Source organism: Pectinatus frisingensis (assembly GCF_014076555.1).
GTDB classification, from domain to species: domain Bacteria; phylum Bacillota; class Negativicutes; order Selenomonadales; family Selenomonadaceae; genus Pectinatus; species Pectinatus frisingensis.
Genome location: NZ_CP045424.1, coordinates 1,953,357 through 2,876,102 on the forward strand (window position 1 = coordinate 1,953,357; position 922,746 = coordinate 2,876,102).

Sequence of the window (922,746 nt, forward strand, 5' to 3'; positions counted from 1 at the left end):
CAAACACGGTAAAAAAGGTTCTACTGTTTATACCTGCGACGGTCATGTATATAAAGGAAATATCTATCCTGCAAAAGTGCTAAAAACATTCGGTGCAGGTGATGCTTATGCTGGTTCTTTCATCTACGGGCTCCTTAATAAAAAATCAATACAAGATACCTTAAACTATGCAGCAGCGGCTTCAGCTATCACCATTTCTGGTCATAGCTGCTCTGATTCAATTCCAACACTCGAAGAAGTAGAAAAATATATAGCTTCACATAAAATGATTTTACCCCAGCAATAATTTTCTCATTACAATGAAAGGAAGGTGTTATTATGCAAACTTCAATAACAAAAACTGTCAAAAATCACAAAACATATTTCCGCTGGATTGTCTTGGGAATTATCTTTGTTACCTATAGCGTAAATTTTGCCGATCGCAGTAATGTAGGCGTCGTTATCCCATTCCTAAAGCAAGAATTTCCTATAAACAATTTTGAAGCGGGTGCTATCATGAGTTTCTTTTTCTTAGGATATGCCATATCGCAAATACCTGCCGGATTGTTTTTTAGCAAATTTGGTGTACGTGGACTTACAACGTTATCAATAATGGGATTCTCCATAATTACATTTTTATTAGGAACTATCCAATCAATAACTTCCATGAAATGGCTTCGTTTTGCTCTAGGTATAACAGAAGGTCCCACACCAGTGGGCATGACAACTACTATCAATAGATATTTTCCTGCGCAAGAAAAAGCCACTGCCACAGGTATGGGATACATTGGTGCCACAATGTTTGCCCCCATCGTCGTACCACCTATAGCTGTGTGGATAGCGGTTAATTTTGGATGGCGATATGTATTCTATATTTTTGCCATACCAGGTATTTTAATGGCTTTTATTTGGCATAGATATGTGAAAAACAAACCTGAACAAAGTCCTTACTGCAACAAAGAAGAACTTGCTTACATTCAAGAAACAGCAGAAAATGGTACTAATAAAAGTAACTATAAAAGCTTAGGCTGGATTGACAAATTCATTCGTGCTAAACCAGTAAAGTTAATAAAAACAAATAAGAATGTTTTTTTGTCATGGAACATAGTTGGTAATACCATAGCATATTTTTTTATGGTGTGTGTACTGCAAGGATTATTAACTTGGATCCCATCATATTTGGTAACGGCAAAAGGATATTCATTTTTAAAAATGGGCTTTGTCGCTTCTGCTCCGTGGGTAGGAGGATTTATCGGCTCAGTTATTGGTGGATGGCTCTCTGATAAAGTTTTTAACAGTCGTAGAAAACCTACTATGCTGATAACAGCTCTTGCCACCTGCTTCATGATGGTTATATTAATCAATGTACCAGAAAATGTTACCCTTGTTGCTATCACTTTATTCATGGTTGGTTTTATGCTCAATATAGGTTGGCCTGCCTTCTCTGCCTATCCTATGGGATTAACTACCAAAAGTACTTATCCCACTGCCATTTCTCTGGTAAATAGTGGTGGAAATTTAGGAGGATTTTTCTCTCCAATGATTGCCGGAGCATTATTAGATATATTTAAAAATTATAATATAGTATTCTCTTATTTTGCCGTATCAGCAATTATTGGATTCATAATTATTTTAACTCTTGCTGAACCTGTAAATGAAACAAAATAAATTCTACACTAATAAAATTTATAAAATAATATTAGATAAATACCCAACATTATTGTTTTCTCACTCTCTTACAACATAAAATTGAAATTTTTTCAATATTAATAGAGCTGCCACATAATCTCATAAATGCAACCCATTACACTGCGCACGGTTCCACCCTTCCGAGTGCGAACAAAAGAAACCACGTATTTGCATTTATAAATGAAAATATTTATGTGTGACAGCTCCATTTTTTTCCCAAACTAAATAAAGAACTTTTCTTTGAGAAAATATCACAAAAGCAGTTAACACTTTATTCACTTTTCTTATACAACTGCAACATCTCAACATTTTTATACAATCTTTTCCAAATTGTTTTATCAATGACATGTACTATATTAAAATGGAGCAGTATAGCGTCTTTTAAATGATGCCGTAAGGTTTCCAACTGCCAAAGCACCGGTATAATCATTCCATTATTAAGTTCCACTGATGCTATATTCTCTATTTCCTTAACTCGTTTTATATGGGTAAGATTAACATAACCCAATGTGCCATCACCTTTTACCCTGACATCTCTGACTTTTATAGGAGTAAGCACAAGTTCCCAACTAAATCCTAATGGCAGCCACAATCTTCTGCCAACTTTGACTTTTGCCCAATCACGCAATAAACAGATATCTTTGCAGTGCCTGCCTGCTAATTGCCTGATAATAGGTTTATATCCGACCGGATAAAACACTTCTTGTCCTCTTGCATCTATAATCACTGTCCCATCACCATTGTCAGTATATCGTGGTAAAATAGCGGCTATTTTATCATCAGAAGCAATATTCATATTTTATCCAACTTTCATAAAATTTAGTATTTATTATATTTCTATAAAAAACAAATGATATACTATATAAAATATTATAGCATGACAAAGTGTAACTGTAAATATATCTATTAAATAATTTAGCAAATTTTATAAGTAATCTTTATTTTTGATAATTAATCGCTTATTATATGGATAAATCACTAATAACCTGTTAATATAATATAAGAATAAAAGAATTCTATAATAAAAATATATGATTAGTAAAGACTTAATTTTTTTATCGGAAATTAAGTGTATTACCAGTATTAAAGTATTTTAAATTTCTGGTTCAATCATTTATATAATAATTTTGATAAAGGGAAATGATCTTTATTGTCAATTCAGGAGTATCCTCCTATTGAAAATATATGGTTTTATTTATTAGTCGTTGGTACTTTAATTTCTATGTCAACATATATATGGCAATTTCGCAAAACACCTGGTGCAAAATCGCAGGTCTATGCACAAATTTGCAAATGTACATGGCTGCTGTCATCAGTACTTATGACCATTAGTCCTGGATTACCACACAAATTATTTTGGAATAATTTCTTACGAATATCCTGTATTTTATCTCCTTATTTTTGGTTCTTATTTGTCGTTGAAATCAGTGGGCAAAAAGCAAAAATTCCTATTACCTTCCGATATTGCATACGAACAATCATTATCTGCTTAATATTAGGCATATTAACTAATTTCTCACACAAATTGTTTTGGCGTTATGCCTGGCTGGAAGGACAAATACTAAACATCACCCTGGGACCTGGTGTCTGGATTGCACGCCTTACCAGTTATTTATTGTGCCTTTTGGCAACAGTTTTTAGTATCCGCTGGATATTTATTACTGTCGGTCTAAGACGTCACCAAGCCTTGTGGTTTACATTTGCTGCCATGTTCTCTGTAATAGGCTCAATATTGAACTTTGTTCCGTCAGCTCAAAAAATAGCCCCTCTACCACTCAATTTTCTAGTTAATGGCGCACTACTCACTTGGGGATTTTATCACTGGCATATCTACAATATTTTGCCGTTAAGTCAGGAAATTGTTATACACGATATGATTGACGGACTCATAGTAATAGATGAATACGATTATATCGTTGATTTAAATCCATCTGCCCTTAGTATATTCTCCAAGACAACATCTTGTAAAATTGGTGACAGTTTTACACGTCTTACCACAGTTTATCCAGAATTGGCCGCAATTACCAACGACAATATAATAACTATACGAGGTACTCTTAATGAACATCGTTATTATCGTTTAAACATGACTCTTATGAAAACGCACAATCAATGCTTAGGAAAAATTATTGTGCTAAAAGATATTACCAAACAGAAAAACCAGCAAGCCAAACTTATAGAACAACAAAAAGCTCTATCCATCCTTACTGAACGTCAACGATTAGGACGGGAAATACATGATGATCGAGCCCAAACATGTCATTTTATCAGTCTTGAACTGCAGACTATTCATTTTCTGTTAAATACCGGGCAAATAAAAAAAGCGATAACACAACTAAATCAATTAAAAAAAATCATCAAAAATATAAATACTGATATTCGGGAATCCATTATGGGATTAAAAAAGCAGGATATTGCAAACTGCTCCCTTGAAAACAATCTGCATGAATACCTGACATGGTATGAAAAAAACAGAAAAATCAAGACTCGGCTTATTTTACCTAAACAGTCGATTGATAAATTACTAAGCAATACCGCTAAACTGCAATTACTGCGCATTATCCAAGAAGCACTTACCAATATTCGCAAACATGCACATGCCCAACAAATAACAGTACAACTAAAACATACAAACAGACAAATAACGACAATAATTGAAGATGATGGCTGCGGTTTTGATCCATCTGTTGTTTCTGAAAAAGACAAAAGCTTTGGTTTGGGCATAATGGCAGAACGAGCCAAAGAAGCCGGAGGCCAGCTTCAAATCGACACTCAACCAGGCAAAGGGACAAAAGTAATAGTTCATCTAAATACTATCGAAAGCGAGGTACAAGACATTGAAAATACTATTGGTTGATGATCATGCCCTAGTTTTAGAAGGATTAAAACATTTTCTTGCTTCGCAAGGCATCGAAGTAGTAGGAACTGCCCGAAACAGTATTGAAGCATTGATGCAATATGAGATGCTTCAGCCAGATGTGGTGTTAATGGATATCCAAATGGTTGGCTGTGACGGCATACAAGCCACCAGGATGATAAAAAAAGATTATCCTGATGCAAAAATCATTATGCTTACCGCTTTTGAGGATGAGGAAAATCTCTTAGCCGCTTTTCAAGCCGGAGCTGAAGGATACTTACTAAAAACCATGGAACCTGAAAGTTTTCTCCGGCAGCTCACTGGAATGAATGCCGGAGAATCTCCAATTGCACCACATTTAGTTAAACAGCTGCTGCACAAGTTTATTCAATATAAGGAAAACACAAAACTCCACACCCTGTCAGAAAAAAATTTGACTGACAGACAACAAGAAGTATTGCAGTTACTAACGCAGGGTTTAACCTATCGAGAAATTGCCATACAATTAAAATTAAAGGAAGCTACCGTCAAATACCACATTAAAGAACTCCTTACTAAATTTGGTTTATCTAACCGGACACAGCTCATTACCTATACACTGCGCAATGATTTAGTAAAGAGAAAATAGTCCGCTGTAAAATATATAACTTTCATAGTGACGGTTCATTTCATTAATTATTTTGTCTTTAAGCAATGCATCACCGGATATAATCGACTGTTCCTGTCCTGCGCTTCGATGCAGTCTGGTGGGATACTACAACATTTTTATAACCAAGTGTAACTGCAAAATATGGCTGATAATCATCGGGAATATTAAGTTTTTTTACCTCCGGCAATTCAAAGAATAGATTGACCAATCCAAGCCAACAACTGCCTATTCCAAAACTTTCTGCCGCCAACAACATATTTTCTATAGCAGCTGCACAATCAACAAGCGGCGTATAATAATAATCCGTGCCAGCCAGCGGCAATGGAGAACTCGCTTTTTTATCACCGGAAACCACTATTACTGTTGGAGCTTTATGGAACACATGATATTGTGCTGACTCACCCATTTTATTAGCCCATTTGTACGAAGGCAAAAGCATTTGCTTTTTTATTTTTTCATTCATGATTTCAATCATTTTTTTATTCTGAATAACAGTAAAATACCATGGCTGGCAATTATGCCCGCTGGGTGCAAAAGTCGCCGCTTCAATAATAGCCTTAAGCTCTTCTTCCCTGATCTGCTTATCTGAATAATTTCTTATACTTCTTCTGTTTTTTATTGTTTCCAAAACTTGATTCATAATTATTTCCTCCAATTTATAAAAAATTTTTCTATGAATCCATAATACATCATCTTTATAATTTATATCAATACGTAAAATGAGAGTAGACATTTTAATACAATAACAGTCAACTTTTACCGCTTTTCAAGCAGCCATCATCTCCTTTTTTTAGTTTTGGGACAAATAAATACATGATTTTCTGATATGATTATAATAAAATTTTCTTCAAGGGCAGGCTGGAATGGGAGTAAGCCATCGGTTTTCAACTTCTTTTGGGTTTGTTTGATTACTTACCTTTTTCGAAGTTACCGATGGTTTTTTCTATACCATTTCATTCATAAATATGCAATATTCTGCTTCCTTTGTCCGCCTTTAGAATAATGAGGAACCGCACAGCGGTGGTAGTTTTCATTCTTATGAAATCAATATGGTTTGTGCGACAATCCTATTGCTATAACTGCCAATATCAATTACTTATTGTAAATTAAACAAGTAATATACCAAACATTATTTATCAAATAATAATACCGCTGGTATTGATAAAACTCTATACAATACCAGCGGTATTTTGCTGCACAATATCAGTTGTCTTTACATCTTAAAGTAAAGTTGCTATTAATTCACTCCCTTTAATAAACAACCAGCCTACCCAAGTTGTAACAGGGCCAACCAAATTAGTAATGAATGTGAATTCTTTTACCGAAGTGATTTGAGAATCTACTGCGGCTTTTGTAAATTCTGGTGCCAACGATGTGCCCGCATAAAAGATCACTATAATGATCAAAATACCTGAAATCAGCATACGAAAAATATTTCGTTTGCAAAAAGGAGCAATTATTGCAAATAAAAACATTAATGAAGCCAAATCAGCAAATGGCAAAACTTTATTTCCCGGCAAAACAAAAGCTAATGCTATTGCGAACGGCAACAGCAGTAATCCTGTTGATAAGACTGCCGGATCATCAATCAGCAGAGCTGTATCCATTCCGATATAAAACTGCCTGTTCGGAAACCAAATCTTTAGTTTTTTATTGACATGTTCTTTTACCAACACCAATCCCGATACTAAAACATTAACCACTACCGGCAGCAAATACATTGCAGCAGCAATATTTACTGCCAATGTCAAAACTTTAGGCATATCATATCCGGCAAGTATTCCCATGATTGCCCCAATAATCGCACCAAAACTGATAGGTTCACCTAAAATACCTAGCCGCTTATTGATAGTTTCAGGATCGAACTGTATCTTATTCAATCCAGGAATATGTTCGCAAATCCAGTTTCCTGCTATTCCAAATGGCACCCATGCCAAACAAGTTAAATGAGGGAAAGAAATTCCATCTAAGTTTTTATTAGGAAATTGCCTCTGAATAATCGGCTGTGTAATATCTGCCACAATAAGTGTCAAAGCATAAATAATCCAAACGGCTATTACAGAAATCCAAAAATTATCCGTGCCTGCATAAATTGCCGTACCTACAAGCAAGAATATCCAAAAATTAAATATATCCAAATCCACTGTTTTAGTGATGTTAGGAATCAATAATATTGCATTTATAACTAAAAAACCAATAACTGTAACCAGCATGATTGGCGAACCCCAGCTAATCGTAGATGCTGTTCCCCATCCTACATCAGTGACCGTAAGCTGCAATCCAAGTCTTTCCACCATGGCCTTAGATGCCGGACCAAGTGCATTCAGCATCATCGTAATAACCATCGAGACTCCTGTAAATCCAACTCCCACCAGCATGCCGGCCTTAAATGCTTTAGCCGGGTGCATTCTGAAAATCATACCCACTACAAAGAAAATTATTGGCATCATGACTGCTGACCCTAAATTAACAATCATGTTAATTATTGGCATATTATTCACGCTCCTCCTATAATACGGGACTGCTGCACATAAAACACTTTCATTCATAAAAATACACTATCCGACTTTTTTATCCGTCCTTAGAAAAATGAACAATCACTAGCAATGATATATTGCATTTCTATGATGGGAATATATTCGTACCACAGTCCCTTTTTTATAACTTATTAATTATTTTTATCCTTCAAAAATCTCTCTGCAAATAATTTAGGGGTATTTTTAAATGCATCTGCTGTAGTACCTGCTAAATGAGAAGTTAAAGTTACATTTGGCAATGTTAAAAATGGAGAATTTGCTGGTAATGGTTCATCATCGAACGTATCAATTGCCGCACCGGCTAATCGCCCTTCCGATAGGACGCGTACCAGTGCCTTCTCATCCACTAAGGCTGAACGCGCTGTATTTATAAAATAAGTTTTTTCATCCATCAACTCAAAAATGTGCTGATTGATAATATGATGTGTTTCCTCAGTAGCCCGCATATGAATTGTGACTATGTCAGCTTCCTGCACAAGCTCCTCAATATTGTTATATTTTTCGGCTCCCTTGGCGTTACCAACATACGGATCATAATAAATTATCTTGGCACCAAATCCATCCAAAAATTTGGCTACGAGTTGTCCTATATGTCCAAAACCAATAATTCCAATGGTTTTTCCGCCCAGTTCAGGAATATTATCCTTATTAGGAAAATTCTTAAACCAAATATCCTTATGCATTTCTGCATTAGTCCGGGCAATATTTCTGGTTTCCGACAAAATCATGCCAACAGTGAACTCCGCCACAGCTCTAGCATTTCGTCCTGCGGTATTTAAAACTTTTATTCCTTTACTATTGGCATATTCTTCATCCACATTTTCTATACCGCCTCTTAAGACTCCTATATATCTTAGCTTTGCAGCTTTATCAATTATATTTTTGCCAATCGGCGTAAACTGTGTGATGATTAAATCAAATGTATCGATATTTTTCAATAATTCAGGATCATTCACTTCGACAGCATTAGCCCCATGCTGCTCAACTTTGATATTGTCGTTTTGCAGCGCTTCAACTGATTTATGGCTCCAATCGCGAATTTCAACTGTATCACCATTATCTTCAAAAGCTTTTAATCCATTTTTTAACATTTCCGGTGTGATCAAATTATCACCAAATGCCAGTATTTTCATAATCAATCTCATCCCTTATATTTAAATTTGTATTGTTTCAGTGCATCAGCATACCACCGGTGACATCCACAGTTGCCCCCGTCATATAACTATATACATCGGAAACAAATAAAGTACCCATTTTCGCTATTTCTTCGGGTTCCACTACCCGCCCCATTGGAATTCTATTTACATAATAATTGGGATCCTTATCAAGATTTGCCTGAATCATTCTGGTATGCATGATTCCAATAGCGATGTTATTACTGTTGATTCCTTTCTTTGCCTGTTCTCTGGCAAATGAAGCATTAAAGGCAATCAGCCCCGCTTTTGAAGCAGCATAATGCGAATGTCCTGTTGTTGAACCATAATAAGCTGCCTGACTGGTTATGTTCAAAACATGTCCGCCATGACCCTCCTTATTTGCATATTGGGCAAATTTCTGACATAAAAGAAACGGTGCCCTTAAATTTGTTTCCATCTGCAAATCCCAGGCTTCAGGTTTTATTTCGGTGACCAGTCCGGTCAGCCATACCCCGGCATTATTAATCAAAATATCAACCTTCCCAAGTTTTTTATGAACTTCATCGAATAACAGTTTTGCCTGTTCAACTTTCGATAAATCCGTTTTAAAACCGTAGGCCTTTACCCCAATCTGAGTGGCTGTTATCTTTTCTACTTCACCTGGATTTTCTTTTTCACTGTAATAGCTAAATCCAACAGTCACACCCTCTTTTGCCAATTCTAATACGAACTGCTTTCCCAATCCCGTCGCGCCACCGGTAACAAGTGCTTTTTTACCTTTTAACCCCAATTCCATGATACTCAATCCTTTCAATTTTCAATTACATACCAATTCTTTAGCTTTTGGTTTTAATAAAACAGTATTTTCAATATTTGCCCAGACATCAGCTTGACTGATTACAGATTTTTTATATAATTCATATTTTTGTTTATATACTCCGGCCATAGTCGGATCAGGTTTTATTACCTTAGAAATATTTACCATATTTTCAGCAGCTGCATGAAAATCAGGAAAAACTCCCGCCATAACACCGGCTGCCATTGATGTTCCTAAAGCGCCATTTTCCTTAACATTTACTAATTCCAATGTCCTTTGGAATACATTGGCAAACATTTGCAGCCATGTTTCTGAATTAGTTATTCCTCCGGCGATTCTAATTGGTGCATCCAAAATATGTTCATTAATATTCATAAGTTTTTCAACATGCGATTTATGGGCAAAACATACTCCTTCGTAAATTGCAGCAACAAATTCAGCCAACGATGTTTCTTTAGTTGCTCCTATAAAACCTGCTGAAGAATTGGCAACTCCCGCATTTGAACCAAAAATGAACGGATAAAAAATAAGCTTGCTTTCCCATGGCTTAACAGACTCTACCAACCTTGAACAATAATCGTAAACACTGCTTTCATCATCAACAATTTTCAATAATTTTGAATGAGCCTTTAAAAATGTATCAATAAACCATGTAAGATTTGAACCACTTGTTGGTGATGCCTCTGTTAATAAATGTTCTCCCGCAAGAGGATAATCCGAGGTCATAAATAAATCTTTTACTACTGTTATTTTATTATCAATATATTGATTTATACTCCATGTGCCGGTTACAATCGATAATTGATTATGTTTCACCAATCCCGTGGAAAGAGCGCTCGCTGTTATATCAATCAGTCCACCCGCTACCGGAGTTCCTCTGACCAACCCCGTCTTTTTACTCGCTTCTTCAGTAATTTCTCCGGCTTTTTCAGATGAACCAACTAACGGCGGCATTTTTTTCAGCCATTTTTCTATGCCAAAATATTTGAACACAGCTTCATCATAGTTTTCCGTATCCTGATTAAATAAAGACGTCCCACTGGCATTCGAAACCTCAAATCCCGCCTTACCCGTAAGCCAATACCTGACCAAATCTGTTATCATGAACACATATTCAACCTTGTCATAAACCTCAGGTTCATTCATATCCAGCCATTTTAATAGTGCCGGTGGCTGCGAACTCCAAATTGTTGCATACGTGCGCGGTCGTACAATGTTCTCATAATTTTCATCTGACAGCCATTTTTCAACAATTCTATGGGCTCTATTATCCGTTGATATAATCCCATTTCTGACATAACTTCCATCCCTGCCTATAAGATATAGTCCATTCCCATGTCCAGTTACAGATACCCCGATAACATCCTTAGGATTAATTCTGGACTTCTCCACAGCTCCCCTTATTGCTTCAAAATTGACACGTTTCAATTCGTCCATATCTCTTTCTGTCCAATATTCATAAGGAGTCAGCATATTTGTATAAGTAGTACACTGTGCAACTTCCCGTCCTTTTAAATCATAAATAGCAGCCTTGCTTGAAGTTCCTCCATTATCAATGCCCATCAAATATTTCGACATCTTTAAATCTCCCTTCTAATCCCATAACTCCGTTTTGCTTGTGGTAATACCAGATATGCCTGCTGCAAAAATCTTTGCAACCATCTTTGAATCCCTGACAAATCCTCCAGCAATAAAAGGAGTCCCGTTTCCTAACCGCTGTAAATCGGCAAATTCCTGTATGGCGCAATATGCCGGCAGTGTTTCTATAGCATCAAATTTATTTTTCCTTAATATTTCAGAAGTCCTTTTAAGCGATCTGCTGTCAATCAAAAAAAACCGATATACTACTATCAACCCTAAACTTTTAGCCATATTTCCTGCCTGGATATTCGTCGTAAAAACACCATCTAAATGATACATATTCTTAAGTAATTTCATGCCTGCAATATCAGGTGCAAACCCACCAATCAATTCCAGATGAGCAAATGCCTGTTTACCATGTTTATGCACATAGTTTACTTGTGACATCAGATTTCCTATATCGGTATTGCTCAATAATATAATTGGTGATTTAGCCTTACATGATAAAGACAGGTATTTCATCTCTCTGACCGAAGGTATTACAATATTTTTAAATTGCATAATAATTTCTCCACATAATTTAGTATTTTTCCAATCAAAGTAAAAAATTATTGTATTGACCATGTTAAGAGATTATCCAGTTAAGTATTTAATCTAAAAAATTAAATTATTCTGTTAAATATTCAATATATCTTTTTATTAATACTCTGATTTTACATTTTCATAAATTTGAAGAGCTTCTTCAACATTTTTACCATCATGAATTAAAGCTGACAAGGCAGCTACCTTTCCTACCGGGTTAGGATCTTGTGTAATATTTCGTCCACAGGCAATTCCCTTTACTCCGGCCTGCATTAGATTGTGAACATATTCGAAATAAGTTTTATTATCGGTTTTCGGCCCACCAAGAGCAACTGTTGGTTTTACAGCATTTTCAACAATTTTTTTATCGATTGCGATATTACCGGTAAATCTTGTCTTTATGATATCTGCTCCATATTCTGAGCCCAGCCTGGCCGCAGTCTTTATATATTCCGGATTCCCTGAATTGGGATATTCATCAATGACCGGATAAGAACAAGGCAATGTTTCTGCCAACACGGGAACGTTCCATTCTGTTCCCTGCTTTGCCAATGATGAAAGCATTTTATGCGAAAATTCTTCTCTGCCTTTATCTCCACCCGGAAATGTCATACACACAACACCATCTGCGCCCAATTTCAAAGCATCAGTTACATCAAAAAATTGCGCTGTTTCCGGCACATTATTATTAAATACATCTACCGATCCATCTACCCGCAAAACAGTAGGTACATCCAGTAAATCCTCTGCAAACATTTGTGCCTGTCCATAAGTGACTAAAGCACAATTCAATCCATACTTTAAAAGATTTTTTACATTTTTGACCGAAAAATCAACACCCTCTGTGCGGGCACTAAAACCAAAACCATCAAGCGCCACAATAATAGTTTTTCCATCTTTCCCAAAAATTCGATTCATTCGTTTTGTCTTATCCATACAAACTTCCTCCTTAAAATATTACAAAAAAAATAGAGCGCCCAAGTAAATTAATAAAAGCTGTCAGCTCTTACTAATCTAAATGAACGCTCTGTATTTCTTGTTCACAAAATCAATCTTTAATTTTTACACTTTTATTCTAACTCTTAGTAAAATTATTGTCAATACAGAATTTTACTTTTATTGGCAAATTTCCAGCACATATAATAAAAACCCAAAATTCTTAATTTGCAAAAAATATTTATTAGGAATATTATAGATAAAAATAGCTGCTGCACATTATTACTTTCATAAAACCTATACTAGTCGTGCAACAGCCCCATATCAAATATTCACATAATATACAGTTTACCAAAGGAGATATACTATGCCTAAAGAAATTGAACTGGGTGATTTAATGCTGGACTGTGATAATGAAGAACGTTTAAGTGACTTTTACCACAAACTGCTCGGCTGGAAAAAACATAAAATGTTTGGGCATCCCGCAGTAAGCAGCGAAAATGGCCTGACGCTTTTATTCGTCGAAGACAATAACTACATACCACCAATATGGCCGGAAGAAAAAGGCAGACAACAAAAACAAATGCACCTCAACTTTGAGGTAAATGATTTGGCAGCTGCCGTACACAATGCAGAACTATATGGTGCAGTCAAAGCAAAAAATCAATTTGGCGGCAGTCAATTCATTACATTCTTTGATCCTTCCGGACATCCTTTTTGCCTTTGCGCTAAACATAAATCCTAAACTTCTATACAAAACATTATTTATTAATACCTGCCGTCTAATCATTGGTATTTAATCGCACTGCAAAAGCAATTTTTCCATCTGTATATGATACATTAATTTTCCCTTTAAGGAGCTGTGTCAATTCTTCTGCTATAGACAACCCTATGCCATAACCGCTTTTTTTACTGTCATGCGAAATATCACCACGATAAAACCGCTCAAAGAAACGGGAATAATCAGTGTCAGCGCCATCAGCATATGTATTGGAAATAACAATATCCGCTATTTTCTTCTTACTTTTTACAAGAGATATATCAATGCTGCCGCCATCGTCACAGTATTTAATAGCATTATCCACAAGAATATTTATAAGTTCATACACACACTTTGTATCAGATTTGATATATACCTGCGGGGCAATATGGCAAAGAAGATTTTTCCCTTGATCCTCTGCCATTTGCCGAAATGTCCCCGCTATGCCGGCTACCGTCTCCGACAAATCGATTTTCTCAACAACGAGATCAGCATGGGATCCCTCACCCCTTTTAGCCAGTATGATAAGATCATTTATCAAATTGGACAATCTTTGAACCTGCTTCAAAATACTTTCTGTCCACTGATTTTTCCCATTAATCATTTCTATAGCTTCAGTATTAGTTGAAATAATAGCGATAGGCGTTTTGAGTTCATGCCCGGCATTAGTAATAAACCGTTTCTGATTTTCCATATTACGGATAAAAGGCTTAATAGCCATATTGCACAAAGCCGCTAAAATAATAACATATAATATAATACAGACAAAACCAACCTTTACTGAATACCTCATAAATGACTCAACAGCATCCACATCATGAGTACAATCCATAATAACAATAAGGAAATCGCCATTAAAATCTTTTGTCAGCATATAAGCATAACTGGCTCTGTCTTTTTTGAAGATTCCCTCAGTTTTCCCTGCCTGTACAATAGCCTGTGCATATTGGATTGCCTCACCCTTCGTAAATGCGACCGTATTTTGGGTATTAATCATCTTGACATATTCATCAGGACCCATAACAACGCTGAAAAAACGGATCTGATACGAAAAGTCCGGTGTATCATCAGACCAATTTCTATCGCCGAACCAGCCACCACCCGGTACCATCTTATTAGGCGGCACATCACCGCCATTTTGTGAAATATATGAAAGGACTGACTCAACCTGCCCATTCATCCGCATATACGCAATCGTATTGATTAACCCCAGCACTCCAACAACAACAATAATAACTGCTATCGTTGCCATTAATATAAATTTTCGCCGCAATCTTTTTATAATGTTCATGATTTTATACCACCTGCCTTATACATAAAACATAGCAATTGCAGCTATATTTTTCAAAAGCGCCTCTCAACCCAGTTTTTATTTTTCCGCCAGCAAAAAGTCTTCTCCCTTATCCCCTTCGATTTTAATATCAGCATTAACAGCTTCCAGTTTTTCCCGTAAATATAATACATAAATCCAGACAATGGATTCATCTACATCTGACTCATCCTTCCAAACATGGGAAAAAATGATACTTGTTGACAATGATTTCCCAACATTAAGCATAAAAAATTTCATAAGTTTTGTTTCTTTATTGGACAAACTAATAGAATTTTTACAGGATAACTGTTGTTCTTCAATATCCAAATCAACTGCACCAACAGAAAGTTTTGTCGGTGTGTAAGAAACAGTGCGTCTTGTCATAGACCGGATACGCGCCAATAGTTCTCTCATAGCAAACGGTTTTGTCAGATAATCATCCGCACCGGCATCAAGTCCGGTGATTCGGTCATCTATTTCAGCCTTGGCAGTAAGCATTATTACTGGTGTCACATCACCGCTGTCGCGCAACTGCTTCAGTGCCTCGACGCCATCCAGTTTTGGCATCATTACATCAAAAATCATGCAGTCATATGTACTTTCCTGCGCTTTTTCCACCGCTGCCAATCCATTATATACGGCATCTACCTCATAACCTGAATGTTCCAGTATAGCTGTCACTGCAGCTGACATATCGCGCTCATCCTCTGCCAGCAATATCTTCATTTTATTTATCCCTCGCAATCATTGTTCACTACAAATCAAATTTCGTATTGTCTGCATTGATACATCACATGCAGCTAACTCATCGGCACAGCGTTTTAATTCTCTTTCTATAATATCAGTATTTTTAACATCATGCTTATATTTCATCTGATGTTCCAAACTAGCCCATGAATCCATAGCAATAGTCCTTATCTGTATTTCCGCGAAAAAATGTCCTGGGTTTTCCCCAGCTGCATCTTCATAAGGTTCTGTAAATTCAAGGATCATATGATAGCTGCGATATCCGTTCGGTTTAACATGCTTGATATAATCCTTTTCCTGTACTATACGACATCCCGCCATTGCCTTAATATACCTGACATTCAGATAAATATCATCAACGAACCGGCAGACAATGCGAATACCAATTGCATCCTTTATATCTAAAAGAGCTGAACGAGATGTCTCGGGCAATCCCTTGCGACAGCATTTCTCTGCCATACTGTCAGACGATTTGATACGATATATTAAATGCTCATACGCCATTTCACCATTTTTAGCTTTTTCCTGTTCATTATACGCTTCAATACGGGCAGCAATATCTGCCAAAACTGCTTTCAAAACTGGTTTATACTTTCCGTATATATTATCTGTCATTCACACTTCACCTCAACCACAATGCAATCCATTCAGATTTGCAACCAAATTACATAGTGCTGATTATGTCATTACTTTTTTTAATTGTCAACATTATCACCTATAAAAAATATTCGTCATGTCTATAACTAAACCCTCTGCCTCACAAAAACATTGCCATTAGATTTATAAAAACAAAACTTTGACAATACACAAAAAACCCCGATGAAAGATGCAATTCACATCAATCATCAGGGTTTTCTGTAATAACGCTTCTTTTAGAATAAAATGAATTATAAAATCCATGTTTATATAAAAAGGAAGTGTTATAGCCAACATCAATAGTATAGCAACATTCTATGTAATTCATGATAGCATGTTTTTATAAAAATGTCAATACTATTTATATTATTCACAAAAATATAATATTTCACTTTTATATTTTTAGATATACTTCATAGCAAAACCCTTTTAACTATTTACTTACACTTCATACTAAAATTCTCCAAATATCCAATTGCCCTAGTATAATCCATAACAGAACCTGCTGATTTTGCAAACCGCATATCTTTAAAGCCCTCCTTAACAGGGAGGGTGGCATGGCGTAAGCCATGACGGGAGGGTTTACTCCTTAAACTTCCGCAAAATGCAGTAATCAACAAAAATATTATCTTGTTTTAAGATAACCCCTCAGCCGGCTGCGCCGACAGCTCCCCTGGAAGGGAGCCTTTTGGTTAGCAATTCTCATAACATATTGGAAAAACATTCACCACATGCCAATATCCCGAAGATAGTCTTTAAGATTAATAATTTCTTGTAATATAAACCACATATCCTTAAAGCCCTCCTTAACAGGGAGGGTGGCATGGCGTAAGCCATGACGGGAGGGTTTACTCTTTAAACTTCCGCAAAATGCAGTAGTCAACAAAAATATTATCTTGTTTTAAGGTAACCCCTCAGCCGGCTGCGCCGACAGCTCCCCTGGAAGGGAGCCTTTTGGTTAGCAGTTCTCATAACATATTGGAAAAACATTCACCACATACCAATATCCCGAAGATAATCTTTAAGATTAGTAATTTCTTGTAATATAAACCACATATCCTTAAAGCCCTCCTTAACAGGGAGGGTGGCATGGCGTAAGCCATGACGGGAGGGTTTACTCCTTAAGCTTCCGCAAAATGCAGTAGTCAACAAAATATTATCTTGTTTTAAGGTAACCCCTCAGCCGGCTGCGCCGACAGCTCCCCTGGAAGGGAGCCTTTTGGTTAGCAATTCTCATAACATATTGGAAAAACATTCACCACATGCCAATATCCCGAAGATAGTCTTTAAGATTAATAATTTCTTGTAATATAAACCACATATCCTTAAAGCCCTCCTTAACAGGGAGGGTGGCATGGCGTAAGCCATGACGGGAGGGTTTACTCCTTAAGCTTCCGCAAAATGCGGTAGTCAACAAAAATATTATCTTGTTTTAAGGTAACCCCTCAGCCGGCTGCGCCGACAGCTCCCCTGGAAGGGAGCCTTTTGGTTAGCAGTTCTCATAACATATTGGAAAAACATTCACCACATACCAATATCCCGAAGATAGTCTTTAAGATTAATAATTTCTTGTAATATAAACCACATATCCTTAAAGCCCTCCTTAACAGGGAGGGTGGCATGGCGTAAGCCATGACGGGAGGGTTTACTCCTTAAACTTCCGCAAAATGCAGTAGTCAACAAAAATATTATCTTGTTTTAAGATAACCCCTCAGCCGGCTGCGCCGACAGCTCCCCTGGAAGGGAGCCTTTTGGTTAGCAGTTCTCATAACATATTGGAAAAACATTCACCACATACCAATATCCCGAAGATAGTCTTTAAGATTAATAATTTCTTGTAATATAAACCACATATCCTTAAAGCCCTCCTTAACAGGGAGGGTGGCATGGCGTAAGCCATGACGGGAGGGTTTACTCTTTAAACTTCCGCAAAATGCAGTAATCAACAAAAATATTATCTTGTTTTAAGATAACCCCTCAGCCGGCTACGCCGACAGCTCCCCTGGAAGGGAGCCTTTTGGTTAGCAGTTCTCATAACATATTAGAAAAACATTCACCACATACCAATATCCCGAAGATAATCTTTAAGATTAGTAATTTCTTGTAATATAAACCACATATCCTTAAAGCCCTCCTTAACAGGGAGGGTGGCATGGCGTAAGCCATGACGGGAGGGTTTACTCCTTAAACTTCCGCAAAATGCGGTAGTCAATAAAAATATTATCTTGTTTTAAGATAACTCCTCAGCCGGCTACGCCGACAGCTCCCCTGGAAGGGAGCCTTTTGGTTAGCAGTTCTCATAACATATTAGAAAAACATTCACCACATACCAATATCCCGAAGATAGTCTTTAAGATTAATAATTTCTTGTAATATAAACCACATATCCTTAAAGCCCTCCTTAACAGGGAGGGTGGCATGGCGTATAAGCCATGACGGGAGGGTTTACTCTTTAAACTTCCGCAAAATGCAGTAATCAAAAAAATATTATCTTATTTTAAAGATAACCCCTCAGCCGGCTGCGCCGACAGCTCCCCTGGAAGGGAGCCTTTTGGTTAGCAGTTCTCATAACATATTGGAAAAACATTCACCACATACCAATATCCCGAAGATAATCTTTAAGATTAGTAATTTCTTGTAATATAAACCACATATCCTTAAAGCCCTCCTTAACAGGGAGGGTGGCATGGCGTAAGCCATGACGGGAGGGTTTACTCCTTAAACTTCCGCAAAATGCAGTAATCAACAAAAATATTATCTTGTTTTAAGATAACCCCTCAGCCGGCTGCGCCGACAGCTCCCCTGGAAGGGAGCCTTTTGGTTAGCAATTCTCATAACATATTGGAAAAACATTCACCACATGCCAATATCCCGAAGATAGTCTTTAAGATTAATAATTTCTTGTAATATAAACCACATATCCTTAAAGCCCTCCTTAACAGGGAGGGTGGCATGGCGTAAGCCATGACGGGAGGGTTTACTCCTTAAACTTCCGCAAAATGCAGTAATCAAAAAAATATTATCTTATTTTAAAGATAACCCCTCAGCCGGCTGCGCCGACAGCTCCCCTGGAAGGGAGCCTTTTGGTTAGCAATTCTCATAACATATTGGAAAAACATTCACCACATACCAATATCCCGAAGATAGTCTTTAAGATTAGTAATTTCTTGTAATATAAACCACATATCCTTAAAGCCCTCCTTAACAGGGAGGGTGGCATGGCGTAAGCCATGACGGGAGGGTTTACTCTTTAAGCTTCCGCAAAATGCAGTAATCAACAAAAATATTATCTTGTTTTAAGATAACCCCTCAGCCGGCTGCGCCGACAGCTCCCCTGGAAGGGAGCCTTTTGGTTAGCAGTTCTCATAACATATTGGAAAAACATTCACCACATGCCAATATCCCGAAGATAATCTTTAAGATTAGTAATTTCTTGTAATATAAACCACATATCCTTAAAGCCCTCCTTAACAGGGAGGGTGGCATGGCGTAAGCCATGACGGGAGGGTTTACTCCTTAAACTTCCGCAAAATGCAGTAATCAAAAAATATTATCTTGTTTTAAGATAACCCCTCAGCCGGCTGCGCCGACAGCTCCCCTGGAAGGGAGCCTTTTGGTCAGTCATTCTCATAACATATTGGAAAAACATTCACCACATACCAATATCCCGAAGATAGTCTTTTGATCAGCATCATTTAAACATCGAAACATATATCTTATCTTTTGTCCGTCAGAAAGACAGGAATCGCTTCAGCAGTGACGAGTTACATGTCTTTATCTATCGCCATAAAACATTTCATAAAACATTTCATAAAACATTAATATAACCATAACGTTGCATATTCCCAACTGGCATATAATAAATAAAAGCTGTCAAATTTATTTTTTCAGTTATTATTTTACATGTTTAGGAGGAAATTATTGTGCCAAATGTAAACCCATCAGGATTATCACGCCGCAGTTTCTTAGAAATGTCCGCCGGAACCATAGCCGGAATGGCTGTCCTAAGTATGCCGCATATATCGTTTGCCACCAGCAGTGAGATAACTTCCACTTCACTCGCCAAATGTCCCGAAAATCCGGATGCTGCCATAAAGCTTTCCAAAATGATCAATGATGGCTGGAGCAGGCTGCTGAACGCTGCCGACAGCATTACCGACACAGCTCTCAGCCAGAATGTAAAAAAAGTCTTAAACGATCCATCCATGACTTTTATGCAGCAATATGATTCATCCAGCGCTGTCCAAAGTATTTACGCCAAGCTCCTGGATAATGGCCTTATAGATAAAAATAAAATAACTGCCAAAACGCTTTTCCCCCCGCTGAAAAATCCAATGAAACCGCCACAGCCATTCATTACAGCTCCCGGTAGCGGCTATGACAGCCACCATGCCTACCCAGGCGGTCTGGTAATGCACACCTTGAATAATACAACAATAGCACAAGGCATATGTAAATCATATTCAAATAATTTTCTTTATAACGTCAATTATAATACGGCCATCGCCGGAGAAATACTGCATGACATTGCTAAACCATGGGTATTCCAATGGCAGCCAAACGGAGCATCACTGGTAGAGCTGCCCATCGCCATGACAGGCTCGCATCACATATTCAGCTTGGCTGAATCCATTTATCGAGGTTTTCCTCCCGACGTGATCGTGGCACAAGCCTGTGCCCATGATCATCCCGGAACATCTCAGGATGAAGCATTAGTAGTCGGATGGCTCAAATCAGCCGCCTATATTGCACAAAAAGATCCCATAAAACTAGGTCTTTTAGCAAGTAATGGAGAAACCCTGCCCCTGCCGCATAAACAGGAAGGTTTTATCGTCCATCTTGGTGACCATGACTGGGTACTAAGCGTCCCTGCTTCACAAGAAAGTGCCGCTATGCTCCAGCAAATAGCAAAAAAAGAATATGGTATGGATAATAACGCCATGAACAAAATCGACTTTAACAAATTCCGCAACTACATCGGTTCGCAAGTCAGCTTCATGTGCATACACCATGCCCTTTCCCAGGGAACTGATCCTTATCAGGAAGTTTTAAAAATCGTAAAACAAATCATAACAGCATAATATTAATTTGCCTTAACCACAGCTTCTTTAACAATTTGTAACGTCAGTCGGGCAGCATTATATAAATCCTCTTCCTTGATAAATTCATCCACGGTATGTCCGTTGGCCATTCCCACTCCTAACACTGCACAAGGAATCCCATAACTGTTAAAAAAGTTTGCGTCACTGCCTCCACCGGATTCTTCTATAGAAACTGTTAAATCCATTTTTCGCGCAGCCTGAGCAGCAAGCTGTACTACAGCTGAATCTTCGGCAATTTCATATGGATCATACGATTTTTTAACTTTTACCTCTACCTGCGTCCCTGTTTCTATGCCGCCTTGTTCGAAAACATGGCAGATTTTATCTGTCAATATCTCCATTTTAGCTTTATTGCGGCTGCGTGCTTCACAATCTATTTCAACCATTTCCGCTACAATGTTAGTAGCTCTTCCACCACGGATCACTCCTACGTTACATGTACTTTCTTCGTCAACACGACCTTGTGGAATCTTTGTCAGCATCTTAGCTGCCGCAATTATCGCATTGTTGCCTTTTTCCGGTGCAATTCCCGCATGAGCTGCCTTCCCCTTCACCTTGACAAAAATCTTATTCTGTCCGGGTGCCTTTACTACTATTTTTCCCGGTGCACCATGTGTATCCAAAGTATATCCCAGCTCAGCCTTTAAAAGCGATTTATCCATATTCTTCGAACCATTGACACCGCCCTCTTCAGCTACGGTAAATACTATCTGCAGATCACCATGAGGAACATTATCCTCTTTTAAAACACGCAGCACTTCCAAAATACCAGCAACACCGGCTTTATCATCTGCACCCAAAATAGTACTGCCATCAGACCTGATTATCCCGTCTGTCACCTGAGGCCGGACATTTTCACAAGGTTCAACACAATCAAGATGCGCAGTCAGCATGAGCACAGGAGCCTTAACATTTCCCTTAAGATAAGCGACAAGATTGCCCGTATCGCCATTTATTTTTTTGGCTGTGTCGTCTTCCTGCACCGTACAACCTAATTCAATAAGTCTTCTAGTAACAATATCAGCTATTTTACGTTCCTGACGTGTCGAGCAGCGGATCTTCACAAATTCCAAAAATTCATCCAAAAGCCGTTTTTCATTTATCATATAAATTTCTCCTTAATTGTACATCAATATCAGTCATTATAATTTTTTAAAAAATCACCATAAAAGTAATCACACCCAATAACATTGGAATAGCATTACGTTTTGTCAATTCCATCGGCGATACATCAGCAAGCTCTGCACAAATAAGTGTAGCACCAGCTACCGGTGACATAGAACGCCCGATGGCACCAGACATCTGCGCCAGTGAACCCAAATTCATTATCGACATACCAAAATGTTCGGCAAATGGCGTAATCGCACCATTAAAGGCGAGTGCCGCCGCATCACCAGATCCAGACAATACCGCAATAATAAACGGCCCGAATGCTCCTGCTATTTTAGCAATGGATTGAGAACCCTTCATTACTTCAATAAGACTATCAGTAAGCCCCACCGCCGCCATACCTTGTGTAAAAACCGCTGCTGCAATGATGAGACCAATGACGTTACCGTACGCATTTCCCATACCATCAAAAAACTTTTTACAGACATCCTGAGGATTGGCCCATGTAACAAGAAGCGCAAGCAGAGTCCCGATAATCATAGCAAAAGGTACATTGACAAAAGGCAGCACCGCCACCTGTTTACTTCCCAGAATAAGCAAAATCAATGGTACCAAAGGGATTACTGCATGAATCGGATTTATCTTGAAAGCATTTTCAGTTTCGTTCTGAACCGCAGTGTGGTTTTGTCCACGTTTTTCATCAGCCGTTTCCTTATAGACAACAGCAATTGCCGTAAGTGCCGCCATAACCACCAATGATGCAATAATGGCCGCCGGTGCTTCGTTCATGATTACCGTCATTACATCAGTATTGGCTAATTGAGCCACAAAAGGATTATGTGACGTACCAGGACTAATGGCACTACCCCAGGTACCAGCCAAAACCGCACACCCAGCCATTGCCGGGTGAACCCCCGCAGTAATAAGTGTCGGTATGAGAATACTGCCGACAGCAGCAGCGCAGCCCGCAGCACTTGGAATAGCAATATTGATCCACCATGTAATCAATATCGTCACCGGTATAAGAACTGCTTTGCTGTTTTTAATAACCGATGAAATCGACATAGCCAAATGCTTATCACATTCAGTATACCTCATCACAAAAGAAAAACCCATGACCGTACAAATTGTCGGTACCAAAGTTCCATGCACCATAGTTTTGGTGAATGCATCAACTGCCGAGCTCACCGTTCCTCCTATGATACACATAACAACACCCGACGCAAATAATACCATACGAGCCTCATACTTTTTCACGATTGCCGCAAAAGTCAATAAAACAATAACAATACCCAAAAATAACATAAAAGCGCCTCCTTTTATTTTTTACATCAATTTTCATTATTGTATTTATATACTGATTTATTTGAAAATTATTTTAATATATGCAAGTATCAAAATACAAACACTAACATTACAATACTTTATATAATTATATTATAATATTATATGCGAAAACTTTCAATAGTTACCGTAATAACTGTTATATTACCCCAACGTCCATAAATTATCTCCAATCAAACTGACAAACTACACGGTTGATTTAATAGTATAATAGTCAAGTTTAATAGTATTATTATACTACATACTCTCAACACCGGATAATTTAGTTGGTAAAATATGTGACGCAAAAGATATCTTTGATATTATTTTGACATTTATACTTTTTATCCCTGCAAAAATAGGTATTACATAAATTTAATTACCGGAATTGCAGCCGGTGTATACTCTACCCAGTCCGGCGATTCGCTCACTCATTAGAACCTGAATCGTCTCAAAAATATCCAGGACATTCGATCCTGACGATGCCTTTGCTGATAAAACCGTAGTCCCATTAACAAATCAGCCCATGCCAATAAAATAACACCGGCAAATAAAAGTACAGCTTGAGGATAATGTTTTTTTACAATCATATAAATTATCCACACAATAACAAGAATTGATAATACCGAACTCCTATAATCCCCTCTTTTTATATTTATTGACTTAAATAATAAATTATTATATTAAATATAATAATTTATTATCACATACGTATATAAATATCCCTCAAACCACAATAAGGCAATAAAAAAAGACACTGATATTAACTAATCAGCGCCCTTGCTGTACTTTTGTATACACCTATATTACGCAATAATAATTTATTTGTCAAGATTAAATAGTGATTATCTTAGACAAAATTACAGCTTATTATCCATGCGTCGTTTGGCACGATTCAGGTACCTATAAAGTGTTGGCTCAGATACATCAAGTTTTTCTGCCAGTGCACTGACACTGCCGCGCAATAAAAAAAATCCGTCATTATATAAATTGCTGACCAAATTCAAGCGATCATCAAATGACATCCTGACACTCATATGCGCATACTCTTCAAACCTTGAAGCTATCATATTCTTAATTAAGTCATCGACAGACCCCTCCAAATTTTCCATTATGTCATCTTTTAAACTTTTTTTATTGTCATAATTTACAAAAAATACTTCATCATCAATAACCTTTTTAAAATCTATCAATGGTGTTATATCAACATTTATACAAAGCACTCCGATTATATTTTTTAACTCATCATAAATAAAATAACTCGATGAGCGACATACCTTATTACCTGTTCTCCCCTTATAATTCGCTATAAAAACTGTATGTTCTTTTTTACCTTTTTTCAAAATTTTAAGTAATAAATCAGTGATTGGTTCCCCTACTCTGCGCCTGCTTATATTTCCATTGGCTATTGCTATAATAGATTTTTCTGGAACTGTCAAATCATGAAGCACCACTTCATATCTATTACCCAATGCCTTACCAAGGAAATCAACCAACGTGATATATTGCTTTAAATCCTTCACGCACATAACCTCTTTCCCCATTAATCCAGACTGCACAAAACATCTCTTATAAAAATGTGTGTCAAATACCCCCATATACAGTAGTTTATTTGACACGCATTCTCATATTCCTGCTTAGATGCACAAACTTATAGTTTTTAATTCACAATATCTTTTTATTACCAATAACATCTATAAATACATTTCTATATTAAATTACCACGTATGTACTTCTCATCTTTCAGCCCGCATATCATTATGCAGAAAATCGTTGTACGTCAGTCGTATGCCATCTTCCAACTCTGTTTTATAATGCCAGCCCAGTCTGTTCAGTTTTGACACATCCAAAAGCTTGCGCGGTGTCCCATCCGGTTTTGATGCATCATATTCTATCCGTCCATTATAGCCTATGACTTTTTTTACCAAATTAGCCAGTTCAGCTATAGTAAGTTCTTTTCCTGTACCAAGATTGACAGTCTCATCACCGGAATATGTATTCATAAGATAGACACAGGCATCTGCCAAATCATCAACATAAAGGAATTCCCGCAGCGGTTTTCCTGTCCCCCATATGATCACTTCCGGTTTGTTACTTATCTTTGCTTCATGAAAGCGTCTGATAAGTGCCGGCAAGACATGCGAATGTTCCGGATGATAGTTGTCATTCGGTCCGTAAAGATTGGTCGGCATTACCGAGATATAGTCCGTATCATGCTGCCGATTAAGATATTCACAGTATTTAAGCCCGGATATTTTGGCTAATGCATAGGCTTCATTGGTCTGCTCCAACGAGCTGGTCAAAAGACAGCTTTCCTTCATTGGCTGCGGTGCCATCCGTGGATAAATACAGGAACTGCCTAAGAACATCAGCTTTTTAACCTTATTTTTGTATGCTTCATGGATAACATTCATTTCCAAGATCATATTATCATACATAAAATCAGCCGGCTGCTCACTATTTGCCATGATGCCGCCGACCTTAGCTGCCGCCAAAAACACATGTGTCGGTCTTTCCGCAGCAAAAAATTCCTCTACTTCATCCTGCCGCCGCAGATCAAGCTCTTTTGATGTTCTTTTCACTATGTTGGCATAGCCATTTTTTTCCAGTGACCGCACTATTGCCGAGCCCACCATGCCGCGATGCCCCGCAACATAAATCTTTGCGTCTTTTTCCATATGTATCATCCTTATTTATTGCCATATAATTTCATATCTGATTCAACCATCATCGAAACAAGATTTTTGAAATCCACTTTTCTTTTCCAGTTCAGTTCTTTTTCTGCCTTGGAAGCATCTCCCCACAGCAGCTCAACTTCAGAAGGCCGAAAATACCGCGGATTTATATCAACAAGCAGCTTTCCAGTTTTTTTATCGTAGCCTTTTTCATCTACACCTTCACCCTGCCACTCAACAGTAATGCCCACCCGATCAAAAGCACATTCGACGAATTCGCGCACCGTATGGGTTTCATTTGTCGCCAATACATAATCTCCCGGTGTCTTGCACTGCATAATGCGCCACATACCTTCCACATAGTCTCCGGCATAACCCCAGTCACGCTTTGCGTTAAGATTTCCCAGCGAAAGTTTTTCCTGCCTGCCCGCCAAAATCTTTGCGACGGCAATAGTAACCTTTCGTGTGACAAAAGTTTCACCGCGCCGTGGTGACTCATGATTGAACAATATCCCGTTGCAGGCAAACATATTATATGATTCACGATAGTTTACAGTAATCCAGTACGAATAAAGCTTGGCGGCACCATAAGGGCTTTTGGGGTAAAAGGGTGTGTCTTCATTCTGTGGTGCCGTTCCCGGCAGCCCGCCAAAAAGCTCTGATGTGGAAGCCTGATAAAACTTGCAATCAACACCACTTTGATAGATGGCATCAAGCAGTCTGATAGTCCCTACACCGGTAGTTTCCGCCGTATACTCCGGTACTTCAAATGAAACAGCAACATGGGACTGTGCTGCCAGGTTATATATCTCATCCGGCCTGATCTTTTGAATAAGTGCCGTAAGATTGCATGAATCAGTCAAATCCCCATAATGAAGGAAAAATCTTCCCTGCAGTGATTCATCATCATACAAATGATCTATGCGCTCCGTGCAGATTGTACTATGCCGCCGTATGATTCCATGAACCTCATATCCCTTTTCTAAGAGTAGTTCCGCCAAATAAGAACCATCTTGCCCTGTAATACCTGTTATCAATGCTTTTTTCATTTATGTCTCCCATTTTTTATAACATTTTAAATTTTTTAATTAACACTTTCTATAACATTTTTATAAACAGCTAAAACTTTTTCTATCATAATTTTTGTTGTAAATAATTCTTCAAAACGTTTGCGCCCAGCCAAGCCAATTTTGTCCAATTTTTCTAAGTTATCCACGCAATACTTTATTTTGTCTGCTAAACAGTTTGCATCACCTTTTGGAACTAACCAACCCGTTTTCCCATTCACTACAGCTTCTTTGACCCCGCCAACATCCGAAGCAATGACCGGTAATCCGACACGCATAGCTTCCAATATACTGATAGGAAATCCTTCCCAATTACTAGCTAATAAGAATACATCATAATTGAATAAAAGACTATTGACGTTTTCTCTCTGTCCCAAAAAAGATATATTACTCTCAAGATGTAACTTTTTTACTAATTCTTTTACATTTTGCATATTAGGTCCTTCACCAATAAATGACAGATGAACTTTTTTATTATCAGCTATCACTTTTTGCATTGCATACACCACCTGCATATGGTCTTTAGGTTCAGCAAAACGCGCCACCATTACTAATCGTAAATTTGATAAACAATTTTGCCCATGTTTTTTTACTCCAATATACCTTATCCCATTATGAATTACAGTCAATTTTTTTTTATGTTGCGGCAGATAATCAATAGCTAATTGATAATCATACTGTGAAACGCAAATAATTTTCTTGGTGAAATAACCTGCTAATAGCTCAATATATCTATATATAACCCTTTTCTTTTCGCTAACCCCCTCAGTAAATGCCCAACCATGTGCTGTAAAAACTGCAGATATTCCACCTAAATATGCTGCAACTCTCCCCAAAATACCAGCCTTACTAGAATGGCAATGTACTATATCTGGATTTATTTTCTCAATCAGCCGATATATTCTATAAGCAGCCTTTATATCCTTACTAATGCTTATGCTTCTTACTAAATCATCTACAATAAAAACCCTTATTCCCATCTCTTCCAATTGCCCAGACAGCCATCCTTTATTACCAATAATCACATATGCTGTCATACTGGCCGGTAAGTTGGTTATAAGTTCATGCAAATGAACTTGTGCCCCTCCCATATCTGAAAGGGTAATAATGTATAATATTTTCACACATATACCTTCTATAAATTGGAATATAGATTATCCCATTTATTAACAAACTCATCACAATTATTAATTTTTCTCGCATAATCAATAATGCTCTCACATTCATAGTGATCTTTTGAAAGTATTATTTTTTTCATATTTCCTATAAAGTCCATATCTTTTTCACATAACCAATTTGTATTAAAACCACCTACTAGATTTCTTAATCCGCCCACAGATGAACAAAATACTGGCTTACCCAACAACATTGCCTCCAATGCTACTAAACCAAAACCTTCCCACCTAGACGGTAAAATCAGTGCATCTGATCTCCTTATATATTTATAAGGATTATCTACAAACCCCAATAGTTTTATATTATTATCCAGCTCTTCCCTATGTATATATACCTCAACCTGTTCTAATAAATCTCCCGAACCCAGCATAACTGCCCTCACTGTTGGAAATTCTTGTCGTAAAATATTTATTAATTTAACAAAACGCAACGGATTTTTTGGCTCTGCAAATCTTCCAATAAATAAAAAATTACATTTTTCTGCCAAAGCTTTTGATAAAACTATAATATTGTTTTCATTAATTACATTAGATATAATTTCCGCTTTATCCAACAATTTCTTTTTGAACCGAAACTCATCTATTACAGCGTCTGAAACCGTTACTATTTTTTTAAATCTTAACAAGGCCAATCTATATGCTATAGTTCGTAAATTTAGATATTTTGCCCATTTATTATTGTTATGAATATGGGAAACTATTTTTACATGATATGGCAGCATTGCAGCTATACAACTAGCTCTATAATCATGTGCATGGATAATATCAGGCTTATACAATTTATATAGTTTATAAACATTCATATATGACAGTTTTTGCAATCCATAAAATTTTACATTCTTATTTTTCAATACATTTTCTATTGAGCCATTTGGAGAAGCATACAAAAAATCATATTTTTGTGTCAAAGATTGAATAATATCTATAGCAACATGTTCTGCCCCCGAATATTCAGTACTTGCTAATAAATGTAATATTTTCATTTTCTCTCACTGTTGCACCATCTACATTTTTCCCAATTGCATTTATGAATACTCCATCCCGTTTTTAACAAAATCAGTTTTAAAGCACCAATATTTTTTAAAAACATTTTTATTATATTTTTAAAAACGAATATGCCAAAGTATTGATTAATCTGGTATTTATAAATTTTCCACTTAGAAAAATTATTTGCCCGCATTACTCGACAATCTTCCTTAACTTTTATACGAATATTACCACTTCTTCCCTTGGTATATGAATAATATGCAACTATTTCATCTACGTTCAACTTTGTAATTTTTTTATCAAAGAATAACTGTAGAAAAAATGCATAATCTGCAACAATCTGATATTGTACATCAAATTTGTATAATTTCATTAATGATGTTTTTACGAACATTCCTTGGTGAGGTATATGATAACCATTGTAAATATCATTTAGACAAAAAAAATTCTTAGCTTGTTTTTGTAGCTTATACTCCTCATACAAATTCCAAACTGTCCCCCAGATCACATCCGCCTTAAAGAAATACCTGCTAATATTTTGTATAGTATATTTATCTACCAGACTATCATCGGCACCAATAAAATAAATGTATTCCCCAGTTGCCATATCTATTCCTTTATTCATTGCGTCATATATACCATTATCAGGTTCACTTACCCAATTGGCAATCTTATCCTCATATTTTTTTATAATATCTACAGTACCATCTGTAGAACCACCATCTATAATTATATATTCTATGTTATCATAAGTCTGGTTCACTATACTTTGTATTGTTTGTTCTATTGTTCTCACAACATTATATGATACTGTTATAATACTAATTTTTATGCTTGTTTTCATATTCATTTCCATTTACATATCTTAAAATCATAATTTATTATCTCATTATTTAATCGTTTTGCATATTTCCAGCAAATTTTATCAATTACAGCCAACAAAACATCAAAACAATTCGTTGTTACTGTTGTCAAATCAGCTACTTCATTTCTATATTCATCTATATTTTCGGATAGTTGCCCTTTTGTTTTTCTAAAACCAGATAAAACAGCTGAAATTATATTCAATTTAGCCTCATTAGCAAAACTTATCCATAAATAGTAATCACCTGCATACTTCAATTTTGCAAGTATAGAATAATCTAATTGATTATTCAAATCGGTTCTCCAAAAAGTCGATTCTTGTTGTATAAATGGCAACATCTTACCATTATACAAACCCTTTAATATAAATTTATTTCTATACTTATAGGGTAACACGGCATCTGTAATCTGTGATTTGTCATTATAGATAGTGTTCATCCCAGTGAGCCATTTAACCTTTTTGGAGTTAAAAATATCAGCAACTAATTTGAAACTGTAAATTTGATAAAAATCATCCGCATTTATATATGCACAAATGTCCCCAGTAACTTGCTTTAACCCTTTCACTAATGCTTCATACATTCCGCCATCAGGCTCACTCACCCAATAGGCAATTTTATCCTCATACTTTTTTATAATATCTACAGTGCCATCTGTAGAACCACCATCTATGATTATATATTCTATATTATCATAAGCCTGATTTACTACACTTTGTATAGTTTGCTCTATTGTTTTTACAGCATTATACGATACTGTTATAATACTAATTTTTAGTTTGTTATTCATTTAGGCTCCAAAATAAATTAAATATTTTTAAATATTATTTTTCTATTGCTTTTTCTAAAATTTTTCTATACTGAATTGCAAATCTACGTTTATTAGCTTTATTTAATTTTTGTATATTTGCACTCGGCGGGCAATCATCACTACACCAAACATTCCACAAAATTTCTGCCAATTGTTCTGCATTGGCAGAATCAAAAAAGATACCATATTCAGGTGCCTGTTCTCTATGTACAGAAATATCGGACAATATTATTTTTTTATTCATTGCCTTAGCTTCTTCCACCGTAGTACTCCACCCTTCAAATAAAGATGGATTAATAAATGATTTACAATATTTTGCCAAAACCTGTACATCACTGTAAGGAACCTTTCCTAATATCATATAGTTATCTTCTAATTTATGTTTATTCATGTATTCTTCTATTTTTGCAAAATGTGCCTTATTTCTATAATCACACGTACTCCCTGTTGAAACCACTAAAATATCTTTTCCCATTTTTTTCAATATATTTAAAGCTTGTAAAACAATTATATGATTTTTATGTTTCCAATACTGATTTGGCATATAAAAAAATTTACCTATAATTCCATATTTTTTTTGAAGTACTTTCACATCGGCTATGTTATTATTCTCAATATCCACCACAAATTGCAAAACACCAGTCAATGTATTACTACTATAAAATTTAATAAAATCTCTTTGAGCACAATAGCTGCTTAATATAATTAATTTACATTTATTAGCTAACAGAGTAAAACATCTATCTCTTTGTTTTATCCCATTTTCTGAAAACATTTCCGGTAAATATTTATGCTGAAAATCTGGTATCCATGCTATTTGTGGTATAGAAACTTTATGGTCAATAACAACATGAGAAACAATATCTATTCTATATTTCTTTAATAAATAATTTTTTATTAATGAATGATTAAAAAACTTATTACAAAATTTATCTACAATCCATAGCCAGTTCCATCTGCTTAACATTCTTATTTTATGTATAACTTCACTGGGATATCCTTTAAATATTTTAATATCTGTATCACTGGAAATAAACACAATTGGTTCAATATTCAAATCCTTGTTTTCTATTATTGCCAATAATAAATTTTTATAATAATTTAGTCCACCAGACCAATCTTTAAAATCATTCAAAAAAAAAGCTACTTTAATTTTCCTCAGTTTTTCTAAACCAATGCACATACTCTGTTATTCCCTCATCCAACGATATCTCATTATAAAATCCCCATTCTCGTATCTTATGTACATCTGCCAAATAAGCAGACGGATTCCCCTCATTTATATCACCAGTGAAATTAGGTACTAAATGTGTATTATATTCTTTAAAAATCTTTTCTACAATATCTTTAATTAAAACTGCCTGCCCTGAGCCTATATTCACCACATTGTATTTTTTATCTGCCTTGTCTCTCAATATATATAAGGCTCTTGCAACATCTTTGACATGTACAAAATCTCTGGATTCCATCCCTGTTCCCCAAAAATTATTATCGTTATTTGCTATTTTTTTACATGCATCCCAAATTAGCTGTTTTTTTAACTCATTACCATAAACAGAAAACAATCTAGTAACTATAACCTGTACATTATAAATTTCAGAATACATTTTACATAATTCTTCAGCTACTTTTTTATGAAATCCATAAGGAGATATAGGATTTAATACTGATGTTTCTATTATTGGCATTTCTTTTTTATTGCCATATACAGCAGCACTAGATAAATAAATTAATTTGGTACTTGGTGAATACTTTCTTATATATTCTAAAACAAAATGCGTGGTCCACACCGTACGTTCGAAATCGTACATAGGTTTTTCAATGGAAAATCCAACAGATCCACTTCCTGCACAGTGGATAATGATATCTATATCAGTGCCATATCTTATCAATGACTCCATTATTATATCGCAGCCATGCCATTCATCAATTCCCCATTCTTTTTCTTCACCATTGTTCCAAACACCATGTCCTAATCCTATTACATAATACCCCATCTGATGGTAATACTTTGCTGTGTATCTTCCAATGAAACCATTAGCACCTGTTATTAATATTCTTACCTTATCATCTTCCATTTATATATCTTTTCCTGTTATAGATTTATAATCAACCAATAATAAAGATTTATTTTTAATGACTTTATTGATAACTATATGTAATTTTTTGGCTATTTTAGCCTTAAATTTATTAATTGGATTTTCGGAAAATATATGTATATTTCCTAAAGCAGTGTAATATTTTTGATGCTTTTCTGCTAAAAAATTTAATGTTGTTTTATCATAAAAAGCTATATGTTGTCCATGATCTAAGCAAAAGTACCACCATTCATTAGGCTTAATTTCATCATTAGGTAATATTTCCGTTGAAAAAATAATATTAGGTGCCATTTTTAACATTTTATCCAATTCCAATATTGGGTTCTCTAAATGCTCAAACACTTCAAATGCAGTTAACAAATCATATTTTTTATCAATATTAGCGTTAAATGTGTCCGCAAATAAATTATTACAATATTTATCATACCAAAAAAAATTGAACCCAGCATCACGCATCAGTCTGACAAAAATCCCATACCCTCCACCATAGTCAATGTATCTATCCATTTTAGGAAAACATATTTTTAATATTGCACTAACTACACTTGAAAAATAGACATTGCGTGACAAAAGACCTATATCACTTTTTGTGATTGCTTTAGAGTAAGCTTCATCTAACCAATAAGGCTTCTCTGTTTGAATAAAACCACAATATTTACACTTATAATAGTTAATATTATACTTGTTCAAAATTTCCGCTTTTGCAAAATCATTTGTAACTCTTCCGCAAATTTTACAGTTCATTCATCAGTCTCTCACTTTCTCAATCTTTTTACAACTACAGCTGGATTTCCTGCAACCACAACATAAGGAGGTACATCATGGGTAACTACAGCTTTTGCTGCTATTACTGCCCCTTCCCCAATCGTTACTCCTTTTAGCACAACTGCATCAAACCCGATCCAAACCTTATCACATATTTTTATAGGACTTGTTTTTACATCATCCCATGTTTTGTTAGCTATCGTATTTCTTGAATTAATATAATCTACATACACTTGCTCAATATCTTTTTCCCTTTTTTTCCAATCTAGTGAATGAGAATTATGATCATAAATATAACATCCCCATGCAACAACAACATCATCGCCAATTTCTATTCTAGATCGTGATATTAAGTTTGTGCCCCCTCCTATATAAGTACGTTTTCCAATAGAAATATATCCCCTACTAGATTCAAAAACAAAATTACAACCAATAATTGCTTTCTCATCTATTTGTCCATATTTCTTTTTAGAAAATCTTAAATCTAAATTTATACTATATAAGTTGAATTAAATATTTGGATTTATAATGTTAGGCACAATCTATTAATAACGACGTCCGGCTGTTTGGCAATATTATCAAGGAAAGCATGGACATTAGAGTGAATTTCATGTGTCTTATTATAAAAAACATTGTTTACAACTCTCTCTTTTAGCCACTTCCAAAGACCTTCAATTAAATTGAGATTTGGACTGTAAGGTGGGAGGTACATAAATTCAAGGCGGTCTTTATTCTGATTAAGAAACGGCTGAAGTAGTTTCGCGTGATGAATTCGGGCGTTGTCCAATACTAGAAGGATCTTGCCCTTAAATTTAGAAACAACGTTTTTCAAAAATCCAAGAAACACTTTCGCATCATAGGTTTCATGCTCTTCACAGAATACTGTGCCGTATTCATAATCTAAACACCCAACCAGTTTGATGCCGCGATGCTTGCCATACGTCTTAATAATTTTTTGTTTTCCTCGTTCAAACCAAGTTGCTGCAATGGCTTGATAGTCGCGTATCATGGACTCATCACAGAAGAGGACGTGTTGGATTTCACCGTCTTCCAACTTTTTTTCACTGTTTTAAAGTCTTCCTGAAACTGTTCTTGCTTTTGTGGGTCAGCCTTTGCAAGTGTATAAGTTGGACGAGTAAAGGATAGGTTCATTCGTTTAAAAATCAACGTAACACCCTTTATTGAGTAATGATAGCCGTAAGTTTTGTTGATATACTCTGCGGCAATCCCAGCTGTCCAGTTAAAATGGGTAGCAAACCCAACATCGGCGGGCGTTTTATTAAGAATGATATCTCGCAGTTCAGATACTTGCTCTTGTGTTAATCTGGATGGACGTCCACTTCGCTCTGCATCCGGTATACGACTTAAACCACCTACTTGATAGCGGCGATAAATATCTCTAATGGCACTTCTTTTTAATTGAGTTAATTGCATAATTTCTTCCACTGGCATGTTCGTCCCATATAAATGAATTACTTGAAGCCTTTTATATTCTCGAATGACTTTCGTTGACTTCAGAGTTTCTAATATTTCTTCTAGTTGTTCCTTGGATAATAAAAGGCGTTTGTTCATGTCCTTCTCCTTTATAAAGCTTTGATATACTTTACATCGGAATGTTTTAGCATAAACTTAATTCAACTTATATAGGTAAAAAAATAACACTTTTATCCACCTTAAAATTTTTTTCTATTTTTAATTTTTCTATATTAAATTTAAAAAGTTTATACTTATTTATAAAATAAGTAATCATTTTTATTATAATTCCCCTTTGCTAATATCTATTCATATGTAAACATATTACCAAATAACATCATTAATTAGACTAAGGTTTGACTACCTTCATATAATAGTTAATTATACAATGGTGCAGTTCCTCATCCCATTCATCTAGAAAATATTTATATATACTGTCACAACAAATATTAGTGCCATCAATTCGTTCTACACCTAATTTTTTATTCAATATAGCTAAATCATTGAAAAAAATATTCTTTCCTAATAAAAATTTAATTCTATAAATAGGATCATATTGAAAATGTGTATAAAAAAATTCATATATATCTTCTCTTACATTTTCAACATTAATTTTAGGTAATTTATCAAGATTTAAAATAATTTTATCATATTCTTCTATTGTTTTGGGATTGTAATTAAAATTATACGCAATATGTGGGTTATTACCTGCATTTATTACATTAACACCTAATAACGGATATTCGCAACCAACTGTACCATACACTGTTAATGCCACATCTAATCCTTCTGCTGCTAATTGTTTATGAGATATACTTGCATCTATTAATTTTATCTGAGAATATTTACTTAATATTTTTTTTATTGTTTCTTCTGTACCTGGCCAGTACATATAATCAGGATGCATTTTTAAATACCAATCATAGCACGTTTGCTCAGATAACTCTCCCAAATGTAAAAGCCATTCATAAAAATCAGGAAATAAATGCCATCCATAAACAAATGGATCATCAAAAAAGCAATGTGAACATATTAATACTTTAGTTTTTTCGGATTGTTTCAATATTCTATTATTCTTATCGATTTTTGAGAAAGCACTTTTTTTTTCATAGGAAATTCCAAGATCAATTTTCCCAGAAAATCTTTCTTTTAATTGTCTTTTTGCCCATCTTTTTCCTGCACTTTTTTCTTCATCTGGTAATTTTGAAAATATTTTCCTATACTTCTTAAAATTACTCCCGCTTGAATCATTTTCAATACATTTATATATACCTGTAAATGTTGATATATACGCTGGTATGCCATATTTCCTTCCTACACAAATAATTATGTTAAATAAATAGCAATCATGTGTTGGTAAAATACATTTAACATTATTTACCTGAATAAAATCGTCCCAGAAAATAACCTTTGTAACAGCCTTATTTATTATTTTTTTCAATTTATCAGAAAAAAGTTTCACTGTAGGTTCATTATATGTTCTAATATATGTTGAATATATATCTACCCCAATTTCTATATTTCTAACAGATATTTTAAAAATATCATTCTTAGTTTTTATTTCATTCCAAAGTTTACATAAAATTTCATTTTTTTCTGATATTTGTTTGCTATTCAGTTTTTCTATTATGTGTGTTGTAGCACCAAATGATGAAAATATTTTACTTAGTGCTCTATTACATATTCTGGGGTATTCACTATACGTGCACATACTGTATCTATATTTATATGAAAATATATTAGCAAAATAACTCCAAATTAGCAAATATGGTTGCAAATTCGTATATTCTAATAAAACTATCCCCCTGTCACTAGGACTACTTTTTTTCCATACTCTTTCATTATGTCTAATGAAAAATTTCTGCTCTTTATTACAAAAAAAATTGTTCCTAATATTATTTATTATACCTATTATACTCATTATACTCAAAAAAACCTCTCAATTTGAATTTTTCTCTTTCTTTTTTCATACAATCACAGATATTGGTAATAATACATTATTACCAAATACATTATTCCGTTTTTCCACAATTTCTATCTTCCCTTTTCGCTGTGCTTTATCCAATATATTAACTAAATTTCTATTATAATCGTTAAGTTCTATATATTTTCGACATAATATGCCATACATGGAATCTGAATCATATGCTTCATAACATGGTTCGAAATTAACACACATAACTGGATTTAACGATAAAATATACTCCACAAAATCACTTTGCAACTCTGGTATATACATTAAAGCATAAGAAGTATATATTATTGGTTTGCTTGCACTTTTAAATATATCATCTGCGGTCAACTTAAAAAAATCACATTTCCCAGTCTTTATATTTATACCTGCCCTTTTGCTAAGTAGTCCTAACGCCTTAAGACCATTTTCTGTATATTCACCAGCAAAATAATTTACATTTACATTTTCCTTTCGCATTTGCTGTGCCAATTTTAAAATTATAGCTCCATATCCAGCTCCTAGTTCAATTAATGAGTTAACATTTTTCAAATATGTTTTCAAAACTTGCATATATAACTTAATTTGTTCTCTATAAAATATTATATCTTTTTCCAGACAATATTGCCCCTCAGCACAACCTAATACCTCTTTTCCTGTGTATATTTTTTTCTCTATTTCAGCTATATTTATCCCTGGATTGTTTTCAATATAATCAACAACTAAACGCCATTTTTCGTCATTATATTCTCGTTTTATTTCTTTTGGTGTTTTATGTATAGTCCTGCCATTATATAAATCATTATTTAAAATGTTTCTCACTTTTGCAGAGTACCTTGGTAAATCATTTAATTCTAACTTTTGCATATATCACCTATTGCCTCTATCATAAAGTTCCCGTGCATTTAATATTGCATTTATTTTATCTATAACTCTTTTAACCGAATATCCATCCGACCAAATAAAGTTATCTATATTCCCCCTGTTATTTATATTGACATTTTTTAATATTTGTTTCAAATTTTTATTATTCAAAATACTTTTTGTCAATCCCAACTTACTAGTAATACAAGTATCCTTTACTTTTAACCCCGGCTGATAACTTATTACTTGCGCACCCATTAAAATAGCATGTAATAACCCCATGGTATTCATACCAATAACTATATCATAATTAGGTAAAATTTCTTCCAGATTCCCTGTCGCTTCAAATTTTCTGTATTGAATCTTAAAATCCATTGAATCTTTTGGATGAAATTTAATATTTAACTTCAAATCTAATTCCCGGCAGATATCAATAACATCAACAATAACCGTTTTTTCATTATAGCCAAGAGAAATCCCATACAATGATGACAATGGTTGCGACAAAAATAAAACTTTTTTCACTATAATCCGTGGCTGTAAAAATTTTTTTACATTGAAGAATCTATCAAGACCAGGATGTCCAGTAATATATAAATTTTTCTCATCAACACCGGCATCAATGGCTTCTTTCTTTGCCAAATCATCCATTACGAAATAATAATCTGGATAAACATATTCTCCACTATCTGTTTTAAACCTGGCTGCATAATTAGACCAATAATCCAATATAGATATAGTAGGTACGTTATACTCCTGACATAATTTCAAACAGTCCAACTCTATATGATTTCCCCAACTTGTTCCAGTTACTAATACTGTTACCTCATCATTTTTTAGAGCATCATGTAAATAGCCAAGTACTATATCGATTCTCGCGGCAAATTCCCTGTTTAAATTTGCTGATGGTCCAATACAAAAAAGCTGACACTCCGTCTGATTTTGCATATCCTCATAAACAGGATATACTGCATCATATCCTCCCGGATCATGTACGACAAATACAATTTTTTTCATATTCTTTTAGTGCCTTCCTATTATTCCATACTTTAGTAATGGCTAATAAAAATTCATCTATATTGTCCTTAGTATATGGAACTCTACATACATCTGCTACTAATAATGTATTATAATGCATGTTTTCTGTAACAGGGCAAACACCTTTTTCATATTTTTGTGTGCTTTTTTCAATAAGACTAAATGGATATTGTGTGTGATTATAAACATGTTTGTGTTTATACATATTCATTAAATAAATAGGCTTTACATACCCTATCCCTAAAGGAAACCCTTCTGATGCTATAGCTTTTGCAAAAATTTCCCTGCTTATTCCCCATATTTCACTATCAAATTGAATAGGGTAAACATAATACGAATGAGTATATCCTTTTGGTATAAAAACTCCCTTCAATCCTTTAACAAATTTCAGTCCCTGTGTTAATCTTTCCGCCAATTCTCTCCGTGTTTTTAAAAACCCATCCAATTTTTTCAATTGCTCAATCCCAATAGCCGCATGAATTTCACTCATTCTATAGTTATTGCCTAATGCAACAGTATCCATATCATCACTCTCATCGAGAATGACCTCACCATGATTACGCATAAGCTGACATCTATATGCCAAATCTTTATTGTTAGTCAGCAGTACTCCACCTTCACCGCTATGTATTACCTTATGATAATTCAGACTGAATACGCCTATGTCTGCTATTGTACCAGCTTCTTTACCATTTATTGTAGCACCTGGGGCCTGTGCATTATCCTCAATAACGTATAAATTATGTTTTCTAGCAATTTTCATAATAGCTGGTAAATCGCTTGGAAGACCAAATATATTAACTGTCAGGATAGCTTTTGTATTTGGTGTAATCCATTTTTCAATCTGCAATGGGTCCATCGTATATCTTTCCCTATCAATATCTACAAATATTGGTACAGCACCATTCATTAAGATAGCACTAGCAGAAGCCGTCATAGTGTAAGGAGATACTAAAACTTCATCGCCTGGACCTATTTCACAAGCAGCTATAGCCGTATGCAATGCCGTTGTTGCCGAATTAACAGTAATGGCATATTGAGTGCTGAATCTTTCACAAAAAGCCTTTTCCAATTTCTTTACACGAGAACCCCCTAAAAATTTATCTCCCCTTACTGCCACGAAATCTGACAATATCCCACTACGCATAACATCAACAACTGCATTTTCTTCTTCGGTTCCCATTGTATTAGTCCATGGAATTGCTGTTTTGCGGACTGGAACACCGTCGAATAATGCCAATTCATTCATAATAGTCAACCCTTTCTTCTTTACCTGTTTTATATGATTTCAACAATGTCTCTGCCACATAAATAGGATAGAAGGCATCCCTCATAGTGCACACAGGAAATGCCCTTTTCTCTAATACATCAATTATATTATCAACTGCTTTCTTCATGCTGCTATCTGATAATATCCCTGATATATGTTTATCTCGTTTGAAACCACGATATCCAGAAAATAAACTGTGCTTTCCAACAGAGTAGCAATATATATCATTTCCACTATTTCTCATTTCAATTTTTCCCTGTGAGAAAAATAAATCAATATCAAATAAATAATATTCTCTGTCGTCTATGGCCTCTGCATATCCATACACACCATTTTTCTGCTCAAAGAAAAACGAAAAGCTTTGCTCTCCTTCATCTTCTGAAGACGTACTCACTTTTTTTAAAACTCTAACTTTTTCAATATTATTGCCCGTCCACATCTTTAACAAATCAAACAAATGCGTTCCAGTATTAAAAATTCCACGTGTATAGCGAATACTGATTTTTTCCAAAGAACCATATTCTCCCTGAGCAATATATTGCGTTACCTTCTGCAGTTCTGTAAGCCAGCGCCTTGATATATCGGGAATTATTATACATTTTTTATTATCTATAATATTTTTTAATAAAGATATCTCATTTGTATTTTTTACCAGTGGTTTTTCACAAAAAATTATTTTAGGGTTACTATACTCCAACACCTCAATAATATTCTTTAAATGATATTGTTGCGGTGTACAAATGCTTACTATATCAATATTTTTATTTTTTAAAGCATTCTCTACTGATGTATAAAAACTTGTAGTTGGTGAAAGTTTTTTTAACATTTCTTTTTTCCCATTTTCAACATCCATGGCTGTGACTAAATTTACATTTTCATTATCATTATAAGCCAGTACATGTGATGAAGGATGAGTCCTTTTAATATCAAAATCATATGTCATACCTATTTTACCCAGACCAATAACTGCAGCATTCCATATTCTATTTTTTACATTATCATATTCCAATTTACAGCTGTACCCCGTTTTACATCGCATTTTACCCTTTTACCTAGCAATATATCATAATATTTAGGTGCCAGTCCCATTCCCGGTCTTATGCAACACATATTCTGCGCTGTAATAATATCACCAGTTTTCATGTCTTCCACTATATAAAGACTGCGCCTAAATTGCAAAGATTCCTTTTCCTGCTCCGATATTCCATAATGTACAGATCCCATAGCCAAATAAGCCGATTTCACTTCTCTTACAAGTTGTGCCATTTCTGCCGGTTCCATAGAAAAGGCTGAATCTACTCCGCCCTCACCACGTGATAACGTGAAGTGTTTTTCTATCATCGATACTCCCATAGCAACAGCGGCCACTGATACACCTATACCTAAAGTATGATCTGACAAACCTACTTTGCATTGAAATAAATCGCGCATATGCGGTATCGTCAAAAGGTTAGTCCCATCCGGTGTGCTGGGGTAACTACTAGTACACTTTAAAAGAGTTAAATCCCTACAACCATTTTTTCTGGCGTAGGCAGTCATTTCATCGAGTTCGGCAATGCTCGCCATCCCAGTGGAAACGATCATCGGCCGACCAGTTTGGGCGATTTTTTTAATAAGTGGTAAATCTATATTTTCAAAAGATGCTACCTTATAGTAAGGAGGATCAAACTGCTCTAAAAAATCCACAGAAGTATTATCAAATGGTGTACTAAAACACATTATTCCCAATTCTTTACATTTAGCAAATATCACTTTATGCCATTCCCATGGTGTATAAGCTTTTTTATAAAGGTTGTATAACGATTCACCCTGCCACAAGCTATCCTTATCCTTAATAAAAAATTCTCCATCGTTTTTATCAATAGTCATAGTATCCGCTGTATATGTCTGTAATTTTATACCATCCGCACCAGCTTTAGCTGCTTCTTCAACAATTTTGATTGCTCTCTCCAGTGATTGATTATGATTGCCCGACATTTCTGCTATTACAAGTGGTTCCTGATTACATTTTTTTTCATTTTTTTTCATTTTTTATATTCCTCAGTCTTCTTTTTAATATAAAAATTGGTTCGTCATAGTCTATTTCAGTATCACCAATGAACTTTTGATACTCTTTTATGTCATGATAACTTCCACTAGGTGTTTGATTCTTTATAACATAATCTCCATTTTTTATTTTTCCCCAATTTTTTTTAAAAAGTGCCTTAATTTCCAAATGTAATTTTTCATAAGATGTTCTCAAAGTTTCTTTTTTTTCATTAAAAAAAACTTTTTTTTGAAAAAGAATTACTCCTGTATCAAGCGTATCATCAATAAGATGTATGGATACTCCTTTAGGTGTATCATCTATAAAACTCCAAAAATTAGGATTACTGCCCTTGTTCCATGGCAAATACGATATATGTAAATTTACGATATTATTTTTCATATATACAATAATATTTTTATCTATGATATATTTATAATTATAACTAATAATAATATCAGGATTTATTTTTTTTAACACACTCATATTTATTTTATCATAAAATATTCGCACGTTATTATCTAATAATAACCATTTATACAAATCTAATGTATTAGTATTATTAGTTAAAAATAATATTGAATATTTCTTTTCTTTACTGTTGCTCATTAAATTAACCCTTAATCACTTATTTAAACATTATTCATAGCTATATTACCCATTTTTTCAGATAAACATCGTTTATTTATTTTACTCAAACTAGCCTTATTAAGGCATCCTAAATATTGGTAAATATCTACATAATTTACTTCAATATAGTATCCTAGGTAAATTATAAAACCTTCTTTTGCACAATCTTCACAAATTTTTACTTGATTTTCTGCAACCGCTATTACTATAGCAGGTAAACCTAAAAAGCACCTTTCCCATGTTGTCGTTCCTCCAGCACCAATGGCAATATCTGCCTCATTCATGAATTCTGCCATATTATCCACTTGACAATAATAATGTATATTGTCATATTGAGTACAATATTTTTCTATTTCATTATTATGTGAATTATTTTCCCCGGTGATTACATTAACTGTAATATCTTTGTTTCTTAATAGAGCAATTGCCTTAAGAGCCTTCATTGTTTCATTTGTTAAATCAGAACCGCCAAAAAATATCAAAATATTTTTTATGCTGCCATCTCGTATTCTCATTTTATTTTTTACTTGATGAAATTCATCTCTTAGCAATGCATAACGTGGCCCTAATAACATTTTACATTTCTGAGGAACCATACCAATATATCTTATATCATTATCCAAATAAAAATTTTGATCTAATAAAATATCACAATCATGTTTTCTATTTGCTAAGTCATCAATAACCATGATTTTATTCACATACGGGCGGATTTGTATCTCCCACTTCTTATCTATTGCATAGCTATCAACTACTATATAATCAACAGGAGATAAATCCTTTAATTGTTGCATAGTTTCATACGCATCGTAATCTTGTGACACAGTGAGCCATTTAGCATAACCATCTAATTTCGAAACAAAAATATCAACCGCGGGTAATAATATCAATTTATATCCATGAGTTTTTACTAAATTACTTAAATTACCCTCTAAATTACGACAAATAAAAATGATATTAGCATTACTTTTCTTTTGTAATTGTCCGGCTAATGTAAGACAACGCATCAAATGTCCGCTGCCTATTTGTATAGACGAATCCACCCGAAAAACTATTACCATCATTTATTTTTATCTATTGACAATTGATATTTTAATTCTGCAAGCTGCCAATCCGTCAAATTATCAACATCCTGAACTTCCATTTCATCTAATGGAAATGGAATTGTATTATCAGGAACCAATGTAATACATCTTTCGAAAACACTCATCTTAATAAAATAATATTGCCCGGCATCATGATAATATGGTGTTAAGTCTTGAGATCTTGTTTTCATATATTCAGGCCATTTATAAAGTAATTTTTTATTTTCTATAATAAAACATCTTTGTGGTGGAAATGAATATCTTACCACTGGTATTATTGCATCAGCGCCACTACTTTGCAACATTGCAAATGATTTTCCCAACTTTTCAGCCGTCACAAATGGCGCTGTCGGATAAATACAACACATGTATTTAAAAGTTTTATTACATTTTTTATATTCATTAACTACTTCTTCCAGTACATCTGCAGTCGTAGCATAGTCATCAGAATTTTTTAAGCTACGCATAAACGGAACTTTTGCCCCATATTTAACGGCTATTTCAGCTATTTCAGCATCATCGGTAGATACCATAACTTCATTAAATATCTTGCTTTCTAATGCTGCTTCAATGGAATAAGCTAATATAGGTTTTCCACAAAAGTTTTTTATATTCTTCCTGGGAATTCTTTTACTTCCGCCACGAGCCGTTATTATGCAAATATTATTCATGATAGAACTTCCTCCAATGCACTTACTATATTTGCCTGCTGTACATCTGTCAATCGATAATATAGTGGTAATGTAAAAGCTTCTGCATAATATCTCTCACTTACTGGAAAATCACCTTGTTTAAATCCCAGTGCTTTATAATATGGCTGCAAATGCACTGGTATATAATGTAAGTTAAGGGTAATCCCTCTTTTTTTCATTTCAGCAAATAATTCTTTTTTACTGATTTTTATTTTAGTAAAATCCAGCCTCATTACATAAAGATGCCATGAAGATTTGACATTCTTATCCTGATATGGCAGTTTTCCCGATATATTTTGCAATAATTTGTTATATCTATCTGCCAAATATCTACGACGGGCTACAAATTCATCCAGTCTGTCCATCTGGCTGCACCCCAGTGCTGCCTGCATATCCGTCATACGGTAATTATAACCAAGACCGGTTTGTTCATAATACCAAGGACCATCTGATTTTTTACTCAGCATTTTCTCATCGCGAGTGATGCTGTGGCAACGCAGAAGTAATAATTTTTTATATAATTCTTCATTATTTGTAACAATCATGCCACCTTCTCCTGTCGTAATAATCTTCACAGGATGAAAGCTAAACACTGTCATATCTGAATACCTGCAGGAGCCCACTTTTGTTTCTTTATACTCAGCCCCCAATGCGTGTGATGCATCTTCAATGATTTTAAAATTATATTTCACCGCAAGTTCTTTTATCTTTTCCATATCGCATGGCTGACCGGAAAAATGCACCGGTACCACAATCTTAGGTTTTACTGTCGAATTTATAAGTTTCTTTTCTAGTTCATCTGTACTCATATTATATGTATTATCATCAATATCAACAAAATCAACGTCAGCACCGCAATAACGTGCACAATTGGCTGAAGCCACAAAAGTATTAGGTGTGGTCCAAAGCATATCACCTTCTCCAAGCCCTGCCGCCTCACAGGCTATATGAAGCGCCGAAGTGGCGTTTGTAACTGCAACAGCATATTTCACACCACAATATCCGGCTATGCGTTGTTCAAATCTTTCAAGTACCGGACCTTGCGTTAAAAAATCCGATTGTAAAACTTTAACTACTTCATCTATATCAGCCTGATTTATATCCTGCCGTCCATAGTAAATCATACATCCATCTCCCTAAGTTCTTCTACTGTCAGAAAATGCGGATTTGTTCCCGAATTATATTCAAAACCATCCTGTACAGGTTTTCCCTTTTCACCGATTGCGTTCACTGTATAATCATCAGCAAAATGAGTGGATGGCATAATTACAAAGTGATCAGTAAACTCTAAGGTATCATAATACAGATCTACCGGACACATTACTTCGTGCAATTTCTCTCCGGGACGTATGCCAACTATTTTTATAGGCAGTGCAGGTGCAATAGCTTCTGCCAAATCCATGATTTTTATCGAGGGGATTTTAGGAATAAAAGTTTCTCCGCCCTGCATCCGCTGAAAATTCTTTATCACAAATTCTACAGCATCTTCCAATTTCAACCAGAATCTTGTCATACGTTCGTCAGTAACCGGTAATTCTCTGGCCCCGTCCGACACAAGTTTCTTAAAAAATGGCACCACGGAGCCCCGTGAGCCGATAACGTTACCATAGCGCACCACTGCAAACCTGGTATTCCGATCTCCTACCATATTATTAGCTGCTGCAAAAAGCTTATCTGAACAAAGTTTCGTCGCTCCATAAAGATTTATCGGGTTAGCAGCTTTATCTGTTGAGAGAGCAATAACTTTTTTTACGTCGCATTTAATAGCAGCATCAATGACATTTTGTGCTCCTTGTATATTAGTCTTTATACACTCCATGGGATTATACTCAGCAGCCGGTACTTGCTTGAGAGCCGCAGCATGGACTACATAATCAACTTTGTACATAGCCTTTTCCAATCTTTGTTCATCGCGAACATCCCCAATAAAATATCTCATACAAGGTTGCTTAAACACCTGCTGCATTTCAAATTGTTTCAATTCATCACGTGAGTAAATGATAACCTTTTTAGGATTATATTTTTTCAATAAAATCTCAATAAATTTCTTGCCGAATGAACCGGTGCCGCCTGTGATTAAAATATTTTTACCATTAAACAAAACATTCACTCCCATGTAAAATGTTATTACTTTCCTTACTTAATAACTGTCATTATTGTGTTTTATTTGCAAGTTCAATTTTACCATCTGCAAATTTTACTCTAAAATCACAATCTTCCAATGTGCTGATTCTATGGGCAATAGCAATAATTGTAATCTCTCCTTTTAACCTTAGAACAGTATCCGTGATATGGCGCTCAGTGTCATTGTCAAGTGCCGATGTCGCTTCATCAAGGATCAATACTGTTGGTGATGTAAAGAGTGCCCGGGCAATGCCAATACGCTGGCGTTGACCACCGGAAAGTTTTACCCCACGCTCACCTACCATAGTATCCATCCCATCTGGCAAAGCCTGCACAAACTCATACAGCTCAGCCATCTTCAATACTCTGTCGATATGCTTTGTATCTATATCTTGTGCTGAAATTCCCAAGGCAATATTTTCCTTTATTGTTCCATCAATAAGATATATGCTCTGCGGTACATAGGCCAGGTTCATCTGCCAGCCGCGAATATTGGAAAATATATCTGCACCATCGACCAGTATCCTGCCACCGGTTGGTTCCAACAGTCCCAGTAATATATCGACAAAGGTAGTCTTACCGGCACCGGTATGTCCAATAATGCCCACGAACTTTCCCTTAGGGATGACAAACGATACATCTTTCAGCACATTAGACTTACCCTCCGGATACTTAAATTGAAGATGTTCTACTCTTATTTCATTTTCAAAGTTCATCTTTTTAATGTCATTATCCATTAATATCTGTACATTATTTATTTTTCTCTTCTTTATTTTTATAAACTCATCATATAACTCATCAAATAATGGCATCTGGAATTTTATTCCGTTAGAAAGATTGACGATCCTATTGGCACTGGGCATAAGACGAAAAGCTGCCAATGCCAGTACCCCTAATAGAGGCACTATTTCCATAGGTTCATACCCTAATAGTGACTTTACTATAATAAGTACCAACAAAGCAATAACTACTATAGTTTCAATAATTAACCGTGGAACTTGATTTAAAAACATAAACTTGCGGTTGGCTTCTCCATATCTGGCATAGGACTTATCAAACTCGGTCAGGAAAAATGCTTCCTTATGCAGTATTTTAGTTTCTTTTATAGCGCCCAGTCCCTGATTCACCCATTTTATGTATTCGGCCGAATATTTATTCTGTATAATACCAGCATGCGATATTTTCTTACGAAAAAATTTCATAATGACATATACCATCCCTCCCATAATACCTGCCACTACAATAGCTGTAAATGAATCTACAATTACTAGCATTAACCAAATTGTCACTGCTGTTATAACTTCTGTAAACAGGGTAAGTGTTGGTACAAGAATGCTAGAAAATACAATTGCTCCAGATGAATTCATATTGCGCAGCAACGTTGCTGAATTATGGTTCAAATGATACATATAAGGCTTGGCAAAATACTCTGCCAATAACTGCTTAGAATAATATATCTGATTTTTCATGGAAAAATCTATCTGTAACTTGGTTTCCCATGCTATATAGGCATTTTTCAGTACATAGACAACTCCCAATGCAGCCGCACAAACAATAATAAAATTTATATGTGTAGTAATGCCTGCCAGTGAAGCATAATGGGCAATTAAAGGATGCATAGGAAGAAAATCCGGCTGTCCCATAATGGAAATAAGCGGCAGTATCGCACCTATGCCGACGGCTTCAAGCATGGCACCTATTACCATGCAAAAGACAATGAAGATACAGTATCTAAGCTGCTTTGGTGTAAATATAGTAAAAATTTTAAATAAGGATTTCATAATACTCTCTATTATAATTAATATTTTATGATGAGGCAAAGTTCAAAAAGTAACCCCTTCCGGCATGGCACCTACGCCATGCCACCCTCCCTGTTAAGGAAGGCTTTAAAGGTATGCAGTCTATAAAGTTCTCTCAAAAGTTGAAAACTTTCGCTCTGTAATATAAGATGCAATCCACCACTCTATGCACGATTGTCCGCCTTTCTAAAGGCGGACAGAAGAACTTAGGTATTAAAGCAAAAACTAGGCACAACTGTCTTTTTCGGCGTTGTTATTTACAACGCCTTCAGTACTGCTTTTTTGAAATAATACCCGTACCGTCTGTATCATTATAGTAAAATCGGTAAACACGTCACAATGCTGAATATACATAAGATCATAGATAAGTTTATCATATACCGTTGTGTTGTACTTGCCATACACCTGCGCCATACCGGTTATGCCCGGTTTTACATTATATCTGTAGATATATTCTGGAATTTCTTTCTTGAATTTTTCCACAAAAAAAGGTCGTTCCGGTCTGGGGCCGACTATACTCATACTACCTTTAAGTACATTGATAAACTGTGGTACCTCGTCTATTCTGGTACGGCGTAAGAATCTGCCCACATGTGTGATTCTCGGATCATCTTCTCCTGCCATCACCGGACCGCATGTCTTCTCGGCATCCGTTCGCATACTGCGGAACTTGTATACAAAAAAGTTTTTTCCATAGCGCCCGACTCGAAGCTGTTTATAAAAAACAGGTCCCCTGCTGTCAAGCTTTATCAACATGGCCGTGACAGCCATCAATGGTATCAACGCTATCAATGCCATACCGGCAAGTATTATATCCAATACGCGTTTTAACGAACGCTGCTCCAGACTGGGATTAATATACTGCGGTGAAAAAAAAGGGATGTCATCTATTTTATTTATTGCCAATGCCCAGCAGAACAGTTCATATATAGATGGCCACAAAAGAACTTGTTTTTGCATCTGCTGACATGATTCCATAATTCTTGATTTTTGCTGCAGTGACAGCCCTGCACAGATAATGACCAGATCTACATCGATTATGCTTTGCAGATATGTTTCATAGTTACCGGTATCATCTATTGTTTTGATGATTTTATATTTTAAGTTTGGTATGCTGTACATACGCCCTTTTACTCTGTCTATCTCATCATGCCTGCCGATCAAGAGCACTTTTCGTGGTGTAGTCAGCAGCATCTCCAGACGCCAGAAAAAATACTGCCATATATTCAAAATAACAAATTCCTGTATTCCCGTCATAGCCAGCACACTGCGTGAATAAGAAAATTCCCTGAAGTAAAAGCTAAACGCCATCATTATGATGAAAGAGTAAATAATAGAAAGACCTATACCAAGAAATATTTCGTTATAGGTCTTTTGTTTTAAGGAATATAATCTATACAGATTAAAAAATATGCCAATGGTTATAATGTTCATTGGCATAAATCGATAATATATATCCGTAGTGAACGGAACTTCCTTAAACAGCAATACAAAATGCACCGACAGATATACCGACAGTATTACTCCCAATATGTCGCCCGACAGTAATATTAACTTACGCAATACAGAAAATCGTGGCAAAATAATCCATCCTTCATTTAGATGATGCAGTCACATCTACTTTTGTCATATTCATGAACCTTATTTAAACTATGACCATTATAGCAAATATCATGCCTAAAGGAAATGTTGTTATTTATTTTTTATTGGCGGCAAAATACTGATATGTATTCATTATCCCTGTTTTCAAAGAAATCTGCGGATACCAGCCCAGTTTTTCACTGGCTTTGGCATTATCCAGGATAGAACGGTATATATCGCCCTGCTGCCTGTCCTTGTAATCCATCTTTAAATTTTGTGCTGTAATTTTTCTAAATACATCCACCAAGCCATTGAGGCTCGTTTCAGTTTTCGTACTCAAATTATATGTATCATTTACTTTATCTGTGTGCAATGCACACTCTATACCTGCTGCTATATCGCCGGCATAAATAAAATCCCGTGTCTGATTACCATCGCCAAATATGTTGATAGTTTTCCCTCCGGCGATCTGTCGGGCAAATACACTTATGACTCCGCCTTCTCCGCCGTCTCCCTGACGTTCACCATATACATTGGCAAAACGGAATATTACATAATCAAGACCAAAGTATGTATTATAAAGTCTGATATATTTCTCCGCCGTCACTTTACTCAGTCCATAAAAAGAAAGCGGTCTCACTATCTCCGTTTCCTGTAATGGCAGATTATCATTATCACCATAAACAGCTGCCGTAGACGAAAATATTATTCTTGCCACACCCGTTTTAACGGCACTTTCCAATAGATTTACTGTTCCATTAATGTTTATCTGCTCATCTTGAAGCGGGCTTTTTATTGAATCGGCAACTGTAGTCTGTCCTGCCAGATGAACTATCGCGTCAAATTTTTCCTGCTGCATAACAGCCAAAAGCTTCGGACTGCACACATCCATTTGTAAAAATTCTACATCAAGCGGGATATTATCCTTTTTTCCGCCATCCAGGTTATCCAGTACTACCACATCATAATTCTTATTTAAAAGATATGGCACAAGATGCGATCCGATGAATCCGGCACCGCCCGTCACTAATACTTTCCTCACTTACTAATTATCCTTCTTTTCTTTCTATTTGCCCGCTCATCGCTAAATAGGCAGCAGTGATAAACCAAAACATATAAGTAGGCAGCTTCAGGTAATGTCCGCAAAATAAACTATCAGTTAAAAAACTGATATTGTACGACAGCAGCGATAAAAAATACACCGAAGCTGCAACTGAGCCAGACTTTCGCCATATTTTTGTAACATTGTAATACAGATAAACAAATAGTGCAATAAACCCACTAAAACCAATGAAACCTGATTCAACTGCCATCGCCAGAAAGACATTATGCGGATGCCATGGAGTTTCCAACGCAACTGGATTTTTGTATTTAGTTTTGTATAATTCGTGAAAATTATCTATACCGACACCAGCCAATGGATAATCTCTTATCATTTTCAGTGAGCTTTCCCACATAAGTATTCTTTCTGTATTTGGAGAATTTGTGTAATCCCCTATTTTCATAGAGTGATCTGTTATTACTTCAAACCGTTTTTCCAGCTTATCTGATGACATAAAAATACCGGTGATAATCAGTCCGGCTGTTATTATTACAGCCACAGCTTTTTTCTTATCATTTGTATAAAGCAATAGTGTTATGACACTACTTAGTGTCAAACTGATCCATACTATACGCGTACCGGAAAAAATAATTGCAGGAATGTTAATTATAACTGTAAATAAATAAAGTTTTCTTAATATACCCGGCAACGTTTTTTCAAACACCAGCCGCAGTAAGATAGGCACTATAAATATGTTGCTGACCGCCAAAAGCATTGTATTAGTACAAAATCCCACAGGACGTAATGTCATAAAAATAAAATGCTGCCAAATAATAGCTGCTGAATTTAACGAAAAAACTACAGCCATACAAGAAAGCATTACAGCTATTCTTTTTTTTGTAAAATCAAATAAAAATACCAGCAAAAATGCCATTATCGGGCTCATAAATCTGCTCTTATAAGCTGCAAACATGCTGCTAAAAGAAGCTCCTCCTGTATTAAACAACACTGATACAAACACTAATACAAGAAACGCTGCAATAAAGTATATATATTTCCCTCGTATCTTTATCCGTGGTCTGATAAAAATAAGTTTTACTAAACCAAGTACAAAAACTATTGTTAATAAATTTATTGGCAGATCAAAGAAAAATGTCAGGGAAAATAAAATTAATCCCCAATACATCAATTCATCTATTTTTTCAGCAAATATTTCTTTTGATATTGTTGGCATACATTTCCCTCATTATTACAGTTCATTACAGTTCATATTTTCCCTTGATATACTGCCAGTACCAATATAGTGATTCTTTTATTTTCCCTTCATTTCTGAGTATCTCCGCATACCATCTTTTATGATGATAATTTTGGGGTAACTCCAAAGGCATTTCTCTCCATGGTGACAACTTTTCGTATTTATTATAAATATTTTCCATATATGGCCTTTTTTCATACTGCCATAATATACTCCATGGTTTAGGGTGATTTGCAAAGTGTATTAATTTAATCTCTTTCAATTTATTTTTTATTACTTCTTCTGATTCACACCATAAACCGATATTATTATAAATATCACTTAAATAGAAATGTGGTTTTTGGGAAAATAATATATTCAACACATCCTGATCTAAAAGAGTCTTATTTTGCTCAAGAATGTTTAGCAAATTCTGTGTTATATTATAATAATTCCACTTCTGAATATTAATTAACATAAACCCACTATTAAAATACATATAATTTTTCAGTTTTAATTTTTTAGTTGCCTTCTCTCGTACAGATTTAAAATCAACAACAACTCCAATTATCTCATTGGTTATACTCATTTTAAATAAATTAAAAATATCTGCTATACATATAATATCAGTATCTAAATAAAGAAATATATCCGTTTTTAAAATATATGGGAAAAAAATTCTGTACCATATTGGTAATGGAAATAAAGAAGTAGTTGCTAAATTACGCAACAAGGGAGACTTGATATCTAAAAAATACATATTTATATCAATTTTGTATTGTTGTGCTAAGCTCTCAAATCTGTGTATGTTTTCTTCCGATATATTGTTACATAACAAATGAAAAACAAATTTTTTATCTTTGTTATTTTCACAAATAGATGTTATTGATGTACCTGTCATACGTGCTGCATTATTATCCAGTCCGTAACCGATATGTCCCGCAATATTATCTTCATTTTCTATAAACGAAAATTTTTCCCGTTCAATTATAGATTGTAAAAACATATGCTTTATTACAAATTCATCCACACATTTTCCTCCTTTATTTTTGGATATACTTTTTCATAACCGACCTATATACCCAGTAAAGGCTTGTAAAAAAGGCTCCTTTTTTCATGAAATACTTGGCATAAAGCCTCATCTGGCGATACTTGGTTGGTCTTGTATCAAGCGGAGTATCTTTCCATGGAGACAGTTTCCAGTATTTACGAAAATACCTGGACAAGGGATGAAAACACCATTCGTGCCAAGGTTTATTAAAACCATGATAATGGAGAAAAATCGTATCTGCCGGTATCTTCTCTACTTTTGCATTTTTTTTCAGGCTTATATTACATAAAAAATTATACGAGGGAGCCAAATGCACAGCCTTGTCCTTTAATATTACGTTTAATGCATCCTGATCAAAGCATTGGAATGCATATCCATATACTGCTTTTCGCTCAGGATGCTCATTTACCTCACGAAGCAGGTCGATACATTTTTCTGAAATCTGCTGATGCAGCCACTGCTGTACATCAATATACATCACGCCGGCGTTAAAATACCCTGTATTGGCAGCAGTTAATATAGGCTGGTTATTCTTATCCAGTTCAAAATCTTCTACCACACATGCTGCAGTTCCAGCAAAAGCTATATTAGAAAAAGCGTCCAGCGAATTCAGACATATTATATCAGCATCTAAATAAAGGTATTTTGATGCAACATTTTTCAGCTGATATGGTATGACAAATCGATAATAAGTGGCAATTGTAAATTCCCTGTCATCAAGTCCGGTAAAAATGCTATTATCTATCCCATAAATAGTTATCGACGTATTATAAGAAAATAATAAGGTCATAAACTTTTTATTTTCTTCAAGTGCAATCGCACCATCGACAAATATATGAAAAGCGATTTTTAAATCATGATTGTTTTCCAATATGGAAGTAATAAGCACTCCTACTGGGTATGTAAAATCAGCACTTATCCCAAAAGCAATATGTATATCAGCCTGTTCCGGTGGAAATGCACTATTTGACAAAACGTTTTTTCCTTTTACTGTGTTTTCAAACATTTTACTACATTCCTTCCATATCTGCCATTACTTTATCACACGCTGCTATTACCTGATTCACTGACACATTTTGTAAGCAAGGATAATCTATACATTTTCTTCTTACCTTATCCTTGCAGGGATAACAGCTGATATCCGGGTAAACCACCGCTATATTACCGCCATAAGGGGCCCAGTGCCTGTGCGATGTTCCGGCGAAAATGACTACTTCTTTAGTATTCACTGCCGCTGCTATATGTGCCGTACCGGTATCCACCGATAATAAAAAATCTGTTTTTTGCAAAAGATAACCCAACTGCGGCAGATTGGTCCTGCCGCAGAGGTTTTTAATATCCATATCGGATTTTCTTATAAATTCCTGCGCATAAGTATAATCATTATTTGAACCTACTGTATAAAAAACAGCATTATTATGTTCTTGCGAGAGTCCCTGCACTGTCTTTATGAAACTGTCTTGCGGCCAGTCCTTATAAACTATGCCACTTCTTATACACAATGCTATTTTCAATTTATCAGCGGGAAATCCTGACAGCAGTTCATCTATTATCTTTTTATCTGCCTCAGGTACTTCCGGCATTATCATCCTGGCTGTATCATTTCTCTTAGTTATACGGTTTATAAATATTTCATGGTTTTTTACCTGCTGAGTAGCGGCAAAATCATAGTCAATATCATATATCTGTGTATAGAATAATCTCAAATATATATTGCGCAAGGTTATATTTTCAAAACCTATCCTATTGGGTATCCCAGCCAGATAAGCAAGTATTGCTGAGCGAGGTTTGCCATCTATCACCACCGCCAGATCAAACTGCCTGCTTTTCAGCAGCCCGGCCGTCTGTCGTATTTCAGATATTTTTGCCTTGTGGGAGTAGTTATAAAGTAATACTTCGTCAATAACCGGATTATTTTCGACGATTGTTCTGGTCAATGGTTTTACCAGCATTGTTACTTTAGCGTCCGGATACGCTTTTTTTAAAAGGTAAGCCGCTGCCGTAGCCATAATGGTATCGCCGATCTTACGCAGGTTCAATACTAATATGTTTTTGTAAACTACACTTCCAGACTTTCTCTCCATTATAAGCTATAACTTCTCTCTTTTATATAGCGCATATAAAATTTCTTACTGGAATCAACGCTTATATATTCAATATAAATTTAGTTAATTAATGACAGCTTTCTTCTTAATAAAATCAAGTTAGTATAAACCATATACCTAACATACACTTTTTAATTTTACTATAAAAAACCATTATCAACAACCTATAGTTGTATTCAGTTTACATCTGGACTGCATTTATTCTTTTGGTATGATAAAAGCTGCTTCAAAAAGACGATGCCATGGGAATTCAACCCGTACGTTTTTCAATGACTGTTGATTTGGGAACTGTGTTAAACCGTACTTCACGACAGCCTGACGCATCAATTCTGTTGCATACTGCTGTGCCTGTATAATACGTGTCTTTGTATCGCCATAGTCGCCTTCACCAGTAAAACTATCCATTTTATTGGCAACCTGCTGACGAATATTGGCCTGGTAAAGCCAGTCATCCAGGTAACGCGGTACTAACATCTCAATTGTTTCATCTTTATCAGCATAAGAAGCGAGCATCCCCATAGCTATAGCATAACCACTGCTGTTAGTCGGTGTATTCCAGCCGGCATAAGCTCCAAGTTTTGCCAAATATCCCTTTTGCCACAGTATGTTCATTAGTGCATTGTCTGCACCATTACCAAAGTCGATATCTGCTATACCGACATTTTTACCTTCTGCCAGGTACCTTCCGGTCATTTCAATAAAGGATACTGTATTGGCACGTGGTGTAAGAGTATTATCCGGATCATTGGCTGCATAAGTTACACCTTTTTCATCGGTGTCGAGCAACAACACCAAATCAGCCCTTTTGTCGTTATTTATCTGCAGCCCGCCGGCCACACTTATATGTGTTTTAACTGAGTCTTTTATCGGTTCATTGGAATAAGCCGGTACGGTATCCGCCCCTACTCCGGCGGCATAGTGTGCACTGACAAAAGGAATGTCCCCCTTGAGTTGGTTGACAGCACGTGCCAGCATTATCATCCCCAGTTCGTCCACGCCGGCCACTGATTTATAAGAATCAACGGCACCGGCGAACTTATCAAGCGCCCGGCGTTCTCTGTCTGTCTGTGAGTACCGGGCATTATCATCACAGCCTAAGACCAAATAAGAAATAGCTTTATCTCTTGTAAGACTTATCAAGTATTTGTTTACAGTAAAGTTTCCTGCCCGACGTGACAACCAATCATTAATAGATGCCTGTGGGATAGCCTTTTCCAGGTCGTCCATTTCCCTTGTCTCTTTTTTTGTCAGTCCATCTTTTTCCTGCTTATCTGAAAGCGCCGTATACCGGGCTATTTGTGTACCGTAAACACGGTAATAGTCTGGTTCCTCAGAAGATGCTTCACTAGTCTGGGGTGTGCGCATAATCGAGCCAAAAACATAAACCGGCAAATAAGGGTATTTTTGATGCAAAGCAGAAAAAACCTGAGCTCTATGCTGCAGCACATCTGCCGGTATATTATGCTTGCGTGAAGCCACAAGGCTGCCATATACTAAGGAATCCGCTGACAAAACCGCAAAATCAGCCTTACCGGCATTTGCCATCACCCATTCTTCCAGAGCTTCCGGATGACCTAAATCGTCACGGTTTCCCAGTAAGTTTTCCGGTGGTGTTATCACATTATAGCCAAGCGCCCGAATATTATCCGCTGTCTGCTGAAAAGAAATAGGACGGTTATCATGCGGTACAAACAAGATTGTATTATTAAACTGAGCTGATGCCGTACCGGCAGTCATACTGCCGCCAATGACGAAAAAAAGAAATATAAGAAATTTTATAAACTTCAATGTTAAAATCCTCCTGTAATGTTCTACTTATAAAATTGTGTTAGTCAGCATTATACCAATCGGTAAAAGCTGTCAAATCTATGCAACCCACCACCATGCGGTGCACAGTTTCCCGCCTTTCTGTGCGGACAAAAGGTAAGAGCGGTTCAAGTTTATTGTACTAGTCAACCAAAACCAAGTACGAAGTTCAATTCATATAATCATACGATTTTATTATACTACCTGTCCATTACCCTGTTCAAACAAAATATTTCAACTGTCCTCACTATAAAAACAATAAAATGCTCTGCCGAATCAATCATTTAGTTAACCTCAAATGATTCTCAACAGAGCATTATTCAATCTATGTTCTATTCTATTTTCTTATCTTACACTTACACTTTTAAAAGCTATTTTGTCACCGCGATGTCTGGATACGGAGTATTCAAACGGTCGTCCATCATCCAAAAAGGCAATCTGCTCTATCTCCAGCAACGGCAGTGTGCTTTCAATACCCAGATAGGTCTTCTCTTCCTTACTCGGCATAACAGCACATATTCTCCTGTGTGCTGATTGAATTTTCAGTTTCAATTCATTTTGAATATAAGCATAAATAGACTTTTTCAATATTTCCTTTTTTAAACCAGGGATAAGCTGTATCGGCATCTTCATATACTCTATTACTATTGGAACATCCAATGCACAGCGAACCCGTATAACATCATAGACAAAATCATCCGGCTTTAAAAGCAGTTTAGTGGCAATATCCTTCTCAGGATGTACTATAGAAAATTTTATTATTTGGGAAGTTACTTTTTTCCCTTGATAGCTTTCAGTAAATCCCTCAAACTGCCTCGACATGCTCAAAGCTTTCATATCACTATCTTCAACTGATTTCACAAAGGTTCCTGATCCGCGCCGCTTAACGATCAGCCCCTGCTTGACAAGCTCATCGACAGCCCGTTTTACTGTTATCCGGCTAGCTGAATACTTTTCACACAATTCCCTTTCCAAAGCGATCTGTGTACCGGGAGGATATTCTCCACTTGCTATTTTCTTACGAAGTTCATTAGCAATGTTTTGGTATTTTACCATTATTTATTGCCGACAAGTTTCAGTGCTTTTTCCAAAACCTTTTTACCATTGATCATACCGTAGTCTCTCATATCGATTACTTCTACCGGGCATTTACCATTTATTATCTTTTTTACATCATTGAGCATATGGCGGATCTGAGGTCCCAGCAAAACCACATCAGCAGTATCTACCTTTTCATCCAGAATCTCCACTGAAAAAGCTTCCACATGTATGTCTGATAAATTCTGCTTTTCTGCTTCATCCTGCATTTTTTTAACCAAAATTGATGTTGACATCCCGGCATTGCATACTAAATATATATTCATTTATTTTCCTCCTAAAATTGACTATTACATTTTTATATTATAAGATTTAATATATCTTTTGTCAATAAAATGACATATCTTTTACTGGAATATTTTTAAATAAATACATATAAGTAATAAAATAGTTAAACCTCAGATTATAGTAACTTTTATATAAAAAATATCTTTCATAAAATCCATATGGTTTCCAAATTGAGTCACAAAATCAAAACTTTTTTCATTAACGAATACTTACTGTTTTAAATGCTATTTTATCTCCGCGATGCCGTGATATTGAATATTCAAACGGGCTGCCATCATCGAGGAAAGCAACCTGTTCTATCTCCAGCAGAGGCAACTCTTTATCAATTTTTAAATATTTTTTTTCTAAAGAAGTTGGCATTACCGCACGAATAGTACGATGAGCTGATTGAATTTTAAGATGCAGCTTATCTTGTATATAGGAATAAATAGACGATTCGATATGTTCTTTTTTCAAACCGGCAATCAACTGAATAGGCATTTTGGTATATTCAATAACGATTGCTTGGTCATCAGCCGACCGAGCACGTATTATGTCATAGACAAAGTCTTCTGTCGTTAGCTGCAGTTTCGCTGCTACTTCCTTGGATGGGTGATCAATATCAAACTTTATCACCACTGTTCCTATTTCATGTCCCTTGTTTGTTTCTGCAAAGCCGGCAAATTGGCGCGCCATGCTAAGTTCTCTTATATCTTCCTCATCTTCTATTGATTTTACAAATGTACCGGAACCACGCCTCTTAACCACCAATCCCAAATTAACTAATTCATCAACAGCGCGCTTTATAGTAATTCTGCTTACACCATACTCATCACACATTTCTTTTTCTAATGACAGTTGTTCACCGGGCATATATTTCCCATTAGTTATCTTTTTTTTAATATCATCTGCAATCGTTTGATATTTAATCATTATCCCACCTCATTTTTATAATATATATTATAACTTAATACGCTTTGACATAACAATACTATTTGTTTGTTATGTCAATAATTTTGCTATAATTTTATAAATAAATTTCCATTTTAACATGTCTTATAATCATGTTGTCTATTCTTTGATAAATATCTTTTTGGATATTTCCAAAAAGATATTTATGTCCCATGTTTTATTTTAAAATCGATTCAAATCAATATTTTAACAAAATAACATATTCATTCTAAAATTATTATATAAATATATAATTACTATACTTATATAATAATTTAGTTATCGTAATTTTTCAATAATTCTTTGCTGTTATTGCAATATTTTGATGGTAAATAGGAATATATAAAAACATCTTTGTATTATTTTTATTTGTAATGCTTTATTTAATTTTTGTTATATTTTATTTATATAAAAGATATATTTTTTATTGACAAACTGACAGTATTGATGTTATATTAACTCTGTTAAGTTAATTAATATGAATATGAATTTTCTGTTATATTCATAAAGTAAGGGGAGAAAGGAAATTTATGAAAAACAAAAGAAAAGTTATTTTATCTACTTTATCCGCACTTATTATTACCACAAGTGCAGCATATGCTGCTTCTGCTGACCAGTTATATTCTGATGTACCGGCAGATAGCTGGGCAGTGGCTGCCGTCACTAAACTAACCAATGACGGTATCATTACCGGCTATGGCGATGGTACATTCCGTGGTGACAGAGCTGTTACTCGTTACGAAATGGCACAAATGATTGCTAGTGCCCGTACCCATTCTGAAAAAGCCAATGAGGAAGATAGAGCTCTAATACAGCGCCTATCTAATGAGTTCTCCGATGAATTGACTTCTCTTGGCATTCGTATGTCAAATGTCGAAAAGAAAACCGATAATGTAAAAATAAGTGGTGTTTTTGCTAACAAAGCTATGAAAGGTATTAGTGATAGTCATACTTGGTGGGAAAAAGAAATATTCTTAAACGTCGATGCTGATGTTGGTGACGGATGGGGATTCCACAGTGGTTTAGACTGGAAATGGGGAACCAATACCAAAGGCTGGAATGGAGAAGAATCCTTCTCTGATCTTTATGGAACCTCTAATAAAGATGTCAACGCCATGATTTATCGTATGTATGCCCAAGGTCCAATTGGTAAAGATATTAATGCTACAATTGGTCTTTTTACTCCTGATTTACAAGATGGTGTCGTTGGTAACGCCCGTACTAAAGGTGTTGCAGTTGATTACAACATGGGTAAAACTACACTTAAGGCTTATACTGGTAAAGTATATGAAAAAAATGCTGATCTGTCTTCCCCTTGGTCAGCCGGTTTTATACGCCATGGCAATCGCTATGATTTCTATAATGACGGAAGCACAAGAGATGACGCTACTCTTGGTGTATACGGTTTTTCTGCTGAACATACCTTCACACCCAAAACATCTGCCGGACTTGGTTATTATAGTCTCAAATCCCCGAATGCTTATGATGGCAGATTAGGTATTATCGCTCTTAATGCCCGTCAAAATCTAGCTAAAAATCTTGATCTTACCGGTTTCTATTCTCATGGTAATCAAGATTATCAAAACAAAGCTTACGATCTTAAACTCGTTTACAATGGTAGTCCTTGGGGTGACAAGCGTTGGGGATCATCTATCGGCTATCGGTATCTTGGTTCTGATGCTCTTATTATGTCTAGTATTGTTAACGGTAGTGAAAAGCCTGGCAGTAAGGGTATGGAAGCCAGTATTTGGTACCATTTCACAAAGAATATTCAATTGCAAAACTATTTCTTCTTCGGTAAAGCAATTAATTCTGAATATGCTGCAGAAAATCCTCACCATACAGCTTTCTTCTCTAACCTTATCTTTGCCTTCTAATTTCCAATAATTTCCCAATAGTACGCTATTAAAAATTCCTCTTTTTTTACACTGCTGATGCTGGAGAAATCAGCAGTGTATTATTTTACTAAAAAAAGGAATTTTTTTATTTTTCATTTTATGTAAATATACAAAAATAAAGGGCTGTCACACACAAACATTTTCATTCATAAATATACGATATTCCGTTCCCGCTATTTTCTTTTGTAAGGACACAGAACCAGATAACGGCAGTAGATCGCATATTCATGAGGTCAATGTCGTTTGTGCGACAACCCCTTTTCTTCAATTACACTAAATGATTTTTAAAATTTAAATAGCACATTTCTATTTTACGGCTTTAATATCATCAAAATACATCGTCGAATCGACTACGGTATCACCCACTGTATTACAGTATATAGCAAAGTGCTGGATGTTGGATTTATCGAATTTACCATTTTGCTTTCCTTTAAATTGACTGAAGGGAATTGTTACCAGCGTTGGAGTCGTTCCCACAGTGCATGAAGAAAGATCGGCTTCAAAATCTTCACCGTTGGTATTTATCTGAATAATTAATTTTTGTTTTTTACCGTCCGGTGTAAGCCAGAATTGTATAGCGTTATAGGCCGACCAGTCAGCACCATTCATATTTTTTATGATACCGGCATAGCCATTTTTATTTATTTTATAGGTAAATGCCAATCCGGTATCGCCGCCTGAGTGCTTAGTACTTAAAGTGGGACTTACAGAGCACCCTGCACCATTATTGATAGAGTAAACCGCCTGTAGCAGTCCGTTGTCGCCATAGTAACCTTCAAAGTCGTCCACTAATGATATATCTTTGGGTGGCTGTGGTATATTAAATATTACTTTCACACTGTCCGCAGTCTTCCCATCAATAACCAAATCTACAGTTCCCATGGATTTACCAATTTTAGTCAGATCTGACTTGGTTATTTCTACGCTGTATAAACCATTGGCAGTTTTTACCGCCTTGACAGAGGCAACTGCCGCTCCATCTTTTTTATACACAAACTGGACATTATCACTTTTACCCGATACATTGGCCTTTAATGTCTGTGAAGCCAGAATTCTATCATATGAGTTAGGAGATACAATATATCCATATGTTTTTGCAGCAGCCTGTTCAGTAACTTCTATTTTACGATAATCGGGCATTTGACCGGCAAATATTACTTGCGGTTTATTGTAAAAATCAATAAATTGGTTTACCATTTCATGGCCGCGGGATGGACTTACCATATATGGTTCATCGAAATTAGTTTCATCAAAATTGGACCAGGTCATAAAGTAAGCCATCCCATGCTGTGATATATTTCTTAGAATTTCATTAAACCAATCCAAGCGCTGATTACCTGATTTCAGCATAGCACTGTTGCCAACCAGAATTCCCACTTCAGAAGCTGCCGGAATCTTATCATGATTTTTGGCAAAGGCTTTCATGACATCCATTGTGGCATCGAGGGATGTCATCCAGTCATCTGTTTTTGCCGGATCTCTGTGATACATATCAAATGCCGCTATATCCACAAATGCATCACCTGGATAACGTGTCAGATAATCTGCTTCACTAGTTACAGGTCCGCCCGGTGAGTAAACATAAAGGATGTTATGTAAGCCTTTAGCATCACGCAGATATTCTTCCGTATACCGATATAAATTTTTATACTGGCTCGGTGAACAAAAAGCCGCTCCCCACCAGAACCAGCTGCCATTACATTCATGGAAAGGACGATACAATACCGGAATGTTCAGGTCCTGCAACCGTTTATCATATTGGGCTACCATATCAAGATAGCCGCGATATACTTCATTAAGATCCCCGCCCGGCATTATACGTGAAACGACGTCACCCGTTGTCACATTTGGTGAATAACCAGAGTAATCGTACTGTCCGTTAATTTTTCCTCTCTTAGCAACATCGGCAAAATTCGGCATATGATTTGACAAGGTGATAATCGCACCTTTCTGATTGGCCTTTATCGCCACTTGAACAGCTTTGTCAATAAATGTCATTCCTGCTGCTTTTTCTTCATCAGTCAGGCTCATTTCGCTGCCAGTCAACGCCAGCCCATCAATACCGACAACAGCCGGATAATCCCCGACCATATCATAAGTATCTGAATCACTTGGTCCAATACCTGCTTTTTTGTGCATATCATTTTGATGTCCATACAACACTTTGCCGGAACCTGCTATACTTTTTAAATATGCATATAATTGAGCCGTACTTTCAGTAGCCTTACCATCGGCAAGATTGACTTGCGTCGGCAGAATAAGCTTAGACAATTCAATCTTATCTTTTTTTACTGCCCGTGCTGTTTTTTGTACATATCTATCTTTTACATTTTCGTGTCCGAGGGTAACATTATTTACATATAAAGCTCCTTTATAGTTAGTATTGCAGCCAACTACACTAAGTTCCATATAGGTAATATCAGCATCCGCCGCAGTAAAGGGCAGGCGAACTGCGACTTTCTTCAAAGAAGTACCTGCTACAGGCTTTGCTGAAGCTATGTCTATATCAGTATAGGTATTAACTATTTCCTTACCGGTATTGGACTTCATATATAACTTAGTTTTAAAAGTCCCTTCCTGCATTGCCGTGGAATCGAAATAAAAATTGTACGTCAATACATTATATCCAGACAATGCAAGCGGCGTACTGTCATTTATCTCACTTGGCCTTATTTTTACCTCACTCCAGCTTTTATCAGCATCACCGGAAAAATCAACAGCAAGCTTGCCTGCACCACCAGCTGTTTTATCATATTCCAATGACGGAGTGCCGGTGTAGCCCCACTTACCGCTGTAGCTCCATGATCCAAGATCATGTGAAAAATTCCAGTTTTTTGCTGCTTCAACTACGTTTATATTCGCGAACTGCATCGATGTTATATTAACTGCCGGCAGCCCGCCCCAAAGAAACCCGGCCGATAATGTCAAAGGTAAAATTTTACTTAATAATTTTTTATTCATTAGATTATTTCCTTAGATTATTTCCTTTTATTTCTGTCCCAGCGTAATATTGTCGACATATATATCACCTTTATAATCGGTGAAGCTTCCCACAACACTGACTTCAAGATCAACGGCATCCGCTGTAACCGCATTGAAAGGAACCTTTACCTTTACCTTTTTCAGGCTTGTTCCCGGAACCGGTAATCCTGATGCCAGATCGATATCCGGGCAGACATTTACTACTTCCTTACCGTCGGAAGATTTTATATACAGTTTCGTCTTAAATGATCCAGCATGCATGCTGCTGGGATTATAATAAAAATCAAACGTCAGATAATTACACTTATCCAGTTTTAACGGGGTATTATGATTTATATCACCATCTGACAGTTTTACTTCGCTCCAGCTTTCCTTAGATACACTGGAATAATCTACTGCAATCTTTATTGCACCGTCACCTACCGACGAATCATATGTTACTGCCGGTATTCCGTTATAATCCCAAATACCGTTAAACTTCCACGCACCAAGTCCTTGTGAAAAATCCCAGGTTATCGGAGTGGTTGCTGCATCAGCAAATGCCGTTACAGCAGGAAATCCACCGGTAAATAAAACTGCTGATAAAGCTAGTGGCAATATTTTTTTTAAAATTCTCTCTCTATTCATGATTTAATTTCCTCTCGTTTATTAAAACGTGTCTAATATTTCTTCAAAACAAAGGGGTGGGGCTGTCATATGTAATGTATAATTCAAACAAATAGATAATTTCTATAACCACCCAACAAAGTAAACCTCACTCTTAATTAGAAACAGGCAGATTCTAAGAATATTACATATTTATTAATAATACTGCATATGACAGCCCCTGGTATAAAGGGTATAACATAAATTGGAAAGACTATTTATTAATAATGACCGGAGTCGGCATCTGGCTGTAATCAGTTACACCATCAGCAAATATCGAATCCTTTTCATTATAATAATCAATAAATTTATTTATCATTTCATGTCCGCGAGTTTTACTTACCATATACGGAGCAAAGAAATTATGCGGTTCACGTTCGAAATTTGACCATACCATGAAGTATGGCATATCTGTCTTGCCCACCATCTTTGATACTTCGCTGAACCAGTCTTTATCTTTATTGTTTGATACTGCCAGGCTGCCACCGTCACGTATTCCTACTTCTGTGAGAGCCGGTATTTTGTGGTGCAGTTTTGCCGCGTCATTGACTGACTGCAAGGTCAGGGCAAAATCCTTGAACCACGGATCCGATTTAGCCGGTCCGGGTGGATTGTCATCATAAGTATCAACGCCCATAATATCGACATATCTGTCACCTGGGTATCTGTCAAGATACTCTTCTTTCGTCTTAAAAGGACCATTAGGAGAAATAGCATAAAGGAAATTATGTACATTTCTCACGTCACGCAGATATTTTACTGTATAGTGATAAAGATTTACAAATTCCTGTGATGTACAATATTTTGCTCCCCAGTAAAACCAATAACCGTTTTGTTCATGGAGTGGCCGATAAATCACCGGAACTCCGGCCTTTTCCAGCTTCAATGCAAAGTCTGCTATCAAGTCAAGATATCCTGTATAGACATCATTCAAATCTCCGCCGGGTACAATGCGCTGCACCACGTTACCGGTGAATACATTTGGAGAATAGCCAATATAATCATACTTACCGTCTTTTTTACCGCGATCTTTTATTTCGGCAAAGTTGGGCATATGCATTGATAGAGTAATTATTGCACCTTCTTTTGACGCTTTAATTGCAATATCGGCCAGTTTATCAACATAAGTGACACCTGGCTACTTCACTATCGGTGAGATTCAGTTCCGAACCTGTAAGTGAAAGCGCATCCATACCGACAATACCAGCTAAAGAACCGGTGACATCTTTAGTATCGGAATTACTTCCGCTATTGGTTAAAAACATTTTGTGATGTGCATCGTTTTGATGTCCATAAAGAACATAATCAGTCTTCCCTAAGGCAGCCAGATATTGATACAGTCCGACTGTTTCTTTGGTGGCATTGGGATCGGTCAATATTATTGATTTGGGCGCCTTATCTGCCAGTTCACTGACCGTGGGAGCTTCAGCTCTTGCCTTGGCATTATCCGGCACAGCTTTCTTTTCAACATATATTTTACTATCTGGATTTTCCCATGCAGTATCATCCGTCTTTGCTGCAAAAGCAGTAATGGAAACCGCTCCGATAAACGCGCACACAACGGCTGTTTTCAATAATCTTTTTAGTCTCATTATTCAGTCCCCTCTCTTTTATTTAAAATACTATGATAATTTGCTTAATATATACAAGATACCTATATCTTAATACCCTTGCCTTTTCACCCGCCGATCATAGCTAGGCCATGACCGGTGGGCTCTAATCTCAGAAACCATTTTGTTGTGCTACTTTTTTGATCCAGTAACCCGATTTTTTAATAGTCTTTATCTGAGTCGCAAGGTCTACGGCTATATAACCATAGCGGTTTTTATAAGCATTGGACCAAGACCAGCAATCTATCGGTGTCCAGGCATGAAACCCAAAACAATTTGCTTTTTCACTAATTGCTTTATGCAGCCAGGAAAGATGTTCTTCATAAAAATCTATCCGATACTGATCATCAATACTGCCATCCTTTTGCACATATTTTTCTTCACCCTCGACACCCATGCCATTTTCTGAAAGATACCATGAAATATTACCATAATTATTCTTTATATTCATAGCAATATCATAGATGGCCTGAGGATATATCTCCCAACCGCGATATGGATTCATCCGGCATCCCGGCAGTTTATAGTCATCAAAATATTTATCCGGCATCCAGCCTTTAGATTCATCAAATGGAGCTTCCTTAGCCTTGGCTCGGCGTGGCTGGTAATAGTTGACTCCCAGAAAATCAACCGTATTATTACGTATTATTGTCAATTCTTCCGGTGTCGCTTCCCATAAAACACCGTCCCTTTTCAATACATTGACAAGTGTATGAGAAAATTCTCCTTTTATAGCCGGATCCAAGAATGAGCGATTAAAAAAATCTTCAACAAAATTTGCTGCTTTTACATCATTTTCCGCTTGAGAACGTGGATAAGAAGGTGTAAGATTGAGTACTACTCCTATCTTACCGCCGTTTTCAGCACATTTGGTTTTATGAAATGCACCAACAACTTTAGCCGATGCTAAGTTGAGATTATACAATACCTGGACAGCCTTTTTCCCATCAACAATCTTAGGATAGTGAAATTGGTAAAGATATTCTCCCTCGACAATCACCATTGGTTCATTAAATGTTATCCAGTGTTTTACCCTGTCACCAAATAATGCAAAACATTTTTTGGCAAATAGTACAAACAAATCTACAACCTTTTTTGATTCCCAGCCACCATATTTATCGTACAGTTCCACTGGTAAATCAAAATGGTGCAAATTTATCACCGGTATTATACCAGCTTTTAAGAATTCATTAATGACATTATTATAAAATTCAAGCCCGTCCTCATCAACTTGTGCCGTTTCAAAATCTTTTATCAACCGTGTCCATTGTATTGATGTACGAACAGAATTAAGTCCAATAGATTTCATCATCTGAATATCTTCTTTATAGCTATTAAAAAAATTAGAAGTCACATTTGGACCTACCTGATTAAAAAAAGCTTGTGGTTCTTTATCAAACCAATAATCAAAAACATTATCATGTCTTTTATAAAAACGGCCTTCCGTCTGCGGACCAGATGTTGCTGCACCCCACCAAAAATTCGCCGGAAAATTATATTTTATATTCACACCCATTCTTTTTCCTTCCTTTATTGATAAAATTTATGAAATGTTATTTTGCTGCTTGTTTACAGAATATTTACTATGTCTGATCACTCGCTATAATTTCCTCAAAGAAGGAAAAATTTATTTCAATAACACAAAATAGCCTATATGCCCTGCCTAGGGTATATTCCTTAAATATTTGTATAATATATGGTTTTAGGGCATCCCCTCAGTCAGCTGTTTTTTTACTCAGTGATTCGTACATCTTTACCATCAGCTGTCCCATGTCTCGAATTGCCAAAGCCGTCATGAAATGATCCTGAGCATGTATCAGTAATATTGATTTTTCAACTTCCCTACCATCACATTCGGCGGAAATTAAGGCTGTTTGGATATCATGTGCTGCTCCTATTTCTTTGCCGGCAGCTTCAATTTCTTTGCGGGCTGCTGCTACATCACCATTTTCTGCCAAATTATTTACCGCTTCTATTACCATTGACCTGCCCGTACCAGCGTGTAGTATCAGCTGCATGGATTGTTCTACAATTTTTTCATCCATTTTTTTAAATCTCCTATTCTTTATATTTTTATATTCATAAATACTATCAATCCGTCTTTTCCCCAAGGGAAAGCTTACGGCTTTTACTACCCCGATATCGATTTCTGTGACCCGGCGCCACGTTTCACACAATGCCGGGTTGCATCTTTATAAGATCAATACTGTTCATGTACCGGTTTTGAGAGGATTTATCTCTTTACCATCATGAGTCTGTTGTTTCTTCGTCAGCATCTTTTATCCGATTCGACGCAATAACGAACGGTGCATAAATAAATATGTCCATTATCAACCATACTATCTGCAATAATCCACCGGCTATTGATCCCGTTCCAATCGTTGCACCAAAGAACAGCGGCATTGTCCATGGCACTACATATTTAAAAATAGGAACCAATCCTGATGATATTGCCAGCCATCCTACCACTGTATTGGCCAGCGGTGCTATTATATAAGGTACTAGTAAAATTGGATTGAGAACTATCGGCAAACCAAAGGCCATCGGTTCTTGTATATTGAACAGCATTGCCGGAGCACCAAGCTTGGCTACTGCCCTCCAGCTGTCTTTTTTTGAAAATATGAATATGGCTATTACAAGTCCCATTATATGCATTAACCCAGCTTCGAAAAACCCGTTGCTGAAAATATATGATGCTGTTCCTGCCTGATTAGCAAGCTGTGCCGGCATATAGACTGTATTTTGAATAGCAGCCGTAACATTGTGCCCATGAATACCAAACCACCAAAAAAACCATACTATAAACTGGTACAATAAAGAAAATCCTAAGCCTTGTGAAAATCCCATCAATGGTGCCTGAATGATTTTATAGATAAGATCGTTTAATGGCGGGACATCATACCAAGACAAAAAGGCTGCAAAAATCGCAAAACCACCTAAAGTTATCAATACAGGTATAAGCACGGCAAAAGACTGTGCCACTGCCGGAGGTACTGTTTCCGGCATATTAATCCGTATTTTCTTATTGTTCGATAATTTCACAAATACCCATGATGCCACGGTTGACACTATTAAAGCCGAAAGTACACCCTTATTGCCAAAATAATCCAGACTGAATCCACCAACTTTGCCTATCGACTGCGGTGTTACTATCAAAAAGCAGGCAATACTGGTCAACGTTGTGGAAAACTTGTCGCCGCCCCATATTCCGCCTAAGCGGTAGGAAAATGCTGTTACCAGCAGCAAAGAAAAACAACCAAAACCTATTGTTACTACAAGATTGCACAATCCCTGCAGACTTTTTAGTTTTGCCACAAAAGCAGAAGCCAGATAAGCATCACCTGTCAAACCGGTTATCTTTCCACCCCAGTTCATGCCATCCGGTCCCATAATAGTACCGGTAGGGTCGATTACCACCCATTCAATAATGCCAAAAAATGACCCGACTATTATAAATGGTAAAACCATTGAAAAAGCATCCCGCATTGCCAATAAATACTTATTACTTGATATCTTGGCTGCTATCGGCATTAATGCCTTTTCAAATCCTGATATTACTGATCCACTCATTCTTGTTCCTCCTGTCATTTTTACAACTAATTTATTTGTCTTGTTTTTAATCTGCCTTTGTAATCTTTAGGCAAATATTATATCATCAATACAACAGCTGCCTTTATACTACAAAATTAAAGTGTCACTATCCTCCTTATCGTTGTTTTACAGATTTTACCTGCTTATTATTATAAAATTAAGCATGTCTTTTGTCAATAATGTTATATCTTTTATTTTATATGTATTTATTTTTAAGATAATATATCCGTGTCTTTACAGGTCCTCGTATTAGTTATATAATGGAATGGATAATTATTGTGCGGATATTTCCTATTTTTGAAAAAAGATCACAGATAATTAATTTTATATATATTTTTTGGAGGTGCTATTTTTTGGCAAAAGAACTGCAAAAATTGCAGATTATTCCCTTGGGTGGATTAGGCGAAATAGGCAAAAACATGACGGTGATTCGTTACGGTGATGACATTCTCCTCATTGATGCCGGTCTGATGTTCCCTGATGAAGATATGCCAGGAATTGATCTTGTAATCCCGGATATTTCCTATTTAGTTGAGAACAAAGATAAAATCAAGGCTATAGTATTAACCCATGGACACGAAGATCATATCGGGGCTTTGCCCTACATTTTACGTCAATTTGATGCTCCTGTTTACGGAGCGCGTTTGACTTTAGGAATACTGGAAGGACGGCTGCGTGAAAATAATGTCGATTCCAGTAATCTTCATCCCATATCGCACGGTGATATCATCACTGCCGGCTGTTTCAGTGTCGGATTCATCCGCGTCAATCACAGTATACCTGATGCCTGCGCTTTATCAATAAAAACACCATTGGGGATGATCGTCCACACCGGTGACTTTAAATTTGACTATACGCCTGTTGACGGCAAAATGACCGATTTCCGGGCTTTTTCTGATTTGGGGAACCGCGGTGTTTTGGTAATGATGGCCGACAGCACCAATGCAGAACGTGAGGGACATACACCAAGTGAAAAAACAGTTGGTGTTGCTTTCGATCGTACTTTCCGGGCTGCCCGTGACCGCATTATTGTTGCCACGTTTTCTTCAAACGTACTTCGTATCCAGCAGGTTATGGATTACGCATTGAAATATCATCGGCACGTCGCAATCTTGGGCCGCAGTATGATAAACGTAGTCAGCATTGCTTTAAAACTTGGTTACCTCAAAGCTCCGGAAGGTTTGATCATCGATATTGATGAAATAAAAAATCATCCGGCTAACCAAGTCGTAATAATAACGACAGGCAGTCAGGGTGAACCGATGTCGGCACTCACCCGTATGGCTATGTCGGATCATCGTAAGGTCGATATCGTACCCGGTGATACCATTATCATTTCCGCGACACCAATTCCCGGCAATGAAAAATTGGTCGGCCGGACTATTGATAATCTGCTGAAACTCGGTGCCAATGTCATTTATGGCCGGGATCAGGGTATTCATGTATCCGGTCATGCCAGTCGTGAAGAGCTAAAACTCATGCATAATCTGGTAAGGCCAAAGTTTTTTATACCGGTGCACGGTGAATATCGCCATCTCGTAAAGCATGCTCAATTGGCAAGAGAAGTCGGTATGGATAAGGATCATATATTTATCGCTGAAAATGGCAGCATCCTGGAATTCACTCGTGATAAGGGTGCCATTGTTGGCAAAGTCCAGTCAGGTAAAGTATTAATCGATGGCCTTGGCGTCGGTGATGTAGGCAACATTGTGCTGCGGGATCGTCGTCAGCTGTCACAAGACGGTATTATAATTGTCGTTATGACGATGGATAAACAAAACTTCCGTCTTGTATCTGGTCCGGATCTTGTTTCACGCGGTTTTGTGTATGTTCGTGAGTCAGAAGAACTTATGAATGCTGCCAAGGAACGAGTGACTGACACTGTTAATAAATGCATGGAAAACAAAGTGACCGAATGGTCGGCAATAAAGACCAGTGTAAGAGAATCGCTGGGACGTTTTCTTTATGAACAGACAAGACGTCGTCCGATGATACTTCCTATTATAATGGAACTTTAATTCTGCAATTTGACAAACAACAAATAAACCTCCCAATCAAATTTTTATTGATTGGGAGGTATTTAAATTGTGCCTATAAAGAATCTTAGTCCACAAAATTAAAAGCACCTGCAAAAATTCGCAAGTGCTTTTAATTTATGTGGAAAATAGAATGGGATATAGTAAATAGTGCGAAAATGCAACTATCTCACACTCAGTCTCAGGAAATTACATTCCCAAAATTCCTGTCCAATAACCTAATATACCTACTGCAAACAATCCAAAGATAATCCAGATAGGGTTAACTTTATTCTTCATGAGCTTGATGCATAAGAAGGTCAGCAGTAATGGCAGCAATCCGGGCATCAACTGGTCAAGTATCGTCTGGACAGTTGTTACAGCAACAGTACCATCTTGCTTAGTAATAGTTGATACAACCACCGGTACATTCATCGATGTCCATTTATTAACCAAGGCCCCCATTACGAACAGCCCTAAGATAGAAGCACCTTCTGTTATCTTTTGGAGCTTATTGCCGGCTACATCGGAAATAACATCTGTACCTTTTTCATAACCATATTTTATACCATACCAGCGAACCAGCAGACGAATCAAGTTAAATAAAACAAAGAATAAAATTGGGCCGAAAAGACTGCCGCCCAATGCAAACGATGCACCGAGTGATGCAGTTATAGGACGGGCAGTTCCCCAGAATATAGGATCCCCGACACCAGCCAAAGGTCCCATCATACCAACTTTCAAACCATTGATAACACCATCACTGATATCCTTACCATTGGCTCTTTGTTCTTCCATAGCTGCCACGACACCAATTATTGGAGCTGTAACAAATGGATGGGTATTGTAAAATTCCAAATGGCGTTTCAACGCCTGTTTGCGTTCATCACCAGTATATAATCTTTTGATAATAGGAATTACACCAAAGCAAAACCCCAGTGCCTGCATACGTTCCATGTTCCATGAACCTTGTGCAAAGTTAGAGCGAATAAACGTCCAAAAGAAATCACTTTTAGTTAACTTTTTTTCCATGATACTTTCCTCCCTTTCTCTCAGTCATCCAAATCGTCGTCTAAATCATCATCTTTACCACCGGCAGAACTCGCTGCTGGTGCCGCAACTGCAGTTTTGTTGTACTTAGGATTGAGCTGAATATAAACGATAGCCAGTACAAGACCGATTACACCAAAAGCTACAAGATTGAATTTAGTGAACGCTGCAATGACAAATCCAAGGAAGAAGAAAGGCATTAAATAATTTGCCTGCATCATGTTTATAACCATAGCATACCCAACTACTACGATGAATCCGCCGGCTATCGCAAACCACCGGTTATAACTGGCGGTATAGCATCGAGCAGTGTCTGAACTGCACCGGTTCCAATATACATTGCAACCAATAAAGTAGGAACAGCAACACGCAGTGCCTGGATAACCAAAGCACCTAAATGGCATAAATCAATACCGCGCAAATTGCCTTCTCTGGCAAAAGCATCGGCTCTATGCTGGAAAAACACTGTCAGGGTACGGCATAAAATAGTGAGCACCTGGCCTGCTGCTGCCAGCGGCATGGCGATTGCTATACCTGCACCAATGCTTTGATGTCCGGCAATAACCAAAATTGTTGAAATTGTTGATGCCAAAGCCGAATCCGGTGCCATTGCCGCACCTATGTTCATCCAGCCTAAGGCGATCATTTCCAATGTACCACCGATAATGATACCGGTAGTCATATCTCCTAGTATTAATCCGGTAAGTGTGCAGGCGATCAAAGGACGATGTGTTTGGAATTCATCAAGTACGCTCCCCATCCCTGCGATTGCTGAAACAATAAAAATTGCAATAAGTTGAGCACCACTGAGTACCATTGTAAATACCTCCTATATTATTATAAATAACTCCTTCAAATTTCGCAGATAAAGTTTTGCAAGAACTTATATCCTATAAACGACTTACTAGATTCTCTTGTAGCAGCTGTCAGTACAAACACTAAAAATCATACTATAATACCTGCCGCCTTATTAAGAAAAATCTTAAAACTTAATATAAAACTATTAGTGCCATTTATAAATGCGAAATTTGAATAAATATTGATACCTTTAGTAATAGGATCCACAATACATTTATTTTTTAAGAAGGCTCATCATATCAACTTTTTTGTCAGTGTCGACTTTCCTGCATTCCATTTCAATTCCCTTTTCGTGCAGTTTTTCAAATGCAGCTTCATCTTTTTCATCTACGGAAATTGCGCCGCTGACCTGACGTTTACCTTCTTTGAAGCTCATTCCACCAATGTTGATGCTTTTAATATCGACACCGGCTTCAACCATCCGCAGTACACTGGTCGGATTGGTAAATAGCAGCAGACACTTATCATCTGCATATTTAGGGTTATTATAAACACGAACCGCTTTGTCTACGCTTACTACGCTGGATTTTATACCTGGCGGGGCCACCTGCTTGAGTAAAGTTGCCCTAATATTATCAGCTGCTACATCATCATCACAGACAATAATTCTAGTGCATTTAGTAACTTTAGCCCATACGGTCGCAACCTGTCCGTGTATAAGACGGTCATCAATACGTGCTAATACAATATTCATTATAAATCGTCTCCTTCGTTTTCATCTTCTATCACTACCATACTTTTATGAAATTTCTGCACACCGTCACTGGCGGCCTGTATTGCCTTATTCATGGCGTCCATGATTGTGGCATCGGCGTCAGCATACAAACGGTAGTTGATAACTTCCACCAGCATCGGCAGATTTACTCCGGTAACTATGCCGCATTTTTCATTATCGGCTGCTACCCGGCAGGCTGCATTATAAGGACTGCCACCAAATAAATCATTCAATATAATAATTCCATTATCAATGCCGAGTTCAGAAATAGCTTTTTCGTATTTAGTGATCAGGTCATCAGGTCCCTCTCCTGGAACCAGTGTAACGGTTTTTAAATTATCTGGTTTCCCGCAAATCATTGCACAGGTATTAACTAATTCTTCAGCTAAGTGTCCATGAGTAGCTACAATAATTCCAAGCATCTTCTTCCCTCCCTCATCTTTTATTACTTTTAATATGCAAAATGCATGCCAACTTTTGTGTGTCAGTCTACTTGCCTCATTTATCAGCATTTTATAAAGGTTATTTTTATATCGACACACTATTAAATAACACACTGAAGCACATTCATAATATTTTAACACACTGTCATTGCCGTATTGACACACAAATATTTGGCAGGCAAAAAATATACAGCTTATTCTTTTGTCCACTTTTGGAATCATTAATAAATTACGCTCTTTAAAGCCCTCCTTAATAGGGAGGGTGGCATGGCGTAAGCGCCATGACGGGAGGGTTTACTTCCTAAACTTCCGCAAAATGCTGAAGTCAACAAAAATGTTATCTTGTTTTAAAGTAACCCCTCAGTCGGCTGCGCCGACAGCTCCCCTGGAAGGGAGCCTTTGAATTAGCCATTCTTAAAGCATCAGAAAGACATTCACCACATTCCGATAATCCAAGGAAAGTCTTTTGTCTGGTATCTTTATAAACATAGAAACATATATCTTACCTTTTGTCTGCCCTTAGAAGGGAGCCTTTTGGTCAGCAGCTCTCATAACATATTGACATATTGGAAAAACATTTATCACATACTCCACATTGAAACTTATTCTTTAATGTTTGACTGTTTTGATATTACTACCTATTTAGATATATAATAAATTATGCTCTTTAAAGCCCTCCTTAACAGGGAGGGTGGCATGGCGTAAGCGCCATGACGGGAGGGTTTACTTCCTAAACTTCCGCAAAATGCTGAAGTCAACAAAAATGTTATCTTGTTTTAAGGTAACCCCTCAGCCGGCTGCGCCGACAGCTCCCCTGGAAGGGAGCCTTTGAATTAGCCATTCTTAAAACATCAGAAAGACATTCACCACATTCCGATAATCCAAGGAAAGTCTTTCGTCTGGTATCTTTATAAACATAGAAACATATATCTTACCTTTTGTCTGCCCTTAGAAGGGAGCCTTTTGGTCAGCAGCTCTCATAACATATTGACATATTGGAAAAACATTTATCACATATTCCACATTGAAACTTATTCTTTAATGTTTGACTGTTTTGATATTACTACCTATTTAGATATATAATAAATTACGCTCTTTAAAGCCCTCCTTAACAGGGAGGGTGGCATGGCGTAAGCGCCATGACGGGAGGGTTTACTTCCTAAACTTCCGCAAAATGCTGAAGTCAACAAAAATGTTATCTTGTTTTAAGGTAACCCCTCAGCCGGCTGCGCCGACAGCTCCCCTGGAAGGGAGCCTTTGAATTAGCCATTCTTAAAACATCAGAAAGACATTCACCACATTCCGATAATCCAAGGAAAGTCTTTTGTCTGGTATCTTTATAAACATAGAAACATATATCTTACCTTTTGTCTGCCCTTAGAAGGGAGCCTTTTGGTCAGCAGCTCTCATAACATATTGACATATTGGAAAAACATTTATCACATACTCCACATTGAAACTTATTCTTTAATGTTTGACTGTTTTGATATTACTACCTATTTAGATATATAATAAATTACGCTCTTTAAAGCCCTCCTTAACAGGGAGGGTGGCATGGCGTAAGCGCCATGCCGGGAGGGTTTACTTCCTAAACTTCCGCAAAATGCAGTAGTCAACAAAATATTATCTTGTTTTAAGGTAACCCCTCAGCCGGCTGCGCCGACAGCTCCCCTGGAAGGGAGCCTTTTGGTCAGTCATTCTTATGGAGCAAGAAAAAACATTTATCACATATTCCACATTGAAACTTATTCTTTAATGTTTGACTGTTTTGATATTACTACCTATTTAGATATATAATAAATTACGCTCTTTAAAGCCCTCCTTAACAGGGAGGGTGGCATGGCGTAAGCGCCATGACGGGAGGGTTTACTTCCTAAACTTCCGCAAAATGCTGAAGTCAACAAAAATGTTATCTTGTTTTAAGGTAACCCCTCAGCCGGCTGCGCCGACAGCTCCCCTGGAAGGGAGCCTTTTGGTCAGTCATTCTTATGGAGCAAGAAAAAACATTTATCACATATTCCACATTGAAACTTATTCTTTAATGTTTGACTGTTTTGATATTACTACCTATTTAGATATATAATAAATTATGCTCTTTAAAGCCCTCCTTAATAGGGAGGGTGGCATGGCGTAAGCGCCATGACGGGAGGGTTTACTTCCTAAACTTCCGCAAAATGCTGAAGTCAACAAAAATGTTATCTTGTTTTAAGGTAACCCCTCAGCCGGCTGCGCCGACAGCTCCCCTGGAAGGGAGCCTTTTGGTCAGTCATTCTTATGGAGCAAGAAAAAACATTTATCACATATTCCACATTGAAACTTATTCTTTAATGTTTGACTGTTTTGATATTACTACCTATTTAGATATATAATAAATTACGCTCTTTAAAGCCCTCCTTAACAGGGAGGGTGGCATGGCGTAAGCGCCATGACGGGAGGGTTTACTTCCTAAACTTCCGCAAAATGCTGAAGTCAACAAAAATGTTATCTTGTTTTAAGGTAACCCCTCAGCCGGCTGCGCCGACAGCTCCCCTGGAAGGGAGCCTTTTGGTCAGTCATTCTTATGGAGCAAGAAAAAACATTTATCACATATTCCACATTGAAACTTATTCTTTAATGTTTGACTGTTTTGATATTACTACCTATTTAGATATATAATAAATTACGCTCTTTAAAGCCCTCCTTAACAGGGAGGGTGGCATGGCGTAAGCGCCATGACGGGAGGGTTTACTTCCTAAACTTCCTCAAAATGCTGAAGTCAACAAAAATGTTATCTTGTTTTAAGGTAACCCCTCAGCCGGCTGCGCCGACAGCTCCCCTGGAAGGGAGCCTTTGAATTAGCCATTCTTAAAACATCAGAAAGACATTCACCACATTCCGATAATCCAAGGAAAGTCTTTTGTCTGGTATCTTTATAAACATAGAAACATATATCTTACCTTTTGTCTGCCCTTCGAAGGGAGCCTTTTGGTCAGCAGCTCTCATAACATATTGACATATTGGAAAAACATTTATCACATACTCCACATTGAAACTTATTCTTTAATGTTTGACTGTTTTGATATTACTACCTATTTAGATATATAATAAATTACGCTCTTTAAAGCCCTCCTTAACAGGGAGGGTGGCATGGCGTAAGCGCCATGACGGGAGGGTTTACTTCCTAAACTTCCGCATTAAATATTGTCTTGTTTTAAGGTAACCCCTCAGCCGGCTGCGCCGACAGCTCCCCTGGAAGGGAGCCTTTGAATTAGCCATTCTTAAAGCATCAGAAAGACATTCACCACATTCCGATAATCCAAGGAAAGTCTTTTGTCTGGTATCTTTATAAACATAGAAACATATATCTTACCTTTTGTCTGCCCTTAGAAGGGAGCCTTTTGGTCAGCAGCTCTCATAACATATTGACATATTGGAAAAACATTTATCACATGCCAATATCTCGAAAATAATCTTTAAAATTAGTAATTTCCTGTAATATGCTAGAAAATATTTACCTCCGATATCTCGAAGAAAAGCTTTTGGTTAATATTCCATAAGCTTATAACAGCATCTTATCCTTCAGCCGTCCTTAGAAATGCGGGAGACTGCTTAGTGGCGGTAGTTTGCATATGCAAAACTTTTGATTCATCAGCTGTTTTTAATAGTAATTATCCTATACTTCAAGTAAATGTAATAAAAAAACAATTTATTTGATAATTTTCTTCAATATTATTGTATACTGTACTGATTTCTTGTTATACTTATGTCAATAAACAAAATATATCCATTACATAGTCCGCCTGGCAGAAAAATTCCAGCATAGAACAAAGCAGGATTTTTCTATTTGTTAACGAATTATGCCTAATTGATATTATTTTTAGGAGAATTTAAATTATATGCGTAAAAAATTATATCTATTTTCAGCACTAGCCGCATTCACCACTGTTTTCAGTATGTTACAGTCTCAGGCATCTGCTGACAGTACCGACGTGGATTTATTAAATTATCTTCAAGCTCAAAAGGATTATGATCGACTTCATATAAAAAACAAGGAGTTAACTGCTCTGCGTGCCGATATTAATAATGAAAAATTTATTCGTCCTATCGACCCTTCCAAACCTGCTCCAATAATTTTTGAGGGCAATAATATTTCATATAACAGCGTCAATGGAGATGTTTATGCTAAGGGCGATGTAAAGATAACCCATAATTATTCACGGCTCACTACCGACGAAATGTCCGGCAATGCCAACATCGGTGATGTTAATATACCCGATAAAGCTCATATGGCACAGTCGGGAGATCTGACCACCGGCGATCCTGATTTACTACTGAACGGTTATGATACTCATTATAACTACAATACAAAAAAGGGATCGATGGAAAATGCTGCCGGATCCATTAATGATAAACAAATCAAGGCCCAAAAGCTGGAATTTTATCCTGACGAAATGATTATCTATAACGGGTCAATTACTCGTTGTCCGGCAAAAGTCCCTGACTATCATATGTCTGCCGACAAGATAGAAATCTGGCCGGATGATCATATGGTTGCTTATAATGCCAAATTCTGGATAAAAAACCAAGTAGTTTACAAAAAAGATCGTTATATAACTAAAATTGGCAGGAACGCACCGGAAGACAACGCCGGTATTCCTATTCACGTATCTTATAACAGTGACGATGGTTTACATATCCGCTATGATTATGATAAAGATTTAACTGATAAAATCAATGCTTATATTAATTTCAATTACTACACCAAGTATGACCTGCGCAATGTATATGGTATAAAATGGACTCAGGACAAAGCTTCTTTCCGTACAGAATACGGTTATTACGAAGACGGTAACGATCATTGGATAAAAAAGGAACCAACCCTTATTTTTAACTATAATACCGGCATCGGGCATACACCATATTCCCTTGGTTTTTCCAGCGAATATGGTAAATGGGATGATGATATAAAATCCAGCTGGCACAGAAGTGAAACCGTCAGTCTGTCACGTGCTCCTATTTATCTTGGTTCACCTAAGGTGCGTTTATATCCTGATATTGGCTATACCTGGACTCACGAATCATATGATAACAGCAGTTCCAGAAACCTTTATTATGATGCTTCAGTTTTATATGACATAAATAGTAGAATATCTGCTTATACTGCTTATCATTACTCACGCTCCACTACACAAAACTCAGTTTTTGATTACGACTATGATGATTACTCCAAAAAAGTTACTGCCGGTATAAGTTACAAATTTGATGACAAAAACCGTGTCGTCATAGCCAACGAATTTGACGCCGGTGCCGGTATGAAAACAATGGATCGTGACTATTACTGGTATCACGACTTTCATTGCTTCGATATGGCATTGGAATATCGGGAAAAACGAAACTCATGGCATGTAAAATTCAATCTTGTTCACTGGTGATATATAATGGAAAATACTAAACAAAATTTACTGACTCTCATAAAAAAACTTCAGGGACAACCGGTTGCCGTAATCGGTGACATGGTTGCCGATATTTATCTCGAAGGCATCATCGAACGCATCTCACGGGAAGCACCGGTTCTGGTATTGCAACAGGACAACGAAAAAATGGTTGCCGGCGGTGCCGCCAATGTAGTGAACAATATTGCCACTATTGGCGGACAGGCTATCGCTGCTGGCATAATCGGAGATGACAAGGCTGCTTCGGGGCTGCGATCAATCTTAACTTCCAATAAAGCCGTCGTTGACGGATTACTAACTTCTGCGGAACGCACCACTATTACCAAAACCAGAATAATAGCTGGTGGCAGGGCTACTGTCAGTCAACAGGTAGTACGCATTGATCATGATAACCATATGCCGATGAATGACATCGACGAAAAAAAATTGTTGACTAAGCTGCAGTCTATTCTGCCACAAAGTAAAGCCGTTGTGCTCAGTGACTATGGTAGTGGCACGATAACTCCGGCCATACGTCGGCTGGTTATTGATTATTCTCAGCAGCACAATATTCCCTGTATGGTTGATTCTCGCTATCGTATCCATGATTTTAAGGGTGTTACTTATGTGAAGCAAAATGATGCCGAATTAGCTGCGGCAGTGAATATGACAATAAAAAATGACGACGATCTTTATGCTGCAGGAAAAATCCTATTAAATGAAATGCAGGCTAAGGGCATATTAGTCACTCGCGGTGAAAAGGGAATGACTTTATTTGAAGCTAATGGACAGATAAGCAATATCCCCGTATCAGATAAGAGTGAAGTATACGATGTATCCGGTGCCGGAGATACCTGCGTTGCCGCCTTTATATTATCCATGGCTGCTGGCAGTGACACTATAGCAGCCGCACAGCTTTCCAACTACGCAGCCGGTATAGCCGTACGAAAAATGGGAACTGCTACAGTGTCAATGCAAGAATTAATCCGAACACTGGGAAAGTGATATTATGATTATACAAAATACTGACATTGCTGCTTTATGTGATATATTGCGTCATTCCGGCAAAAAAATTGTTCTTACCAACGGTTGTTTTGACTTGCTGCACGCCGGGCATGTCACATATCTGAAAAAAGCTGCTTCTTTTGGTGACTGCCTGATCGTTGGGCTCAACAGTGATGCTTCCGTAAAACGCTGGAAAGATGAAAAACGCCCGATTGTCGATGAAAACAACCGTGCCATTGTGCTTGATGCATTAGACTGCGTTGACTATGTTGTATTGTTCGATGAAACCAGTGCTGAAGCATTGGTAGAAAAAATAAAACCGGCGGTCTATGTAAAAGGCGGCGACTACACAATTGACACACTGCCTGAAGCTAGTGCTCTGCGCCGATGTGGCGGTCATGCACAATTTGTGGACATGATTGCCGGTTGTTCCACCACCGGTATCATCAATAAAATAAAAGAAATATATATGATAAAATGAAAAATATACTAATTATCAAACTAAGTGCTATTGGTGATGTGATCCATGCATTACCCGTGGCCGCAGCTATAAAAAAGACTTGGCCTGATTGTCATCTGACATGGGTAGTCTCTCCGATAGCCGCTGATATTGTCAGAAATAGCCCGGCCATTGATAACATAATTATTTTTGACAGAAAAAAACTAAACTCATTAAGCAGTTTTATAAAATATATCCGCCCATTTTCTCATCAGCTCAATGTACGCCATTATGACGTCAGCATCGATTTGCAGGGATTGTTAAAATCAGCTTTAGTGGCTTTTTTAGCACATGCCGATAAAAAAATCGGTTATGCGGATATGCGCGAGGGCAGCTTTCTCATAAGCAGTCCAGTCAAGGGGTCCCATCAGCGTGGCCATATTATTGACCGATATCTTGACACAGCGGCGGCACTCGGCTGTGCTGTCGAAGATGTTGTTTTCCCTCTCGGTATAACACTATCTGAAAAGAATAAAGCGCTGTCACTATTGTCCGAAAATGGTTTGACTGTTGAAAGTCGTTATATCGTCTTTATAATAGGTGCCAACTGGCCCAACAAACGCTGGCCGACAGCATATTTTTCCCAGCTGGCCGAATGGTGCGAGAATCATCGTCTGACACCTATCTTAGCGGGTGCCGGTGAAACCGACAAAGTGTCAGCCGTGCAAATAAAAAGTTCTGCCTCCGATATCGATATCATCAATATGGTTGGCAAAACTTCATTAAAAGAATTGGCATATATACTGCAAAATGCCGTGGCCGCTGTCGGTGGTGATACCGGCAGTATGCATATGGCGGCAGCACTCAACTGTCCCGCTGTGATGGTGATGGGTCCAACAGACGCCAATCGCAATGGTCCTTACCGGCAGCCAGAAAATGCGATTGAAGTCGGTTATCCATGCCGACATTGCTGGAAACGTAAGTGTCGATTTCAGCGTGATTGTCTGGCTGCTATCAAACCGTCCCAGGTAATTACTAAATTAGAAAATATATTGGAAGGTGGCTGTCATAGCACTATATTATGTCCTGAAAGCACTAAGTAAATTTTTTTGTCTGCTGCCGGAAAAAGCAACTTATATTATCGGTGATGCCATCGGCAGTTTCACTTGGCTGTTAGTGCCGCAAAAAAGGAAAAAAATGGCTCTGAACAACGCCCGGCATGGTCTCAATATAACCGATGCCGAAGCTTTGACTATTGTAAAAAAAAGCTGGACAAGATTTGGCCCAATGATCATTGAAGTGATGCGTTTTCCTATCATGTGCAACAACATGAATAAATACATTCATATTGTCGGCAGGGAAAATCTCGATGCAGCAGTGAAATTAGGCCGCGGCGGAGTTATCGCGGCGGCCCACAGTGATAACTGGGAGCTGCTTGGCGGTGTATTGGCACAAAATGGCTATAAACTGGTTGGTGTTGCACAAGAACAATCAAATCGCGGCGCCGACCGTTTCATAAATGAATACCGCGCCATGATCGGTATGTATGTAATGTATAAATACGATGTCCGCAGTATGTTCAAAATGATTGCTGACGGTTGGTTAATCGGTCTTATCATGGATCAGGATGCCGCTGAAGACGGCATCGTCATGCCTTTTCTTGGCCGGGATGCTTCCTGTGCCCACGGTGCCGCCACTATTGCCCGGCGCAACAATGCACCGATAATTCCTATCTTCATAACCAAGGGACCGGGACGAACCCATAACATCATTATCGATAAAGCTGTTTTTGTAGGAAAAACCCGTGATAAACATGGTGACATCCGCAAGGCTACTGCTATATTGACAAAGAAAATCGAAGAACACATAAAAAAGTACCCCAGTGAATGGTTTTGGCTGCATGATCGCTGGAAGTCAGTTGAACGCCATCGGGCGACTAAAACATATACCTAGGAAGGCGCTAATATGCAAAATACCAACTTTCCCATAGATTTTACAGTATGCTGGGTTGACGGCAATGATCCGGCCTGGCAAAAACAAAAAGACCTTTATGACCCAGACAGTAACGGTGACAAACGCGTCAGTCGTTACCGTGATTGGGATAATCTGCAGTATTGGTTTCGTGGTGTGGAAAAATTTGCACCGTGGGTCAACAAAGTTCATTTTATTACCTGGGGGCATCTGCCCGCTTGGCTTAATACCGACAATCCTAAACTGAATATTGTCCGTCATGAAGATTATCTATTACCACAGTATATGCCAACATTCAATTCCAGTCCGCTGGAATTGAATTTACATCGCATCAAGGGACTTGCCGACCATTTTGTCTCTTTTAATGATGATATGTTCATCATAAAACCGGTAAGCCGTGATTTATTTTTTCAAAATACTCTGCCCACTGACTTTTGTATCGTCACTGCCATAAGCTCACCTGTAAAAAATGACATAATGCCTTTCATAAAGTTTAATAGCATGGCCATACTGAATGCCAATTTTGACAAAAAGGAACAGGTCCATAAGCATTTTGACAAATGGGTATCGTTGAAATATGGCTGGAATGCCTTACGCAATCTGATTTTTTCCGGTGAACATCATTTCCGCGGTTTCTCTAATAACCATTTACCATATTCTTTTCTAAAAAGTACTTATGATGACATCTGGGCAAAAGAAAATGACGTGCTTGACGAAAGCAGCTGCCACAAATTTCGCAATCGCGGTGATGTCGACCAATGGCTCATCCGCTATTGGCAGCTTGTTAAAGGTGATTTTGAACCAATTGGCCGCCATACCAAAGGACGCGTCTTCGAGATTTATGGCAACGTTGCTGATAATGCCGGGCTTTATGAAACTATCAAGGCTCAAAACATGCCAATGATCTGCATAAACGATAATGACAATATTGATTTTAGCAGTATAAAGCAATGTATAATTGATTCCTTTGAAAAAATATTACCAGAAAAATCAAGTTTTGAAAAATAATTTATATGATGAATAATTACAGTAAAATGAATATAAATATAATGCTTCTTGTCCCTCGCATGAATATCGGCGGCGCTGAAAGCCATGTAGCAATGCTGGCTCCACTTCTGCAAAAAAACGGTTATAATGTCATTGTTGTCTCTGGTGGCGGTCAGCTTGCCGATAAACTAGCGGCAAATGGCATTACTCAGATATTCTTGCCATTGCGCTTGAATACTGGTTTAGCTGCCTATTTTCTGCGCCGTATAATCAAAAAATATCATATTGATATAATTCACGCCCATTCTGCTGCTGCCGGAATTACTGCCATGAAATGTAAGTTGAATTATCATTTAAATTTACCGGTAATTTATACAGCACATGGGGCATTTGGCAATTTGCAGGAAAAAATTTTACTGGACTGTGATAAAATAATTGCCGTCAGCCAATGTGTCCGTCAGGTTGCCCTTGATAATGGTGCTGCCGCTAAAAAAGTACAGCTTATTTATAATGGTATTGATACTGAAAGATTTCGTCCTCATGATAATAGAAATGAGCTGAGAAAATATTATGCCATTCCTGATGATGCCTTTTGCATGGCTATCATCGCCCGTATAAAAAATCTGCGCAATAAGGGACATCAGCATATGCTTGATTTGCTGACAAACTATCAGACGGCAGCGAACTGGCACTTATTGATTATCGGCACCGGTAATGCAAAATGGCATTTGCGCTATCAAATATGGCGGCATGGCTTGAGCCGGCGTGTCCACTTTATCGGACATAAACCAGATGTGGAAAATTACTTGTCAGCAGCTGATGCTGTTGTTTTACCATCACGTTTTGAAACATTTGGGTTGGTACTGGCAGAAGGAATGTCCATGCAAAAACCAGCGGCAGCTTATGATGTTGGCGGTATCAATGAGGTAATAACCAACAATATCACAGGCTTTACCGTTCCTTATGGTGATGATAAACTATTATGTCAAAAACTCAGTCAATTATCAGCAGATAAATCTCTGTGCGCACAAATGGGACAGGCAGCACGACAAGACATTATTACTCGCTTTTCTCCGACAAAAATGCTTACAGAAATTTCGTCGTTATATAAACAATGTCTGTCACAATATAATATGTAAATAATATATCTATCCTCGAAATGGCGGGAACCGCTTTAGTAATGGCGAGTTACATTATATATAGCAAACGCTCTTAGTCTCTAAGAATTTTGCAAACTGCATATCCTAAGCCCTCCTTAACAGGGAGGGTGGCATGGCGTAAGCCATGACGGGAGGGTTTACTTCCTAAGCTTCCGCATCAAATATTGTCTTGTTTTAAGGTAACCCCTCAGTCGGCTGCGCCGACAGCTCCCCTAGAAGGGAGCCTTTTGGTTAGCAACTCTCATAACATATTGACATATTGGAAAAACATTCACCATATGCCAATATCTTGAAGGAAACCTTTCAATTAATAATTTTATAGATTCTGCCCATAAACATCTGATGATTAAATAAATCACGGAGAACATTCTTATGAGTTTACCATATAACCGTAAAAATAAATCAATATCAAAATTTTTGCGTAAAACAATGACTAAAGAAGAACGCCATCTTTGGTACGATTTTCTTCGTAATTATCCAATAAAATTTTATCGTCAACGCAGAATTGAAAACTATATTGTCGATTTTTATTGTAATTATGCCAAACTGGTAATTGAAGTTGATGGTGGACAACATTATAGTGAAACCGGACATATAAATGATAATAAACGGACATTATTATTACAAAAATACGGGTTACATGTCATGCGATTTTCTAACACAGATGTGATTAAACATTTCACTGAAGTATGTTATACAATAGATGCATATATTAAACATAGCCACAACAAAAATTCTTAGTCTCTAAGAATTTTGTGAACTGCATATCCTAAGCCCTCCTTAACAGGAAGGGTGGCATGGCGTAAGCCATGACGGGAGGGTTTACTTCCTAAACTTCCGCATCAAAATATTGCCTTGTTTTAAGGTAACCCCTCAGTCGGCTGCGCCGACAGCTCCCCTGGATGGGAGCCTTTTGGTTAGTGGATCTCCTGTAACATGTTAAAAACTATTCACATATGCCAATATATCGAAGACAGCCGTTAGTGATTTCTCATAATATGTTAGAAAATGGGTTGCATCTTATCAGCAAAATCTTTTAATCTCTAAGAATTTTGTGAACTGCATATCCTAAGCCCTCCTTAACAGGGAGGGTGGCATGGCGTAAGCCATGATGGGAGGGTTTACTTCCTAAACTTCCGCATCAAAATATTGCCTTGTTTTAAGGTAACCCCTCAGTCGGCTGCGCCGACAGCTCCCCTGGAAGGGAGCCTTTGAATTAATCATTCTTAAAACGTCGGAAAAATATTCACCACATTCCGATACCCAAGGAAAGTCTTTTGTCTGGTATCTTTATAATATGCCGACATGACACTCATCACACTTCAATATCTCAAAAGGAACCTTCGGGACAGTGATTTCTTATAAAACCCAGACACCAAGATTCAGGGAAAGATTGATTCAAATCAATCTTTCCTTATATAATTTACTATGTCTTCGGCAGTCTGCGGGAAATATACTCCAGACTTTTCCATTATTGTCTTATAAACCGGTAATATTGGACTATGTCCAAAATCTGCCAAGCTAATGGATTTGAATGGTCGCCCGGCAAATTTATCAGGATACATCAATGCTGTCGACTGATAACTTGCTACAGCCATTAATTTTTTCTCTCTGACAAACAATAATTCCGCCGGTTCAATATCATCATACAGACGCATCTGCGGAAAATGCTGCCGATAAAAATCAATTTTATAACTGCTGTCATTGGGATGCGGCTTATACAGTAAGACTGTTCCATCACTAAACGGTTCAATTAATTTTTTTAGACAAGTCATTTCTTGTTCAATTGTATACCATTTTTTTTCAACCAAAGGCTGACTTAAAAACAGGATACTGCGCTCAGTAAAAGTTTCCTGTAAAAGGTCATGCTGCGTCAAATCAGTTATTGCCAATTTGATCATATTGTTATCTATCTTTATTGTTCGTGGTGAATATCGCTGCAAAAGTTCCGGTGCATACATATAATCAGCTATACCGGCACGACTGTCACCGGCAGTAGAAGTATTTATATACATATCACTTTTTATCCCTGCTGACCGTTTCAACAACCACAATTTTAGTTTATGGAACAACTCATGTGTTTTTGGCCTGCGGCGATCTTCATTGTAATAAGAAAACAAACCATCTTCATAACGATAATACTCCGTCTTTCCCAATACAGCTGCCAACAACTGATTCTGCGGATCGATATCACTGCCCATGAATACATTATTGATGCCCAGTTTACCAATGTTGTTTTTCACAGACTGTGCCTGTTCATGATAGCTTTTAGTTTTATTTTTGTGCGACAACCAATTGATGAGCGGAAAAACAGCTTTATAGCCGCATTTTGTTGTTGCCATATATTCCATAAGATGGCTCTGCGTCCACTTTTCATAACTATGCGGATGTATAAGTGCTAAATAATTGTCATCACTCCGAAAAGTGCTTTTACTCAAAATAAAACATGTCAATAAATGAAACGGTGTGTTAATAATAAATAAATTTTTCATGCTTCACCTCTAATTTTATTTTATCGTAAAGTCTGGTAAAGTACAACTGCAGCCGATTGACTGTATATTACTTCTTATTACAGTGATCCTGCTCTTTGAATCGAATAAAATTACATCAGCATAAAATTTTTTTGAAAATAAAAATGCACAATATTGTATATTTCATCGGTTGAAAAACTCTCCGACAATGCTGTCTTAAAAATTATTTCTATATTGCATTGACTTTATACAAATAACTGGTATCATAATGCTGGCTGACTATAAAAGAAAAGGAAAATTATCATGAATTTTTTTACCGATATGATCAAGGCAAAAAAAAATATTGCCAATAAAATTGATTTGTCAGACAGTATGAATATCGCTTTTGGCATTGATGCCCATTTTGCTTTGGGTATGGGTGTGTTGATGTCCTCAATAATAAAAAATAATCCATCGGCAACGATAGCCTTTCATGTTTTTACTGATAAATTGATAAGTGATGATATTAGTCATCTGGCTGCACTTGGTCGAGCACATAAAAATATTGCTATATATATTTATTATATTAATAATAATAAATTTACTGCATTTCCCACTCTTTTTACATGGTCCAAGGCTATTTATTATCGTTTTATAATTTGCCGTGAACTTTCAACTGTGTCCAAAAGATGTCTATATCTCGATTCAGATATATTATGTTTAAATTCATTAGAAAACTTGTTTAAAGCAGATTTTAAAAATGCCATAGCATTAGTTGTTCCCGATCATGATGGAATGACGGAATATGCCAGAAGAAATTTTAATTTTAACGGTGAAAAATACTTTAATTCCGGTGTTATGCTGATTGACATCAGACGATGGAATGAAGCAAATATTTCCGAACAAGCCGTAACACTTTTACAAAATAAAAATAATTTTAAATTTTATGATCAGGATGTTCTTAATATTCTTTTATGTCAAAAAATACTATTTTTACCACATTGCTATAATACTATACGTTCTTTAAATGATACTATTGACAAACTTGACCCTACTATAATATTTCTTCATTATACAGGCAGTGCCAAACCATGGCAGCGCTGGGGACAGTTCCATCAATTGACATCATTGTGGCATAAATATCAAAAATCCTCTCCCTGGGCCAATGTCCCTGTTCAAGAAGCCAGAACGTATAAACAGGCCAAATTCATGGCCCGTGCAATGAAACGAACCGGGAATTACATTGGCTGGCTGCAATGGGGTACCTTATATATCATATGGAGAATCCGGGATAAAACAATAAAAGCTGTGCAGGAGTGACTATGTTTTCAAACGCGATAAATAATAAATACGAATATCTTTTTGCTGCTGATAAATCTGCCAATACCATTCATATTGGTTATGGTATTGATGATAACTATGCCCGTTGCATGGGTACTTCAATTTTATCCATCTGCCGGCATAATAATGCTGCTTTTACTTTTCATATCCTAGCGGTCAAATTAAACCATACCAATATTGATCGTATTAAAAATTTGGCCCGGCAATTGAATATCAATATTATTGTATATGAAATAAATCCTGCTATTCTCCGTGAACTGCCAACTTTTGTTCATCTGCCTCTGCCTACATATTTTCGATTTATTCTGCCATATATATTACATGAAGAAAAATATATTTATTATATTGACGCCGATATAATCTGTCTCAATTCTGCTAATAAGCTATTTTCACTTGATTTACAGAATAATATCATTGCTGCCGTACCCGATCTGGACTGGATGAACAAAAAACGTAACAAAGCCTTACAATTAAAGGATCATACATATTTTAACGCTGGTGTATTGGTCATAAATATTGCTGTCTGGAATAATTTTTCGGTTATGGACAAAGTACTGGCTGTGATAAAAAAAGACCCAGTCCTATTTCGCTATCTTGACCAGGATGCACTCAACGTAGTATTACACAATAAAGTTCTTTATCTTGATAAAATTTATAATTGCATTGATCCTGCTGCAGTAAATAGAAATGACATCGTATTTCTCCATTTTGCTGCCCATCCTAAGCCGTGGAACATAGCCTGGCCTATCAGCAGCATCTGCAATGATTTTAACAGACACTTATATTCTGCGTGTGAGCAGCATACTCCTTGGAAAAATGAAGTACTGCAGATGCCACGCAATTATAAAGAGATGAAAGTTTATGCAAAAGCTTTGCGCCATAATGGGAATATCGTAAAATCACTGGGCTGGTATATTAAATATCTGGTAAAAAAATACGCTGGTTAATGTAATATGAAGTGGTAAACTAAAACTGGACACTGAGGGGTGGCTTTAGGACATTTTCATGTATAATATAAATAGGCATATATATATGGAAATTCTAACATAACCTAATCGTGATTATATACAGGAGGTTTACCATGAGATACACAGAAAAACAACGCTTAGACATTGGGCATCAGATTTATGACGGTGAACTTATTAAGTTTGAAAGAGGATTTATTTCCTAAACTTCCGCATCAAATATTGTCTTGTTTTAAGGTAACCCCTCAGTCGGCTGCGCCGACAGCTCCCCTGGAAGGGAGCCTTTTGGTCAGTCATTCTTATGGAGCAAGAAAAAACATTTATCACATACTCCACATTGAAATTTATTCTTTAATGCCTGACTGTTTTGATATTACTACCTATTTAGATATATAATAAATTACGTTCTTTAAAGCCCTCCTTAACAAAGAGGATTTACTTCCTAACTTCCGCATCAAATATTGCCTTGTTTTAAGGTAACCCCTCAGTCGGCTGCGCCGACAGCTCCCCTGGAAGGGAGCCTTTTGGTCAGTCATTCTTATGGAGCAAGAAAAAACATTTATCACATACTCCACATTGAAATTTATTCTTTAATGCCTGACTGTTTTGATATTACTACCTATTTAGATATATAATAAATTACGTTCTTTAAAGCCCTCCTTAACAAAGAGGATTTACTTCCTAACTTCCGCATCAAATATTGTCTTGTTTTAAGATAACCCCTCAGTCGGCTGCGCCGACAGCTCCCCTAGAAGGGAGCCTTTTGGTTAGCAGCTCTCATAACATATTGACATATTGGAAAAACATTCATCACATGCCAATATCTTGAAGGAAACCTTTGGATTAATAATTTTATAGATTCTGCCCATAAACATCTGATGATTAAATAAATCACGGAGAACATTCTTATGAGTTTACCATATAACCGCAAAAATAAATCAATATCAAAATTTTTGCGTAAAACAATGACTAAAGAAGAACGCCATCTTTGGTACGATTTTCTTCGTAATTATCCAGTAAAATTTTATCGTCAACGCAGAATTGAAAACTACATTGTCGATTTTTATTGTAATTATGCCAAACTGGTAATTGAAGTTGATGGTGGACAACATTATAGTGAAACCGGACATATAAATGATAATAAACGGACATTATTATTACAAAAATACGGGTTATATGTCATGCGATTTTCTAACACAGATGTGATTAAACATTTCACTGAAGTATGTTATACAATAGATGCATATATTAAACATAGCCACAACAAAAATTCTTAGTCTCTAAGGATTTCTTGTGAACTGCATATCTTAAGCCCTCCTTAACAGGGAGGGTGGCATGGCGTAAGCCATGACGGGAGGGTTTACTTCCTAAACTTCCGCAAATGCAGTAGTCAACAAAATATTATCTTGTTTTAGGTAACCCCTCAGTCGGCTGCGCCGACAGCTCCCCTAGAAGGGAGCCTTTTGGTCAGTCATTCTTATGGAGCAAGAAAAAACATTTATCACATACTCCACATTGAAGCTTATTCTTTAATGCCTGACTGTTTTGATATTACTACCTATTTAGATATATAATAAATTACGTTCTTTAAAGCCCTCCTTAACAGGGAGGGTGGCATGGCGTAAGCCATGACGGGAGGATTTACTTCCTAAGCTTCCGCATCAAATATTGTCTTGTTTTAAGGTAACCCCTCAGTCGGCTGCGCCGACAGCTCCCCTAGAAGGGAGCCTTTTGGTCAGTCATTCTTATGGAGCAAGAAAAAACATTTATCACATACTCCACATTGAAATTTATTCTTTAATGCCTGACTGTTTTGATATTACTACTTATTTAGATATATAATAAATTACGTTCTTTAAAGCCCTCCTTAACAGGGAGGGTGGCATGGCGTAAGCGCCATGACGGAAGGGTTTACTTCTAAACTTCCGCATCAAATATTGCCTTGTTTTAAGATAACCCCTCAGTCGGCTGCGCCGACAGCTCCCCTAGATGGGAGCCTTTTGGTCAGTCATTCTTATGGAGCAAGAAAAAACATTTATCACATACTCCACATTGAAATTTATTCTTTAATGCCTGACTGTTTTGATATTACTACTTATTTAGATATATAATAAATTACGTTCTTTAAAGCCCTCCTTAACAGGGAGGGTGGCATGGCGTAAGCCATGACGGGAGGGTTCACTTCCTAAGCTTCCGCATCAAATATTGTCTTGTTTTAAGATAACCCCTCAGTCGGCTACGCCGACAGCTCCCCTGGAAGGGAGCCTTTTGGTCAGTCATTCTTATGGAGCAAAAAAAAACATTTATCACATACTCCACATTGAAATTTATTCTTTAATGCCTGACTGTTTTGATATTACTACCTATTTAGATATATAATAAATTACGTTCTTTAAAGCCCTCCTTAACAGGGAGGGTGGCATGGCGTAAGCGCCATGACGGGAGGGTTTACTTCCTAAGCTTCCGCATCAAAATATTGTCTTGTTTTAAGATAACCCCTCAGTCGGCTGCGCCGACAGCTCCCCTAGAAGGGAGCCTTTTGGTCAGTCATTCTTATGGAGCAAAAAAAAACATTTATCACATACTCCACATTGAAATTTATTCTTTAATGCCTGACTGTTTTGATATTACTACCTATTTAGATATATAATAAATTACGTTCTTTAAAGCCCTCCTTAACAGGGAGGGTGGCATGGCGTAAGCGCCATGACGGAAGGGTTTACTTCCTAAGCTTCCGCATCAAAATATTGTCTTGTTTTAAGATAACCCCTCAGTCGGCTGCGCCGACAGCTCCCCTAGAAGGGAGCCTTTTGGTCAGTCATTCTTATGGAGCAAGAAAAAACATTTATCACATACTCCACATTGAAATTTATTCTTTAATGCCTGACTGTTTTGATATTACTACTTATTTAGATATATAATAAATTACGTTCTTTAAAGCCCTCCTTAACAAAGAGGATTTACTTCCTAACTTCCGCATCAAATATTGTCTTGTTTTAAGGTAACCCCTCAGTCGGCTGCGCCGACAGCTCCCCTGGAAGGGAGCCTTTAAATTAGTCATTCTTAAAACGTCAGAAAGACATTCACCACATTCCGATAATCCAAGGAAAGTCTTTTGTCTGGTATTTTTATAAACATGGAAACATATATCTTACCTTTTGCACGTCTTTAGAAGGGAGCCTTTGAATTAGTCATTCTTAAAACGTCGGAAAAACATTCACCACATTCCGATAATCCAAGGAAAGTCTTTTGTCTGGTATTTTTATAAACATGAAGCATATATCTTACCTTTTGTCTGCCCTTAGAAGGGAGCCTTTGGGTTAGCAGCTCTCATAACATGTTGGAAAATTAGCTGCATCTTATATATTCCAAGATATGATATATTTAACTAAATTCCTTTCTTTATCTGATAAACTGTATATAATATAAATATATAGTTATTTATATTATATACAGTTTATTGTTTATATTTTTAATAAAGGATGACTTGAATATGAAAAACTTTTTAATAATCAATACATCTTTTTTTGGCGATATTTTACTGACCGGTCCATTATGCCGCAATATAAAAGCTGTATTTCCTGACAGCCATACCGTATTCATCGCCAATAAACCTTTTATTGATGCCGCCCATCATTTGGATGGTGTCGATGAAGTTATCGCTTATGACAAAAATGGTCAACATCACGGTATATTAGGTGCCTACAGATTTTATCAGCAATACCGCCATGTTTTTGCTGCCGGCTTTACGGCAGCATTTGTCATTTATGGTAACGAACGCGGTATAATCTTAGCGCGTCTTTTTGGTGCTAAAAAAGTATATGCCGAAAACAAAGGTCTGATACGTTTATTACTTAGTAATAAAAATATTGATTATCATGGTAAATACCGTGTACCAGAACGTAATGCTATCTTATTAGAACAATACATCCACGCACCGGTGAAGGATCTGCCTATGATTTATAAACCGCCGCGTATTGCTTATGATGATGCTGTCCAGCTGCTTGAAGCAGCCGGTATAGACAATACGGATAAGTTTATCTGTATCTGCGCTGTTTCTAAAAAAATCGAAAAAGATATTCCGGTTAAAATATGCGCCCAATTAATCGACAAATTTCAATCTACCGATTATAAAGTACTATTTCTGGGTGCCGGCAGCCGTGCAACAAAATACAGCGGGCAATTACGGGAATTAACTACTCATTATATTGATTTTACTAATAAAACTTCTATAGCCCAGCTCGCCGCCATTTTGCAATTGAGTGCTGCTTTAATAAGTGTTGATACCGGTACCATGCATTTGGGACTTGCCGTGGACATTCCGGTGACGGCTTTATTCTATATCAGTGATGATGCCCATATAGCAAAGTGGGCACCCGGCCCGAATTTATATAAGGCAAATTTGTTGAAGTCAAATGAATGTTCTCCTGATAGAGTTTTTGCAGCTACATTAAATATTATCGGAAAATAAATAAAACCTGCGGTAAAAATCTTTACTGCAGGTTTTATTATCTTACAAAACATATCTTTTCTTATTAATTCAGCACCTTGTGTGGTGCAATATATTGTCCATTTTCGCTGATTATGCCAATTCCGGCAAAATCAACATCGTTGTATACTAGTACAGCCGTACCATCTTTCTGGCTGCCATCATGTTCTATTTTTTTCCCTTGGCGAAAATTTGCAATTGCCAATTCATCTACTGCACATCCCGGTATATAATTCAAAAGGATGTTCACTCCTTGCAATGACTGTAAAGGATTATTAGCTATTTCTTCCAATGTATGGCTGTCTGCAAGAGAAAAACTACCTACTGCAGTACGAATCAAAAATCCCATTGTTGCTGGTATTTCTAAGCTTTTGCCGATATCTACACACAATGAGCGAATATATGTTCCTTTTGAGCAATGAACGTCAATACAAAATTTATCAGTAAAAATTTGTCGTAAGACCAATTCATAAATATGAATTGATCGGGGTGGTATTACAACATCAATATGGCTTCTGGCTAAATCGCAGGCCTTGCGGCCGTTTATCTTTATTGCCGAATAGACAGATGGTGTCTGCATTATATCACCGTAAAAGCCCAATAAAGCTGTCGTTATTTTTTCCTGCGGCGGCATGGTAAACAAGGTTCTTTCCAAAATATTACCCGTATCGTCATCGGTATCAGTACTCAGTCCAAGCAGTACTTCTGCCCGATAGCGCTTATCTGTATTTCCCATATATTCCAAAAGCCTGGTGGCATTTCCAACCGCAACAGGTAATACTCCGGCCGCTGCCGGATCAAGTGTTCCGGCATGACCAATTTTTTTTGTGCCATATATGCGCCGCAAACAACTAACCACATCATGTGATGTCATTCCCGGCGGTTTGAGTACATTGATAAATCCATTAATGGACATTTTATTTTTCCGCCATTTCATTGATTATGGCAGTAATGATTTTTTGTCTGGCCACAGCAAACGGCAACTTCAAAGTACAGCCGGCAGCCCGCACGTGTCCGCCACCGCCTAAGGCTTCAGCTATCGTTGCTACATCCGTATTTTTAGAGCGCATGCTTATGCGAGTCAGCTCATCACCAGCATATTTTACTAGTACGGCAACATCAACCCCTTCGACTATCCGGGCAATATCTACAAATCCTTCCGTAGAGGTGCAATTGTCAACAATGTTTTTATCAGCACCAATTACCGCAACAGTTCCGTCATTATAAAGTTCGAGTGAATTAATAACAGCGGCAAGTATTTTTATGTCATCATATTTTTTTTGATCCAATGCCTCTGAAATAAGATTGGGTCTGACGCCAATATCCAATAGTTCTCCAGCAATCCGCATCGTATAAGCTGTAGTATTGGAATATTTAAAAAATCCACAGTCAGTGGCAATGGCAGTATAGATACATACTGCCATATTTAAATCAAATTGTATATCAAGTGTCTTGAGCAGCTCATACATAATTTCACCGGTAGCTGCCCGCTGTGGTTCCAGATAAAGGAAATCGGCTGTGCGCGTATTCGAACGATGATGGTCAAAATTTAGTATTGGTGCGTCAGCAATGGTCGTTACACGTCCCACACGCTCCGGCTCCGCATCCAGTACAATAAGTAAATCGACATCTTTTATTTTTTCATCAGGTTTTTTAAATATTTCCCAACCTGGTAAAAAATGATATGCCTCAGGAATTTCATCATCGACAAATATTTTGACATCATGTCCGCTTTTAGTCAAAGCATGATACAGTCCCAGCGTCGAACCAAGTCCGTCACAATCCGGATTGACATGTGGCGCGATTATTATATGCCGGGCGCTCTTTATTTTTTCTGCCGCTTCCTTAATCGTTACTTCCATCGTCAGATTCCTCTTTCGCCGAGCGATGTATTTTGTTTATTAAATCCTGAATATGGGCACTATACTGCATTGTGGTATCAGGATAAAAAGCTATTTCAGGAACAAATTTTATCCGCATGCGCTTGGCCAGTTCCTGGCGTATATAACCACAGGAATGTCTCAATCCCTGCCAGGTATTTTCAAATTGTTCGCTACTGCCAAGAATACTCACATATATCTTAGCAGTTTTCAAGTCGCTGGATACATCGACTTTAGTCACAGTAACAAAACCGATGCGAGGATCTTTCAAACCGCGCAAGATAATATCACTGACTTCTTCTTTTATTTGTTCTTGTATTTTTTCGACACGGACACCCATTTATATCACTACCTTCTGTGTCAACTGATTACAAACTCTGTGGTGCAATTTCTTCCATGATGTAGGCTTCGATTATGTCGCCTTCTTTAAAGTCACGATAGTTTTCTATGGTAATACCGCATTCGTAGCCTGCCGAAACTTCTTTCACATCATCTTTGAAGCGGCGCAGTGATTCAAGTTGACCTTCATGTACAACAATATTATCACGGACTATCCGGATCTTTGATGTGTTAGTAATTTTGCCTTCCAACACATATGAACCGGCTACCAAAGCTTTTGAGAACTTCATGACCTGGCGTATTTCCACTTTGCCCTGAATTGTTTCTTTAAATTTAGGTGCCAGCATACCCTTCATGGCAGCTTCAATATCATTTATTGCTTCATAAATGACTCGGTATGTGCGTATATCTATATCTTCTGTATCAGCCAGCTTTCTGGCATTGCTGTCAGGCCGCACATTAAACGCCAGAATAAGCGCATTAGATGCTGAGGCCAGCATTACATCAGACTCATTTACCGCGCCGACACCGGAATGGACGATATTTACCCGTACTTCATCACTTTTATTCAGACCCAGCAACGAAGTCTTCAACGCTTCTAATGAACCCTGAACATCAGTTTTTAACAAGATGTTCAAATCTTTTATATTGCCTTCATTTATCTGTTGGAATAAGTCATCCAGAGAAACTTTTTTATTTTTAATCAATTCGGTGCGCTGTTTTTCAACGCGTTTTTCTGCAATGGTACGAGCTAAATGTTCGTCCAAAGCAGCCATTTCATCGCCTGCTTCCGGTACATCAGACAGGCCCAACACTTCAACAGGTACCGACGGACCGGCTTTTTTGATCTTTTCACCGCGGTCATTGATCATAGCACGGACCTTGCCAAAAGCTGTGCCAGCGATAATCGAATCACCAATATGAAGTGTTCCATTTTGTACAAGCACTGTGGCGACCGGACCGCGTCCTTTATCAAGCTGTGCTTCGATAATTACTCCGCGTGCATCATGGTTAGGATTAGCTTTTAATTCCTGCATTTCAGCTACAAGCAGAATCATTTCCAATAAATCATTTATGCCAAGCTTCTGTTTAGCCGAAACCGGCACCATAATAGTATCACCGCCCCAATCTTCGGCAATCAGTTCATGTTCAGCCAGCTGTTGTTTTACATGTTCGGGGTTCGCACCAGGTTTATCTATTTTATTAATTGCCACAACGATTGGTACCTTAGCTGATTTAGCATGGTTTATAGCTTCCAGTGTCTGCGGCATTACACCGTCATCGGCTGCTACAACCAGTACAGCTATATCTGTTACCTGAGCACCACGCGCCCGCATTGCCGTGAAAGCTTCATGACCTGGTGTGTCAAGAAATACAATTTTCTTATCTTTACACATAACTTGATAAGCACCAATATGTTGTGTTATCCCACCGGCTTCGTTTGATGTTACCGAAGTTTTTCTTATTACATCAAGTAGTGATGTCTTACCATGGTCAACATGTCCCATAACTGTAACTACAGGCGGACGAGGCCGTAAATCCCTGGCTGTATCTTCAATTTCCGGTATTTCCGTCAAATCGACTTCTGGCGGCAGTTCTTCGACATTTATATTAAACTCTGCCGCTACTAATACAGCTGTATCAAAATCAATTTCCTGATTAATTGTCGCCATTATTCCCAGCGTCATTAATTTCTTGATGACATCGGTCACTGTATAAGTCATTTTACTGGCTAGTTCCTTGACAGAAATACTTTCGCCGACCTTGATTATTTTAGGACGGATTATTTCTTGTTTCTGCTGAATTGGATGGTTTCTGTTATTTCTGTTACCGCGCCAATTTTTTCTGCCATTATTGCGATGTGAATTAAAGCTTTGTCCGCCGCTTTGATTATTGTGTCTATTTTGGTTTGGACGATTGGTGTTACCTCTGTTGCTGCTATTGCCCCTGTTAGTAGTAGTATTACCAGCGCTTCTATTACCAGTATTTCCGGTACTTCTATTACCAGTATTTCCGGTACTTCTATTACCAGTATTTCCGGTACTGCTGCTGGTTCGGATATTGTTTCCCGGCCTGCTATTGCCAGTATTGTCATTATGATGACTTCTGTGCATACTGCTGTCTCCGGCCGCTGTTCTGTCTTTTACCGGATTTCTATGTTGTTGGGCAGACTGCTGGGGCCGGCGTTGTTCTGTAGTTCTATTAGGCCGGTCATTATTAACTGTACGCGATTTTTCGCCACTTTGATGTTGATTGCCGCTTCTATTGATTTTTACGGTATCTGTTTGATGTTGAGCTGTAGTTTTTATCTTATCATTACCCCTATGCAATTGTTTTTTTTCGTGGTACTGGGTTTTATGCGTTGCAGCTGTGCTGCTGTTTGTCTTGGAATCATTCGGCAAACCAGCCTTCGGTTTACTGCCTTTTTCCCTTTTCTCATCACCTGCGACAGTTGTTTTATGTGCTGCATCGTCATATTGCTTAATTTGCTGCGTTCTTACTGGTGCTATTTGCTTCACTGACACTGTTTGTTTCGCTGCTGCTATCTTGTTTTCCACCAGTCTGCGTTCATCATCACCAACGGTGCTGGCATGGCTTTTTACGGTTATATTATTACCACGCAATATATTCAAAACCGTCTTACTGTCAGTATTAAATTCTTTAGCTAAATCATATACTCTATATTTGGACATCGATCCACCCCCGCTTAACTTGATGTCACCTTAATATTTTATTTATTGCCGCAGCGAAGCCGCTGTCACATATTGCTATTGCGGCACGCTCACTTTTACCGACACTATTTCCAAGTAGTTCCTTATCCACAGTTGTAAAAATCAACGGCACCGCATGTTTTCCGGCAATTTTATTATAAATTTCCCTGGTTTTTTCTGCAGAGCTTTCCGCCACGAGTATGAGTACTGCCTCATTTCGTTCCACTGCTTTACTGACAGCCATTTCTCCAGAAGCTATCTTACCAGCCCGTGCAGCCATACTCAGCAGATTAACCAATTTTTGTTGAATTTTATCCACCTGCTTCTCCAAAATCTGCCCTCAGTTTTTCATATATCTCTTTATCAAGTGAACATTTGAATGATTTTTCCAGTCTGCGGCCTTTTATTGCTGCCTCCAAACATTCCCGTTTTGGACAGATATATGCGCCCCTGCCTGATTTTTTCCCTGTTTTATCTATTGAAAATTCACCTTCAGGGCTTTTCACTACTCTTATCATTTCACGTTTATTACGAACCGTCTGGCAGCCGACGCACATTCGCTGCGGTATTTTCTTTCCTGCGGTCATGGTTACCCTCCCCTGTTAATCAACGGAAAACGATTTTTCGCTGGTTACCGGTACTACTTCCATTCCATCAGCAAGATCGTTTTGTTCTGCCTGTGTTTCACTTTTTATATCTATTTTCCAGCCAGTCAGTTTTGCAGCCAGTCGGGCATTTTGCCCTTCTTTGCCAATCGCCAGTGACAGCTGATAATCCGGCACTATGACCTTAGAAATCTTGGCATCTTCCTTCACCGCTACTGAAACCACTTTGGCCGGACTTAATGAATTGGCTATGTATTTGGCCGGATCCTGATTCCATTTTACTATATCAATTTTTTCACCATGCAGTTCGTCAACTACAGCCTGTACCCTGAGACCTCTTTGTCCAACACAGGAACCGACCGGATCTATATTTTCATCTTTGGAATAGACAGCTATCTTCGAGCGCATTCCCGGTTCTCGGGCTACTGATTTGATTTCTACCGAACCATCACTTATTTCAGGAACTTCTAACTCAAAAAGGCGCTTTAACAATCCGGGATGGGTACGCGATAAAAGTATCTGCGGGCCTTTAGTGGTCTTTTTTACTTCAACTATATATAATTTCAATCTTTCGTTTGGTGTATAGTTTTCGGTGGATATCTGCTCCGCCGGTGTCAATAGTGCTTCAGTGCGGCCAAGGTCAATTATTACATTTTTACCTTCCATTCGCTGCACAACACCAGTCAAGATGTCATTGGCCCGTTCAGAATATTCTTCAAAAATATTATTGCGTTCAGCTTCCCGGATTCGCTGTACTACGACCTGCTTGGCTGTTTGTGCCGCAATACGACCAAAATTAGCTGGTTTTATTACTTCTTCAATTACATCCCCGACTGCATAATCAGGATGAATTTTTTGTGCATCAGCCAAAGAAATTTCTGTGACATCATTTTTTACTTCATCAACAACATTTTTCACCACGTATATGTTAAATTCACCTGTGGTGCGATCAAGTGCTACCCTTACGTTTTGTGCCGAATTAAAATTTTTCTTGTACGCAGAAATAAGTGCCGCTTCAATTGCGTCAAACAACACTTCCAATGATATTCCTTTTTCCTTGCCGACTTCACGAAAGGCATCTAAAAAGCCTTTATTTTTGGTAGCCAAATTAATATCCTCCTAAAATCCAAATTTAAAAATCTATATGCAAACGGACTGATGCCAATTGTGTCCGTAAAATTGACAATGCATCATTCAACGTTATTGTCTTATCATCAAATGAGGTAAGTTTACCGGTAAATTCCTTCTTGCCGTTAAGCGGTGCATAAGTCACAACATCAACATCTTTGCCCATTTCCCGTGCAAAATCACGATCTTTTCTTAACAAACGATCCAATCCCGGCGAAGATACTTCTAAAATATAACTGTCTTTTATTAAACCGACTTTCTCGATAGCTTCATCAAGAAAACGACTTACTTTTTGACAATCATCCAAATCAATGCCACCCTGTTTATCAATAAAAACCCTCAGGTACCAATTTTTTTCCTTGATATAATCCAAATCAACAAATTCGTATTCCGTATCTGCCAGTAAATTCTGTACCAGTTTTTCTGCTTCAGTTTCTATTCGTCCGCTCATTTGCCCCTCCTAAAATGTGATACTGCTTATAATACTAAAGAGTGGGTTTGCACCCACTCTTTAAAATACACGCTTAAATTGGTATATATATTATACCATCAAATGTAAAAAATGTAAACTGATATAAACCATTAATATCACAAATTTTAAACTTTTTAATCACCTTACATTGTCGATCACTTTTTATTATAATGTTTTTTACGCAAAATATTAAGTTTTTTTAAAACAGCGGGCTCAATTCGGTCAGCTATTTCACTGCGCCGCGAATAACCTGCTGTATTTCCATCATTTACTACATAACTGTTACGAAGTTTTTTCTTAGTATTTTTAATTGTCCGTCCTAATTCCTTGACCGTTACACGATAGGCTCCGGCACCTAAAATAGCACTTTGCTCCGCACCGTCCGAAGTCACGACAAATACTTCCCGGCCTTCACGTACCGATCGATATGCCAAACGCTCAATATAACTGTCTGCCGTTTCTTTTTTCTTGGTATAAACTATTTCAAAATGCTCATTCAATTGCTCATAAGATTGCGCTGATTTTGTATATAAGGCATCGAATACAAGAGTTACATCATATTTTTCATAGGCACCATATTCTAATAAAATATGAATCAATTTGTCGCGGGCATGTTCCAAATCATTACTGGAACCTAACAGTTCCGGCCAGCAGTTTATGACATTATAACCATCGACAATCAATTGGGCCCGCATTTTGATGATCATACCAATCCGGCCTCCCTTACAGCATGCGCTGTTTCAGCGCTTCATACATGAGGATGGCTGCCGCATTAGATGCATTCAGTGAATTTATCTTTCCATACATTGGAATTTTTACCAGAAAATCGCAGGATTGACGCACTAACTGTCCAATACCCTTACCTTCACTGCCGATGACGATAGCCAATGCCCCTTTGAAATTGGCATCATAATAAAAAGTTTCGGCAGAAGCATCAGCTCCGGCGATCCAAAAACCAGCTTCTTTCAATTCTATCAGAGTCTGGGCAATATTATTGACGCGGATCACGGGTACATATTCTATTGCACCGGCCGATACTTTTGCCACTGTAGAAGAAAGAGGGCAGCTGCGACGCTTAGGGATTATCACTGCATGAACACCGGCTGCATCAGCAGTACGTAAGACTGCACCGAGATTATGCGGATCTTCTATTTCATCCAGGATCAGGAAAAACGGTGTTTCCTTCTTTTGTTTAATATCTTCCAATACATCTTCCAGCAAAGCATAGTCAACCGGCGGTGTATAAGCCAGTATCCCCTGATTATGGCTGGTACCACCAAGTTCATTAATTTTATTTTGGCTTACTGTATGTACAATAACCTTTTTTTGTCTGGCCAATCCTATTATTTCCTGAATTGATCCGCCATGGGCATTCTCCGCCACCAGCAGTTTATTTATCGGTCGATCATTTTTTAATGCTTCCCGTACAGCATTGCGGCCTGTTAAAATATCCGGTGATATTTCCTGTGCCTGTGCTGCAGGATCTTTTACCTGCTTTTGGGACTTAAATGAAGCCGTCTTGTTTTTATTTAATTTCCCCATGTCTTTTTTATATTTTTTTTTGCCGCCGGTGAATGTCTGGGACATTTTATTTTTCTTCTGTTCCGTTTTTGCGAATTTTTTCTTATTACCTGTCATTTTTTCTCCCAATCAGCCATTTATTCTTAATTATTTTCACGCAATTTTATCATCTCATCAAACATGCCGCATGTCATATCGCCCTCCGGACACACCCCTGTCGCTACACAAGAAGCACCTGCATTCTTAAACAACAGCGGTGCAACGCTTTTTACTTCTTTGAGCATCATATAAGCCATTGCCCTTATTTCCCACTGGGCTCGCTGACAACAACGCAATGAGAAAAAGTGCAGCAACGAGCGGGTATTGAAGGTGGCTAATATCTTGGTTTCAGTTGCATTACTCAAAACATAGCGGGCATCTTCCTTAGGAATCTTCAAGCCGGTCAATATATCATATGTCTTACGTACCTCTTGCATCATTTTTTCAAATTGCTGCCTGGCCTGTTCATTTCCAGCAATCGACGGCGGTGTTATATATTCAAAATCATGTTCAGCTACGTAACGTTGTGATTGCTGTGAATAAGAAGCAATCCGATGGCGCACCAGCTGATGTGTAAGTACACGTGAAACCCCTTCAATAGCAAAGGTAAAACTAGCATGTTCTAACGTAGAAGCATGACCCATCTTAACAATTTTCCCGACAAGCTTTTCCACCTGGTCATCCGTCATTTTTTCTTCTAATTTTTCTGCCCCCACCGATGAATAGCACAATCGAGCTGCCATTGCCACAGTACGTTCCGGCTCCGGTGTATAGTCTATAAGCTTTACTTTCATAAAAAACCTCCATTCATCAAAGGCAGCCATCGTTTACCGACAACGGCTGCCTTTATTATAGCATCAATTTATACTTTACAAATAAAATTTTACTAAACCTTTTTAACACAGATAAATATGCTGTTTTAAATCTGCATATCATTCATGAGAAAATTTGTCTTTCAAAATAACATCATGGGCACCGCCTTCAACAATACTTGTTGAGGATACCAGTGTCAATTTTGCTTTTGTTTGGAATTCCTTGATATTCAAAGCTCCACAGTTGCACATCGTCGAGCGTAATTTACTTAAAGTCAAATCAACATTATCTTTCAGAGAGCCGGCATATGGTACATATGAATCAACGCCTTCCTCAAATGACAGTTTCTTATCGCCACCCATATCATAACGCTGCCAGTTGCGGGCTCGATTGGAACCTTCGCCCCAATATTCTTTATAATACGTTCCATTTATCCGCACCTTGTTAGTCGGACTTTCATCAAATCGCGAGAAATATCTTCCCAGCATCATAAAATCCGCTCCCATTGCCAAGGCCATACCCATATGATAATCATGGACAATACCGCCGTCAGAACAAATTGGTATATAGACACCGGTTTCCTTATAGTATTCGTCACGGGCATGGGCAACGTCAATTACCGCTGTTGCCTGTCCGCGTCCAATCCCCTTTGTTTCACGTGTGATACAGATTGAACCGCCACCAATACCCACTTTAACAAAATCAGCACCGGCATCAGCTAAAAAACGAAATCCTTCTGCATCAACGACATTACCGGCCCCAACTTTAACATCTTCACCGAAATGTTCATGAATATATTGCAAAGTTATTTTTTGCCATTCACTAAATCCCTCGGAGGAATCAATACACAGCACATCCGCACCGGCCTTTAACAATGCCGGTACACGTTCCGCATAATCCCTAGTATTTATCCCCGCACCGACAAGATATCTCTTTTTATCATCAATGAGTTCATTTTTATTTTCCTTGTTGTCAGTATAGTCCTTACGAAAGACCATATAGCGCAAACGTTGATTTTTATCCACGAGCGGCAGCATATTCAATTTGTTGTCCCAGATCATATCATTGGCAGAAGACAGCGTCGTTGTTTCGGCATTGGCATAGACAAGTTTATCAAACGGTGTCATAAATTCCGCAGCTTTTGTATTCATAGGCATCCGGGTTATGCGATAATCACGACTGGTAACTATCCCTACCAGCTTTCCATTAGCCGTACCGTCTTCAGTAACAGCCATTGTTGAATGTCCCGTTTCATCTTTTAGTTCCAATATTTCTCCCAGTGACGTAGTGGGCTTAATATTAGAATCACTGCTTACGAAACCAGACTTATAATTTTTTACCCGGCTTACCATCCCGGCCTGTTTTACTATTGACTGCGAACCATAAATAAATGATACGCCGCCTTCCTTTGCCAGGGCAATAGCCATCGCATCGTCAGATACAGCCTGCATGATTGCCGAAGTCATTGGAATATTCAGGCTCAGCTTTGCCTTTTCTCCCTTTTTGAATTTCACCAATGGTGTCTTCAAAGAAACATTAGCCGGAATGCACTTATCAGATGAGTAACCGGGAACTAATAAATATTCGCCAAAAGTGTGCGCTGGTTCCTTAAAAAAATATGCCACGTTACATTCTCCTTTTACCTAAATTTGATTAGTATAAATAATAGTACCTTTATTTATATCTTGTCAACACATTATAGTAAAAAACTGCCGTGTGAACAACAGCAGTTTTGTAATCGGAGTCAATTTTTCTTACAGCTGTACGTTATAAGAATTTCTATCTCCTGCGTCATTATATTTTTGTATTATTTCTGCATATATAATCACTTTTTGATAAATTTATGTGCTGGCAGTAAAGTTTTCTGTTGCATAAGCAATACTTGCTGAGCAAAAACCTTTTCGATAAAGATATTGCATGTATTTACCGGTATCCTGCTTTTTAGTGAAATGTATTTTTAATGCCCGGCAGGCTGCTTTTTTTTCGTATTCAGCCAAGTCGCCATCCAGGCAATCGGCTATCACGTCAGACGAAAAACCCTTTGAACGCAGTTTATATTTAATTTCCAAAACACTGTAACGGCCTGCCACGATATAAACCCGGCTCATGCTCTTGCACAAAGCCGCATCATTCAAATAACCTTTCTGCAATAATTTTCCCAAGGCAGCATCAATTTCTGCTTTTTCATAACCACAGCGATGCAGCTTGTCACGCAGACGTTTTACAGAATAATCATGCACTGATAAATAGTCCACTGCTTTCACCAGCGCCGATTTATTACTTTTTACTGTCATCCGCTGTCGCCTTGGCCGTTGTTCCAGCTACCTTTTCCTTTCCCTGTCCGTTTTTCCCCGTTGCTTCTGTTTCTGCTGCCGGCGCTACTTTTGCTCTTATCTTATCTTCTATTTCCTGACACATTTGAGGATTTTCCTTCAGGAACAGCTTGGCATTTTCTTTGCCCTGTCCCAGCCTTGTTCCTTCATATGAATACCATGTACCGCTTTTATCAACAATCTCCATATTAGTCCCCAAGTCAATAACATTACCTTCACGTGAAATGCCTTCACCATACATAATATCAAATTCAGCCTGTTTGAACGGTGGTGCGACTTTATTCTTCACGACCTTGATACGGGTACGATTTCCGACTACGTCATTGCCTTGTTTTATTGTGTCGATCTTACGTACATCAAGGCGAATAGTTGCATAAAACTTTAAGGCGCGTCCGCCGGTAGTTGTTTCCGGGCTGCCAAACATTACCCCGACCTTTTCACGTATCTGGTTGATAAATATTGCTGTCGTACGTGATTTACTAATGTAACCGGTCAGCTTACGCATCGCCTGTGACATCAATCGCGCCTGCAAACCAACATGCGAATCACCCATTTCACCTTCAATTTCAGCCTTTGGTACTAATGCGGCTACCGAATCGATGACAACCACATCAATTGCCCCGCTGCGCACTAAGGCATCGGCAATATCCAAAGCTTGTTCACCATTATCAGGCTGTGATATAAGCAGCTCATCTATATCGACACCTAATCTTTTTGCGTAAACAGGATCCAGCGCATGTTCAGCATCAATAAATGCCGCTGTGCCGCCTGTTTTTTGTGCTTCGGCTATAATGTGCAGTGCTACAGTTGTCTTACCGGATGACTCTGGTCCATATATTTCAACAATCCTGCCACGCGGTACGCCTCCGACACCAAGTGCCAGATCAAGTGCCAGGTTACCTGTATGAATAACTTCAATATTCATGTTCACGGCGGCTTCCCCCAGCTTCATAATCGCACCCTTGCCAAAATCACGTTCGATTTGTTTCAGCGCATTTTCTAAAGCTTTTTCCTTGTCCAAGCCTTGATTTTTTTCCATAAATTACCCTACCAGCCTTTCTCTTCTATAGATTGATTATACCTGAGTTAAACTATAAAAGCAATATAAAATAAAGAAAAGTGAATTTAGTCATAAATAATTCTTAACACGAAGTCAGTCCACCATCTACACTCCAAACTGCACCTGTAACAAAGGAAGCCTTTTCTGATGCCAGAAAATAAATAACATCGGCCGCTTCCTGTGCCGTGCCGATCCGTCCCAATGGATACAGTTCAGCCGCAGCTTTGGCTGCGGCCTCATTTCCGGCAAACTGTGCCCGCGTCAGCGGTGTATCAATATCTCCTGGGCATACACAATTCACCCTGATTTTAAAGCCGGCCAATTCTAAAGCTAAAGCTTTACTGAATACAGTTACCGCTCCTTTTGCCGCACAGTACAATGTGCAAAAATAGTTGCCGTTGATGCCGGCATCAGATGATATATTGACAATAGCCGGGTTTTGTCTGCTTTTTTTTAATAGTGGCAGCACATATTTACACATAAAATATGTGCCTTTTATATTAATGCCCATCATTTCATTAAAATCAGCTTCCCCTACCTCATCAATCGGTTTTTCCTGATACATGCCTGCTGAATTGATCAGAATATCCACTTGTATAAAATTTTTTTCTATCTGTCTCACAGCTTCCCGGCATTGTCCGCATTCTTTTACATCAGCTGCTATAAAATGGTATTGGGCAGTAAATTTTTTTAATGCAGCGGCAGCCATTTCATATTTTTCCTGTGAACGTCCTATAGCTATTACTCTATCCCCATTTTCCAGATACAATCTTGCTGTCGCCAATCCTATGCCGGAGGTGCCGCCTGTTATAATTACAGTTTTCATATAATACTCCTAAAAAAATACGGAGCCTGAGATATCTCAGGCTCCGTAGATAATCGGTAAATTAATTTACAGCATCTTTCAATGCCTTACCTGCTTTAAATACAGGATTCTTCGATTCAGGGATTTCGATTGCAGCCCCGGTTTGAGGATTACGACCTTTACGGGCAGCGCGGGTTCTTACTTCAAAAGTACCAAAGCCAATCACCTGTACTTTATCACCTTTTACTAAAGTATCTTGTACACTGGTAAAAATAGCATTAACTGCCTTTTCTGCGTCTTTTTTTGTCAAACCAGCCTGTTCTGCAACACTGGCCACTAATTCGGATTTATTCACTGATATAACCTCCTTTTGATTTTATCACGATACTTTCAATTCGCTATAACTTGCCTGTTTCCTTTTTTTATCTGCAAAATTTATAAAAATTTTATATTTTCATCACAAAAAAACTGCTTTTTCCGCATTTTATCCACTAGATTTAAATCGCACACTTACAATTTTTTAGCTGTATTCCAAAAATCATCTAATTGATCCAGAGAAAAACTTTTCCAATCTCCGCCACTTTTTTTTACCTGTTTTTCCACATAGGAAAAACGTTGACGAAATTTTCTACTACTGGTCAATAGCGCCATTTCCGCATCCACCTGCAAAAAGCGTGATAAATTCACCACAGTAAACAAAACATCCCCCAATTCTTCTTCGACAGCCGACTTATCACTGCCGGCTGCTGCCTGCTGCAGCTCTTTTATTTCTTCGGCTAGCTTTTCCCATACCGGTTTAATATCCGGCCAATCAAACCCAACCTTAGATGCTTTATTTTGCAGTTTATATGCGCTCATAAGGGAAGGCAGATCTTTTGGTATCCCGTCCAGCACTGATTTTCTATATTGCTTCTCCTGTCGTTTGATAGCCTCCCAATTCATTAAAACCTCGCCGGCATCTTTCACTGTGACATCACCGAAGACATGCGGATGACGACGAACCAATTTGGCCGTGACTCCATCAACAACGTCCTGCATGCTAAACAAGCCTGTTTCTTCCGCCATCCGGGCATGAAACACCACCTGCATCAATAAATCACCCAATTCTTCACATAAAAGTGTCGGATCATTCATATCAATAGCCTCTATTACCTCATATACCTCTTCAACCAGATTACGGCGCAGCGATTTATGCGTCTGAACTATATCCCACGGGCAGCCGCCCGGTTCCCGCAATCTTTTTATAATGTCCATTAATGGTGTCAATGTAAAACTTTTCTGCCCAGTCGATTGTTTTGGCACATATAAACTTGTCAGGTAATCAATTTCTTTATGCCGGTCAATTTCATAAAGCGGCATGCGTTCTATTTTTTCATCTGCCAATCCCAGTCGATGCAGTAATATTACTTCATAATCATCCGGCAGGCTGTCCATCAAAGTCAGCTTTACCTCCGATGCCGTATGCGCATCATACAATTGCGTTACAACAGTTCCTACCGACGTGTCAAACGGCTGCTGTCCCAAAGCCAGTGCATCAGTCACCAGCATTCCATTTATCGGGTCAACTTCCAATCGTGCATATAATAACTCCAGAAAACTCATACCCGGATAAATCTTGATATTTATATTTTTTTTAGCGGCCATCGCACGAATGAGTGTAACGGTTTCTTCTGCGACTAATGGACTGCCAGGCACTGCGTAAACCACTTCTTCTCCTGCTGCTGCACAATTAACCACTGACTCGCTTATCTTTGCATATACAGCATCAAATGATTCCTGCTGTTCATACATGCAGTCATACGATATAAAATTGATTTTGGCTTCTTCGATAGCTCTGACTGCAGGATGATACTTTGTCCGTAAGCGCAACGGTTTAGCTGATGACAATAAATTCCACGCTTCTTTTGTTATCAAGCCGCCGTCTGATGGTCCCAGACCAATTATATTTATGCTTCCCATTTTTTCTCCTTCTTTATGCGGCTATTCCAGCCATTCTCTTGAGTGTACGAATAATAATAGCCAGTGGATTATCCAATGTTTTTTGAGTCAATTTAAGCTGCACACAATTGTGTTCGTTTTGAAACTTTATCAGCCCGCCCAAGTATTTACGCATGAGCAGCAAATTTTCAGCCTTTATTTTATGGTCAGGCAGCAAAGTAAATTCGACCCGATCATTTTTTTCTACTATCGATTTTATTCCCATATCACGAGCCAGATTTTTTATACCGGCAATCTGCAATAAATTAGCAACAGGCAGTGTCAGTTTCCCAAAGCGATCTTCCATGTCTTCTTTCAGATTAAGCAGCTGAGTATCATTGCGCAAAGCAGCAATTCTTTGATATATTTCCATCTTGTGCATAGCATCATCTATATATTCACCATCAATATAAGCATCAACTTTTATTTCAATCAGTGGTTCCTCTTGTATTTCTATATTTTTACCGCTGCCCAGCTGTGCAACGGCTTCTTCCAATAAGCGGCAGTACATTTCAAAACCGACGCTGGCAACATGTCCATGCTGCTGAGCTCCAAGTAAATTACCGGCGCCGCGTATTTCTAAATCCCGCATAGCTATCTTAAAACCTGACCCCAGTTCAGCAAAATCCTTTATGGCCTGCAGACGTTTTTCGGCAGTTTCAGTAAGTACCTTATCCCTTTGATAAACAAAATAAGCAAATGCCATATTTTTAGAGCGTCCTACCCGGCCGCGCATTTGATATAGCTGTGATAAACCAAACCTGTCAGCATCGTAAATAATTATAGTATTAGCATTAGCTATATCCAGTCCATTTTCAATAATACTGGTAGCCAACAATACATCATACTTTCCCTCGTAAAAATCCATCATCGCTTTTTCCAGCAGTATTTCAGACATCTGCCCGTGAGCTACTTTGATTCTGGCTTCAGGCAGCATATCTGTCAGTTTTAAATACATTTTGTCAATGCTTTCGACACGATTATAAATAAAATATACCTGGCCGCCGCGCCGCATTTCCCGTCGGATCGCATCACTGATAATTGTATCGTTATTTTCTATGACATAGGTTTGTATGGAAAATCTTTCTTTTGGCGGCGTCTCTATCACACTCATATCCCGTGCGCCGACCAAAGACATATGCAATGTGCGGGGTATAGGTGTGGCACTGAGCGTCAAAACGTCAATATTTTTACTCATTTTTTTGATTTTTTCTTTTTGTTTGACACCAAATCTTTGTTCTTCATCAACTATCAAAAGGCCTAAATTACTAAATTTAACTTTTTTACTATTCAAAATACTATGTGTTCCGATAAGTATATCAATTTGTCCGGCAGCTAATTTTTCCAAAGTATTTTTTTGTTCTTTAGGAGTTCTGAACCGGCAGATTACATCGACTGTTGGCAAAAAGCCTTCAAATCTGGCGCTGAAGGTTTGAAAATGCTGCTGTGCCAATACTGTTGTCGGTACCAATACTGCCACCTGCTTACCATCCATAGCTGCTTTAAAAGCTGCCCGCATGGCCACTTCGGTCTTACCAAAACCGACATCACCGCATAATAGCCGATCCATCACTTTTTCTTGCTCCATATCAGCTTTTATTTCTTTAACAGCAGCAAGCTGATCCGGTGTTTCTTCATAGGGAAAGGCTTCCTCAAATTCTTGCTGCCACGGTGTGTCCGGTGGAAAAGCATACCCTTTGCTGCTTTTTCTTGACGCATAAAGTTCAACAAGTTCCTTGGCAATTCTTTCAACTGAGGCTTTTGCCTTTGCTTTAGCTTTATTCCACGCTATACCATCCATTTTGCTGAGATGCGGTACATCACCTTCACTGCCAATATATTTCTGCAGCAAATGTACCTGATCAATTGGCACAAATAATTTATCGTCGCCGCCGTATTTTATATTAAGGTAATCCCGATGTATCCCATTAACGGTAATTGTTTTTACCCCAAGATATTTACCGATACCATGGTTAATATGCACAACATAATCACCAACATTGATATCGCGGAAATGAGTTATTTTTTCTCCCTTATTGGCCGGGCGGGCTATTGAACGTTTTTTCTGACGCCCCATTATATCTTTTTCCGTTATGATTACTGTATGTGCGTTAGGGAATTCAAATCCATTAGATAAACTGCCCGTCACAATACATACTAATCCCTTAGTTAATTTTCCTGAGCGTGAAAAATTAGCCGGAATTTTGTGCTGATTTAATATGTCATGCATATATTCGGCTTTTTGCTCGTCATCCATTACAATTATTATGTCATTTTTATCTTCCAGCCAATTATTTAATTCATCGCACAACAGCTTGATCTGCTTTTGAAACGGAGCAACTGCTTTTACAGTCATGCTTATCATTTCATCCGGTTCAGCCGCCGGTATTTTTTGCAGCATTAATGAATAATACAATATATTATTTTTACTGGCGGCAGCCACTATCTCGTCCCAGGAAAAAATTTCATCTTTTATTTCCGGTGTTTCCCGAACCATAGCACTGATATCCTCACGAATCCGCAATGGTTCATCAATCAATACGACAGAATTTTTTGGCAAGTATGACAAAAATACTGCCTTTTCATTTGATTCACCGGTCGGTGCTAACGGCATTATCGTCACTGTACTGATATTTTTTACGGAACGCTGTGACTCTAAACTAAAAACCCGGATCGATTCTATTGTATTATCAAAAAATTCTATACGAAAGGGTTCCGCAGCGTTAATCGGAAATACATCGACAATACCGCCGCGCTGACTAAATTGCCCCATATGCTCCACCTGTTCGATGGATTCATAGCCTAATTTGACTAAATTTTGCAGCAAATCTTCCCGTTCTATTTCGGCACCAATTTTTACCTGCAGACTATATTTGTCAAAATCAGCTTTCGATAAATTTTTTTGCACTGTCGAGGCCGCATTAGCAATAACTACCAGCGGATCTTCCTGATGAGTCAGGCGGCCCAATATCTCCATGCGTTTTCCTGTAAGCTCCATGCTCTTTGCCGTAGCCGAAACACTTACCACGTCAAGTGCCGGCAATTCAACAATTTTATCATTGGGCAAAAGTCCCGCCAAATCATCCAGCCAGCTTTCAACAGCTTCATTACTGCTGCAGATGATAACTGTCATTTTCGGTTTTTGCAAATAACAATCCGCAGCTATCACATGCTTTTGAGTGCCAGATATCCCATATATATAACTTTGCCCTTTATCCCGGCCATAAGAGCTCAATATTTTTTTCACTGTCGGGTCAGTTGAAATTTTATCAAAAATGATGTTCATAATCGTCTCCCCTTGCCCAAACCAAAAGGGGACTACCAAAATATATTCCTGATAGTCCCTGGGCGCATGGTTTTTATTATAATGTGCTAAATAAATATCGTCAAGTAAACTTTATGCGCTGTAGACAATTTTCTGTCTATATAAATTATTTTGCTAAATTCGGTAAAAAATATATTTCACCGGTAAAATGTGTTAAAATGTATTTTTATAGTTTGTTTTTTATATTTGTTTTTATCATCCAATTTTGGCTCAGCTAATTTTCCGTAATTATTACAAATTTGAGGCCGTACCATGAAAAAATTCATAGCATTTGCTTTCATCATTTTATATTTTACATTGGTTTGCATCTTTTTAACAGAAAAAACTGATGTACTCGCACTAAAAAATATTCCTTGGAATATCCAATTTAAAAACGCTGCTATTATCAGCTGGCAGCGATTCCCCTATCCTTGTTATTATGAAATTGATATATTTGCCAAAAATCCCGACAGCCTTACCGATGATTCACCTTACCATCTGCTAAAGAGAGATTTTTCCTTTGATAACGAATACAAACTTCCTCCTGCGGTCACACCCGTATACTATCAAATTAAGGCTCATGGTATGTTCGGCATGATTGGTACACCTTCACCACTGACCGGTAATCCTCGTTTCACTGCCAATCCTCTCAAGCCAATACTGCTCACTGACTACACACAAAAAAGTCCTGCCAGCCAGCGGCCCTTTTTAACCTGGCATACCGTTCCCAACGCAGTTTCATACGAATTGGAAATATTATCCGGACTGCCGGATAATCCCAATGGAACAAAACTTTCCACCAGTAATCATCTATACAGCACGCACGAAATTTTTACGCATGGCTGCCAAGTTGATCTTTCACCATATTCGGATTCACCCAAGCTTTATTGGCGAATACGGGCACTTGATGTCCACGGCAACCCTATTGGCATATTTTCTGATGCCCGTCAAATATATGTTGACAAGCATGCTTCTTCCCCACAAAAGCCCCTGATTGATTCATACGATACTCTTCCAGACGCACAGGTACCGCTCTATCCGGTATATCACTGGATTCCCTTGCTCAATGTCAAACGTTACGAAGTGGAAATACTTGATCATCCACCGACAGCACAAAATACCACCAGTCCTTCTAAAAATCGTCTGGAGGCACTTACCGTTTACAATCTTTTCAGCTGTTATGATCCCAAGCCTTATATTAAACCTGGTACATATTATTGGCGTGTCAGGGGCATTGATGATGCCGGCAACACCATCGGAACCTGGTCCGATACACAGGAAATGCATATATTACCACCAGCCGAACGCAGTGTCGATGTTGCTACTTTTGGCGACAGCATCACACACGGCGGCGGCAATATATCGTATTCACCGGCCAATATCGAATACAGCTATCAAACTTATCTGGACTTTCCTACAATAAATCTCGGCAGGAGCGGTGACACATCACACACATCACTGGAACGTTTTGACCATGATGTCCTTCCTTTTAAACCGCGTAATCTGCTAATACTGTGCGGTTCAAACAGCCTGCGCGATGAAAGCATCTCTGCGCAGATGATAATTGATGATCTTGCCGCTATTCGCATCAAATGTGAACAAAATAATATCCGTCCGGTTTTCATGACTCTGCCGCCGCTTAATCCGGCCAATATACAGTCTACATTCAATGTCACCACTGATCCTGCCTGGTGGAAAAAACAGCAGCAGGTCAATATGTACATCCGTACATTACCCTATTATATCGATCTGACGCCTTACCTTACTGATTCATCCGGACAATTATCTGAAAAATATTCCCCGGATGGCCTTCATCCTGATTTACTCGGTAAACAAATAATGGGAACAGTAGTAAATCAGCACAAAAACTTATTTATTTGGTCTGAATCGACTCCTTAGCAGTTTCTTGCCATAAAAGCCGCTGACTATGTGCCATCATTGGCAAAATTAGTCAGCGGCTTTATTTTTAACCCAGATCTTCCAGTTCCTGAGCCGCTCCCATAGCAGCAATTATTCCATGTTCAAAAGTAAGTGCTCCCTGCATGTAAACACTATATGGTTCACGCATCGGTCCATCAGCACTTAATTCAATAGAAGCTCCCTGTACAAATGTTCCTGCTGCCATTATCACCTGATCAGCATATCCCGGCATATCCCAGGGTTCAGGTGTAGCAAATGAATCCACCGGTGAATATTTTTGTATACCGCGACAAAAAGCAACTAATTTTTCTTTGGTTTTCAATTCTATTGCCTGAATTATATCACCACGCTTATCATTTGGCCGCGGTGCCGTAATGTAACCAAGGCGGGCAAAAAATGCTGCGGCAAAAACAGCACTTTTCACTGCTTGAGCCACTACATGCGGAGCCAGAAAAAAGCCTTGGAATAACAGTCGATTATTGGCAAGTGACGCCCCGAGTTCTCCACCCATACCAGGTGACGTCAATCGATATGAAGCCAAATCTACCAAATCTTCTCGTCCGACAATATATCCACCGGTAGGAGCAATGCCACCACCCGGGTTTTTTATCAAAGATCCTCCCATGATATCGGCACCGACTTCAGTTGGTTCTTTGGTTTCAATGAATTCTCCATAACAATTATCAACAAAACAAATACAATCCGGTTTTATACTTTTAACAAAATCACATATCGCTCCAATTTCATCCACCGTGAGTGTCGGCCGCATGCTATAACCACGTGAGCGCTGTATTAAAACCAATTTAGTTTTTGCATTGATGCAGCGCTTCACCGAATCATAATCGACATGTCCGTCTTTGGTAAGCTCGGCCTGGCGATATCCTATATTAAATTCTTTCAAAGACCCTGCCGCAGCTTTTTCATAACCAATAACGGTGCGCATAGTATCATAAGGTGCGCCCATGACTGCCGCCATTTCATCACCAGGCCGCAAAATACCAAACAACACAGTTGACAACGTATGAGTACCAGAGACAAAATGAGTCCGAACAAGCGCTTTTTCGGTTTTAAATACAGCCGCATACAGTTCTTCCAACTTACCGCGTCCGATATCATCATAAGCATACCCGGTCGATGTATTAAAATGTGCATCCGATACTTTCACCTGACGCATAGCATTTAATATTTTCAAGGTGTTGTGCTGCGCTGTATTATCCGGCCCCGCAAAGTACTTTTCACATTCCTGCAGCGCAGTATTTTTAGCCTGGATTATTTTTTCAGAAAACATATTTTCTCCTTTATCAACATTACTATAGCAATTTAACTTTACACCCCATAGAAAAAGCCCCTATCCTGCTGGATAAGGGCTCAAGCTAAACGTAAGAGCGCGTATATTAGTTAGCACGCTGAACTTTGCTGCTGGTGCGCAGGCAACGAGTGCAAACGTTGATGCGTTTTACTTCGCCATCCACTACTGCACGCACACGTTGAATATTAGGTTTCCATTTGCGTTTAGTTTTCAAATGAGAATGGCTGACATTCATACCTGCCATTTCACCTTTACCACAAATTTCACAAACACTTGCCATCTATAATACGCCTCCTTAATTATCACAAGTTAGTCAAAACACAGTAAAAATAATATATCATAAATTCGATAAAAAAGCAATATTTATTTATCGTTTTGCATACACACCAATGGTCAATTCATTTAAAATCGGCCAATATTTTTGTGAAAAATATCGGCAAACGGCCGCTGCGATAACAGACAAAACGACTGTGCCCAAATAGAATGCTATACTGTTATAAGCCGTCATTACCATATTCAGTTTAACCATAACAGCTGCCAACAAGGCAATAAAAACCGGATGGCACAAATAGGCAAAATATGAATGACGTCCCAATAGAGAAAAAGCCTTTTCTAATAGCCGCGGTAACTTACAATTATAAAACTCACTGAACAAAAATATACTGGCCCCGATCGTATAAAACACTCCTGCCGGTGACAATTGATGGGCCGTGTTAATAGCCTCCAAAACAGTATAATTTTCTATGAACAGACAGTAGTAATAATATGCCAGCAGACCTAATAATGACACAAAGAAAAATGCTGCGATCGACAGGCGATAATGTTTCATAAATATTTTAAAATCATCGTAATGGACTGCCAGATAACCGCCCAAAACAAATATGAATATATAATGCAGTACCCAATAATTCAGTCGGTAAACCAATAAATCCCGCAGTACCGGATTGGCAATTCCATATGGATTCATAACAAAACTTGAATAGTAGTCAAATGCTATCTGCAGCACCAGCAGCACTGTCAAATTTATACAGCTGCTATGTTTCACCATGTATTTCCACAGTGGCATAAGCAGATAAAACCAGATCAGTATCACCATAAAATACAATTGATAACAAGCCGTGCCAAAAAACAGCATACTGAGCAGCTGTAGTGGATTGAGAAGGGAAAAAGCATGGTAACGCCAAACATAAAATACCACATACAGCAATGACCATGCCACATAAGGAACGATGACCGTCCTGGCACGCTTTTTCATAAAATTTTTATAGTTAAGTGACTTGTTTATATCCAGGTTATAAAAAAGCCCAAATGCTGAAATGAAAAAAAATATCGGCACGGAAAATCTTGTAAAAATTTCAAAAACTGCCACCAAATGGATATTTGCAGCTGCATTTACAATATACTGTGATCCTACATGAATACCAATAACTCCCAGCATAGATATGCCGCGCATATACTCGATGGCATTTATCCGCGGTTTTTTTAAAGCTCCGGCTTTATCCATTACGGCTTATTTACCTTCTGCAGCGAGTCGTCCAATCAAAGTCTGCACCAATAATACCTGCGGTACGACTGTATCAAGCTGCAGCCTTTCCTGTGGTGTGTGAATATCAATATTAGTCGGGCCAATCGATATGATATCTATCACATTGTTTTTATCAGCAAAATAATTGCATTCAAGCCCGCCATGAATAAATTCGACTTTCATTGGACGGCCATTTTGTTCGGTAAATACCTGTCCGGCCAATTTTACCAGCTTACTGTCAGGATCGCCGTTCCAAGCCGGAGAAGTAGGTGAAAGCACCGCTTTAAAGCCGCTGCATTCCGCTGATAACCGCTGTGCCGTTTTAATAAAAGCAAGTGATGCGTTAGTAGCGCTTCTTGATAATACATGAACTGTTATCTTGTCATCTGCAATGTTCATACGCCCGATATTTGATGATAATTTGGGCAGCTGCGCTGTTTTTTCCGACATAGCGTACACGCCGCTGTGTACCATGCACAAAAGTGCGATAAGCGCCTCGGTAGATTTGCCATCAATTACCTTATCAGGCAGTTCCGTCTGTTCAAAAACAAATACGGCATTTTTTTCTGTTGCCCCATATATTTCCTGAAATCCTTGTTTCATCTGGGACAAAGTCTGCTCAATTGCCGGTCTGTCTGCCGCATCGCAGACTATTTTTACCGATGCCTGTGCAGCTATTGCATTATCGGCTGTACCACCGTTCATATCAGCCAAAGAAAATTGAATATTTTTTTCCATCAGGTTTTCCAAAATAAAGCCCAATATTTTTATTGCATTACAGCGATTCCGCCCGATTTCTGTACCGGAATGACCACCCAAAAGATGCTTTATGCCAATATGCAGTGCACAATTTCCCTGCGGTTTATTCCATACGACCTGCTTTTCCATCGCAATCCGCACATTACCGGCACTGCCCACCGTAACCATATCGTAATCTTCCGAATCACAATTGATCAGATATTTAACATTGTCTAAATATTTTTTATCCAAGCCGCGCGCCCCGGTCATCGATTGTTCCTCATCAACGGTGAAAATAACCCTCAGCGGTCCATGCACAAAATCCTGTGCCAAAACATATAGTATGATGGCAATTCCCATACCGTCATCAGCTCCAAGGCTTGTTCCTGCCGCTGATAAAAACTTCCCATCATTATGTATCTTTATTGAATCGTGCAGTGGATCATAATCAACGCCAGCCTCAGCTATACATACCATATCCATGTGCCCTTGCAGCAGTATGAGTGGTTTATGCTCAAAACCTGCAGCGGCCTTTTTATCTGCAATAATATTATTATACTCATCTTGAATCACTTTAAGCCCCATGCGGCGCAGCCGCGCAGCCAAATAGTCACTCACCTGTTTTTCATGACCTGATGGCCGGGGAATTTTCGCCAAACCTTCAAATTCAGTCAAAACTGATTTTAATATAACATTTTTATCCACTTAAAATGCCTCCTAATAAATGCTATAACTTATATCCTAACAAATTAAATATAAAAAAACAACGAATTTGCGATAAAAAAAGGATATTAAAAAATTTTATTGAATCTTATTCATTATAGTAATTTACTATTATTGCAAAATATTTATCAATAAAAATTATATTTTGTTGAAGGATTTTTGTAAAAAAGAGAGAATTAAACCTATCTGATTCATTAAATTTCAATATACGGGTGAACATGATGTTTGATAATACTGTTTATAACGACTTTGTGGAAAAAGTCGCTGCTTCATCCGACATCTTGAAAGTAATAGCCTCCTATGTTCCGCTAAAAAAACGCGGTCATAATTATTGGGGTTGTTGTCCCTTCCATAGAGAAAATACTCCGTCATTTTCCGTAGTGCCGGATGAAGGTTTTTTTTATTGCTTTGGTTGCCATAAGGGAGGTAATGTATTTAAGTTCTTATCATTGATTGAAAATATCTCTTATGGTGATGCCATAAAGCTTCAGGCTGAACGTCTCAATATCCCCATTCCGCACAAGAAACGGTCTGAGGCAGACTTGAAACGAGAAACAGAATTGAATAGTTTATATCAGCTTCACGATATGGCACAAACATTTTTCCATAATTGTCTGACAAAAACTAATTATGGCAAAGCAGGTCTGATTTATCTGAAAAACCGCGGTATTGATAATGCAGTTATTGAAAAATTCCATTTGGGATTTGCTCCTCCCGGATGGGATAAATTGTCTACAGCCTTCATTAAGCGTGGCATCAGCGAATCCCTGCTGCTTAAAATCGGACTTATCGGGAAAAAGAAATCTGGCGGCTACTATGACCGCTTCCGCGAACGCGTTATAATCCCGATTAAAGATGAAAAAAGCAGGACTGTTGGTTTTGGCGGACGTGTCATCGGTGCTGAAGAACCAAAATATCTCAACTCACCTGAAACACTATTATTCAACAAACGCCAGCTGCTGTTTGGACTTAATGAAGCCAAACGGGCCATTCGCGAACAGGATTATGCTATCATCGTAGAAGGTTACATGGATGCTATTTCGCTATCGAGCCATGGAATAAACAATGTCGTTGCTTCACTCGGCACAGCTTTTACTGCTGAGCAATGCAAAAAAATCACACGGTATTCACCGAATATTTATTTTTGCTATGATAGTGATTCTGCCGGTCAGACGGCAACTATCCGGGCATTATCAATAGCCCGGGCGCACAATGCCAATGCCAGGGTAATTCATATTCCAGATGGAAAAGATCCTGATGAATTTATCCGTAAACATGATCCTGCCGCTTTTAAAAAACTCATAGCTAATTCTTTGAATTTTATTGATTTTCATTTGCATTATATTATGCAGACGACAGATTGCACTACCTTGGAAGGTAAGGTCAAGGCAGTCTCTTTCATACTGCCGATTCTAGCTTCTGTCGATAACCTGGTTGAATCAAATGGCTACATAATAAAAATCTCCCAGGAATTAGGCATAAATGAAACAGATATGCGCAATGAACTGCAAAAATACCGGCACAGTAAGAATCGCTTTGAGCCGGCTGCAGCAGTGTCGGGTCGTCAATTTGCCAATAAAACTGATGATGCCGCCACTAAAGCCGAACGCTATGTGATCAACAAAATCTGGCATGAGCCGGGCCTGCTTGATTATGTTTTGGCTGCAGTGCCGGCAGAGGAATTTCATGATACCGCCCATCGCACCATATTGTTGTTCATGGACAACCAAATCAAACAGAATCACATAATGAATAATGTTACTGCCTCAGAAAATCTAAGTGACGAAGCCTATGCAGAATTATCACGCTGTATAGTAGAACAAAAAAACGATGCTGAATCTAATTTATTAGATGATTATTTAAAATCAATTCATCTGTCATTTTTAAAAAAAAGTTATCTTAAGCACAGTTTAAAAGCTGATGAACTGGAACGTAAGGGTGATGACAGATTTCAGCAGGAACTTATCGAAATTCAGCGAATTAGAAAAGAAATGGATGGAGCTAATTGAGTGCTATACGAATCATTCTATATCTTATAATATCGGAGAGGAGGCAGGTAAATGCAATCAGCAACTAAACATACATCTACCGCTATCTCGCAAAGTGCCGACTTCATAAAAGACTTGCTTTCCAAGGGAAAGAAAAAAGGCGGCGTACTAACATATGGCGAAGTAATGGAAGCCTTGCAGAATATTGATCTTTCACCTGAGGAAATAGATGAACTATATGAAAAATTTACTAAAAAAGGCATTGATATCGTCGATGAAGGTTCAAATGAAAAATTATCCGGCAAAACGGATAATATCGAAGTAAAAGATTCAGATGACAAAAGTGATGAAGATGTTGATCTAAGCATACCGGAAGGTGTCAATATTGACGACCCGGTTCGTATGTATCTAAAAGAAATCGGCAGAGTTCCTTTGCTTAATGCCAATGAAGAAATAGCCCTGGCCAAGCAGATGGAACAAGGTGATATGAATGCGCAAAAACGTCTGGCAGAAGCCAATCTCCGTCTCGTTGTCAGTATTGCCAAACGCTATGTCGGCCGCGGCATGTTGTTTTTGGATCTGATCCAGGAGGGCAATCTAGGTCTTATCAAGGCTGTTGAAAAATTTGACTACAACAAAGGTTATAAGTTCAGCACCTACGCTACATGGTGGATTCGGCAGGCCATTACCCGTGCCATAGCCGATCAGGCACGTACTATCCGCATCCCGGTTCATATGGTCGAAACCATCAACAAACTCATTCGTGTTTCCCGGCAGTTACTGCAGTCCCTGGGACGCGATCCGACTCCGGAAGAAATTGCCAAAGAAATGGATGTAACAGTAGAACGTGTACGTGAAATTATGAAAATCGCTCAGGAGCCTGTTTCTTTGGAAACCCCTATAGGTGAAGAAGAAGACTCGCATTTAGGTGATTTTATTGAAGATCATGATGCACCGGCACCAGCTGAAGCAGCATCTTTCGTTCTGCTCAAAGAACAGCTTGAAGATGTCCTCAAGACACTTACTCCGCGGGAAGAAAAAGTTCTGCGGCTGCGGTTCGGCCTTGATGACGGAAGAGCCAGGACACTTGAAGAAGTGGGTCAAAGTTTTGGTGTCACCCGGGAACGTATTCGGCAAATCGAAGCCAAGGCACTAAGAAAATTGCGTCATCCAAGCCGCAGTAAAAAATTAAAAGATTTCCTCGAATAAAGGAGTATTTGCGTGAAAATTTTAGCACGTCAGCTTGTAATTGACATGTACGACTGTAAACCTGAAAAATTGAATGATATCAGTCTACTATCAGCTGCTCTAAAAAATGCGCTTGATGATAACGATTTCCACCCTTTACAAACCGAAATTAAAAACCTTAAGGGAAATCATTCGATGATTTTTCTACCTTTATCAGAAGGTCACCTGATAGTCCATGTTTATCCACTTTTAAAATATTGCGCTGTCGATTTATTTATCTGCGAACAAAATATTCTTTCAGAAAAAGCTATTTTATCGCTGCGCAAAGTCATAAAACCAGATAAAATAAAAATAACGTATTTGTGTCGTGGTGATTTTGGTACTATTTCCGATATGCGTCCTCATACAAAGGTGAAAATTACAACTCTGCGACGTATTCATAATACAGGTGTACGAGTTATCCATCTTTTACCGGGTCGCAATTTCGTTAAAAAATTACGCCGCAAAAATAAGGGCAATAAAAAATAAAAGCAGCTGTGGAATATCATATAAATATTCCACAGCTGCTTTTATTTTAGACGATATAGATTCCGCCGTTCCGTCTTTATAACAATATTTTGTTCATCCGGCCGTCTTCTTTTCGTTTCCGCATTGGCATATCTGCCGATGTTGATCAAAACGCCAATACTAGCCATATTCAATATCAATGATGTACCACCATAGCTTATAAAAGGCAATGGCACACCAACGACCGGTAAAATACCAATCACCATATATAAATTAACTGCTGCCTGGCCGACAATCAACAGCATAATACCGCAGGCCAGCATTTTTCCAAACCCTTCGCCGGCTCGCCTGGCTATTTTACCGCAATACGCCGCCAATGCCACATACAAACCAAAAACAAACAATACAGCAAACAGACCATTTTCTTGAGAAAAAACAGCAAAAGCAAAATCAGTATGCGCTTCCGGTAAATAGGAATATTTACTCACGCCTCTTCCCAATCCCATGCCAAACACACCACCAGATCCAATAGCTGACAAAGATTGAACGGTCTGATAGCCAAAGCCCTGTGCCTGTGACCAGGGATCATACCAGCTCTTAATCCGGTCTAACCGATAAGACTGCAATGTCACTAATATACCGAATAACACTGCTGCCGCCAATACCGTATAAGCTATCCATTTGATTTTCATCCCGGCAATGAAGTGCATCAGCAGGGGAATTCCGGCCACTAACAAAGCTGTTCCCATATCCGGCTCCAACTCAACAGCAGTCGCCATGAGTACAGCAATGATAAATGTTCGATTGAGTAAGGGAATAGCTTTATGATTATCGATCTTTGACCCCAGAAATGATGCCGTCATTATTATACTGACTAACTTAGCTATTTCTGATGGCTGAAACTGCATAAAACCAATACCGATCCACCTTTTGGCTCCATTTACACTAGTTCCGGCCATCAGTACTAATATTAACGCACCTATGGTAAACACCATAAGAAATGGCACAAAAACCCGCAGTTTATGATAATCAAATTTCGCTGCACAGAGAAAAACTACTGCACCAACCACTATGCTTATTAAATGTCTGACAAGGAAAAAATAAGGATTGTTAAAATTCATCTCAGCAGTTATGAAACTGGCACTAAAGACATTTATTGTGCCGATAATTATGAGCAGTACCATAATAACCAACACTGCTTCCATATCATTCATCCAAAATTTTTTCTTTTGTACTGATTGCTCTCTGCCCGTTATATTCACGGAAATACAACCTCGCAACGATTTATTTTTTCACCGAATCCACTGAATTTACGCTCATATTCAGTCACAAAATCTTCACATGCACATCCTTGCGCATGTAAATCATAGCTGACGCTCCTGACGTCGCAGCCAGCCAATGCAAATTGCTCCAAAGAAAAATCGAACAATGACTTGTTGTCCGTTTTAAAGAATAATTCTCCGGATGATGCTAATAATTTATGATATTTTTCCAAAAATGTAATGTAAGTCAGCCGACGCTTGGCATGACGTTTTTTCGGCCACGGATCGCAAAAATTTATGTAAAAACGATTTACTTCTCCATCATTAAATAATTCATCAATACCATTTATATCAAAAACAGCCAATCGCACATTTTTTAGATCAGCCTCATTTATTTTACGTGCGGCATAATAAATTATATCCTGCTGCAGTTCAATTCCCAAAAAATTTATTTCCGGGTGTCTGGCAGCTGCCTGACAGATAAAATCCCCCTTGCCGGTACCAAGTTCAACATACAGTGGTGCATCATTGCCAAAAATTTTAGTCCACTCACCTTTTAAACCTGCCGGAGTGAAACTATCTTTGAGAAACACAAAATCCTTATATGCCGCGATAGCTCCCGCTATCCACGGCCGTCTACGTAACCGCAAAAAAAGCTCTCCTTTATTATACTCGCATTGTGATAATTAAATACCTGTCTTGAAACTTTATCTTGTTCCGTTTTCAAATATTAAGTCGGCCTTTGGATAAATGCAAGGAAACGCACAAATACTCCGGCACGAATTATATTTGTTTTAAATATCAGGTATCTGCCAATTTATCGGTTTTTGTCCCGTATCAGTCAAAAAATCATTTACCTTTGAAAATGGATGACTGCCGAAAAAGCCATTATAAGCCGATAATGGACTGGGATGAGCTGATTCAACAATAAAATGCCGCGGATTAGTGATCATTGCTTTCTTACGTCTGGCCGGCCCACCCCATAAAACGAAGGCAAGTGGTTTTTCCCTCTCATTCAGCAATGAAATCACCTTATCGGTAAAACGTTCCCACCCAATTCCCTTATGTGAATTGGCCTGATGTTCACGTACTGTCAATACGGCATTCAATAAGAGCACTCCCTGCCGGGCCCAGGAAAGCAGGCAGCCATTATTGGGGATCTTACATCCCAAATCATCATGCAGTTCCTTAAAAATATTCACAAGTGACGGTGGTGCTTTCACTCCCGGTTTGACCGAAAAACTCAGCCCGTGTGCCTGCCCGGGACCATGATAAGGATCCTGCCCTAAAATTACTACCTTGCATTCATGATAACTGGTATAATGCAATGCATTAAATATATCGTACATACTGGGAAATATTATTCGGGTCCTATATTCATCTTTCAAAAAATCCCGCAATTTTATATAATAATCTTCCTTTAATTCTGCATTGAGATAGTCCGCCCAATCATTCTTAAAAATTTGCATAATCTTGTTGATACTCCTCAAAGGCCATTTCTATTTAAATATTCATTATATATTATATATAAAATCGCTTAATGTAACAAGTAAAACAAGCATTTTTGCGCACTGGTGCAATTAATACTTTATTATTTGCAATAAAAATGGAGCTGTCACACAAATAACATTAATCTCATAAGGATGCACTCCATCACCGCTGCGCGGTTCCCCGCCCTTCTACAAGCGAACAAGGGAAGCAGAATATTGCATATTTATGAATGAAAAAAATTACGTGCAGCAGCCCCATTACTGATATTTATAAATTCATTATATTATAGCTTTTTTATTATATCGTAATGATCAATAAAATCTATTTTTTTCTATTTATATTTTATGGCGGCAACTAAAATATTTATGTGCAGAATAGATAATATTATTGCACATTTTTTTAAAAATGAAAATCTATCTGTGTACGGAAAAGATGTCTGGTTGCATTGTGATCGTCAGCTGTATCTATATTTCTTTTTTGATCGGCATAAAAGGTTTCCCATTCAACATTCTTATAAGGTACATATTTAACACCAACAATCCAGCCCTTCGTGTCTGACGGCAGAGAATTCCATTCGTCATCATGTGAATAATCACCATATTTAGCAAAGTTGATGTATCTGGCATATGCTCCAAAAGATCCTATATCATCCAGTTTTGTGCCTTTATAATCTATGCGGCATTCCTTACTAGTATTGTAATCGTCCGCATTTGTCCTTACATAGGTTCCTGTAAGCATCAAATTAGGAGCAACATTTGACCGCAGTTCAAATGCCCCCATCCTATCCATTTTTTGATTATTATCATAATTTTTATTACCAGCCAAAGTTATGCTTGTATCCAGCTTGGGAGTTAGTTTCCCGGTGAAATTAACCCCTTTTATTGTTGTATCCTGCCCATATGGCATTGTAACCAGATCTCCTTGGCGCGGTCTCAATAAAAATACTTTGGCATTCCAGTCCTTAGTTATGTCATAATCCAGCTGAATACCATCTGCTGCATGTCCAAAGGGAACATTTTGAAAACCGTAACCCCACCACTTTGTCCCTACAGTAACACCTAATTTCCCCGGATGGCCTTCCACCCATATACGCTGGAAAGTACCATCCTGATCGGAGCTGCCGGAACCGGAATCACCGCGCCAGGATTGATTGACTGTATAACCCTTGCGTGTTTCACTCTGAAAATGTGCTTCCCAATCTTTTGATACTTTCATCTTGCCTTCTAAATCCATATAAAAATGCTTGTTATTATTGCCGGCTCCGATACTGCCACTGTCATCATTATCATATTTAGCTCTTATAAAACCAAATAGTGTAATTTTATCAACTTTTTCTTTTAATGAATTATAGTCACTATCGTTGACGTTCATTTTTTGCAGTTCTTTCTCATATTCGGCACGCAGCTGCTGCATCTTTATCAGTTCGGCTTCATATTGCTCTTGGAGTTTCTGCATTTTTTCATGATCAGCTTTATCAATAGAATTTTCTTGTTCGCTTTGAGAAATACCGGTGCTGTCTGCCTCCATATTCCATGTGCTGTTTTGATCATTGCCTGATGCCGACACACCGCCGGGAAATACAGCAGCTGCTGCCAATAACATAAATATACTTAATTGTTTTTTCATATTATTTATTTCCTTTCTGAATTTTCATTTTTTTATAAACAATATACATTGATAAAACTGCCCTTCATTTGCCCAAGCAGTCTTATCAATGCTATGGCAGTTATTTCATATATACAAATATCTGCTGCCGATTTCATTCACCATTGGAAAGATTTTCACCATTACTTTCTATTACTTTTTTATACCAATAAAACGATTTTTTCTTTTCCCGCTCAAGTGTTCCCCGTCCTGTATTATCTTTATCAACGTAAATAAATCCATAGCGTTTTTCCATTTCTCCTGTACCTGCCGACACGATATCAATCGGTCCCCAGGTGCAATACCCCAAAAGGTTAACCCCATCTTCATCTACGGCTTTTTTCATTTGTTCTATATGGGCTTTGAAATAATCAATACGCTCATCATCGGCAAATTGCCCGGTTGCATTTCGTGTATCATTGATACCGATACCATTTTCAACAATCATTAATGGTAATTCATAGCGTTCTGACAAAAGATTGAGAACGTACCGCAAACCTACCGGATCTATCTGCCAACCCCATTCAGATTGTTTTAAATATGGGTTATCAACTGCCGTGGCAAATCCACCGCCTACTGATTTCATTAATTGAGGATTGGCCGATACCGCGTAACTCATATAATAACTAAAAGAAAAATAATCAACGATTCCTTTAGTCAAAATAGCAAGATCACCATCTTGCATCTTTATATCGTATCCCTCGTTTTCCCATTCCTTAACCGCATAAGCAGGGTAATGTCCACGACACTGCACGTCACCAAAAAAGAACCTTTTATGCATTTCTTCAATTTGTTTTATCTGATCTGCCGGATCGCAGCTGTAAGGATAAACCGGCTGCATTGATAACATGCAGCCTATCTTGAATTCAGAATTTATTTTATGCCCTTCAATTACGGCTAATGCCGATGCCAAAAATTCATGATGTGCCACTTGATACATAACAGCCTTCTTATTTTCACCAGGTTTATATATCACACCGGAATTAGTGAATGATAAAAATGGGATATCCAAATCACTTTGATTATTTATTTCATTAAAGGTCAGCCAGTATTTTACTTTATTCTTATATCGTTCAAATACAGCTGTCGCAAAGCGCACAAAAAATTCTATTATTTTGCGATTTCGCCAACCACCATATTTAGTTACAAGATTATATGGCATTTCAAAATGTGACAATGTTATTACAGGTTCAATATTGTATCTGTGTAATTCATCAAATAAATCATCATAAAATTTTAAACCTGCTTCATTGGGTTCCAGCTCATCTCCATTGGGAAATATCCGAGTCCAGGCTATACTGGTGCGAAAACATTTAAATCCCATTTGAGCCAGCAGGGCAACATCTTCCTTATACCGGTAATAAAATTCAATACCAGAATGGTTAGGATAATTTTTCCCAGCAACAACTCCATCAGTAATTTCCCGCGGTACACCGTATCTTCCTGCGGTCATTACATCTGCGACACTTACTCCTTTACCACCCTCCTGCCAGCCACCTTCCAGTTGATGAGCTGCTACAGCTCCACCCCACAAAAATCCTTTAGAAAATCCCATATAATAATAACCTCCACTTAACTATTTTTTGTTGAATTTTTTATAAACATCGATAAATTCTAATGCAATTATTTTGAAACCTTCGGCACTCATAAGCTGATCTTCCGCATGCAACAGCAGCAAATTAACAATTCCCCGACTGCCGTTTGCTTCTTCTTGCAGCAGTTCAGCATGTGATTTATGGCCTTCATTAAAAACGGTGTCACCCTCCCCGATAAGTGTTTCTGCTGATTTAAAATCACCTGCTTTAGCCTTTTGTATTGCTTCTATATAGCAGCTGCGTGCCGTTCCTACTGCCGATATAATATTAAAGGCAATTAACTCCAATCCTTCCATTTTATACCTCCCAATGATCAGTCACCCAGCTTCTGTTTGGCAAACTCAATAACTGCTTTACCATCCATTTTCCCATATAAACGCATGTCTATTGCCGCCACTTGCACACCGGGACATTGTGCTTTAATCTTTTCCATGGAAAACCGTACCTGCGGTCCCAATAAAATCAAATCTGCATCAGATGCTTTTGTTTTTGCTTCCGAAGTGGGATAAGCTGCAATTTCACAAATATATGCCATTTCCTGCGCCGCAGTCTGCATTTTTTTTACCAGCATACTGGTTGACATACCTGATGCGCACAATAATACTATTTTTTTCATAAATTCCTCCACCAATTCCAGCCGTCCATTTATTTTTTAATAATCAGCCAGCGGTTTTATTTACCGTTTCTTCTTTTAGATAAACCCTATCCTGCAATTTCACAAAGGGAAAATACAAGATCGTAGCCATAATAAGATTGACAATTTGCACAATCACTCCCTGCCAGCCGTTTAAAAGCGCTCCTGATATTATTGCCGGTGTCGTCCAAGGTACTTGTACAGCACTAAAAGGCGACATGAATCCCAATACAATAGAACTATATGTTATTATCATTGCAATTATCGGAACAATTACAAAGGGTACTAATAAATACGGATTAAATACAATCGGCAGGCCAAAAATGATTGGCTCATTTATATTAAATAAACCGGGTACAAATGACAGTTTAGAAATAGACTTTAGTTGTTGTGATCTGGCGCAAAGAAATGATGCTATGAGAAATCCCAAAGTAAGTCCGCAGCCACCGCTTTTTATAAACACATCATTAACCTGAATGGTAATTATCTTAGCCTGCGGATTACCCAGCAGCTGCATGCCGGCATCCAATAAATGCTGATTATCAATGGCATTGGCTGTCAGGACAGGACTTATAACTCCGCCGACAACATTTGGTCCATGAATTCCCGCCCAGAATAAAATACTCTGGAGTCCGGCAATAACACTACCGCCTAATAATGTATCCGAAATATTTTGCAGAGGAGTCTGCAATATTTTGAATATCAATTCGGGGAATGTGACACCGGCTAAAACTTTGCACAATGTATAAATCACAGCTGCACCGGTAAAAAATATCAAACCGGGAACTAATGCTGAAAATGCTTTAACAACACCAGTTGGAACACTTTCCGGCATTTTAATGCCAATTTTATTTTTTTCGCAATAACAAAAAATATAAGAAACAGCAAAGCTTACAATAATTGCCGTTATAATACCATTACTGCCAGCCCACATTTTCGGTATTACATCACCAATTTTCTCACCACTCTTACTGACAATATATGATGCCGTTAAAATAAGAAAAGTGGACATTGCCATAACGGCTCCCATCATGGCGTCACAGCCTTCGGCTTCACAATACTTATAACTGATCGTCAAAACACAAATCAACGCCAAAACACTAAAAGTTGCTCCGGCTACCTGGTTCAATGGATCTGTCCAATTCGATCCAAAAATAGAAGCCATAAATTGAGCGTAACCCGGTATTGGCAGATTGGCAATCAATAAAAACGCCGACCCGCAGATAGTGAACGGCGTGGTCATGATAAACCCATCACGCAAAGCCACAACAACTTTCAGTTCAGCAAATTTACCCATAAATTCAATAAATTTATCAAATATTCTTTGTCTGGTCACTTCATTTTCATATCCTTTCCATTCCATTTGTCATACTGTTTTTTTACAAAACTTTAATCAATGACAAGCATTTCCTTCATACAATGCGCAATGTACAAGAATTTCGAATTAATATTAATACAGAGCAATCACCCAATTCAAGCAATTCATAACATTTTGGAATAATGTTCCGGCAAAATAAAAAAAATACGAAATATACTGAAACATTATTTCGTATTTAATCATTACTATGTAATTTTTTAATTATTACCTACCACAAATGCCATGAATCTTTCAATCGGCCAAATATATCCTCAAATTCCGTATAAGTGCGGCGTATATTCCAATAATCCTGCGACAATAATATGCTGAACAAAACATCTTGATAATATCGTACACCCACATTGAAAATCATATTTCCCATATCAAGATATTCTTCAGTATTTGCAATGTATAAAAATTCATCAATTAATCCTGCCAATGTGGAATTTTTTACCGGTGACAGCAAAAAAGACTTTATTTTTCTTTTTTGCAAAATTTTAGCTATATCAATCAGTCGTTTATTTTCTCCCGTCCGGCTCAAAAAAACGGCCACATGTGTATTGTCACAAGTCAATGCCCGCATATACTGACTATTGGCTGCCATTGTCACCACTGCATTTTTTTTAATCTGCAAAAAATTATATGCTGTAATTTGAGCTATATAGTAATTCACGTCAAATGCATAAAAATCTACTGTTTTGGCATCAGCGATAAATCCGGCTACCCGTATCAGCTGTTGTATATCCATTTCATTCTTTGTTTCTTCAATAGATTCTATTTCCAGAGCCGCTATCTTTTTTACAATCGAATCCGGTGGATTTTTGTCAGTGATTGGCCGGCCTTTAATAGGATATTCCAATGCAGATGTGCGATTTATTTCACTTATAAATTTTATTTTAAATTCTGTATATCCTTTAAGATTCAGTTTCTGGCAAAGACGGAATATCGCTGCCGGACTCGCAAAAGCCCGTTCAGCCAGCTCACGTATCGACAAATCGGCAATTTCCTTAGAATGAATTAAAATATATTTTATTATTGACTGTTCTGTTGAATTGAAACGCTCAGTTTCTTTCATTGCTTTCAAAAGCCGCATAATAAATCCTTTCAATAAAATAATATAACCCAAACAGGGACTGCCGCACGAACGGCATTGACATCATAAAGATGCAATTAATCACCGCTGTACCGGATTCCCATTCTTTTTAAGGAGAGCAGGGAAAACGGTATATTGCATATTATGGATGAAAATGTTCACATGCTACAGTCCCTTTGTAATATTTATAAAATTACTTATTTATAAAGAACAATGATCGTGTTATATCAAACGGCATTATACCCCAGTTCCAGTGCTTTCATATTCTGCTCTACAGTATGCGGCGGCACGCGTTTTTGCACGGAAGTCCGTGCACTGTCAATTGATACTATTTTTGATATCTTGACCAATACTCCCAGTGCAACAATATTAGTAAACAGCATTTTTCCCACCTGTTCAGAAGCAATACGTGTCACTGGCACTTTTATTACCCGGGGAAAATCCGGAATATCAGGCACCAGATCCTCATCAACTATCAAAATACCCTTGTTGCGATCCAAATCGCCATAATAATTATCAGCTGCTTTTTGCGTCAGAGACAAGACAATATCCGGCACGATTATTTTGGGATGATAAATAGGTGCATCATCAATAATCACTTCCGCCTTAGAAGCCCCGCCGCGGGCTTCAGGACCATAGGACTGCGACTGAACGACTTGACGGCCTTCACGCATTGCTGCTTCGGCAAAAATAATTGCCGCAGTGATTACACCCTGCCCGCCGGAACCTGATAACCTCAATTGTTTCATCATTTTTTACCCCCTTGGGCACTTGCAATAACTTCAGCATAGGCCTTTGTATATTCTTCAAACTGCCTCTTTAAAAATACACCAATAGGAAATTTATCCGATCTTTTTTCTTCTGGCAGCTTATCCCATGCTTTCTGCAAAACAGCATGATCGCGCAGCCAAGCCATCATTTGTGCCGGTTCCGGCATTTTATTTTTTCGTCCATAGGCTGTAGGACATTGAACTACAGCCTCAATGAAAGAAAACCCTTCAACAGAAATTCCTTCGGCAATCATATCCGTTAAATGCTGGACATGAAAGGCAGTACTGCGCGCGACATAAGAAGCTCCCGCAGCCGAAGCCAGCTGGCAGGCATCAAAAGGCCGGTCAACACTGCCGTATGGTGCCGTAGTAGCCTTTTTATGTAAAGGTGTCATCGGTGAAGCCTGCCCGCCGGTCATCCCATAAATTGCATTATTGAAAAGCACTACTGTCAAATCAATATTGCGTCTGGCTCCGTGAATGAAATGATTACCGCCGATCGCCGTGCAGTCACCATCACCGGTAATCACAATCACATTCAATTCCGGATTGGCCAATTTTATCCCGGTAGCAAAAGGAATAGCCCGGCCGTGCGCCGTATGCAGCGTATCAAAATCCATATACCCGGATGCTCGCGATGAACAACCTATTCCCGATACAATAACCGTTTTATCACGGGGAAGTTTCCTCTTTTCTACAGCTTCAACTATTGCTTTCATTACAGTTCCGTTACCGCAGCCGGGACACCAGATATGCGGCAGACGATTTTGTCGAAAATATTTTTCGTAAGTACGTTCCTGCATTATATTCTGCCCCCTGTAAGGTTTTCTATTCCGTCCACAATTTCGTCCGGTGTAAATAATAGAGTATTGTATTTAGCCAGCAGGCTTACCGGACATCTGCCGGCTGCAGCGCGTTCCACTTCATACTTGAGCTGCCCGTAATTGAGTTCCGGCACCAATATTGCCCTTACTTTTTCAGCCGTTTGTTCTATTATTTTGTTGGCGAACGGCCAGATTGTCATCAATCTAATCATGCCGACTTTCAATCCTTTTGCCCGCGCCTTTCGTACTGCCTCATAAGCTGTACGAGCCACACCACCATATGATACTACGGCATATTCCGCATCTTCCATAAAAAATTCATCATAATGGGTTATCTCATCTTGTGCTATGGCAATTTTGCGATGCAATCTGTCTATAAATTTTTCGGTCACTACCGGGCTGCCGGATGGAAAACCGGTATAATCATGGATCAGACCTGTTACATGAATACGATAACCCGTGCCAAAATCAGCCGGATTAGGCACCATGTCCTGTTCTGGTTCATAGGGCTGATAGCCGGCAGCACGGCTTTTGGTCGGGCGGCGCCGTGGATAGACAGTAATATCACTGGCATTCGGCAGCTGAACATTTTCACGCAGGTGCCCAACTATTTCATCCATCAGCAAGATAACCGGCGTACGAAATCTTTCAGCATAATTAACAGCCATTACTGCCGCATCAAAAGTTTCCCGTACTGTCCATGGTGATAATGCAATCATCGGATGATCCCCGTGAGTTCCCCACCGGACCTGCATAACATCGCCCTGTGAAGGTGAAGTTGGCTGTCCGGTAGACGGTCCTACCCTTTGTACATCGACTATCACAACTGGTATTTCAGCACAGGCCGCATAACCAATCAATTCCTGTTTAAGAGAAAATCCCGGTCCTGAAGTGGCTGTCAACACTTTCCGTCCGGCCAGTGATGCGCCTAAAACAACACCCATGCCACTAATTTCATCTTCCATCTGAATAAAACAGCCGCCCAAAGCGGGTAGCTTTTTAGCCATCGTTTCTGCAATCTCCGTTGAAGGGGTTATCGGATAGCCGCCAAAAAATCTTACTCCGGCCGCGAGAGCACCTGCTGCACAAGCTTCATTTCCCTGCATCAATTTCATTTCTGTCATGCGTACACCTTCTTATCTACAAAAATAGCATAATCCGGACAACGCAATTCGCATTGACCACAAGCGATACAATCATCAGGTCTTACAACACTGCAGTGTCCTAATGTATCCAGCTGCAAAACTTTCTTCGGACAAAAAGCTACGCAGATACCACATCCCTTGCAACGTTCCGATTTCAAAAAAATTTCTGTGTCCATAATGTTTCCTCCCTGCATCGTCTTTTGATTACCGTCGGTAATAAATACATCTCGACGTACCTCAGCTAAAAATATATCGAAATTTTTACCGATAAGTTCTCTGTAATTATTTTAAAAGGATGCCGATTTAATGATATATTTGGTATTTCTTATCAGCATTCCATCAATAAATGCGTTTTGCGGCAATAAGCTATATTATAAAGAGTTTTGTTCTTTTTGACAATACTGTATAATTAAAATTTATATTACATTGTTACTTAAATCCTATTATTACTGACTTTCTGTCAGTAAATTAAATTTTACATCCGTATATATCTCAAATGTGCGCGGCCAAGGAAAAAATACTGCCGCCCGCAGGTTGCGTATATATATTTTTTTCTTTCCATCCGGCGTGTCAATCCTTATAGGAGCACGCGACGCTTTACTATAGGCAAACTTATCCAGCTGGCGCTGCAGTGATATGCTCAGCATCTGATTTGCCCACAGATAATTATTATCCATATTAAGGTCGCCCACATTATCAATACCGGCTTTACGCAAGGCAGTATTTACGGCATCAATTGTTCCTTTTAAATAGAAATAGTCTTCTGTAAAATGGTCATAAAGTATTGTCAGATTATTATAGGAAAGCCTCAGTGCGTCTGCTTCATTTGCTTCATTATGCTGAGCCAGACAGTATATAGACGCCTGTGCCACTGCCGTGCCAATAGAATTACTGACTGTATTCCAACCCGAATATGCGGTTAATTGATTCACCGGTATATCGTCTGCCAATAACACAGGAAATAATGTTTCATCAGCGGTAAAATGTCTGCTGAGATCAACCAAAGCAACCTTTTTCCCTTCATCCAGCCAATTTTTTAACTGCTGGGCAGCCAAACGACGTACCGATAGACTTTCAACATCACCAATGTGCATGTATAAAATAAAATCGGCCTCATCTGGTGATTTTACGGGTCTTCCGCCCGTCATTTCTATCTTTTCTTCAACAATCTGTTTAACCGGTGCCGCCATATATGGAAATATTTTATCAGCAGCTGCGTCATCTGTGTACGCGGCATATATTTTAGGTTGATACACCGTGGCATTAAACTGCTGCGCCATGTTAAACAGTAATGACATGGCGACCTCATCGGCTCCATGCGTTACAACAGCCTGTCCGGCATTAAGATTCTTCTGTACTATATAGCGCTGTAAAAAACGCCGCTCAATATTTGGCATACCGTATTCTTCACCATCATCCTGACCAATGACAATTTTATTTATAATACCAGCAGCGCACAGATCAATTAATTCTTTATTCAATTGTAAATTTTTTTCATACAATAATTCATATTGCTCTAAATGCTTCTGTGAAATTTTACCTCGCAGCTCAGCCAGTTTTTTCAAATCTTTTTCATCATAGAATTGACTAAATCTATCAACCAGCCGTGAATATTCCATCAAATTCTTTATATCCTTCGCTGCATCGATATTAGCTGGCGGTGTTATACGCGGCAATATATTAAACACATATATAGGCAGTGATTTATTGGTTTCACGTATTTGTTTCAATGCCGACCACACTGCATTTTCATCTGTATGTCTGCCAAAAGACTGACGTGAAGCCAAAAGCCCGCCGTAAAGCAATTGATCCGTCGACACAATGATCCCATCAGCCTTTGTAGCATTATTCATCAGCCAGTCACGCAGTTTTCCGGTGTCACCCGCCTCAGTATAATAGTCCATTATTTCCTGTGGCGGCACAATTACCCTTATATTTACCAACTTACCAGCATCTATTACAAATTTTGAACAGGGAGGTCGGCTGTCCAATGGAATGAGCAAGACACACTTCGTATATTTTTGCTCAATATTTACATTATTTTCCGGCCCTGTGAAGCTTATCTGCTGAAAAACAACAACAGTAAATATCGCCAGCGCTATAAAAAATATACTTCTTTTATACAAAACATTCATCCTTTTCAGTGTTTTGCTATTTATTTATATACATTATAGCATAAATATACAAACATTATTTTACTATAAATTTCCCGGATTTTCTAATAAAATCATTATAATTATAACAATAAATCCCCCGCTGGAAAAGACGGTCATTATTTATGCAGCACCGGGTAACAGTATCCTGCCCTGATAACGGAGATATCGCACCGATATTTGTATCATCAGCGCCACCCAATTTTTCTATCTGCCAAGTCAAATTTTTTCTATGTCCAACATAAGAATTTAATTTTATAGAGAAAATTTGCATCATTATATCTTCTTATCGCTCGCAAATTCTTGCATCTCAAGCTATATTTTGATAAAATCTATACATATAAATATATAAATTAATATTTTTCACATAATACTCGGGTGACACTTATGGAAAACAAACTGACAATAGAAATTTATGGAGAACAATATCCGATAAAGGGTGATGTCGATATCGAATATATGAGAGAACTGGCTGATATGGTCGACAACAAAATGCGTAAGCTGGTAAAAAAGAATCAATACCTGCCTATTCAGCGTATTGGCGTATTGACGGCACTCCATATTGCTGATGATTATTTTCAGCTGAAAAAGGATTATGATGAGCTGATCAAGCTATTGGAAGATAAATAATATTTCACTATTTTTACAAAAGATAATGCGGTATGGATTTCCATGCCGTTTATTTTATTACATTATATCAACATATCAACGATTCTACGTTGTGGAGGTACTTTTTTTGGTTGAATTACTTGCCCCAGCCGGTACCTGGGAAGCTTTTAAAGCCGCTGTTGAAAGCGGCGCTGATGCCATATATCTGGCAGGAGAGAATTTTGGTGCGCGGGCTTTCGCCGCCAACTTTGATACTACCGCGTTAAAAAAAGCCGTGGACTTCGCCCATCTGCGCAATACGGCTGTCCACGTTACTGTCAACACCTTGGTGGATGACAGTGAACTCAATAAATTGGCTGATTATTTACTTTATCTATATTCTATCAACGTTGATGCCATCATTGTACAAGATCTAGGAGTTGCTAAAATTGCCCGCTGCATTGTTCCCGATCTGCCACTGCATGCCAGTACTCAAATGAGTGTAAATAATCTTGACAGCGTTAAGATGATGGAAAAACTGCATTTCAGCAGAGTCGTATTAGCCAGAGAAGTCAGTCTGAACGATATTGAATTCATCTGCCGTAATACTTCAATCGAAATAGAAACTTTTATTCATGGTGCTATCTGTGTATGCTATTCCGGGCAATGCCTCATGAGCAGCATGATCGGCGGCAGGAGTGGTAACCGGGGCTGTTGTGCACAGCCGTGCCGCCTGCCTTATACTCTTGTTGACAAAAATGATAATGATCTTCTAAATGGCACTGATGCCGGTCAATACCTGCTCAGTCCGCGTGATATGAAAACAATTGACCTGTTGCCGCAATTAATTGAAGCCGGTGTCAAATCGTTTAAAATAGAAGGCCGGATGAAAAAACCAGAATACGTTGCCATTGCGGTTAATGCTTACAGAAATAAAATAGACGATTATTATAAAAAGTCTGCCAATTACAATATCCGGCAGACAGACAAAGAACTTTCGCAAATATTTAATCGTGATTTTACTACGGCCTATCTTCAGGGACATCAGGGCAAAAACATGATGAGTGACCGTAAACCTAATAATCGGGGTCTACTCATTGGACGGGTCCAAAAATATAATAAAAAGACTTTTATTGCCGATATCAAACTGTCAGATGAACTTAATCTCGGTGATAAAATTGATTTTTGGGTAAAAGTAGGCGGCCGGGTAAACATGAACGTAACTGCAATGAAGGTTGCCGGGGAATCGGTCGAAACCGCAAAATGCGGTGATATTGTGAGTATAAAACTGCCCGGTCATGTGCAAGAACATGATCGTTTATTTAAAATAGCCGATGCCAAATTGAACGAAAAAGCCAAAAATTTCTTTAATAATAGTGATCCTGTACGCCGCATCCCGCTGAAAATAAATTTATCGGCCCATATTGGTTCGCCAATAAAATTACAGCTGAGTGATGACTGCGGCCGGCTTGAATTTACAGCTGATTTTGTTGCAGAAAGAGCACTAAAACGACCGCTCACTTATGATACCGTCAATAAGCAAATGGGCCGTCTCGGCAATACCATCTACCAATTAGACGAGCTTACCTGTGATATTGGTGCCGATGTAATGGTACCAGTGAGCGTACTAAATGATGTTCGGCGTCAGGCTGTTGACAAACTGCTTGTCAAGCGTCGTGAACGCTTCAACCACCCTGCTCCTGATTTCACCGACTGGCACAAAACAATCTTTCATCATGCTGTGTTCCGCCCCCAAAAAACCTCTTTGATAACTGCTGTTGACAGTATCGACAAACTACAGGGTGCTTTAAAAGGCGGCTGTGATGCTATATTATTTGGCGGTGATTCATACAATCATCAGCATATATCCATAGAAACCTATCAACAGGCAGTAGACTTGTGTCACTGTGCTGAAGTAAAAATTTATCTGGCGATGCCGCGTATTTTATGTCAATCACAAATGAAATATATGGATTTACTTTTTTCTCAATTGGATTTGACAAAATTTGCCGGTATTTATGCCCATACTGCCGGTCAAATAAGAAAAATCAACATTTTTCGCCGGGATACGAATATAAATCTACCACTTTGGGCCGACTTTTCCATGAACACTTTTAATTCTGCCTGTCTTACTACTTTGGCTGATATGGATGTTCAAGCTGCTGTATTGTCTCCTGAGTTGAACCTGCAGCAAATAAAGAACCTCTCAGCCAATTCACATCTGCCACTGGAAGTAATAGTCAGCGGCAACATTGAATTAATGGTATCTGAATACTGTGCAATCGGCAGTTTTCTGGGAAATCTCCACAAGGGTAATTGCACGGCACCTTGCCACCAAAACAGATTTTATCTAAAAGACCGCAAGTCCGAACACTTTCCAGTTGTCACCGACCAATTTTGTCACATGCACATTTTAAACGGTCGCAAACTGGTGATGCTAGCCCATATACCCGATGTCCAGAATGCGGGTATCAGCCGCATTCGTATCGACGGTCGCTACGAAACTGCCAATAAGCTGGAATCAATAGTGAAAATTTATCATGAAGTTCTGCAAAGGGGTAAACATCACAAAATATTTAAGAGCAATAGCATTGAAAGTATAGAAGGAACCAACTTCACCCGCGGTCATTTTTTCCGTGGCATACTAAACAATGAATAATGGTGAATAAATGGAACAATCAACTATCAAACTGCTTCAATACAATAAAATAATTACTAAATTGGAACAAAAGGCCCATACGGTCCAAGGGCGGGAAATGCTCAAGGTCTTACTTCCTTCTATCGATTATGAAGAAATAAAGTCAGCGTTAACACAAACTCATGAGGCTCAGGCTGTATTGGCTGAAGCGGAACCGCCTTTCGGCGGGATATTTGATATTCGCTTATCTTTAAAAAAAGCCGCTATGCAAATAATACTGGAACCTGAATCTTTATTAAATATTTCCAGTACTATGTATGGTATGCGCAATATAAAAACTTTTTTTAAAGAATGTCCTGTAGATTGCCCCCAGCTCAAAACCTGGTCAGCCTCCATCGAAATTCTGGGACAGTTAGAACATCAAATCAACAATATTGTCGACGAACATGGCAGTATCCGTGACACAGCCAGTAATGAATTGTATCAATTGCGGCAAGAACTGAAAACTTTGCAACGTCGTGTAAAATCTTCCATGGACAATATATTAAAAAATCCCGATATGCAAAAATATTTTCAAGAAACTATTATAACTGTTCGCAATGAACGCTATGTTATTCCTATAAAACAGGAATATCGGCAATTTTTTCCCGGCATAGTACATGACCAATCGGCCAGCGGTTCCACTTTGTTTATCGAACCAATGACAATCGCTGCCATGAACAATGACATAAAGCGCTGCCAGTTGAATGAAAAAAAAGAAATAGAACGGATCTTAAAGAATATCTCCGGCCAGATTGCCAAAAATGCTTCTATTTTACGGTATAATTGTAATTTTATCGCCCTGCTTGACTTTACCTGTGCCAAAGCAAAATTAGCTGCCGATATGCACGCCGTTTTTCCCATTTTAAATGAAACCGGACGCACCGACCTGCTTTCGGCACGTCATCCTCTGCTGCCAGCAGAAAAAGTCGTACCCATTAATATAAAAATTGGCCAGAAGTACCGGGCACTGCTGATTACCGGACCGAATACCGGTGGTAAGACGGTCAGCCTTAAAACCTTTGGTCTTATTGTATTAATGGCTCAATCAGGACTTTTCATCCCGGCAAATGAAGGCTCGGAACTTTCTATCTATAAAAATGTGTTCGCCGACATTGGTGATGAACAAAGCATTGAACAAAATCTGAGTACATTTTCGGCACATATGACACATATAATCCATATTTTAGCAAACGTTGATTCTTCTGCCTTGGTTCTGCTTGATGAATTGGGTTCAGGCACCGATCCTGAAGAAGGAGCTGCGCTTGCCATGTCCATTCTTGAAAAATTACTTGAAATCAATGCTTCTATAGTAGCCACGACTCACTACAATGAGCTAAAAACTTTTGCTTACAGTCATAATAATATTGAAAACGCCAGTGTGGAATTTGACATTAAGACACTGCAGCCGACTTACCGGCTGCTTATAGGTATTCCTGGTGCAAGTAATGCCTTTGCTATAAGTAGTCGGCTGGGTCTGCCGGAATCAATAATTTTGCGGGGCAAACAGCTCATAAAAGCAGACCATGCCAATTTTGAAAATGTTTTAAATACATTGGAAACCGAAAAACTTATTTATGAACAAAAAAATGCAGTTATCACTGAAAAGGAACACCACATATTCAATTTAGAAAAACGACTCAAAGAACAGCAATATGAACTTTCTCAGAAAAAAAATCAATCAATCCGCAAAACACAAAAAGAATGTGCTGATTTACTACGGGAAACGCGTCGTCAGGCCGAAACCATCATCAAAGAACTAAAAGCACAATTTAATGACGCAGGTATAACAAAGCGCCAATCCGTCATAAATTCCGCCCGGGAAAAATTACATTTCAGTATGAATAAATACACCAATATCAATAACACGCCTGCACACGACGGTACAAAAATCAACATTGAGACCCTTCAGCCGGGTGATATAGTATACTTAAAAAAACTACACCAACAAGGTACTGTAGCGGAAATTCGCGGTGATGAACTGATAATTCTGCTGGGCGGCTTAAAAACCACAGTAAAAGCAACGCAGTGCTTGTTTATAAAACATCATACATTGCCCAATACTACTGAACCCAATCATCGCAAGAGCTTTTCACAGGCAGATAAAACCGCTCAGGTCAGTCGACAAATTGACATACGCGGCCTAATGGTGGATGAGGCAGAAGAAGTATTGGACAAATATATTGACGATGCCGTCATGGCCGGATTAAAACAAATCATTATCATTCACGGTAAAGGAACCGGTGCTTTGCGTAAGGGAATCCATGAATATTTAAAAAAACATCACAATGTCTTCGATTATTCCCTGGCCGATATAAATGAAGGCGGCAGCGGTGCCACAGTAGTTAGCCTGCAATAAACGACCACCATATACAGATAAGTGGTAACATTTGCGAATTTATGGTATCATAGCATTTGATAAATATTTTATCATATCAAATGCTATAATGATCATTACTGTTCAATTATTAATGGGAACAGTTAATACCATGGGGTTTTACCCCGCATCCAGCTAGGAGGATATACATGGATAACCGCACACAAATGCACAACCGCAGGCGTCGTACTTCCCAGAATAACGGTTGGCAAAAAACTTTGTCAATTTTTGCCATAGTACTCGTCGTAATGGTGGTTGGCGTCGGCTGTGGTTTTTTAACAGCATCAATAAATACAAAACCAGATATGCTTCACAATATAGACCCACCGGCTTCTTCTCAGCTCTACGACATAAACGGGAATTTGATAAAAAATGTGCACGCTGTGGAAAACCGTGTTCCTGTCCCACTTGAAAAAATACCGATAAACCTGCAAAATGCTTTCATTGCCAATGAAGATGCCCGTTTTTACGATCATTTTGGCATTGACCCACGCGGTATTTTACGCGCAGTCTGGGCCAATCTTACTAACCATGAAATTGCGGAAGGCGGCAGTACTATAACCCAGCAATTAGCTAAAAATGCCTATCTCAGCCAAGACCGTACCTGGAAAAGAAAGATTCAGGAAGTATTCCTGGCTTTGGAATTAGAACACCAATATACAAAAAAAGAAATCCTTGAAATGTATTTGAATCAAATATACTTTGGTCAGGGTGCTTATGGTGTGGAAGCCGCGGCCCAAACTTACTTTGGCAAAGATGTTTCTGAACTTGATTTATCAGAATGTGCCATGCTTGCCGGTATCCCCCGCAGTCCGAATTATTATTCCCCATTAAATAATCTGGCTGCTGCCAAGGAACGCAAAACTGTAGTTTTACAGCAAATGGAAAAGTATAACTACATAAATGACAATCAATTGCAGCAGGCTGACCGGGAAGAATTGAAACTCAATTCCGGTAAAAAATCTACAGATGATGATACGGCCTCATATTTCATTGATTATATAACACAGACACTAATTGATAAATACGGCGCTGATAAAGTTTACAAAGAAGGTTTGAAAATCTATACAACTATAGATATGTCAATGCAGCGCGATGCTGAAGCAGCTATGAAAAATCTGCCCAACTCCCGAAAAGATAAAAACAACCTCGAACAGCCGCAGGGGGCACTTGTTGCCATTGATCCCCACACAGGCTATATAAAGGCTATGGTTGGCGGACGCGGTACGGATAAATTCAATCGAGCCACTATGGCTGTACGACAACCCGGTTCATCATTTAAACCATTTGTATTTGCTACAGCCTTTGAAAATAACATGACACCTGATACCAGAGTCGATGACAGTGAAATAAAAATTGGTACATGGCAGCCGCAAAATGATGACCATCAATTCCATGGTGTAGTCAATATTCGCCAGATTGCCACTGAATCAATAAATATACCGACGATAAAATTGGCTTATTCATTAGGAATTGACAGTGTTTTGAGCACTGCACAAAAGCTGGGTATATCGACCTTAGTTCTAGATGGAGCCAAAAATGACCGTAATCTGGCATCAGCACTTGGCGGATTGACTAAAGGCGTGACTCCTTTGGAAATGGCCGCAGCTTACAGCGCTTTTGACAATCAGGGTGTATATATCAAACCAACGGCTATAATTAAAATTGTCGACCGCACCGGTAAAACCATTGAAGAACACCAACCGGAAAAACATCAGGCCATAACACAGCGCAGTGCATATCTGCTTACCAGTATACTGCAAAATGCACTTGCCAACGGGACCGGCTCCCGAGCCAATATTGGCCGTCCGGCAGCCGGCAAGACCGGTACTACTGATAATTATCAAGATGCCTGGTTTATTGGTTATACCCCAGATCTGGTCACATCAGTATGGGTTGGCTGTGATGATAACGCAGTAATGCCCGGTATGTATGGCGGAACCACACCAGCCTTAATTTGGAAGGCTTTCATGTCTAAGGCACTTTCCGGTACTAAAGCAGACAATTTTCCTGATGCCGATGGAACTATCAGCAGCGGTAATGCTGAGCTGCATACTGACCTTGACAATAATAAAGTTTTGCAAAAACCATCTGAACAAGATAAAAAAGCTGCAAACAAGGATAAAAACGACAATGCTAATAAAGCTGCTGCCTCCGCCGATAATAAGAAAACCAGCCCTGATAAACATATCCCGGCTATACCGCAGGAATCTCCGGCTCTGCAGCCTGAACCAGGTGAACAAGGCGGCAAGGGTCAAAATTAGCTTTAGGAGGACTTTGATTGAACGTATATGACACATTAAAAGAGCGTGGTTATATAGCTCAGGTTACCCATGAAGAAGAAATAAGAAATTTATTGGAAAAGGAAAAAATCACTTTTTATATTGGTTTTGATCCTACTGCAGACAGTTTGCATGTCGGCCATTTTCTTGGAATGATGGTAATGGCCCATATGCAGCGCGCCGGTCATCGTCCGATCTGTCTGGTCGGTGGTGGAACCGGAACTGTCGGTGATCCATCCGGCCGCACTGATATGCGTAAAATGCTTACTGATGAAATAATTGAACATAATTGTAATCGTTTTAAAGATCAAATGCGTCATTTCATTGATTTTACTGATGGCAAAGCCCTATTCGTAAACAATGGTGAATGGCTGCGCAAATTGAATTATATTGATTTATTGCGTGACGTAGGTCCACATTTCACTGTCAATCGAATGTTAACGGCAGAATGCTATAAGCAACGTATGGAAAAAGGGTTAACTTTTCTCGAATTCAATTATATGATCATGCAGGCCTATGATTTCATGGAATTAAACCGTCGTTATAACTGTAAAATGGAAATGGGCGGTGATGATCAGTGGTCTAACATTATTGCCGGCGTTGAGCTGCTGCGCCGTAAATATGAAGCTCCGGCTTATGGCCTGACTTTTACCTTACTTACTACCAGTGAGGGTAAAAAAATGGGAAAAACTGCCAAGGGCGCTTTATGGCTTGATCCTAAAAAAACATCACCATATGAATTTTATCAATATTGGCGCAGCATAAACGATTCCGATGTAAAAAAATGTCTGTCTTTATTGACTTTTATCCCAATGGATGAGGTCAATAGACTCAGCAGCTTAAAAGATGAAAAAATAAATGAAGCTAAAAAAATTCTGGCTTACGAAGTAACCAAAATGGTCCATGGGAAACAAGAGGCTGAAAAGGCTAAGGAAGCTGCCGAAGCTCTGTTTACAGGGCAGGGTACTCTTGAAAATGCTCCTACAATAAAAATAAGTACAGAGCAGCTTAACGGCAAACTGCTCAATATACTGGTGACTAATAACATTCTTGCTTCCAAAGGTGAGGGTAAACGTCTTATCCAGCAAGGTGGGATTTCTCTTAATGACAAAAAATTAAATGACGTTGAACGGCTGCTCACAGCAGCTGACTTCAACGATGGATTTTGCATGGTAAGAAAGGGTAAGAAAAAATACTACCGTTTAATTTTTAAATAACAACAACTATATTAATAATTACATGAGGTGTAATAAATGTCAGGACATTCAAAATGGGCAAACATCAAACGAAAAAAGGGTGCTAATGATGCTATCCGCGGCAAAATCACAACTAAAATTGGCCGTGAAATAACAGTTGCCGTACGCATGGGCGGCGGTGATCCTATCGGTAATATGCGTCTGAAACTGGCCTTATCTAAGGCAAAAGCTAACAATATTCCAAAGGATAATATTCAAAGAGCTATTCAAAAGGGATTAGGTGCTGCTGATGGCAGCACCTATGAAGAATTTGTTTATGAAGGTTACGGTCCCGGCGGAAGTGCTGTCATGCTTGACATAATGACTGACAATCGCAACCGTACAGCCGCTGATATCCGTCATTTATTCTCAAAATATGGTGGCAATCTGGGCGAAACCGGCTGTGTTGGCTGGATGTTCAAACAAAAAGCCATTTTTATTGTTGACAAAGAAACATACGATGACGAAGAAAAGTTAATGATGGTTGTACTGGAAGCCGGTGCCGATGATTTAAAAGCTGAAACCGACTCTTTTGAAATAACGGCTGCACCGGAAGACTTTAATGCTGTGGCACAGGCTCTCGAAGACAATAAAATCGAAACCGTACAATCAGAAATAACCATGCTGCCTGATACCACGGTAAAGTTAGAAGGCAAAGATGCAGACAAAATGCTGTCTTTGATAGATGCTCTTGAAGAACACGATGATGTGCAAAATGTCTATTCAAATTACGAAATAGATGAAGAAGAATAATCATGCTGGCGTTAGGTATAGATCCAGGAACGGCCATCTGCGGTTACGGATTTGTTGAATCTGCCGGCAGCAGATTAAAAGCTGTAGAATATGGTGCTATTACCACAAGCTCCAAGGCAAGACCGCAGGACAGACTATTGACAATCCATCAGGAATTAACCTCTTTAATCAATCAATATCACCCCGATGTGATTGGTGTAGAACAGCTGTTTTTCAACAGAAATGTCACTACGGCAATCCCTGTCGGTCAGGCACGTGGTATCATCTTGCTGACAGCAGCAGAAAATAATATAGAACTGGTGGAACGTACACCGCTGCAAATAAAACAATCTGTAGTCGGATATGGCAAAGCTACTAAAGAACAGGTAATTTACATGGTTCAAAAAATTCTGCATCTGTCATCGGCTCCTCATCCCGATGATGTTGCCGATGCTTTAGCTGCTGCTATCTGTACAACTCACTGCATGAATAGCATTGTCTGGCGGAATAGTTAAGCAAGGAGAACAATATGATTGGTTATCTACATGGAAAAATTACTGAATTATTCCCAGATATGTGTTTTATTGAAGTTGCAGGCGTCGGTTACCGCGTTCTTATCGCGGCTTCAACACGTTCTCAGTTAAAAATTGGTCAGGAATTGACGCTTTACACTTATTTAAATGTTCGGGAAGATGCCCTGCAGCTCTATGGTTTTTTTACTCAGGCAGAATACACTATTTTCAATCATCTTATTTCAGTATCAGGCATCGGTCCAAAAGCCGGACTAAATATCTTATCGGTAATGTCAGCGGATAAAATTGTCTGGGCTATCCAAAACAAACAGTCATCTTTATTGACCTCAGCACCGGGGATCGGCAAAAAAACAGCTGAACGTATTATTTTGGAACTAAAGGACAAACTGGGCAATACCATTGTAAATGATTCAGATGCTTTTACTGATGATGCTTCAGATATTACTGCATCGTCTGATATTTGGACTGATGCTAAACAGGCCTTGCTTTCCCTCGGCTATACACCACAGGAAAGTACCGCTGTATTAAAAAAGACCCGGCACTTATCTTCTGTTGAGGCAATTATTAAGTTTGCTCTTAAAGAATTAAGTTCATAAGCGCTTAGTAATTACCCGGATATTAAAGCGCTTATTGGCATGAACATTAGAGTAGATATATTATAATTTTACAAAGGATTTATTGCATGAATATCATTACCAGCCCTGAAAACATCCAGATAAAAAATGCTGCTGCTTTAAAACAGAAAAAATTTCGTGACAAAAACAACCTGTTTTTGATTGAAGGGATACGATTGGTTGAAACGGCACTGCAAAGTAATGCCAGTATAAGGGATTGTTTTTACCTTCCGACAATCTTGGAAAACAATCGGGCTGCTACCTTAATAGAACAATTATCTCAACGGGAAAATTGTTTTCTCCACGAAATAACAACTGCATCATTACAAAAATTAACTGACACCGATTCCCCTCAGGGTATTATTGCTGTCGTGCAAAAGAACACTGCCGCGCTTGATGAAAACTTATTGTCCAATAAACCGGCTCCTGCCATGATAATTCTAGATCACCTGCAAGACCCTGGCAATCTGGGCACTATCATAAGAACAGCAGATGCTGCTGGTATTGATGCCGTCATTTTGACGAAGGGAACTGTAGATGTATTTTCCCCTAAAGTCGTTCGAAGCACAATGGGTTCTCTTTTTCATCTGCCAATAGTCACCGGAGTACTGCCAAACGACCTTAAATCTTTTGCCGTTAAAAATAGTATTACTTTAATTTCTACAGTTTTATCTACAGATGCTGCTCCGTGTTTTTCAATAAATTACCAACAGTCGGTCGCCATTATTTTTGGCAATGAAGGCGCCGGTATTTCCACACAGATGTGCAGTCTGTCAGATAAATGTATTTTCATCCCCATGTTTGGTAGAAGTGAATCGCTTAATGCTTCCAGTGCGGCTGCAATGATAATGTATGAAATCATGCGTCAAAAGCATTATAATTGACAGTTATTTCAAAAAATGCTATAATATAGAGGTATTATTATGAGTATGAAAGATGATCGCGGATATTTTATATCTGAGGAAAGTCCGGGCTCCACAGGGCAATATGCCGGATAACGTCCGGCGAGGGTGACCTTAGGGAAAGTGCCATAGAGATTTAGACCGCCTGTTTTGGCAGGTAAGGGTGGAAAGGTGCGGCAAGAGCGCACCAGCGTTCAGGTAACTGTGCGGCTTGGTAAACCCCATATGGAGCAAGACCGAATAGGGAAGGGATGAAGCGGCCCGCTGAACCTTCCGGGTTGTGTCGCTAGAGTCAGCAGGCAACTGTTGATCCAGATAAATGATCGTCACCGCTTAGGCGGAACAGAACTCGGCTTATTGATTACTCACAATGATAATAAAACTGCCTTAAGGCAGTTTATTTTTTATTCATAATTAATTAAAATTTATTGTATTTTATAATATAATGTCCTATTATGTGAATAAGCAGCAATATCATGCCGGTTTACCAATCACATTTTACAAAGGAGCTATTTAACGTTGAATTATAATGAGATGCAAAAACAGTTAAAATGCAGACTCAACAATGACCATCGTTATGTCCATTCGCTAAGTGTCAGCAATACGGCAGTAAAACTGGCCAAGCGCTTTCATATCTCGGAAGAAAAAGCCAAAGTGGCAGGGCTTCTGCATGATTGTGCACGCGAAATCCCCACTGGTTCACTCATTGATGAAGCCAGAAAACATCATATAAAGATTTATACAATAGATGAATACCAGCCTATCTTGCTGCATGCACCATTAGGAGCTGCGATAGCCCATGAAAAATACGGTATTACCGATTCCGAAATTCTGAGTGCCATAGCTTTACATACCATTGGTAAGGCGGAAATGACTGATTTAGATAAAATCATTTACCTGTCCGATATGGTTGAACCCCATCGTGATTATGATGGTATCGACGAATTCCGCAGTTTTATGGCAGTAAATGATCTCAATACGATAATGATTACGGCTTTTGATAAATCAATATCATTCATTATTGCTAAAAAACAGATGATTCATCCGCAGACTATCCTTGCCCGCAATTTTTTGTTAGAGCAACAGAAAAAATATGGCAAATAAACGATTTCCCTCCTCAACAGGACGAACAAGGAAAACAGTCAAACGGAGAAGACGTCGTCCTAAATTAGGGCGGATAATTATATTTTTAATCATCATCGCACTTATTTTGGCGGCAATGTTCCAGGCACTTCGTTTTGCTTATGGTCAAAGCACTGAACTTTATACGTATGCAGCTGGACTTTACAAAAACTACCAAAGTACCAGAAAATCTGCCCAACAGGAAAAACCTGCCCCAGTACCTGAGTTTAATAATGCAGATAATATTCTGTTTATTGGTATCAATAAATCAACCTATACTGACATTAATACCTATGCCGACGCGTTGTTCATTTTTCATGTAAATCACAGCAATGGTTCGTTATCGATTTTGTCTATTCCTCGCAATACCGCAGTACCCCTGAACAATACTATCGTTCCAATAGGCTCTTTCCAACAAAACGGTATTGACCAAACACTGGGAGCGGTATCTAATCTGGTAAATTTTCGTATCCGTCAGTACATCATTATGGATGAAACTTCTTTAGTAGATTTTATCAACGCTTTTGGCGGTATTGACCTATATGTAGGCAGCGATATGGATTATGATGATCCTCAAGGTAATATTTCAATTCATCTTAAGAATGGCTATCAGCATCTTGATGGCAGACAGACACTGGGGTATCTCCAGTATCGCAGTGATGATCTGGGTGATATCGGACGCTCAGAAAGGCAGGAAATTTTTTTGAAATCATTTTATACTGAAACTCTTACAGTAAATTCCATTCCTAAAATTCCTGGTCTTGTGAATATATTGAATAACTCTTTATACACTAATATCGATTTATTCAGTTTGACAAATTTAAAAAATTATATCTGGCTGATTAAAAATAACACCGTCACCGTTAAAACATTACCGGGAAAATTTTCCTCTGATGGTAAATTATGGCAGCCAAATTCAGAACAAATAAATGATACTGTGACCCAAATGCTCTCAAATGGCAATTAATGTCATTTTAATTTTTATGAATAAAATTTAAATAAATAAATTCAAATCAGAAAGGTATGATTTTTATAATTAATATCAAATCCGACAGCAAACGGACTTCACTTGATAAAAGCAAGTTAATTGCCAATGCAGCCAGTGACAAAAAAGCAGAGAAAATCCTGTTAATGGATATGAAGGAACTAACTACGGCAACTGATTATTTTATTGTCTGTCACGGCGGATCAACCATACAGGCCCGCGCTATAGCCGATAATATTGAAGATCAGCTGAAACTAGCAGGTGAACAGCTTCTGCACCGTGAAGGATATAAATCCGGTGAATGGATTTTATTGGATTACGGCGATTGTGTGGCACATATTTTTACCGCAGAAAGTCGTGAATTTTACGGGTTGGAAAACCTTTGGGGAGATGCCCATGTCACACATTATGAATGATAATGATACCGCCTCTGCAAGGCAGCTGAAACCCAGTACAGTTGCTACATTAAAAGCTGTACGACAAAATGATATGGGAGTTTTTCTGGACGCCCGGACCGGCAACACATCTGACGATATTTTATTGCATAAGACCCAGCAGCTTTCTCCGGTAAAAATTGGTGATACAGTGACAGTCTTTCTTTATAAAGATCCTAAGGGCCGTCTTACTGCCAGCATGCGGGTTCCACAAATGAAGGAAGGACAAATTGCCCGTCTTAAGGTCATAAATATATCAAAAGACGGCGCTTTCCTTGATGCCGGCGCTGAACGAGGTATTTTCCTACCCTATGCCGGAACTCGCGGTAATCTGCAAATAGGCGAATTTGTCTGGGCTAAACTGTACACTGATAAATCAGGACGCCTGGCAGTCACCATGAAAGTTGAAGATGAAATGCGCCGCGCTTCCAAACCCGCTATTGATGTAAAAGTCGGCGATATTTTAGAAGGATCTGTATATAATTTAACAGAACAAGGTGCATTTGTTTTTACTGCTGAACGTTATATTGCTTTTGTTGCCGAAAAAGAAATGCCCCAGCACCCTCACGTAGGTGCCAATGTAACTATACGTGTGACATATCTACGTGATGACGGCCGTCTAAATGCATCTTTGCGCCCGATAAAAGAAGAAGCAATAATAACAGATTCTAACGTTATATTACAGGAACTTATCGCCCACAATGGTAAAATGCCCTACAGCGATAAAACTCCTCCCGAAATAATCAAGGAACGTTTCAATATCAGTAAGGCAGCTTTCAAAAGAGCCGTAGGACATCTGCTTAAAACCGGTACCGTCACAGAAAAAGATGGCTGGCTGTTTTTACTCAATATGAAAAAATAAAAATCTTTTAGAAGGATTTAAGGTGAAAATCACCGAATTATCAGGTAAAGTTATATTATATTTTAGCTCACTATTATCGCCCTAATGAATTTGTGACTTAAAATCGGAGGTATGAACATGCAGAAAATAGAGGCAGCCGCGTTGGACAGCAGTGACAACAATAAGGGGATTCTTTTAGAAAGCGGCACAAACGAATTTGAAATTGTGGAGTTCGACATTGGTGAAGTTCATTACGGCATCAATGTAGCCAAAGTACGTGAAGTCATCACTAAAGTTCCTGTAACGGCCATGCCGTCGGCACATCCTTATGTCGATGGATTATTTACCTTGCGCGGCAAGGCCATCCCATTGGTAAATCTATCCAGAGCAATAAAAGCAAAGGGCAGTGATGATCCTAAAAATATTATTGTAACAGAAATCAATAATTATACTATTGGTTTTTTAGTTGATAATGTTTCCCGCATACATCGCATTTCCTGGGAAAATATGGAACCGGCACCGGAAGTAGGCAATGAAGCCATGGTAGTCGGAGTAATAAAAATGCCTGATAAAATCGTATTATTACTTGACTTTGAACGTATTATCGCTGAAATAAATACGGAAATCAACCAAAAATTATCCACTGTCGACAAAGTTACCGCTCCTATCGAAGCCAGACGCCGCACTAAGCATATCGTTGTGGCTGAGGATTCAAGAATGCTGCGTGACTTACTGGTTGAAACGCTCCATAATTCTGGTTACGAATTTGTCCGTGATTTCAATAACGGCAAATCGGCCTATGATTACTTAATAAGTTTAAAGGACGCCAACGGTCCGATTGAAGAACAAGTTACCGCTATAATTTCCGATATTGAAATGCCTCAGATGGATGGTCATCGCCTGCTTAAACTGGTTCGGGAAGACAAAGTACTTGCCAATGTTCCTTTAATATTATTTTCTTCTTTAATAAATGAAGAAATGCGCCAAAAAGGTGATAGGTTAGGTGCAACTGCTCAAATCTCCAAACCGGAAATAGGCCAGTTAATAAACATTATGGATCGTATTATATTTAAAGATTGATTCCACTATCGATGGAAATGCTTCATCCGAAAGTTTATACTATTAGGATGGGGCATTTTTTTTATTCCTGTACGAATGAATATTTTAGCATAATTTACAAATTTAAATTTGTCTTTGAATTATTTTAAGCACAAATTAATAATATTATGTTGTCCAGGGGTAGAAAAAATCATAGAAACAAGTTATAATAGCACAGGGAGATTCCTCTCAGAGAATAAAAATATTCATCATATAAACATGGAGGACGTAAATGCGTAAAAGAAAACAAGTCATAAATAATAAAAATACCGGGTTTTTCCTAGTAAAAGAAGATATTCTGCCAACAGCAATAAAAAAGACCATAAAGGTAAATGAAATGTTGAAACGCGGTGAAGCTTCCACTATCAATGAAGCTATAGCTTCAACTGGTTTATCACGCAGCGCTTATTATAAATACAAGGATTCTGTCTTTCCTTTCTATGAAGCAAGTTTAAATAAAATAGTCTCCATTTCATTTATGCTTGATCATAAGAAGGGTGTGCTGTCGAATGTACTCAATATCATTTCCGCTGATTCCGCTAATATTTTGACAATAAACCAAGGATTACCTTTACAGGGAATGGCCAATGTGACATTGTCCGTTGAAACTGAAAATATGAGCATAGACCTCGAAGCACTGCTTGATAAACTGCGTGTCATCGATGGCGTACGTCGGCTTGAAATAGTTGGGCAAGCTTAAACTGCTTATTTTTTGAAAGGATATTCTGCCAATGAGTGAGATTATAAAAATAGGTCTTTTAGGCTGTGGTACAGTCGGTACAGGTGTAGTTAAGGTATTACAAGAAAATATGCATGAAATACTTCCCAAAGTGGGAGCGGAACTTAAGATTACTCATGTACTGGTACACAATCTCAGCAAAAATCGTCATCTGCCTGCTGATATCAGCCTGACTGATGATATTAATGACATTCTCAATGATTCCGATGTGGAAATAGTCGTTGAATTACTCGGTGGGATACATCCGGCGCGTGAGTATATGCTCAAGGCTATGCAAGCCGGTAAAAATGTCGTAACCGCCAATAAAGATGTGGTTGCCCAATTTGGCAAAGACATGTTTGCCGCAGCAGAAAAATATAATGTTGATTTTATGTTTGAAGCCAGTGTCGGCGGTGGCATACCGATTATTACACCACTTAAACAATGTCTTACCGCCAATAAGATCACCGAAGTAATCGGTATAGTAAACGGCACCACCAATTATATGCTTACCAAAATGAGTGAAGAAAATGCCTGCTATGATGATGTATTAAAAGCAGCTCAGGAAAAGGGTTATGCCGAAGCCGACCCCACAGCGGACGTTGAAGGACTTGATGCCGCCAGAAAAACAGCGATTCTTGCTTCAATAGCTTTTAACAGCCGCGTCGATCTTGACAAAGTATCAACTGAGGGTATCACTAAAATAACTCCACAGGATATAGCCTATGCCAAAGAACTTGGCTATACAATAAAACTGTTATCTGTATCAAGAGAAAATGAGCTGGGCATTGATGTACGGGTTCATCCGGCGCTGCTGCCGCAGACTCATCCTCTGGCTTTTGTGCGTAATGAATTCAATGCGATATTTGTAAGGGGTAATGCTGTCGGAGAAACAATGTTTTATGGCCGCGGCGCAGGACAGCTGCCTACAGCATCAGCAGTCATTGCCGACATAATTGATGTTGCCAGAGACATAATAAAAAACCGTTTCGGACGTATCGGCTGCACCTGTTATGAACATAAACCTTTTTGTCCGATAGAAAAAACTATTTCTTCTTACTATGTTCGTTTATTAGTCGATGATCAACCCGGTGTACTAGGTACTATAGCTATGGCTTTCGGTCAGACTGGTGTAAGTCTGAATGCCGTAATTCAAAAGAGAAAAGTCGATACATGCGCTGAAATTGTGGCCATAAGTCATGAAGTGCAGGAAGAAAAAATTCGTAAGGCTGAACAAACGCTGAATAATTTACCGGCAGTAAAGAAAATATGCAATATAATCCGCGTCGAACCTCCGACCAGTCAGGAGATATGATGGCAACCAAAAGCAAAACAGTAAAAGTACGCATACCAGCTACAACAGCTAACTGCGGCCCCGGCTTTGATTCTTTGGGTATCGCTTGTGATATATATAATATTCTGGAGCTTACACTTTACAGTGAAAATTATCTGCATATAGAAATTTCCGGGGAAGGCACTGAGTACATTCCTACCGATGATAAAAATCTGGTCTGGAAAGTCATTAAGGATCTGATTGATATAACCGATGCACCATATAAGGGTGCTTATATAAAAATGCACAATGCCATACCGCTTTCACGTGGCCTGGGCAGCAGTGCTGCCGCTATAGCAGGAGGATTGTCGGCCGCTAATTATGCGCTGAATGAACCCCTTGATAAAAATGGCCTGCTGAAACTGGCTACTTCGATTGAAGGACATCCTGATAATGTCGCACCTGCTATTTTCGGCGGTATAACGATAAGCTTCAAAGATGCCGATGATATCAGGACTTTTTCCTTTCTGCCCAAGCTTGCCCTAAAAATGATCGTGACAGTTCCGCAATTTTTTTTATCAACAAAAAAATCGCGCAAGGTTCTGCCGGAGAAAGTAACATTAAAGGACGCTGCCTTCAATATTAGTCATGTTGCAGCATTAACGGCAGCGCTTTGCACGGGCAACGCTGCCGTCTTATCATATGCTTTTGCTGATAAACTGCATCAACCATACCGAGCCTGTCTGATTCCCGGTATGTGTGAGGTATTCACGGCAGCCAGACAGGCAGGTGCGTTAGGTGCAGCAATAAGCGGTGCCGGGCCATCTCTCATTGCTTTTGCTACAGAAAATGAAGATCTCATAGGACAAGCCATGGTACAGGCATTTGCCGAGCATAATGTGGATTCCTATTATATGGCCCTAAACATCGACAATACTGGTGTCTGTCTTATTTAGCAACATCTTTGAACAACAAATGTAATACCAATCGTTATCTTTACATACAATGTTAATTTATCCCATTCAATGGGGCTGTCACATAAACAGCACTGACCTCATAAAAATGCAATCCGTTACGCTATGTAGTCTCCCGCTCTTTGAAGTGTGGAAAAAGAAACGGCATACTTATTTATGAATGCAGATGTTTACGTGTATACAGCCCCATTGCTGTATCAAAATAATCTTTTGGAGGAACCTGCCTTGACTGAAACCACTTTTATAAAAAAAATTAATGATAATAATGGCGAAGTATATATTGTCGGTGGCTGGGTAAGAGATATGATAGCCCATAATATTCCAAAAGACAAGGATTATGTAATATGCAAAATGACCGAAATTTTGTTTTGCCGGCTTTTCCCTCAGGCCCAAAAAGTCGGCAATGCATTTCCCGTCTATTTAATGAACATTGACAATAAACTTTGTGAAATTGCTTTTGCCCGCAAAGAAAAAAAACAAGGTCATGGCTATAAGGGATTTACTGTAAATTATGATGCTGATTTAACCATTGAAGATGATTTACTGCGCCGTGATACCCGTATAAACAGCATCGCTTTAAAATTGCCGGAAAGGACTCTTATTGATCCCTTCAACGGCGTTTATGACATAAAGAACAAAATCATCCGTGCCGTATCCAGCCACTTTCAAGAAGACCCCGTAAGAGCGTTGCGGGCAGCGCGTCAAGCTGCTGAATTCAATTATATAATCGACGAACTCACTTTACAGCAAATGCAAAACTGCGCTGCCGAACTACTTTATGAACCCAGTGAACGCATTATCAATGAACTATCCCGGGCACTGGCCGCCAATAAACCCTCCACATTCTTTCGTTACTTACAAAAAGCAAATTTACTGACAGTCACTTTTCCCGAGATTGCCGCCTTGATTGGTCAAACCCAGCCTGTTATCTATCATCCCGAAGGTGATAGTTTTGAACATACTATGTTGATTTTAGACAAAACAGCATTGCAAACGACTGATATTGCTGCCCGTTTTGCCGCCTTAGCCCACGATTTAGGCAAGGGACTTACACCACAATCAATGCTTCCACATCATTACGGACACGAAAAATCCGGCCTGCTTGTTTTGCAAAAATGGAACAAGCGGATAATTCTGCCAAAACGTTGGTATAACAGTGCTTCTTTTGTTATCAGTGAGCACATGCGTGCCGCACATCTTACTAAACCGGGTAAAATAGCCGACTTACTTTTATCGGCTGAAAAAAATCCACTTGGCATTGATAATTTTTCCATAATAATACATGCGGACAATAAAAGTCTGCCATGTTATCTTGAAGACAGCAAACTGATTTTAAAATTATTTCATGAAATTGATATAAAAAAATGCCCCGCAAATCTGCGGGGCAGACAAATTGGCCAATGGCTGCACCAACAACGTGTTAACATTTTAAACACTTATCTGCAGCAATATAATCAACACTGAATTACTTGTCATCAAACTTTAAATTTCTGAACAGCAGACTGTAGTTTTTCAGCCAGCTTCGCCAGATTACCGCTAGCTGAAGCTATCTCTCCTACAGTCGCTGATTGTTCTTCAGTAGCCGCTGAAATATTCTGTGTTTCAGCAGAGGCCTTTTTGCTTTCCTTATCAATGGAATCTACTGCATCGACAACATTTCGTGCGTGTGCCGTCACTTTTTCTATAGCCGAAGATATGCCCTTAATTTGTGCTGTCATATCATTTACCTTATGAAGAATCTGTTCAAATTTTTCACCGCTGTCTGACACAATTTCTGTCCCATTATCAACTTCTTTTTTACTGTCATCCATATAAACAACAGCACTATCAGTATTTGACTGTACTTCACCAATTAGTTCTGTAATGCGTTTAGCGGCTTCTTGAGACTGTTCGGCAAGTTTTCTTACTTCCTCAGCAACAACAGAAAATCCTTTTCCCGCTTCCCCTGCTCCCGCCGCTTCAATAGCGGCATTTAAAGCCAATAGATTAGTCTGTCTGGCAATATCTGATATAACATCAACGATCTGCCCTATTTGTTTTGATTTTTCTTCTAATGCACTGATAACTTTTGCTGTGTCATTGGTTTTCCCCTCAATAATACTCATTTGATTTACTGCATGTTTTACTGAAGCTTCCCCCTTGTCAGCCGCTGTTGCTGTTTGGTTGGCTGATTGTGATAAGGTTTCGGCATTATCGGCAACCTTCGCAATCGCTATGGAAATTTGCTTTACGATACTATTGGCCTTATCAGTCAAATCCAGCTGTTTTTCTGCCCCATCAGCTACCTGTGTAACTGATCCTGCAACTTGATCTGATGCCTGTGCGGATTGTTCGGCACTAGCCGATAATTCTTCCGCCGACGCAGCCAATTGATTTGCCGAGGTATGAATTTTACTGATAAGCTCGCGCAAACCAGTTTTCATCATCATTAAAGACCTGCCCAGCTGCCCTATTTCATCATTATGGTAATTCGAAATTTGATTTCTTTCCGTAAAATTACCCTTGGTTAATTCTTCTACTTCTTTTACTAATCCATTCAACGGAATTGCAATATAGCGTGATATTAAAAAACCCAGTCCTCCTGATAAAATTATGGCTAACAGAGTAACTATTATGCTTGCCCAATTATTGAATAATGTAATTTTTTTCCCCTGCGCATTTTCCTGTTGTGCCATTTCAGTATCATAAACGGCTAAATCATCTAATGTTTTATTTATTATTGTCAAATGCGGTGCAGCATTTTGCTTAAAGTACAACATAGCATTATCCTGGTTGCCGGCCATCGCCATTGTCAGGGATTTCTGCCATACTTCACGGTAAATCCGGGTTTCTGTTTCAATTTTATTTACAGCATCTTTTTCTGTAGCATCAAGATCTAATTTTTGATATTTAGCCAAGAAATCCATATAATTTTTTTTGTGTTCATTAAGGTCGGCAAGCGATTGCTGCTGTTCAGTTGAATCTTTACTCAAAAATATATAATACGTGAGTGCTTCATTATTGCGGCTTTCAGCCCGAGCCGAATCCAGCCACTGAATAGGCTGCAGCCGATCATTATACATATTATCCAGCTTATCAGAAAGACTGGTACTGGCATAATGCCCCATATATCCTACTATAATTATAAATATCACCGTTGAAAAAACTAAAAATCCCAATTTCGTTTTAATTTTCAAATCAGCTAATAAGTGCATCAGTAAAATTCCCCTTACATATAAAATTAAAATAATTTATATCTTTAAATTAAATAGTTTATTGTAGATAAATATTCTCATAATATAGGTATATCACAATATACCTGACATTGTCTATTAATTTTACATTGACCAGCCGTAATATCCATCAAAGCCGCCAAATTTTTTTCACTTTTAATTATATCGAACAAAGCCGTATATTTCACTTTATCTGCATATTCCTTATTAACAATAATAATTTTATTTTTATCTGAATAATTTTCTATATTTCCGACAAATTCATAACCGAAAGATATAACTATTTTTTCAAATGGAATCCTCTTTACAATAATCGCTTGAGACAGTACAAGCGACACCGCATGGCTATACGCCCTGATTAATCCGCCGGCGCCTAATTTTATACCGCCAAAATAACGCGTTACTACCACTGTAACATCAAAAATATTTTGTTTTTGCAATACTTCCAGCATCGGATGGCCCGCTGTTCCCGACGGTTCACCGTCATCATCAAATTTTTGTTGCCTGCCGTCTGCACCAATAATATAAGCACTGCAATTATGCCGTGCGTCCCGATATTTTCTTTTGATGCTCTCCGTATACTCTACAGCTGAAATTTCTGAATCTGTTCTGCTTATATTCGCTATAAAACGCGATTTATTGACATCGTGCTCACAAACAGCACTATGTGCTATTGTTTTATATGCTCGTAATTTATTTGTCCTTATCATATATATACCTTAATTTAATTATTCATTAATTAATAACAACTAATTTAGTATACCATACATTACACAATATTATATCCATTAAATTTACCATATTAATTTCACCGTCATCTATTTTAAACTCATCCATTTATAGCTAATATATGTCACCACAATATTTTCGTTTTTTTTTGTATTTTTTATAGTAATAATTAATTTTTTGTAGTATTATCTCAATTGTACTAAATAAAGTACGCTGATTATATTAATAACCTTAATGTAATCAGTAAAAAAAGGTTGTGTTAATATTAATGAATGAACCTACTATGCATCGCTCGCTGAAAAACAGACATTTGCAGTTAATTTCATTAGGCGGCATTATCGGCAGCGGCTATTTCCTTGGTACCGGTTATATATTGGAAAAAGCCGGACCCGCCTCTATTTTAGCCTATCTGCTCGGCGGACTTATCGTTTTTTGTGTAATGCTTTGTTTAGCCGAATTGGCTGTTGCTAAACCAATATCCGGTTCTTTTGTAAACTATGCCAATGATTATATTTCACCCACATGGGCCTGCGGTGTTGGCTGGGCTTACTGGCTCAATTGGATTGCCTATGTGCCTTCAGAAATGATTGCTGCCGGGATAATAATGCATAACTTTATTCCACAGATTGGTCAAGTAAGCTGGGCCATAATTTTCGGTCTGTTAATAACGTCAATAAATATTTTCAGCGTAGGAAAATTCGGTGAAAGTGAATTTTGGCTTGCCCTGATAAAAATTATTGCACTAGTGATATTCAGCTGCACAGCTTTAGCTATCTGCCTGGGCATCATCGGCGGACATTATATCGGCACATCGATTCTTTTAGATAATGGCGGATTCGCCCCTAACGGTTATTGGTCCATTCTCATCACAATGGTAATCATCCTGGTAAATTTTCAAGGTTCAGAAATAATCGGTTTAGCTGCCGGTGAATGTAAAGAACCAGAAAAAAGCATACCTATTGCTGTTCGCAATGTCAGCTGGCGTATAATCGCTTTATACATCATTCCGGTTTCACTTTTAATTTCAATTCTTCCTTGGAATCATGCAGGGCTTACAGAAAGTCCTTTCGCCGCTGCTCTACGGGAATATGGACTTAATCAATTGGCTTCTTTTTTCGCTTTCGTCGTACTGACAGCTGCAATTTCCTGTTCAAATTCCGGTCTTTACGGAAGCGGCCGAGCTCTTCAAGCATTAGCGAAACTCAATATGGCTCCCAAGTGGCTGGGACGACTCAATCACCATGGCATGCCGCAGAATTCTATTTTTGTTTCCATTATTGGCTGTTGGTTGATTATTTTGCTATATACCTATGATACTAGTTCATTAGCATACACTTATCTGTTGGCCGTTTCCGGTTTTACCGGTGCAATGGCCTGGATTTCCATTTGCTGGAGCCAGTATAACTTCCGCTGCCGTTTAAAAAAAGCCAACCTTGTCCATACTTTAAAATATAAAACTCCATTTTTCCCTTATCTTACTTTATTTGGCATCTGGATACAGGTATTATGCCTGATTGTTATGCTGTTTACCAGTGATCTTCGCTCCGCTTTATATACCGGACTGCCAATGATGATAATCCCTATGATATGGCATAAGCTCCGCCACAGCAAAAAAAATTCCTCCATAAATAATACTACTGCAAAACAGACATTTCATTAAAATTTTTAACTATAATAAAATACTCTGGTGACAAAAGCTTTGATATTCTACCTCCAGATAGGACAGTAAAAAAATACATTGTCCTGTCTGGAGGTGTTTTTATGCCACATAAAAGTAAAATTGACCTGAAATTGAAATAACGGTCTGTAGGAATATCATTGATGGAAAATCACTATCAATGTGCCGGACTAAAACGCTTCGAGAATGGATGTCTGGTTATCGCAATAAAGAAATGGCCGTCATAAAATTATCAGTTGCCATAAACTGATTGTATGCGATCCGCGGCTATATTCACTGCTGCAACTTTGAACGTTTACAGCGTCACTTAATACCCTGCGAGTACCCTAGTCAGCACAAAGCCGCAAAAAAACAGTTCATCCTTACGGATGAACTGCAAAGAATTCCCACTGTTTTTTGATTGTCCCCCTGATGGGGTACACACTACTTATCACCAAAGTTTTTTATTATCATGTCATTTAATCAAAAATGACATTGATTAAATGCCCCCATTCCCGGATAAACAGCATTTTCACCCAAAGCTGCCTCAATTCTGAGCAGCTGATTATATTTAGCTACACGTTCAGTACGACTCGGTGCGCCTGTTTTTATTTGACAAGTGTTAAGAGCAACGGCCAAATCCGCAATTGTCGTATCTTCAGTTTCACCGGACCGGTGCGATGTAACAGTTGTATAGCCTGCTTTATGGGCCATTCTGATAGCTTCCAGTGTTTCTGAAAGTGTACCTATTTGGTTCAATTTAATTAAAATAGAATTAGCGCAGCCGGCGTGAATTCCCTTCGCCAGGCGCTGCGTATTGGTAACAAATAAATCATCGCCTACCAGCTGAACCTTTTTACCCAGCTTTTCTGTAAGCTTATGCCAACCTTCCCAATCTTCTTCATCCAGTCCGTCTTCCAGCGATACGATCGGATATTTTTCACATAACCGCACCCAATAATCAATCAATTCATCATCGGTAAACTTTTTACCCGATTTCGGCAGCAAATATTCACCCTTCTTACTGCCCTTCCATTCACTGGCCGCCGGATCTATCGCTAGCATAAAATCTTTTTTAGGTTTATATCCTGCCGTATTAACAGCTTCCAAAATAGTATCAAGCACTTCTTCATCACTTGATAAATCAGGTGCAAAACCTCCTTCATCACCAACAGAAGTGGCAAGTCCCCGATTTTTCAATATTTTTTGCAATGTATGAAATACTTCTGTGCACCAGCGCAATCCTTCTTTAAATGAAGGTGCTCCCACCGGCATAATCATGAACTCCTGAATATCTACATTATTGGTCGCATGAGCTCCACCATTTAGTATATTCATCATCGGTACGGGCAATCTATTACCGTTAATGCCGCCCAAAAAACGAAACAGAGGGATTTGCAATGATGCCGCGGCCGCCTTGGCACTGGCAATGGAAACAGCCAGAATTGCATTGGCACCAAGTTTAGATTTATCTTTCGTACCATCAGCTTTCAGCATGGCCTGATCCACTGCATAAACATCCGATGAATCCAATCCATGTACAGCATCATTTATTATAGTGTTAACATTATTTACAGCTTTGATAACACCCTTACCAAGAAAACGTCTTTTATCATCATCACGCATTTCCAATGCTTCAAATTCACCGGTGGATGCCCCACTAGGAGATGCTGCCCGTCCAACACTGCCATCCTTCAAGTACACTTCTGCCTCAACTGTTGGATTACCGCGTGAATCTATAATTTCCCGACCGATTACTTTTTCAATCTTAAATTTTTCCAAAATCATTGACAATACAACTCCTCTGCAAAATATTTTAAAATATACCAAGAAACGTTTGCTTCAATATCGCAGTGTCTCTTGAATGATGTTTTAACAAAATTATCATTACTATTTATCTATAAATACTATAGCATAGCTGATAAGCATTATCAATAATTTTGAAAAATTTAATATAACTTTAGCAATATTTAATCTGAAAGGAAACTCACTATGCTTTTCCATAGTATTCTGTTTACAAAAAAACATCTGACAAAACAGCACAAACAGCTGTACCGCCTGAGTATTTTACCGATTTAAATCTCGATCAAATTATAGATACTATTACTCAGGGCAAAGAAAAATATAATTTAAAACCTTTTTTATACGCCACTGCATGACTGTGAAGAAATCAGTTGTCTACTGATATAAAAAACTGCCTATAAATGTCTCATCACCCACCTCATGGGCAATGAAAAGCTTTATCTGTCCTAGTTTTTACATAGTACAATCTAAATAATAAATGAATTTTTTTCAGAACAATTAACAATAACTATCATATTTTACTGAAATTAATTCTAATCTATGCCATAATAGTATCAAAGTAATTATCTGCAAGGGAGTTGATACCATAATGGACAATCCGATTAATGAAACATCATGTTCTGAAATATATCTTGCCGGTGGATGTTTTTGGGGATTGCAGGCTTATATAGATAAACTATATGGTATAACATACACTACTGTCGGTTATGCCAATGGAAATACCGCCAATCCAACATATGAACAAGTTTGTTCCAATACCACCGGTTATGCGGAAACGGTACAAGTTAAATACAATCCATCACTTATCAGCCTTAATAATTTATTAAGCCATTTTTTCAAAGTTATCGATCCTACTTCCTTTGAACGACAAGGCAATGATTCTGGCAACCAATACCGCAGCGGAATCTACTATACAGTTTCAATTGACCGACAGATAATTGACCGACAGATCACCATTGAACAGCAAAAATACCAAAAACCGCTGGTAACTGAAGTTTTGCCACTCAAGTGTTACTATCCCGCCGAAAAATACCATCAGAAATATCTGGAAAAACATCCCGGCGGCTATTGTCATATCGATTTAACAATACTGAACCAAGATCCAATGACAAAACAAAATCATAACGAACATGCTGCCAATCTTTCACTCGACAGCGCTTTAACAACTGAACAATATTGTGTTACGCGGCAATGCGGTACTGAACCGCCCTTTTTGAATAAATATTGGAACAATCATGCCAAGGGCATTTATGTTGATATCGTGACCGGTGAACCACTATTCAGTTCTAATGATAAATTTGATTCCGGTACCGGCTGGCCAAGTTTTACTAAACCAATAAGTAAAGCTGCCGTCGAAACACGGCATGATTCTTCACATTCTATGGAGCGTATTGAAGTGCACAGCCGGCACAGCGAAAATCATTTGGGTCATGTCTTTCCCGACGGACCGCGAGAATCCGGCGGACTACGCTACTGCATAAACAGTGCTGCCTTACGTTTTATTCCTTTGGAAAAAATGACCGAAGAAGGTTATGGTGCTTTAATATCAGCAATCATCTGATTTTATTGCTATATAATTTCATTGATCAGGAGGAAAATCTTGTTTAATAATCATTCTGCTGCCGGTAAATCCTGCCCTGCTAAAAATTCTACGGTCTCAATAGGTGCGTTATGCCATCAAACAGCAAACTTACAGCACCTGAACGATAAAGACGCTATTTTAGTGATAAGTTTTGGTACTACACAAAAACAGGCCCGGCAGAACGCTATCGAAAATATTACCAACAAAATACAAGCGGCTTATCCTTTGTTAAAAATAGTCAGTGCCTTTACTTCGCATATCGTCATCCGGCGCATTAAAGAAAATGAAAACCTTAAATACAACACACCGGAACAGGCACTGGATAAATTGGCTGCAGACGGTTATACACGCATTGCGATAGTGGCATTGGATATCATTCCCGGTATAGAGTATGCTTATAAACAAAAAGTGTTTGAACTATATAAAAATCACTTCAAAAAAATGACTATGTCCACTCCTTTGTTATATTGGCAAGGACAAAAAAACCACCGGGATGACATTAATGATGTTTTTGCCACATTTTTACATGAACTGCCAATTAAAAAAGACAATTTTGATGCATTGCTGGTTTTCGCACATGGTACTAAGCATCCCGCTAATGCCTACTACACTGCAATACAGGCCAGATTAAATTGTTCCCGGCAGCAACCGCCTGTTTTTGTTTATACCGCTGAGGGTTATCCTGATCTCAGCTCAATTATCCCTATGCTGAAAATTAATAATTATAAGCGCCTTTTATTACTTCCTTTTATGATTGTCGCAGGCGAACATGTTTATAATGATATGAATGGCGACAGCATGACTTCCCATAAGTCATTATTACAACGACAAAATTTCCGTATCAGCACTTATTTGCATGGACTAGGGGAAAATGAAACGATTTGCCGATTTTTCCTTGATCGCACCAAAGAAACATACCAACTGTTGGTAAATTAACCCTTATGAGGAGATATTAATGAAACAACATACAATGCATGCCATATTGCTTGAACCTGAAAAAAAACCTGAAATACTGTTATTGCCCACAGAAGGACTGACTCATGAAGAAGCTATTCGTGATGTTTTAGAGGGTAACTATGGAGCCTTAGAGTTTTTTAAAATACAAAATGATATTTCTTTGTTTATCCTCGTCAATGATTTTAGTGCCATACTCGGTATGAAACCCAATCGCTATTTTCCCGCACCTGATGAAAAACAAATTATTTTCGGCAAAGCCATTTTCATAGCTGCTTATAACGGTGAATCAACCGACAGAGAAGGTACCTTGGATATGCCGACAGATATCTGTAAAATTTTTATTGAACAAATCGATAAAAATTTCACTCCGTGCAAGGGAACAGAAAAACCGCATCACAAGGATATCATTTATTATGACAATAAAGGCCAGACTGATGAACGTGCTTACATCTGGCGGGAAATAAAAAAACCCGACCGTCTCAGTAAACCATTACCGGCCGGACGAGTCAATTTTTATGGACGTGAAACACGTGAAATCATGGAGATAAACAATCATTTCTTCAAAAAAGTTATTCTAAAGAGAAAATAATATGTCAATAATCTGGATACTGGTTAACACAGTCATACCATTATACCTTACAATGATTTAACAGCTATCCTGCAGCCATAACATCGGAATCTTTACTCACACATAATACAGTACCGAAAATGGAACTTTGTATATTTATTTAGATTACGCACTATATATGACAGTTTTTACGTTAAATCCGCTTTTTCATCTTCACAATTCCCAAAACTGCAACAACTGCAACAAATATCACTTCCAGCCAGCCGCCAATCAGCAGCAGATATATTCCCAATGCTTTATCCATCAACATCATCTTAGCTGCTGTAAATGCCAAAATTCCACTTCCCAAATAGATAATGGCAGGAAACCTTTTCATAATAAGCAGCAGCAACTGCGCTCCGCCGATTATTATAGGCATACTTATCAGCAGTCCGCACAAAATGAGACTCCATTTTTCATCAGGTACAGTATTAGCAACACCGGCCATTGATAATACATTATCGAGACTCATAACAAAATCAGCAACCATAATCGTCTTTACAGCACCCAAAAATGTTGTTGAAGCCTGCTTACCATGCTGTGCTTTATCATCAAACAATAATTTCAACGCTATATAAAATAATGCTATACCGCCGATAAACTGCAAATAAGGCACCGTCAATAATTCTGTGGCAAATACGGTAAATACTACACGTATGATTATTGCTCCGGCACAGCCGATCAACATTGCCTTAAACCGATCCTCAGCATTCAAATTTTTACAGGCCAATGCTATCAAAATAGCGTTATCTCCACTTAATATTAAATCCAATATCAGTATGCCACCTAAAGCAGCAAACCAATCTAATGAAAAAATTCCTGCCAAATCAATCGCCTCATTTCCTTCAAATTTTTATATAATATACAAAAAGACCCTGTCTTACAGAATATTTCCGTAAAACAAGGTCTTGCTTACATTATCTGCCGGCCGCACCGGAGGTTATAACTCGTATTGACGATTATCGGCCGTTCAGCTACTCCCCTTATCAAATAGCATTATTCAATTTCTTATAAATATAGCATGAAATAAATTATTTGACAAGCACTATAATATATTTATCTTAATTCCGTCAGATATTCTTCAAAACAAATGCCTTCTTTTCCTGGGATGCCGATTTTTTCAGTATAAATCAAACTTTTGCGCACGAACTCAGCAGCCTTATTCACAGCAATCGCAGCAGTTTCACCTTTTACCATAGAAGCTGCCACAATTGCCACAAAAGCATCACCTGTACCTGAATGAGCAGCCCCTGTTTTAGGCACTTGTAAAAGCCTGCCCTGTCCATTTTGATAAATATAATTACCAATATTCACACCGCGTTCAATTCCTGTTATGATAACGGTCATCTTAGAAGGTACTTTATTAAAATCTGCCAGCTTTTCACTGATTTGGCAAAGATCTGTATCACTTATCCATCCGTCAACCGGATAAGGCCTGTCAATGAGATTACAAGCTTCTGTCAAATTAGGAGTCAACACATCAGCAGCGGGCAGAAGCACCTTCATGCGCCTGCATAATTGCGGTGTATATGATGCATATAATTGTCCATCATCCCCCATGACAGGATCAACTATCAATAGTGTCTTATCAGCAGCAGTTGTTCCGTTCCGCTTAAAAGTCTTAATAAAGTCATTTACAATATGTATCTGCTGCTCAGAGCTGAGAAATCCTGTCAGTATGCCATCAAATTCCAACTGCAGCTTACTCCAATTATCTATATAAGACTGCATTCTATCAGAATAATCATCCATATAGTAACCATCAAAGCCGGTATGTGATGATAGAATCGCCGTTGGCAGCGGACAAACCTGGACTTTAAGGGCTGCCATCAATGGCAGTTCGATTGTCGTCGAACAGCGTCCAAATCCCGTTATATCATTAATAAGTGCTATTCTTTTTTGTTTCATGTCCGCTCCATCATCCAACCTATGTAATAATATTTATTATAAACTAAAAACTCCGCTGAAAAATAGCTGCGGAGTTTTTAGTTTATTAGTCATTTTACCGGATTAGCCACGACTTTTCTTTTTGCCCTGCGTCTTTCCCCATATTCACGAAAAGTCACCCAGAGCGGTGTAGCCGTAAAAATAGAAGAATACGAACCAAAGGCAAATCCGACTATCAATGCAAACGCAAAATCTTTCGTTGTATCTCCGCCAAACACATATAATGCAACGGCTGTTACCAATACCGTCGTCACCGTATAAATAGACCGTGTCAAAGTCTGATAAATACTGCGGTTGGCCAATTCTTCAATATCGCCACCGCGTTTAAAATGTAATTTCAGATTTTCGCGAATACGATCAAATATAACTATGGTATCTGTTACCGAATAGCCTACTATAGTTAAAATAGCCGCAATGAAAGAAGAATCTATTTCTTTTTGCGTCAGAGAAAATACACTGAGCACTACCAACGTATCATGCACTAATGCCAATACTGCCGCCAACCCAAATTTGAATTCAAACCGATAGGAAATATAAGCAATTATCAACAGCCATGATATCAACGTCGCCCAAACGGCATTCATTATAAGATCTTTCCCGATGGTTGCGCCAACTTTTTCTTCACGCAATACTTTATAATCGCCTAACTTGTTTTGTAAGTCAGTCATGACTTCCTGACGCTCTGTCTGCGACAAATCTTTTGTCCTTATCATTACGTTCTGTGCTTTTGTATCACTACTGGCATTACCCGACATCTGTATCTGACTGTTTCCCAGCCCATAGTCATTCATTGCTGACCGGATATCATTTATATCAACAGTATTTTCAAACTCCAGATTGATTAATGTACCACCGGTAAAATCAATTCCCAGATTAAACCCCTTGGTAAACATACAGATAAGCCCGGCTATTATTATCAACGATGAAAAAGTATACCATATCTTGCGATGACCAACTATATCAAATCTATTCATCATTTCACCGCCTTTTCTGAAAACAAAGATGCGCCAAAAAGGCGATGATTATGTACTATATCAGCACCGATAAGCCATTTCATCTGATATTGTGTCATTGTTGTCGCCGTAAACAAGCTCAATACTGCACCTAACCCTAAAGTAATGGCAAACCCCTTTATAGGTCCGGTTCCAAAGAAAAACAAAACAACAGATGCTATTATTGTCGTCAAATGTGAATCCAATATAGTCACAAAAGCACGTTTAAATCCAGCATTCATTGAAGCGCGAATCGTTTTTCCGAATCGCATTTCCTCTTTAAAATGCTCAAAGATAAGAACATTGGCATCAACAGCCATCCCTACCGATAATATAATACCTGCTATCCCCGGCAGAGTGAGCGTTGCATCCAGCATTTTCAAAAGGAACAACAAAATCAGCACATACGCCATCAAGCTTATGTCAGCAATAAATCCAGACACTCGATAAAATACCAACATAAACAAAATTACTGCACCCACACCAATGGCAAAGGCAAATTCACTTTTGTCCTTTGAATCTTGTCCCAGTGTCGGTCCTACCGTACGTGTTTCTACAACCTGTACTTTTACCGGCAGCGCCCCGGAGCGCAGCAGCAATGCCAGATTGTGTGCTTCTTCAATAGAACGGTTACCGGTTATGACCGCCTTGCCACCAGTAATTGGTTCTTTAACATTAGGCGCCGTTAAAACATTGCCATCAAGAACAATTGCAATAGTTCTGCCAACATTTTCAGCTGTCAGATCAGCAAACTTTTTAGCTCCTTCATCACTGAATTCCAATGAAACGAGATTTTGTCCCTGTTGGTCGGTTTCTTCGCGGGCATCCTTCAAATCGGTCCCGGTAAGTCCGACGTTACCGTCTTCATCTTTAAATTCAAGCATTGCCGTTTTGCCAAGTACATCAATAGCTTTATCCGGATCTTTTACACCGGGCAGTTCGACAATAATGCGGTTTTGTCCTTCACGCTGGATGACTGGCTCAGTCAGTCCCATAGCATTAACACGATTTTCCATTATCTTAACAACACGATTCATCGCATCATCATTAACTTTTGCTTGTGGAGTATCTACCCCTTCCAAAACTACATGTGTCCCACCCTGTAAGTCGAGACCTTGCCGTATCGAATATGCTAATGGCTTAATAAATGCAATAAATGCGACCACAACGCATATGACTACGACAGCGAGCTTTACAAAACTTTCCCGCTTCAACAATATCCCTCCAAAATAAATTCTTTATCCCCAAAATAAAAAATAATCATAATCATTTTGATACAATCTGTTTTTATTATAGCCATATCAAATACATAATGTCAATTTTTCCATATTTCAATCACATTGTCGTGATTCAATAAAATCAACTACAATTGATAGTACCTCAATTGGTGTCAGCTTATCCGTCAGCAGATACAAGTCGGCATGACTACGGGCATCAGATAATCTGTCATGTTGTATATCTATATGTTCTTGCGTCCACCGTTCACGGCGGCGTTTCTGTACTGTCATCAACGTGGCATCAAGCACTATGAGCAAATCCGGTTTTCTTTTCAGCCAAAGCCTTTTTACACAGGAATGTTCCTGGGCTATATTACAGGCGTCATAGCCTTTTTCCTGCAATTTCCCGACCAATGTGGATTTACCCGATGCACAAACGCCAACGACCATAATTTTCATGCTGTCTCTCCGTTAAAATGGAAATACTACATTTACCCGGCTGACCCGCACCGGTGGATTATCCTTTTCACATACGCTCATAGCCACAACTGTCATATCATCACCGGCTTTATTTTCATCAAGCTGCAATGCATATTCCATAATGCTGTTAACAATAAAATCAACGTCTTCAGCCGAATTTTCCTTTACAATGTCCATTATTTTATCAAAATCAGCCGTTTTACCAATTGTTTTTCTGCCGGCTGACTGTATTCCGTCTGTATAAGATACAATTACCATCCCCGGTGTTATCGGCAATTCATAGATAAGCGGCTTAGTATGGTGATGCACACCAATCGGATTTACATTGTCGTCATATACGCAAACATAATCATCAGTTTTAATAATAACGGGACAATTGGAATTACGGCTTATAACCATGGTCTGTGTATCGAGATCAGCACTGATAACAGTAAGCGTACAGGAAACCTTTTTATCCTTGACTGCGTATAAATAATCATGCACAGCACGTGCAACTGCACCGTCACGAGTTCCATCACCAATCAACGAAACTGCCCGGTTTACCACTAACCCGCTAGTATGATGTGCCGATAGTCCATGTCCCTGTCCATCGGCCAGTATAAGCGATAAACCGCCTTGCGGCCGTTCTGCCACATCACTGGTATCACCGCTGAATTCCATCGCATAACGAGTAGTTTTAGCCATAGCCACTTTTATTTCCATAACAGACAGACTTCCCCATCGTTCTTAATAAAATAATTTATTAAAAAATTTTTTTCTCCGTAATGACCATATCTAACAGTATGTCATGTGGTTCCACAGGTAATACCGCTGCTTCCTGTCCGGCAAAAAATACTCCGGCTTTAACAGCTCCGGCTGCTTTAGGCAAAAAGCGGTCATAAAAACCGCCCCCCATCCCCAATCTCTGTTTAGAAGAAGAAAAAGCAACTCCCGGCACAATTATCAGATCAATATCACTTGGATCAACAAAGTGCCTTTCATCTGCCGCAACAGTCAAAATATTTGACTTACCCGCTGTAAGCTTTGCCAAATCCTGCACTACAGCAGCCCGCATGATACCATTAGTCAAATCTTCTATATAAGGCAGGCATAAAATTTTCCCCCGCCGCAGAACATCTTGTAAAATATCCTGTGTTTGAACTTCATCCGGCATCGACGCGAATGCCATAACACACTCAGACTGCTGATAGACTGGTAATGACAACACCTGTCTGCATATGTCAGCACTATATTGGGACAGCTGCTGCGATGTGAGACTGCGCCTGAACAACAGCGATGCTTTGCGTAAGTTCTTTTTACTTTGCATTTTCCGCATCATTTTTTTGCTTGCTTATATTACTGCCAATGGCGGCACGTGATACTTCAATTTCCACATTATCTGCTATTTTTAAACGTGCCCGATCTTCATTGAGCGAAGTCACTTCGCCATACACACCGCCGACAGTAATTACCCTGCTCCCCACTTTAATTGATTCAATCATTGCCTGGCGTTTCTTTTGTTGTTTTTTCTGTGGGCGATACAAAAGAAAATAAAAAATCACAACTAGTAATACCGGAAAAGCAAAAGCTTGCAATTGCTCCATATCCATTAATAAAAACACTCCTTAAATAAAATCATGATTAATAAAAGCATAACTTATTATACATTTCGACATAATATAAAATTACTCCTCTACTTTATTTTATATTGTGCAGCAAATTTATTATGAAATTCAACAAAGCGATCTTCAATAATTGCCCGGCGCATTTTCCGCATAAAATCAATGAGAAAATATAGATTATGGGTTGTCAGCAACCGCAGACCGAAAATCTCGTTTACCCGTACTAAATGTCTGATATAAGCCCGCGAATAATTACGGCAGGCATAGCATCCGCAGTTTTCATCAATTGGAGAAAAATCATGTTCAAATTCAGCATTTTTTATGATCATCCGTCCCTGCCATGTCATTGCTGTTCCATTACGAGCCACACGTGTCGGAAAAACACAGTCAAACATATCAATACCGCGTTTTACACCTTCTGCCAAACAATCCGGAGTCCCAACCCCCATTAAATAACGCGGTTTATTTTGCGGCAGGTAACCGGTAGTATAATCAAGCACGTCATACATCATTTCTTTCGGCTCACCCACGCTTAATCCGCCGATAGCGTAGCCTGGCAAATCCATCGCGACCAATCTTTCAGCGCAGTCTTTGCGTAGTTCTTTATACATTCCCCCCTGCACAATACCAAACAATCCCTGACCAGAACTTGTAAGTGTATTTTTACAGCGCTGCGCCCAGCGTAATGTTCTTTCTGTTGATTTTTTCGCATAATCATAATCTGCCGGATAAGGAATACATTCATCAAACGCCATGACAATGTCAGATCCCAGTTCCATTTGAATTTTTGTGGCTATTTCCGGTGATAAGAACTTTTGTGAACCATCAATATGAGAGCGAAAAGCAACTCCTTCTTCCGATATTTTGCGCAAAGCTCCCAGACTAAACACCTGAAATCCACCGCTATCGGTCAAAATACCTCTATCCCAGTTCATGAATTTATGCAGACCGCCCGCCTCACGAATCAATCCGGAACCGGGCCGTAAAAATAAATGATATGTATTACTCAAAATTATCCCGGCGCCTATCTGCTTTAATTCCTCCGGTGACATAGCTTTTACTGATGCTTGTGTCCCCACAGGCATAAAAATCGGCGTTTCAAAACTGCCGTGCGGTGTATGAATGATCCCCGCTCGTGCTCCGGTTTCAGAACATTGTTTTATTAACTCATATGTAATAGCTGGCATTAATTTTCCTCACAATTATATTCAATAGATAAAATTATAACGCAAAATCCCATTCTTCAGGTCGATTATTCCTGCGCTTTTTTTGTCACATAAACGCACAAACTGAAACAAGTAATCACATAAAACAGTAAAACGGCTACTGATATCATATTTGGCACTCCTCCACTGCCAATTCCCCGCAGCAAAAGACTTGTATGTGTCAATGGCAGTATATGCACAAAATAATAAAATGCTGTGGGCAGTTTATCCGGAGAGAAAAACGTGCCGCATAAAAAAGACATCGGTAACAAAATATATGTATTAAATCTTCCCATGTCTTCATATGAAGCAATGGTCATCGCCGCATAAAAACCAATTTCAGCAAATATCGCACAGTTTAATATCAACACCAGCAAAAATAGCGGCGTTATTGTAAAATCAGCACCAAAAGCATATGCCAATATTATTATAATTGCTGAAGAAATCATTCCCCGTAATATAGCTGCCAATATTTTCCCAATAGCAAATGACAATGGATTTATCGGTGCCGTAAAATATTCTTCAATACTCTTATGATAAACTCGTTCACCATGCAGTGATGTTAAACTGTTAAAGGAAATATTCATCGAATTCAAGGCCAGTATCCCGGGCACCAGAAAGTTAATGTATGCCCCGCCACCAGTCGTGATACTGCGGCCAAGTCCCCAGCCAAATGCCACCAGATAAAGAATCGGTGCTACCATACGGCTCAAGATAAATTTTATCATACGACGTTTTAATACTATCCAATCACGCCAAAAAGCCGTAATAATGTCATACAGCATCACTTATTCACCCTTCTTCCTGTCAGCTCAACAAATACATCCTCTAAATTAGCATGACGGCGCAATATATTTTCTTGAAAAAGATTATCAGCAAAAGTTTTTGCTTCATCTTTGCTGTGAAATATCTTAAACTCACGTTCCGTCTTTTCGTTATCCCATTCAACCACATAACTGCCAATTTTTTGCTGTAAAGCCTGCGGAGTATCAAGTGCTATAAGTCTCCCCTTATTCATTATCGCAACTCTGTCACACAAAGCTTCGGCTTCTTCAATGTAATGAGTAGTCAAAACTATAGTTACACCACTACGCTGCATCTTCCTTATTAAATCCCAGATGCGCCGGCGTACCTGAGGATCAAGAGCGACAGTCGGTTCATCCAGAAACAATATGTCCGGCTCATGCATAAGTGCCCGCACAATCAGCAGACGCCGTTTCATACCACCTGATAATGCCCGTACATTATCATTAATCCGATCAGTCAGTTCAACGTAATTCAGCAGCTTATCTATTATAATTTTCCTTTTCTTAGCAGGTATATGGTGCAGCCGCCCATGCAGCTGCATATTTTCTCCCACTGTCAAGTCCTGATCAAAATTTATATGTTGTGGAACAACACCAATTAATTGCTTGATCTGTTTGGCAGCAATCGCCGTATCTAAATCATCATAATATATTTTTCCTGCCGTCGGCTTAGTCAGCAAAGTGAGCATCCGTATAATAGTCGTTTTGCCCGCACCATTTGGTCCCAGCAATCCAAAAATTTCCCCTTTATTGATTTGCAGATCCAATCCGGCAACAGCCACTTTAAGATCATCTTTTCCCGCAGCATTTTTATAGGGAAAAACTTTCCTAACACCTTCAAGACACAGCAATAAGCATCCCTCTCTTCATTATACCGACACTAAAACTCAATACCCTTTTGTGCCTTTATTCCTTTTGCATAAGGATGTTTTATTTCTTTCATCTCAGTCACCAAATCGGCTTCGGCAATTATACTATCCCGCGCATCACGTCCTGTCAATACTAAGTGCAATTTCGCCGGTTTTTTAGAAATAAGCTGCAATACATCTTCTTCTGTCAACAAATTAAACTTTACTGCATAATTTATTTCATCGAGAATCAGCATATCCCATTCACCGCTGGTTTCTTCCTCCAATGCTTTTTGCCAAGCCGTTCGGGCAGCTTTTATATGTTCTTTTTGCTCTACTCCGGTATCTTTATGAGTAAAACCTTCCCCCATCTGTATTATCTTTATCCGTTCTCCCGGCAGTGCCTGCAGAGTATTGAGTTCTCCGTATCGCCAGCCGCCTTTGATAAATTGAATTATAAGCACTCGCATATTTTCTCCCCAGGCTCTTATTGCCAGTCCTAAAGCCGCGGTCGTTTTCCCCTTGCCATTGCCCGTATTAACTATGACAAGCCCTTTCGTATCCATATTTTCCCTCCTAGTATCAAAGGCCATTATGCCACCATGCCGGCACAACAGGCAATAGTACTATTACCAGTGCAATAAACAATACAGTAGTCGTATACATTATTTGTATAGCAGAAATAATATGTCTTGAGCACAGACGCTCACAAATATCTCCCATATAAGCACGAAAATGCGGCTGTCCAAAATAAAAATTTTGCCCGCCCAGTCTTATATCAAGAGCCCCGGCCATAGCCGCTTCTGTGAAGCCGCCGTTGGGACTCGGATGTTTCTTGGCATCGCGCTTCATCATTTTCCAAGCATTTTTATAGTCAAAATGTAAAATGGCTGCGGCCACTATCATTAAAACACCGGTTAAACGAGCCGGAACAAGATTGAGCGCGTCATCAATACGCGCTGAAGCCTTACCAAAATAAAAATACTTATCATTCTTATAACCGACCATTGAATCCAATGTATTGGCCATTCGGTACAAAACCGCCCATGGCAGCCCGCCGATAAAAAAATAAAACAATGGCGCAATTATCCCATCAGTAGTATTTTCTGCAATTGTTTCAACTGTTGCTCTCACCAGTTCCGGTTCTTCCATTGCATCGACATCCCGTCCGACGATATAGTGTACTTTCCGTCGAGCCATTTCTATATCATCGTGCAATAAACTGTTAATTACACCCTCACCAGCCTGCATGAGCGCTTTTGGTGAAATCATAAAACTTAGCAGCAATGCCTCGACCATAAGCCTGAGCCACCAATTAAGAGCAAATTTCTCCATGCCCCATAATATTCCCCAAGTAATAGCGTAAGATGCAGCCAATAATACCAAAGAAAATATCATTCCCATTATTAAATTCAACCATTTATTATTCTTATCACGCCGCAATATATGTTCGAGTCCTGCTATACCTTTCCCCATCAATGCTACAGGATGGAATTTGCTATCCGGATCACCAATAATTGTATCTATTATAAAGGCGGATATTGCTATTATTGCCGGTACCATACCGTCATCTACCCCCGTTGCATCTTATTCTTGTCGACAAATATTTTCTAATTCATATGTTGTAATTTTTTTTGTATGGTTCTTGCTGTGGGCGTCTTGGCAAGTCCGCCTTCTGATGTTTCCCTTAAGGCTACCGGTATCATACGGCCAATTTCATACATAGCAGTAACAACTTCATCCGGCGGTATGACACTCTTCACTCCGGCCATAGCCATTTCTGCTGCAGTCAGTGCGTGCACCGCATAAAATCCATTACGTTTTACACAAGGTACTTCTACTAATTCTGCCACCGGATCACAAACAAGTCCCAAAGTATTTTTCAAAGCCAGTGTTGCTGCCTGCATCAATTGTTCACTGCTGCCTCCCAATATATCCACCACAGCCGCTGCCGCCATTGCTGCAGCCGTACCGCATTCAGCCTGACATCCACCAACAGCTCCTGCTATACAAGCGTTTTTGGCAATAACATTTCCTATCCCTGCCGCAGTAAAAAAAGCATTGCAATATCTTTCCTGGTTTGCCCCTTTAGCTTCACCGACGGCAAAAACGGCAGCCGGTACAATACCGCACGAACCCGCTGTCGGGCAGGCAACAATTTTATGCATTTTAGCATTTCCTTCACTCACTGCCAATGCGTATAGCAACGCCCGGTGTCCGATATTTCCCAATAAAAGCGGGTCCATATGCTCAATTTTTTCAGCATCTCTTCCCACCATGCCGCTCATTGACAACCGTTGATCATAAAGTCCCTCTTTAACTGAATCAGCACATACCTTAATTCTCATCTGCATTTTTTCTATTACTTCTGCTTTAGTAATCTCATATTCTTCAGCTTCACGCTGCAAAACTACCTGTGCAACAGACATATCATGCTGCTGCGCCAATGCCAGCAAGTCAGCCAATGTTCTATATTCGAACATCTATTATTCCACCTGCAATTCAATTATCTTATTATGCAACATTTTTTCAAAGCGGATCAATAGCTATCACGACACTCATTATCTCCAATGAATTTATTTTTTGCACCACATCATCCGGTACTTCACTATCGGTATCAATTATCATTACCGCTTCTTGATGTTTACCTTTACGAAAAACTCTCATCCGGGAAATGTTGATATCTTTTTCCGATAGTAACGATGAAACCACAGCCACTACACCTCTTTGATCATTATAAACCATCAAAAGTGTATATTCTTCACCGCGTACATCAGCAGCAAAACCATTAATTTCACATATTGATACTTTACCGCCGCCTAATGACACCCCGACAATTTCCATCTTTTTCCCATCAATTCCCGTAAGTTCCAGTTTTACCGTATTAGGATGCAGCATTTCTTTTTCAGATGTTTCGATATTCACGGGCAGTTTTTTTTCAGCAGCAAAAGAAAAAGCATTTCTTATCGCCGGATTGTCCGCACCATACCCTAATAGTCCGGCTACTATTGCTCTATCCGTACCATGTCCGCGGTAAGTTTTAGCAAACGAACCATAAAATATTATTTTTACCGCAGTCGGCTCAGATTTTAAAATATGACGTGCCAGCAGACCGATCCTGGCCGCACCAGCAGTATGAGAACTTGATGGTCCGATCATTACCGGACCAATTATATCAAATACTCCCATGTCATCCTCCCGATTAAGCACTACAATATATCAAATTGCTTTTATTATACCATATGCTTTCTTGTTTATCATACAACTACTTTATCTCACGCAAGGATTTCATTTATGCTTATCTTATAAGCACATTGCTACGATTTAATATTTATATCCATGCAAATATCCGATTATAGACACAAAGACAGCCTGCTATCTTGCATAATAACAGGCTGTCTTTAAATATTATAATATTGTAAAATTAGAAAACTGCCATAAAAAATGGTCATGGTCTGTATTCTAATCAGGTTAGCAAGCTAAACTACTATTTTTTTTATCTAATTTACGCATCTTTTCGCAAAAATTGTCAGTTAAATGTATTTCTATCGTCGATAAATCCTTCTCGATATTTTTAACTTTGATCAATGTCTGATCACCTAAAACTCTGACAATTTCAGCAGCATTCCCCGGTACATTCTGCTGCCGCAAATAATAGGCAAAAACCAAAAAATCCTGTTCAACCGCAGCTACTTCTTCCCCCGCGGCTGTGAATACCCGAAAGGACGGTTCAGTATGTGCATCAGTAAAAATCAGCATACGGTCGGCACCGATACCATATTTACGACTGCAAAGCAATTCCATGCTTGCCGATCCCGGCATATAATCAACCGCTTCGTATACCATATATTCAATATCTCCGTATAGAAAATTCATAACCACATGCATCATATATCGCCTCCGCCTTTCATTAGTATTAGTATATCAGGCATCATATACAGTTAAAATGCTAAATATGCTTTTTATATTGCAAAAAATGCTTTATAATATTTCAATAGATATTTGGTTAAGGAGAACACTTCCATGGAAAATTATGAAAAAAAAGGGTATCTAATTCCGGAATTTAAAGTCTTTCGCCTTAAAGACCGTTTAGCTCCCGTACCCTTTCACTATCACGACTTTCACAAGATTATCTTGTTTATCAGTGGCAAAGTCGATTATATAATAGAAGGCAAGTCATACCCATTAATACCGCATGATATAATTTTTGTCAGTGCCGGTGAAATTCACCGCCCAATAGCTGATTCCAACATTCCCTATGATCGGATAGTAATATATGTTGCTCCGGATTTTTTACAAAAATACACACGGCAGCAAGAAGATTTAGCTAACTGTTTTACCCTGGCCCGCAGCAGTTCCAGTGTTATGCATTTAACCCCCGGCAAAAGCCATGATCTGCTTTATCATATGGAAAAGCTTGAGCATACAGCCCGCCAAAATGATTTTGCTAATAATCTTTATACTGAAATATTATTTATTGAATTTATGATACTATTAAACAGATCCCTGCTCAGTCACGAGCTAAATGAGATACATGTAGCCGTTTATGATAAGAAAATTTTACCGCTTTTAAAATATATCAATGACAATTTATCAGAAGAATTAACAATTGACACTTTATCAACGAAATTCTTTATGAGCAAATATCACATGATGCGCCGTTTTAAAGATGCCACCGGTTATAGCATCCATCAATATATTTCCAATAAACGTTTATTACAGGCTCGTACTTTGCTATCATCTGACATTTCCCTCACCAAGATATGTTTTGATTGCGGTTTTCGTGATTATTCCACATTTTCCCGGGCCTTTAAAGAATTATTTCATCAAACACCCACACAGTACCGTAATAACAATTTTTTTAAGCATTGACGGTTTAGTATCTATATTTTAAAATTCTGCACTTTTTCCTGTAAATCGCATGCCAATTGTGACAAATTATGGCTGGCTGCCGCTATCTCCTTTACTGATGCCGACTGTTCTTCTATTGCTGCCGCCACACTTTGTGTTTCCTGGGCACTTTGCTCACTGATATTGTTAATGTCAACACTTGCCTTAAACATCACATCAGTTTTGTCCGGCATATTTTCAATATATCCAGCCACTTCTAATATTTCCTGTGCTAATGAATCAACCTCTACTGTATTAATTATTTTTTCTACTGGCAGCTTTTTGTAAAAATTTTTCCTTTTCCACAGCAAATCTTTCATGACTGCCCTTGCCTATTTCACCGACCTCATCAAAAGCAACCACTTCATAAGATACTTTACGTCTGTCAACAGCAATAACTTTAGCTTCGGCCTTAACCTTCATTCCCACTGGTGACGCACTGGTATGAACAACGGACATCGCTATTCCTACCGAAGTCCAGCCTTCCGGTAAAACTGTTTGCAACAGTTCCGCTGCGGCCTGCTCCATCAATGCAGTCATAGCCGGTGTCGCATAAACTTCAAGAGTCCCGCTTTTCATTGCCAAAGCAGTATTATTCTTATCCACAATACTGCTTACCTTTTTTACCATACCGACTTTGACCTTTTCAGTTACTTCCATATGATTACCCCTCTTTTTATCATTACCGCAGCTTTTTGTATAAATTTTCCCCTCCTGCATTATTGCGACAGGAATCTTTTTCTATTACTATACAATAAAAACTGCTATAATAGATATAGTTTTAATATATACTATTATATATCCAATTGGAGGAATATGCGTGGCAAAAATTATCTTAACGGGAGATCGTCCTACCGGAAGATTGCATATAGGCCATTATGTCGGTTCTTTGCGGGAACGTGTAAAATTACAAAATTCAGGTACATACGATAAAATATTCATTATGATTGCTGATGCCCAAGCTCTCACTGATAATGCTGATAATCCAGAAAAAATACGACAAAATATAATTGAAGTTGCACTTGATTATCTGGCTTGCGGTCTTGACCCGGAAAAATCGACAATTTTTATACAATCACAAATTCCTCAACTACCGGAATTATGTGCTTATTACATGAATTTGGTAACAGTTTCACGCTTGCAGCGTAATCCTACAGTGAAAGCAGAAATTCAGTCAAGAAATTTCGAAACCAGCATTCCTGTCGGATTTTTCACCTATCCCATCAGTCAGGCTGCAGATATAACAGCTTTCCAGGCCACAACCGTCCCGGTAGGCGAAGACCAAATGCCGATGCTTGAGCAAACCAGAGAAATAGTTCGCAAATTCAATAGCACTTATGGTAAAGCTTTAACTGAACCGGATATACTTTTACCCAGCAATGAGGTATGCCAACGTCTGCCTGGTATTGATGGAAAAGCAAAAATGAGCAAATCTATTGGCAACTGCATTTATTTATCAGAAACCGCCGATGAAATCAAAAAAAAGGTAATGAATATGTATACCGATCCTGACCATATACGTCTCAGTGATCCAGGGAAAATCGCCGGCAACACTGTTTTTACTTATCTTGACGCTTTCTGCACTGCAGAACATTTCAAACGCTATCTGCCAGATTATAACAATCTAGACGAATTAAAGGCCCACTACCAGCGCGGTGGTCTAGGTGATGTTAAGGTAAAAAAATTCCTTTATGCCATATTAATGGAATATCTTGAGCCGATAAAGAAACGCCGTACTGAACTTGAGAAAAATATTCCTGCCATATATAAAATGCTGCAAGATGGCAGCCAAAGAGCACGCGCAGTTGCTGCCCAGACTTTGAAAGCAGTAAAAAGCGCCATGAAAATAAATTATTTTGATGATGATGAACTTATAAAAGAACAAGTAAAACGCTTTCAAGGATAAATAATTAATCGTATTATTTATTAATATTATTAATACAAATTTTTGCTCATGTTGAGGGGTTGTCGCACGCAGCCATTTTCATTCATAATATGCATCTGTTCCTTTTGTCCGCCCTTAAAAGGGCGGGAAACCACGCAGCGGTGGTGGATTGCATCCTTATGAGGTCAATGTTGTTCATGCGACGGCCCCTTATTTTTTACAAAAACAAATTAAAGACCTGTACTCTTACAATATCAATATTCCGCATCCGGCAGCGATATTTTACTTTCATATTTATTTATCCCTGCCGTAATATGAATATATTGACTACCCAAAAAAGACTGCAAATAAAAACTTAAATTTCCAATACTTTTCCTATTGCCTCGGCTACACCATTATTATCACAATCTGCTGTTATAAAAGTTGCCCTTTTCTTAACACTGTTGTCAGCATTTCCCATGGCGACAGCGATACCTGCATATTCAAACATTTCCAAATCGTTACTGCCATCCCCCAGCACCATTACCTCTGCCGGTTTAACACCGAGATATCCGGCTAATGATTGCAATCCAGTAGCTTTGGTGGTGGCTAACGGCGTAATATCTATCGTATATTGAGTATTTTGCTGAAAAGACACATATTTACCAAATTTTTCATTTAATGAATCCAATATGCTTAGAGGTAGTTTTTCATTATCACGCAAAATAAACTGTGTTATTTTATGGGTGTATTTTTTATAGTCATTTCCTGTTTCAATAAAATTAAACGGAACTACAGTTGTATAATCGGGAAACATTGACCAAGAAAAATACGGGGCAATATTTTTCATTCCTATATACCAGCTGCAGTATACTTTATTTGCAAAAAGGAACGCTAAGATTTCTTCTCCGACACAGTCATCTACGTATTTTTCATAAATCAATTCATTTGTATCAACAGTACGCATCATACCGCCATTACAGGATATCACTGGCACCTTGCTGTCGATTTTTTTACCGAAAAAAGCCGCACAGGTATGCATTCTTCCCGTTGCTATCGAGGTATATATTCCCATTTGTGAAGCTTTTTGCAATATTTGCGCCGTTGCGTCACTTACAGTTTTCCTGCTGTTTAAAAGAGTCCCATCCAAATCACTTACAATTAATTTTACTGCCATATGCATTCTCCCTGACATTTCACAAATTATTCGTATATATTGCTCAATTCTTCCAAAAATTCCTGTTGCTGCTGCACATGCAGCAATTTATCGACCTTTTCTTTTTGTTTGAGAATCCTAAACAGCTTATTTACAGCATCTACATCCTCACTTTTTATTGCTGGTAAACATATCAATTGAGCTTCATTTCCATTTTTATCCCAGACTACTTTCTTTTTCAATCTTGCAAAAACGATAATTGATTTACTTACAAATGAAGGTAATCCATGCGGCAATGCGACTGCATTTCTAAAATAGGTGCTGCTCATCTTTTCCCGCCCTGACACGGAGTCTATATATTCAAATTTCACAAACCCCTTATTAAATAGAAGCTTCCCCAACATGTTAATTATTTCTTTTTTCGACGTACATTCTACTTCCAACAATATAAATTCTTTTTTTATCAGTGTATGCATCAAACCGCCATTATTTTCCTGTAATAAATAATCCAAAAACATTCGTTTATCTTTACCAAAGTCATTGTCATAAGGTATGAAATTCAATCCCTTTATCTTAGGATTAATTGTTCCGACAACAGCTATTATATTATACTGATGTTTTATATTATCAATTTTTTCTTTTACATTATCATCCATTATACTCATCGGAATGATTTTTACCTTAGCATAGTAGCGCGCTAAGGTATCTTTTATTGTCAATGCTACCCCATGGCCTGTAAGACACATACTGACAAACGCCGGTGGTTTATTGGAATTTTCTACTGTCACCAATGAATAGTCATGCTTTGAATTAATAATATCATAATATATATTATCAAGTGATTCTTCCGAGGCATCAGCTTTACGTACTGCTTCTATGACAGAAATAAGGTCTACCCTGTCAATAGTTCTTGTTTGTATCCCGGTTCTGCTGTGAACGATTTCCCCAATGGTAACCAATGATCCCATGTCAACGAAGAAAAGTATCCCTTCATCTGCATTTAGTGATTTTGCCACCTCTACCACCTGTTCAAATATTTTTATTGGATTAACATCCAGTGGCATATCTATTGCTATGGGGAAATCAACATTCAGCATTTTTTTTACAACATTTATCATTTCCGAGGCCACTTTACCATGAGAAATAGTAATTATAGCTATACGATTTTTTTTATCCGGCAGCTTTAACAATTCGTGTATATATATTGCTATAAAACCGGTTTCGCCTTCGGGCACCTCAATCGACTTACTTTGTGCCAATTTCTGCGCCAATTTACCAGCTAAATCAAATTCATCTGTAAAATTTTCCTTGATATAAATAAGATTGGGGTTCATTATTTCCTGATTGAATTTTATTCTTTTTACCGCTTCTTCTAAATGTATCGCCAGATAAATCAATACCTTTTCATTTATTTTCCTATCTGGATAAATATTTTTAACCAAATCTTTAAAATCTTTCAATAATTGTATTATTGAGGAATCAAAAAGATATTTTAAATCGTCTAGTGATGATAAATTTTTATCTTGTGAATCCAAACTTATTTTATTAAAGTACCCCAGCAAAAAATCCCATATTATTTTTTCTGTTTCTTCAACATTTACGTTGTTTTTCTTTAATTCATAATATTTATTCTCAATGGTTTCATATATGTCACGTGGCAATGAATACTGGTTTTTAACTGCGAGCATTGAATCCTCAATTTCATCATCATTAGGAATAAATAAGGCATCATTGAATCTTATCGTATTTTTCTGCGTATTTATATCATAAAAAAATTTTTGATATAACACTTCATTAAATCCTATATATATTTCTTCTCTTTTATTATTGATTTTATCCACGTAGGCGTTAGCACAAGTCACTTGAATTTCACTTTTCAACTGTCCAATATTTCCCGAGTATTTCTTAAAAACAAAAGCCTCCATTATTTTTGCCTTAACTAATATTTTATAATTTATCCTGTTAGCTTCTTGTTGAAAAAAACCATGAATCAACTTTATTTTCTCATGCAGCGATCTGTCTTCCAACGTAGGCAGTTCAATAATCATCGGTATTCTTCTAAAAGTCAGCAGCAGTGATGATTCTATATTCTCTGTAGTCGCTCCGATAAAATATATATGAGTGGTCCTTTCCACTTCCACTTCACCCATGCGTCTGAATTTTCCTCTGTCCAAAATTGAAAACAACATTTCCTGTCCTTTTGGTGGTAAACGATGAATTTCATCCAAAAAAAGCATACCATTATCGGCTTTTTCCACTATACCTTCCGTATCCTTATCAGCACCTGTAAATGCCCCTTTTTTATACCCATACAATATAGAAACCAATAACTGCGGATTATCACTATAATCAGCACAATTAAATAACATAAACGGTGCATTTTCCTTTAACACTTTTTGATCAACTGCATATTTATACATATATTCTGCAAATAATGTTTTTCCAGTCCCGCTTTCGCCTACAATAAGCGTAGGCAGTCCCAAAGGAGGATACAAAATAGCTGCCTGTCCCTGCTTTATGTTTTTTAACAAACTTCCATCATAACCGATTAATTTTGAAAATATATTATTTTTTTGTTTCTCTGACGATTTTTCTGTATTTTCTTTTTGCATATCTTTTAATTCATTTATTAATTCCGTTACATATGTTCTTGATATACATATCCCTGATTCTTCCAGTTTATTTACAAGTCCGCCAATACTTATATCTGGTTTTTCTGCCATTATTTTACTTACAACAGTCTTTACTATTTCTCTTTTTCTTGTACGTGAATTTGGTATTTTAAGTTCTTTTCTTACCCCGGTGACAGTTTCACGTAAAATAGATAATTGCACTGCTAATTGTTCATCTGTAAGAGGATTTTTTTTATCTTCAGCATTAATTAACGCTGTAATTTTATCCTTTAACGTTACAGTCACTCTATATGCTCTTTTTACTAATTATCATTCTATTTTCCAATTATGCTCCGGCAAGATATTATTGCTATTATTTTAAACTAAACTAAGTCAAAACTAAAGCATATTCTAAAATATTAATTTCTTATATTAGCAGAAAAAGCAAGGTATTAATAAATTAAACCTTGCCATTCCCACAATTAAATAATCATTCGCTGCCACTATCAATAAGTAAAAATAATTTTATTAACCAATTTTTTTATGATCTGATGTCAGCATCAATTAGTTGCGTACGTTCAACATTGATTTTCCTGTTAAATAACGTTTAAGATCCTCCACCCCGATTTCCACAGAATTTTTCATAGTATCACATGAAGTTCCCGCTAAATGAGATGTCAAGGTAATATTATTTAACTGCAAATACGGATGATTTTTAGGCAGGGGTTCTTCATCATAAACATCAATTGCAGCTCCCCCAATGTCCTTGTTACGCAGAGATGTCACTAACGCCGCCGTATCTACCAACCCGGAACGTGCTGTGTTGATAAGATATGCTGTTTTCTTCATCTTTTGTAATTCTTCTGCTCCAATAAAATGATGTGTTTTTTCTGACAGACGTAAATGCACACTGACAAAATCTGCTGTTTCCAGCAATTGATCCAATTCCATAAATTCTACACCGCTATTGGCAAACTTGCTTTTATCAATATACGGATCATAAACGACTACTTTTGTACCGAATCCCTTTAAGCGTTCAGCCACTCTCTGGCCGATATAACCGAAACCAATGATCCCGGCTGTCATTGCACGCATATCATGTATATATTCCTGATTTACATACTTTTTACACCATTTACCTTCAAAAATAAGTTTATGGCTGCGGGCAATGTTTTTATTTTCAGCTATCATCATCCCCACCGTAAAATCAGCCACTGCATTGGCGCTTCGCCACGGTGCGTTTATTAATTTAATATTTTTTTCTGTTAAAGCAGCCACATCAGCATTTTCATAACCACCCCGCAATACAGCTGCGACTTTCAGATTTTTACAGGCATTTATTATTTCTTTATTAATACTTGCCACATGAACTACTAAAATATCTTTATCCGCACAATTTTCAAGCAGTTCCCTGCAAGTTGGTGCGGCATCCACACCATTGTGTTCTATCAAAAGCATCCGGTCCGTTATCGGACCCATTGCATACATTTCTTTGTCCTCAATGATTGTCACATCTGCATTATATTGTTCCAGCTCATGCATTTGCTGCATCAGATCTCTAGTAATACCACCATCTGCAACACAAAGTATTTTTGTTTTAGTCATTTTTATCTCTCCCCATACATCTTTATCTTTAAAAGTCAAGCTTTACCTGCTGATCCTACTAAATCTATTTTAGCTGCCACTACTTTTTTCAATGCAGCAATCGGTTTCTCATTGGCATTATGCGGCCAGATAGCCAAATGTTTAGCTGTATTTAATTCTTCTTTTAATGTTCCATAAAAAGCTGTGAGCATCTCGGAAAATATGTTTAATTTACATATGCCATTCTGCACCGATTTCTTTATTAATTCATCAGGTGTTCCCGAACCGCCATGCATTACCATTGGAACTGTAGAAATTTCATTCAACATTTTTAATCTGTCAAAGTGTATTTTGGGTTTATACACATATATTCCATGCGCAGTACCTACAGCAACTGCTACACAGTCAACTCCTGTAGCATCAATAAAATGTTTAAGTTCATCAGGACGTGTTAGAGAATCCTCCGGATTGTCAAATGTATTTTTAGCTGGTGCTCCTATTTCACTATTTCCTACTATACCATCACCCACATGTCCTAATTCAGCCTCTACACTGACATTAAATTTATGCGCATAATCAACTACATATTTTGTTTTATCAATATTTTCCTGTAATGGCAGCATTGAACCGTCAATCATTACAGATGAAAAACCGGTATTCACACATTTTTTTATAAATTCCAAATCAATAGCATGGTCAAGATGAATACATACCGGAACAGATGCTTTCTGTGCTATTTTTCTAAGACTATATAACCAGTAATCCAGTCTGTCTCCTTGCAAATCAAGGCATAACCCCATTAAGATAACTGGTGACTTTTTTTCTTCCGCTACTTCCACCACAGCAATTGCCATCTCAATATTGCTTACATCAAACGCTCCCACAGCGTACTTATTTTTACGTGCATCATTAAGTACTTCCTTCAAACTTACTAATGACATCAATATCCCTCCACTATTCATTTATTATTTACGATACAATCAGATGCAATATTGCCTGATAGAAAAGGCAGCATCTCTTCAGCCAACAAATGCGGTGACTGGAAAAATGCATCTGTCGTGCTTCCGGCCAAATGCGGTGTTATCGTTACATTTGGTAAATCAATTAATGCACATCCTGCCGGCAGTGGCTCGACATTAAATACATCAAGCGCCGCTCCGGCGATTTTTCTATCTTTTAATGCCGCATACAGTGCATCTTCATCAATTAGTCCTGAACGGGCGGTATTTATCAAATATGCCGTGGATTTCATTAATCCTAACATTTCAGAATCTATCAAGTGGTGTGTCTGCGCCGACAAACGACTGTGTAAAAGTAAAAAATCTGATTCTTGTACTAAATTTTTCAAGTCAGTGATTTTGATATAGGCAGGAATATTATCAGCAAAAGGATCATAGCCTAATATTTTCATGTCAAAACCATGTAAACGTTTTGCAACTTTCCTGCCTATCTGTCCAAGCCCGATAATACCCGCTGTCTTACCCGGTAGATCCGGCACGTATTTTTTATTGGTATACTCCCGTATCCAGTCTCCGTTTTTCAGATTCAAATGACTTTTAGCTATATTCCGGCATTCGGCAATAAGCATTCCAACTGTAAAATCAGCTACTGCTGAAGAATTTCTTCCCGGGGTATTATAAACCAGAATATTATTTTTATTTGCCCATTCTAAATTTATATTTTCGTACCCCCCGCGCAAAACACCTATTGCTTTAAGATGTGTGCAGGCGGATATTACACGTTTATTTATCGGACAAAACTGCGTAATAATAATGTCGGCATCTTTAATTTGCTGAATTAAATCATCGGGCAGTGCATATGATTCACTACCATACTTTTCTATCTGTAAGTTAATATTTTGTAATTCTTCCTGATTTTTTAAATACCAGTCGATAGCTGCCAATTCCGCACCTGCCTGTTTGAAAACATTAAAACCTTCCATTATATATTGAGAAGGTATAAGTAAATCTCCTATTCCAATAATTTTCATCTGATTTACTCCTTCCAAATTAAAAAGTAGACGACAGTTGTCACTTCATTTATTTTTCCGATAAGACTAAACTATTTTTAATATATCTTTCACCAGCACTGTTTTTATTTGCGATTTGGATCTGCTGGCATGAAAACTGATAACATTCTTCTGTTGTTTAAAGTAATTAACAATATTTTTCAAATAATTAAGATGATTATTTTCACCTTTTAATGCCAATAAAAACACTATTCCAACATCTATGACAGACTTATTATTACCCATTTCCGCAAATTTTACTGTCTCAGGAATTACAGCTGCTATAATAGCCTCTTTTAATACATTTTCCGGATTGGAATGTGGTACTGCAATACCTGTCGGTTTAGTTGCAAGCCCGGTCGGATAATTAATTTCGCGTTCCAATGTAGCTTTGCGATAATTTTTATTAACATAGCCTTTATCAAATAAATAATCCGACAAAAAAGTTATGACATCTTCTTTTGTTTTTACTGAATTCAATATTGCTGCATCATAAAATACATCTTCCATTTCACTTGCACTACTCATATTCTCATCCCCTTAAACGATTAAAAACCAAATGCCCATGAAAATAACTTATACACTATGACCAAAGCCGGTGTGCCTGTGGCATCCCATGCTGACAAGGCTCCTTTTGAAACATCATATCCCAAACTTCCCGCCAGTTGTGTCATCGGTCCGGCCATTATGGTTGCACCCCAGCAGAATAATGATATTATTATTGACAAAATAATAATATTGTGTAGAATATTGCCCTCAGTAATCGCATTTACAGCTGCACTTTCCCACAAGACAATAATAAGACTAACTGATGCAATCATTTGATTTCCAGGCAGTAAAACAGAAATGAGCAAAGCCAGCGGATACATAATTAATGTTGTCGGCACTACGGCAGAATGTCCTATAACCGTGGAACAGTCAAGCGCGATCCTGACATCATCTCTATGCATTTTCCCTACTAAAATTTTACGTGCCGCTTTTATAATTGGAAACCAACCTTCTACAAGAATAGAAGCCATACGAGGTAAAAGTAAGAATGCAGCCGCCATTTTTACTCCTAATAACAACGACGGCATAACACCTATTTGACTAAAAGCTCCGATTATTATCCCCAGTACCGCTCCCATGACGGTTGTTTCACCAAGGACGCCAAACTTTTCCTGTATCGTTTCCGCATTGAAAGCTGCATCCTTGATTACCGGAATTCTCTTTAACACGTATTCAATGGGAATAGCAATACATGCCTGAAACGAAAAATGCGTACCGTGCGGCCAAGAACCACCAGGAGGAAAGTTATTGATTTTTTCGATATATGGTGCAGCAATATCTGCCGCCTTAACATCAATTATTAAAAAGATAATAACCGCTAATGTCGCTATCCAAAAACTGCCGCTGACAACTCCTACCAGACCAGCAAGCAGCATTGCCCGCCATGTATTAAAAACATACACATATAAAGTCTGGGTAAAACGAATTGAAACAAGTAAAACATTTAATATCAAAAAAACAAAAACCCCAAAGTATCCGTAAGTGTTGCCAAAAGCATATCCCAAACATCCCCAGCCGATATCTACGACGCTTTTATTAATTCCATATAAGGAAATAATATTTAGAATTGGCTGTACCATAGCTGTCTGAATCAGATTTACGACCAAAAATAATCCTGTCAATCCAATAGATACCTTTAAGGCTCCTAAAATGGCTTTTTTAAATTCCACACGCACCAACAATGAAACAATGAGTATAATACCTACTATTGTTACCGATGAATCAAATCCAAAAAACGTTGATAATGCTTTAGTAATGCTGTCTACAAATTCCATGTTTAATCACCTCTATCTGCCTTATTTTTTAATTTATTGTGCCATTATCTTACGCACATTATCCATTATTTCATCCAAGGCTTTCTTAGCCGCAGCTTCGTCCAGCATAATTCCCAGCGCCCTGATCATAGGAACCGGATAATCATTCTTCATTTCAACAGTTGTAACCAATAAATCAATATTTCCGCCGGTAATAGTTTCTTCCACATCTGTAACTCGGCATAAATTAACCACTACATCCTTACTAAGGTCTTCTTCTTTTAAGCGATCTTCTATTTCCTCCCTTAAATAATTAGATGTACAAATTCCTGCACCACAACAACAAAGAATTTTTACTTTTTTTCCCATTTTGAATCATCCCCTCTTTTATTTTGTGAATCTGATATTATAAAAAGCAAATCACGTGCCAACTACAAAAATTTTGCCTTGCACCCATATTAATTACTTAGTTGTAAATTTTAAGATTTTTTTGTAATTACATAAATTTCATTTTACTTTACAAAACTTTTATAATCTATACCGTACCGATCGGTAAAAATTACAAACATACCAGAATTCATTTCACTTAAATGATGATATATAAAAAAACAAGGGACCATTTACTAAACGGTCTCTTGTTTTTTTATAATAAGAATTTTATTAAATGTATAATCAACAACTTTTTTTATATATGCCTCAGTTATTTTATCACCTGTTATAAGCAGTCGATAAAACAACGGTCCAAAGATCAGATCTATGCACAATTCCAAATCCGTATCAATAGATAATTCACCTCGTTTAACACCACGTTCTAATATTTGCCTGGCTTTTATTCTGCGTGGTGTAAAATAACGCCGCCGATACTCTTCAGCTATCTGGTCATCAAACTGTCCCTCGGCAATAAGTTCATTGAGTACTTTCCCCTCATCGCTCAATAAAAAACGGCTTAAATTAAGTGCCTGAGTGGTAATATCCGTAATAACTGAACCTGTATTCGGCATAGGTAGTTTTATTATTGACCTGGACAAAAAACCATCCATTACAACAGCAGCTTTGTTGGGCCACCATTTATATATTGTAGCCTTACTCACACCTGCTTTTTCAGCTATTTTATCAACAGTTATATTAACAAAACCTTTTTCTAATAACAGCTTATATCCGGCATCTAAAATCGCCTGCTCTGTTTCCTTGTTTCTTGGCCGTCCCCGTTTCTTTAAAATTTCCAAAAATATTCCCCCTATATATAAAAATATATATCTATTATACTAAATATAATAAAAAAATACATTTTTTTCTATTTACAAAACTATACGTTTAGTTTATAATTTGTATAATGAAAACTAAACGTATAGTTTTTGTATAATAGAAAGAAGGAGTTTATATGATCAACAGCAAACCAGTATCTTCGTATATTACAAGCATTCTAGCTATCGCTTGCGGCGTAATAGTAGCAAATCTTTATTATGCCCAGCCTTTAATAGCTACAATAGGTTCTGCAGTAAATCTGCCATTGGCACTATCCGGGCTAACAGTTACCTTTACACAGATAGGTTATGTGTTCGGACTAATTTTTCTCGTTCCACTGCTTGATCTTGTCGAAAATCGCCGTTTAGTTCTTATTACTTTAATAATTGCTGTTTTAGCCCTTATTGCTTCGATTATCAGCAAAAATGCCGTTGTCTTTTTATCAGCCTCCATATTTATCGGGCTCGGCACCACTGCCACACAAATCTTAGTCCCATATTCTGCGTATTTATCAGATGAGCAGCATCGTGGTGCTACTGTCGGTAAAGTTATGAGCGGATTACTGCTTGGTATAATGTTGGCAAGACCTGTTTCTGGTATAATTGCAGGAACGTGGGGCTGGCAAGCAGTCTTCCTCTTTTCTGCTGTATTAACATCAATATTATGGCTGCTATTATTAAAAGTTTTGCCAAAACGTCAGCCTGTTTCTGGTGCAGCTTACGGTGAATTAATCTATTCTTTATGGCAGATAGTGTCTACTACAGCTATTTTACGCCGTCGGGCTTTTTACCAAGCATGTCTGTTCGGAGCATTCAGCCTGTTTTGGACAGCCGTACCTTTGTGGTTAGCGGATAATTTTGGTCTATCACAACATGGCGTTGCCATATTCTCTTTTGTTGGCGTAGCTGGGGCTGTTGCCGCCCCCATTGCCGGCCGGCTTGCTGATAGAAAAATGACAAAACCCTTGACCGGTGCCGCTATGATAACAGCAACCCTGTCATTTCTATTAACATTAATGTTTATGGATTTTTCCATTTTATCTTTATTCGTGTTGATAATTTGCGCTATAACACTTGATATGTCAGTTTCCGGTAATCTGGTATTAAGTCAAAAAATTATTTATTCACTCGGTGACAAGGTGCGCGGCCGGGTCAACGGAATTTTTATGGCAATTTTTTTTATCGGCGGTGCTGTCGGGTCTCTGCTCGGCAGCTGGTCTTACTCATATGGCAGCTGGTTCATGACAGCCAGTATCGGTGCTATGATAAGCTTTATTGCCTTTCTGTATTATTTAACCGAAAAGTCCTAAGGCAATAACTGCGGCATTTAGGAAAAACTCTCATTTTATTACCAATTTTCATAAGAAACAAATTCAGTCAAATTTTTGCGCGGTCTCATTGATGGGTTTTCTGCAGAATAACCTACGGTAAGAACTGCACAAATGTATAAATCAGCAGCAGCGCTGACAGCTTTTTGCATTTCTGCCTGGTCAAACCACCCCGTCCAACAAGTACCCAGACCCAAATGATCCGCTTCCAGCACAATATGTTCAATAGCAATTGCTGTATCGCGGATAATAAGTTTAAGTTCAGGCAGAGGACAATATTCATCTAATTTTGTCGTCTGTGATAAGCGAGCACTTATATCAGCTGCACAGACAATAAAAACAGGTGCGCTAAGCATCCATTTCTGATCATGATCAGCCATGGTAATCTGTTCCTTTTTGGTCTGATTGCGTACAATTAAAAAACGCCATGGTTGGGTATTACTACCTGATGGGGCATATTGTGCACTTTCCAGTAATTGTCTTATCAATTCGTCTGGGACATCTTTAGCCAAATATTTGCGGATACTCCTGCGTTCCTTAATTTCCTTCAACATAATAGCACCTTCTTTTCAAGAATTGTTTATAAAAATCCCGCAGTCATAAGACTGCGGGATTTTTTTAACTGCCCAAAGCAAAATATTAACGTTTTGAGAACTGTGAAGCTTTACGGGCTTTCTTCAAACCATATTTACGACGTTCCTTTTCACGCGGATCACGTGTTAAGAAACCGGCTTTCTTCAATGATTTGCGCAGTTCACCGTCAACCAATAAAAGTGCACGGGAAATACCGTGACGTATTGCACCGGCCTGACCTGATGCACCACCGCCTTCAACCTTAGCGATTACATCGTATTTTCCTTCTGTTTCAGTCAGCACAAGCGGTTGTTTAACAATGAGTTCTAATGTCTTAAGACCAAAATATTCACTCATATCATGGCCATTTATTTTAATGTTGCCTTCACCTGGAACCAAGCGAACTCTGGCAACCGAAGTTTTTCTGCGGCCTGTACCGTAGTAAGTAACTAATGCCATTTAAATATGTTCTCCCTTCCAGTTATTAACGAATATCAAATTTTAGTGTTTCAGGCTGCTGTGCAGTATGAGGATGCTGCGGACCTGTGTATACACTAAGTTTTTTATACATTTGAGCACCAAGACGGTTTTTAGGAAGCATACCGCGAATAGCGGATTCCAAAACCTTTACCGGCTGCTTTTCCAGCATTTGTCCAGCCGGAGTGAAAGTCGTACCGCCCGGATAACCGGAATGACGGAAATAAGTCTTTTTAATTAATTTTTTACCACTGAAAACTACCTTTTCAGCATTTATAATAATAACAAAATCACCCGTATCAACATGCGGTGTGAAGGTAGGTTTATGTTTACCGCGGAGCACTTTAGCAACTTCAGCAGCCAAACGGCCTACTGTCTGTCCTTCAGCATCCACGATGTACCATTTGCGTTCAACATTTTGGCCGTTAGCCATGAATGTGGTTTTCATCGATATCTCCTTCCCTATAATGCGATTAACTAAAATAATTTAAATAATTATATAAAGCCTCATCACGATTACCGGGGCTGGAAATCACAAGAGAAAACTTCATACTCAACTATTATAATAAAAGTAAAAACCAGAGTCAAGATTTTTTTATAATTATCACTGACGCTTACCTTACAATATCAATCTATCCATTCATGACCAAATTTGCTGAGCAGTTCATCCGCCTGTGCCGGACCGTTGCTGCCCGGTTCATATCTGAATACTGGCAAATTTTCCCATTTATATAATTCATGCAGCTTATCAATAAAATTCCAGCTTAATTCAATTTGATCCCATTGGGAGAACCATGACTTATTGTCATTTATACAAGCTTTTATAAGTCTTTCATATGCTTCCGGCGTATTTAATCGATTCACGTAATCACTTTGGCAAAAATCCATTTTAGCTTGAATTATTTCATCGGTATCGCCAGGTTTTTTTATATTAAACTGTAAATATACGCCTTCACTGGGCTGCACTTTTATGATCAATATATTCTGCGCTGCTTTTTCCAAAAACGACGGGCGAAAAATTATGGCTATTTTGATTTCCCGGCTGGATAATTTTTTACCGGTCCTGATGTAAAATGGCGTTCCCCACCAGCGTTCATTATCAATAAACAACCTAAGTGCAGCGTATGTCTCCGTTGTCGAATTAGGCTTCACCAATTTTTCCTGATGATACCCTTTGTACTGACCGAGTACAAGAGTTTCGCGAATATCTTTTACCGGGCGCAGCGCCCGCAGAACTCTGATCTGAGCATCATGCATTGCTTCACTGGAAAATTGTTCCGGCCATTCCATAGCAACTATTGATAATATCTGAAACAAATGATTTTGTACCATATCGCGCAAAGCGCCACTAGCATCATAATAACCGCCGCGTGTTTCAATACCCATATCTTCCGATGCAGAAATTTGAACCGTTTCAATATAACGTGAATTCCACAGATTAGAAAAAATCGGATTGCTGAAACGCAGTGTCTGAATGTTTCTAATCATTTCCTTACCAAGATAATGGTCAATGCGAAAAATATTATTGTCAGTGAAAAAACCTGCCAGTTTTATATTAAGTTCCTTTGCCGAATCCAAGTCTTCTCCAAACGGTTTTTCCAATATCACTTTTCCATGACAGGCATGCTCTACATTGGTAAGTCCATCGGCTATTACACTAAAAAACCGCGGTGCAACGGCAAAATAAAAAATATGTTCAGCCAAATGATTTTTTTTATAATAATTGTTTAAAGTCTTATATGATGAAATATCTGTAAAATCCATTTTATAGTAAGTTATTCTAGCAGAAAATTTTTTAAACGCAGCTTCATCATACGGCAACCGGGAAAATTTTTCTACCCAGCTGCGTGCAATATCAAGATATTTTTCTGTCGTATAATCACGCCGGCCAATAATTATTATTTTCCTTTCAATTGCATGATCACCGGCAACACTCATATTATAAAATGCCGGTAAAAGTTTGCGAAAGGTCAAGTCACCTGTCCCACCAAAAATCGTAAAGGCTGAATTATTCATAATCTTCTCCTATTCCAAGGCGATCCCCACTCCCTCATGAACTTCTGTCCTATCGGCAATGGCGCCTATCATCCCCGTTGTTTTATTTATTTTCATACTTATCAGCTCATTTGAAAGACGATTTACTACAAGCAAATATTCTCCATTACCGCTCAGTAAAAAATCGCGGGGATGGTCGCCACCGCAAGAAATCTGCTGAATCATTTTAGGAGTGGCTCCTTCTATGGAAAATACACTTAAAAGATTACTGCCGCGTGTGGAAATATAAATAAATCTTCCGTCACCGGACAACCGTAAGGCTGCCGAAGCACTGCCCGTTGCTGATTGTTCCGGTAAAAATGACATTTTACTGATAAGCTCCCACGAATTATTTTGCACTAAATGATAATAGAATAACTCATTACTGAGCTCACTAACTAAATATAAGCGTTCATCTGTAGTAAATACGCCATGTCGCGGACCTGTGCCCGGTGAAAAGACTATCTTATCTGTCAAAAGAAAATTTTTCCCCATATCATAAATATTTATGCAGTCGAGTTTAAGACACGGAACAAAAATATTGCTCCGCCAGCACATTACCTGATGACATCCGGTTTCAGACCCATTCACCAATTTTTTTACTAACTGCAATTTTTGATTGGCAATTTTATAAATCATGACTACGCCATCATGATAGTTAGCAGTATATACAAATTTATCACGACAGCCAATAAAACAGGCTGAAGCTCTCTCCATAAAAGCTTCTGATAGTACTGTTCCGTTTTTGTCTAATAACGCAATACCGGATTTCCCAGGAATCTCACGCGTTACAACCACAAATTCGTCCGTCAGGGCCACACACTTACCACCATTTGTTGTATAAAAAGATGTTGGCTTAGTGAGCTTCCCTGTAACATCGTCAAATTTAAAACGATAGACACCCTGACTACATTTTGAATCATACGTACCTACGTACCCAATATGTTTCATAATAAACTCATTCCCCTAAATAAATTTATAATTTGTCCCAAGATGATATCACATCATTATCTTATCAGCTTCACAAATAACACATAAAATTATACTTATCCCCATGTTTAAAGTATATTATATTTATCTCCCTTTTACAAATACAATATACTTCTATGCAGCAATATTTTCGTTGGCAAAAGACTCTATATTATGTACAATGTGTAAGATAAATTATGCCTTTGGAAATTTATCAGTCAATACCTTTCGATTGCATATTATTTTTAATAATTCAAACCATTATATCAAATTATTAAACTTATTTTATAATGACGTCAGCCCAAAATACTAACTTATTATAATCACTGCAGTTTAAAAACATCAGTAAAGTATATCTCCATCAAAAACATTTGTACCTATTTTAAATTTATCTGTATATTGCCACATATATCCCCGTACAGAATCGGTATTTCCCCATTCAGCATTCCACACGGTACATTGCAACACCTGCCAGTCAATATAGTTGCATAACCAAAAATGAGACGAATATATTCCGCTGTCCAAACCAATATCATTTATAAAGACCTGGCACATATTTGTAATTTTGTTTTTATTGAATGAAAAATTATGCTGTGCCTTCCAGCCGTCAGCATCTTCCATATCATAAAATACCGGCAATTCCAGCAATACTCCTGCATCATTTATTGCCCTTTTACAATTTTGTGCTTCCTGCGCCGACTGCTCTTTGTCCATGGCATAAGAATAATGGTATGCCCCCACCTGCAGCCCCGCAGCATGTGCCAATGCCACATTTTGTGCAAATAATGCATCTGATTCAAATTGCCCCATACTGCAGCGTATAATAGCGAATTCAATACCGGACAGCACTGCTGCCCGCCAATCGACCGTTCCATTATTCTCACTTACATCAATACCTTTTTTCATTAACAATTTCTTCCTTTATTCGATAAAACCGCCACTTCACCATCTATTTCTTCATTTTCTAATTCAATTGTCTCAATAACATGTTGCAAGCATCCGCTCATTAAACCGGGCTATACTTACGAAAAAAACCTTCATCCGCAAAATAGATGAAGGTCATAAAAACATATCTCATCACAGCAGCACAAAAATACTGCCGTTTCGAAATCCCCTCCCCATCGCTCGCAGGTCCATGAATGATTTCATTCATAATCGGTGATTGTCAAACAGGCAGTTCTTCTGGCTCGGAATCATCACTTATTGCACCTTCTCAGGACATATTCCCAATGGTATATTGCAATTTGCTCTTCCTCACAGCGGCGGGACCGCTCCGGCTTTATACCGGATTTTCTATTGAGTCCTTACGGACACCTGTCTCATCATATCAAATTGATCACAGTTGCATTTTTAACTGAATTTCTAAGGTATCGGTATCAGAGTACGGCTGATAAAAGCCAAATTTTCTCAATTGGACAACCAGTTACCAGCTATTAATCATCATGTGCTTAGTATATCATTACACCAAGTCGAGTGCAATACAATTCATTTATTTTTTCATAACTGTTTTATATGCTACTAATTTTCTTATTAATTAAATCAAAAATATTGCCGCACGAAGTCGATCACGTGCGGCAATCCCATCAATAAATAAAATTTTAATACTACAGAGTCCTGCCATATTCATCGACAGCTAATATTGCCGCTTTATATTTAGCCTGATCACTTTTGTAAGGAACACAATTCCACTCATTAATAAAAGGTGCCCTTTTCACAATACTATCAACTTCTGCTTCACTTGAAATTCCGATTTCCCGCAAAGTCACCGGTAATTCCAATTTTTTATTAAAAGCTGCGATCTTGTTGCGCCGCTCGATTTGCCCATCATATGTAAGCAACACTAAAACGCCATAGGAAACCACTGCGCCATGCCGGTACTGGTGAGCCTGCGGCAGAATTGTATAAGCATTGTAAAAGCAATGAGCCAGTGATGAGTTGTAATAATACTCAATCTTATTGTCAAAAGCCGAACTTGTCAAATTTGATGCTATCCCCGTACTGATAATAATATCCAGCACAACTTGTGTAAGTTCAAAGGAAGGCCGTTTTTCTTTTATTGCCTTTAAAGCATCTTCCCCAAAATCAAGCAGAGGTTCCGTACAAGCTGCCGCTGCTTTAAGCCCTATCAATGGAGTATGGAATAATTTTTTACCACGCGCAGCCAGCTCCACTTCACATTCCTTGGACAAAGCATCTCCGATACCAGCCCATAAAAGTTCTTCAGGTGAATCCGCTATAACCGCTGTATTTATGAATGTATGCAGTGGACATTTTTTTGTGAAATAGTAGCGTGATAACGCCCCGGCATCATCATATAAAACTGCTATAGCCGAAGTTGGTGCGCAGTTAGATGCTACCGTAGGAAATGAAAAATAAGCTTTGTCAAGTATATCTGCCGCCGTTTTAGCTGTATCTATTGCCCTGCCGCCGCCTATGCCAAATATTATGTCAGAACTTTTTACAGCTTCATTATCCAACATTTTTTTTACATTACTTTCACTTGAATCACCACCGTACCACACTGTCGCTAAATGATCCAAACCTGCCTTGCTCATAGCTTTAAGTATCGCCGGTTCAGCTTTTTCCAAAGCTGTTTTGCCACCTATCATAACAACTTTTTTACCAAAATATTTAGTCACGGGACCAATTTCATCATAACAATTTGTTCCTACACTGTACTGTGGCAAGTATATCGAATAATTTTCTCTCATATGCGGATAAACCACTGGAAGCGTTTATCTTTCATCTCCTTATTTCATTGCAAATAATTGTGCTAGTCAATAATTATAACATCTAAATGTAATATTGTAAACAGTAGAATAAGGGTTGCCGCATATCTGCCTGATTTTTATTAATCGATTTTTATCATACGGTATCCAATACCAATATGCGTCTGTATATACTGAGGAGCAGCTGCATCTTTTTCGATTTTCTTCCGCAATGTTGCCATGAATACCCGCAATGACGCAACATTGTTATCCCATGCATTTCCCCAAATCGAATTAGTTATATATGTATATGTCAATACTTTACCGACATTACCTGCCAGCAGACACAATAGTTTATATTCCATGGGTGTAAGATGCATTTCTATATTACTTACATAAACACAGCCTGCTGCATAATCTATTTTTAAATTACCATTTATAAATACTGGATTCTGGGCTTTCTCCGAGGCCATATAACTGGCCCGCCTGAGCGCAGCCCGTATTCTAGCCAGCAGTTCTTCTACTGAAAAAGGTTTAGTAATATAGTCATCTGCCCCATTATCCAATGCCTCAATTTTGTCTTTATCGTCACTACGGGCACTTACGACTATTATCGGCATTTTTGACCACGATCTTATTTTTTTTATTATTTCTATTCCATCTATATCTGGTAAACCCAGATCAAGCAGGACTATATCCGGTTTTTGTGATATCGCCTCAACTATCGATTGTCTGCCCGTCGAAGCTGTGTGAAACCGATAATTTTCCATTTTTAATGTGGTACCTATCAAATTACTTACAGCTGTATCATCTTCCACCACCAATAGTAATGGGCTATTCATTTATCGTTACCTCCTCCAATGGTAAAGTAAAAGTAAACACTGTCCCATGCGGATAATTATCTTTTACTTCAATACTGCCACCATGCACTTCAATTATATTCTTGCACAAAGCCAGTCCTATTCCCATCCCACGTCTGCTATCACCAAATTTATTATCGCCGCTATAAAACATATCAAACACTTTTTCCTGTACAGCTTTTGGCATACCTTCCCCATTATCTGCTATTGCTACGGCAATATGCCGCTGCTGTTCAAACACACTTATCTCTATGGTGGAATCACTTGGTGTATATTTTAATGCATTGTCAATAATATTAATCACAACCTGCATGATCAATCGAGCATCCATTTTAGAAAAATACAGCTTTTCCGGTTCAATATATTTTATAGTATGCTTTAATTTTTTTGCACTAATATGTGAAACAGCTTCAGTTATTACGTCATTGACTAATTCTATCTGACGATTCAGTTTCATATTGCCATTTTCGATACGTGTGATTGACAAAATATTTTCCACCAAATTTATCAGCCACTTCGCATCATCATAAATTGTGCTGTATATTTTTTGCCTTTTAGCTTCATCCAATTGTCTGCCATTATTAACTAAAAAATCAGCATTTCCGGAAATAGATGTCAGCGGTGTACGCAAATCGTGTGATATCGAACGAAGAAAACTATTGCGCAATTTTTCATTTTGCACTTGTACGGCAGCTTCACGGCGTTTCTTATTATACAATTCCTTTTCCATCGCCAGCGAACACTCACCCAGTATGGACAGTATTATGCTGCTTTCAAAGGATTCCAGCCGGCTATTTTCCAAAGCTATACCAATAACCCCATGCACACGATTTTCCGTGCGTATCGCCATGTACAGGCACTTGGCACTTCCCAATGTATCTGTCGTAGCTCCTGCATGCTTGTTATTTCTGAACACCCATTGGGCAACAGCAGCTTCATTGGGCGATTTATAAGCCTCACTTTCTGCCGCCGTTGCTGCAGTGATTATTGGCGGCAGCAGCTTATCTTCACTGCAACCATAGTAAATTACCGGACGTCCGCTGAGTTTTAATAACTGCTTAATAGTAATTGAAGCTATTTCATCGATATTGCGAGCCTTTTGCAGCAACTGATTAGTATCAAGCAGTATTTTTGTGCGATAAGCAGTCTGTACCGACTGTTCTGCCTGTTTTTTTATCTTGCTGGCTAAGCTGGCTGTTATAAAAGCCGCTATAAACATAATAAGAAAAGTCCCTGTATAACGATAATCAGAATAAGCGAACGTAAAACGCGGTGAAACGAACAAATAATCAAAGGTGATTACATTGAGCAACGATAAAACAATACTGTAAAACCGATCGGAAGTTATGACTCCGGTTACCAAAACACTTAATATATAAATAGTTGCAATATCGGCCTGTCCCAGATTTATTGCATCAAGTGCCAATGCTGCCACAGTGGTCAAAACCCATACCGATATTATTTTACCGATATCTGTTTTATTTATACCCCTCTTTAATGTTCTTTTAACTTTTTTCTTATAGATAGGTGTAGTCTTATCCGGAATGACATAAATATCCAGATTTGCCGCCAATTGGATCAATTGATCAAGAAACCCCTTGTGCATAAATCCCCATCTTGATCTGGTAGTACTCCTGCCAATAACTATTTTAGAAACTCCGGCGTATTTGGCAAATTCAGCTATCTGGTAAGCAATATCATCCCCTATGACGGTTTCTATGCTTGCTCCCAATTGCTCTGCCAAATGAGTATTTTCCTGCAGGCGTGCTTTATTTTCCGATGAATACTTTTCATAATCAGCCGTGCGTACAAAAAGTGCTGTAAATTTACCTCTGAAAGCATTTGCCAAACGTGCTGCAGTTCTTATTATGCGTGGATTTGAAGGTGAAGATGATAAACAGACCAGAACATGCTCATCCGTATAATAATCACCTTTTGATTCATTACGGACTTTTTGCGATATTTTATTTACCCGGTCAGCAGTGCGTCTTAAAGCTATTTCCCTCAGTGCAACCAGATTTTCAACTGTAAAAAAATTAATCAGTGCTGTTTTCACACGCTCCGGCTTGTAAATTTTGCCATCATTGAGCCGCTTAATTAGTTCTGCCGGTTCAATGTCTACTAATTCAACCTGATCAGCATTATCAAATACAAAGTCCGGTATTCTCTCACGCACGATAACGCCTGTTATCGAAGCAACAATATCATTAAGACTTTCGATATGCTGAACGTTAACTGTAGTATATACATCTATACCGGCTTTTAATAATTCTTCTACATCTTTATAACGTTTTTTATGACGACAGCCGGCAGCATTAGTATGAGCCAGTTCATCCACAAGAATAATCTGCGGATGGCGCCGTAAAGCAGCATCAATATCAAATTCCCGCAGTATAATATCACCATGTGTTACAATGACGGGTGTAAGCTGTTCCAATCCTTTTAATAAGACTGTTGTTTGTGGCCTGATATGCGGCTCTATATAACCTGCCACTACATCCAGCCCCTGTGCTTTTGCGCTATGTGCAGCTTTCAGCATGGCATAGGTCTTACCAACACCGGCCGCATAGCCGAAAAATATCTTTAAATGTCCATACTTAGCTCTTGCTTCTTCATTTTTTATCGTTTGTAATATCTCATCAGGAGACTTATGAAATGCCGGCATATTTATCTCCTTTAAAAATCAGCAGGCTGCTGACAGTATAATTTATTCCTACAATCATATAATACTACAGATAAAATAAAAATCGCATTAGAAAAATGCCTATGTTATTAATGTTGTATAAAGATATTGAGTAAATATAATATACAGAATCCTGTTATGTTACATTTTCAAACATCATCCTATATCCTATGCCCGGTTCAGTAATTATAAATTTGGGACGGGCCGGATTCTCTTCAATTTTTTGGCGCAGCTGCCCGATGTATACCCTGATATACTGGAGGTCATTGCTTTCTACTCCCCAGACTTTTTTAAGTATCTGGCGATGTGTAAGTATTTTACCGGCATTTTGCGCCAAAGTTTTCAGTAAATCATATTGAATCGGGGTTAAACGTATCTCCTGACCGCGCAAAAACACTTGGCAATGCAGTAAATTTATGCTCAAATCTCCTAACTGCAATACCTCTTCATCATCTGAACGCAAGTATGTTCTGTTACACACTCTTATCCGCGCCAGCAGTTCACCGACACCAAATGGTTTAGTTAAATAATCATTTGCCCCTGAATCAAGTGCAGCTATCTTTGCTTCCTCCTGATCGCGTGCCGATAAAACAATTATTGGGATATCGACCCGACTGCGTAACCGTATTATCACTTCACTGCCATCGATATCCGGCAACCCCAAATCAAGCAGAATAATATCCGGCCTGTCAAGCAATACACTTTCAATCCCCTCTTTTCCAGTAGCAGCAGACAATACTGTGTAGTTTTGTGTCGTCAAAGAAAGTTTTATTAACCTCCTTATCTCTATTTCATCATCGATTATCAATACCTTCAGACTGTTCATTTTTTATCTCCCTCGGCAGTGTAAACATAAATTTTTTCCCGCCCGCAGGCAAATTAGTCACCCAAATTTTACCATGATGAGCTTCAATTATTGCTTTACAAATAGATAATCCCAGCCCTGTCCCTGAAACAGTTTTTGCATGACTGCCACGATAAAATTTAGTAAAAATATTCTTCATGTCCGGCTCAGAAATATCATCACCGTAATCAGTAACCGAAACCAACACAGCGGTTTCACTCATATCAGTACTAACAGCAATAATTTTATCTGCAGGGGAATATTTATTGGCATTATCGATCAGGTTCACCAGTACCTGTTCTAAAAGTACACAATCACCGCGAATAAGTGGTAATTCCTTAGCCATATTCAAAACTATTTTACGATTTTGCAAAATTTCATTCAAACGCTGTAGTGCTGTTCCCACTATATCTTCTATATCACACCAGTCCGTTTTTATCTTCATCGTACCACTTTCCAAACGTGCCGTATCCAGTAGATTATTGATAATACGTTCCATTCTTTGGGCACCGTTTTTTATACTGTCATACAAATTTTTTACAATTTTTTCCGATACGACAATATTTTTCTCAGTCAATACCGATATTGCCCCCATAATTGCTGCCAATGGTGTTTTCAATTCATGTGATATAGAATTGAAAAGTGCTGTTCCCAGACGTTCTGAAGCCGCCAGCAGTACCAGTTTATTTGATTCTTCAGTTAAACGAACCCGTTCCACAGCAATTGCTGCCATTGTCGCCCAAGCTTTAATAAGCTGTTTTTGTTCCAGTGTGATATTTTCAACCACTTCAATTCCCAATACACCAACTACTTTATTATTTACTTTCAACGGTAAGAAAAAAAACTTTGAAGCAGGCAGAACTGCTGTTGATTTTCCTGCCGGTTGTCCATGTTCAAATGCCCATAATGCCGTGCCATATTCATTAAAAAATCCCTTAGTCGTACCAAGTCCTGCCTTTGCCGCAATTTTTATCTTATTTTCATCATCTGGTAGGAAAATGACCACACCATTACCCAATACCTGCGAGGCTGTGTCGGCAAACTTTTCTATTATTTTCTTTAAATCTACTAATGCTGCCATTTCTTTACTGAATTCATACAATGACCGTATTTCCATTGATTGCTTTTCGGCAAGCCAAATTTTATTCCGCAGTTTCTCTGTTTGTCCTCCAGCTATGAATCCCACAAACAAAAATATAATAAATGTCCATATATATTCTATTCCGGCTACACTAAAACTAAAAACAGGCGGAACAAATAAAAAATCATATACCAAAACCGTGCAAATTGTCGTAAAATATGACGGCCAGCGACCCCACCAAAACGCTGTCAATAAAACAGGCAGAAGATAAAGCATTGTTATATTGACTAAATTACCTGCTTCCACATGCCAGCATATTAACGTAATTAAAATTATTAATAAAAATCCTGTCAAATAAGGATATAAACCATTTTTCTTTTTTTCTTCCAATGGTTTTACAATATCATCATCACCTTCTTTTATCATCTACAATCTCTCCCCAGTTGCCTTTTTTATAATCGTCTGTATAATTTACCTGTTATTATTACATAGTTTTCACTCTTATTCAATGAATCATTAAACACTTATTTTATTTTCAATTTAATAAGGGCTGCCGCACGAATGGTATTGAACTCATAAAGGCGCAACATCGTTATGCTCTTGTCCACCCTGTTAAAGATGTACAAAGGAAACGGCATATTGCAAAACATCTATGAATTAAAACATTTACGTGTAACAGCCCTTTAAATTATTTATTCATATCATCCAATGACAAATTCAGCAGCAAAACATTTACCCGTTCTTCACCAGGTATTCCCAATATAGAACTATCTGCATATTCATCCACAATATTTCTTATTTTGTCAGTAGAAACTCCCCTGGCTTCGGCTACTCTTGCTATCTGCATATAAGCATTCGACAGGGAAATTTCCGGATCCAGTCCGCTGCCTGACGATGTCACAGCATCAGAAGGCAAAACTACTTCATCAGACAAATTATTTTCCTGACGGTAGTCATCAGCTGTTTTCTTCAGGGAGTCCATAAGTTTCTGGCTTGTAGGTCCCAAATTAGTCGCAGCCGAACCGGCAGCATCATAACCATCCTGTCCGGCCGCGGAAGGACGGGGATGAAAATATTCTGGTCTGGTAAAATTCTGGGCAAGCAGAGAAGAACCAACCACCTGTCCATCTCTCACTATGAGCGAACCATTCGCCTGTCTGGGAAATATAAGCTGAGCTATTCCGGTTATTACTAATGGGTAAAAAACACCGGTGATAACTGTAAGCATTATTAACAGCAACAGCGCATTTTTTAATGATTTATACATAAGCACAACTCCTCCGCAGCTTTTAATTGAGCCTCAAAAGAACAAGAATCATATCAATTATTTTAATGCCGATAAAAGGAATAATAATTCCTCCTAATCCGTAAATCAGCAAATTTTTCCGCAATATGATATTTGCTCCCAATGGTTTATATTTGACACCGCGCAACGCCAGTGGGATTAATGCAATAATGATCAATGCATTAAAAATAACTGCACTTAAAATAGCACTTTTAGGTGTAGACAGATTCATGATATTCAAAATAGCTAACGGTGGATAGGCGGTGACAAATATAGCCGGCAATATCGCGAAATATTTAGCTACATCATTGGCTATACTAAAAGTCGTCAATGAGCCGCGCGTCATCAAAAGCTGTTTACCGATTTCGACAACTTCAATCAATTTTGTCGGATTACTGTCAAGATCAACCATATTGCCAGCTTCCTTTGCTGCCTGTGTGCCACTATTCATCGCGACTCCCACATCAGCCTGAGCCAGGGCCGGAGCATCATTAGTTCCATCACCGGTCATTGCCACCAGCATGCCTTTGTCCTGATAATCACGAATCAAATTTAATTTTGTTTCAGGAGTAGCTTCAGCCAGAAAATCATCTACGCCGGCTTCGGCAGCGATTGTTGCCGCGGTAAGCGGATTGTCGCCGGTAATCATAACGGTTTTTATTCCCATTCTTCTAAGTTCATTAAAACGTTCTTTAATACCGCCTTTTACTACATCCTTCAAATATATTGTTCCTAATACCCTGTTCTTTTCAGCCACTACCAACGGTGTTCCACCATCCTGAGCTATTTGTTCGCAGTCTGTCTGTACCTGATCCGGTAATGTTGCACCTTGATTTTCTATATAACTGCATACGGCATCCATAGCACCCTTGCGTATTTCAGTATCTCCGATATCAACACCACTCATTCTTGTCTGAGCCGAAAAAGGAATAAACCTTGCCTGCAGCTCTTCCATGTTACGCTGCCGAATATTATATAACTGTTTGGCCAAGACCACGATACTGCGGCCTTCAGGTGTTTCATCCGACAATGATGATATCTGAGCCGCATCGGCAAGTTCTTCTGTAGAAACATCAGGGGCAGGAATAAATTTTACCGCCATGCGATTTCCTAAAGTGATAGTACCCGTCTTATCCAATAATAAAGCATCAATATCACCGGCGGCTTCTACTGCACGTCCGGACATTGCAAGTACATTATGACGCAGCAATCGATCCATGCCGGCAATACCAATGGCACTCAACAAACCACCGATTGTCGTTGGTATCAAACAGACCAATAAGGCAATCAACACTGCCACAGAAATTTCTGTTGACGAATAAATAGCAAACGGCTCTATTGTAGCAACTGCCACCAAAAATATTATTGTCAATCCGACCAATAGTATTGTCAGTGCAATTTCATTGGGAGTCTTCTGCCTTTTAGCACCTTCTACCAAGCTTATCATGTGGTCGAGAAAAGTTTCTCCTTGATTGGCCGTAATCCTTATCTTCAGCCAGTCAGACAATAATTTGGTTCCACCAGTCACTGATGTCTTATCACCGCCGGCCTCACGTATTACCGGAGCGGATTCTCCGGTAATTGCGCTTTCATCTACTGAGGCGGCTCCTTCTATAATTTCACCATCACTGGGAATTATATCTCCCGGTTCGACAAAAACTATATCACCTTTTCTCAACGAGGACGCCAATACTTTTTCACGATCATTGCCAATTATTTTTTTGGCGAAGGTATTTGTTCGTGTTTTTCTTAATGCCTGTGCCTGCGCTTTCCCCCGTCCTTCAGCAAGTGCTTCAGCAAAATTGGCGAATAAAACCGTAAACCACAACCATAATGCAATCTGCAGTTCAAACCAGCCCTCCTGCATCGCCCCGCTTACCAGTTCACGAATAAAAAACACTGTTGTTATAACAGCCCCGACCATAACAATAAACATGACCGGATTTTTTACCTGAACGCGCGGGTCCAGTTTTACAAAGGCCTGTTTAACGGCAGTAAATAACATTTCCTTATTTAAATTAAGACTGTCTGTCATAAAAATCTCTCCTTAATACAATTGCCCTTGCAGCATCAGCAAATGTTCAGCAATAGGTCCCAATGCCAGTGCCGGTAAAAATGTCAATGCACCGACAATCAAAACAACCGCACATAATAATACGATAAACAGCAGCCCATGTGTTTGAAATGTACCGGCACCAACAGGTGATATTTTTTTCTTGGCAAGACTGCCGGCAATTGCCAGTATTGGTAAAATGACACCAAACCTTCCAAGCAGCATTGCCGCTGCCAGCGTTATATTATAAAAAGTACTATTGGCATTGAGTCCACCAAAAGCACTACCATTATTCCCCGTGCAAGAGGCATACGCATAGAGCATTTCTGTCAAACCATGCGGCCCATTGTTATTCGTTGCACTCATACCGGCATCGGTAGATGCTGCCACCGCGCTTCCGAATAAAATGCAAATTGCCGGAATCAAAACAGCCAGCATGACCATTTTCATCTCGTGTGATTCAATTTTCTTGCCCAAATATTCCGGTGTACGCCCTACCATAAGTCCGACGATAAATACTGACAACAATACATAAACCAGCATACCATACAACCCGCTGCCCACGCCGCCAAATATTATTTCACCAAGCATTATTTGCAGCATTGGGATCATTCCGCCAATAGGAGTAAAACTGTCAAACATGGCATTTACGGCACCACAGGATGCTGCCGTGGTAACTGCACTGAACAGTGTCGTACCGCTTAAACCAAAGCGCAGTTCTTTCCCTTCCATGACATTTGAACCATTTATACCAAGGGCCGCGACATTGGGATTGCCATAATATTCGCTTACGTAAATGATTCCCAGAAAAAGCACAAATAATATCGTCATGGCAGCCAAAATTGCATGTCCCTGTTTTTTATCTTTTACCATTCGCCCCAAGGTAAATAATAGACTAGCCGGGATTAAAAAAATTGCCAATGCCTGCAAAAAATTGGTCAATGCCGTCGGATTTTCAAACGGATGCGCCGAATTGGCTCCAAAAAAACCACCGCCGTTTGTTCCTAATAATTTTATTGCTTCCTGAGAAGCGACCGGTCCCATCGCTATTGTCTGTGTCCCACCTTCGATCGTCGCTGCCGAAACATAGGATGCAAAGTTCTGTATTGAACCTTGTTCTACGAATATCAGTGACAATATTATAGACAACGGCAATAATACCCATAATGTTCCTCTCACCATATCTACCCAATAGTTACCTAATAACTTTGTAGTCTTTCTCGTAAGTCCGCGGATCAACACTATGGCTATTGAAATACCAGTTGCTGCCGAAAGAAAATTATGCACTGCCAGTTCAGTCATCTGTGTAAAATAGCTCATTGTCGATTCGCCACTATACGCCTGCCAGTTAGTATTAGTTATAAAACTCACCGCAGTGTTGAGTGCCAGGTCCCATGATACATTGCCTTCATTGGCCGGATTCAACGGCAGATTACCTTGGAACAATTCCGTTAAAAAGATTGCCAAAAAACTGAACACATGAAACCAAATTACCGCTGCGGCATATTGTCGCCAGGTCATTTCCTGATTTTCATCTATACCTACGAGTTTATAGATAATTTTTTCTATTGGCCGCATGATTTTATCAAAACAGGTTTTTTCGCCGGTAAAAACTTTACTTATATATTTACCCAACGGTCTTGCCAATAAAAATAAAACCAAAAAAAACAGCAAAAATAATATCATATCTTTCAACATTTAAAATTCCTCCGGTTTCAATAAAACATAGACAAGGTAACATAGCAGCACAATAGTCACTATACCGCCTAATAATAAATCTCCCATATAATATCTCCTCTTTCTTTATAAAGTTTTTTATTTTGCTGCAACTAAAGATTATCACTAAGTATATAAAAAATGTATAAAAATGCTTTTGTTAAATATAAAAAGCTTATAAATGACAGAACTTAAACATTATTCAAGCAAAAAAGGCATCTGTCCGCGGATAACCCACAGACAGATGCCTAAAATCCTAGCAAATGACTTTCTTCTATTATTATTGCTAAAAACACATGACGATAAATTTTTGTCAGCGCAAAAAGGTAAATGCGGCAAAGTCCGTCAGTATCGACAGATACTGCGGCCATATCCCAAATAAAATAGTAGCTACAGCACTTATCAAAACCACTGCACGTATTGAACCCGAAACAGTAATACTATTATCAGGACTGCCCTGATACATCACCCGGACAACTTTTAAATAATAATATACCGATATCATCGACATGATAAATCCAATAAAGGCCAACCAGACATAGCCACTTTCCACCACTGCGGTAAACAGGTATAGTTTACCGGTAAAACCTGCTGTTGGTGGTATTCCACCCATTGACAGCAATGATATTGCCATTACCATTGCCAGTACAGGAGCACTTTGCGACAATCCAGACAAATTTTTATATTCAGTTCCATTATTTTGACAGTCAACTACTGATAGAACCGCAAATGCACCAACGTTGGCCAGTACATACAAAAAAGCATAAAACATAACACTTTTAATTCCCTGCGGCGTAGCCGCACAAATACCAACTATCATATAACCAGCCTGTGCTATAGATGAATAAGCCAGCATACGTTTGATATTGTTCTGTCTTATTGCCGCAATATTACCGCCGATCATACATATTGCTGAAAAAACCGCCAGCACCGGCATAAAATAATCAGTAATATGCAAAAATGCCGTAAATAAAATACGAATAAAAACTGCGATAGCCGCTGCTTTAGACCCCATTGCTAAAAGACCGGTAACCGGTGTTGGTGCTCCTTCATAAACGTCAGGTGCCCACATATGAAATGGTATAACCGACATTTTAAAGAACATCCCAGCCACAATCATTGCCATCCCGGCCACCCCCAATGGTGAAAAAACATTGAAGGTCTTTTCAATAACTGAAAAATCCAAGCTGTGTGCCATACCATAAAGCAGACTTATTCCGTACAATGTCACTGCTGTTGATACCGACCCAATGATAAGATATTTTATTCCTGATTCAGCAGATTTCTTATCATCCAAACGAAAACCGGCAAGTGCATAAAAACTAATTGTCATAAGTTCCAAGCCGACAAACATTGTCAAAAAATCATTAGCTGATGCAAGAACCATCATACCAATCAAAGCAAACAATATCATGGCATAGTATTCACCGCTGTATCTAAGTTTCTCAGCATAATCCAATGAGAATAATATCGTCATAACTACAGCTGCCAAAAACAATTGCTTGAAAAATATTGCATAGTTATCAAAATAAAACAGATTATCATAAAAATATACCGAACCGTCAATATGATATTGATAAAACAAGCTGATAAACAATCCACCCAATATCATTATTGCTGCATATCCCAAACTACGGCGTGTTTCAGCGGCTGGCAGGATCAAATCAGCACAAATAAGCAGCAAAGCTAATACCAAAACTGTAATTTCCGGATATATAACATAAAAATTCATTACCATATTCCCCCTAACGTGACTAATAACGAGGGTACATTATTTAATTCCTGCAAAAATGGTCCAAGCGGTGCAACACCACTATTTATCACACCCATCAACAGCTGTGGGAATAAACCAAATAACACCAATACCGTGCCCAATAAAAACAACGGCACTAATTCTGCTCCCTTAGCATCCTTGTACTTATCCAAACCATAATCACGCGGACCGAACAATACTTTTTGCAATACCCGGAGAATGTAAATAGCCGTAAAAACGATGCCTGACACAGCGAGCATAGCCAAAAACGGATACACTTTGAACAAGCCAAGAAAAATGGTATATTCCGGTATAAATCCAATAAGGCCCGGCAGACCTACAGATGACATTCCTGCCAACATAAATCCAATAGAAATACGCGGCATTTGATGAGCGATACCACGCAATTGATCAACACTGCGCATATGAGTCTTTTCATATACATAACCTATTACCGCAAAAAATAATGCGCTCATTATCCCATGAGCCACCATATTAGCTACAGCACCTGTCAGGCTTATTGTGTTTAAAGCAGCAAATCCAAGTAATACGTAGCCCATATGCGATACAGAAGAATAACCGACCACATACTTTAGATCCTTTTGTACTATTGCTATATAAGCAGCATAAATAACATTGGCCAATCCCAGTATTATGATAAGTGGTGCCCAAAATTTTGCACCGGCCGGCAATATGAGAAGGCCAAGCCTGATAAGCCCATAACCGCCTATCTTTTTTAATACTCCGGCATGAATCATCGATACGGCAGTCGGAGCGCCCGCATATCCATCAGGAGACCATGTGTGAAAAGGAAACATTGACAGTAATGTACCAAAACCTAATAACAATAAAAAGAATACTATAATTTGAAAAGACTGACTTAAAGTTCCATATAGGTGAGCATTAGACAAAGCCGCTATATCAAAAGTCCGCAGTTCCGCCGGGAATGCCTGCAGATACAGTGCCACAACTCCCACTAACATAAAAGCCGAGCCCATCAGCAAATATATAGTAAGTTTCATCCCGGCATATTCTTTAGTCACATGCTTAGTCGACCCCCATATTATGACCATAATATATATGGGAATGACAACTAATTCATAGCAAAGCAGAAATATGAATAAATCACAGGCAACAAACGTCCCCATTACCCCGGTAATAAGAATCAGCAGCAAAATAAAAAATTCTTTAGGCCGCACATTTATATTCCATGAACTAAACACCGCCGCCAGACCGATCACATTAGTCAAAAACAACATCGGCAGTGATATACCATCTACACCAACGGAATAAGATACTCCCAAGTCACTTATCCATGGAATGCTTTGAGTAAACTGCATCCCGCCGATAGAGCTGTCATATGTCACATAAGCATATATTGTCAGTCCAAGACTGATACACATTGCCGTTGCTGCAACTACCTTTACAGATTTAAAAGAAGAAGGTGGTATAAACATCAACAGTCCGACTGCCAGCAACGGTATGACCAGAATTATCGTCAACAATGGAAAATCCATAATCAAAAAGCACCTCCCGCAGCTAACACACCATTTACTTTATCAAGGTACATTATCGTACAAAGCAGCAGGATAACCACACCACAGACAAATACAGCCGCATAACGCTGCACCTGCCCAGTCTGGAACTTCGACAAGAGTTTACTAAACAGTAAGACCAGTGCCGATACAGCATTAACTGTACCATCAATAATATATAAATCAATAAAATACATTATTTTGCCGATTCCATCAATAAAAATTCGACAAAGCAATGCATAAAATTCATCAATATAATATTTATTGAATGTAATTGTATAAATTATTCCCAGTTTCTTGGCAATGATGTCGGATGACCAGCGCTTGCTGCCATAAATATTCCAGGCTAAGACAAAGGCCAGCAATGACAATAACGTCGATGTCGACGCCAGCAGCCAGTCCATATGTTCGACAACAGGCGGACCAAATCTTACCCAGTCTCCAAAATTATACACATATCCACCTAAACCGCTGACGACTGCCAAAGCTGCCAAGACAATCAATGGTAACTGCATAAAGCGGGACACTTTATGTACTTCTTTTTGTCTGCTTTCTCCAAAAAATACCAGAAAAAGTAATCTTGCCATATAAAAAGCTGTCATAAACGCTGTCACAATACCGATCAAATAAAGCGGCATACTTACATGTGCAGCCGCTGCCAATATAGCATCCTTAGAGAAAAAACCGGAAAAAGGCGGTAACCCTGATATCGCCAGCACCCCAATTGTCATCGTCACGAATACTACCGGCATCTTCCTGCGCAATCCGCCCATTTTAAAGATATCGGCTTCTTCATTGACAGCATGCATTACCGCTCCGGCACAAAGAAATAGCAATGACTTAAAAAAAGCATGTGTCATCAAATGAAACATAGAAGCTGTCAACGAGCCAACACCCAATGCCAGCATCATATAACCCAATTGACTTATTGTCGAATAAGCCAGAATTCTTTTTATTGCATGCTGAGAAAAAGCAATACTGGCACCAAAGAATGCCGTAAAAGCCCCTATCCATGCAATTATATTCATCAATATGGGTAATGAGGCAAACAGGAAATACGCTCTTGCCACTAAATAAACACCGGCTACTACCATGGTTGCCGCATGAATCAATGCCGATACCGGTGCCGGTCCTTCCATGGCATCAGGCAACCATACATGCAGCGGGAACTGTCCTGATTTGCCGATAGGTCCCATAAATAAAAGTATGCCGATAATCGTCAATACACCGGCTCCATTTGCCATCAAGTATACGGGAATAACTTGTCGCAGCTGAATAAAATCAACTGTACCGAATAGCATCTGCAAAAGCAATATACCTATCAGTAAACCAAAATCACCGATACGCGTTGTTATAAAAGCTTTTTTTGCAGCTTCTCGTGCTGGAATGCGATAATAATAAAAACCAATTAATAAATATGAACACAACCCGACCAATTCCCAAAAAACATACATCTGTACAAAGTTTATCGATATATTGAGTCCCAGCATAGAAGCACTGAATAAAGACATATATGAAAAGAATCTGCCAAACCCCTTATCCCCTTTCATATATCCCACTGAATAAATCTGCACCAATAGTGAAACTAAAGTAACTACCAGCAACATCAGTACCGACAGTGGATCTATTATTACTCCCATATCAAACTGCAATCCGGCAATTTTTATCCACTCTATGCGCTGAACAAACGGTGCATCAACAGTTATCCCCAAATTAAATACAGCCCCGGCTATACCTAACGACATCACAAAGCCAAATGTAATAGCTAAAATTGCGATTGCTGCGGATAGTTTGTGGAAATTTTGCAAAAACAACCCGATTATTGCAAACGCCGCTGCCGGTACCAGAGGGATCAACCATGCATGTGTAAGTGCGAACTGTTCCATAAAATTTCCTTCCTTCAGCCCTTCATGTTATTTATCTTATCAATATTTACTGTTGCAAAATCATGATAAATCCTAAAAATAAGTGCCAGGCCAACTGCAACTTCAGCAGCAGCCACCGTAATTGAAAAAATCATCATTACTTGCCCTGAAAGATCCGGCATCGGTAAAAAATAATTAAAAGCAGCAAAATTTATATTTACGGCGTTCAACATCAACTCGATGCACATTAATATCGAAAATAAATTTCTTTTTACCAAAAGACCATATAATCCAATACAAAAGAGTAATGCACTCAAAATAAGAAAATGTGTCATGCCAACTGTCATTTTTCATCAGCCCCTTTCGCCAGCACTATAGCTCCAATCATTGCTGATAACAACAGTACGGCAGCAATTTCGAAAGCCAATACATAATGTGTAAGCAATAATTGTGCTAAAGCCCCTACAGTGTCTTGTATGTCATTAACCGCTGAATCGACAAATGAAACATTTAAAAATATCAGCAATAAACAGACCAGCAATAACAACGATACCACTGCTGCCCCCAGAATACTGCTCTTTTCCATTACATTCGATCGATCCATGGAAACACGCCGTGTCATCATTATTCCCAGCACTATTAAAATAACAACAGTTCCTGCATAAACCATTATCTGTACAGCCGCAAGGAAATCTGCATTTAGTAATGCATAAAGTCCCGCAACCGCAATAAAACAAAGCGCCAGGAATAATGCCGAATGAACCAGATTCTTACAATAAATAACTCCCCAGGCTGCTGTCACTGCAATTATTGCTGCCAAGTAGAACATGACTGTAAATATTCCATCATTCATGAATCTCATTCCTCCCGTCACTTTTCACTGCATCATAAGTCAGATCTGTTCTGGTATAACATGCTATAGCATAATTTTTATCCCATGTGACAGCCTTTGTCGGACAGGCTTCCACACAAAAACCACAGTACAGACAACGACCTGATTTATGAATATATTTTTTCATGTGGCGTTTTTTATTTTCATCTGTTTCTACTGTTAAATCCAGCGCTTCATTTGGGCAGGCCATCGAACACAATCTGCAGCCAATACATTTCTTTTGATCAAGCACCAGTTTACCACCACGAAAAGTTTCCGACATCGGCAGTTTTTCTTCCGGATACTGCACTGTCACCTTTTTACCGAAAAAGTGCCTGATCGTAACCGATAATCCGGTCAGCAATCCTTTCCCCTGCATAAAAATCACCTCAATACATCCAATTATAAATATAAACGCCTATACCGGTTGCAATTATATTGAAAAGTGCCAATGGTAAAAGAATTTTCCAGCTAAATCCCATCATCTGATCTATCCTGGTACGCGGAAAGGTCCATCTTATCCACATAAATACAAAAATCATAAGAAAAACTTTTACAATAAACCAGACAATTCCCGGCAGAACCGGTCCCTGCCAGCCGCCTAAAAACAATGTGGTTGTTAAAACGGCTGCTGTCAAAAGATTCGTATATTCAGCCAAGAAAAACAAAGCCCACCGCATACCGCTGTATTCAGTAAAAGGACCAGCAATAATTTCTGATTCACCTTCAACTAAGTCAAATGGTGTGCGATTCGTCTCCATTGTCATTGATATTATAAAAATAATAAACGCCAATGGCTGTATAAAAGCGAACCATGTGCCCGACTGCGCTGCAACAATAGTACTCATTTTCAAGGAACCTGTCACCATCACCACTGCCATTATCGAAAAAGCCATGGGAATTTCACTGCTGAGCATTTGCGCCACAGCACGCATGCCACCCATAAATGAATATTTATTTTCTGAAGCAAATCCGCCGATTAAAAACATCAACACTGATTGTGACATAACCGCTAAAACAAAAAATATGCCAATATTCAAATCAGTAAAGATTGCCCCGTCATCAAAAGGAAACACAGCATAAACCAATGCCGCCGGAATAAATAAAAGCATTGGTGTAATGCCCCATAAAACTCGTTCTGCTTTAGCAGGTATTATATCTTCCTTGGACATTAACTTTATCATGTCTGCCACTGTCTGCAAAATACCGAATGGGCCGACCCGGTTTGGTCCCAAACGATCCTGAATAAAACCGCATACCCGACGTTCCATATAAACCTGAATAATTACAGCTACAGAAATGACTGCAAATATAGCCACTATTTCCAGTATTACCATTATAAATTGAGTAATCAAAGTATTGCCAATCAATGAATCTATTCCATTAGACAACATATCCGCTGTCATTACTAATAGTCCACTATGCATTCTTTCCCTGCCTCCTCACTTAACAGTCCACTTCACCCAAAATTGGATCAATTGTAGACATAGCAACGACAACATCACCCACAAGATAGCCGCGGCACATCAAATCCAAGGCCTGCAAATTAATAAGTGAAGGTCTGCGAATATGCACACGATAAGGCTTAACCGTTCCATCGCTGATAATATGATATCCTACCTCACCACGCGGTCCCTCAGTTGTCACGTAAACTTCGCCCTTAGGCGGCCGGAGCACCTTAGGAACTTTAGCCATTACCGATCCTTCCGGTAATCCATCCAGTGCCTGCTTTACTATTTTGGCACTTTGCCGCATTTCCTTCATTCTGACGATATACCGATCCCAATTATCTCCGGAATTTCCAAGCGGTATATCAAAAATAAAATCTTCATAAGAACTGTAGGCATTATCCTTGCGCAGATCATAATTTACTCCGCTGGCACGCAGCATTGGTCCGGTCAGCCCCAGCTGCAGCGCCTGTTCAGCAGTTATTACTGATGTATTTTTCAAACGGTGCTGAAATATTTCGTTTCCTGTAAGCAAATCATTATATTCGTCGATCATAGCTGACAGATTTTTCAAAAATACATTTATCATATCAATTACTTTTACCGACAAATCACTTTTTACACCGCCTATACGTATATAAGAATACGTCATACGTGCACCGCAAAGTTCATTAAAAATATCTAAAATACATTCTCGATCACGAAACGGATAAATCATACCGGTCGTAGCTCCCACATCAACAGCCAGTGAACCTATAAAAATCATATGGCTCGCTATTCTGTTAAGTTCGGCCATAATCACCCTTATATATTGAGCACGTTCAGGAACTTCCAGCTGGGCCAGCTTTTCTACAGCCCGGCAATAGGCAAAATCATTATTCATCGCCGATACATAATCCAGTCTATCAGTGTATGGCATACATTGAAAATAATTACGAGATTCCATTAATTTTTCAATACCACGATGCAAATACCCCATACAGGGAACAGCTTTGACTACCCTCTCACCATCAAGAGTAAGCAATATCTGCAAGACACCGTGTGTACTGGGATGAACCGGTCCCATTGATAATTGATATTCTTCCGTCCTAATCACTTTGCTCACCGCTTCCGTCAAAATTTGCTTTAAAATCTTTACGTAATGGATGGCCTTCATAATTATCCGGCATAAGAATTCTCCTTAAATCAGGGTGGCCGATAAATTTTATCCCCATCAAATCATATTGTTCTCGTTCCTGAAAATCAACTTCCGGCCACAGCGGCATCAATGACGGTATTTCAGGAGTTTCCCGCTTCAAGAATACTTTTATCATCAATTCTTCATATTCACTGCGGTTAACTAAATCATAAACGACTTCAAAATGATCAACATAATCGACAGACGTTACATTTGAAAGCATATCGAAACCATATTCGTTTTTCAGTAATTTCATAAAGGATAAGAAACCACCTTTTTTTAAAGTTACTGGCGGTTTCGATAATTGCTCATCAAAATCTATATCATATAACGGATTATTTTCTATTTCCACCAATTTATCCCTGCTTAAATAACTCCTTTTCATTTTTGCACCTTCTGTACGTTCTCCGGATGACGTATTTTTTCTTTCAATTTAAGCATCCCATCAATTAGTGCCTCCGGACGGGGCGGGCATCCTGGGATATAAACATCAACCGGTATTATTTTATCAATACCAGGAACGACTGAATACGCGTCGGCAAAGGGACCTCCTGCGTTAGCGCAGCTTCCCATGGCAATAACATATTTGGGTTCAGGCATCTGCTCATACAATCTTTTCAATGGTGGTGCCATTTTCCATGTTAATGTACCTGCCACTAAAAACAGATCAGCCTGACGCGGTGAATTTCTAAATACTTCATAGCCGAATCTGGCTAAATCAAACCGAGCCGCCGCAGTGCACATCATTTCGATGGCACAGCAGGACAATCCTGACGTAAGCGGCCACAGTGAATTGCTGCGTGCCCATTTAAATAATCCATCGATACTTGTAATAAGCACATTATCCCGCAAAACCTGAGGAACTCTATCTGTTATTTCCATGTTAAAGCCCCCTTCTTCCACGCATATGCCAAACCAACGATCAATATACCGGCAAAAATAAACATTTCAGCAAGAGCAAATAAACCTATATCATTAAATTTCACAGCCCAAGGAAATAAAAAAACTGTCTCTACATCAAATACAACAAAAATAATTGCATACAAAAAATAACTTATTCGGTAACGTGGTACATTACGGCCCACAGTATCGACGCCACATTCATACTGAGAATTTTTTTCTCTATTAGGACGACGTGGTTCAATCAGTAATGGAACAATCATGGCTAGCACCGGAAAAATACCGGCAATAAGCAGTAAAACAAACATTTTCATAAATCCCGACATAATATTTCCTCCATTCGAAATTTTACGATTAATTATATAAACAGGAATTGATTTTAAAAGAAAACATTCCTGATATTTTTTGAAAGTATTTCCTTTATAATATAAATATTGTATATTGTCAAATATATTGGAATTATATTTCACTTACATTTTCATTTATCCTATTTATGATATTGTAACAAAACTGTATTTTTTTTCCAATAATCAATAGCATGAATATGGCAGATAAATAGTATTTTAGCGTACTGTAGCTAAGATTATCTGGCATTTTCGAACAAATTACCGACACAATATTTTTCTTGCTATCCCTGTGATATATCCTTGATATGTAAGACTTTTCGCACAAACATATTTTGAAAAAAATTTTATTGTGCAATTATTTTTATCAGTTTCTATTATTACCAATCATAAATACCATTAATAGTTAACACTATATTCCATGTTATTCCAGCTAAATGGCAACGAAACTTATTTTGATTTTTCTGATTTATAAATCTCCAGGTGAACGCAGCAAAAATATATAAATACACTTCAGTGCCTTGTACAACCACCGCTTCCCATCTGAGAACATATGTTATTTATGTTCCTTTTGCCTGATTTTAACCATCGCAGCATATGTATGGGATAACAATGTTGATACATCTGTTTCATATTGCATTCGATAATTAATTATGCTAGAATATTTTGTACCAACCGGTAGGTTTACAGGAGGCAAATATTTTGAATAAAAAGATTTTCATTATAAAAACGGCAGCCGAACTAATACATACAAACGGCTACAATATGACTTCAGTAAGTGACATTATGCAAGCGGCACAGATCGGTAAAGGCCAGTTTTATTATTATTTCGAATCCAAACAAGAACTTGGTCTTACTGTCATTGATTACTGTTTTAAAAAATGGCAAAACCGTGTCATCAAGGAAAATTTGGCCACAGCTGCACCGCCGGAAGAAAAGATTGATAAAATGCTGCTTTGCGCCATCGATATCCACCAAAAAAACGCCGGTAAATGCGGTTGTTTTTTTGGTAATCTGGCAATAGAATTAAGCGGACATAATGAACTTTTTCGTGAGAAAATTTACCAAATGTTTGCCGAATGGACTAAATATCTTACCATTGTAATTGATGAATTGCGACAAAACACAGCTTTACCGATCCCGATACAAAGTGATATTCTGGCTCAATCCATTGTAGCTATGCTCGAAGGTGGTATCATGCTGATGAAAAACAAACAGGATATTACTCCCTTGATCAATGCTGCCAATATGGTGCGAAAAATGCTGGGTATTAAAGAAAGGACTGCATAGCATGAAACGATATATTTTTTTTACGGTGTTAATAATTATTGCCGTGTGTTTGAGTATCTACTTTTACACAGCAGCCGAACCTGCCACGCAAGTCAGCAGTCAAACTGGTATTACCGTTGGAAAGACAGCTCCACAGTTCAGTTTAAAAGATACCGACGGCAACACGGTCCAAATTAATGCAGCTAAGACGAAACAAGTATTTGTCATTAACTTCTGGGCTACCTGGTGCCCACCCTGCCGTGAAGAGATGCCTGAATTGGAAAAATTTTATAAAACCTACGGCGATAAAGTCGAATTCTTCGGTATCGACGAACAGGAACCGGCAGATAAAGTGAATACTTTTATACATGATAACGCCTATACCTATCCAATTCTATTAGATACAAGCGGAGAAATTGGACAGCTATTCAAAGTACGAGCTATTCCAACCACTGTTATAATTGACAAAAACGGTACCATCGTTTACCGAAAGAGCGGCGGTGTAACAGCTGATGAACTTAAAAATGCTCTTGCTAAAGTGGGGGGTCATTAATGGACAATATAACTTTAGTCAGTATTTTCGCGGCAGGAATGTTGTCATTTTTTTCTCCTTGCGTACTGCCTATGCTGCCGACATTTTCGTTAATTCTGGCCGATTCTGTTGATGGACAGAAAAAAAATCCTTGGAATATCTACATCAACAGCATCTGCTTTTTGTGCGGTTTTACTTTTATATTTTTGCTGATGGGAGCTACAGCTTCATTGGTCGGGCAGTGGTTTTTAAATTATCAGGATACAGTCCGCAAAATTGGGGCTGTCATCATTTTTATCATGGGTCTGCTTTTAGCCGGAGTTTTCAACACTTCTATATTGGGACGAGATTTCCGTCCGTTTCTTCGTCATAAATTTCGCGGCCCACTGGGTTCTTTTTTACTTGGATTAGCTTTCACTACCGGATGGACACCATGCACCGGTCCTATTCTTGCCACAATTCTCATTTATGCCGGAGCAACCTCAACAGTTGGAATGGGTATACTATTTTTATTAGTTTATTCACTTGGATTTTCCATCCCATTTTTTGTAATCGGCATTATTTTTAGAAAATATCTGCCTCGCATGCATTGGCTCTATGAATGGTTGCCATTAATCCAAAAGGTTGTAGGCTATCTGCTCATCATTCTAAGTATTTTCATCTGGATGGACTGGCTGGAAAAAGGTCTGGGTTTATTATTTGCTTTATGAATTGAGGTGACTTTAAGATGAAACGCATTATTCTTTTTATATTAGCTTTTATTGTTATTCAGGCCAGCATAGCTGATTTAGGCAGCGCGTCTGCTTCAGCTGCCCAGTACGATGTACAGGACAATAACAGCTGCCATGATGGTATTTGTTCCCTTGATGAACACCATAACAACGACAGCACCGATACTACTCGGCAATAAAGGGGTGAAAATGATTGAAATACATACTCATAAAACTGATTGCTGCCCTAATAATCGCATTATCCCCAATAACAACAGTATTTGCATACTCCGGCCAGGAAGCAGAACAATTCGAACCTATAACTCTACCTTCTCTCAACAATATTCCAACCACCATTAAACCGCAAAACAACAAGCTTTTAATTATAAATTTTTTTGCTTCATGGTGCCCTTACTGTATTAAAGAACTGCCGGAATTCAACAGTCTATATAATAAATACGGTAATCAGGTACAAATGTACCTGATAGATACTTTTGAGACTCCTGATACAGCGAACGATTTTCTTTACCAAAATAATTACCAAATTCCTACTGTCTATGACAATACATATGCACATCTTCTTGGTAAACTCAAATTTGAAGGTATTCCGACAACTTTCATCATCAACAGTGACGGTGTAATAGTATTTCGCAGCAATGGCATGCTGGCGCCCGGACAACTTGAAGCTGAAATAAATAAATACACTGCGCAACGACAATTGAAACAACCTGATATTACAGGAAAATGGATTTTCCAAGACGGCTCGAATAAACCTTCAATATCACTTACTTTACTGCCTGGCGGAAAAATAAGGGGACATAGTCTGAATAAATTGAGTTGGAAACTGACTGGCGATACATTGACTTTTTTCGACTCGGCAGATCTGCCAATCTATCGTTTTTATTATATGCAGGAAGTAAGCCATAAAACATTTTTTATTGGTAAAAAGATCACCGACGAATATACTTCATCACAAATATCTTTAAGTAGATCAAATAAAAACAGCAATATTTCGTTTTAACCGACAATTCCTTATACTCTTATTCCAAATTAAGTTGATCTTCTTGACAAGTAAAATTCCTTGACATAATTTCTGTCATCAGATATAATATGATTCATAATTAATTCAGCTGCCGAGGTGAATAACGTGTTGGACAACTTTTTAAGGCTTAGCGCTTTATTTGATTGTTATGGCTCGTTGTTGACGGGCAAACAGCAAAAATGTTTAAAAATGCATCTGTATCAGGATTGGTCACTGTCTGAGATAGCCGCATGTCTGCATATTTCACGTCAGGCAGCCTATGATATGTTGCATCGTTGCGAGATTACTTTAGAAAAATACGATGCTAATCTTAATCTTCTTCAGAAAGATAAAACCCGCCAGAAGGCTTTACTTGATATTGCTGCCGATATCAATTCGCTCCGAAATGGGTTTCAGGTAAACCGTCTTAATTCTATCGAAAATAAAATAAAAGCCTTATTGAATACATAATTGTGTAAAAGGGGGAATATTATTGATTTTTGAATCTTTGAGTGAAAAATTACAAAATACTTTCAAAAAACTGCGCGGTCATGGACGATTATCAGAATCCGACGTTGATGCAGCAATGCGTGATATCCGAATGGCGCTCCTTGAAGCCGATGTAAATTTTAAGGTAGTTAAAAATTTTGTAGCTAAAATCCGGGAACGAGCCATCGGTTCAAACATATTAGAGAGCCTTACCCCAGCACAGGCTGTTATAAAAATAGTAAATGAAGAACTTACTGATCTGATGGGCGGCTCGGTAAGTCGAATAAATATTGCCCCTAATCCTCCCACAATAATAATGATGGTAGGACTGCAGGGTGCCGGTAAAACCACTTCTGTGGGTAAACTTGGCGTCATGTTCAAGAAACAAGGCAAGCATCCATTATTTGTCGCGGCCGATGTATACCGTCCGGCTGCCGTAAAACAGTTACAGGTGCTTGGTGATCAGCTTGCCATTCCGGTTTTTTCACTGCCTGAGGGCAGTAATCCGGTTGATATTGCCCGACAAGCCATACAACAGGCTGTCAGCCATACTAATGACATTGTCATCATAGACACTGCCGGGCGACTTCATATTGATGAAGCTCTCATGCAGGAACTAGTGACTATAAAGTCTTCTGTTCATCCCCATGAAATATTGCTCGTTGTAGATGCCATGACTGGTCAGGATGCTGTTAATGTGGCGGAAAGCTTTAATGCTGATCTTGGTCTGGATGGTGTTATATTAACAAAAATGGATGGCGACGCCCGTGGCGGAGCTGCTTTATCTGTAAAAGCCGTGACCGGTTGTCCTATAAAGTTTGTTGGTACCAGTGAAAAGATTGAAGCTTTGGAACCATTTTACCCGGATCGCATGGCTTCCCGTATTCTTGATATGGGTGATGTGTTATCACTCATCGAAAAAGCCCAGGAAACATTCGATGCCGGTGAAGCCAAAAAAATGGAAAAAGCACTCCGGAAGAATCAGTTCACGCTTGATGATTTTTTAAACCAGATGCAGCAGATAAAAAAACTTGGCTCACTCGATAAAATTATTGGCATGCTGCCCGGCATGGGCGGATTGAAAAAAAAGCTTGGCAATGTCGATATGGATTTAAAAAACAACAAAGAATTAGCCCACATTGAGGCTATTATCCGTTCAATGACTTTTGCCGAAAGAAATAATCCTGCAATAATAAACGGCAGCCGGCGTAAACGTATTGCTGCTGGCAGCGGCACACATGTGCAGGACGTCAATAAATTGTTAAAACAATTTACCGAAATGAAAAAAATGATGAAAAAAATGACTAATTTAAAAGGCAAAAAAGGGTTGAAAGGAATTCCAAAGGGATTAGGTAACATGAAATTCCCATTTTAAGGAGGTGAAATCAAATGGCAGTAAAAATCCGTCTTAACCGTATGGGGGCAAAGAAAAGTCCATTCTATCGTATCGTTGTAGCAGATGCACGTGCTCCCCGTGATGGTCGTTTTATTGAAATCATAGGCAATTATGATGCAACCAAAAACCCGGCTATCGTAAATATAGATGAAGAAAAAGTCATCGATTGGATGACTAAAGGTGCGCAGCCTACTGATACAGTAAAATCATTATTATCCAAACAAGGTACAATGGCTAAATTCGCCGCAGCAAAAAAAGCGAAGAATTAAGAAAGAGGCTATGATATGAAACAGCTTATTGAGCTTATAGCAAAATCTTTGGTAGACAATCCCGCCATGGTAATCGTGAACGAAAAAAACGATGGTGAAACACTCGTCTATGAACTTTCCGTTGCCGATGATGACATGGGAAAAGTTATCGGTAAGCAGGGTCGTATTGCTAAAGCATTACGCACTGTCGTTAAAGCCGCGGCAGCTCGTGAATATAAAAAAGTCATAGTTGATATTATTTGATACACAGCGGCAACGGACTTTGCATCCTTGCCGCTGTTGTCGTATAACATTGAGGAGGCCAAATAATTATGGAAACAATAACTTTGCAATGCCCGATAACCGTCAAAGCAAAAGTAACGGAAAAATTCAAAACCGACATGCTGCATAATCTCAGCCGGCAAATTGAAAAAATCAATGCCGAAGTATCACATATCGAAAAAGATATGAAAAAAGTCTTAGCTGAACAAAGTACCGGTGATGTACAGCGCGTTTCCATGCTGCTACAGCGTATGGAAGAAGAAAAACAAAAACGTTTATCCTATCGGGAAAATATCAAAAATCAAATAACCGATACCGAAGAATTAGAAGTCGGGGCTGAAGTAGTACAAGGAACTTTACAGCGTCTGGTTGAAGTAAAAATTGGTGATACCATGCCGGGAATAATGAATACGGAGCTTTTAGTCGAAGATGGAAAAATCATTGAAATGCGCGACTAACCAGGAATTCCTGACAATTGGCCGGATTGGTAAACCGCATGGCATAAAAGGTGACGTACGCGTCTATCCACTTACTGATTTTCCTGACAGATTCAATAATTTGCATAAAGCCTATATAGATGGTACTGTTATTACTATTGCAGCTGCCCATCCCAGTAATGATTTTATTATCATGCAGATAAATGGTTTTGACAGCAGGGAAAAAGCTGCCGTTCTAACCGGTAAATTCCTCAAGATTGCCAAATCTGATGCCGCTCCATTAGCCGAAGGTGAGTATTATTTCTTCGACATAATCGGATTGGATGTATTTGATGAAAATGGTGTTTTTCTTGGAGTAATCACTGACATTCTGAAAACCGGCAGTAATGATGTTTATGTCATTGAAAAAACAACAGGTCAATTACTTATACCTGCTTTAAAAAAAGTTGTTACCAATATTGATATAAATAATAAACGCATGGATATTATCATGCCAACTGAAAATTAATATGGATATAAATATAATCTCTTTATTTCCCGAAATGTTCAACAGTCCTTTCGGTCACAGTATAATAAAACGGGCGCTGGACAAACATATAATTAATATTAATTTTACCAATCCCCGCGATTTTACTTATGACCGCCACCATCAGGCAGATGACGTTCCCTTTGGCGGCGGTGCCGGAATGGTCTTAAAACCGGAGCCGTTTTTTCGTGCCGTGGCATCTGTAAAAAATACACTTCCAACTAATAAAAATACCCGTGTTATTTTGCTGTCACCCGAGGGAAAAACATTTTCGCAGCAAACAGCTAAAAATTTGTCTACCTATGATTCTTTAATATTCATCTGTGGTCATTACGAAGGTTTTGATAATCGCATTACCGAAAATCTGGCTGAGGACATAATATCTATCGGCGATTATGTCTTGACTGGCGGTGAACTGGCCTGCATGGTTATCGTGGACGCCGTATGCCGCATGCTGCCTGATGTTTTAGGATCAAAAGAATCAGCTTTAACTGATTCTTTTTATAACGGCTTATTGGAATATCCGCAGTATACCAAGCCACGCTATTATAAAAACATGACTGTCCCTGATGTCTTGCTATCAGGGAATCATCAAAAAATTGATGAATGGCGCCGAATCAAGGCCTTAGAAAAAACCCGTCTTAAACGTCCCGACTTGTTAGATAAAATTAATTTATCACCGGAAAAACTTAACGCTGTTAAAAAACTAAAAAATGATTGCACCAAAAATTAAACTATGCTAGAATAAAAAAGTATTGCAATCGGTCCTCTGGTGGAAGTATACCATGAACGATTGATATTAAGGAGGAAACACAATGAATATCATCCAGGTTTTAGAGCAGGAACAGTTGAGGAAAGATATTCCTCAATTCCAGTCAGGTGACACCGTGCGTGTCCATGTAAAAGTAGTTGAAGGAACTCACGAACGTATCCAAATGTTTGAGGGAGTTGTCATTGCCCGCCAAGGCAGCGGCGTACGTGAAATGTTCACTGTAAGACGTATTTCTTATGGTATCGGTGTTGAACGTACATTTCTTGTCCATTCACCACGCTTGGAAAAAATTGATGTCGTACGCAGAGGCGTTGTACGCAGGGCAAAACTTTACTACTTACGTAATTTGACAGGTAAGGCCGCTCGTATCAAAGAAAGACGCTGATAATTCATTATTGGGGACTGCGGCTTGAGGCAGTCCTCTTTATTTTTAACTAAAATTTACCTTTGGAGGCTGAATATGAATAAATCGTTGGGTGCCGAACTTAAAGATTGGATTATATCAATTGTCATTGCAGTAGTACTTGCTTTATTTATACGTCACTTTATAGTTGAACTTTATCTGGTCGACGGCCCATCTATGCAGCCAACCCTACTCAGCCATGAACGTTTAGTAGTAAATAAATTCATCTATCATTTTCGTACTCCGAAAAAAGGAGAAATATTGGTATTCCAATATCCCCGCGATCCCAGCCGTGACTTCATTAAAAGAGTCATCGCTGTTCCTGGTGATACCATCGAAATCAAAGATGGTCATGTTTTTGTAAATAATCAACTGCAAAATGAACCTTTCATCTTAAGCCAGACTAGAGGTGATTATCCACTCACCACCATACCAGACGGACATATATTCGTGATGGGAGATAATCGCAATAATTCTGAAGACAGCCGTTTCCCCGATGTTGGCTTCGTTCCGTTTGATTTGATAAAAGGTAAGGCCGTGCTGGTTTTTTGGCCTTTAAGTAATTTACATACCTTACCGTGAATTTACTGCAATATAGTCTCATCGTTTTAATAATTCTGATGAATAGAAATCAAACGTCGGTAAAAACACCGACGTTTTTTCAATAAATAAAAAAGGTGACTAAAATGGATGAACAAAAAAGACCTCTTACTACAGTTCAGTGGTTTCCCGGCCATATGGCCAAAGCCCGCCGTCTGATCGAAGAAAATCTAAAAGTAGTCGATATAATAGTTGAACTTCTCGATGCCCGCATTCCCCTATCCAGCTCTAATCCTATAATTATGGGATTGATAGGTAATAAACCACATATAATTGTCTTAAACAAAGCTGATTTAGCTGACAGCGGCATTACCCGTGAATGGATAAAATTTTACAAGCGCATGGGGAAGTCAGCTTTGTCCATAGACTCTGTAAAAGGAAAAAATATTAAAGAACTTACCCAGACAATTGCCCGGCTGACAGAAAAACAAACCTCTCGTTTTTCTGCCCAAGGTGCTAAAGCACGCAGTGCCCGTGCCATGATTGTTGGCATACCTAATGTCGGTAAATCATCCCTTATTAATCGTCTGGCCGGTACAATTGCCGCTAAAACCGAAAATCGCCCTGGTGTCACTCGCGCCAAACAGTGGATACGAATCGGTAAAAACATTGATCTACTCGACATGCCCGGTCTTTTATGGCCCAAATTCGATGATCCTTCAGTAGGATTAAATCTTGCTTTTACCGGTGCAATAAATGATGATGTATATGACAAAAGTAATGTAGTATTATCACTTCTGGATTTTTTAAGAATACATTATCCGCATGCGCTGCAAAATCGTTTCAAACTTACTGAGTTACCTACTACAAACGAAAAATTATTATCGATAATCGGAGAAAAACGAGGTTATCTGGTAAAGGGCGGCACTATAGATGAAGAAAAAACTATTACAGCTGTCTTCACAGACTTTCGCAGCGGCCGGCTCGGCAAAATTTCCCTGGAATCACCACAAGCTTAAGCAGTGTTTTCAACTTAATATTTATCCCAGTCTGACTTTACCAATCAAACTTATTTATTGTACAGATTTCTGCTGAGACGTACAAATTCCTGCATCGCAGATGTTTGATAAACATTTTTCCTGTACGCTATAAATATTTTTCTAGTAGTCGCCGGATCTTTTATTTTATAATATACCAATGCATCACTAAGCATTGATTTCCGCACTAGCGAATCGGTAAGAAAAGTTATCCCCAGCCCTTGTCTTGCCATGTGATAGGCTGTCATTAACTGATTTAAATAAAGTCGTACTTTAGGAGAAAATCCACTGTTGCGACATAATCCTAGTGAACGCCGATACATATCGTTTCCACGACCCAATAATAAAAAATCTTCTCCGGCAAAATCGGCCAATGCTACGGCCGGAATATTTTCATCATTAACTGTTCCCGCTATGATGTCTTTTTGTGTCAGTCTGGCCGCATGGTGATTTCTGTTTTGTCTATTATTAATCGGTACTGCCAATAAAATATGATCTTCCATCAATGGGATGCTCTCATAAAAATTTACATTATATAACCCACTGTCGACTATCAAGTCTATTTCATCAGTCAGCAATCTTGCATAAAGGTCAGCTGAATCTGATTCAGTGATACGCAATTGAATCTTTGGACAGTTTTTACTAAAAGCCTTTATCATAAATGGCAACATACATGATGCAAAAAAATTTGTTCCACCTAATGATAGATTACCACTTTGTAAATTTGCCAAATCTCCCATATAACCTTTTAAATTTTTTTGTATAGTCAAAATCTGTTGAACTGCTTTTATGTATGCTTTACCCGCCGTGGTCAATTGAATAGGAAGAGCAGAACGATCAAAAAGCGGCATTCCCAACTCTTTTTCGACTTTCTTTACAGCAGCACTCAATGCCGGTTGAGAAATAAAAAGTTTACGGGCCGCTGCTGAAAAACTTTTTTCACGATACACCGCATAAACATATTCCATATTTTGCACAATTTTCGCCTCTATATAAATTTTTCTTATAGGAATTATATCATTATATGTATTTGATTATATTATTGCGCAATGCTATGCTAAAAACAAGCAACAATATAATTTAAGAGGTGTAAAAAATGAAAACTATCGGGCTTATCGGCGGTATGGGACCCATGGCCACAGTTGATCTTCTAAAAAAAATCATCCTATCGACCGATGCACAAAAAGACCAGGATCACATTCATGTTATCGTTGATAATAACACATCTATTCCAGATCGTTCCGAAGCCATTTGGGAAAAAGGTCCATCCCCGGTTCCTCAGCTTTTAGAATCAGTCAATCGGCTTACCGATGCTGGTGCTGATTTCTTAATAATGTCCTGCAACACAGCACATTATTTTTTACCAAAGCTACAGCCACATTTACGTGTACCATTTTTGAATATGATTGAAGAAACAGCAAAATACTGCGTAAGCAAGCAAATTAATCATGTCGGTTTACTTGCATCCGGTGGCACATATACTTCCGGTATATACAATAAAATATTTGCTAATTTTAATATTAACGTATCTGTTCCTGATGATGCAGGAAAAGAAATCTGCCACAAAATAATTTTTGAAGGAGTCAAGGCCGGTAATGACAACTATAATACCCAGCCTTTTCAATCTGTATTACAAAAAATGCGTCAAGAAGGTGCTGCTTCATTTATACTTGGCTGCACAGAAATGCCTCTGGCAATTAAAACTTATAATATTGCCGGGCATTTTATCGATGCTACTCAGGTTTTGGCAGAATCTGCTGTACGTTTTGCCGGAGCTCCATGTAAAAGCTACCTGTGAACAGCGTTTATCGCTCAGCTGATCATACCAATTAAACCAATTAATTAACAAAATTTTATAAAATTACAAACTTAACAAGGAAAAAATACACCTTATAAAGAATTAATTATAAGGTGTATTTTATTTTTACATCATATAAAATATTATTTACCACAGGTGCTATTATGAATCTTACAAATTTATCCACTAAAGATATTGCTGTCTTACTGTCATCTCCACAAGTATCAGAAAATTTACTCACTGCCCTGCAAATAGATGAACGTAAAACAGTAAAAAGACTTTTATCACATTATAAAAATGAACAGGCCGAAAAAAAACGACTGCATAATTTATATAAATATGAATATCATTTCCATGCACAGGGATTAAAATATATTGCCGGAGTCGATGAAGCCGGCCGTGGTCCACTGGCCGGTCCGGTGATTGCTGCAGCAGTTATATTGCCGCTCGGTTGTTATATTCCTAAATTAAATGATTCGAAAAAATTATCTGCTGCCGCCCGAGAAAAAATCTACCAGCAGATTCTTGACCAGGCAATAGCAATAAGCCGTTCTTTTATCGATGAAAAAACAATTGACCGCATAAATATATATCAAGCTTCAATGAATGCCATGTATAACGCAATCTATGATCTGCCAACAGTACCACAAGAAGTACTCATAGATGCCACTCCTCTTGATGATCTTGAAATTCCCCATCTGTCAATAATCAAAGGAGACGCAAAAAGTGCTTCTATTGCAGCTGCCTCTATAGTCGCCAAAGTGGAACGAGATCGATTGATGATACAATATGATAGACAATACCCACAATATGGTTTTTCTCAGCACAAAGGCTATGGGACAAAACAACATGTTATCGCTCTTACAAAATACGGTCCTTGTCCTTTACATCGACGTTCCTTTGAACCGATAAAATCAATGCTCAGCGATTAAGGGGGAAATACTCATGCCGCTGCAAACAGGAATAAATCCGACCAATGCAACAAATTCACAACCAACAGTTCCTATCAAAAGCACTTCATCTGACCCAATAGTAAGTGACCCTTCTGATTCGCGTCCTCAAACCAATCTGTCTATAAAAAATGCTGTTTCTGATTTATCCGGTATCTTATCAGAAATAGCCAATATGCAAGATAGTTCCATCAGCAGTTTATCTCCTGAACTACAACAATTAGTACAAGATATATTACAAAACTCTTTTTCACTTGATAAAACCTTGGCACAAAGTCTGGGGGATACTTTGCAAATACGCCGCTATACTTTTGATCAACTTGCTACTTTGGGAAAATTTCTTACCCAATTAGGTGATCTAATGGAAAATGGTGATTTTACAGAATTACCAACTGACATAAAAACTATTTTAACATCTTTTCGTTCATTGACAGCGCAGACAGGAGACATGCCTACAACAGTTGACTTAGTAAAAACCGCATTCAAACTCCTTAATGGTCAAGATTTATCCGAGCTGCCAGACACCCTGAAACAACTTTTAAAATCCAATGATTCCTCCGTTGAAATTAACACTCCCATCAATCAACCCTTGCAATCATTGAAAAATGCTTTAACTGCCCTATTTAAAGATGATGCATTAATAACCTTTACCAAACCAACCGCAACCACAGAACAATCGGCTGACAATACTGAGACTGCTGCCCAGCAATCCATTGACAGTTCTTCTCCGTCCGATATAACACCGGCTATCAAGGACCCTCGCCCAATCGTTTCGACTCATTCTTCCGATAATATAGCAACAAATACAGCAACTGATAAAAGTACATCTACCACTTCTATTATTGAAAACACCACATCTATCAGCAAAGAAAATGTTTCTGCTCCACCATCTGTAATTGAAACAAATTCTTCTGTATTAAAAGAAAACAACGCTACTATCCCTACCGGTGAAATTTTAAAACAGGCTGCTGCTATCAAAGCAAATATCAACACTTCAATTATAGCGGATGCAACAACTAGTCAGGTACTTGACACACCAGCAGTGGTAAATTCTCAGATGCCTTTATTACCTGATTTATTTAATAATACGCCTCAATCTATCAATGCTCTACGTGAATTAGGCCAGCTTGCCTTACAGAACAACGAATTAACTTCTACTGATATCACTTTAATAAAAAACTTTATAAACGGAACACAAACTACTTTACCTGACAATCAGGCCGCACAGCTTCAAAAAGTTCTACAAGTCATCACCACTAATATGCCGGGACTCATCACGCAGGCAGCAGATAAACAAGGTTTACCCAATCTGGCAAAATTATGGGCTTTTATCCAGCTTAGTGACATCAGCACTATTAATGAAACCGATGCGGAATCATTAAAACAGTCAGGAAAAGATATCAACGATTTTTCTAAAATAATGAACAACTCTTTTTCAACCGGTTCCGCAACAGCACTTACCCAAAAATCATTAGATTTTATCATTCCTATATTTTTTGACGAGCAAAAAAGCTACCCAGCCTATATTAATATCTATGATGACAAGCACAAAGGTTCAAATTCTGATGAAGAACAACATGAAACCTGGTTTCGGGTATGCTGTTTAACAGAAAACGCCGGTGCGGTAGAAATTGTTCTGCGCCTGTATAATAAACAACAGTTGAATATTCGTTTGGCCTTTTCCAACGGTAATACAGCGATTGCATTTGAAGATTATCTACCAGAACTGCGTACTTATCTCCACAAAACAAAACTCGTCCTCACCGAATTAAAAATCGGTGCCATAGACTAAACCTTATTTTAGGAGTAAATTCATCATGGATGACCAAGAAAAAGAACCAACTGTTCCTGACAGGCAGGCTGTTGCCCTGCGCTATCGGGAAAAAGAGGGAAAAGCCCCCAGAGTAATTGCTAAAGGCCGCGGTTACACTGCCGAAAGCATTTTGCAAACGGCACAACGCAATGCTGTACCAATATATCAAGATAAAACTCTTCTCAGTATGCTCATGGCATTAGAACTGGATCGTGAGATCCCACCTGAAATGTACGCTGTAGTAGCTGAAATATTAGCTTATGTTTATCGCATCGACAAACGTGATAAATCAAAAACAGATTTATGAGTTTGCGATTATGAATAATAAACAAATCGGCAATTTAGGTGAAATATATGCTGCCGACTATTTTAAAAAATATGGATATATAATTCTAGCCAAAAACTATACAACAAAGTACGGTGAAATTGATCTCATTGTGCGTCAGCAAAAAATGATCATATTTGTAGAAGTCAAAACCCGTAAAAACGATTTTTTCGGCACGGCAGGACAGGCAGTAAACCATAAGAAGCAACAAAAAATCATTCATACTGCCCAGCTTTATATAGCGCAGCACCAAAATCCATCTATTTCTTATCGTTTTGATATTATTGAAATTTACTATAGTTTTTCTGACCAATATAGATTAAATCACATAAAAGGAGCATTCGAAATCTGATATATGAATAATGAAAGAAAGCGTATCATCGTTGGTATAACCGGTGCCAGTGGTTCTATATATGCATTAAAATTTTTAAAAATTTTACGTTCGGTCAATATTGAGTCACATCTTGTAATAACACATTCCGGTATGAAAGTATTACAATATGAATGCGATTTAACAATGCCGACCATTAAAAATCTTGCCGACTTCATATATAATGTTGATGATATTGGAGCGGCTATTGCCAGCGGTTCATTTCTCTGCGATGCAATGGTTATCATTCCCTGTTCAATGAAGACCATTGGTTCAATTGCAGCTGGTATATCTGATAATCTCCTGATTCGTGCTGCCGACGTTACGATAAAAGAAGGACGACCGCTTGTATTGGTACCGCGGGAAACTCCTTTAAGTCCTATCCATTTGGAAAATATGCTCAAATTATCCCGCATAGGTATAAAAATTGTTCCGGCATGTCCCGGTTTTTACCACAAACCAGATAAAATAGATGATCTGGTCAATATCATGGTTGGAAAAATCTGCGACCAATTGCATATCAAAAACACTTTATTTAATCGTTGGTCAGGCGAATATTAAAAGGCAGGTGATTTCTATGTTTGCCAAAACATTTGGTGCGACAACTGCCGGCATTGACGGTGTCCTTATAGAAGTGGAAGCTGATTCAGCCAATGGCCTGCCGGCTTTTGATATTGTCGGATTACCCGATGCCGCTGTCCGTGAAGCTAAAGAGCGAGTAAGAACAGCAATTAAAAATACCGGTATAAAATTGCCGGCAAAAAAAATTACCATTAATCTAGCTCCCGCCGATTTAAAAAAAGACAGCTGCGGTCTTGATTTACCCATAGCTGTGGCAATTTTAGCAGTATATGGCTTGTTACCGCAAAATGTCTGTCAAAACGCAATGTTTGCCGGTGAACTTTCCTTGGAGGGAAAGTTGCGATGCATCCAAGGTATACTGCCTATAGCCATACGCTGCCGCCAGCAAGATATACCGACGTTGTTTTTACCAGCCGGCAATGAACAGGAAGCGTTATTGGTTGACGGTCTTAAGATACATCCTATTCAAAAATTAACTGAACTAATAGATTTTCTGACTGGACGGGTTTCATTATCACCAGCTAAACAAAATTTCAATTTTTCTCACAATACTGCACAACATGAAATTATGGATGATTTTTCTGATGTACAGGGACAATTCATGGCTAAAAGAGCTTTGGAAATAGCCGCAGCTGGCGGTCACAATGTCCTCATGTGCGGAGCTCCAGGCACCGGCAAAACCATGCTGGCCAGACGAATGCCCACTATCCTGCCAAAAATGTGCTCACAGGAAGCGCTCGAAGTTACCAAAATTTATAGCATTGCCGGCCTTTTAAAAAGAGATAACGGACTCATAACACAACGCCCCTTTCGCAGCCCCCACCACACTATTTCCAACGCCGGAATGATTGGTGGCGGAACAATTCCCAAGCCTGGAGAAGTCACATTAAGCCATAATGGCGTATTGTTTTTAGACGAACTACCAGAATTCAATAAATCAACACTTGAAGTTCTACGTCAACCGCTGGAGGATCAAAAAATATCCATCTCACGTGTAAATGCTTCCTATACTTTTCCCTCGCATTTCACGCTTATTGCCAGCATGAATCCATGTCCGTGCGGATTTCTCGGGGACAAAGACCGACCCTGCACTTGCAGCCCGCATGAAATAAAACGTTACACCAAGAAAATATCAGGACCACTGCTTGACAGAATTGATATTCACATCCAAGTACCGCGTATCGACTATAATGAAATGATGAATGACAAAAAAACCGAAAATTCTGCTTCCATACGCAATAGAGTAGAAAAAGCCCGGCAAATTCAAATCCAGCGTCTGATAAAATATAACCTGCACTGCAATGCCCAAATGAATCACGCTCTCATAAAAAAACACTGCCATCTGACAGACAGTGCCCAGACTATGCTAAAAACGATATTTGATCAGATGAAATTAAGTGCCCGTTCTTACGATCGACTTATAAAAGTTGGTCAGACTATTGCCGATTTGACTGGTGAACCACATATAACGGAACAACATATCGCTGAATCCGTTCAATTCAGAAATAATTTATCTATCAATGATTTATAATTTTACCTCATAATAAGGTGGTATCTTTATGCTTTATACCGGAAACACTAAAAATCTTGGCGTCATTGGCAATCCCATACATCACTCTCTTTCTCCCGTCATCCAAAATACCGTTTTGCAAAGCATGCAGCTCGACTATGCTTACATTGCCATGGAAGTAAATGAAAAAGATCTGCCAATTGCCGTGGCGGGACTCAAAGCGCTGCATTTTTGCGGTTTTAATATAACTATTCCACATAAGATAAATATCATGCAATACTTAGATAATATCGATCCTGCTGCACAATTGATTGGTGCAGTTAATACCGTTGTCATCAAAAATAATAAACTATACGGTTATAATACTGATTATGAAGGATTCATTAATGCCTTATATGCTAAAAATTTCCCGCTGAAAAACAACTCAGCAGTGATTCTAGGTGCCGGTGGTGCCGCCAGAGCTGTCATCTACGGATTACATTCCGCCGGTATAAAAACAATACATATCGGTGCCCGTAATATTGACAGGGCCCGGCACACTGCTGCGGATTTCAGCCACCTGACAGATATTCATACATATAATTGGACAGAATACGAATTCAAAAAAATACTGCATGACACACCATTGCTCATAAATACAACACCTTTAGGAATGTATCCGCATATAGATGAAATGCCTCCTATAGATATATCTTTGCTGCCGGCTTCCACACTTGTCTATGATGTAATATATACCCCGGAAAAGACTAAACTGTTAAAAACTGCCGAAACCATGGGACACCCAATACTTAATGGTGAATATATGCTGGCCGGACAGGGTGCAGCCGCACTAAAAAAATGGCTTGGACGAAAAGATATTGACATTGACCTTATGCGTATAGCGCTGCACGATGCACTGCAGAAAAAATTATGAAAAATACGGCAATCTCTCCCAATGTATCACTTGCTGATTTGGCAAAAAAAGCTCTGCCAACAACCAACTATATTTCTGATAGCCACCGACTGGATCTTAATATAAGCGGTGCGCCTCTTGTCACTTTAGTTGATAAAATTATAACCGATGCCATCTTGCAAAAAGCCAGCGACATTCACATTGAACCACAAAATAAAACACTGACCATTCGATTTCGCATTGATGGCATCTTAATTAACTACGCACAACTTGCTTTGCCTCTGCATCCACTCATAATTGCCCGAGTCAAAATAATCAGCGGTATGGATACCGTTGAGCAGCGGAAACCGCAAGACGGCAGCCTATCTTACGAATTTTCCAATAAAATGATCAATTTACGCATATCGGTACTGCCAACTATTTTGGGAGAAAAAATGGTTTTACGCTTATTAAATACTTCCGGAAAACTGTTTAATATAGATGAATTGGAATTATCAAAATATAATAAATATTCATTTGAAAATATTTATAATCATACCAGTGGTCTTATTATCAGTACCGGTCCTGTTAATTCCGGTAAAACAACGACTCTATACGCTATTTTAAACAAACTGAATACACCGGAAAAAAATATTGTTACTATCGAAGATCCTATAGAATGTAATCTTTCCGGAATTACACAAATTCAGATTAACGAAAAAACCAGCCTTACGTTTGAAAATGGTCTGCGGGCCGTCCTGCGGCAGGATCCCGACATTATTCTCATCGGTGAGATACGTGATGAAATAACTGCACGAATAGCTATACGTGCGGCACTTACCGGGCACTTGGTATTAACCACCCTGCACACTAATGATGCGGTTACGGCTGTCTTGCGTCTGCTTGATATGGGTATCGAACCATATTTACTGTCAGCTACACTAATCGGCTGTATTTCTCAAAGATTACTTCGCCGTATCTGTCCTAATTGCTCAACTCGCAAAACTTTTACAGCAAACTCTCCACAAACAGTTTTTCTTAAAAAACATAACTATTCACAAACTAATTTATTATATGGAAGTGGCTGTGAAAAATGTCACGGCACTGGTTACTCCGGTAGAATTGCCATACAAGAAATACTCCCCATTGCAACTGAAATGCAAAAAGCAATAAATAATACTCCAGACAGTACCATCTTAAAAGATATTGCCATAAAAAATGGTATGAAGCCATTAATATATGATGCCTTAGCTAAAGCTATGCAAAATAAAACGACTGTAGATGAAATCATGAGGATAATCGACGATGACAGCAAATAGAAACTGCCTTGATAAATTCAATGAACTTATCCTTAACCTGCCGGCCGATTGCTCTGATGTGCACATTACTGCCGATAGAAATTGTTTTTTCCGCGTTGACGGACTTCTTATGCCCTTGATACCGATTGTAATTTTCACCACCAAGGAACTGCATCAATTTCTCCGGTATTTACTTAATGATCGGGAAAATATTGCCTGGCACAAAAATAATACTGTCGATATAGCACATACAGTTAGCAAAAAAAGATTAAGAATAAATATATACCAACAAAATCAGCATATTGCCTTAGCTGTACGCCTTATCAACAATCACGTACGTTCACTGGAAAGTGAAGAATACCCACCTATATTAAAAAATTTTATCCGTAACAACAACGGACTGATTTTAATAACCGGGCCATCCGGTTCCGGTAAATCTTCCACATTATCCGCCATGCTTGCCTACCGTGCCGAACAAACTCCATGTCATATAATTACATTAGAAGATCCCATAGAATATCTATTTACATCTGCCAAAAGTCTTATCCATCAACGTGAATATGGTACTGATTTCACCGAATTTGAACTTGCTCTAAAAAGTGCCATGCGGCAAGACCCCGATATAATTTTTATCGGTGAAATACGTGATCAGCAAACAATGCAGGCCGCTTTTTCTGCAGCACAAACAGGTCACTTGGTCTTATCTACCCTGCATACCTCCAATGTAGTCGAATCGCTTATCCGCATTGAAGGTCTATTTCCGACACAACTGCAAACTATTGTACGATTAGAATTATCACTAATACTGCGAGGAATAATAGCGCAGCAATTATTGCCTATGTCCAATGGTGGCAGAATTTGCGCTATGGAGATATTGACTGCCACTGATGCCGTACGACATCTGATAGCCGCCGGCCAATTTCAACAAATAAAATCCATTGTGCAGACAAGTAAAAAAGCCGGCATGCAGACAATGGAAATGTCCATAACTGAACTGCAACGCAAAAAACTCATCACATAATCACATTTTGGAGAAATAAACTATGAAAAAATACGTATATTCCGCCAAAAACGATTCCGGCAATTTGATAAATGGCTCACTTTGGGCCAATTCATGTCGGGAAGCAGCTGAATTATTACGGGTGCAGAATATTTTTGTTCTCAGTCTGTCAGAAGAAACTTCCCACATAAAACGATATTTTACTGCTCTTTCGCTTTTTAACAGCAGTTTAAATTTAATTGCTGTCACATCGTTATGCCGTCAATTGAGCATAATGCTAAAATCCGGCATTACTCTTCAAGACGCTCTAGAGAACATTGAACAACAAAATAAAAATAAAACAACCAAAAACATTTTATCTGCAGTCTGTCTGCAAATGCAAACCGGCAAGACCTTTTCAGACAGTTTGCTGCCATATGAAAAATTTTTCCCACCTACTTTTCTTACGCTAGTCACAATAGGCGAAACCAGTGGTCAATTGGCCGAAATGCTGCAAAAAGCAGCTGTCTATCTGGAACAGACTTATTCAGCCAGAGAAAAATTAAAAACAGCTGCCATATATCCACTTATCCTCATAAGTGTTTTCCTAACGACCGCGATTATAATGTTTATGGTGATTTTACCAATGTTTATCGAATTATTTAATAATCTCAATATCTCCCTGCCACTGGTTACAAAAATAGTTTTATACTTAGGCTTGACTATAAAAAACTATGGCCTTCTGATGACATTATTTACCATATTGACATTTCTCTGCTGCAAAATATTATATGAATCATCTCCCCGTCGGCAAAATATCTTTCACTTACTAATTTTTAAAATTCCGCTGTTGGGCAGATTATTGCTTAATATTACACTATTACAGTTATGCAGCGCACTGTCAATTATGATTGCTTCCGGTATCACAATTGACAAGGCACTATCGATAATCACCGATAATACCCCCAATATTTGCTTCAGGCAAATATTAAACAAAGCTCAACTCGGTATCCAAAAAGGTCATTCACTATCAGCTGCTCTATCAGGCAGCGATCTGATACCGCCTCTATTTATGCAAATGCTTACTATCGGAGAAAAAAGCGGTAACCTGGCACAATTAATGAATGACACAGCTGAATTTTATCAAAATGATACGGATTTACTTTACAAAAGAATTATTGCTCTTGCCGAACCCTGCATGATCATTATAATTTCAATATTTATCGGAATTTTTGTGGCAGCCGTAGCCCTACCCATGTTTGAAGCCGCATCACAAATTCCTATGTGAGGAGAATATTCATGACAAAATCTGTTTTTAAAGACTGCCGTGGTTTCACCCTGCTTGAAATGATGATAGTTATTGTATTACTAGGAATATTAGCCACTTTAGCAATTCCAAAATTCAATAATTCGATAGCTCTGGCCAATACAGCAAAAATTCAGTCAGATTTACAGACATTAAATACTGCTATTGCCATGCATATTATTCAATATGGCAAAAATCCCACCGATCTAAAAAAAGATTTGGGCAATTACATTGATAATATTGATGAATTATCACCACCACAGGGGACTTGTTTTCTGAAAACCGGTGAAAAATTAAAAATAACTGCTAAATCATACACTCTAGATTCTATCGGTGAAACTGCTTTATGTCAGGAACGTCCTTTAAAAGATTTTGGGACCGGTGAAAAATGAACACATTAATATCTAATTTTTCAAATATTTCATTCTATTTTCTATATTATTTCCCAACAAATATATTTGAGCAAACTGTCAGCACATTATCATTACTTTACTTGTTAACCAAAATTTCTTATATTGACTACAAAACATTAATCATTCCCAATAAATTATTACTGCCGTTATTAATTATCGGTGCATTGCATCAAACAATGCATCGCACCAATATTTCACTACTGGATATAGGTTTTTCATTACTATTCATAAGTTTCATTTTTCTTCCAATATATTTTCTAACGAATTCATTGGGTGGTGGTGACGTTAAGATGAGTTATTGTCTGGCTGTTTGGCTGCCGTATCCTCTCATAACAGCAGCAATTACAATAGCAGTGCTCAGTGCCGTCCTTACCGGCATATTCTTAATCAAATGCCATAAAGCTTCTATTACCACACCTATGCCTTTTGGCCCTTTTCTATCATTAGGCGGGAGTATCACTTTTTTGCTAAGTGAAGAATTAATGCGCATAACAAACTATTGGTGTATTTTATGAGAAACTCCAGTGCTGGTTTTGTATCTATTGAGTTATTAGCAACTTTACTTATAATAATGCTGTCATTTTCACTGCTTTTACCAAAAATTTTGTCTCCGGAAAAAACCAGGGTAGATTTTGCTGCCCAATATCTTGTCAGCAATCTGAGGCTCATTCAACAGAAAAGTTTTATGCAGCCTCATGAAACAAAAAATCCCTTTAACTCTCATATCATCATAAATTCCCAATCATATGAAATATATATGACTTCACCAAACCAACCAATTATAGTTAAACTCCCTGACGGTGTCACCATGCTGTCCAACAGGGGACATGTATTTTCCTTCAATCGCGGTGACAATTATACTGCCACAACAGCAACGATAACTATAACAAGTAAAAATCATACAGCCAAAGTCATAATTAATTCTTATGGCCGTATACGAATGGGTGACTAATATGAACCAAAAAGGATTTTTTTTATTATCGCAAATAATCATACTGAGCATCATACTTCTTACCAGCAGCATGATCTTCACCATTTTTCAACTTTATGCACGCTCTCAAAATACTGCGGCAGCGCATTTAACTGCTGTTTATTTTGCCCGCCGGGAAATTTCCATCTCCGAAGGACGCCTGCTTGCCGGAGAAAAAAATATTTCTGATGGTATATTGACTGATTATTTTCAGGAAAAAAACGATTTCACTTTCCATATAAAAACCACGTTAGCAACTTCCGGTGTATTCAAAATCATTACTACAACGATTTACTGGCAGTCGTCTGCAATTCCTACTGAATTAATACTGAGTAAAATATTATATGAAAATTAATAAATTCCTATATAAAAATAATACCGGCAGTATACTATTAGAGACGCTGCTATCGCTGAATCTATTGGTCATCATTTCACTAAGTCTTACTGTATTACTTCTATCGATACTGCATCTATATATTAAAAATCTCTATCAAATAGAACTGCGTACCCAAATGAATTTTGCCGCTGAATGCATGCTTCAAGATATAAAACATGCTGAATCAGTAATCATTTCCCAGGAAAATGGTCATGATACCATAATCATAAAGACACGTGCTGCTACCGGTGGCACCGACTCCACTCCAACCTATATAACATATCGTCAAGACAATCTCAAATATTATTCCCGTATACTCAAAAACAATAATCCTATAACCGGTGATAATACTTTTTGCAGTACTGCAATTCGCTTTACTTGCAAACCAATATCGGTCTTTGATAACAATCGCACCTATTCAATCGAACTTAAAGGAAGACACCAAATGACCCAAAAATACTTTTACCTGGAATCCGCTGCCACAGTACTTGGACAAAGAATAATGTATGAGGTGAAAAATGAATGAAAAAGGTTTTTTTACACTGCTTGGCATATCTTTCTTACTTCCAATGCTTTTTCTGATCTCAGGACTTTTCCTCATTTTTACCAATGAGCAAAAAATGTCGTCACTAACTTTGGAAGGTACCCATGCACAATACCTCGCTGAAAACGCCTTAGAAAAAACACTAGCTGACCTTTGCAGCGACTTATCCGTCTATGACCAAATATGTAAAGAAGCCCGTTATCAAAACATATCCTATAAAAAAACTCTTTATACTGAAACCGCAGATTTAAATGGCCGACCGACTAAAGTTACCGTATCACTGCGTTTCTTCAATTACAGTGCTTCTTATTTTACCCTTAGTTCAGTGGGAGAATACGGTAATACTGCCAAGCGTATAACAGTATATATCAAGGAAACCAATCATATCTTATCCATTATACGGTGGGATTATCATGAACAACCAAACATTTAAAACCCTGCTATACACTCAACATACAGATATTATTACATTGACAATTGAAAATGATAACGTCTACTTGGCACAACTATCACTTAGCGAAAACATTTGGACAATAAAAAATATTGAGCATTGTATCACCAACTCCCCACTTAACAGTGATGACTTTATTGATCAGTTAAAAAATAAAACAACAAAATTTCCCAATAACAAACTACCACTTTATATTACTTTGCCGTCATATGATATCACTGTTTATAACAGTATTTTTCCCATCATGCCTGTCAATGAATTGACTAAAGCTGTCTACTGGGACATACAAGGCAATCCATCCATTGATATCGACCAGCAATACGCAGTCTACCGTCAGACACCGGCAGAAAACAGTTGGTCTGTTGATATATATACGATCAATAAAGCAATCATCTCTACTTGGCAATCTATTGCGACCCGGCTCAACCTAAAACTCACCGGCATATTTCCCTGTCAGGAAAATCAATGCTTTTTCCCCGCTGCCGACGAATTTTCCCTGTCAATAAATAATCAAAGCGTAATCTTTAATCTGCCTTCCGGTCACAATAATGCTTTGCCGGAATATCTTACTTCATTAGCCCAGAATGCAATATTAAAAGACACCCAACTTAATTTTCTTCCAGACAATCTAAGGCCATCCACACTTAACTGGTCCATATTAGTTCCAGTTACAGCTTGTCTTGCTGTAATTCCCGCTTTATCATTACTGGTATTATTGCACTTAAATATTGCTGATGCACAACATCAGTTCAAACAACAAATCATTCAACTGCAAAATATGGCAAATTTATCAGAACAAAAAAAATCACTTGAACTTTATCAACAAAACATAGTACAAAGAAAATCAATTTTACTGACTTTAAAGCCACAGCATATGTCCTGCTATTCATTATTGAGCAATTTGGGCTCCGTAACACCTAATTTTGTATGGCTTGACAGCATAACTACCGACGAAACCGGAGATATCTTATTAAACGGCAGCAGTTATGATTATCCCTCACTGCAAAACTACATTATTGCATTACAGAAACATTATTTCCCGACAATAGATCTGGTGTCTGTCAGCAACCATGATACAGATGATACTGTTTTAACATTCACTTTGAAAATTTTCTTCAACAGGTAACCATATGGTAAAACAAGACAAGTACAATATATTAATTACAATCATTGCCATGATAATCTGGAACATAGCTTTTTATTATCTACTATACTCCCCTGGCAAACTAGAATTACAACAGCTTCATAACAACATTTCCGTCAATCAAAAACAAATTACCGATTTAAAAACCTTTGCTGCCGATCATGACAAAACAGATGCCTATGCTGCTGAAATATTTGAAAATAATATATTTTGGGAAAACAAATTACCAAACAATAAAGACGAAGCAAAATTTATCGCCGATTTACAATCTATTGCCAATAAAAATTCTATCAGGATAATTCATATTGCACCGGCAGCTCCAGCAAATAAATTGTCATCTTACCATGAAATCCCCATACAGGCCAAAGTACAAGGCAATTACTTTCAACTATTAAATTTTTTACATGATATTAATGAATCGCCTCGTTATAACATCATTGAAAAAATGTCTTTGACAAAACAAAACAATGAACTCGAAGTTCAGCTGTTAATAAAAATATTTTCATTGTCGCTTTCCAATGATAAATAGCGTTATTCGCTAGTAAAATTCTATAATGGGCCCCTTGTCAAGACCACTTCGTAAATTTTTAAGCGTGTCATCAAACAAAGTAAGTCTACGCAGCAAAACTGCCGAAGTAGAAATCATTTGGGACCTTATAACCTAAGGCTTGGTGGGGGCGTATGTTGTTATAGTCATCTACATACGTGTTAATCAGCTGACGCAACTCTCTTGGTGAATGGTATTCGTTGGGATAGAGCTGTTCTGTCTTGAGACTACGAAACCATCGCTCAATCATGATGTTGTCAGCCCAGCGGCTTCTACCATCCATGCTTTGTCGGATATTAAGACTGTGAAGCAATGCCTTATAGTCATCGCTGGTAAACTGACTTCCTTGATCTGAATTGATAATGGCGGGAATTCCACACTTTTTTACGGTTTCCTTTACTGTATAAATGACAGAAGTCGCATCTAATGTGTCAGAGAGATAGTGTCCAACCAGCCGTCGGCTATACCAGTCAATGATTGCTGTCAGGTACATATGACCATGCGGCATTGGAATATAGGTGATATCGATAGACCAGACCTGATTAGGATATGATGCCGTATAATCGCGTAGCAGATATGGCACGATAGCCTCCTTGAAATTTCTTTTGGATAGATTGGACTTAGGATAAACGGCATAGATCCCCATTTTCAGCATTAACCGGCGCACAGTCTTACGACATACGGGAAAGCCGTCTTCCAGCAGCTTGATGATAATTTTACGAGATCCAAGATAAGGACATCTGGTATGCCAATGGTCGATACGCGCCATTAAAGACTCTTCGAATTCAACAGCTGTTGCATCCGGCAGGATGGCATTGTAATACAGGCCGGAGCGATTCAGCCTCAACAGCTCGCACTGACGACGTATGGAGAGCTCATTATCCCTTTGAATCATATTCTGGGATTTGTGGGATGGCTTCTCCAGCTTGGCAAAAGCAGTCCTGAAGAAAGTCGCGTTCCAGCGTCAACTGACCGATGGTCTTAAGCATCTGGTCGTTCTTTTTCTTCAGGTCATCCTCCTTTCTCTGAACGGCCTTACGTTCAGAATCTATACCAAAGGCGAGATGGGCATTTTTTAGAAAATCCTGCTTCCATTTTCGGACCATGCTCGGATTCAAGTCGTTCTCAGAACAGATAACATTGAATTCCTTATCGCCTTGAAGAATCGACAAAACCATCTTTGTTTTGAACTCAGCAGTGTACTTTTTTCTTGGCATGATAACAACCTCCTATTTTGTTACCTATACTATATCATGTGCTCTTAAAATTTTCAGTACTGGTCTGAATCCTTGGGTCCATTATAATATACGTGGATAGTCGTAAGAGATTCTCCTCCAAAAATAAAGGCTTCCAAAAAGAAATGGAATAACAAGCCAGTTCACCCTAGACATCCTCCACTTGAGCTTAAATTAGCAACAGTTCATCGTTGCTTCGAGCTTGGTGAGAATGTACAATGAGTATCAAAAGAAATCGGTTACAGTAGAGCCTGTATCTACGCTTGGCGCAAAAAGTACATTCTGAAAGGAACTGCAGCATTTATGAATATCGGTGATATTCCTCGAGGAAAATTGCCTGAAGGCGAAGTTGTCTCCTCCGAAGAAATTGAAAACTTGAAATCCCAGATGAAGGATATGCAACTAGAAATAGATATTCTGAAAGAAACTTTAACAGCCCTAAAAAAGACCCCAGCGTCGACACGACAATACTCAAAAAACATGAAAAGGCAGTGATTGTCGATGCCTTAAAAAATAAATATTCACTGCCAGTTCTTTTGATAAAGCTAAAACTATCAAGGAGTAATTATTACTACCAACATAAACGTTTATCATTTCCAGATAAATACGAATCATTACGTGCTACAATCCAAACATTATTTGCTGAGAATGCTGAGCACTATGGCTATTGCCATATTCATGCTAGGTTGACGAGAGCAGGTATTCGAATTTCTAAGAAGATAGTTCGTAAAATCATGTCCGAGTGCAATCTTATCGCAAAGAGTAAGAGAAAAAACAAAAAATATAGTTCACACAAAGGTGAAATTACTCCGGCAGTACAAAATATAATCGCGCGCGATTTTCATGCCGATGCACCAAACAAAAAATAGCTGACCGATATAACAGAATTTTCTATTCCTGCCGGAAAAGTATATCTTTCACCTATCGTGGATTGCTTTGACGGAATGCTCCCCACATGGAAGATCAGCACTGTACCAGATGCCAATCTCGTCAATAGTATGTTAGATGATGCCATCCGTACCTTACGAGCAGCCATTAGTGCATACAGGCCACGGGTGTCACTACCGATGGCCTGGCTGGATATCTTAAATAGAAAAAGCTGGACTCCAGCGATCAAAGGGCTACTCTCCTAACAACTCTGCCTATGAAGGCTTTTTCGGACGATTGAAAAATTAGCTGTTCCATAATCATAACTGGTCAGGTGTAAATTATGATTGTATAATATTATTTGTCAGATTTTTTGTAAATATGTTTTTATTTATTTTTTTCTTTAAATATAATCTACAATATGCAATAAAGCCTTTAAATTAAGGAAAATCTTAGAAATTATTTTTTTATTAAAACACAATAAACGCATTATGCAATACAAATGTCATTTATTTATTATTAAAATGATATTTGTATTGCATAATGCGTTTTCTTATGATAGAATGATTTACAAGAAATATTTAACTGAAAATTTTGTATTTCTTATAAATCATAAAATATATTATTTTATGATTTAATAAATTTAGCATTTATGAAGGGATCGATGAAAAAATGCCACAAATGGATATCGGTATCATCGGTATGGCAGTGATGGGTAGCAATCTTGCTCTAAATATGGCCGATCATGGCTTTAAAGTTGCTGCATATAACCGTACAGCCATATTGACAAAAGAAGTTATTGAAAAAAACCCCAACAAAAATATGACTGGATTTTACACTTTAGCTGACTTTATCAATTCTTTACAACATCCTCGCAAAATAATGCTTATGATAAAAGCCGGCAAACCCGTTGATATGGTAATAGACGAATTATTGCCATATCTTGATAGGGGAGACATCATAATTGACGGTGGTAATTCTTATTTTGAGGACACGATCCGCCGTCATGCCTTCCTTCAGGAAAAAGATATAAATTATTTTGGTGTGGGCATATCCGGTGGTGAAAAAGGCGCCAGGTTCGGCCCCTCCATAATGCCTGGCGGTAATAAAAACGCTTATTCACAAATCCAGCCTATTTTAGAAGCAATTTCCGCCCATGTCGGCAGTGAACCATGTTGCACTTATATTGGTGAAAACGGTGCCGGCCATTACGTAAAGATGGTTCATAACGGCATTGAATATGCGGATATGCAGCTTATAGCAGAAGCGTATTTAATATTACATTATATCGGTGGATTTGATAATAAAAAACTCTCACAAATTTTTCATGAATGGAATGAAGGTGAACTTCACAGTTATTTAATTGGTATCACTGCTGACATTTTTGCTGAAGATGATCCACAAGGCGGCCAAGTCATCGATAAAATCATCGATAGTGCCGGACAAAAAGGTACCGGTCGCTGGACAAGCATCCAGTCACTAAAGCAGGGTGTTGACATATCAATGATAACTGCCGCCTGTAATACTCGCGTAGTTTCAAACCTGATAGACGATCGGCAAAGAGCCGCCAATGAAATCAACATTCCCACCTGTGCAAAAAATCTCCCTGACAATTTTATTGAAGAAGTAAGAAAGAGTCTCTATGTTGCTAAAATAATTGCTTATGCCCAAGGTTTTTCACTATATCGTTCAGCCTGTAAAAATTACAATTGGCAACTCAATTTTGCTAAAATTGCTGCCATTTTCCGAGCCGGCTGCATTATACAAGCTGAATTTCTAAATAAAATTACCCTCGCCTACGAAAAAAATGAAAATTTATCCAACTTGATGTTTGATGAATTTTTCCTTGATAATATAAATACTAATCAATCCAGTTTACGCCGCATTATCTGCCTGGCTGTGAATAATGGTATTCCTATCCCGGCATTTTCCAATGCTCTGCAGTATATAGATGCTCACCGCAGTCCCAAAATAGGTGCCAATCTCATCCAAGCCCAGCGTGATTATTTTGGTGCCCATACTTTTGAAAGAATTGATAAACCGGGAACCTTCCATCATGAATGGCAAGAGCACTACAGTAAATAATATAAAATATGAGTGATGACGATGACAAAAGAAGCTATAAATCAACTGCCTATATTGCGCAGTTCCTACAATAATCTCACCAAATCAGAACAACATATAGCAGATTATCTGCTTGCCAACACTAAAGATTTTATTGATCAGACAGTATCCGAGATTGCCAATAATACACACAGTTCAGAAATAACTGTATCTCGGTTCTGCAAAAAGCTTGGATTCAATGGTCTGCAGGCATTAAAGATTTCTCTTGCGAGAGAAATCTTCTCTCCAGACGAAACTATTTATAGGGATATAAACATTGATGATACCTATGACATAATAGCCGGAAAAATTTTCCAAAACATATCGGACGGGTTGCAGGATACATTAAAACTCTTGAATTTTAATGACGTAAAACATGCCGTTACTTTACTAAGCAGTGCCAAACGTATTGTTGCTTACGGGTTCGGCAATTCTGCCACCATCTGCCGCGATATTGAAACAAGGTTTATTCGTTTTGGTATACCGGTCCAAGCCTATTCAGACTCACATCAGCAATTCACTTCAGCATCACTTTTATCAAAAGATGATGTGGTCATCGCCGTATCCCATACCGGGGCGTCAATTGAACTTTTGGAATCAGTGAGGATTGCCAAGCAAAGTACTGCCCAAGTTATTGCCATCACCAGTTACAATCATTCTCCTTTATCTAAATTGGCTGACATTACGCTGACTGGTATGGGCCGCGAAGTTCGTTATCGTTCGGAGGCAATGGCATCAAGACTTGTGCATATTGCCATTGTTGATATTTTATACACGGGGATAGCTATGAAAAACCATGCTTCCTATGTAGACAATATTAAAAAGATGCGCCGTGTAATTGCTAAAAAACGTCTTTAACATTCCTTTCAACTAAGTAAATAATCAAAAATATCCTCCCGTACCGGTGTCATCAGTTCATAGACAATTTTGAATCCGTTAAAACGCGGCGCCGGCACTGGTCTCCCTATAGCATGTATATCACCAAGGAAATAAAATTCCTTGGTGTTTTTGTCTTCATACGGTTTCCTAATAAATAAAAACAAGCGATTATTCTCATTATCAGCATTATAAATATGTCTGGCATCCGGAGAATCAACCCTTCTGTTTAATTTAGAATAAGCTGTTATCCGTTGATCCGACAAAAATTTATTGGCATATGCCACACGTTTAGCATCCGCTTTTATATAGTTGATAAATACCGGTATTGTGCGAGTATTTTTTTCATAAAAGTATCCGGCCATGGCATTAGGATTTATTTTATGCGGCCAATTTAACAGCCAACAGACTTCTTCATATGTATATTTTTGATAAAGACACAGGTCTGTTTCTGCATAAGTATCATAGTAATTATTTTGATAATTATTTCTTGCATAAGCCAGTACATCAATTAATTCGTTTTTAAAAGCCTTATTTTTTAAACATGCACGAAAAACATCAGAAATCACGTATTTACTGTCTGTTTGCTGAATAAATACACAATGTCGGTATTTCTCTCTTTCATTACTGATAGTAAAAACATTTGTCATATTATTTATTACAGATTCTTTGACTGTGTCTGGCAGTCCTATATGATATTGCTGTGCTAAAGCAGCTGTCAGCACAGTAAATATGTCTTCTTTTCCTTCAAGTAGTATCTGCAATAATTCTATTTCATATATTCTTTTGCCACGAGCGAAGCGCTTGCAGATGAATTGTAATATTTCTTCTTGCACGCCTGTTAAGGCAACGTTATAATTTGGTTCATATTTTTGCAAAAATGCATGATATGAACCAAATTTATCCCAATAACGCATAATATCTATTGTGCCAAAATAAGAAAAATCATTTATTTGCGGAATTTTTCCCAGTTTATTTTTTAAGTCTTCATAGGCTTTCTTCAACAATGACACATCATTTAAATGGGCCTTATCAATCGCCTCATAAATGCGTTTTCTGGCAATTGTATCGAAGTTTACTGTTGAAGGTCCATATAAAATATTTTTGCCGTCACTGATACAGCGCCGCATATTATCTTTATTGTAAGAATTGTCTCCAAACAGCGCTATCGGAATCATAAAGTTATTACTATAATTACCAATAAAATCAAGAACTACTAAGTAATCCTTTTCTTTTTCTTTACGCAGCCCCCGTCCCAGTTGCTGTACAAACACAATTGGTGATTTTGTCGGACGCAGCATAATTATCTGATTTACCGCAGGAATATCGACACCTTCATTAAAAATATCAACAGAAAATATATAATCCAGCCCTCCCTGTCGTTCAGGCTGCTCCAGTCGACTGATGGCATCATTTCTACTGCCTTGCGTATCAATTCCGGATAAAGCAATCGTACAGAACCCTCGTTCGTTAAATTTGTGTGAAAGTTCCGCTGCCTCATCCACCGTTCGGCAGAATACCAATCCCCTTAATCGTTCCCCACTGTATCCATAAAATCCGGCTTGTTCTATTATATGCTGCACACGCTGTTCACTGACCAAATTACTAAAATGCGTATTATCATCAACAATCATTCCGGCAACTTCAATATCCGCTATACCAAAATAATGAAAAGGACATAGCAGATTTTCCTGCATCGCTTCTTGTAAGCGTATTTCATAGGCGATATTATTATCAAACAGCTTATATATATCAAAATCGTCGGTTCTTTCTGGTGTTGCCGTCATGCCAAGCATAAATCGCGGCCTAAAGTAACTGATGACTTTTTGATAACTTTTAGCTCCGGCACGATGTGTTTCATCAATTATTATATACTCGAAATGTGTGGGGGAAAACTGCCTCATAATATCATCTTTAGCCAGCATATTTATAGTTGCAAAAACATAATCCGCACTTATATTTTTTTCACTGCCCGATAAAAAACCAGTATCAATTTTTCCTAATATTTCCCTATAACTTTTTTCAGCCTGCAGCAAAATCTGTTCCCGATGCGCTATAAATAATATATGTCGTGAATTACTTTCCTTTATTGCAAAAGCACTCAAAAAAGTTTTCCCCGTTCCTGTTGCAGAAATCAACAGTGCCTTTTTCTTCCCGTCATAATAGAGTTTTTTTATTTTTGTCAATACTCGCATCTGCATTGCATTGGGTCTTATAATAGAATCAATATCAGTCGATATTGATTGTCGCATTTTATATATTTTTTTTAATGAAAGAAATTTTTGCTGATATAGTTTTAACCATTCAGCAGAAATTTCCTGTCCTGCATCCCATAGTGCAGCAAACTCACTATTCAACTTTCTGGCAAGGTCTCCCTGACTGGTACAAGTAAACTTTATGTTCCATTCCTGATTAGCTTTAAATGCCTCCTGTGTGATATTAGAACTGCCAATCAGATAAGTTATCTTATCTGATGCTAAAAATGCATACCCTTTAATATGAAAATTATTTTTGGTATATACTCGTACAGTGACATTAGGTAATTTATTTATCTGTGCCAATGTCCGCGGATCATTGAATGCGAGATAATCAGTAGTCAATATCTGGCCTTTTACTCCATTTATCTGTAATCTCTTCAAACTATCCTTAAGCATTATCAAACCACTTTGTGTAATAAAAGCAACAGCGAAGCGAAAATAATCACAACCATCCAACAATTTTTCAATACATCCAATAACAGACATTCCTTTTTTTATATCATTATTAACAAGCTTTACTTTAAGTCCTTCTTGTGAGACAATAGTTGCATCGACAAGCGAGGCGGCTGCTGCTTTTATTATTTCTTCCATAATTTTCTCCTGAATTATTAATTGATATAGACTATTATATACCAATTAATAGTCTGATAACATTTTTACTAATTGATAATTTTATTGTAAATTTCTTGACATTTTGATTAAATGGTTGTATATTTTTAATTAGAAATTAGCACTCACCAATCGAGAGTGCTAATAAATTATCTGCTAGGCACTTTGTTCAATAGAGGAGGTGCTGTCATGATTGACAAAAGGAAACAACGTATATTGCAGGCTATTATTGATGATTATATTTCAACGGCCGAACCTATTGGTTCAAGGACTATTGCCAGGAAGTATAATCTTGGTATAAGCCCTGCTACGATACGGAATGAAATGGCAGATTTGGAGCTTTTAGGATATATTGAACATCTTCATACTTCATCAGGTCGTATCCCCTCGTCGAAGGGATACCGTTTTTACGTGGATGATTTACTCACACCAACTGAGTTATCCAATAAAGAAACAAATCTGATTGAGCAGTGGTATAATACAAAAGTGCAGCGTTTGGAAGGTGTATTTCGCGAAACAGCCAAAATAATTTCTTATCTGACCAACAATATATCAATGGTTATAACACCTCAGCTCGCCGAAGCCACTTTCAGTTATATAAAATTTGTTGCATTGGATGACAATCATGTAGTTGCTGCTATAATGAGTGACAGCGGTTATATTGAAAATAAGATAATTGATATGCCCGCCGGTACATCATTTACCGATTTCGAACAAATTGCCGCTGGTTTGAATAACTATCTGTCCGGTAAAAAAATAGGTGAAATCAGCATGAATGAAATTCATAAGATGCGCTCGCAAATGATTGGCACTGCTGTTTTCAATAAAGTGATAAATATTATTGATCATGCTATGGCCGGTAAAAAGCGTAATCAGATTTACACCGAAGGAACACCACAGCTGCTGGATCAACCGGAATTTCATGATATAAATAAAGTCAAGAGCATACTGCTTATGCTGGAAGAAGAACCTATCCTACGTGACATTCTTAATACTCAAGATTCCAAGGCCAACCTTGTGATAACTATCGGTCAGGAAAATAAATACAGCAGCATCCAGGATTGCAGTGTAATAAGAGCTACTTATCATCTGGCCGGCGAACAGCTTGGAACTATTGCCGTACTCGGACCGACTCGTATGGAATACAGTAAAGTAATTGCTTTACTAAAATTCATGAATGATAATCTAGCTCATATTTTAAAAAGATTTTTATAGATATTTCATAGATACTATTAAAGAGATGAGGTTAAATATGCCATACATTAAAGACGACATGAAAAAAAAGGACAGCGAAAAGTTAGATGACATGAAAAAAGAAATCTATGAAGCTGTATCGGCAGAAGCTCAAAAATTGTCGGATGAAAACAAACATACTGAAGAAGATCAGCAAAAACCCGCAGTTGAAAAGTCAGCGGATGATGAAGCTGATAAAAAATCTGCCGACATCGATTCTTTGATGACCCAGCTTACCGCAGGTGAAAAGTCTTTGGCGGAAGCCGATGATCGTTTCAAACGACTGCAGGCTGATTTTACTAATTTCCGACGCCGCAGTACTCAGGAAAAATCTGAAATTGCCGATGTTGTCTTACAAGGTTTAATTAAGGACATGCTGCCTATTCTTGACAATTTTGAACGGGCATTGGCAGTTGAGGGTGATGATATTGATGCTTTAAAAAAGGGCATTAAAATGGTCTTTACCCAATTCAATGAAGTTCTCGTCAAAAATGGCCTTGAAACCATAAAAACCACAGGTGAAAAATTTGATCCCAATTTTCATCAGGCTGTGATGCGTGTGCAAGATGCTGAAAAAGAAGACAATACGATTGAACAGGAACTGCAAAAGGGATATATAGTACACGGCCGGGTGATACGCCCATCAATGGTAAAAGTTGTTTCCAATTAACATTATCCATTTCCCCATCAAGGGTAGAAAATCATTTTGGTGGTTTGACTTGTTTGGGGAATCATTCAATAAGCAATATTTAATACATAATATATAGGAGGAATTTTATAATGTCAAAAATAATTGGTATCGATTTAGGTACAACCAACTCAGTAGTTTCAGTTATGGAAGGTGGCGAACCTACAGTTATAACCAACCCGGAAGGCAGCCGCATTACACCGTCAGTAGTAGGTTTTACTAAAGATGGTGAACGTTTAGTCGGTCAACTGGCAAAACGCCAGGCTGTATCCAATCCTGACCGGACCATAGCTTCCATAAAACGCCATATGGGAGAAAATTACAAAGTAACTATCGACGGCAAGGACTATACACCACCAGAAATATCCGCCATGATTCTGCAAAAACTCAAGGCAGATGCTGAAGCTTATCTTGGCGAAACAGTGACCCAAGCGGTCATTACTGTTCCTGCTTACTTCAATGACAGCCAACGTCAGGCCACTAAGGATGCAGGCAAAATAGCCGGCCTTGAAGTTTTGCGTATTATCAACGAACCTACAGCAGCGTCTTTGGCTTATGGTCTTGATAAGGATAAAGATGAAACTATTCTTGTATTCGACTTAGGTGGCGGCACATTTGATGTGTCCATTCTGGAACTCGGCGACGGTGTATTCGAAGTCAAAGCCACAAATGGTAATACTCATTTAGGTGGTGATGATTTTGATAAACGTGTTATGGACTGGATGGTAGATGAATTTAAAAAATCTAATGGCATTGACTTGTCAAAAGACAAAATGAGTGCACAGCGTCTTATAGAAGCTGCTGAAAAAGCAAAAATCGAACTTTCTAATATGACTTCGACCAATATCAATCTGCCGTTTATCACAGCTGATGCCAGCGGTCCTAAACATCTTGATTTAACCTTGACCCGCGCTAAATTCAACGAAATAACCGCCGATCTTGTTGCCGCTACGATTGAACCGGCTAAAAAAGCTATGGCCGATGCTGATCTTACTGTTAACGACATCAACAAAATCATTCTTGTCGGTGGTTCGACCCGTATTCCAGCTGTTCAGGAAATAATAAAAAAAGAACTTGGTAAAGAAGCTAACCGCGGTGTAAACCCTGATGAATGTGTTTCTATCGGTGCTGCTATCCAAGGTGGTATCCTGGCCGGCGATGTAAAAGATGTACTCTTATTGGATGTTACTCCGCTGTCGCTTGGTATTGAAACTTTAGGCGGTGTATGCACCAAAATTATTGAAAGAAACACCACCATACCTACCTCTAAGAGCCAGGTATTCTCAACAGCTGCCGATAATCAGCCATCTGTTGACATACATGTGCTGCAAGGTGAACGGGAAATGGCAGCCGGCAACAAAACTTTAGGCCGTTTTGAACTTGCCGATATTCCACCGGCTCCAAGAGGAGTACCTCGTATCGAAGTTACATTCAGTATTGACGCTAATGGTATTGTTAATGTTTCAGCTAAAGACCTCGGTACCGGTAAAGAACAAAAAATCACTATTCAATCCGACAGCGGCATGAGTAAAGAAGATATTGACCGCATGGTCAAAGAAGCAGAAGCCCATGCATCAGAAGATAAAAAACATAAAGAAGAAATAGATGTTAGAAACAATGCTGACAGTATGGTATACCAAGCCGAAAAAGCGATTAAAGACCTGGGTGATAAAGCCGATAAATCTGCTGTAGAAAAGATTCAATCAGCTGCTGATAAAGTCAAGGAAGCTCTAAAAGGCACTGATACAGAAGCTATCAAGAAAGCTACTGAAGAATTGCAAAAACCACTTTACGAAATGAGCGCAGCAGCGTATCAGCAGGCTCAGCAAGCTCAAGGTCAGGCTGCCGGCGGACAGCAGGCTCAGCAGTCTGCACCAAACGATACCAAGAAAAATGATGATAATGTTGTCGATGCTGACTACAAGGTAGTTGATGACGACAAAAAATAATTTATCTGTAACTTTTCTTGCAGATGACAACAGGTAATATTACTGGCCTGATGACTTTGCGATACTCGAAGTCATCAGGTTAATCTTATTTATATATCAAGGTGGATAAAGTGAGCGAAAAACGAGATTATTACGAAGTCCTCGGCGTTCCTAAAAATGCAACCGAGGTCGACATAAAAAAAGCATTTAGAAAATTGGCCCGCAAATACCATCCTGACCTTAACAAGGACAACCCTAAAGAAGCCGAAGAAAAATTCAAGGAAGCTAATGAAGCCTATGAAGTTTTATCAGATTCCAAAAAACGTGCACAATATGACCAATTTGGTCACGCAGCTTTTGATGGCGGTGCGGGAGCCGGTGCCGGTGGATTTGGTAATTTTGGTGGTTTCGGTGGATTTGGCGGTTTCAGTGACTCATCCGGTGATTTTGGTGACATTTTTGATGCCTTTTTTGGCGGTGGCGGTGGCCGCTCCAGCAGGCGGCAAGGCCCACAAAGAGGCGATGACTTACGCTATAATTTGGAAATAAGTTTCGAAGAAGCAGCTTTCGGTAAAGATACAGAGCTTACTATTCCTCGCACTGAAGAATGTAAAACATGTCACGGAACCGGTGCCAAACCAGGAACACAACCTGAAGAATGTCCTAAATGTCACGGAACCGGCCAAATACAAGAAGTTCACAATACTCCTTTTGGGCGCATGGTAAATACCCGTACCTGCGATCGTTGTAATGGTACTGGTAAAATAGTAAAAACACCGTGTCCTGACTGTCATGGTGAAGGACATACACGAGTGCGCCGCAAAATAAAAGTAAAGATTCCTGCTGGTGTGGACAATGATTCCCGCATCCGGGTATCCGGTGGTGGAGAAGCCGGTACCAGAGGTGGCAGCCCCGGTGATTTATACGTTTACATTACAGTTAAACCACATAAAATATTCCACCGTGACGGCAATGATGTTATTTGCGAAGTCCCGATTTCATTTGTTCAAGCCTCATTAGGCGACAAAATTGAAGTCCCTACTCTTGATGGAAAAGTCGAAATTTCCATCCCAGCGGGTATTCAATCAGGTACTATTCTGCGTATGAAAAATAAAGGTGTTCCATATCTGCGTGGTATTGGACGCGGTGATCAGCACATAAAAGTCAAAGTACTTACACCACAAAAATTAACTACCAAACAAAAAGAATTATTAGAAGAATTTGCCTCAGAAAACAATGAAAATGTTAATCCGGAGCAAAAAACCTGGCAGGATAAAATTAAACGCTTTTTTAAATAAACGAAATGCCGATGAAGTAAAATAGCTTCATCGGCATTTTTTCATTCAAGTTTGGTTTAATTACAATCCGCCTTTTTCCACAAAAACAGTAAAAGTCCCATCGCCATTATCATTTACCTCAATAACTTTATGTCCTTCATCTTTAAAACTGCGCGGTACATTTAAAAGGGGTTCCCCTTCATTGAGTTTTACTCCAAGTATTTGTCCATTCTCAAGTTCTTCTATACTCATCTTAGCTTTTACAAAGGTAACCGGACAAACCACATCGGTAATATCTACAAAATCATCTGCCTTTATACTCATAATGCTTTGTTCAGCTCCTTTTCCAATAATTTCCAGCCTACTCGGTCTAACGTATTTGCAAATCTTTCACCATTCTTTGCATTTTTTTCAAAAAAAGCCAGTGCAATGTCAATTGTTTTATATAAAATTTCTGTAGAAAAAATCAATGGCAGCAATCTCCTGCCAATGGTTATCCTGTTTCCGTACAGTCCACCAAAAGATACAATAAAACCGCTTTCCCCAGACCATGCTGAAGTAGGACAAATTTTAACGCACTTACCGCAATAAATACACTTATCTGACTCAAAATGCAATTTTTTATCTATCTTACCAACTTCTATGGCTTTACCGGGACATATTGCCCCACACAACCCGCAAAAAGTACATTTTGAACTATTCCATAAGGGTTTTATACCGCCTTTTATACCAAGATCATTTTCCTCAGCCTTTAAACAGTTATTACAACAACCCGTAACACCAAATTTAAATTTATGGGGCAGTTCCCTGCCGCCATATCTTTCTTCCAGTCCTTCAGCCACTTCCACCGTATTGATAAGACCTGACGGGCAAACGCTGTTACCTTGACAGGCCGTTATCGTTCTCACTCTTGGACCGCAGGCACCGACCTTCACGCCGCCTTCAGCCAGTTGCGTCTTTATTTGACTGATATTATTTACATTGATAAAGGGAATTTCCACGCCCTGCCGTGAAGTTAAATGAATATAACCATGTCCATATTGTTCGGCTACTTTTTGAATCGTTTTAAGCTGCTGTACCGTTAATTGTCCGCCGACTGATTTTAGACGCATAGAAAAATGATCTTTTTGTATTTGACGCATAAATCCGCCTTTTTTTAGTTCTTTATAATCAACATTTTCCACTTAATTTCCCCCTGCTATAGTATCGTTATTAATTCTTCACTGGAAATTTTATTCTCTATTTTAAAACTTTTTAATATAGGCTTCTTATCCGCCAATGATAAAATAAGATAACTTAGTGCTGCATCAAATGCCAATCTTTTATCTTCATCCGATGGTCTTGCCGGTGAAGATGGATGGCTGTGAAAATTACCAAGCAATATGTATCCAAATTGTCTCATATCCCTAATTGCATCAAACTGCTCCTTTATATTCATAGAAAAATGCTCTGAACTATGATCCATATTAGTTAAAAAATATATTTTTTCTACAATGCTTTTTTGTCCATTTTTTATTCCACTGATAAGCCCGCAGACTTCATTGGGCAGATTATCTTTGGCAAATTTGACAATATCTTCCATTTGTTTTTTTTGTAAAACAATCATCAGCTCAACCTTCTTGTTTCACATTTTGGTTGTTCATAATCAATCAACCTTGTAATAGTTGGCTTTTCACCACAGACTGCACATTTTTTATTACGGGAAAGCTTAACTTTCCTAAAATCCATCGTCAATGCATCATAAGTCAGCAAACACCCCGTTAATAAATTTCCCAGTCCTAATATGTATTTTATTGCCTCGGTGGCTTGCAGTGTCCCTATTATTCCACCTAGCACTCCCAATACCCCAGCCTGTTTGCAGCTTGGTACTGCATCAGACGGCGGTGGTGTTTGAAAAACGCAGCGATAGCAAGGGCCTCTACCGGGTACATAAGTCATTGTCTGTCCCTTGAATCCTAAAATTCCAGCATGGGAAAATGGTTTTTGCAAAAGTACACAGGCATCATTAATCAAAAATTTTACAGGGAAATTATCCGTACAGTCAAGAATAAAATCATAATCCCTATCCTTAATAATATTTTTTAAATTACCGGAATCTACTATTTCTTGATATGTAACTACATCTACATCAGGATTTATCGCTGTGATACTTTCTTTTGCCGATAAAACTTTTGGTCTGCCAATATCATTCGTTGAATGTACTATTTGACGCTGCAAATTTGATAAATCAACATTATCAAAATCCACCAGTCCTATTGTACCTAGCCCCGCTGCAGCAAGGTACATTGCTGCCGGAGAACCCAAACCTCCGATGCCAATAATCAGAATTTTTGCCTGAAGCAGTTTTTTTTGTCCTTTGCCTCCTACACCCTGCAAAATAATCTGCCGGGAATACCGTTCCATCTGTTCATTAGTTATTTCCATCACTGACCACCTCCCATAAAATAAAGATATTCAACAGTATCACCCTCATTAATTGGCGTTATACCAAAATCAGCTTTGTCGATAAATTCATTGTTGATCTGAACCGTAATATATTCCGGGGTCTGTGCTTTTGTTACCTCCAAAAGTTCATCAACCATCATTTTTTTGTCCAAAAATACTATTTTACCATTCAATGTAATATTCATAAAAACCCTCCTGCCACTTTATCAAACCGATAATATATTTTCAATAGCAAAAAGGCTGGAAAAAGCAGTCAACCCTTCTATCTGCTTTTTCCAGCCTTTAGTTTTCTAATCGGCATAGAATAAATATAATATGATTAGAATACCAGCATATTCACAGCCTGTCAATAAATTTATATCTTAAATTTATTGACAGCGTCCTGTAGTTCTGAAGCCAATTGTGCCAAATGAGTACTGGCCGAAGCTATTTCTTCAATAGATGCTGATTGCTCTTCAGCGGCCGCCGATATTGTTTCTGTTTCTTCCGCCGCTTTTTTACTTTCACCCTCAACTGTTTTTGCTGACTTTATAACCTCATCGCTGCCTGCCGTCAATTCTTCAGCAGCAGCTGATATATCTTGAATATCACCAGATATCCCCTGCACCATAGTCAAAATTTCTTTGAAATTTCTTCCTGCAATATCTACAAGATCTCTGCCATTTTTAACCTCTTTTTTACTTTCATTCATAAAAACAATCGCCGATCTTGTTTTCGCCTGAACTTCATCAATGATAGTTGTTATATCCTTGGTCGCTGAAGCCGATTGCTCAGCGAGCTTGCGCACTTCGTCAGCTACCACCGCAAACCCCCGACCTGCTGATCCGGCCCGGGCAGCTTCAATGGCCGCATTGAGTGCAAGTAAATTTGTTTGCTCAGCAATCTGTGAGATCAAACCGACAATCGTATCAATTTGTTTTGATTTTTCCCCCAGGTTCTCAATAACATCTGCCGTATTGTCTGTTTTTTCTCCTATGGTTTTCATTTGGCTGACAGCTTCCTCAATTACTCTATGTCCTTCATTTGCAGCATCCGATGTTCTTTCTGAAGACGAAGCCACATCTACCGTATTTTTGGTAACCTGGTGGATACCCATTGTCATTTCCTCAACAACATGATTTGTTGCTATAGCTATTTCAAGCTGTCTATTGGCTCCTGCTGCAACTTCTGTAATAGATTCAGCTATTTGATTAGTTGCAAGCGCTGATTGTTCGGCACTTGCAGTAAGTTCTTCTGACGCAGCCGCCAACTGATCAGATGTATTTATCAATTGTTTGATAAGCGCCCGCACATTTCGATTCATTTGATCAATAGCTTTTGCCAAAAAACCAAATTCACTTTTATCCTCGAGATGCTTGGTTTCAACATTTCCCGAAAAATCTCCCGAAGCAATTTTATCGAGGAAATCAATAGAATTCCCCAACTGTCTGACAATTTGTCTGATAACCAGCCACCCCAACAAAACTCCTACTAATATACCTGCCAAAATAATAATAATAAATACTGTTTTCATACTATTCAAGTCTTCATCAGATTTTTGTTTCATAGCTTTTGCTTCATCTTTGGCAATTGACGTCATATCTGTTAATAATTGTGTTGTTTTTGAAGCCAGCCCTGCTACATTATTTTGATAATAATCATATGCTTCCTGATTTCTGTTTGCCTTTGCCAAATCTAAGGCTACATTATTCTCTTTTTTATATTCTATTAAAATTTTATTAAGAGCTTTAAGTTTTTCTTGCTGTATCGGACTTAAATTCATTGAATTCAACTGTTCCATATTTTTTCCATACATTGTCCGCATATCTTCGATTTCTTTTGCAATGCGAACATTTTCTGCCTGATCTTTTGTCAGCATGAGTTCAAATAAATCACTGCGTATCTGTCCGATATATGTACTGTTCTGATGCGCCAAATCTACCTGCATCATATTTTCATTATACATTTTGTCGGTATCCTCATTGCTTTTTTTCAAATCCAAATACCCTATACTTCCAATAACCAAGATAGTTACACTGAAAACAGCAATCAGCAATATAAGCTTTTCCCTAATCTTCAAATTCTCAAACCATTTCATCAACGTCACCCCTCATCAATGTAGAAATTTTCAAATTAATTTAGATATATATTCTACATTATATTTGTATAACCTGCATTATTCGCAAATTTTATAAATAATACAGGTTATATGTTCATTATCATTACAATATTAAATATATTAAGGGTTACAGTAATTAATAATTTTCTATTTTTCATATTGACAATTCTTATACAAACGATTATACTTGCTTATATTATCATACTTTATCCGTAATGTATGATTAATTTGATTGAGGGGGATAAAATGACAGATAATAAAACTTTGGCTAAACATCCTAAAATAGATTCTGCTGGCATGAAACTGATAGTTACTTTGTTAAAAGCGGTTTTTCATGGAGAAATAACCTTAATAGTACAGAATTCATGTTTAATCCAAGTTGAACGTAATGAAAAGATTCGTCTGTCAGATCTTAAAAAGTTTCAAACCTATACCCAAAAATCAGCTATTATCAATTATGATCCAGTCTGCCAAAAAATTCAGCAGGAATTTTACAATCTTGAATATGGTAATATAGTAATAATAATAAAAGCAGGCCGTGTAGTTCAGGTTGAACGCACTGAAAAATATCGTTTTCAGGGTTTTACCGGAATGGATGGCGAAGGTATCTGAGCATCAGGTCAAATGTTAATCTAAAATTATAAAAACCAATATTCCCCGATTTCCAGTAAAAATCAGGGAATATTGGTTTTTAATTTATCGTCTGATTTATGTCGATAAACTGTAACCTGTTTCTAACAAAATACTATATACATTGCCTTTCCATATTTACTTTAAGATCGTAAATCTTTTTATATTTATCGTATAGTTTTTTAAAAAATGAAGCTTTGTACTCATTAGGTAAATATTTTTTCATTCTTTCTGTCTTAGCATTGCACTTCTCAAAATAGCACACTGCCCCATATGATACTGTTTCCGGAATATCTATTGCAATAACAGGTTTATTTAAAATATCAGCTTTCAACTGTAACCAAAATTCATTTTTTACAGCCGGACCAATAACTTTAATAATATCAAACTTATTACCTGTATCATCAAAGCAATTATATAAATTTTTCAATTCCAGGCATAACCCTGCAGAAATATCAAATAATAGCTGTTTGGAAGATATTTTATTCGTAAAACCATAATATAATCCTTTTGCAAAAATATTTTTTTCTGGAGAACCATTACCTCGTAAGTGAGGAAAAAATAAATTAGTCTCGGTCGTAGTGGACAATTTTGCATATTCGGTTTTTATCGTAATGAAAAAATTAACCAGTTCTTCATAACTATACCCAAATAATTTTTGAAAACTTTCAAAACAAATTCCAGCGCAGGGTAATGATGCAAATAAGGTATATCTTTCATTATCAATATAAATGCCATTAGAAAGTTTTCTTTTAAATGAATTATCATTTATATTTACGTTATCACATATTGATAATAATCCTTCAGTTGTTCCTGTAGAGTTAAGTAATTCATTATTTTTTAAATTAACTGATACAGAACCTGCCATATGATCATGTCCCGCAACATAAACTTTGCAATCATCCTGAAATTTTAAATATTTCCCCATTACATCCGAAATAATTCCAACAGCAGAATTATTAGGAATTATCCTAGGCATAATTTCAAGGGGAAGATTAAATTTCCTTAATAAAAATTTTGACCACTGCTTATTTTTTATATCTAACAGCATTGTCCTACTTGCAAGAGTATACTCCATCGACCTTTCTCCGGTGAGAAGATAGGCAATATAGTTAGGGAGGCTGAGCCATTTAACAGCAATATTTGAATTCGCAATAAATTTATCATATAACCATTTAATTTTGAACACACTATAATTACTATGAACAGGAAGTCCCGTAATCATATATACCTCATTGATATCAGACTGTGATAATGAATTAAGATATTTTTCCCCTCTTTTGTCATACCATGCTATCATTGGACCAACTACACTGCCATTTTCGGTTATCAATACTCCCATTTCACCCACGCTTGCTATAATTATTTTTTTAATAATATATAGTCCGCTGGTATTAAATATAATAATCTGGTCTTCTATTATTTTCCATAGCTTTACATAATCGAAATCTTCATTATTGTTATTAGAAATTTTAGGAGTATCGAATATTTTTTGAACAATATTTTTTGTATTGTTAATTAAATACAATGATATTTTTGTATTAGTTGAACCTATATCAAGAACAAAATCAACTTTCACTTTTACCATAAACATATCCCTTTGTCCATTTATAAACAAAATATATAATAACAGCAATAATAGGAATCAACACTATTGATAAAATATCTCCTTGGAATATTTTCATAATCCAAAATCGATATGGATTACCCCCATCTAAAAAACTAGAAACTAAACCACTGGAATCCGGTGGGAAATTAAACTGAACATCTTCTGCCATACGCGTAACAAACGGTGCTATATTAGTTGCTATTAATAAATCTCCTATCATACATGGTATACCAATGATAATTGCCCTAAAAATATTTCCCTTAGTAGCTAAAACTATCATTGAAGCAAATACAGCTAAATTAGCTAAATCCCCCAACGGCAAAACCTGATTGTCTGGTATAAGAAAAGCAAATACAACCGCGAGAGGAGTCAACAACAATGCTGTAGAAATTATTGCCGGACTACCAATAGCCACAGCAATATCCAGTCCAATATATAAATCCTTACGATTAGGATACTTTTTATTAAGAAATTTCTTTATTGATTCCGATAATGGGAGAAGTCCTTCCATAAGAATTTTTACCATTCTGGGCAAAATAAACATAACAGCGCCGATATTTATTCCTAAAATCAGTGTATTTTTAAAATTATAACCTGCAAGAATTCCCACCATAATCCCCAAGATAATACCGACTAACATTGGTTCTCCGAATACGCCAAATTTTCTTTGTATACTTTGTGGATCTATATGAATTTTATTTATAATTGGAATTTTATCAATAATTTTATCTCCCAATAATCCTATTGGGAAAAATACGGCCGATGAGAGTGTAGGCAAAGATATTCCTTCCAGTCCAAAATATCTTTCTACCAAGGGAGCAGACCAATCCGCTAATTTAAATATTACCACAGCTGTTATTCCAGCAGCCAAAAGGCCTAATACAAAACTGCCCGTACTGTAATATACCAATGCACCGGCCAATGCAAAATGCCAATAATTCCACATATCAACATCTACGGTCCGAGTTAAATTAAAAGCCAATAAAACAATATTGATAAATATTGTCAATGGAATAACAAAAGCGGCTATAGGTGACCCCCATGTTATAGCAGCAAGAGGTGGCCATCCAAGATCAACTATAGGTAAATTTATGCCGCTATGTGTGACCATTGATTGGGCAGCAGGTCCAATATTATTGGTTAATATTCCAAAAATGGCGTATATCCCAACAAATCCCATCCCCACTGTCAATGAGGATCTAAGCGCAATAGAAACCGGAATTCTAAAAAACATTGCGAGTACAAATAAAACCAATGGCAGCATAACTGTTGGACCAAAACTTAAAATATATTTTACAGTGTCAAGTAAGAATGAACTAAAATCCATGATTAAAACACCTCTTTCCTATTTGATTAAAATGTCATAAATTTTCTTCAGTGTGTCGTCTTCCCCTATCCCTGTCAAAAGATTTAATCCCCTGATTACCGGTACATCTAATTTATATGGAATATTAGTTGTTGAAATAATCAAATCTATGCCATTACAATTTTTAGGTACACTGGCCACATTTGATTGATGATACTCAATTTCCAGTCCCTTTTCCTTGCAATACTGCGTGACTTTTTCCGCTACTACAGTAGATGTAGCAATTCCTGTTGCACATACAAACAGTACATGTTTTTTTGACATAATGTTCTCACTCCTTAAAATAAATTTTTATTAATAATTTCAAATACATCATCTTTTTTTGCTGTAGCAATTTTATTTAATATTTCTTTGGAACGAATCATATTCATAATTGCCTGAAGCATCCACAATTGTTTTCTATTTTCCCTCAATGCCAACAAAAATATTATTTTCGCATCGATATAGTCATTTTCACTCCCCATAATTTTGAATTTAATAGGTTCTTTCAGAACTCCCACACTAATAGAATTTTTAATCACATATTTGGGCAGAGTATGGGGCAGTGCAACGCCATATGGTTTAGTGGGCAATCCTGTCGGAAAATGTTTTTCCCGCTCAATAACACCTGTCAAATAATCACTGGTGGTGAAACCATTATCCGACAATGGTTTTGATAATATAGTAAAAAGTTCTTCTTGAGTCCGTGCTATAATATCTACATTCAATAAATCCTTTATAAAAATTAAATTACCCCTCATGTAACGTTCTCCTGTCAGTTTAGCGCCAATATTTTTCGTTTACATTCATCATATACAGCTGATTTAGCATCTAAGGCTACTTTTATAAGATTATGTTCCATATGATTTTTTTCATACGCCTGCCCATAAACCCGGACAACTTCTCGTCTTAAGTCACTGGCAATATTAATTTTACATACACCATATTTTTTAACTTTCTTCAAAATCTCAAACGGTATTCCCGATCCACCATGCAATACCAAAGGGACAGAACTATTACGGTATATTTTATCCAGCAATTCAAAATCAATATGCGGTTTACTTTCCAATCCATGTACGTTACCAACAGATACAGCAAGCATATTACATTTGGATTTTTTAATAAATTCTTTCACAAGTCCGGGATTTGTCTTATCATTTTTCCCATCTATGTTATCTTCCTTACCCGAAATGGCACCAAGTTCTGCCTCTACTGGAATGTTATAGCAGGAACAATAATCTACAGCCTGTGACACAACGTTTATATTTTCATCAAAAGATTTATCGGAACCGTCTATCATTATCGAAGTAAATCCAGCTTTTACTGCCGCTTCAACATCTTCCATTGTTTTGCCATGATCTAAATGCAGTGCGATTGGTGTTTTCATATCAAAAGCAATTTTTTTGATTATGTCTGCAATATATTCATATCCGGACAATTTAACATTAGTGGGCGCAATTTGAATATAATTAGGGATTGATGTGTCTTCTATAGCATCCGCTATTCCAAAAGATGTTTCAATATTCGTGGTATTAAATGCACAGGCAACATATTTCTTTTCAAAAATTTTTTTTAAAAGCGTAAAACCATTTACTAATGGCATAATAAATTTCTCCTTTACTTTTTCAAAATGTTCATCAATTCTATATAATTTGGATTTTTTAAGAACTTACTTGTATAGTTACCATGTATAAATTTTTGGTAAATATTCTTAAATACTGGTTCCCATACACTATATAAAGTTTTTGGTATGCATAATAAAAAAACTATTTGGACATATGTTTTATCCCACCTTATAGCTTTTTCTAATATGCTCACAGCAACTGCCGCTTCTTTCATATCGTTTTCCAATGCATGTGGGACAGCCACGAAGTTCCCTATTTCAGTTGAAGACATACTTTCCCGAGCAAAAATTGATTTCTGAATATTTTTATCTATATACCCTTTTTTAATCATAATAGTTGATATTTTGCGAATAACTTCACATGCTGATCCAGCTTCAAAATCAGAAAAGAATAATTCTCGTTTAAAAAACTTTTCATAATCAACATTTTTTGCATTTTGTATTCCGGAAAGTCTTGCTTCAACTTTTTCGAAATCATCTTCAGTCATTATCGGTTCAACCCTGATTATTTTATTCGTTTTTATATTAGGAACAGGTACCGTGGAAAAAATAAAATCAATACCATCAATCAATTCTTCTGTAAGCTCATAACAACTCATAACTTTTTTAATCTGTAATATTGCACCGTAACGACGTTGGAGTTTACTTTTAAGTAAAAGTGCTGTTGACAATCCGGTTCCGCATACAATGATAGCGGTTTTACCCTTTTCTTTATTAAGTTTGTTGCGCTCTAATGAAGCTCCAAAGTGAATCGCCAAAAACCCAATTTCATTTTCATTAGTTTTGACTTTTTTCTGCTCTTCAATAACTTCACTAGCGATAACTGCCATTTCAAAAGCCACCGGATAATTATTTTTTATTGGCGTAAGAATCTCATTACGAATGTTCATATTAAACTTTAAACGATTTATTGCCGCAATCAAGTGAATCATCAAACCTGATACTAATTCACTATCCTCAGAAAGATCAAATCCCGTGTTATCTTTAATACGTTGTAAAATATTATTGATAAGGTTCCTTGATTCATCACGGCTTTTAGATGACTCAATGAATTTTTGACTAGCGATAAAATGCTGTGTAAGATAATAAACTTCATTATCAATATCCACCCCCAACTGTCGCTTTACTACTTCAAGTATTTCTGTTGCAGGATTAAAATAAGTAGATTGCTGAAGCTTTTTTTGTTCTCGGTGGGTATATTCTACAGTATTTTTATTACTAGACCGGCGCATGGTTATAACAACATGGACAAGCAAATTTTTAAAAGCAACATCTGTCAGATGAATATTATATTTTAAGATTATTTTCATTAAGATATGTTTTACTGTTTCTATCTCTTCTTGTGGGAAAATATCATTAAAAAAATCGTTATTACTTAAATTCAGCAAATCATCACGATTAAAAATATATTCGGATATGCAATAACGTATCTGTGCCTCAGCTCCATCTATTCTTACTCCATTAAGTCTGTCAGTAACTAACCTCAAATTAAATCTTGATAGGCTTTTTTTTATATCAGACAAATATTTCTTTAAGGTTGACAAGCTTAAGAAAAGTTCATCAGCCAATTCCTCCTGATTGACAACTTTATTATGAAGAGAGTTAAGTAATATTCTGGCTATTATAAAAGAAATTCGATCATTATAATCAAAAGGGACTATATTTACACCTCGATAATTTCCTGATAAGTTTATACCGTATTTTTCCTTCATCTGCATTATTAAGCCTGTACCCACTGCCCGCTTCCGCTGTCACACCCGCATCAAACTGATGCAAAATTATATTCAGTTCCTTTATATCGCGTCTTATTGTACTGCGGCTGACACCAAGCGAACCGGCAATGTACTCACTTGTTACCGAATATTTATTCTGATCTAAAATTTCTAGTATTTTAATAATTCTTTTATTTTGTATCCGCATCATCTTGCCTCTCTTGTATAATAAAATGATATTTCCTCTACGCCATTATTATATTTAATAACAGTCACTATATCCAGACAGATAATGATCACATACTGTGTTCATTTTTGACTACTGTAATTCATTTACAGTATGTACTATAATAAAAATACTGTATTATGTTAGTTAGTAATGTGTTAAAAGTTATTTTAAGCTTTTTCAGGAGGATAAAATGTCATTTAAAATAATTCATGGTGATATAACTAAAATCAATGCAGATGTCATCGTCAATGCTGCCAATCCATCCCTGCTCGGTGGTGGTGGAGTTGATGGGGCAATACATAAAGCTGCCGGTCCTCAGCTGCTGGCAGAATGCCGCACTCTTGGTGGCTGCAAGACTGGTGAGGCCAAAATTACTAAAGGCTATAATCTACCGGCTCGCTGTGTCATCCATACGGTCGGACCGATATGGCATGGGGGGAATAATAACGAACAGGGTCTGCTTATTGACTGCTATATCAATTCATTAACATTAGCTCAAAAACACAAATTCAAAAGTATTGCCTTTCCTTTGATATCTGCGGGAGTTTACGGTTATCCTAAAGATAAAGCGTTAAAAGTTGCAGTTTCATCCATTAAAAAATTTTTAATAAAAAATGATTTAACCGTCTATTTAGTATTATTTGATAAAAATATATTCACTGATCAATAATAATATCGCTGTTTTAATAATAATACCTGTTATACTTTAAAAGGCCCTCCCAAAAAATCATGGGAAGGCCTTTTCATAAACAGCTCATATTAATAAACATTATTCATAAAATATTTGTTTGTCATCCTACACTTCATCATCATCCATTATACCAAGTTTCTTCCTCCAGTAGCGGGAATAAATTGCACCCAATGGATTATGTGCTAACAGTCGATCTTTCACCACTAAAGTAGTGACCGGTCCCGGGCAATTTTTATTGAATAAAGTATCGTGCCCTACACACAATCCACAGGAAATAAACAGTTCTACATCCTTTTCCGCCAAAAACTTTGCCTGAAACTTAGGATTACACATTGCCTCGTGCTCAATTTCCGGTTTCACCTGTTTTAAGTTAAATTCTTTTTTAGGAAAACTACAATTTTTACAGCAGACACTATAAAATTCAAAACCCTGTGCAAGAAAATATTTAGCAATATACCGTGCTTCTTCATTTAAACCAATGCAAAAAGCCATTCCCAATTTTTTATATTGCATAGCCTTGGCAAATTCAGCAGTTTCCTGAAGCCGTGTAATATTACTGTAAAAAGTTCCCTCAACGTATGCGGCTGCCCGCATAATTTTAATTTCTTCTTCCGAGTAATTACTTCGAACAGTCTCCCAGTCAATACCTGTACAATTCACGCCTTTGGTATAGCAAACATGTGTAGGACAGTCAGCACAACTGCATTTCATGACATCAACTCCCAAACAAAACAAGAATCATTTTCGCTTCATTTTAGTATTACATAACCAACAATGAAACCTTTCCCTCTAAAATATCATTACAGTTAAAAGCAGCTCATAATAAGTCTATGAAATTTTTACCAGCTGATAATAAAGCATTTCTATTTATCAATATATTGTTGCTATCAAGCTGCGGTAAATATTTTTGCTGTAAAGAGGCTATTACCTCTGCCGGTTTAATACTGCCGTTTGATGACACTTTTATATTAACTATTATAACATTATTGGCAGTATCATACTGTAAATCAGTAGCTACAAATTCTTTTATATTGATTATTTTTTTAATCACTTGTCCCTTTTTATTGCCTTTTCCTGTTTTTTCTCGCAGGAAAAGCACTTCCGAGGTTGCATTAAATGCATTTACAGCTGTCATTACCGCATCTGAATGAACATTTTCCGGCAGCTGAATAGCATAAATTGCCATATCAGCCAAAGCATTCATGGATTTGTGATGCTGCTGAGCCACAATTTTCTTAACCCGCAATAACCGCATTCCCTCCGGTAATACCGCACTCAGTTTATCAAAAAATTCCGGCTGGCAGATATCTTTTGTCAATTCCACATCTGCATATTCAGCCGAAGCAGTCACCCCCACTGCTAAAGCCGAAGCAAATGACACTTTCATATGAGGATTAAATCCTTCTGAATATGCAGCCGGTAATTTGGCACGACGTATTGCCCGCTGCAGCAGATTATAATAATCCAGATGAGAAATATATCGGAGTTGTTCTTCCTTAGTTAATTCAATGCGAAATACACTCATTTATTTCTCCTCCAGTCCACTACATCAGCGTCTAAAGCCTGACATATTCCACAACCGGTGCAACTGCCACGTCGACAGTCTGACGTCAATATCCCATCCAAAGCTTTATTGTATTCATTTATTAGAAATTTTTTACTCACACCCGGAGTTGTATGTTCCCATGGTAGTTTTTCCGTAAAATTACGACTGCGCAGATTATATTGTGCCGGATCAATGCCTGTTTTTTTAAAAGCTTCCTGCCAAGTAGAAAAATCAAACATTTCTGTCCAACCATCAAACTTTGCTCCGTTTTTAAAAGCTTCATATATTACTTTTGCCAAACGCCGGTCACCACGTGAAATGATTCCTTCAAGAATACTAGTAGAAGCATCATGATAATGAAACTGAACAGCCCTACTATTTATGTGTTTTTTTAATAAATGCTGTTTACGTCCAAATTCACTTTTTTCGCACTGTGCAAACCATTGAAATGGCGTAAAAGCTTTAGGGACAAAACACGATACACTGATTGTGACTTTTACATCACGGCGGCCGCGTATTTCTTTATATAAATCCACAACTTTCTCAGCCAATTGCGGTATGCCAATTATATCTTCATCTGTTTCCGTTGGTAATCCCATCATAAAATATAGTTTTACTGTCTTCCAGCCATACTTAAAAGCAGCACCGCAGGCTTTAAGCAGATCTTCTTCTGTTACACCCTTATTTATGACATCGCGTAACCGCTGCGTCCCGGCCTCAGGCGCAAAGGTAAGTCCGCTCTTTCGCATAGTCTGCAATTTATGCGCTATATCTATTGAAAAACTGTCAACTCGCAGCGATGGTAGGGAAAAGCTCATTTTTTCATCTGCATAACTTGTCATCAGGTCGTCAATCAAAACCGGCAGGCAAGAATAATCAGCCGAGCTCAGTGAAGTGAGTGACATTTCATCATAGCCTGTATTATCAATCATTATCCGTGTCAGTTCATTAAGTTTTTCACGACTGCGTTCGCGCACCGGACGATAAGCAATCCCTGCCTGGCAAAATCTGCAGCCACGGCTGCAGCCACGAAATAGTTCCAGCATCAGACGATCATGTACTATATTTATATATGGGATAACTGGTTTTTCAACAGTGGGTACATTATCCATATCTTTAATGACCCTTTTATGAATAATCGCCGGTATATCATCATAAAGTGATATAAGTTCTTTAAAAATACCATTGGCATTGTATTCAGGCCGATAAAACGAAGGTACATATATGCCTTTTATTTTAGATACATAGTGCAGGAATTCTATTCTGCTATGACTTTTTGACATACTATGCCACTTTATAAAAGCATCTGCCACCTCTTCAATTATTTCTTCCCCTTCACCGACGATAAAAAAATCAAAAAAATCTGCTATAGGTTCTACATTATAAACACAAGGCCCTCCGCCAATGATAAATGGATCTTCATCACGACGATCTTCAGCCCATACCGGTATATCTGACATATCCAGCATATTTAATATATTAGTATAAATCAATTCATACTGCAGAGAAAATCCAATGAAATCAAAATTTTTTAACGGTGTGAACGATTCTAATCCATAAAGGGGAATATGATTTTCCCGCATTTTCATTTCCATATCAGGCCATGGTGTATACACGCGTTCAGCAACAGTATCACTACGGCGGTTTAATATCTCATAAAGAATTTTCAGTCCCATATTAGACATGCCAACTTCATAAACATCGGGCATGGATAAAGCAAATTTACAGGAAATCATCCTGTGATCTTTATGTACAGCATTCACCTCACCGCCTGTATAACGAGCTGGTTTACTTACAGACTGCAAAACTGCCGGTGAAATTTTTATCATTATATTCTTCATCCTATCATTATCACAACAAATTTATTTTCAAAAAAAGTATACCATAGTCTTCAGTGTTAACACAATGCACTTTAACTATGGTATCCGGGCATGACCTATTCACCTATCAATGTATCAGCATCATTTTTTTATGTCACGTTTAACCGGTTCAGCTGTATGCGTTGTATCTTCATTCAAACCGGCCTTAGCCTGCTGGACTACATCCAAAATGCTTGTCAAATTGCCAATCATGTGGTCAAACACCTGGTTGGCATAATGCAATGAATCCTTTTTAAGTTCATCGGAGTGTTCCACCGTCTTATCCATTACTTTTTTAGCCTGCATCCTGGCTTGTTCCACTATTTCACTTTCAGCAGTTATTTTATTAGCATAATCTTTTGCCTGTTCTACAATCTTAGTGGCTTCACTTTTTGCATCATCAATGATCACCTGTTCATTACGGATAACATCTTCAGATTTCTTAATTGTCTGAGGCAACTCCTTACGCAGTCCGTCAATCAGCCGCATGAGATCATCTTCTTCAATGATACACTTATTGGTAAATACGAGGCGACGGGCATCGACTACCAAATTTTCAAGTTCGTCAAGTAGTTCGTTAATAGCCATTTATAAAATCCTACCTTCGTTTAATATTTTACAACTCAGCACTATCATAAAGCTCGGTTTAAAATCCAACATAATTATCAATCATTTTTCCGGGCATACTTTTCCTTTATAGCCTTTTCTACACAGATGGGGACAAGTCCTTCAATATTCCCCTGAAAATTTACAAGTTCACGTATAGCCGATGAACTCACATAGGAATAACGATGCTCACTCATCAAATAAACTGATTCTACATTCGGTGCCATCCGCCTGAGCATAAGCATTTGCGATGTTTCATAAAAAAAGTCATTCTGATCTCTCAACCCACGCACAACTATGCCTGCCTTTTTATCCTTGACATAATCAGCTAAAAGGCCATCAAAAGCATCAATAGTTATATTTTTAATATGGCCTGTTGATTCTCTCAAGAGTTCCAATCGTTCTTCAATACTAAAAAAAGGCTCTTTCCGTATATTGTTAAAAACAGCTACAATCAAATGATCAAAAATTTTTGCCGAACGTTCAAAAATATTTATATGCCCGTTCGTCACAGGATCAAAACTACCGGGACACAATGCAATGGTCAATTCACTCACCTCTTGACGTACCGTCTGCCATAAATTCGTAAATATTTATTTTTGTTGTTGCTCCATAAACCTTACTTCGCAATAAATTAAACTTGGTATCTTCCGTATTTAATTCTTCATCCGCACCGATTTCCGCAATTAATAAACCCTTATTTTTCAATAAAACATATTCATCAATTAATAGCAGTGCTTTTTGACACCATCCCATATGATAAGGCGGATCACAAAAAATAATATCAAAGGGATTCCATCTGCCATTATATTTTTTTATGCTAAACAAAGCGTCATTATGACATATATCTGCCTTATCCATAAAATGTGTATGCTGCAAGTTATCTTTAATCGTATTTATACTTTCTATTGATTTATCAACAAATACTGCCCTTGCGGCCCCACGACTCAGACTTTCTATACCGAGTGCACCACTGCCGGCAAATAAATCCAATATCCCTGCATCCAATATTTGTCCTTGTAATATATTAAATAACGATTCCTTAATCCGATCTGCCGTAGGACGGGTATTCATACCGTGTGGTGCTTTCAATTTTGCACCGCGTGCACTGCCGCTTATAACTCTCATCAATTCACCCTTAAAAAATCTTTATTAACTATATAGTATATCAGAAAATAATTGCTTATGCCAAAACAATTTAGCCAAAATACGGTTAAACAGTTTTAACTATATCATTTTTCAACAATTCATATTTAATCTCTTGGTAACGCTTAGTATAATACGGCCCGTTTTGCGCTTCACGCTGATCAAATCCATAGGCCCTGCGGCTAACCGCCAAAATTGGTGGTGCCTGTATCCTTTTGGCAACAGCCATTCCAGTAAATAAATTCCACCAACGCTCTAAATCAGCAATAAATTCTTCATCAGAGGAAAAATATTTCTTCACTAAACCGACAGCGCAGCCAATATTTTGTTCTAAAGTTCCGTTTCGGTACCAATCCAGAATATTTTCAGGTGTAGCTTTATCCCAGCGTTCAACAAAAGCCCGGAACAAAAAATCATGATAAGGATATTTTATCGGATCTCCCCTGCCTTCATCCACATTCTGGCTGGAAGAAAGTTCTGCACTTGGTACTATATCGATAACAGCCTGTGGTATTACAGTTTTTTTATAAATTTTTTCATTCAAATACCGTGCCAAATCATATATCTGATACTTCCATAAATCCGCCAATGCCGCTAAAAATCCCGATTGGTCACCATAAAGCGTGGAATAACCGACAGTCATCTCCGCCTTATTGGCATTGCAGGTAAAGCCGCCGCCGATTGCTGCCGCAATTCCCGCCAAAATTCTCGCAGATCGATCCCGTGCCTGAATGTTTTCCGCCACAAATGACGATACTTTTATAGTCTTTGTCATATTGCCGGAGACATTTATGAGTTTTGCGCTTTCAAACTGATTTATCGTATAATCAATTACTTTTTGAATAGGGATCACCGCATAAGCACAGTTTAAATTGGCCGCCAGTCTTTCCGACAGGTTTTTTGTCGTCGCAGAATTGTAAACGCTTGGCATATTGACTAAAAGAACATTTTCGTTACCCAAAATAGCAACATACAACGCTGCTGCAACAGCCGAATCAATTCCACCAGAGATTCCGATTACAACTTTTTGCATATGTATCTGTTGCAGAAATTTTTTTATTCCGTATGATAAGGCTTTATAAACGCATGCTGTATCATCCGTTTCACCATCATCAACTGAAGGATATCTTTTATCCTTCAATTGAGAAAGATCTATATAGCTATTTTCTTCACTATATGGCTCGATATAGGAAACTACAATTCCGGCAGCATCATAAACCGTACTGGCTCCATCAAAGGTATATATAGTCTTGCCATTATTTTGAATACCAATATTATTAACATAAACGATCGGCACATCATTTTTCTGTGCCTGACGAGAAAATACCCGATGACGCTTATTATTTTTCCCCAGAGTATATGGTGACGCTGAAATGTTGAATATAACATCCAGTTTATTTTTTGAGCATAAAATATCAATAGGTGATAAAGAATAATCATCACTCCAGCCGTCTTCACATAAAATACAGCCAATGCACAAATCTTCCTCCTTGATTTTTAATCGCAGCGGCTGTATAAGTTCACGTGGATTTTGTTGTATTTCAGTAGCCAGCATTAAATTACTAAAAAAATATCTGGTATCATCAAATTCCCGATAATTGGGATGGAGTGTTTTTATCGTAAATGGATACAAAGCCTTTTCTGCTTTTATTAATTTCTTATTTTGTGCAGCAAACAATGCGTTATATTTACGCACTCGTCCATCACGATTTTTTTTCCGCCAATCGATCGCTACATTACCAAAAATGACAACGATACCGTCTGCTGCCGCAATAATCTGCTTCCCGCACATTTCACAATCACGCAAAAAAGCTGAAGAATCCCAAGTATCACCGAGAAAATAGCCTGGAACAGCCATCTCTGGAAATACTATAATATCAGCTCCAGCAGTTTTTGCCGTATTAATAAACTGCAACATCTTTGCCAAATTTTTGCTGGGATGCCCAGCCTCCACTTCAAATTGACAGGAACAAATTTTTATCATAACATGCATCGTCTCCACTATCGTGAGGAATTTTTCAGTCATTGTGCAAATAAATATCAAATGTTATCAGATATAACTAAGATAATTATAAAAATATCATGAAATATGCCTATTTACAAGCATAATTTTACCATTAGTCTTTTAATAGTTTATAAAATTTATTGCTTTTTTCCCATTGCCGGTTTACTAATCGGCGTATTTTGTAGTAAACTTAATTAGTCATGAATTTACTTGCAGGTGATTGAATTGTTAACAAATAAAATGTTATATATTATAAAAAAAGATTTAAATGCTTTAGAGGATGGCCTATATCAAGAAGTCCGTTCGGATGTTCCGCTTATAACCGATATTGGTAAACACCTTGTTGAAGCGGGAGGAAAAAGGCTTCGCCCGGCTTTATATTTTCTGGCAGCGCACAGTAGTCAAAAATATGATTTGGAACGTGTCTTACCATTGGCTGTCACCATCGAATTAATTCATATGGCTTCCTTAGTCCATGACGATGTGCTCGACAATGCTGCTACCAGAAGAGGTGCACCCACTGCCAATGCCAAATGGGGCAATAATATTTCTATATTAAGTGGTGATTTTCTTTTTGCCCGGGCATTTGCCCTGATAGCAGACAAAAATTATGACCGGCGCATACTGCTTCGCCTGGCAAAAGTTATCTGCGGTCTCAGTGAAGGTGAAATCCATCAAAATGAAAAACATTATAAACTTCGTTCAGAAACTGAGTATTATGACGCTATTACTAAAAAGACAGCTGATTTTATTGCTGCCAGCTGTGAAATTGGTGGTATTGTCGCTGAAATGGACATCACTGCAGTTCAATGTCTTTATAAATATGGTTTGTACCTTGGTATGGCTTTCCAAATCACCGATGACATTCTGGATCTCACATCTAATGAAAAAAAGATTGGTAAACCCGCTGGAAATGATATTCTGCAAGGCATTATTACCCTTCCTGTGATAAGAGCTGCCTCAACAAGTCCTTATAAACAAGAATTAATAGAACTCATAACCAATAAAAATCTCACAGCTGTGATGGTAAAACGGGCTGTTGAGATAACCCGTGACAGTGATGGGATCGATTATGCCCATAAGAAAGTCTATAGCTATCTAAATGCAGCCAAACAGATTTTACCGACCGGCCTACCGACCAACATTGCTAAATCTTTTATAGAAATAACTGACTTTGTCAATAAACGTGATTTTTAAAGATACCTATGTTATAATACAGGTGAGTTTATGTATTTGGTAAATTATATAATTTGTGTTTATGATGCCATTACTGAAAAGGAGCGATAAAGATGGTTGGTGTTCCAGAACTTATCATTATTTTAATAATTGGATTGGTTTTATTTGGTCCTGGCAAACTCCCTGAAGTAGGCCGGGCAGTGGGAAAAAGCATTAACGAATTAAAAAAAGCTACAGCAGGTATAACTGAAAATCCACAACAAACCCCACCAACTGTTAACAAGTCGGAAACAGCATCTGCAGCCGTTCAAAAACAGCAGCCCGGCACAACTAACCCGGAAGGGACCAAAGAAGAAACTAAAATAGTGGATAAGTAACTAAAAAAGCGTCTTTACTATAAAGACGTTTTTTGCTGTATTTTAATTATTTTCCTTGAACAACAATAATAATTATAAATTTTATTTATTAAGTCAGGAGGTCAATCATGTTTGATGTAGGTGTACCAGAACTTTTACTTATACTGGTTATTGGTTTAGTTTTTTTCGGTCCGGGAAAACTTCCTGAAGTGGGCCGGGCAATTGGGAAAAGCATTCGTGAATTCAAGTCAGCTACCGAAGAAGAAGATAAAAATGATAAACCCAAGGTAATCGATGTAAAAGAAGAACAAAAAAAGTGACAGATATGGCAGAAAAAAATCCATTAGAATTATCACCTCCGAACAGCTCAATTTCAAGACAGAATGATATTCCTGAGGGCAACATGTCACTTATTGGACATTTAGAAGAACTGCGTAAACGGATCATCCGCAGCCTTATCGCTATTTGTATTGGCAGCGGCATTTGTTACTATTTTATAGAAGACATTATGCACTATTTGACTTTACCGGCCGGTAAACTCTATTATATGCAACCGATGGAGGCTTTTTTCACCTATCTTAAGGTTGCTATCTTTGCCGGTTTTTTACTGGCATTGCCTATCGTATTATACGAAATCTGGTGTTTCGTCCTGCCAGCACTGACTATTCGCGAACGCAAAGTTTTGTTATTGGTAGTACCATCTTCAGTTATTTTATTTTTCGGCGGTTTACTTTTTTCCTTTTTTTTAGTATTGCCCGCTGCTATTAAATTTTTCATTGGATTTGGTACTGACAATCTTATGCCGTTATTTTCCGTCGGCAGATATTTTGACTTTATAATTTCCTTTGTTTTACCGTTTGGTGTTGTTTTTGAATTACCTCTTATCGTTGTTATTTTAGCAAAAATAGGTTTTATAAACTCTAAGTTTTTACTAAAGAAATGGCGTATAGTAATTTTTCTCGCCTTTGTTATTGCAGCTGTAATTTCACCTACACCAGATGTCTTTACCCAATGTACCATCGCTTTACCGATGATCATTTTGTACTTTTCGAGTTATCTAATTGTCCGCTTTATATTGCGAAAATAATCTGGCATAGATTTTATCAGCCTTCTTTTTTTCTTATGAAATCATGATCTATGCTTGTTGAAAAGAGGTTATATAATGGCATTTTATGACTTACGTGAATTTATTACCGTACTGGAAGAACGTGGTCTACTAAAACGCGTCCAGACACCAGTTGACTGCAAACTGGAAATAACTGAAATAACTGACCGCGTCTGCAAAATGGAAGGGAAAAAAAATGTTGCTTTATTGTTCGAAAACGTAAAAGGTTATGATATGCCTGTCTTAATAAACGCTTTTGGGTCAATGGAACGCATGGCAATTGCACTTGGTGTCGATAAATTAGAAGATGTTCCCGATGAACTGCGGGAAATATTGAAACTACCTTACATCTCACTGCAAAAGAAAATGGACCTGCTCCACATTATTCCCTTGGCCCGCCGATCAATAAATTTCCCTAAATACGTAAAAAAAGCACCATGCAAGGAAGTCATTATAAAAGATAATCCTTCCCTTGACAAGTTCCCAATTTTAACCTGCTGGCCGCAGGACGGCGGTCCTTTTATAACACTACCGCTTGTCTTTACAAAAAATCCGACAACAGGAAAAAGGAACGTCGGTATGTATCGTCTGCAAAAATATGACAGCTGCACTACCGGTATGCATTGGCATATCCATAAAAATGGCGCTGAAAACTTCCGTGAATATAAACAGCTTGGTTATAACCGTCTTGAAGTTGCAGTTGCCATTGGTACTGATCCTGTCCTCACGTATGCTGCCACGGCACCGTTGCCGCGCGATGTTGATGAAATGGTTTTTGCCGGGTTTTTACGTAAAAAATCTGTTGAAATGATAAAATGTGAAACTGTCGATGTCGAAGTTCCGGCATCTAGTGAAATTGTTCTGGAAGGTTATGTAAATATCGATGAATTTCGCCGTGAAGGTCCGTTTGGTGATCATACCGGTTACTATTCTCTTGCCGATGATTATCCTGTCTTTCATATCACTTGCATCACCCATCGTAAAAGTCCCATATACTCTACTACTATCGTTGGCAAACCCCCTATGGAAGATTGTTTTTTAGCAAAAGCTACGGAAAGGATCTTTTTACCGTTGATGCAACAGTTAATGCCGGAAATAGTTGATATTAATTGTCCTTTAGAGGGTGTATTCCACAATTGCATGATGATTTCTATCAAAAAAACCTATCCGCAACAGGCAAAAAAAGTAATGCAGGCAATCTGGGGCATGGGACAGGCTATGTTTACCAAGATGATCATTATTGTCGATGCCCATGTCAATGTACAAGATACCAAAGAAGTATGGTGGCGTGTCTATAATAATATTGATGCCAAGCAAGATTTTGTAATGGTCGACGGTCCGCTTGATGTTCTTGATCATTCTTCGCCGATGCCAAAATGGGGCACCAAAATCGGCATTGATGCCACAAAGACATGGCCGGAAGAAGGTCATACCCGCGAATGGCCAGATGAAATAACAATGACTAAAACAATAAAAGAAGCAGTGGACCAAAAATGGAAGGATCTTGGTCTTGAATAAAATAACCGCGCATCTCAGTAATATTGCCCTTTATCATACTATCTTTGCTCTGCCATTTGCTTATATGGGTGCTTTTCTTGCTGCTGACGGTCTGCCGTCACTGCATGACTTTATTTTTATAACTTTATCTATGATCGGTGCCAGAAGTTCTGCTATGGTTCTGGACAATCTGATTGACCTCAAATATGATTCCTTGCAGCCGCGTTTATCCAAAAGGCCAATGGTTACGGGTGCAGTAAAGCCGCGTGAAGTCAAATTCATCTTACTGTTAAGTCTGCTGTTATTCTTTTTTTCTGCTTCTCAGCTTGCACCGGTATGTATTTATTTAGTTCCCTTGGCTGTATTCGTCCTAGTTATTTATCCTTATACTAAAAGATTTACCTTTTTATGCCACTTTGTTTTAGGAAGTGCCTTAGCAATGGCACCCATCGGCAGCTACATAGCAATAACCAACACATTAAACCTAACAATTGTTATTTTAGGACTTGGTGTATGTCTTTGGATTGGTGGGTTCGATGCTATTTACGGCAGTCAGGATGAAATTTTTGACAAAACCCACCATCTGCATTCACTGGCTACAGAATTTACAGCCAAAAAAGTATTTCCCATTATAGCAGGTGTACATTTTATCAGCATTTTATGTTTTATTTTTGTTGGTCTGTCATATCAATTACCGCTTATTTATTATGCAGGCGTAACAATTGCCATTATTACACTTATATATCAACACTCCATCGTTTCATCAACTGATTACAGCAGACTCACACAAACTTATTTCATGCGCAATGGCATTGTTTCCATTGTCATATTTATATTTACTGTCATCAGTATTCTGTTCAAATAATACATAGGGGGCTCAATATGTCTGCCGTCATTCTGTCAGGAAAAACATATGCTCAAGAACTCAAAAATCAAGCCAAAATCAATTTAACAGAACTGATCAGGCAAACCGGTGTAACGCCCGGTCTTGCTGTGATAATTGTCGGTGCTGATCCGGCTTCACAGGTTTATGTCCGCAACAAGCATCGGACCTGCAGGGAAATGGGCATAAACTCCCAAGTGATAAGCCTGCCGGAAAATACTGGCAAGAGTGCTCTTATCACTGCCATAAAAAAACTTAATGAGGATGTTTCCGTACACGGTATACTATTGCAACTGCCCTTACCTAAGACACTGCAACCATACGAAAGTGAAATTCTTTACAACATAAATCCGTCAAAAGACGTCGATGGTTTTCATCCCGTTAATGTGGGCAAATTATCTATAGGCGAAAAATGCATGGTTCCTTGTACACCGCTTGGCTGCATAAAAATGCTGGAATCAGCCGGTATTCCTATCGACGGGAAAAATGCCGTAATAATCGGTCGAAGTAATATTGTTGGTAAACCCATGGCTAATCTATTGCTTGCTAAAAACGCCACTGTCACTATATGCCATTCACATACCCAAAATTTAAAAGACATCACGCGTACCGCCGATATATTGATTGCTGCCGTCGGACGTCCTGCTTTCGTCACTGCCGACATGATAAAACCTGGTGCTGCCATTATCGATGTAGGAATAAATCGCATTGCTCCTAAAAAACTAGTAGGTGATGTTGATTTTACCGCGGTTAAAGAAAAAGCAGCCTTTATAACACCGGTCCCCGGTGGTGTGGGCTTACTGACAATTGCCACACTAATGCAAAATACAATTGAAGCTGCCAGACAGCAGCTACTTTAAACTTTCCTTACCATCCACAATAAATTATACAATTATTATTACTGGAGGTCATAAATAATGAAAAGTGATGTAGAAATCGCACAAGAAGCTACACTATCACACATAAGTGAAATTGCTACCCAGCTTGATCTCACTGAAGATGATCTGGAATTATACGGCAAATACAAGGCCAAAATTTCTATTGATGCTTGGAACAGGATAAAAAATAATGAAAATGGCAAACTAATTTTAGTCACAGCCATTAATCCAACACCAGCTGGTGAGGGCAAAACAACTACAAGTATAGGTTTGGCCGACGCACTTCACCAACTCGGCAAAAAAACGGCTCTTGCTCTGCGTGAACCGTCACTTGGACCATGTTTTGGCATAAAGGGTGGCGCTGCCGGTGGCGGATATGCCCAAGTAGTTCCCATGGAGGACATCAATCTCCATTTCACCGGTGATTTTCATGCGCTGACCTCAGCCCATAACTTACTTGCTGCCGTCATCGACAATCATCTCCAGCAGGGTAATGAACTTGATATCGATGTTCGTCGTATCACATGGCGCCGCGTTGTTGATTTAAATGATCGGGCACTACGTAATATCATCTGCGGTCTTGGTGGTAAAGCCCATGGCGTACCACGTGAAACTGGTTTTGACATTACTGTAGCTTCTGAATTAATGGCCATTTTATGTCTGTCTGACGATCTTCAGGATGCAAAAAAACGTATTGGACGTATAGTCGTTGCTTATAGCCGCAGCGGTAAGCCGATTCATCCCGATGATTTAAAAGTTACCGGTGCACTTACCTTATTACTAAAAGATGCCATCAAACCTAATCTGGTACAATCTCTGGAAAAGACACCAGCTTTTATCCACGGTGGTCCCTTTGCCAATATTGCGCACGGCTGCAACAGTGTTCTTGCCACTAAACACGCTTTGAAATTAGCTGACTATGTCGTAACTGAAGCCGGTTTCGGTGCCGATCTGGGTGCAGAAAAATTTCTTAATATTAAATGCCGCTTTGCTGGGTTAAAACCTGACGCCGTGGTGATAGTTGCAACTATACGTGCTTTAAAAATGCACGGCGGCCTGGCAAAAAAAGATCTAGCTGTCCCGGATCTTGAAACTCTGCATAAGGGAATAGGAAATCTTGCCAAACATATTGAAAATATCCGGGGTTTTGGTTTAACACCAATTATTGCCATAAATAAATTTCCAACTGATACTGAAGCTGAAATAGCTTTGCTGGAAAAAGAATGTCAAAAACTCGATGTCGAATTTTCGTTGTCGACCGTTTTTACTGATGGTGGTAAAGGTGCAACAGATTTAGCTGAAAAAGTTGTTATTGCAGCTGCCAAACCATCCCAATTAATATTTACTTATACAGATGAAATGTCAATAAAAGAAAAAATTGAAGCTATAGCCAAGAAAATCTATGGTGCCGATGGAGTTAACTATAGTCCTGCCGCTGAAAAATCCATTATTCAATTGGAAAAGTTGGGGTTTTCTAAAATGCCTGTATGCATGGCTAAAACGCAGTATTCACTCAGCGATGATATGACAAAATTGGGGCGTCCAACTAATTTTAAAATAACTGTACGGGAATTGCGTCTTGCCGCTGGAGCTGGTTTTATTGTAGCCTTGGCCGGTAATATTTTGACTATGCCCGGTCTGCCAAAAAAACCAGCCGCTGAAAATATGGACATAGATGCCAATGGAAAAATAACCGGACTTTTTTAATGCCTTAGTATAAAAAATAATCCGCATGATTAAAAAATCGTGCGGATTATTTTTTATACAGTAAATTACTTTATCCTAAGCAACTATACGCAATGCCTTAACCGTTATATCAACCTTTTGAACCAGCATGCCAGTCATATATTCAACAGCAGTCTTGACTTTTTGCTGCAATTCCCGCAATAAAGTCGGAATATGCCGTCCATACAACAAAACCACTTTAAAAGAGATACTGATTCCCTGATCTTCACCTTCACGATAAATGTGATCAATATGAACACCAAACAATTTATCGATAGCAGATTTTTCCGAAGCCATTTGTGAAATAATCGATAATATTGCCGCATCATCAATAACTAGATGCCCGTAATAACTGAACATCGGACGAACAATTGATTTTTCCCCCAGCCTGCGGCGTTTAGTGCGTGATTTCTTAAAAAAAGACTGTATAGGATCAATGAGATAACCAGAAAAATGCGGCTTAAGCTCAATCGTCGGGACGGGGATGATATGCTTGCCCTCTTTAAGACGACAGTCTTGCGCTTTTTGTATCTCCGCCCGCGTGGCTATATCTGCAATATTAATAATCTTTTCTATAGCAGGCAGACCTAATATTTTGCAAATTTTATAAGCCATATTTTCTGATGTAGCCAGTACCAGTATACGGTGTGGATGATTTTCAGCTATGGCGGCCTTCACTTCATCGGCATGTCCCGGCAAAATGAATATAGCCCTGCGGACAGCCATAATCTTGCTTGCTTCCCGCTTTGCTGAATGTCCGGCTATTATTTTGCCGTCTTTAATTAGAATACCATCATCAATTATGGCATCTGCTTTATTTTTACGTGCAACCATTAAGGCACGATGACTTTTCCCTGTGCCACTTGGTCCTATTAAAGCAATCACATCCATCTGTCCGTCGCCCCTTAACCAGCCAATATCAACCTATAGACTTACTGTCTTAATTTTATAAACTATTATATACTGATCACGATCATTTATCAAGAATGATTACTATAACGGCAAAATCAATTGCTTATCGCGGTTCTACAATAAGCTTTATAGCTGTTCTTTCCTCCCCATCAATATTTATATCTGTAAATGCCGGTATACATATGAGATCAACGCCATGCGGTGCAACAAATCCTCTTGCAATGGCAATTGACTTCACCGCCTGGTTTATTGCTCCAGCACCGATTGCCTGCATCTCTGCGCTTCTTGTTTCACGCAGAACCCCCGCTAACGCTCCGGCTACTGAATTAGGATTGGATTTTGCTGATACTTTTAATACTTCCATTATTAGCACGCCCCTTACTAAGATAACTAAACGATGTAATATAGTAGAATATTCGTGAAAAAATATATATTCCCTCTATTTATGTTAAATAGCATCCTGTAAAATCAGCATGCTATGTATTTTTTAAGATTATAACCATCATTACTCTAATAATGTGTATTATCCTCAATATGGCTCATTTATCAATACCCGTTCAATATGAACCGCCTTATTAGTCTTGTCATCTATCTGAACCTGCAGTGCACTAAACACTGCTGCCCCGTCCGCTGTCTCAAACCGTACCGGACGACAATACTTGAATCGCTCAATTACCTTTTCTTTCTCCATCCCCAGTACAGAAACTCTTGGCCCAACCATGCCCAGATCCGTAATATAAGCCGTTCCCTGCGGTAAAATCTGTTCATCGGCCGTCTGCACATGTGTATGTGTACCGACAAGACATGTAATACGTCCGTCAAGATACCACCCCATGGCAATTTTTTCTGATGTAGTTTCTGCATGAAAATCTAAGATTATTATATCACATTCGTGAGATATTCTTTTTAATATTTGATCAATTTTTTGAAAAGGACAATCCATCGGCGGCATAAACGAACGCCCCGATAAATTAATTACACCGATATTCTTAGCTTTCAACGGATATATACAGTATCCCTTTCCCGGAGCCGGATCAGGATAATTCGCCGGACGAATTAAAAATGCCTCCTGATCAATAAAATTAACAATCTCTTTCTTATCCCAGATATGATTTCCTGAAGTTATGACATCAGCACCAGCCCGATACATTTCATCAAGAGTACTGCGTGTTATCCCTCTGCCGCCGGCAGAATTTTCTCCATTGACTATCGCAATATCAATATTTCTTTCCCGTTTCAAGTTTGGCAGATATCTTAACAATGCCGTGCGCCCGGTACGTCCACAAATGTCACCCACTAATAATATATTCATAAATTCTCCATTTCCTGCATTTTTTTGTGCCCAGACAACCTGATAACAGACATTTAAAATCAAAGAACGGATATGCTTCGCTATCCTGCCATAAACATATCCGTTTCTGAGAAAATTAATTTACTTATTAAATACCAAGACCCGGCCTTCTTCCCAAAGCCCGATAATATGTTCACTTACATGATTTATTTTTACATTTCCCAACATATGATCGATTAATTCTTCCTGAATACCCTCATTATCCTGATCGGTATTCCCCACACCGCTTTCCTTAATTATAGCATCCCCGAAATGTTCATTCATCAGCGTACTTATAAGCTTGATTTCACTTTGTGATACCGTATCCATATCACGCACTATATGCAAAAACAAAGTATTCTCATATACATCTTCGCTTATTGTCACCTTGGCATTTTTTATTTCTTCAAGATAATGATACGCAGAAATACTATTTTCCAAAAGTTCCTTAAACTTATTAAATTCCTCGGACAACACAATTTTATCCAACGTATATGTGATCTTCAATAAATCTGTCTCCGGATCAAAACTGATCGTGCCAATTTCAGGATACCGCAAAAGTATCGATGCCAATAAGTTGACTCCATCCATATTAACAGCCTTATCCTGTTTAAATTCCTGCATATTATTCACCACCTTCAAGACTATAGGTCATTTATATTATAGCAAGGCCGCATGATACAAGCAATAAAAGAATCAAAAAACAGGCATGGCAAATAAAAAAATTTGCACAATGCCTGTAATTTACATCGTTATTATTTAGCGTAGTCAACTACGCGAGTTTCCCGAATGACCGTTACCTTTATCTGTCCAGGATATTCAAGTTCATTTTCAACCTTTTTAACGATATCATGCGCCAATCCAACAGACGCCACATCATCTATCTTGTCAGGTTTTACCATTATCCTTATTTCGCGGCCGGCCTGAATTGCAAAAGATCGTTCAACCCCTTCAAACGATTCTGCAATTTCTTCCAGACGAGTCAAACGTTTAAGATAAGATTCCAAGCTTTCCCTGCGTGCTCCCGGACGGGCTGCTGAAATTGCATCAGCTGCAGCCACTAGAACGGCTTCCACAGTTCTCGGTTCTTCATCGCCATGATGCGCAGCAATAGCATTTACAATATTGGCTGATTCGCGATATTTACGTGCCAAATCAGCACCTATCGTCACATGTGAGCCTTCTACTTCATGATCAACAGCCTTACCAATATCGTGCAGTAACGCCGCACGCTTAGCCAACTGTACATCAACGCCCAACTCAGCTGCCATAACACCTGCCAAATGAGCGACTTCCACAGAATGATTCAATACATTCTGTCCATAACTAGTACGATATCTCAATCTACCTAATAAACGAATAAGTTCAGGATGAAGTCCATGCACCCCGCTGTCAAAGGATGCTTGTTCGCCAGCTTCCTTAATACGCTGGTCAACTTCTTTTTTAGCTTTTTCAACCATTTCTTCAATACGCGCCGGATGAATGCGCCCATCAGTTATAAGTTTTTCCAGAGCAGTACGGGCAATTTCTCTTCTTACCGGATCAAATCCCGACAAGATAACTGCTTCCGGCGTATCATCAATAATAAGATCTATGCCGGTCAATGTTTCCAATGCCCTTATATTCCGTCCTTCACGACCGATGATGCGACCTTTCATTTCATCATTAGGCAGTGCCACTACCGAAACAGTAGTTTCTGCTACTTGATCGGCTGCACACCGCTGGATAGCCTGAGCGATTATGCTTTGTGCCTTCTTTGCGCCCTCATCCTTAGCCTGCTGTTCATATTCTTTTATCATTAGTGCTTTATCGTGCTTTATTGCCGTTTCGGCATCTGCCAAGAGTATCGTTTTGGCTTCTTCCATCGTCAGACTTGAAATACGTTCGAGTTCACTCAACTGCTTTGCGTGCATAACATTAACCGATTCACGCACTTTATCAATCTCACTTTCCTTACGGGAAAGTACAGTTTCTTTCTTTTCCAGTCCATCTACTTTACGATCAAGATTTTCTTCTTTTTGCATTAAACGCCGTTCCTGACGCTGTAGTTCATTGCGTCTTTCCCGCGTTTCCCGCTCAATTTCCTGTCTCAAACGATGTATTTCTTCTTTAGTTTCAAGAATACTTTCTTTTTTTCTTGTTTCAATTTCTTTTTGTGCTGAATCAACAATACGCTTTGCTTCCGTTTCCGCCGAACCAATAGCCTCTTCAGCCTTCTTCTTCCGCGTTGCATACCCGCCAGCAAATCCCAAGATAACAGCAACAAGAGCCGCTATAATTATCTCGATTATAGCCCTCATCCTCCTTTCTTTTTAGTTTGTATTCCCAAAGATTTTCTCCACATTCATCCGATTTATAAAGGCGGTCACTTATGCTTCCACCTTTACACCGCTGAATATTTTCTAATTAATCTTCAATTATTGTCACCCGGGAAATACAATATTCAATTAATTTTTACAAGTATCGCAAATATTACTTGACAGTGATCTGCAAACCGTTTCAGGAAAGCCTCTGCCCTATACCAATAGTTTTTACTACACACTTTTAATAGATAACCTGCATTTCTACTGACAATAGTATCACACAGAGCGCCAAACCCTGCTATATCGGTGAGCCATGCTAGCATCACATATTGTTTATTTTAAAGGTTTTTAAAGATAGTGTCAAGAAGTAACAAATACGGTAAATATTAACAAAAATGCCGACGCAAAGCGGCTTTCTATTGCTATAAAACTCACTAATATGATACAATCAATAAATAACAAACACTTATTTTCAAAAAGCTATTATAAATAACAATTTAAAATAGATTTGAGGGTAAAATCATGATTGATGACAACGCTACAAAAATAACAATAGATGATATAAAAGATGCCGTCAGAGAATATCAGCCTAATGCCGATATTGATCTGATCCAAAAGGCTTATGACCTCGCATACGCTGCGCACTTTGATCAAAAGCGCGCTTCAGGTGAGCATTATATCATTCATCCGCTTCATGTAGCGGCAATCCTGACCCAAATGCATATTGATGAAGTGACAATTGCAGCTGCCCTCTTGCATGATGTGGTAGAAGATACCACATTCACACTTGATGAAATGAAAAAAAAGTTTGGTGAAGAAGTCGCCCTACTAATTGATGGCGTAACCAAACTGAACAAAATCCATTTCAAATCCAAAGAAATGCAGCAATCAGAAAATTATCGCAAAATGTTCCTTGCCATGGCTAAGGATATACGCGTTATTATGATAAAACTTGCCGACAGGCTCCACAACATGCGTACCTTAAAATATATGCCCGAAGAAAAGCAAAAACGCATCGCCAAAGAAACATTGGAAATCTATGCGCCGCTTGCCAATCGACTGGGCATTTCTAATATAAAATGGGAGCTTGAAGACCTATGTTTCCGGTATCTGTATCCGGAAGAATATTATGATTTAGTAGAAAAAGTCAAACAAAAACGACAGGAACGACAAAAATTCATCGACGATTCCGTGCAGGAAATGGTCACTGAAATAAAAAAAACCGGTATAAAAGCAGAAATTCAAGGCCGGGCCAAACACTTCTACAGTATCTGGCGCAAAATGAAACGTGATAATAAAGATATAAGCGAAATATACGATCTGTCAGCTGTCCGCGTACTGGTAAATACCGTACAGGAATGTTATACGATCTTAGGAATAATTCATAATATCTGGAAACCTATTCCCGGCAGATTTAAAGATTACATCGCCATGCCAAAAAGCAACGGTTATCAGTCACTGCACACCACTGTCATTGCTGCCAACGGCTATCCGCTTGAGATCCAGATTCGTACTTTTCAGATGCACCAAGTGTCGGAATATGGGATTGCCGCACACTGGAAATATAAAGAATCAGGCAAAAGCATCAATGCCAATAATGCTTACGATCAAAAACTTTCCTGGTTGCGTCAGCTTATCTCTTTGCAGACAGAGCTCAGTGATCCCGATGAATATGTTGAAGCTCTTAAAGTCGATATTTTTTCAGATGAGGTTTTTGTTTTTACACCGCGCGGTGATGTAATTGGCCTGCCAAAAGGCTCCAATCCCATTGATTTTGCCTATCGTATTCATACTGATATCGGTAATCATTGTGTTGGCGCCAAGATCAACGGAAAAATTGTCCCGCTTGAATACAAACTAAAAAATGGTGATATCGTTTCCGTTATAACAAATAACCAAAACAACGGTCCCAGTCCCGATTGGCTCAATATTGTTGCTTCTTCAGAAACTCGCACCAAAATCCGTCAATGGTTTAAACGGCAAAAACGTGAAGAAAACATTGCTTCCGGCCTGGCACTTATTGAAAAGGGCATCAAACATCTTGGCTATGATCCCCGGGAACTGCTTAAAGACGATCGACTGGCTGTTGTTGCCCGTGACATGAATATTCAACAGAACGCTAATGATTTACTGGCTTCTCTCGGTTATGGCGGTATAACTGTAAATGGCGTCATCTCTCGTTTAATTGAACTATACAAAAAAGATTTAAAAGAAATAACACCTCCTGATGTATCGCAAATGCTCGAACAAATAAAACCGCATGGTGAAAAGAAAAAGGGCAGCCATGGCATATTAATTGAAGGTGAAAGCGGTTTTCTCGTTCACTTGGCACGTTGCTGCAATCCAATCCCCGGTGACCCGATAATCGGTTATATAACCAGAGGACGCGGCGTATCAGTACATCGTGCCGATTGCCCCAATATCATAAAAGATGAAAATGATTTGTCACGTGTAGTCGATGTCAGCTGGGATATCGGTCTTGACAAAACCTACACCGTCACTATTGATATAACCTGTAATGATTCACCGGGTGTATTGACATCATTAATGGCAATACCTTCTGAATCCAAAATTAATATTCATTCAATGACCGCCCGACCTAATAAGAAAAATAAAACTTCAACTATATCCATGAGTCTTGAAATACGCAGTATCGCCCAGGCCGAAACTATAATGAGCAAAATACGACGCAATAAAAATGTATTTCGCGTCGCCCGGGCATTAAATAAACCAAAAGGCACAGAAGGTGATTGATTACTATGGAAGTAAAAGTTCTTACCAACGGCGATTTCGACGAAAACTGTTACCTGGCAATTGACACCCCTACCAAAGAGGCTGTCGTCATCGATCCGGGCTCACATCCCCAACTTATCTTAAACTGGATAAAGGCTGCTGACTGCACCATAAAATACGTGCTTAATACACATGGTCACAGTGACCATATTGGTGCCAACACTGCCGTATGTGATAAATTCTCCATTAAGCTTGGAATCCATCCGCTCGACGCACCAATGCTGACCGATGCCAAGCTAAACCTTTCAACTTACTGGGGTTCACCTGTCATATCAAAAAAAGCTGATTTTTTTCTTAATGAAAATGATATAATACACATAGGTAAAAGCTACTTAAAAGTCATTCATACACCGGGACATACTCCAGGCGGCATCTGCCTGATAAACGACCAAATAATTTTCTCCGGTGATTCACTATTTGCTGAATCAATAGGTCGCTCTGACTTCCCCGGAGGTTCCATGAAAGCATTGGTCAGCAGCCTTGAGAGAAAAATATTACCTCTCAGCACCGACAATATTGTTTATCCCGGTCATGGTCCGACCACCACTATCGGTCATGAAAAAACGTACAACCCCTATTTTTCTTGAGATGATACCATGGAAATATTGACAATCAACGACTATCCCGCCGCCAAAGCAGCAATAGCAGCTGTTGACTGTACCGATGCCGGTATTGCAATAATGGCGGAAAAGGCAATTTTTCGTGTAATCAAACTGACCGACGTTGACACCAAAGCTGCCAATATTTTAAAACAAACTATGCTCAGTAAAGGTGGTGACGCTGCTATATCCCGACATTGTGCTGATCTTAGTCAGCCTGTTACCGATGTCATTTTAATGGCTACAGTAAAACAATATCGCGCCGTTATCCCGGTTTTACTGCAGCAACCCTGGGGATTACGCCAAACAGCCCATGAACTTAAACAAATACTAAAACTATGACTTGCTGATAGCGTTTCATACATGTTGGCCTTATTACTGACCATTAAAATACATTTTAATGAAAAGAGGCATACTTCCTTGAAAAAAAGATTTACCTATGAAACACCAATAGGCAATATATACATAACTGAGGAAAAATCTGCTATCACAGAAATCAGTTTTCGTAAGCCGCTTTCTGCTGCCACAAAAATGGAATCACTCCTATTACGGGAAGCATTTACACAAATTTCCGAATATCTCAGTGGCAAAAGAGATAAATTTATCTTGCCGTTAAACCCTTCCGGTACCGCATTCCAAAAAAAAGTTTGGAATGCATTATTGGATATTCCTTACGGACAAACCCGTTCTTATAAAGAAATAGCTGAAGCCATCGGTAATTCCAAAGCTACTCGGGCAGTCGGCATGGCTAATAATAAAAATCCCATAGTTATCTGCATTCCTTGCCATCGAGTCATCGCCTCTGATGGTAAACTTTGCGGCTATGCCGGAGGAGTAAAAACGAAAAAATTTCTTTTGCAACTAGAACATGACAATATACAGATAAATAAATAAATTTGCATTTACCTGTTAAATATCATACTGTATGCAATCTCAACTGAACAACACAAATATAATTTATTGAAGAAGGTAAATCAATGAAATATAAAGCAGTAATATTCGACTTGGACGGCACGCTAGTCAATTCCCTGAATGATTTAGGTGACAGTGTAAATACGGTCCTTAAAAAATACGGCTATCCGGAACACCCAATTGAAAGCTATCGCATGATGGTTGGCAACGGCATAAAGAAATTAATCGAACGGGCTTTGCCACTTAATACACCGACTAATATCGCTGATGAAGCTCTGGAAAAGTTCAAAAAAATTTATGCCATACATCAGCTTGATAAAACAGTGCCTTACAATGGAATCGGAGAAATGCTTGAAAAGCTCCGGCAAAAACATATCCCATTGGCTGTCTGCACCAATAAACATGATGATGCGGCAAAAAAAATCATTTATCATTTATTTGGACAAACTACTTTTACCTATATCATCGGTGATCTGCCTGGTTTTAAACGCAAGCCTGACCCTAAAAAAGTCCTGCTAATAGCTGAAAAAATGCATCTAAATCCGGGAGAAATAGTATATATGGGCGACTCTTCCGTAGACATGCAGACAGCAGTCAACGCTGATATGTTACCGGTAGGAGTTTTATGGGGTTTCCGTTCCAAAGAAGAACTGCTGGAAAACGGTGCCCGTTTGTTACTTAAATCACCGGCCGAATTGACTGATAAAATTACCTTTATCAATGACTAATAATACTACCACAATGGAGTTATTAAAATGAAAACAACCTTGCCAGTAAAAATCGGCAACACCTATACAATGACTATCACAGGCATCGGCAGTAACGGCGAAGGCGTTGGACGCATCAATAATTTTACGGTATTTGTTCCTTATGCCTTGCCTGGCGAACAACTGGATGTAACTATCCAAACCAGCAAAAAGAACTATGCTATCGGCAAAATAATCCGCATTATAACAACCAGCCCGCAGCGAATAGCGCCACGCTGCGGGCTTTATTATGAATGCGGCGGCTGCCAGCTGCAACACCTGTCCTATGATGCCCAGTTAAAAATAAAACAACAGCAAGTAAAAGATGCTGTAGAAAGAATTGGCAAACAAAAAAATTTACTAATTCACCCAACATTAGGTGCAAAACAGCCTTGGAATTATCGCAATAAAATGCAGTTTCCCATTGGTATGGACAAAAAGCGCGTTATTCTTGGCTGTTTTTCCCAAGGCAGCCACAACATCGTCGACACCCGTGACTGCTATATTCAAAAAGAAACCAATAACAATATTGCCAACGCTATACGCGATGCTGTACAAAAGCTTGGCATCAGCATCTATGATGAAGACAAACATATCGGTACTTTACGACACATCGTTGGCCGTGTAAGTGAAACTGGTGACTGTATGGTCATCCTGGTCACAGCAACTAAAGATTTGCATCACAGTAAGGAATTGGTGAAACTGTTGCGTCAACGTCTGCCCAAATTGGCCAGCGTACAGCAAAATATCCAGACATATCGCAATAACGTTATCATGGGGCGGGAAACACATCTATTATGGGGTAAACCTTCTATAAAAGATTCATTAGGAACACTGACTTTCCATATATCTCCTCGCTCATTTTTTCAAGTCAATACCAATCAAGCTGCTGTTTTATACCAAAAGACTTTGGAATATGCTAATCTGACCAGCCATGAGACAGTAATTGATGCTTATTGCGGCACGGGAACAATAACTTTATTTTTAGCACAAAAAGCCCGCAAAGTTTATGGTATAGAAATTGTCAAACCAGCTATCCTCGATGCGCAAAAAAATGCCCGTGACAATCATGTTAAAAATGCTGAATTTATCGTCGGTGATGCAACTATTGTTATGCCGCAGCTTTATAAACAGGGTGTATATCCTGATGTAGTGGTTGTCGATCCGCCACGTGCCGGCTGTACACCCACTGTACTGAAAACATTTGCTAATATGCATCCTAAACGCATCGTTTACGTTTCCTGCAATCCTGCATCGCTTGCCCGCGATATTGCCATATTGGCTGACCTCGGTTACAAAACTGAACAAATCCAGCCCGTAGATATGTTCCCGCAGACATGTCACGTCGAGAGTATTGCGTTGCTACGGCGAAAAATATCCGAAAATCCTTGATTTTCAGTACTTCCAGCCACATTTTCGCTTTAAGAAAAATAAGGATGGAGAGCTCAAAAAAGTGATTGAAGAGTTCATAAAAGTGGAAGTACGGTTACATCTGGTGTGAGTGGATACGTTAATTTTTATTAGAAGCAAGTGGATTTACCATTCTACAATAGCATAGATTTTAAGTCTTAGACGTTTGATATTTGATAATATTGAACGTCTATTTTTTTATCCATTTTTAATGAAGGAGGAACAGAAAATGTTAAGACAAGGTATGATTGAACGATTTAGAAAGGCTGCTCCAATGATTAGGGAGCTTGTTGATGATTTGGCATGGATTCAGAACGAATTCACGCCAGAAAAGGCAACAGAAGAAGAGAGAACCTACGTGAAGCATTTATTGGGGTTAGGTAGTAACGCATTCGATGAAAGTGACTGGCGCTTAAAGCGAATGTATGCAGCTGTAGGCAAAACAGGGCGCTTAGTCCGAAATTCAGCCGGTAGGTTCGAAATGGAAGGCACAGACATTGAATTTACGTGTGGTAGTAGTTGTGAAGTTTATGCACCGTATTTCTCAGATGAAGAAGAATGGATGAGCTGGCTTCCAACGTCCATTGAATATAGTGGCGATTACTATTTTACAGCACGCCCGGATATGAAGCTGGAGGGGGCTTTGGTAAGGATCAAAGGAAGATGAAAATTGGGTATGAAAAAAGCGCTATCAGTTAGCCGCTGATAACGCTTGACGTGAAAATTTGTTATAAACAAATCTCGCTCTCTAAGATTCATTATAGCAGATTTTCGCTTGATTTGTATAGAAAAGTTAAGCGAAAGGACTTGAAAATTTATGAAAACATTTTCGTTCATCAACAAAAAAGGCGGCGTTGGCAAAACAACGATTACCGTTAATATGGCGTATGCCATAGCAGAAAGCTGCGATTTAAGAGTACTGGTTATAGATAATGACGATCAGGGCAATGATTCGCAGTTCTTTGACGCAGATCCAGAAAGATCGTTAGCAGATATCCTGCTAGGTAAAGCGGATATTCAGGAGGTTATCCAGCCTACACGCTATTCGAACATTGACATTGTTGCCAGCGGTGCTGCTCTATTGGATGCCAATGTGGCTGTCATAAAAGATGAAGAGATTGTGCAGCAGAACATTTTAAAGGAATCCTTGGAAAGAATTGCTGCAAATTATGATGTATGTCTTATCGATAATCCTCCGACAATTAATGCCTCTGTTATCAATGCCTTGGTAGCCAGTGATGAAGTCATTATTGTGACAACACCGGATATTTATGGTATTCGCGGCGTTTCGCAGATGGCCGACTATATAGAAGCAATTAAAGAATATAATGCTGCACTGCGGTTTCGCGGCTGCCTTCTCAATAAATTTTCCTCTACTCCGCATGGGTTCAGGTGTATCGAGCTATTAAAGAGTCAGTTTCCCTTATTTAGAACAAGAATTCGTTATACAAAAGATAAACTGGAAGCGTCGGCAGAAGAAAGAAAATCCATTTTCGAGTATTCGCCCAATTGTGGCTTTACACGGGATCTTGTGCAGTTTTTAAAAGAACTTTTAGCGGGGGAATAAAACGATGAAAAAACAGTCAGCAAGCTTAATCGCAAAGCTTTTAAATAAAAATTCTCAACCGGTGCAAGGCAGCAGTAGTAACGAGTTTAAAACTACGGAAGAAATCATCATGCGAGACGTTCATGAACTGGTGCCGAATCCTAAGAATGAAAAATACAGTTTGGATAATATTGAAGAGCTGGCGATGATGATCCAGATTACCCATAATATAGAGCCAATTATTTTAAAGGCGATGGATAATGGCAAATTTATGATTACCAGCGGCCATCGCCGCCGCTTGGCACAGCTGTATCGCTTGGAACAGGGAATGACAGATAATCCGATGGTTCCGACCATTACACGGGAAATCATCAATGATTTTGAGGATGCCATAACGGATGATGAGATGGAAACGCTGAATATCGTATTCCCGAATAAAGGGCAGCGCAGGAATCTGACTCCCTCGCAGGAAGCCGATGAAATTGCACTGATTAAGCCAATTATCAAGAAACTTTATGATTACCAAAAGGCAGCGGGAAATATTGATGGTAAATTTCGGCCTTATTTTGCCAATATCCTTGGCATTTCTGAAACATCTCTACATCGTAAAGAGGCCATCCGAAAGGTATCGGATGAAGTTAAGGTTGAAGTTGATGCCGGAAATATTACAGCCACTGCTGCAGCAGAATTGGCAAGTATGGATACAGAAAAGCAAAATTCGGTAGTTGAAGCAATTAAGGACAGAGGTGAAGAAATTACCGTTCAGGCTGTAAAAGAGGAAAAGAAAAAAGTCGTTGGGCCTAAAAATGCTCCTATTTCTGTTGTAAGAAAGAGCCCGACAGAATGTGAATTAGAGGATGAGGGGCAGACAAAACTGTTCGACCAAACGCGAAAAAATAATACAGATAAAAATATAAGCAATGACGGTGTTAATTCTACTGATGAGGTTGTACCACCTGTGCAAAAGCAAGAAGCGACAGATAAAGATACTGCTGCGAAAATGTGGTTTCAGAAAGAAATCGTTGAAAAATTAAAAGACGCTGAGCAACGGCTTTCCGTAGAAGCTGCTGATAAAACAGAAGAAGAGTGTCAGGAGTGGCAGGCACGTGTCAAGGTTATAAAAGATGTCTTGGCTTATTTAGATGAATCTCATTGCCCGGAACGATGCAAAGAATGTTGTGATGATTGTGATCGGCCCTGTGAGCATTCGAAAAACTTTCAAGTCGCAAATACCATGAATAATTAATGATCTGCAGTTGGGAGAGAGAAGAAAATGAGTAAATTATTGATCAATGAGGTTCCTTTGATGTGCCTGCCCAGCCTTGCAGTAAAAATCGGCTTGAATGAAGCGCTTTTTATACAGCAACTGCATTATTGGGTGGACCGCAGTAAAAATATTATCGATGGTCGGCAATGGGTGTATAACACCATGGCGGACTGGTCAAAGCAATTTCCGTTTTGGTCGCAGAAGACCTTATCGCGGACGATTTCCAACTTAGAAAAGCAAAAACTGGTTATTTCCGGCAACTACAATCAAAAAGGCTATGATCGCACAAAGTGGTACACGATTGATTATCTTGCGTTGGAACGGCTAGAAAAGGAGGAGCCGGGAACGGAAAATCATGAAGAATCAGAGCCAGATGTATCAGGAGAAAATGATGCTGCCGTTAGTGACCAGTCCATAGGGACAAAATGTCCACATGAAGAAAATCAAGGGTTCGCAGGTACTATGGGCGATGCTGCTGTTGGTGACCAGTCCATAGGGACAAATTGTCCACATGAGGAAAATCAAGGGCTCACGGATACTGTGGGAGATGCTTCCGTTGGTGACCAATCCATAGGGACAAATTGTCCTTATGAGGAAATTCAAGGCTTGCCGGGTCCTTTGGCGGAGAATGCCCAAAATGACCGTTTCATAGGGACAAGTTGTCCAAATCCATCCGGTCATTTTGTCCCCATGGAACCGGACAATCTGTCCTCACCAATACCAGAGAATAACAACAGAGAATTATCAGAAAAAACAACAACAAACAGGAATGAGGAAACTGTTGTTGGAGATATGGTTAACATAAAAGATTCACTGGATCGCTTACTTTTTGTAATGCCAAGCTATGGTATTACGCTTGCTACTGCAAAGAAATTTATTGCTGAATACGGTCTTGAGGCAGTTGAACAGCAATGGGAACTTTTGAAAAAGGCATTGCAAAAAGGGAAGATAAATAATCCTGCAGGTTGGCTGCATATGGCGTTGCGGGAAGGATATGTTGATGCTCCAGCTGCGTTTAAACAGCTTCAGGAGGAAAAGAAAGCTGCTATGCGAGAAAAAATGGCGGAGATAGAACGGCAACAAATAGCTGCTCTGGAACGAGAAGCAGAAGAGGAAGCCAATCAATTTGAAATTCCTGAAAATAGTCCATTTCACGCTTTTCTTGCAAAATATAAAAAAGAGCAGGATGAAAAGAGTCCGGTGTGAATGTCTGGAATTTAAGGTGTCCATTATGGACACCTTGACTGACTGTAGGCAAATTTAATCTTGGGGTAGGTGGGGCCAGCATTGTCGTATAAAAACGACCGATTTTGCCCCTGCTTCTTAGGATACGTCGATTCGTTTGGGGGTCCATAATGGACACCCGATTCGGCTTGTAATAATTTTTTATGGGGAAAATCAATGTGCTGGTCAAGGATGTGGATTGAATGAGGGTGGAGTTTATTGAAAATGGGAGAAGAATTATATCGACCAATCGCGGTGTATTCAAGGATAATGAGCTCATTTGGTATGATAATGCCTATGTTTTGAGTTTGAAATTTGATGAGGAAAAGGTCGAAATTGTGATAAAAAAGATACCAAAAGCAGGAGGTGAAATAGGCTGAAAACTAAATCTTAGGTTATATAGCAGATAATCGCTGTATGCGTTAGAAGTTATATTATTTTATAAGGGGTTGATTTTTAAGTGAGATCTATCAAATTGTGTAACATATTAATTTTTCTAATGTCTGTATTGTAAGTATTTGTTTTACTTATTATTAGATTGAACATATACTAAAGACATAAAAAACAGTAAAGAAGTACTCATATGAATGTTGATGATTTTAGTTTTTATTTATTTAGATTACACACGCAAAGGAGAAAAATGATATGAAATGTTATGTTGTTGACGCATTTACAGATACCGTTTTTAAAGGGAATCCTGCGGCTGTCTGCGTTTTGGAAAACTGGCTTTCAGATGAACTAATGCAGGAGATTGCAAAGGAAAATAATCTTTCAGAAACTGCATTTACTGTACGCCATGGTGATTTATATGATTTGCGTTGGTTTACGCCAGGCGGTGAAATTGATCTATGTGGACATGCCACGCTTGCTACTGCCTATATTTTAATGCGATTTATAGTACCTGCTTGGGAAGAGGTATCTTTTCAAACGAAAAGTGGCATTCTAAAAGTTCAAAAGAAAAACGATTTATATGAGATGGATATGCCAGCTTATCAGCTTATTTCTATACCAGTTACATTAGAAATGGAAGAAGCGATTGGGTTTCGTCCTGTAGAAGCATGGATTGGCAGGGATTTAGTTTGTGTTTTAGAAAATCAGGAACAAGTTATACAAGCAAAACCTGATGAAGAAAAACTGAAAAAATTAGAGGGATTACTCTTGCAGCTTACTTCCAGAGGGGAAAAATACGATTGTGTAACACGTAGTTTTGCTCCTAAGTTAGGTGTAGCAGAAGATCCTGTTTGTGGCTCAGGCCATTGTCATGTGATTCCTTTGTGGTCCGATAAATTAGAAAAATCAACTTTGCACGCATTCCAGGCATCCAGCAGAAGTGGCATCCTATATTGTCATATGAAGGGGGATCGGGTGTTAATTGCAGGGAAGGCGGCTCTTTATTCCATTGCCGAAGTTTTTTTACCAGTAGAGTAATATACAATTTTTTGTTGGTTCATTATTTTTAAACCAATACTATGATGTATAAAAAAACGAAAGAAAAGCCATTTTCCTAGAGGTTAAGGGAAAATGGCTTTTATAATATCTATGATTATGGCAGCTTTTTGATATTGGAAACTAAATAGTCAATAAAATACTTGCTGGCAATAGGTAAACTATTTTTGTCTTTATAGCCAATCGCGAGTTTTCGGCTGATGGGAGGATCAATTGGCAATTTGACGATATTATAATTCGTACGCCGCAACACAAGTTCTGCTAAAATACTGATTCCTAGCCCTGCTTCTACCATGGTCATAATCGCATAATCATCATGGATACAAAATTTTATGTTTGGTTTTAAATTACAAGCGCGAAAGGCTTCCAGCGGCTCACTGAAGTGCCCCTCTTCTAAAAGAATAAATGGTTCTGTCGATAGTTCTTCTAAAGTAACAATGTTTTTTGAAGCCAATTTATGATTGGCTGGCAGTACAGCCAACATAGTTCCTTCTTTGATAGCAATTGTTTGTAAGCCGGTTACGGCAGGGGGCGTTATAAAACCAAAATCTACAGTATCTGTTTTAATCCATTCTTGTATAGAACTATAGTCTCCTTGATGGAAAATAAATTGGATGTTTGGATAAATGACCTGAAATTCTTTGATTAATTGTGGCAACCAATGACAGGTAATGCTAGATATGGTACCTACTCGAATAATGCCTGTATCTAATCCTTTTATTTCATTTGCTTTTTCTTGCATGGCGCGATACTGAAGAATCGTTTTTTCGATAAATGGGTATAAATCTGCACCTTCCAGCGTTAGTTTTACTCCAATACGGGAGCGATACAGAAGCTTAATGGACAATTCATCTTCGAGAGAAGAAATCATCTGGCTTATAGATGACTGTGTGTATCCAAGAACTTCAGCTGCTTTTGTGAAACTTCCAAGATCGATAATTTTTTGTAGCGCAATATAGCGGTTCATAGTTCACGTATCGCCTTTCTTGATGCATGGATTATACATATTAATTTTACTTATTAATAATGCTAATATATACTGATTTTATAAAAAATACAACTGAACGACAGCAACTGATGGAAAATAATACAATATTGCCTTAAGCGTTGTATAATAATTGGTTACATCTTGAAAATTTTTAATACACAATAAACTTATCACAAAAAATTATCAAAGAATTGGATTAGTAAATGAATCAATTTTTACGGAATTCTCCTAAAAGTTGCAGGAATAAATTCATTGCTGTATTGTTACATTTATTTTTATTGTATGCATAGATGGAGGTGATTGTATTATTTTCAATAGATGTTTCGAGTTCCACGAATAAACCTTGCGACAATTCTTCCTCTACGGTGAAACGGGGGAGGTAGGCGACTCCTAAATTGCTCCTTACCGTATTTTTGATGGATTCAATGCTCCAAAGTTCTAAGGCTGTTTCTAATATAATATTTTTTTTCTGCAAATATTGATTGAAAATCTTTAGATAGAGGGCATTTGGATCGTTTTGTATATGGCATATGGGCTTTCTTTGATTTGGAGAAAGAAAATCCCGCTGAGATTCAGGTAAGGCGGGAGAAGCTACAAGCACGAGAGGATAGGTATACATGGCTTTTGTCACGATATTCGAGGAATATTTTCGGACATCGTAGTGAATGGCAATATCGATCATGTTATCCATCATGTGTTCATAAATGGCATAGCAATTCATGACTTGTAGGGAAAGCTTAACAGCTGGAGCCTGTTCTTTGAATTTTTTCAGGACATCTTGAAGTTTGTAGGTTAACAGCGTTTCCGGAAGTGCAATTTTTAGTGTGCCGGTTAATTCGTCTTTGCGCTTGTTAAAGGCTTTTAACTCTTCAGCAGCCAAGAGGACCTTATCGATAAGGGGGAGGATTTTCTCACCCTCTGTAGTGAGTTGCATTTTAGTGCCTTGCTTTTCAAATAGATGGATTGATAATTCCTCTTCCAATTGTTTCATTTGGAAGGTAATTGTGGATTGTGCATAATTGAGCGCCTGGGCTGCTCGTTGGTAATTGCCAGTTTCCATGATCTTTTTCACGGTATATAGATTTTTAAGTTCCATTTTGCACTCCTGTAGTTCAGAAATATTGAATTGAAAAATCGAATGCTTCAATTAGATTAAATTAAATTATTAAGTTATACTATCATATAGAAATTCAAAAAACAAGGAGAAGGAAAAATGAACTTTGAAACTAAGATAAAAATTGTACTTCGAGAGGATCTTGAACCATGGCAGGAACTAAATGTAACCGCCTTTTTAATGAGCGGTATTGCAGGAACACAAAATATTATTGGAGATCCCTATAAAGATAAGAATGGCGTACAATATTTGCCGATGTCTCAGCAGCCAATCATGATACACACGGCCTCGAAAGAAGCGCTTAAAACACTTTTACAAAAAGCGAAAGAGAAAGAAATGGAGGTAGCAATTTATACGAAAGAACTTTTTGATACGTTCAATGACGCAGATAATCGTGCGATGGTCAAAAAATATGATACAGAAGATTTGAATCTTGTAGGAATTGGCATTCGTGGTAAAAAGAATTCTTTGGACCGCCTAACAAAAGGCATTCCTCTTCATAAATAAAGGCGGTGAAAACGTGTCGTTTTTTATAGCTAAGTTGCAGCAAAAATCTGTAGGTAGTTTAACGGCAGCCATTTGTCTGATTTACGCCATCAATGGCGGGGTTCGTGGAAACTTTGGCGTGATATTAGGTCCTATTTCGGATGCTAGCGGAATTTCTTATGCGGATGTAAGTTTTGTACTGGCAGTTAGTCAGTTGGTTTTTGGGTTATTGCAGCCTGTTTTTGGAATTATTGCAATGAAAACATCGGAACGAAGGGTTCTTTGCATAGGGGTACTCCTTATGGCGGCAGGATTTTTACTCACTCCTTTTTGTAAAACGGAAGGAGCCTTATTGATTGCTTTAGGAGTATTTCTTCCCGCCGGTACAGCCGCACTGTCTTTTGGACTGCTTTTAGGAATCGTTACGCCGCAATTGCCAACGGGGAAAAGTTCAACGGTATCAGGTTTTTTAAATGCGAGCAGCGGTGTGGGGACTACGGTACTTGCTCCGATGTTGACAGGGATTTCAGGCGCTTTTGGCTTGCTGGGAATGATGCTGCTTTTAGGGATTCCGTCATTGTTTTTGATACCGGTGGTTCTATGGCTTTGTCGTCTGCCCGCAGGTGCAGAACCTTCCATAAAGACAGCGAATCCATCGGAACTTCGTCCATTAGCAATGTTAAAAGACGCGGTAAAGGACCGGAATTATCAATTCTTGATGTTGGGATTCTTCACCTGTGGGTTTCATATGGCTATTCTTGAAACGCATTTTTTTAATCAATTAACTACCTTTGATATAGACAGGTCAACATCTGCCATTATATTTTCGGTGTATGGTGTTCTTACGATGATAGGATCGGCAGTAAGCGGCATACTTTGTAATCACATTCGTATGAAATATGTATTAGGAAGCATTTATGCGATTCGTGTATTCCTCGCAGTGCTTGTTATTTTCATGCCAAAAACGTTAGTGGTACTTGTACTTTTTAGCATTGTGTTAGGTCTGACTAGTGATTCGACCGTATCTCCGACCTCTGGGTTAGTACTCAAGAACTTTGGTCCAGTGAAATTGGCGACACTTTTTGGGATTTTATTTCTTACACATCAAATTGGTTGTTTCTTTAGTGCTTGGTTTGGTGGATTGGTGGTTGAAAATACGGGGAATTATGATTTTCTTTGGATGATCGATACAATTCTTTGTATATTAGCAGCCATAATGAGCTTTAGCGTGCGGGAAGATTAGGAACAAGTTATGGGTTTGTAGCTTTCTTGATATTTACCATAAAAATAGAAGAAGAAAAATATCATCGCTTATAGCGAATGCTGATTATTTTTTTTTTTGGATGAAGATAAAAGTCTTGTACATGAAAGCATATCTAAAATCTATCTGGCATACTATCTGACTCATAAAGTGAGGGGAATATTTATGGAAAAACAGGTGAAAAAATTATTTATACGTACCGTGCTGTTTTTTAATCTGACGATTGTGGTTTGGGTAGCGGCCTGCCTATTAGGAAATGAAAATGATCATTTTAACACGATTTTAGGTGTTATTTCCCTTATTCCTACTACATTCTATGTTGTTTATGCTTATAAATTAAATACGGCGCTAGGAATAGACAGACATTATACAAGATTATAGGTTAAAGAAAAAAGAATTTTATATGACTGATTGAACCATATTGGAAACACGAAGTAAGTATTCGTTGGCATTTCCAATATGGTTTTTTATTTAGAATTAAATTTATTTTGCTTTGCCAAAATGATGGATTCAAATTGTTTTAGTTATATAGAAGACTTCCATTTTGTTGCATAGAAATCAAGTGAGGGGGTCCATTATGGACCCCCTAATATATTTGCAATGAACTTTAAATGGAAAAATTAGTAATTGTTCAGGAGGTAAAAGTGACAAGTGTGGTGTTTGTAAAAAATGGGAAAAGGATTGTAACGACAAATCACGGCGTATGCAAGGATAACGAGCTTATTTGGTATGATAAGGCCAATATTTTGAGCCTCAAATTTGATGAGGAAAAGGTCGAAATTGTGATAAAAAAATACCAAAAACAGGAGGTGAAGTGCGATGAAGGCGGAAAAAGCTGTGGAAGATTATGGTATGGAATTAAATGAACAGGTACTGACCAAGGAAGAACAAGCAGAATTGGCTCAGAAATCCGATGAGGAAAACGCGAAACGTTAGGGGGTGAAGATATGCCGTTACCAGAGCATGTGCAGGAGCAGCGGAATGTTCTTGTAGAAAAAGTAATAAAAGACATGGAGGCAGGGAAGCCGTTCTTTTGGGATTCTGAACACTTTGGCAGACCAGCGCATAATATGGCGCTTGGGTCATCCTATCGTGGGCTTAACCGTATGCGACTAATGATTGCAGCGGAGGATAAAGGTTATACAGATAGTCGTTGGTGCACCTATAAGCAGGCGCAGGACAAAGGCTGGCAGGTCAAAAAAGGCGAAAAGGGAACGCACATTGAATTTTGGGCGAAATCCATCACGGTCAAAGAAGTAAATCAAGAAACGGGTGAAGAAGAGAAAAAATTGAAAGATTTAGATTGTCCTATAGTTAAATACTATACGGTGTTCAATGCACAGCAAATGGACGGGGTTCCGCCAGAGCATCCGTTGACCATTGATGAGAATGAGAAGAATAGATATATGGAAAATATGCTGAAAAACAGTGAGGCAAAAATCTTCTTTGATCAGAGCAATCGGAATTTTTATAGCCCTGTGACAGATGAAATTCATGTATTACCGCGAGAAAAATTTAAGACACTGGATGGCTTTTATGCGACTTGTGCACATGAAATTGCCCATAGTACCGGACATTCTACCCGGATGAACAGGGATATGCTCAACTTTGAAAAAAGTGAATATGCGAAAGAAGAACTGCGAGCAGAGCTTGCCTCTACGTTTTTGCAGCAGCAATATGGCATTCAATTTGATGAAAAGCATTATGAGAATCATGCCGCATATCTGCAGTCTTGGGCTAAAGTGTTAAAAGATGATCCTAATGAATTGTATCGGGCAGCTTCCAAGGCGCAAGAAATGGCAGACTACATTGAGTATAATATGCTGTTAAAAGGCCTTGAACAAACAACGCCTAAACCGCTGGAAAGTGCCAATGAAGTACCGATTCTTAGTAAAGAGGTCAAGGAACCGGCAAAAATATCGCCATTTCAGGAGATTGCGAATCGGGCAATGGAGAAGAAAAAGCAGCAACAGAGGAAACAAAAATTACAGGTTTCGTTAAAGGATAAACCAAAACAGGCAGAACTGGCACGATGATAGAAGGGGTCCATAATGGACACCTTTTGAAATTGGGAGGGGAAAATCGACATGGAAAAAGATTTATGGACGATGATAGATGAAGCTGATGCACAGAATTATGGCAATCCTGCTATTCAGCTAAAGAGGGACATGGAAAAAAGTGTGCAGGCTACGCTGGATAAGTCACCGGAAACCGTGCGCCGCGATATCGGTAGGACTTCCAATAATTTGTATGAGAAGATGGATCGGTTTGCACAGGTGGAACGGGATTATATACCATCGCCGGAAACCTGGCTGGAGTATGAACCGAAACATGAGGCTATCAAAGAAAATCTACAGAATTTACAGGCCGTACAGGAAAAAACAAGCTCTGAGCAGGAAGTTATGGCCGCTTCGGACAAAACAGTAGTTGCCTTTCAGCAGGCTGGTGTTTTTCTGCAAACGGAATATGAAAAGCTCATGGAACGTGAACGGCAGGTTCAGCGGGAAATGGAGCAAATCAAGAATATTATTAAGCAAATGCAGGAACAGACAATAGGCAGTTCACCAGAAAAATTGCAGGAATTAACGGCGAATGGCAAAAAGTTTGTTTCTGATATAAAAACTCTTCGGGAGGATATTCGTTGGGAAAAACCGGTTATTGCGGCTGCTCTATGGAAAGAGGCGCGTGACCAGGTAAAGCAGGTTTATACTGGTATTCGGGAAATACCGGATAAAATAAAAGTCGCGGTTCGAGACAAAACCTATAGCATTGTGGATCAGGCTATTCAAAAGACTTCATCCTTTTTTGATAAGGGAATCCAATATCTTCAGTCGAAGAAAGAAGAAGTTTTAAATCTTTCACCGTTAGAAAAGAGACGGCAGGCTGTAGAAAAGGAGCAGCAGGAAAAATTGCAGACAGCAGAACAACAGCAGTCGGCTGTTCAACGCATAAATGAGCCAGAGAAAGGCAGAATCGTGGCATCCGTCCGAGATAAGGTTTTTGATAATGAAATTAATATTAAAAAGCCAAGGAAAGTACTTCTCCGTATTGAATCAAAGGGGAATATGCGTAGCCAGGGGCATGAAAGGGATCGTTCCTTGTGATCTATATTCATTTTTAAAGCAGTATAGAAAAATGGTGCCAAAATGGCTAGTGGGGATATATCCAAAACATGATAATTTTTATATATTAATGGAGATATTTTGGAAAAACATTTATAATGAAAAAAACAAGTACGAGGTGTGCATATGAATTCTGAAATTATAATGTATCAGACTGAAGATGGTCTAACTAAAATAGAAACTACCTTTGATAATGATACTGTTTGGCTCTCGATTGATGGAATGGCAGAGCTATTTCAGCGAGATAAGTCTACCATTTCACGTCACATAAAAAATATATTTAAAGAAGGCGAATTAATAAGAGATTCAGTTGTTGCAAATTTTGCAACAACTGCTACGGATGGAAAAACATATCAAGTTGACTATTATAACTTAGACGTTATTATTTCTGTAGGCTATCGTGTAAAATCTTTACGAGGCACTCAGTTTAGGATTTGGGCAAACAATGTTTTGAAAGAGTATATGAAAAAAGGATTCGCCATGAATGATGATTTTTTAAAAAATAATGGCGGTGGAATTTATTTTGATGAATTACTGGAGCGTATCCGTGATATCCGTTCCTCAGAAAAAGTGTTTTGGAGAAAGGTTCTTGATATCTATGCAACCAGTGTTGATTATGATCCTAGAACGGAAGCCTCTACGTTGTTTTTCAAAACTATGCAGAATAAAATGCATTGGGCAGCACATGGACAGACTGCAGCAGAAAAAATTTATTACTCGGCAGATGCAGACAAGCCTTATATGGGTATACTCAGTTTCAAGGGAGAACAGCCTACGCAAGCTGACGCATTAGTAGCAAAAAACTATTGTACTGAAGACGAATTATCTGCATTAAACAGTGTAGTTTCTGCTTATCTTGAATTTGCAGAAATGCAGGCTCGTAGAAGGATACCTATGTATATGTCAGATTGGATTGACACATTAGATGGATTTTTGAAATTGTCCAAGCATGAAATTCTCACTCATTCCGGAAAAATTAGTACTAAGACGGCTGAAATAAAAGCTAAAGAAGAATACAAAAAATATAAGATATTGCATTTAGGTGATGTTTCAAAGGCCGAAAAAGATTATATAAAGGCATTGGAAGATATGGAAATAAAGTTATTGGGTGAAGAAAAAAATAATAAACCAATATCCTAATAATATATTTAAAATATCTTCCAATGGATGAACTAAAAGAACAGTTGCTGTCTGTAGATGATATCCAGAGTCGAACGAAATAATGTTTTGTTTGGCTGTAGCTGGAAGAAAAGAGAATTTAAAGGGAATAAAATTTGATTCCTTGTACAAGAGAGAAACGACTGAATCGCACCTGAAAGAATTATGTGTCGTTTGCAATGATTTTCTTAATGGACTTAATTCGCGGCAACAACCTCATATTATCTATAAAAATAATAATGGCAATTGGGCTGACAGCGATTTTTCAACGTTAGCTGAACAAAAGAAAAAGGCTAAGAAATCCTCTGCGGAAGATTTCTTAGCCTTCAATTTTTTTGATCAGCTATTTGTTAAAAAAACCATAGCAAAAAAGGCAGTATTTGTCAATGGTATAGCCGTTGCTGCGCATAATCAGGGGGGGATTTTACCGATTTTGCCTGGAGGATAAAGAGAATATTTGAGGAAGTACTTATTATTAATTTCTGGATAGAGGGGAAGATGTTAATGGAAAATTTTACTGGGAAGGTGTCTATTGTAACCGGGGCGGCCGCCGGCATGGGAAAAGCTATCACTTCCATTTTAGTGAATAATGGATACTCTGTATTTTTGTTTGATAAAAATAAAAAAGAGCTGCTTCGTGTTGTTCAGGATGAGTTTGCAGGTAAGAATGTAGATTATTTCTGCGGAGACGTAACAAAGAAAAAAGATGTGGAAGCAGCCTTTGACCAATGTATTAATAAGTTTGGTCGTATTGATGCATTGATCGCAAACGTTGGTCTAATTGAAAAAATTGAGTTTCTGGAAATGACGGAGGAACAATGGGATAAAACATTGGATGTAAATTTAAAAGGAACTTTTCTTTGGGGGCAGGCAGTAGCCAAATGGATGGTTCAAAATGGCTGCGGCGGCAGCATCGTAAATATTGCATGTATGAGGGCCAGCCTGGTTGGGAAAAGCATGGCTGCCTATGCCACTGCAAAAGCGGGAGTCCGTATGTTGACAAAGGCAATGGCAGTGGAATTAGCTCCTTATAAAATTAATGTCAATGCCATTGAACCAGGAAGAACGCTCACTGATGGCTTAAAACAACATGTAACCGATAGCGATGCGGAAGCGTGCAGATTAAAGCTAATTCCACTGGGAAGGTTTGCTATGGCCGAAGAAATTGCAACAACAGTACTTTTTTTAATTTCAGAACAGGCAAAATATATTACGGGCGCATCTATTCCCGTAGATGGCGGATACAGTATTTCAAAGGATTAACATTCGTAAGAAGGGCCCGCTCCGCGTTCCTGTGGGCGGCGCTGCAGCCGCTGGCGCTTAGAGCCATATCCTATATCCGGAGGTCATTAGTCAACTTAGCAAGGGGGAGCAGACCCGAAGGCTCCTTGTCAGCCGCCTACCAGCCTGCCGGGGACGGGCTCTTTTGAAAGTATTTCCAACATTATAGACAAAGGACTGACTTATTGTGTTGCGGTCAGTCTTTTTTTTGTGTGCCGCATTAGAAGCGAAAGGGAGTACTGAAAATTTATCTCATAAAAGAATTGCTAATAATAAATTAATATATTATAATATGATAAAAATCTAATATATTATAATTGCTCCTTCAGGGAGCGGTAATAGGGAAGACCATGGAGGTGTTGATTATGTTGCAAGCTTTTGCCGATCTCATCGTGTATCAGTGGATGGGTATCGCGCCGGGTACAAGGTTAGGTGATGCTCTTGATTTCTTCTTCTACGATACCATGAAAATCTTTTTACTGTTGGTTACTATCATCTTTATAGTGGCCATGATTCGCAGTTACTTTCCCCCGGAAAGGGCTAAGAAGCTGTTAAGCCACAAACGGGAGTACGTGGGTAACTTCCTGGCCGCGCTTCTCGGTATCGTGACTCCATTTTGCTCCTGTTCGGCGGTGCCGTTATTTATCGGTTTTCTGGAATCCGGCCTGCCGCTAGGAGTGACCTTTTCCTTTTTGATTTCTTCACCGACGGTGAACGAAGTAGCCCTGGTCATGTTGTGGGGGTTGTTCGGCTGGAAAATTGCCGTTTTGTATGTGGTGACCGGTGTGATCATTGCCTTCTTTAGCGGCATTGTTATCGGCAAGCTGCACTTGGAAAACCAGGTGGAGGAGTATGTGTATCAAATCCATATGGGTGAAAGTGACATTACTGCCCCCACTTGGCAGGAACGGGTGGGGTATGCGAAAGAATATACCGTTGATATTCTTAAAAGGGTATGGCCCTATGTGCTGGTCGGTATTGGTATCGGCGGCTGGATACACGGCTATGCTCCCGTCGACTTTGTGGTGAAATATGCCGGGCCGGATAATCCCTTTGCCGTCATCATAGCGGTACTGATTGCCATTCCTCTTTACTCTAATGCCGCCGGCACCATTCCCATCGTACAAGCGCTGGTGGAAAAGGGCATGCCCTTGGGGACTGCGCTAGCCTTCATGATGGCCATTGTGGCCATTTCCACACCGGAGATGATTATTCTGCGCAAGGTCATCAAACCGAAACTGATTGCTATTTTTATCGGCATTGTATCTGTATCCATCATTATCATCGGTTATTTATTTAACGCTATATTATAGGAGGTTATCTTTATGGCAGAAGATATTGTCGTAAAACTGACGGCCGATTTTTTTAAAACGTTAGCCCATCCGATACGGATTAAAATTCTTCACTTACTGGAACAAGGCGAACGTTGCGTATGTGAAATTATTGAGGAATTAGACATTGAACAATCCAATTTGTCGCAGCACTTAAGTGTGATGAAAAAGCAGGGGATTCTTGATTCCCGCAAAGACGGTCAGAAAATGTTTTACCGTATTGCCTACCCGTCGGTACTGGATGTGATCGGGGCGGCGGAAAAAACATTGAGTGAGCAGATCGGCCATAGCCAGAGTATACTTAAATTTTTAAAATAAAGAAGCAGGAGCGATGTTAATGAAAATCGAAATTTTAGGAATGGGTTGTCAAAAATGTGGTGCTTTATATCAGGCGGCTACCCAAGCGGTGGCGGAACTGGGGATTGACGCTGAATTCGCAAAAGTGGAAGACATTAAAGAGATCATGAAATACGGCGTTATGACCACTCCTGCGTTGGTGGTGGACGGGGTCGTCAAGGTTGCTGGCAAAGTGCCTGGCAAGGAAGAAATCAAAGCCATGTTGAAGTAACAGGAGAAGATGAACAGCGTCCGACGGCGCTGTTCATCTTAGTACCTGGACAAGAGAGCGGAGGTAGGATAACATTGGATATCGATACAAAGGGCATTTGGGAAGAATTCAGTATACCGCTAAAACAGTTTATTGCCAAGCGTGTCCAAAATAAGTATGACGCAGAGGATATCCTACAAGATATATTTTGCAAAATTCACGATCATATCGAAACCCTAAAAGATGAAAGTAAAATTCATGCTTGGGTCTATCAGATTACTCGCAACGCTATCATTGATTACTATCGTACCAACAAAAGCGTCACTGCCGAACTGACGGATTTACCGGATACGGTTAATACGGATTTTATAGGTGATGATGTTTCTCGTGAAGTGGCAGACTGTCTTAAAACCATACTTAACCATTTGCCTGAGAAGTATCGAGAGGCAATTGTGCTTACCGAGTTTGAAAATCTGACTCAGCGAGACTTAGCCCAGAGACTTGGATTATCACTTTCTGGTGCTAAGTCGAGGGTGCAGCGTGCGAGGGCCAAACTGAAAGAAATTTTGTTAGGGTGCTGTCACCTTGAATTTGACAGACTGGGCAATATCACAGACTATAAGCGTAAGCACCTTACGTGTAAATATTGTTGAAAAACTGCGCCCCTTTAGGGCACTCTTTCGTCTATAGAGGTGAATGTCTAAGAGACTTCAAAAACGAAGGAGAGGATTTTGATGGTAAATAAAATGAGTGCACAAGATAGTGCAGGTTGCTGTTCCTGCAGTTCAGGGTGTTGTGGTTCAGAAGAAGGTACCACGGTAAAGCGGCACATCATTATTGACTTTATGTATATTGACTTAACGACCTGTGACCGCTGCCTCGGTACCGATACCAGCTTAGACGAAGCTATTGAGGAAGTATCAGCGTTATTACAAAGCGCCGGGTACGCGCTGGATGTCCACAAGATTTTAGTTGAAACAGAAGAGCAGGCCCAGCAATTAGGTTTTGTCAGCTCGCCGACTATTCGAATTAACGGGCAAGACATCCAATTTGATTTTAAAGAAAGCCTGTGCGGTTGCTGTGGCGAGATTGCCGGTGAAGATATTGATTGTCGGGTGTGGCTTTGGCAGGGGCAAGAGTACACAACGCCACCTAAGGCGATGCTGGTGGATGCCATTCTCCGTTATGTATATGGCGGGGTCCAAGCGGCTGTAGCAGCTAAAGCAGAGCCGAAACCAGTTCCAGATAATTTGAAACGTTTTTTTGCCGCAAAGAATAGCTAAAAAACATTTTAATTGAAGGTATAGAGGCAATATAATAATTGTTAAAAGGGGCTGTTGCACTAAGAAATTTTTCTACCATATGTTGTGAATTTTGAGCAAACAAATCACAATATATAGTGGAATTTCCGCTTGGTGCGACAGCCCCCTTTTTGTTATCGGTACCCGCTCCGCGTCCCTGCGGGCGGCGCTACAGCCGCTGGCGCGTCTTCCGCCTGCCGTCCTCGGGCTGCGCCGCTCAGTGTCACCCAGTACCTTTATCTGTAGAAAACTGATTTTTTACGGTTATTAAAAATTTACAGATTCCATCCTTGATACATCTTATCTTCGGCAATTTTTGCCTTGTCTTTGACTTCAGATTCATTATTCCAATGAGCATCTAAATGGATGTCCTTTTCTTTTGAAATAAGCTTTTCAGCAAGGGTGGAAATATGAGATGAAATTGTTTGCTTTTGGTGACTGTAGGCAGCCTGCAAAATAGGATGAGAATGTCTTGCTAAATTCTTTTGTAAAGTTGCATTTTTCTGCCTTGATTCATGGGGCGTATAGAGTCGGACAATTTCAGGAGTAGAATCATTTTTGATCGGAATAGAAGAACTTTGGATTTTCCATTTACTGTTGTTGTCTGTTGTTATTTGAAGCTCATATTTTGGAACAGTGCCACGACTTATATTATCGCCAAGTTTTACGGCAGTGACGGTATAGATATTATCTATATTCTTGGCTGTATCGGTAAGAGCAGGAAGTTGCTCTAAAAGGGCATAGGAATCACCTTTATAAGCCAAGATTTTGAGCTTAGAAATAGGCTGGGTACCGTCAACTTTACATTTGCGGTTTAATGTTGCCGGGAGCTTATCCGTGAAAAGAATCATATCCATGTTTTCAGTGCTAAGCTTTTGTACAACTTCAGCATATTTACCGACTTGTTTTTTGAGTAAAAGATATTCGGCATAAAGCCGGTTGATTTGAAGCTGTTTTTCAGCATTTTCATGCTGTAACGTTTTAAAAATGTCATCAATCTTTTCTTTCGCTTCGCCATCTATAGCGCGACGATAGTTATTGAGCTGCTTACCAAGAAGATTTCGTTCTTCGGTAAGCAGCTTTATTTTTTTGCTGCATTCGGCCAGCTCATGTGTTTTGTCAGGAACGCCATATAGGGAGGCAGCCGCTTCTTTGATACGTTGCAATTTCTTGGCAGTTTTTGCATAAGCTTTGCGGGTTTTATCATACTGGTTATTGAAGGCTTTGTCCTGAGCGGCAAGGCGTAATTGTTGGTCACTTAGAATCTGCGGTTTTAAAGCTTTATAGGCAGCTAATTTATCGTCAGCCAGCTTTCGGTAGTGGGAGGCTGTTTCTTCAAGATAAGAATAGACATCGCCAATGGTTATGATAAGCGGCTCTTCCATGAGTTCTGCCGCTTCAAATTTTGCTCTTTCTGCATCCTGCTCTTTTTGCAGCCGCAGGCGTTCCTGCTGTATTTGCCGGGCGACCTGGCGGATCACGACATCATTAGCAAAAACTAAGATATTTTGCTCTTTAGAAGAAAGAGCAGTGATATCTGTTTCCTCAGCAGTTTCCGGAAAATCTGCCTCGTGATCGGTTTGCTCGATTCGATCCATAATTTTTTGCATAGATACTGGATTCCGGTAAGTGCTGCCAAGGTGTGGGGCAGGGGTTCGGTTGAGAAGTTCTGCCTCCTCATTTTTTCCAGACAGAAGCAGGTCTTCACGTTGGGCATTTAAGGCTTTTTCACTGATACGAGAGGAAAGGCCTTTCTCCTGAAACTTTTCATTGACCATTTCAGCCCAGCGTTTACGCAAATGAAGGGTCATTTCTTTGGTGATGAATTCCCTTGATGAGCGATAGCCCTGTGTTGGTTCACCAACACGATTTGTCGCATAATGATTGAAAAATTTATCAGAAGAAAGTGGACGGTCGCGTTCAATGATTTTTTCATTGAACATTAAATGACAGTGGATGTTTCGATGCTCTTTGTCGAAAGTGGCTGCTTTATCATGGATGGCATAGGAATAAACATGGTGGTCCTTAATGCCGGTTTCTTTTAATAGCTGCTCGATAAGCTCCATATTTTCGGCAAGGGTAAATTCTTCCTGCAGGGCAAAACGAAATTCCCGATAAGCGCGGCCATCGGGTTTATCCCGGTGGGCTTCAGCTTCTTCCCAAAACAGCCCCGGATGATCAGTCCAGCTTGGCATATTTCCGTAAGAAGTAAAAGCAAGATCTTCTTCGCGATTTTCCATATGAGCGTATTCACCTTCACGGAAAATGTAGTCGTAATGTGTTTTTGTATTTAGCTTGGTGCCGTTTTTTCGTGTGCCGTGCGGTGTATTTTCAAAATAGTAATGGGCCATATCTTTTCCCTTTGGCAGCCCCGTATTTCTCGGCGCTGCTGTTTCTTTTTAAAATTTGTAAAAATTTTTCGGTTCGTTGGTCCGCAGGAAAACGAAGCACGGCAAAGCCGTCTGCCGGAGGCAGCAATCCGGTCCAGCTGGAGGGTGGCGCTACAAAGCTCGATAGAGTTTTGTGTAAATGCGCATTATGGGTTTTAGCTCTCGCCGTCGATTCATTTTTCTGCTTATATTATATGACTTTTATCTGCGATTGTAAAATATATTTTATTTGAATATAGGTAAAAATATTTGTACAATCTCTTTGTTTTAGATGGTTTTGTATAAATATTATTATTTACTTTTTATTAAAATAATGATAATATTTCACCGTAAAGGAGGTGAAATATATGGAACCGCAAACGAAATTTTTCCCAAAAGGAGAACCAACTGAAGCATTTGACCGAAAGGCTGCAGGCATATTCCAAAGTGATTTATATAATCTGGCTTTAGATAAAGATGTGGCGAAAAAAAGGAACTTGCTGTATCTCGTGCTTTTGATCATATGTGTGCTTTCCATTATTTTCATTGCAACAACGGCAAATTATAAGACGTATGTCGTTCGCGTGGACAATGCCACAGGGCAGGTAGAAACTGGCGGCCAACTAAAGGCAACCAACTATAAACCACAGGAGGCAGAAATCAAAACCTTTTTGGCGCAATTCATTGCCGATACAAGAACCATTCCGCTCGATCCAGTCCAATATAAAAACAACTGGAATCGTTCCCGGCATTTCATGACACAGGAAGCTGCTCAAAAAATAAATGCAATTGTATCGAAAGATAATCCTGTGAGCCTCCTTGGCCGCATGACGGTGCAGCCACAGATCCGTTCTATTCAATTGCAGCCGGGATCAAATTCAACCTATCAGGTTCGCTGGATTGAAGAGGAGTATGCCATCAGCGGCAATACAACAGGAAGAAAAATCAGCTATGTAGCGCTCTTTTCGGTTGCTATTGAACCGCAGAGCAAAGAGGAAGAATTACTCATTAATCCATTAGGACTTAAAATTAAGGATTTAGCTATCAGCAAAGAAAATGAAAGCAAGGAGTGACAGCTTTGAACCATCGTAAAATTTTTATCGCAATAGCTGTAGCAGTTTCGATGTATTCATCCAGTCTCGTTGCCCTTGCTGAGCAGAAAGCCTTTTATGCAACAGATGATGCCTATGTTTCTGCATCTAAACTGATGTATGACTATAACGAGGGCAGTGTGTATCAAGTGTATGTACAGCTTGGGCATGTGACAGATCTTGCATTGCATCCGAATGAAAAGTTAGTGGGAGTCCTAGCTGGGGATACGGAGCGCTGGAACATTGAGACGGCTAAGGTAGATAATACCGTTCATGTTTATATAAAACCAAAGTTCGCTGATATCAGCACGAACTTTATTATCAATACGGATAAACGTTCCTATCGTTTGGCGGTATCATCGACGGATACATATAATCCCGTCATTTCATGGGACTATCCGGAAGAAATGTATCGGAAACTGGCAAGTACGGAAGTTTATGAAAATCGCGAAGAAAAAGAATTTCTAGATATTTTTACAGAGAAAGTAAATGGTCGTTATGTAGCTAAAACGATGAACTATTCCTATGAAACCAAGGGCAGCAAAAAAGCGGATGTAGCTTTATTTCCACGCAAGGTTTTTGATGATGGAACACGGACCTATATTCAGATGCCAAAGTCCAATAAGTATGATCTGCCAGTCCTTTACAATGTCGAAAGCACCGACAAAGAAAAACTAACGCTCGTAAATTACCGGGTTCATGGGGCTTATTTCATTGCGGATCGTGTGTTTACGCATGCCAGACTTTATTATTCATCTAATGTCTATGTAGATCTTTACCCCAAAAAAGAAGAATCAGGTCTGCCAAAACTTCTAACAGGTGGTGATAAAAAGTGATATTTGACAAGGTGAAAGGCCTGTTTCATAAAAAACGGGATGAAGATTTTGAAGAAGAGGAAACTGAAACACTTGATGAAAAAGCAGAAAAAGAGAAAGGGGAGAGTGGTGAAATCGATTTCTCGGATGACGATGATCCGGAAAGTCAGGCGAAAACCTTAAAGAAAAAAGCCATTATGGTCACTGGTGGAGCCGTCCTACTTTGTGCGATTACGGCAGCTGCCAGCAATACGTTTTTCGGGACAAAAGAGAAAGTAGATAAACCGCTTTCTAGTAAAAGTGTTGCAACAGCTGCTACACCGGCAGAACAGCTTCCAGACAAGTATTCGGAGATTGGCAAGTATCAGAAAAATAAAGGGAATGATCTAAACAGCAATGGGGGGCAAAGTGGGCAGGGGACAAACTCACCAATCAGAGCGCAGAATTCATACCAGGCAACTAGTGCAACAACCAGTCGCCCCGCTTCAGCTACCTATGTTCCAGCAACGCCTTCAGCAGCATCTTCGAATAGTAGTTATCGGGATAATGCGGCAGTGGAAGAGGAAAAAGCAGTAAAGGTACAACAGGCTATTAATAGTAGTGCGTTAGCTTTCAAAATTGCAGCGGCTGTTTCGCAGGGGCAGACACCAGAAGTTACACCAATTTCTACGGCAGCGGTAGGCACATCAAAAATACAAGCGATACCAACTGCGTACTCCTTTTCCGATGATGAACCGCAAGACACAGGAAGTTATGTTTTAAATGCCGGGGCAGTGATTCAGGCAACGCTTCTCACGGGTGTAACAAGTGATGTCCCAAATGGTGATGTTGTAGCGCAGGTTCGGCAAAATATTTATGATAGCCTTACCGGAACGCATTTACTGATTCCTCAGGGCAGTCGAATTATTGGGACAACGGGTGCAGCTGGAGGTCTTGGTAATCAGAGAATTAGTGTGCTTTTTAAACGTATTATTTTGCCAAATGGTGCTTCACTTACGCTTCCCAATCAGCAGGCGATTGATGGTACTGGATATCCGGGCTTAATGGATAAGTACAATGAGCATCGAGGTAAGTTATATCAAACGGCGTTTTTCAGTGCGCTCTTTAGCGCAGCAGCGCAAAGCTTAACAGGAAATACCTCTGGTAGTGATAGCCGAAGTCCCGGACAAGAAGCAGTTTCAGGAGCCGTTGCTTCAATCCTACAGACCGGGCAAAAACTCATGGATAAGGATGCCAATGTGAATCCGACGATTGAAATTGAACCGGGCTTTCAGTTCAGTATTTTTGTCAATCAGGATTTAGCTATAGGCACATACCATGATTAGGCTATTTTTCTTTTTCATGCCAGCCTTTATTGGCTTGTGGACGGCAACACAAAAGTTGGCCGCTTTGGTACAATACGATCCTCTACTCGGAACCCCATTTCAGATGAATGGGCAGTTTTATTATTATCCATGGAAATATTTCAGCTGGTTTCAACATTTCCATTCCTATATACCCGATTTATTCAAGCAGACCTATATCTATATTTATGGCGGCTTTCTTGGCGGTTTGTTACTCTTATTTCTTTTGCAGCCACCGCGCCGCTTGGATTCTCATGGTAGTGCGCATTGGGGTGAATATAAAGATATCTTAGGTATGGATCTGATTTCAGCTAGTGGAGTAGTCGTAGGACTCTATGATAATGCACTTACAAGAAAGTTTACCTCCATTCTTCGTTCGGTAGAAAAAATCAAACAAGAAAAGGTATCTTTTGCAGAAATGGATTTTGATAAGCGTCTGGATAAGAAAATGGATTGCATAAGCAATCAGCTGGTTATCGTGCAAAATCAATTAGAAGAAATTCCTGAAGCGGATGTGGCAGTGCGACAAAAAATGGAGAAGCGACTGCAGAGCTTGCAAAATAACATTGAGCATCCGCCGAAATATGAACCGCAAAAATATGATTTTTATACGGTATATCCTTGGGTGTGCCTATATAAAAAGTTACTGCAGTTTTATATTTCCTGTCCGCATTTTTACTTGCGGGATAACTCGAATAAACATTTGGCGGTTATTGCGCCGACGCGCTCAGGTAAAGGTGTAGGACTGATTATTCCAACACTCCTTGGTGGTTGGAGGTCAAGCGTCATCGTCAATGATATTAAAAGTGAAAACTGGGGTGTTACAGCAGGGTATCGAAAGCGAATGGGACACAAGGTTATCAAGTTTGAACCAACAGCAGTGGATGGCAGATCTGCCCGGTGGAATCCATTAGAGGAAATTCCGATTGGAACGGCAGCCGAAGTCCCGGCAGCGCAGAACTTGGCGTATATCTTGGCGAATTATGAAGGCAAAGCAAGCCTTGACCATTGGGGAGCCAATGCTGCAACAGTCATTACGGTGGTTATTTTGCATCTGATGTATGCGCATTACAGTGATCCGGAACATTATCCAAACGTGCCAAATCTTTATACAGTAGCTGCTTTTATGAAAGCAAATATCGTTCCGGAATTTGATAAAGATGGCAATCCGGTCATGGAAGATCTGGATGGGCAGATGGTGCAAAAGGTAAATGCAAAGGGATTTTTAGATACGCTAAAAGCGCTGCAGACCTTTGATCATGTGCCGGATGAAGGTATTGATATTGTGGAATGGGATAAAAGCAGTGAATCGTATGTGAAGCGAAGATTTACGCCAGGAGATATGAAGGATCTTTATCCAGATGCAATGTCACTGGACTACATGCCAAACGTGCATCCAATCATCTATCAGAACTTTGTGGAGATCTTGTCAAAACCAGATAATGAGTGCGGTAGCATAGTTTCTACTGCCAATACGGCATTGAAGGAATACCTTGATCCGACACTTGCGAAAAACACTTCTGTCAGTGATTTTTGTATCGATGACCTTATGAATTACAAAAATCCGGTATCCCTTTACTTAGTAACGCCACCTTCGGATCTTTTGCGGTTGGCCCCAATATTTCGGCTGTTTTTTGAAATGATGGTAAAGCATCATGCCAAAAAAATTGGCACCTACGAAAATGGACAAGCCAAAACCTTGTACAAGCATAAATGCCTCTTTTTGATGGATGAATTCTCATCCTTGGGGAATCTGCAGTCCTTTGCTGCAACGCTTTCCTATATTGCTGGTTATGGTATGAAGGTGTTTTTGATCAATCAGGGATTGCCGCAGATCAACGGAATTTATGGGAAAGACAACCAAATTCTCATGAACTGCCATTTACAGATATTTTATGCACCGAATGACAACGATACCGGAAAATATACGGAATCTCTGCTGGGGAATAAAACAATTACGGTGGAAAGCGTTTCAAGTAGTGGTTGGTTTTCCAATAAGAATTACTCGAAGTCAGAAACCGCCAGAGCTTTGATGACGGCAGATGAAATCAAACGGCTGGGAGATCAGGAGATCATTGTAGCAAGTGGCAGTCCGCCGGTGCTTACAGATAAAGTCAAGTATTACGAAAACGGCTTTTTCTTGAAGAAGTTAATGAATGCCCCGGCAGCCAGTGACCTTATTCGAAATAATCTGTATCCGGAGCGAGAGCGCTTATTGGCAGCAGTAGCGGAAGAAAAACGCCAAAAAGAAAAGGCAAAGGAATTTTCTTATGAATATCAAGAGCCATGAGCAGGAAGGAAGTGAACCATGGCAGGAACAAAAACCCTTCATCGTTTAGAGAAAAAGTTCAATTTTCTGCAGCAAAAGCAAGAGCAGACGATGGCAAAAATTCGGCAGGAGATGAAGCGGACCAAAAAGGAGATTGAGGCACAGCGGCTGGATTTTATTGCACAGACCATCAAAAAAACAGGCTTTCCAATAGATAAGACTGTTCTTTTAATTGGCGCTGTTTTAGATGCCAAGGAAAAAATTGAAGGCACGGAAAGCACCTCTATCATTAATCGCTATATTGAACTCTATAATGATTTTGCGACAAAGCATGGGATTCAAGAGTTTGAGGAACCCGAAGAAGAAAACACAGAGGTTATAGATGAACAGAATACGGAAGTGAATAGTTATGGTGGAGAATAAAAATCTAGATGTCATGCTAGGCGCTGCTGTGGTGGATCTGATGAAGCGGCCTGACATTACGGAAATTTATAATAATGATGATGGTTTTATCCGCTATCAGTCAAACGAAGAGGGGAAAGTAAAGTCTAATATCTTTTTGGAACCGGAAAAGATTCAGGCCATTATTGAACTGGTTGCGGGGCAGGTCGGGAAAATTGTCAATGAAGATATTCCCTCGATTTCAGCAGAAATTGCAGGCTATGGGGCCCGCTTTCAAGGTGAAATTCCGCCAATCGTGCGCAATCCACAGATGAACATCCGGAAAAAGGCCATGAAAATCTTTTATCTGGAAGACTATGTTGTAAACAAGGTGCTGTGCCAAAGCTATAAAATTTATATTGAAAAAGCCATTGCCGCAAGAAAAAATATCCTGATTGTTGGCGGTACAGGAACCGGAAAGACAACCTTTCTTAATGCCATCTTAGCAGCCATTGCTCAAATATCCCCGTATCATCGGATTATTAGTCTAGAAGATTTGCCAGAGCTGCAATGCCCAGGCGATGACTATAGCCCGATGTTTACCAAACAAGATACTGGGCAAGGCGGGATTAAATACAACATGACGCGATTATTAGCCGATTGCATGCGTCGCTCCCCAGACCGAATTGTTGTCGGAGAGGTTCGTGATGGAGCGGCCTATACCATGCTTAAAGCTTGGAATACCGGGCATGAAGGTGGTGTTTGTACCGTTCATGCCAATGGTGCCGAAGAAGGACTGACGCGCATCAAGTCATTAGCGCAAGAAGATTCGGAGGCGGCAGGAGACATAAAAGAGCTCATTGGGGAAGCCATTGACGTGGTGATTTTTATTAGTCATGTGGAACTTGGCGATGGTAAGAAAAGCCGGGTAGTCCAAGACATCATTGAAGTTAAGTCATATGACAGTTTGAAAGATCAATATATTTTGCATCATGTAGAGAAGAATTGAGGAGGCGATTTCCTATGAATCTAAAGAAAAATTGTTTGTTTGAAAAAATCAGGAACAAAACATTGGAAAAGTCGATAGCTGCTACGTTATTTTTGAGCAGCCTATCTACTAAGGCTTTTGCCAGTACAGTCAGTGGTGATCGTGTCGAAGGCATTACCTGGCCGTGGATGAAGTTTTTCAATTCATTGGCTGACCAGTTGACAGGGCCACTACCGATGACACTAGGAGCCATGGGGATTGCTGGGGCTGCTATCGCGCTCTTTTCTGGTCATGCCGGTGGCGGCACACAGAAGTTTATTGTGCTCATTTTGGCTGTTTCTATTTGTCTCTTTGCACCAAACTTTATGACTTATCTGCAGACTTCGGCGGGAGGGCTTACTATCGCAGGAGTTACGCCATGAGTCAAAAAGAAGAATTGCCCGAAGGGTATGAAATTTCCATTCATCGCTCTTTGGTAAAACCGTTGTATTGGATGGGAGTGCCACGAAATTTATTTATTGCAGAAATCTTGTTTGCGGTATTAGGCGGGATCTTCATGAAAACATGGACCGTACTTTTTGTGGCAGTAGCAGCCCATTATTTATTCCGCCATTTAGGGCAGCAGGACCCGCAGTTCCATCAGGTGTTTTGGCAGGGAAGAAGTCATAAGTCTTATTATTATCGCTAAAGGAGGTGAGGCGTGTTGTTGTTCTTTTTAAAGAAAAAACTCACAGCAAAATTTTCACAGCAAGTCGGCGTTTTTCATGAAAAAGCACGGCTACCCTATCTTTTGCCTTGGGCCTTTGTGGATGAGAAAACAGGAATCGTTCATGGGAAAGATCATTCCATGATGGCCGTTTATGAATTTCGTGGGCCGGATATGGATAGCTCTACACCGCTAGAGCTCATGCAGTATAACGCTGCTGTAAATAATGTTATTAAAACTTTGCCAACAGGCTATGTCTTATATTTTGAGGCCCAGCGTCATCTTGCCAGTAAGTACAAGGCAGCAAAAATCGATATTCCCATTGTGCAAAAAATGGAGGACGAAAGAGCCGGTTATTATGCCGGTCAGAAGCACTTTGAGACGAGTTATTACTTCATTGTCTACTGTGAACCACCGCAACTTTTAAAGTCGCGCATTACCGATGCTTTTATTGCTGATGCCAAAAACAAAGGCCAGAATAACGCCGATATGCGGGTGTATTGCGAAACGGTTGAAAAGTTTATCAGTAATGTGAATCTTATCGGGAATATGCTGCAGAATTGGTTCCCTGATATTAAGCCACTCGATGCGTCTGGAGCACTCAGTTATTTGCACTCTAATATTTCAGATAAACGGTTCCCTGTGAAAGTGAATCATGATAAATACGTTACAGATTATATCTGTGATACGGATGTGCTTGGCGGTCGGGAAATGAAGCTCGGAGAAAAACACATCAAGCTTGTTACCATCTTAGATTTTCCGCCAATGTCTACACCAGGTGTTTTTGATGTATTCAACAACATGGATATTGAATATCGCTGGGTATCTCGTTATATTTGCTTATCCAAAATGGATGCTATGGAAGAACTGAAGAATTTTTTGATGCGTTGGAACCAGCAGATTAAGAGCTTTTGGACGCAGGTTCGAGAGGCTGTTTTAAAGGAAAAACTCAATGATGCCATTGATGAGACGGCGGTCATGAACAAAGATGATGTCAGTGTTGCCATGCAGGAACTTGGACAAGATGCTGTAAGTTACGGTTATTACACCATGACGATGATGGTTTCTGATTCTAACAAAGATCGTTGTACAGATAAAGCAAACAGAATACTAGAAGCTGTAAATTCTCTAGGCTATTGCGGATATATCGAAACAGACAATAGCATGGAAGCATGGTGGGGCTCGATTCCGGGCTGCTACCGGGCGAATATCCGCCGTCCCATCGTCAACAGCTTAAATTTTTGTCACCTTGCCCCGGTCACATCGATATGGCCTGGAGACAGAAGGAATGAATATTTAAAGGGGCCTGTGCTGCTCTATACGGACACGAACGGCTTTACACCGTTTCGGTTATCTCTTCATGTAGGTGATGTAGGGCACACGATGATTTGCGGACCTTCCGGGAGCGGGAAGTCCGTATTACTGAATACTTTGGAAGCACATTTTTTGAAATATCCGGATAGCAATGTGTTTATTTTTGATAAAGCAGCTTCGAGTCGGGCGCTAACACTGGCCGTTGGTGGCAATTTCTATAACATTGCTGCAGAAGGTGCAGGCGAGTTATCTTTTCAGCCATTAGCACGAATCGATGATGAGCAGGAAATCAAATGGGCGAAAGAGTGGATTTTAGCGTATTTAAAGCAAAAAAATATAGAAATTACTCCGGCCAAAGATAATTTTGTGTGGAAAGCACTTCGCTCACTAAAAGAATTTCCAGAGGAGCAGAGATCGATTTCTACGTTTTGTGAAATGGTACAAGATCAAGAAATTCGACAGGCCTTGATTCCACTTACCATGAAAGGCAGCTATGGCAAGCTATTTGATAATACCAAGGATGTTTCAGGCAAAGGGCGTTGGCAGGTGTATGAAATGGAAACACTCATGAGTACGCCAGCAATAGTGCCAGCGGCGCTGGATTATCTATTTCATCGCATTGAATCACGCTTAAAGGATGCAGTTGGTCCTTCGTTGATCTTGCTTGACGAGTGTTGGCTTTTTTTTGACAATGAAGCCTTTAAACAAAAGCTTCGTGAGTACTTCAAGGATATGCGGAAAAAGAATACGTCAATTATTTTTGCAACGCAAAATCTTTCGGATTTAGCCAATAAGCCAGAACTTTTAAATACGGTAATGGATAACTGCCCGAATCGTATTTATCTGGCGAATAAGAATGCTCGAACTGCGCAAAATCGGGAACTTTATAAGATTTTTGATTGTAATGATAAGCAAATCGATATTATTGCCAGCATGACACCGAAACAAGATTATTACTATTCCTCAGAAAAAGGAAACCGTATTTTTCGGCTGGCGCTGCAGCCTGCGGAAATTCCATTTGTTACGGCCACCGCGAAGCAGGATCAACAGGCAATGAATCGGATTTTAGCAGAGGATGGCCGAGAAAACTTTATTCAAAAATGGTTTGAGTATAAAGGGTATGCAGAAGAATGGCAGGATTACAAGAAACGTTATTTGCGAAATGCTTAAAAGGTGTCCATAATGGACACCTTGCGAAGGAGAGGCGAAATTCAGATGGTGGATGTTCGTAAAAGCTTTATGACAGGACTTGTCGGGACTTTTTTGCTGGCATTACCCATGACGGCACAAGCGTCTATTCCGGTCATTGATACGGAGAATATTCTGCAGCAGATTAAAACCTATACAGAGACGCTTCAGGTCGTGACAAATACAGCCCAGCAAATTACCCTGCAATTAAAAGAGCTGGAGGCATTGCCGGAAACCGTTTTAGATAGTTATAAAGATGCTTTGAATAGCAGCGTGGCCTCTATCAATACAGCCATGAAAAAGTCTGGATTTTTTACGGAGACTGCTGCATGGAATCAATATTGGCAAAATACATTTCCTAAAATCGCAGTAGATGCCTATGCGCAAACTTCTTTGGCTGAGCAAAATGTGAAAACGACTTTGCAAGAAGTTTTATCCATGCGAAATCGGGATGACGTAACAGCGTACCATCAGCTCATGACGGAGCTGGATGTATCTAAAAAGCGCCTGTCGGGTCTTTTGGAGCAAAATAAAGCGCCAACAGGCAGCAAACAGGTGCAGCAACTTGCCAACGAAATTGCGGCAGAAAAAGCACATATAGATAGTATTCATACAACACTTCAAGCATTAACGGCACAAAATCAGGTGATGAAAAATCAGGCGGAGGTGCTAGAAAAGCAGAATCATCAAGCCGTTGTAAATGCTGCGATACAAGCAGAAGATGCAGCACTTACAAAAATGAAACAGGAAGTAACGAAAACCGTACCTGCACTTGATGATCCATGGCAAACGTATGGCAATGTAAGGTGGTGAATGCATGGATTTTTCAAGCAGTGACTTTTTGACGGAATTACTGAAGTTTTTTGAGCTGCACAGCATTACGGGTTTTTTAGCTTTGCAGCCCTATGCATGGCAGCTCGTTTCTGTTTTAGCCGTGATTGATATTTGTACAACATGGACGCTCTATAGCGCGGAGCTTCGGATGTCTGCTGTGATTAGCCGGGTGATGAAGGTAGGATTTTTTCTTTTCCTCATTTTGCAATGGGATAAAATCAATTCAGCTATCTTAGTTTCCTTCCAGTATGCCGGATTAACGGCTGCCGGAGTGACACCTTCAGGGGATTGGATGGCACCGAGTAAAGTGTTAGAACAAGGTTTTGAGGTTGTTGGCGGTCTATTAAAAGCGTTTAACGAGACAAGCATTATGAGTAATGGTGGGCTTGGAAAATGCTTTATGTACTTACTGTCTACGGTCATTACATTAGGCGCTTTCTTTTTTATTACATTGCAGATTCTGCTAACAAAGATTGAGTTCAACGTATTTGCTTCTATTGGCGTGATTTTATTGCCTTTTGGAGCCATTCGCTATACGTCCTTTTTGTTTCAACGGGTCGTATCTGCCGTTTTCAGCTTTGGCATAAAACTGATGGTGATGTATTTCCTGTTGGGATTATTTAATTCGCTGGCCGGGGATGTAAAAGCAATTCCGGCAACGGAATCGTTTGCAACGATGCTGCGAATGTCCTTATCTTATGCCGCTATGGCCTTTCTTACTTGGCAGCTTCCAAATCTGGCAGCTAGTATGATGAATGGACAACCTTCCATGGATGCAGGAGCCGCGATTAGCGGAGCAAGATCCCTTGGAACAACAGTCGTTGCTGGTGCGAGTGGTGGTGTAACAAAAGCTGCTTCTACCTATGGCAATGCAAGAGCAACCATGAATGCAGCTCGAAGCAGTCAGGCAGATCATGGTGGATCACTTTCTGGTAATTTTGCGAAAACCATGATGCGGCAAAAATTTGCCAACAGCACAATTGGCAGATCCTTAATGCGTGGTGCAAATAATGCTATTAACCATCATGAAGATTATAAAAACCTTCGGTCGGGCAGAGCCTTTGAAGAAGCACAGAGAAACCGCAATGACTATGGCAATAAGTAGGGTATGCTTATGAAGATAAAACAGATTTGTGTGCTGATAGGCTTTTTTCTATTACTAAGCATGTCTTCTGTTTTTGCTGCAGCGCCGTTTAGTGGAGGTGAAGTAACGGCTCCTTTTGGAGAAGAAAACCATATGGGACATACGCATAAAGGTCTGGATGTTGGTACTTCGTCTGGAACATCTATCCTGGCACCGTTTAATGGTACGGTCGAACATGGCGCAGGCAATGGTTTTATTTATTGGGTGCTTATTACCGGAGAAAATGGAGAATCGCTTCTTTTTGGAGATTGCAATCCGGATACCTTGATTTGTCCGGATGGAAACATATCGGAAGGTACTGTCATTGGTTACACCGGTGGAGATGCCTATGATGGAGATCTTGGGACATCGACCGGAGCACATTGTCATATAGAATACTGGCCGTCCGGTTATTATACGGGACCCGTGATTGATCCCTATTCCAGACTGATAGCGCTGGGCGTTAATCTTAGCGGTGATGGAAGTGTAAATCCAGGTGCCGGACAACGGGGAAGCGACAATATTTCGCTGCCTTGGGGTGTAGAAGCCATGTATCAGCTGGGCGATTCTTTAAATCAACTAATGGAACAAATGGTGAAGGCTTTATCCAAAGGGTATAGCGGTCTGCAGACAGCAGGACTGGCTCTGTTATTTGTTTTGGCGGTCATTGATTTGACGCTGCCGATACTTGTTGCTGGGCTTGAAACCTCTCTAAATCAGGTGATTACGAAAACTTTCAAATATGGTTTTTTGTTCTTGATCTTCACCAATTGGCAGAACATCGTCAACAATTTTTTCTTGAGCTTTGTAAGTTCGGTGTCGGGAACTTTTATCCAAGATCCAACGGTGATTGCCGACAATGTGTCACAGCCACAGCTTTTAATGCAAAAATGTGTGTATATGGTTACGCCGGGACTTAATAAAATTGCATCGTTTGGTTCAATGGATTTTGTCCGGAACTTTGGAACGATCCTGCCGATTTATCTTATTACCTTTTTGACCATGGGCGTATTTTTCTTCTTGTCCTGTTACATCATGCTTGTATATATCGAATTTTATCTTTCTGCTTCCGTGGCGCTTTGCACGGGACCCTTTGCAGCTTTAGGTTTTACAAAATTTGTGGCGGAAGGAAGTTTTGGACATCTGGTATCTACAACCATAAAACTCATGATTTTGTCTGTAATGGTTGGGCTTTGCGTTTTTTGCATCAAGGATGCCAAGCCGCAGGATCTTTTTACCATGAAAACACCGGCAATCACACAGACGGGATCAGGTAGTGTTTCCGGACCGGCAGATTTAGTGAGCATAGCTACAGGAAAAGCGCAAAAATATAACATTCCCGTTACGCTTTTCTTGGCACAGATTCAGGCAGAAAGCAGCTGGAATCCGCAGGCGGTTAGTGAGGTTGGTGCCGAAGGTCTAGGTCAGCTCATGCCTTCTACCGCTGCTGGGCTTGGTTGTGATGATCCCTTTAATCCGGAACAGAATTTAGAAGCTTCAGCAAAATATATGCAGGGACTCTATGAGCAGTTTGGCGATTGGAACTATGCCTTAGCAGCCTATAACGGCGGCCCGAATAGTCTTTCAAAGAATGAACCACTTCCCGGATGGGCGCAGGATTATGTGAATCAAGTCAATCGGAACTTATCAGGAACCTATACTGTAAATAACGGAATTACGGCAGAAGCCATGTCAAAATATGTGCTGCTCTGCTTATCCTTAATCGGTTTAGCGATATTAACCTTCCGAGTGCCGAAGTCCATTATGAATGCCTTGGGAGGTCGTTATGAACTTTCTTAAAGGTGGGCAGAAAAAACTTAAGATTTTCGTGGTATGTACGTTTTTGGTGATTGGATTTCTGGCCTTGGCAAGTATGTTTGCCGGAAAACTATTTTATATCAATATTACGGATTCTGCGCCAAGGGGAGTTTATCTAGTTTCTTTTAATCAGAATTTGCACTATGGCGATTATGTCATTGTATCGCTACCGGTAGATGTGCCAAAGCTTCATGTAGAAAAAGGTTTTTTGCTGTTAAAGCAGGTTAGGGGATTTCCGGATGATGAATATGCGGTTTTTAATGATTCTTTAGAAATTAAAGGGAAAGAGTATAAGATTTTTCATCAGGAAGGCTTACCAGAATTAGCAGTTGGAGAGCGGAAAGTGCCAGAAGACGAAATGCTATTGTTAAACGATGTGGAGCTGTCCTTTGATTCCCGGTATTTGGGCCCGATTCCCAAAACTTTGATTGTAAAGAAAGTAAATCTGGTGCTGCCCTATGAACCATTTACTTGTTTTATAAAGAAGGTGATACCAAATGAAAATTCGTAAAACCGCTGTTGTTGTTTTCACTTTGGCAGTACTTAGTGGATCTTCTATGATTGCACAGGCATGGTGGGGAGATTTGATCTATCCAGGAGCTCACGTCTTTGATGCCAAGCGCTTTGGCGACAGTGTAAAGGAAACAGAGCAGGCGATTGTTGCGGTGCAGAACACGTTGGAAAATCTCAATAACAGAATCTTGATGATTACGGGTCTGAATTCTGACTTGCAAAGTGTTTTCAAGGTTGTGCAGGGAGTTGGCGATATGCCAACAGGAAAAAGTGCAGCAGAGCTGGGTGCAGCTTTTCGGGAGATCAAAGAAAAAGCGGACAATAATGAAGCGTATGAAATTCTTCTCTATACCAGCTTGGAAAATGCGAATCAGAATGCGGCCAATGCTGCACAAAAAGCTTTTGAAAATCAGCAGCTTAGAAAAAATGCACAGGAAGAGGTTTTACAAACAAAAACAGATGGTATTTTAGGTGAAGAGCAAAAAAGGAATGCGACAGAAGTTTTGGGGGCTTTAGAGAGTATTGATCAAGCAGAAGTCAAGGGTTCGGAATTTATGAAGCAAGTGACTATGCAAGAAGCTGAATTTACGGCCAATCGCATAGAGAGAGAAAAAGCCAGAGCTGGGGAATTTTATGGTTATGATCCCTATCATCCAAACGAATATGATATGCAAAAACGGGTCGTGCAGACGAAAAGCCTTGGTTTTATGCAGTATGGAGAATGAAAAAGAGCAGGGCGTTTGCCCTGCTCTAAAGGTATACATTCTAATTTCCTTTGGTAAATGATGAGACAAAGAGCTCTAAACATTGACGGCAAAGTTTGAGCTTATCATGGGAAAGGGCATTTAAGAGCTTGTTGATGCGTGTCCGTTCCCAATCTGCTGCGGTATCTTCCAAGACTTGTTTTGGCGAAGTTGGCTGATTGTTTTCTCCATAGAGTAACCATTCAAGGGAAAACCCCATTTTACCAAGCTTTTGGATGACTTCTGCAGAAGGGATTGTGCCGTGTTCAATCGAGGAAAGGGCTGATTGACTGATAGATAAATCTTTAGCGAATTCTTCTTGTGACTTGTCATAATACACACGAATGACTTTGATACGCTGCGCTAAGGTATCTGCCTCTATATCTACTGAAGCATCCTTGGCAGGGGTTTTTCCAGCAAGATAATCCGTTGTCACATCAAAGATTTCCGCGACTTTTTCAAGAAGCTCTGGTGTTGGCTCATCCTTGCCGGTTTCATATAAAGAAATTTGTACTTGGCTTGTATTTAAAAGATCAGCCAGCTCGCCTTGCGTCATTTTACCTTTTCGTATTTCTTTCAGCCGTTTTGCAAAGTCAATCAACCAAATCACCTACTTATATATTTACCGTAAAACAAATAATATATTATATATTTTATCACAATAAAAATAAAAAGGAAGTGTTTCTTTTGAGTAAAGTTACGTATATAGCAGAAAAACCGGATATAGGAAAGGCTTTGGCGGCCTATTTGTGGCCGGATGGAAATTGTCACAAAGAAAAAGGGGTTATTCAGCAAGGGGATACCACAGTGACCTGGGCATTTGGGCATATTCTGGGGCTTGCTTCACCGGAAGAATATGGTGAAGAATATAAGGTTTGGGCCAACTACCCGGTAGTTCCGAAAGTCTGGAAATTGAAACCGGCAGCGGCTGCCGTTGCACAACTAGCCGTGATAAAAAAGATTTTAATGGAAACGGATGTTGTTGTTCATGCGGGAGATCCGGATCGTGAGGGCCAATTGCTCATTGATGAAATCCTTAATTATTTGCAGTTTAAGGGGAAAGTACAGCGGATTCTTATTAATGCCAAGGATGACGAAAGTTTGAAACGAGCTTTTGCACAGATTACAGATAATAAAAGATATGAAAATATGTATTATGCTGGATTGGGGAGAGAACAGTCGGATTGGCTGATTGGAATGAATCTTACACGTGCCTATACCGTAAATGCGAGAAAATATGGTTATGAAAATACCTTTCGCATTGGTCGAGTAAAGGTGCCAACTCTGGCGCTGGTTGTTAACCGGGAAAAAGAGATCAAAGGATTCAAGCCAACAAAATACTATGAACTCAAAGGGATCTTCGAAAAAGATGGTATTCCGTTTAATGCAGTTTTGAAACCAGCAGAAAATTTGCCATTGGATGAAGAAAAACGTATCAAAGACAAAAATATTTTGCAGGCTATTAAGCTAAAAATCGAAAAAGCAGAGGTTATTGTCAGGGATGTACAGGGAAAGGATGCGGTGCAGCATCCGCCATTGCCGTATTCCTTGGATACATTGCAGGTAGAGGTGAATAAGAAATATGGCTTTTCGCCTAAAGAAGTATTGGCTACGGTTCAGGAATTGTACGAAAAGAAATATGTATCTTACCCGCGCAGTGATTGTAACTATATTCCGGTATCGCAAAAAGAGGATGCTGCAAGAATTTTGCCTATACTTGCAGCGATTGGGATTGCTGGAGCAGATGCTACTGATATAGAGATTACGAGTAAGGCTTTCAACGATCAGAAAATAATGGCGCATCATGCCATTATTCCCACGGGCATTCAGCCGGGAAAACTAACGGAAACTGAGCAAAAAATCTATGTACTTATAGCAAAACGGTATGTACTGCAGTTCTTTCCTCCCCATGAATATAAAAAAATTATGTTCAATTTGGCTGTTGCCGATGAAATCTTTACAAGTAGCGGAAAAGTCGTCTTACAGCAGGGGTATAAGGTGTATGAAGCGGAAGATCCAGAGATGGAAACAGCGGAATCTAACGTGAAACTTCCGTCGCTTGCTGTAGGTGACAAAATAGAAAAAGCAAATTATTCCATTGCTGATAAAGTGACAACTCCGCCAAAACGTTTTACGGAAGGTACTCTTTTGGCAGCTATGGCAAATATTTGGAGATTCGTCGATGCAGAAAATCCTAACAGGGAAAAACTGAAAGAGGTTAAAGGAATTGGTACTCCGGCAACGCGGGATACGATTATTGCGGAACTGCAGTCAGACACGATGAATGGTAAGCCAGTGGGGCCGTGTATGACGAAAATAAAACAAGAACTGGTACCTACAGAATTCGGTACCAGTCTGATAGAAAATGTGGATCAGTCGCTTACACTGCCGGATGCAACGGCGAAAATGGAGTATGCCTTGGCAGAAATTGCGGCAGGGAGAAAGAGCCTGTCTGAATATATGGATGAAATGATTACGATGGTGCACCAGAACATTCAGTTTGCCGAAAATCGGGAATTTCCGCTGCCGAAGGGCAAAGCATTTGAAACGTGTTCAATCTGTAATAAAGGGAAACTCCTCCGGCGCTATTCGCCAAAAGTAAAAAAATACTTTTATATCTGCAACAATGCGGATTGTGTTTCACTAATAACTGGCAGGAAGATTTTTTATGAGGATGACCATGGAAAGCCTGTTGTTGTTAAATGTCCGGACTGTGGAACAATACTTGTCCGTATCTTGAAAAATGGGTCGTTCTGGCTCTGTAGCAAATGTGACAAGACTTTTAATGATAAAGCTGGGAAACCGGATTTATCTATGAAGAATAAATAAAAAGAGGCAATTATGGATGAGAAAATGGATGAATCGTTAGAAGATGAATATGTGGCACAGCAGGAAATCGAGCCTCAGGAGCAGTCTGCAGAAGTAGACTGGGAGGAAGAGAATAGGCAAGAGCTAGAGAAATCTGTATCGGTTTTATTGGTGGATATCAGCGAAACTTTACGTTTTTTGAGCGAGCAGGTAATACGCCTGGATGAGGCAACGAAAAACCTGCCGAAAATGATAGATACCTTAACCGCAACAACTGCAACGGTGCAGTGCATTGCCAGTGAACTGCCGACTATGGTTCGTGAGCAATGCTTGGAAGAATATAAAAAGATTCTCGATAATGCTGTGAAGAACTACAAGCAGATGCAGAAAGCTACAGATAAATGGCAGAAGTCCGTAGAGCAAGAACACGCTGGGAGATTTAGACTGATTACTATTTCTGCAATTGTAACGCCGGTTTTGTTGTTTCTAAATATGATTTTTAAATAGTTTAACTGGAGCTGATCGCGGGTTTTGAAACTACGACCTGCTATTCTCTGTCAAGAAAAAGTATATAAATCATATTATTTTGATGTATTCTGTGGTAGTAGGAATGGGGCTGTCTCAATAACAAATTGATACGCTCCTCTTTTTCTGTCCCCAAAGTACAAGATGAGGGCGAAGTAAGGAAGGCACTGGCCCGCGTGGTATTCTTTAATAGATTGGGTGAAATGCGTGACCGCAGTTTTGGGAATCAGCGTTATCATGCCAACGGTTTTAATCTAGTAACAGTAGCCATTGTTCTTTGGAACACCGTCTATTTGGATTGAGCTATCCAAGCACTAAAAGGGATGGTCAATTAATTGATAAAAATTTATTACAACACACTTATCATAGTTAGGATGGGAATATAAATTTGACTGGTGATTATGTCTGGCAACCTTTGTACAGTTTTAACATTTTATATTTCGTTGCGTGATGTGCCCCCTCATAGTGCGCTAGATGTTATTTTGGCTAGCGTACGAATTAGGAAAGGTGAGCCATCGAAATAGTCCAATGTATTAGAAGAAATATAAGATTGACGAAAAAAAATAAAAATGCTAAACTGAAAGTGAAGTATAATTCACAATGTGAGGGATATTATGACCAAGAAGAAAACAACGGAAGTGCGGAGAGATGAAATTATTAGTGCTTCTTTACGACTTATCGAAAAAAACGGATTAGATAACTTAAGTGTTGCCGATATCGCTGCTGAAATAAATCTTGTTCCGTCAGCCATTTATCGTCATTTTGGAGGTAAAGAGGAAATTATCAACGTACTAATTGATTTTGTCGACAGATCATTACAAACTAATGCTGCAAGCGTAGCTGGAAGTTCTAACGACGCTGTGAGAAAACTTGAATCGCTGTATAAATTGCACACCGACTTCCTGAAAACACAGCCAGCTATTCCTAGAATTGTTTTTTCTTTGCTAGCTGCCAACAAGAATCCTACCTTGAAAAAGAGAATAATTTCAGTTATTACAGACTATGCATACCAAGTACAAAATATTTTAGCTAAAGGACAATGCAATGGTGATATCATTTCCACAATTGATCCTGCAGCAACAGCATTGTTGTTTATCGGTATGATGCAACCGCTCATTATTCTTAGTCAATCAGAGGATAGTTCAGTTGATATTCTTAAAAAGGAAATGTGGGCAGTATATGTGCGAGGAATACGAAACTAAATTTTTTGCAATTTAAGTGAATTATAATTCACAATGACTCTGCTAAAATAAATTGGATTGTTATGAATGATGCAGTTCTTAGCGAATTTTATTAATGGATGTATGTTAGAAGGCAGAGTGATTCAAAATGGACAAGGGTCTAAATTAAGATTTTAGAATAGGAAGTGTGATGATAGTGTATGACTGAGGGATAAACAAATAAATTTTTTTGCAACAAAAGTGAATTATGGTTCACTTTTGACTTGCTTAGGACCATTTGAATTACTAATAAAAAATTGGAGGAAAAAAATGTGGAAAAAAGAGTAAAGATACTTATTCCAGTTTTAATTATTGCTTTGGTGGCTGGTGGATATATGATGTACTTTAAAAAACAAATCGATCCAAATCAAATTAAGGTATCCGGTAACATTGAAACAACAACGGTAAACGTGGGTTTTAAGATATCTGGGCATGTAGATCAGCGATTGGTTGACGAAGGTGATTCTGTAAAAAAAAGGCAGTTAATAGCTAATCTTGAAACAAAGGATCTTCAACTCAATGTTGATAATGCTAATGCACAATTGCTGGCGGCACAGGCTACTCTTTCAGAATTAAGAAATGGATCTCGACGTCAAGACGTATCAGCAGCTCAGGCTGCAGTTCGTAGTGCCGAAGCGGATAAAAAAAATGCAGAAACCGAATATCAACGCATGCAGCAATTGTTTATTGATAGTGCGGTATCTGCACAAGACAGAGACCGAAGCCTGACTACGTATAAAACGGCAAGTGCACATGCAGATCAAGCCGCTCAACAGTTAAGTGTAATTGAAGAAGGGCCACGGTACGAAGAAATAGAATTAGCCTCAGCTAAAGTTGAACAAGCTAAAAAGCAATTTGAATTAGCAAAAACACAATTAGCATATGCACAAATTATGACACCGATCGATGGATTTGTATTATCAAAAAATATTGAACCTGGTGAATATGTTTCAGCGGGAACTCCAATTGTAACTATCGGAGATCTTGATCATGTATGGCTAAAAGCTTATATACCAGAAAACGATCTTGGCAGAGTTAAACTTGGACAAAAAGTATCAATAACTACTGATACATATCCCAATAAAAACTATAACGGCTATATAAGTTTTATTTCATCAGAAGCCGAGTTTACGCCCAAAAATATTCAGACGTCAGAAGAACGAGTGAAATTGGTTTATCGTATCAAGATTACGATTGAAAATACTGCACATGAATTGAAACCAGGAATGCCTGCCGATGCAGTGATTAATTTGGAAGGAGAATAGTGCTATGGATACCATTGTAACGACTGGGTTGACTCGGAATTTTGGCGATAATATTGCGGTAAATAATATATCTATCTCAGTTAAAGAAGGAGAAGTATTTGGTTTAGTGGGACCAGATGGTGCGGGAAAAACGACAGTGATGAGACTTCTTGCGGGTTTGATGGCTCCAACTTATGGTGATGCATGGGTATATGGTTGTAATACTATAAAAGATTCAGAACAACTAAAAGATTACATCAGCTATATGCCCCAACGTTTCGGTTTATATTTAGATCTAACTGTGCAAGAAAATATCGATTTTTATGCTGATCTTTATAATGTGTCACGAAAAAAGAGAAAGGAAAAGATTGCTGAACTTTTGGCATTTAGTAATATGACGCCGTTTCGTGACCGTCAAGCAAAAAATCTATCTGGGGGTATGAAACAGAAATTAGCACTTGCTTGTGCTTTAGTACATACTCCAAAAGTTTTGCTACTTGATGAGCCTACCAACGGTGTAGATCCTTTGTCGCGACGAGACTTCTGGCGAATTTTGTATCAATTGCTTGAAGAAAAAGTTACTATTTTCGTTTCCACTGCGTATCTTGATGAGGCAGAAAGGTGTAGCAAGATTGGCTTATTGCATCAAGGAAAGATGATAATCTCAGGAACTCCAGATGAAATTAAAAGCCAGATACCGGGGATCCTGATTGGAATCCGTTGTAAAAAGTCGAGAGAAGTTATTATGAATTTAAAAAAAGAATTGTCTCCATTATCGGCAAGCTTATTTGGAGACAAAATTCATGTAGTGTTACCTGGGGAATCAACACAGATATTACAGATAGTTAAGCAATTATTGACTGATATGGGGGTAAATGCGGAAACAGAGATTATCAATCCATCATTGGAAGATATTTTTATTTCAATGATAGCGTCTGATACGGGAGGGGTTTCTAATGTCAGCTAATATAGAAACAATTGAGTATGCAGTAATTGTCGAAAATTTAGAGAAACGATTTGGTGATTTTCAAGCTGTCAATAAAGTCTCTTTTAAGGTTAGAAAAGGAGAAATTTTTGGTTTTCTTGGACCAAATGGAGCAGGAAAATCGACTACTATTAGAATGCTATGTGGTATCATTATCCCCACATCTGGCAAAGCAAATGTAATTGGTTTTGATGTATTTAAAGAAACAGAAAAGATCAAAAATCATATTGGGTATATGTCGCAGAAATTCTCTCTTTATGAAGATCTTACAGTAGAAGAAAATATTGATTTCTATAGCGGAATATATCAAATTCCTGCCAAAGAAAAGCGGGAACGTAAGGAATGGGTAATTAAAATGGCTGGACTTGATAACCATCGGAACAGCCTGACAGCTATTCTTCCTGGAGGATGGCGGCAAAGACTAGCACTTGGTTGTGCTTTATTGCATAGACCACCAGTTATTTTTCTTGATGAACCAACCTCAGGCGTTGATCCAATATCTCGTCGTAGTTTTTGGGATTTAATTTATCAACTCGCATCCGAAGGGGTAACAGTGTTTGTAACAACTCACTATATGGATGAAGCTGAATATTGCGATCGATTGGCGATGATTTATCGAGGCGAACTGGTGGCACTTGGTACGCCAAACGAGTTAAGCCAGAAGTATATGAGCGAAGATATATTGAATTTAGAGTGTTCTGATCCGTTTGCAATGCTGAAAGTAATAAATAAAATTCCGGAAATTGAGGAAGCCGCTTTATTTGGACGAGGATTACACCTTTCTGTGATCAATGCACAAACGAAAATTTCAGCTATTATAGCGGCATTAAAGGAGCAAAAGGTTGAGTATATTGGGTTGAAAAAAATTAATCCTTCGCTGGAAGATGTATTTGTGTCGATAATTGAAGCTCGCGATAGAGAGGAGCAAGGAGGGGTTAAATGAATATTCATCGTGTAATTGCAATCATGAGGAAAGAATTTATTCATATCATTCGTGATAGGCGTAGCTTAGGAATGGCAATTGCTATGCCTATTTTGTTAATATTCCTCTTTGGGTCATCATTGAGCTTGGATGTAGATAATGTTCCATTCGTAATATGGGATCAAAACAGTACCAGTAATAGCCGTGAACTAATTAACCGATTTACGGCTTCACATTATTTTGGTTTAACTGGATATGTCTCTTCTTATGAAGAAATTGAGCAAGCGATTGATAAACGGGATGCAATTTTGGCACTTGTAATCCCTTATGATTTTAGTCGTAAATTGGAAAGTGGTCAGACTGTAGATATTCAACTGATTGTGGATGGTAGTGACTCTAATACAGCGACAATTTCTATGGGATATGCTCAGACGGTAGTAGATAATTATAATAGTGCGTTGTTAATTAAAACGGCGTATCAACAGGGAAAGAAAACGGTAAATGTTCCACTAGAAGCTAAACCACGAGTGTGGTTTAACCAAAATATGTTAGCTAAAAACTATATTATTCCAGGACTCATTGCGGTAATTATGATGGTTATTGCTGCGTTATTAACTTCCCTTACAATTGCTCGTGAATGGGAGAATGGGACAATGGAACAATTGATTACAACACCATTAAAACCTATGGAACTACTTGTAGGGAAATTAGCGCCTTACTTTGCTATCGGGATGTTGGATATTTTGCTAGCAGTTCTAATGGGGCAGTTTTTATTTAATGTTCCTTTACGAGGAAACCCAATGCTTATTTTTGGCTCAGGGGCAATATTCCTCGTTGGGTCGCTTACAATGGGGATGCTAATCAGTATAGTAACGCGGTCCCAGCTTCTTGCTAGCCAATTGGCTATGGTATTGACTTTTCTCCCATCATTTTTGTTATCAGGGTTTATGTATACTATTTCTAATATGCCAACAGTAATTCAGGGAATAACGTATTTAGTTCCAGCCCGTTATTTTGTGACGATATTAAAGAATATTTATTTGAAGGGTGTCGGTATATCAATTTTAATCTCTGAGGCAGGAATTTTACTCTTTTTTGCGGTCATCCTTGTTATCGTTGCGAATATTAAACTTAGAAAAAGGTTGGTATGAATCATGGTTTTTGAACGTTTACGACAAATGATAAAAAAAGAATTTATCCAAGTTTTTCGGAATCCTAAAATGAAGGCGATTATCTTGGTTATGCCACTAATTCAAAGCATGGTTTTTGGTTATGCAGTAACTACAGATGTTAAAGAAGTGGACATAGCAATATATGACCAAGCGGAAACACCAGAAAGTCGAGATTTAGTTGATAGATTTATTCATTCTGGATATTTTTCAGTCAAAGAAATAATAAAGAATGAACGTGAAATAAATGAGCTGATTGATAATGGAAAAGTTGCAACTGTAGTTCGTATTCCGCCTGACTTTAGTGGTGCAGTCAAAAGTGACGCAATTGCACCGGTTCAGATTATTGTCGATGGTACTGACTCTAATACCGCAAGTGTTGTTTTGAATTATGCCAGCAGCATTATAAAGAACAATGCTATAGAATTGTTGCAAAAACAAACTGGGGGAATTGGGAAAAAAACAGGAGAGGTAAATCTTCAGACACGAGCATGGTTTAATGAAAATCTTGTTAGTCGAGATTTTTACGTACCTGGAGTTATTGCTATTATTGTAATGCTGGTCACGCTTCTATTGACAAGTATGTCCGTGGTAAGAGAAAAGGAAATAGGCACTATGGAGCAAATTGTTGTGACCCCTATTACATCTGCCGAATTTATTTTAGGAAAGACTATGCCATCAATTTTTATAGGCTTTTTAAATATGATTTTTGTTGCTTTAATTAGCGTCTTTTGGTTTGATATACCAGTTCGAGGAAATATTTTTACATTATTTGTAGCAAATGCCTTTTTTTTAATGACTACAATTGGTATTGGACTGGTGATATCTACTATATCAGATACACAACAACAAGCAATGATGTCGACATTCTTCTTTTACTTTCCGGCAGTACTTTTATCCGGTTTTATGTTTCCTATTGCTAATATGCCAGATATTGTTCAATTTTTAACCTATTTTAATCCGCTTCGTTATTTTTTGGTAATAATCAGGGGGATATTTTTAAAAGGTGTGGGGGTAGTAATATTATGGCCGCAAATTTTGGCGCTATTTATTTTGGGGAATTTGGTATTAGCGCTGGCCGTCAAAAGATTTCGTAAGACTATTGCTTAGTTATATAAGTCTCAAAATAGTAGGAGGAGTATACATCGTGATATTCTATCAAAAATTTTTTGTGATAATTCTAGTAGGTATAGTTATGTTATTTTCTTTTAATGATACAGTATTGGCGGCATCAAACGAATTATCTCTTGATGATTGTATTTTCCTAGCTTTAAAAAACAATCAAGTTGTTAAAATTGCTACCTTTGATAGACAAACTTCATTAGCTGCGTTAAATCAGGAGGAATCTGGCAAAGGATTTACAGTTACTTTTACGCATAATGACAAGCGTTACGATACTTACAATTTGCATCAACTATATGTAAATGGCATAAAGGAATATGAATGGGATAATAAAGATGACAATCTTATTACGGTTTCTTTACCTATTTATACAGGGAATAAATTAGAGAACCAGATTGATGAAGCTAAGCTTAATCTTAAAATTTCTGATTTAAATCTTGAAACTGTTCGGCAGCAGTTAAAACAGAATGCTATTTCTAGCTATTTCAATGTTTTGCAATATCGTAACAATTTAGCGGTAAATCAATTGAGTGTGGATAATTATGAAAAACATTTGAAAGAGGTGCAACTTAGGTTCGAGCAAGGAACGGTGGCTAAATATGATGTTTTAGCAAGTCAAGTTTCATTGGCAAATGCTCAAAATAATCTTAGTAAAGCCAAAAATAGCTATAAATTTGCAATTGCTACATTAAATAACGTTATCGGATTTCCACTTAATAATGAGATGATATTAAAAGATGATTTGGAATATGAACCATATTCGCAGACATTGGAAGATTGTGAACAATATGCTATGGATCATCGACCAGAAATAGTGCAACATGAGACTAAAATTGCTATTGCTCATGATGATTTGGATATTGCCCAAAGTGGATATAGACCGTCTGTTAATTTTGTAGCGACGCAAAACTGGTACTATAGTAGTGCATTGCCAGGTTCTGATAACAGTAATTGGTCGGTTGGGCTAACAGCTTCTTTTAATTTATTTGATTCCGGTGTGACTAAAGCGAAAGTCGATCAAGCAAAATATGCGATAGGTGCAGCTGAAGAACAGTATTCTAAAGAACGTGACGATGTTTTATTGGAGGTTCATCAATACTATTTAAATTTACGAGAAGCGGAAACACGAATTGAAACAAGTAAAGTAACTGTAGAGCAAGCGGAAGAAAGTCTAAGAGTAGCCAATACTCGTTATGAGGCTGGAGTGGGAACTAATCTTGATGTTCTTGACGCAGTATTAGCATTTACTACAGCTAAAACAAATTATATTCAAGCCTTATACGACTATAACATTAATAAGTCACAGTTAGATAGGGCTATTGGAATGGCAGTAAAGTAAAATATCGTTTAATAAGCTTTTGTTTAAAAGAAATACATAATATGTCAAATGGAAATGCGAACTTGGCTGCATTATAAATTGATATATATCATAGGGGAGTGAGTGATTGTGGATATAGAAAATAGAAAAATTGCTGATAGGTATAATCAATTATCCAATAGGTACGACATGATTGATTGCTTCATTCCTCTGCGTTGGCGTCGTCTAGCGGTAAGCTTTTCTTATGGTCGTGTTTTGGAAGTTGGTGTAGGAACAGGACTTAACTTTCCTTACTATTGTAAGCAGTGTACTGAAATACTCGGTACAGATATTAGTACTGGTATGCTTGAAAAGGCCAAAGAAAAAATTTCGCTATGCCCAGTTCCGCTTAGATTGGAATGTATGAATGTTCAGGATATTACTCTGGAATCAGCAAGTATCGATTCTGTTTTGGCTACTTTTGTTTTTTGTACGGTTCCTAATTATTTACAAGGACTTCGAGAATGCCATCGCATCCTAAAGCCTGGTGGAAAGTTGATTTTGTTAGAACATATGAGCAGCGATAATAAGTTGTTTTGTTCATTGATGAATTTAGTAAATCCTTTTGCACTAAAATTGATAAATGACAACATTAACCGTGACACAGCTAAGGCAGTGGTGAATTCTGGATTTGAGATAGAAAGAATGAATAACTTACTAGGGGATATTGTGAGATTAATTGTAGCCCGTAAAAATATTATGATTGGTTAATGTAAAATTTGCTAGAAGGGTTGATAGTAAATGCAGTTAAAAGACAAAAGAAATCATTGTGATCATCATTGTGATGTCAAAAAAAACAGGACATGTGTTTCCTTAGTACCAATTTTTAACCATTTGGACGAAAATCAAATGATTGAGATTTCAAAAATAATTCAATCTATCCAATATAGAAAAGGAGAATTTCTTTACCGTTCTGGAGAGCAATCAGATTCTTTATATATTGTGCGTAAAGGGCGAGTAAAAAATTATAGGATATCTGAAACAGGAAAGGAACAGATATTACGTATCTTGTATTCGGGTGACTTTACTGGAGAATTAGCTTTATTTAATGAAAGTAATCATGAGTCATATGCGGAAGCAATGGAAGAAACTCAAGTTTGTTCTATGAAGCGTGCTGATCTACATAGTTTGATTGAGAGATATCCGAACATTTCATTTAAGTTTTTTTCTGAGCTTTCACGGAGACTCGAATGGTTAGAAAAACAAATAACACGTTTTGCAGGTGACAAAATGGATACACGAATTGCACTTTTTTTAGCGGAATGTGTTGATGACAAAAATCAATCCAATGAGTTTGTGTTGCCCATGAGTAAAAAAGATTTAGCTTCGTATTTGGGAACGACGCCGGAAACAATTAGTCGAAAAATGCATGAATTTGAAACTGCAGGATTTATTAAGCAAAATATACTCCAAAAAAAAATTGTGATATTAGATAGGAAGGGATTACTTGAAATCTGACAAATGAAGATTTCTTTTAGAATTTATATTTGGGAATAATTTTAATCAAACAGATCAAATTCTTGATTTATATCAAGGAAGTTATGATTAAACTAAATTATAATTAGAAAAAGGAAAAAATACTTTACAAACTATTGAAGATTTGTAAAGCAAAATTGTCAGGAGGAATAAAGGATGAAGACAGATGTTATGAAATTTTTTATGAAAAAATCATTATTGGGAGTTGTTGCTGCAGTAGGAATTATGCTTATAGCGCCGTTATCAGCCAGTGCTCATTGTGATACCATGGATGGTCCTACAGTAAAAGATGGAAGAAAAGCAATGGAAACAAATAATATAAATTATGCAATGAAATGGGTACAACCTAAATATGAGAAAGAAATAGAACAAATATTTGAACTTAGCATGAAAGTAAAAGATTTAAGTCCAGATGCAAAAGAGCTTGCTGAAAAGTACTTTTTTGAAAATTTGGTTAGGTTACATAGAACCGGAGAAAATGCACCTTTCGATGGATTGAAAGCATCAGGAACGCCTATTGATGAAAAATTATTAGCAGCAGATAAAAGCATTGACGTTGGAAATTTATCTCCTTTAAAAAATATGATAGAAAAAGAAAAGATGCCAGAACTAAAAGAAAGATTTAAAAAAGTAATGGCTTTAAAGAATTTTGATGTAGATAATCTTGAGGCTGGAAGAGAATATATCGAAGCATATGTGAAATTTTTCAAATTTGCTGAAGGCGAGGATGAAGTAGATCATCATGGTATGGAAAATGTTCATAAAAATTAAGTGTGTTCTTAAATGAATTTTTATTAGGCGTAAGGTGCATATGTTTTCGGAGGAGAAGAAGAAAAAATGGAGAGAAATCATATTAAAAATATTGAACTTTGTAAGGCATTAGAATTAGCTAATTTAATTAAGTATCAAGAAGGCCAAGTTGTTAGCACTACATTGGTTCAAAATAATGTAGTGAGTATTACCTTATTTGCTATTGCAAAAAAAGAAGGAATTAGTACACATATGGCAGCAGGTGATGCTTTGGTTTATATTCTTGATGGAGTGGCAGAAATTACGATTGGAGAAAAAATGCAAAAAGTGGAGAAAGGTCAAGTTATTGTGATGCCTGCAAATATTCCACATAGTTTGGTTGCAGTAGATAAGTTCAAAATGTTACTTACTGTCGTTAAATAATAATGTGAAATTGGAATTAATTTAAAGGAGAAAACACCATGGATATTAACAATCTTTTAAGGCAACATGATGAAGTTTTTGAGTTAATTACAAAAATTAATAGATATCAAAATCAAGAACAAGTGAAAGAAAATAGTTTTGAAATCTCTAAATCGCTTGCGCAGTTATCCGGAATTCTTAAAATACATCTAGGTTCAGAAGATAAATATGTTTATCCGGTGCTGATTAAGCATCAAGATGTCAAGATCAGAAAAATTGCAGAGAGTTTTTCCCAGGAAATGGGGGAGTTAGCTAAAGTATTTGATGCATATAAAATCAAATATTTAGGTGCATATAAAATTGCCGAAAATGCTGAAACTTTTTTGGATGAAACAAAAGTGGTTTTTTTTGCTCTTAAGGAAAGGATAAAAAAAGAAGATATATCTCTGTACCCTTTATTAAAGTAATTTTTAAAAATTTTAGTGCTCGAATAAAAAATAACAAATTGTAAGTAAGTTAGAAAGACTACTTTAGTTTTCTGAAATATGAGAATAAAGTAGTCTTTCTAATCAGCGCAATGCGGATTTTATGTGCTGAGTATGCGAATTGTTCAGCAAAGTATCTAAAAGCATTATACCTGATAACGGTTCTGGACTTGAGGAGTTTGCGAAGCTTTAGGATTGGGGAGTTGATATCACTTCGCCCATCCGTACTCATTCTGGGAGCAACCTGTAAATGAGCGGTATAACGATCTTTTGTGTCAATATATCCCTAGGTTTAAAATTGCTAACCGATATGTACATAGAGCCCTGAGTATGCAGGAGGGATTTTCATGGTAAAGCGTCCGAAAGTTATTATGAAATTAATTGATCGAAAAGGAAAGTATGGTTGTCATCATGGACATAAAATCGGAGATGTATTTGATTTTGATACAGAACGAGGAATTTTATGTGCTATGGCTGTTCATGCAGCCTTTCCTTATGCGGAAATTCTACGGTATGGTGGTGAAATTCCCCTGAGCAAAGAGTATGGAAAAATCGTTTTTTGCTGTCCCGATCCAGACGTAGTTAATGTGTTTCAGATCGAGTTATCTTCTGCAAAAAAACAGAATGTTGAAGAAATAAACAAATAAACGAGGAGCACCTGCTTCCTACCAAAGGTGGTGGGAAACAGGTGCTTTTTATTTGTAAAATTAACAAGAACATGAAAAAAGAACGTTCATGTATTCAAAGAGATGAAAATTGGAAAAGCAAACTGTTGAAAGAAGACCCTTATATTTATGCGAAAAAAATATCTTTATTTTTTTGCGGCAGCACATTTGAGCGTTGACATTAATACGGGGGCATTACCGGCAATTTTACCATTTTTTGTATCATATTATAGTATGGATTATAAAGCTATGACGGGACTTATGTTTGCATCATCCATCTTGTCATCGTTCATTTAACCACTTTTCGGTTGGCTTGCAGATCTATCTTTGGGGCCGTTTTTTCTGTTGGAGGTATTGTTGTGCCATGATTGGAATGGTTTGTTGATTGGAATGGAATTGAGGCCGTGATGACACTACTAGTTATTCTCGCTGTAATCTGTGTATTTGCAACATTGCTGCTGCCTGAACCAAAAGAAAAATCGGTTGCAAAAGAAGCTAATATTAAATGATATTCTGTATGAAAAAGTTTGCCATATAAACTATATGCTAGAATATTGTTTACTATAAAATGAGTTGTGGGTAATTTTGAAAGGGGGAGGGACGAATACAGTATCAAAAAGATTCTACTTGGATTCGATGCCCAATTTGTTATGGGAAAACACGGACCAAAGTATATGCAGATACGGTGTTGCTAAATTTTCCACTTTATTGTCCCAAATGCAAAAAAGAAACTAAAGTAAATGTAGTACAACTGAATATGACGTTAAGCGAAGAGCCGGACGCATAAAAGCGGAGAGCCTGTTTCCTATCAAGATGATGGGAAAGCAGGCTTTTTTTGCGTTATGCAGGTTATTCAATTTTTGTAGTCGTTTTTGCTCTCAGTACAGATAAAACAGATTCAAAGACGGAATTTAAGGCTGATGCCTCTTGTTCACTGCATTCTTCAATCGTTAATCGTAATTGACGAATCGCAGGATTTTCTCTTTGAAGTTCAGGATAAAAAATTTCTCGCGAATCTATTTTGAGTGCGCGAATCAAGGGGAATAGGACTTCCATTTTCGGGTTACCCTTGTAGTTTTCAATATTTAATACAGTGCGTACATCAACATCTATTTTGTCGGCAACTTCATTTTGAGTAAGGCTGAGTTCCATGCGAGCATTTTTTACAGCGTCCCCTAAAGAATGTACATATTCTAACATTGTGATTCACCTCAAAGAAATTCTACAATACACTTTGCTTTGTTTGAATTCATTGCAATTCATTATACATGTGTATCTTAATGATCTGATGGTATTACAATGCTGAGGAATATGTATTCTGGTTCATGTACTTTGAAAATAATAGGAAGATTATTTATTTTGATTTTATTTCGACTTATGGGATTGGTTAAATAAAAAAATGAAATTTTTTTCGCAGAGTTTGCCAAAAACGATGATCCAGATCGTTTTGGTTTTATGAAGGGCAAAATAAAAGAGCCTTTGCGGAAAATTTCATATAACAGCTATGACGCAGAGTCTCTTTTTTTAAGGAGGCAGGTGTGTTGGGCTGTGAAGAACAATTTGATAGTTTTTGTAAAAAGGTCTTGAAAAATTATGCACGCAGCTATGGTGTGTGTTTGGCTAGACACAGAGGGCGGGTATGTTTTCTTGAGGATATTTCTGAAGATGCTAGATTATTGCAATATTTTTCGACTCCTTCACATGAGGAAGCCTATATTTTTCGAGTAATGGGAATAGAGATTGCGGTAAAAAATTTTTTTTTGGGTGCGGCATTGGATGAATTGGAAGAAAATCGGCGGGATATTGTTTTGCTGGCTTATTGTCTAGAAATGACAGATCAGGAGATAGCTGAACACCTTCATTCAATTCGTCGCACGGTAACATATCGTAGGTCTGTTGCATTGAAACAGTTAAAAAAGTTATTGGAGGAATATATTAATGGCAAGAAAAAATCAGGCAAAAAAAATAGTATATGGGCATAAAAAACATTTATTATCAGAAAAGTTGATTTATGCGGCGATATGTGGTGAAGAAACAGCAGTGCAGAAAGTTATTAAATATTATGAAGCTTATATTAATAGCTTATCTTCGCGTGAATTATATGATGGCTATGGAAATGTTTACATTTATAGAGATCCCGTTTTGAAAACAGAATTACAGAACAGGCTTATCACGGGAATTTTAAAGTTTCGGATAAGAGAATAAGGTTGATTGTTAATATTGAGAACAAAAGTAAAATATCACAAATTGCCATTTTATGTAAGGAGAAAAGAATAGCATGAAATCTATAAAAAAAGAAGATAAACTACAGGACGATTATATTGGTCAGGAAATAGCAGAAGTTTTGGCGATTGATTATGATGAAAATCAGCTTTTAACAGCAGAGTTCTCTAATAAGGCAGGTCACCAAAGAAGGGGGACTCAGCCAGATGTCAAATGAAAAAGTTTTTGAAAGCCGCGATATTGTCAACAAGATTATTGTTGATAATTTGCGTGATTATGGCGATATTGAACCACCGGCACTATATGGAAGACATTATAACGAGGGGACGCGAACGAAATATCAGTTTAGTGCAGCAAACTATCTGAGGATTGCTGCTGCTCAACGTGAATATAGGTATCAGGATATTCGTTGGCTGAGTGAACAGGAAATTGCAGATAAAAAATTCACTGTAAAAACTAATGCAAAGCCTGTAGAAATCGAATACTGGGAAGGCATTGATGATGGGCAAAATTATGAAGGAAATCTTCGAAAGTTTTATAATGCAGCAGATATAGTGGAAATGGATGGAACGGAAAAGAGTATTTATGGCAGTGAAGAGACCGATGTGGAATATGCCTTAGATCTTCTGCAGGCAAATAGAATGGATATTAATAGAAACATCCATTCGAATGATCAAATTTTTTCATCTGTCAAAGAGTATGCGGCAAAAAACGGTGCAGATGAATTTGCTGCACCATTAACTTCGCAATTATTTTTTAAGACAAGCCATCTTAGCTATGATTACGTACAACATCCACTTTATACAGAAGAGCAAATTAATAAGCTTGCAGAAAATCCGAAGATTCTATTTCATGCGATGAAAAAAGCGCAAAAAGTAGTCAAATCTATGCAGATGAATCAAGAACTAGAACTGAAAAATATGGCAGATAAAATTCAGAATGAGTGGAATCAGCCGTTTAAAGATTTATCTGTTGATTTCTTTTGGAGTGAACGTTGTTTGAAAGATTTACAAGGCAAAGAATACCAAGACGGACAGCATTTTCAGGGAGAAGCTGCTTATCAATTTTTAGTGCAGCTTAATGCTGCAGATAAAGAGCAGTTCAATAGTAAATTGCAGGGATTTGGCAATTATGATAAAACAAAGCTTGCTATTAAATATGGAAATTATGATCATGGGGAAATGCGCATAGATCTTGGCGATTTAGAATTATCGAATAAGACTTTAATCTCAGATGCTCTGGTAGTGCGATTTAATGAGTATAGAAATTATTTGATGACGAATAATCAGGCTATGAATGCACATATCGGTTTTCAAAAATCACAAGGTGAAGAAGTTACAAGAGAACAGGTTATTGCTGAATGTGAAAAGGAAAATACGCAGTGTGAAAAGGCAATGCAACAGTTTGGCAAAGAAGAAAAGCAGTACATGGGAAAATATCCGGAAATAAAACAGATTAATGAAGAAAAAGCGGATACTTTTTTGTATTACTGCAAAGAGCAAGATATTAGCAAAGTACCGACCAATATGGTGTTAACAATACATAGGGCTGATGAATTTGATGGACTTATTTTCGATCAGCAAGATACTAGCAGAGCTTTATTTTCTGGAGAGAGAAAATTAGTTAAACCAGAGTTTAACGATATTATTTTTGAATCTGCAATATCGAATGATGAAATCAAAGGTGATATTCCTATTAAGTTAGCATTTTCCAGAGAAGATCAATTGGCTATGGAAAATTTAGAAAAATTATCAATTAAAATAGAGAATTACGGTACTGTTATGGAGCCTTTCGAAGCTCCTGTAGTTGAAGTGTATAAAGGAAAACAGGCCGTGCAACAGTTTATCTATGAAAAAAATTATGAAGTGAATGCTGTGCGAAGTATGAATTATGAAGAGAAAATAACACGTCAGCCACAACAACAGATGACTTTTTCCTATGATGGTAAGGAATTCTATAAATTAAAGTATGAGATTGGCAGTGGAACTCTTAATCAAGCAATTCCATCAGGATTACCTATATATAATGAAGAAAAAAATCCAATAAATAAAGAATTGCAGCAGGCCGTTTATACGCAAATGAAATATCAAGGGATTTATAGGGATAATGGTATCTATGCTCTAAATCGGAAAAATGAAATCAGACTTCCAGATCTTAAAGTTATAAGAGCTAAAGTAATGGAAAATAAACCGGATATAAGGGCTATCAATAGTAAGCAATTTGAGTACTATGCTGAATTAGCTACCTTGGATTTTAAAACGGATACGCCCGTTAAGGTCATGAGATCCATGATAGCGGAAATGCAGCAGGATGGCCTAAGTCAGAAGAAAATCAACAATATTATTAAGACAAATAAAAATTTCGACTTGTCGTTGATGGAGAATAACGAAAAAGTGACCACAATGAAAAAAAGGAAGCTGCAGGTAACAATGAGAACGTCGAATAGCCAGGAGCGTGGGATGGGTAGATAGGGATTTAGTGGGAGGCCGATGGTGCGTATGGAAGATGAAATGAAACGTGCAAAAGAATTAGAACGGTATGCAATACTTATCGGTATGCTGAATTTTCTATATGGAAAAGAAGGTATGGCGGAAGATGAACGAATTAGCGAAATCGAGTACAATGAGATCCGTAAAAAAATGAAGAAGGATTATCATATATTGTCTGATGTATATCCTTGAAATACAACAAAAAATAATTTATAATAATAAGCATAGTATTTCGTAGATATATTAATGAGGTGCATGCTATGCCAGATGTTAAAATCATAAAAGGGAAGCGTGGATATAACGCGAGCGAAAACAGTGTTTTCCAAGAAAGAATTAGAGTTGCTGCTTATTGTAGAGTTAGTACGGATGATGAAGAACAGTTAGATAGCTACAACTCTCAGGTGAGACATTATACAGATTTAATTAAATCGAAGCCGGAATGGGATTTTGTTGAGGTTTATGCAGATGAAGCTATAACCGGCACGATGATAGATAAACGTGATAATTTTAAAAAGATGATCAATGATGCAATCAGCGGAAAACTAGATGTTATTCTTACAAAATCTATTTCGCGTTTTGCGCGTAATACATTAGATGTTCTCAAATATGTTCGCCTGCTAAGAGAGCATAGGGTAGCTATTCGGTTTGAAGAAGAGAAAATTGATACTTCAACCATGGATGGAGAACTGTTGTTATCTGTGCTTAGTGCTGTATATCAGCAAGAAGTTGAAAATATATCGGCCAATGTGAAAAAAGGCCTGCGTATGAAAATGCAACGGGGAGAATTAGTTGGTTTCCAAGGGTGTCTAGGATATGATTATTATACTGACACAAAAGAGATCGCAGTTAATGAAGAAGAAGCAAAAACAGTTCGATTTATTTTCAAACAATATTTAAAGGGATATGGTTGTACTTCGATAGCTAGACAATTAGAAGAACAAGGAATCAAAACTAAGCAAGGTGGTAGTCGATGGACCAATGGGGGAATTATGGGGATTCTCAAGAATGAAAAGTATAAGGGTGACCTCTTGCTGGGGAAAACTTACACAGTGAATCCTATTTCGAAGAAAAGATTAAGGAATTTTGGTGAAGAGGATCGTTTTTTTATTCATCAGCATCATGAGCCTATTATTAGTGCTATTGAATATGAAAAAGCTCAAGAGATTCGAAACAATCGCAATAAAGGGAAAATTGGTGGTGCATTTTCACCGGGGATTCATGTTAGAGTGAGCCAACGATTTACATTTAGTTGCATGCTAGAATGTGGTTTTTGTGGTAAAGTACTTGCTAGACGTATTTGGCACAGTACTACTAAACATAAAAAAATCATGTGGCATTGTGTTTCTGCAACTAAAAATGGTAAGAAGGTTTGTCCACCTAGTAAAGCGGTTGCAGAGGAAGCTATAGAGAATGCATTTGTTCAAAGTTTTCAAATGACGATTCAACAAAATAAAGGAACAGTTGAGGAATTACTTGATCGTTTAAAAGAAAGCATAGAAGAAAATGCTCAGATTGATACGACTGGAGAACTACAAAGAAAAATTAATCGGTTAAATAGCAAAATCAATAAGTTGTTAGATTTAAGGCTAGATGGTGGGGTTGAGAAAGAACCTTACGAAGAAAAATATAAATCACTTTCTCGTGAATTAGAAAAGTTGAAAGCTGAAAATGAAAAAATTGATTTGCAATCGAGTCGCCAAAAAGATGTGCAAAAACGATTAGATATATTTCGCAGTGTATTAAAATCAAATATTGGCATGAAAAATTTTGATCCAGATGTTTTTAATAGTATTGTAGAAAAAGTTGTAGTTGGTGGATTTGATGAAGACGGTGAACCAGATCCGGCTAAATTAACCTTTATTTATAGAACGAATGTAACAGATGAACGAAGTGCGGATGATTTTAAACCACCACGTAGGCCAAGGGGGAAAAAGAATAATAGTTTAACTGAAGAAAATGGTTCTATATCAACGTCTGATACTGACTATGTAGAAATGGAACCACTTGCTGCTTCTAAAGATTGTCTATCAAGTTCGTCCGAGTTAACGGAAACCGCTTCTATTAAGGATGATCGGCACATGTTGAGTGTGTGGTATTGATGTCAAGGGTAAAAGAGTGAGTGTGTGAAAAGGCTTGATATAAAGGCTTTTCCGAGAGCTGGAAGTATTCTTCCGGCTCTCGGATTTTTTGCTTTTAGGTAGTGACCGAACATATCCACTGCCGTAAACCCGTAGGGTTGAGTTGATAAGATGATTTGTTATAGATTGTGTTGATAACTTTGTTAATGGTCTGCACATAGAAAACATTAACAAACAGTAAAAAACAATAAAAAACAGCATAAAACATTGATTTTCAAAAGTGGACGTGTTATATTGTTATTGGATTTTAATATCTACTTGTATTGTACAGAGGTGAGAACGATGAGTGAAAATATAAATGAAAAATGGATAAGTATCGAAGAGGCAGCAGAACATTTAGGCATTAAACCTGTAACCGTACGAGATTGGATAAAGAAAGGGAAAGGCATTCCGGCTCATAAAATCGGCAAGAAATGGAAGTTTAAGTATTCGGAATTAGATGCTTGGGTAAAGAGCGGACAGAGTGCCATAGAATAATTTAACAGGTAGGTGCAAAATGGAAAATGATGTGTTGATTAATGCATTGAAAATAACTAACGGATACTTAAATCAAAACTATAGCAATAATGAATTAAAAATAATCCGTGAAGAAATCAATGCTATTATAGGAGAACTATTAATCGTTGATAATTCTTCAAATAAGCCTTATTCATATGAGGAGATACAAGAAATATTATCAACTTTAAATGAAAAGGAAACTATAAGAAAAAATAAAGGTGTGTATTATACACCACAGGATGTTGTAAAATTCATATTGATTAACAGCGTGAAAATGGTATGCAAAAGGTTGCAACCTAACAATCTTCATGTGTTGGATTTGAATGGAATCCCTTACAGTACATTTTGTTATGATAAAACAGTGTATGACCCAACGTGTGGATCGGGTGTTTTCTTGCTGGCGGCATTGGAATTAAAATTGGATTTACTTGATTTACACCACACAGATGTCACAAAGGGAAAAATAAAAAAAGTTGTGGAGTCTATAAAAGGTAATGACCTAAATAAAGATTCAATTATTATTACAAAAATTCGACTTTTTCTTTGTGTATTGCATAGACATGGAGTGGCAAAGGCAAGAGGTCTTTCGGAAGTTCTTAATAATTGCTATGAATGTTATGACTATGTAGAACACAAGCCAAAAACAGAAAATAAATATGACATCATTATAGGAAACCCTCCATATGTGGAAGATGCAAAAAGTGAATCAATTCCAGAGAAAAGATACGGAAACATATATGCTAATGTACTTGAAAATGCGTCGTTGCAGTTAAGGCCGGGGGGAGTTATGGGATTTGTTATTCCATTATCGTATGTTTCTACTCCAAGAATGAAAAAGATTCGTAATGAGTTATACATCACAGTGCCAGAACAGTATATTTTAAGTTATTCTGATAGACCAGACTGCTTATTTACTTCTGTGCATCAGAAACTTTGTATTTTGCTTGGAAGAAATAAAAGCGGAGAGCGTGACGTATCTACAGGAAATTACAGATATTGGTATAAGGAAGAAAGGTGTGATTTATTCAATACGGCTGAAGTTGTTAAGAACAACTATGTGGAGGATGAATACATTCCTAAATTAGGAACAAGGCTTGATACTTCTGTATATAGAAGATTGACTGGATTTAACACATCTATTATTAATCGGCTTGAAAAGAATGGGGAGCCATTATACTTGAATATGAGAGCAACATTTTGGATTAAAGCATTTTTAAACGAACACGCAGGTGCTGAGTATAAGATTTTTAAATGCGAAAATCAGGATTATGCTAATTTTTGTATGTGCCTGCTCAACTCTTCTCTATTCTGGTGGTACTGGATTTGTGTTTCTGATTGTTGGCATATCACAAGAAAAGAATTACTTGGATTCAAGGTACCGGAAATTCGCGATTTCACAGAAGTGAATAGACTTGCGGCTGCACTTGAAAACCAACTGGAAACAACTAAACTGTATGTTGGTACGAAACAAACTGAGTATGAGTACAAACATAAAGAATGCGTTGATACGATTCATCAAATCGATGATTACATCAATGGTCTCTATGGTCTGACGGAAGAAGAAGGATTGTATATTAAGAATTTTGCATATCGATATAGAATCGGTGGAGGTGTTGAAGATGAAAGTAATTGACCTGTTTTCAGGATGTGGTGGACTGTCTTTGGGATTTATCAAAGCTGGATATGCTGTAAAAAAAGCGGTCGAGTTCGATGCGGATATAGCAAAGACCTATAAGATGAATCATCCAGAGGTTGATGTGATTGTTGACGATATTCGAAATATAGAGCAATCAGGTGTCTTTAAGGCTGGAGATGCCGATGTTATTATTGGCGGTCCACCTTGTCAGGGCTTTTCTATGGCAGGTGCAAGAATAAGAAATGGATTTATTAATGACCTACGAAATTATCTGTTTAAGCATTATTTCAATGTTGTAAAAACAGTCAAACCTAAAGTTTTTGTAATGGAAAATGTAAAGGGCATTATGACTATGCAGGATGGAAAAATTTTTGAAGAAATACTCAGAATTTTTTCAGACTCGGAGATGTTGAATGGTGAGCCTTATAAATTGCATTATAAGGTTGTCAAGGCTGTTGATTTTGGAGTTCCTCAAAAACGAGAAAGAATGATTATCATTGGTACAAGAAATGATGCTTTTGATTTCGATGAACTTTGGAATCAGACTAAGGAAGAGATACTTCGAGATTATCCTCATTATTTTGATACAGTTACTGTTCAAGATGCGATAGGAAATCTTGGTGGTACTACTGCAGATGGTGTGATAGAGAATCCAAAGCCAGATACTGAGTATCAGAGATATTTGGCTGCTGATGCAAATGAACTTACAAATCATACAAGGACAAACCACACGAAAATTACTGTAGATAGAATGAGTAGAGTTGCCAATGGCGAGAACTTTACTGCTTTGGAAGAAACTATTAATTCAGTTCACAGTGGTTCTTATGGAAGATTATGTTGGGATGAGCAAGCACCAACAATTACAACAAGATTTGACACCCCTGCTGGTGGAAGATTTATTCATCCTATTGAAGATAGAACCCTCTCTCCTAGGGAGGCAGCAAGAATACAAAGTTTCCCTGATGATTTTATATTCTATGGAAATAAAACATCCATTTGTAAACAAATTGGAAACGCAGTGCCGCCAAAGGTGTCTTATTTCTTGGCACGTTTGATAAGCAAAATAATAGGGTCGGAGGTATAAGGATATGAATTCAGTTTTACAAAACAAACTAACCGCATTGCAAAATGCAAGTGATTGTGAATGTTGGTATTTGGTGAAACAGCCGACCGCATTTGATAATATTTGTTACTTGGTTTCTTTTCTGAAGGAATTTAAGTCAAAAGAAGTATCGGATAATTTACAAGACTTCATAGGGAAAAAAGTAATAGAAGTCAATAGTAGTAAGCCGGATGTTGAAATTTCTAATAATTATAGAGCATTGAGGGTAGCAGCTTTTTTTGGACTTATTACGATGACTTCTACAAAATATGAAGAGGCCATCATCACAGAGGCTTTTGAGGAAATCAATAACCGTTGTGGTGGAGAATTTGAAAAGAAAGACTTGTATGAAGATATTATCCAAAGACAAATCGAAAAAATGTATATCAGTTCAACGGTGGACGAAGGACATAATGGCGTAAGACAGAGTTATCGCTTGTATCCGGTTATGTTGCTGTACAAAGTGCTTATCGAATTAGGCAGGGCGACAGGTAGTTACTCTATTAGTATGACAGAATACAGATATTTGGTTGCAACTACAGAGGTGTTTGAAAATTTCCTTGAAACATTGCTGTTAATCAAATTATTGAGAGAAGATTCCTCTGCAAATACAGAATTTGAACAGTACCGCACAAAATTTGATAACCGTTTGATTCAAGCATTAAAGCAGTTACCTACTTTAGTGATTGATAGAGATTCTATCAAATTAAATCCAGAAACAATTTCTGAGGTAGCAAAGAAAGTATTCATCTTTGAAAGTAATCCAAACATCTTTGCTACTGAAAATTATCTAGGTTTTTTGGGTTCAAAAAAATCTTTATTTGAACTTGATGAGTTCGAAAGTGAAAATACAACAGAAATAGAACAGAACGTTTCTCGTGTGGATTTGGATAAGGCGGCGCGTATTGAAAACGGCACAAATGTATTGTTGTATGGTGTTCCGGGTTCTGGTAAGAGCTGGACAATTGAACATGAGTATTGTAAAAAGGATACCAATGTGGAGCGTTTGGTATTCCATCCAGATTATACTTATTCTGATTTTATAGGTCAGATTTTACCGAATGTTGATGAAGATGGACAAGTAAGCTATAAGTTCACTGCTGGTCCATTTACCAACATCTTGGCTGATGCGTATGCGCATCCACAGGAAGAATATATTCTGATTATAGAGGAAATTAATCGCGGAAATGCACCTGCAATTTTTGGTGAGGTGTTCCAGTTACTTGATAGAAAGACAGAAATTCGTGATGTTGACGATGATGGCTATCCTATTGGTACAAGTGAATATGGTATTACTAGTGCTAATATTGCTGCGATTGTTTATGGAGACGCAAAGCATAAGGTTCAAATTCCGTCCAATCTTTCAATCATTGGTACAATGAATACATCGGACCAAAATGTATTTACACTTGATACAGCTTTCCAGCGTAGATGGGAAATGCGATTAATCGAGAATAACTTCGAACACGTAGATAAAAGATTGGCGGATGCACAGATACTTGATACAGGAATTACTTGGGAGGTATTCTGCACACAGATTAATAAAATCATCGTTGGAAATAATGCAAGAATGACTTCTGCAGAAGATAAGCGTCTTGGATCCTATTTTGTTCACTTGAGAGATTTGGCATATAATCCAAGCATGGGAAATCTGTCTGATGGCGAATATGATGCATTACGCAAAAAAGAACAGGATAAAACTATTACTGATACAGAAAAAGGTAGACTTGCAGAAATACGTGCTGCGATGAAACAAAACCGTAAATTCCCTGAAAAGGTAATCAAATATTTATGGGATGATGCGTTTAAATTTAATAGAGAAATTGTCTTTGAAACTACGACATATCAGAGTTTGGAACAGGTAATCAGAACATTTATGTATGCTGAAAAACTTGACCGTTTGGCAATGTTCAAAGATACTGTAAGAAACGCATTTATTAATCCTGAAGAGTAAGGTGGTGATTCTGTATGGATTTAGATTCAGCATTGTATATGGCAATGGTCGATGATGACATCACTAAGCACTGTCATGTAAATTCAAATGAAGATGGTGACCGTTTTGTAGGCATTAAAGCAGATTCTGATAATACGATGGTCTATTTCCCTATCGGATATCAGTTGCCTGAAACAGATGCTGAAATTAGAACAGACATCAAACATTTAATTCAAGTGTTGTCAGAGTTTACTACTAAAGGAGACCGCTTGCTTGCGATAAATAAATTTGCAGCGCCACAGACCGTTGATTTTCCTATTAATGCCTATAAAGGTGTTATAGAATATTATTTTTCTATTGGGGGAAATTATTATATAGAGGTTGACCCTACATATAAGACAAGTGCTACCGGAAAGCAGGACTGGCCTAAAACAGTGAGAAACCAAGTGCCTTTAGTACAGCAAAAAGGCAGAGTTAGTTCGTTTATTTATACAGAATTTACGGTAAGAGCAACTACTCCAAATGATTCTAAACTGATAACGCAAATCAATCGTTTCTGTGTATATGAAGCCTTTAAAAAGCTGGGATGGTTGTATGTTCCGTATATGCCGGAACAACCGGGACCTCATCCCGATGTTAAAACTTCATTGGCCATTCTCAATACCAAATTAGGAAATACCAATGATGATAAGAAACGCAATTTGTTTCAGGCAATGAAAGATATGCTCCAGTTTATGGATGAAAAGACATCTGATAAACAGTTTTATTTTGGAACAGATAACTTTGATCATGTATGGGAAAAATTGATTGATAAAGCATTTGGAGATAAGGATAAAGATAAATATTTCCCTCGTTCAAGATGGCTACTGGACTACGGCAAATATAAAGAAAAACGTCCGTTGATGCCGGATACCATTATGATTTACAATGGAAAGTACTATATCCTTGATGCAAAATGCTATAAGTATGGCTGGACAGGTATTCCAGATCATTTGCCTAATAGTTCTTCTATCAATAAGCAGATTACATATGGCGAGTATTTAGAAAAGTATAAAGGTGTCAATACCGATTCGCTTTTTAATGCTTTTATTATGCCATACAACATGGCAAAGAACTTTTTTAAGTTGGATACAGTTGTAGGAAATATTGGTGAGGCAGTCGGTGATTGGCGTGGTAATCAGAAATACTATGAACGTATCCAAGGGATTGTAATGGATACAAGGTATTTGATGTACCATTACACCGGAAATCCAATGAAGGAAAAGGTAGCCTTGGCGGATTGTATAGAAGCTGTATTAGGTAGAAAGCCTGTACCATTGGCAGCAGGAGCTGTTCCAATTACAACAACTCCGAATCCTGTGCTTTATGAAGATAATTCTTCAACAACAGTATCGATGGTTGCCGAAGAAAAAGCACTTTACGGTAATGACGTATAATCATGACCACCCGGAGCCTATGAAAAAATCTCTGTAAACAAACTTTCACTCGAAGTCATAAGATCTTCTATGGTACAATCTAATCATAGGAGGCCTTTTTATCATGGCAAAACAGCGGAAAGAGATTCACAAGGTTGAAATGACCGATGGGAAGCAGGCTATTATCCAGCAGCTCTTCCAAGAGTATAACATCGAGAAACCAAACGACATCCAAGAGGCCCTGAAGGATCTGCTTGGCGGTACCATCAAAGAGATGATGGAGTCTGAAATGGATGAACACCTGGGCTATAGCAAATCGGAACGCTCCGACAGCGAGAACGCCCGCAACGGTTATAAATCAAAGCAAATGAACAGCAGTTATGGCAGCTTTCAGATTGACGTTCCTCAGGATCGGCAATCCTCATTCAAGCCACAGGTTGTCAAGAAGCGTCAGAAGGACATCACGTTCGTTTCATAAACCGGAAAATAAATATTAACAAAAAAAGGAAATAAATGATATAATCCAAAGTAAAAAAGTATAGGTGAAAAAATGGATTATATCAAAGAAAAATTTGCAATAATAGAAGATAACAGACATTCAAGCTATGTAGAACATAGTTTAACAGATATACTTACTATAATAATGTGTGCCGTATTGTGTGGATTAGATGAACTGGCAGATATAACAACTTATGCACAAAGCAATGCAAAATTTTTAAAAAAGAAATTTAATATCACTAAAATCCCTTCTAAAGCTACTTTCAGCCGTATATTAAATATGATGGACGCAGATAAAGTAGCCAGTGTAATTATTGAAATAATGCATGATGCAGCATACTGTGACTTGGGCGATGTTATCGCTGTAGACGGGAAGGCAATCCGTAGTACCTCTAAAAAAGGTACACCGCATTCAGCACTGCAAATATTAACTGTATATTTAACACAAAGCGGCGTCGTTTTAGGGCAAAAATCTATACATGAAAAGACGAACGAGATTCCTGTATTCCAGCAGCTATTGGATAATCTAAACATTAAGGACAAGACAGTAACGGCTGATGCGATGCATTGTCAAAAAGAAACCTGCAAGAAAATTATAGCCAAGCATGGCAATTACGTTTTTGGGCTTAAGGAAAACCAAAAGACATTGCACGATGATGTTAAATTTTTCTTTGATGAAGAATTCGATAGCAAAACATTAGATTCTTATACGACAGTTGAAAAAAATGGAGGAAGAATTGAGAAACGCATCTGCAAAAAATGTTCAGATATTAAATGGCTGAATGGATATAAAGAATGGGCAGGACTGAGTTCAATATTTGCAGTTAAGCGTATTACAACAACGAACCGTGGAACCAGTGATGAAACTGGTTATTATATAACAAGTAAGGATACAGATGCCAAAGAGCTTTTACATATTTGCCGTGAACATTGGAAAATTGAAAGCATGCATTGGCTGTTTATAATGGACCCAAGGATTCAGACCAGTACTGAAAATTTTAAGAGCACATGATATAGTATAGGTAACAAAATAGGAGGTTGTTATCATGCCAAGAAAAAAGTACACTGCTGAGTTCAAAACAAAGATGGTTTTGTCGATTCTTCAAGGCGATAAGGAATTCAATGTTATCTGTTCTGAGAACGACTTGAATCCGAGCATGGTCCGAAAATGGAAGCAGGATTTTCTAAAAAATGCCCATCTCGCCTTTGGTATAGATTCTGAACGTAAGGCCGTTCAGAGAAAGGAGGATGACCTGAAGAAAAAGAACGACCAGATGCTTAAGACCATCGGTCAGTTGACGCTGGAACGCGACTTTCTTCAGGACTGCTTTTGCCAAGCTGGAGAAGCCATCCCACAAATCCCAGAATATGATTCAAAGGGATAATGAGCTCTCCATACGTCGTCAGTGCGAGCTGTTGAGGCTGAATCGCTCCGGCCTGTATTACAATGCCATCCTGCCGGATGCAACAGCTGTTGAATTCGAAGAGTCTTTAATGGCGCGTATCGACCATTGGCATACCAGATGTCCTTATCTTGGATCTCGTAAAATTATCATCAAGCTGCTGGAAGACGGCTTTCCCGTATGTCGTAAGACTGTGCGCCGGTTAATGCTGAAAATGGGGATCTATGCCGTTTATCCTAAGTCCAATCTATCCAAAAGAAATTTCAAGGAGGCTATCGTGCCATATCTGCTACGCGATTATACGGCATCATATCCTAATCAGGTCTGGTCTATCGATATCACCTATATTCCAATGCCGCATGGTCATATGTACCTGACAGCAATCATTGACTGGTATAGCCGACGGCTGGTTGGACACTATCTCTCTGACACATTAGATGCGACTTCTGTCATTTATACAGTAAAGGAAACCGTAAAAAAGTGTGGAATTCCCGCCATTATCAATTCAGATCAAGGAAGTCAGTTTACCAGCGATGACTATAAGGCATTGCTTCACAGTCTTAATATCCGACAAAGCATGGATGGTAGAAGCCGCTGGGCTGACAACATCATGATTGAGCGATGGTTTCGTAGTCTCAAGACAGAACAGCTCTATCCCAACGAATACCATTCACCAAGAGAGTTGCGTCAGCTGATTAACACGTATGTAGATGACTATAACAACATACGCCCCCACCAAGCCTTAGGTTATAAGGTCCCAAATGATTTCTACTTCGGCAGTTTTGCTGCGTAGACTTACTTTGTTTGATGACACGCTTAAAAATTTACGAAGTGGTCTTGACAAGGGGCCCATTATAGTTAGATGTAACCTTTTCGGAAGATGAGTGCTCTATTATATCTGAAAATGGGCAAAAAACTTTAAACAGCCTTAGAAAATTGGCATTACTGCTACATAAAAGATATTTAGCTAAGCAGCTTAAAAAATGTAGCATTAAAGCTAATCTGCTAAAATGTCTTATGAATAGCCAACTGTTATGTGAGGTAGCTGACTTATAAACTAACATTTCTTATTTAAGAACAATTATCTTGTTTATGAAACGAACGTGGAAGGACATCTCTGCCATTGACCAGAAAATAATTTCCATGTATGCCAAAGGAATGACGACCAAACAAATTTCTGAAACCATCGAGGATATCTATGGGTTTGAGGCATCAGAAGGCTTCATATCGGATGTCACTGACAAAATTCTGCCCCGGATTGAAGAGTGGCAGTGTCGACCACTTGCCAGCGTCTATCCTATTATCTTTATTGACACCATTCATTTTTCGGTACGTCACGACAGTATTGTCCGCAAGTTGGCTGCATATGTTGTGCTCGGTATCAATGAGGATGGCTACAAAGAAGTACTCGCCCTTGAAGTCGGTGAAAATGAAAACAGTAAATACTGGCTGGGTGTTTTGAACGGTCTTAAGAACCGTGGCGTGCAGGATATTCTTATCCTCTGCTCGGACGGACTCACAGGGCTTAAGGAAGCGATTGCTGCAGCCTTCCCAAAAACAGAACACCAGCGCTGTATTGTGCATATGGTACGTAATACCCTTAAATATGTAACCAAAATTTTGCCAGAGATCTTCGGACGAGATCTATACTGCTCCTGACGAAAAAACTGCTGTCAGACGGTTAGAGGAAGTAGATAAGAAATGGACGTCCCAGTATCCAGCAGCCATGAAACGGTGGCATGATCACTGGGATGTCATAACGCCAATCTTTAAGTTTTCGATAGACGTTCGTACAGCTTTCTATACAACGAACACCATTGAGAGTTTAAATTCTTCCTACCGCCGTTTAAACCGTCAGCGAAGTGTTTTCCCAAGTTCACAGGCTCTGCTTAAGGCTTTGTACCTGTCCACTTTCGAGACTGCCAAGAAATGGACTATGCCACTTCGGAATTGGGGAAAGGTAAGGGGTGAACTGGTCATCATGTACCCTGACAGATTAACTGGCATGATAGTTCTAGAAAAATGACTCTTTATTAACTATCATAGAAGACCTTATTTACAGACTTTTTTTCATAGCCCCACCACATTCATACAACGGTTAAACGGTTATAAAACACCATATGAGGCACGGTATAATTTATAAAGATTAGGTTAATGTATTACAAAAATACTTGACCATTACAACTCTTGTAACCTCAACACCGACAGCCACTTGCCCAGCATGCAGGCAATCCGACAAGCTTATCCCAATGTTCACACAATACATTGGTTCTGACTGCACTTGTAAGTCTTAACTATGCTTCTTCACTTTCACTCAGCTTTATAGCACTCAACTGACAGTTTTCCTACTGCTTTTTCCACATGCGCTCAGCACCATAGCTTTTGTCTACAACATCCATGGGCGTTTTGTAATCAATACCTGCTTATTGATTACGGAAGACCTACTTCCATCTTATAAAAAGCATTGCAAGAATTATTGTTACGTTTGCTTTTCTTACATTCAGGACACACTATGTGCTAAACTATGTGTGTCATTATTTTGTTGTTTCGACATTTAGTGGCATCTCCTAATGTATAATCTGTATTTTAAGCTGGCAGGCTTATTTACAGGTTAGCACATTAGGGCTCACCGCTTAAGCTTTTTTTAACCACGCGACTATCGCGTGGTTTTCTTTTATACAAAAAAAAATCCAGAACAAGTGTTTTCCAATCTTCTAAACCCCAAATTTGATGTGATCGATTTTAATACCATATGGCTTGCAGAGCTTACTTATATTAAAGTTGGCAACAAATGGTGTTATTTGGTAACGGCATTAGATTTTGCAAGAAGGAAACTGGTAGGCTGGGTATTGGAAATCGACCAACAACAAAATTAGCAACCTAAGCATTGAATATGGCTATTTTACGAGAGAGTCCACTCACGCTCTCCATACGGAGAGCGACATAAACTAAAAAGAGGTAATCAAAATGGAAACAAAGACTTTAATTCACGCTCTCCATGCGGAGAGCGACTAATTTCTATGATAACAGTAATGAGTTTTACAAAGCTTCAATTCACGCTCTCCATGCGGAGAGCGACGCATATAAAATATCATTTTGAAGTACTCCTATAAATGCTTCAATTCACGCTCTCCATGCGGAGAGCGACTATTATAACACGTGTTATAATACGTGTCAATGCAAGCTTCAATTCACGCTCTCCATGCGGAGAGCGACCTAAACTAAAGCCAATACTGGATGCGCTAAATTGAGCTTCAATTCACGCTCTCCATGCGGAGAGCGACCTAAACTAAAGCCAATACTGGATGCGCTAAATTGAGCTTCAATTCACGCTCTCCATGCGGAGAGCGACCTAAACTAAAGCCAATACTGGATGCGCTAAATTGAGCTTCAATTCACGCTCTCCATGCGGAGAGCGACGGTCATGCCAACTTTAAATACATTATCGCCGAAAGCTTCAATTCACGCTCTCCATGCGGAGAGCGACGATGGGCACAAGATCACATTTGGCAAAAGTTATGATGCTTCAATTCACGCTCTCCATGCGGAGAGCGACTAGGTGACTCGGCCAACAGCTACGGAGGATAAAATGCTTCAATTCACGCTCTCCATGCGGAGAGCGACGACGCTGATAATTGGTCAATAATATATAACTATTGGCTTCAATTCACGCTCTCCATGCGGAGAGCGACCTGAAATCCAGAAAATAAAGGCTGCTATGTATGACGCTTCAATTCACGCTCTCCATGCGGAGAGCGACTAGCATCCTTTCCCGATAAGGTTGTAAGGCTGTCAGCTTCAATTCACGCTCTCCATGCGGAGAGCGACTTTGTTATCATACACGATTGCCCCGGCGCTGGTCGCTTCAATTCACGCTCTCCATGCGGAGAGCGACTTAACTTTAACCCCCTATCAATACCGAGCGAAAAAGCTTCAATTCACGCTCTCCATGCGGAGAGCGACTGCAGCAAATATTACTATTAAACCTGATGTCATTTGCTTCAATTCACGCTCTCCATGCGGAGAGCGACGGCAGAAGATACGCTTTCTGGATTTTTGCATTTAGGCTTCAATTCACGCTCTCCATGCGGAGAGCGACTATTACCATCACGCACTGATACACGCTGGTTCCATGCTTCAATTCACGCTCTCCATGCGGAGAGCGACATTTACGGATACAGAGGATTCGCCATTTGTAATAGCTTCAATTCACGCTCTCCATGCGGAGAGCGACGAGGACATCAATAAGTATGTATATGCTTGTCTGATGCTTCAATTCACGCTCTCCATGCGGAGAGCGACGTCATAAAAGCTTTATGGATCAATGGCTAAACATGCTTCAATTCACGCTCTCCATGCGGAGAGCGACTGCAGTATCAACTTCGGTGATAGCCTGTTTTAAGCGCTTCAATTCACGCTCTCCATGCGGAGAGCGACTGGCACAGCGTCTGAACCATTTTCCACACTTGTGTGGCTTCAATTCACGCTCTCCATGCGGAGAGCGACTTAAGCGAATTATGGTATTACCATTTTTAGCAAGCAGCTTCAATTCACGCTCTCCATGCGGAGAGCGACTGGCACAGCGTCTGAACCATTTTCCACACTTGTGTGGCTTCAATTCACGCTCTCCATGCGGAGAGCGACTTAAGCGAATTATGGTATTACCATTTTTAGCAAGCAGCTTCAATTCACGCTCTCCATGCGGAGAGCGACTTCGACCGGATCATCATTAAACGCAAAACCGAATAGCTTCAATTCACGCTCTCCATGCGGAGAGCGACAATAAATAAGCGTAAACCTAAATATGCCGCGGCTGCTTCAATTCACGCTCTCCATGCGGAGAGCGACACACCGACAGCTTTTGATCTGCACGGAATCTTGAAGCTTCAATTCACGCTCTCCATGCGGAGAGCGACGTCAGTTAGGGCCTGTTCTTACACGTGTACAGCATGCTTCAATTCACGCTCTCCATGCGGAGAGCGACTTTGCGGGTCCAAAGCAATCTTCCCGTATACATGGCGCTTCAATTCACGCTCTCCATGCGGAGAGCGACAAAATTATGATGTCATAAGTCAAACACAAACGGAGGCTTCAATTCACGCTCTCCATGCGGAGAGCGACAATACACTTTTCCTGATTTAGATTACATGCTCATTGCTTCAATTCACGCTCTCCATGCGGAGAGCGATTAGCATCTACAAGTGCTTTAAATTCTTTATGATCGGCTTCAATTCACGCTCTCCATGCGGAGAGCGACTTCATCAGTTGATAACCGCCCGTCATCCTTATTCATGCTTCAATTCACGCTCTCCATGCGGAGAGCGACAGGTGTAGCATTGTTGGCATCATTAATATCAAATGCTTCAATTCACGCTCTCCATGCGGAGAGCGACTTGCAGTCCTTCAAGCATCCGGAATAGATCAACAAAGCTTCAATTCACGCTCTCCATGCGGAGAGCGACTCACCTACATGCTGATCACCTTTAAACTGGTCAGGCTTCAATTCACGCTCTCCATGCGGAGAGCGACGTAGTACTAAGAGGTGTCATTGCAGCACCATTATTTGCTTCAATTCACGCTCTCCATGCGGAGAGCGACGCCTTGCCAAGCCAGCTTATATTCCAGCATGTTCGTGCTTCAATTCACGCTCTCCATGCGGAGAGCGACCTTCAGCTATTTCAAACCAAATTTGGGAAGTAGCAGCTTCAATTCACGCTCTCCATGCGGAGAGCGACTTTCTGATATGTCCGATTTTATTGATGTCAGCGTCAAAGCTTCAATTCACGCTCTCCATGCGGAGAGCGACGTCCGCAGGTAGTAAATAACCTGTGGCAGAGCAAGCTTCAATTCACGCTCTCCATGCGGAGAGCGACGCACTAAGGCAATGGACTGGCTGACTAAATACTTTGCTTCAATTCACGCTCTCCATGCGGAGAGCGACCTAAGATAGGAAAGATAGTTAATGGTGATGCTACTGCTTCAATTCACGCTCTCCATGCGGAGAGCGACGTCAAATTAGCGACACCAGTAGCTGCTAATATTGGCTTCAATTCACGCTCTCCATGCGGAGAGCGACGAGTTGGGACGTGTTCGCAGGACAGGTATTCATAGCTTCAATTCACGCTCTCCATGCGGAGAGCGACTATTTAATGATGTGTACACTCCGTTCATCAATGATGCTTCAATTCACGCTCTCCATGCGGAGAGCGACTTCAAAGGATTTAACCAAGCGGATTTGCTCGAAAGGCTTCAATTCACGCTCTCCATGCGGAGAGCGACAATCCTGCCTTTTCTTTTTAGGTGGTGAATTTATGGCTTCAATTCACGCTCTCCATGCGGAGAGCGACCAAGGCAGATGCAGTGAGAGGGGGTGTCATAAGTGGCTTCAATTCACGCTCTCCATGCGGAGAGCGACCATATAATTTACCACCGTATTTTGTACCGAGTAAGCTTCAATTCACGCTCTCCATGCGGAGAGCGACCTAAAACCGTTACGACTGAAACGCAAACGCAAGCTGCTTCAATTCACGCTCTCCATGCGGAGAGCGACTTGGTTCTTTTTTGAGCAATTTACTGCAAAAGTGGCTTCAATTCACGCTCTCCATGCGGAGAGCGACGATGCGCCGTGGGAAGTCCAAGCTCAGTTCTGGCAGCTTCAATTCACGCTCTCCATGCGGAGAGCGACTACACAATAGATTACTCTGTTTTACAAAATCTAGAGGGCTTCAATTCACGCTCTCCATGCGGAGAGCGACATGTGGTAGTGGATGATACTACAATTACGTTTGAAGCTTCAATTCACGCTCTCCATGCGGAGAGCGACACCAAAATTGACACTGTCCTTACCTTTGATAGCTGGCTTCAATTCACGCTCTCCATGCGGAGAGCGACGCTATCAAATTATGTTTGCTGGCTTAGACGATGTTGGCTTCAATTCACGCTCTCCATGCGGAGAGCGACTAGACTGCAACAAACCAATAACATCTTTATCTGCGCTTCAATTCACGCTCTCCATGCGGAGAGCGACGCTATCAAATTATGTTTGCTGGCTTAGACGATGTTGGCTTCAATTCACGCTCTCCATGCGGAGAGCGACTAGACTGCAACAAACCAATAACATCTTTATCTGCGCTTCAATTCACGCTCTCCATGCGGAGAGCGACGATTTTCTATGGAGATACTGATATAGACGCTGGTGCTTCAATTCACGCTCTCCATGCGGAGAGCGACTTTACAGGACAATACAAAACTCGTTTTCTGGTGGCGCTTCAATTCACGCTCTCCATGCGGAGAGCGACAATTTGTTCGGATACTGGGCTTTTCTCTAACAGAGCTTCAATTCACGCTCTCCATGCGGAGAGCGACCCTATTATAGCCTGAAAGACGGGCAATTATATGGTGCTTCAATTCACGCTCTCCATGCGGAGAGCGACTGTAGTAAGAGATGCAGGTTATGACATTCAATCAGCTTCAATTCACGCTCTCCATGCGGAGAGCGACTGCTCAGTCAGTATGCGGTATATATCCGCGTGGAGCTTCAATTCACGCTCTCCATGCGGAGAGCGACAAAGATTATTCTGCACAGGTATTAAAGTCAAATATGCTTCAATTCACGCTCTCCATGCGGAGAGCGACAATATCCGCAAGCAGGCGGTGACGGAATTGGAGCGCTTCAATTCACGCTCTCCATGCGGAGAGCGACCCCTTCATGTTGATGCGCTCGTCTGTATCCGTTTGCTTCAATTCACGCTCTCCATGCGGAGAGCGACCAGGTAGTGCGTATCCAATACCTGTGACCAGTATTAGCTTCAATTCACGCTCTCCATGCGGAGAGCGACGTAGCCGCTTATATAATCTGCCAATCTTCAGCAAGCTTCAATTCACGCTCTCCATGCGGAGAGCGACGTGTGTCAAAAGGTGTTATAACAAATGTGCCAAGCTGCTTCAATTCACGCTCTCCATGCGGAGAGCGACTGTAACCAATGGGCCTTCAATTCGTTCACCGGTGGCTTCAATTCACGCTCTCCATGCGGAGAGCGACTTGATAAACAACTGATTCATTTTTATCAAAAATCGGCTTCAATTCACGCTCTCCATGCGGAGAGCGACTCTTTATGCTCTTTTGTGTCAGTCCTGAAGGTCATGCTTCAATTCACGCTCTCCATGCGGAGAGCGACCCAAAATTGACACTGTCCTTACCTTTGATAGCTGGCTTCAATTCACGCTCTCCATGCGGAGAGCGACCAAAAAGTGCTTGACGGTGTATCAGCTGCAGCTAGCTTCAATTCACGCTCTCCATGCGGAGAGCGACGGCCGGTAAATTTTAATGGAGCTAAGGCCGTACCAGGCTTCAATTCACGCTCTCCATGCGGAGAGCGACTGAAGATAACATTTTAACAATTATCAATCATGAAGCTTCAATTCACGCTCTCCATGCGGAGAGCGACATAATCGTTCGTTCACTTACATATTCTATGCTTAAGCTTCAATTCACGCTCTCCATGCGGAGAGCGACAAGGCTATTAATACAGCTGTCGGCCAAAATAAAAGCTTCAATTCACGCTCTCCATGCGGAGAGCGACTTGGATAACACCGAATGGTTTACCTGTGCAGCAACGCTTCAATTCACGCTCTCCATGCGGAGAGCGACATGCAAGTGTACGTAAACTTCAAAAATGCTTTATGGCTTCAATTCACGCTCTCCATGCGGAGAGCGACTGAATTTCAAACGGCCTTTTATAAATCTTATATCTGCTTCAATTCACGCTCTCCATGCGGAGAGCGACCTGACCTTGAAGATATCATGCCTTGCGATCTGACCGCTTCAATTCACGCTCTCCATGCGGAGAGCGACATCTGAAAACGCTGCTGTTATCGAGGTGATAAAATGCTTCAATTCACGCTCTCCATGCGGAGAGCGACTTTAAATCCCAATGTTTCTGCCATTTCTTGTTGTGCTTCAATTCACGCTCTCCATGCGGAGAGCGACTTTCTGAAACACAAAACGCCTTCACCAAATTCTGATGCTTCAATTCACGCTCTCCATGCGGAGAGCGACATAGCAGCCTTTATTTTCTGGATTTCAGAGCGATATGCTTCAATTCACGCTCTCCATGCGGAGAGCGACGAGTCACACTGATATATGTAAGCCTTAATTTCAAGGCTTCAATTCACGCTCTCCATGCGGAGAGCGACAGAAAGTTATTGCACAGGCTAATACCCGTCAGGCCGCTTCAATTCACGCTCTCCATGCGGAGAGCGACGTGCGTAGGTGTTTTTCGTGATGCTTTCAAGTGGTGCTTCAATTCACGCTCTCCATGCGGAGAGCGACACATTTGCGCATTACGTTGGAGAAATGATTTTGTCGCTTCAATTCACGCTCTCCATGCGGAGAGCGACATTGGGCAAACACCTTCATTGCTTTTGTTCATCGGGCTTCAATTCACGCTCTCCATGCGGAGAGCGACCTGTTCGCGATGGCGACACAGATCGGGGCGATGATGCTTCAATTCACGCTCTCCATGCGGAGAGCGACCAAGGCAGATTATTTAATATTATCCATCTGTGAGCGCTTCAATTCACGCTCTCCATGCGGAGAGCGACGACACCGGTGAGGGCGTACAGCTTGACGGCATAGGCTTCAATTCACGCTCTCCATGCGGAGAGCGACTATATCAGCAGATACCAATAATGCTGACACGTCAGCCTCAATTCACGCTCTCCATGCGGAGAGCGACCATGGCTGAAGTCCAAAAACTAGAAGGTTTGGATGCTTCAATTCACGCTCTCCATGCGGAGAGCGACTAGGAGTATATCACAAGGCAGGTGATTATTTTTGGCTTCAATTCACGCTCTCCATGCGGAGAGCGACTTAGTAAAAATATATCGACAGCGCAGATCATCATTGCTTCAATTCACGCTCTCCATGCGGAGAGCGACGACAGTTTATCCGGCAGGACTTTAGCAACACAAACGCTTCAATTCACGCTCTCCATGCGGAGAGCGACGCCGTATCCGGAGATACACCTTTAGTAGCTGAAAGCTTCAATTCACGCTCTCCATGCGGAGAGCGACTTTTATGATGCTGATGTTACCTATACTTTTACAGGCTTCAATTCACGCTCTCCATGCGGAGAGCGACGTCTCAACCAGTTTTTTTCGGACAGCACTTGTTTGCTTCAATTCACGCTCTCCATGCGGAGAGCGACTTGAAATGCCGGAAATAGATTGGCTGCAGGAGCAAGCTTCAATTCACGCTCTCCATGCGGAGAGCGACCGCGCAGGCTGGGAACCTTGCAGGAAACCAGTATTGCTTCAATTCACGCTCTCCATGCGGAGAGCGACGCGTGGATACATCGGATTTTTCCGCATCAAAGTTGCTTCAATTCACGCTCTCCATGCGGAGAGCGACGAGATTAGCTATCTTAAAGATTCATAAAGTACCGGCTTCAATTCACGCTCTCCATGCGGAGAGCGACCCTCCGTAAAGTAGGCAATGGTACCGTTTCGTACGCTTCAATTCACGCTCTCCATGCGGAGAGCGACGTTTTGAGCGCAATCAGCAAGCAGATGATCCTGAAGCTTCAATTCACGCTCTCCATGCGGAGAGCGACTAGACCATCTTCAAGCTTTCGTTCGGGGCTTGAAGCTTCAATTCACGCTCTCCATGCGGAGAGCGACTTAGTATTTCAATATTCATATATTATCATAAAATGCTTCAATTCACGCTCTCCATGCGGAGAGCGACGCTAAACTCGACATGATTATTTAAATTGTTTATCTGCTTCAATTCACGCTCTCCATGCGGAGAGCGACTTGCTGGATGAACCCTCCATATGGGCGTCAAATTGGCTTCAATTCACGCTCTCCATGCGGAGAGCGACCATCTGAAATGGGTAAGTATTGTCAACAGGATGTTGCTTCAATTCACGCTCTCCATGCGGAGAGCGACCAATTGGCAAACAGATAGCTGAAATCAACAAGTGGCTTCAATTCACGCTCTCCATGCGGAGAGCGACTTGGATAACACCAAATGGTTTACCTGTGCAGCAACGCTTCAATTCACGCTCTCCATGCGGAGAGCGACTACGACAAAATGATGTTATTTGGTCGAGACGTTACGCTTCAATTCACGCTCTCCATGCGGAGAGCGACCCTTATAGATGCGATTAGAAGCGTTTTGAAACACGCTTCAATTCACGCTCTCCATGCGGAGAGCGACCAGGAAAAGCCCCTAAAAGAAGCACTCAGCAGGGCTTCAATTCACGCTCTCCATGCGGAGAGCGACTAGACCATCTTCAAGCTTTCGTTCGGGGCTTGAAGCTTCAATTCACGCTCTCCATGCGGAGAGCGACGTTACTCGCCACCTGATACACAAAGTTGACGAATGCTTCAATTCACGCTCTCCATGCGGAGAGCGACTATAATAATGAGATTTATTGAAGTTAAAATAACTGGCTTCAATTCACGCTCTCCATGCGGAGAGCGACGTAAGTCAGCAGTAGAAGTATTCAAACATAATTACGCTTCAATTCACGCTCTCCATGCGGAGAGCGACTTAAAGTAGCTAAGCTCCCTTTTAAAGATGCAAATGCTTCAATTCACGCTCTCCATGCGGAGAGCGACAGGCGCCAAAAAGATACTTGATGCAGACTGTTCATGGCTTCAATTCACGCTCTCCATGCGGAGAGCGACAAAGTTATATCCGATTCAAACAAAGATATCTTAAAGCTTCAATTCACGCTCTCCATGCGGAGAGCGACAATGAATACAGATAATCAGCCGGATATGTCAATGAGCTTCAATTCACGCTCTCCATGCGGAGAGCGACTATGCACGCTATAATTCACTTGATGATGATACAAAGCTTCAATTCACGCTCTCCATGCGGAGAGCGACATAATTGTTTTGCAAATTTTCGGGCAGAACGCAGAGCTTCAATTCACGCTCTCCATGCGGAGAGCGACGGTCAGTTGCGTTAGCTTTAGCAGCTGTTTAATGAGGCTTCAATTCACGCTCTCCATGCGGAGAGCGACCAGGAAAAGCCCCTAAAAGAAGCACTCAGCAGGTTGCTTCAATTCACGCTCTCCATGCGGAGAGCGACGTGGCTTACAGCACTTTTCAGCTCTATTAAATGATGCTTCAATTCACGCTCTCCATGCGGAGAGCGACGTCCATTCAGATACTTTAAGGTTCATTCAGATAACTGCTTCAATTCACGCTCTCCATGCGGAGAGCGACGGCGCCAAAAAGATACTTGATGCAGACTGTTCATGGCTTCAATTCACGCTCTCCATGCGGAGAGCGACAGGTACAAGGTTGATCTTTGTTGTTTCCTTAAGAGCTTCAATTCACGCTCTCCATGCGGAGAGCGACCTCAGATAACTGGCATTATGGCAAATATCGGAGGGGCTTCAATTCACGCTCTCCATGCGGAGAGCGACTGTAAATACAACAAGTGATATGATATGCATAATAGCTTCAATTCACGCTCTCCATGCGGAGAGCGACTGTAAATACAACAAGTGATATGATATGCATAATAGCTTCAATTCACGCTCTCCATGCGGAGAGCGACCAGAGCACTATTTTGTTAGTGTACATCCAGTTACAGCTTCAATTCACGCTCTCCATGCGGAGAGCGACTTCATCTAGTAGTATTAAATTGTCTTTGCATAAGCGCTTCAATTCACGCTCTCCATGCGGAGAGCGACCCCTTAACAACATGCCAGTACAGCCATAAATGCCAGCTTCAATTCACGCTCTCCATGCGGAGAGCGACTGGTTATGCATTGGGCAATGCCAAATATACAGTAGCTTCAATTCACGCTCTCCATGCGGAGAGCGACCTGAACGTATGAAACAGATACAAATTCAGATAACTGCTTCAATTCACGCTCTCCATGCGGAGAGCGACCGGGTATAAAGTTAATCTTTGTCGTTTCCTTAAGAGCTTCAATTCACGCTCTCCATGCGGAGAGCGACTTTGTAAATTCACTACGAATTACATGTTTTTGCAGGCTTCAATTCACGCTCTCCATGCGGAGAGCGACGCCCTCGCAGCTATTACCGGATTTGTGAAATCAGGCTTCAATTCACGCTCTCCATGCGGAGAGCGACGAAAACCTTTGAGCGCCCTCAAGACCTTAGTGATGCTTCAATTCACGCTCTCCATGCGGAGAGCGACTAAAGTAGCTAAACTCCCTTTTAAAGATGCAAATGCTTCAATTCACGCTCTCCATGCGGAGAGCGACACTATCAGTTATCATGCTTCCACTGTCCCCATCGAGCTTCAATTCACGCTCTCCATGCGGAGAGCGACTATAACACCTTTTGACACTCAGCACGATGCAGCCGCTTCAATTCACGCTCTCCATGCGGAGAGCGACTGAGTACACAGAAGTCCATGATGATATTGAAAATGCTTCAATTCACGCTCTCCATGCGGAGAGCGACAATGTATCCCACGACAACAGCATGCATATATAGAGGCTTCAATTCACGCTCTCCATGCGGAGAGCGACGTGAAGCAGATTATCGGGATATGGAATTAAAAAATGCTTCAATTCACGCTCTCCATGCGGAGAGCGACGGTAACTAAAAGCGTGGGCTGTCTTATCACTCATGCTTCAATTCACGCTCTCCATGCGGAGAGCGACAGCTCTATCGCAGCGGCATTTTTTAGTAGTAGCTGCTTCAATTCACGCTCTCCATGCGGAGAGCGACCGAGTACCGTCGAGACCATCGAAACAACCGAGGTGCTTCAATTCACGCTCTCCATGCGGAGAGCGACAAGAAAATAATGTTAATTTTTCTCAATTATTACAGGCTTCAATTCACGCTCTCCATGCGGAGAGCGACTACAGAACGTCCGCTTATCCTATGCACACATTTGGGCTTCAATTCACGCTCTCCATGCGGAGAGCGACATACGGCATAAAGACAGACTATAAAGCGATCATCGCTTCAATTCACGCTCTCCATGCGGAGAGCGACTAGGCAGTAATGGGTTTGCCGGTAAAAGTGTCAGAGCTTCAATTCACGCTCTCCATGCGGAGAGCGACGGCAACAAAACAGGACCAGGCAAATATCGTCTGGGCTTCAATTCACGCTCTCCATGCGGAGAGCGACCTGATATTGAGGACTCACCGTTACTAACAGAGGTTGCTTCAATTCACGCTCTCCATGCGGAGAGCGACTGCCTGTTGGATAAAAGCAAGCAGCTGTTGAATGGCTTCAATTCACGCTCTCCATGCGGAGAGCGACTTTATGAATCTTATTTAACTCCTGCCTTGTGAGCGGCTTCAATTCACGCTCTCCATGCGGAGAGCGACCCCATGATGCCGCAAGATCGATACCGCCTATACCCGCTTCAATTCACGCTCTCCATGCGGAGAGCGACCCAAAATAAAAATCCTTTTGTATTGGGCGCAAAATGCTTCAATTCACGCTCTCCATGCGGAGAGCGACTTTAGTACTTTGGATTCCTCAACGCCTATATCAGTGCTTCAATTCACGCTCTCCATGCGGAGAGCGACTGCAGCAGGATATAGATGCTGCTAATGCTTATTATGCTTCAATTCACGCTCTCCATGCGGAGAGCGACGTGGCATAAGCTCAGATGATCCAGACGCAGTGCAGCTTCAATTCACGCTCTCCATGCGGAGAGCGACTTGTGAATCTTGTTTAACTCCTGCCTTGTGAGCGGCTTCAATTCACGCTCTCCATGCGGAGAGCGACTGTCTGTGCGATCACAAAATCGTTATCATTGCGTGGCTTCAATTCACGCTCTCCATGCGGAGAGCGACCGCTACATATAGTATTTTTTAATATCACATATAGCAAATATAGTACTTTAAAAATTTTTATACAAAATAACCAAATTTATTATACCTATTATTGGCAAATTATCCTATTTATAGTGCGAAAGCAGGAGAAATTATCCAGTACTTCCTACTCGCACTATAAAATAAGTGAACCCTCAATATCAAAAGCTTTATTCAACCCCATGCTTTCAATATTTTTTTTATAATTTTTCCCTAATCGATAAAATCTTAAATTATCAACGGTTTCATTTATTATCTCATATAGCTGATGTTTTAACAAAAGATATTGTCCTTCATCCACTTTACATTCAAATACAGAATTTTGAACACGCTGTCCATAATTCAGACAAATTTTTGCTGCTTTTCTGAGACGCCGTTTACCATCAGAATCTATAGTATTAATATCATATGACACAAGTATATACATAACTAATTCCTTTTTATTTTTTTAATAGACATGTCATTTCCAAAAAAATGGTGGATATGCATCTATATCATTTCTTAAATATCTTGCTAATAAATTTGCCTGAACAAAAGGAACTAACCCCCAAGGCATTTTTTCATTCAAATATGGATGAGTAATTTCTTCCTTTTTCCTTTCCTGCCATTTTGATATGACTTTCCGTCGCCCATCATCATTTAACAAGACTGACCCATTAGTTTCACTTTCAAAATCTCCTGCTGCTATTATCCTTTTATTAACCAGAGACAACACAAGCCTATCTACTATCGCAGCACGGAATTCCTCGACTAAATCAAGTGCCAGTGACACTCTGCCCGGTCTGTCAGTATGCATAAAACCAGCATATGCATCTAAACCAACAGTTTCTAAACAGCTGGCAATATCATTAGATAAAACAGCATACAAAAATGACAGTACAGCATTAACGCGATTAAGCGGCGGCCTTCGCGATCTGATCCCAAATTCAAAATCTTTTTTTTGATTTAAAATCATGTCATCAAAACAAGAAAAATATATAACTTGTGCGCTGCCCTCAAAACCGCGTAACATATCTACAGACTCAGCATTTCTGACCTTTGTCATCATTTCCGACATATTATGCGAAACATTTTCAAGATTTATTGTATCTATTCTTTGCTTATATTGCCTTATGTACCGTTCTAAAGTCCATTTCTCATTATAAATTTTTGCCAATATTATATTTTTAACAATTGCAAGTGACGCATCTTCATTATCAGCTACACGATATTGTATTCGGCGCAACAATATATTACCCTTACTTTTCCCCTGCATTCTTGCAATTAATCGGCCATTGGGTGACAAATAGGCTATCCCTATACCATATTTTACGCAACGTTCCAACAATTTGGGACTCATCCCCAAATAGGAAAATAGTACAATATCCTGCAAATTATGAAAAGGACAACGCGCTACTATACTATCTGCCTGTCGAATGACTATATTCTCTCCTTGCGTTGCTAAATATACATCAGGTTTAGTGATATACAGCGTATTAAGCAATTGTTTCATTCATTCAATCTCTTTTCCACATATAATTTCGCTGATTCAGTCTTTTTCATTTCCGGTAAACATATATCTGCAAGTGAGCACGAACGGCAATGCAAAGTTTTTTTTACTTTAGGAGTATACATACGTTGATAATAGTTATTCATTTCATCCACTGTTTCTTTTACTTCATCATAGAGTTCCTTTGTCATCGTAACAGTTTCTCGATGCCTGGTCGCAAAATAAAAAATTGCTCCTTTTGTAATAGTGACACCCAGCATTTCCTCTAAACACATAGTTTGAGCTGCCAATTGCAAAATATCACTTTTTATTTCTTTAGCTTTGCCACGTTTGTATTCAACAGGAATTATTTTAAAATTACTATTATACTTACTAAAATATTCTCCTTTACTATCTTCAATCAATTCCACTACATCACATATTCCTTGTATTTGCAGATTGTGCGATATTACATGCAAAGAACGCAAAACTCTCTTATTTCCCAATTTTTCTGTTACAGGACCCTCATCAACTTTTTCATGTTTCAATGTTCCGTCTAATGTAAAAAAATTTTCACTCCACTGCTGTTCAATATGAATTAATGCCCATTGCCGCCGGCAAAAAACAAAGTGCTGAATACCCGCAATTTGCAAATATTCTGTTTCATCCCGTTTTACTAATTTGTTCATTATTCACCATCTATAATTTCTATTTCTAATCCTTTTCCCTTATAAGAAACCGTCTGATCTTTTGCCAATTCGATATTATAATCAGCAAAAGATGTAGCAATATCTTCCGTGGGACTAGAAACTGTCACCAAATGCTGAATTTTAGCAGATGATGCAATCCCCAATTCATTAGGATGAACAAACCAATATAATCTTTCCACAGCCATACTGCCCTCTGGACGAGCTGCCGACATATCATTTTCAAATAATGTCAAAAGTGCTTGTTTTATTTTCTTGGCATCTTCATCAGAAAAACCTGTTTTTTTAGCAAAATAACAATTCATACTACCCGTAAGCTTATACACTCCAAAACCGACAAAATGTTTTACGCCCATCGTATCACTGGAACGTTTCCCTTTTTCAGAATCCATTCCATTTGTACTGCGCGTGATCTGCATCGTAATAATATCGATCGGATTTAAACTTTTAGCCAAACTTATCGAAACAGGGCCACGAATACCCAATGAACGGTTTTGAAAAGTCATGACTTGTCCGAAACTTCGCACATCAATCCATTTCTCACAGGCATCAGCTGCCACCAAGTCATCTTTCTGATTTTTATCAAAAACTGTATTGAATCTTTCTTCCAATGACCCCTTATCATCCGTGATTCGAGCATTAGATTGAACAAAAATTTCGTTTCCCATGTCCTGTAAACGATTACGAATCTTACGCTTAATGCAAACATCGGAAATTTCCCCGTATCCTTCATAATCGGTTCGTGGCATATTTCCCAATAACGGATCTCCATTAGGATTGGCATTATTCACAGAAACGAATAACACAAAATCAATTTTTTTCATTAAACTATTCATCTTTACCGTCTCCTCATAAAATGTATATTTTCATTTAACATAATGTTTATAAAATATTTATTGTTCGCTTTTCTTTTTATATAATAACTGCTGCTGGTAATAATACCCCAGGACAAAATCCTCGTTAGCAGGCCGTTGCCGCACTATTTCATCAGTTTCAAATTTTGCAATCTCATTATAAATATCCTGCCGTATTTTGTCATAGTATATTTTAAGACCAGTAGTAGTCCTATTTTTAGCTAAAGCATTTTGGTAATATTTAGTACGACTTTCCAATATGGCCGCTGTTTTTAAGGGACGATGAATCATAGCCGACCAGAATCGTGCCGCATTGGTTACCCGTGTATCACTCGCTTTTTTATCTTCCGTCAGTTGATTTTTTACTGCCATGGCATCATTTTCCAATTTATCATACACAGCCAAAAGTCTGCCATAAGCGAAGCTTCTATTATCCATCGGAATTATCTCTCCTTTTTCATTCAGAATCTGCCTGCTTCGATCCCAATTATATTTTTTTATAATTACACAGCCCAGTGTCAGAGCCTGCCGCCACTGCTTTTTAAACGAATTTCTATTTTGCAGTTTATAGAATGCCCTGCTTTTCATGTCCTCCGGTAGAATTTTCCCTTCAAGAATACACAACAACAATCTTTCCAAAGTATTTTGCCGCAATTTATCTGTTTGCTTGGAGCAGGTAAGAATACCTTTGTCATTTTCCGCACCGCATAAGAAATTTACTACCCTATTTATTGACGGAGCATCCAAAAACATTTTCTTACTCTGTGCAGACCATTTGGGCCATTGTGTGCTGTTGTACCAATTCTCAGCTCGTTGTTGTATATCCGAGCAGGCAAATGACCGAAAATATTTTACGGCTAATCTTCCATTATTCACTTTTTCTAAAATAAGTACACAAAAACGGTTATCATTATCCAATTTAGGAATATCTTTAATTCCGGCAAAATATTGCACAATACCATGGCTTCGCGACATTCCCATGTTTACTTCCTCTAAGACAGCTTTATCAGGTCTGGCATCGATCTCCTCACCAAAATCAGGCTCAAATGATTCTTCAACTGCACTATTACTCTGCCCGCTGGACAACAATGGTGCTCCCCCGCAAGATAAAATATCTGTCATCCATGAAACAACGTATGCACCGCCACCCAAATAATAGTTATAGTTTCCATTATCCAACAAATATTTCAACATATTATGGACTTTTTGCGAAGTTTCATAGCCAATGTGAAAAATCTGTCCACCCTCTTTAAATTGACTGCCAATGTAATTTTCTACATGATTGCTTATTCCAATTAATTTAGCATTTCCAATTACACCACGGTGACGGATTATACAATACATATGTTCCCCAGTAACATCACATTGTTCCTGTTTTTTCGATATATTTTGCTGCTGCACATAATTTATATAAAATTGATGAAACTGCTTATTTTGAGAAATAGTTTTAATACCTCTGGCATGTTCAACTGCAAATGTAATAAACAATTTTTCTAAATTCATTTTTTTTTGTTTTTCTTTTTTATTGACCAGTTCCTTCCATTTTAATTCTCCGTAGCATAATTCATATTCTACGCCATTTCTCCCTTTTTTTATTGTTTCAACAACATCTTTTTTTATAGTATTATTATTAATGTACCTGTAAATAGCTAAAAAATCATTATTAAAACTTTTGTCTGCATATTTCTTTAATTTCTCCAATTCCTGCAAATATAATTCATGTCTGTCTGTTTCATCTTTTTTAGCTGCTTTAACTGAATCAAATTCAGCCAAATATGATAATTCATCACATAATGGATGCGGAAAAGGTTTTGATGTACGGACTAAAGAATTTTCCGATATGGGAAAATTCGTAAATTCATTTTTATTTAAAAATCTGCCATGTAAAAAACAGCCCATATCATCAACAGTCAACTCCACTATATCTTCTCCAGTGCTACTTCTTCTATTAGAATGATACAGTGGTAAAATCGATGGTTTCATAGAGTCATTTCCGGCATCAACAATGCCCTGTTCCAATGCTTTATTATACGTCCGCAGCATTGCTTGTAAGAAATTCATTTTTTCTTATTCCTCCGTTTCATAATCTTCCCAAACCTTGTCAACTGCCGTATACATATTTTTATGGAATTCTTTTACCTTATAATCATGCAATTCATGACGAATACTGCACTCTTCCGGTTTGATGAACGATATGATGCCATTACTCATCGTTATTGGTGTAAATTGTGAATAGAGGACTCCTCGCAATGATTTCCTGTCTATCTGCTCCGAATATGAAAAAGAGTGGAACATGATACCAAAGGATACTTGTCCGGTAAATGCTGTTTTTAATTCATCATACTCCTGCCTATGCAGCCTGTCGATCGAACCTATACACTCCCGGGTTCCCAAAAATATATCATGTCTGCCGCCTCTTTGCATAGAACGCAGCAATATCTGTTCATGCTTCTTTTCATCACGATCCTGCAACAAATCAGGACGATTTTCCGCCCACTCAAAACGGAATTTTACGGCATATGCAACATCTTTTAAATATGTATAGTGGCTCAAATCTTTGTTACCATTCATCATTGGCAGCAATATATTTTTAGTTTCCGTTCGAATAGGATGTAATATTTTAACCTCTTCAACAACATATTTTATTGTTGGTTTCCAATAACAGGCTTCTATTATTCCCAGCAATGCTTGTACAGTGGGTACTTGATAAGTAAACTTCTCTCCATTGCCCTTGCTCATAGGATCAGTAAATAAAGCATACGGCCCTTCTATTTTCATGAAAAAAGAGTCAGATTGAAACATCTGCATCATCCTCCTGTTTAAATTGCGAATTGATCAATATATCCAATCATTCATTTCACCTTTTATTAAACCGAATTCTTCATCATAAGCATTTTTGTCCAACAAATAACACAATAAATATCCTTCCTTTTCTACAGGTTGAATATAATTCTCATATTTTTGCAGATTGTAAATATTGACCGTGTAGCGCTGTAATTTTTGCAATATTATTTTTACATCTTCCCAGTCATCTTCTATAGAATCAAGTAATTCATTGATAAGGTCATTATTTTCATATTGAACAATTACTGTTTTTTGTTTATTATCAATAAGTTCAAAATTTTGAGCAGCCATTTTAAAACTTTGCCGCAGTTTAAAATTAGTTTTTACACCACCAGGTATATGTTTGTCCAACGAATTATCCCTATTATATTTGGCTGCCATAACATTGTTGGTTGTGAGCCAATTCATTATTGTATCATTTTTTTGTCTTATCGGATAATTTAGCACATCTTTATTTTTAGTATAAAGATGTGCGTAATACATATCCAAACACTGCTGCATATCAATCTCACATATATCGTCAGCAGCATCAGGATAAATACAGCGCAGTGTTTCCTTGGCTGCCTCCTGTTCCAACCGAAATGTAGTGATCTTATCTGTTTTTTCAGCTTGATATAAAAACACAAATACTTTTCCCTTAAATTGTCTTTTCCCCTCCCGATTACAGCGGCCGGCTGCCTGCAATACACTGTCAATACTCGTAAGCGAACGATAAACAACATCAAAATCTATATTAATGCCAGCTTCTATCAACCTAGTGCTTATACAAATTAATGGCGTATTCATCTGACCATTTCGGATTTTATTTAATTGTAATTTGATTTTATTAATTCTTTTCAAACGGTGCACTGCACACAAATTAGTGGTCAAATAATAACATTCACCTCCCAATTGTTCATGACATTGTAAATATTCCTGCACAGCATTATATATAGTCTTGACTGCTGCACGGGTATTGACAATAACTAATATACTCTTTTCCGTCTGCAGCTGCTGCCCCAGATAGTCAATCAATCGTTTTGTATTTGTAACTGTCTCAAATCTGCTGCCCATTAATGAATAAAATTTCACTCGTGAAAATACTTCATTTTGTGTAAGTGATGCCGGTACAATGCAGCCTCTGATATATCTCGATTTTTCCCTCATCCCATATAGACAGGGGTAAATCAACGCATTTGCATCCCCTAGTGAAGGAAGCGTAGCTGTACAGTGGATAATCGTCACTCCCATGAAATGCGTGAGAAAATTCATCATCAGATTAAACAAATAAATCGTCCTGACTGGCAAAGATTGTATTTCATCAATAATAATAACGGTGTCAATCAACTTAGAAAAACGTCGCAGGCAGGCTGATTGTCCTTTAAACAGCGTATTACTCAGCTGAACAAGTGTTGTGACTATAAATGGTTCTTCCCAGCTTTCCTTGAGATAATTTCTTTTGTCATATTCATTCTCATTATTTTGATTTATTTTAAAATTATCATAGCAATCCATTGATATTTCATTTTCAATAATGACGTTACTGTGGTGTTCAAAAACATGTTCCGTTCCGATAACTTTTTCAATCTCATCGGCATTTTGTTCTAATACCGCCAAAAAAGCTGTAACATACAAAATACGCTTATTTTTAAAAATCATACTGTGTCGGAGGGCGTAACGCAAAGCTGTCATAGTTTTTCCTGCGCCAACAGGCATGGGTAATGTATAGCAGCCGATAGGGGTATCCTCAGCCGCATTGAAAGCCTCATCTGCTAATGCAGTGCGAATGCTATTTATTTTTCCGTCATTTTTATTACTGTTATGATATTCTTTGTATTTATTTTCAATTTTATCATTCATCTCATGCCAAGCTGTCAAAGTCTCATCCTGATCGTAAATATGCTGTTTTTTATCCATACACCAGTTCATTGAATCATAAATATCTGCTTCTTTCAAAATAGATAATAATAATCGTACTGCCGTACCGCAGTAAAAATCATACGCAGTCATTTTGTCAGTGGGCTTACCTGCACTTTTTGACGCAATTTCCTGCATCTTCGTCTGCCACAATAAAAACTCTTTATATCCCTTTATATATATATCAAGCAGAGACTGCTCAAACCATTGCTTGCTCCATTCATTCAGTATTGGGAAAAATTCTTTTAACTCTGGATGTTGCAAAATACTTTTTCCAGTATTTTCCATTCTCACATGTGTCCAATATTTATGCTGAGAATTTTCATTTTTTATCACATCATATAAACCATGGTGTGCCAAAATAGGGTAAATTAAAAATTCATTATATAAAGAATATTTTTTCGCTTCAATTAAGGAAATATCCTTCTTTATTTCAGGATATAAAAAATGTTGTATATAATACCCACCTACAGTGGAATGGTCTCCTGCCGTTGATATACTTCTATTTATATACTGCTGCCACGAGTAAGAAGCCTTGCCAGCATCATGCAAAATACCAATTAATGTGCCCATATATTTCAAACCAATATTACTGCCTATTTTTTTAGCATACACAGCCGTATTATACAAATGATTTTTCAGATATTGTCTATATTCTTTATTTTTAATAATTTCCTTATGGGCTAATAATTCATCTGCCTGTTTGTATTCCATTATTTTTCCCTTTTTAATCAAATTATAATCATATTTTTAATACTAATTATATTTTATTGAATATATTATATATAATATCATACAACAATATATAGTCAAATATTTTTTACTTTACAGAATTATATATTTTTGTTAATATATTCCTGTCACTTTTATAGGTGTGAATTGAAGTAATAATATATAGTTAGTAAGATGGCCATAGATTTGCTTTTATATAAAACAGCTCTATGGTTATTTTATATTCTGCCATAACAAAACAGCACTTCAGGATAAAATCCCAAAGTGCTTTATTTTTTAGTATCTGGTGCGGAAGACAGGACTTGAACCTGCACTCACGAGGAACTGGATCCTAAGTCCAGCGCGTCTGCCAATTCCGCCACTTCCGCATCGCTAACTATTATACGTGGTTTTTTACATATAGTCAATTAAATTTTATCTGTAAAACGGTTTTTACCGCCATTTTTGATTTATTGCTGTGTATTTTGATATTTTTCCCGTAAAATTAACTTTCTTTGTATAGCTGCAATAAACTGTCGTGCTTCTGCCAAATCTGTTGTATCAGGATGCTGTGCAGCCATCACCCAGCGTTTTTTATTGCGTTCCGTCGGTGCATGTGGATCATCTGCAGACAATGTTAACCGTTTATTTAAAAGTACAGGATTTATTCTGCCCTGACACCCAAAAGTTCCCAGCACTTCGCAATTATCCCCCAGACAGCTTGCTGCTCTGGCGAATGCTGTAACACTATGTTCACTATATTTATCCGTGCCGTGTGTCTGAAATAACACGACCCGTTTACCAGACAAATTATGCAGCCATTGTTGAACTGCTTTATCCGGTGCACCGCGTGTCAGCCAGTATCCCACTGCAATAATATCATATTGTGGCAGCTGTTCAACAGCCGGTGCTTCTTTTATTGAATAAATGTCAGCTGCTTCACTGCCCAATACCTGAAACATCGCTTTGGCTATCTGCTCAGTATTACCTGTATTGCTCGAATAAACAATAAGCCATTTTTGCAATTAATATTCCTGCTTTCTTTTCTGATTTCCAACAAACTTCATACAAGCAGAATAATTATCCCAATATTTTTTTCAAATCCGCTTCCGGTGTGCTTATTGGTGTAATATTGAAATGTTCTACAAGATAATCCAATACATTTTTTGATATAAATGCCGGTAAAGTTGGCCCAAGATAAATATTTTTTATACCAAGTGATAATAATGTCAACAAAATACATACGGCCTTTTGTTCATACCACGACAATACCAAAGTTAATGGCAAATCATTTACCCCACATTTAAAAGCATCTGCTAAGGCAGTAGCAATTTTGATGGCACCGTAGGCATCATTACATTGTCCCACGTCCATAATGCGTGGAAAGTCACCAATTTTGCCAAGGTCAAGATCATTAAAACGATATTTTCCACAGGCCAGCGTCAAAATAAGTGTATCAGCCGGTGTTTGTTTTACGAAGTCAGTATAATAATTACGCCCCGGTTTTGCTCCGTCACAGCCTCCAACCAGGAAGAAATGTTTCACAGCTCCGTTTTTTACTGCCTTAACTATTTCACCGGCAGCTGACAGAACCGCACCATGACCGAATCCGGTCATTACTACAGATCCACCATTTATTCCTGTCATTTTATGGTCTTCATCATAACCACCCAGCTGTAATGCCTTATTTATGACCGGTGTAAAATCTTTATCTTCCCCAATATGGACGATTTCTGGAAATTCTACTACTTCAGTAGTGAATACACGGTCTTTATAACTATCTTTTGGCGGCATCAAGCAATTTGTCGTAAATAATATTGGTGCCGGTATATTATCAAATTCATTACGCTGATTTTGCCATGCTGTTCCAAAATTACCTTTTAAATGTTTATAAGCTTTCAATTTAGGATAAGCATGACACGGCAGCATTTCACCATGTGTATATATATTAATACCCCTGCCTTCAGTCTGCTTGAGCAATAATTCCAGATCTTTCAAATCATGCCCGGTTACAACTATGAACGGACCTCTTTCAATTGTCATGCTGACTTTAGTGGGCTCCGGTATTCCATAAGTCTGTGTATTTGCTTTATCAAGCAATTCCATGCATTTTAAATTTACTTTGCCAACCTCCATGACCATCGGCAAAAGATAATTCATATCCTTATTTTCTCCCAATGCAAACAATCCCTTATAGAAAAAATCCAGCACTGTTTCATCCGTATAACCCAATGTGAAAGCATGATAAGCATATGATGCCATCCCACGCATTCCGAATAATATCAGTGCTTTCAGTGAACGTATATCTTCATCATTATTTTCCCATATGCTATTCATATCGTAGGCATCAACCTGTCTGCCAGATTTTTCAGCTATCCTATCAGTTGCTGCACTGACTTTTTCAACATATTCACCGACTGTTTTATCATCAAAATTAACATTCGTAACAGTTGTAAAAAAAGCCCCCAGCATCAATTTATTTGTGGCCATATCAGTTTTTTGTCCACCCATTGCCCGAGCCAGCCTGATCAATTCCCCGGTTAATCTGTCCTGCAATCTCGCTGTCGAAGCCGGTTTGCCACACACTCCGGCTTTACCCATGCACCCTGTGCAACCTGCCGTTTGTTCGCATTGAAAACAAAACATTTCTTTCTTCATCGTAATTCCTCCTGTTTAATAATTAATATTTATTCTAATATATTGCCATCAGTTGAAATAATATATACCTGCCATGGGATAAATTTTCCACTTTGCTGCAAAGCATTCCGGGCAGCGTTCTCTATCCCGCCACAACAGGGAACTTCCATACGTACTATAGTGAGGCTTTTTATATTATTATCCTTTATAATAGCAGTGAGTTTTTCTGTGTAATCCCCTTCATCAAGCTTAGGACAGCCAATAAGTGTTATATGATTATGAATAAATCTATCATGAAATTTTCCATAAGCATAAGCCGTACAATCAGCTGCGATCAGCAAATTGGCATTATCAAAATATGGCGCATTAGTCGGTACAAGTTTTATCTGCACCGGCCACTGTGTTAACTGACTGCCACTATTCACAGCGAAACTTTCCGACTTATCGGTATCATGTTTTAAGGATTTTGCCATAGATCCGGGACAAACAAACGCTCCTGCAGCTTTTCTTTTTTCTGCTTGAGCCTGTTTTGCCGCTTCTTTGTCGTACATCGGTGCCTCCCGTTTTTCAAATGATATGGCATTCATAGGACAAGCTGGCAGACAATCTCCCAGTCCGTCACAATAATGTTCATACATCAATTGAGCCTTGCCATCCACCAAACCTATAGCACCTTCATGACACGCATTTACACATATACCACAGCCATTACACTTTTCTTTATCTATTTTTATTATTTTTCGTATCATAACTGCTCCTCTTTCAATACAAAAATATGTTTATAACTATCTTTACGTACTTATTTTATTATAATATAATAAAATAATCGGTTGTAAATATAACAAAAGGTGAATTTCATGAAAACTTTTTTTTCCTTCAACAATAACGTTAAAAGCTTTGATAAAATACCAGAAAATTTTATCGAAGTTATAAAAAGCTCACCGCTTTTCATCGGCTCTTCCCAAAAAGAAATTTATTCCATGCTGACCTGCCTGGGCAGTACCATCACTGACTGTGAAAAGTCTGAAGCCATATTCCACGCCAACGAAAATATTACCAATATGGGCTTGGTATTATCCGGCAGTCTGCGTCTTGAAAGGGAAGATTACTGGGGAAATCGCAGTCTACTTACAATGATAACCAAAGGTGAATTATTTGGCGAAGTATATGCCTGTGAACCCCTGCTGTCCACTAATATAAGTGCTGTTGCCGCCGAAAAAACAACAATCTTATTTATGAATGTGCAGCGAATAACAACACTTTGCTCATCCAATTGTATCTACCATTCTCAGCTCATTCATAACTTATTGTCTATTTTAGCTAAAAAAGCTTATATGCTTACTTGCAAAATAAATCATATTACCAAGCGGACCACTCGGGCAAAGCTTTTATCTTATTTTTCCGAACAAGCACTGCTTGCCGGCAGCAGCGAATTCATTATTCCTTTTTCCCGACAGGAATTAGCCGATTTTCTTTCGGTCAATCGCAGTGCAATGTCTGCTGAATTATCTAAAATGCAAGACGAAAAGCTTATCCATTTTTGTAAAAATAAAATCAATCTGCTGGATAAATGTGCTTCTGTATAATTTTTTTTTGAAACATTACATTTTTCTAATAGCAATAATTTCTGTACGACATAAAAACGCTGCTGTCTTTTACGACAGCAGCGTTTTATTCAAACAATTAATTTTTAACATTTAAAAGGACGTGCTTTGACTCCAATTTTATCTATCAGCGAGTAAAAGTCCGGTGCATCAACAGTTCTTCCGGCCACTAAAGGAATTTTAGCGCATACCTTGGCATCATCCAATGCATCGTGATGTTTGAATTTTATCTTAAAAAATTCACCCATTGTGTTCAATTTATGATTTGTCAGCTCCGGCCAGACTTTTCTTGATATTTGCACAGTACAGCATGTATCAAATTTTATTTTAGGCAAATGATACTGCCAGATGGATGAACGCATAACACCCATATCAAACATAGCATTATGCGCTATGACCATACGATTTTCCAACATACTGCGCAGTTTCGGAAAAACCTCAGAAAAGATTGGTGCATCCTGAACCATATCAGCTGTTATTCCATTTATTGCAACGTTACCAGGATCAAAATTCATTACCGGCGGTTTGAGCAGGGTCGAATACGCATCCACCATCCTTCCTGACCGAATATCAACTACTGCTATACTGCAGGCGCTGTTTCTTTCGCTGTTGGCAGTTTCAAAATCAATGGCCACAAAATTCATCATATAAAAACCACTTCCCTTATTTTGAATCTGACAGTTGAGACCGGCACAAACTGCAATGAATTCTCAGCGGCTGCCACTGTGCCGATTTTTCATATCAAAACTCCAGTTTTATTTATATTTATCAATGTTTTTTATTTTTCAGATATTTGTCTATGGCTTCCGCAGCTTTTTTACCGGCGCCCATGGCCAAAATAACCGTTGCTGCCCCGGTCACAATATCCCCGCCGGCAAACACTCCCGGTTTTGTTGTTTTACCGGTACTATCATCGGCCATTATATTGCCGCGTTTGTTCGTCTGCATATCCGGCGTAGTTGACTGAACCAAAGGATTAGGACCCTGCCCGATGGCTATTATGACCGTATCCACATCTATATTAAACTCTGAATTTTCTATAGGAACAGGCCGCCGCCGACCCGAGGCATCTGGTTCTCCCAACTGCATTTTTATACAGCGAAGTTGTTTGACATTACCACTATCGTCCCCAATAACTTCGACAGGATTGACCAGTAATTTAAAGTCTATCCCCTCAGCCTTGGCATGCTGAATTTCTTCCAAACGCGCCGGCAGTTCTTTCTCACTACGGCGGTATACTATATATACCTGTTCCGCCCCTAAACGGAGTGAAGTACGGGCTGCGTCCATAGCAACATTGCCGCCGCCAACTACCGCGACCACCTTACCTGCTTTTATCGGTGTTTGATATGTTGGAAACCTATACGCCTTCATCAGATTGCAGCGTGTTAAAAATTCATTGGCTGAATATACCCCATTCAGATTTTCTCCCGGAATATGCATAAAGCTTGGCAATCCTGCTCCTGTTGCCACAAATACAGCCCCAAATCCTTCTTCATCAATTAATTCATCTATTGTATATAATTTGCCTATTACAGTATTAAGCGCTATTTTAACACCTAATTTTTTTAAATTTTCTATTTCTACCTGCACAACTTTTTCCTTCGGCAGACGAAATTCCGGTATGCCATATGATAAAACACCGCCTGCTTTGTGTAAGGCTTCAAATATAGTAACTTTATAACCCCGTCTGGCTAATTCGCCGGCTGCTGACAATCCTGCCGGCCCGGATCCTACAACAGCAACTTTTGAAGCATCTGCCGCATATTCTATTGGTTTAGTTTCATTTCCCGATGCCAAATCATAATCAGCGGCAAATCTTTCCAAACGTCCAATTCCTACCGGTTCACCCTTAATACCCATAACACAATACTTTTCACACTGATGTTCCTGCGGACATACACGTCCGCAAACCGCAGGCAGGGCATTAGATTTTTTAATTACTTTTATAGCTTCTGCAAAATCACCGGTTTTCATCTTCGCAATAAATCCCGGTATATCGACTTGCACCGGACACCCTTTTATACAACGAGGATTTGGACATGTCAGACATCGGCTGGCTTCTGCAATAGCTGTTTCTTCATCATATCCCAAGGCAACTTCATCAAAATTGTGGGCACGAACCTTCGGATCTTGTTCCGGCATTGCATATTTCATCATTCGTAAAGCCATGCTTAAATAGCCCCCTTGATTTTGCTTAATTTACAAACATGATTAGTTTCCTCTTTTTCTGCATCCTTATACATACGCTGACGCGACATCAGCCCTTTAAAATCAACTAAATGCCCATCAAATTCCGGCCCATCCACACAGGCAAATTTTATTTCATCACCAACTTGAACACGACAGCCACCGCACATACCTGTCCCATCAACCATAATAGGGTTGAGACTTACTACAGTTTTTATCTTATAAGGCCGTGTTGCTTCAACCACACTTCGCATCATTACGACAGGACCAATTGCTATTACCTCATCAATTTTTTCACTACGATCAATAATCTGCTGCAAAGCTGTCGTCACGAATCCCTTAATACCACATGAACCATCATCCGTAGTGATCAATACTTCATCACTTACAGCCCGCATTTCTTTTTCTAATATAAGAATATCTTTATTCTTGGCTCCCATTATTGATATAACCTTATTACCAGCTTGATGCATTCCTCTGGCTATAGGATAAATTGGCGCCACACCTATGCCGCCGCCAATGCACACCACAGTTCCCATACCGGGTTCGATGTGAGTTTTCTTGCCAAGTGGAGCCACTACATCAAGAATATAATCACCTTCATTCAGTTTACCCAGAAGTTCTGTACCTGCACCAATTTCCTGAAACACTATTGATACATATCCCTTTTGTCGATCAAAATCAGCAATAGTTAATGGGATACGTTCACCTTCCTCATCAGTGCGGACTATCAAAAATTGTCCCGGCTCAGCTTTTTTAGCAATGCGTGGTGCTTCAATGTCATACAGCCAAACACTGGGGGAAAGCAAGACTTTCTTCAAAATCTTATACATTATAATTAACTCCTCTAAACAAATATCTGCGGTAAACTATCTGATTCACCGCATCAACACACCTAATATTGTATTATAAATATTATCTTATTTATAGTTATTATAATAGCATAATTTACCATAAAATGAAAAAATATAATCTATATAATAACTCATATTATTTGTTAATTTAAGCAAATATTCCTTGCATATATTCGATTAAATTAGCCTTTATCGGCATAATATAAATATTGCCACCAATATTTTCAACAAATCTATACACCTTACGAGCAAAATCAATATTCCATCTCATAGTTGGTTCAAAATCATTGGGGAATATAACATTATTTTTTATTTCCCAATAGCTTACCGATCGTTCAGATAAAACCGGTGATATTCCCCAGTATACTTCTTTATCTGCTAGTTGTTCCGCATACATTTCCAAATAACGCAAATCAAAAAAAGGCTGTGTAAAAAAACCAGCAGCACCTGCCTGATTTTTCCGCCGTACATGGTAAAGTTCTTCTCTCATACTTGAGCGATACTGGTCAATACCAGCATAAATTTTGACATCAGACATTTCTTCACGAAACTTTCTAATTACATCTGTGCTCACTGTCGGATAAACTTTGTGCCCCATATCCTGCGGTGGATCACCTGTTATAACCAAGACCTTCTGCATGTTTTTTTGCTCAATATAGTCACGCATAGGCAGTTTCTCATCCAAATCTATATCCAGCGAGCGAATATGCGGCATAACAGCAAAACCATATTCTTGTGCTATAGCCGCTCCTTCCCACGCATGAATATCAAATCGCAAAAGTTCAGGCACATTTATTAAATCAATAGGAAATTTATTATTTTTCAATTGCTGCAGTTCCCCGCGCAATGTCTGCTCATTACGCGGCACCAGTTCGACAGAAACAACCATTTAGCTACCTCCTGCTTATTTTTCTAATCTATTGTACCTAAAAACCTTGCTAAAGTCCAATTCATTTTCAAATACTATTGTATAAAAGTCAATACGCGGCATAAATTGCCCGGTCAAAACAATTTTGTTATAATTAAATGCATATTAGTATATAAAGAGCATGATTATAAAATTACCCTGCTGAAATAAATTCTATTTCCACATTTAAGGAGCGATTATAATAATGAACACAGTCTATATTATTGGTGCCGGTCCCGGTGATCCGGAACTTATAACAGTAAAAGGACAGCATTTATTGCAAAAAGCTGATGTAATAATTTATGCCGGCTCACTTGTCAATCCGGCGCTTTTAAACTATGCCCCGTCAAATTGCAAAATATATAACAGTGCCTCGATGACATTAGATGAAGTAATAACCACCATCAAACAGTCTGTAGACAAAAATTTAAGGGTAGTCCGCCTACATACCGGTGATCCTGCTATCTATGGCGCAATACAAGAACAGATGGATGCTCTCCGTAAAGCAAATATCGACTTTGAAATAATTCCTGGCGTAAGTTCATTTTTGGCCGCTGCCGCGGCACTAAAGCAGGAATATACACTACCTGAAATATCCCAAACCGTCATTATCACCAGAAACGCCGGCCGCACTCCTGTCCCCGAACAGGAAAATTTGAAATCACTGGCCACACATAAAGCAACAATGTGTATTTTTTTAAGTATCCATATGCTCGACGAAGTTGTAAAAGAGCTGATATCCGGCGGCTATACTCCTGAAACCCCCATTGCCATAGTCCAAAAAGCTTCCTGGCCGGAGCAAAAAATTATCCGCGGACAGCTAAATAATATTGTCGAAAAAGTCAATCGGGAAAAAATAAATCGCACCGCAATGATTGTTGTCGGTCACTGTCTTGATTCCCAATATGCTTTATCACGATTATATGCTCCTGAATTCACCCATATGTACCGACAGGGCACGGACAAAAAGGATGATTGATCCATTATGAGATGTGCAATTATTACAATTACTCCTAACGGAGTATCTTTGGCAGAAAAATTAGCTGCCGCAGTTGATGACGCTATTACGATTTATGGCAAAAAAGACCGTTGTCCGGAAAATACATCTACAGTCATTTATGAAAAAATGTCCTTGCTGGTCAAGCATCTCTTTCCATACTGTGATGCAATAGTCTTTTTCTGCGCCATCGGTATTGCTGTGCGCATGATTGCACCATATATTGTCAAGAAGGATAAGGACCCGGCCATAATTGTTATAGATGAGCAGGGCCATTTTGCAGTCAGTCTTCTATCAGGTCATTTGGGCGGTGCCAATGAATTAACAAAAAAATTTGCCGGTATCATCAATGCTGTTCCGGTAATAACAACAGCAACCGATGTAAATGGCCTGATTGCTCCGGATATTATAGCTCGCCAGCTTGGCTATAGTGTCAAGCCAGTATCAAAAATCAAGCTATTTAATACTGCCTTGCTGCAGGGCCGGCCAATTTATTATTATGTGGATGATTCGCTGCCTGATGCCTCACAATGTGTAGACAAGCTGCGTGATTTATCGATTGACGCCCGGTCGATCAATAAAGTAACTGCCAATATAATAAACAAACCAGCTATCATGATAACCGACACTTATGAACAAACTGATGCCGCTATTTTATACTTCATCAAGCATCGATTAATTGCCGGTATTGGCTGTCGCCGCGGTGTTTCTCAAAAACATATCGAACAATGTTTGAAAAAAGCCTGTGCAATAATAAATTATTCTATCAATGATATCACTCTTATCAGCAGTGCCTGCATCAAGGCAAATGAAACAGGAATCCTGCAGACTGCAGCCAAATATACCGTTCCTGTCAAATTTTGGCCTAATACTGTCCTGCAGCAGACTATTTTGGATTATAAATTATCACAATCCCCATTTGTAAAACAGCAGATAGGTATCGGCAATGTTTGCGAAGCCGCTGCTCTTGCCGGCAGCAGCTGTAAAAAACTGGTACTGACTAAAACAAAATTTGAGAAAGTGACGGTGGCATTAGCATGGGAAAAATAACAGTTATTGGTATCGGACCAGGAAGTTTGGATGATATGACTCCGCGCGCCCGAAAAAGTATTGAAACAGCCGACACAATTGCCGGTTACAATACATACATAAAACTTATAAGTCCTTTATTAAAGGACAAAAATATCATTGGCACGGGTATGATGCAGGAAGTAGATCGCTGCCAAATGGCTTTGGATGAAGCGGTAAAAGGTAAAAATGTGGCCGTTGTTTCCAGTGGTGATTCAGGAGTTTACGGTATGGCCGGACTTGTGCTGGAACTTTTATTCCAGCTGCCCGCTGAAAACCGTCCTCAGGTTGATATCATCCCGGGAATAAGTGCTGTAAATGCCGCAGCTGCCATCCTTGGCGCACCGCTTATGCATGACTTTGCTGTAATAAGTTTAAGTGACTTGCTCACTCCTTGGGCGCTTATAAAAAAAAGGGCCGCATATGCCGCACAGGGTGACTTTGTCATTGCCCTGTACAACCCTAAAAGTCGCAAACGGGTTCAACATATTGAAGAAATTCGCGATATACTGCTTAAATACAAATCTGCCGATACACCCGTCGGTATCGTACGCTGTGCGACCCGTGACAACGAAAGTGTAACTATATCCAATTTAGACAACTTTACCAAAGAAGAAATAGATATGTTTTCACTGGTTATCATCGGCAATAGTCATACTTATGTAAAAAATAATCTAATGATAACACCACGAGGCTATAAATTATGATTTTTGTCGCCGCCGGAACACAAGACGCTAGGCAGATAATTGAACAATTATTACACGAAGGTCATACTGTTACCGCTTCCGTGGTCAGTGATTACGGAAAGATTCTCCTGCGGCACCATTCCCACCTCACAGTAATTGAACAAGCTCTTGATGAAACGGAACTGCAAAAAAAATTAAAAGATATAACTGCAGATATATTTATCGATGCCAGTCATCCATATGCTGTAAATATTTCCCAAACAGCTATGAATGTATGTGCACAGTTAAAAATTCATTATATCCGCTATGAACGCCCCACCATAGCATTACCGATTTATGACAAATTGTATACAACAGCATCTTTTGCAGAAGCTGCCCAAAAAGCCTTTGAACTTGGCAATAACGTTTTTTTGACAACCGGCAGCCGCCACTTATCGGAATTTACTGCTTTGCTTAACAATAAAAACCAAATACTTACCGCACGAATTTTACCTGTAGTGGAATCCATACAAGCATGTATGGCTGTCGGCATCCTTCCTAAGCATATAATTGCTATGCAAGGTCCTTTTTCTATAGGACTCAACAAAGCTATGTATGAACAGACCGGTGCTCAGGTTGTCGTGATGAAGAACAGCGGCAAATTGGGTGGATCCGATACCAAACTTACGGCAGCAATAAAAGCCGGCATTTTTGCAGTTGTTATTGATCGACCCCCGATCAACTATAAAAATATTTGTACAAACTACTCCGCTGTCAATCGCGAAATCAAGAAATTTTATCGTAACTATTAACAAAAAACAGTCAGGACATACTCTAAAGTTTATGAGTATATCCCGACTGTTTTTTGTTAACCATACTGTACCACAAATTTGAGACTCATTGCTTTATACATTAAAAAAGACTATTCGATCGGATCACTTTGCCTTGCCAAAGTTCCGGCACGGCCTGGTAAAGTCCCTGCATATACACGACATTTTCTTATCTGCGGTACTTTTTTACCTTCTTTTAAAAGAACAAATTCGAATTTCTGCTGCTTTGCCTTAGTGATAAAATCATCAAGTATTGATAATTTGGATAAACCTTCCATTTCAGCATGAATAGTAAAGACATTCCATTGTTTATCACAATTTTTCAACCAATAGTCAACAATATTTTCCTCTGTCACTCCCATGATTCCCAACACTTCATCCATTGTCAAAAGTGTGCCAGGAATCTGCAATGGTGAAAATTCCCTTCCATCCATAACCGGATAAAAAGGATAGTATCCACGTACATCAGAACAAAAATCAAACCCAAACTCCTGCTGCACTTTAAGGCTGTCAGCGGTTACCTGCCAACCTGGAGCACCACAAAAGTGCGGTTTTTGATGCGTTACCTTTTCAAATAAATTGCATGCCTTTGTCAGATGTTCCCGAATCTTTGCTTCCGGCAAATGAGATAATTTATCCTGCCAATAAACATGATCCCAGCAATGAATACCGCAATCATGTTCCTCCTCCATTGCACGCAGTAACGGTGCCGGATTTGGTTCCACGATAAGCGGCGCCGGCAACAGTGTTCCGTACAATATAGTTTTTAATCCATAAGTAGAAGGTGCCTTAGTACGAAGCATTTTAGTTAAAAACCCTTTACGGAAGATTCTCCGTATAGCCTTGCCGGAATTATCAGGTCCCATTGAAAAAAAGAATGATGCTTTCACCCCATGTTTTTGAAACACATCAAGCATATTAGGCACACCTTGCGTATAACCGCGCTTGGTATCAACATCTATTTTTATCGCAATTTTTCTAGCCATTTAACTATACCTTTTCCAAATGAGACGCATGCCAATCGAGTGTTAATTTAATTGCCTCACGCAAAGTAGTCTTAGGTTCCCATCCCAATATATCTTTTATCTTTTTCACTGATGGCAAGCGATCTTGCATATCATCATAATTTTTCCCATAATATTTTGCTGCCGGTACTTCATTCATTTTAACTTTCTGTGCTGCCTGGGCAAATTCTGGATAAGCTTTCATTTCTTCAACAATCATCAATGCCAGTTCCTTTATTGAATAATGATTTGCCGGATTGCCGATATTGAATATTTCTCCGTCAGCCTTGCCGTTTTCATTCTTAATTATCGTTATGAGTCCGTCTACCCCATCACCTACCCAGATAAAAGAACGTTTTTGCGCACCACCGCCAACAAGATTTATTTCACCGGTATACAACACATCATAAATAAATTGCGTTATCGAGCGAGCTTTATGTTCTGCAGCATCTTTGAATGTATCCAGTCCCGGTCCCACCCAGTTAAATGGACGAAAAATGGAAAACGGCAAATCTTTTTCCTGCCCAAATGCAAAAATGACCCGGTCCATCATTTGCTTGCTGCAACTATATATCCAGCGGGATTTTTTAATTGGACCTAAGGTCAAGGTACTTTCATCCTCAATCATCACCCTACTGTTTTCCGTCGGCATACCATAAACTTCAGAAGTAGATGGAAAGATAACACGTTTATGATATTTGGCACAGTTACGGACAATTTTTAAGTTTTGTTCAAAATCAAGTTCAAATGTCCACAACGGATGTGTTATATAATAAGCCGGACGAGCAATCCCAGCAAGAGGTAATATAACATCATTATCTTTTACAGCCTGTTCCAGCCACTCATTTTCAGCAAAAATATCTCCGGTTTTCATAGAAAACCGCGGATTATCTTTAAATTCAGCAAGATTACTGTCGCGCAGGTCAAACCCTTGAACACACCAATCCGTTTTAGCCAATATAGCACGCAATAAGTGTGTTCCGATAAAGCCATTTATCCCCGTAATAAAAATTTTCATAAAGTATTCTCTCCTTAAAGTTAATTTTCACAATCAAACCGATTGCCAGTTTTGAAAACATCAATAAATGTTTTATCAGTTGGAATATTATCAGCTTCTCCAGCCCAAGCGATAGTATGCAGCAATAAAGAATCCTGACCGCATTTTACAATAACATGCTCTTTCGACCTGACAATAGTACCTGCTGAATAATTCTGTAAATTTTTTGGTAAAGGAACCGCCAATTGATCAGAAAAATCCTCTGTTAGAGGGACTGCCCACCAAATAAAAAGTTTCTGCTGCCTATAAAAAGTAAACGCTCCAGGAAATGGATGTGTTACCGATCGAATCAAGTTATAAACAGCAGCAGCACTGTCATTCCAGTCAATAATACCGTCAGCAGGATGCCGCCGGCCAAACTTTGTCGCCTGCGATTCATCCTGTCTGAAACGTGGTGCTTTAGCAGCTTCGATTAAAGGCAGGTATTCTTTAATTATCTTTTTAACTGCCAGACTTGTCTTTAAAAAAACATCATGTGCAGTATCAGTCATCTTTATATCAAAAGCTTTCTGAGCGACAATATCACCCCTGTCAGCCTTTTCCGTCATAACATGCAAAGTAACTCCTGTGCGCGTTTCACCTTTCAGTACCGCCCAATTAATGCAAGCACGCCCTCTGTACCTGGGTAAAAGTGAACCATGTAAATTATAAGCCCCCAATCTTGGGACACTTAAAAATTCATCAGGTATCATGGCACGATAATATGCCGATAAAATTATATCAGGCGCCGCTTGATAAAAAAACTTTCGCGCAGATTCATCTATTTTTTTAGAACGATAGACTGGAATGTTATTTTTTTTTGCCAAATCATATACCGAATCAAACCATATTTCCTCATCATCAGCGTCAATATGGGTAAACACTGCTGAAACATTGGCACCGATTTTTATCAATTCAGACAGACAGGCAAATCCTGGCTGACTGTAGGCAAACAAAGCTATGGAAGGTCGACTCTCAGTCTGCTTGCTTATCATTATTTTCCTCTTCCCATATCTTTTTTATCACAAACCGCGGCCGCTTTTGAATTTGTTTATAAATACGTCCTATGTATTCACCGATTATCCCCAGACTCATAATTGATATACCTGTCAGGAAAAATTGTATTGCCATTAAAGTAAATAATCCCTGTGCTTCAGACCCAATAATAAAACGACGAATCAATATATACGCAACCAATAAAAAACTTAACGCTGATATTCCTATACCGCTCATTGTCACCCATTGAAGCGGTGACAATGAAAAACTCGTCATAAGATCAAAATTAAGCCGAATAAGTCGAAAAATACTATACTTGGATGTACCATATTCCCGTTCACGATGAGCCACAAATATTTCTATCGGATTAACCGCATACTTTTGTCCCAATGCCGGAATGAAAGTCGTTGATTCACCACTATGCGCAATTATATCAACTATTCTGCGGTTATATCCCCTAAGCATACAGCCATAATCATTAATATGCAGTCCAGTTATCCTATTGGTAATATTATTAACTGCCTTTGATGCAACCTTACGAAAAAGTGGATCATGACGATTCTTCCGACGAGTCCCAACAACATCATGTCCATCATCCATTTGTTTTATAAGCTTAGGGATTTCTTCAGGAGGATTTTGCAAATCAGCATCCAGTGTAATTATAAATTGACCACGCACTTTAGAAAAAGCCGCCATTATAGCCATATGCTGACCAAAGTTGCCATTAAAATCAATAAATCTTACATTATGAGGATGTTGTTTCTGAAAATCATATAGCATAGCAAACGATTTATCATGACTACCGTCATTAACAAAAATTATTTCGTAGCTTCGTTTAATGTCTTCCATTACAGGGTACAACTCGGCAAACAAACGAGGCAGCGATTCTTCTTCATTATAGACAGGTATTACTACTGATATTTCCGGATCCATTATTTCACCTTTTCGTGCATCTTATTATTTACAAACATTCTTTACGGCTTCTATTACATCCGCTACATCTTGATCTGACATTGCCGGGAACAACGGCAGTGAAACTATCTTTTCCCCGATCAATTCTGAAACCGGCATGTCACCTTTTTTAAGTCCGGTTATCCTGGCATACGCACTAAACAAATGTAAGGCTTGATAATGATAAGCCGTACCTATATTATATGCTTTCATTTTTTCCATAAACTCATCTCGTGTAAACCCAAGTTCGTCGCTTTCAATAAGCGGGGTATAAATATGCCAGGAATGAACACAATTTGTTTCAATCGGTGCCGGCACGGTCAACCCCTTTATATCGGCAAAAGCGTCATTATATCTTTCAACAATTGCCGTACGGCGGCTGTTAAATTGTTCCAAATATTTCAATTGATCCCGACCGATTGCCGCTTGTATATCCATCATCTGATATTTAAGCCCTGGTCTAAAAATGTCATAATGACTTTTCCCCTTAGCCCCAAAGCGATTCCATGCGCCCTTGTCCATACCATTTTGTCGCTGTACCGACATTTGATCAGCTGCCTTCTCATCATCGGTAGTTATCATACCGCCTTCTCCGGTAGTTATATTCTTTGTCGGATGAAAACTGAACACAGCAATATGACGGGCACCCTTACCCGCACCAATTTTTCTGCCATGATAGCTCGCCCCCAGTGCATGAGCACTGTCTTCAATGATAGCCAAATTATATTTGGCGGCAATTTTTTCAATTGCATCCATATCACAAGGCCGGCCGGCAAAATGTACCGGAATAATTGCTTTAGTCTTTGCTGTAATTTTTTCTTCAATTTTTTTGGGATCTATATTAAATGTAACCGGATCTATATCCGCCAAAATTGGCACGGCATTAGAATAAATTATTGCATTCACAGTACTGGCAAACGTCATTGGTGTAGTTATTACTTCATCGCCCGGTTCAGTGACTGCCATAACTGCAAGGTGCAATCCGGCTGTAGCAGAATTAACCGATATAGCAAATTTGGCACCAACATATCCGGCAAATTTTTTTTCAAAATCAACCGTCTTGGGCCCCATGGCCAACCAACCAGAACGAATAGAATCACAAACATCAGCAATAGCCGTTTCACTCACACTGGGCTTAGAAAATGGCAGGAAATCTTTTCTCATAATTAATTTCTCTCCTTATTATAAAATAAAACTAAACCATCAACAAAATCAATCTCTATTTACAATAAAATAATATCCGCCCTTAGGTGAACTGCTTTTTATTTTATCAGGAAAAAGTTTATTAATAGCCCGCTTTTTACTTTTATCAAAAACAACAAAAACACGTTTATCACTATTCCATAAATTCATCAGCTGCGCATCATTGATAAACCACCCCTGACCACTAGGATGTTTTGACCCAAATTCCAATTCACCCAGATAAGAGGCCACTACAACGCGCTTTTGCAGATAAAACGGCAGTCCCTGTATGTAATCTCCGTAGGACACAACAATATCCCCCGGTTGTTCTATCCTTCGAATATCGGTAGCAACGTAATCAGCAGTACGTTCCACAGCTACCTGTCCGTGAATTGACTGTAATCCGGCGGCAAACAAAAAAGCCACTACCACAAATGCTGAAATCGTGCAGCGTATCTGCTTTGTTTTCAGCCAAATGCATATCACCACTGCAAGGCCTACAGTCAATGATAAAAAAATCAACCAGCCTTTGTGAAATATTTCCCAGGCATTTAAATAATCAGCATGTGTAGAATACCAAATGAGCGCCGCGACAAAGATGAAACAGCCAACGCTATTCACTAATAATCCGTGTGCCATCCACCGGTCAAGTTTCACTGAGCGACGTATTGAAGCCGCAAGTAAAATGGCTAATGGTGATAAACAAGGCAGGATATATGGTACTAATTTGGAATCAGAACAGGAATAAAAAATAAACACAACAAAAAACCAAGTCAAGAGAAATATTATATCACGTTTATTATCATCTGACTCAGTACTGCGAATAACTCCCTGTTTGGTAAAAAGAGCCGGCAAAAATCCAAGCCAGGGAAACATTCCGAGGATTACCATTGGAATGAAAAACCAAACCGGTTGATATCTGTCTTCAATCTTAGTAGCAAAACGCAGAAAATGTTCTCTTATGAAGAAAAAGTAGAAAAAATCGCCATTAGCCTGACAAACTAGATAGAACCACGGAACACCAATAATGAAAAACAATATAATCCCCGGCAGATAAATAATGTCACGTATTATTGACCATTGTCTGGTAAAAAGCATATACCAAAAAATAATTCCCAAGGGAAGTACTATGGAAATAAGGCCTTTAGTCAGCAGTCCCAGTGCCATCGCTGCATACATCAATAAATACCAGCGTCGATTTTTAGTACGTCGTCCCTGGTAAAATGTAACCAGTGACAACGTCATAAACATCGTTATCATCATATCGAGGATATTGATGGAACCAACTGCAATATGCAATGTAGCCGTTGCAAGAATAGCCGCTGTCAGTAATGCCGTTCGATTAGTAAACATCAATTTTGCCAGCCACGCAGTGAGAAATATATTAACCACAGCAGTGACGGCAGGCACTACGCGTACTGCGCCCTCATTTTCTCCAAAGACAGTCATAGAAGCAGCTGTCAGCCAATACTGCAAAATTGGTTTTTCAAAATACTCCACACCGTTCAGGCGCGGCGTTATAAAATCTCCGGTAGCAATCATTTCTCGCGGTATTTCGCTATAGCGTCCTTCATCGGGATCCATAAGGGGATAATCATAAATATGAACAAGGTACAGGGCAATTATTGAAATTATGACAGCCGCTGCTGCCAGCTTTTTTTGCCGAGTGCTCAAGGTATGCAATGACATACTCCTCTCTATACAACTAGAATTATTATATCATTATACAGACATTACGCAAGATAACAGCCTTATATTTTATTATTTCAATTTTTAAACCGTTGTTATTGCATTTTTTACTGTATGATAATATTCTAATATATAGAAATGAAATAATTATGAAAGCCGCTGGTTCGGGTATTCTTATTGCTAATTTCAGAATAAATTCAGAGCCGTGCGCTAAAATCAAGATGATAAAATTTATTATGATTTTTTTACATTTCTATACTATAAATTATGAGGATATATTTATGAAGATATTGTTAGCTGAAGATGATATAAGACTTGCTAAAATGCTTGTTTTTTTACTCAAAAAAGAAGGATATAATGTTGATGTCGTTGACAACGGTGAAGATGTGCTGAATTATATAGCAGTCAAAGATTATGATATAGTACTGCTAGACTGGATGATGCCGCGGAAAAGTGGTATTGAGGCATGTGCAGTCATCCGCAAACAAGGTAAAAATTGCGGCATAATAATGCTTACTGCTAAGGACACATTGGAAAATCGTATTGAAGGACTGGACACAGGCGCTGATGACTATATTGTAAAACCATTTGAATTTCCTGAATTATTAGCCAGAATTCGTTCCGTACTGCGTCGGCATAATAAATCCTACCAAAGTAATATTATTCACTTTAATAATGGTATTACAATTGATAGAGTAAAATTTACCGCTTATTCAAATGGTCAAGACTTATTACTGACACGACGGGAATTTCAATTACTTGATTTATTATTGCAAAATGAAGGAACTACTCTGCCACGGGAACAAATTATCGGCAGTATATGGGATAGTGCCGACGGTATTTCATCAAACGCGCTTGATGCCTTGATAAAATTACTCAGGCGGAAAATGATTGATGCCGGTAGAAAAGATATAATAAAAACCGTACATGGCATCGGCTATAAAATCGAGGAATAACTATGAATCTGTTTTCACGCTTTCGTCAACGCTTAATCAAGCGTTATATGCAGCTTACCGGGGCAATAATTTTTATACTGCTTATCCTCATTTACGGATTTGTCGGATCGTTGGTCTATAACAATTTTATCGACCAGGCACAAATGCTCGCTACCGAAGAAGCAGAGGAACTCACCTATATTGTCAGCGACGGTAAAACCCTGCCCGATTTTCCTTCCGATGACAATCATACCCAAAAATATTTAAATAAAATATTTTATTATATATACGATCGAGATGGCAATTTAATCAAATATTCCAATAAAATTGACTGGAGTACTGCCGCTATCAATGAAAAGATAACAACCGATGCCCTGCTTAACGGACAACCAGAAATTCATTCGGTATTTACCCAGAAAAAAGATTTCCGCTTTTTTGTTATAGCCAGGGAAACTGCTTATTACAATGGCATGTATGCAGGAAAAGTATATGCCGGATTTGATGTAAGCAGGGATTTGATGTTTCTTGCCCGTTTATTGCTTTGGATAATACTGCTGTTAATCGGTGTATTTTTTATTATTAATAAAATTGCCAACTTTATGGCCAATAATGCAATGCAGCCTATTATAGAATCCTTTGAAAGACAAACATTATTTGCTGCCAACGCTTCACACGAACTACGAACGCCGCTCAGTGTATTAATGTCCGGATTAGATATATTAAAAGATGACACCGACAACAAATTATCAGCTTTTTCCCAGGAAATCATCAATGATATGAAAGATGAAATACTTAACATGCGGACATTGATCGGCAATCTGTTATTATTAGCCCGCTCCGACAGCAGCGCTATCAATTTGAAAAAAGAAGTTATCCCAGCCGAACAACTGATTACGAATGTATTGAACCGTTTTATGACTATCACTGCCGGCAAAAATATTGAACTTCTTCTGTCAGGAGATACACAAAATGTAAACATTTATGCCGATGCCAAGCATGTGGAAGAAATATTGACAATTTTGCTCGACAACGCCGTTAAATACACGCCCAAAGGCGGAAAAATATGTATAGGAACCACACTGCAAAAAAACATGGTCTCCATTTTTATCAGCAATACCGGACATGGTATCGCTGCAGATGACCTTCCTCATATATTTGACAGATTCTACCGCTCAGCTGATACACAAAAGTATGAAGGCAACGGCTTGGGTCTTTCCATTGCCAAGGCCCTGGCTGAAAAAAATGATGGCAGATTATCAGCAGCAAGCGAACAAAACAGCAAAACTGTATTTACCCTTTATCTTCCCCAGAAAGATTTTCCAATGTGACTGATGATATTTAATACTATATATTTACAATCCACATATTAAAGGGTATTATTATTAAGTATTGATAAATTAATATATGTATTTATAATTTATTATCATTTACTGATTAATTTGTCACATCCCGATAAAATACTATATATAGGAGGATTTTTATGAAAGAATCGGTTGATGTAATGGCAAACGAACTAAATTTACCCGAGCTTACTTTTCGCGGTATGATCTTAGGTATGATCTTAACAGGTATTTTTACAGCATCTAATGTTTATCTCGGCCTTAAAGTCGGTCTTACCTTTTCATCATCAATTCCAGCAGCAGTTATCTCTATGGCAGTCTTGCGAATGTTCGCCAAATCAAATATCCTGGAAAATAATATGGTACAAACACAAGTTTCCGCAGCAGGAACTTTATCGGCGGTCATTTTTATCATTCCAGGCCTTTTAATGAGCGGCTACTGGACTGAATTCCCATTGTGGCAGACCTTCATGATTTGTTTGTGCGGTGGTGTACTAGGTGTTTTATTCAGTATTCCGCTCAGAAGGGCAATGGTCGTGCACAGCGACTTAGCTTATCCTGAAGGCAAAGCTGCTGCTGAAATATTAAAAGCCGGCAGTGCTTCACATAACAACGATAACGCTGCTGAACAATCAGACAGCGGTCTGAAGGAAATCGGTCTTGGTGGTATTATCGCCGGCGGTGTAAGCTTATGCACCTCAGGTTTTCGTCTTCTGGCCGGTGACGTTCAGTGGGCTTTTTCCATTGGCAAGGCAGTTTTTAATTTGACTGCCGGTCTTTCATTAGCCCTTTTTGGTGCAGGTTATCTGATTGGTTTAGCCGGTGGTATTGCAATGCTCGTCGGCATGATTTTGGCCTGGGGTGTTTTTACACCTTATTTCACAACCATTATACCGCCAAAAGAAGGTATGGATTTAGTCAGCTTTGCCTCTTCAGTCTGGTCATCAAAAGTCAGATTTATAGGCACAGGAACAATTGGCATTGCGGCATTATGGACTTTTTTAACCTTATTAAAACCCGTAATAAGCGGTATAAAAGAATTGATTGCCAATGCGTCCCGCAGTGCTTCTGAAAAGTCCACACACCGTATGGATACAGATTTATCATTAAAAGCCATGTCCGTAGTATTTGGTTTGGTATTAATCGGTCTTTTCATTACCATATATTCTTTCGTTGCTGCTGCCGGTTTTTCCAGCGGAACGACAATTGGATTTACCATTTTAGGGACCATCGTTGTTTTAATCATAAGCTTTTTAGTAGCTGCCGCATGCGGCTATATGGCAGGACTTGTCGGCTCTTCATCAAGTCCGATATCTGGTATTGGATTACTTGGTATTATAATAACTTCTATAATTATTTTAATAGCCGGCTCTTCCGAAGGAATATTTGCCGATCCCAATGGTAAACGTTTCGCCATAGCTTTTGCTATTTTTATCACGAGTATAATCCTTGCTACAGCTACCATTTCCAATGATAATCTGCAAGATTTGAAAACCGGTTTATTAGTCGGCGCCACTCCTTGGAAACAACAGGTTGCTCTTATTATCGGCTGTGTATTTGGGGCATGCGCCATAGCTCCGGTCTTAAATCTTTTATATCAGGCATACGGTTTTACCGGTGCGTTTCCACGGCCAGGCATGGATCCGTCCCAAGCAATGGCTGCTCCGCAGGCTAACTTAATGACGACAATTGCCCAAGGGATTTTCAATAACAATGTTGATTGGACTTTGATTGAAGTGGGCATTGGTATTGGTATCGCAGCTATAATAATAAACAGCTTGCTGCATAGGACAAACCCTTCTTGGAGTCTGCCCCCTCTTGCCGTAGGTATGGGAATTTACTTACCGCCATCTGCTGATGAACCACTAGTAGTCGGTGCAATAGTAGCTTATTTTGTCCACAAGTATTTAAAAAATCGCGCCCAACATAGGGATCTTGCCGCTGCCAAGGATTATATTGAACAGCATGAACGGCGCGGTGTACTATTTGCCTCCGGTATGATCGTCGGAGAAAGTATCATTGGCGTTATTGTTGCCGGTATAATAGTTGTATCTGTTACATCGGGCGGCAGCGATAATCCATTAGCGCTTGTTGGTAAAAGTTTCAGCTCAACAGCAAGCTGGCTGGGTATCTTAGTTTGTATTGCGGCAATGATTTATTTTGTCCGCCGGACAATTGCTGACCGGCTTAATAATAAATAAACCTATCTCATAATCATTTCTAAACGAATTTATCCTTCTGTAGTACAGTCAGATATATTAAAACTGCTCTGCAGAAGGTATTTTTTTAATTTCTTAATACTTGCAGAAGCTATTGTTTTTGCGTAAAATAAAGCAGAGATATAAAGGCTGCTTAAATAAAACAAAAAGTAGGGATTTTATTTGTATACTATAAAAAAAGCCAACAATGAACAATTATGGGGGATTGCTGCTGCTTTAATACGTGAACTGGCCGTTTACGAAAGCCTAGGAAATATCTGTACGGCAAAACCGGAGGATATTAAAAAACTATTTAAAGAAAATATCCTGCAGGCATTGATTGCTTTCGATGAAACCGGAGAACCGGCAGGATTACTTACATATTTTTATATGGTATCTACATTTAAAGGCAAAAAAGTTATTTATATGGATGACTTATTTATCCGGGAAAAACAGCGTGGACATAAACTCGGAAAAACCCTGATGAATGAATTGACATCTATTGCCAATAATACTGATTGTTGTAAAATAGAATGGAAATGTTTAGTGTGGAATGATCCGGCGCAGCAATTTTATGAAAAATTCGGCGGTAAAAAAGATGAAGAAAACTTTACTTATTATAAAATATTATAAAATCCCGGATGGGGAGACAGCATTATGAAATGGATAAATCATATGCTGGTCACCGGCAGTGTCGTGTATTCCGTTACTGGAGACCCGTTGCTGGCTCTTTACAGCACAGCCGGCAGTATTTTCCCTGACAAATTGGAAGGGCGTCCACCGCGCAATAACAAAAAGGCCTACTGGCAGTGGCGCCAAAGACACCGTACCTGGACACATTGGCCGGTACCATACCTGCTGCTCATAACTGCTGTTTTGATATTACACCGCATTGGCATTATTACTCCGTTAGTCTGGCCGATGGCGCTCATTGCCCTTTTTTTTCTGACAGGAGCGCTGCTGCACATTATCGAAGATGCCTTATGTGGCAAAGTTCCTCTTATTTCACATAATAGGAAAATTGGCTTTAAATTATTTACCGTAGATTCACCGGGTGAATATTTTTTTTCCATTGTTCTTTCCGTAATTTTATTATTCTATCATGGAAAATGGCCCTTTTAATAAATTTTAGTCAGAAGGTTAAACATGAATCTCATACTTATATTGACAGGTGTATTATTAAACGCTATTGCCCAGCTAGTATTAAAAAAGGGCATGTCGATCATCGGTGTTGTACAGGTGGATATTCCATCTATCATCACCATGATAATGAAAGCGGCTACTAACGTATACATTTATTTAGGATTGCTCTGCTATGTATTAAGCTTTGTCGTTTGGTTGATGGTACTATCCCGCAGCGAGGTGAGCTATGCCTATCCATTTTTAAGCATAGGTTATATCATCGCCGCATTTGTCGGATATTTTTACTTTGGCGAAAGTATGAGCTTATACAAATTGAGCGGCATCGCTCTTATTTGCATTGGTGTATTTCTGTTGTATCGTTCATAATAGATTATAGAATTTATCTTATTCATTTTATCAATGAAAGGGCCACATTATTATGAATGGAAAGAAATGCTGGCAAATATCAATCGCTATTTCACTGCTTCTTCATTTAATAATACTACTATTTGCCGCGTATCAGATAGCCTTATGGCTTCCCGCCCAACAGGCTGAGGAACAAGAAGATCCCGTTGTTACCGAGGTATATATGGATGAAGACACATCATCAGAAGATGAATCTGCTTCCGACGACGCGGGTGGTGCCTCGTCACAGAATAATTCAACAGTATCACTTCCGTCGGAGGCTGCTGTGACTATATCGCAGCGGCCTCCGACGGACGCGGGCAATCCACAGGATACAGCAGAAAATGATAATCCTGCCGATACTATAAATAACGGATCTGACAAGAACAGACCACCCCGTAATCATAGCCTTACAACCAATACCAGCAATGAAGACAACCTGGCATCAAAATTTGGCGATGGAAAATCTCCTGTCATAATAAATGAAATAAAAAAATTTAAACTGCCCGATTCTGTATTGCCGGTACAAGAATCCATATCAGTGGAAGTTTTATATCAGGCCGCTCCTGATGGCACAGTTTCCGCTGATATCAGCAAATCGTCCGGCAATGATGATATCGACGACAAAGTAATCGAGACAGTCCGCCAATGGCGGTTCGAACCTCGTAAAACGGCTTCTCCTGTTATGATCGCAAATTTTATCTGCCATCCTGGTGATGACACATTATTTTTGATACAGTAAAACCATAACAGCCACTTGACTGTTTTATCTCAAATCAGTCCAATTATAATTATAAGGAGTGTCTGCTGTGCCTAAATACAGCGAAACAAAAAATGCTACCAATCCGCAAAAAACTCAGTCCCGTATTGCCATAATAGTACTATTACTGGCAGCACTCTTTGTATTGCTGGCACTACGCTATATCTGGGTACAGACAGTCCTCCATCCGGATCTGCTCGCCAGAGTGCAATATCAAGCCGAAGATCAATATACAATTCATTTACCGCGCGGCTCGATTTATGATCGCAATGGTCGGGAACTGGCCGTCAGCAATATCACTAAATCTCTATATGCAGACCCGGTCCACGTGCAAGATCCGGATCAATTAGCAGAAGATTTATCACCGCTGCTAAAAATGTCTAAAACTGACATTTTACAGAAAATTTCTGTTGGTGGTGGTTTTGTATGGCTCAAGCGTCAAATGGAACCTGACGAATCCGATGCCGTGGAAAAACTCATAAAATCAAAGTCCTATGGAACTTGCTTAGGTTTTAAAAATGAAAGCAAACGCTACTATCCCAACAAAACACTTGCTGCAAATATTCTGGGATTTGTGGGAACCGATGACACCGGTCTCGACGGTATAGAACAATCCATGGACAAGGTAATTAAAGGGCAGGTAATAAATACGTCATTATTTACTGATACTTTAGCCCGTCCAATTCTTGATTCTGTGCTCAACTCAGCTAAACCACAGGAAAACACCCGTAAGAACGTAGAATTGACAATCGACAGTACTATACAATATATCACTGAGCAAGCCTTAGATGAAGCGATGGTCAAGTACGCTCCAGCCGCGGCCACTGCTATCGTTATGGATCCCAAGACTGCCGATATTTTAGCCATGGCGTCAAGGCCTTCATATGATCCTAATAACTTTACGGCTTATCCGGCTGCCAACTGGAAAAATAAAGCAATATCATTTGTCTATGAACCGGGATCTACCTTTAAAGCCGTTGTTGCAGCTGCAGCTTTACAAGAAAAAATTGTCAGACCAAATGATATCTTTGTTGACCCTGGTTATTTGATGGTAGATGGCCGCCGTATCCAAAACTGGAGCGACGACAGTTTTGGAACTGTTACCTTTACAAAAGTTATTGAAGAATCAATAAATACTGGCTTTGTCCATGTGGGACTGCAGCTTGGGGCAGAACGTCTTATGGATTACGCCCAAAAATTTGGCTTTGGCAAAAAAACCGGTATCGAATTACCTGGTGAGGAACAAGGCATACTATTTAATCCTAAGGATATGAGTGAAATCAATATTGCAACAACTTCAATAGGCCAAAGTATTGCTGTTACTCCGTTGCAAATAGTCACTGCTATGGCAGCCATAGCCAATGACGGCGTTTTAATGCATCCCCATATAATAAAAGGCATATATAATTCTGATGGTGCGGTTTATGAAGAAACTAAACCACAAGAAGTCCGTCGGACAATTGATTCTTCTACTGACAAAACACTGGTCTCTCTATTGGAAAAGGTTGTTGCCGACGGCGGTGGCGGCAAAGCTGCGGTGCCAGGTTACCGCATAGCCGGGAAAACCGGTACTGCCCAAAAAATTGATATGCAAAACGGTGGTTATTTACCAGGACGCTATATTGCTTCATTTTGCGGTTTTGCTCCCGTCGAAGACCCCCAATTTGTCGTATTAGTTATATTAGATGACCCCCATAAGGTAAATTATTATGGCGGTCAAATTGCCGCGCCAATAGCCCATGACATTTTCTCGGCAATTTTCCGTTATCTTCATATAGAACCTTCTGTTCCGATAAAAGACAACAATCCCATTGTCTCTGCAAAAAAAGCTGTACAAAATGATACTGCAACCAAAAATGTTCCGGCAGGAATGGTTGCCGTTCCGGATTTACGCGGTAAAACCATACGCGATGCAACTGCGGCTTTGGCATCACTTAATTTAACAATAAATGTATCTGGCAATGGCATCTGTGATACTCAATCACCGGTTGGAGGCAGTTTCATTGCTCCCGGTAATAAAATAAACGTACATTTTTCACCGTAAATGTGATAAAATAATACATAAATTGTTTTTATTTAAAATATAAATCTTAACAACTATTATGATAAATTGATAAAGGACGGGTATACTATGCTGGATATTAAATTTGTCAGGGATAACATGGATAGGGTTTTAGAAATGCTTAAGAAGCGTAATAATCCAATGCAACTTGACGACTTTAAAAGTTTGGAAGAAAAACGCCGTGCAATCATCGGTGAAACAGAAACCTTAAAAGGTCAGCGCAATAATGTCTCCAAACAAATAAGTGAAATGAAAAAAAAGAAGGAAAATACCGATCAGCTTATCATTCAAATGCGCCAGGTTGGCGAGAAAATAAGTAATCTGGATGGTCAGCTACGTGATATTGAAGATAAGCTGCGTGATATTTTATTGCATATCCCCAATATGCTAAATCCGACAGTGCCTGTCGGTAAAGATGACAGCGATAATCCGGAAGTTCGTCGGTGGGGACTGCCGCGTCAATTTGAATTTACACCAAAACCTCATTGGGAAATAGGTGCAAATCTTGATATTCTTGACTCTGAACGAGCTGCCAAAGTATCGGAATCACGTTTCACATTCTATAAGGGGTTAGGTGCACGATTGGAACGGGCCGTTATAAGCTTCATGATGGACACTCATTCTAACGAACATGGCTATACGGAAATGCTGGCACCATACATTGTGAACAAGGACAGTATGACCGGAACAGGTCAGTTACCAAAATTTGCTGAAGATATGTTCAAAATTCAGGATGCAGACCTCTATCTCGTCCCTACCGCAGAAGTTCCGGCGACCAATTACCATCGGGATGAAATATTAGATGGAGATAAATTACCCGAACATTACTGTGTTTACACTGCTTGTTTCCGCGAAGAGGCGGGTTCCGCCGGACGAGATACAAGAGGTCTCATCCGCCAGCATCAATTTAATAAAGTTGAATTGATTAAATTCGTCAAACCAGAGACTTCATATGATGAATTAGAAAAAATGGTACGCGATGCGTCCCATATCTTGGAATTATTAGAAATTCCTTATCATGTGGTCACACTGTGCAGCGGTGACATTGGCTTTACCGCAGCCAAAACTTACGATATTGAAGTGTGGCTGCCAAGCTGTAACATGTACCGGGAGATCTCATCATGCTCTAATGTCGAAGACTATCAGGCTCGTCGCGCCAATATACGTTTTCGCCGTGATAGTAAGGCAAAACCCGAATACGTACATACTCTAAATGGTTCAGGGCTTGCCGTCGGCAGAACAGTTGCTGCTATTTTAGAAAATTATCAACAGGCAGACGGAAGTGTTCTGATTCCTACTGCACTGCGAAAATATATGAGCGTCGATGTAATAAAATAACCCTCAAAAGGCAGTCCCTCGTCTGTTTACAGCTGGGGGGCTGCCTTTCTTATATCAATATTCAACAGAACGCACATGAGGATTATCTTTAAACAAATCCATTAAATGTGATATATCATAATCAGCAGGCATCTTCACATACAACTCTACATCAAGAAATCCTTTATTGGTTCTTTCAACTTTAATATTGATAATTTTAATATTATTATCAGCAAATCTTTTTTGTACAAAAGAAATAGCATCAGCATTTTCACTAAACTCTATATTAATCTGTTCCGAATAAGGAACACTAAGCCAGCCAAGATTTTTATGCATAATAATTTGTACTAACAAAATCAATACAGTTGCTGAAATTCCCATAAAATACAATTTGGCTCCGATAGCCATGCCGATACCGGCAGTCGCCCAAATACCGGCTGCTGTTGTTAATCCGCTTATTGCCTGTTTTCTAACAAAAATAATCCCTGCACCAAGAAAACCTATTCCGCTGACTATTTGAGCTGCAACACGTGATGGATCTAAAATATAATTATGCAGCAGCAACACATCGGCAAACCCATATTTTGAAACAATCATTACCAAAGCACTTCCTAATGCCACAATCATATGAGTGCGGATACCAGCTTCTTTTAATCTGTTTTTCCTTTCATAACCAATTAATGATCCACATATACCGGCTACTATTAATCTGACCAATAACTCCAACTGCGAACTTAATATTACACTCATTTTTAACCACTTCCTCAGCAATTAACCAAAAATAAATATGATGACTATTATAGGATATTATCACAATTTAATCAATGAATTAAATTTCCTATCACACAGATAATGTAATACTTCTTACACTTTACGTTATTATCCATATTATGTTAAAATAGGCATATTATTTCTTCATCAAAAACTTAAAATCATCCGTATGCAATGTTTACCAAACAAGGAGAAAGTATTTAATGCGTAATCAATTTATGCAAAATAAAATTTTTTTAACATTTACATTTGTTTTTTTACTATGCTATACAGGATTCATTTTTTTTATGTATACCCCATGGTACACTGCTGCGCAGCTTAAGTTTGCTTACAAAAACCACAATATTGTAATGCTGACTAACAGCGTCAATATAGACTCAGTTGTTTCCAGCGGCTATGACGATTTAACCGGTGATTTATTTACATATAATAGTAATATTCCGCCTAAAGTGAAACAAATTTTTAATCAATTTTATCAATTAATAAAAACCCCTGTTTGTTCCGGGACTTTAAAAATAATTGATGACTATTTAAAAAATAATGTATGGAACGATCCTACAGGAACTTCTGTACTAAAAGGCCGCGAACTTGGTATTGATTATGATGAGCTTGTAGAACGTTCAATGCTTCGTAATACGGCAATACATAGTTTTGGCAAACTTACAAAAAATGAAAACGGTGACTTTATTTTACCATTAACAGTAGCTGACCGTTACACTGATACAGACTTCACTCTTGAATTACTGCTGCAGAAAACTGCTTCCGGGACCTGGCAGGTTACCAAAATTATTAACTATCATGAATATTTACTCCATGTGCGTGATTTATGTGATAATGATATAGTTGCTTATGTGAAAGACACCAAAGATAAAACTGCTGAATACAACCGTGCATTTCAAAGTTTACAAACACAGTTTCAAAACCTTACAAAAAATATAAACTCCAGTATCAGTAAAACACAACGTCAGCAAATACAATATTTCATTGTAAACAAAATCATTCCAACTTATAAAACACATGAAGCTTATCTACAAGATGTAGATGTCCCTTCCGGTGCACTTCACTTACACATTCTACGTTTGCAAAGCAATGCTAAAACGATACAAGCTTGGCAGTATTTTGCCCAAGGAATAGCTGACGATTCACCTGCCATGCTGGCAAAAGCAGAAAAAAACCATCAAGAAGCTTTAACCTTAGAACAAAAAGTATCTGATATCATAAATAAAATGCCGGCTTTATTTGTTCCGGAAATTCCATAAAAATAGTTATATGACTGCCACACATAACTATTTTTTATTCATAAATGTACAGGAAATCACACAGTGGTAATGGATTGCATCTTTGAAAAACAATACTGCTTGTGTAACAGAGCTCTATCTCTTAATACAATTCCGGGAAAAAGATGCGTTTTACCTTATCCGTTGGCTCTTTTGTCAACAAGCTTCCCAAAATAAACAAAATCAACCCTGTACCGATACCAATTACAATATTGTGAAATGAAGCTATTTTTATCCCCAAAGCCATTGTCACACAATAAGCCGCCAATCCACCAACAAGTGATAAAACGGCTCCCTGTGAATTGGCTTTATGCCAAAAAAAGCCAAATAACAGTATCCAGAAAAATGCTGTTTCTAAACCACCAAAAGCAAATAAGTTTATCCAGACGATGACATCTGGCGGACTTATTGCCAGTATAACCGGAATCATTCCCATTACAGCAGTAACCGTCATACTAATACGACTAATATTTTTTTGACTTTTTGCACTGTCTTTATCCTTGGCATAAAAAAGATATATATCCTTAACCACTGCCGATGAACCAGTAATCAATAAAGAAGATATCGTCGATAATGTAGCTGCTAACGGCCCAATAATCGTTATTCCTGCCAGCCATGGATTCATATAACCTGCAATAAGCATAGGGATTATCGCATCAGTTGTTTTACCTATTTCACTGAGCGGCTCAGTTATTACACCATGTGCCAATACTCCTAACAGCGGAATACCAATCATCATTGCACCACATACAATTGTTCCTATTATCATTGCCCGATGCACTGATCTGGTATCCTTATAGCTTATGCAGCGAACGGCTGACTGCGGTAATCCTACTGTGCCAATACCACATAATATCCACTGACTGATTAAAAGCGGTACAGGGATTTTCCCGCCGGCAGTGGGAGAGAACATGTCAGCATTGCCGGCTGTGCCTGAGACATTATGTATCGTCTGCATTATAGCAGCCAGGCCATGACCGCGGTCAAATATTGTGTAAGTGAGAAATGCCATACCTATCAGCATCATAATTGCACAAAGCGTATCTGTTATGGCGACAGTGTTGAATCCCCCTATTGATGTATACACAACAACAACTACCGCAAAAAATAACAGCCCTGTAGTATAATTCATTCCTGTTACCGCAGCAAAAATTTGGGCTCCTCCGATAAATTGAGCTATCATACGCGTAATAAAAAATATTAATATAACTAAAGCACATAAATTAGCCAGCAAATTGGAATTATAACGGAAACGAATTAAATCTATTATTGTAATAGCATCTATCTTTCTGGCAATTACTGCCATTTTTTTCCCTAATAATCCTAATATCAAATAAGCTGCCACAATCTGCACCGAAGCAAATAACACCCAGGCGAACCCCACCTGCCATGCTATGCCTGGTCCTCCTACAAATGAACTAACTGAACTATATCCGGCAACCAGACTCATTGCTAAAACAAAACCGTTCAATCGTCGACCACCAATAAAATATTCTTTAGAAAAATCAACACTGCGATTATGCCGTTCTCTGTTTTTCAAATAAAAACCAATTGTCAATAATAAGGCAAAAAATATACTTGCTGGTATCAATATTGCAAAATTCATTTACTATTTTGCTCCTTTTCAGGGGCATCTTCATCTAAACTAAAATCGACAAAAAATTTTTTTATAGCAAATATTAGTAAAACAACAGCCAAAACATAGGTCCCAATACACGAAACAATAAGCCATAATGGTAAATAAAACAATGTGATATATTCATTAATGCCAAAGGCTGTTAACCACCAAAAAGCAATTATAACAGCCGTAACGATACAAATAACACGAGCTTCACGATTCATCTGCACAAACTTTTCTTTATAAGACAAATTTTTCATAGCCAATGCTCCCTTTTACCATCCATAATTAATAACTTGCTGCCAAAACTAAAATAAACGCCTTTCGAAAAAACGAAAGGCGCACTCATATTTTACTATATAAAACTCCCTTCTGTCTTAGTCGCTGCGGATCCAAGCAGATATAAAAACTTACAGTATGGCTCCTTCAGAATGCCATCTGGTTGTACAAGGATGTCTTTTGAATAGTATCACATAGCCGAATAATTTACAAGTTATAATAAATTATCATTTTATCCAGTTAACAAAAATCATTTATATGTATATAATATATATTGCATGTTAGATATAAATCTATTAGGGAGGATCATCTATGAAAGCATATGATTTGTTTATAAATGGTAAAAAACTATCCACCGCTGAAACTCAAAATGTCTATAATAAAGCTACTGGTGAAATAATCGCAACTGTCTGCACTGCCGGGAAAAAAGAAGTAAAGCTAGCCGTTGACGCCGCTCAGCACGCCTTTGATGCAATAAAATTAACACCATATAAACGTTATGAAATATTGATGCAGGCTGCCGCTAACATGATGCAGCGGCAAAGAGAATTTGGTGAAACACTGTCCCTGGAAGCAGGCAAACCAATAAAAGATGCCATGGGTGAAATTGCCCGTGCCTATCAAACACTAATTTTATCAGCTGAAGAAGCCAAACGCCTTACCGGTGAAATGGTTCCCATACAAGGAGCACCTGGATGTGAAAATCGCATTGCCTATACCAAACGAATGCCATTAGGTGTAGTTTGCGCTATAACTCCATTTAATTTTCCAGTAAATCTTGCCTGCCATAAAATAGGTCCGGCTATTGCTGCCGGTAACACTGTCATATACAAACCTGCCTCAGCTACACCACTCACTGCTTCATTGCTCTGTGAAGCATTTGCCGATGCCGGTTTACCGGCAGGATTTCTGAATCTTATCATGGGACAAGGTTCAGTTATTGGTAACTTGCTTACTGAAGATAATCGAATAAAAATGTTCTCCTTCACCGGCAGCGTTCCTGTTGGCAAGGCATTGCAAAAGAATGCCGGCTTTAGGAAAATAGCTTTAGAACTAGGTTCAAATTCAGCCAATATCGTTCATGGTGATATCGAAGATGTTAAAAAAACAGCTCAGCTTTGTGCCAAATATGCGTTTACCAATGCCGGTCAAGTCTGCATATCATGTCAACGGGTCTATGTGCAACGTAATATATACCAAGAATTCTATCAGGCCGCGGTAGATTATACCAAAACTTTAAAAGTTGGAAATCCTGCCGACGCAAATACCGATATCGGCCCGATGATTGCCGAAAAAGAAGCCATTCGCATTGAAAAATGGATAAAAGATGCCATCAGCAAGGGTGCTCACTTGTTGATCGGCGGCAAACGCAATGGCACTTTTTTTGAACCGACAATATTAACTGACACTACTGATAATATGGATGTAATCTGTAAGGAAACTTTTGCACCTGTATTTTCCATCATACCTTATGATAATATAGAAGAAGCCATCACTGCTGTAAATAATTCCACTTATGGCCTACAGGCAGGTGTATTCACCAAATCATTAGCAATTGCCCATACTTGTGCCGAAAAAATTGAAACCGGCGGTGTCATTATAAATGATGGTTCAACATTCCGAATGGATAATATGCCATATGGCGGTGTAAAGGACAGCGGTATAGGACGGGAAGGACCTGAATATGCCATTCGCGAATTAACAGAAGAAAAGCTCATTGTATTCAACTACTAAATAATTAATCTCATTAATAATGATATTATAAAAGCCCTGTCACAGTCTATTAATTGTACTGTAGCAGGGCTTCGTTTATAATCTATACATCTTTTACTATTTTTGACAAAATTGAAACAACATCTTCAATACAACCATCACAACTGCGCAATACTTTTTTATTATCCATTCCTTTCAATTTACGACAAATAGTTGCACTGTTTTTTTCACGAAAAAGTTGTGATATTCTCCGCACTATCCCATATGTATCAGCTTTTGAATAAGGTCCATCCAGATTACCACTGCTGTTAAGTAATCCTATGATAATTGCCGCACCAGAAAGAGCCCCGCATGTTCCGTAACTATCCCCCATGCCAAAACCAAACGCTTCACTCACACGAAATAAAGATTTCTCATCCATGTCAACTTTATCTACAAAAGCACAAGCAACCGCTTGTGCGCAATTATATCCTTTGTGGTGATTGCCAGCAGCCCGTTCTATTCTATCTATATTCATATAATTATCTCCTCTTCTGTCAATTTACAGCATAATACAACAATGGAACTATAATTGCCGGCAACATATTGCCAACTCTTATATGAATTATCTTACCAAGCATGAGATTCACTCCAATGACAAAAATTAGAACTGAACCAACGGCAGACATACCATTCATCATTTGCGAAGTAAGATAAGGTGCGATTGAAGCTGCAGCCAATGATAATCCTCCCTGGTACAAAAATAATGGCCCAGCTGAAAACACTGCACCACTTCCCATAGTTGAAGCAAAAATCATAACAAGTACACCATCTAATATAGATTTTGTAAATAATATAGTAGAATTTCCATTTATCCCATCTTCAAATGATCCTATTATTGCCATAGCACCGACACAAATTACAACCGTAGCTGTCACAAACGCCTCGCTAAATTTATCATTTTCGTCCATCTTCAATATTTTTTTTGCCTTATCCCCCAACAATCCCAAGTCATGCTCAATGTCTACAATCTCACCAATAACAGTGCCAATAATCAATGATGCTACCATTAACATGATACCATCAGATTGTAATTGTCCGCTTTTGATAACCAATTGTTTACTTAAAACCCCTGTCAATCCAATAAATAACGTAGCAACCCCCAACGCCTGCAGCAAAATTTCCTGCAATTTCAATGGTAATCCCTTTTTTATAACCAATCCGACAAGTCCGCCGCCAACGACCGCTGCCGTATTTACAACAGTTCCTGTTAAAATATCGTTCACATCCCCATCAATATAATATATCTTTTATATTGTAACATATATTACTCTATTTAAACTAAAGAATATGTGATTTTAACAATACACTAGATAATAATTATCGTGACCAGTTACTTATAAATTACTTTTGTTAACGACCAGTCCATATATGCCTATTAGTATAGTATAAGCTTATTGTTATTTTTAAAATATTTTTCATATATTTTAAAAGGTAAATTATATTATTATTGACAATTATATATACATATTATATAATCTAAATACAGTCATTCATAACTAATTTATATAACGTTTGAAACTGAACAACCCCCTTGTTCATTATTAATCCCACTCCCCCTTTATTTTATATGCATGTTTTATATCCCTTAAAAAGTCGCTTAAAATTAAGCGACTTTTTAATATAGAATTACAAAAATTAAGATACATTTATTTTAAAATAGCAAAAATATTATTATTTTGCATATGAAAGATGCATATGTTATACTTGTAAAAGGAGGTTGTTTTATGAATGACAGACATGCTCAAATTCTAGATTTAGTCAATGAATACAAAAAAATCGAAGTTAATCGTCTGGCTGAAATACTTGATGTGTCACAAGTTACCATTCGTAAGGATTTAGAACTTCTAGCGGAGCGGGGATTATTAGCCAGAGAACATGGTTATGCTTTATGTCACAAAGCTGATGACGTCAATAATAAAATGGCAATTCATTACGAAAGCAAAATGAAGATAGCTGCCAAAACCGCTGAAATGGTTGCTGATGGGGAAACCATAATGGTTGAATCTGGTTCCAGCTGTACACTTTTAGCTGAACAAATTGCCAAAACAAAAAAAGACGTCACTATTGTGACCAATTCTGCTTTTCTCGCATCTTATATAAGAGATCGGGGTAATATACGAATTATCCTGCTTGGTGGGGAATATCAGCGAGAAACACAATCGATGGTGGGGCCATTGTTGAAAAAGTATGCCAGTGAATTCTTCGTAGATAAATTATTCATTGGCATAGACGGCTTTATTCCCAAAGTAGGTTTTACCAATGGAGAAATGATGCGTATGGAAGCTGTACGAAACATGACGGAATCAGCCCGTCAGGTAATAATATTAACAGATTCCAGCAAATTCCAAAAACAAGGTGTAGTCTTACAATTTCGTTTTTCAGAAGTAGACAAAGTCGTGACCGACAGCAAAATTCCCGATGAAATCAGAAAACTATTAGAAAAGAATCATATAAATCTCACTATTGCCTATTAAAGGGTAGAAAAAACCCCTTAACCATAAAGGCTGAGGGGTAAGTAAGATATAAGTCCTTGCGAATATCTATTGTAGATACTCCAGGCAGCTTTGTCAATAAGTTTATTTAAAATTTATTAATAGTTATATAAAAATCAGATATTTTATTAAATTGCTGGTCAGATCATAGACAAAAAGTTTCCATTTTATTTTTATCAGGCGCTTTTATTTAAATTATTCACAAAATTCACTTTTAAAATGATATATATGGGGCTGTGACAAAATGAGAAATCATTTTGTCCACAGCCTCTTTTTCTATACAATTTGAGGCAACAAGCAGGCAATTACTGAAAAAATGGCATAGTCCCCCTTTCCCCATAAAAACTGCTTTTCTACAGTTTATGCGGCTTTCTTCAAGCGTAGTTTTTTATTGTGGTATTTATAAAGATTGTGCCCAATGGAAACCAGGAAAATCTCTAAACGTACCTGTTCCAGGCCTTTTCGAATAATTCTTTTGTACCAGCGGTTATTTTTCATAATCCCAAAAGTACCTTCAGATTGAATCGAGCGATTCATACGAAGAAGCGCTCCTTGAATGCTTTCTAAGTTGTTCACAACTTCTTGATGCATAGAGGTTAGTTCCTGGTTAAGACGAATCGTCCTGTTTTTGTCCGTCTTTTTACATTCGGCACCATAAGGACAATCTGTACAATTTTCGCACTGGTAAACTTCTTCCTGACGTCCGTATCGATTTCCTTTTACATTTTGTCTGTATTGCAGATGAAATGCCTGTCCTGCGGGACAACGCAGAGTACCTTCTTCATCAATCTTGAAATTTACTGGGCGAAACTGATTCTCTCGATACTTCGCATTTGTGGTTTCTTTCTTGTACATCGTGAATTTCATGTATTTTTCCATCCCGTGCTGCTCACAGTAAATATAATTGTTGTATGAACCATAGCCTGCGTCAGCTACGGGATACTTTGGATAAAATCCGTAGGTATTATGAAATTTCTCCAGTAAGGGAACAAAACAATCCATGTCTGCACGGTATTGATTTACATCAGCTACAGCTATGTATTCATCTGCAATACCAAATTGAACATTGTAGGCTGGCAGGAGCTGGTCGTTGCCCATATAATCTGTCTTGATCCGCATGAATGTCGCACAATGATCTGTTTTGGAATAACTGTTCCGGTCTGGACCACAAATAGTTATTTTTTCAACATATTCTTTGAGTTTGGCTGTATATTCCTGAAGCCGTTCGTAATAGCGCTGCCGGGGTGTTTTTCGATGGCCTTTTCCATGGACAAATTTTGTTTCATCTATTTCATAGATTTTGGCATACCGATCTGTTACTTCATTCAGGTATTCAGGAACATATTCGGAATTCGTATCAATTTTGATATTAAATCCGGCAAGATCATCGTTGATTTCATCAAGTAACCCGGTGATTTTTTCAAAAAGCCTGTATCTGGACTTTTCAGTTGCTTTCTTCCATACCCAGCTGTATTTATTGGCATTTGCCTCAAATTTCGAACCATCGATATACAGATGGCTCAAATCCACATGATCTTCGGCAAAGATTTTCTTATTGATATCGCTGAACAATTCCTCAACCGATGGATTGAGCATATTTTCGATGAAATATCCGAAAGTTCGGTAAGAAGGTGTCTCATGATCCATAAGGTACATAAAGCGAAGATTGACTTTACAGCAATCTTCCAGTTCGCGCAGAGAGATATATCCATTTGTCATAAATCCAAATAAGATTGTTTTCAACATACTGGTCGGGTTGTATCTGATGCGTCCGGTAACGTGTTCCGGAACATTTTTCAGGTACTTCTCCAAGTCGATTCCCTCCATAAATCGGTCAAAAACCAGCACGGGATCACAGATATTCAGATAATCTGAAATAAATAGTGGCAAAACTGCCTGTTTTACTTTAGAATGATTAGGGGTAATGTTTTTCATTGGTACGTAAAATTTTACCACAAAATGAGGACCACCGGCTATTTCCAGCCAGTGATCCTCATTTGTTTTTATTGGGACTTTATTTCACAGCCCCTTTTTTCATATATTGTCTGCTTCTTTAAATTGTGCATGAAAAATGAGCATTGCAGTTTATTTTTATAATTGAACGATGAAAATTGCGGATTAGACAGCAAGATTTGCGTCATTCATATCAGTAAATTAATGGGGCGTTTGTAAGACTGAAAAAATCATATGGCATATTTATAGAATAGACTGATTCACAGTCTGAGTCTCTTAAGCAAAGCAATGATGCAGTAACTATTATCCGCTTATAAAAAATTGGAAAGAAAGTTTTGGTATATCATTAATGACAAGTTACTCGGATAACAGCCAACAAATAGAACAATCTTATCTTGACATCTAACGACATATTCTGTCGTAAGGCACGGTTATTAATGGTATTCATTTACTATTTTTATTAAATACAAATGAGATATCATATGCTGTTCTGGAAAAATACATCAGGTGCTTTGCCTGCAGGACAGCACATCAGCTTATATTGATGTTTTTCAATTACTGGAGTACGTGTTTTTATCACTTGTAGTGATAATTTCATTTTTTCCGTTTGAATCGAAAGTAATATCTCAAATCGAATAATTGCTTATTGTATTTATTAATATTAAATGATAAATTATCTAGTAGTATAAATTTAATATTAGCGGATAATATTTTAAAATTATTTATTAACCAGTATTTTTATGGAATAAATTCTATATTTAAAACTGATTGAGCAGATTATCAGGTAAATAAATTAAGTTAAATAAATTCAAGGAGTAATTTTATGGAGATTTCAAATGATATAAAATTAACCAAAGGACAACCAGGTGAGTTGTGTCCGATAGCAAAAACACTGGACATTATAGGAACAAAGTGGACTTTTTTAATAGTGCGGGATTTACTGTTGGAAGGTACAATGCGATTCAGAGATTTACAAAAATCTATGAAAGGGATAAGCCCAAAAACACTTTCATTACGGCTTCGTGAATTAGAAAAAAATGATATTGTTAAAAGAAAAGTATATCCTGAAGTTCCGCCCAAGGTTGAGTATTCACTTACTGATAAGGGGAAAAAATTAGAAAAGATTTTTATAGAACTAAAACGCTTCGGTATAGAATTATAAAAAAGTGGTAAGCTTTTTTTTATCTGTTGTACAATACTTTACTTGAGGTAACTATATGATGTTTTTTACACTACTTTACATATGGAAGTATTGCCAATATAATGAGCTTATCAGCTGAAAATTTGATATATCAAATATTTATTTAGGAGGGAAATTTATGAAAGTAGTCGGAATAAATGGCAGTACTAGAAAAGATGGAAATACAGCAATAATCATTAAAAAGGTATTTGATGAACTAAAAAAAGATAGCATCAATACAGAATTAATACAGTTTGCCGGTAAACCACTGCACGGTTGTACGGGATGTGGTGCTTGTTTCAAAACGAGAAACAATAGATGCATCATGCAGGATGATATGTTCAACGAATACATGCAGAAATTGATTGAAGCAGATGGTATAATATTGGGATCGCCGGTTTATTTTTCTGATGTTACTGCTGAAATGAAAGCGTTTATAGATCGCGCGGGAATGGTAGCTAATGCTAATGGTGGATTATTGAAATACAAAGCCGGTGCGGCAGTAATGGCAGTTCGCAGGGGTGGAGCTACACATGCTTTCGATACAATGAATCATTTCTTACATTATATGCAGATGTTTTTAGTGGGGGGCAGCTATTGGAATATGGTGTACGGACGAGAAATCGGTGAAGTAGAAAATGACAAAGAAGGTCTGGAAAACATGCGGGTCATTGGTGAAAATATGGCTTGGCTCTTACACCATATAGCAAAATGACATCCACAGTCGTTATTGCATGAACATTCTTGATCTCACAAAGATGCCATTGACCATAGCTATATGCTCCTCATCTTTCCATGAACGTAATATTGCATATTTGGTAATATAAAAGTGCGACAGCCTTTTTTGAGGGTTGCATATTATCGTTTTTTTATTCGTACATGAAAATCCCTTTCAAATATAATTCAACATATTTGGAAGGGATTAAAATTGTCAGCTATACTCTAAGGAACTGCACAAACACCATTTATTTCATAAAAATGCCGACTACAACCATACCATTTCTATGCTTTTCTAAGGGTTAGACGAAAGAAATAAAAGATTACATAATTTCTAAACGAAAATAGGTGCATATAACAATCCTTTTTAAAATTTTGAAAACACTATCATCATGATTGCAGCCTGCAACAAAGTAACTTTTCGCTTATTTATGTTGTCATATAATATCGATACATATACACTGGATTTACCAATAGCCTAGGAATTTCCACCAAACACCGCCTAACCCCAGCCAAATTACTATATGTAATAATGATACACCAAAGCCGATGATCCACCATGTTTTTTGGTCAATATATCCTGCTCCAAAATATACAGGAGCCGGTCCTGTCCCAAAATGGGTTAAACAACCACAAATATTTGCAGCGATAGCCACAACAAAAGCAGAAACAAATGCCGGTGCCCCAGCAGCTGCACCTAATGTTATCAATGCAGCATACATGGCCGTTACATGTGCCGACATACTAGCAAAAAAGTAATGGCTGTATAAGTATATTACAAATGATAATATCACCGCTGTCATAGCACTTACACCAACCATCTGATTTTCTAATATATTTGCAAACCATGGAATAAATCCTAATTTATTTAAATAATCGGACATGACAATTACACCGCCGACCCATATTAATGTATCCCATGCCTTTTTTTCACTTATAACATCTTTCCATGTCAGAACTCTTCCGATTAAAAGTACACACAATCCGACAAAAGCAATTAAAGTTGTATCCAAATGAGTGATTGTCGTTGTCGCCCATAAAATAAGCAGCATCACAAAAACAAACAAAAGAATTTTTTCTTTCATTCCCATAGGACCCATTTCTATCAAGGCCTTATTGGCGATAATTTTTGCTTCGGGTGTCTTTTTTATCTCAGGTGGGTACAATTTATACAAAACAAATGGAATTATAATGAGTGCAGCGATGCCTGGAACTGATGCCGCTACAAACCAGCTTATCCATGTAATATCTACATCTAAAACTTTTTTTGCCAATGCCACAGCAATAGGATTTCCTACCATGGCAGTTAGAAACAACGCCGATACGACTAAATCAAGATGAAATACACAAGCCATTAAATAGGCACCAATTTTGCGTGGATTTTCACCGGCCTTAGAACCAAATGCATCAGCAAGACTTTGAACAATAGGAAAAATGAGCCCGCCGGCCCGCGCAGAATTAGATGGAATTGCCGGTCCAATAATTACATCACTCAGTGCCAGGGAATAAACCAGTTTGAGGCTGCTGTCGCCAAATGCCCGCATTGCCATATATGCAATTCTACGGCCAAGACCAGTGATAATAAAGGCTCGAGCCAATAAAAATGCCGATACTATAAGCCACACCGTATTCCCACTAAAAGCCGACAATACCTGTGAAAATTTCATTGCTCCTGTCAAAGCACACAGTACCAATGCTATTAAGGCTATTGTTCCTAACTCAATAGGCTGTAAAATAAACCCAACAACCGTACCTAAAAAAATTGCGAACAAACGCCACGCTGCCAAATTTAAACCAACCGGTGGTGGTATCAAAAACAATATTCCCACCACACCTACCGTAAGAATAGAGCTAATACATTTTTTCTTCTTTTCTTGTGACACAATATCACTCCCCAATAGCTATTCCTAATTTTATGAAGATTCCATCCAATAAAAAAAACTAATTATATAATATTAAAAATATATAAATATGTAAAATTTAAAAATATGATTACTGACAATTAATTAATTAATTAAATAATACAAATACTATTTTTTATTGTGTGTGAACAAGTATAAATAAAAAAATATAAATGGTTGATGATAAAATTTCTTTATTTTATTTAAAAATAATTGTGATTTATAATAAAAATGACAAATTAAGAATATCCCATTTGGAAATAATTGGAGGAACGATAATGGCAAAAGTATTAACCAGCCCCGCTGAAGCCGGGTTTGAAGAAAAAAATGATTTACTGGTTAAGGTTTTTCCGCTGAAGTCTGGCAGCGGCTTAACCATAGATTTACAGACACCTGTAAAGAATCAATATGGCAGGCACATAAATGCTTTAATCAAAGAAACTGCAGAGAATGAAGGATTTACCGACGTCAAATTTATTGTGTCAGATAAAGGCGCATGGGATTATACAATAAAAGCAAGAGTAATCGCCGCTCTTGAAAGGGGGATACAATAATGACCGAAATGACTGATCCCAGAACCAGACTGCGTCGTACCATGATGTTCGTTCCCGGTAATAATCCTAAAATGATAAATTCTGCCGATATTTATGGTGCAGACAGCTTGATGTTCGACGTCGAAGATGCCATAACAATAACAGAAAAAGATACTGCACGCTATCTTGTTGCCAATGCCCTTAAGGCGCTGCAGTTTCATTCAGAAACAGTCGTGCGAATAAATCACCCAACCCAGACACCTTTCGGTATGGATGATTTAAAAATCATTTTACCAGCAAAACCGAATATGATCCGCTTACCTAAAGTCGAAGATATTTCAGAAGTCGAACTTGTAAGCAACGAAATAGAACGAGTAGAAAAAGAAAATAACTGGCCAAAAGGTACCATTAACATCATCGGTGCAATAGAAAGTGTTAAAGGACTTTATAATGTCCAGGAAATATGCAAACATCCTCGTATGATGGCAATTGCACTCGGTGCAGAAGATTTTATCGCCAATCTAAAGACACAACGAACCAAGACCGGCATTGAACTTTACTATGCGCGCTCGGAAATACTGATGGCCGCGCGTGATGCAGGAATACAATGTATGGATACTGTATTTTCCGATATTAATGATATGGAAGGCTTTGATCGCGAAGTAACCAACAGCCGCGATATGGGATTTGACGGTAAATCTGTAATTCACCCCAAACAAATCAATGAAGTCCATCGCATCTATACTCCAAATGATAATCAACTGCACCATGCCCTTAAAGTTCTCGCCGCTTTCGAAGATTCCACCAAAAATCATAAAGGTGTACTAGCCGTAGATGGCAAAATGATCGACGGACCAATAGTAGTCAGGGCGAAACGTGTTGTAAACCAAGCCGAAGCGGCTGGTATTGATATTGAAAAGAAGAGGGAAGAATTATGAAAAATGCAGCAGGACGTGAAATCCCCGCACATATTGCAGGAATCAATAACGTAAGATTATATAATGGTCCTTTTTCATATATACCACAAAATACAGGTGTTGGGAAAAAAATTCATGCAGGTAAACCTCATACCAATAAAATATTAGCTTCTATCAGTGAGGCAATTGATAAAACCGGTCTTAAAAACGGACAGACTATTTCTTTTCACCATCATCTGAGAAATGGTGATTATGTAATGAAAATGGTAGTGGAAACCATTGCTGATAAGGGCATAAAGGATATAACAATAGCATCCAGCTCGCTTAGTCCATGTCATGATTTTCTTATAGATTATATAAAAAATGGCACAATAACGGCATTAGAATCAAGCGGCTTGCGCGGGGAATTAGGCAAATATCTGACAATGCATCCCCAAGCGCTAAAAAGGCCAACAATAATACGTTCACATGGTGGACGCGCTCGGGCGATAGAAGCCGGGGAGTTGCATATCGATGTAGCTTTTATGGCCGCTCCTGCCTGTGATTACCAGGGTAATGCCACCGGTCGCATCGGTAAATCAGCTTTTGGATCTATGGGCTATGCAATGATCGACTGTGCTTATGCCGATAACGTCGTGTTAATTACAGATAATTTATCGACCGACCCCATCTATCCATGCAGTATTCCACAAACACAAGTGGATTATATCGTTCCTGTTGAAGCTATAGGTGATCCAGCCGGTATAGCTTCAGGCGCTATACGTATGACTAAGAGCCCTACCCAACTGCTCATTGCAAAATATGCAGCCCAATTAATGGATGAAACAGGCTATTTAAAACAAGATTTTTCAATGCAGCTTGGCAGTGGTGGTGCTTCACTGGCCGCAGCAAAATTTATTAGAGAAAAGATGACCGCAAATAATATCACCGGTAGATTTGGTATTGGCGGTATAACCGGTATTTTTGCCCAAATGTTAAAAGATGGTTTATTCAAAGCTTGCTATGACACTCAAACATTTGATACTGTTGCCGTAAAATCATTGGCAGAAAACCCTAATCATCTTGAGATATCAGCTTCTTTTTATGCCAACCCATGGAATGCAGGACCAATAGTCAATAATCTCGATGTAGTCATTCTAAGTGCTACTGAAGTTGATCTCGACTTTAATGTAAATGTAATAACCGACTCCAACGGTATGTGCATGGGAGCATCAGGCGGGCACAGTGATACGGCAGCCGGAGCTGCTCTCACGATAATAGTAATGCCTCTTGTGCGCGGCAGACTGCCAATGATCAGAAATCACGTGCAAAACATAGTTACTCCTGGGGATTTGGTAGATGTTATCATCACAGAACGTGGTATTGCCATCAATCCAAAAAGGAAAGATATCATCAAAAAACTACAACACAGTAAATTGCCCATTATGAGCATAGAAGCACTGCAGAAAATTGCCTACAGCTTCGTCGGTGAACCCGATTCCGTAAGACTCAGCACTGCAGATAATGATATTGTTGCCGTAATAGAATACCGGGATGGCAGTATTCTCGATGTAATCCATAAACCATTGATTTAATATCATTTTTTAAAATGACCGTATATACCATAAGCGCATCTTTTATCTGAATGTAACACAAGATGCGCTTTATCTTTATTTTATGACATTTATTTCCAAGCAACCCATTAATATTATTTAAGGATACCATAAAAAGGATATTTCACTTTTAATGCCGAAAATTAAATATATAATACTCTATTTTAAAAGGCAGTGAATATCAATGGATGACCGTGATTGGCATATAATAAAAAAGCTGTATACCGAAAAAAATATAACTAAAGCAGCTCAGGCTCTTTATATGTCGCAGCCGGCTCTGACCTCCCGATTGCAGCATATTGAACGCGAATTCAGTGTCTGTATCGTTCATCGGAGCACTAAAGGCATTCAATTTACCGCTGAAGGAGAATACCTTGTAAAACAAGCCGTAATCATGATTGAAAAAATGCACCATATCAAAAATGAAGTCCAGGAACTGTTAAGTGAAAATTCGGGGACTTTGGAAATAGGTGCATCTAACTATCTGACAATGTATATTCTTCCAATATTACTAGAAAAATTTAAAAATAAATACCCAAAAGTAAAGTACCGCGTAACTACCAATTGGAGTAAAAACATTTTTACACTTATTTATAATCAAAAAATACAGGTAGGTTTTGCCAGTGTCGATTATGGCGGCTGCAAAAACAAATACCTGCTTTATGAAGAACCGATCTATGCTGCCTATTATAATCCATTCAAGCTTTCCGATCTTCCTGCACTGCCCAAAATAGAATACGATAGTGATTATCTTCTTAAATCACAATTGGATAAATGGTGGCGGGATAACTATAAACAACCACCTCAGGTAAGCATGCACGTTTCCAATTTAGAAAACTGTAAGCAAATGGTAGTGCACGGCCTGGGCTACGCATTATTACCGGCACATATAATAAAAGGATTTAACAATCTTCATACTTTGGGTATTACAGATTCCTCCGGCACTTCGCTTGTCAGAAAAACCTGGCTGCTTTATAATGATTTTAATAAAGATATCCCCATAGTAAAATTATTCGTCAATTTTGTAAAAGAATATAAATTTTAATAATAAAGCCTTATGCCGGCATGTTGCAATGTCAGCATAAGGCTTTATTTCACAATCCTGAACGTTTTTTTATTACATAACCGATTGTCAGCAGTATTATCCATATTGGCAAAATAATAACTGCTAAACGCATGTCAGGAATCTGTGTCATCATAATAATAACAAAAATGAAAAAAACAATGCACAGATAATTGTCATACGGATAAAAATATGTCTTAAACGCGGTTTTTTCTCCTTGTTTATTTTTTTTGCGCCGAAAATTGAGATGCACCAAAACAATTGTGAACCAACTTATAACTATAGCAATGATTACAACTGACATTAGATACATAAATACTTCCTTAGGAAATAAATAAGTAAGTACGACTGCCAGCAGCGTTATTAACGAGGATAATAAAGTTGGCAGCGCCGGAACACCGGAGCGCGTCAAATGTGAAAATACTTTTGGTGCATTATTTTGTTTAGCCAAACTATACAGCATACGGGATGTGCTGTACATAGCACTATTATATACAGAAACGGCTGCCGTCAAAACTACCACATTAAGTAAATTAGCTGCTGCCGGAATTCCCATTTTAGAAAAAATTTCTACAAAGGGGCTGCCGGATAAACCGACTTCATCCCAAGGGTAGATGACCATAAGTACAAACCATGCCCCAATATAAAACAGCAATATGCGCCATATTACATTATTAATGGCCTTAGGAATGGTAACTGACGGATTTTCCGCTTCACCGGCCGTTATACCGACTAATTCTATACCACCAAAGGAAAACATGACAATGACTAATGAGATAGAAAATCCCCATAACCCATGCGGCATATAACCTCCATGCGCCCAAAGATTACTAAAATTTTCTGGAAATGGACCAAGCTGCGTTGCAATAATAATACCGCCAAAAATCATCATTGCTATTATCGCTGTTATTTTAATAATGGTCATGCCAAACTCTACTTCACCATACGAACGGACATTTACAAGATTGACTACAGTAATAATACCTATACAAATCAATGCCGCAATCCACTGAGGAAAATCCGGCAGCCAAAAGTTGACATAAATACCGACAGCCGCAAGTTCTGACATACTGACTAAAATATAGCAAAACCAATAATTCCAACCAGATAAAAAACCCCAAAACTCTCCGCAATATTTATTGGCAAAATAACTGAACGAACCGGCTATCGGTTCATCAACTACCATTTCACCCAACATCCTCATCACACAAAAGATAATTATGCCGCCAACAATATACGCCAATGATAGTGATGGCCCTGCAGCCTGCAATGCCGGCGCTGAACCATAGAAAAGGCCTGTTCCAATCGAACCGCCCAATGCAATCATCTGCAAATGGCGATTTTTTAAACCACGTTTCATTTTAACATTATTTTCATCCATACATTGACCCCTTCGCGCAACATTAAAAAATCCGTATTTATTATAATCAAATCATCTAATAAATTCGGATTTTAAATTCAGTATCATTTTTCACCAATCAATCGTACTTCCGGATATAATCTGACACCATGTTTTTCATAGACACGTTTTTGTACTTCTGCTATAAGATTCAATACATCAGCCGCTGTAGCATTACCGGTATTAACCACAAAACCGGCATGCTTCATCGATATTTGGGCTCCACCGACTTTCAAGCCTTTTAATCCAGTCTGATCTATTAAAGTCCCCGCATAATACCCAGCCGGCCGCTTAAAAGTTGAACCGGCACTTGGTAATTCCAAAGGTTGTTTATTTTCCCGTCTTTGTGTGTAATCAGCCATTGCTGCTAATATCTCAGACTTTTCTCCCTTTTTTAAACTGATTTCCACTTCACAAATAACATTGGCATTTTTTTGAAAAATGCTTTGACGATAACCAAATCCTAATTGTTCTTCATCATAACGCACTATCTTACCGTCAGCTGTGACTGCAGTAACCGCTGTAACTACATTTTTTATCTCACCGCCATAAGCACCCGCGTTCATAAATATTGCTCCACCGATACTACCAGGAATACCAACAGCGAACTCGAATCCCGTAAGTAAATTTGAGGCGGCAAATTTTGATAAATCAGCTAACAATGCCCCACAGCCCGCAATCATAAAATCATCGGTACAGCGTACATACGACATCTGCCTGCCGAATTTCAAAACAATACCGCGTATTCCTTTATCAAGTACTAATATATTAGAACCATTACCAATTATTGTGCACGGCACATCATATTTTTTAGTCAATCTGATAATTTGTTGTATTTCTTCAATTGAGCCGGGAAAAATAAGGCAGTCAGCCGGACCGCCAATTTTGAATGTAGTCTGTTCCGACATTGGCGCCTGCAGCAAAATATGATCCACTGGTAAAATCGATTTTAATTTTGTTATACAATCGTCAATACGTGACAATAAACTCATTCCTTATATTTAAATCAATTTTTTTCAAGATAATCATTCGTCTTTTTCAAACCAATAAAATTTTGCTGTCTGAGCGCTTCATAAACCACAATAGATACCGAATTAGACAAATTCAGCGAACGAGCTTCATCTATCATCGGTATCCGTACACAAGAAGACAAATTCCCTTTCAAAATAGTCTCAGGAATACCAGCATCTTCCCGTCCAAACACCAGCATATCATTTTTGCCGTAAGAAACATCAGTATAAGTATTCGGTGCTTTAGTCGACAAATAATGATATATATTCTCCGGATATTCTTGTAAAACTTCAGCAAAATTCTTATGAAAATGGATCTTAAGAAAATGCCAATAATCAAGTCCGGCTCGTTTTAAATGCTTATCATCAGTTGAAAATCCAAGAGGTTCAACCAAATGAAGCTCACAGCCGGTCACCGCACACAGGCGGGCAATATTGCCTGTGTTTGGTGGAATTTGCGGCTCGATAAGTACTATATGCAACTTTATTACCTGCCTTATAATAAAACCTTGTGAGAAAGATTTACTCGTCCCTGGCTGTCAATTTCCGTAACTTTTACCTCAAGTTCGTCACCGACACTGACAACATCTTCTACCTTACCAACACGTTTTTTATCAAGCTGTGATATATGGCAAAGACCTTCTTTACCCGGTAAAACTTCAACAAATGCGCCAAAATTCATAATGCGGGTTACTTTTCCTTTATAGACTGCACCGACTTCTACTTCCCGCGTCAAATCTTTTATTATATCTACGGCTTTTTGCGCAGCATCAACACCAACAGCTGTTATATGAACAACACCGCTGTCTTCTATATCAATTTGCACGCCGGTTTCATCAATGATTTTTTTGATGATCTTTCCGCCCGGCCCAATAACATCGCGAATCTTATCAACAGGTATCTTAATGGTTGTCACCCGCGGCGCATATGGTGATAATTCTGCTGCAGGTTCACTGATTGTTTCCATCATCTTACTCAGTATGTGGGCCCGGCCTCGTTTAGCCTGTTCCAAAGCCGCCGCCAATATTTCACGGGTAATTCCGGTCAGCTTTATATCCATTTGAATGGCAGTTATACCATCTTTAGTCCCTGCAACTTTAAAATCCATATCCCCTAAGGCATCTTCCATACCCTGAATATCCGTGAGAATGGTGTAAGCATCACCATCTTTAACTAATCCCATAGCCACTCCGGATACCGGCTTTTTAATAGGAACACCTGCATTCATCAACGATAACGTACTGCCGCAGACACTTCCCATAGAACTTGAACCATTCGATTCCAAAACTTCAGATACAAGACGAATTGTATAAGGGAACTCTTCTTCCGACGGAATCACCGGAACAAGCGCCCTTTCTGCCAAAGCGCCATGCCCAATTTCGCGACGTCCAGGGCTTCTCATAGGACGAGCTTCCCCCACACTATAGCCGGGGAAATTATAATGGTGTATATAGCGTTTTGTTGTTTCCGTACCTAATCCATCAAGTATCTGTTCGTCACCAAGCGAACCCAATGTTGTTATTGTGAGAATCTGTGTCTGTCCACGGGTAAACAAGCCTGAACCATGTACACGCGGCAATAATCCCACTTCACAGCTTACTGGGCGCACTTCATCTACTGCCCGTCCATCAGGACGAATTTTTTCATGTGTAATCATTTGGCGAACAATTTCTTTCACCAATTTATGCAAAACAGCATTTATTTCCATAGTTGATTCCGGATATTCTTCCAGAAAATGCTCAAGAACCGCAGCTTTAACTTCAGTTATATGTTCATCACGACGCAGTTTATCACTGTCACGCACGGCTGTATTCAACTTGTCATAAGCATATGCCTTGATTTTATCAATGAGTTCTTCCTGCGGCTGAAATAGTTTTACAACACGTTTTTCCTTGCCGCATTCTTCAACCATTTTCTGCTGAAATTCAACTAATTTCTTAATTTCCTGATGACCAAATAAAATAGCTTCCAAAATTACATCTTCTGATAGTTCATTGGCACCGGCTTCAACCATCATGACAGCATCATGCGAACCTGCAATAGTAAGATTCAAATCAGATTTTGCCCGTTCTTCAACTGTTGGATTGACAATGAACTGCCCATCGATACGACCGATACGAACACCAGCAATAGGGCCTTTAAAAGGTATATCAGAAATTGACAGTGCTGCTGAAGCCCCGATCATCCCGGCTATTTCTGGTGGATTATCCTGATCAACAGAAAGTACTGTTGCAACTATCTGAACGTCATTTCGAAATCCATCAGGGAATAATGGTCTGATTGGTCTGTCGATAAGGCGGCTGCATAAAATAGCCGATTCAGCCGGACGCCCCTCCCGTTTAATAAATCCACCGGGAATTTTCCCTACAGCATACATTTTTTCTTCATAATCAACAGTCAAAGGGAAAAAATCAATTCCCTCACGCGGTTCAGCAGAAGCCGTAGCCGTCACAATAACCACCGTTTCACCATAGCGAACGAGCACTGCACCATTGGCCTGCTTAGCCATCTTGCCGGTTTCTATGACGAGACTGCGCCCGCCAAATGTGGTTTCAAAACTATGCATCATTTTACCTCCTGAAAAATGCGGTAACCGTGCACAGTAAACAGTGAAATATCTGCTTGCCTTAAAATATTGCAAACAAACATTTCACCATCCACTGAACACACCGCAAATAATTTATTTATAAATATAAAACACGGGACTGGTCCATTATACAAATAGACAACAGCCCCGCTTTTCGATAATCACTAATGTCGGCTCGTATAACTAAATTTCATTTCGCTAAAAATCGAATAAAATCAAGTCTTATCGAATTATCTTTTGTTAGCTTTTCCGATATTTAATTTCTTCAAAATGGCACGATAACGTTCAATGTCTTTATTTTGCAGATAAGCTAACAGTCTGCGACGATGTCCGACCATTTTGAGAAGACCGCGGCGTGAATGAAAGTCTTTCTTATTAGTCTTCAAATGTTCTGTCAAATAAAGTATGCGTGCAGTCAACAGTGCTATTTGCACTTCGGGAGATCCTGTATCTCCTTCATGAGTAGCATTATCCTGCATAATTTGTAACTTTTGTTCCTGTGTAAGCATCAAAATCCTCCTAAAAATTATATAATTCCTATTAGCCAGGCAACCGATGGAGTGGCTAGTAACCGCGCTAAAGGATATAGATTATTCTTACAAAGAATATCACAAAAATAGTCAACTGTAAATAAAAATATATCAGATATCCCATTTTAATGAAGACGGTATAGGAGTAGCTTGATCAATTTCCCGCATTATCCGCGGTGCGTCATCATCTGTTGCACTCATAATATTTTCCAGTATTGCCATATTTTTTTGTGGCACTGCCATATATGATAATGCTTTTTTCATCATTTCTATTGTATCGACCGCGTGAAAGTTAGCTGCAGCTAACTGTGCCAAAAAACGATAACCATAATATAAGTAACTTATATGTTTTATAGGTAATGCTCCATAAGCGGCAATTTTATCTTCCACCTCATCGGCAACAAGGTCAGTCCTGCGCTGTCGTGCCAGTATATTCCATCGATCAGCCCACAGTTCACCGCGCAAAATATATTTATACAGAAAATCGTGCTCTTCTGCCAGTTCAATTGCACTATTTATATAATTCAACGCATCATCAAGTTTGCCTGCATCACGCAGCACCGTACTCAGATGCTGTAAAGCATACACTTTTTCCTCGATATCTTCTGACTCATTCTCATCAACATCTGCCTCAATAACAGAGCGAAAAAGTTCAACTGCCGCTGCTGTTTTATTAAATTCCGGCAAAACAAGGAAATGAGCCAGCCGGGCTCTCACATGCCAATCATCAAATCCTTTGGCAAACAACGCAACCGGTGGATGTAATTTTGAGTCAAGCACCAAATGTGTCAATTCATGAAATTCATTATTGTTCATAAAAACCTCGTTATTAAAATCATTATTATTATCTATGCAGAGTATTACATTTATTATATATAATAATCTGCGTACTATCAATTGCAAATTTAATATATACGTTGTAAAATAAAGTTGTTAAGCTATATTTTCATCGTATTAAGCTTTATTTACAATTACAATTATTTACTATAATTCCAACTTTTGATACGATTTAAAACTTCTTTTCGAAGGATTGTGAATGAAATGCTGACAATATTTTTAGGGGCAGCGTTGTTAATAATCTCAGTCAGTGTATTTCTTATATACCATTTCACTTCATTTTGCAGGTTGGGGTTAAATTTAAAGGCAATATTATTGGCTGCTGTTTTGGCATTTGCCGTCAATTTTCTGCTTTGGCCCGTAGAAAAATATATCACCATACCTTATTATGTGATTATTATACTGACTGTTTTGACAACATCGCTTGCTGCTACCCTTTACAATAAAAAACTTTTAGTTACAACCTCCTGTATCACTGAGACTGTTACTAAAAGCAGCATCACAACTGTAATTGCCCCGCTTTCTATACCGGATACAGCTTCAAACGAATTATCCATACCTGCCATGCTTATTCGGCCACAACGTCTGCCTGCCATTATTATTAATCCGACTGCACCAAAATACCTGCCCGTTGTTTTGGATAAGACAGACAAATATTTCATATTTGCAATAGGTTCTATTTCTACCACTAATAAATTTTTTCTATTTTTTCATAACGATATTTTACTGCCGGCCTTATCTCAGTCAACGCAGAAAAACTTTATTAGCAGCCCGTCTGTCAAACGATATTACAATTTGCCAGTTCCTTTGGCAATAAGCAATATTTATGGCATGGCTTTATATCTATTAGACAGTGAAAAAATAAAAATAACATTTTTGTTTAATAATACTCGGTCTATCGATGATCTTCTCAATTATATATATGATGAAAAAGAACATGGTCATTATGCCTGTGCTTTATATGCTTTAAAAAAAGGCTTACGCAAATATAATGCCAGCTCTTATGCACCCTTTATCTGCATTGAAATGAGCAACATTTACAAAAAACTTGGATTATATACCAATGCAATAGCGCTGCTGCGTACTGCTCTGCGTTTACCGACTGTCACAATATCCGTGAATGTACAACAAGAATTTATCCGACAAATAAGATATTTGCAGGATATTATTACTATTCCTGCCAATAATGACTTATCAATTATATTATCTGACCGCAATTATATCGGTTACTTTGAAACAGGAGAAAACTATTACAGTCTCTAGTATAATTTTATCTTTCACTACAGACAGACTTATTATCAACTTATTTTGGTGCTTCATAGATTTTTATCTATTGACATAGAATGGAAGGGGCTTTAATTTAAATGAAAAAAAATGAAGAATTTTTGGGTTTACCTATTATCAGTATTACTGAAGGCCGTGAACTGGGGGTAAGTAAATCTTTATTGATCGACGCAGAACATGGTTGTGTCGCGGCCATTATCATTGAAGATGAAGACTGGTATCGCGGTGTAAAACTTTTACCTTATGGCTCAGTTGTAGCTATTGGTCATGATGCCATCACCATAACCAGCAGTGAAAATATTCTGGTACTTGATGACGCTGTGGAATTTGAACCCTTTCTTGACCAAAATATCCGTGTTATCGGCACTAAAGCCATAACCAAGGGTGGTACAATACAAGGTATTGTTTCCAATATTTTCATCGATGATGATGGCAAAATCGCCAAGATTGTTTTGTCTGCGCAAGATACAGAAGAACAAAAAGAACTATCTGCCGACGAAATATCAATATTTGGTAAAGAAGTCACAATAATTGACAGTGCTGTCCCTGACAAAGTCAATAATAAACCCGTCGATAAAAAGACATTTTCTGCTGCCGAACAAATAAAACCGGCTATTAGCGTAAAAAAAACCGAACCATCTGAAACAAAACCTGAAAAAAATACCGAACAAGTAAAAAATACTGCCAATATGACTAAAAACGATACCAAACCGATCAAATCAACATCTGTTTCCGGTACAGCTTCAACTAATGATACTACTGCTGAAAAAACAGATTCCTCAGTTACAGCAAGTTCTGCCGAAGACAGACATCGTCGTTTTCTGCTTGGCAAAAAGGCATCCCGTCGTATAACTACCGACAATGGCATTGTGATTGTTGAAGAAGGTGCTGATATAACAGAAGAAATTTTACAAAAAGCAAAACTCGCTAATAAATTTATTGAGTTATCAATGAATGTAAAATAAACAATGCGTCTGTTTCATGAAAGCTCCTGCGAATACAGGGGCTTTTTATAATCCATATTATTGCCTCGATTATATTAACCAAAATATTTATCAGTTGATTTTATCATGAGGGGGCGTGTCGCTTTTGCCGAGACTGCACAAATTAACTATCATATTTTCTATTATCTCTTTCATTCTTGTCGCTGCAAGTGCATCCATATTAGCAATAAAAAACGCTCCCGGTATCACTACTGGTGTTCATTCCGGCAATGTCAATTTGTCCGGACTTGATATTTCTACTGCACAAAAATCTCTAGAAGACAATTTTAATCAAAACATAACAGGGAAAATACTGATTCTAAATTATGACAATCAAGAACAGTCTATAGCAGCATCTGATATAGACTTAGTCTGCGACAGCGAAACGACCGCCCGGGCAGCGGCTAAAATAGGTCACAGTGGTAATTTTTTACGTGATGTGTTTAGTAAGCTCCATTGCCTATATCAAGGCAATGATATCCCGCTGGCAATAAATTACAATGAAGCCAGTCTCACTTACATCTTGAATCAAATTATTCAAAAAGCTTATATTGCCCCGGTTGATGCTTATTGTTATGTTGATCCTGCCGGAGTAAAACTAGTACCGGAAAAAATTGGTAAAAGTATTGACCGTGAGCAGCTGTTGTCAACTGTCAAGGCAAAATTAGCCACAGCGACCTACCCACAGGTAATCAACATAAACTCTGTTGATATAAAACCATCCGTCACTGCCAGTAATCTAAAACATATTAATACCATATTGGCATCGTACACAACTAAATTCAATGCTGGTGCTGCCAATCGCAGTGAAAATGTGGCATTGGCAGCCAAAAATCTATCCGGCACGCTGGTCAACCACAACGAAGTTTTTTCCTTCAACAATGCTGTTGGCCCCAGGCTGGCAGCCAGCGGTTATCGTGAAGCTCCGGTAATAATCGATGGTAAAGTTGTTCCCGGTATCGGCGGTGGTGTGTGCCAGGTCAGCTCTACCCTTTATGATGCGATACTATTGGCAGGACTGACGCCGGTCGAAAGAACTGCGCATTATTTTCCCGCTGACTATGTACCGCCTGCTTTTGATGCAACAGTGGCCGATGGCGTTATTGATTTCAAATTCAGAAATAATCTGCCGCACAGCATATATGTCTTCACCAGAACGACCAACGACACACTTTCTATTTTCATTTTAGGCAGCAATACGGATAAGTTACCGTATACCATAACATTAAAAAGTTCTTATAATAATGGTGCCGCTTCTGCTTATCGTGTCTTCAGCAAGGATGGGACAATAATAAAAAATGAATTTTTGCATACTGATAAATAGTTTGTCCCATGTTGTGCTAATTAATAAAAATCACCAATATACTATTTTTAATAATAACTTCTTTGAAGGGAGCCCCTCATATGCATACTGCACGAGACTGGAAAGTAATACTGGCAATTTTGACCTGTAATGTTGTCTTAATGTCGGCCAGTTATACTATGTTAATTCCATTCTTACCTCTCTACCTGATAAAAGAGCTTGGTGTTGCCCAAGCTAATGTAAATATGTGGAATGGGGCAATATTTTCAATTTCATTTCTCATTGGTGCAATAATGGCCCCGATATGGGGAAAAATATCAGATAAAAAAGGCCGCAAGCTCATGGCTGTACGCTCCAGTATCGGTCTGTCAATAACCTATTTTTTAGGCGGTTTAGTAACTTCCCCGGAACAATTGTTCATGGTACGTGTTCTGCAGGGTTTAGCCGCAGGATTATGGGCATCTGAATTGGCTATCGTGTCATCATCTGTCCCCAGCGAAAAACTGGGTTTCAGTCTTGGTGTTATGCAAGCCGGTCTGACCAGCGGCGGTGTTATCGGCCCACTGTTAGGGGGTGTATTAGCAGAGGTATTCGGCATGCGGGCATCGTTCATGATTGCCGGAATTGCTCTATTTACAATATCACTTATTACAATCTTTTTCGTACCGGAACCACCTCATGACGAAACCGCCAGGGTATCTGCAAAACCTTCACGGCAAATTGATTTATTAAAAAAACCCGTCATAAAACAAATGCTTATTTTAAGCGTATTAGTCCAAATGGTAATTCTTATATTGCAACCGATAATAACTTTATACGTTGCCCAGCTTCGCGGCAGTATGGAAAACATTATTTTAATAGCCGGTGCCGTATTTTCACTTGGGGGCATTGCCTCATCCATATCAGCACCATTTTGGGGCAGGTTTGGTCAAAAAGATTCTTTTGGACTGACAATGTATTTAGCAATGGGTGGTGCCGGCGTCTGTCTGTTACTGCAATCAATTCCAAATCAATTGATCTTATTTGCCGTAATGCAGTTTGTCACGGGATTATTTTTTGCCGGCATTAATCCTTCTATTAGTGCTGTTTTAGCTAATAACACAGAAAGAGCCATACAAGGAAGTATTTTCGGTATGCTTTTTTCTGCTCAGCAGCTTGGTTCTATGGCCGGCCCACTCTTAGGCGGACTTGTCGGAACATATTGGGGGTTGAAAGAAGTTTTCATTGTAGCCGGTGCAATCATGATAATGACAAGTATTTTTGTAAAAAATACTCGCGGCAGCATATATTGAACTAATCGCATGCATATGCAATTAGTTTGATTAACCCTACAAAAAATGGTAAAATATAAGGTATATAAATTAGAAGGATGATGTTATGAGCTTAGATGATAATAAAATTGATTTAGTTGATTTATCCGATATCAAAATAAATCATGAAGAAATGAGCAATGATGTAACTGCTGTAAAGAGCAAATATGATGCCAAGCAGATTCAGGTATTGGAAGGTCTCGAAGCTGTCAGAAAACGCCCCGGCATGTATATCGGTGATCAGTCATCACACGGCTTGCATCATCTGGTATCGGAAGTTGTTGATAATAGTATCGATGAAGCTTTAGCAGGATATTGCACCCATATTGAAGTCGTTGTCCACAAAGATAACAGTATAACTGTTTCCGATAACGGACGCGGTATTCCGATTGATATGCACGTCAGCGGCAAACCTGCCGTTGAGGTCGTGCTTACCGTACTTCACGCTGGTGGCAAATTTGGCGGTAACGGCTATAAGGTTTCCGGCGGCCTGCATGGTGTCGGTGTGTCCGTAGTCAATGCGCTCAGCCAAGCGATGAAAGTTCAAGTTAAACGCGGCGGAAAAATATATGAAATCACTTTTGAATATGGCATCACCAAGACACCTTTACGTGAAATAGGCACTACCGACAGTACCGGCACAACAGTATGGTTTAAACCGGATAATACCATCTTCACTGAAACAACCTACGATTACGATATTCTTAAACAGCGCCTGCGTGAATTGGCATTTTTAAACTGCGGCATTCATATAACACTGACCGACGAACGTGATGAAACAGAAAAAAAAGAAGTTTTCTATGATAAAGGCGGCATCTCATCTTTTGTAAAATATCTCAATCGCAATAAAGATTTACTGAGTGAAGAACCTGTTTATTTTAATGGTCAAAAAGATGATACTATTGTTGAAATAGCACTTCAATATACGACCAGTTACACAGAAAATATTTATGGCTATGTGAACAATATCCATACTGAAGAAGGCGGTACTCATATCGCCGGCTTAAAAAGTGCCCTGACTCGTGCCACTAATGATTTTGCCCGCAAGCAAAATATTTTAAAATCTAATGATCCCGCTTTAAGCGGCGAGGATGTACGTGAAGGAATAACCTGTGTAATAAATCTCAAGGTGCGCGAACCACAATTTGAGGGCCAGACAAAAACCAAACTTGGCAATTCTGAAGTGAGAGGTATAGTTGACTCAATTGTCACAGAAGGACTGAGCGAATACTTTGAAGAAAATCCGGCAATCACTAAAAAAATAATTGAAAAATCAATAATGGCTTCACGTGCCCGTGAGGCCGCCAGAAAAGCCCGGGATCTTACCCGGCGGAAAAATGCTCTGGAAGTAAGTTCACTACCCGGTAAACTTGCCGACTGTTCGATAAAAGATCCAATGCAGGCTGAAATATACCTGGTCGAAGGTGACAGCGCCGGCGGTTCTGCCAAACAAGGCCGGGATCGTCGATTTCAGGCAATCCTGCCACTGCGTGGTAAAATTCTCAATGTTGAAAAAGCCCGGCTTGATAAAATTTTAAATAACGAGGAAATACGCACAATGATAACAGCCTTTGGCAGCGGTATCGGAGAAGATTTTGACATTACCAAAAGCCGTTATGGTAAAATCATTATTATGACTGATGCTGATGTTGACGGTGCCCATATTCGTACATTGCTGTTAACCTTTTTTTATAGATATATGCAGCCGTTAATTAAACAAGGACGTGTATTTATCGCCCAGCCGCCTTTATATCAAATCAGAAAAGGCCGCCAACACTGGTATACGTATAGTGATGATGAATTATCACAAAAGCTGACTGAAGTTGGCCGTGATGGAATTACTGTACAACGTTATAAAGGTCTTGGTGAAATGAATCCGGAGCAGTTATGGGAAACGACAATGGATCCTACAGGAAGAACTGTATTACGTGTTGATTTAACTCAGGCAGAAGAAGCTGATGGTATTTTCTCGGTTCTCATGGGCGACAAAGTTGAACCACGCCGCCGTTTTATTGAAGAACACGCTGATTTAGTACGCAATCTCGATTTATAATTAAAATCATAAACTCCATGCGGGCAATCACGTACCCGTATGGAGTATTTTTATTCAAATCCATTGCTGGTTTTATATTTTTTGTTATGCTATACTTTTATGAGTAATATTTATCGCATTTTCACACTAAACGGCATGTTTCTGCAATGCCGCCATATTCTATATTTTATTTTTTTGGGGGGTTCAGTTTGAACTTTATAAAAGAACCAATGGATATTGAAAACCGCAGCATGGAAATAATTGCACCATATTTATCCCTGCTTAAACTGACTGATGATGAAGTGAAATTATATTCACGTATGATTCATGCCTCAGGTGATGTTGATTATGCCAATGTAATAAAAATAGATAGAAACACTATTCCGGCAATGAAACAGGCCTTATGCAAAAGCTGCAACATATTCACTGATGTGGAAATGGTACGCACCGGCATCAACAAAAAAAAGCTGGCCTCTTTCGGTGGTAAAGTTTTTTGCCAAATTGCCGATGAACGCATTGCTGCAATTGCCAAGCAAGAAGGCATAACCCGATCAATGGCCGCCATGCGTGATTTTGGTACTAAGCTCAATGGATCTATAGTTGCCATTGGTAATGCCCCTACAGCACTTTTTGAAGTGATCCGCCTAATGGATGAAGAAGATATAAGACCGGCTGCAGTTATTGGCACACCAGTGGGTTTCGTCGGTGCCGCCGAATCAAAAAAAGAACTTATAGAGCATTCCAAAGTACCTTACATAACTGTTCAAGGTACCAAAGGCGGCAGTCCAATCGCCGTATCATGCATTAATGCTGTAATGTACCTGATAGATAACAGCAGGTAATCATGAAATACTGCAATATTCCCCGCATTGTTTTAGCAGCACCGCAGAGCAGCTCCGGTAAAACCACGGTAGTTACAGGAATATTAGGTGCTTTGTACAAAAATGGACTCACTGTTCAACCATTTAAAATTGGTCCCGACTATATAGATCCATCATATCACACTATTGCCGCTCATCGACCGGGCCATAACCTTGATACATGGCTAGTTGACGAACAAAGAATAAGCCAGTTGTTCGCTGAAGTTTCAGCCAATGCCGATATTGCTATAATCGAAGGAGTCATGGGGCTTTATGACGGCGGCAAAAATGGCATAAGTTCTACAGCTGAATTAGCTAAAAAATTAAATGCGCCAATTATCTTAGTTATAAACTGCCGCTCCATGGGTGACAGTGCTGCCGCCTTAGCATTGGGTTTTCGTGAATACGACCCTGATATCAATTTAAGTGGTGTAATTTTAAATTGTCTAGGATCCGCAACACATGAACAAATGATCCGGGATGCCATGGGGCGGTTAAACATCCCTGTTTTGGGGGCAGTGCGGCGCGATGACGCTTTAAAAATGCCGGAACGGCATCTAGGTCTTACACCGGCCGGAGAAAAAGATACAACCAAAAAAATAGCCTATATTACTGAAAAAATTTCCAGGCAGGTAGATTTAAAAGCCCTGATACAGACAGCAAAAACAGCTTTACCTCTGCCATATGAAGATTTAATAATAGATGCACTGCCGTCATCCGTGAAAATAGCTGTGGCCAAAGATGAAGCTTTTTCCTTCTACTATGCTGCCGGCCTTAATATATTAAAAAAACTTGGAGCCCGGATAGAATTTTTCAGCCCTATTCATGACACCAGCCTTCCTGAATGTGATGCTGTAATATTAGGCGGTGGCTTTCCCGAATTATTTGTCGATTGTTTGGCATCCAATACCTCTATGCTGAATTCAATAAAAAAAGCTGCAGCCGACAAAATACCACTTTATGCCGAATGCGGTGGCTTTATGTATCTGATGCGGCAAATAAAAGACTTTACCGGAAAAACCTGGAAAATGGCCAATGTTATACCGGCAGATGCTATTATGCAGGAAAAACTGCAGACTGTTGGCTATGTTACCGCACAAGCACTGACTGATAATATCATTGCCACTAAAGGACAGATATTACATGGTCACGAATTTCATTTTTCCATGCAGGCTGCTGCCGCTGCTGCTTTCCCCTGGGCATTTCTTCTCACTAAAAACCGCACAAACAGTCAATATAAAGCTGGCTATTATAATGATAATATTTTAGCTTCATATTTTCATTTACATTTTCTCGGTTCAATTAAGGCAGCTAAACGCTTTATTCAAAAAGCTGTTGAATACAAAAAACTAAAAACAAACCATTATAAATAGTATCATTATTTATAGCTCCGAATCCGCCAGTGTTTTGGAGCTGTTGTTTTTTATTTACTGACAATGATTATTCATCACAGTTTTCATCCGGGTTACCTTATATTTATTATTTAGGAGAATTCAGTATGACAAAATACATAATGCTGCAGGGAACATCGTCACATGTTGGAAAGAGTATCTTAACAACGGCTCTCTGTCGTATATTCTTTCAGGATGGTATAAATATAGTACCATTTAAAGCACAAAACATGGCTCTTAATTCCTATGTTACTGAAGATGGCCGGGAAATGGGACGAGCTCAAATAGCTCAGGCTGAAGCCGCCGGATTAAAACCATCTGTAGAAATGAATCCTGTGTTATTGAAACCAACTGGAAATGCCAGCTCCCAGGTAATTTTAATGGGACGGCCTATTGGCAATATGTCCGCTAAACAATATCATCAGGGATATTCTTTAAAAGCTTTTGAAACAGTAAAACAAGCTTTAAATTCACTACAGAATAAATTCGAAATGCTGGCTATAGAAGGAGCTGGCAGTCCGGCAGAAGTTAATCTGAAAGCTAATGATATCGTAAATATGCGTATCGCCAAGTACCTAAACGCACCCGTTTTACTCATAGCCGATATTGACCGCGGTGGGGCATTAGCCTCATTAGTCGGTACTCTGGAGCTCCTTGACGATGACGAACGCGACTTAGTAAAGGGTCTTGTCATAAACAAATTCCGTGGTGACATCAAACTCTTGGCACCGGCAATTGATTTTCTGGAAAAAAAGACCGCCAAGCCAGTATTAGGTGTTATCCCTTATTTAGAAAACTTAGGAATAGACGATGAAGATTCAGTATCCCTGGATGATAAAATAACAACAAATAACAACGCTCCTCTCAAGATAGCCGTCATCCGCACACCTAAAATATCAAATTTCACTGATTTTGCTGCTCTAGCCCAAGAAAAGGATGTATTCCTTTACTACGCCGCAAAACCTGAGCAGCTAGGAAAACCTGATCTGATAATACTCCCCGGCAGTAAAAATACCACCGAAGACCTATTACATTTACGCGCATGCGGTATAGAAAAAAAACTTCAGAAAGCTCATGCCGATAAAATTCCATTAATCGGAATCTGCGGAGGATATCAAATGCTTGGCCAAAAAATCTGTGATCCCTACCATACCGAATCATCACATAACACAATAACGGCATTTTCTTTTCTGCCGATGATCACCACATTTGCACGAAAAAAAATAACCTCACAGGTAACTGCCCAATCACTCGACTGGCATTTCTTAGATGAACAACACTATTTTTCCTCACTGCACGGCTACGAAATCCATATGGGATTAACCGAATTTACTGCAAAAACTGCCCACCCGTTCGTGATAAAAAAACACAACGGTAAAAAGGTTGACAAAATTGATGGTGCAATTTCCTCTGATAATCTCATAATGGGTTCATACATCCATGGCATTTTTGATAACGACGAATACCGCAGAACCCTGCTCAACATGCTGCGGCGACGCAAAGGACTTTCTCCCTTACCATTGCAGCAAAATTATGCTGCACAAAAACAGGCTGCTTTCAATCGTTTGGCTCAAACTGTCAGAAATGCTTTAGATATGGAAAAGTTAAAACAAATAATCAACAAAAATTAGCTGCAAATTTTACGAAGGGAAATAACGATATGCAAACAAAAATTACTTGGCAACAAGCATGGACACATCTGCAAAAATATAACCAGGAGAATTTTCATCGAGTTCATGCCGTCACTGTATCAGCAGTTATGCGTTGGTATGCGCAACAACTTGGTTACACCGATGAGGCCGATTTTTGGGAAATTGTCGGCTTGCTGCACGATATTGATTTTGAAAAATACCCTGAACTGCATTGTCAAAAAGCCCCTGAAATATTATCCCAAATCAATGCCGAACCGGAGCTTATACACGCTGTTTGTTCACATGGCTATGGTATCTGTTCAGACATAAAACCGACCCATCAAATGGAAAAAGTCTTGTTTGCCTGTGATGAATTGACTGGTCTTATTGGAGCCGCTGCTCTTATGCGCCCATCCAAAAGCGTGCAGGACATGGAACTAAAAAGTTTGAAAAAAAAGTTTAAAGATAAAAAATTTGCAGCCGGCTGTTCCCGCGATATAATAAAACAAGGTGCTCAAATGCTTGACTGGAGTCTTGATGATCTATTGGAAAAAACACTGTCGGCAATGCGCGATAAAGAAGCCTATATCAAAAATACTATCCAATAATTAAATGGGGTTGTTGCACACAGTCATTTTCATTCATAAACATGCAATATTCCGCTTCCTTTGTCCACCCTTAAAAGGGTGGATACCCGTGCAGCGGTTGTGAATTGCACCTTATGAGGTCAATGTTGTTCATGTGACAGCCCCATTATCATACAAATCTTATTGTGCTTTGATTTCATGCACCATTGTATCAAGCGAATAATTAGTCATTTTAAACCACTGTGCCGTATCATCCCAAGATAACACCAAATTTTCCTGCAGGACATTGCTGCTTCCAGAATCCGCGAAACCTTGTAAAACAGGCCATGCATCATCAGATAGTTGAACCACTTTCATATGGGTACTGTTCCACCCCATAGTGACAATATTATTCATGTCAGCATAAGTAGTATAATAATCAGAATATGGCCCAATCAAATAAAAATCATGTGTCAAACCACTGTCATTACCAGTACCATCCTTGACTATCCAAAACACCATATCAGGATCAACTGCTTTAAATTCAAAGATTTTTATTACTCCACCCGGTAAAAAATCCAAATTTATATTATTGGCATTACCGGAAACTAAAAAGCTGCCGTGTATTTTCCCATTATAATTATCCGGTACATAAAAAGTGAATCTAATATATTCATTCCATTGTCCCACTGTGCGGACACTGGCCGTGTTTCCCCATAAACCGCTGGTATCAAAACTAGCAATTTCCCGGCTGCTTACAACATGCATCGCCTGACAAACCGGCTGGAAAAAATATAATATAGACAAGAATAAAATACTAACAACAGTCAATTTTCTCATAAAATCACTCCTTACAAAAACAGCTGCATAGATTTATTATCGTAGCTTTATAATACAAAATTACTGAATTAACCATCAACAGCTTGAAACATATATTGCTGAAAAATACTTTATACATAAAATATTTTATCATAAAATACTGTCTATTGTCTAAAAAGCAACCGTTGAATCCACTGTAAAAACTTTTTCCATCTTAATCATGTCAATCTCTAAAAAAAGCCATTTAATCCAATATATGGTGTTGTAATATAATTTACCATACAATATCTTGTTATATCATCATGGATTAAAATTGCGCCAGCAATATTTTTCCACTATAATAATTGCATCGATAATAAATTATCTTATTAGAATTATACATATAAGGAGCGAGTTTTTTGGAAAAATGGTATGAAAATGATATTGGCAAAAATATTCTAAAATCAAAATACTATCATGTTGGTGAAGACGATCCACAGGCATTTATCAATCGGGTAGTGTCAATATTTTCCCCTGAAGTCAGCAATCATATGCATAATTACTTGGAAGACGGTTCAGTCTGCCCTGCCGGAAGGACTTTATATGCTGCTGGAGCTAAAGGCAAATTTAAAGCCAGTTTAAGCAATTGTTATATCCTTCCTTCTCCTAAAGACAATATAGAATCCATCTTCAAAGTTAATACTGAAATCGCCCGGATTTTTTCATACGGCGGCGGTATTGGCGTAAATATAAGCAATTTACGGCCCAAGGAAAGTATCGTCAACAATGCTGCCCGTACTTCCACCGGTTCAGTATCTTTTCTCAAAATTTTTGACTCCACCGGAGAAGTCATCAGTCAAAACGGCCGTCGTGGTGCGATGATGGTTGGGCTCAACTGCGATCACCCTGATATTTACGAATTTCTTCATATGAAACAAAACAATGAAAAACTAGCCTCAATGAATATATCCATTTTATTCAAAGATGATTTCATGAAAGCTGTTATCAACAATGAAGATTATGAATTAAAATTCAATGTAGAAGCCACTGGCGAAAAAATCAGAAAAAGAATCAATGCCGCCGACTTTTTTGATGAATACTGTCAAACTCAGTGGGACTGGGGTGATCCTGGTGCATTATTTGTTGACCGGCTCAATGACTACACTTTACTCAGCGGTTATGATGATTATAAAATCGAAATAACTAATCCATGTGGTGAATTTGGTGGCAATGCCTATAATTCCTGCAATCTTATGAGCATAAATTTATATAATTTTATTGATGATAAATTTACTGATACTCCGCATATAAATGAAACTGCTTTCAACACAGCCGTTGAAACAGCCGTGCGCGCTCTCGATGAAGTGCTCGACTATGGTTATGACACACAACCACTTGATGCAAATCGCAGCTGTATTGACGATTGGCGCAGCATTGGTCTGGGACTCTTCGGTGTAGCTGATGCACTTATCGCCATGAAATTGAAATACGGCAGTCAGGATGCCAACCAATTTGTTGCTGACATTATGCGTACTATGCTCATCGAAGCTGCTCGCACGTCAGCCCAACTGGCAAAGGAAAAAGGAACTTTTGGCCGTTATGACTGGGAGAAAACTAAAAAATCACCATTAATACAATTAATACGCAGGGAAGCACCTGCTGTTTATGAAAGTATCAAAGAATCCGGTCTCAGAAATGGTACACTTTTATCCATTGCCCCCACCGGAACCATCTCTTTACTCATGGGAGTATTTTCCGGTGGCTGTGAACCGCTTTACAAAATAAGTTATATGCGCACCACTCATAAAATGGAAGGTGACAAAAAATCTTTTAAAGTGTACGCGCACTCAATAAGGGATTTACTTGACTACCACAATATGAGTTACGATACCGAAGACAGTAAAATAAAAGAATTATTCCCCTGGATCATTGAAAGTCACGATGTACCTTATCTGCATCGAGTAAAATTACAGGCAGCTATGCAACGTTATGTGGATAATTCTATTTCCTCAACCGTAAATCTACGTCATGATGCCACCCCGGAAGAAATCAAAAATATTTATATTGATGCTTGGAAAAATAACTGTAAAGGAATAACGGTATTTCGTGACGGCTGCAAACGCGGTAATATTCTAGGTGTTGATCCCAATGAAAAAACCAAAATAAATTATGATAGTATTCAGCCAATGAAACGCGACAACATTGCCCGCCTGGATGGTTGTACCTTGGTCCGCCATACCTCCTGTGTAGACAAAATGTATATAACTATAAATAAAACCTTAGACGGACAGGTTTTTGAGGTCTTTACCAACGCTTCCGGCGGCTGCTCCAGCAATATTGCTACTATTACCCGCCTGACTTCATTGGCACTGCGTTCCGGTATCAGTGTTAAGCATATTATTAAACAACTGGCCGTAAGCAAATGTTCAGCCTGTCAGGCCTTGATCCGCGGTGGCCGCCGCGATATGTCTCTTTCTTGCGGTAATGCAATTGCTTCTGCCCTCATGGAAATCTATAACGAAGCACAGAAAAAAAGAGATGCCGACGAATATGTTGATAATTCTGAAGACCGCTCAATAAACAAAAAATGTCCGGAATGTGGTCATTATACATTAAGACCAGAAGGTAATTGTGTGACATGTACTTATTGCGGCTGGTCAAAATGTGAATAAGTTTTTACTCAAACGCATGCACACTGCCCATATAAATAATAACGGCAATGATGATTAACATCATTATTGCCGTTATTATTTATATGGGCTATTTTTTCTCGCAGGAAAAACCATTATGTATGTTTAATTAGGAATAATGATTCAACAATATATAAGAGGAGTAGATTCTATGGAAAGATTAAGAAATCTAAAAATCATTTACAAAGCAATGGCAATAATTGCCGTTGCTGCTATTGGCATGATTATAGTGGGATATACAGGCTATTCCTATTTAATCAAAGCCCAGGCAGCAATGGAAAGTATCTATTCACAAAATTTACAGTCTATAAACTACCTTAGCAATGCAATTGTCGATACCAGGATAATTCAAAGCCGTGCTTTACAGACGTCCATTGAAACTGATCCGGCTAAGCTTCAGGCACGAAAAAATGATATAATGAAATTTATCGGTGACTATGAGCAGCAATGGTCTCAATACCAGTTATTGACTTCAGCCGGTAAAAACGATTTAACACAAACAGATGATGCCTGGAAAAACTATAAAAACACAATGCTGAACATCATGCAATTGAGTTTACAAGGAGATCGGCAACAGGCAGCCGCTCTTTATGAAGACAAGGGTGCTGCCGATATGATAAAATTACGTGACAGTTTGAACACCCTGCAAAAAAAAGAAGATGACACCGCCAAAAATACTAATGCACAAAATGCCAAAGATATACAGACGGCAATCTATACTATGCTCATAAAAACACTTATTGTTTTTTTGGTTTTATTTATTGCCTGCATGTATTTTATAAAAGAAATAACCCGAATGATAAAAGAAATGATAAAAGTATGTCAGGCCCTGCACTCCGGTGATTACCGGGAGAATGGTCCCAAAACATCACGTCGTGATGAATTTGGTGAAATGGCCGCGAGCCTTTTTGATGTTCGCAAAAGCATAGCTGATTTTATGAGAAAAATCAATGATTCGACCGAACAAGTTGCTGCCGCTTCAGAAGAGCTCACGGCAAATTCTACCCAGTCATCACATACTGCTGTACAAATAGCAGAATCTGCCACTCACACAGCTGATATCACCGAGCAAAATAAATCTGCTGTAGACAAAGGGAAAAATGCCGTAGAACAAATTACCCGTTCCATAGAAAATATTCGTGATGAATCCAACAAAGTAACTAAAAATGCTACTAATGTTGCCAAATATATTACCGAAGGCAACAGCTCAATAGATGCCTCTGTAAATAAGATCAAAACTGTAGAAAACACTGTGCAATCTTCGGCAGAAATTGTAGAAAAACTTGGCCAAAGTTCTCAGGAGATTGGTCAAATAATCGACACCATATCCAATATTGCCGGCCAAACCAATCTACTGGCACTCAATGCTGCCATAGAAGCTGCCAGAGCCGGTGAACATGGCAAGGGTTTTGCCGTAGTTGCCGAGGAGGTAAGAAAACTTGCCGAACAATCGCAGGATGCAGCTACACGAATAACTGAATTAATAAGTAATATTCAAAATGAAACTTCCAGTGCAGTAAACGCCATGCAAAAAGGCCGCACGGAAGTCGTAGAAGGTGCACAATCCGTAGAAAATCTGCGTGATATGTTTAGTCAAATAGATACTCTTGTTGATAAAGTATCTTCGCAAATGACTTCTATGGCACAAGCTGTTGATAAAGTAACTAAAAATGCGAAAAATGTCGATGATGATGTTAAATTGATTGACACTCACAGTAACAGCATATCAGCCGAAATACAGTCAGTGTCCGCTGCCACCGAAGAACAATCGGCTGCCGCGGAAGAAATTGCTTCAGCCAGTGAAGCTCTGGCAAAACTGGCACAAGAATCGCAGGCTGAACTGCACAAATTCAAATTTTAAAAAATATAACAATACCTTTCTTGTCTATTCAGTCTGTCTTCCTCCAGGTGATTTTTTGTATCTACAAATTTTAAAGGGGTCGTCACACGTAAACATTTCCGCTCATAATATGCAATATTTCTTTCTTTTCATCTGGCCTTAAAAGGACAGACTGAATAAAAGATGAATTGCATTTGTCAGGTTAATGTTACTATGACAGCCCCTTTTTATATCTAATTATTTATTTTTCGGCAACTGTCTGAGAATTTTTTAATGTTCCAGACAGCAATTCTCTGCCACAATGTCTAACCACTGATACTGCCAATATCATAAGAGCCAGTGCCAAGATCAGCTGCAGCCCATCGCTCATAAATACAAAATTACCATCGACCAGTTTATTTATAATATGGTAAACAGCCTGACCCAAAGCAGTAAATGTCACTACAAACATAATTCCCATAGGAATGTACAACATCCAGCCTTTACGGTTGGTCATGCGCAAAAACACCGCCATACATATCAATACCAATGCACTTAAAAGCTGATTGGCAGAACCAAACAAAGGCCAGATATTCATATAACCGATACGGCAAAGCAAATAGCCAACAGCTATAGTAAGAAAGGTGGCAACATATTTGTTGGCACATAATTTCTGGATTATATTCATTGATGCGGCATCATCTGATTTGCAAAGTTCCTGCAGTGAAAGCCGCCCCACTCTCACTACCGTATCTAAGGTCGTAAAAGCCAATGCTGACACACACATAGTAATAATACACACAGCGTACAGCTTAGGTAATCCAAACATACTCAAAAATCCTGCCACAGCACCTGAAAAAATCTGAAATGGTGTACCTTCCGGCATCTGCCCATTTGTTGCCGCTGCGCACACAATTATCAAAGCTGCAATACCTAACACACATTCCACTAGCATGGAACCATACCCGATAAATAACATATCGCGCTCATTGGCAACTGTCTTGGATGATGTTCCTGACGATACCAGGCTATGAAAACCCGATACGGCACCGCAGGCTATCGTTATAAACAAAATAGGGAACAGACTCTGCCCATTCACTTCAAATCCTACAAATGCCGGCATATTTATTGCCGGATTAGCAATACTAATACCAACGACAGCGCTAAGAATCATCCCAATAAGTAAAAACGTACTTAAATAATCCCGCGGCTGCATTAACAACCACATTGGCAGCACTGAAGCAACAAAAGAATAACCAAGTGCCACAAAAATCCATATATCACGTGAAAAATATAGGGGAAAAGCGATCCCCAAACAAATCATCCCTGCCATTAACAATACGGCAACTACAAATCTTAATTGTTCTGTCGGTTTGATTTTTTTCACAAAAATCCCAAAAATCAAAGCACCGACAATATAAAGCATAGATATTGAAGCAGCGGCAGCTCCTGGCAGTGTCCTGCTGCCATCTTTGGCAAACCCATTAAAAGTATTGGCAACTATATCGGCAAAAGCTGCTATCACAAGCAATGTAAACAACCAGCAAAACAACAAAAATAATTTTCTACCCGTTTTACCTATATATTGCTCAATAAGTACTCCCATTGATTTCCCATCATTTTTCACTGATGCATATAATGAGACAAAATCCTGCACACCGCCAAAAAATAGTCCCCCCAGGACAATCCATAAAAATGCCGGCAGCCAGCCAAACATTGCTGCTATAATCGGACCGGTCACCGGTCCGGCACCCGCCACAGAAGAAAACTGATGGGAAAATACCATAAATTTTGATGCCGGTGTATAATCCTGACCATCTTCATACTTGTAAGCCGGTGTCTTTGCCTGCGGATTAATTCCCCAGGTGCGTGCCAGCCATTTTCCATAAGTAAAATATCCTGTTATAAAAATAATAATTGCTAATCCAAGCATAATTACGCCATTCACATATATTAACTCCTCTCATAAATTTTTGATAATAATAAAATATATGTGCTCTTTAATATAACACTTATGCTTATCGTAGTCAATTAATATATGTTAATTTGTAATTATATTTTTTTTGTTATTTTATAATCATAATGATTTTTATTATCATTTTTATCTAAATTCAAGACACTTTTTCAGGAAAATTTCACATTTGTATTGTAGCATGAATATATAAATCTAAAAAACTATATCAGGAGTGCTATCTATTTTATGTGGAAACAGAAGAAATTTTATTTTATAATATTTTTTCTTTTAGCAGCCGTTTTTTCTATCAATCGCTTCATGAGCAAAAGAGAAATACCTGTCCTCAATTATCACGAAATAAACAATACCAACCACACAGTATTGGCTTTAAGTACCCAGGAATTCACTACACAAATGAAATATCTCAATGATAATGGTTATACCACCATCACACCAGATCAATTATTCAATTATCTGCAAAACGGTGTCCCATTACCCCCCAATCCGGTATTAATAACTTTTGATGATGGTTATGAAGACAACTATACCAATGCTTATCCCATACTAAAGCAATATCATCTTCAAGCTGCGATATTTCTCATTTCGCACTATATTGGCTATAATAATTACCTTTCATGGCAGGATATAAACAAAATGAGAGATACCATTACTTTTGAGGGACATACATTTAATCATCCATATTTGAATAAAATAAATAATGATAATGAACTTCAAAAACAATTATTGGATTCCAAACTGGATCTGGAAAAACATTTGGGCTATCATATTGACTGCCTTGCCTATCCTTATGGGGCTTACAATCAACATGTAATTTCCCTGCTGAAAAAAGACGGTTATCGTGCTGCTTTCACCGTTAATCTGGGAGATGATGCCAAGCGCGACGATATGTATGAATTAAACAGGATACCTGTCTTTCAGGCATACAGTCATACTTTCATCCGTTTTTGGCTTGATTTACACTTTCCATATTTTATGCGTATTGCAGCGAATACACACTTAACTTTCCCCATATAATAAGTAATTAAAAAGGACATTTGCCAATGAATCGCAGAAAATTTTTACTTTATTCGCTTTATACTTTAGGAAGCTTTTATCTTGCACCGAATCTGCATTTGACCAATATTGCCCACGCAGCAGACGGTCATCATGTATCTCCACCTTATATAAAGGAAACTTATCTTCAGTTTGCCCAGCCCCTGCAGGACCGTCCCAGTACCAATATGATCATAATACATCATGTCGGTGGAACGAACCGCGATGTTTCTGCTGCTGAAATCCATCAATGGCATCTTGCCAACGGCTGGGCCGGAATAGGTTATCACTATGTTATCCGAAAAGACGGCACAATAGAACGCGGTCGTCCCCGCACAACGATAGGTGCCCATTGCTACGGATATAACCAGACTTCTATCGGTATCAATATAGTCGGTGATTTTGAAGAAGCCTATCCTACTGATCCGCAATTACAATCTGGGGAGCAACTTACAGCATTTTTATGCGAATTATATAAATTGAATCCTTCTAACAATGTCATATACGGACACCGTGACCTCAACAGCACATTATGTCCGGGGAAAAATCTTTATTGCCAGCTTGATGATTTTCGCCAAAAAGTCATCGCACAAATGTAATATATGTATTATCCTGCATTATTGATGATCATCATTGACATCTATCTGTCATTTATTGAGTAAGGTGACTGTCATGTACTTAGCTGATTATTTAAACCATATTCCTATTCCTGCCGCATTTTCATTATTTATTCAAAACATTGTTGAAAACACTAACCGTACCAATGAGTTGTGCTTAACACATAAATTTTGCAATAAAAAGGCATTAGAATTACTCAAAAACCCTTTTATCAAAAAAACTGTCAACTTACATATACTGCAGGAAAATTTTTCTGCCCTGCAAAATGGTGTCGTATGGGCAGATCTAAACTTTAAGAATACCTGTCATTTTTTCAATCCTGCTACTAACCACGGTTTATGGTTTCTTCCGTCAGCCCGCAGCATCTTTTTTTCTTATTTGAATAAAGCGGAACGAGCCAGTAAAAGACATAATTTCCCCAGAACATTTTTCTATCTTGGTGCTGCTGCCCATCTACTGCAGGATATGACCGTTCCCCACCATGTATGTGTTCATTTATTTCATGGCCACAAAAAATTTGAGCGATGGGTGAGGGCTCATCTCAGCGAATTTACTGTCCTGACAGATAATACTCTACCAATCTGCCAAAATCCCATGAAATTATTTGTCGAAAATGCTAAATTTACCATTGCTTTTATGCCATTTATAAACGGGTCCGCTTCAGAAGACATTTATTTCCACTGTGATCAAATATTGTTGGCGCGCGCTCAAACCAGTTCTGCCGCTTTTTATCTGTGGTTTATTAAAGAAAACATATATGACTAACAAAAAGGCTGCCGCATGAACACGACATTGACCTCATAAAAATGCAACCTGCCATCATCCTTTCAAGGACAGGCAATGAAAATTAATATGCATATTTATGAATGAAAATGTTTACACGCGGCAGTCTCTTTATTTTCTTATTACTACTTTTTAAATACTATCAATAAAATGTTCCATAACGTTTAATATATACTTTTTTTACGACAGTAACTAAAAACATATATACAGCAACCGTGCCTAAGAGAATTGTCCAATAAATACTATTTAAAGGTGCCAGTCCGATATCTGCACCAAATGACGTATATGGTATATATGAAAGCACTGCAATCCCGATACTAGTGAGCGTTATCACAGGAAATGATGCGCGGCTTTGAAGAAATGGGATTTTAGGTGTACGAAGCATGTGAATAACTAAAGTCTGTGTCCACATTGATTCAATAAACCAACCTGCCTGGAAAACTGCCACATAAAGAGCCCGCATAGCTGTATCGCCTTCCGGAATGGCTGAGTACAGCAGTCCATTCGATACAATCATTGGGCAAACGATAAAATACATAAATAAATATGTCGTTATATCAAATACTGAACTTGTCGGACCAAACCACAACATAAAAGATTTTACAAAAGAAGCATCCCACTTGCGGGGAACTCTTAAAAACTCTTTATCGACATTATCCCAGGGAATCGACGTACAAGACAAATCATAAGTAAGATTTAATAAAATTAAATGCAAACTTTCCATGGGTAAAAATGGTAAAAACGTACTGGCAATAACCACAGAAAACACATTGCCAAAATTTGATGAGGCAGTCATTTTTATATACTTAATCATATTGGCATAGGTTTTACGACCTTCGATAATGCCTTTTTGCAAAATCATCAAATCTTTTTCCAATAAAATAACATCTGCAGCTTCTTTAGCTATATCAACTGCTTCATTTACGGAAATACCTACATCAGAAGCCCGCATTGCAGCCGCATCATTTATTCCATCTCCCATAAAACCTACCGTATGTCCATTAACCCGCAGTGCAGTGACAATTCGTGCTTTTTGTTCCGGTGACAGTTTGGCAAACACATTGCTTTTTTCTACGGCACGATTTAATTGTTCATCAGTCATACCATCAATATCACTACCCAGCAGCAAGTTCTTCGTTTCAATTCCGACTTGCCTGCATATACATGACGTTGTTTCAGGATTGTCCCCAGTGAGTATTTTAGTTTCTACACCACAATCCCAAAGACTTTTTATAGCATTAAATGAAGATTCTTTTGGTGGATCAAAAAATGCCAAATAACCAATTAACACCATATTGCATTCATCTTTGACACTAAACTCCCCAGCTGGTGCCGGATTCGTTTTTTGTGCAACAGCTAATACACGCATCCCATCCAAATTTAATCTTTTGACCGTTTTCTTAATTTTATCGCGTAGCTCCGCTGTTATCTCTGATACATTTCCATCATATTCTACATAAGAACAGATAGACAGCATTTCTTCCACTGCACCTTTAGTTATTATCTGACGTTTTTTTTCTTGATCTTCAACAACTACACTCATACGACGGCGTGTAAAGTCAAATGGTATTTCGTCAACTTTAATATATTGCCCAGGATAATTTTGCAAATGATCATCTTTTTTTGCTTCTTCATCCATACGATTGATTATAGCAATATCCATAAGATTTTTTAAACCGGTCTGAAAATAACTGTTTAAAAAAGCGTGCCGCAATACCCGAACATCTTCCTGTCCTTGTACATTAAGATGATATTCCAGTACAACGCGATTTTGTGTAAGTGTCCCTGTTTTATCAGTACAAAGAATATCCATTGCGCCAAAATTTTGTATGGAATTCAAATTTTTAATTATCGTTTTTTCCTTGGACATAGATACTGCCCCTTTGGCCAGACATGTCGTAACAATCATCGGCAGCATTTCCGGAGTCAGTCCCACTGCAACAGAAATGCCGAATAGAAATGCATCAAACCAGCTTCCCTTGGTAAATACGTTAATGAAAAAAATAACCGGAACCATCACCAACATAAACCGAATCAACACCCATGATACGGAATTTACCCCTTTTTCAAAACTAGTTATCGCCGGTTTTTTAACTACTGCCTGAGCCATAGTGCCAAATAACGTATCATTGCCTGTAGTCACCACCACAGCTTTGGCTGTGCCGCTTAAAACATTGCAGCCCATAAAAACTAAGTCTTCGTATTCCGTCATACTTCCCTTTTTACCGGGTTGTTCTACTACAAATTTTTCGACTGGTTCACTTTCACCGGTCAATACTGATTGACTGATAAATAAATCTTTTGCCTGCAAAAGACAAACATCGGCAGGAATCATATCCCCTGCTGATAAATGTACAATATCACCAACAACTATATCGTCAATGGGGATTTCTGCCAGCCCTGTTTCCTTTCTTTCCACAGTAGCTGTTGTCGTAATCATTTCCAATAATTTCGATGCGGCAGCGCCGCTGCGTGATTCTTGTACATATCGCAGTAACCCTGAAATGATAACCATCGTCAAAATAATTATTACGGAAGTAGGGTCCACATCATCAGGTGAATTTTGATATATTGGAATAATTATATCTGTAAAAGATGATATAAGCGCTAAAAATATCAAAATGGACGTAAACGGATTAATGAAAGCTTTCGTTATCTTTTTTAAAAACGACAGCCTTTTACCATGTACTATTTTATTATTACCATAAAGCTCACGATTATTTTCTATTACTTCCGATGATAATCCATCTATATCCGTGTTCACTGTCCGTAAAAATTTTTCTTTGTTGTTAACTGCTGATAAAAGCCTTTTTTCGATTTTTTCTCTTTGAACCTTCATTTTTAAATTTTCACTTTTTTTCATTGTCTTCCCTCCATATTTTGCTATGAGGAATTTATCTTTTCAGATGTATTGATAACTATTCTTTTTATATAAATAAGATATTTATCAATACATCTGAATTTTTTATTATTTTCCCCAAAGTTTATCCTGTGATGACCACCAGCATCATCCATTGTCCTCACCCCTTTCAGTTCGATACAATTTATAAATTTTTCCATCCGACCCCGATTACCCCTTTATTAATACTCAAGCGGGCAATCAATTTTTCTGCAATTACATTTCTTTGTTTGCCATAACACGAAACCACTGCTTCAATTTCCACTTTTTCACCAATAATATCACCACTTTCCAGTTTAATGAGTTTTAATTTTGTATCTGCGATATAATTCATGATTTTTTCTCGTATGGTCAATTCCTCTCTTTCCATGCAAGTCACACAAATATGATATACATTCTCCGTTTCATCAAAACATTCCAAAGGTTTCAGCCAATTAGCAAATGGCCGCAACAATAAATTAACCATAAGCAATACCCCCGTAGCCGCCAAAACAATAGCATACTGTCCGGTACTGGCAAGTACGCCAATCGCAGCTGAACACCAAATAGTCGCTGCCGTATTTAATCCGCGTACACTAGTACCTTCTTTAAAAATAATTCCACTGCATAAAAAACCAACTCCCGAAACTATCTGCGCTGCCACTCTGGACAGATCCGCCGCATGCTCCGGTTCAATTATCATAGAAAACAACACAAAAACACACGCTCCCAAGCTGACTAGTGTATTGATCCGAACTCCGGTCGGATGCCCTGTCAGCTGACGTTCTATACCAATCAAAATACCGGCTAGCACCGCTATTCCCAATCTCATCAAAAACATCGTAAACACTGTGTCCATCCCCTTTTCATAATGGATTTTTGCAGATCATTTAACCATTTCCACTTAAAAAAGGGCGCAAAAAATCCACAGTCAATTCAATTAAGAAAAATAATTCATTTTATTGTTTTTCTTAATGCCTGACTGTGGAAAATATTATTTATATTAACTCATTGATAAAAATCTATGCTTAATATCACTAAAAACCAATTAAATTTCCTCAGTCCGGCATTTTTCGAATACTTCCATCATCCATCATACATTCATCTCCTCAAATAAAACAAAAACCCATGTCCCGGTTACAAACCGCAGACATGGGAAAATATCAAATAATATTTTCGCAGTGCAAAAACACCACGCCACCGTTTGAGCTTTAACTTTGCAAGGCGGTGAAACTGTATTAGATGATACCTTGTTTTTCGATATCACCTGTTCAAACCTTCTCATAGTGTCTCCACCACTCCGCGGCAACAGTCCATATCCTTGCAGTAGCCTTACTTACCGGAACAATATTTAATTCCTGTTTATTATATGACTCATATTTTCACTTGTCAATACTTTTCTATCAGCTTCGCATTATCATGATTAATAATTATCATTAATCTTTTAGCCTTTTCTGCTTTATGAATATTTATACAGTCCTCTATCATTGATAATCAACTGTCTTTTAACAAATGGGACTGTCAACTTAAAAGCAAGATTCAATATCAATACAATTAACCAAGATTATATCACACTTATATCCGGTCTCAATTTTCTTGCCCCACCCAAATAAACATGTTCTATTTCCGACTGTTTTTTAGAACTATCGGTTAAAAGCAGCACTCTTATACATTTTTCGATGCTATTATCCACTGCCATCTGCTGAGCATCAAAAAGCGGCACTAAATTCCAACCTGGCAGACAGCGTGCCGCTGCTGCCGGAAAAGCCGCTGTTACATCATGTGTCGCTGAAAAAATAGCCGCCCCGATATCATCCACAGTCAACTCATTTTTTAACATTATTACCCTTAACAATTCCTGAACAGCCTCATATATTTCTGTTTTATTATCTTTTTCTACCGTTATTGCCCCGCGTATGCCACGCAACTAAATCGCCTCTTTCATATTTTTGCCACAAAACAAATTATACTGCTTCTGCATTTGATTTTTAACGATGTCGCCAAATACTTATCAAAAGGCGGGCGCATAAAATAAGCGCTGCCAAATATCCCAAAACGCCTAAAAAAGGAATTTCCAGAAATTTAGGTGTCATATTGGTTGTACAAATAATAGAAGATCCCAGCAGCAGAGCTGAACTTATAATGCCGATTATAAGTTTATTTATCATTTTGTCAAAATTTTTCAACGGTTCCTCTGAACCGGTCAAATCAAGATTGACCTTAGTCTGCCCACTCATCGTCATTTTTATCATATCCGACAGCTGTTCTGGCAGCTGCATTGACCGATACATAAGAGAATAACCATCTTGCCGTATTTTCTTTAGCTCGTCGCGCCAATTAAAATTCTTTGAAAAATCACTTTGCATCTGATCTTTTAAAATATCTACAAAACTAATCTTGGGACAAGTTATACGCATAATCCCATCTATAGTCATAATACCTCGAGCAAACATGCTAAGTCCCGGTATTATTCCCAGATTATGCTGCCGTAACACAGCAATTATATCTTGAGATAATTGACCCAAATGCAATTCATCAAATCGCATATTATTATATCTCATCATTAATGTGTCTACATCTTCATACAACTTTATATGATTTATTTTGCCTCTGGCTATACCCAATGACAATATTGCTGATTTCATAGCAAAAGTATCATTATGAGCCAATGCATATACAGCTTTTTTTAAAGCACTTCTTTCCTGTTGCGAAAGACGTCCCATCATTCCTAAATCAAGCCAAATTATCTTACCGTTTCTCACCCATATATTGCCGGAATGAGGATCTGCATGAAAATAACCGTCCTTTATAATCTGCTTAATATAATTTTTCCCTAAATTGCGACCAAGCTGTTCAACATTATATCCGGCCTGTTTTAATTTATCTATCTCATCTATTCGTATTCCATCAATATATTCCATTACCAAAATCCGTGCTGTTGTCAACCGTCGGTAAACCTGCGGACAACCGACATTAGGATCATCACTGTTCAGATGGCGGAACTCATCCAGATGGTCAGCCTCCATCATAAAATCCATTTCCTGTTTTGTAATGCTCCACATCTCATCAAGTACTGCCATGAAATCAATCACACCACGAGACTTACTGAATAACTGCAAAAGACTCACCGTACGTTTAAGAAGCATAATATCTTGTGCCATTACATCATAGATTCCCGGTCTTTGAACTTTTATAACAACCCGTTCGCCATTTTTTAACACAGCACTATGGACTTGAGCCATTGAAGCCGACCCCAATGCGGTTTCATCAATTGATTCAAAAATATTAGTCCATTTTTGGGCATATTCCTTTTCAATTACGGTTTTTATTACCTCAAACGACAGTGGATTAGCTTTAGTCTGTAATTTACTTAATTCATAAACATACTCACTGGGCAGAAAGTCAGGCCGCATTGATAACACCTGACCAAGCTTCACAAAGGTTGGTCCCAATGCTTCCAATATCAAACGCATCTTGAGCGGATTCATGCCCCGTACTATATCATACTTACGCAATACTGACAGCATTGCCTTTAATCTGAGTGATGAACTTATATAACCATATTTATTATTTTCCCATATCCCATTCAGCATGCCTTGTCCCTGCCCCAATCGAACTCTTGCCTGTTATAGTGTATCCCTTGTTATCCACGTGCACGCCGCCATATGATTAAGCGGTCCGGTTCCCCGGCCGATATTTAATTTATCCGCCAACAGTAAATTAATGTATTTTTTAGCATATTTAATACTTTCATGCAACGTCATTCCGTCCGCCAAATTACATGCAGCAGCGGATGATAAAGTACATCCGGTTCCATGTGTATTGGAATTATTTATCCTTTTCCCGTGATATATATAAGTCAGTGATTTATCGCGCATAATATCATCAGCACTGCCAATAAGATGTCCACCTTTTATCAACACGCCGCAGTCATCATTGCGCCCATCAAAAACTGTATCATGTATTGCTATAGCGGCTTTCTCCATTTCCTCATCATTGCGGGGCATGAATCCGCACAATACTTCTGCCTCACAAATATTAGGTGTAATCAACCTTGCCAAAGGCAATAATTCTTTCTTTAATGATTCAACAGCAGTTTTATCAATCAATTTGCTGCCTGATGTAGAAACCATAACCGGATCAATCACTATATTTTGAGCATCATATTGCCGCAACTTTTGCGCAATTGTTTTTATGATATCATCATTGGAAACCATCCCAATTTTTACCGCATCAGGAATAATATCGGTAAATACTGCATCCAGCTGCGCTGCTACAAAATCAGCATCTACTTCTGATATATTATATACACCGGTGGTATTTTGCGCTGTTAATGCCGTGATTACACTCATTGCATACATTCTATGAGCTGTAATTGTCTTGATATCCGCCTGAATTCCCGCTCCGCCGCTGCAATCCGATCCTGCAATAGTCAAAACCTTTTTCATATAAACACCCATTTACATAATTAATCACACAAATTGCACTTTCCAATGGGGCACAGCATTAACCTCATAAAGATGCAATTCGTCACCGCTACACGATTCTCCACCCTTCTAAGGGTGGACAAAAGGAACAAAATATTGCATATTTATGAATGAAAATGGTTGCCTGCGACAACCCCTGTTTATATATTATATTATTTATAATAGTATAGCAAATATTTCCGCTATTTATTTTATAAAATAAATAAGTTATAATAACCGCAGTACAACTTATAAAAAAATTATAAACCAACCACTATATTTAATAATCTTCCATATCATGAAAGATATTATATTTTATTATTCATTGCTAAAGTAAATCATAAAGGACGGATTTTTTACGATGCCAATAAAGTTAATTGCTACTGATCTAGACGGTACTCTGCTCAATGATGAAAAAAAAGTCAGCCCTGCCAACATAAAAGCTTTTCAATCAGCTTATGAACAGGGAATAAATATCACCATAGCAACCGGCCGTATGCATTTTGCTGCTGCTTTTTTTGGAAAAGCAATAGGGGCCAATGTACCTGTAATATCCTGCAATGGTGCTATGATACGTGACATTAATACAGATGAACCAATATTCGAAACATATATTGACGATGCTGCCGTAGAAGAACTATTAGCTTTTTTCTTCGAACATAATATCTATTGCAGCTGGTATATTGGCACACAAAAATTTGCACCTTATTTTTCCTGGGACATGTTTTCCGGTTACCATACTGTAAAAGGATTCAACATGACTGAAGTTGGCCATAATTATAAACCTTATACTAAAAAAGTCACTCAGGTAGTCATCAGGAGTAATACTAAAATACCACTCGAACTCACACAAATGCTTGAAGAAAGATTTAAGTCATTTGTTAAATTCCAGCAAAATACCGGTTATACTATTGATATAACACCGCCTGATATCACTAAGGCAGTCGGTTTAAAATATTTAGCCGAATACTTGAATATCCAACAGGAAAATATAATGACACTTGGTGATGGCGACAACGATGTTGCCATGCTCGGTTATGCCGGTACTTCTGCAGCTATGGGTAATGCTATTGTTCCCGCCAAAAAAGCAGCAACCTTTATAACTGATACCTGTAACGCTGACGGTGTTGCTAAAGCCATAAACAAAGTCCTCAATAACAATAGGCCTATTAATTGATTATTCTGATAAGACCTGCTTACCCTTTATCAAGGGCAGGCAGGTCTTATTTTATTTGTTATTAAATTTTATATAGGAAGGATATTCCCATTTTTTTAGTTCTTCATCAGATAAAACATGTGGTTCTTTATTATTATTCATTGTCAACGTCCTGTAATAAATTTCTGCTATTTCCTCCACATATTTAGCCTTAAGATAAGTTTCTTCAATACTTTCCCCCACAGTTATAACACCATGACTTTCCAGCAGGCAGGCATCTGATTTTTTCAATGGTTCAACTATCGATTTAGCCAGTTCTTTAGTACCAGGCCGGCCATACGGTGCCACATATACAGTCCCACCGTAATATGCCGCTTCATAAACTATTGGCGGTATCGGTTTTTTCAATACGGCAAAAGCCGTTGCAAAACGAGAATGTGTATGCACGACTGCTTTTATGTCATTTCTCGACTTATACGCATAAATATGCATAAGCACCTCACTGCTTGGTTTTAAATCATGTTCGTTCTCAATTACATTTAGGTGAGAGTCCATTACACATATATCTTCCGGTGTTAAATCTTCCCTGTCAACACCTGAGGGAGTTATCAGTATATAACCGGTGATTTCATCCCTGATACTGAAATTTCCTGATTTATGCTTACACAATCCATCATTGCTGTTTTCCTGCCCGACTACTTTAATATTTTCTGCAGATTTTCTTTAAACGGCGGATACACTATTCCCTTTTCCGTGACTATAGCCGTTATATTTTCATGTGGTGTAACATCAAAAGAGGGATTATAAACTTTAACATCTTTCGGTGCTGTCCACACACCAAAGCGACATGTTACCTCTTTAGGATCACGTTCTTCTATTGGAATATCCAGTCCCGCAGGTGTATTCAAATCTATACTCGGTGTCGGAGCCGCAATATACATTGGTATACCAAAATATCCGGCTAAAATTGATACCCCAAAAGTCCCTATTTTATTGGCGGTATCTCCATTGGCAGCAATTCTGTCACAGCCGACGATCACTGCATCTATTTTATGTTGTGCCATCACCACTGCCGCCATATTATCTGTTATCGTAGTGACATCAATTCCTGCCATCTGCAATTCCAAGGCCGTCAAAGTAGATCCCTGCAACCTTGGACGTGTTTCATCAGAATAAATTTTCAAATGCCAGCCTTTTTCCTTGGCCAGATACATTGGTGCTGTGGCCGTACCATATTTCGATGTAGCCAGCTGGCCGGCATTACAATGTGTCAGTATTCCCATATCATCTTTAAGCAAAGTTATAAGATTTTCTCCTATTGTCCGACAGATTTGTTCATCTTCATGATGGATACGAATTGCTTCTTCCCGCATTATTTTTTTGATATCAGTTATTTTATACTCCTTCACATCATCAATTTTTTTCAACATTCGTTTAAGTGCCCAGGAAAGGTTAACTGCTGTGGGTCTGCTTGAATTGAGATAATCGGCTTTACCTCTGACATATCCGTAAAAATCTGTGAAAGATGTTTCCGGTGCATTCTTTATACCAAAATACAATCCATAACCGGCTGTAACTCCTATAGCCGGAGCTCCTCTTACCACCATAGTTTTTATAGCATCATAAATACCTTCCACTGTATCATATTCTATATACTCTATTGAATTAGGTAATTTGGTCTGATCAAGCAAAACCAATTTATCATCAGCATCTTTCCATTTTATTGCAAACAATTCCGACATAATATATTTCCTCCTCTAAATAATCCTGTTTTCATGTAAGAATCACATTATTCACACTTTTAGTGAAACAATTTCTCTATACGACAATGCGTTTATTAATTAACTGCAGCTTCAATTATTTTCACAAAATCAATAATAGATTCTACACTTTCCCTGATTGGCACTGATACAAATACTTTTTTAAAACAATATAACACCAATAAGCTTTTTCTTTCGGGAAAAGCTTTATCTTTCAAAGACGGCCTGACTGATGTCAATGCCTTTGAAATAGAAGCTAAAAAAGCCGCCATGGAAAATACCGAAGAAGTTATTTTATTGCTGGACAGCACAAAACTGAATAAAACTTCTTTAATTAAAGTGTGCGATATAACTGATATTTCCAAAGTTATTGTGGATGAGTCAAATAATTTTTCCCCAGAACAAACCACAGTATTAAAAATGATAAAAAATAATATATCTGATGTTATAATAGCAAAATAAATCATCTCTTTTATTATATTTTACATATTGCCAAACGAATACAGGGTATAAAATGAAAGTACAGCTTCCATTTTTATACCCTGTATTCGCATTAACTAATTAAACATTTTTTGTGTTTGTCTGCAATCAATATCAATTAAAAGCAAACTTTATTTCCGCTGCGGTATCAGCATAATTATCCGAACGTACGATAACCTTTATTTTAGCATTTTGCTGCGCAGGATAAAGCAGTACTGCACGGCTGAGCGGTAATTCAAATTTCATTTCATTACCGGCAGGAATACTTATATCACGGCGACATTCCACAGCCCCGGCCAAATGTTTAGTTATCGTATTGGGTGGATCACTAATCTGGGATAAATCAATGTAATACGGGACAAATTTTATCACCGGGTTTTTTATATCACTATCAGTGTTATTTTTGATTGTCAAAACTAATTTTGCCTTATCGGGAAAAAACACAGAATCTTTCCCCTTTGCGTCTCCCGCTTCCGACAACCCCGCTGCCTTTCCCATATTTACCACAATACTGCCGGCATTTTCCTCCTGCGGTTTACCGGGAAAAGCCAAACTAAGACTTAACTTTCCCTTTGCCAATCCATTGACTCCGACATCAGTACCATCTTGTCCATCACTGTTCCCCATGCCTTTTTCCAATTCAGCCTGCTCAGTCTCCTGTCTAGCACTCTCCTGTTCCTGAGCAAACGCCTGCTGCGCTTTTATTTCCTTCATTGGATCATACCACTTATTAAAAGCAAATAACGCCCCAAATATAATGATATATACTGCTGCGCAAATGCCTCCTATTTCCACCAATGATACCAACCATGCATTTTTAACTGCTTTTTTTAATTGTGCCCCATCTTTATAACGCTTGTCAGATGTTTTTTTACAACGGCGCAGGATTCTTGCATATTTCCCCTTATAGTCAGTTCCCAGTAAATTCTGCATTGTCATTCCCAGTGAATAAACGTCACTACGAAAATCAGCTTTTCCTGAAGTTGTCTGTTCCGGTGCGGCAAATCCGGTCATGCCTTTATATAAAGTCACTTTATCAACGTCATCACTGGCAGTACAATGATCAAATCCGATATATTTTACTTTACCACTCATTATCATAATGTTTTCCGGACAAATAGCACGATGCACTATATGTGCAGCATGAAGTTTTTGCAGTCCATCAGCCAACTGCTCAAATATCAGCTTTGCCAGCGTAGCATTTACCGGTTCCAGATCTCTTTGCTCCATCCATTCGACCAATGTTATTCCTGTTATATATTCTTCAACAACAGTAGTTACACCAAATGCCTTATTTTCGCTTACATAATAAATGATTGGCAATACCGAACTGGTGATATTACGCAGCTTATCATAAGCCAGACCCGTACTATAAATATGCTTTAGTACAAAAAGAGCTCCTGTTTTTTTTGCTGCTACGAGTATAGTTTCGCTGGTATCAGTCCGTTTCAACAGTTTTACTGTCCTATATGTGCTTTCAATTATTTTATTTTCAGATGGTTCTGCTGTGCTGTCAGCCGTATCCGTTCCAAGCTGTTCTTGTTCCATAAATTTAACCTGCTTCTTTATTAGGAAATTTTTATCAAAAAAATCATATCATATTTATAATTTGACATCACTAAATAAAATCCCTGTTTTCAAAAAAATAAAAGACAAATAATACGACGATAACTTATCGACCATCAAATACCACCTTTAACTCACACATATTGTAATTACACTGCCACTGCATAATCAATTTATAAATTAATTCGCTGGTAAATAAAAATACTGTGACTTTGATGAAAATCACAGTATTTATCAGTAAAGTGCCTATTTTTTTTAAATGATGTCATATTTTCAAGCGTTAAAAACCACAATAAATTTTTTCAACACCTAAACTTTAAAAACACCCACATCGTCACTAAAATATTGCGCTAATTTCTTAAACTCACCTATCTTATCACTAAGACTTTGAATTTTTTCATTATATAGATGTATGGATGAATTAATTTCTTCAGTAGCCGCAGAGTTTTCCTGAGTAATATCAACAATAGAACCTATTTTGTCATACACTTCATTCATTCCATTCATTTCTCTTTCAAGCTGTGTTATCATTTCCAATATGCTATCAGATACAGCCCGTATTTTTTTCAAATGAGCCGTATTTTCATCCACAACAGATACCAAATTAGCATTTTCTTTGGAAAGAATGCTGTATTCCGTATCTACATGTTCTACAACCTCTTCTATGGTCTTGGTAATAGTCAATACATCATCAGAAATAATTTGGGACTGTTCTTGAGATTGTTCGGCAAGTTTTCTTACTTCCTCAGCCACAACAGCAAATCCTTTACCATGTTCACCTGCACGAGCAGCTTCTATCGCAGCATTCAATGCCAGTAAATTTGTTTGTCCGGCAATTGCTGCCACAGTATTAGTAATTTCTGTAATACGTTTAGTCTGATCACGCAGCCCTTCTACTGAAGCATTAACTTTAGAAAAGTTAGCCATACTGGAATTTATTTTATCGCTGGAATCACGTACATTATTAAAACAATTTTCAATTTCCCCAACGGAATTTTGTAGATGTGAATTATTATTGACCTGTTTTTCAACAACATTTTTCAAGGTAGAAATATTTTCATTTAAAATATTTACTGCCTGAGAAACTTTTTCAGCCGCTTCAACTGAAGATTCCGCCCTGCTGTTAACAACTTGAGCAATAGTATCAGAAGTACTGCCCATATGAGCAGCCAATTCATTAAATGAATCACCATAATGAACAAGTTCATCATCATGTCCCTTTATACTGGTGAAGCGTTTGCGCATACTTATCTTATAAGCTTCCACCTGCTTTGCCAGCATCTCAAAAATGTCCCCGGATATGATTTCTACCGTGGATGCATACTTATGCTCTTGAATATCGCTTAAAATATTATGCAGGGAGTCAAATGGCCTAAGAATGGCTGTTGTAGCCAAATAAGAAATAAAACCAGCTGCGATAGGCAGCCAAAGTGGAAATACAACACTGACAGTTTTAGCTAAAAAAGCCACAATGAACAAAATAATAGTCGTTAAAACTCCGGATTTAGCGGCTAATGATGGTAAGAACCGCAACAAATTATTTAAACGATAGATTTTTCGATTTCTGATTTGATAAGGAAATTTCAATTTCAGTTTTAAAAAATCATCACCCTTTTCAGCAACTGTAATCGTTATTTTTTCATGATAATGTGCTGCAGCGCCATCTAAAAGTCCACGAAAATAATTAAATTTTCTTCTCTTAGAGCGATAAATAAACAACGCCTCATCAGAAGAAACATTTTCAATAGCGATCCCTGGTGGTTTCGCTCCTGGAATAAGTCTGGTTATTTCTACATGAATATCGTGCAGAGAACTCAAAAAAGAATACAAATTTTCTCTTTGAAAAAATCCCGGATAAAACTCATAAAAAGTTTCAGCATTATCCTTCCCTATGGAATGCCATACTTCAGCATTCGTCTTGCCCAACTTCTTGGCAATAGTATCACCGAGTGCCTGTGCCGTTTTATCATCAATATCTTCACTGGGTAAAAATATGTGATTAGCTTTTATGCCAATCTCATCCATGACATTTTTAACGAGTTCATCACCCCAGAGCTTTTTGCAAGTGCGAACCCATGTAGCAACTATAGTACCCTTCATATTGAGGCTCCTCTTCTTTTATTAACTGTCCTTATTATATAACGTTTTTAAACATGAGTAAACGATAATAGAGTTAATTATAATAGCCTAAGTTCAAAAATTTCTGTAATTTATCAGTAAGTCATGACCTCCAGTAAACTGGAGGCTTGTTCTAGCCCTGGAAGGGCATATTACTAACATAAGCCCCTCAAGGGGCGTCCGAAAGGTCTAACCAACGTTTTTCTTTTTCGGGCGACCCCTAAAGGGGTTTTTTTTTGCCTTTTACTTCTTGCTACCCGTAAACGGGTCTACAAATTCCCTTAAACTTATCTGATCTGTTATTTGATCTTGTTGTAACTGATTTCTAATGTAATTCTCTATCTGCTTCTTATTTCTTCCTACTGTATCTACAAAATATCCTCTTGACCAAAAGGTTCTGCTTCCATACTTATATTTTAAATTTGCGTGCCTATCAAATATCATCAAACTGCTTTTCCCCTTTAAATATCCCATAAAACTTGAAACACTATACTTTGGGGGAATACTCAACAATAAATGTATATGATCTGGACAAGCTTCTGCTTCTATAATTTCAACACCTTTATCCTCACACAGTTTTCTTAATATCCATCCTATATCTTTTTTCAATTCTCCATAAATTTCCATTCGACGATATTTTGGTGAAAATACTATATGATATTGACATCTCCACTTTGTATGTTCTAAACTTTGTATATCTTTATCTTTCATGATAAAGTCCTCCCTGTTATTTTTATGCGGTTGGCTAGACCTGCATTTATTATAACAGGGACTTTTTTTCGACTAAAGTCAAAACCTTCGATTCCGCCGGCTGAGCCGGTGGATTATTTTGAACAGTTATATAAAAATCTCCGTATCAACTGTAAAAAGCAGCTGATATGGAGATTCATCCCGCTGTTAGCGGCCGACTTAAAGATTAATAATTTATTCGATTGCAATATGTTTTGCCGTGTCCTGAGGCGTAACCTTTGGCAGACGTATATTTAAAATACCATCCTTAAATTCCGCCTTAACCTGACCTTCATCAATATTATCAATATAGAAAGAACGTGACATACTGCCACTCCGGCGTTCGCGACGAATATATTTCCCGTCGCTGTCCTTTTCTTCTTTATTATCACCAGTACTGGCCTGTATTGTTAAATATCCACTGTCATAACTTAAAGAAATGTCTTCCTTTTTTACACCAGGAAGTTCGGCAGACAATTCATAGGCATCATCCAAATCTTTTACATCCACTTTGAAAGAAGCAAAACCCGACATTGCAGTCTGCATCGGAGCAAATGCCGAATTAAAAAAAGGTTCATTAAAAATATCAAACACCCGCCCAAAACCATCATCTTTCTTGCTGACATTATTTTTTGTAAAAGGAACCAAACCAAACATTAGGAAAACCCCCTTAAATAATTTATTTATAATTTTATTTTTATAAGGCTCTCTGACTGCTATACCAATCTTCAATCCTTACAATTATTATTATACTCCAAAAAGTCAAAAAGTCAATAAGTCAAATTTATTTTTTTATTTTATATATCATTACCTATTGGCAATGGATATTTTTTTTGCTATTATATAAAGATATTGTAATTATGATAAGAACAGGTGATACTATGGATGTTAATTTGACACAATTGATTACTTTTCCTTCTTTTCGGAAAAATAAAATTATCCGTCTCTACAGCAATGCCGTCAGTGATCCTTACAACATAACGCTGCAGCATTCTTTCCTGTCTGCTCTGGTTCAGCAGAGTGAACAGCTGGGCCTTTCCGGTCAATTATTTTCCGCATACATAATTTATTTACTATCAGAAGGAAATAATTTAGCTGCTGCCAGCATCCGGCAGGGGAAGTTTCCCGATAAAAGTCTTCAGAAACTATTGAAAATTGATATGGAAGTTATTTATCCTTATTTAAAAATTGACTTATTGGGTGACAATAAAATCATTGATATAGTAAACGCCTATTCACCGGTGAAAACTTGTTCTAATGAACTTTACGCCTTATTATCTCAGGCATTGTCACAAACTCAGTCAGCTGAAGAGGCAACGCTTTGCCTGCTTGATCATTATAAGAAATTTGGCTCTGGTAAAATGGCCCATTATCGCGCTTTTTATTGGAATAATAACAGTGGCCTCAACGGTATTAAATACTTTGAGTCCATAAAAATGTCTGATTTAATAGGATATGATCGACAAAAACAAACACTTATTGATAATACAATTGCTTTTATTAAAAATAAACCTGCTAACAACGTTTTGCTTGTTGGTGCCCGCGGCACAGGAAAGTCTTCCGGTGTTAAAGCGTTAATCAATGAATATTATGAAAAAGGTCTGCGCCTCTTACAAATAACCCGGGATCAAATAAAATTACTGCCGGATATAATGGAACATCTGCGCCAATTGGCCGGTTATAAATTTATTGTTTTTCTTGATGACTTATCATTTAATGAAACAGAAACGGAATACAAATACCTGAAATCAGTTATTGAAGGAGGTATCTCATCAATTCCGTCCAATGTAGTATTATATGCCACATCAAACCGTCGACACCTTATCAAGGAAACCTGGAATGACCGGGAAGACACACAAGATGAATTGTATCGCAATGACAGTGTAAATGAATCAATATCATTATCCGATCGTTTTGGCATAATTATTGTATATGACGCCCCAAATCAAGATGAGTACCTGCAAATCATCGATAGTTATCTGCAAAAAACCGGCATCAAATTGGATAACAAACAGCTGCGTATTGAAGGCCTGCGCTGGGAACTGACTCATTCTGGCAGAAGCGGACGAGTGGCACGGCAATTTGTCAATTGGTATTTGGGCCAGTATAAATAATTTAGGGGTTATCCTCACTTCATATTCATGCTAAAATTAAATTATAGTTTCAAAATCAATAAAAGTGAGGATATAAAAATGTCAATACTAGTGTGTGGCGGAGCTGGCTATATTGGTTCGCATATGGTAGATAAGTTATTGAAAGAAAATGAAATTCCCATCGTAATAGATAATCTCAGGACCGGACATCGCCAGGCAATACCTGATAAGGTAAAATTTTATAATGGTGATATACGCGATGCTGTTATATTAGACAGGATATTTACAGAAAATGACATAGATGCCGTTATCCATTTTGCAGCCTGCTCATTAGTCGGTGAAAGTGTAGAAAAACCACTCTTGTATTTCAATAATAATATATATGGCATGCAGATATTACTTGAAGCCATGGTTAAACACCATATTGGCAAAATTGTCTTTTCTTCCTCTGCTGCAACTTATGGCGAACCTCAACGAATTCCAATAAAGGAAAGCGATCCCACAGAACCTACTAATCCATATGGTGAATCAAAACGCACCATGGAAAAAATGATGAAATGGGTAAATTCCGCACATGGTATCCGTTATATTTCTCTGCGTTATTTCAATGTAGCCGGAGCAGCAGAAGATGGTCATATTGGTGAAGCCCATACTCCGGAAAGCCACTTGGTTCCCATCATACTGCAAGTTCCTTTAAAAAAACGCGCTGCCATAACTATCTATGGCAGCGACTATCCGACAAAGGACGGTACCTGTATAAGAGACTATGTCCATGTGGTTGACTTGGCAGACGCTCACATGAAAGCTCTGAATTATCTGCGTCAAGGAAACTCTAGTGATATTTTTAATTTGGGCAGCGGCAATGGATTTTCTGTTAAAGAAATGATTGATTCAGCAAAAAAAGCCACCGGTCAGGATATCAAAGTTATAATTGGAAAAAGACGCGCCGGTGATCCGGCACGGCTTGTAGCATCCAGTGAAAAAGCAGAAAGAGTCCTTGGTTGGCAGCCTAAATATACATCTATGGAAGCTATCATAAGTACTGCCTGGAACTGGCATAAAACGCATCCCAACGGATTTAATGACTAAAACATGTCAATATAAGTCAGCAAAATCCACTTGTTGCAATGCCGGTTTAGAAGTAATCCCAGTCGTACATACTGCTATATGGTATTCGGTAAATTCATATTCAATAAATTGATACGGCAGTAGTTTATTTTCCTGATAGGCAGCTGCCCCATCAGCTAATATTTTTATAGCAAATGTGTCAAGCATACCAGCGATTCCCCTGCCTAAAGCTTTTATATAGCTTTCCTTTAATGTCCAAATGCGAAAAAATGCTTTCGTTTGTTTTTCCGTTGGCAATCCGATCAAATAATCATACTCATCAGTATGTAAAAAACGTTTTGCTAAATCCATATGACATATATTACTTTTTTGAATATCAGCACCAAGTTCATTTTTATCTACTGCACACAAAATATATTCACCGGAATGTGAAAGATTAAAATACAGCAATCCACTTCTTAAATACGGTTTTCCATAACCATTAGTATATATTTCAGCGTTTTCGCCATATATTTCATGTTTTTTTAAGATATAGTCAAGTAAAAGTCCGGCTCCGGCAGATTGCATACGAGTTTTTTCTGCCGTGCCGGACTTCAGCTTTTTCTGTCTTCTCTCAGGCAATAACTGTATTGCCCGGGAAAATAATTTACTGTTTTTTAAAATATTATTATCAGCTATATAAATTTCCATACTGCTATATCTCCAGCCTATAAATCAAGCATTTTGCTCAATGTAGGCGGCCAATAAATTCAAATAATCATTCGCAAAATTTTCTATACCGTCTTTATCACATTCTGCAGCCAAAGCAGGATCAAGCGGGATCTGCGCTGTTTCATGAATATTATAAAAACCAGCCAAAGATGCCACATTGCTTTCACCAAATATCTTGTGTTTTTCACCACAATTGGGACATTTGAAATAGGCCATATTTTCAACTATTCCTAATACAGGTTTATTCATCATTGAAGCCATCTTTACTGCTTTTTCAACTATCATTCCGACTAAATCCTGCGGTGAAGTCACGATCACAATACCATCTACCGGTAACGATTGAAATACGGTTAATGGAACATCACCAGTTCCTGGCGGCATGTCAACAAACATATAGTCAATGTCACCCCATACTACCTCGTTCCAGAATTGTTTAACGACGCCACTGATTATTGGCCCACGCCATACAACAGGATCAGTAGCATTCTCCAGCAGCAAGTTGACTGACATCAATTTTATACCTGTCTTAGTCGTAACCGGTAAAATTGTTCCCTTGGCATCGCAGGCAGCTTTTTTATCAATGCCAAAAGCTTTTGGTATTGAAGGTCCTGTAATATCAGCATCCAGCACCCCAACATTAAATCCCCGCCGCCGCATGATTACTGCCAGCATAGATGTGACAAGGGTCTTTCCTACACCGCCCTTACCGCTGACTACCGCGATGACTTTTTTTATGTGGGAATCAGGATTTCCCTTTTCCATAGGAATTTTTGTACGTTCCTGACAGTCTGAAGTTGCACAGCTGCCACAATCATGTGTACATTGTTCACTCATTTTTTTCATCCTTACAATAATTTTTTTAATACATGCATATTATAACATAAGCTTGCCTTATCAGTGAACGCATTATTCTGTAACAATATCTCATTAATCTTTTTGTTACTCAGCAGACAACATTATTTTCTGCATTCATTACGATGTTCATGTCTATTACATACCGAACCATCCGAAACCAGCTTACCTGCAATATATTGTTCAATAACTTCTTTCACAGTGCCCGTGACACCGGTAATAACTTTAATATCCTTTTGTTTGCAAATTTCAACAGCTCCCTGACCCATACCACCGGAAATTATTACCTGTACACCCATATCATTCAGGTATACCGGCAGGAAACCCGGTTTATGTCCAGGATTATCTATCAATTTGTTTTCTACAATCTTTCCATCATTTACATCAAAAATATTAAACGTGGAACAATGTCCAAAATGCTGGGCAACCATATCGTTTTCACATGCAATTGCTATTTTCATTTCATATGTCTCCTTACACAAACACTTTATTAACACACTATGTCAATAAAATTATCTATATAACACCTATTATAATGTAATTGTTATATTAATTTATGACATATGTCATTTATATGATAACATATTATTATCATATGTCAATAACATTTCAAAAACTAATTTTCACTTTGATCCCGCGAAGCTAATGCACATCTGTGTTTATGACATCTGCTGCATATACAAAAATTCTCCATGCCGTCACAAATCTCGTATTCTCCACCAGCTATTATTAATAGCTTTCCATTCACCAATGAATCGGCTAATTTTTGTCTTGCACCATTATATATTTTTTGTACAGTAGTCCGTGCTATTTTCATCTGTTTGGCACAATCTTCCTGTGTAAACATTTCTAAATCAATTAACCGTATTGTTTCATATTCATCAATGGTCATATTAATAGTATCTTTGGGTAATTTTCCCTCCATCAAAGGTCCGAATCTATTTTGTTTAGGTAAATAGCATACTTTTCTCCATTTTTTCGGTCTAGCCATATTTTCACCTCTGTATCTAGGTTATTGATACATATTTTCAGTCATTTCCGTTGCACAATGCACTGCTTCATTATAAAAATCGACCAATTTGCGTTCAGAAAAATGGTTCAATCCGCACCAGTCACGCACGCCATTCCATTCGCCTCGTTCATAGTGTATCACCATCCGCAGCAATTCTCCAATTGGATTTTTTTTATACAGCAATGCTTCTTTAATTTCGTCAGCAAGTCCCAATTCATTAACAACATGTTCCATCGGCTGATCCAAAATAACATCCGACAGTGACAACATCCCCACTAAAAAAGCTGTCTCACTATTCAACACCGGATTTTTCAACGCCGCCGCCACAATTTCACAAAGCTTAGCCCGTACAAGCAGCATAATAAATAATTCATTAGGTTTTTCTGCTGACAAATCCCTTAAACATATCAAATTGACCCAGTTACGCGTGCCATTGAGTCCCAGCAATGCAATAGCCTGCCTGATATTATGCACCTTATTACGAATACCAAGATAAGGTGAATTTATATATTTCAGCAGTTTATGAACCAATGATACATCTTGCTTTACTATTTCTTCTACAGATTGTATGTTAATATTAACACGATTAACCTCCCGCAGAAGTAAAAACTGTGATGCTAAATTCACATGAAAAGCTTTTTGTGAAATAATAACCGGTCTGCAAAAAAAATATCCCTGAAAATATTCATAACCCAATGATAAAGCCTGTTTATATTCTTCTTCAGTTTCTACTTTTTCTGCCAGTAATTTAACATGTGCCGGAATTATTTCGCGCATTTTTTGCCGTTCAGCCTCTGTATTAGTAATGATAAAATCAATCTTTATTATATCAGCTAAATCAATAAACGGCTGATATTTAGGATCAAAAACAAAATCATCCAACGCAAATTTATAGCCTTTTTCTCGTAAATGTTTACATATGTCAATCAATGATTTTGTCGGTTCTGTATTTTCCAATATTTCTATATAAACCATCCCTGGTGGCAATAATAATACATCACCATTTTTTATATTTTTTCCGGTAAAATTTACAAATACTTTTTTTCTGTTGGCTATTTTTTCTAGGCCAATAGTAACCATGCTGTTGTATAAGATGCTTTGGGTGGCATCATAGCCGTTAATTTTATCACTCATGGCATTTTTAAACCCATCACGAAACAACAGCTCATATGCCACTGTTTCTTTATTTATATTTAAAATCGGCTGTCGTGCCACATATACATCCATAAAACAATCATCCCTTCTTGTACCAAATAATTGACAGTAAATTATTATTGACGAATTCTTACCTGTTAATAATTATAATAAATTATTCCAAATAATGTAATACTTTTTCACAAAAATCATTACTTAATTTGTAAAAATCATTACTTAATTTAAAACAACTGCTATCTTTTATTGATAGCAGTTGTTTTAAATTAAGTGATATTTTACTGTAATACGGCTCCTGTACTGGCTGAAGTAGTCAGTTTAGCATACCGGGATAAATAACCTGTCTTAACTTTTGGTTCGGGTTTCACCCAGCCTGCCCGACGTTTTTCCATTTCGGCCGCATCTACCTCCAGTTCCAGTTTACGTCCCGGAATATCAATATTAATTATGTCGCCTTCCTTTATAAGCGCTATCGGTCCTCCTGCCATAGCTTCAGGTGAAACATGCCCGATACAGGCACCGCGCGTTGCCCCGGAAAATCTTCCATCAGTAATAAGTGCTACTTTCAATCCCATACCTGTAATAACAGCTGTCGGATTAAGCATCTCCCGCATTCCCGGACCACCCTTAGGGCCTTCATAACGAATAACAACTACATCACCATTTTTTATCTTTCTGCCGGTTATCGCAGCAATAGCTTCTTCTTCAGAATTAAACACCCTGGCCGTTCCCTTATAACACAGCATATCTTCAGTAACAGCGCTTTCTTTTACTACTGCATAATCCGGTGCCAGATTGCCTTTCAAAACCGCAATACCGCCGGTTTTACGATATGGCGCGTCAACTGTTTTTATGACATCCGGCCGTTTTATAGCAGCATTGCTGATTCTCTCACCAATTGTACCATCGACTGTCAGTGCATCTAAATGAATGAGATTTTTACGAGAAAGTTCTTTCATTACAGCACAAATCCCGCCGGCTTCATTAAGATCCTGCATATGATGCGTACCGCCAGGACTCAATTTTGTTATATATGGTGTATGGGCACTTATCTCATCAAACAAAGGTGTCGGCAGCGTAATACCTGCTTCATGAGCAATGGCCGTCAAATGAAGTACTGTATTGGACGAACCACCAATTCCCATATCGACAGTCATTGCATTTTCAAAAGCCTGTTTCGTCATGATATCACATGGTTTTATATCATTTTTTACCAGGTCGATTATCAGTTCACCGGCTCTTTTTGCCAAAAGGCGTCTCTGTCCAAAATAAGCTGCTGGGATTGTTCCATTTCCCGGCAATCCCATTCCTAATACTTCAGTCAAACAATTCATCGTATTAGCTGTAAAAAGACCGGAACAAGAACCACAGCCCGGACAAGCATCAGCTTCCAGCGAAGCCATTTCGGCTGCGTCCATTTTCCCTGCAGCAAATTTACCGGCAGCTTCAAAGGTCGTGCTGACGCTCACATTTTGTCCATTATGGCGACCGGCAAGCATCGGTCCGCCGCTTACTACAATACAGGGAATATTAAGGCGCGCCGCGGCCATCAGCATTCCAGGAACTATTTTATCGCAATTGGGAATTAAAACCAAACCATCAAAAGCATGTCCGGCAGCAACGGCCTCTATCGAATCAGCAATAAGTTCCCGGCTGGCTAAAGAATATTTCATTCCCTGATGCCCCATAGCTATACCATCACAAATACCAATTGCCGGAAATTCAACCGGCATGCCGCCTGCTGCTGCAACACCCAGTTTAGCCGCTTCAGCAATAGTCCGCAGATGAATATGTCCCGGAATTATTTCATTGAAAGCATTTACGATCCCAATCATCGGTTTTTTTAAGTCTTCCGGCCCATATCCCATGGCATAGAACAGTGCACGATGTGCCGAACGTTCCGGTCCTTTTTTTGCTAAATCACTTTTCATTTTTATAACTTCCCTTCAATAATTAAATATTACCTTATCACGCATGGATCGTTGTTTTTCCAGCAGCTGCCGCATTACCTTTATTTACAATGTTTTTTGTTCGCGCCGCCAGAATATTAGCCAATAAAGAGCCAGAGATATTATGCCATACACTAAATATAGCACCCGGTATAGCCGCCGCTGCACCAAAATGCATAAGTGCCAGCGATGTAGCCAAGCCCGAATTTTGCATTCCTACTTCAAATAACACTGCCTTACGTTTTGGCATATCAAATCCGGCAATTTTGGCCGCCGTGTATCCCAACAAATAACCACAGATATTATGTATTATTACAATACCGATAATCAAAAGCCCTGTCTGGATAATTTTTTGCGCACTGGCAGATACCACCGCCCCGACTATAAGCATAATAGCAAGCACGGATATCAATGGCAGCACCTTAACCGCTTTTTGCACAAAACGGTCAAAAAATCTATTAACTACAATTCCTAATGTTATCGGTAACACAACTACCTGAAAAATTGAAATAAACATCGCTTCCAATGATATAGATACCCATGCTCCAACCAAATACCAAGTAAGCAATGGAGTAATAAATGGTGCCAGCACCGTCGTCGTTATTCCAATAGCAACAGACAACGCTACATCACCTTTAGCAAGAAAACACATCACATTGGATGATGTTCCGCTTGGACATGTTCCTACCAGAATAACGCCTACTGCCAGTTCAGGCGGCAGCCCGAAAGCCTTAGCCAATCCCCATGCCAAAGCCGGCATTATTGTAAAATGTGCTGCCGAACCGATAAACACATCACGCGGTCTTGTAAACACAAGCGCAAAATCTTTCCAGCGCAGAGTCATCCCCATACCAAACATGACGATTCCCAGCAAATAAGTTACATATTTAGTAGCCCAAGTAAAAGACCATGGCTGCAGCAATGCTATTATTGCAATCAACAAAACAAGTGCTGCCATATATTTAGTTATAAAACCACTGACATTATCAAAAATCTTCATTACTCTTCTCCTTCAATTTCTATTGACTATATCCGCATATTATTGTTGAATTTAACCACTGTCCTTTTACTTTTCAGCACAACTGACAACTATAATTTCCACAACAAAAATCCGCCCCTTAAAAATAAAGGGACGGATTTTCCGTGTTACCACCCAACTTCATTCGTTAGTTTACAACGAATGCTCTCACAGCGCACCAACATACGCTTTTCCTGTAACGGGGAATACCGTCTCCACTTACTCTTTTCAGCGTTGCTTTTCAGAGATGATTTTCCACAAAAACCTGCCTATCGATTTTCACCGCCCATCGACTCTCTATAAAACAAGATAAATGTGTACTCTTTCTCTTCATAAAATTTATTATCGTCATATTATATTGTAATTTTGTAATTGTTAAGTGCTGTGACATTTATTCTATTATTTTAAAAATAATTTGTCAAGTAATATTATATATTTACCGAATAATTCATACCTGAACGCACCATAATCAATCAAACAATTCCCCGCAAAATTGCAAAACAGACGATCCCTTTATTAAAATATTTAATTATCATAAAAATAATTTATTTCAATACCATAATGGTTTTTATCTTAGCCATTTTATTCACTGCACTCAGCAGAGCTTTCACCGAAGCCGTTATAATATCAGTATCCATTCCCGCTCCCCAGGAAGTATTATCATCTTCGTCAGCTATACCAATATAAGCCATAGCTCTTGAAGTGGAACCTATTTCCATAGCGTGCTCACTATAAATCAAATTACTGTATCTTATTCCCAGCTGTTCTTGCAAAGCATTGCTTACTGCATCCAACCGTCCGTTACCGCGAGCCGGCAGCACTTTTTCCTGTCCGTTAACATATAAATGCAAATGCCCATCCCGCATGCCATCTGCTGTTTTATTCAATTTAAAATCTATCAAAGATAAGGGATTTTCAATATTGACATAGGCTTCTTGAAAAATGTTATAAATTTCATCCGGTAAAAGTTCCTTATGCTTATGATCAGAAACACTTTTGACACAGTATCCAAAATCCTCCCGCATCTTTTTAGGCATATCAAGGCCATATTTTTGTTCCATAATATATGCGACACCGCCCTTACCCGATTGGCTATTGATTCTGATAACATCACCATCGTACTCCCTGCCAATATCCTTAGGATCAATAAGCAAATACGGTACAGTCCAATGTTCTGGTTTTTCTTCTTCCCGCCATTTCATTCCTTTGGCAATAGCATCCTGGTGCGAACCAGAAAATGCCGCAAAAACGAGACTTCCTGAATAGGGTTGGCGTTCATATACATGCATACGCGTAACATTTTCATACATACTGATTATCTCGGGCATATTACTGAAATCAAGTTTGGGATCAACACCAAGAGCATACATATTCATAGCGATAGTAACCACATCTGCATTACCGGTGCGTTCTCCGTTACCAAAAAGTGTGCCTTCAATACGATCAGCTCCAGCCAGTAACCCCATTTCTGAATCAGCTACTCCTGTACCCCGGTCATTATGCGGATGCAATGACAAAACAACATTATCACGATAACTTAAATTCTGTGACATATAGGCGATTTGTGCTGCATATATATGCGGCATTGACATCTGCACAGTAGATGGCAGATTGATAATTGCTTTCCTGTCAGAATTTGGCTGCCAAATATCAAGAACCGCATTGCAAACCTCGCAAGCGTAGTCCACCTCGGTTCCGGTAAAACTTTCCGGTGAATATTCAAACCGATATTTTTCCCCGGCTTCTGCGGTTAACTCTTTGAGCATAACGGCCCCATCAACAGCAATTTTTTTGATATCTTCCCGTGATTTCTTAAAAACCTGTTCGCGCTGAGCGACTGAAGTAGAATTATAAACATGAACAATCGCATTTTTTACACCATCGAGTGCGGCAAAAGTTCTTTTTATTATATGTTCTCTTGACTGCGTTAATACCTGCACAGTAACATCATCAGGGATCAAATCTTTTTCAACTAAAGTTCGCAAAAAAGCATATTCAGTCTCAGAAGCCGCCGGAAATCCGACCTCAATTTCCTTGAAACCAATCTTTACCAGCATCTTATAAAATTCTATTTTTTCATCAATACTCATCGGAATAACAAGTGACTGATTACCGTCCCGCAAATCAACACTGCACCACACCGGTGCTTTAGCAGGATATTCTTTCCTGGTCCAGCTCATATCCACTATTGGTGGTATGAAATAATTTTTAGTATACTTCCTGCTGCTCATATCATACATGGCAAATTCCTCCTGTTTATTTTTGAAAAATGTCTCAACCAGATAACCAGTCAATTGCATTACCGATTTTTACCGTGTTTTAAGCTGCCTAATATAATAAATTTTTTGGATACCACAATTATTATACATTTGTAACTTAACAGGCATGTTATTTTACAAACAAAAAAGCCTTTCGTCTCTTACAAAGAGACGAAAGGCTAAGCTTTCGCGGTACCACTCTAATTTACATTGCTAAGCAGCAATATACACTTTTACAGATACGTATTGTTTTAATTTAAAACAATATTATATCGTTCCGTTTTAACGGCCGGATCCCGTCTGCGCCTACTTTTAACATTTCAGCGAGCTGCTTCAAGGTGAGTTCATACTTGGTCGAACTATTGCTTTTCATCAAACCGCAATTCTCTGTGAGTTCTAATAAATACTACTATTCCTCTGCAACGCATTTTTCGTATGTCTTATACAATATCATATAGTAAAGTAAATTGCAAGTGTTTTGTATACAGTTTTACATTTTATTTATTTGATAATATTATCAAACGATGTCATAATATTTAATTTTTTTACAGCAGGCTTTATATAATTGCAATGCATTGCATTGCAATTATATCTGTCTTGTCATATGTAAAATTATCTGCTATACTGCATTTAATATCTGTTACTCAGATAAATAAAAAACTGCCACTTTTAATATTTTGACAGACAATAGGAGAAAATTAATGGTTGACCACGAAAAATTATTGAAATTAAAACGAGAGCAAGATGCCGTTATTTTGGCGCATTATTACGCCTGCCCGGCAGTACAGGATATAGCTGATTATGTCGGTGATTCTTTTTATTTAAGTAAAATTGCTGCCAAAATAAAATGTCGCACTATAGTTTTTGCCGGTGTAAAATTTATGGGAGAATGCGCCAAAATACTCAATCCGCAAAAAATTGTCCTAATGCCGGATGCACGGGCCGATTGTTTCATGGCCCATATGATTGATAATAATTTTATTCGGGAAAGCAGAAAAAGATACACTGATTTAGCCGTAGTATGTTATGTCAACTCAACGACTGAGACCAAAGCCTGCTCAGATGTCTGCGTAACATCGGCCAATGCCGTAACCGTTGTCAGTAAACTGCCTAATAAAAATATTTTATTTATTCCTGATAAAAATTTAGGACATTATGTAGCCCGGCATCTGCCAGATAAAAACTTTATTTTCAACGACGGTTTTTGTCCAATCCATGAGCATATAGATGTACAGGAAATAAACAGATTAAAAAAAGAACATCCATCAGTTAAAGTTTTGGTTCATCCCGAATGCAATGCCGCGATAATAAAAATAGCCGATTATATTGGTTCCACAAGCGGGATTATTAAATTTGCCGCTGAAAATACCGATCGTGAATTCATCATTGCCACTGAAATCGGTATAAAGCACCGGCTTGAACAGACCAGTCCCAGCAAAAAATACTATTTCCCCGACACAACACCCAAATGTCTCAATATGAAACTTAATACTTTGGAAAATGTCTTGTCTGTCTTAAAAACTGGTAAAAATGCTATAACAGTTCCGACAGAGTTGGCGGTATCTGCTCGGAAAGCACTGACAAAAATGTTAGAATTGGCCTAAGCTGAAAGGAATAACAAATGGAAAATTACAATTACGATATCATTATTGTTGGCTGCGGAGTTGGCGGTTTGTATACCGCACTCAATCTTCCCCATGACAAAAACATACTTATAATAACAAAATCCGATATTCAAAGCAGTGATTCCATGCTGGCTCAGGGTGGTATTTGTGTATTACACGATGCAAATGATTACGATGCTTATTTTGAAGATACTATGCGGGCCGGACATTATGAAAACCGCAAGGAAAGTGTTGCCATAATGATTCGTTCCAGCCGCAGTATCATTGACAATCTATTAGATTTAGGCGTACGTTTTGCCAAAAATCCCGACGGGTCTTTACAATACACTAAAGAAGGTGCCCATTCACGCCCGCGCATTTGCTTTCATGAAGATGTCACCGGTAAAGAAATCACTACCACACTGCTGCGGCATGTGCAAAATTTGTCTAACATAACAATGATGGAATATACAACAATGACTGATATTACAACCTGCAATAACATTTGTACCGGCATAAAAATGGCCTTGCCTGATAATCAGGAAATACTTGTTGCTGCACCATTTGTCGTTATGGCTACCGGAGGTATCGGTGGACTTTATGAACATTCCACCAATTTTCCACATCTGACAGGTGACAGCTGTCGTATTGCCAAAAAACATGGCATCGAACTAGAACATATGGACTATGTACAAATACATCCGACAAGTCTTTACACACAAACACCAGGACGCAGTTTTCTGATATCAGAATCGGCACGCGGGGAAAATGCTGTCCTATTAAACAATCATCAGAATCGTTTTGTCAATGAATTATTGCCGCGAGATGTAGTTTCTAATGCTATCTACGCTGAAATGAAAAAAGAAAATTCCAAACATGTCTGGATGTCCTTTGAAAAAGTTCCGGATGACGTTATTTTAAATCATTTTCCACATATTTATGAAAAGTGTAAAGAAGAAGGTTACAATATTTTACAAGAGCCCATTCCCATAGTACCGGCACAGCATTATTTCATGGGAGGAATACACGTTGACAGCAATTCCGAAACAACTATGCCCAATCTTTTTGCCGTCGGTGAAACAAGCTGTAACGGCGTACACGGCAAAAACCGCCTGGCAAGCAACAGTCTGCTGGAAAGTCTTGTCTTCGCCAAACGAGCTGCAACAGAAATTACCGGAAGGATGTTATAGAAGGTGACAATATGAATACAGTAACGCTCCAATTAGTTGCGGACAAATATATAAAACTGGCTTTACAAGAGGATATAACTAATGATGACATTTCGACAAATTCCGTGATGCCGCATTATAAAAAAGGATCTGTGGAACTTATTTGCAAACAAACCGGTATAATCGCCGGATTAAAAACATTTGAACGTGTCTTTCAATTATTAGATCCAGCTACTGAAATAAAATTTTACACTAAAGATGGCAGCAAAGTATCATCAGGGGAAAGGCTTGCCGTGATAACCGGAGATGTACGAGTGCTGTTATCAGCTGAACGCACAGCCCTCAACTATTTACAGCGAATGAGTGGTATAGCAACTTATACAGCAAGAGTTGTCACATTATTAAAAAACTCTCCTACCAGACTTTTGGACACACGTAAAACTACACCGTGTATGCGTATTTTTGAAAAATATGCCGTCACTGTCGGCGGTGGTTTAAATCATCGCTACAATTTATCAGACGGCATATTGTTAAAAGACAATCACATCAATGCTGCCGGTGGTGTAAAACAGGCTATTGCGGCAGCAAAAAAATATGCTCCTTTTGTCCACAAAATAGAAGTAGAGACTGAAAATCTTGCTATGGTCAAAGATGCCGTTGAAGCAGGCGCCGACATTATAATGCTGGATAATATGTCAATAGAAAACATGAAAAAGGCAATAAAAATTATTGCCGGACGGGCACAAACCGAGTGTTCCGGCAACGTAACGAAAGAAAACATTGAAAAACTATTGTCAGTTGGTGTAGACTATATATCTAGTGGGGCATTGACTCACTCAGCACCAATATTGGATATAAGTATGAAAAATCTGCAGATACTTTAAGCGGTAACTGCTGGTTAAGCTATTTGAATGTTAAAGCGGGAGGGAGATTATGACCGGAGAAAAACGCCGTGAGCTTATCATAAATGCCATAAAAAACTCCAATGAACCTTTATCAGGAACTGCCTTAGGACGACTTGCCAATGTCAGCCGCCAAGTGGTTGTCCAGGACATTGCATTATTACGAGCACAAGATTATCCAATAACATCAACTAACCGCGGCTATATTTTCAGCGATACACATCGTTTTACTCAAATTTTTAAAGTTCATCACAGCAATGCACAAATTGCTGATGAACTATATACCATAGTGGACCAGGGCGGCACTATTATTGACGTCATCATAAATCACCGGGTATATGGCAAAATGCAGGCCAAACTGAACATCAAAAATCGCCGTGACGTAAATAATTTCTTAAATGATATAAAAGCAGGCAAATCCACACCATTGATGAATATAACTGCCGGTTATCATTTTCATACAGTTTGTGCCGATTCTCCGGAAATTCTCAATGACATAAAACTGGCCCTGCAGAAAAAAAATTATCTGGCACAGGTTCTTCCCTACGAACAGCAGATATAACTTAACAATATATTTACCAGTTCCTTAATAATATAAGTTTAGTATATTTTTATTGACAACATATTAATGTCGTGATAATATATCCATTAATCGATAACGCATATCTGGCTGATCAAAAAAATTGAAGGCTAAGTGCAGTATTTTTACTGTGCTTGGCCTTTTTTATTTATTCATGAAAGGAGCTGATAGTTTGGATTGGGCATTTATGCAAAAGGTTATTCCAATGTACGCAGCTGCTGTTACATTAACTTTACGACTGGTTATCATTGGTATAGTTTTAGCAACAATAACCGGCCTTGCTGTCAGTGTGATTCGCTACAAAAAAGTCTTTTTATTATCTCAATTGTCCGCAGCATATGTGCAGCTTTTCCGCAACACTCCTCTTTTAGTACAGCTGTTTTTCCTTTATTTTGGTTTACCCAAACTGGGAATTCACATTTCCAGCGAGGCCTGTGCTATTATCGGACTCACCTTGTTGGGCGGCAGTTATATGGCCGAAGCTTTTCGTGCCGGTCTCAGTTCAATATCACCATCTCAGATAGAATCAGCCCAGGCATTAGGTTTTTCTCCTATACAGATAATGCGTTATATCGTTATACCTCAGGCACTTGCCGTTTCCATCCCACCGCTGTGTGCCAATGTTATCTTTCTCATCAAGGAAACTTCCGTATTCAGCGTGGTTGCTCTGGCCGACCTTATTTATGTCGCCAAAGATTTAATTGGTTTATATTATAAGACTGATGAAGCTTTATTACTCCTTGTAGCGGCATATCTCATTATACTCCTACCAATTTCTCTTATGGCAGCGGTATTGGAAAGGAGAATCCGCTATGCAGGATTTGGGGATTCGTGTACTTTTTGATGGGGAAAATGGTGTCCGTCTTTTATTGGGATTAATAGTTACTTTAAAACTATCGGTTATAACTATTATTGCATCCTGTTTACTGGGCACACTAATGGGACTATTGATGACACTGCGCAATCCAATCATTCATACTATCACACGTGTTTATCTTGAATTTATCCGCATTATGCCACAGCTTGTCCTTTTATTCGTGACTTACTTCGGATTGACCCGGGCTGTTGGCATAAATTTATCAGGTTTTACCGCGGCAGTCATTGTATTTATACTTTGGGGAACTGCCGAGATGGGTGATCTCGTACGCGGTGCTTTTATTTCTATTCCAAAAAATCAATTTGAAAGCGGCACTGCCCTGGGGTTCAGTAAATTGCAGCTCTACAGATTCATCATACTTCCCCAGGCACTGAGGCAAATAATACCGCCGGCGATGAATCTGGCCACACGCATGATCATGACTACTTCATTAGTGGTATTGATTGGCGTAGTCGAGATGCTTAAAACCGGCCAGCAGATAATTGAAGCAAATCGTTATACGGCACCATCAGCAGCTTTATGGATATATGGTACAATATTTTTTCTATATTTTCTTTCCTGCTGGCCACTGACAATACTTGCACAACATTTGGAAAAAAAATGGGAGAAATAATATGGAACAAGAAATATTGCTAAAAATAGAGCACCTGCAAAAAGCATATGACAACCATACTATATTAAAAGATATCTCTATGGAAATAAAAAAAGGTGAAGTCATCGTGATAGTAGGTCCTTCCGGCTGTGGTAAATCAACTTTTCTCCGCTGCATCAATGGATTGGAAAAAATCAACCACGGCGCTGTTTATTTCAAAAATGACTGCATCAGCGATGAATCATTGCCGCGCTCACGAATCTGCCAGCAGATCGGTATGGTTTTTCAAAGCTATGAACTATTTAATCATCTGACGGTTATAGACAACATTACTCTGGCTGCACTACAAGTACAGCGACGAAAAAAATCCGAAGTACAGCAGACAGCACGCAAATTATTGACAAGAATAGGCTTGGCTGATAAGGAAAACTTCTATCCCCGCCAGTTATCCGGCGGACAAAAGCAGCGTATTGCCATGATCCGGGCACTTATATTGAATCCGGAGATAATGCTTTTCGACGAAGTTACTGCTTCTTTAGACCCTGAAATGGTTCGCGAAGTCCTTGACGTAATAATAGGATTGGTACGGCAGGGAATGACAATGCTGATTGTAACACACGAAATGTCTTTTGCCCATGCAATAGCTGATCGAATTTTTTTCTTTGACGATGGTGAAATTGTCGAGGAAAATACCCCGGAACAATTTTTCACTCAACCTTCAACGACCCGGGCCAAACAATTTTTAAACAGTTTCGAATTTAATTCTGTAAAATAATCGCAGAAAAAGGAAGAGGTAATTGAAATGAGTCTTAAAAAAATCCATTTACTGTTTTTAGCAGCCATTATTATGACAGCAGCTGTATTCATCAGTGGCTGCGCAAGCAGCCCAGATACCTCCCAGCAGCAAAACAGCACTTCTCCGACTGCTTTTCGTTCACTTGACGACATTAAAAAAAGTGGTGAAATAACCATCGGTGTATTCAGTGATAAAGCTCCGTTTGGTTACATAGACCAAAATGGTGAATACCAAGGCTACGATATCTATTATGGTAACCGATTGGCCAAAGATCTGGGTGTAAAAGTCAAATATGTATCTGTAGAACCGGCAAATCGCGTAGAATATTTAAAAACCGGCAAAGTCGATGTCATTCTTGCCAACTTTACCGTCACACCTGAACGTGCTGAACAGGTAGACTTTGCCCTGCCATATATGAAGGTTGCATTAGGCGTTGTTTCTCCGGATGGCGCACTTATTACAAGTCCTGACCAATTGAAGGGAAAAACGTTGATCGTCGCCAAAGGAACAACAGCCGAAACATATTTTTCCAAAAACTATCCTGATATAAAACTTTTGAAGTTTGACCAATATACCGAAACTTACAATGCTCTTCTCGACGGCCGCGGTGATGCTTTTTCCACCGATAACACAGAAGTCCTGGCATGGGCTTTAAAAAACAAAGGTTTTACCGTCGGCATTACCTCACTGGGAAATATTGATACCATCGCTCCGGCAGTCCAGAAGGGTAACAAGGAATTATTAAATTTCATCAATGATGATATCAAGAAATTAGCTTCTGAAAACTTTTTCCATAAAGATTATGAAGAAACATTAAAACCTGTTTATGGCAGTGCCGTCAATCCTGAAGATTTGGTTGTCGAAGGTGGTGCAGTAAACAATAAATAATTTTCCCCTGTAGACAACTGTTATCCATTATAATTGTATATGTTAACTCTTATTACGAGAGGCTGAGGGACTGGCCCGATGACGCCCGGCAACCGGCAATAATAATGCAAGGTGCCAATTCCTGCAGGTATAACCTGAAAAATGAGAGACTAAGGCAGGTTCTTTCATTTTTGAAAGAACCTTTTTTTATTATAAGGAGGTCCACAATTATGCATTTAGAATCAAAAATCGTTCATATTGGTGTCAATACCGACCCGCAGACTGGTTCTATCAGCACACCAATCTATAACACGGCATCTTTTGCTCATCCAGCTTTAGGCCAAAGTACCGGCTATGATTACACCAGGAGTAAAAATCCGACGCGTCAAGTAGCAGAAGACGGGCTGGCTTCATTAGAAAACGGTACAGCAGGTTTTGTTTTTCCGTCGGGTATGGCTGCGATAGCAGCCGTTTTGTTACTATATAAACCTGGTGACCATATTTTGCTCACAGATGATTGTTATGGAGGTACATATCGCATATTTCAAAATATTTTTGCCAAATTCTCCATAGATTTTTCAACAGTTGATACAACCTCCTTATCTGCAATCGAATCAAGCATAACCCCCAGCACCAAAGCCATATTTATCGAAACTCCAACTAATCCACTGATGAAAATAGCGGACATTGCCGCTATTGCCAAACTTTGCCGATGTAACAACATGCAGCTCATTGTCGACAATACCTTCCTAACTCCCTATTTCCAAAGGCCCTTAGACTTAGGTGCAGACATTGTAATCCACAGCGGTACTAAGTATTTGGCCGGACACAATGATCTGCTCTGCGGAGTTGTAATTGTACACGGTGAACAGTTGTCCGAAAAAGTGAAATTTATCCAAAATGCTGCCGGCAGTATTTTAAGTCCTTTTGACAGCTGGCTGCTGATTCGCGGTTTAAAAACGTTGGCATTGCGGATGCAGAGGCATAATGATAATGCCAAAAAAATTGCTGCCTGGCTGCAAAATCAAAAACATATTACACAAGTTTATTATCCGGGGCTGCCCACTCATCCCGGTAAAACAATTCATGATAAACAAGCCTCCGGCTATGGCGGAATAATTTCTTTTGCTGTTGACAATGCAGCTCTCGTACCGCAAATACTAAACAAAGTAACTTTTATCCAATTTGCCGAAAGTCTGGGTGGTGTAGAAAGCTTGATTACATTTCCGGCACGCCAAACTCATATGGATATCCCCGAAGCAGTACGAGAGAAGCTTGGTATTACTGATAAATTACTGCGATTATCCGTCGGCATTGAATCTAGCGAAGATATTATTGCCGATTTGAAACAAGCCCTGCAATAAAGATATATTTTAAAACAAAGGAGCATACATATGATAAATTTTGATGAAATTATTGACAGAAAGAACAACTTTTCTGCCAAATACGATGAACTGACCGAAAAATTCGGCAGGAATGATCTTGTTCCCTTGTGGATTGCCGATATGGACTTTAAAACAGCTGCCCCCATCAGTGAAGCACTGCAAAAAAGAGCCATGCAGGGAATATTTGGTTATACTTCAAGACCGCAAACATATTTTAATACGGTAGGCAGCTGGTTGATGCAAAGACATGACTGGTCAGCAGATCCAAAGCTTATGCTTCATACTCCGGGTGTAGTCACCGCACTAAGCTTGCTTATACGAACCTTAACCTGTCCAGGCGATAAAATAATTATCCAGCCACCGGTATATTATCCTTTTTTCGATGTAATAGAAAAAAACCATCGTATTTTAGTAGAAAATCCTTTAAAAAATATTGCCGGACATTATGAAATGGATTACGAACAGCTGGAAGAAAAAGCTAAAGCCGGTGCCAAACTGTTACTTTTATGCAGTCCGCACAATCCTGTCGGACGAGTATGGAAAAAAGATGAGTTAATAAAACTCGGCAACATCTGCCTGAAATACAATATACTGATAATTGCCGATGAAATTCATTGTGATATAACTTTCAATTCCCATAAACATATACCTTTAGCCAGTATATCAGAACAATTTCGCCAAAACACCGTCACCTGTTTATCCCCAAGCAAAACTTTTAATTTAGCCGGATTACAGGCATCAATAGTGGTCTTCCCTAATGCTGGATTAAAAAATACTTTTGCTAAAGTACTGGATACTCTCGATTTACAGCGCAATAACTGTTTCAGCCTCATAGCCGTCGAAGCAGCTTACCAATATGGCACCAAGTGGCTTGAAACCGCATTAAATTATATCGAAAACAATTTCAAGTTCATTAATGAATTTTGTGCTAAATACATTCCCGCTGTCAAACCCAATTATCCTGAAGGGACATACCTTGTTCTGCTGGATTGCCGAAAATTAGGGCTAGACAAAAAGCAATTGCACAATTTTATGGTAAATAAAGCACATTTGGCTTTGGATGATGGCTGCTGGTTCAGCAATTCACTGTCACAATATGTTCGTCTCAACGCTGCCTGTCCAAAACCAATATTAAAAAAAGCATTGTATCAATTAGCGGATGCCGCACAACAGTTGAATTTGTAGGCAAACTACATCGAGCTCATCAATACTTTCTCCCCAATTTTAAAGCTTTATCGGGAAAAATACCGTATGACAAAATTTTTAAAAATATTTGTTATAGGTGACATATAACGTCCCTTGATCCAAGACAGCCAAATAGTTCGTTGGCAAACAGGATTTTCAATATGAAGCTGCACCGGCAGATGAGAAATATCACTTTGGCGCCAATAGGCCGGTAAAAAAGTAACACCCAAGCCTGCATTAACTAATGTAGCGATTGCTTCCAAGCTTTCGATCTCGAAAACGATGCTAGGTTCAAACCCCGCCTGACGACAAAAATTATGAGTAATATCCCAAAGCTCTGAATCGGCAGTATAACTGATAAACGATTCGGCAGCTGCTTCCCGCAGCTGAATACTTTTCCTGTCAGCTAAATGATGTTTCGGCGGCACGGCTAAGAATATTTCTTCATCGATTAACGGTTCCGAATGAATTTGCGGATGAATTATCGGCAGAAAAAAAATACTTAAATCTATCTGCCCATTAAGCAGCTGCTCCTGCATTTCTGCCTGTCTGGCAAAATGTCTCAGGCGAAAGTTCACCTGAGGATGCTCTACAAGAAACCCATTCAAAAGATTAGGTAAAAATCGTGAAGAAGATGCTCCCAATGTAACATGTTCCTGCCCGATGCCGGCCAAGTCCGCCAATTCCCGCTGCCCGGCATCCAGTTCATTAAAAACGCGCTCTACTCTTTTAAGAAAAAGCTTTCCGCAGTCATTTAACTTTATGCGTTTTCCAACACGATCAAATAAAGCCACTCCCAAGCCTTTTTCCAGCCGAAGAATGGTCTTGCTCAGAGATGGCTGCGCTATATGCAATTTTTCAGCAGCCTTGGTCATACTTTCCGATTGGGCAACTTCACGAAAATATTTCAGTTGTAATATATCCATAATCATTCTCCCAATAAATTGATTATAGCTTACAAGGAATAAGCAATATAGTTAATTATATATTTTAACATATAAAGATTCAATGTTATAATAAAAACCGTCTTACATCACTTTTATAAAAATTAAGGATGGTAATGTTAATGAGTGAAGCACGATTATGGACGAAAAATTTTACAATGGATTCAGTAGCCAATTTTTTTATTTATCTTGTATACTATACACTCACTGTAATCATTGCAATTTACGCAATGGATACACTTCAGGCATCCCCCGGAGTTGCCGGCCTGGCTTCAGGTATTTTTATTTTAACCGCACTCTTTTCACGTATATTCACCGGTAAAACCATTGAACAAATTGGCCAAAAAAAAATGCTGCTGATAGGATTGGTACTTTATTTCGCAACTACATTTTTATATTTTGAGGCTGATAACATTTCTTTCCTGCTATTTATTCGTTCGCTGCACGGAATCGGATTCGGCATCGCAGCCACAGCCACGGGAACAATAATTGCCCATATCATTCCGGCATCACGTCGCGGTGAAGGTGTTGGATATTATGCTATGAGCGTCACACTGGCGTCGGCCATAGGACCTTTTCTCGGTATATACATGAGTCAGCACATAAGTTTTCAAATAATTTTTGCCATCTGTGCCATAATATTAGCTGTCAGCATTCTATCAGCATTACTGCTAAAACTTAACGCTGAACCTCTTACCACTTCTGTAAAAGTCGACCACGGCAATTTCGCCGTCAATAACTTTATCGAATTTAAAGCCCTACCTATAGCTGTTATCGGTGGACTACTGGGGTTCTTTTACTCAAGCATAATCAGCTTTCTGGCCCCCTATACCAGAGAAATCGATTTAGTCAGTGCCGGCAGTTCCTTTTTTATCGTTTATTCCATCATCATTTTATTTTCTCGCCCAATAACCGGTCATCTTTTTGATAAAAAAGGCGAAAATTTTGTCATGTATCCCGCCTTTCTTGTTTTCGCCATCGGTATGATTCTTTTAAGTCAGGCCCATAACAATTTTATTCTCTTAGCTGCCGGTGGACTTTTAGGGCTTGGGTTCGGTACCTTTATGTCAAGTGGTCAAGCCATTGCAATAACATTATCACCACCCCATCGTGTCGGACTGGCGACGTCAACATTTTTCTCTCTGACCGATGGTGGTGTAGGTATTGGTCCGTTGTTTCTGGGACTTTTAGTGCCAAGCATTGGATTCCGCGGCCTATATATGCTCATGGCCGGTGGTGCCATTTTCAGCATGTTTTTATATTATTTGCTGCATGGCCGCAAAAAAAGACAGCAAGAGTCAGTCGTCATCAATTGACATTTAACTGACAATCTGCTCTTGGGGTTGTTATACATAAGCATTTTATTCATAAATTTGTAATATCTCATTTTCTTTGCCTGCTCTTAGGAAGGTGAGTACCCGCATAACGGTGGCAGGTTACATCTTTAAGGAGCCGATGTTTCTTGTGTAACAACTCCATTTTTATGTAAATACACATACATTATGGATTTGTCTCCAGAACTTTTATTATATAACATACTTCATCATCATTTACTTTGATATCATAATTTGAGGCTAAATTGTCTGTCGCCAGCCGAATAGTTTCAAAAAGAGGTTTATGACTATGAATATAACTTCTAATGTCATCAAAATAAATTGCATCCTGATGTACACAGCGGTCGAGCATACAACCAAGATGAACGACTAAATTCAATCGTTTATCCTCCGATTCAAGTGGATAATTAATATCTTCTACAAATTTTTCTATATCTTTAACAGCTGTTTTAGGATTGACGTATCTGACATATTGCTCTAATAACAGCTTTGCTTTTCCATAAACATTCAATTCAATTGGTTCTTGTTTATTTTTTTTGCACCCACTATCAATAAGCTTAAAAAAGCTCTTTTGACTATCCTCATTAAGCAATTGTCCAATAGGAAAATATGGTATGCCAAGCTGTGGATCTATATTACCAACAACAGCAATAAATGTGTTATTCTTAAGTAATCTGGGATAGTTAACTTTTATATCAAAATAATTTGTTACGATTATATCAACTTTCTCATAATATTCCGGCGGTAACATTTTTTTTATAACCTCATATGCCATTTTACTTGCACCCTCACCTGTCATGCAAAGAGAAAGTATTGCCGGTTTCTTATCTGTATCCGATTCAGATGGTGTTATAGTAAATTGATATATTGAAGAAAGATCATTTGTTTTGTAAAGAACTTTTCGTAATAATTCAATAGCTAACGGTGTAGAAATATTATCAACGACTTTAGTCATTATGCCCGTTTCCTGTTGCAATCGTTCGCCAAAGTCGTAGAGTGATCCCATATCCACAAGTAATAAAATTCCTTTATTGCGATGTACGGAAACAGCCATACTGCGAAATTTCATATAAGTTTTATCAATGCTGGCTGTTAATGGCATGTCGATTGCTTTCAACCATGTAGTATTCAACAACATATTAGCCACATTTGCTATACTCGAGGCTGTTGTATCACCATGGCAGCAAATTATTATTCCTATTCTATCCTGCTCACCACTATCATTTTCTTTATTTTGAACCAATAACAATGCCAAAAAACATTGTTCATAGCTATTTATTGGTGTATTAAATTTTATTTCAAGTCTTTTTACCATTTCATGTGCTATCTGAAGCTCTTTGGGATGTTCTTTTTTTATCTCCGATAATTGCGGTATCGGTAATTTCTGTGTTTTATTAGTTCGTTTTAATAACGCATTGATATGAAAACAAAGCCCAAATATAAACTTATTCTTAAAATTTATAGATAGATGATGCTGGGCAAATTCAACAAGTTTAACCGTTGCATCTACTATTTCACGTGGAACGACCTTATAAAGCGTATTAATATCAGTTGTTGAATCATCGACTTCCCTCATAAGATTGCTGAAATAATTATCAATGTCGTTTTGCAGCAAATCATGAATGACGTGCTTATTTATGCCCTGACTACGCAAAGTGGTTAATCGATTAGTAATCTGATTGTATAATTCTGTCGGATGATCAAGTAGTGTATCATCAATTTTTTTATGCGGAGTTATAATTACAGTTTCAGAAAACATATTTAAATATTGTTTTGTTTCTTCATCCAGTTTAGCAATATCAAAAAAACTGGATTTTATTTTGTCATTCAATGCTTGAAAATCTATATGAAATGATTTATTATCCTGCAAATTCTGCAAAAAAGCATTGGCACATAAAAGTTTTATTTCTGAACGCAGCTGACCTATATTGCCTGTACTAAAACTATAAACCGCCAATGCCTTCAGAACTTCTGGAGCAAGACTAAGTGATTGCTTAAGATTCAAAGATTCATATCGGAAAAAATAATCGATAATTTCCACACGTTCACTTATAGGTTTTTGCATAAATGATGGCAGTTTTATAGTTACCGGAATCCGTCTGATAAAAGTTGACAATAATATATTTTCCGGGTTTTCCGTGGTAGCCCCGATAATTAACAAATCTGCCTTATGTCTTGCTGTATTTTCACCCAGACGACTGTATTCCCCCTTATCCATAAGATAAAAAAGCATTTCTTGCCCATTAGGCGGCAGGCGATGAATTTCATCAAGAAAAAGTATCCCTCCGTTTGCCTTTTCTACCAATCCTATTTTATCTTCATCGGCCCCTGTAAATGCATTTTTAGTATGCCCAAATAGCTTTGCCAATAATAGTTGTGGATTGTTAAAATAGTCTGCACAATTAAATGTAATAAAAGGATATTCTTTATCTGTTTTCTTGCGAATATATGCACCATATGAATGCATTGCCGCGGCAAAAGTGGTTTTTCCGACACCACTTTGACCTAATATTAACGTATGTAATCCCTTTGGCGGATAAATAATTGCTGCTTTAGCCTGCCTAACTTGCTGCATAAGACTGCCGTCATGTCCCAATAATTGTTCAAAAGGGTCATTGGCTGCATTGGCTGATATTATCTCAAAAAGTTCATCAGGATTATAAACATCCTTTAATGACACATGGTATTCTTCACAAAATCTATAAATAAAGTTTTGTGGTACAAAACATACCGGACGGGTATTTAACTTGGTTAACATCTTTTTTTTATGCAATTGATTTAAAAATGTACTGCCATTATTGCGCACTATTCCCAGTTTATCTTGAATCTGTTCTGCATTGATTCCTGGAGTCTGCCTTAATTGTAATTGTTCAATAAATTTTTCATAAGATAGATTATTTTGAATAAAATGAAATATAGTATCAATATTTTTCATTAAATGTATCCTCCTTTTAAGATTTGTATTATAAAATTGAGAATATAATATATATTATAACTTATTGTGCATAAAAATAAATAAATTATCATATATTTAACTAGTTTTTTTATGCAATAATAATTCTTTTTCATATAGTGCATAGTATGAACTTAATTAATATCATTTCATATTAATATAAATAATATAACCATAGCCATTATTCAACAAAATCACTGTTTTCCTGATTATAGTAAGTGTTATGCACTAATTTGGCACATGATTTGCTTATATTAACAGATAATAAGGAGGAAGAAAACATGGATAATTCAATATTACATAAAAATCTTATTTTCTTAAATTATGAAGCAACAGATCAGTTAAATTTGTTGAATAAGTTTTCTGGAATTTTATATGCAAATGGTTATGTGAAAGACAGTTATGCTCAAGCCGTTATTAAACGTGAACAAGAATTTCCTACGGGGCTTAATACTCCTGGTATCAAAATAGCAATGCCTCATACATACCCAGCGCATGTCTTAAAATCAACAATTTTGGTTGCTACGCTGAAAAACCCAGTTACTTTTAAAGAAATGGGTAATAGCGATAATAATGTAAATGCCCAGCTTGTATTTATGCTGGCTATCACAGATCCTAAAGGACATTTATCGATATTAAGTAAATTGATGTCTATTTTTTCTGACAAAGAAAAATTATCTGATATATATTACACCGATAATAAAATGGACATGATCAAAAAACTTAACAAAATATTATTTTAAAGGAAGATGATTAAAATGAAAAGAATTTTCGTAGCCTGCGGTTCCGGTGTGGCAACATCACAAACAGTTGCCTCAAAAGTACAGTCAATGTGTGAAGATGAAAATTTGGATGTTTCAGTTGAAGCTGTTGACTTCAAATCTTTGGAAAACATAATCGACCAATGTGATATTTATATTTCAATTGTTTCCGAGAAAGATAATAATTGGAATGTACCTACCATCAAGGGAATACCTTTTTTGACAGGTATAGGAATGGAGGAAGAGTTTGAAAAGCTTAAAGATCTGATTAAAGAATAAAAAAGCTCTCACAGCTATATAATAAGCTGCAAGAGTTTTATACACACACATTTATTATACACTCAATCAAAAAAATAATGCAATATATTTATTGATATAAAGGAGGAGTCATTGTGTTTAACGACATTATACAGTATATACTGGGTCTTGGTGCTGCCATTTTTCTTCCTGTAATCATGATAATACTCGGTTTATGCGTGAAAATGAAGATAAAGAAGGCCATCATATCAGGTATTACTCTAGGTATAGCTTTTACAGGAATGAACGTAGTTTTAGGGTTTATGTTCAACAGTATTAGTCCTGCTGCACAAGCATTAGTGCAAAGGACCGGTCTTCAACTCACGGCCATTGATGTTGGATGGGCACCTATATCCGCTATAGCCTGGGCCTGGCCATTTGCTCTTTTTATGTTTCCTGTGCAAATAATCATAAATTTAATAATGCTGGCATTGAAATTTACAGATTGTTTAAATGTGGATTTATGGAATGTTTGGGGAAAAATTCTCACGGCTACGCTAGTAGCTTATATTACGGGAAGTGTTGTATTAGGCTTTGTTGCTGGCGGCATCCAAGTTATATTAGAACTCATTAGTGGTGATCTTGTGCAAAAACGTTGCTATGAAGCTACAAATATTCCTGGTGTTACCTGTACACATCCAATGTTTCTTCAAGGTCCATATCTCGCATTGATCAATAAAATACTTGACTTTGTACCTGGGATCAACAAAGTCAACGTTGATGCTGCTGAATTAAAAAAACGCATCGGCATATTCGGCGAAAACAGCATAATGGGATTCATTGTTGGCGGCCTTATAGCATTTTTAGGTGGCTATGCTATAAAAGATATTTTAATAACAGCTATGTCAGTAGCTACAGCTATGGTTTTATTTCCTATGGTGGCAAAATTATTCATGCAGGCACTTGCCCCAATTGCTGATGCTGCAGGAACGTTTATGAAGAGCAAATTTAAAGGACGTGACTTTTATATAGGCTTGGATTGGCCATTTCTAGCCGGATGTTCAGAAGTATGGGTAATTGCCATTGTCCTAGTACCTATTGAGCTTATTCTTGCTTTCGGATTAAGTCAAATGGGTCTCAATAAACTCATTCCACTTGCATCTATAATAAATATTGTTGTAACTCCTCCTGCTATGATTATTGCCCGTAAAAATTTACTTCGTATGTTTATAATGTGTATTATAGCTACTCCTTCCTACTTAATAGCAGCTACTCAATTCGCACCTCAAATTACCCAGATGGCCGCTGATACTCATACTTTGCAAACTCAAACCGGCCAATTAATTTCTTGGATGCAAATAGAAGCTCCTGAATTCAGATGGTCTATAGTTCATGCTCTAAATGGTGATGCAAGCGGCATTGCCGGAATAGCTATATTTGCCATTTTATTCGTATGGTATTTTATGTATATGAAAAAAAGCAATGCTCAGTTGAGTAAAAAAGAATAATATTATTCATTACTGAAAGGATGAAAAAAATGTTAGAAGAATTAAAAAAACAAGTTGTCAAGTATGCTCTGCAGGCAGATAAAAGCGGTCTTTGTAAACATAGATCCGGTAACTTCAGTATTCGTGATACTAAAACAAATTACGTATGTATTACACCAACTGGTATGGATAGAGAAGAAATGACTTATCACGATATAATAGTACTTGATTTAAACGCTGTAGTCATAGAGTCAGAAACAAGTCAGCGCCGCCCCACAAGTGAAAGTTTAATGCATTTGGAAATATATAAGCATTATGCAAATATAAATGCCATTGCCCATACTCATTCTCGTTATGCCACTGCCTTTTCCGTTTTGAAAAAACCTATTCCTGCTATTGTTTATGAAATTTTAGGTCTCGGATGTAAAGAAGGATTTGTTCCCATTGCAGATTACGGCAGACCTGGAACCCTTTCATTAGCCGAAAATACTGCAAAAGCACTCAAAAAATCAGATGTTGCTCTTATGCAGGCGCATGGAGTGATAGCTGTTGACACAGTTTTAAAAGAAGCCTTGTTAAAAGCCAGCTACGTTGAGGAATTAGCTGAAATATATTATCATACCTTAGTAATTAATAATGGTAAAGAACCTCCGTATGTTCCAGACACAGAATTGCAAAAATGGGAATATCCAGCAGAAATAACTTTATTGGATAAAAATGTACGAACTTCAAAATAATTTCTTATATTATTGCCAAATTTTAAAGAAAGGTGTAATTTCTGTGAAAAAGCTTATAAATAATCCTGAAGATTTTGCTAAGGAAACTATAGAAGGCATAATTGCCGCCCATCCCGAAAGCTTGAAATTAGTTAATGATAGCTGGCATTGTGTTATCCGCAGTGATGCCGGTACTAAGCCAGGCAAAGTAGCTATAGCTACCGGTGGTGGCTCCGGTCATCTGCCTGTATTTTTAGGCTATGTTGGGCAAGGGCTGGCCGATGGTGTAAGTGTAGGCAATGTGTTTGCCTCACCAAGCGCTGAAGCGATGCATGAAGTGGACAAGGCCATCAATAATGGTGCCGGTGTTCTGCATCTTTATGGCAGATATGGCGGTGACATAATGAATTTTGGCATGGCCTCTGATTTAGACGAAATTGAGAATATAAAAGTTACAGAAGTATTAGTAAGTGATGATGTGGCATCCGCGCAAAAAGGCAATGAAAATAAACGTCGTGGCGTAGCCGGAATGCTATTCGCATATAAAGCTGCCGGCGCTGCCGCTGAAAAAATGTTACCTTTAGAAGAAGTAACTCGTATAGCCCAAAAAACCGTTGATAATACCCGAACCATGGGAGTTGCCCTCACATCCTGTACTGTTCCTGAAGTTGGTACCCCGACTTTCGCAATTGCCGATGATGAGATGGAAATTGGCATGGGTATCCACGGAGAACCCGGTATAACCAGAACAAAGCTGCAGCCTATTGATAAAATAGTAGAAAAACTTACCGATAAAATTTTAACTGATTTACCATTTGCAAGTGATGACACTGTAGCTGTTATAGTCAACGGCTTAGGTGCAACTCCAAAGGAAGAACTATATATTGCTTACCGAAAATTGAAACAGATCCTTAGCAGCAAAAATATTAAGATTCATCGGAAATATATAGGCGAATATGCTACATCTCTTGAAATGGCCGGCATGTCTATATCTATATTAAAATTAGACGAAGAACTGCTGCCTCTTATTGATGCTAAATGCTATTCACCTTTTTTCGAACAAAGCCGCTAAGGAGTCACAAACTTATGGAAACTATTAATAAAGACACACTAAAAAAAATTTTTGAAAGCATTCTTTATTCTATGAGTGATGCCAAGGAAGAATTAATAGCACTTGATGGTTCAATGGGTGATGGTGATCTTGGTTTAACTATGTGTAATGGCTTCAAAGTCATATGTGATGAATTTGATAATATTACTGATGATGACTTAGGAACACTCCTCATCAAATTAGGCATGAAAATGAACTCTGCCGTTCCTTCTACAATGGGGACTTTAATTGCAACATGCATTTTAAAAGCAGGTTCCAAAGTGAAGGGAAAAACCTTTCTTGATTTAAATGATTTATCAACTATGGCCCAAGCTGCTGCAGATGGTGTAATGCAGCGCGGTAACAGTAAAGTTGGCGACAAAACAATGCTCGATGCACTTTATCCTGCTGCTAATGCTCTAAAAAATGCCGCTGTTGAAAACAAGGATATGTTTTCTGCCCAACAGGATGCTTATAAAGCAACCTGCCTAGGTGTCGAAAATACTAAAAACTTAAAGTCTGTACACGGACGTGCTGCTTATTACAGCGAAAAATCCATAGGCCGGCGAGATCCTGGTGCAGTCGCAGTGATGTATATATTTCGCGGTATAGCTGCTGTATTTAATAAATAATACACCAAATCCAAATTCTATTGTTATAAAAACATGACATAATATCCCCATATAAGCTATTAAAATACAAAAAGCTTATATGGGGATATTTAGTTTCATCGAACAGCCCCTTATTATATATCAAATTAACCTGTTGATTATAATTTACTTTCCATCAATATGACATCTTCTCCCTGCTGTTGCCGCATCTTTATATTCTCCTTGCCCCAAGAACACATTACATCAATAATTTTATTAGCTGTAATACCATATTCTGTTACATAGTATTCAACTTTTGGAGGCATTTCATTATACACCTGTCTTCCTACGATACCATCTTTTTCAAGTTCGCGAAGCTGCTGTATAAGAACTTTTTGAGAAATACCTGGAATAAGACGTTGCAATGCTCCTGTTCTCTTAGTCCCGGACATAAGCAAGCAGACAATCAAAGCTTTCCATTTTCCGCCAAGCACTTCAAGTGTTGCCTCAATACCTAAATTATATTGCTTCATAATTTCTACCCCACATAAAATAGAATCCTATAGTTTACACTGAATAATTCTATTATACACATATTTTCAAATGCGTCTAATACACACAATAAAGTAACCAAACACTTACTTTATTGTGTGTATTTACTAATTGTACGTATTGCATGATAATAAATTCATACAAGCAAATGTACATTGAAAGGAAAGATGTCTTATTATGAAAACCCTTATAATTTTAGCTCATCCCAGCATTGATAATTCAAGAGTAAATAAACAATGGGAACAAGAATTAATTCAATTCCCTGATAAAATCGAAATCCATGAGCTTTACAAAGAATACCCTGATTGGAACATTAATATTAAATACGAACAACAACTATTGGAAATGCATGATCACATTATTTTCCAGTTTCCTATATACTGGTACAGCTACCCACCTTTATTAAAAAAGTGGCTGGATGATGTCTGGACTCATGGATGGGCATATGGATCAAAAGGTCATAAATTGAAAGGGAAAAAATTTGGAGCAGCCATTTCAATAGGGGATAAAAAAGAAAACTATCTGCCCACAGGTTCCGTCTCATTTACAATTAATGAATTAATCGCACCGTTTAAGGCCAGTGTAAAGCATGTCGGCGGTATCGTATTACCTTACTTTGCCATATTCGGAGCTTCATTTCAGGCAAGTGATGAAGAAATCAGGCAAAGTGCTAAAGATTATATCAGCTATATATTCACCAATAGCAAATAATTATAAACTTGCATATTTCATAACTTTTCCAAGCAAAAATATTCCTAACATCTCGAATTATTGCAAATCTATTTGTACCGTTATTTTATTGCTTTGATATGTAATGAAACATATTAATAAACTGGCAGTTTTTTATAGATCAGCACACCTGGCTTCACTACTTAAGCTTTTTTGAACCACGCGGCTATCGCGTGGTTTTCTTTATACAAAAACATCGCCAGCCCATAGCAGACTGACGATAAAAATTACTATTTTCCTAAAAACTGTATTTTTTTTGCAATCGGCACAAAACGTCAACAAAACGATTAATTTGTTCTTCTGTATGATGGGCATTAAGCATAATGCGAATAAGTGCATGATCCGGTCTTACCGCCGGATAACGAAACATTGGTACTATCATCTTTTCTTCTAAAAATTCCTCATATACTTTTACAGCTTTTTCATCCTGTCCAATCAACACAGAAATAATATATGACGGGTCTTCATTTAGCTGAAGTTTTCTTTCTGCCAGCCGCTGCCGTAAATCAAGTGAACGGGATAAATAAGTATCCATAATTTCCGGCTGAGCAGTAAGTTTATACATTATATAATCAATGGTGCTGGCCGTGGGAGGCTGAATAGCAGCCGTAAAAAGTGATGTTCCTGACAACACTTCAAAAGCATGTATATATTTTTCCGGGCCGGTAATAGCTCCGCCTTCCATTCCAACAGCCTTGGAGAAAGAAACCATTTTAAAAGTAGCGCGTTTCATCTGGTCAAATTGATTTACAAACAAACGATTTTGAGGACCATATATCAAAAAGCCATTGGCATCATCAACATAACTCAACGCATGATATTGTTCACAAGCATCAAATAATTCTTTCATTGGAGCAATAGAACCATCGGCCGAATAAACACTTTCAAAAACAACAACAATTTTATCATGTTTTGCAGACAGTCTTGCCAGTAATTTCTGCAAATCTGCCGGATTATTGTGTTTAAATGAAAATAGTTGTTGCCCAAATCTTAAATGAGAAGCCCCTTTCCATAAGCTCCAATGGCAATCACGATCAAGCACAAATATCGCATCAGAATTGTCAATTTCACACGTTTCACTAAAATGAAATTTACAAGACATTGCATTGATAAAGCCTAAATTTGCCAGTAAACCGCTGGCAAATGATATAGCCCGTTCCTGACCGTTTAATAGACAAAGATGATTTTCCATTTTTTTATGGGCTTCGCACACACCCTGAGTGACTCGTGAGCCACCTGTTGTAAGGCCATAAATATCAGCAGCAGCGTGAAAATGTTCAAGTACGTCCTTAGTTTGATGAAGATCAAGGATATTGATGCTGGCAAAATTTATGAATTCATCATCATTATAAGTAATTGTCGGTCCCACCGGTTTCGTCGTTGTTAAAATATCATAAAAAAATCCTTCATTGACAGCGGCATCAGTAAAATTATTAAATCCCCATAAATCTGTATCACTTTCATATAGGGAATTTTTTGAAACAGCCGAACTAGTCATATAAGCACCATCCTCAAAATAAGAATATAAATATTAGCATTGCGTCAAATGTTAATTTTTAACCCAATTACACCAGCAATAATCAACATTATACAAACCAGCCGCGTTGCCTGATGTGGCTCTCCAAACCAAATCATACCCATTATCGCTGTACCGGCGGCCCCTATTCCGGTCCAAACGGCATAAGCAGTACCTATGGGAATGGTCTTTGTCGAAAGATCCAATAAATATACACTGCCAAGCATGGCAGCACCGGTAAACAGCGATGGTATTAAACAAGTGAAACCTTCTGTATATTTTAATGATATAGCCCATGTTATTTCTAAAAAACCAGCTATTATCAAATAAACCCATTCCAAATCAGTCACCCGCCAAAAATATATTTATAAACTAGACTAACTTATATTTTATCGCTTTAATATGAAATTAATATGAAAATAATGCATATAAATAATATTTTTATACATTATCTACCTTTTCACAGACATAACGCCTTGACAAAATATTTAATTATGTACTATCATTGCATACAGGCATGTTTACATTTTTACAAACATTTGATTAGAAATACTATTATAATTTTATTATTCCAAACTAATCTCACAAAACAAAAGCTGATATTATGCATTTGTACGAAAAATTTAAAATGATTAACTATCAGGAGGATTTTTATGGGAATGAACATGACAGAAAAAATTCTTGCCGCTCATGCGGGTGTAGAGAAAGTATCAGCCGGGCAATTGATAACCTGCAGCCTTGATATGGTGCTGGCGAATGATGTAACAGCACCACCGTCATTCAAAGAATTCGATAAAATTGGCGGACCAGTTTTTGATAATACAAAAATAGCTTTGATTCCGGATCATTTCACCCCAAATAAAGACATCAAATCAGCTCAATTGGCTAAGTCAGTACGCGAATTTGCTGATAAGCACAACATAATAAATTATTTTGAAGTAGGCCGGGGTGGCATTGAACACGTAATTTTACCGGAAAAAGGCATTGTCGCACCAGGGATGCTGACAATCGGTGCCGACTCACATACCTGCACCTATGGTGCATTAGGAGGTTTTTCCACCGGAGTAGGAACTACTGATCTGGCAGTAGGACTGGCGACCGGCAAGGCATGGTTCAAGGTGCCCGAAACAATAAAGGTAGAATTATCCGGAGAAAAACCACACGACATAACCGGTAAAGATGTCATTCTTACACTAATCGGTATGATTGGTGTCGATGGTGCTCTTTACAAAGCACTGGAATTTACGGGAGAAGGCATAAAATCATTATCAATGGACGATCGTTTTACCATTTCTAATATGGCGATTGAAGCCGGTGGTAAAAATGGTATTTTCCCAGTGGATGAAACGACTCTGACATATATAAAAAATCGGGTTAAAGCTCCTTATAAGATATTTACTTCTGATCCGGATGCCCAGTACTGCCGAACAGTACGCATAAACTTATCTGATTTAGTTCCAGTAGTGGCTTTTCCCCATTTACCGGGCAACACAAAAAGAATTGCGGATATTGGTAATATTCCAATTGATCAGGTAGTTATTGGTTCCTGCACTAACGGACGTATTGAAGATATGAAAATTGCAGCCAATATACTAAAAGGACATACCATTGATAAAAATGTGCGCTGTATCGTAATTCCCGGCAGTCAGCAGGTATACAGACAATCTATGCAGGCAGGTTACATTGACATCTTTATTGAAGCAGGTGCTGCCGTCAGCACACCAACCTGCGGCCCATGTTTAGGCGCCCACATGGGTATATTAGCCGCTGGAGAACGCTGCGTATCAACAACAAATCGCAACTTTCGCGGCAGGATGGGTCACATCGACAGTGAAGTTTATTTAGCTGGTCCGCAGGTAGCTGCCGCTAGTGCTGTTCTTGGTAAAATAGCGCAGCCAAGCGATTTAAAATAATAACCGATAAAAATGAAAGGCATGATATTATGGCATTAGAAGGAAAAGTATGGCGTTATGGAGATAATATAGATACTGATGTTATTATTCCGGCCCGCTATTTAATTTCATTTGATCCACAGGAATTAGCCACACATTGTATGGCAGATATAGATAAAAGTTTCGCTGAAAACGTAAAAAAAGGAGACATGATCGTTGGTGGTAAAAATTTTGGCTGCGGTTCATCGCGTGAACATGCTCCAATTGCCATCAAAGCCAGTGGTGTACCGGTAATCATAGCTGCCAGTTTTGCCCGCATATTTTACCGCAATGGTATAAACATCGGTTTACCGCTTTTAGAAATTGGTGACGATGTCAACAAAATCAAAAGCAATGATACATTACGTGTAGACACATCAACCGGTAAAATAGAAAATCTTACCAGCGGTGATGTTTTCCAAGCCCACCCGCTGCCAGGATTCGTCGAAGACATTGCCAGGGCCGGCGGCCTCATCAATTATATCAAGGAGAACAAATATAATGACTAAAAACATCGTCGTTATTCCCGGTGATGGAATAGGTAAAGAAATAACTACTGCCGCCGTAAATGTATTAAAAAAAATAGCCAGTAAATATAACTGGCTATTAAATTTTTCCTATTATGACGCCGGTGGAACAGCCTATGATAAATCTGGTGTACCGCTGCCTGATGAAACACTTGCCGCCGCTAAAGCTGCTGATGCAGTGCTTTTCGGTGCTGTTGGCGGTGACAAGTGGGACGATGTCGCCCCTGCCCTGCGCCCGGAAAAAGCTATCTTAGGTTTACGACAGGGATTAGGCTTATATGCCAATTTAAGACCGGTAAAAGCAATGGAAACTTTACTGGAATATTCTCCATTAAAACCCAGTATAATACGCGGCACTGATATTTTAATCGTGCGGGAGCTTATCGGTGGCATCTATTTTGGTGAAAGATGTGAATCCGAAGAATATAAAGGCACCACACGCGCCTGGGATCTGGAAAACTATAGTATTCCTGAAGTCGAAAGGATCGTTGCCTTAGCCTTGACTGCCGCCCGCAGTCGTAAAGGCAGGGTGACTTCCGTAGACAAGGCCAATGTACTGGCTACTTCGCGCTTATGGAGAAAAACAGCTGCTGAAACAGCCAAAAAATATTCTAATGTACAGCTCGACAATATGTATGTCGATAATTGCTCAATGCAGCTGGCAATAAATCCGACACGCTTTGATGTCATTGTCACCAGCAACCTCTTTGGCGATATATTGAGTGATGAGGCTGCCGTTCTGAGTGGCTCCATTGGTCTTATGCCGTCAGCAAGCATCGGCGAACGGACTAGTCTTTATGAACCGATTCATGGATCAGCTCCTGACATTGCAGGAAAAGGCATTGCCAATCCCCTTGGTACTATTCTATCGGCCGCGATGCTGCTGCGTCATTCCTTTTCAGCTGAGGCGGCAGCAGCAGATATAGAAATAGCAGTACAGAAAGCTTTAGCAGATGGCTATCGAACAGCCGATATATACAGTCCGGAATTTAAAAAAGCTGACACACTTCAAATGACACAGGCTGTCATTGATAATATAGGATAAAAATATATTCTCACAAAAATAGACTGCCCTCCATAAGTTAAATTTTAAAATCTAATTTATGGAGGGCAATTTTTAACTATATTTCAAAAGCAAATGTATATTTTTATTTTGAATTATTTTGCATCCGAAGCCAGACCAAAACGGGTTATCCCGGCGCCCTTAAGCTTGTCGAGCAATCCCATAAGCTGATCATAATTCATATCCTTATCCGCACGTATCACAACAGCGAAATTAGGATTTTGCTGCTTTGCCTTTTGTGCTTGTGCCAACAAATCTTTTTCGGTAATACGCTTATCCTCCAGATAAAGCGAACCATCTTTTTTTATTGTCACCAGATAATTCACTCGTGCCTGCATCTCAGCATTTTCGGTTTTGGGCATATTCACCGGCACTGTCTTGATATTCACCATATACAACGTACTAAGCATAAAAAATACCAATAAAAAAAACATTATATCGATCATCGGTATAATCATTACTTCCGGTTTAGAAAAAGAACGGCGATTACGCAGACGCATCGGAATCACCTCTGTTGCGATATGCTTCTACCAATGAGAAAGACTGCTCCATATCGGTTACGATATTATCCACACGCTGCGTAAAATATGCATGAATAATCAATGATACCACAGCCACGCATAACCCCATCGCTGTCGCGATTAAAGCTTCACCTACGCCGCCGGTTATCGCATGCGCCTGGCCTTCCTGAACATTAAAAATACTGAAAGCCGATATCATGCCACTGATAGTTCCCAAAAGTCCAAGCAGCGGCGCCATTGTTACTATTACATTAAGATAATAAAGACGCGATCGAAATTTAGCCAGGGAAATTCCTGATTGGATTTCAAAGAAAGCTGCAATATTAAAATTATTATCGGTTCTCGTCATTCCGGAATGCAAAAGCATTGCCAAATCACCCTTTGTTTGTGCAGCCAGTTTCTTAGCTTCCTCAATCTTATTATTAACCATCAGCCGATAAAAATTATCGGCAAATTTTCTTCCTGAGTCAGCCTTAGAAAAATAAAATACCCTTTCAATGGCAATTGAAATAACAAAAATCGAACATAAGAGCAGTATATACATGACGAATCCGCCCTTATGAAAATAACCGACACCCTGCATAATAAAATCCATAAATATCCCCCTCATAGTTGCCTTTTCAGATGCATTAATGCAAACGAAAAGTAATTGGCTGTGTATAATAGGATTGCACTGATTCGTTATAAGCATTAAGCCCGGGTGAAAAAGTAAATTGTCTGCCCGCTGCCAAAGCCGCCTGTTCAAATTCTCTTTGTCCTGACGACCCCACAATAGTTACACTAGCCACACTGCCATCTGTATTTACAACAAACTGCAATACAACATAGCCTTCTTCATCCGCTTCACGCATGTCTTCCGGATAATACGGTTTCGGTGTATACTGCGGCCTGGGCGGAACGGTGACTTTCAATCTGCTTTCATCATCTCCGGAACCACTGCCATTACCGCTGCCGGAACCATCACCGGAACCATTGCCAGTTCCATTACCAGAACCACTGCCAGAACCGGATCCGCTGCCAGTTCCAGTTCCATTGCCGGTTCCTGCCCCACTGCCAACAGCAATACCTGTTGAACTACTGGGGCCATTACCGGCGCCAATCGTACCTTCTGTATGTTTAAGCAGTTTTTCCTTTTGGAAATTATTATCAGTCTCCTCTTTTTTTACAGTTTTATCAATTTTGTCCGCATCATTATTTGACAAGACTATATCACTGCTGGAAAAAGAAGCTTCCCCGCCACCGCTGACACCACCGCCGCCGCTATTTCCACCGCCGGCTGCCCCATCACTATCATCAATAGTATAGATATCATCATCTGTGGCATAAACATGGTGCAAATTCGAAAAGAAACCTCCGAATGCTAATAGCATAAATAAAATAACATGTATTGTCAATGACCATAACAGGCCTGTTTTACGATATTTTGTTACCCGCATACAGATTCCCCCAACTGAAAAAAGCACACTCCCAAAGGAATATGCTTTTTAAAGGCAAAATCTATACTGAATTTATTGCTGCCCAAAAATAATCCCCTCCCTATCACTCGCAGGTTAGATGGTGATCTTCAAACAGGCAGTTCTTCTGGCTCTGGATCATTACCACGTTGCGCCTTCCCAGTTTCCCAGTGACTTTAATTACAACATGATTTCCCTTTACAGCGGCGTGACCGCAGCGGCGTATTACCGCACTTCTCTATTAAGCGTATCCGCACCTGTTCACTATATTTTATTATTAAATAATTATAGTTTATATACAAACCTATATTACATGATATAAAGCTTTGCTCTCCTTGTCAAGAGCGAAGCCTCATATCAAATATTGATATTGTAAATCATATTATTGATAGCAGCTATTGATTTTTACTTTATTATATTATAATATAAAAGTGTTTCAGAAAAATTTCATATTTCAGGAATGAGTGTCCTATGGGACTTAATAGAAAAACCGGTATGAAGCCGGTACGGTCACGCCGCTGTAACAGGGAGCAAAACCAAAAATGTCATTGGAGAAATCCGAGAAGGCTGGTCTAGCGATGAACTGAAGTCAGAAGAACTGCTTATTCAACAGTCACCATTAAAACCTGCGAGTGATAGGGAGGGGAATTAAGTGCAATCTTGTTGTACACTATTCACTGGCTTTTCAAGCCAGCTTTTGTTGTGTTTAAGGCTATTTTCTCACTGGGAATAGCCTTATTTTTTTGCAAATTTAAATTTTTTTATTGTAGGGGGAAAAAAATTGAAAAAAAGTTTTATATTTTTAACTACTGTTTGCGCTATAAACAGTTTTTATCCAAATGCTTATGCTGACACAGCTGCCGATAGCAGTGCTGATGACAACGCTGCTCCGGCAGTTACATTAGAAAACATGAGTGTAACTGCCTTGCGTTATCACAAGAAAAATATTGACATTCCCGCTGACACAGAAACTTTGACAGCTCAGCAACTGGCTAATACTGGTGCAAATAATTTGCAGGAAGCACTCAAATATACTGCAGGTATCGTTTACTTAGATTATGGACCCGGTGGCAACAGCATGGGTAACATGCGCTCAAAGATACTGATTCGCGGTTCAGAAGCATTGATACTGGTCAACGGTGCTCCACTCAATATAAGAGGCTCATATAATTTATCAGACATTCCTCTGGATGATGTGGATCGTGTAGAAATAGTACGCGGCGGTGGTTCTGTTTTATATGGCAGTGATGCAGTGGGCGGTGTCATAAATATTATTACCAAAAAACAGCGAAACAACTCTGTTAAAACCAGCTGGGGCAATATGGGCCAGCAAGAACACAGTATTAATATACAACAAGATAAATTAGGAATTGGGTACAATTATCAAAAATGGGGACATATAAACAATATTGCTTCTAACGACAAAGAATTTAATGGCTCAGAAAAAAATAATATGTCCTTAAATTACACCATTGATGATAACTGGTCACTATTTTACAACCACAACAATTCTCGTGTGGGATATTTCACTCCATTAGTAGGTAAAGGTGCAAAAAATCAAACCGATAATTATGATACAACCCGTGATTTTTTTCAAATAAATTATAAAAATAACGGCCTGTCAGGTAATTTTTATTACAACGGACGCCGTCATAATTCAAAATCATTTTACAATAAATCCGCCAAGGGTATAATCGGTTATGAAGCTGATGACAGCAAAGAATCCAATTATAATATGGGACTTGATGTAAATAAAAAATGGCAGTTCATAAATGACAATCTGTTGTTTGGTCTGAGTTACCAAAAAGAAAAATATAGTAAGACAGAGCATGATTTCTTTTCTGTACCCGGCAGCTCATCTCTTTCTCAAAATTACTATAATATTTCCCGGAACAATTATTCTGCCTACGGCCAATGGGAGCACAAACTGAGTAATAGTGATACTTTACTTTTAAGCGGCCGGGAATCATGGACTGCCGGTGGCCCTGATAAACAAAACTTTACAAATTTCAGCGGTCAAAGTCAATTCATCCATAAATTAAATTCTAATGAAAGTATATACATCAGCGCGGGGCAATCTTTTAAAATGCCAACTTTAAACCAATCCGGCAATACCCTGGCCGGTACTGCTGACCTTAAACCACAAAAAGGATTGCATTATGAAATCGGTTGGAAAAAGACACAAGGAATCCACAATTGGCAGACTGTATTATTCCACCAAAATATAAAAGATAACATTACTGCCACCATCGGTACCTCCAAGGTCACTTATTCCAATGAAGATGCCCGTAATACCGGTATCGAAATAACCGATATCATCAAGGGAAATGGTGGCTGGAATTACAACTGGGGAATTGTCTTTAGCAATCCGGAAAACAATCCCAAAGGTACCAATGCCATGGGACGGGCTTTACGTGGAACCTGGGCACGCGAATACGGCAGATGGCAGCTTAACGGCGGAACAAATTATCATAAAGATAAAATTACTGCCGGAATAAATGCCGTCTATTTATTTGAGCGGGTAAATTCACCTGATAATGCTTATCCTACTGACTGCAAGCCATATTTATTAACTAATTTCAACTTTAAATATGCGTTTGATTCCAATCAGACTGCCACTCTCACCATAAATAATATTCTCGACCGAGATGATATCGTAACACATTCAGCTTCCACTCCTTACTATTCCACACCGATAAATTTTATGATCGGTTACGAAATGAATTTCTAACTAATAACTGCCAATTATTTATAACCTTTTCAGCGGAGGATTTCATTACAATGAAACTGTTCCCGGACGCACATACAATATAAATCCGTACTGTAATTTTTCTAAATTTTGCACTTTATCGCAATGTGTGCTATATTGCAGTAAATAAAAAGATCAGACATTAATATAATTTCTTAAAGGATTTACAGCATGAATACAATTATTGATATTAAAAATTTAAGTATCGGATATAGTAATCGACAAATAATAAAAAATATTAATATAACCGTTTCCCCCGGTGAAATTATTGGCATAATCGGCTGTAATGGATCTGGTAAAAGCACCTTATTAAAAACTCTGCGTGGATTACTGCCATCACAAAAAGGCACAATCAAATATTTTGGTTCCGATATAAGCAATTTTACAGAAAAACAAATGGCTCGAATGGTTGCTTATCTGCAGCAAAATATTAATATAGATTTCGGTTATACAGGCAGGGATATTGTTCTCTTAGGTCGCTATCCTTATCTTAAATGGTGGCAAAAAGAAAATATGTATGATGAAGATCTTGCAACGGAATGTATGTCCTATACAGGGACAGCTGATCTGGCCGATGTTCCCATCAGTGAAATATCCGGTGGACAAAGGCAGCGTATTCTACTGGCAAAGGTACTGGCACAACAAACCCCATTGCTGTTTTTAGATGAACCGACAGCCGGTCTTGATATGGTTTATCAGGAAGAAATTTTTCGTCTCACCAAAGAATTGGCACAGATGGGAAAAACAATCTTAATGGTTGTCCACGAATTGAGCCTGGCCGCAAAATATTGCAGCCGTCTTTTATTACTGGGTAAAGGACAAATCATTGCCGATGGAAATGCTGAACAGGTCTTTACCGAACCATTGCTGGGATATGCCTACAATGCCGCTGTACAGATAATAAGAAATCCTATCAGCGGCAATTGGGAAATCTCTACCAGAATAGATACCGATGCCCGAAAAAAAGGACAGCAGTTATTATCCAAAATATGTCCTTCCCATACTATGGGAATCACACCTAAAAAATGACTTTGAGGCTGCTTTAATCTTGACAATATATGTACTATATGGTTTATATTAATGCGGTGACTATTATGAAAAATTTAATAAATTATTGTGCAACAGATTACTATGAACTCAATCTAAAAAAAAATGCACTTACTTTGTCTGATTACTTAAAAAGCTTTCATTTAGATGGTATAGAACAGCTGATATATGATACCAAGATTCGATCACATGATTATTCTACCGTTTCAATTGGTGTTCATTTAGCTTATTGGCCATATTGGCTGGGATTTTGGTTAAATAATACTGTCAGTATAAAAAAACAATTTGCAGCAGTATACAATAAAACCGATTATTTTGGCGGTGCCCGCAATAAAAACGAATGGCTCAAAGTGATCAAAGCCAATATTGCCGCAGCCCTCAGTCAACATCCCGAATATCTCGTATGGCATGTTGCCGACTGCAGCACGCAATCGGCGTTTACATTCAATTTTGAATATAATGATGCCGAAGTGCTGATGGCAGCTGCTGATATTTTTAATATAATTGCTGACAGCATCCCTGCTAATGTCACTGTTTTATTTGAAAATCTCTGGTGGCCGGGACTGCGTTTACTGAACAAAGATCTGGTCAAAATGTTTTTTGATTTGATAAAACGGCCAAATGTCGGTATCATGCTGGACACAGGTCACCTACTCAATACTAACTGTGATCTGCAAAATCAGCAGCAGGCCGTAGAATATATCTGCCGGATCATCACAAAACTTGGCAGTCTTGCTTCACTAATCAAAGGAATTCATTTAAGCTGTTCACTTTCCAGTAAATACCAACATTCGTTCAACCATCAGGTTCCACCTCATGTCAATCTGCGAATACTGCTGGAACACATAGTAAATATCGATCAGCACCGTCCCTTTACTAATAAAGCCGTCCGTAAAGTATTAGATTTATTACAACCTGATTACCTCGTTCATGAACTTTATTATGATGACTTTCCGCAGCTGTCTGAACTGCTGTCTCAGCAATTATCAGCCTGTGGCCTGTCACATCAATAGTAGGAGAAATCATGTCGAAAAAACTTTGTACACTCTCGACTGGCGATACTGTTTATCTATACGATAAAAGTATTGTTGCATTTTTTAATGGAAACCGCAAAGTACTAAGTACTTCTATTTACAATGGTGGCTACCATGAAAATTTTATTGCTGTTTACAATCATGATGCCAAGCAAGGTGCCGGCATGCCATGTGAAATGCTTGCCGACAGTTATATTGAACATATGAAATTGATATCAAAACGTTTATCATTAGAACCGGAAAAAGTCAGCGGCATGGGGACTGCCGCCAGTATGGAAAATGCTGTCATTGAGGGCATGACCTACAAGGAATTAACAGTGACTGCCATCGTCACCGGCGGCATAGAAACCAATGGCGGCAGAGTAGGTGATCATGCTGATTATTATCGTCCTGTTGAAAAACCTGACCAATTTGGCACTATCAATATTTTGCTTTTTCTCGACAGTGATATGCCACCGGGAACTTTAACACGGGCTTTAGTCACTTGTACTGAAGCAAAAACAGCGGCTATTCAGGAATTGCTCTTTGGCAGTAACTACTCCATGGGATTAGCCACAGGTTCAGGTACAGATCAGACTATCATCATAGCAAATTCTGATAGCGGTTTGTATCTGGAAGATGCTGGCAAACACTCCAAATTGGGTGAACTTATCGGTAAAGTTATCATCAAAGCTGTTAAAAAAGCTTTAGACAAGCAATCCGGCCTTAATCCCGCCCGGCAGCATGACGCCTTACGCCGCCTAAAACGATTTGGTGTAACCCCTGCCATGCTTTGGGAAAAATATAGCAGCCACTTTAATAATTTATTAAAACCCCAGTTTCTGCTGTGTGCCGAAGATTTGGCACAGCAGGATAACATGCTTGTATATACATCACTATATGTACATATTTTGGACCAATATTTCTGGCAGCTTTTAAAAGAAAAGGAAGCCACTGCTGCCGCCAATGAAATTCTCAATATATTAAAACAAATTTATACTGTTACAGCCGTTGACGTAAAAAAACCTGATGTGCAAAATATGGTAGAAGCTTGGTGCGAAATCTTTAATGCCATTATTTACAAAAATACTGCCATGGAGGAAGATACAGTTGCCAATAAAAAAACTTCTTTATAGCTTTTTTAGCATACTACTGTGCAGTTTATTATTTATCGGCTGCAGTAATACACCGCATCAAAATGATGCCGATAATGCCTATTCCGTTACTGACGAGCAGGGAAAGATAGTACACTTTACCCAAAAACCGCAGCGCATCATTACCCTTTCTATGAGCACAGATGAAATTGTATTAGGACTCGTAAAAACGGATAAATTAATTGCCATAAATTATCTTCTCGATGATCCTACAAGCTCCAATATAGTTCCTCTGGCAAAAAAAATTCCCACTAAAATCAAGCAGCCTTCTGCCGAAGAAATATTTGCCATGAAACCCGATTTAGTAATAATTCCCGACTGGAATAACATAGAAATAGCCGACAGCCTGCGTGACATGGGAATAAAAGTCTTAGTTGTGCCCGGTGCCAAGGACATTTCCCAGGTAAAACAAACTGTACAGCTTATTGCCGATGCTCTGGGAGAACATGACAAGGGACAAAAGCTTATCAGCTTAATGGATGACAAACTTGCAGAAATAAAAACTAAAGTAGATACAATTCCCCCCAATAACCACAAAAAAATTGTCTTGATTTCTTTGATGACCACTTACGGCGGCATTGGTTCTTCCTTTGATGATGCCTGTAAATATGCCGGTGTCATCAATGGACTTGATACAATCGGTATTCATAACGGACAGGCACTGACTAAAGAGTCACTTGTACAAATAAATCCCGATATCTTACTAATGCCCGCTTACAACGACCATAACACCTTCGATGTTGATTCATATAACCGCAATTATTTAAATGACCCTTCACTACAGACCATCACTGCGATAAAAAATAATGCTTTGATCACCCCACGTGAAGGATATCTGTACAATGTATCTCAGGATATAGTTTTTGGCGTACAGGAAATAGCCCGTTGTACATATGGCAATGCATTTGATTTTCCTGATAATATGCACCTGTCAGTCTCCGGTGAAAAAAACCAGTGATTTATCTGCCATTAATCTCTAAAATACCCCGCTTCTCACGATTTCTATCAACCGGATGAAGCGAGGTATTTATAATTTTAATCAATAAAATTTATTTTTGTTTATTCTGGAGAAATAGCCTGCTTAAACAGCTGCTGTCCATCCTTAAATTCAATTATCACTGCCTGTTTAACAGGATTATGATTCTTATCTATGGTGATTTTGCCTGATACTAATTGCAAATCCTTGGTAGCCGCTAAAGCTGCATTGATTTTTTCCGGTTCAGCACTGCCGGCACGTTTTATTGCATCGATTATCATCGTAGCTGCATCATATCCCAATACAGCCGCCGCATCCGGTTCCTGCCCGTATTTATCCTTATATGCACTAATGAATTTATCTGCCTCAGGTGTTTTATTTTGTACAGAATAATGATTCGTAAAATAAGTATTATTAAGTGCATCCGGTCCGGCAATATCGACTAGCTTACTGCTGTCCCAGCCATCACCGCCTGTAATCGGAACAGTTATTCCCATATCGCGTGCCTGTTTAATTATTTTACCGACCTCTTCATAATAACCCGGCACATAAATCATATCCGGATTGGCAGCCGCCAGTTTGGTCAAAGTAGCCTTAAAATCACTGTCTTTTTGTAAATAAGCTTCCTCAGCAACAATTTGTCCGCCATTTTTAGTGAAGCTTTCTTCAAAGAAATGCGCCAGACCTTTAGAATAATCGGAGCTATTATCAATATAAACCGCAACTTTTTTTACTTTTAAGGTATTAGTCGCAAAATTTCCCATCACTGTACCCTGGAAAGGATCAATAAAACAAACACGATATACATAAGGATTCACACTGCCGTCATCATTGACAGTTACTTTGGGATTAGTTGAAAATGAGCTTACAAGCGGTACTTTTTGATCATCTGCTATCTGTGTCATAGCCATTGTATTTGATGAAGTACAAGCACCCAAAACGACAGAAACTTTATCCGAAGTGGTCAATTTGGTTATTGCATTGGCAGCTTCAGCCGGTTCAGATTTATTATCTGCCTTAACAAATTCAATTTTCTTACCATTGATTCCGCCGGCAGAATTAACTTCGTCAAAAGCAAGCTGTGCACCATTTGCTGTTGAAGTACCATAAGAAGCATTATTCCCGGTTAATTCCAAATCACCGCCGATTTTTATGGTATCAGAGCTGCCTGCACCGCAGCCCGCACCGAGCAAAGCAAAAAATAATGCCCCAGACAATGCAGCTGTTTTCAAAAACCTACTTTTTAACATAATTTCACTCCCTTTAATTTTCCTGAAAAAGAAAAGCCTGTTAACAAAGTAGCAATATTTATTGCTACTTTGTTAACAGGCTTCGTCGCACCGAGTACATTTATTCATTTTCAGTAAAATAAGTATAGCATCACTAATAAAAAAATGCAATGAAAATATATTTAATAACAAAATTAACTATTTAACATTATTGACATACTCCCCAATGCCCGAAAACAGGAGATTACAAGATAACAAAAACTGCGACCATTTATCCTGCATACCATTTTTTATCTATTATGATGCAACCAAACCTAATCATCATTGAGAATTTTCCCTTGCTGCAGATTCCGCATAGCCTCACTCATAATTATAAACTACCTGTTTGTAATTAGTAAGAAATAACTTCTTTTGCATTTTTATTCTTCGTCAATAAGAATGTTTCTGCATTTTTTTCAATAAATATAAAAAATATGGTGTTCCCACCAGAGCTGTCATAATTCCCACCCGTATTTCTATCGGTGGTGCTATAATACGCCCCAGTGAATCGCAAATAACAAGAAAAGCCGCTCCTGCCAGGGCACTTGCCGGTAATAATGTCCGATGATCAGGTCCCAGCAGCAGCCGCATCATATGCGGTATTATGAGTCCGACAAACCCAATATTCCCACTGACACAAACTGACGTTGCCGTTACCATCGCTGCCACGAATAACAATCCCATCCGAAACGGCATAACCGCCATCCCTACTGTCCTTGCTTCAATATCCCCAAGCACCAGTACATTTAAATGCCTGCCCATCAACATCATAATGACTATTCCCGTTGTTATCGGCCCAATTGCCATATAAACATGCTCCCAGCGGCGATAATCCAAACCACCAACTATCCAAAATAAATAGTTTTGCAGTTTTTGTTCGTCCATGATTGTTAAAATACCTGAAGTAATCGCTCCAAGCAGCATTCCGACAGCTACCCCTGACAGCAATAACGTCATTACCGGTATCTTACCATTATTGATTGACAAAAACACAATCAGGATAACAGCAAGCAAACTGCCGCACAAAGCAAACAGAGGCATCATAAATACATTTTGTGCCGCCAATCCCAGTGCAATAGCAATTACCGCTCCCATTGAAGCACCGGCAGAAACGCCGATTATACCAGGATCAGCCAACGGATTACTGAACAATCCCTGCATCACAGCACCGGAAATCCCCAGTGCAGCCCCGACCAAAACCCCGACCAGCATCCTTGGCATGCGGATGAACCATATTACGGCCTCCTGCTCCCGAGTAAAAGAATTATCCCCAAAAACTGACAACCCGATTTGATGGGCAATGACAGCCAAAGTGTTTTTTATAGGAATATCTATCTGTCCACAGGTCAATGAAATACAAGAAACGACTACTAAAAAAACCAATAATCCCAGTAATACAAATTTACTGTTCTTTTTTGCTGTCAGCATACTTTACCCCCTTAAAATGAAGTGGTAATACTATTCTTTATAAAAGCATTCCATAACCGCTGCTGCATGTGAAAGCTTCCTCTAATTCCCGCAAAAGGTACCTGTGTCAACAATACTTCATCATTTACCGGATACGCTACATTGCAGCAACTGACCATTTTATTATGGCGCATAAAAATTGCTGTCTCATTACTGCTGCCTGCAAGCAATATACTTTTTCCCCCGCACAGCACAGACTCCAATGCTGTCTTAATTTTTTCCTTCGGATACACTTTATCAGCCATCACAGAATACAAATCTTCAGATATCACATTATCCCGGCAAACCACCTGCAGCCGCTGGGTATTTATCCATTCACCGCGAACGGCTTCAGCCATGCATAGGGCCATTGTGCCCGGTGCGCATATTATCGTTTCGTCAAACCACGGTTCACCCCAATTACAACTTACATCATTGCCATATGCTGTAAGCTTCTTTTCAGCCGCATCACATTCAATAAATACAGCTTTTGCATCCGTAGAAACAATTTGGGTTATCCTGCTCAGCCATTTTTTACTGCCAATAACTCCGTAAGGCACACCGGCAATTACATATGGCATGTCATACTGTTGCTTAAGAAATCTTGCAAGCGGAAGTCCCAATTCCTCATTGATCACTACATTCAGCTCAGCATCAGTGAGCCCGGTAATACATTCCAGTGTACTGCCGCCACCTGGAATAGCACCTATCAGATAACCGGCATCGTGTAAAATACGCACAATTTCTCTGCTGTCGGCAGCTCCGTTATAATAAAAATCTGTCAAGCCCAACAAATTTATTTTTTTATGTACCGGTTTTCTGACTGCCAGCGGTAACACCTGCAATAATTTCACACCAGCTTTAGCATATCCTTCAGCAAACCCACCCAGCAAGCCACCGCAATCCATCGCCACTACCGGACATTCCAAAGCTGCCTTTCCGGCAATACCGGCAATATCATCACCAATGAGACTTATAGAGCAACTGTTTTCTATTAATAATATCGATGGCTGACACTCAGACTGCTGCATTCGTTCTAATGCTTTCAGTAAAAATTCTTCCGTACCGTAAATCACAGCATTATTATCTGTCTGTGTGCAATGAAATCGTTCTGCCATATTATACTCTGCATGCTCCAAATAACGCAAGGCATAAAAATAACACCACAGTTGTCCATTTGCCAGTATCTGGGCCTTGGGAATGCCGGCAAAAAAAGCTGCTGCTCCAGCCAAAGCACAAGTGTCGATACTATTACAAATATCATCCCATTTACCAGACATAAGTGATCCCCCCACGACTGCCGCGATGGCAAAAAGCACGATATATTTCCCGCATGAAATCAATCATTCCACCAATACCGGCTTTCGTCAGCATTGGCAAAAAAATTTGTCTCACAGGACACTCTTTCAATTCATGTGTGGTCAATATCAAATCACCGTCCAGCCGGACATCCAATGACTCACTTTTACAAATCAATATGTTTGTAGAATGTCTTATTGCTTCCCATATCAACTTATATTCCTTGTTTGAATAATCATCCAACAATATTACTTTGATTAAATTCATATCTAACACTTTGATTATCTCAATGACCAAGGCCGGGTTGAAATAGTCCAGGGGACGGCCTATGCACAGTATGACCCGCTTACCGGAGGTAACCGGAAGGAAATTTCTGCCTGCACTTAATAAACGATGCCCTTCCATTGCCACCAGTTGCTGCGCCGCTTCCCGGCAATTGAACAATTCCCCCAAGGCTAAAATCCATCGCTGTGTATTTGTCCAGCCTATCGGATATAAACCCTTTGGTAATTGACCAACGCCAAACTGTCCAAACAATTCGGCCAATTTTAACAATCCTTCATCTGCCTGTCCTGCACTGCCTAATACAACAACAGCCTTAGCACTTACTAAATCTTTTATTTTTGCTATTGCCGTATAACCGGGAAACTGACCCAAAATTTTTATACCAAGCGAATTGAGTAAATATGCTACTTCCTGAGCATAATGGCCCCACGGGCCGCCATTATCTCCCAATAAAACAACCGTTTTTGTTTTTCGACGGCAGGGGCGAGCAAAAGTTCTCAATAACTTTTGTGCCATTTCAAAATAACCCTGGTAATATTCCCCATCCAAAAATCCATAACAACTGACTGTTATAATCGGTATTTTAAATTGTCGGGCGGCCGCGTCACCAATGGTTTCTACATCATCGCCAATTACACCGGCAATACAGGAATTGCCAATTGCAATACATTCCGGCTGATATTTATCAACCACAAACTGTATACATTCAAGCAGTCGCTCCGTCCCACCGAAAATGGAATCCCGTTCCTCCATCTGGGTAGATATAAGCGGTACAAAATCATAGTGCCGGTCAAATTTCCGACCGTATGAAAACACACGATATTGAGCATTTACTTCCATACTTCTGACAAGCTGTACACAGGCGCGCGGACTGTGAAATATGACCACCGCCCCTTTACAGCAGACAAGAGCCCGCCATACACCGGGCATACTACAGCTGCAATTTTTTCCTTTCATAATAAAACGTTTAGTTTTTACTCCCATATTTTTCTGCTAATGCCTCCAATTCCTCAAAATCCATCGGTGTAGGGACTGTCATTTTAGCATTATGCAAAACCATGTTTGCCAATTTGCGGTAAACTTTAGCCTGATCACTGTCAGCTGCATATTGAATAACCGTCTGACGTTTATTTTCAGCTTCATTAACAATACTATCACGTGGTATAAAGGTTATAAGATACGTATTCAATCGGGCGGCAAACTCCTGCAGCAATTTTTTTTCATTGAGAGTATTTCTGCTGTTGCCTATAATTCCACCTAATCGTACCACACCACGCAGCGCAAAACGCTTTATTCCTTTGGCTATATTGTTGGCTGCATATAAACTCATCAATTCTCCTGAAGAAACAATATAAATATCTGTAGCATACCCTTCCCGTATTGGTACAGCAAAACCACCACAGACAACATCCCCCAAAACATCATATAAAACTGCATCCATATCGGACAACACGTTTAGTTCTCTGACTTTTTCCAATGCTACAATTATGCCCCTGCCTGCACAGCCCACGCCAGGCTCCGGACCACCTGCCTCTATACAGCTTATTTGGTTATACCCTGTATGGACAATATCTTCACTTGTTATTGCATCATTGTCTCGTACAACATCTAATACTGTTTTACGGCAAATATGTCCCAGCAGCAAACGTGTGGAATCATTCTTCGGATCACAGCCTACCTGACAGACTTTCAATCCCATTTCACTGAATGCTGCTGATAAATTAGCTGTTGTGGTGGATTTACCGATACCGCCCTTACCATAAATTGCAATTTTTTTCAAAAAAGTACCCTCCGAACAATTGATATATGTTTTCATAATTTTAAACTATATACTAAATATATGGTCAAACAATAAAGGAGCCGCCGTATATAAACATTTTCATTCATAAATACTGCGATGCTTCGTTTTTTGTATCCGCCTTTTAAAAGCAGATCACCACATAACGATAGTTAGCTGCATCTTTATGATGTCAATGCCGTTTGTGCGGCAGCTCCTTTATTATTTATGCATCATTTTTTGTGTGAGCAGGTTGTTGTTCCTATTCCATTTTTAACTCTGCGGAATATTTCATGAACCTCATCCATACTTTTTCCCGCTTCCAATGCCTTTTTAGCATGGATAGCTGCACTGCGATACTCAGCATGAGCAGCATCAGTGGGAATAGCGTCAATATCCATCGGATCAAATGCCATTATCTTTTTAAAAACAGCATGAATTTCTTGTGTTGACTTTCCCGCTTTTTTAGCTGCTTGTGCATGCCTCATAGCACTTTCATAACGAAACTTGCCATGCGGACTGTCCGGTATCTCAAACTTGGGATGTGCACTACAGGTCATATTCATCACCTCATACATTTTTATCTTTGTTATACTATACACCCTATTGTTGCCATATAGTCAACATTTAAATAAACACAGCCGATATCATTAATTTTTGATCGGCCTAAAAACTTTTTTCATAAACAAAAGTCACATTCGCGGGAAGTGCATAATATTCATAGGTGTTAACAACATCTTTTCTATTAAACAAATTGCGGCCAATGATCTTAAAACTATCTGTATCTGTCGGTTTATAGCCTAAAGTCACTGTTAAATCACAACTATTGGACAAATTATGATCCGGTGTGCTCGATGAAGTTCGTTCATAATTGTAAAATGCCGGTTCACGATCCAAATTAGCAAATATACGAGCGTCTGCCATAAATTTATTTTTGTTATAATCAGCCCCGACATTAATTATGTATTTAGCTGAATCCTGTACCCATTTTGCGCTGCTATTGGAATATGCCTTTGGATTTTGTAAAGTTAAGCCAATATTAGTTGATAAATTATCATCTATTTTTTGTTTATAATTAATTTCCAAACCAGTATTTTGCCACTTGTCATGGTTTTTCATGATACTCTGCCCGCTTTGTGTCTGTGCCCAATAAAATTTATCCTTAACCGTCATATAAAATACATCAGTAGTTATACTGCTCTTGCCATTTTCAAACTTATGTCCCAATTCGTATGACCAACCTGATTGAGGTTTTAAATCAGGATTAATTGCAATCGAATCACCATACCAAAAACTTGAAGTAATATCCGGCATTTCAAAAGATTTGCCGATATTAAAATAATATGATGATTTATCATTTACCTTATATAATCCTTGAAACTGGGGTAAAAGCTGGAAATCACTATCCTGAAATGATGATTTAGTCATATAATACTCTCGCATCCCGGCTATAAAACTTAGTTTATCTGTCGCTTTATAATCATATGACTCATATAGAGAATAACTGTTCCTGCCGTTATCCACATCATTAGCATAAGGCGGATAGTTCACCTTCATATATTCCCGATTCATGTTGGTTCCTAATATAAAAGTATCTTTGTGATCACGTAAATCAAATTTCTTTTGTATATCAAAATTGGCATTATAGCCCCATGATGTATTATTTGATCCCTTAGTTCCAGTCATATTAATAGTATTATATCCGGCTACAGCCTTTACTCCTGTTTCCTTTGAATCATATATCAAAGAATAGTCATTAAATGTCGTATCATAATATCCATATTTACTCATAATAGGCACATAATTATTAAATTTCCCTGATTCAAAGGCCACTTCATTGCTTGTCCGGCCATAGTTAAAGACCAAATCTTTTGCCATATTCACCGACAAATACAACTGTTCAGTATTTTTATCCCTTATATCCAATGCCGGTCCAGAACCGGTAACGCCGGGATGCTGTATGCCATCATAATCTTTATAAAAAGTTTTTCTTACACCTAAATTAAACACATCAGTCTGGACATTTACTGCGGCACTTTTTTCCCTGCTGCCAAGTGCACTGGAAATATTACCGGTAACTTTGCCAGTTTTCACCGGCTTCTTCGTTATGATGTTTATTACCCCGCCGATAGCCTGCGGGCCATATAAAGCCGAATTGGCCCCCTTGACTATTTCAATACGTTCCACTTGATCTATCGGAATATTATTCAATGTAGCGTGGTTCATATAGTTACTGGGGTTTCCATTCACTAAGACCAATGTTCCATCGTCAATACCGCGTAACTTGATTCTTGACATCATCGAACCATAATCACCGCCATCCTCTTGAAAAGCGAATGAATTTGCCTGTGCTAATACTTTTACCGCTTCAAATACACTGGTATACCCACCCTTTTTAATATCTTCCGCCGTAATAACTTGTGTATTGGCCGGAACATCCAGCGCATCCTTTTCCGTTCGTGTCGCTGTTACCACAATATTGTCAAGATTTACCTTTTGCACATCTTCCGCTTGTACCACTGTCATCCCCTCCAGCAATACACCACTCACTGCCATCACTGTCACTACCGTTTTCTTTAATGTTCGCTTCATAACCGTTTACACCGACTCCTCTACAGAAAATTTTTCGTAAAAATTTTTCTCTATTATGTAATAATTGCAAATACTTTGTCAGCATAAACTATATAGTATCCATATAGTCAAGTCTTTATATATTGTATGCTCCATTTAGCAAACTAAAGTCAAAAATAAAAAGCTTGCCACGCGAACGATATTTTTTCATAAAAGTGAAATCTACCACTGCTGTGCAGTCATCCTTCTGAGGGTAAACAAACAAAATGGTATATTTGATATTTATAAATGAAAGTGATCATGTAGAACAACTTATAGTAAAATATCCGCATAGTCCGACTCGACACAAGCTAGCATCAATCAATTTTGGCAAATCAATACAAGGTACAACCGCATTACCCAGGAGACCATTTTCCCCATTTCATATAATTAAGATATTATACCAAGTTAAATTTTTTCTTTGTCCATCTGCCTATTTATGGTAAAATATTATATATTTATTAATTAGCAGGTGAGTAAGTGATTAAAAATTATGACAATTATTTCACAAGTGGTGAATTGTCATCACTTTACCAAATACCTAAACAAACTCTTTTATATTACGATAAAATTGGTCTTTTAAAACCGGCCTTTATTAGCAGCAACAGTTATCGTCACTACAATATAGACCAATATTTAAGTTTGGAAATAATTCTTAATTTACGCCGCTTAGATATTCCTATAGCAAAAATTAAAACCTATCTGGATAATAAATCACCAGCAGCCTTTTTAGCTTTGCTGGAAGAAAAGGATAATGATTGTCTCAATACCATCGCAGAACTGCAAAGAATACATAAAAATATTTCTATCGTAAAAGAAAATATTGTGCAAACTCAAAATATTATTTTGGAACAAATCCTCCTAATTCATGAACCAATGACGCCTCTTTGCTATACCCCCATTGAAAAAGGAACGACCGGTAAATCCATAATCAAAATGATTGCCCGCCACGTATATAAATTGTTTACCCAAAATCAGTTCAGCGGCAAAAACGTCGGCTGGGTAGTGGATAAAACTGATTTTTTTTCTGAAAATTACATGCGCTCTCTGGCATTTTATTCTACCTATGATGACAGCACAAACCTTCCAAAATCAACTTCCTATATCAGAGCTGAGGGAGTTTATATGACAGTAGCCTTTAAAGGCACCTACTATCAGCGTGCCGGGGAAATAAGAATCATGCTGGAAAACTTTATGCAGGTCAACAGCCTTGAACCAATTGGCAACATTTTTATTATTCCCCTGCGAAATCATTGGCTTACTTCGAATACTAAAGAATACATCAATAAACTAATCATCCGGGTAGCAAACAAAACCTCAGTAAAAACATCAAAAAACATTATTTCCATATAATTGTTCCATACTACAAACAATTCCAATTTATCAATATCAACCGATAACTGCTTTATTCTTCAGCTTATACAGCAACAATCATTGCCCAGCCGCCAATTTAAACACAAAAAAACCGGATGATTAATATCATCCAGCAACTTAACAGTATGGCGGAGAGTGAGGGATTCGAACCCTCGGTACAGTTTCCCGCACACACGCTTTCCAGGCGTGCTCCTTCAACCACTCGGACAACTCTCCAAATGCTCTCTTAAATATAAATGAAACCTTAGCAACGAAATATAGGATATCATTTTTTCATATGTTTGTCAATTACTTATCTATATATCACTTTTAATATAACAAGATAAATTTTTTCTACTAATCGATAACTATTATTTTATACGCTGAAAAATCCATCAATAAAACATTGACAGATTTATGTGTTTTTATTAAAATAATACCGTAATGTAATTTTATTAATAATGGCTATTACTTGAAAGCTATTTTATTATTGAAGGAAGGACACATAACGCCATGATGGACTCTAAAAGGGTAACAGCCTTGTTGCGCAAGGAAGGGTTTAAGGTAACTCCCCAACGGCTAGCTATATATAATGTGCTTTGCAACACCAAGTCTCACCCTAATGCCGAAATGATTTTCAATAAATTACAGCCTTATTACCCGACCATGAGTTTGGCAACAATTTATAAAACAATTGACATATTAAGAGAAATTGGACTCATTCAGGTTATAAACCTCGGTGATGACAGTCTTCGCTACGATGCTGTTGTTGAATCTCACCCTCACATTCGTTGTACCGAATGTGGTAAAATTGACGACATAATGGACTTTGATTTCACAGCTTCACTCAAAGAAGCTGCTACCAAGACTTCCTACGAAATCTCCGGGCAACAATTTTACTTTTATGGAGTATGCCCGGAATGTCAGGCAAAAAATAAGCTTAAAATAAGCTGACAATTTATTACTGTGCATCAATTGCTAAACTTCAGCATAAAACATTAATTAATGTTTTATGCTTATTTTTTTATCTTTTACACCAATCACTACAGCACATTAGATAAAAAAATCAATTTTAAACCTAAGCCACACATAACTATTGACAATAAAATTACAATTACCCGGGGACGTGTTTTTTGGGAAATCACAGCACCGATCTGCGCCCCTATAACAGCCCCAAAACCGATACCAATAGCCGGTTTCCAAACAATATGCCCTAAAATGAAATGAGAAATGCACCCGACAAACGATGACACCGCCAAAACGAAATGCGATGTAGCTGTTGCCACATGTGGGGGAAACGACAATACATAAATCATTAATGGCACATGAATTATTCCGCCTCCAATTCCCAGTACACTAGATAAAAATCCAACAAAAATACTAATTAAAATTCCCAGCTTTTTAGGATAAACAAAATGTTTCGGATCAAATTCTTTTGCTAATGCTTTTGGTGCAGACGATTTCCAATACATCACTCCGGCCAGCATAACCAACATTCCGCCAAAGACGAAATCAAATATGCCCCCGGAAAAATATTCATCAGCATAACTCCCCAAAAACGCTCCTGGCAAAGTAGCTGCCGCAAAAGGCAGGGCAGCATCGAAATACACTCTTTTCTGCCTTATATAAGCAAATGAACCCGATAAAGTATTTAAAAAAACACCAAACAATGAGGTGCCAACAGCTTGCGAAACATTGTGAAATGTATTAAAAAAACCTGCAGGTGCAGCCGGACTACCGGTCATCAACAGCACAAACAAAGGAATCATAATCAATCCCCCGCCAATACCGACAAGTGTACCAAAAGCGCCTATTGCTATTCCTAATATAAATAAAATCACCATTTCCATTGTCGACTGACACTCCGTATTCAGTTTGATTTATTGCCAAACGCAAAACATGAGCCTGTTGCACGGATAGCATTATCTCCATAAAAATACCACTATCGCTTATACAGTCCACCATTCTCCCAAAAGTGGACAAAAAGCAATAATTTTCACATTATAAATGAAAACAAGTACGTGCGACAGCCTCATATTTACAATTACTTTTCACTAAAACCAAACTTTTCAGCTATTTTTATATACCATGAAACAGGTACCCTATATTTCCGAGCCATGCGCACCACTTCAAAAATCAATCCATCTATTTCAGAATTTCCGCCTTTTTTTAAGTCTTTCTGCATTGATGCCGTCGTTTCCGGTGTAAGTGCATCCAATATTGCCAGATTCTTTTCCACAAGATTATCATCCAACTGCAAGCCGGCTGCCTTTCCCACACTTATTGCCTCTTTAACCAATTCAATAAATGTCATACGTTCCCTGCCGTCTTTTTGCATAGCAGCAGCTGTTATATCATAATAGGCACCGGCCGCTGCCATCGGTGAAACGAACGTAAACTTACGATACGTATCGACAGCTATATTTTGCGAAACCACCGGAGTAATCCCCGCCGTTAACAAATCAGTCGCAATCTGATCCAGCTGCGTCTTCAGATTAGTTTCACCGCGTGTCCCATAAACCACCCTAAAAATATTGCCGCGCTGCGTTATTTCTCCCGGTGCCGATATCCATGCAACAATATAAATACAACCTTCTGTTACATTTTTACCCGGTAGTTTTTCAGCTAATTTCAAACCGGTCCCATATATATTCAATATGGGAATAATAATGGTATGCCGGTCTGATGCTTTTTTTAAAAAAGGAATGACATCTTCTATTGAATATCCCTTTACACTTACAAAAATAACATCTGCCTTGCTTTTGTATTCATCAGCATTCATTGCCTTTATAGCCGGCAAATGAATTTCTCCCTTTTTATCAGAATGTATAGTAAGGCCATTTTCTTTCAATGCCTGTAAATGCTTACCTCTGGCAATTAAAGTAACATCTTTGCCCGATGCAGCCAAAAATCCACCGATACTGGCTCCTGTCCCACCAGCTCCCAAGATGACATAATCCATATCCAAATACCTCCCGTAAATGATATCAAACTTATAAAGCAGGTATAATCACCGTATTTTCATAATTACAAAATGTGCAACATTAATACATAAAACTTATTATTATTATAACATATCATAAAAATAAAAAACAATTTTATCAGTATAAAAACGTTTATTTAATCATATATATTTTCATTTTATAAATATGTCCATCTGTCTAGTGTCATTAGGTGCAAAAAACTTCTCCAAAATATCTTCAATAAAATATTTTCTTACAAAATTTCCGCATATTTAGATAATCATTTTAAATCACATCGACAGCGTATATAATAAAATAAAAGGAAGGTGCTGCAATGCCTTATATACAAATTGGCGATACACTATTTGAATATATCCAAAAACGACAAAAGCGAAAGACTGTATCCATTGCCTTGAACGATCGTGACAGCATACTGATAAAAACTCCCTATAACGTTTCCACCAAAGAAGTATCACATATATTGCACCACCATTCCAATTGGCTGAACAAAAAAAATCATGCTTATAAGACATTGGCCGATAATGCTCCTATAAACGATAATCATATTACTTATAAGGGGAAAAATTACAACATCCATCTGCAATACGGCAGCACTGTCTCCATAAAGCTTACTGATGATAATGTATTCATCACTTATAACGATACACTTTTCCCCTTGTTAAGTGATATTCTCATTCCTTGGTATAAGCAACAGGCACAAGTCTATCTTACACAAAGAACCAATTTCTGGGCATCCCAATTGAATGTTTTTGCCAACAGAATAACTATCCGCGACCAAAAAAGCCGCTGGGGCAGCTGTTCATCACGACGTAATATAAATTATAATTGGCGTATTATGATGGCAGCCCCGACCATCATCGACTATTTGGTCATCCATGAAACATCTCATCTCATCCAAATGAATCACTCTGACAAATTTTGGCATCTGGTAGAAACTTATGATCCTCTTTTTAAAGAACATCGCCTTTGGTTAAAAGAAAACGGAACTATATTATTCAATACTTTACGCAATTGACAGTATGGTGCCGCAACAGTTTATCACCCTCACTGCATAAACTCCTTCACCACTTTAAATACTTTAGCTTCTATTGCAAAATAACTTTAAAGATATTATTATTAAGATAATAAATGTATATTTCATCTAATTTAAGGAGGTTTTATTATGGATCAGAAAAAATTGCAACGAGCTGCTGCGGCAAAGGCTTTCATTGCCGCGCTTGACCAAAGTGGCGGCAGCACTCCCAAAGCGCTGGCAGCATATGGTGTTGAAAAAAGTGAATACAGCACTGACCAGGAGATGTTCGACAAGGTGCATGAAATGCGTACCCGTATTATTAAAAGTCCGGCTTTCACTTCCGAACACATCTTAGGTGCAATACTTTTTGAAAATACTATGGAACGGACAATTGACGGCGAATTGACCGCCGACTATCTCTGGAATAAAAAAGCTATTCTTCCTTTCTTAAAAGTTGATAAGGGTTTGGCTGATCTATCCAACGGAGTGCAATTAATGAAACCGATTTCTGGATTAGACGAACTCTTACAACGCGCTGTCAAAAGAAATATTTTTGGAACAAAAATGCGCTCAGTAATAAAAGAAACTAATCCTTCCGGCATAAAGGAAATAGTCCGGCAGCAATTTGAAATTGGTAAACAAATCGCCGCTGCCGGTCTTGTTCCTATTATTGAACCAGAAGTTGATATCCACAGCCAGAACCGTGCCGAATCAGAAAAATTTCTTAAAGACGAAATTTTAAACCAGACTGCCCAGTTACACTCCGACACAAAAATTATGCTGAAATTGTCAATACCGGTTGTTGATAACTTCTACAGCGATTTGATAACCGGACAACCTAATATTATCCGTGTTGTAGCTCTTTCCGGCGGATTCAGCCGAAAGGATGCCAATGAAAAACTGGCTCGCAATCATGGACTCATTGCCAGCTTTTCACGCGCTTTAGCAGAAGGTCTGTCAGTACGGCAAAGTGATGAAGAATTTAATGCTTGCCTTGCCGCCAGCATCAAATCAATTTACAACGCATCAATTACCTGATGGGCTGCCTTGCAGCATAAAAAGGCTGTCATACGTGACATTTTCATTCATGAATAATCACACCATATGGTGAATTGCATCTCCATGAAGTCAATGTCGTTCGTGTGACAGCCTTTCTTTATTTTCCATTACAACATTTAGCGGGTTTTATAGCCGTTATAATCCTTATTATGCGTATCTTTTTCCAATATATCTCTTATGCTCGCACCCGCTTCCAGATTCTTAACCACATCATCAGCCCTGTCAGACAAGAACACCTTACTTGTTTTTCCCAATAACAACGTCTGATCATCGGGCCAAAGAGCTCCCGTATTTTCATTGCGCCCTTGCAAAATAAACTTGGTATCTCCATCCAGATTGGCCTGCTGCAAACTAATATCATGTTTCTTTTGATATTCAGCTATCCCCGCACACAAAGCCGCATCATCTTTACGCCGGCGATTCATTATAAGTACAGCTCTTGTATCTTTAAATTCTGTGGTAAAATTGAAATCTCCTTGTGAATCCATTGCTGTAAATATCGGACCGTGTCCTTGATATAAAGGAGCAATAACTTTCTTTATCGCCAGCGATTTACCAACTCCCTGCGTCTGGGCATGCAAATCATAATTATAAGCATTGATATATCTTCCTTTATTATCTGTTTGATTGGTCATTGCCACTATTCCTTTAACATCCGGGATGGCAAAATAATCCACTGCTGCCCGCACAACATCAATATATGAAGCCGAGTCTATCCATACATCAATACCATTTTGATACAGTGCCCGATATAATTCCTTTACTTCCGGTGTCACCGTAATACCTTGATTATACGAAACCGTGACGCTGCCGGCTTTTGTATTTTCAGCAGGACTGATGTATTTTCCTTTGGACCATGTCTGTCCCTTGGCCGGATCTCCATAATAACTATCACAGGCATATGCCAGAGTATACACCTGTCTGGGTGTCATACCAGTAAACCAATAAGTCACCCACGGATAAGAAACAGAACTGTCCATCGTCTCAGAAATTGCATCATACAGCCAACGCATCTTAGCAACAAAATCCTGATAAGTTAAATCCTGCTTAACTGTTTCATCAAGCATTTTCCCTTTAACCGAAATCAATCCCTTTTTATAAAGCACCGCATAATCAGCCGCTGCATCACTTATGGCATCCCTGACAGTTACCTGGCGGCCACTGCCGTCATCAGCACCATAAGTCATATCTAATTTATCTGTTGGAATGCCTGTTTCCAGCACTTTTCCCATATCATCGGGAGCAATTGCAAATGCCAGATGTTCCAACTGCCATACTATCAGCTGTTCCTCAACATCCATTATCGATGTAGTATTATCAAAATCAAAAACAGCATATGGTCTTTGTTTTAAATCATATGTTGATGAATACTTTCCATATGTCACCAAAAAATCATTTAAAGTTTTTTTAACATACGGATCCCAATCAGCGCTTTGTATTAATGTCCCGCCGCGCTGTTGCTGAACAGCTTCGGGCATTTGAAACGCTGCCGCATTGATCGGTGCTGGACTAAATAAAGTAAAGCTAATGGTACTTCCTAAAAGGACTGCAATAACACAGACTTTTTTTGAAATATACATCCTGGCTCCTCCTCAATAATTATATATTTATAATATACTTAACCAGGCTGCCTGACGTTATCGAAATGTTATTTTATTCAAAATTAATATTTATTAAAAGTTAAATTTTTATTTGACTAATTAGCTGTCATATGCTATTATACTAATTGATAATGAATATCATTCCTTTTAACTCTCCAATAATATGTATTGTGGTATCCACTACACACCGGGATTATCACACGTAACCATTTTCATTCATAAATACGCAATATTTCATTCTCCTTCTCGCTTTTATAAAGGGGGGTAACCGCGTAGCGGTAATGGGTTGCATCTTTGTGAAGTCAATGCTGTTCGTGTGACAATCCCCCTTTTTTTATTCTAAAATTCAAATTGCTAATTTACCCATAAAATTAATTCTAATTTACCCATAAAAAAACTCCCGCTTTTGGCGGGAGTTTTTTAGTCACATATTTAATCTTCGTATGCAGTTACAATTTCACCAAAATAAAGTGTATGCCAATCATTATCACCATACCAGCGTTCAGCCGTCACCTTATCAAGGTTATCTGCTATCATATCTTGTTTATACAAAACCTTACACTCAAAATGCATTCCGGCACCAGCAATAACCGGCGTCGTTATCAATTTCCCTTTTTGTGCCGTCAATCCTGCTGCTTCAAATTTATCAATATCACGAGCCGACTTCGTACCACACAGCTTTATAGCGGCACTCATATCATGAGTTGGCACACTCACAGTAAACTCATGACTTTTTTCAATTACTGACCAAGTGTACCGAGATCTTCGCACCATTACTGTAAACACCGGTTTACCCCAGATAAAACCGACTGATCCCCAGCCGATAGTCATTGTATCTGCCTTGCCATCAACTTGTGTAGTCAAAAACACTCCTGTTTTTAAGGTTTGTGTAACCTTATCCGCCACTGTTAGTGGATTAATCACTGGCATTATATCTCCCCCTGGTCTATTTATTTTTCTGATAAAATTTTTCCATGAAGTCCGCCAGACTTTTTACGCCTTCATACGGCATTGCGTTATAAATGGAAGCACGCAGTCCTCCTACGGAACGATGCCCTTTTAATCCACAAAGTTTTTGTTCTTTTGCTTCAGCAATAAATTTTGCCTCAAGTTCCTCCGTAGGCAGCCGCAAGGTGACATTCATAAATGAACGACTATCTTTTTGCGCATGACCACGATAAAAATCGCTGTAATTATCAATAACATCATACAATAAAGCGGCCTTCTTGGCATTCCGGTCAGCCATAGCAGTCAGCCCGCCTTGTTTTTTTATCCATGCAGCCACTTTCCCCACCATATATATACAAAAAGCCGGCGGTGTATTATACAAAGAATTCTTTTTGCTGTATGTATTATAGCGCAACATTGTTGGAATGTTTTCCGGACTGTTTTCAATAAAAGATTTCTTAGCTACGACCAATGCCACACCGGCTGGTCCAAGGTTCTTTTGTACACCAGCATAAATAAGTGAAAATTTACTAAAATCAATTGGCCGTGAAAGCATATCTGATGACATATCAGCAATTAACGGCACTCCGTTTGTTTCAGGAATATAATGATATTCTGTTCCATAAATCGTGTTATTATAACAAATATGCAGGTATGCTGCGTCATCACTTAGTTTGATCTCATCTTGTTTGGGGATATTGCGAAAATCATTAGCTTTACTGGAACCAGCAATATATCCGACTCCCTGAATTTCAGCTTCTTTATAAGCTTTTGTCGCAAAACTGCCCGACAAAACATAATTTCCCCTCTTACCCTTAATGGCAAAATTCATTGGCACCATAGCGAATTCCATGCTGGCACCGCCTTGAACAAACAGCACATCATAATCATCACCAAGCTTCATTAATTCCTTAATATCAGCTTTGGCCTTATTATGGACTTCTTCATATTCCTTAGCGCGATGGCTGATTTCCATGATGGACATGCCGCTGTTACTAAAATTCAATAATTCTGCCTGTGCTTCTTTAAGAACTTCTAACGGTAGAACTGCCGGTCCTGGATTAAAATTATATACACGATTTGCTTCCACTATGAAAAACCTCCAAATATTTGCAAATTACACTCATAAAAAACTAAGTATCAATATTTGCGCATTTATTAATAAATAATTTTAAGCCTATAAAGTAATATCGTCAAGAGACAATCCCAACGTTCTTTATAATAACAGGCATAAACCATGAAGGTCCATCGTGAAAACAGCAACCTGGTTTCAACTTTTGATGATAGAACTATTATCAACACCACATCAAAAGGTCTGAAGTGTAACCAGATAAAAATCAATACTCCCACTAAAATAATAAGCTTCAATCTGTAAATACTGCCAAGATAACCTCAATGCTATTTTGCAATAATAAAGATTAATGTATAATAAAAGACGATAAATATTTTATTATACATTAATCTTTTCTATTATATGATATAGTGAAAGAGGTAAACAAATGAAAACAACACAAAAGTCCCCGGCATTAACATTATTAGGACAAAAAGATGTCAAATATGATTATGCCTATACTCCTGAAATTCTGGAAACCTTTAGCAATAAACATCCCCAGCGTGATTATTGGGTCAAATTTAACTGTCCTGAATTCACCAGTCTTTGTCCGATAACCGGCCAGCCTGATTTTGCCACATTGTATATCTCATATGTGCCTGATAAACTTATGGTGGAAAGCAAATCATTAAAACTTTATCTTGTAAGCTTCAGAAATCACGGTGCCTTTCATGAAGATGTTGTCAACATAATTATGGATGATTTAATAAAACTGATGTCACCACGTTATATTGAAATCTGGGGGAAGTTTCTGCCGCGCGGCGGTATTTCAATAGATCCCTATGCCAACTATGGCCGTATCGGTACCAAATATGCTGAACTTGCCCAGCTGCGCTTCAACCAGCATGATTTAACGACAATGGACCATGTTGATAATCGTTAGAATGAAAACAAGGCTGTCGCATGAACAACATTGAGCTCATAAAAAGGATGCAGCCGGCCGCCACGCAATTTCTCACCCTTTTAAGGACTAAGGACGGATAAAAAGAGCGAAATATTACCTATTTATGAATAACAATAGTTGCGACAACCTCATTTACTTTTATTTTGGATTATATTCAATTATTTTTATATTATCCGTATTTTCTTCATTGAGATCGATCACGGTGTTATCATCAACTCTTATAATCGGCAGCGATGAATAACCAGTCGGATAATAGACCACTCTTCCGCGCCGTCCATCATTCAATCCAACGGTCGATCCCAGAAATGAATTTTGAATATTAGAAATAAATGGCACACATATCCGCGGATCAAGAGTAGAAAACATATTGCCGCTAATAATTTTAATCGCATCGAATGGTGTATATTTTACTTCGCCTTCGTGTTCAGTCGTTATATTGTCATAAAGATTAGCGACCATAACAATGCGGGCATATTCATCAATATTGTCCCCACTCACATTAAACGGTTCACCAGAACCGTCCATAGCCTCATGATGCTGTAATGCCGCGGCTCTCACTCCATCGGAAATATTGGGTTTATCCGCCAGTATTTTCTGACCGTTTATCGTATGCTGAATATAAATATCATAATCCGCCGGTTTTAATGTCTTGGGACGGCTGCTGATAATTCGTTCCGGCAGCAATGTCTTGCCAATATCATGTAAAAAACCCGCCAGTACAAGATCATTAATCTTGCCTTCACTAAAACGCAGCCATTTGCCGATGACGCCGGACATTATAGAAACACGTACAGAATGATGGCAGATATCATCACTTATATCACTGAGTGTGTATAAATAATCAATTATGCCACTTTCTTTTATCGTAGGTACCAATGAATTTTTTATATTGTCACTACTGGATTCAAAGGTTGTATTTTTCCCCTTGGCGACACTGGCAAAAAGTTCATTAGCCTCTGATACAATATCATTATACTTTTTTACAAAGGCATTTTCTTTATTAAAAACTATATCAGCTATTTGGTAATTACTGTTTAGTTCAAAATCATCTTTTATGTATGCCGAAGCAATATTCAGATATTTCAGCCGTATGATATGTTCCTGTGTCAGCATGGTCCCCGCAGATAAAATAACGATCATTTTATCATTGAGAATCGTTCGTCCCAATGTCATTCCAGGCATCAATTTCTCAGTAGCTACTTTTTTCACTTATAAGCCCCCTTAATTATTATCTAATCATGTAACTATATATATTCTTGATAAGAATAATAAATCCTACCTTAATTACAATTCTTTGCTGTATAATTGTGTTATCATTTAAATTTATCAGATTGGAGTGTTATTATGTTACAAATATATACAGGCAATGGAAAAGGAAAAACCACTGCGGCGATCGGCCTGTCCATACGGGCTATTGGTGCCGGTATGAGGGTATATTTTGCCCAATTCATGAAAAGCCTGGCTTATAGTGAACAAAACGTTTTACAACGTTTTTCACCACAGCTTGTATTAAAAACCAGCGGAAAACCATATTTCATAGCTGAAGAAGGAATGATTGACCCAAAAGCTGCTGCCGCCCTGACTGATGATGTTGTCATCTATCCCAAAGGAAATCCGCCTGCCGACTACATCAAATTAATTGAAGAAGGTATTATAGCTGCTGAACAAGCCATAATATCCCAGAAATTTGACATTGTCATACTTGACGAAATAAATACAGCTCTTTTTTTCGGACTGGCAAAACGCCGACTTATAGAAAATTTACTAAAAAATGTACCAAAAAATACAGAAATTGTCTGCACCGGGCGAAATGCTCCGGATTGGCTTATTGCCAAAGCAGATTTAGTAACCGAAATGAAATTAATAAAACACTATTATGACAAGGGTGTTCCCGCTCGTAAAGGCATTGAAGATTGATATTTTTTTATTTTTGCAATGCCTCTATAAGATTATCCCGCAGCTTGATATTATTATAAAGAACAGCTTCAATAGGTGTTAGCTCCTCAGTATCATCAGCCGCTGCAAAAGAAGCCGCCAACTGTCCCCGGGCATTATAAACAGTATATGTGATCGCCGTGTAATAACTGTTTTTTGCATATTTTTGTCTTTCCACCGTCACGTCTGTGTGCACCACATATTTATAAGTTCCCGATGTGACCAGCCGATCATCATCAATCCAATCAGTATTTTTTATATAATGGGTAATGTCATCCTGTATGACACGCCGCATATAAAAATCATTTTTTTCTTCTACCTGTTCAGATGGCAAATGAAAAACAGGTCGGACAAACAGTATTCCTGCCCCATTTTCTGCATACACAGCCTGGTCTTTTACTTTGCTGTCATAATATCTGCGCAGGCTCATATCCACATATAGCAATATTTTATGCCGCAGTTTATCATCATATGATAATAATGATGGATATTTAATCTCTGTACCAAACAATTTATAATTGGAATTAAAAATTTGCGCTAAATTACGAATTGGATCACCCGCCATTACTATTCTTGCCAAATCTAGTTTCTCTCCATAATTTTGGGCAAATAGTTCATTTCCAACAGCCGGAGCACCAAAAGTAATCACACTTATCTGCTCAGGCCTGCTGCCAAGGCTAATAAAACGGGCAGCTGCCAGAACGGCTGCAGCTCCTCCCAGGCTATGCCCAGTGATATAAAGATGTGCCGCCGGATTATTTTTCAGAATATGTGCCAGATTATCTCCCAGCATCACGCCATTAGGCAAAGCCGTAAAAAGTGCCGTCTGGACGTAATTATTAAATCCGCTGTGAACCATTGGCAAATCAGGGGAGGGTGAACGCATAGCAAAATTCATAAATTCTGCCGGTGTTTTCCCGCCAAATGGAACTAATGATATCTTGACATCGTTCGAAACGTCACGTAAATCACTCGTACCGCGTATCGCCAGTAAATAAGAATCTTCTCCCGGAATAAATTTTTTATTATGTGCTATAAAAAATTTTGCCGACGCATTATTAGATTTTTCCTGAAAAAATTCAAATTTCCAGCCGTATGTTGCCAAAGTATCCTTGGCAATATTGCTGAATTTATCATCATATGCTGTCATTGACATCAGTGCGCTGACATACTGTATCTTTGCATCATTATCCTTTTGAGCAGACACAATTGATGTAAGGACAAAAATAAGCAAAGCTAGCAGTATTAAAACCTTACTATATCGTTTCATTATTCTACCCCGGGCGAAATAAATTTTATTTTCTTTTTGCATTTTAACATATTCCCCATACTAATAGAAGGCTCTTTTACTCCCATCAATAATGTTGCAACAACTAAAGTGGTGTGCTATAATTAGGAGCTGATAGTTTAGGAGAAATGAGGTGCATTATATGAAACAAGGAATACATCCTGATTATAAAGAAGCAACAGTGATCTGTGGCTGCGGCAATACTTTCAAGACTGGCTCGGTAAAAGAAGAACTTCGTGTGGATGTCTGCTCAAAATGCCATCCGTTTTATACGGGGCGTCAGCGTGAATCTGCTGCCGGTGGTAGAATTGAAAAATTTAACAAACGTTACGGGAAAAAATAATATTTGTTATGGGCGGCAGAGCAGAAATGCTCTGCTACATTTATATATAAGACAAATTTTATCATTTGATACATATATCTATCAGAAAATCCCCGCAAAAGGAGTGTTATGATGGGGCAAAAAGACTGCACTAAAATGACCGTGGGCGGACAGGCTGTCATTGAGGGTGTCATGATGCGCGGTCCCAAATACGTGGCTACGGCAGTGCGTGAACCGTCCGGACAGATCAGCATAAAAAGGAGTCCGGTAAATTCATTTGGTGACAAATATCCTATTTTAAAAAAACCTTTTCTGCGCGGCATTTTGTCATTGGCAGAATCCTTGGTGATTGGCATGCAATCATTATCATACTCAGCTAAAATGGCCGGTGAAGAGGAAGAAGATAAGCTTTCTGACAAAGACATGGCCGTCACCATCTTAGTATCATTAGCGGCAGCAGTTATTTTATTCATCGTAATCCCCACCGCCGCTGCCAAATTTTTCCCCACTGATAACCCAATTTATCGGAATCTTGGAGAAGGAATACTGCGCCTGTTGATATTTCTTTTATATATTTATGCAATATCACGTATAAAAGACATTTATCGCGTGTTCCAATATCACGGTGCTGAACACAAAACTATATTTGCTTATGAGGCCGGTGTCCCGCTGCTGCCAGAAAACATAAAACCATTTCCACGCTTTCATCCGCGCTGCGGTACGTCTTTTTTACTTATTGTGATGCTTGTCAGTATCGTGGCATTCGCTTTTCTCGGCTGGCCTGATTTATTATACCGGATATTGTCCCGAATAATTTTATTGCCGGTCATTGCCGGCATATCTTATGAAATCATCCGCCTTTCGGCTCGTTCAGACAATCGTATAATACATTTAGCAACGCTGCCAGGCCTTTGGCTGCAAAGACTTACGACCAGGGAACCTGACTGTGCGATGATCGAGGTTGCTGTCAAGGCGGTGGAAGCTGTTCTTGTCGAAGAAAAGGCAGAAACTTCCGAAGCATCCAATGCAGCCAGTCCATCATTTGTCTGCCCCGCCGATAATAATTGATTTTATAAAGAAAGGATTGTAGTCTGTGTTCGACAAGTTAGATGCCATCGAAGGAAAATATCGGGAATTAGAATCACTCATCAGCGATCCGACGATTTTAGCCGATATGCCCCGTTGGCAAAAATATAGCCAGGAACATGCCGCCTTAAGCGAAATTGTCAGCAAGTATCGTGATTATAAGCGGGTAATTCGTGAATTAAAAGAAAATAAGGCCATGCTGACTGAAGAAATCGATGATGAATTTAAACAACTATTAGAAACAGAAATAGTTTCATTAGAGATATCAAAAGAATCTTTCGAAACGGAACTGCCTATATTACTTCTCCCTAAAGATCCCAATGACAACAAAAACGTAATAATCGAAATACGCGGTGGTGTAGGCGGTGAAGAAGCGGCATTATTTGCCGGTGATTTATTTCGCATGTATTCCAGATATGCAGAATCAAAAGGCTGGAAGGCCGAAATTCTGGATTCCAACCCCACGGAACTTGGTGGGTTCAAGGAAATATCTTTCAGTATCGAAGGCCATGGTGCTTACAGCCGGCTGAAATACGAAAGTGGAACACATCGTGTCCAGCGCGTACCCGCAACCGAATCAAGCGGACGAATACATACTTCGGCTGTTACGGTAGCTGTCTTGCCGGAAGTTGAAGATGTTGAAATTGATATAAAACCAGCTGATTTACGGATAGACACTTACAGAGCCAGTGGCGCCGGCGGCCAATACGTAAACAAAACAGAATCGGCCATCCGTATAACCCATCTCCCCACCGGCATAGTAGTACAGTGCCAGGATGAAAAATCACAATTAAAAAACAAAGAAAAAGCCATGCGAGTGCTGCGGGCCAGATTAAATGACGCAGCGCAGCAGTCCCGTCATGACCAAATAGCTGCCGATAGGAAAAACCAGGTCGGTTCAGGTGACAGAAGCCAAAGAATAAGAACTTATAATTTTCCGCAGGGACGTGTGACAGATCATCGTATCGGGCTTACACTACACAAATTAGACAGCATTTTAAACGGTGAACTTGACGAGATAATAGCTGCGCTCATAACTACCGAACAGGCAGAAAAACTGCAACAGGTTAAATGATTATGACAAAAACCATAAGACAGTCCAATAATTCTAAAGTGTGGACTATTGGCAGTATTTTAAAATGGACCCAGGCTTATTTCACTGAAAAAAAAATTTCCTCGCCACGTCTGGATGCAGAAGTTTTATTAGCATATTTACTGCAGAAAGAACGCATATACTTATATGTACATTTTGATGAACCCTTACAGGAAAATGAACTGACAGCCTTTCGCAACATAATAAAAAAACGGGCTGCCCGGATACCGGTTGCTTATATTACCGGTCAAAAAGAATTCATGGGACTGACCTTTAAAGTCAGCAGTGCTGTCTTAGTACCGCGCCCTGAAACAGAATTATTGGTAGAAACTGCAATAAATAAATTTTCTGATTATAAGACAGTTAATTTTGCCGACATCGGAACAGGCAGCGGTGCTATTGCCATATCACTGGCCAAACTGCGCAATAACTTTTCCGGTTGTGCCGTCGATATTTCAAAAGAAGCATTAACTATAGCAAGAACCAATGCTGAAATTTTTCAGGTCAGTGATAAAATCAAATTTCTTCAAGGAGATTTATTAGCTCCATTATATGAACAGAACGATTTTAATAAACTTGACCTCATCATTTCAAATCCTCCTTATATCCCACTCAGTGATATGGACAAATTAGAACCGGAGATCCGCAAGTACGAACCGGCTAATGCTTTAACTGACAATAATGACGGCCTTGGTTTTTATCGCCGGCTTATAAATGACAGCAGCCGTTTTCTTACTGATAATGGAGCTTTGGCTTGTGAATTTGGCATCGGCCAGTCTGCTGCCATAAAGGAAATGGCACAAAAAAACGGTTGGGGAAAATACGAAATATTAAAAGATTTAGCAGGAATCGAGCGGGTGATCATACTATGGAAACAAAAATATTAAAAATGGATACAGCGGCAGATGAAAAGTTGTCAGTTGCCGCACAAGCGATAAAAAATGGTGATTTAGTAGCTTTCCCTACTGAAACAGTGTATGGCCTCGGTGCAAACGGGCTTGATGAAAAAGCGGCAGCCAAAATTTATGCTGCCAAGGGACGTCCTTCCGATAATCCACTTATACTGCATATTGACAGTATCAAAATGTTAGCAATGATAACTGATAAAGTTCCGCATATGGCAATGGAAATAATGGCTGCTTTTTGTCCCGGACCAATAACGATGATTGTTCCCAGAAAAATTGCCGTTCCTGATCGAATAACCGGTGGCCTGTCTACAGTGGGTGTTCGTATGCCTGATAACGACATTGCCAGAAAGCTGATCACATTATCAGGCGTGCCGATAGCCGCTCCCAGTGCCAATCTTTCCGGCCGTCCCAGTCCTACGACAGCAGCAACAGTATATGATGATTTGAACGGACGCATACCGTATATTTTGGATGGCGGCCCTTCTGATTTTGGTGTTGAATCTACTATCGTTGACTGCACTGAGTCAATACCAGTCATACTGCGGCCCGGAGCAATTACTAAAGAAATGTTGGAAGAAATTTTCCCCGAGGTCCGTGTTGACCCTGCTTTGTCCGGTAAAAATTCTGTTCCCAAAGCTCCCGGCATGAAATACCGTCACTATGCGCCTAAAGCCCCAATGATTTTACTTAAAGGCCGCAAAGAAAACATGCTCGCAGCCTTTACCAAAGAACTGTCCAAATGCAAAAAGGCCGGCCAATCTGTCGGTATAATAGCCAGCCATGAAGTGACGAATCTGCTCCGGCACTCATATTCATATGATTATGGAAGCCAGAATGATTTATTTCATATTGCCGCTGATCTTTATAATGCCCTACGTTACTTTGATGATAAACCTGTCGATATACTTCTGGCTGAAGGCACCACGGAAAAGGGCATTGGGCTTGCCATTATGAACCGCTTAAAAAAAGCCAGCGGACAGAACATACTTTCAGTATAATACTTTCAGCATATAAAAATAATTAATAATAATTGCCAGTATTTGCTATTAGCTAATCGTTTATGTTAAAATTATTTTAAAAATGATAGGTGGTGTAAATATCCTTCGGGATATTGGACTATGAAAATTGTTATTGGCTGTGATCAAGGTGCACTGGAATTAAAAGAACACGTAAAAGAAGTATTGTCAGAATTCAAGGATATTACCGTCGAAGATGTCGGCACATATAATACGGATTCGGTGGACTATCCGGATATTGCTGAAAAAGTCTGTTCAAAAATAACTTCAGGCCAGGCAGACAGAGGTATTGCCCTTTGCGGTACCGGCATAGGTATTTCTATTGCCTGCAATAAAATAAAGGGAATAAGGGCAGCGCTCTGCCATAATGTCTTCACAGCGCGTATGTCCCGCCAGCATAATAATGCCAATGTATTATCTATGGGAGGCCGCGATATAAGTTTCGGGCCGGCTTCAGAAATTGTCCGTGTATGGGTAACAGAAAAATTTCTGGGCGGCCGTCATGAACGCCGTGTCAATAAAATTACTGCTTTGGAAAATGGGCAGTGAGCTTAAAACTTTAGGAGGATGTACATGAATCTCACAGATGACTTATCGAAAGTAGATTTAGAAGTAAACAATGCTATCAATGCCGAACTTGCCCGCCAACGCAATAAATTGGAATTAATTGCCTCAGAAAATATTGTAAGCCGCGCTGTCATGCAGGCTCAGGGCAGCGTACTCACAAACAAATATGCTGAAGGATATCCTGGCAAGCGTTATTACGGTGGCTGCGAATGTGTCGACGTCGTTGAACAGCTGGCTATTGATCGTGTAAAAAAACTATTCGGCGCATCTTATGCCAATGTGCAGCCACATTCAGGCGCACAAGCCAATACCGCAGTTTACTTTGCTCTTCTAAACCCAGGTGATACAATAATGGGAATGAATCTCACCGATGGCGGCCATCTCACCCATGGCAGCCCGGTTAACATTTCCGGTACATACTTTAATATTATTCCTTACGGTGTAAATAAAGAAACTGAACGTATTGATTACGATGCATTGCACGAATCAGCCAGAAAACATCATCCTAAATTAATAGTTGCCGGTGCGAGTGCTTATGCCAGAATCATCGACTTCCAGCGTTTATCGGAAATAGCCAAAGACGTCAATGCCTATTTAATGGTCGATATGGCTCATATTGCCGGGCTAGTTGCTGCCGGGCTGCATCCCAATCCAATCGAATATGCTGATGTAGTGACATCAACGACCCACAAGACTCTGCGCGGCCCACGCGGCGGAATCATATTATGTCGTGACGCTGAATTTGGCAAACAATTCAATAAGGCTATTTTCCCTGGTACTCAGGGCGGCCCTTTAATGCATGTAATAGCAGCTAAGGCCGTTGCTTTTAAAGAAGCACTTAGTGATGAATTTAAAGAATATCAACGTCAAATAATAAAAAATGCCCGTGCATTATCCGAAGCTTTGATTCAAAACGGGTTTCGCATCGTTTCCGGCGGAACAGACAATCATTTAATGCTCGTTGATCTTAGAAGCAAAAACATTACCGGCAAAGAAGCCGAAAAAATACTTGATGATATCGGAATCACCGTCAACAAAAATACCATTCCATTCGAACCACTCAGTCCGTTTGTAACCAGCGGCATACGACTGGGCACCCCGGCTCTTACAACACGTGGTTTGAAAGAAGACGATATGCGTGAAATAGCTGCTATCATCGGCATGGTGCTCGATAATCCTACTGACGAAAATACAAGAACACAAGCTGCCGACAAGGTAAAGTCTTTGTGCGAAAAATATCCTTTATATTGATACAAAAGGAGCAATAAAATGACTGATCACTTGAATGTAACTGTTATTGACCATCCGCTTGTCCAGCACAAATTGACCTTAATGCGAATGGAAGAAACCGGCACCAAAGATTTCCGTGAATTACTGGAAGAAATATCTATGCTGATGGCTTACGAAATAACCCGTGACCTGCCTTTGACCGATATTCAAATCAAAACACCGGTCTCAACCTGCACATCCAAAACCCTTGATGGTAAAAAAATGGGACTTATTCCCATTTTACGTGCCGGTTTAGGAATGGTTGACGGTATTGTCAAGCTAATTCCTACCATAAAAATCGGTCATGTTGGCATGTACCGTGACCCTGCAACGTTAAAACCCATCGAATATTACTGCAAACTACCTACTGATGTTGCTGAACGCACTTTAATAGTGGTTGACCCGATGCTGGCGACCGGTGGTTCGGCGGCTGCAGCCCTTTCGTTGTTAAAAGCAAAAGGTGCTCGTCACATTATCTATCTATGCTTAGTTTCTGCACCCCAAGGTATAAAAGCCATCAACGACATGCATCCTGACATCAAAATTTACACTGCCTCAGTAGACGAACGCCTCAACGAACACGGCTACATCGTACCGGGACTCGGTGATGCCGGTGATCGCCTATTTGGTACATTATAATTTATCATTTATTTATAATTGGAGTAAACAATGAATCAATATCATCGGCCTGACTGGACCGAATATTTTTTAGATATCGCCAAGGCTGTAGGCAGACGTTCAACTTGCTTTCGCCGTCGTTATGGAGCAATTATAGTAAAAGACAAAATAATAATAAGCACCGGTTACAATGGTGCACCGCGCGGCGAAGATAACTGTATTGATACCGGAATATGTGAACGTGAGCGCCAGCATGTCCCCAAGGGACAACGCTATGAATTATGCGTTGCTGTCCATGCAGAACAAAACGCCATAATAGCTGCCGATCCGGTGAAGATGCAAAATGCCACGATTTACATTGTCGGCTATAATGAAGATGGTACGCCGGCTTCCGGTAAGCCCTGCCTTTTATGCCGAAGAATGATCTGCAATGCAATGATTGCCAGGGTAGTATATTTAGAAACAGACGGTTCAGTCGTAGAAAAAAAACCTCAGGAAATCTGTTAATTTTTAGTGGCCTTTTGCGCTGTCGATTGATTTATCACTTTTTATGTTAAATAACCGACAGCATAAGGGGCCATTTGGTTCTTATTTTAGAAAAACTAATTGATATATTTCTTGTATTGGGGTAAGATAATAGCAGTGTTCGGGATTAATTGCCAGCAATTGCTCATATAGACAGAGCCGTTGCCGCAGCGAATTCTCTAATACATTTTATTTTCTGCCATATAGTGAAGGAAGTGCGCTGTAAAGATGCCGAGTTCGGTTTTGGCCTTTATTATTGCTTTAGTGATTGTTCTGCTGATAACACCCGTTATAATAAAATTTGCTATCAAAACAGGAGCGATGGACGCTCCCGATAAAAGAAAGGTACATCACCAGCCTATTCCGCGTTTAGGAGGACTGGGCATTTATATTAGTTTTCTTATTGCGGTCGTCTTTATATCTCTTACCACTGATATAACAGCCGGGCACATAAACGAATTATTAGGGCTTTTGATAGGTGGCACGTTCATTGTAATAGTGGGAATAATTGATGATTATACTAACCTGCCTGCTAAAATCAAACTTATCGGCCAGATAGCTGCTGCCTGCATATTAGTATCCTTTGATGTGCGTATTGATTTTTTATCCAATCCATTCGGTGATTGGATATTTCTGGAATACTTGTCTTTACCATTTACTGTTTTTTGGATCGTCGGATTGACTAACACAGTTAATTTAATCGATGGACTGGACGGATTAGCTGCAGGTGTATCTACAATAGCCTCTATCACTTTGCTATTGGTTGCCTATCAGCAGGGTGATATGTTCACTGTGTTTATTACCGCAGCATTAGTAGGTTCAGCCTTAGGGTTTTTAAAATATAACTTTAATCCTGCCCGTATTTTCATGGGAGATACAGGCAGTATGTTTTTAGGGTTTATTTTAGCGGGCGTATCTATTATCGGTGCCGTAAAGAGTGCTACTACAATTGCCCTTATCGTTCCCATACTGGCACTTGGCCTGCCGATATTAGATACAGCCTTTGCCATTATCAGGCGTTACCGTGGCGGCGTACCTATTTTTAAACCTGACAAAGGACATCTGCATCACCGTCTTTTGGATCTTGGCTTTACACAAAGACAAGCTGTCTTGTTGATGTATGTTTTCAGCTGTTTTTTGGGAGTGAGTGCGATAGCACTTACCCAGGTCAATGAATATGTCGGTATTATAATATTGGTATTTATAATATCGGTCATTATTTACGGGGCAAAAAAAATCGGTATATTCCATCCCAAAAATAATTTGCATGCTTAATAATATTCAATAAAATATTTCCGTGCCGGATTAGTAATGAATGCATTCTCCGGTTGTTTACCGACAGGAGGGAACCTTTATGAAAAACAAAATCAAAGTAATGACGGTTTTTGGTACAAGACCGGAGGCAATAAAAATGGCCCCGGTTGTATTGGAACTAGCGAAACATTCGGAAATAGAACCAATTATTACTGTCACGGCCCAACACCGTGACATGCTCGATCAAGTATTACACTTGTTCTCGATAACGCCGGATTATGACCTCAACATTATGGCTGCCGGTCAGACTCTATTCGATATAACCGACAAGGCCATGCGGGGACTGGACAAGATTTTTACCAGGGAAAGTCCCGATATAGTGCTTGTCCACGGTGATACAACCACGACTTTTGCCGGAGCACTGACAGCCTATTACCACGAAATATCCGTAGGTCATGTTGAAGCCGGATTACGGACCGGTAACAAATATTCTCCGTTTCCCGAAGAAATGAACAGGAAGCTTACCGGAGCATTGACAGATCTGCATTTTGCCCCCACACAGGTATCTTATGAAAATCTGCTGCGTGAAAATGTCTCCGCAAAAAACATTTTCATTACCGGTAATACTGTAATTGACGCATTACATAAAACTGTTGGCAGCAATTATGCTTTTACTGATAAACTATTGCAAGACATTGATTATAATAAACGTATTATTCTAGTGACAACTCATCGCCGGGAAAATTTAGGTGAACCGATGCGCCATGTTTATAAAGCCATGAAACAACTCGTTACGGAATACCCGGATATAGAAATGGTATTCCCCGTTCATAAAAATCCACTGGTACGCAAAGTTGTCAACGAAGAATTAGGCGGTTTAAACAGAGTGCATTTAATAGATCCACTGGATTACGAACCGTTTGCTAATCTGATGCATAGATCCTACTTAATATTAACAGATTCCGGCGGCATACAGGAAGAAGCTCCTTCACTAGGCAAACCGGTACTGGTGCTACGCGATACTACCGAACGTCCCGAAGCGATAAAAGCCGGCACAGTAAAACTTATCGGCACGGAGCGTTCCCGTGTATATAATGAAGTCAAATCTCTGCTGGAAAATAAAGATGAATATATCCGTATGTCCAATGCCTGTAATCCATACGGTGACGGTAAAGCCGCTCAGCGCATAGTTCAAGCTATATTGTATCATTATGGTTTCACTAAGGATCGACCTGAGTCATTTCTTTCCAAGGCATAAATTTAAAGTTCATCGGTTTAATACCGATGAACTGCCTTTATATAACTTATTTTCTCTGACTTAATTTTTACGACAATATTAACAATTTTCTTTAAATATATTTTCGTGTTATATCACTGATAATTTAGATATATTTCTAATTAGAATAATTTATAAGTAAAGGATGTCAACGCAATGAACTTAAAAACCAGAATGTACGCTTCATATGCAGTAGTAATAGTTCTGACTGGAATTATCGGACTATTCTCACTGTATTCATTAGCTAAGGTGGATGCCCACCTGACCGAACTCGGCAATCAGAGGATCCCGCAATTAAACATAGTGGCTAACATCGACAAAGAACTCAATGCATACATAGCTGCGCAGCGCAATGTCATGCTGCGGCCTGCTTCTAATGAAGGCATAAGCCAAATGCAAAGCACCGAACAAATAATAGATGACAACCTAAATAAACTGCATGATGATCCACTCTCCGAACATAAAGACCAGATAGAACAGATAATGTCGCTTTGGCAGGATTATAAAAAGTTATCCAATGACCGCATAAAAATGTTTAGAGCCGGACAAACATTGGAATCTGACGAAGTAGGCACCCAAACCGCAAAAACAAGAGAAATTCGCAATCAACTCAACGACAGTATAGCCAACTATATTAAAGAAGCAAATACTGCTACAGAAAAGACCGTAGCCGACGGACAAAGCGAATATGGTAAGAGTAAGATCATGACTGCTGTCGGATTATTCATTGTCTTGATATTGGCAATGGTCATCGCTACACTGGTAACAAAATACATGAGCAAATTCATCAATTCCTTTTTAAGCGTATGCCAAAAAGTATCTGATGGTGATTTGAAACAGCAAATTGATTTCAACGGCAGTGACGAATTCGGTGAAATGGCTGCTGTCTATAATAAAACCATAGCTGACATAAAAACCTTGATCAAGACCATCCAGACTACCACGGGAAATGTTGTCAACACTGTTTCACAGGTGGCAACGGGTGCTGATCAATCAGCCAATGCCATCCAGAATATTGCCCAGTCCGTAACCGTAGTTGCCCAATCAGCCGATAAACAATCCAAAGGCATCAGTAAAGCCACTAAAGATACAGCCAGTATGACAAATTATATGAAAGCAGTGTCCCAAGACGCCAAGACAGCTGCCGATGATGCGGAAAAAACACTCAATATCGCTAACGAAGGTACTCAGATAATGTTCTCAACGATAGAACAAATGAAAGTCATCGAAAAAACGACCAAAAATTCTTCTGCAGTTATATCCGCTTTGGGACAAAGATCAAAAGAAATCGGTCAAATTGTCGACACGATATCCGGTATCGCCGGACAGACAAACCTCCTGGCCTTGAATGCTGCTATTGAGGCAGCACGTGCTGGTGAACAGGGCAAGGGATTTGCTGTTGTTGCTGAAGAAGTACGTAAACTTGCTGAACAGTCACAAGATGCAGCTCAACAGATAGCCGAATTAATAAGCCGCATCCAAAAAGAAACCCAGGAAGCAGTGGATGCCATATCCACAGGAACTGGTGAAGTGCAGCAAGGAATAGAATCAGTCAACAAATCCGGTGAAGCTTTTTCCAATATAATGCAGACAACCGCTTCAGTGGCAATGCAGGTACGTGAAATGTCAGAAACCATGGTGGAAGTTGCCAAAAATGGCGAAAATATTCTTGAAAAAATGCAGAATGTCGACAAAGAAACCAAAGTGGTGGCCGGAGAAATGGAAAATACATCTGCTGCCACAGAAGAACAAACAGCATCTTTAGAAGAAATATCTGCATCATGTCAAAATCTGCAGCAAATGTCTGACAAGCTGCTCAATGAAACCAAAAAATTCATTATGTAATTTTTAAGATTTAATTTATATATCAGCTTTAAGGCTGTCACACGTAAACATTTTTATTCATAAACAATGTAATATTCCGTTTTCTGTCACCTTTAAAAGGGTTTTAATAAACGGTAATATTTTGCATCTTTATGAGGACAATGCTGTTCGTGTGACAGCCTTCTTTTTATCTGCCAACTGAAAAATGTAAATAACATTGATTTTTCTTCCAATTCTTAAATAAATGAAAAAAACTGGCCGCTGATATTGCAATTGTATATGTCATTTACATAATTACAATATTATATTTATGTTATTTTATATTTTTGTTAATTAAGTACTGTTTGACAGAACCATCCATTCAATATACTATAAAATATATTTATCAGCTGTGGTTATACATATGGCTGGCAATTATTTCATTTATGATAAGAGGTTATTACTATGAAAATTGGAAAAAGTCTTATGTTTGCTGCCACTTTGATAGTCAGCATATTAACGGCAGCAGGGTGCGGACAGCAGCAAAATATTAACCAGACATCATCTTCATCTGATACTGCCCGACAAAAAATAATCATCTCAGCAGCAGCCAGCCTCAAAGATGTAATGAATGCCCTGGCCGATGAGTACAAAAAAGACCATCCCAATGTCGACCTGACATTCAACTTAGGTGCCAGCGGTTCATTGCAAAACCAGATAGAGCAGGGTGCTCCTGCCGATATATTTATTTCAGCGGCACAAAAACAAATGAACGCCTTGGCCGATAAGGGTCTGCTTGCCGACAATACCCGCCAGGATCTGCTCATAAATAAAATCGTACTTGTCGCACCAAAGGACAACAGCACCGATCTAAAAGATTTTTCTGACATCACTACTGATAAAGTGCATAAAATAGCCATAGGCGACCCCAAAAGCGTACCGGCCGGTCAATATGCCGAACAAATATTCAAAAATCTTGGTTATAGTGATGCCGTCACCCCCAAAACAGTTTATGCCAATGATGTACGTGCTGTTTTAGCCTGGGTTGAAAATGGTGATGCCGACTGCGGCCTGGTCTACAAAACAGATGCCGCCATATCAGATAAAATCAAGATTATCGCCGAAGCCCCTGAAGGTTCAAATAAACCTATAATATATCCCGTTGCCATCTTAAAATCATCCCAAAATATCGATGCAGCCAAATCCTTTGTCGATTTTCTGCAAACACCGGCGGCCAGTGCAATATTTGAAAAATACGGTTTCACTCCCGCAAAGAAATGATAGATTACTCCCCGCTTTTCATATCGGTTAAAACCTCTTGTATTGCCACTATAATAGCCTTTTTTACCGGAATATATGCCGCCTATATAATCGTTAAGATAAAGCGCTTTAAAGGCATACTTGATGCCATATTGACACTGCCGCTGGTACTCCCCCCTACAGTCGTCGGTTTTTTACTGCTGATTGCCTTCGGTAAAAACAGCATAATCGGACAGCTGCTGTTAAAAATGGGATATTCGCTGGTTTTTTCATGGGAAGCGACTGTTCTGGCAGCCGTGGTCGTATCATTTCCTCTGATGTACAGGACTACTCGCGGTGCTTTTGAACAGATCGATAAAAATATAATCTATGCTGCCCAGACTCTCGGTATAAGTGAATGGAAAATATTCTGGCACATTATGCTTCCCAATACCCGTCACGGTCTAATTGCCGGTGTTATACTGACATTTACCCGCGCATTGGGAGAATTCGGTGCAACTATAATGGTGGCAGGCAACATTCCCAAAGTCACACAAACAATTTCCACTGCCATTTATTCAGCTGTCCAAGCAGGTGATAATACCGCTGCCGTTTTTTGGGTAGGCATTATCATAAGCTTTTCATTCATTGTTATCGTACTGATGAATTTTTGGCTGAAATACAATGAAGACAGCAAAATAAAAGTTCCCGCCGGAAATGGGGGCTGAATATGTCACTGATAGTAAACATCACCAAAAAGCTCAACAATTTTACACTTAATGTTGACTTTAATGTGGAAGATGAGATTTTTGCAATTTTAGGAGCCTCCGGCTGCGGTAAAAGCATGACATTAAAATGTATTGCCGGCATAGAAACTCCTGACAACGGTCATATCGAATTCAATAAAAAAGTCCTCTTCGACAGTAAAAAATCCATAAATTTATTACCGCAGAAAAGGCACATCGGCTATTTATTCCAAAATTACGCTCTATTTCCCAATATGACTGTCCGGGAAAATATTCTCTTTGCCGCAGACGGCAATAAAGCTGAAAAGAATAAAATTGTAGAAAAAAATATCAAAAGATTTCATCTCCAAGGTCTGGAAAATAATTATCCGGCCAGTCTATCCGGCGGGCAGCAGCAAAGGACAGCTTTTGCGCGGATACTAGCCGCACGGGCAGAGCTGCTTATGCTGGATGAACCTTTTTCAGCACTCGACAGCTATCTGAAATGGCAGCTTGAGCTGGAACTGAGCGAACTACTCGAACGATACAAAAAAACAACACTTTTCGTATCTCATAACCGAGATGAAGTATACCGTTTATGCAGCCGCATAGCCGTGATGGATCAAGGAAACATTGAGGTAATAAGTGATAAATACGAACTATTCAATAACCCCCAGACAGCAGCCGCTACTATTCTTACCGGCTGCAAAAATATATCCCATGCCAAAAAAATAGATGCGCATCACCTATATGCGTCTGATTGGCAGCTGACTCTTACCTGTCGGAGGGAAATACCGGACAATTTAACCTATATAGGCTTCAGGGCTCATTTTTTTACGATTGAAAATGAACCGGATGCCGCTAATTGTTTTCCCTGCCGAATAGATCGTGTAATCGAAGATACCTTCTCTTTCGTTATCATGATACGGTCTGCTGAAGCAGACACCTCTGCCAAAACCATGCGCTGGGAACTTTCCAAAAACAGCTGGTTGAATTTATCAAAGAAAGCTATTTTTTTATCAATACCTGAAGAAAAAATTATTTTACTAAAGAAATGAGGTGATATCTATGAAATTAAGCGCCAGAAATCAATTGAAAGGCACTATATGCTCAATCGATACCGGCAGTGTAAATGACATTGTCAAAATCAAATTGTCCAGTGGTGACATTATTTCCGCCACCATCACCAAGCAATCAGTCCAGGAACTGGGCCTGGAAGTAGGCAGACCGGCATACGCCGTCATAAAAGCCAGCTCCGTAATGGTAGCTGTTGATTAATGATTGCACAAAAAAGCTGTCGCACGTGACCATTTTCCTTCATAATATGCAATCACACTCCCTTTACCGTCTTAAAAAGACGAAAAGCAGGTGTTTGCCCGTTTATGAAATAAATACCGTGCGGCAGCCTTTTTATTTTGCTGTATGACCATGGATATACTCCTCATGGCACCGGACACTAAACTGCGGTGTCGGCAGATAATGACAGATAACTTCATCTCCACTGCACTTCAATAGAAATGTATCAACAAACGGACTTTGACTATAAACCAGTCTTATACTGATTTCATTCTCGGCGATATTACAGGCAGCATAAGCGTTATTATAAAAAATAGTCGCACAGGAATCATAGTCCAAACTCTCACCGGTGATATTTTTTTCCCAATGGTCATATCCCGCCCGTAAATAAAACTTTTTAGTCATTGTTTCCAATACTAAAAAAATTTTTTTAGCTCCGGCTGCCCATTTAATAAACATTGATTGCAATCCCAGCATGTTATTATCAAAAATAATTTTTTCATTTACCGGTACCGCGCCCTTAGTTTCTCCATGATACGGTCTGCTGATTTCCCAGATCCTGCCCGGCTGCGGTCTTATTGATGATTCATGCTTATCCGGCAGCAAAGAACCGGCAAAATCCCACACGGCCGACAGCACCGCCGGTGCAGCTTCCTGCTCAGTACCGCCGGTGATGGCAATGACCATGTTCTCATCCGGCAGAATAATACAATACTGCCCAAATATTCCTGCGGCCCTGAAAGCGTGTCTATAGCTGCACTTCCAAAAATAATATCCATAACCGCACGCATCATCAGTATTGGTACATCCCGTTGTATCTATATGGACAGCGGACAATTTGTCCACATATTTTCTTTGCAGCAGTTCCTTTCCACCATAGATTCCTTTATTCAGCAAAAACAGACCAAATTTTGCAATATCCATTGTTCTGATATTCAATCCATATGACCCGGGATTATATCCCTGCGCATTTTTTTCCCAACTGACGTTATTCATCCCCAGCGGCACAAATAATCGTGGTCGAAGGTAATCAAATAAATCCATGCCTGTCAGTTCCTTTAACATCGCTGAACATAAAAACGGACAACGATTGTCATAAAAGAAACTCGTTCCCGGTTCATTTTGCAGCTGTAACTGTAACGCCTCCCTTATCCAATCACTGCAAAGATAAAATGACTGGATACCCTGCTCAACATATCCAAAGGTCATAGATAAAAGATTACGCACAGTTACTTTACGCATTCGCTCACCCGGAAGAAAATCTATTTTATTTTTCAATACGTCGCATACTCTTGTATCTTCTGATAAAATTCCCTCCTGCATGGCAAACATCATCGCTGCCGCAGTAAAACTCTTGCTTATTGAATAAACACTTTGCCCTTGATTCTTATTATAAGGGTACCAGTAAGCTTCGCCAAACAGTTTATTATCACGGAAAACTACTAATGAATGGCTGCCCAGCATGTCAAGTTTATCCAATAAGACTGCCAGACCCGCTGAACCATTTACCGTAATATTTCTCATATGCTCCTCTTTCAGTCGGGCAGTATTCTCCGTAACTGCACACCTATATAAGCTGCCAGCAGATCCTTAATCACATCACCTATTATAAAAGGCAGTACACCGACAACTACTGCCTGCATAACAGAAATTTTAGTTGTCAGACACAGCCCCAGCACTCCGAAAAAATACGAAACCGGGATACTGACCAATCCGGCTGCGAAATAACGAAAAAGCACCGGTTTTTTCCCCTTCAGCTGACTGCACAGCGGATATCCCGCTATAAATCCCCAAAGATAACCGCCGCTCGGTGAAACCAGCACACCAGCACCGCCGCTGCCACCGGCAAAAACAGGCAATCCTACCGCTCCCAGTAAAAGATAAACCACCATAGCGACAAATGTCTGCGCCGGTGTCAGCACAAAAGCTGTCAGCAGCATTGCCAAGGTTAAAAACGTGAAAGGCACAGTCGTAAACGGAATAGGGAAAGACAGATATGCCGATACACAAATAATTGCCACACAAACAGCTATCTTAGTCAGGCCGCGCGTCGAAGCCATAATATCAGTCCTTTATATAAATATTCAATACCGTTCTTATTACTACTTTAATATAACACATTGCCCAATATAGTCAACCTATTATATACATCAGTTAACAAATTATACGTTTTTTGACAAAAAAATAAAGCGTATGGCATATCGCCTACACTTCAGCTTTGCAACATTAATGGTGGGCAGGGATGGATTCGAACCATCGTAACCTCACGGTGACAGATTTACAGTCTGTTCCCTTTAACCACTCGGGCACCTACCCATTAATGGTGACCCTGGCAGGATTCGAACCTGCGACCTTTTGATTCGTAGTCAAACACTCTAATCCAACTGAGCTACAGGGCCATATATGAAATTGTGTTGGTGGGCAGGGATGGATTCGAACCATCGTAACCTCACGGTGACAGATTTACAGTCTGTTCCCTTTAACCACTCGGGCACCTACCCATTGATGGTGACCCTGGCAGGATTCGAACCTGCGACCTTTTGATTCGTAGTCAAACACTCTAATCCAACTGAGCTACAGGGCCATATTCTTTTCATAACTGCGATAACTATTCTACCATAAAGGAAATACAGTGTCAATGATTTTTGATAATAAAAAACCTGCCCTCATTACCGAAAGCAGGTAAAAAATCACTTAGACAATGCATTGACCTTATTGGCTAAGCGAGACTTACGGCGAGCTGCAGTATTCTTATGGAAAATATTATCGGCAGCTGCTTTATCTATTTTTTTGCAGGCAGCGGACAAAAATGATTTTGCTTCTTCCGCATTACCGGCTTTAACTGCATCATTAACCTTACGAAAAGCGGTCTTAACGGTTGATTTAACCGCTACGTTTTTAGCACGGCGTTCAGCATCAGTTTTTACACTCTGTATTGAAGATTTTATATTTGGCAAGTAATTCACCCCTTTATAAGCCATTTCATTTAAATATTCTATCACGTAATAATACTTAATGCAAGAAATTATCCTGAATAAATGATAATATTAATTCAAAAAGAAGTTCTTTGCCATTTACCAATATATTTCATAATAATGTCACGATAATTTCACATATGGTCATATCCTATCGTGCTATAATCCGGTTGTAAGTAGTAAACAAACATTTACTAAGGAAGTGTTGTAATAATGTTTAATTTTAAAACCAAAAAAGTAACCGCTTTTATTCTTTCATCCTGTATGGCGGTCTCCGTACTTGGTACCACTGTTGCAGAAGCCAGTCCTTTTGACCACGGTCCAGATTGGGCGCAGCATGACTCGGATTGGCAAAATGACCACGACAGGCAATGGCGTGACCATGACCAGGAATGGCGCGAGCACGACAGACAGTGGCGCGAACATGCCAATGATCGCCATTGGCGGGAAATACATGCGCACAGATGGCATGAATGGTATAAGTGGCACCATGAAAACGGTGATGACGGCTATGACGCTTTTTTAATGGGCATAATTGCCGGCACCGTGCTTTCACAATGAACATCCGCTGACAAACAGGACTGCCGCACGCGGGCATTTCATTCATAGATATTGCCGTATTCCGTTCTTTCTGTCCGTCTTTAAAGGGCAAAAAGCCGCGGTGGTATACTGCAACCCTTTATGAGATCAATGCCATGCAGGCAGTCCCTTTTGCATTGGTTTAGTATTTAATTATATTTATGCAGCACCATCAAAATGAATATTCCAGTGTCATATAGAAGGTCCGTCCCTGCTGCGGATAGGGAATGGTACTTCTTTCATTATCACTATAATTTGTCATTTGCTTTGGTCCTTTATTGCCGATATCATTGACACCGGTTATCAGTCTCAGCTGCTTGTCAAAATTATACTTCATCCCGATATTCAAAAGCCCAAGCGGTGTATAATACATACAACTTGATTGGTTATACCATGGCAGTTTATCAGTCCAGTTGTATTCGCCGAAGATACTGAGCTTATCTCCCGGGAAACGGTAGTCAAGCCGGGCATTGACGGTCCAGGCCGGCGTCCATGGCAGCGGCTGTCCCTGCCAGACCGTATTGCTCATATTGGCTCCCGGCGTATAACCCTGCTTTACCAAAGAATTCTGCCAGGTGGCCGCCAATGACAGATCATAGCGATGCCAGTGCAGCTTGCTGTTGAATTCCACACCATGCACTTCACCGGCTCCGTAGTTGGCATACCATGTGGCGCCCCATATAGGATTGAACATAGTCGTCATCGTATTTTCCGAGTTGCGGCGGAAATAGGTCAGGGTTGTGTCGCTGTCCGAGCCGAGCAGCCTGCCGGTCCAGTTGAGCGAGGCATCCCAGTTTTGTCCATGTTCGGCAAACACATCCGGGCTCCAATTTGAATTGGAGCGGTAATTTTGCCATCTGGATACCAGATTGATACCGTCACCGAAGATTTCATACCAGCTGGGCAGGCGATAGTAGGTGCCATAGGTGACTCTGGCAGTCAGGTGCTTGTCGAATTTCTTTTTGAGTGCCAGGTTATAGCTGTTGAGCCAGCCCTTGCCATTTTGTATCTCGATTCCCATGTCGGAACGCTGCGACCGCACCAGCGGAGTAAAGGTCAGGCTGCCCGAATCGTCCAGCTTCATCGTGTCCTGCAGCTGGAAGTAATAGTTGCTCATATTGTATTTTGGCAGGAAGTAGTCCTTATATCTATCAATGTTGTATCCGGTGGAATAAGTATAGTTGGTGGCAAAACCTACATCCATAGTTTCCTTGCTGCCACTCAGCAAGAATTCCAGCAGATGGTTGCCCATTTTCCAGGTACCGTCGACAGAAGCATTATAGATGTTATTCTTGAATGTATTGGTGCCGAACATCAGCCCATCCATAAGTTTTTCGAACAATGCCTGTTTATTCTGGTGAATGGCGCCCAGCTGCCAGCCCCATTCCAGATTGCCCGCCTGCTGGCGGCGGCCAAAGGACAGTTCCGTTTTTTTGGTATCTATAGTACCGCCCATTATTACAGATTGATTTATCCAGCCACCACCATAATCTTTATAGCTGTCCGATGAATCTATCCGGGGAAAATCCATACTTATTGCCTGCGGGGTATGGGTGACATTATCGGTGTAGTTCAGCTTGACAAACCAGTCCTTATCCTGCCACTTGAGCAGGATGTTTTTATCGTTATAGCCGTTGTTTTTGCGCCAGCGCTTATCGGGTACACCGGTAGGCGTTATGTGTTTCTTCCCGGTAGGTATCTCAGTCTCGGACCAATAATTCGGCACCATGTTATATTGGAAGTCATTTTCCGCCTGTTCTTTATTGAGCGCCAGCAGCAGACTGCCGTCGCCAAGCGGTGCCGTGGTTTCCAGATTGAACTTCTGGCCGCCGAAAGAACGGATGCCGTAGCTGACCTTGCCGCCGGTCTTGGTCGGTTTTTTGGTGACTATATTGATTGCCCCGCCCATTGCCGCTCCGGCAAAACGGGCCGGGATATAGCCGCGGTAGACCTCGATGCGCTGGACATTGTCGATATTGAGGTTTTCCAGGTTGACTGCCGCTTCACTGCCGGTATTGACCAGTACGCCGTCCATATAGATGCTTACCTGGCTGGCCGAGGAGCCGCGTACGCGCACGGTCGTATAATGGCCGGTACCGCTCGACAGCCGGTCGATGTAGACGCCCGGTACTGTCTGCAGCAGATCGGCCAGCGTTTTTTGCTCGCCTTTGTACTTCGGCACGTCGATTACCGATACTGTACCCGGTGACAGCTTGCTTTCCCAGTCGGGACGATCGGCTTCGACAAGCATCGGCGCCAGCTTTGTTTTCCCCTCATCAGCCGGTACTGCAGCATCGGCTGCTCCGGTATCAGCAGGCGGCTGGGTGCTTTCTGCCGCTGCGGCAGAAGTCCGGTTGTTTTCAGGCACCGGCACTGATACCGGCTGTCCGTCGGCAGCCGGTGAAGCAGCCGCCGTATCGGCGGCAGGTTTCATTTTCCTGCCGGTCTGCTGCACGGCAGTCTTGTTATCGGCCGGCCGTACTGCCGGTGTCGCACCATTGGCCGTACTGCCGACCGCCGGTTCATTCCTGCTGACGGACTGGGTGGGCTGGCTGTCCGGAACCGCTGTCTTCGGGGCAGCTGTCCGTGCCTTTTGGGGCTTGGCCGGACCGCCCCAGTACCAGGTAACACCGCCGTTTACCTGCCATTTGGTATTGACATTGCCGCCGAAGGATTTGTTGACACCGATCCAGGCGTCATGGCTTTCTCCCAGTTTGATACTGCTGCCCAGGGACACATCATACCAAGTGTCCCGGCCTTCAAGATTATCGATTTTCTGCGAAGCGAGAACGGGATCTGCCCCGACTTCCAGTTTCATTGACTCAGGCTGCATGGCATAAAACATGGCATCATTGCTGCTAAAGTCATGGTTGGCTGCCAATTTCAGGTAGGCTTCACCGCTGTGGCTGCCCTGTCCGTATTTTCTGCCCAGGGTTATCCCGGCATGGCCGGTCAGCATGCCGGTCTTGTCCTGCATGTATTCAAGGTCATTGGCCGTGCGGAAATCATAGGCCCGTGTGACGCCATAAGACAGCCCGATCTGCGGTTCCAGGAACCAGCCGTTGTTTCTTGTTATATAGCGGCCATAGCGGGCACCGATGCCGTAGCTCTTGCTGATAAAGTCCTTGGTATAGGTATTATCAAAGGAATCGGTATAGGCGTAGTTGTTGTCGACCTTGCTCCAGCGCAGCATGGTATCAAGGTAATGTCCCTTCTGCCCTTCCCAGAGCATATAGGCACCAAAACCGAGGCTGCTGATATTGCCGGAGCCGCTGTTGTAGTCGGCACCGCCGGCACTCTGGGCACTGAAATCGGCGCCGGAATTGAGCTTGCTGACAAATACGCCGGTATGCACCCGCCCGTTGAACAGGTCACGGCTGCGCAGCTTGTCATAGCCGACCTGGATTCCGCTGTAGCTTTGGTCGAAGCTTGAGCCCTGGATACCGCCGAAGGTGTACCTGCCCTGCCAGTTATTGACATAAAAACCTTCCGGTGACTTGCTGCCGGTACGGTCGGCAAAGCGGATATCGTCACCGTGCTTCCATAGTACATCATCTTCGATACGCCACATATTGCGGCTGGCCAGTGCCGCATTGGCCGCCGAGTAAGCCCCCTGGGAAAGATAATTCTGCCGCCGGGCTGTCCAGACCAGGCTCCACATTCTAGTTGTAGTATAGTCAAGTTGCGGATTAAGGTCATCCTGCTGCACCTGTGTCCACAGCAGATATTTATTGATGGCACCGTCAAGATGGTACTCGCCGCTGCCCGACACATTAAATTTATCCATTGTGGCAGTATCTGAATTGGTTATACCAAAAATATCAGGTATTTTGTTCTTCAGCACAGCTGCTGTCTGGTGATCCCATGGATAGTAAAGAGTAGTGCCAGTCAAGCCTTCGCCAAAATGACTGCCGATGATATAATGCAGTGTAACATTTACAGTTGGATATTCAGCTGAATTAATTATCTGCGGTGCATTCAGGAATATAGAATCATTACCACCCATGGAGCCATAAGTGCTTCGGTCAAAAACAGCTGTTCCCATATTAAGCCGAAAAGCAATATTGCCTTCAAATTTGCCATTATCTATTTCCACAAATCGGTTTGTATTAATAGAGGTTGCTGCCGACCAGGGATCATAGCCGTTTTCCTGAGTATAACCGTTGGCAGCACTGTATTTATATGCCAGATCTATCATGGAACCGGAATGCATGGTTAAAGCACTCGCAAAAATTGTAGACTTAGCATCCAACGGACGCCATATTCCTCCATTTAAAATATTAATAGGTTCATTATATCTGGAAACCGGTGGTCCGCCGGTCTGTGTATCTCTGGCATAGGTAGTATAAATGCCTCCACTCGTGATATTATAAGTTCCGCTTGGGTCGGCATTTATTCCCCAATTTATGTAATTGGCGTTTTCTCCATTTATTACCAGCTGATCCCATGCCTCACAGGGTGCGGTATAAGTAAGCAAAAAAAACGCCAGGGGACATGATATTATATATTTATTATTCCTTTTCAAAATGTTTCTTCCTTATTGTTATTATAAAAATAAACAGGGGCAAATCCTTTGCCCTTGCGTTCAGTCAGTTATCCGGTTATTTGCCGGCGTAGGAACTCATAAAGTCATCATATTCGTCCTGGCTCATACCGGCACGGGATACCAGCACCGGATGGACAAAACCACGGACAGACTTAATGGCACGCCTGCCGCGGCGGGTAACGGTCGGCATCGCCAGGGAGATCGCATTAAAGGCTGCACTGCCAATTGTTCCCCAGCCAGAGGCTGTGGCGGCATCGATAGCGCTGCCGGAAATACCGCTGGTATCATAGACACCCAGTGTATCACCCAGCATGCCCCAAACCTTGCTCAGTTCGTCGGCCGGCAATAATGCCCACAGATAACCGTTGACAGTTGATATGCTGACACTACTAATCAATGTAGCTGTATTGGACAATAAATCATCACCCGTCAAATCGGCTATATTGGCATGCCATAAATGACCAGTGAAAGCAAAATTATTGTCATAAGAACCATTTATGATATAAGCCGTACCATCCTCAAGAATGGCCAGTGACCGGATATCAAAAGTATCACTATCAGCAGTAGTTCCACTGACAGCGGCCTTAACTAAATCGGTAACAGCCAAACTTGTGGACACCTTTTGAATGCGCGAAGCCGGGTTCCATTTGATTGGATACTGGTTCCACTGCGCCCCACCCAGGGCCGTCACATAGAAGCTGCCGCCATAGTACTGCAGATCAAAGACATTCGGTGCCAGGCTGGCACTCGGACCGCCGCCGCTGACCGGTGTCAGCGTACCGGGGTCGAGCTTGACAATGATACTGTTATAGTAAGTATAGTTTGCCGGATTAGAGGGCGAACCGGACAAACTATACTGCTGGGCTGCGGCATAAACGTAGTCAGTGCCTGATTCAGTGTTAAATACCGAGTCGACGCTGTGTGCCGTGGCACCCGAACCCGTCGGTACAAACTGATAATCATGGCTGTCCAATGTCAGGGTTTCCGTACTGCCGGTCTTGCCATGGATAAGCTTAAATATGCGCCCGTTGTCATTATCAGTACCGGTGTAATCAGCACCATAAAGTGTGCCGGCATCAGTCCCGCCCGGTGAATTGATGCTGTAGACATTTAACAGATCTTTACCGTCGCTGTATTTTTTGGTACTATCAGTAATCACAGGTGCCGACCAATCATTTGGATCATAGACACTTAAGAGGCAGGGATCTTGTACCATATTTCCACTCGAATCATAATGATATACTCTTTTTACCAGCAATACCCTGATGCCGGTGCCGCTGCCGCCGTTAAAGTAAAAGGCGATAGGATCGGTATTAGTGAACTCAGTCCCGCTCCCTGATACAGGAGTATACGCCGGCGTGCTGGTGCTACTGGAAGTAATCAGGCGCAGACGCCCCTTGTTTGACAGTGATGTAGCAAAATTATAAAATGTTGCTACTACCTTTGATATTGACATAATTAATAAGCCTCCTTAAACAAAATTGGTTCTTATACCCCGGCAGGACAGCCTCACTGCCCTGCGACATTTGAGACGCTGCACCTCCTTTATCCGGATTACTGTATTAATAACTGCACCGGCGGTCAGTTATTGTCGTCCGTGCAGACAACAGCCTGCTTAAAATGGCAATAAAAAAACTCCCTTGCGGGAGCGCACTACACAGACAGGCCAAAAAAGCCCGGATGTGTAATCTCCTCCCCATACCTCGCAGGTCAAGCGGTGATTGTACAACAGGCAGTTCTCCTGACTCCGGGTCATTGTTTATCCGCGCCTTCCCAAAGCATTGCTCCAGTGACGTTGTCTGCGGATTTACTCTCCGTTACAGTGGCGGGACCGTGTTGGCTTTGCACCAAACTTCCCTATTAAGCCCCGAAGGGCACCTGTTCCGATTTATTAAGTTTTTATTTATGCAGCCATCACCACATTGCGCGCGATTGTCCGCCCTTTTAAGGGTGGATAAAGAACGAGATGCCTGCATAACTGTCAGTTTGCCCTTTATCCGCTCTTAATTTCTGAGGGCAGATAAAGCAAAAATGTCTTACATAGCTATATTGATAAAACAAAAGCGCCAGTTATCCCGACCAGCGGAATTACCGACGCTTTATTTTCTAAAAGCCGCCTGCTTTTGCCGGGTCAAGAACGAAAGCTGTTCCCAAAAACAGCTCACCTAAAAATCTGCAGTCAAATGCACCACATAAATCATGCATATACCTGCAAATGTTCCCAATCCCAGACCTGTACATCGCAGGCTATATACGGATATAAAAACCAGGCAGTACCCTGACTTAGGTTCATTGCTGCATTTTTCCTTGGTAAGAGGGAAACAAAAATACAGCTCTCCTTCACAGTTGCGAGACAGCGCCGGACTTGCACCGGACTTCCCTATTGAATCCATCCAGATAATGGATACCTGATTTCATAAAAATTATCTAATTGTTAATATTATCTTAATTTAATAAATAATAGTTTTCACTTATTACGATAATGCTATTTTACAGATTTGTCAACTATAATTTTATCAGTTTTTAGCTTTTCATCGAACATTTTAAAATATCAACTATAATAAAGACAAGCGGGGCGGCATATCTTCTGCATTCCAAAATCACTATATCCAAGCATATCAATCTTTGCATCTCATCAATTTTCCCAATGTCATTGATAGCTCATTTGATTTTTGAACGAATTATTAAGTCAGTGTTTCAACATAAATGAATTGTTTTAAAATATATCCGCTTTGAAATTTGGTCCAATTGAATTCCGCAAAATCTTCTATATCCGAATAATAGATTCAAAAGCATTTCCATTATTAAAAAGTAATGTTATACTAATCATAAAAAAAGGTGATATGGATGAAAAGAAAAATTCTTTTCCTGATTTGTGTATTTATGAGTTTTTTAGTAAGCAGCATAGCTCTCGCCGCTGCATCAACTGCTGATGCCGATTCATCGGCATTGACCACTACATCCTCCGGCAGCACAACTGATAACTCTGCAACTGCCGAAAAAAAAGCTACTTTTCATGTGGTATGTGCATATGACCATAATACACCTATCACAAATCTAGATATCTATTTCAAAAACCCGAGTAATGGAGAAATGGTATCTGGTACAACAGATGCGCAGGGAAATATTTCCTTTAGTGAAATGAACGGTGGTGTCTATAATGTTTATATGACAGACACCTATGGGAACTATGTATCTGCCGAATCATCCGTTTCTATTACCACAGATGAGCCGGAACCATTAATGGTTCCTGTCCCTTTAGCAAAATTACAGGTTATTTATCAAAATTCCAGTTTGGAAAACTATCAGGAACCATCCTACACTGTGTCGGGAACTTTTGATAAAATTTATAAATTAGCTCCATTGGCAGCCGGTACAAGTGTCACGAATGAATCCGGCTATGTTGCGACCGGAGCTTCCTATCTAGTGACGGTCAAGTCAGAAAAAGGCATCATTGGACAATCTTATTTTGCAATACCGTCCAAAACGGGTAATTTCTATATTCAAATTTATGATCGAAATCTCAATATATTTATGAAAAATATAAGATTATTTTTGTAATAGCTCTCATATGAAATCAGACTGTTATGGTAAATCAACGTTATGGCAAAAAACCTTAAATGCAGCCAAGCTGATAATGAAGTATACGCCCCCGATAAAGGGTCACTAAATATTAATTCAAAATACCCCAAAAGCGATACACTATAGCTGCACACAATTATTGACCTGTAAGATTGTTTTATAGCTGCTGCACTGAACGGTGTACAAGCTTAGTATGATTGTAGCTGGGGTGGTTGCACGTCTGCAGCAGTGTCCGGACAGCGACTCAAAGTCTTATCCCGGATGTCATAATTTTGCCTGATTACCATACTTTTTATACTTTACAAGTGTTGAATTTTATTATATACTATATCCAATAATTTAATAAGAAAGTACGTTTTTAGCAGGATGCTAATTAAGAGAATTCAAGGGAATTATTTTAAAAAGGGGTCCTGCTTTGTGTTATTTAAAAATAGTTCTTTTTTACAAATTAATCTCAAATATCTGTTTTTTTCTTTGACGATGTTTTTAATGCTTGCATTCCCATTTGCCCGGGTGGAAGCTCAAGAATCTTTGAGCGTTTTACCGTTTAAGAGCATTGCCGGTCCGCGTGAATTGGGATCGCTGTTGACAAATCAGCTTATGGCTGATTTATCCGGAGACTCAGCTATTTGTTTGGTTGACCGTGGTAATATCAAAGATATTCTGGATGAACAGGGACTTGGGAAAACCGGTGTCATTGCCAAAAACACAGCGATACAGATGGGAAAAGTTCATGGCGTTGATTATCTTTTGACCGGCGGTGTTTTTAGTCCGCAAAATGTATTGCCGAGAAAGGGAGTCAAATATCCGGCGACCAGATTCAATGTATCATGGAAGTTAATTGATACGACAACCGGTCAAATTGTCCTTGCCGATACTAATAGCAAGGAAGTTCCGAAGATTCTGATTAAGCAAGATGGCCGGCGTGTATGGATTACTCCGTCGGATGCAGCCGGAAATGCTTTACGAGATATTTCCCATGATATCAGTCAATTGATCCAACAAAAGATGGCCAGACATACAGATACGACCCATGTTGCTTTTGTAGACGGAGATACCGTTTATATTGATGGCGGGCGCAACAAGAATGTCAGTGTAGATGAAATTTTTTCTATTGTACAGGATGGAGTTGTGATTCGAGATCCTGAAACGGGAAAATCTTTGGGATATCAGCAAAAAGTGATATGCAAAATTCAGATCGAACGTGTTAATGACGATTTTGCCTATGGTAAAGTTATAGCCGGCAGCAGCAATAACTTACAAATCGGTAATGTGGCGACAGCATCATGAAAATATTTTTACGCGTATGGTTAATTTTTATATTGTTTATGGTAACCTGCTCATCACCGTTATCGGCAGAACAGAAATCGTATAGTGCCTTAGGTTCCGGCCCTACAGAACGTGCAGCAATTCAGGATGCGTTCCGTAAAATATTAGAAAATGCGCAAGGTATAGATGTGGAATCCAATTCTTACCTGACCAACAGCATGATTGATCGTGATAATATTCATTCTTATACGAACGGGCATATAGAAAGCTACACGGTTTTGGATAGTCATTTTGATGGCACTGTATACAATGTTGAAGTCGAAGCAAATGTCGCTCCCGGTGAAGGTCCGGCCTCACCACAGGCTGCCCGATCGACAGAGCATCTGGGGATAAGTGACTTGATAATTGGCTTGAATGTCAATGCAGCGGGAAATCGATCAGCACTATATGGTGTAAAAAATGACCAGACTGTTGAGGCAAATATAACCAATCATCTTACAGATGCCGGTTTTGCTCATATTTTTTCTGCTAATGACATCAATGCAGGGCCATTTGATTATACGATCAGCGGAACGCTTACATCAAGGGCCATGCCGATGAATTTGTCGACAGATATCCCGCTTTACACCAATCAGGCAGTGCTAAGCATCAGGGTTACTCGTTGCGATACGGGTGAAAGCCTGCTGACTGGAGAATATCTGGGGAGCAGCATCGACATTTCCAAACAAAATGCTGAGACAACTGCCAAATGTGTAGCTAGTAATAAAGCTGCGGAGGCAATCGTTTCGGTTTTGCGCAATGTTGCTGTTAACGCACAAAAAAGTTATACGATTACGGTCCATAATGTAAAAGATTATCATCAACTCACCGCACTAAAGGATTATCTTAGTTATGCCTGTAATGCTGAAAATGTAGTTATCAAAACTTTTGATGAAAATAACGCCGTACTCACTCTGAACTTTACGGGTGAAAATGATGATCTTGCCGATATGCTCTCACAAAATCCAAGCTATTCGACAGTTATCACAAAAATAACGACGAGTACGATAGAGTTGACCTATTGACAAAATTTAAACCGTTTAGAAAGAGGATGATGTTGTCTTATGAGTAAGGTAAAATATCTAAAGGAGCTCTTTTTTTTATTTGTGTTTTCAGGGCTTTTTGTATTTATAGCACAACCTAGTTGTTCAGCAATAGGGGTGGATTGGGATAGCAATATCATTACAGCGATCGGCGTTGGAAGTGCGCCCGAATATGCAATTAAACCGGGACAGGCCAATGCCTTAGCGCGCCGGGCAGCAACTGTGGACGCATATCGGAATCTTGCCAGCATTATTTATGGAATAGAGGTTGAAAATCATACCACTATCGAACAATTAACAGTTAAGAATGATACAATTAAAACCGCTGTTGAAGGTGCTATCCGCAATGCACGCGTTGTAGATGAAGAACAATTGGACGACAGCAACTATCAGGTAACGGTAAGTATGCCGCTGTTTGGAAAAAACAGTCTTTCTTCTGCGGTTTGGCAGAATAATAATGAAAATACCGGTACAACAAATAATGTGCCAGTAGTTAATTCAACTGTTAATCCGGTGCAGGAACCGTCAACGACGAGTCCGACAATTCCTGCGACTATGGCGGCAACACCTTCCAGTACAGTTGTGCCGCTTCCTACCGGTGCTTATACAGGATTGATCGTTGACTGCAGAGGATTGGGTCTTGAACGTGCTATGACACCTAATATTATTGATACCAGCGGACGCACATTATATAATTCACAGAATGTGAATAATCAGCAGATTATTCATAACGGACTGGTTTCTTATGTAAAATCACCAAATGATGAAGCCGCTAATATAGCTGGTTCTAATCCATTGATTTTAAAGTGTGTATCTTTGACTGATTTTCATCGAAATCCAATTATCAGCAAAGAAGATGGTGACCGGCTTATCAGTGCTGTACAACAGTATGATTTTTTGAGAAATGGTTCAGTGGTCTTTATTCAGTAAATTAATATTATTTCAAACCAGGCAAAAAGAGGAGATTGTCATGCGTTAACGAAACGCGTGACAATCTCCTCTTTTTGCCTGATGGCTGAATTCCATATACTGTAATCGCATCATTATAATGATACTACTCCTTTAATCTCTTTAAGTTTGCCAACAGGTTGATCATAGATACTCTTTTAAAATAGCAGAAACTAAACCCGATTTTGTAAGCGTAGACTTCAAAGCATCTAACTTTGTTTCTGCATTTTTGTATGTTTTCAAACTGGAATTTAAACTGTTTAAACTGATTTTTAATTCGGCTATCTCTGTGAGAGCACTTGTAAAATCAGCCTCTTCATCTAAATCGATTGTTGATGAAAGTTTCGTCATAGTTTTTTCTAAAGAAGTAAGCTGCTTCGTCAGTGTTGTTAACTGTTCAGACGAGCTTACAGTGGAAGAAGCCGCATATCCTGTCTGATGAAAAGATAATCCGTACAAAATAACAGCGATAATCAAAAACGATATTTCCTTATTCATTTTGGAAGCCTCCTTTGCTGCCTGTCATGTTTTCATTTTCTAAGAGCTGCTGTTTATGTGAATTCGCATAGGTCATAATCGCAAGACAAATCTTATCACTGTCACTATCCGGCGTAATTGTTTCCCATATTTTTGTTGCCGGTCGATTTGTTTCAATCAATATATTATTTGCATCGTAGGCATCTAACTCATAAATAGCTTTTGTATGATTTTTTATATCGAAAATACGATCTTCAAGAAAATAAGAAACCTGTAAATTTTCATCTGAAAAATTTAATAGTGCAGCAAATTTAGTAGCTGCTGATGAATTGAATGCACATTTTTGCCAAAACCGTATTTGATTTTCATTGCCATCAGCAAAACGAATTGTATCTGTGTCGAAAAATATTGTAACACCATCTTGAGAAGAAAGGACCTGCCAGCGGTTTTCCGAACTATCAGCAGCAAATCCATATGCTGTTCCGGTAAAAAATACAACACCTATTGAGAACATGAGAAAAATATATAAAGGGGAATTTTTTTTCATAATATCATTTCCCTCCTGAATTCAAGCTTTTGTTGATCACTCGAAGTAATTAGCTGTTTTTGCTTGTCAATCTTTCATGTTTACTTTATAAAGCCGATACTTTATGTAAAGCTATATCACCTTTATACAACTTCCCATTAGATATTATAACATAAATAATATGGATAAAAATACATTTTAGTAAAGTATAGACAAAGGGTAAAGTACTAAAAAAGGCTTCACAGCAAAATGCCGTGAAACCTCGAATTTCTATGGAGCGGGCGAGGGGAATCGGACCCCCCTCTTAAGCTTGGGAAGCTCACATTCTACCAATGAACTACGCCCGCAAAACCGACTTAATAAGTGTACCATATTAAGTTTTCAGATGCAATATTTTCTGCAAAATCAGCTAAATTATTCTAAAATTTCCCTTGCGCAAGCGCCATCAGATTACTTCGCAGAAGTGTCATGGCACCCCGGGATAATTCATCTTTTGTGAGCAGAGCATGAATAAGTGTATGATACTGCGGCAAGGTATCTGCATTCCATAATAATTCAATATTTAGGAATTTCTTTGCTATTTTACTGAGATTTATACCGAATGCGTCAAGTGAATAGCGCATTTTTTCCGGTCTTCGACAGGGTTCATTTTTTATCCGGCTGCACCTGCAGCAAAAGTCACAGCCACCCGATGACAAAGAAATGGCTGTCGGAGTATATTGTTCTGCCGCTAATAATATCTCACTTACTTGTTTTTTAACAGTCTTAGTGGTTTTTAAAGAAGTATATCTTATCTTTTCTTTTGTATTGGCTGCTGCAATAATCGCGGCATCATAAAAAATCCGAATGCCAATAAGATAGCTGTATTTATACGGTGCCAGATATTCATTAGGATCAAAGTCAAGCGGCGGGCACGACCAACGTGTATTATATTTATGACAGTCTTTACAATACCGAAGGAATCGTTCTCTCTCCTGATATTTCCCCAGGACATCGGTCAAGACCACCTGTTTTATACAGGTTTCAATTCTATACATCATGTTCTCCAGTCAGCTGTCATCCGGCAGCGGCAACAATTATAAATTTTTCTCAGTCATTCACCATCATATGACGTAAATCTTCTTCCGATACAGCTCCGACCAACTGGGCTGTCGATTGTCCGTTTTTAAAAACTATTATGGTAGGAATGATAGTTATGTTATAACGTTCAACCAGTTTTTGTTCCTTGTCCACATCTATGCAGCCAACTTTATATTCACCTGCTGCCATTTTTTCCATTTTTTCAATTATCGGTGTAAATCTATGACATGGTGTGCACCATTCAGCCCAAAAGTCGACTAACACTGGAATTTTCGATTGCAGTACCTCCATATCAAAATTGTACTGTGTATATATTTGCGGCATAATCTTTGCCTCCAGTCTCCTTTAATTTACTAATATCATTATACAATAATATATATTTATTTAATAGCTTCTGCAATGTTGACAAAAAAAGTTCCCGGTGTTATTATAAAAGAAATTAATATTGAAGGGTTAGGCGTCAGCAATGACTTAATAGGGAAACCGGTATTAGATAAGCCGGTGCGGTCCCGCCACTGTAACACTGAGCAATCCCGCATGTCATCCATTGGAATTATATTCTGAGAAGGAGCGGTAGAGCAATGATGTGAAGCCAGGAGAACTACCTAATCAGCAGTCACCGTTATACATTTATTGTATAGTACCCGCGAGCGATGGGAAGGAGATTATTGAATAAATAATTCTGGTATTTTATACCCTCTTTTTAGCGTTCGCTTTAAAGAGGGTTTTTATTTTGCTTTTTCAGCCCCTTTATATCTTCAGCTAATATAAAGGGGATCATGCTCATAGAGTTTTACTTCCTCTTAAACACTGCAGTAGCAGGACCTTGCATTCGCAAGGTTTTTTTGTTTTTATTCCCAAATACTGCCGTTTTATTTTTGTAATCGCATAATTGTTGATAAGATAAACTTTACTATCATTCCGGTAAGCAAGGCCGATATGATCGTGCCTTCACGAATTCCGACAATAGTTTGTGAGCAGACAAGGGACAGCAAACTGGCTGTCAAAACCAAAAAACAGTCAAAGACCACCTTTGTCCTGCCAAAGTCCAGATGCCAATTAATGGCAATGGCATTTACTATTCCCTCTCCCGGCAGCATGACGACTCTGCCAAGTATTTCACAGGTAATGCCAATCCCCATCGACAAACATCCCAATAAAAGGACCATCAGATAAAGCATATATATATCAGGAACGGGTATCTGTTCCAGCAGCTGCATGGCATTATCGATGAACATGGCAAAAATAAGCGTCATCGGTACCTGCAAAATCTGCATTTTTCCAAGACGGTCACGTAATATTACCCATTGCAGAAAAAGGAAAAACATATTTACAACAAAAGTAACTTCTCCCAGACTAAAAGGAACATTAGTACTGATCACATATGGCAGACTGGATATTGGCGAAGTTCCCAGTGAACTTTTTATTATCAAATCAATTCCCAGAGCCATAAAAAACAGACCGATGATAAAAGTTAGATAATTTTTGATTATTTTCATTACTGCATCATTCACCCCCCACCGTATTAAAATATACTTATATTGCCAGATATTACGAACCCCAGCTCTACTCAGCTGGGGTTCGTAATTTTCCCGACTTTTTTATTTAAAGTTCATTCATGACCCGCTGCAGATGTTCTGTAAGCTTCATATTTTCACTGTAATCCACACGGCAGTCGATAATTACCGGCGCATCAAGTTTAAAGGCTTTCTCCAAGGTGGGAATAAGTTCTTCCGCTTTCTTTATCCTAAACCCCACAGCATGCATGCTTTCTGCAAATTTAACAAAATCCGGATTGGTGAAATCAACTCCGTAAGTATGATTATATTGAGCCTGTTGTTTCCATTTTATCAACCCATAACTGCAATCATTGAAAATCAAGGTCACAAAATTGGTTCCAAGCCGCATGGCTGTTTCAAATTCCTGGCAGTTCATCATGAAACCACCATCCCCGGTTATTGCCAGCACCCTTTTATCCGGATGCACCAATTTGGCTGCTACTGCCCCTGGAACTGCAATTCCCATTGTGGCAAATCCATTAGAAATGATGCAGGTGTTAGGTTTATAGCAGTTGTAATGGCGCGCTATCCAGACTTTATTAGCTCCCACATCGGAAATTACGATATCATCAGGTCCCATGACTTTGCGGACATCATTTAAAATACGCTGTGGTTTCATCGGGAATGACTGATCATAAGCATAGCTTTCATGCTCGCTGACCATCTTTTCCCGCAGTGTCAAAGCCTCTTTTGGTTCCTGCAGCCGTGCCGCCCGTTGCATTATCCGCTTCAGGGCATCAGGAATGTCTCCCACTACTTCTACATTAGCCTGGTACAATTTATTTATATCGGCTGCCGATGCATCTATATGGATTATATCAACATCGCCGTTCTTGTTCCATTTGGATGGAGCATATTCTATAATATCATAGCCAACTGCGATTACCAAACTGGCTTTTTCCAGTATCTTATTTTGATAATCAGGAAATGGTATGCCAATCGTCCACATGGAATACTTATTATCAAATGGAATAGCACCTTTGGCCATCATCGTATTTATCACCGGTATCTTTAGCTTTTCGGCAAAAGCTGTTAATTCTTTTGAAGCATGTGAGCGAATTACTCCGCTGCCCGCTAAAATAACCGGATTTTTAGCATATGAAATCAACTCGGCTGCCTCATCAATAGTATGAACTGAAGCATATTCACTGACCGGATACTGCTTTTGCAAAGGACGTTCTTTATCCGCAATAGGCATCAATCCGATATTTACCGGCAGATCAATATGACAAGCGCCCGGTTTTTCCCGTTCAGCATATTTAAACGCCAGCCGCACTATTTCATTTATTGTATCCGGACGCACAACCATCTTGGTGCGGCGCGTTATCGGTTCAAACATTTTAGTCAAATCAAGAAATTGATGCGATGTAATATGCATGCGGTCTGTTCCAACCTGTCCGGTTATCGCGACCAACGGTGCCCCGTCGCTGTCAGCGTCAGCTACACCGGTTACCAGATTGGTGGCACCAGGGCCGAGCGTAGCCAGGCAGACGCCAGCCTTACCGGTAAGACGACCATAAACATCAGCCATAAAAGCAGCACCTTGTTCATGCCGAGTAGGAATAAATTGTATTTTTGAATTTTCCAGTGCATTCATTATTGCCAGATTTTCTTCCCCGGGGATGCCAAAAATGTACTTTACACCCTCCTCTTCCAAACATTCTACCAGCAAATCGGCAGTACAACGCTTACTTTTCTCATTCATGATGGTTTAAGCAAATCCTCCTAAAAAATTTAATGTTAACACATATTCAATAATAGCTATTTTAATAAAATTTATCAACAAAAATTTGTAAATATGCTGTAATAATGAAATAATTTATCTATACTTAGGCGGCAGATAAAAATATATACTATGAGCAAACATAAGTTTTTGACTTTCTGCTCTGCGGTTATCAGCTGCCATCGTGGCAAATCATCGATACTCAGACGTTAAAAACAGCCAATCAACACTCTAGCCGGCAGCATGCAAACGATTCTTACCTTTTGTCCGCCCTCAAAAGGGCGGGGAACCGCGCAAAAGTGATAATGTATTGCATAATTTATTTTGCCGGCATACCGATAGTTTCTCCTGCCCATGTTATAATAAAATAAAAAGCTTATCCATTATGTCAGGAGGAATGCATATGAAAAAGATTGGATTTATTGGAACCGGTATAATGGGCAGTGCCATGGCCGGACACCTGCTCAATGCAGGCTATGAAGTCAGTGTTTACAACAGGACCAAAGCCAAAGCTGACAGTTTACTGCAAAAAGGCGCCGTATGGTGTAACACTCCGGGACAATGTGCCAAAGGGCAGGATGTTATCATAAGCATCGTAGGCTATCCCAAGGATGTTGAAGAAATATATCTCGGTAAAAACGGTGTTCTGGACAACGCATCTGAGGGTGCTTATCTCATTGATATGACTACGTCCTCTCCACAGCTTGCACAAAAAATATACCGGATGGCAAAAGGCAAGGGCATCTTTGCGCTTGATGCTCCTGTAACCGGTGGCGACAGCGGTGCCCAAAATGCCTCTCTTTCCATTTTGGTTGGTGGCGATACCGATGCTTTCACTGCTGTTAAACCATTACTTTTAAAAATGGGGACCAATATTGTATATGAAGGGACTGCCGGAGCCGGTCAAAAAACAAAAGCTTGTAATCAGATTGCCATTGCCGGTGCCTTAGCCGGGGCATGTGAAGCGCTTTCCTACGCCAAAGCAGCCGGACTTGATGTACAAAAAGTCTTTGATGCCATTTCACAGGGTGCTGCCGGCAGCTTCCAAATGAGCCATGTTGCCGTCAATGCTTTAAAAGGAAATTATCAACCGGGATTTATGCTTAAACATTTTATCAAAGACATGAAAATCGGCGTACAGGCAGGAGACTCCTGCGGCCTTAATATGCCAATCTTAAAACAGGTATTACAGCAAGCTGAAAATCTTGCTGCTAAGGGTCTGGAACAAGAGGGCACACAATGTTTAATTAAATATTATCAAGATAATTTTTAACATTTGCCGGCCATATGGCAATGCTGCAAATTGTCTTTTGTAATATTATCGTTCCACATGGCATAAAAATGTTCCGGTTTTGTAACATTTTTATGCCATGTAATAAATAAACATCCATGATGCTTATCGCTCATTTGTAAATAAACCAATGTTTTTCTTAATAAATCATATAATATTTTAATTATTAAGTAAGTTAATAATTAAATAGTTTATTCTTTCTCTGTTATACTTAATTTCTCAATACTCCCATAAAAAATTGGCACACGGTTTGCTCTGATAATTAATCGGCTTTATAAATTTGAAGGGGGTCATATTATGATAGTAAGTGTAATCAAGGAAATCAAGAATAACGAAAACCGCGTTGGTCTGACACCAGCCGGCAGCGAAGCTTTGGTAAAAGCCGGACATACTGTCCTGATAGAAAAATCGGCCGGAATTATCAGTGGTTTTAGTGATGAATCCTACAGTCAGACCGGTGCTCAGATAATCACCGACAAGAAACTTTTATTTGATAATGCCGATATGATCATAAAGGTCAAGGAACCCTTACCTGAAGAATACGATTATTTTCACGCGGGACAAATTCTCTATACGTACCTGCATCTCGCCCCCGCCCCAAAGCTCACCGAGGCATTGCTCAAACACAAAGTCATCAGCATAGCTTATGAAACAGTCGTTGGCCACGATGGCCACAGTCTGCCGCTGCTTTCACCAATGAGCGAAATAGCCGGCAGAATGTCTGTGCAGACAGGTGCACATTATCTGGAAAGCCGTTTTGGCGGCCGCGGTATACTTCTTGGTGGTGTCAGCGGTGTATGTCCGGCTCAGGTTGTCATCGTCGGTGGTGGTATTGTCGGCACTAATGCTGCTAAAATGGCCGCCGGACTTGGTGCCAGAGTTACCATACTTGATTTATCAATAGACCGGCTGCGTTATCTTGACGATATTTTCGCCGGACGAATAATCACCGAAATGTCCAACAGTTTAAATATCGCAAAATGGGTCAAACGGGCTGATTTACTGATTGGCGCCGTATTAGTTCCCGGTTCCAAAACGCCGAAACTGGTATCTGAAGCAATGGTAAAAACCATGAAACCCGGTTCAGTTGTGGTCGATGTTGCTATTGATCAGGGTGGTGCTATTGAAACATGTGATCATTGCACTACCCATGATAATCCCACTTTTAAAAAGTATGACGTCATTCATTATTCCGTAGCCAATATTCCCGGAGCTGTTGCCAGAACATCAACTCTGGCTCTCACCAATGCTACTTTACCATATGCCCTGTCCATTGCCAATAAGGGCTATAAAAAAGCATTTTTCGATGATCCAGGTTTGCTGCAAGGGTTGAATACCATCGATGGAAAACTGACCTATAAAGGTGTTGCCGATGGGCTTGGTCTTCCCTACACTGACAGCAGGGAGTTTTTAAAATAATTATACACTGATAAAGTAAACGGGGCTGTCGCACAAACGGCATTGACCTCATAAAAACACAATCTGCCACCATCATGCGATCCCGCCCTTTTAAAAGCGGACAAAAAAGCGGCATACTGCGTATTTATGAATGAAAATGGTTTGTGCAGCAACCCCGTCTTTTTATTTATTACCGGCCAAAAGACAATCCGTACTTTTTCATTTTGCGCAATATACTGGTATGTGAAACTCCTAAGGCCATCCCCAATTTCCGCGAGGTTTTGTATTTTTTCATTGCTCTTGCAAGAATATTACGCTCAGCCTGAGCAACAGCCTCGTCAAGATTTTCCGGTAAAATCTCTGTCGGCAACTTATTTACAGGTATTGCCCTGCCAGTATCAAAAACTATATCATCCGGCATTATCTCATTTGTTGTGGCAATATTTACTGCTCTTTCAATAATATTACCCAATTCACGGACATTTCCTGGGAAATCATAGTGTCTCAGTTTCTGAAGTGCCTGGACATTAATCGTCTCAATATCAGGATTTATGTGCTGTGCCGCAACCTTCATGAGATGTTTAGCCAGAATTTCTATGTCCTCAGGGTGTTCGCGCAGTGCCGGCAGATTCAGTGGAATTACATTAAGACGATAATATAAGTCACTGCGGAAACAGTTAGTCTGCATCATGTATTCAAGATCCCGGTTAGTTGCAGCTATTATACGCACATCTATCGGTATTTCGCTCACTGCCCCGACACGTCGCACTGCATGTTCCTGCAAAACCCGCAGCAATTTAGCCTGAAGTGCGAATGAAATATCACCGATTTCATCAAGAAACAATGTCCCGCCGTCAGCCAGTTCAAACAATCCCAGTTTACCGCCCTTATGCGCTCCGGTAAAGCTGCCTTCTTCATAGCCAAACAATTCACTTTCCAGTAATGTCTCCGGAATAGCCGTACAATTTATCGCCAAAAAAATATTATTATGCCGCAGTGACGCATTATGTATGGCGCGGGCAAACAATTCCTTACCGCAGCCTGTTTCACCGCGCAGCAAAATAGTTGAGGAACTATTAGCATAGTGTCTGGCATTTTTCACCAGCGTATCCATTATTTCACTGCTGTACAAAATATCAGTAAAATTTGCGGCTGGCTGTTCTGTCAGCTTTTGATAGATCTTACGTACAGCTTCTATACTGCGTACTAAGGCAATACAGCCCGAAACTGACTGTGTTTCATCAAAAATCGGTTGGCTGCTGACCATATAATGAACATTGCGCTCCGGAATAAAAACCTCATGATGCGAAATAATCTGACCGGAGGTTAGTGATTTTTTCAGCAGTGAATGAAACGGCAATACCGTATCAATATTGCCGCCAATACTATCCGTGTTGTTTAACTGGAGCATCTTCGCGGCAGCTCGATTTATATAAGTAATTAATCCTGATTTATCAGTGGCTATAACTCCCTCACTAATAGTATCAAAAACCGTTTTCATTTGCTGGTATTGTTTATTGCGCGGCATTATTGCTATCTGTTTTATATCTGTTATGTCAGGCAGTCTGCCGATATCGGCCACAATCGCATTCTCTTTCATCAACGGCAGCGCCGGCAGTTCCAGATAAGTAATATTCTTTATGACTTCCATCGAAATAATATTGACATGGTATTTCAACATAATGCGTGATATATCATACACAAGGCCATGCCTGTCCTGATTTTCAATCTGTATTTTCAATGTTTCCACCTCAGTTTGCCAATAAATCATACCATTTTTTATTAATTTTTATTTATTAATAATCGCACATTATAAAATATTTATCAATGGTGCCGTAAAAATACTTTAATATCATTTTCATCTTTACTATTTTTTACATCCGGCCAAATTTGTTTTCGTGAGTGCTTTGCGACAAAAAACTGCCGCAGCCGATAACAAATATAATCGGCTGCGGCAGTTTTTTATTTTCATTTATACTTTTGTCGTCAATTTTTCTGTTATAACAGCCGTGACCATGGCATCACTTACATTTAATGCCGTGCGTCCCATATCAATCAGTGGTTCCACAGCGATCAAAAGTCCTACCAATCCTACCGGCAGCCCCATTGTCGATAAAACCACTAATGCAGCAAATGTGGCTCCACCACCAACGCCGGCTATCCCGAGTGAACCGAGCGCTGTCACAAATACAAGTTTCAACAAAAAAGGCAGGGTAAACGGATCTATTCCCACTGTTGGCGCAATCATAACTGCCAGCATTGCCGGATATACACCGGCACAACCGTTTTGTCCTATGCTGATGCCAAATGATGCAGCAAGATTGGCAATCCCCTTCGATACTCCCATCTTACTTTCTAATGCACTTACTGTCAGCGGCAGTGTCCCTGCACTTGTCCTTGACATAAATGCAAAAGAAAGGACTGGAAAAGCTTCATTAATGTAATGCAGCGGATTATATCTGACCAATGCCAGCAGCAGCAAATGAATGACGAACATCACTATTATCGCCGTGTACGATGCTGCCACAAATGACACCAGCTTTAGTATACTGCTGATATCACTAGTCGCGATAAACTTTACGATTAATGACAAGATACCATATGGTGTAATACGCAGTATCAGGTCAACGATCTCCATTATGATATCCTGCGACGCCAATATTATTTTTTCCAGAAACTCAGCCGTTTCCGGTTTATATTGTCTTATCTTTAAAATACTGATGCCGATGAGTATGGCAATAAATACCACTGATAATGTGTCAGCACTGTGCTGACCGGTAAAAGCATAGAACACATTTGTCGGAATTATCTCGATAAGCTGTTCTTGAACTGATTTTTTCTGAAATGTATCCAATTTAGTTTCAATATTCTGTCCCGCGATTATTTCACTGTCACCGGCCGGCATTCCCACTGCCGACAGATGATATCCCAAGGCTGAAGCTGCTCCTACTGATGCTGCTATGACCGTGGTAAACAAAAGTATGCCGATGATCAATATACCCGTAGTGCGAAAAGTCTTCATATCTTTTATCTGCAAAATAGACGATGTTATTGATACCAATACCAGTGGAATGACAATCAGCATCAGCATTCTTATATAACCTGTGCCAACAATATTGAGCCAGCTCAATGTTCCTTTGACTACCGGAGAGTCAATTCCATATGAGCCTTGATAAACTGCTCCTATTATAATACCGATAACCAGCGCAAATAATATCCGCTTGCCAAATGAAACACCCTTTCGTTCTAAATAAAACAAAAAGGCAAATATTAAAACAATGACCAATAAATTAAATAATACCATTATGCCCTTTCCTCCCTGTTGTCACTTTATATAATCTAAATCCTTACTTAATAAGTATTAATTACAATAGCTATACTTTATCATAAGTTCCGTAAATAATCAATAATTATTACTGCTATACTAACCTAACAGAAAAAACATACTATATTATCAATAATTTATATATAAAAATACTGCCGCATATAGTACCAGGTCAAATAAACATGCAAGCTCTACAAACATCGCTGTTAAAACCACAATCAGACTTCTAACAGGCCGATTAATTTACTATGCTGCATATTTACTGCCAAATGCTACATGCGACAGTTTTTTAGTTTAATCTATAATAATATGGGCTTTATGATCAGGCTTCCGGTTTTATCAGCCGCTGTGGATCTATATAAAAATCGTAGTCCTTTTCTGAAACATACCCCAGCGCCAATGCAGCCTGCTTGAGAGTTGTGTTTTCCTTAGCAGCTTTTTTACCGATTTCAGCTGCTTTATCATAACCAATCAATGGCACCAGTCCTGTTACTAAAATCAGTGACTGATTCAAATGTTCCTTAATTCTTGGTAAATTGGGCTGTATACCCGTGACACATTTATGATTGAATGATTTAATCGCGTCTCCCAGTAAACGAATGCTTTGAATCATATTATAAGCAATGACCGGCATAAATACATTGAGTTGAAAATTGCCCTGGCTGGCAGCAAATCCGATTGTTGTATCATTTCCCATAATCTGTACCGCAACCATAGTCATTGCTTCAGCCTGGGTAGGATTTACTTTTGAAGGCATTATCGAGCTGCCCGGTTCATTTGCCGGTATGGTTATTTCACCAATGCCGCAGCGTGGTCCGCTGGCCAGCCAGCGCACATCATTGGCAATCTTCATCAAATCGGCTGCCAAAGCTTTCAAAATTCCATGAACTGATGCCAGTTCTGATTTACTTGACAATGCCTGAAATTTATTGGGTGCCGTTTCAAAATTTTCACCAGTAAGATTGCTTATTTCCTTAGCCACTCTCACTGCAAATTCAGGATGAGTATTTATGCCAGTACCGACAGCCGTTCCTCCCATTGCCAAATAATGAACATATTCAAGTGACCGATCCAATATTTCGCGGTCACGTTTCACTATGCCACTCCAGCCGCTTATTTCCTGCCCCAATGTCAATGGCGTAGCATCCATTAAATGTGTACGTCCTATTTTAATAATATCTTTGAATTCATTTGATTTTTCATCTAAAGCAGCAATAAAATCATCCATTATCGGCAGTAAATGTTTTTTTATCAGCATCAAAGTGACAACATGCAAAGCTGTGGGAAAAATATCGTTGGAGCTTTGCGAATGATTCACATGGTCATTGGGATGAACCTTAATAGTTTTGCCTTGTTCCTGCAAAATCTGCATAGCCCGATGTGCTAAAACTTCATTCACATTCATGTTGAACTGTGTCCCACTGCCTGTCTGCCAGACTGCAAGCGGGAAATTATCATCCAGCTTACCGGCATGAACTTCATCGCAGGCTGTCATAATAGCTTCGGCTCTTTCTTTGTCAATCAGTTTTAAGTCCAGGTTCACCCTGGCAGCTGCCTTTTTTAACCGGGAAAATACCCGCACCAGCTCTATAGGTATTTTTTCCGTACCTATTTTAAAATTCTGGTAACTACGCTGTGTCTGTGCACCCCATAATTTATCAGCCGGAACTTTTATTTCTCCAATAGAATCCTTTTCAACACGATACTGCATCAAAATCCCTCCTACTATCTATCTTAAATTACATATTACTATGTTCTAAAATGAACTATCTTTTTTATTCTACGTCAACCGAAAAACTCCCTGCATATTTTGAAAATGATTTTCATTTAATTTAGATATTTTACTGCAAAAAAGAGTTTTTTATTCCAAATCAGGCCATTGCCGCAATTAATCCCACACAGCTGATAGACAATGCTTTATTTCTAATGTAAAATATTAATGTATTATTATATTTTTGTTACACTGCTATCAATATTTATTGAGTTATTTCAATATGGAGGCTGGATAATGTCAGTTAAGAGAATTTATGTGGAAAAGCGTCCCGGATTTTTCGATACTCCGGCGCAAAAACTTTGTGCCGATTTAAAAAGTATGTTTACCGTGACAGATTTGAGATTTGTCCGTATTTTTCGTCGGTATGATATAGAAGGAATGACTGACGAAGAATTTAGCAAAGCCAAAAATGTTGTTTTCGCTGATCCCCCTGTCGATGTAATCTATGATGAAAATCTGCCATCCATGAAAAACACACGTATGTTCGCTATGGAATTTCTCCCCGGCCAATTTGACCAGACTGCTGATTCAGCCGCACAATGTGTGCAGCTCATCACCCAAAAAGAACGTCCGCTTGTCCGTACGGCTAAAATTATTGCCCTGGTCGGTAATGTCGATGATGAGACTTTTTATGAAATAAAAAAATACTGCATAAATGAAGTAGAATGCCGTGAAGCTTCTATGGAAAAACCGCAAACACTGTCCATGACTGTACAAAATCCTGCCGATGTGCAGATCATCACTGGTTTTTCCGCAATGTCAAATGAAACAATAAATACCCTTCATGACAAATTAGGTTTAGCAATGAGTTATGAAGATTTTTTGTTTTGCCGCAAGTATTTTACTGAACAAGAACAGCGTGATCCGACTATAACTGAAATACGTGTTATCGATACATATTGGTCTGATCATTGCCGTCATACTACGTTCACTACAGCAATTGACTCAGTCACTATTGAAGATGATGAATATACCGCCGATATAAAGGATTCATATAATCTATACCTTCATGATCGCACTGATTTACACAGGGAAAACCATCCTGTGACTTTGATGGATCTGGCTGTGATTGGTATGAAAAAGCTCAGGCAGATGGGTAAACTTGGTGACCTTGACGTGTCAGAAGAAATCAATGCCTGTAGTATCGTCGTCCCAGCAGTAATCGACGGTAAAAAGGAAAACTGGTTGGTCATGTTTAAAAACGAGACCCACAATCACCCCACGGAAATTGAGCCTTTTGGCGGTGCCGCTACCTGCCTTGGCGGTGCAATCCGCGATCCGCTGTCGGGACGTGCCTATGTCTATCAGGCAATGCGTGTAACCGGTGCCGCCGATCCGCGGCGCAGCCTTGATGAGACTATCGAAGGCAAGCTGCCACAGCGAAAAATCACTCGGGACGCTGCCAGTGGCTATAGTTCCTATGGCAATCAAATAGGTTTGGCAACGGGACAAGTACACGAAGTTTATCACGAAGGTTTTCTTGCCAAACGATTGGAAGTTGGTGCCGTTATTGCCGCTGTACCACAAGAAAATGTCGTGCGTCAGGAACCGCAGCCTGGTGACCAGATAATTCTTGTAGGCGGACGAACCGGACGTGACGGTATAGGCGGAGCTACAGGTTCTTCTAAAGAACATACATTGGAATCATTGGAAACCTGCGGTGCCGAAGTACAAAAAGGTAATCCACCGACAGAACGCAAACTGCAGCGCCTGTTCCGCAAAAAGGAAGTCAGCCGCCTGATAAAACGCTGTAATGATTTTGGTGCCGGCGGCGTAGCTGTTGCAATCGGAGAACTTTCCGACGGCTTATATATAAAATTAGATAACATAAAGAAAAAATATGACGGTCTTGACGGTACTGAACTGGCTATTTCCGAATCACAGGAACGAATGGCAGTAGTAGTCACCGCTGCTGATGCACAAAAATTTATCGACTATGCGGCTGAAGAAAACCTTGAAGCTGCTATCGTCGCGGCAATCACTGCTGACAATCGGCTGCGAATGGTTTGGCGCGGCAAAAACATTGTAAATATCAGCAGAACATTCTTACAGACAAACGGCATCCAGCAACATGTATCTGTCAAGATAAATGCCCCCAATAAATATGACACCTACTTTTCCCAATTGCCCACTCTTGATTATGGAAAAAATTCTGTTGAAAAACTCTGGTTAAGAAATCTCGAAGATATAAATGTCTGTGACCAAAAAGGTCTTGTTGAACAGTTTGATTCTACTATTGGAGCCGGTACTTTACTGATGCCTTACGGCGGCTATACACAACGTACTCCTTCCGAAGGTATGGCTGCAAAGCTGCCGGTAATCGGCGGTAAAACTGATACGGCAACGCTTATGGCTTTCGGTTTCGATCCTTACCTCATGGACTGGAGTCCCTATCATGGTGCTGTTTACTCAGTCATAGCTGCTTTAGCCAAAATCACCGCTATGGGTGGCGATTATACGCTTGCCAGATTGACGTTTCAGGAATATTTCGAAAGCTTGGGAAAAGATGCAGCAAAATGGGGTAAACCATTTGCCGCCTTGCTGGGAGCGCTGCGTGCCCAGCATGAATTTGGCACCGCCGCCATCGGTGGAAAAGATTCCATGTCCGGTACCTTTATGAATATGAATGTACCGCCGTCACTACTAACTTTTGCAGTTTGTCCTACACTGTCCAATAAAGTTGTTTCATCTGAATTTAAACTAGCCGGCAACCGTGTTTATGTATTACCTGCCTTACGCGACAAACACGATCTGCCAATATTTAATAAACTGAAGAAAAATTTTGCTGCGGTTAATAAATTGGCTGAAAACCACAAACTGTTTTCAGCAATGAGTGTAGGTAAGGGCGGTATCGCCGCTACTATAAGCAAAATGTGTCTTGGTGAAAACCTCGGTTTTAAATTTAATGAAAATATATCATATGATATTCCCAAAATGTTTGGCAGTTCTTACGGTACTTTAATAATCGAATTAGCCAATAATGCTGATCTGACCGAATTAGAAAGCACCGGTTTTTATTTGCTCGGCCAGATAATCAATACTCCCACCGTCATCTATGGCAATGTAACAATAAGCATCAATGATATTGCTAAATCTTACGAAAAGCCATTAGAAAAAATTTTCCCCACTCAGATAAAAACGACTGTAAAACGCGATAATGATTTACCCGTACTTGACAATTCCATCGGTTTTGAAGCAGAAAAGCTTTTTACTGATACCAGCCTTAATATTTCACTGTCCGGCAGCCGACGTTACAATAAAGCTGTAAGTATGATATACAAGGCAAAAAAAATTATCAATCGATCTGTTCCTATTGCCAAACCGCAAGTATTTATACCCGTATTCCCCGGTACCAACTGCGAATACGATACTGAGGCTGCTTTCCTTAGAGCAGGAGCCAAAGTACAAACCCTGGTGGTAAAAAATCTGACACCGACAGCCGTTGAAGAATCTGTTCTGGCAATAGAAAAGGCTATCAATACAGCCCAAATAGTGATGCTGCCCGGAGGATTTTCCGGTGGAGATGAACCTGACGGCAGCGGTAAATTCATTGCCGCTACTTTCAGAAATCCCCGCATTGCCGATGCAATAAATAAACTGCTGTATCAGCGTGATGGTTTAATGCTCGGTATTTGCAATGGTTTTCAGGCACTGATAAAGCTGGGACTTTTACCATACGGTGAAATACGCGACTTGAATCTTGATTCACCAACTCTTACTTACAACCAGATTGGCCGTCATGTCTCCAGAATAGTACAAACAAAAGTTGTTTCTGATCTTTCTCCATGGCTCGCCAAAACATCATTGGATGATATTCATACCATGGCTGTTTCTCATGGCGAAGGCCGATTCTTTGCCACTCAGCAGGTAATCAGCGGTTTACGCAAAAAAGGTCAGATTGCAACTCAATATGTCGACCATGAAGGCAATGCTTCTATGGATATCAATTACAATCCTAATGGTTCCATCGATGCAATTGAAGGCATCACCAGCCCTGACGGACGCATTTTTGGTAAAATGGGCCACTCTGAACGTATAACTAACGATTTGGCAATAAATATTCCCGGTGAAAAAAACCAATTATTATTTGAATCCGGTGTTGCTTACTACAGATAATGAAGTCTGTATTGCAAACTATTTCATAGTATAACTAAAATCCCCCCATCAGTACAGGATGGGGGGATTTTAGTTTTTCACATAATTTTATTTTATGATTACGACAGGACATTTGGCATTTTCCACTACATATTGACTGACACTGCCTAGAAGAACACCCTTTACGACACCGAGGCCACGGCTGCCCATTACAATCATATTATTTTTATTTTCTTCAGCAAATTCCAGAATAGTTACTGAGGGAGAGCCTGTTTCTGAAAAAGCCTCTGCCGGAACATCATGTGGGACTTCTGCCAAAGCCTTATCCAAGATAGCATCTCCTGCTTTGGTGACAGCATCCAAAATAGCATCTGACAAGCATGCATTTATTGCCATCTGATTAATATTTGCAATATAAAGAAACTCTAATTTGGCTTTATATGCCTGCGCCAAGGTAATTGCAAAATCAACTGCCTTATTTGAACCCTCGGAACCATCCACCGGGACAAGAATTGTTTTTATGTCATCCATATGAATTCCTCCATTTTCTTCTTGTGCTTCTATAAATAATTATAATATAATTATTACGGATTGTCTATAATTGGCCACGGGAGCCTGCCGCTGCAGGAAAATTTTATTACTGATATTTATTTGCCTGTCCAGCTGCGTTTGTTCACAAAAAACTGCTGAAGGATGCTGCGGCATTCATCTTCTCTCACACCTGCCCTTATCTCAATATCATGATTTAAAGCAGGATGTGTCAACAATGCAAATAATGAATCGACCGCCCCTAGCCGTGAATCGGCAGCCCCATAGACCAATCGCCCAATATTGCTCAGCAATATTGCACCAGCACACATAGGACATGGTTCCAATGTAACATAGAGCGTCATATCATTGAGTCTGCGGCGGTCCAGCACTTTACAAGCTTTTCTTATCACTAAAATTTCGGCATGCGCCGTGGCGTCCCGTGAATGTTCCTGCATATTGTAGCCTGTCGCAACCACATTCCCTTTTTTGTCCGCAATGACAGCACCTACCGGTACTTCATCCGCTGAAAAAGCCAAACGTGCACATTCCAATGCCCGCAGCATCATTTCCGCATCAGGTTTCCCTATCATTCAACTCCACCTTATATGGCATATCTTCTTGTTGGTTACTGGCGTCATGTAAAATTTTTTTGAAAGAGAGCGGCTTCTTTTTTTTATTTTTTCTCAAATCTCTATCATTTACAAATGATTTACCATTCCAATAATTCATTGTTATCTTACTGGTTCCAGTAATTTTTTCAATACGCGGTACCATAAAAAGCCCTCCTTTTTCCAATAAATCATGACGTTCAGTTTTTCCCACTGCTGACTAATGTCTAAGTGTTTATATCGCTCCTATATATTATATCGGCATTATATATGCACAACTAAAGTTCTCTGACGATTTAATAAAAAATTTTTATCCGTTGTTTTTTTTATATCCATGAATAAAATACCACCGGTAATATTACCAGTGGTATTTTTCTCCGCGATTTATTTTAAATGCCCTGTATATTTGTTCAATCAGCAACAGTTTCACCATCTGATGTGTAAAAGTCATCCTGGAAAAACTAATGCAAATGTCGGCCTTTCCCCGTAATTCATCAGATAAACCAAAAGCTCCGCCAATTACGAAAGCCAGATTGCTTTGTCCCTCAAGTGTCACAGTCCGTATCTTCTCTGCCAGCTCCTCAGACGAGAACTGTCTGCCATAAACATCAAGCACAAACAAAAAGTTATTTGCCGGAACTTGTTTCAATAATCTCTGCCCCTCAATGGTAAGAATCTTCTTCTTTTCGGCTAATGAAGGAGTCTCTGGCATTTTCTCTTCACTGATTTCCACTATATCCAACTGTGTAAACGGATGAAGACGTTTTGTAAACTCAGCAATCCCTGCGCGCAGATAACTTTCTTTTATCTTTCCCGCGCTAATTATCGTTATCTTCATTGATTATTTGCCGGCATTTCTTTCAGCTGTGCTGTTACTGTCATTTCACCGCCATTTCTCAATAATACAATTGAGACATTATCAGAGATTTTATGTGCTGCTATGGCATCGCGTAAATCACTGACTGTATTAATTGCCTTATTATCAATTTGTTCAATGATATCGCCACGCTGAATGCCTGCCGCAGCCGCCGGTCCATCTGCCGCCACTTGGGCTACATATACCCCTTTATCGATATTCAGCAAATAGCCATTCTTAGCTGCCGTTTCCTTATCAAAAACTCCTACACCGAGATAAGGACGAGATACATGCCCATTTGCTATTATTTGATCTACAATTGAGCTGACGGTATTTATAGGAATGGCAAATCCCATTCCTTCCACTCCATTAGCCGCAAGTTTAGCACTATTTATACCAATTACCAACCCGTCAGCATTTACCAGCGCACCACCTGAGTTGCCCGGATTAATGGCCGCATCAGTTTGTAGAAGCTTTACTCGTCCCTCACCAATATCCAATGTTCTATTCAAAGCACTTATCACGCCAGCGGTAACACTGCCCTGAAATTCCAGCCCCATCGGATTCCCTATGGCAATAGCCGGTTCGCCTACCATTATATCGTCTGAATTACCAAATTTAGCTGTAGGCAGATCTTTGGCATCCACTTTTACCACAGCAATATCTGTTACAGGATCCGCTCCCACTAATTTCCCCGGCAAAGTACGACCGTCAGAAAGTGATACGGTGATTTCCTTAGCTCCATCAATAACATGATTGTTGGTAACTATATATCCATCACTTTTAAAAATTACACCGGACCCAACGCCTTGGCTGACTTCTACCTGATTATTAAACCAATCACGTGCCACAGCCTTATTGGTTATACCTACTACCGCTGGTCCCACAGCCTTAGCGGCACGGACAATAGGTGTGTTTCTGGCATCAGAAACAGGTCCTGATGCTGTTTGAGCCATCTGTGAAGCTGTACCGGATGATGATGGACTGCCATTTTTTGCCGTTCCCAGTGAACAACCAGCCAATAAAACAATAGCAACAACCAGTATGCCTGCCAAAAAAGAAACCCCATGTGACAAATAAGATTTGTATTTCGGATTTTTTATCATATAACATCATCCTTTCATTACTGACCGTAAACAATATTTATTTTCAAACTCAAGATGATTTTTTGTCTGCCGACATCGTAACTATTTCGTCCTGCTTAGCCATTTTGATATCTATATCTTCTCCTAGCTTAATCCCCTGCTGCCACATGATATCAGTTATCGTTTTTTTAGCAATATCCGGTCGATTGTTTTCTTCGCTCATATGAGCCAAAAAAACATATGAATGCTGTTTTTTCATTCTTACCAAAGCCCACGCGGCATCACTATTAGAAAGATGCCCTTGTTTCCCCATTATGCGCCGCTTTAATGCCAGCGGATAATCACCGTTTTTCAGCATATCAATATCGTGGTTGGCTTCTAATACAAGTACATCCGAGTTGTCGATAGCTTCCTGAACATTACTTGTGACAAATCCCAAATCAGTTGCCACTGTGCATTTTTGCTGTCGCCCTTTTATACTGTAACCTACCGGATCTGCAGCATCATGCGAGATATTAAAAGCCTCCACAACAAGATTACCAATAGCAAATTTTTCCTTTATCGGATGCAGACATTCCAATGGTAGCTTATCAATACAATACATCGATTTAAAAGTAGCTAATCTGGAATAAACAGGCAAACCATACTTTTTACACAATGTCACCAACCCACTCACATGGTCACGATGTTCGTGAGTGACTACAATCCCCTCAATATCGCGGATATCTACGCCGATATCGCTAAGTGAATTAGTTATACGACGGGCACTGATTCCCGCATCCACCAATATAAGTGTATTATTTATTTCTACAAAAATTGAATTACCCTTACTGCCGCTGGCTAAAACAGAAACGTGCACAATTTAAGCCCCACATTCTTTATTATAATTGATTATATTTCAAAGAGATCAGCAAAGCTTAAAAGCAATTCCTGAACTCCAATGATTTTAATTATAACATTAAAAAAGCAGCCGCGGCAATTAAAGATGACAGGAATTCTTCTCCGATATATCAAGACATCTATCTTGATGCAACAAATCATATCAATAAATTATGACAAAAATATGACAATACACTATAAATTTGCACACGAAAATACCGCTTGACAAAATTGCCAAGCGGTATCGCTAAATTTGTATTCCTATATGATTAATTAGGCAACGCAAACATTAACAGCACGCATTTTGCTGCTGTCGCGGCTATCTGGTTCAGCATCGAAAGTTACTTTCTGGCCTTCTTCAAGGGTTTTGTAGCCATCAGCTTTGATAGCAGAGAAATGTACGAATAAATCGCCACTTCCATCATCATTAGTAATGAAACCATAGCCTTTACCAGCGTTAAACCATTTAACTGTTCCTGTCATTATATGAGTCCTCCTGAGAATAAAAATATTATATATTCAATAGAACCAAACAAAAAGCACATGCTCTTGTAAAACATCGAATTAACCAATCAATGACTTACAAGAGCATGTGAGTCCGTTGCCAATCTCTGAATACAGTCTTACTATATCATGCAGTAATCAAATTGTCAAATAAATATTTACTTATTAATATAAGTTTTAATCAATATTTTACATAATTATTGAAATATATTGTATATTGTATTTTTTATTCTCATTAAATTCCAACGACTGCTGCACCTTAATTACGCAAACAATTATGCAAACGTTCAATATTACAGTTATTACAAATCATCCTGTGTTGCCAAAAACCTTCCTATATGTTATCATCGAAATAAGAGCTGCAAATCGCAGCTCTTATTTTGTCTAAAGATTTACGGAGGTAATATGAAACAAACATATTCGTATCAGCAAAAGGCCCTGCAGTTTTTTGCTGTATTGCTGCCTATTTTTATAACACAGCTCTCCATAGTTTCTATCGGTTTTTTTGATACTATAATGTCCGGGCATGCAGGCGAACGTGAATTAGCCGGTGTAGCTATCGCCACTAATTTGTTCTTTCCTTTTTTCAACAGTAGTTTAGGAATTATTTCCGGCCTGACACCGACTATTGCTTACTTATACGGCGCAGGTCAGCATGAAAAAATACGTTTTGTTGTACAGCAGGGAATCTATTGGTCTTTCGGGTTAGCGATATTGTTCATTATCTTAGGTCTGTTGCTGGTAAAGCCACTTGCCCCGCTGCTTGGATTGGAACCGCGCGTCAACTATGTTTTTACTCATTTTTTAGCAATCATTGCCTTTGGTGTCTGTCCTATATTCATAGGCGCTGTACTGCGAAATTTTATAGATGCTCTGGGATTCACCAGATTAACCATGTGCATCACCATATGCACTGTCCCTATAAATATATTTCTCAATTATCTTTTCATTTTCGGTATCGGTGGTTTACCCGCACTGGGCGGCATTGGTGCTGGTGTCGGCACTGCCATCACTTATTATTTAAATTTACTATTTAATATAATCGTAGTTACCTGTATATCTCCCTTTAAAGGTTATCACATATTTCGCAAGCTCCCCACTCCATCATTGAAGGAGTGGCATCACCAATTATCAATCGGTATTCCTATCGGCAGCACTATTTTTTGTGAACAAAGCATCTTTGGTGCCGTCGGTCTTTTAATGACTACTTATGGCACCGTTGTTATCGCTGCCCATCAGTCGGCAATCAACTTCACTACGATGGTATATATGATACCTTTGAGTATCAGTATGGCTCTGACCATACTGGTTGGCTATGAATTAGGCGCAGGTCGTTTCCCTGACGCTAAAAGGTACAGCAGACTGGGACGAATACTTTCCTTGACTTTTGCCGCGACTTTAGCTTCTGTCTTAGTGAACTTCCGCATGGAAATAGCTTCATTATACACCAATGATCCCGCTGTAAAGAGTCTATTGATATCTTTTCTCGTTTATGCCGTCTGTATGCAGCTTACCGATGGTATAAATGCCCCTTTGCAAGGGACTTTGCGGGGCTATAAGGATGTTAAAATCACATTTTATCTTGCTGTCCTTTCATATTGGCTGATTGGCCTGCCGTTCGGTTGGATACTATCCACTTTCTTTAATATGGGACCTTATGGTTACTGGGTCGGACTCATCGCCGGTTTGCTCAGCGGAGCTATTTTGCTAATGCTTCGTCTAAGAATAGTAGAAAAAAACTTTCTGCAGAAAAATTTTGAATAACGGACTTCTAAAGAACTATTTATTCATTTTACCGGTTTTAATATACCATTTTTGTATAGCAGCATCAGATGATACAGATCATTTATCTGTTCTTGTATCTTTTCACCCTCGTCAGTATCGGCGATTGTCGTTTGATAACTTTGCACTTCAATTGATTTGGAAACTGATTCAATATCTTCATTATCCATTATTGCCGCTTTTACATTAGTGAAGTTACGATGTTCTATCAGTCTTAGCCCACGTGAATTGGATACCAGTGTAAATCCCGCGATTCCTGTCTTCTTATGATAAGCCTGACAAAATCCCCCGTCGATTACTATGGCCTTGCCATTTGCCTTAATCGGACTTTCACCGTCTTTCACCTTAATAGGTACATGTCCGTTTATTATATGTCCATGTTTCGCATCAAGACCAAATTCTTCTAATATCTGTCGACAGAACCATTCTTTGTCATAATAATAAAAATAGGCATTTGATTCTTCTTCCCAAAGCGCCTTATCCAAAGTAAATGTCCGTTCAAAGATCTTCATTCTTCGTCCTGATACAGGTGAATTTATACCACACCACAAATACCACATAAAGTCTGTTGCTGCCTGGTTTCTTTCCCCAAAGTACGCTTGACGTATTTTTTGGTCTACACAGTCAAGATATGCACGCCCACTGTAATTTTTTCCATCCAGGCGAATTGTTTTCAATCTGCCTTCCTTATCGACCGGAACACAGCCATGAAATAGTAAATTACCATTATAACATTTATAAAGACTCCCTTTTTGATAAAGGAATTGTATATGACGCCGTAACTGCGAACTTTCTATAAAAGATGAACGCAGATTTTTAATTATAGCACATTCATCTTCAGTCAGGGCAAACGGGTCCTGCGGATCGATAGTCGGAAAATCTTTAATACTGAGTTCATACTTTTTACCATTCAAAACAAAGTATTTATTCTTATAGTCTATTTTATCAAGTAATATTCTCGATTCCATACCAAACTCCGGATTACGTTTAATTAACCGGTATTCTTCCTTGAATAAAATAATGGCTATTGCCTTTTGCGCCGCATCGTTAGGATTATCATCAGGATAAAGTCTTGCCGCAAATAGAAATAACGGACGCACACTTATTGCATAACCTCTTTCTAAGACATCAACATTATTATATCTCAGGGTTATTCGCACAACTTCGGCTATGCAAGTCTCACTGCCGCATGCTGCTCCCATCCACAGCACATCATGATTGCCCCATTGGATGTCCACACTATAGTGTTTCATCAACATATCTAAAATGGCATCCGGGCGCTTACCACGATCAAAGAAATCTCCAACTATGTGAAGCCTGGCAACAGCTAGTCTTTTAATCAATACTGTAAACGCGAAAATAAAATCGTTGCCGCTGCCGATGCTTATAAGGGTATCGAGCATTTTCTGCCGATATATCCTCGGTACATAATCAGCATCAGGCCGGCCGCGCAGTAATTCATCAATTATGTATCCATAGCCTTGTGGGATGGCTGTATTAATTTCCCTTGGCTGGTATTTGTGTGACATAAATTTGGCTAAATCGAGAAGATTCAAAATAGTCTTTTTATAGTATTCAGGAGAAAGCTGTTTATTTTTTTTCATCGCTGCCAATTTTTCTTTAGGATAATAAATAAGTGTGCAAAAATCAGCCATTTCTTCTTCATTCATTTTTTCAGCGAACACTTTTTCAACTTTTTCCTTAATTACTCCTGAGCAATTATTAAGAATGTGAAAAAAAGATTCATATTCACCATGCAAATCACTCATAAAATGTTCTGTAGGTTTTGGCAGGCTTAGTACCCCGTTTAAATGAATAAGTTCCGCATAGACCGATTGACGTGTAGGATATTTTTCTGCCAATAGTTTGAGATATTTGTACTTTTGATCTTGATCATTCATGCTTATTCTCCTATTCAGTTTTCTATTACAATAAAAGCAGTCTAAAACCTTTCTTATTAAACATATCATTTTCCAGCACTGATGTAAATATTAAAGATATATATTGATATTATATATCATATTTTTTACAATATAATATGGTTTCATTTAAAATATAACCAAGTTTATTTTTCTTATATAATAACTAAATCATTGCAAGATACAATCGTTTAATGGTATTAGTAAATGAAATATATAATATTATTTTTTATCTGGCATATAAGTAACGATTAAAATAATACTATATTCATAACGCTTTCACTTATTTCTTTGTTATTGCCTTAAATTGCATAGTGTGTATGCTATAATGATAAATATAAAGTTTTAAAAGGATGGTATCAGATGCTCACACCACGATTAAAAGCTGTGGCCGATTTTGTCCCACTGAATGTTCGCCTTGCCGATATTGGTACTGATCATGCCAATCTGCCGATTTTTCTGATGAATTTACATAAGATCACTGCCGCTATTGCTGTCGACGTTCGTGAAGGTCCTTTTTCCACTGCCCAGTCAGCTGTAACACAGCACAATCTTACCCGGCAGATCGAAGTCCGACTTGGCAGCGGCTTATCTGTCATACATCCTAATGAAGTCGATATAGCAGTCTTTGCCGGCATGGGTGGCACACTTATCACCAATTTATTAAAAGCCTCTTCGGCAACGGTTGCTTCTCTTCACGGCCTTATTTTGCAGCCGCAGCTCGCTGCTGAAAAACTGCGGCGTTATATTTATGAAATTGGCTGGCATATAGAAGCTGAAACATTAGCAAAGGAACAGCACCATATCTATCAAATCATCTATGCCATACCCGGCAGACGAGAAATGCCTGATAGAGTTTCTCTTGAAATAGGTCCGATGTTATTAAGGGAAAGACCGCCCTTATTTTCCCTTCACCTTGATGTATTATTGCACCGCAATAAAAAAATAGCAGCTGAACTGGCAAATTCGCAGCTGCCAAAAAATAAACTTGCCCGCAGAAACTTATTAACCCTGATTAATGATTTGGAGTTGAATAAATATGATAAAATGCCAGGTTATAATGGATGCAATGGAAAAAATAGCTCCTCGCATATTAGCTGAAGAATGGGATAATCCCGGCTTGCTGCTCGGCAGTCCTTCCCAGACAATAAATAAAATCATTATCTGCCTTGACGTCAATTCCCAGGTGGTAGAAAAAGCAATCACCGAAAAATGTGATTTAATAATATCCCATCACCCTTTCATCTTTCATGCCATCAAAAAAATACGGACTGATTTGCCTCAGGGACATTTAATACAAAAACTTCTGCAAAACAATATCGCCGTATTTGCAGCGCATACTAACCTTGATAGTGCACACGGTGGCATCAATGATTTATTATGTGAACTGTGGAACCTGCATGATGTTGCTCCACTTGACATAAGTTTTCAAGAGGAGCTTGTCAAATTAGTTGTATTCGTTCCGGAAGCCCATGCCGAAAAAGTTCGCCTTGCACTTGGCAAGGCTGGTGCCGGTTTCATTGGCAACTATTCCCATTGCAGTTTCGTGAGTGAAGGTACCGGACATTTTTTACCACTTGAAGGCACCCATCCGTTTATCGGTAAAATAGGTAAAATTGCTGCCGTAAAAGAAATAAAAGTAGAAACTATTTTACCATTAAAAATAAAAGACAGGGTAATTAAAGCCATGTTAAAAGCACATCCTTACGAAGAACCAGCTTATGAAATATATCCCCTAAAAACAAACGGCGATATAACCGGACTAGGAAGAATCGGTGAATTACCCGAAGAAACATCTTTTGTCGATTTTGCCGCTGCCGTAAAGGCTAGTCTGCCGGCTAATAACGTTCGTATCGTTAAAGTCAATGATAAAAAAATCAAAAAAGTCGCTTTATGCAGCGGTGCCGGTGCAGAGTTCATCGACAAAGCAAAAATGATGGGCGCTGATGTCTATATTACCGGTGACGTTAAATATCATGAAGCACAGCGGGCTCAAGATTTAGGCATTAATTTAATCGACGGTGGGCACTTTGGAACCGAATACCCAATAGTCAGGGCATTATCTGCCGAGCTTCAAACCCTTGCCCAGGAAAACGACTGGCAAATAAAAATTATTTATGACCAAAATGCCCGTGATCCGTTTGAAACTTTACAATAATTTATGCCACTGGACAATTTTTATGATATAGTATATTATGTTGTTTTGATCATGAAAGAACTTATAAAGGATGATTCGAATTATGCGTATACTGGCAAAAACTTATCAAGTGAGGAGTCTCAACTTTTTCTTATCTGCTTTAATTTTTTATATCTGCTTAATTGTATTTTATATAAATATTGGGGAAGATATGGCTCCAATTAATTATCTGGTATATTTTTTACCGACTATAGCAGCTTTATGTCTTATGCAGTACGCAACAGCTGCCAGCATGTTTTCTCTTGATTATCTGCCGCATCTTATCGTCGGACTGGCATGGTGCATTACCTTCCCGCTGCTGTATTCCTGGACATACCATACAGCATGGTATATTTCGGAAATCCGCATTGACTTTCTCTTTGGTACAGGATTATTCGTTTTGCTCACCACACTTCAGACACTATGCTATTTTCCCCGTCACTACCCCAGAGTCATAGCTGCTGTTTTTGCTATTTTAGATATCCTTTGTTTGTTGATTCCTTTTTTAGAAATTTCATACTATTGTATTTACCAGCATTGCCTCTCACCTGCCTCTTTGATGGCATTATATTTAACCAATCCTCAAGAAGCGATTGATTTCCTGCAGTCAAACGTCACTGTCCCTGCTTTCATCGGGACTGTTGCCGGTGTCTGTTTTTTCTTTTATTTAGCTTATCGGGCAAACAGAGATTATTTAATAAAAGCTCAATCCGTCACATATAGTTTAAAAAAACGTATTATCTTGTCCGTCACGGCAATATTTATGTTTGGTTATTTATTTTTCTTTCTCTTTTCACAGACATCAATAATAACCAATTGGACAGAAGTATCTGATTATGTGCATCAAAATGAACGTTACAGTACTAATTATGTAGAACGATTTAACGATTTAAAGCTGAATAACAGTACTGCCACTTTAGCCCAAACCAATCCGGGTACGGTCATAATGGTCATTGGTGAATCTGCTTCCCGTAACTACATGAAAGCTTATACCCCTGATTTTCCTTATGATGACACCCCCTGGCTGCAGCAGCGTATGCAAGATCCCAATTTTGTCGTATTTCGCAATGTTTATTCGTCATGGGTTCAGACAGTGCAAGTGCTGCAGCGTGCCTTAACAGAACAAAGCCAATATAATAATAAACAGTTCTTTAACTCAACTTCGGTAATAGACGTCGCTAAAAAGGCGGGTTATGATACTTATTGGTTCAGCAATCAAGGCCGTTACGGGCAATACGACAGTGCTATTACGTTGGTTGCCAAAACTGCCGATTATGCTAAATGGACTGATGATTCCTACGTGTTTACCGATAAGTTTGACGATTCCCTGCTTAATTTTTTACCAGAAGTCGACCCCAATAAAAATAACTTTGTTGTTTTACATCTTATGGGAAGCCATATTTATTATAACAATCGTTATCCGGCTGAATTTGAAAAATGGCAGGATGAAGAAGGTAATCCTAATCAAGCCTCTTATGCCAACAGCATACTCTATACCGACTATATCTTATCCCAAATCTATAACTATGCTAAAGAACATCTCCATCTACAAGCAATGATCTATTATTCCGATCACGGTGAAGATATCAATATCTCGCATAATCCTGATGTTTTTCGCTTTGATATGGTTCGAATTCCTATGTTTGTCTATCTGTCGAATGAATATCAAAAATCTTATCCGGTGCAGACTAAAGCACTTAAACACAATGAAAAACAATTTTTTACTAATGATATGGTTTATGATACTGTCTGCGGTATTTTGAATGCACCTTCCAATCGTTATGATGTCGGGCAGGATTTTTCCTCTCCACAATATCGTTTCAATCTGCAGAATCTGACTACTATGTTAGGTGAAAGGAAATTGACTGATGACCCGTATTTAAAATAAAGCTTTTTATATACAGCAAAACAAGACTGTTATACATAAACGACACTGAATTTATAAAAATGCCGTTTATATATGACAGTCTTTTTTATCATATAATATTTTCTTAATGGGGCTGTGACAAAATGAGAAATCATTTTGTCACAGCTCCTTTTTGTATCCATTTTGAAATTTTCACAAGATAAATCCGAAAAAAGAGTATACTTCCCCTTTCCCCATAAGAACTGCAATTTTTCAGCTTATGCAGCTTTTTTGATTCTCAATCTTTTATTGTAATATTTATATAGATTGTAACCGATAGAAACTAGGAAAATCTCTAAACGTACCTGTTCCATGCCTTTTCGAACTATTCTTTTGTACCAGCGGTTGTTTTTCATGATACCAAAAGTACCTTCAGATTGAATGGAGCGATTCATACGAAGAAGCGCTCCTTGAATGCTTTCTAGGTTGTTCACTACTTCTTGATGCATAGAGGTTAGTTCTTGATTAAGACGAATCGTCCTGTTTTTATCCGTCTTTTTACATTCGGCAGCATAAGGACAATCTGTACAATTTTCGCACTGATAAACCTCTTCCTGACGTCCGTATCGATTCCCGTTTACATTTTGTCTGTATTGCAGATGAAATGCTTGTCCAGCCGGACAACGCAGAGTGCCTTCTTCATCAATCTTGAAATTTACTGGGCGAAACGGATTATCTCGATACTTTGCATTCGTGGTTTCTTTCTTGTACATTGTAAATTTCATGTATTTTTCCATACCGTGTTGCTCACAGTAAATATAATTGTTGTATGAACCATACCCTGCATCTGCAACAGGATACTTTGGATAAAATCCGTAGGTATTATGAAATTTCTCCAGTAAAGGAACAAAACAATCCATATCTGAGCGGTATTGATTTACATCAGTTACAGCTATGTACTCATCCGCAATACCAAATTGAACATTGTAGGCTGGCAGAAGCTGGTCGTTGCCCATATAATCTGTCTTAATCCTCATGAATGTAGCGCAATGGTCTGTTTTGGAATAACTGTTCCGGTCTGGACCACAAACTTTTATCTTTTCAACATATTCTTTAAGTTTGGCTGTATATTTCTGAAGACATTCATAATAGCGCTGCTGAGGTGTTTTTCGATGGCCTTTTCCATATACAAATTTTGTTTCATCTATTTCATAGATTTTGGCATACCGATCCGTTATTTCATCCAAATATTCAGGAACGTATTCGGAATTCGTATCAATTTTAATGCCAAAACTAGCAAGATCGTCGTTGATTTCATCGAGTAAAACCGTGACTTTTTCAAAAAGCCTATATCTGGATTTTTCCGTTGCTTTCTTCCATACCCAGCTATATTTATTGGCATTTGCCTCAAATTTGGAACCATCGATATACAGATGGCTTAAATCCACATGATCTTTGGCAAAAATTTTATTGTTGATCTCACTGAACAATTCCTCAACGGATGGTTTGAGCATAGTTTCGATAAAATAACCAAATGTGCGATAAGATGGAGTCTCATGTTCCATGAGATACATAAAGCGAAGATTGACTTTACAGGAATCTTCGAGCTCTCGGAGCGATATATATCCATTTGTCATAAATCCAAATAAGATTGTTTTCAACATGCTGGTTGGGTTGTATCTGATGCGTCCGATAACGTGTTCCGGAACATTTTTCAGGTACTTCTCCAAGTCGATTTCCTCCATAAATCTGTCAAAAACCAGCACAGGATCACAAATATCTAGAAAATCCGAAATGAATAGTGGCAAAAATGCCTGTTTTACTTTAAAATGATTAGGGGTAATGTTTTTCATTCGTACGTAAAATTTTACCACAAAAAGAGGTCCATCGGCTCTTCCGAGCTGACGGACCTCTTTTTTATTTGTCAGGGCGTTATTTCACAGCCCCTCTTGTTTGCATAATAATCAGATTATATAATTAACTCAAGAAACAAAGAACATTATTCCTACAATATTTCTAAACATGCGACCTGATAATATGTAGATTTTATAAGGGAAGTGATTTATATCATCACGAATGAACGTCGTCAAAAATTACTCAAAATACTAAAAACCACTTTTGATGATGCCCCGATAACAATATTCAAGCTGTCTACACTTCTTCAAGTCTCTGCCCGCACTATCCGCTACGATCTGAATTTTCTAAAGGATGATATAACTGCTGAAGGTTTTGTACTCCATAAAAAATCACGCAAGGGCATCTGGCTGGAGCAGCCACTTACAGCCATAAAAACCACAACCGCATCCTCTAATAATGATGACTATATACTAAGTCATAAAGAGCGCTATGACATGATAATTGTAGCCTTATTGGACGAAACTAACGTTGCCATAGATGATTTAGCCAATCATATCAAGGTCAGCAGAAATACTCTGCTATCTGATCTAAAAAATGTACAACAAATTCTCATAAAACGAAACCTGCAATATAATTCTAAACGTGGTTTAGGTATTTGGGCCCAAGGCAAAGAACAAGATGTCAGGGATATGCTGATTCATATCTTTTCCAAATATTTATACGATTTTCGCAAATTCAATGCAAAAAAAGAATATTTTTGGGGGATACAAAAAGTTTTTTGTCAATATACCGCAAAACTCCCTGTACAAAAAACTGCCATACATTTTCTCAGTATTATAAAAGAAAAAAACATTGTGGAAAACGATACTTCTACTAACCGCATGATTTGCGCTTTAATAGTACAAATCAAACGACTGCAGCAAAATCACCTGATCCCCGAGGGGCAGCCTATCGACTTTCTTTCAGATGAAGGTGAACAGTTAAAAGAACTATCCCGCACTATTGCCGATGAAATGAAAATTTATGATTCCCGCATAAATACTCCGACAGAAATTGAGTTTATTATGAAGGAACTCCTTCATAGTCGAATATACTTTCCCAACAAATTGCCTAAACAAATTCTGCCGAACGACTCCAGCTTAAAAGCTATCAGTATGGCTAAAGATTTTATCAAATATGTGCAGGTATGGCTGGGTGATATCTATATGGATGATGATGAGCTCATTTATAATCTGGCAGTTCATTTGCAACCGGCTATCGAGCGGGCCCATTGTGGTATTGTCCTTACAAATCCCCTATTACTGCAGATCAGGACACAATACAGCGATCTTTTCATGATAGCGCGCAGGGCTGCCATGCAATTGGGGAAAAAAATGCACATCAAGCTTTCTGAAGACGAAATAGGATATCTGACCATTCATCTGGGAGCAGCAGTAGAACGGCACAAAATACGACGCACAAAAAAATTATCAGTTTTGTTGGTGTGCGGTAACGGTGTAGGTACGGCCAATCTTTTGTCAAATACTTTGAAAAGCCGTATTCCTTATATTTATATAAAAGAAATACTTTCGTTATACAAGCTGGATGAGCAAAACCTCTCTGACATCGATATCATTATTAGTACCGTGTCGCTGGACATCACCGGCAAAGCTGTTTTACGAGTATCACCGATTCTTACCGAAGCTGAAATAAGTGTCATTGAAGGACAGCTTAATTATTTTTACAACAAAAAAATTACACCAAAACCTGTAAATGCAATATCTTCATCTCAAAAAAATGGTTTGGCATCATTACTTACAAAAAACATGATAGCCCTCGATGTAGCCGTTCCAGATTGGCAAGCAGCGATTCGGGCGGTCGGTGCTCTGTTAGTAAGAGCCGATGCAGTTACTGAAGAATATGTAAACAAAATGGTTCAATGTATCAATGATATAGGCCCGTATATTATAGTATGCCCTGGTGTAGCTATGCCGCACGCCCGCTATGACGACGGTGCGAAAAAAGTCGCTGTAAGTTTTATAAGACTAAAAAAGGCCGTGTATTTTGACGCAGATTGCCAAAAACCTGTAGATTTAATATTTGCCTTTTCAACAATAAATGAAAAAGATCACCTGCACCTGATTACAGATTTATGGAAAGTATTTACAAATAAAAAAATCCTGAAGCAGTTACGAATTGCCAATACTTATCTTGATATTCATCATTTTATTCAAAATTTTCTTAACTAAGGATGTGAAAACATTTGCTAAACGACTTAATCAATGAAAATACCGTAAGAACAAATGTTAATGCAAAAGACTGGGAAGATGCTATAAGAATAGGAGGAAATTTATTAAAAAAATCGGGTATCATAGGACAGGAATACATTGATGCAATGATTCAATCTGTTAAAGACATTGGTCCATATATAGTTTTAGCACCAGGAATAGCCATGCCTCATGCTAATCCCCGATTTGGGGTGAAAGGCCTCGGTATGAGCTTGATAACACTCAATACTCCGGTATACTTTGGCAATAAAGATAATGATCCCGTATCTATAGTCATATGTTTATCGGCAACTAAAAATAACGACCATCTAAAAGAGTTATCCGAATTAGTCAAAGTATTGGGAAATGATTCTAATGTACAGCAAATAAAAAGTGCAACCACCATCAAAGCTATATTAGACATTTTCTCTAATGTCAATTAAATAATTTTATGCAGGAGGTAATAATTATGCTAAAGGTTTTTACAGTGTGTCCTCAGGGACTCGGCAGCAGTATGATAGCCAAAATTCATGTAAGAGCAATATTAGACAAATTAGGTGTAGAAAACGAAGTAGAAACAGCCGGAATCGCCTCAATAGTTGGTGAAAATTTTGATTTAATAATCACCATTGAGGAGCTAAAGGATTCCTTAAAACACATTGATCCACAGAAAATTATTTTTATCACTAATTTTTTTAAAAAAAGTGAAATTGAAAAAAAAGTCGTAGAAAAAGTTGAAGAATTGCGCCAAAGTGGGAGGGATATATGATGACACTTATCAACTTTATAGTTTTTCAGCTGCTTTCGCAACCCGCTATTTTACTTGGTATTGTTGCATTGATAGGTCTGTTACTGCAAAAAAGACCTATCAACCAAATTATAATGGGGACATTAAAAACAATAATCGGTGTTTTAATAATTGGCGGTGGTGCCGGAATAGTCGGTAATTCACTTGCCCCATTAGGCGATATTTTAAATGCCGGTTTAGGAATAAAAGGAATTATTCCCACTAATGAGGCTGTCTTACCATTTGCTATTGCACACTTTGGTTCAATGGGCGCTTTAATAATGGTAGGCGGGTTTATAACAAACATTATATTAGCTAAAATCACCAAATTTAAATTCATATATTTAACTGGTCACATCATGTTATATGTGTCTTTATTTGTTACTGCTATTTATATGTCATTGGCTCACTTAACCGGGATACCTCTTTTTATTGCAGGTTCTATAACAATGGGCATTTATTTTACCTTCATGCCCGCCTTGCTTAATCCATACACACAAAAAATAACTGGCGGTGAAGATTTCACAATTGGGCATACCGGTGACGTAGGCTACTGGTTTTCTGCCTGGTTAGGCAAATACATCGGCAACCCGGAACATAGCGCTGAAAAATTTAAATTACCCAAAAGCTTAGGATTTTTCAGGGATTCAACGGCGAGTATGGCTGTGACAATGGTCATCATATTCTTAGCCGCTGTCCTAATAACCGGTCCGCAATATGTCCAAGAACATATCAGTAAAGATTCTAATCCGTTTATATTTGCCTTTATGCAGGGCTTAACCTTTGCCGGCGGGATAACAATCGTATTGGCCGGGGTACGTATGATGTTATCTGAAATTATACCTGCCTTTTCAGGTATTTCCGATAAATTCATTCCCGGTGCTATTCCCGCCATTGACTGCCCTGCCGTATTTCCCTACGCTCCTACGGCACTTATATTTGGTTTTGTGGCAATGTTCATTGGTATGATTATCGGTATGTTTATTCAATTTGGTACCGGTGCTGCCTACATTATTCTGCCAGGCATCGTCCCCGCATTTTTTGCCGGCGGTACTGCCGGAATATTTGGTAATAGTACCGGCGGTTGGAAGGGAGCCATCGTCGGTCCGTTTATAATTGGTGTAATACTAGCAATAGGAACAGGTTTACTAATACCAAGCACAGGTGCATTAGCCGACACAGGCAGTACATTTGGAGATCCATTCTATGCCACTGTTGGATTAATTTTTGCAAAAATAGTCGCTTTATTTAGTTAATAATGAAAAATTTACACGAAATATATTATTAACAGGAGACAAACATCATGGATATTACCGATTTAACAGAAATGGCCAAGAGGATCCGTCTGGATACTATCAAAGCCATCTATCATGTAAAAACAGGCCATCCAGGCGGAGCTTTATCTATAGCCGATATTTTAGCCGTACTTTATTTTAATGAACTCCATATTAACGTTCAAAATCCCACATGGCCGGATCGTGATAGGTTTATATTGTCCAAAGGACATGGATGCACTTCGCTGTACGCTACTTTAGCTGAGAAAGGTTTTTTTCCAAAAGAACAATTATCAACTCTACGCCAATATGGTTCTATATTGCAGGGACACCCCGACATGAAATCAACACCTGGACTGGATATGTCATCCGGGTCTTTAGGGCAGGGATTATCCATTGGGAATGGAATGGCATTGGCAGCAAAATTGCAGAATAAAAGTTATCGTGTCTATGTATTGTTAGGTGACGGTGAATTAGAAGAAGGGCAGATATGGGAAGCTGCGATGACAGCATCAAAATATCATCTGGACAATCTCATAGCAATAATTGATGCAAATGGTCTGCAAATCAACGGTCCTACTGATGAAGTGATGCAGGTGGAACCCATTGATAAAAAATTTTCTGCCTTCGGCTGGAATACCATAGTTATTGACGGCAACGCTATCCCACAAATATTAACCGCTCTGAAAAAAGTAAAAAGAGTAAAGAACAAACCCTCGGTCATTATTGCAAAGACAATAAAGGGAAAGGGAATCTCATACATGGAAAACAATATCAAATGGCATAGCGGTGTGCCTAACCCGCAGGAATATAAAACAGCCTTACAGGAACTTGGAGGTGAACTATAATGGGGATTGCTATGCGTGAAACATTTGGCCGTACACTGCAATTGATGAAAGATGATCCGCGGCTCGTCGTTTTGGACGCCGATCTTGGTTCTGCCACAAAATCATTAATGTTTAAAAGTGTCTGTCCACAGCGCTATATAGATGTCGGTATTGCCGAACAGGATATGGTTGGTACCGCTGCCGGCCTTTCTGTATGCGGAATGATTCCAATTGTCTCAACCTTCTCTGTATTTTTAGTTGGACGGGCACTGGACCAAATCCGCAATACAATTGCCTATCCAAACCTAAATGTGAAGTTAGCAGGCACTCATGCCGGTGTCAGTGTAGGCTATGATGGCGCTTCTCATGAGGCCGTGGCCGATTTGGCTATAATGAGAGCTCTTCCCAATATGACCGTATTATGTTCATCTGATGCACCTGAAACAGCCGCTATGCTAAAAACGGCTTATAATTATCAGGGACCAGTATATATGCGTATAAGCCGGATTGGTGTCAATGATTACCATGACGAAAATTATAAATTCAAAATTGGTCAAGGTGAAATAATATGTTCGGGAACTGATTGTAGCGTCATAGCCACGGGTATTATGGTACCAGAAGCCATTACAGCAGCAAAATTACTGAAAAAATCCAATATCAGCCTTTGTGTCATCAATATGCCATCTATAAAACCCATTGACCGTAACCTTATTATTCGTGCCGCAAAAGTTACCGGTGCTATCGTCACTGCAGAAGAACACAATATAATCGGCGGACTTGGTTCAGCCGTATCAGAAGTTCTAAGCACAACGGTTCCTGTACCTATGCAGTTTGTCGGTATCAAGGATTGTTATGGGACATCAGGCGATTCCAACGTCTTATTACAAGCTTATCATCTAAAAGCCACTGATATCGCAGCCGCTGTAAAAAAAGCTATTACAATGAAAAACAATATGTAACTTTCTCCAAGGAGTAAATACATTGATAAAAAAATCGACTTTACTTGTAATCAACGAACTCATGGAACGATATAGTGCTTTATTTATATGTAAAAAAGATATTACAAATGCGCTAATAGCAATTTGCAATACCTACCGCCACAACCACAAATTATTGATTTGCGGTAATGGTGGCAGTGCTGCTGATTCCGAGCATATTGTAGGCGAGTTAATGAAAGGATTTTTATTGTCAAGGAAATTAAAACATTCATTATATCAAAAATTAAAAAATCTTTATCCTGAAAATGCTGCATATTTTTTTAACAATTTACAAGAAAGTCTTCCTGCCCTTTCTTTAGTAAATCAAGTTGCCCTAACTACTGCATTTTCTAATGATCAGTCAGCTGATTTAGTATTTGCCCAACAAGTATTAGGACTCGGCAATGAGGGTGATATACTATTAGGAATTAGTACTTCCGGTAACTCTGACAATATTATTTATGCTATGCAAATAGCTAAAGCAAAGCATATGATAACTATCGCTCTCACAGGTAAAACCGGCGGTAAATTACAAAATTTTTCTGATATTTGCATTAAAGTTCCTGAACTAAATACTTACAAAATTCAAGAATTACACCTGCCAATTTATCATGCACTATGTATAGCCATAGAAAATGAATTTTTTACCTAATTGTCATTTTCTTTCACATTTATCATTGGAGCTGTCACATAAACAACATTGACCTTACAAAAATAGTTGCGTGCGACAGCCCCATATGCTCCAAAACAAACATGCCTATTTGTCTTTCATCATTCACCCTTTATAACAATCTTCAATCCCTGCATGCTTATATTCATTTCCATAGCATCGTTAATGTCCGCCAAATTGTATTTATGTGTTAGTAATTCGGTAACCGGTAGTTTGCGTTCCTGTGCTTCTTTCAGAAAATCCATTGCCTGCAGCCAGTCTTTAGCCTGATAAGTCCATGACCCGGTGACTTTTATTTCTTTATTGCAGATATCAAAATGAGGATTGTAGGTGGTTTCACCGTTATTAACGAAAAATCCCAATTCGCACATTGACCCGCCACGTCTCACATAATGCCATATCGTCGACGCCGCTTTAGGTGAGCCTGTGCACTGAAATGCCATTTCCACTCCATACCCGTTTGTCAATTTCTTGACTTTGGCTAAGGCATCTTCTTTCATAAAGTTAATAGTAACTGCAGCTCCCAGTTTCTTAGCCATTGTCAAACGCTTTTCATCTCCATCGACGGCAATGATATTACGCACTCCCATAGTACGCACAGCAGTCAGCAAAAGCAGGCCAATCGGTCCGCAGCCCTGAACCAGAACATATGAACCATGTTTAAAGTCAAATATTTCCTTTGCTTTTTCTATCGCATGAATAATAACGGCCGATGGTTCAATTAATGTTCTTAAATCAACGTCCATATCACTTACATTAAAAATAACACCTCCGGCATTTATCTTCATATATTCACCAAACCATCCGTTGAAATTTCTGTAAGCCGCCTCGCCCGGCAGCAATCCGAAAATTTCACCGTGATCACAAAGATGAATTATCTCAGGATGTTTAGTGCATGTTTCACAGACACCGCATGGTTTTAAACCTGTAACGACCTTATCCCCGATTTTTAATGGTTTACCCGAATAATCCTTGGTGACATTCTTACCAATTTTTACAATTGTTCCTGTCCCTTCATGCCCCAGTTCCACAGGAATATAACCAAATGGATCTCCTTTGTATTCATGAACATCCGTACCGCAAATCCCTACTTGTTCAACTTTTACCAATACCTCATCATCATTAATAGAAGGTACTGGTAATTCCATGATATCGATTTTTTTAGTTCCCGTGAGAACGGCAATTCTTGCCTTTTCCGGAATTGTGCTCATTTCCAAAACTTCCCTTCATACATATGAGATTTTTTTCACTAACTCAATTATAGTATTATTAACTGAAAAGTTCAATATATTATAATTTTAAATTTATTTTTAAAAATAAAGATATTATTAAAATGTTAGACAGCAAAATTTATATATCTGCTATTTAACATTTTTTTCAAAAATCTATTTTATTTTTTTAATCTTAGCAGTAATGCCGCCAAAAAAGCTGTGAATATTATAATCGTTCCTACACTTATAGCATAATTGAAACCACTATACAATGCTTGAGTGTGTACTAATGCAGTATCCAACTGCTGAGAATTCATTAAATAAGAATTTTTACCTGCTGTCATAAGACCGACAAACAACGGCGTTCCCAATGCTGACCCTAATTGCACAAAGGTGTTGATAATTGCCACACCATGTGCCTGGCTGCGTGTTGACAATTGTTGCAGCGCAGTAGACTGAACCGGTGCCCATGCCAAAGCTATGCCAAAATATATACCTGCATCGAGCAAAGCAATTGTCAAAACCGAAGTAGTGACTTGCACCCTGGATAAAATAAATAAAAAAATCCCCATTAAAAATATTCCCAATGGAATTAATGTTTTTCCGCCAAGCCTGTCATACATTCTACCGGATACCGTCGTCATAACGCTGCATACCAGCACCGCAGGAAATAAAATCAATGCTGCCTGAAGTGAAGATAGTCTCAACCCATCTTCAAATAGCATTGGTAAAATTATATTCATAGAAAATTGTACCATTTGAATTATAATAACCAATATAGCACATAAAGTAAAATATGGTTTTGCAAATACCCTGATATTAAGCATTGGTTCTTGTAGTGACAATTGTCTTTTAGCAAAAATTGCTAAGGATAAAACACCTACTATAAAGATCGACGTTATCACAATCATATCGGCACTCGAGGCAATCACACTCATACCATAAACCAACGCTGCAAAACCAGTTGTCGAAAAAATAATTGATAACACATCAATACGCGGATGAGTAATTTTTATCACGCTTTTCAGACAAAACCAGCTGCCTAACATACATGCCGCAATAATCGGCATTAATAATATAAATAATGCCCGCCATGGGAAAAATTGTAATACGATACCGGAAACAATTGGTCCGACTGATGGTCCGACCAAAATGATACATGTACAAATTCCCATAACATAACCGTATTTCTCACGCGGATAAATAGCCAGCGCTGTATCAATCATAATAGGTGCCAGCAACCCGGTTCCCGTAGCCTGCAGCATTCTTGCCAACAACAATACTATGAATACAGGAGCAAAAACAGCCAGAATCGTTCCCGCGAAAAAAAGTCCCATTGCTCCTAAGTATAGCTGTCTGGTCGTAAAAGTATGTATTAAAAAAGCTGAAATTGGAACCATCACTGCTACGGTCAGAACATATCCCGTTGAAAGCCACTGTACTATTGCGGCGGTAACATTCATCTCACGCATGATTGGCGTCAAAGCTACATTTAAAATTGTTTCATTAAAAAGTGATAAAAAACCACCAAGCAATAAAACCAGCATCATTGCTTGGACCGAATATTTGCTATGTTTATCTTGCATACTAATTGCTTCCTTTATATAGACTAGTTGTTATATATTATGCCAAAAAAGATATTATCTCTTTAACTATTTTCTTAATTATTTTTTTAATAAAATTTCAATTTGTTTTGCAGCCAATCCCAATGCAGTTGTATCGTGATGTGTAACAGAAAGTAAAATAGCTCCTTCCATAAGTGATTGGATTACTATACCCAATTGTTCTGCCCGTTCCTTTGGTACCCCACTATCCAATAATTTTTGGGCATAAATATTTTCCAAGGCAGAAAACGATTCACTACAGGCTGTCCGCAATGCTTCACTAGATAAATAAGTTTCCAATGCGACCAGACTCAGCGAAGTGTTTTTTAGTTTTCCATCTTGTTTCAATGCGGTTATCATATCTTTTATGACTGCATTAATTGCCAATATTGGATCGGTATATCGATCTAAACCATCCTTAATTTTTTGCTGGATGGATCTGCCGGCAAATTTAACAGCAGCTACACCAAGTTCTTCTTTTCCCTCGGGAAAGTAATAATATAATGATCCCTTAGGTGACCCGCTTTTTTTAATTATTTCATTCAGACCTGTTGCATAGAATCCCTTGGACTGAAATAAATCTGATGCCGTTCCCACAATCTTTTCACGAGAATTGTTTTTTGCATTCATATATATATTCTCCTTCTATAAAATTAATTATATCAATCGGTCTATATATTATAAAACAATCTCATGCTTATGTAAACAGTTTTATAAAATTACCTTCGATCAATAAACTGATTCACTTCATATTCAAATACCAATCACAGGTTTTTATGATAAAATATATTTATTCCATTTACCGGCAAACATGTTTTATAGGAGTGAACTTTAATTGGAAAAAGAAAACATCACAAAAAAGCTGTATATATTTTTAGTTATTTTATTAGCTGCAGCAGCCGCCGTATCTGTGCAAAACGGCAGTCTGAAACGGGGACAACGAAGATTTAACTCATATATAAACGACATAGGCCGCAGTCCGGACAGTCCACCTTATCTAAGCCTGCATTATCGCATCCGCAAAGCCTACTTTGCTGTGGAACCGCATGAAAAAAATCCCATAGTATTTCTGGGAGACAGTATGACTGATGAAGGTGATTGGGCAAAACTGTTCCCCGACAAAAATGTAGTCAATCGCGGTATAGGTGGAGATACCACACTCGGTGTGCTTAACCGTATTAATCAGATAATAGCACTCAAACCGCCTAAAATATTTTTAATGATCGGCACCAATGATCTTTGTTACAACCGCTCCATATCCGACACCGTAAATAATTATGACGAAATCCTATTTTTATTACATAGAAATTTACCGGGAACAAAAGTATATGTGGAAAGTGTCCTTCCTTTTAATGATGACATTTTCCCATCAGTGTATTTGAGAACAAATGCCGATATAAAATTATTAAATACCTATATAAGAAAATTAGCTAATAAATATAATTATCCTTATCTTGATATAACAGCCCCATTTACAGGCAATGATGGTAAATTACCATCAGATGAGACCATCGACGGGCTTCATCTAAATAAAAAAGGTTATAATATATGGCGCGAACAAATACAAAACTATGTATATGAATAAAAAAATATACTATTCTATATAAAATGGATATTATTTAATTCAAACATAAAATATTTTTTATTAATTTTATTTTAAAGATTTTGCAAGAACGCGCAAAATCTTTTTTTATTACAAATAATTGTATCAGATAAAGCGCTGTATATTTGACAATACATATATGCATATGCTAATATGACAATATTAATATAAATACTTTTAGGGAGATTGATCATGCTGCTACACCATGCACTGCTCGGTTTGCTATCACGTAATTCTATGACCGGTTATCAAATAAAACAAAAATTTGCATCATCAATTGTTTTTTTCTGGGATGCACACATAAGCCAAATTTACCGTGAACTTTCCGGCATGAAGAAAAAAGGCTGGGTCAGTTGCAAAATACAACCCCAAAATGGAAAACCAGATAAAAAAATTTATTCTATCACAGATACCGGCAAAAAAGAATTTTTAAACTGGCTCAGGGATTGTTCAGTCCCATCGTCGGAAACAATAAAAAGTGAATTTTTGACAAAGATTTTTTTTGCCGATAATATGGATATCACTCAGCTGATATATCAATTAAAAAATTTTATAAATAAAAAACAGCACGAACTTGACACTTACAATGACATCAAAAAACATATCTCGGCAAATCTAAATGAGAAAATATGTTTTTTCGGCAATATGACACTTCAGCGTGGCATCAGCTGCTGTACCGCTGATATAAAATGGGCCCAGAAATGTCTTGATGATATTGATAAATACCTGAAAAAACAAGTCAACTTTTAATTACTGTTATCCATTGATTATTTTATAAGGGAGACTTTAAATATGAAAATAGCAGCCATAAATGGCAGCCCGCGAGGTAGAAACAGCAACACACACCAAATGGTAAAATCGTTTTTAGACGGTGCCCGGCAAGCCAATGCCCAAACCGTCAATATTTTTTTAGCAGAAAAACATATTGAACATTGCCGCGGCTGCTTTGCCTGTTGGTTAAAAACACCTGGAAAATGCATTATAAAAGATGACATGGAGGCATTAGTCCAGATATGTACTAATGCAGATATTTTACTTCTGGCTTCACCTCTTTATGTTGACAATATTACAGGACTGATGAAAGATTTTGTAGATCGGTTTATTGTCACTATCGATCCTCATTTCAATAAAGACACTAATGGTGAATGCCGCCACCCCAACAGATTAAATAAAAAATTTCCAAAGTTGATTTTTATGTCGAATTGTGGTTTTGCAGAACATTCTCATTTTCAAGTGGTTTCTCATTGGATCAAGCGAATGGCCTTAAATATGAATACAGAATTGTTATGTGAATTATATACGTCTCAAGGTAGTTTACTGCAAAATAACACACCATGCGTAGAATCAATAATGACTGAATACTTTGATTATATGTCCAAAGCCGGTAAAGAAATCGTAACTGATAAAAAAATTTCTACCGAAACACAACGGGCATTAAATAAAAAGTTTCTACCGGATGATATTTTCATAAAATATCAAAATGATTTCTTTGATGCTGCTTTATCACGACTTCAGCAACAAAGCTGAATATTAATTTCTAATATTGAAGGTGCAATCTCATGTCTATTACGATTTACTATTTGTCGGCAACCGGTAATTCTCTGCATGCAGCCAAAAAATTAGCTGAAAAATTATCACTTTCCGAAACGAACGTATCACTGTATTCAATTCCTGACATTATAAAAGAAACCGCAATTACTCCTAAGGGCAGTGTTGGTTTAGTTATGCCGCTTCATTTTTTTGGCCTGCCAATATTAGTCGAAGAATTTTTATCTAAGTTAGATTTATCAAAAACTGATTATGTTTTCACAGTAATTACCTGCGGTTTTCATTATATAAGCAACGCATTTCATGAATTAAAACAAATCGTCGCAAACAGACATGGTAAATTACATGCCGCGTTTTATGTTGATATGATTTCCATATATTTACCGCTTAATGATTTACCGTCCAGATCTAAAATATTGAAAAAATTATCATCTGCCGATGATAAATTGGACTCTATTGCCGAAAAAATATCATCACACCAAACAGCATCTGCCCATGAATATTTCAATCTTATTTCTAAAATTATTCACAACAGATATAATAACCATCCCGAAAAACTGGATGAACAGTTTACCCTGTCCGGCAATTGTTCTAATTGTGGTTTATGCGCAAAAGTATGTCCGCGGAGCAATATAATTATTGAAACAGGTTCGCTGAAGTGGCTGCACTCTTGTACACAATGCCTTGCTTGCCTGCATATATGTCCGGAAAAATCTATTGAACTCGGTACCCGTACCAAGGGCCGCAAACGCTACCATCATCCTGACATTGAATTAAAAGAACTATTCAGCAAAAGATTTGTTTAATATTAAAATTGAATATGCTGTATTTCAATGGCACAATTTATAAATTGATTTTCGAGGTAAAGATATGATTGTTTCGCAAAAAAAATATGAGTTGACTGACTTTGAATGGCATAATATAGAATCATATTTACCAAAACAATTAAAAAAAGAGCTTGGGCATTCTCATCGACAACTGCGTAAATTAATAAATGCTATTGTCTGGGTCGCACGCAGCGGCTCTGACTGGCAGGATTTGCCGACAAAATTTGGCGACTGGCGCACAGTATATATCAGATTCTTAAAATGGCAGAAAAAGAAATTACTGAATGCTGCTTTTAAAGAGCTTGATGAGTCGATTGATTTGGAAAAGTTGCAATTAAATAGGGAGTGTATAATAAACTGTGTAAATAGGAAAGAAACAGTTTAGATATACACCCCAGTTGGGGAAGTCAAACACATGCGGAGGTAATAAATTTATGTCAAAGAAACAACCCACACGTGGCGAATCCCTGGCTAAAGCGATTATCAGTGAATATAAGCCAAAAAACGTCGAAGATATGCAAAATGCGCTTAAAGATGTTTTTGGGCCTATGTTCGAGGCCATGCTGCATGGTGAAATGGAAAATCATCTCGGCTATGACAACAATGAACGTGGTGAAAAGGAAACCGCCAATCGCCGCAACGGCTACAACCATAAAACTCTCAAAACATCCGCAGGTGAAGTCCCGATTAATGTCCCTCGTGATCGTGACGGTTCTTTTGAGCCGCAGGTTGTGCAGAAGCGGCAGACCGATGTTTCCTCGATTGAGGGCAAGGTGCTTGCTATGTATGCTCGTGGCATGAGCCAGCGTGACATTTCATCGACGATCGACGACATCTATGGATTCAAGCTATCAGCTGGACAAATTTCCAACATCACAGATTGTGTCTTAGATGAATTGAATGAGTGGCAGAATCGACCGCTGAAAGCTTTTTATCCCTTTATCTTTGTGGATTGCATATACGTTTCTATGCGTACGGAGCAGGGCGTTTCTGACCAGGCTGTCTACGTTATTCTGGGGTATGATCTAAACGGCGGGAAAGATGTACTGGGCTTATGGACGGGCGATACAGAAAGCAAGCATCGCTGGATGCAGGTGTTCGATGAAATAAAATCCCGGGGTGTTCAGGACATAGGCTTTATTTCTATGGACGGTGTAAGTGGTCTTGAAGATGGCGCTAAAGCGATCTTCAAAAATGTTGTGGTGCAGCGCTGCATTGTACACCTCATCCGCAACTCTCTGAAATACGTACCCAGTAAGGATTACAAAGCCTTTACAGCGCAGCTAAGGAAAATCTATGGTGCCATCAACCTGAAAGGAGCACAAGCTGCATTTGAACAGTTCTGTGACGCGTGGAGCAAATATCCTGGTGCCATCCGCGTGTGGAAGGATAATTTTCGGCACGTGGAACAGCTTTTTAACTATGGTAGTGATGTGCGTCGGGTTATGTACACGACCAATGCCATAGAAAGCGTTAACTCGAGCTTCCGCAAGGTTACGAAACAGGGCGCTTTCAGCAATGAAACAGCTATTTTTAAAGTGTTTTATTTACGGATTAAGGAACTTTACCAAAAATGGCGCGGTCACTCCATTCGCAATTGGGCCATGGTGATGAATCAGCTGGTTATTGACGAACGGATCGGCACCATGGTACAAAAATATCAGGCTTCAACTTAAAATCATTTACACACTTTACTTGACAATCCCATTAAATATACATTCCGGCAGTGAACTGCTCTGGTGCCACATTCCATTTTTTTAATACCATCTATACAAAGGAGTATTATAAAGATGTCTAAACTACCCGGTCTTAATGGTATAAGGGCTTGTGCCTGTCTCATGATTATCCTGCATCATCTTTCCCAGACATATAATACATCCTTCACAAATCCCGACATTGAATTCATCCACCACCTATGCCTGTCTTCACTGCAGTCATGTGTGACTATTTTTTTTGTGTTGAGCGGTGCATTATTATCACGAAGATTTTGGCTTCAATATCTTGACGATAAAGTAATGCCGAATCTTCATGTCTTCTTTATCCGCCGGGCCGCGCGAATAATCCCGGCGTTTTACTCAGTCCTGGCTATTACATTTCTTTTAGAATTGTTTATCATTCCTGAACAACCAAATAGGTTTTTAAGATTTTTCAGTGCTTTTACCTTTTTATCCGGTTTCAACTACAAAACATTTTTTCCTACAATGCTGGATGGTCCATTATGGTCAATAAGTTTTGAGGTTGTTACCTATATTTTGCTGCCTGTATTCATGTTCGGATTATTTTTCTCCCAAAAACATTATAAACATCACGCGGTATTTTACTGGATTCTGGCATTAATCACAGTATTGTTAATTAATAATGTCATTCAAATATACTGCCAACCAGATGATATAAATCGCGGCTGGCAGTATGGTATAGTAGGTGGTGCAAAGTATTGGATGCCTAACTATAATCCTATAGGCTTCTTTGCCCAATATATGCTGGGTATAGCGGCAGCAGGCATAACCATATGGCTTGAACGTGCCTCAAAAATACGTGGATATATGCAAAAGCATAATTTATTCGATATTTTATCTCTATTAGGCATATCTGCTTACATTATCATGTTGTTTTTCTTTTCAACTATACCTGAATTTGCTATCAGTATGCAAAACCAGCCTTATCATTATCCGCTTTTTTCCGGCTGTGCCGCTCTTATTATCACAGTGATGCCGCTTTCAAAACATATTGGTCATTTATTTGACAATCCATTTTTTTCTTATACAGCCAAAATTTCCTTTGGTCTTTATATCTGGCATTACATCTTTGTTGCCGCGATATTTTACTCTGGCGCGACAAGGGGAACCGGCAACATTACCGATTGGTTTATAGGAAGTTTGGTAGTTATAATAGCAGCTTATACTGTGGCTTCTTTATCTTGGTTTTTACTGGAAAAACCTATTTTAGACAGAGTAAAAAATTACTGTCACTGATTTCTCACCTCGTTATATTGCTTTGGATCATCCGGCACGGGTGCAGAAATAATAAAACAAAAATTACAAATTTGAAATATAAAATCCATCTGATATAATTATTTATATGAGATGGATTGATGTTTAAAATAGGTAAATTTTCGAAGTTGGCACAAATATCTGTACGCATGTTAAGATACTACGATAAAGTAGGGCTTTTCAAACCCGCCCAAATCGATAAATGGACGGATCATCGCAGATATCCCGTTGAGCAAATTTCTATACGGTCATGCAATTCATTATGATCAAAGCTATGAAAAATCCAACCACACTTAAACACGCAAGGAGTGAGTAAATGCACTTCGTGACAGCAAAAAGCATACTATCTTCAAAGAACGGAATGAATTTGTATCGTGGTTGTTCCCACGGATGCATTTATTGTGATTCCAGGAGCAGGTGTTATCATATTGACCACGCTTTTGAAAATATTGAAGTTAAGGAAAATGCACTTGATTTGCTAAATTATGCCCTCGCACATAAACGAAAAAAATGTATGATAGGTACCGGCTCCATGACCGATCCCTATATCCCTTTAGAAATAGAACTAAAGAATGTCAGAAAGGCCTTGCATTTGATATATGAGCAGGGATTTGGATTCACAGTAATTACGAAATCAAACCGTATTTTACGGGACTTAGATCTTTTGCAGAAGATAAATAATAAAGCAAAATGCGTTGTACAAATGACACTGACTACTTATGATGAAGATTTATGCAGAAAAATCGAACCTAATGTGTGTACAACAAGGGAACGTTTTGAGGTTTTGAAAAAATTATATGATATTGGGATACCCACCATTGTATGGTTATGTCCTATTTTACCTTTTATTAACGATACCAAAGACAATATTTCCGGTATCTTAGATATGTGTATTGAGGCCAAGGTTCGTGGCATTATCTGTTTCGGTATGGGATTGACACTTAGAGAAGGAAATAGGGAATATTTTTACCGTCAACTGGATTTGAATTTTCCTCGCATGAAAGAAAAATATATACGAATCTACGGAAACCAGTATGAAATAAACAGTCCTGACAATAGTATCTTAATGAAACTGTTTCATCAAAAATGCAAGCAACACGGTATACTACACGACAACAGGAAAATATTTGACTATTTGAATGCATTTGAAGAAAAACACTCTGCCAAACAGCTAAGCTTATTCGACTGATATCATAATCCTTGACATAACAGCAAGCATTATCAAATTAATAATTTTCTTAGAAGAAGTTCCATATTATAAAAATGAAGTCTACAGGGTGTTACCCAGACACACCCGTTTTTTAATGTACTATGAGGTGAATATAGATGAAAGCATATCAGATAAAGATAGAGTTGGTTGATTCGAAACCACTTATTTGGCGCAGGGTCATTATCCCGGCAGATGTCACCTTTAAGCGGCTGCATGACACGATCCAGTTTGCTATGGATTGGTGGGACAGCCATTTATATGAGTTTGAATTCCCGCAGGAAAAGCTTCGCATCACAAATGATAAAGAAGCCTATGAAGCGTTTAAGTTCTATCAAAAAAAATTTAAGGGAAAGACACTGACCAAGCACAATGATCCACACGGGTTTATTGCCCGGACATTGGAGACAGTTATAAGGCAGCCACAGACCATTAAAATTGATCGATATCTGGAGGAATATAAAACACTTACTTATATTTACGATTTCGGCGATGACTGGCAACACCAAATAAAACTTGAAAAAATCATTGCTGAATATCAATTTGGCTATCCGACAATTCTAGAGGGTGAGGGTGCTTGTCCACCTGAGGACGTAGGCGGGATTCCTGGATATGAGAAATTTCTCCGTGTCTGGAACGATCCTAAGCATCCCGATCATGAAGAAATGCACCAATGGGGCGAAAGTCAACATTACCGGGATTTTGATATTGCTTTTGAAAACAACCTGCTTAAAACCTGCTTAAAGATTAAAACGATGAAATGAGGCAGGCGTAAATCAGCCGACTTGCATCTTATTCCCAAAATATCTCCGCTCTTAAAAGGACAAACAATCGCGTAGCGATGGTGAGCTGCATCCTTATAGGGTAATTCTATTTATGCGATAGTCCCATTTAAATATCTCTGTCTGAAATATAGATACACTTGACTTAAGTGAATCTATTTATTATGCTTTTCGAAATTTCATTCTAAATAGTACCAGTAATTAATTTTTATTTGCAGAACCCGATAGGCTAATGTAATTTCTTATAGTTATAATACTTTCCCTTTCAGTTTTCGTTATTAAATCGAAAAAGTTGATGGCAGGGTCTTTTTCTAGGGCTTTTTTAGCAGCATCAGTATTTGCCGTCATAAAATCACCCCCTACATTAATTTTATTGATACCATATTTGACACATGTTAAAATATTTTTCTCTCCTGAACCAGAACCACCATGCAATACCAAAGGTATATTTACCAATGACTTTATTTTCTGCAGACGTTCAAAATCAAAATCAGGAATCATTCCATCCGGATATATGCCATGTGATGATCCAATGGATATTGCTAATGCGTCTATATCAGTGCTTTTTATAAACCTTTCAGCCTCGTCTGGGTCTGTATACATAGAATTGCTTGTATAATTTTCTCCAGCTACTGCACCAATACAGCCAATTTCTCCTTCAACACTTACTCCTCTTGAATGTGCATAGTTAACAATACCTTTGGTTATGGTTATATTCTCTTCTAATCCATAACGCGAAGCATCTACCATCACAGAAGAAAAACCATCATCAATTGCTTTTTTTATATCAATAACTTCTTGACCATGATCAAAATTTAAAGCCACATTTATTTTAGATCTATATGCAAGTGTTTTAACGATAGGTGTTATCAGTTCACTGTCACAATGTTGTAAAAGATGATCATTGTATATATCAATTATGATAGGAGCGTTTTCTTGTTCTGCGGCAGTTATTACACTCCGTACTGTTTCTAAATTAAAACAGTTAATTGCCATAACAGCATAGTTTTCAGCATTTGCTTTTTCGAGCATATTTTTCATAGAAACGTACATTGTATTACTTCCCCCTCGAATTTCATTTGATTTGTATGTCACCTAAGTCGAGCTCTGCTTCTTCTTCCTCTATAGGTTCTTCTTCGACAGCATCCTTTTTTAATAAAGTAAGCAAAGCTGCCGTGATGACTGTTCCAATCCCAAGTGCTATAAGGAATCCTATTGGATTATTCATTGCAGGGACGATAAACATTCCCCCTGAGGGAACAGGTGATTGTACACCCAATAACATAATGATAGCTCCACCAACAGCTGCACCTGCCGAACAGGAAAATACAACACGTAAAGGATCTACTGCGGCTATTGGAATTACTCCTTCGGTAATCATGCAGATCCCCAGGGGAAAAGCAATTTTGATGTTATCAGATTCACCTTTGCTATATCTTTTTTTACGCATTAACCATGAAAGAGTTACACCAAACGGCGGTATCATGGATGCACATATTTTTATTGCTTCTGGTCCGCATACTCCCTGCAATAATAAACCATCAGCAAATAATGAAGCGACCTTATTAACCGGCCCGCCAAAATCAAATGCAGCCATCGCTCCCATTATTGCGCCAAATAATGCGGCTGAACCGCCTTGCATATTTTGCAGCATATCCGTAAGAGCAAAAGATGCTGCAGCCACAGGTCCGCCAATTATGAAGAACATTATAAAACCAATAATAACTGATGCCAGCAGTGGTAGAATAAGCATTGGCATTAAGGCCTGAGCCCAATTGGGAACCTTGACAACTTTTTTGAGAAAGTTTACACACCAGCCAGCCAAATACCCTCCAAGCATCCCACCAAAAAAACCAGCACCGATAGCATTAGCAATCATGCCCATTAAGAGTCCGGGAGCTATTCCGGGCCTGTCTGCAATAGAATACGCAATTGCAGCTGACATAATTGCCGGTATAAGCTGCATACCATAAACGCCGAGCGTGACCGCTGCCTGCCATATAGAATAAGAACCTTTATAATTTGAAATCAAAGACGGATTACCACCAAAAATATTTCCTATTGCAATTAGTAAACCTGAAGCTACAACAAGCGGCAGCATATAAGATACTCCTGTCATTGCATGACGTTTTAGTTCACTTAATCTAAGTTCATTTACCATTTATTTTGCCTCCTTTTACGTTAAGCCAAGTTCAGCTTGAATTTTGTTAATAAGTCCTTTAGGAGATTTAATTACAACACTGGTTGGAACTTCAACAATTCTTTTGCCTGTGAAACGTTCTGTTCCATTGATTTTAATATCGGCAGCGATGATGACTACATCAGCAGCAGATATGTCATTGGCAGTTAATTTATTTTCTGTACCTATCGTACCCTGCGTTTCAATATGAATATTGTGTCCCAATGCTTTTCCGGCCTTCATTAATTTTTCTTTAGCAATATAAGTATGGGCGATACCAGAGGTACATGCAGCAACACCGACTATATTCATCACTATCTTCCCCTTTACTCAGTAAAAACACTTTACTTTATCACTATCATTAAATAAGGCTATTTTTTCTTCAATGGTATTTCGACACATACGAATGCAAGATGGATAAATTACATTTGGTTCACGTTCAAATCCTTTTTCTTGCAAATATTTTTCTATCCCTTTCATAAAGCTGAATTTAATATCACTTGATATATTAATTTTGCAAATTCCTCTTTTTATGGATTCAGCGATTTCGCTGTCTGAATTACTCGAACCGCCATGTAAAACCAAAGGTATATCAACAATGTTTTTGATTTCTGATAATAATTCTAGTTTTAGTTTTGGTACAAAACCTTTCGGATAAATACCATGTGCCGTGCCGATAGCTACAGCTAAAGAATCAACTTCTGTTTTTTCCACAAAAATTTTTACATCAGTCGGTTTAGTATAAACTATATGAGTAGTACCGCCTTCTATGGAGTCACCTGTTTGTCCTATAGTGCCCAATTCACCTTCAACTGATACTCCAACAGAATGAGCTGCATCTGCAACTTTTTTAGTCAAAGCAATATTTTCTGTAAAAGGCAGCAGCGAACCATCAATCATCACCGAAGTGAATCCCAACTGGATAGCATGGATGCATTGCTCATAGGTTGCACCATGGTCGAGATGTATTACCACCGGTATTCTAGTATGGTTGGCTTCATAAATAACACTGCTTATAAAACTGTCTCTTAAAAATTTCAACTCATCAGGATGAATTGCCATGATAACCGGTGCTTGTTTTTCTTCAGCACTTTCCATCATAGCTGTAAGTAACTGCCCTGTTCCGGCATTAAAAGCAGGAACGGCAAACTTATTTTTTTGAGCTGTTTCAAGCATTTCTTTCATAGTAATTAACATAAATAAAAACCCCTTTTATATTTATATATTAAACAATTGTTTAATTAGCGCTGATTAAAATATCAATTCATTTCCTGTGACAACAATCTTATTATTTCTGTTTTGTCATTTGTTTTTAACAGCTTATCCAATGTAGCATCATCTGCCAGTGCCATTGCTACTTGGGATAATAGTTTTAAATGCACTGTGGTTTTATCTACATTACGTACGGCAAATAGAATCACTACATGTACTGGTTCGTCATCCGGACTTTCCCACGCCAGATCATTTTTAGTTCTTCCAAATGCTATAGATGTTATTTTTACAGCATCAGATTTACCATGTGGAATAGCAATATGATTTCCTATTCCTGTTTGTCCCTCATTTTCTCTAAGATAAACATCATCTACAAAAGCCTTACAGTCAATGATATGTCCTTCTTTGTAGAGACTGTTGGTTAATTCTTCTATTGCCTCTCTTTTGTTAACTGATTTCATATCCAAATCAATAAGACGTTCATTAAAAATTTCTCCAACTCCGGCTATATCCATTAAAAGGCCCCCATATTACTTGTTTTCTAATATCCAATAATAAATTTTTTTTATAACGTCTTCAGATAACTCATTTTTATTAGGCAGATAGACATTTATATTTTTATCATAGCTGCCCTCGGAAATCACAGTATTATGAATCTCAACTCTCGTTTTCGCCATTAGACTATTTTCATAAACTGTTACATGAAGATATGGTGTTATAGTACACTGTGCTATGCACATATTATCTATACTTTTCTTTGTATATACATTTTCATTTTGTTTATAAAAACAGCCTTTTGAAAAATCTTTTTTGTCATTGTCAGGCATAGGAAACTGTTTCATAAAAGATTTTTGCAGATTTTGGGCATCAGTTTCATTAAACAATGCACTCACATACGCAATTGGAATATTTGTTTTTATATTTAATTTTACGGTGGCAATAATTAAATCAATCTGTTTATTTATAATAATATTGTCAATTTGCTTAGCCGAAATTACATCTACAATGTGCCATTCCGGAAAATACTTTGCAATGCGTTTTTTTAGGAGATGTGATGTACCTATACCACTGGAGCAAACAATAACAACATTCCTTTTGTTTATGATTTCTTCTACAGCGTTTTGAAAATATACAGCTAGATAAGCTATTTCATCTTCACTCACCATTGGCAGCTCATATTTAATTTGTATTTTAAGCATAATGAGTTTTAGTAAAATCATAGTTTCGGGAAATTCAGATTTGACTTGATCCAAAATAGGATTTTTAATATAAATTTTATAGTTTATACGATTCAGCATAGGTCTTAAATGTAGTAATAGTGCTTTATATAGGCTTTGACTGAAAGCAAATTTTAAAGGATATATTTTTAGGCTCATTTCGATAATATCGGCAGCGATCGTCTGGACATCATCATTAAGAGAATTATTTGAATCAGCCACGCTGCCTATTCCACCTGAAGATGTCAGATATTGATAAATGTAAAAAGTCTCAGCAGAATTCAAAGAAACTTTAAAATCGTTTTCTATATACTGCCGCATTGATTTTGCCGCTATATAAAATTTACTGTCATAATTAGGCGAATCTGAATTAAATTCAGAAAATACAGTTTTATTATGTTGTATTCGTCCTATTAGTATCAAAATATGGGTTACAAGATTTATATAATAAGGTTCAATAATTTTATAATCCAAAAAGCTTTCTATTTTTTCAATCATATTTTCTACTTTTTTTACATTATCCTGACCAAAATGCTGCTCAAGTTCTCGTAATGTGTCATAATCTATTCGTGAATAGTTGTTTAGTAGATTGGTTTCATTCGTTTTTACAAATTGATTAATCATATCCACCAATGCACGGCGTATATTTGTCTCGGAACCAGCTAAGGATGTTCCTTTAACATCTTTATGCAGGTTTAGATCATATGGGGCTATTTGTGTTTCAATCATTTGCAGGTCATTCACAATAGATGTTTTACTTACAAAATATTTATCAGACAAACCTTGAATAGATAAATGCATCTGTTTCCCTTCAAGCAGCTCAAATAATATTTTCATACGACGTTCCTTGGTAGATATACTGCTGCCTTGTTTTTGATTTAATATATCATTTACAAGGTATTTTTGCGTATCAGCTATTTTTATTCCTTTACCTGTTATTTTTTCTATTGTGATGCCCCGGCTTTCCCAATAATTTAAATCATTACGAATGGTCTTATCAGAACATGATAAGTTTTTTGCGAAAACTTTAACGGGTGTAAAATCATCAGTCTCCAATAAGTATTTTATAAGTAATCTTTGTCTGTTATATAAGTCTTCCATCTGACCTCCCCCTGTTCTTTTTGTATTTTTATAATAACATTTTTTTAATATTGCAAAAATACCAAAATGTTTCTACAATATATTCCATAAATTAGTATACTATTTTTTCTATGAGTAATATGGAAACTTGTGATATACCTTGGTTAATAAATAAACCTTGGCAGATATAAACGCCAAGGTTTTTACAACAATTTATAAATTTCATTTAGCCTGATATAAAAGTTCTATTTACGCCCTTTATCAAACATATTGTAAATATTAATTTTCAATATGTTTATTTCGATAAATATTTTCCCTATATAGTTGAGTCTGGTATCATAAAAATCATGACTATACTTTAGTGATTTAAAATGACGGCAAAAACGGCTTAATTGACTATTGACAACTAAGGCAACAAGTACCTTTTCAGCATATATACACATGAAAATTATACAAAATGGCTTACACTCTCATATTTTCATCTTACTCAAATACCCTCCCACTGACCTTCACCAAATGCGTTACTATCCTCATCCCATTTCACATATCTCCAGTCTTTACCATAATTTCTGTACGTATACTTTTCAACCTAATTTATAAATACGGCCCGAACCGCAATTTTCTTCTCTAATAAGCCTTGCTCCATAAAGTATTACACTACCATAATCATATTTTCACCTACTTTAATTTTATAATTTTACCATGATATTCATTTATTGTTACGTATTTGAAAAATACATAAGCATCAGACCTTTTTATAATCTTAATGAACCGGTTCAATCGGCTGGTATATATCCAATTCACAATAATTATCTGCTGCTATATTGCTATCAATTAATTCAAATCTAAATGGAACCGAAAAACGATATCCTGAATTATAAATCCATTTGTTATACATATGCACCAATAATCGTCCTATCTTTCGCCCATTAAGATCTTCCGGGCGAAAAAATCCGACAAAACGAAAAACAACATATTTACCTGCAGGGACTTCAATTCCAGACATTCCTTCAGGTATATACTGTAAATTTTCTACCTGTGTTGCAGGCATATAATAGATATAGCCATTTTTGCTATTGCTCCAGTCAGTATACCCATAATATATATTTTCATTTAAGACATTTTTTATTTTTTGCCGCTCACCATAAAAAAATTTCTTTCCAAGTTCGTTTGCTGCACGATCACCTGACTTATACATAATTTTAGTTTTCGGTCCTATCAAATATGTTTTTGGTCTAAACACAAAAAAAGGTTTATAAATTGCTGAATTTTCTACTCCGTAAATATCATTTATGTTCATTTTTTCAATAATCCGCAATGACACCTTTCTGCGACGTGCCTGCTGAGGTGTACAATTGAAACTTTGCTTAAAAGCACGAATGTATGACTGCTCATATTCAAAACCATATTTTAATGCGATATCTAAAATACGCAAGTTACTGTACATTAAATCAGATATACTCTCTGACAACTTTCTTGCATGAACATAGTCCATTAATGTTTCTCCGGTAAGTGCTCTGAACATACGATGTAAATGATACTTCGATATTAAGCTATGCGTTGCTATTTTATCCAGATTAAGCTTTCCTGTAATATTTTTTTCTATAAATGAAAGGCAACGGTTAATTGTGCTTTTTGTATCAACCATAGCTACGACTCCTAACAGTTATTTTGACTTTTAAATCTTACGAAGTACCAATACAGCATTTTGCCCGCCAAACCCAAAAGAATTTGTTAATGCAGTAGAACATTTCTGATGTCGTCCATTATTGGGAACATAATCTAAATCACAATCCGGGTCTTTCGTTTTATAATTAATCGTCGGCGGCAAATACTGCTCTTGTATCGCTTTTGCCGTTAATATAGTTTCGATACCTCCTGCCGCTCCCAGTAAATGTCCTGTCATTGATTTTGTCGAGCTTATTGCTATTTTTCTTGCATAGTCAGCAAAAATCATTTTTATTGCCGCAGATTCATTTTTGTCACCTAAAAGTGTCGATGTTGCATGTGCATTTATATAATCAACTTCATTCGGTACAATTTCTGCATCAGCCAGTGCACTTCTCATGCAGTCAGCTATTCCCTCTGGTTTATTAGCTGTAATATGAAAAGCATCGTTATTACAACCATATCCAATTATTTCTGCTATTATATTCGCTCCACGGCCACGGGCATGTTCCAATTCTTCTAAAACAATTATTGCCGCACCTTCACCTATAACAAATCCATCTCGCAAAAGATCAAACGGGCGACTTGCAAGTGATGCTTCTTCCACTTGTGACATAACTTTCATTGCCGTGAAACCTGCTATAGTCAACTCAGTGATTGGTGCTTCTGCTCCTCCAGCCAGCATAAAATCCATTTTATCATCACGAATCAATTGATATGCATCACCAATAGCGTTATTTGAGGACGCACACGCGGTAACAATACATTCGGAAAAACCTTCCAGACCATATTTTATCGCAATTTGCCCATTCGCCATATTAGGAAGCATCATTGGAATAAGGAAAGGACTGATTCTATTGATACCTTTATTTTGTAAAATTGCATATTGCCTCTCAATCGTTCCTATGCCGCCAATACCAGTACCAATAATAGAACCTGCTCTTCTTCTGTCTATATCAGTCATATCAAAACTACTATCATTCATGGCTAAATCAGCAGCAGCTAAAGCATATTGTATAAATAAATCCATATGATTCGCATTTTTTTTACTAATAAAATCCTGTGCATTGAACATCTTTATTTCCGCGGCATTTTTACATGGAAATTTTTCTATATCAATTTTTTCAATTCGGCTAATACCAGATATACCTTTTTTTATTTTTTCCCAGATTTCGGATACACCAACACCTTGTGAAGTAATTGCTCCCATGCCTGTAATAACAACTCTCCGCTTTATCATTCTTTAACCCCATTCATTACTAAATTTAATAAAAACCCTTATCGGTCTAAAGTAAATATATCATATAACTAAATTTAGAAATGAACATTCCTTGCTTTTATTTAAGAAAGGTCCTCTTTAGCAACTGAGTTATTATCAAAATACAGAAATATTTTAATAATAACTCTGCAAATCCTAATATGTCATCTATACATATAATAATGAAAAAGACATTGTCTCATCTGGAGGGATTGTATTATTTTTCTGCAAGAGTGTGACAGCTTTTTATAATGCATTAACCATGAAAGAGTTACACCAAATGGCGGTATCATAGATGCACAGATTTTTATTGCTTCTGATCCGCATATTCCTTGCAATAATAAACCATCAGCGAATAATGAAACGACCTCATTAACTGGCCCGCCAAAATCAAAGACACCCATCGTTCCCATTATTACACCAAACAATACAGCCGAAAGTGGTTTGACGGACAAATCCTAATCGGTAAGAACAGTACGGAATACTTGCAGAGATGTTTATACATTTATCTTGACACTACCCACTATACTTTATAGTTACTAAATATCAAATAAGTGCGTACTTATATATCCTCATATATTGATATATAATTTATTATATAAAATTTATTATATTATGATGGAGGTTATTTTATGCATATACTGGCTATTAATGGCAGCCCCAGAAAAAATAACAACACTGCTATTCTACTTAAAAAAGTCCTTGAAGGGGCAGCCTCTAAGGGGGCTGCTACAACCATGGTAAACTTATATGATTTAAACTACAAGGGCTGTATAAGTTGCTTTGCCTGCAAATTAATCAATGGTAAAAGTTATGGCAAATGCGCACTAAAAGATGATTTGACTCCTATTATGGAAACAATTGCTAATGCTGACGCTATTGTGCTTGGATCACCTATATATCTACATTCTATTACCAGTTCCATGAAAGCATTTTTAGAAAGACTTATTTTTCAATATCTTGTTTATGATCAAAAGCACTCAACTCTTTTCCCTAAAAAAATACGCGTAGGCCTGATTTACACTATGAATGCAACGCATGAACAATTTGCAGCATCATACGAAAATGAACTAAAATCAATAACTCTTTATCTGACAAACGTTTTTGGTTCATGTGAAAATTTGCTTTCAAATGATACCTATCAATTCAATGATTATTCCAAATATTTTGCTCCAATATTTGACGAAAGAAAAAAACACGCCGTAAGAACAAAACAATTCCCGCAAGATTGTAAAAATGCATTTAATATGGGGGTTCGTTTTACTACCTAAATAGCATTGCCTGGAAAACAACCTTTTAAAGTGCTTGTATTACCTTACTCTTGTCCTGCATCTATTCCTGTGGTGCAGAACTTTTTTATTTCTACGTAACTTTACTTTTAGTCGCGTCTTATTTTCACCTTTTAAAAACTTGCTAATAGTAAAATATTGGTATTTATTAATAAAAAAATAAAAGGCTCTGCAAAATTTGCAAAGCCTTGATTTTACTATGGCAGAGAGGGTGGGATTCGAACCCACGGTACCTTGCGGTACAATTGATTTCGAGTCAATCACCTTCGACCACTCGGACACCTCTCCATCGTCAAAAACAATCAAATTATATCATATATACATCCAAAATTCAACTTATAATCATCTTTGACCTTATCATGGGAAAGATTTTAATTATCCATCTATCCATCATCGCGGGGAAGTCTTACAATTGCCCTTACCATTTTTTCGAATTTGGGACGTGGCATCATGACAAAATGTCCACAGCCGCAGCATTTTATGCCAAAGTCCATGCCTACCCGCAGTATTTCCCACTCGTCACTGCCGCAAGGATGCTTTTTTTTCATTTTTACTATGGTGCCTTTTTCATATTCAGCCTTATCCATTCTATATTCTCCCCACTTATTTAGTAAGCTTGACTTTACAAGTATTTTCCACTACCAGTTCCACCGGTTCAGGATGAATCACCACATCAACAGTCGGTCCCATACTTTTCTTTATTGCCAATTCAATTTTATCACAAACAGCATGAACATCGCCCAGCTTCATACTGCTGTCAAAATTCAAGTGAACATCAATCATTTTATAAGCTCCCGCTGAACGTGTCCGCAGATTATGATAACCAAGCACTTCTTTGTAGTTCATAAATATAGCACAAATCTTTTTTTCATATTCTGCCGACAAACTGGCATCTGTCAGATCTCGGGCACTTTTCACGATCATTTTATATCCGGCCCGAAATATTATTAAAGCCACTGCCACAGCTACAACAGGATCCAGCCAGTACCAGCCCAATATCTGCATGCCAAACAATCCGGTCAATACACCGACTGATGTCCATACATCCGACTGTAAATGCAGTCCGTCAGCTTCTAAAGCCTGAGAGTCGGCTTTCTTGGCAACATAAATAAGACGGCGGGAGACAAGTATATTTATGGCAATTGATATACCCATTATTGCTATACCATATTCCAGGTTTTGCATAGCAACCGGTGAATGCAGTTTTGTAAAAGCCTCATAAATTATCATCAAGGCCGCCCCCACTATCAGCATTGCCTCTATTGCTGATGACAGATTTTCATACTTGCCATACCCATAATCATACTTTTGGTCAGGCGGTATCATAGCTTTACGCACCGCCCAAAAAGCTATCAAAGCCGCTATCAAATCCACTCCGGAATGCATTGCCTCAGATATGAGACTCATTGCTCCCACGTAAATTCCAACAAGCAATTTTAATACTACTAATACAGTATTCGATATTATTGATAAATACGCCGTACGACGTTTAAGTGCATCACTTTCTGCCAAATCCATAAAAAAACCTTCCCAAATTATGCTAAATATAAAAAATTAATCTGCGGAATAGCAAATCCGCAGATTAATCGACATCTCCTGTATCTTATCACGTAACCTTACAAATGTAAAGTTTTACTTATGGGACCCTCCCAATTCAGTAACATGGCTGACTGTGTAACCGGCTTTTTCCAAATCTGCCTTTATTTCATCTACATTAGAAAAAGACCCACGTATTATAGCCTGAGAATCACCATTCGGTGTATTAAATGAAACAAAGCTGTCAATGTTGAGGTTATGTTTGGCAAACACATCTGAAATTTCTTTTGTTGCACCGATCTTATCTTTAAAATCAAGCGTAAACCGTGTCTTCCCGCTGGCCAGTCCCATTACCTTCACTAGTACCCTAAAAATATCGGTTTCTGTAATTATCCCCACCAGGACCCCAATACTGCTTACAACCGGCAAGCCGCCAATTTTATTATTACACATGAGCAATGCTGCTTCTTCGACCGTAGCATCATCGCAGACCGAAACAATCGGTGTTGACATTATATCATTGACCGTCATTTGCGCCAACAGAGAGTTTATTTCATATTTAGCCAGAGTAGTAGCCGGTGACGGTGCAATACGGGAAATATCACGGTCACTTATAATACCGACCAAATTTCCATCTTTTAGCACCGGAAGCCGACGAAAATGATTCATTTTCATAAGACCTGCTGCTTCATCGACTGATGTAGCCGGAGAAACAGTAATCGGATTCTTAGTCATATAATTTCCTACAAACACATTATTACCCCCTTCATTAATCACTGCCAGCTATCCACCAAGATATGCCTTACGTACTTCTTCGCTGGCTGCGAGTTCTTTTGCATCACCGCTTAATGTGATTTTCCCCGTTTCCAAAACATAAGCACGATTGGCAATTGACAATGCCATATTAGCATTTTGTTCTACAAGCAGTATCGTAGTTCCTGCTTCATTGATGTCCTTTATTATAGCAAAAATTTCTTTTATTAAAAGTGGTGCCAGACCCATTGACGGTTCATCCAGCAACAGCAAGCGCGGACTGCTCATAAGGGCACGCCCCATCGCCAGCATCTGCTGCTCGCCGCCGGAAAGGGTCCCGGCTTCTTGTTTTTTACGTTCTGCTAAACGCGGAAAATGTTTGAACACTCGTTTTAAATCATTTTGTATCGCATTTTTGTCTTTTCTGATATACGCGCCCAGTTCCAAATTTTCCATTACTGTCATATTAGCAAAAATTCGTCGTCCCTCTGGTACCTGTGATACACCGCATTCAACGATTCTATGAGCCGGCATGCCGCTTATAATTTTATCTTCAAAAGAAATCTTACCGGTGCGCGGTTTTAACAACCCGGAAATAGTGCGCAATGTGGTTGATTTACCGGCACCATTAGCTCCGATAAGCGTTACTATTTCCCCCTTGTCTACTTCAAGACTAATTCCTTTAATTGCATGAATTGCACCATAATAAACATTTATATTGTCAATTTTCAACATTATACCCATTATTAAGCCTCCCCACCAAGATAAGCACGGATGACTTCCGGATTTTTCTTTATTTCATCAGGAATACCCTGCGCTATAATCGAGCCGTACTCCAGCACATATATGCGTTCACATATCCCCATTACAAGACTCATATCATGTTCAATAAGAAGGATTGACAGTGCAAAATCTTTTCTTATCCATCTGATCATATCCATAAGTTCTTTAGTTTCCTGAGGGTTCATTCCTGCTGCCGGTTCATCAAGCAGCAACAATTTGGGTCGGGTTGCCAAAGCACGGGCTATTTCCAGACGGCGCTGCGCCCCGTAAGGCAGGTTTTTTGCAATTTCACCAGCCTTATCTTCCAGCTTGAATATTTTCAACAGTTCCCTGCCATTATCCTCAATTTCCCGTTCTTGTTTCATATATCTACCGACACGCAGTACAGCTTCAATTAAATTATAATTTAAATGTGTATGATAGGCAATTTTTACGTTATCTAATACTGTAAGTTCAGAAAACAACCGTATATTTTGAAAAGTACGGGCAATGCCGCGCTGTGTTATCTGAGACGGTTTCATACCGGCTAAACTCTGCCCGTCAAGTGAAATTATTCCTGTAGTCGGCTGATAAACCCCGGTAAACAAATTAAATGCCGTGGTTTTACCCGCTCCATTCGGTCCTATCAACCCAACGAGCTCACCTTTGTCTATCGTCATATTGAAATTACTGACCGCTTTTAAACCGCCAAACATTTTTGACACATTCTTAGCTTCTAGCAATACACTCATTTTTGTTTACCTCCCTTAAAGCGCTTAAAAACAGGCAAACTGGTAATTTCAATATTACCAAACAACCCCTGTGGGCGATAAAACATAAGTGCAATCAAAATAAGTGCATAGATGCTCATCCTCAGTTCAGGCCAATTAGACAGCAGTGCTGAAACCGTAGTCAAAATAAACGCCCCTGCTATAGACCCCGTTATTGATCCCATACCGCCCATTACAACCATAATTAAATAGTTGAATGACGCCAGGAAAGTGAATGAAGACGGATGAATAATATAAAAAGTATGGGCAAAGAGACAGCCAGCCACTCCGGCAAATCCGGCTCCAATAGTAAATGCCAGTACTTTATATTTAGTTGTATTCACACCCATGGCTTCGGCAGCTATTTCATTTTCACGAATTGCCACACAAGCACGTCCATAAGATGAATTGACATAATTCTTTATAAAAAACAGTACAAACAACATTACAAAAAAGGCCCAAGCAAAATTAGTATGCCTTGGTATCCCCATAAAGCCAGCCGCACCACCGACGTAGTTGACGTTCATTATAACAATGCGGATTATTTCTCCCAGCCCCAATGTTGCTATTGCCAGATAATCTCCACTCAGCCTCATCGTTGGCAGACCAATCAGGCCCCCAATAATTGCCGCTGTCACAAAAGAAGTAATTAAACTAACAATAAATGGCATATGAAAATTAACCGACAATACTGCACCGGTATATGCTCCTATAGCCATAAAGCCCGCATGTCCCAAGGAAAATTGTCCGGTATAGCCATTTATTAAATTAAGGCTGACGGACAATATTATATTGATGCAAATCAAAATTATATTGAGCTGCCAAAAAGCATCCAGAGAATTTGTTGACAGCAATGCCTGTAACACCACAAAAACAACTAGGCTGATAATTATTGCTTTTAAATCCGCTTTACGCAATGCATTCATTTATCACACCTACACTTTCTCGTTCGTATTCTTGCCAAGCAGTCCTGACGGTTTAAACAACAGCACCAATATTAAAATGGCAAATGCTGCGGCATCACGGAATGTAGACGAAATAAACCCGCTGACCAGTGCTTCTATTATTCCCAAAATAATTCCACCGGCGGCAGCCCCCGGTAAAATTCCTATTCCGCCTAATACAGCAGCAACAAACGCTTTTAAACCAGGCATTATACCCATCAGTGGATCTATAGAGTTATAATAGATACCGACTAAAACACCGGCAGCAGCCGCTAATGCTGATCCAATACCAAAAGTTACCGAAATTATTCTATTGGCATTTATCCCCATAAGCTGTGCAGTTTCAGTATCAAATGAAACTGCCCGCATAGCCTTGCCGACCTTAGTATACTGGACTATATAAGTCAATATAGCCATAAGAATTATCGTTATCGCAAAAATCATTATCTGTTGGTTGTTTACCACAAACGGGCCAAAATGATAAGCTGCATCTTCCAGCACGCTGGGAAATGTCCGCGGCTGTGGTGTAACAAAATACATCATCGTATATTCAAGAAAAAATGATACGCCGATCGCCGTTATCAGCACCGATATACGCGGTGCCGAACGCAGTGGACGATAAGCAAATCTTTCCACAAGCATCCCCAAAATACCTGTCAATATCATCGATGCCACCAATGCTGGCAGCACCGGCCAATGAAGTATAGTTATGCAAAAAAAGCCGATATACGCACCAACCATATAAATATCACCATGTGCAAAATTTATCAGCTTAATAATTCCGTATACCATGGTGTATCCTAATGCAATTAATGCATATATGCTGCCCAATGATATTCCGTTAATCAGCTGTTGCAAAAACTGATCCATGATACCCATAAAAAATCCTCCATTCAATATTTAGATTATCAAAATATTTGACCTTAATTAATTTTTACCGATAATTCGATAAACTGCCATCTTAATGTCATCGGCCTTACTTATAATAAATCCGGGCAAAAATAAAACCCTTAGCCGACCAGCTAAAGGTTTTATTCAACCCGTGCTTCACCTAAAAAGCTCACCGTTGAGCGCGCAATAAACATTGTCAATTATAAATATTATAGTTAATATTATATGTTAAATTTTGTATAATTGTCAACATATCTGACACGTATTCTTCTTGGTAAAATCAGATTTGCTGCTGTCAACGGATCCGATTTTTATGGGCTTAATTAATTTTCCGGAGCAATTTTTTCCTTCATAACTTTGTTGCCGTCTTTTAATTCTATTATTACTGCTGATTTTATTGGATTATGATCTTTATTCATACTGATGATCCCTGTACCGACTTGAACATCCTTCAAGTTTTCCAATGCATCACGTATTTTTTGCGGATCAGCACTCTTAGCCTGTTTAATAGCTTCAATAAGCATCTTACCAGCATCATAGCCCAGCGCTGCAAAAACGTTTGGATCCTTACCGTCATTTTCTTGTTTAAATAGTTTTATAAAACCTTGTACATCCTTATCCTGGTCAGAATAATGAGTACTGTAGAAAGTATTATTAAGAGCATCTTTTCCCGCTATATCAATTACTTTACTATCATCCCAGCCATCTGTTCCCAAAAGCGGAACAGTTATTCCCATTTCACGGGCCTGTTTAACAATTTTGCCAACTTCTTCATAATAAGCCGGGATAAATACAACATCAGGATTAGCTGCTTTTATTTTTGTAAGTGTTGTTTTAAAATCCTGATCTTTTTGCACAAAAGCTTCTTCGTCCAGAACCTGACCACCGTCTGCCTCAAACTTTTCTTTGAAAACCTTGCTTAAGCTCTTAGAATAGTCAGTACTGGAATCGGCATATATAACAGCTGTTTTGGCATGCAGTGTTTTAGAAGCGAATGTGGCCATTACTTCACCTTGCTGCGGATCAATAAAACAGCTGCGGAAAATAAACGGCTGTACTTTGCCATTGTCATCAACTGTGACTTTGGAACTGGTAGCAGCAGGTGCAATAAGCGGAATTTTGCTGTCGGTAACTATTGGTGAAGCCGCCAGAACATCTCCGGTAGTAGCCGGTCCAACAATGGCAACGACCTTATCAGTCACCAACTTAGTAGTTGCATTAGCCGCTTCCGAGGCTTCCGATTTACAATCGACTTCATCCAACTCAAGTTTTTTACCGTCAATACCGCCGGCATCATTAGCCTCTTTAACTGCCAAACGCAAGCCATCCAGCGCTGACGAACCATAATTAGCTGCATTCCCGGTAAGTTCAAAATTAGCACCGATTTTAATTGTATCACTATCCGCAGCACTCTTTTGATCACCACAACCGGCAAAGGCCGTTGCCATCACAGCAGCACCCAAAAGCACACCGGCAATCTTTAAGCGCTTCATTTTTAAATTCATAAAATATCCTCCTAAAAATATTCCTCTATTATTGCGATAAATACATTATAGTTTGCAAGTATACACTAGTCAAGAAAAAAGTTTAGGATTTTATCGATTACTATTAGAAAAAACGGATGTTTATTTTGTTTTTATAATAAAAAAATATGTTTTTTGTTATAAATTATTTAAAATATGGAAATAACTAATACTAAAATAAGAACTTTTTATTCATTAACTCATCACAATATAATTTATATCTAATTATTATAATATTTTTATTTGATAATGTATTTTAATTTTATTATTTTAGTTTACACCTGAAAGAATAGCTGCTCGTTTTTTATCTTTCTGTGTAATTATTATAGACCAAACCGATTATTCGTTGTATTATGTATATATAAATTATACGAGGTGAATGATCATGTTATATCCATTAAAATTGAAATCACCCCTAAAAGATTACCTATGGGGCGGTACGCGTCTGAAAACCGAGTATGGGAAAGAAACATCATTGCAAAAAGTTGCTGAAAGCTGGGAACTTTCCTGTCATAAGGCTGGTGCCAATACAATTGAAAACGGTTCTTTTGCTGGTAAAACATTGCCGGAATATCTTGAAGCATCCGGTAAGGAAGTCATCGGTAGCAAAGCTGCCTGTATTGATTATTTTCCATTGCTTATCAAGCTGATCGATGCCCATGATAATCTTTCCGTACAGGTCCATCCCGATGATGCTTATGCCCAGGCTGTAGAAGGTGAACCGGGTAAAACAGAAATGTGGTATATTGTTGATGCTGAACCTGATGCCAAACTAATATATGGGTTTAAAAATGAAATCACTCGTGACGAATTTGAGCGCCGCATCAATGACAACACTTTACTAGATGTATGCAATCAGGTTCCTGTCAAAAAAGGCGATGTATTTTTTATCAATTCAGGAACACTGCATGCTATCGGCAAAGGCATTTTAATTGCTGAAATACAGCAAAATTCCAATACCACTTATCGTGTTTATGACTATGGAAGAGTGGGAACCGATGGTAAACCGCGTGAACTGCATATTGCTAAGGCTTTGACGGTGACCAACCTTAAACCGCCAACACATAAGATCGGCGAAATAGGTACTGTTGATATTTTTTCGGATTATAAAATAGATTTATTGTCGCAATGCGCCTTATTTTCTGTTTATCATTTCGACTTATCCGGCAATTGCAGTCTATGTGCCGATAATACTTCATTTCATTCATTGATCATTCTCAACGGTGAGATATGTCTCGATTCTCCACATGAAAGTATGACATTAAAAAAAGGCGATAGTCTATTTGTTCCCGCCGGTCTGGGTGACTATCGCATCAATGGCATGGGAGAATTTATTCTAACCACACTTTAAATATTTTATTATTACCAAATCAACGGGACTACTGCATGCGGTAGTCCCGTTGTCATATATTTTACTGTTTTGGCTGCAACTGCCATGGTGGCTGCTCTGGTATGTAATAAATCAGTAACGCCCCCGCCAAAGGCATCAGCACCGTTATCAGCAATGCTGCCCTCAATCCTATATATTCAGCGGCAATTGCCGTTAAAGCAGCGCCAATTCCTCCCAAACCGAAAGACAATCCCAACATTAGGCCCGATGCCAGGTTAGGATTATCCGGCAAAAACTTTTGGCACCATATTACTGAGCAAGGATGTGCTGCTTGAATAAAGAAACCTGTCATTATAAGAGCAAAAATTGACACAGCATCAACAGTTTCTGCTGTAAAAAAATATATTGCCGGAAAAACAGCAATCAGCATTGATGGTCCAATGACTTTTTTCTGCCCGATATGATCATTTAAAATACCGCCGAACATACCGCCAACTGCCGCGCCTATAAGAAAAAGTGTCAGCAGCCATCCGGAAGTTGTTTTATCATATCCCTGTAAAATAAGCAGTGTCGGTAAAAACGTGGTCACGGCACTGTGCGCCCATGTTCTTATTGCCATGGCTGCATTTAATTTTATCAGTGGAATATTCTGCCATAATTTATGCCAGTTCAATTTATACCTTATATTCTCACTTTTATTTACCGTACTAACTTTATATAGCCTTGACTGATAATAAAATATACTCAGGATAAGTGTAGGAATAACTAACAGCGGCAGCATTTTCAATGAATAATATTGTATAAAATAAACCAATAATATCGGTGCGAATGCAAATCCCAGATTACCGCCGCTGATAAAAAACGACAATGACAATCCCATTTTTTTCTTATTAGCTATTTTCCCCACTATCCCTGTAGCCATTGGATGAAAAACAGATGCAGCCAATCCGCTTGCAGCAACGCACAACAATAATATATAAAAACTTGCCGTAAAACTGGTAAGACAAATGAAAGCAGCTCCAAACGGTAAAACGATCAGCAGCAACCGATTAAAATTGTATTTGTCCATATAATAACCAAATATTGGCTGCAAAACATTTGCCGTAATAGCCATAGCCATGACCAGAATACCGCTCAATGCCAAGGATAGTCCCATATTAACGATAAGAAGCGGTATCAATATCGGTAAAAAATTGCAATAAAAATCGCATAGTAAATGCCCAATAGACAAAAGTGTCACATCGTACCCACTATGCTTATTCACCGCTGAATAATTTCCTTGCGCAATCGACGTCACAGCCATAATATCCCACCTTATAATAATATGTATAAATATAAAAAAAGCCTTCTTCGATGGGAAGAAGGCCTTGTATGCAATGGTGGCTCACCCGAGATTCGAACTCGGGACACCCTGATTAAAAGTCAGGTGCTCTGCCAACTGAGCTAGTGAACCTTGTAGATGTACAGCTCATTGAGCCGACTATGATATTATACTAAGTATGATAATACTTGTCAATAGTTTTTTATTAATACTACTACAACAAAGATAAAAAAACACCGCTGCTGCGGTGTAAAATTCATCTGGCTGGGGTAGCTGGACTCGAACCAACGAATGCGGGATTCAGAATCCCGTGCCTTACCAACTTGGCGATACCCCAATACTTTTGCTGACTTAAATATTATATATACTTACAAGTACAATGTCAAGTAAAATATTACATATCAAACATTCATGACTAATTTTTTAAATAAGGCCTGTTTCATTTTTTGTCATGCCTATCCGCAAGTTCTTTATTTATCCGTTCAATATCAAAAATAGCCTTATTTAAGTGTCCTGCATGATGTGGCCCGGTTGATTTTCCTCGCATAAAATCGGGAAGTTCCGGACTTTTTGTCTGAGCAGCCCTATCTGTATACGATCCCTTTTGATTTTTATCCATATCATCATCTGTAGTAAAGTCAGTGGCAATAACTGTGGCCCGTACTTTACCCTTTAATTGTGAATTTATCACCGTGCCCAATATTATATTCACTTCCGGACTGGTGTTATCATAGATAAATTTTGTTGCTTCATTTACTTCATACAGACTTAATGACTCATCTCCGCTTATATTTAAAATAATTCCTCTTGCCCCGCTGATCTGCCGTTCAATCAATGGACTTACAATAGCTGCCTGAACAGCTTTAACCGCTGTAGCACCTTCACCTATTCCCAATAAAGCATCAGCATTATTATTTTGCTGAAAAATCGATTTGACATCGGCGAAATCTACATTTATCACTCCTACTGTAAGAATCAGCTCAGAAATACAGCTGATGGCCTGCTTTAAAACACCATCAGCCAAATGAAAAGCATCAAGCAACGATATGCGTTTATCTTTAGCCTGAAATTCCATTAACTTATCATTTTGAATATCAATCAGCGCATCCAAAAACGGCCGCATTTGTTCAATGCTGGCCAATGCTGTTCTTTTTTTTCGTGAACCTTCAAAAGGAAACGGCATGGTAACAATACCAATTGTTAATATGCCCATAGAATGAGCCATCTCAGCAATTACTGGCATAGCACCTGTTCCCGTGCCGCCGCCAAGCCCTGCTGTTAGAAAAATCATATCGGCACCTGTAATGGCATTTTTTATCAATATCTCATCTTTTTGCGCTGCCTGCTGACCTAATACTACCTTCCCTCCACTGCCTAAACCTCTGGTCACGTTTTCACCAATGGGTAAAATCTTCATCTGCTGGTTATCAAGTGTATGCAACTGTTTTTTATCAGTATTTATGGCGATCAATTCCATCCCCAGACTGCCTTCACTGGCTATCCGCTGCAGAACACTGTTTCCACCGCCGCCAATACCAACTACTTTTATATTTACATCTGCACCCTTTATAATTTTCTCTTGCAATGCGACCACCGCCCTTATAATAACATTTTCCAGCCGTATAATATGGTCTTTACCGTCTTATATATAAACGCAATAAAATTTAACAACAGCTAAATTCATACTATTTCTATTATGATAGATGCATTTATTTATCATTAATATTATTCGTTACATACCTCGGCAATCCTGCACTGTCAACTATTTTGTTTATTATATTATTTTATTTAATAAGTCAGCCAATTGCGCAACCCGATTACCCTTGAACCGTTGAAATGTTATTTGTTAATTTTAATATTATCATTCCCAATAATCCTGACAGGCATGATGCAATAATTATCCCTACCTTGGCCGCTGTGAGATATTCAATTGAACCGGAAAAAGCCAATGATGCAATAAATAAGGACATTGTAAAACCTATTCCTCCCAGACTTCCTGCCCCTAGAAAATGGATATAAGATGTTTTTTCCGGCATTTTTATCACTTTAAACTTAAACAATAATGCTGTTACCCCGAAAATCCCCAAAGGTTTGCCTACTGTCAATCCCAATATTATTCCTGCTGCAATTGGCAAAAATGAACCTTCCATATTGGCAAAGTTGCTCATATCCAATTTGACTCCGGCATTAACCAGCGCAAATATCGGCATTACCACCCACGTAGAAAAAGGTACCACTTTATATTCTAATTTGTGTAACAGCGATTTATCTGCATTCTGACTTTTATCAGCAGGAATCAATAGTCCCAGTATCACTCCGGCAATGGTCGGATGTACTCCCGCATTATAAAAGAAAAACCAGGCAATTACTCCCCAAAACAAATATATAAAAATATTTTTAACCGCCAATTTGTTTGCCGCAAGTGCCGCAGCCAAAGCCGCCAGTCCATATAGCAACGCTGTTAATGAAACACTATTACTGTAAAATAGTGCTATCACAATAATAGCTCCCAAATCATCAACTACTGCCAAAGTTGTCAAAAAGACCGCTATACTACGTGGTACATTTCCGGCAGCCATCGATAATACTCCTAATGAAAAAGCAATATCAGTGGACATTGGTATTCCCCAACCGGCCAATCCTCCGCTATCAATATTTACCGCCGAATATAATAGTGCCGGAACTATCATCCCCGCAATGGCTGCCACGATGGGTAAAATTGTTGCCGATATTGACTGCAATTCGCCAAAAAGAACTTCCCGTTTTATTTCCATTCCCACAGTAAAAAAGAATACTGCCATAAGACCGTCGTTTACCCAATGCAGTATAGATAAATTAAATCCCATCAGCGAAAACTGCATATGCAGGATCTGTTCATATGTTTTATTTAATGCTGTATTGGCAATAATCATTGCTAATACAGCACAAAGTAATAAAACAAAACCACTTGCTGCCTCATTATTAAAAAAATGATTAAACGGACGCAACAGTTGTTCTGTCTTCTTTTTTATATCACCTATTGTCTTTTTCATCAAAAACTCCTCTCGATCTTTATTATATACAAGAGAAATGACACATAGCAAGCCACAGATTTTTATTTTGTTTTTTTTACTGCTTTGTTGTACAATATTATAATATATGATTATAAATTTAGTTACGTATTGATTATCTGCCGCCATTTTCAAAATATTTGATCCGGAGCCAATTAGCTGCTAAAAGTTTATCGTAACAGGAGGGAGTTTTTTTGCCCAAATCATTATGCTTTTTTACTATGACTCTTTTTTTATGTATAATCTTATCCTTTGCCAATATAGCTTATGCCGGCAATTTTGCAGCTGAAAAATCTTCATTGGCCAAAATTACTGCTATCCGCATAAGCTCAAATAATGACAAAGTCCGTATTGTTGCCGATGCTAATAAAGAAGTCGACTATGAATCATTCGGTTTATCAGCACCTAACAGGATAGTTATCGATTTAAAGGGTGCATGGCTTGATCCTTCTATACAAAAAGAATATACCGTCGATAATAAAAACATCAATCGTATTCGTGTCGCTCAATTTGATCATGCTACAGTTCGAATCGTTGTTGACACCTCGCTCAAACGTGATGCATATGACGTATTTTCACTTGCGTCCGGTAATATCTCTTACCGTGTCATAATGGATTTTGGTAAATCTGCTGACCGCCCTGATAATTCTGCCGTTTTGCCTGTCAAGCCTGCGTCGCCAGTGCCGCCGGCCGTTCCGTCCGCAGTCAAACCCACAGTGCCATCACCGACAAAAGTTTTTACTACTCCGGGAATAAAAGGTAAAAAAATTGCTATAGACCCCGGGCACGGTGGTAATGATTCCGGTGCCATCGGCTATACCGGACGAAAGGAAAAAGATGCTACTTTACAAATTGCCCTTAAACTTAAACGTCTTTTGGAAAATGCCGGTGCTACTGTTATAATGACCCGTACCACTGATACATCCGTTGCTTCCCCTACTGCCAGTGATGTAGATGAATTACAGGCTCGTTGCGATATAGCTAATAAGGCAAACGCTGATATTTTTATCAGTATTCATAATGATTCTTTTACCGACAGTGCCGCCAATGGAACTTCCACATATTATTACGGCAATGGCAGCAGCTACAGCAGCCAGCTGGCCAACGATCTGCGGCAGGGTATCATCGAAAAAGTTCATACACCTGATCGAGGTACTAAAAGCTGCAATTTTTATGTTGTAAAACATACTGATATGCCTGCTTCCCTAATAGAAGCAGCCTTTATTTCTAATCCTGCCGAAGAAAAACTCTTGACCTCTGATGACGGTTCTGAACAATTTGCCGAAGGCATTTACAACGGAATTAATAAATTTTTTGCAGCAATAGGATAAGTTCCCTTCTATTGATAAATTTATCAATATTTTTTATGAACGGATTTAGCTTATCTCTTGACGATACAGTTTTAATGTGTTATTATCAGCTTCATAGTTATTTTTTATCGTTTCATAGTGTTATTGTGTATAGTCTTTATAATAATTACTGGCTGATTAGAAAACTAAAGGTCAGAGGAATTAATTAACATTGTTAAATTAATTCCTCTGACCTTTTTTTATTTTATAACAGGAGGGCATTTCATGAACAAAAAGTTTATTCTATTTGCTATTTTTATTATTATTTCGTCAGTTTTAGCAGGATGTAAAAGCGATGAACAATCTGCCTCTTCCAATAATCAGCTCATAAATGTATCATATGATCCTACACGAGAACTATACGCTGCCTATAACGCAGCCTTTATCAAGCACTGGCAGGAAAAAACCGGCCAAGCTGTCACAATAACCCAATCGCATGGCGGTTCCGGGGCCCAGGCCCGCTCTGTTATTGAGGGTAATGATGCCGATGTGGTTACCCTGGCACTGGAGTACGATATAACAGCCATTGAAAAAACCGGTCTCATAAAAAAAGACTGGCTCAGTTCCTTTCCACATGACAGTTCACCATATACATCAACCATTGTTTTTTTAGTACGTAAGGGCAACCCCAAAAATATAAAGGACTGGAATGATCTGATAAGACCTGATATCAGTATCATAACACCCAATCCTAAAACGTCCGGCGGAGCACGCTGGAATTATTTAGCCGCTTGGGCCTATGCCAACAATGCCTATCAGGGCAATGAAGAACAAATGAAAAAATACATGAAAAAACTCTTCAACAATGTTCTTGTCCTAGACTCCGGTGCGCGCGGTGCGACAACCACCTTCGTAGAAAACAGTCAAGGGGATGTGCTGCTGGCTTGGGAAAATGAAGCATATCTGTCTTTAAAAGAACATCCTGATGAATTCCAAATAGTATCTCCGTCAATAAGCATCCTTGCCCAGCCTTCTGTTGCTGTCGTCGATAAAATTGCTGATGAACACGGAACCCGTAAATTGGCTGAAGAATATCTTAATTATCTTTACTCTCCGGAAGCACAAAAAATTGCTGCCGATAATTTCTACAGACCGACCGATGAAAATATTTTAAAACAGTATGCCAATACATTTGATTTAAACATCAAGTTGGTCACTATAAACGATCCACTATTTGGCGGCTGGAATAAAGTCCAGGAAACTCACTTTAAGGATGGCGGTATCTTTGATCAAATTTATCAAAAAAAATAAACACCGGGTATCAATTATCCCCGGTTTTAATCTGTCATTGGGTATAACTATTTTTTATATAAGTTTTATTATTCTGATACCGCTTATTTCTATTGCAGTTGTCACTAATGATATAACATGGCAAAAATTTACATCTGTTATCCTTGACAGCCGCGTCATTGCCAGTTATCGGGTAAGTTTTATCTGCGCATTCACCGCAGCAGTCATCAATTGCTGCTTTGGGAGTATACTGGCGTGGGTTCTTGTACGATATGAATTTCCCGGGAAAAATCTTATTGATGGACTCATTGAACTGCCTTTTGCCATTCCTACAGCAGTTGCCGGCATATCTTTAGCAGCATTATATTCTCCGGCCGGTCTTATTGGTCAGTTTTTGGTGCCAATAGGCATAAAGATTGCTTATTCCCCCATTGGCATCAGCATGGCTTTAATCTTCGTCACTATTCCTTTTGTAGTCCGGACAGTCGAGCCTGTTTTAAAAAATATCGACCCGGTCTTCGAAGAAGCCGCTTACACGCTTGGTGCAGGTAAATTCACAATCTTTCGCCGCATAATTTTACCGGAACTCATACCTGCTTTATTACTTGGAGGAGGACTGGCTTTTGCCCGTGCAGTAGGAGAATATGGCAGTGTCATATTTATCGCCGGCAACATGCCGTTTAAAAGTGAAATTGTCCCACTTCTCATAATGATTAAACTGCAGCAATTCAATTATACAGAAGCAACTTCCATTGCCATAGTAATGCTGCTGTTTTCATTTCTTATCATGTTTGCGATTAATTCATTGCAAATATATCAGCAGCGCTTTATCAGGGGAGGTCGATAATAAATTGTCAAAAATATTTTCTGTCAGGTATCTATTGATAGGCATCAGCATTATCTTTATATTTATCATGCTGATATTACCCTTATATGTTATTATCAGTGAAGCTTTTCATAATGGTCTTTCACCATATTTTACCGTCATCAGTGATAAATTCACGCTGCATGCCTTAAGTTTAACTTTATTGGCTGCCGGGACAGCAGTGCTCTGCAACACCATCTTCGGTCTGTTCGCTGCCTGGTCATTAACACGGTTCCATTACAGCCACAGCAAGCTTTTGACCACACTTATCGATATCCCTTTCACAATTTCTCCTGTTATTGCCGGGCTCATTTTCTCCTTGACTTTTGGGCGTATTGGCTGGACTCAACCAATATTGAATTTTTTCCATATAAAAATCGTTTTCGCCGTGACCGGCATTATTTTAGTGACCATCTTCGTAACGCTGCCTTTTATCGCTCGAACAATAATGCCTGTTTTACATTCACGCGGTACACAGGAAGAGGAAGCCGCCGCACTAATGGGAGCCAGTGGCCTTACCATTTTTCTACGGATAACATTCCCACACATCAAATGGGCATTACTTTATGGTATTATTTTATGTACTGCCCGTGCCATGGGAGAATTTGGTGCCGTATCAGTTATTTCAGGCCATCTGCGGGGAAAAACCGATACTCTCCCATTATTAATAGAAATTTTATACAATGATTTCAAAATGACAGATGCCTTTGCTGTATCCACAATCCTTGTTGTTCTGGCAATAATTCTGCTGATTTTGAAAAATGTCGTTGAATATAAATGGCATCAGGTTGAGGAGTAACAAATATGTATATTGAGTTTAGAAATGTAAATAAAAGTTTTGGTACATATAAAGCTTCGGATAATGTCAATTTTTCTTTATCCAAGGGTTCATTATCAGCTCTTTTAGGTCCGTCAGGCAGCGGAAAAACAACTATCCTGCGAATTCTGGCCGGCTTGGAAACACCTGACAGCGGTGATATATTTATCGACGGTCAGCGTGTTAATGATATTATTCCCGCCAAACGGGGCATTGGCTTCGTCTTCCAAAACTATGCTTTGTTCAGGTATATGACAGTGTTCGATAATATTGCCTTTGGCATGCAGGTAAAAAAGTTTCCTCCTGAACAAATCAAGCAGCGTGTAAATGAATTACTCAAGTTGATCGGTCTTGACGGTTTAAGCGGGCGATATCCGGCTCAGTTATCCGGTGGGCAAAAACAGCGCATAGCTTTTGCCCGTGCCATTGCTCCTGAACCCAAAGTACTGCTGCTTGACGAACCATTTGCCGCTATCGACGCCAAAGTTCGTCATGAACTCCGCCAATGGCTTAAAAATACTATAAAAGAACTAAATATAACCAGTATTTTTGTCACTCATGACCAAGAAGAAGCCAATGAAGCAGCTGATGAAATTCTAATTGTCAACAACGGAAAAATTGAGCAAAGCGGCTCCCCTATCTCCATTTATAAAAAACCGGTAACACCATTTGTTGCCCAATTTATTGGCGAAAATTCACTCATTAATGATTATGGCAATTTTAAAGGTTTTCAATTTAATAAAAATTTCCCGGCAGCAATAATCCGTCCGGAATTTATCAGCCTGTTCAAATTACAAGAACAAATCCAAAATACCTATAGTGCCGAATCCGGTATCATAAAAACAATAACATTTCGCGGTTCGTATCTGGAAATAATAGTCACGCTGAATAATATTGACCTTAAAACAATATGGCCCAATGACAGAGAACTGCTGCAACCGAAGGAAAAGGTCATCGTGCTTATAAGGAAAATGTATCTTATCAATACTGATTCGGTTCGCGAAGTAGAAAACACTGCCATCACTACCGATAATTCAGTAATAATCTAAGAAGGTGCATCAATGGATAAGCTAATTTTGCAATATCTTTATACCGATGTTTTAATTGCCGGCGGTGGTACAGCCGGCTGCTATGCCGCCTTAAATCTTGCCCGAAGCACTGAACTGCATATACTGATAGCCGAAAAAGCTCACATAAAACGCAGCGGCTGTCTAGCTGCCGGTGTAAATGCCCTCAATGCTTATATAACCAAAGGTAATACCGTTGATTCCTATGTTGATTATGCCGAGCACGATGCTGCCGGTATTGCCCGCGGTGATCTGCTGCTCACCATGTCGCAGCGCCTCAATGATTGTGCTGCCGATTTGGAACGCTTAGGCTTAGTTATTTTAAAAAATCCTGATGGCAGTTATGTTGAACGAGGTCCGCGCAATATAAAAATCAATGGAGAAAATATAAAACCAATTTTAGCGGCAGCCGTCACTAAATCACCGTCAGTCGAGGTTTACAACCATACCAGCATTATTGATTTTATTGTCAAAAATAATACTATTTATGGTGCTGTTGCTGTCAATGTCTTAAAACCAATACTTTATATCATAAAGGCAAAAACGGTGCTTTGCTGCACTGGCGGTGCCTCCGGTATCTATCGTCCCAACAATCCCGGTTTTTCTCGTCACAAAATGTGGTATTGCCCATTTAATACTGGTGCCGGTATGGCTGCCGGTATGCGCAGTGGTGCCGAAATGACTACATTGGAAATGCGTTTTATTGCCTTACGCTGCAAAGATACAATTGCCCCTACCGGTACCATTGCCCAAGGTGTCGGTGCCAGACAAATAAATTCCCGCGGTGAAATATACGAAAAAAAGTATGGAATGGAGACCTCAAACCGATTATACGGTACAGTAGAAGAAACCATTGCCGGCAATGGGCCTTGTTACCTGCAAACGAGAGGAATATCTCCGAAACAAGTATTGGATTTAAAAAAAGCTTATCTGAATATGGCTCCCGCACAGACTCTCAGATGGCTGGAGCAGGGCACACCTGATCATAATAACGTGGAAATTGAAGGAACCGAACCATACATAGTCGGTGGTCACGCAGCCGCCGGTTTTTGGATATCTACTAAGCGACAGACAACAATAAAAGGATTATTTGCTGCCGGGGATACAGCCGGCGGCTGTCCGCAAAAATATGTCACCGGTACGATGGCGGAAGCTGCCATTGCTGCTGAAAATATCATTAAATATCATCAAAGCTCTGCTGTTTCTGATGATAATGCCATTAATTTCACCCAAATAGCCCAGTATTATCAGCAAAAGGAAGAAAAATACCTGACTGCGGCACCAGGTATTTTTACGATACAGGATATTGAAGATGCCATGCAAAAAAATATGGACAATTATGCCGGCGGAATAAAAACCAATTATAAATATAACAGTGCTGGTCTTACTATTGCCTATAAAGCAATAGCAAAACTGTATGAAACAGCTCAAAATCTCTCCGCCGGCAACATACGGGAACTAATTCTCATTCATGAGCTGCTTGACCGTCTTACAATATGCCGTTTCCTTATCAAACACTTGACAGCCCGCCGGGAAACCCGCTGGCACAGCTTTGCTGAAAACAGCGATTATCCTACTATCGACAATTCTTTTTATAAATACGTCAACTCGCGTCTGGAAAATGGAACAATAAAAATCATCTACCGACCGATAATAAAGCGAGGTCAATATTATGAGCATACTAATTGACCGACAGCGATGTATCGGCTGCGGTAAATGCAGTGATATCTGCCCCGGTTCATTAATCAAAACCGCCCCCGATAAAAAAGCTGTTATCATCTATCCACGCGATTGCTGGGGCTGCACCGCCTGTTTGAAAGAATGTCCCACCGGCGCTATCAGTTTTTACCTTGGTGCCGATATTGGCGGACAAGGCAGCTGCATGCATATAGAAAAAAATGGCTGTATCACCAGATGGATAATCCAGCAGCCAGATAAAGAACCAATAACCATTGAAACTGATAGCCGCACGGCTAATAAATACTGATAATACTAAAAGGAGAATTATTATGCTTTCTCATTTAGATAAACTCGAAGCAGAATCTATTTACATAATACGAGAAGTCGCTGCCGTCTGCGAAAAACCGGTGATGCTTTATTCTATTGGTAAAGACAGTTCCGTAATGCTGCATTTGGCATTAAAAGCCTTCTATCCCGAACAACCGCCTTTTCCTTTTTTACACATCGACACAACCTGGAAATTTCATGATATGATCGCCTTCCGTGACAGAATTGCCAAGAAGCATCATCTGACTATGCTCGCATACACTAACCAGGATGGTGTGAAGCGCGGCATCAATCCATTTGACCACGGAGCTGCTTATACCGATATTATGAAAACACAGGCATTGAAACAGGCTCTGAAAAAATACCAATTCACTGCTGCATTTGGCGGTGGACGACGTGACGAGGAAAAATCCCGTGCTAAGGAAAGAATCTTTTCTTTTCGTAACGAAGCACAGATCTGGGATCCCAAAAACCAAAGGCCGGAAATGTGGAAGCTCTATAATCCGCGCATAAAAAAAGGAGAAAGTATGCGCATTTTTCCCATATCAAACTGGACCGAAAAAGACATATGGCAATATATAAAACGGGAAAACATTGAGATTGTTCCGCTGTATTTTGCCAAAGTCCGTCCCATTATACGACGCGACGGCATGATTATAATGGTTGATGACGATCGCCTGAAACTTCGTCCCGGTGAAAAAATAACCCAGGAAAAAGTTCGGTTTCGCACCCTGGGGTGTTATCCATTGACCGGCGGATTCGTTTCCGAAGCTGATACACTTGACAAAATAATCACCGAAACATTGCAGGCTGTCACTTCGGAACGTGCCAGCCGGGCTATCGATAAGGATTCCATTGGTAGTATGGAACGGCGCAAGAGAGAAGGATATTTCTAATGAGCGGATTATTGAAATTTATAACATGCGGTAGTGTTGATGATGGAAAATCAACCTTGATAGGTCATATTCTATACGATGCAAAGCTATTATATGCCGACCAGGAAAAAACTCTCGAACTGGAAAGTCAGGCCGGCAGCCGCGGTGGCAAGCTTGATTATGCATTATTGCTTGATGGCCTTCTGGCAGAGCACGAGCAGGGCATCACTATTGACGTTGCGTATCGTTATTTTACCACAAATCAACGCAGCTTCATCGTTGCCGACACTCCAGGTCACGAGGAATATACCCGTAATATGGCGGTCGGCGCATCTTTTGCCGAGCTTGCAGTCATACTGATAGATGCGTCAAAAGGAGTGTTGGTTCAAACTCGTCGTCATGCCCGCATCTGCCATCTCATGGGAATAAAGCACTTTATCTTTGCCGTAAACAAAATGGATATCATTGATTACGATGAAGCTAAATTTAAAAAAATACTTCAACAAATAAATGAACTTGTCACTCAAATAGGTTTAAATAACATCACTATTATTCCATTATCGGCAACCGAAGGCGACAATGTAACAACAAAATCAACCAATATGCCATGGTATAGCGGACAGCCGCTGTTAAGCGAGCTAGAAAATATAAAAATTAATGAAACCGTATCTGCCGATTTTTATATGCCAGTGCAAAGAGTATGCCGCCCGGATCGAACTTTTCGCGGATTTCAAGGACAATGTGAAAGCGGCGAACTATATGATGGCGACCAAGTAACTATTCTGCCAAGCGGTGAAACGGCCGCTGTCCGCGCTATTTACAGCGCCGGCACTCTAACCGATCATGCTGTTGCCGGCCAGGCTGTCACCATAGCGCTTTCCCGTGAAATAGATATATCTCGCGGCTGTATAATCAGCAAAAATTTATCAGCATCGCTCACTAAATTGCTGACTGCCGACATCTTATGGATGGATGATGAACCACTGCGGCTCGATCATGAATATATTTTTCAACTTGGCACCAGCACTGCACTTGCCGTAATCAAGCGAATAAATTATCAAACAGATGTAAACGATGGTTCCCGACAATCAGTCTCTCTGCTGAATAAGAATGAATTAGCCAGCTGTGACATTCTTTTGTCAAATAAAACTGTTGCTGCTTTATTTACTGTTTATCCCGTTCTGGGTAGTTTTATTCTTGTCGATCGACTCAGTAATATGACCGCTGCCTGCGGCGTCATCAAAGATTTGCAGACTGCAGACTTGTCAAATTATAATTTTATTTATAATGATATCAAAATATCCGCCGACTTATTTGATGAATATTATTATAATATGCGTGATATGAAGCTTGCCCGAACAACAAAAGAACATGCCGTATTTACACTTGACGATAAACTACCGCTTAAGGGAAAAACTTATAGGTATCCATCCACAGTTGATATAATTGCTCTTCCCGAAAAAGCGGTTATACAGGTCCGCCGCGATAAAATCAAAGCTATCCTCGCCATCGATCATTATAGTTATGATGAACTGTATAATATACCACTCCTGGACAGCCGCGGCTTTGCCATCAATGTACACAGTCAGTACGATTTTAAACGCTTTTACAGTGAATATCAGATTAATAAAAAAAATGCCGACTTTTGGAATAAATGGATAGACTGTACCAAATGGCGTCATATACTTTTTAACGACAATTACTGGATAATATGAATAAGACCGGAACATTACAACATAAATAGACAAGCGCACCCATTTGATGCGCTGTCTATTTATGTTGTACTTATTTCATATTCATTTTTCAGATATATTTTTATTGACATGGTGTTAACTCTAAGTGATAGAATTAATTTGTAATAGATTTATTGCTATTTTATTTCAGAAGCTGCCAGGAATATACCCGCCCTAACGGCAGCTTGCAAACATTGAAACATGGCAGGTCAATACAAATTGGAGGAAATAAACATGACTGCAAAAAAACTTGGTTTCGGCTTTATGCGTCTGCCACTGAAGAACCAAAACGAACCGACAAGTTTCGATATGAATCAAATTGAAAAAATGGTCGATTTATTTTTGGAGAAGGGTTTCACCTACTTCGATACAGCATGGATGTATCATGCCTTTCAAAGTGAAACAGCCGTGCGTGAAGCGCTTGTAAAGCGCCACAGCCGCAGCAGCTTCACATTGGCGACGAAGCTGCCGACGATGATGCTCAAGGTCCCTGATGATCAGGAGCGTATTTTCAATGAACAATTGAATAAATGCGGTGTTGAGTATTTTGATTATTACCTTTTGCATAACCTGGGAATTGAAAATTATAAAACAGCTCAGAAATTTAACAGCTTCGAATTTATCACTGAAAAGAAAAAGGCCGGCAAGGTTAAAAATATCGGCTTTTCATTTCACGACAGAGCGGTTTTGCTGGATGAAATCTTAACGGCACATCCGGAAATTGACTTTGTTCAACTGCAGATAAATTATCTGGATTGGGAAAACGAAAGCATTCAATCACGAAAATGCTATGAAACGGCCAAAAAACACAACAAACCAATTGTTGTCATGGAACCTGTAAAGGGCGGTATGCTGGCAAATATACCAGAAAAAGCAGCAGAGCTGTTCCGGCGGCACCGTCCGGAACTGTCGGCGCCTTCCTGGGCAATCCGCTATGCGGCAAGCCTACAGGGTGTCATAATGGTGCTTTCCGGCATGTCAAGTCTGGAACAACTCAAAGACAATGTTAGTTATATGCAGGACTTCCAGCCAATATCAGCTGAAGAATACCATGTAATAAATGAAGCCGTCAATATCATCAACAAATCTATTGCCATTCCCTGCACAGCCTGCCAGTACTGTGTGAGAGGCTGTCCAAAAAATATTGCCATCCCCAATTATTTTGCGCTGTACAACACCAGGAAGCAACATTCCATGATGCCGAACAAGCCTGCATTCAGCATCGAATCCGTATATTACAATAATTATACCAAAACCTTCGGCAAGGCCTCCGACTGCATCGACTGCCGGCAATGCGAAAAAATGTGCCCGCAACACATCGAAATCACCAGCTGGCTCAAAGAAGTGGCCGCTGTTTTCGAATCGGCAGACCCAGCCTGACGTTTTACCGACTCTAAAAAGCACTGCCGCCCACCATTCCAATTAAAGTGTGTCTCCCACAGCAGCTGCCGGCAACAGCTATTATAATGAAAATATAATCCGGAAAATTACAAATGAGACTACTATATTATGACTGCTTTTACGGTATAAGCGGCAACATGAATTTAGCCGCGCTATTCCGTCAATATCCCGACCGAAAGGCCGGACTGCCTCCTTCAATGAATAAGTTCCTGCGGGCTGGTTTAATCAAAATTTCTTATACCTTGTCCTGTGCAGAACCGGTGGAATGCACCCAATGCGCTATAATAACGCAGGACATCCTTTATTATTTTATACATTTTGCTGATTTCCTAAATATTAATTTTCCCGGACCTCCCCTGTCAATAACATACTATATAATATTCTCAATAAAAAAACTTCACGGTATGCCGTGAAGTTTTTTTATATATGGTGATTCCGTCATGTGATATCTCCGACAAATCCGGCATGATACTCGAGTATCATATGCGCCGTTTCCTCAATAGCACGATTGGAAACATTTATTACTGTACATTGCAGCTGCCGCATAATAGTCTTTGAATACTCTATTTCTTCAGAAATACAGTCTAGTTTGGCATAGCTGGCATCCGGCATCAGGCCAATCGCCTTAAGCCTTTCCGTACGAATCTCATTAAGCTTTGCCGGATCGACAATAAGTCCTACTATTTTCTCCGCTGGTATGTGAAACAACTCTTCCGGCGGAGCAATACCTGGTACAAGTGGTACGTTAGCTACTTTGAGGCCTTTATGTGCTAAGTACATACTCAAAGGTGTTTTCGAAGTACGCGACACTCCTATAAGTACCAAATCTGCTTTTAACAGACCAAAGGCACTTTTCCCATCATCATATTTCACAGCAAATTCAATAGCTTCAATACGCCGATAATAATCCCGATTTAATAAATGTGTCAATCCTGGTTTATTTTTCGGCTGCATTCCGGAAAGCTTTTGTACTGCCTGGAGCATCGGTCCTAAAATGTCTACTGTAATCACATTATACTGCTCAGCTAATTTACTGATTGTCTGCCTTAATTCCGGAGAGATAAGAGTGTGGCAGATAAACGCGCAGCGTTTTGCCGCTTCTTTAAGTGTATTATCAATCTGCTCCGGTGAATCGACATAGGGCACGCGAACAACTTCAAAATTTCCCGAGTCGAACTGACTGGCAGCAGCCCTGACAACAGCTTCCGCCGTTTCTCCCAAGGACTCGGCAACAATATAAATAACCGGTAATCCCGCTATGATGAGTACCCCCTTTTACCTTCAGACAAATCTACTATCAAACGTGCTAAATTTGTTTTTGTAAGACGACCGACTATTTCATAGGAACGTTCAATGCCGGCCGAAACTTTTACAACCGGCAAGGCATCAATTTCATTATCAATAATTTTGCGGGCAGCCATCACAACTGACTCACCCGGTTCAGTGACAATCAGCTTGGTTAACGGCGTCATAACCATCTGAACCGGTATTTTAGCCAAATCATCTCCTGGTCCCAGGGAAGCCTTCAATAAATCTTTTCGCGATACCACACCAATAAGCCTGCCTTGTCCTTCGACAATAAAAACGCTGCCGACATCTTCCACAAACATCGTTACCACCGCATCATATGCCATAGCGTTTTTTGTCAATACGACCGGTACAGACTGTATGTCACGCACAAGCATAGAATTTAACTCTTCCGTAAAAAGTGATAGCAAATTTTTGCCGGTATAAAAATATCCCACTTTAGAGCGTGAATCGAGTAATCCGCTCATAACCAAAACAGCCAAATCGGCTCTTAGTGCAGCTCGCGTAACATGCAGGTGTTCTGCCAGTTGTTCCCCTGTAATCGGGCCTTCTTCCTTAGCTATATCAACAATTGCCTTTTGCCTTTCTGTCAGTGAAATATCTATTCCCCCCAAAGTCATTTATTATATTATAAACTTTATATCATCATATTTCATTTTATTTAACAAAATTCATTAAAATATTCAAAACAGTTTTATAATAATCATTCATTACCATATATAATTTTCTTTTTCCACTCGCTTTTTCCCCAGAGCTGCATCCAGCATGATGCGCTGCTCAATCTGCGCTGCATTCTTTTTAGTGACTTTTAGCATATCAGGATTTACTGAAATGGAATCTATACCACTTTGAATTAAAAATTCCGTAAAATCAAGATAAACACTCGGTGCCTGTCCACATATCGAAACTGTTTTACCATCTTTATGTGCCGTTTCAATTAAATGCCGGACGGCACGCTTAACCGCCAGATTTCTTTCATCAAATATATGGGAAATAGCATCATTATCGCGGTCACACCCCAATATGAGCATAGTTAAGTCGTTAGAGCCGATGGAATAACCATCAACAAATTGATTAAACTGATCTGCAAGAATAATATTAGCCGGAATCTCTGCCATCAGCCACACCTTAAAATCTGCCTGCCGCTGCAAACCCTCTGCCGCCATAATTTCCGTTACTTTACGAATCTCATCAATTGAGCGACAAAATGGAATCATTACATTTAAATTATTCAGCCGATATTCTTCACGTACTTTTTTTACAGCTTTTATCTCTAATTTAAAGGCTTCCGTATACTTAATATCATAATAGCGTGACGCACCGCGCCATCCCAGCAGCGCGCTCGGTTCACTGGGTTCATATTTGTCACCGCCCTTTAAATTCCTATATTCACTTGATTTAAAGTCACTAAAGCGCAGTGTTACAGGTCTTGGAAACATTGCCCGACAAACTTTACCTATTCCCGCAGCCAGTTTGTCAACAGCCTCCTGCGCCCTATTATCACCCAGCATATACAACGGATGTTCATGAATATATGTCGTCCAGATAAACTCTTCCCGCATCAAACCGACCCCATCGCAAGGCAACCGACTATATTTTTCTGCCAAATCAGGATCACCTAAATTAATGTATATTTTTGTACCGGTAACAGGTATTATTTCCTGTGGCAGCTGAACTTGTTTTCCTTCAGTATCAGACGATTTATCTTTAACTTCAGCGGGCGTGCCGGCATAAACGACTCCGTGCACAGCATCCACCGTCAGCATCATACCATTTTCCACAGTTGTTGTCCCTGCATCACCACAGCTTTTCGTACCAACTATACACGGTATCCCCAATTCCCTGCTGACTATTGAAGCATGGCAGGTCATTCCGCCCGCATCTGTTACTATTCCCTTTGCTTTTTTCATTACCGGTACCCAATCGGGTGCTGTCATTTCAGTTACCAATATTTCGCCCGGTTTAAAAAGATTTATTTCATTTGGATGATTTATAACTCTTGCCCGCCCTGAAACAATCCCGGGGCTTGCCGGCATTCCTTTCACCAAAATCTTACATTCATCGGTTAAATGACTGACATCAATTACCTTCTTTCCTTTTTTCCGCGACCAGACCGTTTCCGGACGGGCCTGTAATATCCATATTTTATCTGTTTGTTCATCAATTGCCCATTCAATGTCCATATAACAACCATAATGTTTTTCGATTGCCATGGCATAACCAGCTAATTTTTGTATCTGTTCTTCTGTCAAAACAGACTTTTTCACCAATTCTTCGGGAACTTTTCTTTCCTCACAGCCGCCTGCCAATAAACGGACATATTTTACCTTTTTTTCATTGATAATTCTACGATCAACATGTCCTGTTTCTTTATTTATCAAATAACTATCCGGTGTGACCACTCCTTGAACAACATATTCTCCCAATCCCCATGATCCTTCAATCATCATATGCGTATCATCACCGTTAGTAACATCAATAGTAAACATCACACCGGCCGCCTTAGAAAAAACCATCAGTTGTACAACAGCACTTAATGCCACATCCATATGGTTAAATCCCTGTTTGTTACGATAATAAATAGCTCTATCAGTATATGTAGAGGCATAGCATTCCTTGACTTTAGCAATTACGTCTTCCACACCGGTAACATTCAAATAAGTATCTTGCTGTCCGGCAAAACTGGCATCCGGTAAATCTTCTGCCGTAGCACTGGAACGTATAGCCACAAAAGGAGCCGTCTGTCCAATTTTTTTTGCCAGTATTTGATATGACTGTTTAATAGCCTGTATTAAATTGTCCGGCATAGTGGCATTCATGATCTCATGACGAATTATCGCACCGATTTTTTGCAGCTGTAGATTATCATCGATATCTGTAATCCGGGCTAATAACGCAGTTATTTTTTCTGCCGTACCGCTTTCCTTCATAAAATATCTATAAGCATATGCTGTAACTGCAAAACCATAAGGGACAGGCACTGACGTCTTTCCTGTCAATTCTCCCAGAGAAGCTGTTTTCCCTCCGACAATTTCTACATCCTGCCTGCCAATCGTTTCAAACCAGAGTACCAACTGTTTTTCCTTATTCATACTAGCCCTCCATTTAGTGTATGCTGATATTTGAAAATTTATTTATAGTATATACTAATATTGGCATTAAGGAAACATTTTTTTATAATTAAACATTTATCGCAATCATTACCACTGTTATTTGCCGTCAAACCATACGTTATATAACTATTTATAAGAATTTATTATAAAATAGCATTATAGTATAAAATAACAATACTTATAATGCTAATGAATTTCATCAATAATTTTAAAATAAATCTAAAAAAATAAAACTGATATGTACATATTAAAATAAAATAATTCTAAAACTAATTGGATTGCTTCATCCTCTGAAAATATCTTCAATAGAACAACTTAACAACTTTGATAGAGCAAATATCTTTTCCACGCGCGGTATTGATATACCTAATTCCCATTTACCAACAGTTGTTCTATCAACACCGATCATTTCCGCTATCTGTTTTTGTATTAAACCAAGTTTCAATCGTTTTTCTTCAATGATATTCATGTTCCCGCTCCTTCGTTATATAGATAATATGTTCCCACAGATTTAATTATATGAGAATATGTTCTCTTTGTCAATATTGTCAGAGAATTTGTTCTCATATACACGTGAAAATATGTCTCTTATAATTAATCTAGAGGTGAATCACATGCTAGGAAGCAGATTAAAAGAACTCCGCATAAAACAAAGAATCAGCCAGCAAAAACTTGCTGATTTGATTGGTGTCAACAGAACTACCATAGGGAAATATGAACTAAAAAATGTGCGTCCTTCTTACGAAGTGCTGGAAAAAATCTGTCGTATTCTCAATACCACCCCTGAATATCTGAGTGGGTCTGCCAGCAGTTATCCCTTGCATAAGGAAAATCCCCCAGAACTTATTAATTTTATCCGAGAAGCCGATTATACTTTGTATGGTTCCCCAATTTCACAAAAAGACAAACGTCACCTGTCAAAAATTATTGAAATTTTGTATTATGACAACGATAATAGAGAAAAAGGAGAGTAAGCAAACAAAATACTGACAATAACACCGAAGCGTTCTATCACTTGCACCTTACTTCGTCATGTTCTATAATTTATCTGGTAACATATGGCAGCAGTCCTTCACTCCGAAACGAATCACTTTTAGAGTACTATTAATTACTGAATTTTATAAATCTACATGTACTATAATCAGTACTAAACTATTATGAGGAAACATCCAGCCAATGATAAAAAAAATGAAAAACGGTTATACTACAGGCTCATGTGCCGCTGCAGGAACCAAGGCCGTGCTTTTCTATCTATTAAACAAGTCAATTGTTTCAGAAGTTGAAATTGATGCACTAAGTGGTGAAAAACTGCATATACCAATAAAGCAGATATATATTTTGCCGGAAAAAGTAACTGCTGAGGTAATAAAAGATGCCGGTGATGATCCGGATATAACACATGGTATCTCCATTTTCACACAGGTAGCTATCAATAAAAATGGCGCTATAAACTTTTTTGCAGGAAAAGGCATAGGCAAAGTCACAAAAGAGGGAATGTCTGTTCCTGTTGGTCAGCCTTCTATAAACCCGGGGCCACGAAAAATGATGACAAATGTCGCCCGGCAATTATTATCCCCCGGGCAAGGCTGCGATATTACGATATCTGCACCAGCCGGTGAAAAATTGGCACAACGTACACTAAATCCAATTCTGGGCATTGAGGGAGGTATATCAATAATTGGCACCAGTGGCATAGTTCGTCCCATGTCTGAGGAAGCTTTTAAAAATTCACTTACTCCGCAAATCGATGTGGCTTTTGCTGCCGGTCATTCCAGTCAGATCTTCGTTCCTGGAAAAATAGGTGAAAATATCGCCGTTACTTTAGGATTACCTCAACAAGCCATCGTTCAAACCAGTAATTTTATCGGATATATGTTGGAATATGCTGCTGAAAAAAAACTAGAAAACGTTTTATTGCTTGGTCATCTTGGTAAACTGGTTAAAGTGGCAGCAGGTAATTTCCATACTCACAGTAAAGTCTCTGATGCCCGCTTGGAGACCCTTGCCGCTTATTCTGCTTTATTGGGTATGGATCAGTCTGGAATAAAAAGGATTTTCGCCTGTGCAACCACAGAGGCAGCTATGAGTGTCATTAATGACTACAAATTAGGTGAAAAACTTTACCCTTTATTGTGTCAGCGGGCCAGTGAGCGTTCCATGCGGCATGTATACAACGACTTAACCGTAGGTACTATCATGGCTACACTAAAAGGAACTATTTTAGGAATGGACGAAAATGCAAAAAGAATAGGCAGGAAATTACATTGGAACATAAAATAATTATCGTTGGTATAGGACCTGGTTCAAAAGAGTACATTCTACCGATTGCCTTAAAAAAAATAAGCACCGCAAAAATACTCGTCGGAGGTAAAAGGGCTCTGTCCGATTATGCGGCTCCGAATCAATTGACAGCCCCCATAACAGCCGACATTCAGGCTGCCATTACCTTTATTCGTGAAAAATCGGCAACAGAAGAAGTTGTTGTAATGGTATCTGGTGATCCCGGTTACTACTCATTACTACCTGCCCTGCGTGCTGAATTTCCGGCAGAAAAACTCGAAGTCATCCCAGGCATCAGTTCAATGCAGCTGGCTTTTTCTCGTATTGCCCGTCCATGGCAGGATGCTGACCTAATGAGCCTGCATGGCCGACTACCGGACTACGCTTCATTATCATATGAAGCCGGACGAACTATCGGTATGCTGACTGATGATGAACATAATTCACAGCGTATCGCAATGCTGCTGCTTGATGCCGGATGGCCGCAAAACACTCCAGTGTATATAGGTGACCGTCTTTCATATCCCGATGAAAAAATTGTCAAAACGACGCTCATTATTGCCACTGCAGCACCGGCTGTAAATAATTGTATAATGGTGGTGTTAGGATGACACATACCCCCGGTATAAACGATAATTTATTCATCCGCGGTAATGTTCCTATGACCAAAGAAGAAGTCCGTATAATTTCTTTATGCAAAGCCCAGATAACTCCGGAATGCATCGTACTTGATGTAGGCGCCGGTACCGGTTCATTTTCCATTGAAGCGGCATTGATGGCCAATAAGGGACATGTATACGCTGTAGAAAAAAATCCTGCCGCATTGGACCTAATAAAACAAAACACAGCAAAGTTCAATGTAAGTGATCGCGTATCAGTAATTTCCGGAACTGCACCAGATGCACTAAACAATATTGACAGTTATGATGTTGTCTTCATCGGTGGCAGCGGCGGCAACCTCATCGAAATTCTTGATGTAATCAGTGCCCATATTAATCCTGGCGGCAGAATAATTGCCAATGCCATAACTTTACAAAATGCCGGCACTGTCATAGAATACATGAAACAAAATGATATGTATGATTATGAAGCCGTTCTTATCCAAGCCAGCCGTCTAAAACAGACCGGCAACTATGACATGATGCTTGGACTCAATCCTGTCTATATCATAACTTGCAAAGTAAAATAAAAAATGAGGTTATCGCATAAACAGCATCAACCTCATAAAGATGCAACTCACCACCCCCTTCTAAGGGCAATCAAAAAAGTGGCATATTGCGTATTTATGAATGAAAATGATTACGTGCGGCAACCTCTTAACTATTACTATCAAATTTTATATTTATATTGGCTTTTAACGTTTATACAAAACTTAAAAAACTCTCCATTTTTTATTACAGTCGGGCAATTTATCCTTCAAACAAGCATTAAAAATGATTTTATATCATCTTTTTTCTGATGCATTGCTTTTTTTTAATAAAAACATTTCTTTATTAAAATCATTATATTTATCCATCGATAATAACACCACATTTTTACCATTGGCACGCTGTACTACAAAAATTTCATCATTATCAACTGCCCTTTCAGCAAAAAGTGTAAACTCCCGTAATAAGTCTGATGATGCTATAACTTCCATAAAATTCTCCTGTTCAACAAGAACTATCACCCAAGCGCGGATGTACAACCGGTTTAAGACTCAGTTTGCGTACAATATCCAAGGCTTTACCTACACTCACATCTAAGCGCTCACCATTTTTCTCAAAGATACACAGGGGCGTTTCCATACCTATTTCAGATGCCGGTATATAAACATATTCCGCATTGATATTATCCCCATAAATAGTACCATTATATAGTGCTGCTTCCGTCATTGTCAGCATAAATTATTCCTTTCAAAACATATGCCGCCGCCATAAAAATACCACGCAGCAACCGGTCATAAAAATAGCAATTAACGATATATAAATAACACCAAACGGATCATCACTAAACGGCAGCGCAACATTCATTCCAAAAAAGCTGGATATAACTGTCGGTATTGCCAGAATAATTGTCATAGCCGCTAAAAATTTCATTACCAGGTTAAGATTATTTGACATTATTGAAGAAAAGGTATCAGCCATACGCGATAAAATGGTACTATACATATCACCCATTTCCCTTGCCTGTTTATTTTCAATAATTACATCTTCCAGTAAATCTTCATCTTCCTCATAAACTTTTATTATCTCCTGAAAACTATGATTAAGCCTCACCCGCATCAGTTTATCCAGTACTGCAGCATTTGACCTCAGCGATGCATTAAAGTATGTAAGGCCCTTTTGCAATTCCAACAGTCGTAATATTTCACGATTTCGCAATGAATCACGTAATTTCAGTTCAATCTCATCAGATAATTTATCGATTTGCCTAAGGTACCGCAAATAATATGTAGCCGATTTATATAAAATCTGTAGTAAAAACCGTGTCTTCTTAAAAGTCCGGAAAGTACTGCTCTTTTGCTGACTAAACTCAGAGATGACCGGCGTTTCTTCCAAGCAGACAGTTATAATATATTCAGATGTTATAACAATGGCCAATGGCAGTGTATCATACATTTCCGGACCGCGCATAACAGGCAGATTAGTAAGAACCATGACAGAATTATCCTCTATGTCAATATGAGAACGTTCTTCATCATCAAGTGCCGACCGGAGAAAATCCGGTTCTACTGCCGTTAAATTACTTACTACCTTTAACTCATACGGCGTAGGGTCAACAATATTGATCCATGCGCCCTTTTCCAAAGTTTTTAAACTCAGTTCTCTTAATGGTCCTGAATCCAGGGATTTATATATTTTTAACATAACTTATGGCGAATTCTCCCTTCCAACAGAAGCTATATCCGCTATAATCTATCAAATCAGCAGAAAAATATCGTGCAGACTTCCGTCGTTTTATATTTTATTGTACAAAACCGTTGTCGCGGATGGTCTGCATCCATGTTCCCGCCTCTTTCTTCTCTAGAAAATTAATATCCATAATACCTGCTTGTCAATCAGGCAGCGTATTACAGATATAAACAAATACTGAATATTAATAAACAATCCATTAAAATATTACTCCATGACAGACCATAAGTCAATAATTTAATATTTAATATTCCATAATATTTGACAATAATCCTATTACTTGATATAATATTTAGCGTCACGTTGGAGAGGTGTCCGAGTGGTTTAAGGAGCTGGTCTTGAAAACCAGTGATACGGCAACGTACCGTGGGTTCGAATCCCACCCTCTCCGCCATATAAGTAAAGAGGTTATAGCTTATCGAAAGATAAGCTATTTTTGTTGTCCGATGATTTTTGATATCATGTATAAAGTAAAACTAAACATTTTATTTTAATAGTACATAAAAAATCACTTCATGACTTGTAGAATACACTTTTATACTGATTATAAATTTAAATTTAATTAAAGCGGCAGATATTGTGTTAAAAAAAACTGTGATTATTTTAAGCTGTTTATTATTATTATCAAATACAATCTGTTTTGCGAAGGAAGGCAAAACAGAACATTTTGCAAAAAATACACCTCGGACAGCTTATATTTTCCTGACACCGAAAAATTATAATACTGAAAGAGAATTATTAAACGAATACCATTTGTCTTATGGTTCAAAAGGTAAAAATCATAACGATTCCTGGAATATATCTTATGATAGTGATGACAAATATTTTTATTATTCCCTGGAATTACTAAATGATTATAATAATCTTTCCTTCACTCAAAGCATTAACTATACAGGGACTCATTCATATGGATTGACTTTCGGTATTGCCTACAACTTCTAAAAGGACTCAACCTGCACTTGATTATATGTACATGTAACAGATTTGCTATTCCTCCAGAATTAATATCAGAACAACCATTAATTCTGGAGGATTTATTATATCCGGATATATTATTCAACTGACTTTTAAAAGCTGTATCAGTATTAACGAGAGTTCTCCAAGTTTTGTGTAAACGCTAAAAGCTAATATAAATTTAATAGTAATATATTTTAAGGAGCGTGTAACCCATTCTGTGTAAACTCCATGGATTAATGCTGGAAATTCAAAAATCACGAAAAATATATGCCAACATAATGGCATTTGTTGCCTCGGTTGTCAATCAGCAGCCGAGCTATTTTTTTGCCATTATTCCAAATCATCCGGTTCGATACGGTCATCGAAATAAATGCAAAGCTGAGAAATAATTTTATTCCAGTCACGGTTGCGGCCGCTCCGCTTCTTGGTAATCTCTATGGTCGCCAGACAAGATGCTCATCCATCTCAGCTTCCAGCATGGTTTGCAGCGTATCTCCGAAGGGATCCTTGAGCATGTTCTAAACATACTGCGCATCTTCCGGCTGATATGCACTCAGAAGTTTCTGGAAAAATTCTTTACGTTCTAGGAAAGTTTCCTTTGTCTGTCCATAATAAAATCCTCCTGAATTAATATTTATTCTGACAACAATCCAGGAGGAATAGTTCATTTATCCTATTTACACATAATTAGTTACAGTCTCCAGAAATGCGTGAAAATCAGAATAAAACAGCTGTTGTAGAAACCGTAAGGTTTCTTAAACGACAATGGCTGTTACCTGATACATTTTCTGAAGTCTGTACCTAGCTTAAAAAACAGGTACTAATTAAGATGTATTAAAGTTTGCCTTTTTTAATATGAACCAAGTTTAAATGTTTTCACGCTATCCCTCATGACATTTTTAACATCTGCACCATCATGAACATTGGTATTAGTATCTTTTAAATAATTTTTCATCATTTCCCGCATTACTGCTTTTTGGGTACTTTCATTTTTCCTGCTCATAAATAAAACCTCCAAAATGATTTTATATCACATCAGCTTGAAGGTTTACACAATTTATGAAGAAGTTACCAAAATACACACAGCAATCTATTAAAATATCACTATTAAATTTTACATTGGCTCTTAACATTTACACAAAACCTGAAGAACTTTCTCATATGTATTTTTTATATAATATGCGTACTGAATTCAAAACACAAAGCATTGCCACGCCAGTATCAGCAAATACGGCACTCCACAAAGAAGCATATCCCAAAATACCACAAAGCATTACTAACAGTTTAATTCCCAGTGCAAATATCACATTCTGAATCGCAATATTGCGCACTGATCTGGCTAAAATTATTGATTGGGGAATTGCTGTTACTTTTGCAGTCATAAACACTATATCAGCAGCTTCTATTGCCGCATCCGCCCCTGATCCCATAGCAGCTCCCACATCTGCATTGGCCAAGACCGGTGCGTCATTAATACCATCGCCAACAAATAATACTTTCCCATTTTCATGACGTATTTTTTGTAAAGCTGCTAGTTTATCTTCTGGTAAAAGCTTGCTATATATCTTTTTTATTCCAACTTTTGCGGCAACAGATAATGCACCTTCCTCAGCATCACCTGTAAGCATAACCGCAGTTACTGATAACTGCTGCAGTTTTTTTAGTGCCGCCCCCGCGTCATCCTTCAACTTATCTCCCATAATAATACAGCCGGCATATACACCTGATACTGCCAAATAAACTATTGTTCCTTCCACTGCATTTTCAACATCAATTCCTTTTTCCCTCATCAACGCCAGATTACCGGCAACTATTTCTTTCTTTTCCACCTCAGCCACAACTCCTTTTCCTGCTATTTCCCGCACTGTAGAAGCTCGCTTTTCTGCTAAATGAAGCTGTTGTGCCGCTTTCACAATACAACCTGCAAGCGGATGCACCGACGCATATTCTGCCGCTGCACCCAGTCGCAGTACCTCATCTGATGAAAATCCATTATATGTTTGTATCTGCTGCACAGCAAACACACCTTGCGTAATTGTTCCTGTTTTATCCAGTGCCGCTGTTTTTACTTGCGATAAAGCCTCTATTGCTGCCCCATCTTTAAATAGAATACCTTGCCGTGATGCCGCCCCTATACCAGAAAAAAATGCAAGCGGAACACTCAGTACCAACGCACATGGACAGCTTATTACTAAAAACGTCAAGGCAATATATACATATGTATGCCATTGTCCGGTTATCAAAGAAGGAATTACTGCCAGCATGACAGCCGCTCCCACAACAAACGGTGTATATATCTGGGCAAAACGTGATATAAAACGCTGAATTCGCGGTTTATTAGCGGACGCACTCTGCACAGACTCCAGTATTCTCGAAACCATTGAGTCCTCAAGTATCTTCTCAACCCGTATCTTTATTACTCCCGATTTATTTATACAGCCTGACAAAACATCCTTGCCGCTATAAACATCCCATGGTTTTATTTCACCGGTCAACGGTGAAGTATCGATCTGGCTGCTGCCTTCGACAATGCGTCCGTCAAGTGGTATCCGATCACCGGGTCTCACCAATATAATATCTCCAAGTTTAACCTGCTCAGCCGGCACTGACCTTGCAGTGTCATTTTCATCCAGCAGCAGAACTGTTTCGGGACGCATATCAACAGCTGCTATTATCTGTTTGCGACTGTTACTGGCCGCTTTTTCTTCAAAAAATTCCCCAATCCGAAAAAATAACATCACACCGACAGCTTCAGGATACTCACCAATGGCAAAAGCCCCAAGTGTAGCAATACTCATTAAAAAATTTTCATCAAAAATGTGTCCCTTTAAAATATTTGTTACAGCAGCTAACAATATTTCCCGTCCCAGTATAAGGTATGCCATAATCAATAAAATCAATTGATATAATAAGCTATACGAAACTATCCACTGCGCTGTAACAAATACTATCGTCCCCAGCATAATTTCATAAAAATCACGATTTTTATACCATTTCTTTTCATATATGAACCTACTGTCATGATGACAGCATGAACATCCTGCCGCTCCGTTTTCAGAATCTATGAAGCAGTTTTTTTTCACTTCTTTCTCTGCTGACATATTGATCGCCCCGTTATATATTATTATATGAATACTTGTTCATATGAAATATTATAGCATCCATTTTGTTAGTCCACAACTAAATATTATATAAATTTGCAAAAAAAACAGCAATATACGGAATTATACCAGCTGTTGTCATACGCAGATGTATCAATTCCTATATTGCTGTTTCAAATTTTAAAACGCATTTAACTATTTATCAGCATCAGTCACCGCTTTTACATCAGCAGTTTCCTTAAAAGACAGTAATCCGTTTTGGTAATCAGTTATATCTTGCTTACTCATTTCCCCTGACTGGAAAAACACAATAACATAATTCGTTTTTTTGCCTGGAATGTATGTTTCTATACGCTGACTGGTTTGCTGTTTTATATCAGTCTTATCGTTTTTATTAGAGTCCACATATACATCTGGTGCCCCCACAGCATACAATACTTTATGTCCATGCAATGGAATAAATAAGGCTGTCTGATAGCCTCTATTTTCAATCAACCCAGCTGCATATTTTTGCGAATCCTCAGCTGTCATTTTATCAAAATCAGGCACCTGATTGCTATCAAAAGCATTTGTAGCAATTATCCAGCCTTTTAAAATATTATATCCTTCATTTTTGAATACGAGTACTTCGCCTTTTTGTTCTGGATCTACTAGGGGAATAACTCCCAATGGTTTTTCGGGACATTCTATGCTATAACCATATTCCTTGCTCACATAGGTATAAGCCAGTGCCTGTGCAGGTAAAGCCATTCCCGAAACTATTGAAACAAGGAAAACACCAGCAATTATTTTCATCATATCTACTATCTTCATTATTGTTCCCTCCTATCACATTTCTTTATTATAGCTTATTTACGCGAAAAAATATAGGGACGCCACAGCATCCCTATATTTTTTGTATTACAGCTTACATGTATTCATCCGGATTTTTCTTTTTATGACTTTCATGTTTTTTCGTAAAGAAAGCAGCTGCTTTTTCAACTACTACAAACATTACCGGTATGAGAAATATGCCAAAGGTCGTGGCAATAAACATCCCACCGACAACAGCGATCCCCATGTTATTACGGGCAGCTGCCCCGGCACCGCTTGCCACTGCCAGTGGCAGACAACCGATGATGAACGCCAATGATGTCATCAATATTGGCCGCAGTCGAAGCTGCGCGGCTTCCATGGCTGCCTTTATCACCGGCATGCCTCTGTCAACCCTGACTTTGGCAAATTCAATAATCAATATTGCATTTTTTGCTGACAGTCCAATCAGCATTATAATACCTATCTGCATGTAAATACTATTTTGCTGATTCAACAGCATCCCTGACAGCAATGCCCCGAATATTCCTGACGGAACAGACAAAAGCACCGCATATGGAACGCTCCAGCTTTCGTATAAAGCTGCCAAACACAAAAATACAAATACTAGCGCCAAAACCATAATCTGAACCGTACTGCTGCCTGCCTTTTGTTCTTCACGGCTTTGTCCTGACCATTCGGTTTCAAATCCAGACGGAGCAATTTGCTTCGTTACCTCTTGAATAGCTGTCATTGCTTGTCCGGAACTATAACCGGATTTCGCATTCCCCTGTATAGTTATACTTTTAGCCGCATTGAAACGTGTTACTGTAGTAGGTGCTGATTCCAATTTGGGTTTAAGCAGTGTATTAAGCGGAATAAGCTGTCCTGATGAACTTTTTACGAAAATAAACCGTGTTGAGTCCACTTCACCACGAAAACTCGTATCAGCCTGGAGCATAACTTTATAGGTCTTGCCAAATTTATTAAAGTCATTGACCGGATACCCACCAAAGTTAATCTGCAATGCATTAAACACATCATTAAGACTTACTCCTAATTTTTTAACTTTTTCACGATCAATATCAAATTGATAATTTGGCGTATTTATTTGGAATGTTGTATAAACACTTTGCAGTTCAGGTCGCTGATTAGCGGCTGCCGTTATTTTTTGGGCAATTTCATTCAATTCTTCATCAGTATGTCCGCTCATATCTTCCAGCTGCATATTAAACCCGCCGAATGCGCCCAGGCCAGGCAGGGCCGGCGGATTCAACGCAATAATAGAGGCCTGCGGAAATCCCATTCCCAGTTTAAAAGCATTCCCTATTTCTGCATTAATCTGCGTCTGAGGTGTTTTTCTTTCATCCCAAGGTTTGAGTCCGACAAATACAACGCCACCACTCGATTTTGTTGAACTTGTCAATATATCAAACCCGGTTACATCCATTACGTCCGCCACTCCGGGAATTTTTTGCAACTGATCCGCATAATCGTCAACCGTTTTCTGTGTCTGATTAAGCGATGTACCTTCCGGTAAATTTATCGAGGCTATAAAGAACCCTTGATCTTCATCAGGTACAAAGGTTGACGGCAGCGTCTTGAACAGCCAGCCCATAAGCCCAATAATAATAACTAAAAATATCAGACAAAATTTGGCCTTACCAATAAACAGCCCAACCTTTTTCACGTAGCCACGGGTAAATTTTTCAAACCAATTATTGAATGCATTGAAAAACCTTGTCAGTCTGCTTGGTTTAGCATTGTCATCATGCGGTTTCAAAAGTATACCGCACAGAGCCGGTGTCAGGGAAAGTGCTATGAAAGCCGACAAGCCCATCGAAAATGCTATGGTCAATGCAAACTGGCGATATAATATCCCCGTCATGCCGCTTAAAAAAGCTACCGGGACAAATACCGATGCCAGTGTAAATGCTATTGCCACTACCGGCCCGGACACTTCATCCATCGCCCGCTGAGTTGCCTCTTTTGCTCCCAGTTTATCTTCATTGATATGCCGCTCGACGTTTTCTATAACGACTATAGCATCATCGACAACCAGACCAATGGCCAGCACCATAGCAAACAATGTCAGTGTATTTATCGAAAAATCCATCACAACAAATGTGGCAAATGTACCAATCAGCGATACCGGAACGGCCAGCATTGGAATCAATGTTGCCCGCCAGCTCTGCAGAAATAAATACATAATTGCCATAACTAAAATCAATGCTTCCGCAAACGTTTTTGCCACTTCAACGATTGATTCATGAATGTAATTAGTATTGTCGACTACTGTTTTATATTCCATGCCTGGTGGGAAATCAACTGCCGATTCCGCCAAAATTTTCTTTACTTCAGCGACTGTCGTCATTGCATTGGCATCGTTGGTAAGCTGAACAGCCATACCGACACCATTGGCCCCATCAAATTTACTGGTAACACTATTATCCTTCGGACCTGTTTCTATACGAGCCACGTCACTTAGTTTTACCAATGAACCATCTTTATTGGTCCGTATTATCACATTTTTAAAGTCATTGACATCACTAAGCCGACCTTTGACCTTACCGGTGTATTGAGTTTCCTGATTCTGTGGTGACGGTGCGCCACCGATATTACCTGCCGGAGCCTGTTGATTTTGTTCTTCAATAGCCGTTACGACATCAGATACTGTCATGCCTAATTCAGCTAATTTTGCCGGATTTACCCAAACCCGCATTGAGTAGTCAGGACCCCATACAGTTAAATCCCCAACGCCATGCACACGTTTGATTTTATCTATTAAATAAGCATCAGCATATGTTTTCAAAAAAGTCCTGTCATATTTTCCATCCGGTGAGTACAATGCAAATATCATTGCCATATCGGTAGACGCTTTTGTCGTCGTGACACCGTTTGTCTGCACATCACTTGGTAAGCTGGCATTGGCTGCGGCAACCTTATTTTGCACTTTTACTGAATCTATATCGCCATCGGTGCCTAATTTAAAAATTACCTGCAGGCTATATGCACCAGTGTCGCTTGACGTCGATGACATATAGTCCATGCCATCAACACCATTGACCTGTTCTTCAATTATCTGGGCCACCGTTTCATTAATGATACTGGCACTCGCCCCATTATACGTAGCACTGACACGTATCGTCGGTGGTGATATCTGCGGATACTGCGCCACCGGCAGATTAAACATCGAAATAAGGCCCACCAGCACTATTATAAGCGATACAACGATGGCAAAAATCGGTCTGTTAATAAAGAATCTTGCCAAATTACATCACTCCTCACTGATTCTGTCCGGAACCGGAAGAATCGCTGTCTGCATTGTTGTCTGTTCCGGCATCAGCACTGGTATTATCACCTGATGTCAAGGACAGTCCTAATTGATCAGCAGTCACCGTGGTGACATTAAGCGGCACGCCTTCACGCAATTTCGTAAGACCTTCAACGACAACATTATCCCCTGGGTTTATACCGTCCTGAATAATATAATAACTGCCTACCTTAGGTCCCAATGTAACTACTCTCGACACAGACTTACCGTCGTCCCCGACAATCATTACAAACGATTTATTCAAAAGCTGCTGTACTGCCCGCTGCGGAACAAGTATAGCATCTTTTACTGTTTCACCGGTCAATTTCACCTGGGCAAACATCCCTGGCATTAACAATGTATCTGGATTATTGAACAAGGCCTTCACTGTCAAAGTCCCTGTTGATGTCCCATTACCCATTGAACGATCTACCTGCGCAATCTTACCGGTAATAGGATAGTCACTGCCATCACTCAAAGTCAAGGTTACTTCTTTGCCAATAAAATTACCATTGAAAATTTTATTAAACTTCAGATATTCGTTTTCACTTATGCTAAACTGTACATAAACGGGATTTACTGTTCCCAAAGTGACTAAAGTAGTGCTCCCTGCCGTCGCATATACTCCGGTCGCCACATCATTGACATCAAGACGTCCATCAATCGGTGCCCGCACTATAGTATCATCGTAGTCTTTTTGTGCTTTATTAACCTGCGCCACATTAGCTTCAACTACTGCCTGATAAGCAGCGACTGTCTGCTGCTGATTCGTATATGTCTGATCTGAAATAGCATCACTATTTATCAGCTGTGTATACCTCGATAAATCCTGCTGAGCATTACTTAGCTGTGCCTGTGACTGTGCCAGCGTGGCTTTTGCCTGATTCAAGGCACTTATATAATTTCCCCCATCAATGCGATATAATGCCTGCCCGGCAGAAACTTGTTCACCGCCATGGATATATTTGTCCACAACCGAACCGGAAACACGTGATTGAACTGCTACTTCATTAGTTCCCTTCACCTCACCAGCATATTCAAAAATCAATGGCGTATCCTGTTGGATGGCAGCCATTGCCTTCACCTGTGCGCCTGCAGCTGGTTTTTGTTGTTTAGCGCCACAACCAAAAAATATTAAAGTAGTCGTTGATACAAGTGTAAAAATGCAAATGATTTTAAACCAGCCTTTTGATAACAATTTCTTTACCTCCACATATGGCAGCTTTACTCACCATATTAAAATTTTGAACAAAACCATTGCTGTATCAACAACGGCTTATTCCTCCGTTCAGCCAAGCCATCTGAAAAACTATGATTCATATTTATAATATCTTCTATATATCTGCATAATATTTCCATAAGGCACAGCTATCTATAGTAAATAAATATTTACTATCAATGAACATTATAGTATAGTATATTTATTGAAAAGTCAAGAATTTATCAATAAAACGAAAGGATACTACAATGACTAGCAAGCAGAAAATTTCCAATGATTTTCTTGAAGTACTTTTTTTGATGTGCCATCGCGTTTTCCGTCATATTGCCATACCACTGCCTATTAATCAATTTGCCATTTTAGCAATTCTATCTGACGAGAAAAGCATGACTTTTTCCGAAATAGTGCATAAACTATCAATAATAAAACAACAATTATCTCCTTTATTAGATTGCCTGGAAAAAGATGGTTTTGTAAAAAGATTTCCCGACACTAAAGATCACCGCCGTATAAGAGTCAAAATAACTATTAAGGGCCGCCGGTTTATAACAGCCCATCAAAATAAAATAAAATCCCATTTAGAAACAACATTATCAGCTCTAAGTGATGAAGAAATTAAAGAATTTGACAATTCATTGCAGACATTAATCCATTTATTTGGTAAAATATCAATATTACATTAAAATTTTTTTTCATTACATTTAGAGGAGATAATCATATTGCAAAAGCACAAATTAGTAATTATTGGTATGGGTAATGTAGGATCAGCTGTACTCGTACAGGCTGTGGCACAAGAATTAGCTGCAGAAATAGTCTGTATTGACATCAATAAGAAAAAAGCACATGGAGAAGCATTAGATATGACTCATGCGACACCTGCTGCTTGCAGTCCCAATATTACTATACGCTCGGGCGGATTCGAAGAATGTAAAAATGCCGATGTTATAATCTGCGCCGGTGGACCAAGTATCATGCCCGATGAAAAATTAGACAGGCTGATACTGGCCGAACGCAATATAAAAGTTATTGGTGAAATCATGCAGGAAGTCACCGCTTACACTCGTGACGCTATTTTTATCATGATAACAAATCCACTGGATATCACCACCTATCTTGCGGCTACCCGTTTTGATTACGCTCCGGGAAAGCTCATGGGCACAGGTACCACATTGGAAACGCTTCGCCTCAAACGTATTATCGCTAATAATTACAACATCAATGCCAAAGATGTACAAGGTTTTATGCTTGGTGAACACGGCAACACAGCTTTTCCTGCCTGGAGCACCGTCAGCATTGGCGGTATACGTCTGCCTGATCTAGATAAATATTATCATCACCAGATGCCTTTCAATAAAGCCAAAACAGCTGACCTAGTTGTACAAACAGCCTATGATGTGCTCAAGTCAAAAGGCTGGACAAACACCGGTATCGCAATGGGTGCCTGTTATTTAGCTAAGTCCGTATTTTTCAATGCCCGCTGTATAACCCCTGTATCTGCCCCCTTGAACGGTGAATACGGTCTGTCAGATGTTGCTTTAAGTCTGCCCAGTATCATTGGTGAAAACGGTGTTGAACAACGCCTTGCCATCCAAATGCCTGAAGAAGAAATTGAGGCCTTATATAAAAGCTCCAACAGTATAAAAGAAGTCCTAAAAGCTAACAATCTGATTTAAGTTTTTATTATATCCAATCAGATAGGTCACAAAGTCATTATCATTACTATAATATAATAGTATAATAACACATAGCAATACGTAAAATAAAATATTACTTTTCAACATATTATATACACAAATATTTTACTTGCAATTAATCACATAATGTTTTATAATATTTTTCAGTGTCAAGAGGTTTTCGACAAATGTGGGGATGTAGCTCAGCTGGGAGAGCGTACGGTTCGCATCCGTGAGGTCGAGAGTTCAATCCTCTTCATCTCCACCAAAGTTTTGGGGACGTAGCTCAGTTGGGAGAGTGCTTGAATGGCATTCAAGAGGTCGAGGGTTCGATTCCCTTCGTCTCCACCATAAGGAAGCAATAACCATGCAGGTTTTGAGGACTGCATGGTTTTTTAGTTATAACAAAATCAATAAGGTGGGCCATTTATAAAAATAAGCGATACCATTAGAAAAATTACTAACGGTATCGCTTATTTTATTATGCATTTTTATTTTTTCGGATGGTATCTTCAAGATCGAAAACTGGTTTGTCTAATTCTCCACGAATCAGAGGTCCGAAATCTTTAACGTCAGCAACATACATATTAAGCAAGTTCTGACACCGTATAATATCATCTTGTGTTTTTAAATATATATCACCGTTTTCCACCTGTTTAAATGTAAACATATCGAACATAGTTCGAAAATATGCTGCCATCGCAATATAAGATATGTTAGCGCGTTGACCCAACGAATAATTTTTTCGTCGTTGCTTAATATTTAGATATTCATTTGGTATGAAAGGACTCAGAGGCATGGATAAGAGGTCGACTGTATGTTGTACCTCCAATGTTGTTAGAATCATTTCATTATATGGCTCATCAATTCTGCCCAGCAACCAATCTATTGAAACTGCAAATAAATCAGAGATGTACACCAACATAGATTCATTAGGGAACGATTTTTTTGCCCGAATCCACTCGTTTATTGTTGATTTACCGCATGCCCCGAGTAAGCTGGTTAATACTGGATATGTCAAATCATAGGTATCCTTAAGCATAGTAAATCGTTCAACAAAATTATCTCGTACAATCAAAAAAAATACCTCCATTTATTTCAACTCAATTTTTTTTGGTTTATAATGTAAATAACGTAAGCCCAAAAAAATTGGGTTTACGTGAAAAATACTTAATCTATTACAGATTATATCATCTTTTTTTAGGAGGACGCATTATGGAAAAAAAGAAAATGTACTGGACGCCAAGCGAAGTACGATCGAAGATTTTTGATAACAATGTTAGTAAAAGTACGCTGATATCACTTATTAATTTACAAAAAATTCCGGCAATTAGGCTTGGGAATCGCTGGTATATCCCTACTTATTGGGTTGATAGGCAAATTCGCATTGCACAAGGAGTTATAGAGGAAGTGAACGCATGAGGCGTGATTGGGGGCAAGGAACAAAATATTTTGATGCCAAGCGTGAGAGGTATGTTTACGAATGCCGCTATAAGACAACAGATGGACAACGCAAACGTAAAAAGATTGTTGCCGTGTCAAAAAAAGTTTTGGCTAAAAAAATAAAAGAATGGCAAACACAAGTTGACAATGGTATCTACTCACCTCAAAACGATATGACCATAAGTACTTTGGTACCAATTTGGCTTAATAGTATAAAAACATCATTAAAAATCAATACGTATAATCAGTATGCTATATTACCTTTGCAAGCTAAAGAACAAAAATACGTTCTTATTAATGAAGCAAATCTTACATGTATACAACATGTATCCAAAAGTTATACAGGGGTTAGGCAAGCGCAAGATAAGGCTAGTTTAGATGAAAAAGCAGCAGCTAATATAGATATTGATTTGCTGAAATTAGCAAAGATGTTAAGCGTAGATATAAACACTATAAACAATGATATATCAAAATAGCTTGTATAAAAAATATGCTGGAATTCTATGAGTGATAATCTCAATCCTAATAAGTTTCAATTTATTATAATAAGTGCATAATGCTTAAATAGGATAATACTGATATTATGTGCAAAATTACTGTTTTAATTGAAAACAACAATAAATTGATAAACATTGCATTAAAAAGAGGAAATTCTTATAATAAAGTATAAATTCATAAGTACGTGAAACTGATACTGCATATGAGAGTGGGCGCTTTGTATGGAATATAAAAATAGTAAACTTACAGAGGAAGACGTAAAACTACGTTTTATTACACCAGCGATAGAACAAGCTAAATGGGAAAAGCCGCAGATTCGCATGGAATATTATTTTACAGATGGACCTGTTATTGTACGAGGTAAAACTGTTGCCAGAGGCAAACCTAAAAAGGCTGATTATCTTCTACATTATAAAGATGGACAAATACCTTTAGCTATTGTTGAGGCAAAAGATGAAGCACATACTGCTGATAATGGTTTGCAGCAGGCAATGGAGTATGCTGAAATATTGCATGTGCCTTTCGCTTATTCATCAAATGGTCATAGATTCATTGAACATGATTTCTTAACTGGTACAGAAAAAGAGCTTTCATTATCTCAATTTCCAACACCATATGAGTTATGGGCCCGTTTTGTTAATAAAAACCAATATAATGAAAAACAGGTACAAATTATTACAGAGCCTGACTATTTTGATAGCTTTTCTTCTAAAACGCCCAGATACTATCAGCACATAGCTATTAACACGACAATGGAAAAGATCGCTGAAGGCAGAAATCGTCTACTGTTGGTTATGGCAACTGGCTCAGGTAAAACATATACAGCTTTTCAAATAGTTTGGAAGCTGATAAAAACAGGTGTAGCGCATCGTGTGTTATACCTGGCGGATAGAAATATACTTATAGATCAAACTATGCAGCAGGACTTTAAGCCATTCGAAAAAACGATGACCAAAATTCAAGGCAGACAAATGGATAGTGCTTATGAAATTTATATGAGCCTGTATCATCAATTGGCTGGTGATGAAGGGAATGAACCGTTCCGGGAATTTAAGCCAGAATTTTTTGACCTTATTATTATTGACGAATGTCATCGTGGCAGTGCTAAAGAAGAATCACAATGGCGCCGAATATTGAACTATTTTAGCGGAGCAATTCAAATAGGAATGACAGCTACCCCAAAAGTAGAAGAAAATGTTAACAACTATACTTATTTTGGTGAGCCAATTTATACATATAGTTTAAAACAGGGAATTGATGACGGCTTTTTGGCCCCATATAAAGTAATCCGCATAAGCTTGGATAGAGATGTTGAAGGATGGCGTCCATATAAAGGACAGATTGACTTAAATGGAAATGTTATTGATGATAAAGAATATGATGTAACTGATTTTGATAAAAAACTGGTTATTGATGAACGTACACAGGCTGTAGCTCATTGCATAACAAAATGGCTGAAAGGAAATGGACGTTTCAGCAAGACGATAGTTTTTTGTGTTGATATTGATCATGCAGAACGTATGTGCAGAGCATTGAGAAATGAGAACCAAGACTTAGTGGCAGAGAATCAAAAATATATTATGCGCATTACTGGCGATGATGATATCGGAAAAGCACAGCTTGATTATTTCATTGATGCTGATGAAAAATATCCGGCTGTTGTTACTACTTCAAAATTAATGTCTACAGGTGTAGACTGCAAAACTTGCAAATTAATCGTGTTAGATAAGGATATCAATTCTCCTATTGAATTTAAGCAGATTATCGGCAGAGGAACACGGTTAAATCCTGAACATGGCAAGGAATATTTTACTATTATGGATTTTCGTAATTCCTGCCGCTTGTTTGCTGATCCTAATTTTGATGGTGATCCGATTGACATTATTGATGGCGATCCAGATGGGCCCTTACCAAAAGATCCAGAAGAACCTACAACACCAGAATCACCGGAACCGCCAGAATATCCAGAACCACCAGATGAGCCGCCTAATTCTGCTATTAAATATCATGTAAATGGCGTGGAAGTCAATGTTGTTAATGAACGGGCACAATATTATGACACAGATGGAAAACTCATCACAGAAAGTCTTATTGATTATAACAAACGTAATATATTAAACCAATATGCTACATTAGATAATTTTATACAGTCTTGGAATAATGCCGATAAGAAAAAGGCCATCATAGAAGAACTTGCTGAAAGAGGCGTCCTTCTTGATGAACTGCATAAAGAATCAGGTAAAGAAGGTATTGATGATTTTGACCTGATAATGCATATCGCGTTTGATCAAAAACCATTAACTAAACAAGAACGGGTGAATAATGTAAAAAAACGCGGCTACCTATATAAATATTCGGATGTATGCCAAAAAGTATTAACAGCATTACTTGATAAATATATGGATGAAGGAATATTTGAAATTGAAGATACTCGTGTTTTAGATAATTCTCCATTTAAAGAATTTGGCAGCCCAATGAAAATCGCTGATTTATTTGGTGGAAAACAACAATATATGTATGCAATGCATGAACTTACACAGCAAATATATGCACAACTTTAAATGAAGGAGCAGTTCTTTTATGAGCATAGGAAATTTTGTCAAAACGATACAGAATATCATGCGCGGTGACAGCGGTATTAATGGTGACGCCCAACGCATTGAACAAATGACATGGATATTATTTTTAAAAGTATATGATGCCAAAGAACATGATTGGGAATTTCATGATGATAACTATAAATCTATTTTACCGGAAGAATTACGGTGGCGTAATTGGGCACATGATAATAAAGACGGGAAAGCTTTAACAGGACCGGTATTACTGGAATTTGTTAATACGAAGCTGTTCCCAAGTTTGCAAAACATACAAATTGTTCCAGATATGCCTATTCGTAAATCAATAGTCAAATCTGTTTTTGAAGATACCAACCAGTATATGAAGGATGGAGTACTTCTACGAAAAGTAATTAATGAAATAGATGTTATTGATTTTGATGAATATAATGAACGGCATGCTTTCGGTGATATTTATGAAACAATCTTAAAGAATCTGCAAAGTGCTGGACATGCTGGTGAATTTTACACACCTCGTGCTGTGACCGATTTTATGGTTAAGGTGACTGCACCAAAACTTAATGAACGTATTGGCGATTTCGCTTGCGGAACAGGTGGTTTTTTAACATCTACACTTAAAGTATTAGAACCGCAGATAAAAACAGTGGAAGATAGAGAAATATTCAATAACAGTGTGTATGGCATTGAAAAAAAGCCGTTGCCATATTTACTATGTATTACTAATTTACTGCTGCATGATATAGAAAGTCCAAAAGTTTATCATGGAAATTCATTGGAACGTAATGTTCGTGAATATAAAGATAATGATAAATTTGATGTCATTATTATGAATCCGCCTTATGGTGGGACGGAAAGTGATGGCGTGAAAATAAACTTTCCTCATGATCTGCGCAGCAGTGAAACAGCGGATCTTTTTATAGCAGTTATTATGTATCGCCTGAACAGCACAGGTCGTGCGGCAGTTATTCTACCGGATGGTTTTTTATTTGGCACTGATGGACCTAAACTTGCCTTAAAAAAGAAGCTATTAGACGAATTTAACTTGCATACGATTGTTCGTATGCCGGGTAGCGTTTTTGCGCCTTATACAGGTATTACGACCAATATTTTATTTTTTGATAAAGCTAAGAAGAAAACAGACCATGTATGGTTTTATCGGGTAGATATGCCAGAAGGATATAAACATTTTTCTAAGACAAAACCAATGAAACTGGAACATTTCAATGAATGTATTGCATGGTGGAATGACCGCAAAGAAATAGCTGATACGGATACAGAAACATACAAGGCAAAATCTTTTACAACACAGGAATTGGCTGATTTAGAATATAACTTTGACCAATGTGGATTTCCAACAATTGAAGAAGAAGTTTTATCGCCAGAAGAAACGATACAAAACTTCCATGAAAAACGAGATGCGTTGAATGCTAAGATTGATAAACAGCTTGCTGAAATTGAAAAAATATTGGGAGTAGAATTATGATTGCTGATAAATTACGTAAGTCTGTTCTCCAAGCTGCTATACAAGGAAAGCTGACAGAACAGTTATCATCAGATGGTAATGCTTGTAATCTTTTAACAGAAATTCAAATTGAAAAGAAACGGCTTATTAAGGATGGAAAAATAAAAAAAGAGAAACCATTGCCGGAAATTACAGAAGATGAAATTCCATTTGATATACCTGATAATTGGTGCTGGGTAAGATTTGGAGAACTAGTAAATATACGTTCGGCACAACGAGTGCATCAAAAAGATTGGCGAAACAAAGGAATACCATTTTATAGAGCCAGAGAAATAAGCAAGCTTGCTGATTTTGGATGTGTCGACAATGAACTATATATTAATATAGATTTATATAATGAGTTTAAACGGGCTACGGGGGTACCTCAAAAGGGAGATTTGATGGTTACTGGCGTTGGCACATTAGGTAAAACATATATTGTAAAAAACACAGATCAATTTTATTATAAAGATGCTAGTGTTCTCTGCTTTGAAAATTTTGCTAAATTAAATTCGAAGTATATAAAATATTTAATGGAGTCCCCATTGATGCGCATGCAAATAGCTGCTAATTCTGATGGGACTACAGTTGCAACATTAACTATGGTCAGAATGAAAGAATATATAATACCACTTCCACCTTTTCCAGAACAACAGCGTATTGTAGAACGATTAGAAGAAATTCTTTCAGCTATTTCTGCTCTTAAAAAAGACGAAAATAAATTAGAAGTTATACAACAATCATTCCCTAAGAAAATGAAGGACTCTTTGCTGCAGGCTGCTATCCAAGGAAATTTGACAGAACAGTTACCATCAGATGGTAATGCCCGTGATCTTTTAGCGGATATTCAAGCTGAAAAGAAACGACTTATTAAGGCTGGAAAAATAAAAAAAGAGAAACCATTACCGGAAATTACAGAAGATGAAATCCCATTTGATATACCGGATAATTGGTGCTGGGTAAGATTGGGAGATATTTTTCAAATTAATCCAAGAAATACAGTTGAAGATGATGTGGAAGCATCTTTTATTCCAATGACAATGTTGGACGAAGGGTATATTAGTAAATTTTGTTATGAAAAAAAGTTATGGAAAAATATAAAATCAGGATTTACTCATTTCTCCGATGATGATATTGTTTTTGCAAAAATAACACCTTGTTTTCAAAATTTAAAATCCGCTGTAATGAAAAAATTAGTAAATGGTATTGGAGCAGGAACAACAGAATTACATGTTTTAAGACGATTTACTAAAGCTGTTGATTTATTTTACACATTATATTTTTTGAAGAATCCAATTTTTATACAGGATGGATTAAATACTGTTCAAGGGACAGCTGGACAACAAAGAATTGGTAAAGAGTATATAAAAAAATATTTATTTCCACTTCCACCACTAGCTGAACAAAAACGTATCGTAAGACGATTGGAAGAATTATTACCAAAGTGTGATGCATTAAATTATGACAATTAATATTAGTCCAAGCTATGTATATTTTATTATGAAATGTAACCTTGTATTTAAAATCAAAACATAAGGGGGTATGTAATTTGAAGAAATTGTTATTGTTTATGATTAGTGTTTTATTGTTAACAGGAACAGTTTGTGCTCATGGTACGATTAGTGAAACAGAAATGAATATTGGTGGGATCAATATAGGTGCGTCTCTTGATTATGTTGAACAAATTTATAGGCAACCGACTAAGAAGAGCACAGTAACATACCGTAATGGAGTTCAATATATAACATATGATTATAATGCCCTTTTTAGTGTTAATGCATATTGTACATTAAATGGATTTAACGGCGGTACATACGTTGACGGGATTGTTTGTCGTGAAGATAATTCATCAACACCAAGTGGCTTTGCAGTTGGCATGCCCTTTAAAAATGTTACAGCAAAATATCCTAAAAGCAGACTGATGACAAATCCTCAATGGGTTTATGGTTATAGAAAAGATTATGCATATTATGAATATGAATATTTTGCCGAGATGCTGATATTCGCTGTAGATAAACATGGAATTATAAAAGAAATACAGTGTATTAGTAATGTTAGCGGAGAGTGAAAATGGTTCAATCTATGCATCTGAATATGCTGATTATAATCTTAAGTTAAAAAATATTGTATGCGATTCTATTATTATAGTTTGAAATCATGCGTCTGATGTGGACTGTTCAATAATATAAGTTGACAATATAATAAAAATTCTTTCTTAATATGAATTTATTGTATATGTCCGTGATACCAAACTTACGATTATAGTCGAGCCTGTAACGGATTTTAAAGACGAACTACTATATAGTTATCAGAAATATAAAAAGTACCTACAAGGAAAAAATTTAACAGTTGAACGTCCTGAGGGAGTTTTTGAGTATGTTGCACATAAGTAAGGGCGCAGCAGATGTAGCATGAAATTTATGACGTAACCATCAGGCAAAAACACCGAGAAGCAGCTTTATAAAATATATGTGAAAGAAGTAAATGGGATAATGGAACCTTTAGCAGTTGTCTTTGTTTGGAATAAAGAGGATAATGAAGTCGTTCAAAAATATATAAATTATGCGTCTGATTTGCTTACAAGAAATTTAGATAATCCTTTTTCAAGGAATCTAGATTTACCAATTTTTTACTATACAAGTACAGATGATCAAAATACTCCGCCAACAATACCTATTAAAGCTGAAAAAGTAATAACATATGTTTTCATTGGCAAAAATAGTGTGGCATCTAACCATTGGGAAGATTATATTAATAAAATGGTTGAGAATCATATTTTAAATGTGATTCCAATTGCGTTGGACAAGACTGCCTTTAATATTGGATCGATTAGTACATTAAATTATATTCGTGAATACGAGTACAAAGAAAATAAACAGCAACAGTTCTTTATTTCTTTGGCGCATGAAATATACAGATTGGGATTTAATGAAGAACGAAAAGACATTAGTACGAATAGCTCATTGAAGATCTTTTTAAGCCATGCGAAAGATGATAAAAATGGAATAAATGCCACTAAACAGTTAAAGCAGGTAATTGATGAGTCAACAATGAGTCGTTTTTTCGATGCAAGTGATATTGCACCAGGATATAGATTTGATGAAGAGATAATTAATAATATTAAAGAATCTTCCATTATTATTGTAAATTCAGATATATATTCAACTCGTTATTGGTGCCAGAGAGAAATACAAGCATCAAAGGAATTTGAAAGACCGATTATAGAAGTTGACTTAATACAAAAAGGAATGGATAGAAAGTTCCCATACGCGGGGAATATTCCGGTTGTTAGAGCCGATATAAAAAATGATAAAATAGGGATGGATGATTTATATAGAATATTGGAAATGGTTCTTATTGAAACGATTAGGTACAACTATATAAATATAAAATTAAACGATATTCAGAAAAATATAAAAGTACGAGTGAAAAGGATGAGTAGACCGCCAGAAATGTTTGATTTGCAAAAGATAATCAAAAAAGATGGAGACACTATTACTTTGAACTATGATGATATTATATATCCTGATCCACCGATCTATTCCGAAGAAATAGATTTTTTTAGGCGTTTAGGAATTAAGATATATACACCAGTTGAAATGCATCCTGAAGATCTTTCGGATAAAAATATAGGAATGTCTATTTCGAATCCCGATGATAGTGATTTAAAAAAAATTGGACAAAATGATAAACATTTAAAAAAACTAGCTCAAATATTTTCGAAATATCTTTTGGGAAGTGGAGCAAGTTTAATATATGGTGGAGATCTTCGAAAAGATGGTTTTACAGAAAAATTGATATTAGAAGCACAAATATTGAAAGATAGGTTAAAATCACACGATATTCATATAAAAAATTACTTGGCATGGCCTATATATTTAAATGATTCAGATGATGTAAAAAAGTGGAAAGCAGAATATAAGGGCATATTAGCAATGATAAATGTTAACATCGGAGATAAGGTTGAAAATATGGTTACCTCAAAAGATAAGTTCCTTTTTCCAGATTCGGAGACAAATTGTTATATATGGAGTCAGTCCTTAACGAAAATGCGTGAAACTATGATTGGTGATTGCAATGCTCGGATTTGTGCAGGCGGTAAGGATAAAAATTATAAAGGGAAAATGCCAGGAGTTTTAGAAGAGATTATTATTGCAAGCGAAAAGAAACTTCCAATATATTTATTGGGGGGGTTTGGAGGAATTGTTCATAGTGTTTGTGATATTATTGAAAATAATCACGTTTCCGATAATTTATCTTTGAGCTGGCAAATTGAAAATAACGTAGGGTATAGAGGGCTCTTGGACCTATACAAAAAAGGGGGAGAGAAAATCAGTTATATAGATATTGTCAATAAAATAAAAAATATTAAACTTAATAACGGATTAAGCAGGAAAGAAAATATACAATTATTTAATACAGTATATTTTGATGAAGCTGTACTTTTAGTATTAAAAGGGTTACAATCTTTATAAAAAGGAAGAAGGTATTTATTATGGCACACAAAGTATTTGTAAGTTATCATCACGATAATGATCAGGCAAAAGCAGATTATTTAAGAACACAATATGGTGAAAATAATACTCTATTGGATAAATCATTGGACGAAGCATATGAAGATATGACAGACGATGAAATATTAGCAGCTATAAGAACAGAACATTTAAAAGACTCAACAGTAACTATTGTTTTGATAGGAAGCGAAACAGCAAACAGGAAATGGGTGGATTGGGAAATCTATGCATCTTTGAGACCATATGGTGACAGAAGTCGAAATGGATTATTGGGGATATACTTACCAACAGCTGGAGATGCACCTGCAAGATTACAAGATAATATAGATTCAGGGTATGCAGTTACTATGAAATGGGAGAATATTTCATGGCAATTGGAAAGCAAGATTGATGACGCTTATGATAATAGGAATAAGTCAGCGTTAGTGAAAAATAGCAGAAAAAGAAGAGAGAGAAACAGCTAAATATAATTTTATATATATAACGATTATCATCCATAGTATTGATTATATGCAATCGTTTATTATTTTGTATTTGACGGATGCCATATGATATAATAAATAGTATTTAGATTAAAGTGTATTGGGCAACATAATTTTATAAATTACATATGTGGGGCTATGAATAAAAGTCTGTAAATAAGGTCTTCTATGATAGTTAATAAAGAATTAATAAATCGTCATTTTGCTAGAACTGTCATGCCAGTAATCTGTCAGGGTACATGATGACCAGTTCACCTCTTACCTTTCCCCAATTCCGAAGTGGCATAGTCCATTTCTTGGCAGCCTCGAAAGTGGACAGGTACAAAGTCTTGAGCAGAGCCTGCGAACTTGGGAAAACACTTCGCTGACGGTTTAAACGGCGGTAGGAAGAATTTAAACTTTCAATGGTGTTCGTTGTATAGAAAGCTGTATGAACGTCTATCGAAAACTTAAAGATTGGTGTTATGACATCCCAGTGATCATGCCACCGTTTCATGGCTGCTGGATACTGGGACGTCCATTTCTTATCTACTTCCTCTAACCGTCTGACAGCAGTTTTTTCGTCAGGAGCGGTATAGATTGTCCGAAGATCTCTGGCAAAATTCTTCATGTCCTTATTGGCTACATATTTAAGGGTATTACGTACCATATGCACAATACAGTGCTGGTGTTCTGTTTTTGGGAAGGCTGCAGCAATCGCTTCCTTAAGCCCTGTGAGTCCATCCGAGCAGAGAATAAGAATATCCTGCACGCCACGGTTCTTCAGACCGTTCAGAACACCCAGCCAGTATTTACTGTTTTCATTTTCACCGACTTCAAGGGCGAGTACTTCTTTGTAGCCATCCTCATTGATGCCGAGCACAACATATGCAGCCAACTTGCGGACAATACTGTCGTGACGTACCGAAAAATGAATAGCGTCAATAAAGATAATAGGATAGACGCTGGCAAGTGGCCGACACTGCCACTCTTCAATCCGGGGCAGAATTTTGTCAGTGACATCCGATATGAAGCCTTCTGATGCCTCAACCCATAGATATCCTCGATGGTTTCAGAAATTTGTTTGGTCGTCATTCCTTTGGCATACATGGAAATTATTTTCTGGTCAATGGCAGAGATATCCTTCTGACGCTTCTTGACAACCTGTGGCTTGAATGAGGATTGCCGATCCTGAGGAACGTCAATCTGAAAGCTGCCATAACTGCTGTTCATTTGCTTTGGTTTATAACCGTTGCGGGCGTTCTCGCTGTCGAAGCGTTCTTATTTGCTATAGCTTAAGTGTTCATTCATTTCAGACTCCATCATCTCATTGATGGTGCCGCCAGGGCATCTTGGATGTCATTTGATTTCTCGATGTTATACTCTTGGAAGAGCTGCTGGATAATAGCCCGCTTTCCATCGGTCATTTCATTATTGTGTCACTTTCAAGAGATTTTTGTAGCCGAATTTTGTGCCATAGGTAAATATCACGTTCGTTTCATAAACCGGAAAATAAATATTAACAAAAAAAGGAAATAAATGATATAATCCAAAGTAAAAAAGTATAGGTGAAAAAATGGATTATATCAAAGAAAAATTTGCAATAATAGAAGATAACAGACATTCAAGCTATGTAGAACATAGTTTAACAGATATACTTATTATAATAATGTGTGCCGTATTGTGTGGATTAGATGAACTGGCAGATATAACAACTTATGCACAAAGCAATGCAAAATTTTTAAAAAAGAAATTTAATATCACTAAAATCCCTTCTAAAGCTACTTTCAGCCGTATATTAAATATGATGGACGCAGATAAAGTAGCCAGTGTAATTATTGAAATAATGCATGATGCAGCATACTGTGACTTGGGCGATGTTATTGCTGTAGACGGGAAGGCAATCCGTAGTACCTCTAAAAAAGGTACACCGCATTCAGCACTGCAAATATTAACTGTATATTTAACACAAAGCGGCATCGTTTTAGGGCAAAAATCTATACATGAAAAGACGAACGAGATTCCTGTATTCCAGCAGCTATTGGATAATCTAAACATTAAGGACAAGACAGTAACGGCTGATGCGATGCATTGTCAAAAAGAAACCTGCAAGAAAATTATAGCCAAGCATGGCAATTACGTTTTTGGGCTTAAGGAAAACCAAAAGACATTGCACGATGATGTTAAATTTTTCTTTGATGAAGAATTCGATAGCAAAACATTAGATTCTTATACGACAGTTGAAAAAAATGGAGGAAGAATTGAGAAACGCATCTGCAAAAAATGTTCAGATATTAAATGGCTGAATGGATATAAAGAATGGGCAGGACTGAGTTCAATATTTGCAGTTAAGCGTATTACAACAACGAACCGTGGAACCAGTGATGAAACTGGTTATTATATAACAAGTAAGGATACAGATGCCAAAGAGCTTTTACATATTTGCCGTGAACATTGGAAAATTGAAAGCATGCATTGGCTGTTAGATGTAACCTTTTCGGAAGATGAGTGCTCTATTATATCTGAAAATGGGCAAAAAACTTTAAACAGCCTTAGAAAATTGGCATTACTGCTACATAAAAGATATTTAGCTAAGCAGCTTAAAAAATGTAGCATTAAAGCTAATCTGTTAAAATGTCTTATGAATAGCCAACTGTTATGTGAGGTCGCTGACTTATAAACTAACATTTCTTATTTAAGAACAATTATCTTGTTTATGAAACGAACGTGGGTAAATATCACGTTCGTTTCATAAACCGGAAAATAAATATTAACAAAAAAAGGAAATAAATGATATAATCCAAAGTAAAAAAGTATAGGTGAAAAAATGGATTATATCAAAGAAAAATTTGCAATAATAGAAGATAACAGACATTCAAGCTATGTAGAACATAGTTTAACAGATATACTTACTATAATAATGTGTGCCGTATTGTGTGGATTAGATGAACTGGCAGATATAACAACTTATGCACAAAGCAATGCAAAATTTTTAAAAAAGAAATTTAATATCACTAAAATCCCTTCTAAAGCTACTTTCAGCCGTATATTAAATATGATGGACGCAGATAAAGTAGCCAGTGTAATTATTGAAATAATGCATGATGCAGCATACTGTGACTTGGGCGATGTTATCGCTGTAGACGGGAAGGCAATCCGTAGTACCTCTAAAAAAGGTACACCGCATTCAGCACTGCAAATATTAACTGTATATTTAACACAAAGCGGCGTCGTTTTAGGGCAAAAATCTATACATGAAAAGACGAACGAGATTCCTGTATTCCAGCAGCTATTGGATAATCTAAACATTAAGGACAAGACAGTAACGGCTGATGCGATGCATTGTCAAAAAGAAACCTGCAAGAAAATTATAGCCAAGCATGGCAATTACGTTTTTGGGCTTAAGGAAAACCAAAAGACATTGCACGATGATGTTAAATTTTTCTTTGATGAAGAATTCGATAGCAAAACATTAGATTCTTATACGACAGTTGAAAAAAATGGAGGAAGAATTGAGAAACGCATCTGCAAAAAATGTTCAGATATTAAATGGCTGAATGGATATAAAGAATGGGCAGGACTGAGTTCAATATTTGCAGTTAAGCGTATTACAACAACGAACCGTGGAACCAGTGATGAAACTGGTTATTATATAACAAGTAAGGATACAGATGCCAAAGAGCTTTTACATATTTGCCGTGAACATTGGAAAATTGAAAGCATGCATTGGCTGTTAGATGTAACCTTTTCGGAAGATGAGTGCTCTATTATATCTGAAAATGGGCAAAAAACTTTAAACAGCCTTAGAAAATTGGCATTACTGCTACATAAAAGATATTTAGCTAAGCAGCTTAAAAAATGTAGCATTAAAGCTAATTTGCTAAAATGTCTTATGAATAGCCAACTGTTATGTGAGGTAGCTGACTTATAAACTAACATTTCTTATTTAAGAACAATTATCTTGTTTATGAAACGAACGTGGGTAAATATTTCTTTTTGATGACTTTTGAATTCTATTGAAGTATAATCATTTATTAAGCTTGATTTGTAAAGGAGTCGATTCAAATGGATATTTTAAACGACAACGTAGACTACACAATCACTTACAAAGACTATAAAACAGCAAAAGATTACAAAGAGGGAACCATTACCATCAATCTCAGAAAATATTATAATAAGTATGCTGAAGATACCATACGTGATGTAGACCCATATCAAACAAAACGTGCCTTTGTTAAAAGTGTATTTGAAGCAAAGTACCTTGCCCCAGCTTTCATCTCTGAAGATAAGTTATACAGGGTAACTCAAGAAATAGATTCAGATATTGATGACAGGCTTGATTAAAATATAGATCGTGAAGAAGAGGCAGAGCAATCCGTCTTTTTTAGAAAGGAGTAATTTAAAATAATGAAGCGAATTATAGTTTTTTTTATTTTTATTAGTGTGTTTAATTTTGGTGGTTTTATTTTAAACAATCAATCACCTTATGTTTATGCTGAAGAAAATGCGCATTATATTTGTGGTTTTGATGGTGGTGTTGTTTATGTTGTAGGCGTAAAACGTATTGATGATAATCATTTTGATACTGATGTAAGATTTGATCTTTTTGATTCAGGAAGAACCGAATATACTCATTATGAATATATTCAAAAGAATAGCGAGTGGATTTATCGAACACACAGAGCTGAAAATGGACCTTGGAGACCAGTAAATCATGATAGAATTGCTCAATCTATTTTTGATTATGCATATTATAATAGTTAAAAATACACAAATGTCTATACAAATTTGACTTTTTGACATTTATATGATATAATATAAGAATATTCAGTATTTTTATATTAAAATAATTTGGCAATCACTTTGTTGTGGTTGCCAAATTTTAGTTTTAAGTAAATGTATTGACAATTATTATAATGAACTAAGAAAAGGAGGATATATAAATTTTGATTTATAGTTTAATGGAATCATTTATTTTTCAATTATTATCTAGAATTTTATTAAAAATTTTTGAACGTTGGCTTAACAAAAATTTTTGAGAATTAAGGGGATACACTAATCTTATCAGATAGGAGTCTTTTTCTTTCTAAGCATTTGCAGTTAGGAGTTTCTCTACCTGAGAAATATCAAAATTTCACTTCTGCCAGTCTAAACTTGTAGAAGAAAAATCATGTTAGTCGCTTTATTCGTTAGTGTCAATAGTAGTTCGCAAAATTCAAGGTAACTCCGAAGAGGTTAAGCGACCGATTTTTGCCTTTTTTCTTGAACCTGTTGTAGTGTATCCGGCTTAATGTAGCAGTGACTCATTGACCAGTCTTCGCTGTACTCGATCAGGTACATCGTAACCAGCCGGATATAAGAATCCATACTGGGAAAAATCCCTACGACGGTTGTCCGGCGGCGAATCTCCCGATTCAGTCGTTCCAGCATATTGGTAGAAGTAATTTTACGAAAGTCTATCGGTGTAAAATCATAAAACTGCAGTGAATCGTCCAGTCCATCTTCTAAAACGGCTGTCTGATATTGTCAATATCTCTTTACACTTTTTCCTCGAGGATATTGGATCTACGCTGCATCCTTCAATGAGCGGTAATACTGTTGTCTCTTAATCATTGGAGGTAATCCTCCATTGGTGGAGCAGATTCTTCGGTTATTCCAGTAACTAATGAAATATCTCCATATAATTGTTTTCATATGTTCAACAGTTGTTTTTGAAGCATTATATCGATTATAGATTAATTCTTCCTTTAATCTTGCCCACATGCTTTCGCAACGGGCATTATCATGGCATCTGCCACCTGCACTGTTCATACTTTGTACTATTCCGTATTGCTTAATTGCATTACGGTACAGCTCACTGGTATAATCGACTAAAGAAAAGGGATTGCTCCCTTTTCCTCGTCTAAGAACCGTACGTGAGAGTTTCCCGCTCATACGGCTCAAGCATTTCTTAACCATTTCTGGCGGCAAACAGTGATTGTAACTGGAGCTTTCTTTTTGTAAAATATGCTTCGTCTATGAAGGGATTTTTAGAAGTCTGCAGTTTGGGATGTCGGACGATATCTATTCTTCTTAGGTTTATAAGACTAGATTCATCTGTCATGAACAGCCAAGGCTTGCCATTCTTTTCATGCCAGTATTTGTTCAACCGCCACCATTTATTTTTATTAGGATGGCGATGTTTTGCCCATTGTTGCAGTAAAAGGTAAATTGTGTTATTGACGTAAGAGAAGGCTTTGCTTGCAACTACGTGTCTGTGATAGTTTGACCATCCTCTAAGTACTTGGTTTAATCGACGGATTAGGTCTGATTGGCTTGTTGCTTTTCCTTCTTGCAGGATGATAGTGGCACATTTTCTGATCAAGGTTTTTATTGAGGTTTTTGATGGTTTAATAATTAACTTTCCTTTGAATTTTCGAAATGTCCAGCCGAGAAAATCGAATCCATTGTCTATGTGAGTAATTACTGTTTTCTCTTCAGACAAAGTTAGCCCGCGTGTTTCAAGAAATTGACTGACCAGATTTTTAACTTCCTCAGCTATTTCTTTTGTACCCGCAGTGATGACAAAATCATCCGCATATCTCACCATGTTTACTTTGGTTTTGGCACGATAATGATTTTCTATTTTCCCTTTGGAATTTCGGTGGTATTTATCTTGGATTAGTTTTTCAATTCCATCAAGTGTCATATTTGCATATAGACTTGAAATGGCCCCTCCTTGCGGGGAACCGTTGTTGGTAGGAAATAGATTGCCTTTATAAATAAACCCTGATTTCAAGAATTGCATCATGATTCTTTTGTCCATTGGTATATTTTCTTGGAGCCACTCATGATTGATATTGTCAAAACAACCCTGGATATCGCCTTCCAATATCCAGGCTGGTGAGCATTTTCTTGATAATACACAGAATATTTGCTCACAGGCGTCTTTGGCACTTCTTCCTCTGCGAAAGCCGAAGGAAATTGAGTCTGCCGATATTTCAGCTATGGGTTCAAGTGCTAATGCGTATAATGTCTGCATGGCTCTGTCGTACATGGTGGGAATACCCAATGGACGCAATTTGTTTTTCCCCTTCTTTTTGATGAACACTCGTCTGAGTGGCTTAGCCCTATAGTGCTTGTCTGTGAGTGCCAACACAGCTTTCATCTTGGCTGCAGAGGTTGACCAGAGCTTTTTATCGATGCCAGAAGTACCTTTACCTTTGTTTGATGTTACTTTCTTTACTGCATAGGCTTTGGCATAAAATGAATGGGTTAATAAGTATTGTAGCCTTTTAGCTTTGTTCTTGTTACCTGTCACTGTTGCCTTGGCGATTCGGGTTTGTAGCCTATTAACATAGTTTTCGACTAGTACCCAGTCAGTAGTTTCCCATTGGTTGGTTAGTTTTCTTGTGTTCTTTAGCCTCTCGGTATTATCCGTCGTTGAGTTACTAAAGTTCATAGGGTTACCATCCTTTCTTGCCAAGAAATACCACAGGATAAGTCAGCACTTTTTCAAGTTAGGGCAAAGGTTGAACCCTTATCTTCTTTCATTACAAAAGCAGCATTCGCTTTTTATCCTTTTCTTCTGCCCTCTATGCTGTTTCATCCCCTTGCGGTTTGATACCTCATTTGCATGAGGGGCATATAGGGGTTACCAAGTTCCGCATGATATATAATGTTGAAAGCCTTAGGAGCCACCTTTAAACCGGGAGTTCTTCATCCATCCGCATTGGTTTGACAGTTGGCCTTTGCTTGACTCCTTACCATTTTGGTCGAAGCGTTCCAGCCTATTTCGCTTCCTCCAGCGTAACGATTCCTACGGTGGTTCACTTTACGTTCTCCATAGCTTTCTTACCCTAGCAGTTGCCCCAGTTTTAGGCTACTCGGACTTCCACATTGTCTTGTGAGCTTTCTAACCTAAATGTTACCATTCACGCTAGTCACAATAGGGTTACCCCGAATGGATGGGGTAGCCTTTCGGCAATATATCATGCGACTTCTTGTCGCACCTGTGTTCCCCTATCACTATGCAGGATACAGCCCCGAATTTCTGGATATGCTTTATATGTATTAATTATTGTTTGTTCACATAACGTGGCTTTCATATTTGTATCCATTGCTAATCCCAGTACTGCAGAATCGAAGCAGTCAAAAACTGCGGATACATACAGTTTTCCATCCAGACACTTTATTTCAGTCATATCTGTTACGCACTTGCTTAACGGTTTATCAGAATAGAAATCACGTTTAATTAAGTCATCAGATTTTCTGGCTTCTTTATCAGTTTTTGTGATTCCATTAGGTTTTCTTTTTGGTCTATGGCTAATACCGATTTCTTCCATAACACGGTATACAGTCCGTTCACTCGGAATCTCAATACCAGCAGGTTTTTTTAGCTCTAAAGCTTGATGCATTCTGATTCGTCCGTAAGTATCATTGCATTCATCTTCAGCACAGATATCTAACATAGCATCTGCAAGAGACTGATATTTCCAAGGCTTATCTTTATATTTAAGATAATTGTGAAATCCCTGTCTGGTTACGCATAGGCTTTTACAATAGAATGAAATTTTACCTTTAATAGTGCCGTCTTCAGTTTTTACTGCAATAAATATCAATCTCTGTTTTTTGTTGACTTCCGACGGCTGGCGGCGAAAAAAGCGCTTGCTTCCTCAAGAAATTCATTCACTTCTTTAAGATGGTGATTCTCTTTGTCCAGTTCTTTAACACGCTTTTTAAGTTCAATAAGTTCCTCGTTAAGAGATAAGGCATTGGAAGGAGTATGAACAGCGTCTTTTGCCTCCAACCTACCTTCTTTGAAGGCTTTAACCCATGTATAGATAGTACTATCAGGAAGCCCCAGTTCCGTTGCGGCTTTGTGTCCACCAATCTCCTGAGCTAATTTTACAGCCTGTGATTTAAATTCTTGGTCATAAGTTTTTATAATTCGTTTTGCCATCTTATTTCTCCTATTCTCTATCAATTATATATCACAATCCTTGAGAATAAGGTGCCAATTTTTATTGTACAACATCAGTCGCTTCCGGATAGGATTTTTCAACAGATTCTATGAAAGAATGAGCATACTCTTTGGCACTGTCATAATCAGGCTGTAGCCAGATTTGCTTCAGCCGTCCGGCAAACCATGCCTTTTTCTTTGCCGGAATATGAGCCAGAATATTTCGCATGAAATGGACTTTACATCGCTGCCAAGCACATTGTAAAAAGGATTCATTGATTGCTTTTACCAAGCCCTTGTGGGCATCGGAAACGACTAGCCACACATTTGCCAGGCCTCGTTGTTTGAGCTTTTCAAATACGGCTTTATAGGTATCGGTGGATTCTTCCTGCATCGGCTCAACGGCTAACACATCGCGGTGACCCTTTTCATCTAGACCAATCACGACAGCTACCGCCATATTTTGTACCCGGTGATCATAGCGGATTTTCTCATACAAAGCATCCACCCATAACACCGGATAGGCTTTCTGTAGCGGTCTGGTTCGGAAAGCCTCAACCTGATCATTCAGCTCTTTGGTAATCTGTGATACTTGGCTACGGGAAATCGAATCAATCCCTAAACTTTTGGCTAACTTTTCGATTTTACGAGTGGAAACGCCGTTGATATATGCTTCCTGAATAACCTGCAGGAGCGCCACTTCCGAGCGCTTTTTCTCCGTAATGAAAAAAGGAATATAACCGCCTTTTCTTAGCTTTGGAACGAACAAATACATGGTTCCCAGGCGAGTGTCGTAGCGGCGAACGCGGTAGCCGCTACGGTATCCAGACCGTTCATCGGTTCTTTCCGACTTGGCAGCATTAATCTTTGCATCCACTTCGGCTTCCATGAGCTTTTCACAAAGCCACTTGAGCATAGCGAGCAAGGGATCGTCTTCGGTCATGAATTGTAATAGCATTTTTTCCAAAGGTACGTTAGAATGGGAGTAAGCCATCGGTTTTCAACTCCTTTTGGGTTTGTTTGGTCACTTACCTTTTTCGGAGTTACCGATGGTTTTTCCTATTCTCTTTTGCGAACTTCATTATATGCTATCCTTTATTCCTTGAACTGCATTATTTGAAATGTGAAATTTGAAAACTCCTACGACAGGCTGCATATTTGTAAAAAAACCATCGGAAAAAGTATTAGTTGATAATGACATAAAGGCTAATTGCAAAAAAGACAAACATGTCACTCATGACCGTATCACAAACCTTGAGAACGTTGATAGATAGCAATTTTTTACAGAAAATCAACTCTGGTGCATATCGTGTTAATCCAAATGTGTTGTTCGAAGGCTGTAAAGCTGATCAACTAAACGTTTTAGTTAAATATACCGATACAGCAAAAGAAGTAGCACAAGACAATAAACAACAGCAAAAAGCTATTTGACTTTTCCATGATAATTTTGATAAAGTGACTTCTTTAACTGTTAATCCAAAAAATTGGATCTGGCAGCTTTATTTTTTTCTATGTCAAAATTTTACGCCAAACGTCCAAATTTGAGTTTTAAGCCATTTTTATGTTTTTTGAATAAAACTCTTTGAGAGTTTTTTAAAAAATTAATAAAACTGCAATATCAAGCTCTTACACCTTCTTTATTATTTTTAAAGAGGTGCGCTTAGGCATTTCGGATTTACCGAAACGCAAAATGCGCATTTTTGACAAAACTACTGCCAAAAAAGTTGCCAATAAATTTTTAAATTTATCTGAACTGCGTTGCTGTAAAAATAAAAGGATAACTAGAAAACTATTCTAATGACATAATATTAAGCTATTCTGCTTGAAAGCGTATCTTTTTTTCGTTTTCATTAGTTGCAAATTTGTGAAATAATATTAGTCATTTTATGAGATCCTCTTTACTATTTAATAAATTTTAATTGTTCTAAGTGGACTAATTTCATTACAAAACATATTATAAGTATAATCATTTTCATTATATTTTTATAATAAAATTCGCATTGTGCTAGTTGATAAAATAATTAACTTTACAAAAAGGTTCAACAGGCTATCCTTCTAAGTATCTAACCAAAAAGAAGTGTAGCAAATGTTGAACCAATTTAAAATCATTTACACACTTTACTTGACAATCGGGGATGTGGACAAAAAGTTGGACTCTAATGGAGGAGATCTAGATGCAATTTTCATTAGAGCAGAAATATAGAGCTTTGCAGCTGTACGATGAGAAAAAATCGGTTACCAAGGTAATTACTCAATTAGGATATCCAATGCGCCAAACTATGTATCGCTGGTTATGGAAGAAAACAGTTCCACCTAAGCCACCAAAGAAACGGCGTCAATTCATCAATACAACAGAACATCCACTGCATCCTTCTTTGGAAGCAAAATTGGAGATTCTTCACCGTTGCTTTGAGTTAGGAGAAAATGTAAAATTAGTGTCAGAAGAAACCGGTTATTCAAGACCGTCTATATATTTATGGCGGCAACATTGCCGTGCCTGTATTATTTCTTTTTCAGTTGATTGAAAAAGGCAATCGCAGTATTTATTTCCTTAAATTTCGCAGCTGCAGGTGCAGCTGAAACTAAGATTTTGATTCATGCAAAGAGGGAATAAGCTGGTTCCTGAAATAGTAGAGAAATTTCAATTGAGAGGATGAATTTGAATCATATAGAGAAGGAGAGACGAGTAAGTGATACGAGAAGCTGTTTTGGATGATGCTGAAGAAATATGCAGGCTTTGTTCGAATGATTTAGGATATGACTGCAAAGAAGATTATGTTAAGGCGAGATTGACCCATTTGAATAGGGATCGCGAATGTGTATTTGTCGCGGAGATGGAGCAGAAAATTGTTGGATTTATTCATGTAGAGCGATATGAACTTCTGTATTTACCGGTTATGGCTAATATATTAGGTTTGGCGGTTTCGAGCCTCGCGCGTAGGCAGGGCGTAGGCGCGAAGCTAATAGATGAGGCGAAGCAATGGGCTGCTCAAAACGATATTTCTACCATGCGATTAAATTCAGGGAAAGCAAGAACTGAGGCCCATGAGTTTTATCGGCGTAATGGGTTTGACCACGAAAAAGAGCAGATACGATTTATTGCGAAGATATAACGTGTCATTTGATATATTTTTTCCACGGAGGAACGGTATATTAGGTTAGTAGAGACATACAAAGAAAGCGTGAGCATCTTATGAAGAAATGTAGTGGTCAAGCTTTTTTGTAACACTTGTGGCTTAATAATTGCTAATTTCTGTTCTGGCTTCAAACGGAGTCTTGTATCCGTTATATGAGTGCGGTCGCACATGGTTGTACCAAATATAGGCAAATTCATCGACAGATGCGTACAAGATAGTCATGCAGGTAAATTAATTCGTTCTTCAACGTATTGAAATAGCGCTCCATAGGAGCGTTATCGTAAGGATAGCCAGCTTTACTCATGCTCTGGGTAATCCCCATATATAGAAAAACAAACCTGTCAGTAAAAATAAAATTAATATTGGCAGCATATAATAACTAAGCAGCGTATCAATAAAAATTTTATCAAAAGTAAAATAACTATCACTATGCATCAAATCATACTTATTGATAATAGCAATATCATTAGCTGTTAAAGTACGTATATTTTCCAAAACATCTTTTTGATCACTCTTAGACAAAGTATTATAAAATTTATCACTCATAGGCTGCCATGTTTGACTACCTTCAATGCCTAACTAATATGCATAATAAAAAACCTTATTATGCATATTATATGGATTACTAAAAAGCAACGAATATGGCATAATGCAAGCAATAATAATTGCAACAATTGATGGCGTAATTCTACTAAAAGTAAATAAAAACAACAACAATTTTTCATTTTTAAAATGTAAAAAATACATTTTGGATTATAACTAAGACTCCTAGTATGCAAAATTTATTTGATAAGTATAGTAATAATAATATGTATGCTGTAAATAGAGATAAATATCGCTATCAGCTACAAAAGGCTTGTATAGCAAGTGGGCAGAGGTGGCAAGGTACGCATGGTCTACGGCATAATTTTGCTCAAAATTATGTCGGTAAGCTTACAAATACAGGTATTGATAAATTTACTGCGTGTAAGATAGTAAGCAGCTCAATGCAGCATCATCGATATTCCATTATTGATACGTATTTGAGATAAAAAAAGATAAGGTATAATATTTTTCGCAAAAACAAATAAGGAAAGACATGGTAACGGTCATTTGTTAGAATAAAGTTGCTGAACAAAACTCTACAAAGGAGACCGATTACCATGTCCAACAACATTATACAATTAAACGAGGATTTGATCAAAACGGAATTAAAAACCTTGGTTAAGCAGAGTGTTGAAGACACTTTGAATTCTCTACTTGATCAAGAGGCCCAACAGTTAACCAAAGCTGAAAAGTATGAGCGTACTGAAAAACGTAATGGCTATCGTTCAGGCCATTATACTCGCCAGTTACAGACTACTTCTGGTGAAGTAACTTTAAAAGTGCCTAAATTGAAAGGCATTCCTTTTGAAACGGCCATTATTGAGCGCTATCGTCGCCGTGAAAGCAGTGTTGAGGAAGCACTAATCGAAATGTACCTAGCGGGTGTTTCTGTACGGCGAGTTGAGGATATAACTGAGGCGCTATGGGGATCAAAAGTATCACCAGGAACAATCAGCAATTTGAATCAAAAAGCGTACGTACATATCGAAGAATGGCAAATCGCAAGCTTACCAGTGAAAAATATCCTTATGTTTTTGTTGACGGAATTTATCTCAAACGTAGTTGGGGTGGCGAGTTTGAAAACATTGCTATCCTTGTTGCCATTGCTGTAAACCGCGATGGCTATCGCGAAGTAATCGGCGCAGCTGAAGGTATGAAAGAAGATAAAGAAAGCTGGAAAGATTTTTTGCGTTCACTACGCGAACGTGGCCTAAAGGGAGTACAGCTTGTCATAGGAGATAAATGCCAGGGTATGTGCGAATCCGTTACTGAAATATTTCCAGAGGCTAAATACCAGCGCTGCAGCGTACATTTTTTTCGTAACATTTTTTCTGTAGTACCAAGAACCAAAGGAAAAGAAGTAGCTCGAATGCTAAAAGCAATTCATGCCCAAGAAGATAAAGCCGCGGCTTTGGAAAAAGCAGCACATGTGGCAGAAAAGCTCAAGGAAATGAAACTGGCAAAAGCTGCTGAAAAATTAACGACTGGAATCGCTGAAACCTTAACCTATATGGATTTTCCTGAAGAGCATTGGAAGAAAATCCGAACTAATAATACGATTGAGCGGCTCAACCGTGAAATTCGCCGTCGAAGCCGTGTTGTTGGTACTTTTCCAGACGGAAACAGTGCGTTAATGTTGGTTTGTGCCCGCCTGCGGCATGTCGTTAACAGCCAATGGGGTAGCAAATTATATATGAACATGAAACACTTAGACAGCTATAATGCTGAGAAAGTGTTAGGCTAATTCCGACTATGACGGTTACCTATGAATTTGCGAAACAATATTGACAGTACCATATTTCGTTATAGTTTTCGTATTTTCCCCTACAGTATCAACATAATATTCCTTACACCAAAATTCACGCTTTTTATATGTGAATTTTGTATTACCAAATTTCTAAAATATCATTAAACCGCTTTCCCCTTTTAAATGTCCCATAGCCTATTCGGGGTGATATACTATCCAGTAAATGTTTCTCTTAGTATTGAAAACAGTGTATGCACATCCTATAAAGCAAAAACACGGCAACAGCGGCAAAAAATATATCAAGACTGGCACATGTGATATGATGTACTAGATAAAATTAAGGAGTGGTTTAGTAAGAATAAATATTGTCATTTTTTTATTTATCTGATGCTATTTCGTCTAATTTTTCGGCAATTTCCCTAAGTAACAAATCGTGATGCACCTGATGCTGCATCATAGTTCTCAATTCTTTTTCTGATTTAATGTTAATATGATAATCTGACTCTGCTGTTAATCTATCCTTCGCTGCCTGCCTATTTTGACTCATCATTATGATTGGTCCTGTATAAGCTGCTTCAAACGACAGCATTAAATTCAACAAAATAAATGGATATGGATCCCACGCAAGAAAAAAACTGCGATTTTCCGCATATTGGTAAACTAAATATGCATTTATCCCCATCCACGCAATAAACAACATTGTCTGAATGATAATAAAAGTCCAGCTGCCTACAATTTTAGCTACCATATCGGCCGCTTTTTGTCCAAATGTTAAATTTTCTCTGAATTTCTTATTAACATTAACCGGTTGATGATTTTCGTGCGAATATCGGCTCGACGGTCCTAAAAAATCCACATTATCATCTCCTAAAATTAAAAATAAATATTTATAATTTTATTATTCTATTTTTTTGCATACTAGACCTTTTATAGTCGGCAAAAACCATCCCTAATGTTAATAATGCTTCTCGATATACATAGGTTCTATATTGTCTAAGATACCTTATACCTTATACATCATACATATACTTATATTATTTATATATCAAAAACCGCCTGAGCAAGTGTATTTATGCCCAAGCGGCCGGTTTAAAGCGACGCAGTTTCCTGTGCGGTAACCCACAATTCCACCAGTTCTGCGTTTAATGATTGTATTGACAAAATCGTTATAAAAATTCTGTTTATCCTGACAGCAGAATTTTTATCCAACCTTTAGTTTATTGCTGCTGCGGCATTTGGTCATGAGCCAGGTTGCCAAAGCGGGTAAATTCCTTCTGGAAATACAGCTGTATTGTATCGACCGGTCCGTTACGGTGTTTAGCAATAATTACATCAGTGATATTCTTGTTCTCTGTATCGGGATCGTAGTAATCTTCCCGGTACAAAAACATCACTATATCGGCATCTTGTTCTAATGAACCAGATTCACGCAAATCACTAAGCATCGGTTTTTTTATCTGCCGGGCTTCAACACTGCGGCTAAGCTGCGATAGAGCAACTACCGGAACATTCAGTTCACGTGCCAGTGCCTTCAGTGAGCGTGAAATTTCCGAAATTTCCTGCTGACGATTATCACCTTTCCCGGCACTGCGCCCTTGCATTAATTGCAAATAATCAATTATCAGCAGGGAAAGTCCCTTTTCCAATTTCAGACGGCGAGCCTTAGAGCGAAGTTCCATTATACTTATCCCTGGCGTATCATCAATAAATATCGGTGCTGAAGATAAGCGATCAGCAGCGCTTATCAAGCGCTGCCAATCATCATCTAAAAGACCGCCGGTACGCAGTCGCTGGGAATCAATAGCTCCTTCCGAGCATAACATTCGCTGTACCAATTGTTCCTTGGACATTTCTAAGGAAAAAAAAGCCACCGGTTCTTTTTTCCGCACAGCCGCATGAGTGGCTATATTTAATGTAAATGCCGTCTTCCCCATACTCGGACGGGCAGCTACCAATATTAAGTCAGACGGTTGAAACCCTGATGTGAGCTTGTCAAGGTCTTTAAACCCAGTCGATAATCCCGTTATCCCGCCTTTAGCTTCGTGCATCTGTTCAATCTTACTGAAAGTATCCAATAAAATAGTTTTTATCGGTATAAAATCACCCACAGTACGATTAGAAGCCACATCCAGAATCATTTTTTCCGACTTATCAAGTACCGTATCAACTGCTTCATCATCTTCATAACCCATGGCTGCAATCGAAGTAGCTGTATTTATCAATGCCCGCAGCTGCGCCTTTTCCTTGACTATCTTAGCGTGGTAGGTAATATTGGCTGCCGTGGGTACATTATTGGACAAAGCCGTCAAAAATGTAATACCGCCGACCTTTTCCAATTGATTTGACTTTCTAAGCTGTTCCGTTACTGTTATTAGATCTACTGGATCATTACGATTAAAAATTTCCAACATCGTTGCAAAAGTTATGCGATGTGCTTCCCTGTAAAAATCAGTGTCGATAAGAATTTGTGCTGCTTCTGCTATAGCATCACGGGAGATCATCATCGCCCCTAATACTGACTGTTCAGCCTCAATATTTTGTGGGGGAACTCTATCTATCAATCTGTACACTCCTTCCAATCGATTTCATCACTATCTATGTCTTTCACTAATCAACCAGCAGTTGATCCAAAGCATCCTGTGCCGTCTCAATAGTATAAATTTCCAATCCCAGCAGATCAGGCGGAATATCCTTTTCATTTTCCTTGGGAATGACCAGTCTGGTCATTCCTGCCTGCTTTGCTCCATAAGCTTTTTCAAAAACTCCGCCAACCGGTCTGACTTTTCCTTGTATTGATATTTCACCGGTAACAGCAGTATCCTGCCGAATTTTTTTACCGGTTAATGCTGATATCAAAACTGTTAATATCGCAGTTCCGGCAGAAGGTCCATCAATATTACCGCCGCCGATCACATTAATATGAATATCATAATCATGTACATCCTTACCAGTCAATTTACGTACAACAGCAGCTGCATTAAATACCGAATCCTTTGCCATACTTCCTGCCGTATCATTAAACCGCACAGTACCGCGACCTTTTTTCAGACAGGGAAATGCTACTGCTTCAATTTCAATAACGGACCCGATAAAGCCCGCTACCCCAAGGCCAAATATTTTTCCTACCTGCGGTTCATCAGAGGCTTTTTTTGTGATAAATGGCGATAAGCGGCTGACTTGTGCAACATGATAAATATCCTCCATAGTTATGACAATATCTTTAACTGCATCAGCATTTTTCTGCAGTGCCAGACTGTAGGCATCTGCTAAAATATTAATTGCCTTGCGGCCTTCTATAGTATACTCGCTTATCGTTGCCGCAACATTATCAGACAATGTCACTTTCAATTTATCAGCAGCATTTTTTACTATTTTTTCGATATGCTTAGGAGTAAGTGGTTCAAAATAAATCTCAGCACAACGCGACCGTAATGCCGGATTGATATAAGCCGCATCTCTGGTAGTCGCTCCAATTAAGACAAAGTCAGCCGGAGCTCCTTCCTCAAATAATTTACGTACATATTTGGGAACAGCCGGATCTGTTGGATCATAATAAGCCGATTCAAAATAAGCCCGCTTGTCTTCTAATACTTTCAATAACTTATTTTGCAGCATCTCATCCATCTCTCCAATTTCATCGATGAATAAAATACCACCATGCGCGTCTGTAACCAGACCCGGTTTAGGTTCAGGTATGCCACTGTCAGCTAAATCTTTACGTGCCCCCTGATAAATAGGATCATGTACTGAACCCAGCAAGGGATTAGTCATATCACGTGGATCCCAGCGCAGTGTAGTACCGTCAGTTTCTATAAAGGGAGCATCTTCGGTGAAAGGTGTATATTTTTCCTTGCAAGCTGCATCCAGAACTAAACGGGCCGCAGTGGTTTTACCTACTCCTGGTGGTCCATAGAGTATCAAATGCTGTGGATATGGTGAACTTAGTTTTGCTTTTAATGCATTGACCGCTCGTTCCTGACCAATTATTTCCTCAAGTGATTGCGGACGAAGAAGCTCCATCACCGACTGAGTAAGATGTATTTTCTCCAGTGAATTAAGTGCATCATATTTTGCCTTAGACTGTGGTGAATCTTCATCAGTTTGCTCCTCCTTAAGCACCTGCATACGAATATCTTCCACATAATCTTGATGATTTTCTTCTATTTTTTCTGCAATACGCTTTTCAATCTTGTCCTCCATATTGCGCCGTGCAATTATATCGGCAATCTTTTCCGTCATTGCCCCCAAAATTCCCGGGATTTCCTTGTCAGACGGCAAGGTATCCAGTGTTGGGTCCTCATAGACAATTTTTTGCAGTGCCAACACTCGTTCATTGTATTTTTTAGAACGCAGTAAATTAATGGCATCAAGCTTGCCTGCCTTTAATACCAACTTTTCCGATCCCATTATATCAACAAGTATATTATACACAGCATCAACATCTTTAGCGGTAGTGTTTATAGCAGATAATTTTCCGGCGTTTTCTTCCTGCCTCGTCTGCGAAAAATCTGCATTTTTTTTGCTGAAATGTTTTTGCCAAAATTTTTTTAATGACATAATCTTTCCTTTATCAAAATTTAATTTTCTGAATGAAGTTTTTATGATGCTTTGAACCTAACAATCACAGCAATATTTTTTTCATCATTTCGATAAAAATATCCGCTCTCATTGTCAATATGACAGCGGATATTCTGACTGTGATTTTTATTTAGTAACTATATGAACCTTTATATTGGCCGTTATCGTTGGATGAATTTTTATCACTGCTGTATAATCACCCGCACTTTTAATATCACCCTTTATTTCAATTTTGCGTTTATCCATGTCAATGTTAAAGTCCTTTTTTAATACATCTGCAATATCTTTACCCGTAACCGAGCCAAACAGCTTCCCATTTTCACCGGTACGCACAGGAATACTAATTTCTACCTTTTCAAGCTGTGCTGCCATTAAGCGGGCTTCATCCGCAGCTTGCTGCTGTTTCCTCTGCTTAGAAGCTTTTTGGGCTTTGGCCACATTCATATTTGCAGCAGTGGCTTCAATCGCAATATTTTTCGGCAAAAGGAAATTTCTGGCGTAACCTTCTGATACCTCAATGATATCACCTTTTTTGCCTACTTTTTTCAGATCCTGTTCGAGGATTATTTTCATCATTATCAACCTCTTCTATTATTTTTTGTGCTAATTCAACAGCCTTAGCCTTTATTTCTTCAAGATTACCATCTTTGACCTGGGCTCCGGCAACATTCAAATGCCCCCCGCCGCCAAATGCCTCCATGAGAATTTGCACATTGAGTTCACCAAGCGAACGAGCACATATTCCCACAGTATTAGGCGGCAGATGAAAAAATACCAAACTCATTCGTGCCTGATCAATGCTAAGTAAATAATCCGCTATCTGAGCCGAAATTATTTGTATATTAGGAGCATCATCCGGGCATATGGAAATTACTAGTCCGCCATCAAAAAATTTCGATTGTGACACTGCTCTGGCTTTAGCCAGATTAGTAGTATAATCAGTGCGGAAAAGCTGGCTCACCATTTGCGGATCAGCACCATTGCGTCGCAAATAAGCAACTGCATCAAAAGTCCGCACCCCAGTTTGAATCTTAAAATTTTTTGTATCGACAAGAATTCCTGCATATAGGGCTGTGGCGTCTATATTGGAAATCAGCGGATCATCGCTGAAATACATCAACAGTTCTGTTACGAGTTCACTCGTAGATGATGATGAAGGTTCAATATATATCAACAGGGAATTTTTTATTACGTTTTCCGAGCGGCGATGATGATCGATAACTACAACATTTTTAATATCATTTAACAATTCCTGTCCAGCCACAAGATGTGGTATATGTGTGTCGACCACGAATAGTACCGGATTTACCGCTATGATTTTCAAAGCCTCTTCTTGAGTTATGAATACACCTGCATAGTCAGCACTATCTTTTATTAAATCCGTAAACTTATCTATTCCTTCATTCATATCACTTAAAATGATATGAACCTGTTTTTTCATAAATTTTGCCATAGCTGCAACCCCTATAGCTGCACCCAGGCTGTCAAAATCTTCATTATGATGTCCCATTACAAATACGACATCAGCTTTTTCAATTATTTCACGCATAGCATGAGCTACAATGCGTGATTTTACCCGTGTATGTTTTTCAATTGCTTTTGTCTTACCACCAAAGAACTTAACTTTACCATCTATATTAACCGCGACCTGATCTCCACCGCGTCCTAACACCAAGTCAAGATTTGACTGAGCCAGAGCACCGAGATCTTCCATCGTCATATCTTCTCGTGCTTCGACTAAGCTGATGCTAAGTGTTATGGGAAACTTATTAGGTCCGCGCATAGCCCGCACTCGATCTAGAACATCAAATTTACTGGATACGGCCAATTCCAGCATATGGTGCTCAATAAGTATAACATACAGATCATCATCTAAACGCCGCAAAAATCCATTTAATGAATGTGCCCATTTATCGAGTATACTATTAGCCTCAAATAAAATTGAAGTACGCTGTGCTTCGCTTAATCCCTGCATAGCATCGTTATAATTATCTATCTGGATATAACCGAACAGCACCATATGTGCTGCTGTAGTACGCTTAAATTCTTCTGGTTTTGTCACATCGGTTATATAAAGTGCCATTAGTCCATTTAAATCTGTGTTAGTAGATACAGGCCGATACTTTAGCAAATAAAATTTGTTATCATTATTAAAAACGGTTTCACCAATTTGTCCCCAAAACGGTTCAAGACTCAGGCTTGGCCAGAATTCGTGAATCACCGTCCCCAGTTCCGGTTTTTTCCCCAGCCATCTTTCCAATTCATTGTTATGCCATTCCAAGCGACTGTCACGGTCAACTATTAAAATCACCTGCGGTAAATGTTCCAATGCCAGATTTGACAGTTCATTAACATTTTTTATCACATTTTGATAGTAATCAGCCAGTGATTTTTGGCGGTCATTATTGCGTTCCCTCAGAAACAACAGCAGACAAACCAATAACATCAAACCGGCCACGGCCAAATACACATTGTAGCACAAAATAGTAAGCAATAACCCGGCAATAATAACCAGTGTAATACAAATATCTATCCATGAAGATAATCTGCGCGGCATAACTATACTCCTTATTAAATATTACGCCCTTTAGTAAAGCGCGCCCTATAATCAAAAATCATATCAAACAGGCCGACATACATGAAAATTTCCATAAAGGGTGTAAATATGACAAGAACCATTATCATTATTTTAGGTGCGGTAGGTAATTTAAAGTGCTGTAATGCACAATATAACAGTGACAACCCTTGTAACCGACAAAACATGGATGAAAAATAATTTATATTAAATGACACATTATATAATAAACTTATGTCCCGGGTACTTCCCCAGTACATTCCTACCAAAGAAAATCCGAATAAAAACAAAAATATTATCGGCATATGCCATTGTGCAAAAGCAGGCAGACCGGCCAGTGTTCTTTCTCCTAATCTTTTCAAAAGACGCTGCGTCAAAATAAAATTGACAAAGGCACTGCCCACTGCTGACAGTGCAATTCCTGCTGGCAACGACAGCATAATAAGCTTGACAATTTTTTCTATTTGCCCGGACTGAGATTGAATATCAGCATCCGTCAACCCCATTGTCTTATAAATCTCAATTGATGCCTGTGTTGCCGTGTTCAACGCGGTTTGAAAATCTGTCAGAAAGTTCACTCCCATAATTAAAAACGCTGCGCCAAGGGCAAGTGCTATTGAAATCAATGATGCTGCTATAGTTATTATCAAATTCTTTGTTGGTGAGAAACGGCGAAAACCAATGCCCAATGCCGGACTTACAAAAATCGTCACAGTTATAACTGTAACTGCCGAATAAATGCCAAAAACACTGCCAGCTATCAAGGCAGAAGCCGCTATAGAAATAACGCCCCAACGCAACCCGTGACGAAAAATATTTACTGCAATAGGTATCGGCAATATATACAGCAAAAAAAAGAACATCGGCAGGGCCGTGCCCATTATCGCCATGATGATGGTAACAGCTGTCAGCATGGCACTTTCAACAAGCGGGCGTGTCGTACGATTTATCATTATACATTCCTCTCGGGATGAAAATATGAGGGATAATAATTCCACATAAGATCATCAAAATATCAGTAATCTTTATAAATAAAACTATGCCATATATTCAAACATTTATTATAATATACTTTTGAAACTTATGCAAAAAACGAACCATATTCCTCTTAAATTATCATTATCATGATACGACATGGATTTTTAGCCTTCGATCATAACGATTTTTCCATATACACTGATAGCGTCAGTACCAGCCCCACTTTGTGCAGTCAACTTGTGCGCACTTTTTTTATTTTATAGCCAATATAAATAATCAAGAGCCAAATTGGGCAAAGATAAACCGCTAAACGATAATCGGGCATAATAGCCATCGTTATGCCAATAGCAAGAAAATAGATTATGCCGGCATAATTCAGCCAAGGGAAAAGCGGCATTTTATATGACAAATCATTTACCCGACTGCCAATTTTCTGCCGAAATTTAATCTGTGTATATAATATCATTATCCAGTTTATCAATGCAGCGATAGTCGCGATTGACATTACATAATTAAATACCTCTTTAGGAGCGAAATACGTAATAACCACAGCTATACCGACAAAAAAAGAAGAAAACAATACCGCCGTCCACGGAACTCCATTTCTGGAAAGTTTTCCCAAAAAAGCCGGCGCATTATGCTGTATAGCCAAACCATGCAGCATTCTGGCGTTGCTGTATAAACAACTATTATAAGCAGAAAACACACCGGTTAAAACTATTATATTTAAAACTGATGCCGCTGCAGGAAACCCGATAGCAGAGAAAATTTCCACAAACGGACTGCCATTCAGTCCCACTTTATCCCAAGGATAAATAGTTACCAGAACAAACATTGAACCGACATAGAATAATAAAATACGTCCAATAATAAGATTTATTGCCTTAGGAATAGTTTTTTTCGGTGTTTCGGCTTCTCCAGCCGTTATGCCAATTAATTCCGTACCACCAAAGGAAAAAGTGACAACAACAAAAGACAGCATCATCCCCCACAATCCCTTAGGCAAAAAACCTCCATTGTCAAATAAATTATGCAGTCCTATAGGCGCACCGACACCGACGCCAAAAAATATCATGAGTACACCAAAAATTATCATTAACACTATTGCTGCGACTTTTATTATCGCTCCCCAAAACTCTATTTCCCCGAAAGACCGGACATTTGTCAGATTTATGATATTTACCAGTATAAATAAAACCGCCCCCGATATCCACATCGGTAAATCGGGGAACCAGTGATTCATGTAAATACCAATTACTGAAACTTCAACCATTGATACAGCTACATAATTAAACCAATAATTCCAGCCGGACAAAAAACCAGCAAAATCTCCCCAGTAATCATAAGCATATGTGCTGAATGATCCCGAAACCGGATTATCAACCGACATTTCCCCTAATGCTCTGACCACAAAATAAATGAATATACCGCCTATTAAATAGGATATCATTACCGCCGGGCCGACCAATTGAATAGTACTGGCCGAACCATAAAACAACCCTGTACCGATAGCACATCCTAAAGCTATCATTTGAATGTGACGTTCCTTCAAACCTCGTTGTAAATTATTTTCCTCCATCGAATTTATCAATCCTTCTCTTAATAAAATTACTGTTCGGCACTGATGATCTGGTCATAAATATAACCTTCCCGCATTCCCGTGTCACTATACGTCAGTTGTTCTGCCTGAAAATACCGGCAGATAATGTCTATAATTACCATCCCCGGTACAATTGTCTGCAGTCTATCCGGCACAGATTTCAAAAGCATTATTATATCTTTTTCCTGCACAGCTGTATCCCGCATATATTTTTTTATCATCGTAATAAAATCTGCCGTTTTTAACATCATATTGTCATCGTTACACTGAAACAGATGATTATATAAAATCCGCATGCTTTTTATTGTACCGCCTATCCCGCAAATATACGGAGCAGGTGGTACTATAAAACCATCCGCCTTCTTTAAGGCATCTGTCACATATCTTTCCATATCATTGACTTCCGCACTGCTCGGTAAAAAATCTTCAACAAAATCAGTGTGTAAGGAAAGTGCCCCTAATGGCAAACTAATTTTTTTCTCTATATTTTTATCTATATAATAAATAAGCTCCGTACTGCCACCGCCCACATCAATAATCAGGCCTGTCGGAACATCCACTCCATGCATTACACCAATAAAATCAAAAGCAGCTTCCTCATCACCGGTTATCACCCGTATTGCTATTCCGGTACGTTTTTGCAGTTCATCGACCACAGCCCGGCTGTTTTTTACATTACGAATTGCTGCAGTAGCAAACGCTGAAACATTTTTTATATGAAAATCAGCCAAAAAATCACGAAATTCATTCAAACTGCCACAAGCTTTATCTATACCCTGCTGCTGCATCAAATTATTTTTAACATAACCTGCCAGCCCTATTAAATACTTTTTTTTCGTAAGCATCTCAATTTTTCCATACTCAATATTATATATTGCCATTCTTATCGTACTTGAGCCAATATCAATCACTGCATACAGCATTTTATTCTCCCCCAGGCATTATCATCATATACTAATTCATTATTTAAACAAATCCCATACTTGCTTGCCAATCAAAGAAATCGTCATAATAACAAACAACGGCTTTACATAAACCGCTCCGCGTGACAGTGCCGCTTTAGTACCACAGTATGCCCCGGCTATCATTGCTATCCCCATTGGGACAGCATAATGAAAATAAACTTGACCAAAATAAACAAAGGTAATCATTGCTGCGAAATTACTGGCAAAATTCAGCACTCGCGCATTTGCTGCCGCCCCAACAAAATCAAGCCCTATATAAAGAAATGCAAACATCAAAAATGACCCTGCTCCCGGTCCAAAAAAACCATCATAGAACCCTAATATAAAAGCCAGTGAAGTACTGACAAGAAGGATTTTTTTCGTCACACCATTATAAGAAACCGATTGCCCCCAATTTTTGCGGCACAACGTGTAAATGGTGATCAGCACCAACAAAACCACTACAAGCGGTCGTAAAAAATCAGCCGGTATTTGCCGTACCACAATTACCCCACAAAAAGACCCCACTAAAGACAAAGGAAATAAGTACTTTATAAGTCCCGTCGTCACTTTTCCGCTTCGCATGTAAGTCACAGCACTGGTAAAAGACCCCATAACCGATGCCATTTTATTAGTTGCCATGGCCGCAACAGGATCAATACCCGTAAGTAAAAGTACAGGCAGCGATATTATCCCTCCACCGCCGGCTATTGCATCAACAAAGCTGGCAATAAATCCACCGCATATCAAAAATAATATTGTATTGAGATCATCCAAAATAAAATACTGCCCCCATATCATTTATTAAATATACTCCATTTACTAATTTGCTCCCAACAGTATATTTCCTTTAAAATAAATTTTGTTAAAATTAATTTGAAAAATACATTGACAAGCATCTATAAATTTAATATACTATTTAACGTTCGGGGCATGGCTCAGTTTGGTAGAGCACCTGGCTTGGGACCAGGGGGTCGCAGGTTCGAATCCTGCTGCTCCGACCAATTTTTAAATATAATGCTGTAAGCGCAGTTTTTTGTTTTACCCTCTTGTCAATTTGGCAGGAGGGTTTTTCATTCATAAATTTATTTGTCCATTATACTGCCGGAAAAACCTGTCAGTGTGGCAAAATAATCATCTATTGTCTCTGCCCGGCGGATCAGTTCAACCGTTCCGTCAGTTCTGATTAATAATTCAGCACTGCGCAGTTTGCCATTATAATTAAATCCCATTGAATGCCCATGTGCCCCCGTATCATAGATGATAACCTTATCACCAATGGATATTGGCGGCAATTTACGGTTAATAGCAAATTTATCACAGTTTTCACAAAGTGAGCCTGTTACATCATATGTGCATGTACATGGTTCATTTTCCTTACCGACAACAGTCATATGATGATATGCGCCGTACATTCCCGGACGCATTAAATTGGCCATTGATGCGTCAAGACCAATATAATCCTTATATGTCTTTTTTTCATGCAGGACAGTAGCCACCAAATAACCGTACGGACCCGTTATTGCCCGGCCTGATTCAAAAGCTATCTGTGTCTGTACTAATCCGGCGGGAATCAATATTTTTTCATAAGCTTTTTTAATGCCTTGGCTTACAGCTTCAATATTTACTTCCTTCTCTTCTGGTCTATAAGGAATGCCTATACCGCCGCCCAAATTGATAAATTCCATTGCTATACCCAGTTTTTCCTTCAATTCTACAGCCAGCTTAAACATCATTTCAGCCGTGGCAATAAATGCACCGTCATGCAGTTCATTGGAAATTACCATTGTATGCAGGCCAAATCTTTTTAATCCCTTTTCCTTCATTATTTTATAAGCGGCAAACAATTGTTCTTTCGTCAAACCATACTTTGCTTCTTCCGGTTTTCCGATTATGTCATTGCCCTCAATTACGGGACCCGGATTATAACGAAACGAAATTACTTTTGGCAGTCCGGCATTTTTTTCCAAGTACTCAATATGTGAAATATCATCTAAATTTATTATTGCCCCGAGTTCGATAGCTTTTTGAAATTCATCTGCCGGAGTATCGTTAGATGTCAACATAATACTCTCACCGGTGATCCCCGCTTTATCAGCCAATATCAGTTCAGGTAAAGAGCTGCAGTCAGCACCGGCGCCTTCCTGTCTTAGTATTTGCAGCAGCCGTGGATTTGGTGCTGCCTTTACTGCATAATATTCGCGAAATCCCGGTGCCCAGTCAAAAGCTTTGAACAACCGTCTAATATTCAAACGAATCGCTCTTTCATCATAGATATGAAATGGCGTTGGATATTTTTTTATAATTTCTTCGAGTTTCTCCGCTGTTAATGGGAAATTTTTTTTTGCCATTAAATGTTCCTCCATTTTAATAATCTTTACTGAAGCAATTACTCGGTCTGTTTTACCTGCGGCAGCAACTCACTTTAGTTAAACTGCACCTTTTATATACAACAGCCACAAAACACCGGGATCTGCCGTACGAACGGCAGCGACCTCATAAAAACGGCTGCATATGACGGTTCCGTCATACCGATGTGTTGATAATTATAACATTGTGCAAAAAAAACTGTCAATTTAAAATGACAGTAGCAGCACAAGGAAATTGTCATATTGTAAATTTATCCCAATATCGTAATGTTAATTGGCAAAAATTTTTTCAATTAATAATTAAATATATTGCGTTAAATAAAAACAGAATTTATAATAAGAACAACATTTTTTATCACTGTGTTTGATTAATTCACACAAATTACATGATTATTGGAGTATTGATATGCAAAGAAAGAAAAGGAAGTATTCCCCCTTAATTATATTACTGCTGGTATTTGCCGCTGCTGCTGCCTGCGGCGCTGTTTTTGCAGGCTTTTTTGATGATACACCTAAAGCAGCTAAGCAAGATGGTATGCTTGTAGCATCCGACAAGGCAACGGTCATGATAATGGGCGTTGATTCAAGAGACGGTGATGTCGGCAGAAGTGATACACTGATGGTTGCAACCATTGATCCCAAAAAAAAGCAGGCCGCTTTACTATCTATTCCACGTGATACACGCGTCAAAATCCAAGGTCACGGCTGGGACAAAATAAATGCAGCTTATGCTTACGGTGGTCATAACCTTACCCGGCAGACAGTGGAACAGTTTTTGGGGGTTCCAATGGATCATTATGTAATAATCAATATGGAAAGTTTTCAAAAAATAATTGACGCCATCGGTGGTGTCGACATTGATGTAGAAAAACGCATGATATATAATGATCCCTGGGATGACAACGGTGGTCTGCATATTGATTTAACTCCCGGCATGCAGCACATGGATGGAAAAACAGCTATCACCTACGTACGTTATCGTGATGAAGAAGGGGATATCGGCCGGATAAAACGGCAGCAAAAATTTATGAAAGCCGTTATGGATAAAGTACTTTCCCCATCAATCATTCCCCGCATACCGGCAATTGTTGCTGAAATATTTGAAACTGTAAAAACCGACATGTCAATACGTCAGTTACTTGCTTTTTTTGGTTCCCTGCGCGAGGCCCAAAACAATGGATTAAAATCCGAAATGGTTCCTGGTATTCCTATGTATATTGATGGCATAAGCTACTGGATACCAGATATAACTAAATTGCGCAGTGCCCTGGCTGATACACTTGACATCGACATGACACCATCCATGCGTGCATCTATGGAACGGACCAACAGTGAATATAAGGATTCCATCCCATCAACGGCCCGGGAAATTCCTGCTGATGATCCGGCAATAGGCCGTTTACCGGATACACCACATATCACCAAATCAACCGGTGATGAAAATAAATTAAAAAAATCCGACAAAACTTCTACTGTCCCTAAAAGTGAATTAAAAGAACCTTCTGCCGGTCAGGACGCAGCAGACCATACCCAACAAAATTCACCAGCCGGAACTGCGCCTTCTCGCGGCAATCAGTCGATTGGTAAAAACTAATCAATTAGTAAAAAAATCGACAAAACGCTTGCATTTTATTTTCAATTATGATAAAATCATTTTTGCTCGTAACTGATAGTTCTATAAATAAGAGTATCGGCGCCTTCGTCAAGCGGTTAAGACACCGCCCTTTCACGGCGGGTTCATGGGTTCGAATCCCATAGGCGTCACCATATTCGGGCGATTAGCTCAGCTGGGAGAGCGCTTGCCTTACAAGCAAGATGTCAGCAGTTCGATCCTGTTATCGCCCACCAATCACGGCCCGGTAGTTTAGTTGGTTAGAATGCCGCCCTGTCACGGCGGAGGTCAGGGGTTCAAGTCCCCTTCGGGTCGCCATTTGAATATAAATAACATGGCTTGCCATGTTATTTTTTATATGCCTCGGTAGCTCAGTCGGTAGAGCAGGGGACTGAAAATCCCCGTGTCAGTGGTTCGATTCCGCTCTGAGGCACCATCTGTTTGGACAATTTAGCCGGCCTGCCAGTTTAAAATTGACATGGTAGTCGGTCAATGCTATGATATACGGGGATAAAGTCCCCGTATATTTTTTTGTCATAGGAGGAACCCTGCCAAATGATTGAACGTTATACCAACCCAGAAATGGGACATATCTGGACACTTCAACATGAATTTGAAGTGATGCTTGACGTGGAAATAGCAGCTTGTGAGGCAATGGCTGATCTCGGAGAAATCCCTAAGGAAGCAGCCAAAAATATTCGAGCCAAGGCAAAATTTGATCTGCCACGCGTAAAAGAGATTGAAAAAGTTACCAATCATGACATTATTGCTTTCCTTACCAACGTTGCTGAATACGTAGGTGATGATTCCAAATATATCCACAAGGGACTTACTTCAAGTGATGTAAAGGATACCGCACTTGGTATTATGATGAAAAAATCAGCTGACATAATTATTGAAGATATCAAAAAATTGCGTGAAGTCTTATTACGCCGTGCCAATGAACATCGTCATACGCCCTGTATCGGCCGCACTCACGGCATCCATGCCGAACCGATGACTTTAGGACTGAAATTTGCTCTTTGGTATTCGGAACTGGGCCGCGACTTAGAACGTATCGAACATGCCCGCAAGATTGTATCGGTGGGTAAATTATCAGGTGCTGTAGGTACATATTCTAATATTGATCCCCGCATTGAAGAATTGGTGTGCAAAAAGCTGGGGCTTACACCTGTACCGCTGGCTACACAGGTGGTACAACGTGACCGTCATGCCGAATATATGACAATGCTTGCCATTACTGCCAGCTCTTTAGAAAGATTTGCTACAGAAATCCGTAATTGGCAGCGCACCGATATTCGCGAAGCTGAAGAATATTTCAGTCCCGGTCAAAAGGGATCTTCTGCCATGCCGCATAAACGCAATCCTATAACCTGCGAAAGAATCTCAGGTCTGGCCCGGCTGGTCCGCGGCAATGCATTAGCATCAATGGAAGATATAACATTATGGCACGAACGCGATATTTCTCATTCTTCCGTTGAACGTGTAATACTGCCTGACAGTACAATTATCGTTGATTATTGCTTACGCAAATTTACTAACATAATAGATAAATTACTCATCTACCCTGATAATATGATGAAAAACATGAATAAAACCGGTGGTCTTATCTACAGTCAGCGTATCATGCTGGCAATTGTAAATAAGGGTGTCCTGCGCGAAGATGCTTACAAATGGGTGCAGCGCAATGCAATGCGCCGTTGGCTGGAAGGCGAAGATTTTCGCTCCAACATAGAAAAAGATCCTGATATTATGCATTACCTCACCAAAGAAGAAGTGGACAGCTGTTTTGATTATAAATGGTTCCTGCGTCATGTTGATATGATATTGAGCCGCTTTGGCATTTAATACCAACACTTTAATTTATCCAAACTATTCTACCATGAATGACTATTTGAATGAATTTTAAACCTGCAGTTTTACTGCTATAGAAAGAGGGATTCTATATGTCAACAGTCGTTGTTACAGGCACACAATGGGGTGACGAGGGAAAAGGCAAAATTGTTGATTATCTTGCTGAACAATCTGATATCGTTGTGCGTTATCAAGGCGGCAGCAATGCCGGACATACTGTAAGCGTCGGCGGCAAAGAATTTAAATTACGCCTCATGCCTTCAGGTATATTATACAAGGGGAAAAAATGTATCATTGGTGATGGTGTCGTTTTTGATCCCGAAGTGCTTCTATCCGAAATAGAAAACCTAAAAAAAGAAGGCATAGAAATTGCCGACTATCTGATTTCCAATCGGGCACAAGTAGTTATGCCTTATCATCGTTTAATGGATGGTTTGGAAGAAGACAACCGCGGCCATGCCAAGATCGGCACCACTAAGCGTGGTATTGGTCCTTGCTATATGGACCGTGACAGAAGAATCGGTATCCGCATGTGTGATCTCATCGATGATGAAGTATTTGCCGCTAAACTAAAAACTAATCTTGAAACCAAGAACCGTGAACTGGAGATACTTTACGGACAACAGCCACTCAGTTATGAAAAAATATTAAAGGAATACCGCGGCTATGCGGATAAACTTCGTCCCTTTATAATCGATACTCCTTCATATCTTAACAAAGCAGTCCGGGACGGCAAAAAAGTCCTGTTTGAAGGAGCCCAAGCCACAATGCTTGATATCGACTATGGTACATACCCTTATGTTACCGCTTCACATCCGATTGCCGGTGGCGTATGCGTGGGTGCCGGAATCGGTCCAAGAAACATCAACACTACGGTCGGTGTTGTAAAGGCTTACTGTACCCGCGTTGGTGAAGGTCCATTCCCAACAGAACAACTCAATGAGATTGGCAATAAAATCCGCAATGTAGGTCATGAATTTGGCACCGTTACAGGGCGTCCCCGTCGTACCGGCTGGCTCGATGCATGTGTTGTAAAATACGCCGGATATCTAGGCAGTCTGGATTATCTTGCCATCACCCGGTTAGATATTCTGGATCATTTTGATGAAATAAAAATGTGTGTAGCTTATAAATATAATGGCAAAATAATTGACGAAATGCCCGCCAACCTGCGTATTCTCGGTAAAATAGAACCGGTATATGAAACTTTTGCCGGATGGAACACCGATACATGCGCTATCAGGAAATACGAAGATTTGCCTAAAGAAGCGCAAATATACCTAAAACGACTGTCCGAAGTCACTGATGTAAAAATCGGTTTTGTATCAGTTGGTCCTAACCGTGATCAAACAATTGTCTGTGCTCACAATATATTTTAAGGATAAAACGGCATTGCATATTTTTATACAGTGCCGTTTTTTAGCAAAATGATGAATACTAACTTCTCTACTGAAACCCGTCTTACCAAACAGCTTTGTTTTGCTGCTGCCAGATATCTGATATGGCACAACATCGTTTTTCAATTATTTTTCGTCTTAGGTATTATTTTGACTGCTATATGTCCACTTTACATCATAAATGGTTATTCCTTCATTCAGGCATTTTGGGCTGACGTTGCTTTTATTCCCGGTATATTCCTTATCGCTGCACTCGGAACTGCACCGTGGTTTATCGGCAAAAATTTCTATAAAAAAGACGGTGACTGCATCATTAAAATGACTTTTAGTGATACCGGCATCGTCGTCAATAAGAATCATGAAATAATTAAATTGAACTATACGGATATAAAAAAATATCATCAAACCAGCCAATACTTTTTTATCTGGACAAGGGAACTTGATTCGATCATGTATGTAATTGCCAAAGACACTTTTACAGAAGGTACCCCCGCTGATTTCACCCTATTTTTGCGTACAAGACTTGGCCAAACCAAAATTAATGATTAGGACTAATGACAATGAATGAAAATTTTATTACGGAGACCCGCTTTAATCGTAAACTTTGCCGCGAATTTATTAGTTATGTAAACCTTCATAAACAGATATGGTTATATGCCCTGCTTCTCGTACTTGTAAGTATTCTTGAATACAGGAACAGCCATTCCATAGAACGTATCGGCTTGTTTGTCCTGGCAATGTTTCTGATGTATTTTGTTGCCAGCTATATCAGTATGCTTATTCTAGTCAAACGCAGCGGAAAATCCTTGAAAATACGTTTTTATGAACATCACATGTTTATAGAAACAGACACTAAACGAGAAAAAATACCATATAACACCATAAGTAAAATAGTTGAACGAGATACTTGTTTTTATCTGTTCCTGAAAAAAAATAAAGGTTCATTTATAATTGAAAAAAAAGGCTTTTCTAAAGGCAATGTCACCAAATTTTATAATTTTATGACAGATCATTTGTCAATAAAAGCCACATAAAGGGGTATCGGTATATGAGTATTGTCGATAAAATCTTAACTGCCAATAAGGCATTCATGAAATCTTCCCATACACCTATCAGCAAATTTCCCCAATACCATGCAGCAATTGTTACCTGTATGGACACGCGTTTAGTTAATTTTTTGGAACCGGCCGCGGGAATAGAGCGGGGTACTGTGAAAATCATAAAGACAGCCGGTAATACTGTAGGCAGTGATTTTAATGATGTAATAAAAAGTCTTATGATTTGTGTTTATGAACTCCAAGTAAAAGAAATAGTAGTTATCGGACATTATCAATGCGGTATGGAGAAAACCACTTCACAAGGTCTTGTCGATCATATGCGCATCCATGGCATCAACGATAATATTATCAATGATATTTTGCCGGATTTAAGAAACTGGGCCGATGCATTCCACACATCCTGCCAGAATGTTACGGAATCAGTTGCCAATATCAAAGCCAGTAAGTATTTACCCGATGATATACCTGTGCATGGCCTTATCATTGACCCGGACACCGGAAAAATTGATTTAATAAAATAATATTAATATCAAATAAAATCCTATAAAAACCCACTGTATCTATTTTGAGGACAATCGTAGTCTGATAGTGCAGCGGGCTTTTTAATAATGTTTTACCTGATCATTTGCCAAAATTGGACTTTTAGTTCGAAAAATGGTAATATATATGTGAATATTTATGCTCTCAAGCGGCTATTCTGCCGTTTATTATACATTTGAGGTGAGAAAGTGGCAGACGATTTTGATAAAAATAACGAGACTCCAAATCAAGATCAGGGAGGATCTAACCAACTGGGAAATTTAGGCAAGGTCATTCCTGTTAAACTTGAAGAAGAGATGAAAACCTCTTATATCGATTACGCTATGAGTGTTATCGTTACGAGAGCGCTGCCTGATGTGCGCGATGGATTAAAACCGGTTCACCGTCGTATACTGTACGCCATGCAGGAAGCAGGTATGGCATCGAATAAACCTTACAAAAAATCAGCACGTATTGTCGGGGAAGTTTTAGGTAAGTATCATCCGCATGGTGACACTTCGGTATATGAAACAATAGTACGCATGGCACAAAACTTTTCCTATCGTTATATGCTGGCTGACGGACATGGTAATTTTGGTTCCGTCGATGGTGATTCGGCGGCGGCAATGCGTTATACTGAAGTCCGTATGTCTAAAATAGCCGAAATAATGCTGTCCGACATTGATAAGGACACTGTCGATTTCATGCCTAACTATGATGAATCCTTAAAAGAACCTACTGTACTGCCTTCCAAAATGCCAAATCTTTTAGTTAATGGCTCTGCCGGCATTGCTGTGGGCATGGCGACTAACATTCCACCACACAATTTAGGCGAAGTTATTGACGGCATCTTGATGATGATCGATAATCCTGATGTGACTATTGCAGAATTGATGACCGCTATCAAGGGACCTGATTTCCCTACCGGCGGGTTGATTATGGGTACTGAGGGAATCATTTCCGCCTATACAACAGGCCGTGGTGCGGTAAAAATGCGAGCCTGCACCCATATCGAAGAAAAACCCAATGGTAAATCACGCATAATTGTCACAGAATTGCCCTATCAGGTAAATAAAGCCAGGTTGGTGGAAAAAATAGCGCAATTAGTCCGTGATAAAACCATAGAGGGAATTACCGGATTAAATGATGAATCTGATCGCAACGGCATGAGCGTTGTCATTGACCTGCGCCGTGATATCAACCCCGACGTAATTTTAAACCAGCTTTACCGTCATACTCAATTGCAAGATACTTTCGGCGTGATAATGCTGGCTTTGGTAGATGGACATCCACGGATACTGACTTTAACACAAATACTTAATTATTACATCAAGCATCAAGAAAGTGTTGTCCGTCGGCGGACACAATTCGACCTTGACAAGGCAAAAGCCCGTGCCCATATATTGGAAGGACTGACCATAGCCCTTGAAAATTTAGACGCAGTTATCTCCACTATCAGAAATTCCCGTACAGCCGATATTGCCAAGGAAAGTTTAACAGCTAATTATGGTCTCAGTGACAAACAAGCCCAGGCAATTCTGGATTTACGGCTGCAGCGTTTAACCGGTTTAGAACAGGAAAAAATTGAAGAAGAATATAAACAGGTTTTACAAACAATCGAAGAATTAAAAGATATTTTAGCCGATGAACAAAAAATCCTCAATATTATTAAGGAAGAACTTATTGAAGTAAAACATAAGTTTAATGACAAACGCCGTACTCAGATAACTCAGGACCTTTCGGAAATCAATCTGGCCGATTTAATTGCCGAGGAAGATATCGTAGTAACTATGACGCATAATAACTACGTTAAACGCCAGCCTGTAGCTGTTTACAGGAGTCAAAAGCGCGGTGGGCGCGGTGTAACAGGCATGGGAACCAAAGAAGAAGATTTTGTAGAAAATATGATAATAACCTCTACGCATAGAAAAATCCTTTTCTTTACCAACCGTGGCCGCGTATATCAATTAATGGGTTATGAAATTCCTGAATCAGGCCGGACTGCCAAGGGAACTGCCGTAATAAATCTTCTGCCGGTCGAACCAGGTGAAAAAATAACGGCTGTCATCCCCATAGATACTTTTGATGACCATAAATATTTATTTATGACTACTAAAAATGGTATCATCAAAAAAACTGTTCTCAGTGAATATGATACGGCCCGGAAAAAGACTGGTCTTATTGCATTATCCCTCGACGATGATGACGAATTAATTGCAGTAAAGCTGACCGACGGCGATCGCCAGGTGATTTTGGGTACTAAAAAAGGCTATGCTATTTCCTTTAAGGAAAGCGATGTACGTTCTATGGGACGCAATACACGCGGTGTCAAAGGCATTTCTTTACGCCCCGATGATGCCGTCATCGGCATGGATAATGTTCACAGCGGTGCCGAAGTCCTCACAGTAACACAAAACGGCTATGGAAAGCGCACTTCCGTTACGGAATATCGTCGTCAAACCCGTGGGGGTAAAGGTATAATCAATATTAAGGTTACTGCAAAAACCGGTGAAGTCATCGGTATAAAAGTGGTCCGCCAAGATCAGGAATTTATGTTGATAACAAATGAAGGTATCGTCATTCGTTCTGAAATCAATGGAATTTCCGTGATCAGCCGTAATACCCAGGGAGTAAAACTAATGAAAACAGAAGCTAATGACAGTGTCGCAGCCATGGCTGTATTTGATTCTGAAAATGATGCTTGATTTTCGTTATTTTAAAGGAGCATCCTGATGAATGATCTAGGAAAACTGATGATATATGCCGGTCTGATATTGATTATCGCCGGACTGATATTTCATTTTGGCGGAAAGTTTCTGCCGCTTGGTAAACTTCCCGGTGATTTCAAGTGGGAAAGCAAGGGGTTCGGTATATATTTTCCTCTGGCTTCCTCAATACTCATAAGTATATTATTAACTATCATTTTAAATTTATTCTCAAAGCATTGAACAATGCCCGGCAGTGTGAAAACATACTGCCGGGCATTTACTTACTGTTATTATCAATAAAAATATGATAGAATACTCGTATAGTTTATTATAAATTGCTGTTATATAATTCATATTTATTAAAGGGGCGATTATCCATGCATATTCCTGACAATTATCTGAGTCCTTCTACCTGTGGTGTCTTCACGGCAATAATGATTCCCATATGGTATTACTCGATTAAAAAGGTAAAAGAAGAATTGCCCAAGGATAAGCTACCGCTTATCGGTGTCGGCGCCGCCTTTTCTTTTTTATTAATGATGTTTAACCTGCCTATCCCCGGCGGCACCACAGCACATGCCGTGGGAGGCACTCTCGTAGCTATTTTGCTTGGTCCTTATGCCGCTTGTATTGCCATAAGCGTAGCCTTGCTTATACAAGCCGTAATTTTTGGTGACGGTGGCATCATATCATTTGCCGTAAATTGTTTTAATATGGCTTTTTTGCTTCCTTTCAGCGGTTATTATATTTTCCGGTTGATAAAAGATATCCTGCCAACTTCTTTGGGAGAGAAAACCGCCATTGTCATCGGCTCATACATCGGCATCAATATTGCTGCCTTTGCTGCCGCCGTTGAATTCGGCATACAACCACTGTTGTTTACCGATGCTGCCGGTCATGCACTATACTGTCCATACCCGATATCAGTAGCAGTTCCGGCAATGATGCTTGCCCATTTGCTGGTGGCCGGTGTTGCTGAAGCAATTTTCACTTTGGCAATTTACGAATTCATCGTCAAAGTATCTCCCGGTATAATACACAACGGACAAAAGATAAAAACTAATCCTGTTTTCGTATTGATGATCGTTCTTGTAATTGCATCACCCTTGGGGCTTTTAGCTGATGGTACAGCCTGGGGTGAATGGGGTGCCGATGAAATAGCCGGAGATACATCATTAGGAACTGTACTGGGTTATATTCCTGATAAAATTGCTAATGGTTTCAACTATCACGCTTTGCTGCCAGACTATACGATGACCGGCATGCCCGACATCATCGGTTACATTTTATCTGCTGTCATCGGTGCAGCTGCCTTGATAATAATTTTTAAACTAATAGGATCACATAATGATACAAATAAAGCCGTCTGATGACCACTCCGAAAAGCTATTGACCAATATGCCGGCATGGCTTGGTAATAATGATGATTATCAACCGGTCAACGATAATGAAAATTTTCTCAGCAAAACAATTTTAAGTGTTATTACTAAATTAACAGCATTGCGAGAAAATTCTACCGCCCATACTGATGTTTTTTTTACCGCTTCGTTTAAAATTTTCCTTACAATCCTACTAATTTTATTTATATCTTTATCACATCAACTATTATTCTTATCTATTGTACTTTCCGGATTCTTGATTTATCTGTGCAGTTTAACCGGCTGTACTATTCTCAGAATATTAAAACCGGCCGCATTTGCCGCCTTATTCTCTCTTTTAATAATATTACCGGCCGCGCTTTTTGAGCGGAGCAGTTTTTTCTTACTGCCATTCAAAGTTTTTTTAACCACCGGTGCAGTCACTGCTTTGGCATTATCCACACCTTTTTACAGTATTACCAAAGCATTGGGCGGGCTGCATATCCCCGGCCTGTTCATCATGATACTTGATCTGACCGTCAAATATATTGTACTCCTGGGACATACCGCCCAGGAATTACTTACGGCACTGCATCTGCGTTCAGTAGGAAAAAACCGCCAAAAATATCAAAGTCTGGGGAATATTCTGGGCATGACTTTCATAAAATCACAAGAATATGCATCAGCCACCCATGATGCTATGTTATGTCGCTGCTTCACCGGAGAATACCATATTTCGCAGCAGCACCATATGGAAATACGCTATATTGTCTATGTTATGATAATTATTATCTTATCAAGTATATATTTTTTTACAGAGGGATATCTATAATATGACCGCTCTAATAAAATTGTCTCATATAAATTACAGTTATGAAAAGATTCCTGCCCTCCATGATATTTCTCTTGAAATTAAATCTGGTGAATTCATCCTGCTTACCGGACCTAACGGATGCGGCAAATCGACTTTATTTAAACTATTGAATGGCCTGATATTCCCCTCTAGTGGTAAATATTTTTTTGACGGACAGCCAATCACCCCTTTGTCCTTAAAGGACAATCTGACTGCCAAAAAATTCCACAAACGCATTGGTTATGTATTCCAAAATCCCGATACCCAATTATTTAACCCAACTGTTTACGATGAAGTTGCCTTTGGTCCACGGCAAATGGCTTTTACCGAATCTGCAACAGCTGCACGGGTAACCGAACTGCTTGATTTTTTAAAAATAAGCCATCTAAAAAACAGGGCTCCTTATCATCTAAGCGGCGGTGAAAAGAAAAAAGTATCTATCGCGGCAGTTTTAGCACTCAATCCTGATGTCTTGATGATGGATGAACCATTAAATGGGCTCGACGAGAAATCGCAGATTTGGATAAAAGATTTTATCTCTGCTTTCTCCGCTGTCGGGAAAACCATGCTTATAACTAATCACGAGCGGGATTTATTAAATATAAAAAACAGCCGAATAATTCAATTCAACGAACAACACCAATTGATTTAATGGTGCTTTAAATACCGTCTAAATTTATTCGCATCAGTATTCACCACTAACTCCTCTGGAAAGTCAGATTGCTGCAAAATCTCATAAACGTATTTATGATTTCCTACATCAGCATCAATGTGGGCATCACTGTCCATGATGACACTGACTTCATATTTTTTACAAAGCTCCAGCATTATCAATGCGTTTTCCCGTGAATGAATGCGTCCACTATCAGGCTTATAGGAACTATTATTAAGTTCCAGCAATACATTATTTTTCTTTGCTGCCTGCACCACAGCCAAAAAGTCAATCGGATACATTCCATTATCCGGATGTCCGATTATACTGACATAAGGATTTTCCATTGCCCGCAAAAGTGCTCGGGTGTTATCTGCAGCATTTCCTGGTTTTATACATTGTTCATGCAGACTTATTATGGCATAATCAAGTTTTTTTAATGTTGTCACAGGCATATCAACACTGCCATCATAACTCATTACATTAACTTCTGCCCCCATCATCAGCATCATACCGCATTGATTTCGATCAATAACTTTAAAATTATGAAAATACATATCATGACAAGTTCCCGGTAATGCCGGTGCGTGTTCGGTCACTCCGATAAGAGACAGGCCTTTTTGCCTGCCCGCTGCAATCATTTCAGACAGACTGCTGTAAGCATGTCCACTCATAATTGTATGCATATGCATATCCAACACATCTTTCATTATATTTACTCCTTTTTTATTTAATTTTATGCTTTTATTCTGATATAGATATCACTGGATGTCAATGTTCACAAATCTGATAACTTTTATTGTATAATTAAAGACTTATTAACAATTTTACACATATTTCGCACACAGATATGGTATAATAAGCATAAATGTTATAATAATTTTTTATAGTGTACGAACGGGGAGGTAATCTTATGCTGCTCAGAGATATAAAAATTATTGCTGCTGAAAAGGGCATCGATACAAAGCGATTACGTACTAAACGAGATGTCATTCACGCTATTCAAAAGCTTGAGGGTAATCAAGAATGTTATGGTTCAAATGAGTCATGCAATAATGCAGTTTGTTGCTGGCACTCTGACTGCATTAAACCCAAACCCCACAATACAAAAAAACTTTAATCCATAAGACCATCAATAATATACATTATTGAATAAAACGGCTTCACGAAAATCAAAAGATTTTGTGAAGCCGTTTTATTTATGCCCATTATATCAGGAACGCAATGCAGCATTGTAATTTTTTTGCAGCGCTGTCACAATCTCTGCGAAACCAGCATCCACTTCCTGGTCGGTAAGAGTCTTTTCATTTGCTTGGAAAATCAGGGCAAAAGTCATACTTTTCTTGTCCTTATCAACCTGTTTTCCTTCGTATACGTCAAACAAGTCCAGCCTGCTCAAATATTGTCCGGCCGCCTTATTTATCGTCTTTTCAACTGCCGCAGCAGCTGTATCCCGATCTACAATTATTGATAAATCTCGCGTAACTGCAGGATATTTGGGTAAAGTTTTACTCTTTAATCCCCTGCCCGCATATTTCATCAACGCTGCCACATCAGCTGCGAAAATATAAACCGGTTTTGTAATATCAAATGCAGCTGCAACTGAAGGATGTAACTCACCTACAATAAATATTGTATCGCGTCCTTTTTTAAAAAATGCCGTTTTGCCCGGATGCATAGCAAAATGCTCACCGTTTTCCACTGTATAATGTTTTATCGATAATCTGTCTAATAATATTTCAATAATACCTTTTGCATCGTAAAAGTCGACAGGTTCCGCATCTTGGTTCCAGCCAATAACATCTCTTCTGCCGGAAACAGCACCAGCAATTTTTAATTTTTCAAGCGGTTGTTCGGTTACAGGTAATGTTTTAGGCTGAAATACCGTGCCAATTTCAAATATTTTTATATCATTATTCTTACGAGAAAAGTTACGTGTCAGGTTTTCCATTACGGAACTGAGCAGACAAGTCCGCACTAGTGGATATTCATCAGTAAGCGGATTCATTATGGGAATTGCCTGACGGGCATGATGATCTGCCGGCATATTTAATTTATCAAAAACTGACGGATGCGTGAAACTAAATGACACTGTTTCACAAAGGCCCTGGCTTACCATGATCTGCTTGATTTTATCAACAAAATCCTGCTGCTCCGACTGCTTTCCCTGTAAAGCAGTACCAGACGGTAAAGTTGCATCTATTTTATCAAATCCATATATACGGGCAATTTCCTCAGAAATATCCTGCATACAATTTATATCATTACGCCAAGACGGAACATCCACTGTGATGTATTTTTCTCTGTCAACTGCATTTATTTCCAGCTTCTGCAAAATCTCCAGCATGGTTTGTTTACCGATGTTTGTTCCTAAATGTCTATTTATCGCTTCAACAGTAAAATTCACCGTAACCGGATTTTTTTTAGTTGGATAAACATCCAAAATACCTTTACATACAGTACAGGCTCCCATGCTTTGCAGCAATTGAGCTGCACGATCAAGAGCACGAGTGGTATTTTCAATATCCGTACCACGTTCAAATCGTCCCGAAGCTTCTGAGGACAAACCACAGGCCCGTGCTGTGCGACGAATATTAGGACCGTAGAATCTGGCGGCTTCCAAGATTACATCAGTAGTCCCAGCGGTTATCTCTGTTTCCATGCCACCCATTATCCCCGCCAATCCGGCTGCTTTTTCTTCATCAGCAATAACCAGCATATTATCACCGGCTTTGCGGGTTGTATCATCCAGTGTGTGCAGCAATTCGCCTCTAATCGCCCGGCGGGCCGTCAGTTTATGCCCTTCCACCATATTATAATCATAAGCATGCAGCGGCTGCCCCAATTCAATCATAACAAAATTTGTTACATCTACAACATTATTTATCGACCGTATGCCCGCGCCATCCAAACGCTGCCGCATCCATTCCGGTGACGGCCCCACTTTTACATTTTTAAACATACGGGCAGAAAAACGTTGACATAAATCCGCATCTTTTATATCAATGGAAAGTACGTCTTTTATTGCCGTCGGATCATCTTCCTGTACTGTGATAAGCGGCCATTTTATCGGATTACCGGTTAAAGCTGCCACTTCACGCACCAATCCATATACGCTAAAGCAATCGCTACGATTGGCTGTCAATTCAAATTCTAAGACGACATCATTAAGCCCCAGTACATCTTTTACATTTATTCCCACCGGGGTGTCATCTGGCAATATATATATACCAATCTTTTGTTTTTCCGGTAACATTTCCAAATCCAGTTTTAACTCTTGGGCCGAACACAACATGCCCCATGACATCACACCGCGCAATTTTCCTTTAGAAATTTTCATACCATTGGGTAAATGCGCCCCAACCATTGCCACCGGCACTATTTGCCCCTCGGCGACATTTTTTGCTCCGGTCACTATAATCAAATTTTCTGCCATTCCTACATTTAGCGTACAAATCTGCAAGTGATCAGAATTTTCATGCGGTACTATTTTTTCTATCCGTCCGGTTATTACTTTTTGCAGCCCTTCACCAGGATCAATGATGCTTTCGACCGGTATCCCGGCCATTGTAAGCATGTCAGCCAATTTTTCCGGTGTTTGAGTAAAATTGATATAATCCTTAAGCCATTTTATAGATACTTGCATACAAATACTCTCCTCCTATAACAACATCAGCAAAATTGTTTTAAAAATCGCAAATCATTATCAAAAAATAACCTCAGGTCTTCTATTCCGTAAGCGAGCATAGCTACGCGTTCAACTCCCAGACCAAAAGCAAACCCGCTGACCTTTTGGGGATCATATCCGCTCATTTCCAATACATGCGGATGAACCATTCCAGCCCCCAATATTTCCAGCCAGCCAGTGCCCTTGCATACCCGGCATCCTTTGCCATGACACATTACACAACTTATATCTACTTCAGCACTTGGTTCGGTAAATGGGAAAAAACTGGGACGAAAACGCAGTTTAAGATCATCATTAAACAACTGCTGCATGGCCATAGTAAGAGTTCCCTTCAAATCGGAGAATTTAATATTTTCGTCAATGCATAATCCTTCCACCTGAGTAAACATCGGTGAATGAGTCGCATCATAATCATCACGACGATATACACGGCCGGGTGCTATTATCTTTATTGGACTATTCGGTTCGTGTGACTGCATTGTACGGGCCTGCACCGGTGAAGTCTGCGTACGCATAAGAATTTCATCAGTAATATAAAATGAATCCTGCATATCACGTGCCGGATGATCTTTGGGTAAGTTCAATGCTTCAAAATTAAAATAATCTGTTTCTATCTGCGGTCCTTCCGCTATAGAATATCCCATGCTGCGGAAAATATCCTTTAGTTTATTCAGTGTTAATGTCAACGGATGAAAATGACCCAATTCCCGCTTACGTCCGGGCAGAGTCACATCAATTTTTTCCGTGGCCAATCTGTCGGAAAGTTCACGCGCCTTCAATGCTGTCTGCTTTTCTTCAATCAATGATTCAATATCTGCACGCACTTTATTGACAAGCTGCCCGATTCGCGGCCGTTCTTCCGGTGCCAATTTCCCCATACCGCGCAGTATAGCCGTGAGCGAACCTTTTTTACCAAGATATCTTACTCTTTGTTCATTAAGAACTGTCAAATCATCGGCTGCTTTTATGGCTGCCAATGCCTTTTCTTTAATTTGTATTAATTCCTGTTCCACAATAAATACCTCCGATAAAATCAAATGATTAAATCCACCCAAAAATAAAAAAACTCCGCCCCTGCAAGGGGCGAAGTAAAATCCGCGGTACCACCCTAATTGATACTCAATATGACTTTAACGCAGCCAACGCCACAGTTACACAGAAAACCTTCACAATGGAACTCAAAAGTGAACTTCTGCCCATACTTTTAATATCCCTCTCAGCCTAAACGATATTCTCTGTATAAAAGAATGAACATACTCTCTTTTTCATCATTAATTTAACAATATATAATTTTAAGCACCGATAAGTATAGCATAAAATATCTTCATTATCAATTGTGCTTCTCAGGTAAAACCGAACTGTTTCCCGACAGACGCAGATAATAATAAACTGCCAGAATACCACAAAAGATCCAGCCAATAATCAATGATGTTCTGGTATCATCATTGATCCACATACCGACCGTCACAAAGACCAGAAATATCAGACAAAAGTAATTACTGTAAGGATAAAGTGGTGATTTGAAAGGATGTTGATCCATTATTTTTTTACCATAACTTTTGCGGAAATTTTTCTGTGCTATTGCTAAAACAAACCACGCAATCATTCCAGGAAATACACTGGCGCTATAAATGTACAAAAATAATTTTGAATCCGGAATCAGGTAATTCAAAACAACACCTAAACTCAATAGTGCCATTGTAATAAATATTGCATTACGCGGCACTCCGGTTTTTGACAATTTCCCCAGCCATTTAGGCGCCTGATTGTTTTCCGACAAAGTATACAGCATCCGTCCGGCACTGTAAATACCGCTGTTGCATCCCGATAAGGCCGCGGTCAAAACAACAAAGTTTATTATACCGGCCGCCGCCGTTATACCTATTTTAGCAAATATTGTCACAAACGGACTACCCAGCATACCCAGTTGATTCCAAGGATAAATAGTAATTACGATAAAAATCGCCCCGATGTAAAAAATGAGTATACGCCAAACAATTCCCTTAATCGCTTTTTGCAATGTTTCCCGTGGATGTTGAGCTTCACCGGCAGTTATCCCGATTAACTCCACCCCTTGGAAAGATGCCGTCACTATACATAATGCTGCCAGCATTCCGCTAAATCCATTTGGGAAAAAACCGCCATGAGTCCAAAGATTGGAAAATCCTATCGGTTGTCCCCCGTTTCCTATACCAAATAATATAAGACCAAACCCAACGACTATCATCACAACAATTGTTGTGATTTTTATAATAGAAAACCAAAATTCAAATTCACCATAATATTTTACTGCCGCCATATTGGCAAGTGTCACAACAAGCAGGCCGCCAAAAGCTGAAATCCACTGCGGCATAAAGGGAAACCAATATTTTACATAAATACCGATTGCCGTTATTTCCGACAAGCCCACAGTCACCCACAAAAACCAATAACACCATGCTGTAAGATAACCAGCAAACGGGTGAATATATTTATATCCATATGAAGCAAAAGAACCTGTCACCGGCTCAAGATACAGCATTTCCCCCATAATGCGCATTACAAAAAAAATCACCAGTCCGGCCACACCATAACACAGCAAAACTGATGGCCCGGCTGTCTGAATAGTACTGGCTGACCCCATAAACAGGCCTACACCGATCGTTCCTCCCAATGCTATCATTTCGACATGACGTGCCTTTAAATTACGTTGTAAATTTTTTTCTTCCATATATTTTATTCCTTCTCTTATTATTCGATAGGACATGGACTAAGCCGATATAGCCATGCCCTATTACCACTATATTTATCAATAGCAGCCGTTTTTATCCTATTCACCGAATAATGCAGACTGTAAATTTATCTCAGGTTGAAGAAAATGAAAAAACGGCCTTAAAAGCGTAGCTGTATCTTCTATTTAAAGGACTATCCTGCTGAAATCAGCTGTTTTTTTCACTAAATTATCTATATTTTTCAACAAGCCCAACCGATTATTTTTTATCACTTCATCTTTATCCATTACCATTACCTTATCAAAAAACATATCAATCGGTGCCGTCAATTTTGTTAACTCATCAATTACTCCCGCATAATCATACTTGTATTCGGCAACGGCTTTTTTTACCGTAATATAACTGTCATAAAGCGCTTTTTCTTCCCTACAGGTAAACAAGGCCGCATCCATTTGCAAATTATCCGTTTTTGCAATATTACTGACTCTGATGAAAGCCTGTATTGCTGCCGACAAATCTCCTTCAAGCACCTTAGTATTGATTACCTTGGCTTTTTTATATGCTGCATAAATATCATCAATAGTTCCACTGACAGCATCAATAACATCGTAACGAATACCATCCGCAGTGAGTACCGTATTAAACCGTGATTTTATAAAATCGACAATACTATTCAATAATCCGGTTTTTTTATTAGAATTAATATCAAGCAGACTCATTGCCTTATCAATGAACTTTGCCAAAGATATATTTATCTGTCCCTCAATCAATATATTGACAATTCCCAATGCCTGTCTGCGCAAGGCAAATGGATCCTGCGACCCAGTCGGAACAAGACCGCGGCTGAAAGTTGCCGTAATATTATCAATTTTATCGGACAGACTGACCAGTCGGCCGGCTACTGTTCCCGGTAATCTATCCCCGGCAAATCGCGGCATGTATTGCTCATCTATCGCCGTTGCCACAGCACCACTTTCACCATCCAAAAGCGCATATTCACGCCCCATAATTCCCTGCAGTTCAGTAAATTCGCAAACCATTCCGGTAACAAGATCAGCCTTGGATAAAAAAGCTGCCCGTTTGGCCGCATCCAAATCAACCGGAGTCGCATCAACTGCCCTGCCCAAATATTGTGCCAACTGTTCCAAGCGCAGGGTTTTATCATAAACACTGCCAAGCCCTTCCTGAAAAACAACAGCCTTTAATTTTTCGAGATAATCAGCTAATTTCTTTTTCCGATCTTCATCAAAAAAGAATTGTGCATCAGCCAATCTTGCTCTCAGCACACGTTCGTTGCCATGCTGCACTGTTGGCAATGATTTAGTGCCGCCATTTCGCACCGTAATAAATAAAGGCAACAGCTTCCCAGCAGCATCTACAACCGGAAAATACCGCTGATGTTCACGCATCGGTGTAATTACAGCTTCCTTAGGCAGCTGTAAATATTTATCCTCAAATCTGCCGCATAACGCTGTGGGATATTCAACCAAATAGGTGACTTCCTCCAGCAATTCATCTGTTATTTGCGCAATGCCGTTATTTTCTTCCGCCAGTTCTTTAATTTGCTTTTCGATCATTGTCCGACGTTCAATTTGATCAACTATAATATGGAGATTTTTCAATACTTCTTCATACTCTGAAGCATTAGGGATAATATGCTCACCATCGCTTAAAAACCTGTGTCCACGTGTTTTATTACCCGATTTCACATTTGCAATAGTAAAATTAATTATTTCATCACCAAACAATGCCACGATCCAGCGAATCGGCCGGACAAAATGAAAATCCAAATCAGCCCAACGCATGGTTTTAGGAAAATTTAAATTTTCTATAAGTTCCGGTAAAATCACTGACAGTAATTTTGCTGTTGCCTTTCCCTGCTCATGAACGACAGCGTATACATATCCGTCTTTCACCGTCAATTTATCCACCGGAATATTTTTGCCCCGGGCAAATCCTACCGCAGCCTTAGTCGGATTTCCTGCTTTATCAAAAGCTATTTTAGTCGACGGTCCCTTGTGTTCTATAGAAATATCCGCCTGTTTTTCCGCCATGCCTTTTATCAGTAAAGTAATACGGCGCGGCGTTCCCAGCGTTCTTATTCCAGACACATCAATATGCAGCTGGTCAAACTTATCAGCTGCTTTTACTTTAAGCTGCTGCAGAATCCCGGGCATAAAATGTGCCGGAACTTCCTCCGTGCCTATTTCTAATAGTAAATCCCTACTCATCATTTAACACCTCGATTTAACATTGGATAGCCAAGCTCCTCACGCTGCTTTAGATAGCATTTTGCACATTGCCGTGACAAATTCCTAACTCTGCCGATAAATGCCGTACGTTCAGATACACTGATTGCACCTCTGGCATCAAGCAAATTAAATGTATGTGAGCATTTCAAAACATAATCATACGCAGGATGGACAAATCCCAGTTTAATTATACGCAAAGCCTCTTTTTCATATTTGTCAAATAAATCAAATAACATCTTTGTATCGGCTAATTCAAAATTATACGTAGACTGTTCGAATTCATTTTGTTTAAATACATCACCGTATGTGTAATCGCCTGACCAAACTATATCAAAAACATTTTCCCTGCCTTGGATATACATAGCCAGACGTTCCAATCCATAAGTAATTTCTGAAGCCACCGGTCTTATATCCACACTGCCCACTTGTTGAAAATATGTAAACTGTGTTATTTCCATACCATCCAGCCAGACTTCCCAGCCAAGACCCCAGGCACCCAAAGTCGGTGATTCCCAATTATCTTCAACAAACCGAATATCATGGTCTTCCGGATGAACCCCAAGTTTTTTTAAACTGGCTAAATAAAGTTCTTGAATATTATCAGGTGATGGTTTCATAATAACCTGAAACTGGTGGTGCTGGAACAACCTATTGGGATTTTCCCCATAGCGTCCGTCAGCCGGGCGGCGTGATGGTTCAACATAGGCAACATGCCATGGCTCAGGTCCTAATACGCGCAAAAAAGTCGACGGATTCATTGTTCCGGCTCCTTTTTCTACATCATAAGGCTGCATTAATATACAGCCCTGCTCAGACCAAAAATTTTGCAAAGCCAAAATAATTTCTTGAAATGTCATAAAATAAAAACCTCCTCTTGTTGTTTCGGCAATATTTTAATAATAAACTGCATAAATAAAAATAAAACCGTCCCTGTGATATTAACAACATCACAGGGACGGATATAAATCCGCGGTTCCACCCTGATTGGCATAAGCCCGCTTTAAATATTAATTTTTCACAGCTAACAGCCTGCCGTCAGTCCCAACAACGCCTTTCACCACCGCGCCTCGCTTTACTACAGAACTGAATAATACTGCTCATCGCTAAACGTATATAGTCTACCAGATAAAATTTTTTTTGTCAATAAACCATAACATGTTTATCATCTGCACAAAACAATCATTTAAATTAAATCATAATAAAGAACTTTCTATGCTCCACTAAAATACATTTCTTTTATTATTACCTATATATTTATATTTCCATATCACTTTTAAACTAAGTCCGGGCTGCCCGGTATTTTTGCCTCACATGTTATTTTCATCATGCGTGCGTTGCAAATCATAGCACAACGATTCCATCGCCCGCCGGGCAACAGCCACAGGACACTGGCTGCTGCAAATGGAACAATGTCCACAAAGCTTATTGATTGCCCGTATAGCTGACTCGACGTTTTTTATATCATCATTTTCCGGCGTAACAATCACCATTCCTCAGAAATTTTACACAAACTTGTCCTATTTACTATAAATATCCGGATAATTTTTTAATAGTGCCTGTCCGATAGTTGACCCGATTATTTCCTTACCGATCATATCAGGATGCAGTCCATCAGTCGTAAAGTCATTTCGCAGCAATCCACTGTTATCAGTCAAAAGGGACGCAACATCTATTGAATTTTTGTAGGACATTATCCAATTATTAACCGTATTTAACTGAGACTGCCAGTCATCAGGCGGATTTCTGCCGACAATTTGCATCTTAGCCGGTTCGACAGGTGTAACTGTTACCAATACCGGTATAATATTGTTATCAATACACAGCTGTCGTATCTGTGACAAATTATTTATGACCTCCTGAGCCGTTATTCCGGTTCGGATGTCATTTACACCGCCCATTATCACCAGGACCTGCGGCTTAAATGGAAGTACGTCGGACGTAAAACGTTTAAGCATTGCACTCGTGGTATCCCCACTATAGCCAATGTTCAATACCGGAACCGGGCAATATGTCTGCCAGTCATATATAAGATACCCCGGTGGCGTACTAATTGCCCCGCCGCCATGTGTAATACTATCTCCCAAAGCTGCTGTAATAATATTTTTATTGATTACAGAAAAATATATCGGCTTTGACCAGTGGCTTATTGGACGATCATTAACATTTCTCGCCTGAATAGTCCAATAATATTGTCCAGGCTTTACATAGGCTGACGGATCATAAAAATCAAACCCTGTATCCGTCTTATATTCATGTAATAAGGTATCTGCCGTGCCAAATCTGCCACTATCACTGTGATAAACACGTATCGCATACTTGGCTGCATTCAAGTATGGTATCCATGAGTATGTGGGATAAACCGGTGTATATTTCATCTTGTCAAATTGTGTTGTCGCAATAGGACGATCACTGTTTATTATTGCATTCGACAAAGGTTCCGGCTTGCTGTATTCACTTACCGGAGCGCCGTTATAATCGAGTCCTTGTACCTGCCAATCCAAATTTTTAAAATCAACAGACAAATCCTTCACATCCAGCTCACATCCAGCAGCATATATAGGCTTAACTGTTTTCAATATCACTGTTTTATCGGTGATATTAAGCCTGTACTGAACAGCACCAGCTATTGGTGTCCACTTAATACTTACCTTATTCACCGAGTCACTTATTGTCCCTGTATAATCCGCCTTATCATGCATAGGCGCCGCCACAGCTGTCTGCGACAAACAAACCAATGACAATATTCCCATAAACACAATACGCAGCAATATATGCATCCCCCTTATCCATTTGCCTAATCAAATAAATTACCAAACAAAACCATTATAACACAAAAAAAAAGCATCAAATCATAAAGTAAATGATTCGACGCCTTTTTATTATATCAAGTTTTTGTTCTAACTGTTACGTATTGGAATCGCGATTATCCGGAATATTGGTAATAATACGTCCCAATCTTATCCCTGACAGCCAGTTCCAAGCCCACTTCAAGGCAACTGTTATATTGGTATGGGCTCCCGCCAAACGTATCAAATGTACAGTCAGCCAGGCACTCCAGGCAAAAAAGCCCTTCATTTTCCAGCTGCCTTTACACATGACTGCCTGGCCCCGGCCGATTGTTGCCATGCTGCCAACATCATGATAAGTAAATTCCTGCAGTTTATTTTGTCCTTTAATAAGGCTTTTTACATTTGCCACACAAACAACAGCCCCTTGTGTTGCAACAGGTGCTATTGTCGCCAACGGATGTCCATCTTGTTCAAGATGAGCACAGTCACCGATAGCGAAAACTTCCGGATGCCCAGGAACCTGCAGTGTTTTTCCAACGATAATCCGACCAGCCCGATCAACTTCGGCACCAAATTTGGCAATCATTGGTACTGCTTTCACCCCTGCCGCCCAGATTACAGTGCGTGTAGCTATTTTGGTCCCGTCTTTTAATGTAAGACCATCTTCATCACAATCTACCACCTGAGTATTAAGACGTACGTCAACCCTCTTCTTTTTCAGAATTCGCACTGTTTCATCACGCAAATCAGGTGGCATCATCGGCAATACCTTATCAGTAGCTTCAATTAGAATTATAGACACTTCATTTAAATCAAGTCCATGATACTCATCTTTCATTGCTATATAGACTAACTCAGAAAGAGAACCAACTTCTTCAATTCCTGTAGGTCCACCGCCCACACAAACAAATGTAAGCATTTTTTTACGTACATCCGGATCTTTTTCACGTTCAGCCCGTTCAAACATATGCAACACATGATTGCGTATATGAATAGCTTCCCGCAGCGTTTTCATGCCATAAGTGGAATAAGCCAACTTATTCATGCCAAAATAATTAGTAGTAGACCCAGCGGCAAGAATAAGATAATCGTACTTAACATGCCCATAAGGTGTAATTACTTCCTTATTTTTCGCATCAAATCCCTGTACATGTGCCAACATGAACCGCACATTTTTGTTCTTACGGAAAAATGTTCTTATTGGATACGCAATTTCATCAATTGACAGCATTGATGTAGAGACTTGATACAACAACGGCTGAAATAATTGAAAATTATTGCGATCAATCAATGTGACATCCACATCTTCCCGAGCGAGCAATTTTGCTGCCTTGATTCCCCCGAATCCGGCACCTACAATCACTACATGAGGTCTTTTCCCCGACATATTTCCCACTCCCAGCGTAAAAAATCCACTTGGCATAATCTGTCAAGCAATGTTTTAGTACAATAAGTATGTACTTTTTATCACAAAGTTATTATAAACGATTGTGAATAAAATAACAATAGTATTAATGATAAAAATAAATTTTTTTTATTAAAAATTTATTTTATCATATGAATAATTAATTGTTTTATATTATGTTGACTTTTTATATTTAATAAACTACAATCAATTTAATGCAATTAATGCCAATATTCATACAAATTTATTAACATCTTAGAGGAGATCATATAATGAATTATCCGGAAAATATAAAAAGCGATACTGATATTTTCAATTCTTTCAGTTTTACTATTCCTTTGGTAAAACAACTTTTGCCAAATATATCGCTTATCGCAATATCCGATTTGACACAATATCTTGCTTGTGAAAAAGAAGCACCACTCAATAATGACATCCAAAAAGGCGGTGCCATTAACTCAGATGTCAAAGAATGTCTAAACAACAAAACCCGTATCAGTAAAACCAGTTCCGACGGCAGACAAAAAATTACCGTGATTCCCCTATACAATGCCAGTAATGAAATTATCGGCACATTAAGTGCCTTCTGCACCAGCGCCGCTGCCAATGACAATTTAATAAAAGCTGTAAAAGACGTAGTTTCTTCCACACAAACAGCTTACCAATCTATAGAACAAGTTGCCAACAGTGCCGGTGAATTAGCCAAATCAGGCCAAGGTTCCATAACGGAAGCAACCAACTTAAAACAAAAAAGCGGTGAAACAGCAAAAGTAATCGAATTCATTAATAATATTGCCCAGCAAACCAATCTTTTAGGACTGAATGCAGCTATTGAAGCAGCACGTGCCGGCGAACACGGCAGAGGATTTGCCGTTGTTGCGGAAGAAGTCCGGAAACTTGCTGATCAATCCAAAAATGCCACCGAACAAATCCATTCTATTCTTGAAGAAATGAATCATGGCGTAGCCGAAATTTTTAAATCCATAGAAGCTGTCGGTGCTATAAGTGAACAGCAAGCTGCATCCACCGAAGAAATAACAGCTACTTTGGCGCATATAACCAAAGCTGCAAAAAATTTAGAAACCGCCATGGAACAATCCGATAATTAATTACTAAAATTAATAATAATAAGTCCGGTACTGATACTTCTGCAGCAGAAGATCATCAGCACCGGACTTATTATTTTATCCAATATAATAAAGCAAACATTATATATATTGTTTTCTGGCCGTAGAAGACTGATAACCCAATTGTTCACGGTATTTCATAACTGTACGCCGTGAAATATCGATAGCCTGCTCCTGTAGTAAATCACAGATTTTCTGATCGCTTAATGGTTTTGCCGAATTTTCCCCTTCAATAAGGTTTTTTATAACAGTTTTTATCTTGGCAGCTATCATTTCTTCTCCGGTAGTCGTAGATACAGCATTAGCCGGAAAAAATTTACGAATGCTTATTATTCCATGTGATGTTTCCATATATTTATTGGCGATAGCCCTGCTGACCGTTGATTCATGGATTCCTAATATCTCGGCTATCGTTTTCATAGATAACGGCCGCAAATATTCATAACCATTATCAAAAAAATCTTTTTGCTGCAAAACTATTTGTGAAGCAACATTAAACAATGTTTGGCGGCGCTGTTCAATGCTGTTAATCAACCAAATAGCTGAATTAACACGCTGTTCTACATATTTTTTCGTCTGCGCATCCATATTATGCGTGTTGCGGTAAAGTTCACTTATTCGAAGACTGGGAACCGTATATTCATTGACCAGTACTACATATTTACCATCAATTTGACGCACTGTAACATCAGGGATAATATGCTCGATCTGTTCGTTTCCATAAGCTGCGCCCGGTTTTGGCGTCAGCTTCTTTATAATTGCCACTGCTTTTTGAACATCAGTAATATCTGCATTTTCGGCTTGAGCAATTATCTTTAATTGATTTTTAGCAAGCTGCAGCAAATATTTATCAATTATCACTGCCGTAAGTCCATTGTAAATAGCTAATCGCCGTGCCTGCAGTCTTAAACATTCCGATAAATTGCGTGCCCCTACTCCCGCCGGTTCAAAAGATTGTATTATCTGCAGTATTGCTTCAATTTCATCAACCGGATTTTGCGTTAAGGCAGCTATATCTTCAAGTGTAGCCGTAAGATAACCACAGTCATCGATACAGCCGACGATATAATCAGCAATATTACGCTTTTTTGTATCTGTAAATGTCCATCCAACTTGTTCATACAAATAATCAGCCAGATTTTTTTCTTCTGCCGGTATAGTAAAATCATACTCGTCATCTGCCGCTGTTGACGAATGATGTCCTTCTTTGCCATTATCCAGAAATTCAGCCAATTTTTTTATATCATCAACAGTAAGTTTCTGTCTTATGTCACTATCACTATCCGTCTTAAGCTCCGCAAATTCCAAAGTAGGGTTTTCATTGTATTCTTCTTCAATGGCAGCATGCAGATCTTGTGATGACATCTGCAATATTTTCACTGACTGCTGCATTCTTGGTGTCATGATCAATTTTTGCTTTATATTTAAAGCCAAATCCTGCTTCATCTTATGGTCCTCAATCTTATTTGTTCATAGCCGCAGCCACGGCAGCTCCTAAAACAGAACCGCCATTTTCTAAAACCAATCTTACATTGGCCGATTCGTCACCGAGAATTTCATTTAATGTTCTATACATATTATCAGTTACCAGCGGCATCTTCTCAAATACTGAACCATCAATAACGATGTTATGTGCCGGTATGTTTTCCGGGAAAATATGCCACAAAACACCGCAGAAACTAGCAGCAACAATATGTGCCGAACGACTTACAATAACGGCCGCCAATTTCTTGATATTCTCAGCTTCCTGCCGTGTTATTTCAACACCAATGCGTTCAATAATCAACTTCCGTATAACAGGCAATTCTGTTTCTTCATCATTTAAAATAGCCGATAAATCTATACTGCTAAAATGTATTTTACCCACAGCCGCAAATAAATCCTGCATACAATAAGTGAACAGTTCACCGATGTAACGTCCGGAAACCATTTTTTCCATGCGCTGCTGATCAGGTAGTTCCGAATCGGCATTAAGGCGATTATCATATTCATTTACCACCAATTTATTGAATCCGCCAATTTCCAAATTAATTATCATCGGTTTGCCGTCAGATCCCTGATACGTTTCAAAATAACATGTATTATGCCCCGTTGCATATATTGAACTAATATATGTATCAGAAGATTTATAAGCTGCTGCCAATAATACTGCAACTGTATCATTAATGACCGCAATTGGTTCCACATTGCCGAATCCCTGACGAATCAATGCTTCCTTTAGCAAATCATTAACCACATGGCCTTCCACCCCGCTTGTGGCAAATTCCTTGGTCCATGTTATAAGCCGGGCATTATATATATTAGTCTGACTGGATGGAAAAGAAAAAGTATGCCCAAGAAAATACTTTTTCTTTTTGTCCCCATCTATTACTTCTGCAATTATCCCAGCAATAAAATCAAAAAGATCCTCAGCCTTTGCCTGTGCCCCGATAAAATCATATACACCAGGTACTTTAAGCGGTTTAACTATTTTTTTGATAATACTATATTTGCCGTTTCCGTCCAGGCGAACCAAAACAACCCGCAGATTAGTACCGCCAAAATCCAGTGCTAAATATTCACCAGTCTCAGCTCCACTGGGAAGTCCAATATACGATTTAAGCATTTTCAAAGATGTCGGCTTATTTTTGAGTCCCTGCTCAATATCATAACGCACACAAGCCGCCGTTTGTTTAAGATCATCGATGGTAATATTAAACTCGCAAAGCATTTTTTTTAATTTTTTATCATCCATTGGAATTGTATCCCTTTCATCATTTTTTAGGAATTACTTCCAACCAGTATCCGTCAGGATCTGACACAAAATATATTCCCATTTTTTTATTTTCATAACAAATACAGTCCATTCTTTCATGAAGCTCATGTGCCGCAGTAAAATCGTCCACCGCAAACGCTAAATGAAATTCATTATCTCCTAGATTATATTTTTCCTTACGGGCTTTTAACCATGTCAGTTCCAATTCGTGGCTGGTCTGACCATCACCCAAATACAAAAGGACAAAATCTGCTGTTTCCTTACGCCGTACTTCCTTCAAACCAAATGCCTGTGCATAAAAAGCTGCTGATTTTTCTAAATCAAGTACGTTGAGATTATTATGGGCAAATCTGAATTTCATATGCATACTCCCCCTATATTAATTATGACATCCACTATTACATCATTATATCAAAAAATCACAAAATTGTTTAGATTCAATAATAATACCTTTTATGTATTATGCCTTATTAATAAAATATTCTCTGTCACCCCGGCTGTATGCTATAATAATAAAGTAACATTTTATTTTAAGAAAAAGCTGATTTAAGCTGTAAAAAGTTTTGATCTAATATATTGCTAGTGAGGATGGATATATATGGTAGGAATCGTAATAGTATCACATAGTGTAAAAGCTGCTGAAGGCATAAAAGATATAGCTGCTGAAGTAGGCAAACCCAATCAGCCAATTGTCGCCGTTGGTGGCTGCGAAGACGGTTCTTTGGGAATTGACCTGGATAAAGTTGAACTTGCTATTGAAGAAGCTGATAATGACGATGGGGTTATTCTCTTTGTTGACCTTGGCAGTGCCATAATTTGCGCCGATATGATCAGAGGCAATAGTCATTTCACGGAAAAGAATGTTCATATTGCTGATGCCCCGATCCTGGAAGGAGCAGTTATCGCCGCTATCGAAGCATCCCTGGGCAGCGATGTAAAAAAAATACTTGATGTAGCCGCAAAGGTCGTCCAAATTCATAAAATATAATAAAAATAACCATTGCCGTTCATTATATGCAATGGTTATTTTTACCCGTGCATCGCTGTCATATCAAACTTTTATACATTGACATGTCAAGACATTCTCTCAGCACTGATGCTGCCGGGCCGTAAATCAGCATTTAAGACGTCTTGCCATTCTCCAACTATCTGTCGTGGAATTACATAACGCACTTCACTAATTTGCGAACTTTTCTCTAATTCTTTTTTTACATAAACCTGCTTCCACTCGCCATTTTTATCTTTTTGATAACTTATATTGGTTCCATTCGTTATCACAGGAAAAACAATTTCAACTTTGTCAGCATCATAAAGTGGTATCAGCTCAACCGGTTTAATTTTAAATGAAATAAAATATTGGTCGTTATAACTAATTTTTTTAAGCATCAGTTTTTTTACCAGTCCCGCTTTAGTGTATTCGATACGCGGCGGCAGTTTAGAATCTAACAATAAGTCTATCGTCTTTGAATTAGACATTACATCTAATTCCTGATGGGCTCGAAAGTTGGTCTTATTCCGATTATAAAAACGCGTTGATTTTACATAAATCGAAAAAATATTTTCTTTGGCAGCTTGCTTCTTACTATTTGAAACATCTACCGGCTTTTTTTCAGAAACTAATGCCGGTTGACTGTATGTAAATGCACTTTCTTTTGCTATTACTGTGCCGTTTTCTGTTTGGCGTATTTCTGCATTAACTGACTGTGGAAGTATTATCAGGAAAGAAAACATCACAGCTAAAAATATTTTTTTCATTTTGGCTCCCTTTTTAATTTTGTTCTATTTTAATCACGTTGTATCCTTCATCACTGATAGCTGCCCGTAATGTTTCTTTGTCAGTGCTGCAGTCCACAACAACATATTTTTCAGCAAAGTTCATCTCTTTTATTTCATGCATTCCCTCTAAATCCCCCAGTGCCGCTTTCACCCGTGGAAGACAACGCTCATTGGTCATACCTTCAATATAAATTTTCAACATAACAGATCCCTCCTAAAATGAATTTTAATTCTGTTTAGGCCGCGTCATACAACTATTGCGCCCCATGATTATAACAGCTATGACCCACCCTGCTGCCAAAAAAGTAACAAAACCAAACAGTCCGTCATAATAAAAAAGGCCTGTTGCTGCTATGACAGCTAGAATATTATATAAAACAGCTATAGCTATATTTTGTTTCATTTGTTTTGACAACTGGCGGAAAAATTGAAACATTGCAGCGACTTGCCGAAGATCAGCAGCAGGAACAATGATATCGACAGGTTCATCTATACTAATACTGCCTCCAAGCATTATTCCAATATCAGCAGTTTTTAACAAGGCTGCATCACTTTCAGTATTGCCGACAGCCGCAATCGTAAGACCATGTACGTGCAGCAATGCTGTTTCTCTGGCTTTATCATTGGCAGTCAATCCTGCCCGGTATTGATTTATTGCCAATTCATCAGTGATTGCCCGCAGTGTATTTTTATCACTGCCACTAAAAACTACCACATTTATTGCCATCTTCCGTAAACTGCTGAGTGCCGTGCGGACTTTGTATTCTATTGGATCCGTCAGCATAATCAAACCATGGCAGTACCGGCCTAAGGCGATGTATATTACCGTGTTGCCGGCCTTAGCTGATTGAAAAGCTTTCATTCGCATTTGATCACTTATGTCAATATTTTCTTTTTCCAGCCAGGCGGCCGTACCTACACGAACTATTTCACCATTGATTAATGCTTCTACTCCACTTCCCGGAACTTCCTGCATTGAGGAAATTCTCCTTATATGTGCTCTATTCCGTACAGCAGCAGTAACTATCGCCTTCGCTATCAAATGATCACAATTTTTTTCGGCACTTGCTGCCAGGGAAAGCAACATCTGAGGCATAACACCTTCTGCTATTATATCTGCGACCACTGGTTTGCCCTTAGTAATTATTCCTGTTTTCCCCAATATGAGTGTATCAATATGCTTTACATATTTGGTACTGTCAGCATTCTTCACAAAAATCCCTGATTCACTGCATTTTTTTAATGCCGCAACAACTGCATTACGCCTCATCATCATGATTATCTGCGGATATCCGACCACCAATACAATTGCACCGGCCAATATAATCATCATTACCGGCTTATGTAGATAAATACCAATTCCAGTACTGACTAATGCGGTAAAAAAAGTGAAGACTGTCATATATTTGGTAATTGTGTCAATAATTTTTTCCATAAATATTTCATCAGACTGCGCTTCCCGAACCGCTTTCAGTAATCGGTAATAAAGCGACGCACCGCTTGTGCAGGCGGCTCTGTACTGAAAAGTCCCTGATTTATTAAAAGTGTGAGCATAAACCTTATCGTCAGTGATCTTATGAACGGGTGTTTTTATACCGGTAAACAACCCCTCATCGACATCACCCTTACCCCAAAACACAATACCATCAGCCGGAATTCTTTGCCCCGGCTTAATACTTATGATATCATCCGGTTTTATTGCGGTTATCAAAAGTTGTTTTTCCCTATTATCTTCAAGATCCAATACAGAAGCATACTCAACCTGATCAGGCTCAAAATCACTTTGCTTTATCAGCATTTTACCATTAAAATATCGTTCGATAGACTTTTCTGCTGTCAGTAATGTCAAAACAGTCCCAATCACCTCAAAATACGCGCCGCCTATATCAGATGAATATCCCATCAGTACCAAAATAAAATTATATATTCCCAGTCCGGTAAAAAGTAGTGTTCCCAATGCTACAAGAAGTTCCGCCGAAATCTTCCCCTTGAAAACTCCGCTTGCAAAAATATAATACTGATAGTTAATGAATACAATTGGCAAAAATAACAATAACCGCAATGATACAAGCGTGCTTGGAACGGCACCTGCAATAAATTCCGGCAAGGGCAGAATAAATATCGGTGCAAAAAAAATATAGAGGAGAAGTATATCAAATAATATTGATGTACTTGTCACTATTGCTAAATGCTTAAAATCGTAAAATTGATACGTCATAGAAAATCCTCCATAACAATAAATCATTTATCATTTATTGCCATAGTCAAAATAAATTACTGGAAAATGCACTATTTCATTTAATAATTTTAATATATTGCAAAAACCGCCCCAATGCGCAATATAAGTCAGACTATAAATACAATATATTACTAAATTAATTTATTTTAGCTTAATTATGCGATTTCTTACCAATCTTGTCAAGAAGAAACACCCAAAGTATTGCCGTTTGCCTAAAAAGTTGCTACAATCTTATTATATTTATCAGGGAAATGAGTTGACAAATTGGTTACAATTACAGCTAACGGCAAAATCAATCTTACCTTGGATATTCTCGGCAAAAGGCCCGATGGTTATCATGAGGTTGAAATGATAATGCAGGCGATAAACCTTAGTGATATAGTCACGCTTGAAAAAATTGCTATTTGCGATATAATACTTGATTGTGCTATAGACGGAATTGAAAACAAAAAAGACAACCTTATATATAAGGCAGCAAAATTATTTTTGCAAACTTATAAAATAACTACCGGTGTAAAAATATCACTGCAAAAAAACATTCCTATAGCTGCCGGATTAGCAGGAGGCAGCGCTGATGCAGCAGCTACACTACATGGTCTCAACCGTTTATTTATGCTCAATCGTCCTGATGAAGAATTATGTGAGCTTGGCACCCGGCTCGGCTCGGATATTCCCTTTTGTATCATGGGTGGCACAATGCTGGCTAAGGGACGCGGTGAAAAAATCATTCCGGTGCAATCCCTGCCGGAATGTGCACTCGTTATTCTCAAACCCCAAATGGGTATTTCTACTGCATGGGTTTATAACAATTATCATGCCGCTGCTGTAGTACATCATCCCAATACCCGGGCAATGCTGCATGAACTCACTAAAAAAAATCTCAACGGCATTTGTAAATTATTAGAAAACGTATTGGAATCGGTTACCATTAAAAGATATCCCCAGCTGGCCGTTTACAAAGAAAAGCTCTGTAGTTACGGTGCCAAAGCCGCTTTAATGTCTGGCAGCGGTCCCAGTATTTTTGCTATCTGTGAAAATTACCAATCAGCACAACAAATAGTATCGCAAATGCGTGCTGATTATTCCGATATAGATGTATACGCGGCAAAACCCGCAAATACCACCAGGTAAGGGGACGATGAATATGTTGAATGATAAAAAACTGATGCCAATAAAATTAGACAGTTACCAACCACTGCGCGAAGTTGTCTTTGAGACACTCAGGAATGCCATACGATCCAGCATATTAAAACCGGGCCAGCGCCTGATGGAAATACATCTGGCAGAAAAACTGGGTGTAAGCCGCACGCCCGTACGTGAAGCTATCCGGAAACTGGAACTGGAAGGATATGTAATAATGATGCCGCGCCGCGGTACGTATGTCGCTAATTTGTCAATTCGTGATGTCAACGAAGTATTTGAAATACGCACTGCTTTGGACTCCCTTGCCAGTGGTTTGGCAGCGGAACGAATATCTGATGACGAACTGGAAGAATTACAGCGTCTGCTGGTTCAAATTGGCGAACATATTGAAGAAAATAATATGGATAAAATTGTCGAAACTGATACTAAATTTCATGATTTACTATACAAGGCAAGCCGCAATAATCGTTTAGTGGGAATTATTTCCAATCTGCGGGAACAACTCACACGCTTTCGCACCAAATCAATGTCATACCCCGGACGGTTACGAGAAACACTTGAAGAGCATCGTCGTATCGTTGACACTATCGCGCAGGGTAATGTGCTTGACGCTCAAAAAGCAGCTGAAAAACACATGGAAAAATCAGAACAGACACTTCTAAAAAGTATGAAGGACATCCAACAAAACGGAGAATACGATAAAAAGGAAAGTGAACATTAATTGAATACAAAAGGATTTTCTACCATAATATTAGCCGCTGGTAAGGGTACCCGCATGAAGTCTTCTCTGCCCAAAGTGCTGCATCGTATTGGTGGTAAATCAATGTTGCAGCATGTTATTGACGCTGCCGAAGATGCCGGTGCCACCCAAAACATCGTGGTCGTCGGTTTCGGCCGCGATAAAGTTGAAACGGCTATCGGCAACACCGCCCGGATAGTTGTCCAACAAGAACAGCTGGGTACAGGACATGCCGTATTACAGGCGGAACCACTTATTACCAAGAATGATACCGTCATGATATTATGCGGTGATACTCCGCTTCTGACCACAAAAATACTTAAAAATTTTTATGAGTCACATATAAACACTGGCGCTCAGGCTTCAGTGTTGACTGCTGTCATGCCCGATCCCGCCGGCTATGGACGAATAATCAGAAATTTTAACGGCGAATTCAAAAAAATTGTTGAACATAAAGATGCCAGTATTTCAGAAAAAGCCATAACTGAAGTCAACACCGGCATTTATTGTTTTAATGCAGCGTCACTTTTCCCGGCTTTACACCAAGTTGGACATGATAATGCTCAGGGCGAATATTATTTGCCCGATGTATTGGAAATACTTCAGAAAGAAAATGAAAAAATAAATGCCATAGCTGCCGATAATTATGAATCTACCCTGGGGATAAATTCCCGTGAACAGCTGGCACACGCGGAAAAAATACTTCATCACCGCAAAAATCACCAACTAATGAACAGCGGTGTTACCATAATGGATCCTGATACGACTTATATCGACAGTACTGTAGTAATAGGACAAGATACTGTCATTTATCCATCAACATGGCTGCAGGGAAATTGTATAATCGGGGCCAATTGCGAAATAGGTCCATGCAGCCGTTTTTCCGATACAGTTATCAAGGACGGTGCAATAATTTCCTTTACCTATGCCCATGATTGTGAAATTGGGGCCAATGCCACAGTTGGTCCATACGTGCATTTACGTCCTCATACCAAAATAGCTGCTAATGTTCATATTGGAAACTTCGTTGAAGTAAAAAATTCTAATGTTGGTACCGGTACAAAATTACCTCATTTAAGTTATATTGGTGACAGCGACATCGGTTCAGGTGTCAATATGGGCTGCGGTTGTATAACCGTAAATTATGATGGAAAAAACAAACACCGCACGACTATAGAAGATAATGCTTTTATTGGCTGTAATTCCAATATGGTAGCACCGGTAAAAATTGGCAAGAATTCCTATGTAGGAGCCGGTTCAACGATAACCAAAGATGTCCCGGATGGTTCTCTTGCTGTCGGGCGGGCCAGACAGACCAATATCGAAAAATGGCATGATAAACGCAATTAATCTTTGATATGTCCTATCATTTTACTGGCAGTTTATGATAGAATCAGTTTATAAAGAACAATATCTTGTTCTTTTATAATAAAAATTTATTATTGCATATAAATTGCAGGAGGAAAATTGATGATTTTGAACACAGACAAATTATGTATTATTACCGGTAATGCCAATCCGCAGCTGGCACAAGAGGTAGTAGATTATATTGGTGTAGAATTATGCCATACGTTTGTGGGACACTTTAACAATGGGGAAACCCAGGTAATGATCAGCGAAAGTATTCGCGGCAAGGATGTATTTATTATCCAACCGACCAGTCAGCCGGTAAATGATAACCTGATGGAACTCTTAATAATGGTCGATGCTTGTAAACGTGCTTCAGCACGTAATATCACTGCAGTCGTTCCATATTATGCTTATGCCCGCCAAGACAGAAAGACACGCGGCCGCGAACCTATCTCTGCTAAATTAGTAGCTGACTTAATGACTACCGCCGGTGTGAACAGGATGGTCACAGTAGACTTGCACGCTGGACAGATACAAGGTTTTTTTGATATTCCTGTCGATCATTTGGCAGCTGCCCCGATTTTGGCAGAATATATCCGCACAAAAAATTTATCAGATATTGTCGTTGTCTCACCTGATTTAGGCGGTGTTACCCGGGCACGCAATCTCGCCGACAGGCTTAACTCTCCCATCGCTATTATCGAAAAAAGACGCCCTATGCCTGGTAAGGCTGAAGTCATGAGTCTAATCGGTGATGTAAAAGGTAAAAACGCTATAATAATTGATGACATTGTCGATACTGCCGGTTCATTATGTGAAGGAGCCAAGGCATTAAAAGAACGTGGTGTAGAACAAATTTTTGCCTGCTGCACGCATGGTATTCTGAGTGATCCCGCCGTTCAGCGTATCGATGATTCACCGATCGACCAATTGATTATTACCAACACTATTCCACTGCCTAAGGACAAACATTCCAGCAAAATAGTTTCTCTATCGATAGCACCGGCAATCGGCGAAGCTATTGCCCGTATCTACACTCAAACTTCTGTAAGCAAATTATTTGACATGGCTGACGCTGTTCAAACAAAAGTCTGATTCTCATTTATATGCATTTATCCTGCGGTCTTTCCCTCCCGGGGAAGACCTTTTTCATAAATATACAATAATCTGCAATCCACAAATTACAGATTACAGGAGGTATAATATTTGGATTTCATTACCATTGTGCAAGCTGCTGTCTTAGGTATCGTTGAGGGGCTTACCGAATGGCTGCCGGTAAGCAGTACCGGCCATATGATTTTAGTCAATGAATTTATTAAAATGTCTGTCGACAAAAAATTTATGGATATGTTTTTGGTAGTCATTCAATTAGGTGCTATTTTATCAGTTGTAGCACTTAATTTTACAAAACTCAATCCATTTGCCGCCGGTAAAACCATTCTGGAAAAACGTCAAACAGTTTCCCTCTGGCTGAAAGTTATTTTTGCCTGCATACCTGCGGCCGTTATCGGATTATTAATCAATAACTATATGGAGCAGCATTTTATGAATGCCCATGTAGTAGCGTTTACATTGATTTTATATGGAATTTTATTTATCATCGTAGAAAATTATAATAAAAACCGCTATCCCCGCGTAACATCTTTAGAAAATCTGGACTATAAGACCGCCTTTATCATTGGTATTTTTCAGGTTTTAGCATTAGTACCCGGTACATCCCGCTCCGGGGCAACTATTCTCGGCGGCATTATTTTTGGAGCATCGCGTTATGTAGCAACAGAATTCACTTTTTTTCTCGCCATACCAGTCATGTTTGGTGCCAGTTTACTAAAAATCATCAAATTCGGTTTTAATTACTCCACACAGGAAATAATCATATTGCTCGTCGGCATGATTGTGGCTTTTATCGTTTCTATTATATCAATCAAATTTTTACTTCGATACATCAAGAATAATAATTTTAAAATATTCGGCTGGTATCGGATAGTACTTGGCATTCTTGTTTTTGCATATTTTGTGTCAATCGGTTAAAATATAATTGAGTAAGATAAAAGTTTTCATTGTATAATGAAAACTTTTATTTTTTTATTTGCCTGCTTTATAAAAATTACATATGACAAATAATACTGTTTCATCAATAGACACTATCAGATTTTTGGAGGAAAACATTAATGAAAATAATTACGGGTCTTGGAAACCCCGGTCAGGAATATAATAATACGAAACACAATGCAGGATTTATGTTCATTGATGCCTTGGCTAAGACTCTTAATGTTGACAGCTGGCAGGAAAAATTCAATGCTATTGTGGCGCAAACTATAATTGGTGGGAATAAAGTCTTATTGCTCAAACCAATGACATTCATGAATTTAAGCGGCAATGCCGTGGGTCCCGCATTAAAGTGGTATAAAATCGCACCGCAGGACCTTATCGTCGTACATGATGATATGGATCTGCCTGCCGGAATGATCAGAATACGCACCAAGGGTAGTTCTGGTGGTCATAATGGCATAAAATCCATTATTACCTGCATCGGCAGCAATGAATTTACCCATGTGCGAATTGGTATAGGACGGCCGCTGCCTAACTGGCGGGTAAACGACCATGTTTTATCAAAATTTTCTCCAGCTGATAAAACGGCCGTTGATACAGCTATTAAACAATTAATCCCGGCTGTCAAATGCATAATCACTCAATCTGTAGATATCGCCATGAATAAATACAACCCCCGCAAGGATAAACATCATAAAAATGCTCCTGTAAAACCAGCAAACGAGGCCATTTACAATGGATAATGAAAAAATAACATTACTTTACGCCGATGAAAATGGAGAAATATTTGATGCCCCGGGTATAGCTGCCATGGGCAGAAGCGGTAGCAAAAATATATTGCTTAAAAAACATGACCTGATACCTTTACCGGAAAGTGCCGATCTTATGTATCTGCCAGACCGTATGCCGTTAGGACAGTCAGGTGACGAAACAATGCCCATATCCGGTCAGGCTGTAGCAGCATTACTTCCGGTTGGATATACCAGACTTTACCTGCCGGCCTTTCGTAAAGAACATGATGCCCAGCCACTGCCTCTCTATGGTTATACCGCTGTTGCTTTATATAAAAATAACATATATGCAGCGGCCGTATACACTGACAAAAATGATAAATGGGATCCTGTCCGCTATAACACTGCCGACCTTCCCGAGCTGATCAACAAAGTAAAACAATCTTTACCGCACAATCGTCTGGTAGATCACTTAGCAGACTGCTCCTTGCAATGGCACTGCTGCACGGCGCAAAATTTATTTTATCATCGCTGGGAAGCAGGTATTCCGGTATCACCGATATGCAATGCTGCCTGTCTGGGCTGCATATCATTGCAGGCAGCTGAATGCTGTCCATCACCACAAAGCAGAATAAAATTTTATCCTACACCCGACGAAATATCCCAAATTGGTATATATCATCTATCGACTGCCCCTGATGCCATCATAAGTTTCGGTCAAGGCTGCGAAGGTGAACCTTCATTGGCGGTCGATACGATTGTACCGGCAATGCGTATCATCAGAAACAAAACATTTAACGGACAGATAAACATAAATTCCAATGCCGGATTCACCGATGGAATAGCCCGCTTGACCGATGCCGGTTTAAACAGTATGCGTGTCAGTATTATCAGTGCCGTACCAAGTAACTATCAGGCATATTACCGCTCTAATTACCATTTAAAAGATGTCATGGCTTCAATTAATTATGCTAGGAAAAAAGGAGTTTATGTATCATTAAATATGCTTTACTTTCCTGGTTTTAACGACAGTAAAAACGAGGCAGCCGCCTGGCGTGCTTTTTTGCGCCAGTGCCCTGTTGATATGATACAGGTACGCAATTTAAATATCGATCCTGACAGCTTCACCGCTGCCATGCCCGATTTTGAACCGGCACTGGGCACAAAGATGTTTTTCGGCGGCTTAAAAGGTGAATTTTCTTCAATACAAATCGGCAGTTTCAGCCATTATAGAATTCAATAGTTTTCATTTCATACCTATATCTTTAATAAACAAATTATGATAAAATTACAATAGTTTTATAATAATAATTATTATGAGGATGATGGGTATGGCCAAAGCTAAAATATGCCATAATCTGAAAATAGATACTACATGGGGTCCACCCATCTATACCATAAAAAATGACCAAAGAGGAGCGATTATTAAGGTGGATGAACTAGATTGGCGTACATTTAAACAAAAACTCAAAACAAAAACAGGAATAGATCTTGATTTATATAAAGAAGCCCAAATGAAGCGTCGTATAAATAATCTTGTTACACGTAACGGCTTTCAAAGTTTTACGTCTTATTTTGAATATGTCGAAAAAGACAGGGATCTTTTCGCCGCATTCATTGAATATCTAACGATAAATGTATCGGAATTTTTCCGTACTCCAGAAAAGTTTTCTGAATTAGAAAACATTGTCATTCCCGAATTATTGTCCCGAAATTCCAAGCTCAATATTTGGAGTGCAGGTTGCTCCATAGGTGCTGAACCATATTCCATTGCTATGATTTTAGATGAAAAAACCCCCGGGGTGCAACATCGCATTCTAGCTTCTGACCTTGATATCGATATCCTCGAAAAAGCTAAAACCGGTGTTTATACTGAAAATGAATTAAAATCTATCTCTTTAAACAGAAAACAAAAATATTTCACCAAAACAACTGCTGACAAATATACGATCGACCCTAAAATAAAAGCAAAAATAGAATTTAAACGACACAATCTTTTAAAAGATCCGTTTGAAACAAATTTTGATCTTATTCTCTGCCGTAATGTCGTTATCTATTTTACAGAAGAAGCCAAAAACACATTATACCGCCAATTTTTTAATTCACTGAAACCAGGTGGCATGCTATTTGTCGGCGGCACCGAAGCAGTTTTAAATTATCGCGAAATGGGTTATGAAAACTATCGCCCATTCTTTTATCGACGTCCCAGCAACCGCTGAACCCAATTATTCCCACCAATTTTCTATCATATGGATAACACTATTTTATTTTCAAGATTTTTGGTATCATTCAGCGGCATTGTGTCGTTACAAAAAGCGGAGTTGCCGCCCCATTATATGGCAGCTCTTTTTTAATTGGAGGACAAACATGAAATTTATTCATTTAGCAGATTTGCATATTGGCAAACGTCTGAACGGTTTTTCTCTGCTTGATGATCAAAAATATATTTTAACCCAAATTTTGAAAATGATTACTGACAATAACCCGGATGCTATATTCATTGCCGGTGATATTTATGATACACCGCTGCCGCCGGTCGAAGCAGTAAGAGTATTTGATAAATTTCTAACTGCCCTGGCAGCCTTAAACCTTAAGATTTTTATAATCAGCGGCAACCACGATTCAGCTGACAGATTAGCATTTGGAGCCAATCTGCTAGTTAAAAGCAACGTATACATTGCTGCTGCATTCACCGGTGATTCTTTCCCGCTGGAACTACACGATCAGTATGGTAAAATAAATATTTATATGCTTCCTTTTATTAAACCAATCCATGCCAAGAAAATTTGGCCAAATGAGGAAATACATACTTATGAAGACGCAGTCCGCATTGCTGTAAAAAAAATGGACATTGATCAAAGCTTGCGCAATATAATAATTGCCCATCAATTTGTCACCGGTGCAAAAACCAGTGATTCGGAGGAAATCTGCGTAGGCGGACTCGATAATATTTCCGCCGATCTTTTAACCCCGTTTGATTATGCCGCCATGGGGCATATCCACCGACCACAAAAGATAGGGTTTGACACTATACGCTATGCAGGAACACCTTTAAAATATTCTTTTTCTGAAGCTGCCCACAAAAAAGTCCTTACAATCGTTGAACTCAAGGAAAAAGGTGATCTGCACATAAATTTAATACCGCTTACTCCTCTGCACGACATGCGGGAAATAAGCGGCAGCTATGCTGAACTGGTAAACAGAAACAATTACATCGGCACACCGGTAGACGATTATCTGTCAATAACACTCACTGATGAAACAGAAATTCCCGATGCCATCGGCAAGCTGCGGACAATTTATCCCAATATAATGAAAATAAATTATGATAATGCACAAACACGAACTAACAATCCTATCATTAATAATGATATTACCTTCGCCAAATCTCCTGCTGACCTTTTGGAAAGTTTTTATTTACTGCAAAATAATCACCCACTCAGCAGCAAGCAGCAACACTTTGCCAATGACTTAATCAAACAAATCTGGGAGGCAAAATAATGCGTCCATTAAAGCTCACAATATCCGCATTTGGTCCATATGCAGAGGAAACAGAAATTGATTTTGCTAAATTGGGAGAAAAAGGTATTTATCTTATAAGTGGTGATACCGGTGCCGGAAAAACGACATTATTCGATGCACTCATTTATGCCTTATATGGTGAAGCCAGCGGACCAGTACGCGAATCAACAATGTTTCGCAGCAAATATGCCAATAGCCAGACACCAACATTTGTAAAATTATTATTTACATATAACCATCAGCAGTATTCATTATATCGTAATCCAGAATATGAGCGTCCCGCTAAACGCGGTGATAAGTTGGTTTCAGAAAAACCGAATGCCCACCTGGAAATGCCGGATGGCAGCATAATAACTGGATTGAAAGAAGTGACACAAGCCATTGAAAACTTGATTGGCCTGGATAAAACACAGTTCACCCAGATTGCCATGATTGCCCAGGGTGACTTTTTGCGCCTTTTACTGGCTTCAACCAAAGAACGTAGTGATATATTTCGCAAAATTTTTAACACTGACTTATATCAGCTGCTACAGGAAAACATTAAAAAATCTGCTGAAACGACTGCCAAAGAACTTGAATATCTGGATATGAATATTGGTTATGCCAAAAACAACCTGCAATTGCCTCCAGGAACCATATTACCTGAAACTCCCGTAATAGATGAATTTCTCGTTGCTGTGCAGCCATATATGGAAAAAGATGCGGCTGCCCTCAAATATGTAAACCAGCAGCTGCATATTAATGAAAAACAAATTGCCCAGAACAATTCTCAGCTTGGCTATGCCGCTTCACTAATTAAAATTCAGGAAGAAATCAAATTATGTGAAAAAAACATTAAAAAAACTCTTCCTTTAGTCAAAAATTTACAAACGGTCTATGACAATGCCCAGCAAAAATATAAAACCGATTATGCCGGCAATATCAGCGAAATAGTCAATATAAAGAATAAACTCACTGCTTATGATGAATTGGACAAAATCATTCTGCAGGAAAATACCTGCCATACTGCAAAAAGCACGCTGCAACAAAAACTGACTGCACTTACCAGCCAATTGACCCGACTTACAACAAAAATAACTACACTTAAAGCCCAACAAGTACAGCTGGAGGATATACTTGTCAAACAAGAACAACAAAAAAAATTACTTGCCGACATAAACACTCAACAGAAAGAACTGCAGGAATTACAACTGAAAATGGTTGAATACAATCAATTGCTTACTGCCTATAAAAAAGCTCTCCACAATTATCAGCAAGAACAAATCGACCAACAGCAATTGCATCAAAAGCATGACCGCCTGGAAAAACTTTATCTTGATGGACAGGCCGGTATTTTAGCTGCCTGTTTAAAAGAAGGACAACCTTGTCCTGTATGCGGTTCCAAACTACACCCGCAGCCGGCCGAACCAATGGATTGTGTTCCCTCCAAAGAACAAATCAATCTTTTGAAACAGGAAAAATTGCAAAAAGATTCCTGTGTTACCAAATTAAGCATGGAAGCCGGCAATTTAAAGGGACAATTTAATTCATTGGATAAAGAAATAATTAAAAAAGCTGTTTTATTACTCAATTGCAATGAAAAAAGTGAAATACGTTCTGCCGCACAATTACTGCAATGCCAATTGGATAAAGATCTTGAGTCAGTGCAAGCAGAAATGACTGCTACCAGTAAATCCATTTCCCTCAAAGAAAACCTAAATAAAACTATCCCCTCATTGGAAAAAGAATATGATAACCTTAGCCAGGAAGAACGGTCAAATCAGCAACAGCTAGCTGTCGTTACGGAAAACATCAAAAATATCGCCAACAAAAAAGCTGAAAAATCCGCTCAGCTTACATATAAAGACAAAATAACAGCTCTGCACATACTACAGCAAAAGGAAAATTACAGCAAAAATCTGGAAAAAAATCTGCATGACAGCCAAACTGAACTTATCGACAAAAACACTTTTATTAATAATGAAAAAGCTAAACTAGCCGCATTGACCACTCAGCTGAAAAACACCACCGATATCGATATTGACCAACTACAAAAAGTGCAGAAAACCCTTACCGGGCAAAAAAATCTTTTGATACAGCAGCAAAATAAACTTACTTTGCGATTTACCAATAACCAAAAAACTTTGAATAATATAACTGAAAAAAAATCTGCCTATGAAAGGTTATCAGAAAATTATCGCTGGCAGCGCGACTTGGCACAAACGGTCAACGGCACGCAGACGGGCAAAGAAAAAGTAACATTGGAGACATATATCCAAATGCATTACTTTGACCGAATAATTGCCCGCGCCAACACCCGCTTCATGATGATGAGCGCTGGTCAATACGAACTCAAGAGACGTTTATCCGCAAACAATATGCGTAGTCAAAGTGGCCTTGAGCTTGATGTTATCGATCATTATAACGGCACTGAACGAAGTATAAAAACCTTATCCGGTGGTGAATCTTTTAAGGCATCATTATCATTGGCTTTAGGATTATCAGATGAAATACAATCTGCAGCCGGCGGTATAAAACTCGATACAATGTTTGTCGACGAGGGATTTGGCTCATTGGATGAAGAATCATTGGAGCATGCCATAAATGTTTTGCATACCCTCACTGAAGGTAATAAATTAATCGGCATAATTTCACATGTAACAGAACTCAAGCAACGTATCGATAAACAAATTATAGTCACTAAAACACCACACGGTGGCAGCCATGTGGAAATAATTACTTAAAAATATAGTGGCCGGGAATTAATCAATAATTCCCGGCCACTATATTTTATAATATCAATTTTTTAATACGACAAATCCTTTTTTACGGGTTTCATTCATATCAATAATGCGCTGATTGCTGCTGCCCCGAAACTGCAATGTCAAATCACGCTTTGCTGCAACAAAAGGACCGTCTATCAATACATCAGTTACAGCGAGCAATCCACCTACATGCTTATTTCCCATTAACTGCAGCTGTTCTAAGGTATAACCCGTATAAGTAGTTATATCCAGTCCACAGGCATGAACTTTTTGACCCAATAAAGCAAGTGGCTCAGGCTGCATAAATGGTTCTCCGCCACTAAAAGTCACCCCTGACAGCAGCGGATTTTGCCGAATGAGTCCCAGCAATTCATCCACAGTCATTAATCTGCCGCCATTGCGGTCATGGGTCTGTGGATTATGACATCCCGGACAGTCATGCGGACATCCTTGTGTAAAAATAGTAAAACGATACCCTTCACCATCGACAACTGAATCATTGACAACCCCGGCTACTTTAATTAAGTCCATGTTTAACACGGTCATGTTCTTCAGCCCGCTTAGCATTATTAAAACGATCTGTAGTACCTACCAAATATCCGGTAATGCGGCGAATACGCTCAAAGCTTGCTGGCTGAAGCCTGTAGTCAATAGCCACGCTGCCATTTCCGGCATCGGAAAGATTTAAATACTGTAATCTTTTTGTTGTGCGTTTCTCAATCAGATTGATATAATTTATCACTTCATCCAGCGAAACATCTGCCAGTCCGTTCACGGACACTTCAATTCCCTTTACAAACATAAATCCACTCCCTTTAACTTTTATAAATTTCAATGACACTGCATGCGCGGCAAAACAACATGATGCATGTGTTCTTCTTCTGTACGTCCGCACTTAGGACAAACATTGTCAATAATCCCCGTATATCCACAAACCGGATCACGATCTACCGGATGGTTCACTGAACCATATCCAATGCCGCTGTCATGCATACAACGGATAATTGATTCAAAAGCTTTAAGATTTTTCAGCGGATCCCCGTCCATTTCTACATAACTTATATGTCCGCCATTTGTCAATGCATGATAGGGAGCTTCCAACTGGATCTTCTTATAAGCACTTATCGGATAATAAACCGGTACATGAAATGAATTGGTATAATAAGCACGATCTGTCACTCCCGGTATTTTCCCATAACGTTTGGCATCTATCTTAACAAATCGCCCACTGAGACCTTCTGCCGGTGTCGCTATCAAAGAAAAATTAAGCTTAGTGCGCAGAGATTCTTCGTCCATTCGTTTTCGCATATGCCCGACTATTGCCAGTCCAAGTTTTTGTGCTCTTTCACTTTCGCCATGATGCTGACCAATAAGAGCTTTTAACGTTTCCGCCAGACCGATAAACCCCACTGTTAATGTACCATGTTTTAAAATCTCCCCAATCTTATCTTCAGCACAGATTCTATCCGAATCGAGCCAAATATGTTCCCCCATTAAAAATGGATAATTACGGCCATATTTGGCTGCCTGCACCTTGAATCTATGCAACAGCTGCCTGATAACCAAATCAATCATCCCATCAAGTTCGTGATAAAATTTATTTACATCACCTTGAGCTTCAATACCCAGGCGCGGTAAATTTATGCTGGTGAAACTTAAATTACCGCGTCCGCAGGTAACTTCACGCGCCGGATCATAAATATTGCCCATGACTCTTGTACGGCAGCCCATGTAGGCTACCTCAGTATTATAATCTCCCTGTTTATAATATTTTTTATTAAACGGAGCATCAAGGAAACTAAAATTAGGAAACAATCGTTTTGCTGATGTTTTTATTGCTAATTGAAAAAGATCATAATTAGGTTCACCCGGATTGTAATTCACACCCTCTTTGACCTTAAATATCTGTACCGGAAAAATTGGGGTCTCATTTTTCCCTAAACCATCTGCAGTGGCCAGTAAAAGATTTTTTATAGCCATCCGTCCTTCAGGTGAAACATCCGTACCATAATTAACTGAACTAAAAGGTACCTGTGCTCCGGCCCGGGAATTCATCGTATTCAAATTATGAATAAATGCTTCCATAGCCTGATAAGTTGCTGCGTCCGTTTCATGCAAGGCAGTCTGTTCTGCATAGGCGTGTGCCGCTTGAACGGTATGACCAGAAATATTTTGTCCCTCAATTATATTTTGCCGTACAGCAAAATATTCAGATATCGCCTTACCCAATTCCGACGCATTATTCATACCTATCGTTGTCGTAATATTATCTGAAATTTCTAATACCAGAGCCCGTGCTGCTTTGCCAGACAAATTTACTGTAATTGTAAAATATTGAGCAAGTGCCTTTAAATACTGTTTTTTAAAAGTTTTTTGTACTCCGGGTGCCATTGAATAATCAAAATTGGGAACAGACTGCCCTCCATGCATTTCATTTTGATTAGCCTGAATAGCTATACAAGCCAATGCCGCATAAGATCTTATGTCATTAGGTTCACGTAAAGCCCCGTGTCCTGTAGAAAAACCATCATGAAACAATTTCAGCAAATCAATCTGACAACACGTTTCAGTCAACATATAAAAATCTTTATCATGAATGTGAATGTCACCATCGATATGAGCTGCAGCTATATCCTTTGGAAGTATGTAATTGTCAATAAAATACTTTGAACCTTCCGATCCGTATTTCAGCATCGTCCCCATTGCTGTATCGGCATCAATATTGGCGTTTTCTCTTTTTAAATCAGCGTCTTTTGCCTGTTTAAAAGTCAATTCATCATATATGTCCATCAAATCAACTTTTGCTTCACGTATTTTTGTATGTTCCGCTCGATAAAGAATATAAGCTTTAGCCGTGCTGGCCATATTGTTTGCAATAAGCACACGTTCAACGGCATCTTGTATTTGTTCAACAGTGGGAACCGGAATATTTTCCATTTCTTTGATTACACCGTTTGTCAGTGTTGCCAGCATATCTGATGAAAAAGTATCATCAACTGATTCCAAATTAGCTTTTTTTATTGCATTGGCTATTTTCTGCGAATCAAAGGCAGCAATTTCTCCATTGCGTTTTTTTATGGATTGTCTGGATTGCAGGATCATTTTGTTTCGTCCACCCTCCTGAGATAAAACACATTTCTCAAATAATAATCAGATTTTACTATATATAGAAGTTTATGTCAATGCTGCATACAACATATAGTAGGTATATAGTTAATAAGAAAACTGCGTATCTTAATCAGCATGCCAAATAAAATCGTAGTTTTAGTACTATAAATAAATTTTTATCTATACAAATATTTTTTTAACAGACAAAATACCGTTAAGGATCAATTCTCACTTAACGGTATTTATAATTATATATATATTGTTGTTTATGAGTTCAAAATAGCCTGATATATGCGTAATATATTCTGCCCATAAATATCTCCCGGTACAGCCCAGCGGCCATTTAAATCCTGCCACGTTTTCAGGGTACCTGTTTGATAAATCGACCGCACCAATGAATAACGCGGATCAATTATTGGCTCTTTGGGAACATTTGTTGAAGCATATGCCAGTAAATGTTGAATATGCGCTCTGACGCCTAACTCGGAGGTAGGGAAATAAGCCCCCTTGACGATGGTACTTGTAGTGCCCAAGCCACAGTAATTATTTTGATCCGGTGTTACCGTGCCGCCATAACGAAAAAATCCAGTTTCAACCAAAGCTTGTGCAAATGCGACGTCCGGGCGCACACCCTCACGGCTGCCTTCCTGATAATAATAAGAGACCAGTTCCTGAGGTGAAACTGAAATCGACGGATTAGGATTTACCCGCAGCAAATAACGTACACATTGTTCAGGTGTGGCTGTAGCCGTCCCCATAATCGAATCCGGTGATGTATAAATTTGCGGCTTAATTTTTTCCGGTTTATTATAATCGGTCAGTATTTGCTGTATCTTATCGGAAAATATTTTATGTGATGCAGCATTGTTCACCCGCATAATAACATTCTTATCGTGCTCACGGGGAAGGCTTTTTGCCAAACAAGTATTTGATGCAGCAGTTACAAATAAAATCATACTTAATATCAATACATTTAACCAGTAAATTTTAACTCTAAACAATAGGACTCGCCCCTTAATCAATGATTCATCATAATAAACTGTATTATGAACAATACCATAAAAATATATAAAAGCGGATGAACCTGACGGAATTTACCACGGAATATTTTAATCAGTGGATAACTGATAAGCCCGGCACCGACACCATTGGTTATACTGTAAGATAAAGGCATCCAGAACAAAACAAAAAATGCCGGCAATGATTCTTCCACATTATGCCAATCAATCTGGTTAAGACTGCCCATCATTAAAAAACCGACAACAATCAATGCCGGTGACGTCACTGCCGGTACAGCAGCCAACACTTGGGCTATCGGTGCCAAAAACAGCATGAAGCAAAATAATACTGCCACTACCACTGAAGTAAATCCCGTACGACCACCGGCTGCTACCCCTGACCCGGATTCGACATATGCCGAGGTTGGCGAAGTTCCTAACAGTGATCCACAGGTACTGGCAACAGCATCTGCCATAAGTGCACTTCTGACATTGGGAAATTTGCCATTTTTCATAAGTCCGGCCTGACTGGCGACGCCAATCATCGTACCCGTAGTATCAAATAATGTAACCAGGAAAAAGGTAAATATTATAGCGAACAAATTAGGTGAAAACGCATCGGCCAAGTCCATCTGCATAAATGTATTTTCAAGTCCTGTCGGCATGCTAAAAACAGCTGACGGCAAAGGAATAAACCCCATGAGAAACGAAACTACCGCAGTTATCACCATTCCTAAAAATATTGCCGCCGGTACTTCGTTAACAAGTAAAACTATCGTTATAAAAAGCCCTAAAAGAGTCATATAAGCAACCGGTTCGGAAAAATTTCCCAATGTTATTATAGTTGCCGGTGACGGCGCTACCAGATGGGCATTCTGCATCCCGATAAAAGCAATAAATAATCCAATACCTGCACTTATCCCTGCTTTTAATGAAGTGGGGATAGCATCTATTAATGCTTCCCGAAAACTAGTAAGCGACAGCAGCAGGAAAACTACTGATGCTATAAAAACACTGCCCAATGCCGACTGCCATGGGATACCCATTCCAAGAACGATAACGAAAGCAAAATACGCGTTCATACCCAGCCCCGGTGCTATGGCAATAGGATAGTTCGCCACCAGTCCCATTATCAGCGTACCAATCACAGCAGCCAGGATAGTAGCTATAAACACTCCGTTAAAATCCATGCCGGCTTTATTCAAAACACTAGGATTTACAATAACTATGTAAGACATCGTTACAAAAGTAGTAATACCGGCAATGATTTCCGTGCCCAATGTAGTATTACGTTCACTGAATTTGAATTTTTCATTCAAAGACATTAAAGATCTACCCCCTAAAATGATAATATACATTAACTATATTGACTTTATAATTGTACTAAAATGAAACTAATTAAGCAAGGCAGCTGTACGGATAGTTTTCTCCAATACTTAATTTTATTTATTTTTATCATCATTATATATTAACTTATTAAGTTTTATAGCAGTATAGAAAATAATTTATTGTTATTGCGCAAAATATGTTTATATTTATTGTGGTTTTGCATTTAATCTCATCCGCCGGTTTTCAAAAAATAATAATATGCTATAATAACAGCAGGTCAATTATTAGGAGGTATGTAAAAAAGGTGTATAAAATAATTAGCTTTTGGATGGCATTTCTCTTTATATTGGGAAACAGCCTGACGACAGCAGCGGCACAGCCAATACCGGATGATATCTACCAATGGGTTCAGGCTTCACCGCGCATCGGGTACTATTTCAACAAAGCAGAAATGAAGTATGCCGTCGGCAATGACGGTTTAGCTGATACCAATATTCTGGAAGTTCCAATTTTAGAACAATACGACTGGATAGAAATGCAGGATGTCGTAGAAAAACGACGCTGGAATGATGAGGACCTCAGCGGATTCGATAATTTATGGGGCTATGCGGGTATATTACATATCGACACCAAGGCTCGTATAGTAACTTATGTCTCTGACGAATACCTTAACGTCTGGTGGAGCCCTATATCAACATTCAATTCCAACCGGGTTGACAGCATCGATAAAATGTCCACCAAAAATTTGGATCGAACTTTTTATGAATCAATAATTGCGTATGCCAATGATCATAGGCAGGAATTGTTGAGCAGGCAACGTGATCAGATTAGTCCCGCAGAATTAAAAGCCGCTGGTTTATGGAACAATTCCCAGTCAAAAGAACAATCAACTATTTCCACTGTGAAAACATCCCATACCGAACAGCAAAAGGTTCAAAAAATCATTAAAAGTTACGAAAAAACAAATACGCAAAATAAATCCTTGTAATAAAACATGCCGTATGTCATTTTTGACATCCGGCATGTTTTATTGCTATCCTGCTGCGCAATTTATTTAAGCATACTATGTAAAAACAATTTTGTTCTTTCTTCTTTAGGATTACCAAAAAATTGTTGTGAATCACCCTGTTCAACAATACCCCCATCAGCCATAAAAATAACATTATTGGCCACATCATGGGCAAAACCCATCTCATGTGTCACAACGATCATTGTCATATGTTCCTGTGCCAGCTGACGCATTGTATTCAATACTCCGATCGTAAGCTCAGGATCAAGTGCCGATGTAGGTTCATCAAATAACATAATATCCGGTGACATACACAATGCCCTGGCTATAGCTACACGCTGCTGCTGGCCGCCCGACAAACGGCTGGGATAAGCATCTTTTTTATCAAACAAGCTTATTTTCCGCAGCAATTCTTCAGCTACTGGCAATACCTCGGCCTTTTTCATATTCTTAACATGAACCGGGGCTTCCAGTAAATTATCAAGCACCGTCATATGTGGGAAAAGATTAAACTGCTGAAACACCATCCCCATATACCCCAAGATTTTTTTTTGAGTATCCTTATCGGCGTATACGGCTCTACCTTGTCTGCTTTGCACCAGATAATCCCCTTTTACCTGAATAGAACCGTCATCAATAGTTTCCAAATTGTTTAAACAGCGCAAAAGAGTTGATTTTCCAGAACCGGACGGACCGATAACTGCCAACACTTCACTTTTTTTAACAGTTAAATCAATACCCTTAAGCACTGGTACCCCGGCAAAACTCTTACGTATGTTTTTCATCTGTATAATAATATTATTTTCCATAAAATCATACCTCATATTTTCCATAATGTGCTTCAAGGAGTTTAAACAACCATGTTAAAACGAATGTCATTACCAGATAAAAAACGGCCGCAATAACAAATGGTGTCATATCAAATTCACGCTGCACAATGGTTCGCGCTACACGCAATAAATCATTCATTGCCAAAATATAAATAAGTGACGTATCCTTTACTAAATTTATTGTCTCATTACTTATCGGTGGCAGGACCCGGCGGATAACCTGAGGCAGTATTATTCGCTGCATTGTCTGCGGATAACTCATACCCAAAGTCTTAGCCGCCTCATACTGACCACGATTTATCGACTGTATACCGGCGCGAAATATTTCTGCAAAGTACGCCGCATAATTTAACGTAAACGCGAACAAAGCCGCTGTCAAATCCGATAATTTTATTCCCACCATCGGCAGGGCAAAATAAACAAACAGCAGCTGCAGCATCAATGGTGTACCGCGCATTATCCATATATAAATTTCCATCAGCCTGCTGATAAGTCGTAACGGAGACAATCTAGCCAACGATATAAGCAGTCCGAGTGGTATTGATAATATTAATGTAATGGAAAATATCTGCAGGGTAGTCTGTGTACCTTCCAGCATTAACATGAATGTATTGGCAATATTATGCATTAATTTACTCCCGCCTTATATAAATTTATAACTATTGTCATGACAAGACAATCAATAATGGGTCCGTGCGATGACCCGGTGCAACTCATCAACTTCTTCTGTGCTTAATTGGTAATTAATGCTGTCAGATGTTATTACAACAGTCTGAGCATCTGCAAGTTTATCAACTAAATCACTTGATAAGATGAATTCATACCTGGCGGCTGTCTGTACTGATGGAAAATTTCTGATTTGCCGTGAAAAAAATCGTACCGACGGATAAAAAGACTGCCCATCCACTGTGAATGTCACCGTTGATCCGTCTGTAAAAAGACATCTCCATGTATTATCATAAGCAGTAAACGCATAAAATACCGGTGTACCGTCAGCCGGAAAAATTTTCTGTATATACAAAATAACATTATCTGTCCCCGGATGAATAGCGCTGCTGACAGCATATCCGTCATGCAGTTCATCATAATTTTGGCTGAACTGGGCAAAGACTGTGACCGGCACTGCCGCAGCTATTAAAAAAGCTATTATATTAATCTGTAAAAACAGTTTGATATTGCATCTTCCTTTCATCGTTTTGCTTTGTAGTTTTTTATTGCAATAAAGTAAAACATAAATTATAATATATATTATTACGCTTAAGGCGTTATAAAGCAAGTATTTTATAATTACATACAGGAGGCTGCCGCAAATGAAAAGAATTATCCTGTCTTGTCTGCTCATTGCTGCATCAGCATTGCTCATTGCCGGATGCGGACAAAAAAATCAACCAGTATCATCCGGTTCCGGCGACACCGGCGGAAAAATAATAGTGGGTCTGGATGATAATTACCCGCCGATGGGATTCAGAGATGAAAATAACGAAATAACCGGATTTGACGTTGATCTGGCAAAAGAAGCCGCTAAAAGACTCAATCGTGAAGTTGAATTTAAACCCATAGACTGGTCCAGCAAAGAAGCCGAACTTAAGAGCGGCCGCGTTAATGTTTTATGGAATGGTTTAGACATCACGGAAAAACGTAAAGAAAATATGTTATTTAGCGATCCTTATATGGACAATCGCCAAATAGTATTTGTAAAAAAAGATTCCGACATAAAAACCATTGATGATTTAAAGGGCAAAGTAGTCGGCACTCAAAGCGGTTCCACCGGAGAGGAAAATATTAATAAAGATCAAAACCTCAAAAACTCTTTTAAAGAAGTAAAGTCATATCCTGACTATATAGCCGCTTTTATGGATTTGGAAAATGGACGCATAGATGCTATTATCGGTGACGAAATAACCGGAAGATATTATATGAATAAACACCCCGATAAATTTGCTGCCCGCGATATCGTCATCGGTGAAACAACAAGCTTTGGCATCGGATTCGCCAAAGATAACCAAAAATTGCGTGATGAGGTACAAAAAGTACTTGATGCAATGAAAAAAGATGGTACAATGGCCAAAATATCCGAAAAATGGTTTGGAAAAGACATTACTAAATAATCAGTAATCCTCGACTTATCCCACTTTTGATACTTGACAACTTTTATCATTACACTCTACATGAACAAAGCCGCGAGACCGATACAAATATGTATTGGCCTCGCGGCTTTATCAAACATCAAAATATTATTTTCCCTTTTGTCCTTGCTTCTGCTTCATATAAGAAAAGCCCCATTCCTTAAGCTTTTGCTTAATAAATAATTTGGGATGCCTAAAAAACATGCCCTTTCTTGAATTTTTCATTATCTTGCGAAACTCTTCAGTTTGTTTTCGTCCGAAACAAGGTGTATCACATATATGGCAAGGCGGTTTCGTTATGCCATATGGACAACGTTGAATTTTTGTCATAGCCGTCATCAATATCGCATTGCACTTAGGACATAACGCTTTTCCGCTGGTTCCGTGATGTCCATGGCAATACACGCCAAATGCTTTTCTTATTGTTTTTCTTTCTTCTGGTACAGTATTTTTAATCGGTACCTGTTGTTTAGCGCGCTTATTAAAAAAGCGAGAAAAAATTCCCATTATAATTCCATCCTTATTACAAAATAATTGCTGCCAACTTTATTTATTGTACGTTGTATCAACTTTAAAGTCAATCCTCACCAAACAAACACTCCGAGGGTTATTTCCCTTCATTATAGAAACAATTATTGATATGGTCAGCCAAATGCCCATAATTGACAGCAAGCATTTTTTATGCTAACAATGTATAAGTACATATACTATTGTAACAAGAAAGGAAAGTGCAATAAATGATAAAACTTTCCCATATAAAAAAGATATATGAAACACCATCGGGACCTTTGCAGGCGCTCAAAGATGTCAGCCTAACCATTGAAGACGGTGATATTTATGGGATTATAGGACTTTCAGGTGCAGGAAAATCCACCTTGGTTCGCTGCATTAATATGCTTGAACGCCCTACATCTGGAACTGTCGAAATTGATGGCCATGATCTGACCAAAATGAATAACCGACAATTACGCGAAATCAGAAAGAATATCGGTATGATTTTTCAGCAGTTTAACCTGCTGTCATCGGCTACAGTATATGAAAATGTGGCCTTTCCTTTAAAATTATCCGGTACCGATAATAAAATCATAGAAAAAAAAGTAACTTCATTACTCCAATTAGTCGGTTTGCAGCCAAAAGCCGGCCAATATCCTTCACAGTTATCCGGCGGGCAAAAACAGCGCGTCGGCATTGCGCGTGCACTAGCCAGTAATCCTGCCATCTTGCTGTGTGATGAAGCGACTTCGGCGCTTGATCCGCAGACAACCCAATCTATCTTAAAACTGATTCGTCGAATAAATGAACAGCTCCACCTTACCGTTGTTATAATAACACATGAAATGCAAGTCATAAAAGACATCTGCAATAAAGTTGCTGTCATCGACCACGGTGTCATTGCTGAAACCGGCAGTGTCATTAAAGTATTCACTGAACCGCAAGAAGCTATCACTCGCGAATTTATCAGCGTTTTATTGAGTGATGAACTGCCGAGTGCTTTTAGAAATCAACCCATTTCTCCTACACCGATCGAAGCCGGCTACCTGCTATTACGATTGACATTCATTGGTGAAAATGCAGATGAACCGGTAATAATGCGGCTTATAAAAGAGCATCCCGGCATTGATGTAAGTATTTTGTTCGGTGACCTTGACCAAATCCAAATGGTACCTTATGGACGTATGATAATAGGTATAAAAGGGCCTCAGGCCGCTGTTACAGCTGCCAGTAAGTGGCTTGAACAACAAGACCTGAAAGCGGAGGTGATTGGCTATGTCAAGCGACATAATGATGCTGTTGATTAAATCATTAGGACAGACATTGTATATGGTCATTATATCAATGTTAATTGCTTCTGCACTGGGTATTCCCCTGGGTATTTTACTCGTTACCACAGCTAAGGAACAAATTCTGCAATGTACAACTTTCAATCGCATTCTTGCCGGAATCATTAATGCCGTTCGATCAATTCCATTTATTATCCTGATGGTAGCAATAATTCCCTTCACCCGTTTAGTTGTAGGAACATCTATTGGAACCACAGCAGCTATGGTTCCGCTCACAATCGCCGCTATTCCTTTTATCGCCCGTCAAGTAGAAAATTCCATAAAAGAAGTCCCCTATGGTTTAATTGAAGCCGCACTTTCTCTTGGTGCCACACCGGCGCAGATAATCCGCCATGTATTGCTGCCGGAAGCTTTATCCAGCATTATATCGCAGCTGACCACTGTTATTATCGGACTTATTGGTGCATCAGCCATGGCTGGTACCATCGGTGGCGGCGGCATCGGTGATTTAGCAATACGTTATGGTTATCAACGTTTTCGTCCTGATATCATGCTCATAACTGTAATAATTTTAATCATATTAGTTCAATTAGTACAATTTATTGGTAATTACATTGCATTCAGGTTAAATAAAAAATAATCGCTGTGTTATATTGTGCTTTATTTTGTTATAGTGTACAATGGATAGTAAATTACTTATAATTGAATGGAGGACTTTTTGTGAAGAAATTATTATTAATATCATCGGCACTTATCATTATGTTATTCGCTTTCACCGGCTGCGGCAGCAATAATGAACAGGCTGCCGGTTCCTCTTCCAGTGCTAAGACAGTCTTAAAAATCGGTGCTACCCCGGTTCCGCATGCCGAAATTCTGGAACAAGTGAAGGATGATCTGGCTAAAGAAGGTATTGACCTGCAAATCCAGGAATTCAATGACTATGTCCAGCCGAATATGGCGCTTAATGATAAAGAACTGGATGCAAATTTTTTCCAGCACATACCTTACTTAGAAACCTTTAATGCTGAACACAATATGGATCTTGTAAATGCCGGCGGCATCCACATCGAACCAATGGGACTTTATTCTCATAAGGTAAAAAAACTCGACGAATTAAAAAATAATGCAGAGATTGCTATTCCCAATGACCCCAGCAATGGTGGACGGGCATTATTACTTTTGCAGCAGGCAAAACTCATAACACTCAAAGACGGTGTCGGTGTAAAGGCCACTGTACAGGATATTGTTGACAATCCCAAAAATCTCAAAATCAAGGAAATTGAAGCAGCTCAATTACCACGTTCACTTGATGATGTTGATGCGGCTGTCATCAATACTAATTTTGCCGTACAGGCAAATTTGGTTCCAGCCAAAGATGCTTTAGTCATTGAAGATGCATCTTCTCCATATGTCAATATAATTGCCGTTAGAAAAGGTGATGAAAACCGACCGGAAATCAAGAAACTGGTTGCAGCTCTCCAGTCAGAAAAGATCAAGAAATTCATTGAAGAAAAATACAAGGGTGCCATAGTTCCAGCCTTTTAATATTACTTTATAACTTTTATCATAAAATTACAGTAAAAACACTCTGCAAACAATAGCAGAGTGTTTTTTACTAGTTGACTTTCCCTTGTTATATCTGCACTATTCATTTAAATTCACCATCATCTGTCCAAGTTAAAAATAATATTGCCGAACAGTCAAATTAATACAAATTTAAATTGATTTTTTGCCGTTATCGTTATATATTAATTACAGTCTTAAAAAAATATCCAATTCAATAATAATAAGTACATCCATTGTGCGTAAAGAATAAGGGGAGTGTTATGAAAAGTTTCAAATTAACAAAAAAGCAGGCACTGGTATTAGCCAATAAATACCCTACACCATTCGCGGTCATTTCTACTGAGCAAGTAGAAAAAAATTATCGTTTTCTAAAAGATAACATGCCGCGTGTCCGTGTATTTTATGCTATGAAGGCCAACCCTTCACCAATCATTATCAACAAAATGACGCAATTAGGAGCCAGTTTTGATGTAGCTTCTGATGGAGAGATACAAACACTCACAGCCATGGGCATCACAGGTGAAAATATGATTTACGCCAATCCCATAAAAACGACTTCAGGTCTTAAAGCAGCTGCCGCTGCCGGAGTAAATAAATTTACATTTGATACAAAAGAAGAAATTTATAAAATGGCTGCATATGTTCCCGGAGCAAAAGTGTTGCTGCGTCTTCGCATAAAAAATGCCAAAGCACTCGTTAATTTGAACGAAAAGTTTGGCGCCGAACCGCAAGACGCTGTACAATTATTAAAAACAGCTCAACAGCAGGGACTCGATCCGATCGGATTAGCTGTTCATGTCGGCAGTCAAACATTATCAACAGAACCTTATCATGAAGCTTTTTCAATTTGCCACACAATTATGGATCGTGCAAAGGGAATCGGTCTGTCACTCAGTACCCTTGACATTGGCGGCGGACTACCCGTTCCCGCACCCGATACCTGTGTAAATTTAGAAAGCATGGTCAAAGACATAAATAAAGGCTTAACACAATTTCCTCCCGACATTGAAATCTGGGCTGAACCCGGCCGTTATATCTGTGGAACGGTAATGAACGCTGTCACGCGTGTTATCGGCAAACAAACACGCGCTGGTATTGTTTGTTACTATCTTGATGATGGTGTATATGGAACTTTTTCCGGTGTGTTCTTCGATCATTGGGAATACGAACTCAACAGTTTTAAATCTGGCAAATTGATCCCATCGACTTTTTTTGGTCCCAGCTGCGATTCTTTAGATGTCGTTGCCAAAAATTATCCGAGTCCTGATCTGCAAATAGATGATATCATTGTCGCAACTGACTGTGGTGCTTACACTTCCGCTTCAGCAACAACTTTTAACGGATTTGCTAAAGCTCCATTGTTACATTGGGAAAAGGAACGTGATGCCATAGCAGCCGAGGCTAAGCGTTCCGATACCTGCGAAGCAGTCATTTAAATCAGTGGAGGTGGTAATATCGCAAGTATAATAAATATATTCATCTTGACTGTCATATTAGCATTCCTTTATTTCACCATGTTTGACAAAACCGAAACTGGTTTTATCAGCATTCTGGTATTCGCTGCAGTATTGGCTGCGATGCTATTTACAGTCGGTAGAATATTTTTATCCCGCCGCCGGAAAAAATAGCATTTCAATTATGCCGTCTAAAATTATTTTTTGATTTTATGACGGCATTTTCCGTCAATAAGGAGCAATCATATAAAATCATGAATCAAAATACAGCCCCGCTTTTCGAAGCTTTAACCAGATATATATCTGATAAAGCTACTGCCTTCCACACCCCAGGCCACAAACAAGGCCGAGGTATTCCCCCAATAATGAAAGAAATGATAACTCCATTGGGTTTGAAAATGGATGTATCCCTCATGTCCGAACTTGACGATTTATTCGAACCAACCACTTGTATCAAAAAAGCTCAGCAGCTCGCAGCCGAACTTTATGGTGCCGATGATACGCTTTTCATGATAAACGGCACTACCGGAGCTATTCATATCATGCTGCTGGCGGCACTTTGTCCAGGGGACAAAATAATTTTGCCGCGCAATGTACATAAAAGTATCATGAGTGCGATCATATTATCCGGTACCCAGCCAATTTTTGTTGATCCTGTCATCAACAATAAACTTGGCATTGCTATGTCGGTTGAAACAAATGCCATAGAGAATGCTATTTTGAAGCATCCTGACGCCAAGGCTGTATTATTAGTTTATCCCACTTATTATGGAATTGCCTGTGACATCAAATCCATTGCGAAACTTGTCCATTCACACAAAATGTTGTTATTGGTCGATGAAGCCCACGGCCCCCATCTGAAGTTCTCCAGACAGCTCCCTATACAGTCACTCGATGCCGGTGCCGATATTTCGGCCCAGAGCACTCATAAAATCCTGACCTCACTTACCCAGACCTCTTTACTGCATGTACGCTATACTCGGATAAAACCAGAACGCGTCAAACTGGCCAATGCCCTGATACAATCTACCAGTCCCAACTATATTCTTCTGGCTTCATTGGATGCAGCCAGAAAACAAATGGCACAAAATGGGCCGGCTCTCCTTGACGCTGCTATCGAACTCTCCCAGTCCCTGCGACAGGAAATAAATAAAATTGCCGGATTATATTGTTTTGGAATCGATTTAACAGGAACACCCGGCTGTTTTGCTCTCGATTACACAAAGATTACCGTAAACGTGAAAAATCTTGGCATTTCCGGTTATGAGGCTGAGCATATTTTACGCTTTACCTATAAAATACAATGCGAACTTGCCGACATGTACAATGTCTTATTCATTATCTCTTTGGCTGATCATGCAAAAGAAACGACAAAACTTCTTTTCTCACTGCAAAACTTGGCAAAAAACTTTGCCAAACACTCGGAAAAAAGCACAACAATAAACACACCACCAGCTACACCACCGGCCAGACTCTCCCCCCGTACCGCCGCCTTCGCCGAATACGAAACCATTGCTTTTATAAACAGTCAAAACCGTGTCTGCGCCGAAACGATAACTTTTTATCCACCGGGTATACCTTTGATTTATCCAGGTGAGGTCATCTCCAATGATTTAATCAAATATGTAAAAGCTCAACAAACTGCCGGCGCAAAAATTGTCGGACCGGCGGATGCACACTTAAATACGATAAGGGTGATAAAATGAAGGGAAAACTGATAACAATAGAAGCAGGCGACGGCTCCGGTAAAGCCACACAAACGACCCTTTTATATGAACGCCTCTCAAATGAAAGCAAAAATGTCTATAAATTTGCTTATCCTGATTATAATAGTGAATCTTCCTCACTGGTAAAAATGTATCTTCGGGGTGACTTCGGCCAATCCGCAGATGATGTCAATGCTTATGCAGCATCGACATTTTTTGCTGTTGACCGTTATGCTTCTTATCACATGTATTGGAAAAAATTATATGAAAACGGAGCCACAATTCTGGTTGATCGTTACACCACTTCCAATATGGTCCACCAAGCTGTAAAAATATCTGATCCCGACAAACGCCAAGACTTTCTCGATTGGCTGTGTGATTTGGAGTTTATTAAAATGGGGCTGCCTGAACCAGATCTGGTGATCTTTCTTGATATGCCGCCACAGTTGAGTAACCAGTTACTCAGTCAGCGTACACCTGCAGTAAATAAGCGTGATATCCATGAACGCGACAGCCGGTATCTTTATCACTGCTATAATGTCTATAAGCAAATGGCAAAAAAATATCATTGGCAGACAGTAACTTGTACTGAAAATAATACTCTGCGCACGGTAGACTCTATCCATCAAGATGTATATCAATTGACTAAAAAATTCATTTACTGAATTGTATCGCCAACTTTATTTCTCTGTCAAAAGGCAGCAAGATTAATATGCGCTCCTTTTGTGTTGAAAATTATATCTTTTTATATTATAATTTAAATATGTATCAGTTGTTTTCTACTAAAGCGATGGTCTGTTTTTGGCAAACATAATTTGTTGGAGGGCAGATTACGTAAATATATATTCTATATTAATCATTCAATAATAAATATTTGTATTATATTAGGGTAAAGTCAAGTAGTGGGCTGATTGTTGCTTGGGCTATGTGGACACCTGTATCTTTGTGATATAGGTGTTTTTTTTATTAAACACATAATAAGTTTAAATAATGGAGAAATAAATTAAAATGAATTAATCGCTTTGCGCAGCAACCAGCTATAATTTTGTGCCCAAATCACATTATGCGAAATTATGGCTATAAAAACAATAAAGGAGCAATATTGTGGTAAAAAAAAAATCATTACTTGCAATCTATTCAATCAATTACAAAACATCAACTCAAATTACTGGATGATGTCTGTGAAGCTTACAAATTTCCCAAACTGGCCCAGATAAAATATTTGATGGTAAATCGACAGGTGGAACTTGTCGTCTATGTCAATTATTTAACAAAATGGGAACAAATTTTACTGAAACAGGAAAAAAATTACAGCCAGCTTAACTACTATCATCCATTATTTCTGGATTTTATGGAAAAATGTATTGTTCCCCAAAAAGAAAAAGCCTATGAATCCAAAGTACATTTTTACCATCTCTTTCAACCTTATAATAAACCCACTTTATCTTACAGTATAGGTTTAACCGTATACAAAGAAAACATCTTTAAATACATCTCCAGCAGGCGTGGCAATACTGATGATGCCATAGCTGCCGATATATCAAAATATTACCGCGAGCAAAATCTGCGCGGTCCTGAATGGGTAACTGTTGTCAGTCTTGATCCGGCCTTTATTGCTGTCATAATCAGCGGTGTATCCTCTCCTTTTTGGAAAAGATATCAGGGATTATCCGTCGATACACGGCATTTTTTCAAAGAAGCTACCTGCCAATTATCAAGGGAAGCTGTAATACACTCTTTCAATAATCATAATATTTTACAGGGTGATATCTTATTTTTAGATTTTAATTGGCACAAAGACACTATTTTTATTGTTGCTGTGCGCAATAAAAATGACTGGCAAAAAATATTATATACATGAATAGAACTATTATTTCAAATCTGCTATAAAGGGAGCGATTCATTTGTATTGGCTAAAAAATCTAAAAGTAGGCACCAAAATCAGTTTATTAATCATCGTATCAATTATCATTTTAATTATCGTAGGTGGAACAGGCTGCTATTTTTTACGCTCTGCCAATAAATCTTTGGATGATATGTATAATAACAAATTGACCGCCGTTCAGCTGGTCAATGACGGTCGAATACAAAATCGCCAAATAGAATCTGATATATATGCATTGCTGGCAGTAAAAGATATGGCCCGCAAAAAACAATTTTTCGAAGAAATAGGTAAAAATGCCGCTGCTTTTGACAAGGATTCAAAAACATTCACTGCTTTACCCATGTCTGAACACGAAAAAGCTAACTATCAAAAAATAACCGATGAATTAGCCGCTTATAGACAAGTCAGAAACCAGGTAGTTACTCTGGCTATGAATGGCGATGAAACTGCTGCTCTCAATCTATTTATGGAAAAAGGTAAACCTTTGTCAGATAAATTTTCCAATGATCTACTTGATTTTTCCGTTGAAATCAAGCAATCAGCTGATAATATGAATACCCGCAGCAAACAACAATCCACCACTGTCACTGCACTATTTATTGGTATTATTTTATTTGCAATCATCCTCACTGTTTTTTCCGGTTGGTTAATAATAAAACAAATTACTTCCAGACTAAAAGATTTCATTCATTACCTGACCATATTAGCTGACGGTGATTTTTCCCAGGATATCAGCCACAAAAGTCTCACTGATAAAAGTGAATTTGGCGACGTATCCAGGGCCGTGGACAAAATGAAAACTAATGTCAAATTATTGATCAAAAATCTATCAGAGGTTGCTGAACAACTTGCCGCTTCATCAGAAGAACTTACAGCTAACGCAGAAGAATCGGCGCAAGCCTCTGATCAAATTGCCGGGACAGTTGCTAAAGTGGCAGCAGGATCAGAAAAACAATTAGAAGCTTCCGACAATGCTGCTAATATGGTAGAACAAATTTCTACTGCGATTAACCAGGTGGCCGCCAATACCGAAATTGTGGCAAATTCTGCTGAAGATACGGCGACAGCAGCTAATAATGGTGAATCATCAATAAAACAAACCGTGACACAAATGAACACCATAGAAACAAAGACAAATGCTACCGCTGCTGTCATGGCCGATTTAGAAGAAAAATCTAAACAAATCAGCCAAATTGTCGATGTAATTTCTGCCATATCAGGTCAAACCAATCTTTTAGCCCTAAATGCCGCAATAGAATCCGCCAGAGCCGGTGAAGCCGGCAGAGGTTTTGCCGTTGTTGCAGAAGAAATAAGAAGACTTGCTGAACAATCACAGGATGCAGCCAAACAGATTACTGATCTCATCAATGAAATACAAACCAAAACTAATAATGCCGTAAGTTACATGAATGACAATAAAGCAGAAGTCAGCCGCGGTACCGAAATCGTTTCAGGCGCCGGGGACAGCTTCGGCAAAATATTGACAATGGTCCGTAATATGACCAGTCAAATTCACGAGATATCAGCTGCTGTGGAAGAAATAACCAGCGGCACACAGGATGTAGTAACCGCAGTAGAGAGCATTGATAACGAAGTACAAAAAACATCTGAACACGCTCAAACTATTTCAGCATCCGCCCAGGAACAATCTTCGTCAGTTGAGGAAATAGCCACTGCCAGTGAACATTTAGCAAAAATGGCAGAAAAACTTGAACAATCCATCCATGTTTTTAAAGTTTAACTAATTTATTTGATTTATATTAAAAGGCCCGGATTTATTATAAAATAAATCCGGGCCTTTTAATATAAATCAATGTCAAAATTCTTTCCCCCGTCATAATCATTACATCTGTTTCATACCGCAAAACTTATCATAACATTTACCTAATAATAACAAATACAGTTATCATAAATCTTACAATAATATTATCTTTTTAATTATGAGGAGGTCTGTTTTATGCTGATTTATGCCCATCGCGGTGCCCGTGCCTATGCCCCGGAAAACACTATGTCTGCTTTCCGATCGGCTTCAATTCTAAAAGCCGACGGTATTGAACTTGATGTACAAATGACTAAAGACAATGAATTGATCATCTGTCATGATCATACTGTAAATCGTACCAGCAACGGCAGTGGCTGGCTGCGCGACCTGACTTTGCAGGAATTAAAACGTCTGGATTTTGGCAGCTGGTTCAATAATAAATTTACTGGCGAACCTATATTAACCTTTGCTGAATTTTTCACCTGGTATGTAAAAACACCGCTTCTGCTGAATATTGAAATAAAAAATGGACCCGTTATCTACCAAAATATTGAACAGCACCTGATCGATACCATAAAAAACCTGTCACCTGATAATTTTAACTATTATAACCGCATCATAATATCGTCATTCTATCATCCATCTTTATGCAAAATAAAAACTATTGACAGCCATTTCAAAACCGGAGTACTTTTTTCATCAAGGCCTGTAAACGTATTGGAACAAATAAATAGTACAAACGCCGATTACCTCCATTCCAACTGGCAGTATCTTGACTGTAAATGGGTCGATCAAGCCAGAAACAGCGGCATCGGCATTAATTGTTATACAATAAACAATAAAGATGAGCTTGCTTTTATCAATAGATTTCCATTAACCGGGATTTTCAGTGATTATCCGGACTGCTGCAAAGCGGACAAAGCCGCGCCACACTGTTTCCCGTCGTTTCATCAAACACATGAACCAGATTAATCGGTCTCACCGTTATGATTTCTCCCTCCCGCAGTACAGTTCCCATTCCAGTGAGTTTCATTGCCAGCTGTCCATCACCGACATTGAAATGTACTATTGATTCAGCACCAATATTTTCTATAATTGTAATTACACCGCTTATTGAACAGCTTTGTTCGACGCTGCATAACTCCAAATCTTCAGGACGAATTCCAATGCAGGCACGTCCGATAAACTGACATTCCCCCTGTAAAATAAGCCGGCAGTTTTCATTTTGGAATATGTTGTTATTGCCTTTTCGGCTGATTTCTCCGTTCAAAAACTGCATTGGCGGAGTTCCCATAAATGCAGCCACAAAGCGATTGACAGGTTTTTGATAAAGTTCTATGGGTTCACCTACCTGTTGAATTACTCCCTTTTTCATTAAAACAATACGCGTTCCCATAGTCATTGCTTCAATTTGGTCATGAGTCACATACACTATTGTTGCTTTCAACTTTTTATGCAGCTGAATAAGTCTTGTGCGGGTCTGCACCCGCAGTTTTGCATCTAAATTACTCAATGGTTCATCCATTAAAAAAACCTTTGGCTGGCGAACTATTGCTCTTCCTAATGCCACGCGCTGTTGCTGCCCGCCTGATAACTGCCGTGGATATCTTGCAAGCAGGTCTTGTAAATCAAGCATAGCAGCAGCTTTGTTAACTGCATCTGCTATGCTTTTTTTATTAAATTTACGCAGCTTCAGAGCATACGCCATATTATTATATACCGTCATATGTGGATATAACGCATAATTTTGGAAAACCATTGCTATATCACGATTTTTAGGTTCCAGTTCAGTAATGTCATCACCATCTAAAAATATCTGCCCTTTAGTTGGTGATTCCAGCCCTGCTAACATTCGCAAAATGGTTGTTTTACCACACCCTGATGGTCCAACCAGTACTAAAAACTCTCCGGTTTCGACAGTCAGCTCGAAAGGTGCAACAGCAGTATAATCACCAAATTCTTTATTAACCTGATAAAAATTTATAGTAGCCACACTATACCCCTCTATTTTTCCACTGATGAATTGTATCTTGCTACTGCATCATTAACAGTATCCGCTGCTTTTTGCAACGCATCCTGCGAAGAAGCCTGTCCGGCTAAAACATGTTCAATCGCATTTTCAATTTCCTGCCGTGCCTGAGTGAACACACCAAGCAATCCACCCTGAGTACTGCGATTAATTGGTGTATTATGCAACTGTTCGATTGCTATTTTGAATTGAGGATATTTAGCATCATATTTTTTTAATTCGTCATCATCATAAGCTGCCGTCGTAACAGGGAAATAACCTGTTTTTATATGCCAAAAAGCTTGCTGCTTGGGGGCTGTCATAAATTTAATAAATTCCCATGAAGCTTTTTCTTCCGCATCGCTATGCCCGCTGAGCATCCACAATGACGCTCCGCCTATTATAACGCCTCCATTGGCAGAACCTTCCGGATGCGGCATAAATCCCGTTCCTACCTCAAACTTGCCATTAACGCCATCCATTATATCGCCCAACACACCCGTTGAATCGATAGTCATCGCAGTTTGTCCTGATACAAATGCCTTCATTGTATCTTCTGTCTTGCGTCCCATATTAACAGCACTGCCATTTTTCACCATATCGGCCCACCAGTTGAGTACTTTTTCTCCTTGCGGCGAATTAAATGATACTGCAGTCGCCATCGCATCGCGGCCATTTCCATTATTAGCATACTGCGCATTCTGCTCTGCCAAAAATTGTTCAAAAAACCACCCGTAAATAGCCATAGCCATTCCCGGTCTGGTGACTTTGCCGGAACTGTCTCTTTGAGTTAATTTTTGAGCATCGGCCGCCACTTCTTCAAACGTCTTCGGTGGATTATCAGGATCAAGGCCCGCTGCCTTAAACATGTCTTTATTATAATAAAGTAACGGTGTCGACGTATTGAATGGCATAGAATATAATTTGTTATCCACTGTATAATAAGCCAATATATTTTTTTCATAACTCGACGTATCAAAATTTTCTTTATCTATCCATTTCTGTACAGGCACAACTGCCTTGCTGTCAATCATGAAACGCGTACCAATATCATATACCTGCATTACATTTGGTGTCGATTTAGATGCTATTGACTGTTTCAATTTATTTATTGCTGAATCGTAATCACCTTGGAAAACCGCCTCTACCTTGATATCCGGATGCGTATCATTAAATTCTTTTACAAGCGTTTTTGTTGCTTCACCTACTTTTCCCCCTACGGCATACCAAAACACAATTTTTGTAGGTTCTTTACCTTTACCGGCTTCATTGCTGCTGTCACCGCAGCCAGTAATAGACATGGCCATTACTCCCAATAACAGCAGTCCCGCTATCCTCTTCCATAAAGATTTTTTTTGCATTTTATATATTTCTCTCCTTTTCACCCTTTTACTGATCCTGCTGTCAATCCCTTGACTAACTGTTTTTGTCCTGCAATAAGCAGTATTACTGTGGGCAGCGAAACAATTACTATTCCGGCCATTGTAGTATTCCATGATATTCCCTGGTCCCACTGCAGCATAGCAAGCCCGATCTGTACCGTACGCATTCCATCTGTATTCGTTATCAGCAGCGGCCACATATACTGATTATATGTTGTCAAAAAGGCATATACTGCTAAAGTAGCAATAGCCGGTTTCGATAAGGGTAATACCATAGTTAAAAAAAATCGCAGCCTACCACAGCCATCGATTCTAGCCGCATCATATATTTCCCGCGGTAAGGTCTGAAAATACTGCCGTAATAAAAAAGTTCCAAAAGCAGATGCCATAAAAGGAACAGCTAACCCTTGATAACTGTCCAACCAGCCTAATGAGCGTATTGTAAAATAATTAGGGATAATAATACTTTCAGCTGGTATCATCATCGTCGATAAAAATATAATGAACAACACTTTTTTAAACGGAAATTCTAAAAAGGCAAATGCATATCCGGCAAGACTGCACGTTATAACCTGCCCGATGGTAACCGATAGTGACACCACAAAACTATTTATAATAAAAATAACAAGCGGTGCTGTTCTAAATGCTTCAAGATAGCTTTTAATATATATTTTCCCCGGAACAAATACCGGAGGAAAAGCCAGCGTATCTTCCGCAGACTCAAAACTGACTATGACCGCATAAAAAAACGGTGCCAATATAATAAGACCCATCACAATCAGTATCAAATAACGCACGCAATTTTTTTTCATCTATAGAACACCTTTTTCTCCAGAAAACAAAATTCAAATAAAGTACATATTAAGATAAGCAAAAATAAAACTACGGATTCTGCGCTTGCATAGCCAAAATTAGTATTGAAAAATGCTTCCCGATAAATCGAATAAACGATTACATTAGTAGCTTCCATCGGTCCACCCTGTGTCAAAATATTAATTTCCCCAAAAGTCTGCAGAGCATTTATCACCGATACGATACACACAAAAAATAATGTTGGCGACAACAACGGCAATGTTATATCAATAAACTGCCGCCAAGAAACAGCTCCGTCAATACGGGCACTTTCATATATTTGTTCGGGAATAGCCTGCAATCCGCTCAGCAATACAATGGTATTAAATCCTACACTGCGCCATATACTGATAATCGCTACCGACAATAATGCCCAATGCGCATCCGACAACCAAAATACCGCTGGCAGATGTATCAATTGCAAAAAGTAATTAAATACACCTGAACTGGGATTAAAAAGCATCATAAATATCATTGACGCACCGGCAACTGCAATGGATAATGGGAATGCAAAAATCGTGCGAAATATTGCTATCCCTTTTAATTCACTATTTACCATACAGGCTAAAAACAATGCTATTAATATACCAGGAACCACAGTATAAAAAGTAAATAACAGCGTTACCAATAAACTATGCAAAAATTGTGATGAATTGAGCATCTCGCTGTAATAGCTGAATCCGGCAAAAGTAGTCTCCCTGCCAACTAAATCGCTATTAAAAATACTTAATTTAATTGATTTCAATAATGGATAAAAAATAAATACGATAAATAATGATAAAGAAGGTATTAAATACAATGCTGCTTCCTTAAAACCAGAAAAAACATTTAAAAATCGCCAATGCAAAAATTATCACTTCCAGTATGGTTTAATAATGTTCCTAAAACTAAAATAACATACTATTAAAAACATTTTGTTATGGCACTGTAAAAGTGATATTAAATTTATCTTTTTGTGGTTATCGCATGAACAGCATTGAACCCATAAGAATGCACCCCAACACCATTACATCATTTTCCACCTTTTTAAAAGCAGAATATTACATATATTCATGAATGAAAATGGCTGCATTTAACACTCTCATATTGTTACCTCATTTTCATAGTTCTATAATCGTTTTTTACAAAAAAGCGTATGAAAAATCATACGCCTGATAATTATCAATACTATATAAATTATAAGATTATATTTCCAGCCTGCGTTTTTCCCCTGACATTGTCTGCAGTATTGCCGTTGCCTCATTCAAAGAAAATATTTCAAAAACACCATCTCCGACAGAATATATATTACCAAGGGATGGCATAACTTGCAACGCCTTTTGCTGTACAGTACTGTTCGTACAAAATTCAGCTTTTCCCTTAATTCTCAAAAAATTATAATCAGCATCAACACAGCATATTTCAACCTCGGGATTGGCTATGAGTTGTTTATACATAGCTTTTTTATTTGATGTACAGAATGTAAGTTTACCATTATATTCCATAATAAACCCCAAAGGCCTGACATGCGGCACATTGTTTACTGTAGTCGCCAGATAAAAAATCTTATTTTTCTGTAAAAACTTCAATACTTCACTCATACCAATATCCCCTTTATTTTTTATATTATGCTGATATAATTATAGTACATCCTTTCCAATACCGCCATAATCTTCTGCCACAAAAAATCATGTCATGTTTTCTTAATCGGATCAGGATGAATGGTAACTTCTATACCCGACTCATAAAGGGATCGTTCGATATCTGCCATAATATGATGTACAGTGGCAAATGATACATTTGTCGGAAATTCAACATGAACTGAAACTACGATTTTATTTAAGCCGTAATCATGCACAACAAGATTATGCCAGCCAGCGACATATTTATTGCTGATTAAATTCGTGGTAATAGTATTGACTACCGCCGGATTGGGAGACTCGCCGATCAGCGCATCTGCCGCTTTTTTCATTATTTTTGCACCAGAATAAATTATCACTCCGGAAATTACGATCCCCAAAATTCCATCCAGCTGAATATCAGCGAATTTTGCTGCAGCAAGTGAACCAAGGGCAGTCAATAATGTAAACACATCAACAATAGTTTCCCAATAATTGGCCTTTAAGGCAATGGATGCAATTTTTTCAGCGCAACTGCGGTTAAGCAGGCTGTATCCCAGCTTAAGAACAATTGCTAACATCATCGTAATAATAGCAGTCCCATTAACAAGCATTGGTTCAGGATCGATGATTTTCTCCAAAGAAACCCGGCCAAAAAATATCCCGATTGCAGTTAACCCTATCCCCATGCAAAAAGATAATAAATATTCACTGCGGCCAAAACCAAAAGGATGTTTGTTGTCTGCCGGCTTACCAATAAGAAGAAAAGCTGCCGCTGTTCCAACCGAAAAACCGGCATCAATAAGATTATGGAAAGAATCGGCCATTAAGCTGGTACTATTTACCGCTAATCCAGCTGATAATTCTATTAGAAAAATTAAAAAATTTACCAAAATTCCTGTGCAGCCAACATATAAACCGATATTATTGTGTTTCATCCCAGCAGGAAAAATACTGAGTAAAAAGGTATTCAAACTTATCACCTCACCTGAACCGAAACTAAATCAAGAGCTTCAAGACATTTTTTGCAAATTCCATAATAGATAATATTGGATGACGTGACAGCAAAACCGTAATCAGCTGCAATTTTTTGTCTGCATGCAGCTATCTGCAGCAAGATCCCAGAATCCAACACGTTTATGGTTTTACCACACTTCCTGCACACACAGTGTGGATGTACTATAATTTCATCAGGATTAATGAACTCATAAAAATAACGTTCATCCTCAGCATATACTTTGCGGATAAAATTATTCTGCTTAAGAAAATCAACGACTCTATATACAGTAGTCAAAGAAATATTACTAGTTACTGATTTTGCATGGTCATAAATAAATTCCACTGTCATATGATCATGCTTATGCGCCAAAATTATCTTTATGACTATGCGCCGCTGTTCAGTTAAACGACATCCGTTATTTTTTAATTGTCGTAAAATATTTTGAAGTATACTTTCACTCATATCAAAAACCTGCTTTTTTTATAACAACCACACTATTCATCACGATGATGATGTCCCATCATACGTCTCATCCGCTGCCCAAAACCACCGTGCGAACGATGCATGCAAATATCCGGTTCCATTTCTGTGGTACTTTCCAGATATGCACAAAGTTTTTCAGTAAGACGCAGCATCTCTCCTACTTCTTCTTCCGTAAGTCCCTGAAAAAAATTATCGGTTAATTTTATATCTTTTTCTCTTGATTTAACAATTGACTCTTTACCTTGTTCTGTTAAAAACAAATGCATAATCCGTTGATCCTTTTTATCCTGCTGCCTGATAATCAGGCCTGCTGTCTCCATTTTAGTCACCATTTCTGTCATTGAGGATGGTCTGACATCCATTTTTTCCGCTAAATCGCGCTGAATAATTCCATCATTTTCCGCAATGAGAAACAATAGATGCGACTGCTCGCGATAATGTCCGTTATGATGGTTGCCACGATGGTAAGCCCGGTGCAGCTGCCGCCCTAAACGATGCAGTGCAATTGATAATTCATAAGTATTATTCATTATAATATCTCCTATAGTTATTAATCATTTCAATATAATTAGGTTCCTAACTTAATCACAGTATAGCATGCGTTTATTTTTTAGTCAATAAGTAATTAGGTTCCTAATTTTTTATTGACTTAGCATTTCCCTAATGTTAATATTAATTAGGGCCCTAATTATATTAATATTAAGGAAGTGTTCAAAAATGTCATTCACAATTACTGCCGCTTGTCGCGCCTGCGGCAAATGTGCCCGCCATTGTCCTGCCAATGCCATAGCTTTATCAGGCTCATTCTACCAAATAGATCAGGAAAAATGTATAAATTGCGGCAAGTGCATTTCCATCTGTCCGGTTGGAGCCATTACAACTGGCTCAAGCGGAACCGACATCACACCGCCGGCTTCCCATAACCCCGAGACTGACAGCACTACGGCCAAAAAAGGATCTTGCCATCAAGAGCATTCCCAACACCGCCGGATGATGAATTTTCATCATCATATGCATCATCGCCGCCATCGATTTATGCATGATTAAAAACAAGGGGGTTGTCACACTTAACCATTTTCATTCATAAAGAACAATAATCCTCTCTTTGTACACCCTCAAAAGGGTGAAAACCCGACAATAGCGGATTGCATCTTTATGAAGTCAATGCTTTTTATATGACAGCCCCTTTTCTTAATATCTTAATTGCGTAATATCTCTTCACCAAGTTTACTTTTTTGTTCAAGTACCGCAATAACCTCATCGAGCAGTTTGAATATTTGCTGAGATAATTGTTCCGCTTCCTTGATCGCACTACCGGCTGCTGCTGAATCATGCACCTTCACAGCAGCGATTACCTTATCACCAGTCTTGTGAAATTGTTCATGCACCGGATCTATTGCCTGCCATTTTTCTTTTATATCGGGATGATTGAGTGTTATTGCATGGTAAAAATGTCCGAAAGCGCATCTTTGCGAGTCAGTCTGAATCGGATGCAATTTCATTTCAGAAACGATCTTACGCAGATTGTCCAGCCAATTAGCATGTGCCTGTTTAGCTGAATAGAGTTTATCAATAATCTCTTTATTGGATAATGCATGTGCGCCGCCGTTTAAAGCCTGCATCATATTTCTAGCCATATTGCTCAGTTCTTTATCAATCTGCGATATTTGCCCGGCTTCATTTCCTGATTCAATAGAATTATTTTTAATATCCTGCGTCATATTATTTAAATTCTGTGCATCCTGTGCCGATACATTCATCGCCTGATTTACCTGTGCGACAGCTTCTTTTATCTGTGCCATAATTTCAGATGAAGAATTCACTGCACCAATAGTATTCTCCATTGTAGTTACATTTTCCTTAATAGTTGCAGATATTGCATCTATCTTTTGATTCATTAACTCTGTGGAATCCAGTGTACTGTTGATACCGGCACGGCTTCCATTAGCCGCTGTGTGGATATTACCGACAAAAGTACTCATATCATTGAGGTTGGCCTTCGTACTGTCGGCAAGTTTGCGTATTTCTTCAGCAACCACGGAAAATCCCCGACCGGCAGCACCGGCACGGGCTGCTTCAATAGATGCATTAAGTGCCAATAAATTAGTCTGTTCAGCAATAGCCGCTACTCCATCGAGAATGTCATTTACCTTATCGGCTAAAGTGCCCAGGCTTTCTATCTGCACCTTCATCGTCTGCATATCAATGACGACCTTTTCTTTTAATGCGCTGATTTCACTTATCTGCTTGAGGCTCTCATCATTTTTTTGAACCAGCTTTTGTGAATTATTTGCTAAATCATCCATTTTACTCGAGGTATCGGAAACATTTTTATTTACATCACTTACATTAGCAGTTATTTCCTCAACAATCGCCAAATTCGATTCAGCAAGCTCTGCTACCTTTTGGGCAAAATCAGCTGTATTGGCTGCAGTATTATTCATATTTACGTCAAATTGACTGAGTGAAGCCGCAATAGACAAAATATTTTGACAAGCCTCAGCCATTTGTGCTTCATTTTTTATTAATTTATCAAACTGTGCCAGCATTCGTTGGTGTATAGGATATTCAGCCTTAGTTTCTTTTAATGATGCCGTATTCTTACCATTCATCATCGCCTCAACAGCGTCCAATATTGATGTTGCTTCAGCGCAGGGATGCTCTTCTTTATTAAAAAATTTAAACATGGCACGTCCTCCTTGAACAGTCAAATATATCATATAGTATACATTCATTATTAATGTAAATCCAGTCTTAACTAAAAATAATATTAAATATCACAAGAATAAAACTAATATATTATTAAATTGAAAGACAGCTTATTTTATAGTATAATAATTATGTTCAATGGAGTTAAGGGGAGTAGCTTAGCAGCCGACTATCGTCAATACGGGTATTATAAACCCCGGTACGGCTGGCAATTATTGTATGCAAGACCTTATCTTACAGTTTTTCTGTAAGGTAGGGTCTTTATTTTTTTATGAAAGCGAAGTTTTATTATGACAACTATATTTTCTGCTGATTGGTTGATAGCATTGAGCAGTATATTGCTTATTGATCTTGCTATGAGTGGTGATAATGCCATATTAATAGCACTCGTTTGTAAAAACCTGCCGGCAAAGTACCGTTTCAAAGCAATGATCATTGGCTGCGCTGGTGCCATAATTATTCGCGTTATTTTTACTATATTTGCCGTAAAAATATTGTCGATAGCCTTTGTGCAATTTTTAGGCGGACTGCTCCTGCTTTATATTGCTGCCAATCTTCTGACTGCCCATAAGCACCAGACCAAAGACAATTCTCCATCTACTTTATCAAGTGCCGTCCGGACTATTATGATTGCCGATTTAATAATGAGCATAGACAACATATTATCTATGGCCGGTGTAGCCAGCACTGCCAATGCAGACGAATGGAGCCTTATCATCTGTGGTATTTTGATAAGTCTGCCGATAATTATCTGCGGTGCAAATTTTTTCTTAATAATTTTGCAAAAATTTCCCGTGGTAATTTATGCCGGTGGTGCCGTTCTTGCCTTTACAGCCGCTAAAATGGTCACTAATGATAAAATGACTGCAGCCTGTTTATCTCCTTTTAAGACTCATATTGAAATAATATTTGTCATAGCGGTACTGCTTTGGGGTATTATTAAATCGTATGGTATTTCCCCTCAGCACAAATAACTTTATCATTATTTATGCTGATTATAAAATAGCAGTCATGTAAAAAATAGAAGGTTTTTCTTAAATAGGTGGAGAATTTATTCATTGCATATTTTATCATAATAGTTACCAATAAATAATTTATAATATGAGGATAAACAATGAACGGATTCATCAAAACCGATAGAGTAGAGCGTATTTTTAATCTAAATAATATTCGCACTCGTCTTTTATTGATAATGCTGCTGTTTATGATTACATCACTAAGTATACTGACTGCCGTAAGCTATCATTTTTCTAATGATGCACTCACTCAAAGCATCAATAAAACAGCTCAGGCGATCGGCACAGATTACTCCCATCGTACCTCTGCTTTTATTAATAATTTAGTTGTATATGTACAGGACCTTGCCAATTGTCCTGATATTGTCCATCCCGCCGGCCGCACCGAAATAATCGACACCCTCTCCGATGCACTGAACAGAAATCCCTATCTGACAACCATAAGCTATGGTGATTTAGCCGGCAATGTCATCCGGGCAACCGGTAAAACTGATTTTTTGGGTAATCGTGATTATTATCAAAAAGCCGTACAAACCAGACAATTAGCTATTTCTGAACCAATCATATCAAATGAATCCGGTAGATTTTCTATCTCTATTGCTGTGCCTGTATTTACTAACGAAATGCTTACCGGTATTGTACAGGCCACAATGCCGCTTGACAGTTTAATGAATATGGTAAACGGCATTTCTTTCATGAATAACGGCTATGGATTTATTGTTACACAATCAGGTACTATCATTGCCCATGGTACTCATCCCGAATTTAATGGAAAAGCAAATCTGTTGAATAATTATCCGTCAACAACCAGCACAGCAAAATTACCCGAATATAATTCCAGTCTGATAAATTTATTTCATACAGCAATTAATAACGATTCACCCACACAAGGCGTTTATAATACATCAGAAGGCAACCGTTTTGTTGTTTTTACCCCCGTCCGGCTGCCGGATAACAGTCGTTGGCTGGTAGCCGTATCAGCTCCGCAAAGCATTGTTACCAGTAATGTTTCTGAACTCAATATGATTTTACTGATAACGGCTTTAATCTGCCTTTTAATCGGTACCTTAATAATTTTCCTCTTAGGTAAACACTTTGCCCGTCCTGAGGAAAAATATTTTAAGGCATTTCGGCATGTTGCTGACGCCGTCGGCATTGTCAATCTCAGTAACGGCAAAATAATTGAGGTAAATAACGCTTTTTTTAATGTTCTGGGATATAACCGTGAGGATATCATTGGGCGCAGATTCGAAGAATCAGGCTTGTGGAAAAGCGCTGATAAAAAAAAATGTCGTGATATTTTACTCCAACATATGCCGCTCCACAATATTTACACCACTTGGTATACTAAAAATAATGAACAGCGTATTGGTATATTATCGGCAGAATCCATGCTTTTAGGGAAAAGTCTGTACGCCGTTTTTATCTGGCATGACGTCACCGAACAGCTGCAGGCTGAAACGGCATTACACGAAGCATATGGGAAAATGGAACAAGAGGTAGAAAAACGAACTCAGGAGCTCTGCGCAGCCAATCAGGAACTTACGGCCATGAATGAAGAAATATGTTCTATCAACACAAAAGTACAAAAAGCTAATGATAATTTACATGAAGAAATCCACCTGCGCCAGCAAGTTGAAAACAATTTATTACTGCGTGAAAAACAATATCGTGCTACTACTAATCTTTTTACCCGTCCTTCTATAGGTACGGATAAATTGGCCGAGCTTATTTTATTCAATGCCATCCAGCTGGTCGGCGCAATGGATGGTTTTATCGGCAAATACGATCGTACCGGTACTACTTTTTCTCTTGAACATGGTATCGGCATGTATGAACAATTTGCCAATACTGATATCAAACTTCAGGAAGGACCACTAAAGTCAGTATACAATCAGGGGCTCATCATCCGTGGACGGGATCGCTGGCAGTATCATGATTTTTATGATTCCACCTCGGCTCCTTTAGTAAGCATGATTCTGGTTCCTCTAAAGCAGGAAAATACTGTGCATGGTGTTCTGGCTGTAATATGGCAGGACGACCACGACATATCTGACGAAGATATCACAATTCTCCGGCAATTTGCTGATTTAGCTTTTCTTGCCATAGAACGGGTTCATGCCCAGCAAAATGTAGAACGTGTCGCTTTTTATGATTCCCTGACCAATTTACCTAACAGAGCCAATTTGCATATGCGTCTAAAGGGAGAATTAGCCAAGGCAGCCACTAACCAATCCGAAGGTATTATATATTCAATAGATCTCGATGACTTTAAGGCTGTCAATGATACTTTCGGACATTCGGCCGGTGATAAAGTAATTACCGCCACCGGTAAAGCCCTTTTGGATTTTTTTGCGGGAAATGCTTTTGTTGCCCGAATCAGCAGTGATGAATTTGCTGTCATTGTTCCCGGAAAGACCACAAAGCAAAAAGCCGCTGATATAGCGACCCGTCTCTCAGCCAGGCTTTGCAGTGAATATGATATAGATAGTGACCATATATTGCTATCGGCCAGTATCGGTGTCATCTTATATCCGTCGCAGGGAAAAACCGTTGAAGATATACTGCGAAAAGTAGACACCGCAATGTACTCCGCCAAACAGGCCGGTAAAAATTGTTGGAAATTCTTTGTTCCTGAATTATTACATAAAAATGTTGTTGATACAGTAATGATTAACAATCTCCATAAAGCCTTACCGAGAAATGAGCTTTTTCTGCAATATCAACCGCAATTCTCCACCGATGGTAAACGGCTTATCGGACTGGAGGCTTTACTACGCTGGAAAAATCCTGAACACGGCTTGGTATCACCGGCACGTTTCATCCCTTTAGCCGAAAGGAGCTGGCTGATTTTGGAAATTGGTCAATGGGTGTTCGAGGAAGTATGTAAATTTGCCAGGTTTCTCGCTAATAATGGTAAAACAGATCTACGTATAGCTGTAAATATATCACCGCGACAAATAAAACAGGACAATTTTATCGAATCCATATTTTCGATAATTAACAAAACAGGCGTCTCTCCTCAGCAAATAGAAGTGGAAATTACGGAAAGCGTATTAATGGAGAATTTTGACGATGTCATCCCTAAACTAAAAGCACTTCAAGATAATGGTCTCAGCCTGGCTCTGGATGATTTTGGCACTGGATTTTCTTCACTTACTTATTTGCGCAATCTCCCTATAAATTGTTTAAAAATCGATAAATCCTTTATCGATAAAATTACCATGGATACTGTTCAACTCGAATTTGTTTCTTCAATTATCAACTTAGGACATATCTTAGCAATGGATATTATTGCTGAAGGGGTAGAAACACAAGAACAGCTTAATAATTTACGTGATTGCAGTTGTGATTATATCCAAGGCTATGTTTTCACACGTTCGTTTCATAAACAAGATAATTGTTCTTAAATAAGAAATGTTAGTTTATAAGTCAGCTACCTCACATAACAGTTGGCTATTCATAAGACATTTTAGCAGATTAGCTTTAATGCTACATTTTTTAAGCTGCTTAGCTAAATATCTTTTATGTAGCAGTAATGCCAATTTTCTAAGGCTGTTTAAAGTTTTTTGCCCATTTTCAGATATAATAGAGCACTCATCTTCCGAAAAGGTTACATCTAACAGCCAATGCATGCTTTCAATTTTCCAATGTTCACGGCAAATATGTAAAAGCTCTTTGGCATCTGTATCCTTACTTGTTATATAATAACCAGTTTCATCACTGGTTCCACGGTTCGTTGTTGTAATACGCTTAACTGCAAATATTGAACTCAGTCCTGCCCATTCTTTATATCCATTCAGCCATTTAATATCTGAACATTTTTTGCAGATGCGTTTCTCAATTCTTCCTCCATTTTTTTCAACTGTCGTATAAGAATCTAATGTTTTGCTATCGAATTCTTCATCAAAGAAAAATTTAACATCATCGTGCAATGTCTTTTGGTTTTCCTTAAGCCCAAAAACGTAATTGCCATGCTTGGCTATAATTTTCTTGCAGGTTTCTTTTTGACAATGCATCGCATCAGCCGTTACTGTCTTGTCCTTAATGTTTAGATTATCCAATAGCTGCTGGAATACAGGAATCTCGTTCGTCTTTTCATGTATAGATTTTTGCCCTAAAACGACGCCGCTTTGTGTTAAATATACAGTTAATATTTGCAGTGCTGAATGCGGTGTACCTTTTTTAGAGGTACTACGGATTGCCTTCCCGTCTACAGCGATAACATCGCCCAAGTCACAGTATGCTGCATCATGCATTATTTCAATAATTACACTGGCTACTTTATCTGCGTCCATCATATTTAATATACGGCTGAAAGTAGCTTTAGAAGGGATTTTAGTGATATTAAATTTCTTTTTTAAAAATTTTGCATTGCTTTGTGCATAAGTTGTTATATCTGCCAGTTCATCTAATCCACACAATACGGCACACATTATTATAGTAAGTATATCTGTTAAACTATGTTCTACATAGCTTGAATGTCTGTTATCTTCTATTATTGCAAATTTTTCTTTGATATAATCCATTTTTTCACCTATACTTTTTTACTTTGGATTATATCATTTATTTCCTTTTTTTGTTAATATTTATTTTCCGGTTTATGAAACGAACGTGATGTTTTCAGCAAACCAATTGACAGAGATGCTGCTGTTAAGTTATGCTTAAATAGTATACAATAATTTAAATATTTACATACCATGTAACTTTACTATTTTCAATAAACAGGTATGATAATCTTCTATCCAGGTGTGTGGCAGACTTTTCAGATAATTTTTATAGTCCCATGCACCAATGAATTAAAAAGGAGCGAACTAGTATGAATATTGATACTAAATGTGTAAATGCTATCCGTGTATTATCTGCTGATGCAGTACAAAAGGCAAATTCAGGACATCCCGGTCTTCCTCTGGGATGTGCCGCAATGGCATATGAATTATGGGCCAATCACATGAACCATAATCCACAAGATCCCACTTGGAAAAATCGTGACCGTTTCATTCTTTCCGGTGGCCATGGTTCAGCGTTGTTATATTCACTGCTGCATTTCTTTGGTTACGGGTTGACTTTAAATGATTTAAAGAATTTTCGCCAAGATGGTTCTCTCACACCGGGTCATCCTGAATATGGACATACCGTTGGTGTAGAAGCAACAACCGGCCCGCTCGGTGCAGGCATGGCAATGGCAGTCGGTATGGCGATGGGGGAAACCCATTTAGCCGCAGTATTCAATAAACCCGATTTTCCTATAGTTGATCACTATACCTTTGCCCTTGGCGGTGACGGTTGTATGATGGAAGGCATCTCATCCGAAGCTTTTTCTCTTGCCGGAACATTGGGTCTGTCCAAATTGATCATCTTATATGATAGCAACAAGATATCCATTGAAGGCAATACCGATATCGCTTTTACTGAAAATGTACAAAACCGCATGGCTGCTTTTGGTTTTCAGACCATTACCGTCGAAGATGGCAATGATCTAAACGCCATTGGTAAAGCTATCGAAACGGCAAAGGCCGACACCATCCATCCCTCTTTCATTACCATAAAAACTCAAATTGGTTATGGCTGCCCGGCAAAACAGGGTAAGGCCAGTGCGCACGGTGAACCACTTGGTGAAGACAACGTACGGGCATTAAAAGAAAATCTCCAATGGCCTTCTTTAGAACCATTTTCTATTCCTGATGAAGTTTACACTCACTATCAAAAACTTGCTGAAAAAGGTGCGTCTGCACAAGCAAAATGGCAAAAGCTGTTTAATGATTACAGCAGACAGTTTCCACAAGAAAGAAATTTATGGGATAAATTCCACACTACTGCCGACAGTACGGCACTTCTGGAAGATAAAGACTTCTGGGCTTATGAAGACAAACCACAGGCAACCAGAAATCTTTCAGGCATAATGATAAACCGCATAAAAGATTTTCTGCCGCAGCTTATCGGAGGCAGTGCAGATTTAGCACCTTCCAACAAAACCCATATGAACAATGAAACTGATTTTAACAAAGACAATTACGCCGGTCGCAATCTGCATTTCGGTGTCAGAGAATTAGCAATGGCTGGCATAGCCAACGGATTATTACTGCATGGTGGCCTGCGGCCTTATGTTGCTACCTTTTTCGTCTTCAGCGATTATATGAAACCAATGATCCGTTTGGCGGCATTGATGAAAATACCGACTACTTATGTACTCACTCATGACAGTATCGGTGTCGGTGAAGATGGTCCAACTCATGAACCGATAGAACAGCTGGCGATGCTCAGGGCTATGCCTAATATCAATGTATTCCGTCCGGCTGACGCCACAGAAACTGCTGCCGGATGGTATTTAGCCATAACCAGTGAACATACACCTACAGCATTAGTTTTAACACGACAGAATTTACCTCAGCTTGCCGGCAGCAGCAAAGAAGCTCTTAAAGGTGCTTATATCATTGCCGATGCCGACAAAAAAACTCCGGATGGGATTATTATTGCCAGCGGTTCAGAAGTTTGCCTGGCCATAGAAGCCAAGGAATTGCTAAAAAAACAAAATATTGATATACGTGTTGTCAGCATGCCTTGTATGGATATTTTTGAACAACAAAGTGATGAATATAAAAATAATATCTTGCCACGCGCCGTAACGGCACGCGTTGCTGTTGAAGCCGCCGCTGATTTTGGCTGGGGCAGATATGTTGGTCTTGATGGTACAACCGTCACAATGAAAGGTTTCGGCGCATCGGCACCAGCCGATAAACTTTTCAAAAAATTTGGCTTTACTAAAGAAAATGTTGCTGAAACAATGCGGAAATTACTGAAATAAAAATCTTATACTATAGTCTTTACGGGCAGGTTTTGCTGTCGGGCAATAATCAATGGCAGGTCCTGCCCTGTTTTTATTCATAATTAACTACCCTACCTATAGATCCATTTCCCTTTGACTGACTTAATTGACTTTATTATAGCGTTAGAATATCGTATTTATATAAATGATATATGCTTAATCAACAGACAGGAGAATTTATGAGAGCTATCAGTGAATTATATGAAGAGGCGTTAGGGAAGGCATCAGATAAAAGTTCGCTTGCTGATATCACAAAACAGCTGGATTGCCTTTTTAATCCCCTTCAACATTTTCCCCATCCGAAAGCAGCAGAAATAATATCTTCCGCCGATAAAACCAATAATCAACAAAAGATAAGCAAAGATGTCCTTGCCGTCCTACGGGCACTAAATGATAACCGCGACCATCCGGCGTTTATTTTGATAGCGCCGGCATTTATGGGGCAATTCAGTGATGATGTACATCCTGGGATGGTCAGAAATGCTTTCAAAGAACTTGGTTTTAGTGGTTTACTTGAAGTAGCTGTATTTGCTGACATATTGACGCTCAGGGAAGCTTTAGAATTTGAACATAATATCCACACTAATAAAGATTTCATGCTTACCAGCTGTTGCTGCCCGATGTGGTTGGCAATGATCAAAAAAATGTATTCAGATCTGGTTCCGCATATGCCGCCGTCAGTCTCTCCAATGATTGCCGCCGGACGTGTTGTAAAAAAATTCCAGCCCGAGTCCTTAACAGTATTTGTCGGACCATGTGTAGCGAAAAAAGCTGAAGCCAGAGAAAAGGACATCGTTGGCGCTGTAGACTACGTACTTACTTTTCAAGAAGCACAAGAAATGTTTGATTTATTAGGTGTTAATCTCTTAGCCCAAAAAGATACTATCAAGGAACTTTCATCCGAAGCAGGTCGTATATATGCCCGTACCGGTGGAGTAAGTGCCGCCGTCCAGGCAACTTTAAAAACTCTTAATCCCCACCACGACATTGAATTAACTGCTCAGCAGGCTGATGGAATTCCTGCATGCCGGCAAATGATTGATGATTTACTGACAGGTAAAAGCACTGCCAATTTCTTTGAAGGTATGGGCTGTGTCGGTGGTTGTGTCGGCGGTCCTAAATCATTATTAAAAAAAGACACTGCACGTGATCTGGTAAACACCTATGGTAAAAAAGCCTTATATAAAACACCACTCGATAATCCTTATGTTTTAAAACTACTTTACCGGCTTGGTTTTGAATCACTGGAAAGTTTACTCGAAGATGAAAATTTATTTGTCCGCAGTATTTAACAAAAGCGCAATAAAATGATTAAAAATTTTATTGCGCTTTTGTTGTTCTTTTATTGCAAAAAACTATGACATTTGCTATAATTCATAGATGTTACTTATTAAGCGATGGGGTTCGCTTTAAAATACACCATGTATTAATGACTCCTACCATACGGTAGGGGTCTATATTTTTTTAGAAAACACTTAAGGAGTATTTATGTTTAACTATCAACAAATCTTATTAGTATTTATTGGCGGCGGAATTGGATCTATCACTAGATTCATTGCCACCAGTTTAATCGGGGCACGATTTGGAACTGTATTTCCTTTTGGCACACTCTTTGTCAATATTGTCGGTAGTTTTTTTATCGGATTTATTATGTTTTTTGCTATCGATGAAAACTTTATTCTTTCTGAGCCGCTGCGTCTTTTATTAGTTATTGGTTTTATTGGTGGATTTACAACTTTCTCGTCTTTCAGTATGGAAACTTTATTATTATTTCGTGGTACCTCAATATTTTATGCTTTCGTTAACATAGCAGCCAACCTGATCATTGGACTGGCAGCTGTTTATTCCGGTATAACACTTGCCGGCTTCATGAACTCTTAAACACTATATGCAATGTTTACAAATATTTTTACTTTTAGGTGCGTTGACAATGTATATAAATTGACATACAGTTAGTTTATATACATTGTCAAAGGAGTTGATTTCATTATGCACATTGTTATTGCTCCTGATTCTTTTAAAGGCAGCCTTACTGCCGGTGAGGCTGCTTCGGCTATTGCGATGGGCGTTAAACAGGTTTTCCCAAAAGCTTCGATCAGCAAAGTTCCTGTCGCCGACGGAGGTGAAGGCACTATTGATGCCCTGACTCAGACAACACATGGAAAAATTATGACTAATGCAGTAATGGGGCCATTAAATGAGCCAATAAATGCTGATTGGTATATCTTTTCCGAAAATACGGTATCTGTCGCTGTTATTGAAATGGCCAAAGCATCAGGATTATTAATAACGCCGGAAAATAAACGTGATATACGGCATGCCAGCACTTACGGGACCGGGCAGCTGATAAAAGCTGCTTTAGACGCTGGTGTCGGCCGTATCATAATAGGTATCGGCGGCAGTGCCACCAACGATGGCGGTGCCGGCATGGCCGCAGCCCTGGGTGTAAAATTTTTTGATAAAAACCATCAAATAATACCTGCCGGAGGAGCTGCTCTATCTCAATTAGCTTATATTGATACAACAAATATTGATAAGCGCATTTGCCACACCGATATTTGTATAGCCAGTGATGTAGATAACCCGCTTTGCGGCCCCGCCGGTGCCTCTGCAGTTTACGGACCACAAAAAGGTGCCCGACCGGAGACAGTAACCGAACTTGACGCAGCTCTTCTTCACTACAGCAATATTGCCAAACATGATATTGGTATTGATGTCAGTAATATACCTGGCAGTGGTGCCGCCGGCGGACTCGGTGCCGGACTCATGCTTTTTACCAATGGGCGGATAATATCAGGCAGTAAACTTATTTTGGATACCATTAATTTCCCAAAAATCATTGCCGGTGCTGCTTTCATTATCACAGGCGAAGGTTACACGGACGAGCAGACCATCCAGGGAAAAGTACCGATTCGTATTGCCGAGATTGCAAAAAGGCAGGACATTCCAGTTATCTGCCTTTCCGGTGCACTCAGTGAAGCCGCTCATAATCTTGCAAATTACGGTGTCAGTGCCGTTGCGGCTATACCTTATGCTCCATGTTCTCTTGACTATTGCATGGAAAATGCAGCATTACTTTTACAGCTTGCTGCTGTACGAACCTGCCAGCTGATAAAAATTGGCAGCTTGATGGAAAAATGATATGAAAATACTCTATGCAGAACCTGCATAGAGTATTTTCATATCATTTTTTTTAAATTAAATTAAACCAAATAATTGTTGCCAACTCAATTTTACTGTAAAATATTAAAAACCATCATCATTCGCAGTAAACATGCCCTTATTTTTATATAACTCCACCAGTTTGCGCTTAACTATTTTCCCCGTGGATGTTTTTGGTAATTCATCTAATTTATGAAATTCACGCGGCACTTTATATAAAGCAAGATTCTTTCGTAAATATTTTTTTAAAAGCGGAACAGAAACTTCCTGCATCTTATTTACACTAAAAAAACAGCATCCAGCCTGACCACGCAATCTATCCGGTACTCCGATAACAGCCGCTTCATCGATCCCCGGATAAGCATACAACAGCTCTTCAATTTCCCGTGGGTAAATATTTTCTCCCATACTTATTATCATATCTTTGATCCGATCAACTATATAAATATATCCGTCTTCATCCTGGCGGACTATATCTCCTGTATGCAGCCAACCATCAACAATTGTATTTTTTGTAGCTTCCGGCAAATTCCAATAACCGGGCATGACATTATCACCGCGCACTAATAATTCACCTGGTTGTCCTGGCTCCACTTCAGTATTATCCGATTGAATTATACGAATCGCAATTCCTGGTAAAGGAATACCAATGGAGCCGATTTTTTCTTTACCCGGCGGATTAACCGCAACAACCGGTGAGGCCTCAGACAAACCGTAGCCTTCAGCTATAACCAAACCAAATTTATGTGAAAAAGCATTTGCAACCGATACCGGCAATACTGTTCCTCCGATTACTACCAATCTCACCGAAGCAAGCTCTTCTGCCGCTGCCAATTTAGTCAACAACGAACAAATAGACGGTACAACATACAATACTGTGATTTTTTCCCTGTTAATAACATCAATTGTTTCCTTGGGTGTAAAACTTTCCATTACAGTAACACAGCTGCCACCATAAAAACCATTAAGTATACAGCATGTCCATGCAAAACAATGATACATCGGTAATACGCAAAGAACATTATCAGCCTCATCCACATGCAGGACTTTTTCAAACATTGCAGCATTACTGGTCAAATTTTTATGGGTAAGCATTGCCCCTTTAGGTTTTCCTGTAGTACCCGATGTATAAATGATGACACATACATCGTCTTCACTAATTCTATCATTCTTAGCCGGAGCATGTATTTGTGTCACTGCTTCACCGCATTTTGTAATAGGATATTGCGGACAGTCTGCCGCAAAAGCCTCTTCCCGCCGTCCCTTATCAAATATTATCGGGTTTTCAGTCAATATACAGACACAATTAGAATCACTCACTATATAAGCTGTTTCCGGTGGCTGCAATTGATAATTAATCGCCACAACAACAGCTCCCAACGAAACCAATGCAAAATAAGCATAAATATAATTATCATTATTATGGGAGACAATAGCTACCTTATCACCTGTTTTCACACCCTTACCATACAAATAATCTCTGCAATCGGCAACTTTTTGCTGCAAAATTTGATATGTAATACGATGTTCCCTTGTAATTATAGCCGTGTGGTCGGATTTCCCGCGCAACAGCAGCTCATGAACCAACATAAAAACACTCTTTTCCAATTTTATTATTGCATTTTAATTATCCTTTGATTTTATACTAATATGGATAAAAAAGTCAAAGTTTATTATTTAAAAAGCTTCTTATCCAATAAATTTAAGCGTAATTGATTTTATCTTATATTGATTCTGCAAAAATAATCACATCTAAAAATATATAAAAAAATCGATAATATATATTGTACTTTCCTAAATTACTATATAATATATCCAAGTTTTTCTGTAAAAAAGAAAAAAAGTAAATTAAATTATTTCTGAAAATTAGAAAAAAAGCATATTAACACAATCCTTCCGACATAATATACTGTATTTGTCGGAGGGGAAAGGGGTATTTACAATGAATTGGTTTGATGCTGAAAATCGTTTAATTAAAATCATCCGTCTGTTGGAAAATAAATCAGAACTAAGTACCGATGAGTTAAGCAAACGATTAGATGTAAGTACAAAAACAATCCAAAATGATATCAAAGATATCAATTCCGACCTCAAAGACAGTGCATTAATCGATTTAAACCGTTCTGTAGCTCGCCTGTTCATAACTGATTTTCCTCGTTATAAACAACAGCGCAATGGCATTGAAAGACGAAATTCCAATTTTGATTCACCACAGATGCGAATGGCTTTCATCATTGACATGCTGATGTCCTCCGACTCTCCCTACTTAATCGATGAGTTAGCTTATGCCATGAACATCAGTCGCTCAACTTTAATAAAAGACATGACCAAGTTAAAAACCATTTTAAAAAATTATCATCTTACCATTGCCGGACAATCAAGTATCGGTATCAGCTTAATTGGTGACGAACTAAATCTGCGTTTTTTTGTTCTCGATAATAATTATAATATCATTTGTGCTGAATCGACACTTTCCCCGGAAATCACTGCAAAGGTTAAACTGGATCTTGCTCCCTTAAAGCTAGACAAAGTCGTAGTAGAAAATTTTATCCGCTATATAACATTGAGCCTTAACAGAACTGTACAGGGCCATGGCCTGGTAAAATTGGATAGCAAATATCAGGAATTAGGCAATCATTATTATTTTAAGTTTTTACAAAAAAGTCTTGACAGTTTGGAGCGAATTCTAAAAATTAATTTTCCCCGTAATGAACGATTATTTCTGATTATCCCGTTAATCAGCATGCGTACACCTTATGATATTTCCTCCCTTGAATCCAATATCATAGTCTCCGATGACATTTTACAGATAACCAAAGAAATAATTTCGACTATACAAGACGAAATGGAAATTACATTAGACGAAAAAAACAGTGATATTATTGATGAATTCGTCTATCATAATTATTTTCTAACCAACCGTCTTCGTTATGGCCTGCCAATACAGAATCAAACAAATGATGATATCAAAGAAAAATATACTGTAGCCTACCATATGTCCATGATTGCCAAAAATGTCATCGAAAAAAGAATGTCAGTCAAAATTCCCGAAAGTGAAGTAGATTATCTGACAGCATATTTTCAAATATTTTTAACCGAACAAAACCATATCAGGCATCCATACAAAGTTGCATTAATATGTGGGACAGGCCGTGCCAGAGCGAAACTCATCATTGCTCAACTGCAAAAAATATTGGCTCGTGAAGCAGTCATTGATATTTTTGTCTATAATGAACAATTCTCAGAACAAAAATTAATAAATCATGATTTATTAATTTCCACGGTAAAAATAGATATATCAATACAGATCCCTATTATTTATATAAATGAAGTAGTCGATGAAACATATTTACGCAACAGTATCGAACGCATATTTTATGCACACCAGCTGCAGATTCCCATGCTGCACGGTGTAAAATCAATAGTTTTCAGCCTGCTTTCTCCTGATAAAATAACCATCTTTGATTCCAGTTTTAATTATCTTCAGGCGGTACACCACATGGTCAATAAATTGATTACAGCCGATCTAGTGGAAAAAAAGTTTTGGCAAAGAATATTATCCCGCGAAGAAAAATCTTCAATGGTTCTTGACAGCCATGTGGCCTTTCCTCATGCCAGATATGATAATAATACTGAAGTGGTGATTTCTTTAGGACTTATTCCCAATAAACTTAACGATTCTTTATATCCCGACTTACAAATTATTTTTCTGGTTGGTATCCCGGCCGACTCGGAGGATGATGGTATTTTAGTAAAAATTTATGACGAAATCATCAGCATGTCTTCACAAAAAAAGATTATCGGGGACATTTCAAAAATGAATAGTTACAACGATATACTGATGTATTTTATTAAGGATTGCAATATTTTTAATTAAGGAGGCTGCTATGAATAGTTTCGTTATCATCATATTGGGATTTTGCGCTTTCATACTACAATACATTCTGACATTTTTACAAATGAACCGCTTCACCAAACACTATCGTGAATTTCGCCGCAATGGCCGGGTTGCAATCGGGAAACATGACGGCATACTGCGCTCGGGTGTAATAATAATGTTTCTTATAGATGATCAGGGAATCATCAAAAAAGGAAAATATATTCAAGGTGTAACTGTTTTCGCCCGTTATAAAGATATAAATCACTCATTCATCGGTAAATATATAGGTACCTTAACACAAAAAGACTGCAAACAGATACATTATTCTAAAACGCTGTCTTTAGCTATCATTGATGCCCGCAATAATTACAATATAATCACTGCCGGCGGCACTTTACCGGAAAAGAAAAGTCCCTTTGGGCGTCTGCTTGATATGTTCAGATTCAGTTTCGCAAAAAAATAATTAATTAGGAGGACGAGATTATGGATTTTGTAGTAAATTTAGCAGCAGGTTTTATGAATTTATTCACACTTGGCGGAGAGACTTTTGTTTCCTGGGTAACCGGTATTATCCCAAAAGTATTGTTACTGCTTATATTTATGAATTCTCTTATCGCTTTCATCGGCCAAGAAAAAATCAATAATTTTGCTAAAGTCTGTTCAAAAAATGTCATTCTTGCTTATGGGATTTTACCTTTTCTTTCTGCTTTTATGTTAGGTAACCCTATGGCTCTTTCTATGGGGAAATTTTTGCCAGAACGCATGAAACCAAGTTATTATGCATCAGCTGCTTACCACTGCCATACCAACAGCGGTATTTTCCCGCATATCAATGTCGGTGAACTTTTCATCTGGCTTGGCATTGCCAACGGCATCACTACTTTAGGCCTAGATGCCACACCATTAGCTCTTAGATATTTATTAGTCGGTCTCATTATGAACTTTTTCGCCGGTTGGGTAACTGATTTCACCACAAAAATTGTCATGCGCCAACAGCGCATCGAGCTTAGCAACAACTTAAAAACAGAATGATCATAAAAGGAGGAGCATATCATGACAGAATATAAAGCCATTCGAATTGTAAAAGGCAATGCCGGATTTGGCGGGCCCTTACTTGTACAACCTCATGAAGGTAAAGATGTTCTCTTATATATAACTGCCGGCGGTGCTAAACCAGAAATAGCCGATAAAATTGAATCACTAACTGCCTGCCGGGTAATAAACGGTTTTAAAACTTCAGTACCCGAAGAAGAAATTTTCTTGGTCATTGTCGATTGCGGAGGTACTCTGCGTTGTGGGATTTATCCACAAAAACGCATCCCTACAATCAATCTGAATCCCGTCGGTAAGAGCGGCCCACTGGCAAAATACATTACAGAAGATATCTATGTATCCGGTGTCACTCTCGATTGCATAACATCAACTGATGACATACCTGCCACTGAATCACAAAATAAACCCGAAAAACAAGAACGTAAATTCAAATATTCCGCCAATAAAAAAGTTTCTCAGACAATGGGTGAAACTTCTTCCAATACTTTTATCCAAAAAATCGGGATGGGTGCCGGTAAAGTTGTATCCATTTTCTATCAGGCCGGTCGCGATGCCGTCAATTCCATGATTAATACAATACTGCCGTTTATGGGTTTTGTCGCCATGTTGATTGGTATCATTAACGGTTCCGGATTTGGTGATTGGTTTGCCAATCTGCTCGTTCCCTTAGCCGGTAATGTTGTTGGTTTAGTAATTTTAGGTTTCATCTGCTCTTTGCCATTTCTTTCTCCATTGCTTGGTCCCGGAGCGGTTATAGCCCAGATCATCGGCACACTGATCGGTGTAGAAATCGGTAAAGGCCATATTGATCCTAACCTTGCGCTGCCGGCATTGATGGCCATAAACACCCAAAATGCCTGCGATTTTATTCCAGTTGGATTAGGGCTTGCTGAAGCAGAACCGGAAACAGTTGAAGTCGGCGTTCCATCCGTTCTTTATTCGCGTTTTCTTATAGGTGTACCACGTGTCTTAGTCGGCTGGTTGTTCAGTTTTGGCATGTATTCATAATATTAAATAAATCTTGCAATAAATTTTATCTTTAGGTGGGAATATAATAATGAATGTAATTTATACCAATAAAATAGTCAATACCGGCAAAGATGTAACTGCCTTCGGTGATGAAATGATAATTCTTTTCGGTGATAATGCCCCTGCTACATTAAAAGATTATTGCTATACTATTCCCATCGTACAAACCAGCGCTCATATTTCACCCGGTCAGTTTTTTTCAATAGATGGTGAAAAATTTAAAATTATGTACGTCGGTAAAATTGCCGAAAAAAATCTCAATGAACTCGGCCATCTCACGATAAATTTTACCGCATCGGAAAATTCTGTTCTGCCAGGTGCAATTGTTGTAGAAAAAAAGAAACCGCACCCAATGAAAATAGGTTCCGTGGTTGAAATAATAACGCCATGATCACACACAAGCTTCTAATAAAAAATCCATTTGGCCTGCACGCTGCCTATGCTGCTGAATTAGCCAATGCCGCCCGAAAATATAAAAGTGTTATTTATCTGCGGAAAAACCACAAATTGGCTAATGCCAAGGATATGGTAGCAATATTGGGATTATTAGTTAAATCAGGCGACGAGCTGGAAATACTGGCCGACGGATCAGAAGAAGCCAAAGATATAAAAGAATTCATTAAACTCATCCACAGCTTAGACAGATAAATCAAAGGAAGAAGGATTTTCATGAGTTGGTTAAATATTGAAAACAAAGTAGTTATCGTCACCGGTGGTGCCTCAGGAATAGGCAAAGCTATAGCAGAAGCTTTTTTAAAACAGGGCAGTAACGTTATAGCAGCAGATATGAATAACGAACCGCCTGAGATAAAAGGCAGTAATTCCAATAACTTTCTTTATGCCATTACCGATGTCACTAAAAAGTCATCCGTGGATGCCATGATAGCCAAAACACTGAAAAAATTTAATAAAATTGACATTTTAGTCAATAATGCCGGCATAAATATTCCACGTCTCCTAGTTGATTCCCAGAATGCCGGAGGGCAATTTGAACTCGACGAAAAAGTCTGGGACCTGGTCTGTAACGTCAACCTAAAAGGTGTATTCATCTGCGCTCAGGCAGCTGCCCGCCAAATGGTCAAACAAAACAGCGGTGTCATTATCAATATGTCATCCGAAAGCGGTCTGGAAGGCTCAGAAGGACAAAGCGTTTATGCCGCCACTAAAAACGCCTTGAATTCACTTACCCGTTCCTGGTGTAAGGAACTTGGCAAACACAACATCCGTGTAGTCGGACTTGCACCCGGCATCATGGAAGCCACTGGTCTTCGCACCATCAAATATGAAACCGCTTTGGCTTACACCAGAGGCATAAGTGTTGAACAATTACGTGCCGGTTATTCCCAAACGACTACCATTCCGCTTGGCCGCTCCGGTAAATTAAGCGAAGTCGCCGACACGGCATGTTTCATCGGCAGTGATCGAGCCAGTTATATTCATGGCATAACACTTAACATCGCCGGCGGAAAAACACGTGGTTAATACCTTAAAGTAATATTTTACCAATAAGCAGAAGGGCCGGGTATTTATAAAAATACCCGGCCCTTCTGCTTGTATTCACAACAAATACTGCCAATATAAAATATTTATAAAACAATACCAAGCCATTTCCAATAAGTCCCCGCCAGCAATAAAATCAATAAATATGCCACAATAGTTATCGGTATTCCGGTGCGTATGAAATCGCGCGCTGTCACTGTTTCGGTACTAAATACCACCAAATTCTGCGGAGCATTAACAGGCAGAATAAAACCAAAACAAATGACGTACTGCAATATCATCGTCATTCCAACGACATTCAGGGTATGCACCTGTGATGCCCCCTGCAAAATAGAAATCATTATAGGAATCATTGCCGCCGATAATGCTGTTGCACTGGCAAATCCTAAATGTATAACAATTAAAAATAAGCTTAACACGGCTAATATACCAAACGCCGTCATCGCATATAAGTCAAACTTATTAACAATACACGATGCAATCCAGTCAGCCGCTTTGGTTGCCAATATAGTCGTTCCCAGACTTATTCCCGTTCCGAAAAGCATCAAAGTGCCCCAGCTGACACGATTTTGCACATATTTCCAATCCATAATACCAATCTTAGGCAAAAGCATGATTGTTATCGCCAGCAAAGTTGTCGTAGTAGTATCAAACGGATGAACAATTTTTTCTGTTGCCCATAAAAACAACAATATCAAAGATATACCCATTAGTTTTTTTTCATCCCCGGACATTGGTCCCAGTTCATTTAATGCTTTAGCTACCGCTTCTTTACCACCCTTAATCTCCTTAGTTTCCGGTGGTATCATTTTCAATAAAATAAAATAGAGTGCTACCGACATAATAGCCGCAAACGGTGCGGCTGCTATAAACCATTCACCCCAGCTGATATAATAACCCAGCTGTTTTTCAATGAAACTTAAAGCAATCATATTTTGCGCTGCCGCCGTTTTAATTCCTACATTCCAAATACTGTCAGCCTGCGCCACTGCGATCATCATTACTGCCGCAAAACGGCTTTTCATTGAAACACCAAAAGAATGTATTATTCCTAAAATTATCGGCACCATACAGGATACCCGGGCAGTAGTACTGGGTACAAAAAAACTTAAAATAAATCCTACGGCAATTACCCCTATCAAAACACGATTTGTTTTGGCACCTATTTTCGATAAAATCAATAATGCTATCCGCGTATCAAGTTTTGTTTTAACCATCGCCACAGCGATAAACATCGCACCTCCCACCAAGGCTAATGCACTGGTGCTAAATCCCGATAAGGCGAATTTCAGTGCCCCTGTTGTGCCCAATATTTTATCTGGCTGTGCCGGGTTTGGTGACAATCCCAGTAATAACGCCATCAACGATACTATCAATATTGAACTTACCGGATAAGGGACTGCTTCCGTCATCCATATTATTACGGAAAATATCAATATCCCCAAAACCCTTTGACCGGAAACCGACAATCCGTCAGGTGTCGGTAATAATATTATTACAAACAAAACCAAAGCTCCGATAATAAGACCATACTTTTTACCCATATAATAACCTCCCTGCTTATTATATTTATATGAATATTTATTAATTATACATAGTTTTGCATGTAATTATGCAAATACTTTTTTATAAAATAACGAAGCCTCAAAACACGTTGTTTTGAGGCTTCGTTGCCTACAAAGTTTACTTAATTATAATATAAAGCAAGCTTACTTTCAATAGTAAAACACTATTATATGCATATTATTGCAAAATAACATGCAATTTACAGTTATATTATGACACATGTGCAATAATGATATACAAAATTTTATTAATTTGCATATATATTCTTTCTATGCTATTATATGCGGGTAACAAACATATGAATTGAACAGCATCGTCGTGAGCTGTATCACGAACCTGGTTTGTTGACATCATCTATATCGCTTGGATCACCGTGACCGAGACGAAGGCATAAGATATTTCTGCGCACTTGTCCGTCAAAGTGCGCTTTTTTATTATGTCTCTCACTTTTCCTGTTTGTTACAAAAATAAGAAAAGAGGCTGCATCATGATTTTATGTACAGACATCAAACAATTGCAGAGATTATCTGCCACTGCCAGACAAGCTGGCAAGTCTGTTGCCCTTGTTCCAACAATGGGAGCTTTGCATGAAGGACATGTTTCACTCATACATGCCGCTCACACAGAAAACGATCTCACCATAGTAAGTGTTTTTGTCAATCCAACACAATTTGGGCCCCATGAAGATTATGAAAAATATCCCCGTAATTTGGCAAAAGACTGCAAGACTGCAGAAGCAGCCGGTGCGGATATCGTATTTGCGCCGCCCGCCGATAAACTATATCCCCATAAAGATCCTGTCTGGGTCGAGGTCACCGGCAGTATAAGTAAAGTACTATGCGGCCGCGCACGCCCGATCCATTTTCGCGGCGTAGCTACCATTATAACCAAGTTGTTTCACATAGCTGCTCCCGACAATGCTTATTTTGGTCAAAAAGATGCCCAGCAGACAGAAGTTTTAAAACGTATGGTCGATGATTTATTTTTCCCCGTCCGGCTGCATATCATGCCAATCATCAGAGAAGCCGACGGTCTTGCTAAAAGTTCTCGGAACATTTATTTAAATCCTGCTGAAAGAAAAGCTGCGCTGGTACTTTATAAATCGCTTAAACAAGCACAAAAACTTTTTCTTCAGGGTGAAAAAAACAGTGATGTTATTTCAACTGCCGTACGCAGTATGATTGCTGCCGAACCCTTAAGTACAATCGACTATGTCGAAATGTACACATTGCCCGGATTGATCACTGTCGGAAAAATACTGGATAAACGCACCTTATTAGCAGTTGCCGTAAAATTTGGTGCTACGCGGCTCATTGATAATACTATACTGGAGGTTGACGCCTGATGATTTATAATATGCTTCATGGTAAAATTCACTGTGCCACAGTAACGCAAGCCAATCTTTCTTATATGGGAAGCATTACTATCGACGAAGCACTTCTCGAATTGTCAGGCATTTTGCCTGGTGAAAGAGTCCAAATCGTCAACAATAATAATGGTGAGCGTCTTGAAACCTATGTTATAAGCGGCGAACGCCACAGCGGTATTATCTGCCTAAATGGTGCTGCTGCCAGAAAAGCTGTCATCGGTGATATTGTCATCATCATCGGTTATGCTTTAATGGATGAAGCTGAAGCGCATAACTATATCCCCAAAATTGTAATGGTAGATAAAACAAATCGACCTATACAAATAAAAACCAAAGAACAACAGCAAGAGCTGCCTTTGTCAACCTGATCATTCACTATAATCATATTTTGTATTAAACCGCCCCTGTGAATTAGAATTTGGATATAATTCACAGGGGCGGTTTAAAGTGATGCATAATTTTCATCAAATATTTTTAAGAAAATTTTCGATACGGTTTAACGCTCCGGCTATTTTATCTACCGAAGTGGCATAAGAGCAGCGAATAAACCCCTCACCGCATTCACCAAAAGCATTACCCGGTATGACTGCTACATGCTCACGTTCCAATAAATTTTCGACAAATTCCTCTGATGTCATACCTGTTTCCTTGATACTGGGAAATATATAAAAAGCCCCTTTTGGTTCAAATGTCTTTAAACCCATACGACAAAATCCTTCATATATAAGGTGCCGACGCTGATCATATTCATTGATCATTTTATGCATGTTTTTTTCACCGTTGCGCAAAGCCTCTATCCCAGCTACCTGAGCTGTCACCGGTGCACAAAGCATCGTATATTGATGGATCTTATTCATGGCCTCAATAAACACAGGATTGGCCATGGCATAACCCAGACGCCAGCCGGTCATTGCATACGCTTTAGAAAAACCATTAAACAATATTGTCCTGTCTTTCATGCCTGGTAATGTTGAAAAGCAAATATGTTCCAATCCGCCATATGTCAAATCCCCATATATTTCATCGGACAAAACAATCAAATTATATTTCTCGGCAAATTTGGCTAGTCCATTCAATTCTTCTTCAGTCAGAATTGTTCCTGTAGGATTATTAGGATAGCCTATCAGCAATGCCTTAGTGGCAGGTGTAACAAATTTTTCTAAATCAGCGGCAGTAACTCGAAACTCATTTTCTATTTTAGTCGGTACCGGAACAGGTTTACCTCCGGCCAAAATAACACATGCTTTGTATGATACGTAACACGGTTCAGGAATCAGCACTTCATCTCCGGGGTTCAATATTGCCCGCAAAGCCAGATCCACAGCCTCGCTGACTCCCACCGTCACAATTATTTCCTCTGCCGGATTATAATCTATGGCATAATTTTTTTTATACAGATTGGCTATTTCCTGCCGCAGCGGCAGCATACCCTTATTCGTGGAATAAGAAGTATATCCCTTTTCCAATCCGTAAACGCAACTTTCACGAATATGCCATGGCGTAACAAAATCAGGTTCACCTATACCCAATGTTATTACATCATCCATACTGGCCGCAACATCAAAAAACTTTCTTATGCCCGAAGGCGGTACCAAGTCGACTGTATCAGATAGTGCCTGTTCCCAATCATTCATGGTGTCATCACCAGCCTGCGGTCATCTTCCTTGTCATCGATAATCGTACCATCTTTTTTATAAGCCTTAAGCATAAAATGGCTGCGCGTTGACGTCACCCCTTCAATGGTAGATAAACGTCGAGCCACAAAATCAGCCACTTTATTCAATGACTGCCCTTCAATGATGACCAGCAGATCAAAACTTCCTGACATAAGAAAAACTGATTTGACTTCGTCAAAACGATATATGCGTTCAGCGATAGCATCAAACCCGACTTCTCGCTGTGGTGCGACATTGACTTCTATAACTGAAGTAACATTATGATCCCCAAACTTTTCCCAATCAATAAGTGTATTATAACTCATTATTATTCTGTCATCTTCAAGTTTTTTTATTGCTTCTTCAATTTCAAATTCCGGTTTATTAAGCATCGCCGCCAATTCCTTCACTGGACGGCGGGCGTCATGTTCCAGCAATTGCAATAATTCTCTCATAACTAATTTCTCCTTTACAGTCACAATTTCGTCTAAAACTGTATTACCATCCCTTAAATACCATCCAATGCTGCAGTCATTTTCAAGACAGGGAAAAACCGACAATACAATCAAAGGGATAAAAAAAAGCCCTCATCCGAAAAGGACGAGGACATTGTTCCCGTGGTACCACCTTAGTTAGCAAAATGCTCACTTTCAGTCCGATAACGCCGAACCACCCGGTCAGTTTTCACTGACAGCTCGCAAGCAGCTTTCCGCTATATTAATTTTACGGTTTGCACCCACCACCGCTTCTCTGAAAAATAATATAACGTACTTTCTTGTTCATCACTTACTTTGTATGTGCTTTTTATCATAGCACATACAAATCCTTAAATGCAAGTAAATTTTTCAGACATCATTCGATTAAAAAACATATTTACCTGCCTGCTGCTTTGTATATAAAAATAATACATCGTTTAATCTGCTTTTTTTAATTTGTTTCCGGGCATAAATAGCGCACTTATTGCTAAGGTCAATAGCACCACAGCAACAAAATCATACGTATCATGAAAAGCTAAAATATCAGCCTGATGAATCAATTCTTGATAAATATGCCCCATGGCACTGATTGGTGCCTGCAAAGCCGGTATTCCAGAATTTATCGCTGCCTGCATATAATCAGCAATTGCCGTTTTATAACCAAAATTATCAACTGTCAAATGCTGCACGAGGTTAGACTGTTCTATCTGCTCGCTGTGTGCGAGCTTATTCATAACTATAGCAATACCAACACTGCCTCCCAGGTTCCGCATCAATGAAACAATAGCCGAGGCATTGCTGCTGTCCGCTGGTGCTATTTTAGAAAAAGCAAGCGTACTGGCTGGAATAAATAAAAATGGCAATCCTATTGTCTGAAACACTCGCATTATGACGAAAGTTTCATAATCAGTCTGCGGTGTTACCATTCCTGTCAACCACATGCCAAAAGCATTCAGCAGCATACCGATGGCAATTAAATATTTTGCCTGAACTTTAGTCACCAATTTACCCACTATCGGCATCATCAGCATTACAATTACTCCGGCAGGCGAAAGTACTAATCCTGCTAAAGTAGCATCATAACCAAAATTTGTCTGTACCAGCATCGGTAAAAGCGCAGAACTGGAATAAAGCGCAAATCCAACAAAAAACAGCATAATGCATGGCATGGAAAAACTTGGCAGCCTGAATAAACTCAGTTTTACTATCGGATTCTTCTGACGAATAATCCAGCAGATGGCAGTTATAATGCCGCAGGCAGCTATGCCGGCAAATAGCATAATAAAGGTACTGTCAAACCAGTCTTCCTGTTGTCCTTTATCAAGGACGATCTGCAATGCCCCCAATCCCAAGGCCACCAATCCCAGTCCAATATAGTCTATTGAAGCGACTTGTCTCTTTTGTGCACTTGGCGGATCACTTACCAATACCTTTACTAAAAACACTGCCAAAAAACCTATTGGTACATTGATAAAAAAAATCCAGCGCCAGCTATAACTGTCCGTTATATATCCACCCAAAGTCGGTCCAAGTATTGGTGCTATTACCGTAGTAATTCCTGTAATGGCAAATGCCATTCCCAACTTTTCCGGAGGAAAACTATCCTTTATTATCGCTTGTTGGCTTGGTTGAAGTCCACCGCCTGCCAATCCTTGCAACAATCGGCAAATGATCAGCATCGGCAGTGATGTAGCTATACCGCATAAAAAAGATGCCCCCGTAAATCCTAAAATACAGAATATAAAAAACCTTTTGCGTCCCATAAATGCTGCCAGCCAGCCGGACAACGGCAATATAATCCCATTTGACACTAAATAAGACGTAAGTACCCACGTACTTTCATCTGTACCGGATCCCAACGAGCCGGCAATATGTGATAATGCCACAGTCACTATCGTCGTATCCAAAATTTCCATAAAAGCGGCCAGACTAACTGCAGTAGATATCAAAAATGGATTTACCACCTTACCTGCCATAATCATTTTGCTCCAAATAAATGTACAGTAGGAATAACCGACATTCCCAGACCCAGCACAGATAATTGCTCATTATTTATGTCATTAAATACTATTTTTACCGGAATTCGCTGAACCGTTTTAACAAAATTACCTGTGGCATTTTCTGCTGGAAATAATGAAAAATACGAACCTGTTCCCGCCTGAAAACTATCAACGACTCCGGTCAATTTCATATTGGGAAACGCATCCACAGATATATCCACCTTATCTCCCGGGCGCATACCCTTAAGCTGATTTTCCTTAAAATTTGCTGTCACCCATAAGTTTGAACTAACCAGAGAACACAATTGCGTTCCAGACTGGACATAAGCTCCGGCTTCAACACTCTTTTTCGTTATCCGTCCATCTATTGGTGCAGTTATTTTTGTATATTGTAAATTAGTCCGGGCCTGTTCAAGTTCCGCCGCAGCTTTTTCTACCTGTGCTTCAAGCTGTTTTACACTATCATTGCTTTTGGCAATCACACTTGGTGCAGAATTAGCAGAGTTCAGCTCCGCCTGCATTTGCTGCAATGCCGCCCGTGCTGACTTTTCTGATTCGACCGCCTGATCATACTCCTGCTGCGAACATGCACCATTTTCTATCAGCATCTGCATACGCTGCTTATCAGACGCAGTTTTTTCCCACGCCGCCCGGGCAGCATTAACTTTTTCCTGTGATGCCTCTACTCCCGCCGGAGCTGTTATTAAAGTAGTCTCAGCATCATCTTTTTCCGCCGCCAATGCTGATTGAGCGGCCTGCAAAGCCGCTTGGGCATTTTTAACCTGCAAATCATAGTCCCGACTGTCAATTTCCATAATGACATCACCAGCTTTAACTATTTGGTTATCTTTTACATATACGGTTTTTATATATCCCGCTACTTTCGGGCTTATTTCTACTACATGCCCGTCAATCGCTGCATCATCTGTAGATACTTCACCACGGTATAAAAAATAATAAATACCTGCCCCAGCTAATAAAATAAGAACAACTGCAGCCGCTTTTTTCATCTTTGCATTAATTTTCATTTCATCACCTTTTATTTTTAACTGCTCCCGCATAATAAAAAAACGTTGTTTGTCACAATCCTTCAGACATCATTTTTAATTTCACATTTTAACAACGCTTTGGCAAACAGCTGTGTAGAATTTTCAATATAAGTTTTTGTAGATATATCAACAAATCTCCTGTCCAAAGTTATTTTCGAATAAAAAAAACCGAAATTCATAGTAATAAATGGTAAAGCAGCTACTTCTATATTAACGTCTGCCGACAATTTCCCCTGTGATTCCAAATCCTTCAAATATGCTACCATAAATCTCTTAAAATGATATGGTGGTAATTTCTCCCAGTCTTTTGCCGCAAGAAAAGTTTTTTCCTTTATCAGCAATATTACAGCATTTTTATTTTTTTCCATTATTTGATGATAAGTACTGCTTATCATCAATAAATCTGTCCGTAGATTTCCAGTTAATTTATTTTCGAATATTTCTTTTAAAGAAGGAACAAAAGAGCATCTTTCTATAACTGCCTCCAATACTCCCTGCTTACTGGAAAAATGTCTAAAAACAGTCATTTCACATGTTTTGGCGGCAGCTGCTATATCTTTCATCGACACTGCCGCAAATCCTTTTTCAATCATTAACTTCAAAGCCGCCTGAATGATCCTATCCGCAGTGCTCAGATTATCTTCCATGCTTTAACCTCATTTCTACGCAATATATAATCATTAATTATGTTAGTTATACTAACTAACATAATTATCACACCGGCAGGAAATTTTGTCAAACAAAACATCATTGTTAAAAAATCAGCTGCCTTCATCAACACAGCAGTCAATGAAAACAGCCTTTTATAAAAGTCAACATAACGTATCTATGAACAAAAGTCGCACGAATAAAATTAATAAACTTGACAATATCCTCTTAATTATTTTTCTCTGATAATATACCCTGCAGTATTTCAATTTGGTCTTCATATGCCAAAATATACAAATAATCACCGACCTGCAGGCGTGTCTCTCCGTCTGGAACAATTTCTTCTTCACCGCGCCTGATATCTATAATCAGACTATGCTTCGGCCATTCAATGAATTTAATGCATTTGCCATCAGCATTACTGCCATTGCCCACTACCCGTTCTATTATTACACGTTTATAACGCAAAACTTTTTTTATCCGTGCATGCTTATTTAAAGAACGACATAATAATGCATCATACACAGCTCTTCCTTTAGCCATATCAACTGCAACATATGCTGCCATTGATACACATATCAAGGCCATCATATGCTGAAATGACCCAGTCATTTCCATAATCAAAATACTGCCTGTAATCGGTGCCTTAACTACCGCTGAAAAATATGCCGCCATCGCAAAAACGATAAAATTGACCTCATAAGCAGAAATGTCCACACCAACAGCTATAACAATATGGCTGAATACACCACCAGCCAATGCTCCCAAAACCAGCATCGGTAAAAATATACCTCCCGGAACACCTGAACCAAATGATAACGCTGTAAAAAATATTTTCCCCAGATATAATATGCACAAAAAAGCTAATCCATAATGTTCCTTCACTAATATATCAACCAAACGATTACCACCGCCTAAAACTTGCGGTAAAACAAATCCCAAAATAACTGCTACTGCTAATGGCAATGCCGGTTTCCACATTTTTTTTAAAATTTTTTGCCCGTCAAACCAATCCATTGCTTTAAATAATAAACGGTTAAATCCCAAACCTAAAAAACCAACAAACAATCCCAATAAAATCAACAGGCCATACATTTTCATCGGCAACACCGGCAGATTACCGATATGAAACACCGGTATTTCACCAAAAAAGATGGCCGTAACGGCCGTTGCTGTCACTGAAGCCGTTGCTGTTGCCATCAGCACAACAGGAGAAAAATTGCGGTATAATTCTTCAAACCCAAAAATAATTCCTGCCAGCGGTGCATTAAAAGCAGCTGCCAGACCGGCACAGGCTCCGCTGGTAAGTAAAAACCTTTCCTCCATACGTGAGCGTCTCCTGCTACGGCTTATACCTTGTGCCAAAGCCGCTCCCAGCTGAACACTTGGTCCTTCACGCCCCAGCGAAAGTCCCGAACCGATAGCAATTACCCCTCCGACAAACTTGTAAAATAAAACGCTGAACCAATTCATATGCATTTTTCCCAGCAATATTCCCTTAATCTGCGGTATCCCACTACCAGATGCCATCGGTTCCTTCTTTACAATATAGTACAATAAAAACGCGAACAGCAACATCAACAAACAATATAATAAAAATATTGTCCAATTATCCCATGAAAAATGTTTATATACCCAAGGACGCAGTTCCTCTGAACCTTCTAAAAGGCCTCTGTAAGCCGATACTACCAGCCCGGTTGCAACACCAATTAAAATTCCCTCCAGACATAACTGCAGACGGAAATACCTGGCTTTATCCTCACCAAAAGCAGTCACAGCTTTTGATAAATATGTTTCTTTCATATAAATTCTCCCGCAGGAATACCCCTCCACTATAAAATTATTTTTATATAAATTTAATGTCATTAAAATATTACCACATTTATCAGCATTTCCCAAATTTACCTTTAATCCATTCATAATAAAAAAACGGGCAGGGCATTTAGCTCCCCACTCGTTTATTATATGGCAATATGCTGTATTCACATCGATTTATTGAGTTTTTTCTTAGATATCGGCGGCAGGAAAAACGTTCCCAGCGCACCTACTCCTGCAATTAAAACAATTAATTCCATTACAGCCGGCAATCCATAACTATCAGCGAACCAGCCCAAAGACGGAACCACTATACCACCGACACTGAACGATAATCCCAATGTTACACCAGAAGCAAAACCAATATTTTTTGCCAAATAACTTTGTCCCAATACCACATAGGAACTATATGAAGCAAATGCCGCAAATCCGAGTGGTATCAATAACATATACAGTACGATAATATTTCTTGTCATTACCACTGCTACCAATGAAATTACCAATCCTGCCATGCAATATTTTATAACTTTGATATAACCAAACCTATCCGCCAGTACTCCGCCAATAAGTGTCGTTACCACCCCGATCAATGATAATATTGTCAGCGTTGAACTGCCAACGCCATTTGACTGAAGCAATACATGTACACAAAACAATGGTAAAAAACTTTCCACTGCACAAAAGACTATGGAACGGCAGACAATAACCACTGTCAGCCGAGAAAAAGCATGCCAATTATTTTCACCTTGTACTGTTTCCTGATTACTCGAGATTTTTACAGCATATTTTTCCATTCTATCAGCTGCTTTTTTTATCCGCGGTACCAGGAAAAAAAGTGCTCCGCTCATCAATATTGCAATAGCAGCAAAGGAAATTATCCCCTTCATGCCAAAAGCAGTAACCAATGCCACCGCCAATAAAGGCCCTACTCCGAATCCGCCATTACCGCCAACGGAAAATATACTCATACCCAGGCCTTTTTTACCGCCTGAAATACGATTTACCAATCGGGCGGCCTCAGGATGAAAAATCGAACTGCCTATTCCCATAAAAGTAACCGCTGCGAATATTGCCCAATAGTTTGTAAATAAACTGGTAGCTCCCAAAGATACACCGCACAATAATACCCCAAATGACATAAACCATGGTCTCGATACCCGATCAGCCAGATAGCCAAAAATTGGCTGCACTATTGAAGACAGAAAACTGCCGGCAAACATAAGCCCGCCCACAGCCTTATAATCCATGCCGTAAAAAGTCACGAAAAATGGCAGTAGTGCTGGTAAAGCACCTGAATTTATATCATTACATAAATGTGCTGCCGCCATAAAATACAAATACTTATTTTTCAAGAGAACACTTCCCTTATATGTTTTTTCAACAACTTTATTTTTATTTATTTATATCATCCCAGGAATGGACAAGTTTTTCCAATATCCTATGTAAATCCGTCAGCTCCTCATCAGATAATGCACTAAACATCTTATCAAAAATTCTCACATGTATCTGATGATGCATCACCGCCGCTGTCCGTCCTTTTTCTGTCAATCTTATCAACATTCTCCGTCTGTCTTTATCATCTTTTATTCTTTCTACATAACCATTCTTTTTTAATTTTCCCAATAGCTCACTTAATGATCCCGGTCGTATAGCCATCTTTTTAATTAATTCATTTTGCGCTATTTCTCCACTTTGAATTAAACAATGCACTACTCTGCACTGCCTCAATGGCATAACTGAACCTTCACTAAACTGATGAAAAAATCTTTCCCGCAAATTTCCCATTTTATGGAATAAATTATGCAGTTCACTAATTTCTTTTTCGCGCATAAAAACATATCCTCATATTGTTTTATTAAGGTACCTAACTATTATGTTATAACAAATTTTATTGCGACTGTCAACTAAATTCTATGCGTTGACAACTTACTATGTAAGTTTTATAATGTACACTGTCAGTTTAAGGAGTGATATAATGCGTTCAATTATTAATCTTTCAACTATTATCATGACTGCAGCCAATATTGCTGATACGGAGGGTCTCGACGCAGTTACCCTGACCCGCACTGCCGAAAAGTTAAACATAAAAAAACAGTCTTTATATAATCATATTAAAAATTTAGCCCATTTGAAATGCGAACTAATTATTTACGCAAATGCCCAGCTAAGACAGCATCTGATACAAGCAGTCATCGGAAAAGCCAGAGAAGAAGCTATTTTAGGAGCTGCCGAGTCTTACCGTAATTTTGCCCATGATCATCCAGGCCAATATCAAGCAATTATTTCGTTATCCTGGGAATTTAAAGACGATGAAAAATTCCAAGCTTCTACCCATGCACTCATGGAAATCTTGTTTAAAATTTTATCTGCCTATCAACTGCATGAAGATTACCTGACCCATGCTGTACGGGGACTCCGCAGTATAATGCACGGTTTTATTTCTCTGGAAAATTCGGGGTGGTTTCATCAGCCTATTGATAAAGACGAAAGTTACCGTTTATTGCTCCAGACATTTATCAATGGCATAAAATCAATCGAAAAAAAATAATTTTAAGCAGGTGCTTCTATGGAAAATTGGAAAAGAAATTTAATTATCTGCTGGCTTGGTTCTTTTGCCACCTCGTCAGCATTAAGCCAAGTAGCGCCAATATTACCATTATTTATTCAAAAACTAGGCGTACACTCACTGCCCGACATCGAAACATGGTCTGGTATAGCATTTGGCAGTACTACATTCATTATGGCTTTTTTCTCACCTTTCTGGGGAAAACTAGCCGACAAATATGGCAGAAAACCTATGCTGCTGCGTGCCAGTTTGGGTATGTCAATAGTAGTAGGCAGCATTAGTCTTGTCAGTTCCGTATACCAATTAGTAGGACTGCGCATGCTTATGGGAACCATTTCAGGTTTTAACTCCGGCGCCATAACGCTGATTGCCACACAAACACCTGAAAATAAAGCCGGCTGGGCATTGGGAACGTTATCTACCGGTTCTGTCAGCGGTATGCTTTTAGGCCCCCTTATTGGTGGCTATCTCGTAGAAATTTTAGGTATACGTAAGGTTTTTATTGTAATGGGCCTGTTATTGCTGATTGCTTTTTTATTAACACTATTTTTTGTCAGGGAAGATTTTATCCCGACCAGAAAAAACCTTTTATCTTTTTCCGCTATCTGGCGGTCACTCGCCAACAAATCTTTAATCATCAGCATGTTTATAACGACATTCATCGTACAGGTGGCCTTGTTCTCCATTGAACCCGTTATTACTGTATATATTGGTACTTTGACTCCGCATACTGAGCATTTGGCATTCATTTCCGGCATGGTTTTTGCCTCTTCGGGACTATCAAGCATACTGGCTGCCCCCTGGCTGGGCAAACTGTCCGATCATATTGGTGCCCATAAAGTGATTTTAGCTGCCCTTATATGTGCCGCAATATTATTTATCCCCCAGGCTTTTGTGCAAAATGAGTGGCAGCTCATGGGACTGCGTTTTCTCGTCGGTATTGCCACCGGGGCAATGCTGCCATCAATAAATACCATTCTGCGGCAAAATATTCCCTCGGAAATCGCCGGACGTATTTTTAGTTACAATCAGACTGCACAATTTCTCGGTGTATTTTGTGGTTCCGTTTTTGGCGGCCAAATCGCCGCATATTTTGGCATCAGAAATTTATTTTTCTCCACCAGTTTACTGTTATTTATAAATGTTATCGGTGTCCGTGAATTCATTTATAAAAAAGCCGACCAAAAATTCTCCCACAATATTTACTCACACTGATATCAAACTGGACAGGGCTGTCGCACGCAACTATTTCCCCTCATAAATATGCAAATCTCACTATTTTCACCCGTCTTTAAGAGACAGAAAAACTACGAAATTTCATTTTTATGATGTCAATACTATTTGCGCGACAGCCCCTATTTATCTTATTAATGCCTCCATATACCGGCAATTTTCCTAATTGGTGCCAACATATTTTTCAATGAAAATTTTGTCTGGGCAAAGTAAACAAACACCAATGGTATCACAATCAAAGTGAAAAAAGTAGAAGACAACAGTCCGCCAATTACGACCCAAGCCATACTCACTCTGCTTTCAGAACCCGGTGTCACCGCTAATGCCGTAGGCAGCATACCCGTGACCATCGTTATAGATGTCATAAATATAGGTTTTATTCTTGTTTTTGCAGCTTCGACCACTGCCACTTTGGCATCTTTTCCACGATGCATGAGAGTTAACGTATAATCAAGCAATAATGTACCATTTTTAGCCACCAGTCCATCCATTACCAAAATCCCCAGCAATGAATATAAATTGATTGTATTTCTTGTCAGAGCCAAAAATGCAAACGCTCCTATCAGTCCAAATGGTAACGAAAGCATTCGTATTACAGGAGTTGACAATGATTCATACAAAACTGCCAATAAAATATATACCAGGAGAAGTGAAAGTGCTATGGCCTGTCCCATTTCGGTAAAAGTGTCATGCATATTATCAGCTTGTCCGGTAAATCTATAGGTTACATTATCTCCCAAATTTTCTTTCGACAGATTCTGGGAAATTTTTGCGATCATATCCTGTAGTGAACGCCCATCATCAATATTGGCAGAAATATTTATTGCCTCCCGCTTATCAACCCGCCTCAGCATAACCGGTCCCGCATCATATTTTATATCTGCGACATCCTCCAATCTAATCAACCCGGTATTAGTACTTACCGGTATGGAACGGATATCGGATACCTTAAACCCATCACTGCCTTTTAACCGTACATAGATATCTGTATCCTGATTATCATTATTCGGATCATTCATCATGTATCCTGCCAGTGATCCTGCTATAGCACCGGAAAAAACATTTTGAATATTATTAGCCGTAGTATTAAAATACCGCAACCTTTCCCGGTCAACTACCAAGCGCAATTCCGGTGCCCCTTCAGTATATGAACTGCGCACATCCTTCAAGCCATCAGTTTGATTCAAAATATCCTGCACCTTATATGATGCTGCAACTGTATTCTTTAAATCATTCCCACTTATTTCTATTTGCACCGGTGCTGTATTTCCGGCTGAATTTCCCGTACCTGTTCCTCCGGAAACTCCCGGCATAGAGCTGGCCGACGGATTCACCTGGACAGAAGCCTCAGGAAATTGCTTTCTTAAATAACCCCGCACTTTATCGGTAAACTGCCAGATATTTTCACGTTTACTCTTATCAATCAATTGTACACTCACTGATCCATAATTTCCTGCCGGCTGCCCCACGCTCGATAAATAAGTTTTAATCTCCGGCTGCTGCATTAAATATTCTTCTACCTGCCTGACCTTATCGTTTGTCGCATCAATATTCTGTCCTACCGGAAACTGCATCATTATCCTAAACGAACCTTCATCAGTTTTTGGCATATATTCTCCGCCGATAATCCCCAGCGGATAATACAAACTTATGGCTGCCAACAGCATAATTGCCACGGACATTGTAATTTTTTTAGTATGAAAAAAACTCCAATGTAATAATTTTTCGTAATATACTAATGTCTTATCCCCCACAGAGTCAAAAAAATCCCATAATTTCCCCTTGGGGGGATTTCCTAATCCATTTTTATAAAATCGTGATGCCAGCATAGGTGTCAGCGTAAAAGATACTGCAAGTGAACAAAGTGTTGCAAACACTATTGTAAGACCAAACTGCCGGAAAAACTGCCCCGTCATGCCGTTCATAAAAGCAATCGGCATAAATACAACAACATCACACAAAGTAATTGCTATAGCCGCCGTACCTATTTCATTACGTCCATCTTCTGCAGCCTGATCCGCCGGCTTTCCTCGTCTCAAATGCCTGTTAATATTTTCCAATACTACAATTGAGTCATCTACCAGTATACCAACACATAATGACATCCCCATTAAAGACAGCATATTAAACGTAAATCCTGCCGTATACATCATAAAAAATGTCGTTATCAGAGAAGTAGGTATAGCGATAAGAACAGCTACAGTAGAGCGCCAGCCGCGCAAAAACAGAAACAAAACCAGTCCTGTGGTAAACAGCCCTTCAATTAATGCTTCCAGTGTATTATGCAAAGCATCTTCCACATATGTAGAAGAATTGGTAATTACTACAAACTGATAATCCGGATAGTCCTTGCGCAGCAATTCCAGCTGCGCCATCACAGCTTTAGTGGTATCAACAAGATTTGCATCACTGTTTTTATATACAGATAAAGATACTGTATCCTGACCGTCTGTCCTTGCATAGCGTGTAACACGCTGATCCTGCTCTTGCACATCTGCTATGCTCGACAGTGGAATAGCTGTCCCCTTGCTGTTATTTATATGTATGGAGGCCAGTTCCTCAGGTGATTTATACTGAGCTGTCAGCCGTACATTCGTTTCCGATTGCGGTCCGTAAACAGAACCGGCCGGTGTCAATATATTTTCCTGTTCAATGCGTGATACAATCTGCGACAAGGATAATCCAAAATATGCCAGTTTATCTTTATCTACATTGACTGCAACTTCCTTATCCCGGCCGCCGCCAATCTGTACGTCAGAAACACCGCCCGCCCGCTGTAGTCTTTCAACAAAAGTATCATTAGCCACAGTATAAACATCACCCAGCGGCTTATTAGACAACACCGATATTTCTAAAATTGGCAGTGCATCTACATCTCTTTTTAAAACAGTAGGTGTTTGTATTCCATTTGGCAGTTTATTTAAAACAGCATTAACATATTGACTGGTATCAATAGCAGCCGTATCAATATTGGTCCAAAATTGAAATTCCAAAGTGATCTGCGCTTTTTCTGGTCTGGCAACAGCTGTCATGTGTTTCAAGTTTGTCAAAGAAGAAAGTGAATTTTCTAACGGTTTAATTACGTCTTGTTCTATTTCCTCTGAATCAGCCCCCGGATAATTAACAGTCACTGTGACATAGGGAATATTTATCGCCGGCAGTAATTCCACTCCTATTTTATAAAAACTAAACAGTCCCAGTACAACAAAAAATAAAACTATCATCGATATACCAATAGGTTTTTTTATACAATAGCGGGTGATGTTCATGCCGCATCACTCCCGTCAGTCAGTACATCTACTTTTAATCCATCGCGCAAACGTGACAAATTATCAACAGCAATATTTTCTCCGCCCGATAATCCGCCGAGTATCTCAACAGCATCATCACCGGCGGTGCCAACGGTAACTTCCCTTCGTTCTGCCGTATTATCCGCTTTAATTACAAAAACATAATTTTTCCCATTTTTAGCCAATACTGCTGCTTTGGGCACAGCCAATACATCACTCCGCAACACGCTCTTCAATGCGGCACGGGCAAACATTCCTCCCTTTAATGCTCCATTGGCATTATCCAATGATACTCTTAGTATATAAGTCATTGAAGTCGCATCAATAGTGGGACTTATGTATATTACACTGCCATTGAATGTGTCATGCAACGATTCAATATTTACCGGAAGTGACATTCCAACTGAAAACGCCGGTAAATCTTCTTCAGAAACCTGATAATCAACATATATGGAACTATTATCATATATACTCATGAGTTTTTGTCCCACCGTTACCATATCACCCGCTTCAACCTGCCTATACCCTACTGTTCCATCAATTGAAGATATCAGCGTCATATCATTTTCCTGCCTTTGTGCTGCCGTCAATGAACTTCTTGCTTTCGCCATATTTTCCTGTGCAGATAATACTGACGAAGCTGTTCCTGCATTCATCTGGTTTTCTATAGCAGACAATGCTGCCTCAGCATCCTGCATTTGCTGTCTGGCCGCATCCATATCATCAGCTGAAATCCCGCCTACGGCATATACCTGGCTATTACGCTGATATGTTGCCAATGCCTTATCATAATCTGCTTTGGCCTTATTATAATTGGCATCCAATTGTGCCTGTGCTGTTTGTTCGTCTGCTGCTGCCTGATTATATGCATGTCTGTTTACATCTACCGATAATGCAGCATCATTACTGTCTTCTCTAATCAACACCTGTCCGGCTGTAACTTTTTGCCCAAGTTCGGCATCTACACTATCTATTCTTCCCGCATATTTGGCTGCGACATCCACCTGTTCTTTTGGTATGGTCTGCCCCACTAAAGATATATTCTTTACAATGTCTTCTTTTTTTACATCTATAGCATGTATCGCAGTGACCAGCTTTTTATCTGATACTACTCCTTTTTGATAAACCAGCCTGTATATGCCTATTGCCAATATACATATAATCATGATAATTCCGATAAATAACAGCCGCTTACGTTTAGTTTTTAACACATTGTCCAATATTTTTATCACAATTTTCACCTTTTAATTTTTATTGGTGTATCAACAATGTATGCCAATTATCTTATCCTCACGGCACGATAAACTCCTAAAATATCGATAAAAATGACAACATTTAATTTTATATTATATTACTGATTCTACTACAATTTGTTACAAAATTATGTCATAAATGCAATTTTTACCATATTATCGGTTAAATATTTGTTTTATTTTCAATATACGACAAAAGAGTACTTCAAATGCAATAATATCTGCATTTGAAGTACTCTTTTATTCTCAATCATTATCTCTGCTATTTTTAAATTTTAAATTTATTTACGGCATTTTGCAAATCCTGTGCCATTTCAGCCAAGGATTTACTGGAATCGGCTATTTCATTCATCGAAGCCGTCTGTTCTTCAGTCGCTGCTGAAACTGTTTCTGCCTCGGAAGAAACACTACGGCTCATAGTATCTATTTTCTTAACTTCTGTTGAGATTTCACCTGCCCCCTCAGCCAGTCCATTGACAATCTTTTCCATAGCACTAGATTTTTCCGCCACCTGTTTCACCATATTCACAATATCGGCAAAACTATTACCGGCGTTATCCACTGCTCCCACACCATCCTCAACTTGACTGACACCGCTTTGCATCACATCAACAGCATTTTGTGATTCTTTTTGTATAGAACCAATCAATCCTGCTATTTCAGCAGCTGCTGTTTGTGATTGTTCAGCTAATTTTCTAACCTCTTCAGCAACAACGGCAAAACCTTTTCCATGTTCTCCGGCACGTGCTGCCTCAATTGCTGCATTCAATGCCAAAAGGTTGGTCTGACCGGCTATATTACCAATTGTATCAACAATAACACCTATTTTTTTCGATTCTTCACCAAGTCCTTTAATCACTTCAGCTGATTGACCTACCGATTCTTTTATCCGACTCATTTTTTCAATGGCAGCGGCAACTTTTTCATTCCCCGCTTTAGCTGTATCATTAGTATTTTTTATATTACGCCCTGATTCTTCGATAGCATTCATAAAGTCCTGCATATGTGTTGATAATTCGCTTGTTCGTTTACCCGCTCCTTCAACTGCAGTAAATTGATCACTACACAAATTAGCCACATTGACCATTGAATCAGCCACTTGATGACTGGCTGTAGCCGATTGTTCTGAACTTGATGTCAGCTGCTCAGAAGATGCCGCCAAATACTCTGCTGATTCAGCAATTTTCTGCAGAAGAGTTCTCATATTATCACGTAGTTTCTTTAATGAACGGCCCATTATCCCGATTTCATCCTTACGTTCCAAAATGTCCCCATCTATATCTTCGCCAAAATCACCGCCCGCAAGTATGTCCATTTTTTGCGTGACAAATCTGATTGGATTTGCCAATGTCCTGCTGATATACACTGCACCAACAATTAATACTATCTGTAAAAGTACCATATATAACAATATTTTTATAATACTGCTTTTAAGCATTTGATTTTGGTAAACTTCCTGCTGAGCTACTTTACCATCAATATAATCTATCCATATGCCAGTACCTATAACCCATTTATATGGTTCAAAATTCATTGTATAGTTACGTTTTGGTAATGCTTCCTGTTCATTGGGCTTAGGAAACATCAGATCAGTATATCCGCCGCCGGCTTTGCGTCCATTTTCAATCATTTCCTTTATGTAATGCCTTCCATTTGGATCAACTGCATCTATCCGGGATTTTCCTTCTGTATCCCGCCCTAATAAAACTACATTTATCCCATCATATGTATCAATCCAAAAATAACCTTTGCCATCATCATAACGCATATTACGCACCAATTCGGCAGCCTGCATTTTTGCCTGTTCTTCCGTCAAAACACCCGCCTGCTGCTTGGCATATATTGTCTGAACGGCCCCCAGCGCCACTTCCGTTTCTGTTTTTAGCTCTCGATCAACACTATCCTGCAGAGATTGTCGATACTCTTTTATCTGCGCGGCACTGTTGGCCAAAATAGTATAGATAAAAAATCCTCCTACACAAAGGACACTGATAACCGATGCTGATACTATAGTCATAATAAGCTTGCCCTTTATAGAATGCATCGTCCTTACCGAGTTGAGCGCTGTCATAGATTGTAGTGTTTTCATATAATCCTTTGTTTTCATAGAATGGAACCTTCCTTTCTGTAGTCGTACATATATGCTGCATTTATTATTTGGTATATTCTTATAATTCAATATTTTATTTAATTATCCTCTATTTTTATAATAATTATTGTAATGATAATAATAATCCCCTATGCAAAACACAAGTGCTTTACATAGGGGATTGTTTTATCAGCCAAAAATCAATCTATTAATTTTTCAATTGCCGTCGTCATTTGAAGTGGTGTAGTTGTTGGTTCATAACGTCCAACGACATTACCCTGCTTATCAACCAAGAACTTAGTAAAATTCCATTTTATTGAATCTCCTTCCATAAATGAAGGAAATTTTGTATTAATTGCATTCTGCAGTCCTTTGGCATTAGGATGATTTTGATCGAAACCTTTAAAAGCCTGCTGTGAAATCAGATACTTAAATAATGGCTGTGCCGTTTCACCGCGAACATCATTCTTTTCAAAAATAGGAAAGGTAACGCCATAATTAAGCTTGCAAAATTGTTCAATTTCCTTAGCGCTGCCCGGTTCCTGCTGAGCAAACTGATTACTGGGGAAGGCTAATATTTCAAATCCCTTATCCTTATATTTTAGATAAACTTTTTCCAGTTCTTCATACTGTGGTGTAAATCCGCATTTACTGGCGGTATTAACAATAATTAACACTTTACCCTTATAATCAGCCAATGATTTTTCTTCACCGTGATTTGTTTTTACTGTAAAATCATAAATAGACATTCTATCATCCTCCTATATTCGATTATTACCATTAATTATTGCTATATATACAGCTCAGGCATATATCCTTACCCGACTGCCTATAGTCATTTTTTCAATTGGTGCTGGTGCCTGCAATGGCTGTCCGAAAGGCATCTGAGCAATCAATTTCCAACTGTCCGGGACACTGAAGTCTGCCTTTATTTTATCGTCAATCAAGGGGTTGTAATGTTGCAGATTAACACCCAATCCCATATTGGTGAGCGCTGTCCAGATGGCAAACTGCAACATACCATTTGCCTGCTGCGCCCATATCGGAAAATTATCAGCATAAAGGGCAAACTGCTTTTGCATTGCCTTGACCGTTTCAGTTTCATCAAAATATAAAATAGTACCATATGCCGCTGCAAAACCAGCCAGTTTTTTTTCTGTAGGAGCAAATTTATCAGCAGGCACAACTTTTTTTAATGCATCTTTGGTATCCTGCCAAATAGTATCATGCTTATCCCCCATAGCTACTATGACTCGCGCTGACTGCATATTAAAAGCCGATGGCACTTCCCGTGTCATTTTTTCCACTACTGCCACTATCTGCGACGGCAGAACATCAATATTTTTTCCCAGTTCATAATTAGTACGGCGGTTACTCACCGCTTCTTGAAAACATCTCATTACAATCAACTCCCCTTATACATATCTATTATATGAAAAACGTTCTCAATAACTAATTATTATTATATTACTTAGTTATTAAAATATCAATGCCAATTTATCAATTTTATGTTTTATATTCATAAATATCAGCTTGAATAAAAACTGCCCTGCGTCTCACACAGAGCAGCTTTTATTACATAAATGCTATATATAATTTCTGATTTATTTGAAACTGCCGTTTATTTTACCAAAGCAGCAGCCTCTCTTACTATGTCATACTTACTATCGTCCGACCTTACGAATCCATTGATATGTGTCTTATTGCATCGTGTCTGCTCCTCATTAAGTTTAGTAAATGCTTCCGTTAATTTTTTTACCAAAGTTTTATCTAATACAGCCGACGCAGCGATAACATCCTTAGGAATGGGTTCTGTCTGTGCCACTTGATAGATATCTGCATCAGACAAAGTACCATTCTTTTTAGCCAGATCCAGTGCCTCTGAATAAGTGGCTCCCGCATCTATTATACCATTTTGCACTGCTTCAATGACTTTATTGTGGCTGCCAAGAAAATGAATTTCGCCCAAAAATTTGTCTGGATCCTTACCTTTTTTAATCAATAAAGCCTTAGGATAAATATAACCTGATGCTGATTTTTCATCAACAAACCCAAACTTTTTCCCCTGTAAATCATCCATTGATCTTATTCCACTGTCTTTTTTGCTGATTATGAATCCCAAATAAGATGTAGCTTTATTTACTACAGGCGTCACCATAGGTATCACATCAGCATTTTGCTTAGTAGAAACATACGCAAACGGAGAAAACCAGCCGACATCAATAATATTTTCCATTATAGCCTTTCCCAGTGCATCATAATTTGAAACAATTATCACTCTCGCCTTATAACCGATATCGTGTGCAACTTCTTCCAATATTGGCAAATATGTTTCCTTAATGACAAAAGGTGACACGAACGGATTGACTCCAAAAATTATTTCATCCGGTTTTTTATAACGACTGGCCACTTTTTGCACTTGTGAAGCGATAGCCAGCATAGACTTTGTATATTCAAAAAGTTCTTGAACATTCTTTTCTTGTTTAGTTACACTATCTAATGAAGTCTGTGTATTCGCTGCAATATTAACAGTTGACCCGCTGATTTGTTCTATAACGTTAGCAATTTGTTCAGTGGAGTTTCGCTGGCTATCCGACAGTGAGCACAAATTATGCGCATTTGTTTCTATGTCCTTTACATCATTTACTATGCCATTGATTGCCTCCGCTGATTCCTTGGCAAGCACTTCCATATTCTGTAATTTTTTACTGCCTTTTTCTATCGTAGTTGTCACACCAGTTATATTGTTGGTGATATCCAGGACTATATCTTCTACTTCCTTCGTAGTTGTTTCGCTTTCTATTGCCAGTTTTCTTACTTCTTCAGCGACAACAGCAAATCCCCTTCCATTTTCACCAGCCCGGGCTGATTCAATAGCAGCATTAAGTGCCAAAAGATTAGTCTGACTGGCAATATTTCTAATTTTCCCAACAAAATCCTTTATTTTATCAGAAGCCGCGTTCAAATTATTTAATTGATTGATAGCATCCTGCACCGTATTGACTATATTCAACATAGATGTGCTCATACTTTCAATCTGCTGATGATGCTCCAAGGCGATTTTTGAAGATTTTGCACACTGGGTAAAACTATTTTCGGAAGCCTTATAAACATCACTGGCTGAAGATGCTATTTCCTCAATTGAAGCTGTGGCTTCCTCAGTCTGAGCTGCATTTGTACCGCTATGCAAATTTATTTCCTCAGAAAGTTTTTGCAGTCTGTGCAAAACCTCCTGATATTCCGATACTCCCCAGCGAATCTGCTGCGCTGTAAATCCCAATTCTTCAGCAATTTTCAATAGATTAACATCTTTACCAAAGTCATTATTTGCCTCCTGAGTCTTTGTCACTTCAGCAACCGGTTGATTTTTCTCCCGGCAGTTATCGCGCTTTACCAATATGACACTAATAATTATATTTACCAATATCCCACCGGCTAATGCTAAAAATATGTTTTGTTCTACAGCATAAATAACACCTGTCAATATGACACCAATACTATAAAAAATAGTTTGCCATACTTTACAATTCATTTTATTTCATCCTCTTATAATAATATTAATTTATTTTTCCAAATAATGGAAATCTTCTTTCTATCTATAATTATTGATATACTTTTTTCATAATATCATTATTATTTTTTATAGTCAAGCATAATATATTACTTATCAGGTTAATAACGCAAATAATTTATGTATTCACTGCATAGATAAAAAGCTGTCACCACAACAACAGCTTTTTATCTATAGTATGGTAAATTCCAGAATTATCAACGATCAAATATATCATCCCAAAATGTATATACAATCATTGCACCCAATAAAATAAAAATGAGAATATCACCAAATCCCATAATTCATAACCTACATTTCTACATTTTCCAGTCGTTCATTAGGTAAATAATGACGCCCTGTTTTAGCACACGGTTTTCCGTCAAGCAATACCACGTCCGCAGTAAAATCAACATTAGTGGCAAAAATACTGCTGCCCACAGCATATACATCAACCGGAACTTTGTTTTGTTCAAACAAACGAATCCTGTCAGGATTGAATCCGCCTGATACAATAATCTTCACATGATTAAACCCTTCATTATCAAGTGCCGCTCTGACATTGCGCACCAGCTGCTCATTTACCCCGGTAGGTTTAAAATGCCCCATCTGCCCGATCAATGATACATCGACCATCTTATCCGAAGTGTCAAGCCGCACACCTTCAAGCTTATCACCGAGTTCCCGTGCAATTGCCAAGCTGGTATTGACACAGTCATTATTAAAATCAACTAATGCTATCCGGCTTATTTGGGGATCCATATATTTATCAAAAGCCCTTGTCGCTGCTAAAGTATCTCCGTTAAATGCTGCTATCAGAGCATGCGGTATCGTTCCAGCCGCCTCTACTCCCCAACACATAGCATTGGCCGGAGTTGATACATTGTCCATACCGCCCACTTTAGCCGCATAACCATCGCCCTCCTGAACAGTGTATTCATCAAAACGTGATGGGAAAAACAGCACCGGTTTGCCATTGGCTGCTTCAACTGCCCTGCTGCAATTCGTGGCTATCTTTGTTCTTCTGGCCAATATGCCCAGGTATACCGTTTCCAAATGAATAAAATCAGCCAGATTGCCTTCTATCGTCATCACTGTTTCCCATGGTGCCACTTTATCGCCGTCGTGAAGTGCCATAATTTTCAATTTTTTAGGATTACGTGAACATTTCTTGATCAGAGCAATGACCTCATCTATACCGCAAAGCATTGCGTAATCACGTTGAAAAATTTGTACAGTAACGTGAGGTGCCATATCAGCTTGTTCTAAAATTGCCTGCGTCCGCAAAAAATAAATATCACTATAAAATCCCTTTTCTATTTTTTCCACCGGAAAATCGAATGAATCCGGATCCAATCTCTTTTTCATCAGACATCCTCCTAGATTTATGGTATCTATTCAGTTTCTCTTATTATACTCAGCCGACAAATTAATAAAAATACACCGGGCCATATAATATATAAATAAGACACCCTGCTTTACCACATACTATAACCTTATAATAAAACTTGCGTTTATTATAATATTTTTAAGCTGTATTGTCTACTGACAAGCACATTGCAAGCTTTTTCTGAGTATATTCAATGTTGGAAGAAACATTTAATTATGTTATATTTTATAGTAAATAACAATTTTAGGAGTATTATCACTATGAATCAAAAAAATAATAAGTTTGTTATAATCGACGGCAGTAGTTTAATGTATCGGGCTTTTTTTGCTCTGCCACTCTTAACAACTGAATCCGGCAAATACACCAATGCCATTTTTGGTTTTGTCAGAATGCTCGTAAAGCTGCTTGAAGAACTGCAGCCACAATATGCAGCAATAGCTTTTGATAAAAGCCGCCAAACATTCCGTACAGAAATGTATAAAGACTACAAGGGGACCCGAGAAAAAACTCCTGATGAACTCAAAAGCCAAATTCCTTTATTACACGATTTCAGTAATGCCATGGGCATAAAATTTATTGAAATGGATAACTATGAGGCCGATGATATTATAGGAACACTTGCCACTAGTGCCGCTGCCAACAATTATGAAACAATAATAGTTACCGGTGATCGTGATGCCTTACAGCTTATCCGTCCTAATCTAAAAGTAATGATGACAAAAAAAGGTATCAGTGAAACCGACATTTTTGATGAAACAGCTTTTATGGCGAAATACGGTATCGTACCACAACGATTGATCGATCTTAAGGCATTAATGGGTGATAAATCGGATAATATTCCCGGTGTATATGGTATTGGTGAAAAAACTGCCTTGAAATTACTGACCCAATATCAAACCTTAGTTGGTATATATGAAAATATTACCGCTATTTCCGGTAAAAAATTGCAGGAAAAATTAATTAATGACAAAGAAATGGCCTTTCTTTCCTATAAATTAGCTACGATAAAATGTGATATGCCATTATCTTTCAACACAACAGATTTCACTATTGCACCAGATGCAAACTCAATAAAATCTTTTTGCACCGTCAATGAGCTTAAAAGCGTCTGGCCGGCTTTGAATCGGCTCTGCGGCAGTGATGCTCCCACTGCTGTTCCCGCTGCCGCCAATGAGTATATTACGCTGGTGCCAGACAATATTGCCAAACTTGCCCGGCAAATCAAAACTGATAAACATTTTATTTACCTGCCGATAATCTCCGGCAAAGTTCCCCATATGACATGTAATGGCTTTGTTCTCAAAACAATGGTCGAAAAACAACCGGCTTTATATCTGCCCAATCAACCCGAATTTGAGAACTTCATCAAATCTCTTTTTCAGGATAAAAATCTGACCGTAATAACCTATGATTTAAAAAACACTTTGCACTGCGCGTTTAAACCGCAAGGTAAAATCATCGACTTGTTGCTTGCCGCTTATATGCTTGATCCGGCAGCCGGCGATTATAATATGACCAGTTTAGCTGCTAAATATCTTATTGAAGAACCGCCTGCCTACAAACCTGATTCAAGTGACAGCCTGCAATCTGAAGCCGTTTATTACATAAATACCATTTCATTAAAAAAATTGGCTGACATCTTAACAGATGCCCTGCAAAACAAAGATCTTTACAGTTTATATGAAAAAACCGAATTGCCTTTGGAAGATGTTCTTGTATCGATGGAAGAATACGGCGTATATATAAACGACACCAAATTAAAAAATATGTCCGACGAAATCGGCGGCACCATCTACAAACTACTCACTGAAATATATCAGCTGGCTGAAACAGAATTCAATGTCAATTCTCCTAAACAACTTGGTGAAGTATTATTTGAGCATCTAAAATTACCTGTGCAAAAAAAGACTAAAACCGGTTATTCCACCAATGCCGAAGTATTGGAATCCTTACGCCCTTATCACCCCATTATTGAGAAGATCCTTGATTATCGTATGTGGAATAAACTGAAAAGTACTTATTTAGATGCGATTCATGAACTGATTGATACAACAACACATCGCATACATACTACTTTCAACCAGACAATTACTGCCACAGGCAGATTAAGCAGCTCTGACCCCAATCTGCAAAATATTCCTGTACGAACCGATGCCGGTAAAAAAATTCGCAGCCTTTTTGAACCAGGCAAGGGATATGATCTATTTTTATCAGCCGATTATTCTCAAATAGAATTGCGCATTTTAGCACATATGTCCGATGATAAAAATTTTATTGAAGCTTTTCAGCTGGAACAAGACATCCATTCCCGCACTGCCTCAGAAGTTTTCAACGTACCGCTTGATGAAATAACACCGGAACTGCGCCGCCGTGCCAAGGCAATTAATTTTGGCCTTGTATACGGTAAAAGCGACTATGGCCTGGCACAAGAGCTGCACATTTCCCGCCAGGAAGCCGCCGACTATATCAGCAATTATTTTGCTAAATATGAAGGAGTAAAAAAATACCTGGACAACATCGTTAACCAGGCACATGAAAAAGGCTATACTACCACGTTATTCGGACGCCGCCGCTATCTGCCCGGCATAAAAAGCAGCAATCATAACATTCGCTCACAAAATGAACGAATGGCAATGAATACACCTATACAAGGCACCGCTGCCGATATCATTAAAATGGCTATGATTGCCACTTGGCAGGAATTAAACAAGCAAAACCTTAAAAGCCGCATTTTACTACAAGTTCATGACGAACTGGTCATTGAATGCATCAATTCTGAAATACCTGTCCTAAAGGATATTTTACATAGAACAATGCAGGATATCGTCAAATTAAAAGTTCCCCTGACCATAGACATAAACACTGGTATCAATTGGGCTGCAACTAAATAGCTGTCTGCTATAAATAATAAAAAGGGGTATCACACATAATCATTTTCATTCATAAATTGCAATGTTTTGTTCTTTTTATCCACTCTCAAAACAGCAAGCGGCGGATTGCATCTTTATGAGGTCAATGCCTTTCATGTGACACCCCTTTATTATATTTCTCTGATACCATTTCGCCATGGTGTCGAAGTATTTTTTAAATTTGCCAGATCATATGGCGTTTCCTGATATACATAATAGTTCAGCCAATTAGCAAAAAGCAGGTTAGCTACACTGCGCCATTTCACAACAGGCTGTCTTTTAGGATCATCATTAGGATAATAATTACAGGGTATTTGAATATCCAATCCTGCTTTTACGTCGCGGTCATACTCCCATTTCAATGATAACGGGTCGTATTCCGCATGTCCGGTAATAAAAAACTGACGATGCTTCAAATTGGCAATGGCATAGACTCCGCAGCGACTATCCGATTCAGCCATAATCGTCAATTCCGGGACTTTTTCAACGTCACTGCGCCGCACTTCAGTATGACGTGAATGCGGTACATAAAATTCATCATCAAACCCTCTGAACAATTTTTCATGTTCTACCAGCAGACGATGTTTATATACGCCAAAAATCTTTGGTTCCACTGCATATTTAGGCACTCCATAATGATAATAAAGCCCGGCCTGAGCTCCCCAGCAGATATAAAATGACGAAAACACATGAGTCTTTGTCCATTCCATTATTTGGCAGACTTCATCCCAGTAGGCTACATCTTCATATTCCAGCTGTTCCACCGGAGCTCCCGTCATGATAAAACCATCATATATATTATTTTTGACATCCGCAAAAGTACCATAAAATTCAGTCAGGTAATCCATGGAAGTGTGTGCCGGTGTATAAGACTGCGTATAAATAAAATCAACTTCGACCTGCAGCGGAGTATTTCCCAGCAAACGCAGCAATTGTGTTTCCGTTACCGTTTTCAACGGCATAAGGTTCAGTATGAGGATGCGTAACGGACGTATATCCTGCTTATACGCACGATCTGTATCCATTACAAATATATTTTCTTTATCAAGTATTTGCGCTGCCGGCAAATTATTAGGAATTTTTATCGGCATATCTTCACTTCCAAAATTTAGTTATATTATATCAATGACCGGTTGGTAAAACATTATCACCATTAAACTCAGGGATAAATCTTTTCGAAGAACTGGCCCGTTCTTGTACAAAACAATTTTTTATTCCCAAGTCCAAAGCCGCATCAATAACTTTTTGATATTCAAATGTAGTCAATTTTCTATTCAGCTGAGGAATTTCCGCAGCTTTGTATGCCGGAGTATATTGATTCATCAAACTTAAATAAATATTATCACCAAATGTCTTCCACAGCCATTCCACTATTTTTATGCTATCCTTATACTGCCATGGTAAAATCAAGTGTCTCACCAGTACTCCCTTTTTCAGCATATTACCTGCCATAACTGCCGGTCCCGCTGCTTCATACATTGCCCTTATTGCTGCCGTTGCCGTTGCCGCATAGTTTGGCGCCTGCGAATATTTTCGTGCTATCGTTTCATCCCAATACTTCATATCCGGCAAAAATACATCGACATATGGTGCCAGCATCTTTATCGTTTCAATTGTCTCATAAGCATTTGTATTACAAACGACAGTCAATTTCAATCCTGCTGCCCGGGCCGTCTTCAACGCTGCAGCTATCACGGCCGCGTACTGTGTTGGTGTCACAAGCTCAAGGCATTCCACGCCCCTTGCCTGCTGCTCTAAAAATATTTCGGCCAAACGTCCCGTATCAACGGTAATCCCATACCCCAGAGCACTTATTGCATAATTCTGGCAAAATATACACCGCATATTGCAATTAGAAAAAAACACTGTTCCAGCGCCATTCTTCCCCGATATACAAGGTTCCTCCCACTTATGAACACTGACCAGTGCCACTTTTGCCTTATTACCGGCCCGACAAAAACCTGTTTCACCATTTTCTCGCTTAACTTTACATTGCCGCGGACACAATGAACACTTATTATCTTCTACGATAATTTATCTCACGCCCTATAATACAAATTATCCTATAGCTTTATTCAATATTTTTAATGATTGGCCATTTTATACATATTAATGGCATCCTGTCTGGTTATTGGTTTAAAATTACCGACGGTTTTCTTGCCATAGTCAGTGCACATATCAGCCAAATATTCGAGTATTTCATTTGATTGTACACCGATACCCAATTCCGTGAAGTTGACCGGCAGCCCGATTGAATGAAAATATGCTTCCATTTTGTCAATGCCGCCAAGCGCTGCCTTTACCTCGTCACTTTCATTAATATCCCACAATACTTTCGCTAACCGGGCAAATCGCTTCACGTCAGTTTTATAACTATACCGCGCCCACACTGCCCACATTGTTGTCAATGATGCTCCATGTGCCACATCGAACTTTCCGCTGAGTTCATGTCCAAGCTTGTGAACACTAAAATCCTTGCGTCGTCCTAATCCCGTCAGATTGCAATGTGACAGACTGCCGCAATACATTATTTCACTTCTTGACAGATAATCATGATCTTTTGCCAACGCATCCTTGCTGAAATGGATTACATTCTTCAACAATCCTTCCGCAATAAAATCTGTCATACAGTTATCGCTGTTTTTATCAAAATAACGTTCCAAAGTATGCATAAGTATATCCCCTATGCCACAAGCTATCTGAAACCTCGGCGCACTATAGGTCAATTCCGGATTCATAAAAGCAACTTTAGGACGGTTCAGCACAGTACCCAAGCCGCGTTTTTGACCTGTAGCTTCATTGGTAAGAACAGCAGAATCGCTGGTTTCACTACCCGCAGCAGCCAAAGTAAGAATACACCCCATAGGTGTAGTCTTAACAGGTTTAACCTTATTTTGCCAGATGTCATCCCATATGTCATAAGAATTATTAGCCAGACCAATAGCGATCGCTTTAGCCGTATCAATGACACTGCCTCCGCCCACAGCCAGTACAAAATTCACTTTTTCACGCTGCGCCAGCTTAATTCCATCACGGACAAATGAAACCACTGGATTTGGTTTAACACCACCTATGACAGTATATTCCAGTCCCTGCTCTTTTAAATCAGTACAAACAGCATCAAGTAATCCCGTTTTTTTTACGCTGCCTCCGCCATAAACCAGCAAAACCTTATCGGTTCCATATGACTTTATTTTACTACCTGCTTTTTTTTCTGCATCTTTGCCGAAAATGATCTCTGTCGGACAACAATATTCAAAACTATTCATTATATTTATACCTCCCCAAACTCAATACCTCTGCACCAGCAGCCTGCCAATATCAATATCATTCAATGAGTCTACCTGCACATCAGCTGCCGAAACATTTTGACCGCAATCCCTATAATCAGGATTACAATATGCCACACAATAATTCCCGGCCCTTTTCGCCGCTGTCACACCCGCTTCAGCATCTTCTATCACAGCACATTCCTGTGGTTTAATACCCAGTTTTTTTGCCGTCAATAAATAAATCTCAGGATTTGGCTTACTGTGCAGCAGTTCTGCTCCGCTCATAACTACATCAAAACAATCGTATATGCCAAATCTCTTAAGAAACATTTCAATATTTCGCCGCACCGACGAAGAAGCCAATGCCAATGGCACCTGTCTATTATGAAAATCCTTAATTAAAGCGATAGCCCCTTTAACCGGATGTACAGCATCATTATCTGCAATATATTCTAAAAACAACTGATGTTTGCGTGCGACAATTTCATCTAAAGAAATACTGGAAGCTGCCTGGGTGATAAAATCACTAAAAAAAGCCCTTGATGACCGGCCAAAGTAAGGTAAACAATCCTGCCGAGTACAATTTATACCATATTCCCTCAGCGTTTGCATCTTAGTTTTAATATGGATGGCTTCGCTATCGACAATTACCCCGTCCATATCAAATATTACTGCTTTCATTCTTATCATCCTCAAAAAAATATACTGATATTATAACATTTTTTATTTTGCCTGTCATTTTGTCCTTGACCAGAAAAATGTTTAACATTTCTCCTATTATTTACCAGCAAAAAACACTTGCTAAATTCCTTCTTATAACGTACACTTGTAATAGTTTCATTATCATAAAGTAATAATTTGACAAATGGAGGTCAGTATCATGAACAAAATTTTCAGCATTGTTTTTGCGGCTGTCTTTGCAATAAGCATTTATGCCTTCTATTCACCGGCACAGGCATCTGCTGCAGGGTTAGGTTCCATAAATCTTGGTGAAGTACTTTCCAGCTATCCCGATATGCAAACAACCAATGCTGCCATTGATCTTGAACGCCAAAAGACTCAGGACGAATTCAACAAAAAATCTGCTTCCCTTGATGACAAGGGTAAAAAAGAACTTTTCGACCAATTAAACCAGAAGCTTTCTGATCGCCAGAATGAACTTATTAAACCGATTCGTGATAACATTCAAAAAGCAGTTGAAGCCGTAGCTAAGGAAAAAGGTCTTGATTATGTGATAGATGCTTCTGTCGCTATATATGGTGCAGAAGATATTACTAAAGATGTTATTGCCAAGGTAAATGCGCAATAATTAAATGAAATCATTACTTTTACCTCACTGATATATTCATTAATACATCACTTGACAACAAACGACAGTTCTTGAAACAGGTTTCTGCCAGAGCAGTTACTTTTCTCATGAATTGCCGTTTTAATATTTTCTTGACAAAAATTGTCCTTTCCAGTATCATAATATACGTTATTGCTGGCATAGCTCAGTTGGTAGAGCAGCTCATTCGTAATGAGCAGGTCGTAGGTTCAAATCCTATTGCCAGCTCCATATGTAAATCAAGGCTTCCGAGGTTTTCGGAAGCCTATTTATTTTGCTTAAAAATAGCATTTTGTCCTTGTCGTAAAGAATATGCCTATTTAAGCTATAAACTGCCCCCAAAAGTTAAGATACATAAATGTACGTCAATTTTTTTATGCAAAAATTTCATAGAATGTTATGTTCTCTATATACCCCATTAATTCAATTAGGATTTTTAAGTCCCTTTAATAAAAGATTTATAACAGATTTTATATCTTGCTTTCTATCAGGATCTTCGAACGTCTTGGGGTTGATAAAAACGTGTGTTGCAAGATATACGGATTTTGCTGTTTGATGGGAGGATTCTGCAAAAAATATACCTTCTGCAATTCCTTGCAATATAACTTTTTCAATTCGATTGATTCCAACTTCTATGGCCTTTTCTATTACTTCCATCGAATTACTGGCTAGTTTTAAGTAATTTGCAAACATTTCTGGGTCATTAATGGCACTGAGACGTTTAGCTTCTGCAAAATTTTCAAGTAAATGACAAAGTTTAATATCAGCAGGACTATCTTCTTTTAAAATGTCATTTGATGAAGCATGCAATTGAGTGAGCCATCGTTCGGTAACTGCATTCCATAGAGCTGCTTTTCCATTATAATATCTATAAATAGCAGCGTGGCTTACTTTTAAAGATTTTGCCACGTCAGAAATGTTCGCTTTATCCGGCCCATGGCGGCGAATGACTTTTTCAGTCTCATTAAGAATTGTTTCTTTATCTAATGAAATTTTATTCAAGTTAATCATCACTTTCTCGTTTTTATTTTTCATTGTATCATGTTTGTTTTTTTGTTTCAAATTACATTAATTGTAACTGAGCAAAAATAAATATCTATAAAATCAGACTTTATTTAAGAAGAACACCAAAATTTCTGACTATAGTAGTTCAATTGTCAAAACAGAAATCTGAAGATTTCATAATGAATCTTAAACCATGCACAGTCTGGCATCGCTGGATAGTACTGTGTAGCTGGTACCTGATAAGTAATTATTAAGTAATGCCGTTTAAAATTGTGGGTTTAGACATAATTTATTCATTATTCGATGCGCCTTTTTTAGGTTAGCATACTCAGTCAAATAAGCCTCTTCATACTCCAGACTTCGTAACCAATATCCAATTCCGTAACTTGTACAATTCATGCTTTGGTGAATAGTATTTCCCTTGAGAAGTTCAATATACTTATATCTAGTGAACTGACAGCCTTAATTTGAGTTTAAAATCAGCGGCTTTGGCTAATATTAAACGCTTTTTGAACACATTGATGACTATCCTTGTATCTAATGTATACAAGTTCTTTATTTTCCTTATGTAACTTTTTGATTTTATATGTGCAGTTAAAAAGCGCGTTTCCATGCCCTGGAAACGCGCTCTCACCATATTTATCGTATTCATTAATCCAGCAGCGCAGGCTGCTGGTACCGTTTCTTAGCTCTTCAGCAACTTTGCTTCCATCTTATCTTTCTGCCCAATTTATTATACACCCTCCATAATTCAGTATATCTCATACTACCTAACTTTGAGGATGCAGTTCATATTGACGATTTTTCCTGCTAGAGTTGGAGCGTAATTCATCATTTAGTTTGAATTATATTAGAATTTTCTTCTACAAATTTTTAAAGATATATCTAGATCTGATCAGTTATCAGTGTAGTTGCACTTCATAATCGGTAACGATTTTTCCATCAAATTGAATCATCTGACCATTGTGGTTTTCCGTGTCAAGAGCGAGTTTTGCAATGAGCTCACCCGCTTCTTCAGCCGATTTGATAAAACCATTAAGCGCACCAAGTGCACCAGCGGCATGTCCGTTGAGATCCGTTGCTACACCACCAGGCATCACACCAAAGATCTGTTTGCTGCTACCTGTATTTTTGAACTCAAGTGCGTAAGTCATCGCCATCACATTTTGCGCGGCTTTACTGGTTTGATAAGCGAGCGGATGCCAAAAATTATTGGGTTGAATCGGGATTGTGATGTTTACGATTTTTCCATTTTCAGCAAGTTTTGGCAGGAAACTTCTAATCATCTCATACGTCCCGAAAAAATTAACTTTCATTGTCTCACGGAGGTCGTCGGTCGTATAGTCAAACGTTGCTTTTTTCTGATCAAGATCGGGACGGTCAGCTTTGTGGCTGTCAGGAATTCCTGCATTATTGACAAGCAAATCGAGCTGATCAATTTCTTTTGCAGCATTGTGAATCGTATCAAAATTGTTCAAATCAATTTTGACAAAACTAGCTGTAATACCTTGTACTGATAACTTTTTAACTGCTTCTTGTCCACGGTTTTCGCTGCGTGCGCCAACCAAAATTTCAATGCCTGATTTTCCGAGAATTTTTGCAATAGCAAAGCCAATGCCTTTATTTGCGCCTGTGATAAGTGCTTTCATAAAATTATTTCTCCTTTATCAAGTTATATTTTGCTAATTTCATAACTGTCTATTTGTGTCATAACCATATTAAGTCATCTACGGCTTCAGACATTCCAATTTTCGATATATTTTCAATATTATCAAATTTTTCTATCATAGTTTTCATAATTCATTTGGCTATTATCACCTGTGTTTGTACTTTTCATACCAATAGTACAAAAATATTATCTCCAGATGACTTGCAATGGATTCCTATCAACCAATCGCTGATAAGTATATTTCGGATATCCCGCCATGAGACCGCCTGTAACCTGCATATTTTCCGGCAACTTTAAAATTTCTAGTAATGGTTTATATCCAGAAGCAGCGCATCCGTCAAAGAATCCGGTAATGCAAGTTCCAAGACCAATAGAAGGCGCATATAATTCTGCGTAAGCCAGCGAATAGTATGTGTTATCTTTACCGACTGTCAAATTTTTATCAACGATTGGTATGATCAGGCAGGGAGCATCCCGTAATATAACATCTCTACCTGTTTTACGATAGTTGGCTATGTGTGCTTTCAAATGCGCTGCATAAGGTGTTTCAGACCAAGGCGGCTGTTTTAGTGCTTCTTCTTCCCAATAATCAACTATAACCGCTGTAATACTACTCAATGTTTGAGAATCATCAATTACAAGGTAAGAGACTCCTTGAGAATTCGAACTTGTCGGAGCAAATCTTGCTATGTTTAAAAGTTGCTGAATCGATTCCCGCGCAACGACCTTTCTTTTAAACTCTCTAACGGACCGTCTACTCCGAAGAAATATAGCTGCCATATCTTCGTCCAAAACTGGTACTTTTTTTAGTGATATTTGATTAACTAAAGGAGCTTTTGCATTGTCGAGTGCTGCCGTGGGACAAATCGCAACGCAGTGACCACAGGCAATGCAAAATGGTTCTATGGCCTTTGGACCATTTTCATCCAAACCTATAGTGCCAGTTGGACAAACTTCAGCACAAATTCCACACTTAATACACTTTTCTTGATTTACCTTTATTAAATCCATATTTTCCCCCCTGGTTTAATGTAATAAAATCTAATTATAAATTACAAAAAATGATTTTTGTAATTTATAATTAGATTTTATCACTCGGCAATCATGATTACAAGTAATTAATTTTGTAACTTGAAAAATAAATTTGTAAGCATCTATCAAGGTTTTTATATTTCTAGTACCATGTTAAGTTATATTTGGTAGTTTCTACTCCCTCTGCCCCGTCAGCTATCCCCAGTTCTGCTCCTAGCCAGAGCATTCCCTGCTGGAAATAGAACATGCCATTCATTACACTGTCACCAATATACTGCCGGTTGCATTGCCTACCTGATAATCTGTGGTTTAAGATGCTGCACCTGCAGTTCCTCTCCGTCAGCAAAGCTTTCTATCGTCTTAATATTTTAAGCGATAATTGTGTGTTTCTTGTCTGATCACGAGATACTACTTTTGCAGCTCGAAGTCTCATGTAGTTGTTCTGTCACTTGATTCAAATGGTACCATTGACGGTACTATCTGGTTGAAATCATTATAATATCTCATTCGTATGCTTTATGACTGCGATGAACGATCCAAATATATAATTAAAGGAACTGTTAAAGCTGTGTTAGAACCGCAAGATAAGTAATCAAAAACAAAGCTGATATTTTTTTAATAATTCTAAAAACTTTAATTGTTAGTTTAACATCATATATAAAAGCGGATACGGCTTTCCCTGTTCATCGTGTTCTGTTCTTTTACAGACTTGAAAGCCCATATGTTCATAAAAACCTTTTGCAAGGGGATTTTGTTCATTAACAGCTAATTCGTTGATTGAGTAATTGTCAATCCCGTGTTGAATTAACTTTTTCCCTAAACCATTCCCTCTTTCTTCGGGTGTGATAAACAGCATTTCAAGTTTTTGTTCTTCCACCCCCATAAAAGCAATAGGACATTTGTTATCCTTCTCTGTAACGATCAAATGAGCGATACCATTTAGTGCTTGTGGGACATATTTTTTAATGTCTTCTATTTCGCTATCTGATAAAAAGAGATGTGTTGTTCGAACGGATTTTTCCCATACTTCTGTTAGTTGGTCTATAAGCAATATCGTTCTTTCTTTAATTTCTATTATTCTCATGTTTATTCTCCTTGCAATTATTTACGCATTGTAAAGTTAAATGACAGTTGAGGACTCGTCAGCCCTTCTGGTGCAATAGTTTTATCACAAACACTGTACCTACCGCAAGAAGAGGAACATCAATCTGAAAATTACCATAGCTGCTGTTCATTGCTTGGTTTTATAACCATTGCGGGTATTCTCGCTGTTGGAATGTTCTGAGTGAATCTCTTTTTCCACTTTGCCATGATAAAAAAGGTCTCCTATGATTATGATTAGATTGTATCATAGAAGACCTTATGACTTCGAGTGGAAGTTTGTTTACAGAGATTTTTTCATAGGCTCAAAAAATCAAGTGATACATCATATATTTTAGCCAGCAATATAAGATTGTCAGTATCCGGTGATGCTTCACCGCATTCCCATTTACTGATTGCCTGACGACTTACACCCATTTTTTCGGCCAATGCCTCTTGGGAGTATCCTTTTTCCTTACGTAATGCAACAAATCTATTAGCTAATTCAATATTCATACTTTAAGCTCCTCTTTATAAAATTCAAATCGCTTAAATTTTAACCAACTTTGCACGATTGCACTATATATACTGCTTTGCATTTCCGCAACTATTGGTTGCGGATGGATAAAAGGATTATTCTTTGCTGATGCTGCACAATCAAGAATACAATATATATTGAAAGTCTATAAGAAAAAACCTGCATTTATTTATAGCGGGTTTTCTCTTTTTGCTATGTTTGGGCAATGATTGACTTTACATAATTTTATTCCCGGGTAAATTCCACAATTTTTTCTTGCAGCAGTAAAAATACCTTCGCCAATAGGTAACCGTCAGCTGCTGCGTGGTTCAAGCGCACACTCACCGGCATTATCAAACGTCCATTTTCTTTGTGATAGCGTCCCCAGTTTACAATTGGCATAAAATAAAGATAACCATCCGGTAATTCAACATGCAGTGAATCATAGGACAACCATGAAATATATGAAGCATCGAACCAATTTGGATGATTTCCCATATCCAGTGCGTATTTTTGTGATTGTTTTGCCTTTACTATGTCTTTTTCGCACTCGCTATAAAAACGGTCATAATTATTATGATACTCCGTATAGACCGGTGTACAGCTTTCTACATCCTCATGAAAAACATATTGTGCTGGATTAATCTTGTCATATACAATAATCTGCTGTGTCTGCCAAAGGTATCCCATACGATAATCTTCCCTTGAATTTAAAGCTTTCGCCAACATATAAAGGAAATTAATATAAAACTTTGTTCCTGTACTACGCGAATAGTTTTCTAATTTTGTCACATCTAAACGACTGGTCATTGAAATAGAACACTTGCAGTCTTGCGAAAAATGCCTAAATACATCACGTCGATAATATTTATCCATATCAATAATTTTATAATTCATATATTTTGCCTTCTTTGCTCTAATTTCTGCTAAAATACAGCAAAACTGGCCTCAGCGACTTCTGTCACTTCATACAATCGCCGCTGTGCCTGCTTTGTATGAAGTTTCTGCAATACAAAGAATCATGTTGTCACCTCCATATTTATTTATATAAAAACCAATAATAATTTCCCAAAAATCAATTTATCATTTTAATTTTACATTATAACTACGAATATCTCAAAATTTACTTAATTTATATTTTAAATTGACGATAATATATATAGTATAAAATGTTAATGTTCTAATTTTAAAAGGAGGTTTCTTTATGTCTATTATCAATAATTTATCTAACGGTATATTGTCAAATCTACTTTCAAACAGCGCCACTTCGTCATCGTCAGAGGCTGCCGACAAAAATACCAAAACAGCTTCAAGCACAAACACCAATACAGATTCTTCCACCACCAACGCTTCTTCGGCAACGCAGGCTATGGATCAATACATATCTTCATTGCAGATGCAGAATAATTCTCTGGCAAATTACCTATCTGATGATGGTGCTTCTGATTCAGGCCTTTACAGTGTATTGACATACGGACAAAATGCCAAAATCCAAAACATAATTCAACAGCATTTCTCCAAAGCTACTCCTCTTAACACCCCGTCAACTGCAGATTCTACCAATAAATCAGATACATCAGATTCAAAAGCTGCCAGCAGCAAATCTTCAACAGATACGGGTACAACTGAAAGTTAATTTTATTTCTGAATGATATCAATATCATTCAGAAATCAGGCTAAAGACGAAAGCACCTGCATTTATCCACAGCAGGTGCTTTCATCATATTTATCCACAAAATTTAATCTTAAAATGAATTTTTTCATTAAAAATGTCAAAGAAGAGGAAACTGCTGGTGGTAGTTTCCTCTTCTTTTTCTTCCACATTGCCAGCTTCTTTAAATTCATGCATGCGAAAGTGAGCGTTACCTGTAGTTTAATTTTTTCTAGGCCGCTCATTCTTGTATAACGCATTGCATGTTTTTCTTTTGCATCAGCAAAAACGCGCTCTATTGTTTGGCTTCTTAATTTATAAATATCCCTGTATTTAGGAACATACCGGTATTCTTCTGCAAGCTCCATATATTTTGACCATACATGCGAGGTTATGACTTTTACACAATTTTTACTATTAGTACACTGACTTAAAAGTGAACAGTTTTTACATGTTTTAGCATCACTTTTGTATTCACGGTAGCCTTCTTTATTGGTGGTTGAGTACTTTAAAACTTGGTTTGCTGGACAAATCATACAGTCATAATATTCATCATATACATACTCGTACTTACGAAAAAATCCCTGCTTAGTCATTGGTCGTTTATAAGGAACTGATGGTATTTTTCCATTTTTTATAATCTCTCTCATAATAGCAGGGGTTTTATAGCCGGCATCTAGCGCAACTACTTCATTTGTGTCATTGTATTTATCTAGTTTTTTATATACGCCATGAAACATTTGACTGTCATGGATATTGCCGGCTCCAACAACAAAATCCAATATGAAATTATTTTTATCACAAGCTGTATTAGCTACATAGGCAAAGCAACGTTCATGTTCTCCTTTTACAAATAATCCACTTTCTGGATCTGTCTTACTTTTGCAGATGCTTTTCCCTGATGGTGGCTTAGGCCCTTTTTTTGTAGGTTTTTTACCATGCTTTTTTCGATCAGCATCTATTTCTTTTTCCAATTCTTGCTGGTAATTTTTTATTGTTTGATCAACTTTTACACGTTCTTTTTTATTACGGTTAGCATTGGCCTTTATGTGAGTTCCATCTATAAAAATTGCACTGGTATCTACGAAACCTGCTTTTTGTGCTTCATCTAAAATCCTATAAAACACTCGTTCAAATATATCTGTACCTTCAAATCTTCGTTTGTAATTTTTACCAAACGTTGTAAAATGGGGGACTGACTCCATTAATCCGTAGCCTATAAACCAGCGGTATGCAACATTAACATCTATTTCTCTTATTGTTTGACGCATGCTTCTTATTCCAAACAAATATTGAATAAATACTATTTTAAATAAGGATACAGGATCTACTCCTAAATTGCCTTTTTGTGAAGTTGAGTACATTCCTTCCACTTCATCATAAATAAAACTAAAATCTATTGCTTCATCTATAGCACGAAGTATGTGATCTTTGGGAACTAAATCGTCCAGTGCTACAAATTGTATTTGTTTTTGTGATTGTCTATTTTTCTTTTCATACATAAAAAATTCCTCCCCAATATAATTTTACCATATTGGGGAGGAATTTGGGGTTATTGTCTACACTCTGATTTCTGAATGATATCAATATCATTCAGAAATTTTTTTAATGCATTATAATATTCACCAGGATTACTGGCGATAGAAACAGCGTGTTGTGCATCCGGAAAAACATATAATTCTTTATATGCCGGACAGGCATCATATAGTTTTTGCATAGAAGCTGCCGGTACCAGCATATCAGCCCCGCCATGCAAAAACAACATCGGTTTTTTATCATTATGTATGGCCTTCAACGGAGACAGATCCGCCATCGTTTCACCAGTATGCCAATACATAGATACCTGACAATAAAAGCTCAATATTTTAACAACAAAAGCGTCGTTATCGTTCAACTGTAAAAATGACTGCAGTTTTTCTTGATATGTACTAGCCAAATCAGCATACGCACTGTCCTCTACATAAAAATCAGCTTTTGTCGTTGCATATGCCCCGCTGTGCAGCACGGCATACGCGGCTCCCAATGATATGCCGTGTATTCCTATAATACTATTGCTTTCCTGATTCTTGAGATATGCTATCCATTCATCAATATCAGCAGTCTCACTTTTGCCCCAAGTCATTTGCCCCTGACTTTCTCCGTGCCCACGTAAATCTACCAATAGAATATTAAATCCCAATTTTTGATAAAGCGGTACATAATTTATCGACATTGATCTATTTTGATACAATCCATGCAAAATAATAACAGCTTTATTAACCGATGAGCTATTTTTAATATATGTTCCAGTCATCTTGGAACCATCATCGGCATTTATAGTAATCCGTTTCCATTTTTTTTCATTCTCATATTCTTTTATTTGAGCGACATTTTGGGAATAGTCAGCCAATGCCGGTACTAAATTATCCAGCCGCTGCTTATTAAGCATAAGATATAACATATTACCAATGGCTATTCCTATTATATTTATTGCTATGAAAATCCCTAGTATAATACCGACAAAAAAAATTATATATTTATGAAAGATACGCATTAATGCCATCACCTGAATCATTTATATTCTAAAATTATCTAACTAAAATAAATTTCTGCCACATAACCGTTCAGGTTATCATCCTAGTGCCAGTAATAATCTGATGCAGATCAAATACATCTAAGCCATTCGTGAGCTGGCAGTCATAAACAGCAATTTTTTCAATATTTTATTTTATATTGAGATCGAAGGTGTATGAAATCATAATGCCACATCCGGACGATATCCTCCCATCCCCGTAAATTTCAAAAATTGAGGCATTTTATCATTACTATCCCATTTCCCCTTGAAAATCTCAATATAATCAATTTACAAAAAGTATTTGAAATATCTATTTGTCACATAAAAATTATACCACTTTTGTGATTGATCTCATCACTGTCTATATATAACTTTTATACATACATCGAAAAAATACCATTTATTACCTATTTGTCTGACCTTCCCCTCCAAAACATCCCGGACAATTAAAAATTCTTCTCCGTTTTTTTCTTTACCGACTTTATTATATCGATGAATTACAGACAAATTACATCTGACAGTTGCTTCTTTACTTGTTATAAAAACAACTAGTAAATCACTGCTCATATGGTGTGTAGATTCAAATTGTGATAATAAAGTCCTATGCAAATTCATTATTGTATCGATATCACCGCAAACACTATCAATCGAGGGTAATTTTACACCGGCCTGAGCTGCAAAAATTGTTTCAAATATTTTATTATTAAAACATTTTTCATCTAATGCCAATATATATCTGCTTACTAAGTCCTGGATCTCCCGCTTATTAACAAAATCTAAAATACCATTGGTTACAGTCATAATTACACATATCTCCCCTATATTATTTTTATTAATAAATACTCAAGGCTTACAAATAAAATAAGCCCCAGCCAAAATAATTGACTAGGACTTATTACTGAAATTCAGTGCCTTAAATTTTCTTAAGCAAAGTGTAACATATCCATGAATCATTATCAAGTGACCTATCCCAACAATAAAACTTGACTAATGATTCTCAGTTACTATAAAATAAACCAAAATACTTATAATTTTATTTTAGCCAAAGTCTGCATATTAATACATAATGTCAATATTTAAAAATTTATTCATACCGACAAGTTTCTCCAAAGGAGATTTTTTATGGACGATAACATATTGAAACAAAAAGTTCTCGATAAAATGACCAGAGTCTGTCTTTGCAAAGTAATTAATCGCGCTGCAATGAAAAAAGCTATTGCTGCCGGTGCCGATACCGTAGAAAAAGTAAAGAAAGCAACCGGTGCCGGCTCAGGTCCCTGCCACGGCCGCCGCTGCACCCCAAAGATTGAAGAGCTTTTGCTGCAGGCCAAACAGTTAAAGGAGCATACCAACTAAGAATTTATTTTCATCAATAGTGCCATTTTGCAAACTATTGGTCATTTTCATACAGCTGAGTTTGATTACGGCCATTTTTTTTACCCTTGTAAACAGCAATATCAGCAAATTTAATTAGTGAATCCAATGTCATTTTCCCGTCATAGACTGCGATTCCTAAAGTCAAAGTTACTTTTATAGCAATTTCTCCACATAGAAAATTATGATTTTCAATATTATGTCTGAGTTTTTCGGCTATACCAAAAGCTCTTTTTTTATCGAATGATGGCAATAAGATGAGAAATTCTTCTCCTCCCCAGCGAGAAATATACCCATATTCTCTTATACATTCCTGAAAACACTTTGCCACCTCCTGCAATACAAAATCTCCACAATCATGTCCGTATTTATCATTGATTTTTTTAAAAAAATCAATGTCCATCATTATAATGGAAAGTGTTTTATTTTTCTCATCGCATTTTTTTATGATTTCTTCCATTTTTTCTATCAGGAAACGTCTATTATACAAACCCGTCAAAAAATCTATCTGTAAAGAGTGTTCCAATTCTTCCTTTGTTTGCGATAATATCTGATTTTTTTTCTCCAGCTCATTAGTCCGCTCCTGCACTTTTTGTTCCAGATTATTAATCAGTATAGCCAAATGTTCCGCCATATTATTAAACGCTGCACCCAAAATTCCGATTTCATTTTTTTGAGAAGTTTCAGCTTTTGCTTTAAAATTACCCGCAGAAAATTTTTTTGTAATTCCAATAAGATCATAAATCGGCAGTAAATATTGGTCTATCTTCTTAGCCGACATATATATTGAAATCAATAATATTATTGTGGACAATGCTATTGATATCCAAATACTTTTTTTAATAGCGGTTACATAATAATTTTCCTGTACGGCAATCACAATGAGCCACTTTATACCATGATTTCGATATTCAGTCATTCTTATATAAAAATTTTCTCCATTTTTAACTTCCTTTGTACTATTCCTTTTATAATTTTCATAAATATAATACGCATTTCTTATTATGCCATCATTTACATTTTCTATACCTACTCTATGAAAATCACCAAATTTATCAATTGTAAAATTAGCCACATTTTCTGTATTAGCTACAATTTTTCCTGATTTTTCTTCAAATATATAAACTTCTGCCCGACGGTTTTTTACTATGTCTTTCAGTTCATCATTGAGTTTATTGAGCGTTATATGCGTCCCTAAAACACCCATAAATTTTTTGTCTTCATCAAAAATAGGGTAAGATGCCGATATGGCCAGATCTTTCATAACAAAATGCTGATATATATCTGAAAAAACAGGATATCGTTCTTTTTCTGCGGCAACGTACCAGTCACGCGTACGCGGATCAAATTTACCTAATCGTTGTGTTACATTTCCTAACTCAAAATTATCATCCAGCAAATAATAAACAGAACTGCCATTTGTCTGTCTATTGCTTTTCATAAATTCAAGCTGATTATCTACATTTTTTCGCACTCCATAATATTCACCAGATGTTGCCCCAAAGCTATATAATGGACCCAAGGATTCAGACCAGTACTGAAAATTTTAAGAGCACATGATATAGTATAGGTAACAAAATAGGAGGTTGTTATCATGCCAAGAAAAAAGTACACTGCTGAGTTCAAAACAAAGATGGTTTTGTCGATTCTTCAAGGCGATAAGGAATTCAATGTTATCTGTTCTGAGAACGACTTGAATCCGAGCATGGTCCGAAAATGGAAGCAGGATTTTCTAAAAAATGCCCATCTCGCCTTTGGTATAGATTCTGAACGTAAGGCCGTTCAGAGAAAGGAGGATGACCTGAAGAAAAAGAACGACCAGATGCTTAAGACCATCGGTCAGTTGACGCTGGAACGCGACTTTCTTCAGGACTGCTTTTGCCAAGCTGGAGAAGCCATCCCACAAATCCCAGAATATGATTCAAAGGGATAATGAGCTCTCCATACGTCGTCAGTGCGAGCTGTTGAGGCTGAATCGCTCCGGCCTGTATTACAATGCCATCCTGCCGGATGCAACAGCTGTTGAATTCGAAGAGTCTTTAATGGCGCGTATCGACCATTGGCATACCAGATGTCCTTATCTTGGATCTCGTAAAATTATCATCAAGCTGCTGGAAGACGGCTTTCCCGTATGTCGTAAGACTGTGCGCCGGTTAATGCTGAAAATGGGGATCTATGCCGTTTATCCTAAGTCCAATCTATCCAAAAGAAATTTCAAGGAGGCTATCGTGCCATATCTGCTACGCGATTATACGGCATCATATCCTAATCAGGTCTGGTCTATCGATATCACCTATATTCCAATGCCGCATGGTCATATGTACCTGACAGCAATCATTGACTGGTATAGCCGACGGCTGGTTGGACACTATCTCTCTGACACATTAGATGCGACTTCTGTCATTTATACAGTAAAGGAAACCGTAAAAAAGTGTGGAATTCCCGCCATTATCAATTCAGATCAAGGAAGTCAGTTTACCAGCGATGACTATAAGGCATTGCTTCACAGTCTTAATATCCGACAAAGCATGGATGGTAGAAGCCGCTGGGCTGACAACATCATGATTGAGCGATGGTTTCGTAGTCTCAAGACAGAACAGCTCTATCCCAACGAATACCATTCACCAAGAGAGTTGCGTCAGCTGATTAACACGTATGTAGATGACTATAACAACATACGCCCCGGGAGTGTATAATAAACTGTGTAAATAGGAAAGAAACAGTTTAGATATACACCCCAGTTGGGGAAGTCAAACACATGCGGAGGTAATAAATTTATGTCAAAGAAACAACCCACACGTGGCGAATCCCTGGCTAAAGCGATTATCAGTGAATATAAGCCAAAAAACGTCGAAGATATGCAAAATGCGCTTAAAGATGTTTTTGGGCCTATGTTCGAGGCCATGCTGCATGGTGAAATGGAAAATCATCTCGGCTATGACAACAATGAACGTGGTGAAAAGGAAACCGCCAATCGCCGCAACGGCTACAACCATAAAACTCTCAAAACATCCGCAGGTGAAGTCCCGATTAATGTCCCTCGTGATCGTGACGGTTCTTTTGAGCCGCAGGTTGTGCAGAAGCGGCAGACCGATGTTTCCTCGATTGAGGGCAAGGTGCTTGCTATGTATGCTCGTGGCATGAGCCAGCGTGACATTTCATCGACGATCGACGACATCTATGGATTCAAGCTATCAGCTGGACAAATTTCCAACATCACAGATTGTGTCTTAGATGAATTGAATGAGTGGCAGAATCGACCGCTGAAAGCTTTTTATCCCTTTATCTTTGTGGATTGCATATACGTTTCTATGCGTACGGAGCAGGGCGTTTCTGACCAGGCTGTCTACGTTATTCTGGGGTATGATCTAAACGGCGGGAAAGATGTACTGGGCTTATGGACGGGCGATACAGAAAGCAAGCATCGCTGGATGCAGGTGTTCGATGAAATAAAATCCCGGGGTGTTCAGGACATAGGCTTTATTTCTATGGACGGTGTAAGTGGTCTTGAAGATGGCGCTAAAGCGATCTTCAAAAATGTTGTGGTGCAGCGCTGCATTGTACACCTCATCCGCAACTCTCTGAAATACGTACCCAGTAAGGATTACAAAGCCTTTACAGCGCAGCTAAGGAAAATCTATGGTGCCATCAACCTGAAAGGAGCACAAGCTGCATTTGAACAGTTCTGTGACGCGTGGAGCAAATATCCTGGTGCCATCCGCGTGTGGAAGGATAATTTTCGGCACGTGGAACAGCTTTTTAACTATGGTAGTGATGTGCGTCGGGTTATGTACACGACCAATGCCATAGAAAGCGTTAACTCGAGCTTCCGCAAGGTTACGAAACAGGGCGCTTTCAGCAATGAAACAGCTATTTTTAAAGTGTTTTATTTACGGATTAAGGAACTTTACCAAAAATGGCGCGGTCACTCCATTCGCAATTGGGCCATGGTGATGAATCAGCTGGTTATTGACGAACGGATCGGCACCATGGTACAAAAATATCAGGCTTCAACTTAAAATCATTTACACACTTTACTTGACAATCCCTACGCCCCCACCAAGCCTTAGGTTATAAGGTCCCAAATGATTTCTACTTCGGCAGTTTTGCTGCGTAGACTTACTTTGTTTGATGACACGCTTAAAAATTTACGAAGTGGTCTTGACAAGGGGCCCATTATATTTTTTTCATTATTTATGTCCAACAGCCCTTTTTCCAAAAAATATCTGTTATTCTCATTTAACTTAAGTGGTACATCGACAAAATTTTTTATCCCTTGCAAAACAGCCTGAGCCGTCTCCTCTTGTGCATACTGCATAGCCCCGTCTATTGATATTTTCCAATAATAAAAAATAATTACACTTATTATACACATTGTTATCAGCAAACTGAATATAAACAAATTCCTTATTTGATTTTTGATTGATCGATGTAGTAAACGGGACATGGTTTCCATACCCTCCCAACGCACGATCTTAAATTCACTAAAACGTTTAAAATGCAGTTTTTGAGAAATAATTTCTCTCAGGTGGCAATATAATCCATCAGAAATAATAATTTTTCTGCCATGATCACTTACTGCAAAACTTTATTATGCACAGTACATTATCCTGACTGATATCTCAATATAGCATATCAATATTTTATAAGTTATATGATACTTAATTATTTGCAAAAGTTCTGATATCATTTAAGTAAGTTTTTATATCCTAAATTTTTGAATAGCATTTTGCAGTCCAGCGGCCATTTTAGCTAAATGCGTACTAGCTGAGGCTATTTCTTCCATTGAAGCCGATTGTTCTTCCGTAGCGGCTGAAATAGTCTGAGTTTCTTCCGATGTTTTTTGACTTTGTACTTTTATGTCCATGGCAGTATTTACTACGTCTTGAGTACCTGCCGTCAACTGTTCTGCCGTTGCAGAAATTGTAGTGATTTCTTCAGAAATCTTTTTTATCATTTCAACAAATTCCGTAAATGTTTGTCCAGCGGTATCAACCAAATCCTTGCCATTTTCAACTTCATGCCGACTTTCCTTCATAAATGTAACCGCCGTTTGTGTTCTTACTTGCACATCATGAATCAATGTCTGAACATCTTTAGAAGCAGCCGTTGATTGTTCGGAAAGTTTTCTTACTTCTTCAGCTACTACTGCAAAACCTTTGCCATGTTCCCCAGCCCTGGCTGCTTCAATAGCAGCATTTAAAGCTAAAAGATTTGTCTGATCCGCAATACTCGATATCAGCATTACCATACTGTCTATATCTTTAGATTTTTTTTCTAATTCATCTACGACATTAAACGTATTTTCTGTTTTTTCTTCTATTTTTACCATCTGTGCCACAGTATTTTCAATAACCTTTCCGCCTTCAGTCGCTGAATTAGCTGTTGCCTCCGATTTGCGTGCCACACCAACGGTACTTTCTGTAACCTGTTGTATTCCTTTAGCCATTTCTTCAATTATATGTTCAGTCGTTGTAGCCATTTCCAATTCTTTGCCCGTTCCTTGGGCTACTTTAGTAATCGACATCGCGATCTGTTGTGATGCACTGGCCGACTGTTCTGCACTTGCCGTTAATTGTTCCGATGATGCCGCCACTTGTTCCGATGTGTTTGTCAAATGCCGAATCAAAGTACGAATATTCTTATTCATTATATTAATAGATTTAGACAGATCTCCAAATTCGCTATGATCTGCCAAATGTTTCTCACTTACATCATTAGAAAAATCACCTTCTGCAATTTTTCCCAAAAATTTAATTGAATCATTTAAACGATTGTCAATTTGTCTGACTATCATTATTCCAAGAAGTATGCCCACGACAACTGCAATTACTGTAATTACCAATGCTTTTATTACAGCACGCTGAACCATTTCTATGGCCGATTGATTAGCTTTATCAGCACTTTCGTTAGCTTTATCCGAAATTGCAATTAATTTATCAAACATTTGGGTAAATACGGAATCAGATTCCTTTTGAAATAAAACATATGCCTCTTCATTTTTATTTTGCATAGCCAGATCTATTACATTAGCCGTACTATCACTATATTTTTGCACCAATTGTTTAAGTTCATTAAGATCAGACCGATCCTGCTGATCCAGATTCATATTTTCATAAACAGCGAGATTATCCGTAAAAGCTTTTCTTTGCTTATCTATATCATCACGCAGCATTTTATTTTCATTACCATCATTTGTTACCATCAATCGATAAATGTCTGCCTGAGCCTTTCTCAAGGCCAGGCGATTCTCATAAACTATATCAGATATTTTAACATCCTCATTATATAGTTTATTAATTTTCTGCCTGCTGTCCTGTAAATTCAAATAACTTATTATTCCTACTATAACAATACCTAATACAGTGTAACATCTAAATGTTGATGACAGGGTATAAATGTTTAAGTTTCACCCTTGCGTCTTCTAATGTAAATTGCCAGTCAACACCACGTTGTTTATAATTTCGATTCTTGCACCATGGAACCAGAAGTGCTTGAAGTGTTTTGATATCAGGAATTCGCTGCGAACCGATACATTGTCTTCCAAGTGCAGATAATTCAATCTCAGCAATATCCAGCCAACTGCCATGCTTTGGTGTAAAGTGAATTTCTAACCTATTCGCAAGTTCAAATGCATACTTGGGCTCAAATGTTTGATACAGTGAAGCTATTGTGTGCGTATTGAGATTGTCCATGACAATAACCACCTTTTGCGCATGAGGATATTGCTTAGTTAGCAACCATTCAATCTGTTTTGCCCAGTCTTTTCTTGTACGATGTTCCTTGGCATTAGCATAACGCCAACCGCCAAGTGGCTCTGTAAACATAAATATTGCTGCTGTACCATTTCGTATATACTCATTATCCTCATACTCAATCCGTCCATCCCTGGAACGGATGCTCTTTCGAGCAGAAGCAAAAAATTGCACAGGTTTTTCGTCCATACAAATTACAGGCATATTTGCATTGTATGGCCTGCTATATACAGCGAGAACATCTTCCATCGCTGCGACAAAAGCAGCATTTTGTTCTGGTGGTATACACCAGCATCTTTTCAAGTGCGGTTTAAATTCGTTTTTTTTAGAACACGTGAAATTGTCATATGTGATATAGATTCCACATAGTTCAATTCCACACATCGCTCGGCGATAAGACGTACCGACCATTTGCGATAACCTTTTGGTGGATTGCCGCAAGCAAGCGCAACAATATGAGCCTCAACATCACCAGTAACTTTTGGAGCGACCGGAGGAGTTATACGCTTTTTTCGTTGAATTGTAGCGGTTAATCCGTTATTGGCATATGAAGTTCTTACTTTTTGTACGGTGGTTGCCGATGTGCTGAATGCAACAGCTATTTCTGCTACAGTCATGTGTCGTTTGTTATTCTTATCTGAAGCAAGTAGAATATTAGCTCTCAATATAGCTTTTGCTGTTGTATTACCTTTGGTAACCAAATCATGCAGCATATTTCTATCTGAATCGCTAAGTTCAATTGAGTATTTGACTGATGGCATGGTATACCCACCTTTCTTATTATAGGTATAGCATACCACTACAAACGTTTATATGCAATTTTTAGATGTTACAATATACTAAACTAAAAATACCAATCAATAAATAAAGTTTCCGACTTACCTTGAGATTATTAAAGCTCTCCATCTTGTTCCACCCCTTTATGATTTAGTTTTATGTGAGATAATTCTACTCTATTCGTCTAAATCCTTGCGAATATTCAAAATTTTTTTATTCATAATTGAATTTTTATATTATCCGGCTTTCTATAAAATATTTTTTCAGTTAAAAACAGGCCGTCAACAGAATTTTAAGGCCTGCCGATTATCAATTTTACTAAATTTCCTTTTACATTTTTTACCTGTAATATCTTAATATTTGCCTTTTCAACATTTTCAACTGTTTTCCTATTAATATTTGACCCGATCAAATGCAATGACAGTGGATTCAAAATATCCATCAGTCTGCCCAAAAAAGGATTTTCACTTCGCACATGCTCCAAAAGAATTATTCTGCCATCCGATTTACATACACGTCGTGCTTCTTCAAGCCCCTTAACAGGATTTGGCACTGAACAAAACACACAGGTTGCCAACACTGTATCAAAGCTATTGTCTGGAAACATCATATTTTGCGCATCCATTTCCAACAGTTTTATCGGCATCTGTCTTTGTCTAACCACTTTTTTGGCTTTTGCCAGCATACCAGAACTAAAGTCTATGCCGGTCACTACACAATTTTTATAATATGACAAATTTTTCCCTGTCCCTACACCGATTTCCAAAACATTACCGCTTGCCAATTCCACGATCTGTCTGCGCAGTCGCTTTGAAATCATTTTATCCATAAAATTATAAAAACGAGCTGTACGATTATATCTTTGTTTTATAACTTTTGTTTGATTTGTTATCATTTTATTCACATTGCCCCCTTTTAGAAAATTACAACAATTAATTTTTTACTTTCAGATATGTTTTTTTTAATCACAAACTAAAGCCGATCAAATTATAATTAATCAATTATATACTGATAATCAGCTTAAAAGGCAGGAAATTTACCATCTGCAACGAACTTTTAATCTATTACAGATTTTCAACAATGATCAATATATAATTTATTATGTAATTATATACGCTATTTTAAGTTAGGAGATTAAATTATGGAAGCAAGTCCAATGAGTCTATTTGAGAAATTTATAAAAGAGGCTTATGGCTCACAATATGTGATTCCGGTATATCAAAGGAATTATACCTGGAAAAAGAACAAACAGGTCAAACAATTATTATTTGACATAGAACGAATATTAAAGGGTGAAACCAAACGTCATTTTATTGGTACTATCGTATACGTCATTACCAATACAGACTTTATTGTGCGAGAAAGAGTTGTTGTCGATGGACAGCAACGCCTTATTACAATGTTTTTAATCGCCTATGCCCTAAAAAACATTACTGAAGAAAAAGGCGAAACAGAGCTTTCCCAAATATTGGTAACCAATTATTTAGAAAATGCCAACCAAGATAAATACAAATATCGTCTTCAACCGGCAGTTTCTGACGATGATGCCTATTCACATATCACCGAAGGGACAATGGATGAATATGAAGGTTCATCAATCGTCATGGACAACTACAAATATATTTATAATCGTCTGATCGATTTAGTAAATAAATATTCATCCATGCGTGTGATAAATGCACTGCGCGAATTGTATATTGTTCGAATCGAGCTCGATGAAACTGATGATGCCCAGCAGATATTTGAAAGCATAAATTCAACCGGTGAAAAATTAACTGCAGCTGATTTAATCCGCAACTACATCATGATGAACAAAACTAATGACATACAAGAAACTATTTACAACAAATACTGGTTAAAACTGGAACATATTTTCCCACAGTCAAGAAAACTTGCTGAATTTATCCGGCTTTATCTTGCCAGTAAAAGTTATATTCTTGTCACTGAACGGGATTTATATGAAGAATTTAAAAATTATTGGAATGAAAGACTAAGTTCATCGGACTTTAATGCCATCCTGACAGAAATGCTTAATTATGCCAAATATTTTCAACGTTTATACATAAAAAATACTATTGACGAGTTAGGGGATGTACTAAAGGACTATCGTAAACTGCAAAGTCTCATGCCCGCACCATTTACCATGTGTTTATTAGATTATTACCAGAAAAACTGCATTAGTAAAGAACAAACTATAGCTGTACTGAAAATCATAAATACTTACCTGGTAAGACGCTATATAAATGGACAGGATACCAGCGCCATTTCACGATTTTTCCCGGGATTTTTAAAAAATGTACAAAATCAACTGGCTAAAGATGGGCATTATGATAAAATAGTGGATATTTGTATATATTATCTCATAAATATAAATAAAGGCAAAGCTTCTTTTATGCCGGATGATAAACAGCTGCGTGATTATCTTCTGACAGCTAATGCCTATTCTTTGGCAAATATCCGTTGGATACTAGACAAAATCGAAACGCATAATAACCCAGTATCAGTCGATTTAGAAATGCTGAATATCGAACACATAATGCCGCAAACCCCGAATGTCTATTGGAAAGAGGTATCCGGCTTGGACGATGACGAATATATCGATATAGCCAATCGTTTAGGTAATTTGACTCTGGCGGCAATAACAGATAACAGCAAAATGGGTAATAAGGATTTTGAAGCAAAAAAAGAAATCCTAAAAAGTACAAAACATCTCCGGTTAAACGAAGATATTTTAAATAAAAAAAACTGGCGCCCCACAGATATCAATAAACGGACCCAAAAAATAACAAATGAAATCATAACGATTTTTCCATATGTGAAAACGACCTATACTTTGGGTATCAATGAACAAAAACGTGATATATTTTTAAAGGCAAAGGGAATCATTGCCCGTGGCCATCTAAATAAAAATAACAGTATAACCGTTTATGCTGACAGCCAGGTACGTTTTGATAAAAAACCCAGCAACGAAGCCTTAAGAGAAAAACGTGATGAATATTTGGAACAAGAAATTCTCATCAACAAGGATGGCAAGTATTTGTTTTCACAAGATTTTACTTTCAAAACCCCAAGTGCTGCAGCCGACTTCATCTTAGGCGGATCTAATAACGGCTGGCTGTATTGGAAAGACAGCAACGGTATATCTATCAATGAAAGTCTGCGCAATAAAAACTAACTTTCTGATCTTATGGTTTTTATTACAGAAAAACGCTTATTATGTAATGAAAACTAATACTTTCCAGACTATTGACTTTATATTGCACATTTATATATTTCTCGACGGTTTTTCACATTTTCCAATATATGTTTTTCTATATATATTATTGTCAATTTTCATTTACGTATGCATATTAGTGCGTTAAAATAAATATAAGAGGTGACACGGTTATGAATGATAAAACGAATATTAAAAATATTATTGAACAAATAGCCAGACATAATAAAATTACCACACTCGAAACAAAAAATGGTGCTGTCGTGGTAATGAGTGCCAAGGACTACAAAGATTTGATGGAAACATTATATCTTCTTTCCACACCGGATATAAAAAAAGACTTGATGGAAGCCAAAAAGGCTTCCGACAAAGATTTTTTTAATGAAAATGAGGTGGAATGGTAAATTGTATAAAATACAGTGCTATAAAAAAATTTCTGCCGCATTCAATAAACTAAAAAAATCCAACAAAGAAATCCAAACCATAATCGATAATCTGCGAAATGATCCATTTGCTGACTCTGCATCATATGAACGTCTTTTGGGTGATTTATCAGGTTATTATTCACGCCGCATTGGCTCGCAGCACCATCTCATTTATTATATATTAGACAATCAAAAAATTATCCGTATCGTACATATTTAGCTATAATCAATGTTTTTCCCCACCGGTTCTTTAATACTTGTTGCAATAACAGACATATTTTATTAATAGCTATTTTCATAATATTTTCATAATATTTTAATATTTATTAGAATTATACTTTTCCTTATAGTAATATGCTAACAAATATTATTTATGTACTGATTATATTTACACATATTGTAAGTTAAACCGGGGTGATAAAATGTTCTCACTTCATTTGGAAATTGATGATAATTTTGCAAAAAAAATTGCAGCGATTGCCCAACAACAAGGTTTCTTATATGAACGAGCCATTTGCTGCGAACAATTATGCCAAAAAATCTGTGAAAAAAATTTTAATTTGCTGATTATCGATGAAAATATCAAAGAAATACTAAATACTGATTTAATAAAAAATTTTTTAACTACCAGTTTGGTTTATCCTCCAATTATTATAATAACCAAACAAAATAGCATTCCAATAAGAAACCTCTGTTTCGATTCAGGAATAATAGCTTATTTTCAAAAAGATGATTTTAATGAATTTCGATTTATTCAGTATCTGCAGGCGATAAAAACTGAACATAACTACGTTACGTTAATAAAGACAATTAGAATTGCTGTTATTGATGATGATTATTTTTCCCTAAAATTTCTCAAAAGTTTTTTTTCTATGCTTGAAGCAAAAAATGTAAATTATTATCAAAATTCGACTGATTTTCTAGATAATTCATCACATTTCATCTATGATCTTTTTTTAATTGATTTGATAATGCTGGATTACACTGATGAAAATATTATCTCTCATATCCGTGAACAAAATCAACAGTCTGCCATTATTCTAATTACTCCCCATAATAATAGCATAATGCCGTATTATCTAAGTGTCGGCACTGATGATTTTATTTTCAAACCAATTGATTTTAAATCATTTATGGCAAAAATGATTTTTTGTCTAAACCAATATTCATTAAAAAAAGCTTTGGTCCAAAAAAATGTAGATTTGCCCACTGAGCTAAAAAAAGATTCTCTGACAGGATTATACAGCCGCGTGTATTTTATAAAAATCTGTAAAAAAAAACTTATGGAAATTTCGCAAACTATGCAGCCAATAGCTTTCATTTTACTAGATATTGACAATTTTAAAAACGTCAATGATGAATATGGTCATTTAAGTGGTGATTATGTTCTAAAAAATCTAGGGCTGATATTAAAAAAAACTTTGAGAAAATCTGATATAATCTGCCGCTGGGGTGGTGAAGAGTTCATCATCTTACTAGCTGACAGTAATCTTGCTGATGCTAAAAAAATCGCTGAAAAGCTTCGCCTGACCATTGCTTTTCATTATTTTGAAAATATTGGCAATATCACCGCCAGTTTTGGTTTAACAAAATATTACCCGGCTGACACTAATGAAAGTATTTTTAAGCGTCTCGACCAATCGCTCTATCTGGCTAAACTAACCGGACGTAATAAAGTTGTGAGTGACAATAAACTTCCTATTTTTATTAATAAAAAACCTATCAGCATCGAATGGGGTCCATTCTTTAAAAGTCATAACAGCATCATAGACGCAGAACATCATATGCTGATAAACTTATCTAACGAATTCATCCACACTTGTTTCACTCAAAATAAAACAACCGTACTTTTAAGCTTATTTGAAATGATATTATCCAAACTTATCATTCATGCTGCACACGAGGAAGAAATACTGTGTCATAATGTCTATCCCTTTTATCTTGAACATAAAAAAATCCACAAAAATTTATTAACAGAAATAACCACTATACTAAATAATCTGCAATCTGAAAAACCAAGTTTTACAAGTGCTGGACGATATATAATCCAAAATATAATTGTTGAACATATAGTAAAAGATGATTTTGATTTTTATTACCTTTTTACTAAAAAACCTCATTCAAAACCGATTCCATAATCCTTATCAAAACAATACTAAAATTGTATTGCTTTTTTCAACAACTTTAGTATAATATAAATAGACAATTGATTAGCAGTCTTTGGGGCAGGGTGAGATTCCCTACCGGCGGTAAAGCCCGCGAGCCTTTGGCAGATTCGGTGTAATTCCGAAGCCGACAGTTATAGTCTGGATGGAAAAAGATTGTGTGATTTTAAGTGGGTTTAATAAAATTATCACAAAAATTCATTCCTTTAAAATATTTTATTCCGCCACACAGGCTGTTGAATACGTAGTGTATTTGGCAGCTTTTTTTATTTGTCAAATCGGTTGAATAATATCTCAATGATGTCAATCTTTGTATAATAGATATATGGAGGCGTTTTAAAATGAATGATGACGAGCGATATATGCAAACAGCAATTAATTTAGCTAAAAATGCTGTTGGACGGACAAGTCCTAATCCGATGGTCGGCGCTGTCATCGTAAAGAATAATCGTATTATCGGCTGTGGCTGGCATAAAAAAGCCGGGACCCCACATGCTGAAATACATGCCTTGCAAGCTGCCGGTGAACTTTCCCAAGGTGCCACACTCTATGTTAGTTTAGAACCCTGTTCTCACTTTGGGCGGACACCGCCTTGCTGTGATGCTGTGATAAAAGCCGGTATTAAGCGCGTCGTTGTAGCAATAACTGATCCTAATCCTAAAGTATCAGGCCGTGGCATAAAAAAAATGCGCGATGCCGGTTTAGAAGTCGTGACCGGAGTTTTAGAAAACGAAGCAGCAAAACTTAATGAAGTATTTTTCAAATGGATAGAAACAGGGTTTCCTTTTATCACCATTAAAAGTGCTATGAGTCTTGACGGTAAAACAGCAACCGCCAGCGGTCAATCAAAATGGATAACCAATGAAGCATCACGTACTTATGGTCATCACCTTCGCGATATAAATGATGCTATAATGGTCGGTATCAACACAATTATAGCAGATAATCCCACATTAACCACCCGTTTAGCAGCAGGCGGTAAAAATCCGATCCGAATAATCGCCGACAGCACAGGACGTATCCCTTTGGATGCAGCAGTATTAAATGATAATGCAGCCTTAACGCTGGTGGTCGTAACCGCAAAGGCTTCACCGCTTAAAATTGCCGCGTTAAAAGCAAAAAAGAATGTTGATGTTATCATCGCAGATGCTGCTGAGACTGCCGGAATTAATCTGACTGATCTTTTTAAGCAACTGGCACAAAGAGAAATCTGCAGTATCCTGATAGAAGGCGGTGCGACTTTAATAGGCAATATAGTAGAAGAAAAACTTGCCGATAAAGCTTATTTTTTCATCGCTCCTAAAATTGTGGGTGGCAAATCAGCCAAATCGGCAGTTGAGGGACCCGGTATCAAAAATCTTGCTGACGCTCTCACACTCGCATCTCCCGTGATAAAAAATCTTGATGGTGATTTTCTCATAAGCGGTAATTTAAATAAGGGAGGCACACCACATTGTTCACAGGAATAATTGAAGAAATCGGCAGCATCCGGCAAATGCACTTTGGAACTGCATCAGTGCAGCTTGTCATCAATGCCAAAAAAATTTTAACGGATGTCAATATTGGCGACAGTATTGCTGTAAATGGTACTTGCCTTACCGTTACTGACTGTAACGCTCATTTTTTCTCAGCTGACGTCATGCCGGAATCAGTGCGAAAAACATCACTATCCGAGTTAAAAACCGGCAGTCCTGTCAACTTAGAACGGGCCTTGCAAATAACTTCCCGTTTAGGCGGTCACATTATGAGCGGTCATATCGACGGCACTGGTAGAATTATACAGAAAAAATCTGAAGATAATGCCATAATAGTCACCCTGTCTGCCACCCCACAGCTACTGCGCTATATCGTAAAAAAAGGTTCGGTTGCTATCGATGGTATTAGTTTAACGGTAGTCGATGTTGATGCACATAAATTTGTGGTTTCACTTATTCCTCATACTGCAGCAGTAAGCACTATCGGGCAAAAAAAAATTGGTGCAATAGTTAATATTGAAACAGATATAATAGGCAAATACATAGAAAAATTATTATCTGTAGATACCGACAAAACACCAGCAATATCTACCTTAAATACTGATTTTTTACAAAAAAATGGTTTTTATTAAATTGTTACGCCCAATATTTACAATAAAAAACTATTTTATAATAAAATAACTTGAAAAGAGGGCTCTTTGTGGAAATAAAATTTGATCCTATAGAAAAAGCAATAGACGATTTTAAAAATGGTAAAATGGTTCTTGTCGTAGACGATGAAGATCGGGAAAATGAGGGGGATTTGATTGCCCCGGCAGAAAAAGTAACACCAGAAATAATGAATTTTATGGCCACACATGCCAAGGGACTTATCTGTATGCCTATGGACGGAGCGCTTGCTGATAAGCTTGAACTGACCCCCATGGTTGCCAACAATACAGATAACCACGAAACAGCTTTCACCGTAACTGTTGATCACGTTGACACCACCACCGGTATCTCGGCTTTTGAACGAGCACTAACTGTTCGTAAAATGGTCGAGTCAAATACCAAACCAACCGATTTACGCCGTCCCGGCCACATTTTCCCACTGCGTGCTGTCGAAGGCGGTGTGATGCGCCGTACCGGTCACACTGAAGCGACTGTTGATCTTGCCAGACTTGCCGGTTTGAAACCAGCTGGTATATGCTGTGAAATAATGAGTACGGACGGACATATGGCTCGTACACCTGAACTGTACAAATTTGCCAGGGAAAATAATTTATCTTTCATCACGGTAGCCGAACTAATAAAATATCGCAAAAACACCGAATGCTTTATAAAAAAAGCTGCTGAAGCTAACTTTCCCAGTAAATACGGCATGTTTAAAATAATTGCTTATGAAAGCCAGCTTGATGGTAAATGCCATATTGCTATCATAAAGGGTGATGTGCGCGGCAAAAAAAATGTTCTGGTGCGTGTTCATTCCGAATGCCTTACCGGTGATGTACTTGGTTCAATGCGCTGCGATTGCGGTGACCAACTGGCAACGGCCTTACGCCGCATCGAAAAAGCGGGTGAAGGTGTTGTCCTTTATATGCGTCAGGAAGGCCGCGGTATCGGGCTTGCTAATAAAATACGCGCTTATGCCTTGCAGGATAAAGGTAAGGACACTGTAGAAGCCAATGTTTTATTAGGATTTGAACCAGATATGCGTGATTATGGTATTGGAGCCCAGATTTTATCCGATCTCGGATTGACCAGCATCAGATTGATGACCAATAATCCTGAAAAAAGAGCAGGACTTGAAGGATACGGCTTGGAAATAGTTGAAAGAGTACCTTTGGAAATTCCCGCCAACGCTTTTGACGCCAAATATCTGGAAACTAAAAAGGAAAAAATGGGACATCTTCTCAAAAATGCCTGATAACGATAAAATAATTATTTATAATATATTGGAGGAATAATGATATGGCAAAAATAATTGAAGGTCATCTGTCTGCAAAAGGGTTAAAATTTGGCATCGTCGTCGCCCGTTTCAACGAATTTATAACCAGTAAATTACTTTCTGGAGCACTTGATACACTAACACGTCACGATAGTGATGAATCGGCTATTACTGTAGCGTGGGTTCCCGGTGCATTTGAAATTCCTCTCATCGCCAAAAAAATGGCCCAAAGCAATAAATATGACGCTGTCATTTGTCTGGGATCTGTCATTCGTGGTTCGACATCGCATTATGATTACGTCTGTAATGAGGTTTCTAAAGGTGTCGCAGCAGTTGGACTCTCAACTGGCGTACCGACAATATTCGGCGTGCTGACCACGGAAAATATTGAACAAGCCGTTGAACGTGCCGGTACCAAGGCTGGCAACAAGGGTTCTGATGCTGCCATGAGTGCCATCGAAATGGCTGATCTATTGAAAAAATTATGATCTACTATCTTTAAAGGGGCTGATACTTTTGAAAATCGGTATTATAAGCGACACACATGGCTGCGTCGAACGTTTCACACTTGCTTATGATAAATTTTTCAAAGATGCTGACATGATAATTCACGCCGGTGACGTTCTTTATCATGGACCGCGCAATCCTATATTACCGGATTATAATCCGGCTAAACTTGCCGAAAAAATAAACAGTCTGCCTATGCCAACAATCATCTGCAAGGGCAATTGTGACAGTGAAGTTGATACATTAGTTTTGAATAGTCCTATTCAAGCTCCATATACTTATGTTGTAATCGACGGTTTTAAAATCGTCACTACACACGGTCATCATGTAATGAGTGACCAAGAAAAGGATGCTATGGCAGCTCATTTCAAAGCCGATTTATTTGTAAGCGGTCACGTCCATATTAACGTATTGGAAAAACGGGGAAATACTATATTCCTTAACCCCGGTTCACCCGCTTTAAGTAAACGTACTGATCATCGTCAAACTGCCGCCCTTCTAACCGACACCAAAATTTATATTGTTGATATTGACAGCGGTGAAACCATACTTTCACTGGATAAATAAAATTTACTAAACCTACGCATTATAAAAGGCAGCGGGATATTTACATTCCGCTGCTTTTGTCTTAGAATATAAAGCGAAACTTAATTCAGCAAGTTTATTTTACATTCCACCATAAACAACAATATACAGGAGGCAATTAGGGCACAATGTTTACCAACAGCAGACTTTTCCGCCGTATAGATGTCCCTTTGATCATAGCAATCATTATTTTAATATTAATCGGCATCGTCATTATAGGCAGTGCCACTCACATAAATACCCCCAGCAGCGAACGTTATTGGTACGTTCAGCGGCAAAGCATATTCGCACTGGTAGGTGCAGTTTTGGTTTTTTTTATGATGAAATTTGACTATCGAATGTTGCAGCCACTGGGCAACAAACTGTACATCTTCAATGCACTTTTGCTTTTAGCCGTTGATATTGCCGGACATTCAGCCTTAGGAGCACAGCGTTGGATTCAACTTGGCCCGATCAGCTTTCAGCCTTCAGAATTTTCCAAACTAATAATGATAATCTCTCTGGCTGTTTTACTTGAAAATCGTGTTGGCAAGCTAAATACTTTTAAGGAATTACTGCCAGTTGCTTTATATATGGTAATTCCATTTGCACTTGTCGTCACCCAGCCTGACCTCGGAACAGCATTAGTTTTTTTGGCAATTTTTTTCGGAATGATATTTGCTGCCGGTGTCAACATGAAAATAATCGGCGTTATATTTGGTGCCGGACTTTCATGTCTGCCAATCATCTGGCATTTTTTAAAAGAGTATCAAAAAATGCGCATCATGGTATTTATAAATCCTAATATTGATCCTTTGGGCTCCGGCTATCACATAATTCAATCAAAAATAGCTATCGGGTCAGGTCTTTTATATGGAAAGGGGCTCTTCCATGGCACACAAAGTCAGCTTAATTTTCTTCCAGAAAATCATACTGATTTCATTTTTGCCGTTATCGGGGAGGAAACTGGTTTTATCGGAGCAACGATAGTCTTGCTGATTTTTCTATTTATCCTATGGCGCGGAATAAAAATTGCCCGTGAGGCAAGTGATAATCTTGGTATGCTTTTGGCTGTTGGAATAAACTCAATGCTGGCCTTCCATGTATTAGTGAATGTAGGTATGACTATCGGTATCATGCCTGTCACAGGTATTCCGCTTCCTTTTATCAGTTACGGGGTAAGCTCGCTGATAACCAATGTACTGGCAGCGGGATTATTGTTAAATATTTATAACAATCGGCAACAGCTCATGTTTTAATATTAGAATAATTACACATCATGTGTCACTTATCAATTTATAAATATTATTTGTTACTGGTTACTGAACGGCATTGTCCTCGAAAATGCATCCCACCATCACTATATGATTTACAACCATTTCTAATAACGGACAGCAATGACAAAATATTGCATATTTATGAATGAAAAATGGATTACGTGCGACAACATCTTCCCCTAAAGTGAAAAATAATAAAAAATACCACTGCATCTATATTTTATACAATTATATTTATAAAACAGATTCAAGATAATTCTTGATGTTTTTTATTATTAATATGGCACATTTATTGTTTACTATTTTACTCATCAAATTTCCATATTTTTTCCACAAAAATTTCACAATATCATTATATAATGATATCATCTAAGAAAGAGGAGGTGCATCAATATGATGGGATATGGTTTTGGCGGACCGTTCGGCGGCGGTATGGGCTGGCTGGGAGCAGGCTTCGGCCTGATAACTCACCTGGCATTCACTATTCTCATAATCATGGCAGCAATTTGGCTTTTCAAAGCTGCATTTCGTGGCAATTACCATAACTTTAACCAACAAAATGATGCCATAGAAATATTAAAACAACGTTATGCCAAGGGTGAAATCAGCAGTGAAGAGTTCCAGCGGATGAAAAAAGAACTGGAATAAATGTTGTTTTTATATAACTAGTTCAAATAATCGGGCAGAGGGCGGCTAGTTATTATTTAAATAGCCGCCCTCTTGCACCGCCATACGGCGGGTTCAATAACTTAACGTAATGTGAAAAACACCTCGTATTTCTTCGCTATGTTCATATAGCCAGAGATCCGAGGTATTTATCTGTTAGTGTACTGTTAAGGATTGAGCTCCCAGCTACACGCCGATATGCCAATCTTGTATTTGTATATTTCCATGCTTTGCCCTTGTCTAATTTCCATTTTTCAAAGTTTTCTGGTCTTATCGCAATTTTCTTCCATTTTTCCCATAGATAAATCCTTATTCTTCGCCTTATCCATTTATTAATCTCCTGCATTTTCTTGAGCATATCGGCTATGAAAAAGCAATTCAGCCATCTGGTCGTGTACTTTCTTAATTCCAGCAAAATTGCATCTATTGACTGTCCGCAGCGGCTATATACTTGGCACTATTAACCCGTACGCGAGACTTTCACCTATTAGACTGCTTCATGCCGGGCACGCTATCAACAATAATGCCCTTGGTATTTATAACCAAGGGCATTATTTATCATATTATAATACTTCTGAAAAATATATAACGGTAACGGTATCATCCATAGTAATTCTTTTTTTATAAATACCCTCAAAATCAGCAATCAAATCTTCACGTGTCGCAATTTCCGGATTTTGGTGATCAAGATCTTCCGATGTCAATTCAGACATTTTTTTAACTTGGACTTTATCTAAAAAAGCCACAAATAATTTCTTTTTGTATTGAAATTTTGCCCCGGTAGTTATCCAAACCAATGAATTTTCCGGATATTGTTTACTTACATCTCCCAACCATATAGTACAATTTTTCTTTCTAGCCATTAAAAGTTTTTCATGCTTGGGGGCTTGAAAATTTAATGCCATCATAATTATCTCTCCTATCGTAGGATAATAATATCCTCTATGTATAATATTTAATAATGATATGTTTTTTCCCTTTGAAAAGCGCGCCGCCGCAACCAATAAATAATAAGACAGCACGCTATTAATATCAGCGCAAAATATTGACCCGAATGCAAAATTACTGATGTATTGCTTGAAAGATACATAAACCCGAAAACAAAACGGCATAGAGCGATCAACACCATGCATGACAAAAATATATTTCCCTGCTGAATTCGTGAATATTTCAACTGCACCGCAGTAAGTAATAAAGACACTAAAAATATAACACCCAATACCACTGCCTGATATAAAGCCACCGGCCTGAAATATAAATATCCCTCAAAACCGGTAGGCCTCTGTTTAAAATCAATGTACTCTGCAATACTATGATCATTGTCATAACTTACCGGTAAAGGTGTTCCTATCGTATTTTGCATACAAAAATTACCTATCTGATAAACAATTAGGCAGGCAATCATCCCGGGTAAAAATATATCCATCCAGTACCAAAAATTTCTTCCCGTCAGATATAAATAAAATACCGTGCCGCATAAAAAACCGATAAAAGCTCCATATATTGATAAGCCACCGCCACTAAGCAAAAAAATGTTCAAGAGCCTGTCACTAAATATCTGCCAATGAAAAATAACATACAGACCACGCCCAAACACTATCCCCAATGGTATACACCAAAGCAGTATATCAATAACTACAGAAAAATCCTCATGATGTTTTTTGACATTACCCCATGTTATCAATAATCCAATAACTATAGCCAGGCTAATGGTTAATCCATACCAATATATATGTACAGGTCCTAATAAAAACATAGCAGTATAGCTTGATACCGCCTTTCTCATTAAATAGATAAACTTTATAAACTATTATTGTAATATTTTAACTCGAATAGAAAAATTTGGCAAACGAAATATGAAATGTGGTATAATAATATCGTAGTTTATTACTTATTAGGGAGGTAATGATTGTGACTATCACTAAAGATATGAGCATTATGGAAGTAGTACAAAAATATCCTGAAACAGTCGATGTATTTGCTATGTCCGGCATGGGCTGCATTGGTTGCGCTGCCGCCCATTTTGAAAATATTGAACAAGGTGCCATGGCACATGGTATTGATATCGAAAAATTAATGGCAAATCTCAATGAAGTTGCCGATGCCCAAGCTTAACTAATACTGTTATTAGTAAAAATACTCTTGCTGTAATATAAAATCTATGGCAAGAGTATTTTTATTGCCATTCACAATAATGATTTAAAAATTTACCTTGTCTGTATCTGGTTTTTTATTACTGATAAGTAATCCGCCTCGCCCGCGCCGTGAAAATAAATATCCATCCTGTTTTAATGATTCAATCATCAATCTAATACGATTTTCTGGTTGATGCAATTTTTCAGCTAAAGACCTTCTCCCTATTGAAATATGCCATCTATTAGCTTTAGCTACTTCGTCATAAATACTTTCTTTCAATTCTTTTACTGTAATACTTTTTTGTTCTTCTCCCCACGGTTTATTTTCATGAAAAACATGGAATTTAGATGGTAAAATCCGTTTGTCCGGTGGCATATCAGGCGATAACGTTGTCAAATATTCTACTATATTCTCTAATTCTCTGATATTACCCGGCCAACTATAATTAAGAAAAATAGGATCAATCATCTGAAAATATTTTTCTGCTGTACATTTTATGTTCTTATGCTTCATTGCCTGTTGTTGATAAAAAGCTTTAGCTAATATCAAAATATCCCGGCCGCGTTCCCGTAAAGGTGGCATTCTAATTGGCAAAACATTCAGACGATAATATAAATCCTTGCGAAATTTTCCCTTGATCACCATTGCTTCTAAATCTTTATTAGTTGCTCCGATAACGCGCACATCAATTGGTATCATTTTATTTCCCCCGACGCGACGTATTTGTTTTTCCTGCAAAACCCGCAGCAATTTTACTTGAAAGGGCAATGGTGCATCACCAATTTCATCAAGAAAAAGAGTACCATGGTTGGCTTCCTCAAAAAGCCCCGTTGCTCCTTCACGTTTGGCCCCGGTAAAAGCACCTGGTACATATCCGAATAATTCACTTTCTAAAAGGCTTTCAGAAAGTGCTGCAAAATTAACTGCGACAAATGGGCCTTTATTATATAGCGAAGCATTATGTATACTCTGTGCCATAATTTCCTTACCAGTACCACTTTCTCCTTCGATCAATACTGACGAATCAGACAATGCCATTTTTTTTGCCCGGTCGATCGTATCTAGTACCACTGCACTTTTTCCCCAAATTTTATCAAAAGTATATATTGCTATATTGTTATTTTCTAATTTTTTTTGATAAACAATCTCCCTTAGTTGTTTAATTTTATTTACCGCATGATAACTATCCTTAGTCAATCTGATAATATCACGCACATAATCCGCTGACAGAAAATCTGCATATAAATGTAAAAAACCTAACTGCAAAAGCATTTCGACAATTGTCGTTATATCTATCAAACGTGTTTTTATATCTATTATGTTCTCAACAAAATCCGGTACGAATTGCCGTTCTCCCGGAGTAACTGCTGTTGTTAAGCGCGGATAATCAGTCATTTGAGGGCAGCATGGATGATAATTAATATGATCTATACCTATCATTTGCAGCAATGCTATTGTCCTATTTGTGCTATCCGGTAAGTCATTTACCAATAGCACATCAGTCCCTGCCGGTATTGAAAAAAGTTTACCGACTTCATGATAGTTTATTGAACGGCGAGCTATTAAAGTTACGGTTTTCTGACAATATTTTTTTGCATGAATATATGCCTCATGACTGGCAAAAAGTACCAAATCAGCTTTTATCTGTACCGGTATACTAGGAGCATCAACAGTATATGCTATTATATTTACTCTGCTTCCGAGAATTTTATGCAATTGTTGTGTACATGCTGCGGCTGTATTTTCTCCCATAGCAATAAATACTAAAGTCTTCAAATTTTAATGCCTCCACTTAATGCAAATTCATTGCCGTAAAGGGATATTAAAGGTAATATTATCCCTTTATATTTTTATTTCCCCTTTAATATTACAAATTCCTGCTACAATGGAATACATTCATTATTAATGATATTTTTATAATTACAAATGGCAGCTATGATGACTTTTTATTCTAAAAAAGTTGGCATGAAAATTGCTTATATATAAATATGTATTATTACTTTAGGAGGTATAACAAAATGAACAAGCAGGAAAAGCCAACTCTAAAAGTTGGCTGGCAGGGTTATGCTGCTTTGGCAGTTGCCATAATACTTTTTTCTGGTATTTTCTCATCCTGCCAAGGTTGGCTCAAGGTTTTTGATTTCAACACATTAAACGGTACATTTGGTAAAATTCAGGGAACAGCACAGGCTTTTACGTTTCGTGGTGCAGGCGGCAGCGGTGCACGAGACGGTTTTCTTTTTTCAATCGAATTAATACCGGCCGTTATATTGGCATTGGGAATTGTAAATATTGTTGACGGGCTTGGAGGATTAAAGGCCGCACAAAAACTCATGACACCAATCTTAAAACCGTTACTTGGCATACCAGGTATCTGCATGTTATCGACAATAGCCAATATGCAAAGCACCGATGCTGCTGCCGGCATGATTAAAGAGCTGGCTGACGAGGGAAAAATAACCGATAATGAACGTTCCATCAATATTGCCTACCAAACAAGCGCCAGTGCATTTATCACTAATTATTTTTCCTCCGGGGCAGCTGTTTTTGGTTTTATGCTCACTCCAATTATCATTCCTATATTGGTTATGTTTATATTTAAAATAATCGGTGCTAATCTTATGCGTTTGTATTTACGGATGGTATATAAAAAAACTTTAGCAGGAGGTACCAATAATGGCAAATAACACTGCTCCCGCAGAACCCAAGAAGAACATACTAGACCTCTTTGTCAACGGTGCCAGACGAGGTTTTACCATTGGTACCACCAGTCTCATGCCTAATGTAATTATGGCTTTTGTAATCATCCGCATACTGGATGTAACCGGACTATTGCAACTTATCGGCATTGCTTTTTCTCCAATAATGGCTCTTTGGGCGCTTCCCGGCCAGGCTGCGATGGTAATAATAACTTCTTTACTGAGTATGGGTGGTGCCATCGGCATTGCCGTTAGTTTATATACCGCCGGTTCACTGAATGCAATGCAGGTCACCATGCTTATTCCTGCTATTTATCTAATGGGCAATCCCGTACAAAACGTTGGCCGCTGTCTTGGTATTGCCGGTGTAAACGCTAAACACTATCCGGTTATTATCGGTATTTGTATTATCAATGCATTAGCTTCAATATGGGTAATGCATTTCATATTACTATTTTTTTAAATTGAAAGGAGTCTCATTATGACAAAACCATTTTTTACTCTATTATGCGGTGCCAGAGTATTTGCCCCGCGGGATATGGGAATACAAAACATACTTATTGCCGGCGATAAAATTGCTGCTGTCTGTCCTACTGCTACGGCACCAACTAATTATCCCTGTCAAATAGTTGATCTAACAGACTGTATCCTCATGCCGGGCTTTATTGACAGTCATGTACATATAACCGGCGGTGGCGGGGAAGGCGGTTTTGCAACCAGAACACCGGAAATTCTTTTATCACAAATCACTACATCCGGTGTTACTACCGTCGTCGGTTGTCTCGGTACAGACGGCACAACTCGCAGTGTCATCAATCTTTTAGCTAAAACACGCGGCCTATGTGCCGAAGGAATATCGGCCTATATGTATACCGGTGCCTATGAACTTCCTACTCCCACTATAACCGGCAGTGTGCGTAGTGATATAATTATAATTGATAAAATAATCGGCACTGGTGAAATTGCCATGTCCGATCATCGTTCAGCGCAGCCGACTTGTCAGGAATATAAAAATCTGGCCGCACAGGCACGCGTCGGCGGTATGCTCAGTTCCAAAGCCGGTATTGTAGATATGCATATAGGAGACGGTAAATCAGGGCTCAGTATGCTTTTTGAAATAACGGCTAATAGTGAAATACCAAAATCACAATTTATTCCTACTCATATCAATCGTAATCAACAACTTTTAATTGAAGGTATTAAGTGGGCAAAACAAGGTGGCATTATGGACATAACTTCCGGCGTAAGTCCGGAATCCGGTTCAGTACAGGCAGTAAAACCCAGTCAAGCTGCTAAGCGTGCTTTAGAAAACGGCGTTGCTACTACCAATATCACTATGAGTTCCGATGGCAACGGCAGTGTACCATTGTTCGATGCCACCGGCAATACCATCGGTGTAGGCGTAGCCAGTCAAAAATCCATGCTGCAGGAAATTCGTGACATGATAAAAACAGAAAAAATTGCTCCAGATACCGCTATAAAATTTGTCACCAGCAATGTCGCCGATATTCTTAAATTATCACAAAAAGGTCAGGTAAAAGAATCGTTTGATGCCGATTTCACTGTTGTAGACAAAGATTTTCAGCTGAAACATGTATGGGCTCGTGGCCAACATATGGTAGATAACGGACAAGCTATCGTATTCGGTACATTTGAACAAAATAGTCTATAATCCTAAAACCATTTTTATAAATAAAAAGTGTCGTTTGAACAAATTCCAATATATTTTTTGATGTTCAAACGACACTTTTTTTACGCCAATATAGATTTTATTGCTTTACGTACTATTAGTTCACTGACATTATCAGACAGATGTACCTTACCTATTTCATCTAATAATACCCAGTTTATTTTCTTTCCTATCGTTTTCTTATCATGAAAAAGGTCCCGATAAATCCCATCTTCAGTACACGCATGACATGTTTGCGGCAAATGGCATATTTCCAATATATGATGAATTTTCTGTACTACTGTCGGATCAAGTAATCCTAATTCACGGCTTATTATTGATACCCCTACCATTCCAATAGCTATTGCTTCACCATGATTATAAACATCATATTTAGTCTCCCTTTCAATAGCATGTCCGATAGTGTGCCCGAAATTCAAGATTGCTCTCAATCCCATTTCCTTTTCATCCTTGCTTACCACAGCAGCCTTAATTTCGCACGATTTGGCTGTAATATATGTGAGCACCTCATTATTTAAAGCAAAAATTTCCTTAACGTGACTTTCTATATATGCAAAAAATTCCTTATCATAAATTAATCCATATTTTATCACTTCCGCCAATCCGGTTGATATTTCCCTGTTTGGCATGGTTTTAATCATATCAAGATCTATAAACACAGCTTCAGGCTGATAAAAAGCACCAATCAAATTTTTTCCCATTGAATGATTAATAGCAACTTTTCCACCTACTGATGAATCAACATAAGCCAATAAGCTTGTCGGAATTTGTACAAATGGCACTCCACGCATATAAGTAGCTGCAATAAATCCTGTTATATCCCCAACCACTCCGCCTCCAAGGGCAACTATCGGGGATTTTCTATCTAAACCACTTTTAATTGCTTCAGTGTAAAGCTGCTTTGCTACATCCCATGACTTAGATGATTCTCCTGCTTTAATAAAAAACATCACCACGCAAAAACCGGCCTTTTCAAGCACCCTTTTTATTTTATCACCATATAGCGGACCCACATTACTGTCAGATACCAAAAGCGCAATATGGGAAAATTTACCTTGTAAAAAAAATTTTTCTATCGTTTTATTTAAATTATTACCAATATGAATATCATAACTATTTTTTCCCAGTTCAACCCGCACCGTTTTCAATTCTTCATCCTCCGCAGATATAGTATTATCTCATTAACTATTTGTAATGGTGACAGAGCATCTGTATCAATTAAAAAATCCGCCTGAGCATAAAAAGGCTTCCGTTCGTCCAGCAGTGATTGAATCTTTTCTTCTTGTGAATTAAGCAGTGGTCGATTATTACGTCCTTTTGTCCTGTGCATTATCGTTTTAACCTCAGCACGCAAACAAATAACAGCACTATTTATTTGCAAAACATCACGATTTTCCTCAAACAATGGCACACCGCCACCGGTAGCTATAACTGTGCTGGGCTGCATTACCGCTTGTTTTACCGCTTTTTTTTCACATTCTCGAAAATAAGCTTCACCATACTGCTGAAAAATCTGTGGAATAGTCATCTGAACCTGTTGTTCGACCAGCAAATCAGTATCAATAAACGAAAAGCCAAGTTTTTCCGCCAGCAATTTACCAACACAGCTTTTCCCGGTTCCCATAAAACCTATCAAAGCTATATTCTTCATTGTTTTGCCAATCTACTTTTATAACTTGCCACCGCAGCTTTAATATCAGTCATTGCATGACCACCGAACTGCTCTAATACCGCATCAGCTATGGTTATTGCCGTCATTGCCGCTCCTACTATGGATGCTGCTGGCACAGCACATACATCGCTGCGTTCTTTACAAGCCATAACTTCCTGTCTGCTTTCTATGTCAACAGAATGCAGCGGCGTCATAAGCGTTGGGATAGGTTTCATAACCGCACGAACAATGATATTTTCACCATTTGTCATACCGCCTTCTAAACCGCCGGCATGGTTAGTTTTACGATACACTTGTTTTTTATCATCATAAAATAATTCATCATGCATTTTACTGCCTGGATTATTGGCATATTCCATTCCTGCTCCTATTTCAACTGCCTTTATAGCTTGAATTGACATAATTGCCTGTGCCAGTTTGCCATCGAGTCGTTTATCCCACTGAATATGAGACCCAAGTCCTTCCGGTGCCCCTTCTACGATAATTTCAAACATGCCGCCCAATGTATCTCCATTCTGTCCGGCAATACGTATTTTTTCCCGCATTTTAATTGCAGCATCACCATCCATGCAATTTAAATCCGAATCATTAACTGCTATTTGTGTATAATCGATCTTATTTCTGTCTGCTTTTATTCCGCCGATGTTTACCACATGTGAATAGACTCTCATTCCCAAAGTTTCCAAAAATTGCTGGCATACTGATCCCATAGCCACCTTAGCAGCAGTTTCCCGTGCGCTGGCTCTTTCCAAAATATCACGAATATCTTTCCTATCGTATTTATGTACTCCTGCTAAATCCGCGTGTCCCGGCCTTGCTGCTGTCACTTTATCACCAAACGGCTGCCCGTTTACCGACATCTCTTTAATCCAATTTCCCCAGTCACGATTTTTTACCTGCAAAGTAATCGGATCTCCCATAGTTTCACCAAAGCGAATTCCTGATAAAATATCTACTTTATCAGTTTCAATCGTCATACGTCCACCGCGGCCATATCCCATTTGACGACGAGCCAGTTTATTATTTATTTTATTGATATCTATCTTTAATCCAGCCGGTATCCCTTCCAAAATAGCTGTCAAACATTGTCCGTGCGATTCTCCTGCCGTTAAAAACCGTAACATAAAAACAATCCCTTCTACATTATATTATTATTTAATGCGTTGCCATCCACTGATTCCATACTGGAGGGACAAAAATCATATTAAACTCAGCGACTGCATAACTATCCGTTAATCCAGCAATATAATCAACAATTGTTTGCTGTTTGCCCCAGCGTTTTTCTCTTTGTTTAAATTCCAAGGGCATCTTATCAAAATGCTCTGTATAATATTTAAACAACTGTTCGATTATAAAACAAGCCTGCTCTCTTTCTTTAGCCAATATTTTGGAATAATAAATTTTTTCGAACATGAAATCCCGAAATGCCTGCATTACGTTTTGCATATGACCTGATAATAAAATATCATGTTTACCTTCGGATGACAATATCATATCACTAACCATTCCGGTTATCATGCTGGAATGATTTTCCCCCAATGTATCAACGACTATCTGCGGTAAATCATTCCTATGAAGCAATCCGGAACGCAGGCTATCATCAAAATCATGACATAAATAAGCTATCCTATCAGCTATTTTAACGATACGCCCCTCCAGAGTCCACGGTGCCTTTTTCCCGGTGTGATTCAAAATCCCATCTTCTACGGCATCTGTCAGATTTAACCCCTGCCCATCTTTTTCCAAATATTTTACCATTCGCAGACTTTGTTCGTTATGAGAAAAATGTCCTACTAACGAATTCATTGTCGCTTCACCCGCATGACTAAATGGAGTATGTCCTACATCATGTCCTAATGCTATCGCCTCTGTCAAATCTTCATTTAATCGCAATCCCCGCGCAATAGTCCTTGATATTTGTGCTACCTCTAAGCTGTGTGTCAGGCGTGTTCGGTAATGATCGCCTGCCGTAATGTATACCTGAGTTTTATGTTTAAGACGACGAAACGATTTAGAATGCAATATTCTGTCACGATCTCTTTGATAAGCCGTACGAAAAGGACATTTTGCCTCTTCTTTCGCACGGTTTGCCTCACGGCTCTTTGCTGCATCAATCGATAATATCCTGTATTCCAATTCTTCCGTCCGTTCTCGGACATTCATGTCAGCACCACCTTAATCTATCCACAAAAACATTATTACTAACTTTTATATTAAACTTATCTATGTTAATTCCTGCATTTTTAATTAAATACACCAGTTAAAACCATATACCATCTATATTGACACTTTGTCATCTTTATAACATATATGTTATAATGTGTGTTATAAAATTTAATTTTTTACTTGATGGAGGATTGCTATGCGTATATTAAAAACGTCACTGTTTCTGTTGGCAATAATGCTATTTAGTACATATACTGTCTTTGCTGCTCCCAAAGTCACAGCCGATAACACCACATTCGATATTTTATCGGGAACATATAAACTAAATGGCAATGTTCGTGTTGAAACCGGCAGATATAATATAACTGCTGATCGGGCTCAGGTAAATCTTACATCCTTAGAAGTATGGGCACAAAAAAATATAACCTGTATTTATAATGGGGATGACAACGCCACACCGATAAATTTTACTGGTGATGATCTTTATGGGTCATGGTCCAATAAAACCATAACCGTAAAAGGCGGCACACATTTTACCTACGGTGATTTAGCCATTGATTCAGATCAAGCTTCCTTTAACTGGGAAACCAAAATTGTCGATTTTACCGGCAATGTAATAGTTCAGCAAAATGGAAAAACCACAAAATATAGTGATGTAAAATACAATGTCATTGATAAAAAATTTATAAATGATACCGGCAATTCCGCATCACAATAATAAATCCAACAAAATCAATAAAGGCTGTCACACGAATAGCATTGACCTCCTAAAAATGCACTCACCGCCACTATGTATTACCCGTTTTCCTGCGGGTGAGCAAGGGAAATGGCATTATTGCATATTTATGAATGAAAATGGTTGCGTGCGGCAGCCTTTTTTTACATATTTTTCACAGGAATTATACCGCGTGATAAAGCGATTGGCCCGGTACGTGCTATTTCTAAAATTTCATAACAATTAAGCATATCGATTAGTGCTGCCAGTTTATCTTGCTCTCCTGTCAGTTCAATCACCACATTTTCGTGCCCTACATCGACAATATGAGCTCTGAATATACTGGCAATATTAACAATATCAGCCCGTATTGCAGAAGATGTCACCTTAACTTTCACCATAACCAATTCTCTGTTTATTGATGCCAGTTCACTTATATTAACTATTTTTATTACGTCAATCAATTTAGCCATTTGATGGATTACTTTATTGAGTTCCGTTTCATCATTGGCATCTACTACAATATTTATCCGCGTTACATCGGCATCCTCAGTATATCCCGCATTTATTGTTTCAATATTAAAAGCCCGGCGACTTATAAGTCCGGATACATGCGTCAATACACCTGGTTTATTTTCTGCCAGAATGGCGATTTGATATTTCATAAGCCGTCTTCTCCCATTACCATCTGATCAAGTCGCTTGCCGCCGGGAACCATTGGGAACACATCTTCTTCGGCAGGAACAATAATATCCAGCAAAACAGGACCTTGTTCATGCAGGAGTTGCTGTAAACCGTTTATCAGTTCCTCTTTCACCTTTATGCGAAACCCCTTAATTCCCATTGCTTGTGCTATTTTAACAATATCAGCCTTACTATTTAATAACGACTGTGAGTAACGTTCACCGTAAAACATTCTTTGCCATTGTGTCACCATTCCCAGTACATGATTATGAATTACAATTATTTTAATGTTGATATTATAATCGGCCAGTGTAGCTAATTCCTGGCAATTCATCATAATACTGCCGTCACCGGAAAGCAATATTACATTCTTATCCGGCCGGCCTAATTTTACACCTATTGCTGCCGGAAGACCAAATCCCATAGTTCCCAGCCCGCCTGAAGTTATAAAATTACGCGGTCCGTATACTTTAAAAAATTGCGCGGCCCACATTTGATGCTGTCCGACATCGGTTACAATGGCAGTATTATGTGTAACTATATCTGATAATTTTTTTATAGCATCCTGTGCTAAAATATTATTCTTATCATTTTTATACTTAAATGGCCTGGCTGTATGTATCTTTACCACATTTTCGTACCATTTTTGTATGTTTTCTTTTATTATATCATTATATGGGCACAATTTTTCCTGAAACAACGGTAACGACCAACGCAAATCACCGACTACACTTAAATTTACAGCAATATTCTTATTAATTTCCGCATAATCAATATCAAAATGAATTATTTTTGCTTTCGGTGCAAATTCACTGATCACACCGGTGACTCTATCATCAAAACGCACACCTATTCCCAGCAACAGATCACATTTCATGATAGCCATATTTGCCGCATACGAGCCGTGCATTCCAGCCATTCCCAAATAGCCGGCACTATCAGCATCAGCTGCTCCTAATCCCATCAATGTACTGGTCATGGGGATATTCATTTTTTGGACCATTTCGCGTACAAGTTGGCTGGTTTCAGACGTGATCACTCCTCCGCCGATAAAAATAATCGGCCTTTCAGCCGCCCGCAACATATCTACAGCTCTGTCTATTTTCCTCTCATCACCTATATACTTGCCAGTGTAGCCGCGCAGACATATCTCAGCCGGATATTTATATTCTGTTTCAGCGGCAAAAACATCTTTGGCAATGTCAACCACAACAGGACCCGGCCGCCCCGTTCGTGCAATAAAAAAAGCTTCCTTTAACACACGCGGCAGATCTTTTATATGCCGCACAAGGTAATTATGCTTTGTTATCGGCGCTGTTATACCGCATACATCCGCTTCTTGAAAAGAATCCCGCCCAATAAGCGGTGTAGCTACTTGCCCGGTAATGCATATCAATGGTATCGAATCAATATTCGCTGTAGCTATCCCCGTTATCAAATTTGTAGCACCAGGCCCTGATGTAGCGATGCATACTCCAACTTTACCAGTTGCCCTGGCATACCCATCAGCTGCATGTACTGCACCTTGTTCGTGTTTAGTCAATATATGTGGAAAATTTGTCTTATAAATTTCATCATATAAGGTTAAAACTGCCCCGCCCGGATAACCAAAAACAAATTCCACGCCTTCATTTTTAAGACTTTCAATAACAATTCCGGCTCCATTCAAACGCACAAAGTTTGCCTCCTTTACTTAAGTTTTACAATAAATAATCAATTAGTATGAAAAAGCGGTAAGACAGACTAATTAGTCCATCCTGCCGCTCCTAAATATATCTATCGTTAAACTATTAATCTTCTTGTTTTTTGCCCAGCCATGACATCATCTTACGAAGTTTAACACCGACTTTCTCAATTTGATGTTCTGCATGTCTGCGGCGCATTGCATAAAACTGTGCCCGTCCTGCTTTATTTTCCGAAAGCCATTTAGTAGCAAAGCTGCCATCTTGTATGTCAGTCAAGATATTTTCCATTTCCTTTTTAGTTTTATCGGTAATTAAGCGGGGACCTGCTGTATAATCGCCATATTCTGCAGTGTCACTGATTGACTGACGCATATTTGCCATACCGCCTTCATACATTAAATCTACTATAAGTTTCATTTCATGAAAACATTCAAAATATGCTATTTCCGGCTGATAACCTGCTTTGACTAAAGTTTCAAAACCGGCTGTTATCAGATGGGTAATACCGCCGCATAGCACAGCTTGTTCTCCAAAAAGATCTGTTTCAGTTTCTTCCTGAAAAGTCGTTTTGATCACACCAGCTCTGGTTCCGCCAATACCGCGTGCATAAGCAAGTGCTATATCCCAAGCTTTACCACTGGCATCCTGATAGACTGCAAAAATATCCGGTACACCACCCCCTTCAACAAATGTACGACGAACGAGATGTCCCGGTCCTTTCGGTGCAACCATAAATACATCTACATCTGCCGGGGGTTTTATCTGCTGAAAGTGAATGTTAAAACCATGGGCAAAAGCAAGAGCACTACCTGGTTTTAGATTAGGTCCAATCTGGGTTTTATATATTTCGGCTTGGATTTCATCAGGAATAAGAATCATAGTAATATCCGCACCTTTGACAGCATCAGCGACTTCTGCCACTTTAAGTCCTGCATTCTTGGCTTTCTGCACGGATTTACTGCCTTTATAGAGTCCTACGGTTACATCAATACCACTTTCCTTTAAATTCAAAGCATGTGCATGGCCTTGACTACCGTATCCAATAATGGCAACTTTCTTGTCACTTACTGAACCCCAATTAACATCCTGATCATAATAAACCTTTGCCATAAATAAAACATCTCCCAAATTTTGATCGGCACTACAGTTGCCAATCTTTGATTTACAATGTTACAAGAGAACATTGTATACAGGATACACTTCAAAATCAATTTTGTCAATATTAATCTATAATAAATTTTACATAAATACATTTGTTAAAATTTAATAAATGTATTTATTCCACAATCCATTTTCGTCATTGGTTCAACAAACTCTTTATCAATATTGACAATTATTGCCTTCGGCCTATTCTCAGATATTGCATTACTTAACGCTTCAACGAATTCATCCATACTATGAACATCATAAGTATCAATTCCAAAGCTATTAACATACTCAGCGTAATTCATTCTGTATTTGAATTCACTGGAAAAATATCTCGTACCATAAAACACTTTTTGCAGTTGACGAATCATACCAAGTGATTCATTATTAATAATAACTGATATTATTGGTAAATTTAATGCTGCAATTGTGTAGTACTCACTACCAGTCATCTTTATACCACCATCGCCTGCAATATGTATAACACGCCTATCATGTTTATAGTAAATCTGAATTCCCACAGCTGCCGGCAGACCAAATCCCATAGTACCCAGTCCACCAGATGTAAACCAGGTACGCGGTTTGAATCTTTCAATATGCTGCGCTGCCCACATCTGATGCTGTCCAACATCGGTAACTACCGCATAATCTCCCCTATTTATTGTTTGTGAAATATGATGCATTACATTTGGAACATCGTATGCTCCTGTATATTCAAAGTCATCTTCTTTCCGCAGCTCATTCAACCTATTCCACCATTTTGCCAAATCATCCACTGCTTTTTGCTGCATCAGCAATGCTAATATAATTTTAATATCCCCGGCCAGTCCGATACTACTGTGTACATTCTTATCTATTTCAGCAGGATCAATATCTATATGAATAAAATGTTTGTCATTTACATACTCAGTAATATTTCCTGTCTGCCGATCACCAAAACGACTGCCTATCGCAATTACTAAATCAGCTTCAGCCACTGCACAATTAGCTGATTTTCTGCCATGCAAACCGGCAAATCCCATGTATAATTCATGATCAGCAGGGAATGATCCTATTCCCATTAATGTCACCACTACCGGCAGATTATATTTTTCGGCAAATTTTCTCAATTCATCAGACGCCTGTCCAAATATTACACCACCGCCTGCTATTATAATAGGTTTATGTGACTGCAATATCTTCTTTTGTGCCTCTGCCGCACAAATCAGAAAATCGGCATCCGGCCGGTCTGTTTCCCGTTTTTGTAAATTATATTTTGGATATGGCACATCGCAAAAAAATAAATCTTTAGGAATATCCACTAATACCGGGCCTTTGCGTCCTGTATTAGCCAATTCAAATGCTTTTCTCAATACAACGACTAGTTCATCTGCCTTCCTAAGACGAAAACTATATTTTGTAATCGGCATCGTTATACCAAAGATATCTGTTTCCTGAAATGAATCTTTCCCCAGTAAATCGCTGTCTACCTGTCCGGTTATTATTATCATAGGAACCGAATCCATAAATGCCGTAGCAATTCCCGTTACTAAATTAGTTGCACCCGGGCCCGACGTTGCTATACATACTCCTGGCAGACCACTGGCCCGTGCGTATCCATCAGCTGCATGAGCTGCTGATTGTTCATGTGTAGATAAAATAAATTTAATACTTTCGTCACGTCCCAAAGCATCAAAAAGCGGTAATATCATCCCGCCCGGATATCCAAATACTGTATCTACATTATTCTCTTTAAGACATTTAATAATTGCTGCTGATCCTTCCATATATATCTACCTCAATATTTTTAATACATTATTATTAACCTGATTAAAGCAAATTTTTGCTGTAAAACGCTGTTTTCCCTGCACAGTTAAAAATAGTCTTTTCTCCCCGTTCCAATGCTACTTGTCCGGTCCGTATCACCTCTAAAATCCCATACGGCGTCAACAATTGCAGCAATGCCGATACTTTTTCGTCCTGTCCGGTTATTTCAAAAATCAACGTTGTTTTTTGTACATCAATTACATGGGCACGAAATAGTTCGGCTATTTTTAATACATCCAGCCGATTAGTATCATCAGCCCTTATTTTTATGAGTGTCATTCCCCGATACACAGCTGTTTCAGGATTATGTAATTGTACTGCTGCCACATCAGGAATTTTGCCCAACTGTTTGATGATCTGATCAACAATGTAGGATTCTCCCTGGAAAAAAATTGTAATCCTTGAATACTTATTTGGCTGTGTAACTCCTACCGATAAACTATCGATATTAAACGAACGTCGTGAAAACATACCGACTACACGTAACAACACACCTGGCTGATTATTCACTAGAACTGAAAGCACATGCTTCATAATTATTCACCCTGCCAATTCACTTAATCTATAAGTTTATATTAATATATGATTTTACATTAAAAAATAAAATAAATCCAGAAAAAAGACAATAAATTAAAACAAAATGTCTTTTTTCTGGATTTATTTTATCAAAATTATTATAATATTATTTTTGTGCTAATATAAATACTGTACCAACAATCAATATACTGCCAATTATTTCCGGCCAGCCAAAAATCACATTCATAAATATAACCGACAATACCACAGAAGAAAAAGGCTCAATAGATGCCATCGCGGCGACCTCTGTGGGATATAAATATTTAGTACTTTCTATATATGACCAAAAAGATATCACCGTACCACAAATTACAACAAACAACACCCCTGCAGCCGCCTTAAAATCAAAAATCCCCTGAAAGGCGAATGGTGACTGAAAAAATGACAGCAATACTCCTCCTATGAACATTCCCCAGCCAACAACCAATGAAGAGTGGTACTTTTGCAGCATTTTTCTTGGCTGCAGCGTATATATGGCAGCCGCAAAAGCTGAAATCAATCCCCAAAACAGTGCAGTTTGCGAAATCGCTAAACGACTAAAAGTTCCCTTCGTAACCAATAAAAAAGTTCCCACTAGTGCCATAATCAGGCATAAACTTTCTCTTATCATCGGCCTGCGCCGTTCGACTATTAAAACATACAATAAAACAACTATAGGCATAAGATACTGCAAAATTGTTGCCGTAGCCGCATTACTATAGCTAATAGCACAAATATATGTATATTGTGTCATTAGCATTCCAAATGCACTAAAAATAATTATATCCTTTTTATATGGGCTCCACCATATAGACGAAAGCTGACTATGATAAATCATCTTATCGACCGTCAGCAAAACTGCCCCACCGCAAATAAGTCTGATTATTGTCAGCCAGCCCGCTGCAAACATTTTTTCTTGCAGTAAATACTGTACCACTACACCGGCAGCGCCCCATAATACTGTTCCCATAATAATAAGCAAAAATCCTTTTAACCGGTCATTCATAAAATATGATTCTCCTTTAAAACAAATAATACATTGCTATATTGTAACACATAACCGTCCCATATTCATCAGCAATAATTACGTATAATTCATTTGGCGATTTCATATTCTTTAACCGGACAAACAATAACCATATCAGCTATCCAACGGTTTTAATACCGAGCTTAAAAATGCCTGTGTTCTTTCATTGTCCGGATTTGTAAATATTTTATCCGGTTTATTTTCCTCCACAATATAACCATCTGCCATAAATATTACCCGATTGGCAACTTCTCTGGCAAAATTCATCTCATGTGTAACAACTACCATTGTCATACCTGATTCTGCCAAAGAACGCATTACTTTTAAAACTTCTCCGACCATTTCCGGATCAAGCGCCGACGTTGGTTCATCAAACAACATTATACTGGGATTCATCGCTAATGCACGAGCAATGGCGATACGCTGTTTTTGCCCGCCGGACAAAGTATCAGGGTAAACATTTCTCTTTTCCTCCAGACCGACTTTTTGAAGCAGCTCTCCTACTTTTTCGGCTGCCTGATGTTTATTTAAAATTCCCAGCTGAACCGGAGCCAGTATTATATTTTTTTCGACATTATAATTGGGAAAAAGATTAAATAACTGAAATACCATGCCAATTTTTTCCCTAAACTTATTTATATTTTTTACTTTAGTAAGATTTGTCCCAAATATTTCTATGTCACCAGACTGTATCTCTTCCAAGCGATTCAGGCAGCGCAGCAATGTACTTTTACCCGAACCGGAAGGTCCGATAATACACAGCACTTCTCCCTTTTCCACCGAAAAGGAAATATCCTTCAACACTGATAAATCTCCATAAGATTTAAACAAATTTTTTACTTCAATTATTTTTTCCATGCTGCAGACTCCTTTCCACATATTTGGCCAAAATCGACAAAAGAACTATTACTATCAGATACATAACAGCAGCGTAGGAATAAACCTCAAAAGGACGATAATTGCGGGCAATTATTATCTGTGAATTCATTGTCAATTCACGTACGCTGATAACCGAAAGGATTGAAGTATCCTTGAGTGTAGTAATAAACTGATTTATTATTGGCGGGATCATTATTTTTACAGCCTGTGGAATAACTACTAAAGCCATAGTACGGAAATAGCCAAGTCCCAAACTCCTGGCTGCTTCAATTTGCCCTACATCAACAGCCTTTATCCCACCGCGGAAAATCTCTGCCAAATATGCACTGGCATTAATTGTCAAAGTAATAATACTGGCCAGCAGCGGGTCAAACTTTATATTGAGCAATGCGCCTACGCCAAAAAACAAAAACAACCCAAAGATCATTACTGGTATGCCTCTCACTATATAAACATAGGCCGTATAAAAAATTTCCAATATTTTTATTTTTGACAATGCAAATATCGCCAAAATCAAACCAACGATAAATGCTAAAATAAGTGAAGCACCAGCCATTATCATCGTAATTTTAAGGCCAGCAAGTAAGGATGGTAAACATTCAATTAATAAAGAAAAATAGTCATTCATATTTTATCCCTCATAAGTAAAAAGCAGCGGATGGATTCCTCCATCCGCCGGATTTCACTATTTATTTACTATGTTTTACTGATATTGTTTTATAATTTTATCATATGTCCCATTGTCCTTAATCTTCTTTAATCCTTCATTAAACATTTTAAGTAAATCAGCATTGCTTCCCTTTTTAACTGCAAAACCGTACTGTGGCGGATTATCATTAACATCTTCAACTGCGACACGAAGCTTGGCTTGTTCACCTATTTTTATCTGATAAGAAATGACCGGATAATCTTCCAATAAAAAGTCTGCATTACCATTAGCAACTGCCATCATCATTCCTGGTGAATCATCATAGTAAGTTATATTTAAATTGTATTTATCCTTGTTATCTTCAACAAACTTAGCCCCAGTGGTACCTTTTTTTACGGCTACCGTTTTACCTGTTATATCAGCTAATTTATTAATACTTGTATTATCCTTGTTTACTACTATAGATGAACCTGATTTGATATAAGGATCAGAAAAATCCACTGTTTTTTTGCGTTCATCAGTAATTGTGATACCTGCTATAGCACCATCAAGCTGGCCTGATACAAGTCCCGGAATAATTCCGCTGAAATCCATTGGTTTTAAATTATATTTAAAACCTTCTTCTTTAGCAATTGCATCTAATAGCTCAACATCAATGCCTTTATATTTTCCATCAACTTCCATTGAAAACGGTGCATACTTAGCATCACAGGCAATTGTATAAACTTTATCTGCCGATGATTCAGTACTTGATGCCGACTCTTTTTCCGTACTGCCGCAACCGGCCAGCATTACCACGGCAAGTGCCGATACAGCTAATGCCGCCATGATTTTTTTTACTTTCATTAAAACTCCTCCTTAGTATACTTTGCATAAAAAAAGCCGAAAAACACTTAATTAATTAGTATTTTTCGGCTGCATTGCCTCAATCGAACTATCTTTGGCATTATAATATCATAGAGGTTTATAAAGGTCAATACTTATATTTAATATTTTCTATAAAAATTTATTTTTTTATTTAAATTTATAAAAAGATAGTGCAATTATCCCTAAAATAATGAAGTTTATCAATAAAATAATAGCAAAAACTCCTATTATTTTTTAATTCTCCAGTATAAGTATTTGACAAAACCATTTAATCGCTTTACAATGACCCTAATAGAATATCAGCAAGGGAGCCTCTATGCAAGTGGCTGAGAAAGGACTGTTAGTACCTGACCTTTTACCTGATCGGGATAATGCCTGCGGAGGGAGCTTTTCGACTTACTAACAAGTATGCGTCTATCCTTATCAGGATAGGCGTTTTTTTATTCTAAATTTAAAAGGGAGATTTATTATTTTGCAAATATTAATTAATGGCAAATCTACATCAGTTACTGACAAGACCACTATCCTCACTATAATGCAGGAGCGCAAACTCAGTAATGGACGTGCCGTCGTTGAACTTAACGAAATGATCGTAGATAAAACAGCTTGGTCTACAACATTTTTCAAAGAAAATGACACTCTGGAAATCGTAACTTTTATGGGGGGCGGTTCAAAATGATTCAAATGATGAATGATGATAAACTAATAATCGGGAAAAAAATTCTTAAAAGCAGATTGCTCATTGGTACAGGAAAATTTCCCAATAACAAAAAAATGCCTGCTATCATCCACGCCGGTGATGCAGCGGTGGTAACAGTAGCATTAAGACGTGCCAATGAACATTCCCAATCAGAAAACATCCTCGATTATATTCCTGATGATGTTATTTTAATGCCAAATACCTCCGGTGCCAGAACTGCCGATGAGGCTATTCGCATTGCCCATTTATCTAAAGCCATGGGCTGCGGTGACTGGATAAAAATTGAAGTTATTGCTGATAACCGCTATCTTCTGCCAGATAACCAAGAAACACTCAAAGCAACTCAACTACTGGTTAAAGAAGGATTCACTGTGCTACCTTATATCAGTCCTGATTTAATGACCGCCAAACATTTAGCTGACGCAGGGGCAGCTGCCATAATGCCGTTAGCCGCTCCGATCGGTTCAAATCGAGGACTGCGTACCAAAGAATTACTAAAAATAATCATTGACGAAATCGATCTTCCTATAATTGTGGATGCCGGTATCGGCAAACCATCTGAAGCTGCTGAATGCATGGAATTGGGCGCCGCCGCTATTTTAACTAATACGGCTGTTGCCACTGCAAATGATCCCCAGCAAATGGCAGCCGCTTTCTCTTTAGCCGTTAAAGCTGGAAGGATTGCTTTTCTTGCCGGTATGGGACGCACATCATCCATAAGAGCAAGTGCTTCATCACCGCTTACTGGTTTTCTACGTAAGGAGGTAAATTAAAATGTCTTCCGAAAATTTTTTAGCAGAAAAACAATTTTACAATCATCTTGATTTTAAAGATTTTTTTGCCCATGTCACACCGCAGACTGTACAGCAGACATTGTCCAAGGAACATCTAACACGCAAAGATTTTCTTGTACTATTATCTCCTGCGGCACAAGATTGCTTGGAAGAAATGGCACAGCGTTCGCGTTATGAAACAATCAAAAACTTTGGCTATACCATGCAGCTATTCACACCAATGTACATTGCTGATTATTGCGATAATCTTTGCGTTTATTGTGGATTTAATCACAAAAATACCATTAACCGCCGCTGTTTAAACATGGATGAAATAAAAATAGAAGCCGCCAATATTGCCCAAACCGGTTTACGCAACATATTGATATTGACCGGTGAATCACAAAAATACAGTCCAGTGGATTATATTCTGGAAGCTGTACAGGTTCTGCATGATTATTTTGACAGCATTGCCATTGAAGTATATTCATTTTCCCAAGCCGATTATAATCGTGCCGTACAAGCCGGTGTAGATGGTATGACCATGTTTCAGGAATGCTATAACAAAAAAGTTTATCAATCACTTCATCCAGGCGGGCCAAAAGCAAATTATGAATTTCGCCTTGATGCCCCGGAACGTGCCTGTCGAGCCGGCATGAGAAATGTCAATATTGGAGCGTTACTGGGACTTAATGAATGGCGCGAAGAAGCCTTTTTTACAGGTATTCATGCCGACTATCTCCAACATAAATACAAAGAAGTAGAAATAGCTGTTTCTACACCGAGAATTTGTCCTTGTTCAGCAGATTATAAACCACTCTCATTAGTTAATGATCATGACCTTGTCCAATATATAACGGCTCTGAGAATATTCCTGCCGCGTGCCGGGCTGACACTTTCAACCCGTGAAAAGCCACAAATGCGTGATAATCTTATTAAAATAGGCATAACAAAAATATCCGGCGGCGTTACAGTGGCTGTAGGTGGCCATACAAAGGGGGATGATGGCGGACAGTTTAAAATTTCTGATGAACGTTCTATCCCGCAAATGGCTAAAATGCTTTACGCGCAAGGTTATCAGCCGGTGTATAAAGATTGGCAGACCTTAATTTAACCACAATTGATCAAAAGCAGTATTTTTTAATTCTGCCTGCATAAATAATGAATATATTTTTCTGCAAATAAATTTCATCGTTTTTATCATTAACACGATAAACGTGAAATGATTGTATTAAATCAAAATATATGCAGGAATATTTCTCCTGTACGCGAAATATAAAAATATTATACAATTTATCATCATATACTATCAAGTCACCCAGGAGGATATTTATATGAATTTAAGAGCAGGTATGGAAACTTTCTTTAATACAGGAATTTACGGAATAACTGCTGAAAATCTATCAAATGGCCGTGATAATATTGAGGTTGTCCGTGAAATGCTTGATGGAGGCATAAAATTCATTCAATATCGCGAAAAAGAAAAAGATGCACTTTCGCGATATGAGGAATGTCTCATCTTGCGTGATATGATAAAACAAGCCGGTGGTATTTTTATCATTGATGATTTTATTGATTTGGCACTAGCTGTTGATGCTGATGGTGTACATATCGGCCAATCTGATTTACCTGCACGAACTGTCAGAAGAATACTTGGTAATGATAAAATAATCGGCTTATCAACGCATAATTCTGAGCAACTCGAGCATGCCAATGGATTAAAAAGATATATTGACTATATCGGTGTCGGCCCCATTCATTCCACATCTACTAAACCCAATACCGAACCAGTAGGTTTGACATATCTTAATTACTCCATAAAGCATTCTGAATTGCCCTTGGTAGCAATTGGTGGAATAAAAGAACAAAATATCGACGAAATCATCCAAGCAGGGACAAAAACCATAGCTATTGTAAGTGATATTGTAACTACTGATAATATAAAAGAAAAGGTCAAACGTCTACGGGGAAAAATTTTTTCTCACATGTTTGATTAACAAAATATTCAAGTATCTGTTGATAAATAAAGCGGACATCAAAAATACAAACTCAATTTTTGATGTCCGCTTTATTTATATAATTACGTTCGTCCCCATCAGATATATTATATATCGTACAATTGGGCTTTATCATTAAAAAAGCTGCGATAAGCCCAATAACTGGCTGAAAATCCGGCTATAGTAACAGAACCGGTTATCATGAACATTACCATAATTTGATATTTAATAGCTATTTCCGGTGCTGTTCCTGCCAATATAAGCCCTGTCATCATACCCGGCAGCTGAACTATTCCCATAGTCTTCATTGAATCAACCGTTGGTGCCATAGCCAATTTAATACTATTTCTGATAAGTCCCCTGGCTGCTTCACGTGGCTTTGCTCCTAAACATAATTTAACTTCAACTTCGTCACGTCTGTCAAAAAAACTGTCAGCTAAATTTTTATACAAAACACCTAACGCAATCATTGAATTTCCGACTACCATACCACTTATCGGTATGGCTTCACTAGGTGTATAAGAAATAGCTTTTACCAATATCAGTGCTCCTAACGTAATTATAAGAGATAATAATATTGATACGAAAGATATTCTTTTAGCATGAACTATTTTTTCACCTCGTTTAGCTGCCACTAAAGTAGCATTATAAACCATTATCAATAAAATTAAACTAGTGATAAAAACATTATCTAAACTAAATATGAACTTCAGAATAAGACCTATTATTGAAAGCTGGATTACAGCCCTTATACTGCCAATTATAATATCTCTTTCCAAACCCAGTCTTTCTCGATAAGAAATAATTATCGCTATTGTCGGCAATATATATGTCAATGCCAATGCCCAATTACTCATTTCACTGCTCCCTGGAAGAAAAATATTTTTGTGCTGTACCTTGAAAATCAATTTGTCCATCTTTTATACAAATTACGTTTTGTGCTAAACGCCTAAGTTGTTCGATATTATGTGTAATAAAAATAATTGTAATATTTTTTGTTTCAGTCTGTTGACGAATAAAATTTTCCAAGATTTCCGTATTTGCTTCATCCAATGCGGCTGTTATCTCATCAAGCAGCAACACTTCCGGCTTTACTAATAAAGATCTGACAAAAGCCACTCTTTGCTGTTCTCCCCCTGACATCTCATTACGCTTTTTGTCTAAAAAATCAGGCGTGAGATTCACTTTATCCATAAAAGCCAGCATCTCCGCTTTATCTGGCTGCAGATTTCTCACAGTATACGAGTAAGCCAGATTTTCATATACTGTTCCCGCAAAAATATACGGTTTTTGTAGTACATAACCGATTTCCCGCCGCAGCAGCATAGGATTATAATCTAAAATATTTTTCCCCTTATAAAAAATATTTCCTTTCGTAGGACTTTGCAACAGATTTACCAAACGCAGGAGTGATGATTTTCCTGAGCCGGATGGGCCGGTAATCCCCACTATATCTCCTTCACCAACTACAAAAGATACATTTTGCAAAATAGTGTTGCCATTTTTTACAAAAGCGACCTTGTCACATTCGATAATATTCACTTATGTCACCTAATCCTTAATTTATCGCAGATAGTTTTATCATAAAAATTCCTCAAATAATCCGACTATTATTATACCATTATTCTATTATATTAAACAAAATACTATACTCTCTTATTTTATAATATTACTTAATATTATAAATAATGCTGCCCGCAAAGTTCCGAGCAGCACCCTTACTCAAATATTTATTACAAAGCTTTTATCATTTTTTCCTTGATTTTTGCTAAATTACCTGACTGCAATTTTTTCCCTTTATATTTCAATACCAATGCAATAATGAGATTCAATATAAAACAAACTGAGAAGAAATAAAGCGTTATTGAATAACTATTAGTGGATTCCCGCAGCCAAGATACAAGAAATGGGCCTACTACCCCTGCTATTCCCCATGCCGTTAAGATTCGTCCATGAATAGCGCTAAGCTGTCTGGTACCAAATATGTCACTCAAATAAGCCGGCATACAAGAAAATCCTCCGCCATAACAAGTAATAATCAAAAAAATCAATGCCTCAAAAGCCATCATACTGCTAACCTGTGCCAATTGCCAAAACGCGACTATTTCTATTGCAAAAAACACCGCATATGTATAACCGCGCCCCAAATAATCCGAAAGCGTCGACCAAAAAATTCTGCCCAGTCCATTCAATAACCCAATAATTCCCACCATTGAAGCAGCAGCTGCAGGTGTCATTTTTACTACATCTTGTGCCATTGGTGACGCTACTGCCAGCAAGCCTATCCCGCAGGTAATATTTATAAAAAATATCCACCATAATGCTCCAAACTGCCATGTTTTTAAAGCTTCATTAGCGGAAATACCCCGGCTGCCCCTTATAACCGCCAAACTGCTTTCGGAAACATTATTTACCGGTGGTTTCAAATAAGCAGCTGATACTGCCATTATGATCATATATATGCAGCCTAATATCAAAAAATTATTGATTAATCCGTACTGTGCCGTAAGATACTGCATTAACGGCCCGGCAATAAGACTGGCAAAACCAAACCCCATTATTGCCAGTCCAGTGGCAAATCCACGATTATTGGGAAAATACTTAACTAAAGTAGAGACGGGAGTTATATAGCCAATACCTAACCCAACACCGCCAATTACTCCATAAAAAATATATAACAATGATAAATTATTCATTTTAATTGCTAAGGCCGTACCAAACATTCCACTTACGAAAAATATCATTGCCGTCAAACCACTTTTTTTAGGTCCATATTTTTCCACAAAACTTCCCAAGAAACCCGCTGACAAACCCAAAAATAAAATTGCCAGAGAAAACGCCCATGTTGTTTGCTTAAGGGATAATCCCATTTGCTGCATTATTGGTTTCGTTAAAACACTCCAAGCATAAACACTGCCAATACAGATATGAATTCCAATTGCTGCTAAAGCAATAAGCCAACGATTTCGCATAATATCTCTTCTCCTTTTTCAATAAAAGATATATCAAAGAGAACTATTACCGAACGCAAAAAACCGCCCAGGCATAATAATTCTCTTGCCCAGACGGTCGGCTTAAACTACAATACAGTCCATGTGGTCTATTCCACATTATCCGTCAGTCCTGTACTGCAATATTAAATTGCTGATATGTGCATATTATAACAAGCAGCTTTTCCTGTGTCAACACTTTGCCACAAAATTAGAAATCGGTCTTCCATAATCCATGCAAATTGCAATATTCATACACAGTACCATTTTGTGCAGTACAAAATTCAGCCTTAGGTTCTTCGCCCGGCTGCAAAAATTGAATGCGCACACGTGAATCAGCGGCCAAAGCAATCCACTGAATATAATGTTCCGGCTGCATCGGATGCAATGTAGCTCCCACTGCAACTTCGATTTTCCCATCTTTTTTAGTCACTACAGGAACATGCTTTTCCTGGGCAGCATCGGTCGTATTGGGATTGAGCTTCGTCATCGGCTGACCACAGCAAGAAAGCGTACCCCCGCCATTATTAATCAAAGCTACTATATTACCACATTTTTCACAACGATAAAAAACAACCTTTTCCATCTTCATCATACCTCCATATACATAAAAATACATAATTTATATATAAAATGCTTTTTACTGATACTAATTCATTTTATACCCTTACTGAAAAATGACTATAGACTGCGGCCTTTTTATTCTAAGACGAATTGTTTCCAGAATGCGGAATTTATGATTTAAGTCGATTTGTTCCAAATAAGCTGTTTTCATATCCTGACCGACAACCAAATCCACATTACGACTGTCGGCGCAGACTAATACAGCCTTTTCCCTGCCTAAGACAGGTGAAACATATATTTTCTTATTCAATAATTTTTTTATCCGATCAGCCTCTAACATTCCCGTACCTGGCTGTAACCGTTGCAACTGCAAATATAAATCGGGACTTAATGCTAAACAATAAGCTCCATATATACCCTTTCCCACCAATATATTAATGGCACCAGATATATCACTGAAAGCATTTTCGCCTGTTTTCCAATCTGATTTTTTAATAGTATTAGCCCCTGCGACACTAAATAATCCATCAATAGCAAAATCACTATTACCAAAGAAAACAAGCCTGTCTTCTTTTAATGCACAGCCTTCCGCCGCACTGATCACCCTTGATAAATCAATAGGATACCCCGCATGGAGTGAAGACTGCATGTCTTTTGCCAATAAAGTAAAATCTTCATACAATGTTGGAAGTTCAACTAATTTTCGACCAGAAGTCATCATTACGCCATTTTTAGCAACTTCTTCCAATTTATCTGCATCATCAACAGCAATATCAGTAACTCCTATACCCAGTGGTCCAAAAACCGGAATAAATCTTCGTCCGTTTAAGATTCTGCTGGCTGTTTCCACAACAGTCTGATCTATTTGCTGCCAAAGTTCAGTACTCAATGCTGCCGCATCTCTAGACAAATATTCCATATAAACATCCCTCCCAATTTTTTGTTTAAAATAGCTTGCTCATTTTATCAAACTGCCTATAGTAGTTTCTGCCTCATTACCATGGCTAACTGGTTTCTGTGCATTTTCTTTTGCAAGCTCTTCCATTAATTCCTTAACTTCAGCCTCACCGGATGCAAAATGATCTGCCTCTTGAGGATCAAGAATACGCAGCAATGTCATTAATTCACCCACATGTGCTTTTTCTTCATCGCGTATATCCGCAAGAATTTTTTTAGCTGCCTCATTGTCTGTAGCCTGTACATGGGCATCATAAAGATATATTGCCTCAAGTTCCGAAGAAATATCCAAACGAACCGCCTGTACCAATTCCTCCTGTGTCAATTTACGATTAACATTCCCATTAAAGGGATTTGCAAATTCAGCCATCACCAATCCTCCTCACAATAAAAAGTTTCACTAATAAAACTAAATGAATTTATTTGTATGTGTAATTAATGCCATACACTTAAATCATTTACTCAATGTTAGGTATATTCTTCGCTAATGAATAAAATCCTTCTACAGGCTGCAACTCATGATAAATATATCGAAAAACATGATTACCCGTAAAATTCATTATAAATAAAATTATTTTATCTTCAATGCATCATCCAAATTTTTTATGGCTAAGTTTAATTGTTGTTCTAAAAGCCTGAGCCTATTAGCCAAATTTATTTCATTTTTCTGTCGATAAATAATTTCATCTGTCCTCACATATAATAATATATTTTCTAATTCTTTTTTTTGTTTTTCTACATCGGAAAATAATTTTAAAATAACAAAAACTCCTTCGTAATAACAATTGATTCTGTATATATTATATCCGATAGTGAGGATAATTTATACAGTTTGGTAAAAATTTTCTCTATATTTTTAATAAAATTAAATTTAACCATAAAAATACCTTGCAACAACTGAAAAAAAGCCATTATGATAAATTCTTATCATAATGGCCTATCATAGATCAAAGCAGTATTCTATTCTTCATACATGTATTTATTAGTCATCGGCAACGTATTATTGACACCCTTACTTAAAAGGAATTGCACTACATCAATATTTCCGGTCCTAAAAGCAGCAGCACAGCCGGAAAGATACAGTCCCCACATTCGTTTGAATTTTTCATCATACTTTTCCGGTAAAATATCCCTACAAGTCATAAACCTTTTATACCATTCATCCAACGTAAACGCATAATGACGCCGCAGACTTTCCAAATGAAGCAAATAAAAATTAAAATCGGGGAAATATCCCACTGTTTCATGAACTGTCGGAACATATCCGCCCGGGAAAATATATTTTTTCATCCAACTATTTGTCGGTGCTTCAGTAAAGCCCATTATGGAATGAAGTAAAAACAGTCCCTGTTTTTTCAATAATGTGTTGACCTTATGCAGATATAACGGTAAAAATTCCTTTCCAACATGTTCAAACATGCCAATGCTTACTATTTTATCAAATTGATATTTTTGGGGATCTAAATCCATATAATTCAATAACAGTATTTCTACCCGGTCTGACAGCCCTAATTTCTTTATTCTTTCCGTGGCACCAATATACTGTTCTTCACTCAAAGTTATACCTGTAGCTTTTACTCCGTATTTTTGCGCCGCACGAATCACCAGCCAACCCCAGCCACAGCCAATATCCAATAATGTTTCATCTTTTTTAAGCAGTAGTTTTTGTAAAGAATGATCTATTTTATTTAATTGAGCATCCTTTAATGTATCAGTGGTATGCTTAAAATAAGCGCAAGAGTAGGACATCGTTTCATCCAGCCATTTAGAATAAAAGTCATTGCCGATATCATAATGACTGTGTATATTTTTCTTTTCTTGTTCTTCAATCTTTTCTTTTTTCTGTTCTTCAATTCCTGCAAACAGCTTTTTCCGTAAGTCATCAATAGCATGTTTTTTTATATCATGTTCCTGATTTTGAAACATCACCGCAATAACATCATCGATAGAACCTTCAAAATCTATACTACCATCCATATAAGCTTCACCTAATGTCAATATTAAATCCGAGCTTATATTTTTAACATCTTTCAAATTAGGTTCCCGACTAAAAATTATTGTAAATTTGGGGGGTTCCGTACCATAACTTTTTTCTTCACCATCCCAGAATCTAACACTAAATCCGCCCTTGTTCCAATGGCTGAGCGCAGCCTTCAACGCAGCTTTTTTTAACATAAACATCGCCTCACTGATTAATTCAATTCATCGGCCGGGCAGTATAACATATAATTCCACCCACCAAACCGATTAACAAAATTAGCCCATATTCCAGATAATAACATTTTAAAAATAAACAATCCTGACTTTAATAAGCATTACTCATGGTTAAACTAACCATACCCCGGATGCATACTGTTTTTTGTAAAAACCATAATACATTACTCTTACTTATAATAGTAGTATATATATTATTAATTATAAGTTTATCACTATATTTTCAATATTACAAGCATACTGTAATTATATACTGCATACTTTCTTCCTGGAGTAATACAAATTCATTTTAATAAAACAATCTTCAATATTTTCTGCAAATCCCTCAACAGCAATCGTCTTCGTGATGCAATATCATATATTACGCCATTATTTTGTATTTATTTTTCAACCAATCAGCAAAAAAAATAAGGCCGGACAAAATATCCGACCCTGCCACTTACTCATTTAATGACACATCATTGCCTTATTTAAAGCTTCCTGTTCTTCGTCAGAAAGCTTATATGTAGAATTTCCTCTGTCGATTGGCTTTAAGTATGTGTTTGAGCTGCTGCGGCTGAATATACTTGACAATATTATCCCTGTATTTGTTTCATCCAAGAGAGCGACTGCATAGCTCAAATCACCCCCAACATCCTTAAATGCTGAAAATCTTACTATCCCAACTTTTTGTATAACCGTTTTTAAAACATTATGAATATGTCTATTGTCCGCTTCTATCTCAGCATTTTCTTCCATTACTTTTTCTACTTTATCAATATGCTCCATCAGCATTTTTTCAAGATCAACCGAATTACTCCCCGTCATCATTTGTTTATATGTTTTCTTCATATTGTTGATTCTTACCACCAATACCACTGCGATCACATATGCCAGTAAAATCAATACAGCCATTGCAATTATAATATATAACAGCATTTCATTATTCAGGCCATTTATTGTCCCGTACATCATTTATTGCTTCATCCTCTCACAATGACATAAGGTATACTTATATATTCATTTGAAATATTCCTTATATCAATTATTTATTAATAAGTACGCCATATTATACCATAAAAATATTTTTATTATCAAAGATTAAACAAAAAAATCTCCATTATTTTTTTCCTGTATATATTTTTTTTCCACTGGCAATAATGTCTCAATTATCTGATTAAGTTCTTCTACTGAAGTAAATTCAATCTCTATTTTACTTTTTTTCTTTCCTTTCCTTATATTGACTTTAGTTCCCAAAAATGCTGTCAATTTATCCTCTGTATCATTTATGAAAACATCTTTCGCTTGTATATTATTAACCAACTTTTGAGAAAGATACTCGGGATTATTTAATAATTTTTTCACCAGCATTTCTACATTTCTCGCTGACAAAGATTTAGCTATGATATATACAGCTGCCTTTATTTGCAGTTTTTCAGTATTAAGCGAAAGAAGAGGTTTTGCCTGTCCCATATTCAGTGCCCCTTCTTTAATAAACTGCTGCACCATTTCCGGCAGTTGCAACAGTCTCAAAAAATTAGCTACATGACTACGGCTCTTCCCCACATATTGTGCTATCTCACTTTGTTTTATTCCTGTTTCTTTAATCAATTGCCCATAAGCTGCTGCTTCTTCTATAGCATTAAGATTTTCTCGCTGTAAATTTTCAATAAGTGCTATCTGTGCTGTCTCACTATCATTATAATCACATAATATAGCCGGAATTTCCGCCATATTATTTTTCTTGCAAGCCCGCCACCGTCGTTCACCTGCTATAATTTGATAAATATTTTCTCGTTTTCGCACCAAAATTGGCTGCAGCACACCATGCTTTTTTATGGACTGAGCCAATTCTTCAATAGCTGCGTCAGCAAAATCCATACGCGGTTGAAAAGGATTAGGAACAATCCTGCTGACAGCTATCTGTCTTATACTTGTATCATCAGTAATCTTCACATCTTTTAAAAGTGCATCTAGTCCTTTTCCCAAACCATTATGTGTTTTTTTAACCATTTTTTATCACCTCTTTGGCTAATGACTTGTATGCCGCTGCACCTTTTGACAATGGATCATATTCAATTATTGAACAACCGTAAGAAGGGGCTTCACTTAATCTCACATTACGTGGAATTACTGCATTGTACAATTTATTGGGAAAATGGCTTCGGACTTGCTGAGCCACTTGTGCCGATAAATTAGTTCTGGCATCATACATGGTCAATACTATTCCTTCTAACGAAAGTTCTTCATTAAGATTTTTTTGAACCAGATTTATCGTGTTTAAAATCTGTGTCATTCCCTCCAACGCATAATATTCGCATTGCAATGGCAAAATGACAGAATTTGCGGCTGCCAAGGCATTTATAGTCAGCAATCCTAATGACGGTGGACAATCAATTAAAATATAATCCCATTTCATTTTTATTTTACTTAATATTTTTTTTAGACGTGTTTCACGTGAAAACATTGATACCAATTCTACCTCTGCTCCCGCCAAATCTATCATAGCTGGTATAAGATAATTACCCGCACTAGTACACAATATAGCATCATTAACATCCGCATCACGCAGCAACAAATCATACAATGATTGTTTGATATGACCCTTGTCAATACCACATCCACTTGTAGCATTTCCCTGCGGATCAGCATCAACTAATATGACCTTTTTATCCAGACCGGTAATTGCTGCACTCAAATTTACCGCCGTTGTTGTTTTTCCAACACCGCCTTTTTGATTGGCTATAGCGATAATCTTAGCCATATAATCACTCTCCTATCATAAATATCATATAGTTTATTACAGCAGGTTACCTTCATACTCATTTATTATTTACTATGCAAATAGTAAAACCCAAACATATTAGTCTGCATTTTTATAGATCAGTACTCAATTAATACCATATGAAATAAATATATGCAATAATCAATAATCTTTCATGTTTATATTGTAATAGAAACAATTTCCACAATATAGATTTACTTTCCTGCTTTATTCGAACAATTATCATACTAAAATTTTTATATCATTACCAAAAAATATATTTCATGCTAAAATATATTATATTTCATAAAATTGTTATACTATATAATATATAAATAATCTAATTTCTGCCTGTGAGGTGATATTATGCCTATATACAACGCTCCCTTAAAAAAAATTGATGAAACACAAACGCGTCGCTATGCCGGACTGGCAGCTGCCGATTTCAGCAGCAAAGCTATCCATGATGCTTGTACTGAAATGCTTTATACGGCCGAGCCACACGGCAGCTGGGAAATATATGATTATGACACGCTTACTTATACCATATTGTCAGCTAACCCCTTTACACTAAACGGCAATAAAATTCGTCAGCATCTCACCCACTGTAATAAGGTTATTGTTCTTGCTGTTACGATTGGCAGCAACATAGAACATATAATTGAAACCACCTTCCAAACCGGTAAATACACCCATGCTTTACTTTTAGATGCCGCAGCCACGACTGCCGTAGAACAAACTGCTGACAATTTAGAAAAAAATATTGATCCTTTTATTACCTCCATGGGATATAAACGTATATGGAGATTCAGTCCCGGTTATGGTGACTGGAATATAAGCTGCCAACCCCAGATGCTAAAACTGGCAAATGCTGCTGCCATCGATGTTTCTCATACTTCTTCCATGATGCTCATACCAAGGAAATCAGTTACTGCAATAATTGGACTAATTCCACAAACAGATAATTTTTCTCCTGAAAAACCATCATGCAACAATTGTCAACAAAAAAACTGCCTTTCTCGAATAAAATTCCATAAATAATTTATCGCATGTTTCACGTGCAACAAAGAGGTAAACCACATGATCAATCTATTTGACGGTGCTATGGGAACCATCCTGCAATCACAAGGAATTTTACAACCCAGTACCTGCCCAGAGCTGCTAAACATAAAAAATTCTCAAGCTATAATAGATATACATAAAAAATATATAGCAGCCGGTTCTACTATTATTGAAACCAATACTTTTGGTGCCAATCGTATAAAATTATCCCACTATGGATTAGAAAACGATATCCGGCTTTTAAACAAAGCCGGAGTAAAAAATGCAAAAACTGCTATGCAGGGACATGGTAAAGTTGCCGGCGCTATGGGACCGTTAGGTCGATTTATTGAGCCGTTAGGTGATATTAGTTTTGATGAAGTATATGACATATACTTTGAACAGGCACAAGCTTTAGCTGAAGGGGGCGCAGATTATATTCTCATCGAAACCTGCATTGATATACAGGAAATGCGTGCCGCCTTATTGGCAGCTAAAGCCGCAGCACCTCTTTTGCCCATTTTCTGCCAAATGTCCTATTCCGAAGATGGCCGAACCGTAACTGGTACCGACCCGCAGACTGCAGCCATTACATTGACAGCTATGGGAGCTGATATAATAGGTGCCAACTGTTCCACCGGACCTGAAGAACTTATTCCTATCATCAAAATTCTGTCAGAAAATACACATTGCCCCATAAGTGTCCAACCTAATGCAGGCATGCCGCATTTGATAAATAAAAAAACTGTTTTCCCGATGACACCTGCCGATATGGCCAAGTGGGCACCCATGCTTATAGCTGCCGGAGCTACTTTTATTGGTGGCTGCTGTGGTACAACACCTGATCATATAGCTGCTATCAATCGATCTATCAAAAATATTGCTGAACCGATACGGCATCAGCAATTTCCCAATGACTTAGTTTTAACCAGCAGAACAAAAACTGTATTCATAGGTTCAAATTTCCCGACACGTCTCATCGGTGAAAGAATAAACCCAACCGGTCGAAAAAAACTCGCTGCTGAAATAAAAAACCAGTCTTTCATTTCAGTAAAAAAAGAAGCTGTAGAACAAACTAACGCCGGTGCCGATATTCTCGATGTAAATATGGGTGTGGGCGGCATTAATCAATCTGCAGCTATGGAAAAAGCAATAAAAGAAATAGCACAAATAGTCGACGTTCCTTTATCTATTGATACTAGTGACCCTGCTGCACTAGAAGCCGGGTTAAAAGTCTATCCTGGCCGGGCTCTTATAAATTCTGTATCAGCAGAACCTGACAGATTAAAAAAGTTCTTACCTCTTGCCAAAAAATACGGTGCAGCTATCCTCTGCCTTCCCTTATCAGATAAAGGGTTACCAAAAACGGGCAGAGAAAGAATACACATAATAAAAAAAATTATTGCGGCAGCAAAACAAACGGGACTGCATGATAATGATTTTATACTTGATTGTCTTGTAATGACCATCGCTGCCGAAAAGAATGCCGCAACGGAGGTATTACAAGCTTTATCTTTATATCGTCACGAACTGGGATATCCATCCACGATGGGACTATCGAACATTTCATTTGGTCTGCCTAATCGGGCACTCATAAACAGCACCTTCTTTGCAATGTGTTTAGCTAATGGCCTTGACGCCCCAATAATGAACCCTTATGATGAATCGATGAAAAATACATTAACTGCCGCAGCAGCTTTAATTGGAAAAGATCCCAACGGCAGACATTACAGTATGTCTGTTTCTCAACAAGATACCCCTACTACAAATAAATCGGTCACTACCCCAACGAATGTACTGCAGGCAATAAAACATTCTATTATCACCGGTGAAAAGGAAAATGTTGCTGCCATGGTTGAACAGGCTTTAAAAAATGGCTATACTTCAAATGAAATAACCGAAAAAGCTTTAACTGAAGCAATGAATGATGTAGGAAAAAATTTTGGAGCCAAAAAGATTTTTCTGCCACAAGTTATGCTATCAGCCGAGGCTATGCGCGAAGCTTTTATAAAAATAAAAGAAGTTCTTCCTTCAGCTGAATTAACTGACAAAGGTACCGTTGTCATTGCTACGGTCAAAGGTGATATTCATGACTTGGGAAAAAATATTGTTGCTGCATTATTAGAAAATAATGGTTTTAAATTAATTGATTTGGGCAAAGATGTAGATGCTGAAGAAATTGTCAGGGCTGCTATAAAAAACGACGCTGATATTGTTGGTTTATGCTCATTAATGACCACTACTATGTTACAAATAGACAAAGTGATCGCTGCCCTTAAAAAAGCCGGTGCACGTGCTCACGTGATAGTCGGCGGTGCCGTATTAACACAAGAATATGCAGATGCAGCTGGCGCTGATGCTTACGCGCAAGATGGTGTAGTTGCTGTAAAAATAGCTAAAAAGCTAATAATTTCAAAAACACCTATGTCTTAATTCGGCAGTTATTCATTGAGTATTTTATAGGGTTGTCGCACGTGGTTAAAAAAGTGCGGCAGTGTTTTTTTATAAAGAGTGCGCCCAGACTTTAAAATATCTGGGCATACGTGTAAAATTTAAGTTTCAAAAATATTTCAGGAAAAACGGACACAAGATTTGGAACAGGGTACTTCCAAAAATGGAATAAAATTGTGTTTAAATAGGACTATATAATCTGAAGGAGTTTTTGCCGATGTGAACGTTGGCCTTGCCTTTAAACGATTTTTCAGCCGTGGGAGCGTATTAGTCGAAAACATATTGCTGGCTAGATGCACAACATTAATAAGTTACAACATAAAATACAGGCGGATCATCAAGGAAGATATATTTTCATATTAAATATGGCAGCTAAACTAAAGAAAAAGCGCAAGAAATAGATGGTTTTAGAACCATCTATTTCTTGCGTCCTTTTTTTAGTTTAACCAAATGTTATTTATTCTAAAATATGTTTAAAACTTAAAAATGAGACTGCCAGTGAAGTTTAAATCATCTTAATGCGGCAGCCCAAAATTAACATAATATATCAAGTTAATATTTTAGCAATACGAATATATTCTCTATCAAGTTCTTTCTTATTTTTAACTACATCATCCAAATTTATTGAAACAATATCGCCTTTATTATAACCAAATGCAACATTATAAAGTCCGGACAACAGCGCTATTGCTGCTTTTTCTCCCAGTTGACTGGCTTTTACCCTGTCTTCTACCGTAGGAGAACCACCGCGTAAAATAAGATCTAAAACTGATATACGTGTATCCAATTTTGTTTTTTCTGACACTGTTTTCCCTATCTTTACCACACTGCCGTATCCGTCAGCCACTACTATAAGACTGTAAGTTTTCCCACTTGAATGCCTTTTTATTAAACTTTTTACTAGTTCATCCATGTCAGTTTTATACTCCGGTACCAAAATATACTCTGCCCCACCAGCTATTCCCGATACCAGCGACAACCATCCACATTTTTTTCCCGCAACTTCTACGACAATTACCCGACGGTGTGATGATGCTGTATCCCGTAATTTATTAAGTGCGTCAACAATTGTATTTGCCGCTGTATCACAGCCTATGGTATAATCCGTTCCCCATATATCATTTTCAATAGTAGCCGGTATTCCTACAACAGGGAAATCAAATTCATTATTAAATACTTTGGCACCTGTCATACTGCCATCCCCACCAATTACAACAAGCCCATCTATGTCATGGCATTTTAGATTATCAAACGCTTTTTTCCGCCCTTCCTTAGTTTCAAATTCCGGACAAAAACTTGTTCCTAAGAAAGTGCCACCGCATTGTATCGTATCACTCACTGATACTGAATTAAGCTGATTTATTTGATCATGTACAAGACCATAAAAACCATCATGTACACCCCAAACCATTGCCCCTTCAAACAAGGCTGTGCGTGTCACTGCCCTTATTGCAGCATTCATTCCCGGACTATCTGTCCCACTTGTTAAAACAGCAATACTCTTTATCATTATGGTTATTCCCCTCCATTAATCAGCTTTGTAATAATATTATACCTTCAAAAAATATCTACGTCTAATATTATTATTTTATATTTTATACTCCAAATTTCATAATGCTTTACTAATATTATTTAACTTGACAAAGTAACCGGCAAAATGATACAGTGAGCTCGTAAATATCTTATATTAACATACTTTTAATAAGCTCCATAATATACAAAGGAGAATACATATGAATTCTTTAGAATTAAAATATGGCTGCAATCCAAATCAAAAACCTGCTAAAGTGTTTATGCAAAAAGGTGAGCTTCCTTTCAGTGTATTAAACGGACATCCTGGTTATATCAATTTACTGGATGCGTTTAATAGCTGGCAGCTGGTGCGTGAATTAAAAGCAGCTACCGGACTGCCGGCTGCTGCTTCTTTCAAACATGTCAGTCCTGCCGGTGCTGCCATTGGTCTGCCTCTTTCTGACCTGCTAAAAAAAATGTATTTCGTTGAAGGGTTGGATATCACACCATTAGCTGCTGCTTACATACGAGCACGCGGTGCCGACAGAATGTCATCTTACGGTGATTTTGCAGCATTATCGGATGAGTGCGATGCAGCAACGGCTTCATATTTAGCACGAGAAGTTTCTGACGGCATTATTGCTCCTGCTTATTCAAAGGAAGCATTGGCCATATTAAAAAAGAAACGCAAGGGCAATTATCTTATTTTACAAATTGATTCATCATATATTGCCCCGGAATTCGAAACAAAAGAAGTATTTGGTGTAACATTTGAACAAAAGCGCAACAATTTACAGATTGATTCAACACTTCTAAAAAATATTCCTACTGATAATAAATTTTTACCACAAGATGCTCAACGTGATTTGATCATTGCCTTAATAACACTCAAATATACTCAATCCAATTCTGTTTGCTATACTGAAAATGGGCAGGCTATCGGTATAGGCGCCGGACAGCAATCACGGGTGCATTGCACCAGATTAGCCGGTAATAAGGCTGATACATGGCATCTGCGCCAACATCCTAAAGTACTTAACCTGCCTTTTAAAAAAGATATCCGCCGCCCCGATAGGGACAACGCTATCGATGTATACATATCTGATGAATATATGGATTTATTGGGAAACGATAACTGGCAGTACAGTTTCACTAAAAAACCAACTATCTTGACCAAAGATGAAAAAACAGAATGGCTTCATCATATATCCGGTGTATCACTTGGATCTGATGCATTTTTCCCTTTTGGTGATAACATAGAGCGTGCTCATAAAAGTGGTGTAAATTATATAGCACAAAGTGGCGGATCCATCCGTGATGACAATGTAATCGCAACCTGCAATAAATATAATATCACCATGGCAATGACTGGCATTCGTTTATTCCATCATTGATTTACAGATTCACATTATATAATTAGCTTAATTAAAAAGAAGAATTATCAACAACTGTTACTAACATTGTTGATAATTCTTCTTTTGTTAATATTAAACTTTCTATTTCTCAGTTATTAACATTTTATCAACAACTATTTGATTAATAATAATAGTTATCCACAATATCCACACATATTTCTGTGGATATTGTGGATAACTGAATATTTTTTTTCAGATATGCAAAATTATATACTTACATTTAAGACCCGGTCAAGAAAATCACTTGCTTTTTTATCAATCCCATCTTTTTTCACATCAATACCAACTAAATTATCCTTTGTATTTATCACACCGTTAAATATAGTTTCCTCAACACTTCCCGGTATAATATCCTCCCAATTTTTTACAGAATAAACATTTTGTTTAACATTATTAGATGGTTGTCCCATTACTTCCAGTTCACATAAAAACTGTATCTGACGCTGTTTTGGCCGTATATAATAATGATCCAGCAGATATGTCTGGTTATCATTATCACTTGCATATGTACCGGAGGGAATATCAGCCTTATTTGCATCAACAAGTTTAACCCATACATCAATTATTTTTTGTTTACTATTTGGCTCCAGTATCCAGCGCGCCGATTTACGATCAAGATAATAAAAAAACCTTTCATCCTTAGCTATTAAAAAAAATCTTTTTTTATCAGTTTCATTTGCTTTTTCAATTTTCTTGAAAATCTGTGCATCCTTCTTATCCATATCAGATCCATTACTCACGACCATTCCATCTGTCTGTCCCTGCTGTCCGCCTGATTCAGCTGCCGATTTTACTGCTGTGTCTGATGATGTGGTAGTGTTGCTGCCGACCACAGGTTCCGAATCAATTGCTGCAGAGGGCAATGCGGCAAAACAAATATTATTCAAAGCACCTCCTAACAATAATATAGTTATTACATAACGCCACATACACATTCCTCCCATTAATAATGTCTTCAAAATTATAACGGCTTTTTTTCCGGATTACCTGCCTTACGAGGATACATTGGTGGTAATTTACCAGTTTTTTTTATATAAATTATTGCCCTGACATCATCCAAGCCCGGTAATTTTACAGATTTTATTTTATCTACCGATGCCTTCAAAACTTTTAAAGCATTTTGTGCCATAGCAATTTCAGCTTCATACTGCCTGCCCTTAAGAGCAATAAAATAGCCTTGTATTTTTACAAATGGTAAAGCATATTCACACAATACCGGCATTCTTGCTACAGCACGAGAAAACACTACATCATATTTTTCCCGATAATTTTTTTGTTTTCCTAATTCTTCTGCACGGCCATGAATAATCTCAATATTCCTAAAATCCAATTTATCAGCTACTGTCTGCAAAAATTTTACCCTTTTATTCAATGAATCAAGTAACGTCAGCTGCATATCCGGATACATTATCTTAATTGGTATACCGGGAAACCCTGCCCCTGTTCCTACATCTATTGTTTTAGATGAATTATTGATTATTTTTTCATCACAAACACTCAGCGAATCAACCATATGTTTTACAGCCACTTCACCCGGATCAGTAATTGCTGTCAAATTTATTTTTTCATTCCATTCAACCAATAACTGATAATATATATCAAACATTTTTAACTGTTTATCACTTAATTCCAATCCAAATTCAACAGCATACTTTTCCATATACTCAATAAATTGCATTTATTCACTCCTCCGAGTGCGTTGCTCCAGATAAATTAATAAAATAGATATATCAGCTGGTGAAACTCCTGAAATCCTGCCGGCCTGTCCTAATGACACCGGCCTTATCTGTAACAGTTTTTCTCTGGCTTCATCACGCAAATTATCAATCTGCTTATAATCAATATCTGCCGGAATCTTTTTATTTTCTAATTTCTCCATACGTTCTATCTGTTCCTGCTGCTTATTTATATATCCCTCATAAACAGCATTAATTTCTACCTGCTTCTTCACTGCAATGTTCACCACTGGTAAATTAAAGATATTTTGTAACCGCCCATAATCAACATTTTTTCTCTTTAGTAAATCATATAAAGTCAAACTTGTATGTATTTCATCCAATCCATTTTCTTGAAGAACTTTATTTATTTCTCCACTTGGATTTATTTTCTTTGCCCTCAGCAATTTAGAAATTTCATTAATTTTATCACGTTTCTTTGTATATACAGCATAACGTTCATCGTCGACCAAACCAACCTGCCGTCCTTTTTCAGTCAATCTCATATCAGCATTATCCTGCCGCAAAATCAGTCTGTATTCTGCTCTTGATGTCATCATACGATATGGTTCCTCAGTTCCTTTAGTAACTAAGTCATCTATCAATACTCCAATATATGCCTCCGATCTTTTTAAAATAAGCGGCGGCCTTCCTTTTATTTTCATAGCAGCATTAATTCCCGCTATAAGGCCTTGAGCTGCCGCTTCTTCATATCCGGAAGTTCCATTGGACTGACCGGCCGAAAAAAATCCATTGATATTTTTATGCTCAAGTGACGGCTGCAGCTGCAGCGGATCAAGGCAATCATATTCAATAGCATAGCCTGGCCGCATTATCTCAACATTCTCCAGGCCAGAAATTGTTTTTAAAAACTCAAATTGAACATCTATCGGCATACTAGTTGACATTCCCTGCACATACATCTCATTAGTATGCACACCTTCCGGTTCAATAAATAACTGATGCTTATCCTTATCAGGAAATCTGATTATTTTTGTTTCTATTGACGGACAATAACGCGGCCCAATACCTTCAATGATACCATTTG

843 protein-coding genes, 19 tRNA genes, 1 other RNA gene, 12 pseudogenes, 1 CRISPR repeat array, 11 riboswitches and 4 other annotated features (2 of these 891 running past the window's edge) are annotated in these 922,746 nt (G+C 38.4%); of the genes and pseudogenes, 422 read left to right on the forward strand and 453 right to left on the reverse strand.

Annotation, left to right across the window (positions count from 1 at the left end; translation table 11 throughout):
• A protein-coding gene (gene iolC, locus F8M42_RS09170; protein WP_229711317.1) for a 5-dehydro-2-deoxygluconokinase crosses the window boundary here: on the forward strand, positions 1 to 286 show its final stretch. 716 nt of this gene lie to the left of the window's left edge; 286 of the gene's 1,002 nt are visible here — the last part of the coding sequence; its start codon lies off the left edge, out of view; the stop codon is at positions 284 to 286.
• A 32-nt stretch (positions 287 to 318) separates the two neighbouring features.
• Entirely contained in the window at positions 319 to 1,647 is a 1,329-nt protein-coding gene (locus tag F8M42_RS09175; RefSeq protein WP_182186159.1) for an MFS transporter, read from the forward strand.
• Between the two features lie 292 nt (positions 1,648 to 1,939).
• Here F8M42_RS09175 and F8M42_RS09180 read toward each other — a convergent pair whose 3' ends face one another.
• Entirely contained in the window at positions 1,940 to 2,464 is a 525-nt protein-coding gene (locus F8M42_RS09180) for a hypothetical protein (RefSeq protein WP_182186160.1), read from the reverse strand.
• 354 nt (positions 2,465 to 2,818) lie between these two features.
• Between F8M42_RS09180 and F8M42_RS09185 the strand changes: the two genes are divergently transcribed.
• Positions 2,819 to 4,525 (forward strand): sensor histidine kinase, encoded by a 1,707-nt coding sequence (locus F8M42_RS09185; protein ID WP_182186162.1) that lies wholly within the window; start codon positions 2,819 to 2,821, stop codon positions 4,523 to 4,525.
• Entirely contained in the window at positions 4,506 to 5,153 is a 648-nt protein-coding gene (locus F8M42_RS09190) for a response regulator transcription factor (protein WP_182186163.1), read from the forward strand. Before F8M42_RS09185 ends, F8M42_RS09190 begins: the two co-directional genes overlap by 20 nt.
• 70 nt (positions 5,154 to 5,223) lie before the next feature.
• Here the strand turns inward: F8M42_RS09190 and F8M42_RS09195 are convergent, their stop codons facing one another.
• From F8M42_RS09195 to F8M42_RS09225, 7 genes are all read right to left on the reverse strand, one after another.
• The gene (locus tag F8M42_RS09195; RefSeq protein WP_182186165.1) at positions 5,224 to 5,814 is read right to left on the reverse strand and encodes a nitroreductase family protein; all 591 of its coding nucleotides are present in this window, start codon (positions 5,812 to 5,814) and stop codon (positions 5,224 to 5,226) included.
• Between the two features lie 580 nt (positions 5,815 to 6,394).
• Positions 6,395 to 7,666 carry a PTS transporter subunit IIC gene (locus F8M42_RS09200; protein ID WP_182186167.1) on the reverse strand — a complete coding sequence of 424 codons (1,272 nt, stop codon included), beginning with the start codon at positions 7,664 to 7,666 and terminating at the stop codon, positions 6,395 to 6,397.
• Between the two features lie 176 nt (positions 7,667 to 7,842).
• Positions 7,843 to 8,844 (reverse strand): 2-hydroxyacid dehydrogenase, encoded by a 1,002-nt coding sequence (locus F8M42_RS09205; RefSeq protein ID WP_182186168.1) that lies wholly within the window; start codon positions 8,842 to 8,844, stop codon positions 7,843 to 7,845.
• A 37-nt stretch (positions 8,845 to 8,881) separates the two neighbouring features.
• Positions 8,882 to 9,643 carry an SDR family NAD(P)-dependent oxidoreductase gene (locus F8M42_RS09210; RefSeq protein ID WP_182186170.1) on the reverse strand — a complete coding sequence of 254 codons (762 nt, stop codon included), beginning with the start codon at positions 9,641 to 9,643 and terminating at the stop codon, positions 8,882 to 8,884.
• Between the two features lie 21 nt (positions 9,644 to 9,664).
• A complete protein-coding gene (locus F8M42_RS09215) occupies positions 9,665 to 11,242 on the reverse strand; it encodes an FGGY-family carbohydrate kinase (RefSeq protein ID WP_182186172.1) in 1,578 nt (525 codons plus the stop codon).
• 15 nt (positions 11,243 to 11,257) lie between these two features.
• Positions 11,258 to 11,806: a glycerol-3-phosphate responsive antiterminator gene (locus F8M42_RS09220; RefSeq protein ID WP_182186173.1), complete on the reverse strand. Its 549-nt coding sequence runs from the start codon at positions 11,804 to 11,806 to the stop codon at positions 11,258 to 11,260.
• A 138-nt stretch (positions 11,807 to 11,944) separates the two neighbouring features.
• A complete protein-coding gene (locus F8M42_RS09225) occupies positions 11,945 to 12,763 on the reverse strand; it encodes a class I fructose-bisphosphate aldolase (protein WP_182186175.1) in 819 nt (272 codons plus the stop codon).
• 367 nt (positions 12,764 to 13,130) lie between these two features.
• Here F8M42_RS09225 and F8M42_RS09230 point away from each other — a divergent pair, with 367 nt between their 5' ends.
• Entirely contained in the window at positions 13,131 to 13,508 is a 378-nt protein-coding gene (locus tag F8M42_RS09230) for a VOC family protein (RefSeq protein ID WP_182186177.1), read from the forward strand.
• A 37-nt stretch (positions 13,509 to 13,545) separates the two neighbouring features.
• Here the strand turns inward: F8M42_RS09230 and F8M42_RS09235 are convergent, their stop codons facing one another.
• The 3 genes from F8M42_RS09235 to F8M42_RS09245 form a co-directional block, all read right to left on the reverse strand.
• Positions 13,546 to 14,814 (reverse strand): sensor histidine kinase, encoded by a 1,269-nt coding sequence (locus F8M42_RS09235; protein ID WP_182186178.1) that lies wholly within the window; start codon positions 14,812 to 14,814, stop codon positions 13,546 to 13,548.
• Positions 14,815 to 14,892: 78 nt separating this feature from the next.
• A complete protein-coding gene (locus F8M42_RS09240) occupies positions 14,893 to 15,561 on the reverse strand; it encodes a response regulator transcription factor (RefSeq protein ID WP_182186180.1) in 669 nt (222 codons plus the stop codon).
• 18 nt (positions 15,562 to 15,579) lie between these two features.
• On the reverse strand, positions 15,580 to 16,197 hold the full coding sequence (locus F8M42_RS09245; RefSeq protein WP_182186182.1) for a GTP pyrophosphokinase: 618 nt from the start codon (positions 16,195 to 16,197) through the stop codon (positions 15,580 to 15,582).
• Between the two features lie 3,944 nt (positions 16,198 to 20,141).
• On the opposite strand from F8M42_RS09245, the gene F8M42_RS09250 reads away from it, so the two are divergent.
• Positions 20,142 to 21,299, forward strand: a complete 1,158-nt coding sequence (locus tag F8M42_RS09250; protein ID WP_182186183.1) for a TAT (twin-arginine translocation) pathway signal sequence — start codon at positions 20,142 to 20,144, stop codon at positions 21,297 to 21,299.
• 2 nt (positions 21,300 to 21,301) lie between these two features.
• Here the strand turns inward: F8M42_RS09250 and F8M42_RS09255 are convergent, their stop codons facing one another.
• The 38 genes and pseudogenes from F8M42_RS09255 to F8M42_RS09435 all read right to left on the reverse strand — a co-directional run bounded on the left by F8M42_RS09255 (position 21,302) and on the right by F8M42_RS09435 (position 60,264).
• Positions 21,302 to 22,426, reverse strand: a complete 1,125-nt coding sequence (locus F8M42_RS09255) for a M20/M25/M40 family metallo-hydrolase (protein ID WP_182186185.1) — start codon at positions 22,424 to 22,426, stop codon at positions 21,302 to 21,304.
• A 46-nt stretch (positions 22,427 to 22,472) separates the two neighbouring features.
• On the reverse strand, positions 22,473 to 23,735 hold the full coding sequence (dcuC, locus tag F8M42_RS09260) for a C4-dicarboxylate transporter DcuC (protein WP_182186186.1): 1,263 nt from the start codon (positions 23,733 to 23,735) through the stop codon (positions 22,473 to 22,475).
• A gap of 452 nt (positions 23,736 to 24,187) precedes the next feature.
• Positions 24,188 to 24,343 carry a hypothetical protein gene (locus F8M42_RS09265; RefSeq protein WP_182186188.1) on the reverse strand — a complete coding sequence of 52 codons (156 nt, stop codon included), beginning with the start codon at positions 24,341 to 24,343 and terminating at the stop codon, positions 24,188 to 24,190.
• 270 nt (positions 24,344 to 24,613) lie between these two features.
• Entirely contained in the window at positions 24,614 to 25,276 is a 663-nt protein-coding gene (locus F8M42_RS09270) for a helix-turn-helix transcriptional regulator (RefSeq protein ID WP_182186190.1), read from the reverse strand.
• Positions 25,277 to 25,489: 213 nt separating this feature from the next.
• On the reverse strand, positions 25,490 to 26,431 hold the full coding sequence (gene fcl, locus F8M42_RS09275; RefSeq protein WP_182186192.1) for a GDP-L-fucose synthase: 942 nt from the start codon (positions 26,429 to 26,431) through the stop codon (positions 25,490 to 25,492).
• Between the two features lie 11 nt (positions 26,432 to 26,442).
• Positions 26,443 to 27,477 carry a GDP-mannose 4,6-dehydratase gene (gene gmd, locus F8M42_RS09280; protein ID WP_182186193.1) on the reverse strand — a complete coding sequence of 345 codons (1,035 nt, stop codon included), beginning with the start codon at positions 27,475 to 27,477 and terminating at the stop codon, positions 26,443 to 26,445.
• Between the two features lie 35 nt (positions 27,478 to 27,512).
• Positions 27,513 to 28,619, reverse strand: a complete 1,107-nt coding sequence (locus F8M42_RS09285) for a glycosyltransferase family 4 protein (protein WP_182186195.1) — start codon at positions 28,617 to 28,619, stop codon at positions 27,513 to 27,515.
• Between the two features lie 11 nt (positions 28,620 to 28,630).
• The gene (locus tag F8M42_RS09290) at positions 28,631 to 29,653 is read right to left on the reverse strand and encodes a glycosyltransferase (RefSeq protein WP_182186197.1); all 1,023 of its coding nucleotides are present in this window, start codon (positions 29,651 to 29,653) and stop codon (positions 28,631 to 28,633) included.
• Positions 29,650 to 30,501 (reverse strand): glycosyltransferase family 2 protein, encoded by an 852-nt coding sequence (locus tag F8M42_RS09295; RefSeq protein WP_182186198.1) that lies wholly within the window; start codon positions 30,499 to 30,501, stop codon positions 29,650 to 29,652. The genes F8M42_RS09290 and F8M42_RS09295 overlap by 4 nt, the downstream gene beginning before the upstream one ends.
• Before the next feature lie 2 nt (positions 30,502 to 30,503).
• Positions 30,504 to 31,310 (reverse strand): glycosyltransferase family 2 protein, encoded by an 807-nt coding sequence (locus tag F8M42_RS09300; RefSeq protein ID WP_182186200.1) that lies wholly within the window; start codon positions 31,308 to 31,310, stop codon positions 30,504 to 30,506.
• Between the two features lie 34 nt (positions 31,311 to 31,344).
• Positions 31,345 to 32,514, reverse strand: a complete 1,170-nt coding sequence (locus tag F8M42_RS09305; protein ID WP_182186201.1) for a glycosyltransferase family 4 protein — start codon at positions 32,512 to 32,514, stop codon at positions 31,345 to 31,347.
• Positions 32,480 to 33,409, reverse strand: a complete 930-nt coding sequence (locus tag F8M42_RS09310) for an NAD-dependent epimerase/dehydratase family protein (protein WP_182186203.1) — start codon at positions 33,407 to 33,409, stop codon at positions 32,480 to 32,482. Before F8M42_RS09310 ends, F8M42_RS09305 begins: the two co-directional genes overlap by 35 nt.
• Complete coding sequence (locus F8M42_RS09315; RefSeq protein ID WP_182186205.1) at positions 33,410 to 34,174, reverse strand: class I SAM-dependent methyltransferase; 765 nt, start codon at positions 34,172 to 34,174, stop codon at positions 33,410 to 33,412. It abuts the gene before it with no gap.
• An 11-nt stretch (positions 34,175 to 34,185) separates the two neighbouring features.
• Positions 34,186 to 34,428, reverse strand: a complete 243-nt coding sequence (locus F8M42_RS13665) for an acyltransferase (RefSeq protein ID WP_229711318.1) — start codon at positions 34,426 to 34,428, stop codon at positions 34,186 to 34,188.
• Positions 34,429 to 34,527: 99 nt separating this feature from the next.
• Positions 34,528 to 34,689, reverse strand: a pseudogene (locus F8M42_RS13785) (acyltransferase); the annotation flags it as partial.
• Positions 34,690 to 34,718: 29 nt separating this feature from the next.
• Positions 34,719 to 35,767 (reverse strand): IS630 family transposase gene (locus F8M42_RS09325; RefSeq protein ID WP_229711319.1). Its coding sequence is split into 2 segments (ribosomal slippage): positions 34,719 to 35,255 and positions 35,258 to 35,767, totalling 1,047 coding nucleotides; the frame shifts between segments, so codons are not numbered across the junction.
• 250 nt (positions 35,768 to 36,017) lie between these two features.
• Positions 36,018 to 37,589: a hypothetical protein gene (locus F8M42_RS09330; RefSeq protein WP_182186206.1), complete on the reverse strand. Its 1,572-nt coding sequence runs from the start codon at positions 37,587 to 37,589 to the stop codon at positions 36,018 to 36,020.
• A gap of 45 nt (positions 37,590 to 37,634) precedes the next feature.
• Positions 37,635 to 38,486, reverse strand: a complete 852-nt coding sequence (locus F8M42_RS09335) for a hypothetical protein (protein ID WP_182186208.1) — start codon at positions 38,484 to 38,486, stop codon at positions 37,635 to 37,637.
• 3 nt (positions 38,487 to 38,489) lie between these two features.
• Positions 38,490 to 39,431 carry a glycosyltransferase family protein gene (locus F8M42_RS09340; RefSeq protein WP_182186210.1) on the reverse strand — a complete coding sequence of 314 codons (942 nt, stop codon included), beginning with the start codon at positions 39,429 to 39,431 and terminating at the stop codon, positions 38,490 to 38,492.
• A gap of 40 nt (positions 39,432 to 39,471) precedes the next feature.
• Positions 39,472 to 40,770, reverse strand: a complete 1,299-nt coding sequence (locus F8M42_RS09345; RefSeq protein ID WP_182186211.1) for a DegT/DnrJ/EryC1/StrS family aminotransferase — start codon at positions 40,768 to 40,770, stop codon at positions 39,472 to 39,474.
• Positions 40,763 to 41,800, reverse strand: coding sequence for a Gfo/Idh/MocA family protein (locus F8M42_RS09350; RefSeq protein ID WP_182186213.1), 1,038 nt, complete (start codon positions 41,798 to 41,800; stop codon positions 40,763 to 40,765). Before F8M42_RS09350 ends, F8M42_RS09345 begins: the two co-directional genes overlap by 8 nt.
• The gene (gene pseI, locus F8M42_RS09355) at positions 41,782 to 42,819 is read right to left on the reverse strand and encodes a pseudaminic acid synthase (RefSeq protein ID WP_182186215.1); all 1,038 of its coding nucleotides are present in this window, start codon (positions 42,817 to 42,819) and stop codon (positions 41,782 to 41,784) included. The genes F8M42_RS09350 and pseI overlap by 19 nt, the downstream gene beginning before the upstream one ends.
• Complete coding sequence (locus F8M42_RS09360) at positions 42,806 to 43,426, reverse strand: formyltransferase family protein (RefSeq protein WP_182186216.1); 621 nt, start codon at positions 43,424 to 43,426, stop codon at positions 42,806 to 42,808. The genes pseI and F8M42_RS09360 overlap by 14 nt, the downstream gene beginning before the upstream one ends.
• Before the next feature lie 23 nt (positions 43,427 to 43,449).
• Complete coding sequence (gene pseG, locus F8M42_RS09365; RefSeq protein ID WP_229711320.1) at positions 43,450 to 44,511, reverse strand: UDP-2,4-diacetamido-2,4,6-trideoxy-beta-L-altropyranose hydrolase; 1,062 nt, start codon at positions 44,509 to 44,511, stop codon at positions 43,450 to 43,452.
• On the reverse strand, positions 44,508 to 45,203 hold the full coding sequence (gene pseF, locus F8M42_RS09370; protein ID WP_182186217.1) for a pseudaminic acid cytidylyltransferase: 696 nt from the start codon (positions 45,201 to 45,203) through the stop codon (positions 44,508 to 44,510). Before pseF ends, pseG begins: the two co-directional genes overlap by 4 nt.
• Entirely contained in the window at positions 45,200 to 46,348 is a 1,149-nt protein-coding gene (pseC, locus tag F8M42_RS09375; RefSeq protein ID WP_182186218.1) for a UDP-4-amino-4,6-dideoxy-N-acetyl-beta-L-altrosamine transaminase, read from the reverse strand. Before pseC ends, pseF begins: the two co-directional genes overlap by 4 nt.
• Positions 46,345 to 47,325, reverse strand: a complete 981-nt coding sequence (pseB, locus tag F8M42_RS09380) for a UDP-N-acetylglucosamine 4,6-dehydratase (inverting) (RefSeq protein WP_182186219.1) — start codon at positions 47,323 to 47,325, stop codon at positions 46,345 to 46,347. Before pseB ends, pseC begins: the two co-directional genes overlap by 4 nt.
• 52 nt (positions 47,326 to 47,377) lie before the next feature.
• Positions 47,378 to 49,129, reverse strand: a complete 1,752-nt coding sequence (locus tag F8M42_RS09385; RefSeq protein ID WP_182186220.1) for an ABC transporter ATP-binding protein — start codon at positions 49,127 to 49,129, stop codon at positions 47,378 to 47,380.
• A gap of 243 nt (positions 49,130 to 49,372) precedes the next feature.
• The gene (locus tag F8M42_RS09390) at positions 49,373 to 50,728 is read right to left on the reverse strand and encodes a sugar transferase (RefSeq protein WP_229711321.1); all 1,356 of its coding nucleotides are present in this window, start codon (positions 50,726 to 50,728) and stop codon (positions 49,373 to 49,375) included.
• A gap of 115 nt (positions 50,729 to 50,843) precedes the next feature.
• On the reverse strand, positions 50,844 to 51,770 hold the full coding sequence (locus F8M42_RS09395; RefSeq protein ID WP_182186221.1) for an NAD-dependent epimerase/dehydratase family protein: 927 nt from the start codon (positions 51,768 to 51,770) through the stop codon (positions 50,844 to 50,846).
• 7 nt (positions 51,771 to 51,777) lie between these two features.
• Entirely contained in the window at positions 51,778 to 53,004 is a 1,227-nt protein-coding gene (locus F8M42_RS09400) for an O-antigen ligase family protein (RefSeq protein ID WP_182186223.1), read from the reverse strand.
• A gap of 25 nt (positions 53,005 to 53,029) precedes the next feature.
• Complete coding sequence (locus F8M42_RS09405) at positions 53,030 to 54,034, reverse strand: glycosyltransferase family 8 protein (protein WP_182186224.1); 1,005 nt, start codon at positions 54,032 to 54,034, stop codon at positions 53,030 to 53,032.
• Positions 54,035 to 54,047: 13 nt separating this feature from the next.
• Positions 54,048 to 55,061, reverse strand: a complete 1,014-nt coding sequence (locus tag F8M42_RS09410) for a glycosyltransferase family 8 protein (RefSeq protein ID WP_182186226.1) — start codon at positions 55,059 to 55,061, stop codon at positions 54,048 to 54,050.
• A gap of 4 nt (positions 55,062 to 55,065) precedes the next feature.
• Entirely contained in the window at positions 55,066 to 56,139 is a 1,074-nt protein-coding gene (locus tag F8M42_RS09415; protein ID WP_182186236.1) for a glycosyltransferase family 9 protein, read from the reverse strand.
• A 219-nt stretch (positions 56,140 to 56,358) separates the two neighbouring features.
• Positions 56,359 to 57,948 carry a DUF4127 family protein gene (locus tag F8M42_RS09420; protein WP_182186238.1) on the reverse strand — a complete coding sequence of 530 codons (1,590 nt, stop codon included), beginning with the start codon at positions 57,946 to 57,948 and terminating at the stop codon, positions 56,359 to 56,361.
• A 363-nt stretch (positions 57,949 to 58,311) separates the two neighbouring features.
• Positions 58,312 to 59,022 carry a GntR family transcriptional regulator gene (locus F8M42_RS09425; protein WP_182186239.1) on the reverse strand — a complete coding sequence of 237 codons (711 nt, stop codon included), beginning with the start codon at positions 59,020 to 59,022 and terminating at the stop codon, positions 58,312 to 58,314.
• Complete coding sequence (locus tag F8M42_RS09430; RefSeq protein WP_182186241.1) at positions 59,022 to 59,330, reverse strand: PTS sugar transporter subunit IIB; 309 nt, start codon at positions 59,328 to 59,330, stop codon at positions 59,022 to 59,024. The genes F8M42_RS09425 and F8M42_RS09430 overlap by 1 nt, the downstream gene beginning before the upstream one ends.
• Positions 59,331 to 59,550: 220 nt before the next feature.
• Positions 59,551 to 60,264 (reverse strand): GntR family transcriptional regulator, encoded by a 714-nt coding sequence (locus F8M42_RS09435; RefSeq protein ID WP_182186243.1) that lies wholly within the window; start codon positions 60,262 to 60,264, stop codon positions 59,551 to 59,553.
• A gap of 548 nt (positions 60,265 to 60,812) precedes the next feature.
• Between F8M42_RS09435 and F8M42_RS09440 the strand changes: the two genes are divergently transcribed.
• Positions 60,813 to 62,159 (forward strand): S-layer homology domain-containing protein, encoded by a 1,347-nt coding sequence (locus F8M42_RS09440; protein WP_182186245.1) that lies wholly within the window; start codon positions 60,813 to 60,815, stop codon positions 62,157 to 62,159.
• 327 nt (positions 62,160 to 62,486) lie between these two features.
• Here the strand turns inward: F8M42_RS09440 and F8M42_RS09445 are convergent, their stop codons facing one another.
• From F8M42_RS09445 to F8M42_RS09470, 7 genes are all read right to left on the reverse strand, one after another.
• Positions 62,487 to 65,141, reverse strand: coding sequence for a glycosyl hydrolase (locus F8M42_RS09445; protein ID WP_182186246.1), 2,655 nt, complete (start codon positions 65,139 to 65,141; stop codon positions 62,487 to 62,489).
• A gap of 27 nt (positions 65,142 to 65,168) precedes the next feature.
• Complete coding sequence (locus tag F8M42_RS09450; RefSeq protein WP_182186248.1) at positions 65,169 to 65,789, reverse strand: hypothetical protein; 621 nt, start codon at positions 65,787 to 65,789, stop codon at positions 65,169 to 65,171.
• A gap of 232 nt (positions 65,790 to 66,021) precedes the next feature.
• Positions 66,022 to 66,867: a glycoside hydrolase family 26 protein gene (locus F8M42_RS13675; protein ID WP_229711322.1), complete on the reverse strand. Its 846-nt coding sequence runs from the start codon at positions 66,865 to 66,867 to the stop codon at positions 66,022 to 66,024.
• 58 nt (positions 66,868 to 66,925) lie between these two features.
• Positions 66,926 to 67,399, reverse strand: a complete 474-nt coding sequence (locus tag F8M42_RS13680; protein ID WP_229711323.1) for a DUF3987 domain-containing protein — start codon at positions 67,397 to 67,399, stop codon at positions 66,926 to 66,928.
• 130 nt (positions 67,400 to 67,529) lie between these two features.
• The gene (locus F8M42_RS09460; RefSeq protein WP_182186250.1) at positions 67,530 to 68,933 is read right to left on the reverse strand and encodes a glycoside hydrolase family 1 protein; all 1,404 of its coding nucleotides are present in this window, start codon (positions 68,931 to 68,933) and stop codon (positions 67,530 to 67,532) included.
• Between the two features lie 199 nt (positions 68,934 to 69,132).
• The gene (locus F8M42_RS09465; protein ID WP_182186252.1) at positions 69,133 to 69,462 is read right to left on the reverse strand and encodes a PTS lactose/cellobiose transporter subunit IIA; all 330 of its coding nucleotides are present in this window, start codon (positions 69,460 to 69,462) and stop codon (positions 69,133 to 69,135) included.
• Positions 69,463 to 69,664: 202 nt separating this feature from the next.
• A complete protein-coding gene (locus F8M42_RS09470; RefSeq protein WP_182186254.1) occupies positions 69,665 to 70,987 on the reverse strand; it encodes a PTS sugar transporter subunit IIC in 1,323 nt (440 codons plus the stop codon).
• 374 nt (positions 70,988 to 71,361) lie between these two features.
• Here F8M42_RS09470 and F8M42_RS09475 point away from each other — a divergent pair, with 374 nt between their 5' ends.
• On the forward strand, positions 71,362 to 73,026 hold the full coding sequence (locus F8M42_RS09475) for a ribonuclease J (RefSeq protein ID WP_268233944.1): 1,665 nt from the start codon (positions 71,362 to 71,364) through the stop codon (positions 73,024 to 73,026).
• Between the two features lie 207 nt (positions 73,027 to 73,233).
• On the opposite strand, the gene manZ is transcribed toward F8M42_RS09475, so the two are convergent.
• From manZ to F8M42_RS09495, 4 genes and pseudogenes are all read right to left on the reverse strand, one after another.
• Positions 73,234 to 74,055 (reverse strand): PTS mannose transporter subunit IID, encoded by an 822-nt coding sequence (gene manZ / locus F8M42_RS09480; RefSeq protein WP_196590382.1) that lies wholly within the window; start codon positions 74,053 to 74,055, stop codon positions 73,234 to 73,236.
• 20 nt (positions 74,056 to 74,075) lie between these two features.
• Positions 74,076 to 74,890, reverse strand: a pseudogene (locus tag F8M42_RS09485) (PTS mannose/fructose/sorbose transporter subunit IIC).
• Positions 74,891 to 75,145: 255 nt separating this feature from the next.
• Positions 75,146 to 75,625, reverse strand: coding sequence for a mannose/fructose/sorbose PTS transporter subunit IIB (locus F8M42_RS09490; protein WP_182186257.1), 480 nt, complete (start codon positions 75,623 to 75,625; stop codon positions 75,146 to 75,148).
• Entirely contained in the window at positions 75,625 to 76,068 is a 444-nt protein-coding gene (locus tag F8M42_RS09495; RefSeq protein WP_182186259.1) for a PTS sugar transporter subunit IIA, read from the reverse strand. The genes F8M42_RS09490 and F8M42_RS09495 overlap by 1 nt, the downstream gene beginning before the upstream one ends.
• A gap of 3,896 nt (positions 76,069 to 79,964) precedes the next feature.
• On the opposite strand from F8M42_RS09495, the gene F8M42_RS09500 reads away from it, so the two are divergent.
• The 8 genes from F8M42_RS09500 (at position 79,965) to F8M42_RS09535 (ending at position 87,803) form a co-directional block, all read left to right on the forward strand.
• Entirely contained in the window at positions 79,965 to 81,500 is a 1,536-nt protein-coding gene (locus tag F8M42_RS09500) for an LPS-assembly protein LptD (RefSeq protein WP_182186261.1), read from the forward strand.
• A 6-nt stretch (positions 81,501 to 81,506) separates the two neighbouring features.
• Positions 81,507 to 82,505: a bifunctional heptose 7-phosphate kinase/heptose 1-phosphate adenyltransferase gene (locus F8M42_RS09505; protein WP_182186262.1), complete on the forward strand. Its 999-nt coding sequence runs from the start codon at positions 81,507 to 81,509 to the stop codon at positions 82,503 to 82,505.
• 4 nt (positions 82,506 to 82,509) lie between these two features.
• Positions 82,510 to 82,986, forward strand: coding sequence for a D-glycero-beta-D-manno-heptose 1-phosphate adenylyltransferase (gene rfaE2, locus F8M42_RS09510; protein WP_182186264.1), 477 nt, complete (start codon positions 82,510 to 82,512; stop codon positions 82,984 to 82,986).
• The gene (gene waaC / locus F8M42_RS09515; RefSeq protein WP_182186266.1) at positions 82,983 to 84,047 is read left to right on the forward strand and encodes a lipopolysaccharide heptosyltransferase I; all 1,065 of its coding nucleotides are present in this window, start codon (positions 82,983 to 82,985) and stop codon (positions 84,045 to 84,047) included. The genes rfaE2 and waaC overlap by 4 nt, the downstream gene beginning before the upstream one ends.
• Positions 84,004 to 84,897: a lysophospholipid acyltransferase family protein gene (locus F8M42_RS09520; protein ID WP_229711324.1), complete on the forward strand. Its 894-nt coding sequence runs from the start codon at positions 84,004 to 84,006 to the stop codon at positions 84,895 to 84,897. Before waaC ends, F8M42_RS09520 begins: the two co-directional genes overlap by 44 nt.
• Positions 84,898 to 84,909: 12 nt before the next feature.
• Positions 84,910 to 85,923, forward strand: coding sequence for a Stealth CR1 domain-containing protein (locus F8M42_RS09525; RefSeq protein WP_182186267.1), 1,014 nt, complete (start codon positions 84,910 to 84,912; stop codon positions 85,921 to 85,923).
• A gap of 26 nt (positions 85,924 to 85,949) precedes the next feature.
• The gene (locus F8M42_RS09530) at positions 85,950 to 87,041 is read left to right on the forward strand and encodes a glycosyltransferase family 4 protein (protein WP_182186269.1); all 1,092 of its coding nucleotides are present in this window, start codon (positions 85,950 to 85,952) and stop codon (positions 87,039 to 87,041) included.
• A 393-nt stretch (positions 87,042 to 87,434) separates the two neighbouring features.
• Entirely contained in the window at positions 87,435 to 87,803 is a 369-nt protein-coding gene (locus tag F8M42_RS09535; RefSeq protein WP_182186270.1) for an endonuclease domain-containing protein, read from the forward strand.
• A 662-nt stretch (positions 87,804 to 88,465) separates the two neighbouring features.
• Here the strand turns inward: F8M42_RS09535 and F8M42_RS09540 are convergent.
• Positions 88,466 to 89,554 (reverse strand): polysialyltransferase family glycosyltransferase, encoded by a 1,089-nt coding sequence (locus F8M42_RS09540; protein ID WP_182186272.1) that lies wholly within the window; start codon positions 89,552 to 89,554, stop codon positions 88,466 to 88,468.
• Between the two features lie 282 nt (positions 89,555 to 89,836).
• On the opposite strand from F8M42_RS09540, the gene F8M42_RS09545 reads away from it, so the two are divergent.
• The 4 genes from F8M42_RS09545 to F8M42_RS09560 all read left to right on the forward strand — a co-directional run bounded on the left by F8M42_RS09545 (position 89,837) and on the right by F8M42_RS09560 (position 96,289).
• A complete protein-coding gene (locus tag F8M42_RS09545; RefSeq protein WP_182186274.1) occupies positions 89,837 to 90,832 on the forward strand; it encodes a glycosyltransferase family 8 protein in 996 nt (331 codons plus the stop codon).
• A gap of 2 nt (positions 90,833 to 90,834) precedes the next feature.
• Positions 90,835 to 91,800: a glycosyltransferase family 8 protein gene (locus F8M42_RS09550; RefSeq protein WP_182186275.1), complete on the forward strand. Its 966-nt coding sequence runs from the start codon at positions 90,835 to 90,837 to the stop codon at positions 91,798 to 91,800.
• 926 nt (positions 91,801 to 92,726) lie between these two features.
• Positions 92,727 to 93,095 (forward strand): endonuclease domain-containing protein, encoded by a 369-nt coding sequence (locus F8M42_RS09555; RefSeq protein ID WP_182186277.1) that lies wholly within the window; start codon positions 92,727 to 92,729, stop codon positions 93,093 to 93,095.
• A 2,216-nt stretch (positions 93,096 to 95,311) separates the two neighbouring features.
• Positions 95,312 to 96,289 carry a glycosyltransferase family 9 protein gene (locus tag F8M42_RS09560; protein WP_182186279.1) on the forward strand — a complete coding sequence of 326 codons (978 nt, stop codon included), beginning with the start codon at positions 95,312 to 95,314 and terminating at the stop codon, positions 96,287 to 96,289.
• A 64-nt stretch (positions 96,290 to 96,353) separates the two neighbouring features.
• Here the strand turns inward: F8M42_RS09560 and truB are convergent, their stop codons facing one another.
• The 18 genes from truB to mfd all read right to left on the reverse strand — a co-directional run bounded on the left by truB (position 96,354) and on the right by mfd (position 115,276).
• Positions 96,354 to 97,223: a tRNA pseudouridine(55) synthase TruB gene (gene truB, locus F8M42_RS09565; RefSeq protein WP_182186280.1), complete on the reverse strand. Its 870-nt coding sequence runs from the start codon at positions 97,221 to 97,223 to the stop codon at positions 96,354 to 96,356.
• A gap of 1 nt (position 97,224) precedes the next feature.
• Positions 97,225 to 98,169 (reverse strand): DHH family phosphoesterase, encoded by a 945-nt coding sequence (locus F8M42_RS09570; RefSeq protein ID WP_182186282.1) that lies wholly within the window; start codon positions 98,167 to 98,169, stop codon positions 97,225 to 97,227.
• Positions 98,153 to 98,527 carry a 30S ribosome-binding factor RbfA gene (rbfA, locus tag F8M42_RS09575; RefSeq protein ID WP_182186284.1) on the reverse strand — a complete coding sequence of 125 codons (375 nt, stop codon included), beginning with the start codon at positions 98,525 to 98,527 and terminating at the stop codon, positions 98,153 to 98,155. The genes F8M42_RS09570 and rbfA overlap by 17 nt, the downstream gene beginning before the upstream one ends.
• A 28-nt stretch (positions 98,528 to 98,555) precedes the next feature.
• Positions 98,556 to 101,219: a translation initiation factor IF-2 gene (gene infB / locus F8M42_RS09580; RefSeq protein WP_182186285.1), complete on the reverse strand. Its 2,664-nt coding sequence runs from the start codon at positions 101,217 to 101,219 to the stop codon at positions 98,556 to 98,558.
• Positions 101,220 to 101,244: 25 nt separating this feature from the next.
• Positions 101,245 to 101,556, reverse strand: a complete 312-nt coding sequence (locus F8M42_RS09585; protein ID WP_182186287.1) for a L7Ae/L30e/S12e/Gadd45 family ribosomal protein — start codon at positions 101,554 to 101,556, stop codon at positions 101,245 to 101,247.
• Complete coding sequence (gene rnpM / locus F8M42_RS09590) at positions 101,549 to 101,824, reverse strand: RNase P modulator RnpM (RefSeq protein ID WP_182186289.1); 276 nt, start codon at positions 101,822 to 101,824, stop codon at positions 101,549 to 101,551. Before rnpM ends, F8M42_RS09585 begins: the two co-directional genes overlap by 8 nt.
• 15 nt (positions 101,825 to 101,839) lie before the next feature.
• Positions 101,840 to 102,949: a transcription termination factor NusA gene (gene nusA, locus F8M42_RS09595; protein ID WP_182186290.1), complete on the reverse strand. Its 1,110-nt coding sequence runs from the start codon at positions 102,947 to 102,949 to the stop codon at positions 101,840 to 101,842.
• Between the two features lie 25 nt (positions 102,950 to 102,974).
• Entirely contained in the window at positions 102,975 to 103,421 is a 447-nt protein-coding gene (locus F8M42_RS09600; protein ID WP_182186292.1) for a ribosome maturation factor RimP, read from the reverse strand.
• 176 nt (positions 103,422 to 103,597) lie between these two features.
• Positions 103,598 to 104,149: an NYN domain-containing protein gene (locus F8M42_RS09605; RefSeq protein ID WP_182186294.1), complete on the reverse strand. Its 552-nt coding sequence runs from the start codon at positions 104,147 to 104,149 to the stop codon at positions 103,598 to 103,600.
• 16 nt (positions 104,150 to 104,165) lie between these two features.
• A complete protein-coding gene (gene rlmB / locus F8M42_RS09610) occupies positions 104,166 to 105,080 on the reverse strand; it encodes a 23S rRNA (guanosine(2251)-2'-O)-methyltransferase RlmB (RefSeq protein ID WP_229711325.1) in 915 nt (304 codons plus the stop codon).
• Positions 105,081 to 105,106: 26 nt separating this feature from the next.
• On the reverse strand, positions 105,107 to 105,796 hold the full coding sequence (gene thyX, locus F8M42_RS09615; protein WP_182186296.1) for an FAD-dependent thymidylate synthase: 690 nt from the start codon (positions 105,794 to 105,796) through the stop codon (positions 105,107 to 105,109).
• Between the two features lie 138 nt (positions 105,797 to 105,934).
• The gene (locus F8M42_RS09620; RefSeq protein ID WP_182186297.1) at positions 105,935 to 107,440 is read right to left on the reverse strand and encodes an IMP dehydrogenase; all 1,506 of its coding nucleotides are present in this window, start codon (positions 107,438 to 107,440) and stop codon (positions 105,935 to 105,937) included.
• A 216-nt stretch (positions 107,441 to 107,656) separates the two neighbouring features.
• Complete coding sequence (locus F8M42_RS09625) at positions 107,657 to 108,109, reverse strand: regulatory protein RecX (RefSeq protein ID WP_182186299.1); 453 nt, start codon at positions 108,107 to 108,109, stop codon at positions 107,657 to 107,659.
• A complete protein-coding gene (recA, locus tag F8M42_RS09630) occupies positions 108,093 to 109,187 on the reverse strand; it encodes a recombinase RecA (protein WP_182186300.1) in 1,095 nt (364 codons plus the stop codon). Before recA ends, F8M42_RS09625 begins: the two co-directional genes overlap by 17 nt.
• 103 nt (positions 109,188 to 109,290) lie before the next feature.
• Positions 109,291 to 110,034 (reverse strand): SDR family NAD(P)-dependent oxidoreductase, encoded by a 744-nt coding sequence (locus F8M42_RS09635; protein ID WP_182186302.1) that lies wholly within the window; start codon positions 110,032 to 110,034, stop codon positions 109,291 to 109,293.
• A 61-nt stretch (positions 110,035 to 110,095) separates the two neighbouring features.
• Positions 110,096 to 110,368: an HU family DNA-binding protein gene (locus F8M42_RS09640; RefSeq protein ID WP_182186304.1), complete on the reverse strand. Its 273-nt coding sequence runs from the start codon at positions 110,366 to 110,368 to the stop codon at positions 110,096 to 110,098.
• 155 nt (positions 110,369 to 110,523) lie between these two features.
• Entirely contained in the window at positions 110,524 to 111,972 is a 1,449-nt protein-coding gene (gene yabN, locus F8M42_RS09645) for a bifunctional methyltransferase/pyrophosphohydrolase YabN (RefSeq protein WP_182186306.1), read from the reverse strand.
• Positions 111,973 to 111,985: 13 nt separating this feature from the next.
• Entirely contained in the window at positions 111,986 to 115,276 is a 3,291-nt protein-coding gene (mfd, locus tag F8M42_RS09650; RefSeq protein WP_182186308.1) for a transcription-repair coupling factor, read from the reverse strand.
• Positions 115,277 to 115,567: 291 nt separating this feature from the next.
• On the opposite strand from mfd, the gene F8M42_RS09655 reads away from it, so the two are divergent.
• Entirely contained in the window at positions 115,568 to 117,193 is a 1,626-nt protein-coding gene (locus tag F8M42_RS09655) for an SGNH/GDSL hydrolase family protein (RefSeq protein WP_182186310.1), read from the forward strand.
• A gap of 67 nt (positions 117,194 to 117,260) precedes the next feature.
• Here F8M42_RS09655 and F8M42_RS09660 read toward each other — a convergent pair whose 3' ends face one another.
• The 4 genes from F8M42_RS09660 to pepD form a co-directional block, all read right to left on the reverse strand.
• On the reverse strand, positions 117,261 to 118,502 hold the full coding sequence (locus tag F8M42_RS09660) for a methionine gamma-lyase family protein (RefSeq protein ID WP_182186312.1): 1,242 nt from the start codon (positions 118,500 to 118,502) through the stop codon (positions 117,261 to 117,263).
• Positions 118,503 to 118,608: 106 nt separating this feature from the next.
• On the reverse strand, positions 118,609 to 118,803 hold the full coding sequence (gene rpmB / locus F8M42_RS09665; protein WP_182186314.1) for a 50S ribosomal protein L28: 195 nt from the start codon (positions 118,801 to 118,803) through the stop codon (positions 118,609 to 118,611).
• Between the two features lie 87 nt (positions 118,804 to 118,890).
• Positions 118,891 to 120,027 carry an acyltransferase gene (locus tag F8M42_RS09670; protein WP_182186316.1) on the reverse strand — a complete coding sequence of 379 codons (1,137 nt, stop codon included), beginning with the start codon at positions 120,025 to 120,027 and terminating at the stop codon, positions 118,891 to 118,893.
• Between the two features lie 6 nt (positions 120,028 to 120,033).
• Complete coding sequence (pepD, locus tag F8M42_RS09675; RefSeq protein WP_182186318.1) at positions 120,034 to 121,491, reverse strand: beta-Ala-His dipeptidase; 1,458 nt, start codon at positions 121,489 to 121,491, stop codon at positions 120,034 to 120,036.
• Positions 121,492 to 121,727: 236 nt separating this feature from the next.
• Here pepD and dnaG point away from each other — a divergent pair, with 236 nt between their 5' ends.
• The 3 genes from dnaG to F8M42_RS09690 are packed head-to-tail and all read left to right on the forward strand — an operon-like array spanning position 121,728 to position 125,213.
• Positions 121,728 to 123,518 (forward strand): DNA primase, encoded by a 1,791-nt coding sequence (gene dnaG, locus F8M42_RS09680; protein WP_326832809.1) that lies wholly within the window; start codon positions 121,728 to 121,730, stop codon positions 123,516 to 123,518.
• Positions 123,519 to 123,569: 51 nt separating this feature from the next.
• Complete coding sequence (rpoD, locus tag F8M42_RS09685; RefSeq protein WP_182186320.1) at positions 123,570 to 124,706, forward strand: RNA polymerase sigma factor RpoD; 1,137 nt, start codon at positions 123,570 to 123,572, stop codon at positions 124,704 to 124,706.
• Between the two features lie 12 nt (positions 124,707 to 124,718).
• Complete coding sequence (locus F8M42_RS09690; RefSeq protein ID WP_182186321.1) at positions 124,719 to 125,213, forward strand: S-adenosylmethionine decarboxylase family protein; 495 nt, start codon at positions 124,719 to 124,721, stop codon at positions 125,211 to 125,213.
• A 41-nt stretch (positions 125,214 to 125,254) separates the two neighbouring features.
• Here F8M42_RS09690 and F8M42_RS09695 read toward each other — a convergent pair whose 3' ends face one another.
• From F8M42_RS09695 to F8M42_RS09765, 15 genes are all read right to left on the reverse strand, one after another.
• On the reverse strand, positions 125,255 to 126,454 hold the full coding sequence (locus tag F8M42_RS09695) for an FtsW/RodA/SpoVE family cell cycle protein (protein ID WP_229711326.1): 1,200 nt from the start codon (positions 126,452 to 126,454) through the stop codon (positions 125,255 to 125,257).
• A complete protein-coding gene (trmB, locus tag F8M42_RS09700; RefSeq protein WP_182186323.1) occupies positions 126,451 to 127,104 on the reverse strand; it encodes a tRNA (guanosine(46)-N7)-methyltransferase TrmB in 654 nt (217 codons plus the stop codon). Before trmB ends, F8M42_RS09695 begins: the two co-directional genes overlap by 4 nt.
• 144 nt (positions 127,105 to 127,248) lie before the next feature.
• The gene (locus F8M42_RS09705; RefSeq protein WP_182186325.1) at positions 127,249 to 127,923 is read right to left on the reverse strand and encodes a uracil-DNA glycosylase; all 675 of its coding nucleotides are present in this window, start codon (positions 127,921 to 127,923) and stop codon (positions 127,249 to 127,251) included.
• A gap of 421 nt (positions 127,924 to 128,344) precedes the next feature.
• Positions 128,345 to 129,571: a coiled-coil domain-containing protein gene (locus F8M42_RS09710; RefSeq protein WP_182186327.1), complete on the reverse strand. Its 1,227-nt coding sequence runs from the start codon at positions 129,569 to 129,571 to the stop codon at positions 128,345 to 128,347.
• 133 nt (positions 129,572 to 129,704) lie between these two features.
• Positions 129,705 to 131,144, reverse strand: a complete 1,440-nt coding sequence (locus F8M42_RS09715; RefSeq protein WP_182186329.1) for a 6-phospho-beta-glucosidase — start codon at positions 131,142 to 131,144, stop codon at positions 129,705 to 129,707.
• Positions 131,145 to 131,165: 21 nt separating this feature from the next.
• Entirely contained in the window at positions 131,166 to 131,480 is a 315-nt protein-coding gene (locus F8M42_RS09720) for a PTS lactose/cellobiose transporter subunit IIA (protein WP_182186331.1), read from the reverse strand.
• A 17-nt stretch (positions 131,481 to 131,497) separates the two neighbouring features.
• Complete coding sequence (locus F8M42_RS09725; protein ID WP_182186332.1) at positions 131,498 to 131,800, reverse strand: PTS sugar transporter subunit IIB; 303 nt, start codon at positions 131,798 to 131,800, stop codon at positions 131,498 to 131,500.
• A gap of 43 nt (positions 131,801 to 131,843) precedes the next feature.
• Positions 131,844 to 133,181: a PTS sugar transporter subunit IIC gene (locus F8M42_RS09730; protein ID WP_231035217.1), complete on the reverse strand. Its 1,338-nt coding sequence runs from the start codon at positions 133,179 to 133,181 to the stop codon at positions 131,844 to 131,846.
• A 223-nt stretch (positions 133,182 to 133,404) separates the two neighbouring features.
• Complete coding sequence (locus tag F8M42_RS09735; protein WP_182186334.1) at positions 133,405 to 134,268, reverse strand: MurR/RpiR family transcriptional regulator; 864 nt, start codon at positions 134,266 to 134,268, stop codon at positions 133,405 to 133,407.
• 227 nt (positions 134,269 to 134,495) lie between these two features.
• Positions 134,496 to 135,020, reverse strand: coding sequence for a 2-oxoacid:acceptor oxidoreductase family protein (locus F8M42_RS09740; RefSeq protein WP_182186335.1), 525 nt, complete (start codon positions 135,018 to 135,020; stop codon positions 134,496 to 134,498).
• Entirely contained in the window at positions 135,017 to 135,841 is an 825-nt protein-coding gene (locus tag F8M42_RS09745) for a 2-oxoacid:ferredoxin oxidoreductase subunit beta (protein WP_182186337.1), read from the reverse strand. The genes F8M42_RS09740 and F8M42_RS09745 overlap by 4 nt, the downstream gene beginning before the upstream one ends.
• On the reverse strand, positions 135,841 to 136,986 hold the full coding sequence (locus F8M42_RS09750) for a 2-oxoacid:acceptor oxidoreductase subunit alpha (RefSeq protein WP_182186339.1): 1,146 nt from the start codon (positions 136,984 to 136,986) through the stop codon (positions 135,841 to 135,843). Before F8M42_RS09750 ends, F8M42_RS09745 begins: the two co-directional genes overlap by 1 nt.
• Entirely contained in the window at positions 136,983 to 137,183 is a 201-nt protein-coding gene (locus tag F8M42_RS09755) for a 4Fe-4S binding protein (protein ID WP_182186341.1), read from the reverse strand. The genes F8M42_RS09750 and F8M42_RS09755 overlap by 4 nt, the downstream gene beginning before the upstream one ends.
• Positions 137,184 to 137,453: 270 nt before the next feature.
• Positions 137,454 to 139,133 carry a DUF4127 family protein gene (locus tag F8M42_RS09760; protein ID WP_182186342.1) on the reverse strand — a complete coding sequence of 560 codons (1,680 nt, stop codon included), beginning with the start codon at positions 139,131 to 139,133 and terminating at the stop codon, positions 137,454 to 137,456.
• A 64-nt stretch (positions 139,134 to 139,197) separates the two neighbouring features.
• Positions 139,198 to 139,437, reverse strand: a complete 240-nt coding sequence (locus tag F8M42_RS09765) for a hypothetical protein (protein ID WP_182186344.1) — start codon at positions 139,435 to 139,437, stop codon at positions 139,198 to 139,200.
• 110 nt (positions 139,438 to 139,547) lie between these two features.
• On the opposite strand from F8M42_RS09765, the gene F8M42_RS09770 reads away from it, so the two are divergent.
• The 19 genes from F8M42_RS09770 (at position 139,548) to F8M42_RS09860 (ending at position 160,009) form a co-directional block, all read left to right on the forward strand.
• A complete protein-coding gene (locus F8M42_RS09770) occupies positions 139,548 to 139,790 on the forward strand; it encodes a cell division protein ZapA (RefSeq protein WP_182186346.1) in 243 nt (80 codons plus the stop codon).
• A gap of 106 nt (positions 139,791 to 139,896) precedes the next feature.
• Positions 139,897 to 142,407, forward strand: coding sequence for a DUF3656 domain-containing U32 family peptidase (locus tag F8M42_RS09775; protein WP_182186348.1), 2,511 nt, complete (start codon positions 139,897 to 139,899; stop codon positions 142,405 to 142,407).
• A 10-nt stretch (positions 142,408 to 142,417) separates the two neighbouring features.
• Entirely contained in the window at positions 142,418 to 144,784 is a 2,367-nt protein-coding gene (locus tag F8M42_RS09780; RefSeq protein WP_182186350.1) for an endonuclease MutS2, read from the forward strand.
• 167 nt (positions 144,785 to 144,951) lie between these two features.
• Positions 144,952 to 147,066, forward strand: a complete 2,115-nt coding sequence (locus tag F8M42_RS09785) for a transglycosylase domain-containing protein (protein ID WP_182186352.1) — start codon at positions 144,952 to 144,954, stop codon at positions 147,064 to 147,066.
• Positions 147,067 to 147,083: 17 nt separating this feature from the next.
• A complete protein-coding gene (gene tyrS / locus F8M42_RS09790) occupies positions 147,084 to 148,301 on the forward strand; it encodes a tyrosine--tRNA ligase (RefSeq protein ID WP_182186354.1) in 1,218 nt (405 codons plus the stop codon).
• Positions 148,302 to 148,337: 36 nt separating this feature from the next.
• Positions 148,338 to 149,072: a YebC/PmpR family DNA-binding transcriptional regulator gene (locus F8M42_RS09795; protein WP_182186356.1), complete on the forward strand. Its 735-nt coding sequence runs from the start codon at positions 148,338 to 148,340 to the stop codon at positions 149,070 to 149,072.
• 2 nt (positions 149,073 to 149,074) lie between these two features.
• The gene (ruvC, locus tag F8M42_RS09800; RefSeq protein WP_182186358.1) at positions 149,075 to 149,566 is read left to right on the forward strand and encodes a crossover junction endodeoxyribonuclease RuvC; all 492 of its coding nucleotides are present in this window, start codon (positions 149,075 to 149,077) and stop codon (positions 149,564 to 149,566) included.
• A gap of 14 nt (positions 149,567 to 149,580) precedes the next feature.
• Positions 149,581 to 150,180, forward strand: a complete 600-nt coding sequence (gene ruvA / locus F8M42_RS09805; protein ID WP_182186360.1) for a Holliday junction branch migration protein RuvA — start codon at positions 149,581 to 149,583, stop codon at positions 150,178 to 150,180.
• Positions 150,181 to 150,266: 86 nt separating this feature from the next.
• Positions 150,267 to 151,082: a TrmH family RNA methyltransferase gene (locus F8M42_RS09810; RefSeq protein ID WP_182186361.1), complete on the forward strand. Its 816-nt coding sequence runs from the start codon at positions 150,267 to 150,269 to the stop codon at positions 151,080 to 151,082.
• A gap of 40 nt (positions 151,083 to 151,122) precedes the next feature.
• Positions 151,123 to 151,472: RNase P RNA component class A (gene rnpB, locus F8M42_RS09815), an RNA gene on the forward strand.
• Positions 151,473 to 151,619: 147 nt separating this feature from the next.
• Positions 151,620 to 152,204: a bis(5'-nucleosyl)-tetraphosphatase (symmetrical) YqeK gene (gene yqeK, locus F8M42_RS09820; RefSeq protein ID WP_182186363.1), complete on the forward strand. Its 585-nt coding sequence runs from the start codon at positions 151,620 to 151,622 to the stop codon at positions 152,202 to 152,204.
• The gene (locus F8M42_RS09825; RefSeq protein ID WP_182186365.1) at positions 152,194 to 153,189 is read left to right on the forward strand and encodes an LCP family protein; all 996 of its coding nucleotides are present in this window, start codon (positions 152,194 to 152,196) and stop codon (positions 153,187 to 153,189) included. Before yqeK ends, F8M42_RS09825 begins: the two co-directional genes overlap by 11 nt.
• Positions 153,190 to 153,245: 56 nt before the next feature.
• The gene (gene rsfS, locus F8M42_RS09830; RefSeq protein ID WP_182186366.1) at positions 153,246 to 153,623 is read left to right on the forward strand and encodes a ribosome silencing factor; all 378 of its coding nucleotides are present in this window, start codon (positions 153,246 to 153,248) and stop codon (positions 153,621 to 153,623) included.
• Positions 153,604 to 154,503, forward strand: a complete 900-nt coding sequence (locus tag F8M42_RS09835) for a CvfB family protein (protein WP_229711327.1) — start codon at positions 153,604 to 153,606, stop codon at positions 154,501 to 154,503. The genes rsfS and F8M42_RS09835 overlap by 20 nt, the downstream gene beginning before the upstream one ends.
• A 117-nt stretch (positions 154,504 to 154,620) precedes the next feature.
• Positions 154,621 to 155,562 (forward strand): chemotaxis protein, encoded by a 942-nt coding sequence (locus F8M42_RS09840; protein WP_182186368.1) that lies wholly within the window; start codon positions 154,621 to 154,623, stop codon positions 155,560 to 155,562.
• 250 nt (positions 155,563 to 155,812) lie between these two features.
• Positions 155,813 to 156,280 (forward strand): ACT domain-containing protein, encoded by a 468-nt coding sequence (locus F8M42_RS09845; protein WP_196595049.1) that lies wholly within the window; start codon positions 155,813 to 155,815, stop codon positions 156,278 to 156,280.
• A 31-nt stretch (positions 156,281 to 156,311) separates the two neighbouring features.
• A complete protein-coding gene (locus F8M42_RS09850) occupies positions 156,312 to 157,613 on the forward strand; it encodes a homoserine dehydrogenase (protein WP_182186369.1) in 1,302 nt (433 codons plus the stop codon).
• Positions 157,610 to 158,527, forward strand: a complete 918-nt coding sequence (gene thrB / locus F8M42_RS09855) for a homoserine kinase (RefSeq protein ID WP_229711328.1) — start codon at positions 157,610 to 157,612, stop codon at positions 158,525 to 158,527. The genes F8M42_RS09850 and thrB overlap by 4 nt, the downstream gene beginning before the upstream one ends.
• Before the next feature lie 243 nt (positions 158,528 to 158,770).
• Positions 158,771 to 160,009 (forward strand): HD domain-containing protein, encoded by a 1,239-nt coding sequence (locus F8M42_RS09860; protein ID WP_182186371.1) that lies wholly within the window; start codon positions 158,771 to 158,773, stop codon positions 160,007 to 160,009.
• Between the two features lie 11 nt (positions 160,010 to 160,020).
• Here F8M42_RS09860 and F8M42_RS09865 read toward each other — a convergent pair whose 3' ends face one another.
• Both F8M42_RS09865 and F8M42_RS09870 read right to left on the reverse strand, forming a co-directional pair.
• Entirely contained in the window at positions 160,021 to 161,739 is a 1,719-nt protein-coding gene (locus F8M42_RS09865; protein ID WP_182186372.1) for a methyl-accepting chemotaxis protein, read from the reverse strand.
• Positions 161,740 to 161,816: 77 nt separating this feature from the next.
• On the reverse strand, positions 161,817 to 162,467 hold the full coding sequence (locus F8M42_RS09870; RefSeq protein ID WP_182186374.1) for a YigZ family protein: 651 nt from the start codon (positions 162,465 to 162,467) through the stop codon (positions 161,817 to 161,819).
• Positions 162,468 to 162,754: 287 nt separating this feature from the next.
• On the opposite strand from F8M42_RS09870, the gene F8M42_RS09875 reads away from it, so the two are divergent.
• Positions 162,755 to 164,146 carry an amino acid permease gene (locus F8M42_RS09875; protein WP_229711329.1) on the forward strand — a complete coding sequence of 464 codons (1,392 nt, stop codon included), beginning with the start codon at positions 162,755 to 162,757 and terminating at the stop codon, positions 164,144 to 164,146.
• A gap of 480 nt (positions 164,147 to 164,626) precedes the next feature.
• Here the strand turns inward: F8M42_RS09875 and eno are convergent, their stop codons facing one another.
• The gene (eno, locus tag F8M42_RS09880; RefSeq protein ID WP_182186376.1) at positions 164,627 to 165,931 is read right to left on the reverse strand and encodes a phosphopyruvate hydratase; all 1,305 of its coding nucleotides are present in this window, start codon (positions 165,929 to 165,931) and stop codon (positions 164,627 to 164,629) included.
• Positions 165,932 to 166,535: 604 nt separating this feature from the next.
• Between eno and msrB the strand changes: the two genes are divergently transcribed.
• From msrB to F8M42_RS09895, 3 genes are read left to right on the forward strand one after another with little or no spacing between them, the layout of a single operon-like run.
• Complete coding sequence (gene msrB / locus F8M42_RS09885; RefSeq protein WP_182186377.1) at positions 166,536 to 167,507, forward strand: peptide-methionine (R)-S-oxide reductase MsrB; 972 nt, start codon at positions 166,536 to 166,538, stop codon at positions 167,505 to 167,507.
• 39 nt (positions 167,508 to 167,546) lie between these two features.
• Positions 167,547 to 168,464 carry a sirohydrochlorin cobaltochelatase gene (locus tag F8M42_RS09890; RefSeq protein WP_182186379.1) on the forward strand — a complete coding sequence of 306 codons (918 nt, stop codon included), beginning with the start codon at positions 167,547 to 167,549 and terminating at the stop codon, positions 168,462 to 168,464.
• A 19-nt stretch (positions 168,465 to 168,483) separates the two neighbouring features.
• Positions 168,484 to 169,074: a hypothetical protein gene (locus F8M42_RS09895; protein ID WP_182186380.1), complete on the forward strand. Its 591-nt coding sequence runs from the start codon at positions 168,484 to 168,486 to the stop codon at positions 169,072 to 169,074.
• A gap of 172 nt (positions 169,075 to 169,246) precedes the next feature.
• Here the strand turns inward: F8M42_RS09895 and F8M42_RS09900 are convergent, their stop codons facing one another.
• From F8M42_RS09900 to F8M42_RS09975, 16 genes are all read right to left on the reverse strand, one after another.
• The gene (locus tag F8M42_RS09900; RefSeq protein ID WP_229711330.1) at positions 169,247 to 169,918 is read right to left on the reverse strand and encodes a TerC family protein; all 672 of its coding nucleotides are present in this window, start codon (positions 169,916 to 169,918) and stop codon (positions 169,247 to 169,249) included.
• Positions 169,919 to 170,148: 230 nt separating this feature from the next.
• Positions 170,149 to 171,000, reverse strand: coding sequence for a pyridoxamine kinase (locus F8M42_RS09905; RefSeq protein ID WP_182186381.1), 852 nt, complete (start codon positions 170,998 to 171,000; stop codon positions 170,149 to 170,151).
• Positions 171,001 to 171,089: 89 nt separating this feature from the next.
• Positions 171,090 to 172,013 (reverse strand): protein translocase subunit SecF, encoded by a 924-nt coding sequence (gene secF / locus F8M42_RS09910; protein WP_182188718.1) that lies wholly within the window; start codon positions 172,011 to 172,013, stop codon positions 171,090 to 171,092.
• Positions 172,013 to 173,245 (reverse strand): protein translocase subunit SecD, encoded by a 1,233-nt coding sequence (gene secD / locus F8M42_RS09915; protein WP_182186382.1) that lies wholly within the window; start codon positions 173,243 to 173,245, stop codon positions 172,013 to 172,015. The genes secF and secD overlap by 1 nt, the downstream gene beginning before the upstream one ends.
• Before the next feature lie 117 nt (positions 173,246 to 173,362).
• Positions 173,363 to 173,707: a hypothetical protein gene (locus F8M42_RS09920; protein WP_182186383.1), complete on the reverse strand. Its 345-nt coding sequence runs from the start codon at positions 173,705 to 173,707 to the stop codon at positions 173,363 to 173,365.
• A 12-nt stretch (positions 173,708 to 173,719) separates the two neighbouring features.
• Positions 173,720 to 174,430, reverse strand: a complete 711-nt coding sequence (locus F8M42_RS09925; RefSeq protein ID WP_182186384.1) for a PP2C family protein-serine/threonine phosphatase — start codon at positions 174,428 to 174,430, stop codon at positions 173,720 to 173,722.
• 40 nt (positions 174,431 to 174,470) lie between these two features.
• Complete coding sequence (locus tag F8M42_RS09930) at positions 174,471 to 175,046, reverse strand: 5-formyltetrahydrofolate cyclo-ligase (protein WP_182186385.1); 576 nt, start codon at positions 175,044 to 175,046, stop codon at positions 174,471 to 174,473.
• Positions 175,024 to 175,317, reverse strand: a complete 294-nt coding sequence (yajC, locus tag F8M42_RS09935; protein ID WP_182186386.1) for a preprotein translocase subunit YajC — start codon at positions 175,315 to 175,317, stop codon at positions 175,024 to 175,026. Before yajC ends, F8M42_RS09930 begins: the two co-directional genes overlap by 23 nt.
• Positions 175,318 to 175,400: 83 nt before the next feature.
• Positions 175,401 to 176,516: a tRNA guanosine(34) transglycosylase Tgt gene (tgt, locus tag F8M42_RS09940; RefSeq protein WP_182186388.1), complete on the reverse strand. Its 1,116-nt coding sequence runs from the start codon at positions 176,514 to 176,516 to the stop codon at positions 175,401 to 175,403.
• 65 nt (positions 176,517 to 176,581) lie between these two features.
• Positions 176,582 to 177,319 (reverse strand): ABC transporter permease, encoded by a 738-nt coding sequence (locus tag F8M42_RS09945; RefSeq protein WP_182186389.1) that lies wholly within the window; start codon positions 177,317 to 177,319, stop codon positions 176,582 to 176,584.
• Positions 177,319 to 178,191, reverse strand: coding sequence for an ABC transporter ATP-binding protein (locus tag F8M42_RS09950; protein ID WP_182186391.1), 873 nt, complete (start codon positions 178,189 to 178,191; stop codon positions 177,319 to 177,321). Before F8M42_RS09950 ends, F8M42_RS09945 begins: the two co-directional genes overlap by 1 nt.
• A 29-nt stretch (positions 178,192 to 178,220) precedes the next feature.
• Complete coding sequence (gene cobO, locus F8M42_RS09955) at positions 178,221 to 178,754, reverse strand: cob(I)yrinic acid a,c-diamide adenosyltransferase (RefSeq protein ID WP_182186392.1); 534 nt, start codon at positions 178,752 to 178,754, stop codon at positions 178,221 to 178,223.
• Between the two features lie 16 nt (positions 178,755 to 178,770).
• The gene (cbiB, locus tag F8M42_RS09960) at positions 178,771 to 179,751 is read right to left on the reverse strand and encodes an adenosylcobinamide-phosphate synthase CbiB (RefSeq protein ID WP_182186394.1); all 981 of its coding nucleotides are present in this window, start codon (positions 179,749 to 179,751) and stop codon (positions 178,771 to 178,773) included.
• Between the two features lie 47 nt (positions 179,752 to 179,798).
• A complete protein-coding gene (gene sdaAA, locus F8M42_RS09965) occupies positions 179,799 to 180,671 on the reverse strand; it encodes an L-serine ammonia-lyase, iron-sulfur-dependent, subunit alpha (RefSeq protein WP_182186395.1) in 873 nt (290 codons plus the stop codon).
• A gap of 46 nt (positions 180,672 to 180,717) precedes the next feature.
• Positions 180,718 to 181,377 carry an L-serine ammonia-lyase, iron-sulfur-dependent subunit beta gene (gene sdaAB, locus F8M42_RS09970; protein ID WP_182186397.1) on the reverse strand — a complete coding sequence of 220 codons (660 nt, stop codon included), beginning with the start codon at positions 181,375 to 181,377 and terminating at the stop codon, positions 180,718 to 180,720.
• Positions 181,378 to 181,659: 282 nt separating this feature from the next.
• The gene (locus F8M42_RS09975) at positions 181,660 to 182,079 is read right to left on the reverse strand and encodes a hypothetical protein (RefSeq protein ID WP_182186399.1); all 420 of its coding nucleotides are present in this window, start codon (positions 182,077 to 182,079) and stop codon (positions 181,660 to 181,662) included.
• A gap of 132 nt (positions 182,080 to 182,211) precedes the next feature.
• Between F8M42_RS09975 and F8M42_RS09980 the strand changes: the two genes are divergently transcribed.
• The gene (locus tag F8M42_RS09980; protein WP_182186401.1) at positions 182,212 to 183,060 is read left to right on the forward strand and encodes an AraC family transcriptional regulator; all 849 of its coding nucleotides are present in this window, start codon (positions 182,212 to 182,214) and stop codon (positions 183,058 to 183,060) included.
• Between the two features lie 11 nt (positions 183,061 to 183,071).
• Here F8M42_RS09980 and F8M42_RS09985 read toward each other — a convergent pair whose 3' ends face one another.
• Together F8M42_RS09985 and F8M42_RS09990 are read right to left on the reverse strand one after the other, a co-directional pair.
• Positions 183,072 to 183,398 carry a methyl-accepting chemotaxis protein gene (locus F8M42_RS09985; protein WP_182188772.1) on the reverse strand — a complete coding sequence of 109 codons (327 nt, stop codon included), beginning with the start codon at positions 183,396 to 183,398 and terminating at the stop codon, positions 183,072 to 183,074.
• On the reverse strand, positions 183,334 to 183,738 hold the full coding sequence (locus F8M42_RS09990) for a thioesterase family protein (RefSeq protein WP_182186402.1): 405 nt from the start codon (positions 183,736 to 183,738) through the stop codon (positions 183,334 to 183,336). Before F8M42_RS09990 ends, F8M42_RS09985 begins: the two co-directional genes overlap by 65 nt.
• A 160-nt stretch (positions 183,739 to 183,898) precedes the next feature.
• Between F8M42_RS09990 and trpS the strand changes: the two genes are divergently transcribed.
• Entirely contained in the window at positions 183,899 to 184,984 is a 1,086-nt protein-coding gene (gene trpS / locus F8M42_RS09995; protein WP_196598464.1) for a tryptophan--tRNA ligase, read from the forward strand.
• Between the two features lie 334 nt (positions 184,985 to 185,318).
• Here trpS and F8M42_RS10000 read toward each other — a convergent pair whose 3' ends face one another.
• The 9 genes from F8M42_RS10000 to F8M42_RS10040 all read right to left on the reverse strand — a co-directional run bounded on the left by F8M42_RS10000 (position 185,319) and on the right by F8M42_RS10040 (position 195,330).
• The gene (locus F8M42_RS10000) at positions 185,319 to 186,119 is read right to left on the reverse strand and encodes a Cof-type HAD-IIB family hydrolase (RefSeq protein WP_182186404.1); all 801 of its coding nucleotides are present in this window, start codon (positions 186,117 to 186,119) and stop codon (positions 185,319 to 185,321) included.
• Between the two features lie 26 nt (positions 186,120 to 186,145).
• Entirely contained in the window at positions 186,146 to 189,016 is a 2,871-nt protein-coding gene (locus F8M42_RS10005) for a sigma 54-interacting transcriptional regulator (RefSeq protein ID WP_182186406.1), read from the reverse strand.
• Between the two features lie 258 nt (positions 189,017 to 189,274).
• Positions 189,275 to 190,315, reverse strand: a complete 1,041-nt coding sequence (locus F8M42_RS10010) for a 2-hydroxyacid dehydrogenase (RefSeq protein WP_182186408.1) — start codon at positions 190,313 to 190,315, stop codon at positions 189,275 to 189,277.
• A gap of 35 nt (positions 190,316 to 190,350) precedes the next feature.
• On the reverse strand, positions 190,351 to 191,235 hold the full coding sequence (locus tag F8M42_RS10015; protein ID WP_182186409.1) for a class II fructose-bisphosphate aldolase: 885 nt from the start codon (positions 191,233 to 191,235) through the stop codon (positions 190,351 to 190,353).
• 17 nt (positions 191,236 to 191,252) lie between these two features.
• On the reverse strand, positions 191,253 to 192,284 hold the full coding sequence (locus tag F8M42_RS10020; RefSeq protein WP_182186411.1) for a 2-hydroxyacid dehydrogenase: 1,032 nt from the start codon (positions 192,282 to 192,284) through the stop codon (positions 191,253 to 191,255).
• 66 nt (positions 192,285 to 192,350) lie between these two features.
• Positions 192,351 to 192,830, reverse strand: a complete 480-nt coding sequence (locus tag F8M42_RS10025) for a PTS sugar transporter subunit IIA (RefSeq protein WP_229711331.1) — start codon at positions 192,828 to 192,830, stop codon at positions 192,351 to 192,353.
• Between the two features lie 20 nt (positions 192,831 to 192,850).
• Positions 192,851 to 194,125, reverse strand: a complete 1,275-nt coding sequence (locus F8M42_RS10030) for a PTS transporter subunit IIC (protein ID WP_182186413.1) — start codon at positions 194,123 to 194,125, stop codon at positions 192,851 to 192,853.
• 33 nt (positions 194,126 to 194,158) lie between these two features.
• Positions 194,159 to 194,473 (reverse strand): PTS sugar transporter subunit IIB, encoded by a 315-nt coding sequence (locus F8M42_RS10035; RefSeq protein ID WP_182186415.1) that lies wholly within the window; start codon positions 194,471 to 194,473, stop codon positions 194,159 to 194,161.
• 254 nt (positions 194,474 to 194,727) lie between these two features.
• A complete protein-coding gene (locus F8M42_RS10040) occupies positions 194,728 to 195,330 on the reverse strand; it encodes a TetR/AcrR family transcriptional regulator (protein ID WP_229711332.1) in 603 nt (200 codons plus the stop codon).
• 155 nt (positions 195,331 to 195,485) lie between these two features.
• On the opposite strand from F8M42_RS10040, the gene F8M42_RS10045 reads away from it, so the two are divergent.
• The gene (locus F8M42_RS10045) at positions 195,486 to 196,658 is read left to right on the forward strand and encodes an MFS transporter (protein WP_182186416.1); all 1,173 of its coding nucleotides are present in this window, start codon (positions 195,486 to 195,488) and stop codon (positions 196,656 to 196,658) included.
• Positions 196,659 to 196,696: 38 nt separating this feature from the next.
• Here the strand turns inward: F8M42_RS10045 and F8M42_RS10050 are convergent, their stop codons facing one another.
• The 26 genes from F8M42_RS10050 to F8M42_RS10175 all read right to left on the reverse strand — a co-directional run bounded on the left by F8M42_RS10050 (position 196,697) and on the right by F8M42_RS10175 (position 223,834).
• Positions 196,697 to 197,230 (reverse strand): nitroreductase family protein, encoded by a 534-nt coding sequence (locus F8M42_RS10050; protein WP_182186418.1) that lies wholly within the window; start codon positions 197,228 to 197,230, stop codon positions 196,697 to 196,699.
• 85 nt (positions 197,231 to 197,315) lie between these two features.
• Complete coding sequence (rpsI, locus tag F8M42_RS10055) at positions 197,316 to 197,708, reverse strand: 30S ribosomal protein S9 (protein ID WP_182186420.1); 393 nt, start codon at positions 197,706 to 197,708, stop codon at positions 197,316 to 197,318.
• Between the two features lie 25 nt (positions 197,709 to 197,733).
• Complete coding sequence (gene rplM, locus F8M42_RS10060) at positions 197,734 to 198,174, reverse strand: 50S ribosomal protein L13 (RefSeq protein WP_182186422.1); 441 nt, start codon at positions 198,172 to 198,174, stop codon at positions 197,734 to 197,736.
• Positions 198,175 to 198,353: 179 nt separating this feature from the next.
• A complete protein-coding gene (zwf, locus tag F8M42_RS10065; protein WP_196595031.1) occupies positions 198,354 to 199,742 on the reverse strand; it encodes a glucose-6-phosphate dehydrogenase in 1,389 nt (462 codons plus the stop codon).
• 9 nt (positions 199,743 to 199,751) lie between these two features.
• Entirely contained in the window at positions 199,752 to 200,711 is a 960-nt protein-coding gene (locus tag F8M42_RS10070) for a lactonase family protein (RefSeq protein WP_182186424.1), read from the reverse strand.
• A 360-nt stretch (positions 200,712 to 201,071) separates the two neighbouring features.
• Positions 201,072 to 201,635: a GH25 family lysozyme gene (locus F8M42_RS10075; protein WP_182186425.1), complete on the reverse strand. Its 564-nt coding sequence runs from the start codon at positions 201,633 to 201,635 to the stop codon at positions 201,072 to 201,074.
• Between the two features lie 249 nt (positions 201,636 to 201,884).
• A riboswitch (cobalamin riboswitch) is annotated at positions 201,885 to 202,062 on the reverse strand.
• 271 nt (positions 202,063 to 202,333) lie between these two features.
• Positions 202,334 to 203,440, reverse strand: a complete 1,107-nt coding sequence (locus F8M42_RS10080) for an iron-containing alcohol dehydrogenase family protein (protein WP_182186427.1) — start codon at positions 203,438 to 203,440, stop codon at positions 202,334 to 202,336.
• Positions 203,441 to 203,580: 140 nt separating this feature from the next.
• Positions 203,581 to 204,279 (reverse strand): response regulator, encoded by a 699-nt coding sequence (locus F8M42_RS10085; RefSeq protein ID WP_182186428.1) that lies wholly within the window; start codon positions 204,277 to 204,279, stop codon positions 203,581 to 203,583.
• Positions 204,272 to 206,962, reverse strand: a complete 2,691-nt coding sequence (locus F8M42_RS10090; protein ID WP_182186430.1) for a sensor histidine kinase — start codon at positions 206,960 to 206,962, stop codon at positions 204,272 to 204,274. The genes F8M42_RS10085 and F8M42_RS10090 overlap by 8 nt, the downstream gene beginning before the upstream one ends.
• A gap of 154 nt (positions 206,963 to 207,116) precedes the next feature.
• Complete coding sequence (locus F8M42_RS10095) at positions 207,117 to 207,806, reverse strand: response regulator (protein WP_182186431.1); 690 nt, start codon at positions 207,804 to 207,806, stop codon at positions 207,117 to 207,119.
• On the reverse strand, positions 207,775 to 209,331 hold the full coding sequence (locus F8M42_RS10100) for an ATP-binding protein (RefSeq protein WP_182186432.1): 1,557 nt from the start codon (positions 209,329 to 209,331) through the stop codon (positions 207,775 to 207,777). Before F8M42_RS10100 ends, F8M42_RS10095 begins: the two co-directional genes overlap by 32 nt.
• A 262-nt stretch (positions 209,332 to 209,593) precedes the next feature.
• On the reverse strand, positions 209,594 to 210,172 hold the full coding sequence (gene kdpC / locus F8M42_RS10105) for a potassium-transporting ATPase subunit KdpC (protein WP_182186433.1): 579 nt from the start codon (positions 210,170 to 210,172) through the stop codon (positions 209,594 to 209,596).
• Positions 210,173 to 210,194: 22 nt separating this feature from the next.
• A complete protein-coding gene (gene kdpB / locus F8M42_RS10110) occupies positions 210,195 to 212,225 on the reverse strand; it encodes a potassium-transporting ATPase subunit KdpB (RefSeq protein ID WP_182186434.1) in 2,031 nt (676 codons plus the stop codon).
• A gap of 12 nt (positions 212,226 to 212,237) precedes the next feature.
• Positions 212,238 to 213,941, reverse strand: coding sequence for a potassium-transporting ATPase subunit KdpA (gene kdpA, locus F8M42_RS10115; RefSeq protein ID WP_182186435.1), 1,704 nt, complete (start codon positions 213,939 to 213,941; stop codon positions 212,238 to 212,240).
• Positions 213,942 to 214,028: a K(+)-transporting ATPase subunit F gene (gene kdpF, locus F8M42_RS13865; RefSeq protein WP_182188723.1), complete on the reverse strand. Its 87-nt coding sequence runs from the start codon at positions 214,026 to 214,028 to the stop codon at positions 213,942 to 213,944.
• Between the two features lie 244 nt (positions 214,029 to 214,272).
• Positions 214,273 to 215,691, reverse strand: a complete 1,419-nt coding sequence (locus tag F8M42_RS10125; RefSeq protein ID WP_182186436.1) for an NADH-quinone oxidoreductase subunit N — start codon at positions 215,689 to 215,691, stop codon at positions 214,273 to 214,275.
• Complete coding sequence (locus F8M42_RS10130; RefSeq protein WP_182186438.1) at positions 215,691 to 217,229, reverse strand: complex I subunit 4 family protein; 1,539 nt, start codon at positions 217,227 to 217,229, stop codon at positions 215,691 to 215,693. The genes F8M42_RS10125 and F8M42_RS10130 overlap by 1 nt, the downstream gene beginning before the upstream one ends.
• Before the next feature lie 2 nt (positions 217,230 to 217,231).
• Entirely contained in the window at positions 217,232 to 219,133 is a 1,902-nt protein-coding gene (gene nuoL, locus F8M42_RS10135) for an NADH-quinone oxidoreductase subunit L (RefSeq protein WP_182186440.1), read from the reverse strand.
• A 14-nt stretch (positions 219,134 to 219,147) separates the two neighbouring features.
• Entirely contained in the window at positions 219,148 to 219,459 is a 312-nt protein-coding gene (nuoK, locus tag F8M42_RS10140; RefSeq protein ID WP_182186441.1) for an NADH-quinone oxidoreductase subunit NuoK, read from the reverse strand.
• The gene (locus F8M42_RS10145; RefSeq protein WP_182186443.1) at positions 219,456 to 219,965 is read right to left on the reverse strand and encodes an NADH-quinone oxidoreductase subunit J family protein; all 510 of its coding nucleotides are present in this window, start codon (positions 219,963 to 219,965) and stop codon (positions 219,456 to 219,458) included. The genes nuoK and F8M42_RS10145 overlap by 4 nt, the downstream gene beginning before the upstream one ends.
• Positions 219,958 to 220,362, reverse strand: coding sequence for a NuoI/complex I 23 kDa subunit family protein (locus F8M42_RS10150; protein WP_182186445.1), 405 nt, complete (start codon positions 220,360 to 220,362; stop codon positions 219,958 to 219,960). The genes F8M42_RS10145 and F8M42_RS10150 overlap by 8 nt, the downstream gene beginning before the upstream one ends.
• Positions 220,363 to 220,372: 10 nt before the next feature.
• Positions 220,373 to 221,410: an NADH-quinone oxidoreductase subunit NuoH gene (gene nuoH / locus F8M42_RS10155; protein ID WP_407672848.1), complete on the reverse strand. Its 1,038-nt coding sequence runs from the start codon at positions 221,408 to 221,410 to the stop codon at positions 220,373 to 220,375.
• A 19-nt stretch (positions 221,411 to 221,429) separates the two neighbouring features.
• Positions 221,430 to 222,527: an NADH-quinone oxidoreductase subunit D gene (locus F8M42_RS10160; protein WP_182186447.1), complete on the reverse strand. Its 1,098-nt coding sequence runs from the start codon at positions 222,525 to 222,527 to the stop codon at positions 221,430 to 221,432.
• Complete coding sequence (locus tag F8M42_RS10165; RefSeq protein WP_182186448.1) at positions 222,520 to 222,993, reverse strand: NADH-quinone oxidoreductase subunit C; 474 nt, start codon at positions 222,991 to 222,993, stop codon at positions 222,520 to 222,522. Before F8M42_RS10165 ends, F8M42_RS10160 begins: the two co-directional genes overlap by 8 nt.
• The gene (locus tag F8M42_RS10170; RefSeq protein ID WP_182186450.1) at positions 222,990 to 223,490 is read right to left on the reverse strand and encodes an NADH-quinone oxidoreductase subunit B; all 501 of its coding nucleotides are present in this window, start codon (positions 223,488 to 223,490) and stop codon (positions 222,990 to 222,992) included. The genes F8M42_RS10165 and F8M42_RS10170 overlap by 4 nt, the downstream gene beginning before the upstream one ends.
• A complete protein-coding gene (locus F8M42_RS10175) occupies positions 223,481 to 223,834 on the reverse strand; it encodes an NADH-quinone oxidoreductase subunit A (protein WP_196591038.1) in 354 nt (117 codons plus the stop codon). Before F8M42_RS10175 ends, F8M42_RS10170 begins: the two co-directional genes overlap by 10 nt.
• 720 nt (positions 223,835 to 224,554) lie before the next feature.
• On the opposite strand from F8M42_RS10175, the gene F8M42_RS10180 reads away from it, so the two are divergent.
• The 15 genes from F8M42_RS10180 to ylqF all read left to right on the forward strand — a co-directional run bounded on the left by F8M42_RS10180 (position 224,555) and on the right by ylqF (position 233,496).
• Positions 224,555 to 225,142 (forward strand): TetR/AcrR family transcriptional regulator, encoded by a 588-nt coding sequence (locus F8M42_RS10180; protein WP_229711333.1) that lies wholly within the window; start codon positions 224,555 to 224,557, stop codon positions 225,140 to 225,142.
• A gap of 49 nt (positions 225,143 to 225,191) precedes the next feature.
• Positions 225,192 to 225,674 (forward strand): TlpA family protein disulfide reductase, encoded by a 483-nt coding sequence (locus tag F8M42_RS10185; RefSeq protein WP_182186452.1) that lies wholly within the window; start codon positions 225,192 to 225,194, stop codon positions 225,672 to 225,674.
• Positions 225,674 to 226,363, forward strand: a complete 690-nt coding sequence (locus F8M42_RS10190) for a cytochrome c biogenesis CcdA family protein (protein ID WP_182186453.1) — start codon at positions 225,674 to 225,676, stop codon at positions 226,361 to 226,363. The genes F8M42_RS10185 and F8M42_RS10190 overlap by 1 nt, the downstream gene beginning before the upstream one ends.
• A 17-nt stretch (positions 226,364 to 226,380) precedes the next feature.
• On the forward strand, positions 226,381 to 226,563 hold the full coding sequence (locus F8M42_RS10195) for a hypothetical protein (RefSeq protein WP_182186455.1): 183 nt from the start codon (positions 226,381 to 226,383) through the stop codon (positions 226,561 to 226,563).
• Positions 226,564 to 226,577: 14 nt separating this feature from the next.
• On the forward strand, positions 226,578 to 227,384 hold the full coding sequence (locus F8M42_RS10200) for a TlpA family protein disulfide reductase (protein ID WP_182186457.1): 807 nt from the start codon (positions 226,578 to 226,580) through the stop codon (positions 227,382 to 227,384).
• A 129-nt stretch (positions 227,385 to 227,513) separates the two neighbouring features.
• Entirely contained in the window at positions 227,514 to 227,855 is a 342-nt protein-coding gene (ylxM, locus tag F8M42_RS10205) for a YlxM family DNA-binding protein (RefSeq protein WP_182186458.1), read from the forward strand.
• 22 nt (positions 227,856 to 227,877) lie between these two features.
• The gene (gene ffh / locus F8M42_RS10210) at positions 227,878 to 229,248 is read left to right on the forward strand and encodes a signal recognition particle protein (RefSeq protein ID WP_182186460.1); all 1,371 of its coding nucleotides are present in this window, start codon (positions 227,878 to 227,880) and stop codon (positions 229,246 to 229,248) included.
• 14 nt (positions 229,249 to 229,262) lie between these two features.
• Positions 229,263 to 229,538, forward strand: a complete 276-nt coding sequence (rpsP, locus tag F8M42_RS10215; protein WP_182186462.1) for a 30S ribosomal protein S16 — start codon at positions 229,263 to 229,265, stop codon at positions 229,536 to 229,538.
• Between the two features lie 15 nt (positions 229,539 to 229,553).
• Positions 229,554 to 229,781: a KH domain-containing protein gene (locus tag F8M42_RS10220; RefSeq protein WP_182186464.1), complete on the forward strand. Its 228-nt coding sequence runs from the start codon at positions 229,554 to 229,556 to the stop codon at positions 229,779 to 229,781.
• Positions 229,782 to 229,849: 68 nt separating this feature from the next.
• Complete coding sequence (locus F8M42_RS10225) at positions 229,850 to 230,257, forward strand: YlqD family protein (RefSeq protein ID WP_182186466.1); 408 nt, start codon at positions 229,850 to 229,852, stop codon at positions 230,255 to 230,257.
• Positions 230,229 to 230,744: a ribosome maturation factor RimM gene (gene rimM, locus F8M42_RS10230; protein WP_182186467.1), complete on the forward strand. Its 516-nt coding sequence runs from the start codon at positions 230,229 to 230,231 to the stop codon at positions 230,742 to 230,744. The genes F8M42_RS10225 and rimM overlap by 29 nt, the downstream gene beginning before the upstream one ends.
• 1 nt (position 230,745) lies before the next feature.
• Complete coding sequence (trmD, locus tag F8M42_RS10235) at positions 230,746 to 231,495, forward strand: tRNA (guanosine(37)-N1)-methyltransferase TrmD (protein ID WP_182186469.1); 750 nt, start codon at positions 230,746 to 230,748, stop codon at positions 231,493 to 231,495.
• An 82-nt stretch (positions 231,496 to 231,577) separates the two neighbouring features.
• A complete protein-coding gene (gene rplS / locus F8M42_RS10240) occupies positions 231,578 to 231,919 on the forward strand; it encodes a 50S ribosomal protein L19 (RefSeq protein ID WP_182186471.1) in 342 nt (113 codons plus the stop codon).
• Between the two features lie 75 nt (positions 231,920 to 231,994).
• Positions 231,995 to 232,519, forward strand: coding sequence for a signal peptidase I (gene lepB / locus F8M42_RS10245; RefSeq protein ID WP_182186473.1), 525 nt, complete (start codon positions 231,995 to 231,997; stop codon positions 232,517 to 232,519).
• Between the two features lie 104 nt (positions 232,520 to 232,623).
• The gene (gene ylqF, locus F8M42_RS10250; RefSeq protein WP_182186475.1) at positions 232,624 to 233,496 is read left to right on the forward strand and encodes a ribosome biogenesis GTPase YlqF; all 873 of its coding nucleotides are present in this window, start codon (positions 232,624 to 232,626) and stop codon (positions 233,494 to 233,496) included.
• A gap of 50 nt (positions 233,497 to 233,546) precedes the next feature.
• Here ylqF and F8M42_RS10255 read toward each other — a convergent pair whose 3' ends face one another.
• Entirely contained in the window at positions 233,547 to 234,482 is a 936-nt protein-coding gene (locus F8M42_RS10255) for a LysR family transcriptional regulator (RefSeq protein WP_229711555.1), read from the reverse strand.
• A 128-nt stretch (positions 234,483 to 234,610) separates the two neighbouring features.
• Here F8M42_RS10255 and cuyB point away from each other — a divergent pair, with 128 nt between their 5' ends.
• The 19 genes from cuyB to F8M42_RS10350 all read left to right on the forward strand — a co-directional run bounded on the left by cuyB (position 234,611) and on the right by F8M42_RS10350 (position 249,743).
• A complete protein-coding gene (gene cuyB, locus F8M42_RS10260) occupies positions 234,611 to 235,312 on the forward strand; it encodes a cysteate racemase (protein WP_182186479.1) in 702 nt (233 codons plus the stop codon).
• 164 nt (positions 235,313 to 235,476) lie between these two features.
• Positions 235,477 to 236,244, forward strand: a complete 768-nt coding sequence (locus F8M42_RS10265) for a ribonuclease HII (protein ID WP_182186480.1) — start codon at positions 235,477 to 235,479, stop codon at positions 236,242 to 236,244.
• A gap of 13 nt (positions 236,245 to 236,257) precedes the next feature.
• On the forward strand, positions 236,258 to 238,054 hold the full coding sequence (locus F8M42_RS10270; RefSeq protein WP_182186482.1) for a hypothetical protein: 1,797 nt from the start codon (positions 236,258 to 236,260) through the stop codon (positions 238,052 to 238,054).
• Positions 238,055 to 238,079: 25 nt separating this feature from the next.
• Entirely contained in the window at positions 238,080 to 238,382 is a 303-nt protein-coding gene (locus tag F8M42_RS10275) for an EscU/YscU/HrcU family type III secretion system export apparatus switch protein (RefSeq protein ID WP_182186484.1), read from the forward strand.
• 10 nt (positions 238,383 to 238,392) lie between these two features.
• The gene (locus F8M42_RS10280; protein WP_182186486.1) at positions 238,393 to 238,752 is read left to right on the forward strand and encodes a YraN family protein; all 360 of its coding nucleotides are present in this window, start codon (positions 238,393 to 238,395) and stop codon (positions 238,750 to 238,752) included.
• Between the two features lie 3 nt (positions 238,753 to 238,755).
• Complete coding sequence (locus F8M42_RS10285) at positions 238,756 to 239,331, forward strand: UbiX family flavin prenyltransferase (RefSeq protein ID WP_182186487.1); 576 nt, start codon at positions 238,756 to 238,758, stop codon at positions 239,329 to 239,331.
• Positions 239,332 to 239,347: 16 nt separating this feature from the next.
• Positions 239,348 to 240,883: a YifB family Mg chelatase-like AAA ATPase gene (locus tag F8M42_RS10290; RefSeq protein ID WP_182186489.1), complete on the forward strand. Its 1,536-nt coding sequence runs from the start codon at positions 239,348 to 239,350 to the stop codon at positions 240,881 to 240,883.
• 28 nt (positions 240,884 to 240,911) lie between these two features.
• Positions 240,912 to 241,775 (forward strand): shikimate dehydrogenase, encoded by an 864-nt coding sequence (locus F8M42_RS10295; protein WP_182186491.1) that lies wholly within the window; start codon positions 240,912 to 240,914, stop codon positions 241,773 to 241,775.
• A complete protein-coding gene (locus F8M42_RS10300) occupies positions 241,772 to 243,052 on the forward strand; it encodes a GspE/PulE family protein (protein WP_182186492.1) in 1,281 nt (426 codons plus the stop codon). Before F8M42_RS10295 ends, F8M42_RS10300 begins: the two co-directional genes overlap by 4 nt.
• Positions 243,039 to 244,052, forward strand: a complete 1,014-nt coding sequence (locus F8M42_RS10305; protein WP_182186494.1) for a type IV pilus twitching motility protein PilT — start codon at positions 243,039 to 243,041, stop codon at positions 244,050 to 244,052. The genes F8M42_RS10300 and F8M42_RS10305 overlap by 14 nt, the downstream gene beginning before the upstream one ends.
• Before the next feature lie 22 nt (positions 244,053 to 244,074).
• Positions 244,075 to 245,298, forward strand: a complete 1,224-nt coding sequence (locus F8M42_RS10310; protein WP_182186495.1) for a type II secretion system F family protein — start codon at positions 244,075 to 244,077, stop codon at positions 245,296 to 245,298.
• Between the two features lie 11 nt (positions 245,299 to 245,309).
• Positions 245,310 to 245,708 (forward strand): type IV pilin protein, encoded by a 399-nt coding sequence (locus F8M42_RS10315; protein ID WP_182186496.1) that lies wholly within the window; start codon positions 245,310 to 245,312, stop codon positions 245,706 to 245,708.
• A complete protein-coding gene (locus F8M42_RS10320; RefSeq protein WP_182186497.1) occupies positions 245,705 to 246,244 on the forward strand; it encodes a prepilin peptidase in 540 nt (179 codons plus the stop codon). Before F8M42_RS10315 ends, F8M42_RS10320 begins: the two co-directional genes overlap by 4 nt.
• On the forward strand, positions 246,241 to 246,681 hold the full coding sequence (locus tag F8M42_RS10325) for a pilus assembly FimT family protein (protein WP_182186498.1): 441 nt from the start codon (positions 246,241 to 246,243) through the stop codon (positions 246,679 to 246,681). The genes F8M42_RS10320 and F8M42_RS10325 overlap by 4 nt, the downstream gene beginning before the upstream one ends.
• A 1-nt stretch (position 246,682) precedes the next feature.
• Positions 246,683 to 247,054 carry a hypothetical protein gene (locus tag F8M42_RS10330; RefSeq protein WP_182186499.1) on the forward strand — a complete coding sequence of 124 codons (372 nt, stop codon included), beginning with the start codon at positions 246,683 to 246,685 and terminating at the stop codon, positions 247,052 to 247,054.
• Positions 247,044 to 247,601 carry a hypothetical protein gene (locus tag F8M42_RS10335; RefSeq protein ID WP_182186500.1) on the forward strand — a complete coding sequence of 186 codons (558 nt, stop codon included), beginning with the start codon at positions 247,044 to 247,046 and terminating at the stop codon, positions 247,599 to 247,601. The genes F8M42_RS10330 and F8M42_RS10335 overlap by 11 nt, the downstream gene beginning before the upstream one ends.
• Positions 247,594 to 248,052 (forward strand): hypothetical protein, encoded by a 459-nt coding sequence (locus F8M42_RS10340; protein WP_182186501.1) that lies wholly within the window; start codon positions 247,594 to 247,596, stop codon positions 248,050 to 248,052. Before F8M42_RS10335 ends, F8M42_RS10340 begins: the two co-directional genes overlap by 8 nt.
• Entirely contained in the window at positions 248,033 to 249,196 is a 1,164-nt protein-coding gene (locus F8M42_RS10345; RefSeq protein ID WP_182186503.1) for a hypothetical protein, read from the forward strand. Before F8M42_RS10340 ends, F8M42_RS10345 begins: the two co-directional genes overlap by 20 nt.
• A 4-nt stretch (positions 249,197 to 249,200) precedes the next feature.
• Positions 249,201 to 249,743, forward strand: coding sequence for a type IV pilus inner membrane component PilO (locus F8M42_RS10350; RefSeq protein ID WP_182186505.1), 543 nt, complete (start codon positions 249,201 to 249,203; stop codon positions 249,741 to 249,743).
• An 85-nt stretch (positions 249,744 to 249,828) separates the two neighbouring features.
• On the opposite strand, the gene F8M42_RS10355 is transcribed toward F8M42_RS10350, so the two are convergent.
• Together F8M42_RS10355 and F8M42_RS10360 are read right to left on the reverse strand one after the other, a co-directional pair.
• A complete protein-coding gene (locus F8M42_RS10355; protein ID WP_182185463.1) occupies positions 249,829 to 250,656 on the reverse strand; it encodes an IS3 family transposase in 828 nt (275 codons plus the stop codon).
• Positions 250,640 to 250,978 carry a transposase gene (locus F8M42_RS10360; RefSeq protein ID WP_182185465.1) on the reverse strand — a complete coding sequence of 113 codons (339 nt, stop codon included), beginning with the start codon at positions 250,976 to 250,978 and terminating at the stop codon, positions 250,640 to 250,642. The genes F8M42_RS10355 and F8M42_RS10360 overlap by 17 nt, the downstream gene beginning before the upstream one ends.
• A 321-nt stretch (positions 250,979 to 251,299) precedes the next feature.
• Here F8M42_RS10360 and F8M42_RS10365 point away from each other — a divergent pair, with 321 nt between their 5' ends.
• From F8M42_RS10365 to F8M42_RS10385, 4 genes and pseudogenes are all read left to right on the forward strand, one after another.
• Complete coding sequence (locus F8M42_RS10365) at positions 251,300 to 251,491, forward strand: hypothetical protein (protein ID WP_182186507.1); 192 nt, start codon at positions 251,300 to 251,302, stop codon at positions 251,489 to 251,491.
• Positions 251,488 to 252,166 (forward strand): annotated as a pseudogene (locus tag F8M42_RS13890) (IS3 family transposase); the annotation flags it as partial. The gene F8M42_RS10365 and the pseudogene F8M42_RS13890, both read left to right, overlap by 4 nt.
• Positions 252,167 to 252,535: 369 nt before the next feature.
• Positions 252,536 to 253,948 carry a decarboxylating NADP(+)-dependent phosphogluconate dehydrogenase gene (gene gnd, locus F8M42_RS10380; protein ID WP_182186512.1) on the forward strand — a complete coding sequence of 471 codons (1,413 nt, stop codon included), beginning with the start codon at positions 252,536 to 252,538 and terminating at the stop codon, positions 253,946 to 253,948.
• Positions 253,949 to 253,969: 21 nt separating this feature from the next.
• A complete protein-coding gene (locus tag F8M42_RS10385; protein ID WP_182186514.1) occupies positions 253,970 to 254,824 on the forward strand; it encodes a MurR/RpiR family transcriptional regulator in 855 nt (284 codons plus the stop codon).
• Between the two features lie 8 nt (positions 254,825 to 254,832).
• Here F8M42_RS10385 and F8M42_RS10390 read toward each other — a convergent pair whose 3' ends face one another.
• Positions 254,833 to 257,691 (reverse strand): DUF3427 domain-containing protein, encoded by a 2,859-nt coding sequence (locus tag F8M42_RS10390; protein ID WP_182186516.1) that lies wholly within the window; start codon positions 257,689 to 257,691, stop codon positions 254,833 to 254,835.
• 207 nt (positions 257,692 to 257,898) lie between these two features.
• Here F8M42_RS10390 and hrcA point away from each other — a divergent pair, with 207 nt between their 5' ends.
• The 4 genes from hrcA to dnaJ all read left to right on the forward strand — a co-directional run bounded on the left by hrcA (position 257,899) and on the right by dnaJ (position 262,856).
• Positions 257,899 to 258,924, forward strand: coding sequence for a heat-inducible transcriptional repressor HrcA (gene hrcA / locus F8M42_RS10395; RefSeq protein WP_182186518.1), 1,026 nt, complete (start codon positions 257,899 to 257,901; stop codon positions 258,922 to 258,924).
• 37 nt (positions 258,925 to 258,961) lie between these two features.
• Positions 258,962 to 259,612 (forward strand): nucleotide exchange factor GrpE, encoded by a 651-nt coding sequence (grpE, locus tag F8M42_RS10400; RefSeq protein WP_182186520.1) that lies wholly within the window; start codon positions 258,962 to 258,964, stop codon positions 259,610 to 259,612.
• A 110-nt stretch (positions 259,613 to 259,722) separates the two neighbouring features.
• Positions 259,723 to 261,579: a molecular chaperone DnaK gene (gene dnaK, locus F8M42_RS10405; RefSeq protein ID WP_182186522.1), complete on the forward strand. Its 1,857-nt coding sequence runs from the start codon at positions 259,723 to 259,725 to the stop codon at positions 261,577 to 261,579.
• Between the two features lie 110 nt (positions 261,580 to 261,689).
• Positions 261,690 to 262,856: a molecular chaperone DnaJ gene (dnaJ, locus tag F8M42_RS10410; RefSeq protein WP_182186524.1), complete on the forward strand. Its 1,167-nt coding sequence runs from the start codon at positions 261,690 to 261,692 to the stop codon at positions 262,854 to 262,856.
• A 60-nt stretch (positions 262,857 to 262,916) separates the two neighbouring features.
• On the opposite strand, the gene F8M42_RS10415 is transcribed toward dnaJ, so the two are convergent.
• The 6 genes from F8M42_RS10415 to F8M42_RS10440 form a co-directional block, all read right to left on the reverse strand.
• On the reverse strand, positions 262,917 to 263,159 hold the full coding sequence (locus tag F8M42_RS10415) for a sulfurtransferase TusA family protein (RefSeq protein WP_196595002.1): 243 nt from the start codon (positions 263,157 to 263,159) through the stop codon (positions 262,917 to 262,919).
• Positions 263,156 to 264,019, reverse strand: a complete 864-nt coding sequence (locus tag F8M42_RS10420; protein ID WP_182186525.1) for a 4Fe-4S binding protein — start codon at positions 264,017 to 264,019, stop codon at positions 263,156 to 263,158. The genes F8M42_RS10415 and F8M42_RS10420 overlap by 4 nt, the downstream gene beginning before the upstream one ends.
• Before the next feature lie 14 nt (positions 264,020 to 264,033).
• Positions 264,034 to 264,441: a M67 family metallopeptidase gene (locus F8M42_RS10425; protein ID WP_182186527.1), complete on the reverse strand. Its 408-nt coding sequence runs from the start codon at positions 264,439 to 264,441 to the stop codon at positions 264,034 to 264,036.
• On the reverse strand, positions 264,441 to 265,259 hold the full coding sequence (locus F8M42_RS10430) for a HesA/MoeB/ThiF family protein (RefSeq protein ID WP_182186529.1): 819 nt from the start codon (positions 265,257 to 265,259) through the stop codon (positions 264,441 to 264,443). The genes F8M42_RS10425 and F8M42_RS10430 overlap by 1 nt, the downstream gene beginning before the upstream one ends.
• Complete coding sequence (gene thiS / locus F8M42_RS10435) at positions 265,259 to 265,465, reverse strand: sulfur carrier protein ThiS (protein ID WP_182186531.1); 207 nt, start codon at positions 265,463 to 265,465, stop codon at positions 265,259 to 265,261. The genes F8M42_RS10430 and thiS (F8M42_RS10435) overlap by 1 nt, the downstream gene beginning before the upstream one ends.
• A 170-nt stretch (positions 265,466 to 265,635) precedes the next feature.
• Positions 265,636 to 267,357: a methyl-accepting chemotaxis protein gene (locus tag F8M42_RS10440; RefSeq protein ID WP_182186533.1), complete on the reverse strand. Its 1,722-nt coding sequence runs from the start codon at positions 267,355 to 267,357 to the stop codon at positions 265,636 to 265,638.
• A gap of 267 nt (positions 267,358 to 267,624) precedes the next feature.
• On the opposite strand from F8M42_RS10440, the gene F8M42_RS10445 reads away from it, so the two are divergent.
• Positions 267,625 to 267,990, forward strand: coding sequence for a YezD family protein (locus F8M42_RS10445; RefSeq protein WP_182186535.1), 366 nt, complete (start codon positions 267,625 to 267,627; stop codon positions 267,988 to 267,990).
• A gap of 133 nt (positions 267,991 to 268,123) precedes the next feature.
• Here the strand turns inward: F8M42_RS10445 and F8M42_RS10450 are convergent, their stop codons facing one another.
• The 7 genes from F8M42_RS10450 to F8M42_RS13685 all read right to left on the reverse strand — a co-directional run bounded on the left by F8M42_RS10450 (position 268,124) and on the right by F8M42_RS13685 (position 274,509).
• Positions 268,124 to 269,596: an FGGY-family carbohydrate kinase gene (locus tag F8M42_RS10450; protein ID WP_182186537.1), complete on the reverse strand. Its 1,473-nt coding sequence runs from the start codon at positions 269,594 to 269,596 to the stop codon at positions 268,124 to 268,126.
• Positions 269,577 to 270,944: a PTS galactitol transporter subunit IIC gene (locus tag F8M42_RS10455; RefSeq protein WP_182186539.1), complete on the reverse strand. Its 1,368-nt coding sequence runs from the start codon at positions 270,942 to 270,944 to the stop codon at positions 269,577 to 269,579. Before F8M42_RS10455 ends, F8M42_RS10450 begins: the two co-directional genes overlap by 20 nt.
• 18 nt (positions 270,945 to 270,962) lie before the next feature.
• Positions 270,963 to 271,247 carry a PTS sugar transporter subunit IIB gene (locus F8M42_RS10460; RefSeq protein WP_182186541.1) on the reverse strand — a complete coding sequence of 95 codons (285 nt, stop codon included), beginning with the start codon at positions 271,245 to 271,247 and terminating at the stop codon, positions 270,963 to 270,965.
• Between the two features lie 14 nt (positions 271,248 to 271,261).
• Positions 271,262 to 271,723: a PTS sugar transporter subunit IIA gene (locus F8M42_RS10465; RefSeq protein ID WP_182186543.1), complete on the reverse strand. Its 462-nt coding sequence runs from the start codon at positions 271,721 to 271,723 to the stop codon at positions 271,262 to 271,264.
• Positions 271,724 to 271,737: 14 nt separating this feature from the next.
• The gene (locus F8M42_RS10470) at positions 271,738 to 272,565 is read right to left on the reverse strand and encodes a class II aldolase (protein ID WP_182186545.1); all 828 of its coding nucleotides are present in this window, start codon (positions 272,563 to 272,565) and stop codon (positions 271,738 to 271,740) included.
• A gap of 14 nt (positions 272,566 to 272,579) precedes the next feature.
• Positions 272,580 to 274,154 (reverse strand): BglG family transcription antiterminator, encoded by a 1,575-nt coding sequence (locus F8M42_RS10475; protein ID WP_326832810.1) that lies wholly within the window; start codon positions 274,152 to 274,154, stop codon positions 272,580 to 272,582.
• 79 nt (positions 274,155 to 274,233) lie between these two features.
• Positions 274,234 to 274,509 (reverse strand): helix-turn-helix domain-containing protein, encoded by a 276-nt coding sequence (locus F8M42_RS13685; protein WP_229711334.1) that lies wholly within the window; start codon positions 274,507 to 274,509, stop codon positions 274,234 to 274,236.
• Positions 274,510 to 274,717: 208 nt separating this feature from the next.
• Here F8M42_RS13685 and F8M42_RS10480 point away from each other — a divergent pair, with 208 nt between their 5' ends.
• Positions 274,718 to 275,197 carry an O-acetyl-ADP-ribose deacetylase gene (locus F8M42_RS10480; RefSeq protein WP_182186546.1) on the forward strand — a complete coding sequence of 160 codons (480 nt, stop codon included), beginning with the start codon at positions 274,718 to 274,720 and terminating at the stop codon, positions 275,195 to 275,197.
• A 126-nt stretch (positions 275,198 to 275,323) separates the two neighbouring features.
• On the opposite strand, the gene F8M42_RS10485 is transcribed toward F8M42_RS10480, so the two are convergent.
• The 7 genes from F8M42_RS10485 to nadE all read right to left on the reverse strand — a co-directional run bounded on the left by F8M42_RS10485 (position 275,324) and on the right by nadE (position 282,359).
• A complete protein-coding gene (locus F8M42_RS10485) occupies positions 275,324 to 275,929 on the reverse strand; it encodes a DUF1847 domain-containing protein (RefSeq protein ID WP_182186548.1) in 606 nt (201 codons plus the stop codon).
• A 106-nt stretch (positions 275,930 to 276,035) separates the two neighbouring features.
• On the reverse strand, positions 276,036 to 276,743 hold the full coding sequence (locus F8M42_RS13690) for a TIGR03936 family radical SAM-associated protein (protein WP_229711335.1): 708 nt from the start codon (positions 276,741 to 276,743) through the stop codon (positions 276,036 to 276,038).
• Positions 276,740 to 278,593: a TIGR03960 family B12-binding radical SAM protein gene (locus F8M42_RS10490; RefSeq protein ID WP_229711336.1), complete on the reverse strand. Its 1,854-nt coding sequence runs from the start codon at positions 278,591 to 278,593 to the stop codon at positions 276,740 to 276,742. Before F8M42_RS10490 ends, F8M42_RS13690 begins: the two co-directional genes overlap by 4 nt.
• 132 nt (positions 278,594 to 278,725) lie before the next feature.
• Complete coding sequence (locus F8M42_RS10495; RefSeq protein WP_182186550.1) at positions 278,726 to 279,211, reverse strand: ATP synthase subunit B family protein; 486 nt, start codon at positions 279,209 to 279,211, stop codon at positions 278,726 to 278,728.
• A gap of 77 nt (positions 279,212 to 279,288) precedes the next feature.
• A complete protein-coding gene (gene coaD, locus F8M42_RS10500) occupies positions 279,289 to 279,777 on the reverse strand; it encodes a pantetheine-phosphate adenylyltransferase (protein ID WP_182186552.1) in 489 nt (162 codons plus the stop codon).
• 1 nt (position 279,778) lies between these two features.
• Positions 279,779 to 280,357 carry a 16S rRNA (guanine(966)-N(2))-methyltransferase RsmD gene (gene rsmD / locus F8M42_RS10505; protein WP_182186554.1) on the reverse strand — a complete coding sequence of 193 codons (579 nt, stop codon included), beginning with the start codon at positions 280,355 to 280,357 and terminating at the stop codon, positions 279,779 to 279,781.
• Positions 280,358 to 280,442: 85 nt separating this feature from the next.
• Entirely contained in the window at positions 280,443 to 282,359 is a 1,917-nt protein-coding gene (gene nadE, locus F8M42_RS10510; RefSeq protein ID WP_182186556.1) for an NAD(+) synthase, read from the reverse strand.
• A 261-nt stretch (positions 282,360 to 282,620) separates the two neighbouring features.
• On the opposite strand from nadE, the gene F8M42_RS10515 reads away from it, so the two are divergent.
• The 8 genes from F8M42_RS10515 to F8M42_RS10550 all read left to right on the forward strand — a co-directional run bounded on the left by F8M42_RS10515 (position 282,621) and on the right by F8M42_RS10550 (position 289,982).
• Entirely contained in the window at positions 282,621 to 283,577 is a 957-nt protein-coding gene (locus F8M42_RS10515) for a polyprenyl synthetase family protein (protein WP_182188728.1), read from the forward strand.
• Between the two features lie 92 nt (positions 283,578 to 283,669).
• Positions 283,670 to 283,933, forward strand: a complete 264-nt coding sequence (gene tatA / locus F8M42_RS10520) for a twin-arginine translocase TatA/TatE family subunit (RefSeq protein WP_229711337.1) — start codon at positions 283,670 to 283,672, stop codon at positions 283,931 to 283,933.
• 107 nt (positions 283,934 to 284,040) lie between these two features.
• Positions 284,041 to 284,232 (forward strand): twin-arginine translocase TatA/TatE family subunit, encoded by a 192-nt coding sequence (gene tatA, locus F8M42_RS10525; RefSeq protein ID WP_182186558.1) that lies wholly within the window; start codon positions 284,041 to 284,043, stop codon positions 284,230 to 284,232.
• Between the two features lie 5 nt (positions 284,233 to 284,237).
• Positions 284,238 to 284,999, forward strand: a complete 762-nt coding sequence (gene tatC, locus F8M42_RS10530; RefSeq protein WP_182188730.1) for a twin-arginine translocase subunit TatC — start codon at positions 284,238 to 284,240, stop codon at positions 284,997 to 284,999.
• A gap of 75 nt (positions 285,000 to 285,074) precedes the next feature.
• Entirely contained in the window at positions 285,075 to 286,535 is a 1,461-nt protein-coding gene (locus F8M42_RS10535; protein ID WP_182186560.1) for a menaquinone biosynthesis decarboxylase, read from the forward strand.
• Positions 286,528 to 287,379: a UbiA-like polyprenyltransferase gene (locus F8M42_RS10540; protein WP_182186562.1), complete on the forward strand. Its 852-nt coding sequence runs from the start codon at positions 286,528 to 286,530 to the stop codon at positions 287,377 to 287,379. Before F8M42_RS10535 ends, F8M42_RS10540 begins: the two co-directional genes overlap by 8 nt.
• Before the next feature lie 17 nt (positions 287,380 to 287,396).
• Positions 287,397 to 288,257 carry a bifunctional methylenetetrahydrofolate dehydrogenase/methenyltetrahydrofolate cyclohydrolase FolD gene (gene folD / locus F8M42_RS10545; RefSeq protein ID WP_182186563.1) on the forward strand — a complete coding sequence of 287 codons (861 nt, stop codon included), beginning with the start codon at positions 287,397 to 287,399 and terminating at the stop codon, positions 288,255 to 288,257.
• 57 nt (positions 288,258 to 288,314) lie between these two features.
• Complete coding sequence (locus F8M42_RS10550) at positions 288,315 to 289,982, forward strand: formate--tetrahydrofolate ligase (protein WP_182186565.1); 1,668 nt, start codon at positions 288,315 to 288,317, stop codon at positions 289,980 to 289,982.
• A gap of 75 nt (positions 289,983 to 290,057) precedes the next feature.
• Here F8M42_RS10550 and F8M42_RS10555 read toward each other — a convergent pair whose 3' ends face one another.
• The 5 genes from F8M42_RS10555 to rny all read right to left on the reverse strand — a co-directional run bounded on the left by F8M42_RS10555 (position 290,058) and on the right by rny (position 294,542).
• Positions 290,058 to 290,891 (reverse strand): Asp23/Gls24 family envelope stress response protein, encoded by an 834-nt coding sequence (locus tag F8M42_RS10555; RefSeq protein WP_182186567.1) that lies wholly within the window; start codon positions 290,889 to 290,891, stop codon positions 290,058 to 290,060.
• 124 nt (positions 290,892 to 291,015) lie between these two features.
• Positions 291,016 to 291,276 (reverse strand): stage V sporulation protein S, encoded by a 261-nt coding sequence (locus F8M42_RS10560; protein ID WP_182186569.1) that lies wholly within the window; start codon positions 291,274 to 291,276, stop codon positions 291,016 to 291,018.
• A gap of 165 nt (positions 291,277 to 291,441) precedes the next feature.
• Positions 291,442 to 292,224 (reverse strand): TIGR00282 family metallophosphoesterase, encoded by a 783-nt coding sequence (locus F8M42_RS10565; RefSeq protein ID WP_182186571.1) that lies wholly within the window; start codon positions 292,222 to 292,224, stop codon positions 291,442 to 291,444.
• 120 nt (positions 292,225 to 292,344) lie between these two features.
• Entirely contained in the window at positions 292,345 to 292,866 is a 522-nt protein-coding gene (locus F8M42_RS10570; RefSeq protein ID WP_182186573.1) for a hypothetical protein, read from the reverse strand.
• Between the two features lie 131 nt (positions 292,867 to 292,997).
• A complete protein-coding gene (rny, locus tag F8M42_RS10575) occupies positions 292,998 to 294,542 on the reverse strand; it encodes a ribonuclease Y (RefSeq protein WP_182186575.1) in 1,545 nt (514 codons plus the stop codon).
• A gap of 525 nt (positions 294,543 to 295,067) precedes the next feature.
• Between rny and F8M42_RS10580 the strand changes: the two genes are divergently transcribed.
• The 12 genes from F8M42_RS10580 (at position 295,068) to F8M42_RS10635 (ending at position 306,470) form a co-directional block, all read left to right on the forward strand.
• A complete protein-coding gene (locus F8M42_RS10580) occupies positions 295,068 to 297,299 on the forward strand; it encodes a RelA/SpoT family protein (RefSeq protein ID WP_182186577.1) in 2,232 nt (743 codons plus the stop codon).
• A 5-nt stretch (positions 297,300 to 297,304) separates the two neighbouring features.
• Entirely contained in the window at positions 297,305 to 297,925 is a 621-nt protein-coding gene (locus tag F8M42_RS10585) for an MBL fold metallo-hydrolase (protein ID WP_182186578.1), read from the forward strand.
• Positions 297,926 to 297,934: 9 nt separating this feature from the next.
• Positions 297,935 to 298,279 (forward strand): dihydropteroate synthase, encoded by a 345-nt coding sequence (locus F8M42_RS10590; protein WP_182186580.1) that lies wholly within the window; start codon positions 297,935 to 297,937, stop codon positions 298,277 to 298,279.
• Between the two features lie 78 nt (positions 298,280 to 298,357).
• The gene (locus tag F8M42_RS10595) at positions 298,358 to 298,831 is read left to right on the forward strand and encodes a methylated-DNA--[protein]-cysteine S-methyltransferase (protein ID WP_182186582.1); all 474 of its coding nucleotides are present in this window, start codon (positions 298,358 to 298,360) and stop codon (positions 298,829 to 298,831) included.
• A gap of 83 nt (positions 298,832 to 298,914) precedes the next feature.
• Positions 298,915 to 299,577, forward strand: a complete 663-nt coding sequence (locus F8M42_RS10600; protein ID WP_182186584.1) for an HAD family hydrolase — start codon at positions 298,915 to 298,917, stop codon at positions 299,575 to 299,577.
• Positions 299,578 to 299,604: 27 nt separating this feature from the next.
• The gene (rlmD, locus tag F8M42_RS10605) at positions 299,605 to 300,987 is read left to right on the forward strand and encodes a 23S rRNA (uracil(1939)-C(5))-methyltransferase RlmD (protein WP_182186586.1); all 1,383 of its coding nucleotides are present in this window, start codon (positions 299,605 to 299,607) and stop codon (positions 300,985 to 300,987) included.
• A 247-nt stretch (positions 300,988 to 301,234) separates the two neighbouring features.
• Positions 301,235 to 301,672: a DUF5348 domain-containing protein gene (locus tag F8M42_RS10610; protein WP_182186587.1), complete on the forward strand. Its 438-nt coding sequence runs from the start codon at positions 301,235 to 301,237 to the stop codon at positions 301,670 to 301,672.
• A 150-nt stretch (positions 301,673 to 301,822) separates the two neighbouring features.
• Complete coding sequence (locus tag F8M42_RS10615; RefSeq protein ID WP_182186589.1) at positions 301,823 to 302,572, forward strand: ParA family protein; 750 nt, start codon at positions 301,823 to 301,825, stop codon at positions 302,570 to 302,572.
• A gap of 4 nt (positions 302,573 to 302,576) precedes the next feature.
• The gene (locus F8M42_RS10620; protein WP_182186591.1) at positions 302,577 to 303,797 is read left to right on the forward strand and encodes a ParB/RepB/Spo0J family partition protein; all 1,221 of its coding nucleotides are present in this window, start codon (positions 302,577 to 302,579) and stop codon (positions 303,795 to 303,797) included.
• A 27-nt stretch (positions 303,798 to 303,824) separates the two neighbouring features.
• Entirely contained in the window at positions 303,825 to 305,024 is a 1,200-nt protein-coding gene (locus F8M42_RS10625) for a hypothetical protein (RefSeq protein ID WP_182186592.1), read from the forward strand.
• 221 nt (positions 305,025 to 305,245) lie between these two features.
• A complete protein-coding gene (locus tag F8M42_RS10630) occupies positions 305,246 to 305,422 on the forward strand; it encodes a hypothetical protein (protein ID WP_182186594.1) in 177 nt (58 codons plus the stop codon).
• Positions 305,423 to 305,687: 265 nt separating this feature from the next.
• A complete protein-coding gene (locus tag F8M42_RS10635) occupies positions 305,688 to 306,470 on the forward strand; it encodes a PhzF family phenazine biosynthesis protein (RefSeq protein WP_182186596.1) in 783 nt (260 codons plus the stop codon).
• Between the two features lie 115 nt (positions 306,471 to 306,585).
• Here the strand turns inward: F8M42_RS10635 and F8M42_RS10640 are convergent, their stop codons facing one another.
• Both F8M42_RS10640 and F8M42_RS10645 read right to left on the reverse strand, forming a co-directional pair.
• Positions 306,586 to 307,455, reverse strand: coding sequence for a LysR family transcriptional regulator (locus tag F8M42_RS10640; RefSeq protein WP_182186597.1), 870 nt, complete (start codon positions 307,453 to 307,455; stop codon positions 306,586 to 306,588).
• A gap of 229 nt (positions 307,456 to 307,684) precedes the next feature.
• Positions 307,685 to 308,572 (reverse strand): LysR family transcriptional regulator, encoded by an 888-nt coding sequence (locus tag F8M42_RS10645; RefSeq protein WP_182186599.1) that lies wholly within the window; start codon positions 308,570 to 308,572, stop codon positions 307,685 to 307,687.
• Positions 308,573 to 308,689: 117 nt separating this feature from the next.
• Here F8M42_RS10645 and F8M42_RS10650 point away from each other — a divergent pair, with 117 nt between their 5' ends.
• The 13 genes from F8M42_RS10650 (at position 308,690) to F8M42_RS10710 (ending at position 319,059) form a co-directional block, all read left to right on the forward strand.
• Positions 308,690 to 309,097: a DUF2000 domain-containing protein gene (locus F8M42_RS10650; RefSeq protein WP_182186600.1), complete on the forward strand. Its 408-nt coding sequence runs from the start codon at positions 308,690 to 308,692 to the stop codon at positions 309,095 to 309,097.
• A gap of 13 nt (positions 309,098 to 309,110) precedes the next feature.
• Positions 309,111 to 310,319 (forward strand): MFS transporter, encoded by a 1,209-nt coding sequence (locus F8M42_RS10655; RefSeq protein WP_182186602.1) that lies wholly within the window; start codon positions 309,111 to 309,113, stop codon positions 310,317 to 310,319.
• Positions 310,320 to 310,502: 183 nt separating this feature from the next.
• Positions 310,503 to 310,718: a hypothetical protein gene (locus tag F8M42_RS10660; protein WP_182186604.1), complete on the forward strand. Its 216-nt coding sequence runs from the start codon at positions 310,503 to 310,505 to the stop codon at positions 310,716 to 310,718.
• A gap of 566 nt (positions 310,719 to 311,284) precedes the next feature.
• Positions 311,285 to 312,373 (forward strand): ArdC family protein, encoded by a 1,089-nt coding sequence (locus F8M42_RS10665; protein WP_182186605.1) that lies wholly within the window; start codon positions 311,285 to 311,287, stop codon positions 312,371 to 312,373.
• 51 nt (positions 312,374 to 312,424) lie between these two features.
• Entirely contained in the window at positions 312,425 to 313,441 is a 1,017-nt protein-coding gene (locus tag F8M42_RS10670) for a hypothetical protein (RefSeq protein ID WP_182186607.1), read from the forward strand.
• Between the two features lie 144 nt (positions 313,442 to 313,585).
• Positions 313,586 to 314,599, forward strand: a complete 1,014-nt coding sequence (locus tag F8M42_RS10675; RefSeq protein WP_182186609.1) for a virulence RhuM family protein — start codon at positions 313,586 to 313,588, stop codon at positions 314,597 to 314,599.
• An 82-nt stretch (positions 314,600 to 314,681) separates the two neighbouring features.
• Positions 314,682 to 315,065 carry a DUF6650 family protein gene (locus F8M42_RS10680; RefSeq protein WP_182186610.1) on the forward strand — a complete coding sequence of 128 codons (384 nt, stop codon included), beginning with the start codon at positions 314,682 to 314,684 and terminating at the stop codon, positions 315,063 to 315,065.
• Positions 315,066 to 315,121: 56 nt separating this feature from the next.
• Positions 315,122 to 315,880, forward strand: coding sequence for an SDR family NAD(P)-dependent oxidoreductase (locus F8M42_RS10685; protein ID WP_182186612.1), 759 nt, complete (start codon positions 315,122 to 315,124; stop codon positions 315,878 to 315,880).
• Positions 315,881 to 316,263: 383 nt separating this feature from the next.
• Entirely contained in the window at positions 316,264 to 317,211 is a 948-nt protein-coding gene (locus tag F8M42_RS10690; RefSeq protein WP_182186613.1) for a permease, read from the forward strand.
• 12 nt (positions 317,212 to 317,223) lie between these two features.
• Positions 317,224 to 317,547, forward strand: coding sequence for an ArsR/SmtB family transcription factor (locus tag F8M42_RS10695; RefSeq protein ID WP_182186615.1), 324 nt, complete (start codon positions 317,224 to 317,226; stop codon positions 317,545 to 317,547).
• A gap of 19 nt (positions 317,548 to 317,566) precedes the next feature.
• Positions 317,567 to 317,797, forward strand: a complete 231-nt coding sequence (locus tag F8M42_RS10700) for a thioredoxin family protein (protein WP_182186617.1) — start codon at positions 317,567 to 317,569, stop codon at positions 317,795 to 317,797.
• Between the two features lie 74 nt (positions 317,798 to 317,871).
• On the forward strand, positions 317,872 to 318,429 hold the full coding sequence (gene sigZ / locus F8M42_RS10705; protein ID WP_196602398.1) for an RNA polymerase sigma factor SigZ: 558 nt from the start codon (positions 317,872 to 317,874) through the stop codon (positions 318,427 to 318,429).
• Between the two features lie 81 nt (positions 318,430 to 318,510).
• Positions 318,511 to 319,059 carry a DUF2703 domain-containing protein gene (locus F8M42_RS10710; RefSeq protein ID WP_182186619.1) on the forward strand — a complete coding sequence of 183 codons (549 nt, stop codon included), beginning with the start codon at positions 318,511 to 318,513 and terminating at the stop codon, positions 319,057 to 319,059.
• A 293-nt stretch (positions 319,060 to 319,352) separates the two neighbouring features.
• Here F8M42_RS10710 and F8M42_RS10715 read toward each other — a convergent pair whose 3' ends face one another.
• Positions 319,353 to 321,428: a MobA/MobL family protein gene (locus tag F8M42_RS10715; protein ID WP_182186621.1), complete on the reverse strand. Its 2,076-nt coding sequence runs from the start codon at positions 321,426 to 321,428 to the stop codon at positions 319,353 to 319,355.
• 386 nt (positions 321,429 to 321,814) lie between these two features.
• On the opposite strand from F8M42_RS10715, the gene F8M42_RS10720 reads away from it, so the two are divergent.
• The 14 genes from F8M42_RS10720 to F8M42_RS10785 are packed head-to-tail and all read left to right on the forward strand — an operon-like array spanning position 321,815 to position 336,554.
• Positions 321,815 to 322,519 (forward strand): type IV secretion system protein, encoded by a 705-nt coding sequence (locus F8M42_RS10720; protein ID WP_182186622.1) that lies wholly within the window; start codon positions 321,815 to 321,817, stop codon positions 322,517 to 322,519.
• A 5-nt stretch (positions 322,520 to 322,524) separates the two neighbouring features.
• Positions 322,525 to 323,373 carry a TrbG/VirB9 family P-type conjugative transfer protein gene (locus F8M42_RS10725; protein WP_182186624.1) on the forward strand — a complete coding sequence of 283 codons (849 nt, stop codon included), beginning with the start codon at positions 322,525 to 322,527 and terminating at the stop codon, positions 323,371 to 323,373.
• The gene (locus F8M42_RS10730) at positions 323,370 to 324,677 is read left to right on the forward strand and encodes a TrbI/VirB10 family protein (protein WP_182186626.1); all 1,308 of its coding nucleotides are present in this window, start codon (positions 323,370 to 323,372) and stop codon (positions 324,675 to 324,677) included. Before F8M42_RS10725 ends, F8M42_RS10730 begins: the two co-directional genes overlap by 4 nt.
• The gene (locus F8M42_RS10735; protein WP_182186627.1) at positions 324,670 to 326,985 is read left to right on the forward strand and encodes a type IV secretory system conjugative DNA transfer family protein; all 2,316 of its coding nucleotides are present in this window, start codon (positions 324,670 to 324,672) and stop codon (positions 326,983 to 326,985) included. The genes F8M42_RS10730 and F8M42_RS10735 overlap by 8 nt, the downstream gene beginning before the upstream one ends.
• An 18-nt stretch (positions 326,986 to 327,003) precedes the next feature.
• Positions 327,004 to 327,387, forward strand: coding sequence for a hypothetical protein (locus tag F8M42_RS10740; RefSeq protein ID WP_182186629.1), 384 nt, complete (start codon positions 327,004 to 327,006; stop codon positions 327,385 to 327,387).
• Positions 327,374 to 328,354, forward strand: a complete 981-nt coding sequence (locus tag F8M42_RS10745; protein ID WP_182186630.1) for an ATPase, T2SS/T4P/T4SS family — start codon at positions 327,374 to 327,376, stop codon at positions 328,352 to 328,354. The genes F8M42_RS10740 and F8M42_RS10745 overlap by 14 nt, the downstream gene beginning before the upstream one ends.
• A 14-nt stretch (positions 328,355 to 328,368) precedes the next feature.
• Complete coding sequence (locus tag F8M42_RS10750) at positions 328,369 to 328,755, forward strand: TrbC/VirB2 family protein (RefSeq protein WP_182186632.1); 387 nt, start codon at positions 328,369 to 328,371, stop codon at positions 328,753 to 328,755.
• Positions 328,752 to 329,021, forward strand: coding sequence for a VirB3 family type IV secretion system protein (locus F8M42_RS10755; protein ID WP_182186634.1), 270 nt, complete (start codon positions 328,752 to 328,754; stop codon positions 329,019 to 329,021). Before F8M42_RS10750 ends, F8M42_RS10755 begins: the two co-directional genes overlap by 4 nt.
• A 12-nt stretch (positions 329,022 to 329,033) precedes the next feature.
• The gene (locus F8M42_RS10760) at positions 329,034 to 331,523 is read left to right on the forward strand and encodes a VirB4 family type IV secretion/conjugal transfer ATPase (RefSeq protein ID WP_229711338.1); all 2,490 of its coding nucleotides are present in this window, start codon (positions 329,034 to 329,036) and stop codon (positions 331,521 to 331,523) included.
• 45 nt (positions 331,524 to 331,568) lie between these two features.
• Entirely contained in the window at positions 331,569 to 332,354 is a 786-nt protein-coding gene (locus F8M42_RS10765) for a type IV secretion system protein (protein WP_182186636.1), read from the forward strand.
• A gap of 4 nt (positions 332,355 to 332,358) precedes the next feature.
• Positions 332,359 to 333,480 carry a P-type conjugative transfer protein TrbL gene (trbL, locus tag F8M42_RS10770; RefSeq protein WP_182186638.1) on the forward strand — a complete coding sequence of 374 codons (1,122 nt, stop codon included), beginning with the start codon at positions 332,359 to 332,361 and terminating at the stop codon, positions 333,478 to 333,480.
• Positions 333,481 to 333,489: 9 nt separating this feature from the next.
• Entirely contained in the window at positions 333,490 to 335,298 is a 1,809-nt protein-coding gene (locus tag F8M42_RS10775; protein ID WP_182186640.1) for a transglycosylase SLT domain-containing protein, read from the forward strand.
• Complete coding sequence (locus tag F8M42_RS10780) at positions 335,285 to 335,827, forward strand: S26 family signal peptidase (RefSeq protein ID WP_182186642.1); 543 nt, start codon at positions 335,285 to 335,287, stop codon at positions 335,825 to 335,827. Before F8M42_RS10775 ends, F8M42_RS10780 begins: the two co-directional genes overlap by 14 nt.
• Positions 335,814 to 336,554: a hypothetical protein gene (locus F8M42_RS10785; RefSeq protein WP_182186644.1), complete on the forward strand. Its 741-nt coding sequence runs from the start codon at positions 335,814 to 335,816 to the stop codon at positions 336,552 to 336,554. Before F8M42_RS10780 ends, F8M42_RS10785 begins: the two co-directional genes overlap by 14 nt.
• A gap of 40 nt (positions 336,555 to 336,594) precedes the next feature.
• Here the strand turns inward: F8M42_RS10785 and F8M42_RS10790 are convergent, their stop codons facing one another.
• Entirely contained in the window at positions 336,595 to 337,173 is a 579-nt protein-coding gene (locus F8M42_RS10790) for a helix-turn-helix domain-containing protein (RefSeq protein ID WP_182186646.1), read from the reverse strand.
• 77 nt (positions 337,174 to 337,250) lie between these two features.
• On the opposite strand from F8M42_RS10790, the gene F8M42_RS10795 reads away from it, so the two are divergent.
• The 19 genes and pseudogenes from F8M42_RS10795 (at position 337,251) to F8M42_RS13895 (ending at position 352,489) form a co-directional block, all read left to right on the forward strand.
• Positions 337,251 to 339,401 (forward strand): DNA topoisomerase 3, encoded by a 2,151-nt coding sequence (locus tag F8M42_RS10795; protein WP_229711339.1) that lies wholly within the window; start codon positions 337,251 to 337,253, stop codon positions 339,399 to 339,401.
• A gap of 12 nt (positions 339,402 to 339,413) precedes the next feature.
• The gene (locus F8M42_RS10800; RefSeq protein ID WP_182186650.1) at positions 339,414 to 339,887 is read left to right on the forward strand and encodes a hypothetical protein; all 474 of its coding nucleotides are present in this window, start codon (positions 339,414 to 339,416) and stop codon (positions 339,885 to 339,887) included.
• Positions 339,888 to 340,048: 161 nt separating this feature from the next.
• Positions 340,049 to 340,356, forward strand: a pseudogene (locus F8M42_RS10805) (Tn3 family transposase); the annotation flags it as partial.
• A 163-nt stretch (positions 340,357 to 340,519) separates the two neighbouring features.
• Positions 340,520 to 341,107 (forward strand): TetR/AcrR family transcriptional regulator, encoded by a 588-nt coding sequence (locus F8M42_RS10810; RefSeq protein WP_182186653.1) that lies wholly within the window; start codon positions 340,520 to 340,522, stop codon positions 341,105 to 341,107.
• Between the two features lie 290 nt (positions 341,108 to 341,397).
• A complete protein-coding gene (locus F8M42_RS10815) occupies positions 341,398 to 342,390 on the forward strand; it encodes an HlyD family secretion protein (RefSeq protein WP_182186655.1) in 993 nt (330 codons plus the stop codon).
• Positions 342,391 to 342,394: 4 nt separating this feature from the next.
• Positions 342,395 to 343,336, forward strand: a complete 942-nt coding sequence (locus tag F8M42_RS10820) for an ABC transporter ATP-binding protein (RefSeq protein WP_182186657.1) — start codon at positions 342,395 to 342,397, stop codon at positions 343,334 to 343,336.
• A complete protein-coding gene (locus F8M42_RS10825; protein WP_048514471.1) occupies positions 343,326 to 344,297 on the forward strand; it encodes an ABC transporter ATP-binding protein in 972 nt (323 codons plus the stop codon). The genes F8M42_RS10820 and F8M42_RS10825 overlap by 11 nt, the downstream gene beginning before the upstream one ends.
• Complete coding sequence (locus F8M42_RS10830; RefSeq protein WP_182186658.1) at positions 344,294 to 345,427, forward strand: ABC transporter permease; 1,134 nt, start codon at positions 344,294 to 344,296, stop codon at positions 345,425 to 345,427. Before F8M42_RS10825 ends, F8M42_RS10830 begins: the two co-directional genes overlap by 4 nt.
• Positions 345,428 to 345,430: 3 nt before the next feature.
• Positions 345,431 to 346,555: an ABC transporter permease gene (locus F8M42_RS10835; protein ID WP_182186660.1), complete on the forward strand. Its 1,125-nt coding sequence runs from the start codon at positions 345,431 to 345,433 to the stop codon at positions 346,553 to 346,555.
• Positions 346,556 to 346,592: 37 nt separating this feature from the next.
• Entirely contained in the window at positions 346,593 to 347,906 is a 1,314-nt protein-coding gene (locus F8M42_RS10840; protein WP_182186661.1) for a TolC family protein, read from the forward strand.
• A gap of 108 nt (positions 347,907 to 348,014) precedes the next feature.
• Complete coding sequence (locus F8M42_RS10845) at positions 348,015 to 348,635, forward strand: class I SAM-dependent methyltransferase (RefSeq protein WP_182186663.1); 621 nt, start codon at positions 348,015 to 348,017, stop codon at positions 348,633 to 348,635.
• A 30-nt stretch (positions 348,636 to 348,665) separates the two neighbouring features.
• Positions 348,666 to 349,382 (forward strand): Crp/Fnr family transcriptional regulator, encoded by a 717-nt coding sequence (locus F8M42_RS10850; protein WP_182186665.1) that lies wholly within the window; start codon positions 348,666 to 348,668, stop codon positions 349,380 to 349,382.
• A 174-nt stretch (positions 349,383 to 349,556) separates the two neighbouring features.
• Positions 349,557 to 350,171 (forward strand): DUF6448 family protein, encoded by a 615-nt coding sequence (locus F8M42_RS10855; protein WP_182186667.1) that lies wholly within the window; start codon positions 349,557 to 349,559, stop codon positions 350,169 to 350,171.
• A 66-nt stretch (positions 350,172 to 350,237) separates the two neighbouring features.
• Positions 350,238 to 350,573 carry a cupin domain-containing protein gene (locus tag F8M42_RS10860; RefSeq protein ID WP_182186668.1) on the forward strand — a complete coding sequence of 112 codons (336 nt, stop codon included), beginning with the start codon at positions 350,238 to 350,240 and terminating at the stop codon, positions 350,571 to 350,573.
• A gap of 38 nt (positions 350,574 to 350,611) precedes the next feature.
• Complete coding sequence (locus F8M42_RS10865) at positions 350,612 to 351,019, forward strand: hemerythrin domain-containing protein (protein WP_182186670.1); 408 nt, start codon at positions 350,612 to 350,614, stop codon at positions 351,017 to 351,019.
• 365 nt (positions 351,020 to 351,384) lie between these two features.
• Complete coding sequence (locus tag F8M42_RS10870; protein WP_182186672.1) at positions 351,385 to 351,684, forward strand: TIGR04076 family protein; 300 nt, start codon at positions 351,385 to 351,387, stop codon at positions 351,682 to 351,684.
• 147 nt (positions 351,685 to 351,831) lie between these two features.
• The gene (locus F8M42_RS10875; RefSeq protein WP_182186674.1) at positions 351,832 to 351,999 is read left to right on the forward strand and encodes a hypothetical protein; all 168 of its coding nucleotides are present in this window, start codon (positions 351,832 to 351,834) and stop codon (positions 351,997 to 351,999) included.
• Positions 352,000 to 352,070: 71 nt separating this feature from the next.
• Positions 352,071 to 352,211: a hypothetical protein gene (locus F8M42_RS10880; RefSeq protein WP_182186675.1), complete on the forward strand. Its 141-nt coding sequence runs from the start codon at positions 352,071 to 352,073 to the stop codon at positions 352,209 to 352,211.
• 176 nt (positions 352,212 to 352,387) lie between these two features.
• Positions 352,388 to 352,489: a cysteine-rich KTR domain-containing protein gene (locus F8M42_RS13895; protein ID WP_456107160.1), complete on the forward strand. Its 102-nt coding sequence runs from the start codon at positions 352,388 to 352,390 to the stop codon at positions 352,487 to 352,489.
• 62 nt (positions 352,490 to 352,551) lie between these two features.
• Here the strand turns inward: F8M42_RS13895 and F8M42_RS10890 are convergent, their stop codons facing one another.
• On the reverse strand, positions 352,552 to 352,902 hold the full coding sequence (locus tag F8M42_RS10890) for a helix-turn-helix transcriptional regulator (protein WP_182186677.1): 351 nt from the start codon (positions 352,900 to 352,902) through the stop codon (positions 352,552 to 352,554).
• A gap of 338 nt (positions 352,903 to 353,240) precedes the next feature.
• Here F8M42_RS10890 and F8M42_RS10895 point away from each other — a divergent pair, with 338 nt between their 5' ends.
• From F8M42_RS10895 to F8M42_RS10975, 17 genes and pseudogenes are all read left to right on the forward strand, one after another.
• Positions 353,241 to 353,684 carry an RNA polymerase sigma factor gene (locus F8M42_RS10895; protein ID WP_182186678.1) on the forward strand — a complete coding sequence of 148 codons (444 nt, stop codon included), beginning with the start codon at positions 353,241 to 353,243 and terminating at the stop codon, positions 353,682 to 353,684.
• Positions 353,641 to 353,907 carry a helix-turn-helix domain-containing protein gene (locus F8M42_RS10900; protein WP_182186680.1) on the forward strand — a complete coding sequence of 89 codons (267 nt, stop codon included), beginning with the start codon at positions 353,641 to 353,643 and terminating at the stop codon, positions 353,905 to 353,907. Before F8M42_RS10895 ends, F8M42_RS10900 begins: the two co-directional genes overlap by 44 nt.
• A gap of 73 nt (positions 353,908 to 353,980) precedes the next feature.
• Positions 353,981 to 354,142 (forward strand): hypothetical protein, encoded by a 162-nt coding sequence (locus F8M42_RS10905; protein WP_182186682.1) that lies wholly within the window; start codon positions 353,981 to 353,983, stop codon positions 354,140 to 354,142.
• A complete protein-coding gene (locus F8M42_RS10910) occupies positions 354,132 to 356,396 on the forward strand; it encodes a hypothetical protein (RefSeq protein WP_182186684.1) in 2,265 nt (754 codons plus the stop codon). The genes F8M42_RS10905 and F8M42_RS10910 overlap by 11 nt, the downstream gene beginning before the upstream one ends.
• An 18-nt stretch (positions 356,397 to 356,414) precedes the next feature.
• Positions 356,415 to 356,606, forward strand: a complete 192-nt coding sequence (locus F8M42_RS10915) for a hypothetical protein (protein WP_182186686.1) — start codon at positions 356,415 to 356,417, stop codon at positions 356,604 to 356,606.
• A gap of 68 nt (positions 356,607 to 356,674) precedes the next feature.
• Entirely contained in the window at positions 356,675 to 358,513 is a 1,839-nt protein-coding gene (locus F8M42_RS10920; protein ID WP_182186687.1) for a recombinase family protein, read from the forward strand.
• Between the two features lie 321 nt (positions 358,514 to 358,834).
• Positions 358,835 to 359,029: a helix-turn-helix domain-containing protein gene (locus F8M42_RS10925; protein WP_182186689.1), complete on the forward strand. Its 195-nt coding sequence runs from the start codon at positions 358,835 to 358,837 to the stop codon at positions 359,027 to 359,029.
• Positions 359,030 to 359,048: 19 nt separating this feature from the next.
• Positions 359,049 to 360,683: an HsdM family class I SAM-dependent methyltransferase gene (locus tag F8M42_RS10930; RefSeq protein ID WP_182186691.1), complete on the forward strand. Its 1,635-nt coding sequence runs from the start codon at positions 359,049 to 359,051 to the stop codon at positions 360,681 to 360,683.
• Complete coding sequence (locus F8M42_RS10935; RefSeq protein ID WP_182186693.1) at positions 360,670 to 361,770, forward strand: DNA cytosine methyltransferase; 1,101 nt, start codon at positions 360,670 to 360,672, stop codon at positions 361,768 to 361,770. The genes F8M42_RS10930 and F8M42_RS10935 overlap by 14 nt, the downstream gene beginning before the upstream one ends.
• Positions 361,771 to 361,774: 4 nt before the next feature.
• Positions 361,775 to 363,742 (forward strand): AAA family ATPase, encoded by a 1,968-nt coding sequence (locus F8M42_RS10940; RefSeq protein ID WP_229711340.1) that lies wholly within the window; start codon positions 361,775 to 361,777, stop codon positions 363,740 to 363,742.
• Positions 363,743 to 363,756: 14 nt separating this feature from the next.
• Positions 363,757 to 365,157 carry an LlaJI family restriction endonuclease gene (locus F8M42_RS10945; protein WP_182186694.1) on the forward strand — a complete coding sequence of 467 codons (1,401 nt, stop codon included), beginning with the start codon at positions 363,757 to 363,759 and terminating at the stop codon, positions 365,155 to 365,157.
• Between the two features lie 103 nt (positions 365,158 to 365,260).
• Positions 365,261 to 365,608: pseudogene (locus tag F8M42_RS10950) on the forward strand (transposase); the annotation flags it as partial.
• Positions 365,609 to 365,686: 78 nt separating this feature from the next.
• Positions 365,687 to 366,646: an ISAs1 family transposase gene (locus F8M42_RS10955; RefSeq protein WP_182186696.1), complete on the forward strand. Its 960-nt coding sequence runs from the start codon at positions 365,687 to 365,689 to the stop codon at positions 366,644 to 366,646.
• A 34-nt stretch (positions 366,647 to 366,680) separates the two neighbouring features.
• Positions 366,681 to 367,019 carry a transposase gene (locus tag F8M42_RS10960; RefSeq protein ID WP_182185465.1) on the forward strand — a complete coding sequence of 113 codons (339 nt, stop codon included), beginning with the start codon at positions 366,681 to 366,683 and terminating at the stop codon, positions 367,017 to 367,019.
• Positions 367,003 to 367,830 carry an IS3 family transposase gene (locus F8M42_RS10965; RefSeq protein WP_182185463.1) on the forward strand — a complete coding sequence of 276 codons (828 nt, stop codon included), beginning with the start codon at positions 367,003 to 367,005 and terminating at the stop codon, positions 367,828 to 367,830. Before F8M42_RS10960 ends, F8M42_RS10965 begins: the two co-directional genes overlap by 17 nt.
• A gap of 314 nt (positions 367,831 to 368,144) precedes the next feature.
• A pseudogene (locus F8M42_RS10970) lies at positions 368,145 to 369,063 on the forward strand (IS256 family transposase); the annotation flags it as partial.
• A gap of 637 nt (positions 369,064 to 369,700) precedes the next feature.
• On the forward strand, positions 369,701 to 369,913 hold the full coding sequence (locus tag F8M42_RS10975) for a hypothetical protein (RefSeq protein ID WP_182186697.1): 213 nt from the start codon (positions 369,701 to 369,703) through the stop codon (positions 369,911 to 369,913).
• 34 nt (positions 369,914 to 369,947) lie between these two features.
• Positions 369,948 to 381,844: a CRISPR direct-repeat array (repeat unit 33 nt; unit sequence GCTTCAATTCACGCTCTCCATGCGGAGAGCGAC).
• 154 nt (positions 381,845 to 381,998) lie between these two features.
• Here the strand turns inward: F8M42_RS10975 and cas2 are convergent.
• The 11 genes from cas2 to F8M42_RS11030 all read right to left on the reverse strand — a co-directional run bounded on the left by cas2 (position 381,999) and on the right by F8M42_RS11030 (position 393,728).
• Positions 381,999 to 382,289 carry a CRISPR-associated endonuclease Cas2 gene (cas2, locus tag F8M42_RS10980; RefSeq protein ID WP_182186698.1) on the reverse strand — a complete coding sequence of 97 codons (291 nt, stop codon included), beginning with the start codon at positions 382,287 to 382,289 and terminating at the stop codon, positions 381,999 to 382,001.
• A gap of 33 nt (positions 382,290 to 382,322) precedes the next feature.
• The gene (gene cas1c, locus F8M42_RS10985) at positions 382,323 to 383,354 is read right to left on the reverse strand and encodes a type I-C CRISPR-associated endonuclease Cas1c (protein ID WP_182186699.1); all 1,032 of its coding nucleotides are present in this window, start codon (positions 383,352 to 383,354) and stop codon (positions 382,323 to 382,325) included.
• The gene (cas4, locus tag F8M42_RS10990) at positions 383,351 to 384,019 is read right to left on the reverse strand and encodes a CRISPR-associated protein Cas4 (protein ID WP_182186700.1); all 669 of its coding nucleotides are present in this window, start codon (positions 384,017 to 384,019) and stop codon (positions 383,351 to 383,353) included. The genes cas1c and cas4 overlap by 4 nt, the downstream gene beginning before the upstream one ends.
• Positions 384,019 to 384,873 (reverse strand): type I-C CRISPR-associated protein Cas7/Csd2, encoded by an 855-nt coding sequence (gene cas7c, locus F8M42_RS10995; RefSeq protein ID WP_182186701.1) that lies wholly within the window; start codon positions 384,871 to 384,873, stop codon positions 384,019 to 384,021. The genes cas4 and cas7c overlap by 1 nt, the downstream gene beginning before the upstream one ends.
• A gap of 57 nt (positions 384,874 to 384,930) precedes the next feature.
• A complete protein-coding gene (cas8c, locus tag F8M42_RS11000; RefSeq protein WP_182186702.1) occupies positions 384,931 to 386,952 on the reverse strand; it encodes a type I-C CRISPR-associated protein Cas8c/Csd1 in 2,022 nt (673 codons plus the stop codon).
• 6 nt (positions 386,953 to 386,958) lie between these two features.
• Complete coding sequence (gene cas5c, locus F8M42_RS11005) at positions 386,959 to 387,693, reverse strand: type I-C CRISPR-associated protein Cas5c (protein WP_182186703.1); 735 nt, start codon at positions 387,691 to 387,693, stop codon at positions 386,959 to 386,961.
• Positions 387,694 to 387,726: 33 nt separating this feature from the next.
• Entirely contained in the window at positions 387,727 to 390,345 is a 2,619-nt protein-coding gene (locus F8M42_RS11010; protein ID WP_182186704.1) for a CRISPR-associated endonuclease Cas3'', read from the reverse strand.
• 302 nt (positions 390,346 to 390,647) lie between these two features.
• Positions 390,648 to 390,731 (reverse strand) — tRNA-Leu (locus F8M42_RS11015).
• 81 nt (positions 390,732 to 390,812) lie between these two features.
• On the reverse strand, positions 390,813 to 391,367 hold the full coding sequence (locus F8M42_RS11020; RefSeq protein WP_182186705.1) for a flavodoxin family protein: 555 nt from the start codon (positions 391,365 to 391,367) through the stop codon (positions 390,813 to 390,815).
• Between the two features lie 55 nt (positions 391,368 to 391,422).
• Positions 391,423 to 393,000 carry a hydroxylamine reductase gene (hcp, locus tag F8M42_RS11025; RefSeq protein ID WP_182186706.1) on the reverse strand — a complete coding sequence of 526 codons (1,578 nt, stop codon included), beginning with the start codon at positions 392,998 to 393,000 and terminating at the stop codon, positions 391,423 to 391,425.
• Positions 393,001 to 393,029: 29 nt separating this feature from the next.
• Positions 393,030 to 393,728 carry an ATP-binding protein gene (locus F8M42_RS11030; protein WP_182186707.1) on the reverse strand — a complete coding sequence of 233 codons (699 nt, stop codon included), beginning with the start codon at positions 393,726 to 393,728 and terminating at the stop codon, positions 393,030 to 393,032.
• Positions 393,729 to 393,836: 108 nt separating this feature from the next.
• Between F8M42_RS11030 and F8M42_RS11035 the strand changes: the two genes are divergently transcribed.
• On the forward strand, positions 393,837 to 394,565 hold the full coding sequence (locus F8M42_RS11035; protein WP_182186708.1) for a Crp/Fnr family transcriptional regulator: 729 nt from the start codon (positions 393,837 to 393,839) through the stop codon (positions 394,563 to 394,565).
• A 104-nt stretch (positions 394,566 to 394,669) separates the two neighbouring features.
• On the opposite strand, the gene F8M42_RS11040 is transcribed toward F8M42_RS11035, so the two are convergent.
• The 4 genes from F8M42_RS11040 to F8M42_RS11055 form a co-directional block, all read right to left on the reverse strand.
• On the reverse strand, positions 394,670 to 395,230 hold the full coding sequence (locus F8M42_RS11040; RefSeq protein ID WP_182186709.1) for a 3'-5' exonuclease: 561 nt from the start codon (positions 395,228 to 395,230) through the stop codon (positions 394,670 to 394,672).
• Positions 395,231 to 395,351: 121 nt separating this feature from the next.
• Entirely contained in the window at positions 395,352 to 396,755 is a 1,404-nt protein-coding gene (gene gltA / locus F8M42_RS11045) for an NADPH-dependent glutamate synthase (RefSeq protein ID WP_182186710.1), read from the reverse strand.
• 2 nt (positions 396,756 to 396,757) lie between these two features.
• The gene (locus F8M42_RS11050) at positions 396,758 to 397,606 is read right to left on the reverse strand and encodes a sulfide/dihydroorotate dehydrogenase-like FAD/NAD-binding protein (RefSeq protein WP_182186711.1); all 849 of its coding nucleotides are present in this window, start codon (positions 397,604 to 397,606) and stop codon (positions 396,758 to 396,760) included.
• A 169-nt stretch (positions 397,607 to 397,775) separates the two neighbouring features.
• Positions 397,776 to 398,516 (reverse strand): methylenetetrahydrofolate reductase, encoded by a 741-nt coding sequence (locus F8M42_RS11055; protein WP_182186712.1) that lies wholly within the window; start codon positions 398,514 to 398,516, stop codon positions 397,776 to 397,778.
• A gap of 223 nt (positions 398,517 to 398,739) precedes the next feature.
• On the opposite strand from F8M42_RS11055, the gene cobM reads away from it, so the two are divergent.
• From cobM to cobK, 4 genes are read left to right on the forward strand one after another with little or no spacing between them, the layout of a single operon-like run.
• Positions 398,740 to 399,513 carry a precorrin-4 C(11)-methyltransferase gene (cobM, locus tag F8M42_RS11060; protein ID WP_182186713.1) on the forward strand — a complete coding sequence of 258 codons (774 nt, stop codon included), beginning with the start codon at positions 398,740 to 398,742 and terminating at the stop codon, positions 399,511 to 399,513.
• 6 nt (positions 399,514 to 399,519) lie between these two features.
• Complete coding sequence (locus tag F8M42_RS11065) at positions 399,520 to 400,581, forward strand: cobalt-precorrin 5A hydrolase (protein ID WP_182186714.1); 1,062 nt, start codon at positions 399,520 to 399,522, stop codon at positions 400,579 to 400,581.
• Positions 400,569 to 401,306 (forward strand): precorrin-3B C(17)-methyltransferase, encoded by a 738-nt coding sequence (cobJ, locus tag F8M42_RS11070; RefSeq protein ID WP_182186715.1) that lies wholly within the window; start codon positions 400,569 to 400,571, stop codon positions 401,304 to 401,306. The genes F8M42_RS11065 and cobJ overlap by 13 nt, the downstream gene beginning before the upstream one ends.
• Positions 401,303 to 402,076 (forward strand): precorrin-6A reductase, encoded by a 774-nt coding sequence (cobK, locus tag F8M42_RS11075; RefSeq protein WP_182186716.1) that lies wholly within the window; start codon positions 401,303 to 401,305, stop codon positions 402,074 to 402,076. Before cobJ ends, cobK begins: the two co-directional genes overlap by 4 nt.
• Before the next feature lie 110 nt (positions 402,077 to 402,186).
• Here cobK and F8M42_RS11080 read toward each other — a convergent pair whose 3' ends face one another.
• The 6 genes from F8M42_RS11080 to F8M42_RS11105 are packed head-to-tail and all read right to left on the reverse strand — an operon-like array spanning position 402,187 to position 408,946.
• Complete coding sequence (locus F8M42_RS11080; RefSeq protein ID WP_182186717.1) at positions 402,187 to 403,080, reverse strand: polysaccharide deacetylase family protein; 894 nt, start codon at positions 403,078 to 403,080, stop codon at positions 402,187 to 402,189.
• A gap of 4 nt (positions 403,081 to 403,084) precedes the next feature.
• Entirely contained in the window at positions 403,085 to 404,116 is a 1,032-nt protein-coding gene (locus F8M42_RS11085; protein ID WP_182186718.1) for a bifunctional UDP-4-keto-pentose/UDP-xylose synthase, read from the reverse strand.
• 20 nt (positions 404,117 to 404,136) lie between these two features.
• Positions 404,137 to 405,129, reverse strand: a complete 993-nt coding sequence (locus tag F8M42_RS11090) for a formyltransferase (protein ID WP_182186719.1) — start codon at positions 405,127 to 405,129, stop codon at positions 404,137 to 404,139.
• On the reverse strand, positions 405,110 to 406,063 hold the full coding sequence (locus F8M42_RS11095; protein WP_182186720.1) for a glycosyltransferase: 954 nt from the start codon (positions 406,061 to 406,063) through the stop codon (positions 405,110 to 405,112). The genes F8M42_RS11090 and F8M42_RS11095 overlap by 20 nt, the downstream gene beginning before the upstream one ends.
• Before the next feature lie 24 nt (positions 406,064 to 406,087).
• Positions 406,088 to 407,245: a DegT/DnrJ/EryC1/StrS family aminotransferase gene (locus tag F8M42_RS11100; RefSeq protein WP_182186721.1), complete on the reverse strand. Its 1,158-nt coding sequence runs from the start codon at positions 407,243 to 407,245 to the stop codon at positions 406,088 to 406,090.
• Positions 407,246 to 407,293: 48 nt separating this feature from the next.
• Positions 407,294 to 408,946, reverse strand: coding sequence for a phospholipid carrier-dependent glycosyltransferase (locus tag F8M42_RS11105; protein ID WP_182186722.1), 1,653 nt, complete (start codon positions 408,944 to 408,946; stop codon positions 407,294 to 407,296).
• A 287-nt stretch (positions 408,947 to 409,233) separates the two neighbouring features.
• Between F8M42_RS11105 and F8M42_RS11110 the strand changes: the two genes are divergently transcribed.
• From F8M42_RS11110 to serS, 9 genes are all read left to right on the forward strand, one after another.
• Complete coding sequence (locus F8M42_RS11110) at positions 409,234 to 409,908, forward strand: response regulator transcription factor (RefSeq protein WP_182186723.1); 675 nt, start codon at positions 409,234 to 409,236, stop codon at positions 409,906 to 409,908.
• Between the two features lie 2 nt (positions 409,909 to 409,910).
• Positions 409,911 to 411,215 (forward strand): sensor histidine kinase, encoded by a 1,305-nt coding sequence (locus F8M42_RS11115; RefSeq protein ID WP_182186724.1) that lies wholly within the window; start codon positions 409,911 to 409,913, stop codon positions 411,213 to 411,215.
• A gap of 152 nt (positions 411,216 to 411,367) precedes the next feature.
• The gene (locus F8M42_RS11120; RefSeq protein WP_182186725.1) at positions 411,368 to 413,428 is read left to right on the forward strand and encodes an OPT family oligopeptide transporter; all 2,061 of its coding nucleotides are present in this window, start codon (positions 411,368 to 411,370) and stop codon (positions 413,426 to 413,428) included.
• Between the two features lie 180 nt (positions 413,429 to 413,608).
• Positions 413,609 to 414,058, forward strand: coding sequence for a GNAT family N-acetyltransferase (locus F8M42_RS11125; protein ID WP_182186726.1), 450 nt, complete (start codon positions 413,609 to 413,611; stop codon positions 414,056 to 414,058).
• 24 nt (positions 414,059 to 414,082) lie between these two features.
• Positions 414,083 to 414,547 (forward strand): metal-dependent hydrolase, encoded by a 465-nt coding sequence (locus tag F8M42_RS11130; RefSeq protein ID WP_182186727.1) that lies wholly within the window; start codon positions 414,083 to 414,085, stop codon positions 414,545 to 414,547.
• Positions 414,548 to 414,571: 24 nt separating this feature from the next.
• Positions 414,572 to 414,934: an EamA family transporter gene (locus tag F8M42_RS11135; RefSeq protein ID WP_182186728.1), complete on the forward strand. Its 363-nt coding sequence runs from the start codon at positions 414,572 to 414,574 to the stop codon at positions 414,932 to 414,934.
• 52 nt (positions 414,935 to 414,986) lie between these two features.
• Positions 414,987 to 415,694 (forward strand): energy transducer TonB family protein, encoded by a 708-nt coding sequence (locus F8M42_RS11140; RefSeq protein ID WP_182186729.1) that lies wholly within the window; start codon positions 414,987 to 414,989, stop codon positions 415,692 to 415,694.
• Positions 415,695 to 415,761: 67 nt separating this feature from the next.
• On the forward strand, positions 415,762 to 417,756 hold the full coding sequence (locus F8M42_RS11145; RefSeq protein WP_182186730.1) for a penicillin-binding protein: 1,995 nt from the start codon (positions 415,762 to 415,764) through the stop codon (positions 417,754 to 417,756).
• Between the two features lie 87 nt (positions 417,757 to 417,843).
• Positions 417,844 to 419,112, forward strand: coding sequence for a serine--tRNA ligase (gene serS, locus F8M42_RS11150; RefSeq protein WP_182186731.1), 1,269 nt, complete (start codon positions 417,844 to 417,846; stop codon positions 419,110 to 419,112).
• A gap of 54 nt (positions 419,113 to 419,166) precedes the next feature.
• Here serS and F8M42_RS11155 read toward each other — a convergent pair whose 3' ends face one another.
• Entirely contained in the window at positions 419,167 to 419,841 is a 675-nt protein-coding gene (locus F8M42_RS11155) for an MgtC/SapB family protein (RefSeq protein WP_182186732.1), read from the reverse strand.
• A 224-nt stretch (positions 419,842 to 420,065) separates the two neighbouring features.
• Here F8M42_RS11155 and F8M42_RS11160 point away from each other — a divergent pair, with 224 nt between their 5' ends.
• Entirely contained in the window at positions 420,066 to 421,121 is a 1,056-nt protein-coding gene (locus F8M42_RS11160; protein ID WP_182186733.1) for a hypothetical protein, read from the forward strand.
• A 121-nt stretch (positions 421,122 to 421,242) separates the two neighbouring features.
• Here the strand turns inward: F8M42_RS11160 and panF are convergent, their stop codons facing one another.
• Both panF and F8M42_RS11170 read right to left on the reverse strand, forming a co-directional pair.
• Positions 421,243 to 422,745 (reverse strand): sodium/pantothenate symporter, encoded by a 1,503-nt coding sequence (gene panF / locus F8M42_RS11165; protein WP_182186734.1) that lies wholly within the window; start codon positions 422,743 to 422,745, stop codon positions 421,243 to 421,245.
• Positions 422,742 to 423,017, reverse strand: coding sequence for a YhdT family protein (locus tag F8M42_RS11170; RefSeq protein ID WP_182186735.1), 276 nt, complete (start codon positions 423,015 to 423,017; stop codon positions 422,742 to 422,744). Before F8M42_RS11170 ends, panF begins: the two co-directional genes overlap by 4 nt.
• Before the next feature lie 331 nt (positions 423,018 to 423,348).
• On the opposite strand from F8M42_RS11170, the gene F8M42_RS11175 reads away from it, so the two are divergent.
• The gene (locus tag F8M42_RS11175) at positions 423,349 to 424,770 is read left to right on the forward strand and encodes an aldehyde dehydrogenase family protein (protein ID WP_182186736.1); all 1,422 of its coding nucleotides are present in this window, start codon (positions 423,349 to 423,351) and stop codon (positions 424,768 to 424,770) included.
• Between the two features lie 82 nt (positions 424,771 to 424,852).
• On the opposite strand, the gene F8M42_RS11180 is transcribed toward F8M42_RS11175, so the two are convergent.
• Together F8M42_RS11180 and F8M42_RS11185 are read right to left on the reverse strand one after the other, a co-directional pair.
• On the reverse strand, positions 424,853 to 425,266 hold the full coding sequence (locus F8M42_RS11180; RefSeq protein ID WP_182186737.1) for a C-GCAxxG-C-C family protein: 414 nt from the start codon (positions 425,264 to 425,266) through the stop codon (positions 424,853 to 424,855).
• A 19-nt stretch (positions 425,267 to 425,285) separates the two neighbouring features.
• Positions 425,286 to 426,014 (reverse strand): DUF554 domain-containing protein, encoded by a 729-nt coding sequence (locus F8M42_RS11185; RefSeq protein ID WP_196591529.1) that lies wholly within the window; start codon positions 426,012 to 426,014, stop codon positions 425,286 to 425,288.
• A gap of 501 nt (positions 426,015 to 426,515) precedes the next feature.
• Between F8M42_RS11185 and F8M42_RS11190 the strand changes: the two genes are divergently transcribed.
• Entirely contained in the window at positions 426,516 to 427,265 is a 750-nt protein-coding gene (locus tag F8M42_RS11190) for a DeoR/GlpR family DNA-binding transcription regulator (RefSeq protein WP_182186738.1), read from the forward strand.
• Positions 427,266 to 427,643: 378 nt separating this feature from the next.
• On the opposite strand, the gene F8M42_RS11195 is transcribed toward F8M42_RS11190, so the two are convergent.
• Entirely contained in the window at positions 427,644 to 429,239 is a 1,596-nt protein-coding gene (locus F8M42_RS11195) for an IS1182 family transposase (protein ID WP_196598539.1), read from the reverse strand.
• Between the two features lie 820 nt (positions 429,240 to 430,059).
• On the opposite strand from F8M42_RS11195, the gene F8M42_RS11200 reads away from it, so the two are divergent.
• Positions 430,060 to 430,398 carry a winged helix-turn-helix transcriptional regulator gene (locus tag F8M42_RS11200; RefSeq protein WP_182186739.1) on the forward strand — a complete coding sequence of 113 codons (339 nt, stop codon included), beginning with the start codon at positions 430,060 to 430,062 and terminating at the stop codon, positions 430,396 to 430,398.
• 157 nt (positions 430,399 to 430,555) lie between these two features.
• Positions 430,556 to 431,131: a flavodoxin family protein gene (locus F8M42_RS11205; RefSeq protein WP_182186740.1), complete on the forward strand. Its 576-nt coding sequence runs from the start codon at positions 430,556 to 430,558 to the stop codon at positions 431,129 to 431,131.
• 469 nt (positions 431,132 to 431,600) lie between these two features.
• Here the strand turns inward: F8M42_RS11205 and F8M42_RS11210 are convergent, their stop codons facing one another.
• Positions 431,601 to 433,016: a DASS family sodium-coupled anion symporter gene (locus tag F8M42_RS11210; RefSeq protein WP_182186741.1), complete on the reverse strand. Its 1,416-nt coding sequence runs from the start codon at positions 433,014 to 433,016 to the stop codon at positions 431,601 to 431,603.
• A gap of 296 nt (positions 433,017 to 433,312) precedes the next feature.
• Between F8M42_RS11210 and F8M42_RS11215 the strand changes: the two genes are divergently transcribed.
• The 4 genes from F8M42_RS11215 to F8M42_RS11230 all read left to right on the forward strand — a co-directional run bounded on the left by F8M42_RS11215 (position 433,313) and on the right by F8M42_RS11230 (position 437,121).
• Positions 433,313 to 433,588, forward strand: coding sequence for a citrate lyase ACP (locus F8M42_RS11215; RefSeq protein WP_182186742.1), 276 nt, complete (start codon positions 433,313 to 433,315; stop codon positions 433,586 to 433,588).
• Positions 433,588 to 434,505, forward strand: coding sequence for an aldolase/citrate lyase family protein (locus F8M42_RS11220; RefSeq protein ID WP_182186743.1), 918 nt, complete (start codon positions 433,588 to 433,590; stop codon positions 434,503 to 434,505). The genes F8M42_RS11215 and F8M42_RS11220 overlap by 1 nt, the downstream gene beginning before the upstream one ends.
• Entirely contained in the window at positions 434,502 to 436,058 is a 1,557-nt protein-coding gene (gene citF, locus F8M42_RS11225) for a citrate lyase subunit alpha (RefSeq protein ID WP_182186744.1), read from the forward strand. Before F8M42_RS11220 ends, citF begins: the two co-directional genes overlap by 4 nt.
• Positions 436,059 to 436,260: 202 nt before the next feature.
• Positions 436,261 to 437,121: a LysR family transcriptional regulator gene (locus F8M42_RS11230; RefSeq protein ID WP_182186745.1), complete on the forward strand. Its 861-nt coding sequence runs from the start codon at positions 436,261 to 436,263 to the stop codon at positions 437,119 to 437,121.
• 49 nt (positions 437,122 to 437,170) lie between these two features.
• On the opposite strand, the gene F8M42_RS11235 is transcribed toward F8M42_RS11230, so the two are convergent.
• The 6 genes from F8M42_RS11235 to F8M42_RS11260 form a co-directional block, all read right to left on the reverse strand.
• Positions 437,171 to 438,520 carry an amino acid permease gene (locus tag F8M42_RS11235; RefSeq protein ID WP_182186746.1) on the reverse strand — a complete coding sequence of 450 codons (1,350 nt, stop codon included), beginning with the start codon at positions 438,518 to 438,520 and terminating at the stop codon, positions 437,171 to 437,173.
• Between the two features lie 83 nt (positions 438,521 to 438,603).
• Entirely contained in the window at positions 438,604 to 439,530 is a 927-nt protein-coding gene (gene murB, locus F8M42_RS11240) for a UDP-N-acetylmuramate dehydrogenase (protein ID WP_182186747.1), read from the reverse strand.
• Positions 439,531 to 439,544: 14 nt separating this feature from the next.
• On the reverse strand, positions 439,545 to 440,030 hold the full coding sequence (trmL, locus tag F8M42_RS11245) for a tRNA (uridine(34)/cytosine(34)/5-carboxymethylaminomethyluridine(34)-2'-O)-methyltransferase TrmL (RefSeq protein WP_182186748.1): 486 nt from the start codon (positions 440,028 to 440,030) through the stop codon (positions 439,545 to 439,547).
• A 14-nt stretch (positions 440,031 to 440,044) separates the two neighbouring features.
• Positions 440,045 to 442,114, reverse strand: a complete 2,070-nt coding sequence (locus F8M42_RS11250) for a polyribonucleotide nucleotidyltransferase (RefSeq protein ID WP_182188737.1) — start codon at positions 442,112 to 442,114, stop codon at positions 440,045 to 440,047.
• A gap of 251 nt (positions 442,115 to 442,365) precedes the next feature.
• On the reverse strand, positions 442,366 to 442,644 hold the full coding sequence (rpsO, locus tag F8M42_RS11255) for a 30S ribosomal protein S15 (RefSeq protein WP_182186749.1): 279 nt from the start codon (positions 442,642 to 442,644) through the stop codon (positions 442,366 to 442,368).
• 132 nt (positions 442,645 to 442,776) lie between these two features.
• Positions 442,777 to 443,481, reverse strand: coding sequence for a tetratricopeptide repeat protein (locus tag F8M42_RS11260; protein ID WP_182186750.1), 705 nt, complete (start codon positions 443,479 to 443,481; stop codon positions 442,777 to 442,779).
• Positions 443,482 to 443,706: 225 nt separating this feature from the next.
• On the opposite strand from F8M42_RS11260, the gene F8M42_RS11265 reads away from it, so the two are divergent.
• The 9 genes from F8M42_RS11265 (at position 443,707) to F8M42_RS11305 (ending at position 454,904) form a co-directional block, all read left to right on the forward strand.
• Positions 443,707 to 444,765 (forward strand): hypothetical protein, encoded by a 1,059-nt coding sequence (locus tag F8M42_RS11265; RefSeq protein ID WP_182186751.1) that lies wholly within the window; start codon positions 443,707 to 443,709, stop codon positions 444,763 to 444,765.
• A gap of 101 nt (positions 444,766 to 444,866) precedes the next feature.
• The gene (locus tag F8M42_RS11270; protein WP_182186752.1) at positions 444,867 to 445,751 is read left to right on the forward strand and encodes a PRC-barrel domain-containing protein; all 885 of its coding nucleotides are present in this window, start codon (positions 444,867 to 444,869) and stop codon (positions 445,749 to 445,751) included.
• Between the two features lie 124 nt (positions 445,752 to 445,875).
• A complete protein-coding gene (locus tag F8M42_RS11275; RefSeq protein WP_182186753.1) occupies positions 445,876 to 447,093 on the forward strand; it encodes a VanW family protein in 1,218 nt (405 codons plus the stop codon).
• 80 nt (positions 447,094 to 447,173) lie between these two features.
• Positions 447,174 to 448,364, forward strand: coding sequence for an MFS transporter (locus tag F8M42_RS11280; RefSeq protein WP_182186754.1), 1,191 nt, complete (start codon positions 447,174 to 447,176; stop codon positions 448,362 to 448,364).
• Positions 448,365 to 448,515: 151 nt separating this feature from the next.
• Positions 448,516 to 450,435: a DNA topoisomerase (ATP-hydrolyzing) subunit B gene (gene gyrB, locus F8M42_RS11285; RefSeq protein WP_229711559.1), complete on the forward strand. Its 1,920-nt coding sequence runs from the start codon at positions 448,516 to 448,518 to the stop codon at positions 450,433 to 450,435.
• Between the two features lie 188 nt (positions 450,436 to 450,623).
• On the forward strand, positions 450,624 to 451,256 hold the full coding sequence (locus F8M42_RS11290; RefSeq protein WP_182186756.1) for a precorrin-8X methylmutase: 633 nt from the start codon (positions 450,624 to 450,626) through the stop codon (positions 451,254 to 451,256).
• Positions 451,257 to 451,258: 2 nt separating this feature from the next.
• On the forward strand, positions 451,259 to 452,647 hold the full coding sequence (locus F8M42_RS11295; protein WP_182186757.1) for a cobyrinate a,c-diamide synthase: 1,389 nt from the start codon (positions 451,259 to 451,261) through the stop codon (positions 452,645 to 452,647).
• 125 nt (positions 452,648 to 452,772) lie between these two features.
• Entirely contained in the window at positions 452,773 to 454,296 is a 1,524-nt protein-coding gene (locus F8M42_RS11300; RefSeq protein WP_182186758.1) for a cobyric acid synthase, read from the forward strand.
• 29 nt (positions 454,297 to 454,325) lie between these two features.
• Positions 454,326 to 454,904 carry a hydrolase gene (locus F8M42_RS11305; protein ID WP_182186759.1) on the forward strand — a complete coding sequence of 193 codons (579 nt, stop codon included), beginning with the start codon at positions 454,326 to 454,328 and terminating at the stop codon, positions 454,902 to 454,904.
• Between the two features lie 159 nt (positions 454,905 to 455,063).
• On the opposite strand, the gene F8M42_RS11310 is transcribed toward F8M42_RS11305, so the two are convergent.
• Entirely contained in the window at positions 455,064 to 455,702 is a 639-nt protein-coding gene (locus F8M42_RS11310; protein WP_182186760.1) for a hypothetical protein, read from the reverse strand.
• Positions 455,703 to 456,079: 377 nt separating this feature from the next.
• Between F8M42_RS11310 and F8M42_RS11315 the strand changes: the two genes are divergently transcribed.
• On the forward strand, positions 456,080 to 458,332 hold the full coding sequence (locus tag F8M42_RS11315; RefSeq protein WP_182186761.1) for an adenosylcobalamin-dependent ribonucleoside-diphosphate reductase: 2,253 nt from the start codon (positions 456,080 to 456,082) through the stop codon (positions 458,330 to 458,332).
• A gap of 169 nt (positions 458,333 to 458,501) precedes the next feature.
• A complete protein-coding gene (locus F8M42_RS11320; RefSeq protein ID WP_182186762.1) occupies positions 458,502 to 460,211 on the forward strand; it encodes a methyl-accepting chemotaxis protein in 1,710 nt (569 codons plus the stop codon).
• 220 nt (positions 460,212 to 460,431) lie between these two features.
• Here the strand turns inward: F8M42_RS11320 and F8M42_RS11325 are convergent, their stop codons facing one another.
• A complete protein-coding gene (locus tag F8M42_RS11325) occupies positions 460,432 to 462,117 on the reverse strand; it encodes a carbon starvation CstA family protein (RefSeq protein WP_182186763.1) in 1,686 nt (561 codons plus the stop codon).
• A 252-nt stretch (positions 462,118 to 462,369) separates the two neighbouring features.
• On the opposite strand from F8M42_RS11325, the gene F8M42_RS11330 reads away from it, so the two are divergent.
• The 3 genes from F8M42_RS11330 to F8M42_RS11340 all read left to right on the forward strand — a co-directional run bounded on the left by F8M42_RS11330 (position 462,370) and on the right by F8M42_RS11340 (position 464,559).
• The gene (locus tag F8M42_RS11330; RefSeq protein ID WP_182186764.1) at positions 462,370 to 463,158 is read left to right on the forward strand and encodes a polysaccharide deacetylase family protein; all 789 of its coding nucleotides are present in this window, start codon (positions 462,370 to 462,372) and stop codon (positions 463,156 to 463,158) included.
• 26 nt (positions 463,159 to 463,184) lie between these two features.
• Entirely contained in the window at positions 463,185 to 463,775 is a 591-nt protein-coding gene (locus F8M42_RS11335) for a peptidoglycan recognition protein family protein (protein ID WP_182186765.1), read from the forward strand.
• A gap of 73 nt (positions 463,776 to 463,848) precedes the next feature.
• Positions 463,849 to 464,559, forward strand: coding sequence for a zinc dependent phospholipase C family protein (locus F8M42_RS11340; RefSeq protein ID WP_182186766.1), 711 nt, complete (start codon positions 463,849 to 463,851; stop codon positions 464,557 to 464,559).
• Positions 464,560 to 464,719: 160 nt separating this feature from the next.
• Here F8M42_RS11340 and mgtA read toward each other — a convergent pair whose 3' ends face one another.
• The 6 genes from mgtA to thiD all read right to left on the reverse strand — a co-directional run bounded on the left by mgtA (position 464,720) and on the right by thiD (position 471,903).
• Positions 464,720 to 467,440: a magnesium-translocating P-type ATPase gene (mgtA, locus tag F8M42_RS11345; protein ID WP_182186767.1), complete on the reverse strand. Its 2,721-nt coding sequence runs from the start codon at positions 467,438 to 467,440 to the stop codon at positions 464,720 to 464,722.
• A gap of 20 nt (positions 467,441 to 467,460) precedes the next feature.
• A complete protein-coding gene (locus tag F8M42_RS13760; RefSeq protein ID WP_268233946.1) occupies positions 467,461 to 467,592 on the reverse strand; it encodes a hypothetical protein in 132 nt (43 codons plus the stop codon).
• Positions 467,593 to 467,621: 29 nt separating this feature from the next.
• Positions 467,622 to 468,296, reverse strand: a complete 675-nt coding sequence (locus tag F8M42_RS11350) for an MgtC/SapB family protein (protein WP_229711561.1) — start codon at positions 468,294 to 468,296, stop codon at positions 467,622 to 467,624.
• A gap of 348 nt (positions 468,297 to 468,644) precedes the next feature.
• Positions 468,645 to 468,806: riboswitch (M-box (ykoK) riboswitch) on the reverse strand.
• 213 nt (positions 468,807 to 469,019) lie between these two features.
• On the reverse strand, positions 469,020 to 469,382 hold the full coding sequence (gene aroH / locus F8M42_RS11355) for a chorismate mutase (protein WP_182186768.1): 363 nt from the start codon (positions 469,380 to 469,382) through the stop codon (positions 469,020 to 469,022).
• Positions 469,383 to 469,443: 61 nt separating this feature from the next.
• A complete protein-coding gene (locus F8M42_RS11360; RefSeq protein ID WP_182186769.1) occupies positions 469,444 to 471,048 on the reverse strand; it encodes an ABC1 kinase family protein in 1,605 nt (534 codons plus the stop codon).
• A 33-nt stretch (positions 471,049 to 471,081) separates the two neighbouring features.
• Complete coding sequence (gene thiD / locus F8M42_RS11365; RefSeq protein ID WP_182186770.1) at positions 471,082 to 471,903, reverse strand: bifunctional hydroxymethylpyrimidine kinase/phosphomethylpyrimidine kinase; 822 nt, start codon at positions 471,901 to 471,903, stop codon at positions 471,082 to 471,084.
• A gap of 379 nt (positions 471,904 to 472,282) precedes the next feature.
• Between thiD and F8M42_RS11370 the strand changes: the two genes are divergently transcribed.
• Positions 472,283 to 473,098, forward strand: coding sequence for a Cof-type HAD-IIB family hydrolase (locus F8M42_RS11370; protein ID WP_182186771.1), 816 nt, complete (start codon positions 472,283 to 472,285; stop codon positions 473,096 to 473,098).
• Positions 473,099 to 473,149: 51 nt separating this feature from the next.
• Here F8M42_RS11370 and F8M42_RS11375 read toward each other — a convergent pair whose 3' ends face one another.
• Together F8M42_RS11375 and mtnA are read right to left on the reverse strand one after the other, a co-directional pair.
• On the reverse strand, positions 473,150 to 473,746 hold the full coding sequence (locus F8M42_RS11375) for a class II aldolase/adducin family protein (RefSeq protein ID WP_229711343.1): 597 nt from the start codon (positions 473,744 to 473,746) through the stop codon (positions 473,150 to 473,152).
• A 26-nt stretch (positions 473,747 to 473,772) separates the two neighbouring features.
• On the reverse strand, positions 473,773 to 474,819 hold the full coding sequence (gene mtnA, locus F8M42_RS11380) for an S-methyl-5-thioribose-1-phosphate isomerase (RefSeq protein WP_182186772.1): 1,047 nt from the start codon (positions 474,817 to 474,819) through the stop codon (positions 473,773 to 473,775).
• 156 nt (positions 474,820 to 474,975) lie between these two features.
• On the opposite strand from mtnA, the gene F8M42_RS11385 reads away from it, so the two are divergent.
• Positions 474,976 to 475,299 carry a DeoR/GlpR family DNA-binding transcription regulator gene (locus tag F8M42_RS11385; RefSeq protein ID WP_229711563.1) on the forward strand — a complete coding sequence of 108 codons (324 nt, stop codon included), beginning with the start codon at positions 474,976 to 474,978 and terminating at the stop codon, positions 475,297 to 475,299.
• A 132-nt stretch (positions 475,300 to 475,431) separates the two neighbouring features.
• Here F8M42_RS11385 and F8M42_RS11390 read toward each other — a convergent pair whose 3' ends face one another.
• The 4 genes from F8M42_RS11390 to F8M42_RS11405 form a co-directional block, all read right to left on the reverse strand.
• Positions 475,432 to 476,865 carry a protein kinase domain-containing protein gene (locus F8M42_RS11390; protein WP_182186773.1) on the reverse strand — a complete coding sequence of 478 codons (1,434 nt, stop codon included), beginning with the start codon at positions 476,863 to 476,865 and terminating at the stop codon, positions 475,432 to 475,434.
• A 327-nt stretch (positions 476,866 to 477,192) separates the two neighbouring features.
• The gene (locus F8M42_RS11395) at positions 477,193 to 478,983 is read right to left on the reverse strand and encodes a heme NO-binding domain-containing protein (RefSeq protein ID WP_182186774.1); all 1,791 of its coding nucleotides are present in this window, start codon (positions 478,981 to 478,983) and stop codon (positions 477,193 to 477,195) included.
• Positions 478,984 to 479,244: 261 nt separating this feature from the next.
• Positions 479,245 to 479,712 (reverse strand): IS200/IS605 family transposase, encoded by a 468-nt coding sequence (gene tnpA / locus F8M42_RS11400; RefSeq protein WP_182186775.1) that lies wholly within the window; start codon positions 479,710 to 479,712, stop codon positions 479,245 to 479,247.
• A gap of 213 nt (positions 479,713 to 479,925) precedes the next feature.
• Complete coding sequence (locus F8M42_RS11405; protein WP_182186776.1) at positions 479,926 to 480,387, reverse strand: Hsp20/alpha crystallin family protein; 462 nt, start codon at positions 480,385 to 480,387, stop codon at positions 479,926 to 479,928.
• 203 nt (positions 480,388 to 480,590) lie between these two features.
• Here F8M42_RS11405 and F8M42_RS11410 point away from each other — a divergent pair, with 203 nt between their 5' ends.
• Positions 480,591 to 481,844 (forward strand): ATP-binding protein, encoded by a 1,254-nt coding sequence (locus F8M42_RS11410; RefSeq protein ID WP_229711344.1) that lies wholly within the window; start codon positions 480,591 to 480,593, stop codon positions 481,842 to 481,844.
• Positions 481,845 to 481,922: 78 nt separating this feature from the next.
• On the forward strand, positions 481,923 to 482,912 hold the full coding sequence (gene galE, locus F8M42_RS11415) for a UDP-glucose 4-epimerase GalE (protein ID WP_182186777.1): 990 nt from the start codon (positions 481,923 to 481,925) through the stop codon (positions 482,910 to 482,912).
• Positions 482,913 to 482,918: 6 nt separating this feature from the next.
• Here the strand turns inward: galE and F8M42_RS11420 are convergent, their stop codons facing one another.
• The 8 genes from F8M42_RS11420 to F8M42_RS11455 all read right to left on the reverse strand — a co-directional run bounded on the left by F8M42_RS11420 (position 482,919) and on the right by F8M42_RS11455 (position 491,816).
• On the reverse strand, positions 482,919 to 483,581 hold the full coding sequence (locus F8M42_RS11420) for a 4'-phosphopantetheinyl transferase family protein (RefSeq protein ID WP_182186778.1): 663 nt from the start codon (positions 483,579 to 483,581) through the stop codon (positions 482,919 to 482,921).
• Positions 483,582 to 483,605: 24 nt separating this feature from the next.
• On the reverse strand, positions 483,606 to 484,436 hold the full coding sequence (locus F8M42_RS11425; protein ID WP_182186779.1) for an Mrp/NBP35 family ATP-binding protein: 831 nt from the start codon (positions 484,434 to 484,436) through the stop codon (positions 483,606 to 483,608).
• Positions 484,437 to 484,558: 122 nt separating this feature from the next.
• Positions 484,559 to 484,915, reverse strand: coding sequence for a NifB/NifX family molybdenum-iron cluster-binding protein (locus tag F8M42_RS11430; protein WP_182186780.1), 357 nt, complete (start codon positions 484,913 to 484,915; stop codon positions 484,559 to 484,561).
• 155 nt (positions 484,916 to 485,070) lie between these two features.
• Positions 485,071 to 485,445 carry a DUF134 domain-containing protein gene (locus tag F8M42_RS11435; protein WP_182186781.1) on the reverse strand — a complete coding sequence of 125 codons (375 nt, stop codon included), beginning with the start codon at positions 485,443 to 485,445 and terminating at the stop codon, positions 485,071 to 485,073.
• A gap of 21 nt (positions 485,446 to 485,466) precedes the next feature.
• Entirely contained in the window at positions 485,467 to 486,693 is a 1,227-nt protein-coding gene (locus tag F8M42_RS11440; RefSeq protein ID WP_182186782.1) for an EAL and HDOD domain-containing protein, read from the reverse strand.
• A gap of 203 nt (positions 486,694 to 486,896) precedes the next feature.
• Positions 486,897 to 488,549 (reverse strand): dihydroxy-acid dehydratase, encoded by a 1,653-nt coding sequence (gene ilvD / locus F8M42_RS11445; RefSeq protein WP_182186783.1) that lies wholly within the window; start codon positions 488,547 to 488,549, stop codon positions 486,897 to 486,899.
• A gap of 37 nt (positions 488,550 to 488,586) precedes the next feature.
• The gene (locus F8M42_RS11450) at positions 488,587 to 489,567 is read right to left on the reverse strand and encodes a bile acid:sodium symporter family protein (RefSeq protein WP_182186784.1); all 981 of its coding nucleotides are present in this window, start codon (positions 489,565 to 489,567) and stop codon (positions 488,587 to 488,589) included.
• Between the two features lie 125 nt (positions 489,568 to 489,692).
• Positions 489,693 to 489,928: a binding site (T-box leader), on the reverse strand.
• Positions 489,929 to 490,130: 202 nt separating this feature from the next.
• Complete coding sequence (locus F8M42_RS11455; RefSeq protein ID WP_182188742.1) at positions 490,131 to 491,816, reverse strand: 2-isopropylmalate synthase; 1,686 nt, start codon at positions 491,814 to 491,816, stop codon at positions 490,131 to 490,133.
• Positions 491,817 to 492,007: 191 nt separating this feature from the next.
• Positions 492,008 to 492,275, reverse strand: a binding site (T-box leader).
• A 269-nt stretch (positions 492,276 to 492,544) separates the two neighbouring features.
• Between F8M42_RS11455 and nadA the strand changes: the two genes are divergently transcribed.
• The 10 genes from nadA (at position 492,545) to F8M42_RS11505 (ending at position 501,800) form a co-directional block, all read left to right on the forward strand.
• Positions 492,545 to 493,447 carry a quinolinate synthase NadA gene (gene nadA, locus F8M42_RS11460; RefSeq protein WP_182186785.1) on the forward strand — a complete coding sequence of 301 codons (903 nt, stop codon included), beginning with the start codon at positions 492,545 to 492,547 and terminating at the stop codon, positions 493,445 to 493,447.
• A 17-nt stretch (positions 493,448 to 493,464) separates the two neighbouring features.
• Positions 493,465 to 494,637: an L-aspartate oxidase gene (locus F8M42_RS11465; protein ID WP_182186786.1), complete on the forward strand. Its 1,173-nt coding sequence runs from the start codon at positions 493,465 to 493,467 to the stop codon at positions 494,635 to 494,637.
• Positions 494,638 to 494,648: 11 nt separating this feature from the next.
• Positions 494,649 to 495,500, forward strand: a complete 852-nt coding sequence (gene nadC, locus F8M42_RS11470; RefSeq protein WP_182186787.1) for a carboxylating nicotinate-nucleotide diphosphorylase — start codon at positions 494,649 to 494,651, stop codon at positions 495,498 to 495,500.
• A 49-nt stretch (positions 495,501 to 495,549) separates the two neighbouring features.
• Complete coding sequence (locus tag F8M42_RS11475; protein ID WP_182186788.1) at positions 495,550 to 496,080, forward strand: transcription repressor NadR; 531 nt, start codon at positions 495,550 to 495,552, stop codon at positions 496,078 to 496,080.
• 190 nt (positions 496,081 to 496,270) lie between these two features.
• Positions 496,271 to 496,942, forward strand: coding sequence for an amino acid ABC transporter permease (locus tag F8M42_RS11480; protein WP_182186789.1), 672 nt, complete (start codon positions 496,271 to 496,273; stop codon positions 496,940 to 496,942).
• Positions 496,911 to 497,588 (forward strand): amino acid ABC transporter permease, encoded by a 678-nt coding sequence (locus F8M42_RS11485; RefSeq protein WP_182186790.1) that lies wholly within the window; start codon positions 496,911 to 496,913, stop codon positions 497,586 to 497,588. Before F8M42_RS11480 ends, F8M42_RS11485 begins: the two co-directional genes overlap by 32 nt.
• Before the next feature lies 1 nt (position 497,589).
• Complete coding sequence (locus tag F8M42_RS11490; RefSeq protein WP_196595559.1) at positions 497,590 to 498,342, forward strand: amino acid ABC transporter ATP-binding protein; 753 nt, start codon at positions 497,590 to 497,592, stop codon at positions 498,340 to 498,342.
• 27 nt (positions 498,343 to 498,369) lie between these two features.
• Entirely contained in the window at positions 498,370 to 499,251 is an 882-nt protein-coding gene (locus tag F8M42_RS11495; RefSeq protein WP_182186791.1) for a cysteine ABC transporter substrate-binding protein, read from the forward strand.
• A 46-nt stretch (positions 499,252 to 499,297) separates the two neighbouring features.
• Positions 499,298 to 499,399: riboswitch (SAM riboswitch) on the forward strand.
• A 61-nt stretch (positions 499,400 to 499,460) separates the two neighbouring features.
• Entirely contained in the window at positions 499,461 to 500,594 is a 1,134-nt protein-coding gene (locus F8M42_RS11500; RefSeq protein WP_182186792.1) for a trans-sulfuration enzyme family protein, read from the forward strand.
• 30 nt (positions 500,595 to 500,624) lie between these two features.
• The gene (locus F8M42_RS11505) at positions 500,625 to 501,800 is read left to right on the forward strand and encodes a MalY/PatB family protein (protein ID WP_182186793.1); all 1,176 of its coding nucleotides are present in this window, start codon (positions 500,625 to 500,627) and stop codon (positions 501,798 to 501,800) included.
• 47 nt (positions 501,801 to 501,847) lie between these two features.
• On the opposite strand, the gene F8M42_RS11510 is transcribed toward F8M42_RS11505, so the two are convergent.
• Positions 501,848 to 502,726, reverse strand: coding sequence for a LysR family transcriptional regulator (locus F8M42_RS11510; protein WP_182186794.1), 879 nt, complete (start codon positions 502,724 to 502,726; stop codon positions 501,848 to 501,850).
• 140 nt (positions 502,727 to 502,866) lie between these two features.
• Here F8M42_RS11510 and F8M42_RS11515 point away from each other — a divergent pair, with 140 nt between their 5' ends.
• Positions 502,867 to 504,060: an MFS transporter gene (locus F8M42_RS11515; RefSeq protein ID WP_182186795.1), complete on the forward strand. Its 1,194-nt coding sequence runs from the start codon at positions 502,867 to 502,869 to the stop codon at positions 504,058 to 504,060.
• Positions 504,061 to 504,244: 184 nt separating this feature from the next.
• Here the strand turns inward: F8M42_RS11515 and F8M42_RS11520 are convergent, their stop codons facing one another.
• Positions 504,245 to 507,013: a sigma 54-interacting transcriptional regulator gene (locus tag F8M42_RS11520; RefSeq protein ID WP_182186796.1), complete on the reverse strand. Its 2,769-nt coding sequence runs from the start codon at positions 507,011 to 507,013 to the stop codon at positions 504,245 to 504,247.
• Between the two features lie 299 nt (positions 507,014 to 507,312).
• Here F8M42_RS11520 and F8M42_RS11525 point away from each other — a divergent pair, with 299 nt between their 5' ends.
• From F8M42_RS11525 to dhaL, 6 genes are all read left to right on the forward strand, one after another.
• The gene (locus tag F8M42_RS11525; protein ID WP_182186797.1) at positions 507,313 to 507,774 is read left to right on the forward strand and encodes a PTS sugar transporter subunit IIA; all 462 of its coding nucleotides are present in this window, start codon (positions 507,313 to 507,315) and stop codon (positions 507,772 to 507,774) included.
• A 15-nt stretch (positions 507,775 to 507,789) separates the two neighbouring features.
• Positions 507,790 to 508,071 (forward strand): PTS sugar transporter subunit IIB, encoded by a 282-nt coding sequence (locus F8M42_RS11530; protein WP_182186798.1) that lies wholly within the window; start codon positions 507,790 to 507,792, stop codon positions 508,069 to 508,071.
• A 113-nt stretch (positions 508,072 to 508,184) separates the two neighbouring features.
• Positions 508,185 to 509,537, forward strand: coding sequence for a PTS galactitol transporter subunit IIC (locus F8M42_RS11535; protein WP_182186799.1), 1,353 nt, complete (start codon positions 508,185 to 508,187; stop codon positions 509,535 to 509,537).
• Positions 509,538 to 509,566: 29 nt separating this feature from the next.
• Positions 509,567 to 510,253 carry a class II aldolase/adducin family protein gene (locus F8M42_RS11540; protein WP_182186800.1) on the forward strand — a complete coding sequence of 229 codons (687 nt, stop codon included), beginning with the start codon at positions 509,567 to 509,569 and terminating at the stop codon, positions 510,251 to 510,253.
• A gap of 43 nt (positions 510,254 to 510,296) precedes the next feature.
• Complete coding sequence (locus tag F8M42_RS11545) at positions 510,297 to 511,304, forward strand: dihydroxyacetone kinase subunit DhaK (protein ID WP_182186801.1); 1,008 nt, start codon at positions 510,297 to 510,299, stop codon at positions 511,302 to 511,304.
• 14 nt (positions 511,305 to 511,318) lie between these two features.
• The gene (gene dhaL, locus F8M42_RS11550; RefSeq protein ID WP_182186802.1) at positions 511,319 to 511,954 is read left to right on the forward strand and encodes a dihydroxyacetone kinase subunit DhaL; all 636 of its coding nucleotides are present in this window, start codon (positions 511,319 to 511,321) and stop codon (positions 511,952 to 511,954) included.
• Positions 511,955 to 512,091: 137 nt separating this feature from the next.
• Here the strand turns inward: dhaL and F8M42_RS11555 are convergent, their stop codons facing one another.
• Positions 512,092 to 512,445 (reverse strand): winged helix-turn-helix transcriptional regulator, encoded by a 354-nt coding sequence (locus F8M42_RS11555; RefSeq protein ID WP_182186803.1) that lies wholly within the window; start codon positions 512,443 to 512,445, stop codon positions 512,092 to 512,094.
• Positions 512,446 to 512,641: 196 nt separating this feature from the next.
• Between F8M42_RS11555 and F8M42_RS11560 the strand changes: the two genes are divergently transcribed.
• A complete protein-coding gene (locus tag F8M42_RS11560; RefSeq protein WP_182186804.1) occupies positions 512,642 to 513,175 on the forward strand; it encodes an NAD(P)H-dependent oxidoreductase in 534 nt (177 codons plus the stop codon).
• 256 nt (positions 513,176 to 513,431) lie between these two features.
• Here F8M42_RS11560 and F8M42_RS11565 read toward each other — a convergent pair whose 3' ends face one another.
• Both F8M42_RS11565 and F8M42_RS11570 read right to left on the reverse strand, forming a co-directional pair.
• The gene (locus tag F8M42_RS11565) at positions 513,432 to 514,691 is read right to left on the reverse strand and encodes an aminotransferase class I/II-fold pyridoxal phosphate-dependent enzyme (protein WP_182186805.1); all 1,260 of its coding nucleotides are present in this window, start codon (positions 514,689 to 514,691) and stop codon (positions 513,432 to 513,434) included.
• Positions 514,692 to 514,735: 44 nt separating this feature from the next.
• Positions 514,736 to 515,050, reverse strand: coding sequence for a DMT family transporter (locus F8M42_RS11570; protein WP_182186806.1), 315 nt, complete (start codon positions 515,048 to 515,050; stop codon positions 514,736 to 514,738).
• A gap of 312 nt (positions 515,051 to 515,362) precedes the next feature.
• Here F8M42_RS11570 and leuC point away from each other — a divergent pair, with 312 nt between their 5' ends.
• The 3 genes from leuC to leuB are packed head-to-tail and all read left to right on the forward strand — an operon-like array spanning position 515,363 to position 518,212.
• Positions 515,363 to 516,622 carry a 3-isopropylmalate dehydratase large subunit gene (gene leuC / locus F8M42_RS11575; protein ID WP_182186807.1) on the forward strand — a complete coding sequence of 420 codons (1,260 nt, stop codon included), beginning with the start codon at positions 515,363 to 515,365 and terminating at the stop codon, positions 516,620 to 516,622.
• 29 nt (positions 516,623 to 516,651) lie between these two features.
• Entirely contained in the window at positions 516,652 to 517,149 is a 498-nt protein-coding gene (locus F8M42_RS11580) for a 3-isopropylmalate dehydratase small subunit (RefSeq protein ID WP_182186808.1), read from the forward strand.
• Positions 517,142 to 518,212, forward strand: coding sequence for a 3-isopropylmalate dehydrogenase (gene leuB, locus F8M42_RS11585; RefSeq protein WP_182186809.1), 1,071 nt, complete (start codon positions 517,142 to 517,144; stop codon positions 518,210 to 518,212). The genes F8M42_RS11580 and leuB overlap by 8 nt, the downstream gene beginning before the upstream one ends.
• A gap of 113 nt (positions 518,213 to 518,325) precedes the next feature.
• Here leuB and F8M42_RS11590 read toward each other — a convergent pair whose 3' ends face one another.
• From F8M42_RS11590 to F8M42_RS11600, 3 genes are read right to left on the reverse strand one after another with little or no spacing between them, the layout of a single operon-like run.
• Positions 518,326 to 518,730 (reverse strand): ExbD/TolR family protein, encoded by a 405-nt coding sequence (locus tag F8M42_RS11590; RefSeq protein ID WP_182186810.1) that lies wholly within the window; start codon positions 518,728 to 518,730, stop codon positions 518,326 to 518,328.
• A complete protein-coding gene (locus F8M42_RS11595; RefSeq protein ID WP_182186811.1) occupies positions 518,717 to 519,346 on the reverse strand; it encodes a MotA/TolQ/ExbB proton channel family protein in 630 nt (209 codons plus the stop codon). The genes F8M42_RS11590 and F8M42_RS11595 overlap by 14 nt, the downstream gene beginning before the upstream one ends.
• Before the next feature lie 34 nt (positions 519,347 to 519,380).
• On the reverse strand, positions 519,381 to 520,187 hold the full coding sequence (locus tag F8M42_RS11600; RefSeq protein ID WP_182186812.1) for an energy transducer TonB: 807 nt from the start codon (positions 520,185 to 520,187) through the stop codon (positions 519,381 to 519,383).
• A gap of 118 nt (positions 520,188 to 520,305) precedes the next feature.
• A riboswitch (cobalamin riboswitch) is annotated at positions 520,306 to 520,481 on the reverse strand.
• 169 nt (positions 520,482 to 520,650) lie between these two features.
• Positions 520,651 to 520,825: riboswitch (cobalamin riboswitch) on the forward strand.
• Between the two features lie 161 nt (positions 520,826 to 520,986).
• Here F8M42_RS11600 and F8M42_RS11605 point away from each other — a divergent pair.
• The 5 genes from F8M42_RS11605 (at position 520,987) to F8M42_RS11625 (ending at position 527,126) form a co-directional block, all read left to right on the forward strand.
• Positions 520,987 to 522,936 carry a TonB-dependent receptor plug domain-containing protein gene (locus F8M42_RS11605; protein ID WP_182186813.1) on the forward strand — a complete coding sequence of 650 codons (1,950 nt, stop codon included), beginning with the start codon at positions 520,987 to 520,989 and terminating at the stop codon, positions 522,934 to 522,936.
• A 189-nt stretch (positions 522,937 to 523,125) separates the two neighbouring features.
• On the forward strand, positions 523,126 to 523,983 hold the full coding sequence (locus F8M42_RS11610) for an ABC transporter ATP-binding protein (protein ID WP_182186814.1): 858 nt from the start codon (positions 523,126 to 523,128) through the stop codon (positions 523,981 to 523,983).
• Between the two features lie 65 nt (positions 523,984 to 524,048).
• Entirely contained in the window at positions 524,049 to 525,014 is a 966-nt protein-coding gene (locus F8M42_RS11615) for an apurinic/apyrimidinic endonuclease family protein (RefSeq protein ID WP_182186815.1), read from the forward strand.
• Positions 525,015 to 525,025: 11 nt separating this feature from the next.
• Positions 525,026 to 526,150 (forward strand): adenosylcobinamide amidohydrolase, encoded by a 1,125-nt coding sequence (locus F8M42_RS11620; protein ID WP_182186816.1) that lies wholly within the window; start codon positions 525,026 to 525,028, stop codon positions 526,148 to 526,150.
• Positions 526,125 to 527,126, forward strand: coding sequence for an ABC transporter substrate-binding protein (locus tag F8M42_RS11625; protein ID WP_182186817.1), 1,002 nt, complete (start codon positions 526,125 to 526,127; stop codon positions 527,124 to 527,126). Before F8M42_RS11620 ends, F8M42_RS11625 begins: the two co-directional genes overlap by 26 nt.
• A gap of 101 nt (positions 527,127 to 527,227) precedes the next feature.
• Here F8M42_RS11625 and F8M42_RS11630 read toward each other — a convergent pair whose 3' ends face one another.
• From F8M42_RS11630 to F8M42_RS11660, 7 genes are all read right to left on the reverse strand, one after another.
• Positions 527,228 to 528,394 (reverse strand): ABC transporter substrate-binding protein, encoded by a 1,167-nt coding sequence (locus F8M42_RS11630; RefSeq protein ID WP_182186818.1) that lies wholly within the window; start codon positions 528,392 to 528,394, stop codon positions 527,228 to 527,230.
• Positions 528,395 to 528,802: 408 nt separating this feature from the next.
• Positions 528,803 to 529,840 (reverse strand): FecCD family ABC transporter permease, encoded by a 1,038-nt coding sequence (locus F8M42_RS11635; RefSeq protein ID WP_182186819.1) that lies wholly within the window; start codon positions 529,838 to 529,840, stop codon positions 528,803 to 528,805.
• 11 nt (positions 529,841 to 529,851) lie between these two features.
• On the reverse strand, positions 529,852 to 531,138 hold the full coding sequence (locus F8M42_RS11640; RefSeq protein WP_182186820.1) for a nitrogenase component 1: 1,287 nt from the start codon (positions 531,136 to 531,138) through the stop codon (positions 529,852 to 529,854).
• Positions 531,128 to 532,426: a nitrogenase component 1 gene (locus F8M42_RS11645; protein ID WP_182186821.1), complete on the reverse strand. Its 1,299-nt coding sequence runs from the start codon at positions 532,424 to 532,426 to the stop codon at positions 531,128 to 531,130. Before F8M42_RS11645 ends, F8M42_RS11640 begins: the two co-directional genes overlap by 11 nt.
• A complete protein-coding gene (locus tag F8M42_RS11650; RefSeq protein ID WP_182186822.1) occupies positions 532,410 to 533,222 on the reverse strand; it encodes a nucleotide-binding protein in 813 nt (270 codons plus the stop codon). The genes F8M42_RS11645 and F8M42_RS11650 overlap by 17 nt, the downstream gene beginning before the upstream one ends.
• 230 nt (positions 533,223 to 533,452) lie before the next feature.
• Complete coding sequence (locus tag F8M42_RS11655) at positions 533,453 to 533,779, reverse strand: hypothetical protein (protein WP_229711345.1); 327 nt, start codon at positions 533,777 to 533,779, stop codon at positions 533,453 to 533,455.
• Positions 533,780 to 533,885: 106 nt separating this feature from the next.
• Positions 533,886 to 535,811 carry a TonB-dependent receptor plug domain-containing protein gene (locus F8M42_RS11660; RefSeq protein ID WP_182186824.1) on the reverse strand — a complete coding sequence of 642 codons (1,926 nt, stop codon included), beginning with the start codon at positions 535,809 to 535,811 and terminating at the stop codon, positions 533,886 to 533,888.
• A gap of 498 nt (positions 535,812 to 536,309) precedes the next feature.
• Between F8M42_RS11660 and F8M42_RS11665 the strand changes: the two genes are divergently transcribed.
• Positions 536,310 to 537,182: a MerR family transcriptional regulator gene (locus tag F8M42_RS11665; RefSeq protein WP_182186825.1), complete on the forward strand. Its 873-nt coding sequence runs from the start codon at positions 536,310 to 536,312 to the stop codon at positions 537,180 to 537,182.
• A gap of 147 nt (positions 537,183 to 537,329) precedes the next feature.
• Here the strand turns inward: F8M42_RS11665 and F8M42_RS11670 are convergent.
• Positions 537,330 to 537,419: transfer RNA gene (locus tag F8M42_RS11670), tRNA-Ser, on the reverse strand.
• A 276-nt stretch (positions 537,420 to 537,695) separates the two neighbouring features.
• On the opposite strand from F8M42_RS11670, the gene F8M42_RS11675 reads away from it, so the two are divergent.
• On the forward strand, positions 537,696 to 538,136 hold the full coding sequence (locus F8M42_RS11675) for a transcriptional regulator PerR (RefSeq protein WP_182186826.1): 441 nt from the start codon (positions 537,696 to 537,698) through the stop codon (positions 538,134 to 538,136).
• Between the two features lie 89 nt (positions 538,137 to 538,225).
• Here the strand turns inward: F8M42_RS11675 and F8M42_RS11680 are convergent, their stop codons facing one another.
• Both F8M42_RS11680 and F8M42_RS11685 read right to left on the reverse strand, forming a co-directional pair.
• Complete coding sequence (locus tag F8M42_RS11680; protein WP_182186827.1) at positions 538,226 to 539,032, reverse strand: sulfite exporter TauE/SafE family protein; 807 nt, start codon at positions 539,030 to 539,032, stop codon at positions 538,226 to 538,228.
• A 194-nt stretch (positions 539,033 to 539,226) separates the two neighbouring features.
• Complete coding sequence (locus tag F8M42_RS11685; protein WP_182186828.1) at positions 539,227 to 540,144, reverse strand: ketopantoate reductase family protein; 918 nt, start codon at positions 540,142 to 540,144, stop codon at positions 539,227 to 539,229.
• A 335-nt stretch (positions 540,145 to 540,479) separates the two neighbouring features.
• On the opposite strand from F8M42_RS11685, the gene F8M42_RS11690 reads away from it, so the two are divergent.
• Together F8M42_RS11690 and F8M42_RS11695 are read left to right on the forward strand one after the other, a co-directional pair.
• Complete coding sequence (locus F8M42_RS11690) at positions 540,480 to 541,181, forward strand: M48 family metallopeptidase (RefSeq protein WP_182186829.1); 702 nt, start codon at positions 540,480 to 540,482, stop codon at positions 541,179 to 541,181.
• 147 nt (positions 541,182 to 541,328) lie between these two features.
• Entirely contained in the window at positions 541,329 to 542,219 is an 891-nt protein-coding gene (locus F8M42_RS11695) for a fructose bisphosphate aldolase (RefSeq protein ID WP_182186830.1), read from the forward strand.
• 137 nt (positions 542,220 to 542,356) lie between these two features.
• Here F8M42_RS11695 and F8M42_RS11700 read toward each other — a convergent pair whose 3' ends face one another.
• The 3 genes from F8M42_RS11700 to serC form a co-directional block, all read right to left on the reverse strand.
• Positions 542,357 to 543,820 (reverse strand): HAD family hydrolase, encoded by a 1,464-nt coding sequence (locus F8M42_RS11700; protein WP_182186831.1) that lies wholly within the window; start codon positions 543,818 to 543,820, stop codon positions 542,357 to 542,359.
• Between the two features lie 453 nt (positions 543,821 to 544,273).
• A complete protein-coding gene (locus F8M42_RS11705) occupies positions 544,274 to 544,771 on the reverse strand; it encodes a flavin reductase family protein (protein ID WP_182186832.1) in 498 nt (165 codons plus the stop codon).
• 16 nt (positions 544,772 to 544,787) lie between these two features.
• A complete protein-coding gene (serC, locus tag F8M42_RS11710) occupies positions 544,788 to 545,879 on the reverse strand; it encodes a 3-phosphoserine/phosphohydroxythreonine transaminase (protein WP_182186833.1) in 1,092 nt (363 codons plus the stop codon).
• Positions 545,880 to 546,288: 409 nt separating this feature from the next.
• Between serC and queF the strand changes: the two genes are divergently transcribed.
• Entirely contained in the window at positions 546,289 to 546,783 is a 495-nt protein-coding gene (gene queF, locus F8M42_RS11715) for a preQ(1) synthase (RefSeq protein WP_182186834.1), read from the forward strand.
• Between the two features lie 159 nt (positions 546,784 to 546,942).
• On the opposite strand, the gene F8M42_RS11720 is transcribed toward queF, so the two are convergent.
• Positions 546,943 to 548,013 (reverse strand): HD-GYP domain-containing protein, encoded by a 1,071-nt coding sequence (locus tag F8M42_RS11720; RefSeq protein ID WP_182186835.1) that lies wholly within the window; start codon positions 548,011 to 548,013, stop codon positions 546,943 to 546,945.
• Between the two features lie 135 nt (positions 548,014 to 548,148).
• Here F8M42_RS11720 and F8M42_RS11725 point away from each other — a divergent pair, with 135 nt between their 5' ends.
• Positions 548,149 to 548,721, forward strand: a complete 573-nt coding sequence (locus tag F8M42_RS11725) for a cob(I)yrinic acid a,c-diamide adenosyltransferase (protein ID WP_182186836.1) — start codon at positions 548,149 to 548,151, stop codon at positions 548,719 to 548,721.
• A gap of 7 nt (positions 548,722 to 548,728) precedes the next feature.
• Here the strand turns inward: F8M42_RS11725 and F8M42_RS11730 are convergent, their stop codons facing one another.
• On the reverse strand, positions 548,729 to 550,051 hold the full coding sequence (locus F8M42_RS11730; RefSeq protein ID WP_182186837.1) for a lipase family protein: 1,323 nt from the start codon (positions 550,049 to 550,051) through the stop codon (positions 548,729 to 548,731).
• A 118-nt stretch (positions 550,052 to 550,169) separates the two neighbouring features.
• Between F8M42_RS11730 and rpmE the strand changes: the two genes are divergently transcribed.
• The 16 genes from rpmE to F8M42_RS11810 all read left to right on the forward strand — a co-directional run bounded on the left by rpmE (position 550,170) and on the right by F8M42_RS11810 (position 565,006).
• Positions 550,170 to 550,370, forward strand: a complete 201-nt coding sequence (gene rpmE, locus F8M42_RS11735) for a 50S ribosomal protein L31 (RefSeq protein WP_182186838.1) — start codon at positions 550,170 to 550,172, stop codon at positions 550,368 to 550,370.
• Positions 550,371 to 550,478: 108 nt separating this feature from the next.
• Entirely contained in the window at positions 550,479 to 551,417 is a 939-nt protein-coding gene (locus F8M42_RS11740) for a DUF1385 domain-containing protein (protein ID WP_229711346.1), read from the forward strand.
• Positions 551,418 to 551,442: 25 nt separating this feature from the next.
• Entirely contained in the window at positions 551,443 to 552,510 is a 1,068-nt protein-coding gene (gene prfA / locus F8M42_RS11745; protein ID WP_182186839.1) for a peptide chain release factor 1, read from the forward strand.
• A gap of 2 nt (positions 552,511 to 552,512) precedes the next feature.
• Positions 552,513 to 553,415 carry a peptide chain release factor N(5)-glutamine methyltransferase gene (gene prmC, locus F8M42_RS11750; RefSeq protein WP_182186840.1) on the forward strand — a complete coding sequence of 301 codons (903 nt, stop codon included), beginning with the start codon at positions 552,513 to 552,515 and terminating at the stop codon, positions 553,413 to 553,415.
• Positions 553,397 to 554,434, forward strand: coding sequence for an L-threonylcarbamoyladenylate synthase (locus F8M42_RS11755; protein ID WP_182186841.1), 1,038 nt, complete (start codon positions 553,397 to 553,399; stop codon positions 554,432 to 554,434). The genes prmC and F8M42_RS11755 overlap by 19 nt, the downstream gene beginning before the upstream one ends.
• A 120-nt stretch (positions 554,435 to 554,554) precedes the next feature.
• On the forward strand, positions 554,555 to 555,001 hold the full coding sequence (gene rpiB, locus F8M42_RS11760; RefSeq protein WP_182186842.1) for a ribose 5-phosphate isomerase B: 447 nt from the start codon (positions 554,555 to 554,557) through the stop codon (positions 554,999 to 555,001).
• Between the two features lie 24 nt (positions 555,002 to 555,025).
• Positions 555,026 to 556,270: a serine hydroxymethyltransferase gene (gene glyA, locus F8M42_RS11765; RefSeq protein ID WP_182186843.1), complete on the forward strand. Its 1,245-nt coding sequence runs from the start codon at positions 555,026 to 555,028 to the stop codon at positions 556,268 to 556,270.
• A gap of 18 nt (positions 556,271 to 556,288) precedes the next feature.
• Positions 556,289 to 556,927, forward strand: a complete 639-nt coding sequence (upp, locus tag F8M42_RS11770) for a uracil phosphoribosyltransferase (protein WP_182186844.1) — start codon at positions 556,289 to 556,291, stop codon at positions 556,925 to 556,927.
• A gap of 30 nt (positions 556,928 to 556,957) precedes the next feature.
• Positions 556,958 to 557,413: a deoxycytidylate deaminase gene (locus F8M42_RS11775; RefSeq protein WP_182186845.1), complete on the forward strand. Its 456-nt coding sequence runs from the start codon at positions 556,958 to 556,960 to the stop codon at positions 557,411 to 557,413.
• A 246-nt stretch (positions 557,414 to 557,659) separates the two neighbouring features.
• Positions 557,660 to 558,706 carry a glycosyltransferase family 4 protein gene (locus F8M42_RS11780; RefSeq protein ID WP_182186846.1) on the forward strand — a complete coding sequence of 349 codons (1,047 nt, stop codon included), beginning with the start codon at positions 557,660 to 557,662 and terminating at the stop codon, positions 558,704 to 558,706.
• 79 nt (positions 558,707 to 558,785) lie between these two features.
• On the forward strand, positions 558,786 to 559,943 hold the full coding sequence (wecB, locus tag F8M42_RS11785; protein ID WP_182186847.1) for a non-hydrolyzing UDP-N-acetylglucosamine 2-epimerase: 1,158 nt from the start codon (positions 558,786 to 558,788) through the stop codon (positions 559,941 to 559,943).
• 174 nt (positions 559,944 to 560,117) lie between these two features.
• Positions 560,118 to 561,806 (forward strand): methyl-accepting chemotaxis protein, encoded by a 1,689-nt coding sequence (locus F8M42_RS11790; RefSeq protein ID WP_182186848.1) that lies wholly within the window; start codon positions 560,118 to 560,120, stop codon positions 561,804 to 561,806.
• 423 nt (positions 561,807 to 562,229) lie between these two features.
• Positions 562,230 to 563,045 (forward strand): molybdate ABC transporter substrate-binding protein, encoded by an 816-nt coding sequence (gene modA, locus F8M42_RS11795; protein WP_182186849.1) that lies wholly within the window; start codon positions 562,230 to 562,232, stop codon positions 563,043 to 563,045.
• On the forward strand, positions 563,042 to 563,731 hold the full coding sequence (modB, locus tag F8M42_RS11800) for a molybdate ABC transporter permease subunit (protein WP_229711347.1): 690 nt from the start codon (positions 563,042 to 563,044) through the stop codon (positions 563,729 to 563,731). The genes modA and modB overlap by 4 nt, the downstream gene beginning before the upstream one ends.
• A gap of 2 nt (positions 563,732 to 563,733) precedes the next feature.
• Positions 563,734 to 564,786 carry a sulfate/molybdate ABC transporter ATP-binding protein gene (locus F8M42_RS11805; protein WP_182186850.1) on the forward strand — a complete coding sequence of 351 codons (1,053 nt, stop codon included), beginning with the start codon at positions 563,734 to 563,736 and terminating at the stop codon, positions 564,784 to 564,786.
• Positions 564,787 to 564,796: 10 nt separating this feature from the next.
• Entirely contained in the window at positions 564,797 to 565,006 is a 210-nt protein-coding gene (locus F8M42_RS11810; RefSeq protein WP_182186851.1) for a TOBE domain-containing protein, read from the forward strand.
• 132 nt (positions 565,007 to 565,138) lie between these two features.
• Here F8M42_RS11810 and F8M42_RS11815 read toward each other — a convergent pair whose 3' ends face one another.
• From F8M42_RS11815 to rpsT, 7 genes are all read right to left on the reverse strand, one after another.
• Positions 565,139 to 566,548, reverse strand: coding sequence for a serine hydrolase domain-containing protein (locus tag F8M42_RS11815; protein WP_182186852.1), 1,410 nt, complete (start codon positions 566,546 to 566,548; stop codon positions 565,139 to 565,141).
• Positions 566,549 to 566,559: 11 nt separating this feature from the next.
• A complete protein-coding gene (locus F8M42_RS11820; protein ID WP_182186853.1) occupies positions 566,560 to 567,084 on the reverse strand; it encodes a biotin transporter BioY in 525 nt (174 codons plus the stop codon).
• 170 nt (positions 567,085 to 567,254) lie between these two features.
• Positions 567,255 to 567,340, reverse strand: a tRNA-Tyr gene (locus tag F8M42_RS11825).
• Between the two features lie 5 nt (positions 567,341 to 567,345).
• Positions 567,346 to 567,423, reverse strand: a tRNA-Arg gene (locus F8M42_RS11830).
• Between the two features lie 16 nt (positions 567,424 to 567,439).
• Positions 567,440 to 567,525, reverse strand: a tRNA-Tyr gene (locus tag F8M42_RS11835).
• A gap of 5 nt (positions 567,526 to 567,530) precedes the next feature.
• Positions 567,531 to 567,608: transfer RNA gene (locus tag F8M42_RS11840), tRNA-Arg, on the reverse strand.
• Between the two features lie 106 nt (positions 567,609 to 567,714).
• A complete protein-coding gene (gene rpsT, locus F8M42_RS11845) occupies positions 567,715 to 567,981 on the reverse strand; it encodes a 30S ribosomal protein S20 (protein ID WP_182186854.1) in 267 nt (88 codons plus the stop codon).
• 231 nt (positions 567,982 to 568,212) lie between these two features.
• On the opposite strand from rpsT, the gene F8M42_RS11850 reads away from it, so the two are divergent.
• Positions 568,213 to 568,560 carry a hypothetical protein gene (locus F8M42_RS11850; protein WP_182186855.1) on the forward strand — a complete coding sequence of 116 codons (348 nt, stop codon included), beginning with the start codon at positions 568,213 to 568,215 and terminating at the stop codon, positions 568,558 to 568,560.
• Positions 568,561 to 568,750: 190 nt separating this feature from the next.
• Here F8M42_RS11850 and F8M42_RS11855 read toward each other — a convergent pair whose 3' ends face one another.
• Together F8M42_RS11855 and F8M42_RS11860 are read right to left on the reverse strand one after the other, a co-directional pair.
• The gene (locus F8M42_RS11855; protein ID WP_182186856.1) at positions 568,751 to 573,103 is read right to left on the reverse strand and encodes a TonB-dependent receptor domain-containing protein; all 4,353 of its coding nucleotides are present in this window, start codon (positions 573,101 to 573,103) and stop codon (positions 568,751 to 568,753) included.
• Positions 573,104 to 573,179: 76 nt separating this feature from the next.
• Complete coding sequence (locus F8M42_RS11860) at positions 573,180 to 574,580, reverse strand: hypothetical protein (protein ID WP_182186857.1); 1,401 nt, start codon at positions 574,578 to 574,580, stop codon at positions 573,180 to 573,182.
• A gap of 258 nt (positions 574,581 to 574,838) precedes the next feature.
• Positions 574,839 to 575,021: riboswitch (cobalamin riboswitch) on the reverse strand.
• A gap of 355 nt (positions 575,022 to 575,376) precedes the next feature.
• Positions 575,377 to 575,551: riboswitch (cobalamin riboswitch) on the reverse strand.
• Positions 575,552 to 575,971: 420 nt separating this feature from the next.
• On the opposite strand from F8M42_RS11860, the gene F8M42_RS11865 reads away from it, so the two are divergent.
• The 4 genes from F8M42_RS11865 (at position 575,972) to F8M42_RS11880 (ending at position 579,987) form a co-directional block, all read left to right on the forward strand.
• Positions 575,972 to 576,685 carry a hypothetical protein gene (locus tag F8M42_RS11865; RefSeq protein WP_182186858.1) on the forward strand — a complete coding sequence of 238 codons (714 nt, stop codon included), beginning with the start codon at positions 575,972 to 575,974 and terminating at the stop codon, positions 576,683 to 576,685.
• 438 nt (positions 576,686 to 577,123) lie between these two features.
• The gene (locus tag F8M42_RS11870; protein WP_182186859.1) at positions 577,124 to 577,996 is read left to right on the forward strand and encodes a CsgG/HfaB family protein; all 873 of its coding nucleotides are present in this window, start codon (positions 577,124 to 577,126) and stop codon (positions 577,994 to 577,996) included.
• The gene (locus F8M42_RS11875) at positions 577,993 to 579,039 is read left to right on the forward strand and encodes an LPP20 family lipoprotein (protein ID WP_182186860.1); all 1,047 of its coding nucleotides are present in this window, start codon (positions 577,993 to 577,995) and stop codon (positions 579,037 to 579,039) included. Before F8M42_RS11870 ends, F8M42_RS11875 begins: the two co-directional genes overlap by 4 nt.
• A 39-nt stretch (positions 579,040 to 579,078) precedes the next feature.
• The gene (locus tag F8M42_RS11880) at positions 579,079 to 579,987 is read left to right on the forward strand and encodes an LPP20 family lipoprotein (protein WP_182186861.1); all 909 of its coding nucleotides are present in this window, start codon (positions 579,079 to 579,081) and stop codon (positions 579,985 to 579,987) included.
• 162 nt (positions 579,988 to 580,149) lie between these two features.
• Here the strand turns inward: F8M42_RS11880 and F8M42_RS11885 are convergent, their stop codons facing one another.
• From F8M42_RS11885 to F8M42_RS11915, 7 genes are all read right to left on the reverse strand, one after another.
• Positions 580,150 to 580,503, reverse strand: a complete 354-nt coding sequence (locus tag F8M42_RS11885; RefSeq protein WP_182186862.1) for a hypothetical protein — start codon at positions 580,501 to 580,503, stop codon at positions 580,150 to 580,152.
• Positions 580,496 to 581,029 (reverse strand): hypothetical protein, encoded by a 534-nt coding sequence (locus F8M42_RS11890; protein WP_182186863.1) that lies wholly within the window; start codon positions 581,027 to 581,029, stop codon positions 580,496 to 580,498. The genes F8M42_RS11885 and F8M42_RS11890 overlap by 8 nt, the downstream gene beginning before the upstream one ends.
• Positions 581,030 to 581,281: 252 nt before the next feature.
• Positions 581,282 to 581,355: transfer RNA gene (locus F8M42_RS11895), tRNA-Gly, on the reverse strand.
• 72 nt (positions 581,356 to 581,427) lie between these two features.
• Entirely contained in the window at positions 581,428 to 582,048 is a 621-nt protein-coding gene (locus F8M42_RS11900) for a DUF2284 domain-containing protein (RefSeq protein ID WP_182186864.1), read from the reverse strand.
• Between the two features lie 49 nt (positions 582,049 to 582,097).
• Entirely contained in the window at positions 582,098 to 582,412 is a 315-nt protein-coding gene (gene trxA, locus F8M42_RS11905) for a thioredoxin (protein ID WP_182186865.1), read from the reverse strand.
• A gap of 114 nt (positions 582,413 to 582,526) precedes the next feature.
• Positions 582,527 to 582,711, forward strand: a riboswitch (cobalamin riboswitch).
• A gap of 249 nt (positions 582,712 to 582,960) precedes the next feature.
• Positions 582,961 to 583,587 (reverse strand): YczE/YyaS/YitT family protein, encoded by a 627-nt coding sequence (locus tag F8M42_RS11910; protein WP_182186867.1) that lies wholly within the window; start codon positions 583,585 to 583,587, stop codon positions 582,961 to 582,963.
• Positions 583,588 to 583,693: 106 nt separating this feature from the next.
• Positions 583,694 to 585,352 (reverse strand): acetolactate synthase large subunit, encoded by a 1,659-nt coding sequence (locus tag F8M42_RS11915; RefSeq protein ID WP_182186869.1) that lies wholly within the window; start codon positions 585,350 to 585,352, stop codon positions 583,694 to 583,696.
• A gap of 421 nt (positions 585,353 to 585,773) precedes the next feature.
• On the opposite strand from F8M42_RS11915, the gene F8M42_RS11920 reads away from it, so the two are divergent.
• Together F8M42_RS11920 and ald are read left to right on the forward strand one after the other, a co-directional pair.
• The gene (locus F8M42_RS11920) at positions 585,774 to 586,643 is read left to right on the forward strand and encodes an NAD(P)-dependent oxidoreductase (protein ID WP_182186871.1); all 870 of its coding nucleotides are present in this window, start codon (positions 585,774 to 585,776) and stop codon (positions 586,641 to 586,643) included.
• Positions 586,644 to 586,958: 315 nt separating this feature from the next.
• Entirely contained in the window at positions 586,959 to 588,080 is a 1,122-nt protein-coding gene (ald, locus tag F8M42_RS11925; RefSeq protein ID WP_182186873.1) for an alanine dehydrogenase, read from the forward strand.
• 169 nt (positions 588,081 to 588,249) lie between these two features.
• Here ald and F8M42_RS11930 read toward each other — a convergent pair whose 3' ends face one another.
• From F8M42_RS11930 to fumC, 3 genes are all read right to left on the reverse strand, one after another.
• Entirely contained in the window at positions 588,250 to 589,809 is a 1,560-nt protein-coding gene (locus tag F8M42_RS11930; RefSeq protein ID WP_229711565.1) for a sigma 54-interacting transcriptional regulator, read from the reverse strand.
• Between the two features lie 222 nt (positions 589,810 to 590,031).
• Positions 590,032 to 591,363 carry a cation:dicarboxylate symporter family transporter gene (locus F8M42_RS11935; protein WP_182186877.1) on the reverse strand — a complete coding sequence of 444 codons (1,332 nt, stop codon included), beginning with the start codon at positions 591,361 to 591,363 and terminating at the stop codon, positions 590,032 to 590,034.
• A gap of 343 nt (positions 591,364 to 591,706) precedes the next feature.
• The gene (gene fumC, locus F8M42_RS11940) at positions 591,707 to 593,095 is read right to left on the reverse strand and encodes a class II fumarate hydratase (RefSeq protein WP_182186879.1); all 1,389 of its coding nucleotides are present in this window, start codon (positions 593,093 to 593,095) and stop codon (positions 591,707 to 591,709) included.
• 297 nt (positions 593,096 to 593,392) lie between these two features.
• Here fumC and F8M42_RS11945 point away from each other — a divergent pair, with 297 nt between their 5' ends.
• Entirely contained in the window at positions 593,393 to 597,274 is a 3,882-nt protein-coding gene (locus tag F8M42_RS11945) for a phosphoribosylformylglycinamidine synthase (protein ID WP_182186881.1), read from the forward strand.
• A gap of 87 nt (positions 597,275 to 597,361) precedes the next feature.
• Here F8M42_RS11945 and F8M42_RS11950 read toward each other — a convergent pair whose 3' ends face one another.
• The 7 genes from F8M42_RS11950 to F8M42_RS11980 form a co-directional block, all read right to left on the reverse strand.
• Positions 597,362 to 597,784, reverse strand: coding sequence for a universal stress protein (locus tag F8M42_RS11950; protein WP_182186883.1), 423 nt, complete (start codon positions 597,782 to 597,784; stop codon positions 597,362 to 597,364).
• Between the two features lie 116 nt (positions 597,785 to 597,900).
• Entirely contained in the window at positions 597,901 to 598,374 is a 474-nt protein-coding gene (tadA, locus tag F8M42_RS11955; RefSeq protein ID WP_229711348.1) for a tRNA adenosine(34) deaminase TadA, read from the reverse strand.
• On the reverse strand, positions 598,358 to 598,558 hold the full coding sequence (locus F8M42_RS11960; protein ID WP_182186884.1) for a hypothetical protein: 201 nt from the start codon (positions 598,556 to 598,558) through the stop codon (positions 598,358 to 598,360). Before F8M42_RS11960 ends, tadA begins: the two co-directional genes overlap by 17 nt.
• Positions 598,559 to 598,750: 192 nt before the next feature.
• Positions 598,751 to 599,230, reverse strand: coding sequence for a 23S rRNA (pseudouridine(1915)-N(3))-methyltransferase RlmH (rlmH, locus tag F8M42_RS11965; protein ID WP_182186886.1), 480 nt, complete (start codon positions 599,228 to 599,230; stop codon positions 598,751 to 598,753).
• Positions 599,227 to 600,354 (reverse strand): S1C family serine protease, encoded by a 1,128-nt coding sequence (locus F8M42_RS11970; RefSeq protein ID WP_182186888.1) that lies wholly within the window; start codon positions 600,352 to 600,354, stop codon positions 599,227 to 599,229. The genes rlmH and F8M42_RS11970 overlap by 4 nt, the downstream gene beginning before the upstream one ends.
• A gap of 49 nt (positions 600,355 to 600,403) precedes the next feature.
• The gene (locus tag F8M42_RS11975) at positions 600,404 to 601,192 is read right to left on the reverse strand and encodes an MBL fold metallo-hydrolase (RefSeq protein WP_182186890.1); all 789 of its coding nucleotides are present in this window, start codon (positions 601,190 to 601,192) and stop codon (positions 600,404 to 600,406) included.
• Positions 601,193 to 601,485: 293 nt separating this feature from the next.
• Positions 601,486 to 601,695 (reverse strand): cold-shock protein, encoded by a 210-nt coding sequence (locus F8M42_RS11980; protein WP_182186892.1) that lies wholly within the window; start codon positions 601,693 to 601,695, stop codon positions 601,486 to 601,488.
• A gap of 426 nt (positions 601,696 to 602,121) precedes the next feature.
• On the opposite strand from F8M42_RS11980, the gene F8M42_RS11985 reads away from it, so the two are divergent.
• Entirely contained in the window at positions 602,122 to 603,480 is a 1,359-nt protein-coding gene (locus F8M42_RS11985; RefSeq protein WP_182186894.1) for an MATE family efflux transporter, read from the forward strand.
• 23 nt (positions 603,481 to 603,503) lie between these two features.
• Here the strand turns inward: F8M42_RS11985 and F8M42_RS11990 are convergent, their stop codons facing one another.
• Positions 603,504 to 605,399, reverse strand: a complete 1,896-nt coding sequence (locus F8M42_RS11990) for a fructose-1,6-bisphosphatase (RefSeq protein WP_182186896.1) — start codon at positions 605,397 to 605,399, stop codon at positions 603,504 to 603,506.
• A 381-nt stretch (positions 605,400 to 605,780) separates the two neighbouring features.
• Here F8M42_RS11990 and F8M42_RS11995 point away from each other — a divergent pair, with 381 nt between their 5' ends.
• The 3 genes from F8M42_RS11995 (at position 605,781) to F8M42_RS12005 (ending at position 609,481) form a co-directional block, all read left to right on the forward strand.
• On the forward strand, positions 605,781 to 606,518 hold the full coding sequence (locus F8M42_RS11995) for a tRNA (adenine(22)-N(1))-methyltransferase (protein ID WP_182186898.1): 738 nt from the start codon (positions 605,781 to 605,783) through the stop codon (positions 606,516 to 606,518).
• Complete coding sequence (locus F8M42_RS12000) at positions 606,457 to 607,575, forward strand: Nif3-like dinuclear metal center hexameric protein (RefSeq protein WP_182186906.1); 1,119 nt, start codon at positions 606,457 to 606,459, stop codon at positions 607,573 to 607,575. The genes F8M42_RS11995 and F8M42_RS12000 overlap by 62 nt, the downstream gene beginning before the upstream one ends.
• 190 nt (positions 607,576 to 607,765) lie before the next feature.
• Positions 607,766 to 609,481, forward strand: coding sequence for a phosphoethanolamine transferase (locus tag F8M42_RS12005; RefSeq protein WP_182186908.1), 1,716 nt, complete (start codon positions 607,766 to 607,768; stop codon positions 609,479 to 609,481).
• Between the two features lie 236 nt (positions 609,482 to 609,717).
• On the opposite strand, the gene F8M42_RS12010 is transcribed toward F8M42_RS12005, so the two are convergent.
• A complete protein-coding gene (locus tag F8M42_RS12010) occupies positions 609,718 to 611,313 on the reverse strand; it encodes a transposase (RefSeq protein ID WP_229711349.1) in 1,596 nt (531 codons plus the stop codon).
• 183 nt (positions 611,314 to 611,496) lie between these two features.
• On the opposite strand from F8M42_RS12010, the gene F8M42_RS12015 reads away from it, so the two are divergent.
• Genes F8M42_RS12015 through F8M42_RS12045 form a run of 7 tightly spaced genes read left to right on the forward strand, consistent with a single transcriptional unit; the run spans position 611,497 to position 618,059 of the window.
• On the forward strand, positions 611,497 to 613,524 hold the full coding sequence (locus F8M42_RS12015; protein WP_182186910.1) for a BglG family transcription antiterminator: 2,028 nt from the start codon (positions 611,497 to 611,499) through the stop codon (positions 613,522 to 613,524).
• A 14-nt stretch (positions 613,525 to 613,538) separates the two neighbouring features.
• A complete protein-coding gene (locus F8M42_RS12020) occupies positions 613,539 to 613,985 on the forward strand; it encodes a PTS sugar transporter subunit IIA (RefSeq protein WP_182186912.1) in 447 nt (148 codons plus the stop codon).
• Positions 613,986 to 614,011: 26 nt separating this feature from the next.
• Complete coding sequence (locus tag F8M42_RS12025) at positions 614,012 to 614,311, forward strand: PTS sugar transporter subunit IIB (protein ID WP_182186914.1); 300 nt, start codon at positions 614,012 to 614,014, stop codon at positions 614,309 to 614,311.
• Complete coding sequence (locus F8M42_RS12030) at positions 614,308 to 615,585, forward strand: PTS ascorbate transporter subunit IIC (protein WP_182186915.1); 1,278 nt, start codon at positions 614,308 to 614,310, stop codon at positions 615,583 to 615,585. The genes F8M42_RS12025 and F8M42_RS12030 overlap by 4 nt, the downstream gene beginning before the upstream one ends.
• A 47-nt stretch (positions 615,586 to 615,632) precedes the next feature.
• Positions 615,633 to 616,451 (forward strand): transketolase, encoded by an 819-nt coding sequence (locus F8M42_RS12035; protein ID WP_182186917.1) that lies wholly within the window; start codon positions 615,633 to 615,635, stop codon positions 616,449 to 616,451.
• Positions 616,451 to 617,389 carry a transketolase family protein gene (locus F8M42_RS12040; protein WP_182186919.1) on the forward strand — a complete coding sequence of 313 codons (939 nt, stop codon included), beginning with the start codon at positions 616,451 to 616,453 and terminating at the stop codon, positions 617,387 to 617,389. Before F8M42_RS12035 ends, F8M42_RS12040 begins: the two co-directional genes overlap by 1 nt.
• A gap of 22 nt (positions 617,390 to 617,411) precedes the next feature.
• On the forward strand, positions 617,412 to 618,059 hold the full coding sequence (locus tag F8M42_RS12045; protein ID WP_182186921.1) for a D-sedoheptulose-7-phosphate isomerase: 648 nt from the start codon (positions 617,412 to 617,414) through the stop codon (positions 618,057 to 618,059).
• A 119-nt stretch (positions 618,060 to 618,178) separates the two neighbouring features.
• Here the strand turns inward: F8M42_RS12045 and F8M42_RS12050 are convergent, their stop codons facing one another.
• From F8M42_RS12050 to F8M42_RS12060, 3 genes are all read right to left on the reverse strand, one after another.
• Positions 618,179 to 619,288, reverse strand: coding sequence for a zinc-dependent alcohol dehydrogenase (locus F8M42_RS12050; RefSeq protein ID WP_182186923.1), 1,110 nt, complete (start codon positions 619,286 to 619,288; stop codon positions 618,179 to 618,181).
• 179 nt (positions 619,289 to 619,467) lie between these two features.
• Positions 619,468 to 620,874, reverse strand: coding sequence for an MFS transporter (locus tag F8M42_RS12055; RefSeq protein ID WP_182186924.1), 1,407 nt, complete (start codon positions 620,872 to 620,874; stop codon positions 619,468 to 619,470).
• A 78-nt stretch (positions 620,875 to 620,952) separates the two neighbouring features.
• Positions 620,953 to 621,522, reverse strand: a complete 570-nt coding sequence (locus tag F8M42_RS12060) for a TetR/AcrR family transcriptional regulator (protein WP_182186926.1) — start codon at positions 621,520 to 621,522, stop codon at positions 620,953 to 620,955.
• 205 nt (positions 621,523 to 621,727) lie between these two features.
• Here F8M42_RS12060 and F8M42_RS12065 point away from each other — a divergent pair, with 205 nt between their 5' ends.
• From F8M42_RS12065 to F8M42_RS12110, 10 genes are all read left to right on the forward strand, one after another.
• Entirely contained in the window at positions 621,728 to 622,477 is a 750-nt protein-coding gene (locus tag F8M42_RS12065) for a GDSL-type esterase/lipase family protein (RefSeq protein ID WP_182186928.1), read from the forward strand.
• A 210-nt stretch (positions 622,478 to 622,687) separates the two neighbouring features.
• Entirely contained in the window at positions 622,688 to 623,245 is a 558-nt protein-coding gene (locus tag F8M42_RS12070; RefSeq protein ID WP_182186930.1) for a PadR family transcriptional regulator, read from the forward strand.
• A 42-nt stretch (positions 623,246 to 623,287) separates the two neighbouring features.
• Entirely contained in the window at positions 623,288 to 624,022 is a 735-nt protein-coding gene (locus F8M42_RS12075) for a flavodoxin family protein (RefSeq protein ID WP_182186932.1), read from the forward strand.
• 32 nt (positions 624,023 to 624,054) lie between these two features.
• Positions 624,055 to 624,849, forward strand: a complete 795-nt coding sequence (locus F8M42_RS12080) for an EFR1 family ferrodoxin (RefSeq protein WP_182186934.1) — start codon at positions 624,055 to 624,057, stop codon at positions 624,847 to 624,849.
• 64 nt (positions 624,850 to 624,913) lie between these two features.
• Complete coding sequence (locus tag F8M42_RS12085; protein WP_182186936.1) at positions 624,914 to 625,255, forward strand: transposase; 342 nt, start codon at positions 624,914 to 624,916, stop codon at positions 625,253 to 625,255.
• 49 nt (positions 625,256 to 625,304) lie between these two features.
• Entirely contained in the window at positions 625,305 to 626,546 is a 1,242-nt protein-coding gene (locus tag F8M42_RS12090; RefSeq protein WP_182185656.1) for an IS256 family transposase, read from the forward strand.
• Between the two features lie 114 nt (positions 626,547 to 626,660).
• Positions 626,661 to 627,842 (forward strand): acyltransferase family protein, encoded by a 1,182-nt coding sequence (locus F8M42_RS12095; protein ID WP_182186938.1) that lies wholly within the window; start codon positions 626,661 to 626,663, stop codon positions 627,840 to 627,842.
• A 167-nt stretch (positions 627,843 to 628,009) separates the two neighbouring features.
• Entirely contained in the window at positions 628,010 to 628,126 is a 117-nt protein-coding gene (locus tag F8M42_RS12100; protein WP_229711567.1) for a MerR family transcriptional regulator, read from the forward strand.
• A 50-nt stretch (positions 628,127 to 628,176) separates the two neighbouring features.
• Positions 628,177 to 629,049, forward strand: coding sequence for an SPL family radical SAM protein (locus tag F8M42_RS12105; RefSeq protein WP_182186942.1), 873 nt, complete (start codon positions 628,177 to 628,179; stop codon positions 629,047 to 629,049).
• Between the two features lie 137 nt (positions 629,050 to 629,186).
• Positions 629,187 to 629,831 (forward strand): plasmid pRiA4b ORF-3 family protein, encoded by a 645-nt coding sequence (locus F8M42_RS12110; RefSeq protein ID WP_182186943.1) that lies wholly within the window; start codon positions 629,187 to 629,189, stop codon positions 629,829 to 629,831.
• A 219-nt stretch (positions 629,832 to 630,050) separates the two neighbouring features.
• On the opposite strand, the gene F8M42_RS12115 is transcribed toward F8M42_RS12110, so the two are convergent.
• The 8 genes from F8M42_RS12115 to fabF form a co-directional block, all read right to left on the reverse strand.
• Positions 630,051 to 630,902, reverse strand: coding sequence for a class II fructose-bisphosphate aldolase (locus tag F8M42_RS12115; RefSeq protein WP_182186944.1), 852 nt, complete (start codon positions 630,900 to 630,902; stop codon positions 630,051 to 630,053).
• Between the two features lie 22 nt (positions 630,903 to 630,924).
• Positions 630,925 to 632,010: a PTS fructose transporter subunit IIC gene (locus tag F8M42_RS12120; RefSeq protein WP_182186945.1), complete on the reverse strand. Its 1,086-nt coding sequence runs from the start codon at positions 632,008 to 632,010 to the stop codon at positions 630,925 to 630,927.
• A gap of 15 nt (positions 632,011 to 632,025) precedes the next feature.
• Positions 632,026 to 632,340, reverse strand: a complete 315-nt coding sequence (locus tag F8M42_RS12125) for a PTS fructose transporter subunit IIB (RefSeq protein ID WP_182186947.1) — start codon at positions 632,338 to 632,340, stop codon at positions 632,026 to 632,028.
• Between the two features lie 18 nt (positions 632,341 to 632,358).
• Positions 632,359 to 633,225 carry a ketose-bisphosphate aldolase gene (locus tag F8M42_RS12130; protein WP_182186949.1) on the reverse strand — a complete coding sequence of 289 codons (867 nt, stop codon included), beginning with the start codon at positions 633,223 to 633,225 and terminating at the stop codon, positions 632,359 to 632,361.
• A gap of 62 nt (positions 633,226 to 633,287) precedes the next feature.
• Positions 633,288 to 633,755 carry a PTS sugar transporter subunit IIA gene (locus F8M42_RS12135; RefSeq protein ID WP_182186951.1) on the reverse strand — a complete coding sequence of 156 codons (468 nt, stop codon included), beginning with the start codon at positions 633,753 to 633,755 and terminating at the stop codon, positions 633,288 to 633,290.
• A gap of 15 nt (positions 633,756 to 633,770) precedes the next feature.
• The gene (locus F8M42_RS12140) at positions 633,771 to 635,558 is read right to left on the reverse strand and encodes a BglG family transcription antiterminator (RefSeq protein ID WP_182186953.1); all 1,788 of its coding nucleotides are present in this window, start codon (positions 635,556 to 635,558) and stop codon (positions 633,771 to 633,773) included.
• 742 nt (positions 635,559 to 636,300) lie between these two features.
• A complete protein-coding gene (locus tag F8M42_RS12145) occupies positions 636,301 to 637,185 on the reverse strand; it encodes a helix-turn-helix domain-containing protein (protein ID WP_182186955.1) in 885 nt (294 codons plus the stop codon).
• A gap of 30 nt (positions 637,186 to 637,215) precedes the next feature.
• Entirely contained in the window at positions 637,216 to 638,442 is a 1,227-nt protein-coding gene (gene fabF / locus F8M42_RS12150; protein WP_182188747.1) for a beta-ketoacyl-ACP synthase II, read from the reverse strand.
• Between the two features lie 653 nt (positions 638,443 to 639,095).
• Between fabF and F8M42_RS12155 the strand changes: the two genes are divergently transcribed.
• Positions 639,096 to 639,734, forward strand: coding sequence for a flavodoxin family protein (locus tag F8M42_RS12155; protein ID WP_182186956.1), 639 nt, complete (start codon positions 639,096 to 639,098; stop codon positions 639,732 to 639,734).
• Positions 639,735 to 639,952: 218 nt separating this feature from the next.
• Here the strand turns inward: F8M42_RS12155 and F8M42_RS12160 are convergent.
• The 9 genes from F8M42_RS12160 to F8M42_RS12200 form a co-directional block, all read right to left on the reverse strand.
• Positions 639,953 to 640,040: transfer RNA gene (locus F8M42_RS12160), tRNA-Ser, on the reverse strand.
• A 95-nt stretch (positions 640,041 to 640,135) separates the two neighbouring features.
• Positions 640,136 to 640,339, reverse strand: coding sequence for a DUF951 domain-containing protein (locus tag F8M42_RS12165; RefSeq protein ID WP_182186958.1), 204 nt, complete (start codon positions 640,337 to 640,339; stop codon positions 640,136 to 640,138).
• Between the two features lie 16 nt (positions 640,340 to 640,355).
• Positions 640,356 to 641,264, reverse strand: coding sequence for a cation diffusion facilitator family transporter (locus F8M42_RS12170; protein WP_407672877.1), 909 nt, complete (start codon positions 641,262 to 641,264; stop codon positions 640,356 to 640,358).
• A 120-nt stretch (positions 641,265 to 641,384) separates the two neighbouring features.
• Positions 641,385 to 642,041, reverse strand: coding sequence for a CBS and ACT domain-containing protein (locus F8M42_RS12175; protein ID WP_182186962.1), 657 nt, complete (start codon positions 642,039 to 642,041; stop codon positions 641,385 to 641,387).
• Positions 642,042 to 642,071: 30 nt separating this feature from the next.
• A complete protein-coding gene (locus F8M42_RS12180) occupies positions 642,072 to 642,776 on the reverse strand; it encodes an ABC transporter ATP-binding protein (RefSeq protein ID WP_182188748.1) in 705 nt (234 codons plus the stop codon).
• A gap of 11 nt (positions 642,777 to 642,787) precedes the next feature.
• Positions 642,788 to 643,555, reverse strand: coding sequence for an ABC transporter ATP-binding protein (locus F8M42_RS12185; protein ID WP_182186964.1), 768 nt, complete (start codon positions 643,553 to 643,555; stop codon positions 642,788 to 642,790).
• Positions 643,552 to 644,499, reverse strand: coding sequence for a branched-chain amino acid ABC transporter permease (locus F8M42_RS12190; RefSeq protein ID WP_182186966.1), 948 nt, complete (start codon positions 644,497 to 644,499; stop codon positions 643,552 to 643,554). The genes F8M42_RS12185 and F8M42_RS12190 overlap by 4 nt, the downstream gene beginning before the upstream one ends.
• Positions 644,500 to 644,508: 9 nt before the next feature.
• Entirely contained in the window at positions 644,509 to 645,396 is an 888-nt protein-coding gene (locus tag F8M42_RS12195) for a branched-chain amino acid ABC transporter permease (protein WP_182186968.1), read from the reverse strand.
• A gap of 335 nt (positions 645,397 to 645,731) precedes the next feature.
• A complete protein-coding gene (locus F8M42_RS12200; protein WP_182186970.1) occupies positions 645,732 to 646,913 on the reverse strand; it encodes an ABC transporter substrate-binding protein in 1,182 nt (393 codons plus the stop codon).
• 403 nt (positions 646,914 to 647,316) lie between these two features.
• On the opposite strand from F8M42_RS12200, the gene F8M42_RS12205 reads away from it, so the two are divergent.
• Positions 647,317 to 648,282: a type I phosphomannose isomerase catalytic subunit gene (locus F8M42_RS12205; RefSeq protein WP_182186972.1), complete on the forward strand. Its 966-nt coding sequence runs from the start codon at positions 647,317 to 647,319 to the stop codon at positions 648,280 to 648,282.
• Between the two features lie 61 nt (positions 648,283 to 648,343).
• Here the strand turns inward: F8M42_RS12205 and F8M42_RS12210 are convergent, their stop codons facing one another.
• The 5 genes from F8M42_RS12210 to nhaA form a co-directional block, all read right to left on the reverse strand.
• On the reverse strand, positions 648,344 to 649,564 hold the full coding sequence (locus F8M42_RS12210) for an MFS transporter (RefSeq protein ID WP_182186974.1): 1,221 nt from the start codon (positions 649,562 to 649,564) through the stop codon (positions 648,344 to 648,346).
• A gap of 74 nt (positions 649,565 to 649,638) precedes the next feature.
• Positions 649,639 to 649,714: transfer RNA gene (locus F8M42_RS12215), tRNA-Lys, on the reverse strand.
• Positions 649,715 to 649,843: 129 nt separating this feature from the next.
• Positions 649,844 to 649,919: transfer RNA gene (locus F8M42_RS12220), tRNA-Gln, on the reverse strand.
• Positions 649,920 to 650,021: 102 nt separating this feature from the next.
• Positions 650,022 to 651,167 (reverse strand): cell division protein FtsZ, encoded by a 1,146-nt coding sequence (gene ftsZ / locus F8M42_RS12225; RefSeq protein WP_182186976.1) that lies wholly within the window; start codon positions 651,165 to 651,167, stop codon positions 650,022 to 650,024.
• A 232-nt stretch (positions 651,168 to 651,399) separates the two neighbouring features.
• Complete coding sequence (gene nhaA, locus F8M42_RS12230; protein WP_182186978.1) at positions 651,400 to 652,614, reverse strand: Na+/H+ antiporter NhaA; 1,215 nt, start codon at positions 652,612 to 652,614, stop codon at positions 651,400 to 651,402.
• Positions 652,615 to 652,826: 212 nt separating this feature from the next.
• On the opposite strand from nhaA, the gene F8M42_RS12235 reads away from it, so the two are divergent.
• The 10 genes from F8M42_RS12235 (at position 652,827) to F8M42_RS12280 (ending at position 663,955) form a co-directional block, all read left to right on the forward strand.
• A complete protein-coding gene (locus F8M42_RS12235) occupies positions 652,827 to 653,963 on the forward strand; it encodes an N-acetylmuramoyl-L-alanine amidase (RefSeq protein WP_229711350.1) in 1,137 nt (378 codons plus the stop codon).
• A gap of 243 nt (positions 653,964 to 654,206) precedes the next feature.
• Positions 654,207 to 655,232 carry a sulfate ABC transporter substrate-binding protein gene (locus tag F8M42_RS12240; protein ID WP_182186980.1) on the forward strand — a complete coding sequence of 342 codons (1,026 nt, stop codon included), beginning with the start codon at positions 654,207 to 654,209 and terminating at the stop codon, positions 655,230 to 655,232.
• Positions 655,207 to 656,058: a sulfate ABC transporter permease subunit CysT gene (gene cysT, locus F8M42_RS12245; RefSeq protein ID WP_229711351.1), complete on the forward strand. Its 852-nt coding sequence runs from the start codon at positions 655,207 to 655,209 to the stop codon at positions 656,056 to 656,058. The genes F8M42_RS12240 and cysT overlap by 26 nt, the downstream gene beginning before the upstream one ends.
• A gap of 4 nt (positions 656,059 to 656,062) precedes the next feature.
• Positions 656,063 to 656,875 carry a sulfate ABC transporter permease subunit CysW gene (gene cysW, locus F8M42_RS12250; protein ID WP_196595261.1) on the forward strand — a complete coding sequence of 271 codons (813 nt, stop codon included), beginning with the start codon at positions 656,063 to 656,065 and terminating at the stop codon, positions 656,873 to 656,875.
• 5 nt (positions 656,876 to 656,880) lie between these two features.
• Positions 656,881 to 657,942, forward strand: a complete 1,062-nt coding sequence (locus F8M42_RS12255; RefSeq protein ID WP_182186984.1) for a sulfate/molybdate ABC transporter ATP-binding protein — start codon at positions 656,881 to 656,883, stop codon at positions 657,940 to 657,942.
• 12 nt (positions 657,943 to 657,954) lie between these two features.
• Positions 657,955 to 659,649 carry an adenylyl-sulfate reductase subunit alpha gene (locus tag F8M42_RS12260; RefSeq protein ID WP_182186986.1) on the forward strand — a complete coding sequence of 565 codons (1,695 nt, stop codon included), beginning with the start codon at positions 657,955 to 657,957 and terminating at the stop codon, positions 659,647 to 659,649.
• Positions 659,633 to 659,947, forward strand: a complete 315-nt coding sequence (locus F8M42_RS12265; protein ID WP_182186988.1) for a 4Fe-4S dicluster domain-containing protein — start codon at positions 659,633 to 659,635, stop codon at positions 659,945 to 659,947. The genes F8M42_RS12260 and F8M42_RS12265 overlap by 17 nt, the downstream gene beginning before the upstream one ends.
• A gap of 22 nt (positions 659,948 to 659,969) precedes the next feature.
• Positions 659,970 to 660,863, forward strand: coding sequence for a sulfate adenylyltransferase subunit CysD (cysD, locus tag F8M42_RS12270; RefSeq protein WP_229711352.1), 894 nt, complete (start codon positions 659,970 to 659,972; stop codon positions 660,861 to 660,863).
• The gene (locus F8M42_RS12275) at positions 660,863 to 662,557 is read left to right on the forward strand and encodes a sulfate adenylyltransferase subunit 1 (protein WP_182186992.1); all 1,695 of its coding nucleotides are present in this window, start codon (positions 660,863 to 660,865) and stop codon (positions 662,555 to 662,557) included. The genes cysD and F8M42_RS12275 overlap by 1 nt, the downstream gene beginning before the upstream one ends.
• Before the next feature lie 252 nt (positions 662,558 to 662,809).
• On the forward strand, positions 662,810 to 663,955 hold the full coding sequence (locus F8M42_RS12280) for an aldo/keto reductase (protein ID WP_182186994.1): 1,146 nt from the start codon (positions 662,810 to 662,812) through the stop codon (positions 663,953 to 663,955).
• A 459-nt stretch (positions 663,956 to 664,414) separates the two neighbouring features.
• Here F8M42_RS12280 and F8M42_RS12285 read toward each other — a convergent pair whose 3' ends face one another.
• The 4 genes from F8M42_RS12285 to F8M42_RS12300 all read right to left on the reverse strand — a co-directional run bounded on the left by F8M42_RS12285 (position 664,415) and on the right by F8M42_RS12300 (position 668,866).
• Positions 664,415 to 665,197 carry a pyruvate, water dikinase regulatory protein gene (locus F8M42_RS12285; RefSeq protein ID WP_229711353.1) on the reverse strand — a complete coding sequence of 261 codons (783 nt, stop codon included), beginning with the start codon at positions 665,195 to 665,197 and terminating at the stop codon, positions 664,415 to 664,417.
• A gap of 35 nt (positions 665,198 to 665,232) precedes the next feature.
• Positions 665,233 to 665,904 (reverse strand): helix-turn-helix transcriptional regulator, encoded by a 672-nt coding sequence (locus tag F8M42_RS12290; RefSeq protein ID WP_182186996.1) that lies wholly within the window; start codon positions 665,902 to 665,904, stop codon positions 665,233 to 665,235.
• Between the two features lie 90 nt (positions 665,905 to 665,994).
• Complete coding sequence (ppsA, locus tag F8M42_RS12295) at positions 665,995 to 668,376, reverse strand: phosphoenolpyruvate synthase (RefSeq protein WP_182186998.1); 2,382 nt, start codon at positions 668,374 to 668,376, stop codon at positions 665,995 to 665,997.
• Positions 668,377 to 668,680: 304 nt separating this feature from the next.
• Complete coding sequence (locus tag F8M42_RS12300) at positions 668,681 to 668,866, reverse strand: helix-turn-helix transcriptional regulator (RefSeq protein ID WP_182187000.1); 186 nt, start codon at positions 668,864 to 668,866, stop codon at positions 668,681 to 668,683.
• Between the two features lie 145 nt (positions 668,867 to 669,011).
• Between F8M42_RS12300 and F8M42_RS12305 the strand changes: the two genes are divergently transcribed.
• The 4 genes from F8M42_RS12305 (at position 669,012) to cbiT (ending at position 671,866) form a co-directional block, all read left to right on the forward strand.
• Positions 669,012 to 669,371 carry a helix-turn-helix domain-containing protein gene (locus F8M42_RS12305; RefSeq protein ID WP_182187002.1) on the forward strand — a complete coding sequence of 120 codons (360 nt, stop codon included), beginning with the start codon at positions 669,012 to 669,014 and terminating at the stop codon, positions 669,369 to 669,371.
• Positions 669,372 to 669,573: 202 nt separating this feature from the next.
• The gene (gene cbiD / locus F8M42_RS12310) at positions 669,574 to 670,677 is read left to right on the forward strand and encodes a cobalt-precorrin-5B (C(1))-methyltransferase CbiD (RefSeq protein ID WP_182187004.1); all 1,104 of its coding nucleotides are present in this window, start codon (positions 669,574 to 669,576) and stop codon (positions 670,675 to 670,677) included.
• The gene (gene cbiE / locus F8M42_RS12315) at positions 670,662 to 671,288 is read left to right on the forward strand and encodes a precorrin-6y C5,15-methyltransferase (decarboxylating) subunit CbiE (RefSeq protein ID WP_182187006.1); all 627 of its coding nucleotides are present in this window, start codon (positions 670,662 to 670,664) and stop codon (positions 671,286 to 671,288) included. Before cbiD ends, cbiE begins: the two co-directional genes overlap by 16 nt.
• On the forward strand, positions 671,285 to 671,866 hold the full coding sequence (cbiT, locus tag F8M42_RS12320) for a precorrin-6Y C5,15-methyltransferase (decarboxylating) subunit CbiT (protein WP_182187008.1): 582 nt from the start codon (positions 671,285 to 671,287) through the stop codon (positions 671,864 to 671,866). Before cbiE ends, cbiT begins: the two co-directional genes overlap by 4 nt.
• A 255-nt stretch (positions 671,867 to 672,121) precedes the next feature.
• Here the strand turns inward: cbiT and F8M42_RS12325 are convergent, their stop codons facing one another.
• From F8M42_RS12325 to F8M42_RS12335, 3 genes are read right to left on the reverse strand one after another with little or no spacing between them, the layout of a single operon-like run.
• Positions 672,122 to 672,316, reverse strand: a complete 195-nt coding sequence (locus tag F8M42_RS12325; RefSeq protein WP_182187010.1) for a type II toxin-antitoxin system Phd/YefM family antitoxin — start codon at positions 672,314 to 672,316, stop codon at positions 672,122 to 672,124.
• Between the two features lie 13 nt (positions 672,317 to 672,329).
• Positions 672,330 to 672,560, reverse strand: a complete 231-nt coding sequence (locus F8M42_RS12330) for a hypothetical protein (protein ID WP_182187012.1) — start codon at positions 672,558 to 672,560, stop codon at positions 672,330 to 672,332.
• Between the two features lie 12 nt (positions 672,561 to 672,572).
• On the reverse strand, positions 672,573 to 673,526 hold the full coding sequence (locus tag F8M42_RS12335) for a magnesium transporter CorA family protein (protein ID WP_182187014.1): 954 nt from the start codon (positions 673,524 to 673,526) through the stop codon (positions 672,573 to 672,575).
• 350 nt (positions 673,527 to 673,876) lie between these two features.
• Here F8M42_RS12335 and F8M42_RS12340 point away from each other — a divergent pair.
• Positions 673,877 to 673,965 (forward strand) — tRNA-Ser (locus tag F8M42_RS12340).
• Positions 673,966 to 674,150: 185 nt separating this feature from the next.
• Entirely contained in the window at positions 674,151 to 674,513 is a 363-nt protein-coding gene (locus tag F8M42_RS12345; RefSeq protein ID WP_182187015.1) for a hypothetical protein, read from the forward strand.
• An 865-nt stretch (positions 674,514 to 675,378) separates the two neighbouring features.
• Here F8M42_RS12345 and F8M42_RS12350 read toward each other — a convergent pair.
• The 5 genes from F8M42_RS12350 to F8M42_RS12370 all read right to left on the reverse strand — a co-directional run bounded on the left by F8M42_RS12350 (position 675,379) and on the right by F8M42_RS12370 (position 682,932).
• On the reverse strand, positions 675,379 to 675,531 hold the full coding sequence (locus F8M42_RS12350; RefSeq protein ID WP_182187016.1) for a hypothetical protein: 153 nt from the start codon (positions 675,529 to 675,531) through the stop codon (positions 675,379 to 675,381).
• A gap of 154 nt (positions 675,532 to 675,685) precedes the next feature.
• Positions 675,686 to 677,629: a heavy metal translocating P-type ATPase gene (locus F8M42_RS12355; protein ID WP_182187017.1), complete on the reverse strand. Its 1,944-nt coding sequence runs from the start codon at positions 677,627 to 677,629 to the stop codon at positions 675,686 to 675,688.
• Positions 677,630 to 677,824: 195 nt separating this feature from the next.
• Entirely contained in the window at positions 677,825 to 678,442 is a 618-nt protein-coding gene (locus F8M42_RS12360) for a hypothetical protein (RefSeq protein WP_182187019.1), read from the reverse strand.
• Between the two features lie 94 nt (positions 678,443 to 678,536).
• The gene (locus F8M42_RS12365; protein ID WP_182187021.1) at positions 678,537 to 681,692 is read right to left on the reverse strand and encodes an efflux RND transporter permease subunit; all 3,156 of its coding nucleotides are present in this window, start codon (positions 681,690 to 681,692) and stop codon (positions 678,537 to 678,539) included.
• Between the two features lie 13 nt (positions 681,693 to 681,705).
• On the reverse strand, positions 681,706 to 682,932 hold the full coding sequence (locus F8M42_RS12370; RefSeq protein WP_229711354.1) for an efflux RND transporter periplasmic adaptor subunit: 1,227 nt from the start codon (positions 682,930 to 682,932) through the stop codon (positions 681,706 to 681,708).
• Positions 682,933 to 683,201: 269 nt separating this feature from the next.
• On the opposite strand from F8M42_RS12370, the gene F8M42_RS12375 reads away from it, so the two are divergent.
• The 4 genes from F8M42_RS12375 to F8M42_RS12390 all read left to right on the forward strand — a co-directional run bounded on the left by F8M42_RS12375 (position 683,202) and on the right by F8M42_RS12390 (position 684,977).
• Positions 683,202 to 683,636 carry a MarR family winged helix-turn-helix transcriptional regulator gene (locus tag F8M42_RS12375; protein WP_182187023.1) on the forward strand — a complete coding sequence of 145 codons (435 nt, stop codon included), beginning with the start codon at positions 683,202 to 683,204 and terminating at the stop codon, positions 683,634 to 683,636.
• A gap of 66 nt (positions 683,637 to 683,702) precedes the next feature.
• A complete protein-coding gene (locus F8M42_RS12380; protein ID WP_407672878.1) occupies positions 683,703 to 684,626 on the forward strand; it encodes a lactate/malate family dehydrogenase in 924 nt (307 codons plus the stop codon).
• A 192-nt stretch (positions 684,627 to 684,818) separates the two neighbouring features.
• A tRNA-Ala gene (locus F8M42_RS12385) sits at positions 684,819 to 684,894 on the forward strand.
• A 7-nt stretch (positions 684,895 to 684,901) separates the two neighbouring features.
• Positions 684,902 to 684,977 (forward strand) — tRNA-Ala (locus tag F8M42_RS12390).
• A 130-nt stretch (positions 684,978 to 685,107) separates the two neighbouring features.
• Here the strand turns inward: F8M42_RS12390 and F8M42_RS12395 are convergent.
• Positions 685,108 to 685,704: a helix-turn-helix domain-containing protein gene (locus F8M42_RS12395; protein ID WP_182187027.1), complete on the reverse strand. Its 597-nt coding sequence runs from the start codon at positions 685,702 to 685,704 to the stop codon at positions 685,108 to 685,110.
• A 137-nt stretch (positions 685,705 to 685,841) separates the two neighbouring features.
• Here F8M42_RS12395 and F8M42_RS12400 point away from each other — a divergent pair, with 137 nt between their 5' ends.
• From F8M42_RS12400 to F8M42_RS12435, 8 genes are all read left to right on the forward strand, one after another.
• Positions 685,842 to 686,048 carry a helix-turn-helix domain-containing protein gene (locus F8M42_RS12400; RefSeq protein WP_182187029.1) on the forward strand — a complete coding sequence of 69 codons (207 nt, stop codon included), beginning with the start codon at positions 685,842 to 685,844 and terminating at the stop codon, positions 686,046 to 686,048.
• Complete coding sequence (locus F8M42_RS12405) at positions 686,045 to 686,545, forward strand: hypothetical protein (RefSeq protein WP_182187031.1); 501 nt, start codon at positions 686,045 to 686,047, stop codon at positions 686,543 to 686,545. The genes F8M42_RS12400 and F8M42_RS12405 overlap by 4 nt, the downstream gene beginning before the upstream one ends.
• 243 nt (positions 686,546 to 686,788) lie before the next feature.
• Positions 686,789 to 689,128, forward strand: coding sequence for an EcoAI/FtnUII family type I restriction enzme subunit R (hsdR, locus tag F8M42_RS12410; RefSeq protein ID WP_182187032.1), 2,340 nt, complete (start codon positions 686,789 to 686,791; stop codon positions 689,126 to 689,128).
• 19 nt (positions 689,129 to 689,147) lie between these two features.
• Positions 689,148 to 690,626, forward strand: a complete 1,479-nt coding sequence (locus F8M42_RS12415) for a class I SAM-dependent DNA methyltransferase (protein WP_182187034.1) — start codon at positions 689,148 to 689,150, stop codon at positions 690,624 to 690,626.
• Entirely contained in the window at positions 690,623 to 692,116 is a 1,494-nt protein-coding gene (locus tag F8M42_RS12420; protein WP_182187036.1) for a restriction endonuclease subunit S, read from the forward strand. The genes F8M42_RS12415 and F8M42_RS12420 overlap by 4 nt, the downstream gene beginning before the upstream one ends.
• Before the next feature lie 77 nt (positions 692,117 to 692,193).
• Positions 692,194 to 692,712: a hypothetical protein gene (locus F8M42_RS12425; RefSeq protein ID WP_182187038.1), complete on the forward strand. Its 519-nt coding sequence runs from the start codon at positions 692,194 to 692,196 to the stop codon at positions 692,710 to 692,712.
• A 403-nt stretch (positions 692,713 to 693,115) separates the two neighbouring features.
• A complete protein-coding gene (locus F8M42_RS12430) occupies positions 693,116 to 695,119 on the forward strand; it encodes a TIR domain-containing protein (RefSeq protein WP_182187040.1) in 2,004 nt (667 codons plus the stop codon).
• Positions 695,120 to 695,139: 20 nt separating this feature from the next.
• Positions 695,140 to 695,622, forward strand: coding sequence for a TIR domain-containing protein (locus F8M42_RS12435; protein ID WP_182187042.1), 483 nt, complete (start codon positions 695,140 to 695,142; stop codon positions 695,620 to 695,622).
• A 232-nt stretch (positions 695,623 to 695,854) separates the two neighbouring features.
• Here F8M42_RS12435 and F8M42_RS12440 read toward each other — a convergent pair.
• A pseudogene (locus F8M42_RS12440) lies at positions 695,855 to 697,046 on the reverse strand (IS256 family transposase).
• 149 nt (positions 697,047 to 697,195) lie between these two features.
• Between F8M42_RS12440 and F8M42_RS12445 the strand changes: the two are divergent.
• The 4 genes from F8M42_RS12445 (at position 697,196) to F8M42_RS12460 (ending at position 700,383) form a co-directional block, all read left to right on the forward strand.
• The gene (locus F8M42_RS12445) at positions 697,196 to 698,299 is read left to right on the forward strand and encodes an ISAs1 family transposase (protein ID WP_182185957.1); all 1,104 of its coding nucleotides are present in this window, start codon (positions 697,196 to 697,198) and stop codon (positions 698,297 to 698,299) included.
• Between the two features lie 147 nt (positions 698,300 to 698,446).
• Positions 698,447 to 699,550 carry an ISAs1 family transposase gene (locus tag F8M42_RS12450; protein WP_182187044.1) on the forward strand — a complete coding sequence of 368 codons (1,104 nt, stop codon included), beginning with the start codon at positions 698,447 to 698,449 and terminating at the stop codon, positions 699,548 to 699,550.
• 134 nt (positions 699,551 to 699,684) lie between these two features.
• Positions 699,685 to 699,963: a hypothetical protein gene (locus F8M42_RS12455; RefSeq protein ID WP_182187046.1), complete on the forward strand. Its 279-nt coding sequence runs from the start codon at positions 699,685 to 699,687 to the stop codon at positions 699,961 to 699,963.
• 63 nt (positions 699,964 to 700,026) lie between these two features.
• Positions 700,027 to 700,383, forward strand: a complete 357-nt coding sequence (locus F8M42_RS12460) for a hypothetical protein (protein ID WP_182187048.1) — start codon at positions 700,027 to 700,029, stop codon at positions 700,381 to 700,383.
• A gap of 471 nt (positions 700,384 to 700,854) precedes the next feature.
• On the opposite strand, the pseudogene F8M42_RS12465 reads toward F8M42_RS12460, so the two are convergent.
• The 5 genes and pseudogenes from F8M42_RS12465 to F8M42_RS12490 all read right to left on the reverse strand — a co-directional run.
• A pseudogene (locus F8M42_RS12465) lies at positions 700,855 to 701,127 on the reverse strand (transposase); the annotation flags it as partial.
• Between the two features lie 442 nt (positions 701,128 to 701,569).
• Entirely contained in the window at positions 701,570 to 703,060 is a 1,491-nt protein-coding gene (gene ltrA, locus F8M42_RS12475; RefSeq protein ID WP_182187049.1) for a group II intron reverse transcriptase/maturase, read from the reverse strand.
• Positions 703,061 to 703,589: 529 nt separating this feature from the next.
• On the reverse strand, positions 703,590 to 704,069 hold the full coding sequence (locus F8M42_RS12480; protein ID WP_196601424.1) for a DDE-type integrase/transposase/recombinase: 480 nt from the start codon (positions 704,067 to 704,069) through the stop codon (positions 703,590 to 703,592).
• Between the two features lie 146 nt (positions 704,070 to 704,215).
• The gene (locus F8M42_RS12485; protein WP_196595541.1) at positions 704,216 to 704,560 is read right to left on the reverse strand and encodes a transposase; all 345 of its coding nucleotides are present in this window, start codon (positions 704,558 to 704,560) and stop codon (positions 704,216 to 704,218) included.
• Positions 704,561 to 704,624: 64 nt separating this feature from the next.
• Positions 704,625 to 705,554 (reverse strand): annotated as a pseudogene (locus F8M42_RS12490) (IS256 family transposase); the annotation flags it as partial.
• Between the two features lie 233 nt (positions 705,555 to 705,787).
• Here F8M42_RS12490 and F8M42_RS12495 point away from each other — a divergent pair.
• The 3 genes from F8M42_RS12495 to F8M42_RS12505 all read left to right on the forward strand — a co-directional run bounded on the left by F8M42_RS12495 (position 705,788) and on the right by F8M42_RS12505 (position 707,673).
• Entirely contained in the window at positions 705,788 to 705,991 is a 204-nt protein-coding gene (locus F8M42_RS12495; protein ID WP_229711355.1) for a replication/maintenance protein RepL, read from the forward strand.
• A 743-nt stretch (positions 705,992 to 706,734) separates the two neighbouring features.
• Positions 706,735 to 707,085 (forward strand): helix-turn-helix domain-containing protein, encoded by a 351-nt coding sequence (locus tag F8M42_RS12500; RefSeq protein ID WP_182187051.1) that lies wholly within the window; start codon positions 706,735 to 706,737, stop codon positions 707,083 to 707,085.
• Between the two features lie 165 nt (positions 707,086 to 707,250).
• Positions 707,251 to 707,673 (forward strand): GNAT family N-acetyltransferase, encoded by a 423-nt coding sequence (locus tag F8M42_RS12505; protein ID WP_182187053.1) that lies wholly within the window; start codon positions 707,251 to 707,253, stop codon positions 707,671 to 707,673.
• Between the two features lie 123 nt (positions 707,674 to 707,796).
• On the opposite strand, the pseudogene F8M42_RS12510 reads toward F8M42_RS12505, so the two are convergent.
• Positions 707,797 to 708,019 (reverse strand): annotated as a pseudogene (locus F8M42_RS12510) (integrase core domain-containing protein); the annotation flags it as partial.
• On the reverse strand, positions 707,998 to 708,243 hold the full coding sequence (locus F8M42_RS12515) for a hypothetical protein (protein ID WP_182187055.1): 246 nt from the start codon (positions 708,241 to 708,243) through the stop codon (positions 707,998 to 708,000). The pseudogene F8M42_RS12510 and the gene F8M42_RS12515, both read right to left, overlap by 22 nt.
• A 596-nt stretch (positions 708,244 to 708,839) precedes the next feature.
• Here F8M42_RS12515 and F8M42_RS12520 point away from each other — a divergent pair.
• Positions 708,840 to 710,026, forward strand: a pseudogene (locus tag F8M42_RS12520) (IS256 family transposase).
• Between the two features lie 51 nt (positions 710,027 to 710,077).
• Here F8M42_RS12520 and F8M42_RS13695 read toward each other — a convergent pair.
• The 10 genes and pseudogenes from F8M42_RS13695 to F8M42_RS12565 all read right to left on the reverse strand — a co-directional run.
• Positions 710,078 to 710,221: pseudogene (locus tag F8M42_RS13695) on the reverse strand (transposase); the annotation flags it as partial.
• Positions 710,222 to 710,405: 184 nt separating this feature from the next.
• Positions 710,406 to 710,885: a DUF1003 domain-containing protein gene (locus F8M42_RS12525; RefSeq protein ID WP_196596004.1), complete on the reverse strand. Its 480-nt coding sequence runs from the start codon at positions 710,883 to 710,885 to the stop codon at positions 710,406 to 710,408.
• A 361-nt stretch (positions 710,886 to 711,246) separates the two neighbouring features.
• The gene (dnaB, locus tag F8M42_RS12530) at positions 711,247 to 712,590 is read right to left on the reverse strand and encodes a replicative DNA helicase (protein WP_182187057.1); all 1,344 of its coding nucleotides are present in this window, start codon (positions 712,588 to 712,590) and stop codon (positions 711,247 to 711,249) included.
• Between the two features lie 46 nt (positions 712,591 to 712,636).
• Positions 712,637 to 714,586, reverse strand: coding sequence for a Lon family ATP-dependent protease (lonC, locus tag F8M42_RS12535; protein WP_182187059.1), 1,950 nt, complete (start codon positions 714,584 to 714,586; stop codon positions 712,637 to 712,639).
• A gap of 147 nt (positions 714,587 to 714,733) precedes the next feature.
• Positions 714,734 to 715,180, reverse strand: a complete 447-nt coding sequence (gene rplI / locus F8M42_RS12540) for a 50S ribosomal protein L9 (RefSeq protein ID WP_182188755.1) — start codon at positions 715,178 to 715,180, stop codon at positions 714,734 to 714,736.
• Positions 715,131 to 717,164, reverse strand: coding sequence for a DHH family phosphoesterase (locus F8M42_RS12545; RefSeq protein WP_182187061.1), 2,034 nt, complete (start codon positions 717,162 to 717,164; stop codon positions 715,131 to 715,133). Before F8M42_RS12545 ends, rplI begins: the two co-directional genes overlap by 50 nt.
• 14 nt (positions 717,165 to 717,178) lie before the next feature.
• Positions 717,179 to 718,135, reverse strand: a complete 957-nt coding sequence (locus tag F8M42_RS12550) for a YybS family protein (protein ID WP_182187063.1) — start codon at positions 718,133 to 718,135, stop codon at positions 717,179 to 717,181.
• A 257-nt stretch (positions 718,136 to 718,392) separates the two neighbouring features.
• Positions 718,393 to 719,739 (reverse strand): amino acid permease, encoded by a 1,347-nt coding sequence (locus F8M42_RS12555; RefSeq protein WP_182187065.1) that lies wholly within the window; start codon positions 719,737 to 719,739, stop codon positions 718,393 to 718,395.
• Positions 719,740 to 719,768: 29 nt separating this feature from the next.
• A complete protein-coding gene (locus F8M42_RS12560; RefSeq protein WP_182187066.1) occupies positions 719,769 to 720,683 on the reverse strand; it encodes a Ppx/GppA phosphatase family protein in 915 nt (304 codons plus the stop codon).
• 39 nt (positions 720,684 to 720,722) lie between these two features.
• Positions 720,723 to 721,481 (reverse strand): sulfite exporter TauE/SafE family protein, encoded by a 759-nt coding sequence (locus F8M42_RS12565; RefSeq protein WP_229711356.1) that lies wholly within the window; start codon positions 721,479 to 721,481, stop codon positions 720,723 to 720,725.
• Positions 721,482 to 721,631: 150 nt separating this feature from the next.
• Between F8M42_RS12565 and F8M42_RS12570 the strand changes: the two genes are divergently transcribed.
• Positions 721,632 to 721,708: transfer RNA gene (locus F8M42_RS12570), tRNA-Pro, on the forward strand.
• A gap of 81 nt (positions 721,709 to 721,789) precedes the next feature.
• Here the strand turns inward: F8M42_RS12570 and F8M42_RS12575 are convergent.
• On the reverse strand, positions 721,790 to 723,055 hold the full coding sequence (locus F8M42_RS12575) for a diaminopimelate decarboxylase family protein (protein ID WP_182187069.1): 1,266 nt from the start codon (positions 723,053 to 723,055) through the stop codon (positions 721,790 to 721,792).
• A 424-nt stretch (positions 723,056 to 723,479) separates the two neighbouring features.
• On the opposite strand from F8M42_RS12575, the gene F8M42_RS12580 reads away from it, so the two are divergent.
• From F8M42_RS12580 to F8M42_RS12650, 15 genes are all read left to right on the forward strand, one after another.
• The gene (locus tag F8M42_RS12580) at positions 723,480 to 724,667 is read left to right on the forward strand and encodes an LCP family protein (protein ID WP_182187071.1); all 1,188 of its coding nucleotides are present in this window, start codon (positions 723,480 to 723,482) and stop codon (positions 724,665 to 724,667) included.
• Between the two features lie 98 nt (positions 724,668 to 724,765).
• Positions 724,766 to 724,840 (forward strand) — tRNA-Glu (locus F8M42_RS12585).
• Between the two features lie 5 nt (positions 724,841 to 724,845).
• A tRNA-Val gene (locus F8M42_RS12590) sits at positions 724,846 to 724,921 on the forward strand.
• A 5-nt stretch (positions 724,922 to 724,926) separates the two neighbouring features.
• A tRNA-Asp gene (locus F8M42_RS12595) sits at positions 724,927 to 725,003 on the forward strand.
• Positions 725,004 to 725,045: 42 nt separating this feature from the next.
• Positions 725,046 to 725,121 (forward strand) — tRNA-Phe (locus F8M42_RS12600).
• Positions 725,122 to 725,240: 119 nt separating this feature from the next.
• Entirely contained in the window at positions 725,241 to 726,533 is a 1,293-nt protein-coding gene (purB, locus tag F8M42_RS12605; RefSeq protein WP_182187073.1) for an adenylosuccinate lyase, read from the forward strand.
• A gap of 98 nt (positions 726,534 to 726,631) precedes the next feature.
• Positions 726,632 to 727,918: an adenylosuccinate synthase gene (locus F8M42_RS12610; RefSeq protein ID WP_182187075.1), complete on the forward strand. Its 1,287-nt coding sequence runs from the start codon at positions 726,632 to 726,634 to the stop codon at positions 727,916 to 727,918.
• Positions 727,919 to 727,966: 48 nt separating this feature from the next.
• Positions 727,967 to 728,485 carry a YcxB family protein gene (locus tag F8M42_RS12615; RefSeq protein ID WP_182187077.1) on the forward strand — a complete coding sequence of 173 codons (519 nt, stop codon included), beginning with the start codon at positions 727,967 to 727,969 and terminating at the stop codon, positions 728,483 to 728,485.
• 11 nt (positions 728,486 to 728,496) lie between these two features.
• The gene (locus F8M42_RS12620; RefSeq protein WP_182187079.1) at positions 728,497 to 728,970 is read left to right on the forward strand and encodes a YcxB family protein; all 474 of its coding nucleotides are present in this window, start codon (positions 728,497 to 728,499) and stop codon (positions 728,968 to 728,970) included.
• 14 nt (positions 728,971 to 728,984) lie between these two features.
• Complete coding sequence (locus tag F8M42_RS12625) at positions 728,985 to 729,515, forward strand: beta-class carbonic anhydrase (protein ID WP_182187081.1); 531 nt, start codon at positions 728,985 to 728,987, stop codon at positions 729,513 to 729,515.
• A gap of 315 nt (positions 729,516 to 729,830) precedes the next feature.
• Positions 729,831 to 732,218, forward strand: coding sequence for a DNA gyrase subunit A (gene gyrA / locus F8M42_RS12630; protein WP_182188756.1), 2,388 nt, complete (start codon positions 729,831 to 729,833; stop codon positions 732,216 to 732,218).
• A 27-nt stretch (positions 732,219 to 732,245) separates the two neighbouring features.
• On the forward strand, positions 732,246 to 732,461 hold the full coding sequence (locus F8M42_RS12635) for a DUF2905 domain-containing protein (protein WP_182187083.1): 216 nt from the start codon (positions 732,246 to 732,248) through the stop codon (positions 732,459 to 732,461).
• Positions 732,462 to 732,598: 137 nt separating this feature from the next.
• Positions 732,599 to 733,591 carry a cobalt transporter CbiM gene (gene cbiM, locus F8M42_RS12640; RefSeq protein WP_182187085.1) on the forward strand — a complete coding sequence of 331 codons (993 nt, stop codon included), beginning with the start codon at positions 732,599 to 732,601 and terminating at the stop codon, positions 733,589 to 733,591.
• Positions 733,569 to 734,411, forward strand: a complete 843-nt coding sequence (locus F8M42_RS12645; RefSeq protein WP_182187087.1) for an energy-coupling factor transporter transmembrane component T — start codon at positions 733,569 to 733,571, stop codon at positions 734,409 to 734,411. The genes cbiM and F8M42_RS12645 overlap by 23 nt, the downstream gene beginning before the upstream one ends.
• 1 nt (position 734,412) lies before the next feature.
• Positions 734,413 to 735,084 (forward strand): energy-coupling factor ABC transporter ATP-binding protein, encoded by a 672-nt coding sequence (locus F8M42_RS12650; protein ID WP_182187089.1) that lies wholly within the window; start codon positions 734,413 to 734,415, stop codon positions 735,082 to 735,084.
• Here the strand turns inward: F8M42_RS12650 and F8M42_RS12655 are convergent.
• Positions 735,081 to 735,794 carry a phosphatase gene (locus tag F8M42_RS12655; RefSeq protein WP_182187091.1) on the reverse strand — a complete coding sequence of 238 codons (714 nt, stop codon included), beginning with the start codon at positions 735,792 to 735,794 and terminating at the stop codon, positions 735,081 to 735,083. The genes F8M42_RS12650 and F8M42_RS12655 overlap by 4 nt on opposite strands.
• A gap of 203 nt (positions 735,795 to 735,997) precedes the next feature.
• Between F8M42_RS12655 and F8M42_RS12660 the strand changes: the two genes are divergently transcribed.
• Positions 735,998 to 736,204 (forward strand): SAP domain-containing protein, encoded by a 207-nt coding sequence (locus F8M42_RS12660; protein WP_182187093.1) that lies wholly within the window; start codon positions 735,998 to 736,000, stop codon positions 736,202 to 736,204.
• Positions 736,205 to 736,297: 93 nt separating this feature from the next.
• Here the strand turns inward: F8M42_RS12660 and pheT are convergent, their stop codons facing one another.
• From pheT to F8M42_RS12700, 8 genes are all read right to left on the reverse strand, one after another.
• Positions 736,298 to 738,730, reverse strand: a complete 2,433-nt coding sequence (pheT, locus tag F8M42_RS12665) for a phenylalanine--tRNA ligase subunit beta (protein WP_182187095.1) — start codon at positions 738,728 to 738,730, stop codon at positions 736,298 to 736,300.
• A 26-nt stretch (positions 738,731 to 738,756) separates the two neighbouring features.
• Positions 738,757 to 739,785, reverse strand: a complete 1,029-nt coding sequence (gene pheS / locus F8M42_RS12670; protein WP_182187097.1) for a phenylalanine--tRNA ligase subunit alpha — start codon at positions 739,783 to 739,785, stop codon at positions 738,757 to 738,759.
• Between the two features lie 63 nt (positions 739,786 to 739,848).
• Positions 739,849 to 740,050 (reverse strand) — a binding site (T-box leader).
• Positions 740,051 to 740,102: 52 nt separating this feature from the next.
• Positions 740,103 to 741,482 carry an amino acid permease gene (locus F8M42_RS12675; protein ID WP_182187099.1) on the reverse strand — a complete coding sequence of 460 codons (1,380 nt, stop codon included), beginning with the start codon at positions 741,480 to 741,482 and terminating at the stop codon, positions 740,103 to 740,105.
• A 186-nt stretch (positions 741,483 to 741,668) separates the two neighbouring features.
• On the reverse strand, positions 741,669 to 743,714 hold the full coding sequence (gene glyS / locus F8M42_RS12680; protein ID WP_182188757.1) for a glycine--tRNA ligase subunit beta: 2,046 nt from the start codon (positions 743,712 to 743,714) through the stop codon (positions 741,669 to 741,671).
• Positions 743,714 to 744,592: a glycine--tRNA ligase subunit alpha gene (glyQ, locus tag F8M42_RS12685; protein ID WP_182187101.1), complete on the reverse strand. Its 879-nt coding sequence runs from the start codon at positions 744,590 to 744,592 to the stop codon at positions 743,714 to 743,716. Before glyQ ends, glyS begins: the two co-directional genes overlap by 1 nt.
• Before the next feature lie 450 nt (positions 744,593 to 745,042).
• Complete coding sequence (locus tag F8M42_RS12690; RefSeq protein ID WP_182187103.1) at positions 745,043 to 745,225, reverse strand: hypothetical protein; 183 nt, start codon at positions 745,223 to 745,225, stop codon at positions 745,043 to 745,045.
• 27 nt (positions 745,226 to 745,252) lie between these two features.
• Positions 745,253 to 746,503: an SGNH/GDSL hydrolase family protein gene (locus F8M42_RS12695; protein WP_182187105.1), complete on the reverse strand. Its 1,251-nt coding sequence runs from the start codon at positions 746,501 to 746,503 to the stop codon at positions 745,253 to 745,255.
• 136 nt (positions 746,504 to 746,639) lie between these two features.
• Positions 746,640 to 747,911, reverse strand: coding sequence for an NAD(P)/FAD-dependent oxidoreductase (locus F8M42_RS12700; protein WP_182187107.1), 1,272 nt, complete (start codon positions 747,909 to 747,911; stop codon positions 746,640 to 746,642).
• Between the two features lie 290 nt (positions 747,912 to 748,201).
• Here F8M42_RS12700 and F8M42_RS12705 point away from each other — a divergent pair, with 290 nt between their 5' ends.
• Positions 748,202 to 749,038, forward strand: a complete 837-nt coding sequence (locus F8M42_RS12705) for a methyl-accepting chemotaxis protein (protein WP_182187109.1) — start codon at positions 748,202 to 748,204, stop codon at positions 749,036 to 749,038.
• Positions 749,039 to 749,137: 99 nt separating this feature from the next.
• On the opposite strand, the gene rpoN is transcribed toward F8M42_RS12705, so the two are convergent.
• The 3 genes from rpoN to F8M42_RS12720 are packed head-to-tail and all read right to left on the reverse strand — an operon-like array spanning position 749,138 to position 752,172.
• A complete protein-coding gene (rpoN, locus tag F8M42_RS12710) occupies positions 749,138 to 750,502 on the reverse strand; it encodes an RNA polymerase factor sigma-54 (protein WP_182187111.1) in 1,365 nt (454 codons plus the stop codon).
• A gap of 16 nt (positions 750,503 to 750,518) precedes the next feature.
• Positions 750,519 to 751,790: a hexokinase family protein gene (locus F8M42_RS12715; RefSeq protein ID WP_182187113.1), complete on the reverse strand. Its 1,272-nt coding sequence runs from the start codon at positions 751,788 to 751,790 to the stop codon at positions 750,519 to 750,521.
• Between the two features lie 19 nt (positions 751,791 to 751,809).
• The gene (locus tag F8M42_RS12720) at positions 751,810 to 752,172 is read right to left on the reverse strand and encodes a VOC family protein (protein ID WP_182187115.1); all 363 of its coding nucleotides are present in this window, start codon (positions 752,170 to 752,172) and stop codon (positions 751,810 to 751,812) included.
• Between the two features lie 237 nt (positions 752,173 to 752,409).
• Here F8M42_RS12720 and dhaM point away from each other — a divergent pair, with 237 nt between their 5' ends.
• Entirely contained in the window at positions 752,410 to 752,799 is a 390-nt protein-coding gene (gene dhaM, locus F8M42_RS12725) for a dihydroxyacetone kinase phosphoryl donor subunit DhaM (RefSeq protein ID WP_182187117.1), read from the forward strand.
• 86 nt (positions 752,800 to 752,885) lie between these two features.
• On the opposite strand, the gene F8M42_RS12730 is transcribed toward dhaM, so the two are convergent.
• The 3 genes from F8M42_RS12730 to F8M42_RS12740 are packed head-to-tail and all read right to left on the reverse strand — an operon-like array spanning position 752,886 to position 755,805.
• Positions 752,886 to 753,566, reverse strand: a complete 681-nt coding sequence (locus tag F8M42_RS12730) for a hypothetical protein (protein WP_182187119.1) — start codon at positions 753,564 to 753,566, stop codon at positions 752,886 to 752,888.
• Between the two features lie 13 nt (positions 753,567 to 753,579).
• Positions 753,580 to 753,789: a heavy-metal-associated domain-containing protein gene (locus tag F8M42_RS12735; protein WP_182187121.1), complete on the reverse strand. Its 210-nt coding sequence runs from the start codon at positions 753,787 to 753,789 to the stop codon at positions 753,580 to 753,582.
• A gap of 24 nt (positions 753,790 to 753,813) precedes the next feature.
• Complete coding sequence (locus F8M42_RS12740; RefSeq protein ID WP_182187123.1) at positions 753,814 to 755,805, reverse strand: heavy metal translocating P-type ATPase; 1,992 nt, start codon at positions 755,803 to 755,805, stop codon at positions 753,814 to 753,816.
• Between the two features lie 285 nt (positions 755,806 to 756,090).
• On the opposite strand from F8M42_RS12740, the gene ispE reads away from it, so the two are divergent.
• The 10 genes from ispE (at position 756,091) to F8M42_RS12790 (ending at position 768,086) form a co-directional block, all read left to right on the forward strand.
• Positions 756,091 to 756,957, forward strand: coding sequence for a 4-(cytidine 5'-diphospho)-2-C-methyl-D-erythritol kinase (gene ispE / locus F8M42_RS12745; RefSeq protein ID WP_182187125.1), 867 nt, complete (start codon positions 756,091 to 756,093; stop codon positions 756,955 to 756,957).
• Between the two features lie 13 nt (positions 756,958 to 756,970).
• Positions 756,971 to 757,690, forward strand: coding sequence for a GntR family transcriptional regulator (locus tag F8M42_RS12750; RefSeq protein ID WP_182187127.1), 720 nt, complete (start codon positions 756,971 to 756,973; stop codon positions 757,688 to 757,690).
• 54 nt (positions 757,691 to 757,744) lie between these two features.
• Positions 757,745 to 759,058 carry a bifunctional UDP-N-acetylglucosamine diphosphorylase/glucosamine-1-phosphate N-acetyltransferase GlmU gene (gene glmU, locus F8M42_RS12755; protein WP_229711571.1) on the forward strand — a complete coding sequence of 438 codons (1,314 nt, stop codon included), beginning with the start codon at positions 757,745 to 757,747 and terminating at the stop codon, positions 759,056 to 759,058.
• 120 nt (positions 759,059 to 759,178) lie between these two features.
• Positions 759,179 to 760,153 carry a ribose-phosphate diphosphokinase gene (locus tag F8M42_RS12760; RefSeq protein WP_182187131.1) on the forward strand — a complete coding sequence of 325 codons (975 nt, stop codon included), beginning with the start codon at positions 759,179 to 759,181 and terminating at the stop codon, positions 760,151 to 760,153.
• Between the two features lie 111 nt (positions 760,154 to 760,264).
• On the forward strand, positions 760,265 to 761,089 hold the full coding sequence (locus tag F8M42_RS12765) for an undecaprenyl-diphosphate phosphatase (protein ID WP_229711357.1): 825 nt from the start codon (positions 760,265 to 760,267) through the stop codon (positions 761,087 to 761,089).
• Between the two features lie 140 nt (positions 761,090 to 761,229).
• Positions 761,230 to 761,853 carry an aminoacyl-tRNA hydrolase gene (gene pth, locus F8M42_RS12770; RefSeq protein WP_182187133.1) on the forward strand — a complete coding sequence of 208 codons (624 nt, stop codon included), beginning with the start codon at positions 761,230 to 761,232 and terminating at the stop codon, positions 761,851 to 761,853.
• Positions 761,846 to 763,084, forward strand: a complete 1,239-nt coding sequence (locus F8M42_RS12775) for a radical SAM protein (RefSeq protein WP_182187135.1) — start codon at positions 761,846 to 761,848, stop codon at positions 763,082 to 763,084. Before pth ends, F8M42_RS12775 begins: the two co-directional genes overlap by 8 nt.
• 88 nt (positions 763,085 to 763,172) lie before the next feature.
• The gene (locus F8M42_RS12780; protein ID WP_182187136.1) at positions 763,173 to 764,060 is read left to right on the forward strand and encodes a CheR family methyltransferase; all 888 of its coding nucleotides are present in this window, start codon (positions 763,173 to 763,175) and stop codon (positions 764,058 to 764,060) included.
• A gap of 148 nt (positions 764,061 to 764,208) precedes the next feature.
• On the forward strand, positions 764,209 to 765,342 hold the full coding sequence (locus tag F8M42_RS12785; RefSeq protein WP_182187138.1) for an exonuclease SbcCD subunit D: 1,134 nt from the start codon (positions 764,209 to 764,211) through the stop codon (positions 765,340 to 765,342).
• Positions 765,342 to 768,086 carry an AAA family ATPase gene (locus F8M42_RS12790; RefSeq protein WP_182187140.1) on the forward strand — a complete coding sequence of 915 codons (2,745 nt, stop codon included), beginning with the start codon at positions 765,342 to 765,344 and terminating at the stop codon, positions 768,084 to 768,086. The genes F8M42_RS12785 and F8M42_RS12790 overlap by 1 nt, the downstream gene beginning before the upstream one ends.
• A gap of 54 nt (positions 768,087 to 768,140) precedes the next feature.
• Here F8M42_RS12790 and nrdG read toward each other — a convergent pair whose 3' ends face one another.
• From nrdG to F8M42_RS12815, 5 genes are all read right to left on the reverse strand, one after another.
• A complete protein-coding gene (gene nrdG, locus F8M42_RS12795; protein ID WP_182188759.1) occupies positions 768,141 to 768,638 on the reverse strand; it encodes an anaerobic ribonucleoside-triphosphate reductase activating protein in 498 nt (165 codons plus the stop codon).
• Complete coding sequence (gene nrdD, locus F8M42_RS12800; protein WP_182187142.1) at positions 768,625 to 768,909, reverse strand: anaerobic ribonucleoside-triphosphate reductase; 285 nt, start codon at positions 768,907 to 768,909, stop codon at positions 768,625 to 768,627. The genes nrdG and nrdD overlap by 14 nt, the downstream gene beginning before the upstream one ends.
• A 29-nt stretch (positions 768,910 to 768,938) precedes the next feature.
• Positions 768,939 to 771,209: an anaerobic ribonucleoside triphosphate reductase gene (locus F8M42_RS12805; RefSeq protein ID WP_182187144.1), complete on the reverse strand. Its 2,271-nt coding sequence runs from the start codon at positions 771,207 to 771,209 to the stop codon at positions 768,939 to 768,941.
• Between the two features lie 272 nt (positions 771,210 to 771,481).
• Positions 771,482 to 772,216: a glucosaminidase domain-containing protein gene (locus F8M42_RS12810; RefSeq protein WP_229711359.1), complete on the reverse strand. Its 735-nt coding sequence runs from the start codon at positions 772,214 to 772,216 to the stop codon at positions 771,482 to 771,484.
• A gap of 17 nt (positions 772,217 to 772,233) precedes the next feature.
• Entirely contained in the window at positions 772,234 to 773,538 is a 1,305-nt protein-coding gene (locus tag F8M42_RS12815) for an NCS2 family permease (protein WP_182187146.1), read from the reverse strand.
• Positions 773,539 to 773,846: 308 nt separating this feature from the next.
• Here F8M42_RS12815 and F8M42_RS12820 point away from each other — a divergent pair, with 308 nt between their 5' ends.
• Entirely contained in the window at positions 773,847 to 774,530 is a 684-nt protein-coding gene (locus F8M42_RS12820; protein WP_182187148.1) for a hypothetical protein, read from the forward strand.
• A gap of 62 nt (positions 774,531 to 774,592) precedes the next feature.
• Here the strand turns inward: F8M42_RS12820 and F8M42_RS12825 are convergent, their stop codons facing one another.
• Genes F8M42_RS12825 through F8M42_RS12835 form a run of 3 tightly spaced genes read right to left on the reverse strand, consistent with a single transcriptional unit; the run spans position 774,593 to position 776,573 of the window.
• Positions 774,593 to 775,360: an amino acid ABC transporter ATP-binding protein gene (locus tag F8M42_RS12825; RefSeq protein ID WP_326832811.1), complete on the reverse strand. Its 768-nt coding sequence runs from the start codon at positions 775,358 to 775,360 to the stop codon at positions 774,593 to 774,595.
• A 4-nt stretch (positions 775,361 to 775,364) separates the two neighbouring features.
• The gene (locus F8M42_RS12830; RefSeq protein ID WP_182187150.1) at positions 775,365 to 776,009 is read right to left on the reverse strand and encodes an amino acid ABC transporter permease; all 645 of its coding nucleotides are present in this window, start codon (positions 776,007 to 776,009) and stop codon (positions 775,365 to 775,367) included.
• Between the two features lie 51 nt (positions 776,010 to 776,060).
• Positions 776,061 to 776,573 (reverse strand): hypothetical protein, encoded by a 513-nt coding sequence (locus F8M42_RS12835; protein WP_182187152.1) that lies wholly within the window; start codon positions 776,571 to 776,573, stop codon positions 776,061 to 776,063.
• Between the two features lie 118 nt (positions 776,574 to 776,691).
• Between F8M42_RS12835 and F8M42_RS12840 the strand changes: the two genes are divergently transcribed.
• Complete coding sequence (locus tag F8M42_RS12840) at positions 776,692 to 777,489, forward strand: amino acid ABC transporter substrate-binding protein (protein ID WP_182187154.1); 798 nt, start codon at positions 776,692 to 776,694, stop codon at positions 777,487 to 777,489.
• A 126-nt stretch (positions 777,490 to 777,615) separates the two neighbouring features.
• Here F8M42_RS12840 and F8M42_RS12845 read toward each other — a convergent pair whose 3' ends face one another.
• Positions 777,616 to 778,014 (reverse strand): nitrous oxide-stimulated promoter family protein, encoded by a 399-nt coding sequence (locus F8M42_RS12845; RefSeq protein WP_182187156.1) that lies wholly within the window; start codon positions 778,012 to 778,014, stop codon positions 777,616 to 777,618.
• Positions 778,015 to 778,244: 230 nt separating this feature from the next.
• Here F8M42_RS12845 and F8M42_RS12850 point away from each other — a divergent pair, with 230 nt between their 5' ends.
• The 9 genes from F8M42_RS12850 to F8M42_RS12890 all read left to right on the forward strand — a co-directional run bounded on the left by F8M42_RS12850 (position 778,245) and on the right by F8M42_RS12890 (position 788,633).
• Positions 778,245 to 779,306 carry a methionine ABC transporter ATP-binding protein gene (locus F8M42_RS12850; RefSeq protein WP_182187158.1) on the forward strand — a complete coding sequence of 354 codons (1,062 nt, stop codon included), beginning with the start codon at positions 778,245 to 778,247 and terminating at the stop codon, positions 779,304 to 779,306.
• The gene (locus tag F8M42_RS12855; RefSeq protein WP_182187159.1) at positions 779,275 to 779,928 is read left to right on the forward strand and encodes a methionine ABC transporter permease; all 654 of its coding nucleotides are present in this window, start codon (positions 779,275 to 779,277) and stop codon (positions 779,926 to 779,928) included. The genes F8M42_RS12850 and F8M42_RS12855 overlap by 32 nt, the downstream gene beginning before the upstream one ends.
• A gap of 80 nt (positions 779,929 to 780,008) precedes the next feature.
• The gene (locus F8M42_RS12860) at positions 780,009 to 780,833 is read left to right on the forward strand and encodes a MetQ/NlpA family ABC transporter substrate-binding protein (RefSeq protein ID WP_182187161.1); all 825 of its coding nucleotides are present in this window, start codon (positions 780,009 to 780,011) and stop codon (positions 780,831 to 780,833) included.
• A gap of 281 nt (positions 780,834 to 781,114) precedes the next feature.
• Positions 781,115 to 782,290, forward strand: a complete 1,176-nt coding sequence (locus F8M42_RS12865) for a type III PLP-dependent enzyme (protein WP_182187163.1) — start codon at positions 781,115 to 781,117, stop codon at positions 782,288 to 782,290.
• A 272-nt stretch (positions 782,291 to 782,562) separates the two neighbouring features.
• Complete coding sequence (locus F8M42_RS12870) at positions 782,563 to 784,014, forward strand: aminotransferase class I/II-fold pyridoxal phosphate-dependent enzyme (protein WP_182187164.1); 1,452 nt, start codon at positions 782,563 to 782,565, stop codon at positions 784,012 to 784,014.
• Positions 784,011 to 784,679: a dTMP kinase gene (locus F8M42_RS12875; protein ID WP_182187166.1), complete on the forward strand. Its 669-nt coding sequence runs from the start codon at positions 784,011 to 784,013 to the stop codon at positions 784,677 to 784,679. Before F8M42_RS12870 ends, F8M42_RS12875 begins: the two co-directional genes overlap by 4 nt.
• Positions 784,680 to 785,140: 461 nt before the next feature.
• Positions 785,141 to 785,875 (forward strand): hypothetical protein, encoded by a 735-nt coding sequence (locus tag F8M42_RS12880; RefSeq protein WP_182187168.1) that lies wholly within the window; start codon positions 785,141 to 785,143, stop codon positions 785,873 to 785,875.
• A 43-nt stretch (positions 785,876 to 785,918) separates the two neighbouring features.
• Positions 785,919 to 787,640, forward strand: coding sequence for a methyl-accepting chemotaxis protein (locus F8M42_RS12885; protein WP_182187170.1), 1,722 nt, complete (start codon positions 785,919 to 785,921; stop codon positions 787,638 to 787,640).
• Positions 787,641 to 787,856: 216 nt separating this feature from the next.
• Positions 787,857 to 788,633, forward strand: coding sequence for a glycerophosphodiester phosphodiesterase (locus F8M42_RS12890; RefSeq protein ID WP_182187172.1), 777 nt, complete (start codon positions 787,857 to 787,859; stop codon positions 788,631 to 788,633).
• Here the strand turns inward: F8M42_RS12890 and F8M42_RS12895 are convergent.
• From F8M42_RS12895 to F8M42_RS12930, 8 genes are all read right to left on the reverse strand, one after another.
• Complete coding sequence (locus F8M42_RS12895) at positions 788,548 to 789,654, reverse strand: ABC transporter ATP-binding protein (protein ID WP_182187174.1); 1,107 nt, start codon at positions 789,652 to 789,654, stop codon at positions 788,548 to 788,550. The genes F8M42_RS12890 and F8M42_RS12895 overlap by 86 nt on opposite strands.
• 11 nt (positions 789,655 to 789,665) lie before the next feature.
• Positions 789,666 to 791,030 (reverse strand): ABC transporter substrate-binding protein, encoded by a 1,365-nt coding sequence (locus F8M42_RS12900; RefSeq protein WP_182187176.1) that lies wholly within the window; start codon positions 791,028 to 791,030, stop codon positions 789,666 to 789,668.
• 20 nt (positions 791,031 to 791,050) lie between these two features.
• Positions 791,051 to 791,863, reverse strand: a complete 813-nt coding sequence (locus tag F8M42_RS12905; protein WP_182187177.1) for a carbohydrate ABC transporter permease — start codon at positions 791,861 to 791,863, stop codon at positions 791,051 to 791,053.
• Positions 791,860 to 792,750 carry a carbohydrate ABC transporter permease gene (locus tag F8M42_RS12910; RefSeq protein WP_182187179.1) on the reverse strand — a complete coding sequence of 297 codons (891 nt, stop codon included), beginning with the start codon at positions 792,748 to 792,750 and terminating at the stop codon, positions 791,860 to 791,862. The genes F8M42_RS12905 and F8M42_RS12910 overlap by 4 nt, the downstream gene beginning before the upstream one ends.
• Positions 792,751 to 793,087: 337 nt before the next feature.
• The gene (locus F8M42_RS12915) at positions 793,088 to 793,483 is read right to left on the reverse strand and encodes a pyridoxamine 5'-phosphate oxidase family protein (protein ID WP_182187181.1); all 396 of its coding nucleotides are present in this window, start codon (positions 793,481 to 793,483) and stop codon (positions 793,088 to 793,090) included.
• A 92-nt stretch (positions 793,484 to 793,575) separates the two neighbouring features.
• Positions 793,576 to 794,475 (reverse strand): cation diffusion facilitator family transporter, encoded by a 900-nt coding sequence (locus tag F8M42_RS12920; RefSeq protein ID WP_182187183.1) that lies wholly within the window; start codon positions 794,473 to 794,475, stop codon positions 793,576 to 793,578.
• 5 nt (positions 794,476 to 794,480) lie between these two features.
• A complete protein-coding gene (locus F8M42_RS12925) occupies positions 794,481 to 794,963 on the reverse strand; it encodes a Fur family transcriptional regulator (RefSeq protein WP_182187185.1) in 483 nt (160 codons plus the stop codon).
• Between the two features lie 32 nt (positions 794,964 to 794,995).
• A complete protein-coding gene (locus F8M42_RS12930) occupies positions 794,996 to 795,514 on the reverse strand; it encodes a MarR family winged helix-turn-helix transcriptional regulator (protein WP_182187187.1) in 519 nt (172 codons plus the stop codon).
• 187 nt (positions 795,515 to 795,701) lie between these two features.
• Here F8M42_RS12930 and F8M42_RS12935 point away from each other — a divergent pair, with 187 nt between their 5' ends.
• On the forward strand, positions 795,702 to 796,031 hold the full coding sequence (locus F8M42_RS12935) for a DUF362 domain-containing protein (protein ID WP_182187189.1): 330 nt from the start codon (positions 795,702 to 795,704) through the stop codon (positions 796,029 to 796,031).
• A 152-nt stretch (positions 796,032 to 796,183) separates the two neighbouring features.
• Here the strand turns inward: F8M42_RS12935 and F8M42_RS12940 are convergent, their stop codons facing one another.
• A complete protein-coding gene (locus F8M42_RS12940; protein WP_182187191.1) occupies positions 796,184 to 797,671 on the reverse strand; it encodes a methyl-accepting chemotaxis protein in 1,488 nt (495 codons plus the stop codon).
• Positions 797,672 to 797,983: 312 nt separating this feature from the next.
• On the opposite strand from F8M42_RS12940, the gene F8M42_RS12945 reads away from it, so the two are divergent.
• Together F8M42_RS12945 and F8M42_RS12950 are read left to right on the forward strand one after the other, a co-directional pair.
• Positions 797,984 to 798,667, forward strand: coding sequence for a YjbE family putative metal transport protein (locus tag F8M42_RS12945; RefSeq protein WP_182187193.1), 684 nt, complete (start codon positions 797,984 to 797,986; stop codon positions 798,665 to 798,667).
• Between the two features lie 140 nt (positions 798,668 to 798,807).
• Complete coding sequence (locus tag F8M42_RS12950; RefSeq protein ID WP_182187195.1) at positions 798,808 to 802,119, forward strand: EAL domain-containing protein; 3,312 nt, start codon at positions 798,808 to 798,810, stop codon at positions 802,117 to 802,119.
• A 15-nt stretch (positions 802,120 to 802,134) separates the two neighbouring features.
• On the opposite strand, the gene F8M42_RS12955 is transcribed toward F8M42_RS12950, so the two are convergent.
• Entirely contained in the window at positions 802,135 to 803,238 is a 1,104-nt protein-coding gene (locus tag F8M42_RS12955; protein WP_182187044.1) for an ISAs1 family transposase, read from the reverse strand.
• Positions 803,239 to 803,528: 290 nt separating this feature from the next.
• Here F8M42_RS12955 and tkt point away from each other — a divergent pair, with 290 nt between their 5' ends.
• The 4 genes from tkt (at position 803,529) to F8M42_RS12975 (ending at position 808,676) form a co-directional block, all read left to right on the forward strand.
• Positions 803,529 to 805,514 carry a transketolase gene (gene tkt / locus F8M42_RS12960; protein WP_182187196.1) on the forward strand — a complete coding sequence of 662 codons (1,986 nt, stop codon included), beginning with the start codon at positions 803,529 to 803,531 and terminating at the stop codon, positions 805,512 to 805,514.
• Between the two features lie 200 nt (positions 805,515 to 805,714).
• Positions 805,715 to 806,827 carry a [Fe-Fe] hydrogenase large subunit C-terminal domain-containing protein gene (locus F8M42_RS12965; protein ID WP_182187198.1) on the forward strand — a complete coding sequence of 371 codons (1,113 nt, stop codon included), beginning with the start codon at positions 805,715 to 805,717 and terminating at the stop codon, positions 806,825 to 806,827.
• A 196-nt stretch (positions 806,828 to 807,023) separates the two neighbouring features.
• Positions 807,024 to 807,416, forward strand: a complete 393-nt coding sequence (gene crcB / locus F8M42_RS12970; RefSeq protein WP_182187200.1) for a fluoride efflux transporter CrcB — start codon at positions 807,024 to 807,026, stop codon at positions 807,414 to 807,416.
• A 108-nt stretch (positions 807,417 to 807,524) separates the two neighbouring features.
• Entirely contained in the window at positions 807,525 to 808,676 is a 1,152-nt protein-coding gene (locus tag F8M42_RS12975; RefSeq protein WP_182187202.1) for a glycerate kinase, read from the forward strand.
• Positions 808,677 to 808,781: 105 nt separating this feature from the next.
• Here F8M42_RS12975 and F8M42_RS12980 read toward each other — a convergent pair whose 3' ends face one another.
• On the reverse strand, positions 808,782 to 810,287 hold the full coding sequence (locus F8M42_RS12980; protein WP_182187204.1) for a class I adenylate-forming enzyme family protein: 1,506 nt from the start codon (positions 810,285 to 810,287) through the stop codon (positions 808,782 to 808,784).
• 352 nt (positions 810,288 to 810,639) lie between these two features.
• On the opposite strand from F8M42_RS12980, the gene F8M42_RS12985 reads away from it, so the two are divergent.
• Genes F8M42_RS12985 through F8M42_RS13015 form a run of 7 tightly spaced genes read left to right on the forward strand, consistent with a single transcriptional unit; the run spans position 810,640 to position 816,141 of the window.
• Positions 810,640 to 812,574 carry a BglG family transcription antiterminator gene (locus tag F8M42_RS12985; protein ID WP_182187206.1) on the forward strand — a complete coding sequence of 645 codons (1,935 nt, stop codon included), beginning with the start codon at positions 810,640 to 810,642 and terminating at the stop codon, positions 812,572 to 812,574.
• Positions 812,575 to 812,584: 10 nt separating this feature from the next.
• Positions 812,585 to 813,040: a transcriptional regulator GutM gene (locus F8M42_RS12990; protein WP_182187208.1), complete on the forward strand. Its 456-nt coding sequence runs from the start codon at positions 812,585 to 812,587 to the stop codon at positions 813,038 to 813,040.
• Positions 813,041 to 813,060: 20 nt separating this feature from the next.
• The gene (gene srlA, locus F8M42_RS12995; protein WP_182187210.1) at positions 813,061 to 813,609 is read left to right on the forward strand and encodes a PTS glucitol/sorbitol transporter subunit IIC; all 549 of its coding nucleotides are present in this window, start codon (positions 813,061 to 813,063) and stop codon (positions 813,607 to 813,609) included.
• A 21-nt stretch (positions 813,610 to 813,630) separates the two neighbouring features.
• Positions 813,631 to 814,638, forward strand: coding sequence for a PTS glucitol/sorbitol transporter subunit IIB (srlE, locus tag F8M42_RS13000; RefSeq protein WP_182187212.1), 1,008 nt, complete (start codon positions 813,631 to 813,633; stop codon positions 814,636 to 814,638).
• Between the two features lie 49 nt (positions 814,639 to 814,687).
• Complete coding sequence (locus F8M42_RS13005; protein WP_182187213.1) at positions 814,688 to 815,050, forward strand: PTS glucitol/sorbitol transporter subunit IIA; 363 nt, start codon at positions 814,688 to 814,690, stop codon at positions 815,048 to 815,050.
• Positions 815,047 to 815,307, forward strand: a complete 261-nt coding sequence (locus F8M42_RS13010; protein ID WP_182187215.1) for an HPr family phosphocarrier protein — start codon at positions 815,047 to 815,049, stop codon at positions 815,305 to 815,307. The genes F8M42_RS13005 and F8M42_RS13010 overlap by 4 nt, the downstream gene beginning before the upstream one ends.
• Positions 815,308 to 815,328: 21 nt before the next feature.
• A complete protein-coding gene (locus F8M42_RS13015) occupies positions 815,329 to 816,141 on the forward strand; it encodes an SDR family oxidoreductase (RefSeq protein ID WP_182187217.1) in 813 nt (270 codons plus the stop codon).
• Positions 816,142 to 816,245: 104 nt separating this feature from the next.
• On the opposite strand, the gene F8M42_RS13020 is transcribed toward F8M42_RS13015, so the two are convergent.
• The gene (locus F8M42_RS13020; RefSeq protein ID WP_182187219.1) at positions 816,246 to 817,703 is read right to left on the reverse strand and encodes a DASS family sodium-coupled anion symporter; all 1,458 of its coding nucleotides are present in this window, start codon (positions 817,701 to 817,703) and stop codon (positions 816,246 to 816,248) included.
• 509 nt (positions 817,704 to 818,212) lie between these two features.
• Here F8M42_RS13020 and panC point away from each other — a divergent pair.
• A complete protein-coding gene (gene panC / locus F8M42_RS13025; protein ID WP_182187221.1) occupies positions 818,213 to 819,070 on the forward strand; it encodes a pantoate--beta-alanine ligase in 858 nt (285 codons plus the stop codon).
• Positions 819,070 to 819,462, forward strand: coding sequence for an aspartate 1-decarboxylase (panD, locus tag F8M42_RS13030; RefSeq protein ID WP_182187223.1), 393 nt, complete (start codon positions 819,070 to 819,072; stop codon positions 819,460 to 819,462). The genes panC and panD overlap by 1 nt, the downstream gene beginning before the upstream one ends.
• A gap of 96 nt (positions 819,463 to 819,558) precedes the next feature.
• Here the strand turns inward: panD and F8M42_RS13035 are convergent, their stop codons facing one another.
• The 8 genes from F8M42_RS13035 to F8M42_RS13070 form a co-directional block, all read right to left on the reverse strand.
• Positions 819,559 to 820,728: an aminotransferase class I/II-fold pyridoxal phosphate-dependent enzyme gene (locus F8M42_RS13035; protein ID WP_182187225.1), complete on the reverse strand. Its 1,170-nt coding sequence runs from the start codon at positions 820,726 to 820,728 to the stop codon at positions 819,559 to 819,561.
• Positions 820,725 to 821,204, reverse strand: coding sequence for an Lrp/AsnC family transcriptional regulator (locus F8M42_RS13040; RefSeq protein ID WP_182187227.1), 480 nt, complete (start codon positions 821,202 to 821,204; stop codon positions 820,725 to 820,727). The genes F8M42_RS13035 and F8M42_RS13040 overlap by 4 nt, the downstream gene beginning before the upstream one ends.
• Before the next feature lie 138 nt (positions 821,205 to 821,342).
• Positions 821,343 to 821,541, reverse strand: a binding site (T-box leader).
• A 121-nt stretch (positions 821,542 to 821,662) separates the two neighbouring features.
• A complete protein-coding gene (locus F8M42_RS13045) occupies positions 821,663 to 823,201 on the reverse strand; it encodes a DHA2 family efflux MFS transporter permease subunit (protein WP_229711360.1) in 1,539 nt (512 codons plus the stop codon).
• 2 nt (positions 823,202 to 823,203) lie between these two features.
• Complete coding sequence (locus F8M42_RS13050) at positions 823,204 to 824,253, reverse strand: HlyD family secretion protein (RefSeq protein WP_182187232.1); 1,050 nt, start codon at positions 824,251 to 824,253, stop codon at positions 823,204 to 823,206.
• 62 nt (positions 824,254 to 824,315) lie between these two features.
• Positions 824,316 to 824,921 (reverse strand): TetR/AcrR family transcriptional regulator, encoded by a 606-nt coding sequence (locus F8M42_RS13055; protein ID WP_182187234.1) that lies wholly within the window; start codon positions 824,919 to 824,921, stop codon positions 824,316 to 824,318.
• A gap of 229 nt (positions 824,922 to 825,150) precedes the next feature.
• Positions 825,151 to 826,725: a ClC family H(+)/Cl(-) exchange transporter gene (locus F8M42_RS13060; protein WP_182187236.1), complete on the reverse strand. Its 1,575-nt coding sequence runs from the start codon at positions 826,723 to 826,725 to the stop codon at positions 825,151 to 825,153.
• A gap of 179 nt (positions 826,726 to 826,904) precedes the next feature.
• Positions 826,905 to 828,089, reverse strand: a complete 1,185-nt coding sequence (locus F8M42_RS13065) for an MFS transporter (RefSeq protein WP_182187238.1) — start codon at positions 828,087 to 828,089, stop codon at positions 826,905 to 826,907.
• Positions 828,090 to 828,129: 40 nt separating this feature from the next.
• Positions 828,130 to 828,567 carry a MarR family winged helix-turn-helix transcriptional regulator gene (locus tag F8M42_RS13070; protein WP_182187240.1) on the reverse strand — a complete coding sequence of 146 codons (438 nt, stop codon included), beginning with the start codon at positions 828,565 to 828,567 and terminating at the stop codon, positions 828,130 to 828,132.
• 145 nt (positions 828,568 to 828,712) lie between these two features.
• Between F8M42_RS13070 and F8M42_RS13075 the strand changes: the two genes are divergently transcribed.
• Complete coding sequence (locus F8M42_RS13075) at positions 828,713 to 829,285, forward strand: TetR-like C-terminal domain-containing protein (protein WP_182187242.1); 573 nt, start codon at positions 828,713 to 828,715, stop codon at positions 829,283 to 829,285.
• 18 nt (positions 829,286 to 829,303) lie between these two features.
• A complete protein-coding gene (locus tag F8M42_RS13080; protein WP_182187244.1) occupies positions 829,304 to 830,518 on the forward strand; it encodes a multidrug efflux MFS transporter in 1,215 nt (404 codons plus the stop codon).
• 152 nt (positions 830,519 to 830,670) lie between these two features.
• Here F8M42_RS13080 and F8M42_RS13085 read toward each other — a convergent pair whose 3' ends face one another.
• From F8M42_RS13085 to F8M42_RS13115, 7 genes are all read right to left on the reverse strand, one after another.
• A complete protein-coding gene (locus tag F8M42_RS13085; RefSeq protein WP_182187246.1) occupies positions 830,671 to 833,805 on the reverse strand; it encodes an efflux RND transporter permease subunit in 3,135 nt (1,044 codons plus the stop codon).
• The gene (locus F8M42_RS13090; protein ID WP_229711361.1) at positions 833,802 to 835,058 is read right to left on the reverse strand and encodes an efflux RND transporter periplasmic adaptor subunit; all 1,257 of its coding nucleotides are present in this window, start codon (positions 835,056 to 835,058) and stop codon (positions 833,802 to 833,804) included. Before F8M42_RS13090 ends, F8M42_RS13085 begins: the two co-directional genes overlap by 4 nt.
• A 289-nt stretch (positions 835,059 to 835,347) precedes the next feature.
• On the reverse strand, positions 835,348 to 837,186 hold the full coding sequence (locus F8M42_RS13095; RefSeq protein WP_229711362.1) for a methyl-accepting chemotaxis protein: 1,839 nt from the start codon (positions 837,184 to 837,186) through the stop codon (positions 835,348 to 835,350).
• A 182-nt stretch (positions 837,187 to 837,368) separates the two neighbouring features.
• The gene (locus F8M42_RS13100; RefSeq protein ID WP_182187248.1) at positions 837,369 to 837,917 is read right to left on the reverse strand and encodes a glutathione peroxidase; all 549 of its coding nucleotides are present in this window, start codon (positions 837,915 to 837,917) and stop codon (positions 837,369 to 837,371) included.
• A 54-nt stretch (positions 837,918 to 837,971) separates the two neighbouring features.
• A complete protein-coding gene (locus F8M42_RS13105) occupies positions 837,972 to 838,568 on the reverse strand; it encodes a nitroreductase family protein (protein ID WP_182187250.1) in 597 nt (198 codons plus the stop codon).
• Positions 838,569 to 838,789: 221 nt separating this feature from the next.
• Positions 838,790 to 840,700, reverse strand: a complete 1,911-nt coding sequence (gene phnD / locus F8M42_RS13110) for a phosphate/phosphite/phosphonate ABC transporter substrate-binding protein (protein WP_182187252.1) — start codon at positions 840,698 to 840,700, stop codon at positions 838,790 to 838,792.
• A 330-nt stretch (positions 840,701 to 841,030) separates the two neighbouring features.
• Complete coding sequence (locus F8M42_RS13115; RefSeq protein ID WP_182187254.1) at positions 841,031 to 842,086, reverse strand: nicotinate phosphoribosyltransferase; 1,056 nt, start codon at positions 842,084 to 842,086, stop codon at positions 841,031 to 841,033.
• Positions 842,087 to 842,368: 282 nt separating this feature from the next.
• Here F8M42_RS13115 and polA point away from each other — a divergent pair, with 282 nt between their 5' ends.
• On the forward strand, positions 842,369 to 844,999 hold the full coding sequence (gene polA / locus F8M42_RS13120; protein WP_182187256.1) for a DNA polymerase I: 2,631 nt from the start codon (positions 842,369 to 842,371) through the stop codon (positions 844,997 to 844,999).
• A 149-nt stretch (positions 845,000 to 845,148) separates the two neighbouring features.
• On the opposite strand, the gene metA is transcribed toward polA, so the two are convergent.
• From metA to F8M42_RS13140, 4 genes are all read right to left on the reverse strand, one after another.
• On the reverse strand, positions 845,149 to 846,108 hold the full coding sequence (gene metA / locus F8M42_RS13125) for a homoserine O-acetyltransferase MetA (RefSeq protein ID WP_182187257.1): 960 nt from the start codon (positions 846,106 to 846,108) through the stop codon (positions 845,149 to 845,151).
• A 31-nt stretch (positions 846,109 to 846,139) separates the two neighbouring features.
• The gene (locus F8M42_RS13130; RefSeq protein ID WP_229711363.1) at positions 846,140 to 847,024 is read right to left on the reverse strand and encodes a radical SAM protein; all 885 of its coding nucleotides are present in this window, start codon (positions 847,022 to 847,024) and stop codon (positions 846,140 to 846,142) included.
• A 77-nt stretch (positions 847,025 to 847,101) separates the two neighbouring features.
• Positions 847,102 to 848,286 (reverse strand): iron-containing alcohol dehydrogenase, encoded by a 1,185-nt coding sequence (locus tag F8M42_RS13135; RefSeq protein ID WP_182187259.1) that lies wholly within the window; start codon positions 848,284 to 848,286, stop codon positions 847,102 to 847,104.
• Positions 848,287 to 848,307: 21 nt separating this feature from the next.
• Positions 848,308 to 848,970 carry an HAD family hydrolase gene (locus F8M42_RS13140; protein ID WP_182187260.1) on the reverse strand — a complete coding sequence of 221 codons (663 nt, stop codon included), beginning with the start codon at positions 848,968 to 848,970 and terminating at the stop codon, positions 848,308 to 848,310.
• A 199-nt stretch (positions 848,971 to 849,169) separates the two neighbouring features.
• Between F8M42_RS13140 and F8M42_RS13145 the strand changes: the two genes are divergently transcribed.
• Positions 849,170 to 849,598 carry an OmpH family outer membrane protein gene (locus F8M42_RS13145; protein ID WP_182187262.1) on the forward strand — a complete coding sequence of 143 codons (429 nt, stop codon included), beginning with the start codon at positions 849,170 to 849,172 and terminating at the stop codon, positions 849,596 to 849,598.
• 173 nt (positions 849,599 to 849,771) lie between these two features.
• Positions 849,772 to 849,847, forward strand: a tRNA-Thr gene (locus F8M42_RS13150).
• 192 nt (positions 849,848 to 850,039) lie between these two features.
• Here the strand turns inward: F8M42_RS13150 and F8M42_RS13155 are convergent.
• From F8M42_RS13155 to F8M42_RS13180, 6 genes are all read right to left on the reverse strand, one after another.
• Complete coding sequence (locus F8M42_RS13155; protein ID WP_229711364.1) at positions 850,040 to 850,651, reverse strand: TetR/AcrR family transcriptional regulator; 612 nt, start codon at positions 850,649 to 850,651, stop codon at positions 850,040 to 850,042.
• An 872-nt stretch (positions 850,652 to 851,523) separates the two neighbouring features.
• Positions 851,524 to 852,270, reverse strand: coding sequence for an SDR family NAD(P)-dependent oxidoreductase (locus tag F8M42_RS13160; RefSeq protein WP_182187264.1), 747 nt, complete (start codon positions 852,268 to 852,270; stop codon positions 851,524 to 851,526).
• Between the two features lie 206 nt (positions 852,271 to 852,476).
• Entirely contained in the window at positions 852,477 to 853,301 is an 825-nt protein-coding gene (locus F8M42_RS13165; protein ID WP_182187266.1) for a nitroreductase family protein, read from the reverse strand.
• A 661-nt stretch (positions 853,302 to 853,962) separates the two neighbouring features.
• A complete protein-coding gene (locus F8M42_RS13170; RefSeq protein WP_182187268.1) occupies positions 853,963 to 854,406 on the reverse strand; it encodes a GNAT family N-acetyltransferase in 444 nt (147 codons plus the stop codon).
• 314 nt (positions 854,407 to 854,720) lie between these two features.
• Positions 854,721 to 854,918, reverse strand: coding sequence for a helix-turn-helix domain-containing protein (locus F8M42_RS13175; protein ID WP_182187270.1), 198 nt, complete (start codon positions 854,916 to 854,918; stop codon positions 854,721 to 854,723).
• Positions 854,919 to 855,165: 247 nt separating this feature from the next.
• Positions 855,166 to 855,816 (reverse strand): CatA-like O-acetyltransferase, family 3, encoded by a 651-nt coding sequence (locus F8M42_RS13180; RefSeq protein WP_182187272.1) that lies wholly within the window; start codon positions 855,814 to 855,816, stop codon positions 855,166 to 855,168.
• A 307-nt stretch (positions 855,817 to 856,123) separates the two neighbouring features.
• Between F8M42_RS13180 and F8M42_RS13185 the strand changes: the two genes are divergently transcribed.
• Positions 856,124 to 856,555, forward strand: coding sequence for a hypothetical protein (locus F8M42_RS13185; RefSeq protein WP_182187274.1), 432 nt, complete (start codon positions 856,124 to 856,126; stop codon positions 856,553 to 856,555).
• A 62-nt stretch (positions 856,556 to 856,617) separates the two neighbouring features.
• On the opposite strand, the gene F8M42_RS13190 is transcribed toward F8M42_RS13185, so the two are convergent.
• The 3 genes from F8M42_RS13190 to F8M42_RS13200 form a co-directional block, all read right to left on the reverse strand.
• Complete coding sequence (locus F8M42_RS13190) at positions 856,618 to 858,072, reverse strand: IS1182 family transposase (RefSeq protein ID WP_182187276.1); 1,455 nt, start codon at positions 858,070 to 858,072, stop codon at positions 856,618 to 856,620.
• Positions 858,073 to 858,122: 50 nt separating this feature from the next.
• Entirely contained in the window at positions 858,123 to 859,103 is a 981-nt protein-coding gene (locus tag F8M42_RS13195) for an alpha/beta hydrolase (protein WP_182187278.1), read from the reverse strand.
• 375 nt (positions 859,104 to 859,478) lie between these two features.
• The gene (locus F8M42_RS13200) at positions 859,479 to 859,925 is read right to left on the reverse strand and encodes a nuclear transport factor 2 family protein (protein WP_182187279.1); all 447 of its coding nucleotides are present in this window, start codon (positions 859,923 to 859,925) and stop codon (positions 859,479 to 859,481) included.
• A gap of 321 nt (positions 859,926 to 860,246) precedes the next feature.
• Between F8M42_RS13200 and F8M42_RS13205 the strand changes: the two genes are divergently transcribed.
• Positions 860,247 to 860,480, forward strand: coding sequence for a (2Fe-2S)-binding protein (locus F8M42_RS13205; protein ID WP_182187299.1), 234 nt, complete (start codon positions 860,247 to 860,249; stop codon positions 860,478 to 860,480).
• A gap of 34 nt (positions 860,481 to 860,514) precedes the next feature.
• On the opposite strand, the gene F8M42_RS13210 is transcribed toward F8M42_RS13205, so the two are convergent.
• Positions 860,515 to 861,972: a sensor domain-containing diguanylate cyclase gene (locus F8M42_RS13210; protein ID WP_182187307.1), complete on the reverse strand. Its 1,458-nt coding sequence runs from the start codon at positions 861,970 to 861,972 to the stop codon at positions 860,515 to 860,517.
• A 120-nt stretch (positions 861,973 to 862,092) separates the two neighbouring features.
• On the opposite strand from F8M42_RS13210, the gene F8M42_RS13215 reads away from it, so the two are divergent.
• From F8M42_RS13215 to F8M42_RS13225, 3 genes are all read left to right on the forward strand, one after another.
• Entirely contained in the window at positions 862,093 to 862,431 is a 339-nt protein-coding gene (locus F8M42_RS13215; RefSeq protein WP_182185465.1) for a transposase, read from the forward strand.
• Positions 862,415 to 863,194 carry an IS3 family transposase gene (locus F8M42_RS13220; RefSeq protein WP_182187309.1) on the forward strand — a complete coding sequence of 260 codons (780 nt, stop codon included), beginning with the start codon at positions 862,415 to 862,417 and terminating at the stop codon, positions 863,192 to 863,194. Before F8M42_RS13215 ends, F8M42_RS13220 begins: the two co-directional genes overlap by 17 nt.
• A gap of 81 nt (positions 863,195 to 863,275) precedes the next feature.
• Complete coding sequence (locus F8M42_RS13225) at positions 863,276 to 864,517, forward strand: IS256 family transposase (protein WP_182185656.1); 1,242 nt, start codon at positions 863,276 to 863,278, stop codon at positions 864,515 to 864,517.
• Between the two features lie 47 nt (positions 864,518 to 864,564).
• Here F8M42_RS13225 and F8M42_RS13230 read toward each other — a convergent pair whose 3' ends face one another.
• The 5 genes from F8M42_RS13230 to F8M42_RS13245 form a co-directional block, all read right to left on the reverse strand.
• Positions 864,565 to 864,954, reverse strand: a complete 390-nt coding sequence (locus tag F8M42_RS13230) for a hypothetical protein (RefSeq protein WP_182187311.1) — start codon at positions 864,952 to 864,954, stop codon at positions 864,565 to 864,567.
• Positions 864,955 to 865,200: 246 nt separating this feature from the next.
• Complete coding sequence (locus F8M42_RS13235; RefSeq protein ID WP_182187313.1) at positions 865,201 to 866,826, reverse strand: methyl-accepting chemotaxis protein; 1,626 nt, start codon at positions 866,824 to 866,826, stop codon at positions 865,201 to 865,203.
• A 46-nt stretch (positions 866,827 to 866,872) separates the two neighbouring features.
• The gene (locus tag F8M42_RS13700) at positions 866,873 to 867,556 is read right to left on the reverse strand and encodes an IS630 family transposase (protein WP_196595288.1); all 684 of its coding nucleotides are present in this window, start codon (positions 867,554 to 867,556) and stop codon (positions 866,873 to 866,875) included.
• A complete protein-coding gene (locus tag F8M42_RS13705; protein ID WP_196595289.1) occupies positions 867,553 to 868,014 on the reverse strand; it encodes a helix-turn-helix domain-containing protein in 462 nt (153 codons plus the stop codon). The genes F8M42_RS13700 and F8M42_RS13705 overlap by 4 nt, the downstream gene beginning before the upstream one ends.
• A 308-nt stretch (positions 868,015 to 868,322) precedes the next feature.
• Positions 868,323 to 868,925 carry a class I SAM-dependent methyltransferase gene (locus F8M42_RS13245; protein ID WP_229711365.1) on the reverse strand — a complete coding sequence of 201 codons (603 nt, stop codon included), beginning with the start codon at positions 868,923 to 868,925 and terminating at the stop codon, positions 868,323 to 868,325.
• A 246-nt stretch (positions 868,926 to 869,171) separates the two neighbouring features.
• On the opposite strand from F8M42_RS13245, the gene F8M42_RS13250 reads away from it, so the two are divergent.
• The 11 genes from F8M42_RS13250 to F8M42_RS13300 all read left to right on the forward strand — a co-directional run bounded on the left by F8M42_RS13250 (position 869,172) and on the right by F8M42_RS13300 (position 880,232).
• Entirely contained in the window at positions 869,172 to 871,205 is a 2,034-nt protein-coding gene (locus F8M42_RS13250; protein ID WP_182187315.1) for a DUF4357 domain-containing protein, read from the forward strand.
• Between the two features lie 212 nt (positions 871,206 to 871,417).
• The gene (locus F8M42_RS13255; RefSeq protein WP_182187317.1) at positions 871,418 to 871,648 is read left to right on the forward strand and encodes a type II toxin-antitoxin system Phd/YefM family antitoxin; all 231 of its coding nucleotides are present in this window, start codon (positions 871,418 to 871,420) and stop codon (positions 871,646 to 871,648) included.
• Position 871,649: 1 nt separating this feature from the next.
• Entirely contained in the window at positions 871,650 to 871,889 is a 240-nt protein-coding gene (locus F8M42_RS13260; RefSeq protein WP_182187319.1) for a Txe/YoeB family addiction module toxin, read from the forward strand.
• A gap of 202 nt (positions 871,890 to 872,091) precedes the next feature.
• On the forward strand, positions 872,092 to 873,807 hold the full coding sequence (locus F8M42_RS13265; RefSeq protein WP_182187321.1) for a diguanylate cyclase: 1,716 nt from the start codon (positions 872,092 to 872,094) through the stop codon (positions 873,805 to 873,807).
• A 74-nt stretch (positions 873,808 to 873,881) separates the two neighbouring features.
• Positions 873,882 to 873,995, forward strand: a riboswitch (FMN riboswitch).
• 180 nt (positions 873,996 to 874,175) lie between these two features.
• Positions 874,176 to 875,303: a bifunctional diaminohydroxyphosphoribosylaminopyrimidine deaminase/5-amino-6-(5-phosphoribosylamino)uracil reductase RibD gene (gene ribD / locus F8M42_RS13270; protein WP_182187323.1), complete on the forward strand. Its 1,128-nt coding sequence runs from the start codon at positions 874,176 to 874,178 to the stop codon at positions 875,301 to 875,303.
• Positions 875,288 to 875,941, forward strand: coding sequence for a riboflavin synthase (gene ribE, locus F8M42_RS13275; RefSeq protein ID WP_182187325.1), 654 nt, complete (start codon positions 875,288 to 875,290; stop codon positions 875,939 to 875,941). The genes ribD and ribE overlap by 16 nt, the downstream gene beginning before the upstream one ends.
• A 125-nt stretch (positions 875,942 to 876,066) precedes the next feature.
• Entirely contained in the window at positions 876,067 to 877,215 is a 1,149-nt protein-coding gene (locus F8M42_RS13280) for a bifunctional 3,4-dihydroxy-2-butanone-4-phosphate synthase/GTP cyclohydrolase II (protein WP_229711572.1), read from the forward strand.
• 44 nt (positions 877,216 to 877,259) lie between these two features.
• Positions 877,260 to 877,724 (forward strand): 6,7-dimethyl-8-ribityllumazine synthase, encoded by a 465-nt coding sequence (ribH, locus tag F8M42_RS13285; RefSeq protein WP_182187329.1) that lies wholly within the window; start codon positions 877,260 to 877,262, stop codon positions 877,722 to 877,724.
• Between the two features lie 28 nt (positions 877,725 to 877,752).
• Positions 877,753 to 878,310, forward strand: coding sequence for a phosphodiesterase (gene yfcE / locus F8M42_RS13290; RefSeq protein WP_182187331.1), 558 nt, complete (start codon positions 877,753 to 877,755; stop codon positions 878,308 to 878,310).
• 146 nt (positions 878,311 to 878,456) lie between these two features.
• Positions 878,457 to 879,566 carry a rod shape-determining protein RodA gene (gene rodA, locus F8M42_RS13295; protein ID WP_182187333.1) on the forward strand — a complete coding sequence of 370 codons (1,110 nt, stop codon included), beginning with the start codon at positions 878,457 to 878,459 and terminating at the stop codon, positions 879,564 to 879,566.
• A gap of 411 nt (positions 879,567 to 879,977) precedes the next feature.
• Complete coding sequence (locus tag F8M42_RS13300; RefSeq protein ID WP_182187335.1) at positions 879,978 to 880,232, forward strand: SHOCT domain-containing protein; 255 nt, start codon at positions 879,978 to 879,980, stop codon at positions 880,230 to 880,232.
• Positions 880,233 to 880,374: 142 nt separating this feature from the next.
• Here F8M42_RS13300 and F8M42_RS13880 read toward each other — a convergent pair whose 3' ends face one another.
• The 3 genes from F8M42_RS13880 to F8M42_RS13315 form a co-directional block, all read right to left on the reverse strand.
• Entirely contained in the window at positions 880,375 to 880,665 is a 291-nt protein-coding gene (locus tag F8M42_RS13880) for a hypothetical protein (RefSeq protein ID WP_182187337.1), read from the reverse strand.
• A 148-nt stretch (positions 880,666 to 880,813) separates the two neighbouring features.
• Complete coding sequence (locus F8M42_RS13310; RefSeq protein WP_182187339.1) at positions 880,814 to 881,158, reverse strand: ASCH domain-containing protein; 345 nt, start codon at positions 881,156 to 881,158, stop codon at positions 880,814 to 880,816.
• A 47-nt stretch (positions 881,159 to 881,205) separates the two neighbouring features.
• Positions 881,206 to 882,036: a prolipoprotein diacylglyceryl transferase gene (locus F8M42_RS13315; protein ID WP_182187341.1), complete on the reverse strand. Its 831-nt coding sequence runs from the start codon at positions 882,034 to 882,036 to the stop codon at positions 881,206 to 881,208.
• A gap of 125 nt (positions 882,037 to 882,161) precedes the next feature.
• Between F8M42_RS13315 and F8M42_RS13320 the strand changes: the two genes are divergently transcribed.
• A complete protein-coding gene (locus tag F8M42_RS13320) occupies positions 882,162 to 882,365 on the forward strand; it encodes a DUF1858 domain-containing protein (protein ID WP_182187343.1) in 204 nt (67 codons plus the stop codon).
• 84 nt (positions 882,366 to 882,449) lie between these two features.
• Here F8M42_RS13320 and F8M42_RS13325 read toward each other — a convergent pair whose 3' ends face one another.
• Entirely contained in the window at positions 882,450 to 884,162 is a 1,713-nt protein-coding gene (locus F8M42_RS13325; protein WP_182187345.1) for a sigma-54 interaction domain-containing protein, read from the reverse strand.
• Between the two features lie 242 nt (positions 884,163 to 884,404).
• Between F8M42_RS13325 and F8M42_RS13330 the strand changes: the two genes are divergently transcribed.
• Genes F8M42_RS13330 through iadA form a run of 3 tightly spaced genes read left to right on the forward strand, consistent with a single transcriptional unit; the run spans position 884,405 to position 886,757 of the window.
• Positions 884,405 to 885,073, forward strand: coding sequence for a nucleoside recognition domain-containing protein (locus tag F8M42_RS13330; RefSeq protein WP_182187347.1), 669 nt, complete (start codon positions 884,405 to 884,407; stop codon positions 885,071 to 885,073).
• A complete protein-coding gene (locus tag F8M42_RS13335; RefSeq protein WP_182187349.1) occupies positions 885,063 to 885,548 on the forward strand; it encodes a YjiG family protein in 486 nt (161 codons plus the stop codon). Before F8M42_RS13330 ends, F8M42_RS13335 begins: the two co-directional genes overlap by 11 nt.
• 18 nt (positions 885,549 to 885,566) lie before the next feature.
• On the forward strand, positions 885,567 to 886,757 hold the full coding sequence (gene iadA, locus F8M42_RS13340; protein WP_182187351.1) for a beta-aspartyl-peptidase: 1,191 nt from the start codon (positions 885,567 to 885,569) through the stop codon (positions 886,755 to 886,757).
• A gap of 80 nt (positions 886,758 to 886,837) precedes the next feature.
• Here the strand turns inward: iadA and aroB are convergent, their stop codons facing one another.
• From aroB to F8M42_RS13360, 4 genes are read right to left on the reverse strand one after another with little or no spacing between them, the layout of a single operon-like run.
• Entirely contained in the window at positions 886,838 to 887,923 is a 1,086-nt protein-coding gene (gene aroB / locus F8M42_RS13345; RefSeq protein WP_182187353.1) for a 3-dehydroquinate synthase, read from the reverse strand.
• On the reverse strand, positions 887,920 to 888,426 hold the full coding sequence (locus F8M42_RS13350; RefSeq protein WP_182187355.1) for a shikimate kinase: 507 nt from the start codon (positions 888,424 to 888,426) through the stop codon (positions 887,920 to 887,922). The genes aroB and F8M42_RS13350 overlap by 4 nt, the downstream gene beginning before the upstream one ends.
• A complete protein-coding gene (gene aroC, locus F8M42_RS13355; protein ID WP_182187357.1) occupies positions 888,423 to 889,571 on the reverse strand; it encodes a chorismate synthase in 1,149 nt (382 codons plus the stop codon). The genes F8M42_RS13350 and aroC overlap by 4 nt, the downstream gene beginning before the upstream one ends.
• A gap of 31 nt (positions 889,572 to 889,602) precedes the next feature.
• The gene (locus tag F8M42_RS13360; protein WP_182187359.1) at positions 889,603 to 890,610 is read right to left on the reverse strand and encodes a deoxyguanosinetriphosphate triphosphohydrolase; all 1,008 of its coding nucleotides are present in this window, start codon (positions 890,608 to 890,610) and stop codon (positions 889,603 to 889,605) included.
• A gap of 199 nt (positions 890,611 to 890,809) precedes the next feature.
• Between F8M42_RS13360 and F8M42_RS13365 the strand changes: the two genes are divergently transcribed.
• On the forward strand, positions 890,810 to 891,331 hold the full coding sequence (locus tag F8M42_RS13365) for an LptA/OstA family protein (RefSeq protein WP_182187361.1): 522 nt from the start codon (positions 890,810 to 890,812) through the stop codon (positions 891,329 to 891,331).
• 161 nt (positions 891,332 to 891,492) lie between these two features.
• Here F8M42_RS13365 and ilvN (F8M42_RS13370) read toward each other — a convergent pair whose 3' ends face one another.
• The 9 genes from ilvN (F8M42_RS13370) to F8M42_RS13410 all read right to left on the reverse strand — a co-directional run bounded on the left by ilvN (F8M42_RS13370) (position 891,493) and on the right by F8M42_RS13410 (position 900,605).
• Positions 891,493 to 891,993 (reverse strand): acetolactate synthase small subunit, encoded by a 501-nt coding sequence (gene ilvN / locus F8M42_RS13370; RefSeq protein ID WP_182187363.1) that lies wholly within the window; start codon positions 891,991 to 891,993, stop codon positions 891,493 to 891,495.
• Positions 891,990 to 893,681: a biosynthetic-type acetolactate synthase large subunit gene (gene ilvB / locus F8M42_RS13375; RefSeq protein ID WP_182188767.1), complete on the reverse strand. Its 1,692-nt coding sequence runs from the start codon at positions 893,679 to 893,681 to the stop codon at positions 891,990 to 891,992. Before ilvB (F8M42_RS13375) ends, ilvN (F8M42_RS13370) begins: the two co-directional genes overlap by 4 nt.
• Before the next feature lie 121 nt (positions 893,682 to 893,802).
• Positions 893,803 to 894,807, reverse strand: a complete 1,005-nt coding sequence (gene ilvC, locus F8M42_RS13380; RefSeq protein ID WP_182187365.1) for a ketol-acid reductoisomerase — start codon at positions 894,805 to 894,807, stop codon at positions 893,803 to 893,805.
• A 146-nt stretch (positions 894,808 to 894,953) separates the two neighbouring features.
• Entirely contained in the window at positions 894,954 to 896,609 is a 1,656-nt protein-coding gene (gene ilvB, locus F8M42_RS13385; protein WP_182187367.1) for a biosynthetic-type acetolactate synthase large subunit, read from the reverse strand.
• Positions 896,610 to 896,652: 43 nt separating this feature from the next.
• Positions 896,653 to 897,183 (reverse strand): acetolactate synthase small subunit, encoded by a 531-nt coding sequence (ilvN, locus tag F8M42_RS13390; protein ID WP_182187369.1) that lies wholly within the window; start codon positions 897,181 to 897,183, stop codon positions 896,653 to 896,655.
• Positions 897,184 to 897,331: 148 nt separating this feature from the next.
• The gene (locus F8M42_RS13395; protein ID WP_182187371.1) at positions 897,332 to 898,210 is read right to left on the reverse strand and encodes a DMT family transporter; all 879 of its coding nucleotides are present in this window, start codon (positions 898,208 to 898,210) and stop codon (positions 897,332 to 897,334) included.
• Positions 898,211 to 898,345: 135 nt separating this feature from the next.
• Positions 898,346 to 899,080 carry an amino acid ABC transporter ATP-binding protein gene (locus F8M42_RS13400; RefSeq protein WP_182188768.1) on the reverse strand — a complete coding sequence of 245 codons (735 nt, stop codon included), beginning with the start codon at positions 899,078 to 899,080 and terminating at the stop codon, positions 898,346 to 898,348.
• Positions 899,073 to 899,738, reverse strand: coding sequence for an amino acid ABC transporter permease (locus F8M42_RS13405; protein ID WP_182187373.1), 666 nt, complete (start codon positions 899,736 to 899,738; stop codon positions 899,073 to 899,075). The genes F8M42_RS13400 and F8M42_RS13405 overlap by 8 nt, the downstream gene beginning before the upstream one ends.
• A gap of 75 nt (positions 899,739 to 899,813) precedes the next feature.
• Complete coding sequence (locus F8M42_RS13410) at positions 899,814 to 900,605, reverse strand: transporter substrate-binding domain-containing protein (RefSeq protein WP_182187375.1); 792 nt, start codon at positions 900,603 to 900,605, stop codon at positions 899,814 to 899,816.
• Positions 900,606 to 900,920: 315 nt separating this feature from the next.
• A riboswitch (TPP riboswitch) is annotated at positions 900,921 to 901,029 on the forward strand.
• A 69-nt stretch (positions 901,030 to 901,098) separates the two neighbouring features.
• On the opposite strand from F8M42_RS13410, the gene thiS (F8M42_RS13415) reads away from it, so the two are divergent.
• The 4 genes from thiS (F8M42_RS13415) (at position 901,099) to thiE (ending at position 904,096) form a co-directional block, all read left to right on the forward strand.
• Positions 901,099 to 901,305, forward strand: a complete 207-nt coding sequence (gene thiS / locus F8M42_RS13415) for a sulfur carrier protein ThiS (protein WP_182187377.1) — start codon at positions 901,099 to 901,101, stop codon at positions 901,303 to 901,305.
• A complete protein-coding gene (locus tag F8M42_RS13420; RefSeq protein ID WP_407672850.1) occupies positions 901,302 to 902,099 on the forward strand; it encodes a thiazole synthase in 798 nt (265 codons plus the stop codon). Before thiS (F8M42_RS13415) ends, F8M42_RS13420 begins: the two co-directional genes overlap by 4 nt.
• 1 nt (position 902,100) lies before the next feature.
• Complete coding sequence (thiH, locus tag F8M42_RS13425) at positions 902,101 to 903,213, forward strand: 2-iminoacetate synthase ThiH (protein ID WP_182187378.1); 1,113 nt, start codon at positions 902,101 to 902,103, stop codon at positions 903,211 to 903,213.
• A 220-nt stretch (positions 903,214 to 903,433) separates the two neighbouring features.
• Entirely contained in the window at positions 903,434 to 904,096 is a 663-nt protein-coding gene (gene thiE / locus F8M42_RS13430) for a thiamine phosphate synthase (protein ID WP_182187379.1), read from the forward strand.
• 107 nt (positions 904,097 to 904,203) lie between these two features.
• Here the strand turns inward: thiE and F8M42_RS13435 are convergent, their stop codons facing one another.
• The 10 genes from F8M42_RS13435 to F8M42_RS13480 all read right to left on the reverse strand — a co-directional run bounded on the left by F8M42_RS13435 (position 904,204) and on the right by F8M42_RS13480 (position 913,564).
• Complete coding sequence (locus tag F8M42_RS13435; protein ID WP_182187380.1) at positions 904,204 to 904,953, reverse strand: ABC transporter permease; 750 nt, start codon at positions 904,951 to 904,953, stop codon at positions 904,204 to 904,206.
• Position 904,954: 1 nt separating this feature from the next.
• The gene (locus tag F8M42_RS13440; RefSeq protein WP_182187381.1) at positions 904,955 to 905,638 is read right to left on the reverse strand and encodes an ABC transporter ATP-binding protein; all 684 of its coding nucleotides are present in this window, start codon (positions 905,636 to 905,638) and stop codon (positions 904,955 to 904,957) included.
• A gap of 191 nt (positions 905,639 to 905,829) precedes the next feature.
• On the reverse strand, positions 905,830 to 907,068 hold the full coding sequence (locus tag F8M42_RS13445; protein WP_182187382.1) for an L-lactate MFS transporter: 1,239 nt from the start codon (positions 907,066 to 907,068) through the stop codon (positions 905,830 to 905,832).
• 80 nt (positions 907,069 to 907,148) lie between these two features.
• A riboswitch (ZMP/ZTP riboswitch) is annotated at positions 907,149 to 907,231 on the reverse strand.
• A gap of 66 nt (positions 907,232 to 907,297) precedes the next feature.
• Positions 907,298 to 907,672: a desulfoferrodoxin gene (locus tag F8M42_RS13450; RefSeq protein WP_196590890.1), complete on the reverse strand. Its 375-nt coding sequence runs from the start codon at positions 907,670 to 907,672 to the stop codon at positions 907,298 to 907,300.
• A gap of 81 nt (positions 907,673 to 907,753) precedes the next feature.
• Positions 907,754 to 908,569 carry a family 1 encapsulin nanocompartment shell protein gene (locus tag F8M42_RS13455; protein WP_182187384.1) on the reverse strand — a complete coding sequence of 272 codons (816 nt, stop codon included), beginning with the start codon at positions 908,567 to 908,569 and terminating at the stop codon, positions 907,754 to 907,756.
• 39 nt (positions 908,570 to 908,608) lie between these two features.
• The gene (locus F8M42_RS13460) at positions 908,609 to 908,977 is read right to left on the reverse strand and encodes a ferritin family protein (protein WP_182187385.1); all 369 of its coding nucleotides are present in this window, start codon (positions 908,975 to 908,977) and stop codon (positions 908,609 to 908,611) included.
• A gap of 590 nt (positions 908,978 to 909,567) precedes the next feature.
• Positions 909,568 to 910,782: an SAM-dependent methyltransferase gene (locus F8M42_RS13465; RefSeq protein ID WP_182187386.1), complete on the reverse strand. Its 1,215-nt coding sequence runs from the start codon at positions 910,780 to 910,782 to the stop codon at positions 909,568 to 909,570.
• Between the two features lie 486 nt (positions 910,783 to 911,268).
• The gene (locus tag F8M42_RS13470; RefSeq protein ID WP_182187387.1) at positions 911,269 to 911,775 is read right to left on the reverse strand and encodes a DUF4446 family protein; all 507 of its coding nucleotides are present in this window, start codon (positions 911,773 to 911,775) and stop codon (positions 911,269 to 911,271) included.
• Positions 911,776 to 911,901: 126 nt separating this feature from the next.
• Positions 911,902 to 912,813 (reverse strand): ParB/RepB/Spo0J family partition protein, encoded by a 912-nt coding sequence (locus F8M42_RS13475; protein ID WP_182187388.1) that lies wholly within the window; start codon positions 912,811 to 912,813, stop codon positions 911,902 to 911,904.
• A complete protein-coding gene (locus F8M42_RS13480) occupies positions 912,806 to 913,564 on the reverse strand; it encodes a ParA family protein (protein WP_182187389.1) in 759 nt (252 codons plus the stop codon). Before F8M42_RS13480 ends, F8M42_RS13475 begins: the two co-directional genes overlap by 8 nt.
• Positions 913,565 to 913,930: 366 nt before the next feature.
• On the opposite strand from F8M42_RS13480, the gene F8M42_RS13485 reads away from it, so the two are divergent.
• The gene (locus F8M42_RS13485; RefSeq protein ID WP_182187390.1) at positions 913,931 to 914,605 is read left to right on the forward strand and encodes a methionine synthase; all 675 of its coding nucleotides are present in this window, start codon (positions 913,931 to 913,933) and stop codon (positions 914,603 to 914,605) included.
• A gap of 39 nt (positions 914,606 to 914,644) precedes the next feature.
• Positions 914,645 to 917,038: a homocysteine S-methyltransferase family protein gene (locus F8M42_RS13490; RefSeq protein ID WP_182187391.1), complete on the forward strand. Its 2,394-nt coding sequence runs from the start codon at positions 914,645 to 914,647 to the stop codon at positions 917,036 to 917,038.
• A 565-nt stretch (positions 917,039 to 917,603) separates the two neighbouring features.
• Here F8M42_RS13490 and F8M42_RS13495 read toward each other — a convergent pair.
• On the reverse strand, positions 917,604 to 918,569 hold the full coding sequence (locus tag F8M42_RS13495) for an ATP-dependent 6-phosphofructokinase (RefSeq protein WP_182188770.1): 966 nt from the start codon (positions 918,567 to 918,569) through the stop codon (positions 917,604 to 917,606).
• A 220-nt stretch (positions 918,570 to 918,789) separates the two neighbouring features.
• On the opposite strand from F8M42_RS13495, the gene F8M42_RS13500 reads away from it, so the two are divergent.
• On the forward strand, positions 918,790 to 919,962 hold the full coding sequence (locus tag F8M42_RS13500; RefSeq protein ID WP_182187392.1) for a phosphoribosylaminoimidazolecarboxamide formyltransferase: 1,173 nt from the start codon (positions 918,790 to 918,792) through the stop codon (positions 919,960 to 919,962).
• A gap of 227 nt (positions 919,963 to 920,189) precedes the next feature.
• On the opposite strand, the gene F8M42_RS13505 is transcribed toward F8M42_RS13500, so the two are convergent.
• The 3 genes in view from F8M42_RS13505 to mnmG are tightly spaced (at most 32 nt apart) and all read right to left on the reverse strand, a layout consistent with a single transcriptional unit that may run on beyond the window.
• A complete protein-coding gene (locus F8M42_RS13505; RefSeq protein WP_182187393.1) occupies positions 920,190 to 920,912 on the reverse strand; it encodes a hypothetical protein in 723 nt (240 codons plus the stop codon).
• A gap of 32 nt (positions 920,913 to 920,944) precedes the next feature.
• The gene (gene rsmG / locus F8M42_RS13510; RefSeq protein ID WP_182187394.1) at positions 920,945 to 921,661 is read right to left on the reverse strand and encodes a 16S rRNA (guanine(527)-N(7))-methyltransferase RsmG; all 717 of its coding nucleotides are present in this window, start codon (positions 921,659 to 921,661) and stop codon (positions 920,945 to 920,947) included.
• Positions 921,662 to 922,746, reverse strand: the 3' portion of a protein-coding gene (gene mnmG, locus F8M42_RS13515) for a tRNA uridine-5-carboxymethylaminomethyl(34) synthesis enzyme MnmG (protein WP_182187395.1). It continues 790 nt past the right edge of the window; 1,085 of the gene's 1,875 nt are visible here — the last part of the coding sequence; the start codon falls outside the window, past its right edge; the stop codon is at positions 921,662 to 921,664.

What these genes read in the sequence shown, in the direction of transcription:
- F8M42_RS12435 (WP_182187042.1), top strand. Translation starts at nt 695,140, where the DNA reads ATGGCACACAAAGTATTTGTAAGTTATCATCACGATAATGATCAGGCA.
- ilvB (WP_182187367.1), bottom strand. Translation starts at nt 896,609, where the DNA reads ATGGAAGGATCAGCAGCAATTATTAAATGTCTTAAAGAGAATAATGTA.
- F8M42_RS10425 (WP_182186527.1), bottom strand. Translation starts at nt 264,441, where the DNA reads ATGATTGTTTTACAAAAAAAACAAATGGAAGATATTGTCAAATTTGCC.
- F8M42_RS10945 (WP_182186694.1), top strand. Translation starts at nt 363,757, where the DNA reads ATGGATTTAGATTCAGCATTGTATATGGCAATGGTCGATGATGACATC.
- F8M42_RS10685 (WP_182186612.1), top strand. Translation starts at nt 315,122, where the DNA reads ATGGAAAATTTTACTGGGAAGGTGTCTATTGTAACCGGGGCGGCCGCC.
- F8M42_RS10745 (WP_182186630.1), top strand. Translation starts at nt 327,374, where the DNA reads ATGGTGGAGAATAAAAATCTAGATGTCATGCTAGGCGCTGCTGTGGTG.
- nrdG (WP_182188759.1), bottom strand. Translation starts at nt 768,638, where the DNA reads ATGGACTTAATTAAAGTAGCCGGGGTTGTCAATGATTCAGTTGTCGAT.
- F8M42_RS10280 (WP_182186486.1), top strand. Translation starts at nt 238,393, where the DNA reads ATGAATAATAAACAAATCGGCAATTTAGGTGAAATATATGCTGCCGAC.
- F8M42_RS10480 (WP_182186546.1), top strand. Translation starts at nt 274,718, where the DNA reads ATGTCATTTAAAATAATTCATGGTGATATAACTAAAATCAATGCAGAT.
- F8M42_RS12980 (WP_182187204.1), bottom strand. Translation starts at nt 810,287, where the DNA reads ATGTTGGTTCATGAGCTGCTGTTGCGCGGGAAATCCGACCACACGGCT.
- sdaAB (WP_182186397.1), bottom strand. Translation starts at nt 181,377, where the DNA reads ATGGGAGTATTTGATATAATTGGTCCGGTAATGATCGGACCATCAAGT.
- F8M42_RS13220 (WP_182187309.1), top strand. Translation starts at nt 862,415, where the DNA reads ATGATTCAAAGGGATAATGAGCTCTCCATACGTCGTCAGTGCGAGCTG.
- F8M42_RS09920 (WP_182186383.1), bottom strand. Translation starts at nt 173,707, where the DNA reads ATGAAAATTATGGTCGTTGGCGTTTGTGCATCGGGTAAATCCACATTG.
- F8M42_RS12350 (WP_182187016.1), bottom strand. Translation starts at nt 675,531, where the DNA reads ATGAGCAGGAAAAATGAAAGTACCCAAAAAGCAGTAATGCGGGAAATG.
- waaC (WP_182186266.1), top strand. Translation starts at nt 82,983, where the DNA reads ATGAAAAATATACTAATTATCAAACTAAGTGCTATTGGTGATGTGATC.
- F8M42_RS10195 (WP_182186455.1), top strand. Translation starts at nt 226,381, where the DNA reads ATGAAACGCATTATTCTTTTTATATTAGCTTTTATTGTTATTCAGGCC.
- F8M42_RS12185 (WP_182186964.1), bottom strand. Translation starts at nt 643,555, where the DNA reads ATGAGTGTATTGCTAGAAGCTAAGAATGTGTCAAAAATGTTTGGCGGT.
- F8M42_RS13455 (WP_182187384.1), bottom strand. Translation starts at nt 908,569, where the DNA reads ATGGAATATTTGTCTAGAGATGCGGCAGCATTGAGTACTGAACTTTGG.
- secF (WP_182188718.1), bottom strand. Translation starts at nt 172,013, where the DNA reads ATGAATAGATTTGATATAGTTGGTCATCGCAAGATATGGTATACTTTT.
- F8M42_RS10810 (WP_182186653.1), top strand. Translation starts at nt 340,520, where the DNA reads ATGACCAAGAAGAAAACAACGGAAGTGCGGAGAGATGAAATTATTAGT.
- trxA (WP_182186865.1), bottom strand. Translation starts at nt 582,412, where the DNA reads ATGCCGCAAATATATACACAGTACAATTTTGATATGGAGGTACTGCAA.
- F8M42_RS12300 (WP_182187000.1), bottom strand. Translation starts at nt 668,866, where the DNA reads ATGAATATCATTGAAGAAAAACGATTGAAACTTGGTTTAATACAAAAA.
- F8M42_RS11880 (WP_182186861.1), top strand. Translation starts at nt 579,079, where the DNA reads ATGAGTAAGGTAAAATATCTAAAGGAGCTCTTTTTTTTATTTGTGTTT.
- F8M42_RS13135 (WP_182187259.1), bottom strand. Translation starts at nt 848,286, where the DNA reads ATGAATAGTTTTGAATATTGTTGTCCGACAGAGATCATTTTCGGCAAA.
- F8M42_RS13225 (WP_182185656.1), top strand. Translation starts at nt 863,276, where the DNA reads ATGTCAAAGAAACAACCCACACGTGGCGAATCCCTGGCTAAAGCGATT.
- rlmD (WP_182186586.1), top strand. Translation starts at nt 299,605, where the DNA reads ATGAAAACAACCTTGCCAGTAAAAATCGGCAACACCTATACAATGACT.
- F8M42_RS11505 (WP_182186793.1), top strand. Translation starts at nt 500,625, where the DNA reads ATGATAAATTTTGATGAAATTATTGACAGAAAGAACAACTTTTCTGCC.
- F8M42_RS09600 (WP_182186292.1), bottom strand. Translation starts at nt 103,421, where the DNA reads ATGAGCGGACGAATAGAAACTGAAGCAGAAAAACTGGTACAGAATTTA.
- F8M42_RS12155 (WP_182186956.1), top strand. Translation starts at nt 639,096, where the DNA reads ATGCATATACTGGCTATTAATGGCAGCCCCAGAAAAAATAACAACACT.
- F8M42_RS10610 (WP_182186587.1), top strand. Translation starts at nt 301,235, where the DNA reads ATGTTAAGACAAGGTATGATTGAACGATTTAGAAAGGCTGCTCCAATG.
- msrB (WP_182186377.1), top strand. Translation starts at nt 166,536, where the DNA reads ATGGACAATCCGATTAATGAAACATCATGTTCTGAAATATATCTTGCC.
- F8M42_RS11990 (WP_182186896.1), bottom strand. Translation starts at nt 605,399, where the DNA reads ATGAATGATCAAGATCAAAAGTACAAATATCTCAAACTATTGGCAGAA.
- F8M42_RS10680 (WP_182186610.1), top strand. Translation starts at nt 314,682, where the DNA reads ATGTTTTGTTTGGCTGTAGCTGGAAGAAAAGAGAATTTAAAGGGAATA.
- F8M42_RS10900 (WP_182186680.1), top strand. Translation starts at nt 353,641, where the DNA reads ATGGCAAGAAAAAATCAGGCAAAAAAAATAGTATATGGGCATAAAAAA.
- F8M42_RS11695 (WP_182186830.1), top strand. Translation starts at nt 541,329, where the DNA reads ATGGATCAGAAAAAATTGCAACGAGCTGCTGCGGCAAAGGCTTTCATT.
- F8M42_RS10150 (WP_182186445.1), bottom strand. Translation starts at nt 220,362, where the DNA reads ATGCAGGGGAAAGGATTGCTGACCGGATTATCGGTTACGATCAGGCAC.
- pheT (WP_182187095.1), bottom strand. Translation starts at nt 738,730, where the DNA reads ATGCAAGTATCTATAAAATGGCTTAAGGATTATATCAATTTTACTCAA.
- F8M42_RS10345 (WP_182186503.1), top strand. Translation starts at nt 248,033, where the DNA reads ATGAACAACCAAACATTTAAAACCCTGCTATACACTCAACATACAGAT.
- F8M42_RS11300 (WP_182186758.1), top strand. Translation starts at nt 452,773, where the DNA reads ATGACAAAATACATAATGCTGCAGGGAACATCGTCACATGTTGGAAAG.
- F8M42_RS10350 (WP_182186505.1), top strand. Translation starts at nt 249,201, where the DNA reads ATGGTAAAACAAGACAAGTACAATATATTAATTACAATCATTGCCATG.
- F8M42_RS12035 (WP_182186917.1), top strand. Translation starts at nt 615,633, where the DNA reads ATGGATATTACCGATTTAACAGAAATGGCCAAGAGGATCCGTCTGGAT.
- glmU (WP_229711571.1), top strand. Translation starts at nt 757,745, where the DNA reads ATGAAGTCTTCTCTGCCCAAAGTGCTGCATCGTATTGGTGGTAAATCA.
- F8M42_RS10590 (WP_182186580.1), top strand. Translation starts at nt 297,935, where the DNA reads ATGGAAATATTGACAATCAACGACTATCCCGCCGCCAAAGCAGCAATA.
- cas7c (WP_182186701.1), bottom strand. Translation starts at nt 384,873, where the DNA reads ATGAATAGTTTAATGAAAAAAATTGATTTTGTGTTATTCGTTTCTGTG.
- F8M42_RS09725 (WP_182186332.1), bottom strand. Translation starts at nt 131,800, where the DNA reads ATGAAAAAAATAGTATTATTGTGCGCATCAGGTATGTCAACCAGTATG.
- F8M42_RS11635 (WP_182186819.1), bottom strand. Translation starts at nt 529,840, where the DNA reads ATGCTGACAGCAAAAAAGAACAGTAAATTTGTATTACTGGGATTATTG.
- F8M42_RS12675 (WP_182187099.1), bottom strand. Translation starts at nt 741,482, where the DNA reads ATGGAAGAAAAAAATTTACAACGTAATTTAAAGGCACGTCATGTCGAA.
- F8M42_RS09235 (WP_182186178.1), bottom strand. Translation starts at nt 14,814, where the DNA reads ATGAACATTATAAAAAGATTGCGGCGAAAATTTATATTAATGGCAACG.
- F8M42_RS10325 (WP_182186498.1), top strand. Translation starts at nt 246,241, where the DNA reads ATGAGAAACTCCAGTGCTGGTTTTGTATCTATTGAGTTATTAGCAACT.
- F8M42_RS13165 (WP_182187266.1), bottom strand. Translation starts at nt 853,301, where the DNA reads ATGGATTTAATAAAGGTAAATCAAGAAAAGTGTATTAAGTGTGGAATT.
- F8M42_RS10310 (WP_182186495.1), top strand. Translation starts at nt 244,075, where the DNA reads ATGAAAAAATACGTATATTCCGCCAAAAACGATTCCGGCAATTTGATA.
- tadA (WP_229711348.1), bottom strand. Translation starts at nt 598,374, where the DNA reads ATGATAGGGAAACCTGATGCGGAAATGATGCTGCGGGCATTGGAATGT.
- F8M42_RS13465 (WP_182187386.1), bottom strand. Translation starts at nt 910,782, where the DNA reads ATGTTAAAAAAAGCTGCGTTGAAGGCTGCGCTCAGCCATTGGAACAAG.
- F8M42_RS13080 (WP_182187244.1), top strand. Translation starts at nt 829,304, where the DNA reads ATGGAAAATTGGAAAAGAAATTTAATTATCTGCTGGCTTGGTTCTTTT.
- F8M42_RS10615 (WP_182186589.1), top strand. Translation starts at nt 301,823, where the DNA reads ATGAAAACATTTTCGTTCATCAACAAAAAAGGCGGCGTTGGCAAAACA.
- F8M42_RS09870 (WP_182186374.1), bottom strand. Translation starts at nt 162,467, where the DNA reads ATGATAAGGACAAATAAATTACGAGCATATAAAACAATAGCACATAGT.
- F8M42_RS12835 (WP_182187152.1), bottom strand. Translation starts at nt 776,573, where the DNA reads ATGAAAGGAAGATGCAATATCAAACTGTTTTTACAGATTAATATAATA.
- F8M42_RS10445 (WP_182186535.1), top strand. Translation starts at nt 267,625, where the DNA reads ATGACAGATAATAAAACTTTGGCTAAACATCCTAAAATAGATTCTGCT.
- F8M42_RS12545 (WP_182187061.1), bottom strand. Translation starts at nt 717,164, where the DNA reads ATGCCGCGCAGATTATCTTCATGGATAGATATTTGTATTACACTGGTT.
- F8M42_RS12400 (WP_182187029.1), top strand. Translation starts at nt 685,842, where the DNA reads ATGGAAAAAAAGAAAATGTACTGGACGCCAAGCGAAGTACGATCGAAG.
- F8M42_RS13060 (WP_182187236.1), bottom strand. Translation starts at nt 826,725, where the DNA reads ATGAAAGAAACATATTTATCAAAAGCTGTGACTGCTTTTGGTGAGGAT.
- nrdD (WP_182187142.1), bottom strand. Translation starts at nt 768,909, where the DNA reads ATGTTTGTAAAGGGAATTGAAGTGTCCGTGAACGGACTGGCAGATGTT.
- F8M42_RS10675 (WP_182186609.1), top strand. Translation starts at nt 313,586, where the DNA reads ATGAATTCTGAAATTATAATGTATCAGACTGAAGATGGTCTAACTAAA.
- kdpF (WP_182188723.1), bottom strand. Translation starts at nt 214,028, where the DNA reads ATGGGAGATTTATTATTAGGCGGTATAGTGACTATTGTGCTGCTATGT.
- F8M42_RS11160 (WP_182186733.1), top strand. Translation starts at nt 420,066, where the DNA reads ATGCGTAATCAATTTATGCAAAATAAAATTTTTTTAACATTTACATTT.
- F8M42_RS11945 (WP_182186881.1), top strand. Translation starts at nt 593,393, where the DNA reads ATGTCAGTTAAGAGAATTTATGTGGAAAAGCGTCCCGGATTTTTCGAT.
- mgtA (WP_182186767.1), bottom strand. Translation starts at nt 467,440, where the DNA reads ATGAAAAAAAGTGAAAATTTAAAAATGAAGGTTCAAAGAGAAAAAATC.
- F8M42_RS09265 (WP_182186188.1), bottom strand. Translation starts at nt 24,343, where the DNA reads ATGATTGTAAAAAAACATTATCCTCAAGCTGTACTTTTATTTGCCGGT.
- F8M42_RS11200 (WP_182186739.1), top strand. Translation starts at nt 430,060, where the DNA reads ATGGAGATTTCAAATGATATAAAATTAACCAAAGGACAACCAGGTGAG.
- F8M42_RS10825 (WP_048514471.1), top strand. Translation starts at nt 343,326, where the DNA reads ATGTCAGCTAATATAGAAACAATTGAGTATGCAGTAATTGTCGAAAAT.
- F8M42_RS11430 (WP_182186780.1), bottom strand. Translation starts at nt 484,915, where the DNA reads ATGAAAATAGCAATTGCATGTGAAAACGATATGGTTGCCCAGCATTTT.
- F8M42_RS13035 (WP_182187225.1), bottom strand. Translation starts at nt 820,728, where the DNA reads ATGAATGATTGGGAACAGGCACTATCTGATACAGTCGACTTGGTACCG.
- F8M42_RS09555 (WP_182186277.1), top strand. Translation starts at nt 92,727, where the DNA reads ATGAGTTTACCATATAACCGCAAAAATAAATCAATATCAAAATTTTTG.
- F8M42_RS12940 (WP_182187191.1), bottom strand. Translation starts at nt 797,671, where the DNA reads ATGTTTAAATTTTTTAATAAAGAAGAGCATCCCTGCGCTGAAGCAACA.
- F8M42_RS12420 (WP_182187036.1), top strand. Translation starts at nt 690,623, where the DNA reads ATGATTGCTGATAAATTACGTAAGTCTGTTCTCCAAGCTGCTATACAA.
- F8M42_RS12550 (WP_182187063.1), bottom strand. Translation starts at nt 718,135, where the DNA reads ATGATAAATCGTACGACACGCCCGCTTGTTGAAAGTGCCATGCTGACA.
- yajC (WP_182186386.1), bottom strand. Translation starts at nt 175,317, where the DNA reads ATGGATATGGAGCAATTGCAAGCTTTTGCTTTTCCGGTATTACTAGTT.
- F8M42_RS11810 (WP_182186851.1), top strand. Translation starts at nt 564,797, where the DNA reads ATGAAATTAAGCGCCAGAAATCAATTGAAAGGCACTATATGCTCAATC.
- F8M42_RS11180 (WP_182186737.1), bottom strand. Translation starts at nt 425,266, where the DNA reads ATGAATATAGATAGAATAGAACGGGCTGCTGGCAATCACCACAAAGGA.
- rpsP (WP_182186462.1), top strand. Translation starts at nt 229,263, where the DNA reads ATGGCAGTAAAAATCCGTCTTAACCGTATGGGGGCAAAGAAAAGTCCA.
- F8M42_RS10165 (WP_182186448.1), bottom strand. Translation starts at nt 222,993, where the DNA reads ATGAAAAGGAGTTATTTAAGCAGGGATAAATTGGTGGAAATAGAAAAT.
- F8M42_RS12380 (WP_407672878.1), top strand. Translation starts at nt 683,703, where the DNA reads ATGGGTAATGTAGGATCAGCTGTACTCGTACAGGCTGTGGCACAAGAA.
- F8M42_RS11610 (WP_182186814.1), top strand. Translation starts at nt 523,126, where the DNA reads ATGAATACAATTATTGATATTAAAAATTTAAGTATCGGATATAGTAAT.
- F8M42_RS09770 (WP_182186346.1), top strand. Translation starts at nt 139,548, where the DNA reads ATGGAAAACAAACTGACAATAGAAATTTATGGAGAACAATATCCGATA.
- F8M42_RS12900 (WP_182187176.1), bottom strand. Translation starts at nt 791,030, where the DNA reads ATGCAAAAAAAATCTTTATGGAAGAGGATAGCGGGACTGCTGTTATTG.
- F8M42_RS09750 (WP_182186339.1), bottom strand. Translation starts at nt 136,986, where the DNA reads ATGACAGAAATGAAATTGATGCAGGGAAATGAAGCTTGTGCAGCAGGT.
- F8M42_RS11350 (WP_229711561.1), bottom strand. Translation starts at nt 468,296, where the DNA reads ATGTTTTTGATGAGATTGGGAATAGCGGTGCTAGCCGGTATTTTGATT.
- F8M42_RS12000 (WP_182186906.1), top strand. Translation starts at nt 606,457, where the DNA reads ATGATAAAATGCCAGGTTATAATGGATGCAATGGAAAAAATAGCTCCT.
- F8M42_RS11100 (WP_182186721.1), bottom strand. Translation starts at nt 407,245, where the DNA reads ATGAGAAAAGATTTCCTGCCATTTTCTAAGCCCAGTGTGAGTGAAACG.
- F8M42_RS09290 (WP_182186197.1), bottom strand. Translation starts at nt 29,653, where the DNA reads ATGAAAATATTACATTTATTAGCAAGTACTGAATATTCGGGGGCAGAA.
- F8M42_RS12005 (WP_182186908.1), top strand. Translation starts at nt 607,766, where the DNA reads ATGGCTCCAATTAATTATCTGGTATATTTTTTACCGACTATAGCAGCT.
- F8M42_RS12095 (WP_182186938.1), top strand. Translation starts at nt 626,661, where the DNA reads ATGTCTAAACTACCCGGTCTTAATGGTATAAGGGCTTGTGCCTGTCTC.
- F8M42_RS12110 (WP_182186943.1), top strand. Translation starts at nt 629,187, where the DNA reads ATGAAAGCATATCAGATAAAGATAGAGTTGGTTGATTCGAAACCACTT.
- rodA (WP_182187333.1), top strand. Translation starts at nt 878,457, where the DNA reads ATGTTTACCAACAGCAGACTTTTCCGCCGTATAGATGTCCCTTTGATC.
- F8M42_RS12830 (WP_182187150.1), bottom strand. Translation starts at nt 776,009, where the DNA reads ATGCATAATATTGCCAATACATTCATGTTAATGCTGGAAGGTACACAG.
- F8M42_RS13330 (WP_182187347.1), top strand. Translation starts at nt 884,405, where the DNA reads ATGAACAAGCAGGAAAAGCCAACTCTAAAAGTTGGCTGGCAGGGTTAT.
- F8M42_RS11455 (WP_182188742.1), bottom strand. Translation starts at nt 491,816, where the DNA reads ATGAGCAGCAGGAAGTATACTAAAAATTATTTCATACCACCAATAGTG.
- F8M42_RS12915 (WP_182187181.1), bottom strand. Translation starts at nt 793,483, where the DNA reads ATGAGTGAAGTATTGAAGTTTTTACAGAAAAATAAGATTTTTTATCTG.
- F8M42_RS12735 (WP_182187121.1), bottom strand. Translation starts at nt 753,789, where the DNA reads ATGTTGAAAATTTATATTGAAGGTATGACCAATGAGCGTTGTCTTCCA.
- F8M42_RS11085 (WP_182186718.1), bottom strand. Translation starts at nt 404,116, where the DNA reads ATGAAAATTTTTATTACGGGGATAAATGGCTTTATCGGAACACACTTA.
- F8M42_RS11465 (WP_182186786.1), top strand. Translation starts at nt 493,465, where the DNA reads ATGGAAAATTACAATTACGATATCATTATTGTTGGCTGCGGAGTTGGC.
- F8M42_RS11580 (WP_182186808.1), top strand. Translation starts at nt 516,652, where the DNA reads ATGGCATTAGAAGGAAAAGTATGGCGTTATGGAGATAATATAGATACT.
- F8M42_RS10695 (WP_182186615.1), top strand. Translation starts at nt 317,224, where the DNA reads ATGGCAGAAGATATTGTCGTAAAACTGACGGCCGATTTTTTTAAAACG.
- trbL (WP_182186638.1), top strand. Translation starts at nt 332,359, where the DNA reads ATGGATTTTTCAAGCAGTGACTTTTTGACGGAATTACTGAAGTTTTTT.
- F8M42_RS09540 (WP_182186272.1), bottom strand. Translation starts at nt 89,554, where the DNA reads ATGAAAAATTTATTTATTATTAACACACCGTTTCATTTATTGACATGT.
- F8M42_RS12080 (WP_182186934.1), top strand. Translation starts at nt 624,055, where the DNA reads ATGTCTATTACGATTTACTATTTGTCGGCAACCGGTAATTCTCTGCAT.
- F8M42_RS09445 (WP_182186246.1), bottom strand. Translation starts at nt 65,141, where the DNA reads ATGAATAAAAAATTATTAAGTAAAATTTTACCTTTGACATTATCGGCC.
- F8M42_RS09840 (WP_182186368.1), top strand. Translation starts at nt 154,621, where the DNA reads ATGCAGAAAATAGAGGCAGCCGCGTTGGACAGCAGTGACAACAATAAG.
- tatA (WP_182186558.1), top strand. Translation starts at nt 284,041, where the DNA reads ATGTTTGATGTAGGTGTACCAGAACTTTTACTTATACTGGTTATTGGT.
- F8M42_RS13185 (WP_182187274.1), top strand. Translation starts at nt 856,124, where the DNA reads ATGTCTATTATCAATAATTTATCTAACGGTATATTGTCAAATCTACTT.
- F8M42_RS11130 (WP_182186727.1), top strand. Translation starts at nt 414,083, where the DNA reads ATGAAATGGATAAATCATATGCTGGTCACCGGCAGTGTCGTGTATTCC.
- rsfS (WP_182186366.1), top strand. Translation starts at nt 153,246, where the DNA reads ATGATTTTTATAATTAATATCAAATCCGACAGCAAACGGACTTCACTT.
- glyA (WP_182186843.1), top strand. Translation starts at nt 555,026, where the DNA reads ATGAATCTCACAGATGACTTATCGAAAGTAGATTTAGAAGTAAACAAT.
- F8M42_RS10355 (WP_182185463.1), bottom strand. Translation starts at nt 250,656, where the DNA reads ATGATTCAAAGGGATAATGAGCTCTCCATACGTCGTCAGTGCGAGCTG.
- F8M42_RS13410 (WP_182187375.1), bottom strand. Translation starts at nt 900,605, where the DNA reads ATGAAAGTAAAAAAAATCATGGCGGCATTAGCTGTATCGGCACTTGCC.
- F8M42_RS10015 (WP_182186409.1), bottom strand. Translation starts at nt 191,235, where the DNA reads ATGTCATTAGTAAGTTTGAAGGAAGTACTTAATGATGCACGTAAAAAT.
- F8M42_RS09410 (WP_182186226.1), bottom strand. Translation starts at nt 55,061, where the DNA reads ATGTTTGAAAACACAGTAAAAGGAAAAAACGTTTTGTCAAATAGTGCA.
- polA (WP_182187256.1), top strand. Translation starts at nt 842,369, where the DNA reads ATGAATCAAAAAAATAATAAGTTTGTTATAATCGACGGCAGTAGTTTA.
- metA (WP_182187257.1), bottom strand. Translation starts at nt 846,108, where the DNA reads ATGCCGATAAAAATTCCTAATAATTTGCCGGCAGCGCAAATACTTGAT.
- F8M42_RS12495 (WP_229711355.1), top strand. Translation starts at nt 705,788, where the DNA reads ATGTCACTCATGACCGTATCACAAACCTTGAGAACGTTGATAGATAGC.
- F8M42_RS10600 (WP_182186584.1), top strand. Translation starts at nt 298,915, where the DNA reads ATGAAATATAAAGCAGTAATATTCGACTTGGACGGCACGCTAGTCAAT.
- F8M42_RS09605 (WP_182186294.1), bottom strand. Translation starts at nt 104,149, where the DNA reads ATGATCATCAAAATGCGGGCCCAATTGATTGTCGATGGTTATAATGTC.
- grpE (WP_182186520.1), top strand. Translation starts at nt 258,962, where the DNA reads ATGCCATACATTAAAGACGACATGAAAAAAAAGGACAGCGAAAAGTTA.
- eno (WP_182186376.1), bottom strand. Translation starts at nt 165,931, where the DNA reads ATGATTTTGGAAAAATTTAAGATTGAAAAAGTAATCGGTCGGGAAATT.
- F8M42_RS13690 (WP_229711335.1), bottom strand. Translation starts at nt 276,743, where the DNA reads ATGAGTGTATTTCGCATTGAATTAACTAAGGAAGAACAACTCCGATAT.
- F8M42_RS12290 (WP_182186996.1), bottom strand. Translation starts at nt 665,904, where the DNA reads ATGACTTTGGGGGGAATAGATATTTCACTGACAGAAAGGCAAAAGGCA.
- F8M42_RS09505 (WP_182186262.1), top strand. Translation starts at nt 81,507, where the DNA reads ATGGAAAATACTAAACAAAATTTACTGACTCTCATAAAAAAACTTCAG.
- F8M42_RS09335 (WP_182186208.1), bottom strand. Translation starts at nt 38,486, where the DNA reads ATGCAAAAGTTAGAATTAAATGATTTACCAAGGTACTCTGCAAAAGTG.
- F8M42_RS11850 (WP_182186855.1), top strand. Translation starts at nt 568,213, where the DNA reads ATGTTTAATTTTAAAACCAAAAAAGTAACCGCTTTTATTCTTTCATCC.
- F8M42_RS10175 (WP_196591038.1), bottom strand. Translation starts at nt 223,834, where the DNA reads ATGTCGGGATTTATGAAAATGTTTGTTTTACTGCTTATTGCCGGTATT.
- mfd (WP_182186308.1), bottom strand. Translation starts at nt 115,276, where the DNA reads ATGAACATCATTTTTGATAAAATTTCAACTGACCCGACAGTGAAAAAA.
- F8M42_RS11250 (WP_182188737.1), bottom strand. Translation starts at nt 442,114, where the DNA reads ATGCATAGTTTTGAAACCACATTTGGCGGGCGCAGTCTCGTCATAGAA.
- F8M42_RS12905 (WP_182187177.1), bottom strand. Translation starts at nt 791,863, where the DNA reads ATGAAAAAAAATTGCGTGCGTTATTTGATACTGATTGTGATGGGTCTT.
- F8M42_RS11140 (WP_182186729.1), top strand. Translation starts at nt 414,987, where the DNA reads ATGAATGGAAAGAAATGCTGGCAAATATCAATCGCTATTTCACTGCTT.
- thrB (WP_229711328.1), top strand. Translation starts at nt 157,610, where the DNA reads ATGATGGCAACCAAAAGCAAAACAGTAAAAGTACGCATACCAGCTACA.
- F8M42_RS12240 (WP_182186980.1), top strand. Translation starts at nt 654,207, where the DNA reads ATGAACAAAAAGTTTATTCTATTTGCTATTTTTATTATTATTTCGTCA.
- F8M42_RS09200 (WP_182186167.1), bottom strand. Translation starts at nt 7,666, where the DNA reads ATGCCAATAATTAACATGATTGTTAATTTAGGGTCAGCAGTCATGATG.
- dhaL (WP_182186802.1), top strand. Translation starts at nt 511,319, where the DNA reads ATGGAAACTATTAATAAAGACACACTAAAAAAAATTTTTGAAAGCATT.
- yabN (WP_182186306.1), bottom strand. Translation starts at nt 111,972, where the DNA reads ATGGGAAGCATAAATATAATTGGTCTGGGACCATCAGACGGCGGCTTG.
- F8M42_RS10665 (WP_182186605.1), top strand. Translation starts at nt 311,285, where the DNA reads ATGCCGTTACCAGAGCATGTGCAGGAGCAGCGGAATGTTCTTGTAGAA.
- F8M42_RS10080 (WP_182186427.1), bottom strand. Translation starts at nt 203,440, where the DNA reads ATGAGAGAAAATTATTCGATATACTTGCCACAGTACAGTGTAGGAACA.
- cobK (WP_182186716.1), top strand. Translation starts at nt 401,303, where the DNA reads ATGATTTTTGTCGCCGCCGGAACACAAGACGCTAGGCAGATAATTGAA.
- F8M42_RS09295 (WP_182186198.1), bottom strand. Translation starts at nt 30,501, where the DNA reads ATGAAAACAAGCATAAAAATTAGTATTATAACAGTATCATATAATGTT.
- F8M42_RS10090 (WP_182186430.1), bottom strand. Translation starts at nt 206,962, where the DNA reads ATGCCGGCATTTCATAAGTCTCCTGATGAGATATTACAAACGATAAAA.
- rpmE (WP_182186838.1), top strand. Translation starts at nt 550,170, where the DNA reads ATGAAACAAGGAATACATCCTGATTATAAAGAAGCAACAGTGATCTGT.
- F8M42_RS12945 (WP_182187193.1), top strand. Translation starts at nt 797,984, where the DNA reads ATGACAACTATATTTTCTGCTGATTGGTTGATAGCATTGAGCAGTATA.
- F8M42_RS12875 (WP_182187166.1), top strand. Translation starts at nt 784,011, where the DNA reads ATGAAGGGAAAACTGATAACAATAGAAGCAGGCGACGGCTCCGGTAAA.
- F8M42_RS12790 (WP_182187140.1), top strand. Translation starts at nt 765,342, where the DNA reads ATGCGTCCATTAAAGCTCACAATATCCGCATTTGGTCCATATGCAGAG.
- F8M42_RS09845 (WP_196595049.1), top strand. Translation starts at nt 155,813, where the DNA reads ATGCGTAAAAGAAAACAAGTCATAAATAATAAAAATACCGGGTTTTTC.
- F8M42_RS10965 (WP_182185463.1), top strand. Translation starts at nt 367,003, where the DNA reads ATGATTCAAAGGGATAATGAGCTCTCCATACGTCGTCAGTGCGAGCTG.
- F8M42_RS12130 (WP_182186949.1), bottom strand. Translation starts at nt 633,225, where the DNA reads ATGTTAATTACTATGAAAGAAATGCTTGAAACAGCTCAAAAAAATAAG.
- panC (WP_182187221.1), top strand. Translation starts at nt 818,213, where the DNA reads ATGATTTTATGTACAGACATCAAACAATTGCAGAGATTATCTGCCACT.
- F8M42_RS11865 (WP_182186858.1), top strand. Translation starts at nt 575,972, where the DNA reads ATGAAAAGAAAAATTCTTTTCCTGATTTGTGTATTTATGAGTTTTTTA.
- F8M42_RS10145 (WP_182186443.1), bottom strand. Translation starts at nt 219,965, where the DNA reads ATGAATGATGGAATATTTACAGTCATGTTCTACTTGGCAGCAATAATT.
- ald (WP_182186873.1), top strand. Translation starts at nt 586,959, where the DNA reads ATGATAGTAAGTGTAATCAAGGAAATCAAGAATAACGAAAACCGCGTT.
- F8M42_RS09215 (WP_182186172.1), bottom strand. Translation starts at nt 11,242, where the DNA reads ATGTCGAAATATTTGATGGGCATTGATAATGGAGGAACTTCAAGCAAG.
- thiE (WP_182187379.1), top strand. Translation starts at nt 903,434, where the DNA reads ATGAATTTAAGAGCAGGTATGGAAACTTTCTTTAATACAGGAATTTAC.
- F8M42_RS10940 (WP_229711340.1), top strand. Translation starts at nt 361,775, where the DNA reads ATGAATTCAGTTTTACAAAACAAACTAACCGCATTGCAAAATGCAAGT.
- F8M42_RS10910 (WP_182186684.1), top strand. Translation starts at nt 354,132, where the DNA reads ATGTCAAATGAAAAAGTTTTTGAAAGCCGCGATATTGTCAACAAGATT.
- rplS (WP_182186471.1), top strand. Translation starts at nt 231,578, where the DNA reads ATGAATATCATCCAGGTTTTAGAGCAGGAACAGTTGAGGAAAGATATT.
- F8M42_RS10710 (WP_182186619.1), top strand. Translation starts at nt 318,511, where the DNA reads ATGGTAAATAAAATGAGTGCACAAGATAGTGCAGGTTGCTGTTCCTGC.
- ilvN (WP_182187369.1), bottom strand. Translation starts at nt 897,183, where the DNA reads ATGAAGCATGTGCTTTCAGTTCTAGTGAATAATCAGCCAGGTGTGTTG.
- F8M42_RS11110 (WP_182186723.1), top strand. Translation starts at nt 409,234, where the DNA reads ATGAAGATATTGTTAGCTGAAGATGATATAAGACTTGCTAAAATGCTT.
- pth (WP_182187133.1), top strand. Translation starts at nt 761,230, where the DNA reads ATGAAAATAATTACGGGTCTTGGAAACCCCGGTCAGGAATATAATAAT.
- F8M42_RS11235 (WP_182186746.1), bottom strand. Translation starts at nt 438,520, where the DNA reads ATGGATGAAAATAATGTTAAAATGAAACGTGGTTTAAAAAATCGCCAT.
- F8M42_RS12720 (WP_182187115.1), bottom strand. Translation starts at nt 752,172, where the DNA reads ATGAAATTCAGATTTGCCCATAATAATCTCAACGTACTTGATTTAGAA.
- F8M42_RS09795 (WP_182186356.1), top strand. Translation starts at nt 148,338, where the DNA reads ATGTCAGGACATTCAAAATGGGCAAACATCAAACGAAAAAAGGGTGCT.
- purB (WP_182187073.1), top strand. Translation starts at nt 725,241, where the DNA reads ATGATTGAACGTTATACCAACCCAGAAATGGGACATATCTGGACACTT.
- nhaA (WP_182186978.1), bottom strand. Translation starts at nt 652,614, where the DNA reads ATGAAAAAGACAATAGGTGATATAAAAAAGAAGACAGAACAACTGTTG.
- F8M42_RS11660 (WP_182186824.1), bottom strand. Translation starts at nt 535,811, where the DNA reads ATGAAGCGAACATTAAAGAAAACGGTAGTGACAGTGATGGCAGTGAGT.
- F8M42_RS11590 (WP_182186810.1), bottom strand. Translation starts at nt 518,730, where the DNA reads ATGCGTCTGCGTAATCGCCGTTCTTTTTCTAAACCGGAAGTAATGATT.
- F8M42_RS13005 (WP_182187213.1), top strand. Translation starts at nt 814,688, where the DNA reads ATGAATGTAATTTATACCAATAAAATAGTCAATACCGGCAAAGATGTA.
- F8M42_RS09345 (WP_182186211.1), bottom strand. Translation starts at nt 40,770, where the DNA reads ATGAATGAATTGGCATTATTCGACGGTGTTCCAGTCCGCAAAACAGCA.
- F8M42_RS11170 (WP_182186735.1), bottom strand. Translation starts at nt 423,017, where the DNA reads ATGAAAAATTTGTCTTATAAAGAAAAGTTTGTGCAGATGAATCGTGAA.
- F8M42_RS09875 (WP_229711329.1), top strand. Translation starts at nt 162,755, where the DNA reads ATGAATGAACCTACTATGCATCGCTCGCTGAAAAACAGACATTTGCAG.
- F8M42_RS12260 (WP_182186986.1), top strand. Translation starts at nt 657,955, where the DNA reads ATGGATAAGCTAATTTTGCAATATCTTTATACCGATGTTTTAATTGCC.
- F8M42_RS11230 (WP_182186745.1), top strand. Translation starts at nt 436,261, where the DNA reads ATGGATGACCGTGATTGGCATATAATAAAAAAGCTGTATACCGAAAAA.
- ilvC (WP_182187365.1), bottom strand. Translation starts at nt 894,807, where the DNA reads ATGGCAAAGGTTTATTATGATCAGGATGTTAATTGGGGTTCAGTAAGT.
- F8M42_RS11265 (WP_182186751.1), top strand. Translation starts at nt 443,707, where the DNA reads ATGCTGACAATATTTTTAGGGGCAGCGTTGTTAATAATCTCAGTCAGT.
- F8M42_RS12985 (WP_182187206.1), top strand. Translation starts at nt 810,640, where the DNA reads ATGAATTGGTTTGATGCTGAAAATCGTTTAATTAAAATCATCCGTCTG.
- F8M42_RS11310 (WP_182186760.1), bottom strand. Translation starts at nt 455,702, where the DNA reads ATGAGAAAATTGACTGTTGTTAGTATTTTATTCTTGTCTATATTATAT.
- F8M42_RS10450 (WP_182186537.1), bottom strand. Translation starts at nt 269,596, where the DNA reads ATGGTAAAAGTGAAAGTTGATTTTGTTCTTGATATAGGTTCAACTAAT.
- F8M42_RS10075 (WP_182186425.1), bottom strand. Translation starts at nt 201,635, where the DNA reads ATGAAAAAAGGTATTGATGTAAGTGAGAATAATGGAACGGTCGATTGG.
- F8M42_RS12660 (WP_182187093.1), top strand. Translation starts at nt 735,998, where the DNA reads ATGCTGCTCAGAGATATAAAAATTATTGCTGCTGAAAAGGGCATCGAT.
- F8M42_RS12190 (WP_182186966.1), bottom strand. Translation starts at nt 644,499, where the DNA reads ATGAATGCATTGCGTAAAGCGGATTTAAAAGCAATAATTATCAGCCTA.
- F8M42_RS12575 (WP_182187069.1), bottom strand. Translation starts at nt 723,055, where the DNA reads ATGGCAAAAAAAAATTTCCCATTAACAGCGGAGAAACTCGAAGAAATT.
- queF (WP_182186834.1), top strand. Translation starts at nt 546,289, where the DNA reads ATGAAAACAACACAAAAGTCCCCGGCATTAACATTATTAGGACAAAAA.
- F8M42_RS09195 (WP_182186165.1), bottom strand. Translation starts at nt 5,814, where the DNA reads ATGAATCAAGTTTTGGAAACAATAAAAAACAGAAGAAGTATAAGAAAT.
- infB (WP_182186285.1), bottom strand. Translation starts at nt 101,219, where the DNA reads ATGTCCAAATATAGAGTATATGATTTAGCTAAAGAATTTAATACTGAC.
- F8M42_RS09755 (WP_182186341.1), bottom strand. Translation starts at nt 137,183, where the DNA reads ATGGACACAGAAATTTTTTTGAAATCGGAACGTTGCAAGGGATGTGGT.
- F8M42_RS11615 (WP_182186815.1), top strand. Translation starts at nt 524,049, where the DNA reads ATGAAAAATTTAATAAATTATTGTGCAACAGATTACTATGAACTCAAT.
- tatC (WP_182188730.1), top strand. Translation starts at nt 284,238, where the DNA reads ATGGCAGAAAAAAATCCATTAGAATTATCACCTCCGAACAGCTCAATT.
- F8M42_RS12140 (WP_182186953.1), bottom strand. Translation starts at nt 635,558, where the DNA reads ATGGAAGACTTATATAACAGACAAAGATTACTTATAAAATACTTATTG.
- F8M42_RS10925 (WP_182186689.1), top strand. Translation starts at nt 358,835, where the DNA reads ATGAGTGAAAATATAAATGAAAAATGGATAAGTATCGAAGAGGCAGCA.
- F8M42_RS10125 (WP_182186436.1), bottom strand. Translation starts at nt 215,691, where the DNA reads ATGAATTTTTATGTTATATATCCGGAAATTACAGTTTTGGTATTAGCT.
- F8M42_RS12450 (WP_182187044.1), top strand. Translation starts at nt 698,447, where the DNA reads ATGGATTATATCAAAGAAAAATTTGCAATAATAGAAGATAACAGACAT.
- F8M42_RS12480 (WP_196601424.1), bottom strand. Translation starts at nt 704,069, where the DNA reads ATGTTAGATATCTGTGCTGAAGATGAATGCAATGATACTTACGGACGA.
- ilvD (WP_182186783.1), bottom strand. Translation starts at nt 488,549, where the DNA reads ATGAAAAGTGATTTAGCAAAAAAAGGACCGGAACGTTCGGCACATCGT.
- rny (WP_182186575.1), bottom strand. Translation starts at nt 294,542, where the DNA reads ATGAGGGCTATAATCGAGATAATTATAGCGGCTCTTGTTGCTGTTATC.
- thyX (WP_182186296.1), bottom strand. Translation starts at nt 105,796, where the DNA reads ATGAAAGTAAAGCTTATAGACTATACACCGGAGCCGGAACGTACTGTG.
- F8M42_RS11555 (WP_182186803.1), bottom strand. Translation starts at nt 512,445, where the DNA reads ATGAAGCAATATAATTTAGGTATTGAGGCAACACTTGAAGTGCTTGGC.
- F8M42_RS12305 (WP_182187002.1), top strand. Translation starts at nt 669,012, where the DNA reads ATGCTAGGAAGCAGATTAAAAGAACTCCGCATAAAACAAAGAATCAGC.
- F8M42_RS10765 (WP_182186636.1), top strand. Translation starts at nt 331,569, where the DNA reads ATGGTGGATGTTCGTAAAAGCTTTATGACAGGACTTGTCGGGACTTTT.
- F8M42_RS11270 (WP_182186752.1), top strand. Translation starts at nt 444,867, where the DNA reads ATGAAAAAAAATGAAGAATTTTTGGGTTTACCTATTATCAGTATTACT.
- lepB (WP_182186473.1), top strand. Translation starts at nt 231,995, where the DNA reads ATGAATAAATCGTTGGGTGCCGAACTTAAAGATTGGATTATATCAATT.
- F8M42_RS12555 (WP_182187065.1), bottom strand. Translation starts at nt 719,739, where the DNA reads ATGGAGGAAAATAATTTACAACGAGGTTTGAAGGAACGTCACATTCAA.
- F8M42_RS12615 (WP_182187077.1), top strand. Translation starts at nt 727,967, where the DNA reads ATGATGAATACTAACTTCTCTACTGAAACCCGTCTTACCAAACAGCTT.
- F8M42_RS12840 (WP_182187154.1), top strand. Translation starts at nt 776,692, where the DNA reads ATGAAAAGAATTATCCTGTCTTGTCTGCTCATTGCTGCATCAGCATTG.
- F8M42_RS13505 (WP_182187393.1), bottom strand. Translation starts at nt 920,912, where the DNA reads ATGTGGCGTTATGTAATAACTATATTATTGTTAGGAGGTGCTTTGAAT.
- cbiB (WP_182186394.1), bottom strand. Translation starts at nt 179,751, where the DNA reads ATGGTACCGGCAATAATAGCAATATCCGCCTTTATAATAGATACAATT.
- F8M42_RS10560 (WP_182186569.1), bottom strand. Translation starts at nt 291,276, where the DNA reads ATGGAAGTATTAAAAGTATCAGCAAAATCCAATCCTAATTCAGTAGCC.
- F8M42_RS10920 (WP_182186687.1), top strand. Translation starts at nt 356,675, where the DNA reads ATGCCAGATGTTAAAATCATAAAAGGGAAGCGTGGATATAACGCGAGC.
- F8M42_RS10225 (WP_182186466.1), top strand. Translation starts at nt 229,850, where the DNA reads ATGGAAACAATAACTTTGCAATGCCCGATAACCGTCAAAGCAAAAGTA.
- F8M42_RS10835 (WP_182186660.1), top strand. Translation starts at nt 345,431, where the DNA reads ATGGTTTTTGAACGTTTACGACAAATGATAAAAAAAGAATTTATCCAA.
- dnaK (WP_182186522.1), top strand. Translation starts at nt 259,723, where the DNA reads ATGTCAAAAATAATTGGTATCGATTTAGGTACAACCAACTCAGTAGTT.
- aroC (WP_182187357.1), bottom strand. Translation starts at nt 889,571, where the DNA reads ATGTTACGGTTTTTAACGGCAGGAGAATCGCACGGACAATGTTTGACA.
- F8M42_RS11685 (WP_182186828.1), bottom strand. Translation starts at nt 540,144, where the DNA reads ATGGATTATGTCATCTTGGGAGCTGGTGGGACAGGAGCCAGTATCGGT.
- F8M42_RS09225 (WP_182186175.1), bottom strand. Translation starts at nt 12,763, where the DNA reads ATGGATAAGACAAAACGAATGAATCGAATTTTTGGGAAAGATGGAAAA.
- F8M42_RS11805 (WP_182186850.1), top strand. Translation starts at nt 563,734, where the DNA reads ATGTCACTGATAGTAAACATCACCAAAAAGCTCAACAATTTTACACTT.
- F8M42_RS12645 (WP_182187087.1), top strand. Translation starts at nt 733,569, where the DNA reads ATGATACAAATAAAGCCGTCTGATGACCACTCCGAAAAGCTATTGACC.
- F8M42_RS12375 (WP_182187023.1), top strand. Translation starts at nt 683,202, where the DNA reads ATGACTAGCAAGCAGAAAATTTCCAATGATTTTCTTGAAGTACTTTTT.
- F8M42_RS10070 (WP_182186424.1), bottom strand. Translation starts at nt 200,711, where the DNA reads ATGAAACATATTGGGTACGTAGGTACGTATGATTCAAAATGTAGTCAG.
- F8M42_RS10555 (WP_182186567.1), bottom strand. Translation starts at nt 290,891, where the DNA reads ATGGATGTGATTGCTTTAATAGGACCAAGTGGCACAGGGAAAAGTCAT.
- F8M42_RS09745 (WP_182186337.1), bottom strand. Translation starts at nt 135,841, where the DNA reads ATGCAGGAACGTACTTACGAAAAATATTTTCGACAAAATCGTCTGCCG.
- F8M42_RS12935 (WP_182187189.1), top strand. Translation starts at nt 795,702, where the DNA reads ATGTCATTCACAATTACTGCCGCTTGTCGCGCCTGCGGCAAATGTGCC.
- zwf (WP_196595031.1), bottom strand. Translation starts at nt 199,742, where the DNA reads ATGAATAATTCAGCCTTTACGATTTTTGGTGGGACAGGTGACTTGACC.
- F8M42_RS13480 (WP_182187389.1), bottom strand. Translation starts at nt 913,564, where the DNA reads ATGGCTAAGATTATCGCTATAGCCAATCAAAAAGGCGGTGTTGGAAAA.
- ltrA (WP_182187049.1), bottom strand. Translation starts at nt 703,060, where the DNA reads ATGAACTTTAGTAACTCAACGACGGATAATACCGAGAGGCTAAAGAAC.
- F8M42_RS09450 (WP_182186248.1), bottom strand. Translation starts at nt 65,789, where the DNA reads ATGAATAGAGAGAGAATTTTAAAAAAAATATTGCCACTAGCTTTATCA.
- F8M42_RS11560 (WP_182186804.1), top strand. Translation starts at nt 512,642, where the DNA reads ATGAAAACCCTTATAATTTTAGCTCATCCCAGCATTGATAATTCAAGA.
- F8M42_RS13010 (WP_182187215.1), top strand. Translation starts at nt 815,047, where the DNA reads ATGATCACACACAAGCTTCTAATAAAAAATCCATTTGGCCTGCACGCT.
- F8M42_RS12025 (WP_182186914.1), top strand. Translation starts at nt 614,012, where the DNA reads ATGCTAAAGGTTTTTACAGTGTGTCCTCAGGGACTCGGCAGCAGTATG.
- F8M42_RS09490 (WP_182186257.1), bottom strand. Translation starts at nt 75,625, where the DNA reads ATGAATATTGTATTAGCACGTATTGATGACCGTCTTATACACGGACAG.
- F8M42_RS10890 (WP_182186677.1), bottom strand. Translation starts at nt 352,902, where the DNA reads ATGTTAGAATATGTACATTCTTTAGGGGACGCTGTAAAAAATGCTCGC.
- F8M42_RS09495 (WP_182186259.1), bottom strand. Translation starts at nt 76,068, where the DNA reads ATGCTTGGAATTATTGTAGCTACTCATGGACACTTAGCTGAAGAATTA.
- F8M42_RS09740 (WP_182186335.1), bottom strand. Translation starts at nt 135,020, where the DNA reads ATGATGAAACAATTGAGGTTATCAGGTTCCGGCGGGCAGGGTGTAATC.
- F8M42_RS13335 (WP_182187349.1), top strand. Translation starts at nt 885,063, where the DNA reads ATGGCAAATAACACTGCTCCCGCAGAACCCAAGAAGAACATACTAGAC.
- F8M42_RS09670 (WP_182186316.1), bottom strand. Translation starts at nt 120,027, where the DNA reads ATGGATAAAGCCGGAGCTTTAAAAAAACCGCGGATAAATGCCATCGAG.
- rnpM (WP_182186289.1), bottom strand. Translation starts at nt 101,824, where the DNA reads ATGACCGCAGGAAAGAAAATACCGCAGCGAATGTGCGTCGGCTGCCAG.
- F8M42_RS11780 (WP_182186846.1), top strand. Translation starts at nt 557,660, where the DNA reads ATGCCGAGTTCGGTTTTGGCCTTTATTATTGCTTTAGTGATTGTTCTG.
- F8M42_RS09810 (WP_182186361.1), top strand. Translation starts at nt 150,267, where the DNA reads ATGAATATCATTACCAGCCCTGAAAACATCCAGATAAAAAATGCTGCT.
- rpiB (WP_182186842.1), top strand. Translation starts at nt 554,555, where the DNA reads ATGAAAATTGTTATTGGCTGTGATCAAGGTGCACTGGAATTAAAAGAA.
- F8M42_RS09550 (WP_182186275.1), top strand. Translation starts at nt 90,835, where the DNA reads ATGTTTTCAAACGCGATAAATAATAAATACGAATATCTTTTTGCTGCT.
- F8M42_RS10000 (WP_182186404.1), bottom strand. Translation starts at nt 186,119, where the DNA reads ATGGCAGTAAAATTAATTGTAAGTGATTTGGATGGGACTCTTTTAAAC.
- F8M42_RS11280 (WP_182186754.1), top strand. Translation starts at nt 447,174, where the DNA reads ATGCATACTGCACGAGACTGGAAAGTAATACTGGCAATTTTGACCTGT.
- F8M42_RS11820 (WP_182186853.1), bottom strand. Translation starts at nt 567,084, where the DNA reads ATGGCTTCGACGCGCGGCCTGACTAAGATAGCTGTTTGTGTGGCAATT.
- F8M42_RS13015 (WP_182187217.1), top strand. Translation starts at nt 815,329, where the DNA reads ATGAGTTGGTTAAATATTGAAAACAAAGTAGTTATCGTCACCGGTGGT.
- nuoL (WP_182186440.1), bottom strand. Translation starts at nt 219,133, where the DNA reads ATGGAACAGTTCGCACTTACACATGCATGGTTGATCCCTCTGGTACCG.
- F8M42_RS11960 (WP_182186884.1), bottom strand. Translation starts at nt 598,558, where the DNA reads ATGGTACCGCGTATTGAAAAAATTACTGGAACCAGTAAGATAACAATG.
- F8M42_RS11885 (WP_182186862.1), bottom strand. Translation starts at nt 580,503, where the DNA reads ATGAATAAGGAAATATCGTTTTTGATTATCGCTGTTATTTTGTACGGA.
- srlE (WP_182187212.1), top strand. Translation starts at nt 813,631, where the DNA reads ATGACAGAATATAAAGCCATTCGAATTGTAAAAGGCAATGCCGGATTT.
- F8M42_RS12460 (WP_182187048.1), top strand. Translation starts at nt 700,027, where the DNA reads ATGAAGCGAATTATAGTTTTTTTTATTTTTATTAGTGTGTTTAATTTT.
- ribD (WP_182187323.1), top strand. Translation starts at nt 874,176, where the DNA reads ATGAATGATGACGAGCGATATATGCAAACAGCAATTAATTTAGCTAAA.
- F8M42_RS09835 (WP_229711327.1), top strand. Translation starts at nt 153,604, where the DNA reads ATGTCACACATTATGAATGATAATGATACCGCCTCTGCAAGGCAGCTG.
- F8M42_RS13475 (WP_182187388.1), bottom strand. Translation starts at nt 912,813, where the DNA reads ATGGTTAAAAAAACACATAATGGTTTGGGAAAAGGACTAGATGCACTT.
- F8M42_RS11510 (WP_182186794.1), bottom strand. Translation starts at nt 502,726, where the DNA reads ATGGATATATTACAACTGAAATATTTTCGTGAAGTTGCCCAATCGGAA.
- F8M42_RS13170 (WP_182187268.1), bottom strand. Translation starts at nt 854,406, where the DNA reads ATGAGAATAATAGAAATTAAAGAAAGAACGATATTGCTTATAGACCAA.
- F8M42_RS10780 (WP_182186642.1), top strand. Translation starts at nt 335,285, where the DNA reads ATGAACTTTCTTAAAGGTGGGCAGAAAAAACTTAAGATTTTCGTGGTA.
- F8M42_RS10930 (WP_182186691.1), top strand. Translation starts at nt 359,049, where the DNA reads ATGGAAAATGATGTGTTGATTAATGCATTGAAAATAACTAACGGATAC.
- F8M42_RS11215 (WP_182186742.1), top strand. Translation starts at nt 433,313, where the DNA reads ATGGCAAAAGTATTAACCAGCCCCGCTGAAGCCGGGTTTGAAGAAAAA.
- cuyB (WP_182186479.1), top strand. Translation starts at nt 234,611, where the DNA reads ATGAAAACTATCGGGCTTATCGGCGGTATGGGACCCATGGCCACAGTT.
- F8M42_RS10860 (WP_182186668.1), top strand. Translation starts at nt 350,238, where the DNA reads ATGGAGAGAAATCATATTAAAAATATTGAACTTTGTAAGGCATTAGAA.
- rplI (WP_182188755.1), bottom strand. Translation starts at nt 715,180, where the DNA reads ATGAAAATAATCCTCGAACAGGATCTGAAAAAAGTAGGCAAAAAAGGT.
- F8M42_RS10085 (WP_182186428.1), bottom strand. Translation starts at nt 204,279, where the DNA reads ATGAATAGCCCATTACTATTGGTGGTGGAAGATGATACAGCTGTAAGT.
- F8M42_RS11295 (WP_182186757.1), top strand. Translation starts at nt 451,259, where the DNA reads ATGAAATACTGCAATATTCCCCGCATTGTTTTAGCAGCACCGCAGAGC.
- F8M42_RS10735 (WP_182186627.1), top strand. Translation starts at nt 324,670, where the DNA reads ATGATTAGGCTATTTTTCTTTTTCATGCCAGCCTTTATTGGCTTGTGG.
- F8M42_RS12355 (WP_182187017.1), bottom strand. Translation starts at nt 677,629, where the DNA reads ATGTCAGCAGAGAAAGAAGTGAAAAAAAACTGCTTCATAGATTCTGAA.
- F8M42_RS11065 (WP_182186714.1), top strand. Translation starts at nt 399,520, where the DNA reads ATGAGATGTGCAATTATTACAATTACTCCTAACGGAGTATCTTTGGCA.
- F8M42_RS10875 (WP_182186674.1), top strand. Translation starts at nt 351,832, where the DNA reads ATGCGAAAAAAATATCTTTATTTTTTTGCGGCAGCACATTTGAGCGTT.
- F8M42_RS12055 (WP_182186924.1), bottom strand. Translation starts at nt 620,874, where the DNA reads ATGCAAGATAAACATAGCAAATATTCGGTCCAAGCAATGATGCTGGTT.
- F8M42_RS13310 (WP_182187339.1), bottom strand. Translation starts at nt 881,158, where the DNA reads ATGATGGCATTAAATTTTCAAGCCCCCAAGCATGAAAAACTTTTAATG.
- F8M42_RS11935 (WP_182186877.1), bottom strand. Translation starts at nt 591,363, where the DNA reads ATGGTATTATTTAATTTATTGGTCATTGTTTTAATATTTGCCTTTTTG.
- F8M42_RS10190 (WP_182186453.1), top strand. Translation starts at nt 225,674, where the DNA reads ATGGACAATATAACTTTAGTCAGTATTTTCGCGGCAGGAATGTTGTCA.
- F8M42_RS12145 (WP_182186955.1), bottom strand. Translation starts at nt 637,185, where the DNA reads ATGGTTGATACAAAAAGCACAATTAACCGTTGCCTTTCATTTATAGAA.
- F8M42_RS13350 (WP_182187355.1), bottom strand. Translation starts at nt 888,426, where the DNA reads ATGAAGAATATAGCTTTGATAGGTTTTATGGGAACCGGGAAAAGCTGT.
- F8M42_RS10785 (WP_182186644.1), top strand. Translation starts at nt 335,814, where the DNA reads ATGAAAATTCGTAAAACCGCTGTTGTTGTTTTCACTTTGGCAGTACTT.
- F8M42_RS10830 (WP_182186658.1), top strand. Translation starts at nt 344,294, where the DNA reads ATGAATATTCATCGTGTAATTGCAATCATGAGGAAAGAATTTATTCAT.
- F8M42_RS09340 (WP_182186210.1), bottom strand. Translation starts at nt 39,431, where the DNA reads ATGCAAAATCAGACGGAGTGTCAGCTTTTTTGTATTGGACCATCAGCA.
- F8M42_RS13435 (WP_182187380.1), bottom strand. Translation starts at nt 904,953, where the DNA reads ATGAGTAATTGGGCATTGGCATTGACATATATATTGCCGACAATAGCG.
- cas1c (WP_182186699.1), bottom strand. Translation starts at nt 383,354, where the DNA reads ATGAAACAATTGCTTAATACGCTGTATATCACTAAACCTGATGTATAT.
- F8M42_RS10460 (WP_182186541.1), bottom strand. Translation starts at nt 271,247, where the DNA reads ATGTCAAAAAAACATGTACTGTTTGTATGTGCAACAGGAATTGCTACA.
- F8M42_RS11620 (WP_182186816.1), top strand. Translation starts at nt 525,026, where the DNA reads ATGTCGAAAAAACTTTGTACACTCTCGACTGGCGATACTGTTTATCTA.
- F8M42_RS10300 (WP_182186492.1), top strand. Translation starts at nt 241,772, where the DNA reads ATGAAAAATACGGCAATCTCTCCCAATGTATCACTTGCTGATTTGGCA.
- F8M42_RS10255 (WP_229711555.1), bottom strand. Translation starts at nt 234,482, where the DNA reads ATGGAATATGTTTATGCGGTGTATCGTGAAAAAAGTTTTTCAGCAGCG.
- nadC (WP_182186787.1), top strand. Translation starts at nt 494,649, where the DNA reads ATGAATACAGTAACGCTCCAATTAGTTGCGGACAAATATATAAAACTG.
- F8M42_RS10820 (WP_182186657.1), top strand. Translation starts at nt 342,395, where the DNA reads ATGGATACCATTGTAACGACTGGGTTGACTCGGAATTTTGGCGATAAT.
- F8M42_RS11705 (WP_182186832.1), bottom strand. Translation starts at nt 544,771, where the DNA reads ATGCCAGTGATTAATCCACTAACAGTGGCGGATAAGGTTACACAAACC.
- F8M42_RS11680 (WP_182186827.1), bottom strand. Translation starts at nt 539,032, where the DNA reads ATGGAAATGGTGATTTTATTTATATTAGGAATAGCAATAGGCGCTTTT.
- crcB (WP_182187200.1), top strand. Translation starts at nt 807,024, where the DNA reads ATGTTTAACTATCAACAAATCTTATTAGTATTTATTGGCGGCGGAATT.
- hcp (WP_182186706.1), bottom strand. Translation starts at nt 393,000, where the DNA reads ATGAAGAAAGAAATGTTTTGTTTTCAATGCGAACAAACGGCAGGTTGC.
- cobJ (WP_182186715.1), top strand. Translation starts at nt 400,569, where the DNA reads ATGGGAAAAATAACAGTTATTGGTATCGGACCAGGAAGTTTGGATGAT.
- F8M42_RS12210 (WP_182186974.1), bottom strand. Translation starts at nt 649,564, where the DNA reads ATGGCTGTGACGTCGATTGCGCAAGGAAATTATTCAGCGGTGAATAAG.
- F8M42_RS12845 (WP_182187156.1), bottom strand. Translation starts at nt 778,014, where the DNA reads ATGGGAATTTTTTCTCGCTTTTTTAATAAGCGCGCTAAACAACAGGTA.
- F8M42_RS13250 (WP_182187315.1), top strand. Translation starts at nt 869,172, where the DNA reads ATGGAAGCAAGTCCAATGAGTCTATTTGAGAAATTTATAAAAGAGGCT.
- F8M42_RS13360 (WP_182187359.1), bottom strand. Translation starts at nt 890,610, where the DNA reads ATGAATGTCCGAGAACGGACGGAAGAATTGGAATACAGGATATTATCG.
- F8M42_RS10430 (WP_182186529.1), bottom strand. Translation starts at nt 265,259, where the DNA reads ATGGAAATAACTAATGAACAGATGGAACGGTATTCCCGGCAGATTATT.
- F8M42_RS10045 (WP_182186416.1), top strand. Translation starts at nt 195,486, where the DNA reads ATGATCAACAGCAAACCAGTATCTTCGTATATTACAAGCATTCTAGCT.
- F8M42_RS12760 (WP_182187131.1), top strand. Translation starts at nt 759,179, where the DNA reads ATGATTTTGAACACAGACAAATTATGTATTATTACCGGTAATGCCAAT.
- gltA (WP_182186710.1), bottom strand. Translation starts at nt 396,755, where the DNA reads ATGGCTTTACGAATGATGAAATATGCAATGCCGGAACAAGATCCGAAG.
- F8M42_RS13200 (WP_182187279.1), bottom strand. Translation starts at nt 859,925, where the DNA reads ATGACTGTAACCAATGGTATTTTAGATTTTGTTAATAAGCGGGAGATC.
- F8M42_RS09850 (WP_182186369.1), top strand. Translation starts at nt 156,312, where the DNA reads ATGAGTGAGATTATAAAAATAGGTCTTTTAGGCTGTGGTACAGTCGGT.
- F8M42_RS10050 (WP_182186418.1), bottom strand. Translation starts at nt 197,230, where the DNA reads ATGTTGAAGGAAATTAAGGAACGCAGGAGTATCCGCAAATATTTGGCT.
- F8M42_RS11515 (WP_182186795.1), top strand. Translation starts at nt 502,867, where the DNA reads ATGAGTGAAGCACGATTATGGACGAAAAATTTTACAATGGATTCAGTA.
- F8M42_RS10740 (WP_182186629.1), top strand. Translation starts at nt 327,004, where the DNA reads ATGGCAGGAACAAAAACCCTTCATCGTTTAGAGAAAAAGTTCAATTTT.
- F8M42_RS12085 (WP_182186936.1), top strand. Translation starts at nt 624,914, where the DNA reads ATGATTGTTTCGCAAAAAAAATATGAGTTGACTGACTTTGAATGGCAT.
- F8M42_RS09305 (WP_182186201.1), bottom strand. Translation starts at nt 32,514, where the DNA reads ATGTGCATTGGTTTAGAAAAACTGAGGAAAATTAAAGTAGCTTTTTTT.
- F8M42_RS10850 (WP_182186665.1), top strand. Translation starts at nt 348,666, where the DNA reads ATGCAGTTAAAAGACAAAAGAAATCATTGTGATCATCATTGTGATGTC.
- modB (WP_229711347.1), top strand. Translation starts at nt 563,042, where the DNA reads ATGATAGATTACTCCCCGCTTTTCATATCGGTTAAAACCTCTTGTATT.
- F8M42_RS13180 (WP_182187272.1), bottom strand. Translation starts at nt 855,816, where the DNA reads ATGAATTATAAAATTATTGATATGGATAAATATTATCGACGTGATGTA.
- dhaM (WP_182187117.1), top strand. Translation starts at nt 752,410, where the DNA reads ATGGTAGGAATCGTAATAGTATCACATAGTGTAAAAGCTGCTGAAGGC.
- F8M42_RS11970 (WP_182186888.1), bottom strand. Translation starts at nt 600,354, where the DNA reads ATGATAAAAAATCCGAAATACAAATCTTATTTGTCACATGGGGTTTCT.
- F8M42_RS10275 (WP_182186484.1), top strand. Translation starts at nt 238,080, where the DNA reads ATGGATGACCAAGAAAAAGAACCAACTGTTCCTGACAGGCAGGCTGTT.
- F8M42_RS12610 (WP_182187075.1), top strand. Translation starts at nt 726,632, where the DNA reads ATGTCAACAGTCGTTGTTACAGGCACACAATGGGGTGACGAGGGAAAA.
- F8M42_RS09415 (WP_182186236.1), bottom strand. Translation starts at nt 56,139, where the DNA reads ATGGAGAGAAAGTCTGGAAGTGTAGTTTACAAAAACATATTAGTATTG.
- cbiT (WP_182187008.1), top strand. Translation starts at nt 671,285, where the DNA reads ATGACACATACCCCCGGTATAAACGATAATTTATTCATCCGCGGTAAT.
- F8M42_RS10030 (WP_182186413.1), bottom strand. Translation starts at nt 194,125, where the DNA reads ATGGAATTTGTAGACAGCATTACTAAAGCATTATCAACGTTTTTTGGA.
- F8M42_RS10265 (WP_182186480.1), top strand. Translation starts at nt 235,477, where the DNA reads ATGAATCTTACAAATTTATCCACTAAAGATATTGCTGTCTTACTGTCA.
- F8M42_RS10870 (WP_182186672.1), top strand. Translation starts at nt 351,385, where the DNA reads ATGGTAAAGCGTCCGAAAGTTATTATGAAATTAATTGATCGAAAAGGA.
- F8M42_RS09530 (WP_182186269.1), top strand. Translation starts at nt 85,950, where the DNA reads ATGAATATAAATATAATGCTTCTTGTCCCTCGCATGAATATCGGCGGC.
- F8M42_RS11205 (WP_182186740.1), top strand. Translation starts at nt 430,556, where the DNA reads ATGAAAGTAGTCGGAATAAATGGCAGTACTAGAAAAGATGGAAATACA.
- F8M42_RS10935 (WP_182186693.1), top strand. Translation starts at nt 360,670, where the DNA reads ATGAAAGTAATTGACCTGTTTTCAGGATGTGGTGGACTGTCTTTGGGA.
- pseG (WP_229711320.1), bottom strand. Translation starts at nt 44,511, where the DNA reads ATGATGGTAATAGTTTTTCGGGTGGATTCGTCTATACAAATAGGCAGC.
- cobO (WP_182186392.1), bottom strand. Translation starts at nt 178,754, where the DNA reads ATGGATACGAAAGGGCTTGTCATAGTTAATACGGGCAATGGCAAGGGG.
- glyQ (WP_182187101.1), bottom strand. Translation starts at nt 744,592, where the DNA reads ATGACATTTCAAGAAATTATTTTGGCTTTGCAAAATTTTTGGTCTGAG.
- F8M42_RS10495 (WP_182186550.1), bottom strand. Translation starts at nt 279,211, where the DNA reads ATGGCTATTAACGAACTACTTGACGAACTTGAAAATTTGGTAGTCGAT.
- F8M42_RS09210 (WP_182186170.1), bottom strand. Translation starts at nt 9,643, where the DNA reads ATGGAATTGGGGTTAAAAGGTAAAAAAGCACTTGTTACCGGTGGCGCG.
- F8M42_RS10580 (WP_182186577.1), top strand. Translation starts at nt 295,068, where the DNA reads ATGATTGATGACAACGCTACAAAAATAACAATAGATGATATAAAAGAT.
- rfaE2 (WP_182186264.1), top strand. Translation starts at nt 82,510, where the DNA reads ATGATTATACAAAATACTGACATTGCTGCTTTATGTGATATATTGCGT.
- F8M42_RS11335 (WP_182186765.1), top strand. Translation starts at nt 463,185, where the DNA reads ATGAATCGCAGAAAATTTTTACTTTATTCGCTTTATACTTTAGGAAGC.
- F8M42_RS11985 (WP_182186894.1), top strand. Translation starts at nt 602,122, where the DNA reads ATGAAACAAACATATTCGTATCAGCAAAAGGCCCTGCAGTTTTTTGCT.
- F8M42_RS11860 (WP_182186857.1), bottom strand. Translation starts at nt 574,580, where the DNA reads ATGTCAATATCAAAGGTAGTAGCAACATTTTATAATTTTGCTACATCA.
- F8M42_RS10290 (WP_182186489.1), top strand. Translation starts at nt 239,348, where the DNA reads ATGTTTGCCAAAACATTTGGTGCGACAACTGCCGGCATTGACGGTGTC.
- F8M42_RS11495 (WP_182186791.1), top strand. Translation starts at nt 498,370, where the DNA reads ATGAGTCTTAAAAAAATCCATTTACTGTTTTTAGCAGCCATTATTATG.
- F8M42_RS09925 (WP_182186384.1), bottom strand. Translation starts at nt 174,430, where the DNA reads ATGGAAATAAAAGTGGCTATGGCTAAAACTACTCGTTATGCGATGGAA.
- F8M42_RS11700 (WP_182186831.1), bottom strand. Translation starts at nt 543,820, where the DNA reads ATGTATATTTCAAAAAAAGTCTGTGTTATTGCAGTCCTTTTAGGAAGT.
- F8M42_RS11420 (WP_182186778.1), bottom strand. Translation starts at nt 483,581, where the DNA reads ATGGAAATTTATATAGCTGATAATAATATTTTAAAAAACAGTAAATTA.
- F8M42_RS12890 (WP_182187172.1), top strand. Translation starts at nt 787,857, where the DNA reads ATGCTGATTTATGCCCATCGCGGTGCCCGTGCCTATGCCCCGGAAAAC.
- F8M42_RS13045 (WP_229711360.1), bottom strand. Translation starts at nt 823,201, where the DNA reads ATGGCAGGTAAGGTGGTAAATCCATTTTTGATATCTACTGCAGTTAGT.
- F8M42_RS09570 (WP_182186282.1), bottom strand. Translation starts at nt 98,169, where the DNA reads ATGGAAGTAACGATTAAGGAAGCGGCAGAAAAAATAAAGAGCGCCCGG.
- F8M42_RS11055 (WP_182186712.1), bottom strand. Translation starts at nt 398,516, where the DNA reads ATGGTTGTTTCTGTCGAACTGGTGCCGCGTAATGAGCAGACATTGCGC.
- F8M42_RS11450 (WP_182186784.1), bottom strand. Translation starts at nt 489,567, where the DNA reads ATGAAGATTTTTGATAATGTCAGTGGTTTTATAACTAAATATATGGCA.
- F8M42_RS11120 (WP_182186725.1), top strand. Translation starts at nt 411,368, where the DNA reads ATGAAAGAATCGGTTGATGTAATGGCAAACGAACTAAATTTACCCGAG.
- F8M42_RS10365 (WP_182186507.1), top strand. Translation starts at nt 251,300, where the DNA reads ATGAATATCGGTGATATTCCTCGAGGAAAATTGCCTGAAGGCGAAGTT.
- F8M42_RS13040 (WP_182187227.1), bottom strand. Translation starts at nt 821,204, where the DNA reads ATGAGAGAATTATTGCAATTGCTGGAACATGACGCCCGCCGTCCAGTG.
- F8M42_RS13155 (WP_229711364.1), bottom strand. Translation starts at nt 850,651, where the DNA reads ATGAAAAATAAAAACGAGAAAGTGATGATTAACTTGAATAAAATTTCA.
- F8M42_RS11485 (WP_182186790.1), top strand. Translation starts at nt 496,911, where the DNA reads ATGCAGGATTTGGGGATTCGTGTACTTTTTGATGGGGAAAATGGTGTC.
- F8M42_RS12090 (WP_182185656.1), top strand. Translation starts at nt 625,305, where the DNA reads ATGTCAAAGAAACAACCCACACGTGGCGAATCCCTGGCTAAAGCGATT.
- gyrA (WP_182188756.1), top strand. Translation starts at nt 729,831, where the DNA reads ATGAAAACCTCTTATATCGATTACGCTATGAGTGTTATCGTTACGAGA.
- F8M42_RS10270 (WP_182186482.1), top strand. Translation starts at nt 236,258, where the DNA reads ATGCCGCTGCAAACAGGAATAAATCCGACCAATGCAACAAATTCACAA.
- F8M42_RS12165 (WP_182186958.1), bottom strand. Translation starts at nt 640,339, where the DNA reads ATGGATAAGGCTGAATATGAAAAAGGCACCATAGTAAAAATGAAAAAA.
- F8M42_RS12990 (WP_182187208.1), top strand. Translation starts at nt 812,585, where the DNA reads ATGAATAGTTTCGTTATCATCATATTGGGATTTTGCGCTTTCATACTA.
- ruvA (WP_182186360.1), top strand. Translation starts at nt 149,581, where the DNA reads ATGATTGGTTATCTACATGGAAAAATTACTGAATTATTCCCAGATATG.
- F8M42_RS11095 (WP_182186720.1), bottom strand. Translation starts at nt 406,063, where the DNA reads ATGGATCCGGAAATATCAGTAGTAATACCTGTCTATAATGAAGAAGAA.
- F8M42_RS11405 (WP_182186776.1), bottom strand. Translation starts at nt 480,387, where the DNA reads ATGTTTGGTTTGGTTCCTTTTACAAAAAATAATGTCAGCAAGAAAGAT.
- panD (WP_182187223.1), top strand. Translation starts at nt 819,070, where the DNA reads ATGATTTATAATATGCTTCATGGTAAAATTCACTGTGCCACAGTAACG.
- F8M42_RS11640 (WP_182186820.1), bottom strand. Translation starts at nt 531,138, where the DNA reads ATGTCTGGTAAATGGGATGATATTTGTAATAGTATCGACACTTGTGCT.
- leuC (WP_182186807.1), top strand. Translation starts at nt 515,363, where the DNA reads ATGGGAATGAACATGACAGAAAAAATTCTTGCCGCTCATGCGGGTGTA.
- F8M42_RS12360 (WP_182187019.1), bottom strand. Translation starts at nt 678,442, where the DNA reads ATGAAGATAGTAGATATGATGAAAATAATTGCTGGTGTTTTCCTTGTT.
- serS (WP_182186731.1), top strand. Translation starts at nt 417,844, where the DNA reads ATGCTGGATATTAAATTTGTCAGGGATAACATGGATAGGGTTTTAGAA.
- F8M42_RS10865 (WP_182186670.1), top strand. Translation starts at nt 350,612, where the DNA reads ATGGATATTAACAATCTTTTAAGGCAACATGATGAAGTTTTTGAGTTA.
- F8M42_RS13680 (WP_229711323.1), bottom strand. Translation starts at nt 67,399, where the DNA reads ATGAGACTAAAAAGATTATTGAAAACAGCCGTTGTGTGCGCGTTTATC.
- rsmG (WP_182187394.1), bottom strand. Translation starts at nt 921,661, where the DNA reads ATGCAATTTATTGAGTATATGGAAAAGTATGCTGTTGAATTTGGATTG.
- F8M42_RS10565 (WP_182186571.1), bottom strand. Translation starts at nt 292,224, where the DNA reads ATGAATATATTATTAGTGGGTGACATTTGTGGACGTACCGGGCGCACG.
- kdpB (WP_182186434.1), bottom strand. Translation starts at nt 212,225, where the DNA reads ATGACAGACAGTCTTAATTTAAATAAGGAAATGTTATTTACTGCCGTT.
- F8M42_RS12930 (WP_182187187.1), bottom strand. Translation starts at nt 795,514, where the DNA reads ATGAATAATACTTATGAATTATCAATTGCACTGCATCGTTTAGGGCGG.
- F8M42_RS09715 (WP_182186329.1), bottom strand. Translation starts at nt 131,144, where the DNA reads ATGGGATTTTCTAAAGGATTTTTGTGGGGTGGAGCTGTAGCAGCTCAT.
- F8M42_RS10775 (WP_182186640.1), top strand. Translation starts at nt 333,490, where the DNA reads ATGAAGATAAAACAGATTTGTGTGCTGATAGGCTTTTTTCTATTACTA.
- rpsI (WP_182186420.1), bottom strand. Translation starts at nt 197,708, where the DNA reads ATGGCATTAGTTACTTACTACGGTACAGGCCGCAGAAAAACTTCGGTT.
- srlA (WP_182187210.1), top strand. Translation starts at nt 813,061, where the DNA reads ATGGATTTTGTAGTAAATTTAGCAGCAGGTTTTATGAATTTATTCACA.
- F8M42_RS13050 (WP_182187232.1), bottom strand. Translation starts at nt 824,253, where the DNA reads ATGAAAATTAATGCAAAGATGAAAAAAGCGGCTGCAGTTGTTCTTATT.
- F8M42_RS09980 (WP_182186401.1), top strand. Translation starts at nt 182,212, where the DNA reads ATGGAAAATTATGAAAAAAAAGGGTATCTAATTCCGGAATTTAAAGTC.
- F8M42_RS11655 (WP_229711345.1), bottom strand. Translation starts at nt 533,779, where the DNA reads ATGACCTGTAGTGCACATCCCAAGTTTGAGATACCGGACAGTCCGCAT.
- F8M42_RS13175 (WP_182187270.1), bottom strand. Translation starts at nt 854,918, where the DNA reads ATGAATATTGAATTAGCTAATAGATTTGTTGCATTACGTAAGGAAAAA.
- F8M42_RS13085 (WP_182187246.1), bottom strand. Translation starts at nt 833,805, where the DNA reads ATGAACATCACCCGCTATTGTATAAAAAAACCTATTGGTATATCGATG.
- F8M42_RS10650 (WP_182186600.1), top strand. Translation starts at nt 308,690, where the DNA reads ATGAACTTTGAAACTAAGATAAAAATTGTACTTCGAGAGGATCTTGAA.
- F8M42_RS09945 (WP_182186389.1), bottom strand. Translation starts at nt 177,319, where the DNA reads ATGCTGTATGACATTATTACGGCTTTTTGGCGTGATTGGATAGTATTA.
- F8M42_RS13245 (WP_229711365.1), bottom strand. Translation starts at nt 868,925, where the DNA reads ATGATAACAAATCAAACAAAAGTTATAAAACAAAGATATAATCGTACA.
- manZ (WP_196590382.1), bottom strand. Translation starts at nt 74,055, where the DNA reads ATGGAAAAAAAGTTAACTAAAAGTGATTTCTTTTGGACGTTTATTCGC.
- thiH (WP_182187378.1), top strand. Translation starts at nt 902,101, where the DNA reads ATGTCTTCCGAAAATTTTTTAGCAGAAAAACAATTTTACAATCATCTT.
- rimM (WP_182186467.1), top strand. Translation starts at nt 230,229, where the DNA reads ATGGAAAAATCATTGAAATGCGCGACTAACCAGGAATTCCTGACAATT.
- gnd (WP_182186512.1), top strand. Translation starts at nt 252,536, where the DNA reads ATGCCACAAATGGATATCGGTATCATCGGTATGGCAGTGATGGGTAGC.
- F8M42_RS09895 (WP_182186380.1), top strand. Translation starts at nt 168,484, where the DNA reads ATGAAACAACATACAATGCATGCCATATTGCTTGAACCTGAAAAAAAA.
- F8M42_RS11395 (WP_182186774.1), bottom strand. Translation starts at nt 478,983, where the DNA reads ATGAAGGGTACTATAGTTGCTACATGGGTTCGCACTTGCAAAAAGCTC.
- F8M42_RS11090 (WP_182186719.1), bottom strand. Translation starts at nt 405,129, where the DNA reads ATGATAAGCAAGCAGACTGAGAGTCGACCTTCCATAGCTTTGTTTGCC.
- nuoH (WP_407672848.1), bottom strand. Translation starts at nt 221,410, where the DNA reads ATGCATAGTGGACTATTAGTAATGACAGCGGATATGTTGTCTAATGGA.
- F8M42_RS10855 (WP_182186667.1), top strand. Translation starts at nt 349,557, where the DNA reads ATGAAGACAGATGTTATGAAATTTTTTATGAAAAAATCATTATTGGGA.
- F8M42_RS13420 (WP_407672850.1), top strand. Translation starts at nt 901,302, where the DNA reads ATGATTCAAATGATGAATGATGATAAACTAATAATCGGGAAAAAAATT.
- F8M42_RS09785 (WP_182186352.1), top strand. Translation starts at nt 144,952, where the DNA reads ATGGATAACCGCACACAAATGCACAACCGCAGGCGTCGTACTTCCCAG.
- F8M42_RS10755 (WP_182186634.1), top strand. Translation starts at nt 328,752, where the DNA reads ATGAGTCAAAAAGAAGAATTGCCCGAAGGGTATGAAATTTCCATTCAT.
- nadE (WP_182186556.1), bottom strand. Translation starts at nt 282,359, where the DNA reads ATGATAAAAATTTGTTCCTGTCAATTTGAAGTGGAGGCTGGGCATCCC.
- phnD (WP_182187252.1), bottom strand. Translation starts at nt 840,700, where the DNA reads ATGAATTGTAAAGTATGGCAAACTATTTTTTATAGTATTGGTGTCATA.
- F8M42_RS12195 (WP_182186968.1), bottom strand. Translation starts at nt 645,396, where the DNA reads ATGGGTATCATGGATCAGTTTTTGCAACAGCTGATTAACGGAATATCA.
- F8M42_RS13445 (WP_182187382.1), bottom strand. Translation starts at nt 907,068, where the DNA reads ATGCGAAATCGTTGGCTTATTGCTTTAGCAGCAATTGGAATTCATATC.
- prmC (WP_182186840.1), top strand. Translation starts at nt 552,513, where the DNA reads ATGACAAAAACCATAAGACAGTCCAATAATTCTAAAGTGTGGACTATT.
- F8M42_RS09440 (WP_182186245.1), top strand. Translation starts at nt 60,813, where the DNA reads ATGAAAAACAAAAGAAAAGTTATTTTATCTACTTTATCCGCACTTATT.
- F8M42_RS11340 (WP_182186766.1), top strand. Translation starts at nt 463,849, where the DNA reads ATGTACTTAGCTGATTATTTAAACCATATTCCTATTCCTGCCGCATTT.
- F8M42_RS11330 (WP_182186764.1), top strand. Translation starts at nt 462,370, where the DNA reads ATGTGGAAACAGAAGAAATTTTATTTTATAATATTTTTTCTTTTAGCA.
- F8M42_RS09560 (WP_182186279.1), top strand. Translation starts at nt 95,312, where the DNA reads ATGAAAAACTTTTTAATAATCAATACATCTTTTTTTGGCGATATTTTA.
- F8M42_RS09245 (WP_182186182.1), bottom strand. Translation starts at nt 16,197, where the DNA reads ATGACAGATAATATATACGGAAAGTATAAACCAGTTTTGAAAGCAGTT.
- F8M42_RS10100 (WP_182186432.1), bottom strand. Translation starts at nt 209,331, where the DNA reads ATGATAAAAGAAGGTGATGATGATATTGTAAAACCATTGGAAGAAAAA.
- F8M42_RS12070 (WP_182186930.1), top strand. Translation starts at nt 622,688, where the DNA reads ATGCTGCTACACCATGCACTGCTCGGTTTGCTATCACGTAATTCTATG.
- F8M42_RS12205 (WP_182186972.1), top strand. Translation starts at nt 647,317, where the DNA reads ATGTTATATCCATTAAAATTGAAATCACCCCTAAAAGATTACCTATGG.
- F8M42_RS12335 (WP_182187014.1), bottom strand. Translation starts at nt 673,526, where the DNA reads ATGTTAAAAATATATAAATCCCTGGATTCAGGACCATTAAGAGAACTG.
- rpsO (WP_182186749.1), bottom strand. Translation starts at nt 442,644, where the DNA reads ATGCTTACACAGGAACAAAAGTTACAAATTATGCAGGATAATGCTACT.
- recA (WP_182186300.1), bottom strand. Translation starts at nt 109,187, where the DNA reads ATGGAAAAAAATCAAGGCTTGGACAAGGAAAAAGCTTTAGAAAATGCG.
- folD (WP_182186563.1), top strand. Translation starts at nt 287,397, where the DNA reads ATGTCTGCCGTCATTCTGTCAGGAAAAACATATGCTCAAGAACTCAAA.
- F8M42_RS12805 (WP_182187144.1), bottom strand. Translation starts at nt 771,209, where the DNA reads ATGATCCTGCAATCCAGACAATCCATAAAAAAACGCAATGGAGAAATT.
- panF (WP_182186734.1), bottom strand. Translation starts at nt 422,745, where the DNA reads ATGAATTTTGCAATATTGATACCAGCAAGTATATTTTTTGCCTTATTA.
- F8M42_RS09435 (WP_182186243.1), bottom strand. Translation starts at nt 60,264, where the DNA reads ATGATTAAATATCAAACGATTGCAGATGATATTAAAAAAAAGATAACT.
- F8M42_RS09310 (WP_182186203.1), bottom strand. Translation starts at nt 33,409, where the DNA reads ATGGAAGATGATAAGGTAAGAATATTAATAACAGGTGCTAATGGTTTC.
- F8M42_RS09205 (WP_182186168.1), bottom strand. Translation starts at nt 8,844, where the DNA reads ATGAAAATACTGGCATTTGGTGATAATTTGATCACACCGGAAATGTTA.
- F8M42_RS11500 (WP_182186792.1), top strand. Translation starts at nt 499,461, where the DNA reads ATGCATTTAGAATCAAAAATCGTTCATATTGGTGTCAATACCGACCCG.
- F8M42_RS10025 (WP_229711331.1), bottom strand. Translation starts at nt 192,830, where the DNA reads ATGAGTAGTGCAAGTGAAATGGAAGATGTATTTTATGATGCAGCAATA.
- F8M42_RS13070 (WP_182187240.1), bottom strand. Translation starts at nt 828,567, where the DNA reads ATGCGCGAAAAAGAAATTAGTGAACTGCATAATTTATTCCATAAAATG.
- F8M42_RS09425 (WP_182186239.1), bottom strand. Translation starts at nt 59,022, where the DNA reads ATGGTAAAATACCAAAACATTGCTAATGAACTTCGTAAGAAAATAGCA.
- F8M42_RS12180 (WP_182188748.1), bottom strand. Translation starts at nt 642,776, where the DNA reads ATGTTGAAAATTGACAATATAAATGTTTATTATGGTGCAATTCATGCA.
- F8M42_RS12785 (WP_182187138.1), top strand. Translation starts at nt 764,209, where the DNA reads ATGAAATTTATTCATTTAGCAGATTTGCATATTGGCAAACGTCTGAAC.
- gmd (WP_182186193.1), bottom strand. Translation starts at nt 27,477, where the DNA reads ATGAAAAAAGCATTGATAACAGGTATTACAGGGCAAGATGGTTCTTAT.
- F8M42_RS12620 (WP_182187079.1), top strand. Translation starts at nt 728,497, where the DNA reads ATGAATGAAAATTTTATTACGGAGACCCGCTTTAATCGTAAACTTTGC.
- F8M42_RS09990 (WP_182186402.1), bottom strand. Translation starts at nt 183,738, where the DNA reads ATGGAAGTAACTGAAAAGGTCAAAGTCGGTATGGTAAAAAAGGTAAGC.
- F8M42_RS10700 (WP_182186617.1), top strand. Translation starts at nt 317,567, where the DNA reads ATGAAAATCGAAATTTTAGGAATGGGTTGTCAAAAATGTGGTGCTTTA.
- F8M42_RS11135 (WP_182186728.1), top strand. Translation starts at nt 414,572, where the DNA reads ATGAATCTCATACTTATATTGACAGGTGTATTATTAAACGCTATTGCC.
- rlmH (WP_182186886.1), bottom strand. Translation starts at nt 599,230, where the DNA reads ATGAAGATAACGATAATTAGCGCGGGAAAGATAAAAGAAAGTTATCTG.
- cas8c (WP_182186702.1), bottom strand. Translation starts at nt 386,952, where the DNA reads ATGAATTTCTTACAAGCAATGCTGCGGACGTATAATAAAGCATTGGAA.
- F8M42_RS13675 (WP_229711322.1), bottom strand. Translation starts at nt 66,867, where the DNA reads ATGCATATGCCCAACTTTGCCGAAATAAAAGATCGCGGTAAAAAAGAC.
- F8M42_RS11080 (WP_182186717.1), bottom strand. Translation starts at nt 403,080, where the DNA reads ATGGCTAGAAAAATTGCGATAAAAATAGATGTTGATACCAAGCGCGGT.
- F8M42_RS12060 (WP_182186926.1), bottom strand. Translation starts at nt 621,522, where the DNA reads ATGAATGCAAAAAACAATTCTCGTGAAAAGATTGTGGGAACGGCATCA.
- F8M42_RS12715 (WP_182187113.1), bottom strand. Translation starts at nt 751,790, where the DNA reads ATGGATGATAAAAAATTAAAAAAAATGCTTTGCGAGTTTAATATTACC.
- F8M42_RS10035 (WP_182186415.1), bottom strand. Translation starts at nt 194,473, where the DNA reads ATGGGAAAAAAAGTAAAAATTCTTTGTTGTTGTGGTGCAGGAATTTGT.
- fumC (WP_182186879.1), bottom strand. Translation starts at nt 593,095, where the DNA reads ATGCAGTATCGTGTTGAAAAGGATTCTATTGGAGAAATAAAAGTTCCG.
- F8M42_RS12975 (WP_182187202.1), top strand. Translation starts at nt 807,525, where the DNA reads ATGCACATTGTTATTGCTCCTGATTCTTTTAAAGGCAGCCTTACTGCC.
- pseC (WP_182186218.1), bottom strand. Translation starts at nt 46,348, where the DNA reads ATGATTTACTATGGACGGCAGGATATAAATCAGGCTGATATAGATGAA.
- lonC (WP_182187059.1), bottom strand. Translation starts at nt 714,586, where the DNA reads ATGTCATTAAAAAAATTTTGGCAAAAACATTTCAGCAAAAAAAATGCA.
- F8M42_RS09660 (WP_182186312.1), bottom strand. Translation starts at nt 118,502, where the DNA reads ATGTTTTCTGAAAAAATAATCCAGGCTAAAAATACTGCGCTGCAGGAA.
- F8M42_RS09865 (WP_182186372.1), bottom strand. Translation starts at nt 161,739, where the DNA reads ATGCACTTATTAGCTGATTTGAAAATTAAAACGAAATTGGGATTTTTA.
- F8M42_RS11115 (WP_182186724.1), top strand. Translation starts at nt 409,911, where the DNA reads ATGAATCTGTTTTCACGCTTTCGTCAACGCTTAATCAAGCGTTATATG.
- ilvN (WP_182187363.1), bottom strand. Translation starts at nt 891,993, where the DNA reads ATGAAATATCAAATCGCCATTCTGGCAGAAAATAAACCAGGTGTATTG.
- F8M42_RS13265 (WP_182187321.1), top strand. Translation starts at nt 872,092, where the DNA reads ATGTTCTCACTTCATTTGGAAATTGATGATAATTTTGCAAAAAAAATT.
- cobM (WP_182186713.1), top strand. Translation starts at nt 398,740, where the DNA reads ATGAACACAGTCTATATTATTGGTGCCGGTCCCGGTGATCCGGAACTT.
- F8M42_RS11915 (WP_182186869.1), bottom strand. Translation starts at nt 585,352, where the DNA reads ATGAATGAGAAAAGTAAGCGTTGTACTGCCGATTTGCTGGTAGAATGT.
- F8M42_RS09175 (WP_182186159.1), top strand. Translation starts at nt 319, where the DNA reads ATGCAAACTTCAATAACAAAAACTGTCAAAAATCACAAAACATATTTC.
- nadA (WP_182186785.1), top strand. Translation starts at nt 492,545, where the DNA reads ATGGTTGACCACGAAAAATTATTGAAATTAAAACGAGAGCAAGATGCC.
- F8M42_RS13020 (WP_182187219.1), bottom strand. Translation starts at nt 817,703, where the DNA reads ATGGGTAAAAAGTATGGTCTTATTATCGGAGCTTTGGTTTTGTTTGTA.
- F8M42_RS12075 (WP_182186932.1), top strand. Translation starts at nt 623,288, where the DNA reads ATGAAAATAGCAGCCATAAATGGCAGCCCGCGAGGTAGAAACAGCAAC.
- wecB (WP_182186847.1), top strand. Translation starts at nt 558,786, where the DNA reads ATGAAAAACAAAATCAAAGTAATGACGGTTTTTGGTACAAGACCGGAG.
- F8M42_RS13255 (WP_182187317.1), top strand. Translation starts at nt 871,418, where the DNA reads ATGAATGATAAAACGAATATTAAAAATATTATTGAACAAATAGCCAGA.
- F8M42_RS09430 (WP_182186241.1), bottom strand. Translation starts at nt 59,330, where the DNA reads ATGAATATATATTTAGTATGCAATGCCGGGATGTCAACATCAATTTTG.
- F8M42_RS10570 (WP_182186573.1), bottom strand. Translation starts at nt 292,866, where the DNA reads ATGCAGGAATTTAAACAGGATAAGGCTGTTAATATGGATGGAGTCAAC.
- F8M42_RS10515 (WP_182188728.1), top strand. Translation starts at nt 282,621, where the DNA reads ATGTTATATATTATAAAAAAAGATTTAAATGCTTTAGAGGATGGCCTA.
- F8M42_RS11630 (WP_182186818.1), bottom strand. Translation starts at nt 528,394, where the DNA reads ATGTTAAAAAGTAGGTTTTTGAAAACAGCTGCATTGTCTGGGGCATTA.
- ylqF (WP_182186475.1), top strand. Translation starts at nt 232,624, where the DNA reads ATGGATGAACAAAAAAGACCTCTTACTACAGTTCAGTGGTTTCCCGGC.
- F8M42_RS12690 (WP_182187103.1), bottom strand. Translation starts at nt 745,225, where the DNA reads ATGGTGATTGTTACGCCGGAAAATGATGATATAAAAAACGTCGAGTCA.
- F8M42_RS13500 (WP_182187392.1), top strand. Translation starts at nt 918,790, where the DNA reads ATGAATTCTTTAGAATTAAAATATGGCTGCAATCCAAATCAAAAACCT.
- trmD (WP_182186469.1), top strand. Translation starts at nt 230,746, where the DNA reads ATGGATATAAATATAATCTCTTTATTTCCCGAAATGTTCAACAGTCCT.
- F8M42_RS10670 (WP_182186607.1), top strand. Translation starts at nt 312,425, where the DNA reads ATGGAAAAAGATTTATGGACGATGATAGATGAAGCTGATGCACAGAAT.
- F8M42_RS12580 (WP_182187071.1), top strand. Translation starts at nt 723,480, where the DNA reads ATGCAAAGAAAGAAAAGGAAGTATTCCCCCTTAATTATATTACTGCTG.
- F8M42_RS13205 (WP_182187299.1), top strand. Translation starts at nt 860,247, where the DNA reads ATGGACGATAACATATTGAAACAAAAAGTTCTCGATAAAATGACCAGA.
- F8M42_RS12255 (WP_182186984.1), top strand. Translation starts at nt 656,881, where the DNA reads ATGTATATTGAGTTTAGAAATGTAAATAAAAGTTTTGGTACATATAAA.
- F8M42_RS12485 (WP_196595541.1), bottom strand. Translation starts at nt 704,560, where the DNA reads ATGGCAAAACGAATTATAAAAACTTATGACCAAGAATTTAAATCACAG.
- F8M42_RS12780 (WP_182187136.1), top strand. Translation starts at nt 763,173, where the DNA reads ATGGCCAAAGCTAAAATATGCCATAATCTGAAAATAGATACTACATGG.
- F8M42_RS10905 (WP_182186682.1), top strand. Translation starts at nt 353,981, where the DNA reads ATGAAATCTATAAAAAAAGAAGATAAACTACAGGACGATTATATTGGT.
- F8M42_RS13300 (WP_182187335.1), top strand. Translation starts at nt 879,978, where the DNA reads ATGATGGGATATGGTTTTGGCGGACCGTTCGGCGGCGGTATGGGCTGG.
- F8M42_RS12865 (WP_182187163.1), top strand. Translation starts at nt 781,115, where the DNA reads ATGAAAAGTTTCAAATTAACAAAAAAGCAGGCACTGGTATTAGCCAAT.
- mtnA (WP_182186772.1), bottom strand. Translation starts at nt 474,819, where the DNA reads ATGTCGGAATTGTTTGCAATAAAATGGAAAGATGCTGATGATAAATTG.
- F8M42_RS12415 (WP_182187034.1), top strand. Translation starts at nt 689,148, where the DNA reads ATGAGCATAGGAAATTTTGTCAAAACGATACAGAATATCATGCGCGGT.
- F8M42_RS13280 (WP_229711572.1), top strand. Translation starts at nt 876,067, where the DNA reads ATGGTTCTTGTCGTAGACGATGAAGATCGGGAAAATGAGGGGGATTTG.
- F8M42_RS10470 (WP_182186545.1), bottom strand. Translation starts at nt 272,565, where the DNA reads ATGCCATTAGTAAATGGTTTTACGCTTTTAAAAAAAATTTTTGAAAAG.
- F8M42_RS11525 (WP_182186797.1), top strand. Translation starts at nt 507,313, where the DNA reads ATGGATAATTCAATATTACATAAAAATCTTATTTTCTTAAATTATGAA.
- dnaG (WP_326832809.1), top strand. Translation starts at nt 121,728, where the DNA reads ATGATGTTTGATAATACTGTTTATAACGACTTTGTGGAAAAAGTCGCT.
- F8M42_RS09535 (WP_182186270.1), top strand. Translation starts at nt 87,435, where the DNA reads ATGAGTTTACCATATAACCGTAAAAATAAATCAATATCAAAATTTTTG.
- kdpC (WP_182186433.1), bottom strand. Translation starts at nt 210,172, where the DNA reads ATGTATAAATCATTAAAAAATGCGCTGTTGCTGTTAATAATGCTTACA.
- F8M42_RS09180 (WP_182186160.1), bottom strand. Translation starts at nt 2,464, where the DNA reads ATGAATATTGCTTCTGATGATAAAATAGCCGCTATTTTACCACGATAT.
- F8M42_RS13705 (WP_196595289.1), bottom strand. Translation starts at nt 868,014, where the DNA reads ATGCCATCAGTCAAATACTCAATTGAACTTAGCGATTCAGATAGAAAT.
- F8M42_RS10550 (WP_182186565.1), top strand. Translation starts at nt 288,315, where the DNA reads ATGAAAAGTGATGTAGAAATCGCACAAGAAGCTACACTATCACACATA.
- F8M42_RS11595 (WP_182186811.1), bottom strand. Translation starts at nt 519,346, where the DNA reads ATGGATTTTATTATGCAGGGTGTCGGTTATTTTCATAAGGGCGGATTC.
- F8M42_RS13395 (WP_182187371.1), bottom strand. Translation starts at nt 898,210, where the DNA reads ATGAATGACCGGTTAAAAGGATTTTTGCTTATTATTATGGGAACAGTA.
- cysD (WP_229711352.1), top strand. Translation starts at nt 659,970, where the DNA reads ATGCTTTCTCATTTAGATAAACTCGAAGCAGAATCTATTTACATAATA.
- F8M42_RS11875 (WP_182186860.1), top strand. Translation starts at nt 577,993, where the DNA reads ATGAAAATATTTTTACGCGTATGGTTAATTTTTATATTGTTTATGGTA.
- F8M42_RS11435 (WP_182186781.1), bottom strand. Translation starts at nt 485,445, where the DNA reads ATGGCTAGACCGAAAAAATGGAGAAAAGTATGCTATTTACCTAAACAA.
- F8M42_RS11050 (WP_182186711.1), bottom strand. Translation starts at nt 397,606, where the DNA reads ATGTATAAGATTTTGAAGAAAGTCTTGCTTTCCCCCAGTGTTTGGCTG.
- F8M42_RS12850 (WP_182187158.1), top strand. Translation starts at nt 778,245, where the DNA reads ATGATAAAACTTTCCCATATAAAAAAGATATATGAAACACCATCGGGA.
- F8M42_RS12515 (WP_182187055.1), bottom strand. Translation starts at nt 708,243, where the DNA reads ATGAGTGATAAATTTTATAATACTTTGTCTAAGAGTGATCAAAAAGAT.
- rplM (WP_182186422.1), bottom strand. Translation starts at nt 198,174, where the DNA reads ATGAAAACCACATTCATGGCTAACGGCCAAAATGTTGAACGCAAATGG.
- F8M42_RS12950 (WP_182187195.1), top strand. Translation starts at nt 798,808, where the DNA reads ATGAACGGATTCATCAAAACCGATAGAGTAGAGCGTATTTTTAATCTA.
- F8M42_RS13055 (WP_182187234.1), bottom strand. Translation starts at nt 824,921, where the DNA reads ATGGAAGATAATCTGAGCACTGCGGATAGGATCATTCAGGCGGCTTTG.
- F8M42_RS10295 (WP_182186491.1), top strand. Translation starts at nt 240,912, where the DNA reads ATGCTTTATACCGGAAACACTAAAAATCTTGGCGTCATTGGCAATCCC.
- F8M42_RS09655 (WP_182186310.1), top strand. Translation starts at nt 115,568, where the DNA reads ATGAAAAAATTCATAGCATTTGCTTTCATCATTTTATATTTTACATTG.
- F8M42_RS10285 (WP_182186487.1), top strand. Translation starts at nt 238,756, where the DNA reads ATGAATAATGAAAGAAAGCGTATCATCGTTGGTATAACCGGTGCCAGT.
- F8M42_RS12105 (WP_182186942.1), top strand. Translation starts at nt 628,177, where the DNA reads ATGCACTTCGTGACAGCAAAAAGCATACTATCTTCAAAGAACGGAATG.
- F8M42_RS12200 (WP_182186970.1), bottom strand. Translation starts at nt 646,913, where the DNA reads ATGAATTTAAAAATGAAGCGCTTAAAGATTGCCGGTGTGCTTTTGGGT.
- F8M42_RS09765 (WP_182186344.1), bottom strand. Translation starts at nt 139,437, where the DNA reads ATGATGCAAATTTTCTCTATAAAATTAAATTCTTATGTTGGACATAGA.
- cbiM (WP_182187085.1), top strand. Translation starts at nt 732,599, where the DNA reads ATGCATATTCCTGACAATTATCTGAGTCCTTCTACCTGTGGTGTCTTC.
- F8M42_RS10750 (WP_182186632.1), top strand. Translation starts at nt 328,369, where the DNA reads ATGAATCTAAAGAAAAATTGTTTGTTTGAAAAAATCAGGAACAAAACA.
- F8M42_RS11475 (WP_182186788.1), top strand. Translation starts at nt 495,550, where the DNA reads ATGACCGGAGAAAAACGCCGTGAGCTTATCATAAATGCCATAAAAAAC.
- F8M42_RS12115 (WP_182186944.1), bottom strand. Translation starts at nt 630,902, where the DNA reads ATGTACGTTTCTATGAAAAATATGCTCGAAAAAGCAAATGCTGAAAAC.
- F8M42_RS12030 (WP_182186915.1), top strand. Translation starts at nt 614,308, where the DNA reads ATGATGACACTTATCAACTTTATAGTTTTTCAGCTGCTTTCGCAACCC.
- F8M42_RS11425 (WP_182186779.1), bottom strand. Translation starts at nt 484,436, where the DNA reads ATGAGTGAACAATGTACACATGATTGTGGCAGCTGTGCAACTTCAGAC.
- murB (WP_182186747.1), bottom strand. Translation starts at nt 439,530, where the DNA reads ATGAGTTTATTGTCACGTATTGACGATTGTATAACAAAATTAAAATCG.
- F8M42_RS10340 (WP_182186501.1), top strand. Translation starts at nt 247,594, where the DNA reads ATGAATGAAAAAGGTTTTTTTACACTGCTTGGCATATCTTTCTTACTT.
- F8M42_RS12330 (WP_182187012.1), bottom strand. Translation starts at nt 672,560, where the DNA reads ATGCTGACAATGACGGAAGCAGCACTATATAATGGTACTATTTATGGG.
- F8M42_RS09470 (WP_182186254.1), bottom strand. Translation starts at nt 70,987, where the DNA reads ATGAGTGGATCAGTAATATCAGGATTTGAAAAGGCATTAATGCCGATA.
- F8M42_RS11260 (WP_182186750.1), bottom strand. Translation starts at nt 443,481, where the DNA reads ATGAACAATAATGAATTTCATGAATTGACACATTTGGTGCTTGACTCA.
- F8M42_RS10315 (WP_182186496.1), top strand. Translation starts at nt 245,310, where the DNA reads ATGACAAAATCTGTTTTTAAAGACTGCCGTGGTTTCACCCTGCTTGAA.
- F8M42_RS10490 (WP_229711336.1), bottom strand. Translation starts at nt 278,593, where the DNA reads ATGATAAAAATTTCACCGGCAGTTTTGCAGTCTGTAAGTAAACCAGCT.
- F8M42_RS09300 (WP_182186200.1), bottom strand. Translation starts at nt 31,310, where the DNA reads ATGAATAACAAACTAAAAATTAGTATTATAACAGTATCGTATAATGCT.
- F8M42_RS11190 (WP_182186738.1), top strand. Translation starts at nt 426,516, where the DNA reads ATGAATGACAGACATGCTCAAATTCTAGATTTAGTCAATGAATACAAA.
- F8M42_RS13140 (WP_182187260.1), bottom strand. Translation starts at nt 848,970, where the DNA reads ATGAAAGCAGTAATATTTGATATGGACGGGGTAATTGTCGATAGCGAA.
- F8M42_RS13315 (WP_182187341.1), bottom strand. Translation starts at nt 882,036, where the DNA reads ATGAGAAAGGCGGTATCAAGCTATACTGCTATGTTTTTATTAGGACCT.
- F8M42_RS13470 (WP_182187387.1), bottom strand. Translation starts at nt 911,775, where the DNA reads ATGATGTACGGGACAATAAATGGCCTGAATAATGAAATGCTGTTATAT.
- citF (WP_182186744.1), top strand. Translation starts at nt 434,502, where the DNA reads ATGAAAAATGCAGCAGGACGTGAAATCCCCGCACATATTGCAGGAATC.
- F8M42_RS11360 (WP_182186769.1), bottom strand. Translation starts at nt 471,048, where the DNA reads ATGCTGAATGGGATATGGGAAAATAATAAATATGGTTATATAAGTTCA.
- F8M42_RS12740 (WP_182187123.1), bottom strand. Translation starts at nt 755,805, where the DNA reads ATGACGTATCAATTTTACGATTTTAAGCATTTAGCAATAGTGACAAGT.
- F8M42_RS09400 (WP_182186223.1), bottom strand. Translation starts at nt 53,004, where the DNA reads ATGCCAACAATATCAAAAGAAATATTTGCTGAAAAAATAGATGAATTG.
- cas4 (WP_182186700.1), bottom strand. Translation starts at nt 384,019, where the DNA reads ATGAACAAATTAGTAAAACGGGATGAAACAGAATATTTGCAAATTGCG.
- F8M42_RS09545 (WP_182186274.1), top strand. Translation starts at nt 89,837, where the DNA reads ATGAATTTTTTTACCGATATGATCAAGGCAAAAAAAAATATTGCCAAT.
- F8M42_RS09625 (WP_182186299.1), bottom strand. Translation starts at nt 108,109, where the DNA reads ATGACAGTAAAAAGTAATAAATCGGCGCTGGTGAAAGCAGTGGACTAT.
- F8M42_RS10320 (WP_182186497.1), top strand. Translation starts at nt 245,705, where the DNA reads ATGAACACATTAATATCTAATTTTTCAAATATTTCATTCTATTTTCTA.
- F8M42_RS11950 (WP_182186883.1), bottom strand. Translation starts at nt 597,784, where the DNA reads ATGGATGACATAAAAACAATTCTTGTCCCGGTGGATGGTTCCGAGGGT.
- F8M42_RS09255 (WP_182186185.1), bottom strand. Translation starts at nt 22,426, where the DNA reads ATGATAAATGAAAAACGGCTTTTGGATGAATTTTTGGAATTTGTGAAG.
- F8M42_RS12135 (WP_182186951.1), bottom strand. Translation starts at nt 633,755, where the DNA reads ATGGATATAGCCGGAGTTGGAGAAATTTTTAATGAACGTCTTATTGAT.
- F8M42_RS09905 (WP_182186381.1), bottom strand. Translation starts at nt 171,000, where the DNA reads ATGAAACAAAAAAGAATAGCACTTATTAATGATATAACGGGATTTGGA.
- F8M42_RS10630 (WP_182186594.1), top strand. Translation starts at nt 305,246, where the DNA reads ATGAGGGTGGAGTTTATTGAAAATGGGAGAAGAATTATATCGACCAAT.
- F8M42_RS12730 (WP_182187119.1), bottom strand. Translation starts at nt 753,566, where the DNA reads ATGAAAAAAATATTTTTAGCTGTGATGTTTTCTTTCCTGATAATACTT.
- F8M42_RS11725 (WP_182186836.1), top strand. Translation starts at nt 548,149, where the DNA reads ATGTTACAAATATATACAGGCAATGGAAAAGGAAAAACCACTGCGGCG.
- F8M42_RS13760 (WP_268233946.1), bottom strand. Translation starts at nt 467,592, where the DNA reads ATGGATGATGCTGGTGGTCATCACAGGATAAACTTTGGGGAAAATAAT.
- F8M42_RS13075 (WP_182187242.1), top strand. Translation starts at nt 828,713, where the DNA reads ATGCGTTCAATTATTAATCTTTCAACTATTATCATGACTGCAGCCAAT.
- F8M42_RS11815 (WP_182186852.1), bottom strand. Translation starts at nt 566,548, where the DNA reads ATGAGAAATATTACGGTAAATGGTTCAGCGGGTCTGGCAGTCTTATTG.
- F8M42_RS13095 (WP_229711362.1), bottom strand. Translation starts at nt 837,186, where the DNA reads ATGAAAACAAAGGATTATATGAAAACACTACAATCTATGACAGCGCTC.
- F8M42_RS09315 (WP_182186205.1), bottom strand. Translation starts at nt 34,174, where the DNA reads ATGAACTGTAAAATTTGCGGAAGAGTTACAAATGATTTTGCAAAAGCG.
- F8M42_RS13160 (WP_182187264.1), bottom strand. Translation starts at nt 852,270, where the DNA reads ATGAAAGCACTTATCACAGGCGCAAATAAAGGCATTGGCTTTGCTATT.
- F8M42_RS12650 (WP_182187089.1), top strand. Translation starts at nt 734,413, where the DNA reads ATGACCGCTCTAATAAAATTGTCTCATATAAATTACAGTTATGAAAAG.
- F8M42_RS10335 (WP_182186500.1), top strand. Translation starts at nt 247,044, where the DNA reads ATGAAAATTAATAAATTCCTATATAAAAATAATACCGGCAGTATACTA.
- F8M42_RS13450 (WP_196590890.1), bottom strand. Translation starts at nt 907,672, where the DNA reads ATGGAAAAGGTTGTTTTTTATCGTTGTGAAAAATGTGGTAATATAGTA.
- truB (WP_182186280.1), bottom strand. Translation starts at nt 97,223, where the DNA reads ATGTCCATTAATGGATTTATCAATGTACTCAAACCGCCGGGAATGACA.
- iadA (WP_182187351.1), top strand. Translation starts at nt 885,567, where the DNA reads ATGACAAAACCATTTTTTACTCTATTATGCGGTGCCAGAGTATTTGCC.
- F8M42_RS12775 (WP_182187135.1), top strand. Translation starts at nt 761,846, where the DNA reads ATGGATAATGAAAAAATAACATTACTTTACGCCGATGAAAATGGAGAA.
- F8M42_RS12405 (WP_182187031.1), top strand. Translation starts at nt 686,045, where the DNA reads ATGAGGCGTGATTGGGGGCAAGGAACAAAATATTTTGATGCCAAGCGT.
- F8M42_RS11900 (WP_182186864.1), bottom strand. Translation starts at nt 582,048, where the DNA reads ATGATGTATAGAATTGAAACCTGTATAAAACAGGTGGTCTTGACCGAT.
- F8M42_RS12955 (WP_182187044.1), bottom strand. Translation starts at nt 803,238, where the DNA reads ATGGATTATATCAAAGAAAAATTTGCAATAATAGAAGATAACAGACAT.
- F8M42_RS13215 (WP_182185465.1), top strand. Translation starts at nt 862,093, where the DNA reads ATGCCAAGAAAAAAGTACACTGCTGAGTTCAAAACAAAGATGGTTTTG.
- F8M42_RS09240 (WP_182186180.1), bottom strand. Translation starts at nt 15,561, where the DNA reads ATGAAGATATTGCTGGCAGAGGATGAGCGCGATATGTCAGCTGCAGTG.
- F8M42_RS11220 (WP_182186743.1), top strand. Translation starts at nt 433,588, where the DNA reads ATGACCGAAATGACTGATCCCAGAACCAGACTGCGTCGTACCATGATG.
- F8M42_RS10095 (WP_182186431.1), bottom strand. Translation starts at nt 207,806, where the DNA reads ATGAACAGTCTGAAGGTATTGATAATCGATGATGAAATAGAGATAAGG.
- F8M42_RS09460 (WP_182186250.1), bottom strand. Translation starts at nt 68,933, where the DNA reads ATGGGTGTGAATATAAAATATAATTTTCCGGCGAATTTTTGGTGGGGT.
- tkt (WP_182187196.1), top strand. Translation starts at nt 803,529, where the DNA reads ATGAATATTGATACTAAATGTGTAAATGCTATCCGTGTATTATCTGCT.
- F8M42_RS09465 (WP_182186252.1), bottom strand. Translation starts at nt 69,462, where the DNA reads ATGGATGAAAAAATTGTAGAACAATCCATGCAGCTGATACTACACGCT.
- F8M42_RS10415 (WP_196595002.1), bottom strand. Translation starts at nt 263,159, where the DNA reads ATGAGTATAAAGGCAGATGATTTTGTAGATATTACCGATGTGGTTTGT.
- F8M42_RS10640 (WP_182186597.1), bottom strand. Translation starts at nt 307,455, where the DNA reads ATGAACCGCTATATTGCGCTACAAAAAATTATCGATCTTGGAAGTTTC.
- ruvC (WP_182186358.1), top strand. Translation starts at nt 149,075, where the DNA reads ATGCTGGCGTTAGGTATAGATCCAGGAACGGCCATCTGCGGTTACGGA.
- F8M42_RS10715 (WP_182186621.1), bottom strand. Translation starts at nt 321,428, where the DNA reads ATGGCCCATTACTATTTTGAAAATACACCGCACGGCACACGAAAAAAC.
- F8M42_RS11730 (WP_182186837.1), bottom strand. Translation starts at nt 550,051, where the DNA reads ATGCAAAAAGAAAATAAAATTTATTTCGCCCGGGGTAGAATAATGAAA.
- F8M42_RS09525 (WP_182186267.1), top strand. Translation starts at nt 84,910, where the DNA reads ATGCAAAATACCAACTTTCCCATAGATTTTACAGTATGCTGGGTTGAC.
- F8M42_RS09385 (WP_182186220.1), bottom strand. Translation starts at nt 49,129, where the DNA reads ATGAAATCCTTATTTAAAATTTTTACTATATTTACACCAAAGCAGCTT.
- F8M42_RS12500 (WP_182187051.1), top strand. Translation starts at nt 706,735, where the DNA reads ATGCAATTTTCATTAGAGCAGAAATATAGAGCTTTGCAGCTGTACGAT.
- F8M42_RS13490 (WP_182187391.1), top strand. Translation starts at nt 914,645, where the DNA reads ATGATCAATCTATTTGACGGTGCTATGGGAACCATCCTGCAATCACAA.
- F8M42_RS12120 (WP_182186945.1), bottom strand. Translation starts at nt 632,010, where the DNA reads ATGGTAAATGAACTTAGATTAAGTGAACTAAAACGTCATGCAATGACA.
- F8M42_RS11035 (WP_182186708.1), top strand. Translation starts at nt 393,837, where the DNA reads ATGAAAACTTTTTTTTCCTTCAACAATAACGTTAAAAGCTTTGATAAA.
- F8M42_RS11775 (WP_182186845.1), top strand. Translation starts at nt 556,958, where the DNA reads ATGAATCAATATCATCGGCCTGACTGGACCGAATATTTTTTAGATATC.
- F8M42_RS09360 (WP_182186216.1), bottom strand. Translation starts at nt 43,426, where the DNA reads ATGAGCAACAGTAAAGAAAAGAAATATTCAATATTATTTTTAACTAAT.
- F8M42_RS11755 (WP_182186841.1), top strand. Translation starts at nt 553,397, where the DNA reads ATGGAAACAAAAATATTAAAAATGGATACAGCGGCAGATGAAAAGTTG.
- F8M42_RS11790 (WP_182186848.1), top strand. Translation starts at nt 560,118, where the DNA reads ATGAACTTAAAAACCAGAATGTACGCTTCATATGCAGTAGTAATAGTT.
- F8M42_RS10220 (WP_182186464.1), top strand. Translation starts at nt 229,554, where the DNA reads ATGAAACAGCTTATTGAGCTTATAGCAAAATCTTTGGTAGACAATCCC.
- F8M42_RS11890 (WP_182186863.1), bottom strand. Translation starts at nt 581,029, where the DNA reads ATGAAAAAAAATTCCCCTTTATATATTTTTCTCATGTTCTCAATAGGT.
- F8M42_RS11530 (WP_182186798.1), top strand. Translation starts at nt 507,790, where the DNA reads ATGAAAAGAATTTTCGTAGCCTGCGGTTCCGGTGTGGCAACATCACAA.
- F8M42_RS11980 (WP_182186892.1), bottom strand. Translation starts at nt 601,695, where the DNA reads ATGACAGGAACAGTTAAATGGTTTAACGCTGGTAAAGGCTATGGTTTC.
- F8M42_RS09500 (WP_182186261.1), top strand. Translation starts at nt 79,965, where the DNA reads ATGCGTAAAAAATTATATCTATTTTCAGCACTAGCCGCATTCACCACT.
- F8M42_RS11370 (WP_182186771.1), top strand. Translation starts at nt 472,283, where the DNA reads ATGCCAATAAAGTTAATTGCTACTGATCTAGACGGTACTCTGCTCAAT.
- F8M42_RS09230 (WP_182186177.1), top strand. Translation starts at nt 13,131, where the DNA reads ATGCCTAAAGAAATTGAACTGGGTGATTTAATGCTGGACTGTGATAAT.
- sdaAA (WP_182186395.1), bottom strand. Translation starts at nt 180,671, where the DNA reads ATGTTCGAATATAGAACATTGGCTGACTTGCTGGCATTGGCGCAGCAG.
- F8M42_RS10360 (WP_182185465.1), bottom strand. Translation starts at nt 250,978, where the DNA reads ATGCCAAGAAAAAAGTACACTGCTGAGTTCAAAACAAAGATGGTTTTG.
- F8M42_RS10585 (WP_182186578.1), top strand. Translation starts at nt 297,305, where the DNA reads ATGGAAGTAAAAGTTCTTACCAACGGCGATTTCGACGAAAACTGTTAC.
- F8M42_RS13195 (WP_182187278.1), bottom strand. Translation starts at nt 859,103, where the DNA reads ATGCGTATCTTTCATAAATATATAATTTTTTTTGTCGGTATTATACTA.
- cas5c (WP_182186703.1), bottom strand. Translation starts at nt 387,693, where the DNA reads ATGTTTCAATCTGACTCTTTTTTCATGAAAATAGAAGGGCCGTATGCT.
- F8M42_RS11540 (WP_182186800.1), top strand. Translation starts at nt 509,567, where the DNA reads ATGTTAGAAGAATTAAAAAAACAAGTTGTCAAGTATGCTCTGCAGGCA.
- F8M42_RS12925 (WP_182187185.1), bottom strand. Translation starts at nt 794,963, where the DNA reads ATGAGTGAAAGTATACTTCAAAATATTTTACGACAATTAAAAAATAAC.
- F8M42_RS13115 (WP_182187254.1), bottom strand. Translation starts at nt 842,086, where the DNA reads ATGAAAAAGAGATTGGATCCGGATTCATTCGATTTTCCGGTGGAAAAA.
- F8M42_RS11565 (WP_182186805.1), bottom strand. Translation starts at nt 514,691, where the DNA reads ATGACTAGTTCGGCTGTTTCAAAAAATTCCCTATATGAAAGTGATACA.
- F8M42_RS10690 (WP_182186613.1), top strand. Translation starts at nt 316,264, where the DNA reads ATGTTGCAAGCTTTTGCCGATCTCATCGTGTATCAGTGGATGGGTATC.
- tnpA (WP_182186775.1), bottom strand. Translation starts at nt 479,712, where the DNA reads ATGAAAGATAAAGATATACAAAGTTTAGAACATACAAAGTGGAGATGT.
- F8M42_RS12815 (WP_182187146.1), bottom strand. Translation starts at nt 773,538, where the DNA reads ATGTCTTTGAATGAAAAATTCAAATTCAGTGAACGTAATACTACATTG.
- F8M42_RS12625 (WP_182187081.1), top strand. Translation starts at nt 728,985, where the DNA reads ATGAGTATTGTCGATAAAATCTTAACTGCCAATAAGGCATTCATGAAA.
- F8M42_RS10465 (WP_182186543.1), bottom strand. Translation starts at nt 271,723, where the DNA reads ATGAGGGGTAATTTAATTTTTATAAAGGATTTATTGAATGTAGATATT.
- rpoD (WP_182186320.1), top strand. Translation starts at nt 123,570, where the DNA reads ATGCAATCAGCAACTAAACATACATCTACCGCTATCTCGCAAAGTGCC.
- F8M42_RS09635 (WP_182186302.1), bottom strand. Translation starts at nt 110,034, where the DNA reads ATGAAAACTGTAATTATAACAGGCGGCACCTCCGGCATAGGATTGGCG.
- F8M42_RS11600 (WP_182186812.1), bottom strand. Translation starts at nt 520,187, where the DNA reads ATGCGGGTAACAAAATATCGTAAAACAGGCCTGTTATGGTCATTGACA.
- hsdR (WP_182187032.1), top strand. Translation starts at nt 686,789, where the DNA reads ATGGAATATAAAAATAGTAAACTTACAGAGGAAGACGTAAAACTACGT.
- F8M42_RS09825 (WP_182186365.1), top strand. Translation starts at nt 152,194, where the DNA reads ATGGCAAATAAACGATTTCCCTCCTCAACAGGACGAACAAGGAAAACA.
- F8M42_RS11390 (WP_182186773.1), bottom strand. Translation starts at nt 476,865, where the DNA reads ATGGAACAAGAACAGCTTGGAACGGATACGGCTGACAGCACAGCAGAA.
- modA (WP_182186849.1), top strand. Translation starts at nt 562,230, where the DNA reads ATGAAAATTGGAAAAAGTCTTATGTTTGCTGCCACTTTGATAGTCAGC.
- F8M42_RS11030 (WP_182186707.1), bottom strand. Translation starts at nt 393,728, where the DNA reads ATGATACGAAAAATAATAAAAATAGATAAAGAAAAGTGTAATGGCTGT.
- F8M42_RS12275 (WP_182186992.1), top strand. Translation starts at nt 660,863, where the DNA reads ATGAGCGGATTATTGAAATTTATAACATGCGGTAGTGTTGATGATGGA.
- F8M42_RS10010 (WP_182186408.1), bottom strand. Translation starts at nt 190,315, where the DNA reads ATGACTAAAACAAAAATACTTTGTGTTGCAGATGGTGGTATTACTAGA.
- F8M42_RS11440 (WP_182186782.1), bottom strand. Translation starts at nt 486,693, where the DNA reads ATGGATGTATATGTGGCACGACAGCCGATTTTAAATATAAATAAAGAA.
- F8M42_RS09975 (WP_182186399.1), bottom strand. Translation starts at nt 182,079, where the DNA reads ATGATGCATGTGGTTATGAATTTTCTATACGGAGATATTGAATATATG.
- F8M42_RS10635 (WP_182186596.1), top strand. Translation starts at nt 305,688, where the DNA reads ATGAAATGTTATGTTGTTGACGCATTTACAGATACCGTTTTTAAAGGG.
- F8M42_RS09985 (WP_182188772.1), bottom strand. Translation starts at nt 183,398, where the DNA reads ATGAAAGATTTGCTGTGGAAAAGGAAAAATTTTTACAAAAAGCTGCCA.
- F8M42_RS13190 (WP_182187276.1), bottom strand. Translation starts at nt 858,072, where the DNA reads ATGTATGAAAAGAAAAATAGACAATCACAAAAACAAATACAATTTGTA.
- F8M42_RS09330 (WP_182186206.1), bottom strand. Translation starts at nt 37,589, where the DNA reads ATGAGTATAATAGGTATAATAAATAATATTAGGAACAATTTTTTTTGT.
- F8M42_RS10485 (WP_182186548.1), bottom strand. Translation starts at nt 275,929, where the DNA reads ATGAAATGCAGTTGTGCTGACTGTCCTACACATGTTTGCTATACCAAA.
- F8M42_RS13685 (WP_229711334.1), bottom strand. Translation starts at nt 274,509, where the DNA reads ATGATGCGGATACAAAATAAAAGAATTATTAAAATACTAGAAATTTTA.
- F8M42_RS12455 (WP_182187046.1), top strand. Translation starts at nt 699,685, where the DNA reads ATGGATATTTTAAACGACAACGTAGACTACACAATCACTTACAAAGAC.
- thiS (WP_182186531.1), bottom strand. Translation starts at nt 265,465, where the DNA reads ATGAATATTACATTGAATGGTAAAATAGTATTTTTGGACAAAAAAATG.
- F8M42_RS09735 (WP_182186334.1), bottom strand. Translation starts at nt 134,268, where the DNA reads ATGCGGCTTTTGAAAGCAATGAAAGAAACTGAGCGTTTCAATTCAACA.
- F8M42_RS12325 (WP_182187010.1), bottom strand. Translation starts at nt 672,316, where the DNA reads ATGGAAGTTATAGCATCATCAGACTTATTACGGGAGTTTACACTTTTT.
- gyrB (WP_229711559.1), top strand. Translation starts at nt 448,516, where the DNA reads ATGAGCAATGATGTAACTGCTGTAAAGAGCAAATATGATGCCAAGCAG.
- F8M42_RS12100 (WP_229711567.1), top strand. Translation starts at nt 628,010, where the DNA reads ATGTTAAGATACTACGATAAAGTAGGGCTTTTCAAACCCGCCCAAATC.
- F8M42_RS10170 (WP_182186450.1), bottom strand. Translation starts at nt 223,490, where the DNA reads ATGGAAATAACAGATAGAGTTCCTCAGGTTTTGCGGGATAATGTGCTT.
- ppsA (WP_182186998.1), bottom strand. Translation starts at nt 668,376, where the DNA reads ATGAATAAGGAAAAACAGTTGGTACTCTGGTTTGAAACGATTGGCAGG.
- F8M42_RS10800 (WP_182186650.1), top strand. Translation starts at nt 339,414, where the DNA reads ATGGATGAGAAAATGGATGAATCGTTAGAAGATGAATATGTGGCACAG.
- F8M42_RS11490 (WP_196595559.1), top strand. Translation starts at nt 497,590, where the DNA reads ATGGAACAAGAAATATTGCTAAAAATAGAGCACCTGCAAAAAGCATAT.
- F8M42_RS12705 (WP_182187109.1), top strand. Translation starts at nt 748,202, where the DNA reads ATGAATTATCCGGAAAATATAAAAAGCGATACTGATATTTTCAATTCT.
- nuoK (WP_182186441.1), bottom strand. Translation starts at nt 219,459, where the DNA reads ATGACAGTTGGCATGACACATTTTCTTATTTTGAGTGCATTACTCTTT.
- pseF (WP_182186217.1), bottom strand. Translation starts at nt 45,203, where the DNA reads ATGAATAATATTTGCATAATAACGGCTCGTGGCGGAAGTAAAAGAATT.
- F8M42_RS13105 (WP_182187250.1), bottom strand. Translation starts at nt 838,568, where the DNA reads ATGAGATGTTTTCAAGAAGCGGTGAGTAACCGCCGTACTAATTATGAA.
- F8M42_RS10440 (WP_182186533.1), bottom strand. Translation starts at nt 267,357, where the DNA reads ATGAAATGGTTTGAGAATTTGAAGATTAGGGAAAAGCTTATATTGCTG.
- F8M42_RS10390 (WP_182186516.1), bottom strand. Translation starts at nt 257,691, where the DNA reads ATGGAAGAAATAATAAAAGCAGCAGCCGCCTCGCTTGTCGATGCAACT.
- F8M42_RS11910 (WP_182186867.1), bottom strand. Translation starts at nt 583,587, where the DNA reads ATGAAAATAATCAAAAATTATCTAACTTTTATCATCGGTCTGTTTTTT.
- F8M42_RS13145 (WP_182187262.1), top strand. Translation starts at nt 849,170, where the DNA reads ATGAACAAAATTTTCAGCATTGTTTTTGCGGCTGTCTTTGCAATAAGC.
- F8M42_RS11520 (WP_182186796.1), bottom strand. Translation starts at nt 507,013, where the DNA reads ATGAAAAATATTGATACTATATTTCATTTTATTCAAAATAATCTATCT.
- F8M42_RS10455 (WP_182186539.1), bottom strand. Translation starts at nt 270,944, where the DNA reads ATGGATTTTAGTTCATTCTTACTTGACACTGTAAAATATATTTTAAGT.
- rlmB (WP_229711325.1), bottom strand. Translation starts at nt 105,080, where the DNA reads ATGACAGGTAATAAGAAAAAATTCGCAAAAACGGAACAGAAGAAAAAT.
- F8M42_RS12855 (WP_182187159.1), top strand. Translation starts at nt 779,275, where the DNA reads ATGTCAAGCGACATAATGATGCTGTTGATTAAATCATTAGGACAGACA.
- F8M42_RS13365 (WP_182187361.1), top strand. Translation starts at nt 890,810, where the DNA reads ATGCGTATATTAAAAACGTCACTGTTTCTGTTGGCAATAATGCTATTT.
- F8M42_RS13485 (WP_182187390.1), top strand. Translation starts at nt 913,931, where the DNA reads ATGCCTATATACAACGCTCCCTTAAAAAAAATTGATGAAACACAAACG.
- F8M42_RS10660 (WP_182186604.1), top strand. Translation starts at nt 310,503, where the DNA reads ATGGAAAAACAGGTGAAAAAATTATTTATACGTACCGTGCTGTTTTTT.
- hrcA (WP_182186518.1), top strand. Translation starts at nt 257,899, where the DNA reads ATGATTGACAAAAGGAAACAACGTATATTGCAGGCTATTATTGATGAT.
- F8M42_RS11740 (WP_229711346.1), top strand. Translation starts at nt 550,479, where the DNA reads ATGATGGGGCAAAAAGACTGCACTAAAATGACCGTGGGCGGACAGGCT.
- F8M42_RS09220 (WP_182186173.1), bottom strand. Translation starts at nt 11,806, where the DNA reads ATGCAATTTAAAAATATTGTAATACCTTCGGTCAGAGAGATGAAATAC.
- F8M42_RS10385 (WP_182186514.1), top strand. Translation starts at nt 253,970, where the DNA reads ATGACAAAAGAAGCTATAAATCAACTGCCTATATTGCGCAGTTCCTAC.
- F8M42_RS10955 (WP_182186696.1), top strand. Translation starts at nt 365,687, where the DNA reads ATGGATTATATCAAAGAAAAATTTGCAATAATAGAAGATAACAGACAT.
- rsmD (WP_182186554.1), bottom strand. Translation starts at nt 280,357, where the DNA reads ATGAGAGTTATAAGCGGCAGTGCACGCGGTGCAAAATTGAAAGCACCA.
- F8M42_RS13230 (WP_182187311.1), bottom strand. Translation starts at nt 864,954, where the DNA reads ATGGAAACCATGTCCCGTTTACTACATCGATCAATCAAAAATCAAATA.
- F8M42_RS12635 (WP_182187083.1), top strand. Translation starts at nt 732,246, where the DNA reads ATGAATGATCTAGGAAAACTGATGATATATGCCGGTCTGATATTGATT.
- F8M42_RS11010 (WP_182186704.1), bottom strand. Translation starts at nt 390,345, where the DNA reads ATGGAATACAAACAGGCAGATGAATTATTAGCCCATAAGGAAATTATT.
- dcuC (WP_182186186.1), bottom strand. Translation starts at nt 23,735, where the DNA reads ATGTTATTTTTGGGTATTGTTATTGTTTTATTGACTTTTGCGGCAATC.
- F8M42_RS09730 (WP_231035217.1), bottom strand. Translation starts at nt 133,181, where the DNA reads ATGGAATGGAAAGGATATGAAAATGAAGTGACCAGACAAAGAATATTT.
- glyS (WP_182188757.1), bottom strand. Translation starts at nt 743,714, where the DNA reads ATGAGTAGGGATTTACTATTAGAAATAGGCACGGAGGAAGTTCCGGCA.
- pseI (WP_182186215.1), bottom strand. Translation starts at nt 42,819, where the DNA reads ATGAAAAAAAATGAAAAAAAATGTAATCAGGAACCACTTGTAATAGCA.
- F8M42_RS11320 (WP_182186762.1), top strand. Translation starts at nt 458,502, where the DNA reads ATGGAAAGATTAAGAAATCTAAAAATCATTTACAAAGCAATGGCAATA.
- tgt (WP_182186388.1), bottom strand. Translation starts at nt 176,516, where the DNA reads ATGCCAGCTATTACATATGAGTTAATAAAACAATGTTCTGAAACCGGA.
- F8M42_RS10645 (WP_182186599.1), bottom strand. Translation starts at nt 308,572, where the DNA reads ATGGAACTTAAAAATCTATATACCGTGAAAAAGATCATGGAAACTGGC.
- F8M42_RS12125 (WP_182186947.1), bottom strand. Translation starts at nt 632,340, where the DNA reads ATGAATATAGTCGGTGTTGCTGCATGTACCTCTGGTATCGCCCATACT.
- F8M42_RS11690 (WP_182186829.1), top strand. Translation starts at nt 540,480, where the DNA reads ATGCCTTATATACAAATTGGCGATACACTATTTGAATATATCCAAAAA.
- F8M42_RS12560 (WP_182187066.1), bottom strand. Translation starts at nt 720,683, where the DNA reads ATGCTGTATGCAGTGATTGATATTGGCTCAAGTACGATAAGAATGGCA.
- F8M42_RS10130 (WP_182186438.1), bottom strand. Translation starts at nt 217,229, where the DNA reads ATGGATTTTCCATTGTTGACGATAATTCTGGTCATACCGTTGCTGGCA.
- F8M42_RS09780 (WP_182186350.1), top strand. Translation starts at nt 142,418, where the DNA reads ATGGAACAATCAACTATCAAACTGCTTCAATACAATAAAATAATTACT.
- F8M42_RS12050 (WP_182186923.1), bottom strand. Translation starts at nt 619,288, where the DNA reads ATGAGCACAATTCCGGAAAAGGCAAGAATTGCCGTTCTCACGGGAACT.
- cas2 (WP_182186698.1), bottom strand. Translation starts at nt 382,289, where the DNA reads ATGTATATACTTGTGTCATATGATATTAATACTATAGATTCTGATGGT.
- F8M42_RS13100 (WP_182187248.1), bottom strand. Translation starts at nt 837,917, where the DNA reads ATGTCTATTTATGATTTTACAGTAAAAACAAATCACGGTGAAGAAAAA.
- fcl (WP_182186192.1), bottom strand. Translation starts at nt 26,431, where the DNA reads ATGGAAAAAGACGCAAAGATTTATGTTGCGGGGCATCGCGGCATGGTG.
- F8M42_RS12265 (WP_182186988.1), top strand. Translation starts at nt 659,633, where the DNA reads ATGAGCATACTAATTGACCGACAGCGATGTATCGGCTGCGGTAAATGC.
- F8M42_RS11920 (WP_182186871.1), top strand. Translation starts at nt 585,774, where the DNA reads ATGAAAAAGATTGGATTTATTGGAACCGGTATAATGGGCAGTGCCATG.
- F8M42_RS09710 (WP_182186327.1), bottom strand. Translation starts at nt 129,571, where the DNA reads ATGAAAAAACAATTAAGTATATTTATGTTATTGGCAGCAGCTGCTGTA.
- F8M42_RS12870 (WP_182187164.1), top strand. Translation starts at nt 782,563, where the DNA reads ATGAATCAAAATACAGCCCCGCTTTTCGAAGCTTTAACCAGATATATA.
- F8M42_RS10330 (WP_182186499.1), top strand. Translation starts at nt 246,683, where the DNA reads ATGAACCAAAAAGGATTTTTTTTATTATCGCAAATAATCATACTGAGC.
- F8M42_RS11410 (WP_229711344.1), top strand. Translation starts at nt 480,591, where the DNA reads ATGATAAGAACAGGTGATACTATGGATGTTAATTTGACACAATTGATT.
- galE (WP_182186777.1), top strand. Translation starts at nt 481,923, where the DNA reads ATGTCAATACTAGTGTGTGGCGGAGCTGGCTATATTGGTTCGCATATG.
- F8M42_RS12655 (WP_182187091.1), bottom strand. Translation starts at nt 735,794, where the DNA reads ATGAAAGATGTGTTGGATATGCATATGCATACAATTATGAGTGGACAT.
- F8M42_RS12700 (WP_182187107.1), bottom strand. Translation starts at nt 747,911, where the DNA reads ATGTCGGGGAAAAGACCTCATGTAGTGATTGTAGGTGCCGGATTCGGG.
- F8M42_RS12750 (WP_182187127.1), top strand. Translation starts at nt 756,971, where the DNA reads ATGTTGAATGATAAAAAACTGATGCCAATAAAATTAGACAGTTACCAA.
- upp (WP_182186844.1), top strand. Translation starts at nt 556,289, where the DNA reads ATGACTGATCACTTGAATGTAACTGTTATTGACCATCCGCTTGTCCAG.
- F8M42_RS12965 (WP_182187198.1), top strand. Translation starts at nt 805,715, where the DNA reads ATGAGAGCTATCAGTGAATTATATGAAGAGGCGTTAGGGAAGGCATCA.
- F8M42_RS11675 (WP_182186826.1), top strand. Translation starts at nt 537,696, where the DNA reads ATGATGGACTCTAAAAGGGTAACAGCCTTGTTGCGCAAGGAAGGGTTT.
- F8M42_RS09930 (WP_182186385.1), bottom strand. Translation starts at nt 175,046, where the DNA reads ATGATGCGGAAAATGCAAAGTAAAAAGAACTTACGCAAAGCATCGCTG.
- ribH (WP_182187329.1), top strand. Translation starts at nt 877,260, where the DNA reads ATGGCAAAAATAATTGAAGGTCATCTGTCTGCAAAAGGGTTAAAATTT.
- F8M42_RS09705 (WP_182186325.1), bottom strand. Translation starts at nt 127,923, where the DNA reads ATGCAAATTTTTAAGAATGATTGGGCGGACTATCTCAATGCAGAATTA.
- F8M42_RS10625 (WP_182186592.1), top strand. Translation starts at nt 303,825, where the DNA reads ATGAGTAAATTATTGATCAATGAGGTTCCTTTGATGTGCCTGCCCAGC.
- F8M42_RS10535 (WP_182186560.1), top strand. Translation starts at nt 285,075, where the DNA reads ATGGCATTTTATGACTTACGTGAATTTATTACCGTACTGGAAGAACGT.
- F8M42_RS13460 (WP_182187385.1), bottom strand. Translation starts at nt 908,977, where the DNA reads ATGGCTGAATTTGCAAATCCCTTTAATGGGAATGTTAATCGTAAATTG.
- F8M42_RS12040 (WP_182186919.1), top strand. Translation starts at nt 616,451, where the DNA reads ATGGGGATTGCTATGCGTGAAACATTTGGCCGTACACTGCAATTGATG.
- F8M42_RS12445 (WP_182185957.1), top strand. Translation starts at nt 697,196, where the DNA reads ATGGATTATATCAAAGAAAAATTTGCAATAATAGAAGATAACAGACAT.
- rpmB (WP_182186314.1), bottom strand. Translation starts at nt 118,803, where the DNA reads ATGGCAAGTGTTTGTGAAATTTGTGGTAAAGGTGAAATGGCAGGTATG.
- F8M42_RS11645 (WP_182186821.1), bottom strand. Translation starts at nt 532,426, where the DNA reads ATGGGAGTAAAAACTAAACGTTTTATTATGAAAGGAAAAAATTGCAGC.
- F8M42_RS10915 (WP_182186686.1), top strand. Translation starts at nt 356,415, where the DNA reads ATGGTGCGTATGGAAGATGAAATGAAACGTGCAAAAGAATTAGAACGG.
- F8M42_RS11305 (WP_182186759.1), top strand. Translation starts at nt 454,326, where the DNA reads ATGCAAACAAAAATTACTTGGCAACAAGCATGGACACATCTGCAAAAA.
- F8M42_RS12825 (WP_326832811.1), bottom strand. Translation starts at nt 775,360, where the DNA reads ATGGAAAATAATATTATTATACAGATGAAAAACATACGTAAGAGTTTT.
- F8M42_RS10020 (WP_182186411.1), bottom strand. Translation starts at nt 192,284, where the DNA reads ATGAAAATTATTGGAATAGGAGATTTACTTATACCTTCTCAATATATA.
- F8M42_RS10620 (WP_182186591.1), top strand. Translation starts at nt 302,577, where the DNA reads ATGAAAAAACAGTCAGCAAGCTTAATCGCAAAGCTTTTAAATAAAAAT.
- leuB (WP_182186809.1), top strand. Translation starts at nt 517,142, where the DNA reads ATGACTAAAAACATCGTCGTTATTCCCGGTGATGGAATAGGTAAAGAA.
- F8M42_RS11995 (WP_182186898.1), top strand. Translation starts at nt 605,781, where the DNA reads ATGCTCACACCACGATTAAAAGCTGTGGCCGATTTTGTCCCACTGAAT.
- rpoN (WP_182187111.1), bottom strand. Translation starts at nt 750,502, where the DNA reads ATGAAGCAGGATTTGGCTTTAAATATAAAGCAAAAATTGATCATGACA.
- F8M42_RS10960 (WP_182185465.1), top strand. Translation starts at nt 366,681, where the DNA reads ATGCCAAGAAAAAAGTACACTGCTGAGTTCAAAACAAAGATGGTTTTG.
- F8M42_RS10305 (WP_182186494.1), top strand. Translation starts at nt 243,039, where the DNA reads ATGACAGCAAATAGAAACTGCCTTGATAAATTCAATGAACTTATCCTT.
- cbiD (WP_182187004.1), top strand. Translation starts at nt 669,574, where the DNA reads ATGATAAAAAAAATGAAAAACGGTTATACTACAGGCTCATGTGCCGCT.
- thiD (WP_182186770.1), bottom strand. Translation starts at nt 471,903, where the DNA reads ATGAAAAAGGTTTTGACTATTGCAGGATCGGATTGCAGCGGCGGAGCG.
- rbfA (WP_182186284.1), bottom strand. Translation starts at nt 98,527, where the DNA reads ATGGGTGTCCGTGTCGAAAAAATACAAGAACAAATAAAAGAAGAAGTC.
- F8M42_RS13405 (WP_182187373.1), bottom strand. Translation starts at nt 899,738, where the DNA reads ATGAATGACTATTTTTCTTTATTAATTGAATGTTTACCATCCTTACTT.
- kdpA (WP_182186435.1), bottom strand. Translation starts at nt 213,941, where the DNA reads ATGTTGAAAGATATGATATTATTTTTGCTGTTTTTTTTGGTTTTATTT.
- F8M42_RS10720 (WP_182186622.1), top strand. Translation starts at nt 321,815, where the DNA reads ATGGAACCGCAAACGAAATTTTTCCCAAAAGGAGAACCAACTGAAGCA.
- F8M42_RS11040 (WP_182186709.1), bottom strand. Translation starts at nt 395,230, where the DNA reads ATGATGAATTTTGTGGCCATTGATTTTGAAACTGCCAACAGCGAAAGA.
- tatA (WP_229711337.1), top strand. Translation starts at nt 283,670, where the DNA reads ATGGTTGGTGTTCCAGAACTTATCATTATTTTAATAATTGGATTGGTT.
- F8M42_RS12280 (WP_182186994.1), top strand. Translation starts at nt 662,810, where the DNA reads ATGACTGCAAAAAAACTTGGTTTCGGCTTTATGCGTCTGCCACTGAAG.
- F8M42_RS11155 (WP_182186732.1), bottom strand. Translation starts at nt 419,841, where the DNA reads ATGAGTGTAATATTAAGTTCGCAGTTGGAGTTATTGGTCAGATTAATA.
- F8M42_RS09720 (WP_182186331.1), bottom strand. Translation starts at nt 131,480, where the DNA reads ATGGAAGGATTGGAGTTAATTGCCTTTAATATTATATCGGCAGTAGGA.
- F8M42_RS11175 (WP_182186736.1), top strand. Translation starts at nt 423,349, where the DNA reads ATGAAAGCATATGATTTGTTTATAAATGGTAAAAAACTATCCACCGCT.